Below are 922,746 nucleotides of genomic sequence, written 5' to 3' on the forward strand. Positions count from 1 at the left end.
ATCGGAAAAACACCACGCTCCTGTCCCGCCACGTACATCGGCATGTGGGACACGATCCGCCGTTTGTTCGCCGATACACTGGAAGCAAGGGCACGCGGCTATACGCCGTCACGCTTTTCGTTCAACACCGGTGACGGTCGTTGCCCCGCCTGCGAGGGGCAGGGCGTGCGAACGATCGCCATGAGTTTCTTGCCGGATGTGAAGGTACCGTGCGACGTGTGTCACGGTCAGCGTTTCAATGCGGAGACACTGACGGTGACCTGGCGTGGCAAGCATATTGGCGAGGTGCTGACGATGGAAATCGACGAAGCCGTCGATTTCTTCTCATCGATGCCGAGCATTGCGCATCCGCTGCAGTTGTTGGTGGATGTGGGGCTGGGCTACCTGACATTGGGACAACCTTCACCGACCTTGTCAGGTGGCGAGGCACAGCGCATCAAGCTCGTGACGGAGTTGAGCAAGGTGCGTGACGATATCGGCCGCCGTGGGCAGAAGGCGCCGCATACCTTATATGTGCTGGATGAGCCCACGGTCGGACTGCATATGGCGGACGTGGCGCGGTTGATACATGTACTGCACCGACTGGTCGACGGCGGCCACAGCGTGATCGTGATCGAGCATGATCTCGATGTGATAGCGGAAAGTGACTGGATTGTCGATCTCGGACCGGAGGGCGGCAGCCAGGGTGGCCAGATCGTCGCATCGACCGATCCGGTGTCACTGACCCGTGAGCGTCGCAGTCATACGGGCGCTGCATTGAAACCGGTCCTGGCACGCGGCGCCCGTTAAATCCGCTGTCGCTTCGACATGCGTCAATTGCCGAAGTCGACAGAGGCGTCGGCATCCATGCCGCAGTGCAACCGACGGCCGACACCAGATATGACGATAGCGTTGACACCGAACGTCACGCCATCGACACGGCTATTCATCCGGTACGTCGTCAAGGTGTCGAGGGGCTCGTACGGCCAGGCGTCGTTGGCCCGGCCCGTTGTTTGATCGAATGTCGGAATGGGGCAGCGGGCGCAGGGTTTCACCAGTTGAATCTCGATGGGCTCCTGTCCCGGTGCCTGCTCCAACGCCGACGCGAACGTCAGCGTACTCACATGGTCTTCTTCGTAGGCATCCATGTCGGTCAAGACCACGTTGGGACGGAAGCGGTCCATTGGTATGGCCGGCGCGCCTTTGCGCATCATTTTCTGATTCAAATCATCCAGGGACGCCTGGTTCGTCAATAGCAGCGGGAAACCATCGGCGAAATGCGTTGGCGCTTCCACACCTGCGGTCCAGCGCGCGCTGGCGAGGCGTGTCACCGTGGGATCGAATCGTACAAGACGAACGGGGCAAGCGAGTAACGCGGAGAACCATTGTGCCGCGTCATCCCCCGCATCCAGTGCCTGGAACGTATCGCGCCATACCTGTACCGCCACGGACGCCGCTGGTGGTCCTGCTACGAGATCAACCGTATTTGATGTGGTAACCGTAAAGGGCAACCGTAATGGCGTTGAGCATACCGAGAGGATGCGCGCCGCCTTATCGCCAGCGGCGCTTTCCGGGTAGCCGGATATTGGCGCCGTGAGGCTGGCGCGCAGCGCATCCGCATCGAGATGCACTTCACAGCACTTGTCGATCAGACGGGGTATGACGCAAGCCAGGGCAGGATGCGTGCGTTGCGAAATGAAGGTACCGATGAAGGGGCCGCCGGCATGGACGACCATCCAATCCCGATCGTGCGCTAGACCGTGAGCCAGCAGCTGCGCCGTGTCGAGGCGGATACCGCGACACGATTTGATCGGGTAAATATGCAGAGAAGCGACGCGGGGCATCTTTGAACAGGTGTCGGGGCGGCCGGGGGCGCCGCATTTCGACGTCAGTGTAACAAGATGCCGTCGGGAGGCGTGAAAAAGCGCTGTAACCCTGAGAGTCACAGCGCTGGTCATGCTGAACCGGGAACGGTTTACCTACCTGGTATGTAACTGTCCGGCGAGGAAACCACCGCCGGTGCGCCGCTCTCGCACCGGGCTTATTGACCTGCCGGTTGCGTTGGTTGGCCGGCGGCTTTACGCTCCGCGTTTTGGAGGCTTGCCGGGTACTTCGGATCGTTTTGCGACGGGTTATAGCCGTTCTTTTCCAACGATTTCAGTTCAGCATTCTTTTGTTCGCGATGTACCTTGCGCGAGGCCTTGCGGGCAGCCTTGCGTTCTGCGTGGGTGCCGCTGGCGTGTGTACCGGGTGCGGAGTTCACGGCACTCGGCGAGGTGTAGGGCGATGCGTTGGTCGGCCCGTTCGTGCCCTGGGCATCCGCGGCAGAGGCCACCGAAACGGTCCCGACCAGCGTGGCGGCGCATGCCAAGGCACCCAGTGTACGGACAGCCCTGGATGCGGAGATGTGGCGAATCGATTGCGACATGGTAACGCTCCTTGTTCTTTATTGGTGGAGGTCTGACGAACTGTCATTGAGCAAACGGTGTGCCAGACGTTGAGACCCTATGTGAAAGAAGCAGAAAGCCTGTTGCAATAACTGTCACGCGTTACTGACGTATCGCTTGATGACCGCTGCCGTGATCCAACCCAGACATGCCAAGACGTGGATTGGAGGCATTGCAATTCGCGCCGCGTCTTTTATAAGAGAACAGGTATTCCTTACCGGCCTGACCGAGGTCAGCGCGTTTCGGCCGCGCCAATCGGATGCAGCAAACGCGATAGCCACATCGGTATCACGGGCTGGACGCATCTTTCCTGGACATTCAATAGCGCAAGGCACGCTTATTGCTGATGATCAGTCAAACATCAAAGAGGAGAAGTGCAATGCTGCGTTATGCCGTCATATTCTTTATCATCGCGATCATCGCGGCAGTATTTGGTTTCGGTGGTATTGCCGCGGGCGCGGCTGAAATCGCGAAGATTCTGTTCTATATCTTCGTTGTGATCTTCCTGGTGACGCTGGTGATGGGGCTGTTCAACCGATAGCGCGCTCTCGGCAGTAAATCGATTTTTCCAGGCGAGAGGCACAGCGCCTCATTGAAAAAATGCTGGGTGACAGGTTTATCCTGTTCCCCAGCATTTTTTATTTTATGGCCGCTCCAGTCACCAGTCAGTGTAAGGAACTGGTGCTCGGTCCAATCGATCAGGCTTGCTGCGTCTCCGGTAAATCCACGTCCATGCCGTGATGACGTAGAAGGGCGTCGATCGATGGCTCACGGCCTCGGAAGGCCTTGAACGAATTCATCGCCGCGCGACTGCCACCAACCGACAGGATTTCTTCCAGGTAACGACGCCCCGTCACGGGATCAACCACGGAGCCGGTGGCGCCGGCCGCTTCCTCAAAAGCAGAGTAGGCGTCGGCGGACAACACCTCGGCCCACTTATAGCTGTAATAGCCCGCCGCATAGCCGCCTGCGAAAACGTGGCTGAAGCTGTTTGGCCAACGCGAGATCGGTGTCTGCTCGACCACGTGATAGGTCGCGTTGATTCGACGTGCGAGCGCATTCACTGTCTCACTACCACTCGGGTCGAAGTCGGTATGAATATGCATATCGAACATCGAAAATACGATCTGGCGCAACGTACCTAGTCCGCTCTGGAAATTCTTGGCGGCGATCATCTTGTCGAACAAGGTGCGCGGCAAGGTTTCACCGCTGTCGACGTGGGCGCTCAGCGTTTGCAGGACGTCCCATTCCCAACAAAAGTTTTCCATGAATTGGGACGGCAGCTCCACCGCATCCCACTCCACGCCGTTGATGCCGGATACAGCCGGTTCCTCGATTCGGGTCAGCATATGGTGCAAGCCATGACCACATTCGTGGAAAAGCGTCACCACGTCATCGTGTGTCAGAAGCGCCGGCTTGTCGCCTACCGGTGGCGAGAAATTGCAGACCAGGTAGGCAACGGGTGTTTGTGTGGTGCCGTCCTCGCGGCGCTTGCGCGAGCGTGCATCATCCATCCACGCCCCCCCCCGTTTGCCTTCGCGTGCATACAGGTCCAAATAAAACTGCGCGACCAATCGCGGCGCACCCGCATCCATCGACTCCACGCGGAAGAAGCGGACATCCGGATGCCATACCGGTGCCTGATCCGCGCGGATGCGCACGTTGAACAGCTTTTCAATCAGGTCGAACAAGCCGCTCAGGACTTTCTGCTCGGGGAAATATTGCTTTACTTCATTCTCGGAAAACGCATATTGCCGTTGTCGCAGTTTTTCCGAGACGTAGGCTACGTCCCATGGCGCCAGATCGTCGATACCGACGTGGTCGCGGGCAAAACGTTGTAACGCGTTCCAATCAGCTTGCGCATACGGCCTGGCACGTTTAGCGATATCATCCAGAAAAGCGATGACCTGTGCTGGCGTATCGGCCATTTTCGGTGTCAATGACACTTCGGCATAATTCGACAGACCGAGAATGTGCGCTTCTTCCGCGCGCAACGTCAACTGCTCGCGCATATTGTCGGTGTTATCCCACTCTGCCTGCCCCTGCCCATATTCCGGCCCCAGCTCCGATGCCCTGGTAACGTAAGCGCGATATAGAATCTCACGCAAGGCGCGATTGTCCGCATATTGAATGACGGGGAAGTAAGAAGGGAAGTGTAATGTGAATTTCCACGCATTGCCGCCGGCAGCGTGCTTCGCGGATTCGGGATCGCGATCGGCGGCCTCCCGCGCTGCGTCGATTGCATCCTGAGGCAGGCCCGCCAGTTCGCTTAGATCATGCACCCAATGGGCGAACGTGTTGGTGGCATCCAGCACGTGATCCGAGAATTGTTTCGAAAGGCTTGCCTGCCGCTCCTGCAGTGCCGCAAAACGCGGCTTGCTGGCTTCCGGCAATTCCGCACCGGACAGGCGAAAGTCGCGCAGCGAATCGTCGAGGACCTTGCGTCGGATGGGCGTCAGTGCTGCGCCTTCGGCGGTATCGATCGCTTTGTACTTTTCGAAAAGGGCCAGATTCTGACCCACGCTCGCGTAGAATTCGGTGATGCGAGGGAGGTTTTCCGCATGGGTGGCACGCAGTGCGGGTGTATCGGCGACCGCGCTCAGGTGACCGACGACGCTCCATGCACGACCAAGTGGTTCGGTCCCTGCCTGCAACGCATCGATGACCGTTGCCCAGGTGGCGGGCGTGTCGGGCGCGATCGCCGCGTCCACGGCGGCGCGGGCATGTTCCAGCAATACGTCCAGCGCCGGGCTGACATGCTCGGCGCGTATATCGGCGAAACGGGGCAGGCCGGCGGTGCGGCCGAGTTCGATCAGCGGGTTGGGCTGGGCCGTATCGGCGTGAGCCGCTGGCGTGGTCGAGAGTGTCGAAGCAGCCATTTCCTTCTCCTTTCAGCAGTACCGCTGTGTGCCCGCGCGCCCGCTAAAAAAGATGCCGCGGGCGTTGGGTGGTGATCGAATTCAACTAGGCGGATTGTCTCAGAACGTGCCTTGCTTGCGTTCCGCGGCTTCGATCGTATTCACCAGCAACATGGTAATCGTCATTGGCCCAACGCCGCCCGGTACCGGTGTGATATGGCCGGCCACGGGAACGATGCCGGCGAAATCGACATCCCCGCATAATTTCCCCGCGTTGTCGCGGTTCATGCCCACGTCGATCACAGTCGCACCTGGCTTGACCATATCCGCTGTCAATACATTTCGGCGCCCGGTGGCGGCCACGACGATATCGGCGCGCTTCGTGTGCGCGGCGAGATTTCGGGTTTTGCTATGACAGACGGTGACGGTTGCGCCCGCTTCCAGCAGCATCATCGCCATCGGCTTGCCGACGATGTTGGATCGACCTATGACGACGGCTTCGGCACCCGAGAGCGGGATGTCATAGGCCTCGAACATCTTCATGACGCCATAGGGCGTGCACGGACGGAACAACGGCATGCCGGTCATCAGCGCACCGGCGTTGGCGACGTGAAAGCCGTCGACGTCCTTCTCGGGGGCAATCGCCTCGATGACTTTGTGACTGTCGATATGTGGCGGCAGCGGCAATTGCACGAGAATGCCGTCGATCGCGGGATCCTGATTCAGTTCGTCGATCAGTGCAAGAAGCGCCGCCTCGCTGAGATCCGCTGGCTGGTCGATCTTGCGCGAATACACGCCATATTCCTCGCAGGCCTTGACCTTGTTGCGAACGTAGACCTGGCTCGCCGGATTGTCACCGACCAGGACCACCGCGAGACCAGGTTGATGTCCTGCTGCGGTCAGGATGGCGGCGCGTTTTGCGACGTCGCCGCGAAGTTTCTTGGACAGGGCGTTGCCGTCGATCAGGGTGGCGGTCATGGATGGTTACGGTCAGTCAGAATAAAGACGGTGCGCGGTAGGTCCTGCCACGTTGCCACGTGATGCAATTACGGTCGGACAGGGGCGGCCATGAGACGTGCTCGGCATCGTGCCGGCCCCCTGTGCGGTATCCAAAAACAAATGAAGCCACACTGTCGCCAGCGCGGCTTCATCGGATTCGAACGGTCCGCCTGCAACGGCATCACCACGGCGAGACAGCAGGCTGCGCGGCGCGATACGGCCTCATTATATATCGCCGCAGCGCCGATCCACTCAGGGCTTGGCCGATAAGGCCAGACGCAACAGGTCGGCGACCGTGTTGACGTTCAGTTTCTCCATGATATTGGCGCGATGCGCCTCGACCGTCTTGATGCTGATGCCGAGATCGTCAGCCATCTGCTTGTTCAGGCGACCCGCCGTAATGCGTTCCAGCACCTGTTGTTCACGTGCCGTCAACTTGGACAGGCGCTCAAGCGAATCCCGATGTTGCGCCGCCTCGACATTCATATTGCGGGAGCGTTCCAGCATTGCCTTTACCAGCGGCAGCAATTCGGTTTCATCGAACGGTTTTTCGATAAAATCGCTTGCACCTTTCTTCATCGTCGAAACGGCCATGCTCACATCACCGTGACCGGTTACGAAGATGATCGGCAACTGTGGATCGAGGTCCAGCAATTTCTCCTGGAGTTCCAGACCGCTCATGCCTTGCATCCGGACATCCAGGATCAAACAGGCAACGTGCCGCGGTGCGTACGCTTCCAGGAAGCGTTCGGTACTGGCGAAGCACTGCACGCCGTATCCGTTTGCTTCCAGCAACCATCGCAACGAGTCACGGACCGCTTCGTCATCATCGACGACAAATACCGTTTCGGCTTCATTCGGCTGGCTGCTCATGATTCTCCCGTAGCGTTGTAGGATTCAAAAAAGGATACGCGTCCGCCTGATGTAAATCGCGCGCCCGTGCCGAGGCGATCGGCAGCGTGCAGTGAAATGTACAACCGGTAATCTTGCCATCGGCATTCACGTTATTCTCCACCCAAAGTCGCCCGCGGTGCGACTCGATGATGGAGCGGCAAATATTCAAGCCCATGCCCATGCCATCCGACTTGGTACTGTAGAACGGCTCGAATAGTCGCTCGGCGCTGGCTTCGTCCACGCCCGGCCCATGGTCGATGACCGAGACACGAACCATGTCCGCATCATTGCTCGCCACGAGTTGGATGACGTTGTCGAGCGAGCCGGTCGTGGCGCGGGGTGCTTTGTCGCGCATTTCAGACATTGCCTCGGCGGCATTTTTCAGTAAATTCACCAGGACCTGTTCGATCAGCACCGGATCAACCGAGATGGCGGGCAGGTTGCCGCGCATTTCGGTCGATATCCGCACGCCGCGACGACGCGTCTCGATTTCCGCCAGACCAATGGCGTCCGCGACGATATCGCCGAGGCGAACTTCCTTGCGTTTGGGCTCGCTGCGTTTAACGAACTCACGAATGCGCTTGATGATCATCCCGGCCCGAATGGCCTGCTGCGAGGTCTTTTCCAACGCGCCAAGCAGCATTTCCGGCGTTGCGCGATTGTTTCGCACCATTGCCGATGCCCCGGAGCAGTAATTGCTGATCGCAGCCAGGGGCTGGTTCAATTCGTGGGCAAGCGACGAGGCCATTTCCCCCATCGTCGACAACCGGCTGGCAAACTGCAGTTTTTGATCTTGCTGCCGGGCATTCTCTTCGGCCAGCTTGCGCGCGGTGATGTCGGTGGCGATTTGCATCTGCGCCAGATGACCGTCCACCCACTGGATATATTGACGCCGAACATCGAACCAGCGATCCACGCTTTGGACGAACACCTCCTGGGACACAGTCGATTCCCTACCAGGATCGTCGGCCTCGCTACCGAACGCCGCGGGCATGCCGGCGTAGGTATCGATCATGTCGATCGAGTCGGAACGGCCGACGTCGCCACTCTCGTCGTTGGCATCGGCGACCCCTTCATCGCGTTTGAGGGTGTTCGCCAGTTCAAGATGCCCTTGCGGGCGCAAACCGAAAATGTGCCGATAGTAACGATTCGCATAGAGCAATTGGGTGGCGTCCGTCGCCAGCACCGACACCGCAGCATCCAGTCCTTCCAGCACCGTCGTGAAGCGTTGCTGCGCGGCGGTGAGTTCCTCGCGGACCCGGCGTGGTTCCGAAATATCGGTCATCGACGACATCCACCCCGTTTGCCGGCCGCTCCCGTCGATCAGCGGTGATACATACATCCGGGCATGGAACGTCGAACCGTCCTTGCGCCGCACGCGCATCTCGAAACCACTCGATGGTGCCTTGCCGCGCAGCGTCATGTCGATCTGGCGCCGCATTTCGGTGAAGGCTTCGGGTGGCCAATAGGCGTAGGGCGGCGTCGTGCCCACCAGATCGGACTCATCCCATCCGGTCATCCGGCAGAAAGCCGGATTGACGTACAGTATGCGGCCTTGCAGGTCGAGAACGCGCATGCCCACGAGTACCGAATTCTCCATTGCACGGCGAAACGACGCCTCGTCATAAAGCTGTTGCTGGGCAACGAAGCGCTGCCGCGTGTGCTTCCACACGCTCCACAAGCTCCACAACACGAAACACGACATGCCGGCCACGAGCCATAGCAGGCGATTATTCAACAGTGCCGCACCGCCATGCTGGCCGTAAGCGTAAACCCGAACCGAAAGACCGTTGCCGGGCGGATCAAGCGGCAAATCCTGATAAGGGTCGCGTGCCAGGCGCGGCCGCGACGACGAACTTGCCAGCTCCCGGTCATCAGCATCGAGAATCGAAATCTTGAAGCGGGACGACAATTCGCTCGGCAGTTCGCGGTGGAGGATGCCATCGATCGAGAAAACAACGACGATGGCGCCTACAAAGGTCCGATTGACGAAGATGGGTGTCTGCTGGGTCAAATAGGCATGACCGGTAGCATCGAAGAAGAGCGGGGAGTAACCGATACGGCGGCTTTCATGCGCTTCCGTCAATGCGTCGGCAAGCGGTTGTGACAACGGTGGCAGTACGCGCGGAGGTTGCCAGCCTTTGTTCGTTGCGTTTGTAGCTGTCCGGCCCCCGGCAATTGCGTTGACGCCGGATGCCGGCCCTGCGGGCATGGATGCCGCTGGAACGCTAGCAGGACGATCGGCGGCGTCTCGGCCACGCGCGTCGACGCTGCTCGCGGTGAACGCGCCGCTGCCGCCCATTTGGCCCAAGGGCAAGTTTGAGGTCGTCGGTTGCGAGGAAGCGTCTACCGTGGAAGGGGGCGCAACGGGGGGGCGTGGCATTGCGTCCCAGCGCACATCGCCGTTTGGACTCAGCCACCGCAAGGCGATGATCTCCGGATGGCTCGACAGGATGTCCTGGGCCGGCGCATCCAGTGCCGCCGACGTGACATGGCCGATTCCGATGTCGCGTGCCAATGCGGCTACCTGATCCTGCGTATTCGTCAGGGACAGACGAATTTGTTGCTGCGCCCAGGCCACGTTGCGATACAAGGTATCTTCCTTCTGCTGCTCCTCACGCCGCGTCAGGGTCCAGAAGATCAGTCCCATCACGAACAGGAATACGAAAATCGACAGAAGCGGCGTGTAAAGGTAGGCAGCGGCGCGCCAGGATGCGCGAACGCCGCGCGATTCCTGTGCTCCGCGCGGGAACGCGAATCCGTGCGAGCGGGAGAGAAGGCGAGCCAACAATCGTTTCGTCAACATGTACGGATTGTAGCCCAGCACGGCACGCTGGCAATGTCGCATTAGGATCAGAACGGAGGGTCTTTCACAAAAAAAACGCGAAAAATGGCCGGTTGGTCCCTTGCATGGGAAGAAGACAATCTGCTGCGTTGCAAAAGTTTTTCACATTGTGAAAAACGATCTCGCAATTTGAAAATTGTCGTTGCCTTGTCCGCGGGGGCTTCGTACAATCCGCACCGTTTGTCGGCATTTCGTGCGGGCGCGCGCGTCGTGCGCATAGGCATGGCCTATGCGGTTGCGAGCGTATGCCGCGTCGCCGGCAGCGTGCTTCGTCCAGTCGGGCGGGACGCGATCTTGAGGAGACAGCCATGTCCGCAGTGCCAGAGGAAGTGATCAAATACGTTGCGGCCGAGAACGACGATGATCGTCAAGAAACCGGTGAATGGCTGGAAGCGCTGGAAGGCGTGCTGAAGGCGGCCGGTCCGGAGCGCGCGCATTACCTGATCGAAAAGCAGATCGAATTTGCACGGGTGCATGGTGAGCATCTTCCGTTCTCCGCAAACACGCCGTATATCAACACGATTCCCGTCAGCCAGCAGACGCCGATTCCGGGCGACCAGGACCTGGAACACCGTATTCGCTCCTACACCCGCTGGAACGCGCTGGCCATGGTGCTGCGCGCCGGCAAGGACACGAATGTCGGGGGGCATATCGCTTCTTTTTCGTCGGCGGCCACGCTGTATGACGTCGGCTTTAATCATTTCTGGCACGCGCCGTCCCCGGAACATGGCGGTGACCTGATTTTCTTCCAAGGTCACTCGTCGCCGGGCATGTACTCGCGGGCGTTCCTGCTCGGCCGTCTGACCGAGGAGCAACTGAACAACTTCCGTCAGGAAGTGGGTGGCAACGGTATCTCGTCGTACCCGCATCCCTGGCTGATGCCGGATTTCTGGCAGTTTCCCACCGTGTCGATGGGTCTGGGTCCGATCATGGCGATCTACCAGGCGCGCTTCATGAAGTACATGGAAGCACGCGGCATCGTCAAGACGGCCGGCCGCAAGGTCTGGGCATTCCTTGGCGATGGTGAGACCGATGAGCCCGAATCGTTGGGCGCGATCGGCATGGCCGGCCGCGAGAAGCTCGACAATCTCGTCTTCGTGATCAACTGCAATTTGCAGCGCCTAGACGGTCCGGTCCGTGGCAATGGCAAGATCATCCAGGAGCTGGAGAGCGAGTTCCGTGGCGCCGGCTGGAACGTCATCAAGGTGGTGTGGGGCAGCCGGTGGGATGCACTGTTCGCACGCGACAAGACGGGCGCACTGATGCGCCGGATGATGGAAGTCGTCGACGGCGAATACCAGACATACAAGTCCGAGAGCGGTGCTTTCGTGCGTGAGCATTTCTTCAACACGCCCGAGTTGAAAGCGTTGGTGGCGGATTGGTCTGATGACGACATCTGGAATCTGAACCGTGGCGGCCACGATCCGCACAAAATCTACGCGGCGTATGACGCGGCGACGAAGGCGAACAAGCAGCCGACGGTCATCCTGGCCAAGACCATCAAGGGCTATGGCATGGGCGAGTCCGGCCAGGCGATGAACATCACCCACCAGCAGAAGAAGATGCCGGTGGAGGCCTTGAAGCGCTTCCGTGATCAGTTCCGCTTGCCGATCAGCGATGAGGACATCGGCAATGTGCCGTACTTGAAGTTCGAGGAAGGTTCACGCGAACTGGCCTATATGCAGCAACGTCGAACCGAGCTGGGCGGCTATCTGCCAGCGCGTCGTCGTAAGGCCGAGTCGTTGCCGACGCCTGAGATATCGGTTTTCGAGCCACTGCTCAAGGGTACGGGCGCGGGTCGCGAGATCTCGACGACGATGGCGTTCGTTCGCGTGCTGAATATCCTGCTGAAGGATAAGGCAATCGGCAAGCGCATCGTGCCGATCGTACCGGATGAATCCCGGACCTTCGGCATGGAGGGGCTGTTCCGTCAGATCGGTATCTGGAATCAGGATGGCCAGAAGTACGTGCCGGAAGACAGCGATCAGTTGATGTTCTACAAGGAATCGGAAACGGGTCAGATCCTGCAGGAAGGGATCAACGAAGCGGGCGGGATGAGCGACTGGATTGCGGCGGCCACGGCGTATTCGACGCATGGCGAGCAGATGATTCCGTTCTACATCTATTACTCGATGTTCGGTTTCCAACGTATCGGTGACCTGGCGTGGGCAGCAGGCGACATGCGTGCCCGTGGCTTCCTACTGGGCGGTACCGCTGGACGTACGACACTGAACGGCGAAGGGTTGCAGCACGAGGACGGTCATTCGCACATGTTCTCCGCGCACATCCCGAATTGCGTCAGCTACGATCCGACCTTCGGCTATGAAGTGGCCGTGGTGATCCAGGACGGGCTGCGCCGGATGGTGCAAAACCAGGAAGATGTGTATTACTACCTGACGTTGATGAACGAAAACTACGAGCATCCGGAGATTCCGGAGGGCGTGGTGGATGGCATCATCAAGGGCATGTACGCCTTCCGCAAGGGTGCCGAGTCGAAGGGGCCGCGTGTGCAGTTGCTGGGTTGCGGCACGATCTTCAACGAGGTAATCGCCGCGGCCGGCTTGTTGAAGGAAGACTGGGGCGTGGAGGCCGACCTCTGGAGCGCGCCGAGCTTCACCGAACTGGCCCGTGAAGGTCAGGCTGCCGAACGTCAAAACCTGTTGAACCCGACTGCGGAGCGCCGCGTCTCGTACGTTGAACAGTTGCTGGCGCCCACGCAAGGTCCGGTGATTGCCGCGACCGACTATGTGCGCGCCTTCGCCGAGCAGATTCGGGCCTTCGTGCCGCGCCGTTATGTGGTGCTGGGGACGGATGGTTACGGTCGTTCGGATACGCGAGAAGCATTGCGCCACTTCTTCGAGGTCGATCGTTACTGGGTGACGGTTGCCGCGCTGAAGGCGTTGGCTGACGAAGGCACAATCGAGCGCGGCAAGGTCGCCGAGGCTTTGAAGAAGTACAAGCTGGACCCGGCAAAGCCGAATCCGATGACGGTCTGACGCGCCGGCGCGCCCCCGCGCCGAAGGTTGAAATGATCGAAGCGGGGTGCTGGCCTGCTAGGCAGGCCATCGCCCCTTTTTACCGCATGCCGCAGACCGTTGCGCAACACGGGTACTGGGAGTAACGCCAGAAATGAGTCAAGCGATCGAAGTCAAGGTGCCGGATATCGGCGATTACAAAGACGTGCCGGTTATCGAGGTGCTGGTGAAGCCGGGTGATGTCGTCGAACCGGAGCAGTCCCTGCTGACGCTCGAATCCGATAAGGCTACGATGGACGTGCCGAGCCCTGCTGGTGGCACCGTGAAGGCGGTCCATGTCAAGCAAGGCGACTCGGTGTCTGAAGGCTTGTTGATCGTAACGCTGGAAAGCAGCGCGGCCGCCGCGCCGAAGGGCGCGGAAAAGGCGGCCGAACCGGCGGCGCAGAAGCCGGTGGAGAAGGCGAGTGCTCCATCCGCGGCAAAGCCCGCGGATGCAGGGCAACCGGCTGGCGGTGCGAAGGACATCGAAGTCAAGGTACCGGATATTGGCGACTACAAAGGTGTCCCGGTCATCGAGATCGGTGTCAAGGTAGGCGACCGCGTCGAGGCCGAGCAGTCCCTGGTGACGCTGGAGTCGGATAAAGCGACGATGGATGTGCCGAGCCCCGCTGCGGGAACGGTCAAGGCGATTCACGTCAAGGTGGGGGACGAAGTGGCCGAAGGCACGCTGATCGTCGTGCTGGCGGGTGACGCCCCCGCCGCGCCGGCGGCCAGGGCGGAATCGCCTGCGCCGGCCGCTACGGCGTCCGCGCCGGCACCGGCAGCCGCGTCGCCAGCACGAACATCGGACGACAAACCGTCCGCGTTGGCAGAGGCTCCGGCCATCCCGCCGGTGGGCTCCTCGCGCCTCAGTCATGCAAGTCCTTCGGTGCGGAAGTTTGCGCGTGAGTTGGGCGTTGACATCGGTCGCGTCAATGGCACGGGGCCGAAGGGCCGGATCACGCAGGACGATGTGCGCGGTTATGTAAAGGGTGTCATGTCCGGGGCGTCCGCCGCACCGGCCGCCGTCACTGCATCGGCCGGCGCCGGCAATTTCGACGTACTCGCCTGGCCGAAGGTCGACTTCTCGAAGTTCGGCCCGATCGATCCGAAGCCGTTGTCGCGAATCAAGAAGATTTCGGGTGCGAACCTGCACCGCAACTGGGTGCGCATTCCGCACGTGACGAACAACGAGGATGCGGACATCACCGACCTCGAAGCACTGCGTGTCGCGCTGAACAAGGAAAACGAGAAGTCGGGCGTCAAGGTCACGATGCTGGCTTTCCTGATCAAGGGGGTGGTTGCGGCCCTGAAGAAGTTCCCGACGTTCAACGCCAGCCTGGACGGCGACAACCTGGTCTACAAGCAGTACTTCCATATCGGGTTTGCAGCCGATACGCCCAATGGTCTCGTCGTGCCGGTGGTCCGGGATGCCGACAAGAAAGGGGTCCTCGAAATCGCCAAGGAAACGTCGGATCTGGCAAAGCTCGCCCGAGACGGCAAGTTGAAGGGCGACCAGATGCAAGGCGGCTGTTTCTCGATCTCGTCGCTCGGTGGAATTGGCGGGACATCGTTCACGCCGATCATCAATGCACCGGAAGTCGCGATTCTCGGTGTCAGCCGCGGCGCGATGAAGCCGGTGTGGGATGGTAAGCAATTCGTGCCACGCCTGACGTTGCCGATGTCGCTGTCCTATGACCATCGTGTGATCGATGGCGCGGAGGCCGCGCGCTTCAATGCCTATCTGGCGCAGGTGCTGGCCGATTTCCGTCGCGTGATTCTGTAAGGGGACGAATATGAGTCAGGTAGAAATCAAAGTCCCGGACATCGGCGATTTTAAGGACGTGCCCATCATCGAAGTCTCGGTGAAGGTTGGCGATTCGGTGACGTTGGAGCAGTCCTTGATCACGCTCGAATCCGACAAGGCGACGATCGACGTACCGGCTGACGCCGCAGGCGTCATCACGGCATTGCGCGTCAAGGTGGGTGATACCGTTTCACAAGGCACCGTGATCGCCGTGCTCGACGCTGCGGCCACGGGTGGTAAAGCCGGTGACGGCGGTGCGTTGGAATCGAAGACCGCAGCCTCACCACCAACGAAGGCGGCCTCTGCTCCAGCAAAGCCAGCGTCGCCGGCGTTGGTGCCGAGCGCGGGCAGTTTTAGCGGAGCGGCCGACGTGGAAGCGGATATGCTGGTGATCGGCGCGGGTCCCGGCGGCTATTCGGCCGCGTTCCGGGCTGCCGATCTCGGCATGTCGACGGTGATGATCGAGCGTTACGACACGCTTGGCGGCGTCTGCCTGAACGTGGGATGTATCCCGTCGAAGGCGCTGCTGCACGCGGCGCAATTGACAGAAGAGGTCAAGTCGCTGGCATCGCATGGCATCAGCTTCGGCGAGCCGACGATCGATCTGGATAAATTGCGTGGCTTCAAGTCGTCTGTGGTCGCCAAGTTGACAAGTGGTTTGGCGGGCATGGCGAAGGCGCGAAAGGTCAAGGTGTTGACGGGCGTGGGGCGCTTCCTCGATCCGAACCACGTGGAAGTGGCGGGCAAGGACGGCAAGCAGGTTGTCAAGTTCAAGCAGGCGATCATCGCAGCCGGTTCGCAAGCGGTGAAGTTGCCGTTCATGCCGGATGATCCACGCGTGGTGGATTCCACCGGGGCGTTGGAACTGCGCCAGATTCCGAAGCGGATGCTGGTCATCGGTGGTGGCATCATCGGCTTGGAAATGGCGACAGTCTATTCGACGCTGGGCGCGCAGATCGATATTGTCGAAATGCTCGACGGCCTGATGGCCGGCGCGGACCGCGACCTGGTCAAGGTCTGGCAGAAGCACAATGCGAAGCGTTTCGCGAACGTGATGCTGAAGACGAAGACGGTGTCGGCCGAAGCGCGCGATGACGGCATTTACGTCAAATTCGAAGGCGAAGGCGCACCGACCGAGGCGCAGGCCTATGATCTGGTGCTGGTGGCGGTGGGGCGTTCTCCAAACGGCAAGCGCATCGATGCCGACAAGGCCGGTGTGGCAGTCACTGATCGCGGCTTCATCGACGTGGACAAGCAATTGCGCACCAACGTCCCGCATATCTTCGCCATCGGCGATATTGTCGGCCAGCCGATGCTTGCGCACAAAGCCGTGCACGAAGGTCACGTGGCCGCCGAAGCGGCACATGGCGAAAAGGCCTACTTCGACGCGTTGCAGATTCCAGGCGTCGCTTACACGGACCCGGAAGTGGCATGGGCCGGCAAGACCGAGGACCAATTAAAAGCCGAGGGCGTGAAGTACGGCCGCGCGGTGTTCCCTTGGGCGGCTTCTGGACGTGCGATTGCGAACGGTCGCGATGAGGGCTTTACCAAGCTGCTGTTCGACGAGGAAACGCACCGGGTCATCGGGGGAGGCATCGTTGGCGTGAATGCAGGCGATCTCATCAGCGAAGTGTGCCTGGCCATCGAGATGGGCGCGGATGCCGCGGACATCGGCAAGACGATCCATCCACACCCGACGCTGGGTGAATCGGTCGGAATGGCCGCAGAACTGTTCGAGGGCGTCTGCACCGACTTGCCGCCAAGCAAGCCTAAGCGCTGAACTTCAGGTTGTCGTAAAAAAAGCGACCCGCCGTGAACGGCCGACATTCTCCCCCAAGGCTGGCGTGAAGTCGGAATGTGTTCTCGGCGGGTCGCTTATTTGTTTCTTGCGATGGCAGTGCCAGGGCGCCGCGTGAAAGCGGCGCGTCGCGCTATCAGGCTGCTTTCGATGCCTTGGCGGTGCGATGCGTCGCGGCCGCGGCCTGTTGGCTGGTGTGCACGGCCGCCGCGGTCACGGCGTCGATGTTCGACTGGGCCAGATCGACTACCTGCTTGGCCGCCTTGCGGGCGCTTTCGTAAGCAGCATTCTGTGCGTTCAGCGCGGACTTCACAGCGGCAACCGCCGTCTCGGAGCCTGCGGGCGCGTTGCGCGAGAAGCTATCGAGAATTTGCTCGGTGCGGGCTTGCTGCGCTTCCGCTTGCGTCTCGATGGCACGTGCAAACTCGGCGTTGGTCGCCGTCAGGATCTGGTACACCTGTTGTGCGTACGACGTCGCCTTCTCGGTCAACGGCTGCACCGCCGCACCCTGAATCGCCAACCATTCACGCGGGTCCTGGACGTCCAGCGATTGCTTCGCATGCGTATGCCCGTCTTCGAGCAAGGCCTTCGCGGCCGCCGTGTTCAACTGCAGCAGCTTATCGGCGCCAGCGTAGGCTTGTGCGGCCAGACCAAACCAGACATCGACTTGGTGCTTATGAGCATTCGCCAGCTGTTCCGGAAAAATCGTCATCGTCTTGTCTCCACTTCACACCACCCATTGAAACGGGCCTCATGCTGCGCCGGGTGGCCGCCCGTCATCTGCCTGTTGCACCCGCTACGCCTCATCCAGTAGGGCTTGCGGGTATCTGGCCGACATTCGATGCGTGGTGTGTAGCCCCATTTATCGATGCCGGCGGTAAAATGTCGCAGCGCAGCAATTGCAGTCTAGTAGAGTTACAGAAAAGTGCAAGAAAAAAATGAGTACTTAAAAAATAGGGTAAAACGATCGAACGGATGACTCAAACGAGCGCTGTTCAAAATGATGCGGCTTACTGGCAGGCCGTAATTGAGGGGTGTTGTGCGGCAACCAACGCGAATTCGCCGCAGGTGGTACTTTAACGAAGGGGCCTAAGTATCTAATTGCGTTAATTTACTATCGCTCGTACACTTATTGACAATCGTGAAAAGCCCTTTTCGCGGTGTCCAATCTTCTCCTTCTTTACTGCATGAAGATCCCGAATGTTTTCTTGGAAGCCCGTCACGGCATTGCGCGCCATCTCGCTGCAACCGTACGCGCTTCCTTTTCGGCGTCGTTGGCCGTTTCGTTGACGTACGCCGCGGTAGTGGGAACGGGGCTTTTTGCCACCCGCTACGCGCATGCGGCCGGTACCACGAACGCCGCCGCCTCTGTCCAGCATCCTGTCCACCATGTCGGCAATACCGGGCGTTCGCGCGGTGGTGCGAAGATCGTCAAGGCCTCCGTGCGGGCGACGTCGACGCGCGCCAAGACGGCCTCACGCGTCACGCGTTGCCGCGTGCACGGGGTGGCGTTCGCGCCTTCGCACGCCGCCACCGCGCATGCATTCCGCATGCACGACAGTCTTCAGGATGGCCCGTTCCTGCGCTCGTCGATTGCTTATGTAGTCGATGAGAGCACGTCGGCGCCGCTGTTGGACCGCAATTCCACATCGGTGGTTCCAATCGCGTCAATCAGCAAATTGATGACGGCGATGGTGGTGCTGGATGCCAAGCAGCCATTGACCGATACGCTGATGGTCACCGACGAGGACCGGGACTATGAAAAGGGGTCTGGCTCGCGTCTGTCGGTGGGTTCGCGGCTGTCCCGCGAGGACATGCTGCATATCGCATTGATGTCGTCCGAGAATCGTGCGGCGGCGGCGCTGAGTCGTTATTACCCTGGCGGCCGCCCGGCGTTTATCGAGGCGATGAACCGCAAGGCGCAATCGCTGGGAATGACGAATACGAAATTCGAAGACCCGACCGGGTTGAATTTCCACAACGTCTCCACCGCGCAGGATCTGGTCAAGATGGTGGAAGCGGCGACAAAGTATCCGATGATTCGCCAGTTCTCGACGTGGCCGTCATACGACGTGAACACCGGCCGCACCCGTTTGCATTACGCCAACACGAATGCCTTGGTGCATAACGCCACCTGGGATATCGGTTTGCAAAAAACGGGTTTCATCAATGAGGCAGGTGAATGCATCGTCATGCAGACGACGATCCACCAGCGTCCGGTCGTGATGGTATTGCTCGACTCCGTTGGCAAGTATTCGCGCGTGGCGGATGCGCAACGGGTGCGGGACTGGTTGATTCAAACCGGTGCGATCCAGCGCGTGACCAGCGCCGATACGAATCATCCGGGGACCTGAGGGAGGCGCGGCAGCGTGTTTCCCTGAAACGGCCTAAGAGCGATCGCCAACATAGCCCAGCGCATGGGAGATTCTGCCGGCGGTCTCTCCCAGTTGGGCAATCCATGATTCCTGCAGGCGATCTGCAGGTGCGGAAAGCGACAATCCGGCCACCAGTCGCGAGGTGTCGTCGAAGACACCTGCGGCGATGCAGCGCACCCCGACTTCCAGCTCTTCGTTGTCGCGTGCGCAGGCGTGCTCGCGTACCCACTGCAGCTCTCGTTCGAGTTTGCTCAGGTCGGTGATGCTGTTCGCCGTGTGCCCTGCCAGGCCGGTGCGGGTTGCATACGCTCGTACGCGCGTGATGTCGTCGTTTGCGAGAAAAAGCTTGCCCACCGAGGTCAAGTGCAACGGCGCTCGTCCGCCAATCGCCCGCACTACCTGCATGCCGGAACGCTCACTGAACGCACGTTCGACATAGACGATCTCGTCGCCTTGTCGTACGGAAAGATTGACTGTCTGACCGGTTGCTCGGTGCAGTTCGCGCATGGGACCAATTGCCGCCTCCCGCACCGAGAGACGGGCTTTCACCAAGTTGCCCAGCTCCAGCAGGCGCATGCCGAGTCGATATGCGCCTGGCTCCGCGCGATCCACCAGCCGTCCGACGAGCATGTCGTTGAGGATGCGATGTGTCGTGGACGGATGCAGGCCGGTCATCGCCGACAAATCCTTCAAACTGACCGAATCGCTTTCTGACGCCAACGCGTCAAGCAAGCGCAGCATTCGATCGATGACCTGGATCGACGTACGCGCGCCGCCATCCCCCGCCGATCCACCCTGCGCGCGTCCGACTAGTCCTGGCGCGTCGTGATGCTCGGGCAGTGCGCCGGTATTGACGGCACCACCGAGTGGACGGTCGGGATCGGAAGATGCGCCAGGAAGCGGCACATTGGGGGCGGGCGGAAAACCGTTCATCGAAACTCGCATCAGGACGATAGGCATATCATATCGTGGAATGCACTGTCCGAAACGCTTACCGCAAGCCGGAAAAATAGCGACTTATCTCAAATCGCCACGATGCGGTCATTAGCCGCGTGCCGCGATGGCCGCCGCGCATTCGCGCACCAGCGACGGGCCGCGATAGATCAAGCCGGAATACAACTGCACCAACGACGCCCCCGCGTTGCATTTTTCCAAGGCATCCTGTGCACTGAAAATACCGCCGACACCGATGATCGGCACGGCACCCTGCAACCGCGCGTGCAGCGCCGCGATAATGCGGGTGGACGCTTCGCGCACCGGACGCCCGGACAGTCCTCCCGCTTCCTCGGCATGTGGCAAACCTTGGACGGCGTCACGCGACAGCGTCGTATTGCCTGCGATCACGGCATCGATGCCGTGCTGGACGAGCTTGTCCGCGATTTGCTGAATGCCTTCCTCGTCGAGGTCGGGCGCGATTTTCAGGGCCAGCGGGACGTGTTTGCCGTGCATGTCGGACAGCGCGCGACGACGTTCCGTCAGGGCGCGGAGCAGTGCGTCGAGTGCTTCGGCATCTTGGAGTTGGCGGAGGTTCTTCGTGTTGGGTGATGAAATGTTGATCGTCACATAACTGGCGAACGGATAGACCTGGTCCAGGCAGAACAGATAATCGTCGACCGCTCGTTCGATTGGCGTGGCGGCGTTCTTGCCGATATTCAATCCCAGAACGCCTTTCCAGCGCGCTGCCTGTACGTTGGCGATAAAACGGTCGACCCCGGCATTGTTGAAACCCATCCGGTTGATCAGCGCTTCGGCTTCCGGGATGCGGAACATCCGCGGCTTGGGATTGCCCGGCTGTGCTCGGGGTGTGACCGTGCCCACTTCGATGAAACCAAAACCGAGGCCCGACAAGCCGTCGATAGCCGCGCCGTCCTTGTCCAATCCGGCCGCCAGACCTACCGCATTGCTGAATGTCAGCCCCATCACCTTGACCGGGGCACGAACCGGGGCCCCTCCCAGGCAGCCGGCAATGCCGGTGCGTCCTGCCGCGCCCAATGCGGCGAGGGTCAGGTGGTGGGCCGTCTCGGCGTCCATACGGAACAGAGCTTGACGGGCAAACGGATAGAGGGAACTGAGCACGATGCGAAGGAGAGGGACGGAAACGCGCTATTCTAGGCCCACTGAACACCGCTGCGTATAAAAAAGCAAGGCGGCTCGCCGTTGCCTGTCGCTTCGATACGCCGTCTATGCTCGCGGCTAACGCGCCGTTGCATCTTGATCTGTTTGGCCGTGGATCGACGGGTATGCGTCCGTCGTCGGATCGAAGGGGCGCCATGCTCCATCGATAAACGCTTCCAGCGGGTGGAACGCAGCCTTGTATGCCATTTTCTTGCTTTCGCCGATCCAATATCCCAGATAGACGTAGGGCAGGTTTAACCGCCGCGCCTGTTCGATTTGCCAGATCACGTTGTAGGTTCCGAAACTGGTGCCAGGCATGTCGCAATCGTAAAATGTGTACACCGCCGACAGTCCATCGCCAAGAATGTCGATGATGCTCACCATGCGGAGCGGCGCGCCTTCGATACCCGGATCATGAAAAGTAACGAGGCGTGAATTCACACGGCTTTGCAACAGGAATTGATCGTACTGTTCGCGGCTGTCGCGATCCATGCCGCCGCCGGCATGTCGCAGCGATTGATAGCGCGTGTAAAGCGCGTAATGATGTTCATCGAAATGCAGCGGATCGGCTTTCGCGTGGAGGTTGCCGTGCTGTTTCCATACACGCCGCTGGGTGCGGTTCGGTGTGAAGCCATCCACCACCACGCGCACCGGGACGCAGGCCCTGCATCCTTCGCAGTATGGTCTGTAGGTGAACACGCCCGAGCGCCGGAATCCCGCTCCCACCAGCTCCGTGTAGACATCTGAATTGATCAGATGTCCTGGCGTGGCAACTTGCGAGCGCGCGGTGCGTTCCGGCAGATAACTGCAGGGATAGGGCGCCGTCGCATAAAACTGCAATGCCGACAGCGGCGACAGCGGGAATGCTTTCGGGTGGGTCACGCGAAACTCCACGATGCGCGTAGGCCTTCAGTCTAGCATCATGATTCCGCTGCTTGAAGAGGGGCAGCGTTTGTCCAGTACGCTAAAACTTGTTTATCAAAGCGCCAGTCCGGTGGCGCGGCACGGCTTGCGCGCAGCAAATGGATCATAAAGGCATCGCGGCTGATTTCGCGGGCACCCATCCGGTGCAGATGCGGCGTGTTCTGCTGGCAGTCGATCATATCGAATCCGTGCGACGCGGTGTAGGCGCATAACGCAGCCAGGGCGATCTTCGATGCGTCGCTGCGCTCCGCAAACATCGACTCGCCAAAGCACATTCGGCCCAGCGCCACGCAGTACAGGCCCCCAACGCGCACGCCGTCGTACCACGTCTCAACGCTATGAGCGAGGCCCGTGCGATGCAAGCTGCCATAGGCGGCAACGATATCGTCGGTGATCCAGGTCCCGCCTTGACCATCGCGTGGCGCGGTGGCGCAGGCGCGCATCACGGCTGGAAAGTCCTCATCGACACGAATGTCCCAACGCGGATCGCGCAATACGGCACGCAGCGTCTTGCGCAGCGATCGCGCAATATTGAGATTCGACGGCGACAGTACCATTCGTGGATTGGGGCTCCACCATAGCACCGGTTGACCGTCCGAATACCAGGGAAAGATACCTTGTCGATAGGCACTCTCCAGGCGTTCTGGCGTGAGCTCCGCGCTGGCGGCGAGCAATCCCGGTGCGTCACTTTCCGCGTCGAGCGCACGTTGTAGTGGGGGAAACGGATCGATTGCCGAAAGCCATGTGATCATTGGCCGCGATCAGTTGGCGTCGTGACGCGCATCGGGCGGCGATGCGACGCGAGGGACGTCGGCATCGCCGGAGTCGTTCTTCCGTGGCGTCATGGGCATCGGTGTGAGGATGTCCGCCGTGTGCAATGTATAACTGGCGCGACGACGATCCTCGAAGAAATAGCGCAGGGTGTTTGCGACAGTTGAAAAAGCCAGGTCGTCCCACGGAATCTCCGCCTCGGTGAAGAATGCGACTTCGAGGCTTTCCTCGCCCGCGGCAATAGTCGCGTCACGCAGCGGGGCGAGGTAAAAAAAGTGCACCTGGTCGACGTGCGGAACGTTGAGCACCGAGAACAGCGTCATCGTTTCCGGGTCGACATGCGCGCCAGCTTCCTCGACCGATTCCCGTGCCGCGCACTGCCAGGTGGTTTCGCCGAGTTCCATGAATCCGGCTGGTAGCGTCCAAAATCCGTGGCGCGGTTCGATTGCGCGCCGGCATAAAAGGATCTTGTCCTCCCAAATGGGTACCGTGCCGCACACGTTGCGCGGATTTTCGTAATGAATGGTGCCGCAAGCTGAACAGACGTCGCGTTCTCGCGTATCGCCCGGGGGGATACAACGAGAAACGGGCGAGTGTCCGCAATTCGAGCAGTAGTTCATCAGCAAAGCGTAGGGACGAAGATGGAAGAAAGAGACCTTGTGCGCTGCGCAGGCTCGATCACACGACTAACTGGCCAGGGGCGGAATGCTTGCGCCCACGTCGACGAACTATACCACCGTCGCCATTCGAACCGACCGCCTGGGTGACGATGACAGGTGCCAGGCAGGAACGCTACATGCCGAACCCATTTGCATCGCAGGAAGCGGATACCCGCAGCGGGCGTAGTAATTTCTTCGGCGAAAACGTGTCCCACTGTTGGGCGAATCAAAACAAAAACGCCGCGATACAAAAGTATCGCGGCGTTTTTGGCGTATTTGGTTGCGGGGGCAGGATTTGAACCTGCGACCTTCGGGTTATGAGCCCGACGAGCTGCCAGACTGCTCCACCCCGCGTCTGAGAAAAAGACTATAGCGCGTTTTGCGGAGTCACGCAAGGTTTTTCGCGATTTCCTTACGTGACGCTATCATGTTCGCACTAGGGATGCCGAATCGATCAATGGCAACGTATCACCAGGGCGCGATTGCGGATGTTGGCCGAGAACAGGCCGTTGACGGATCCCCCGGTTGCCGTGTCATCGCCTTCCTTCGACACCACGTCATAGCCGCTCGCGCCACATGCCTTGCCTGCTGATTCATAGCACTGCGCCCAGCTCTGCCGGGCATCGCTTCCACTGCAATTGATGGTGAAGCCATCGGTGCCGTCGGGTAGGTGAATCAGCTGCGTGGTACGTGATGACTCGCAGGCCCCCAATAGGACGGGTAGCACAAGCGCGGCCACGCGCGCGATCCCAAAAACACGGGCAGTAAGTGATGCGGATGAAGTAGGTGCGTGTGCCATGCTTTATCAACTCTTTTCAAGTGCGTTCGATTGATTCTATCGCGCACGCGACGAGGACGTCCGATGGTGGCCTACATCGCGAAATCCTGAAAGGCGTGGCATGCACCCAAGGCTTGATACGATGAAGGATGACAATGAATCAATAGATAGAACGGAGGATGCAATGGCAGCAAGGATTACAGGCCCCTATCGCGGATTCTATATCAATGCCACGGCAACCTTGAGCGGGCATCCGCATCCGACCTATGTCGGCAGTATCAGTCTTACCGAGCATGGCGTCGATGAACCGCGCAAGCTGGAGCGTTTGCTGCCGTTAGGTGCCGCGTCGGCGTTCGCTGACGAAGAGGTCGCGTTGGGGCATCTGGAGGAGGTGGCGCGCGGCGTTATCGATGCCCTGTTTCAGGATACCGGCGCTGCACCGTCAACTAAAATGTAGCAATGCTTCCGTGCGCTGATGCGCGTGCGTGCATCTGCGCCTCGCGCGATAGATGCGCGAGACAGATCGCTCTGTAAAGATTGCTTACGATTGCAGAAAATCGTTCCCATTACGCTCAAGCAATCGAGAAAAATCAACAAATCTGGTGGAAAACCCGTGTTTGCAGGAAAGTGCGGGACTGGTATGGACTTTGCTTTGGAAGAGGCAACCATACATTTATACGGGGTGTTACATGTTCGACTTTGAGCCGGGGTACTGGCTGATCGTACTGGCGATTGCCATCTGTTTCCTGACCGCGGTCGTGGTACTCGCGTCGTCGATGATTCTGGAAGAAGATGAAAATAACCCAGGTCATTCCGGACGGATCGCGGCGTCGCCGCGTGGTGATTCCGGCGCTGCCGCAAGCTGAATACTTTACCTCTTTCCGCCGTCACCTCACCAGGGCAGAGGCGTTCTAGTCCGTTTTAGCGGTATTGCAGGTCCAGGAAGTCTAAGACACTCATGCGTTTCCATCGTCTCGATCAGTAAATCCCGCGCTGCTGATAAATGCGCGGATCATGATCAACGTTCCCCACCCCCAAAACCCATTGCACACGGCGCCAAACGCGACGCGAGGCAGGATGTTGCCACTAGGCCAGACACCTTGCACGGGCCCGAGGACGAAAATCGAGAGTGCGGTCGGAACGATCGCTCCGAAAACAAATGCGGGAATCCAGGGGGCTGGCCGGTATGGTTCGATCCGGAAGACCCAGGCCATAACGACGGCATAGACGCCGGCAGCGATGGCTGACACCAAAAAATTAGGGACGCCGAAAGCGGGAGCGGGTGTCAGGTCGAAAGGCATCTGGGCGCTTAGCCCTGCGGCATGCAGCATGCCGATCATTGCTTGTTGAAAAAACAGAACGGACAGAAAGCCGGAGAGGTACGGTAGGATCAGACGTTGCATAAGCAGGATTCGACGCAGTCCGATACGGGACGGTCAGGCATTATATCGACAGTCCTCACGTAGCAGGCGCCACATATTCCCGGGGTACGATTCGCACCACGGTAATACGTGGTCCTGTCATCTTGTCGATGAGCACATCGAAGTCATCGAATGGGATGCGCTGCCCCTGGGTTGGCAATTCCTTCAGCTTGTACATCACCAGACCGCCGACCGACTCGACTTCATCCACGCCCAATTCGATACCGAGGGCGCGTTCCAGTGTGAAGAGCGGCAGGCTGCCCTTGCCGAGCAGACTTCCGTCGGAGAGGTGGGTCCACTCATCGCCATGTGCGCCGAATTCATCGCGGATCTCGCCGACGATCGCCGCCAGCAGATTGTCCAGCGTGATGAAGCCGACCGGCTTGACGGGTTGCAGCGGATCGGCGTGTCCGACGATGGCAAAGTGTGGTGCCCCGGCGCGTAGACGTCGGAACAGTTCGATTGCGGGCAGGTTCGGCGGGACGCGCTGCACCGGCCGAACAAATCGTTCAAGACTGTCCAATGATCGAACCGGCGTATCGTCGAGGTCCGATAGAAACAGATCCTTTGCGTGGATGATGCCGAGGACCGTTTCACCGTCCGCGTCGAAATACGGGTATCGGGTGAAGCGTGACTGACGCGCGATGTCCAGATTTTCGGCGACCGTATTCGCCTTCGACATCGACACGACTTCACCGATCGGTCGCATCAGATCGGACACGTCCAACTCACCGAAGTCCATCGAATGCGCGAGGATGTTTTGTTCGCGCGCGGTCATGTTGCCGGCGGTACGACTAGAGCGCAGGATCAGTTTCAACTCTGACGGGGAATAGCTAGCGTCCAGGTGGCCGGTGTTGACCTGGCCTACCAGCTTCAATGTCGCGGACGCGCTTGCGTTGAGCATTTTGATTGCCGGAAGGGCCATCCAATAGAAACCGTATAACGGCCACGCCGTCCAGGCCCCTACCTTTTCCGGTAGTCTCAACGCCAACGATTTAGGTGCCAGTTCGCCGACGACAATATGGAGAAACGAGATGGCAACAAAAGCGATCGTGAAAGAGACGGCCTTGATCATTGCGGGTTTGTCCACACCGATCCAACCCAGAATCGGTTCGATCACGTGGGCGAAGGCGGGTTCGCCGATCCAGCCCAGGCCGAGCGACGCCAGCGTGATGCCCAACTGGCATGCCGACAGGTAGGTATCGAGCTCTCCATGTACCTGTTTCAGGATGCGGCCACGCCATCCCAGCGTCTCCGCCAACTCGGCGACGCGCGTGCTGCGTAATTTAACGAGACCGAACTCCGCGGCAACGAAGAAACCGTTCAACAATACCAGTGCAAACGCGGCGACGATCAGTAGGAAATTGTGCATAGAGTGGCGCCCATCACGACGAGCGCGATGGACCAAGCCTGGGGAGCGTCAGTATAAAGGAACGAAAACGTGCGAGCATGTCGAACGAGCCCGGCTCGGGCAGGGGGGGCAGGTCGTTTTTTACTCATCCGTCGTGTCGGCAGGCCGACGATGCTGATCCTGGTGCGCGCCCCCGTTGGTCTGCGGGGCACCCGACAGCATGTCGCGGGTACGTGGTGCGGGGTCATGCACCATTCGCGACTCGGTAGGCGACACCGGTGGTTCCCGTACCATGCCTCTACTCGATTTGTTCGGTGGAGGATGTGCGATGCCGTTTGGCCCGATGCGTCCGGTCTGCTTCGCGCTACTGGCCGGTGGTGCGGGGCGCGTCGTCGCATCGATCGGATGGCCGTTTGGCCGCGCGCCGGCCTCGGGCGATATCAAAACGTACGTCGAGCAAAGCGCGCACATCGCAACGGACCAGAATCGACGTAAATGGGACAGAAAGGGCATGTCACTTAGGCGCGGCGGTTCGAGAGGATGCAGAAAGCAATTGCCTTGCATTCAGATTACACGGGATTGGTTGCTCGCGGAAGCACGACGGGCAGATTCGTTCGGCTTCCGGCGATGGCTGGTCCGTCATCGACGGCGGGTAGGGCGCAAGCGCCACGTCGTTGTAGCCCCCGTGCCTCGTTACAGCTGAGCGGTTTGTACTTGCCCCGATTGGAGAGCGGCATCTATCAGTTTCTGTTCGCTCGCTTTGCGTATCGCATTGTCCAGCAGCGTTTCCGGTGATTCGAGGCGCGCCTTCAGCGCTGAAATCGCCCCGTCGGCCTCCAGGATGACAAGGGTTTCGGCCGACGCTGCGGCACTGATGATGACCCGTGTATTCTCCGTGCCTTCACCTAGTGTCGCGCAGCACTCCTGATTGCGACCCTCTACTGTATGGGTAAAGTTCTTGATCATCGTAATCCTCTCTCTTTAAGGGCTCTTTTCATGCTGCCGGGTATGCTGTCCATCTCGACGCGCGCGGGGCGATCGTCGGCCGATGACCTTAGCGGCACGCACGTTTGCCATTTACTCTAGCGGTTCATCAGTCGGATCCTCGCGTAGAGGGATGTCCGACGGTGCGTCTGTTGGTATTCCCGGCACGTCATCCGGCTGCGGAGCGGTAAAGGGCGTGCGTCCGGGCTGAGCTGGCGTGGGGTCAGGGCGATGCCAAGGACGGGAGATGAACATGATGTGCGATCGCATGGTATTCATTTCAAAAGGAAATCGAAAGAAAACCATGCAAAATTCACGCCTGCTTCAAATGCGAGCCGGGATAGTGCGTTACGCCGAAGTGTCGTGAGGCTCAATGGGGGCGGGGCAGAAATGAAATGGGGCGCTGTGTGATAACACAGCGCCCCATTTGGAATCTGGTTGCGGGGGCAGGATTTGAACCTGCGACCTTCGGGTTATGAGCCCGACGAGCTGCCAGACTGCTCCACCCCGCGTCAGAAGAATTACTATAGCAAGAATGATGGGGCAAGGCAAGAATTATTGTGCAATCGCACAAAAGACAAGGCCCCGGAACCGCTGAGCGGGTGTCGGGGCCGGTTTGGCGCGCGGCATCATGCGTGTGGTGCCGCGCGAAACGTCATGGATTGTTGTTCATGCGCGCTAGGCGCGAATTACCGCGTGCCGGTGGTCCCGGTTGTACCCGTGGTGCCGGTGGTGCCAGTCGTTCCTGCCGTACCGGTACCACCGCCGCCTAGCGCACCGGCCGCCGCCGCGCGACCTGGATTGGCCGAAGCGGTAGCGCCGGCGAACCCGCCTGCGCCTACGCCTGCATTGAAGCCACCTTGGCCGCCCGATGGACCGCGAGCGGCCACGATGGCACCAGCGCCACCGCTAAAGCCGCCGCTTTGCGGGGCGACCGTTTGCGCGGATACAGCGAGCGGGGCCAGCAGCAAGGCGGACACGCTGGCTACCTGTAACATACGAGAGCGCATATTGCCTCCTTGATCAGTGGTTTACCCACTTGCACCTTATGAGAGAATGATTACCTTGTCAAATGTAATAGTGTAAGGAAATTATTGCTGTTTGCATTTTATTCAGGTCAAAAATACAGCGCTGTACAATGCGCTCGCACCGGGAAGTCCGTGCAATGACGAAATGCCGATGATCAACCTATCGCCGTGTGGCGTTTAACCAAATCCTATCGGAATGGCGTTTGCTGGAACATAGCGACAATTAAAGTGACGAGCAGGGGGGGCTATAGCGGATTGACGTATCCGTCATTTCGTCACTATAGGCTCGCTGGCGGAGGACGGTGTTGTTGCATTGCGGCAACTTGCCGAAACCACCATGACTGTTTCGTCTGGACCGAGTTTGCGCATGGCTTCGGAGTAAAGGGTGTCAACGAGATCCTGCGCAGCCAGTTTCACAGGTGGCTCGCTGATCCGTTGATCAAGTTTCGCTTTTGCCATCCATGACGCACCGCCAGCATCGCGCCAGGCAGCGACTGCGCGTGCGATCTCCCCCATCTCGGTACATGAATCCAGTGCCTGTGTTGTAATCGATTCAAGTCGGGGGGGCGCGGGCGTTACTTCCGGCGAGATGGTCGGTCCAGCGAATGCATAAGGCGTATTCATCGTGCTAATGATCAGTGCCACGCTGGTGTACAAGGAGCCTCGCCTATCAATGCAATTGAAAATACGCGCCGCGTAATGCGTTGCTGCATCGCTCTTCAAAAAGAGAGCGAGCACATTGTAAGCACTTTGCATGGGAAACTCATCGTTATTAAATGGAATATGGAATATCCACGGCGATGTTATTGTACGGTTGGTTGCAAATATAAGAAAAATTTGCATTGTAGGTTGAAATGACAACGGATGACGTTGGTAATGCAGAGGGTTGCGCCGTACAAGCATCGCCCACTCTAACTTTCCTGGTAGTTGTTAAAGTGCTAGCGTAGCTGCCGTCGCCCCCGTCGCCCCCGTCGGCAACTAACGACGACTTCTGGGCCGCGCGGTCCGGGCAGTACCATTGGGGATATGACAATTAATGCAACGATTGTCGCGTGTGGAACACCCTGTGATCCGGCACACGAGGAATGGGGGCCGCGATAACCTATACTGCCGTCTCGGCGAAGAGACGTCGCGACAACGCGCTTCACCTTTCCGTGTTTTTAATGCAGCCTGTAGCCTCAGTTTTTTCGTCGTGCGCGACCGGCGCGCTTACTTTCTTGATCTGATGGACATTTCTTCAAACGCCAGCCCGCGCCGTTTCTGCGTGGCACCGATGATCGATTGGACCGATCGCCATTGTCGAGCGTTCCATCGGATGTTCACGCGCAAGGCGTGGTTGTATACGGAGATGATCACCACCGGAGCGTTGTTGCATGGAGACGTTCGTCGACATCTTGATTTCGGCGAGACGGAGCATCCAGTAGCGTTGCAATTGGGCGGTAGTGAGCCAGACGATTTGGCGCGCGCGGCGAAACTCGGAGCGCAGTGGGGCTATGACGAGATCAACCTGAATTGCGGATGTCCCTCAGAGCGTGTTCAGCGTGGTGCGTTTGGTGCATGTTTGATGCGCGAGCCGGTGACCGTGGTGGATTGCGTTAAAGCCATGCGTGATGCGGTAACGTTGCCGGTGACGGTCAAGCATCGTATCGGTATCGATTATGAGGCATCTTATGACTTTGTCCGGGACTTCGTCGGTACGATCGCAGACGCGGGGTGCGAAACGTTCATCGTCCATGCGCGCAATGCCGTACTCAAAGGCTTGAGTCCGAAGCAGAATCGCGAGATTCCTCCTCTGCGATATGACGTCGTTCGGCAACTGAAACGAGACTTTCCGCATCTCGAAATTATTTTGAATGGCGGTGTGCAGACACTGGACCAGGTGAAGGAACTCTTGAAAGATGTCGACGGGGTGATGGTCGGTCGAGAGGCATATCAAAATCCAGGCATGTTACGCGGTGTGGATCGCCGCATCTACGGCGTTGATACTATCGACGTGGACGATGCCACCGTTGAAGCAGCACTGCACCAGTATATTGAATCAGCGCATCGTACTGGTACGCCGTTGAACGCCATGGTTCGACATATTCTTGGTTGGCATCGCGGTGCGCCCGGCGCGCGAGCGTGGCGTCGCGTGTTGTCCGATAGTCCGCGCCTTGCCCAAGGAGACTTCACCATTTTCGATGAAGCAAACGCCCATTTGCGTAGCACGTCGTTCGCGGTTCGATAGCGCATTGCGCTTAAGCGGAAACGAAAACGATCGTTGAGAGACTTGAGAAAATACATGAAGTTTCTCTTGCCAAGCTGGCGAATGCTTCCTATAATTGCGGTCTTTCAGTGCTGCGCCAAGCGGCGCTGAAACGAACAAAGCGGCTATTTTGCGCTGTTGAGATCGTGGTGGCTGTAGCTCAGTTGGTAGAGTCCTGGATTGTGATTCCAGTTGCCGTGGGTTCGAGTCCCATCAGCCACCCCAAAGAATTCAAGGACTTAAACGATTCGTCGCTTAGGTCCTTTTCTTTTTTATTCCACACATCAAAAGGTGGGTGTAGATCGCCGATCGGAGGTCACGCCAGCGCCACGCATATCGTCACCTCGTTGACACCTGCTTTTCCTGCGATATCGGCAATTGAATGGTGCCGTCACGTGTTTCCGCAATGTCCCGAGGAAAAGCACCGCTGCCGATGGTAGTCAAGAATTGCGTGCTCGTGATCTCGCGGACCGAACGTGCCAGGCACGCCTATTCCGAATACCTGCCTGCTGCATCAAGGTATTGTTGCTTATTTTCAATGTGACACCTTTTGTCTGCCTGCGACCTCGTGGATCTTTTTGATGTGATGCTTCGTTGCAGCCTCGCTATCATGTAAACAACATCCAGTAAGACGGCGCGAGCATCCGTTACCGAGAAAAAAGCAGTCCGATCGTCTGGTTGAACGAGGTGACGTCATCCTCTTGGCCTACGGATTCGAGCATTTGCTTCCCTACGCCGCTGACTGCTTCGAAAAGCTGCTCGCGATATGTGTCTGGCTCCTCATGCATATTGATGTGGCCGTTAAGCAGAATTTGCAGTATGAGCGCCTGCGCAGTCTGATTCAGGCGTAATTCTTTAATGTCGTTGTCCATGCGTGTCTCTTTTGGATCGGTATTGAAGCCCGGATTTTCGCACGAAGCGTGATGAGTGAGCGACTTGGAGATATGCTGCGCGCTGTATCCAGATGTATATTTGGAGACAGCGTCAAACGACCGTTTGTATTTGTAGCGCCGTGGCCACGCAATCGCCAATATCGACCTATTGCAAGCGAGTTCATAAATTATATGTTTGGTACAAACATATAATAAATATTCATTCAGCGACGGGTGATCGCGTCGCCGCTAGCTCCGATGATCTCTCGTAATCTCACGTTGGATGATGCGGCAGGGATGTTGTATATCAAGGGCTTGGATTTTCCCATTTTGATTAAGTGATGTGCCTATTGAAAGAAAATTTCAAATCTCATCAGCATCTGAAATTTATTTCAATGAATTTTTATTGATTGATTTTAGTATAATTTATTGTTAAATTAAAATATAAAATTGGTTTACGGGTTTACGGGTTTACTGGTATTTTTATGGATTTAAATAAATTTCAGGTCGGATTTTTTTGAAGAGGTGAGAATTAATTTTTTGAATTTAATTTATTTAATAGATGTTCATGAAATTACAGAAATTAAGATAAACTATATTTTTGGAGATTCAAATGCGGAATCCTTTACCTATCGACTCGACCTATCTGACGAAAGCACGCATGAAACATGGGTGCTCTCGGTTTACCTAGGGTTTTCCCATCCTGATGCGTGTCCGCTGCGGTCGATGTGCCGCAGCATCGAGCCCGTTCGATCGATGCATGCATTTTCAATGCCGTCATTCACCATAGTGCGCTGTATCGATCGGTACTTTTTGCCATAGCGTACCCATACCTTCGGGTTTCTCGCGAATGCTAGCCAGGCAATAATCAGGTTCGACAATGAATGTCGTGGCAATTCAGCAACGTGAACGGCCGTCGTTATGCCGATTTATGCACTTCACGACGATTGTCGAAGTAATATTCTTCCAAGGGCGCAATGAGAATAGTGAAGTCTCAACTAATCATCATAAAGGGCGAGTCCTGATTGCAGCGCGAGAAGGGCGGGAGTAGCATTCCTGTGAATAAAGCGTTGAGACCAAAGGGCGGACACACCATATTCCAATATTGAAAGGATGTGTCCATCTACGATGTGCTACGGGAAGAACGACGGTGGGCAAATTGTTTGGTTGGGCCGCCATGAGTGCGGTAAGCGTCTTGGCCGGCGGCGTATGGCGCGTAGTGCTACTCGTCTTGCGGGAACACGCAATCGAGAGAGAAGATCCGTTAACGCAAGATAACAAAACCAGCATCGTCAAGCCGGCAACTATCACGCTGACGTCGGCAACATCGTCGGCACCTGTGAGTGATCGTCTGGTAAGCCATTAAGGCAGCTTGAAGAAGGGCCGTGCGCGGAAATGTGCACGGTCTTTTCATTTGCGTGTCAGCTTAACGCAATCCACTACGAATTATTTCAGACTCGGCTTGCGGATTGACGATGTTTTTGGCAAGTACCACCATCGCGTCATGGAGTGCATGCTGGCTTGCGCGCGACACGGCTAATGCCGCTGCGTGACAGGCCCCATCCTCGTGGTCGCTGCCGAATCCGGAGAGCGTTTCGTGAACGGTAGGTAGGCGCTGTCCTTGAGGCGTCACCGCGATATTGATTGTCACATGCGCTGTCCCCACGAATTGTGATCCGACGTGCAATTCTGGGGTAAACGCAATGTCGCTCAATACGTACCGATCCGCTGGCCCTGCCGAGTCGATATCACTGACGCCGTCGTCAACGACGACTTCCGGATAGGCTCCCATCAACGTGGCCCGTACCGAGTTAATGATTGCGTCGCCCGATTTGGACATAAACCAATAACCGGCGCAATTTCCGCCAGGGCGAAAGGCGGTCTTGGCACCTCGCAAATCCGTGGGAACGACGACAATGGCCTTTGGCGCCAGCCCAGGACCCGGTTGTGCAAGCATCGCTGCCTGTTGATAGCCTATCGGGACATCGATACATCCGCTTATCGCCAACGCCGCCGTTATCGCAACGGCGGCGTTCCTACCGCGTTTATGCAATGGCATACACCGTGGCATTGTTTCTTTTTTCAGCGGGGATGCGGCCCGCTGCGTTACATATTGCATTTCCGGAATAGGTGGAGTCGGCATAAGTCTCTAAATAATGCTGCCCATTGGCGACGCGTTGCATAAAGACCCACGCGTGCGGCATTCTCGTCTAGGCGATATTACCGTCGGTCTCAACGCACGCAGTTGACTTCGTGCAGTCCAGTGTTCGCTTCAGTGCTCGTATGACCCCTCAGCGTTGCGCCCGCGTTCATTAGCAAGGCGGCCAAGCGGATTCAATAAAAAAGCCATTCGATTATGGCATGTCGCGTCTTACGACGTCGGGAATACCCGATAAGAAGTGGTTACAAGCATAAGAGCACGGCTTCAACACCACGGTGTATCTTCGTACAGTACGCGTAACGAGACAGTTGAACGCATGACGATGACCTGAAAGGTGTCGCTTGTAGTGAAATAATCTACAAATAAACGCTCCAAATAACCTTCATTCTGCTTTCAACCGAGCAAATGCGTCTCACTTTTCGTGTGGCTGCGTGGCAATTGTGTAAAAACCCGTAGTATCGTAAGCAACATCGTAGCAATTACGCCTCTGAAGAAAGACGCGTAGGCTGAATGGAGTTCCCCTTGTCCTGAGACTACAGCGGGCTGTCATCGGGTTTGTAAAGACAGCAACTTCGGCGTAGTTGCTGCGTGGCGAAGTCAGGATGTCGCTATTTAAATTGGATACGCAAGCAGCTATGTCGGCCTGTTCAGGGTGACGATGGACATCCCGGAACCTCCTGGAGCAAAACGGATGAAGCAAGAAGCCCTCATTGATGCGTTCGACCAAGCCGGCGCGATTTCCGGCGACGCAGTCAAAGCGCTGACAGTCGAATGGGCCCTATGGCTGGCGGGGAATTGGGAGCGTATCCCGCCGGCGGACCGAGGCATGATGGTAACCGTCGGTGGTGTCTTGTTTGATAAGGGAGCGACTTATGAAAAAGGCTTCATACCTCCCGCAAAACCGGCTATAAATGTACTGCCGATACGAGATGGCCGGTCAAGCTAACAGGCGCGAATCGCTGGATGAGGTGGGGCGCCGCGCCAAGGATACGACTTGCCGACAAGCGCTATAAACGCAGACCGCGGGCTAATTCAAAGTGTTGTTTTAGCAAACAAATCGTGCATGCTGCGATGCGTCAGACTGGTACTGTCTCAGCCAACCGGTGGCTCATCTGTTTTCTTATCGCGCAGGTCGTTTGGCGCCATTTTTCGATTTCCATCATCTCGGTGAGGCAGTGCGCTATCCCGGTTGTCGCTGTGCGTCGTTGGGTTTGGCTTCTCAGGAGATTGCTTGTCTTCGCTCATACTATCCTCCACTTCAGGTACTTCAAAACGCAAAATTGCGTATTTTCGAACACACGCTGGGTGCCACTTTTCTGTCTCTCCAATAGAACGTCCGATAGGGCGAACAATCAGCAAACAGAAACAAATCCGAGTTAGCTTTGCAAGCGCATGACTAAGCTACCTTGTAGATAGGCAAAAACCGTACCTGAGCTCCCATTATTGTTCACGCCAGTAGGGGGATTCTTTGCACCTATGTTTAAAGTGCATTGTCTAATTTCTACATTAATGAGGAATGCGAACAGAATAGCGCTTGAGGGCCAGGGTATATTCGGCAATGTTTAGCCGGCTGCAAGCGTTGCGACAGCTACAAGACCACCCCTCGATGCTAAGGCCGCGCGCTCATCTGCGATGCACCGGTCAATCATCCGGCAAATTGCATCTATATTACCCACCATCGTCATCCCACTGGTACGGCGATAGACGCGTACGGTAGGGCGGGGAGTCGCCGCCGCGACGGCTTGCACAGTCGGACGTAGTGCCGCAGTACGGGCGACAACAGCCCCTGCATTCATCGACTGATGCGAGGGTGTGACATCCGAATCTCGATTGACAAGGACCGGTGCCGTGGCACGTGCCGCCAGATTCGCTTTGTCGCGACATGACAGGCGACCGCGGTCTGCACGCAGGCGGCCAAAGGCGTGAATGGTGCTATCGACAGAAAACAAGCGAACGAGCCTAGACATGATGTATCTCCTTCAAAGGGGCGTCGGTCGAATAAGTCCTACCGCAATCCCTTCGAGTGCAAAGTCGGACCGTTCACGGTCAACGACAATCGTCGGGTAATCAGGATTTTCAGCAAGCAATGCAATACCCTCCGGTATGCGTTTCAATCGTTTCACAGTCACTTCGTCACCGAGACGGGCTACGACAATTTGGCCGTCGCGGGCATCGTTTTGACGCTGTACTGCAAGTAAATCACCATCCAAGATGCCGATGTCTCGCATACTGAGGCCACGCACCTGTAACAAATAATCCGGACGATTGCTGAATAAAGTCGGATCACATTGGTACTGTTGCAAAACGTGTTCCTGAGCCAAGATCGGACTTCCCGCCGCAACGCGTCCAATTAGCGGCAAAGACAACGCGGTGGCCTGAGACAGCATGCCCGCGAGTGCAACGCCCCCTCGCGGCGAGGAACGGTCTATATCTCTTGGCAACACTCCCGCCGATTCCGGCCGGGGCCGAGTTGCTGCGCGTTCATCCGTGAACGCGGCGCTGTCGTCGGTGTTTTGAACGATGCGAATGCCCCGTGACGCTCCCGGCGACAACACGATTACCCCTTTGCGCGCCAGCGCACGTAGATGCTCCTCCGCCGCATTGGCCGAACTGAAGCCGAGCGCCGTGGCAATTTCGGCGCGCGTTGGTGGAAAACCGCTGCGTTCGATTGCCTGGACGACCAGATCGAATACTTGCTGTTGGCGCGCGGTAAGCTTGAGCATGTCTCGATTTCCTGTATGCGATACTGTGATTCTATACAGTATTTTTTTTGACGCAACTATTTTCGCGGAATCCGTTGGAAAGGGTTGCGCGTCGCGCGAAAGCGACGTACGTGACACGGTACGATAAATCCGCACGAGGCAAATGGAAGCGCCTACGCAAAGGTGGCCACGGCCACGTTACATCGTTCGCGTTGTCTGGCACACTGCCGCCCTGATATGCACCGCTCGCGCGCGCCGTCGCCGCGTTTCCGACTTGACCGCGATGTGATCCAAGGACTTTTCCTAATGACCGACGCTTCTTCACGCACCGATGGCGCTCTGCCAGCTCATTCCTCTATTACGAACGCCACGCCGACGCCTCGCACCGGATGGGCCGCGCTGCCGCGGATCGTGGTGCTAACGACCGGCGGCACCATCGCTGGCGCCGCCGCGTCGGATAGTGAGTCGCTACGTTACGCGGCCGGTGCGCTGGGTGGTGACGCACTCGTCGGTGCCGTGCCGGCATTGGCACGTATTGCCACAATCGAGACCATCGCGGTGGCATCGATCGACAGCAAGGATGCGGACCCGGCATTCTGGTGCACACTCACGGCGGTCGTGCGCGCCACGCGCGCGCGCGATGATGTCGATGGCATCGTAATCACCCACGGCACCGACACGTTGGAAGAGACAGCGTATTGGCTGGATCTGCTTCTGGACGATGGCAAGCCCATCGTGTTGACGGCAGCCATGCGGCCGGCCACGGCGCTATCCGCGGATGGCCCGGCGAATCTGTTCGACGCGGTCACGTTGGCGGGCACGTGCACGGCGAAGGGAAAGGGCGTTTTGGTCACGCTGCAGAATCGCGTCCACGCGGCGCGCGATGTGATCAAGATCAGCAGTCATGCGTTGGATGCCTTTGTATCGCTGTCTGGTGGTCCGTTGGGATGGGTGCAAGACGGACGCGTTGGCTGGCTGCGCGAAGCGGCAGAAGGACATCCGGCGGACGCTGCGACCAAGATCGAGCCGGGCGCGGCGCGCGCGGCGGCGCTGTCAGATAAGGTGCGCACGAGCACTTTCATACCCACCATGCTGGCGGCGGTCGAGGTGGTCGCGCAGTATGCGGGTGCATCCCCCCGGCTGGTGGAGGCACTCGTTGCCGCGGGGGTGCGCGGCATCGTCGTCGCTGGAACAGGCAATGGTACGATCAACGCCCCGATGATGGCGGCGTTGCGACGCGCGACGGCAGCGGGCGTGGTAGTGGTCAGATCGAGCCGTGCTGCCGACGTGCGTGTCACGTTGAATGCCGCAGTCGACGACGAAGCAGCAGGTTTTGTCGCGAGCGGTTCGCTGAACCCGTACAAAGCGCGCATCCGGTTGATGTTGGCGCTTTCAGTGGGTGTGGCCGATCTTTCAACGTTACGGTTGTTCTTCAGTCAAGCGTAAGGGGCCGGCGGTCGGCGAGCGCTGCACGGATGGACTGCAACTCAGCCTCCACCGCGGTGCAGGCTCGGACGTAAAGCGCCTGCATCTCTTCCCAGTCGGGTTCCGCTGCTTCGGCGCACTGTGCAATGATCGTGCTGCAGGCATCGACGAAGCGATGCAGCGCCAGCATTGCGGCCGGCCCTTTGTTATGGTGCGCGATGTCGCGTATGCGCTGCGCATCCTGCGCATGCACGGCGTCGGAAAAGGTCGGAAGGGATTTCATCACGCCCTGTTCGAAGATGTCGATCAATTTGCGCGCAAATTCCGGATCGCCAAGTGCGATCGTCATGACGGTCTCGTCTGCATTCGACGCGATCTTTCGCGGCGTGTCGGGCGGTGCCGCGATGATAAAATGCGCGCGCAGTGTTGCCAACGTGACCGGTTTGGTCAGTCTGCCGCGCATGCCGCTGCGCAGGCATTCTTCCAGGCAACTTTCCGTATCGTCGGCGCTATATCCGATGACAGGCAATTGAGGCCATTGATCTGCGCAAGCGCGTGCCAATGCATAGCCATCTTGAATTGGCATATTGCAGTCGGTTATCACCGCATCGAACGCCACCGCCCTTTCAAGGGATGGTGGGTCAAGATACGCTAGCGCTTGATCCACGGTCGAGGTAGTTATGGGCGTAAGGCCAAGCTGTAAAAGCTGTGTGCTTAGCAACAATAGATTGGCTTCGTGATCGTCGACGATCAAGACGTGTGCGCCAGATTGCAGGCTGACCTGAAAAGACGGGGGTGGCACTATCGGTCGCAAGGCGTGCGGATGCGATGCCTCGACGTGCGAGTGGATCATGGAACGCGGGTCCGCGTTAGGCGGAAGCATGAGCGATGCAGTGGAAAGTTTGTCCGGGCCCGATGCCCCCGTGTCAAAAGGCAGCGTGATTGAAAACGTGCTTCCCACACCGAGCTCGCTCTCCACATCGATTTTTCCCTGCATGGCTTCGATGATGCGTTTCGAGATGGCAAGCCCCATGCCGGTGCCGCCATGGCGACGGAACGTGTCGTGTGACAACTGCTGGAACGGCTGGAACAGGAGCGGACGAAGATCTTCCGGTATCCCTGGACCTGTGTCGCCAACGCTGATCGTCAACCACAGTAAGCGCGATGTCGTCAGGGGCGTGTCGCTCGTGGTTGGATCGGCAGCCTTTTCCGGTGAGGGCGCTGCCGAGGCCGGCGAGGTTACGCGACTTACACGCAAAGTGATATATCCCGTCGCGGTGAACTTGATCGCGTTGCTTAGCAGATTCGTCAGGACCTGTCTTAGCCGGGACGCGTCGAACACCAACGTATTCGGTATCGTGGTGTCGCATGCCACGATGACGTCGAGGCCTTTATTCCGTGCGCTTTGCCGGAAGAAGTCCACGGCATCGTTGATCTGTGCGATGAGTGAGGCCGGGTGGCAGTCAAGGCGCAGCGCATCGACTTCCGTGCGGGCGAACTCCAATAGATCATTGAGTAACGTCATCAGGGATGTCGCGCAACGCTGCGCGACATCCGCTTGCCGTTTCAGCGGCGCGGTCGTTCGATTGTCTGCTGAGAGCAATTCCAGGACGCCTACGATGACATTCATCGGCGTACGAATTTCGTGACTCATCGCCGCCATGAACATGACCTTCGCACGGTTCGCGGCTTCCGCGTCGTCTTTGGCCTGCCGTAACGCGCGTTCCATCCGTTTGCGCTCGGTCATGTCGATCCAGCCGCCCAGCATTGCCGACCCGGGTGCCGATGCGTTTGCAACGCCAAAATCAGCACCTAATTCGCCCAAGGCGACAAGCCAATGACAGCCTTCGTACTGCTGTCCATTGATACGTAACGACAGCGTTTCGGAATAGGACTCGGCACCGGCCGCAAGCGCTGCATAGCCACGCTGTACCTTCATGCGGCTCTCGGCATCGAGTTCGTCGGCTTCATGGATCAGCTTGTTGCGCATTTGATCGAGCGTCTTGTTCGTCAGTTGCAGCATCGCCAGGTTGCAGTCAACCATGACGCCTGAGGCATCCCGTACGTAGCTCGGGATCGGGTTCGCATCGATGAGGCGGCGCAGGAAAGCGATGTAACGATTGAGCTTGGCTTCGTGATGGTGTTTGCGCCGGATACGCAGGCGAAGGTTGTAGTTCCAGGCAACGATGCCGCAACCGATGGTGAGCGCCGAGCCGATCGTCCATGCTAATACATGCGAGTCGATACGGTGTCCGCTCGGCGTGGCCGAGCCGGCATACCAATGAGACCGGAAAGCATGCAATGTGTCGCTTGGAATCGTGCCAAGCGCTTCATCCACGATCCTTGCCAGCATTGTGTCGGCCTGACGCGTGCCGAACTGAATCGGGATTGTCGTGGGCCCGGTCGTGCCACTCAGACATAGGCCGTTCTTGGGGGTGATCGACAGCAGGTAATGGGCCGCATCGAGGTAGATGATAGCCGCGTCCGCGCGCCCGGCACGCACGTGTTCCAATGCTTGCCGCTCGTCGTTCGCATACACCAGGTGCTCGCCCTGCAATTGGCGCGCGGCCAGGTATTCCGAAATAGGACGTCCGCGCGTCAAGGCGATTCTTTTGCCATGCAAAGTGCTCGGATCGGACAAAGGTGCGATCCCGCATGGCGCAACGATAGCGCCCGTCGCATACAGAAATGGGCGGGTGATCCGCTCGTTCGCTTCGACGGGAGCCCGCGTGGGGTGGCCAGTTTCAGGGTAGCGACGGACATCGGTTGGACGATCGCTTCGAGTGGTCAGAAAGAGGTCGGCTTCCCCGCGTTGCACGACCAGCCGGGCCGTGTCGGGCGCATCGACATACACGGGTACGAAACGCAAACCGGTCCGGGCACCGACCATTTCCAGAATGGACGCGATCAAGCCACTGAAATGTCCGTGTTCGTTCGCATACGCCATCGGGACATTGTTGATCGGCACCGCAATCCGGATTTCCGGGTGCGCCACGATCCAGGCACGGGCTGCCACGTCGAGATTGATCCGCGCCGCACCATGCGTGGCCACGGGATGATTCCAGTAACGGGCGATGTCCGCGCGCAGTGCCGCCGATTGCGCGCGTAGCGCAGCGTCAATACTCTCCAATAAACCACTCCCGGATGCCGCGTCCTCTCTTGCCATGAAGCGGTAGCGCAGCGGCACTCGCGGCATCAACCGATGTGCTTGAAGTTCACTGAACAACGGTGATGGCATGTAGGCTTGCAAGGCATTGGCATCGCCCAGGAACGCGTCGATATGCCCCAGGGCAACGTCGCGCAGGCCGTTGTATTGGGTGTCGACATAGATCCACGTGTCGATGGACACTGATTTTGGTAGCGTCTTGCGCAATATGTCGTGGGGGATCAGGCCAGGGATGCTGGCGCGTCGCATGGCGCCGGGTTCCGGTAGTGGATGGAGGCCGGGGAGTTGCCGACGAGAAACCCATGCCGCACTTGATTCATGAAAGGGGTCGCTTTGCGCCATGCGCTGCCCTTGCGTCGTCGGAGATGGCGCGCAGCGGCCATTGCCAGTGGCAGCCGACAGAGCGCCAATACCTGCGCCCGCGGGTGTCGCTGGATCGCTACCTGGCATATGAAGTCCCGCGGCGAGGTCGATCCGCCCTTCGCTGAGGGCCGCTGTCAAGGCTTCACCCGTTTCGAACGAGTAGATGTCCCAGTCGATCCCCAACTGATGTTTGAGTATATGCAATTGGTCGGAAATCACGCCAGTCAGCGTGGGGTAATCCGGGTCGACGATGATTATTGGCTGGTTGCCGCGCAGGACACCTATGGTAAAACGACCGCTGGGATGAGGCTGTAGCACGGCCAACTTGCCGCGCGCAAGGATGACTGCATCGGAAGGCATGCCGAGTTTTAACGCACGTGCTTGGTGCAAGACGGATGCGCCGGGGATTCGATCGCTTCTACGATTGGCATTGGTAATGCTGCGTACCGAGTAGTCCGGCTGGTTCTTTCCCGGCGCGCTTGCTGATTTGGACGACGCGCGCTCCGACACAGGCCGTGCTCGAAGCATGTTATCGGCATGCGCGTCGCCTACAGGCAAAGCGTTGATGATCCACCCGACGAAACAGGCAATAGCGGTGGAGCGCATCAATCGCAAAAATATAAATAGTACATCGAATTATTGTCCCGAAAGAATGACAACGTGAAATCGTCTGTCGCATCGGTCCCGGGGCCTCGCCACCGTGCGAGGGCAAACAGTATTCCATGCGCGATCGAAAATGACAGTGGCGACATGGCTTATTTTTGCCCTAATAGGCCCCATGATGCCGGCGTCCATTCGGGCTATCGATCAATTCAGCGGGCATCAGTCGCATATATCTTTATTTGCAACTAACAGGCATTCATCTAGAAATGACACTTTAAAACGCAGAAATCAAAGCCCAAACAAGCATTCAGGTCACTAGTGGAACGACAAGATAGGGAATGGGCAGGAGACTCACCACACCGAACCGATGACAGTTGACGTGGCGTTCAAACCTTCAGACAATCGACATCCGTCGAAAGCAGACTGAAAGTGGCATGCCAGCCACGATCCGCCTTGGGAGGCTACTCGCTGCTCGTCCTGAGCACGCGATCTTCCCTGGTTCAACGCATCTCATGGAGATTTTGCATGCGCGACAGGAAGGTATCGATAGCGTGGGCTGTAAGGCGCATAACGGAGACTGGACAACGGCGATTCTATAGCGCCACTTTCTCAATCGCGCTTGCCTTGATCGGCGTAACCGGTACGGCTCGTGCGGAAACCAACTTGCTCAATGTGTCCTACGACGTGACACGCGAGCTGTATCAAGAGATCGATCCGGCGTTCACCGCTTACTGGCAAAAAACGACGGGAGAAACCGTGACTGTCAAGCAGTCGCATGGCGGGTCCAGCCCCCAGGCATTGTCGGTGCTGCAAGGCTTGCAAGCAGATGTCGTAACAATGAATCAGTCAAGCGATATTGACGTCTTGGTGCAGAAGGGCGGCCTTGTTGACAAGAACTGGCGCAAGGCGTTCCCGAACAACGCGAGTCCTTATACGACGACAATGATCTTCCTGGTCCGCAAGGGTAATCCAAAACAGATCAAGGACTGGGACGATCTCGCGAAACCAGGCGTGCAAGTCATCTTGCCGAATCCGAAGACGTCGGGTAATGGCCGTTATAGTTATCTGGCCGCCTGGGGATGGAGGGTCCAGCATGGTGGGTCCGATGCTCAAGCGCAGCAATTCGTACAGGCTATCCTGCATAACGTACCGGTGCTCGATACCGGTGGCCGCGGGGCGACAACGAGTTTTGCACAGCGAAACCTTGGGGACGTGTTAGTGACCTTTGAAAATGAGGTTGCACTGATTCAACAAGAGTTCGGGCCAGATAAATTTGAGACTGTCTATCCGAGTGAAAGCCTGTTGGCGGAACCGCCGGTGGCCGTTGTTGACAAGAACGTTGATCGGCACAAGACGCGGCGGGAAGCCACGGCGTTTCTACATTTCCTGTGGTCCCCGGAAGGGCAGACAATTATCGCCAAGCATCATCTGCGTCCCCGTGACCTGAAAGTGCTGAAGGAATATGCGTCCACCTTCCATCCGATCAAGACTTTTACGATTGATCAGGTATTTGGCAGTTGGGATAAAGCGCAAGACGTTCATTTCAAGGATGGTGGGACGTTCGACAAGGCGATCATGGCCGCTAAACATTGACACTGACAATCGATGTCTGCTATTCGGCATCGTTCTCCAAGGCATGTCGCAGAGCTTGACGAGTAGACGCTTTTTAATACCCTTGCTGTCGATTTACTACCGGCGGTATCGTGCCATTAGCACGAAACAAGGCAATGTTCTTGGCCACGATCGCCGATGCACTCACACGATCGGTAGGCGCGGAAATATGAGGGAGGACCGTTACCCTAGGGTGCTGCCAATGCCAACTTTCAGGCGGTAACGGCTCCTGTGCGAATACGTCCAGCACTGCATGTCCGATCCGACCAGTATCAAGCGCGGCATGCAAAGCAGCGTCGTCCACGATCGGTCCGCGCGCAAAGTTGATGAGTCCCGCGCCCGGCTTCATTGCCGCCAGCGCAGCGCTATTGACAACATGCCGGGTGTCTGGCGTCAACGGTAACAGGCAGACCACGATATCGGTCTGTGCCAGCATTGTCGGCAATTCGCTGTCACCGGCGAAACACCGCACGCCAGCGATCGACCTGCGCCGCCGACTCCATCCGCTAACCTGAAACCCCGACGCATGCAGCCGCCGCGCTGCCACTTCGCCCAACGCGCCAAGCCCGAGCAAACCGACCATTTTCGCCGCAGGGCGTATATAGTCGTGTTCCCGCCACTGTGATGCACGCTGTTGCAACGCATAACGGGGCATGTCACGGTGCAGATAAAGCGTCCAGGCGAGGACTGCTTCAGCCATCGTTTCGGCGAGTGCCGGATCGATCAGCCGTACGATCTGTATAGACGCACCTGTCCCGCCGGGTTCAGCGTCGAGTTCGGCGACCAAGCGTTCCACACCCGCCCAGACGCTATGCACCCATTGCAACCCGCTCAACGCGCGCACCTCGTCCGGATCTGGATTCGCTACGATCGCCACTGAGCATGTCGCTTTTTCGAAATCAGTCAATGCCGCGAACGGCACGATGCGCTCGTTCGGCATCACTGCCTGCAACGCTGCGATCCACGCCATTGCAAAAGGGTAATGCGGGCTGCACAAGAACGGCAGTGGCGGCGAAGTTACAGAAGCAGGTGCGGATGACGACATCAGGTAGATCCAGCCAAAAGGGACGTCCGATCCTAGCAATAAACGTGAGTTTTGCAAAACGCCACCAGAGCATGGCAACCGTGTTGCAGGAAATGCACGAAGATTCGTCGCGCACACTCCGAGATTTGGCGCATACCGCACCAACCCGACTGACTTGCTTACCGATGATTGTTGTAATAGAAATGTCATTATTTCGTCATAGTGTGCTTACCAAGATCGAGTTGATCGACCTTCCTTTTTTCTTGGATCACGCCATGCGTATTGCTGTGCTTCGTCAATTTTCTTTCTTTCTGCGCATCGTGATGTTGGCATCGGCATCCGTTGGCATTGCGGCTTGTGGTATCGATCATTCCGTAACGCCCTACGGCGTCAGGTCTGGCATATTGTCGAGCGGTTCGACGCCTGCGCACCCGCTGATCGTTGCCCATCGCGGCGGCACAGGCGAGATGCCGGAAAACACGGTAGAGGCCTTTCGCAGTGCCTTGGAGAATGGGGCCGACGCGCTCTGGATGACGGTTCAAGTGACTCGAGACGGCGTACCCGTCATGTATCGGCCGGCAGACCTTTCAGCACTGACAGAAGGGAGCGGCCCGATAGCCGACGTCCCGTACGGGCAAATCGCGCGGTTGAATGCCGGATATCGCTTCAAGGGACGGTCGGATGGTGTCGGTTATCCCTATCGGGCTCATCCGGTCCGCATTCCGACATTGCACGAGGCATTGGCCAAGGTGCCAGCGGATGTGCCGATCATGTTGGATATGAAACAGACACCCGTACAGCCATTAGTCGATGCCGTGGCAGCGGTACTCGAACAAGATCATGCATGGCAGCGGGTCCGACTGTATTCAACCGATGCTGACGCAACCCGCGCGATGCGGCGCTATCCGCAGGCACAGTTGTTCGAGGCACGGGATGATACCCGCGCACGTCTTGTACGGCTGGCCCTGAATGGCCAATGTGACGCACCGCCGGCTGGGACGTGGTCCGGCATTGAACTTCACCGCAACGTGGAGGTCATAGAACGATATACCCTTGGTGAGGGCGTGACAAAAGTGGACGCCCATTGGTGGACACCTGCCGCGGTGCAATGCTTCAGGTCACAGGGCCGAGTTCATCTGATGGTGTTCGGCGTAGAAAGCGCCGACAATTATGCGCAGGCGCGCGCGCTCGGTCTGGATGCCGTCATGACCGATTCCCCAGGGGCACTGCGAACCGCCTTGGCCGACCCTGATCCATCACGGAAATAAGCAACACGGCCCCCAACGGCTTTTTTTCCGGTACAGTAGCGCAGGCCGGGCGCCGGGCACGGTCTAGCATGGGATATAAGGGGAAGGGTGGGTATGACCAAGCGTTTGATCGCGCTGTTGCTAATGAGCGGCGCATTGTTGTCCTTGAGCGGTTGCAACACAATCGCCGGTGTGGGCCAAGACATCTCGGGCTCTGCCCGAACGGTGCAGCGCGCATTGTGATGTACGGATCGGCTCGAATCAGTTAACGCATCTGGCTGACGTGTGCGGTGACCACACGCCATCCTGCTTCAGTACGGACCCAGGTTTGCGTCTGGCGTCCGACGCCGACCACGCCTTGTCGAGCAAATTCCAGGCAGCTCGTTGCATAGTCTCTGCCGAAGGTCGTGATCTCGTGCCGTAAGACTGTTCGGTCGAGCCCGTTGCTCGGCCGAGCGGCACGAAACGCCTGTATGGCGTTATAGCCATATAAGTTCTCAGTGACGCCATACCGAATCGTCATCGAAGAATTCCAGAAAAGCCTGTCGAGCACCGACACGTCGTTCGCGACGAGCGCTGTTTCGTATTGCTCGCACATAGCACTGACTTCGGCGACCACATCCGGCAGATTGATGTCCATCATCGGCAAATTTCCTTTTTGTGAAAGTCACCCGGGTGTCGCATCCGTGACGACCATGGATCTTGCTAACCGACCGGGTTGGTTTTTAAAGGATATCCAGTGCGGTCTTATGCGATGGCGGGGGAAAGGCCACATCGATCGCTGCCACGTCTTCTTCATCGAGTTGCAATGTCAACGCAGCCGCATTCTCCCGGATATGCACCGCATTGCCGGATTCAGGGATCGCTATGATGTTGCGATTGCGAATCGACCAGGCGAGAGCAATTGTGGCAGGTGTGACACCGTACTTCCGTGAGATTTCAGCCAACATGGGATGATGCAATAAGTCACCGCCGCTCCCCAATGGCGCGTATGCCATGACAGGCATTGCCTGCCGCGTACACCATTTCAATAAGTCAAATTCAATACCGCGACTTCCGGCGTTGTAAAGAACCTGATCGGTCAGGCAGGCAGCACCGTCCCGCACCCCCTGTAGTTTTTTCATGGCGTCGGCGTCGAAATTCGAGACGCCCCATGCGCGAATCTTGCCTTGCCGCTGTAATCCATCGAACGCTACGACAACTTCTGCCAGTGGTGTACCGGTCTGCCAATGCAATAGGTAAAGATCGATCGACTCCGTATTCAACCGTTCCAGCGACGAGTCGCACGCCGCCGTCATTTTCTGTTTCGTGGCATTCCACGGATAGACCTTCGATACCAGGAACACGTCTTCGCGGCGCCCTTTGATGGCGCGACCTATCAAGATTTCGGAACGACCGTCACCATACATTTCAGCCGTGTCGATCACTTGCATTCCGAGGTCGATCCCAAGCTGTAAGGCAGATTCCTCCTCTTTTGCTGGTCGCCGATCTTGCCCGAGACGCCAACTGCCCATGCCGATTGGCGCGACTGACTGGCCATTAGGGAAAGTAACGTTATGCGAGGCATGGGTCATGGACACGGGTCCTCAGTGAAGTGAGTGGGAGGATCATAGCCTGAAATATCAAAAATGCCGTGCTTGATCGTCGCCTGGGTTACCGTGCTTCCGTGGGTGCTTTCTGTGTAATGCAACGCACTTTTCGGATTTTCACCACTTCGAGTGCATAACGCGGTTAATATCCTGGATGATGCGATAGAAATAAAATTCTGTGTGATGCAACAATCGGTACGTCATTTTAAGACACGCGGTTCGACGAGGCTTTTCGGTCCCTTCTCGGGACGGCGAAATGCGCGCCTGTCTTGGCTAGGCGGCATCGGCCTAGCCATGGCGTGTGTCGCAGGCAATGCCATTGCCCATCCACACGTCTGGGTCAGCTATGCAGCGGATATCCAGATGCAAGACCGGGCGGTTGCATCCATTGCAGAGACATGGCGGTTTACAAATGGCTTTCCGGTACAGATCATCGGGTTGGACGCCCAACCTAAGGACGGTCCGGCAACCGCTGCGCAAACAGCGGTTTTCAAGGAACAAGCGTTCGATTCTCTGGGGCGCGTAGGGTATTACACGCATCTCTATGTCAACGGAGTCCCTCAGCGCCTGGACGGTCCGATCGATTTTCGCGTTGCTATAGAGGGTGGCGATGTCGTTTATCGTTTCACACTCCGCTTGCCGAGTCCGGTCATGGTCACAGGTCATACCGTGACGCTGGGCATCTGGGACCCATCGTTCTTTGTCGATTATGAAGCCGAGGGCAACGCGCCTGACAAAGCCATACGATTGCGTGATGCAAGTGGTAAAGTCGTCGGCGGCAGCGAGAAAGCCGGATGCACGGTCAAGTCATTCGCAGATACCGCGCATCCGATTTTTACAGGCCTTGTTATTCCAAAAGCGGTGACTCTATCGTGTGCGTAGTGAACCCCAGCATACGCGCGAACTTGCTAAACGGCACCCCGTCTATCGGATGTGTAGTACGCCGACGAACGCTGACCTTCGTATTTTTGTTACTCACGACGGTTGCCTTGACTTGCACCGACGATGTTTTCGCGGCGCCAGCGATTGATGTGTTCGGTCTCCCGGTTGAAACGTCGAAAGACGCGACACATCCAAACGAGGATGCCTTGTCGGCTTCTGCCGCATCAGATGCGTCCGACCGGGATAAGCGAGGTTCCGTCGGTGCCATTACGCCAGCGCGTAAATTCGATAACAGCAAAGGAGATATGCGTTCGGCATTCGTCTCGGTAACGCCGAGTCCCCCGATGACATTGCCTGAACCTATCCGACGCGCCGTGGCATTCAGTATCGTCTGGCAAGGGCGCTTGAACGCGGAAATCGAATCGGCCGCGGCACGCTTACGAACCGGTGCATCGCCCGCGCTCTGGTGGACGTTGGTACTGATGTCGTTTGGCTATGGGATTTTGCATGCGCTCGGACCAGGGCACGGCAAGTTCATGGTTGGTGCATATATTGGCTCTCGCCAGGCCCGGTTGAAGCACGCGCTGCTATTAAGTACATGGACCGCTACCGTGCAGGCATTGTCCGCGATTGGTATCGTTTTCGGCACTGTTGCATTCTCCGCGCACGGTATGATGCAAGTGCTCTCGCGGGCAGCGGCGTTGGAAACGGTCGGCTACGGATTGCTAATGCTGTCGGGCGCATGGACCTTATGGACTACGCTGACACGGCGCGGCTGCTGCACGACGCGGTTGCCGGTGCACTTCCCCCGCGTCGCCGACGATCGCCCTACAAACAATGCCATCACGAGTGCGCGCTACCTTGGCATGGCAGTGCAAACCCGCTCGCGCAACTTGGCTTTGCCTGCCAATGTTTCGTGGCAGGTGTGGGCGAATACGTTTCCAAAGGTATCCCATATCGGTGCATTGGGGCTCGCGGCAGGTATCAGGCCTTGCGTCGGTGCCATCTTCGTGCTGATCGCAACGATTGCGACGGGTGTTCCGAAAGTAGGCGTTGCTGCAACCGTTGCCATGTCCGCTGGCGTCGCAGTCACCGTCTCGGCCGTTGCCGCTGGCAGCGTCAGTATCAACCGCATTCTCGTGACACGGCATCTGAGATACCGTTTGCAATGGAATCGCGCTCAACGCATCGTTGCCGTCAGCGGCGCGCTATTCATTACGCTTTACGGAGCCGTGCAGTTATTTTTACTCGTCTCCGGGTATGCAATTCCGTCCGTAACCTGATTTACGATGGGTTGCGTCACAAAAACCTTGCGCGACAGCACCGTCACGCACGATCCACTTGCGCCATGCCTGCATGGCTTGCCTCTGCTACCCCGGCCATCTCACGTAACAGCCTGAGGAAAGTTCGCAACTGCGGACTGGGCGTTTCATTTCTTCGTAAGACGACCCCGAAAGGCGGAAGCGTCGCCCCCGTTTCCACCGATAGTAGTCCTAATACGCCAGACTTCACATGATCCCGCACCACCGTTTCCGATAGCAACATAATCGCATCGGTCAATTGCACCATCTGTAACATCGCGAAAACCGAGCTGCATTCGACAATGTCTTTTGGAAACGCGATATGCGATTTGGCCAACGCGAGATCGAAGGCGATTCTTGTGGGTGTCGTTGCCGACTGCAGCAACCATGGCCACTTGCCACACAACCCTTTTAGCGATCTTTCATTCTGCCGGGTTTGTAATAGCGGGTGGCCACGGCGCACGGCAAGGCACAATTGCTCGTTCCCAATCGCCTCGAAACTAAAGCTGTCGTGTCGATCCGCCGTGACATCGCGCGCGATGGCCACATCGATCTGGCCTCGCTCTAGGAGATCGATTAACTGGTCCGTTGTATCCCCCATGATGCGAATACGCAACCGCGGGTGAAACGTCTTGATCTCGACCAACGCATTTACAACCAGATCAGGAGCAGCCCCCATCACAGCGCCCACGGCGAGGTGACCATATCCGCCTTCGCGAAACTCCGTGAAGTCACTGGCGAATCGTTCGACCGTTGCCAACGTGTTCCTTGCAAAACGCAAAACCTGTTCGCCCAATTCATTTGGTGCCATACCACGCGACCGACGTTCGAACAGCGCGCAGCCAAGCATCTCCTCCACTTCTTGCAGCATTCGGGTTATCCCTGGCTGAGACACATGCAAGGCTTCAGCGGTGCGATGCAGGTTGTTCGTTACCCCGAGGGCGACGAGCATCTGCAAGTGCTTGAATCTAAGTCGATTCAACAAAATCTGCGAGACCGAAGCGTTCATGTCGGGTCCTTTATCGATCAGCAAATCGTATCAGTTTTAGTACTTTTGTGATTAGCGTGTAATTGCAGCAACTAGGTAAAGTGCAGCTACTCGAGAAAACGACCTATTTGGCTTACCTAATCAACAATCGAGCGGAGACCACCATGAACCAGCGAGCAGTAGCAGGTGACCCCGATTTGCACAGCGCCATCAGACAAGCAACCCGACGGCTGCTGCCTTTCCTGCTGCTGATGTATGTCATGGCATTTCTTGACCGTGCGAATATTGGTTTTGCAAAAGCACAATTCCAGGCAGACGTTGGTATTGCGGACGCGGCATACGCATTCGGTGCAGGGGTCTTTTTTATCGGTTACGCACTGGTGGAAGTGCCCAGTAACCTGATCATGCAAAAGGTGGGGGCACGCATCTGGATGTGCCGGATCATGGTCACCTGGGGCCTGATCTCCGCCGCCATGGCATTTGTGAAAGGCGAAACCTCGTTTTACGTGTTGCGCTTCTTGCTGGGCATCGCCGAAGCGGGCTTCTTTCCCGGTGTGATCCTGTATCTAACCTATTGGTTCCCGCAGCAATCGCGTGGCAAAGCGCTCGGATTGTTTTATTTCGGAGCGCCCATTGCCTTTATATTCGGCAGCCCGCTATCCGGCATGTTGCTTGAGCTACACGGCCATGGCGGCTTGGTAGGGTGGCAATGGATGTTCCTTGTGGAGGGACTGCTTGCCACCGCCGTCGGCGTTGCCGCGCTTTTTTATCTGGTGGACCACCCGAGTGATGCTCGCTGGCTCAGTGCCGCCCAACGTTCAGCCTTGATCGCCGCGCTGGAAAACGAAGAACAAGCGAAGCGCGGGCATAGTCCAGGAACGGTCGTACAAGCATTATTGAACAGGCGCGTGCTGTACTTGTGCATCATCTATCTTCTGATACAAGCCAGTGTGTACGGCGTCGTGTTCTATTTGCCGAGCCAGGTCGCCGGACTGATGGGGCGAAAGATCGGATTCACCGTGGGTCTGGTCGCGGCCATTCCGTGGGTCTGCTCTGCATTGGCGGCCTATCTGGTACCGCCTTTCGCAGATCGGCATCAAAATCATCGTTCTGTAGCCGCCGTCACGTTATTCATCAGTGCGGCCGGCATCGCGGCATCCGTCGCCATTGGCCAGCCGGTGATCGCCCTTATTGCATTGTGTCTAGCGGCGGCCGGTTTTATTTCAGTGCAACCGGTTTTCTGGACCTTTCCCGCATCATTTGTTAGCGGCGCCGCTGCCGCGGCTAGTTTCGGCCTGATCAATTCGTTCGGTGCGATAGGGGGATTTATTGCACCGAACTTGAAGCACGCCGCTGAAGTGGCTTTTCGTTCACCGGCTGCAGGCCTTTACACGCTGGCAGTCACAACGGTATTGGCAGGGGTCATGATCGCGCTGATCAATATTCGCAAACCCCAGATCGCCGTACCAATTTCTCCGCCATTGCGTACACAACACTGATCGAAGAATCCGGACGACGAATTCGCGCGATACGCAATGACGTTCAAGAACGGCCCTCATGTCGAGTTACAAATTGTATTTACCAGACGTATTTGCTTTGTTCTTATCGTTTCACGGAGCTACCGATGATTGCCTCAATTCCGACCATCAAACATATCCGCGCTTTTACACTCCGTGGTGGCGGTGCCGACTATCACGACCAGGGTGATGATCATTGGATAGACGATCATATCGCCACACCGATGAGTCGTTATCCAGAATACCGGCAGAGTCGAAAAAGCTTCGGCATCAACGTATTGGGGACGTTGGTTGTTGAAATAGAGGCGAGTGATGGCACCGTTGGCTTTGCGGTAACCACTGGAGGCGAACCCGCAGCTTATATCGTCGAAAAGCATCTCTCGCGTTTCGTGGAAGGTGCAAAAGTCACCGATATTGAAAAGATCTGGGACCAGATGTTCTTCGGTTCCGTTTATTACGGCCGAAAGGGCCTGGTCGTCAACGCAATTTCTGGCGTGGACTTGGCACTATGGGATCTACTTGGCAAGATTCGCGGTGAACCCGTACATCAACTGCTAGGCGGGGCGGTACGTGACGAACTTCAGTTCTATGCGACTGGTGCTCGACCCGATCTGGCGAAAGAGATGGGATTTATCGGCGGTAAGATGCCACTGCACCACGCGCCTACAGAAGGTGACGAGGGGTTGAGAAAGAACCTCGCGGAACTGGCCGATATGCGCGAGCGGGTCGGCCCTGATTTCTGGTTGATGTGGGATTGCTGGATGTCACTCGATCTGGATTATGCAACGCGTCTTGCACAGCAAGCGCAACACCACGGTCTGAAATGGATTGAGGAAGCACTGCCACCTGACGACTATTGGGGATATGCCGCGTTGCGCAAGCAAGTGCCTCCCGGCATGCTAGTAAACACAGGTGAACACGAAGCCACGCGCTGGGGGTTTCGGATGCTGCTGGAGATGGGGTGCTGCGATGTAATTCAGCCCGATGTCGGTTGGTGCGGTGGCGTCACGGAATTAATCAAGATATCGGCTCTGGCCGATGCATATGGTGCGATGGTTGTACCGCACGGTTCGTCCGTGTATAGCTATCACTTTGTCATCACTCGGCATAACAGTCCATTCGCCGAGTTTCTGATGATGGCGCCGAAGGCCGATAAGGTCGTTCCCATGTTTCACCCGCAACTGCTAGACGAGCCCGTTCCGCAAAACGGCCGAATGCGCTTATCGATGCTCGACAAACCTGGATTTGGCGTTCGCTTGAATCCCGACTGCACATTGCATCGCCCGTACGATCATTGAGAATTTCAACCAAGCGCCTTATAGAGCACTCGCCCGTCAACTGGGGCGTGGAGGAGAAAATCGATGGATCTGTTGCTGAATAACTTTAAACAGGCACTCGCTGCACACGTGCCGCAATATGGCACATGGAACAGTTTTGCGAGCAATTACGCAACCGAGATCATAGCGCAATGCGGGTACGACTGGATGCTGATTGATGGTGAGCACGCGCCGAATTCGATACAAACCGTTCTATCTCAGTTGCAGGCAGTTGCACCCTATTCAACACACCCGATCGTGCGGACGGTGAATCATGACCCAGCACTGATCAAACAGCTACTTGATATCGGTGTGAAGACATTGATGGTGCCAATGGTAGAAACAGCGGAACAAGCGTATGCACTAGTCCGGGCTATGCGCTATCCACCTCATGGATTCCGGGGGATCGGTGGTGGACTGACACGCGCGACGCGTTGGGATGGCATTCCAGATTACCTGGCACGCGCTGACGACTCGTTATGCCTGATCGTGCAGATTGAATCACGTGGTGGACTAGAACACGTGGAAGCCATTGCACTCACGGAAGGCGTGCACGGTTTGTTCGTCGGGCCCGCGGATTTGTCCTCGGCGCTCGGCCATCCTGGCAATGCAAATCATGCCGATGTCCAGATCGCGATCAAACGCATCATTGACATGGCGCGTCGCGCCGGAAAGGGGGCGGGAATTCTCGCGCCGGTTTATGACGACGCCATCCGATATCAAGAATGGGGAGCCAGCTTCATCGCCGTTGCCATCGACATCCCGCAATTAAGGCAGGGGCTGACGCAAACGCTATCTCGGTACAAAAAACCAAGAAAAACCGGCAATGGCGCTGACACGCCCCCTGGCACGAATGCGGGAACCTATTGAAGACCGATGTTCATCAGGAGACAAGCATGTATAAATCAATTACAAGCTATCAGCACTTTATTGATGGAGAATTTGTCGAATCGCCAACGTGCTTCGATGTCATGAACCCCGCCACGGGTGCATTGCTCTCGTACGCACCGACGGCCAGCGCTGACCAGATCGACCGGGCCATCAGCGCAGCCCGTAAGGCGCAACGCGGATGGGCCAAGAAAACCGCGATCGAACGGGCGGGTTACTTGCGGCGTATAGCGGTAGCTTTGAGGAAAGATGTCTACCGGCTTGCTGATGTCATCGTCCATGAGCAAGGAAAAATTCGCAGTCTCGCAGAAGTGGAAGTGAACTTCACGGCAGACTACCTCGACTACATGGCGGAGTGGGCGCGACGAATCGAAGGAGAAATCATTCCCAGCGACCGCGCCAATGAAACAATGTTTCTGTTTCGTAAGCCGCTAGGAGTAGTGGCTGGCATCCTGCCATGGAATTTCCCGTTTTTTTTGATTGCCCGGAAAATGGCGCCGGCGCTGATTACCGGAAATACGATTGTCATCAAGCCTAGCGAGGAAACGCCGAATAACTGCTTCGAATTTGCAAAGATTGTCGCGCGCACAGATTTACCTGCCGGAGTATTCAATGTAGTGGGAGGCAAGGGCGATGTCGGCGGGCAGTTGAGCGCACACGTGGGGGTCGATATGATCAGCTTTACCGGGAGTGTGGGCACCGGTCAGCGAATCATGGCCGCCGCGTCCCAAAATTTGACCAAGCTCAATCTTGAATTGGGCGGTAAGGCACCGGCAATCGTACTCGCCGATGCGAATCTGGATCTTGCCGTCAATGCAATCCGTGGCTCAAGAATCATCAACACCGGGCAGGTTTGTAACTGTGCCGAACGTGTTTATGTGGAGCGAAATATCGCCGATGCCTTCATCGAAAAAATCACTGCGGCAATGAAGGCGACACGCTACGGCGATCCAGTCGCGGATCCGCATGTTGAAATGGGTCCGCTTATCAATCAGGCAGGCCTCGACAAGGTGCGGGATAAGGTCGTCATTGCCCAGGAGCAGGGCGGTACGATTTTACTCGGTGGCAAGGTGGCAGATCTCGGAAAAGGATTTCATTTTGAACCTACCGTCATCGTTGATTGCCGAGAAGACATGGCGATCATGCGCGAGGAAATCTTTGGCCCGGTGTTGCCGATTCAGATTGTAGATGATCTGGATCATGCCATCATGCTGGCAAATGATTCAGACTACGGTTTGACGTCATCGGTGTACACTGAAAATATCTCAAAAGCAATGCACGCCATCCAGGGACTCGATTTTGGCGAAACGTATATTAATCGCGAAAACTTCGAGGCCATGCAAGGCTTTCACGCCGGCGTTCGCAAAAGCGGCATTGGCGGGGCGGATGGCAAGCATGGCGTACTGGAATATACGCACACGCAAGTCGTTTATCTACAAACCTGAAAACGGTTGTTAAAATTCCAATGAAAGTGGCTTTATTCGTCCCTTGTTTCATTGATGCGTTCTATCCGGAAGTCGGCATCGCCACGCTCGAATTATTGGAGCGCCTAGGTATGCACGTCGACTATCCGCTTCGACAGACTTGCTGCGGTCAGCCGATGGCAAATAGCGGAGCACAGACTGACGCCGCTGGTACCGAACGGATTTTCGTGGATAACTTTCGCGACTACGACTACATCGTCGCACCCTCGGCGAGTTGTATCCACCACGTTCGGGCCCATTTGGATGCTATAGCGCAAGAGGATGACGTCATTCGCGTTCGGCGGAACGCTTATGAATTAACCGAGTTTCTGCATGACGTGCTAAAAGTTACGGAATTTCCTTGGGCACGTTTTCCTCACCGAGTTGGTTTGCACATCAGTTGTAGTGCCCAACGTCATCTAAACAGTGCCAGTGGCAGCGAGATCGGCGGCCCGGCGTTCTCCAAAGCGCGTACTTTACTAGAAGGTGTCGCCGATATCCGTTTTGCCCAGCCGCAACGCGTGGACGAATGCTGCGGCTTCGGCGGTACATTTTCCGTCGGTGAAGAAGCGGTATCGGTACGTATGGGGCAAGAAAAGGTCGCCCGGCATCTTGAGGCTGGCGCGGAGTATATCGTTTCCGGTGACATGTCCTGCTTGATGCATCAGCAAGGTTGTGCCGAGCGTCAACAAAAATCGATACGATTTCTGCATATTGCACAGATACTAAACGGCTATGCGGGGGATCATTTCTCTTCTGAAGTAGATGAAGCTGTGATCACGCCGGAGTTGGGCATTACGATGAATACGGACCATCGGGATATTGGTGCCACAGCCAGTGAAGAAAATCGTGTGGGCGTGCGGAGCAAGAAGCGATGAAAAAACGCAAGGGGCAACGCGTCGATCATGCATCGGCGGCAAAACGCTTTATTGAAAAAGAGGCACATCTGGTATTTCATGACAAGCGGCTCTGGGAACTGCGTAGCAAGCGTGATGCGCAAGCGCATGGTCTGCCAGAATGGGAAACGTTACGCGAACTTGCTTCTGATATTAAGGCGCATACGCTATCGCATCTCGCCGACTACTTGGCGCAATTTGCCGATCGCGCTGAAGCGAACGGCGTTACCGTTCACTGGGCAGCGGATGCTGACGAGCACAATGCCATCGTCAGCCGATTGATGCAAGAGCGGGGCCTGCGTGTGTTGGTCAAGAGTAAGTCGATGCTGACTGATGAATGCGCGATGCGAGATCACCTCACCAGTGTCGGTATCGATGTCATGGAAACCGATCTTGGCGAACGCATCCAACAACTGGATCGACAAGATCCAAGTCATATGGTCGTGCCGGCGGTGCATAAGCTGCGAGGTGATGTTGCGGCACTGTTTGCGCGCGAAATTGGTACGGATGCAAATAATGAGGATATTCATTATCTTGCGGAAAGCCAGCGTAACGACACCCGCCCCTGGTTTTTGCGTACTGATGCGGCGGGCATGACGGGCTGCAATTTTGCCATCGCGGAGACGGGTAGCGTGGTCGTCTGCACAAATGAAGGAAACGCGGATTTGTCCGCGAATGTGCCGGGGATGCATATCGCGTCAATCGGTATCGAAAAAATCATCCCGCGCATGTCGGATCTTGGCGTGTTCATTCGCATGTTGTCGCGTAGCGCGCTCGGCTCGCCGATCACGCAATACACGTCGCATTTCCAACGTCCACGGGACGGCAGCGAAATGCACTTCATCCTTGTTGATAATGGCCGCAGCGAACGCTTGGCAATGCCGGACTTTTGGCCGTCGTTGAAATGTATTCGGTGCGGTGCCTGCATGAATACCTGCCCGGTGTATCGGCGCAGCGGCGGATTGTCCTATGGCAGCACGTATTCCGGGCCGATTGGTGCAATCATCAATCCGGCGCATGATTTACGTAAATACAGTGCGCTGCCGTTTGCATCGACGTTGAACGGTAGTTGCACGGCGGTATGTCCGGTCAAGATCAATATTCACGAACAGATCTATCGTTGGCGGCAGGTGCTCTCACGTGAAGGGGAGGTGCCGTTCATCAAGACCGAGATGCAAAAGATGGCCGGAAGAATGCTGGCAAGTCCAACAGTTTATCGCGGCACGTTGCGGGCCATGCAGGGGTCAATGCGACGACTGCCGCATTTCATGCTGTATAACCCGCTCAATATTTGGGGCCGTCAACGTGAGCTTCCCGAGGTACCAAGGGAGACGTTCCATGACTGGTATCAACGTACAAGAGGCAAACGCAATGGCGACTGAAATAAACCATGAAAAGGATTTGCCATATGTTTCGTCGGGTGCGGTCGCGCGTGCCAATATGCTCGAGAGGGTGCGGCGTGCACAACCCGCAAGCCAGCCTTATCCTTCAATCCCGGTGTTTCCTATACAGCAGGATGGGCGTAACAAGCACGAACGCTTCGAGGATGCGCTTGCCAAAATGGGCGGGGGTACGCTGTCACTGGACGCGCTCGGCGGCTTACAAGGATTGACGCATTGGCTCTCGGAGCGCTTCGGGCAGGAAGCAAGTATCGCATCAGCGGTTCCAGAGATTGAAGGGAATATGGTACTCGGCAAGACAATCCCTCCAACGCAATTCGCAGACTTGGATGTTGGCATCGTACGTGCGCGTTTTGGCATATGCGAGACCGGCTCGGTCTGGCTGAGCGAGGCGGAATATGTCGTCAACGCTATTGGTTATCTGGCGCAGCATTTGGTCGTATTGCTTGATCCCGACTGCCTGGAAGATGGCGTCCAGCACGCTTATTTGCGCGAAGACTTCACAATGGCGAAATACTGCGTGCTAGTAACCGGACCGTCGGCAACAGCCGATATTGAAGGTGTGATGATTCGCGGCGCGCAGGGCGTACGATCATTGACCGTGATATGGGCGGCATCTCCCGAACGTTGAGTCGAAATGAGGCCTTCGCCGTCTTAGGCAACGTTCGATGCGCAATGGCTTTTGTTGTTAGACAGATGATCGTTTTCATAGACACGACGTGAAAACGAAACATCACATAAATTTAACATAACACAAATTATCAACCAAACTGGTTGCTAGCGTTTAGTAGTAGTGTCGTACTTGCGATCATTAGAAACGTCGCTCCACGTTGATCTTCGGCGCAAACTAAGCTCCCGCCAATCTGGCTAAAAGTGCCCAACGCCCATAAATGGAAAATCCATCCGTAACCCTTGTCAGATGAGGCTTTGGGGAGGGCGGGCGAGTCGTTACGCGGGCGAGCGTCGCGTGAAGACATGCTCGATCTGTTGCGTGCGCCGCACCTCGTCGTCGTCGAGATAGACCGAGGTCGTGGAAATCGATGCGTGCCGCAGGTTATCGCGCACGGTCGTGAGCGTTGCCCCACCGGCCAGTGCGTGTGTCGCGTGCGAGTGTCTCATCCAGTGCGGCGTGGCCTGTCGCAGTTTGTCTGCGAGAGGTGGATGGTCGGCTTCGATGGCATCGGCCGCGTCGCTAAAGAACCGGCGCAGCATCTGCCTCAGGCGCGGCGTGGTGATGCCGCACGGCTCGCCGAGGTGACCCAGTATCGGCGTATCAGGTGCCCATCGGGACGGCGTGACGGGCAAACCGCGTTGTGCCAGATACTGGTCCAGCGCGAAGCTTGCGAGTGACGGCAGGACCACCTTGCCGGGTTTCGCTCCCTTACCCGTGAGGTGAAGCCAGCGCTCACCGCGTGCGCCATGCTCGATGCCGCCGAGTGTCACACCAACCAGTTCGGCGGCCCGCAGGCCGGTCGCGTAACCGAAGTCGAGCAGAAATCGCAGGCGCTGTGCAGCCGGCACTGCCCAGCCATACGACCACTCGAGCCCGTCGGCGATCGTGCGTACCAGCTCCCATTCGCCAGTCGTAAAGGCCCGGGATCTGTCCAGTTTGCCCTTGCGGCGCGCACCACGCACCTTGAGACCCGCGAACGGATTGGCCAGCACATAACGTTGCTCGATCAGCCAGCGGAACATGGCGCCGAGCACCGACAGCGCATAGGCGATGGAATCCGACGACAGTGCCCCCGTAAACGGCCGCCATTCGGGCGACGATCGTGGCCGCGCGGGTGCAACCCAGCGAGCGCGGGGCGCGGGGTGGCGCAGGAAGGCACGCCAGGCCGCCGCATCCTCGCTGGTCAGTGACGATAACGCCTTGCCGCGTTCGACAATGCCCCACAACAGCAGCCGTTCTGCCTCGCGGCGGTAGGCGCGCTGCGTGTCACGGGCTTCGTGCCGTTCGAGCCACGCGTTGATGGCCTGCCAGTCGTTATCGGCCTCGAGCGCGCACATGGATTTCGGCGCACGAAAAAGGCCGCGCGAACCATCGACTTCGCGTGGTACGAGGATGTTTTCCCACGGCACCACACCCTCGGGGGATGTAACGGCAACCAGTGCGCGCGCCCGCTCGGTGAGCGCGGGATGAGCCGCAAAGAATGCTTCGATACAGCGTGCGCTGCGCTCGCCGAGTCCGGCCACCGGAAGCCACCAGCGCCGCCGGCGGGGGATGCGTACGGTCAGATCGGCGAGCGTATGGATACCGTGCCGATGCAGGACTGCTACAACCCGTGCCGGTAGCCAGACGTCGACCTGGTCAGAGACCTGAGGTTGTGGGATCTGCAGCGATGGCAGTATATCAAGCGCCCGGCTGGCCGCCTTGCGATAAGACTCACGTTCATCCGCGGGACACTGGAAGAGTCTGGCCACATCCTCGCGATGCCGACTGAGGGCAAATTCGACGATCTGCCGGCGAATGCGGCCGATTACGCCGCGTGCTGACGTACCGTCCCCGAGCGCTTCAGGTTGATAGCGCTCGACAGCCTCACGCGAACCCATGCCAGCGTACCACGCGCGCAGCACGGATAACGACGGGGTATCGGGAAATGTGAAGGATGGGTCTATGTTCGGCATCTTTCGATTATAGATACGACAGCGCGATGGTGTGCCAGCCAGGTGAGACGCGTTTTGCAAAACGGAAGTTTTAGTATAAAACAGAAGTCTATCGCTAATAAGCCTTAGCGATAGACATTCGAGAGCGCTCACCTCCATGTGACCGACGGACCGATTCAGACGCTGTGCCGTCGGGTAAAATGTGCGCAGCGATTGCCTTCCATTGTCTTCAGCGAAAATCTCCTCATGACCAGCACATCGCGGTCCATCAGCATTGCGCACGACCACACTCCGTCAGCACTGTCAAAAGCCCGGAAGACATTCAACTCACTGATCGGGCAGATAGGCAAACGACGCAAGCGCCTGCGCGACTGGGAAACGGTGACGCCAGTCTTCCAGAAGCAATATGTCGATGAAATTCTGCCCCTCGATAAAACGTCGGCACAGTTGCAGGCACCGGATGGCGCGCCGTCTCGACCAGGCCCATGACCAGTTGACCCAGGCTGAACGCCGCAAGGTGGCGCTCGTGATTGTCGATCTGGCGGGCGAGCTGATAGGCGGCGAAGACGACGAAGGGCAGATGAAGATCATCCACGACAGATACAGTCCAGAGAGCTACGACAGTCAGGTGGCCGCTGAGGTCGACGGGATGAAGAGCATGATCGAGACGATGTTCGGCGTTGACCTGGGAGACGATGAAGACCTGAATTCCCCGGAAGATCTGCTGCAGCGTGCGCAGGTCCATCTCCAGCAGGCCCAGGCGCAATGGGAAAGCGAGAATGTGCAACGCGATACCCGGCGTGCGAAACGGAAAAAATCATCCAGACAGCAGGCCGCCGAGGCGCGGGCACAGGAGCAGCAGGCGCAGGTCAACCTGTCCCTGCGCGAGGTTTACCGCAAACTGGCCAGCGCGTTGCATCCTGATCGTGAAACCGACCCTCAGGAGCGGGAGCGCAAGACCTGTCTGATGCAGCGTGTGAACGAGGTCTACCAGAAAAACAATCTGCTGCAGTTACTGGAACTGCAGCTTGAACTCGAGCACATTGACCAGCACGCGCTCAACGGCCTGAGTGAGGAGCGGCTGAAGCACTACAACACGATCCTGCGGGGTCAGGTGCGCGAACTCGATCAGGAAATCCTTCACGTCGAATCGGCCTTCCGGGATGCGTATGGGATGGATCCGTTCGGCCCGATATCACCCGATACGGTCCTGCGTGATCTTGCCAGCGAGATCGGGGAATTCCAGAACAACATCTGGACTCTCGAGCAGGACCTTGCAGCGTTCGAAGATGTCAGGAACCTGAAACGCTGCAAGCTCGTACGCGCCAGGCCAGAGTTCGAATTTGCACCGTTTTGATGTGGAAGGAGACGCCTGTGCTTGACTATCAGTTGCTGAAAAATCATGCCGGCATTTTGCTCGTCGGCGACTACCATTCGCTCATCGAGCTGCACGAGGTCGTCCATGACGTCAATGAACGCTCTCCCTTGATCCCGCAGGAAGAAGGGCCATTTCTAGGCCTCGCGTATGATGTGCGCAAGGTTTATGAGCAGCAGCGGGAAATCCTGCAACCGCCCGAAGGCTACGAGGAAATGGGCGTGCGCTACGGTGTGGAGATTCTCTGGCCCGTTCTCCTCGTGCAGCATCGGATGCTTCGGGTCTCACTCGGATACCTTGACCATTCCAGGCGGCATCAGGCCATCACCTACTCGCTGGAAGCGGTCATCGAGGCGGCATTGCGGGAAGACTTTGGTGCGCAGGGGCAAGCGATGGTCGATCACTGGCTACGAATCGATCCCACTGCGGACATCTTCGAAAAACTCGACAGCCGGGGCGCCATGTTCTGTTCCTGGTCGAAGGCCGAGCGGGCGGGTCGCCTGGCTTCGCTGCTGCTGAGCTTCGACTTTATGTACGACCGTTATTCCACGCCTGCGAACGGACGGCACACCCCGGAATCGATATCACCTCGCGAACTAAAGCGATGGGAAGGCGTTGAATGGCCTGACCCGAACTGGTAACCAGAAACCGCCCATGCATGCACCGGAGCGCTCGCACCGTCTGTCGATCCTCACCCGGCAGGAGATCGACGATCTCTATGGCGTGCCGCGCTTTACCGGCGAGGAGCGTCAGACGTATTTTGAACTCGACGAACCGGAGTCGCGTGCGGTCCACTCCCGCACGACACCTGTTGCCGTTCACCTGACGCTGCAGCTTGGGTACTTCCGGGCGAAGCGGCAGTTCTTCGATTACAGCCTGGAGGCGGTGCGGGAGGATCTGGACTATGTCGTGCGGCGGCACTTTCCCGAGGTAGATCCGGCTACTATCAGTCTGCCGTCCCGTCCCACACGGCGAGCCCTGAGGGACACCATTCTCGATCTGTCCGGATATCGCCTGTGCGACAGCGTAGCGCGCGAGGACCTTGAACGTCGCGCACAGCGTATCGCCATGCGCTCGACGCAACCTGTCTACCTCCTGCGCGAGATGTTGCAGTACCTGAGCCAGCAACACATCGTCGCCCCGGCCTACGCCATCCTGCAGGACATGACCGGTCGGGTCGTGACCAGCGAGCGCCAGCGCATCACTGCACTGCTGGATGAGGCGCTCACGCCAGACATCGCACACCAGATTGACGCGCTGCTGCAGGCCGACGAATCCGCCTACCGGATCACGCTTCTGAAGCGCGAACCGCGGGATTTCAGCTGGCGTGAACTGCGCGAGGAAGTGGCCCGCCGACAGTCCTTCGCCTGCCTGCACGAATTTGCCCGAAGCTTTCTCGAGCTCGCCGGCATCTCAACCGAGAGTGGCCGGTATTACGCGTCGCTCGTCCGGTACTACACCGTCTACAAGCTCGGACGCATGCCGGCGCGGGTCGCGAGACTTTATCTGCTGTGCTTTGCGTTTCACCGGTTCCGGCAGATCAACGACAACCTGATCGATGCATTCATCCATCTTGTTCGCCAGTACGAGAAGTGGGCTCGCGCTGCAGCCCAGGAGGCCATGCTCAAGGCGCAGTCTGATGCGGGTTCGCGCCTTCAGGCCGCGGGCAAGGTGCTGGGCCTGTTCGTCGACGAGACGATTGCGGATAGCACGCCGTTCTCGAAAGTTCGAAAGCAGGCCTTTGCGCTACTCGAGCGCGAGCAGTTCGAGCCGGTGTCGGGCTATCTGCGCAACGTCGCCTTTGATCGCGCCGGCTTCGAGTGGGCGCACTACGCAACGCTGTCAGCGAAAATCAAGCGCAACCTGCGGCACCTGTTCTGTGAACTTGAGTTCTCCGGTCGCATCGAGGATGCGCCGCTCCTAGAGGCCATCGCATTCCTGCATGATCTGCTGCGCAATGGCCGCTCGCTGCGGCAGGTGAAACCGGCCACGTTTCCCGTGGCGCTGATCCCGAAGAACCTGCAGCGTTATCTTTATACATCGGAGCCGGGCCGGAAGAAACAGCTCGATGTCGACCGTTATGAATTCCTCGTCTATCGGCTCCTGCGCAATGCGCTTGAAGCGGGTGACGTGTACGGCGAGGACAGCACGGAGTATCGCCGGTTCGAGGACGATCTGATCAGCGATGTCCGTTGGGAACAGAAGGACGCGCTGCTCAGGGACATCGGCGCGCCGGTTCTGCTCGCGCCCATCGAACAGACCCTGACGATGTTCCACGATGCAATCGACGCCAGCTTCAAACGCGTCAACGAGCGTATCGACAGCGGCGAGAACACGCACATCAACATCGGCCAGCGCAAGGGCGTGCGCCGGTGGACGCTGCTCTACCCTGAAATCGACGAAACGGTCAACGGATCGTTTTACGGCCAGTTGCCAGGCGTGAGCATCGCCAATCTGTTGTGGTTCGTCGCGGGCCGTACGGATTTCCTGAAGGCATTCACTCATGTGCTCGAACGTAACGCACGCCAGGATGCCGATCCACGTGAAATACTCGCCTGCGTGGTCGCCATGGGCACGAACATGGGGCTGCGCCGGATGGCCGAAGTCTCGGGCCTGAGCTACGCGAGCCTGCTCACCGCCGCCAGGAACTACCTGCGCCCGGAAACCCTGCATGGGGCCAACGATGCGATCAGCAACGCCACGGCCAGCCTGCCGGCGTTCCGGCTGTTCGACATCCGCGACGAGATTCATTCGAGCAGCGATGGACAGCGTTTCGAAACGCAGATCGACACGTTCAACGCCCGATACTCGCCAAAGTACTTCGGTCTGGACAAGGGCGTGAGCGCCAGCACGCTGGTCGCCAATCATGTACCGGCCAATGCGACCATCATCGGCACACACGAGCACGAATCCCATTACGTATTCGACCTGCTCTACAACAACACGTCCGACATCCAGCCCGATCGCCACTCGACCGACACGCATGGCACGAATCAGGTCAATTTCTTCACGCTGTTCACGTTCGGCTACCAGTTCGCGCCGCGCTATCGCAATCTGCACAAAAAGATCGATCGCCTGGTCGCCCGTCACCCGCCGGGTCATTACAATGAAGACTGGCTGATCCGGCCGTCGCGCAGGTCCGACGACGAACTGATTATCCGCGAGTGGCCCAACATCCAGCGCATCATGGCCTCGCTCGCGCAGAAGAATGTGACGCAGGCAACCATCGTACGCAAGCTCAGCAATTATGCCCGCCAGAACCAGACAAAGAAGGCGCTGTGGGAACTCGACAATCTGTGCCGCACGCTCTACATTCTGGAATTCATCGATGATGTCGGGTTGCGCCAGAGTGTGCAGAAAGCCCTGAACCGCGGCGAAGCCTATCACCGCCTGCGCCGTGCGATTGCCTTCGTCAACGCTGGCAGGTTTCGCGTGCAGACAGAGGCTGAACAGCAGATCTGGAATGAATGCTCGCGGTTGATTGCCAATGCGATCATTCACTACAACACGGCATTGCTTTCGCGGGTGTACGAGCAGAAGCGCGCCGCGAGCGACGATGCCGCAATGGCGCTGATCGCCAGCATGTCGCCCGTCGCCTGGCAGCACATCAACCTGTTCGGGGCATTCGAGTTCACGCCGGGCGGTGCCAACGTCGACATCGATGCGCTGGCCGCGTTCTATGCCGATCCAGCGTGGTGGAGCAGGATTGCCCGGCCGGGGCAGACACGGCCGGACGTATAGCTGCCATGCGCAGCATTCGCCCCACGGGAAGTCCGGCGGACCGATCACGGAGAATCGCATGGGTGAGGCAAAACGCCGGGCAAACGAGGCTGCTGCATCGATTACACCGCAACAGCGGGAGCTCGCTGAGCGCATCGACGCGCAGATGCAACGTTTCCAGGCCGCAGGGCTGGACGAAGCGGAGATCATGGCGGCAATGGTCGACCATATGCCTGACTTCCATCGCCTGATGACGGAGCTGGAAAACGCCGCCATCAATCTTCTGGCGCGTGAGTTTGCCGGCTTCTATCGCTATGCGAAAATCGTTGAAACGGTTGCCTCAGGTATTGCAACGGGGCAGATTCAGGTGCCCGGCAAGGAGCGAAGATTTGCCGACGAGCACCGGATCGCCGCCGCGATCGACCAGCGCGTGCGTCAACTTGAAGCAAACGGCATCCGCGGCGCAGCCTGCTTGCGCATATGGCTGCCTATACGCCCGAGCTGCAACGGCTCTGGAACACCACCTCCAACGAACTGCTCGTGTCGCTGTGCCAGACGTACCCAGGCCTGTACCGCTATGGCGAGCTCTTCGAGCAGGCATGGCTCAAGGATGCCGGCAGGACAAAGTCCGGACAGGAGCTGCCTGATTCCATCAAGCCCACCGTCCTGCGCCTTCTCTCGGACGGCGCGACGCTCGAGCGCGAGTTCCAGACGATTCTCGATGCCCGTCCGCAGCGCGATCTCTGGGTGAAGGCCGAACTGCTGGAGCACACCTGGCAGCAGTGGACCACCTTGCTTGCGCAATTGCCTGCCCTGTTGCTGCAGGCCGATGTCCCGGAAGTCTCCCGGGAAACGATGCGCGCCATCTTTGAGCCCATGGCGCTGCGGATCGAAAACCTTCGCACCCAGGTTCAGCGCCCGTAAACCCGATACGTCCTCCCGAAAGCCTTGTCTGGCAGGAGGTACAGGGGGATTTTCCATTTATGGGCGTTGGGCACTTTTAGCCAATCTGCATTGGGAGCGCGCCATGAGCCATTCTGGATCGATCACCATGAGCATGCGTGAACTGGGACGGATCAAGGTCATTCAGGCAGTTATCGATGGCGTGCTGATGCCATGGCGAGCTGCTGAGCAATTGGAACTCAGCGTGCGCCAGGTCGAGCGTTTGTGCGTGCGATATCGCCTCGAAGGTCCGGCGGGTTTAGTCTCGCGCAAACGTGCTCGTCCGAGCAACCATCAATTGGCTCCTGGCGTGGCGCAGCGCGCTCTTGCGTTGATCGCCAAACGCTATCCTGACTTCGGTCCAACCTTTGCCTGCGAGAAGCTGCGCGAGGCGCACGGCTTTGGCCTGTCGGTGGCGACCGTTCGTCGGATAATGACTGCGGCGGGCTTGTGGATACCGCGCAAACAGCGCCCACCGAAAGTGTATCAGCCGCGCAATCGCCGAGCGTGTTTGGGCGAGCTGATCCAGATCGACGGCTGCGACCATCTGTGGTTCGAGGATCGCGCGCCATCTTGCACATTGCTGGTGTTTATCGACGACGCGACGAGCAAGCTGATGACGCTGCATTTTACCGAGACCGAATCGACGTTCAGCTATTTTGAGGCGTTGCAGAAATATCTGACGGCCCACGGTAAGCCTCAAGCCCTGTATAGCGACAAGTACTCAGTGTTTCGCGTCAACGCCAATAACTATGCAGAAAAGACCTTTGGCAAAGGCATTACGCAGTTCAGTCGGGCCTGCTACGAGCTCAACATCGACACTTGGTGTGCCAATTCGAGCCAAGCCAAGGGCCGGGTTGAGCGCGCCAATCTGACCTTGCAGGACCGGCTAGTGTTTCGCCAAACCGGCCAGAAGCCCGCATGACGCTCATCGTCCCATGCGCGATGACGAGGTCTTGCGTTCAATCTTGACAGTGCGCGTGCTGCGTAAAGTCACCAATACGCTCACAGTGCAGTACGACCGCGTGATGTATCTGTTGAATGATACGTCGTTGAATCGTTCGCTGATTCACACTTACGTCGATGTGCTCGAGTTTCCCGATGGCGAGGTGGAGATCCGCGCGGCCGGATGCTCCCTGCCCTATACACGCTACGATCGGCTCGCGAACGTCGATCAGGGGGCGATCATCGACAACAAGCGGCTGGGGCACGCGTTACGCATTGCGCAAGTGATGCAGGCACAGCGCGACAATCGTCGCATCGGCACCGCCCCGTCGCGAACGCATCGAGGCGAAGCGGTCAATCCAAAACGTACACTACCGGGCCTGAAAAAGCAGCGTGCGATCACGCAAGAGGACCTCAACGAAGCCATTGAGAAGACTGCCAAAGTCTGGCAAAGCCCTGAACAGATTGTGATAAAGCAGACAGCAAAACCCAGAAAAAAAGCAGTCTATAGAAAGGTAAAACCGCACTAAGGCCCGACATTTCTATTAATTTCTAGGTACGACATTTGAATTCAGCCTAGACACTGATGTAGAAACTTTTTAGCAATGTCTGGTTTGAGCCGATTAGAGATGTCTGGTCCTGCTCCGCGGCGCATCATGTTTTTCTGCAAATGTGCGTCGGGAGCCGATGATGGACAGTTCCGCGAGGATCACAATCAGCATGAACGAACTCGAGCGCGTCAAGTTGATCCAATCGGTGATTGAGCACCGCTTGAGCGGTGTACAAGCGGCCGAACGATTGGGTTTGAGTGAGCGCCAGGTGACGCGGCTACGACGTCGCTATGAGCAGTATGGACCGGCAGGATTGATCTCCGGCAAACGTGAACGGCCGAGCAATCGTCAACTCTCACCGAATTTGCATACCCGTGCGATTGCCATCGTGCGAGAGCGGTATGCGGATTTCGGGCCGACGCTGGCATGCGAGAAGCCCAGAGAGTCGCATGGGATTATTCTGGCCAGAGACACCGTGCGCAGATGGATGTGTGATGCTGGCTTGTGGATACCACGCAAACAGCGTGCGCCGAAGGTGTATCAGCCGCGCAATCGCCGAGCGTGTTACGGCGAGCTGATCCAGATCGACGGCAGTGACCATTATTGGTTCGAGGACCGCGTGCCATCTTGCACGTTATTGGTGTTTATCGACGACGCGACGAGCAAGCTGATGACGCTGCATTTTACCGAGACCGAATCGACCTTCAGCTACTTTGAAGCGCTACAACAATATCTGGCCGCACACGGCAAACCTGTGGCGTTGTACAGCGACAAATTCAGTGTCTTTTACGTCAAGGATCGCCTCAGTACGGCGGGCAAAGGCGTGACGCAGTTCGGGCGCGCTGCTTATGAGCTCAATATCGAGACGTTTTGCGCCAATACGAGTCAGGCCAAAGGGCGTGTCGAGCGTGCCAACAAGACCTTGCAGGATCGTCTCGTGAAGGAAATGCGTTTGCGAGGCATCGACACGAAGGCGGCGGCGAACGCCTATGCGCCCTCCTTTATCGCTGACTTCAACCGGCGCTTTGCGAAGCAGCCTAGGAGCAATCACAATGCGCACAGGCCGGTTCGAGAAGACGAAGATATACGGCAAATCCTGGCGTATCGCGTGCCGCGCAAAGTCTCGAATGCACTGACGGTGCAATACGACCGCGTGATGTACTTGCTGGACGACACGGCAGATAATCGCCGTCTCATGGGGCAATATATTGAGGTGGTCGAATATCCCGATGGCGCAATCGAAGTGCAGGCCAACGGCGTGGCTTTACCGTATCGGGAATATGACCGGATCACGCGTATTGATCAAGGCGCCGAAGTCGAGAATAAGCGCTTATCGGGCGCATTAGCGGTGGCGCGCATCCTGCAAGCCCAGCGTGATGACCGACGTGCGTCGAATTCGCCTTCACGTACGCACATCGGCGAACAGGTCAACGCAAAAAAGGCGCTAGTCGGCTTAAAGAAACAACGTGCCCTGACAGTGAACGACTTCAACGCGGCGGTAGACAAAGTCACACAAAGAGCTAAAGCTGAACGGGAGGCGGCTTCGCCGCCCAACCCCCACATCATAAAAATGAACGGCAAAACCACAGCCAAACCAAAGCGAGCAACCTGACATTTCTAAAAAGCCAGGCAGGGGGTGCGGCGGATTTCTTGGACTACCGTTTCCCCCTTTTCAAGCCTATCAAGGATTCTGATCTGTGGACGGACTGAACGACACCTGCAATGTCCCGTTATATTGTCCAGGTTGTTGATCTTTTTGCTTGAAAGCTGGCGTATGTAAATGCAAGGTCCATGGCACGCATATGACCGTACCATTAATTCCAGGAAGAACGACGGGGCGAATTTGATCTCCTGGTGAAATTGTAAAATTTCGCGGTGCACCTGACGAAAACGGAATTTCTGTGCTTGATGGATCACCTGGATTTGCAGCAGAAACTTCATAATTAATCTTTGATGACTCGCTGGTTCGATTTAACATATTTTCAGCAGTGACAAAAAAACCTTTACTACTTGTGTCAGGATTTGTAACTGTCAAGGTAAACTTTTTGCTGTTACTATTATAACCGTCATAAAGACAAGATTCGATTGTCGCATCCCCGCTTTCAGTTGCCTCTGGTTTTGCAAACGGATTCGCAACCAATCGCAAATCAACGCTCGGTTTTGATCCGCTTAAATTAGGAAGATACATTTGCATATTTTTATTGTCCGTCATTTTTAAAACAAGATTCAAAGTATCCCATTGCATCCATTTGTTGCCGCTTGGGGTAACTTTGTATTGATGCAATAGTAATGACGCTCTCCAAATACCGCCGTATGGAAGTGCTGGTACTGTATCGGCCATCTCAAGATAGTATTTGGTATCACCAAGATCAGTGTTGCAATCACCCATTACATTAAACTTTGTCTTCATACCGTCCGAAGTGCATTGTTGAGATGATTGATCGGATTTATATTCACGATATGCGTTGAAATCGACTATAGCCGTCGCTCCAGAGCGTTGCTCCGTAAATTTCAGTTTTATCCGAGTCATCCCTGGTATTGGCGGTGAAACCCTCCCCCCCGGGTTTGTATCACATGCACCATTCATGGGATCAGTTTCGCTACCACATACCAGACCTGTATATCTGCTTTTGTCAATATCGCTTCCGCCATATATGACGAAATCGGTCGAAGGTGGAGACGATCGATCGAAATCAAAGGTAAAGGTGTGATGATAGGCAAAAACATTAATATTCCATAATGCCAATGTTGCCATAGAAATGTTTCTTAATATAGAAAAACATTTTTTCCTAAAATTATCAATCATTTTTTATCCTATATAGATATCATCTATGTCATTTCAATGATGGCGATAAATCTCTTTGGTTTATCGCCAATAAATTAAGCTGACATGAAAAATTGAAACGTTCGGCTTAGGTACCCGGCTGCGAGATTAGTGGTACCGCATCCTTCTTTGTCATAGCCACATCTCGCGTGATCGGAACATGATGTTCCGTGAGGAGCTTGACGACCTGTGCGTTGTGCTGAATGCTGGAAGGCAATGCCGACGGATCGACTGGCAGGCAATGCACGGTGTGTACATTGAACAATGATTGAGTCGATATCACTGATGGCATCGAACATTCGAACAAGGATTTACCAGACAGCACATCAAGCGCCGTCGGTTGCTGATGGAAGTCAGCTGCGAATGTTCCATCGCCATTCAGCTCAACAAAATCTCCACCCAAAATAATGCCATCTGAAAGGCTTCGCTTTTTATCAGTGGTTAGCCGGCCAACATAGGTGTACGTGAATTCCACCTTGGCAGGCTGGCGCCCTATGTGACCCGGCAGCATGAACCATGTCCGCTTCCCGAGACCATTCTTGACATAAGCGACGCCGCCCCCCTGCTCAGCATTAGGATCTTCGATATCAACGTCGACAGGTCGATATGCTGTTTGGGGAAGAAATACGCTCCGTCCGCTGCGTACCCCCTCTTCCGACAGTCCATCGCCGCGCACGTTGGCCACGGTTTGCGAGGAACTTGGGTCTCCTCCTTTCGCGGACACTACGACGGCCGCATCGGGTCGGTCATCCCCCGTATCGCTACCGACAAAAACACCGTCCGAAGATATACCAATCGTTCCGGCATAGGCACCAGTGAAAGCAGGAACGGAGGCGCCCATCCGAGCATCATAATGTTCGCTGACCCCAGCATCGACGGTACCATCCTGTCCTGCCAACCTGCCATGCGTACTGACGTCTATGTTGCCGTTTTGCGCAGCGTACAAACTTCCGCTTGCCGATTCGTGCATTGCTTCCTGTCGCGTAAGATCCGCAGACATGCCAACTCTGCTTTGCAATCCATCTTCCGTACTTTCAAGGTTGTACGTTAGCGCACTATCAATGCTCGTTCTATTGCCTGCACTTCCAACTTCAGCCGCATGATGCAATTGCAATGCTAGGTAAACGCCTCTGTCGGCGCGGCGATCGACTCGACGAACGTACACACTTGCATCAGCATCAATATCCATATTCCGCCAGACGAACGCATGCGATGCTGATAACTGTAGACTTGACGATTGGCTGCGTCTATGAATCCACACTTGATGCATCGAGCCTGCAGTGAAATATTGCGGACGAAGCCAATTTTCGTCCGGATCAACCATGTCATTTGAACCGGGGGCCAGATAACCATAGACCCACTCGGAACTCGAATGTGAGAGTCCGGCGCGCACCTGCCAACCAAAGAACGGGTGAGATAGCGATGCGGTCAAATAGGTATCACAGGACGATGCGCGCGACACACTACAGTCACTGGAACGCGAATCCTCCCATGACAACGATGCGGAATAAGGCCCACTCCAATTGATGCTCTCTGCATTCCCGCGCGCTCCATCACTGCCGCCGAAGATCGAAGTGCTAACGTCGAGCACACCAGCGGAAAACTGACGTTGCCAATCCAGACGGGCCTCGCCATAGATAATGTCGTTTTGGTCCTCAACTCCGAAGGTCACGCTAGTGTTACCGCTAAGAGAAAGCTTGATGCCACCCAGTACCGCTTTCCCCGCGCCGTCGTTCGCGTAATTCAAGGAACTGGATTTCCCGGCCTCGGCGAACCACTGAAAACCGCCAGGACTGTCTAGACCGCCGTCTATACGCGAAAACGGTCGGGATTCCGTGCGGACTTCGTGTCCATTTTCGACGATGCGCAGTGTCAGCAAGTATGTTCCCGGAGGAAATGCACTCGTATCAAGTTCGTGAATGCCCGATCGAAAGTAACTACTTGAAAGCAATTGCGCACCGCGATAAGCATCCACGCGCGCGTCTTGTGAAAGCAAGATAGTCACTGGTGTTCGCCGACTTTGTGCCTCGGAGCTAACATAAGCCTGCGTTGTGCCAAACCGGACGCCATCTACACGATCGAGGGGAAGCATTGAAAATGCGAACGTGCCGCCCATCGGCGTCGACAAGTCTCGTGCATCCATTCTGCCAACTTGTACATACAAGCGACGCCCAATATCATATCGATAGTAAAGATTACTAAAATCTAATTCTGTTTGTTGTCCCCAAGCATTACCGTTATATGAGAACATATAATCTGATGCAAGAAAGCTACTGGCGCTTACACCAAGTGCCGCATGTGCGTCTAAGGTAGCGCTCCGATACCCGGATGATCCGGCAATCGCTAGTGACGTTTGCTGAATAAATGCTCGCGACGTATTCACGCTGGGACTAAACCATTGTGAATGTTCTTGACCAACCGGAGCGAGTAGCGAATTCCGAATAAAAATGTCAGCCTCGGCATTTTGTTCATCATATATGACGTCAATACTTTTGCTATTAATATACCCGCAACGTTGGGTACCTGCTCCACGAATGTCACAAGCTAAATCACGATGGAGTGCCATAGGTTTTTTCAGTCGCTGAAACAGTATTGCACGCTCGTTTTCCCCTACATTTTTCTTCAAAGGCAATATCATCAAGATCTGCTCAGGGTTAGAAAATGTAATGTGATCCGTAGTAACGCGCGCGTTGAATAGCCCTAAAGACTTTCCTCCAATACGGACATCGATTTTTTCCGATTCACCGATCGTGGCGAGATTCTCAAACCCTGGTGGAACCAGGGTTGCCGGTGTCTGCGCCGCCATCACTGGCTGAATTAAACCGAAGTCAAACAATAATATTCCGGACAAGAAAATGCGAGACACCGAATTCATAAGTTAACTAGTCACAGTTGGAGTCTGCTGTTGCAGATCGATAATTACCGTACCCTTGTATGCACCTTGTGCTATGCCTTTTGACGCGGCTGGTGCAAAATTAAAATCGATTGCGGCAGTGTTTCCATTTGTAAATAGCGTATTTGCTTTAAATAAGGTTTCACTTGATTTCAGCGGAGTATTATTCATCTTTACCGTCAAAGGGATCTGGTTCGTACCGCTGAAAAGTACAGGCGTCATCGGAACCGATGCAACAATATTGTTCGTTGGTGCATTAGTGGCGAGAATCGCGTTGACATCAGCGGGTGACAGGGTGTTCGTTATAAGACTGTATTTCATCGATACATTGGGGTCGAGCGCACTTCCATCAGGCGCAGTTAATTGCAGCATAGAATCGACGTTTGCAGTAATGTTAAACTGCTGCGTTATCAATGATCCGGGAACGTCCCTACCCTTGTTCCCTGCAGCGAACGCAGGCAAACAAGTCACCATTGCCATAATTCCAATAAACGTTTTAACCTTCATGATTTTCCTTTTAACTGCTAGAGACCACAGCACGGGGATCTCGTGCCGGCTGGGGCAACATGCCCCGAGCTTCGTTATGCACCTCACCGTCAGGTGTCTTATATTCAATTCTGAATGTCTCACCTAGCTGCGCAGGCTTTGCATTGATAGGAAGTTTCTCTCCTGCATAGACGATATGTTTGACGTCCTTCCATTGGCAGCTATTTACGTCTGACGCCGATGTGCAATAGGCAACTCGTTCCACTCCCAAGTGAACATTGCCATCATTAATTAGGATTCCATTTTTCTCATCAAGAGACCATTCAGGAACCGCAACCCGAGGTTCGACTGTAATAAGTGGCGCCCAAACAATTGAAAGGCTGACTGAGGTAGAGACGCCACTCGCCGGATGACCGATAGCGGCCGTTGGCGGTGCAACCGGCTTGATGAAAACTCGGTAAAGTGTCTCTTTATCCGGCGGACCTTCCGCGATTAAGCGGATGACATGGATCTGGCGTGGCGCAAGAATAAGCCGCTGCGGCGATGCAACCAACGTCGGTTCATCAACAGGAGATACTGGTACATTTTTTTCCAGACTCGTGCCAGGATGTGACACGCGCATCACTGAAACCTCAATGTATTGAACTGCATCGGAGCGGGATAAAATCTTCAACTGCCCCAAACCGTTATCATGCGCAGAAATGGTGGACATCATTGGATATATCTCGACTGCCGCATGGACAGGTGCGAAAAAAGCGCATAGCAACACACCCGCAAGAGTGCGACAGAATTTAGTCATCGGATTTCTCTGGTAGAAAGAAAAGCATGCAATGCTCCACAAAAAGAAAGCGGATCACGCATCGGTAGAGCCCAAATAATAATTGGATTGGCCAGTCGCGCCGATGGGCCTTGGCGAAGATGAGCGTAGGCGGATGCCTAAATGCCGCCGCGGATATAGCCCATGTCTTGCATGCGAGAATTTTCGGAAATACGAGAATATTGGCCAATCCCGTTTCTTTCACATGGGCCTGGCCACAGTCCCTCACTCCTATCTGACATCAACTCTCGCATCTCACATCGCTATCACGGATAGCGTATATAAGAGAAGATTAGAAATACCTCCCTCGCGTCATTAGATGATCTACTATACCTAATATATATCACTGCAAATCTCATAGATAAAATATTAGGCTTAGATGTTTGCAATATAAAAGTTATAATAAATCAATATTTTGATAGTGTTTACTACTTATATTCCTATGATCGCTTCTTTATATACAGAGCAGCGGCTTATGAATTATTTTTCAAGCATGATATCTGAAGCGTATAAACGAAACGTAATGAGAATTGCAATGACACCGCATCTAAAATTGGGAGACTTCCCACTGCTTCGCGCCGCTGCTATCGAATCACCGAGTCACGATAAATTCTGCTACCTATTACCGGAGCAACATATTTGGCTCTGACACTATCTTAGCAAAATTAATTTTTAACGCATGCATTATATGTAATACTTTAAATCCTGATTTCTTCTAATAATTTAATATAGTAAATATAAAACCTCCTATTCTCGTATTAAATTGATATTTAAAATTTCCCGTGAATTTTCTCGATATTTTTAAATCACGCAATAAATCTCTTTTACTTAAACCAAGAAATAATACGTTAATTGAAATTAAAATCTCCTTGCAATGCATGTCCATATTATGTAACGCCTATCGATTAAGAAAGCGATAATGTTTAGCATAATTAATGTCAGGCGGACTATCGAAAAAAGCAATGTTATGTAGGATAGCACTGCGATTTTTCTATTTTCTGATCGCAGAGATATATCAGTAATGCATTTCTTGTTTGGAGATATATAGTATGAAAAATTTAACCGAATTCGAAACGATTCCTGCGTTTGACCGTTCCGCTTTTCTTGATATGCTTCTCTCGAACAATAATACGACTGGTAGTGAGGCCGATTCGACAACGCCAGTCGGTCCGTTACTGCGTCACCAAAGGGATGGCATTCCACACTGGATAGAGAGAACGCTAAATAATTCAGTTGCGTTACATAAAACATCTGAGGGATCAGACGAGAGCAAAGTCTCAGGCCCTAGTGCTAGCTGGAAGTCACAGCTTTTAATGAGGGGACTTCTTTTTTCGTCTGGAAACGTCCCACAGGCAACTCATTCCACCGCGATAGCTGAAAACAGTATTTCGTCTAACGCGTCGATTGCTTATCCCTTGTTAGCTGCATCAGCTGATAACGCATTTGCGTTCAGCGAACGTACCAATAACACCTTGCTTTTGGCTGACATCGGTACCGTGGCGCGACGGGAAAAGTCAATACGCGCAGAAGATGAAGAAAACGAGGAACAAGCAACAGGACGTCATCACCACTCGCACGCATTGTCTGAACGGCAGATGGCGAGCATGCGCACGTTGATGCATCGCAATCACATCAGCAGCGGCGATCGCCCCAACGGCGATCATGCTTCGCTAATCAACGACATGGTCTCCTATATACTGCAGCATCCAGAGAACCTTGGCATCGTAGCCCATCATCTTTGCCGAGTATCTCATGATTACGGCGGCCGCCGTACAGAGCCGCTCACGATGCAGCAACAGCATGCGATCGTCGACACATGGCTGGCGCAACGCTGCTTCGGCACCACGCCGGAAGCGTTTGTTGCAAACCTGTTATCCAGCAGAACCTCGGAACGCCCTTCTCTACCTTATGTTGAAAACATACGTCATCGTCTGATCGATAAGATGCGTCAGATGACACCGTTTTTGTCGGCGCTGGATGCAACGTCACAGCGGTATCTTCACGCGCATGTCCTTGATCAAATGCTGCCGGGACTGATGTGGATACCCGCGGACCGGGATGAATTCGATCGGATGGAAGTTGGAACGGTCGAGTGGGGTTTCATTCAAGCAGGGTTGCGCTTTGCTGCGGACAATGGACTGCAGACGTCGAGCTGGGAAACGGCACAGGCACGCGCGGTGGGAGAAGCGTTAAATGCTCTCATTCAGGAAGGCGGTGCCCCGGCCGGATGGGTCGGCTACTTTGCATTCCCCGCGCAGCTATATGCAATCCGCAACAGAGAAAATTCGTCTACCGAAGCCAACTCAAATGGAAAAGAGGAGGTATTGGCGCAAGCACTCGCTGATTTCCAGGCTGCCATATTAGCCGAATTCGAACGCAGCAACCCATTTGCCCGCTTTACCAAGGAAATGGACGGTTATCTTACTCGACCGCAACTTGCACAAGCCATCCTAGAGCAGAAATGCCCAGGGCTGGCACATCCTGAAGAATATGTATCGTTATACCTTCACGCCGACGAACATGATTGCCTGATCGTTCCCAAAGGTGCCCCGTTCACGCACCCTGATCGCAAAGAGATTCCGCTTCCCCCCATCGCTGACGCTTTCGCGGAGCAAAACAGGCGAATCGCAGCGGCTGCCGGGGAAATTGATAACCTGATGCTACCGCTGGCATTTGAAGCCCTCGGCGAAAACGAACAACGCTTTTTATCGAGCGCAGAAGTACGACAAGTTCACGCTTCTTTTAGCGCGGCGCATACGATACGGGGCACTTTGGCAGGAAGTAACCGGCTTGCTGTGGAAGCGCTGATCCGACGCTTTCCAACCGATATCGCGCTGTTTGTCGCAAACAAAAATGGAGAAGAGCGCATTTACGCCATGTCACGGAAGAACGGAAAAGCTGATGCAGCAGATGGAGATCAGGCGGGGAGCTTCGGTTATACCGTGGAACGGATAGACCGCAACGAACATTTCTATTACTGGACATACCTAGATCGTTTCGGCGAGGATATGGGTCGCGACAAGGATTATCGTCTCGAAATAAATCCTTTTGGGGAGCCGCTCAAGCACACGAACGAAGCAAACTCGGTTTTATACGATGTTATTCGTAAGAGAAACGAAGACGCTTTTCGCAATGCATTACACATTCAGGGGTTTGAGGAAACGCCAATCGAGAAGGCGAAAAAGATGCTTTGGAGCATGCTGCCATTCTATGACTGCGGCATGGGCGTGGCGCAAGGAGATCGGACTGCAGTCCTATCTTGCGTGACGGATACACTCTCACTCATACCGCTTGTGGGACAAGCGGCATCGATGACGGAGCGTTTCGGCAGTGCGATCAGCCGAGCGACCTTATCCGCCCTACGCCAAGCCTCCGCGCGTGGCGCGGTGCGCGGCGTACTTGCCAAGACTGCCGGGATGATATTCAAGCAAGCAGGACTTGCCGGTGCAAAAACGTTGACATCCAATTCCTTCGCAACCTTGGGCGTGACCGCCTTACGCACGCTGGACCCCGGCGCAGCTTTATTACACAGTGCGGGCTCAGCCTCCATGCGTCAAGCAGCCCGACTCTTCGACAAAATGGGGGATGTCTATCCAGTCGTACGCCCGATCGCGAATGCTTTGATGCATCGGTCGGACTTGCTCGACAAACCGTTACTCTCAAGTCGAAAAGCACGCCTTCATGTGCCAAAAGGCGATATCGACGTCGATGTAGAGAAAATCGATCAGCGAATGTTGGACGGAGTAATGCAGGATATATTTGTCCGCGTGAATCCAAGTACAGGCGAGCGCTTTGGCCGCAAATATTATCTTGACGCGGGTGGAACGTTAGCTCTGGTTCCTCGAACGGTACGTCAGCGCCTGCACGATCTCACCCTGCATGGTTTGAGCGGACGTGGCGGGCCGGACGCGGCCCGTAAAATGGCGCGGGAGGATCGTCTTCTGGGCCAGCAAGCCGACGCTGCCAACCATGGTGCAGGCCATGCAGCGGATGCGCAGCAGGTGCCTGACGAAGCCCGGGACGCGCCTGACAGACCTGGCGCTCGCGAATTGCCGCCAATCGTCGACGCTGATGCCCCGCATGCTTTGAATGTTGCTCGGCCATTGCGGCCTAAGCCCGAACTCATAGACCTGCCCCAGGAAATGCTGGACATGATCGTAGCCGGCGGTGAGCTTCAAGATTTGAAAAATCTATACAATACGCATCCGCTTCTACGAGACACGGTCTCTGGCGTCTTTCGCCGAGAATGGGGATCACGTCAGGAATCCGTTGCATCACAAGCCGCATTGGCAAATCGGGTCGACGACCTTCGATTTCTTGCCACGATGGGAGTGAAAATCGACGGATCGTCCATCCTGGCAACAGCGATTAACCACCGCCTGGATGAGTCGACTTACACACAGCTCTTCGATTTGATCGGAACGCTCAACGGGGACATCCTTCCGGTTGCTGGCGCACAAAATCGGGATAACAGGCAAACAGCCCTTGAAGCTGCGATCCGTGCCGGTAATGCAAACGCTGTAAGTGCCCTTCTCAGTTATCGAAGTTATGTCTTGCCGGAGCAAGGCGAAAACGGACCAGGCTTTCTGGTAATTGCAGCAGAGGCCAACCATCTCGATATCGTACGACGCTTACTGGACTCCGGAAGGGTTGACGTCAACGACGTACGAAACGGTCGCACGGCGCTGTCCGAACAGTTGTTCAACCACGACAGCAACGATCTCCCTGTCATGGAATATCTGCTTTCTCGACCGGATATCAATCTCGAAGCGCAATACATTTTTAAAGCTGAATTCCCCAAGAATCCGCGTAGGTTCTCGCTATACATCGAAGATCCACGGGTTGATGTCAATGCGCCGATGGACGCCGACCCTGCACTCTACGCAGCACATACCCCGCTCACAAAAGCGCTAGTGACCGCTCTTCGCAGTGGAGAAACATCCGACTTTTACGTACTGGTCACATCACCACGTGTCGATGTTACGAAGGCAATTCAGTGCGATGACAACGTCTGGCGTACACCGCAGGAGTTCATGGCTTACTTCGCCGAACGCAGCGGTTGGGAGGACCCAGATAACATTGGTCTTTTCGTAGATTTTCAATTATCCGATCAGATTGCTAGGCGCCGGATAGCACAAGGAAATCCGGCATGATGCCTGTCGACAACGCGCTTCCCTCTCGCTCCGCGTCCTGGCGGCAGACCAATATACATATCGCCTGCGCGCGCGGTGGTGATTCAGGTATTACGACTCAAGAGGAAATTCTTAATGTGTCGAATACGTCAGGAGAAACCAAATCTGGTGTCTGTGCAAATATCAATGCGCAATATAGTGTCAGAGATGGGCCTTCAGCCTGGACGAAAAGCACGCCTCTTACCAGTGCAATCTATTTAGCATTGCGAACAGCTTTTGTTGAAAATTTCAATGTTATCACGAGCGAAAGAGTAAGATTTGATCAGAAGGTTTGCGTTGGCAACACGACCGTCACATCGGAAGAATTTGCTGTTTTGATGGCATCTGCCCTGGGCCGAACACTCTCCGACACGGTACTTCAATATATGCTGGATGAGATGGAGGCGCACACCAGCCGTAGGATGTGGGATATGTGCAAAATTTGCTGAGCACAACCAGTAAAGAGGCCAGTTTAAACCCATCGACGCTGGCGTAACGAACGAATTTTGAGCGCTAGTGTCAATGCGTATCGTCTATAAAAGTGGTTCCTTAACACAACACGATACGCATATACAATGAAACTTGACAGCGACCTTCTTCTATTCCGCAATCCAGCAACTCGGGAGGCGGCGGCTTCTAGACCGACCTATACGAACACATCTCCATCATACGAAACTGCATCACATAACGGGGTTGCATTCGATTCAACAGCACTTCCAGGAAAAATGGTATCCCGTATCGTCAAAGGCATGCAACGCAGCGGCTTGTACGGCATGCCGCCCGCGCTTATCACAGACACTGGAAACGAACAATTGTCCGTCGCGCGCGGTCGCATGAACCGTGTGCTATCGGCAGTTGGAGGTGGTGAAACCGCCAATGTTTCGCTTGCCTTACAAGCGCATCATACGCTTCAGACGCAAGCTGTAACGCGGCTCAACGCGCTCCTCAAGCAAGCTGGATTATCGTCGACAGACAACACAGCACACCCTTTGTGCAGGTCCACTTCAGCAGTGCTAGCCGTGACGGATACATCTTCGGCACAGTCCACGAAATCTACAGAGACTTCATCAAAAGTCAGTTCATCAGATGATCCGGATACAAGCACCCCAGCCGCTGTGGATGCCATTACGATTAATTCTCTCGATGAACTCAAAGCTTATTACGCTACCTACGCTACCGAATACAAATCGCTGACAGACTATATAAAGCAGAATTACGCGACCGACCCTTCGGATTGTGAGACGAAGGCCAAAACATTTATGGATGAATACGGCTCGCAAACTTTTGTCCTCAACTCGGGAATCGATCCGTCTTACGCCATGCTGGCGCTGGGAAATGCAATGTCTGTCAGCAATATAGATTTGCCTAACAAGGGGCAATATCAAGTCTATCGCTTCAATGCCGGTGTCATTCAAGATTTTATGGATGATCAAGCATTTTGCGATCGTCAGAAACAAGATTATGACGCAGCGACAACGCTTTGGTCGGCTACCGCGACGAAATCGCAGCGGGGAGGAAAAGACGGACCTACTTACGATGTCGCCTATGCCGCGTTTAAAGAGATGGAAGCATCCTATGCTAATATGCCAGCGCATGTCAGCGTCATTCCACCTAATGAGGCTAATTTTTATATTATAAAAGCAGATCCAGCAGGCGGTTATTTTGTAACGCCGGCAGATGGATTCACGTCAATGATAGAGCACTGCAAGACATTCTTTACTACTTGGCATAACAATGGTGAATCTGAATCGTGTGACTCTGACAATCTGACTAAAGTTAAAATAGCGCCTCATGGGGACGCGGGAGCTTGGATTTGGAGCAACTACAACACCGATTGGATGAAGAACGTCACACAATACACAATCCAATCGCTCGTTTCTGGAGAGAGCGCTGTAGATCAAGCGATGGCACGTATGGACGAGCTTCAAAAATCGGATGTCGCTCAATATGGCGGGTTGAAGACATCGATCAGTGAAGCAAAAGAAGCAATTATCGACCCATATGGACAGCTCGTCAGCGAATACATGAACTACACTCAGGCAGTCACCGATGTGATGTCTGATCTTTCGAGCTATGTTACCGCCTCAGATGATGGATCGAAGGTAACATTCAAAGCAAACGAGTTGCGCGACGACATTCAGGCAAAATTGAACACACTATCCGGCTGGTCGATCACGCTGCCCGGGACGGCAGTCTTGTCATCCTCTGATTGGTCGAGCGAGCTGAAAGGGAACTTCAAGGCTACTTCGAACCCGGATGGCACCACTACGTTGACACTTGACCTTACGAACCTTCAAGGTATGCACGACTCACTTGCGAATTACTCTGATGGCGATATCAGCGTCACGCAATACAACGCTTGGTATTCCGGTTTCTCCAGCCAAAAAGACAATGTACAAAATCTATCTCAGAGTATCGCTGAAAAATTTTCAAAAATGAACACGACGTTTGATGATCTTGTCCGGGTGATGAGTTCCACCATCACGGCGCTTCTTGAAGCGGAGCAAAAGTCACTACAGTTTTAACATTATCAATTCGTCTAGAGCGTGTACTGATGTTCTAGACGAATTGATCATCGTCAGAATATCGACGAGTAATTATTTTTTTTTGTGATTACCATGGTGTGCATCGAGGCTCTTCTACAATTACACGATCATTTTCTGCATTTCAGTCGAATAGGCAGACAGGCTGATTTGCTTGAGCATTGCTTCGGCGGAAAGATAACTGTCGCCAAATCTTACACAACGCCCTCTCACGCCAAACCGTGCATCACTGACGATAATATCAAATATCCTATACTCGTTGTAAAGGAAAGCAAATTTGATTTCGGTGCTGAGTGCGGTTCGCTCCGAAGGATGACCAGATACCGCACATACGCGATTGATGTCAACCCTTAGATCAGTCAAATAGAATCGGTATTTCTCCGGGTCAACACCATAAGGTACCTCCGGCAGATCGCCCGTATGGACATTGATATCCTGAAACGAGAGAAGGTATTGCAGCACTTTCAGGTTTGGTCCGGGCCGACACAAGGCGCAGCGTAATACAGATTACCCACGATATATTCTGTCAACATCAAAACGGCCAGATTCGATGAGCGCCTTCAGACATGCCACGTTCCCGGAGGAACCGTAAGTGACGCTAAGAGACAATGCATTTCCGTCTTGATTGGTATGAAGGATGCGCTTGAATGGCCAGGACGATATCGTTTTTGAACCCTGGATGTGCACGAGCGTATCCAGCGTGATCGCGGCGTGCTACATCGCAAGCGGTTTCATAAGCGCCCCGATCGGAACGTACTTTGACGTTTACATTAATTCTCGAATCAGCGATCAAAAGATTGAATACTCGACGATCCCCGCTATGCATGGCCCATTCTATAGCGCTAGTCAAAGCGGTGTATTGTGTCGCGATGCCATGGACTTCATTGAGCCGCGCTCGTGGATCCCGCATTACCTCTCGATATTTTTCAGCGCTAACCGGCCCGAATCCACTCAGCACGCCTTCTGCATTCAAGTCGATATGCGGTAGAGAAAGCATATAGCGCACCATCGTCAGACTATTTCCAGGCCGAACCATTTCATGCCGCAAGGGTACTGAACCAAATACTGATTTATTGATATCCACCCTGCCTGAGCGTACCAAAGCACGTAATACAGGCATTTTTTCACAGCGTATAGCTGCGACAACGTAAGATACGCCACCACCATCTTCCGCTGGCAACTGATATCGCGGCTCTCGTAGGATTGCAGCGACTGCTGCAGGATTTCCCAGTTGGATGGCCGCTTCCAACACATCCAGTTTACGCGACATTCCGTCGGACAATCTGATTATTTGACCATTGACCTGCTGTGTCATTTGCAACAGCGCTTCGTACGTCTTCTGGTGTAATTTATGGTGCATTGCTTCCGACAACAAGCTTCGATCGTGGATGAATATATTGTCCATCGTCAGTCCTGCTTCGCCGGCGAATCGAATGGCGCCTGGCTCATCCGCACTGACGGCCTCGATCAGCTTCCGAATTTGTAATTCATGTGGCCAGGCTCGCTGAAACGTGCTGAACGCAACCTCTCGGCCCAGCGCGGTGACCTGTGCCATCGATGCGAGTCCGACCAGGTCGCAATGAAAAAATATAGGTTCAAGCTCATCCGTAAGCGTCGACCGAAGGCATCTTGTCAGCCGCGTATTTCATGTGGCCGGGTATCGATTGGCGGCATGCCGGTAGTGCCCATTTAAAAAATAAATGGGCACTTCAATAAGCTTTTTAAGCCTCGTGGAGTTTGCTGGAAGCGATGTTCCACGGCAGCAGATCGTCGATCTGATTCACCGGGTGATCAGCGATACGCGTTAGCACTTCGCGCAGATACGTCTCTGGCTCGATCCCGTTGAGTTTGGCCGTACCGATTAGGCTGTACATGGCGGCCGCACGTTCGCCCCCTGACTCCGAGCCAGCAAATAGATAATTCTTGCGGCCCAGCGCAATTTCCCGTTCATTCTGCCCATATCGGGCAGGAAGTCGAGATTCATTATCGTTGGCATCCGCTGTATGGGCGTCGCGTCAAGGTTAAAGACATCGAGCGTCGCGGCGGAGGTCAGGTCGTCCATGTGGAGGCGGACCCCGGTGTAATCAGGATGATCGCGGGATGGATGCTCGATGCCGCGATTTGTTCAGCGATGGTTCTCGGCGAACCGAGAGTTACCGTAGCGACACTGCATAATCTGCATCAATTGCTGGTCGATCTGCATTTGCGGGGAAACTCTCCGGACGGTTCCACCAACGTCCGGGAGAAACGCAATGGGCAATCTGCCAAACGTCGTTCCAGCAGGTCAACAGTTATCGCGGTCGATGCCGCCCCAGATGAACCTGATGTTCGACGCGGTCGAGCTTCAGGGGATGAACGCGGTGCAACGGGCAAACACGCTCAGGCATCTCGCATGCCTGTTGATGCAGGCGGCGGGCATCCCGACTGCGAAGGGGCGTAACGATGACGAATGATGATCGTTTGCCCGCAGATCTTCTTAAACGCAAGGCGGTAGTTTATGTCCGACAGTCCAGCCGAACGCAGGTCCAACTGAACCTCGAGAGCCGGCGCCGGCAGTATGACCTCGTGCAGGAAGCAAAGCGACATGGATTTCGCGACGTCGAAGTCATCGACGACGACCAGGGACGCTCGGCGAGCGGCACAGTTGCGAGACCGGGCTTTGATCGTCTGGTCGCGTTATTGTGTGCAGGCGATGTCGGCGCAGTGCTTTGCCTGGACGCCTCACGCCTTGCCCGCAATGGACGCGACTGGCATCATCTGCTCGAGCTCTGTGGTCTCGTTCAAGCGCGGGTAATCGACCTTGACGGTGTGTACGATCCTTGCCGGGCAAATGACCGGCTATTACTTGGCATGAAGGGCAGCATCAGCGAATTCGAACTCAACGTGCTTCGAACGCGCATGCACGACGCCAAACGAGAGAAGGCACACCGTGGTGAATTACGTATCAGCGTGCCGGTCGGCTATATCTGGCATCGTGATGTTGGTCTGGGTTTCGATCCAGACGCACGGTTGCAGGAAGTCATACGCCTGATTTTTACTCGTTTCCGGCAACTGGGCAGCGCGCGGCAGGTTCTGCTGTCGATGAACGCTGAACAGGTCCACTTCCCGCGCCCCTCTGACGGCCGGACGCTGACGCGGGTCGACTGGACTCCAATACGCTACCGTAACGTGATTTCGGTGCTCAAGAATCCGTTCTATGCTGGTGTCTACGCGTATGGCAAGAGCGGCAAGCAGATGACGATCGTCGAAGGCCGGGCACGCAAGAGCTACAAGCACCGCAAGCCGTTTGAGAACTGGGACGTCATGCTCCGGGAACACCACGAAGGCTACATCGACTGGGCGGAGTTTGAACGCAACCAGAAGAAGCTCGCGACAAATGCTTACGGCAAGGCGGGCGACGTAAAATCCGGTCGTGGTGGCCGCGCGCTGCTCGCTGGCCTGCTTGCCTGCGCACGCTGTGGACGTCGCCTGTCGGTGGCCTACGCTGGACGTATCCCGCAGGCCGTGTACCGGTGTGACCGCTTCGACACGTCAGCGCGATGTATGAGGTTCGGTGGTTCCCGTATCGATGCGACTGTCAGCAAGGAGCTTCTGCGCGTCGTGGAGCCATTGGCGATCGAAGCGGCACAACAGGCTGAGCAAATGCACATGGATACCCTGAACGAGCAGCAACAGATCGTGGAACTCGAACTGCAGCAGGCCCAGTACGAGGCCACGCTGGCTGAGCGGCGCTACGCCGCCTGTGATCCCGAGAACCGCCTGATTGCCGCGCAGCTGGAGAAGAACTGGGAAGCGGCATTACGTCGTGTACAGGCCTGCCAGACGCGCGTGGAGACGGTGACTGCACCAAAGGCGCAGGCTCCCCTGCCTGACTTTACGAAGCTCGCCGAAGATCTTCATGCTGCGTGGAATGCACCGAGCGTCGCCATGCGCACACGTCAACAGCTTGTTCGCGCGCTCATCGTCGATATCGTTGCCGACGTCGACGAGGCTACACGCGAAATCATTCTGACGATCCACTGGCAAGGCGGTCAACATTCCCGGCTACGGATTCGCAGGCCGCGAACTGGCGAGCATGGCTGCAGTACGTCAGACGAAGCGCTCGCGGTTATTCGCAGCATGGTAACCCGATGGTCCGACGAGGACATTGCTGCATCACTGAACCGCATGGGAATACGCACAGGACAGGGCAAGACCTGGACCGCACATCGTGTCAGCTCTGTACGGCATGTCCGCGATATCCACGCCTACAAGTCGGCAGATAAGGATGGCGACTGGCTGACGATGTCTGAGGCAGCGAAGGAGCTTGGTGTCACTCACTACATGATCCGGCGTTTGATCAACGATCGGATTCTGCCTGCCGAGCAGGTCGTGCCTGATGCCCCATGGCAGATTCGGACGATCGATCTGCACAGCGAAGCGGTTACCGCAGCACTGGCGCGCAAGTATCGCCCGTGTCGCAACGATGTCGAAGGCCAGATCCCAATGTTTATCCAGGTTTCAGAAGGAGGTGCACAATGAACGCCCCGTTGCCACGGCGCGCAACGCGCGTTCGACGGCGTTATTGTCGATCTCGCCCCGGCCATCCTGCACGAACCTGTTCAACGCCTTCCATCGGTTTAGCGCGTATTGGATCGCACCGGCGAGCGCCGATTTGGTCGATAGCGTTGGGATCAGCGAGTCCAACCACGCTCGCATACTATCGAGCAGCGGCTTGCTGTGTTCGGTTCGCACTTGCAAACGCTTGTCCGGCGGCTCCCCCCTGATCTGCTCTTCAATTGCATACAGTGCCGCGATGCGGCGCACCGCTTCGCCTGCCGCCGGTGACGGATGCGACTTCGTGAGTTCGTAGAATTTGCGTCTGGCATGCGCCCAGCAGGCCGCCTGCGTTCGCGCGTCGCCGTACAGCGCGTCATATCCCACAAATCCGTCGGCGTGGATGATGCCGTTGAACTCGCCGAGATGTCGTTGCGGATGTTCGCCGCGACGATCGGGCGTGAACGCCATCCATAATGCGGCGGCATTTGCCGAGCCCGCTGGGCGTTCGTCACGCACATACGCCCACAGCCGACCCGTGACAGTCTTGCCTTTGCCCGGTGCCAGCATCGGCACGGGCGTGTCATCAGCGTGCACGCTCGGCCCCGCCATTACATATCGGCGCAGCGCCTCTACCAATGGGCGCAGCAGTCGTGTGACACCGCCGACCCATTCACTCAGCGTCGAGCGATCTAAGTCCAGTCCGTCACGTGCATAGATGTGCGACTGTCGGTACAGCGGCAGGTGAGTGGCGCAGGGGAATCTCACCCCTGCGCTCTCCCAGAACCGGACGTGAATCTCTCGACTCATCCGGCTCCTATCGTCCAGTCGCTTGTATTGCCGCGCCCCAATGCGGACATAGCGTCGGAGCGCGATGTTGAAGATCAGACAGCCAATCCCAGGCCCTCGAGATATGGCCGCGAAGCTTCTTGTACTTGCGTCGCGCCCATCGCACTAGATGGAAGTCCAGTGCCTTCAGGGAACGTTGCAAGGTCGACGGATGGAAGAGCCCGTAATACCGTACCCAACCAACAATCTTCGGTCGAAGCCGCGCTAGCAGCTCCCCCAAATCATATCGGCTCAGGCGAGATAGGCCCCAATCACGCATCTCCTGCCGCATAGCTTTCGCCGCTTTGTCGCTCACGGCCGGCGAGAAGCTTGTGAACAACTCCCCTCGCCGATTCATCGCCTGTCTTGGCTTAAACGTATAACCAAGGAAGTCGAACCGCTTCACAGCAAAGTCACCACGCCGATTCGCATCGACGCAATATACGACCTGAGTTTTCTCTGGATGCAATTCCAACTGACACTGTGCCATACGAGCTTTAAGATCAGTCAATAACGACTGCGCCTCCGCTTCGCTTTCACAATGGCAGATGACGTCATCCGCATAGCGTTCAAACGACACCGTAGGATGATGTCGCTCCATCCATTTGTCGAACGCGTAATGCAGGAAGAGGTTTGCCAACAAGGGACTAATAACACCCCCTTGCGGCGTGCCCCTATCGCGCATTTGCCGTGTTCCGTCCGGCATCACCACATCCGCGCTCAGCCAGCGCCTAACATACAGCGCAGTCCACCGGCAGTCGGTATGCCGCTGCACAGCTTTCATCAATAGGGCGTGATCGATGTTATCGAAGAACCCCTTGATATCAAGGTCAAGCACCCAGGGACGTTGCCAGCAACGACTTCTGGCAACGCGCAAGGCATCGTGTGCCGAGCGCCCCGGTCGATAGCCATAAGAATCCTTATGGAATACCGGCTCCAGCAACGGCTCAAGCCGTCGCCGAACGACCATCTGTGCAATCCGATCAGCAACCGTGGGAATACCCAGCGGTCGCGTTTTGCCATCCCCCTTCGGAATGTCAACTCGCTTGACCGGTGACGGGAAGTAGCTGCCCGAGGCCATTCGATTCCAGATCCGGTAAAGATTCCTGCTTAGATCTCGATCGAACTCGATAATACCGACCCCGTCAACTCCGGCCGCGCCACGATTCGCTTTGACGCGCTTGTACGCGTCCCAAACTTCACGCTTGGTAATATCAAACGACTTTGCCTCAGACATGAACGTCATCCCCTTGCAGGTTGTGTCCATGCTGAGACCGAACGACGACGCCCCTTCGGTCCAGCTCCATTACAGAGCCTTCTACCCTACTACGAGCATCTCCGTCCCTGTGCCCCGCATCGGTACTCTCGTTCTCGCAGAGGCTTTCCACTTGAACTTCTCCCTTAACATCGGGACGACAGGTTCTTACGTTCCTTACTGAAGCCTGATACAGAGTCACGCCGCCTTCATGCCGGGCGCCGGTCGAGCAGTCGGCAGGCTTCCCTCGACCTTCATCCCGGGCTAACCACCAAGGCCCGGTTTCGACGCCATCTATATACGTTTCGACACCACATCGACGGTTCATTTTCATTCGTCTCTCTGTACCGCACCTGACGCAGTCATTGCTGCGCCTTTTCCTCAACGCTCACCACCAGAGCTCTTTACCCCAGCAGCTTGAGGTGGTTTGGAGCCTGCTCCTGCAAACCGACTCCGAGGGGCCCACCCTCATCTTCAATAAAGCACCACAGTTCTCCTTCCTGCTATGGAGGCTGTGTTCGTAACACACGGTGATCGGCATATTTGCCGATCATGACGTGTGCGAGCAAACCGGGACCGGCTAACCCTCGGGCAATGGGTCGTGACGGCGCGCTCGCTTGAACGAGTGTCTGACAGCATGCGCAACTGAATTTGGGACGCACGTGTCGAATGACACGCCAGCTCCCGGGCACGTACTCGAGCTGCTCGGCGACATCCTCACCGATTGGCTTGAGCGCACCGCCACAGTCCGGGCAGTCATCGCCTGAGGGCAGATGCTCGAGCGTGTCGCGTGGCAGGTCCTCCGGCAGCGGCTTGCGAGAGCGGTTTTTACGTTCTTGTTCGACAGGTGTGGCGGGCGGCGGATCTTCCCCGTTGTCGAGCAGCAATTCCTCGAGCTTGAGCTCGAGCTGACCGATCTCGGTCTCCAGCTTCTCGGACTTGCGGCCGTACATCTGGCGGCGAAGCGCCGCGATCTGAATCTGTAAATGCTCGATGAGCAGTTCGCGTGCGCTCAGATTCGATTGGAGTTTGCGCACCTGGCCGGCCAGATCCGCGACCATGCGCTGAAGCGCAACGACCTCGGTGGGGAGCGCACTGTTAGGGGATTCGGCCATGGCGACAGTTTACGCATTTCAGGCCCCGTATACAACTGCTACGACTACGCCGCACGGGGTGTGGCGGTGCGCTGTGGTCGGCGCCAGTCGATGCCTTCAAGCAACATGGACAACTGCGCAGCGCTCAAATGCACGCTACCGGAATCGGCCTGCGGCCAGACGAAGTAACCGTGTTCGAGGCGCTTGCAGAGCAAACACAGACCCTGTCCATCCCACCAGAGTACCTTGATTCGGTCGCCGCGCCGACCTCGGAAGACGAACACCTGGCCGCCGTACGGGTTGTTGGCAAGTTTGGTTTGCACGACAGCGGCCAAACCGTCGAAGCCACGCCGCATATCGGTCACGCCGGCAACCAGCCACACTTGCGTGCCGGGAGGTAGGCCGATCATACTGTGCGGGTTGATGCCAAGGTTTGCGAGATGAAGGTGCGCAGAATCTCGACCTCGACGTTCCCCCGAATGACGATCCTGGTCTGGCCATGCAGCCACTCGAGCTCAGTCGGGGGAACTGTGGCTAGCGGAGCACGAGCGTATTCTGAAGCAGTGGATGCGGCGCTGACGACGGGCACGAAGGTGACGTGATCGGCACGCTGATGCTCGCGACACCAGCGTGCCAGTTGATTGGCGTTGACGCCGTTGGCCAAGGCCAGAGCTGCACGAGAAACCTCCGGCAGCATGGACTGGCGCACAAGCTCTCGCTTGAATTCCTTGGTGAAACTGCGTCGCGCAGTGCGCGGCGTCACGGGTACCACTTGCTTACCTTCCATCGTCTGCATCCGTCGAAAAATCCGACAGCATGAGCACGTTCATGTCGCGACGAAAGATGCCTTGGGTGGACGCTTACGCTCATCCCGTGATAAATGCATGAATGTCGCTTGGGATGACGTAACGTCATCGCAGGGTTTCGTCCGCCTAGCCATTTGGCGGCCAGCATCGATCGCCCCTTTCCCTGCGAGGCCTTGCGTACGTACGATTTTCATACGCACCGCGAGTGACACCCCTACCGGGGTTAAGTTGCCGTCGCTATCTAGGTAATATCTTTTCCCATAGCGTTCTCCTGTAGATTTGGCGACGCATACATAAACACCTTGACCGAATCTCTCCTCGACTTTCACAAGGTCTACCAAGGTATCGCTTCCGGGAAGTCGCCCTTTGACAAGCGCACCTGGCGCGACTGGAACGTTCAACGCCAACGAACTTTCAGCGGCATGCGTCGCTGAGGCGATACGAGACCGCCAGTGCGGCATTTTCTCGATGATATGGCGACTTGCAGGATAGAGATCACTCAACCAGGCGATCATGCGGCGCAAACGCCCGATACCTGTCATGCCAAGTGTTCCAAGAACTTCCACACCTGGATCAAATGCGCGTACCGCGTCGGCAGCAATGCGCGCGAAGTCAGCGTTCTTAAGTACTGTCGCATGGGCAACGTGAGCGGAATAAGGCAACGTACGGGCGGCCTCCATCAATGCGGTGCGCAACGTAGCCTTTGCCAAGACGCTGCGCCAGGACGAGAGTGCGGAAAACGTCATCATTTCAGCGATTCTCGTGCTTAGCGCCAGTGCGCGACCTGCAGGTGGTAGCAGCGTCAGCGCGTCAGTTAAGCAAGCGATTGCAACGCGCTCGTCAAAATTGGGAATTCCCGTGGCACATCGATAGAAAGGAAGCAGATCTTTAATCCATTCCCAGATCCGTTCAGACCGTGTCGCTTGATAGCCATATTGATATAACGCTTTCTCAAGCTTTTCGCTATGCGCCTGGGCAGCGCGCGAATAAAGCATAGATATATCTTCATCGCGGGATTTGAGAAGCTTCCGTACAGGGTTGATGTACAGTTTATAGTCTGGATCAAAGGACAATACCATGCCCGTTAATTCGGTCAATTTTTCATGATAGAACGTACTGTTTCTATCCACCCGGGCCACCTGGGCCACTTCAGCATCGGTGTTCTTAAACAACGCATAAATTCGTTCGTCCCCATCATAGCGTGCCATAAACAAGGAAACGGCCTCGGGTAGGTGCGTTGTTAAGCCGCGTATCGCTGCCGGGTTACCAGCGACTGCCGTATGACGGATGGCGTCGCGGGCAGAGAAATAAGCTGATGCAGGGTATACATCGGCGCTGACGAGGAACGTATGTTCTTGTAACGAAAGTTGCGCAAATAAAAAGGGAAATACCATCCTAAGCGCGTCGGCCGCCAGGCGGCCAATACGCTTGTTTTGCTCCAAAAATGCGTCATTTACGATCGGCAACGAAAATCCACCGACGCGTGGGTCACGGAAGCGTCCGACTGCCGGATCGTGCCAACGCCAGTCTTTCGGGAGATCGACACAATAGGCACGCTCCGCGGTGAGATATCCTCGTGCCTGTTTCTCAAAGTCGCTCAGACCCGGACAACGCTTTCGCAGTAATGATTCGGCCAACTGTGGTCGCGTCTGGTAACCATCTATCGCCACGTGATATTGCTCAAGCATGTCATCACGCTCATATGCTGACTCGAACGCGACTTGGTAGCGAAAAAAGTCTTCGGCAAGCTTGCCACCCTCATGTGTCACCACGCCCAGGTCGTCGCGTTGAACCGTTAGTGTTGCCGACGTCTGGTTACCGTGCTTTTTCAGTCCTACCAGAGTCGCAGGTAAGGCAAAGTATTGGAACCAAGAAGCGGGTGCGGCCGACTCCCGAACCAATACGTATAAAAGTTGCCCGAACTCGCGTGCCGTATTGACCTGCCACTCGGAAGTATCGATACCAAGGTCCATGGCCCAGCCTACACCAGCCTGAATTTCTCCCCACGGCAAACTTCCAACCAGCATACTTGCAAACAAGTCATCGTCGCTCGGTTGCCAAAAGATTCCGGGAAGTGCATGGAGAAGCACGCGTTCACGTAAGTAAGCACGCGCTTGAGTAGACAAACCAAATTTCTGAGATGATGTGCAATCTAATGCGAGATCAAAATGACGGCGTATTGCCGCTACCGTGTTATGTTGTGCGGCGTTCGACGCAGCACCTATCGATGCGCCTTCTTTCTGAAGCAGCATCCCCACGTAACTTGCAGGGGTCATGCCTAAAAAACGCGTCGCGAACCATTTCCCTAAATAGGTTGTGTATTGCTTCTCGGATACTTTGTCTTCTTTTTCTCCTCCATAGTCGCCAGATAGTCGTGCCAGGCGTCGAAATAACCCTTTAGCTCGTTTTGGTTTTTCCGAAAAATAGCCTACAGCATAATTTAGTAGCAGAACACGGTCATACTCATTGTGGTCGTACTGCAGGTTTCGCGTCGCGGGCTCTCGGCTAATTAGGAAGTTCCATATATCTTGTATTTGCGCCTGAACCAAAGGATCTCCAATTTGTTCGTCGGGTAGCGAACAAATACCGGAAAGAGAATGCTTCTCGGCGCGTTTCGTGCGTCCCGTTTGGTTGCTTTTTTCGCTTAGATCGATGGCTCGCAACGAATCAGATATCGCTTCAGACACCGAAATAGCGACATTGTGGGATGGCGTGGCATCTAATTCTGATTTATATGATACCGCCTCCGGCCCAAATGGCACGGTCATCATCGTCGCTACGTCAGGTCGGATACCTCCCGCATTCTTCATCTGCCAGCGACAAGACATATCATTATCCAAGCCGGTCCCGAAGCCGGACGCGGTGTCGCTATTCATGTCGGTGCGATGCTGCGCTCCTCTGCTGGAACATAACATCAACCCTCGCAATAAACCTTCGGTTTTCCAGTTACCACGCGTCACCGCACCATGCGACGCGATATCGTGTCGACCGACATTGCGAGCGGCCGTGATCTCTTGGAGAAATCGGTTATCCGAGTTGGAAGGTATCGTGCCCGATGTGATCGTTCCAGGTTGCACCGATTCGTTTCCACGCAGCATGCCGACAAACTCGGTCGAAGAAAGTTTCGGCATTTTCGGATAACCTGTCGTATTATTCATTGACTGTGTCCGCTTTTCGGAAAAGTTCAGAATTTGAGGCTGCAGGCCATTGCGTTTTACAATCTCGCGTTGCAGCAGTCAACATCCGCAGCTTGCTGAAAGACGTCTACTGTGCTTTTCACAACGTGAGCGGCCATTGGTACGCGATCGGATTATCGGCACATTGATGAACGCCACATTCCAGTAGCGTGGACATAAGATTGGCCACAACCACAACAGCAAATAATCCGACCACAAATTTACGTATAGACCTCGCCTTACGTGTTTTCGCGACCGTCCGACATTTTGGTTGCATCAGCATTAAGGCAATGCACAAAGTAGCGCAGACCGCTGCGATTAATGTCCATGTGTAGAGATGCAAACCAAATAAGCGATCACCATATCCAGTCGCATTCGGTAGGATATGCAAAAATACCTGACGTATCGCGACCAGCCCGGTTACCACGCATCCTATAAGCGCCATTCCGATATGCCGTCGAGAAGATCCGAAGCGGATATTGAAGAGAAATCCGGCACCAACGAGCAAAAAACCAGCACGCTGTAACAAACAAAGCGGACATGGGAGTTCGTCACGTACCAGTTGAAAATAAAACGCCGCTGCCAACGTCAAGCTAACAGCAGAAAGCGCTATTTCGTCTACGTAAGGACCCAATCCTGATTGGAGAAATTGCTTCATGACGTTTATTTTCAGAAAGAAAGTGCCAGCGCGTTCGTGACATGATGGTCGAAGAAAACAAGAAACATCACAAGAAAGCAGAACCATGTTGCGTAGGCCATTTTTTTGTTTCCGAATACAGTGCAGGCCACCATGATGGCTCCGGTCAAAAATAGGAAAAACATCGGTATAAGGTAGATGAAGAAAATATCAAATCAGGTGAATAAAACAGACCAGTCGCTTCGAAGCATGTCAGTCGTCAAAATGGCGACATGAAATAATAAATATCGCGATAGAACCTACCCCGACAATTACTAGAAGCGATGTTAAAAGCCACATCATGCGACACCTCTAAAAATGCGTTTCAGACAGTCTCCTTAGATCAATGCAGTATTCTTTGCTGCTAGATACCCTTTTGCATCTAACGTCTGTGGCGCGCTGCCCGCGCATGATTGCCAATTGCGTTTCCAGATGTCGCTACGCTATCCGTGATATACAAGGTGACACTCCCAAATCGGTAACAGGTCGTTTCGGCACGCTCATGCCCCTGGGTGTCTGCTACGGAAGGCATCCCTCTCTGTCGCGCCCTTGGGGCGTTGCCTGTACACGGTGATGAAGACTGCGTATCGTTAGGAACGGTCGATGCTTTTCCCGGCAATACGCGTAATGGATACGTCTGCGCGGGTCGACTTTGCGTTGCCAAGCCTTCGCAATTCGAGAGATGAACACGAGCGACGGGTTCGATATGCGTGCCAGCTTGCCGGAAAGCATGCGTACCAGCTTGTCTGGAGGGACCGCGGCTCAGCAGTCTGCGCGTTGCACAAGGCTCATCATCAGCGACCAAATCGGCATTCGGCATTCGCATTTCCTGATGCATTGACCTCCTTAACGGAACAGACCCAGTTACGGCAGCAGGTTTGTCGGGCGTGCGGACGGGCGACGCCATGGCGGCTTCACAGGAACTGGCACGCTGACGTGCCCCTCCTCCGCGGACCCGGTGCGCTTCTCGACGCTGATCCCGCTCGTCGTGCCATGGGTTCGCGCGGGCACCGTAACCGTCGTATGTATCGTACGGTCGTGGCCCACTGTTATCAACGCTGGCCAATTCGCCAGCGAGCGTACGAGTGAAGCCGTCAACGCCGGTTACGTGATATCGACGTTCCGGAAATCGGGTAGCGTTATAAACGTCGTTGGCACGACTGCCGTGAAAACCGTACAGCTTCGTCATGATCGCATCGTCCATCCTTTCCCTCGCCTTCTTGTATCGCTATATCCTTGACTCAGGAATTCGTGTAATACAAACCCGTCATTACCGTCTTAACGGCGGCAAACTTCTCATCAATCATTCGCGCTTCACGCGAACCGATGGCCGTGGGATAGACACTGTTATCCGCATCAAAACCCCTGTCATTAGAGTGGGCGGACAGCTGTAGAGAGATGGTATCGGACCCTGTAGTGCCGCCCGGCAACGGCACGGTGGCAAGATCCCGCCCTGCGATCGTGCGGAACACGAGCCTGATGAAATCCGAACTCCCATCTGGAATTGGAGAAAAACGGATGAGCGCGTCCCGTTCGCATGCCATCAAGCCCTCTTCGTGCCGGGTTACGCCGATGCACTGGTAATCATCAGGTTCGACGCGACGTTGCGGCCCATTGACTTCGCATAAATGACCGAACGCCTCGGCAGGAAAACTGGTGATCGATTCAAGCTGCAACCATTTCGCCACCGTGCCAATTTTTACATCCACACGACAGTTTCCGAGTGGAAATACAGCTGTGAAGTAACCATCGTAAGTCGCATGAGCGATTGCGTCCCTGTGCACAGTTGTTTTTGCGAATCGAAATGTGATAGGTAATACCTGACGGCGAAATGAGAATGCAGGTTCCGTGATACGCAGCCCATTCCGAAGGCAAATCATATAAAGCGCCAACTGATCCATGCCGGCGTAGCGCAACTCGAAGGCACGATTGCTACGAAACTCTCCACCACCACTGAAATAAAGAAGCCCTCTCCGTCGCAAGCCAGCCAAGCCCTTGGCGTGGTCGCACATCTCGTATGCTGCACTCCCTCCCAGATTGACCTCGCACTGCATATTGGCCGCTTCGGAAAGCTCTTTTTCGCTAGGAAAAAAGAGCATTGCCCCCAGATTTGTCAAGGCACATTCGCGCAAGCGGGACGGAGAAAGCTTCGGAAGTTGAGTAGGGCGCGCCACGCTGGCTTGATCAACAAACAGCAACGCAGCACGTTGGCACTCGGCCATCCAACGTGGCAACGGTGCCGATGAAGCCTTAAAAAATGCCTCTCCACCATCCCCGTAGTCGACGACGGACGCCCCCTCGCCAGCACAAAGATTTTCGAGATAAGAAATGCTCGGTTGCGTTAACGCACGGATCAACCCCTGATCAACCCAACTAGCATCGATTAGCCCCGACGCCTCGCCCATCAGGCGTATATTGTCGCGATAAATGAGGTACCGACCAATCACCTTGACATCAAGTTCTTTAAAAAGAATATCTCTCAAAAGCCATTGAATCGTACCGTGATATCCGATATCGACAAGGCACAGCGTATCTCCTGGGCGCACGCCGGTTTGCTTCACGATATGCCGGATCAGCCGGCCGCGATAGGCAGCACTGCGAGCCTTGATTGCCTCACGCAACGCCGGCGTAAAAAACGTCTTTATGGCTTGTGTAATGGACAGCGATGTTTCAAATGCGCAGATAAGCGCCGCCTGCTCTTCTTCGTTCAAGAGCAAACAGGCGGCGCATTGCGGCAGGCTCATGCGGAATTCGCGCGACGTTAGCATCATGAAATGCACTATTGCTTCGTCACTATCAAACGATGCCGAAAAGGCTGACTGTCGGCTAACATGCAGCGTTGGATGTAAAACAGACGGGGCGACAATATCTGCGGCTTCTCGCAGCAAATGCGCGTCACGCATCAAAAATCCAAAACAGATACGGTGATGGTATGTTTGATTTGATGCGTAGCTTCTCGAAAATTCAGGCAGTATTTCCTTTTCGCACAATGTTTTCGCAAATGCATAGAGCACTGGACCGAGCAACGATCGTCCCAGCGATTCATACCAGCCATGCTTGCCACAAGGTTCACGAAAAGACAAACTATCAAACAACGTCCATACAGCGCGTGTTTCTCCGACGCCGGTAAACATCAAACGCGTTGCGGCGTCGCGGCGATCAGCCAGTACTGTCTCCTCATCCGGATATCGCCGTAGATGAATGCATTCCACGCCCAATTTCTCCGGAATCTTTACATCGGCAACCGCGTTGTCACCAACATGTAAGATTGCATTCGGCGCCACGCCTAGTCGCTTTATCACACGATCCCATAGTCCATGTGATTTCGCGATCCTGTAATCGGATGAACAAAATATAAAGTCGATCATCGAAGCAAGGTCGGCATCAACCAACGCAAGCAACCGCCTGAGCTGCGTCTCGCTCATATACGTGTCACTTACGACCGCGACGGGCATGCCGCGCCTACGTGCTTCGTGCATGCAGGCAGCGGTGTGTGGCGAAACGAAGCAAATCGACGATTCGATGGCGCATTCGAGCTCCACGCACTGCGAAGCTTGGTCAGACCAACGCGCCGACGGAAAGAGTTCCTCGTATATTTCCGCTAGCGTGACTTCAGGCACCAGACCATGTTCGAAGCGCCGCCGCCGCGCCTGCGCTTCCGCAGCGATGCGATGTTGCGCCGACATTCTCCTTTCGAGGAAAGGTGAGCGCGTGACAAGCTCACAAAATACATCCGTCGGCCTGCTAACACCCCGCCACAACACTGTATCGAAACAGTCAAAAGAGGCTAGTGCCCTACCCTGTGCCGCCTCGCACCATGTTTCGAATAACTGCGAGGGCAAAACGCCATTACGACTGTCATTCATAAATCAAGCATTCAAAATAAACATGGAGAAAATCAGCTTTCCGTGTCGCAACGCCAATCCGCGCCGCCCATCGGTACTTAACGCTCATTCAATGGACATTTTCCAATTGGGGAGGATGTCGATCTGGCAAGCTGCCTGGGTTCGTCTAATCCATAGAAATCCAATTTCAAGCTCAATCGCCGACTGGCCTCAGGCGTGGATTTCTGTTCTGCTGCCGAATAGCCACCCAGCTTGAATAAAGTGCGAATCATCTGCGTTCGTTTTTCATCAGACAAATTAATTCGCTGTGCATAAACATCCCGTTCACGCGTACTTGGATCAAGCAATGCGCACATCAGACGTTCACTTCTGCGAGCGCTGAGGTCCAGATTGAATAAGTAAGATCCAGCCGGATCGGTGTAACCTACAACGGTGATCGACTTCAACAAAACCAAGGCAGGATCGTTCTGCGCGAGATCAACTAGCGAGTCGACATAGCTACTCAGCAGTGACTCCTGCTCCGTGCTGAGCCGATCGCTTGCAAGCGGAAATCTCGCAGCGCTACCCAAGTCGATTGTGCGTGCTACTGGATTCACCTGGAAGCCGTATTGGCGAGAGAGCAAGGAAATAGCGCGTAATGCCGCTGAAACGCTGCTGCCATATGCAACCAACCGACTAGAAGTCCCTTTATCGTTTTCGCCTGAGGGGGGCAGCGCCTCGTTTGTGACATTCGTTTTGAATGAATCGGCTTGCTCGGGATCCAGCGAACCAACGGCAACGCTACGATCAGAAGAAGTCCCACTCGAACCCGCAATCCACATCAACATGACCGAGCATCCAATCACGATAAACAGGCAAGCCAAGCCAGTCATCATGTCAGCAAGCGATATCCAAAACGGGTTCTCTTCACCATCATGGTGCATATCACGTCGAGGGCGCTGCCGAGATGACTCAATCATTTCTTCTTCCCACCGTATATGCTTGAGAATACCTTATTAGCTAAATGTCGCTAAATGCGATCGCGGGACATAAAGGCATCTTGCACGACCAACGTAATCTGACGCGTTTGCGTGGCCGTTATCTCCATTGCCCTAATCAAGCGCGCCATACCCTCGTCATGCGGGCTAAATGCCATTAACATATCAATCGATAACGAGACCTCGTGCAGACGACGATAGCAATGCGCAACGAGCAATTTCTCTATCAGAGTGGTAAATAGCGCAACCAGGATCGCAAGGGCCGATACAATGAAAGCATCCGAGACGCTATGCAGAAGTCGTGCTAATGCAGTTATCACGGTATGTGCATCCATAACGGACGGTAATGTCGTCATCCCGTGCGCGATAGTGCTTCCCGATACATGATGCGCCGCTAATCCGCTGCCAGTGGTATCGTCCAGCACTTTCAGAGTAGGCTGTACCGCAGCGGACGTTGAAGCACCAGAATCAAAAGCAACAAACGCGTTATCGCGCACTTGCGATGCAACTGCTGGGTTTCCCGCCACTGAATGAACCTCTGCCAATGCGTTTTGCTTCCCGGCAACCGTATCCGCAAACCGATGCAGACCCAGCAGCAAACCCGAAAACGTTCCAAAAATCCCGATTCCCGTCATGATGCCCGGGCAGTGGCGGAAAAAATCAAGCGCCAATGGCACGTTGACGTTATCGTGGCGATCAAAATACAAAGAAGCCGGAACAGTTGCCGTATTTGATAAGTCCCTCTTTTCTACCGTGGCGCCGCTCAAGGTCTTCTTGTAACGATCCCAGGAAAGTGCAAGGTAGCGATCCTTTGAAAAAAGTGCATCCAAATGGGCATTGCCATCTGCGGACCTGCATATCTTATTCAAGCCCCGCACCGCGGCGTTCAATCGAATAAGCAACGCAACCGCAGGCACAACAAACCGCGCCAAGAAATACAACTCCAGCGCCGCCAACACTATAAGCAAGACGATGACCGAGAGCGGCGTATCCAGTACCTTTTCAAACATCACAACAACACGGCTCCAAAACAGTCGACGAAGCGTCGAAGAAAAACAAGATAAAGAGCCAATGTCGCTCGTTACAAAATGTCGTGGCAGCGAGGCGTTACCTCATCGCGTAGCCGGCTGCATTGCTGGCAGCCGTGTTTGATGAGCGCCGCGCATAGGTATCCACTATGCATCGTAATCGCCGAGCTGCACCATCATCCGAGGCCAGTTTGAACGTAGGCGAATGCCCAATGCTGCAACGACAATCAAGTAAAACGCGAAAGATGCAAACGACCGTTACCCATCGCGACCAAAACGTGCCACCATTTCTCGCCATGCTTTTTGAGTTTCCGCGGGAGAACGATGCCCAACGCCCCCCGAAAGAATTGGCGGCGTGGATATTGAAATATCAAATCTTGATGAACGCTGCCTCTGAATGCCATCATCGTGCGCTGTCACTGGCGACGATACAGTTGTTGTAAGAGGTGCTTGGAAGCCGCTGCTTCCGCTGGAGGACATCGACGAAGAGGATCGCGATGCGACAGGCGAGTTAGGCGTACCGGCGCCGATTTGCGATTCGTTCAGTGGTCGCGTTTGAAACGGCCCATCAATATCCCTATTTTCTATTGAATCAGACCTTTCCAAACCTAAAAACGTTGGCCCCGGCACCCTGCCCAATGCTCCTGGAGTCTCCTGGATACCATTCGTTGAACACGCTATACCCTCTGGCATAGATGCCGTTTGCGTATCACCATTGCGATCCGACTCCATCACGCTGTCTCGCCGATTCGGTCGATCATCCGCCGGCTCACTGCCATCCTCCGATGGTGGAGTGGATTGCGTACGATGACCGTGTAGTGTATTTCGGGGCGATTGCGTGTTCTCCATGTTTGGCAGGTAGCCTGTACCACGCGTCAAACCTTCGTCATCGTCAAATGTAGAGAAATGGCCGTCATACGTGTCGGTCGGAGGCGTATTTTGGGTATGACGGGCGCGCAGTGTATTTCTATTCGACTGCATGTCCTCCACGTCTTGCCTGTCCTGACGATTTGCTGCGCTAGGTGCTACATTGTCGCCAGCGTCGGATCTTTCAGGGAAAGATCTACCGTATGTTTGGCCCGGCGTCACATTTTGGTTCCAATGGATTGTCGGCCCAGTCATGTGCAGATTTACATGCCATTGTTCGGGGTGAACGCGGCTCCCGGCACCCACGCCATTAAGGTTTCCATCGCTACTCGACGCCTGCGGACTTGCATCACCCGCATTATCCCTGCTATTCGTAGCGTCTCCCGGCAACGACCTATCTTTGTTTTCAGTGGACGAATCAGGTTTGTTTTCCGGGCGACGAAGGTATTCTGGCATCGAATGCAAAAGGTTGCATGCGTGTCCGAGACTAAGCCCTTTTTCTTCGGGATTGGAAATATTAAGGCAAACCAGCCAGCGCGCGGCATTCCACACAGTCTGTTTCGATCCAGTATGGAGCCTTGCCTCGGGATTGTCGGTGGTTTCGCCATACACGAATTGAGCGCGAAGTTGCGTGCGTGGCACGACATGTCGATCATAGTAAGCTTGCATATGCTCCATATCGGTCGCGTCATTCGAACGATATTTAAGTGCATCCCCCAATGCACGCCACATCTTCGTGACACACTTGTAACTACGCGCCCCCGTCGACGTGTTCAAGTCGAGCCTTGCCCCCCACACTTCGTCGGCGCCACCCGGCTTTGTTTTATGTAGCTTTGCTGCTTCTTCTACAGCATCAATAAAGGCATTCGCTAAAGCATGTCGCTTCTCCATGTGCGTCGGATCAGACTTATCGTACATACCGGGCACGTTCAGAAGATGCAACGCCGACATGAACTGTCTCAGATACCGTTGCGTCCCACTATTCGGCTCCGTTGTAGAAAGCAACGTATTCAGTTGTTCCGCACCCTGCGATGCACGCTGACCGCCGAGTTCAAGGATCAATTCGCGCGCAAATGCGCGCATCGTCAACTCGACCTCTTCGGTCGACGCATTTGGCGCGGTGACTGATTTTGCAGCGCCCAGTTGATTTTTTCCGACTACGTCCAGCCCTGGAGTTGTAGCATTCGAAGAACGGGCCGCATTAGATTCTCTTTGAAAGGAAGACCCGCTTAAGGAATCGTTCGTAACCGTACTGATGTCTTCTGAGATAGACGAATTTCGGCACGGCCCTTGTACCGATCGAAGATTACCAACAGACAGATCTCTCCTTATCGGAAGATTTGGCCTGTAATTTCCTACTTGAGAACTAGATAGTGGCATACGACACCCTTTCAAATATAGTTTCGCAAAGCGGTATGAACGATGTAATTTTCATTCACACGTTGATTGCGTACCAGTACACATGGCAAGTACGTCTTGGTGCTCCAAGACGCCTCATCATGCCGGTCAGGCGACATGATGAAGACGGTACCGATCAGACCCGTATATTTCCAGCAACCTGGGCCGCAACCGATCCAATGTTGCTGATCAATTGGTTGGTGATGTTGTGCATCTCCTGAGCAATAGCCCGATTTTGACGAGCACTTTCTTCGTGTAGCGAGGCGTCGCTACGCGATACTTCCTGTTGATTCTGCTCGATCGTCTGGTGTCCGTGCTCGTTGCTCTGCTCCATTTGCCCAACGCCATCTACCATTTTTGCGCTCACATCACCGCCCATGCGCCACAAATCCGCCTTCGCGTACTCGCGGCCCCAGGTACGTTGATTCAAGGCGTGCCGTGTCGACAAATCCGTGGAACGACTTGCCGATAGCATCGCTCCCTCACTCATCGTGGCCGCATGCGCGGCAGGCGTGCGCAACATGTCTTCCTCAAGTCGCAGCGTTCGCGTCTGCGCGCCGCTTCCCACTGTGACCGTGTTGATCTCGGATGCCCGCACTGCTTCGGTCGAACGCACGGCCCTATTGATCATATTTTCACGAGCATGAGAATCTTGAGCATTTTGTGTGTTGATCTTTAGCGAATCATGCTCTTTGTTCAAGGCACGCACTCGTGTCACCGCACCCGTTACCTGCATGGCTACGTTCAATGCAGAGGCTCCCACCGCCGACGCAAATGCATCTTCACCCGCCGCAATCTGCGATTGCGCTTGGTTAGTCGCGGCGTCAGTCGCCAATGTTGTCATTTCGCTCTCGAGTTTACGGTCGGCGATCTGCGCTTTTTGCCACGCCGCGCTCATCAACAATAAAACATCGATTTGCGCATCGTCCATCATGAAGCCGGCGGCTTTATCATGGTCGTGACCGCTCGCGCTGGCAAGGGAATTGGCGAAAGCGTTGCCGACCACGTCTCGGCCAGATGCAATGGGAAGCGCAATGGCGGCGAGGTCCGTTAGCCTGATGTTCTGATTTGACGCCAGTGTCGGCATGGTGAGTTGCGGCGCTTGTTGCGTCGACGTCGCACGCGACGGAACGATCAAGGTAGACGCATTTGATGCAAACGCCGTTGAGGTTTGACCACCCACTTTCGCCGCTGGCGTAGATTCCATTTTCACCGTATCAGACATGATGACTTCAAGGTTCTTGAGAAGCTCCAAGTCGTTCGATCGAGAAAATCCGCTGATGTTCATAAAATAGTAATCCTTATCAATAGGTTGTTTCTATTTATTTGTGAAATGCCGATATCAGATTGAGCGTGCGTTGTTCAGCAGGAACGTTTCAGACGACACTTCGTTTTTCAATGTATTAGACATCGCTGAATTTAATTCACGCATTGCAGATGCACTGCTGGACAACGCATTCACTAATTCCTGAAGCATCTCGGAAATCACTTTTTTATCGGCAAGAATACGCGTCATCGATGCCTTCACCATGGATGCATCGCGCGTATCGGCAGCGGCGACGGTGTCGATCACTGCTTGGGCACCAGACAACCCGGTTTCTCCAACTGTCAGACCCACCCTGGTACGGGTTGCAATCGCATTGATCTGACCCTCTTCGAGGTTATCAAGGCCGACCTGCTCTTTTAGCGCGGCAAACGCCTCTTTTGCGCGCGATGCCATCGATGTGACGCCGGTATCGTCGGCCAGCTTCACCATCACGTCCTTAACGCTGCGCATTACCGCGGATTCCATCACCTCGCCAAGTTCCTTTGCCGTCGATTCCGCGACAACTGATGCAATCTTACCGCCTACGCTGCCTACTGCAACCACCCCGGTAACCATGACAGCCGCAACCGCGATGCCTGCCACTACAGCGCCAGCGATTTCCGCTTTCTCTTTGGGTACGCCGCATGATTCGAGCGCCTCTGAGACTTGTTTGCTTAACCAAGTCATCATGGGTTTCACCGCATGATCCATGACGGGCTTCATCGCCTCGTCGATAAATGAGGTCCCGGTGACCGCCTTGAAGATCGCATCGGCAGCCATTAGTGCGAGGCCGGCCGCCGCGATCAGTAAACTAGCACCACCCGTGAATATCGCCAAACCCACACCAATCGCAGTCAATGCCCATCCACCGATCTTCGCAATTTCGCCAACCGTGTCTTGCAATCGCTGCGCTTCCGCCAATTTCGCTGCGTAGTCGTCAGATTTTTGTTGCAGTGTTGCTTGACGTTTTTCCGCCAACCCGTTCAGCATTGTGCGTTGCTCGTCGAGTGTGTCGATATTGCATTTCGACATCATTTCCTCAAGTCGCGCCAAAGCAATCGTAAGCACCGCGGTACTGCTCAACAAGCGCGTGTCATCTACACCTAACGATTGCGTGCTAGTCGGCAACGCTTGCATCGTGGTAGTACATTCCGCTTCTAATTGCACGGCGTTTCTTGTTGCGGAAACGGCCGCTTTCAGTAATTCTGGCGAAGCTGTGTTTGCCAAGCAGGCCGATACGGCATGTTCCGCTTCTTTCACCGAATCGCTAAACGCATTCACGGTGCTCGCATGCACATCGAGTTTATGATTCAGTGATGCCTCCCACCGCGCAACGTTCTCGCCTATCTGTTTCAGTGCTTCACCTGATGGCCCGGCATCCGATACGACACCGCCTATCAACGCCAGTTGCTGTGTGACGCAAACCGCTGAGGCTTGATCCCGGCTTCGCACACTCTTCGGCATTGCGAGAGATGGCGTACGCCAAAATCCGATTGCCGCGCTGTCTTTCTGTCCCGAAGCATCTTCGACTTTGATAAACGTCGAAGATGCGCGCTCTTTACGTGCCTGATTTACGCTGGAGAATTTGTTTGCTGCGGGCTGCTCTTCCAGGTTCAATAGCCTGGCACTCGTAGTTGTGACGTTTATCAATTTCCCTCCTCAACAACGTAATTTAAGGCGACGACATATCGCCCGTGGGCTCTGCCTCTGTCAACGACGAGTCTTTCGCCATCACTTCGAGGCAAGACTTTGCGGTTTCCCGCAAAATAGGCAGCTCGGCCTGCGCCAAAACCTGTTCGAAATTGCGCCGAGCGGCGGCGCGATTACCTAAGCAAAGGTGACATTGCGCAGCATGAAAGATAGGCCTTAGATCATCCTTTGCTAAAGACCCGGCGATGGCATAATATTCGATCGCCTTCACGTACTCTCCCCGCAACTGATATACCGCCGCGAGCCCCATCGGGTACTCCGCACAGCGAAAGTCGTACATGAATAAAAATCGGAAAAACGATTCTGCCTCTTTTAATTTTCCCTGCTGGTAAAACCGATAGGCATAAGCATAAAGTCCCTCCATCGCGGCATCGGTCACGCCATGCAAATCCTTCATGGTCGCGCCTTTCTGAATGGCCGTGAACACAGCGCGATTCAGTCGCTCCAACTCGGCGACATCATCAGAGTGCGTTTCATGCTGAATGTTGCTCATATCAACTCTCCAATACCCTGTGCCATGACGTGCACTCAGGCATGTCTTCATTAGAAATATTAAAAAACATATGAATTAATCACTATCACAAATCGCTCACAATGCATTTATGTTAGTGATTAATCGCTGGGCACCGAATAGTCCTGCTCGGGCGGTTTGTCCAATTCGGGTTCGGCGTTGGAAGCGGCTGGCTCTGGCATACCCGCCTTTTCGATCTCCCGTAACCAAAACAGTACGCGGAGAATTGGTTCAAGATCGTCCACTGCAATGAATTCATATCGCCGACTGCGTGCATATATCCTGCGGGCGAGCGGGACGTCGCGTAACACCGGAACGTTGCATTGCATCGCGTATTCGATTACCGATCTAGCGCGCTCACCTTGTTCGCGCACCGAGACCATGGGAAAGGGTGCGACCTTGAAATCAACATAAACGCCGATTGCTATGTGCGTCGGATTCGCAAGGACAAAGGTCGATCCTTTTACGTTTTCTTTTAATTTCTCACTCATGCCCTCTCGCGAAAGTTTCCGTTGTTGTGATTTCACTTCCGGATTTCCCTGGCTTTCCTTAAATTCTTCTTTTATTTCATGCTTATCCATTTTCAGGCTACGAATATAGAGAAAATACTCCACCATATAATCAAGCAAAAGCACAGGTAATGCTGTCGCAAGCAACAATGCACCGAGAGATTTTCCGAGACGATTCAATTCGACACGCAACAACACCTCAGGCATGGCAGCAAGTCCCAAGAGATCCCGATAATGTAGAGTAAGAAAAATGGCGATGCTGGCAGATGCCGCAGTAAGGTACAACAGCGCCTTGACTGCGTCCTTCAAAACACGTAGGTTGAACAGCTTCTTAAAGCCATTCACCGGGTTCAGTGCGTCAAAATTAATCTTTAAGGCATTGAATGCAAAAGTGAACCGACTCTGTAGCAACATCGGTATGGCCGTTGCCAACGTACAGATACCGACAAATGCAACGATACGTTCGGCAGCAATCGATATCAGCGCGTCGACATACGACCACGGATCAGGGTACGCTCTGGCGTCGGCAATCCAGGAGAACAACTTGCCAAAATTGTTCCAATGAAAAAGGTACGGCGCTGACAACCCGCCGGCGGCAAGCAGCAGAATCGTATTCAGATCAGCGGCCTTGAACGATTGCCCTTTTTTTTCTGATTCGCTGCGCTTTTTCTCAGTGGGTTTTTCGGTCTTTTCGCTCACCAAATTCCCCTGTGACGGTACCCATCGTTCGCGTTACATGATGTTTCAGTGAAGCACGCCATGTAACGACCAGAGGCTCACCCATCGAAAAATGCGTAAGGGCACTGTGGAAGCAAAGTAGAAGTACATAATCCCGTAAGCAGCAAAGCTTTTGATCGTCAACGACAGCGAAAACGCATTTAATTGCTTGCACAGACGCGACATAAATGCGAGCACGCCATCAAGCAGCATCAGTCCAACAACTACTGGCGCCGACAAGCTGACGGAAAACTGCATGACATGATTCAGCATGATAACGAGCGATGTATAGCGGAATTCAGGAATCGTCCCGAGTGGAACGTCGCGAAGACTTTCAGAAAAAAAAGTCATCAAGGTGATCAAACCGCCGTGTTGCAAGAAAACATTTGCAAACATCAGATTGAAAAAAGGCGCAAGAATCGCTGCCTCCACGCCGCTTGCAGGGTCGATTGAATCCGCGATGGTGGCACCACGTTGGTTGTCGATCAATTCGCCGACCAACGAAGCGACCCAGAACGGCGCAGCAACGATGGTTCCCATGATAATGCCGGTAATGGCTTCTGCCACACACGCCTTCGCTAGTGCAATACCATCCGGCCCCTGCACATGAAAGACAGCAACCGGGGATAGACCAATGACAATGAATAGGATGACAATCTGTCTTACGACAGGATGCGCCACGATGCGAGCACTGACAATCGGCACCAGGAGGAACGTTGGTGCAACACGCGCGTAAAGCATCGCCCACAATGCCAAATGATGGAATATATAACTTGACCACCAACGAAGCAGCCACATCACGGCACGCTTCGTGAAAATGCGAGTCTCACGGCCTCACGTGCAAACCCCATTACGATCGTGGCCATCCAGTGCTCAAGCAGTAGCAGACAGGCAAGCACGGCGATCAGCTTTACTCCGAAAGACAGGGTTTGCTCCTGTAACTGCGTCACGGTTTGGAAAAGACCGATGCCTAAACCGACAATTGTTGCGACGAGAATTGCCGGGGACGACACCAGGAGTACTAGAATCAGCGCCTTGTTGGATAGATAAATGATATTACCCATGTCTATCCCGGCAGGTGCAACGGCAGATACGGCTGCACGAGGTCTTTGGCCACGAGTGTCCAGCCGTCGAGTGCTACAAACAGAATCAGTTTGATCGGCACGGAGATCGTCACCGGGCTCATCATCATCATTCCGAGCGCCAGTAAGACGTTAGAGACAATCAGATCTACCACAATGAAAGGGATATATAGATAAAATCCAATTCTAAAAGCGTCTCGTAATTCCGTTAAAGAATATGCCGGCAACAACACGAATAGTGATGGCACAGCGGCTCTACGAATAGTGTTCGGCTCGCTTGGTTCATTGATGGCGTTGTTCGAAGAGGCGTCAACCGCCGTCGATCTTTGTTTTGCGGCCGCCGACACTTGCTGAAAAAATGTGACCAGTTCCTTGTCAGCATGTTGTGTCAGATATTGACGATAGGGCGTGAACACCGTTGTCAGGTACGGCCCGGCATCTTCGATTGATGCCACCTGATTTGTTTCCTCAAACGCTTCAAACGTTTTTGTCATCACAGGTTGCATGACAAAAGCAGCCAACATGAGCGCAATACTGTTCACAACGAGGTTGCTTGGCACCTGCTGCACACCAATCGCATTTCGCAACAACACGAGAACAATCGAAAATTTTAGAAAACAGGTACCTGACGCGAAAACGAATGGGACCAGTGAGACGATCGCAACCAGCGTGATCAGTGAAAGCTCGGGGTTATGCATCTTCGCGTGTCGACTCCAATTGCAAAGTCAGCACTTCCGCCGCCAACTCCCCTGCCACTTCCACCAACTCGCCAGTACCAATCTGACGTCCGTTGACGTGTATCAACAGGCGCGCCCCGGACGCAACCGGCACGACATCCCCAGGTTGCAGCGCTGAAAGTTCAGCAACGGTGAGAGTAAGTGGTGCGAAAGAGAATGTCAGGCCAACAGGAAGCGTGGCTAGCCCGAACTGGCCTGATGGTTGCCGACCCTGTTCTCCGTTCATGGCAAATTCGGGTTCGGGGGACGAGTCCAGGATGCTTTTAGCAGCCGGTAGCGCTTGTTCATGATGGACATCAAGAAAAGGTTCTTCGGACACGATCAATACTCCATGTGCGATAGACAGTGGAATGGCGGCGTACTCCGACATCCGTAAAACGGGTGCTGGAAACGCGATTTTGATAACATCACCACGGCACAGGGTGTCGACGAGACCGATCGACATCCTGGTTCGGCCAATCTCAATCGATATCGCCACTGGACAGGTCCGGGCCAAGGCCACGTAGTGATCTGACTGCGCCGCCGAACCTATCGCAAGCGGACAAGGTGTGCGCTCGTAGAAATAACGTATCCCTTGATGAGTTATTTCTATCATCATGCCTGCTGAAGCGAGGCCGACACCCTCGATTTGCACACGCTCCCATGGTTCCTGAGGGCCGGGTATAAAGTCTCGCCATTGCTCCCGCTGCAAGATAGAAAAAAGCAACTGGTCAGACAGTGCTTCCCATGCGTAGTGCGTTGCCTGCGGATATCGCCACGCGATGCAGTGTCCGATTTCAGCGAGCACCATTGTTGCGTAGCCTCTCTGAAACGCCGAAAATGTGACATATCGAATCACCGAGGATGGACGGCGTATTACGGCATGCACACCCTCAAAACGCGTTGCCAAAACGGCGCGCAGTATCGACACGTTCCGCACACCATCAGTGCAACGGAGGCTCAACCACTTTTGTGTATGCGCGCTACCTCCGCCTGCCTTGTCTTTCATTGCTGCCGCAACACCCGGCGCCTCGCTGGCGACAGCATGCGCCAGAGGTGGCATGGGGGACAGACCTGAGCTCATGACGTGAACACGATCTTCGCGGCCGATGTGGTAGATACACATTGCGCCGAGCTACGCATTACCTGTCTGATGATTTCTCTAGCAGTACGATCGACTGCTGTCATTTTTACCGCGAGATAACCAGAGGAAGCCAACGGCAGGCTAGCTGCGCCGTCGACAGTCAGTTCGACAATCGGCGCACCTCGCCAACTCTGAAAGGTATACACGAGGCGCCAGGCAGAAGAAGAGGCACCGCTACCGGCTCCATCCCTTCCCCCGCCTGTTTTCTTTATACGGTCGCCATCGAACGTATCACCCCGCGCTGAGTCAGCGATCATTTCGCCAGTTTTGGCATTGACAACGTCTGGTTGTCTCGCAAACCGCTGGGCGGGTGGTTCCAGTAACTCGGGCGAGGCTGAGACCTCGATTGCGTGCTGACGACGTTCCTTCCATACCGATAGCTTAGGCACAGACCGGATGACATCCCTCTCGCTGCAGACGCCTTCGTTCGATAGCTGTGCGGATGTAAATGTCCCATTGTGATCACTTGGCGAATCCGACAGATCGTACCAGCGCAGTGTCCACAACCGTGATGCAAGCGCCGCCGCCGCTGAAAACTGCTCCAATGGTGATGACCATGCCTTCGCAGTGTCACGACTGCCTAAAAAGAAGTTACATTGCCGCGCCGGCCTGGCCCGCCACGTATCCACATAAGGTATGTGATATGAAGCGTTGCCCGGCGAAACCGTATTACGAGGGTCACTGGCTCGAAGCAGGGTTACCATGTCGCCCTGACTATGTACGTCGCTACCATCGTACTTTTTACGCGTAATAAGATTGCCATCACCGCTCTTTCCAGTCTGCTGAAGGTCTACATCAGAGTAAGCCACGGCCGGAGTGACTTGCCAATCTGCCGATCCGAAATGCGGGGCCTGTGAATTCGATGCCCCATCCGGTACGATAGCCACGTGGCTATCGATGATGTTCTTGTGCATGTGTGAATTCAAAAGCAGCGTATGATCTCGTTCCCGATTCATGCAAACGAAGGTTTCCTCATCATCTTCTTCCTCCTCATTCGCTACCGACATATCGGCGGCGAGCCGCCGCAAAAGGTCCTGCAAATCACCTTCGGATGCCTGCGCGCTGCTGCTGATTCCGTCGTCGGCAACATTAGGGTTGAACACATGCAACCTGCCTTTAAACTCACTAATCTTGGAGGACATGGCACTTCACCTCGACAATGTCTTCAATCTCGATTCGCTCCACGGCATTACGTTGCGATTGCGTCGCAGCGCGCCGCTCCCGATCGATACGCTCATCCTTGGCCATCGCGTTTCGCATGGCCCACTCTGCCTCGCAAAACCTTTCCTCCGCATATGCACGCTCGTCCAACAAATTCTCCAGTGCAAGCCGCAATGCGGCCAATGCATGCAACGCCTGCGCCTGTCGTCCAAGTCCATCCGCATAATCCTCCTTCGAGTAATAACCGGTCGGCAGACAAGTCTCCATATATGACACTTCACGTCGAATCGAGGCCTCGATCTTTTCAATTGATTTTTGCAGCGTTTGACGCTTTTGCGCAGCATCACGATACTGACTCTCGGCCCGTAATCGTCCCATGTTCGCAGCACGCGACACCTTATCAAGCAGTTGCTGTCGCTTCATGCATTAGCCTTTGAGTTTCTTCGGCACTCGACCATACCCCACCGCTCTGTACGAGAAACTGACGCATTCGTTCGTACCTGTCCAGAACCTGATCGTTTTCCGCGTTCTGTCCACGACGGTACTCCCCCATGTCGATATAGACCTGTAGCTCTTGATATTTAGACAATCGCTGACGGAATACCGCTGCCATCCGTTGCTGCTCCGCGGTGGTGACCCCGTTAAATAAGCGGCTTGCGCTTTTAAGAATATCGATCGCCGGATAATGGTGAATTTCGGTAAGTTTCCGGGACAGATATATGTGTCCGTCCAGCAATGAGCGAAACTCGTCCGCAACCAGATCCGCTTCTTCCTCTGATTCAAGCAAAACGGTATAAAATGTTGTAATGCTTCCGGAATACGTACACCCGGCACGCTCAATCAGCTTAGGCAAACGGTCGAACACCGACAGCGGATAGCCCCGTTTGACTGGTAGTTCACCCGAGGCAAGCGCAATATCGCGTTCCGCTCGAGCGTATCGGGTCAGAGAGTCGATATACACCACGACGCGTGCGCCTTTGTCCCGAAAGAACTCAGCTGCTGCCATTGCTACCTTGGCAGCGTTCGCACGTTCCACGGCAGATTGATCCGATGTTGCATATACCACGATGGTCCGTCCTGCCCGGCCACTGGAACGCACACCGGCAACGAACTCGCTGACTTCCCGTCCGCGTTCCCCTATCAGGGCTACGATCGTGACATCGGCATCCACTCCCCCTACCAACATTGACAGCAATGAACTCTTACCTGAACCGGCTGCCGCGAAGATACCAATCCGTTGACCTATAGCACAGGTCAATAACCCGTCGATTGCACGTATGCCAGTCCACAACGGTCTCGTCAGCGGGTCACGTTCCGCGTAAAGCGGGCCCATGGAATCCAGTGGCATGCTATGAGTATGCTGATCGTCATGAGAAACCATCGCATCACTCAATCGCTCGACAACCAACCCGCCGGCGTCCAGAACCGTGCCTAGCTTCGACACCGACATCTCCACCTGAACACGATCACCGGTCGCGCGCACCACGCATTCGCGCCGAAATCCGTCCACCGGATGCAGGACCGTCATGATCGCCGTGTCCCCGGACAAGGCGACAACCTGCGCTTTTCCAATCACGTCATCTGAGAAAAGACTCGCATGTATTGCGCATATCTCCCCTACCGCCACTCGAGGTATACGCGCACGAAGAATCTGTCCAGTGATGGAATCCACTGATGCATACCACTGAGAATAGTCTAGCAGTGCCATTTGTTAGCGACCTATGATTTGCATAAGTGCGCGTGTTTCTTCAAAAAACTGTTCCAGCGCGTACCGAAAAGCGGGCATGGCCCTGGCATTCGTGGCCAACGTCGCTTCCAGCGAGAGGTGCGATTCGTACCAAAGTAACACGGGGCGATTCGGCGTAAAAAGTGCGCTCGGCTCCCGCATGACGAACGTCAATAACTGTGTCGCCACATTTTGCAAAATTGGCTCGCTTACCGGTGGCATCGGTGCTATCAGCGTAACGATGTCGTCGGATGCATCGATCCGAATTTCTGATCCATCGCGAAAATTGATGTGTATGGGGGAATGTGGGTTCAGACCATCATCCACTTTGTCAGCACACCCGAGTTCAAAGAGTGCGTCCCGTACCAAGCTCACGATATCCAAATTCACGCCCATGCTCCTTATCTAGATATTTCCGAGTACATCGATTGCAACGTTATCCGACACCTCTCCAAAAGAAATTACTTGTAATCCCGGAAAGCGATTTTCTATCAACGCTCGTGCGTAACGACGCACATCCATGGAAGCTAGCAAAACGAAATCCCTGCGAATGGCAGTCAGTGCTGACATCGCTCCCGCGATTCTGTCGATCAGGTCATTGGCGATATCAGGGCTTAGATTCAAGAAGGTACCTGCCGCGTTGTTCTTGATACCACCACGAATCTTGTCTTCGAATTCCGGTGTCAGCACGAGTACCTTCACCCTCCCGTCGGACGCGAGGCGATGGGATATGTACCTGCTCAATGCAATCCTCACATGCTCCACAAGAACGAGACTATCCTTTTCACGCATCCCCCAATTCGCAAGCGTTTCCAAAATCAGTTTCATGTTCTTGATCGCAACGCGTTCCACTAGCAGGCGACGCAATATTTCGCACAGCTTCTGGATCGGGAGTTGGCGATAGACCTCTTTCAACAACTCTGGATAACGCGGGTCAAGTGTATCGAGCAAATTCTTTGTTTCTTGAATACCGAAAAATTCATTACTGTTCCGTAGTGCAACCGTGATGAATTGATCATGTAGCTCGTCAATTGCTTCACGGAATGTCACGCCCAGTTGCCTTAATCTGCCGACATCGATCTGTGCCCACTCGGCCAAATCGCCATCGCAATCAGCCATACGTGACACGCCGACGCCAAGACCGCGGACCATATCGGCACCGCCTATCAAACGTACACCGTCAAATGCGATGTGCAGGACCGCGGCGTCCACGTCATTTATACGAATAACGACACGATGTTTTTCCTCCGGGTCAACATGCGAAGACGTACGGCGTTCGCCTCGCATTTCTGTCCCGCCTTCATCCGCGACAGCGCTGAAACCGACAAAGATCTCCGGCAATAATAGCCCCGCATCACCTAACATTCTGCCGCGTAAGGATGCAGACAATGCGGCAACAGATATGTATTGACGACTGTACTGGGGTAGAAGAACGACAACTGGATGACCAACTGGCACGCTATCGGTTCCGGATAATGCAGAATGTGATCCAATGTCTCCGGCCGATTGGTTTATAAGTGTGGGTATGCCGTTCGCCGCCTCCTCATCAGATATTTTTTCCATCCCGGGTCCACGCCGCCGACGACGCTTCCAGCATAGAAGTCCTAGACCAGTTGATACGACCAGAAATACCGGAAGAGGAAATCCTGGTAACAACCCAATCACGGCCGATAACGCCGCCGAGATGCCTAACACCGGATCGCTCGACAGAATCTCTGAAACGATGTCATGACCCAGATTGCGATCGCTACCGGCCACTCGAGTCACAAGGAAGCCAGCGCCCATTGAAATTAACAGCGCCGGAATTTGCCCCACCAATGCATCCCCTACACTTAGGATCGTATAGGTCGACATTGATTCGGAGATTGTCAAATGTTGCTTTAAAGTACCGACCGTCACGCCGCCGATAAGGTTGACAAATATAATCAGAATTCCTGCAATGGCATCACCCTTGATAAACTTCATTGCACCATCGAACGATCCGTACAATTGACTTTCACGCTCAAGTGCGCTGCGGCGCACGCGGACCCCATTACCATCGATAATGCCCGCCCTGAAGTCGGCATCGATGCTCATTTGCTTGCCAGGCATGGCATCCAGTGAAAAACGGGCGGCTACCTCTGCTACCCGTTCAGACCCCTTGGTAATGACGATGAACTGCACCACGGTCACGATTGCAAAGATCACCAGGCCCACCACGATGTTTTGGCCGATGACGAACTCCCCAAATGTCTGAATGATTTGTCCGGCGTGCCCGGTCATCAGAATCAATCGACTGCTGCTGATTGAAAGCGCGAGCCTGAACAAAGTCGTCAGCAATACAATTGCGGGGAATGTGGACAGACTCAGCATGTTGACAACGTGCAGCGCGCTCATCAGCACAAGCACCGCGGTGATCATATTGACTGCGATCAGAAAGTCGAGCAAATCAGGGGGCAACGGCACTACCAGCATGCCAATGATCATGATGATCAAGCACAGCACCGCGAGCTCGGGCTTGCGTTGAAGTGCTAAGAGAAAGTTACGTGCATTCGCAATAAAATTCATGAGAAAAACAGACAAAAAGTGTCGTTGACTTCAATCGCCAAACACAGGCCCGGTGCTTGCGCTAACGACACTAAAAACCAGGTGTGGCAAGATTTAACACGGCTTGCAGAACGGTTTGACGGGAAATCGCGTCAGGAAAAAGTGCGAGCGGTAAAGCAGCAAGCGCGCAATAGGCGCGCTGAATGAACCGCTCCCGCGCTTCGAGCGTTTCCACCTGTGTACATAGTGCAGTCAATGCCAACGGGACCTGTTTGGCATCACGCATCAGCGTGGTCACCAACCCGGATAACATGTCCGAGCCCGCCTGGTAGCGCCGATCAACCTCATCCATCCCTTCCAAGTTGAGGACCGGGGTCGTTACCACGTTCATCGGAAGTTGCATCACGAACGTCCTATCCGCCGCCACCATCATTCGCAACACATTGCACTGCGCAAACAGCCACGAAAATGCTTCCTGAGAGCAACTTGGGTCCATCGCTCTGCGGTCCGCCTTCAGCGTATCACCGACAAAACAAGTTAGCCCGGTACGCCTCGTGTAGTCGAATCGTTCAATCCAGTCATCGTAAAGATCAGGTAGTGCATCGGCAAAGTCCAGAAAATCACGGTACAACTTCCGCAAGGCACGTGCATCCAGCGCCATCCGTTCCGCGAAGCGACGAGCCGCGGACGCCGCATTGATACCGGCTTTTATGTGTTGCGCGTTTCCCTCCCGAAACACCATGTCGATCGCCGCATTGAGTAAAACCGAATCGTTGACGTCGCTCGTGACGGCCGCGCCCGACTCTCGATCAATGTTGCTAGAAGCCGAAGCTACGCGCTTCCGCGCACGCAGGGCGAGTACGAGATCGCTATCATCGGGGAAAAGAAGGCGTGCCTGGCGCAGGAGATCTCGCAGATTTCGCTCCCCGGATTTAAGTACACGCGTGAGTGTCGCCAGGCGGAACTCACGATCTTCCTCTAGGATCGATTCGGCTTCATCGGACACGCGATTGCGGCTACGCTCAACGTCCTTTCGACGAGCATTCTGCGCCAACATCATTCCGAGGTCTTCCTGCAAAGCGAAGACGCGTTCTTCCGGCGTATCGATATGCACAGCCGCATTCGCGGCACCTGCCACCGCAACCGCCGGGCTCGTTGAGATGTTGTTGCCACCGAATCCGGCTAGGCTCGGCCGCGTGTCCTGAGATGGATTACTGATGCGTTGCACTTTCTGTCCCCGACGCCTGACCGCCCCGCTTGCTGACGTTTTTGCCCGACTGCGGAGTTACATCATGCACGTTAGTGCCCGGATGCTTATTGGTGTCGTCGCTAGTCTCGTCCAAAGGTTCGCCTTGCCCGTCATCCAGATCAGTGAGGTATTGCGTCAACATACGACTTGTCTCGGCCATTTGCGAACGCGTGCCGACCAGGTCGCCCGCTTCCAGCGTCTGCTCGCCAAGCCAACTATCATCCCGATTCAAGATGCGTGGCTGAATCAGAAAAAGGCGCACCATATGTTCCGTGCGGGTGCGATCCATCCGGAAAAGCCTTCCAAGATAAGGAATCTTCCATAGACCGGGAATGTAGTACGTGGTGGTCTCGTGCTGATCGATTGTGCTGCCGCCCAACAGCAGACTCTTGAACCGAGGAACGCGGGCGACCGTACTGATCTGCGTGTCGCTTACCACAGGAATCACCGGCGTATTTTTAGATCGGCTGCCGCTATTCTGCGAACTGCCGTCTTGCACCGTCACGATCATCTCGACCTCTCTTCCATCACGCGTGAGCCGCGGCAACACACGAACGATCGTGCCATACGAGAAATGTTCCAGTGCGGCTGTACGCTCACCTACCAACGGGTAATACTCGGTATGACTATTGTCAAAAACAGCCGGCACGTTTTCTTCGGTCAAAACGATTGGCCTGGATACGATGGTTGCCTGGCCTTTTTCCGTCAATGCATTGATGGTTGCCAAGAAAGTAATGCCGTTCAACGCAGCCATCTGGCTACCGTTCGCCGTTGCGGTAATAGGCCCGGCAGCCACGGATGACTGCCAGTTTATGCCTAGTTCATCCAGTTTCTGGCGATCAACGTCGATAATCCAGAGGGACAATTCGATCTGACGCTTCGGGACGTCTACCGCGCGGATAGCGCGCTCAACCATGTCGACGTGCTCTCTCGGTCCATATAAAAGAATACTGTTCCCATCTGGGTTCGATACCATCCGAACGTCCCAAACGGTGTTGGACTGCATAGGAATCGAGCTGACGACGCCCGGCTCTGCATCGGTATTCTTAACACCACTGCCATCAACGTCTCGCGTTGTCGGCAGTGGTAATTTCAGAATATCTTGACCGGAAACGTCCGGCGCGTGCATGCCGGCCGCGACAGACGCGTCCGATGTGGTCTGACCATTGGCGTGGGACGAAAATAATCTCCGAATGACATCGGCCACACCGGGCATGTCGACTATCTCATCGCGAACCTTATAACGGCGATCAACCACGAATGAGTTGTGCAATGGCACAATGCGAAAAACCATTGCGGTATTGTTTTGAAATCCCGGAAGCTGGTCCAGATACTTCGCTGCCGCCACCACCAGGCGAACGTATATAGGCGGCCCGGAAACATAGAAGACACCAGCGCTGTCGGCCCCGATGATGGGGTACTGCTCATCGTAAAGGTTTGAGGATCTTAAAAAGGTGCGCACATCTCCTAAACGTTGATGGCCCATTTGTATCACCGAGCCGCCGATTTCGCTGTCACGATAGACATACAGAGATCGACCGTCGTCGTACGTCATCAAACCCATGGTTTTAACAAGTTGCCTCAACGTTGCCATTGGGGTGTTGAGGTCGAAAGTTCCGGTAACGAAAAGGGCTTGCGTTTTGGGACTTACGACAATCGGCCGTCCAATCTTTCCTTGAATGGCGTCGAAGACATCGGACAAACTTGTATTCTGTGCTATAAAACGCGGTGCATCTGATACAACGCCTGATGACAGGATATGTGAATTAGCATCCGCATCAATCAACTGCGCATGGGCGAAACCCGGTGAAAGACAAGCGATGAAAATCGCCACCAGGTTTCTGCCATTTTTCATGCAGCCATTCGTGTGCCGCTGCACGATCCCGCATAGGCCGACCGTGCACTCAGTCAAACTTCCAAAGACTCTCACCGTTACCTCAAGCATCCAGGCCTTGCCCCAAAATGAAATTTAATTTCTTGCGAAAAATGCGACGACGATGAGAAACCATGCTGATAGGCCAACTCAGTCAACGTTTCATGTCGGGACAAAATATCGTGCAATGCATTCAACGCTCGCCACTGGCGCAAACGTTGCTTTAAACCGCAACCAAAGATGCTGCGGCAGATACGCCTGAACTGAACCGCGGACAACCCATAACGCTGCGCCAGTCTCGCTACCGATGTATGGCCGTCATATGCGCGGAGCAAGAAGAGAACAAGCTGATACGCTTCCTGGACACGTAGAAAATTTCGCAGTGGTTCAATGCGCGGATCATCGTTTATCACGCATTCACATAACCACCGGTTAAACCCGGAAACACTAGGTAAATCGGCGATCCTGAACGATAGCGTCGCAGGAATCTCACTTCCTGCCGCGCGATTCACATGACTGACGTCAAAACATTGCGCACTTTCGACAAAGGCAAGCAAGCTTGCAACGCGAGTGGTAGGCAGACTCCCACGCTCCGATTTCTCGCTCGCACCATACTCCTCTATCAGCAGGTGATTTCGATCCACCGTTATGCAGTATGTTTTCTCTTTCGTAACCATCATTCACATACCTTGTACCGTTCGAAATAGATAACCGTTTTATGTCTGCTTTATCTTTTCATTGCCTTATTGAATAAATCACATTGTACGGATGCCGTAGATATCAAGACATGGCGCGATGCCCGTTTGCTAATGGGCTTGCGCCTACTTTTCGTTCATCCTTGCCTCGAATATCGAATATCCGTGGTTAGATATTGACGATACTCAGGCAATCCTGTTTTCATTCACCCCTGGTTGAACGAAAACACGCTCTCGTTCTGATGAATTGATTTGCATGCTTCACCTATATGCATGCGTGGTGAAAGGCACGAAATGAGCTCAGTGCTGACGGATGCCGATTCGATCTACGAGTTACGCGTCCTCTTTGGACCGATGTTTGGCGTGGACTTGCTGCTTCCGAACCAGCGCTCACTATTCGTTTTTGTCGGCTCCGGTCAATATGAAGGAAGGGACAAAGATAACGCGACGGATGCGGCACAGTTAGCAATCAACGCATTGCATATTCCGCACCACAAGTCCGGGGTAAATTTTCGCATTCACTTTCCGACGTCGCACGCTCGGAATACGGAAGATCATGTACGGAACGCAGCACTATCTGGCACGAACGACGATGATGCGACCACGTCCGAAGCAGAAGCGGGAAAACTTCGGATCGAATGGATCAATGGTAGTGACCTCTTGGTGGAGAACTGCGCGTTCAATTCAGTCTGTCGATATGGCGATATTGCATTTTCTGTCCGACCGGCAGATATGCCTTGGTCCGATAGCATATGCGCGTTTTTGCCGGTGGCTGAGAAAAGCGATACGGATAACGGGGTGCTTGCGGTCGCCGACTCATCGGTGACTGTCGACGCCACTTTTAAACATAGGTTTCTTGGACGACGAAGGGGCGCTGTATGCATGGCAACCGCTTTTCTGGCATTTTCTCTATGGGGGATTGCACGATATCTTTCATCTGGCGCAGATACCGCACGAGTCGCCAATGCGTTCGATAACGGTTGGGGCACGAATGATATCGTGACCAAGAACGGTACCCACTACATCATTGCGCGAACGGCTAGCGTTAAAGATTGGGATGATCAAATAGCACTCAGGTATCCGCTGGCATCAAGACCTGTCGTCTTATACGCTTCGGATCTTATTTCCAAGGCCGAAGAGGTACTGAACGAGCACAATATAGACTACTACACAATACGACTCGATAAGGTAAGCGAGCCGGAATTGGTGCTTGTGAAGCATGATGGCGAGGACAATTCCACGCTACGTAAACAAATCGACGAGGCATCGGAATTGCTTGCACCGGTATTCCCGTTTGCAAAAGGCGTGCATATCCAAGAGCAAGCACCTGCTGATGTCATAGCGATGGCAAAGTCATCACTGACGCGTATTCCCGTTACGTTTTCGGAGATTCAATCTCACGGGTATGTCACGTTCTTCATCACGGGCTATGTCACTGATTACGCGTTATCCGCCGTCGCGGATCTCGCTCGACATTTTTCGCATGACTGGGGTCATCGGAAAATCCGCTTTAGCCTGGCCTTAAAAACCATCTGGCTAAACGGTAAATCGCGCCAGACAGGCGTGGACGGCTATATCTTGGTCGATCCCGAACACTGGTATTTCAACAACTCAAGCAAGGAAAACTAAAATGCCATCATCTATTCAAGCTACTGATATGCCAGCGTCCGGCGGTGGCCTCGACCCCAACCTCGATATGTATATTGTCGATATCGCAAAAGGTTTCAATGCCGGCGTGGGAAGTCTAAGCTCTGATTTGGATGCCGCCTTGGCCACGCTGCAAAGCGATCCGTCGAGCCCAGCGGCGCTTGCCAATTATCAAGCCATCCTGTCCGAATACACCATGTTCCGTAATGCACAAAGCAGTGCTGTCAAGGCCATGAAGGATATCGACTCCGATATCGCAAGCAAGCTGCGTTAAACACGTTTCTTTACCTTTTCACGCAATGTTACGTTCGCTCTTCAGGATATCCATCAATGCAAGCCCTCTCAGCGGTTCAACCGATTTTCTCGGCCAGCGCCATTCAGGAGCATCGAAGTCTGGACGTGGCGTTGCGCTCGGCCGCTCAAAATCTCACGGATGAGATGTTGTCTGCGCGGCATCGCATCGACCAATTCATGCAATCACCCGGTGCCTACGCGAACCCCGCCGCCCTCGCGGCATTCCAGGTAGAACTGGCGAACTACTCCGTAAATAACGCGGTTATCAGTGGCGTCGTCAAACGCCTGGCGACGGGCGTGGAAACCCTGGTGAAAGGATAAGCCGTGGGAGGTCGCACCGTCTTCTTGTTCCCCTACGTTTCGGCGCGTGTTTGTTTCGGTGCCTGCGGTCGCCATACCTTACGATTTTTTTCGTTTGCAGGCGTACTCGTGCTATCCGCCTGTCATAGCGAATCGCTGTTGTCGGGGCTCTCGGAAACACAAGTCAATAATGTGGTCGCGGTCTTGCAACGTCACGGTGTTACGGCCATAAAGCGAGACCTAGGGAAAGGCGTTTATGAAGTGGATGTCGCTCGCCAGGACTTCCCCGCCGCAGTCGATCTGGCGCGAAAATTCGACTTGCCACAACCGGCCGATATTCAGATAAGTCAGGCATTTCCAGCCGACAGCCTGATTTCTACGCCCTTGGCGGAACACTCTCGTTTGATTTCTTATATAGAACAACGTCTTTCCAGTAATTTAAACGCGCTGGATCATGTGGTTCGGGCACGTGTTAACGTCAGTTATCCACTAACGGGAGATATCGATGGTCCGCAGAAAATGCATGTCGCCGTACTGATCATTTATTCGGGCGAGGTCGATGAGGATACGTTGATCAGCGAGGTCAAGCGCTACGTCAAGAATAGCTTTGAAAAGATCGACTATGACGATATCTCGGTACTTGCCGAACGCAGTGCGCCAGTATTTCACGCGCTACCTGCCAAGAACGTAGAGACTGTTTCATCGACAGGCGCGGCATGGATAGGGCTTTCGGCAACGCTCACCATGATCATCGGGATATTGGCGTTGGTAGCCGCCGTCGGGTTCGGTATTCAGTCTCGTCTGGCCACGCCACGTTGGCGTGCAAGACATGGCGATGACGACATCGTGGATGACATCGCGCCGACTGAACGTAAGCCCGGCGGCCGATTTCAAAGGCTATTCAACCGTCTGACTATCGGTCGTAATCTTTTTGATACGAAACGAAAATGACCAGTTTCGACTACCTGTTACAAATCCTGCTTGATCCCGACAGCTATTTACATCCCTCCCGTCTACCTATGGCACCTGAGGCATGGCTTTCACTGACCCGTGCGACGCGCAACGCGCTGATCGTCGCGCAATACGGACTTGGAGACGCTCCCCTTGAAACGATACCCATCGACGCGTGCACGGCGATTCTGCTACGTAGTTGGGCATGGATTCCCGAGCTGTGTTTGCTGCTCGGGCTTTTTAGTCAACGTGCGGAGTGGCGCTTGTCCACTCGCTACCGGCAGTTAAGTCAATACGCCAGACGCTTCCTCGAATTGCCTTTGCCGCAGCTTGCCGTGCCGGCTGTCGCGCGTACAAGCGCAGTAGACCCCATTGCCTGCGGCCTGGTTGCTTTACGGATTACATACCCCACGATTCCTACGGTCTTAAGCGAGCGCCTTGCATTATGTTTCCCAGCCAGTACGGATAACGATGCGACCCTGCTGCAAAGACAACTGGTTGCAAAGGGGACGCAAAGCTGGGTTTCGTTTACAACGTTTTCAACGGCAATGTGCTATGCAAAAAATCTTGCACAAGATATACGCGAAGGCACCGGAAGCAGAGGCTGACGTTTTGTATCGGCGAAAAGCGCTCTATAAGGTCAATCGTCGGGATGCCTTAGACGTAGCCGCACGAAAGGCCGCGCGACGGATTGTCGACTGTGCAACTCGTGAGGCCGCAAACCAGTACGTTGTGGCAAGAAGCGAAGGCTATCGCGACGGCCTGACGGTATTAGTGGAAGAAGTGGCTAATCAGATTGAGCATTTATCGATGTCGTACGAAACACAACTCAGTGACTTTTATGCTGCCATCACGGCCGACGTCGAACGCCTGTTCCGTGACACCGAGACAGCCCGTGCTTTGATCGAGGAATATATTGAAGTAAAGAACGTTGGTGGAGATGAGTCCATTACCGTTTACGTGCCTAGATGGTGCAGGCTATCTTGCGCAGGTGTAGATCAACTGCGAACAAGTAGTGGTCGTCGCATCAAATTAGCATCGTCGCCAAGCAACCGATTCGTGATCAGCAACGGTCGCTTCTCGATATCTTTTTATCCGCCGGAAGCATCGTCCGAAATCAGTAACAAGCTTGTGCATAACAGCAAGCCAACCAATCTTTCCAACGCCAAGCATATGCTTTCTGCATTGATGGCACGTCTTCAACCAACCGATGATAGGCAAGCGCCATGACAACCACCCTTCCACCATTCCTCGGTATGAGTCCGGATTCCGCCGTCCGGGGCGACGCGATGCAGGTCACTGAAACCGGCAACACCTCCTTCAGCGGTCGGGCTGCTGCGGCGGCCCAGACACTTTCTGACACCATCACCCCGGCGGATCTACAGCACTTCGCGGCTGCGTTGACAGCCGCTTATTCGTACCTCAAAGATGACGATGCGCCCGACGCAAGCCCTACCTTGCAATATGAATCCGACATGTTCTGACACCGAGCGTGGAGTACCGCCGCCTTTGCCTTGTCGTGGTACGCCGCGTTGTTGGATATTTCTCCGTGCTTCTGTTGCTGCGTACGCCATGTGGAAAATCATGCAATCGGCGTATGCGAGCGACTGCCTGGTCGAGGCAGCACATATCTATGACATCGATCCTGTCCTTTTGCATGTCATTGCAGCACAGGAGTCGGGCTTCCGCGCGGACGCCACGCATCGCAACCGCGACGGATCGATCGACATCGGTGTCATGCAGATAAACAGTGCATGGTTACCCGCTTTGAAAAAGTATGGCGTCGGTGAGAAGCAGCTATTTGACGGTTGTACCAATGAGCGGGTTGGTGCATGGATATTATCGCAAAACATCGCACGATACGGCGCCACATGGCGTGCCGTCGGCAGCTACAATGCACTCACCCGCTCTCGACAGACGGACTATGCGCAACGTATATTCAATCAATATTATGCAGTGAAATCTCCGCGCCGCGCGTTGGATTCGACCACGAAACATGAGACAATCACGCCAGGACAATGGACGTCATTGGCGGTCCGGTCGTCAGATTTTCAATCTGCAATGCTGCAACACTAAGTCGGGTTATGTCATCGCGAATAACGCTATGCCAGGAAAGTCGGTATTCGCGTCAAAACCGACCTGACTGATTCAAAAGTGCTATAAATGCATCGGTGCTCAATGGTTTTGAAAAAAGATATCCTTGTCCTGTATCGCAGCCGATTGCACGAGCGAGTTCTTGATCTTCCGAAGTTTCGATTCCCTCGGCGACTGTTTGCATCCTCATCGCTTGCGCAAGCAACACGACCTTCCTCAGGTTGGCACATCTCTTTGCGTTACCAGCCATACCGGCACGCGCACCCCAAAGTGACGCACGGTCAATTTTCAGAACATTGAATGGTGCCAGTCGCCAGCGACGAAACGATGATGCTCCCGCTCCGAAATCATCGATCGCGCAGTCGAATCCGCATAGACGCCAGTGACCTACGGCGCCCGCCAGGGCGTTAGCACAGCGCTCGCCACCGTCTTCGGTAACCTCAATGACAATATGTTTATCGAGACCACGAACATGCACACTATGCGCCAGTGCCTGCGCGGCGCTTGCGGATCTCACTGCGGTAGCGGACACATTGATCGAGAACTTCAATGGTTGCACCCGAAATCGCCCATGCGACCGCATCTTCTCATGCAGTAATGCGGCCGAGTTCAACATGGTTTCGAACAACGTGAGATCCATGCGGAGCTTCGAGATAAGTGGTACGAAATAGTCCGGCGATAGCATCTCGCCGGAGGCAAGTTGCCATCGTGCCAATAGTTCGACACCCACGATTTCGCCAGACATCAGACAGTACTGCGGCTGCGCCATGGCCGCAATGGCACCTTGCCTTAGCGCCTCTTGCAATTCCCTTTTTTCAATATCCGAAGGAACACCGGCGTCGTGATCAAACAGCCGCGCTAGGCGCAACGGACGTGGCATCGGCAGTGAAGGCGCGATTGAGATTGTCTGATCGGGCAGCACCGATGGACGATCAGCGAATATCGGGGCGGGTAGCCGCAAATACCGCGCATACACATTGGCAGCACGTTCCAAGTCGCGGGTCGGCATACCAATAACAACCAGCAGCGGTACGCGTACGGCTTGGCCCAGGCTGTCGAGTACCTCGAATATGGTACCTTGATCCAGACGCCATGCCGATACGACCAGTTCAGGCTGATGTTCGTCGAGCGCCTTGCGTACATCCGACAGCCGGCTGACTTCGCTTACGTCAATGCGCATTCTGCCTTGAAAGTGCTGCCGCAACGTCGCAATGATCCGTTCACGCACAAGGGTGTCGGGGTAAGCAACTACCACATGACAGTGTGCCGGACACGGAACCGCACGGACAGAGACCACCGTCTACCTCCCTAGTCGCGCTTAAGCTCACGCATGATACTGGCCAATTCAACGTCATTTCTCGCCCCTAGCTTTCGCATGGCGGCACCTTTTTGATTACTGACCGTCTTCGGGCTCCGGTGAATCCGAGCTGCTATCTCAGAAATGGAAAATCCGTCGCAAGTCATACGCGCCACGATTGATTCCTTTTCAGACAACGCACTCAAGCCTGTAGCTTTGTCGACACCTTGAAAAATATTTGACAGTACCGCGCTTGCAATAGACCCTGGCAAGTAAATGCTTCCGCTTTGAACTTCACGGATGGCATGAGGTAGATTTGCGCAATCGCTTCGGGCTTTTCCAATAAAACCAGACGCGCCAGCGGCCAGCGATGTTGAAACGATGTGTGATCCGGTATGAGAACTCAGGATCACTACTTTTGTATTCGGCGCAACGCGCTTGATTCGCTTCAAAAGGTCAACACCGTCCGCCTGTGCATCGTCTGCAAACTCAAAGTCACACAACAATACATCTACTGGGGTGTCGGAGAGGTGTTGAAACAGATCCCCTATTGACGAGCAGCTAAACTGCACATCGATATCACTGTGTTGTGTCAACACTTGCGTGACGCCCAGCAAGATAATGGGATGATCGTCCGCCAGTCCTACCGAGATCTTCTTCATGTCATTCTCCTACCGTCACTTCGCGCTTGTCACGAACCCTTTTACCCGACAGCCACCATCCTGGGTAAATCGTCAATCGAACGTTAGAAATCATCCTTTGCGCCGCGGAGCAAGCATATGACAATTCCCACAAACGCAAACCAGACCATCGTAACTTTGAGATATAACATGACTGCGTCCCGTTGAAAAGTATTTTATTAGCCACTAGTCGCTTAATATTAGAATTATTTTTTATTAAAATAATATTTATTAAAAAATAAACCTAACATAAAGTCAATCACTAGCAGGTGACCGTTAGTGCATGTATTGTGTCGAAGGTGAATCGCTTCGCACAGAGGCGTAGATGCAATATCGAATAGGCCATATCCCAAGCCGTGTTGGGATATGGCCACAAACAATAAGGAGTAGTGAGCGCAATGCCGCAACGCATTCTGGCGCGTAGTTACCGATACCATCGACGATTGCTGTATGGCGCGGCCGTAACGCTGTCGATCGCGATCTTGGGTGTTGCTGTACTCGCTTCCATCACCGTTGTCGATCAGTATCGAGATAAACAGGTCGCACTCTTCGTCACAAAACGGGAACAAGTAAAATCAGAGGTCGACAACCTCTCGGTGCGGCTCATGCAATTTGTCGATCTGTATGAAGCTGCCTGGTCACTACATCAAAAAGATGACGTACCATTGCAAACCTATCAGCTTCGGCTGCGCGAAGGCAACGACGTCACCGGAACGAACCCCGATCTCACTGTCACTCCCTTCACGCTCGTAAGCAGTCTCTCGAATTCAAGCGACGCTGAACGATTGGCCGGCCTACTTCGTATCTTGCGGGACGTCTCGGCCGCGCCATCCATTGACGCGCGCAAGATCGGCGTTACCTTGCACGGGGGCATCTATTCGCCGGACGGCAAATTCATGGCGTTTTCTCCACCTTTGGACGAAGCGGCCCAACGCGTGGCACGCCAAGAAGGTGCCGTGCGCTTTAACGTATCCAAGACCGCATTCGCGGAAAATCTGCTATCGGGCCAATCACCCCGCGAGTTGCGCGCAAACCGGCCGTTTTGGGTAACGGACCGGCGCCTGCCAGAGGCTGGTGTCGATATCCTCAATCGAGGAGAGGCAAAGAAAACAGCGATATCCGAGATTGTCCTACCTATTTTTCATGGAGAGCAACGCGTTCTGACAATTGATGTAAGCGTCGGATTCGATGATTTTCTTCAATTCTTCCTGCATAGCGAACGGACGCCGGGGTTTTTTGTACTCGACAGCGCAAGCCAACAGAATTTGGGGTTCTCACCAAGCTCCGCAGCCGATAAGCGACGGTATCGCGCAATTCAACGGCAATCCTCGGTGATTGGACACTCAGACGGCACGCTGCGTAGCTATCGCGATGGTGGTGTGTTTTATATCAGCCAAAAAATCAATGGCCCGGGCTGGGTCGCCGTTTATGTATTCGATTGGCGTGATGTCGTAGCGAGCCTTCATCGAGAAGCCATTCTGGGGCTGTGCATTGTGCTAGCCTCATTGCTATTCCTATGGGGTTCTGTCATCTTTTTCGACAAACGGATTGCGGGTCCACTCAGCGTCAGCATTCAAAAACGAATCGAAGCGGAGCATTTCAGCAAATCAGTCATCGACACCATTCCCGTTGGCGTGGCCGTCTACGTTCCTGAAACAAACGAAGTAGTCCTGGAAAATGCGGTAGCCACACAGATGCTTGCGGATGACAACGGAAAACGCAGTATCGATTTCTATACACGCATCGCCCGCGACTGGCCCTCCTCCCACGAAGCGGGCGATCATGTGTTTAGAGAGGTTGCGTGGCCAGTGGGCGCCAATCGCACCAATCACATTGGCGTGGCCGCATCGCGTACGCCATATGGCGGTCGGGTAGCCGTGCTCTTCGGTCTGGTCGACCTGAATTTCAAGAAAGAAAACGAACGCCTGCTGATTCAAGTCAAGGAAAAAGCGGATGAGGCAAATAAGGCAAAATCGATGTTTCTCGCTTTGATGACGCATGAGATAAGAACGCCACTGCACGGCGCTTCCGGTCATCTCGAATTACTAGAGCGAGAAGTTATCGAAACCGAACATCGGGAGCGTGTCGCTCTGATCCGCCGCGCTTTTGGCTCGCTGCTACAGATTGTGGACGATCTACTTGATTTGACGAAAGTCGAATCCAATGCGTTGACGATCAACTCGGTACGCATGTGCGTCAACGATGTAGTGGAGCAAGCGGTCCAGCAATTCGCGCCCGCGATCACGCGGCGTGGCGTACGCTGTTTATGCTTCACCGACCCCAGGTTGGATGACAACGTTCATGGTGATCCGCAACGAACCGGGCAAATTTTATTAAACCTGCTCAGCAATGCAACCAAGTTTACGGAAAGCGGCGTGATCGTCGTCCGAAGCCATCTCATTATCAGCGACGCGCGGAGCCTGGTTAGACTCGAGGTCACTGATACCGGTATCGGCATCCCGTCCACGGTGCAATCCACCTTATTCAGCCCCATGTCACAAGCTGACAACACGATCAGCAGGCGATTCGGCGGAACAGGCCTTGGGTTATTTTTATGTCGAAAGTTGGCGAAACTGATGGGCGGTGACATTACGTTGACCAGCGCGCCGGGAACAGGCAGTACGTTTCGTGTAGACCTACCCTTCGGCGCAATCCGTGATCCGCGCATGAACGATGCGGACGACTACGATGGCACGGCGCCAAGACTACGCGATTTGCACATCGGCACCGATATACGCGATCCGGAGTGGCAAGCAGCCTTTGCACGACGCGTTTCGCGCTGGGGCGGCCGCTTCGTGACGCTGCCGGACGCCGATGCGCAGGAAGATGCTTCACTGGACATCCTGGTAACATCCAGCGACATCGACAGGACCGACGGTCGCAACGGGCCGGAATTACTGGCGGCACATACCCTGTCCGGCAGGGTGGCTCCGAAGCTAGGAACGATCTGCCTGGCGAGCGACCATCCCCTGGTGCCACGTCACGCGGATGGAATATGGTATTTGACGTCTTTATCAAGACAGGCCTTACGCAGTGCACTGCGACAATTATCAGGCCGCACGCCGGTGCCGGAAAGCCAGCCTATGTACCCGCCTCAACGTACCGCGGCAGATTTGGATATCTTGATCGCGGAAGACGAAGACGTGAGCCGTAGATTGCTTACCGATCAATTGCGACGACTCGGATGTCATCGTATCCGCAGCGCCGCGAATGGGCTTGCCGCGCTGGCGCTATGGCACGAACAACCAGCGGACCTAGTGATTACCGATCTATCGATGCCAGAACTCGACGGCCCCGACTTGTTGCGCGAAATTCGCCGAGTCGATCCACAAGCAACGATTATCTGTACCACGGCATCGGTGAGGGACGCCCCGTCCTTTTCCGAAACAGCATTCGACGGACAATTAGACAAGCCTGTGTCGCTCGATGATCTGGCGCGGATACTTGATCGCTTTGCGGGGAAAAGCGTTAATCCCATTAATAGCGACATCGATTCAACAACCACATCGTACACTCCGTTAGACGACATTTTGTGGCGTGCTTTTCAAAACGAGTGGACGAAAGACCGTGCCAGTTTAGATGCCGCGATCACAGCGTACGATAAGCCTTTGACGAAGCGTCTCGTGCACCGCCTGCGGGGCGCTCTGCTTGCATTGGGTGACGAGACGTTGATTGCATCACTCGAATCGGTGGCGGACGCGGTCCAAGCCCCACAGGACGGTCCATTGCAACAAGCATGGTGTTATCTTATCGTGCAGATTGAAAGTAAGCTGAAATCAGTCGCTCAGCGCACACTTTAAAATAATCTTATGGCTTTTGCAGGTTGCTCCATGAACGGATCCGGGATGGCAATCATGAAATGGACTACTGTCGTTGTTGCCGCCGCGCTCATGGGAGGTTGCGGTCCTGGGACGCCGAGTAACCCCGGTGGCACGGAGACCACGGGCAACGCCGTTGGCACGGGGGCAAATACCGCACCGACCGGCATTACATACGAACAAACGTATGCGCTTTACGGAACTGGCACGGCAATAGCGGATAACATCGCCACCACGACAGGCGGCACCGCAAGCTCTTATGGTATTTCACCCGCGCTACCGGCTGGGCTGACACTGGATAGCGCTAACGGGCGCATTGGCGGCACGCCTAACGCCACGAGTCCCACCACGACATATACCGTGGTGGCTGGCAATGCCCTTGGGAGTACGCAAACAAAGATTACGATTACCGTTGTGAATCCAGGAACCTGGACAACGGTGGCGGCGCCGGCCAGCCCTCATTTTGGTGGCACGGCTACCTTGTTGGACGACGGGACAGTACTCGTCGCGGGAGGACTGACCAGTGCTAACAGCAATACTGCACCAGTCGCTATCGCAGAGACGTATAACCCGAAAACCAATACCTGGACCACCGTGGGCGCCATGAATAGTCCTCGGTTGGCACACACTGCCACGTTATTGACCGACGGCACCGGGCTGGTGATAGGTGGGTACGCCACGCCGAGTTCGAACACCACCGCGCTTGGAAGTGCTGAAATTTATAATCCGTCCACGCGACAATGGCATGTAATTGCGACACTGAATCAAGCCCGCGCCTTCCATACTGCGACCCGATTGCCTGACGGCTCCGTACTTGCGGCCGGCGGCACGTCCGGCGCACCCATCTTCGGCATGACCAGCACGGAACGTTATGTGCCGTCCAGCGGGACATGGACTACCGCCGGTTCGATGTTGGCAGCGGAACTCGGTCATACCGCGACGCTGCTATCGAATGGGCAAGTATTAGTCGCAGGTTTAATGGGCGAGCGATACACGCCGGCCACCGACTCGTGGACGAGCACCGGGGCGATGAACGTACCGCGCTCGTTGCACAAGGCTGCATTGCAACAAAACGGCAATGTGTTGATTGCGGGTGGCCTAGACGGTAACGGTAACAACATCTCGTCAACGGAAATTTATGACGTGACCAGCGATACCTGGACAGCGACCGGTGCGTTGTCTGCCACACGCATTTATCATGGCATGGCAACTTTACTCGACGGAAGCGTCTTGGTCGCCGGCGGCGAAGTGGGCAGCACGTCTACGGCAAGCACGTCGGCGGAACGCTACACGCCAGGCACCGGAACGTGGGCCAACACCGGTTCTCTCGCGTTATCGCAAGAAAATGCGGAGATGCTGCGTTTACCCTCAGGGCAAGTTTTGTCAATCGGCAGCGACGCCGAGGTTTACGTACCATGATAACGTCCAGAATGCGCGCGGCAAGTCATCGGGCTTTGTTTACCTGTCAGCCAGCGTCAGAGGTTTGTTGGTTCCATTTGTAGTACTGGCACGACCGTTTTTTGATATTTTCCCTCGTATATACTCGGTTATAAATGTCCGAGGCGGCTAAATGCGGGAGTTGCAACGGATGACTTTTTTAAAGACAGGACCTGAAAAATCAGAGTCAAATAAGTGATGCCCGTTGGAAAACGGTCATCCGTGGCGGATATCCATCGCGCGCGCCTGGGCGCTTTCGAGATATCGCGGAAGCGGGAGAATAACCCTACGCCACTTGAGCAGGCCGAGGTGCTACGCCAGATCGCTCAGCGCCAGGGAACACACTTGCGGCACGTCAATAGGACGCAATTTCTGACATTGCTTGCCTTGCTCAGCAACGTCAGCAATGTCGCCGCGGCAAGTAGGACTCCCTGCCCCCAATACCACGCACCGGGTTCAACGGAGGCCGCTGACGCGATCGCACCTCAATGCAACTATGCCTTGTTCGCCGCCGACGGCGCGCGGAAAACACAAACACGAACCACCGAATTTAACGTGACCGGTTACGTTCGGAATGATTTCCGAGCATTCTGCATAGAGACCAATCAGTCCCCATCAGGAAAACGCCGTCATGCATGCTCGATTCGACACATCGAACGTATCAAGCGATCGACCGATGGAAGCACGATCTACGCAATAGGCCAACATCGACGCGAACCGATCAACGTGTTGGCGATGCATTCGATGCGAAGCACGGCAAGTGAGGCGCAATACTTTTCCATTTACACAAAGGATCGATTGCGCTCCGACACGATCTCCACCTACACGATGACACTCGGTGTAGATGGCAGCCGGAATGGAACGATCGATTTCATGACCCTGCATGAACGGCCACTTGATGCTGACTGGCGGCGTGTACTGTCAGTCGGCCGAAACAGTCACAACAGCCTGGTGATCACGCGTCCCGGCCTTGACGGACACGATGTTCGCCTTATCGTTGCAAACCTAGAAAAATTTCATATCAATACCGCCGATTATTTTACGATTCGAGCGACCGTCTCTTGGAAGGGTAGGTGTTCCTCGTTAGCGTTGAATATCGTCAAGGACACGCAAACCTTCTATCTTGGCTGTGTCCAATTTGGTCAAACAGACGTTGCGCACTATAGAGCATCGTTCGGATTGGAGGACGTTCAAGGACAACTGGGTCGAGTGAGTTTGCATTCATTTTCGGAAAGCCATCAAAGATTCCAGCCAGGCTAATCGAGGAACCATAAGATGATTAATTTTTTGGGATCACGCGCGAGATACGCGTTTGATACAGTCATCCACGGCGGCAAATACTTACACCGGCACGTTGCGAAATCCGGCGCAGAAGCACCAGGAAATTTTAAATCGCTATTCTCGCAATGTTCTCAAGGTATTGCCACGGTCAAGATGACGCAAACACCGCGCGCCGTCTATAGAAGACCGGTAATCCCGTCACAATCAGAGTGCTTCTCGCTGCTCTGGCCGCGACTTAGCGCATATGTTGCTTCAGTGGCGTCGAATAAGGATAGACAGGATTCGGATATGTCAGCAGTATCGCCTTGCCGGGTTGCCGCTCGACCACACGATCAAGCAGCGTCTTCAGTGGATAAATCGGGAACAATGACCTCGACCTCAGGCCTTCCCTTGTCTGCAATACAATGTCATCTATCGTCGAAAGCGATTGACTTGTCCTTGCGCCCATGGGTAGTTGAAGAAATATATCGCGTTGATCGCACCGCAGAGATCGCCGCGCTGATGCAAACAGTGTGTTCACTCTGCAATGCCGCGCACGAGACAGCCACTACTTTCACAGACACGGCGCTCGCGCAAGATCTTTCAAAAGTCTTTGGCGATATGATATTTACGCCGGACGATGCGCGGAATTGGCGACGTGACGTTGCAAACGCCGCTAAAAATTCGACAAGATTTGCGGAAAGTCATCAAGATCTGATCGGGTTCACCGCGTGCACAGAGCGTCAGATTGTCGGCTCAGCGCAGATACCTGCGCCGATCGTTTCTTTTATGGAAGAACACCAATCGCCCACGTTGCTGGTAACCGATGAATTCGCAAAGAAAGGTGAAACTGACGCAGTTATCCAATTGCTTCGCGCAGTGTCGCGCGCTGCGGGCCGGCGAGATGCCCTGCTCTTTCCCCTTGCGAATAACCAGGATGCACTCACGTTAGCGCTGCTCCCTCCAGGCATGTTTCGGGAATTACAGTCATACCGTCGTGCGGCAACGGAGGTTAGTGCAAAATTGGTGCGAGGGCAAGCAGATGCGGAAATTAATCGCGCTGCGGTGGAGGCAGGCAGCGAGTTCCCGTCGAGTCTGATCGCAAGCAGTTCAGCGCCTAAGGCCGCCGCCGTTCGCGCGTCTCATCGCGATCCGAGATGGACCAAAAAAGTGACGAACGCAAATTGCGACAGCTTGATGCAATACATCCTTAGATTAGCTATCGGGGATGTAAACATTTTCCGAGCAAACCGTTAGTAGTAGCGGGTCACCCTCATTCCCGGTTACGCCACCACCACAATCTTGGTCTTTCCACAGGCGTGACCAGCCTGACTGGTAACCACCCCATCTTTTTTATCCGCGGATTTGTGTCACGACGTGCGACATAACGAAAGGCATGCCCATCGTAAGCGGCAAGCATTTCCCTTGATATTGCATCGTCTGCTACACGAATTGGCTCTTTACGATCCTCACATAATAATGATTGCATTGCCAAGCCGTGCTCTTTCAATCGAGGCGATTGCCGCCGCATCAACCCTCGGCGTGATTGTTGGACCATTCAAGTTACCAGAGGCTGTATGGGCTGTGTTCGGAGCACTCAGTCTATGTGTCTTAGGATTGCTGCCTTGGTCCGAAGCGCTCACTGCCATTGGCAAGGGACATGATGTCTACCTGTTTCTGATCGGTATGATGGTGGCATCGGAACTTGCCCGTAAAGAGGGGCTTTTCGACTATATGGCGGCACTTGCCGCAAAGCTTGCTCGCGGTTCGCAAAAGAATCTCTTCTTCTTGATTTATTGCGTTGGGACGATTGTTACCGTTTTTCTCTCCAATGACGCAACCGCTGTCGTATTGACCCCGGCTGTTATTACCGTAGCCCGAGTCGTAAAGGCAAAACAGCCTCTGCCATATCTTTATATCTGTGCATTTGTGGCAAATGCTGCAAGCTTCGCCCTACCGATCTCCAACCCTGCGAATCTCGTTATCTTCCAGGATCGAATGCCTTCACTGTTGAGTTGGCTTGATCGATTCGCTTTGCCGACCCTGTTAAGTGTCTCGCTCACCTACCTGTCATTGCGCCTGATGCATCGTGAAGAATTGACAGAAGCCATTATGGCGGACGTCGCGCTCCCGCAACTCTCTACGGCGGGCAAAGCAACAGGCTTCGGCATTGCCGCAATGGCGATCACCATATTAAGTGCATCGGAATGTGACATGCCGCTAGGGCTTACAACATTTTGCGCGGGCTTGACGCTATTCCTGACCATCTGCATGCTTAAGAAAAAATTTCTCGCTTCTCACCTTTCCGAGATTTCGTGGAGCGTCCTGCCGCTGGTTGCCGGTTTGTTTATCTTGGTAGAAGGTCTACAGCGCACAGGCGTAGTAGATAGTCTGGCCGGCATTCTCATGTCAATGTCGAAAAACATCCCTGCTCACGCAGGCTGGCTCTCCGGTGTCGTCACGGCCCTTGCCTGTAATCTCATCAACAATCTTCCTGCCGGGTTGATCGCAGGCTCAGCGCTCGCCACAGCCCACGCAACACCTTCTGCAGCAAGCGCAATCCTCGTAGGCCTTGATCTGGGTCCCAATTTCTCGCTCACGGGTTCTCTCGCCACGCTTCTTTGGCTCACGACACTGCGCCGGAGCGGAATCGAAGTGACGGCTTGGTCCTTCCTCAAGCTTGGCATGGTAGTAACGTTGCCCGCATTGGTAGCGGCATTGCTTTCCGTTGCATTGTAAGCCCTCCGAATGTACCTTGCAGACGGTCATTCAGGGAACAATCCGTTGCCGCTTAGGGCCGAACCTAATTGATCATGCTGGTATTCCATCGGCGCGTGCATCGTGGCTAAACGTGTTTAGCCCGGTTCATCGGTCGCATGCGTATATGGATGTAGCTTCCGGCTCTCGAAACATTAATGATGCGGTGCGAAAAGCAATATCGCAATCGATAACGTGACGATACCGGAGAGCGATGACACCACCAACGTCGATCCGGCCACCGGTGGGCGAAGGTCACAGCCCGCACCGAATACCAATCCAAAAAAGCCGGATGGAATAGCGGTCAGTAACACGGCCTGTGCCCCCACGGTCATCGGAATATCGAATAGCCGCACCAGCGCATAGATTAGCAAGGGTTGGACAACGTTCTTCATGCACGTTCCAAAGACAACATCGCTTGTAATGCGTATTGGCTGCGCCGAAAGCATTAACCCCGTAAGAAAGAGCCCCAGGCCTGCGGTCGCGTTAGTGAGTGGTCCAACACCGACAATCACCAGATCGGGTAGCTGAAAACCTGAAAGTGCACAAACGAGACCCAGCATGGGTCCGTAGAAGATCGGTTTTCTTACCGAGTGCCGCAATGCAATCACGAACTGGCGTGTCGCCGAGACGTTAGCAGTACTCCCACCCGCCCTTGCCTTGTGAAGCTCGAGCAACGCGAGCGTCAATGGTGAGATTGTGACTGAGCCCACCGCGATCGCGATTGCCACCGGTAATGCCGCCTGCGCACCAAACACGGGCAAGAGCAATGGCAACCCGATGGACGCAAAGTTAGGAAATGCGATCGTCAATGTTTCGACGGCGGCATCGCCGAGCGGCAGCTTGTAATACTGTCGCTGCATTGCGTACGTCACTGCATACACCAACAGCAAGCCAATCGCGAGTACCAAGGCCAGCATGCCATTTTGCAAAATAACCGATTGCGGCGTGTGCGCGATTGATACAAACAGCGCTAGCGGCAAAGCGAATTGCATCAACATGCCGTTCAGACTGCTTACGTTTTGATTATCGACAAGTTTTCGTTTTCCGGCGATATAGCCCAGGACTAATACCAAAAACACGGGAAGCAGCGCAGTCACGATAAGTGCATACATGTACTTTTAATCTCACTTCACGATACGAGTACGGCAAGCCACTACCGCGACACTTCGTTTTATCAAAAAATTAAACGTCCGTTTGACTTACTACAGTTAAGTCTTAGTAGGTTACGCGAATCTAATGCCTTGGCATTGATATAAGTCAACTGGGCAATACCCGTACTACGGCCACACAACCGGCCGAGGGCCTTGTCGCATATTTGGCCTTATCCGTACTGTGAATAAATCCGTCAAGGTTCATCAGCGATGCCACGTACTGGAAGGCTTCATGCGCGAAACACATACCACGCGCATCGCAGATGGGAGCGTCATAAAAAGACCTTTCTATGCTCGTAATACATGTCATTTCGAGCCGCTGTTCAACGCAAGAAAAGGGATTTTATGTGAGAATCCCAAAAAAAATAGGAAAAAAATACCTATTTTTGGTATAACGCCTGCCTTAGCAGGTAACTAATGCTATTTTTTTCTAAAGATCACCGAATCGATGTCGTAAATATGGCAGTACAAACGTTCGAGAGCGAACGTCATCACACGGAGACTCATCGTGAATAATCTAACAGTCGGAAAGAAGCTTGCTTCGGCATTCTTTGCCATTGTGCTCGTATCAATGATTGGCAGTGCCATTTCATTGTGGAATTTCTTGGGACTACGGCACGCCGTTGATTGGAATACGCACACCTATGACGTCCTTGGCACATCCAATACTGTTTTGGAAGGCATGCTCAATATGGAAACCGGTGCCCGCGGGTATCTGTTATCGGGAGAGTCAAACTTCCTGGATCCGTACCAAAAAGGCGGCAAGGCTTTCGCGGATGCGAGCGCGGAACTCAAGCGCTTGACCTCGGATAACCCGACGCAGCAGGGACGCATTGCAACGCTGACCGACTTGAGAAATCGGATCGGAGAGATTGACGACAATCTCATCGGCTTGCGTAAAGCGGTTACCGCTGGGGAAAAGCCACAGTCAGCATTGAACGATAGCTTTAAACTCGGCCGCGATAAGGAATTTATGGATAAGTTCCGCGTCGTGATCAAGGAATTGCAGGATGAAGAGCGTTCGCTGCTCGCCGTTCGCACCGCCGAAGTTGAAAAGCTGACGACATCGACACAATGGACGTTAGCAATTTCCGGCCTTATGACGATCCTTTTGTCGATTGGTTTTGGCTACTTCATTACGCGCAACTTGCTTGGAACACTTGGCGGCGAACCTAGCGCTGCATCGACGGTTGCCGGACTAATAGCCCAGGGTCGACTGGACACTGCCATTACATTGCGCGGTGAAGATAACACCAGCCTCATGTTTTCTCTCGAAAGCATGAGACGTCAACTCAATAGCATCGTAGGTAGTATCACGGCGTCGAGTGAATCGATTTCCGTTGCATCCGGACAAATAGCGCAAGGCAACACCGATCTCGCGCAACGTACCGAAGAGCAAGCGGCCTCACTCGAGGAAACCGCTTCTAGCATGGAACAATTGACTGCGACTGTCCGCATGAACGAAGGGAACGCGCAAGAGGGCAATCGATTGGCCACGATGGCTTCCGAGGTCGCGATCCGCGCAGGGCAAGAAGTTCGTCAAGTCGTGGACACAATGAGTGATATCGCGAACAGTTCGAGCAAGGTCTCCGAAATCATTTCGGTTATCGAAGGCATTGCTTTCCAGACGAATATTCTGGCGTTGAACGCGGCTGTCGAGGCTGCCCGTGCTGGTGAACAAGGACGTGGCTTCGCCGTTGTCGCTGGAGAAGTTCGCGCACTTGCACAACGTAGCGCAAGCGCGGCCAAGGAAATCAAAGATCTGATCGAGCAATCGACCAATCGAGTAAATGTCGGCAATAAGCTTGTGAATGCAGCAGGTTCGACGATGGATGAGGTTGTACAGTCCGTTAAGAGAATGACAAGCTTGATGAGCGAGATCGCGTCTGCGTCGGCGGAGCAGACAACGGGAATCGAGCAAGTCAATCTCGCGGTCGGTCAGATGGACGAAGTCACGCAACAGAACGCGGCATTGGTCGAGGAAGCATCGGCAGCCGCGCAGGCGATGGCTGAACAAGCAACAAGCCTGTCGAAAGTCGTGGGAATATTCCGTTTGGACCCGTACGCGTCTCAGCTTCAGAAACACTGATCAGCAGGCGTTCGCGTCAACTTAACCGAGGGCTTCGAGACTATCAAGCCCTTTAAGTACCTCGGCATTGACGCACGTACTGTCACCGATCGTGGCGATTGTTCGCACATCACCGACCCTCCCCCTCGCGACCTCACTCATAACTGCGACTCAATCGGCCAAGCCAATAGCTCGCCAATCTTGTAGCGCATCGACCGCGCTTTCCATTGCGCCAGCGAGTACCGTTTCGCGTCGCGGATATCGCTTTCCATGACGCTGGTCATCGCGCTCCCGAATACAGGAGAATAGACGTTCAGACTGGCTTCGTCGTTAAGGTTGAACGATCGCATATCGAAATTAGTCGATCCAACGGACACCATCAGCCCATCCAGGATCAGCATCTTGTTATGCATCATCGTCTTTTCGTACAAGTAAATCTCGACGCCCGCAGCCAACAACGTCCCCCATTGCCGCTTCGATGCAAGGCGAATCATCGCTGAGTCCGTATAGCGATCGGGTACAAGCAATCGAATCTTCACGCCTCGCTTTGTCGCATTCACCAAGGCTTCGTTCATCAGCCGATCCGGAATGAAATAAGCCGCCTGGAGATCGATTGTTTTTGTTGCCGCGGCGACAGCCAGCAAGTACATCAATTGCATACTCGTATTGCCACCGGAAGGTGAACTGACAAACATATGCATCTTATGATTACCGGCTGGCCACAATGCCGGATAATATTGGGTGCCGTGGAGCACCCGCCCGGTCGTCTTGATCCAGTTGTCCATGAACCCGGCTTGCAACTGCGCGACTACGGGACCCTCGATCCTGAAATGCATATCGCGCCAGTGATCGGGGTCTTGCGCATGGCCCCGCCACTGATCTGCTATCCCCACCCCGCCGGTAAACCCGATCGCGCCGTCCACTATCAGCAGCTTACGATGCGTACGATTATTGAGGCGGGATACGGTGTACCACTTCAGCGGATGATATTTTTCAACTTCTACGCCCGCATTGACTATCTCGTCGAGTAGTGACTTGTCCATCCTGAAACTACCTGCCCAATCGAGCATGACATGCACAGCTACCCCTGCTTTCTGCCGTGCCTTCAAGGCGTCGGCAAATTCTTGACCTATTTCCCCTGTCCAGTAGATATAAGTTTCAAAAGTAATGCTGTGCTTCGCGGCACGAATCGCAGCGAGCATTGCCGGGAATATTTCGTCACCATTCTGCAGCGCCGTTATGGCATTCCCCTGCAACATGTCGGGCCCAAGCATTGTGTCCATTTCCAGCTCGAACTGCGGGTCGTCGATGGCATGACAGTGGTCGATGGTATGACGCACCGCTTTCTCAGGCACTTTGAAATTCACGGCCAACAGCACAGCCAATGCCGTCGCGATCACGGCAATGGCTATCAGTATCCAGAACATTCTTGTGCTCGTCGAGACAACGAAGTATTGCAAACAGGTCGATCCAATATAGCAAACGGAATGAGGTCACGTGAATGATGCCATGCCATTGCACATAATAGACCTGTCATTTACATGATGTGGCGCCAATGCATTTCATGCATGCGAGACGCCGAGATTGCCGATGTTCAGAGTATTCGCCGCCGACGTCGATGCTGGCGCGAGACACTCCGCTACGACAGAGCAAGGAGGACGTAGCAATAACCTGGCGTCTGATCGTCACTACGGATTGGAAAATATCGTCGACCGGCTGCCACTACATGGAACGATACGTGCTTATAAGCAGACAACCAGACTATATCCACTGGCAAAAAAGAGGAGTCTTATATGTACGAAGATCAAGCAGCAGGCACCGTGAAGAACATTGCTGGAAAGGTCCAGGAAGGCATCGGTAATGTGTTCGGTGACCCCCAGACTCAGGCAGAAGGCAAGCTGCGGCAAGTCGGTGGCGCAATCCAGCAGTCATATGGCCAAGCCGTTGATAAAGTCAGCGAAACCACCCGCATCAATCCAATCGGCTCTCTGCTGATTGCCGCGGGAGTAGGTTTTATTTTGGGAAAAGTGCTGTAAGTGAGCGCTGAATAGCGTCAGGCGGATTGAAACCGTTGGCTGGCAATCTCGACGGGATTGCCAGCCAACGGCCTATGGGACTGCCATGCGCTGCTTTTAGCGGCACGGGTGCCCGCACAGACAGGCGCTATCGTTCAGGGCAATTTGAAAATATCAACGGCCTCGCGCAGTGCCCTCGCCTGCGACTCCATCGATTGGGTGGCGGCTGAAGCTTCTTCCACCAACGCCGCATTTTGTTGCGTGACTTCGTCCATTTGCGTGACCGCCTCGGCGACCTGATCGATCCCCTTGCTTTGCTCCCGTGAGGCTGTGGCGATCTCTTCCATAATGCTGGTAACACGCGTGATGCTCTCTGCGATTTCTTGCATCTTGCCACTCGTCTCACCAACCAGGCGACTTCCACTCTGCGTTTGTTCGACGGATGCATCGATCAACGTCTTGATTTCCTTGGCCGCACTGGACGAGCGCTGAGCAAGGGTTCGCACTTCACCTGCCACCACGGCGAAGCCTCGTCCCTCCTCGCCCGCTCGTGCCGCTTCCACGGCGGCGTTCAATGCCAGAATGTTTGTCTGAAAGGCAATGCCTTCGATGATGGCAATGATGTCCGCCATCTTGTTTGAGCTGCCATCAATCGCGCGCATCGTCTGTGTCACTTGGTCGACAATGCCACTGCCTTGCGCCGAGTTACCGCGCGCGGCAATGGCAAGCGCATTTGCAGCGGAGGCATTTTCCGCATTTTGTTTCACCGTCTCCGTCAGCTCCGCCATGCTTGCGGCGGTTTGCTCCAAGGCGGCAGCCTGCTCCTCCGTACGGGATGAGAGATCGACATTACCCGCGGCAATTTGCGTGGCGGCACTGGCAATTCCCTCGGCCGAGCGACGTACCGTCGCCACGGTGCCGCCCAGCGTACGCTTCATCTCTGCCAAGGCAGTCAGGAGCGTGCCCATTTCGTCGCGCGACGTTACGACAACCGGTCGACGCAGATCGCCCTGGGCCATTTCGGCAAAGTGTTGCAGGGCGGTGCCCAATGGCGTGGTAATCGCCGCGAGTAGATTACGCACCGTCAGTACGCCAGCAATTACGGCTATCAGGATGCCGGCATAAATGATTGCCCGGAACATCTGATATCGGCTGGACGCGTCACTGTATAGCTTGGCTGACTCCGTAGCCTGGTATGTCTTCAGCTTCTCGTTGCTTTGCCGATAAGGACTGTAGGCATCCCCTACGGCAGTGGCCGCGACAAGGACGTCACCCGGATTGGCACCGGACGCCATTATGTTTTGCCAGACCTCGATCTTTGAAAAAAGCGCGTCGCGGTTGCGTGACACATCGGCAGCAAGTTGCGCCTCTTCCGCCGTGTTGGGCAGCGCCGTATATGTCGTCCAGGCGGCGGCGGTATTGGTCCGGAACTCCTGGGACTTGTTGAAAAGGGCTTCCACCGCTTTTTTGTCGCCAGGATTCGCGGCCAGAGTCATTGCCGCACGATCAAGCGTGGTCCGAATTTGCAGGACGTTCGTTTCAGCTACACCGATCGCCTGGGTAGCAGCCAATCTTGTCGAGTAGATCTCATTCAGGCTACCAACCGCCCGGCCCATGCCGAACTGACCAAGGAAGCCCAGAGCGGCGATCAGGAAAATCAAGAAAGTAGTCGCGGCAATAAGGCGAGCGCGAATGGTAAGCGTAGGCATGGCGAATCCAGTATCGGACGTGCACGTCACACGTCTCGCCAGGGTTAACGACAATCTCGCTCCTCACTTGAGGTATTCCATGGAATATCACCGATTCGTTGCCGCAATTAAACGTAATATTATTAGACGTCATGCGAATCTGGTAATTCGTGCGCTGTCACGGTGGATATTGCCGCCCGTTCGGCGCATCGCGCGATGGCGAAAGCCTGTTAGTTCGGGCAGTCGTGCGTTACGCGCATCCAAAATTAACGTTTTTCACGGAAAGAGGTAGAATAAGAACGTTTTTTTATACGTTTTAACAAATTTTCTGGGATTCCGATGGAAAACGCGATCGGTTATCGCTGGCTTGCAAACCGCTATGGTATCGCGGCCACGCAGCCCTATCCCGTTGAAAGTAACATTGGCCCCACGCGACGCACTACTCGCCACGACAAGACCGTACACGAAACCTATACGCCAGTCATGCGGCCGAGCGACACGTTATCGGCGCACCTGACCTTTGCGTTAAAGCATGAGGGGATATTCCTTGAATTGCTGGCGCGTTTGTTTCAAGCAATACCTGTTCCGGAATTCGTTGACTGGATCATGGGTGAGCGGACAGGTCAATATGCCAGGCGAGCCGGATTCCTATACGAATGGCTGACCGGCAGGCAACTCGACGGCGTCCCCGCGGTCCCGGGCGGGGGCTATGTCGATGCGATCGATCCCGAAAAATATATCGTCGGCACGCGCCCCGAAAACAACAAGCGGTGGCACGTGCGAGACAACCTTCCAGGGACTCGCACATTCTGCCCACTGGTAAGACGCACCAACCACGTGAATGCCGCGCAGGCCTATGATATCGCGGCGCAGCTTGATGCCTTGCAGGTGGAATACGGCGTGGATACGCTGCGGCGTAGCGCGGTCTGGCTCACATTGAAGGAGAGCCGCGCCAGCTTTCAGATCGAACATGAGCAAGATCGGAAGGATCGGATCAAACGATTTGCCGAAGTCATGGAATCGCGCATCGGTGTCTACGATCGGCCACTGGCGCGCGAAACACTCGCGGACCTGCAACGCGAGATCATCGGCGAGCGCACGACCATTACACGTTTTGGCTTACGTGAGTCGCCTGTGTTCGTTGGCGCCATCGAACATTTCCGCGACGTCATCCACTACATCGCGCCGCACTGGAACGATGTCGATCGAATGCTCGACGGGCTGGAGACATTCCTCACCCGCACGGAGGGCGCATCACCTATTGCCCGCGCGGCGGTTCTTGCGTTTGGCTTTGTCTATATCCATCCGTTTGCCGATGGGAATGGTCGTATCCATCGTTTCCTGATCAACGATCTTCTACGACGCGACGGCGCGGTGCCGGCCCCATTCGTGCTGCCGGTGTCGGCCGCCATCACCAGCCGTGCCCAGAACATGGCCGCCTACGATGCAGTGCTGGAGGTTTTTTCAAAACCTTTCATGCGGCATTACGGAGCCTTCAGCGCGTTTGACACGCCACGTCGTTTTCCGGACGGCGTGACATCGAGCTTCGCATTCGATGCTTATGCGGATGCACAGCATGCATGGCGTTATCCGGATCTGACCGCGCACGTCGAATACCTGGCGGAATTGATCGATCGAACCATTCGCATGGAGATGCGGAGGGAAGCGCAGCTGATGCAAGGTTGGAGCAATGCGCGAAGCGGCGTCAAGGATATCCTTGATGGCCCCAATAGCGACATCGATCGCATCATAAGATCAGTAAAAGATAATAACTGGACGCTGTCAAACAAGCTTCGAATGGAGTTCCCCATCATGGACAGGGAAAACCTGGCGGAGCCGATCATCGCCGCTGTCCGTGCGGCATTCGAGGCAATGGACCATTCGGCGGAAGATGATCGCGAGAGCTAGGATCCGTACCGCGCTCAAGGCGTCACTTGGTGCGAGAGTGTCCCAATACCCACGGAGGGCATGCCGGATAATGGGATTGCGTGTTGTTGCGGCGCAGGGGTCAGCTCTTCGGAATCAGCGAGGTCTCACGCAATGCTTCCGGCGTGGCGGTACCAAAGCCAAAGAATTCGAGATAGGCCGGGATCATTTCGTACAACATATCCGTACCCACCTGAACCAGGCAACCTTTATCACGCGCCGCACGTAACAAAGGGGTGTACTCCGTCTTCATCACCACTTCCCCGACGAACGTTTCCGGCGCGATACGGTCGACGTCGAAGGGGATGGGATCATCGTCTTTCATACCCAGCGGTGTGGCATTAACGATCAGATCATAGCCGTGCGGATCGCGTGACCCGGTCTCCACACGCAAGGCCGGATAATGCTGCATGAGCCGCTCGGCAAGCGCCGTGACGCTGCGTGGATTCGTATCGAACAGCATCATTTCCGCCACACCCGCGCCAGCAAGCGAAGCTGCAATGGCACATCCCACGCCACCGCTGCCCAACACCAGCACACGCGCCCCCTTCAGTACCTTGCCTTTGCGCAAGACACCGCGCACGAACCCGGCACCGTCAAATTGATCGCCCAGCAGCGTTCCGTCCTCACGCTTGAGGATGGCGTTGCACGCGCCTGCAATGGCTGCGGTCGGCGTTACTTCGTCCATCAACTCGCTAGTCACGATCTTGTGTGGCATCGTCACCAAAGCGCCCTTCAGGTTCGTGAGCTTGAACAGCGTCGGCAGAAACGTCCGATAGTCGTCGGATAGCACGCCCATCGGCACCACGACCGCATCGATCCCTTGTTTTTCGAACCACGGATTGTAGATCAGTGGTGCTTTGAAACCCTCGGTGGGATAGCCGAGATGCGCGATCAATGTCGTTTTTCCAGAAATCATGTCATGCTCCAGCGACGTACCAATATTTCAGTCTGCGGCTACTTCGACACGGCGTACATCACCGATGAGGAAGATGTAGGAGAGCGCGCCAACCAGGGCAGCGGCCCCCACATAGGTCAAGGCATAGAAGAATGAACCTGTCTTAGATACGATGAGGCCGATAACCAGGGGTGTGATGATGCCGGCGAGGTTAGCGCAGAAATTGAAGATACCCCCCGTCAACCCCATCAGCTTCTTCGGCGCGATGTCCGAGATCAACGTCCAGCCCAGCCCCACCATGCCCTGACCAAAGAATGCGAACGACAGAATCGCGATCACGACGGTATCGTTATTGACGAAATTGGCCGAAATAATCGTTGATGCCGCGAGGAGACCGAAAATGATGGGAGCCTTTCGGGCAATACTGGCCGAACCGGTCCGCTTCAGCAGTGCGTCCGAGACCCAACCGCCCAGCATGACGCCAACCGCCGCGGCCAGGAACGGCATCACGGCAAAGAAACCCACCTTCAACCACCCCATGTGACGCTCGGTCGCGAGGTAAGTCGGGAACCAGGTCAGGAAGAACACCAGCGTCGTATTGCCAGCGAACTGGCCGAGGCATGCCCCGGCAATTTGCCGTTGACGCAATAGCATACCCACGCGGCCCCATGAGAAACCCATTGACTGGGTGCTCTTCGATTCCAGCCCTCCGCCTTCGGCAATGAAATCCAGTTCGGCGCTATTGACCGTCTTGGAATCCGTAGGTTCACGATAGATCGCCCACCACACAAATGCGAACACGATACCCACCACGCCGACGACGATGAACAAAGCGCGCCAGCCCCACGTACCCATCAACCAAAACAGCGCGGGAGCGAAACACGCCAGCCCCAGATACTCGCCAACCGTGTAAATTCCGGTCGCCCGTGCCCGTTCCTGTTGCGGAAACCACGTAGCCACAACACGGCTATTGGTTGGAAAACAGGGCGCTTCGCTCGCACCCAACAGGAAGCGGAATAGCAACAAAGACTTCAAGCCCACAGCGAAGCCCTGCACGAGCGTGAAAAATGACCAGAACGCCAGCGACAGAAAATAGGTAATGCGGCTACCAAATCGATCCAGGAACAAACCGCCCGGAATCTGGAAAAATGCGTAGGTCCAGGAAAATGCCGAGAAGACGATGCCCATCACGACGGCATCGATACCCAAATCCTTGGTCATCGTCGGCGCGGCAATCCCCAGCACCGTGCGGTCCATATAGTTGATCATCGTGGCGATAGCCAGCAAGGCCAGGACGACGAAACGGCTTCGAGTCCGGCGTACGGATCGCGCTCCCGCCGGCCCATCGATCGATGGGTCTCCATTTCGCGGCTTCGCGTTTTCACCGGCAACGTGTCGCATGCTTCTCTCCAAATGCCGTTACCGGCGATCAATCTGCCAACTTGCCGAGACGCGTCGCCCATACACGACGGCCGGCATCAGCTTTGTTACTGAACACGGCGGGACCTGGTTTCGTTTGTCCAAGTCGCCTCACGTGAGGAGTGGCAGGTGCGGCATCACGCCACACTATCTGCATAAAGCAAAATGTACGAACTAGTACGTTAACGTGTCAACTGTCGGCGCTTCGGATACATTGCGCGGAACATTGCGTCACGTATGACGCCAGAAACCGAAAAATGTTGCTAAATCATATGTTTCCAGATCTTCTATCTTAATTTTGTCATCCTTCCATGTCACCCTCGATCACCCGGACTGCGGGTAAACCTGACTCCCAGCGCCTATGGGAAAAGCCGAATCGTTGCAAAAACGAACGGTTGATCCTGGTCAGATTTCGCCGCGAGTGTGCACGTTATCTTCCGGCGTCGTACCGCTATACCGTGGGCCGCACGGGCATACAAATCGGCGTGTTACCGGGCTTACAACGCTAATCGGCGTTGCTTGCCCATTTGAAACGTTTGCCACCGCCCTTTTCCACTGCCGCAGCCATTGCCGGCGTTGTTTGGGTGGGCGCTCACGCTTGAGAGGGCTTCGCGTCGTCGATTAGGGCCATTGTTCCGGCGGCGATGGCGCAGGCGTGTTGGGACAGCAACCGGCATGAACCCATTGATTCGCGGCATGCTTTATGCTGAAGACTGTCTACCATTCACACCATGCTGCCGGCCGGTCGTCCCGATCGGCTGCGGCCGTTTGTTGAAAAGGAGCGTTCTTCATGTCTCAATCCCCGCTGCTTACCTTGAACGATGGCGTTCACATTCCCCAAGTCGGCTTGGGTGTCTGGCAGCTCGATGACAAACAAACCGAAGCCTCATCGCTTGCTGCACTGGACGCCGGCTACCGCCACATCGATACTGCCAAGATATACGGCAACGAAGAGGCTGTCGGCCGCGCACTGAAAAATACGTCCGTGCCCAGGGACGAGATATTCATTACGACCAAGCTATGGAATGCCGACCAGGGTTACGAATCGACACTGAAGGCCTTTGATGCAAGCATGAAGCGCCTGGGCCTTGAAACACTGGATCTTTATCTGATTCATTGGGCCGCGCCGCAGTTGCAAAAATACAAGGATACTTGGCGTGCTTTCGTGCGCCTGAAGGAGGAAGGCCGCGTGCGCTCAATTGGCGTCTGTAACTTCAACCAGTCCCATTTGGATGACATCATCGAAGACAGTGGCGTCGTGCCATCGGTTAATCAAATCGAAATTCACCCGGATTTCAATCAACAGGCACTAGTGGATTTCTGCATTTCTCGGAAAATTACGACAGAGGCATGGAGCCCGCTGGGGCAAGGCGGTGAACTGCTGAAAGCGCCGCTGTTCAAGCAACTTGCGGACAAACACGGTAAGGAACCCGTGCAGGTGATTCTCCGGTGGCACATTCAGGCGGGGCACGTGGTGATTCCACGTTCGAAAAATCCGGATCGCGTAAAGTCGAATTTCGAGATCTTTGACTTCAAGCTTGACGATGCTGATATGAAGGCCATTGCCTCGATGCCACAAACGGGACGTCTAGGCCCGGACCCCGAAACATTCAACAACGCGTAACGTAGAAGAAAGCCCGGCTGCAACGGATGGGCATTGGACCGATACCATACCCAGCAAACCTGCAGTCTTATTCTCTTGACACCCTGGCGGATGGCACCAGGGTATTTTCCATTGCAACGCTCTAGCGCGATGTCTTGCGCACTTCAGCCGCACTGGCAACGTCGGATGCATTGCTGGCCGTCGCCGGGTCCGGATGCGGGGTCGCCTGTTTTTTGCCCAACATGCGACGCACAAAGGCGATTGCCGGTTTCTCGACCAGAAACCACGACCCGGCCGCCACGACAGTGGTAATGGCAAGGGAAATGAGCACGCCTAGCAAATTATCCTGTTGCGGGAAATACGATGCCACTACCTGCTGTACAAAAAAGCCATAAATGTACAGTCCATAGGAAATGTCCCAATCAGGACGCAACCGTTTAAATTGCGGCAATCCTGAAAACACCATCAAACCATAGATGAACGTGACATAGAGCAAAGCATTGGCCCACGGCTGGTCCCGCGACAGCACATAGCCAACACACAAAGCGATCGCGAAGTCACCTCGCAAAACAATCTTTTTCCGATAGTGATACGCGACAAAACCTGCAATGAAAAAAGGAACCGGATGCGCCGAGAAATCGCCCGGCTTTTCGGTGAGGTCCTTGACGATGGTACCGATCACCGGCAGATGGGTATGGACGTGAAACAATGCAAGCCAGACCAGTACGGCTAGACCTGCGCCGATCAAGACGCGCACTTTTCCGCGTGCCAGCGTCGATATGCCTAGCACCGCCACCATCACGTAGCACATGACTTCAACAGGCAAGGTCCATAGGGACGAATTCACGCCATGGAAGACATTATCCTCAAACAAGCCAGGCAGCCGCGTGCGCAGTCCTGAAAATAACGTGATGTTGCGTATCAGGAAGCCGAAAGTCATCTTGTCTTGCATATACGCTGAAACCGATTGCGTGGAGAGCAATGGGCCGGCCACCAGCGTAATCAATACAACACAGACGATCAAAGCCGGCCAGATACGCCCGATGCGCAATGCCACATAGGCACCGAGCGTGTTTTGCCGATCCCAACTCTGACTGATCAGAATGCCGCTCAAGAAGAAAAACGCATAGACGGCGAGACTGCCACTGTAGTCGTTTCCCGTCAAAGTGTGCAAAGGATCGGTGCGCCCCATCGCGGGTTGCAGAATAAACGAATGACCGAACATAACCAGCACGGCCGCAACCAATCGCACTATTCCGAAATTATTGTCCTGACCACGTAAGGTGTCCGCTAGTGTGCGTCCCTTCGCCAAAAACCGCTGCGCACCACGGGTGCTGTCCTGAATAGGACGAGTTGTCGACATCGAACGTCTCCGTCTGGATCCGAGCCTAGAGAACGGGAGCCGGCAATGCAGCCTCCCTGAAGGATGCGCGGTGAGCAAGCTGCAAGGATCTATGCAATGCAGACAAACACACTACGCCTTTGTCATGATAACCAGCCTTGGCGAACTATACAGGAGCGTCGCATGGCGCGCATGCGGAACACATGGCATTCACCTGGAGCGCATCTGTCTCATTCCGCTTGGGTCGAGACGCGACATAACGCCTGAGGAAAATGAAATAGACGTTATATGCAGCATCAAAATAAAAAAATAAATTCGTATGCCTAACGATATATCAAAAAATGCAAACGCTTTTAAAGACGTGGAAAGTGAGGATGTAAAAGTCGTAACTAAATTTATATCTACCCTGAATGAGTAGTACCACGTCCACTCGCCAACGTTATTGTACGGACAAACCAGCCATCTTCGGTTCACCGACGGCGCAAAGCCAATCCATTGGCACGTCCAGCAGTGCGGACAGGCGACGCACTTGACGGATGGTTGGTACCGTTACCCCTGCTCGCCATAACTGCAGATGTTGCACGGCCACGCCCAGTTGTCGCGCAATGCGACTGGAAGATAATTTTTTACGCTTCAACGTCATGTCCAGCCGGGTCGAAAACGTTCGCCGGACCGCGTCCTCTTCGAGGCGCTCCTGAATAACGGTATCGATCGATTTGTGCAGCAGCATGAATCTGTTTCCTGAACCAGACGCGACAAGTCTAGTACGTGGTAGTGATGCTGGTATGACGCTTATAAGTCAGAAAAGTTTCGATGGAAATGCTGACACTGCGTCACGAAATATGAATACATATTTCATGCCACGACGCGAACATCATGCAAGCTTCATACTCCATACTGCGCTAGCTTACAGGATGCACTACTCCCCTACCGGTCGTTTCTGCCGCGGAATGCCCACATTCCGCCTACCGCGGTGAAAGTGACCACCAGCAGCACCAATAACCAGAAACCATGTTTGTTTTCCGATAACGGCACGCCGCCGACATTCATCCCAAAAAAACCCGCAACGATATTGATCGGCAAGGCCAGGACCGTCACCATGGTCAATGTGAACAGGGTCCGATTGCTTTGCTCGTCCCGGCGCACCGAAATGTCTTCCTGGATCAGGCGTATCCGCTCGATCAAACCCGCCGGGTCGCCCAGGACGAGGGAGAACTCTTCCGTCGATTCGCGCAGGTCCTGAACGTCCTGATGCTGGAGCCAGCCTGGCGGTCGGGCAAGCAGCCGGAATAGCGAACCGGGTTCGGGTGCCAGCGTTCGCTGGAGCCGCACCAAAATTCGGCGCAGCCCTCCCAGGTCTTGACGAAATGCAACAGGGCGCTGCGCCAGCAACTGATCTTCTATGCCGTCAACGTCGGCGCTCGTGTCCCGGACGATCTTGGCCATCAGATCAGCCTGGTCTCGAAGCAGGTGCACCAGCAATTCGGCCGGGGTCCGGAATCGCTCGCCCATCATGACGCTGGCGCGTAAGCGGTCCACCGAACGTAGCGGCTTCACGCGCAAGGTCACCATCATCCGGCGATGCGTATACACCCAGAGCGTCGCGATCTCGGTGGGTCTCTGCTCAAAACTGAACGTTACATCGTTGACTACCGCCAGTAGCGACCCATCTTGCTGTTCAATCCGCGTGGAACGGGAACCCTCCTGCAAGGCCTCGAAGAATGCCTCCGGGAGGTCAAGGTGTTCCTCGATCCAACGCCGGCTGCCCGTATGCGCCAAATGGAAATGCAGCCACAGAAAATCCTTTGGCCGCACGCCGGTCCGCGGCGGCACATGCGATTGCGGCTCTTCGCTGGCGTAGAAGTCCGCAAGCCAGGCAAGCGCCTGCGTGGCATCCACCGGATGCGCGACAAGGCCATCTTCCTCGGCGTCGTGATGATGCAGGAACGCCGGCCCTTGCAATGCGCTACCTGGCTGTCCAGCGGGCTGCAACGTCGCGCGCATTGTTGCATGCCGATGATCGGCATCCCCTCGCGCGGCGCGAATCGACGCTGTTTCCGGTTCTGAATGCTCGCTAAAGAGAAAACCGCAAACGAGTCCGTTATCATCGGCGCCGTAACGCATCGTTGACGGATCAAATGTCATCAGGCATCAAACTGTCAGGGGGTGGGAATCCGAATGGCTCGATATCGTCGACTGCGGCGGCATGACGTAAAAACCGGACGCATCGCGTTTCGCCTCTTGCTTCGCGACCGCGGCCAGCGCTGTCAACGACCCGATATCATACAGCCCCGCGCGTGCTTCTATTACGCCTGCCGCTAATTTCACGAATCCGTGGAAGCGCTGCTGCCCAAAACGGTCTACCGCCTCGATACCACCCGCCTGCCGTTCCTCATCCGTGTAGAGCTGCAACACTTGTCGATTAAACGTGGCGATCGCCTCCAGCACCCGTCGCCGCCAATCCAGGCTTTGGAAAAATATCAGAAAATCATCGCCGCCCACATGTCCCAGGAAATCGCGCCGAAGATCGCAGGCATTCGATAGAATGGCCGCCGTCAGTCGCAGTACCTCGTCACCCTGCCAGTAGCCGTGCTGGTCATTGTAGGATTTGAAATCATTTAAATCGCAATAACAGGCGTAAAACGGAGCGCGCCCCTCGATCAGACGCCGCATATGCGCCTCGATCGGGATGTTTCCCGGCAATTGCGTCAGCGGGTTCGCATAACGTGCCGCCTCGATACGGATATCGGTGACGGCGCGCATCAGATCCTCAGCGGTCCCGAGCCCCCGATAGGCGCCCCTTTCAACGATGACGAAACCATCGGACAGGTAGCCCACATCTTGGGCACTCAACCGTAGCGCCAGCGAATCGATATCGGCATCCTCCTCCACGACCAGCGGCGACGTGTTCGCATGCGTCAGGCAAGGCTTGCGACCAAATAGTTCACGATGAAATGGCAATGCATAGGAGTCGACGAAATGCCGGCGATTGATCAAAGCGTGTGGCGTGTCCCCCTCGACCACGGCTACCGCATGCAGGTCCGGATGCGCGCTGAACAGGGCGAAGACTTCATCGTTACGCGTGCGCGGATCGATGGCCGGCGCGGAGCGTAGTAATTGACCGACGGTCGCACGCGCAATCCCACGGGCGGCAATATCGGGGAAAACGGTGATCGCGCGGTTGCGCAGTACCTGCATCGCCAGCGGTGCGATGTCACGAGGGGGTTCCGACGCCGGTCGTGATAATGCAAAACCTTGTCCCATTTCGATACCGAGATCCCGGCAAACGATCAGGTCGTCCGGTGTCTCGATGCCTTCGGCAATGACCGTAGTCCCCGCTTTTTGCGCCAACCGGCGCACGGCGCGCAAGGCCTCGAACCGTAACGGGTGTGTACCACTGCCACGCACCAGCGACGCATCGATCTTCAGGAAATCGGGCTCCAATGCCACCCATAGGCTCAGTGTGGCATGTCCCGTTCCGTAGTCATCCAGCGCGATACGCGCCCCCATTTCCCTGAGGTTGCTGCTGGCCTGGAGCAACGTATCCACGGCGCCGAGCGCATTGCGCTCCGTCAACTCGAAGACGAGCCGGTCCGCACGAATGCCCCAGCGCGCGAGAATGGCAAACACCGCTCGGCGATGGCGCGAGAGTTGCCGTAATCCATCGGCACTCAGGTTGACGAATAGCAAGGTATTGGGCGCGTCGGTGACATCGGCCGCATTCCACCCTGCCCGCCAATAGCTGTCCATGGCGCAGCGCGCGGCCGCGCGCTCCAGCGGCAAGCGACAACCTTCCTGTTCCGCCCGCTCGAACAACTGTCCCGCATCGTCCACTGGCAAGTCGAGCGCCGCTTCGTGTGCACCCACCGTCACACGCACGAATCCTTCGTGCGCAACGACTTCTCCGGTCTTCAACGACACGATCGGTTGAAAAACCGAGCGTAGCGCACCCCGGCGAATCACGCCGGCTATCGTGGCGATCATGATGCTTCTCGTCTCTACTGACAACCTTGGCGAAGGATACGACCGTAACTTCCGATCGTAGCAGTGTCACATGTCAGTCATTTGACAGTCGCGGTATCGTCATCCCAGTGTCATCCACCCGTTGGCTGCATACGGCCATGGATTCGTCGCGGTTTTGCGATGGCATCAGGATGGGTGGGATGAACATCCAGCGCGATACGTCACGAAACCGTCATCGACGAAAGGCAGAATACGTCGTGTAAACGTTTCCACGACGCAATGTCCACATGCAAACCAGATAACGCGCTTTTTCGAGGCGAACCATTTTTCGACATATCCACCTCCCGCGCGTGATGCGACAGTGGTTACCGAAAACGGCCGTCCCGCACCTGGAAAAGAAGATCACGTGACGCACACTCGCACCAACACACCGCCGCATCAATCGTCGAAGAAAACGGGACGCACGGCTACCACGATCAAAGACGTGGCGTTGCTCGCCCGCTGTTCCATCGCCACCGTGTCGCGCGCATTGAACACACCGGCCAAAGTCGATCCAGCCACATTGGCGGCAGTGCAGGCCGCCATTGATGCCACCGATTATCGCCCAAGCGCGCTGGGCCGGATGCTGCGCGCGGCGCATAGCCAGGTGATTGGCGTTATCGTGCCGACCATCGCCAACCCGGTGTTCGGTGAAACGGTGCAAGGCATAGACGAACTGGCTTCGGCCGCGGGTTATCGGGTGATGCTGATGACCACCGAATATCGCACCGATCGCGAACATACCGCCATCGATACACTGCGCGCGCATCATGTCGACGGCTTGATCGTTACCGTCGCCGACGCACGGGCGAATGATGCACTCGACGCTTTGGACCTGGCGGACATGCCGTATGTGCTCGCCCACAACGACGCGCCCGCAAACAGCCAACGCCGTAGCGTCGCCGTGGACAACTTCACCGCGGCCCGCGAAGCAGTCGAACAAATGATCGCACGTGGTCACACGCGAATCCGGATGCTTGCCGGCACCCTGAGCGCATCGGATCGCGCCTTGCAACGGGTTGCAGGCTATGAGGCGGCCATGCGGACGGCAGGCCTCACGGTCGCGCCCGTCATCGAAATCGACTTTTTGTCGGATCATTTGTCCATGGATGTGATGCGAGCGCTTGCGCGGTCCGAGACGACGGCGTTGTTTTGCAGTAACGATCGCCTGGCAATAGTTGCGATTACCTCTCTGGAAACCCAGGGACTGTCCGTGCCGGGAGATATATCGGTAGTCGGCTTTGACGGCCTGACACTTGGCGCACTATCGATGCCTCGCCTGACCAGCGTCTGCGTGCCGAATCGCGAAATCGGCCGCCGCGCATGGGCATCGCTGCGAGAGGCCATTCGCGGTGGGCACAAGGCGAAACAGGAGACCATGCCACCGTCTATACCTGGAACAGTGCCTTTCGAGCAAAGCGCGCAGGCCCTTTCCCATCCATCGATGGCCCTCCCGGCGTCAAACGGGACGTCCGGGTCGAACGACGTTCATCAGCGGCTACCGCATGCACTCCGCTTGGGCGGGACCCTCGGTACGGTCACGGAAAGACGGACACGGTGGAACTGCCTTGAGGATACGCCAGCACGACCATCGCTATAGGCATGGCGCCTGGTCGGACATACCGCCCGGAACGTCACGGTTCAACGAAACATGTATTGTCGCCCTCCGCTTTTACCGCTACGTACCTTCAACCAAAAGAGAAACAAACGTGATGATGCTTCACACTTCGTCCAACGCACGCAATGCCGCCAGATGCAGCACCCTTGTGCTCAGCGACCAACCATCTCGCCGTCAGCCGTCGATATCCCTTCTTGCAATGCGCCTGGCGGTCCGCGCCCTTGCCTGCGCGGTGGCCACCATGTCGTTGTTCGGCGTTGCCAGTGGCACGGCGCTCGCGCAAGGTGATAAGACGGCCATCTGCTACAACTGTCCGCCAGACTGGGCGGATTGGGCAGGTCAGATCGCGGCCATCAAGGCTGCCACCGGCATCCGCGTGCCCTTCGACGACAAGAATTCCGGGCAAGCCATTGCGCAAATGATGGCCGAGCACAGGAGTCCCGTGAACGATGTCGTGTATCTCGGCATCTCGTCGGCGTTCCAGGCCAAGGATAAAGGATTGCTTGCGGCGTACAAACCGCCTCACTGGGATGAGATTCCCGCGGACGAAAAAGATCCGCAAGGCATGTGGTTCGCGATTCACTCCGGCACGATCGGATTGATGATCAACAAGGACGCATTGGATGGCAAGCCGGTGCCGCAATCGTGGGCCGATCTGTTGAAACCCGAATATAAAGGCATGGTCGGCTATCTCGATCCGTCCAGTGCCTTTGTCGGTTATGCCGGGGCCGTCGCCGTCAACCAGGCGCTGGGCGGTTCGCTGAGCAATTTCCAGCCGGGTCTGGACTGGTTCAAGCGCTTGCAGGCCAATGCACCGATCGTACCGAAGCAGACCGCCTATGCGCGCGTGCTGTCCGGTGAAATCCCGATCCTGATCGATTACGACTTCGACGCCTACCGTGCCCGATACAAGGACCAGGCCAATGTCGCGTTTGTGATCCCGAAGGAAGGTACGATCTCGGTGCCGTATGTCATGGGCCTGACCGCGGGTGCGCCGCATGCCGACAATGGGAAGAAGGTTCTGGACTTTGTCCTGTCCGACGCAGGGCAGGCAAAGTGGGCCGCCGCCTATCTGCGCCCGGTGCGGCATGTGCCCATGCCCAAGGACATCGCATCACGTTTTTTGCCCGCCAGCGATTATGCGCGGGCGAAGACCGTTGATTATCGTGAACTCGCCGCGCAGCAGCAGGCATTTGGCCAGGCCTACCTGAAAATCGTCCATTGACCCGCGTGCCATGCTTCGCTTTTGCCTGAACGATCCAGGCGGCGGCGCATGGTCCTCTCTGTTTTTCTTGTACCGCACCGCGCCGGACGTATCGGAACGGTGTTGGAAAGCATCATGTCCGAGTCTACTTTCCCCCTGCCGCTGCGCGTTGCCCTGTTCGCGCCGGCCATGGCCTTCTTTGCGGCGTTCTGGTTGCTGCCGGTTGTCTTGCTGGTCCGTATCAGCGCGGACGGCCATCCGGTGACTGCTTACTGGGCCATTGTGACCAATGCGAACTACCTGCACAGCCTCTTGAATACGGTCGCCCTGTCGCTGGCGGTCACTTCGGTCAGCCTGCTGCTGGCGACGGTATCCGGATTGTTTCTCGCGCGCCGGACATTTCCGCTGAAGTCTTTTTTGATGGCGCTGTTGGGCTTTCCGCTCATTTTCCCCGGCGTCGTGGTCGGTTTTCTTGTCATCATGCTCGCCGGTCGCCAAGGCTTGATCGGCGCGCTATCGTTGCGCCTGACGGGCGACAAGTGGATCTTTGCGTATTCGATGGGCGGCCTGTTTCTCGGGTATCTGTATTTTTCGATACCGCGCGTGCTGGTATCGGTCATTGCGGCCACAAGCAAATTGGATCCCTCGCTGATCGAAGCCGCACGAGCATTGGGCGCTTCGTCGTGGCAGGTCGCACGCGATGTGTTGCTGCCTGCCCTGCAGCCGGTATTGGTCGCAAGCGGCGCATTATGCTTCGCCACATCCATGGGTGCATTCGGCACCGCCTTTACGCTCGGCACCAATATCGACGTATTGCCGATGACGATATACACCGCCTTCACGTTGAACGCCGACATGGCCGGCGCGGCAGCGCTGTCGATCGTCCTCGGCGTGATCACCTGGTTGACGCTGGCATTATCAAGGCAATTCGGCGCGGCAAATGTGGCGGTGTCGGCATGAGATACGCTCGAATCAATACGGCGCGCGTGGGCGTGTTCCTGCAAGCACTGGTCACCGTGGCGATAGTCTTGTTTCTTGTCTTGCCCATCATCATGTCGATGCTGGCGGGCGTGACCGTTAACTACTTTCGTGGCTTGTCGAGTGGATTGACATTGCGCTGGGTAGGCCAAGTATGGGACTTGTACGCCGGTTCGATTTTCGCTTCCTTGTATGTCGCGCTTGCCACGTTGGCGATCACCATCATCATCGGTGTTCCTGCAGCCTATGCGCTATCGCGCAGTCATGCGCGCCTTGCACGTTGGATCGATGAGCTGTTGATCCTCCCGGTTGCGCTGCCGGGACTTGCATCCGCGCTGGCCTTACTGTCACTGTATGGTGGTTTCGGCGCGTTTCGCCAGAGCTACGCGTTCATTATCGTGGGCCATGTGATATTCACCCTGCCATTCATGACCCGTTCCGTTTCGGCGATTTGCGCCAGCGCGGACATTCGCACGCTGGAAGAAGGCGCGGCCAGTCTGGGCGCCGGTTTTGCACGGCGTTTTTTTACCGTGGTCCTCCCCAACATTCAACCCGGTATCGTCGCCGGCGCGGTGGCTGTTGTCACGTTATCGCTCGGTGAATTCAATCTGACCTGGATGTTGCATACGCCTGACACGAAAACCTTGCCTGTCGGCCTTGCCGATACGTATGCGTCGATGCGCATCGAAATCGGCAGTGCCTACACGCTGGTCTTCCTGGTTATCGCGTTGCCGCTGTTGCTTGCAATTCAATGGTTCGCGCCGGATGCCGTGGTAAAGCGCGCGAAACGCCGCGCGGCAAAGGTCGCAAAAGACGCTCTCTGATGAAGGCTCCCATGTATCCCGTTCCCCCTGACCCAACCGGGCTCACTTCGCCGTCGAAGGTAATGACGGACGATGCATCGGCCATCCAACTGGCGCGCGTGGCCATTACGCTGTCGCACTGCGCGAAAACGTTCCACGGACAACAAGTGCTTGCACCGCTGGACCTCGAGATCGCCGCCGGCGAGACGCTTGTGTTGCTAGGACCTTCGGGATGCGGCAAGACGACGACGCTGCGGATGATCGCCGGACTCGAGCGTCCCGACACCGGCGGCCGCGTCTTTTTCGACGGCGAAGACGTAACGTCTTTGCCCATTGAAAAACGACGCGTGGGCATGGTGTTTCAAAGTTATGCGCTTTTTCCCAATATGTCCGTGCGGGACAATGTCGGATATGGACTGCGTGTACAACAGTCTCGCGGCGCGAAGGACCTTGATGGGCAGTTGCTGACGAAGGAGCGCATACGTGCGCGCGTGGACCGTTTGTTGGCGTTGATGGAACTGGAAGCGCATGCTGAAAAACGCATCGACGCGCTATCCGGCGGCCAACGTCAGCGTGTGGCGTTGGCGCGCGCGCTGGCACCACAGCCACGGGTGCTGTTGCTCGATGAACCGTTGACGGCGTTGGATGCGCGCCTGCGAGACATGCTTCGCGCGGAAATGAACCAGTTGCTCCGGACGCTCGGCGTGACCACGGTGTACGTGACGCACGACCAGGGTGAAGCGATGGCGCTCGGCGACCGCATCGTGGTGATGAGCGCCGGCCGCGTGGAACAAGCGGGCACGCCTCGTGAAATCTACTATCGACCGGTCAACCGACATGTCGCTGAATTCGTCGGCACGATGAACCGGCTCAGTGGTATCGTGCGGGACGGATACCTCTATGTAGGAGACGCACCGTTACCGCTGGCGTCCACGTCGTCCGTCGTCCATGCGCCAAACGTCGCGCGCCCGAATAACCGGTCGACATCGATGCAAACCGAACATGTCAGACCGCACAGCACGATGGGCAACGGCCCCACGTCCGACGCCCGGATGGTACAAACCGCATTTTTCCGTCCGGAAGATGCGGAACTCTGTTTTGTCGATGACGCACACCTGCACGGCACCGTGCGAAGCCTGACGTTTCTGGGCGATCGAACGCGCGTTGTCATCGATGACGTAACAGGACAATTCGAGACAACCCATCACGACGGTCATCATGCAAAGGACGGCAGCGCGTTGATCACGCTCGACGTCACAGGCCGCGCCACATTGACTCATGGGGATCGCGTATCGCTGCGCTTGCGGGAAAACGCGTTGATGTTATTGGAACAGGAGACTTAGTGATGACGATGCAACAGACTGCTTCCCTTGGCGCCCCCTCGGAGACGAGTGCGGCATTGCCTGCTTCGGCCAATCATGACGTTGGCGGAGCAGTGAAACAATATCGTGAGCATGACCCTCGCTTGCCCGCGCATTCGCCTTTCTACTTCCTGCAAATGACGGACCTGCATATCCGTGCGCCTGGCGTGTTGGCATATCGGAAGGTGGATACGGCCGGCTATTTGCGCCAAGCCGTTGCACACGTATTGACACTGCAGCCCTCACCCGCGGCGATTGTCGTTACCGGTGATCTCGTCGATAAAGGCAGTGTGGACGAATACGAACATCTAAAGACGCTGCTGGCCCCGCTACCAATGCCAATTTACATGCTGGTTGGCAACCATGACGGGCGTGAAGGACTGCGTGCCGTTTTTGATGCGCCCTATCTGCACGAGGGCGGAGCCTTTGTCCAGTATACGGTGGATATCGGTGGCGCCAAGGAACACGGCGATGCGGTCGCGAGCAAGCCCATTCGGCTGATCGCACTCGATACGCTGGAACCCGGTCGCAGCGGCGGATTCTTGTGCGAGAAACGACTCGCGTGGTTGGAAGCCGCATTGGAAAGCGCGCGGGGCCTACCGGTTGTGGTTGCCATGCATCATCCGCCGTTTGCGACGGGCATCGGTCACATGGACGAGGCATTACTCGATGCACATAGCAGCGCAAGACTCGCGGAAATCATCGCGCGACATCCAAACGTCGAGCGGATCATCGCAGGGCATTTGCATCGAGAGATTCACGCGCGTTTCAGCGGCACGATTGTATCTACCGCAGGGTCTACCGCACACCAGGTCTGCCTTGATCTACAGGACAACGCACCATCCGCTTTTACGATGGAGCCCCCCACGGCCGTGATTCATCGTTGGCAGCCATCGCCCGGTCTTCCCCTCGACCCACGTACGGGGCTTAACGGAGGGCTGGTGTCTCACCTTTCCTATCTTGCGAAATATGACGGCCCTTACCCATTCCACGAGCCGGATGGTGGATTGATCGATCAGTAAATGCGAGAAACGGCGTCATGTGCGCCGTTATTAAATAGTCTGTTAGTTGCATTAAAGGAATAAAACCTGGAAAATGATCGCATCGTTTCGACATTTCCCCGAACGGCGATATTTGCAGCAAAACGCGCGCTAAACAACCTCTTGCTGCTTATTTGCCGTGATCGCCGAGATCGTGACCAAGCCGTTTCAAGGTCTTGCCGAGCGTATATCCATAGCCATAGACACCGACGTCCTGGCTGAAACCAGGACGCTTGGAAGCGGCCTTGCTTGCCTTTTTTCTTGTCGCGCGATCCGCCTTGGTGTTCAACGACCGATGATGCGTACGTGCCGATGCCCGTGATGCAGTCGACGATACCGGGCCAGCCCGCTTCGCCGTGTGTCGATCCTGCTGTGCTGCCTTACTACTCGGTTGTGGAGACGCCATGGTCGTCCGCGCCGGACCACCGTCGGATGGAAAGACCAAACCGAGCGCCGCGAGCGTCACCGGTCCGGTCTTCATCCGCTGACCGCTCGGGCGTGGCGGCGGTAATGCGATGGCTTGCGCCTTTACCGCGTTGGAAAGCCCAGGAAATGGATCGATCCCGGTGATTCTCTGTAACAAGGCAATCGATATGACCGTGTAGCCATTCCCCTCCCGGTTGGCAGTCAAATAAGCCGCAGCGCCGCGCTTCGGATCATAAATCGCTTTCCAAAGATAGTCCGGCACGGCAACGCGGGAATGCAACCAGGTGGGGGGACCGATAAAAGCGGGACCGCTCACGACATACAGCTCGCCGCTGTTCTTTGTCATCGCGCGGGTCGTGATCTCGATACCCTGCCATAGATGCCGATTGTTGTCGGACACTTGCGGCACCATGTTTGCCAGCGAGAAGCTTTGCTCCTGCGCCACGGCGTCCGGCATATCGGCGCTGGGCGACATATGCCCTCGATCGAAACCGGATGTACGGTAATCCTCGAGTTCCGCGCGATCGTCGGCGAGCAGGGACATTTCCGCGTGAAACGCATCGTGACGTTTCACTGTTCGTGCTGCCGCCACGCTGTCAACGGTCAAATGCTCGGCTGACCACAACGGCGTGCGCGTGATGCCGGAAGCCATCACAGAATAAAAACGATAGCAAAGAACATGCGTCCGCGGCACCTGTTCCATGCGCAATACGTCGGGCGCCTGTGCCGCCATGAAAAACGAGGGGCATGCGCTGGGCGCGGCGCCCACCATGCGTTCCGTGCCAGGAAGACCGACAAGCAGCGCGAGCAACAACGCAACATGAATGGCAATACGGGATGAAATGTGCCGCGACGGGTGTGACCGGGCAAAGGGTGATGCAGTGATCAACGGGGATTCTTCCGAGGCAAAAACAGCGGCATTATGCCAGCATCGTCGCCCCTTCATGAATAAACACGCGTGCACGACGAATATTGACGCCTACCATGCCGAATGCCGCCTCAGATCAATTCGGTAAAGCCTGCCGCTTCCATGGGCTTACCCAGCAGGAAGCCCTGCAGGAGATCACAACCCAAACGGGTCAGCAAGGCCTGCTGCTCATCCGTTTCCACGCCCTCGGCAACGATATTTAATTTCAGCGTGCCGCCCAATGCCACAATCGCCGAGACGATGGCCGCATCTTCACTGCTGTTTTCCAGATTCATCACAAAACCGCGATCGATCTTCAATTCACTCGCAGGCATTCGTTTCAAATACAGCAAACTCGAATACCCGGTGCCGAAATCGTCGATCGAAATCCTGACGCCAATCTCGTTCAGTTTTTCCAGGATCGCCAGGTTAGCGTCCACGTCCTGCATGGCTGTCGACTCGGTAATTTCCAGCGTCAGCTTGGCCGGGGCGATCTCGTGCTTCGCGATGGTCTCGACGATCATTTCGGTAAAGCGCGGATGATTGAATTGCGCCGTCGAGATATTGACCGCCATCGTCAGTGCCCGGCCTGCATCGGTACGGGCGCTCCGGTGCCACTCCGCAAGTTGTCGGCACGCCTCATCCAGAACCCATTCACCAATGCCGATGATCAAGCCGCTACGCTCCGCCAGCGGGATGAATTCATCGGGCCCGATCCGGCCGCGCGTTGGATGGTTCCATCGTAGCAGGGCCTCGGCACCGATCATCGGACCATTTGGCGCACGAAATTTCGGCTGGTAATACAAGACGAACTCATCGCGTTTGCGCGCGAGTCGCATGTCATGCAACAGCATCAGATGATTGGTATTGTCCGTATGCATCGACCCTTCGAAGAAACACGCCTGATTACGCCCCGCCGATTTGGCGTGATACATGGCGATGTCGGCACTCTTCACCAAGTCCCCCGGCGAATCACCATCACCTGGATAGAGCGCGATGCCAATGCTGGCGGATACGGACAAGTGATGGCCGGCAACGACGAACGGCTCATCCAGTACATTCACCAATCGTTCCGCGATCGTCGCCGCGTCAGCGGCGCCCGGTATGGGCGAAAGCACGACGAACTCGTCACCGCCCAGACGCGCACATGTATCCTGCGCATGCACGTTCTGGCGAATGCGCTCAGACACCTGCACCAGCAATTGATCACCCAGATGATGGCCGAACGTATCATTGACGCTCTTGAACCCGTCCAGATCGACGAACATCACCGTGAACATGGTGCGAGTCGCGCTGGCGGTTTCAATGGCCTTTTCCAACCGATCCATCAGCAACATGCGATTCGGCAGGCGTGTCAGCGTATCGTGCAATGCAATGCGCGACAGTTCCTGGTTAGCCTCCGCCAGCGACGATGACAAGATGGCCGTGTTGATCTCGAGCCGCATGTCGAGAATCGATGTGATCAGTGCCACCGCCAAGACCGCAACGGTGATCACGAGAATTGGCAGCGCCAGCGCATTGGCATCTAAACCGGTACTTGCCGCGCCGCAGATAGAGCCGAGCGGAAATTCAGCCGCCGACATCCCGACGTAGTGCATGCACGCAATCGCCAATCCCATCACGACGGACGCGCCAAGGCGATAATAGCGAACATGAAGCGCCAAGTGCCGCAGACGGAATGCGATGTGCATGCCAAGCCCGGAAGCCAGCACCCCGACGACGATGGACAACACGATCCGGGAAGGCCGCCAGACGATCGCCGGGTCCATCTTCATTGCGGCCATGCCGGTGTAGTGCATGGCGGCGATACCGCCCCCCATCAGCAAGGCGCCGACGAGCAGGCGATGCCAGGGAAGCGCGGGGCGGCTGGCAAGCCGCAAGGCAAGCAGGGACGCCAGGATGACGATGATCAGCGACAGCACCGTCAATGGGACATCGAACCCTATATCGATGTTCGGCAATGAAAAGGCCAGCATGCCGATAAAATGCATCGACCAGACGCCGAACCCCATCGCGATGGCCCCCCCCACTAGCCACCACACGGCAGCCTTGCCACCGGCCGTGGTAATGCGCCCGACGAGATCGAGCGCGGTGTACGACGCCAGCATGGCGACGAGCACCGAAAACAACACCAGCAGCGTGTCGTAACTACCAACGAGCATGACAAACCTCAAAAACCCGAGGACGGCCACAGCCCTCGCTCATATGAACCAAGCGATTGCGGCGACCAACAACTTCTCGGGCGCGCGCCGTGCTCGTCCGCGTAATGCGCCCAAAAACCGCCCCATCCGGATGACCTGACCTTTCGGCCCCGCCAACCTCTTCGCGCATGCGAGGAAGACACCTCTCACAATACGAATGACGCGTGCAGATCCAGACCCACGTGGTGCATCGGCAAGAAACGCCGCCTGTCGCCAGCCGAATTTTACGGGATTGCGTAAATAGTTGATGCCCTGGTAAAGCATCATCAGTCAGGATAACGGCCAGGCTTTCACTAACTTTAGTCAAGCAAACCAGATATCCCGATAACGTTTTGACTTACTTCAAAAAAATCACGTATGCATGCGCGCCATCAAAGGGTGTGCCGCTTTGTGAATCAATGATTCGAGCACCTCCACATCAAACGGTTTCGCAAGCACGGGAATCTCTGCTTGCTTCGCTCGCTCGATCTCCGATGCGTAGCCCGTGACGAGTACCACCGGCATTCTCGGCAACACGTCACGTAGCCGGATCGCGAGATCGATCCCATTCATCGTACCTGGCATGTGAATATCGGACAGCACCATGTCGAAACCATCCGCGGCGCTGTCGCGAACCGCGAGCAGCAAGGTCAGGGCGGTATCCGCGTTATCCACCCATTGAATACGATGCCCCATCACATCGAGCAGCGCCTCCGTGCCGGCCGCCACCTCCGGGTTATCCTCAACGAGCAGGATCGCGATACCGTACTCTCGCCTCGCGGAAAGGCCATGCACCGGGATGGCATACGGCGGTGGGGGTGCTCGCCCACCGTCCGGCTCGGTAGATGAACGCTCCGTTCCAGCGAGCGGTACCTCTGCCGCCGCGAGTGCCGTTGCATCCACGTCGTCCTCCCCGGGCACGCGCGCCTGCGAACGCGGCAGATAGAAACGCACGACCGTGCCGCGCCCAACCTCGCTTTCGATCGTGGCCGTGCCGCCCGCCTGTTCGCAAAAACTGGCCACTTGCGGCAAGCCCAGGCCGGTCCCCTTCCCTTGCGGTTTCGTCGTGTATAACGGTTCGAATGCCCGACGCAATACCGCCTCCGACATGCCGGCACCGGTATCGAAAATCGAGATACGAACGTAGTCACCCGCATGACCATAGGCATCACTGGTACTGAAACGCATATTCTCTACCGCGATTGTCAAAGTGCTTCCGTGCCGCGGCAATCCCGTTTCGGGCTCCAACATTGCGTCACGCGCATTGGCCGTCACATTCAGCAGCGCCAATTCGAGTTCCCCCGCATCGACATCGACCGGCCAGATGTCAGGTGCGGCCCGTAGCACCAGGCGCGATTCCGATTGTAGCGCCCCGCTCAGCAGAGGCGACGCCCGCGGCAGCCAACTTTGCAGCACCACGGTCTCGATTCGTTGCGGCTGCTTGCGCGCCACGCCAAGAAGCTGTCGTGTCAATTGCTTGCCATTGCGAATGGCTCTCTCGATGGCGGCGAGTTCCGGGCTGCTGTCGTGCAATGGTCCCTCATTGCCAGGCATCGGCGGCGCGATACCACGTCGGCGCAGGACCTGCGCATTCGACGACATCGTCATCAGGAGATTATTGAAATCATGCGCGACGCTGCCTACCAGGTTACCCAATGCTTCGGTGCGCCGTGCTTGTCGGAACGCGGCTTCGACGGAACGTCTTGTCACGGCTTCGGCACGCCATGACAGCCAGGCCTTTTCCTCTGTTCGGAGCCGGGCCAAGGCGACCAGGATGACGGCCCATAGCACCAGGCACGGCACGAACACACCCGCGGCAAGCAAGGCAATATGCGCCAGCCAGGCTGACACGAGCGCCGACATCGGACAACTGGCGAACACATACACCGGATAACCGGCAACGCGCCGATAGGCAATCACGCTTTTTTCGCCATCGACGCTCAGGGTCCCATCGCCGCTATTCATGCTGTCGCTGACGGTGTTACCACCGCCTGGATGGCTGTCGAGATCAGTCAGCCCCCGTATCAACGCCGATAACGCATGAAAGGGAATTGCCGAATGTCCCACGCCGGACCGGCTCTGCGCCGAAGTCGCACCGGACGGGTTGTTGCCATCGGAACCCGCCGGGTAGCGCACCAGCAACGTCCCGTCCTCACGGACCAGTCCGAGCGTCATCGACTGGTCGTTGCCGATCAATTCCTTGTAGAAGTCGCTGAAATACGCGGTCTTCAACGACACGGCGACCACCCCGATCAATTTGCCATCCGCGTCACGCCGGGCGGTGCTGGTCGAGAAGATCGATCGACCGGTCATCGCCCCCTTCACTGTCGTCGACACCCATAACGTGGCGGCTTTTTCAATTGCCGGGTAATTCAAACGATCACGGAAATCGCCGCGCGCCGCAGGATAGCCAGCGCTGTTGAGCAACATCCGACCTTCGGCGTTCAACACCGCGATAGACGAGACTTGTGGATAGCCGCCACCGAGCTTGGCGATGCGTGCTTGAAAGCCGCGGCCCTCGCGAAGTAACGTGGACTCAGGCACATTACCCAACAAATCCACAATCCGGTCATCCAGCGCTTGATTCAGGTCGAACACCTTGATGGCGTGTTCTTCGGCGATACGGGCCATGCGGCTGGTGGCCGCGCGCGCTTCTTGTCGGCGATCATTGAAGTTGATGACCGCGGCTACGCCGAGATAGACGATTGGCAACACTATCGCGGCAATCAACAAGATCAGGAAAGCCACGCGAATGCCCCGAAAATTACGCTCGGGCTCGCTTGCCGGCTCGGTTTCCGCAGCCAGCGCCGCGCGCGTGGTATCAGCTTGGTCGCGCGAGCTGATCGCGGAATCGGTGTGGGCGTTCAAATGACGTCAATCGGGACGTAAGGGTGACAGTGGTCGGCCGCGCGTGATCGCGCTGTTGTCATTTATTCTGCCAGAGCCGCGTTTCGCAAACCACACGACGCTAGCCTGGCGTACAACGCAAAGGCGCGTGGCACATTCTACGGCATCAGACCGGGTCTCCACGCAACAAAGCCAGCAGCGTGTCCAGGTCCACCGGTTTTTGGAAATAGAAATCAAAACCGGCGCAACGGGCGTCTTCGATGTGCTGGGTATCGAAGAAACCCGTGATGGCGATGATAGGCGTGGACGTGAATGCCTGCATCCGGCGAAAAGCACGCGCAGTGGAGTAACCATCCAATGCCGGCATGCCGATATCGAGCAATATGGCGTCCGGCACCGTCAACTTGGCCAGCGCCAAAGCGCTCATGCCATCACTGGACACCGCGACATCATAGCCCTCCGCACTCAGACATTCATGCATCGCGTAACGGACATCGAGATTATCGTCGACGACCATCAAGCGCGTAAATTTTTCGCTATTACCGTGTAATCGCGGGTGATCGTGTAGCGCGAGCCAGCGTTGTCTCATGGACTGATGCGCGCGCTCGGGCGTCGACTGCGGCAATTGCGCAGGGCCGTCCGGCCCCTTCGATGGTGGCAACGAAGGGTGCGGCTCCGGCACGGGTGGCGTGGCAACACGACGCATGATGCCGTCGGCGCCGGAGGCAGAGGAGCAATGCAAACGTGTGTTCGAATGCGGCATTGTCATGAACGCGGTACGTCGTATCACCGCTTCGTGGCCGCGTGGGCCACACAGGTAGAGAAGGTTTTGTCGACAGCCTTTCCGATATGACAAGAAGGCAATCAACAAAATATCTCAACAGCAAGCACGAAATATGCCTGATGATTGCGCAATCGGCCCACGCAACTTATGCGGCAGCAGGTGTTATCGGGCGCCCTGCTTTCAGCACTGCCGACAAAACAAAGGTGACGACGATATTGGCCAGTAGCGCCAACAAACCGATGTAGACGGGCATCGACGTACCACCGATCACCACTGTATAGAGCGGTTTGATGCCTTGCTCCAAGGCCAATGTCGTACCGAGGGTCATGCCCACCGCCCAGCCGAGGAACAGCGCGGGCAGTTTCAGACGGGACGTGAACAGCGTGAAAACCACCGCCGGGAATATCTGCAGAATCCACACGCCGCCAAGCAGTTGCAGGTCGATCGCGAATTTCGCGGGAACAAAGAGAATGAACACCAGGGCACCGAATTTGACGAAGAGCGAGAACAGCTTCGCGCTTTGCGATTCGGCCTGTGGTGACATGTTCGGGTTGACAAGCGGTCGCCACAGATTTCGCGTAAAGAGGTTGGCCGCACCGATCGACATGATTGCGGCAGGCACCAAGGCGCTGATTGCAATCGCGGCCGCCGCGAAACCGACAAACCAGGCAGGGAACAGTTTGCCAAATAATGCCGGCACGACCTGGCTTGCCGATGTCACCTTGACGCCGGCGGCAATTGCCATATAGCCGAGCAGTGCGATCAAACCAAGTAATAACGTGTAGGCCGGCAGAAAGATCGCGTTTTTCTTGATGGTGTTCTGCGAACTGGAACTCAAGATGCCGGTCATGGTATGCGGATACATGAAGGCAGCCAATGCCGAGCCGAACGCAACACTGGCGTAAGCAGTGAATTGCGATGGCTTCAGCGTCAAGCCGGTTGCCCCGCCCTTCGCGGAAAACGCGTCACCCGCCGCGGAGAACACGGCACCATAACCACCCAATTTGCTTGGAATCACCCAGACCGCCGCAATCACGACGATATAAATCATGATGTCCTTGACGAAAGCAATCATAGCCGGTGCCCGCAACCCACTGGCGTACGTGTAGACGGCCAGGATAACGAATGCCACGATCAACGGCAATTCGCCATGCACGCCAAGCCCTTCGATGACGACTTGCATGCCAACCAGTTGTAACGCGATGTACGGCATCGTGGCAAGGATGCCGGTAATGGCGACTGCCGCGGCGAACCATTTGCCACCGTAATGGCCCTGAATGAAGTCTGCGGCCGTGATGTGGTTATACCGATGGCACACCTTCCACAGTTTTGGCATCACCAGAAAAACGAATGGATAGACGATGATGGTGTACGGCAATGCGAAGAAACCGTAGGCGCCAACCGAATACACCAGCGCGGGCACCGCGATCACCGTGTAAGCCGTGTAGAAATCCCCTCCCACCAGAAACCATGTGATGATGGCACCGAATTGACGCCCCCCCAGCCCCCACTCATGCAGTTGCGTAAGATCACCCGCCTTCCAGCGCGAGGCAAGAAAGCCGATCACGGTGACTAGCACAAAAAACGCGACGAAAACGCCGACCGAAACGGGATTAAGCTCGACGTTCATCAGCGCACCACCTTGTAGACGACGTAGATCAACAAAGAGGTCAATGGGACCCAAAGGAATTGATACCAGTAGAAAAACGGGAACCCGGCGAATGAGGGCATGGTGCCGTTATAAAAAGGGACCCATAGCAGCGCGATATACGGGATTAACAACAACCATTTAAAACCACTGTTTTTTTCAGGCGTCGTATCGACATAGCCTTCAGGGCCGGCACTTGATTGCACACCCCCGCCCTTATCGACCGAATTACCAGATTCACCGGTGGAATTCATTTTTCTCTTTGTCCCGTTTAATTATTCGAATTGCGCTCAGCGTCGGGCGTTCCGTCGCGCACGCATCGAGTGTCTTAAAAAAACCCCTGCCTGCTCGCCCCTGAGCAGTCTCAACACCAGACAATACGGTCCCATGTGAAACGATCATTGATCGTGAAAGGTAAATACATACATGAGAAAGATTTTAGGCACCCGACAATAACGCCGCGAAACGAATGACGTCAAGTGGTGCCATTGCACTCCACCTGGCAGCATCGCGGAAAAACAGCGGAATGGCAGGCAAATTTTCCAGCGGTTTGATCGCGAGACATCCGTCAATCCCGGGACACAAAAAATAAATGCCACGCCATAAAATCGGTAAGGGTAATCCCCAGCTTTTCTCAGTCATGGATAAATCGATAAACAACACCGATTCGTTCACATCACCGCCTTGCCAGCCGACAGGCCACCATCTCCGCCGCCCAGGTACTGAGCCATCCCGCAAGGTGCCCGAAGGTAATTGGCTATAATCTCAAAATAGCCCGTCGTCAAAAGGCGTGTAACGCACTGTTTCCCGGGGCTTCTCCAGCCGCGCGATACCGCGTTGCCGACTTACCGGCGGATTTGCCGCGGATTTACCAGGAACCGTCCCGATGTCGCAGATGTTGCCGTACCGACCACGCACGTCGTCAATCATGTTGTGGATCGTGGCTGTCGGCTTCTTCATGCAGACACTTGATACCACCATCGTCAACACGGCGTTGCCGTCGATGGCGCGCTCACTGGGTGAAAGCCCCCTTCGCATGCAATCGGTGGTCATCGCATATTCGTTGACCATGGCCATGCTGATCCCCGCCACCGGCTGGATCGCGGACAAGCTCGGTACGACGCGTGTATTCATGAGCGCCATCGGGCTCTTCATGCTGGGCTCCATCGGTTGCGCCGCATCCAGCTCATTGGACATGCTTGTAATGGCACGTGTCGTCCAGGGCCTCGGCGGGGCGATGCTGATGCCGGTCGGACGACTGGCGTTATTGCGCACGGTACCGGCCGACCAATTCCTTCGTGCAATGAGTTTCGTGGCCGTCCCGGGCTTGATTGGTCCGCTGATCGGCCCGACGCTGGGGGGCTGGTTGGTATCGGTCGCGTCCTGGCACTGGATCTTCCTGATCAACGTGCCGGTCGGCATTGCCGGCATTGCCGCCACCTACTATTTCATGATCGATTCACGCGCGGCGGTCAAACGCTTCGACTTGAAAGGTTATCTGTTGCTGGCGGTCGGCATGGTCACCTTGTCGTTGTCCCTCGATGGACTGACGGACCTCGGCCTGCAGCATGCAACGGTGCTTGTCTTGTTGGTCATCAGTTTCGCAACCTGGACTGCCTACGGCCTGCATGCCACGCGCGCGCCCTTTCCTCTGTTTCCGTTGTACCTGTTCAAGATCCACTCATATAGCGTCGGACTGCTGGGCAATCTGTTCTGCCGAATCGGCACGGGTGCCATGCCGTATCTGATTCCGTTACTGCTTCAGGTCAGTCTCGGCTATGAACCCTTTCACGCCGGCTTGATGATGTTGCCAGTGGCGGCGGCCGGCATGGGCGCGAAACGGCTCGCCTCGCCTCTCATCGTGCGTTTCGGCTACCGAGGCGTGCTGATTGGCAATACCGTCGCCGTGGGATTGATGATGGCGAGCTTCGGCTTTGTTACCCCCACCTGGCCTATTGCTATCCTCCTCTGCCAACTCGCCGTGTTCGGCGCAGTCAATTCATTGCAATTCACCGCGATGAATACGCTGACGCTGAAGGACCTGGCCCGCGGCGGGGCAAGTAGCGGTAATGGCTTGTTCTCGATGGTGCAGATGCTGGCAATGAGCCTTGGCGTCACTGTCGGCGGCGCCTTGCTCGATACCTTTCAGTCATGGGTGCATGGCGTCCCGGATGCGCGTGGCTCGCTGCCCGCGTTTCACTGGACATTTGCGTGCGTCGGCATCATTACGGCCGCATCGTCATGGATTTTCGCGCAGTTGGCCCCGCAAGTCAGGCATGCCCCGACCGACCACGCCGCGCATGATGAGGGTTGAGCCGTGCCGCCGCGCACAGACAGGAAGTCGTGACGCCGCTTCACCCCGCGGCTGACCACTGCCATCGTCGCCCGCGTACGCGCAAGCGCAGACAGAACGCGGGCGGTAACGTCGAACCATGGCCGACCAACCGTCGTTGCTAGCCTGCAGCCGATGTCGGGTAAAAAAAAGCCCGGGCCATCGGCCTGGGCTTGAATCCACCAAGGAGGAGGTGGAGGAGACGGGTTCAGTATAAACCGCCATAGACAAACGTCAATATTGATTAGTCATTCGGAAGGAACCTCATGTCGAAGAAGACCGCGCAAGATCAGACAACTATCGGTAAACAAAACAAAAAATCGACCCTACCCGAAGACCACACAGGCCTGCGTAAAAACGTCGCACCCCATGCAGGAGGACCCATTGCACCTGGTCACGCCGCGACGACGGGCCCGGAGACCGTGCACAAGCAACATGCCAGTAAAACGGCGCGCATTCTTGCAATCGACATCGGTGGCACGGGATTGAAGGCCGCGATGCTCGACTTTCAAGGCAAGATGACGAGCGAACGGGTTCGCGTGGATACGCCCTATCCTTGCTCACCGGAACGGATGATCGACACACTTGTCGCGCTATGCGAGCCGCTCGGCGACTTCGACTTCCTCTCGATCGGTTTCCCTGGCGTGGTCCGCGATGGACGGGTGATCACCGCCCCGCACTTCGACGATATCGATCCGGACGACCCTTTCGCGGCAGGCATCATGCAGGATACAGACAAGGACGAAAACAAGGGGAAAGACGACCGTGCACTGAAAACAGCGGGCAAGAAAGACGGCAATGCCACGGCATGGCGCGGCTTTTCCATCGGCCCCGCCGTCGCAGAGGCGCTGGCCCGCCAGCGCGGGGCGCCGACGCGTCCGGTGCAGCTCATCAACGATGCGGAGATGCAAGGTTTGGCCGCGATACGGGGACGGGGCCTGGAGCTGGTCCTGACGCTCGGCACCGGTGCCGGCTCGGCGCTATTTCGCGACGGTCAGTTAATGCCGCATCTCGAATTGGCGCATCATCCCATCCGCGGACGCAAATCGTACAACGCGTACGTTGGCGACCGCGCGCGTCGAAAACTGGGGAAGAAGAAATGGAACCAGCACGTGCGGCGTACCATCGCGATCCTCGATTCCTTGCTGCATTTCGATCATCTCTATATTGGTGGCGGCAATGCACAACACATCGATTTCCCTTTGCCCGGGACGATTACGCTGGTGTCCAACGATGCAGGCATCGAGGGGGGCGCGATGCTATGGCGTAATGTCGAAATCTAACGCTGCGTGCATGCTCGAACGAACGTATAGGCATGGAAGCATCGTGTAATGCTTGCCAGTGTTTACCCTGACACAATGAAATGCCTATGCCGCTTGACGGTCGCCAATAACAACCAAGGAACCCCTCGATGACACGTCCTTCGCGCCCTACTCGCCCCATCCGCGCCGTCCTGTCCGATATTGACGGGACGCTGGTGCGTTCGGATAAGTCATTGAGTCCGGCCGTGATCGAGGCCGTCGCGGCCCTGCGGCGCGCCGGTATTGCGTTTTCGCTCGCCAGTGCCCGCCCGCCCCGCGGTCTCGCCGGATTTGTCGACGTCTTGCACCTTGGACAGCCGGCGCCGTTGCCAGGCACCGACAGCGCCCGGACATCGCACTTGCCCACACCCCAGGACACGGATCACACGTCACGATCCGGGCCGGGGGACACCGCACCACGCCATGCGCCACTGGCCGCTTTCAATGGCGGCAATATCATCACCCCGGATCTGCGCGTTCTGGACGCGCTGCCGTTGCCGCCAGACGTTGTCCGGGACGTGGTTGCAGACCTGCAGTCCCGTGGGCTGTCACCGTGGCTGTTCACCGAAGGAGAATGGCGCATCGTCGACCCGACGGGCGACCATGTCGACACCGAAACCCGCACACTTGGTTACGGCCCGACTCTCGTCGATACGTTCACCGAGCGCGATTTCGCATCGGTCGACAAAATCCTCGCGGCATCGCGCGATCACGCTGGACTGGCGCGCATCGAGCAAGAGATTGGCATGGCGTTCCAGGGCCAGATCAGTACCGTGCGCTCGCAGCAGTACTATCTCGACATCACCCACCCGGATGCGCACAAGGGCACCGCCGCGCGCGTGATTGCCCGGCACCTGGGAATCGCACTCGACGAAATGGCGGTGCTCGGCGACATGTCGAACGACTTGCCTATGTTCGACGTCGCCGGGTTTGCCATTGCGATGGGACAGGCAGAGCCTGACATCCAACAACGCGCCAATGTCGTGACAGCCAGCAATGATGACGATGGCGTTGCCAAAGCGATTTACGAATGGATTTTACCGTCCCATCATCCTTCTGAATGACCACTCAACCAGGCAAAAATTACCCTTGCCATCTGTGCGGGATGGCCTACACTCAAGTTCCTGACACTTCGTAATAGTGTCGTGACCCACGCCGCGGTGCGTGGACGCCACGATCGGGAAAATACAGTCGAGCAGGTCCGAATTGTGCTTGTGCCCTGATTTATTGCTTTCCGTGAGTCGTCGTTGGCCAGCGTGGTACTCGGTACTGGCGGCAGGGTGACGACTCCTTTAGAGAATCGTTATCCGCCTGGAGCCACCATGTCAGCCTCACATCGTTTCGCCCTGACTTTCCTGCTACCGCAGCAGGACGACGACTTTATTCCTGGTGAAAGCCCCACTTTCGATGCACAGCTGGAATGCCATATCTCCCGGATGGACGGTCTGTCGCTGCGTGAATTGCGCGCGGATCCAATCGATTGGGATGATGCGGATATCATCGACCCATTGCTCGATTTCCCGGAATACCGCGAAGCATCGGATATCATCGACATGACGGACACCGACGGCTCACCGGCCCGCAGCCGCCGTTATTCGTAAGCGACTGTTCCACGCAAAAACCCGGCGCGCCGCGTGAGAGGCAGGTTGATAGCGCCCTTTGTTGCCGCGAATCCTTGCTCGCACGTTTCGCCACGCCAGCATCGTATCCGCCCCAGGCTTGCGCCACCCATCCTGCACTTCCCGTAAAAATAACGCACCAACGGACAATCCTGCCATTCGTCACGCGGCGGCATGCGCGTACGCGCCCGGCCTGGGTATAATCGCAGCCGTGCCGGCGGCCGACGCCGATGTATTGATGACTTTGGAGTAGCCGGTTGGCTAGCGCGGAACCTCATCCCCCAATCGCCCCCCTCAACGACGATGCCGTGGCCAAAGCGCGCCGCAGCTCGTTCTATATGGCGATGCGCGTGCTCCCACGCGCACAACGCGACGCCATGTACGAGATCTACCGTTTCTGCCGAGCGGTAGACGACCTTGCGGATGACGAGGGGCCCTGGGACGCCCGTCGCGCAGGGCTGGATCTCTGGCGTGCGCGCATCGACGCATTGTTTCCAGGCACCTCGCCCAATGCCCCTGCCGGCACGCCCGACGCCTCGGCGCTCGTGCCAGCAGGCCTGCGCACGGCGACCCAGCAATTCTCGCTGCAAAAAGACGACTTCATCGCCGTCATCGACGGCATGCAGATGGATCTGGACGCCGACATCCAGGCGCCATCCTTTGCCGTTCTGGATTTGTATTGCGACCGCGTGGCAAGCGCTGTCGGACGCCTCTCCACACAGGTTTTCGGGCTCGATCGCGAACTGGGCGTGGCACTGGCCCACCATCTCGGTCGGGCACTGCAATTTACGAATATCCTGCGTGACCTGGACGAGGACATCGCGATTCATCGTCTGTACCTGCCACGCGAAGCGTTGGTGGAAGCCGGGATCGATACGCGCGTGTTCGACCAGGCGAATGCCGTCGCACCGAACTGGCTCGGGACGGCAAGCGCGTTATCCGGGTCCTCGGCGGCGAACGATGACGCGCGGCCAACCACGCCCGTCACCGCGCCGCTTCGCACGACGGTCACGCGTGACGCGGCCATGGCCGCCGTATTGCAAGCGCGGGACCTCCCTAAGGCCTGTACCTGGCTTGCACGACGCGCCCAGACACATTACCAGTCAGCCAATGCATTGATGCGCACCGCACCGCGCCGCACCGTCAAGGCCCCCCGGCTGATGTACGCGGTGTATCACGCCATTTTCATGCGCACCGTACAGCAGGGATGGGCGGCGCCGCGCACCCGCGTACGCCTGCCGTCGTGGCGACTCGTATGGTTGCTGTTGCGTCACGGTCTTCTGTAATCGTTTGAAAGACAGCTGCACGCATGGCGACGCCGTTGTCTTTCAACCGCACGGCACGATGCGAATTGACGTCATGACCCGACGCGTAACCATATTTTGCCCCCTCGATGCGCCTTTGGGACCACGCGATAAAGCAGCCTGGCGTGATATATGGCACGATGTGCCCCGCACGGTTCACCGCTCGCATTGAAACACGGCGAGCGCGATGCGCCGAGTTCCGTCGTCGGTCGCGCAATCACGCTCGACATCGTCATTGCATGAAACCGCACCATCAAATGGATAGATCGTGATGGGACAACACGGCGGTAAGCCCCCGGCAGGATGCCCTGCATCCGGGGGACGCTTTTTTTTGGAATAATGTGTTTCCTGCTTGTGACTGGACGAACGATAGGTTGCTCGCGAAATCGCGGTCGCCACGCGTCGTCGCCGAAGCAGGAAGCCGCCCGGACAGCAGGCCCCGAGCCTCATCAGGATGGCGGGCGAGACGGAAAGAGATCGGAGAAGGATGGATACAACGCCCTTGGAAAACCAAGCCCTCGCACAAGCGCTAAAGCGCGTCGACGGCTCACCACAACCCGGCCGTGATACGGCACCGCCCACCTCCTGGACGACGACATCGGTCACGGCCGAGAAGTCGGGCCAGGAATGGGGGGGCCACGAGACAATCGATCCACAAGCGCTACATCACGCGGTGGATACCGCCACCGAACGGCTCATATCAGACCAGCGCGCGGATGGGCATTGGCTCTATGAGCTGGAAGCCGACGCGACGATTCCCTCGGAATACGTGCTAATGGTCCACTATCTCGGCGAGACGCCGGACCTGACGCTCGAGGCCAAGATCGGGCGCTACCTCCGGCGCATCCAGGGTTACCATGGCGGCTGGCCGTTGTATCACGAAGGACCGCTCGACATCAGTGCCAGCGTCAAGGCATATTTCGCGCTGAAAATGATCGGCGACCCGGTGGACGCGCCGCATATGCAACGCGCCCGCGAAGCGATCCTGGCGGCCGGCGGCATTGCCAAGGTGAATGTCTTCACGCGCATCTTGCTGGCGTTATATGGCGTGGTCTCGTGGCGTGCGGTGCCGATGATGCCCATCGAGATCATGTTGCTGCCCAGTTGGTTCCCTTTCCACTTGTCAAAAGTGTCATATTGGGCACGGACCGTCATCGTGCCCCTGCTCGTCCTGCAGCAGGAGCGGCCCCGCGCGCGCAATCCGCGGGGTATTCGCCTGGATGAATTGTTCACCGGTCCGGCCGTCAACGTTGGGCTCAACGACCGCGCGCCGCAGCAAAGCGCCGGCTGGTTCCGGACGTTTCGTGGCATTGATGCCGTGCTCCGCGTCACCGAGTGGATTATCCCGCGCCGCCTCCATGCACGCGCGACACAGGCGGCCATTTCGTTTGTCTCATCGCATCTGAATGGCGAAGACGGCCTTGGCGCCATTTTCCCGGCGATGGTCAACACGGTCATGATGTATGACGTGCTGGGTTTTCCGCCGACGCATCCGGAACGCGCCATTGCACGGCGCTCCGTGGACAAATTGCTGGTGGTCGATCCGTCAGAGGACGGGGAAGCCTACTGCCAGCCCTGCCTGTCACCGGTCTGGGATACCGCACTGGCATCGCATGCCTTGCTCGAATCCGGCACGCCGCAGGCCACCGCCGCGGCATTACGTGGCGCCGAGTGGCTGCGACCACTTCAGATCATCGATGTCATCGGTGACTGGTCGTCGCGACGACCGACGGTGCGTCCCGGCGGTTGGGCATTCCAATATCGCAACGACTACTACCCGGACGTGGATGACACCGCCGTGGTCGCCCTGATGATGGACCGTCTGTCCGGCCAGGCCGATTTTACGAAGTCGATCGCCCGCGCACGTGAATGGGTCGTCGGCATGCAAAGCGGCGATGGCGGCTGGGGCGCGTTCGAGCCGGAGAACACGCACGAGTACCTCAATAACATTCCGTTTGCCGATCACGGCGCCTTGTTGGACCCACCGACCGTGGACGTCTCGGCGCGTTGCCTGTCGATGTTGACGCAGCTTGGCGCGAGCCGTGATGATCCGAGCGTCGCGCATGCAACTGACTACATTCTGATGCACCAGGAGTCCGACGGCAGTTGGTACGGTCGCTGGGGTATGAACTACATCTATGGCACCTGGGCCGCACTGTGCGCCTTGAACGGTGTCGGAATCGATGCGCATCAATCCCCGTTGATTCAGAAAGCCGTCGATTGGCTCTTCTCGATCCAGAACGCGGATGGTGGCTGGGGCGAAGACGGTGACAGCTATCGCCTGCATTACGATGGGTACCGCCGTGCCACGTCCACTGCCTCGCAAACCGCCTGGGCGCTGCTGGGGCTGATGTCCGCGGGCGTTGTCGATGATCCGCGTGTCGCGCGAGGCATCACCTACTTGATGACGCACCAGGCGGGCGATGGTTTCTGGGATGAGCCGTTGTTCACCGCCACCGGCTTTCCGCGCGTTTTCTACCTGCGCTACCACGGCTATTCAAAGTATTTCCCGCTGTGGGCACTGGCGCGCTACCGGAACCTGGCGCGCGACGGAAAGCGCCACGTCACATTGGGTCTATGAACCCGGCGTCCTCGGCCGCAGTCCCCCACGCGATGCCGGGCCGTATCACGCGCCCGGTGCTCGTTGTCGCCGGAATGGTGCTGGAGGCCGACGCGGTCCGTGGTGCCACCGGCCTCGACGTGCGTGTGGCAATGGGGCCCGCGGCCCGCGACCCGGATGGCCGCCTGGCACACCTGTTACCGACGGTGTCGGGCATTGTCAGTTTTGGTACGGCAGGCGCGTTGGACCCGACCTTGCGTCCGGGCGATTGCCTGCTGCCCAGCGCCGTCGTGGATGCGAGCGGACGGCAATGGGCCACCGATGCGCACTGGCGTGCCGCGTTGGCCACGCAGTGGCAACGTCAAGGTCAATCGCCCGTGACATGCCATCAGGGTTTGATCGCCGGCTCCGACACCGCCGTTTGCTCCACCGCCGACAAAGCAGCATGGTTCTCGCAAACGCGCGCCAGCGCGGTCGATATGGAGTCTCATGCATTGGCCGCGCTGGCCGCCTCCTACGGTTTGCCTTTTCTCGTATGCCGTGTCGTACTGGATCGCGCCGACCATGACGTCCCGGCGGCGGCGATGGCCGGATTGACGGCCGATGGACGTACCACCGTCTTGCCGGTCATCGGTGCCCTGCTTCGCGAGCCCGGACAACTCGGCGCTTTACTTCGGCTGGGTCGTGATGCCAGTACCGCACAAAAAACCTTGAAGGCGATCGCGGCACATCTGCCGCCTCATTTCGGATTACCCGATACCGCCCTCAGACGCTAAGCCCTTCTGTCTCGCCATCCAGCGACACGGCTTGGAGCGTCGGCGCGCATTCCAGCGCGTGAACATGCATGTCCCGGATCATTCGACGAACATGCTCATCGGCCGCACAGTAAAAAATTTGCTTACCGCGCCGTTCACCGCGCACGACACCCGCACCACGAAGCAAGCGCAGATGATGGCTGACCAACGACGGCGATAAACCGGTCGCTAGCGCGATATCGGATACGCATACGGGTACATCGAGACAGGCCGCGACAATACGCAGACGGCTCGCATCGCCCAGCAGGCGGAACAATTGGGCTACCGCGTCCCACATATCTGAATACCTGTTCATATGTTAATGTGTTAAGGTATATGGTATCACTCTCCCGCGCCAATGCTCATGCCCCACGATCACCAACATCACCGCCCATCGCACGATCATGGCTCGCCGCATGGCGCTGACCCGGTGCCTGATCAGCATGCGCACCTCCATCATGACCATGCCCACACCGAGGATCCGCATCAGGCCGCTACGCACGCAGGCGGGCACGTACATGCACATGGGTCGACTAACGAAACGCGTCTGGCGTGGGCCCTGGTCGTCATCGCGGTATTCATGACCGTCGAAGTGGTCGGCGGCCTGATTTCCGGCTCGCTGGCACTGATCGCCGATGCCGCCCACATGGCATCGGATGTGGTCGCGCTGGCCATGAGTTGGGCTGCGTTGCGCATTGGTCGCCGCCCGCCAAGCGCGCGGCTATCGTACGGTTATCGCCGCCTGGAAGTCCTTGTCGCCTTCGTGAACGGCCTGACGTTGTTGGTGATTTCACTGGGCGTGATCATCGAGGCCATACGCCGTTTTGCCGAGCCGCAGCCGGTGCTGGGCACCACGATGTTCTTCGTTGCCGTCAGCGGCTTACTATCAAATATCGTCGCATTCGCCATCCTGCACGGCGGCAGCCGTGAGAACCTGAATATGCGCTCGGCATGGCTTCATGTTCTTGGCGATCTGGTCTCGTCCGTGGTCGCCATCATCGCCGCGCTGGTGATTATGTGGACAGGCTACTCTCCGATCGATCCGATCTTGTCGATCCTGGTCTCGTTGCTGATCGCGAAAAGCGCCTGGTCCATCACGCGTAGCGCCGCGGCGATTCTGCTGGAAGCGTCACCGCCTGGCGTCGACCCGCATGCGGTGAGACAGGATCTGATGAGGAGCATACCGGGCGTCGCCGATGTGCATCACGTTCACGCCTGGTGCCTGACCGCGGAAAGCACGATGGTAACGCTGCATGCCCGCGCCGCCGCCGGCATCGATCCTCTGCATTTGCCTCCCGCCATCAGCGCTCGTTTACGCGAGAAATTCCGGATCGCGCACACGACGGTGCAAATGGAACCGGAAACCTGTGTCGATGATGTCCTGGCGGGGCTACCACCGCTGGATGAGGAGGTTTCCGGCCCGGGCCACCACCATGACCACGCGCACGGGCACCACCACGGCCCGGCATCTGTGGCAGGCAGCGCGCTGCCTTGCAGTGGCGGCGAACGCAGCGCCCTGACCCCGTCACACTAGCCAGCCAGCGACGGGCCCCACGTCCTAACGACCCGAGAAAATACTGAGAATACAAAAGGGCGGCTTTCGTGGCTAGGGCGCCTTGGCCTCTACCCGCGTAGGTGCCTCGATATTCGGCAGCAGGACTGTCAGTAAGCCAAGCAACGGCAGAAAGGCACAAAGACGATAGACGTGCTCGATTCCGGTCACGTCGGCAAGGTGACCCAGCACCGCCGCCCCTACACCACCAAGGCCGAAGGCCAGGCCGAAGAAAAGACCGGCCACCATGCCGACACGGCCCGGCAGCAATTCCTGCCCGTAGACGACGATCGCGGAAAACGCCGACGATAGCACCAAGCCGATAATGACGGTCAGGATGCCGCTCCAGAACAGATTGGCATAAGGCAGCAACAAGGTAAACGGCGCAGCGCCGAGAATGGATACCCAGATCACGTATTTACGGCCAATACGGTCACCGATCGGCCCGCCGACCAACGTACCGATCGCCACCGAGAACAAGAATGCGAACAGGTACATCTGGGACTGCTGCACGCTCAGATGGAATTTAGTGATCAGGTAGAACGTGTAATAGCTGTTCAAGCTGCTCAAATACAGGTATTTCGAGGTGACGAGCGCCACGAGGACAGCCACCGCTCCCGCAACGCGTCGCTTGCTCAGCGCGGCGGCAACGCTACTGAAGGTGCGCTTACGTTTTGGCGCCAACCCCGCCTGCGTGCGATACCACTGTCCAATGCGCCATAACACGTAGATCGCAAGCAACGCGACCAGCGCGAACCATGCCACGCTGCCGCGTCCATACGGAAGCACCACGGTTGCCGCCAACAGCGGGCCCATCGCGGTACCAAGATTGCCGCCCACCTGAAATACCGACTGTGCGAGCCCGTGCTGCCCGTTCGACGCCAGACGCGCGATCCGCGACGACTCGGGATGAAAAATCGACGAGCCAGTTCCCACGAGCGCCGCCGCCACAAGCAGCACGGGGTAATTGGGCGCCACCGACAACAACAGGAGTCCACACAGCGTGAACATCATCCCGATGGCGGTCGAATGCGGTTGGGGTTTTTTATCGGTATAGGCACCGATCAGCGGCTGCAGCAACGACGCCGCGAGCTGGTATGTCAACGTGATGATGCCGATCTGCGAAAAGCTCAGATGAAAACCGGATTTGAGAAGCGGATAAATCGCGAGAATCAACGACTGAATCATGTCGTTGAGCATGTGGCTGAAGCTGATGGCGGTCAGCGGGCCGACGAAGGGTTTGCCGCGAGACGTGGCATCGGACACGTCGCCGGACAAACCTGTTGCATCCGCCAGCGCGGCGCCGGCGGACGTTGCGTGAACTGCGTCTTCCACATCCGAACCGGAGAACGTCCGGGACGTGGCGGAAACCGCTGTCAGTTCTCTCGATGCGCTCATTGCCTCTCCTGGCATTTACGTGCGGACCTTTCCGGCGGAGCACGCCACGATCCTGCGCCATCCTCTCAATGCTGCGTGAACATGTCCATCACACGCTGACGTTCGGTCGAGTCCACGGTCGGCGCGACCTGCGTGGCACCAGGCAAGCTACCCGGAACCGAGCCGTCACCACTGTCGTCCAGCCCGATACTTTGTACAAACCCGTTTCCTGGGGTAAAAGCATCCGAGTAGATCTCGCCATTGATCGACGTGATCCCGGGCGGCATCGGCATCGATGCTTGCGGCACCCCCTTGAGCACCTCGCTCATATAGCTCATCCACACCGGCAATGCGAGCTGTGCACCAAATTCGCGGCTTCCCAAGGTGCGCGGCTGGTCATAACCGAGCCACGCCACCGCGACCTGCGTCTGCTGATAGCCAGCGAACCAGCCATCATGCGCATCGTTGGTCGTGCCGGTCTTGCCCTGCAGATCGTTGCGACCCATCTTATTGGTTGCAGCGCCCGTGCCCCGCGTCGCCACGTCGTGGAGCAAGCTGTTCATCAGATAAGCATTGCGCGCATCGATCACCCGGGGGGCATTCTCACCCACCACCAGCGGCTGCGCACGCGACAGGATATTACCGTTGGCATCGCTGATCTCGCTGACCAGGTAAGGGTTGACACGGTAGCCGCCGTTGGCGAATACCGCATACCCATTCACCAATTGCAATGGCGTGACGAGCCCCGCACCAAGCGCCATCGGCAGATACGGTGGGTTCTTGGCCGGATCAAAACCAAAGCGCGTGATGTAATCCTGCGCGTAGTGCGTGCCGATGTAATTCAGGATGCGGATGGACACCAGGTTCTTCGACTTGTCGAGCGCCGTACGCATGGTCATCGGTCCTTCGGGCTGATCGTCGTCGTGCGGTTCCCAAGGTTGACCGCCGGTTTGTTGCGCACTGAAGTACAACGGCGCGTCGTTGATGATGGTCGCCGGCCCCAGGCCCTTGTCAAGCGAAGCCGAATAGATGAACGGCTTGAACGTCGACCCCGGCTGACGCCATGCCTGCGTTACATGATTGAACTTGTTCTTGTTAAAGTCGAAGCCCCCCACCAGCGCCGTCACGGCACCGTCCTTCGGCCGCAGGGCGACCAATGCGCCTTCCACTTGCGGCAGTTGTGTGATGTCCCAACCACCGTCGGCATCGTTCGGATCCTTCGTCGGAATATCCTGGATCAAACGAATCACGGCGCCCGGACGCAGTAACTTTGCAGGCTGCGCGCGCGGGTTCAACGACGCCGCCGCAAAACGAAGCCCTGCACCGGAGATCGTGATGGTCTGGCCATTCAAGCGTTGCGCGACGACCTCTTTCGGCGACACCTTGATCACAACCGCCGAAACGATGTCGCCATCGTCCGGGTGATCGAGCAATGCATCCTCCACTGCCTGGTCGCGATCATCACCACTGCCCGGCAGATCGATAAACGCTTCCGGACCACGATAGCCATGACGCTTTTCGTAATCCATGATGCCTTTGCGCAGCGACCGATAGGCTGTTTCCTGGTCACCCGAGTTGATCGTGGTCACCACGTTCAAGCCTCTTGTATATGCGTCATCCTTGTACTGCGCATACATCATCTGCCGGACCATTTCGGCGACGTATTCGGCATGCATGCTGAACTGATTCATCGATCCTGCGCGCGTGTGGATATTCTCCTGGATCGCGGCGTCATATTCTTCTTTCTTGATGTAGCCGAGGTCGAGCATCCGCTTCAGGATGTATTCCTGACGAATCTTCGCCCGCTTCGGATTGACCACGGGATTATAGGCGGATGGCGCCTTCGGTAGCCCGGCCAGCATGGCCGCCTGTGCTAGCGTGATGTCCTTCAAGTCTTTCCCGAAATAGACTTGCGCCGCGCTGGCGAAACCGTAGGCTCGCTGCCCCAGATAGATCTGGTTCATATACAGCTCGAGGATCTGATCCTTCGACAGCGCCGACTCGATCTTATACGCCAGCAGCATCTCGTAGATCTTGCGGGTATAGGTCTTTTCACTGGACAAGAAGAAATTTCGCGCGACCTGCATCGTGATCGTGCTGGCACCCTGCGACGCCCCACCGTGCATGATGTCGTTCACGCCCGCACGCAGTATCCCGATAAAATCAACACCACCGTGCTCATAGAACCGATAGTCCTCGATCGCAAGCACGGCGTCCTTCATGACAGGCGGGATATCGGCAAACCGCACCAGCCGCCGGCGTTCTTCGCCGAATTCGCCGATCAACACGTGGTCCGCCGTGTAGATCCGCAATGGCACTTTCGGCCGGTAATCCGTCAAGGCGGTCAACGGTGGCAGGTTTGGCGTCATGACGATCAACGCGTAACCGACGATCAATGCTCCGATCACGATCAGTCCGCCAATCAAGCCGAGGAGTGCCAGAATCAACCGGGAAGCCAGGGAGCGAGAGGGTTTCGGGTCTTTGCCAGGGGTAGTGGGTTGTCGCGTGGAAGCCATGTAGAAGCGGTAAGTCGATTGCCTGCGCCGCGGCGGTCGCCGCCGGATCACCGACGGTCGGGACACGCCAAGGCGCGCGTATTCGGCTGTGCGTGCCGCGCCGACAGGCAGACGGCTGCACCGATCGGTCGCGCGGAGATGAAAGCGATTTGCAAGCCTGGCAGCGGCGGCGCAGCAAAATCGCGCTGCTGACAACCGATGCCATGCCGCATTGTAAAGAAACCGGGCGGCTTCGGGCTTGAAATGTCGCAATACTGCCCCGATTTTTTGTAATAGTTTTCCGGGACACGCGTTCACGCAACGCCTCGTCCACGGTGGATGGGTGTTCCTTGAAATGTCCTGTAACTGAATTTACCCGGATGACGGGATGCTGAAGCCGGGCCATGCGCCGCCCCAGCCCAGCTGTGATATGTTGGCGGCGATGACTTTTGAGATGGAGAGGCACGATGTCGCTATTCGATAGTATTTCCCGTACCATGAAAGGTCTGTTGAACGATGCGGCGGATTCCGTGCAGGACCCGTCGCGCGATGCCCGGCAGATCGTCCGGGAACTGGATGCCAGCATCCAGCGCGCGGAAAACTCGCTGATTGAAATACAGGCGCAGTACAGCAACCAGGAAAGCAAGCGCGACCTGGCCAACGATAAGGCCACGAAATACGCGGCGGGTGCCCTGCGCGCGCTGAAGGGTGGCGACGAGGGACTGGCAAAGGAAGCACTGACCGCCCAAGCAAGCGCCGAAGCCGAACGCGACGCTTTGGCCGCGGAATTGGACAAGCTGAAGCCGTCGCTCGATCACTTGAAATTACAGATCGACGACATGCGCAAGCGCCGCAATGAATTGAACGCCCGCACCAATATCCTCGGCGCGAAGCAGGAAATCGCCAAGGCGAAGGACACGGCAGCCACGGCGCTCGGTGGGATCGGCGGCAAGGACTTGTCCGCTGAATTCGAGCGCCTGGAGGAAAAAGTCAATCTCTCCAACGCGCGCTCAGACGCCCGCCTGGGCTCAGCGGACGAGCGCAGCGGCAAGACGCTGGACGATAAGCTGGCGGCGATGAGCAGCGGCCCGTCAGTGGATGATCGCCTTGCCGCACTGAAAAAACAGTTGGATGGTGGCGACGGCGACAAGCCCACCGCCTGATCGAAGCGTTCCACCCTGCGATTGATGCCGGGTTCGCTTCCGCAAGATTATCGCGGGGCGCCGGCTACCGCGACAACACCGTGCCGTATCGACATGTCGACTTTGAATCAACGTAATTTGCGTAAGCGCCTTGGCGGCGTGGCGATGAGCATCGCGCTCGGGATCCTGTTTCTGGCTGCCCCACCACTGGTGGCTACGATCTTGCCGGGAACCGGCCTGGTCGGTGGTATCGCCATGGCCGCCACTGCCCCCTCGGTAGACCAGGTGGAAGCGGCCATCGCCCGCGGCGACATGGACGGTGCACATCGGATGCTGCAACAAGTCATTGCAGCCAATCCGAACAGCGCGCGCGCACATTACCTCGATGCGCAGGTCCTCGAACACAGCCACCGATATGCCGACGCACTGTCCGCGTTACAGGCGGCCCGACGGGTCGACCCATCGCTCGGCTTTACCGACAAAGCGAAATTCGAAGCAGTAGAGCGCCGTATCACGGCCGAAGCCGGCGGCAGGAACGGCAGCGCGCGCATGAACGGCAGCAACGGCGCCGCCACGGACAGCGGTGCCCTCCAACAGACAGCGTTGTCCGCTGCCCCCACCCATCATAGACCAGGTATCGGCATGTGGATCGGAATTCTGGTGATTGGCTTGTTGGTCGTGTTGTCGATTCGATGGGCGATGCGCAAACGGCAGACAGAAGAAGAAGCCGGCGCGACGGATATCCATCGCGACGCCTTGAAGCAGGCGACAGCACTGCAGCAATCGCTGCGAGCGATCAAACTCGATCTGAAATTATCGACGGCGCCCGAAAAAGATGCCTGGTTGCGTGATGCCGACACGGTGGAAGGAGAAATTCGCGCGCTGATCGACGAGTTGACCAGCGCGAGCGACGGGGCCGAGCGCTACAGCAGTCCGGAAACATCGCCGCCGTACCGGCTTGCGGACCTGACGCGCCGCGTCGACCGGCTCAAAGCCGTTTCCGAAGGCCGCCCGGACCCAATGCTGCAAAATGCGTCCACTGCGAGTCTTTCTTCACAGGGTTCACGGTCCGCCTATGCCGACGAGGCCGATCGTTTGTCGGGCAATCAGACATTCGGAAACCAGCCATACACCAACCAGCCGCCCCAACAGCAGCCAACCGTGATCGTGCAGCAGCCGCAGCAAGGCGGTTTTGGCGCCGGCATGGGTGGGCTGATGACAGGCGTTCTGCTGGGCGAGATGATGGGCGGCCATCGAGACCGCGAGGTGATCGTGGAGCGTGACGGACCGCGTCAGGACCGGCCGGAGGACGGCGGCGGCAATGCAGGTAACCAGGGTCAGAATGCCGGCTTCGACTTCGGTAATGGCGGCGATAAATGGGACGACGGCTCAGGCGGGAATGACGGCGGTTTCGACCTGGCCGACAACACCGATAACGATTGGGATAATTCGTAAAGCCACCCTACTTCGCCGGCCGGTTCATTGCGCCAGCCAGCGGAGGAACATCACCAGGAAACGAAACACCGCGACAAGCCAGCGCCATAGCAACACCAACTGGTCCCAAAGGCCGCCTTCCGTACCCATCGTCACCTGCCATCACGAATGCGCCGTATTGGCGATACGGCGCATCCTACACCAACGTCGCGTCTCTCGTCTGTCGGCGGCGCACTTATTAGTTGCCCGGCAACGGAACGTCCGGCGCTTCGTTGGTCAGCGTCTCCCCGAGCTTGTCGAAGATGCGTTGTGTCGCACCACGCGATTGCAACGCGAACAACAACAAGGAGCGCCCGGTCACCTGATAGACATCCCCGGAACCGAATTCCGGCAAGGTGTCGCGCACAGGCATGTTCGTGTCGACCATGCACGTCCACTGGTCGCTGCCGGGAATCTCCGGCAACGTGAAGTCCACCACGTCGTGATGTGCATTGAAAACGATCAGCAACGTTGCATCACCCGCCGGTTTGCGAATGCCGCTCGCCTGGGCCCGGCCATCGATGACCATGCCAAAACAGCGCATCGTGCCATCATCCCATTGCTCGTCGGATAGCGGTTGGCCATCGGTACCCAGCCACTTCACATCGCTGACTTCCAATGCCTCGTTCCATTCTCCGGTCAGAAACCGGTTACGTCGCAAGACCGGAAGACGTTGGCGCAGTTGCAACAGGTTGCGGGTAAACTCAACCAGCGCGCGGCCATCGTCGTCGATATTTTCCCAATCGACCCAACTGATCTCGTTATCCTGGCAATAGGCATTGTTGTTGCCCTGCTGCGTTCGACCAAATTCATCGCCCGCCAGGATCATCGGTGTGCCTTGGGAGAACAGCAACGTTGCGAGCATATTGCGTTTCTGACGCTCGCGCAGCACGCGCACTTCCCATTGCGCGGCCAGCGATGGCACATCGTGTTGTGCGTCATTTGCCGTATCGCCCGCTTTCTCGATCTGCTCCGACAAGGCCGCCGTGGACGGAACCGGTCCCTCATGGCCACAATTCCAGGACCGATTGTCAGACGATCCGTCACGATTATCCTCGCCATTCACATCGTTATGCTTGTCGTTGTACGTCACCAGATCGTTCAACGTGAAGCCATCATGCGCGGTGATGAAGTTGACACTCGCCCAGGGACGTCGCCCGCGGTGATTGAATTTGTCCGCGGATGCCGTGATCCGCGTGGCAAGTTCCGATGCAATTGCATCATCGCCCTTCCAGAACGCACGGACGGTATCGCGGTAACGGTCGTTCCACTCCGCCCAACCCGGTGGGAATCGACCAACTTGATAACCGCCCGGACCACAATCCCATGGTTCCGCGATCAACTTGACACTCGACAAGATGGGATCCTGCCGGCAGCTATCGAGGAAACCGCCACCTTCATCGAAACCGTGTGGCTCGCGTCCCAGGATCGTCGCCAAGTCGAACCGGAATCCATCCACATTCATCTCGGTGACCCAGTAGCGCAAGCTGTCCGTCACCATCTGCAATACACGAGGATGCGATAGATTCAGGGTATTACCAGTGCCGGTGTCGTTGATATAGTAGCGCTGCTCGTCAGGCATCAGGCGATAGTACGACGCATTGTCGATACCTTTGTAGGACAACGTCGGGCCTAATTCATTGCCTTCCGCAGTGTGGTTGTACACCACGTCGAGAATAATTTCGAGACCGGCGTCATGGTAGCGATCGACGGTCTCCTTGACTTCGTCCAGCCTACCGGTGCTGAGGTAACGCGGATCGGCCGCGAAAAAGCCGATCGTGTTGTACCCCCAATAGTTCGTCAGGCCTTTCTCGAGAAGGTAATCGTCATTAACGAACGTGTGTATCGGCAACAATTCCACGCTGGTGACGCCCAATGCTTTTACGTAATCGATGACCACTTGCTCGCCTAGCCCGGCAAAGGTCCCGCGCACGTTTTCCGGCACCTGCGGATGACGCATCGTGAAACCCTTCACGTGCGTTTCGTAGATCACCGTCCGATCGAAGGGGACCCGAACGCGGGTGGGATGATGCCAGACGAAACTTTGATCGACCACACGACACTTCGGCACGAACGGCGCACTATCGCGTTCGTCAAAGGAAAGATCCTGGTCCGGATGCCCCAGCGTATAGCCGAACACTTCCGGTGCCCATTTCAACTCACCGACATGCGCTTTTGCATAGGGATCGAGCAATAGCTTGTTCGGATTGAAACGATGACCATTTTCCGGTTCATACGGGCCGTGGACGCGATAACCGTACACGGCGCCCGGCGCGAGGTCATGCACGTAGACGTGCCAAACCTCATCCGTATATTCCGGCAGCACGATCCGCTCGATTTCCTGCTCGCCCTTGTCGTCGAAGATGCACAGTTCGACCTTTGTCGCATGCGCCGAAAACAGCGCAAAGTTCACGCCCTTGCCATCCCACGTTGCACCCCGTGGAAATGGTGTTCCTTCGGAAATGCGGCTTGCCGTCGTTGTCATTCTGTTCTGCGCTCCCTGGTGGTGCGCGCCCACTGCGATGTCGCCGCGTCGACCAATACCAAGACGGCCGGCGGCGATGCCGGCGGCCGTCATTTGATGGTTACTCGACGCGGCGAAAGGACGCGACCGGAATCACGTAGCAGGATTCGCGCCAGACATGGAACAGCGAGTCAACACGCGCAACGCCTGTCACGGCAATTGACGCGCCGAATGGTTTGCGTCAAGCGTCGACAGCCATTTGCGACCATAAAGGAAAAGTGCAAAGCCGCTGACAAAACCCAACAGCGCAATTTTTCTGATCATCGTATGCTCCTTCAATCGGCTGTTATCACGCTTTACTTCCATGCTTCAAGTGTCGCACAACGGCCAGTTCACCGTATTCAAGTGGCTGCATGGGTCGCAACATCAATGAGCGGGTTTTCAGGCAAAATCATCCGAATTGACGTATGCTGACCCGAACACGTGCATCGGTATCGCATTGCACGTAGCAAACGGTTTCACTGCACGACTTGCCAGACAGGGTAATACAGGTACTTGCTTCGCGGCTTCTTGCTGGCCGGATTCCTGTATTTTGTTCCTTTTTCCATCGCGCGCCGACGCTCGGCGGTCGTACGATATGGCTTCTCGGAAAACAACCGCCCGCCGGCAGTCCTCTGCCGGGGTGGCGACATACTTGGATGTGATACGTGGCTGGTCTCCCGCCTGGACCGCCATGCCTGCACGCCTTGACAGCAAGCTTGCCAGGGCACGTGCGCAGGATGAACCGGTACTTTATGCGCACTTTTTACCAGGCCTCGACCTGCTATTGTGCGCGGTGCCCGGCGCGCGCGCCCCTTACCCTCCCTTATCCGAACTACGCCAACGCTGCGTGGAAAGTGTGATGCATGCGCTGGAACAACCGTGTTTGCGATTGGAAACCGGTGGTTGCTGGTACGAGCACAATGGCGTGGCCGTGCTGGTTTTTGCCAGCGGCGCACGATCACGTGCGTTGAACGACTTCGGCGCACTTCCCGCGGGTAGCAACGTGCGAGGTGATCGCTGAAACGTCTTAGCTACTGCACGGTTTGGGTATCCCGGCTAACATGAATCAGAGAGCTGACACGACTGCAGGTGCGTGAAGTGCAGCGTGTTGTATCACTGACGATTGAAATAGGAGGATGCCATGACGGACCATGTGTACAAGAAGATCGAATTGATCGGCTCATCGGAAACGTCGATCGAAGATGCCGTCAAGACGGCCATTGCAAAGGCGTCGAAGACCCTGCGAAACCTCGATTGGTTCGAGGTCGTCGAAACACGTGGACATTTGCGGGATGGTGCGATCGCGCATTGGCAGGTCACTGTCAAAGTAGGCGTTCGCGTGGAAGACTGATCGGCCCCTCCTGGAGGCGGGGAACGCCCCGGCTTCCTGGGTACAAACCGCGCATGCCAATTCGGCAAGCGCACCCGAGTTAAAACAGACGCGCCCTTGGTATATCCAGGGCGCGTTTCTTACTTGGCTTTCTCTAACTGCATCGCACGCGCCGCTGCTGCCCCTGCTTTAGGCGATACCTTCTTACCTGGTGGTGGCGCCATCGGCTTTTCCTGGAGCGCCTTGAACAACTGCGCGCACGGTGCTTCCTCATGGTGGCTGGGCGCCAACAGCGGTATCAGCGCGGCAAACGGGTTCAGCAGGCCCAGTCCGACCGCTGCAGCCCCACGCGCGGCGAGTGGCAATGCATCCACACCAATATGCGGGTCCTTGAATGTTCCCTTCACATACAAGGGCGAGCGTAACGAGAATATGCGGAAGCCCTTGGTATGGGGGTGAATGCCCAAATCCATCCCCTCGGTACGAAGATCGATCGTCCCATCGACATCGATAACCGCATCCTGCGTATCCACCACGAAGACCTTCGAATTCAACACGCCGTTGTCAACGACGAAGTCCGATGCCGCGCAATTGATCTGCACATCCCGATTGCCGAACAGGCGTTCGATGACCGCATTGGCGACATTCAAGCCGGCCGCCTCCATCAGGAACGCGCTCACCGCACCGTGCTGGACCAGCAACTTGATTTCACCGTTCGAGGTAGCGGCCAGGCGGGCCGGTGAGTTGCCGGTTGCGGAAAGCGCCGCATCGCCGTTGATCTCCCCGAGCGCGCTTTGCATGGTCTTCGATGTCGGGAACAACTGTTTCAGCTTCACATGCCGTGCCCCCATCGACACGCGCGCCTGCAGCGGCTCCTTGCCCCCGTCCAGATCGATATCGGCAGTGAGGTCCCCCCCCGCCACGCCGAAGCGCAGCGGGACCAACTGCAATCGACCATTGCTCAACATCACGTGCGTGTAAAGATCCGTGATCGGCAAGGATGCGTCACGGATAATGCGTTTGCCGGCAAACGTCACATCGGCATCAATCGATTTCCAGCGATCGGTACGGAATGCCTCGACAGGCAATGCTTTGTTGCTGGGCTGCCTGTCGACATCACCACGTTTTGCTTTTTCCGCGTTTGAATCCGCGCCGATCAACGGGGCGAGGTCCGAAAACTGCAATAGATGCGAGACAAGGTTCCCACTGAGCTTGGGGCGTGGCGTTATGCCTTCGTACACCAGCGTTCCGTTCAAATCGCTGCCACCTACGCGTCCCGTAAAATCCTGATAGCGGAATACGTTACCTGCGGGCTTGAATGCCCCAATCAAACGCCCTTCCGTGGCGAATGGCGGCGAGTCGGGCAATGCGATTCCGGTTAGCGAATACAGATGAGACAAGCTCTGACCTTGAAACCACAAGCGCAAATCAAGTGCCGCGAGATGCATGGGGTCCGTCAGCGTACCCACCAAAGCGATGCGTGTATCGCCTATCTTGACGTCCGCCTGCAATGGGAAAGGCCGTGTCGCGTCTTGAAGCGACAGCACTTCGCCCAGCTTTCCGGTGCCGGAAACTGGGCTATTGTTGTATTTGCCCTTCATCGTCCACCCCAAGCGATAGGGGCTGACTGGTGTCACCGCCGGCACTGCACCGGCGGTTGGCGAAACACCCTTTGCAGCGGTCACATTGGACGCGGACAAGGAGGTACCCTCGCGCCCGGAGGACGCCTTCGACGCCGTCGACCTGGCGGATGCCCCAGACGAAGCAGCGTCGGCGCCCGCCTCAGAGGCAGCCATGGCCACATCCTTCGCCGCATCCGCCGCGCCATCACCAGGCGCGGTGGCACTGGCCGCGACCACCCCGCGGTTCGTCGTCCTGGACGCCTCGCGTGCATCCGACGCGGCGGATGAGGCAGACGCGGCAGATGCGGCCGACGCCTGCGATGCTTCATTGGCCGCGGCCGCTTTCGAGAATTTCGCGGCGCCGTTGCGTCCCAGCGTTTCACTCGACTCTCGTCGTGAGGTTTCCTCTTGCTGCTTCAACATCTCGCCGAACGGGATCGGATTGCCTAACGTATCGAGCGTCAGCGTCAGGTCGGCCTTGCGATCCTCATCCAGCACAGTGATCGTACCCGTGCTGAAGGTGATGTCACGCAACGCCACCTTCCAGGCGCTCGACTGCGCGCCGCCACTAGACGAGGTCTTAAATGTGTAGTTGTTACGACCGTCGTGCATGCGTTCGATGTCCACTTGCGGTTGCCGCAATGCGACCGACGGAATCGAAACCTCACGGATCAGCAATGGCGGTACGGCGACGTCGAAGTCGACGGCGGCCACGGAAACCATCTCTTTCGTGCGTGCCCAATCCGCATTGGCCAAGGTAATGTCATGCGCGCTGACATGCGGCCATGGAAGCCATCCACGCCAGCCCGGTGCGTCGGGCGGTCGCCGCCACTTCACCGACAGATCGCCATTGATTGCGAACGGACGACCCAATTCTTTGGAGACCTTGTTATTAATGAATGGCTTTGCGCGATTCCAATCAAATGTCGCGACGAAAATAACCACGGCCAGCATCAGCACCAGCAGGATGACGACAAGCCACATCAGTCCGCGAAAAATACGCCCGCCTGTCGTACGTGGCGGTTTGTGCCCGTGATTACCGGACCCATTACCATCGCCGCCATTGTCGCCACGAGGGCCGTTATTTCCAGTCTCACTGTCGAACATGCGCGTCGCGCTGTCTGTTGACGATTCACGGGAAACATCTGCCGGAGATACTATTGCGGCGTGTTGATGATCCAACCCACCCGAGGGTTCATCCGTTCCGGGCCGCTCCGCCATGCCTTTATCTCCTTGCTCTACCGGTTTTTGCCGCCTATCCGCCAACATCGTGTGGCGTGGAACGGCCATGCGGATTGCATTATCGTTCTGGTTGCCAGGCCTGTGCCGGGGTTGCAGCGCAAAAAGCAACGCATGCGCGCGTAAAAATGTCATCTAAAGCCGCAAAAAACATGCCCAGGCATGGTGCACGATCACGGAAAACTGTTTCCGTCGCATAACAGGCCGCGAGAACAGCACGCGTTGACTCGCCTCATCGTTGGGCGATGTCGTCGAGCATCTTCTCGAGGCGATCGAAGTCGACCGGTTTCGTGACATGATTGCCGAAGCCAGCATCGAGACAGCGGCGCATATCCTCTTCCATGCCATAACCGGTTATCGCGATCGACGGCGCCGCGTGCTGCATCACGTTCCAATGGCGCACAACATCCAGGCCCGTGCCGTCCGGTAGTCCGATGTCGCTGATCAGCAAGTCATATCGGCCCGCATTGATATATTCGCGTGCCGCGCCGACGGACTCGGCCACATCGACACGGTGTCCGAAGACTTCGATCAGTTGCGCCATCGCAGCCGATGTGTAGGCGTTATCCTCGACCAGCAATACGGACAGCACCCGGCGAGCGGCCGCCGTCGACGCGACCACGACATCGCCCCCCGCCTCCACCGGTGTATGCCGCGCCAATGGGATCGAGAAAGTGAAGCGCGCGCCCTGATCACGCCCGGCGCTTTCCGCGCGAATGCTACCACCGTGCTTTACCGCCAGCGTGTTGGCAATCGCCAAGCCGAGACCGAGCCCGCCAAAAGCAGGGCCGATTGTTTCGTCGGCCTGCTCGAACGCGGAAAAGATTTTCGGCAACGCGTCCGCACTGATGCCAATGCCCGAATCATCAACCTGTACCGCCACATGTTCCGAGTCGGGATTGAACAGCATGACATCGATGGTGCCATTCGCTGGCGTGAACTTCACCGCGTTCCTGACAAGGTTCCAGATGATCTGCTGCAATCGCGCAGCGTCACCCCGGACTCCGCTCTGCGTCTCCCTACGGATGATATGCAAGGTCTGTCCTTTCGCGGCAATGTCGGCGGTCGACATATTGATCGCGTTCTCGAGCAAATCTCCCAGAGATACCGATGCAAAGTTCAAACTGAGTTTTCCGCGCGAAATGCTCGTCAGATCGAGCAGGTCGTCGATGAGCCGCGCTTCGAGCTCGACGTTGTGCTGTACGACATTCAGCAGGTGCGTGTGCTCCTCATCGAGCAAACCTTTCATGCGCATCAACCGCGCCGCGGCAAGAATCGGCGTCAACGGCGTGCGCAATTCATGCGACAACACCGCCAGGAAATGGTCCTTCGCGCGATTTGCCCGCTCCGCCTCTTCCTTTGCCTGCTGCAATGCATCCGCCGTGCGCCGCGCTTGGGTGGTATCGCGTAAGATCAATGAAAACCCCGCCAGCGCACCACGCGCATCATGCATGGCCGTGGTCACCAGCGAGGCAAATACACGCTGGCCGTCCTCGCGGGATACCCAGCGATCATCGGAATGGCTGCCAGATGCCTTGGCGCTGCGCATTGCATCGCCAAGGACATCGGCTTCGGTAAAGAGACGATCGGCGCATTGGCCCACCATCTGCGCTTCCGTGTAACCCAGAATCTGGCGGGCGGCGTGATTCCATGTCTGAATGTGGCCTTTCGGGTCCAGCGTAATCACCGCATAATCTTTCAATGCGTCGACTAACTGCCTGAAATGCGTCTCCGTTTCTTGCAGACGCTCCTCCGCCTGCAGCCGCTGGCGCTTCTCGTCGCGCTCGGCCAATGCACGCTGAATCACTGCGGGAAGGCGTTGCAGGCGCTGCTTTAAAACATAATCAGTCGCGCCACGTTTCAGCATGTCCACCGCATGCTCTTCGCCGAGTACGCCCGAGACGAAAATGAAGGGCAGATCCTGCGAATACGCACGTGCCATCCCCAATGCCTCGCCGCCGGAGAACGACGGCAAGACAAAGTCCGCGAGGACGACGTCATAACGCCCCGTGCGGACCGCCGCATCGAAGTCGAACGCGTTATCGACGATATGGACGTCATAGGTAAAGCCGGCGACATCCAGCCGTGACAACGTCAACTCCGCATCAAGCGAGCTGTCTTCGACCAACAGCAGATGCAGCGGCTCAGTCACCTTCGGGTCCCGTCGACCGCGCTGCGGTTTGCGCGTGTTTCGGCATCGTGAAAAAGAACCGCGCACCGCGATCCAGTTCACCTTCCGCCCAGGTGCGGCCATCGTGACGCTCGATGATGCGACGCACGTTCGCCAATCCAATACCGGTGCCCTCGAAGTCCTCGGTGCGATGCAACCGCTGGAACACGCCAAACAGCTTGCCCACGTAGCGCATGTTAAACCCCACGCCGTTGTCGGCCACCGAAATCACATACTCCGTCGCGCCCTCGCTTGCGTCCACGGTGATTTCCGCTTGCTCGCGTGTGCGCGTGTATTTCACCGCGTTGGCAAGCAGATTACGGATGGCAAGCAGAAGAAAGGCGGGATCGCCGATGACAGTCGGTAACGGCGCGATATGCCAGACAATGCGTCTATGCGGATTCTCATGCTGCATTTCGCGGATAACGGTATCCACCAATGTATTGAGTCGTACAGGCGTCGGACGCAATGCCGCGCGTCCCATTTGCGAGAACGTCAGCAGGTCGTCGACCAATGTGCCGGCGAAACGCGCCGAATCGACGATATTCTTCAGGAAGCGTGCACCCCGCTCCGTCAACCGATCACCTTCATATTCAGTCAGCAGGTCGGCATAGCCCACGATATGCCGCAAAGGGGCACGCAAGTCATGCGAAACAGAATAGGAAAACGATTCGAGTTCCTTGTTGACACGCCCAAGCTCGGCGGCAATGGCGGCCATCTCCTCGGCGCGTCTCAGCACGATGCTGAGCACCGAGGCGCGAAATTCATGCGCCGCCGCCAGTTCGCCCGCGCGCCATCGAACGGATCGATTGCGCACCACTTCTTTCCAGGTCTCGAAACTTGTACGCGGTGATAAACGTCCACTCGCGTCGGCATCCAGCTTGCGCGGATTGCCCGCCCACTCGATGGTCCGAACGACCTCCGGCCGGAACCATATGACGAAGTGTCTATGCAAGCGCGAAATCTGCACCGCGAGCATGCCGCTGGCAATTCCGGCGAACGGTAGCGCTGCCGGCAACTGCTCGCCAATCGCATCGGTGGCGAACACGTCACGCGTCGACTGCGTGCCGATATGGGAAATGAGCGCCTCGATCGTCGCTTCATCCGGCGTCGCACCCACCGTGACCGTGCGCCCCTCGAACACGACGGCCGCGCCATCGGCAGCCATGAATCGCAGCAGGCCGCGCGGATCCGACATCAGGCTATCGACGAAATCATCCCGATCGGACATTGTCGCAATCAGATCGACAAGCATCCGTCTCAGTTCCAGGCGGTAATCCGATTCAGCGCGGTCCTCTTTCGCCTCCATTTGCAACGATAAGACGGCACCCAAGTGTTCACACGCCGCGCGAGTCTCAAAATTAAGGTGACGGGGCGTTGCGTGATGACAAGAGATCAAACCCCACAAACGACCGCGCACGATAATCGAGATCGACATCGAACTGGCCGTGCCCATATTGCGCATGTATTGCAAATGCACCGGCGAGACGCTACGCAACGTTGCGTACGACAGATCCGTGGGCCGACCGGTATGCGGATGGATCGCCGGCAGCAGCACCGACGGTGCATAGCCCGCGTCGACGATTAAACGGATACGATGCTTTAAATACAACGCCCGCGCCTGTAGCGGAATATCAGATGCAGGAAAATGCTGACCCATATACGAGACATAGTCGTCCTCGCGATCTTCCGCTAGCACCTGGCCGTTGCCATCTTCATCGAAACGATACACCAGTACACGACCGAAACCCGTGATCCGACGTACTTCGCGTGCCGCAACGACGCTGAGGGCCTCGACCGTGCCCGCATCCTGCAAGCGGCCGATAAACGTGCGTACCAACGCATAGATCGGACTGAAAACGTTCCCGACGTGATCGGTCGGTTCGATTTCCAAGAGTGTCACACCATCATGCGCGTGCACGATCAAGTCAAGCGCGCGCTCACCCCGCGCATGCCGCGCCGCCGAATCCGCGGCATCCGACGCATCGGACACGCGATGAGCCATGCTATCAGGCGACCACGAAACCCGACAGACATACAAGGGCTGGTCATTGATCTCCGCAGATGAAAGCGCCTCGACGATTGCACGCGCGCCGCCCTCTCCTATCACCTCGGCCACCGGAAGACCGAGCATTGCCTGCGGCGGGCGGCGCGTCAACTCGGTGATGTTGGCCGAGCACTGGATGACATGGTGTGACGCGTCCAGTGCAAGGACATAGCCATGCGGCTGAATGCCCCCAGGAATATGGATGGGCTCGGCATCGCATGCCGCGACAGCGGCGCGGAACGCGATGTCGTCAAAAGGGTCATCACAGTTTTTCACACTACTGGCGGTCGGCGTATCATCCGCTGTCGCCGATACCGCCACGACTTCGGTGGACGCGAGCCGGGCGACATTCGCGCCCGGCATCGACGGCTTGTCATCCGATCCCGGCAAAATGGTCGTCATGCTGCGGGCTGAGCCAGGATCGTGGTTTGTCCCGGCGTATCCGGCGAGGGCAGCCAGGATTGCAAGGCACGGAATGTCGCGCGGGCGGACGCCACGGCTTCCATGAATTCGCCTTCGGGTACACGCGCCGTTGCCTCCACCTTGAACGCGTTCCACATGCTGCCGGTCTTGTCGCCGTACGGATCAAAGTAGGCATAGCCTTGTCGACCGCTGAGCTGAAAGCGCTGTGCCATCGCAGGACCGATGAATCGCCCACCAAGCGTCGAGCCTTCCATCACATAGAGGGTTCCGAAACAGGCGCCGATCCCGTGCATTGGCACGGTTGCCGCCCACGCCGAACCGCCGGCCGCCAATGCTGCCGATATCGGCATTTGCCCCAGAAAGGCAAGGTCGGCATCGAGCAAAGCCGTTTTTTCGCGTGTCGAAACAAACGCCTCAAGGTCGTCGGGTACGGCCGCGCGTAGACGCGTCTCCCAGGGCGCCACGAAAGCACGAAACCGCGTCAGAAGCGCTACATATTCGTCCCGCCGCATTGTCGGGCGCATGATGTCCATATCGCGCTCCAGCGCATGATGGCAATCAGCGGTCTCTGTTTTTAAACGGCTTAGCAGGTCAGTCATGAAAGCGTACGACGGCAAAGAGTCATCAAGGCGGCAAGTGATCTGGTGTTTCGGCACTTCGTGGACGCCCGTTCAACGGCGTCCTCGTCGACATGCGTTACCTTGGCTCCACCCGCATCGCCGCGTCGTGGCCAAAGATTACGGCAGTAGACCTCGAAATCCTGTTTTACATCATAACAACGATTATTCTGCAACGCTGCACGCCTGTGAACCCCTGCCGGCAGGCCTATCCAACCCGGTGTTGCTGCGGCGCGATTGCGTGAAAACCTGTATGCCTATACAGTTTCAACATGACCTTTCCAGATCAGACATCTCCTTCTCCCGATACGCGGTCCGAGGCGTCCGCGGATGCCTCGCGTGCGGTGATGGCGGCGTTGCTCGATAAATTGAATCCGGCGCAGCGGGAAGCGGCCTGCCATGGCATTGGCGGGGCCCGTGGTGAGGCCGGCGATCCGCCAGGGTTGCCGATTTCGGAGCCGCTATTGGTCATCGCCGGTGCCGGCACAGGCAAAACGGCGACGTTGGCGCATCGCGTGGCGAATCTGCTGGATCATGGCGTCCCCTCCGAACGCGTGCTGCTGCTGACCTTCTCCCGTCGCGCCGCCGTCGAAATGACACGTCGCGTGGACCAATTGCTGGTACGTGCCGCCATCGAGCGCGCCAAGCTGACGGGCGCATCGCCGCGACAAGCGGCGCGGACGGCGGCACGCGATACATTGCCCTGGGCCGGCACTTTTCATAGTGTCGGCGCGCGCCTGCTGCGTGAATATGCGCCCTATATCGGTGTGTCTCCGGCGTTCACGATCCTGGATCGCCCCGACGCGGCGGACCTGATGAACCTGATCCGGCACGAACGCGGCCTTTCGGTGAAACAGAAGCGCTTTCCGACAAAGCAAACGTGTATCTCGATCTATTCCAGGGTGGTGAATACGGGGCTAACGCTGGAGGCGACGTTGGCGAGGCATTTTCCCTGGTGCGCCGAATGGGCGGACGCGTTACGCGATTTGTTCGCCGCTTACGTCGAGGCAAAGCAAGCACAGGATGTGCTCGACTATGACGACCTGTTGCTGTATTGGGCGCAAATGGCAGCGGAGCCGGCACTGGCGGGGGCGCTCGGTGAGCGTTTCTCCCATATTCTTGTGGACGAATACCAAGACACGAACACCTTGCAGGCCGACATCGTCCGACGCATGAAGCCGGATGGCCGCGGCGTGACCGTTGTGGGCGACGATGCACAATCGATCTATGCGTTCCGCGGTGCAACGGTCCGCAATATCCTCGATTTTCCTCGAACATTCGCCACGCCGGCGCGCGTTGTGACGTTGGACCGCAACTATCGTTCAACGCAGGCGATCCTGGACGCCGCGAACGCCGTGATCGGCCAGGCATCCGAAGGTTATGCGAAACGTCTGTGGAACGACGGCCGCGCCGGCACGCGCCCGATCCTGGTGACGGTAACCGACGAGGCCGCGCAAGCGCAGTATCTCGTCTCACGCATCCTGGAAAACCGCGAAGCCGGCACGACGCTGAAGTCACAGGCAGTACTGTTCCGCGCCGCGCATCACAGTGCGCCGCTGGAAATCGAGCTGACGCGACGCAATGTGCCATTTATCAAGTTCGGCGGATTGAAATTCCTTGATGCCAGCCATGTAAAGGACCTGCTCGCCGTGCTGCGATGGTTCGAAAACCCACGCGACCGCGTGGCGGGCTTTCGCGTACTGCAAATGCTACCCGGCATCGGCCCGGTCAAGGCCGGCGCGGTCCTCGACGTTGTCGGTGACGATTTGACGCGGTTGCCGGTCAATGCTACGGCGCCACACGCACCGCCCGGTGTGGAAGGGTGGGATGCGTTCGCCAAACTGGTCTCTCAAAGCGCATGCAACAAAACAGACTGGCCGACGGAACTCGATCGTATCCGTACATGGTATGCGCCGCACCTGGCGTGCGCGCATGACGATGCCGATGTACGCGAGGCCGACCTCGATCAGTTGCAGCAGATCGCGGCGACATTCCCGTCTCGGCAACGCTTCTTGACTGAATTGACGCTGGACCCACCCGATGCCGTCAGCGACGAATCGGGCGTACCACTGAAAGACGAGGACTACCTTATCCTGTCGACGATACATTCGTCCAAGGGACAGGAATGGGCCTCGGTATTCCTGATGAATGCGGTGGACGGCTGCTTGCCGTCCGATCTAGCCACGGGACAAATCGATGAGATCGAAGAAGAACGGCGGCTCCTGTATGTGGCCATGACGCGCGCAAAATCGTCACTGGATATCGTCGTGCCACAACGGTTCTATGTGCATCAGCAAGCGGCGCAGGGAGATCGGCACGTCCATGCGTCGCGAACACGCTTCCTGCCACAACGACTGGTGCCGCTGTTCGACGTGCGATCCTGGCCACCGCCGTCGGCACCAACCGCGCACGGTTCACAGGCATTGGCCGCAGTCAAGATCGATATCGCGGCGCGGATGCGTGGCATGTGGAAGAACTGACATGGCTTACCGGTACAATACGCGCCTGCCCGTACCCTCTTTCTTTTCTTTGCGCTGATGAATCTCGTTCTGCAAGTCCCGTCGGCCGTCGCCCTGCGCGACTTTGCCGTTCCACGTCCCGCGCACCCGATGGACGCGCACCATATCGCGGCCGTCCAGTCCCTGTGTCTAAGCCGCACCGTCGAGACGATCGACGATTATGCAGTGCGTTTCACGGACGTTGGCGATACTGCCGATCAGGCACAGGCTCGCGCCGCCATTGAGCAGTACTGCGCAACCAATGGGCTCGATGCCGGCTGGGTCCCCTCACGGCCGCTGTCGTATTTTCGACTGTTGACGATGGATATGGACTCGACGTTGATCACGATCGAATGTATCGACGAGATCGCCGATTTTTGTGGCCTCAAAATGGAAGTCTCGGCCATCACGGAAGCGGCGATGCGCGGTGAAATCCCGGATTTCGGCGAAAGCCTGCGGCGCCGTGTAGCGCTGCTGCAAGGGCTTGACGCTTCCGTGCTGGAGAAGGTATATGCCGAGCGGCTGCGGCTGTCCCCAGGCGCGGAAGCGCTGCTGGCCGGCGCCCGGGCCGCGGGTTTGAAAACCTTGCTGGTGTCGGGCGGCTTCACGTTCTTCACGGAGAAACTGCGCGCGCGCCTGGGCCTGGATGCGGCGTATGCCAATACGCTCGAAATCATCGATGGCAAACTGACCGGACGCGTGTTGGGCGAAATCGTCGATGGCGCGTTCAAGGCGCGCCGTCTGGTGGAAACCTGCGCCGCCATGGGCGTCTCGCCGGACATGGCGATTGCGATAGGCGATGGATCGAACGACCTGCCGATGATGGCCGAGGCCGGTCTGTCGATCGCCTTTCACGCCAAACCGAAAGTGTGGGCGGGCGCAAGCGTGGCACTGGAGCACGCCGGCCTCGACGGTGTGCTACGGCTGTTTTCCTGAATAAGACCGCCCCGTCCGCTTAAGCACATCGCCCGTCCCCCACGCATGCGGGGCGGCCAGCCGCTTTAACCGGCGACCGGCGTCAGATGGGCTGTCAGGCTTTGTTCGAGATCGGCCCGCAGATCCTCTTCGTTTTCCAAGCCGACATAGAAGCGCACCAACGTGCCTTTGTGTGGCCATGCCGCCGCCGTGCGCAACGAGGGCAGGTCATATGGCAACGCGAGGCTATTCGCACCGCCCCAGCTGAAACCGATCTTGAACAGCTTCAGCCCTTCGATGAACGAGTCGATCTGCTTCGGCGAATACGCAGCGTCGAAAACCACCGAGAACAAGCCTCCGGCACTGGTGAAATAGCGTCGCCAGTTCGCATGGCCCGGACAATCCGGCAAGCCCGGATGGAGCACCGTTGCCACTTCCTGGCGCAGCTTGAGCCACGTCGCCAGGGCCAAGGCACCGCGGTCGTGCGCCGCGTAGCGTAAAGCCAGCGTCGGCAGGCTGCGTAGGATCAACGAGCAGTCATCTTGCGATACCCCCAGGCCCAGGCGCGCCCGCGCCCGCTTCAACTTGAAATGCAGATTTTTATCACGGGTAACCAGCGCGCCCATCAGCACGTCGCTGCCACCCGATTGATATTTCGTCAGCGCCTGCATAGAGATATCGCAACCATAATCGAATGGCTTCAACCCAATACCCGCTGAATACGTGTTGTCGATTGCCGTCGGCACCCCTGCCGCTTGCGCCGCGCTGGTGATAGCGGCCACGTCAGGCACTTCCATCGATACCGAACCAGGGGCTTCGATCCAGATCAATCGGGTGTTTGGCTGAATCATTGCCCGCACTGCGTCGCCGTCCGTCGGATCGTAATATCGCACCGTTACGCCGAAGTCCGCAGCGAGCCATTCCGCGTGCTCCCGGTTAGGCGTGTAGGCGTTATCCGGGACCAGCACGTCATCACCCTGGCGTACCAGCGCGAAATAGACATTCGAGATGGCGGCAAGTCCGGACGGTTGCAGCAGACAGTACTCGCCGCCTTCGATCATCGCCAGACGCTTGGCCAATGTGGCGGAGGTTGGCGTTTGATGCAGGCCGTAGCGCCATTGTCTATCGCTGTGCGGATCGAAGTTCCGCATTGTCTTCAGGTCCGGGAACACCACGGTGGACGCCCGATGCACGGCTACGGGAAAAGCATCGAACCCTGGTGCAAGTTCCGGGGATTCATGCAGCAAACGCGTCTGGTAAGAAGGAATATCGGAAGGCGTGACACTCATGGTGATCCTTGTAGCGTACTGTAACCGGCCTTGGGGGCGCCAACCGCTACAATGCACGCAGCGTACCCCATCCCCGATGGGACCGGTTTGCGCGAGACGCCAACGGCCGAAAACCCGTCTGCGCCCCTGCTGCCTGTCCACGGGACATGCGGGATGCTGCGGCCGCGGTGGTTGGTACCCGCCTGACGGCTTGTATCAATGAATTGCATTGGACGTAGTATAGCGGTCCGCGCGCTTTGGCATCGGGAATGCCCGCATCGCCCGTCGCCACGTTCGGCGTGCACGGACCAAGAAAAACCGGCATCGCGCGCGATGTCTCGTTCGGCATGACAATTCGCCCCATTTTCGCTTCACCAGGAAAGTTCGATGACGTTTGCGTTTTCCCTGCGGCCCGCCGCAGAAGCCTTATCGCCCCCCATCGCTCCCGTGACCGCGCGTGCTGCTGCGTTTTCACGTACGCGCCCGCCACGAAGCGTCGCATGCCTGGCCCTGGCGCTCGCCGTTGTCGGCATCACCGGACTGTCGGGGTGCGGCACACTGGAGAAAATACCCAGGCCATCGTTTCTGCACAAAGCGTCGCCTGACCTGAGCAACGGACGAGCATCGGCGGAGAACATGGTGCGATTGGATGCCGCCATCCGATCGGGCTGTGACGTCGTGGACAATATCGAACGCCCTCCCCCGAAGCAGGACCCACGTGACCCCTCGCCGCAACGCTGGGTCGCCCGCACCTGCCACGGCGATATCTCGTACGACGTAACCACCGTGCCGGGTGCAAACGGCCCATCAATCAAGGTGACCCCGGTACCCGGCCCGATCGATCGACCGATGAACAAGCATTTCATCCCGGCGGGAATGGATGGGGCCTTATCACCGACCGGTTCGTCCAGCGGCGATAGGCCAGATAGTGCCCCCGATAACCAGCCGCTGCCGTCGCAGTAAAGCGCGTCACCACACAGCCTAGTGCCCCAGTCGCGAAAAGGACAACGGCGGCACGGTCCAAGGAAGGTCCAGTGCCGCCGTTATCGAAATGCCGCCCCTCAGCCGGACGCAGTCGTCACGCCGTCAGGAAACATCGCCCCATAAATCGTGGCCATCGGCACCCGTCACGCGTACGGTAACGAAGTCTCCTGCCTTGTAGCGTTTCGAGGCTTTCTGCGCCGGTGAAATATAGACAACGCCATCGATTTCCGGCGCATCCGCGGCCGAACGACCGATACCGCCATCGGCATTGACTTCGTCAACCAGCACGCGAATCAGCTTGCCGACTTTTCGCTTCAACCGCTCGGCCGAAACACGCTCGGCCACCGCCATGAACCGGGCCCGACGTGCTTCACGAACGTCATCCGGCAACGCACCTTCCAGCGCATTGGCCGTTGCGCCTTCCACCGGCGAGTATGCGAAGCACCCGACGCGATCGATCTGCGCTTCCTCGATGAAATCGAGCAACGTCTGAAACTCTTCCTCGGTCTCGCCCGGAAAACCCGCTATAAAAGTGCTGCGAATCGTCAATTCCGGACATATCTCACGCCACGCCTTGATCCGCTCCATCGTCTTTTCGACATTGCCAGGGCGCTTCATCCGACGCAGCACATCCGGGTGCGCGTGCTGAAGCGGCACGTCCAGATAAGGTAATACCCGCCCCTCGGCCATCAACGGAATAATCTCGTCGACATGCGGATAGGGGTAGACATAGTGCAGACGGACCCAGCCACCGTGCTGTTGCGCCAATTCGCCGAGCGCGGCGACCAATTCGGTCATGCGCGTCTTGATTGGACGCCCCTGCCAGAAACCAGTGCGGTACTTGATATCAACGCCGTAAGCGCTGGTGTCCTGCGAGATAACCAGTAGCTCCTTGACGCCCGACTGGAACAGCTTTTCGGCTTCGAGCATCACCTCGCCGATTGGCCGAGATACCAGGTCGCCACGCATGGAGGGAATGATGCAGAACGTACAGCGGTGATTACAACCTTCGGAAATCTTCAAGTAGGCGTAATGGCGGGGCGTCAGTTTGATTCCAGCCGGTGGAACGAGGTCCGTGAATGGGTCGTGTGGCTTAGGCAGATGGTTGTGGACTGCTTGCATCACCTCGCCCACCGCATGCGGCCCGGTCACCGCCAGCACGCGTGGGTGAACGTCCTGAACCAAGCCGCTGCCGCTCGCGCCTTTCTTCGCGCCGAGGCACCCCGTGACGATGACCTTGCCGTTTTCCGCAAGGGCTTCACCGATGGCATCGAGACTTTCCTGTACGGCCTCATCGATAAAACCGCAGGTATTGACAACAACCAGGTCAGCGCCGGCATAGTTGCCGGCAATTTGATAGCCCTCGGCCCGCAATTGCGTGATGATCTGCTCGGAATCAACGAGTGCTTTCGGGCAGCCAAGGGAGACGAAACCGACCTTCGGTGTGTCGGCAAGTGTATTCTGGGACATAACTGAGGCGGTAAGGCGCGGTCGGCGCGAGCCTGAAGGGAATCGACCACCGGCCAAAAAATGGAACCGGCGCGATGCAACCGATTATTATACGCCCAGCCCAGCCTCGAATCGCAAAACCGACTGAGGATTATAGGGAAGCGACGCTTTTCCCCTACTCCGACGAATCTTGCGGCTTCGCATTCGGGGGCGATCCGAACGGAAACCCCGAAAACAACCCTTGGGATTGCCGACGCCATTGTTCCTGCATCTGCGAGAACACATCCCGCGACTGATCGAGGTAGTGCTGCATCGCATCCTGCATCGCAGGGGTAGTTGGATTCATCATCTGCATCCATTTTTCCGGACTGACCGGAAAACCCTGCGACGTGGCCTCGGCGCCAGCCGCCTCCACCTGCTTTGTAAAAGCCTGCTGCATATCGGTGAAGGCCTTGATGTTCTGCTCCAGATAGGAGCCCATCACGCCTTGCATCGCATTGCCGTAAAACCGGATCATCTGGGCGAGCATGGGGGAGGAGAACATCGGCACGCCCCCGTTTTCCTCCTCCAGAATGATCTGCAGCAAGATGCTACGCGTCAGGTCCTCGTTCGTCCGCGCGTCCACCACGGTGAACGTCTGTTGGTCCAGCACCAGTTGCCTGACATCCAGCAATGTGATGTACGTGCTGGTCTGGGTGTCATACAGACGGCGGTTCGGGTATTTCTTGATCAGCCGCTCTTCTGCGGATTTCCGATTCATGATGTCTCCATGTCTCCCTGCCATGCCTTCCGATCCGATCGGCGGCTCAGCCCATATGCAGGCCGCCATTCAACGAGAAGTCGGCGCCGGTCGCAAAGCCCGCTTCCTCGGAAGCGAGCCAGTTCACGATGCTGGCGATCTCGTCCGGCGTGCCCAGACGCTTCACCGGAATCGTCGCGACGATCTTCTCCAGCACGTCAGGGCGAATCGAGCGAACCATATCGGTGCCGATATAGCCCGGTGACACCGTATTCACCGTCACGCCGCTGGTAGCCAGTTCCTGCGCCAGCGACATCGTGAAACCGTGAATACCAGCCTTTGCCGTCGAATAATTCGTCTGCCCGAATTGCCCTTTTTGACCATTTACCGATGAAATATTAATAATACGCCCGAAGCCGGCCCGCACCATCGGTTCAACTACCTGTTTGGTCACGTTGAACAAGCTGGTCAGATTCGTATCGATGACGGTGTTCCAATCCTCCCGCGTCATCTTGCGAAACACCGCGTCGCGCGTCACACCGGCATTATTCACCAGGACCGCGACGTCCCCTACGCTGTCACGCACTGATTCGAATGCGGCACGCGTCGATTCCCAATCGGCTACATTGCCTTCCGACGGAATGAAGTCGAAACCCAGCTCGGCCTGGGCCTTCAGCCAGGATTCCCGGCGCGGCGAATTGGGCCCGCAGCCGGCCACCACCGTGTAGCCGGTTTTGTGCAGACGCTGGCAAATCGCGGTCCCGATGCCTCCCATGCCGCCGGTTACATACGCCACTTTCTTCGACATCATGCCTCCTTGTAGTAACGCGTGGACCGCCGCGCCGCGTGATGCGACATCCACGGCGGACACGTCATTGATTTATCACTGCTCACCTGCCAGGCACGACCGGCCCTTATCGGCGCTCTACCGCCAATGCCACACCCATGCCGCCGCCGATGCACAGCGAAGCCAAGCCACGCCGCGCATTGCGGCGCTGCATCTCGTGCAACAACGTCACCAGCACCCGACAGCCCGATGCACCGATCGGATGCCCGATCGCGATCGCGCCGCCGTTGACATTGACCTTCTCCATATCCCAACCCATCTGCCGATTCACGGCCAACGCCTGTGCGGCGAACGCCTCGTTGATCTCCATCAGATCGAGATCGTCGACACGCCATCCGGCGCGCTCCAGACACCGTTTCGAGGCCGGCACCGGGCCCATTCCCATCGTCTTCGGATCAACCCCCGCGGTCGCATGGGCGTGCACGGTTGCCAAAGGCGTCAGCCCCAGCGCCTTGGCACGGCTTGCGGACATCACGAGTACCGCCGCAGCGCCATCGTTCAAACCCGACGCATTGCCGGCGGTTACGGTGCCGTTCTTGTCAAAGGCCGGCCTGAGCCCGGCTAGCGACTCGGGCGTGGCCCCATGGCGAATAAATTCATCGATCTCGAACAGCACCGGATCGCCTTTACGCTGCGGTACCGGCACCGGCACGATCTCGTCCTTGAATCGCCCGTCGCGCTGCGCGGCCTCGGCCTTGTTTTGCGACGCCGCGGCAAAACGATCCTGGTCGGCTCGGGAAACGTCAAACGCCTTGGCGACGTTTTCCGCGGTCACCCCCATGTGATACTGGTTGAATGCATCCCAAAGCCCGTCAACGATCATCGTGTCGATCAGCTTTGCGTCACCCATCCGGAACCCGTCGCGCGAGCCGGGCAAGACGTGCGGGGAAGCGCTCATGTTTTCCTGGCCGCCCGCGATCAGGATCTCCGCATCACCCGCGCGAATCGCATTGGCCGCCAGCATGACGGCCTGCAAGCCGGAGCCGCAGACCTTGTTCAATGTCATCGCCGGCACGCTGTCCGGTAATCCGGCCTTGATCGACGCCTGCCGTGCCGGGTTCTGCCCGACACCGGCGGTCAGAACCTGTCCCATGATCACTTCATTGACCAGGTCCGGCGCGACGCCCGCGCGCTTGAGCACCGCGTCGATCACCACAGCGCCAAGATCCGCCGCCGGAACCTGCGCGAGCGAGCCGCCAAACTTGCCCACGGCCGTTCGAGCAGCCGATACGATCACGACCTCTTCCATGTGTCCCCTCCGTTCAAATGAATACTGCATTGCTATGGATTGCGCACGCTGGGGACCCTGACGTAGCGTCCCGGCGCGGCTTCGATGACCGGATACGCGGCGCTGCCATAGCGCCAATCCGGGTCCGTATCCTCTCTGACCGGCAATGATCGCCCGGTCCCGATGCTGGCTGCATCGATGGCACGCGAGGCGTCGGCCGATCTAGGCGCCGCCGCGCTCCGAGTACGCGCCGCACTGTCGGCGCGCGCAGCGGTCGCATCCGGTTGGCGCGCCGCAAGCCAGGCACACCATGTCGGCCACCAACTGCCTGACTCATACTGCGATTGCTCGAACCATCTATCCGCATCCGTCACCTGATCGGTGGCATGTCCATCGTCATTGACCGCGGTGCGCGCCGTCGCCGCCTCGTCGTCCGCCGCACGCCAAAAGCCGCGTTTGTTCGCCGCTGGCGGATTGATGACGCCCGCGATATGTCCCGACGCGCCCAAGACAAACGACACCGGCCCACCCAGCAGCGGCAGCGATGCATAGGCACTGCGCCAAGGCACGATATGATCGTCCCGCGACCCGTAGACGAAAGTCGGTACCGTTATCGCACGCAAGTCCACCGGCATGTTACAGACACGGAGGCCGTCCCGCTCTCGCAAACGATTGTTCAGATATAGCTGGCGCAGATACCAGCAGAACATCGGTCCAGGCAAATGGGTACCATCACCGTTCCAAAAAAGCATATCGAACGCTGGCGGCATTGCCCCGAGCATGTAGTTCTGCTGGACATAATGCCAATGCAACTCTTTCGGTCGCAGCAGCGAGAAGGTATTGCTGAATTCATTGGCCGTCATCAAACCCGGCGCTCGCGGGTCACCAATGCTTTGCTCACGTTCACGTACCTGCTTCTCATCAACGAAGAGCCGCAACACGCCACTGTCCGTGTAGTCGAGCAAGGTGGTGAGAAGACTGAGTGACGCGACGCGCGCCGCGGCGGGCAATTGCTCGTCGGGATACGCTGGGCGCAGCGTTGCCGCCAATGGCTGTGCCTCCGGCAACGACCACCGCAACGCCGAGCGCGCCGCGTCCTCTGCTTGCGCACCATCGAGGGCCGCGGCACAGGCCAGCAACGCACCACCGATGCAGAAACCCATGGCATCGACGTCGGGCGTGCCGGCAATCGCCGCCGCCGCATCGATCGCATACAGCACCGCACGTACGTAATCGTCCCAGGTTGCTCCGGCGAGGCGGTCATCCGGATTGCACCACGACACCAAAAATACCGGATGTCCGGCATCGCAAAGATGCCGGACCAGGGAGTTTTTCTGTTGCAGGTCGAGAATGTAGAACTTGTTGATGCACGGCGGCACGATCAGCAATGGCCGCGCGTAATGCGCACGGGCCGGGGCATATTGCAGAAGCTGGAACAACGGGGTTTCCATGATCACCGCGCCAGGGGTCGACGCCAACGTTTCGCCGATCTTGAAGGCGGCGGGATCCGATTGCGTGACTTTCCCGTCGCGCAGGTCACCGAGCAATTGATCGATGCCCATGCGCAGGCTCGCCCCGCCACTATCATGCATTGCCGCACGGGCCGGCGCATTCAGTCCAAATACATTGGCGGGCGCCGTGGCGGCGATCCATTGCTCGACAAGAAAGGCAAGCCGTGCGGCGGTATCCGCATCGCCTTGAACCGCCGACGCCATTGCACGCATCGCATCAGCATTGATGCGATGCACATGGTCGGCGAAGCGTTCCGCCAGCGATAGCTGTGGCTTGTCGGTCCGGTCAGGCATGCCACCACTCGCGGATGGCGTTCCTCCTGACACCGCATCACCAGCCGTGCGCGAACCGAGGGCCGGCGTCACGTTGGAGGCGGCCCGAAACCCTTCCGCCCAGTTACTGAAATAATCATGACGCAACGCGGCAAGGGACGTGGACGGCACCATAGGCGCATTGGCCTTCGCCATGGCGGCGAGCATATCGCGCCAAAGCAGTACCTGCGCCTGCATCGCCTGCAACGAAGGTAGGGGCCGGCGCCGCGCGTGCTGGCCGCGCGGCGCGTGGGCGTCATTCGCCGCGCGCGGACCGCCGTCGTCATTGGCGGCACGCTGCATATCGCCTACGGGAGTGGTATCGGATGTATCGCGCCTTGCGGCAGACGACGGGGACGACGCACGCCTGGAAGACGACCGTGACGGTGACGCCGATGTCGTCGATGCGCGCGCGCCGGGTTTGACTGAAGGCCGGGGCAATTTTGACGAGCGGGCTTTGCGGTCTGGCGGCTGGTGGTGAGGCGTCTTGCGATCCGGCTCGGACATCGTGTTCGTTTCCCTTTCTGAAAATCCCCGCTAAGCGGACGGTGATCCAGCCCGCGACATGCCCGCCTACGTTGCTAAACGATGCGCACTCAGGAAGACAGCCCGACTCGCTGAAACGACACTCGCCGCAACGTGCGGCCTACCGCTATCTTCCCAGAAGCGATTGCCGCGCAGCAACAAAACGAGACTATCGTTTTCCCCAGATCATTTCCAGACATCGTCACTAATATTCGAGACAAATCTTTCAAATTCACCGGTTCCATGATCAGGATCAAACACGACTAATGTTTCCTCGTCACGCGTGTCCGGTCATCGCCAAATCAGCGCGGCAAATCGGCCGGTCCGACCCTCTCGACGATACGAGAAAAACCGATCGGCGTCCAAAACCGTGCATATTGTCCCGCCCGATACGTCATGCACACCGACACGCGCTAATCGAAGGCGCGCCAGCATAGGCAAATCGCCAAGGAATTTTCCTGCAACGGGACCCGGGATAAACGCCGCGTCAGTGGCGTCACGTTCGTCCACGGTCGCCGCCGCCAGAAAAGCATTCCGGACCTCGCGTCCTACTTCGAACGCGGTTGGCCCGATGGCAGGGCCAATCCATGCTTGCCAGACATCGGGCCCCATGCCGTTGGCGCGCTGCCGCATGGCTTCCACCGTACGCTCCAGCACACCATGACAGAGCCCACGCCAACCCGCGTGCGCCGCCCCCACCACCTGCCCGGCCATGCCGCGGAACAAGACCGGTAGACAGTCGGCCACCATCACCGCACACGCCAAGCCAGGCGCGTTCGTGATCACCGCATCGGCCTGCAATGGCACGCCGGCGTCGCTGGCATCCGCCGCAAGCAAGGCATCGACGACACGATCACCGTGGCATTGCGCCAGCCACGCCACACGCCGGCCACCGATCCAGTGCCGCACGGTCGCGCGATTCGCCGTTACCGCCACGGGATCATCGCCAACGTGATGCCCTAGATTCAACGTGGCAAACGGCGCAACGCCTACACCGCCATGACGTGTCGTGACAATGGCGCCGCCGCCGAAAGCGTCTGTCCATGGCGCATGCACGACCGGTGCGTCACTCAGGGCATTGCCGCCATTGCCATCGCGATCGCTCATCAACGTCTCTTACCGACGGACGCAACCGGCCCGTCGCCCTCATCGTCGGCGTCCCATTCCGGATCGTCATCGAGATCGTCCGCCTCCCATTCGGCATCGTCCCAGGTATCGTCTGCATCCTGATCGAGCCTTGCTTCCTCCGGCAGCAAGTCGATCTCAGCATGCGCGGCGAGGCCGGCCATGTCTTCCGGCGGTAGTGCTTCCCAGCGCAGGGTCTCGCCACTGTCGGGATGGCGCAAACCCAGAGACCAGGCGTGCAAGGCTTGTCGACCAGGTCGCATTGCCGCCGCGACCGTCGACACATCAGAGGAATCGGAAGCCGCACTTACGCCCGCGCGTCCCGTCGACTGCGCCCGCACCGCAATCCGTGGCACTTTCCCGTACAAGGTATCGCCCACCAGGGGATGCCCGATATGCTTGCAGTGGACGCGAATCTGATGCGTACGGCCAGTTTCCAGATCACACCATAGCGCCGCTACCCGGCGGCCATCCAGTTCGCCCTCGCCCACCACACGGTAGTGGGTTCGCGCCGCCTTCCCAGCGTTGCCGTGCACGACCGCCATGCGCAGGCGATCACGCGGATCACGCCCGATCGGCGCGTCGATGGTTCCCCCTTCTTTTGGTACGCCCCAGACGAGGCAGACGTAGCGACGCTTGACGGTACGTGCCTGCAACTGACGAATCAGGTCGGTCTGCGCCACCAGCGTCCGGGCCACCACCATCAGCCCGGACGTTTCCTTATCCAATCGATGAACGATGCCCGCACGTGGTAGCGCGGCCGCTTGGGCGCCATAGCGATGCAGCAGGCCATTCAGCACGGTGCCCTGCCAGTTGCCGGCGCCGGGATGAACGACCAGGCCGGCGGGTTTGTTGATCACGAGCATATGCGCGTCCTCGTACACCACCTCCAGCGGCACGGCCTCGGGGGAAAAGGCCAGCGTTTCGGGCGTGTGCTGAGGCGTGACAACCACCTTCGCGAATGCCAGGGCCGACTCGCGCGGCTTGGCCCGACGGCCGTCCACATGGACAAGGCCGGCTTCCAGCCAGGCTTGCAAGCGGCTGCGAGAATAATCCGGAAACAGGCGTGCCAGCACTTTGTCGATGCGGTCACCGGCCAGCGACTCCGGAATACGGGCCTCCAGCGGATCGAGCGGCGCTAACGCGCCGATAGCCTCGATGCCCGTGTCGGTATTGGAGGCGAGCGCGGCAGCCGGATCGGGCGCCCGCGTGGTACGTGAGGAAGCGGTTCGTTTTACCCGTGGCACATCAATACTCTGTAATAAAAAAACATCATAAAAATCAATCCCATTGGCACACTACTGACGAATGAGGGTCCGTCCGCGTGCGTCGTGACATCAATCGCGTTGGGCTGGCGGAGGGCTTCGGCTATAATCCTCGGCTGATCGGGTCATTACTACGTAGGCATAGGACATGCAAGCCTTGAAATTGGTACGGATTGTGGCATTGACCACGATGGCGTCGGCCATCTTGGCCGCCTGCAGCGGCTTGCCGGAAAAAACCGACGAGACCGCCACGTGGCGTACGGACAAATTATACGCGTCGGCGAAGGATGCCCTGGACGGCGGTGATTGGTCGAAATGTGCGCAATACTACGAAAAGCTCGAGGCGCGTGATCCGTTCGGGCGTTTCGCGCAACAGGCGCAGATGAATACCGCGTATTGCTATTACCGGGATAACGATCAGGATCAGGCAAATGCGGCGATTGATCGCTTCCTGCGGCTGCATCCGGACCACCCGAATGTCGACTACGCGTATTACTTGAAGGGGTTGATCAACTTCAACGACGACCTCGGCTTGTTCGGCCGCTTCAGCGGCCAGGATCTGTCCGACCGTGATCCGAAGTCGCTGCACGCGTCCTACGACGCCTTCAAGAAGATTGTCGACAGCTACCCGAAAAGCAAGTACGCACCGGATTCAGCGCAACGCATGCGTTATATCGTGAATGCGTTGGCAACGCACGAAGTGCATTCCGCCCAGTACTACTACAAGCGCGGTGCCTATGTCGCGGCGGTTAACCGTGCACAGACGGCATTGAAGAACTACCAGGGCGCGCCGGCGACGAAGGATGCGCTGCAAGTGATGGTGGATTCTTACAAGGCGCTGGGTGAAACCAAGCTGGCGGAAGATACGCAGAGCGTGATTGCGGCGACTTTCCCGCCAGGAAGCGTCCCGGCCGATAAGCCGAAGAAAGCCTGGTATCAGATCTGGTGATAAGTGAACCAGTGCCTGGCGTTTGAAACACCAGGCACTGATCTCGACGCCGCAAGCGCATTCGTTCGTTGTCACAGGGTGGCGTGCGCCATATTGGACGCATCATCGCGATCGAGGCTGACAGCGGCACCGCCGCGAACGAACGGTAGATACCGTGTCCGTGCGGGTGCATGGTTGCGACTGATCCGCCAACACATACAATTCGGCATCTTCGTAGCTCGCTCAACAAGCTGTCGAGCGCGTGGTCCAAGGTTGCGAATTGTTATTCTTCGGCGGGTTGAGCGGAGCCTGCTCCAGGCGCCTCATTTCCCGATATCGACGCGCACCGCGACTCTCCTGCCAGAGCAAGAGAATACGTTGAATCAACTCGACATTCCGGGCAAGGCATCATTGTCAGCGATAGGCTTCCAGCGTTTCACATATTGGCAGCCTACTGGAGGGGAATGCACTTGTTCGCCCATATCCGTTAGCGCAATGATCGCGTACACGTCAACGCGATACTTACCTGGCAAATCTTATTCCGCCGTTTTTTTAAATTCACCAAAGACGCCCTCAGACAGCCAAGTGCCTCGCTTATCCGCCATCAGCGTTCCAGTGATCGGGCTATCCATCATCACGATCCCTGTCACATCCTTCTGCGGTTTCAAACCACACCCGTTGCCATCCGGGACCGTCAAGACCAGACGTGCAACACTTGCATTTGTCGATGGTTTTACGATCGCAGAAATGTTGCACTCATCAAATGTCACTGCGCCATTTGCAATGGTGAACGTTACTGGCCTCGGTCTCGTCTGCGTGTGCAAACGCACGCTATACTTTCCGTTAAATGCGCTGGATGGCAGGGTTTTCCATGGGTATGTCGCTGGATTCTCCGGCTTTATTTGCTGCATTTCAACTTTCAATTGCTCGTGACCAGCCGGACTCCGACCTTCAAATGTTACGTTGTCTCCATCGAATTTCAGCGATCCATCGGATGTCGACGAATTCGTGTGTCCCTCTGAGAATACGTAGCCTGTAAAGCGGGCTACATTATCTTTTCGTTTGGAAATAATGTCGTAGCGGTAAAAGCCTTGAGACATAGAATCGGAGAATCGCAAATAAGTGCTGCCATCTTTCAATGTCACCAACGTGTACATTTTTCCATATTTCGTGCCACTATGGATCGTTTCCACGGTTAAGGGGTCAGGCACGGTGGGATCGACACGGAGCCCGCCGTTCTTACCTTTGTTGCATCCAGCCAATAGACCTGCAGCCATTAATGAAATAATGATTACGCGCATCATGTTTCTCCGTGTGTTAATAGCTGGAGAAGATCGCTTTTATTCAATCACTAGACAATAAGACAGGACTACAAACTGTTATGCACTACAATAAACGTCGTAATACCTGACGTAAGTTCGCCGAAATGAAAGCGAGACAGATAAAGCGGATTCGCTCCCCGGCGTTACCTGCAAAGGCAATGGTCGAACGACAGGTTTTGCGCGCGGAGCGCATGTGCTATTGTTCGGACGGCGTGAGAAACGCAATGACCTCCGCAATATCACGTGTTCGCGTAAAGGGCGGCAGGCTTTGCCAGATACGCCGGCCATACGGTTTCTCGACCAGACGGGTATCGGCGATCATCAATACGCCGCGATCACTTTCCGCTCGAATCAGACGACCGGCGCCTTGCTTCAGTGTAATCACCGCTTGCGGCAATTGATGCATGGCAAACGGGCTTAGTCCTTTCTTCGTCAACGCGTCGAGGCGTGCAGCCAGCACCGGATCATCCGGCGGCGCAAACGGCAGTTTATCGATGACGACCAGCGAAAGCGCATCGCCTCGCACGTCGACACCCTCCCAGAAACTCTGACTTCCGATGAGGATTGCATTGCCATAATGGCGAAAGCGATCAAGCAATTCGGTACGACTAGCCTCTCCCTGCACGAGCAACGGATAGGTCCATCCACGCGACTCGATTACTGCACGCAACCGGCTTGCCATCCGTTCGACAGCGCGCAATGTCGTGCATAAAAGGAAGCACCGACCACCCGATGCCTCGATCGCTGGCAGCGCTGCATCGAGCACCGCGTCGGTGAAGTTCGGTGCTGATGGCTGCGGCATGTCTTTCGGCACGTACAGCAACCCTTGGCTCGGATAGTCGAAAGGGCTTGGCAGCGTCATCGACCGCTCCGATGATAAGCCCATCTGCGCCGCGTAATGCGTGAAGTCGTTTTTCACGGACAGCGTCGCCGAGGTAAACACCCAGGCGCGCGGTACGCCAGCACGTTGTTTTGCGAAGATTGGCGCGACGGAGAGCGGGGTCTGATGCAACTGCACCGCATGCGTGAATACCTCAATCCAGCGGACCGTCTCGATTTCCTTGCGTGTTACCCGGGCCGGACGATTACCATCGAGCGAAGGCAGGTCGACGTCCGCGCTAGAAGCCGTTGTCTGCCCGACTTCCACGGAACCCACGGAAGTGCCTGCCCGGCGCTTCCGCGCCGCCGCACGCGGAGAATCATCCGCCTCGCCGATTCCGGCGCTTTCGGGCAGGCATTCCGCGGCCTCCAACGCTTCAGGATCGGCGGGTGCCGCATAAGCGCCTTCGCGCCAGCGCGCAATGCTGTCCTGTAACTCGCGCGCGCGCCGCAGCGCCGCGGCAAGAGATTCTGCACGCTCGGACTGCTGGCCCAGCGCCGCGATCAAGGTACTCAGCGTCGCCTCCACATCATCGAGCGCGGCATGGAAAGGATGATCGGATTCCATCTGCATCAGCGACAGGCGCTGGATCTGCGGACCAAATGCCAGCCGCACGTCGCGCGTGGCGCGCTCCAGCTGATTCGCCAGCTCGCGCCAGTCGGCGCCATCCCGGGCGTGCGACAGCCCTTCGGCAACGCTGTCTCGCGCCAGTTCCAACAATTGACCAGTCGACACCGTTTCACCGAAAAACAGCGTAGCGGTTTCCGGTAACTGGTGCGCCTCGTCGAAAATCACTGTGTTTGCCGTCGGCAGCAACTCCGCCATGCCCGTGTCGCGCAGCAGAATATCCGCGAAAAACAGGTGATGGTTGACGACGACGACGTCTGCTTGCTGCGCTTCGCGGCGCGCCTGCATGACGAAGCAGTCCTTGTAGTGCGGGCATTCCTGACCCAGGCAGTTTTCTCGGGTCGACGTGACAAGCGGCCAGATCGGGGCGTTTTCCGGAACCCGCGACAACTCGGATTTATCGCCAGTACGCGTGATCTTTGCAAATCGGGTCACTTCGGACAGATGGCTCAGGTCCTGCCGCGACATCGTCCTGGCGCCGTCGTGCGCTCGTTCAAGATAGTAATGGCAAAGATAATTTGCCCGGCCCTTTAACATCGCCACTGTGACCGGTACCGCCAATGCATCGCGTACGGTGGGCACATCCCGCAGAAACAATTGATCTTGCAGATGCTTGGTGCCGGTTGACACAATGACCTTGCCGCCCCACAACATCGACGGCACCAGGTAGGCATACGTTTTGCCCGTCCCGGTTCCGGCTTCGACGATCAGCGTGTTGCCACCGTCCGCGCCAACCGGCGTCGATGTCAATGGGTCACCGGCAAGATCACTGCCATCCAGCACCGCCGCTGCCTGATCGCTGTCTTCTACATCCACCTCTGCGCGGCTTCCAGGCGCTGCGAATGCAAGACCACCACGTTCGGCGGCTTCCAGACGCAATTGCGCGCGCGACGGTCGCGCCGCGGCCTGCGGCGCGCTGCCCTCGATGGCTGCGGCGACAGCCAGCGCCATCCTCAACTGCGATGCACGCGGGCGATAACCAGGAATATGCCGCGCCAGTGGGCCTGCGTCGTCAAACAACGTCTCGAGTTCCGCAACGCGCCGGCGGTTAGGCAACATTGGCGGGCAATCGGCGGCCACACCCGGTTTTTTGGGGTCAGGCGACGCGGCCTGACCCGCCGTCGCGGCGGCCGAGGCGTCCGGGCCGCGCGTCGCGTGTCGTCGGGCTTCGTCAGGCACCGAATCGATCGAATCGGTCACTGGCTGGTCGCCGACGCGGCACTAGCGGCTGCCGCGCGCTGTGCGGCATTTGCGCGGCGTTCATCCAACGTCTTTTGCCGTTCCGCCGCATCGTCCTGCTTGGCCTGGAAGCGCTGTACGTTTTCCTGGCGCCTCTGCGCATCAGCGGCGGCATTCTGCCGCGCCGCATCGAGCTTCTGTTGATAAGCGCTTTGCTTGCGATTGTACGCATCGACATTCGCCTGGCGCTGCGGTGCGCTGTCGCCCCGTTTCGCCTGGTCGACTGCATGCTGTTGTTGCTTGGCATCATAGGCCGCGCGATGCTGACGCTCATTGGCCGCACGTTGCGGCGCATTCGCGCGCTGCTGCGCCAGCCGCTGCGCATCATCCGCCTCGCGCTTTTCCTCACGCGCCGCACGGCGATCCGCCGACAGCTTCAACTGCACCTCGCGAATACTTGCCTTCTCGTCACGCATTTTGTCGCGTGCCACGTCGAGACAATGGTTGACGAAGAACGTGGCGTAGCAGTCGTGCTTGGCAACCGCATACGTGTACTCGTTCTTCGCGGTGCGGGCGTTCAACTGCTGTTGTTGCGCATCGAATTCCGCTGTCCGCTGCGCATACGCGGCATCGGATAACGCCGGTGCGGGTGCGCCTGGTGTTGCCGGTGTCGCCGAAGGACGCGAAGCCTGCGCCCACGCCCCCTGGTACGCCACGGTGACAAATGCGACGGCCGCGAGCCAGGCAAGCACCGGTCCCGGGCGACGCCGCACGCGGCGTCGTGCAACAGTGCGATTGCATGCGTCGACGGACAAGCCTACAACGCCGCCCGGGGTTACTGTTCTAGGAATCGCGCAAGCATCCGCAAACAGTGCAAACGCGTGCACATCGTGTGTATCGGACGCTGCGGTCGCGACCGGGGCCTGGGTAGGCAGGAGGTTGGGAACGGAAGTCAAAGCGGCAGGGGCGAAATGAAGGATCGGAACGGCTGTGATACGCACCGAATTCTACCATTGGCGGCCGCGCGCCGCGGCATGGCGAGACCTGGCCGAATGGCCGGCGGTTTGTGGCACAATGCCCGGCTTCAGCAACCTGACTTACCGCCTCGCTCATGACGGATACCGTAGCCCAGAAAATCGTACAACGCATCGCCACGGAATTGGCCGTGCAGCCCCGCCAGGTGGCCGCGGCAGTCGGCCTGCTCGACGAGGGCGCCACCGTCCCGTTCATCGCGCGCTACCGGAAGGAAGTGACGGGAAACCTGGACGACACCCAGTTGCGCATGCTGGAGGAAAGGCTGACCTATCTGCGCGACATGGAAGATCGTCGCGCCGCCATCCTGCAAAGCATCGATGAGCAAGGCAAGCTCGACGCCACGTTGCGCGCCGCAATCGACGCGGCCGACAGCAAACAGACGTTGGAAGACCTTTACCTGCCCTACAAGCCGAAGCGTCGCACGCGGGCACAGATTGCCCGTGAAGCCGGACTGGAGCCCTTGGCGGACATGCTCCTCGCCGATCCGACCCGTGATCCGCAAACCGAAGCACAAGCCTATGTCGATGCGGACAAGGGCGTGGCCGACACGAAGGCCGCACTCGACGGCGCGCGCGACATCCTGTCCGAACGCTTTGGCGAAACGGCGGAATTGCTGGCGACGCTGCGTGCCGATTTGTGGCAGCGCGGCATCGTCACCTCCACTGTGGTGCCAGGCAAGGAACTGGAAGAAGGCGAAAAATTCCGCGACTATTACGCCTACACCGAGTCCATTGCAACAGTGCCGTCGCACCGCGCCCTGGCGCTTTTCCGTGCCCGTAACCTCGGCATCCTTGGTGTAAAACTAGGTCTGGGCGAGGCGTTGGACACGCAAGTGCCGCATCCCTGCGAACTGACGATCGCCTCGCACGTCGGTATCCGCAATAATGGCCGCCCCGCGGACAAATGGCTGTCCGATGTCTGCCGCTGGAGCTGGCGCGTCAAGGTGCAACCCTACCTGGAAAACGAATTGCTCGGCCGCCTGCGCGATACGGCGGAAACCGAGGCGATCACGGTCTTCGCGCGCAACCTGAAGGACCTTTTGCTGGCCGCGCCGGCCGGCCCGAAGGCCGTCATCGGCCTTGACCCCGGTATCCGGACCGGTGTCAAGGTGGCAAGTGTCGATCGTACCGGCAAGTTGCTGGCGACCGATACCATCTATCCACATGAACCGCGACGCGATTGGGACGGGGCGATTGCCCGCCTTGCAAAAATGGCGCAGGCAACCGGCGCGGAGCTGATCAGCATCGGCAACGGCACCGCGTCTCGCGAAACCGACAAGCTGGCAGCCGATTTGATGGCACGCCATCCGGAATTGAAGCTGACGAAGATCGTCGTGTCGGAATCAGGCGCATCGATCTATTCAGCCTCGGAACTCGCCGCAAAGGAATTCCCGGATCTGGACGTCTCGCTGCGCGGCGCGGTATCGATCGCGCGCCGCCTGCAGGACCCGCTTGCGGAATTGGTCAAAATCGATCCCAAAGCCATAGGCGTCGGGCAGTACCAGCACGACGTCAATCAACGTGAACTCGCACGCGCACTGGATGCTGTCGTGGAAGATTGCGTGAATGCCGTGGGCGTCGATGTCAATACCGCCTCCGTTGCCTTGCTGGCGCGTGTTTCCGGATTGAATGCGCTACTGGCCCGCAATATCGTCGACTATCGTGATGCCAATGGCGCATTCACATCGCGCGAGGCGTTGCGCAACGTGCCGCGTCTTGGCGACAAGACATTCGAACAAGCCGCGGGGTTCCTTCGCGTCAACGCCGGCGAGAATCCGCTCGACCGCTCCGCGGTCCACCCGGAAGCGTACCCGCTGGTGGAACGGATGCTGACAAAAATCGGGCGCACCGCCGCGGAACTGCTCGGCAATCGCGACATCCTGCAGCGCATCACGCCCACCGAATTTGTCGACGCGCGTTTTGGCCTGCCTACCATTCGTGACATCCTGAACGAACTGGAAAAACCCGGTCGCGATCCGCGCCCCGAGTTCAAGACGGCCTCCTTCAAGGAGGGCATCGAAAAAGTATCGGATCTGTTGCCAGGCATGATCCTGGAAGGCGTGGTGACAAATGTGGCGGCCTTCGGCGCCTTTGTCGACATTGGCGTGCATCAAGATGGCCTGGTACACGTCTCGGCCCTTTCCACGCGATTCGTCCGAGACCCGCACGAGGTGGTCAAGGCCGGTCAGGTCGTGCAAGTGAAAGTCATCGAAGTGGATGTCAAGCGGCAACGGATTGCGCTGACGATGCGACTCGACGACGATGTTGACGCAATGGCCACCGGCCAGGGTCGCGATGCCCCCACGACGAACAGGACGGCTCGGGGTACTCGCGGCGGCAACAGTGCAAGGGCAGGAGGAGGGCATGACCGTTCGCGCGGCGGCAGCGCTCCTGCGGGCAATAATGCCATGGCAGCCGCCTTTGCCAGCCTGAAGCAACGCGGCAAATAGCAATAAATGAAAAAAAGCCTACGCGACACCAGAATGTCGCGTAGGCTTTTTTTGCGCTATCGCGCCGTAACAATCACGTCGACGAACGACACACTTCCAGGTTTTCGGTATGTGCGCCATCGGCGGCGCAGATCCCGAGCCCCGCGCTGCCGTACACTCCGGTCTTAGATTTCGATCTTCGTACCCAGTTCGACGACGCGATTCGCCGGAATGCTGAAAAAGTCGGTGGGTTTGGCCGCATTCTGATGCATCCACGCGAATACGCGCTCACGCCATAACGACATGCCTGGCAGTTGCGTGGGAACCACCGTCTCGCGTGCCAGGAAAAACGACGTATCCATCAATTCGAACGTCATTTCATGTTCGCGCTCAAGATACTTGAGCACCCGGTCGACATCCGGCGTTTCATTGAAGCCGTAAACTGCCTTGACCAGGAACAGCCCACCGTCGAAAGGCCTGAGGAAATAGCGCTTGTCTTCTTCGATATACGGAACGTCCCGGGTCAGGAACGTCATGAAGATCGTCCGCTCGTGCAGGATCTTGTTGTGCTTGAGATTGTGCAGCAGGCTCACCGGCACCAGTGTCTCACTACCGGTGAGGTAAATCGCGGTGCCCGAGACGCGATGCGGTGGGTGGGCAAGTAGCCCTTTCAGGAAGGGTTGCAGCGGTATACCATCCGCGGCGGTTCGGTCCTTTACAATCTGGCGCCCCTTTGACCAGGTCGTCAACAGGAAGAACAGCAGCACGCCAACGCCCAGGGGCAACCAACCACCCTCCTCGATCTTGATGACATTTGCACCAAAAAAGGCGAGATCAACGATCATGAACAGCGCGACAATGGGAATCACCAGCCGCTTGCGCCACTTCCAGACGCGCAACATCACCACCCCCACCAGCATCGTCGTGATCACCATCGTTGTCACCACGGCAATGCCGTAGGCAGCGGCCAAGTTGTCCGAACTACGGAAGCCAAGCACGATGCAAACAACGATGAAGTATAGCGACCAGTTCACGACCGGAATATAGATCTGACCGATTTCCCTGTCGGACGTATGCTGGATCTTCATCCGCGGCACATAGCCAAGCTGGATTGCCTGCGATGTCAGCGAGAAAGCACCCGAGATAACGGCCTGGGAGGCAATGACCGCTGCCGCCGTCGCAAGGATCACGAGTGGCAATGTCGCCCAATCAGGCGCCATCAGAAAGAAAGGGTTGCTACGCGCTTCCGGTGACGCCATCAACAGCGCGCCCTGACCAAAATAGTTCAGCATCAGTGACGGCATCACGATACCGTACCAGCCGATACGGATAGGACGCGCGCCGAAATGGCCCATGTCTGCATATAGTGCTTCCGCCCCGGTCAGTACCAGGAAGACCGAGCCCAGCACCACATACGCCTGCAAGGCATGCAATGAAATAAACCGGACCGCATGAACCGGATTGATCGCTTCCAGAATAATAGGCTTCTGGACAATGTGATAAAGCCCCAGGGCCGCGAGCGCCAGGAACCATAGCAGCATGACCGGGCCGAACAGCTTGCCCACCACCTCGGTGCCGCGCTTTTGCAAGAAAAACAGAATGGTGACGATCACGAGCACGATCGGCACCACGTAATGCCCAAGTTTCGGCGCGGCCACCTCCAACCCCTCCACCGCCGACAGTACGGACATCGCGGGGGTGATCACCGCATCACCATAGAACATGCAGGCGCCGAAGAGGCCCAACATGATCAGGACCGTGGCAAACCGAGTGCCCTTGCGCACGTTGCGCAGAGACAGCACCATCAGCGCCAACGCACCGCCTTCGCCGTTATTGTCGGCACGCATCACGAAGAGCACGTATTTGACCGCCACGACAAGCGCGATCGCCCAGAACAGCAGGGACACCACGCCGAGAATGGCGCCATCCGTGAATTGAATGCCGTGTTCCTCGCTGAACGCTTCTTTCATCGCGTACAGCGGGCTGGTGCCGATATCGCCGAAAACAATACCGATGGCCGCGGTCACGAGTGCCGACATGCCCTGCTTGCGCGCGTGCGATGTGTAGTTGGTAGCCAAGTTCAGTTGTCGTTATGCGACTCATCCGATACGTCGGACTGGCGCGGAAGGCCACGTTGGATCCATGCGGCGAGATTTTGCGGCCGCAACGTGTCCCATTCCTCGAACGGCTGGTGAATCCACGGATTCGTCGGCAGATGACTTACATGATAATCAGGCCGCGTCACCGAGCATGCCTTGTACCATAGCACCGCCGAGCGCACTTCGGTGATGTCGGGAAACCGTTCGGCCAAATGGCCTTGTACGCGCGCCAGCGTGATACCGGAGTCGACAAGGTCGTCGACCAGCAGCACGTTGCCCCGTAGTGGCCCCCGCGTCATGGTGATGTATTGGGCAATATCGAGCTGGCCCTGAATCGTGCCCGCGGCTTCGCGATAGGAACTGGTCGACAGGATCGCCAACGGCAAGTCGTAAATCCGCGACAATTGGTCACCCACGCGCAAACCGCCGCGGGCGAGACATAAAATGAAATCGAACCGCCAGGCGGACTCGTGGATCTGGAGCGCCAAGCGCTCAACAAGACGATGGTATTCGTCCCAACTGATCCAAAGATGTTGATCGTCGCTTTTGGGAAGACTCACTGCATTACGCTCAAGAAGACACGTTTCTCGGGAGCGGGTGCCGCGCACGGCAAGACGGTTCAAAAGGTGCGATGCGCCGCGTCACCCGCTACGTGCACCGCCGTCCCGGGCGCACGGGGCGCCCGTCCGCCAGTCACATTTACACTTTGAACGGGTGTTCCAGCAAGATCGTTTCATCACGATCCGGACCCGTGGATACCATGTGGATGGGCGTTCCGGCCAATGCCTGCACCCGTGACAAGTAATCTTGTGCTTGCTTGGGCAACTTGTCCCACTGCGTGATACCGATCGTGCTCGACTTCCATCCGGGGAAGGTTTCGTACACAGGCTCACAGGCCTTGACCGCCGCCGCGCCCGTAGGCAGCAAATCGACCGTCTGGCCATCCACCGTATAGCCGGTACACAGCTTGACCTCGTCCAAACTGTCCAGCACGTCCAGTTTCGTGATGCAGAGGCCCGAGATACCGTTGATCTGAATCGACCGCTTCAATGCAGCCACATCCATCCAACCTGTACGGCGCGGACGGCCCGTGACCGAACCGAATTCCTTGCCGATTTTCGCCAGATCGATCCCGACCGGGTCCTGTGCCTCGGGATTATCCGCGTCGTACAGTTCACTTGGGAACGGCCCGCTGCCTACACGCGTGCAGTATGCCTTGGTGATGCCCAGCACATAATGCAGGCGGTGCGGACCGACACCCGCGCCTGCGGCAGCCGCGCCAGCAACACAATTGCTGCTCGTGACAAAGGGATAGGTCCCATGATCGACGTCGAGCAGCGTGCCCTGCGCCCCTTCGAACAGCAGACTGCCGCCGTCGGCATTGACCGCCGCCAGCTTCGCCGACACATCCGCGCACATCGGCCCCAGATCCTTCGCGAAACCAAGCATCCTGGCCAGGGTTTCGTCAAAGTCGATCGCTTCCGCACCCAGATACTGTGTCAGCTGGAAGTTATGGTAATCCAGGATTTCCTTCAGACGCTCCGCGAAGCGGGCCGGATCGAACAGGTCCTGCACGCGCAGACCGCGTCGTGCGACCTTGTCTTCGTACGCCGGGCCGATGCCGCGACCGGTAGTGCCGATCTTGTCGTTCCCACGCTTCTTCTCGCGCGCCTGGTCTATCGCGACATGCGAAGGCAGCAGCAAGGTACATGCGTGGGAAATAAACAGGCGATCACGCACATGCAGGCCGGCCGCTTCCAACTCCCCGATTTCCTTGAACAGCGCCTCAGGAGACAGCACGACGCCATTACCGATATAGCAAGCCGTTCCATCGCGCATGATGCCCGAAGGGATCAATCGCAAAATGGTCTTCTTGCCGCCGATAATCAGCGTGTGACCTGCGTTATGACCGCCTTGGAAGCGGACAACACCTTGCGCGTGATCGGTCAGCCAATCGACGATCTTGCCTTTGCCTTCGTCACCCCACTGCGTGCCGACGACAACGACATTTCGTCCCTGGTTCGATGCAATACCGGACATGTTGAGTTCGAGCCTGATTAAAAACGTATTCTACCCGCGTTGCGCGGTGATATTCGGAAATTAGCGTGTTTGGCGTGACACCAACACCCATTGGTCGTTTTGCGAAACGAGCTCACGCTCGCATGCGAATTCGTCCAGATCGTGTGCATGTCCCGGCAGTGACTGAATCACCACCTCGCCTGCGTCCCGCAACGCGGCGATCGCCGCACGCAAGGTAGCGTCCTGCGTCCACGGCGCGTAGATCGCCGAGGAACGGGCTTCCACCGGAGAAATCCGGGCCAACTCGCGCAGATCCATCGAAAATCCAATCGCGGGCCGGTCACGGCCGAATAAACGACCAATCCGGTCATATCGCCCGCCCCGCGCGATCGCATTCGGCACGCCATCGACGTAGGCCGAGAAAATCACACCAGTATGGTACTGGTAAGTCCCACCCAAATCACCGAGATCGAACTGCACAGGACTGACACCCACCCCGGCCGAAGACAAGGCAGCATCGGCGGCATCTGCCAGTTGCGTCAGATCGCCTAGCGCACGCTGGATTTCCGGAAGGGCCGGCAGACGCGCGCGCGCGCGATCGAGCACATCGCGACCGCCATACAACGTTGGCAACGCACGCAGCGCATCGCGTAGCGGCGTGTCCAACGATTGCGTCAATGCCTGCAATGCAGGTACGTCCTTCGCCGCAAGCGCTCCGGAAATCGCGTAGGCATGCGCGGCCGCCTGCGGCGACGACGCCAGCAATGCGGTGGCAATGGCCGCATGGCCGAGATCCAGTCGTACACCCTGCAATCCCACGCGCGCCGTACAATCGATCAGCAATTGCTGGATTTCGATATCCGCTTCGATGCCGGCATGACCATACAATTCAGCGCCAATCTGATAAGGCTCGCGTGTCGCGTGCAAGCCACGCGGACGCGTTTCCAGCACCGGGCCCGCATAGCAGAGTCGCGTCACACCGGCACGATTGAGCAAGTGCGCATCGATGCGCGATACCTGGGGCGTGATGTCGGCGCGCACACCCATCGTGCGCCCGGACAATTGATCGACCAATTTGAAGGTACGCAGCGCCAGATCGTCGCCGGCCCCTGCCAGCAGGGACTCCAGATACTCCAGCAGCGGCGGCATCACCATCTCGTAGCCGTATGCGCGGAACCGATCCAGCAGCAGTCGCCGCAGATTTTCACTTTTACGCGCTTCCGACGGCAGGACGTCGGCAATGCTTTCGGGCAGGAGCCAAATCGACACGGTCGATATCCTCTCAATCCAATGCCAGATGTGGCGTGTAAACAATAAGACGACAAAAGTCGACACAGCGGCCTTGATGGCCGCTCTGTCGACAAACAGGTCGCAATTCTACGCAAAAGTACGCCGGAGGGTAAGGCTTAGCGCGCGCCGGCGCGTTTGGCCGGTGCCGATGCACCCGGCGGCGTGCCGCCGTCGGGCGAGCGCAGGTACTGGAAGAACGCGCTGTTCGGATCGGCGACGATCACATCACCCTTGTTGCGGAACGCTGCCCGATACGCGTCCAGGCTCTTGTAGAAAGCATAGAACGCCGGGTCCTTGCCGAACGCCTGTGCATAGATCGCCGAAGCCTGCGCGTCGGCGTCCCCCATGATCGCCTGCGTCTTCTCATAGGCTTCGGACAGCACGACCTCGCGTTGACGGTCCGCATCGGCACGGATTTGCTCCGCTTCGGCTGCACCAGTTGAACGCAGGTTATTCGCGACCTGCTTGCGCTCCGCCTCCATCCGACGGTAAACCGAGTCGCTGATCGCCGCAAGCAGGTCGACGCGCTTCAGGCGCACATCCAATACTTGGATACCAATGCTGGCCGCTTCTCGCTCAACCTTGGTACGTACCGCCTGCATGACGACCTCGCGCTCGTTCGAGACGACTTCAGTCACTGTCCGCTTGGCGAACTCCTCGTTCAACGCTGCACGGATAATCGCCTTCAGACGATCCTCCGCGGCACCGCTGTCGCTCTTGAACGAAATGTAATACTTCAACGGATCCGCAACGCGATACTTGACGAACAAGTCGACCAACAGGTTTTTCTTCTCCGACGTGATGTAACGGTCTGGCTCGGCGTTGTCGATCGTCTGAATTCGCTTGTCAATCGTAACCACGTGCTGGAACGGCGGAGGAAGCTTGAAATACAGCCCCGGTTCGGAAATCTGGCGCTTGACGGCACCCAGCGCGAAGACGATTGCAAAGCGACGCTGATCAACGACAAACATCATCGACGATGCCAGCGACAACACAACGGCCAACGCGACGATCGCGGTAATGATTCGATTCATGGTTGGCGTTCCTTATTGGCCTGACGCACTGGGCAGGTCCTGCAGCGATTCGCTGCGGTCCCGGCTGCGGAAGATCGTGCGGGAGCGCAGCGGATCACTGCCGTCATCTTGGACGTTATCCCGCTGCCGCGTTGCCATCGACGACATCGTCGCGCCACCCGACAGCCCGCTCCCGAGGCTGATCGGCGCGCCGTCCAGCGACGAAGCGTCGCCGGGTGTCGCATCGTGTCCCGCGCCGTTGTCGGTACCATTCGAAGCGCCGCTTCGCGCAGCACGGCCGCTCCCGGTGTCGCTGTTATTGTTCAACAACTTATCCAATGGCAGATAAAGCAGGTTGTTATTGTTCCGGCCGTCGATCAGCACCTTCGAGGCACGACTATAGATCTGCTGCATCGTATCCAGATACATCCGCTCGCGCGTCACCGCCGGCGCCTTTGCATACTGCGCCTGAATGGCATCAAAACGCTGCGCGTCACCGGTGGCCTGCGCCACGACCTTTGCCTTATAACCCTCGGCCTCCTCGACCATTCGCGCCGCGGTACCCCGAGCACGAGGAATCACGTTATTGGCATAGGCCTGCGCTTCATTCTTCTGCCGCTCCCGGTCCTGGCCCGCCTTTACCGCGTCATCGAACGCCGCCTGCACTTGCTGCGGCGGTTGCACGTTCTGCATTGTCACGCTCGTCACCAGAATGCCGTCGCGGTAGGAGTCCAGAATTTTTTGTATCGTCTGCGTTAGTTCCAGGGCCACCTGCTCACGCCCCTCGTACAGGACGAAATCCATCTTGCTCTTGCCGACGATCTCCCGAACCGCTGTTTCGGCGGCCTGGGCGACATTCGCCTCGGCGTCGGCATTGTTGAAGAGGAAATCGGCTGCGTCCTTGATCCGGTACTGGACAGCGAACCGCACATCAATGATGTTTTCATCAGCGGTCAGCATCGACGAATCCTTGGAATTCGTCTGCGCGATCGTGCCGCTACGACCGATGTCGATCGAGCGCACCTGCCACATGTTGACCGTTTCGTTCGACTCGAACGGCCAGGGCATCCGCCATTGCACACCAGCCGGCACGGTACGCACGTACTTGCCGAAGCGCAGCACGACACCCGCCTGCCCTTCCTGCACCACATACAAGCCACTGCCGAGCCAGATCACCACGACGGCACACAACACGGCGATTACACCAATCGACCCCCCTCGGCCCGCGCCGGGAAAACGCGGACCGCCGCGTCGTGGACCGCGATTGTCCTTCCCGCCACCATTGTTATTGTCACCGCCGCCACCGAACCAGCGTTGCAATCGCGAATTGAATTCGCGCCACAGATCGTCGAGGTCCGGGGGGCCTTGCTTGTCGCCGGCACCCATTGGCCGATCGCGTTGACTGCGCTCGCCACGCTGCGGCACGCCAGGCGGCGTTGTGGGGGGACCTTCGCGACGACCATCGTCTGGACGACCGTCATTGCCGGCGTCGTCCTTGTTGCCCGAATCCCCGGAAGCGCGCCGGTCATCACTGCCTGGTGCATTCCCCGGGACGCCGCGCGTCTCGCTATCGGGGCCGTTGGAACCGTTCGAAGTCGGCTCACCGTCACCGGTGCCTTCACGGGATTCACCCCGCCCCCAGCGCTGATCGTTCAACGAAAAAATCGCAGTCATCCGCTGCCTAGTACTGCTGTAGTTTTGATCATTCACCATGAAGCAGCCGGTTAGTACGCTGTGAGGCGACGCTATGAAGCGACGCGGTAACGCCACGCGATCAGGCAATGCGCTAAGGTGGCACGAATGAGACCTCGTCGGGCCTCGTGGCGTTGTCGTGGAATGCGCCGGCATTAAGCAGGACGGGCGGGCGGCAGCCATTGCCCCCGCCAGCGTTACCTCTACCGCACACCGGCACATGACGTATCGCTACGCCGCATGGCCATCGGACGCATCGTCGACCTCGGTCGGCGATGCTGCGTCGCCGCCAGAGATCGCTGTACCGGCAGGCCCGGCATTCGAAGCGTCCGCTACCGCCCCGTCGCTCGCCTTCCGCTTTCGATCCCATTCCGTGCCCTGACGCGACGCGGGCTCTGACCAATCGGGAGGACGTGCACCAGGCCCAGAGTGTCGGAAACGCACGTCCTCCTCGGACGGTGCTTCAGGCGCATCCAGATCGCGGGCAACCACGGCCTCCGTAATGGCAGTCCGGAGGGCATCCAGACCACGGCCTGAACGCGCACTCACGAAAACGCGGGAAATATTACCATATTCGTTTCTTTCAAATAGCTTAACATCATCGAGCTCCGGCACGGCATCGATCTTGTTCCAAACCAGCAATTGCGGCACATCCGCGGCGCCGATTTCCTTCAGCACCTTGTTGACTTCGTCAATCTGATCCAGGCGCGCCGGATTGGCCGCATCGACGACGTGCACCAGCAGATCGGCCTGGGCCGTCTCCTCCAGCGTTGCCCGGAAGGCGGCGACCAGCGTATGCGGTAAATCCCGAATAAATCCGACGGTGTCGCTCAAGACGATCGTGCCGGCGTCACCGAGAAATACCCGGCGCGAGGTGGTATCCAGCGTCGCAAACAACTGGTCCGCGGCATAGGTCTTGGCCTTCGTGATGGCGTTGAACAGCGTCGACTTCCCGGCATTGGTATAGCCGACCAGCGAAACGGAAAAGGCCTGACTACGTTCCCGGGCGCGGCGTTGCGTTCCATGCTGTCTCGCGAGCTTGGCCTGGCGCCCGCGGAGATACTTGATACGCTCGCCCAGCAGACGGCGATCCGTCTCCAACTGCGTTTCACCAGGACCGCGAAGGCCGATACCGCCCTTTTGCCGTTCCAAGTGCGTCCACGCTCGCACCAGACGCGTCGATAGATACTGCAATTGCGCAAGTTCTACCTGAACCTTGCCCTCGGCACTTTTAGCGCGTTGCGCAAAAATATCCAGGATCAGGCTGATACGATCAACGACCCGCGTCTCAAGCGCTTGCTCCAGATTACGCTGCTGAGCCGGTGACAATGCATGATTGAAGATGACCAGATCAACATGATGGTGTGCGACAAGAAGACGCAACTCTTCCGCCTTGCCGCTACCGATGAAGAATTTGGGATCGGGGCTAGCCCTTTTTCCTGTCACTGTGACGACAGGGTCGGCGCCGGCGCTAGTGGCCAGCATTGCCAGCTCTTCCAGGCTGGCCTGGAAATCGGCTTTGCCGAAATCCAGATTGACGAGTGCAGCGCGTGTCAAATTATCCGTTCTCTCGCGCGGCAGCCGTACGGCATATTGGTTGTTCGAACGTTCAACTTGTCTCGAAACCAACGTCGTACGACAGGCCGCTGTTCAGGGATTACTCGGCCTGCGTGCCGGCTGCCGGCGCTGGCAGGTTGACCGGACGGGCAGGCACGACGGTCGAAATAGCGTGTTTGTAGACCATTTGCGTGACGGTGTTTTTCAGCAGCAAGACATACTGGTCGAAAGACTCGACCTGGCCTTGCAACTTGATGCCGTTCACCAGGTAGATCGACACGGGAACGTGCTCCTTGCGCAGGACATTCAAAAATGGGTCCTGAAGCAGTTGCCCTTTGTTGTTTTGACTCATAGCAGACTCCCTGTTGTTTTCGGGGTTTAAATTCAATGGTGGAGCGGGCGTTAGAAGTTTCGACCAGAGGAAGCAGGACGACCCGTCCCCACCACTATATCCGATTTTACCTGGGCTCCAGGCACCATACGGCCGGCTAGGACGGCAATCCATGCGCGCCGAAAGCCGCGGTTTTCGATGCCAGCAGCGGCAGGAATCGGGTATTTCATTACCGGCGCACGATACGGCCACGCTACCGGTCCACGCCGGACCGACCGCGTAAATCAGACGGTGCCGCACCACCCGCACCGCGTCCGACGCATCGTTCGTCCGACCCGGTCCAGGCGATCCAGCGCGTCGACTGCCGCGGGCGCGTTTTTAATCCTTATTCAAAAACGGATTGTCGCTCGAACGGAATTCGATACGCAGCGGTGTCCCTACCAACTTGAAGGTCTCGCGGAAGCGGCCTTCGAGGTAACGACGATACGAATCGGTGATCGCATCCAGCGCATTACCGTGCACCACGATAATCGGTGGATTCTGACCACCTTGGTGCGCATACCGGAGTTTCGGACGAATCGCTCCCTTGCGGCGCGGTTGCTGATGCTCCACAGCCTCGATCAACGCCCGCGTCAACTTCGGCGTCGGCAATTTCGCCATCGCCGCCGCAAACGCATCATCGACCGCATGCATCATTGCGCCAATGCCGGTTTTCTCCGTTGCGGAGATGAAAAAATGTTTCGCAAAGCCGAGGAATCGCAACTTACGCTCAAGATCTCCTTTCGCTTTTTCACGAATGTATTCGTCGAGCCCATCCCACTTGTTGACGCCTACGACCAGGGCGCGCCCCTGCTCGACGATAAAGCCGGCAATATGCGCATCCTGCTCGCTGATTTCCTGACGCGCGTCGAGCAGCAGGATAACGACATTCGCATCGGACACGGCTTGCAACGTCTTGATCACCGAAAATTTCTCGATGGCCTCGAAGACCTTGCCTCGCTTACGGATTCCCGCGGTGTCGATCAGCGTATAGGGCTTACCCTTGCGTTCGAAGTCAATGTAGATCGAATCACGCGTCGTGCCAGGCATGTCGAAGGCAATTACGCGTTCCTCACCTAGCAGCGTATTCACCAACGTCGACTTACCCACGTTCGGGCGGCCGACGATCGCGATCTTCATGCCGCGCGACGCCGCTTCTTCTTCCGTTGACACTCGACCGGCATAGGCGACATCGAGGGCTTCCTCGATCAACTCATTCACGCCATCTCCATGCGCGGACGAAATCGCACGTGGGTCGCCAAGCCCCAGTTCGTAGAAATCCGTCGCAACAGCCGAATAACGCATGCCTTCGGCCTTGTTGACGACCAGTAATACCGGCCGCCCGCTCTTGCGTAGATAAGTCGCAATAGCGGCGTCCTGCGGAGCGAGACCCAGGCGTCCATCGACGATGAATACGATGACGTCCGATTCCTCCACCGCCTGCCGTGTCTGACGGGCCATCTCATACAGGATGCCCTCTTTCGCCACCGGCTCGAAGCCGCCCGTGTCGACGACCAGATAAGGCCGCGTGCCTTCGCGCGTGCCGGCGCGCCCTTCGCCATAGTGGCGGTCTCGGGTCAAGCCCGGCAGATCCGCCACCAACGCGTCGCGCGAGCGGGTCAATCGATTGAACAGCGTTGACTTACCCACATTGGGGCGGCCAACGAGCGTGATTACGGGTTTCATTATCCACTCTCAAAACGCCAACGGCCGTCGCGCCGCCCTGGGGCGGCCAGCGGCCGTCGACACGACGCACCCGGCACCGCACCGCGCCCTATGCGCCGGCGATACAACCATCACGGATGCGTTGCTGCATGTTCGTACTGCGTATTCGTATTGCGTATCGCAGCGTATTACTCGCGTTACTGCGGCTGAAAAGCGTACAGATCGCCGCTGGACGTCTGCACGATCAATGTGTCACCGGAGACAACGGCAGGCGCCGTGATCGGATCACCATCAGTCTTCATCCGCGCGATAAATTGGCCATTTTCCGTAGACAAAAAATGCACGAAGCCCTTGTAGTCACCCACCACCACTGCGTGCCCCAACAACACGGGCCGGCTCAGATCGCGACTGCGCAGCGCCTTGTTTTCCCATAATGGTCGTCCGCTATTGGCATCGAATGCGCTGACCACGGAGAAGTCGTCGCCCGCCACCACCATCTGCGCATCCTCTGCAACGCCGTTATACGTAGAGAACGGATGTTCCCACACCGGCTGGCCATTTTCGACATCAAAACAGCCCAGACGCCCCTGGAAGCTACCGGCGCATGCCAGACGGCCGACCAATTCCGGCGAACCCGATACGTCATTGATTCGCTCCACCTCGGTCACGCCTTGCGGGAACGATACCGGCGATTGCCAGAACGGTTCGCCACTGTCGATATTGATCGCCGCGATCGAGCCGCCCGGGAAGCCCGCCAATACGCCATTCGCACCAGCGAACCGCATGCCCAGCGTCGTCCGCAGATTCAGCGGCACGGCGCGATTGCGATAGACCCACTTCTGCTCGCCGGTGCGCGCGTCAAACGCGGTAATCTGGCCGTCGGCGGTTCGGACAATGACCAGATTGTGCCCGATCAATGGCGCCGTCAATATCTCGCCACCCACGCTGCCACTCCAGACACGATTGCCGTCGGCATCGAGCACGATGACATAGCCGTCCTGCGCACCGACCGCGACCAGCGAGGCGTCATCCGCGACACCCACACCGGCCGTCAAGGATTCCTTGAGCTTCGTACGCCAGATGGTGCGACCGCTCGCCGCGTCAAACTTGGCTACCGAGCCGTTATTGCCGGCGGCAAACACAAAACCGTTCACCACTGTCGGCTGGAACAGGAAGCCCTTCGACTTACCGACGCTCGCCTTCCATGCCTGCTTGACCTCCATGACCGGCTTGAAGTCGGTCAATGGCGTCGGCACGCGACGCGGGTCCTTGGTCGACGAACAAGCGGCCAGGATGGCGATCGACATCGCCACCAACGTCGTGCGAACGATCGCGGATCCGGTGCGCCGGGTCGTAACAGTCTTCAGGTGCAGCATTATCGAGAGGGCTCCGCGAGAAAAAGCGTATTGTGCCGTGAAGTGCCGGTCGTACAGGCCACGAACGGCAAAGAATCGGGTAAACAAGCGATGTAAGACAGTCACCGCGCATTACAACGCCGGCGCGGGTCAGCCACCCAACGCATCCAGCTTCAACTGCACGATCTGGCGCGACGACGCATCGTCCGATGCCAATTGCTTCAAGGCATCACGGTACGCGACACGCGCATCGTCGCGCTTGCCAGCGGCTGCGAGCAGGTCGCCACGGCGATCGGCGCGCAATGCACCGAACCCGTCATCATCCTTGCCGGACAGCAGCGCCAGCCCGGCGTCATACGCCTTCTGGTCCAGCAACACACCCGCCAGGCGGATACGCGCGATCTGCTGATAGCTGCTGTCGCCACCGTGGTCGATTACCCATTGCAGTTCGGCTTTGGCGCCGTCCATGTCCTTCGCGCGATACAACACGGCCGCCGCGCCCAACGCCGTCATCCGCGCATAAGGGGTACGGCCGAAAGACGATGTCATGTCCGAAGTGATACGGCGTACACGCGGCACATCCCCCGCGCCCTGATTCGCCGACGCAGCCTGCTGAAATTGCTCATACAGTGCAGCTGCCTCGGTGGTCTGACGCCGCTGCCAATAGTGCCAACCGCTCCAAGCCGCCAAGACGACCAAGACAGCCAGCACCACCCAGGTCAGGGCATTGCCCCAGCGCGCCCACCACGCCTTCAGATTATCGAGCGTCTCTTGTTCGTCGTGATAGCTCATCGCCCGCCAATTACTTGCTTATTAAAATGAAACCGGCCGTCAAGCCCGGCTTATCGCGTATTCAAACCGCCCCGTTAGTCCGTGGCGCGCGTGATTCGTTCAATCAAATGTTCCGCCAACGCATCGAAAGCCACCGTCTGCTGCGCCTGGACATCACCAGCGGGTGCTCGCAGCGCCTTCACGCTGACGGTGCCGTTGGCCACTTCATCCTCGCCAAAAATCACGGCAAACGCGGCACCACTGGCGTCGGCACGTTTCATTTGCGACTTGAAGCTGCTGCTGGCACCGTCGGCACTGCAATGCAGGATCACGTCGAATCCCGCATCCCGCAACCGCTCCGCTGCGATAAAAGCCTTGATGCGCGCTTCATCACCCTGGTGCAGCACATACGCGTCACAACCCTGCGGCTCCGGCCCCAGATCGGCAGCCTTTAGCAGCTCTAGAATGCGCTCAACGCCCATGGCCCAGCCACAACTTGGCGCGGGCTTGCCACCCAGTTGTTCGACCAGGGGATCATAGCGCCCGCCACCCGCCACCGTTCCTTGCGATCCCAGTTGATCGGTGATCCACTCGAACACGGTCAGATTGTAATAATCAAGTCCTCGTACCAGACGAGGATTGATCTTGAACGGGATATTGTTCTCCAGCAGCAAGCGCTGAACGCCCTCGAAATGCTTCAGCGATGCCTCGCCGAGATAGTCGATGAGCTTGGGCGCCGCGTCGACCATCGCCTGCATCGCCGGATTTTTCGTATCGAGCACGCGCAAGGGGTTCGAATACAGTCGACGCTTACCATCCTCGTCAAGTTGATCCTGATGCTTTTCCAGGTAGGCGATCAAATCCGCGCGATGACGTGCGCGTTCCTCCGCCTGGCCCAGTGAATTCAACTCGAGGCGGATACCGGTCAACCCGAGGTCGTCCCAGAGCCGCTGGCACATCATGATGATTTCGGCATCGGCGTCGGGGCCGGCAAATCCCAACGCTTCCACGCCCACTTGATGAAATTGTCGATAACGGCCGCGCTGCGGGCGCTCGTGACGGAACATCGGCCCAACGTACCACAGCCGCTTCGGGCCATCGTACAGCAGGTTGTGTTCGATCGACGCACGCACAACCGCAGCGGTGTTCTCCGGACGCAGCGTCAATTTCTCACCGTTCAAGGCGTCCGTGAAGCTGTACATCTCTTTTTCGACAATATCGGTCACCTCACCGATACCACGGGTGAACAACTGCGTATGCTCGACGATGGGTGTCCGTATATTCTGATAACCATACGACTTTAGCATCGACTGCACCGTCGATTCAAAAAACGCCCACAACGGCGCGTCTGCCGGCAGAAGATCATTCATCCCCTTTACGCCGGTCAGTTTTTCCAACTTATTCTTCTGCTCTGCCATATCTTGTGTTGTTCAGACGGTTGCATCCGCTGCCGTGGCGGCGTTCGCACCGTCAGCGTGGGCGCCATACTTGCGCGCCACGTATTCATCGACGATCACCTGAAATTCCTCAGCTATCCGGTCCCCCCGCAGCGTCTTGACCTTTTCGCCGTCGATAAAGACCGGCGCCGCCGGGGATTCCCCGGATCCAGGCAAACTGATACCGATATTCGCGTGTTTCGACTCACCTGGTCCGTTGACGATGCAGCCCATCACAGCGACCTGCATCTTTTCCACGCCCGGATACGTTTCGCGCCACGTCAGCATCTGCGTGCGCAGATACGTCTGAATTTTCGATGCCAGTTCCTGGAACACGGTGCTGGTCGTACGACCGCAACCCGGGCATGCGATGACCATCGGCGTAAACGATCGCAGACCCATCGTCTGAAGAATTTCCTGCGCCACCACGACCTCACCGGTGCGAGCGCCACCCGGCTCCGGCGTCAACGACACGCGAATCGTGTCGCCGATGCCTTGCTGCAAAAGCACCGATAACGCAGCAGTGGATGCGACGATGCCCTTCGATCCCATGCCGGCCTCGGTCAAGCCAAGGTGCAACGCATAGTCGCAGCGGCGGCCCAGTTCACTGTAGACGGCGATCAGATCCTGCACGTCACTGACCTTGCAGGACAGGATGATGCGATTGCGCCCTAGCCCGACATCCTCCGCTGCTTGCGCCGAGCCGAGTGCGGAGGCGATCAAGGCTTCATACATTACCTTTTTCGCATCCCATGGCTCCGCGCGCAGCGCGTTTTCGTCCATCATCCGCGCAAGTAGATCCTGATCCAGGCTGCCCCAGTTGACGCCTATCCGTACCGGCTTGTCGTATTTGCACGCAACCTCGATCATTTGGGCAAACTGCGTATCACGCTTCGCCCCGTGCCCGACATTGCCAGGGTTGATCCGGTATTTGGACAGCGCGTCCGCGCAGTCCGGATATTTGGTTAACAGTAAATGACCGTTGTAATGGAAATCACCGACGAGCGGCACGTCCACGCCCATCTTGTCGAGCTGATCACGGATATACGGCACCGCCTGCGCGGCTTCTGGCGTATTGACGGTGATACGAACCAGCTCGGAGCCGGCCTGCGCCAATTCCTTGATCTGGATCGCCGTGCCAATCGCATCGACCGTATCCGTATTTGTCATGGACTGCACACGCACCGGCGCGGCACCGCCGATCGTGACCAGACGACCGGCCCAGCGCACGTCCACGGCCACCGATTGACGGCGTGGTGCCGGTCCCGCGAACTCTCTAACTTGATCGATCTGCATGTCTATAGGACCTTCGTCCAAAAATGTCGTTCCGCACGCCGCCCGCCGGTCCATTTCACCTTGGCGCACGTCACCCAATCCACCTACGGAACAGCATTATCGCAGCGTAAACCGCGCGACGTTACGTCCCGATTTTGCATAAGGGGTCAAATCCACCGGCTGACCATCCTGCGTCACAGCGCTCATGCCGCTGATATTACCGATCGTAACGCGCATTGGCCGAACCCCCTCCATCCGCTGCGTCTGTCCCGCATGCACGATCCCTGAAAACACCATATGCCCGTCAGCCTGTACGACACTGACCCAGCTATCCTGCGTCGCCGTCATAGTCACCGGGATTGCCCCTGCCGGCACGACAACCTCGGAGGCTGCCGCTTGGGGGGCCGCCCCGGCGCTGGGAGACGACACCGCCGCCAGCGTCGCAGCCGCGGCCGACCCCGTATCCGCTGCCGCCGCAGCCAAGGCATTCGAGGGCGCCGCCATGGCCGCAGTGACGTTCGCCATCGCCCCCGACGCCGCACCGGCATCGCTACCACCAGTCGTGACTTCACCCGAACCGGACGACGAACCAACGATCGACGGCAACGACGACATCACCGCGCCTGACGCTGGCGTGGAAGTGCCGCCAACATCGACCTGGCCTCCGGAATTCGGATTGGCCATGGCGATATCGGCCTTCGCGTCACCGCGTACTTTCTGTAACCAGCCATTCGGCTCATTGCCGGCGCGCCAGACCACAAGCAGCACCAGCACGACGAATGCCGCCGTGCCACCCCAAAGCCACGAGCGCCGATCCGATCTGCGCGTGCTCCAGCTCAATGGTACGTTCGCCCGGCGCATGCTTGCGGGCTTGCCCGAAGACTGCGGCAACGACGACAAATCAGTCGTGGGGGTCTGTACACCACGCAATGCGTCCGCCAGGGGGCCCGGATCGATGCCAAGCACTTTTGCGTAGCTGCGCGTCAAACCGACAGAGAACGCGGCATCGTGGAGCGCCCCCAGATTCCCACGCTCCAAGGCTTCGATCTTGGACGTCCCAACTTTCAAACGCGATGCCATTTCATCGATGGATCGACCCTTCGCGAGGCGGGCCGCGGCCAGCCGCTCGCCGACGGCTGCCGCCGCATTCGCGGCCGCGGTACCGCCCGTCGAAGCTCCCACCGGGGGTGCTGCCTCGCGCACGCCCCCGGCGCCGGTGCTCGGCACGATGCCATCGTCTCTGTTCATATCCATCCGCAAATCCTGCATCCAAGAGTTCCGAATCCCTACCGCGTTACACTCAAGGCAGGCAGCCCTTTCAACAAGCGCCGCCGCCGCGCCGCAGCATGTCAATCGTTACGGCGATACTCTATCCCACGCGGGCGCACAGCCGCGAACCGCATCATACCGGATGTGCCGGCATCGCCGGTAGCGTCCTCCCCGCGCTCGCCGCTTGTATGGGCACGATACGCCCCATCCGCTGCGCCAATCTCGTACGATCCTGCACCTCTCCCGCCAACTGGCCGCAAGCGGCATCGATATCATCGCCGCGCGTCTTGCGGATGGTAGTGATGACGCCTGCTTCGATCAAAATGTCGGAGAAGCGCTTGATGCGGTCGGCACGCGAACGCTTCAATCCTGAATCAGGAAACGGATTGAACGGAATCAGGTTGAACTTGCACGGCACATCCCGGGTCAACGCGACCAGCTCGCGCGCATGTGTCGGCGAGTCGTTGACGTTGTCCAGCATGCAATATTCGAACGTAATGAATTCCCGGGGCGCGACCTTCAGGTAGCGCTGACAAGCAGCCATCAGTTCGCGCAACGGGTGCTTACGATTCAATGGAATCAGGTCATCGCGCAGGGCATCGTTCGGCGCATGCAGCGAAACCGCCAGCGCAACCGGCAACTCGGACGCGAGCCGATCGATCATCGGCACCACACCGGATGTCGAGAGGGTTACGCGACGGCGAGACAAACCATAAGCGTTATCGTCGAGCATCAAGCGCATGGCGCTGACCACAGGCTCGAAATTCAGCAACGGCTCGCCCATTCCCATCATGACAACGTTCGTCACGGCGCGGGCGTCCGCGGCCTCCTCGGGCACCGACATGCCTTGCGCAACAGCTTCGGCCCGCGCGAGCGCACGGGCTTCGCGAACCGCGAACTCAGCCATCCACAGCTGACCGATGATTTCACCGGTCGTTAAGTTGCGATTGAAACCCTGCTTACCTGTCGAACAAAAACGGCAATTCACCGCGCAGCCGGCCTGCGACGAAATGCAAAGCGTGCCCCGGGATGTTTCAGGAATATAGACGGTCTCGACCGCATTACCCGCGCCCACGTCCAACAGCCACTTGCGCGTCCCATCCAGGGAAATATGGTCCTGCACCACCTGCGGTTTCGCGATTGTCGCGCGCGAAGCCAGTTTGGCGCGCAACGACTTCGCAAGGTCGGTCATTTTTTCGAAATCGGACTCACCACCCTGGTGAATCCAGCGCTGCAATTGCTTTGCGCGAAACGCTTTTTCGCCAAGCGAGTCGCAGTAAGCGACCAGATCAGCGGCGTCAAAATCGAGGAGATTCACAGGCGCTTGCGCGCCGCGTTGTTCAGTCATTGGGAACACCTGCACGGAGAACGACGCATCCCGCATCGATACGCGCGCGGAACGCCTACATGTTGCCTGCGGTCGGTCGTAAAAACCACCGCGAAAAATAGGAACCACCATACGCCGCAACAGCGCCTTGAAAGCGTCGCCGCGGCGGGCAGCGGCAAAGCCAGGTCTTGCTATACGGCCAAAGATGTGAAACACGCGACACCGCGTTACTTTCACACCATGCCCGCCAATGAGCGGACGCTGCGCGCGCGTCTGACGCAGCCGCTCATCAAAAGTGGACCGGGGCGCATGCGGCATTGCACAGCGCCGCTCGCCCCGATCCATTTGCCATAATCAACGCGAGTAGACGTTGATTTCCGGGAAAAAGAAGGCGACCTCGACCGCTGCGGTTTCCGCCGCATCCGAACCGTGAACGGCATTTGCGTCGATGCTGTCCGCGAAATCCGCCCGGATCGTGCCGGCCTCCGCCTTCTTCGGATCCGTCGCACCCATCAGGTCACGGTGCTTCAAGATTGCGCCTTCGCCTTCCAGCACCGAGATGACCACCGGGCCCGAAATCATGAACTTGACCAAATCGCCGAAAAACGGACGCGCCGCATGTACAGCATAGAACTTCTCAGCGTCGGCTTGCGATAACTGCGCCATACGCGATGCAACGATCTTCAGACCGGCATTTTCGAAGCGGCTGTAGATCTGTCCGATCACATTCTTCGCCACCGCGTCCGGCTTGATAATGGACAGAGTACGCTCGATAGCCATGAAAACTCCACGAAATGAATAAGTTAGGTAAGAAAATGAATCTCGTATTATAGCATGGGACAGAACACGAGATCGACTTTTGCACAAAACCTTTCAGTACTGTAATATTTGGTAGAAATATTGACGTTCGAGCAGTGCACGCGCAAAGATACACGGTGTTAGGATAGCGTTGAATAAGCCCCGAGCCGCGCGTTGACCGCGCTGGCGCGGGTCCGCAAGTTTCGCTGGAATGCTTTGGGCATCCGGCCATAGGAGAAGGAAATGAGCGATTTCCGGAATTACGATTTCGGTCGCGGCGGTTCGGTCAGCACCGTCACGGTCCGTAACCGCGTACTGCGCAATACGTACTGGCTGCTGGCGTTGTCCATGGTTCCGACGGTGTTCGGCGCCTGGTTGGGTCTCGTCACGGGCTTCACCGCGTTCGCCGCGGCTAGTCCGATGATGACGGTGATCCTGTTCTTCGCGGTGGCCTTTGGCCTGATGTTCGCGATCGAGCGAAACAAGAACAGTGGCATAGGGGTCGCATTGCTGCTCGCCTTTACGTTCTTCATGGGCGTAATGTTGTCACGGATGATCGGCATGGTACTGGGGCTCGCGAACGGCGCGTCCCTGATCATGCTCGCGTTTGGCGGCACCGGTGTGGTCTTCGGAGCAATGGCGACGATCGCCACGGTGTCGAAGCGTGATTTCAGCAAGCTGGCGGGTTGGTTGATGATGGGGGTGGTCGTCCTCATCGTCGCGTCGATTGCAAATATTTGGCTGCAACTGCCGGCGTTGGTTCTGACGGTGTCGGTGCTGGCATTGGTCATTTTCTCGGCTTTCCTGCTCGTCGATGTACAGCGTGTGATCAACGGTGGTGAAACGAATTACGTCACCGCCACGCTGGCCATCTATCTCGACCTCTACAACATCTTCACCAGCCTGCTGAGCATCCTCAGTATCTTCGGCGGCGGCAACCGCAACTAACTAAAGGCACGCTTCCCCAGCGCCCCCCGTAACACGGGGGCGGGACACGGCAGAAGAGCTCACCCTGTAGTGCAACGAGGGTGGGCTCTTTGTTTTACGCCGGGACGGGATGGACGCGTCGGCAATGTATGCAGGCCGGCCGTTGCGTAAGCAGGGCCGCGGGGGCTTGGAGGAATAACACGCAGTCGCTGCATGCGTTTGACGTTCGAAGCGTTACTTGTCGCGCTCGAAAACGGCGATTGACTCGACATGCGAGGTGTGCGGGAACATATTGACCACCCCTGCTCCCCTCAGCCGATAACCGGCCTCGTGCACCAGCAGGCCCGCGTCGCGCGCCAACGTGGCCGGGTTGCACGACACGTAGACAATACGCGAAGGCAATAAATGCGTTTCGCCAGCGACCGCCAGTTCCGCCAGCGTCTTCGCCACGGCCAGGGCGCCTTCCCGCGGTGGATCGATCAGTGCTTTATCAAAAGCACCAAGCGCGCGCCAATCGTTGACTGTCATCTCAAACAGATTGCTGCACGAAAATGTCGTGCGTGTATCCACGCCGTTTAACCGTGCATTATCGAGCGCGCGCGCGGTCAGGACCTCGCTACCCTCGATACCGTGAACTTCCCTGGCCAGACGCGCCAACGGCAACGTAAAGTTGCCTAGGCCGCAAAACAAATCGATAACGCGATCAGTCGACGTCGGCGCCAGCAGGCGCAAAGCGCGCGAGACCAGTACGCGATTGATCGCGTGGTTGACCTGCGTGAAATCGGTTGGACGGAATGGCATCCGGATATTGAATTCGGGCAGGACGTAATCGAGCCCTGTCGCGTCGATATCCGTAGCAGGATAGAACGGCACAACCGTGTCGGGTCCTTTTGGCTGCAACCAGAATTGCACGCCATGGACGTCAGCAAACGCACGTATTGCCGCCTCGTCATCCAGCGTTAACGGCTCGAGCACGCGCAGCACCAGTGCGATAACGGTGGCGCCCATCGCCAGTTCGATCTGCGGCATTCGGTCGCAGATCGAAAGTTGAGCGACCAAATGCCGCAGCGGCACCAGCATGTCTGAAATCACGGACGGCAGCACTTCGCAGTGCGTCATGTCGGCAACATAACTGCTCTTGCGCTCGTGAAATCCAACCAGCACACCGCCCTTCTTGGCAACGTTGCGAACGGTCAGACGTGCACGGTAGCGATAGCCCCAACCTGGACCATGAATCGGGCGCATTACGGTCTCGGGCTTCAGTTTCGAGAGACGCTGAAGGTTATCCTCCAGCACGCGCTGTTTGACGGCCACCTGCGCTCGCAAATCCAGATGCTGCATCGAACATCCGCCACAGATCCCGAAGTAAGTGCATTTCGGCATTGTCCGCAGCACACTTGGCCGCAGCACCTTCGTCAACGTCGCCTGTTCAAACGACGGTTTCTTGCGATAGCTCGAATAAATGACCCTTTCACCGGGCAACGCGCCTTCGACGAAGACCACTTTTCCCGGCACGCCATCTTCGCCGACCAACCGCCCCACGCCACGGGCCTCCATATCGAGCGAGTCGATCTCGATGATCGTATCAAGCGCCCCCGGGACGCGCGAGGCGTCGGTCTGTCCGCCACGTTCACGCCGATTACGCCGCATCTTTACTGGCTTCACTGAAGCATCGTGCGCGGCGCCAACCGGCGACACGGGCGCGGGGGCGATAGGGGTCGGCAAATCGGAACGGGATTCAGGCACGGTCATTCTCGGTCGCCCAGGCATCAAGCCCCTGCGCTGGACGCTTGCTGATTCGCGAAGGCGCGCGGGAACGGTCATGCACGGCAGTGTGGGGAAGAGGCGAGATTGTAAGCGAATGCGGCGCCGGACGGTATGCGTAACTGAGACGCCCTCTAAAGGGTATTGTCATTATCCTTGGATTTGGCATGATGCTGGCCACATGGTCGGCCTCGCGCGGTCGCCAGATACATGCCCCGGTTCGCGCGGCGCGCCTCGGCGTTTTCAAGCGAAACCAGCCAGATATTCCGCCCAATGCGCCTCGGGTCGCGCAGCGAGCGCTTCCTTGACCAATTGCACTTCGTCCTGATATTCAAGCGTCGACAGCTCGCCACGCATCAATTGAAAACGGCAATACATCAAGTAGGTGTTGACCACATCGGTTTCGCAGTAATGCCGAATGTCATCGATCTTGCCCGCCTGATAGGCCGACCAGACCTGGGAGCCATCCATGCCCATCTTGCCGGGAAAACCGCAGAGCTTGGCCAATGCATCCAGGGGCGCACTGGCGCGCGGCTGATATGCGGCCAACACGTCCATCAGATCGGTGTGCCGGAAGTGATAACGACTGATGTAATTGTTCCATTTGGCATCCCGGTCGATGCTGCCCATGTCCCAATATCGCTGGGCGCTGATGCCATGGATCAGCGCGCGATAATGCAGCACGGGCAGGTCGAAGCCGCCGCCGTTCCACGACACCAGCACAGGACCATACCGCTCGATCATGTCGAAAAACGCCGCGATCAACACCGGCTCGGGATCGCCAGGTTGACCGAGTGATCGCACGACGAACCCTTTACTTCCCCGTAATACGCAAGAAATCGCGACAATGCGTTGCAGATGGTGCGGCAAAAAATCGGAACCGGTCTTGATACGCCGCGCATCGAATGCGCGCTGCGCGACCGTTTCGTCATCCATTGCCGACAACGGCGTGCTTCCGTCAACGACCGACGAGCCCTGGCTTGTCGCCTCGACCGCTCCGGCATCAGGGTCGGAATCGCCCTCGCCGACGATATCGTCACCTGACCGCGAAGGACGCGTCGGCATGCCTTTCCTCATGGCGCCCACACCGCCTGCCCCTTCAACCGCCATCGCCGACGCGCCAGCCGGACCACTATCACCCAGTGCACGCAAGCCGGCCACGTCAGGCACCGTCTCAATATCAAACACCAGTATGGCATTCACAACACGGAATCCTTGCCCACGCCATTGGACGCGAGGTGACGTTTCAGACGGAGGAGCGCCTCTTGCTGTATCTGCCGCACACGCTCCCGCGTCAAGTGCAGCTCTTCCGCCAATTGCTCCAGCGTCGCCGGTTCAAGATTGTTGAGACCAAAACGCCGCTCGATGACGAGACGGTGCTTGTCGGACAATCGCGACAACCAATTACGCGTCAACACTTCCACTTCCCGGTTCTGCACTTCGGTGTCAGGCGCATGCGCCTGGTCATCGGACAGCAGATCCAACAGACTGCTGCCAGGGTCGAGATCCAGGGGTGCGTCCAGCGATGCCGTGTGTTCGTTCAGCGCAAGAATATCGGCAATTTCGTCGGCACTTTTCCCCGTCAAGTGTGCGATATCATCGACGCTGGCTTCACGACGCTCACCCGGAAATTCCGCCCACGCACTTTTTTCGAGATGACGTTTGGCACGCAAGACCTGATTCAATTCACGGATCACATGGACCGGCAGACGGACCGTGCGTGCCTGGTTCATGATCGCGCGTTCGATGCTTTGTCGAATCCACCAGGTTGCATAAGTCGAGAAGCGGAATCCGCGATCGGGATCGAACTTCTCGATGGCGTGCATCAGACCGAGATTGCCTTCCGCGATGACATCGAGCAGGGGCAGGCCGCGATTGGAATACGCTTTGGCGATGCTGACCACCAATCGCAAATTGTGTTCGATCATCACCTGACGCGCTTCGAACAAGCCCTCCTTCGCCAAGCGCGAATAGCGTTGCTCCTCCTCGGCGGTCAGCAACGGTTTCATGCTGATCCGATTCAGGTAGTGCTGGATCGTGTCGGCGGTGAGCTCCGCCTGCAGAAGATTACGAAACTCGGTGGGGTCATTGTCCGTGGTGCCGCCGCCACGGCCTTCACGGCCACGGTCCTCACCGCTTGTCGCGGCGGAACCATCGTCGACCCGTGCGTCGTCGCTGCTTTCGGGATCCTCGAAGTTTTCCACCGGGTGAGCCAGATCGAGATGATCCGCGACATCCACATCGCCCGGATCGGTCGACACCTCGGCGGCAGTGACCTCTGCGTCAGATAGAAGCGTATCTCTCGCCTTGCCGTCACGGCGGGGCAACCGCCCAGGGCGTTTGCCCTCGGACGCCTTGACCTCCTTGACCACCCGCCGCTTCGACTTCGGCATAACGCTCCCTTTACTGAGGAGGCAGATACTTCATCGGATCCACCGGACTGGAATCTTTACGAACTTCGAAGTGCAACTCGACACGACTCGCCTGCGTATCGCCCATTTCAGCAATCTTCTGGCCCCTCGTGACGACATCGTTATTCTTGACGAGCAGCACCCGGTTGTGACCATAGGCAGTCAAATAATGATCGTCATGCTTGATGATAATCAGATTGCCGTATCCCCGCAGTTCGCTTCCCGCATATAACACCCGTCCGCCCGCCGCCGCCAGAATAGGCGTGCCTGCCGCCCCGGCGATATCGATTCCCTTGCTTTTGACGCCATCGAATCGCTGAACGATCTGCCCCGCGCCCGCGCCACCCTGCACCGGCCAGATAAACTGCACTGGACCGTTACCCACCGGGGGAGTCGTGTCCGCACTTGTCGAGGGCGCGGGCGCCGGTGGCAACGCCGTCACGCCGGAAGTGGCGCCCGGCGTCACGGCATTCGGCGAATTGCCAGACGGATTGGCGCCGTTCGCATAGGGTGACGGATACCCCCCGGCGTTTGCCGGTGGTGCCCCGCCGTTCGCATAAGGCGACGCGTACGCCGACGTTGCCCCCCCTAACGGCGTGGCCTGTACGGCGCCGCCACCGAGCGGCGTGCTGGTGACACCCGAGGCATCAGGCGTCGATCCCGGCGGCGCGACCCGGAGTACCTGACCCACCTCGATCTGGTTCGGATTGGTCAGGTTGTTCCACGCCGCGATGTCGCGATAGTTTTGACCATTCTTCAACGCCACCCGATACAACGTATCACCAGGCTGCACTTGATAGTAACCCGGAGGCGGGGGCCCCGGCGGCACATTGGACACCGCGGCACCCTGCAATCCCGGCGCCGTACCGGTCCTATCGACCACCGGCGCGCTGTCCATCCGCGAGGCACAGGCGGCCAATGCGGACACGGCCACCACGCAAGCACCACGCTGGATGTGTGTCCACAAGGATCGACCGCTGCCATTCATCAACATACTCATCGGTTTCAGATCACTCCGGATTTCAATGGAACAAAAAACACCTTGTCGAGTACCGTCTCGCGCCATTGATGGGCGCTCAACCGCTCGACGAGTGTCAATACTTGCGAGTCCCCTCCTACCGGGGCGATCAGGCGACCACCGATACGAAGTTGCTCCGTCAGCGCGGCCGGCACGTCCAGTCCAGCGGCCGCCACGATAATGGCATCAAAAGGGGCACAGTCAGGTAACCCCAGTCGTCCGTCGCCATAATGCAGCCGAATGTTTGGCACACGCAATGGTCGCAGGTTCCTTTTTGCACGCTCATGTAGTGGCCGGATCCGTTCAATCGAGAACACATCCTGCGCCAGGTGGCTTAATACGGCCGCTTGATAGCCACACCCGGTGCCCACTTCGAGTACGCGCGCCAGATGCGGACGACCATGCATCGCCACCTCGATCATTCGCGCGACGACCCCCGGCTTGGAGATCGTCTGGTGATGCCCGATCGGCAATGCCGCCTCCTCGTACGCCTGCGGCGCCAATGCCGCATCGACAAATGCGTGACGTGGCACCGCCTGCAACGCCGCCAACACCCCAGGGTGTGTCACACCACCGTCGCGCACCCGCTCCACCATTCGCGCGCGCACCCGCTCCGACGTCAATGCAAGTGACGACGTCGCGTGTTTTGCGACATCTCGACCGCTCGACCCTGGCCAGGCCGTGCCGGCCACCCCGCGTTGCGGTGCACCACCGGACAGAGACGGTTTTGCACACGCGACCGCGCCGAGATGACCGCTGCGTGGCGATGTCGGTTTCGCGCTCGTCGCCACTGGAACACGCGGCGCGGCGGTGCCGGTAACCGACGCCGCGGCACGAGCCATAGGCCGCTGGCGCGACGGGAAGTCAGGTCGCGCCGATGCCTTTGTCAAATCAGACAACGTCAACGGAAACCGTTTGGGCTGGCCGTCGCGGTTGTCGCTCATGGCCCGTGCCCGATCCATTCCTGCAACGCAGGCAGGCGGCGCGTGTCCGTCAGGTCCAACTGCAGCGGCGTCATTGAGACATAACCATCGCGCACCGCGGCGAAATCGGTACCATCGCCTGCGTCACGCTCCGCGCCCGACGGTCCAATCCAATATATCGGATCACCGCGTGGATTCGTTTGCCGGATCACCGGCTGCGACGGGTGCCGCTTGCCCAGCCGAGTTACCCGCCATCCGCGCAATGCCGACGAAGGTACATTCGGAATATTGACATTCAACAACGACGCCGCTGGCAGCGGCACATCGCGATGATGTGCGACGATGCGCGCCGCTTCCGCCGCCGCCGCGTCGAGATGGCCCCAACCGTAATCGACAAGCGAGAACGCGATCGACGGAATACCGAACAGGAAGCCCTCGGTAGCGGCGGCGACGGTACCGGAATACAGCGTGTCCTCGCCCATGTTCTGTCCGTTATTCATGCCGGACACGACAAGGTCGGGACGTCCCTCCAACAGCCCCGTCAGCGCCACATGCACACAATCAGTGGGCGTCCCGTTCACGAATCGGAAACCGTTCGTCGCCGTACACACGCTCAGTGGACGGGACAGCGTCAATGAATTCGAGGCGCCACTGCAATTCTGCTCTGGCGCCACGACGTCGACCCGATCCGCCAGCGGCAGCAATGCGTGATAGAGCGCCGATAGACCGGGCGCCAGATAACCATCGTCGTTGCTGAGCAGAATATGCATGGAAAGATTGTAACCGAGGCGACGCGCGACGTTGTAGGAACCGCGCGAAGGGACAAAGGGACTACTTACACCGCGCGCCGGTCCAACATCGCCCGGGCAATCGTGCCAGCGTCGACATATTCCAGTTCACCGCCGACCGGTACCCCGCGCGCAAGTCTCGATACCGACAAGCCACGCGCCTTCAATGCCTGACCGAGATAGTGCGCGGTAGCTTCCCCTTCATTGGTGAAATTCGTGGCCAGAACGACCTCGCGCACCACCCCGTCTCCTGCCCGTTGCAGCAGCTTGTCGAAGTGGATGTCCTTCGGACCCACACCGTCAAGCGGGCTCAACCGCCCCATCAAGACAAAATACAGCCCTTTGTAAGACAAGGTCTGCTCCAGCATGATCTGGTCCGCCGGCGTCTCGACGACGCACAGCAGTGCAGGATCCCGCTCATCATCCAGGCACGTCGAGCACACCGGCGATTCAGTGAACGTATTGCAGCGATCACAATGCCGAAGCGCATGCGCCGCGCCTGCCAGCGCCTGACTCAATCGCGCCGCGCCGTCCCGATCATGCTGCATCAGATGATAGGCCATCCGTTGGGCGCTCTTCGGTCCGACACCTGGAAGTATCCGCAACGCATCGATCAATGCGGACAGCGTCGATGGCGGCTTGATCATGGCCACGGTCCGTGATCAGAACGGCAGCTTGAAGCCCGGCGGCAGACCCATGCCCCCCGTTGCACCACCCATCATCTGCTGCGCCAGTTCATCAGCCTTGCGCTTCGCATCGGCATGCGCCGCGGTGATCAGATCTTCTTCCATCTCGATATCGTCTTCACGCAGGCTTTTCTCCAGTATCACGCGCTTGACCGTATGGTCGCCCGTCATGATGATCTTCACCAAGCCAGCGCCGGACTCACCGGTCACCTCGGTGGCGGCCAGCTTTTCCTGCATTTTCTTCATATTGTCCTGCATGGCCTGCGCCTGCTTCATCAAACCGGCCAGTTGTCCCTTCATCATGGTGTGGTGCTCCCTTATCCAACAGAAAATAATGCGCACGCGGGCGCATGCCGATGCGATATGACGGTAGCCGCCGATATCAACGCCGCGATTGGCCGTGCCAGTATCGCTCAGCGTGCCGACAAGGGGCGCGTGGCGCCCGGCAGGATCGACGCGCCGAAATCATCAATCAACGCCCGCACGAAGGCATCGTCGCGAATCGATGCTTCCGCGCGCCGCTGCAGTGCCGCTCGCTCGGCGGCATATACCGCCGCCGCCGTGCACTGCGCAGGTCCTACTTCCACCTGCAACTGCACGTCACGGCCGAGCCGCTCCTGTACCGCCGCGCGGACCTTTTCCAGGTGTCCGCCGGAGGCAAGCGTCGTCACCGGCACGCGCAATTGCAGGCGATCCGCTTCGACCTGGATCAATTCGCTTTGATGCGCCAGTTGCTGCGCCAGGCCTTTTACCTCCAACGTCATCGCAAACGCCGGCCAATCAGAATCGATGCCGATTGCCGTCATCGCAATACCCGGAGGCGGCCGAGGCACATCGATGGCGCCGTCGCCCATCGATGACAGGCCACCGTTCGCGCCCGCCCGCTCTCCATGCCGCGTCGTCACACTGTCCGACACCGATTCAGCTCGATCCCTGCGCGCATCCGATGCGGCGACACCGTTGGAACCCATTGATGCAAGGAATGCATCCGCCGCCGCACCGTCCGCATCCTGCACGTCGTCCCACGGCGCTGGCATGCCGGTATCGTCGCGTGCATCCCGCGCCGTTGCATCCGACGCACGCGTGGCCGGCAAGCGATCCATGTTGCGGGACGTTGGCACGGACAGGCCGGGGCCTGCCGGCGCCGTTGGTACCTTTGCCGCGGTCCCGCGGCGTGCCGTAGGAGAGGAAGTCGAGGACGACGTTCGTTTCAACACACCAAGCGCCGCAAGCTTCGCACGCGCACCGGACGCGGCAGACTGCGCTGCCTCTTCGCCGCCAGCACTGTGGACATCGGCAGAGGCCGGTGTCGACGCACCACGCGCCCCCGCCAGCGCCGCCGGTTCCTTCGCTGCTGGCGTCGGCGTGGCCACCTCGTCAAACGCATTTACGGCTTCTTCCGAGGCAACCGTATTCATGTCAATGCCCGTGTCCGGAGACTGCGCCATCCGACCAAACGACAACGGTCGCGTCGACAGGTCTGCTTGGTTCGCGGCAGCGGGCGCGACCGCCACTGACGGTACCGCGGCGACATCGCCCGCGGGCTCGTCCACACGTTTCATGGCATCCGGGAAAGGCACGACTGCCTCGCCGACGGCATCACGCGGTGCCGAATTCGCACCCCCTGTGGTGACCAGTGCCTTCGACGGCGCAGGCGGCATCGAAGGCCGGATCGGCGCCTTCACCGAAGCGGTCGTCGGCGGCACCGCGGCGGCACGGGTAGCATGGACGTCACCACCACCCGTTCCAGCCGCTCCCGGGGACGCCGTTACACCGCCGAACGGCGTTCCCGACACCGGGCGAAACGCAAGCATCCGCAATAGCGTCATCGTGAACCCGGCATACTCATCCGGCGCCAGACCCATCTCGCTTCGGCCGATCGTTGCAATCTGGTAATACAGCTGAATCTGCTCGGCACCAAGCGTGCGCGCAAACCGCCGGATGTCCTCGGCCTCGGGCCATTCGTCCATGACCGAACCCGGTACACTCTGCGCCCAGCCAATGCGATTAAGCCATTGCGCGAGATCCTGCAGGGCCGTGGAAAACGACAGGCTGCGCCCTGCCATTTCATCCGCTACCGCGAGCACGGCCGCGCCGTCATGGGCGATCAAACCGTCGAGCAGGCGCACCAGGTAATGTTGATCCAGCGCGCCTAGCATGCCCCGCACGGCCTCGTCGCTCACCGTCCCCGCGGCATAGGCAATAGCCTGATCCGTCAGCGAGAGCGCATCACGCATGCTGCCGCTTGCCGCGCGCGCGAGTAATCGCAGCGCCTGCGGTTCGAAAGCGATCTGTTCGTCGCCCAGCACCTTGGCAAGATGATCGACAATGTCGTGCGCGGGCATCTGCTTCAAATTGAACTGCAGACATCGCGATAACACCGTGACGGGAATCTTTTGCGGATCCGTGGTGGCGAGGATGAATTTGACGTGCGCTGGCGGCTCTTCCAGCGTTTTCAACATCGCATTGAAAGCGTGGTTGGTCAGCATGTGCACTTCGTCGATCATATAGACCTTGAAACGCGCATCGACCGGGGCATATATCGCGCGCTCGAGCAACGCCGCCATCTCATCCACGCCTCGGTTCGACGCGGCATCCATCTCGACATAATCAACGAAACGGCCGGCATCGATTTCCACGCAGGCACGGCACACGCCGCAAGGTTGCGCGGTAATGCCGGTCTCACAATTCAATGCCTTCGCAAGGATTCGCGAAAGCGTGGTCTTGCCCACACCACGGGTGCCGGTAAAAAGATAGGCGTGATGCAGCCGCTGTTGTTCAAGGGCGTGCGTCAACGCCCGGACAACGTGATCTTGTCCGACAAGCGACGGAAAATCGCGGGGACGCCATTTGCGAGCGAGAACTTGGTAGGTCATCGGCGAATTCTATCAGGAACGCCGAGGTTCTCCGCGGTCCACGCATGGCAAACACACACTGATCGAAGGAAGATGAAATAGGCGCTGACTGGACACTGCACAAAGCGGAAAACCGTGTGAATGCGTGGTGCTAAGCGACATATGACACCGCGCATCACAAACGCGATGCGCAGTATGCACAAAGACCCTACGCTAAACAACAATGCGCAGTGACATATCGAAAAATAGGGAGAAGGTGACGAGCCGGACCCTCGGCACTGGTGGAAAGCGATCGTGGCTGCTTCGTTCCCGACCTGACCAGGTTAACCGCACCACCATGCGAGGAGGCCCGTCACAAAAAATTATAGCACGGTAACGGTGCACTAAGCCACGATTTCGCCTTCGACGTCGACTTCCGTCTCGGCCTCGATGTCCGTCTCCATGGGGTCACGCGGCAAGCCAAAACTATCCGTATCGCGTAGGCAATCCGCTAACTCGATCAGGTTCGAAATGGCCAGCTTGCGAAATATATTGCGTTTGTGCGCACTGACGGTCTTTGGACTCAGACACAACGCACGGGCGATTGCCTTGTTTGTATGGCCGTGCATCAGATTTTCCGCAATGCATCGCTCCCGCAACGTCAACACGCAGGGCCGCGACGCGTGCGTGGTCGTTAACTGGTCCGAGCCGAGGCGCAACCCCCAGGCACGACCATGCAGCGCGCATGCCACGCCCTCTATCAACCGTTCCGGCGGGTCCGTTTTGTAAAGGAAGCCATCCGCTTGTGCCGTGTGCGCACGCCGTACCGGCAACACGCCTCGATGCATCGAAAACATCACTACCTTGGGGGGCGCGGGCAAGCGCTTGATCCGGCGTAAGACCTCATATCCGTCCAGTCCGGGCAAATCGATATCGAGTAGCACCAGATCGGGCTGGCATCGCTGCACCGCTTGCCAGCCCTGCTGCCCATCCACCGCCTCCATCACCACGTCGAACCCGAAGCTGCCGTGGCGATGATTTTCCAGGAGCACACGTACTCCCAAGCGGATCATGTCGTGGTCATCCACGATCACGACGCGTTTCCTATCCATGCACTCTCCCGAAACACGTCCCGCCCAGTATTCGTCGATCCTGGGGGCGGGTGACCGGGCGACCGCGCAAAGCACGGCGCCACATAGGTCATTCGCTAGTGTGCCATTCGGCCGTTCGGGCAAACAAGATGGACAGACGAGAACAGGTATGTGCCTATCAATCGATGGGCCAAGTCCCAATCGACAATGCGTGAGCCCACGGCAACTAAAGGAGCGGACCACCTAACGCATCGAGTAAGTGTCCCATCCGGGCACGCTTGGTTTCGAGATAAGCCTGGTTTTCCGGATTAGGCTCGATCGCCAGCACGACACGTTCGACCACATCGATACCCGCCTTGCGTATCGCCGTCAATTTCGCCGGATTGTTACTCATCAGACGCACTTTTCCGACCCCCAGGTCACGCAGGACTTCGATGCCCGCCTGATAGTCCCGCGCGTCCACCGGCAGACCGAGGTCGGTGTTGGCGTCGACGGTATCACGCCCCTGGTCTTGCAATGCATACGCGCGAATCTTGTTAACCAGCCCGATGCCGCGCCCTTCCTGCCCTCTTAGATAGACAACGACCCCGCGCCCTTCCGCCTGAACGCGCGCCAGGGCGCTGGCCAATTGCGGTCCGCAGTCACAGCGCAAGGAACCGAACGCATCGCCGGTAAGGCATTCGGAATGCAAGCGTACCAATACGGCGTCGGGGCCGTGAAGATCGCCGCGCGCCAACGCGACATGCTCGGCGCCCGTCACCAGGTCGCGATAGACGTACGCGGTAAATTGACCGTGCGCTGTTGGCATCCGCGCGGTTGCAATACGTTCCACTCGGATGGCGGGCGTGTCCGCATCGTTCTGGGGTGACGGCAAAGGCCGTCTTTCGTTGTTTGCTGCCATATCTGCTGCCCTTGTCTGCTACGCCTTTTCGCCAATCCGCGTGTCTTAAGGCGACCCGCTCATCCGTTGGCGTCGGTCCCACGTGCGAAAGCGAATGTTCTCGCGCATCAACGCGTCAGGTAAGATTATCCTCCGACATGACGCTTGCGTGTCGCACTAACCATTACGCCGCCTGTCAGCCCGCGCCAAGATAGCCGTAGCGCAACAAAAAGATTGCCGCGATGACCCACACCGCCGGCGCCACGGACCGCGCCCGCCCCGTGAGTAATTTAAGCGCCGCGTACGAAATAAACCCAAAGGCAATGCCGTTGGCGATGGAATACGTGAACGGCATCGCCAAGACAGTCAATATGCCAGGCACCGTTTCCGTTGCATCATGCCACGGCAATTCACCGATATCGCGCAACATCAGACAGGCGACGTACAACAATGCCGGCGCCGTCGCATAAGACGGTACCGCACTAGCCAACGGCGCGAAGAACAACGCTACGAGAAACAAAACCGCCACCACCAACGCGGTCAAACCGGTGCGCCCCCCCGCCTGTACACCTGCGGCGCTTTCCACATACGCCGTCGTGGACGACGTGCCCAGCACCGCGCCGGCGATGATCGCCGCGCTGTCCGCGAATAGTGCCCGACGCATGCGACGATCGGTGGGGACATCCCGTCCTGGGCCGGTCGGCGTCCGTGGCACCAGGCCGGCGCGCTGCGCCACACCCATCAGCGTGCCCGTCGCATCAAACAGCTCGACGAGGAAAAACACCAACACGACATGCCAAATCCCGCTCGACAGCGCACCGGCGATGTCGAGCTTGAAAAACGTCGGCGCGATTGATGGCGGCAGGGACACCACACCATGAAACGCATTGCCGCCGACAAAGAAGCTCAGCACCGTGACAAGCAAGATCCCGATCAGGATCGCACCGCGCACCTTCATCACATCCAGAGCGACAATTACCAGGAAACCGAGCACGGCCAGCAGTACTTGCGGCTGGTGCAGATCGCCGAGCCCTACAAGCGTCGCCGGATTCGCCACCACGATGCCGGACGATTTCAATGCAATGATGCCCAGGAACAGCCCGATTCCCGCGGTGATACCCGTTCGAATGGACGCGGGAATGGCGGCAATCAATGCGCCACGCAACCCGACGAGTGTCAGCAATAGAAAAAGGCAGCCAGAAATGAACACCGCCCCCAATGCCGCTTGCCAGTGATACCCCATCCCCTGAACCACCGCGAATGCGAAATAGGCGTTCAATCCCATGCCCGGCGCACACGCTACCGGATAATTGGCGAACACTCCCATGATCAGCGTTGCAAGCGACGCCACCAAGCACGTGGCGACAAACACGGATGTGGCGGGCATGCCTGCCGCACTCAGAATCGAAGGATTAACGAACAGGATGTAAGCCATCGTCAGGAACGTGGTCATTCCCGCGATCACCTCGGTACGCACGGTCGTTCCCGCCGCTTGAAGTCCAAAATATCGTAGAAGCATTGTCGCTTATCCCCTCACGGCGCCATTGCGCCCGCCAATCCGCCTCGCATTGTGCCTGAAGCCGCCACGGACCGCGCACCCGTCCACCGTCCACATCCGTCTTTACCGACCCGCGTATGTGCAACCAAACGCCGCTTTGCGGTCACACCGGCAGGAGCAGCACCCGTCTCGGTCGAATTGTCTCCTTACGTTCTGCATTTCTTGCGATGTCTGGCAATTTTTTCCACGCGTTGTGCATTTTGACCGATTTGTACAGCGCACACTAAGGACATGCTGCCGACGAGCTGTGGACCGATCGCCATCCGGTCGTCGTCCCGGCCGTCTCAGGCCGTCACGGCTTTTTGATCGCCCGGTAATGCCGGATGTCCGCAAAACGATATAGGCATGTATTTTGCTTAAGAGGAGCAGGCTGTAAAGCTGAATGAACCAAACCAAGGGGAATGCATGGCGACGGGATTTCACGCAGATGGACAAGGCAAGCCGGATTCGATGAGCGCGAACCTGCAAGCAGCCTTGGCAACAGTGTCGTTTCCAGCCAACAAGGATCGCGTGATGGATGCAGCCCGCGAAAGCGGTGTCAGCAACGATGTCCTGATTGCCTTGGATGGTTTGCCGGAAACGGATTATGCCGATGCGGATGCGCTGTTGCACGCATTGGGATAAGCGAAAAAATTCGATGAGAAAGAAACACGAATGTCGTATCGATCCGATAAGACTCATGCTCGTCACGCGGAACGCCACGCCGAAGGCGAACGACAGGACGGACAGGACGAATGGCGGACCGTTGCGACACTTTGATACGCCACGGCGTTTTCCACGACGGCTAACCACCGACGAATATCGACAAGAGGGAGTAGCAACCATGAAAAAAATGAACGTCGCATTGAAGATGGGCACCGCCATTGCCGCCGCCACGTTTGCGCTGGCCGGCTGCACGACGACGGCCACCGCGCCGAACGGCGGCCAAAGCAGCTCGGCGATGGAAAAGCGCCATAGCATCAATGCGAATGTGGACCAGACCCTGTCGCGCCTCTATTCGACGGTTCCTGGTTCCCGTGAACTGGTGGGCAAGGCCCGCGGCGTTCTGGTATTCCCGAATGTGCTGGCAGCAGGCTTCGTAGTTGGCGGTCAGTACGGCGAAGGCGCACTGCGCGTGGGCTCGGAAACAGCTGGCTACTACAGCACGACCTCCGCTTCAGTTGGCCTCCAGATCGGCGCACAATCGAAGGCGATCATCATTGTATTCATGACGCAAGATGCGCTGGACAAGTTCCGCAACGTGAAGGGCTGGTCGATTGGTGGCGATGCGTCGGTAGCCGTGATCAAGGTGGGCGCAAATGGCGCGATCGACAGCAACAGCGTCCGTGCGCCGATCGACGCATTCGTGCTGACGAACGCTGGCCTGATGGCGAACTTGACGCTGGAAGGCACGAAGGTTAACCGTATGAAACTGTAAATTCAGGTCCACTGCAGATGGCGCGTATCCACTCGCGCCATGTAGTAAAAAAGCCGCATCCATGACAGATGCGGCTTTTTTTGTACGTACCGATCACGCCGGACGCACCTGGCGCGCCAGCAGACGAAGCACGGTCAATCAGTGATCAATCGTAATTGCGCCTTGCGCTGCGCGCGCGCGGCTGCGTGGTACACGTCCAAGTAGCGCTGCGCCATATGGTGCGCCGTGTAATGCTGCTCGAAATGCCGCCGGATATGCGAGCGCGACAGACCCGGCAGCTTGTCGACCGCGGCAATCGCGCCAATCTCGTCTTCGACGATGAATCCGGTCTCCCCGTCACGCAACACTTCCCCCACTGCTCCGCGCTTGAAAGAGATCACCGGCGTACCGCAGGCCATGGCCTCCACCATCGCCAGACTGAACGGCTCGGGCCAATCTATCGGCGACAGCAAGGCATGCGCACCAGACAAGAATGCGGCTTTGTCACTATCGCGAATCTCGCCGATATATTCGACGTGCGGCAACTTCAGTAATGGCGCTATCTCCGTTTCAAAATAGAGTCGATCCGCCACGTCGATCTTGGCCGCGATCTTAATGGGAAGGCCGCATCGCCCCGCGATCTTGATGGCGCGATCAAGCCGCTTTTCCGGCGAAATGCGGCCAAGGTAGGCAAGATAGGAAGGCGCGATGGGCTGTGGGCGATACAGCCACTCCGGCAAGCCATATGGCACGTTGCCAATCCAGTTGCCTCCGGGAAGGTAGCGTCGCTGCCCCATCGAAAGCGATATCAAGGGCACATCATCAAATGCCTCGTACAAACTCTGGTGCTCCGGCAAATCCAGGCGCCCATGCAGCGTCGTGACAAATGGGGTGTCCTGACGCTTGAAAATAGAAAAGGGATAAAAGTGCAGATGCGAATGCACGATATCGAATTCCGGCGCAAGCTGGCGGACCCTTTCGAGCATCAGCATATGCGGCGCAATCGGGTCGCGAATGCTCGGATCGCGCCGCAACGCGCGCGGCCAGATAGCTTCAAGCTTGGCATCAGTGACGGAGTCGCCGCTGGCGAACAACGTCACCTCGTGCCCCATCTGCACAAGCGATTCCGTCAGATAAGAGACGACACGTTCCGTGCCGCCATACAAGGTCGGGGGCACCGACTCCGTCAACGGAGCGATTTGCGCGATTTTCATGATGACCTCCCGTTGTTGCCAATATGGCAACGCCTCATTGCTTCAGTGCTTCTGTACCCTGACCGCCCGCAAATCGGCGAGGAAGCTGTCGCGCCACACGCCCAGGTCGTTTTTGCGTAACACCTCGACCATCCGCGCATGGCGGCGTTGACGCTCCTTCAACGGCATGGTCAGCGCCTGCTGCAAGGCCTCCGTCATATCGATGATATCGTGCGGATTCACAATCAGCGCGTCTTGCAATTCCGCCGCCGCGCCCGCGAAACGAGACAACACCAATACACCGGGATCCGCCGGATCCTGCGCGGCGACATATTCCTTGGCGACGAGATTCATGCCATCTCGCAACGGTGTCACGAACCCCACCTGCGACGCTCGGAACAAGGACATGAGTACCCAGCGGTCGTACCGTCTGTTAAGGTACCGAATCGGCGTCCAATCGAGCCCGGAGAAGCGCCCGTTGATCCGCCCTGCCTCGTATTCGAGATTCTGTCGGATATGCTGATAGGTCTGCACATCCGAACGCGTCGGTGGTGCGACCTGCACCAGGCTGACAGCGCTTTGCAATTCAGGCACGTTCTCCAGCAAGCGCTCGAATGCACGGAAACGCTCGACGATCCCCTTCGAATAATCGAGCCGGTCCACACTCATGATCAGCTTGCGATTCTGCAAACTCTGCTTCAGCTCACGTACATCCTTACGGCTTTCGAAACGCTTCGCCTGTGCCGCGATGTCATCGGGGAAAACACCGATGCGGTAGACGCCGGCTTTCAACTTGCGCCCGTACGCCTCGACGTCCGTGCCATCCGCGGACATCGTGCCACCGGCGTAGCGCGTGACGTAATCACCAAACGCCACGCGATCCGATTCGGTCTGGAACCCAACCACGTCATAGCAACAAAGCGAACGCACCAACTCCTCATGCGGCGGAATATTCAGGAGCACTTGCGGCGTGGGAAACGGAATGTGCAAAAAAAAGCCGATACGATTCTTGACACCCGCGAGCCGCAATGCCTCGGCAAAAGGAATCAGGTGATAGTCATGGACCCAGATCACATCGTCGGGTTCCAACAACGGCAGTAGCTGCTGCGCCAGCCAGGCATTGACACGTCGGTATCCGGCATACTCCTGCCGGTCGTAGCGCGCCAGGTCGTTCCGATAATGAAAGACTGGCCACAGCATTGCATTCGAGAAACCGCGGTAGTACTGGTCATAATCACGTCGCGCGAGATCGACGGTCGCGAAAGTGACCGCGCCATCCTGCTCGACATGCGGTGCGGCGTTCAGTGACGCTTCGGTGACAATGTCTCCGCTCCATCCGAACCACACCCCGCCGGCATCCTTCAAGGCGCCAAATACCCCCACGGCCAGCCCGCCGGACGAGCCCTTGCTTTCCGTCGGGGTGGCAACACGATTGGATACAACGACGAGTCGACTCATTGGATGGCTCAAATCCTGTTATTCGATATTTCGATCATGGGGCACTCCGCGAACACGGCGTTCGGTCGGCGGGCAGTGCGATGGTGTCGGACGGTCGGGGGCCGGAACGTCGTCACACGTCGCACACGACAGTTTGAGGCGCGACGGTGCGGACGACGTCAACCAGGAGGCGCTCTAAAACGAAGGTGCCTAGCCGGTTCGTTCGGCACGCTGCCGGCGCGATACGCCACGCGCGGCCACATACCCTTGCATACAAGGGAAATGCGTAATAAATCGGCCGCTTGAAGATGGATTAACAAGGTTTTTCTCTTTTAATAATACACCACGTCACGCGGGGCTGCTGCCGATGAACATGGATGCTGGCGAGGTTCACGGGCCGTGAGAGCGCGGGTACGCGCGGTAACTATCGACCCGTGCGGCCAGCCGGCATCGACGTCGACGCACGCCAACCCGGCGCCGACTGTGTGATACCGGGTGAAGAGGATGCCACGCGCGGCATGCCTTCGGCCAACGGTGCGAACGGCGTTTGCACCGGGTCATGCGGTGCTCCCGGTGGCGCTAGGTCGTCCGGGCTGCCATGCAGCGACTCCGGGCCAGGAAAATCACGGCGCGCACCGGCCTCGGGTGACGTCGGCTGCCATTCATTGCGGGTCCGAGGAAGATACTCGGGATAATGCCGCTGCATGTAGGCGATCAAACCCTCACGCACTTTACATCGAAGATCCCAGTTCAGCGGCGAGTCACTGGAACTGACAAGCGCACGCAGTTGCACGGCCCGGTCGCTGGCGTCGGTTACCTGCAGGACCTGGACGCGTCGATCCCATTCACTGGCTGCCTCGCACAGCCGGACGAGTTCTTCCCGGAGTGGCGCGATCGGCATCCGGAAATCCACCCAGAGGAAAACGCTGCCGATGATCTGCGAGGTGGTTCGTGTCCAGTTCTGGAAGGAATTTTCAATAAACCATTGCAATGGCACGATCAGTCGTCGTTCATCCCAGATCCGCACGGCGATATAGGTGCCGGTAATGGCTTCCACCCGCCCCCACTCGCCCTGTATCACCACGACATCGTCGATACGCACCGGCTGAGACAGCGCGATCTGCAGCCCGGCGATCAGGTTGCCGAGAACGGGTCGCGCAGCGATACCGGCAACCAGTCCGGCAACGCCCGCGGAGGCGAGCAGACTCGCGCCGATCTGCCGTACATTCGGTACGGTCATCAGCATGGCGCCAACGCCAATCACGACAATCGCGGCCATCACGCATCGGGCGAGCACGTGTACCTTGGTATGCAGGGAGCGTGTACGAAGATTGTCGGATTGTTCGAGGGGGTTCAGCGTAATAACGCCCTGTACGATGGCGTCTACGGTACGCAAGGCAAGCCATGTCAGCGACCCGATCAACACCAATACCGAGACACGCCGAAGCGGGTTTACCAAAAAGAGATCGTCGTTCGTATTCCACCAGACCAGTTGCAGCAACAGGACGGTAACCGCCCATTGCGCGGGTCGGTCGACGTACCGAACCAGCATGCCGATCATGGGATAAGGCCGCGCCAGCCGTCGCAGGATTCCCAGACCAATGCGATGCGCGGCCCAGGCGAACAGCAACGTAAGCAGGGTCAGGGTGAGTACACCGGGCCAGGAATTCAACGGCGCGTCCACGATCCGCGTGCCGAAGTCTAGAAGCTTCATGCGGTAGGGGTGTGCAAGGAGGGCATACGATCCGGCGCGTGGCCGGACCGTGTCCCGTTGTTGATGTTCATGGGGTGATACGACCGAAATGCGTTCCCGTGTCGGGTGCGTCGATCCTTACTGCGCGGCCTGGGGATGTTGCGCGCGATATTGTTGCTCGATCGAGGTCAAAAGCTTGACCGAATCCGGCTCCGAATACCGCTTGCCGAAATCGAGTGCTGTCATACCCAGTTGGTTCTTGACCAACGGGTTGGCGCCGCGCTTGATCAGCAACTGGATCGTAGACGCGTAACCGCCGCGGGCCGCCATCATCAGTGGCGTGGTGTCGTTTGGTGAACGCGCATCGACGTTCGCGTGCGCATCCAGCAAGATGGTCACGATGGTGTCATCCCCGGTGCTCGCCGCGTAGTGCAGCGGCGTCCAGCCTGGCTTGTCGACTTTCGCGCCCTTCGCGATCAGCATCCGGACGATCGACGCATCCTTGACGATGGCTGCCAGCATCATCGCGTTCTCCCCTGCGCTATCCGTCTTTTCAACATCGGTACGACTATCGGCCAGCAGCGCCTCGGTCACCTTGTCGGATTTCTCCCGCGCGGCCAACACAAGCAGCGGCATACCTTGCGCGTCGGTTGTGTTTGGATTGAAACCGGATTGCAGCGCCCGTTGCACCGCGGACGCATCGTCAAACTTGACCGCCTTGATCACCGCGTCCGGGGAGGCCGCACTGGCCATCTGCGCATTGACGCCGCAGCCCGCCAAGATCGACATCGCCGCCACGCCAGCAACCGCCTGGCGCATTGAACCATACCTTGCCGACCTACCCAACACCGCTGCCCGCATGCGGGACATCATCGTCATCTGAGTCAAATTACCGCTCCATTGAAAATCTGCCGAATCACTCGGCGATATATGCCGCCGCTTCAGGGCGCCGCACTTGCAAACAGGCGGAAAAAGTTTGCCGTGGTCGCGGCACCCAGCGCTTCCGGCGTCAGCCCACGCAATGCCGCGACGAAGTGGCCCACGTCGGCGACATAGGATGGTTCGTTTGTCTTGCCGCGATACGGGACCGGCGCCAGGTAGGGCGAATCCGTCTCGATCAACAAGCGATCCTCCGGTACCCGACGCGCAACATCCTGCAACGCGATCGCGTTCTTGAATGTCACGATACCGGATAGCGAAATATAAAAATTCATCTCCAACGCCGCTTGCGCCACCTCCCACGTTTCAGTGAAACAGTGCAGCACGCCCCCAATCTCGTCCGCGCGTTCCTCCCGCATCAGCCGCAACGTATCTTCCGCCGAAGCCCGTGTGTGAACGATCAAGGGCTTGCCCGCGGCACGTGCCGCGCGAATGTGGGTGCGGAAGCGTTGCCGCTGCCACTCCATGTCCGCCACGCTCCGGTTCTCCAGACGGAAATAATCCAACCCCGTCTCGCCGATGGCGATGATCTTCGGATGCGCACTCAAGGCCAGCAGGTGATCCACATCGGGCTCTTCCACGTTTTCGTGGTCGGGATGCACGCCGACCGAAGCGAAAACATTCGCATGGGATACCGCAAGCGCCAGTACCTGGGGAAACGTCTCCAGATCGACGCTCACACACAATGCATGCGTGACCGCGCGCTGCCGCATCCGGTCCATCAAGGCCGGCATCTGGGCGGCAAACGTTTCAAAGTTGATATGACAGTGTGAATCGACGAACACGGTGGAATCCTATTGACTATAGCGTATCACTTGGCGCGGCGTCAGCGCGGCGACAGCGAAAACACGGCGCGGTACCGAACGAACAGCGATTCGAACACCAATCGCGCGTTCAATGGGTGCTGCTCGGTCATCCGTTCACGCAGCAAGGCCTGCTGGAACTGCATCAGCACCATCGCATCGGCTTGCATGGCACAACGGCGCAGCGCGGTGGCATGCGCGGGAAAATACCGGATTTGCCCTGTCAACGTGACGCTGGCCAGGTCGTACACCCATCGTTGCAACCAACCGAGTACGATCGGTACCGCCGTCTTCTGCACCGCATCGGCACAGGCAAATGCGTCGCATTGCGCGCCAGCGGACCATTGCTGGATCAATCCATCGCGCAATGGCAACAGCGCGGCATGGTGCGGATCGCCAAATAATGCATGGGCCGCTAGTGGCGCCCCGCCGGTTTGCGCCAAAGCGTCGCGCGCCGCCATAGGGGACGGCACGCCCGGTTGTGCCGCCAGCCATTCGCTGGCCAAGGCACGGTCGGGCCCGGCCAATGGCCATTGTCGGCAGCGGCTGATGATTGTGGGCAGCAATCGGTCCAGATTGGCACTGACCATCAAGAACATGACGCCGACGGGCGGCTCCTCCAGCGTCTTTAACAAGGCGTTGGCCGCAGCGCCATTCAACGCTTCCGCGGGATACACCAACACCACGCGTCGGCCGCCGCGATGCGCGCCAATCCCACAGAACGTCAACAAGGCGCGGATCTGCTCGATCTTGATTTCCTTGCTGAGCGCCTTGCCTTTCGTATCGCCTTCGCCCACATCGCCGTCGGTCGCCTTCCCTTTAGCCGCTTTCCCCCCTTTTTCGGAAACGTCGCCATCGGTCGACGTGGGTAGCGGTGGCGCCAGATTTTCCGGATAGACCGCATGAAAATCCGGATGGTTCCCTTGCTCGAACCAATGACATGCGGGGCATCGCCCACAAGGCCGGCCACGCATGGCGTGCGGACCGTGCCCTTCCTCACACAATAACGCCTGCGCCAGATGCCGCGCGAACGCTTCCTTGCCGATCCCGGCCTGGCCGTGAATCACCAGCGCGTGCGCAAACCGGCCGTTTGGCTGCAACTGCGCCGTCAACGCATTCCACGATGCCGATTGCCACGGGTACAACATCCTTGCTCTCCTATCGTCCCGCGCGGATCATCGCCGCGCAAGCGCCCCGCCGGGCATGCCTTTCATGCGCCCGTCACGCACACATCGCGTACCGGACATCGCGGCGCGTACTCGCCCATGTCACAGGGCGGACACGATGACCTTCAGGTCGCTCTGAATCTCGGCAATGCCTCGGCTCGCATCGATAATGCGAAACCGTTCCGGCGATGACGCGGCGCGGCGGAGGTATTCACTACGCGTGCGTTCGAAAAAATTCACTGATTCCCGTTCGAAACGGTCCGCCACGCGCGCGCCATCGCGGCGGGCCTGAGCGGTATCGATCGGCACGTCGAACAACAACGTCACGTCGGGCTGAAAGCCCTCCTGGACCCAGGCTTCGAGTGTTTCCAGTTTCGAGAGCGGCAAGCCGCGACCGCCGCCCTGATAGGCGAACGTCGCGTCGGTGAAGCGGTCACAAAGCACCCAGTCACCACGCTCGAGCGCAGGCCGGATCACGCGAACCAGATGCTCCCGGCGCGCGGCGAACATCAACAACGCCTCGGTCTCAAGATCCATCGGCTGATGCAACAGCGTTTCGCGCAGCGTTTCCCCGAGTGGCGTGCCCCCCGGCTCGCGGGTCTGAACCACGCGCCGCCCCTCCCCCCTCAAGCGCGCTTCGAGCTGCGTGCGGAACCAGGACAGATGCGTGGTCTTACCTGCCCCATCGATTCCCTCGAACGTAATGAATTTTCCTGGCGCCCGCATTTACTGCCTCCCCGGTACATTGATGCGCTGTGGACTGATTTTCGACCCGGCGCTTACCACCGGGCTCGCCGCAACCGCGTTCTTCACCGCGCTGGCCGGTGGGCTTACCGCCGCACGGCCGATCGGTGCCCGATGTTCCGCGTCACTTGCCGCTGCACCTGCCGCGTCGCTTGCGACACCGTCTGCCGCTTCCCCCGCCGGGTTCGTCGCCGAGGCCGATGCCGGAACGGCCAGTCCATTCATCGCCGGCGCTCCGACGTCCGTGCGTCCGGCCATCCCGAGGTTGCGCTGATACAAGTTGACCGCGCGATTGTGATCGACGAGCGAATCCGAAAAGACGCTGGTGCCGTCGCCCTTTGCCACGAAGTACAACGCCTTAGAGCTGGCCGGATGCGTCGCCGCCTTTAAAGCCGCCATCCCCGGCAGCGCGATCGGCGTGGGCGGCAAGCCGCGTCGCGTGTACGTATTGTACGGGGTGTCAGTCTGCAAGTCCTTTTTGGTCAAGCGCCCGCCATACCCCGCTCCAAGGCCATAGATAACGCTCGGGTCGGTCTGCAAGGGCATGCCGATCTTCAGCCGGTTTATGAAGACGCCCGCGACTTCCGCGCGCTCCACCGCCTTGCCGGTTTCCTTCTCTACCAGCGATGCCAGCGTCAGCGCCTGATAGGGCGATGTCAGCGACAAATCGGGGGCGCGCTCGGCCCACACCTGTGCCAGGCGCTGCTCCGCGACATCATGGGCGCGACGATAGACGCTGATATCGCTCACACCTTTCGAGAACAAATACGTATCAGGAAAGAACATGCCTTCCGCGGCGATACCGGGCGCGCCGATCGCAGCCATCAACTGCGCGTCGCTCATACCGGCCGTATCATGGCGCAAAGCCGGATTGGCATCGATCTCGGCGCGCATATGCGCCACGGTCCAGCCCTCGATCACCGTAACCGACGACTGGTTGACGTCACCGCGCGCCAGCTTCAATAGCACTTGGTAAGGCGTGATGCCGGTCTCGAACGCGTAATTGCCCGACTTCAATGACGTCGACAGATTGAGGAAGCGCGCGATCAGCTCGAAGCCACGCGGGTTCATCGGCAATCCGTTCTGCCGCAACTGCGCGGCGACGGCGCGCAGAGACCCTCGCGCCACCGAGATATCGATTTCAGGCTGGGCAAGCCGCATGGGCGTATTTGCCCACCAATAGGCCGCGGCGGCGGCTCCGGCCATGACGATGACAGCGGTTGCGATCGATCTCCGGACCCATCGACCAAAGTTTCCAAGGGACATACGTTTCCAACAGTTGTCTGGAACCCAATATAATACTGTGATTCGGTGTGACTCTCGCTACCTTCCGGACGATGGATCGTCCGGTGGCGATCAAGGCCGCACGCCCCTCATACACGGTCGTTCCCCTACCCTGCACGGCGAGGCACCCAGCCAGATCATGTCCGATACGTCCGAACCCCTTTCCCCCACGTCGTCGACCGATGCCGCGACGGTGAATTTTCACGCATCCGCCACCACGATGCAAACCAAGGCGGCGCAGGCATCCCGCCTGGTTCCCCCCGGTGGCGGGTTCGCTCCGCTTGCGACCGATAGTCACTGGGCGGTCATCGACGCGCGCGGTGCCGATGCGCGCAGCTTCCTCCACAACCAGTTGACGAACGACGTCACGCACTTGTCACCGGCCCACGCAGCTCGGGGTGCCTTCTGCTCGCCAAAAGGACGGATGCTCGCCTCGCTACTGTATTGGCCTTTACCGCCGATAAATGCTGCCGGCGCAAACAATGCCGTGCCGACGACAGCACCGCATGCGGTCCCGAGTCCGACCCATCACGACGACCTTGCCCACTGGCCCGATATCCGGCTGCTGATCAGCGCCGACATCGCCGACGCGATTCGAAAGCGGTTGCATATGTTCGTGTTACGGGCCAAGGTAAAGCTTGTCGATCATAGCAACGACGTTGCCCTGTTCGGCCTGAGCGGTGGTCATGACGACGCGGCATTCGATGCCGCATTGTCCGCGTTACTGCTTCATAAGGGGGTCTGCGTGCCCTCGGAGCCGAATCCTCCTGACTACGCGGTCGCGTTTCCCGGGGTACGTAACGGCTCCACGCCGCTAGCCAATGTGCTGGGCACGACGGCAGGCGAGGCAACCAGCATGACCGGGGGCTCGTTGCCACTGATCCGGCAGGATAGCGACAACGGCGATACCGTCACACTGTTACGTCTGGCCGATGCGGCCGGACAACGTCGCTTTCTGCTTTGCGTGCCTGCCCCTACACGTGATGCGTGGCTGGCCGCGCTGGCCGACAGGTTCAGTACCATTGACCCGGCGCACTGGGATTGGCTGGCGATACAAGCGGCCCAGCCTGAGATCACCGCGCCGACACAGGATGCGTTCGTGCCGCAGATGGTGAATTACGAAGCGATAGGCGGCGTCAATTTTCGCAAAGGATGCTATCCAGGCCAGGAAGTGGTAGCGCGCAGCCAATATCGCGGCACCGTGAAGCGGCGCGCGACCTTGGCCCACGCCGAACAAGCGCGGGCCGGTGACGAAATCATCGACCTCCATGATCCGGTCAACCTTGGATCGGCGGAGCAATGGCAGCCATGTGGCCGCGTGGTCAATGCCGCCCCCGCGCCGGAGGGAGGCGTCGATTGCCTGATCGAACTGAAGACGGCGACGCCCGCGGACGCCGCATTGCGTGTGGTGCTTCGTGCAACGGCGGTCGACGCCTCGGCATCCGCGCCGCAACATGACGTGTCGGCAACACCGTCGACGGCAACGGCAGCCTTGACGGTCTACGGCCTACCATACGCCTTGCCGACAGCGTAAATCAAGGCGTGCGTCACGCGCGCGCATGACAACCGGTCGTTGGATCCCCTCAACTGTCAGCGGCCGACGGCGGTACATGCGTGACCTCGGCCCTGACTTTCCGGCCCAGCGGCAGCTTACGCAGATATTTAAACGTACCCAACGCCTTCGCGACCAGGCCGCCATCAGCGTCCCGTACTTCGCCTTCACAGAACGCCATGGTCGTCGAGCGGTGCAGCACACGCCCGTACGCAGTCAAGATCCCCTGTCCCGGCTGGATGAACGTCACGCTCATATCAACGGTGACCACGCCACGCGAGCGATCCACCGCCATGTCGCCTGGCGGCCGTTCGACTTCACGGGCGGCATGTCCGAGTGCGGCGTCGAGCAGCGTCATCGTGACACCACCATGCGCAATCGCCCATCGATTCATATGCCGACCTGACAGCGCCAGCACGACTTCGCTACCCGACGCGTCGGCGCGCACCGTGCGCACCCCCAATTCCCGTAGGAAAGGGTTGGCGGCGTCCGGATGAATAGCGTCGGATTCCATTGGCTGATCTGCCGTTACCATGCCCGGTCTCCCTTTCAGGGTTGCCGCGGGGTCGCTTTTCTCGCTGAAAGCGACCCTGCCATGCATCTCGTTATCGTTATGGTATTGATGGGAAGGACGACCACACGCGTTTTAGTGCGCGTAGTCGACGCATTGGCGTCCTTCCGTGACTTTGCGGACAAAGGCCACCAGCGCCTGATGCTGCGGGTGCACTTGATAAGCCTGCAGCGCGTCCGCATCGGCAAAGACCGAATATAAAACGATATCGAACGTCGAAGCCACGCCCGGCCCAGCCGGAGCGGCAATACCCACTTCGAGCTTATGGATACCTGGCACGATTGTCGCGCATGCCAGCATCAACTCGCGCATCTTCTCCAGGTTGTGCACCTTCGACGCGCCCTCGGCCTCGTCTTTCACTTTCCACATCACAATGTGTGTCAACATCAGGGCTTCCTCCTTTGTACGGCCTTCCTCGAGACCATGCGATGCGCAAGCTGGCGCACCACGTTCTAAAATAGAAATTTCCATCCGCGCGAGCCGCCATTGTTCATGAAGCCCACTTCCCCGCTGTCCGCGCTCGGCAGCACGCAACGGCCTGGCGGCGGGTTCGCATCGCTTGGCGAGCGATTCTACACCCGCTTGCCCCCGCACCCCCTCCCCATGCCTTATCTGGTTGCCGCTTCCACCGATGCGTTGCACGACCTGGCTTTGCCCGCGGACTGCGTCGATGATCATGGCCTGGTCTTGCAATTGTCCGGGCACCCACCCGGCGCTGCCCCCGGTAATACCGACGCGCGTCCATGGCCCGCAGAGATCCCGCACGCGCAGTTGCCGCTGGCGAGCGTGTACTCGGGTCATCAATTCGGGCAATGGGCCGGGCAGCTGGGCGATGGGCGTGCCTTGCTGCTGGGCGAGCTTGCCGATCGTGACGGCGTCTGGCAAGAAGTGCAACTGAAAGGCGGCGGCCTGACGCCCTACTCGCGCATGGGGGACGGTCGTGCCGTATTGCGGTCCTCGATCCGGGAGTTCCTGTGCTCGGAGGCCATGCATGCGTTGGGAATTCCCACCACACGCGCCCTGGCGGTCACGGGCTCCGCGCTGCCGGTGCGACGTGAAACGCTGGAGAGCGCCGCCGTCGTGACCCGGTTCGCACCAAGTTTTATCCGCTTTGGTCACTTCGAGCATTTCTGGTCAATAAATGACTTCGATGCACTGCGCCAGCTCGCAGACCATGTGATTGCAGCCCACTATCCGGCGCTGCGGGAGACCGAGAACCCCTATCTTGGCTTATTGGAGCAGGTGGCATCGCGCACCGCGGATTTGATGGCGCAATGGCAAAGTGTCGGGTTCTGTCACGGGGTCATGAATACGGACAACATGTCCATTATTGGACTGACGATCGATTACGGTCCCTTCGGGTTTCTCGATGGCTTCGATGCACGGCACATTTGCAATCACACGGACACCCACGGGCGCTATGCGTATCATCGCCAACCGGAAATCGGACGCTGGAACCTGTTCGCCCTGGCCCAGGCGCTGCTCCCCTTGATTGCCACGCCGGATGCCGCCAGCGCGATGCCTGAAGCCGGTACGACCGAGGCCGATGCGGCGATCGCGCTGACGAAATCCGCATTGACGCCCTACGGCGAGCAATTCAACCGACATTATCAGGCGCGTATGACCGCCAAGCTTGGCCTGTTGCAGCCCACGCCGGAAGACGGTGCGCTACTCGACAGGCTGCTGCAATTGATGGACGCCAATCACGCCGACTTCACGTTGACGTTTCGCGCACTGGCCCAGGTTTCGCAGCACGAGGAAACGCACACGGCGAATGGCGCGCCGAAGCTTGCCGATTATTTTCTCGATCGTCCCGCCATTGATGCCTGGTTGGTCGACTATCGAGCGCGTCTGCGCCAGCAAGGGCAGGACGATGCCAGCCGCCGGGTGCAGATGTCCCGCGTCAATCCACGATACGTGCTGCGCAACCATTTAGCCGAGTTGGCCATTCGCGCGGCACAAGACGGCGATTTTTCCGAAACCCGACAACTGGCCGCCGTACTGCGTCGCCCATTTGACGAACAACCGGAGCACGCGGCCTATGCCGCGCAGCCGCCCGACTGGGCCGCTGGGCTGGAAGTCAGCTGCTCCTCCTGACCTCTCTCGGCGGCGCCGACGACTGCCGCCCGTCGCTCTTAATGGAGACAGACCATGAATGACCCGCAAAACCCGAACGTCCCTCAGAAGCCGCTTGACAGCGACGTCAGCCCTACCGCTGGAGCGCCTGGCCACGCCGGCAAACCACCCAAGACCGACGCCGAATATCGTGCGGAATTGACGCCGGTGCAATATAGCGTGGCGCGTCAGTCGGCAACGGAACGCCCTTTTACCGGCGATTACTGGGATCACTGGGAAAAAGGCACGTATTATTGCGTCTGCTGCGGCACGCCATTATTCGAGTCCTCGACCAAATTCGATGCCGGATGTGGTTGGCCTAGCTACTTCAAACCCATCAACGGCGAAGTGATTGCCGAACACACGGACCGCTCGCATGGCATGCTTCGCATCGAAGTCAAATGCAAGACATGCGATGCGCACCTGGGCCACGTGTTCGAAGACGGTCCGGCGCCGACGGGCCTGCGCTACTGCATCAACTCCGCGTCAATGACATTCGGACAATGAAATTTCTTTTCGACCTATTCCCCGTCATCCTGTTCTTCGTCGCGTTCAAGATATGGGGAATTTATACGGCGACAGCCGTGACCATCGCGGCCACCGTCTGCCAGATCGTCTGGGTGGCGGTCCGACACCGTCGTGTGGAACCGATGCTGTGGGTCAGTTTCGCGATCGTCGTCGTTTTCGGGGGCGCCACGCTGGTACTGCATGACGAGAATTTCATCAAATGGAAACCGACGGTCCTGTACTGGGCCTTTGCGGTCGCGCTGGGTATTGCACATCTGCTGAAGAAAAATCCAATTGAAGCGATGATGGGCAAACAGATGACGCTGCCCGCCGCGGTCTGGCGCCAGTTGAATCTGGCGTGGGCCATGTTTTTTGTCTTCTTGGGCATCCTGAACCTGATCATCGCGTTTCACTTCTCGACCGATACCTGGGTCAATTACAAATTGTTCGGCGGGACTGCGCTGATGATCCTCTTCGTGATCGCTCAGAGCATTTGGCTCGCCCGTTACTTGAAGAGCGAGTGAGCACATCATGATCGACACGACATCCGCTTCACCGTCTGACAGTTTGTCACACGTGGTTCCTGCGGGCGCTGCACGCCGTGACTGGATCGAGAGCCGTTTACGCGCTACGTTTACCCCCGACTGGCTCGACGTCGAGGACGACAGTGACCGCCATGCCGGGCACGCGGGAGCACGCAACCAGGACGGCAGCATTGGCGGCTCGCATTTCAACGTGACGATCGTCAGCACCGCGTTCGCCGGCAAGTCCCGGGTGACGCGCCATCGGCTGGTGTATGATGCCCTCGCTGAGGCGATCCGGGCCGGACTGCACGCGCTCGCGATCGTGGCATTCACCCCCGAAGAATACGCAAACAGGACTGATCGATGATTTTCAGCAAGACCCGCGTTGCCACGGCGGCAGCCTTTACCCTTGTTGCCGTGAGCATGCCCGCGTTCGCGCAGAACGCCGCCATCGTCAACGGCACGGCAATACCGTCTGCTCGCGTGGACGCCATGATCCAGACCTTGCCCGAAGGCAGCCAGAGCGCCTCTCCGCAATTGCGCGAACTCATTCGCGACGAGCTGATCAATCGGGAAGTGCTGATGCAGGCGGCAACGAAAGACGGCCTGACGAAGGATCCGGTGGTCCAGCAGCAAATGGCGATCGCCGCGCAAACCGTCGTGATCCGTGCCTATCTGGAGAAGTACGTCGCGACGCACCCGGCTTCGGACGCGGAATTGCACGCGCTGTACGACAGTATCGCTGCCAAGATGAAGGCGCAGAGCGCTGGCAAGGAATACCATCTGCACCATATCCTCGTGGATAACGAGCAGCAGGCAAAGGACTTGATCGCAAAGATCAAGGGCGGCGCAAATTTCGAAGACTTGGCCAAGCAATTCTCGAAAGATACGGGGTCGGCGAAGAACGGCGGCGACCTGCCGTGGTCGCCGGCAAACGCGTATGTCCCGGAATTCGCGAAGGCCGCGGAAGCCCTGAAGGACGGCCAAGTCACCGATACGCCGGTGCATACGCAATTCGGATGGCATATCATCCGCCTCGATGGAGAGCGTGATGCGCAAGCTCCCGCCCTGCCGCCGTTCGATAGCGTGAAGAGCCAGTTGGCCCAGCAAGCGCAGAAGCAGCAGATCGAGGACCTGGAATCGAAGCTACGCGGCCAGGCGAAGATCCAGTAACGGCGAGCCACATCACCCGTAACCGAACCGATCCGACGAAAATAGGCGACGGGTGAGTGGCGCAATGGCCTTCGCATGACGCGCATATTCGGCAGTCGGCCCGGCGTCTCATACCCGCCGCGGATGACCGAAATGTCATGCCGCATTTATTTCGAGCGCGTTCAGTGCCGTCTGTAGCTTCTCTGTATTGCCCAACACCCACGTCTCCCCGATCGCGACCAGATTGGACAGCAATTGCGACACTGTGGAGTCGGACCATTGCGCCGAAAGCAGCAAAGCGATGCACTGTGCCCCCACCGCGACATCGCTTTCTTCCAACGCTGCCATGATCAAGCGGAAATGCGTCAAGAACCACTGGGCACGGTGCTCCGAGATCGTGTTATCCAGCAATAGCCTGTCGAAAAGCGGTGATATCGACAAGTAGTGATGTGTTTCAACCTGCATCGGTGCAATGCCAGATACCTTCGCAAGACGCGCGGCCTGTTGCAGCAGGTCTGCCACGAACTGCGGCGTGCGTCGTCCGGTACGCACCCATTCGAACGGGACATTCTCAAGACTATAAGCCTCCGGCAAGACCCGTTCGGCAATTGCTATCAAACTGGATGCATACGGCGCGATCACGGGATCGAACAGTACGGTTTCAAACCACTCCGTACGTAACGCCCGGCCGAAATGACTGGGTAATGCCGTATTGTCCAGATCATTCAAACGCTCGAGGGTCAATGCGTCGTCATGCTCACGCTCGACGATATTGCGCCAGATTTGGTACTCAAGGCGCGAGCTTTGCCTACCTCTCCTGTCTTCAGGAGCACAAAGCCAATCAAACCATCTGTTCGCATCGTGCATGGAAATGTTTCTATCTTCCAGTACACGGCGATAGCCTTCAGGCCAATTGCTATGGCCTACCAGTGCAAAATAGTCTTGTTCTTCGTCTTCCTCGTCGTTTTCAGGTTCGGAATCCGTGTCGCATTCAATCGCGGCCAAACGAAGAGCGGCATCCATCTCCTCGCGTGGAATACGATTGAAAAATAAAAAATCGCTCAGCCCCGCCACCGCGTGGGAACTCAGCAAACCATCCGCAATCCATGCGTCGATCACCTTCTGAAAAAATGCCTTTGCGGTCGCTTTATCTCCGTCTATCACTGTCGTGATGTCAACAAACGCGGCTATCGCCGCGTCCCGCTCGGCTGGAACCACCCGCCCCTGATCGTCTCGCATCTTGGCCACAGCTGCACGCAACTGTTTCATGGCATTTGACCGCTGTTCTTTCAACACCGCGATCGAGGTGCCGATCCCATTGCCCCCCAACGATGCCAACGCGGCCGCCTGGCGTTGCGGTAGCGGTGCCGCCAGCAAATAATTCGCAATCCGTTCGGTCACATGCGGTATGACATCCAATCGCTCAAGCAAGCTATCGTGCGCGCCCGCGGGCGATATGCCTGCCTCGATATTCTCTCGATACGGATTTTCTCTGTGTTGGATCGGATTTGGCAATGCGCGCAATGTCGGTTCGACGTCGTCGCGGCTATCGCTGTCGTAATCGACGAGTGCGTTGGCAAGCGCGCGGTGATCTACCGGAGCACGTCCCGTATCGTGGGAAGGTCCCGCCACAGCGGCAGCCTCCGTCCGCTGCCGCGTACGTAGCGGTGCAGTGACCGAATCGGAAAGCGAATCGCAAGAGGCCGGTGACGGGGATCTAGGACGTTTCGCTTGGGGCATTGCAGGGTCTCGCTAGTCAGGTGATGTACAAACAATCACGATCATGATATTTATTTCGTACTACCAATTTATTTACGAAATATCGAATAGAAAATCATACGGGACACGAAAATATCATTCAATACTCCCGTTTGGGTAGACCGTTTTGCCTCACTCCGCCTCAAGCGTTTCACCACGATAAAAAGACCTGTACGGCACCAAGCCCTACAGGTCTTTTTTATGCTTAATCGCCGCGACCGTTGCGCAGGAGTGCCGACATCGCGGCTACTTCGCACCTCAACGGCGGTGTTAGCCCACTCGCTTACGTGCGTTCTGGAAAATACGCATCCACGGGCTGTCGCCCTCACCAGCAGCCCATCCCTCCGGATGCCAACTCATCGTCACCGAACGGGCGACCCGTTCCGGATGCGGCATCAACACCGTGAAACGGCCATCTGCGGTAGTCACCGAAGTCAGGCCGCCCGGTGAACCGTTCGGGTTCAATGGGTACTGCTCCGTCTTCTGGCCACGGTTATCGACATAGCGCAGCGCACCCAATACCTTTGCAGCATCGCCTTGCTTCGAAAAATCCGCAAACCCTTCGCCATGTGACACTGCAACAGGAATCCGCGAACCCGCCATGCCCTCAAAGAAGATCGACGGCGATGGCGTCACTTCCACCGTCGCAAACCGCGCTTCGAACTGTTCGGATTTGTTGCGTGTGAAGTTCGGCCAGTGCTCCGCACCCGGGATCATCGACGCCAGGCTAGACATCATCTGGCAGCCGTTACACACACCCAGGGCGAACGTATCCTGACGGCCGAAGAAAGCCGCGAACATGTCGGCCAGTACTGGATTGAAACAGATCGTCTTGGCCCAGCCTTCGCCAGCGCCCAGCACGTCGCCGTAGGCAAAGCCGCCGCAGGCCACCGCGCCGGCAAAATCTGCCAGGGTCGCACGCCCTTCGATCAGGTCGCTCATGTGGACGTCCCGCGCCTCGAATCCGGCCCGGTCGAACGCATGCGCCATCTCAAGATGCGAGTTCACGCCCTGCTCGCGCAGAATCGCGACGCGCGGACGGGCGGCGCCAGCCCGAATGAACGGGGCGGCAACGTTTTCTGCGATGTCGAACGTCAAGACCGGCGAGATACCGGGATCCGCCACATCGGCAATCGCCTCGAGTTCCGCATCGGCACATGCCGGGTTGTCACGCAGGCGCGCGATGCGCCAGCTGACATCGGTCCAGAGGCGTTGCAAGTCCGTACGCGCGGCATGATAGACGCGCTTCGCATCGCGGTAGATCTCAATATCGCCGCGGTCGTTCAGTTTGCCGATCTGGTGACTGCACGCGGCAAGCCCCTGCTCGCGCAGGACCGCGAACACGGCATCGCGCTCGCTTGCGCGGATCTGCACCACGGCTCCCAGTTCTTCGTTGAACAAGGCGCGCAGCGTGCGGTCGTGACGCCGACCCGACGTCTGCTTCGCCCAATCCTTGGCATCGCCGAAATCGGATTCGTGATCCGGGTCCAGTGTCAACATGTCGACATTCAACGACACGCCAACGTGGCCGGCAAAGGCCATTTCCGCGACGGTCGTGAACAGGCCACCATCCGAGCGGTCGTGATACGCGAGCAACTTGCCGTCGGCGTTTAATTGTTGCACGGCGGTGAAGAAGCGCTTCAGGTCTTCACTGTCGTCCAGATCCGGTGCCTTGTCGCCCATCTGCTGCGCGACCTGGGCCAGGATGCTACCGGCCATCCGGTTCTGCGCGCGACCGATGTCGATCAAGACCAGCAACGTCTCACCCACGGTCTCGCCACGGAACGTGTCGTCCGCGCGACGCAGTTGCGGGGTCAGGTGCTGACGCACATCAGCCACCGGCGCAAAGGCCGAAACGATCAACGTCACCGGCGCCACCACTTCCTTGGCCGTCTCGCCGTCTCGCCACTGCGTGCGCATCGACAGCGAATCCTTGCCGACCGGAATCGACAGGCCGAGCGCCGGGCATAGCTCCATGCCAACGGTACGCACGGTATCGTACAACGCCGCGTCTTCGCCCGGCGTGCCGCACGCCGCCATCCAGTTCGCCGACAGCTTGATCGATGTCAAGGCATCGATCGGTGCCGCCGCAATATTCGTAATCGCCTCGCCAATCGCCATCCGGCCCGACGCCGGGGCATCGATCACCGCCAGCGGCGCGCGCTCGGCCATGGTCATGGCCTCACCCGCGAAACCACGATAGTCCATCGTGGTAATGGCGCAGTCCGCAACCGGCACCTGCCACGGGCCTACCATCTGGTCACGCGCACTCATGGCGCCCACGGTCCGGTCGCCAATGGTGATCAGGAAAGATTTGCTGGCAACCGTCGGATGCGCCAACACACCTTCCACCGCCTGCTCCAGCGTCATGTCGTCCAATACCAGCGGCGGACAGCGTCGGGCCTCCCGGCGCACGTCGCGGTGCATCCTCGGGGCCTTGCCGAACAACACATCCATCGGCATGTCCACGGCCACATCGCCATCGACCCTGGCATCAGCGCCCTGGGCGAGCTGCGTTGCCCTGGCCAGTTTCAGTACCTGCTCATCGGTTGCAATACCGACGATTGCCATCGGACAGCGCTCACGCCGGCAAATGCCTTCGAACCGTTCCGCGCTTTGCGGCGCGATGGCCAATACATACCGTTCCTGTGCCTCGTTGCTCCAGATCTCGCGCGGCGCGAGGCCGGACTCCTCAAGCTGGATCGCATCGATCGCGAAGCGGGCGCCGCGGTTGGCACCTTCCACCAATTCAGGAAACGCGTTCGACAGCCCCCCCGCACCCACATCATGAATACTCAGGATCGGATTGTCCGCGCCCAGTTGCCAGCAACTGTTGATCACTTCCTGCGCCCGACGCTGGATTTCGGGGTTGCCGCGCTGCACCGAGTCGAAGTCCAGTTCAGCCGTGTTGGCACCGGTCGCCATGGAACTCGCCGCTCCGCCGCCCATGCCAATCCGCATGCCGGGCCCCCCAATCTGAATCAGCAACGTGCCGGCGGGAAGGTCGTTCTTATGCGTATGGCTATCGTCGATATTGCCGATACCGCCGGCGATCATCACCGGCTTGTGATAGCCCCGCACGGTGCCGCCAACGTTCTGCTCATAGACGCGGAAATAACCGGCGAGATTGGGTCGGCCGAATTCATTGTTGAAGGCGGCGCCACCCAACGGACCATCGGTCATGATCTGCAACGGCGAGGCGATTCGGTCCGGGCGACCATAGCCATCATCCACCAATGCGGCATTGCCCGCGCCATCGGCGAGCGCTTGCGTGCGTTGGGCGAATGGCGTCGCGGCATCGGCTGCCGTCTCCCACGGTCGCGCGGCATCCGGCAAGCGCAAGTTCGAAACGGAAAAACCGGCCATCCCGGCCTTCGGCCGCGCACCACGGCCTGTCGCGCCTTCGTCGCGGATTTCGCCGCCCGCGCCGGTGGACGCGCCCGGGAACGGCGAGATCGCCGTTGGGTGATTGTGTGTTTCCACCTTCATCAGCGTGTGCGTCAGCGCTTCGCTGGCCGCATAGACCTGGCCCTCACCGCGCGGGAACCAGCGCTGTACCGTCGTGCCCCGCATCACGGCCGCATTGTCCGAATAGGCGACGATGGTGCCTTCCGGATGCAACTTGTGCGTATTGCGGATCATGGCGAAGAGCGACAACTCCTGCGCTTCGCCATCCACCGTCCAATTCGCATTAAAGATCTTGTGGCGACAGTGTTCACTGTTGGCCTGGGCGAACATCATCAATTCGACGTCGCTAGGATTGCGGCCCAATTGCGTGAATGCGTCGACCAGATAGTCGATTTCGTCATCCGCGAGCGCCAGGCCCAGCGTCGCGTTGGCCTCTGCCAGCGCCGCGCGACCGACACCGATGACATCAACTCGCGTCAGCGGTGCGGACGGCAGTTCGTCGAACAGGCGATATGCCTGCTCGCGATCCGCCGCGATAGACTCGGTCATGCGGTCGTGCAACGCCGCGTGAACGGCGTCGAGCGAGGCGGCGTCCAGCGCCTTGCGGCCGCCGAGCAAACCGGTCTTCAGGAAAATCGTGAATTCGACGCCACGTTCGATCCGGCGCACATGTTGCAAACCACAGTTGTGCGCGATATCGGTCGCCTTGCTCGCCCATGGCGAGATCGTGCCGAAGCGCGGCAATACCAGCACCGGCAACGCAGTGCCTTTGGGCGCATCGGTGGCAACGGCCGGTTGGCCGTACTCCAGCAACGCATCCACGACGCGGACCTGTTCCGGCGTGAGCACGGCGTCACTGTGCACGAAATGCAGATAGACCGCGCTGACATCGACGATATTCGCGTCGATCGCCTTCAGCGTCGCGAGCAAACGGGTCTTGCGGAAATCGGAGAGGGCCGAAGCGCCGGGAAAGCACGAGAAATGGGCCATTGAGCGGAAATGGATGCACCGCGCGGGCGCGGCGGGAAACGAAAGGAAGACAAGGATTATACCGCGCCTGACGCCCCGGACGGCCGGGTTCTTGCTACGCTGCAACACTGGCCGGACAACGAATGTCGGACGTGCACAACTTATCTGATGGTTCGTCAGGGGCGGAGACGTTATCATGGCGCCCCGGTGCCCAAGGGAAAAATCTTGAAATGAAGCAATTCGACCTGATCGTGATTGGGGCCGGCATCAGCGGCATGGCCGTCGCGATGCGGGCCATCGAGGCCGGCATGCGCGTCGCCGTCATCGACGAACATGCGACCGTCGGCGAAGGTGCGTCCTTTTTCCACAGCGGGGTCGCGTTGCCCTCTCCGCTGGACCCATGGTATGGGCCGGATGCGCCGATGCCGACGCCCGGCGGCGTGCCGTGGCGCCGCGCCGCGCGCGAACGGGCCAGCAATGCACTGCGCCACGCGAGACTGGCACCGTGGGAAGCGCTGATCGCGCAATCCGCGGCACGGCTCGATACGCTGGCGCAGGTCCACGGTATCGAACACGAGCGACGTGACGGCGCGCTGTACGTCTGGCGTAACGCGGTGGAATTCGAGCGGGCCCAGGCGTTGCTCGTGGATTGGCCGAAGAACGACGCGCCTCCCGAGGCACGGAACACGACCTCACACGCCACGCCAAGCGATATCGGCGGCGATGACGCGGTCGATCATGTCGCCACCGATGCTCAACACGCGCGCACCGGGAAGTCAGCCCAGGCGCTTGCCGATGTTGACCTAGAAGGCAATGGCGCGCCCGGCAACACACCACCAGGAACCGCGCCGCGTTTCGACCTCCACGGCCATGCCCCACGCGTGCTGGACGCGCAAGCCTGCCGGGCCGCCGAGCCGGCACTGGAGCATGCCGAAGCGCTGGCAGGCGGCATCGCGTTCGACACACTGTCCAGCGGCAACGCCGCGGTGATGGCGAAGCGAGTCAAGCAATTGCTGGACGCCGCCGAGGTAACGTTTTTCCTTGCGCGGCAGGCCCTTCGCGTCGAGGTTCACAACGATGGCGTCGATGTGTCCATCCGCCCCGCCCAACAAGCCGGGGGGGCGTTCTCAGGCGTACAGGCCCGCGGCTTCACCGCGCCGTCCACCACTTCTATCTTAGGAGTGGATGCCCGACAATCGGATGCGGCGCGACATGTCGAACAGGTCCATGCATCGCACGTGGTCATCGCCGCCGGCGCGGGCAGTGCGAAATTGCTCGGCACCGCCGGCGTCCCATTGCCGCTGCAGCGCGTCACGCGCACGGTGTTGACCGGTACGGTCCTGCGCGAGGACTACGCGCCGCGGCGCTTGCTGATAGATGCCGAAAACAGCGTGGCCATCGTGCGCTTCGATCGCCGCGTGCGCGTCAGCGCCTGCCTCCGAGGACCGGCCACCACCACGATCGGGAAGGTCAAGAACAAAGCGGCCGCTCTCCCTCCCGGCCCGGCTAAAAAAGCCCTGCAAGCGATGCCGGCCCAGCTCCATGCCTGGCGCGACACGCTCGTGCCGGGCGCCGCACGGTTCGATGCCGGCGTCGGCGAGTCCGTGGCACTCGTCGGCGCGGACGGCCTGCCGGTGATCGGCACGCTAAAGACCCGCCGTGGCGAAAACCGCCTGCATGTGGTCCTGAGCGGTGCGCATCGAGGCTGGGGGTTGGCATTTGGCGCGGCCGATCTGCTTTTCGCGCAATGGCCATCCGGCCCGCATGCCGCGATGGGTAGCATGCGCGACGACAACCGCACACAAGCCATCGAAGCGAATGCCCACCCTGTGACGGAAGAGGGCATGGCGGGCGATGGCGGAGCCGCATGGGTCGCCGCCACCGCGGCGGATCGCTTCGACCCGAGTACGCGCATGGCGCTATCCCCCGCGCGCTTCGGTCACGGTTGACGCAGCAGGGGCATCCGCATAAGGCGTGACCGGACACACCTCCGTCGTGGACACCGCCCATCCGGTGTAAGGTGAGAAGATCGTTCACCATTGATTGCCACCATGTCCGCCGGTCCCGTTCCTCCCACGCCGCTCACGCACAACGATCGTCGCGCGGCGACGCCTCCTGACGACGCTGGCGGTCCGGCGAACACGCAAGGCTGGTTTCCAATCGACACGCACCGCCTGGCGTGGCCGCTCGCGACGGTCGCGGACCTCCGCACCGTGGAAGCACGCGTCATGCAAAGCGCGGGATCGCATGTCTTGATGGAACGGGCCGGTGCCGCGACGGCAGACTTCCTGCTGCGTCAACGCCGCACCAGGCGCCGCCCCGGCAGCGACGACGACCATATCGCCGCAACCGGGACACCCGGTGCTGGCTCTCCCGGCACCGACGATCACGACTTGGCATCGACACCGATCTGGTTTTTCGCAGGGCCGGGAAACAACGGCGGCGATGCGCTGGTGGCGGCCACGCGGCTGCATCGTCTGGGCGTACCTGTGCGCGTCACACTTCCGGCGCCCCCCACCCATGGCGATGCACTCTGGGCGTACACCGAGGCGCGCCGCGACGCGGTGCCAATCCAGCAGGACGCTCCCGACGATACGCAATGCACCGCGCTTCGCGAAGGCGGATGGTGCGTCGATGGTTTGTTCGGCATCGGCCTCAACCGTCCGGTAAGCGCGCCGTACGACCAATATATAAAGCTGATCAATGCACTAGGCGAACACGGCACGCACGTGTTGGCGCTGGACATCCCGAGCGGCCTGGACGCGATGACCGGCCAGTGCGTATCGCCCGCGTCGGACAATGATTGCGCGGTGTATGCCACCCATACGCTGAGTTTCATTGGCGCCACGCCCGGCCTCTTCACCGGGAAGGGACGTGACCACACCGGCGCCTTGTTTCTATCACCGCTGTCCTTGCCGGATTTCATCGTGCGGGCGCCATCGACGCTTGCCACGCCATCCGCCTACCCTTTCATCGATGCAACCTCCGCGCAAGACGCACGCGTCAGAAGCGATAGCCAGCCAGTTGCGCCGCTGCAATTGAACGCGCCATCGCTATTCATGCATTGCTTCAGGAAGCGTCGACCGTCCTCGCACAAAGGCACATTCGGCAGCGTCGCGATTATCGGCGGCGATACGGGCACCTGCGGTGCGGCCATCCTTTGCGCCCGCGCTGCGCTTTATGCGGGCGCGGGACGCGTACACACGGCATTGATCGGCGAAGGTGCGCCGCCGTACGATCCTCCACATCCTGAAATCATGCTGCGTCGCATCGACGCCATCGCGCTCGACACGATGGATGCGCTGAGCATCGGTCCCGGCCTTGGTACGTCGGCGCGTGCGGGCGACATCGTCAAACGCGTTTTGCATGACGTCGTGGGGGAAGATTGCCGGGCGTTGCTGGATGCCGATGCGTTGAACGTGATCGCCCGCGATGCGGCGCTCTGCGCCGCGGTGGCAGCCGCCGGCAAGTGGCTTGTCATGACACCTCATCCAGGAGAAGCAGCGCGGCTGCTCGATATCGGTACGCGGGACGTCGAGCAAGATCGACTCGCCGCGGCCCGTGCGCTGGTTGAACGGTTCCGCTGCACGATCGTCTTGAAAGGTTCCGGCACATTGATTGCCGCGCCGTCCTTGGCGGCAGCCACCGCTTCCGGCACGGCCACGGCCACGTCATGCGGCGATATACCGGAGAGCGTCGTTTCCGTGGACATCGTGCTGAATACCACTGGCAATACCGGCCTGGCCACCGGCGGTAGCGGCGATGTGTTGAGCGGCGTAATCGGCGCGCTGCTCGCGCAGGGCCTGCCATCGAAAGAGGCGGCATTAACTGGCGTGTACCTGCATGGCCTTGCCGCCGAGACACTGGCGGCCCACGGTGACGGTCCCGCAGGGCTGACAGCGGGAGAGCTGGCACCGATGATCCGTCGACTGCTGAATACCCATCTGCGTGAACACGGCTTGATCGTTGGTTGAACCCGCTGCCCGGCGTACTTTGGCATCGCGATTTATACTTGACCGATAGTGTTGAAACGGCACCCCTGGCAACCGCGCACCCTATAGCGCCTTCGCGCCTGAACCTGACAGACGGCACCCGGGCGCACGTGTTTGCTCACCACAACAATGAGACAAACTTATGACATCACATTCGCCAAAGACCGCTTCCGTGCCGGTACTTCCCAGTTGGGCCGCGCTCCGTGCGCATTACGATCAGATTCGTGACGCCCGGTTGCGCGAATGGTTCGATCCGGCGCAGGACCATGCGCCCACGCGTGCCGAGCGCTACACATTCGACGGCGGCGGTCTATCGATCGATTTCTCCAAAAACCGCATTACCGACGAGACATTGAAACTGCTGACGCAGTTGGCACGCGACGCAGGGGTCGAAGCACGTCGCGATGCCGTATTCAAGGGCGACATTGCAAACCCGACCGAAGGACGTCAGGTATTGCATACCGCATTGCGGGCGACAGACCCGGCATCGCCGTATTTCGCGCAAGTGCAAGCCGAACGCAAGAAAATGGCGGCGTTCGCCGAGAAAGTACGGGGCGGCGAATGGCGCGGGTATAGCGGCAAGCCGATCCGGCACATCGTGAATATCGGGATCGGCGGTTCGGATCTCGGGCCGAAGATGGTTTGCCATGCGCTACACCATCTCGCGGATCCAGAGATCACGACGCACTTCGTATCGAACGTAGATGGCGCGGATCTGCAACGCGTGGTTGATCAAATCGATCCTGAAACGACGTTGGCCATTATCGTCTCGAAAACATTCACGACGCTGGAGACGATGACCAACGCACGCTCGCTGCGCCAATGGTTCGTACAAAACGGCTGCCCCGAGGACAAGTTGCATCATCACTTCGTTGGCGTCTCGGCAAATTCGAACGAAGTGGTCAAGTTCGGTATCGCTCGCGACAACGTCTTCGAAATGTGGGACTGGGTCGGTGGACGCTACTCCCTGTGGAGCGCGGTTGGCCTGTCGATCATGCTATCGGTTGGTCCGACACATTTCGATGCCTTGTTGGCTGGCGCGGCCGAAATGGACCAGCACTTCCGCGATACGCCACTGGAACGCAACCTCCCGGTGTTGATGGCCTTGATCGGCATCTGGTATCGCGATATCTTCGAATCGCAAAGCGTCTTGGTCGCCCCCTATTCCGAAGCGTTACACTACCTGCCTTCCTACTTGCAGCAGTTGGAGATGGAAAGCAATGGCAAGTCGGCGCGACTGGATGGCGATCCGGTGCGTGAACCCACTGCCGCGGTGATCTGGGGTGAGCCGGGAACGAATGGACAGCACGCGTTCTTCCAGATGCTGCACCAAGGCCCCACGCTGATACCGATTGATTTTATCGCTGTGCTGACGCCGGAACATCGCTTCGTCGACCATCATGCAAAATTGCTGGCCAACTGCTTTGCACAAAGCGAGGCATTGATGCTCGGCCGCACGCTGGAAGAAGCGCGCAAGATCGCCGGCCCGGACAACCCGGATCTGGCGCCGCACCTCGCCTTCCCCGGCAACCGTCCAAGCACGACGATCATTCTGGATGCATTGACGCCGCATGCTCTCGGTGCCCTGATTGCGCTCTACGAACAAAAGGTGCTCGTACAAGGCACCATCTGGAATATCAATTCGTTCGATCAATACGGCGTCGAGCTTGGCAAGGTGTTAGGCAAGGTCGTCGAGGCTGACCTCGAAGGCAAGAGCAACGGTCAACACGACTCGTCGACCAGCGCATTGATCGCGCGTGCGCGTGCGGCCCTTCAAGCAAACTAAAATACGCCATCGTCGCTACCGATATCACGCGCGATGTGGCCGGTAAAGCGGTCCCCGCTAGGCCGCGAGCAACTTGCCGGCGCGCATCGTGAGGATACGATCGCAGCGCCGTGCCAGTTGCAAGTCATGCGTGACGAGAACCAGCGTCGCGCCCTGGTTCCGGTTCATGTCGAACATCAGCGCGCTGACAGCCTCGCCCGTTGCCGCATCAAGACTCCCCGTGGGTTCGTCCGCGAAAAGCACTGATGGTGTGGTCACGAACGCGCGCGCCAGTGCTACCCGCTGTTGTTCGCCGCCCGACAAAACACGAGGATAGTGCGCGATACGCCCTCCCAGCCCCACCTGGTCAAGTAATGCCCTTGCTTGTTCACGTGCTTGCCGACGGGACACGTCACCCCGCAATTCAAGCGGTAGCATGACATTTTCAAGTGCGGTCAAATGCGGCATCAGTTGGAATGCCTGAAATACGAAACCCACACCTCGTGCGCGAACCGCCGCACGTGCATCCTCGTCGAGAGCGCCCAGTTCTTGACCAAGTAGACGGATGGTGCCGGCGCTGGCCGTATCCAACCCGGCAAGCAAGCCCAGCAACGTCGATTTTCCTGAACCTGACTCGCCGACGATCGCCACTGTTTCGCCTGCATCGACGTACATATCGATATCATCCAATATGGACAATTCACCGGATGCATCCACCACGCGCTTGCTGACGCCCTCCACTGCTATGACCCGACCTGATTCTTTCCGCATGGATTCCTGCATAAGTGCCCGCTTGTTTTCCCGCATGAAAACCCGCTTGAAGGTGGTCAGTAGACACTCGTCGACGGCGATCATGCGCCGACGGTCTGTCATGCCCGCCCCCGCTACCGTGATGGGCCTGGCACTCGCGCTTGCCTGTGGCATCACCACGCCATCGCTTTATGCGGGAGGCGCGCCACAATCCCGGATGGAACGCAAGCCCGGCGCAGAGGCAACCGTCCCACCGGAGGCCGCCTCCCAGACCATTCTAGTCTTGGGCGACAGTCTCTCCGCAGGCTACGGCCTGGCACCGAACACAGGCTGGGTGGCACTATTGCAGCAACGCCTTGCCGATAAGCCGGTGGGTAAAAATCATTATACCGTTGTCAATAGCAGCATCAGCGGGGACACAACGAGCGGCGGGCGAACCAGGCTGCCGAGCGCATTGTCGCGCACGCATCCTGCTGTTGTCATCGTCGAACTGGGCGCGAACGACGCGTTGCGAGGACTGCCAATGTCAGTGACGCGCGCAAACCTAGAGGCGATCATTGAAGCAAGCCAGGCGGCCGGTGCACGCGTCGTACTGGTCGGCATGCAAATTCCACCGAATTACGGACCGGTGTACACGCAAGCATTTTCTTCCCTCTTCCCAATGCTGGCAAAGCAGTATCACACCTCGCTGGTCCCATTCTTGCTTGAAGGTATCGCCGACAAACCGGAGATGTTCCAGGCGGATCAAATACATCCCCTGGCAAAAGCGCAACCGGTATTACTTGAAAACGTGTGGGCACCGCTGTCTCCGCTGTTGAAATGACCCGCTTTGGTGGGCGGAAGGCGCGGCGCCCGGTCACGATTGGCACGCTTTGGCACAACTACAAGGAGATGAAGACGTGAAATTTATACCGACCCTCATGGCAGCAGGTGCACTGGTCGCACTGGGCGCATGCGCAACCCATCAACCTACCATCAGCTCAGTAGGCAAGAGCGCGAAACCGCCGCAAGCCGTGGCACAGTGCATTGCACAAGGCTGGGCCGATAAGACCCAAACACCCATCGTCTCGCAAACGGCGATTGCCAATGATTTCGGCGTCGACGTACTGGTTCCCGGCCAACCACCGGGGGGGGACGCCGCCGTGGTTCGCCAGGCACCTGGTGGCCAGGGTACATGGGTTGGCTATCGCTCGACAACCAACGCGGCACCTGACCCATCCGTTACCGCAGCAATTAGTAGCTGCCTCTGATTTTCGGATTGCAACACAACGCATAGCCGACACCCCGTCGGCGGCAATCAAAAAAACCATTGCTGCATCACCGATTCGCGGCCCTGCACATGCCGCGAATGGTAATAAGCAATGGTTTTTTTACGTCCTCGTGGCCGCTCAGTTTCCTGAGCCGCCATCCTGCTGCTGCGATATGTCACCGGACAGATCGTAGATCTTGACAGATGCACGCTTGCGTAACGCTGTGAGATAGGCGTCGTTTTCGGCTTGTCCTTCCATCTGGGAAAGCTGCGCTTCGATCTGCGTCACCTGCGCGGGGTCGGCGGCGGCACCGCCGCTTACCTTCGTGATTTCATAGATGGCATAGCCGCCATCTGGCACATCCACACCCACGAACACCGGCAGTTTGCTGGCGTCCGCCTTGAACACCTCGCCCAACACTGGCTGCGATAAACCCTGCGGGTTCGAACGTGTCACGGACGTCACTGGCGAAAAACCCGCGGTGCTCACGCTGTTTGGCGACTTGCGCAATGCCTCAAGCTTCGCGGCACCGTCCTTGCGCGCGAGCAACGATGCCTGCTCGTCGACCACCTTGTTGCGTGCCGCTTCCCGCACTTGATCGAACGGTTGCAACGCCGCTGCCTGATACGACGTTACCCGCGCCGATACCATCGTATTATTGCCAAGGTCGATCGCCGCCGTATTGTGCTTGCTCTTCAACGCGTCGTCGCTGAATACGGCTGCCAGCAGCTTGGGATTATTCGCCGGATCCGCTGCATTCGCATTCGGTGCCGGACGACGTGTCACCGTGGCTGTCTTGATTGCAAGGCCATACTTGTCCGCGGCAGGCTTCAGACTATCCGCTTGCTCATAGACAGCATTCGAGAAGCCCTCTGTGTCGGCCGCGTACTTGTCCGTGCCAGCCTGTGCTTGCAGCGTCCGGACAATCGCGTCGCGTACGTCCGCCAGCGGTCGCGTGACCGTCGGCTTCGTATCGGTGACTTCGATGATGTGATACCCGAAATCCGATTGCACCAGATCGCTGATCTGTCCCTTTTGCAGGGCGAAAGCGGCGTCGGCAAAGGGCTTCACCATCATCGAATGATCGAAGAAGCCGAGGTCCCCGCCCTTGTCGGCCGAGCCGGGATCCTCGGACTCTTTCTTGGCAATGGCCGCGAACCGGTCAGGATGCGCCTTCACTTCCTTCAGCACCTCCAGCGCATGCGCCTTCGCTTTCGCCCGCACGTCGGCACTGGCGTCCTTCGGCACGGCAATCAGGATATGACTCGCACGAACCTGGCCTTCGGATTGGTACTGTTTCAGATTGGCCTGGTAATACTTTTGAATGTCCGCATCACTCGGTACCGATGCCGCGGACAACGCCTGGGCGCTCAGCACGACGTATTCGATCCGCGCTTGTTCGGGCGTCGTGAAGTCCGCATGGTGGGCATCGTAGTAGGCTTTGATGTCCGCCTCGCTTGGCTGGGCCTGCGCTCGGTAATCCGCCGCTCGCAGGACGAGGCCTCGCACATCACGCTGCTGCGTGATCATGGCGTTCAGTGATTGCGCCAACGCCGCGGGAATGAATGCGGTATTGACGATGTTCTGTGCGATCTGCTGGCTTGCAAGCTGGAAACGCTGCATCTCATCGAGCTGCGGACCGCTGAGGCCTTGTGCCGCCAACAGTTGCGCATAAGCCTGCTGGTCGAAACTGCCGTCGGGGCGTTTCAAGGAGGCGATCGCCGGAATGCTCATGATCGACTGACGCACGGCGTTGTCACTGGCCGTGAGGTTCAAGTCGCGCGTGTTCTGTGCGACCAGTTGCTGCCGGATCATGTTATCAAGGATCGAGCGGCGCATTGCCGGGGTATCGAACGTCGATGCATCGTAGCTTGCACCCAGCATCTGCTGCGCCCGCTGGTTCTGGTCGCGCACCGCGGCATCGAATTGTTGTCGCGTGATGATGTCGCCATTGACCTTGGCCGCGTTGGCGCTGTCGTCCCACATGCCACGGAAACCCTGGATACCTACCAGGCCCAGACCAGGTACGACGAACAGCGCCAAGATGATCATCATCAGGCGGCGATGGCTACGGATGAAATCTAACATGCTTACCGAACCAGGAGGAAAGACCGAATATTACCTCAGGCGGCCTGCGCAGTCGTCGCGCGGGCCAACAAAACGAGGAATCCGCCGGCATATATCTTGCTGCCAGGCGCTAAAAACAAAAAACCCGCAGAGCAAATGCCGTGCGGGTAGTCTTTTCTGCAGGCAGTGCGCCCACACAGAATGCACCGGGGAAAAATCTCATCTTTTCACGCGGCTGCGACGCTGGTTGCAATCGCGGCATCGCCGGCTCGAACGTGGTGGGTGCTGAGGGGCTCGAACCCCCGACCTACGCCTTGTAAGGGCGCCGCTCTACCAACTGAGCTAAGCACCCGTTCGAATGATTCGCAGCGAAGACCAAAATTATCGTCGTAATGAACTGTCACTGTCAAGCAAAATACGCACGAATCAACACCGGACATCCAAGGCAACCGCCGCACAGGCAACGGACCGTCGGCGACTCAATCATCCAGCAGCGATACGTCACGTACGGCGCCCTTGTCCGCTGACATCACCAGTTTGGCGTAGGCCTTCAATGCCGAGGAAACCTTGCGCGGGCGCGGATTGGCAGGCTTCCAGCCCTTGGCGTTTTGTTCGACCCGACGCTCAGCGAGTACCTCGTCGGACAGCAATACATCGATTGTGCGATTCGGAATGTCGATGCGGATACGATCACCATCGCGAACGAGACCGATTGCACCACCTGCTGCCGCTTCCGGCGAGCAATGCCCGATCGACAGACCGGACGTTCCACCGGAAAACCGGCCATCCGTCAGTAGCGCACATGCCTTGCCCAGACCCTTTGACTTGATATAGCTCGTGGGATAAAGCATTTCCTGCATCCCCGGACCGCCCTTCGGACCTTCATATCGGACGATCACGACATCCCCCGCCTGCACCTTGCCCGCAAGGATGTTCTCCACTGCTTCGTCCTGCGATTCCGTGACGTGCGCGGTCCCTTCGAACACCAGGATGCTTTCGTCCACGCCAGCCGTCTTCACGACACAGCCGTCACGGGCGATGTTGCCGGTCAGGACGGCGAGCCCGCCCTCCTTGGAGAACGCGTGTTCATATGAACGGATGCAACCCTCGGCGCGATCCAGGTCCAGGCTCGGCCAACGCGTGTTCTGGCTGAACGCCACCTGCGATGGGACACCTGCCGGACCCGCCATGTAAAACGTGCGAACCGCTTCATCCTTGGTCCGGACGATGTCCCACTGGTCGAGTGCATCTTTCAACGTGGGCGTATGCACCGTTGGCACATCGGTGTGCAGTTTGCCTGCACGATCGAGTTCGCCCAGAATCGCCATGATGCCGCCGGCACGATGTACATCCTCGATATGATACTTGTTGGTATTTGGCGCGACCTTGCACAATTGCGGCACGATGCGTGACATCCGGTCGATATCGGCCATCGTGAAGTCGATCTCCGCTTCGCGGGCAATGGCCAGCAAATGCAGGATCGTGTTCGTCGAGCCGCCCATCGCGATATCCAACGTCATCGCATTTTCGAATGCCTTGAAACCCACCGAGCGTGGCAGCACGCGCGTATCTTCCTGCTCATAATACCGACGCGCCAGACCGACGATGCCCTGGCCTGCCCGCTTGAACAGTTGCTCACGGTCCGCATGCGTCGCGACAACAGTGCCGTTCCCCGGCAGCGACAAGCCCAACGCCTCGGTCAGGCAATTCATCGAGTTCGCGGTGAACATGCCCGAACACGAACCGCACGTCGGGCACGCGGAGCGCTCGACTTCCGCGACGTCCGCGTCCGAATACGATGTGTCCGCGGCAATCACCATTGCATCGACCAAGTCGAGCTTCTTGAACTCCATCGTCTTGGTAACCGGATTCGCCAGGCGCGTCTTTCCCGCTTCCATCGGCCCCCCCGAAACGAAGATGACCGGAATGTTTAGCCGCATGGCGGCCATCAACATGCCTGGGGTGATCTTGTCGCAATTGGAAATGCATACCATCGCATCCGCGCAATGGGCATTGACCATGTATTCAACAGAGTCGGCGATGATGTCGCGGCTCGGCAGTGAATACAGCATGCCATCGTGTCCCATCGCGATGCCATCATCAACGGCGATCGTGTTGAATTCCTTGGCGACACCGCCAGCGGATTCGATCTCGCGTGCAACGAGTTGGCCCAAGTCCTTCAGATGGACGTGACCCGGGACGAATTGCGTAAACGAGTTGACTACCGCAATGATCGGCTTGGAGAAATCCTCGTCTTTCATGCCGGTGGCACGCCACAGCGAGCGTGCCCCGGCCATGTTGCGGCCGGCGGTAGAAGTTTTAGAACGGTATGCGGGCATGATAGGGACAGATAAAAATCGCGAAAAGGAACCGGGCCTTGGGATGCGGCCCCTTGTGCGCCCTTGCGAACAACCTCTTGAGCCGCACCATGGGCAAACCTCCTGATTATACTCCCCCGCTCTCAGGGACGCGCCTGGCCGCCATCAACTGCTGAACAGCCATGCATCCATACTTGTGCGGGTAACGACCACCGCGTGGGCAAAAAAAAACCGCGATCTCTCTTCGAAATCGCGGTTTTCATGCGGCAAGCGCCCTACTCGATACAACACGCTTTGATGCAGGAGGCGGCACGCCCTAAGGCCCGCCGGCCAGCATCAATGCTTCACAACACCGCTGGTGGGGCGCGGCTCCGCCGCGGCTTCCGCTACGGGTACTTCTTTCGGCTCTTCATCCGGCAGCGCGTCAGGCACCCGTTCCAACGCCATTTCCAGCACCTTGTCGATCCAGCGGACTGGTACGATCTCGATGTTGTTCTTCACGTTGTCCGGAATGTCCGCCAGGTCCTTGACGTTGTCTTCCGGAATCAGCACCAGCTTGATACCGCCACGATGCGCCGCCAGCAGCTTTTCCTTCAAGCCGCCGATCGGCAATACTTCGCCACGCAACGTGATTTCACCGGTCATCGCCACATCCGCGCGAACCGGAATGCCAGTCAGTACAGACACCATGGCCGTCGTCATCGCCGCGCCGGCGGACGGACCATCCTTAGGCGTCGCCCCTTCCGGCACGTGGATATGCATGTCACGCTTCTCGAACGCGTCGTCTCGTACCCCCAGCTTGCGAGCACGGCTACGCACGACCGACCGCGCGGCTTCCACGGATTCCTTCATCACGTCGCCAAGCGAACCCGTCCGAATAACCGCGCCCTTGCCAGGCATCGTCGCCGCTTCGATGGTCAGCAAGTCGCCGCCCACTTCCGTCCACGCAAGACCCGTCACCTGACCGACTTGGTTTTCCTTTGCTGCCAGGCCAAAATCCACCTTGCGCACGCCCAGGAACGTGTCGAGATTCGTGCTATTGACGGTGACCGATTTCTCGTCCTTCTTTAGCAGCAGCAACTTCACGACCTTACGGCAAATCTTCGAGACTTCACGTTCGAGCGACCGTACGCCCGCTTCACGCGTGTAGTAACGAATGATGTCGCGAACCGCACTCTCCTCGACAACGATCTCGCCTTCCCTGAGACCATTGTTCTTTTTCTGCTTCGGCAGCAAGTAACGCTGCGCGATGCTGACCTTCTCGTCCTCTGTATAACCGGACAAGCGGATCACTTCCATCCGATCCAGCAACGGCGGCGGAATGTTCAGAGAGTTCGAGGTCGCAACGAACATCACATCGGACAGATCGAAATCCACCTCAACATAGTGATCCGCGAACGTATGATTCTGTTCCGGGTCAAGCACTTCCAACAACGCTGACGACGGATCACCGCGGAAATCCATGCCCATCTTGTCGACTTCGTCGAGCAGGAACAGCGGATTACGCACAGCCACCTTCGACAGGCTTTGCAGGATCTTGCCCGGCATCGAGCCAATATATGTCCGGCGATGCCCACGGATCTCGGCCTCATCGCGCACGCCGCCCAATGCCATGCGGACAAACTTGCGGTTTGTTGCTCGCGCAATGGACTGGCCGAGCGATGTCTTACCAACACCCGGCGGCCCGACCAGACAAAGAATCGGGGCTTTTACCTTATCTACCCGTTGCTGGACCGCCAGATATTCCAGAATGCGTTCCTTGACCTTCTCAAGACCGTAATGATCTTCGTCCAATACCTTTTCGGCATTCGCCAGGTCGTTGTTGACCTTGCTCTTCTTGCGCCATGGCAAGCCTACCAGAATGTCGATGTAATTGCGCACCACCGTCGCTTCCGCCGACATCGGTGACATCAGCTTCAGCTTCTTCAACTCCGCATCGGCTTTCTTCTTGGCTTCCTTCGGCATCTTGGCATTGACGATGCGCTTCTCGAGTTCTTCGAGATCCGCCCCTTCCTCGCCTTCTCCGAGTTCCTTCTGAATCGCCTTGACCTGCTCGTTCAGGTAGTACTCGCGCTGGCTCTTCTCCATCTGACGCTTCACACGTCCACGGATACGCTTTTCCACCTGCAGAATGTCGATTTCCGACTCGAGCTGCCCAAGCAGGTGCTCAAGTCGCTCGATGACGGGCATCATCTCCAGCACATTCTGCTTTTGGTCCAGCTTGAGCGGTAGATGCGCGGCGATTGTATCCGCCAAGCGACCCGCGTCGTCAATGCCTGACAGCGAGGTCAGAATCTCCGGCGGGATTTTCTTGTTCAGTTTGACGTATTGATCGAATTGGGAAACGATCGCGCGGCGCAGCGCTTCCGTTTCGGCGCTATCGGCACGATCCGGGTCGAGCGGCAGCGCTTCGCAAGTGAATTGCGTTTCTTCTTCTTCGATCGATATCGTCTTCGCGCGCTGAATACCTTCCACCAGCACCTTGACGGTGCCATCGGGCAGTTTCAGCATTTGCAGGATGTTGGCAACACACCCTACCTCATGCAGATCTTTTGCAGTCGGTTCGTCCTTGGCCGCGGCTTTCTGAGCAACAAGCATGATGTGCTTGCCGCCTTCCATCGCGGACTCAAGGGCCTTGATCGATTTCGGACGCCCAACGAACAGCGGAATTACCATGTGCGGAAACACCACCACGTCCCGCAGCGGGAGCAGCGGCAGGCGGGTGGGTTCCGACGGGAGGAGTTGGGTTCCTGACATTTTCATTTCCCCATGAATGGAATCGGGTTTGAACCTAGTTGGGGTCGTTTGCGACCGCTTTCAAGAGCATCCTGCCCGGAAACCGGGAAGGCGTACCATTGTCAAGCGATCGCGGGAACGCAACGGGACAAAGAACGAAGATGCCGGTTAGGACGACGGGGCACATTTTTACGACAATCCGCACCATCGAGAGGTTGACGATAAGAACACGTAAAACAATTCGCCGGAGACCGGCCATGACGACAAGTCATACATCATATTGCCGGAGGCGCGCTGGTCGGCCGCTGGTGCACACCATCCAACACCATGAGTGACCATCCGCCGACCGGGCCGCGATCCAGGATCAGTTTGATCCCGAGACGCGTGGCGTTTCTTCATAAATCAACAGCGGCTTTCCGTCACCTTCGATGACATTCGCATCGATGATGACTTTTGAGACACCCTCGTACGTCGGCAACTCGTACATCGTGTCCAGTAACGCCTGCTCCAGGATGGACCGCAAACCGCGTGCCCCGGACTTGCGCCGAATCGATTTGCGCGCAATGGCATGCAGCGCATCGGGACGCAATTCGAGCTCGACGCGCTCCATCGCGAACAGCTTCTGATACTGTTTGACCACCGCATTCTTCGGCTCGATCAAAATCCGGATGAGTGCTTCCTCGTTCAGCGATCCAAGCGTCGCTACCACAGGCAAACGGCCGATCAGCTCTGGAATCAATCCAAACTTGATCAGGTCCTCGGGTTCGACTTCCTGGAGCACCTCGCCAGAGTCCCGCTCGAGCGCGGTCTTTACCGCCGCACCAAAACCAATGCCGGTCTTTTCGGTGCGGTCGACAATCACTTTTTCCAAGCCATCGAACGCACCGCCGCACACGAAAAGAATATTCGTCGTGTCTACCTGGATGAAATCCTGGTTAGGATGCTTGCGCCCCCCTTGGGGTGGCACCGAGGCCATGGTGCCCTCGACCAATTTCAACAATGCCTGCTGCACGCCTTCCCCCGATACATCACGGGTGATGGACGGATTAGCCGACTTGCGACTGATCTTGTCGATTTCGTCGATGTAGACAATGCCGCGCTGTGCCTTCTCGACTTCATAATTGCAGTTCTGCAGCAACTTCTGAATGATGTTTTCGACATCCTCGCCAACATATCCAGCTTCTGTCAGCGTAGTCGCATCGGCGATCACAAACGGCACGTCAAGCAGTCGCGCCAATGTTTGTGCGAGCAATGTCTTTCCCGAACCGGTTGGTCCGATCAGCAGGATGTTACTCTTGGAGAGTTCGACGTCGTTACCGCCCGGCGCGAGATGCTTCAGGCGTTTGTAGTGGTTGTGCACCGCCACCGCCAGGATCTTCTTGGCACGCTCCTGACCGATCACATACTGATCGAGGATCGTCCTGATCTCCTGCGGCGCCGGCAGTCCGGACTTCGCACTGTTGGATTCGTCTCCCGCACCGCTCGCCTCATCGCGAATGATCTCGTTGCAGAGATCGATACATTCGTCGCAAATGAACACCGAGGGGCCCGCGATCAGCTTCTTGACCTCGTGCTGGCTTTTGCCGCAAAACGAACAGTACAGCAGCTTTTCGCCGCTCGTTACCTTCTTGTCCGCCATAAGTATTCATGCCTCCGGACATGTTGACTTCATCATACGCCGATTCATCGGAAGCGGTAGGAAATGCGCATTCCGCGCCCCTCTACACGAACCATCCGGTCGAATAGGGATGCACCACCCGCCGGCCCTCGGCGACAATCCGACGTGGGCACAAGCCCTTCTCGCTATCGACAAATCGTTGATTCATCGCTTATTTCTCGCGCCGCAATGGTCAGGCGCCGAGCAACGAAGACCGCCACGCCTGTCATGATCGCGTGCTACGCCATGAGAACGCGACATCCGCGGCCGAGCGAAATGCATCTGGAAAACAACGCAAACAGATGCATTTTTGCGACTGACACGGCGAAAAACCCCATTCCTGGCAGTTTCAATCGCGAATGCGATGGTACCTGTACACCGCGCCGCCACGACGTTGGCTGGATCGAAACGTACTGACAGGGATAGGATTAAAACGCGAAACCAGGCGCGCGGCTTCCGCCGCCCCCTGGCGCGTCCCATCCTTTACCGTGTCGAGATCGATCGCAATAAGGGCAGCCCAATCCGGTAAATGCTACCGACTTAGCGCCCGTCATCCCGACCCCTCGCGGATGACGTACCCGTGAGCAACATCAGGGCCGCTTCGCCAACACCTCATCGATAAGGCCATAATCTTTCGCGGACTCACTGGACATGAAGTTATCGCGATCGGTATCGCTGGCGATCCGCTCGATTGGCTGGCCCGTGTGATGCGAAAGCAGCGCGTTCAGGCGCTCCTTCAAGTACAGGATTTCGCGCGCCTGAATCTCGATGTCGGACGCCTGCCCGCGCGCACCACCCAGCGGCTGGTGAATCATCACGCGTGCATTGGGCAGCGCACGACGCATGCCCTTCTCACCGGCAGCCAACAGGAAGGCGCCCATGCTCGCTGCAAGGCCCATGCATAGCGTGGATACCTTCGGCTTGATGAATTGCATCGTGTCGTATATTGCCATCCCGGCAGACACCGAACCGCCTGGACTATTGATATATAGCGAGATTTCCTTGTCGGGATTCTCGCTTTCCAGAAACAGCATCTGCGCCACGACAACATTGGCCGTCTGATCGTTCACTTCGCCCACCAGGAAGATGACGCGTTCCTTTAGCAGACGGGAATAAATGTCATACGCGCGTTCACCGCGACCGCTGGTCTCCACCACCATCGGCACCAGGCCGAGTGCCTTCGGTTCCAGGTCGGAAGCCGCGCGGGCGCCGTCAATTGCGGCGGAACCCCACTGCGCGGGATACTGCCAATTTTCGCGAAACGTCATGCGATCGATCCTTTGCGAGTATGTCTAGCAGGAATGAAACGTCTGAACCGGTGTCTCCGCATCGAAGCACACCGACGCGCATTGTCATCGTCACCCGCCCACGACAACAACCCGCGCACGTTCACCGGAGCGTACGGCCTTGCCGCCATGATACGCGGCTCGGACCATTCTTTCCTATATGGGGCCGTGCCCCGCACTTCACAATAGCCACGCGGCGCGATACATTGCCGCCACGCGGCATAGCGCACCGTACAAACGACAAAGGCGCGCCGCGGAAATCCGTGGTGCGCCCCCGCCGTGCGCTCATGCAACGTCGCTAGGGTCAGTGAGATCCCCGATCAGGCCGTTGCGCCCAGCTTTTCAAAAGGCACTTCCTCGTCCGTCACCTTTGCTCGCGACGTCACGAATTCAACGACGTTATTCTCGACAACATACGCTTCCATTTCGGACAACCGTTGTTGATTCGAGTAATACCAACGCACGACTTCCTTCGGATCTTCGTAGCTCTTCGCGAACTCTTCCACTTCCTTTCGGATCTGGTCCGGCTTTGCCTTCAAGTCGTTGGCTGCTACCAGCTCGGCCAGGATCAGACCCAGTTTGACGCGGCGCTCCGCCTGCTCGCGGAACATTTCCGCCGGAATCGGTGCATCCTTCGCGTTCGGCACGCCCCGTTGCTCCAGGTCCTGCCGCGCCAGTTCCACCAAGCGTTGCTGATCTTGTTCCACCAGCGCCTTCGGCACTTCCAGGTCCGTCGCCAGCTTCAACAACGCATCCATCACGCTGTTCTTCAACTCCGCCTGGGCACGACGCTTCGCTTCGCGCTCAAGATTATCCTTTACTTCCGTGCGCATCTTGTCGATGTCGCCGTCGGCCACACCCAGCGTCTTGGCGAACTCTCCGTCAAGCTCCGGCAACTGCGGCAGTTCGATCTGCTTGATCGTGACGGTGAACTGCGCGGTCTTACCGGCAACATCCTTACCGTGGTAGTCCTCTGGAAAGGCCAGGTCGAACTCGCGCGACTCACCGACACCCAAACCAATCGATGCCTTCTCGAATTCCGGCAGCATCCGGCCTTCACCCAGCGTGAAGACGAAATCTTCCGCCGAACCTCCGGCGAATGCCTCACCGTCGATCTTGCCGACGAAATCGACCGTCACCCGGTCTCCGTCCGCCGCCTTCTCGCCTTCGCCGCGCGGCGCGAACGTCACGCGCTGCTTGCGCAGGATATCCAGCGTGCGCGTCACTTCGTCATCACCGATATTGGTGACGGTGCGCTTCACTTCCGCCGTGGCAACGTCACCAAGCGTGATCTCGGGGTAGACCTCGAATGTCGCGTCAAACGCGATAGCGGCTTCGTCTGCGCCCTCGGCGGACACCTTCGGCTCGAAACGCGGTTGACCCGCAACCTTGAGTTTTTCGGCCTGCTGCACCTCGAAGAAAGCGCTGCCGACCTTGTCGCTCAGCACTTCCGCCTGGACTTGACCACCATATTGCGATGCAACCACCTTCATTGGCGCCTTGCCGGGGCGAAAGCCCGGCATGCGGAAGGTTTTCGCGATTTGACGCAGACGACCGTCAACCTCTTGCTGCACCGCATCGCGCGGCACCGAGATCGTGACGCGCCGTTCGAGCTTGCCGAGCGTTTCTACAACGTTTGCCATGGATTCCGATCCGTTCTCTTAAATTCTCGCCCGGGCGGTAGCGCCGCCTAACTCGCGCGGCCTTTCCGATGCCAAGATCCGCTAGGACCTGGATATCGCTGGAAAAACCGTTTGCATCACACCACGCAAAACGGCGTGGCGCGCGCCCAGGGCTTGTGCATTGAGCGTTAAAGCGCTCTATTCTAGCAAACTATTCCGCCGCTTCCGACGATTTCGCGGGCCGCCCGGGCATCCGCGGTCCCACATCGCCTTGCCGGCCATGCGCGCCACTGTCGCCAGAAGCATCGGCCCAGTAATTGATGCGCGGGTTGGCGATCTCAATGCCGAGTTCGCGGAAACGCTCGTAGATGCGTTTGTTAAACGCACGCTGCACGCCCCAGCGACCTCTGTCGAGACAGCGGAATTGGCCTGCCACGGTAACCGATGCGCCGTCGACCGCGTCGACACCCCAGATCTCCAGATCGTTGATGATCAGGTCCTTGAAATCCGGGTCCTCGCGCATGGCCGCACCCATTTTCTTCAGTTCGGCAATGACGCGGTCAACATCGGTATCGTAGGCACAACTCACGCGAACAGCCGCGTTGCCCAACCCTCGATTTACATTGTTCACCGTGGAGACCGAACTGAACGGCACGATGTATAAAGACCCGTCGCTACCCCGCAGGCGCACGGTCCGAATCGACAAGTTCTCGACGTTGCCGGAGACACCGGCCACCGTCACATAGTCGCCTACCTGCATGGCATTTTCCATCAGCAGGAAAATCCCGGTGATGAAATCCTGCACCAGCTTCTGCGAGCCAAATCCGAGCGCCACGCCGATGATGCTGGCCCCCGCGAGCAATGGCGTGGTGTTGATGCCAATCTCATTCAACGCGGTGAGCCCAACGATCAGGAGAATACAGATGAACAGGCTCGTGCGGAGCATTGGCAGCAACGTACGCAGGCGCGCCGCGCGAACCGTGTCGCCACGATCATGCCAACGTTTCAGGCGCCGCTCCACCCCGATATTCGCGGACTCCCACACAAAGACGGCGATAAGCGCCGCGATGCCGATCGTCAGCATCGCCGATGTCAGGTTGCGTCCAACGGTACCCCGCGTAAACCACGCAATCGCGTCATACCCCCACGCCTGGAGCAACGTGACACCCGCGCACACGATCAGTAACGCCGTCACGACCGCCCGGATGATGGGGTAATAGCGATTCGTGAGTTTGGCGCTGGCGCTGACCTCCTCCTCCTCATCCCGCGCCTCGCGGCGGAATAGACGCCCCAACCCACCCAACAACACGATTGCCAGCAAGCGGGCACCCACGATGATGCCCACCGTCGTGCCGATAAAATGCACGAGTTTCTGAAAACCGTCCTCCACGCCCAGCGCAAAGACCACCCAGACCGTGATGACGACAAAACACCCGAAAATAGGCCACACGTCCGCCAGCCAACGCCGGACGCCGGCAACCGATCCCTTGGCATCCCTGGCTCCCGCGATCGCACGGCCGGCGGCGTCACGCGTTCGCAAGATCAGCACCACGATGCACGTGTGAACGATCAGCGAAACCAGCTTCATGAATGCGATCTGGCCCTGATGACTTGCACCAAACGCCGCCCCCGCTTTCACCAGCGCGACACCGAACGCCGCGACGACGATGACGGCCCGCACCCAGCGTTCAACAACTTCGGCGGTATCTCGCGTCACATCGAGCAACCGCATGCCCCTGGCGTCCGCAGCGAACAAGAGCCGGATCACGATCATGGTGACGCGCGTCGTTAGATACGCATCGATGAAAGCGTCGGTCATATCGTCGATGCGTGCGCTGTCGACGTCGACCCAGCGCAGCATCAGTCCCGCGGCGAAGAAGAACAGCAACGGCGGCAGCAACTCGACGAGCAGCATCGCTATCGCGAACGGGGCATGTCGCAGCGTGCTCCAGTGCCGCGCGGATTCGGCGGCCGCCTTGCGCGCCGCCTCGATCATCTGGGGATCATCCTTGTCATCACCACCATCACGCTGCGCTTTCCCCGACTTGCCGGCATGATCCTCGTCGTCATCCGTGCGCACGGGTACGCCATCGCCGGCATCCACCGGCACCGCTTCGATGCGCTCCTCTCCGTCAACAACGGTCAGCACGAGGGCGACGTCAGTGGGCACGCCTTTCGTTGCGCCCTCTGCCGCGGGAACAGCGCCCGCCTGCGTGGCCTTCGTCGCGACGGCCCCGACCTTGTCGCGATCGATGGGCAACGTCGTATGCGCATCATCAGTGGACGGCGTGCCGCCGCTTTTGGCGGCATCGTCCCCGCGTTCCCGGCTGGCTGCCTCCGCGGCGGCCTGCGCCAGCCTTTCGTCACGGGCCTCCTGGATCTCACGCTTGCGCGCCGCCATTTCACGCGCGCGCTCCCGTGAGATTGCACGAAGCTCTACCGCATCGGCCTGACGCACGAGCGCCGCCCGCGGCCGCTTCAACGCAAAGCGCAACCCCCACTCCAACGCCAGGCCCACGACGAAAACGGCGCCGAGCGCCTCCAGACTTTGCCAGCCAAGGGATTGTCCGCGCGAGGTGCTGAACGTTGCGGCCAGCCATGCCAGGAATGCCGGAAAAGTCACGACCGACTGTGCGACTTTTTGGATCTGATCGCTCATCCCGTCCGCCCAATGCGCCACTAGGCGCAGCAACTGCGCAATCAGGCCATTTGCCTCGAGTGGTGCGCTGGCGGATGCCGCCGATGCCGCCGACGCCGAGGAGGTTGCCACCGCGCTCGTCGCCGCTGCGGCCGGTGCTGATGACGTGGATGCAACCGGTTGCGGGGCGACGGGTGCAACAACCGAGGCCGCATGCGGGGCAGAGGTGGCTGCGCCACTTGCCGCATTGGCGCCCAGGGCGGGTGCGGCCGGCGACACCGCCGCGATGGCCTGTAGCGTATGCACCGCTTCTTCCCGCTCACGACTGTCTTGCAGCACCCGCAGCGCACGCTGCGCCGTCGCGGGGGATACATCACTCGCGGTGAGAATCGGGCGCGCCGAGGCGGCACTCGACGCCTGCGTATCCGACGCCGCTGGTGGCACGCCGCTGGCCGCCAGCGCACTGCCGTGCGCATCGACCGTATCCGTTGGCATTGCCGTGCCGGACGCCGGTGCCGACGGCGTGGCGGTTGACATGAATGGATCATGACGCGCGCTCGCGGCAGACGCAGCGGCGCTGGACATGCCCTGCGCGTTGACTGGCGATGTCGACAGACCCAACGCGAAGAGCGCGGTGATCGACAGCATCGCCATGCGGGAGCACACGCTCCCAAAGGCATGGCGACCCAGGCCCGGAGAATCATGAGGCAAGGCGATATCGGCATCTGCGGCGCGCATGCAAGGCGTCACGATGGATGCGGAAGACAAAAAACGTATAGACATCGGATGTCGCGTAAGACGCGGTGCGCAAGCACCGCGATGGTCCGTGGACAGAGCAATGAGAACCGAACCCGCCTTCTTAAATCGATGGCGACAACCCCACAGCATCGATCGAGACAGGCACATCACTCATTGATCCTCTAATCTTATTGTTACAGCTTTTCCCACCCTCGCGGCGATTGCCGTTTTGCAAGACATATTCCGAAACGTCTGAACCGCTTGATCGCCACTTTTTTACAAAAGAAGACAGAAATACACCGTTGCACCGGAAACGCCTAATAAAACGCACATCAATTTTATGCGATTGCATGGAAAAGCAGTGTTGGCAACCATCCCGGAAGATTGGCAACCTCGGATTTCGTCAGCGTAATTTGTACTGCTCGGACGAACCCTGCGCGCATTTTGTTTCGGTTCATGGCAAGATTGGCGTACAAATTGCTTGATGAGACCGGTAGTTCTGGCAAACTCCCGGTCGCGAGCCAATCGCGATCCAGGCATTTGCTGGAACGCATAAAAACACGCGGCGTGCGGGTTGCCGCAGGATCAACACAGCGCGGCATGCCGGCTTAAGGCCGGATGCCGCAGGAGACAGCATTTGAATACATTATCGGCAACGGCGCCTAACGCTTCGCGCGCCAAAGTCATTTTTACGTGTGTGATGGCCGCTCTCGCCGGCCTTCTTTTCGGCCTGGACATTGGCGTAATCTCAGGTGCCTTGCCGTTTATCGCGAAGACCTATGAGATTTCCGACAAGATGCAGGAGTGGATTGTCAGCTCCATGATGTTCGGCGCCGCCGTTGGGGCCGTGCTGGCGAGCTACCTCTCCTGGCAACTGGGCCGAAAGTACTCGCTGGTACTGGGCGCCATCCTTTTTGTCGGGGGCTCGCTGATTTGTGGCTTTGCTTGGTCGCCTACGGCGCTGATCTTCGGGCGGATCATACTAGGCCTGGCAGTGGGTATCGCGTCATTCACCGCACCGCTATACCTGTCCGAGATCGCACCCCACTCGGTGCGCGGCGCGATGATTTCGCTGTATCAGTTGATGATCACGGTGGGTATTCTTGCCGCGTTCATTTCGAACACGGCGCTATCGGCTACCGGTAACTGGCGCTGGATGCTAGGCGTGATCGCGTTCCCTGCGGCATTGCTCCTGTTGGGCGTGCTCGTGTTGCCACGCAGCCCCCGTTGGTTGATGATGCGCGGGCGCGAACAGGAAGCGTTCGACGTGCTGCTGCAATTGCGCCCCGACCGTGAAACGGCGCAGCAGGAAGTGAATGAAATCAAGGAGCAATTGCGTGTCAAACAGGAAGGATTTTCCTTGCTGAAGGCCAATCCGAACTTCCGTCGCTCGATCGGGCTGGGCATCTTGCTGCAAGTCATGCAACAGTTGACCGGCATCAACGTGGTCATGTACTACGCACCGCGTATTTTCGGCTTGGCGGGCTACGATAGCGCCCACGATCAATTGATGGGCACGGTGCTGGTCGGCGCGGTCAACGTCGCTGCCACCTTTATCGCAATCGGCCTGGTCGATCGCTGGGGCCGCAAGCCGATCCTCTACACGGGCTTTGTCGTCATGGCGGCGGGCATGGGCACGCTGAGTCTGTTGCTGCACCTCGGCGTGCATACGCCGGCACAACAAATGACGGCGGCCGCAACCCTGCTGATCTTCATCATCGGCTTCGCCATGTCGGCGGGTCCGCTGATCTGGATCCTCTGTTCGGAAATCCAACCGACCAAGGGCCGTGATTTCGGGATTGGCATCTCCACGTTCACCAACTGGATCGCCAACATGGCAGCCGGCGCAACGTTCCTGACGTTTATCAACGACTATGGTGCACCAGCGACATTTGCCGGTTACGCCGTCATGAATGCGATCTTCATCCTTCTCACGATTTTCCTGGTGCCGGAAACGAAAGGGGTATCGCTCGAACATATCGAACGCAACTTGTTCGCGGGCAAGGCTCTGCGCAACCTCGGCCGCTAATCCGCGCGCAATCGAGACGATGCGAATGCGCCACTCCCGTATCGATGGGGACGGCCGCCTTCCCTGCGGGACGGAGGGCTCTGGCGGCCGGACAAAATGATTAGCTGCCCAGCCGCCGCTCTGGTATACTCGCCGGCTGTTCATGGAGCGTCTGGCGATGCGACATGAACAAGCGAGCGAGGATGGCGAAATTGGTAGACGCACCAGGTTTAGGTCCTGACGCCAGCAATGGTGTGCGGGTTCGAGTCCCGCTCCTCGCACCATAAATTTGCATCAGCGCAATTACTTGCGCTGACGATGGGTTGAAGGCGTACTACAGCGATAGTATGTCTTCGACCCATTTTTGCTTTTATTCGCCATCAAGCTGGGCCCTCTCCATGCCTGTTGCCTCTCGATAGCCGGAAAAATTCAGTCTCTTCCCGCGTGAATCCAATCGATTATTGTCAGCAGCAAGCGGCCCCTCCAGGCTCTCCCGCGTACTATGCGCTACGCTACGCGTCCCTGTCGCAACGGCCACTATTCATGCCGTTGTTCACGCTACGCCAGGAATGGGAGGACACGGTAACGCAGGCGAGTGATCCATCGATCGCTCAAGCCAAGCTCGCCTGGTGGGCACAGGAAATAGCGACAGCCGCCAGCGCCGATCCAGGCCGGCCGCCTACCCATCCTGCCACGCAGGCCCTGGCAACCGCGCCCGGTGGCTGGCTGCCACGACTGGCGCCGCTGCTGATCGCCGTTATCGACGCCCATCGCGAGGATGTGGAAAAGGCGCGCTATCTGGATTTTGCGGCCTTGCAACGCCACTTCCGGGAAAGCAGTGGACGCATCGCCGGCATACTGGCGTATTGCAGCGATGCCGCCAACGGCGAGCCCGATCCTCAGCATACGCCCACGCTATCGAATACCGGCCGTGCACCGCGACTCGATACGTCGATAATGCAAGGCCCGGACACGTCCAGTAGCAGCGCACCGGCCTTGACCGATGCCGACCTGCCGGAATGGGCGATCGCATTGGGCGCTGCCACCCGGCTTGCGAACGTGATCACGTTGATTGGCGATCATGCACGGCATGGGCGTATTTATTTGCCAGTTGATGACATGCAAACGCATCAGGTCCCGGCCTCGGACGTCCTCAACCGACGCTATACACCGGCCATGTTGGCGCTGCTCCTGGAACAAGCAAATCGCGCCCGGGACGGGTTGCTTGCTGCTCGTGCAGCCGCGCCTGCCATTCCACGGCAACGCAGGCGACACCACAGGGTTCTACTTGCCGAAGCAGCGATGGCGCAGCGTTTGCTTGACGAGGTTCTGCGCGATGGCGTACAAGTTTTACATCAGCGCATTGCGCTGACACCCGTGCGCAATCTCCTCGCGTCCTGGTGGGGCTCCAGGTAAGGCCGGTCGCACGCATCCACGCGACCGCTCACTGGGGAGACTCGCATCGCTGTTTGCCGCAAGCGCGCCAGGCAAGAGTCGTGACACAATGTCGGAGGGATGTTCGCTAACGTTCGGGCCGGCGTAAGGGGTTACGCAACACGCCTTTCGGGGCGCGGTCCGGGTGATGGTCATCCAACGCATGGCGCGGGAAAGGCTGACGGCCTCCGGCGCCATTGGTAAATCACGTAACGCTTTGTAAATCCGTTCATTTTGCAAATCGTACACGCGGCAAAACCGCGATAAGATGACGACATGGAAAATAAAAGCCCATCAAAAATACTTGTCGTCGATGACGATCCCCGTCTTCGCGACCTGCTGCGCCGCTACCTCGGGGAACAAGGCTTCAACGTCTACGTGGCGGAAAATGCCCCGTCGATGAACAAGCTTTGGGTTCGCGAGCGATTCGATCTACTCGTTCTGGATCTGATGCTTCCCGGCGAAGACGGCCTGTCCATCTGCCGCCGTCTGCGTGGCGGAAACGACCGTACGCCCATCATCATGTTGACCGCGAAAGGCGAAGACGTCGATCGTATCGTCGGCTTGGAAATGGGTGCGGACGATTATCTGCCAAAGCCGTTCAATCCGCGCGAGCTGGTGGCCCGTATCCACGCGGTGCTGCGCCGCCGCGCGCCGGCCGAACTACCGGGCGCACCGTCGGAAACCACCGAGGTATTCGAATTCGGCGAATTCTCGCTGAATCTGGCTACCCGCACGCTTACGAAGGCCGGACAGGAAATCCCGCTGACGACGGGTGAATTTTCAGTGCTGAAGGTATTTGCCCGCCATCCACGCCAACCTTTGTCACGCGAAAAACTGATGGAACTGGCGCGCGGCCGCGAATACGAGGTCTTTGATCGTAGCCTGGACGTGCAAATCTCCCGTTTGCGCAAGTTGGTCGAACCCGATCCTAGCAGTCCGCGTTTTATCCAAACGGTCTGGGGCCTGGGGTACGTCTTCATCCCCGACGGAGCAGCGTAAGTCTTGGTCAGAATCGATCGGCGTCTGCTGTCGCTGGCTTTCGGCGGTCTGTTCTGGCGCACGTTCCTGCTGATCGCGCTCCTGATTACCGTTAGCCTGACCGCCTGGTTCCAGAGCTTCCGCGTGATCGAACGCGAGCCACGTGCGCAGCGCGTGGCGCTCCAACTCGTCTCCATCGTCAAACTGACTCGTACCGCGTTGCTGTATTCGGATCCGGACTTGCGTCGCGCGTTGCTGCAAGACCTGGAAAGCAATGAAGGGGTGCGGGTCTATCCGCGCGAAACGGCTGACCGATTCACGCGGCAGCCCGACGATCCCGTCAATCGGCTGATCGAACTCGAACTGCGCAAACGCCTCGGCGACGACACCGCCATTGCGTCGTCGGTCAACGGGATCCCCGGGGTATGGATCAGTTTCAAGATCGACGATGACGATTATTGGGTGTCCCTGAATCGAGACCAACTCGACAACGCCTCGGGACTCCAATGGCTAGGATGGGGGGTGTTCGCCTTGGCGCTGTCGCTCTTCGGCGCCGCGTTCATTACAAGTCTTGTCAATCGTCCTTTTGCCCGCCTCGCACGCGCCGCACGGAAAGTCGGTTCGGGACAGATGCCGGAACCGCTACCGGAACGGGGCCTCGGCGTGGCCGCCGATACCAATCGCAGCTTCAACCAGATGGTGCGGGACCTCGAACAATTGGAGACGGATCGCGCGCTGATGCTCGCAGGCATTTCGCACGATCTGCGTACTCCGCTCGCGCGACTGCGTCTTGAGACCGAGATGAGCCCCGCCGACGAGGCGACCAAGGACGCCATGGTCGATGACATCGAGCAGATGGACCGCATCATTGGTCGCTTCCTCGATTATGCTCGCCCCGGCCAGCGTGGCATGGAGCGTTTCGACCTTACCGGCATGTGCCGCGACATCGCCGCGCGGCTCGGTAGCGATGACCAGGTGATACTCGAAGCTCTTGAACTGGTGGAGGACGTGGTCGTCGAGGCCGAGCCGACCGATATGCGAAGAATCGTCGACAACCTCGTCGAGAATGCAAAGAAATATGGTCGAAGTGAGGACGGTAAAACCCATGTATCGCTACGGCTGGCCGCGACCGCCGACGACCGGGCGATACTGACCGTGGCCGATGCTGGCGCCGGCATTCCGGAAGCACAACTGCCGCTGATCACCCGCCCGTTCTATCGCGTGGATGAAGCACGGACCAAGGCGGACGGCACCGGACTCGGCATGGCCATCGTGCAACGCCTGGTGACGCGGCACCGCGGGATGATGCGCCTTGCCAATCGCGACCCCGGGCCAGGGCTGGAAATCACGCTGGTCTTCCCCATCGTGCATCAGGCTGGCAGCCCTGCAGGAGGGCTTGCGACCAGCGGCGATGCGTTAGCCTGATCCAGGCGCGTCAGTCCTGCAGCAGCAACACGGCCGCTTGCGCAGCAATGCCTTCGGTGCGACCCAATGCACCGAGTTTTTCGTTGGTTTTCGCCTTGACGTTGATAGCGTCCACCGCAATGCCCAGATCCTCCGCGATCGTCTTCCGGATTTCCGGCATGTAGGTCGCCAACTTTGGTTGCTGGGCAATGACGGTGCTGTCCACGTTCTCGATGCGCCATCCGCGCGCTGTCACGCGTGTCACGGCCTCGCGCAGCAGCACGCGGCTGTCAGCGCCCTTGAATGCCACCGCCGTGTCTGGGAAATGGGTGCCGATATCGCCAAGGCCGGCGGCGCCGAACAGGGCGTCCGTGATGGCGTGCAGCAAAACGTCCGCATCTGAATGGCCCAGCAAGCCGCGATCATAGGCAATCCGGACGCCACCAATGATCAATGGACGATCCGGCACCAACGCGTGGATGTCATACCCCTGTCCTACTCGAATCTTCATCTGCTCTTCCTGACTAGGAGGACTGCCTGGCCTGCAAAAACGCTTCGGCCAAGGCGAAATCCTCCGGATAGGTAACTTTGAAATTGCGCATATGACCCCGAACGAGCTGCGGAGCATAGCCGGCCGCTTCAATTGCACTGGCCTCGTCCGTCACCACGCGGCCGGTCGTGTTCGCCGCGTCAAGCGCGTCACGCAATAAACCGAGACGGAACATCTGCGGCGTTTGCGCGAGCCAGAGTCCGTCGCGCGGCTCGGTATGGGCGATACGCACCTGGCCCGGCACGTCGTTCGCGCCACCCGTGCCAGCCGCGTCCACGATGAGACGTTCACGTTTCAGGGTATCCGCAAGGGGCAATGCGACGATGCCCCCGACCGCATCACCGCTGACGGCGGCAATCAACGTCCGGATCAGTGCCGGGGTCACGCCGGGACGCGCGGCATCGTGCACCAATACCCAGTCATGCGGCTGGGCACCGAAATCAGACTGTAGCACCGTCAAGCCATTGCGTACGGTGGCATGCCTGCTGTCTCCGCCGCATCGCCTGATCGCGTAGCGCAACCCTTCGAAACGACGCGGATCGAAGGCGGTATCATCCGGCGACAGCGCAATCAACGTCTGCGCAAACTCGGCGCACGCGTCGAATGCCGCCAACGCGTGATACAGCATGTTGCGTCCCGCCACGCTGCGATATTGTTTGGGCAGGCCGCCGCCCGCCCGCGTGCCGGTACCGGCGCACGGAATCAACGCAAAGAGCCGGGCATGCGCAGCACGCCCCTGGGTGCCGCGGCCGCCCGTTGCCGCCACGATCGTGGGCGATGCGTCGGAATCGGCGTTGCCGCCATCAAATACCGGAGGTTCAACCATCTTGTCCGTTGTCTAGGAATACAGAACCTGCTGCCTCTCATCGCTGTATTCGTCCATCCCGATCTTCCAACCGGGCGGATAGAAAAACTCGAGAAACGCCAGCAACGCCGACGGATTCTATAATAATGTTCTTCGCACCGGTGCAACGTGTCGCGCGGCCCCTGCCGCACGACACGCCACACCCTCCGGCGCGCCGAACGGAACACTATGCAAGATACGTCTAAATCCTCCCAGCGAGGCGCACGCGCACGCGCAGGCACCCCCACGTCGAACGCCAATCCATCGGCCGACCCAGCCGCAATCGCGGATCCCCAGGCGCAGGCCGCCGCCGCAAGTGCCTTTGCGGCGATGACCGCGGCCGGATCGCCGGTCCCATTGGTCAAGGCAGGCAACCGCTATGCCGTCAGCACGCCGCCCGGCTCTTCCGATGCGCTGTTGATCGCACGCTACTTCGCCGCCTACGCGCCGCACCGGTTGTCGGGTGAGACGGCAAATGGGCGCGCTACTGTACAAACCGGCGCTGACGCAAACGCACCGGGCACGCTCGCCGTTGTTTGCGCGAATGCGCTCGATGCGCAGCGACTGGCGACGGAATTGCCGTATTTTGCACCGGGCTTGCGCATCCGCATGCTGCCGGACTGGGAAACACTGCCCTACGACTCGTTCTCGCCACACCAGGATCTGATCTCGGAACGACTGGCGACGCTGCACGAGTTGAGCGCAATCGGCGAGCGCCGTTGCGACATCGTCATCATCCCGGCCACCACCGCGACCTACAGGATGCCACCGGCCTCGTTCCTGGCCGCCTACACGTTCGCCTTCAAGCAGGGGGCCCAGCTCGACGAGGCCCGCCTGAAGGCACAATTGACGCTGGCCAGCTATGAGCACGTCAGCCAGGTGATGCGGCCCGGCGAATACTGCGTACGAGGCAGCCTCATCGACCTCTTTCCGATGGGCTCGCCGCTGCCCTACCGGATCGACCTGTTTGACGATGAAGTCGAATCGATCCGCGCCTTCGATCCGGACTCGCAGCGGAGCCTGTACCCGGTTCCCGATGTGCGGTTACTGCCCGGCCGGGAATTTCCCTTCGACGAAACGGCACGGACGGCCTTCAGGCGCCGTTGGCGGGAGGTGTTCGAAGGGGACCCGAGTCGTTCGACGATTTATCGTGATATCGGCAATGGCGTACCGCCCGGCGGCATCGAGTACTACCTGCCGCTGTTTTTCGATGAAACCGCCACGTTCCTGGATTACCTGCCGGCGAACGCGCACTTGATCATGCTCGGCGATATCGAAGCAGCCATCACCCGCTTCAGCAACGACACGCGCCAGCGCTTCGGCTTCCTGGGGCACGATCGCGACCGGCCGCTGCTGCCGCCGGAACGCCTGTTTCTCTCTGCCGAGGATTTCTTCACGCGGGCCAGGCCCTTTGCACGGCTGGCGCTGACACGTCCCCGTGGCGACACCGACGCCGCGACGACGACTGCCCCGGCGCACACCACGGCATCCGACGCGCCGGATGCCGCACATGCCGATACGGACGCCGCCGCCGGTACACCCGGACACGCTTTCGCGACCGCGCTGCCACTGCTTGCCGTCGACCGCCATGCGGACGATCCCGTCAGCGCGTTGCGTGCCTTCGTGTCGAAGCCGGGACGACACGTGTTCCTCGCGGCGGAATCCGCGGGCCGGCGCGAGACGATCGTGCAAATGCTCAACGACGCCGGCCTTAAGCCGGTCCTGCTCGATGACTTTGCCGCTTTCCTCGGGGGACTTCCGGCAACGAAGAACGCCGCGGCGAAACAGGCGACGACATTCGCGCTGGGCATTGCTCCGCTCGCGTCCGGTTTCACATTGCCGGACGAACGGATCGCCCTGATCACCGAAACGGAACTATACGGACAGATCGCGCGCCGTGCCGGCCGTCGACGCCAGGAGCAGGCCAGTTCGGTCGACTCGATGGTGCGGGATCTGTCGGAACTCAAGATCGGCGATCCGGTTGTCCACAGCCAGCACGGCATTGGCCGTTATCACGGCTTGGTCACAATGGACATGGGAGAAGGCGAGACCGAATTCCTGCATCTTGAATACAACGGCGCCAGCAAACTCTACGTGCCGGTTTCGCAACTTCACGTGATCTCGCGCTATAGCGGTGCGGACCCTGAGACCGCGCCGCTTCATGCGCTGGGTTCAGGCCAATGGGAAAAGGCCAAGCGCCGTGCGGCGCAGCAAATCCGCGATACCGCAGCCGAGTTGCTCAACCTGTATGCACGGCGCGCGATGCGTCAAGGCCATGCGTTCGATCTATCGCCGCGCGACTACGAGGCGTTCGCGGAAACCTTCGGCTTCGAAGAAACCCCGGACCAGGCCGCCGCGATTGCCGCGGTGATCGCCGATATGACAAGCGGCCGGCCGATGGACCGGCTGGTCTGCGGCGACGTCGGGTTCGGCAAGACCGAAGTTGCGTTACGTGCCGCCTTTATCGCGGTCATGGGCGGCAAACAGGTCGCCCTGCTCTGCCCGACGACACTACTCGCCGAGCAGCACGCGCAGACCTTCTCGGACCGATTCTCGCAATGGCCGATCCGTATCGCCGAATTGTCACGCTTTCGCACCGGCAAGGAAACAACGGCGGCACTGCAGGCAATGGCCGACGGTACCGTCGACATCGTCATCGGTACCCACAAGCTACTCTCTGGCGACGCGAAATTCAAACGCCTCGGTCTGGTGCTGATCGACGAAGAACATCGTTTCGGCGTGCGGCAGAAGGAGCAATTGAAGGCGCTGCGCGCGGAAGTCGACATGCTGGCATTGACCGCCACGCCGATTCCGAGAACGCTGGGCATGGCGCTGGAGGGGCTGCGGGACTTCTCGGTCATTGCAACGGCGCCGCAAAAGCGGCTGGCGATCAAGACCTTCGTGCGTCGCGAGGAAGACAGCGTGATTCGCGAAGCCATGCTGCGTGAACTGAAGCGCGGCGGCCAGGTCTACTTCCTGCATAACGAGGTCGAAACGATCGACGCACGGCGCGAAATGCTCGAGGCGCTGGTCCCGGAAGCGCGCATCGTCGTCGCCCACGGCCAGATGCATGAACGCGAACTCGAACGCGTCATGCGAGACTTCACGGGCCGGCGCTATAACGTGTTGCTCTGCACAACGATCATCGAAACCGGGATCGACGTGCCGAGTGCCAACACGATCCTGATCCATCGCGCGGACCGCTTCGGATTGGCACAGTTGCACCAGTTGCGCGGCCGCGTCGGGCGTTCCCACCATCAAGCGTATGCGTACCTGCTGGTACGGGATGTCGACGGCTTGACCACGCAGGCAACGCGTCGACTGGAAGCGATTCAGCAGATGGAGGAGTTGGGATCGGGTTTCTATCTGGCCATGCACGATCTGGAAATCCGGGGCGCAGGCGAGGTATTGGGCGACAAGCAGTCCGGCGACATCACCGAGATCGGTTTCCAGCTCTATACGGAAATGCTGGCCGATGCGGTCAACGCATTGAAGGCCGGCCGCGAACCCGACTTGATATCGCCGTTGGCGGCCACGACCGAAATAAACTTGCATGTACCGGCGATTCTGCCTTCCGACTATTGCACCGATGTGCAAGAACGTTTGTCACTGTACAAACGTCTGGCAAACTGCGAGACTGCAACGGCCGTGGATACGGTCCATGAAGAGTTGATCGATCGCTTCGGTAAGCTGCCGCCGCAGGCGCAGGCGCTGGTCGAAATTCATCGATTGCGACTGGAGGCGCGACCGTTGGGCATCGCGAAAATCGATGCCTCGGAGGTCGCCATCGCACTGCAGTTCATTCCGAATCCACCGATCGATGGAATGCGGATCATCACGATGGTCCAGAAGAACCGCCATATCAAATTGGCGGGTCAAGACAAGCTGAGAATCGAAGCCAGCAGTCCGGACCTCGCAGTCCGTGTGGGGACGATCAAGGAAACGCTGCGCGCGCTGGGCGCACCAGTGCCACCCTCGCACATTGCGGGCGGCACGACGGCCGGCGGCACCGCCGACTGGCCTCGCGCCGGTGGGTCGGTTGCTGCGCAGGGAAAGGGAAACGCGCCACGGGACCCCGCGCGCAAGCGCCAGGTCGAACGGGGCTAACCGGATGAACGACAAGACGATGGCCTATCCGTCGAATACATCAGGACTTCAGGGACTTCCGACCTTCTCTGCGAGCAGTGCCGCCACGGCCGATATCGTGGCTGGCATTCCGGTTCCCACCCTCGACGATATTGCCGCCGAGCACATGGCGCTTGCGCCCTGGGTTACCCGCACGCCCCATTTCGAGAAAAACGACTTCATCTCGCTGGAAGACACGCAACTCCATTTCAAACTCGAGTTGTTGCAATATGCAGGGACCTTCAAGACCCGCGCCGCCTATTCGAACATGCTGGCGTTGAGTCATACGCAGCGCAGCATGGGCGTCACATGCGCCAGCGCCGGCAATCATGCCGTGGCGGTCGCCTACGCGGCAATGCGGTTGGGAATCAGCGCGAAGATCGTCGTCACCAACGGTGCGATCCGTTCGCGGACCGCGCTGGCGGAACACTACGGCGCCGACGTCGTCGTTGTCCGCAGCGCCAACGCGGCACTCGATGAAGTCGAGCGCATCGTCGCGGAGGAAGGCCGAACTTTCCTGTCGCCCTTTCACGGCTATCGCACCGTACTCGGCACCGCGACGCTCGGCTATGAATGGGCCACGCAAGCATCGAAGCTGGATGCCGTGATCGTTCCCATCGGTGGCGGATTGGCGGCCGGGATGTCCATCGCGTTCCGACTCACTAATCCCGACTGCCGTGTCTTTGGCGTGGAGCCGCGCGATGCCGATGCCCTAGCCCGCAGCATCATGACCGGCGAACCGGTGCGTACGGGTACGCGCGCGTCGTTCGACGAGCGCCTCGCGCCAAACGACGTCGGGCAATATAGCTATGAATTGTGTCGACGCTATCTGGATCGCGTCGTCACCGTCACCGATGCCGAACTGGGCGATGCGATGTTGCGCTTGTTCGACCAGTTGAAAATGGCGGTGGAACCGAGTAGCGCGGCACCGCTCGCGGCCCTGCTCGGACCGTTGCGGCGCGAGTTGGCCGGCAAGCGTGTGGGTATCGTGCTCAGCGGCAGCAATACCGATCCTGACGTCTATTCGCAGCAATTGCTGCGTGCCTATGCTGAGCGCAGCCTTTGATCAAGTCAAGCAACTGGCGTGCGCCCCTCACGGGCGCGTTGACGGCGCAGGGTCAGATGGTTGGCCATCACCACGCCAATTGTCACCACGCTGATAAATAGCGTCGCCAACGCATTCATTTCCGGATTCAGACCCAGACGCACGCGCGAAAACACGATCAACGGCAACGTTGTCGATCCCGGCCCGGAAAGAAACGCGGACAACACAACGTCATCGAATGACAACGTGAATGCCAGGAGCCAGCCCGCCACCAACGCCTGTGACAGCATCGGCAGCGTGATCGTGAAAAACACCCGCAACGGCGTGGCGCCAAGGTCGAGCGCCGCTTCCTCGATCGACGGGTTCAACTCTCGCACACGCGATTGGACGATGACGGCCACGTAGGACATGCACATCATCACATGGCCGATCCATATGGTGAAAAAGCCTCTTTCCGCGGGCCAGCCGATGTACTTGGCGACTTCGACGAACAGCAACAGCAGCGAAATGCCCTGAATCACTTCGGGAATTACCAACGGCGCGTTCAACATACCGCTATAAAGCGTCAATCCACGAAAGCGGCCCATCCGCGCCAACACGAAACCGGCCCAGGTGCCGATGGCGACCGACATGAAGGCGGTTGCCACCGCGATCTTCAGCGATAGCCAAAACGCCGAGATCAGTTCGTCATCGTGGAACAACGCGCCGTACCAGCGTAGCGAGAAATGCGTCCAGACGGTGCCCAGCTCCGATGCGGTGAACGAATAGACGATCAGCGAGATGATCGGTACATACAGGAACACAAAACCGACACCCAGCGACAGACCTCGGACCATCGACCATTTCGGCCTGGCCGACGCGCTGGCGGACAAAGATGCGCGACTCATCGGCTCTGCGCCTCCTTGTTTTGTGAATATTGGAACAACGCCATCGGTACCAGCAGCAGGATTACCATGGCGCAAGTGACCGCAGAGGCCATCGGCCAGTCGGCGTTGCTGAAAAACTCGTCCCACATGACACGCCCGATCATGAGCGTATCGGCGCCGCCCAACAAGCCAGGGATCACATACTCGCCGACCGACGGGATGAAGACCAACATGCAGCCGGCGATGATGCCGTTACGCGACAGTGGTACCGTGATCTGCCAGAACGCCTGCCAGGGTTTCGCCCCGAGATCATAGGCCGCTTCCAACACAGATCGATCCATCTTCACGAGGTGCGCGTACAGGGGCATGACGAGAAATGGCAGATACGAATACACCATGCCGATATAGACGCCCCAGGTCGTGTGATACAACGCGATGGGCGAATGCACTAGACCCGTGGACATCAGGAATTGGTTCAGCAGGCCATTGTTTTTCAAAATACCGATCCACGCGTAGACGCGAATCAGGAAAGACGTCCAGAACGGCAGCATCACCGCCATCAAGTACAAATTGCGCCGACCCGGGTCTGAACGGGCGATTTGATACGCCATCGGATAGCCGATCAACAGGCAGAAGAACGTCGAGATGGCGGCGATTTTCAGCGAACTGACATAGGTCGCGAAATATAACGAGTCCGTCAGCAAGAAAGCATAGTGCCCCAGCTGCAAGCTCACCCGCAGCATGCCGTCGGCAAAGTCAACTAACTGCGTGTAGGGCGGGATGCCCATTTCCTGGTCCGCGAAACTGATCTTGATGACCAGCAGGAACGGAATGAAGAAGAAGAGCATCAGCCACAGGAACGGCACCGCAATGACGGCGGAGCGACCGACATGCGCGCGACGCGCAAGCCGCGCCAGAAGGCCATTACCCTGGCCGGCATTCCCGCCGCTGCCCGGCTGCCCCTGGGCACCACCTTCGACACCACCGCGCGCATGCCGGTCGCCGGTCGATCCGGGTTGCAATGTACTCATGATGTCAGCACGACGCCGGCATCGGCGCCCCAGCTCAGATAGACCGTCTCGCCAATCTCCGGCACGCCGAGACGCGCCAGCGTCAGACTGGAGACATTCGCCACCACGACCATGTCCGACGGCAACCGGACATGGCACATCGTATAAGCACCCATATAAGCAGTCTGCTCCACCGTGCCGATAGTCCAGTTATGTGGTGCCGCTGGCGCCTCGCGACCGACTTCCACGCGTTCGGGGCGCACCGATACCGCAACCGCCATGCCTTCCGGTCCCGTGATGCCGTGCGAAATCAGGATCGGCCTCGACACCGCGGGTGCGTGCACGAGCACGTGATCCGACGCGTCCTCGATAACCTGGCCTTCGAACAAGTTCGTCGAGCCAATGAACTGCGCGGAAAACCGTGAGTTCGGGAATTCGTACACTTCACTCGGCGGCCCGACCTGGACGATTTCGCCCTCGCTCATGACCGCGACACGATCGGCCATGGTCATCGCCTCTTCCTGGTCATGCGTCACCATGATGCACGTCACCCCCACCGCTTCGAGAATCTCGATCAGTTCCAACTGCGTGCGTTGACGAATCTGCTTGTCCAGCGCCGACATCGGCTCGTCCAGCAACAACAATTTCGGCTGCTTCACCAGGCTACGCGCCAATGCAACACGCTGCTGCTGGCCACCCGACAACTGATGCGGTTTGCGGTTCGCGTACTTCCCCATCTGCACCAGTTCGAGCACGCGTGAAACCCGCTCACGCAATTCGCCGCCCCGCACGCCCTCCTGCTTCAATCCATAAGCAACGTTGCCGCTGACCGTCATATGGGGAAACAAGGCGTAGGACTGGAACATCATGTTGACCGGCCGCTTGTACGGCGGCAACGTGGTGATGTCCTGACCGTCTATCAGAATGCGGCCCGCGGTGGGAGCCTCGAAGCCCGCCAGCATGCGTAACAGCGTCGACTTGCCGCAACCGGAGCTGCCGAGCAGCGCGAAGATTTCCTTGCGTGCGATCGACAGCGCGACATGCTTGACGGCCGTCGTATCGCCGAATTGCTTCACGACATCGACGATCTGAATAAACCCTTCGTCCGACGCCGTACGCGCGGCGGCGCGCGACGATGCGTCACGTGCTCTACTCATTACTGGATACTCACTTCACACTCTTGAATAAGGAAAAGGGTGAGGCCACCAACGGCGCCTCACCCCGTACCGGGCCCTCACCCTGCCACTCGGGCCGATCAATGACCCGTTTTCAGTTCGGTCCACAGCCGCGTCTGCAGGCGCAGGATCGCCGGCGGCAACGGCTTCATCAGGAACAACGTCTTCACGACATCAGGCGGAGGATAAATCGCCGGATCTTCGGCAACCGCCTTGCTGACATACTTCCGCGCTTCCATGTTGGCGCTCGGATAGTAGACGGTATCGGTGATGGCCGCGTGCACTTGCGGCGTCTCGATATAGTTGATCCATTTCAGCGCTGCCTCCTTGTTCTTCGCATCCTTCGGAATGGCCATGACGTCGAAGAACACCGGGGCACCGCCCTTCGGAATGAAGTACTGGATCTTGAACGGTTTCTTCGCCTCTTCCGCGCGGTGACGGGCGATGGTGATATCGCCGGACCAGCCCAGCGTGAAGCACACGTCGCCGCCAACCATATCGTTAATGTAGCCCGACGAACTGAATTGGGTGATGTACGGTCGAACCGTCTTCAGCAACGCCAGGGCCTTCTGATAATCCTCCGGCTTCGTGCTGTCGGTCGGCAGGTTCAGGTAGTGCAAGGCCGCGGCAAACACCTGGTCTGGGGCATCCAGCACCGATACGCCGCACTGCTTCAGCTTCGACAGATTTTCCGGTTTGAAAAAAACATCCCAGCTATCGAGGTCTACCTTGTCACCCAGCAATTGCCTGGCCTTCGTAACGTTGTAGCCGAGGCCCGTCGTGCCGTACGCCCACGGCACGACGTACTTGTTGCCGGGGTCCGCACCCGCGACAAGCTTCATCAGGGCCGGATCGAGATATTTCAAATTCGGGAGCTGCGACTTGTCCAGCGGCGTGAACATCCCCGCCGCGATCTGGCGGCCGGCGTAATTGCTCGTGGGCGTGACAATGTCATAGCCGGAATTGCCGGTCAGCAGCTTCGCCTGCAACGTGTCATTGCTGTCGTAATTGTCATAACGAACCTTGATACCCGTCTGCTTCTCGAAGTTCGAAACCGTGTCCTTGGCAATATAGTCAGACCAGTTGTAGACATTCAATGTCGTCTGCGCATGCGCCTCCAGGGCCATCCCCAGTCCCGCGATGGCCACCACGGAACCGAGCACGCCGGCGATCATGCCGCGCACGGCAGAACGCCGTTGCGATTGGACATGGACAGGTGCCACCGACCGCTGTTTTCTCATCTTGCTTCCTCCGCGAATACCCCGCATGTTGACGCGGAGTAAAGTACCTGAAACGGTGACAAAATCAAGCTTTGTGCGCAAACCGAACACCGGCGGGTTTCGACGGTATCGCGCAACACACCATCATCCTTCCAACCGAAAAAGCGAAAGCTATCATTATTTCGGACATGAACAAAAAGAAATCGCTTTTAGCTGACGAAGCACTTTCAGTCCGATGTCCGTACCGCCGCTGTTGCGCAACGGCACGGTTGTTGCTGCTGCACCGCGGTGACGCTTCAATATTCTACAAATGCGAATAGGAATCGTTATCATAAAGAAAAATTTACTTGTAAATGATTTATGGCGTCGTCACACCTGCCGCAAATCGATGAATAACGTTCTGAACGTTTAACCTAGCCTGTCCTTGGAGCACCTGCCTATGAATCATGACGTCGTCAACGAGCCTGCCTCCGGCGCGCGTGCTATCTGTGTATTGGGCCACGCGGGCGCGGCCGGACGCGTTGACGATGCGAACGTCGAAGGACAACCCGCGATGGACGGCACCGACTCAACGGCGCATTCACACGCCGGATCGGGTGTTACGGCGGTTCCCACGCGTTGGATACGGTTCGTCGGCGCGGGTGCGATGATAGCGGTGGGCTACATGGACCCGGGTAATTGGGCGACTGACCTGGCTGCCGGCGCGCAGTTCGGCTACACATTGCTCAGTGTCGTGCTGCTGGCCAGCGTGGCGGCCATGTTGCTGCAATGGACCGCCTCGCGCGTTGGCCTGGTTACTGGCCGTGATCTTGCGCAGCTTTGCCGCGAGCGCTTCGGGCCACGCACCGCGCGATGCCTGTGGATCACCAGCGAAGTCGCGATCATTGCCTGCGATGTCGCGGAAGTGGTCGGGAGCGCCGTGGCGTTGCAACTCCTGTTGGGCGTATCGCTGACGGTAGGCGTCGTCTTGTGCGCCGTCGGCACCATTGCCTTGCTGGGCCTCAAGCGATTTGGTTCTCGCGCGATCGAGATCGTAGTGACGGCGCTGATCCTTTTTGTCGGCGCGTCGTTCGCGGCACAACTGGCGGTGGCGCATCCGGACTGGCACGCCGTTGCGCAAGGCCTGGTGCCCACGGCAGACCTGGTTCGCCATGCAGGCATGCTCTGGCTTGCCGCCGGTATTCTCGGCGCCACCGTCATGCCGCACAACTTGTATCTCCATTCAGCGCTGGTCAAGCACTACGCGCATGCTGACCATGGCGTCGGGCACGTGGCCACTGCCTGCGCCAGGGAGCAAGACACCGCGCGGCGTAACCGTGTGACCGGGATTTTCATCCGCGGCTATCGTGCGGCCATGACAGGCGAGGCGCTGCCACGCGAGCCTATATCCCCAGGGGCACCGGCGTTGATCGATCGTGCGCTGCGGACCGTCGGTTTTGATACCTTCGCGTCCTTGACGTTCGCTTTTCTGATCAATGCCGCGCTGCTGATACTAGCGGCATCGGTATTCCATGCAGCCGGTTGGACCCAGGTCGATGACCTCGGTGACGCCCACCGACTGCTATCTCCCCTGGTTGGCAACGGGTGGTCGGCAACGTTGTTCGCCTCCGCCTTGCTCGCCTGCGGCTTGAACTCGACTGTCACGGGCACCCTCGCCGGCCAGGTCGTCATGGAAGGATTCATGCGATGGCGGCTGCGTGACTGGCAGCGCACCTTGCTGACCCGCGCGTTGGCACTAGGTCCGGCATTATGGGCGGTGGCATGGTTCGGCCCTCAAGGATCAAATAGATTGCTGGTAGCCAGTCAGGTCGTCCTGTCGATGCAATTGCCGCTGGCCGTGATCCCCCTCATGATCTTCGCGCAGAACCGTCAATTGATGGGCCAATGGGCCGTGCGTGGTATCCGTGGCTGGGTAAACTGGGCCATCACGGCGGCAATCCTGATGTTGAACGGCATGCTAATCCTCCAGTTTCTGCAGTAAATTCGCGCGAAATCGGATTGCAAGCAAGCAGGGATTCCGCACGGTATAGTCGATGAGAACTTTCTGAATACGCATCCTTCGCCCTGCCAGCCATGCCACTACCTGCTTCGTCGCACGCTACCGTGCCTTCCGGCATCGTCGTCCGCTTTCTGGACGATCTCGTATCCAACGTTTCGGACGTGCAAACGCACCCGAAAGCGGCGCGGCGTCTTGTGAAGCCGACGTCACCGGCCATGCCGATCTTGGCGCCGATCCGTATCTCGCCACTGCTGACGAAGATGCTCGGAGGCACCGTGCTACTGGCCGCGGCCGCTGGAACCGCGCGTGCGGATGTGACCGTTGTCTCCCCCCCGACCGTCGTCCCAGCGTCGCTGCCGATGCGCGTGACGCTGTTATTCGCCGAAGATACGGAAAATCGTGCAAATCCAACCAATGGCGCGAGGCGCAACAGCGTGCGGTACACCGTACCGTCCACGCTGAAAGTGGCGCTCACCAGCGGAGACTTGCCCCCACAAACGTTGACACTGACCCGCGATCCGAAAGCGCCGGAATTCCTGTCGTTGCGGCCGGGGCAGTTCCGACGCATTTCCTACAGCGCCCCCTGGCCGACCGATGCTCGCGGCACAGTCCGCGTACAGGTGGCGGACTTCAATGCATCGCCCGCCCTGGTCACACTTGATCGAGGCAAACAGCAAAATCTGACGATTGCCGCCAACCAGGCAGCAAGCGCGATCGGACCGGGTGCCGCCGAAGGCAGCGAGCGCGCACATGGTGCGGAGCATGGTCCCGCCGCGACACTGCCGAACGCCACTCCGGGTACGGCAGCATCGCCAACAACCACGACGGCAACCGGCGCGGTACCGGCAAGTGATGCGTCGATCGGTCAGCAACAGGCCGCCATTGCGGCAACGAACCCGGAGAGCCGTCTGTCTTTTTATGAACCGATGTATATCGGCGTAGGCCGGAATGGCCATACCACCGCACGCTTCCAGTTGAGCTTCAAATACCGGATCGTCAAGCCGGCCGATCCCCGTTCGCGCAGCCTCGTCGACAACCTGTACTTCGGCTATACACAGGTCTCAATATGGGATTTGAGTGCGAATTCGAAGCCGTTCCGCGACACCAGCTACAAGCCATCGATTTTCTACTATCTACCGGATACGGGCCTGCGTGGCCGCTGGTTCGATTCGCTCGGCTTCCAGGCGGGGCTCGAACACGAATCGAACGGCCAGGCCGGCAACGACTCGCGCAGCATCAACATTGCCTACGTGCAGCCGATCGTTCATTTCTCGATGCCGTGGTCGACCCAGTTGACGTTGGCGCCGAAGATTTACTATTACCTGCAGAAGAGCGAAAACTCGGACATCGCGAAGTACCGCGGCTACACCGACTTCCAGATCCGGTACGGCCGTCCGGACGGGCTGGAATTGTTCACGACGCTGCGCAAGGGCAATCATGCGCTGTACGGCAGTATCGACGCGCAACTGACCTATCCGGCACAGCGCCTGTTCGGCGGTGCCTTCGGCGGCTATGTATGGGTGGGGTATTTCAACGGGTATGGACAGAGCTTGCTGGATTACAATAACCGCCAGCACTGGAACGTTCGCGTGGGCTACAGCATTTATCGGTGACACGGTAAAGGCGCACGGGGCGTGACCATCGTATTTTCACCTCGATGTATGTCTGATTCGCCGTAATGACCCTGAAAACCGACGCAACGACCGTCTCTGCCTCCGACCTTCATGACACACCGGACAGTCCGTGCATCGGCGTTTGCTCAACGTTGTTCGACGACGTCTGCAAGGGCTGCGGCCGGACCGCGGTCGAGGTCAGCAACTGGGTGTTCCTCAGCGATGAAGAGAAACGTGCGGTCTGGCACCGCATCAACGCCGAGGGTACCGCGCTGCGCTTTACGCGTCATACGCCCCCAAAATCCGGGACATGAGCACAGGTTCCTGAATAAACGCGCGCGCATCGCATGGTGATGAAAAAAACCTCCCGGTAGCGTGACATATGCGTCCCGGACGTGGGTCCGGGCGTCGATACGGCACCGTCAGGAGGCATTTCTCCCCACGTCGCCCGGTCAGCGGGCAACGCGCAGGACGACTTCAATGGATACCCTGCGACTGCAGGTATTCCTCATAGGTACCGTGGTAATCGACAACTTCGCCGTTCGGGCGGATTTCGATGATCCGCTGCGCCAGGCCGCTGACGAATTCCCGGTCGTGCGAGACGAATACGAGCGTGCCAGGAAAACGATCCAGCGCCGCTTGCAGCGATTCGATCGATTCCATGTCCATATGGTTCGTCGGCTCGTCCATCAGCAGCACATTGTGCTTGCCGAGCATCAGTTTGCCCCAGATCATCCGCCCCTTTTCACCGCCGGACAGCACCTTGACCGACTTGCCCACATCGTCGCCGCCAAACAGCAAACGTCCCAGCGTTCCCCGTAGCACCTGGTCGTCGTCGCCTTCCTGCGCATATTGCGAGATCCACTCTGTCAGCGTCATCGGCTGTGGGAACATCTCGTTGGTATCCTGCGGCATGTAGCCGACATTGGCGTTCTCGGCCCACTTCACCACGCCTTCGTCCGGGGGCAACTGACCGAGCAGCGTGCGCAACAGTGTCGTCTTGCCGGCACCATTCTCACCGATGATGGCCACCTTCTCGCCCGCCTGGACCGTGACGTTCGTCTTCTGGAATAACGTCCGGTCGTACGACTTCTTAAGGTTTTCAGCCGTCACGGCCAGATTGTGCAGCTTTTTTTCGAACTCGAAACGGATGAACGGATTCTGCCGCGATGATGGCTTGATGTCCTCCACCTTGATTTTATCGATCATCTTGCGACGGCTGGTTGCCTGGCTTGCCTTCGACTTGTTCGCCGAGAATCGACGGACGAAATCCTGCAGTTCGGCAATCTTTTCCTTCGCCCGCGCGTTGTTTGCCACCGCCCGTTCGCGCGCTTCCGTCGATGCACGCATGTAGTCGTCATAGTTGCCCGGATAAACCTTCAACGTCCCGTAGTCCATATCCGCCATGTGCGTGCAGACCTGATTCAGGAAGTGTCGATCATGGGAAATGATGACCATCGTCGAATCGCGCTGATCCAGTACGTCACCCAACCAACGGATCGCGTTGATGTCCAGGTTGTTGGTCGGTTCATCGAGCAACAACACATCAGGATTCGAAAACAGGGCCTGCGCCAGCAATACACGCAGTTTCCAGCCCGGCGCGACTTCGCTCATCAGGCCGTTATGCTGTTCCATCGGCACGCTCAGACCAAGCAGCAGTTCCCCGGCGCGGGCTTCCGCAGTATAGCCGTCATATTCGGCAAATTTGGCTTCCAGGTCCGCCGCGCGCATGTAGTCATCCTCGGTGGCATCCGGATTGGCGTAGATCGCGTCGCGCTCGGCCATCGCCGCCCACATCTCTGTGTGCCCCATCATCACGACGTCGAGGACACGCATGTCCTCATAGCCAAACTGGTTCTGCGACAACTTACCCAGTCGCATGTGCGCATCCAGCGACACATTGCCAGCCGACGGCTCAAGGTCACCGCCCAGGATTTTCATGAACGTGGATTTGCCGCAACCGTTCGCGCCGATCAGGCCGTAACGATTGCCTTCGCCGAACTTGACCGAGATGTTCTCGAACAAGGGCTTCGGCCCGAACTGCATGGTGATATTCGCGGTGGACAGCACTGGTGATCTCGATAAATACGAATGAATGCCAAAAACGGCGCGGGGCGCGTTGCGGACCACGCTCGCCATCCCGCCACAACCGTGATGCGGGGCCGGGAAAGCGGAGCCGGAATGTCGGGAAACAGGGATGACACGCCCGCGCATCGCGGACGGCCCAGACAGCGCCACACGGGTGAACGCCAAAACACGCCTACGTCAATCCGGTATTTTACCATTCGCGGCGCCCGTGCAGGCGTTCGCGCGATATGACGTGCCGGTCAAGAAGTCGACAACGTGGGATAGTCCGACACGGTTAACGTAAAACCATGGGAGCCGGACTGCAAACGGGCCGTTGCACCGAATGGCAAGGTAACGATGTCGTCAACATGCCCGAACGGCAAGCCCCACACAATCGGCACGCCGGACACGGCACCGATCTGCGCCATCGTCGTGGCCAGCGTGTAGCCGTTGTTATAGTCTTGCGCGCCGTCGGCACCGGTGAAATGACCGAGTACGATGGCACGTTGCCGTTTAAGAATACCGCACAGATGCAGTTGGTACAGCACTCGTTCGATCCGATAGGGTTGCTCGTGGACGTCTTCCAGAAACAGGATGCCTCCCTCGATAGGTGGCATATAGGGTGTGCCAGCGAATGCGCCGAGCGTCGCCAGATTGCCGCCCCACAGGATGCCCTCCACATCGACGTGCGGCTGATCGGGCAGCGTCCCGTCGATCGTGTAGCGGGACGACTGGATCAATGACCAGAAATGCGTTTCGGTAAACCGGCTGACAATGTCAGCACCAAAATTCGATGCCAGCATCGGCCCGGCAAAGGTCACCATGCCCGCTTTTTGATATAGAGCGAGATGCAGTGCGGTAATGTCACTGTAGCCGGTGATGATGGGGCAGCGAGCGCCCGGTGCAGTGAAACGTTCGCGCAGCGCGCCGTAGTCGATGCCGTCGAGAACACGAACCACCCCGTAGCCCCCTCGCACCGCCATGACGATGTCGGGCACCGCGACGGCGGGATTCGCCAGGTCCAGCCAGTCCGAAAGGCGCTCGGTGTCGGTCCCGGCAAAGCGCTCGAACTTGCGACTCGCCGCCCCGGCGGCGGCGAGGTGATGCCCCCGCGCTCGCAAATAAGCGACCGCACGGGCGACCCGCGCCAAATCGGCATAACCCGACGGCGCAACCAAGCGAATATCGCAAGGTCGCTGCGGGACGTCGCGAAGGGAATCGCCGCCATCGCACGACAACGCGTCATCAAACGCATCACCATCGGTCTGGCCCGCCGTCGACATCATCTGGCTAGTCATCTGGTCAAGCAAAGTGCGCATGAAGCCTCCAAGTCATTACTGTCTCGCTGGGTCGATCGACTATTGGCCGTCACCGTCGCGCGCGTCCGACACGCGCACCTCCGCTACCGGCGCCTTGGCTTTCGCGATCCGAGCCGCCTTGACGGCCGCCCGCCGCGCCGCGAAGAACGCCCGCAAGTCCGCTGCGCATTCGGCTTCCAGCAGGCCGCCCTGGACTTGGGTGTGATGATTGAGTTGCGGCGCGCCAAACAGGTTCACCACGCTTCCGGCCGCTCCGGTCTTGGGGTCCGGCGCGCCGTAGACCACACGCGCGATTCGGGAGTGCATGATGGCACCCGCGCACATGGCGCAAGGCTCCAGCGTCACAAATAATTCGCAGCCTGGCAAACGGTAATTTTGCAATGCGATGGCCGCCGCACGCAATGCGATCATCTCGGCATGGGCCGAGGGGTCATGTCGCCCGATCGGTTGGTTGAATCCGGTGGCGATGATCTCATCCCCCCGGACAATGACCGCGCCCACGGGCACTTCGCCGCGTGCCCGTGCCTGCCGCGCGGCGTCGAGCGCACACCGCATCAGGCGCGCGTCCCGCTCCGACCACAGGTCCGGAACCTTGGCAGGCGACGAGAATCCGTCATCGGTGGAATCGGACTTCAAGGAAAGGCTCTTTTATCTAACAGCGGTCAGACGACATGTAAGGCAGTATATGAACCGCCGTGCCGTTTCGAATCAGCGCGCTTCGGCCGCGAAACGGTGTCGCGGCGCCACCCACTGTTCGCGGCCGGCCACCAACGGGAGATCACGCTCGCCGGGTGCAGTGGCAGCCACCAAGGCGTACAACGCGCTGACGGTCTCTGACAATGCAGCGGGAAACTGCATCCCGCGCAGCAGATGCCCCAGCAGCAATGCCGAAAACACATCACCCATGCCATTCGGCAAGGGATCAAGCGGCACACGCGGGGTGGCGACTTCCCAGGCGCCGTCGGCATCGATACCCAGCGTCAGCAGTTCGACATCGGCTGGCGCGGCAACATCGGCAGCGCCGGACGCGGAGGCGGGTGTGTCGACCTCTCGCCGCGCGGTGTGATCACCGGTGAAACTGGTGATCACGATGATACGCGGTCCCGGCCGTCCTGGCGCGCCCAGCATGGCGCGCGCCGCGACAATTGCCTCGTCGACACTGCGGACCGGCGCGCCATGCAGCCATTCGAATTCGAAGTGATTGGGCGTGATCACCGTCGCCATTGGCACTGCGCGATCACGTAAGAACGCCGGGATACCGGGACGCACGAAGACACCGCGGCCGATATCACCGATAACCGGATCACACAGGTACAGCATATCGGGATGACCACGACGAATCTCGCTTACCGCGGCGAGGATCTGCTCGCCCGTGGCGGCGTCACCGAGGTAACCGGACAGCACCGCGACGCAACGCTGCAGGATGCCGCGCGCACGAAGGCCCTCCAGCACCTCACCAATATGGGACGCCGGAAAAACCTGGCCTTTGAACTCGCCGTAACCGGTATGGTTCGAGAACTGAACCGTATTGACCACCACGGGCTGGATGCCGAGCAGTTGCAGCGGCAACACGGCAGCGGCGTTGCCCACATGGCCGAACGCGACATGGGACTGTACGGACAGCACCAATGGCGCCGGTGACAGGGGTAACGCGTCAGCGACGGCGGTAACCGTCCCTGACACAACCGGCGGCGTGCATGCCGTCATCGACTGCGCTTGCCGCTGGTACGCGTCGGCGTCCCAGCGGTCGGCAAGCCCGCGTTCTGCTGACGTTGCAGGTCAGCCAATTGCTTTTGCAGGTCGGCCAATTGCGCCTGGGCGGCACGATTTTCCTCCGCCAGTTGCGCCATCTGCGCTTCCGACTGGCGCTGGCGTTCGTTGACCGCTTCCTGCTGCGTCTGTTGAATCGCAAGGTCGGCCTGGATACGCGCGGCCCGTTCCTTATTGACGTCGATCAGCATCTCGGTCTGACTACGCTGCGCCGCCAATTGCACAGCACGAATCTCGGACTGCGCCAGATCCGATGTCTGGGCGGCGAAATCGCGGAAAATCGCATCGGCACGCGCCATATCGGACGTCTTGACAACACGCCAGAAATTCTTGCGCTCGAACAACGCGACATAGTACGTCGTGTCGTTGGTTGCCATCAACAGACTGGCACCGTAGCTGCCGTTATACACGGTACGAAGTTCGGCCAATTCCTTATTCGCGATCCGACGCTGCAACTCCGCGACGTTCCCCCCATTGGTCGCCACATCCTGCGCCGTCGGCGTGCCCGCAGGCGCCCCCGATTGCGGACGCATCGCCTGTGCCTGACGCGATGCGTCCGCATTCAGCGCCGGCAGGTTTTCCTTGCCGCCGTTCACTTGCTGAACAGCGGCCTGCCCGGCCTGCTGAGTGGCAAGCGACTGCGCATGGACGACAGGTACTACGCAGAACCACACCGCACCAGCCAGCATGCCGCCTACTGCCAAGCGGATGCCCGCCGCACTCGCATCAACTGCGATCATTCACCCTCTCCCTTCTCGCGTTGCCGGTTCTTCGTCGAATAATTGATATTTGCGCATCTTTTCCCACAACACCTTACGGCTGATGCCCAACGCTGTCGCGCTGGCCTGTCGGCGCCAGCCGTTTTCCTCAAGAACCGCCATCACGCGGGATCGTTCGCCCGTATCCCACCGACCACGATCCACACTAGGCGTGGCCAAGGACGACACCGCGACTGCTTCGCGCTCGGTTCGTGCTGCCAGCAACATTCGTTGTATACGGACAACATCCCAATGCCCTAGCTGTCGGACCACGACAGCGATTCTTTCGGCCAAATTTCGCAACTCCCGCACATTACCCGAAAAACGCATATTAGACACCGCATCTGTGAGCCAGTACGGTATTTCCGGCAATGATTTCGCGCGCTCCGCCCCAATAACATGGGTAAAAAAAGACTTAAATATGGCGATTTTATCGGCCGCTCCCCGACTTTCCAGATTTGGCACGAATAATTCGATCACCGCTATTCGATAATACAGATCGGCACGAAACCGATCACTGGCGACCAATTCCAGCATGTCGCGGTTGGTCGCGGCGATTAACCGGAAGTCCACCTTGATTGCCGCGGTGGAACCGAGCCGCATCAATGTGCCGTCCTCCAGCACCCGCAACAACTTGACCTGTTGGAACACGGGCAGATCGCCGATCTCATCCAGGAACAGGGTGCCGCCCGATGCCTGTTCGAAAAAACCACGATGCTGTGCCGCCGCTCCTGTGAAAGCGCCCTTCGCATGACCGAAGAATAGTGACTCAAACAGTCCTTCCGGGATCGCTCCGCAGTTTACCGCAACAAAAGGGCCTTTCCCATATTGGGTATGCCCTTGATGCAGTCGATTAGCAATGCGCTCCTTGCCCACCCCGGTCTCGCCGTGAATCAGCACGCTTGCATCGCAATCGGCAAACAGATCAACTTCGGTCAACAGTTGTTGCATCGGCTCGGAGTCGGCGATGAACACATCCGTGTCGCGAATCGGAGACAGCGACGCGTTGACCTGTTCCACGACCTTCATCACGAGCGAGCGCAGCTCGGCGGCGGTGAAGTCCAACGGCAGGACATAGCGATAGTCCGCGGGATAATCACCCACGCCGCGACCGTCATGACCACGCGGCGCCGCTCCCACCCAGATCACCACCATGCCTTGGGTGGCTTCCCAGTCACGCGACCAGTTTGCCCCGTCGATGGCGCTCACGCTCACGATGGCGAGGCTGCGCGGCGAGCGCTTGCCGGCCGGCATGTCATGGTCGACTCGGCGTACCGTGCTGTCCGGCCCGCTCAGGCAACGTTCCACGCGGTCGAAGATATCGACATAGCCCTCGACTACATAGACTTCCAGTCCGTCGAGAAAGGTCAGGTCTTTAATCATGTTCAAATCGCGTGAAACGCGTATTCCCTCTTGTGCCGCATGCGGCGTAGTGCGACGTTACTTGACCAGTCGCACGTCGGTTCCCAGACAGTTCAAGCTCAGCAGCTTCAACGTGGCCTGACCCAGATTCGCGCCCAACAAGCTTTGCAGCGCGTTTGATAAAAGAAGCCCAAGCGAATTCAGAACCGGCTGCAGCAAATTCGCGACAAGTCCCGCCGTTGCCAACAAGCTGTTGTAGACCGTTGTGCCGTTCGCCGTTGCCGTACCCGACAACTTCGACGCCAGACATGCCTGGGCGTTGCCCAGCAAGCCACACGGGTACAGCAGCCCGGACACCAGGCCGCCGACGATCTGCTGCACCGACGTCAACAATGACGACACCGCGCTCACCGTCCCGGTCAGCAAACTCGCCACCGTCACTTGCTGCCCGCTCAGGACCTGCGTTCCCGTGGAAGTCAGCGCGGAGGACAACGTGGCGAGCGCGCTCAGACCGGTCTGCGCCGCAGTCGCGGCGGTGGACAGCGTGCTACCCGTCGCGCCCAGCAACGCCGATGCCAACGTCGTACTGCCGGTCGCGCTATTGCTGCCTGAGGAAGAGCCTGTCACGCCAGTCGCCGTGGACGCCCCCGGCAGCAAGGACGCGACCAGTTGCGTATTGAGCGCAGTCAGCACTTGCGACAACGTCGTACCCAAGGACAGCGGATTGCTGCCCGTGGTCACGCTCTGACCGGCGGACAGCGTGTAATCGCCGTCGTTCGCGAAACCCTGCAACGTCAGTCCGGCGTTGATCTTCGCCAACCCACCGACCAGCGACAGAATCGTCTGGGAGCCGACCCCGGCGCTGCAACTGGTGGCCGGATTCATGACCGATGCCGCCGTGATATTGCCCACGCACGACTGCAGCAACGGATTCGTCACATGAAAGCTGGCCAGGTCGTTATAGCTGCTGTCACGTGCGGTACAAAGCGATGTCAACGTGGCCTGCGCACCGGTGACGTCAATCTCGATCGGCAGATCGAAACTCGCAACAAGGCCAAGCAACGGTACCGATCCGGTCAAGCCCGCGGAGGTGATATGCGCATAGACGCGCACCTGCGCAGCGTAGGCAGTCGCGCCAACACCACCGATGCCGATCGAAGGCGGTGCGACCAGGTAAGTCTGCGCGGTAATGCCGCCGGCACCGATCGCCGCCCCGATCGCGCTGTTCTTGTTCGCGATGCCCAGTGCCGTGGTGATTACATCGAGCGCATTCAACTGCGCATTCAACACACTGGTGGCAACGGAGGTGGAAGTGGAGGACGGGCTGTCCATCGTCATCAGTCCCCGCGACGTCGCACCGGTCGACAACAACGGAATCGATGCATTGCCCGCCACGCCGCTCAGTCCGAGCGTCGTGGACAGGCTGGACACGCCGGTAACCGAGGCGACCGCACTGACCAGTTGGTTCATCGTTACCGAATTCGTCGATAGCAGCGCGTTCAGCCCGGCCAGCGTGATATTGGTCGGCACCGTATAACCCAGTGCTCGCAGTAACGAGATCATGCTCACATTCACATTGGCCACCGCGCTGCCGCACAAAGCGGAGGCATACAGCGAACAGATCAAACCGGAACCGATCGAGAAAACCGCCACCGGCGTGCCGTTGCGGATCGCGATGGCTTGCGCATAGACCTGGGAAGAAGGCATCCAATCCGGCGCGAATGGCATCTGCCCCGTGACCGATACCCGGATGGCATTCGGATCGGTCGCCGGTATGCCGCTCAGAATCGTGTAGTGATCGGTGGCCGCGGAACTCGGACTCCAGTTGCCGCAGTCGACGACCAGCGAGGTTGTCGTGGCGTTCAATGCGGCATTGCTCGTCGCAGCGGCGATCGCGGAACTGCAATTGACACCACTCAATGTCTGCGCACCGGCCAACGCCGCCATGTCCGCGACATTCTGCATCTGCCGTCGAAGATAGTATTGATAGCCCAGCACCAACGACTCGAGCAGCACGATGCCGACCAGCATGAATAGCCCGATGGTCACGGCCATCGAGCCGCGTTGCGCGCCACGCCGGCCATGCTGGAATGACAAGGTGTGCGAATCGTGCAAGCGCGACACGCCGGCGACACGCCTCGGGTTCATTTGATCAGCACGTCCGGTTCGAGTTGCACGGTCGTGCTGGCGGTGAGCGTCGTCGGCAGAACGAGATTCAGGAACGGCAATGTTGGCACCAGGGGTTTCGAGGCGTAGTTATAGCTGGCCGTGACCTTCAGGCACGATTGGGTCGACAGATACGGACAAGCCGTGGCGCTTGGCGTGGAGGTGACGCAAGCGGTACTGCCCAGCCAGGTGGTGGCGTTGTTGACCGCCGCGCACGCTGCCGTGATCGGGCTCGTGCTATAGCGCAGCGCGGCACGCGCGCCTTCGCCGACCGCCAGCGTCAATGTCTGCTGTGCCAGCAGGATCAGCGCCCAGGTGATCAAGCCATAGACCAGCAGGAATACCACCGGAAACACCAAGGCAAACTCGACCGCGGCCACGCCGCGCTGCTGGCCACGCGTGTCCTGCGCACGCGGGCGCCGTCGCCCGCGCGACGGCGTTCGATCGACAGCCGTTACATGCGGACCGGCGCTTTGTCCATGCGCACCCAGCGCAGTGGTCGGGACACACCGTGCGCCGGCACGCGCAACCGCGGCACCGGCCAGGACGCGCACCACGCGTACCACCATCGCGGGCCCCGCCCGACGCGTTTGCGCGCGCATTGTCGCGCGCATCCCCCTGCTAGCTTCCATCATTCCTCTCCGCACCCTGCTTTCGGGCCCCTGCCCGCGCTGCCATTCGCTACCGCGCAACGGCGGCCATCACCGCCTCACATCCATTCACGCTCGCGCCTACCCGGTCGACGCTGTCATCACATCCGTCAAAGGCGGCTTACGACCCGCCACTGTTATCACTGCGCACCCGTTGCTGAAAGAACTCCGGCACCGGATGCGTGAAGGTGTCGCTGTACCGCTTGTACGCGGCCGATGTGGCGTCACCCGTCATTGGTTGCGCTGGCCCGGCGGCCGCGCCACTGACCTGCAACGACAGCAGATGACGGGTCGCACGCCCCAATCCATCGCGTTCGTCGGGATCATCCGCCGTCGCCAATCGATTGGGGTCGGCGGCATGACTTCCTGGTGTGGACCCGCTCGATTGCGGCCAGGCCCGCGCGCCAGGCAACAGCATTGCCAGCGCCATAACCCAACTCGCGCCGATCGCCGTCCGCCTCCATCCGCGGTGCACGTTGGGACAACGACCCAGCCCATCCGCGTGCATTGTTCTCTGATCCTTCATCTCGCCACTCCCTCCAAACGCGGCTTCATCACGGCGCTGATACGCTGAATGAGATATTGCGTGGATACCCCGACTTCGCTGGCACCGCATCACCTCGCCCGGTCAGCGCGTTTGTGCAAACCGCTGCAAAACGGAACCACCCTGCCACGCCACGGCATCATTGCGTACCTGGCGTGTGGTGGGATCGTCAGGCATCGTCGGACGCACGGCACCGTCGTCGCGGCCGTACACAGCCGGACCCGCATCGCCAGTGGCCCGCTCGCCGCCATCATGCGTGCTTGCGCCACCGTGGCCGACGCGCATGGATGCCGCCATCGATCGGGTGGTACGTTGCGCTTCAGGCGACATCTTGGCGCGAACCATCACGGCATCGGCTTGCGCGGCCTGCCCGGAAAGCATCAAGTAAAGCGCCAGGTTCGCGATCACCTTCGGATTTTCCGCGGCGAGTTCCGCCGCCTGCGCGACCGGAATCCGCGCACCCGCAACATCGCCGTTCAGCAAGCGCGCATAAGCAAGGTCGTTCAGGTAGGACACGTTCGTTGGATCAAGCGCCACGGCCGTTTGCAACGCCACCATGGCACCGGCGTTATCATGCTCGTCGGCCAGCGCCCGCCCCAAACCATGCTGCGCGGCGGCGGCCGTGTCGCCGTTCGTCCACTGTCGATAAACCGCGATCGCGGCGGCTGGCTGCCCGGTCTCGCGCAATGCATCACCGCGCAGCAGCGCGATGTCGCCGGCCTGTCCATAACGCTTCTCGAACGCATCGATGTGTGCAAGCGAGGCGAAGTACAAGCCCTTTGCCTGCATCTGTACGATCAGCGACAGATATAACCCGCGGTCATTCGGCGCCTGCGGCTTTTGGTCGATTTGTTGACGCGCGATCTGCTGGTCGCGCCACAGCGTATCAGCCGTGGTGGTGCGCGACGCACAGGCGGCCAGGGACAGCACCACGCCGACAAGCGCGATGAGCGCGAGCGGCGCCGCGCCCTGCCGCGTCGCGCGACGTAGATTCGGATGCCCGATGAAGACAGGCTTCATTCCATCCCTCCAAATTGCGACACGCCACGAATGATCGCGATAAAACCGGCGCCACCTGTCACGATGATCAGCGCAGGCAACAGCGTGGTCACCATGACGCCGGTCATCTTCACCGTCAATTGACCGATGCGCGCTTTCAAGTCCAATCGGCGACGTTCCCGCATGCGGTCGCCAAACTGGCGCAACGGCTCCTGAACGCCACCGCCATAACGATCGACCTGGACGATCAGTTCCGCAATGGATGCCATGTCGTCGTTCTTGTAGACGGTGGCAAAACGTTGCAGCGCGGACTCACGGGTTTGTCCGCTGCGGTACTGCGCGCTCGCATGTTGCAATTCCGTCACCAACACCGGCATCGATGGCGCAAAATCCTGCTCGATCAATTGCATTGCCTGATCGACACTCAGGCCCACGCCCTGGAGTAACCGCAACAGGTCGACGAGCAACGGCAATTCCGCGTCCGCGCGCTTGCGGCGTGCCGCGGCGCGCTTGCTCATCACGTATTTCGGCGCCATGTAGCCAACGCCAAACCCGAAGAACACGGTCAGGCAAGCAGCCAGCACCGAACCCTTGCCTAACAAAAGATAGCTACCCAGTGGCAATGCGATACACAACGCGGCACGCGCGAGGAAGAACCACGCGCGCCCGACCACCGTGTCCACACCGCACTGATCCAGCAACACGCGATCCTCATCCGCCACGAGGGACTGACCTATCGATGTCGCCAACCCGCGTACGCCGATGTCTTCAATGCGGTCGCGCCACCCCTGCCGCTTCGATGGCTTTGCGGCCACCGTCTTGCCCGCCCTTGCGGCAACGGCTTCGTCGAGACGCATCGAACGCTTATGCAGCGAACGTGCCCGCGACATCAGTGCCGCGCCAACGACGCCCGCTGCAAGCGCGGCCAAGATCAGCGCCAGTGCGATCAGTCCTTCCGTGGTGGCATTCATCATTTCGCGTTCATTGCGTCCTGGTGGTCACACCGATTTCGCCATCCGATAAAGCATGACGCTACCCAGCGTCTGCAATGCGGCAGCCCCCAACAACATTCGCGCACCGATCGGGTCTTCCCACATCCCCAGGAAGAACTGACGGTTGAAGCACATTAGAAACAGCGCGACGGCCAACGGCAGTGCGCCGAGAATCCACGCGGAAAGGCGGGTCTCCGCGGACAACGCCACCAGTTCGTCCCGTGCCTGTTCCGTGTCGCGCATGAAGCCCGCGATCCGTTCGAGTACCTGATCACTTCTACCGCCAAACTTCGTCGACACGCCCAGCACCGCGCCGATCATCAGCAATTGGTCGATGCCATAAAGCCGCGCCACTTGCTTTACCGCCGTATCCAATTCGACGCCCGCGCGATTCATCTGCGCCGCGCGTTCGAGAATCGCGCCCAAAGGCTGCGCCGTCTTCGGCGCCAATTGCTGAAAGGCGGAATTCAAACTCGTGCCCACCGTGACCTGGCGCACCATGAGATCCAGAAACACCGGCAGTTGTCGCACGATCCGATTGCGTCGGCGCCCGATGCGCAGGTGCAAAAGCAACGCACAGACGGCACTGCCGAACACCAGCACGAACGCGCTCATCTCCCACCCCACCAGCAGCCAAGCCAGCAACGCCGCGCCCACAAGGGCGCCGATGCGGGTCGCCAGCCAACGACCGGGTGCCGGGATATCCGCACGCAGGACCATGCTTTCGACCCAGGGCGCGGCCATCACGCCCGCATACCATTGCCGCACCGGCGAACCGGTACCGTCCTTCCTGGCCTTCGCGCCCGCGGACGTCCACGCGCCAGCCGAGATGGCGGCGGCGTTGCCGCCCTGCACGCCGCCACGCTCGCCGTTGCCATCGAACCCTGGGCGCACCACCGGCGGTGGCGCACGTGCGGCTTCAATGCGTCGATCGGCGAAAGCGCCAGCGTTTTGCGCACGACGACGCTCGATACGGTGGGACTGCCAGATCACGATGCCGGCCACCCCGAGCAAGACAGCGGCGAGCAATAACATCGTGCTGCTCATTATTTCCTCCCGAACCAGCCACCCCACGACTGGCCCTCATTGCCCGGCCCACCGGCATGACCACCCCCCGCGCTCTTTCCCCCTTGCTGCGCGCCGGGATCATGGGGATCCTCGCCCTGACCGTTTCCGTCGTGTTGCAGATTGCCAGGCAGCAACTGGTCACGGAAACGCGCCAGCTTCGGCGTGTGCGGTGCCACGCCGAGCGCATGCCAGAAATCGCTCTCATTGCCGTCGCCGTCGACGCGCGTTTCATGACGGAACAGCTCTTGCGTGGTCACGATATTGTCGCCATAGCCGGTGACTTCGGTGACCGAGAGAATGCGCCGCTGCCCTCCGGGCAAGCGCCCGATCTGGATAATGAAATCGAGCGCGCTGGCAATCTGCCGTCGCAGACTGCTTTCACTACCGACATACCCGGCGAAACCAGCCAGCATCTCGATTCGATACAAGCACTCACGCGGGTTGTTCGCATGGATCGTCGCCATCGATCCATCATGCCCCGTGTTCATCGCTTGCAACATTTCCAACACCTCAGCGCCGCGGACTTCGCCCACAACGACCCGATCCGGACGCATCCGCAAGCTATTACGGATCAGATCCCGAATGGTGACCTCGCCGCTGCCCTCGAACGTGCCGTGCCGGCTTTCCAGGCGCACCACATGTGGATGATTCAATGACAATTCCGCCGTATCCTCCACCGTCAAGATGCGCTCCGACTCATTGATAAAGCTCGCAAGCGCATTCAGCAACGACGTTTTCCCGGAACTGGTTCCACCGGATACGAGAATATTGCATCGCCCCTTCACCGCCAGCCGCAGCAGTTGATAAATGCCACGGTCCATCGTACCCATCGCCAGCAGTTCCTCCGGCGTCAACGGTTGCTTGCGAAACTTCCGGATGGACACCATCGGACCGTCTACCGCCAATGGCTCGATCACGACGTTCAAGCGCCCGCCGTCAGGCAGGCGAGCATCCACCATCGGGTTTGATTCGTCGATGCGCCTTCCCAGTGGCGCCAGCACGCGGCGCACAATACGCAGGACGTGCTGGTTGTCGGTGAAGCGCACGGCCTCACGACGCAGCACGCCCTTGCGCGAAACGAAGACGTCCTCGAAGCCATTGATCAGAATGTCTTCCACGCCGACATCCTGCAGGAGATCTTCCAACGGCCCCAACCCCACCAACTCCTTCGTCAGTGAATCGACGACGATCTTCAATTCGTTCTCGTTAATGCCAACGCGCCGCAAGCGAACGTAGCCGTCCACTTCCAATTCAACAAATTGCTCGATTGCGCGGCGCGACCATCGGCCAAACTCCGTACCTAGCTCCTCGATCCGGCTCAACAAATGAGCATGTACCGCGGATTTGATTTCCGCGAAACGCTGCGAATGGACAAAGCCCGACGCACTGTCGTCAGCGAACTCGATCTCGTTCAACATCTGGCCCTCCTAAGCCACGCCTGCCAATCACCCAGCCGTCCAGCACGAACGCACCGCGTGCCATCGATACAGCGGACCGCCCACCCTGTGCTTCGTACTTCCACCACGTTGCCTGACGCTCGCATCGCCGACCCCTGGTACCACTCGACCAATCGATCGCGCTAACCCCGCCGCCATAGCTTGGAGACATTCGACCACGAGTTACCGCCGCGCGCGGTGGGCAGCGCAGCCGCGCCAATCGACAAGCCGCCTACCTCCACGGCCAACGCCTGAACCATCTCGATAAATTGCTGTACGCCGCGGATGTATGGGTCCTGTTTGCTGCCGCTCAACAACTGGCCTAGCGACGCGGCTCGGCCCAGCGCGAGCCGGCGATCCGGCAACGTCCCCCCCAACGCGATGGCGAAGCGCTCGGTCAGTTGCTGGGCAGCCATCCCATAACTCTCGTCGTATTTGTTGACCACCAGCCTGAGCGACTTGCGGTCGACCGAACGCTCATCAAGTTGACTGAGCAGGTCCGACAGCGACACCACCGATGCAATACCCTGATCCGTCAGCACCAGCTTCAGGTCAGCCATATTCAATACGCTGGCAGTCAAATCGGCACTACCAGCGCCGCCGAGATCGACGATGATGGCGTCGAAATACCGGCGAATCTGGTCGACGAGCGACACGGCATCGGCCTGGGGCAGCGCACGCATCCGGCTTAAATCGGCCGGCAAGGCAAGAACACTGACACCCTTCGGAGACACCGGCAACGCAGTGCGCACCAACGTTTCATCAAGACGACTCAGCGCCGTAACCGCATCGGCAAAGTCGAAACCGGTCGGAGTGTTGGTATAAAGCAGGCCGTCACCGACAGGCAGACCGAGGTCAAGCAACGCCACGCGCCGCGGCGCGTTTTCGTCCGCGGCGAGCATCGTGGCGAGATGGGTCGCGAACGTGCTCGTCCCCACGCCGATTCGCGCGCCGGCAATGGCGATGGTTACGGCGCGACGGGTGGAAGCGCTCAACTTGTCCGTCAGTTTCGTGACGGAGGCACGCATCACATCGGCGGGGCCCTCGAGATCAAGAAAGTCCGCCACGCCGCTGCGCAAGGCTGTCAGCGTCATCTGCGCGTCGCTGGCATTACCGACGCCGATCAGCAACGCCTCCGGCAAGCAGCGCCGCAATGTCTCCACCACAGCTTGCGGCGCCAGCGCGCCATCGGCGCCTTCCTGTCCGGCACCCGCGCCGGGGGACATCGCCGTGAAGTCCACAAAGGCCAGGGCCGGTTTCAAGATGACCACGGAGCGGGTGATATAGGCCGCATCCCCGGCCAGGCGATCCACACGTCCGATCCCATCGAGCGCGCGCGACAACACGTCGGCGCGCTGCGCCGAGGGTGTGAAGAACACAAAATTCTGCGCGCGCGACAGCACGCGCGGCTGTTCGAAGTTTTTATCCATGACCTGCTTGCCCCACCCTTCAGCGACTGAATCCCGGCACATCGTTGCCGGATGCCGCACCGCCCAGAAAACTTCTCCAGACAGGCTGTGTGCTCGAATCACGGCCGGCGCCAGGCAGTGGCAATGCCACCCCTTTGGCAATAGGTTTCACCAGATGCGGCGTCACCAAAATAACCAGTTCCCGGTCGTCCTGCGTATAACTCAAATTTTTGAAAAACGTCCCGATGATCGGTAGATCGCCCAACAGCGGCACCTTGTTCACACTGGCCACCGTGCTGCGCGACACCAGTCCGCCAATCACAAAACTTTCACCATCGCCCAACTGGACTGTCGTATCCGCTCGGCGCGTGGAAATCGCCGGAATCGAGATCCCCGACTCCGTGATCGCGTGTGTGTAATCGAGGTCACTGGCTTCCGGTGCCACCTTCAACGCAATCTGGCCGGGACCAAGCACCGTCGGTGTCACGGTCAAACCAACACCGAACTGTTTGTAGACGATCGTCGTTGTGCCAAGCCCTCCCGATTGCGGAACGGGCAATTCTCCGCCGGCGAGAAAACTGGCGGACTGCCCTGACAACGCCACCAATGTGGGCTCCGCCAATACGCGCGCCAGGCCGTTTGTCTCCATGATGCTGATGTTGGCGAACAAGCCATTCGCGAACGGCCCAGCCACAAGATTGAATGCACTCGCCATGTTCGTGCCGACCGAATTGCCGAATGACACACCCGTCGTCGATGCCGTATACGAGCTGAGCTGGGACGGACCAAAAACGCCAAAACCAAAACCGTTCGATCGGCTGGAGAACAGGTTAAACCCGGCTTCCTTCAATACAGATTTGCTGAATTCGACCACCTTGACATCCACCTGCACTACACCGCCGGTGCCAACCGTCGACCGATCCACCACCTTCGCACCGGACTGCTGTGCTACCGCCAACGCAGCCTGGTGATCCGCCGTGGTTGCGATCTGTCCGCTTAACACCGCCGTGTCCCCATAGACTTGCACCGATCCCCCCGTCTTCGCCAACATGGCGTCCGACGACAACGCGCGCACCGAGACCGCCAGTTCGCGGGGGGTAGTGCGGCTGCCTTCCCATAACGACAGCGTCGTCGTACCGGGCTTTTTGGCAACGATCAATACACCACCGGTGATAGGCCGTGCGTCGGCCACGGTCGGGTCGCCCACCGCCAGGCGTGACAACCGCGATGCCGGAAGAATGCGTTGTTCGCTGACGACCATCGCAAACGGCGCGGGCGCGAGACGACGCGCCGTGTCGGCCGTCGTGTCAGACTGCGCACTCGCCCACATCGGCAGTACCAACATTGCCATCACTATCCCAGCCTCGACGGCACGCCATCGCGCATTGCGTCCTGTCTCCGATGCGCCCAGGCGTCTTTTTTCGTGGATTTTCAGATGCCACGCCCCCCGGGCATACCTCGCCATCGCGGCGAGCAAGTGCCCCGTAAGAAGACGCTTCATTGTCGGGAGACTCATCGTCCGCCTCCCGAGGAATTGATCACGCTGCTCGGCGAGGGCAGCGGTATCGTCGCCTGATCCATTCCCGCCGAGAGGCCCGGCAACGGCGGCGTGCCTACCGCTGATCGCGGGGTCGAGCCGTTCGCGGCTTCGCGACTGATGTCCATGCCGCGAATGACTTCGACATAGCCCCGCGCGTGCGCCATACCGCCAAGCGCACCCAAGCGCGAGGATCGAATGGTCGTCGAGGCGTCAGGCAAAGCAGGCACGGTTGCCATGGCCGCCGGCAAAGACACGCCCCCCGCTAAACCGACACTGTCCATACCCGCGAACGCCTTGTTATCTGGCGCAGCGAGCCGGTCGCGCTCGGCGGCGGGCAGATCGCTTCGTGCCCGCACCACCGGCCCCGGCGCCTGAAACAAGGCGCTGTCGACCGCACCGCCATCCTCGGGAAAGCGCAACGCCAATGTCAAACGTCCCATCTGCGTCGCCAGCACCAGACCATCCACCTGATCTACCGGTACCGCGAGCACGGCGCTACGAGCCATCTGCCGCTGCTGATCCACCATTGCCTGCGCGTTCGCACCAGGCGCCGGCGCCGTGCCCTGCGCCGGCGCGCCGTTCGTCAATGAACTCGCGCCATACGCCAGCACACGCGCCCGGGAGATCAGTAAGCGCGCGATGTTGCGGTCGTTCTGCCCGCCTGTCGCGCCGGTTTCAGGCGCCTTCATCGTAACGAACACATCCACGTAATCACCGGCTTGAACCGCGTTCCCGGCACCGCTGACCTCATCCACCGGTACCGCAACGCCGCGTTCACCAGGCTTCAACGTCAACGTCAAACCCTGCGCCAAGCCGCTGAGCGTCAACGGCAATCCGCTGTCGATCGGTACGCGCGGCGTGTGGCCCACTACTTCCTCGACTTTCGTATAAGCGCCAGTGGGTTGTACGGGTAGCTGAATCACACGGACGGCGTCGGGGGCAATGGGCTGCCCCGCAGGCAACAGCCTGGATGCGATGACGACAGGGAACGTCGCGACCGGTGCCGGTACGGCACTCGTGGCAACTGGGGCTGGTCGTCTTCCGACAAAAATTGACAGTACGCCGAGCAACAGCGCCAACACAACCAGCACGGCTGCGATGATCCTGGTGGAAGCGCTCATCGCAGCCACTCCACCGGCAGCGAGGACCTATCACCGTGTGCGCTGCGAAATCTTCCGTTCATCGGCAAAACGGCACCCGGTTTGCGACACGGCGCCGCCCGGTGGCGAACGGCGAACAACGACTGGCCTGGTGCCGCGCGCGCATTGCCGTGCGCGACATCATCACACTCAGGCCATTCAAGCCCGGGACACCGATGCTGCGCAAACGGTCTTACCATGCTATCTATCCTTGCGCCGCGCCGCCCCAGCGCCACGCGCCCATTGGACCTGTCAGCGTGTCATTGCTCACCAATCACGCCCCCATGTGATCCTGTAGCACGCCCTCTCTTTTTCGTTTTCCCGCCACACTTCAGTCGGCTGTTTGATGTGGCATGCGGACTTCAGTACTCGCATCATTGGCCTACCCGTTCGCCATGCATCATGCACCCACCAACAACCCACGCCATCCACGTCAAAGCCACTGCGACAACGCCCACCATCCCGCCATGCCGCCCATCCCGAGATACGCCGCATAGGGAATGCCTTTGCGCCCCTCACGCTTGCGCGTGACGTAATCCGACACCCACTTTCGTCGCGGGGAAGGCACCGCCAGCGCGGTCCATCGTGATCCACTTTTCACCGTGGCAAGCATTCCAGACAAATTGGGGCTGGCTCTCCAACGAAGCACGATCACGCCATGCAATCCAGCGAGCAGGCTGCCAATCACCCATGCCGCGATAAAAGCCCGCGGGCCGGTCATCAACCCCAACAGTGCCGCGAATTTCACATCCCCCGCCCCCATCAAGCGCATTGCATAAAAAGGCAACGTACATGCGGCGGCAAGAAGAAATCCGCCCCCCGCCTGCATCCAACTGGTTGCATACGGACTTGATGCGGTGAGCGCGCATTGCATCGCAACGCAGACAATCAAAAAAGGATTTGGTACGCGACGCGCAACCAAGTCCCATATGATCACTACCAGACAGACGAAGAACAGCAACGGAATCTGCATCACCCGGCAACCTTCGCATCAACGCAAATCGCAATTGCACGCTTCCGGCCCTCTCGTCTACCGCCACGGTCATTAGGTCATCATCGGCACCGTGATAACCGGGACGGAAGGCGTCCTTCCGCCAGCGGTCAACTGCCGGAGGGAATCTTCCCACTGAGATTCGTGAAAAGCGTGCTCAGTTTCGTGCCCAGCAGGGTCACCGCCACGATGATCGCCACGGCGATCAGTCCGGCTATCAAACCATATTCGATCGCGGTGGCGCCGGTTTCGTCCTGCGCAAATTCCTTCACTCGCGCTACCGACTTGTCCGTGGCTCGCTTCAAAATTTCAAAAGACATGATTCACCTCGAGTCGACTTGGCGCCATACCAGCACTTGATCGCCAGCAACAGTCACCAAAACAGAAAAAATAACCACCCATCAACTTCTCACTGCACACACCTCGTCCAGCGACGTCTTCCCGCTCTGCTCACCGCGCCCAAACGATCGCCTTCTCTCCGACCGTATTCACGAGCAGCAGCACACACCAATCTGAAATCAGCTACCTGCTTTTGTGGCCTGCGCATCGACAGTGGAAGCGATGCTAGAAAACATCGTGCTTAGCTTCCCACCCAACGTCGTCAGCGCGACGATGATCGCGACGGCAATCAATCCCGCAATCAATCCATATTCAACCGCGGTGGCACCATCTTCATCGCGACCAAACGTTTGAATACGGGCTTTCACTAATTGAACCTGCGCTGCATTCATCGTCGCCACCCTTTAAGAGAGATTTATTCTTATCAACCGCGCAAGGAGGCGGCTTATTCGCCTTTATTCAACCAGCATGCCGACACGCTTCCCATCCAAGCATGCGAATAGTAGTAAATTTTTACCACTTTCACACAGCGATTCGATTCCACTCACGGTGAAAATCAAAAATGTGAACACAACCTTAATTTGCCATACCCGATTGAACATGGCAACGTTTCTCGCAATGCGATCTTCAAACGAAGGGTCGATATATGCGGAATACAACAAAACACTGTAATCATCAAGAAAGGAATGTAAATTTTGTGAAGCAACGTTTTATCTCTTTGTTTTTTAATGATATTATTTTTATAAATCGTTCTTTTAATTCAATTTTCTTATTGCATAAAATGACTATACATATATAGTCATTAAATAAAACAACCGTTTGAATGAAACGAACAAACGACCACAATTAAATACGACGGAATTTGCGATTTTGTTACGTCGTCACGTTACGACTCGACTTAGAATGCAGGTAACAAGACGTTACCGTTACACCACAAATTCCAATTCAATATTTAAAAAAATCTTTCAAGGCCTTTGTTTTTCTCGTCTCCTCGGCTAATCTAAAAATGAAACAACGCCTCGCGAAATTGCTGGTATCGGAATTGCATTACCGGGATGCGGAAACAACTTCGACGGAGAAAAACCGTGCTATACCAACATCGCATCTTCCAAAAAACACTATTCGCGACTGCCGTGACGGCGCTGTTGACGTTAGGTGCCTGCGCCGGCAGTGGGACCGTCGGCAAGGCCTCCACCGGCAGCGGCACGCAGACCACGGGGAGTTCCGGTACTGGCGGTGCAGCAGGTACTGGCGCGAATACGCCAGGCAGTGATGAGACCACTACCGCAACCAACGGTTTGGCGACGGTTGCCCGCACATCCGGCAATGTCGTGACAGGCGTGGGCAGCACGGTGTCGTCTCTGGGGAGTACTGTCGACAATGCCGCTGTACTGGACGGGACGCTCGCTACCAACGGCGTCGACAACGCGGCTGGCACTGTCGTCGGTGATGTCGGAACGACGGTAACAACGATCGGTTTACGGCTGTCCAATGGACTGGGGCAAATCGGTTCGTCCACTGATCCTGTCGGCGCCACCGTTGCGATCGTTCCCGCGACCGTGAACAACGCCGCAAGCACGGTAGGCGATACGGGTGCACTGGTCGGCAGTCTTGGAACGGGAAGTCTGGCGGGTCTTGCGCCGATTACCGCAACCGTCAACAGTACCGCCGGTACAACCGAGGGCCTGATTGCCAATGCCGCGACGTCCCTGGACAACATTGTCAGTACTGGCGGGATCGAGAATGTGACCGCGGGCGTATCCAGCGCGATTACGCCAATCACAATGTCGTTGTCCAGCACGGTCCAACAGACCGGCGATGCACTCGGCGTGGGCGGCCCATTGACAAACGTCTTGACGACAGCAGGTAACGCGGTGTCGGCTGCGGGAACGGCTATCGCGGGCGGCACGACTGGGACATTGTCCAGCAGCCTCGGTGGTACCGTGGGTCAAACCGGCAATCTGGTTACTGGCATTGGCACGCTGTTTAGTACAGCGAATGGAACAACCGATAGCAACGGTACGCTGACGACGTTGCTTGGCCCGGTCACATCCGTGGTTTCCGGATTGGCGGGTGGCACAGCCTCGCCGTTGTCCCTCGGCGGTGTCGACCTGACGCCAGTCACGACGACCATTGCCGGTGTAGGCAACACCCTGGGCAGCGCGGCGACGGGTGTTTCGGGGGCGACAGGTACCGGCTCCCTGGCAAGCACCATCGGCTCGGTGACGGCACCGGTATCGGTGCTGTTGTCCGATCTGCCTGCTGCCCTGTCCGGCAACGCCGGTAGCGGCACGACATTATTAGCGCCTGTCACGACGATCGTGGCCGGTACGGCGAACAGTGCAAACAACGACGATGCAGACGAACTGCTGGCGCCGGTTACCTCCCTTGCGTCCAACCTCACCTCCGGAACGACGGCGGGAACGCTGAGCCCGGTTACCACGCTTGCGTCAAATCTGACCTCGAGCGCCGGCGGATTGAGCAGCATCGTCTCCGGGGCGACCTCGGGCGGCACGGCCGGCTCTCTTACGGGTGTCTTGACGCCCGTCACGTCGCTCGTCGCAGGCGTGACGTCCAGTACGGGATCGACTGTTGGCACCACGTTGAACAGCGTGGGATCGACGCTGAACAACACGCTGGGCACGGTGACCACGTTGGTGCCGGTGACGACGGTGGTCGCCAGCGCAGGCGCATCGATCTCGACCAGTTCGGGAGCAAGTGTCGTATCCAATGCGGTATCCGGTATCAACGGTGTTGTTGGGGGCTTGACAAGCGGATCGACAGCCACAGCCACTGGAACGGGAAGCACCACGACGGGCAGCACCGGCATTGGTGGACTATTGAACAGCACCGGCGCGTTGTTGCGCCATTGAAAAGTGGTTCCGCAGCGATTGCGCCGCGGTCACATAGAAGCAGAAGAAAGCAGAAGACTATCGCAGGTCTGCGTGGTCCGTTGGTTCGATCGACGGCCTGTCGCGCCGAAGCGTCCTCCAGGGCGCGTCGGTCATCACGTACCGCGAATGCATGCACGCCGTGCGCTTAATGTAGTAATTTTGCCCACAGATGCGCCGGGAACCTTACAATAGGATAACGTCGATTGCATTCGCGGAAACGTCGTTGGGTCAACACCGACACATGACATATCGCTTTTTGCCTTGCCATGCCGCGTACGCGTCCGTGCTGTTGACGGGCATCGCATACTTTTGCGCAGTTGCGCTGCCTGGCACCGCACAGGGACAAGCCCGTGGCAATGGATTGCAGAGCCTGCCGCGGGTCGCGCCACCGTCGACACCGAAAGTTAATGTCACGGTTGACACAACGGAACCCGATACGATGGAAGGTTTGCTCTCGAAGACAATTGTGCCAAAGTCGATTCGAATCGAAGGGGTGAAAAGCATTCCGTTCGAAGAAGCGTCGGCCATGTTTTCCGGCTTTGTCGGAAAATCGACGACCGTTCAGCAATTGATCGAGGCAGCGAACGCGATCACGAAGCGCTATCAGGATCGTGGTTTCGCATTGTCATTTGCCTTCGTGCCAGCACAGGATTTCGCAAACGGCGTGGTTCGCGTGGTGGCGGTCGAAGGCTATGTGTCCAAAGTGACGATAGAAGGTGCGATAGGGAATGCCGAAAGTCACCTGCGCGCCATCGCGAACCATCTCGTAAATCAACGACCTTTACGGCGTGACGCGTTCGAACGGTATACGGCGCTTCTTGGCCAGATTCCCGGTTTGAAAGTAGCCGCGAATATCGCACCACCGCAAAATACCGACGGCGCGACCGAGCTGAAGCTCAGCGTCGTGCGACAGAAGATTGGATTCACCACCGGCGTCTCGTTCAACCAGCCAGGCATTCAAGGGCTATTTACGGTCTCGGAGAATGGTTTGCTGTCCCTCGGTGAACAATTAAGCATTTCCGCGTTGGCGCCACGTGGAAGAGATGGCCAGACATATTACGGCATCAACTACACACAGCCTCTTGGCAGCGACGGCCTGACAGCGAAGATCGATGCATCACGCTTCGCGGGCGAGCCGAGGACAACGCCCGGACTACCGTCCAGCGTACATCGTCGTACCGAGCAGGATCGCATTGGCGTCTCTCTCGGCTATCCCATCATCCTGAACAATACACGCGCATTGACGGTCAACGGGTCCGCCTATGCGGTACGCAACGACGACCGCTATTCCGCGGATACCGGCGCCTATGTCGGGTTGCGTTCACAATCTCGCGTGCTGCAAACGGAAATCGTCTATACCGAGAACCGGCCCAAGATGTCAAGACGGGTCAGCATGACGCTTGCGAAGGGACTCGATACACTGGGGGCATCCAAGGAAGGTTATACCAACGTCATCGGCGCGGTGGTACCGAACCCGGTGGACCTCGATTTCTTCCGTGTGGGTGCATCAGCCATGCAGAACAATCAATGGCCGCTAGGATTCGCGACCGTTGTTTCCGCGACAGGTCAATATAGCGGCCAGGCGCTCCCCGCAAGCGAACAGATCACCTTTGGCGGCCAACGTTACTCCCTGGCATATCAACCAGGTGAAGCCGCCGGCGACAAAGGCTGGGGGGTGTCGATTGAACTGAATCGATCATTTAGCTATACCGCCCGGTACCTGAAGACCTGGATCCCGTATGCCTCCTACGCCATCGCGCGCACCTATTTAAATGCGCCAAACTCGCTGCCGCTGGACCTGCAGTCGCTGGCGCTGGGCTTTCGGGTTTCCGATAGCCGTTTCTATTCCCTCGACCTGTCGGTGGCGCAACCCGTGGGCGACAAGCCTTCGGGCAGCAGCCACCGCAGCCCGCGCGTCAACGCAACGTTCTCCTATCAACTGGACTAATTATGAGAAAGTGGTACTGTCTCGATATGCTGCCATCATATGACCTGCTGATTCGTTGCTGCAAATGTTTGCGCAGGTGACATTTCACCGTCGTTCACAGATGTTGGCGGTACGCATAGGGCCATGTATGTCACCATGGCTGATGGATGAATGTGCGCCGCAGCAGCTCGTATTGCTTTAATTCCTGTAGTCCGGCAAAAAATCGATAACGCGAGAAACGTGACATCGCGACATCGCAGCCGGGCCAAAACAGATCCACATGTTGCATTCATTCGAGAGGTAAGCCATGGATCGCGTATCGAGTGACGATTCGTCCAGAAACACGAAGGCCCGCTTGCTGGATGCCGCCGAGCAGTTGTACACCCGCTCCGGCCCGGATAGCTTGTCCTTACGTGACCTGACCGAGCATGCCGGCGTCAATCTAGCCGCGGTGAACTATCACTTCGGCTCAAAAAACGCATTGGTATGCGCAATGGTTGCGCGGCGCCTCGATGTCATCAACGAGTTGCGCCTTGCCGAACTGACCCGGCTTGAGTCAGCGCTCGGCGACCAATTAAGCAGCGAGCATGTCATGACCGTGCTTGCCAAGAGCCTGATGCAAGATACCTTTGACATCATCGACTCCCCTGATCAGCGCGATTTCATGATTCGCGTGGGCACGGACCTGTCACAACCGCTGCGCCAGTTCCTGACACAGCGTTATGCGCACGTCGAGTCACGATTCGTCGCCGCATTTTGCCGCAGCACCCCCTGGCTAGACGCCGACACGGTCCGATGGCATCTGAATACGTTAGCATTTGCCCTACCCGGTGTAGGACTGAATGCCAATACCATGATGATGATCAGTCAGGCCGTCAGCGAGCAAGGGATGTCCAAGGTCAATACCTTGTGGCTCCTGGCTTCGACAATGCGCACGCTGCTCGGCACCCGGGAAAACCTTCAGGATACGGCACCACAGGCCTCGGTCCTGGATGCCGTCTATCCGGTAGCGGTGCCAGGCCAGGCATTGGTTGCGGCATAAGGCTCATCTGATCTTATGTGACGGATGCACCGCTTGCCAAGTCAGCCGACCCTGGTAAAGGCGTACACGCCAATGGCGAATTGAAAGGCGTGTCGGAGCGACGCTGGGTGCCAGCCCCGCTCCGTGCCGACGCTTTCAAACTAGCCCAGGCGTTCGATCAGCCACGCACCAATGTCCGCGATCTCGCGTGGATGCACCGAATGCCCCATTGGATAGGTTTCCCATCTGAGAGGGTGCCCGGCATCCCGGACGATTCCGCATGCTCGCTCCCCCAACGGCATCGGCACGACGGCGTCATCGCTGCCGTGTGCGGCAAAAACCGGTGTGCTTTCGCTTCCTGAGCGACCTTCCTCAGCAATGATCGAGGGTATTGGGACATAGGTCGACAACGCCAGAATGCCACCGAGCGGCTCCGGATGCGTCATGCCCGTGGTGTATGCGATGGCACCGCCTTGCGAGAATCCCGCCACGATGATCCGCGTCGCCGGAATGCCACGCGCCTCCTCCCGCTTGATCCACGCCCTTACTGCATCGCGCGAAGCACGGACGCCGGCTTCGTCCGCGTGCCGCTTATCGTCGTCCACCGAGACAATGTCATACCACGCTCGCATCACATGCCCGTTGTTCCAGGTCACCGGCATCCGGCGTGCATGCGGAAAAATAAAGCGTACGGCCAGATGTTCGGGTAGCCGCAGTTCCGGCACGATCGGCACGAAATCGCTGCCGTCCGCGCCAAGACCGTGTAACCAAATCACGCTGGCGCCCGGATTCGCACCGGTTTCAATCTCGATGGGGGGCTCATGGTCCAGCGACGGCGATGCTGCGGAGTCGGAATGGGCGGAAGAGGACATCGGATAATGCTCCTGGTCAATAGTGGGCCGCGCACCGGATCGGTAGCCCTGTTACGCGCATTATTGCATCAGCTCGCTTGCCTCATCGCATTGGCAAAACTGTACCCAAATGCTGCTTTCAATTCTTACAAAATAACAAAAATAGAGTACAGCCATGCCTATTGGCGTCCATTACAGCGTTGGAATCTGGCAACCACGCCGCATTTGCGCACGCCATCGCCTCAAGAATGAGACTGCGAGCATTATGATGTGCGCCAGATTGACGCACCCCCAACGGCGCGACATAAGCGCCGCAGTCCCTGGAAGAACCCCATCATGTACGCAGAGACCATTGATAAATTTGCCAAGACGGGCGCGGACAAAGTCGCGCTGATTGCCCGCAACCCGCTCGCCTATCTGATCGGCGCCGCCATGGCCGGCGTCTATATCGGCTTCGGGGACATCTTGATGTTCAGCGTCGGTGTTCATGTGGACCCGGCATATGTCCATCTCGTCATGGGCGGCGTGTTCGCCTGCGCCCTGACATTCTGCGTGTTCGCAGGCTCGGAGCTTTTCACCGGCACCGCGATGTATATGCCGATCGCAATGCTGCGTCGTCAAGCATCGCTGGGCGGTGTACTCGCTGTCTGGATGGTTTGCTGGATCGGCAACTTGGTTGGCGCAGTGCTCCTGGCAGCTATCCTGCATACCGCTGGCGGCGGCGTGCTGTTGACCGACGGTGCTACCGGTTTTTACAAGGCCGTCACGCTGAAAATGTCCGCGCCGGGCAGCGTATTGTTTGCAAAAGGCGTTCTATGCAACTGGCTGGTATGCCTGGCCGTCTGGATGGCCGCGAGGACAAGCAGCGATGCGGCAAAGCTGGGCGTCATCTTCTGGGCGATCTTTGCCTTCGTCGCCAGCGGCTTTGAACACAGCGTTGCCAATATGTTCATCTTCGCGCTGGCGTTGATGGGAGACCACCCGATCGACGTAACGCTGGGTGGTGCCATCCACAACGAACTGTTCGTTACGCTGGGCAATTTGGTCGGTGGCGCGATATTCATGGGTGCTGGCTACTGGCTACAAGACATCCGGCAAGTCGCCTCGGCCAGCCAAAGCGACAATGCAAAGACGGTTGCACAATCCGGCGGCAACGTACGCTAAACCGATTGCCCCGATGGTCCGTCACGCGCGTGTCACACGTTGGCCGCCGACGACTGTACCATCGCCTGCACTATCCGGCCGAGCGCGATCACGGCGTGCTCGATCTGCGGATTCCAGGCATAGCTGTAATTCAAACGAATAAAATTACGATAGGCCCGCGTGGTCGAGAACATATAGCCGGGCCCCAACGTAATCCCCGCGCGCAGCGCACGTTCGTACAGGACCATAGAATCAACGGCCGGGGGCAACTCGATCCAGAGCACATAGCCGCCCTGCGGCGTGGAAATCCGGGTCCCCTCCGGAAAGAAACGCCGCACGATTGCCGTCATCAAGTGCGATTGTTGTCGATACTGCGACCGCACGCGCCGCAGATGATGCTCATAGCCGTCCTTGCGCAGATACTCGGCAAGTGCCTGCTGCTGCACCGATGACGTCGTCAGCGTATTGAGAAACTTCAGCTTTTCAACCTGATCGCGAAATCGGCCCGGTATCGCCCATCCCACTCGCGCGGTAGGTGCCAGACTTTTCGAGAACGACGAGCAGTGCAGTACCAGGCCGTTTTGATCGTAATGCTTCAACGCACTTGGATGAAGTGTGCCGAAATATAACTCCTGATACACGTCGTTTTCGATCAGCGGCACGTCGAATTGCGCGCAAAGCGCGACCAGCGCCCGCTTGCGCTCATCGCTCATCTGGAATCCCAACGGGTTCTGGAAATTCGGCATCACCATGCACGCCGCGATACGCTGCTGCGCCATTGCAAGCGACAACGCCTGAAGGTCAATGCCATCGTTGGGATGCGTGGCCACCTCCAGCGCCTTCATGCCCATCCGTTCGATCGCATGCAGCATGGCGTAAAAAGTAGGCGATTCCACGGCAATCACATCGCCGGGTTTGGCAACCGCCTGCAGGCAGAGGTTGATTGCCTCCGTCCCCCCTAACGTGATGACGATCTCGTTCGGGTCGACGACCATGCCGTTCTCGAGATAGCGCCGGGTGATCTGCCGAATCAGTTCCGGGTTGCCTGGCGGCAGATCATCGATGATTCCGGCACCCGGATTACGACGCGCAAATGCATGAACATAACTATGAATGCGCGACGACGGGTAGAGGGTCGGATCGGGATAGGGTGACCCCAATGGCACGGCACTACCGCTACCGATCGAGCGCAGCGTCGACAGCACCAGACGGCTTACATCAACCGTGGCAGAAACGGCGATCGGCGCGCTGGAGCGGAGTTGCGCGACAGGCGGCGCATCGCCTTGCCGGCGGACGAAGTAGCCGGACTGGGGCCGGCTATCGATCAACCCGCGGCTTTCGAGCAGCAAGTACGCGCGGAGCACCGTAGTAATACTGAGGCGATGATGTTGGCTCGCTTGCCGCACCGAGGGCACGCGCTCACCAGCCGCAAACACACCCCGACGGATCTGCCCTTCGATATCGGCAGCCAATTTCTCGTAGAGTTTCAAGCGCTATCCTTGCTGCCGACGATCTCCGACCCTCCGCATCATACCGCGCGCCAAGATTCACGACACACCGCCATCGGCATGGGCGCGAATACGCGAATCGATCGCCGTGGGAAAGCCGCCGGGACATGCAAGAAAACGGCGCACCCAAGGTGCGTGCGCGGTACTCAGGTCTTCGACAGGGTCACCGCCCGGTCCACTGCGGGTGCAAGGCCCTGCAACGGCACCGTGAACAGCATTCGGCGTCCGTCCGTCGCCGCGATCGCGACAAGCCTGATTGCCGTGCCGGAGCGCAACATGCTCAAGGTCTTTGCATCCAGACGCAACTGCACCACGCATCCTACCGGCAAACAGGTCTGGAATCGTGCCGGTGCGCCGCTGGGTGCGTTGTCGATCTGCACCGCGACGCCGCGATCGAGTACGAGGCCGAAAGGCATCAACAACGTGGCGGCCGTGTCTCCTCCGCTGGTGGTGGAAGGCGCCAGTTCAAGCGTTACCACCCGTTGCTGTGTCTTAGGATCGACTTGCGTCTGCGACACCACACAAGCTTTGGCGCGCTGCTGGCCCTGGGTTCGGTCCGCACACGTGACGGCCCAGTCACCATGCATTTCCTTCGATGCCCCAGCGCTTACCGTTGCACTGGCCTGGGCATTCGCCGGCGGTGCCGACAGAAAGCCCAACGACAATGCCGCGACGCCGATTCCCGCCCATTGCCTCACACCAACCAGATGATGCTGGATTGCCATGTTCCACTCCCTAGAGCGCACCCTCCCATTTGCGAAGCGTGCGGAATCGTTTTCTATATACGCGTGGACAAAGCGGACATGTTGCCTGCGGATTTCCCATCATCACGTTGCTTTCAGGAACTCGCGCAACTGCGCAGTGCTCAGCGTGTTCGGTGATCATGATAAACCGGGAAACACCCAGACAGTGCACCCCGCGCGACAATCACACGTTAATTACTGGAAAAATCCGGCAAATACCATCTAAACACGTTATTTTGAGACAAACGTTCGAACGCCATTGCGGCGCTATGCGTCAATCAAGCAAACCATCCACGAAAGCGCGAATCAGCGTCGCTGCAATTGCGTGGGGCTGCGGTGTCTTCAACTGCCGCGGATGCGTGCCGGCCAGCATGTCTCGCACCTCCTCGCGGTTGAACCACCCTGCATCCTCGAGCTCGTTATGGTCGATGCGTAACGTCGTACTGGTTGCCACCGCCGCGCAACCCAGCATCAACGAGCCCGGGAAAGGCCAGGGTTGCGACTTCAGATAGCGCACTGTCCCACATTGCACGCCGGCTTCTTCGCGCACCTCCCGTCGAACCGCGTCTTCAATTGTTTCACCCGGCTCGAGGAAGCCCGCCAACGCAGAGTACATGCCAGGCGCGAACTGGGGTTGTCGACCCAGAAGACACCGCGGAGCCTCCGGAGAAGAGCGGTCGATCACGATCATGATCACAACAGGGTCGACACGTGGAAAATGCAGGGCGGCGCAAGTCGGGCATTCACGGCGCCAGCCCGCCGCCGCCACGCGCGACGCGCTCCCACAACGCGCGCAAAAGCGATGCCGTACATGCCACTCCAGGACCGCCTTCGCCTGGGCGATCATGGCCAGTTCCACGGACGGGAGCGCACCTTGCGTCGCGAGCGCCCGAAGCCCGACGGCACGCACGGTCAGCGTATCATTCGCCGCGGCAACATCGCTCGCCGACTGCGGCGTTATCGGTAAGCCAGGTGAGGTAACCAATACCTCACGCACCGGCCACGTCAACACGGTCTCGGGAAATGTCACCGGGCGGGGACGGATTTCTTGCGACTCGATATCGGTCGTCGCCACGTCCGCACGTTGCGCAAACCACGGCACCCCGTTCGAATCGATGCCGAGCAGGACGCTCTCTTCATCCGCATTGGCATGATCGCGCGCCGCGGTACCAAAACCTGCATTGGACAGTATCCGCACCACGGTCTCGTGCAGTGCATAAGGCGTACCGGCCGTCATGTCTCCGGATGCAATGACATCGGCCGATGTTATTCCGACACCATTTTCGAGATGTATGGTCTGCACCGAAACGGTTTCCGGCGCCGTTGCACTGCACGGCGGGCTTGCTTCATCCACCGGTACGTGTGTGCCGGTCCATACGAGCGGCGCATCGGCGGCGAACAGGACGATACGCGCGCGGGGATCACGTCTCAAGGCGCTGATGAAAACGAGATCGTCCCGACGCTCAGAGCATCGATCGAGAGTGTTGCCCGTGAAACCAGTTTCGAGTGCTACCACGGGGTCATGCCAGATATCATGCGTCGCGACCCTTGGCGCAAGGTCTGGCGCCGGCGTCTTTGCGCTGGTGTCCGACATCGTCCCTTCTCCCTTATGAAACGTCATGGTACGGCGTCGCGAACAGGCAAACCGTGTTGAGCTGGCCGCCGCGGCCATGACGTCGACTTGTGGTGGTTTGCATCGGTTCCGCGTACACCGGGCATTATGACGACTGTGCCGTAGGCTGGCGATGCGCCGATGCCGCGGCCACAAGACCCAGCAAGGCGCAGATGCCGCCGATCAGGAACACGACCGCATAGCCGGCATGGTCGGCGAGCACCCCTGCGACCGGACCGGTGGCACCGTACGCAATGTCCTGGAATGCGGCAAAGCCGCCCACGGCGGTGCCTCGCAACTGCGGCGGTATCTGCTTGACCACGTCCGAGCCCATGCCAGGAAAGACCATGGAACAGCCAAGGCCGGTCAATAAGGCACCGACCAGCGCCACTGCGGGGCCCGGCGCACTCCATATCAGAAACTGGCCGCACGCCTCGACCACCAGGGAAACCATTGCCACCCGCGTGCCGCCGATACGGTCCGGCAGATTGCCACACAGCATTCGGACAGCCACGAACCCAACGCCGAATGCAGTCAGGCCCATGCCTGCATAGGACCAACCTTTTTGCTGGAAGTACAACGAAATGAATGCACCCAACGCGGCAAAACCAACACCCTGCAGCCCAACTGCTGCGCCGGCCCGCCAGATGCGCCCGATGATCCGCCAAAACGGTTCTCGCGTGCCGGACTGCGGTGCAACGCCTGGCACCCCCTGCACGAGCAGCAGTCCCAACAATGGAAACAGAATCGCAGCCACCATCACGCCGCCAAAACCGCACACATGATATAAGCCCAGTCCCAGCGGTCCGCCCACGGCGAAAGCCCCATACATGCCGGCCCCCATCCAAGCCATTACCTTGCCCGACCGGGGCGTCCCCATCAAGCCGATGCTCCACCCCAGCATGCCAACGAGGGCGAAGCTTTCACCCACGCCAAGCAACAAGCGACCTGCGAGCAGCACGATAAAGCCAAGGGTATGCGGAAAAACCGGCGCGACAGATAGCAGACAGATACACGAAGCAGCGCTGTAAATCCACAAGCCGCGTTGCATCGTATAGCGACCGCCATGCTGATCCGCCAACCGGCCAGCGATGTTTCGGGTAAGAATGGTCGAGAAAAACGCGATGCCGACGGCAAGCCCACCCAATGCATTCGACAGGTGCAAGCTGTGTACAGCATAGGCAGAAACGATCGGCAATGCCGAAGCCACCGCCAGATATGACAAGAACAAGACGACGGTCAGTCGAAGGACCTGGGCCGGCGCGCGGTCGCCGCCGGCTGGCGCTGATGGAGAGGAAGTGGCACGGGTGGACAATTGGACAATCCCTTATGAAGTGCGTCCAGAGGACAAGCGGATCGCGGGAGTCCGGTGCGACATCGCACGCTTCAATGCGAATGCGTGACAAGCCGTCCGCAAAACAAAAAAGCGCTCACGCATCCACACGCCCCCGGCCGCCTGACAAGACGACAAGTTGCGCGTTGGTTGACGTAAACGCTTACGATGGACTGCGTCGATGCATCCCACGGCAGAAGTGTATCAAAATTCACGCAGCAAGGCACCGCCTCGAAAACGCGGATGCAACACCAATGCCGGCGCCTTGCCGTGCTCGACCCAGACCGCTGCATTCTGATCCCATTCGGTCATCAATCGATCCGCCAGCAGCACCGTCGCGTCCAAGATGAAAACGCTCTCCTCTGCCGGCCACTCCCCTGTCTCGTCGGCACCCATCGCTGGCAACCATCGTAGGTTTCGCTGTTTCATGCCGTGAATCAAGCCCGCGTGGCGCGCCGCGTTATAAAGGACCGACAGCGGGCGGCTGCGGGGATTCCAGGCACTGATGAAAAGACCGTACTTCGCGTCCTGCGTGGTCAGCAAGCCGTCCAGCGCCGCGCTGCGCTGACCGATGCGCATGATGACCGGTTCAGATAGCAGGATCCGGTAGTCTGTTCGACAATAAGCATCGAGCAACGCCGGGGCCAGACTGACGTCGGCGCCAAGGTTTTTGTCTGTCAACAAATCCGTCGCCGCCCATTGGTGCGCCGGGCTGCTTCCGCTAGTACTCATATGGATGACAACGTAATGCACATGGCACGATGTCCCTGGCAGTAAATGAAATCATTTCATTATACAAAATATAACGACATCGTCGGCATGCCGACCCATCGACGCCTCTTGCTGACCAAGCGGGCTGGTTGCATTGCACACGGCGAGAATGGCATCTGTCCCTCAACGACTCGTGCCGCATAGGATGAAGACATCAGCGCGGCCGGCTTATGCCATATTTTTTGAACCCTGTAGCAGACCTAGCCGAATAAGGCTCTCCGCCGCCGCGACAATGGCCTCTTCCGGTGAACGCGGGCGCCATCCGAGCAAACGCTTGGCCTTTTCACTCGTGGCGTTCATATTCACGCCAAGCAGCGGCACCATCCCTTTCAGCATTGCATTGTTGAGCGCAGCAGCGCGTACGAACCTATTTGATAGCAGCCGTGTTGATACTTTCGCGGCTGCATCGCCCATCCGGTTGCGCAACACCTTTGCGACATCGACCATCCACATGCTCTCACCAGAAATAGCGAGAAAGCGTTCGCCGTTAGCGGCAGGATCAGTCATGGCGCGCAAATGCAAGTCGGCGACGTCCCGCACATCGACAAAGCCGGAATTGATTTTAGGGCATCCAGCCTGACCTTCCATCAAACTCGTTATCAATCTGATGGAGTGCGAGTAATCAGGGCCAAGCGCCGGACCCAGAACCGCGACAGGGTTGACGACGGATAGCTCAAGCCCACGCCCTTCCTCAGCGATGAATGCCCAGGCAGCCCTTTCCGAAAGCGTTTTGGATTTCTGATACGGGGCAATGTCGCCGCGAAGATCGCTCCAATCCGTTTCATCGAAAGGTCGACGGTAGCTTGGTTTATGTCCTACGCCAATCGCGCCGAAGGCAGAGGTGAGCACCACTCGCTTGACGCCGGCATCCCGCGCCGCTCGTAACACACGAAGGTTGCCATTCACCGCGGGCATGATCCAATCGTCCTCATGCACCTGACCGCCAGAGGGTGTCGGTGACGCGCCATGCAACACATAGGCGCACCCGGCGGCAGCGGTTTCCCAACCGTCATCGGCACACAGATCGGCGATGACAAAAGAGAGGTAATCACCCGACTTCACGCCGCCGGCCCGCAGATTCTGCCGCACTTCTTTTTCCCGCGCCGGCGCACGAATCGTGGTCCGCACGGGATAGCCGCTATTCAAGAGCGCGAGAATGCAATGCTGCGCGATGAATCCACTTCCACCTGTAACCAATACTGTTTTTTCATTCATAAGATTTTCTCGAATTTTCCTAGCCACTAGCCATCCGACCACGGGCCTCGGCGATGCGGTGCCTTGACAAGCAAGAGAGAGCGTAAAACCCAACATTCGGATTGTGAATGCTTGAAAGTGCGAATTACTTGTGTAAAAGTACGAGCATGCGCATCGATCCTTTTTCCGACATTCTCAAATTCACAAGAGTCGAATCACTCATAACCGGTGGTTTTACGGCCGGAGGCGCATGGGCCATCCGCTTTCCGGCGCCCGACAAAATCAAGTTTTTTGCCGTGGTGAAGGGAAATTGCTGGGTGCGCATCGAAGGTGAAGCGGCACCGATGCATTTCAAGGCGGGAGATGTTGGTCTTCTGACCGCGAAACGCGCTTCTGTCCTGGCTAGCGACCTGGATCTTGCTCCCATTGATGCAATGAGCGTGTTCTCCGGCGCCGGCAAAACGACCGCAACATTGGGGGATGGCAACGATTTCGGCCACATCGGAGGCCACGTCTTGCTCGACCCGACAAGCGGCAGACTGCTTGCTGATGTTCTGCCGCCATGGATTCATGTGTCGGCGGCATCGTCGCAGGCAACAACCTTCCAATGGCTTCTTAGTCAGCTCGTCGAGGAGCGCACGGCGGATCTGCCCGGTGCGCAGCTTGCGTCGGCGCAACTGGCGCAACTGCTATTCATCCAGGTTCTGCGAGCGCACTTGAAAACAGCTTCCCCCATGCCAACAGGGTGGCTAGGCGCAATAAGTGATCCGCGTATCGCGCCAGCACTCAGATTGATGCATGGCGATCCGGCGCATTCATGGCATCTGGGTGAACTCGCCAAGGCATGCGCAATGTCCCGAACGACGTTCGCTTTTCACTTTAGGACAATTGCAGGCGTCGCACCACTGACTTATCTGACCGAATGGCGCATGCGTCTTGCCGAACGTGCCTTGAGAGACGAGAACACGCCGATAGCGATTGTCGCGCAATCGCTTGGCTATACATCAGAAAGTGCTTTCAGCCATGCCTTCAAACGCGTAACAGGCCGTTCTCCCAAAGCATGCAGGGGTGCCACGCGGAATGCCGAATCTACCGCGCCGGCGTCAGACTGATTGCGCTCTGATGATTATTCGGTTGAGCACGGCATATAGCCACATGCCAACCAACATCGAAACAACAAAAAATGCGGGCTTCGGGCCGCCCTGTACAAGCGATGCCAGTGCCGGTCCCGGACAGTAACCCGCCAAACCCCAACCAATACCAAATACGAGCGCACCGAACACAAGGCGCCGATCGATCCGCGTGGCTGTAGGCAAGTGCAGTGCGTCCCCCAGGATGGCCCTCGGCCGTTTGAGTACAAAGGGAAACACCAGCGAGCCAACGGCTACCGCGCCGCCCATGACAAAAGCAAGCGATGGATCCCAGTTTCCAGCCAAGTCGAGAAAGCCAAGCACCTTCGCAGGGTTGCTCATTCCCGACAATATAAGTCCCAAACCAAACAACAGGCCGGCAAACAACGCCATGAACACTTTCATTTTCGCCCCTAGCGTACAAAATGACGAACGATGTAGACCGTGACGAAGCCAGCAAGCATGAACGCGGCAGTCGCCACCATGGAACGCGGTGAACGGCGCGACAGCCCACACACACCATGTCCGCTGGTGCACCCTGATCCATAGCGCGAACCCACCCCTACCAGCAGTCCCGCCAAGATGATGACCGTATTGCTGGCCGACACGCGTACTTGCGGCAGAGGGCCGATGCAAGAAAACACGAGTGGTGATATCACCAGGCCCGCGACGAATGCGATGCGCCAGAGGTTATCGCCACGTGACGGCTTCAACAAACCGCCGACGATTCCACTGATGCCGGCGATTTTTCCGTTAAACGTCAAAAGCAGCGTCGTTGCGAATCCAATCATCAGGCCGCCCGCAAGCGCCGACCAGGGCGTGAAATCGTTCCAGTTGATCGTCATTGCCCAGGACTCCTATTCTTTTGGACAGTAAAGCTTATCCAGCAACTGCAACACGGCCAGCGCTTCATTACTGGTGATACTGTAGAAAATCTGCTTACCGCTGCGATGCGTATGGACGAGCTGCTCCTCGCGTAGCACGGTCAGTTGTTGCGACAGCGTGGGCTGCCGGATGCCTGTGACTGCCTCCAATTCGCTCACCGAGAACGCGCCTTGTGTCATCTGGCACAGTAAGAGCAAGCGATCGGTGTTCGACAATACCTTCAACAGCCTGCATGCTTCCCCTGCTGCTGCTTGCAGTTTCAGTAAATCAATTTGCTTTGGCACGGCACCGAGTAGTCCATTAAATCGCACGATTTCTGAAAACAATATACATCAAAACAATATATGTTTCAATATTTTGTTAGCGCCCTGCTGATGACTATTGATCACGCCACGCTGAAATCCAAACGATTTTTCGGTCTTTTACGGAGCCCAGCAAAGGAATGACATCACTTCGCTATAGGGCTGACGATGGATACACGCTGGCCGGACATTTTCATGCGATTGGAGCAGGCTCAACGGCTATGAAAGAATCCAATGCCTGTTGGTGCCTTCGAAAGCCAGGATAGCGAGGCATAGGATGTCTCACGCGCCTTCCTCGACAGGAAAATCAATATTGCTTGTAAGGCAGGAATTTGCCGCTGAGGGCGATACTGACACGGTCGCCATTCGGGTCAGGCTGGCGCTGCAGATCCATCTTGAAATCAATGGCGCTCATGATGCCGTCGCCAAACTCTTCATGAATGAGCTCCTTGAACGTCGTGCCATACACATTGACCAACTCATAAAACCGATAGATGAGCGGGTCAGTGGGTACAGACGTCAGCAGCGAGCCTTTGTAGGGCGTCACGGTGAGCCATTTCGCTTCCTCCTCACTCAGCCCGAAGATATCGGCAATAATGAACGCCTGGTTTTTGTCCAAAGTCATCTGACCAAGGCAGGCCGCCGTGACCCACTCCTTGCTAAGTCCCACTTTCTTGGCCACGTCGGCCCATTTGATGTCCTGCGCCACCTTGGTGGCAATGATTTTTTCGGTAACCGCGAGACGCGTCATTCGGCTTTCTCCCATGTCATGTCCGATCCGAGACCTGTGGCCGCAACCGGTTCTTGGTGGTTGACGATACGTGTGATGCACGATCGTATAACGCGAAATCAATACAATCAAATTATTGGATGGATTCCTGCGATCGAACACACGATCCGGTTCACCGTTTGTACGGGCGATGGCGGGATGACGCTGAATCGCAGACACCAACCTGCTGCCTATCAGCAGCGGCGCGGGCCGTGAGAGGTCAATTCAGCAATGCCTGTGAAGGGTTGCTTGCTGTTTCGGTGATCTGTCGATCTCTGGCAGGCAAGCAACGGAGAACGGAGGCCGAAGAAATGATGCCTCATAAAATAAATGCAACAAAATGGACCGTGAGATTTTCTCCTTATCAACAAAGTTAGGAACAACGGGGCAAGCGCTTGTCGTTATCAAAAACGATAGGTGGCACCTATCTGGAACGTCCGTCCGATGTCGGTGTAGAGAGACTGGTCATAGCCAGTGTAATAGGGATAGCCTTGCCACTCGACGTCAAAAGGCGGCTTCTTGTCAGCTAGATTCGTGATGCCGCCATAAATGGTCCAGTGCTTGAAACCGCGATACGTCGTGACCAGATTGAACTGGCTATACGATGCCACTTGTTTCGTACCGGGGTCACCGTACTCCTCGGCAATGGCATTGGTGTAAGGCCCCGTATATTGCCACGTCAGCGTGGTGACGAATCGTTTGAATGCCCATGTCAGCGTGGTCGTGCCCTTCCAGCGCGGGTTACTGGCACCGAAAGGTTGATTCAATGCGTAGTTGTTCCCGGCGAAGTCCTGGACAGTGCCATCGGTGTTGTGCAACTTATAGTGCCAGACGTAGGCCCAATCGGCAGCAAGGGTGAACACACCGGCCGGGGAACCCATGGTTTCGCGAAAGTTCATATCAAAGCCATCGGTGTCCAGCGATCCCAAGTTGACGAATGGCTGATTGATATAAGCAATGGCGCCGGTCGATGTGCGTACCACTGAATCCGGGTTGTTCGCAACGATCACGGCTTCCGGGTCGGCCGTGCCGATAACGTTATCGATAACCACCTTATAGAACGCGGCCCCGATATCGGTACTCCGGTTCGGCGACAGTTCGAATCCGAGGTTGTAGTTCTTCGTGCGCTCCGGTTTCAGGTTCGGATTGCCGTTGGTCTGCTCGGTCGTGAACGAGGTGGCACCACCACCTGGCGCATAGGGGTCGTACAGGTTCTGGTGACCGATGTATGTGGCTTGGGAGTTCTCGACAAGTGTGGGGGCACGGAAGCCGCGCGAATAAGAAGCGTACGCCGTGATCGCCTGCACGGGCTGGAAACGCAGCGCGAAACTCGGTGAGAAGGCGCCGCCGAAGTCACTGTAGTGATCGTATCGGCCCGCTTGGGTAAACACAAGGTTCCGCAATAGCGGAATCTGCGCCTGATAGAACAGTGCCGCAACGTTTCGCGAACCATCCACCGTTTGAATTTCCGCAGGGGCGACGATGCCCAATGACGAGTACGTCTGGGCATTGATCGTATCGCTTTCGTGGCGAAATTCGGTTCCCAGACCCAAGCCGACGTCACCCATGGGCAAGTGAAACAAATTCGTTGTCGACGTGGTTGCCTGGATCGAATCGACCTTCGAAATAGCCTGTTGATAGTCATTCTGGAACAGGCCGTTTTCGCCATTGGGCGTCAGGCTTGGATTCTGAAAGTCAAGTGTCCCATTGTTGATGATGCCGTTCAGGGCCGCGACATTGAACTGATTGTAATATGTCGTGTCGACAACGCTTTGCGAGTGCCCCGCATCGACGTTCCAATCCCAGTCGCCCGCCTTCGGCAGCGAATAGGATCCTTTCAAGCCTGCCGACGTCTTCCAGAACGTTGAAACCGTGTCGTTGCCAGTGATGGCGTTTGGAAAGGTGTAGTTCAGCGTCGACGGCACCCCATACGGGTTGTACGGATTGCTGGCCGGCACGACACGCGAGATCGGTGACACCGAGTTCGTGGCGGGATCGTAGGCATTGGTCGAACTCGTCAATGACTGATAGCCGCCCCATTGAAGCGTTTCGTTACGGCTCGCCCACACATCGACGTAGGCTTGCGTGGTGTCATCAATGCGGAACGTGCCTCGCGCCTTCGCATTCAAACGTGTTGTAGACGGCATCAACGACACCGCTTGGCTATTTTTGTAGGAGCAAGATGCACCGGACGTCAGTGCTGACGAACTGCCCGGCGGGCAGGGTGACAAGGCGGCAGTCGAACCGTCCGGCAAAGTGAAATAGGATGCACGCTGGTTCGGAGGAGCATTCGAGCCGCCAGGGTATTCGCTGAAATCACCGTTCGCCGTCATGTCCCGGTCCGCCAGCGAAGAGCCCGAGTCGCGATACCAGCTTGCCGCACCAGTGAAGTTCCATCCGTCGGTGTTGACATTGCCCTTACCCGCCAGCACGCTGAAGTTGCCTACACCATCACCGGGATGTTGCGCTTTACCGAGGTTGCCGTCGATTTGCAAGCCTTGGAAGTTCTTTTTCGTAATGATATTGACAACACCGGCAATTGCGTCAGATCCGTATTGGGAGACGGCGCCAGTCTTCACCACTTCTATGCGATCGACCATATTCAAAGGAATCGAATTGATATCAAAGAAGGTATCGGTGAAGTTGACGGCCTTCGCATAGTTCGCCACGCGTTGTCCATCAACCAGCACAAGGGTGTACTTCTCGCTCAGGCCCCGGAGTGCAATGCCGGCGCCTCCAGGCGCCGTCGTACTGCTCGTTGCTTGCGACCAACTGCTCGCGGAATTGGCCGACATGCTGCGCAGATAGTCTGCCACTGTCGTATAACCCGAAGCTTGAATCTCTCGTGCCGTCACCGTTTGTACTTCGGTACTCCCGACCTTGTCAGATGTCCGAATCAATGACCCTGTCACTTGTACGGTCTGGAGCTTGCTGACAGGCGTGGATGTTGGGGTGCTAGCACTCTTCTTCGAAGCCGGTGTGCCACTTGTCGCATCGGTGGTACTGGTGTCGGTGCTTGCCCCAGTCGCGGGAATAGCGGTTTGCGCATACGCAACCGACGTCATTGCAGCACCAAACAGCAATTCTGCGTAGAGAATGCGTTTGATCGCCGAAACCATTTTCTTCTGTCTCACGCACCACCCCTTCTGATGATCTGGCAATTTTTGATCGTCCCCCAGCCTGACCACTTCATAGCGCATGAACGCGACCTGACGGCGTTCGCGTCCGTTTTAACCCTACTAGTGCAGGGTAATTCGTGAACGCGAATCGTGATTTGCTGGATGAACGCACACTTGGCATCCCTGCTTTCTCGACCGCATCGAGAGGATGCCGATCCCGGAATTGGTCGCATCCAGAGCATGAGCTGTGCCATACAGCCCTCCAGCGATCTGCAATCCTGATCACTTGGCGTAAATTTTTTTGAGCTAAGTAAATGAAATATTTAGTTATATAAGGTTAGAAATATTTTTTTAGGAAATTCTTCACAAGACAAATAGGAACGATCTTTACCACGAACCAATAATAATAAAAGATGGTTTAGTAATTTCATATTGATATACTCACTGATATCTCAGCACTATTTTGTGGCGTAATAATTTTGTAAAAAAACCAACCATAACTATAAAAGAAGTAAATTTACGCCTGCAACGCTTTCATTGAAAAACATATGAAAGTTTTAGGCATGACAATAAAATAATAGGAAAAACTTATATATATACTTGATAAGTATATATATTTTTACTTTACGCACTAGTAAAAAGTTGTACTTTTCACTACCTCAGTGCATTTATTGATGTAAGCATTGGGATGCACCAAAACAGAATCAACGAATTCGCATTTATCGTTATACAATTGATTACAATTTGGTCAAAATCATCGCTTTTTCGCGGCAAAAGAATTTGCTTGATCAATATATCGAATTCGTATTCGCCACCACACCAAGGACTTGCATTATTTGAAAGGATAGAAAGAGATATGAAAGTAAGAAATCTGGCACAGACGATGCTTTAGACGGGCACCAGACGATGCTGTCTATTCCCGTCGTTCGTTGACGTGCGATCGATTTTGGTTCGCATTCAATCTGACTTTGTCCTAACCGGAGTCCGCAGTGCTGCAAACCTTGATCCAGTATTCCGCCCAGTCGCTGGGCTTGATTCCCGTGCTGGCGCTGATCTTTTTGTTAGGAGTCGCCGTCATCATTGAACGACTTGCGTTCTTCTCGCATGCTGTTTTCAGCGGCAAAACGATCGAACACGATCTGAAGTTACTCAGCGAACACAATACGGAAGATGCAGAGAAGCTGGTCGCGCACTATGCGCGTTCGGTGCAGACGGAACTCTTGCGCTCGGCGATCAAGATGAATGGGCGCACGGAAGAAGCTGTGGAACGCGAAATCGAAGAAACCATCATGTTTCAAATGCCCCGTCTTGATCGCAATCTGTGGATCCTCGATACCGCCGTCACGCTAGGGCCATTACTCGGCTTGCTCGGAACGATTTTCGGGATGGTGCAATCTTTCAATGTACTGGGTGCGAGCGGCACGGCGAACCCGAATGGCGTGACGGGCGGCATCGGACACGCATTGACCGCAACAGCCTGCGGTCTCTTGATCGCGATCGTCTGCGTGATCTTCTTGAACTATTTCAACAAACGTATCCGCATGACGGTCAATCAGTTTGACTTGATCAAGTCGATGCTTGTCTCTCGCTTTTCTGTGTGAATGCACGACGTTGCAAAGGCACCCCTGCGATGCAAAAGCCGAACCATTGAGATAGAGAGGCCGTAGATGCGAAATCACCGCAGTCATTACCTGGGCGCGGAAGAGAAGGCAAGAATCGAGATCATTCCGATGATTGACATCATGATGTTTCTGCTCGTGTTCTTCATGTTGGCAACACTGAAGATGATTCAGGGTGCCGGTATCAAATTGGATCTTCCCCAGTCAAGTACCGCTCAGCAATTACAAGAAACCGTCAAAGTGTCAATTGGCGTTACCAAGACAGGCGGCCTCTTTATGGATGGCAAACCAGTTGATGCAGTTACGCTTAATACGCAACTAAAGTCTCTCGAAGCAACAAACAAGGAAGTCGACGTCGCCATCGCTGGCGACGAAGGCGTCGATTACAAGAAGATCATCGGCGTGATGGACATCGTACGCACCGCCGGAATCAGCTCGGTCGCCTTGGTTACTAATCCGGCTCCATGAGCCAATTGCATACCATGACCGACTTGTCCAAGATAAACGGCAATCGACTGGGCGGCGCACTTTGGGCGTTGCACGCCGAGGCGACAAGGCCCAATCACCGCACGATGGTCCTGGCGGTCATCGGCGCGATGATTGTTGAGGGCCTGATCGTCCTCGGCGTGTCACATGTCCACGTCGTGCCACCGCCGGCACCGCGGACGATGCGCGTGACCATGCCACCACCACCTCCACCCGTAGTCAAAAAGCTGGAGCCGGCGCCGACGCCCGTGACGCCGAAACCGCCGTCAAAGACGCCCCCGGCCAGACCCGCGCCGGCCCTGAAGCCCGCCGTAATACCGGCCGCCCGTCATCCCGCGGTGCACGCCCCCCCCCTGGCCACCGCTCCGGCCTATGCCGCGCCGACGCCGCCAACCGCTGCGGCGGCACCGCCCGCGCCACCGACCCCTACCCCTGTGGCGGTACCGACGCCGACGCCGGCACCGCCCGCCTTGCATGGCGTGGTCGACGGGCGCGGTCACTGTCAGTCCGTTGAACCGACGATTCCCAAGGCTGCGTTGCAGCGCGGCATCTCGTCGGACGTTACCGCACATCTGACCATCAATCCGGATGGCAGTATCGGCAATGTCACAATAGTGCGCGCCTCGCCTCCGACAACGTACTAAATGCAATAGGCTCAGACAAAAAAGTTACAGCATCCCCTGGCGGCGAGATTTCGCTCGTCGCACATTTAAAAGAGCGCGTCCTGCAACATTCCTAGCGGTCTTCCGCTCTGTAACGGGCTCGCCCAGCTCACCATAGTAGAAACAAGATTCGAGATGCCCGCACCTCGATCTTCACGTTACTTAAAACAGCATAAGGGCCCAGCGGAAGGTCCAATCATTATCTACGAGGTCACTTGCTGCTGTGCCTCAACGGCCCTGCAGAGAGGGATCGATCCGCTGGGTAAGCTTTGTTCAAAGAACCGCTGATACGGACGGTTCGTTTTAATCATTCCGTGTGCGACTCGCGCCATCTTCGCGCAAACAGCAGTGAGGGCTTTGCGCTTTAAGTCGGCGTTGCCAGGATCGGACTTGATATATCGATCGTATTTATCTTTAAATGAATTCTCACGTAGGCGAACTGCGACAGTGCCTGCCATCCAAAATGCCAAGCGCAGTCTCGCGTTTCCACGTTTGGACAACTGCTCACGACCTCGTGCCGTTCCAGACTGATGCTTGGCCAGATCAAGGCCACAATATTTCAGGAATTGCCGATAATGGCGGAATCGGCGCAAATCACCCGCTTCCGCGAGAATGGTAAGTGCGATGATCGGACCAATACCTGGCAACGTTCGCAAACGTTCGTAGTCGGCATTGTTCAATAATGCCGCTTCGGCACGCTCCTCCAAACTCGTACGCGCTTCGTTGAAGTGCTGAAGTTGCCGAAGTGACAGTCGAAATGTTTCTACGGCTAGGCTGTCTGGGTGATGCGGCAGCGCAGCTGACTGTTGTGACATGTCCCAGATTTCACCTAGTTTTTGGGTCTTCTCGACCTTGCGACCGACAAGGTCCCACGCCGCTTTTACAAACTCTTCTCGCGTCAGCCGTTGCACATGAGCCGGCGTCGGAAATTCCAGCATGAATCGTATCCACCACTCACTGCGGCTGCTGCTCCAGTACTTGTACATCTCCGGAAAGTACAGAGGGACGTGGTGATTGATGATTGAATGCTGAACGCGTGTTCGCAACCTCGATATCTGGAAGTAAGTCTTGGACAGCTCTTGCAGATCATGGTTGCCAGCGATCATCGGGTCAACGTATTGCTGCACGATGCCGTGTTTCAGCATATCCAGAATCACTGAGGCGTCTTTGGGATCATTTTTATCCCATGAGTTGAATTTGGCCTCGCGGTAGCGAGCCTGTGCGACCGAAGACACACTGACAAGATCGACACCGGCCATCAAAAGTCGATGAGCTATTGGGCGGTGGTAATCGCCGGTCGGCTCCAGTGCACCTTTACACCGACCTCCAAGGCTTTGAATGAATTGGATAAGCCGGTCAAAATCCTGAGCGGAGTTTGCCATCTTGAAGCGATGCTTCATACCGGTCGCGGTTTCGATCAACACAGCGTTCCATTGCTTTGCAACATCGATTGCAAGGAAATGCACGTCAGTCGTAGTATTGGAAGTGTCAGCCATCACGGTGTCCTCCTGTGGTCCTCGAGAAACCTAAGGATGCCAGTCACTGGGATTGGCTGACCACCATTCTGCATTTACTACGGTATTCAATGAAGCAGTGATCACGGCAGCGAAAGCCTATAAGTGCCAGAAAAATGCGACATCGTACGTGGGTGAGGTTGTATTTTCTTTCAAGACAACTTCCGGAAGCGATGACGACGACCAATAAGTAGGCGGCGCGTCAATTCACGCGTGAAGACCACCCCGGCATCGCCGGTTTTGGCATGCCGGTGCAAATGCAGAAGCCGTACCTCACCTCCCCCCCGTGAGACGGTTGCAAAATAGAGGAAAGTCGTATGAATAATGTGTTGTATCGACGAAGGTGCGGCATCGGCACCGGTACCGTGTGTGCGCTGACGACGTTATTGATGGGGCTGAGCCACTTGGCATCGGGAGCAACGATTCCACCCGGAACCCAGCTTGCCGCACAACAGACACTCGTGCGCAATATAGGCAGCGAGGTTGAGACGCTCGATCCGAATATTGCGGAATCCGTGCCCGCGCATACCGTCACGGAAGACTTGTTCGAAGGCTTGACAGCTAACGACAATCACGGCGCGATCGTACCTGGCATCGCTGAAACATGGGAACAGAAAGATGCCGACACCTGGATCTTTCATCTTCGCAAGAATGCGAAATGGTCGAATGGCGATTCGCTTGTAGCGGGGGATTTTGTCTACGGGATGCAACGTCTAGTCGATCCGAAAACCGCCTCGCCCTACGCAACGGCATACGGTGTGTTCTTGCTGAACGGCCTTGATGTCGCCGCAGGCAAGAAACCTCCGTCAGCCTTGGGCGTGCGGGCAATCGACACGCACACGCTGGAGATCAAAACACCGAATCCAGTGCCATTTCTACCGGCGTTGATGGCAAATACCAATTTAGGCCCGATCAATGCCGCAATAGTGAAGAAGTTTGGCGAAAACTGGACAAAGCCAGGCAATATAGTCAGTGACGGCGCCTACATGCTGAAGTCGTGGACCGTCAACGATCGGATCGTCGTAGTCAAGAATCCCTATTATTGGGATGCGGCGAACGTGCAGTTATCACAAGTGACCTATTTGCCGGTCGAGAACGAAGACACCGACGTGAAAATGTATCAGTCGGGTGCGAACGATTGGGTGTATGAATTGCCGCCGGGTTCGTATGAACGGATGAAGCAGCAATACCCAAAGGAAATACATAATAACGCGATGTTGGGTTTGCGTTATTTTTCCCTGAATGCCGCGGACCCTCTTCTCAAAGACGTGCGTGTCCGGGAAGCCTTGTCAATGGTGATCGACCGCGATCTGCTGGTAAAACGGGTATTAGCGGATGGTCAGATTCCAATGTATGGCCTGATTGTCCCAGGCACGATCGGGGCGGATGTAACGCGCTATCCCTGGGCTGACTGGCCGATGTCAAAACGCGTCGCGGAAGCCAAAAAGCTTCTGAGCGAAGCCGGCGTAGCGGCGGGCACGACCTTGCATATCGCATATAACACCAGCGAAGGAAACAAGCGTCTAACGATCTTCATGGCGTCAGAGTGGAAAAGCAAACTCGGATTGAATGCACAGGTCGATGCGATGGAATTTCGCGTACTGTTGAAACAACGTCATACCGGTCAATATCAGGTTGCGCGCAACGGTTGGATTGGCGATTACAACGACGCCAGTACATTCCTGACGTTGGTTGCCTGCCATTCCGATCAGAACGACTCGAACTACTGCGACCCGAAAGCCCAGAAACTGCTGGATCAGGCCTCTGCATCGAACGATCTCGTCTTGCGGAGTAAGCTGCAGACTCAGGCAGCCGACGCGATCATGGACGGTTATCCGATCATTGCGCTCTCTCAATATACGATACCTCGTCTGGTCAAGCCATATGTCGGCGGCTATACCGATGACAATATGCTGGACCGTTTCCGCGGCAAAGATTTGTACATCCTGAAGCACTAGCGATTATTGGGATATACCCCGACGGGCATGAGAGCGCTAGCGGGTCGGCGCCGACATGTTTCCGTCGCTGGAGGTGTTATGTGGGCTTATACATTACGGCGCGTGCTTTTCACGGTCCCGACATTATTGATCGTCATCACGATCTGTTATCTCTTGCTGCATGCCACACCGGGCGGACCCTTCGACGGCGACCGCAAAGTGTCGGCCGCCGTGCTGGCAAATCTGCAAGCTAAATATCATCTCGATCAACCGTTATGGAAGCAGTACCTGCTCTATCTGTGGAGCTTGTTGCATGGTGATCTGGGAGCATCTTTTCGGTATGCCGACTGGAGCGTGAATGCATTGGTGCGTCAGGCCTTACCCGTGTCGTTGACGATCGGTAGCGTGTCGATGTTGCTTTCGATCCTGCTCGGCATCGCGTTAGGCATCTATGCCGCCTTGTATCGTAATGGCCCGATCGATTATCTGTTGATGGTGGTTAGCAACGCCGGCAGTGCCTTTCCCTCCTTCGTCATCGGCCCCGTCTTGATCCTGGTCTTTGCGATTATGCTGAAATGGTTTCCCGCGGGCGGTTGGGACAACTTCGACGTGCGGTATATGGTGTTGCCGGTCGCATTGCTGACAATCATCAATATCGCGACGATCGGCCGCGTGGCCCGTGCGAGTCTGATCGAGGTGATGCATGCGAACTACATTCGAACGGCATTTTCCAAAGGATTGCCGCGGCGGACCGTCGTGCTGCGACATGCCTTGCGGCCAATGCTGATTCCCGTGGTGTCCGTGTTGGGCCCCTTGGCAATCTCGTCAATCACCGCGGCGGTAGTGACCGAATCGGTGTTTTCGCTGCCGGGTTTGGGCAAACTGATCGTCAACGGCGCCGCGAACCGAGACTACACCCTGGTGTTGGGTCTTGTCGTGTTGGTGACCGTCGTCGCGGTGCTTTTGAATCTTGTGGTCGATCTCGCCTATGCGTGGCTTGATCCGAAGATCCGCTATTGAGGCCTCAAGCAAGATGAAAACTCATGCGAAGCAGCGTGCCGTGGTACGGGCATTGACCGCTGCAGCGAATGCCCTGCCCGCCCCGGAACGAAGTCCCTGGCAAGATGCACGTCGTCGCTTTGGCCGCAACCGTGCGGCCGTCGTCAGCGTCGTCGTCTTGATCGTCATAACGGTCGCCTGTATCGTCGGCCCGATGTTGTTGCCGAATGATTTCGAGACGTCTGACTGGAACGCGATCAACGCCACGCCCGAGTGGACGGCGTGGCATCTTTTTGGTACCGATGAAAACGGCCGCGATTTGCTGGTACGATGCTTGATCGGCGGACGCGTTTCCTTGCTGGTGGGTGCCCTGGGCACTATCACATCGGTCGCCCTGGGCATACTATGGGGTGCGGTCGCTGGCTTCGTAGGCGGGCGCGTCGACAATCTGATGATGCGCTTCATTGACATGATGTATGCGATTCCCTACCTGCTGATCGCAATCTTGATGGTGACGTTGCTGGGTCGGAACTTCTATCTTGTCGTGCTGACCATCACCGTGTTCTCGTGGATGGATATGGCCCGAGTGGTAAGGGGGCAAACGCTGGCGATCCGCTCGAAGGAATACGTAGAGGCGGCGCGTGCAATCGGTGTGTCGACGTCAGGAATAATCTGGCGCCATGTGATTCCCAATCTGCTCGGCATCGTAGCGATCTACACGACGGTGACCGTGCCAGGCGTGATCTTGACTGAATCAGTGCTGTCTTTTCTCGGCCTGGGCGTTCAGGAGCCGATGACCAGTTGGGGTGTCCTGATTCAAGATGGCGTTGCATCGATGAGTGCGGCACCATGGACGTTATTGTTCCCAGCGTCGTTATTGTCGGCCACCTTGTATTGCATCAATTTCGTCGGCGATGGAATGCGTGATGCTCTTGATCCGAAGGAACGGTAAGCGCCATGACTTTGTTGAAAGTGCGAGATCTTGCCGTGCAATTTACATCGCACGACAAAAGCACCGTACAGGCGGTCAATGGCGTCAGTTTCGATCTGGAGCCTGGTAGCACCTTGGGCATCGTCGGCGAGTCAGGCTCCGGCAAAAGTCAGAGTGTATTGGCGATCCTGGGCTTGTTGGCGGAGAATGGTAAGGCGAGCGGTAGCGCGTTGTATCAAGGTCAGGACTTGTTGACGATGTCGACCCGGACCTTGAATGGGATTCGCGGCAACCAGCTATCAATGATTTTTCAAGATTCGATGACCTCGCTCAACCCCTATCTGACGATCGAACGACAGATGACGGAGGTACTCGAATTGCATAAGAAGATGACCCGACGCGAGGCCAAACGCCGATGCATCACGATGTTGGAAGCAGTCCGCATTCCCGAGGCGGCCCATCGGATCGGGCAGTATCCGCACGAGCTATCAGGCGGCATGCGTCAACGGGTGATGATCGCGATGGCCTTGCTATGCGAGCCGCAAGTGTTGTTCGCCGACGAGCCGACGACCGCCCTGGACGTCACCGTCCAGGCACAGGTGCTCGAATTGCTTCGCGAATTGCAGCACGACTTTGGCACGGCAATCGTCTTGATCACGCACGACTTGGGGGTGGTAGCAGGATTGTGTGAAAAGGTGATGGTGATGTATGGCGGCAGTGTAATGGAGCACTGCAGCGCCAGCGCCCTCTTCGCCCGGCCATCACATCCCTATACCGTCGGACTGCTGGAAGCATTACCACGCTTGGACCAAACCGACGCCGCGCTGGTCGCTATTCCCGGCAATCCACCGAATATGGCCCATCCGCCGACGGGATGCCCTTTCCACCCACGTTGCGCGATGGCGATGCCCGATTGCGGCGAAGCGCAGCCGCCCCTCACGGCTTTCGGAGACGACGCGTCGTGGCAGCGTGCATGCTATCGACCCGTCGTTGATGTACGGGAGTTCCATCATGCATGATGCACCGATTTTGCAAGTCCGCGATCTGCGTGTGCATTTCAAGGTCAAGCCGGCGCGTTCGCTACCATGGAGCCGCGCGCGGCAGTTAAAGGCGGTTGACGGCGTGAGTTTCGATTTATATGCCGGCGAGACCTTGTGCGTCGTGGGCGAGTCAGGCTGCGGCAAATCCACGCTGGCACGGGCGATCCTGAATCTGATACCACGCACCGACGGCTCGGTGGCCTGGATGGGAAAGACGCTTGATACCGGTACGGACAAGGCCTGGCATGCGACACGAAGCGACATGCAGATTATTTTTCAAGATCCGCTGGCCTCGCTCGATCCTAGAATGACGGTCGGACAGATCATTGCCGAGCCACTGCAAGTGCATCGTCCGAATATGTCACAGGCTGAAAGAGTGACGCAGGTCAGGAAGATGATGGTCAAGGTAGGCTTACGGGAAGACATGTTGAACCGTTACGCCCACGAATTTTCGGGCGGGCAATGTCAGCGTATCGGCATCGCACGGGCCTTGATCATTGCACCAAAGCTGGTCGTATGTGATGAACCCGTGTCGGCCCTGGATGTTTCGATTCAGGCCCAGATCGTCAATTTGCTGAAAGCAATGCAAAAGGAGATGGGGCTGGCATTGATCTTCATTTCTCACGACCTCGCGATCGTAAAGCACATTGCGGACAGGGTGCTTGTGATGTATCTGGGGCATGTAATGGAAATGGCGGATAAAAACAGTCTGTATGGCATGCCTAGGCATCCCTATACGCAAGCACTTCTATCGGCTATTCCGATCGCCGACCCACTCGCCGCACGCAACAAAAGCGTGCACATTCTTGCGAACGATATTCCAAGTCCGATCAATCCGCCGGAAGGCTGCGTGTTTCATACGCGTTGCCCGATAAGCGAAAAACGCTGTGCCATCGAGACGCCCGTGCTGCGTGCTGTTCAGGCCGGCGGAATCGATAGTCGTGTTGCATGCCTGCGCGCCGATACCGCGTGAGTTGGTGCTTCGATGTCTCCTGAAGGGCGGTCGCACATGGACGCTATTTTTGAGGCACCTATCTGTGGGCCGGGCCGCGAGTACGGTCTCGCTGTTGACGAGAATGATGGCATGGCATGCCATGTCAAGGCATGACGGGGGGATGATACGTCAACGTGCTCGCAAGTGCCCATAACATGAAGATCACCAACGGCAGGTGCACGACCAACTGAATAAAGGTAAAACCAACGACATCCCTTGCACGAAGTCCGAGCACGCCCAGCAAAGGCAGCATCCAGAAGGGGTTGATCAGGTTGGGCAATGCCTCCGCTGCATTGTAGACCGTCACCGCCCAGCCAAGATGTACATGCAGGAGCTTGGCGGCCTCGATCACATAAGGGGCTTCAATGATCCACTTCCCACCGCCCGAGGGAACAAAGAATCCCAGCACCGCCGAGTAGATCCCCATAACCGCAGGAAATGACGACTGCGAGGAAACGGCTACGAAGAAGTGCGACAAATGGTCTGCGAGCGGCAGACCCGTCGCCCCATTCGCTTTAGTCAGCATGTAGGCAATGCCGCCATACAGCGGAAACTGAATCAATACTCCCGCAACTGACGGCACGGATTTCGCGACCGCGTTGAGGAAACGGCGCGGACGCCAGTTCAGCAGCATGCCGAGCAGAAGGAACAGGAAGTTGTAGGTGTTGAGGTTCGAGATGGCAATCAGGGGATTTTTCGTACTGAATTCATGCCACGCCCAGATGCCGCCGAGTATCACAATGAAAATGGAAACCAAAGGGCTGTATTCGAGCCAATCGCCAGGACGCAATGGCTTCTTGACTTGCAGTTCGTCGTCGTCGAGCGAAATACCGAGATCAGCCGCGGTCTTGACTCGTTGCTCGCCCGGCGCAGATAAATAGGCGATCAACAGGGATATGACCGTCAGGGCCGCGGCCATCAGCATGGACTGCGGAAGGAAGATCGTTTCAGAAAACGGAATGACACCGGTGATGGCAAGAAGGGCCTTGGGCAGACTATCTGGATTGGCCTGAAGCTGCGCTGCCGAAGAACTCAGTCCTAAAGCCCAGGTTGCTCCCATGCCGAGGTATGCTGCCGCTCCCGCCGCGCGATAGTCCATCCGCAGATCACTTCTTCTGGCCAACGCACGTACCAGCAAACCGCTAAAGATCAGACTGACGGCCCAGTTGAACAGCGAAGCAACGATACTGATCAATGCGACGAAGGCAACCGCTGCCTTTGCCGAGGACGGAATGCGCGCCAACCAGCCAATGAACTTTGATGCCGGGGGCGAAACAGCAACCACGTAACCTGAAATGGCGACCACGGCCATCTGCATGGTGAACGGGATAAGGCTCCAGAATCCGTCTCCGAAGGCAATGCCCACACGTTGAACTGGCGAACCAATTGCGATCGCACCCAGTGCAACCACGATCACTGCGATGGCCGAAAAGATGTAGGCATCGGGAAACCACTTTTCAGACCATTTGGTTACACTGGCGGCCATCCGTTCGAGTTTCCCGCCCTCTTTCCCTAGCGGGGCTTGTACCATTTTTGCGTTGAACATCTTCTTCATCTATCGTCTCCTTCCATGAAGGTGCATCCGCTGTCTTTTCGCTTATAACCTTGCACAGCAGCGGCCCGGTCCACCAGCGCGGTGCCAATCGCCTTGAAGACGGTCAATGCCCGTCATTCGCGCGGCCTTCGGCTTGCTACCGACACAGGTCCGCGAGCGTACCTTTGAAATCACTATCAGGATATTCCGGGGTAAATCGCTGGCTGCTCATGCACTTCCTCCTATGCGCAAATCATAGGCCAGAAGTGTCTACCGTACCGCAGGAAGTCCATTTGACAATGTTCCGAGATCCATATATATTGGAAGCGATCATTTCCAATATATATGGATCATGCCCACCCTTTCCGATGACAGTTCAACACGGCGGCCCCGAGGCAGGCCCCGTGAATTCGACGAAGTGCCTTTTCTCGATGCGGCGATCATGCTATTTCGCCGTCGCAGCTTCAGTGGCGTAAGCATCAGTGACATCACCCACGCGACAGGGCTGACGGCAGGAAGTCTGTACAAGGCCTACAAAGACAAAGAAGGTCTCTTCGCTAAAGCGTTGGCCCGCTATATCGAACAACGAGAAGTGAGCCTTCGCGAAAGACTCGATCAAGCGAAAGACGGGAAGAGCAAGATTGCCGAACTGCTACGCGCTTATGTCGCGTTGAGCCAGGGCAAGGACGGCAAGCTCGGCTGCATGGTTGTCGCCGGCGTCATCGATCTGGAGCAACTTGGCGCTGCGTCGGAGGTGCTGAGTCGCCAACTGGACCGGCGCAGGGCGATGCTCGAAGCGTTGATTATGGAGGGATGCCATGATGAATCGATCCCCGCGCACATCGACTGCCGCGCAGCGGCTGGGGTACTCCTCGCGCTGCTGCAAGGTATGCGTGTCGTGGCCAAGGCATCAACGCTCACTGACGATGGAGAGGCTTTCGTGCGTCGGGCGTTGAAGCTGCTGGAATAGTCATGTACGTCATCATCGCTCTGCTTGCCGGTGCAATGCTGCCGTTGCAAGCGATTTTTAATGCACGCATGGGCAATGCACTCGGCTCGCCAATTTGGGGAGCCATGGTGTCAGCAATCATTTCGTCGATCGCTTTAAGCGCCGTCGGATTTAGCCTCACGGGCTCAATACCGCGAGGGACACACTTACAAACGCTACCCGTCTGGGCATGGCTCGGCGGTTTCTGCGGCGTCATTACGTTGGCAGGCGTCGCCGCCTGCACCCCTCGCCTTGGCGCAGCCGCAATGGTGGCTTTCGTGGTTGCTGGCCAAGTCGCCTTTTCGATTGCGCTCGATTGCTTTGGCTTGTTTGGTGTATCAGCGCAACCGATTACCCTGCAACGTGCCATTGCCGCGGTTCTGGTGTTGGCAGGTGCGGCTCTCATTCGTTAGGATTTTCAAGATGCCGTCTCTGATGCTTCCGGATGCTCCCTTAGGTTTTACCCATCAGTTTGGTCGGGTGAATGATTTGCGGTTTCACTATGTAACAGGGGGACTGGCAAATGGACCTGCCCTGGTTCTCCTGGCTGGATTTCCCGAAAGCTGGTTTGCTTGGCGTCACGTCATGGCACACCTCGTTAATCGGTACCGGATTGTCGCCATCGACTTACCTGGGCAAGGTGACAGCGACAAACCGCTATCGGGCTACGACACGCAAACGGTCGCCCAGCGCTTGCACGACTTTGTTGCCTCCCTCGGCTTAGACCGTTATTACCTTGCGGCACACGATGTGGGGGCCTGGGTCGCCTTTCCCTATGCGATGATGTTCGGGGATGAAATCCGCGCGCTAAGCCTCATGGATTCCGGTATTCCAGGTGTATCGCTTCCGGAAATGCTGCCTTCGTCTTCCAGTAAGTCATGGAAGACCTGGCACTTCTCATTCCATGCCGTTGCGGACCTGCCCGAATCCCTGCTCCAGGGTCGTGAACGAATCTACCTCGAGTGGTTCTTCAGAGAGAAGACCGCCAATCCTGCCTGCTATGGTGACGTTGAAATCACCGAGTATGAGCGCCTGCTTAAAGCACCTGGTGGCTTACGCGCGGGACTGGCTTTTTATCGGTCCTTGTCGGAATCGGCGACACAGAACAAGGCTCTGGCGCAAACGGCGCGATTGATCATGCCTGTTTTGGGACTGTCCGCGGATCAAGGCTCCATTCCAGACATGGCAGCAACCCTTCGACCGTATGGGGACAACGTGCACAGCGAGACAATCGCGGCCTGCGGACACTTCCAGCCTGAAGAGCAACCAGAAGCCGTCGCTAATGCGTTGGCGCACTTCTTTCAATAACGTGGGCGGACTACCGTTGAGCAAAAAAGTCGTTGATCATTCGAGTTGAACGATCAACGACCAAATTAAATAACATTAAAAATCAGTTATTTAAAATTCCCTCACTCCCACTCGATCGTCGCCGGTGGCTTCCCTGAAATGTCGTACACCACGCGATTAATCCCCCGCACTTCATTGATAATGCGGTTCGACACATGCCCAAGCAGGTCATGCGGCAGGTGGGCCCAGTGGGCGGTCATGAAGTCCTGCGTTTGCACGGCGCGCAATGCCACAACGTAGTCATACGTCCGCCCGTCGCCCATCACGCCGACACTCTTCACCGGCAGGAACACGGCGAATGCCTGGCTGGTCAACTCGTACCATGTCTTGCCGGTCTTCTCACAAGCAAAACGCGGATCACGCAGCGTCTCGATAAAGATCGCATCCGCATGGCGCAGCAGGTCCGCGAACTCGCGCTTCACCTCGCCCAGGATACGCACGCACAGACCGGGCCCTGGGAACGGATGGCGATACACCATGTCGTGCGGCAATCCCAGCTCGATGCCCAGCGCCCGCACTTCGTCCTTGAACAGCTCGCGCAACGGCTCGACCAGCTTCAAATGCATGTCTTCCGGCAGACCACCGACGTTGTGGTGACTCTTGATCTTTGCCGCGCCTTTCTTGCCGTGCCCCGCGGATTCAATAACATCCGGATAGATCGTGCCTTGCGCCAACCACTTTGCCGACGTCAGCTTAGCGGACTCTGCCTTGAATACCTCGACGAACTCGCGACCAATGATCTTCCGCTTCGCTTCCGGGTCACTGACGCCCGCGAGCTTGCCAAGAAAATCCGCGCTTGCGTCCACATGAATGACCTTCACGCCAAGATTGTCCGCGAACGTCTTCATCACCTGCTCTGCCTCATTCAAGCGCAGCAAGCCATGATCGACGAACACGCAGGTCAGTTGATCGCCGATTGCCTGGTGCAGCAACGCAGCAGCGACCGATGAATCCACCCCACCGGACAAGCCCAGGATCACCTGCTCGTCACCTACCTGCGCGCGGATCTTCTCGACCGCTTCCGAGACGTAATTACCCATCTCCCAATCGGCCTTCGCCCCGCAGATATCCAGTACGAAACGGCGCAAGATCGACGTACCCTGCTTCGTATGCGTGACTTCAGGGTGGAACTGCACCGCGTAGTAACCCTTGTCCTCGTTCGCCATCGCGGCGATCGGACAGGACGGCGTGGAGGCCATCAACTTGAACCCGTCCGGCAACGCTTCTACCTTGTCACCATGGCTCATCCATACATCCAGCATGCCGTGACCTTCCGCGGTCGCGTAATCCTGGATGCCCTCCAGCAATTTCGTATGCCCGTGTGCGCGCACCGCCGCGTAACCAAACTCGCGCGTATTGCTGCTCTGGACCTTGCCGCCCAACTGCTCGGCCATTGCCTGCATGCCGTAACAGATCCCGAACACCGGCACGCCCACCGTAAAAACCGCATCCGGTACACGCGGCGTATCGCCTTCGGTAACCGAGCTCGGGCCTCCGGACAGAATGATGCCCTTCGGCGCAAATTCGCGAATGAAAGCCTCGCTCACGTCATACGGATGGATTTCCGAATAGACCTGCGCTTCACGCACACGGCGGGCAATCAGTTGCGTAACCTGGGAACCGAAATCGAGAATAAGGATCTTGTCGTGCATCGTGGCTCGCATGTGACCATGCGCTGAATTGGAATGTTATAGGAGCGCTACTCGCGTCGCGTTTTCACGCCACGCGTTGAATCTTGTCCAACGCGCACTTGCGCGCCGGCATGCCATTGGCGTCATCGGTTCGCGCCTGGCCGCCGATGGCTGGCATGCTGCGATCGCGCAACCATTGGCTAGAACGACGGCGGCACCGGCCGTGTGACTGGCGCTTCGGACGCCGGGGTTCCTGGTGTCGATGGCGGCAACGTCCCCCCCTCGACCAGTGCATGCCGATCCTCTTGTGTCGGAATATCGACAGTACGCGTCGCGCGAACCGTTCCTACTTCTTCGGCAAAAGGATTGGCCGTTGTATCCCGTGAAGCTGCCGCAGGCGGTGTACCGATATACGGATCCCGATCGACCGCCCCGTAGACCGCACGCGGAGAACCGTAAAACATCGGTGTCCCTCCCTGCTCGGTCATGCCGCCGAAACGGCTTCCCGAGGGATGGCCATCGCTCGACTCCGCCGCGCGTTGACGCCTAAGTGCCTCACGCGACGCAGACCGTGCCTCGGACAGGTCACGGCGTTCGCGACGACCGACCATCGAAGCCAGACGCGCCTGAATCAAACCAAGCAAGATAACCAATACGGCGTAGGCGGGTACGACAAACGCCGGCCCCGGCTCCAGCACCGGCTGATGATAGGTAAGCTGCCAGATCAATACCGTGGCGCCGGCAAGCCAAAGGATGTGCCCCGAGACCCAACCGATCGTCGCAGTGGCAGACCCGCGGATCATGCCGGCCAACAACATCCAGGTAAAACCCAGAAGCAACACGCCCAGCAATTGCCCGATCAGCGCCGGAGAACTGGCAAGCGGCGCGAGCGGCGCGGACACCGCCAACCAAGGTGTCATCAGAAAAAATAGCCCGAGCAACGCGACAGTTACCGCGTTGATCGCGAGGAACGTCCGTAGCAAGGGCTTCATCGCCGATTACTCCATCTGATAGTTAGGCGCTTCTTTCGTGATCTGCACATCATGCACATGCGATTCACGAATACCGGCCGACGTGATCTGGACGAATTCCGATTTTTCGTGCAACTCGTCGATCGTCCGGCAGCCGCAATACCCCATGCTTGAACGAATGCCGCCCGTCAGTTGGAACAGGATCGGGGTCAATGCACCCTTGTACGGGACGCGTCCTTCGATCCCTTCCGGCACCAACTTCTCGATGTTTGCCGAGCTGTCCTGGAAATAGCGATCGGCGGCGCCATCCTTCATCGCGCCGACGGAACCCATGCCACGATACGACTTGAACGAACGGCCTTGATACAGGAACACGTCGCCCGGTGCTTCTTCGGTGCCTGCGAACATCCCACCCATCATCACCGCATTCGCGCCAGCGGCCAGCGCCTTCGAGACGTCACCCGAATAGCGCACACCACCATCACCGATCAGTGGCACCCCGGTGCCCTTCAACGCTTCGGCAACATTAGCAATGGCCGTGATCTGCGGCACGCCTACACCTGCCACGATCCGCGTCGTGCAGATTGATCCCGGACCGATCCCGACCTTGACGCCGTCCGCGCCATACTCGACCAGCGCCCGCGCCGCAGCCGCCGTGGCGATATTACCGCCGATGACTTCCACGCCGTCGTAATTGCGCTTGATCCATTTGACCCGGTCCAGCACGCCCTGGCTATGGCCATGCGCCGTATCGACCACAATCACGTCGACACCCGCCTTCACCAGCGCCTCGACACGCTCCTCGGCGTCCTTGCCCACGCCAACAGCCGCGCCCACGCGTAGCTTGCCCTGGTCATCCTTGCTCGCGGCAGGATGTTCCGTGGCCTTCAGAATGTCTTTGACCGTCATCAGGCCGCGCAATTCGAACGCGTCATTGATCACCAGCACGCGCTCCAGGCGGTTCGAGTGCATCAATTCCTTCGCTTCCGCCAGCGACGCGCCTTCCTTGACGGTAATCAGACGCTCACGCGGTGTCATCACCGTCCGGACCTCCACGTCCAGGCGTGGCTCGAAACGCAGGTCGCGATTCGTCACGATGCCGATGACCGTCGACCCTTCTACCACCGGAAAACCAGAAATGCCATGCAGGCGGGACAGTTCCAGCACATCGCGCACGCGCATGTCGCCAGTGACGGTGATGGGGTCACGCACGACGCCGGATTCATACCGCTTCACACGCGATACTTCACGTGCTTGCTCCGCGGCAGTGAGATTCTTGTGAACGATACCGATGCCGCCCGATTGCGCCATGGCAATCGCCAGGCGGCCTTCCGTGACCGTGTCCATCGCCGCGGATACCAACGGGATGTTCAGGGCGATGTTGCGGGTCAGTCGGGTTTTGAGGACCGTGTCGGTCGGCAGGACGTTCGAGAACGCCGGAACAAGAAGCACATCATCGAACGTGAGTGCGGTTTGGATCAGACGCATGGCAAATCCTATAGGCGCAAAAGCAGAGTATACGCGCTTCCGAGGCGTCGGGAAATGGGGGCGGGATCGGGAAGCCCGGGCGGCCATGCTATTCTCGCGGTATTTTGTAGCCGTTTGTTGACACGTTGGAGCAGTATCGGATGGAGAAGTCGATGCGAGGCGGTCTGGCCTGTGGCGTGGGTTCCGGGGCACTATGGGGCCTGGTTTTCCTCGCGCCTGCCATTGTCCCGGACTTCACGACCATCGAACTGAGCGCCGGACGGTACCTTTGCTATGGTGTCGTGTCGCTCCTGGCGATGCTGCTGTCCGGTCGTACATCGGCGCTGGCCCTGCTTCGCAAGACACGTCCCGAGCATTGGTGGCTGGCCACCCGTCTAGCCCTGATCGGCAACCTCGTCTACTACGTGCTCCTCAGTGCCGCCGTCCAGAACGTCGGCGTGGCAGCCGCGTCATTGATCATCGGCACCCTGCCGGTGACCATTACGCTGCTCGGCGCGCGCGGACGCGACATCGCCGCGCCCGGCGACAGCCATGGACTACAGGATGCGGGGCCGGGGCTCCACGGGCCGCGATTATGCGATCTAGCGCCGGCATTGTTGCTGATCCTGGTGGGCATCGCCTGCATCAACGCGGACGTTTTCTCGGGCCACGCCGCCGCGACATCCGAGGGCAGCAGTGGCGACTGGCACGAAGCGGTACTCGGCATCAGCGCGGCGGTCGGCGCGCTGGCCGCATGGACCTGGTATGCGGTGGGTAACGCGCGTGGCCTGGACGCCCATCCCACGTTCACGAACGCCGAATGGGCCGGCTTGCAAGGCCTGGTAAGCGGCGTGATGGCACTCATGATCTGGGCCGTCCTGGCAGTCTTGCTTTACCTACCATTGCCTTACGGCAATGTGTTGGGCATCCACCACGCGCCATTCGACCGGCAGATCGTCTTCTGGTCCGTCAATATCGCATTGGCCGTGGGCGCTTCATGGATGGGCAATACGCTATGGAATGCCGCGGCGCGCCGCCTACCGCTGACGCTGTCGGGACAGATGATCGTATTCGAGACGCTGTTCGCGCTGCTCTATGGCTTCATCCACGCGCAGCGATTGCCACGACTCCTGGAGATCGCGGCCATCGTATTACTGATCATTGGCGTGATGTGGTCAGTACGGTTGCACGCGCCCGGCCAACGACAATCGCCCACGCCAACCCAGGCGGATTGACCCCGGGCACGCTTACCGCGAACCCGCGCGCCGGCGACCACCGGCGCGCAGTTTCAGCGATGTTCCTTCGTCACCCACTTACGGCCCTCGCGGCTACCGGCGCGACGTGTCTTGGCGACACGCCGCGCCCGCGCCACTTTCGGATCGACGGTCAACGGCCGATAAATCTCGATACGATCCCCCGCCTGGACGACCTCGTCCAATGCACGCACCTTGCCGTAAATGCCGACCTTCTGCGTACTGATGTCGATTTCCGGATGGGCATCCAGCACCCCACTTTGCGTCACCGCATCGCGTACAGTCGCGCATGCGGGCACCACGACCGGCAGTAAAACCTGCACGCCCGGCGCCAGATAGCAAATCTGCACGCGAAGATGTCCGTCCGCGACAACGTCGGTCGGCTCAGCGCTTGCCATAACGGGTCTCGGCGCGTTTGACGAAGGAGTCGACAAACGTGTTTGCGATCATATTGAAGACTGGCCCGATAATCTTCTCTACGATGAAATTCGAAAATTCGTAGTGCAGTGCGAATTCGATCTTGCAGGCATCCTCTCGAAGCGGCGTGAAGCGCCAACTCCCAGTAAAATTCTTGAAAGGGCCCTCGCGAAACACCATATCGATCCGGGTGGGCCGCTGATGCTCGTTGTGCGTGGCAAACTGCTGCTTGACCCCTTTGAAGTTGATCAGGATGCGCGCATCCATCGACGTATCGTCGGAATGCAGCACTTCCGAGCCGCCACACCATGGGAGGAAGTTGGGATAGTCGGCGACGTCCGTGACGAGATCGAACATCTGGGCGGCGGAGTACCGGATAAGAAGCGTTTTCTGTACGTCGGCCATAGGAGGTGATACGAAAGATGCCGCGGCAATCGGGCGATGGCGCGCAAGCGTTTTGCTAGAATGTCATTTTATCCGACTTGGCCGGATCACACGGTGACGCGCCCATAATGAGCATTGCAGAAAACAAACGCGCGCATTTCGATTACTTTATCGAAGAGCGCTATGAGGCCGGGATCGTACTGGAGGGCTGGGAAGTCAAAGCCATTCGCGCGGGCCGGGCGCAAATCAAGGAAGGCTACGTGGTGATTCGCGACGAGGAGCTGTGGCTACTCGGCGCGCACATCAGCCCGCTGGGCTCCGCGTCCACCCACGTCAATCCTGACCAGACGCGCTTACGCAAGCTATTGCTACACGGTACGGAGATCAGGAAGCTGATCGGCAAGGTCCAGCAGCGCGGCTACACGCTGGTGCCTCTGAACTTGCACTTCGCGCGCGGCCTGATCAAGTGCGATATCGGCCTGGCAAAAGGCAAAAAGCAGCATGACAAGCGGGAAACCGAGAAGAAGCGTGACTGGGAACGTGAAAAGGCCCGCATCGTGCGGACCTCTTCCTGATTCTGTCGCGGCGTCGCTTCGTAGGCAGCTTACCGCGGCGCGCTCCCACCGAAGCCGGTGGGCGTGAGGTTAGCGGCGCCCTTTCCCGGGCCGCTTTGCACGATCTGCAGCGCCGAAGCGATCATCGTGCCCATATCGGCCATATTGCCGGGCACGATCAAGGTGTTGCCGGTCTTGGCGAGATTCCCAAACGCCGCAACGTACTGTTCCGCCACTTTCATATTGACGGCCTCCAGTCCTCCCTCGGTCTGCATCGCTACCGCCACGGTCTGAATCGCCTCAGCATTCGCACGAGCAACGGCGAGAATCGCCTGCGCTTCGCCTTCGGCCCGGTTCATCGCCGCCTGACGTTCTCCCTCGGACTGCTGGATGGCGGCCTGACGTGAACCATCGGCAAGATTGATCTGCTCCTGACGCCGCCCTTCGGATGCGGCGATCAATGCACGCTTCTCCCGCTCCGCGGTGATCTGCGACTGCATCGCGCGCAGGATCTCTTGCGGCGGCGTCAAATCCTTGATCTCGTAGCGCAAGACCTTGACCCCCCAATTCGCCGCTGCTTCATCCAGCGAATCGACAACACCGCGATTAATCGACTCGCGTTCCTCGAACGTCTTGTCCAGCTCCAGCTTCCCGATCACGGAACGCAGCGTGGTCTGCGACAACTGGGTAATGGCCATGACGAAGTTGGCTGATCCGTACGACGCTTTCATCGCGTCCGTCACCTGGAAATACAGCACGCCATCTACCTGCAATTGCGTGTTGTCCCGGGTAATGCAGACCTGGGGCGGCACATCGAGTGCGATTTCCTTCAACACATGCTTATAGGCAACGCGGTCGATGAACGGGATCACGACCGTCAAACCCGGCGACAACGTGGCGTGATACTTGCCAAGCCGTTCGATGACCCATGCATGCTGCTGCGGCACGATCTTGACGGCGCGCGCCACAATGACAACGACCACGAACAATAAAATCAGTGCGACGAGATTTCCGGCCATGCTTCCCCCTGTTATTCGGCTGCCCTCGCATTATCGGGTCGGGTTCGACGCTTGCCGATTTTGCCTTCCCACGAGAACAGCCTGTTAGTTGCACATATAAGCTGAACGGTGCGCCATTACGGCGTATCCGTTTGCGTCGATGGTGTGGTTTGTGGCGATGACGCCGATGCAGCGGTTGCCGGCGATTGCCCGACAAACGACCCGGATGCGTTATTGGGAGCGAGCGCCGCGGCGGAAACGGCAGCGGGGACAGATTCCACCACAGCCCGTAATACAAGACGAATGCCGTCCATTCCCACGATCCGGTATCGACCGGGCATCAATGACAACGACGCTACTTCCGCCACGGCGTGCCATTCGGTACCGCGATACCGCACACGCGTCCTGTTGCCGGACTCCCACTGCAAGACATCGACTTCCGCGCCGATATCAAGCAATTGCGAGGCAGCACCAGATGAAACGCCATCAACTCCCGGCGATGCACACCCGTCCGCGTTCATCGACGTATCGCGGGACGCGGCGCTCCACATGGCACCAACAGCATCAGGTTCTTCAGCACTCGCACGCACCAACGCAGCGCGTGCATGCGACATCCGGCGACGATGCAAGACTACCAGCAACACCAAGGCCAGAAGCGCCGCAGTGCATATCTGGACGGCCGGCGACGTACCCAGGAGATGCGCGATGCCTGCCGCCGCGAGGCCGACGGCGATCATCAGCAAGTAAAACGTCCCGGTCAACATCTCGGCGACGACCAATACTGCTGCGGCAGCCCACCATACCCACGGTAATACGCTTTCCGTCATGCCCATACTCCATTACGTCAATCACGCACCTTATCGCCATTAGACGCGCGATAGGACAATAACATCATTGCGTCTGCAATCTTTCATTCTCTTGCGCGAATGCTTGAACGACCGATAGGTGATGGCTCGCCCTACACCTCGGAGCCTTGAAGATCAATCGACTTCCGCGATATCGACGTCCGTCCTTGCCATGATCAGGACATAAAAAAACACCCCGGCACGCCGCAGACCAGCCGCGCAGTACCGGGGTGTGTTCGGGAGACCCGCCACGTGCAGACGTCGCGCTTACCGCGACGCAACCACGGACGTTACTTCGTCGCCAGTGCCTTCCAGGTGTCGATTACGGTATCCGGGTTGAGCGAGATGGAGGCAATACCTTCATCGGCGAGCCACTGCGCGAAATCCGGATGGTCGGACGGACCCTGACCGCAGATACCCACATACTTGCCCTGCTTCTTGCACGCATCAATCGCACGCTTCAACAAGAACTGCAGGGCCGGGTCACGTTCGTCGAAGTCCTTTGCCAACAACTCCAGACCCGAGTCGCGGTCCAGCCCCAACGTCAGCTGCGTCAGATCGTTCGAACCGATCGAGAACCCATCGAAATGCTCGAGGAACTGTTCCGCCAGAATCGCGTTCGACGGGACTTCGCACATCATGATCAGACGCAGACCGTTCTCGCCGCGCTTCAAACCGTACTTCGCCAACAGGTCCACCACCGCCTTGGCCTGACCCAGCGTCCGCACAAACGGCACCATGATCTCGACGTTGGTCAGGCCCATGTCCTCGCGGACCCGCTTCAACGCACGGCACTCCATCTCGAACGCTTCCGCGAAAGATTCCGAGACGTAACGCGACGCGCCACGGAAACCCAACATCGGGTTTTCCTCGTCCGGCTCATAGCGCGTTCCACCGATCAGCTTCTTGTACTCGTTCGACTTGAAGTCGGACAGTCGCACGATAACGGGCTTCGGGTAAAACGCCGCGCCAATCGTCGCGATGCCTTCCGTCAGCTTGTCGATGTAGAAAGCGCGCGGCGATGCATGACCGCGCGCCACGCTTTCCACCGCCTTCTTCAGGTCCGCATCGATGTTCGGATAATCGAGAATCGCCTTCGGATGAACGCCGATATTGTTGTTTATGATGAATTCGAGCCGCGCGAGACCTACGCCCTTGTTCGGCAATTGGCTGAAATCAAACGCCAGTTGCGGATTCCCGACGTTCATCATGACCTTGACCGGAATCTCGGGCAGCTCGCCACGCTCGACTTCCGTCACTTCGGCTTCAAGCATGCCGTCATAGATCTTGCCTTCGTCACCTTCAGCACAGGACACCGTCACCAGCGCGCCATCCTTCAGCACGTCGGTCGCATTGCCGCATCCCACCACGGCCGGCACGCCCAGTTCACGCGCGATGATCGCCGCGTGGCAGGTCCGGCCGCCCCGGTTCGTGACAATTGCAGCCGCGCGCTTCATCACCGGTTCCCAATTCGGGTCGGTCATATCCGCGACGAGCACATCGCCGGGCTGCACACGATCCATTTCCGCCGCATCACGAACAACACGCACGGTGCCCGCGCCAATCCGCTGACCAATCGCGCGCCCTGTCGCCAGCACGGGTGCCTGGCCCTTAAGCTTGAAGCGATGCTCGACCTTGCCCGCCGACTGGCTCTTTACCGTTTCCGGACGGGCCTGAAGGATGAAGATCTTGCCGTCGCGACCATCCTTGCCCCACTCGATGTCCATCGGACGGCCATAGTGCTTCTCGATGATCACCGCATACTTCGCAAGCTGAATCACGTCCTCGTCGGAGATCGAGAAGCGGTTACGTTGATCGCTCGACACGTCGACCGTCTTCACGCGACCTTCCTCACCGGCTTGCGTGAATTCCATCTTGATCAGCTTGGAACCGATCGAACGACGAATGATCGGATACTTGCCGTCCGCCAACGTCTTCTTGAACACATAGAATTCATCGGGATTCACCGCACCCTGCACGACGGTTTCGCCCAAGCCGTAGCTCGACGTAATGAACACGGCGTCGCGGAAACCGGACTCCGTATCCAGCGTGAACATCACGCCGGAAGCGCCGACGTCCGAACGCACCATCCGCTGCACGCCGGCCGACAAGGCCACCTCGGCATGTTCGAATCCTTTATGGACGCGGTAGGAAATCGCGCGGTCGTTATAGAGCGATGCAAACACCTGCTTGATCGCGACCAGAACATTGTCGATCCCCTCGACATTCAGATAGCTTTCCTGCTGACCGGCAAACGACGCATCCGGCAAGTCCTCGGCGGTAGCCGACGACCGCACCGCGAAAGACAGTTCGTTCGGCGAGCTACGCGTCAAGACGTCGTATTGCTCGCGGATCTCCTTTTCAAGTTCCGGCTGCAGCGGTGCATCGATGATCCATTGACGGATCTGCTTGCCGGACTCGGCCAGCGTCTTGACGTTGTCGACGTCGAGGCCAATCAGCTTGTCCGCAATACGCGCCGTCAGATTATTGAAGTGCAGGAAGTCACGGAAAGCCTGCGCCGTCGTCGCAAAACCCGTCGGCACGCTGACGCCCGCATCCGCGAGCTGGCTGATCATCTCGCCAAGGGACGAGTTCTTGCCGCCGACGGTGTCGACATCTTCTTTTCGTAGTTGTTCAAACGGGACAACCAGTGCGTCTAACGCTCCTTGTTGAGTGGTTTGCGTCATGTTACAGCCCCTAAAGTAAAAAAAATCTTCACTTGCCGATTCGGGACTGGCGAGACCGCGCCACGGACAAGACACCGGCGGCATCAACCGCACAATACTTGCCCAGGCTGCGAAAACTCGCGCATCGTCAAGCAGTTGGATAAACGGTCGCACACGGCCTTCTCCAGCACCATGCCCTTTGCAATCGCTTATCGAACGCACTCGACGCCGCCCGGTTTCGGGGGCGGAGAGACCATTGTACCGTGCTATTCTACCGTGGCCACTACCCAACTGCGTGCCGCCTGTATCGGGAAGATGCCCAGACCCGCAAGACGGCACTTTGGTGGGATTGTTCACCGGCGCGCGATGCGTTGCATCGCGACTTTTCCATTGTTCTTTCGGGTCAATCCGCCTTGACTACTCCGCCCACCGTCTATGTGGTGTCCGACGGCACCGGCATCACCGCCGAGACCTTCGCGCACTCGATCCTTTCGCAGTTCGACCTGAAATTCAGGCTCGTACGCATGCCCTTTGTCGACGACGCCGACAAAGCGACCGCGGCCGCACGGGCGATCAATAATGCAAGAGCGGCAGACGGCACCTCTCCCATTGTCTTTACGACACTGGTCGACAGTGTCTCAAATGCCATTCTCAAAGGGGCCAATGCGTTGGTGCTGGACATGTTCCAGACTTTCGTCGAACCGCTTGAAAATGAACTGGGCGTCAAGTCCAGTCATGAAATCGGGCGCGGCCATAAAAAGGCCGATTCCGATGAATACAAGAATCGCATCGAGGCAATCAACTTCTCGCTCGAACATGACGATGGCCAGTCGAATCGCAATCTCGCGGAAGCCGATGTCATCCTGGTGGGTGTGTCGCGCTGCGGCAAGACGCCGACCACGCTATACCTGGCCATGCAATACGGGGTCAAGGCGGCGAACTATCCGCTGATCCCCGAGGATTTCGAACGTCGCAAACTGCCATCCGGGTTGGCCGAATTCAAGTCGAAGTTGTTCGGCTTGTCGATCGAACCCGCCCGACTCTCCGAGATCCGCAACCAGCGCCGTCCGGGGAGCAAGTACGCTGCGCTAGAGAACTGCCGATACGAAATCAATGAAGCCGAGGACCTGATGCGCCGCGAAGGCATCCGGTGGCTCTCGTCGACACACAAGTCGATCGAGGAGATCGCAACGACCGTGCTCCAGGAAATCAAGATCGATCGCGCAGTGTATTGACCAACGCTCCGCATTGCAAAAAAGCCTGGAATAGAAGCGATATCACTTCCATTCCAGGCTTTTTGATCATTTCCGTCCGCCAACGTCCGCGCCGCTGATTTATTGCGCGGCGCTCCGCTGTTGGCGTGTCTGTTCGAACAGGCATACCGCCGCGGCCGCGGCAACATTCAGTGATTCAATTCGACCATACTGCGGAATCGTCACGCGCAGGTCGGCACGCTCGCGCCAGAAAGGGGAAACGCCCGCTCCCTCATTCCCCATCACCCACGCCAGCGGCCGGCGTAGATTGGTGTCATAAAGTGATGCCGCACCGTGCAAATCCGTGACGACAATCGGTATGCCCAGCAACGGGGCCAACCCTTCCGGCGGGACCTGCTCGACGATACGCATCACGAAGTGCGCCCCCATCGCCGCGCGCAATACCTTCGTCGACCAGACCGTCGCGGTGCCCGGCAGGCAAAATGCCAGCGTCACCCCCGCCGCTGCCGCACTGCGCAATATCGATCCGACATTGCCAGCATCCTGCACGCCATCCAGGATGACGCAATTTTCCGTAATCGTTGCCCCATCCGCCCCCCCCGCCAGCAAGGCATGGGTACTTCCCTCAACCGACCTAGCCTGTGGGGATGCGTCCCCGTACGACGCGGACAGAGTCGTGTGCGGTGCGGCAATCAGTAACAGGATGCCTACCCCACCATCAGTGACCGGGGAGACTTGCTCGAACAGCGCGTCATCGAAGATCGTCACCCGGTCAGACCATACCGTCTGAATTCGCGCCAGAATGCCCTGAATATCGTCACGGAAGGCGGCCGACTGCGATACCACGACCTGTTCCAGCGCCATCGCCTCACGCGCCGTGGCATGTCGCGACGCTTCATTGGTGGTGGTAACCGCCGGGGTGCCCGAGCGCAGTGCTTGCAAATACGCATCCGCCAGATGCACGCCTTCAAGAATTGCCACGCCTTCACGGCGCTGCTTTTGCGCCGCGCCGGCCAGCATCCGCAAGCGCTTGAACAGCGGGTTCGAACGCGATTGCACGACCGGCAATGCGGAACGAGATTCGGAAGTCGTCACAGCGCGGATCCGGCCTCGATGCGCGCCCACGCCTCGCGCACCGGCGCGAAGGACCGGCGATGATGCACACACGGCCCGTGCTTGGCCAGCGCGGCCAGATGCTGGGCCGTGCCATAGCCCATATGCGCATCGAAACCATAGTGCGGGTGCGCCACGTGCAACATCGCCAACTGCCGGTCACGGGTCACCTTGGCCAGAATCGATGCGGCCGAAATCGCCGGCACCAATGCATCGCCACCCACCACGGCCTCGGCGCGCACGGCAATGGCAGGGCAGCGATTACCATCGATATAGGCCAGGTCCGGCGTGACCGACAGCCCTTCCACCGCTCGGCGCATTGCCAGCATCGTCGCCTGCAGGATGTTCAGCGAATCGATCTCGGCAACACTCGCCTCCGCGATCGAATACGCCAGTGCGTCACGGACAATCTCGCCATAGAGTCGCTCACGGGTCTTAGCGGATAACTTTTTCGAATCGTCGAGACCGGGGATCGGTCGTGCGGGATCGAGAATAACGGCGGCGGCCACCACCGATCCGGCCAATGGCCCACGGCCGGCTTCATCAACACCGCAAGCCAACTGCCCCGGCACGTCGAAACACAGCGTGGCTTGCGGCGCGAATCGCACCGGGGACGTCATGCGCTTGGCCTGCTTCATCGCACTGCTCCCGGCGTGCGCGTAGCCACGTGCATCACGGCCTCCGCCGCCAACGTACCGGTATCGCGCTGCAACGATGCATGAATATCCGTGAAAATCGCCTGTAATTCTCGCCGATTCGTATCGTCGTGCAATTGCTTCAAGGTGGCGTCGGCAAGCGCTTGTGGCGTGGCGAAATGCTGCAGGATTTCCGGCACGACGAATCGGCCGGCCAGCACGTTCGGCAGACCGACATAGGGCAGATAACCCTGGCGACGCATGATCTGCCCGGTCAGCCAGGGTACCTTGTACGAGATCACCATCGGCTTCTTGAACAACGCCGCTTCCAGCGTCGAGGTCCCGCTTTTGATCAGCAACGCGTCAGACGCTTCCATGACGTCGTGCGATGCGCCGTCCGTTACTGTCAATGGCAACTCCGGGTAGGTCGCCAGCAACGGCGCCAGCAAGGCGCGCACCGCCGGCGATGCCGACGGCAGGACAAAATGCAAGTCGGGCTCGCGTTGGTGCATCAACGCCATTGCGGCGAAGAACGTCGGGCCGATCAGCTGGATCTCGGAACGCCGGCTGCCCGGCATGACGCCGATCAACGGGCAGTCCGCCGGCAGACCCAGCCGTGCACGCGCCGCGGCGGGGTCCGGCGTCATCGGGATCATCGTCCCGAGCGGATGACCCACGTACGATGCCGGGATACCGGCTTTGTCGTAGATCGCTTTCTCAAACGGGAACACGCAGAGCATATGATCGACGGCTTTTGCAACCGTCTTGATACGCCCGGCACGCCAGGCCCAGATCGACGGACTGACGAAATGCACGACCGGCACGCCGGCCTGCCGCAAGGTGCGCTCAACAGAAAAATTGAAATCGGGCGCGTCGATGCCCACGAACACCGACGGTGGATCGGCAAGCAACCGCTGGGTTAGCGCCCGTCGAATGCGCAAAATGCCGGGAATGCTCGACAACGCCTCCACATAGCCACGGACGGCCAGGCGATCGGACGCCCACCATGCGTCAAAACCTTCGGCCTGCATCCTCGGACCACCGACCCCGGTGATCGGCACGGCATACGGAAACGCATCCGTCGCAGGCACATATTCGCGAAGACCCCGCAACAACGCCGCGCCCAGCAGGTCACCGGAGGCCTCACCGGCGACCATCGATATCTGGCGTGTGACTGGACCCGCCGTCTGTGCCAAAGCGTCCATCAACGGATAATGCCACGCTTCGCCGTATCGATGAATGCGAGGAACGCGCTCAACTGTTGCTTGCCCTCGTCCAACGCGTCGATATCGGCGCTGATCTGCACCTTCGCTTCATCGAGCGACAGACCGCTCTTGTATAACGTCCGGTAGCCCGAGCGCAATGCGCTGATTTCTCCAGGCGCGAAACCACGGCGACGCAGCCCCTCGACATTGATGCCATGCGGCGTGGCCTTTTCGCCCGCGGCGATGACGAATGGCGGCAAATCCTGCACCAAGGCGGACGCGCCCCCCAGGAACGCGTGCGCGCCGATGCGTACGAACTGGTGCACGCCGGACATCCCTCCCAGAATGGCCCAGTCGCCCACCGTCACATGTCCGGCGATCTGCGCATTGCTCGAAAACACGACGTTGTTTCCCACATCACAGTCGTGTGCGATATGCACATACGCCATGATCCAGTTGTCGTTGCCGATTTTCGTCACGCCCTGATCCTGGGACGTGCCCGTATGGATCGTCGTGAACTCGCGGATCACGTTTCGGTCACCAATTTCCAAGCGCGTGGGCTCACCCGCGTACTTCATGTCCTGCGGCGCCCCGCCGACCGAGGCGAAATGCCCGATACGGTTCGCCTCGCCGATTGTCGTCTGTCCCTCGATTACGGTATGCGATCCCACCGTGGTGTGCGCACCGATGCGGACGTGCGCGCCGATTACGGCGTAGGGTCCGATCGTTACCGATGAATCAATTTGCGCGCCCGCCTCGATAATCGCTGTCGGATGAATAGTCATGGCTCTCTGCCCCGCGAATCAGCTGGCTTTGCCGGCGGTCACGAGCGGCAAGGCATCGGCTACCGTCGGCCTCTCGATATGCTGCACCGCGCATGTCAGATCGGCTTCCGCGGCCAACGCGCCGTCAACGGACGCCCTGGCCTTGAACTTGTAGATGTGGCGTACATTCCGCTCGAAGGTCACGTCCAGCACCAACTGGTCGCCTGGCTCCACCACCCTCTTGAAGCGAGCATTGTCTATGCCGGCAAAGTAGTACAGCGTCGTCGTCGGATCATACGTTGAAGTATCTTCCGCGAACGTCAGTAACGCGGCAGCCTGCGCCAATGCCTCAAGAATCAGCACACCCGGCATCACCGGGCGTGACGGAAAATGGCCTTGAAAGAACGGCTCGTTCATCGTCACATTCTTTAGCGCACGAATGGACTTGTGTTGCACCAATTCCGTGACCCGGTCCACCAATAGAAACGGATAACGATGCGGCAACAACGTCAAGATCTTGTGGATATCCAACGTGATCCCGGCGCTTGTATTTTCTTGTTCCATAATTTTCACTGCTTGTCTTTCAGCGCTTCAACAGTCGCTTCGAGTTGCTTGAGGCGAACGCGCATTGTATCGAGGTTGCGCATCACCGCCGCGTTCTTGTTCCAGTCCCGGTGTTCGATCGCCGGGAAGGCGCTCGTGTACAGACCGGGACGCGTCAACGACTTCGACACGCCGGACTTCGCCGTCACGATCACTCGATCCGTCAGCGTGACATGTCCGGCAATGCCTACCGCGCCACCAATCATGCAGTGGCGGCCAATCACCGTGCTGCCCGCGATACCCGCACAAGCCGCAATGACGGTATACGCGCCGATGCGACAGTTATGGGCGATCTGCACCAGGTTATCGATTTTCACCGAATGCTCGATCACGGTGTCGGCCATCGCGCCCCGATCGATCGTCGTGTTCGCACCGATTTCAACATCTTCGCCAATCGTCACCGCGCCCACCTGCGGGATCTTGACCCATTCGCCTTCGATATCGGCCCCGTCCCCTTCCGGGAAATCCGGCGCGAAACCAAAGCCGTCGGCACCGATAACCGCGCCCGCATGCACGATCACGCGCGCACCCAACCGGCAACCATGGTAGATCGTGACGTTCGGATACAGACGCACGTCGTCGCCGAGCTTGACGCCACGACCCACGACGACATTCGCGCCGATACGCACGCGCTCGCCGACAACCACACCGGCTTCGATACTGACATTCGGACCGATCGACGCAGACGCCGCCACCTGTGCACTGGGGTCGACACGCGCGCTAGGATGCACGCCAGACTGCGAGGCCGGCTCTCCGGCAGCCACATACAACTGCGCCACGCGCGCGAAATACGCATAAGGGTTCGGTACGATGACCCAGGTCACCGGCACGGCCGCGCGCGCTTCCTTTGGAAATTTGTCGAGGTCACGCGCGGAAATCAGTATCGCGCCGGCTTGGCTTTCAGCCACCTGGGGAAAATACTTCGGGTTCGCGAGGAACGACAACTGGTCGCGATGCGCGCGATCAAGCGGCGCAAGTCCGCGAATGGTCAAGCCCGCATCCCCTTCGATGCTGCCACCGAAGCGCTCCACCAGTTGTTGAATCGAATAGCCCATCCACACTCCTACTTACTACTGCGCTTGCAGATATCCGGCAGCGGCGGCACCGGCTGGGACGCTAGCGCGGCGAGCACCTTGTCGGTGATATCGATCCGCGGATTGAAATACACCCCTTCTTCAACGATCAGGTCGTAATTTCCTTGCTTCGCCACTTGTTCGATTGCTTTGTTCGCGATGGCGAGCACCGCCTGATAGGCCTGATTCTGGCACTGCGTCAGATCATCGGCGAAATATTGTCGATCACGCTGCAACGCCATATTGACCGTTTGCAACCGTGCCTGGCGTGCGGCACGCTCGTCCGCACTCAACGACGCCGACGTCTTGTCGAAGTTGGACGCATCGCTTTGGAATTTGTTCACGCGAGATTGTAAATCCGCGCCACGCTTGCGGAACATCTCATCGATCTGAGAAGACAAGGCCTTGGCCGGCACCGATTCCTTCAGGATCTGATCCGATTTGACAACGGCGATATGCTCATCCGCACGCGCCGCGGGTGCACACCAGGCCAATAACACTGATCCGGCGACCAAGCCGGACAGGATCCGCGTGGCCGCGATGAACCACGGCGCGCGCCGCATTGTCGGCGCGGGTGGCGTTACAGGCATTCCGGCCGCGCCAGAACAGGTGTTTGTCGAGGTCACTCAGCCCATCCTCATCAAATGCAACGGTACCAGGGACGTTGCAACATACGTGCAATGTCCCCGGTACCGCCGACAACAAATACTACGCCGGAACCGGACGTTAGAACGCGGTACCTATCTGGAACTGGAATTTCTGGTACTGATCGCCCGCATGCTTGACCAGCGGGAAACCCAAGCTTAACTTCAGCGGTCCGATCGGCGAGATCCAGGCAAGACCCAGACCATATCCATACCGCAGATCGCTGAAATTGATGCTCTGAGAATCCCCCCAAACATTGCCCGCATCGAAGAAGGTGAATACCCGAAGCGTACGATCGTAACCGGTTCCCGGCAACGGGAACGTCAACTCGACGTTGGCCACCGCCATCTTGGCGCCACCGATCGGATCGTTGGTCGTCTTGTCACGCGGTCCCAGGGAACTCGGCTCATAACCCCGAACCGAGCCGATACCGCCGGCGTAGTAGTTCTTGAAGATCGGATAGGTGCCGCCAATGCCCTTGCCGTAACCCAGTTGCCCATTCAGACCAAGTACGAAGCCGCGCGCGAACGAATAATAATACTGCTGCTGCAAGTCCACCTTCCAATACTTCGTGCCACCCGCGGGCGTACCTACTTCGGCGTTCGCGCGGGTAAAGTAGCCGCGACTTGGCACCAAGGCGCTGTCGCGCGCATCGCGCGACCAGCCCATCGTCACCGGCACGACGTTCGACACTCGGCCATATTCGTTGACGTAGTCTTTATACGCCTGCGGAGTGGCCGAGTCGACGTCCATGCGGTACTGTTGGAAGCCCACCCCGAAGAAAACCGTGTCATATTCGGAAAACGGCACACCGAACTTCAAGTCAGCACCGGCCGTGATGATCCGGAAGCTGCTGTCCGTCGAATAGTACAACGGCGTGGACGTCTGGTAGTAAGCACTAGTGATCCGGCTGATGCCGTCCACCGTGAAGTAGGGGTCCGTCTGCGTGACCGTCAATGTCCGATAATAGCTCGACGTATTGACGTTCACGGCCAGGCTGGTTCCCGAGCCGAATACGTTGTCCTGCGATATGCCGGCTGACAGCACCACCTTGTCCGAGGACGAGAAGCCCGCGCCCAGCGTGATCGCACCGGTCGGCTTTTCCTTGACGGCGACATCCACGTCCACCTGATCCGGTGTTCCGGGGACCGGCTGCGTGGTGACATTCACATCAGTAAAATAGCCCAGGCGGTTGATCCGATCCTGCGACAACTTCAGTCGATTACTATCGAACCACGATGATTCGAACTGGCGCATCTCACGGCGCACCACTTCATCGCGCGTCCTCGTATTACCGGTGATGTTCACATGGCGTACGTAGACACGACGGCCGGTTTCCACCTTCAGATTCAGCGCAACCGTATGGCTCGTCTGATCGATCTGCGGTTCGGCATTAACGGTAGCAAAAGCGTAACCGTACTCACCCAGCTTGTTGACGATCGCCTTCGTGGAATCCTGCAACTTTGCCGCAGAGAAACGATCGCCGGCCTTCAGCTTCAACAGCTTTTCCAGCTCCGCCTTCTTGTCCAGCAGCTCGCCCGACAACTCGATCGACGATACTTTGTACGGCTCGCCTTCATGGAGACTGAGCGTCAGGTACATGCTCTTCTTGTCCGGCGTGATCGACACCTGCGTCGATTCAATGCTGAACTCGAGATACCCCCGATCCAGGTAATAACTGCGGACGTGCTCCAGGTCGGTGGTCAGCTTGTCCTTCGAATACAGGTCGTTCTTCGTGTACCACGAGAACCAGTTCGGCGTGGAAAGCTGCATTTCATCGCGCAGCGTGCTACTGGAGAACGCCTTATTGCCGATGAAATTCACCTGGCGGATCTTCGCGCTCGGCCCTTCGATCACCGAAAACAGGATGGCAACGCGGCTACGATCGACCGGCGTCACCGTCGTCGTCACTTCCGCAGCGTAAAAGCCGCGCGTCAGGTACTGCCGCTTCAACTCCTGCTCGGCCTTGTCGGCCAGCGATTTGTCGAAGTAGCGCCCCGGGGCCATGCCGCTGGAACGCAGCGCCTTCGACAGCGTGTCCTTGTCGAACTCCTTCGTGCCGGCGAAGTCGATGGTCGCAATGGACGGCCGCTCCGCAACCTGCACGATGACGGTGCCACCTTCCACATTGATCCGGACATCGTTGAAGAAACCGGTCGCGTAAAGCGCACGGATCGCCGACGAGGCCTTGTCATCTGTGAAGGTGTCGCCCTTTTTGATAGGCAGGTACGAGAAAACGGTGCCCGGCTCGACACGCTGCAGTCCCTCGATCCGAATGTCTTGAACCACGAACGGCGCTGCCGCATGTGCGATGAGGGTGTGCGCCGCAATGGCGGCAGCGGCAACCGACTTCGGCACGAGGTGATGAGATTTCAACAACTTGCTCCCGATTCAATGGAAGTTTTTGGCGAAGAATGGGTCCGGGCCCAGGGCCTGTGCAATTCGAGATGCCGCTCCCGCGATATCCCGCATCGACCACGGCACCGCATCGACTGGCGCGGCACTTGCTCAGGAATGGGCGAGCCGCGTCAGATCGTTGAACAGTGCGACAACCGACAGCGCTACGATACAGACCAACCCCGCCCGCTGTAGGATGGCCTGCCACCGGTCGGATACTGCCCGACCGGTCAGCGCTTCGACCGCATAATATAACAGATGCCCCCCATCCAAAACGGGAATCGGCAGTAGATTCAATACGCCCAGGCTGATACTGACCAATGCGAGAAAGGAGATGAAAGCCGATACGCCCATTCGCGCACTGCGTCCGGCGTAGTCGGCGATGGTCACAGGCCCGCTTAAATTCTTCAACGAAGCCTGTCCAGTCAGCATCCGACCGAACATCTCGACCGAGAACGATGCCACGTCCCAGGTCCGCCCAACGGCCATCCGCACGGATTCCACCGGTCCATAATGCACATCGACCAACGGCAGACGCATACCCAGCGCCGCGCCGATACGACCATATGGCAGTCCGCCTCCGGCTTCCTTTACCGCCTCCGGTACGACATGAACGGTAACATTCTGGTTTCCCCGCTGAATATCAAGCACGGTGTCACGACCAGGGCGTTCACGCATCATCTGCACGAGCGCGTTGGCGTCGTCGACTGTTTCGCCTTGCACGCGAAGTACCGTATCCCCTTCCTGCAAGCCCGCCTTGGCTGCCGGCGTGCCCGGTTGCACGCTGGCGATCAACGGCGCGGCGCCGCCAGGCACCAAACCCAGGCGCGTGGCGATATCGGCCTGCCCCCCACCCGCCCCGACCATGTCGGCGCGGCGCTTCCCGGGCGTGTCTCCCTGCAATGCGGCGAGGGATAGCGTGTGCGTTGCGACGCCATCCGGACGCTGGGTGCGCAATATGACCGTGCTGGCATCAGCGTCGACGTCGCGCGCCAGCCAGTGCCGCAATTCCGGCCAGGATCGGACGGACCGATATGCCACATCGCCATCGTCGCTGCCATCGCGCTGCGTGACCCGCACCGCCACGACGCGTTCGCCACTGGCGATGCCGGCGCGCTGCGCCATGCTGTCTTGCGTCGGTGTACCGAGGATGGCCTCCGGCTCCGGTTGGCCGTACCAAGAGAGACCGGCGAACAGCAGGATGGCAAGCAGGAAATTGGCGATCGGTCCAGCGGCGACAATGGCAAAGCGCTTGCCGACGGACTGTCGATTGAACGCGTGGGGCAGGTCGGCGGGGGCGATTCGATAGGTGACGGCATCCGCCGTGTCGGCCGCCGCTGTTCCTGAACCCGACACTGCGGTGACGCGGACCGTTCCATCAGCGTCCTCCACCGCATCCGATCGCACCTGGGTGGGATCACGCTCATCCAGCATGCGTACATAGCCACCCAGCGGTAGCCAGCCAATGGTCCACAGGGTACCGTCACGTCCTTGCCGTTGCAGCAATGGCTTACCGAAACCGATCGAGAAACGCAGCACCTTGACGCCACACCAGCGTGCGACGCTGTAATGACCCAACTCGTGGAATACCACCAGGATGCCAATGGCGACAAAAAATCCGATCACCGATGTCACGAAGTCGAACATAGGAGAGACCACCTCTTAATGATGCCAGCGGTGACCTTCGAGGCGCGCGCGCGCCTCCGATCGCGCGGCCTCGTCGGCCGCGAATACATCTTCCAGCCGCGTGGCGGCCCCATGCGTCATCGCGTTCATGACGGCTTCCACCACCGTCGCGATGTCGGTGAAGCGAAGCTGACCGGCCAGAAATGCGTCCACGGCGATCTCGTTTGCCGCATTCATCGCCGCGCTGGCGGTACCACCCTGGCGTAATGAGGCGAACGCCAGACGCAAACAGGGGAACCGGCCCAGATCAGGTTTCTCGAACTGCAATTGCCCGATGGCCGGGAGATCCAGCGGCGCAACGCCGGAGCCAATGCGATCCGGATAGGCCAACGCATGCGCGATCGGCGTGCGCATGTCGGGATTTCCTAACTCCGCCAACACCGACCCGTCAGCATAGGACACCATTGAATGGATCACACTCTGCGGATGGATCAGTACATCGATCCGTGACGGCGGCAGGCCAAACAGCCAGTGGGCCTCTATCACTTCCAGCCCCTTGTTCATCATCGTGGCCGAGTCGACCGAAATCTTGCGCCCCATGACCCAGTTCGGATGCGCGCACGCCTGATCCGGCGTCACATTGGCGAGGGTCAGCGGATCACGCGTGCGGAACGGGCCGCCCGACGCGGTAAGGATGATCTTCTCGATGCCTCCCCGCGGGTCCAGCATCGGCGCCGTACCGGCCTGCTGCGCGGATGGCAGGCATTGGAAAATCGCGTTGTGCTCGCTGTCCAGGGGCAGCAACGTGGCGCCGCTCTCTTTCACGGCGGCCATGAACAACGCGCCGGACATGACCAATGCTTCCTTATTGGCAAGCAGAATCCGCTTGCCGGTCCGTGCCGCCGCCAAGGCGCTCGGCAGCCCTGCCGCGCCGACAATGGCGGCCACGACCGTATCGCATTCCGCCGCGGAGGCGATATCGCATAATGCATCAGGGCCGTGCGCTACCTCGGTAGTGAGTCCGTGCCGCCGTAACGCGTCGCGCAACGGGCCGGCGGCATCGGCGCTGCCAATGACCGCGACCGCGGGACGGAAAACCGCGCATTGCGCCGCAAGCGCTTCCCAGTTGCGTTGCGCCGACAGCGCATGCACGCTATACCGGTCAGGGTGGCGAGCTACCACATCCAGCGTGCTTTTGCCGATAGACCCGGTCGACCCGAGCAGCGTAATCCGTTGTGTCATATCACACTCAAAAAACCTTCCGGCGCGCAGATCGCCGGCATTACACCACATTGCCCGAGCCCAGCAGGAGCATCGCCAACGGCAGCACCGGCAACAACGCATCAACGCGATCCAGCACACCACCGTGCCCCGGCAACAGCTGGCTTGAATCCTTGACGCCGGCCTGCCGCTTCATCAATGATTCGAAGAGGTCGCCAATCACACTGAATACCACGAGCAGCAGCACCGCGGCCAAAGCGCGGCCAATTCCGAACCGTGCCGCATATTCTGTGAAAATCGTTGGCGCAAAGACATGGGTTGCAATGGCAAGCCCGGCAACAATCAATACGACAACCGCGCCACCAATCGCCCCTTCCCAGCTTTTTCCGGGGCTGATGGTCAACGCCAGCTTACGCTTGCCAAACCGCCGCCCGACAAAATAAGCACCGATATCGGCCAGCCAGACCACGATCATCATCGACAACACCAACGCCACCCCCCAATCGCGGCGCGCCGACACCAGCGCGTGCCAGCAACCGAGGAAGACGATGATGCCCGCGAGCAACATGAAAGTGCGCCACGCTCCCGCGGCGAGTATCGGTCGACGGATGAACACGTACGGTACGAGTAACACCCAGAACACCGCACAGGCCTTGTACAAACCAAGCGGTGCGCCGGCATCGGTCGCCGCGCCACGCATGCTGGCCAGCAACGCCAGGGCCGCGACCGCGGCGTAGACGTAAGGCCTGATGCCCGTCAATTTCAGCAGGCGAGCCCACTCCCACGCGGCACAGACCAGCACGATGCCTATCATCGTGCCGAAGCCGGAGATCGGCGCCCATAAGGTAACAGGCACCAGAATCAACAGCAGGACGATGGCGGTAATCACACGGGTCTTCAACATGGCAACGAACCCATTCCCTGCTCGCTGCCCTGCTTCGCCGCATCAAGCGCCGCGCCACCAGGCGTTACCTGCGCGCTGGTACGCCCAAAACGTCGCTCCCGTTTCCGGAACGACGCGAGGGCTTCGCTGAAAATCTTCTCGTCGAAATCGGGCCAGAACGTAGGCGTGAAAAACAATTCGGTGTAAGCCAATTGCCACAGCAGAAAATTACTGACCCGCTGTTCCCCACCGGTTCGGATAAAAAGATCCGGCTCCGGCGCGTACGACATGGCCAGACAATGCTCGAGACGTTGCTCGTCGACGATGCCGACCTGCCCGTCCGCCACCGCCTGCTCGGCAATTTTGCGCGTCGCTTGCAGGATGTCCCAGCGACCACCGTAGTTTGCCGCGATGGTCAGCGTCATACGGGTATTGCGTGCTGTTTTGCTCTCCGCGCGCGCGGCCAGCTCGACAATGCGCTTGTCGAAGCGCGACAGGTCGCCAACGATGCGCAAGCGGATGCCATTAGCATGCATCTTGGCCACCTCGCGTTCAAGCACGGCAACGAACAAGCGCATCAGGAAAGACACCTCGTCTTCCGGTCGGCGCCAATTCTCGGAACTGAAGGCGAACAGGGTCAGATACTGAACCCCGCTATCGAGGCACAGCGAGACGGTTCGGTGAATGGCTTCCACGCCTTTTGTATGCCCCGCGACACGCGGTAGATGGCGTTTTTGCGCCCAACGGCCATTTCCGTCCAGAATGATCGCGATATGACGCGGAATCGAGGACGGATCAGGAACACTCAAGGTTGAGCTGGTATGAGTCATAGGCGCCGAGGCCGTTTCCGGTTCGGATCGTGAATGGTCAACACCAGGAGCCTGGCGACAGCGCCAACCAGCCCTTGGCCAGACAGGTTGCAAAGCGGCCCAACTTGCAGCCGGCCGGCGTAAACCGCGTGCCGCACCGCGTCATGCCACGTCGCATCGCGGTGGACGGCATCACATACCCTCTGCTCCCACGTCATGCCGTATGAGCAACGCTCGCCACGGTGCCGCGCACCACGGTGATTACGCAGGGTTGTTGCGGTCATTCCGTCAATCAGACGGTCATGATTTCCGCTTCCTTCGCCGTCACGAGCTTATCGACTTCCGCAACGAATTTATCGGTAGCCTTCTGAACATCGTCTTGCGCACGACGGTCGTCGTCTTCAGAGATTTCCTTGTCCTTGACCAGTTTCTTCGACTGCTCGTTCGCGTCGCGGCGCAGGTTGCGCAGCGCGATCTTCGCCGACTCAGCCTCGCTCTTCACCACCTTGACCAGCTCACGACGACGTTCCTCGGTCAACATCGGCATCGGCACGCGGATGAGTTCGCCCATCGTCGACGGATTCAGACCCAGGTCCGACTCGCGAATCGCCTTCTCGACCTTCCCGACCATGTTCTTTTCCCACGGCTGCACGCCAATGGTACGCGCATCGACCAGCGTCACGTTCGCCACCTGCCCGATGGGGACCGGCGACCCGTAGTACTCGACCTGAATATGATCCAACAACCCCGTATGCGCACGACCGGTACGGATTTTTGCCAGATCGGCCTTGAACGACTCGATCGTGCGCTGCATCTTTTGATCGAGCTGTTTCTTGAGTTCAGCGACTGTCATCTTGTTCTCCCAACCTATATTGCAGTGTGCGGCGACGATCCTATCGACCCCTCGGCGCCGCGCGGGATGCCACGCCCGGAAAGGCGCACCCAGCATGCGCGGAACGAACAAACGTCTGTCAGGTTCGAAACCGTCACCACACAGGCGACGCTCGCTGCCGAGCGCCTCCTTTATCAAACGTGAACGAGCGTGCCCTCTTCCTCACCGAGGATGACCCGGCGCAACGCACCCGGCTTAACAATCGAGAACACGCGAATCGGCAGTTTCTGGTCGCGGCACAGCGCGAACGCCGTGGCATCCATCACCTGCAAATTCTTGCTGATCGCTTCATCGAACGTAATGTTCGCATACCGTATCGCGGACGGGTCTTTTTTCGGGTCAGCAGAGTATACGCCATCCACCTTGGTCGCCTTCAAGACCACTTCCGCGCCAATTTCCGCACCACGCAACGCCGCGGCCGTATCCGTCGTAAAAAACGGATTCCCGGTTCCGGCGGCAAAAATGACTACTTTTCCTTCCTCGAGCTGACGAATGGCGCGAGGGCGGATATATGGCTCGACGACTTGATCCATGCGCAATGCCGATTGGACACGCGCCACGATACCAGCATGCCGCATGGCATCCTGCAGCGCCAAGGCATTCATCATCGTTGCCAGCATACCCATGTAGTCGGCGGTAGCGCGGTCCATTCCGGCAGCACCTCCCGCGACACCGCGGAAGATGTTGCCGCCACCTATCACGACCGCTACCTGGGTGCCCAGACGGACAATCTCAGCAACGTCTCCCACCATCCGTTCGATGGTCGCGCGATTGATGCCAAACGCATCATCGCCCATCAGTGCTTCGCCGGAAAGTTTCAACAAGACGCGCTTATAGGAAGTTGGCATAGGGGATTCCTGATAACGCCGGCGACGGCAACGGTAGAACTTTAGAGAGGAAACGGCATGCAGGCAACCGTGTTTCCCGCACGCCCGGTCGCCGATGGGGGCCGGTCAGAACGCCATCATGACCGGCCACCCACATTGGCGACCCCTGAATACCGATGACGGAGGCACTGCCTCCGTCATCATGACACAACTCGACCGCGAACAAATCCCATGGCCTGGCGGACGGCGCCGGTTCGTGGCGCCGTCCGGTGGTTACCATGGATGAGAGCGGCCCGATCGATCAGTTTTGCGCTTGCTTTGCCGCGGCAACCTGGGCCGCCACTTCCGCCGCGAAGTCGTCCTGGCGCTTTTCAATACCTTCGCCAACCACATACAGCTTGAACTGGCTGACCGTCGCGTTGGCGGCCTTCAGCATCTGTTCAATCGATTGCTTGTCGTTCTTCACAAACGGCTGGTTCAGCAGCGACACTTCCTTCAGGAACTTCTGCACCGAACCCTCGACCATCTTTTCCACGATCTCGGCCGGCTTGCCCGATTCCGCAGCCTTCTCGGCGGCAATCTTGCGCTCCTTCTCGACCAACTCGGCCGAGACATCGCTGGCTTGCAATGCCGCCGGCTTCATCGCCGCGATATGCATGGCCACATCCTTGCCAACTTGTTCGTCACCGCCGTCGAACTCGACCAACACACCAATACGGGTGCCATGCAGATAGGAAGCCAGCTTCTTCGCGCTTTCGATACGCTCGAAACGACGGATCGACAGGTTTTCACCGATCTTGCCAACCAGCGCCAGCCGCACGGCGTCGACCGTCGAGCTTTCCAGCGGCAATGCCGACAACGCCGCCACGTCAGCCGGATGTTGCGTCGCGACCAGCTCCGCCACCGCCTTGCCGAACGTCAGGAAGTCAACGTTTTGCGCCACGAAGTCCGTTTCGCAGTTCAACTCGACCAGCACGCCAACGCCATTGCCCACATGGGCGACGATGATGCCTTCCGCCGTCACGCGCGATGCGGCCTTGCTGGCCTTGTTACCGAGCTTGACGCGCAGGATCTCTTCCGCGCGCACGATATCGCCATCCGCCTCAGTCAGTGCCTTCTTGCATTCCATCATCGGCGCATCAGTCTTCGCGCGCAGTTCGCCCACCATGCTTGCAGTAATCGCTGCCATGTCTATTTGCTCCTGGATTCAGTCTTATCGATGTTCACTGCATGCCGATGCATTCGGGCCACCCAACGCACGCCCCGCAAGGGAAAACAAAAGGGTGGCACATCAGCATGTCAAAACATCGACATGGAAAAACGCCAATCTGTAGTTCAAAAAAAAGGGGCTTATGGAGAGCCCCTTTTTCGCCGTCAATCCCGCCGCCATCGCGACCCTGTCGTGTCACGAACCCGTGCCGGCCGTCATCCGCAGCCGGTAACCCGGTAAGAAACCGCGCCATGGGATGCCGACGCGAGACTCGGCGGGCCGGGCGGCATGACATGCACACAACGCCGACCCAGCCCGGCCTGAAGCCTTACGCCTCGTTAGCCACTTCGACGAATTCGTCGCCTTGCTCGCCACGAACCGCTTCAACCGTTTCCTTCACCGCCGTCGCACGACCTTCCAACACGGCGTCAGCCACCGCTTGCGCGTACAGCGCAACCGCCTTGCTCGAGTCGTCATTACCCGGAATCACATAATCCAGGCCTTCCGGCGAGTGGTTCGTGTCAACCACGGCGATGACCGGCACGCCCAGCGCCTTTGCTTCGGCGACGGCAATCTTGTGGTAACCAACGTCGACCACGAAGATCGCGTCCGGAATCCCCGGCATGTTCTTCACGCCACCAATGGAGCGCTCCAGCTTCGCCATTTCGCGCTCGAACAGCAGGCCTTCCTTCTTCGTCATCTTTTCCAGGTCACCCGCTTCGACCTGTGCTTCCATTTCCTTCAGCTTCTTGATCGACGCCTTCAACGTCTTGAAGTTCGTCATCATGCCGCCCAGCCAACGGCTGTTCACATATGGCATACCCGAACGCGTCGCCTCGGCGGCGATCGTTTCGCGCGATTGACGCTTCGTGCCCACGAACAGCACCGTGCCGCGATTTGCCGACAACGTGCGCACGTACTTCAGCGCGTCGTTGAACAGCGGCAAGGTCTTGTCCAGGTTGATGATGTGCACCTTGTTACGCGAACCGTAGATGTATTGGGACATCTTCGGGTTCCAGAAGCGCGTTTGGTGACCGAAGTGGACACCGGCTTCCAGCATTTCTCGCATCGAGACTGCCATGATTTTTCTACTCCATGAGGGTTCGGACTAAAACCGGCTGCGACATCACTGTCCGGCACGCACAAAATAATTGCCGGGACAGCGACACCCTGGGTGCACCGATTCGCGATTTGAACTTCCGCCCCGAAAACAGGGCCGTTACCTGCCACACAAGCCGGGCGCAAGAAATCCAGCCCGCGATTATAGCACCAGTACGGCCATGGACTCAACAGCGAGGTTTGGCCGTCCATCGTCCAGCGGATCAATCGTCTGTGAGATAATGCGGCCTTGATTGCGCTTACCGATTGGAATCATGGCCGTTACGCTGAAATCCGAACACGACATCGCCCAGATGCGCGTCGCTTGCCGACTGGCGAGCGAGGTGCTGGACTACATCACGCCCTTCGTCAAGGCAGGGGTGACCACTGGCGAACTGGACCGGCTCTGCCATGAATACATGGTAAAGGAACAAGGCACGGTGCCGGCCCCGCTGAATTACCAGCCTCCCGGCTACCCGCCTTATCCGGCCGCCACCTGCATTTCGGTGAATGATGTCATCTGCCATGGCATTCCAGGCACCAAGGTCTTGAAGAACGGCGATGCGCTGAATATCGACATCACCGTCATCAAGGCAGGCTACTTCGGCGACACGAGCCGGATGTTTATCGTGGGAGAAGGATCGATCCTGTGCAAGCGACTCGTGCAAACGACATTCGAATGCATGTGGCTGGGCATCGAGCAGGTGCGTCCTGGTGCGACGTTGGGCGATATCGGTCATGCGATCCAGCGGCATGCCGAGGGCGCGGGCTTCAGCGTGGTGCGCGAATATTGCGGTCATGGCATTGGCACGGTATTCCACGAGGAACCGCAGGTCGTTCATTACGGCCGTCCGGGCACCGGAATGACGCTGGAAGCCGGGATGATTTTCACGATCGAGCCGATGATCAACGCCGGCAAGCGCGATATCCGCACGATGCCTGACCATTGGACCGTCAAGACGCGTGACCGCAGCCTGTCCGCCCAATGGGAGCATACCGTGCTGGTGACGCCGGATGGCTTCGACGTCCTGACCGTCTCGGCATTGACACAGCCACGGCCAGTGCTGGCGGAAGTCTGACGCATGGGCTCGCCTGGACCATCGGCGTCTGGCGGGATGCTTGCCTGACAAACTGCATGCCGACAGCGTTGCACTCGGCTCGGGCGCGCGCGTGAAGCAAGGCGGCGCGTACGCGACGTCATATGCCGGGACGGTCTAAAAACCGGCACCTTTTGAATATTGTCTAATATTGTTTAAGCGATGATCGAGACTTGGCGTCATCGATCGACGGACGGAGCCTTTCCCGGCCGTCTGAAATTTTTGCGCTTCGGCCGTCCGGCCAACGGAACACCATGACAGCGTCCGCCTCCCCATCGCCTTCCCAATCGGGTCTTCCACATCCGAACGGCACTCCGATGAACAGTGCCGAACTGCGGCAATACTATCGTGGCGAGAAAACCGCCCAAATCGACAAATACCGTGGCAACGGCAAGATCGACTTGCTGATGCGCAATCTGGCGCGCAATGCCGACAGGGTGTTGACCGACATCTGGCATGACTGCAAGTTGCCCGGCATGCTGACGCTGGTTGCCGTCGGGGGATATGGACGAGGCGAACTCGCGCCGCATTCCGACATCGACATCGTTGTTTTGCTTCCGGCCGAACCCGATGAATTGCTTGCCGGACGGCTCGAACGTTTCATCGGCGCCGCATGGGATGCGGGGCTCGATGTCGGCAGTAGCGTACGAACGATCGAGGATTGCATCGAGGCCGCACACGGTGACATCACGATCCAGACCGCCTTGCTCGAAGCACGTCGCATCGTCGGCAATACGCAGTTGTTCGAACGTTTCACGAGGGCTTTTCAAGACAGTCTCGACCCGCGCGCTTTTTTCCAGGGCAAGCTGCTCGAAATGCGGCAGCGCCACGCGAAATATCAGGACACGCCGTATAGCCTTGAGCCGAATTGCAAGGAAAGCCCCGGCGGGCTACGTGATCTTCAAGTCATTATCTGGATGGCGCGTGCAGCGGGCTTTGGTTCAACGTGGCAGGAACTCGAACATTCCGGGCTGATCACGGCGCACGAGGCGCACGAGCTGCGGCGTAACGAGTTCTTTCTGAAAACGCTGCGGGCGCGCTTGCATATCCTGGCCAATCGCCGCCAGGACATGCTCGTCTTCGATCTGCAGACCGCGCTTGCCGAAGCATTCGGGTATCGCGCCAGCGCCAGCCGACGAGCCAGCGAGCCGTTGATGCGACGGTACTACTGGGCCGCGAAGGCAGTGACGCAGTTGAGCACGATCCTCGTGCAAAACATCGATGCGCGCCTGAATCCGGACCAAAGCGGCATCACGCGCGTGCTGTCGCAGAATTTCGTCGAAAAACAAGGCATGATCGAAATCGTTTCCGACGATCTTTTCGAGCGCGAGCCGACTGCCATCCTCGAAGCCTTCCTGTTGTACGAGAAGGTGCAAGGTGTTAAAGGCCTGTCGGCGCGCACGCTTCGGGCGCTCTATCACTCACGCCGCAGCATGACGCTGAGTTGGCGCCGTAATCCGGAGAATCGCCGCCTGTTCCTCGAGATCCTGAAGCAGCCGTCGGGGATCACCCATGCGCTGCGGCTGATGAACCAGACCAGCGTCCTGGGCAGTTATCTGACCAACTTCGGCCGCATCGTCGGGCAAATGCAGCACGACCTGTATCACGTCTACACGGTCGACCAGCATATTCTGACCGTGCTGCGGAACATTCGGCGTTTCGGTAGTGCCGAGCATGCGCATGAATATCCTTTTTGCAGCGAATTATTCGCGAACTTCGAACGACCCTGGGTGTTGTATATCGCCGCGCTGTTCCATGACATCGCGAAAGGCCGGGGCGGCGACCACTCGACGCTCGGCATGGTGGATGCACGCCGATTCTGCCGGGAACACGGCGTGGAGGAGAACGACACCGCGCTCGTAGTCTGGCTCGTCGAGCATCACCTGACAATGAGCCAGGTGGCGCAGAAGCAGGATACGAGCGACCCCGACGTGATAAAGAGCTTTGCCGACACCGTGGCGAGTGAACGTCGGCTGACGGCACTGTATCTGCTGACCGTCGCCGACATTCGCGGCACCAGCCCGAAGGTCTGGAATGCCTGGAAAGGGAAATTGCTGGAAAACCTGTACCGCCTGACCTACCAGGTTCTCGGCGGCGCCGCGCCGGATGCCGATACCGACTTGATCCGGCGCCGGGACGCGGCTCGCGCGGCGTTGCGGCATCGATTGGTCTCCCCGGACGCCGAAAAGCCACTATGGGAACAACTGGACGTCAGCTACTTCCTGCGGCACGACCCGGACGAGATCGCCTGGCAAACACAGAAGTTATTGCCGCACCTGACGACCGAACGCGTCATCGTCCGCGCACGCCCCTCCCCGATCGGTGAAGGGTTGCAGGTGTTGGTGTATTCGAAGGACAGGCCGGACCTGTTCGCGAGCATCTGCGGCTATTTCAGCCGCCAGGGGTTGTCCGTGCAACAGGCGGTCATCCATACGACGCACCACGGCTATGCACTGGATGATTTTCTGGTGCTGGACCCGGATCGGGAAGCCGGGAATCTTGATAATCACCGCCACATCGCCAACCTCGTCGAACAGCAATTGGCGCAGCAATTGGAGGCGCATGCCGGCCTGCCAGATCCGGTAAAAGGTCGCTTGTCCCGTCTATCGCGCGTGTTCCCGATTTCGCCGCGCATCGACCTGCGTCCCGATGAACGTGGTCAGTTTTTTATCCTGTCCGTCTCGGCGAACGACCGCGCGGGCCTGCTGTACACCATCGCGCGCATATTGGCAGAACATCGGATCGAAGTGCGGAGCGCGCGCATCCACACCCTGGGCGACCGCGTCGAAGACGTGTTCCTGATCCAAAGCGACCGGCTTGTGGATAGCCGACTGCAACTGAAACTCGAAACGGAACTGCTCGATACGCTGGCGATCTGACCCTGCTTTATCGATTCCCCCTGACCGGACGCTCGAAAAGGTCCGGGCCGCCGGCCGAGCCGGTACAACGCGTCGTCGCCGGGATCGATATCGCCGTCCGTTTCACCGTCGTGCCCTGACACGCCACGGTGCACCTCACGCGGCGCCGGCATACTTCCGGACGCAGATCTCACCTTTTGTCTTGACCGCGGCGACACCGCGGCCGAACATGCGGGTCAGCCAGCCAACGCCTCCACGGCGGCGCGGCCCCCAGGAAACATTATGCGAACCAAACTCTCCGTCTCTCGCCCCGCTTCCGGCGAGGATTCATCCACCTCCGCGCAGCCGGCGGCCAAGCGCAGTTCCGCGCGGGCTCCCGTTCGCGCCGCGTCACCGTTGGCGCGGCGGGTAAAACCTGTCCGCGACGACAGCACCGGCGACAAGCGCAAAGCGCCGCCAGGCCGAGGTACCACTGATCGCAAATCCGTCGATGGCGGGACACGCGGGAGTGGGCCGCGCACGGCGCCGCGACCCGCCGGTCCACGTGCGGCGGCAGGCACATCAAAGAACGGGCGTTTCCGCACTGGCGCCGCAACCGGCCCACGCGGCGACGCGACGGCAGCACCGCGATCACCGCGCACGCCCCGTTTCGATAGTGATGGCACCGGGCTACGGAATGAACGCGTCGCCGGCGCGCAGCGCGGGCAACGCAGCGCTGCCGCACCGCACGCGCGTCAGGGAGACGGCAAATATTCGGCGGCGCGACCGGCTGGCGCTTCAGGCGGCCGCCCCGGCACGCCAGGCGGTCCGCGGTCCGGCAGTGGGATCGCCGGACGGGGCGAAGGCCAAGGTCAGCGTGGCGGCAGGAGTGAAGGTTCACGTTCGAGCCCAGACAGACAGGAAAGCCAGGATCACCCACGTGGTCAAGGTCGCCGGGAGGATCGCGGCACGGCGGGGGATCGTCGTCCCGTCGGCACGGGCCGTACCGACGCGCGCCCTGCCGGTTTTGCACAGGGGCGCGGGGGGGATCGCCGTGGTAGCCCGGCGGGCGCCCGCGAGGAGGCGCGACCGGATCAGCGCAACGCCCCACGAGGCGAGCCCCGCGTCGACTCGCGCGGTGCCCCGCGCGGCGACACCCGTGATAATGCGCGTAAAGACAGCCGTGGTACCGCCACTGGCCGCCCTGGCGGCCGCCCCGGCAACCATGCTGCCGCGGAAGGTCGCGCTGGTGACGCCCGAAACCGCACGGATTCACGCTACACCGGGCCAGCGCGTACATCGGAGCCGAATCGGCACGGCCGCGCGCCGTTGCCGCCGGCCGTGCCCACCCGTGCCCGTCCCTCCCGCACGGACCGCCGCGATGATGGCGCACTGCCGCGCGCGAACGCGGCGCGCTCGTCGAGCGGCGACATCGGCGCACCGCGCACGAAGAGCGTCCGGGAGTACCTCGACGAAGCGGCCGCAACGGATGAAGGCGTGCGCTTGTCCAAACGCATGTCGGAACTCGGCATGTGCTCGCGACGCGAAGCGGATGAATGGATCGAAAAAGGCTGGGTGAAAGTGGATGGCCAGGTCGCGGATACGCTGGGCGTGCGCGTGAAACCAGACCAGAAAATCGATATCGCGCCGCAGGCGATGGCCGCGCAACAAAAGCTGGTGACCATCCTGCTGCATAAGCCGGTCGGGCACGTCTCCGGACAGCCGGAAGACGGCCATCCGCCGGCGGTGGCACTCGTGACGCCCTCAAATCATTGGGACATGGACGGCACGATGCTGCGCTTCACCGCGCTGCATCTACGCGCATTGGCGCCGGCGGGTCGTCTCGACATCGACTCCACCGGGCTCTTGGTCTTCACGCAGGACGGTCGCGTCGCCAAGCAACTCATCGGGGAACAATCGGAGGTCGACAAGGAATACCTGGTCCGCGTGCGCTATGGCCGCCATACCGAAAACCTGGCGTCGTATTTTCCTGAAGACCAACTGGCACTGCTGCGTCATGGTCTGTCGCTCGATGACGTCGAACTGCAACCAGCGCAGGTGGATTGGCAAAACGGCGAGCAGTTGCGCTTCGTGCTGCGCGAGGGGCGCAAACGCCAGATCCGACGCATGTGCGAAGCAGTTGGGCTGGAAGTGCTGGGTTTGAAGCGAGTACGGATCGGCGGCGTCATGCTCGGTGCCCTGCCACCAGGTCAATGGCGTTACCTCGCGGAAGGCGAAACGTTCTGACCGCCCGCGCATGCCGCCGAAGGTCCCGGCATCGCAATCGCATATGGGTCTTGCGGTCGCGCCGGTGAACATGGCAAAGGCTGCGACCAGACAACGTGCCGATTGACCGGCTCCGGCGCATTGTGTCAATCGTCGCCAGGTGCGGAACTGGCGTCCGGGAACAGCACATCGACAAAGCCGAGCTTTGACAAATCGTCCATCCGCATAGGATACAGTTTACCGATCAGATGATCGCACTCATGCTGGACGACGCGAGCGTGGAACCCGTCGGCAACCCGATCGATGGCATTGCCGAACTGATCGTAGCCCTCATAGCGGATCATCGAGAAACGCTTCACCAGCCCGCGCATGCCGGGCACCGACAAGCATCCTTCCCACCCCTCTTCCATATCATGCGACTTCGGCGCGATCACCGGGTTGATCAAAACCGTTTCGGGCACCGGTGGCGCGTCGGGATAGCGTTGTGCATCCGGTGAGAAACCAAAGATCACCACTTGCTTGTCCACGCCAATCTGCGGCGCGGCCAGTCCCGCGCCATTGGCCGCAAGCATCGTGTCGAACATATCCGCGATCAACGCCAGCAATTCCGGGGAGTTGAACTCGGATTCGTCGACCGTCTTGGCAATCCGCAGCAAGCGGGGATCGCCCATTCTCAGAATTTCACGAATCATCCGCCTCTCCTCAGCGCCGCCCCGCAGCGCGTCTTCCCATCGATCGAACCGGCGCTACACACCGTCTTGCGCAAGCCGCGTCAACATCGTTGCTTCATCGATCACCTCGACCCCCAATGCTTCCGCCTTCACGAGCTTGCTGCCCGCATCGGCGCCCGCCACGACGAACGACGTCTTCGAGGACACCGAGCCCGCCACCTTCGCACCAGCCGCCTCAAGCATCGCTTTTGCATCATCGCGGCTCAACGTTGGCAGCGTACCCGTCAACACCACGGTCTTGCCGGACAACGGCACTGCGGCCTGCGACCGGGCCAAGCCTTCGCCTTCCGCCCACTCTACACCGGACGCACGCAATTGCTCAATCACCTCGACATTGTGTGGTTGCGCAAAAAACGTAAGAATCGCCTCTGCCACGACGGGGCCGATATCACGAACCGCAAGCAACGCTTCCCGATCGGCTTCGATCAATGCGTCCATCGTGCCAAAATGCTGCGCCAACGCTTTCGCCGTGCTTTCCCCCACCTGCCGAATGCCCAACGCAAAGATGAAACGTGGCAACGTCGTATGCCGCGCCTTCTCAAGCGAATCCAGCAAGTTCTGGGCCGACTTGTCGCCAAATCGGTCGAGCGCGGCAAGCGTGGCGAAACCAAGCCGGAACAAGTCTGCCGGCGTACGCACCAGATTCTGCTCGACCAATTGATCGACGATCTTGTCACCTAGTCCATCAATGTCAAGCGCGCGACGCTGCGCGAAATGCCAGAGCGCCTGCTTGCGCTGCGCCGGGCAGAACAGACCGCCGGTACACCGCGCCACGGCCTCGTCCGCTAGCCGTTCGATGGCCGAGCCGCAAACCGGACACGCCGTAGGCATGACAAACGCACGAGCATCGGCGGGACGCCGCGCCTGCACCGCGCCGACCACCTCGGGAATCACATCACCCGCCCGCCGAACGATTACCGTATCGCCGATCAGAATGTCCTTACGAGTGATTTCGTCCTCGTTATGTAACGTGGCGTTCGTTACCGTCACACCGCTGACCGACACCGGCTCCAATCGCGCCACGGGCGTGATGGCGCCGGTACGCCCCACCTGCACATCGATATCCAGCAACCGGGTCATGGCCTCCAATGCAGGGAACTTGTGCGCCAGCGCGAATCGCGGCGCGCGAGAGACAAAACCCAGCGCCGCGCGTTGCTCAGTCTCGTTCACCTTATAGACGACACCATCGATGTCATACGGCAACGCCTCGCGGCGCGCACCGATCCCGCGGAAAAAGGCGAGCATGCCGGCTGCACCGTGCACCACCGCACGCTCCTTGCAGACCGGCAGTCCGAGCGCGTCATACCAGTTCATCAACGCATCATGTGTCGCAGGCATCGGCACCCCTTCGAGCGCGCCGATGCCATAAGCGAAGAACGACAACGGGCGCTTGGCGGTGATCTTTGAATCGAGCTGTCGCAGGCTGCCGGCGGCGGCATTGCGCGGATTGGCAAAGGTCTTTTCACCTGCCGCACGCTGACGTTCGTTCAAGCGCTCGAAATCGCGCTTGTACATCAGCACCTCGCCACGCACTTCGAGCACATCCGGCATCGGCACGCCCTTGACGGCCTTCAATTGCAACGGAATGGTTCGCACGGTGCGGATGTTGTCAGTGACGTCCTCCCCGGTGGCGCCATCGCCGCGCGTCGCGCCGCGCACAAAGCGGCCGTGCTCATAGCGCAAAGATATGGCGAGGCCATCGAATTTCAACTCACACGCGTAAGCGAGAGCATCACGCCCCTGGGCCGGTGCGATCGCCTCCAGATCCTTCGGGGTAACCGCTGCATCGACCGTGGCACCGGCGGCCAGCTTGGCCAGACCTTCCGCGCAACGTCGGTCGAACGCTTCCACTTCCTCATCGTCGAACGCGTTATTCAGCGACAACATCGGTACCGCGTGCGTGACACTGGCAAAAGCCGTCAATGCCTCGCCGCCTACCCGCTGCGTGGGAGAATCCGGCGTGATCAGATCCGGATTCGCGTGTTCCACCGCCTGCAATTCCGCAAACAACCGGTCGTATTCGGTATCCGGGACCTCGGGGTCATCCTCGACATAATAGGCATGATTCAGCCGCGCCAGTTCGGTCCGTAATGCGGCCGCGCGGACTACCGGATCAGCATTTTCGCGTTCAGCGGGCGTGGGATGGGCGGCACGGGGCGCCGCCTTGGAGGCAGGATGGCTCATCGGATTTCAAGATACACCATGACGCATGGCAAGCGGCTGAACGCGTCCGCGCACCCGGCATGCCATCGTGCGGATTACGCGGTCAGGAAGAAAATAAACGCCGGGCCGCGGTCGATCCGGCGGGCAGCCCCGCCTGTTCGAGCCGCGCGTACAACGTCATCAGGCGGTCGTCGATCGCCTGCATCGAGGCATCCGGCAACACGCGGCGCTGATCATCGACCACCCGGGCGCCGATGCGTTGCGCCAGTGAACGGGCGTAATCGCACATCAGGCGCCATGGCAGGATGTCTTCGTCCGCCACCGGCACATCAAGCAGCAGCGTGATCATCTGGCCACCCTTGTAAGTCAAGTCGTCGCGCAGGAAATTCATGTTCTCGAACGTCATCGTGAACACCGGGTTCTGCTGCGCATCGAGCTTGACGAAACGCGTGCCATCGCGAGAAAGCAGCATGCCATCCTGCGACGCCACCGCCTGCACATAGCTGCCCGACCAGGGGGCGCCATCGGTCAGGACGTTCACCGACAACTGTGCATCGCATTGCGCGGCAAAACCGTCCAGTTCACGCGCCATCTGCACAACGGCGCCCATGTCCGGGAAATCCGCCGACGCGTCGAGCGCATCCGCCAGCTGGTGGACGCTACCGACAAACTCGCTGAACTCCAGTTCATTCAACGCACCCGAACGGTTTGCAAGCTGCACGGCGACCCGCAGACTCTCGTAGCGGGCACCCGGACGCAGCGCTCCCCACTGGCCCTGGGTGTCACATCCCTCGACGAACACCGGCTTGCTGCCGGCGCGTCGCAATCGAACCGCGAACGGAATCACCCGGTCGCCGGTCACCGCTTCGCCGAGTGTCAACGGCACGATGCAGTCCAGTCGTGAATCGACCACGACGGGCGGAAGGTTCGATATGGTCGCTCTCGCCCCGAGGTCACGGCCCTGGACGAGCGGCTGGCCCGACTGCGCATCATCGGCATGCGCGGCGGAGTCACCACCGTGCACCGCCCCTGCAGACGCACCCTCTGCGCCATCGACACTGGCCAGCACGGCATCGCTTTCCACGCTCGCACCGTCACCCATCGCCGCCGCGGAAACCCCTTCGACCACCGGTATGAAGTCGTCGGCTTTTGACGCCTCGGATTGCGTTTGCGTCAATGTGCCGAAGGTTGGCTCGCGACGTTCGCGCGCCGCAACCTCGCGGGCTTCCTGCCTGGCTGCATCGCCATCAACCGCGGACCTGGTAACCGTGGTAACGGCGCCAGGCGCGGCGGCGGGTTTTGTGCCGCGTGCGTCCGACCACACAGGCGCGCCACCGGCGGCATCCGACGTGCCCGGTGCACCCGGCCGCGGCTCGCGACGACTCACCCGGTCCGGCGCGATGAATGGCGCCTCCTCGTTCTCCGGCATGCCCGCGGCGACGCCCTCGCCGGGCGCGTCGTCCATGGTACGCGGGAGACGCCGGCGGACCCGTTTTCCTTGTACGCCGTTATAAACGACAACCGCGACGACGATGATGACGCCCGCGACAATCAATCCGAGTTGCAACTCGTTCATGCATGCTCCATCCCATGCCCAATGGCCGGCCGCGCCGGCCACGTTTCTGGTGTTCTGGTCTTACTATCTATTCTCGACGAAACCTGCCGCCGATTCCATATCGACGGCCACGATCCGCGATACGCCCTGTTCCTGCATTGTCACGCCGATCAGTTGCTGCGCCATCTCCATCGCAATCTTATTGTGGGAGATAAAGAGGAACTGCGTCTTGTCCGACATGGCACGCACCAGGTTTGCATAGCGCTCGGTGTTCGCATCGTCGAGCGGCGCATCCACTTCGTCCAACAGGCAGAACGGTGCCGGATTCAGTTGGAACATGGCGAACACCAACGCAGTGGCCGTCAGCGCTTTTTCCCCCCCGGACAACAGGTGAATCGTCGAATTCTTCTTGCCCGGCGGCTGCGCCATGACCTGAACGCCGGAGTCGAGGATCTCGTCGCCTGTCATCTGCAGCTTCGCCTGGCCTCCGCCGAACAGGCGTGGGAACATCTCGCTGAAATGCCGATTGACCTCGTCGAACGTGGATTGCAGCAACTGACGCGTTTCCTGATCGATCTTGCGGATCGCATCCTCCAATGTCTCGATCGCCGAGGTCAGGTCGGCAGACTGGGAGTCAAGGAAGGTCTTGCGTTCGCGGGCGGCACGCAGCTCCTCCAACGCCGCCATGTTCACGGCCCCCAACGCCTGAATCGCATTGTTGATCCGTGTGACCTCGCCCTGTAGCCAAGAGGCTTTCAGATCAGGCGTCAACCGCGCCCGCAACGCATCGAGATCGATTTGCACAGCCTGCAATTGCTCGCCGAACTGCTCGGCGCTCAACCGCGCCGCCTGTTCCTTCAACTGGCATTCCGTGATGCGTTCACGTAGCGGTTGCAGCGAGCGCTCGGTGGTCAGGCGTTGTTCGTCGGCGCCTCGCAGACGTCCAGTCAGGTCATCCAGCTCGGTACGTGCCGAGGCCAGTGCCTGCTCCCGCGCCGTACGCACTTCCAGCGCTTCCTGCAAGCCCGTATCCTGCGTCTTGTCCTCTATCCCGGCCAGCTCGATGCGGGCCTCTTCCAGTTCGGCATCGATACGTTCCAATTGCTCGCCGCAGACATCGATGGAGCGGCGCAATTCCTCGATACGCGCGCGCAGATTGCGCTCCTCGAAACCGGCGTCCTGTGCAGCACGCTCCAACTCGCGTAACGCGCGCCGCGCATCGTCGAGTTCGCGTTGCAGTCGCTCGAAGGCGACCTGCTGGTCCTCGAACGCCGCCTGGCTCTCGGCCAACGCCTGGTCGTGCTGCTCGAACGCGGCCTCGGCCGTCTCGCAAATCGCGCGTTGCTCGTCTACCTGGGCGGCAATCTCGTCCAGCTCCTCGCTGATCTGCGTATGCCGCGACGTGAAACGCTCGTGCGCCTGGTTCAACTTCAATGCCGTCAGTTGCAGCGCATGCGCGTCGCGCGTCGCGGCATCGGCTTGCTGGCGCAGCGCAGCCTCGCGCGTCACTGCCTCGGTGTGCGCCGCCTCGGCGCGACCCGCGTGCAATTTCGCACCATCGGCCAGCAACGCCTGCGCGCGAACCTCGCGTGTCAGGTTTTCGATTTCCTGCGCCCGCGCCAACATGCCGGCATTTTCCGAATCGGCGGCATACAGTGCGATACCCACGCGGCTGACTTGATGGCCGGCGGGCACCACCAGACAGGCGCCGTCCGGCAGCGTATCGCGACTGGCAAGCGCGGCCGCGAGGTCATCGGCCGCATAAGCATGCGCCAGCCAGTCCGTCAGTACCGCGCGCAGGCCCGGCTCGTCGATGCGAATGAGCGACGCCAAGGGTCGCAACCCTTCGGCGACGGGGGCGGCGCGCCCTGCCGTCGGTGGCGAGTAGAACGCCAGCTTGGCGGGTGGCGCATCCGAGGCAAACGCCTTGACCCAGTCGAGATTCGAGATCTCGAGCGCCGCCAATCGTTCCCGAAGCACCGACTCGACGGCCGTTTCCCAGCCACGCTCGACGTTCAGCCGCTTCCATAGACGCGGCAGGTCCTGCAACTCGTGCTTTTGCAGCCAGGGTTGTACCTGCCCCTCGGTCTGCACGCTTTGCTGCAATGCCTTCAACGCACCCAGACGCGCATCAAGTTGCCCGATCTTCGTTGTCTCGTCGCGCAAGCGTTGGTCGGCCTCGCGCCGGGCCGCATCGAGCGCCGGCACCGTCTGACGCGCCTCCGCCAGCGCCGCCAATGCCTCGTCGCGGATGGCTTCCTGCTCGGCAAGCGCTACCCGCGCCGCCTCCAGGGCCGCGTCATCCGGGACATCGAGACCATTCGCCTCGTTACGCAACCGTTCCCGGCGCATGTCGAGCTGTTGCAATTGCTGTTCGGCATTGCGCCGCTGCGCTGCTTCCAGCTTCAGCGCTTGTTCGGATGCGGCGATCGTTGCACGCGCCTGGGTCAAATGGGTCTGTGCGTCGCGCCAGCGCTGCTCGAGGTCCGGCAAGGCATCGGCCGCGGTAACCGCGGCGGCCGATGCTTCCTCGTTGCGCGCGCCCGCGTCCGCCAGCGCGGCATCCGCCGCATCGGCATCGGCACGGGCGTTCTGTGCCTGCGTCTGCCACTGCTGGCGTTGTGACTCGAGCGTATTGACTTGCGCACTGACCCGATTCCGGGCGTCGATGATGAAGCGGATCTCGGCCTCGATCTTCGAGACGTCGGCATTCGCCTCATACAACCGCCCCTGCGCGGCTTGCACGGCGTCACTGGCCGAATAGTGCGCCACCCGCAGCGTTTCCAGATCGCGCTCGACTTCGCGCAGCTTCGCCGTCTGCGCTTCCACTTCGTTCTGCGCCGCTTCCATTTGCCGTTGATGCCGCAGACGCTCGGCCTCGGCCTCGGTCTGCCGCAGCAACCACAGCAATTGTTGCTTTTCTTCGCCTTCCTGCTGTAAGTCGCGGAAATTCGCGGCAACAGCCGCCTGGGCCTCCAGCTTTTCCAGGTTCGCATCCAGTTCGCGGACGATGTCCTCGACCCGCGTCAGGTTCTCTCTGGTGTCCTGCAGGCGGTTTTCGGTCTCGCGACGGCGTTCCTTGTATTTCGATACACCGGCTGCTTCTTCCAGGAACACGCGCAGCTCCTCGGGCTTGGCCTCGATGAGGCGCGCGATCATGCCCTGGCCGATGATCGCGTACGCACGCGGTCCAAGGCCGGTACCGAGAAAAATGTCCTGGATATCGCGCCGGCGCGCCGGCAGGTTGTTGATGTAGTAGCTCGATGTGCCGTCGCGCGTCAGTACACGCTTGACGGAGATCTCGGCATACTGTCCCCACTGCCCGCCGGCACGGTGACCACTGTTGTCGAAGACCAGTTCGACGCTGGCCCGACTCCCGGGTTTGCGGTTGGTCGAACCGTTGAAGATGACGTCCTGCATCGACTCGCCACGCAATTCGGAAGCGCGCGATTCGCCCAGCACCCACCGGACGGCGTCGATGATGTTCGATTTGCCGCAGCCGTTCGGCCCCACGACACCCACGAGTTGCCCGGGCACCTGAAAGTGCGTCGGATCGACGAAGGATTTGAAGCCGGCTAGTTTGATCGAGGTAAGACGCACGGGATCGTAACGGGTTTGCCAAAAAAGTCGTAAACGGATCGCCGGCGCCAAGGCCGACAAGAATGCAACGGATGATACCATCGCGACCGGCCCCGTTCCGCACCCGACACACCCCGAACGTGCATACGGCGCAGAACAACGCGACGATTTCATGACATTCGACGAAAATGGAGCCGGCGGCATGTCGCTCACGCGTGTACGGCGTGGACAAGCAGGCGGAACATTGCCACACATGGCGCGGCGCGCCGGACCGCGCGAGGTATAATCGATGCCCTCTGCCTGACAATGGCATCTATCTCCCTCGCCTGTCCGCTATCCGACCCGATTGCCGTGAATCCGCTCCTCCAGAAGCTTCAGCCCTATCCTTTTGAAAAGTTGCGCCTGCTGTTTCGCGACGTTGTGCCACCCGCGACGCTGAAACCGATCAGCTTCGGCATCGGCGAGCCGAAACATCCGACGCCCCCTTTCATCCTGGAGGGTTACCAGAACGCCCTGGGCGGCCTGGCAGTCTATCCGGCCACCGCCGGCAGCGACGCGTTGCGGCAGGCCGCGGCCGATTGGCTGAAGAAGCGCTATCCGGCGATCGCGGCCAAGCCGGTGGACGCGGCAACGCAGATCCTGCCAGTCGCGGGTACGCGCGAAGCGCTTTTCTCGATCGCGCAGACGGTGATCGATCCGTCCGCCGGCGACGCCATCGTGGTCTGCCCGAACCCCTTCTACCAGATCTACGAAGGCGCGGCCCTCCTCGCCGGCGCGACACCGTACTACGTGAACGCGGTGCCGGCACGCAATTTCGCGCCGGATTACGACAGCATTCCAGACACCGTCTGGGCCAAGACGCAGCTTGTCTATGTCTGCTCGCCGGGCAACCCCACCGGTGCGACGCTGGACCTGGAAGGCTGGAAAGCGCTCTTCGCGCTGTCGGACAAGCATGGCTTCGTCATCGCCTCCGACGAGTGCTATTCCGAGATCTATTTCGGCGATACCCCACCGCTCGGCGCGTTGGAGGCCGCCCGGCTGCTGGGTCGAGGCGACGATCGGCTCCTGGCGTTCACGAGTTTGTCCAAACGCTCGAACGTACCGGGGCTGCGGTCCGGTTTCGTCGCCGGCGACGCGACGTTGATGCGCGCCTACCTGCTGTATCGCACCTATCACGGCAGCGCCTTGTCACCGACGGTACAGCAGGTCAGCATTGCCGCCTGGAGCGACGAGTCGCACGTCGAGGAAAACCGCGCCGCATATCGTCGCAAATTCGACATCGTCACGCCGATGCTGGCCGAGGTCCTCGACGTGGCATTGCCGGACGCGTCGTTCTATCTGTGGGCAAACGTGGCCCGCACGGGTTTGAGCGACATCGAATTCGCACGCGAGCTGTATGCGCGCCAACATGTGACCGTGCTGCCCGGGAGCTTTCTCGCGCGGGAATCGCAGGGCGTCAATCCGGGCGCGGGCTATGTGCGCCTCGCGCTGGTTGCCGGCGTCGAAGAATGTATCGAGGGCGCACGCCGCATCGTGGCGTTCTGCGCATCATGCACCGCTCCCGCCGCACCGACCCGATGAATTCGCGGGCGGCGTGCCGACGACGGCCCGCCGCCCGCCATCCCTAACCTATTTCACAACAGACCACGCCATGAGCCAAGATCTGCAAAACATCATCAATGCCGCCTGGGAAGACCGCGCCTCGCTGTCGCCCAAGCACGCACCCGCGGACATTCGCGACGCCGTGGCTAGCGCGCTGGCCAGTCTGGACGACGGCAGCGCGCGCGTCGCGCAGCCGGATGCTTCGGCACCGGGCGGCTGGGTCGTCAATCAATGGCTGAAGAAGGCCGTGCTGTTGTCGTTCCGCCTCGCCGATAACGCGCCGATGCCCGCGGGAGGTTACACCCAGTTCTACGACAAGGTGCCAAGCAAGTTCGCGCACTACACACCAGCCGATTTCGAAGCGGGTGGTTTCCGCGTCGTGCCGCCCGCCATCGCGCGCCGCGGCGCCTACATCGCGAAGAACGTGGTCCTGATGCCGTCATACACGAATATCGGCGCTTACATCGATGAAGGCACGATGGTCGACACATGGGCGACGGTCGGCTCGTGCGCGCAGATCGGCAAGCATGTCCACCTGTCCGGTGGCGTCGGCATCGGTGGCGTGCTGGAACCGTTGCAAGCCAACCCGGTCATCATCGAGGACAATTGCTTCATCGGCGCACGCTCGGAGATTGTCGAAGGGGTGATCATCGAGAAGAACGCCGTGATCTCGATGGGCGTCTATATCGGCCAAAGCACGAAGATCTTCGATCGTGAAACCGGCGAAGTCCTGTATGGCCGCGTCCCGGCAGGGTCGGTCGTCGTGCCCGGCAGCCTGCCGTCGAAGGAAGGCAACTGCCAGTTGTACGCGGCGATCATCGTCAAGAAGGTCGACGAGAAGACCCGCGCCAAGACGGCGATCAACGAACTGCTGCGAGGCGACTGATGGCGCTGCGTGTCTACGGCATCCCGAATTGCTCGACCGTCAAGAAGGCGCGCGATTGGCTTACGTCGCACGGCCGGTCTTACGTTTTCCACGATTACAAGAAGGAAGGCATTGCACCGGAAACGCTGCAGGCGTGGTTGGGGGACGTGCCACTGGATACGCTGCTGAACCGGCGCGGCACTACATGGCGCGGGCTCGACGATGTACAGCGCGCGATTGCCGAGACACCGGCCGGCGCCGTGGCGCTGATGACGGAACATCCGTCGCTGATCAAACGCCCGGTGGTCGTGGGGGACGACGGCCATGTGAAGACGGTCGGGTTCTCGGATCCGATGTACACCGACGCCTTTTAAGGAATTCACGATGTCCGCTTCCCTGCCGTCCGCCACGCTGGTCCTGACGGAAGACCTGATTCGCCGCCAGTCGATCACCCCTGCCGACGAGGAATGCCAGGCAGTGCTCGCGGCGCGTCTGCGGGCCATCGGCTTCGAATGCGAGTCGCTCGTGTTCGGTGACGTGATCAACCTCTGGGCGGTGCGCCGGGGCACGGCCGGCACGCAGGGCAAGTTGCTCGTTTTCGCGGGCCACACCGATGTGGTGCCCACCGGTCCCCTCACGGCCTGGACCTCGCCGCCGTTCACGCCAACGCATCGTGACGGCAACCTGTACGGCCGCGGCGCCGCCGACATGAAAACGTCGATCGCGGGCTTTATCGTCGCAATCGAGGAATTCGTCGCGAGCCAGCCGGCGCATACGGGCAGCATCGCCTTGCTGATCACCAGCGACGAGGAAGGACCGTCGAAGGATGGCACCGTCAAGGTCGTCGAGGCATTGCGCGCGCGCGGGGAGCGGCTTGACTATTGCGTCGTTGGCGAACCGACATCGGTCGATTCACTGGGCGACACGATCAAGAATGGCCGACGCGGCAGCCTGGGTGGTCGTCTGACGGTCAAGGGCATACAGGGGCATATCGCCTATCCGCATCTGGCGCGCAACCCGGTGCATATGGTCGCCCCGGCGCTGGCCATGTTGGCGGCCACCACCTGGGACCACGGCAACGACTATTTTCCGCCCACCAGTTGGCAGGTATCGAACATTCACGCCGGGACCGGAGCATCCAATGTGATCCCCGGCGACGCCGTCATCGATTTCAATTTCCGCTTCTCGACCGAGAACACGCCGGAGACGCTGAAAGCGCGCGTCGCGGCTATCCTCGCCGAATCCGGCCTGGCCGATACGGACTACGTGCTCGACTGGAACCTGAGCGGCATGCCGTTCCTGACGCCGAAAGGCAGCTTGTCCGAAGCATTGCGCCGGGCCATCCTCGACGAGACCGGCATCACTACCGCGTTGTCGACCACCGGTGGTACGTCGGACGGGCGATTCATCGCGACGTTATGTAAGCAAGTAGTCGAATTTGGCCCGGTCAACGCCAGTATTCACAAAATAGACGAACATATAGCATTGTCGGCGATCGATCCGTTGAAAAACATCTACCGGCGCGTGCTGGAGACGTTGATCGCCTAGCCGCGCGACGGCACGGCCGCGCACCTGAACGGTGCGGCGCCGCTCTGGCGCCGTACCTCCGCTCTCAAAAGGGATCCATCATGGCCACGCCTTATCCTTTCTCGACGTTGCGCGACGTGCTGCGTTTCGCGGTTACCCGTTTTGGCCAGGCCCATGTCGCCTTCGGTCATGGCAACGCGAACGCATACGACGAAGCCGCCTATCTGCTGCTCCATTCGCTCAGCCTCCCGCTGGACACCCTCGAACCGTTCCTGGATGCACGCCTGACCGATGACGAGATCGCGCATCTGATAACGCTGATCGAACGCCGCGCGACCGATCGTGTGCCGGCCGCCTACCTGACCGGCGAGGCCTGGATGCATGGCTATCGCTTCACGATCGATGAACGTGTGATCGTACCGCGCTCGCTCATCGGCGAATTGCTGGTCGAGCACCTGGCGCCATGGGTCAGCCGGCCGGACAACGTCCATCACGTCCTCGAGTTGTGTACCGGCTCGGGCTGCCTCTCGATCATCGCCGCCGACGCGTTTCCGGACGCCGAGATCGACGCGGTGGACCTGAGTGCCGATGCCTTGCAGGTGGCCGCGCAAAACGTCGCCGACTACGGGCTGGACGCACGCATCACGCTCCATGAAGGGGACCTGTACGCCGCGCTGCCACCGGGGCGCAAGTACGACCTCATCGTGACGAATCCGCCCTATGTCAATGCCGAATCGATGGCCGCATTGCCGCCGGAATACCGGCATGAACCCCAAATGGCCCTGCACGGCGGCGAGGACGGCATGGACCTTGTGCGCCGTATCATCGAAGAGGCGCGCGAGCATCTGAACGACGACGGCCTGTTGGTCGTCGAGATCGGCAACGAACGGCACCATGCCGAAGCGGCATTCGGTGGTCTGGATCTGGTATGGCTACCTACCAGTGCCGGGGACGACGCGGTATTCCTGATTCACGCCGCCGACCTGCCCGACTGACGCGAACGGCAGAAACCATGCGCATGCTGGGAATGCTGGCGCCGTTCGATTCGGTCGCCCTTGATATCGGTACGCTGGTCCTGCTGGTGCATATCGCCGGCGCGATGGCAGCTGTGCACGCCGTGGTCAACACGCGGACATCGCAGGGGGCGATCGCCTGGGCCGTCGCACTCGTGACGATGCCTTATCTGACGTTGCTGCCGTATTTATTCCTTGGCCAAAGCTATTTTCGCGGTTATGTCGATGCGCGACGAAGCGGCAACCGGCAACTGCGCAGCCTTGCGGCCCATCCACATACGCCCGCGGACCCCGACGCCTCGGCACGCGCCAAAGCCGCGCTCGGGCCCGGGGCGAAACGGGCATTCGACCGACTCAGCGGCATGCCCCTGCTGCCTGGAAACAAAGTGTCGTTGCTGGTCAACGGCACGCAGACCTTCAATACCATTCTCGCCGCGATCGATGGCGCGGAACGCTATGTCCTGGTGCAGTTCTTCGTCATCCGGGATGACACGCTCGGACGGCGCCTGCATCGGGCGCTGACATTGGCCGCAAAGCGTGGCGTCGCGGTTTTCCTGCTGTATGACGGCATCGGCTCGCACAAGCTGTCGCGCGAATACGTCACGTCGTTGCGCACCGCCGGCGTACAGACGCACAAGTTCGCGACCCGACGCTTCGTCAATCGCTTCCAGCTCAATTTTCGCAATCATCGGAAGATCGTCGTCATCGACGGCCGGCGTGCGTTCGTCGGGGGCCACAACGTCGGTGACGAATACCTGGGGGAGACCTTCCCGCTCTCGCCGTGGCGCGACACCCATATCGACCTCGTCGGCCCGGTGGTATCGAGTATCCAGTTCAGCTTTGTCGAGGATTGGTTCTGGGCCACCCGCCGCGTGCCGGATCTGGTCCGGTGCGAACAGAACGACAGCGCGAATATGTGCTGCCAGTCCATCGCCAGTGGACCCGCCGACGAATTCGAGACATGTTCGTTGTTCTTCGTGACGGCGATCAATGCCGCGCAGTCGCGGATCTGGCTGACCAGTCCCTATTTCGTGCCGGACGAAGCGGTGTTCTCGGCGTTGAAGCTGGCAGTGATGCGCGGGGTGGATGTCCGTATCCTGATCCCGTCGCGACGCGACCATCTGGTGGTCTTTTCCGCATCCAACGTCTATGTCTCGGAAGCCGTGCGCGCCGGTGTGCGGATGTTTCGCTACCAGCCCGGCTTCCTGCATCAGAAGGTGGTGCTGATCGACGACGTGGCCGCCGCCATCGGCAGCCCGAATCTCGACAACCGGTCATTTCGGCTGAACTTCGAATGTACCGTTCTGACGGTCGATCGCGGGTTCGCAGCCGATGTGGAAGCCATGCTCGTCGAGGATTTCTCCCATGCCAACGAAGTCAGCGACAATGAGTTTGCCAATTTTCCCGCGTGGCAGCGCGCGGCAATGCGCGTCGCCTGCCTGTTTTCACCGATCTTGTAAGCGCAGATTCAGCCAACGACATCTGGCATCGAGTTATCCGGCGCGGTGCCGAGCAATTTCTCGATGTCATGCGCGATGGCGTCCGGTTTGGTGATCGGCGCATAGCGCTCGACCACGTGCCCCCTGCGGTCGACGAGGAATTTTGTAAAATTCCACTTGATGCCTTCCGTTCCCAGCACACCGGGACGGCTTCCCGTCAGCCAGCGAAACAACGGATGGGCACCGGTGCCATTGACCTCGATTTTCTCCAACACCGGGAACGTGAGACCAAAGTTTTGCGTGCAGAAATCGCCGATCTGCTGGCTGTCCCCCGGTTCCTGCCGCCCGAACTGGTTGCAAGGAAACGCCAGGACCTCGAAACCGCGATCCGCGTACCGCGTATGTAATTGCTGCAGCCCCGCGTACTGCGGTGTAAACCCGCAGTGGCTGGCCGTGTTGACGATCAGCAACACCTTGCCGGCGTAGCGCGACAGGTCCACGGCGGTGCCGTCCAGCGAGTTTGCGGTGAAGTCGTAGATATCGTGTGTCACGGTGTCATCGTCATTACAGTCATACGGCGGCGCCGCGTTTTTCCCCGGCGCTCGCCCCCTGCCCGCCAGTGTATTGCACTCCGGTCACTTCTGCTGCCCTTGCACTCGCGCCGCGCGGAGTAGAATAGCGGTCTTTGCCTCGGGCGCCGTGCGCCTGAATTACCCACACCGCCCGTGATTCGCTTCCAACAGTTCACTCTTGCCCGCGGCACCAAGCCGCTTTTCGACAACGCGACGTTCACGCTGAACCCTGGGGAAAAGGCCGGGTTGATCGGCGCCAACGGCGCGGGCAAGTCCACGCTGTTCTCCGTACTGCTCGGACGCCTGCATCCCGATGGCGGCGATGCGTCGTTCCCGCCCACCTGGCAGGTCGCCCACGTCTCCCAGGAAACCCCTGCCGTTGCGCGGACGGCCGTGGAATATACGCTCGATGGCGATGCGGAATTGCGTGAGATCGAAGCACGCATTGCCGCAGCGTCCGCCTCGGGAGACGGCGAGGCGGACGCGCTGGCCCACGGCGCATACGCGGACGCCGACGGCTATACGGCCGCCTCGCGCGCCGAAACGCTGCTGGCGGGTCTGGGCTTCTCGCAAGCCGAAATGCATCGTCCCGTGACCAGTTTCTCGGGCGGCTGGCGGATGCGTCTGAATTTGGCACAGGCACTGATGTGCCGCTCCGACCTGTTGCTGCTGGATGAGCCCACCAATCACTTGGACCTGGACGCGATCGTCTGGCTGGAAGACTGGCTGCGGCGCTATTCTGGGACGATCGTCGTGATCTCGCACGATCGCGAATTCCTGGACGCGGTCACGAATGTGACGCTGCATCTGGAAAATCGGCAGATCAAGCGCTACGGTGGTAACTACACGCAGTTTGAAACACAACGCGCGCAGCATATCCTGCTGCAACAAAGCGCTTATGCGAAACAGCAGAAAACCGTTGCCCATCTGCAGCACTTCATCGATCGATTCAAGGCAAAGGCAACCAAGGCGCGTCAAGCGCAAAGCCGCGTCAAGGCCTTGGAGCGCATCGAGATGATCGCGCCGGTCTATGCGTCGTCCCCGTTCACTTTCTCGTTCCGCGAGCCGGACCGCGCGCCAAACCCGATGCTCGTGGTCGAGGACGTCGATTGTGGTTATGGCCCCCGCGTCGCGGAGGACGATCACGGCGACGTCCACGCCACGCCGGTCACCCCAACCGATGGCGAAGTCATCCGCATCCTGGGCGATGTCAATCTCTCGATCCAGAACGAACAACGGATCGGCCTGCTGGGGGCCAACGGTCAGGGTAAGTCGACGCTGATCAAGACCTTGTTCGGCGAACTCGCTCCGCTGCAGGGCGAAGTACGTCGTGGCAAGGGTCTCGTCATCGGCTACTTCGCACAGCACCAGTTGGAAACGCTGCGAGAAGACGACAGTCCGCTGATGCACCTCACGCGTATCGCCGGCGGCGCACGGGAGCAGGAACTGCGCAACTTCCTGGGCAGCTTCAATTTCCATGGCGACATGGCGACATCGCCCGTGCGGCCGTTCTCAGGTGGGGAAAAAGCCCGTCTCGCGCTGGCGCTGATCATCTGGACCAAGCCGAACCTGTTATTGCTGGATGAACCGACAAACCACCTCGACCTGGAAACGCGCCACGCACTGACCACCGCGCTGGCCCAATTCGACGGCACGCTGATCCTGGTGTCCCACGATCGCCATCTGTTGCGTGCGACCACCGACGCGTTCCTGCTCGTGGGCGACGGTAAGGTCGCGCCGTTCGACGGCGACCTCGATGATTACAAACGCTGGTTGCTGGATGCGACCAAAGCGCGCGCGCAAGGCGGGGCCGCGCCGAAGCCGGCCAAGACGAGCGCCGAAGGCAACCGCCAGGAGTCGCGCGCCGATGAGAAGATGCGCGGCGTCACCAGACCGGCGGCACCAACGTCTGCTCCTCCGGCACCCGGTGAGCCGGCGGCATCCTCGGCGATCGTTACCCGTGCGGCAGCCACGCCCGGTCCGGTGGTCGACCCGGCGGCGCGTAAGGAGCAGCGCAAGCTCGACGCACAGGCACGCCAGCATGTCGCCGCCCAGCGCAAGCCGCTGCAGAAGCGGATCGAGACGCTGGAACGCGAACTCGAGAAACTGAATACGGAAAAAGCCGGGTGTGACGCGTTTATAGCCGATCCCGGCAGCTATGAGGCGCAGCACAAGGCGGCCCTGACGGAAACGCTGCGCCGCCAGGGCGAATTGGCCGCACGAATCGGCGCGGTGGAAACCGACTGGATGGCGGCCCTCGAAGCATTGGAAATGCTGGATGCCACCATCACGGCCGCATCCTGACTCTGTTTGCAGGTCATTTCAGCCCGCATACCGCCCTTTATTTGACGCAGTATTTGACTCAGCCCACCCCGTCATCATGTCCGACGTATCGAACGAAGTGAATCGCCGCCGCACGTTCGCGGTGATTTCCCACCCTGACGCAGGGAAGACCACACTGACCGAGAAACTGTTGCTGTTCTCGGGCGCCATCCATATCGCAGGTGCCGTGAAAGGCCGCAAGAGCGCGCGTTACGCGACCTCGGACTGGATGGAAATCGAAAAACAACGCGGCATCTCGGTCGCCAGCTCGGTGATGCAGTTCGAGTACGGCGACGCCGTCATCAACCTGCTCGACACACCGGGCCACCAGGACTTCTCCGAAGATACCTACCGTGTATTGACCGCGGTGGATGCGGCGGTGATGGTGATCGACGGCGCGAACGGCGTGGAAGCACAGACGTTGAAGCTGCTGGAGGTCTGTCGCCGCCAGAACACGCCGATCATCACATTCGTCAACAAGCTCGACCGCGACGTCCGTGCGCCACTCGACCTGCTGAGCGAAGTCGAACATCACCTGGGCGTGGCCGCCATCCCGTTTTCCTGGCCCGTGGGTACGGGGAAGGATTTCCGCGGCGTCTACGACCTTCGCCGGGAACAGATTCGCCTCTTCCGTGCAGGGCAGGACACCCGCAACGACGACACGGTCACGCTTCAAGGACTCGAGGATCCGCGCGCCGTCGAGCAGTTCGGCGACACCTGGACGCGTGCGAAGGACGAGATCGAGTTGATCACCGGCGCCTCGCCGGCACTCTCGCGCGAAGCCTTCCTCGCCGGCAGGCAATCGCCGGTGCTGTTCGGCTCCGCGATCAACAACTTTGGTATTCGCGAGATCCTCGATGCGCTGGTCGAACTGGCCCCCCCGCCCAAGGTCCGCGCCGCCGTGCAACGGCCGGTGGAGCCGGTGGAGCCGCGTTTCACCGGCATGGTATTCAAGGTGCAGGCGAACATGGACCCGCAGCACCGGGACCGCGTGGCGTTCGTCCGCGTCTGCTCGGGGCGTTTCGAGCGCGGCATGGCGTTGACGATTACGCGCTCGGGCAAGAAGATCAAGACCAGCAACGTGGTCAGCTTTCTGTCGCAGCGTCGCGAACTAACTGAGGAAGCCTATCCGGGCGACATTATCGGCATCCCCAATCACGGCGTGCTGTGCCTGGGCGATACGTTGACCGAAGGCGAAGCGCTGACGTTCTCGGGCTTGCCGTTTTTCTCGCCAGAAATCTTCCAGACCGTGGAAGCGAAAGACCCGATGCGTGCCAAGCAACTGGGCGAGGCATTGCGGCATCTCAGCGAGGAAGGCGCGATCCAGGTGTTCCGCCCCATGGCAGGCGGCCCGATTCTGCTAGGTGCCGTCGGTGCGCTGCAGTTCGAAGTGGTCTCACACCGGCTCGCCGGCGAATATCGCGTGGACGTCCGCTTCTCGCCGTCACGCTATCGTCTGTCACGCTGGGTGTCGTCCACGGATGCGGCGGCGATGCAGAAATTCATCAAGTTCAATAATGGTCGCATGGCCTACGACGCCGCCGAACAGATGACGCTGCTCGCCGCGCATCAATCCGAAATCCAGGCGCTGAAAGAGACGTATCCCGCGGTCTCATTCGGCGAGATGCGCGAAATGTCGGGGGCCGTGGTCAGCAAGATCGGTTGATCCCCGCGTAAGCGGGAATGCGGCGTTATTCCAACTCACGCGCACGGTCGATCGCCTGTTCGATGCGCTCGACGGCAATGACCGTCAAGCCCTCGATTGGCTGCTTTGGCACATTGGCCTTTGGCACGATCGCCTGCGTGAACCCCAGCTTCGCCGCTTCTTTCAGTCGATCCTGCCCGCGCGGCGACGGCCGGATCTCACCGGCCAGGCCAACTTCCCCAAATGTCACGAGCCCCTTCGGCAGCGGCTTGTTCCGCATGGACGAATGGATCGCAAGCAGGACCGCCAGGTCGACTGCCGGCTCGCTGATCTTCACCCCCCCTACCGCGTTCAGGAACACGTCCTGATCGAAGCAGGCAATGCCCGCATGCCGATTCAACACCGCCAGCAACATCGCCAGCCGGTTCTGCTCCAGCCCTACCGTCAGGCGCCGCGGATTAGGCACATGCGAACTGTCGACCAGCGCCTGAATCTCGACTAGCAACGGTCGCGTGCCTTCCTGCGTCACAAGGACGCAGGAGCCGGGCACCGTATGCTCGTGCTGAGACAGAAACAACGCCGACGGATTCGAGACACCCCGCAGCCCCCGCTCCGTCATGGCAAAGACGCCCAGCTCGTTGACGGCGCCAAAGCGGTTCTTGATCGCCCGGATCAGCCGGAACGACGAGTGTGTATCGCCCTCGAAATATAGTACGGTATCAACGATATGTTCGAGTACACGCGGCCCCGCCAGCGCGCCCTCTTTGGTCACATGGCCGACCATGATGATGGTCACGCCGGTCTGTTTTGCCAGCCGCGTCAACTGCGCGGCACACTCGCGCACCTGCGCGACCGAGCCGGGCGCCGAGGTCAATGCCTCCGAATAGACGGTCTGAATCGAGTCGATCACCGCGACGGCCGGTCGTTCCGCATCGATCGCCAGCTGGATTTTTTCGAGCTGGATTTCCGCGAACAACCGCAACGCGCCCGCGCCTTTCTCCGTGCGGCCGTCTTCCAGCAGCCCGAGCCGCTCCGCCCGAAGGGCGATCTGCGCATCGGATTCCTCGCCGCTGACATAGAGCACCTTGCGCGCCTCGCCAAGCGACGCGAGCGCCTGCAGCAAGAGGGTGGACTTGCCGATACCCGGATCACCGCCGATCAGCACCACGCCGCCGCTGACCAGCCCGCCACCCAGCACGCGGTCGAATTCACCGATTCCCGTGGCATAGCGTGGCACATCGGCTGATTCGATTTCATGCAGCGACCGTACCGGCGACGACTTGGTCAGCGCCTGGAAACGGTGCGCGGATGGCGTTTCAGCCACGCCTTCGACCAGCGTGTTCCACGCGCCGCAACCCGGGCACTGGCCGCTCCACTTCGGTGATTGGTTGCCGCACGCGGTACAGCTATAGGTAGTCTTGATCTTGGCCAATGCAGCATCCGGAAAAAGCGTCCTCAACCCACCGCCGCGAGCCGTGTCAAAATAGGCCGAAAGCATGGGCAAGGAATGTAAGGGGCCAGCGCGACGGGCACGATCCCGACGTGCGGTTTGATTGCCGTATTTTCGTGTTATAAAGCCGGGCGCACAATCGTTTCGCGCTCGGAATTGCTTACGGAACCGCCATCCGGCAGGGGGGCCTACCATTCGGCTTACCGTATCGGGCCCGACCCGCGCGCCGTCGCAGCGGGTGCCCATGGATTTCAGTACGCGGCCCTACCCCTCCGCGAAGACATGACAGGACAGCAAGCTATCCGATGAAAAAAGGGTTTTACACGATCATGGCGGCGCAGTTTTTCTCGTCGCTTGCGGACAGTGCGCTGTTGATTGCCGCCATTGCCGTATTGAATAGCGACCATGCGCCCGCCTGGATGACGCCGCTACTGAAACTATTCTTTGTGCTGTCTTACGTGGTCCTGGCGGCCTTTGTTGGCGCATACGCCGACTCCCGGCCAAAAGGTCGCGTAATGTTCACCACCAACCTCATCAAGGTCTTCGGCTGCCTGATCATGCTGACTGGGGGCCACCCGCTCTTCGCCTACGGGGTTGTCGGCTTTGGCGCAGCCGCCTATTCGCCGGCAAAGTACGGCATTCTGACCGAATTGCTGCCGCCCGAAAAACTGGTGGCCGCCAATGGCTGGATAGAGGGAACGACCGTTTCATCGATCATCCTGGGTACTGTCCTCGGGGGCGCCCTAATCAGCCCGGCGTTGTCGCACCATATCACGCAGCTTGATATTCCCGGGATTCGCACACACGCCGACGCGGCGATTCTGGTGATCACATTCGTCTATGCGCTCGCGGCCGCGTTCAACCTCGGCATCCCGGATACCGGCGCGCGTTATCCCGAGCAGGCGCACGAACCGATCAAGCTCATCCGTGATTTCGCCGACTGCTTTGTCATGTTGTGGCGTGACAAACTGGGACAGATTTCACTGGCGGTGACCACGTTGTTCTGGGGCGCCGGCGCGACCCTGCAATTCATCGTATTGAAATGGGCCGAAGTCGCCCTGGGCATGACGCTCTCGCAAGGCGCGGTGCTACAGGCGATCTTTGCCGTGGGCGTGGCCGTCGGCGCAATGGCCGCGGCGGCCCGCATCCCCCTGCACCGCTCGCTCGCGGTGCTTCCGGTCGGCGTGGCGATGGGGTTAGGCGTCACGCTGATGGCGTTCTTCACGCGGGATATTTTTCCGCACCATTGGATCGTCCCCATCGGGCGTCATGGCGTGCAGGCTTATCTCTTCGCGGCCTACGTTTTCCTGTTGATCGTCGGTGCGATGGCGGGCTTTTTTGTCGTGCCCATGAACGCGCTGCTACAACACCGCGGCTATGTGCTGCTGTCTGCCGGCCACTCCATTGCCGTGCAAAACTTCAACGAGAATCTGTCCGTTCTCGTCATGTTGTGTTTGTATGCGGTCTTGATCTGGCTGAATACCCCGGTGCGATTGGTCATCATCTTGTTTGGCTTGTTCGTTAGTATCGCCATGGCATTGGTCATGCTATTGCACCGCCGCAACCAGCGTCGACACGATCTCCAGTCCCTGATTGGCGAGGCACGGCACGACGACCCCGCGCATTGAATCCACGCGCCGGGTTACCCTACCGGAGCATACGATGGCACATCGCATTGCGAACATCCTGACGATCGCCGGTTCCGATTCGAGCGGCGGCGCCGGCATCCAGGCCGACTTGAAAACCTTCTCCGCGCTGGGTGCTTACGGTGCCAGCGTGATCACCGCTCTGACCGCGCAGAACACGCGGGGTGTGCACGCGGTCTTCGTTCCTCCCGTCGACATCGTCGCGGCCCAGCTCGATGCCGTGTTCCGCGACCTGCGTCTGGATGCCGTCAAGATCGGCATGCTGGCAAGCCGCGATAACGTCCTAGCTGTCGCGGAGGCATTGCAACGCTGGCGTCCCCGGTTCGTCGTGCTGGACCCGGTGATGGTGTCGTCCAGCGGGCGTCGCCTGCTCGCATCGGACGCCATCATCGCCTTGCGCGAGGTGCTGATTCCCCACGTGACGTTGTTGACGCCCAATCTGGCTGAAGCGGCAGTGCTTCTTGACCAGGGGCATGCCGTTGATGACGAGCAGATGGTTGCACAGGGCCAGGCGTTACGCGCGCTAGGCGTTCAGGCGGTGCTGATGAAGGGGGGGCATCTGCCAGGGGAACAAAGCCCGGACTGGCTCGTCGAAGCGGGTGGTAAAGCGAAATTCGGCGCCGCGCGCGTGCCAACTCGCTCGACGCACGGAACGGGTTGCACACTATCAGCGGCGATTGCCGCGCTTCGACCACAACGACTGGACCTGCCCACGGCGGTCAGTGACGCGAAGTCCTATCTTACCAACGCGCTCATCCACGCCGATCGTCTCTCGGTTGGTGGCATGGCCTTGCGCGATACCGGAGAATCCGCCGCGGCCGCGCCAGCAAGGCCCGCACCGGAACCGCTACGACCCGATGCACCGGATAGCCACGCCGAGGCGATTGCGTTCGGACACGGTCCGGTGCATCACTTCCACCCTTTCTGGTAACGTCGCACCGACCGACCGCGGCACTGTCCCATCGGGGCGACGCGTACAGACCGCGTTGGTGTTGGCTACCCGATTGCCCCCTCAGCCCGGTGTGGGCAAACGGCTGAATACGCGCGCACGCGCCGGCCAACTGTCTGGCACGATAAAGCCCCGCGACATCTCGCGAGCGGGTTGACCGGGTATGGGCGGCGTCAACGCGGCCACCTGACGCGGCATTGACGCGGAAAGCAGGCCGCTATCGAAATGCGCGTGCAGCATTCGGGCAAAGGCGATTGCATCGTAGATTCGTCCTGGTGACGCCTCGACATCACCATGGTCCGCGCCATCGGCCGACGGGTTTCCGGAAGCAGCCTTGGCGCGCATGCCGACGCGCGGGTCGGTGCCGTGCCCTACTTCGGGATCGTCGAGTCGCAACGGTGCCAGCCAATCCATTCGCTCAAGACTGGTCCAGCGGCAATCGGCCTGGCAGCTCCAGGTCAACCACTCGCTGAGCGTCGCCCACCAGCCACGCGGATGATCGGTTGCCAGTGCCGGCACATCCGCGCCGCAATCAACGCGCTGCCACCGCGTCAATGGATAGAACAATCGCCCCTTGACGAACATTCGCGGCGCCCACGGCCCTGGCGCCAACGCCTGCAATGCGGGATGCGCGCTCAGTGGCAATTGATGGTTCAACAGGCGCTGCAGCTTCCAATCGAAACGATCCGCCAATCCGGCGCCGACGTAACGATCGCACCCCCGCAAATCCGGCTGTCCGCTGACCGGGGCGCCAACCACGTGTTGTCCATCGATTTCAAGATAGAACTTGACGGCGAGTTCCCAGTGTTCGAAGGCACCGGTGGGCGTCTCGAACAACGCATCACATTCGCCCAGGGTTCTCCCCCCTGGCTGCGGCTCCCTCACGGCCAGGCCTATCGCTTTGCGCTTCAGGGCAGGCACCTCGGCCAACCATGCGGCAAAGAGACGTTCGGCGTAACGGCCGAGCCGCCGCTCGCGACCGCTCGCCTGCGTTGCCGCAAGCGGCGCCGGAGCCTGTTCAAGGCGTTGCAATAGCCGAACCATCGCCGTCGCCGGATCCGGACCGAACAAGCGCGGCGACATCGGATCGGCCAACAAATCCCCGAAGGCGCTTCGCGCGAGCAGCGTGGGCGAGCGCAACAGCCAGGACAGGTCCCGCACGGCCTGTTCGGTGAAATCGGTGGTCCGCGGCAAGGCACCTTGCGCGGCGTCACGCCGCGCACTTCGGTGCGAGGGTCCTTCACGCCACTGCCGCGCCCGACGGGACAAGGGCGGCGCTTGGCTGGCGGCCGCCCATCGACGCGCCCGGCGTACCGCTTCATAGGCTTCGAAGATGCCGAGATCCATCGCCCCGGTGTCGGGCGATCCGGCTACTGAATCGCCAATGCCGGCATCCGGCCTAGCGCGGGAAGACATCACGTGCCCGGCACAGGTCTTCCCATACCTTGGCCTTGTCCGATGGCGTACGTAGCAGATAGGCCGGGTGGTAGGTCACGACAACCGGAACACCTTCGTAGTGGTGAACGCGTTGCGGGGCGATGGCATTACCGCTTTCCGCTGGTCCACCCCGATGTTCCGCGGCATTGATCCGGCGCAACGCGCCAATCGTCGCGTCACTGCGCAGCAGCGCCTGTGCCGCGAAACGTCCGAGCGCCACGATCACCTTCGGCTGGATGAGGGCGATCTGGCGCTGCAGGTAGCCTTCACAGGCGGCAATCTCATCTGGCAGCGGGTCACGGTTGCCGGGCGGGCGACACTTGACGACATTTGCAATGAAGACGTTGTTGTCACGCTGCAGTCCCAGCGCGCGCAGCATGTTGTCGAGCAACTTGCCCGCTTGCCCGACGAACGGTTCACCTTGCTCATCCTCATTGGCCCCCGGCCCCTCGCCTACGAACAGCCAGTCGGCCCGTGGATCGCCAACACCGAAGACCACTTTTTTTCGCGTCTCGCAAAGGCGACAGGCCTGGCAAACCTGCGCGCGCGCGCGCAAGTCCTCGAAACCCAGCGTCGCGAGAGTCGATCCGTCCGAAGCCATCGGATGCGACACGGCGTCAATGACATCCGGCACGCGAACGTGATCCGCAAGCACTTCGTCACGACCCGGCACCGGCAAGGCAACCACGTCCCCGGCGGCATGGTCATCCACGGCAATCCCGGCATCCGGTGCGTCGGTAGCGGCATGATTCGCAAGACCCACCGGCGCGTCCGGTACGGACGCCGTCGTCTCCCTGGCCGTGCGCAAACGCCAGGTTACGGACAGGCCGAACACTTCCAGGACCGGATCGAGCATATCCGAGCCGCCGGCATGCGACGCATGACCACGCGCCCTCGCCACGATCGATGGATCCGGCCGATCCCGGTCAGACGGCGGCGTCATGGCCTGGCTCCCGTTTGACTTTGACACGCATCACGATTGCGTCCTCGCGTGTATTGTTGCGCGCTGGATAGTAGTTGCGTCGCCGCCCGATTTCATGAAAACCAAACCGTTCATACAGACGGATCGCATGGGTATTCGACGGACGGACCTCAAGCAGTACCGCATGAATATCGCGCGATAGCGCCACCCGGCGCGCATCGGCCAGCAACTGCTGGCCGATGCCCCGCCCCTGGTGCATCGGCGCGACACACAGGTTCAACACATGCAGATCGTCGACCGCCGGCATCAGCACCGCGTAACCGGCCAGTTCGCCACCGGCACGTTCAGCAATACGACCGACATAACCGGACTTCAACGAATCCAGAAAATTGACATCGGTCCACGGAAATTCATAAGCCCGATGCTCGATCGCCATGATTGCAGGGATATCTCCCGACATCATGTCCCGGATAAGGATTGGCATGCCGGCTGGAGCCGGTGCCGGTTGCGCGCTCATGCCCCTGCCTCCTTCGATGCGAGCCTGGCCTCCTTGACGGCCAGCCGCTCCTGCGTGGTCAAGGCGACCTTGTCCCGCACATAGCGTGGCTGCGCCATCGCGGCCGCCACGGCCCCTCCCGCATGCCAGCGGCGCCACCCCAACGCCGCCAGTGCCATCGGTTCCGGCCAGGCTCCCTCGTCGCACCATGCAGCTGATCCACGCAATCGCAACCCCTCGCCGAAAATCGCCGCGGCATTGCCCGCCAGCAGGAAACCGGGCGGATGCGCTTGCAGTGCCTCCGGCGCCGCGACGTGTGCCGGCACCTCGACCCGCCATTCGCCGTCATCGTGACCACCGCCATCAATCGGCTGCCATGAAAACGCAGCGGCGTAACACTCCCCCATCCTTGCATCGACAGCCGTATAAACGTGCGTTCCATGCCGCACGGGTGATGGATGGGCATCCGCGGCCGACCGCAGGCGCGCCGATTCCGCACAGACCATCAGCGTGTCCAGCGGGACGACGGGCATGTCGTTCGCAAATGCGAGGCCTTGCGCCACGCCGGTTGCGGTACGAACACCGGTGAAGGAGCCGGGGCCTTCGCCCACCGCGATGGCGCCAACCGATTGAAGCGTGATGCCCGCAGTGTCGAGTATGGCTTGCACCATTGGCAGCAAAGCCTCGCTCGACACCGCGCCGGTGCGCCGCCAGCAGGCGGCGATCCGCGCCCCGGGGACGATATCGTCCCGTATCGCAAGGTTCGGCACATCCGTGTTGTCATTCGCCGGCCGGGCGACGGATACCGGTGCCACTGGCTCGGACAGGTCTGTCGATGGCAACGGCAGGCATACCGCGACGGCGCAGGCGTCGGTCGACGTATCGATGGCGAGCAATGCCGCGCGCGTGGATGCGCGAACGACAACCGGAAAGGCTGGACGAAGCGCCATGGCATCGACTGGAACGTCGGTCGATCCCATGACAGCGGGGCGATGTGAAGCGGTACGATTCATTCGCGCATTGTACCTTCCCGGTCGCTGGCGTAGGAGCAGAGGTACTACTCGGGGCGATTCGGACCCGGGCCATCGCCGGCACGCGTAGGATAGGTCCGGTACGTCGCTCTCTTTCCTCGCAGCCTTCTTCCGGATGCCAAAAAAATGGAACAACCGCCGCCGCCCGCCACGCCCGATGCCGACATCGCAGCCGAGTTCGCCCTTTCGCAGCAACGCGTGCATACGCTGTCGTCGAAGCCAGGGCCGGTGCATCTGCTTCGTCTGTATGCCCTGTACAAGCAGGCGAGCGTCGGTGATGCCCAAGGAGAAAAGCCGGGGATGACCGATTTTGCCGCGCGGGCGAAATTCGACGCCTGGACTGCGCTGCGCGGCACGCCCGCGGCCACCGCGATGCGGGCCTACATCACGCTGGTGGACGAATTACTGGCCGCCGATGCGTCAGGGCGGGCGACGAAGCATCACCGCCAATCCTGTCGAAAATGCTGATGGCACACGCTGCAAAAAACCGTTATACTCCACTATCGCTGGCAGTATTGCTTTCGTGCTTCGTAGTTAACCCGTCGGTTAGCGAGTCGTAAGACCGACCTTTTTCCGGACCGTCACATTGCACGGCACCGGACACGAAGTGAAGCACGCCGCCAGCGGCAAGCGTTTTGCCCCAATCCAGTTTAGAAACTGTCCCCCTGCTCCCTGCCGCCGGCACGCAACGTAAAGCGCGCCGGGACACGGTTCACGATGAAGCAGGCGGCGCACGGCCGAGCCCGAAAGGGTGCGGTGGCTGTGCCAGCCCTGTTTGCTGTCCGATAGGTTCTAACGACGGTGGGCGCTCCCGGTCTCCGGAGGCGTCCCACTGGCCACGTCCCGTTTCTCGTATTGCTTCGTGCATTCGATGACTTGGCGACGCCGATTGGCGCCGACGCCTCATTCACACTCGAGGACTTCGAATACATGACTTTTAGCTCAACGACCCAGAACGGCGACGCATCGATCGCTCCCCAGGCTGCCATGCTGTCGGCGACCGACTTGCCCGAAATGGCGGTCGCACCTGACACCGCGCCGAGCGGCGAAGCGTTTGCCGCGCTCGGTCTCGCACCGGAGATCGTCTCGGCATTGGTAGCGGCCGGCTTCACGAAGCCGACGCCCGTGCAGGAACAAGCGGTTCCCGCTGCCATCTCCGGCCGCGATCTGCTGGTCTCCAGCCCGACCGGCTCGGGCAAGACCGCAGCGTTCATGCTGCCCGCCATTCAACGTTTCTCTGTGGCCCGCGCGGCGCAGGCCGCCGCTGCCCGTCCGGCAGCCGGTACCGCACGTCCGGAAGCGGAGCGTCGTCGCCCGCAATACCAACCGGCACGCCCCGGCCTGCTGGTGCTGACGCCTACCCGGGAACTGGCCATGCAGGTGTCCACGGCCGCCGAGCAATTCGGCAAGGGTCTGCGCAAGCTGCGTTGCGTCAGCGTCCTGGGCGGCGTGCCGTATCGCCAACAGCTCGCGCTGCTGGCCAAGCAACCGGAAATCCTGGTGGCCACGCCGGGCCGTCTGCTCGACCATATCGAACGCGGCCGCATCGACCTGTCGCAATTGCAAATGCTGGTGCTGGACGAAGCGGACCGCATGCTGGACATGGGCTTCATCGACGACATCGAAACCATCGTCGCCGCCACGCCGCCGACGCGTCAAACGCTGCTGTTCTCGGCAACGATCGATGCCAAGATCAGCTCGCTGACCAAGCGTCTGCTGAATGACCCGGTGGCGATCCAGATCGCGCAGGGTGCACAGCAAAAGGCGAACATCGCACAATCGATCCTGTGGGTTGATGACCGTGCGCATAAGGATCGCCTGCTGTCGCATCTGCTGAACGATGAATCGCTCGACCAGGCAATCATCTTCACGGCGACGAAGAGCGATGCGGACATGCTGGCGGGTCGCCTGTCCGACGAGGGTTTCTCGTCGGCGGCATTGCATGGCGACCTGCCGCAAGGCGCGCGTAACCGCACGCTGAACGCCCTGCGCGAGCGGCGCGTGCGCGTGCTGGTAGCCACCGATGTGGCGGCACGCGGTATCGACGTCCCCGGCATCACCCACGTATTCAACTACGACCTGCCGAAGTTCGCGGAAGACTACGTGCACCGTATCGGCCGTACGGGCCGCGCCGGCCGCACCGGCACCGCGATCAGCCTCGCGCATCATGCCGAAGCCCAGGCAGTGAAGCGCATCGAACGCTTCACGCACCAGCCGCTGCCGGTTTCGGTGATCGTCGGCTTTGAGCCGCGCCGTACACCGTCGACATCGGGCGCGCCACGTGGCGGTGCGCGTGGTCGCTCGTTCGGTAGTGGTGGCGGCGCCGGACGTGGTGGCTATGCCGGCAATCGCGGCACGGGCACCGGCGGCGGTGGCGGCTACGCCGGCCGTAGCAGCGGTAATGGCGGCGGCGGTGGCTATGCAGGCCGTAGCAGCAACGGCGGTGGTTACGCAGGCCGCAGCGCGAGTGAGGGCTATGCCCGTCGCCGTGACGGTGGGTCGGACCGCGGTTAATTCCGATCACCCCTCCTATCGGGCGCAGGCCGATTACCAGACGTTTGGCCAACGCGCCTCGATGGGTGAAAAAAAAGCTTCCAGGCTATTATCGCTACAGCGAACATGACGGTCTTCTCTTGATAAGGAGATCGTGCCGTTCCTCGAAACCCCTCGACACGCTCCGTGCATGCCGAGGGGTTTTTGCATTGCCTTGTCGGTACGCGCGGCGTACCGGTAACGCACGCCTTCCATTCCGATTCATCGACCTCCAAAATTCCACAATGTGGAATTCTTGTGCGCTGCATGAAACTGTGTGCCGCAACGCACCATCATGATTTTTCACGATCCGATGCTCATTTCACAATACGATATTTACGTTGCATGTCATTGATTAATAAATATAAAATTTTCATGATTTGATTACTTGAGTATTGCCTCCCGCGCTGTCATCACGCCTAAACTTGTTTCCACGGACGACGCATGACGAGCGTGGCCCGCTCGACACTGCGTCCCAAGCGTTTCCGTTTTATTGACCTTGCCTGGAGAGACAGCATGACCGACAACCATCGCCATCAAGACTCATACGATCAGGAGTCCTCATCGAATAACCGGCACGCCAAGCTGTATGACCGTGATGCATGCGCGGCGCTGCGGCACGATTGGGCGGTATTGCCCCGTTGGGCCGGCATCAAGCGCGGCTACGATGCCGAGGAGGTGATTCGTCTGCGTGGGTCCGTGCAGCCCGAATACACGTTGGCCAAGCGCGGCGCGGGGCGCTTATGGTCGCTGCTGCAGCGTGGGCCATTACCACCAGGTTCGGGCCATCATGGTGTCGACCGGCCGTTCGTGAACGCATTGGGCGCATTGACCGGCAACCAGGCAATGCAGCAGGTCAAAGCCGGACTTCAGGCCATCTATCTTTCGGGCTGGCAGGTTGCCGGCGACGCGAACCAGGCCGGCGCGATGTATCCCGATCAATCCTTGTATCCGGTCAATTCGGTGCCGCAAGTCGTGCGCGCGATCAACAATACCCTCACCCGCGCGGACCAGATCCAGTGGGCGGACGGTACCCGTCCCGGGGACCCCAACTACATCGATTATTTCGCACCAATCATCGCCGACGCTGAAGCGGGCTTCGGAGGCGTCCTGAACGCGTTCGAACTGATGAAGGCCATGATCGAGGCCGGCGCCGCCGCAGTGCATTTCGAGGATCAATTGGCATCGGCCAAAAAATGCGGCCATCTTGGCGGAAAGGTATTGGTACCGACGCGCGAAGCCGTCGGCAAGCTGCTGGCCGCGCGACTGGCAGCCGATGTCAGCGGCGTCCCCACGCTACTGATGGCACGCACAGACGCACAGGCGGCGGACCTGCTGACGTCCGACATCGATCCCGCCGACCACCCGTTCCTGACCGGCAAGCGGACCGTGGAAGGCTTCTATCGCACGCATGCGGGGCTTGAGCAGGCTATTTCGCGCGGCCTTGCCTATGCCCCCTATGCCGACCTGATCTGGTGTGAAACCGGCAAGCCGGATCTCGCCGAGGCGCGCCGGTTCGCCGAAGCGATCCATGCGCAATTTCCCGGCAAGGCATTGGCCTATAACTGTTCGCCATCGTTCAACTGGAAACGCAATCTCGACGACAAAACGATCGATCGTTTCCAGCATGCGCTGGCCGAAATGGGCTATACGTTCCAGTTCATCACGCTGGCTGGCTTCCACAGCCTGAACTACAGCATGTTCGAGCTGGCGCACGGATATGCCCGCGAGCAAATGCGCGCCTTCGTCACATTGCAGGAAAAGGAGTTCGGGGCGGCGGAACGCGGGTTCACCGCGGTCAAGCACCAGCACGAAGTGGGCACCGGCTATTTCGATGCCGTCACGCAGACCATCGAACGCCAGTCGTCTACGACCGCGCTGGCAGGATCGACGGAAGCCGAGCAGTTCAACTAGGCGGCAAGCCTTATCCGGCGCGTTGCGGGCGCTATGGCTGGCGGACGCCTACAGGCACCCGTCGGCCAGCGCGGCGGGTGCCGAAAATGGGATCGAAAAACGGGTTTCGGGCGCAAAGCGATGTCCGGCGCGACGGGATCCCTCACCGGTATATCAAGACGGGAATCCGCGTGTGGGACAGCACACGTTGCGTTTCGCTGCCCACCAGCATGCGCGCCAGGCCATGGCGTCCGTGAGACGCCATCAGGATCACATCGCAACCCTCGCCTTCCGCCGCCTCGATAATGCCGAGATAGGGGGACGCATGCGTGCTTATGCGGGTATTGCACCGCACGCCACGCGAAGCGGCCAGCGACGACACTTTATCCAGATGCCGCCAGGCATCCCGTTCACAGCGCAAATGAAAATCCATTGGCGGCTCGACAATGACCTCGGTGAAAGGGGACACGGGGTATTCCGGCAGACACGCATAGCCGGTCAGCGTACCTCCCGTCGTGGCAGCCAGTTGGACGGCGGCATCCACCGCCTTTTGCGACAGTTCGGAACCGTCGGTGGGTACAAGGATGTGCTTGAACATGGCTGAAGCTCCCGGTCGGAGGAACGCCGTTGATAGTGCGCGATTGCACCATGTGCCAGCGCGGATGGACATGACGCACGGTCAGATGCCGAACCAGGCCGCAGGTCCATTCTAGTACGTCGCGCGCCGCGCCAAAATGCCATGGCAAACGTCGCCGCCTCCTCCGTCGAGCCTCGCCGACAACCTCGCGTCCGGCGCACCGGCATGGCGATTTTTCAGGTCACGTACGCATGCCGGTTCAATATCGCCTCATGCGTTGGCGCCGCCCGAGCGTGCAAGGCGATATGCGATCCAGTCGCCGCCTGGAATGACGGGCAAGCCACGACCGGCCTGAATGTCGACCGGATAGAAGAAGCATCTCAAACAGGCCGCCCCCTCCCGCTTGACCATCACGCCGGTACGTGGCGCGTGCACGCCGCCTGGAAGCACCTGCATGGACCCTGCAAACGCCGTGCTCCGTGTTGCCGTGGCCGGCGTGTCACCCAACCACGCGATATCCGCCACGTCGACCTCATCCCGATAGAACGCTTCGCGACCATCCGGACGAATCCCCTCGATCTCGTCCAGAATGGGAAGCAAGGCGCGATCGATGCGGAAGATATCGCCCACGACCTGTGTCCCGGCTGGTGGCGCGACCCCGGCATACGAAGGGGATGCACCGTCTGGCAAGAGTCCGGGCCAACTGCCAAAGTCGACCAGTTTCCCCTTGACACGTCCTCGTGCGACAAGCACCGGTGCGGGGAGTTCCGGACGACCATGGCGCGCGGCGGCCAATCCGATATCGTTGATCTCGCCATACCGCAACGTGCCATAGACGAATACGTGGCAAGCCGACTGCGCGGCAGCATCTGCATCGGTCGCAGACGAAAGAGATGCGTCGTTACGGCTCACGGTAGAGGCATGGCGGAGCGGACAATGCGCATAGACTAGCAAAATGGTCGCGCGCGTGCTGGCGCGCGTTTGCAACGGACAACACGACTTCAGGAGAACACAACCACCATGACGACTATTGCATGCGAAGCCCGCCCCTGGGGCACGATCAATGGTGGCACGACGGTGCATCAATTCACATTACGTGCCCGAAACGGTGCCCGCGCGGTGGTCAGCAACCTGGGGGCGACGCTATTGCAGTGGTATGCGCCCGATCGCAATGGTGACTTCGACAATATCATCCTGGGCTTCGCCACGCCGCAAGCCTATCTCGACAGCAGCACGCACATGGGCGGCACGATCGGCCGCTACGCCAACCGCATCGCCGATGCGCGTTTCACATTGGACGGCCGGGAATACACGCTGGATACCAATGATGGTACCAATACGCTGCACGGCGGCTATCACGGCTTCGATCGGATGGTCTGGGAGCATGCGGTCTCCCCGGCAGGCGACGGCGTCACTTTCACGTTGCACTCTCCTGACGGCGACAGTGGCTTTCCGGGAGCGTTGACGCTGACAGTCCGTTATACGTTCGACGGCGCGTCGGTACGCATCGACTACGACGCGCAAACGTCCGCCCCCACGCCGTTCAATGTGACGAATCACAGTTATTTCAATCTCAATACCACCGGCCACCCCGAGGATGCCGGCACGATCCTGGATTACGTCGTGCGCATCGACGCCGACGCGGTCCTGCTACCTGACGTGCACGGTATCCCGCAGCGGCAGGTGCCGGTAGCGGGATCGGTCTTCGATCTGCGCGATGGCGCCGCGGTGGGCGCGCGCCTGGCCACACGCGATCCGGCCCTGGTGGCAATGCACGGATATGATCATTGCTACCTGCTCGCGGCGCCGGACCGGATCGAAACACCGATACGGAACGTTGCAGAAGCCATCGACCCGCACTCCGGACGCCGGCTGCAGGTATCGACGACGGAACGCACGGTGCAGTTCTATACCGCGGCCAACCTCGGTGGCGTCATCGATGGACGCGGCCGCACGCTGCAGCCACATGCCGCCCTGTGTTTCGAGACGCAGGCGCAGCCAAACCAGATCAATACGGGCGATGCGGCTGGCGTGATACTCCGTCCTGGCCACACGTATCGACAAACGACGGTGTACCGCTGCGATGTTGTCACCGCGAATGCCAGGAAAGCGATTCACAACTGACGACGGCCCGCGCTCAGGCATTGTCACTTGATGCGTCACCATTGACGTCGGGCACGAACGGGCCACGCTCAGGCACGACAAAATGCCCCCATGCACGGCACGCTCGTGGCGCATGGGGGCATCGGTACAACGATAAGACGACACGCTTTAGTGGACGATCCGCTCGAAGGAAAACGCCCCTTCATTGAAATCGACCGGGATGACGTCCTTCGCGCCAAACTTGCCGCTCAGGATCAGCTTTGCCACCGGATTCTCGATCTCCTGCTGGATCGCGCGCTTCAACGGCCGCGCGCCGAACAAGGGGTCGTACCCGACCTTCGCGATTTCCGCCAGGGCGGCGTCGCTGACATCCAGTTGCATATCCATCTTTGCCAGGCGCTCGGTGAGCACGCGTAACTGGATCTTCGCGATGGCCTCGATGTTCGAACGATCCAAAGCGTGGAACACGACCACTTCATCTATCCGGTTCAGAAACTCCGGCCGGAAATGCAGTTTCACTTCGTCCCATACCGCCGAGCGAACCTCTTCCTGGGGTGCATCCACCATCGACTGGATCAACTGCGACCCGAGATTCGACGTCATCACGATCACCGTATTCTTGAAGTCCACGGTGCGGCCCTGTCCATCGGTCATCCGGCCATCGTCCAGCACCTGCAGCAGAACGTTGAAGACGTCCGGATGCGCCTTCTCGATTTCGTCGAGCAGGATAACGCTGTACGGCTTGCGTCGTACGGCCTCAGTCAGGTATCCGCCCTCCTCGTAGCCGACATAACCAGGCGGCGCGCCAATCAGCCGGGCCACGCTGTGCTTTTCCATGAACTCGCTCATGTCGATCCGGATCAATTGTTCTTCCGAATCGAACAGGAAGCCCGCCAGGGCCTTGCACAGTTCCGTCTTCCCCACGCCCGTCGGCCCGAGGAACAGGAAGGAACCATATGGCCGATTCGGATCCGATAAGCCGGCGCGCGAACGACGGATCGCGTCCGCCACGGCGGTGATCGCCTCATCCTGGCCAACCACGCGCTCGTGCAGCTTGTCTTCGATATGCAGCAGCTTGTCACGCTCGCCCTGCATCATCCGCGACACCGGAATACCGGTGGACCGCGACACCACTTCGGCGATCTCCTCGGCGCCTACTTGCGTGCGCAACAGGCGCGGACGTGCCGCCTCGCCGGTACCCTGATTCGCTTCGGCCTGCGTCGCGTCCTTCAGCCGCGCTTCCAATTGCGGCAACTTGCCGTATTGCAACTCCGCGACCTTATCCAGGCGGCCTTCCCGCTGCAGCTTGACGATATCGGCACGTACGCGCTCGATTTCTTCCTTCAGTTGCGCGCTACCCAGCACCGCCGCTTTTTCCGCGGTCCAGATCTCTTCGAGATCAGCATACTCCCGCTGCAAACGTTCGATTTCATCCTCGATCAGGCCGAGCCGTTTCTGTGATGCCTCGTCCTTCTCCTTGCGCACTGCTTCACGTTCGATCTTCAACTGGATCAGACGCCGATCGAGCCGATCCATCTCTTCCGGCTTCGAGTCGATTTCCATCTTGATTCGCGATGCCGCCTCGTCAATCAAGTCGATCGCCTTATCCGGCAGGAAGCGATCGGTGATGTAGCGATGACTGAGTTCCGCCGCCGCGACAATCGCCGGATCGGTGATTTCCACGCCATGATGCAGCTCGTACTTCTCCTGCAAACCACGCAGGATCGCGATGGTAGCCTCCACCGAGGGCTCATCCACCTGGACACGTTGGAAACGCCGCTCCAGCGCCGCGTCCTTTTCGATGTACTTCCGATATTCGTCAAGCGTGGTCGCGCCGATGCAATGCAGTTCGCCACGGGCAAGCGCGGGTTTGAGCATATTGCCCGCATCCATCGCGCCCTCGGCCTTGCCGGCGCCCACCATCGTGTGGATTTCGTCGATAAAAACGATTGTCTGGCCCTCGTCCTTGGCCACGTCGCTGAGGACGGCCTTCAGCCGTTCCTCGAACTCGCCGCGATATTTCGCGCCCGCGAGCAATAACGCCATGTCGAGCACCAACACACGCTTGTTCTTCAACGACTCCGGTACTTCCCCATTGACGATCCGTTGCGCCAACCCTTCCACGATCGCGGTCTTACCCACGCCCGGCTCACCGATCAGGACGGGATTGTTCTTGGTCCGGCGTTGCAGGATCTGGATGGCACGACGGATTTCGTCATCGCGCCCGATCACCGGATCGAGCTTGCCCGACCGTGCCCGTTCGGTCAGGTCCAACGTGTATTTTTTCAACGCTTCGCGCTGGCTCTCGGCGTCGGCGCTATTGACCGGTTCACCGCCCCGCACCGCTTGCACGGCGGCATCCAGCGTCTTGCGGCTCAGGCCATGCTCACGCAACAGCCGGCCCGCATCGCTCTTGTCGTCCACCAGCGCAAGCAGAAACATTTCAGTCGAAATGTACGCGTCGCCCTGCTTCTGCGCTTCCCGGTCGGCCTGATTGAACAAGCCGGTCAGTTCGCGGCTCACCTGGACGTTGCCGTCCGTGCCCTGCACCTTCGGCAAGCGATCCATCGCCTGCGTGACAGCCGCTTGCAATGGTTGCAACTGAACGCCGGCACGCGAAAGCAACGACCGCGTCGAACCGTCGGTTTGCGCCAGCAAGGCAGCAAGCAGATGCAGCGGATCGATATATTGATTGTCGCGACCCACCGCGAGACTTTGTGCGTCGGCAACGGCTTCTTGGAACTTGGTTGTCAGCTTGTCGATTCTCACGGAGACCCTCCAGGCATTTCAGCATTCGTCTTGAAATTCATGCTTCCTAGATGCGGCGGCTGGTAATTATTTCAAGAGCGCGCGACGAATTCTTTCGTCGTCGTGGCGCTGATCAAGCCTATCGACCAAATGGACACCTTGCGTCTGGCTCCAAGCGTGCTGGCAGGCTTGCGAAAGGGCTTACAAGAACATCAGGCATCCTCATGAGATTTTTCACATGCCAAGCGTGCCAATATGCACTTCGTGGTGCCCACAAGACGGAAAACACATTGCCGGACGCGCTCATCAGCCTACCCTCCGCCCCCCCACCGACTGCGCGCATGATCATCCGTTTCCCGCGCGTCGACCCACCGCCGCGCCCCGCCTGTCCCCTCCTTCTTCCAGAACGGCGCCTCGGTCTTCAGATAGTCCATGATGAACTCACAGGCCGAGAACGCTTCACCGCGATGCGCGCTGGCGACGGCCACTAGCACAATCTGGTCGGTCGGCCGCAACGGGCCGCCGTAGCGATGGATCACCGTCACCCCCTGAAAAGGCCAACGCCTTGCCGCTTGCGCCACGATGTCCGCCAGTGCCCGTTCCGTCATCCCGGGATAGTGCTCGAGTTCCAGCATGTCGACTGCCGCGCCGCCACTGATGTCGCGGACCGCGCCGACGAAGGCCACCACGGCGCCGGCTCCGGGGTGCGCAACGCGAAGTGCAGTCAATTCCTGTCCCGTGTCGAAATCGGCTTCCTGAACCACGATGCGGATGGCGTCGCTCATCGTTCGTCCTCCCTGACCGTCAGCCGCCCGTGACCGGTGGAAAGAAGGCCACTTCGCATCCGGGCGACAGGCGCGTCCCCGCGCCCGTCATTTCGTGATTGCATGCCATGCGTAACGGCCGTGTCGCCGCGAGCGCATCCGCCCAGACGCCGCCACGCTGGCACAACCACGTGCGCACGTCCCCCACCGTGGTCACGGCATCAGGGACGGCAACCTGCTCTTCGGCGGTGCCGACAGCCTCCCGCAGGCTGGCGAAATAACGTAAGGCGATTTTCATGGCGTGCGTCTCGCAAGCATTAGAACAACAGGTCGGAAAACGGGAGGTAGCGCACCGGATCGCCTGGTGCGATGTCGCGTCCCGGTGGATTGTCCACCAGGCCATCGCCCCAGACCGTCGAGGTCAGGACCGCCGAACTTTGCGTCGGGTACAGGTCCAGGCCACCGCCGGCATTCAGGCGCACGCGCAGGAATTCGTTGCGCCGATCGCCCTTCACGGCGAAGTCCGCACGTGCCTGCAGGGCCTTCGGCGTGACATCCGATACGCCTTGCAAGCGCAGGATGAACGGTCGAACGAAAAGCAGAAAGGTGACAAAGGTCGATACCGGATTGCCTGGCAGTCCGATAAAAAACGTGCTGCCGGCGCCGGGTGTCCGCAGACTGCCAAAGGCCAGTGGCTTGCCCGGTTTCATGGCGATCTTCCAGAGCGACAAGGCACCTTCCGCTTCCACCGCCGCCTTGACATGATCTTCTTCCCCCACCGATACCCCGCCACTTGCCAGCACGAGATCGTGCGAGGACGCGGCATCACGCAGCACCGCACGGGTGGCGTCGAGCCGATCCGCGACGATGCCGAAGTCTGTGACGTCGCAGCCGAGCGCCTGCAGCAGGCCCCCCAACGTGTAGCGATTCGAGTTATAGATGGCGCCGGGTTCCAGCGCGTCGCCCGGACGGCGCAATTCATCGCCGGTGAACAGGATGGCCACCTTCAAGCGCGGCACGACCGGCAAGGCTCCCACACCAACCGACGCGGCAAGCCCAAGGGCCTGCGGCGTCAAACGCGTTCCGCGAGGCAGGATGACCGCGCCGGCCCGTATGTCTGCGCCGCGCCGATTGATCCACTGCCCGGCGCGGGGGGGACCATCCAACACGAAACGAACCCCGTTGGCGTCGACCTTCGCCTCTTCCTGGATCACAACGAGATCGGCATGCTCCGGCACCGGCGCGCCGGTGAATATTCGCGCGACCGACGCCGGTGCCAGCGGCCCCGGCGCGGCGCCCGCCGGAATGCGCTGGGACACCGGGAAAGGCTGCCCCAACGGGGTGACATCAGCATGATCACCAGCGGCAGCCCCGATATGCACCGCGAGCTCTGCAAGCCGCACCGCATAGCCGTCCATCGCACTGACGTCCATGGGCGGAACATCGATGGGCGAGATGATATCCGCCGCGAGCACCCGCCCCAGCGCGGCTTCGGTCGACACCGTTTCCGCTTCCGAATACCCGGCGTAAGACGCCTTGCCGTAGGCGCCATTCCCACCATCGCCCGGCGACGTGCCAGCGGCCGCCAGCAAGATCCGCAACGCTTCGGCGGTGGATAGCATCGGTGCGTGGCCGGCAGGCGGTGTTGCCCGCACCGAGCGTGTAGACCCCGACTGCGCACCTGCGGGCGTGCCAATTTCATTCGGGCGAGGCGTGACGTCTTCTGACATGGCTTGGAAAAACAGGAGCAAAAATAGGAAAGTCGCGAGCGGCGGCCCCGGTGTCAGACAACGTCCAACACCTTGCATGCGTGGCCCGCCACCGGCCGCTCAGTCCCCACCAGTATGCGCCGTAATGAATGCCTTGACCGCGTCGACATCCGCCGGGATCACCGTGCTGCGCTGCGGCAGCGCCTCGATACCCGCGAACGCATGCGGCCGCTCGGGCTCACGCCCCAACGCTTCCTTGATGGTCTCGCCAAACTTCACCGGCTGCGCGGTCTCCAGCACGATCATCGGCACACCGGCTTCCAGGTATTGCCGCGCAGTATGCACACCATCGGCCGTATGGGTATCGATCGTTGTCTTGTAACGCGTGTCGATGTCACGGATGACGGCAAGACGCTGCGCGTGATCACTGCGGCCGGAAACGAAACCGAAATCGGCAATACGGTCGTATGCCGCGGTGCCGGCCAGACTAAAACCGCCCTCACGGTCGACCTTGCCAAACAACGTGTTCAGGGCCGCACCGTCGCGATCGAGCAGATCGAACACGAAACGCTCGAAATTCGACGCTTTCGAGATATCCATGCTCGGGCTGCTGGTCTGCAAGGTCTGCGCCGCCGTCCGCACGCGGTACTGGCCAGTGCGAAAGAACTCGTCAAGCACGTCGTTTTCATTCGTCGCGACCACCAGCTTGCGGATCGGCAGCCCCATCATCCGCGCGATATGACCAGCGCAGACGTTGCCGAAGTTACCCGAGGGCACCGTGAACGACACCGGGGGCATCGCGCCCTCGATGTAGGACAGGCCTTCGGTAGCCGCGAGATAGCCCTTGAAGTAATACACCACCTGCGCCACGACGCGAGCCCAGTTGATCGAGTTCACCGTGCCGATGCGATGCGCCGCCTTGAAGGCGTGGTCGTTGGAGACGGCCTTGACGATATCCTGGCAATCGTCGAACACCCCTTCCACCGCGAGATTGAAGATATTCGAATCTTGCAGGCTATACATCTGCGCGCTTTGGAACGGGCTCATCTTGCCGTGCGGAGACAGCATGAACACCCGCACGCCGCGCTTGCCGCGCATCGCGTATTCCGCGGCGCTGCCGGTATCGCCCGACGTCGCGCCCAGGATATTCAGTGTCTCGCCCTGCCTGGCCAGAACATACTCGAACAGGCTGCCCAGCAACTGCATCGCCATGTCCTTGAAGGCCAGCGTCGGTCCGTTCGACAATTCGAGCAACGCCAGCGTCGTCTTCCCGGCGCCGCCCGCCACGGGCTCCTCACCGAGCACCTTCAGCGGCGTGATGTCGGCGGCCCGCTGGCCATCGCGCAGATTGCAATAGACCTCGGATGTGTAGGTCCGGCGCAGCAGCCCGCGCAGATCCTCGGACGGCAGATCGTCGCAATACAGCGACAGCACTTCGAACGCCAGATCGGCGTATGACAGCGTGCGCCACTTCTCCAGCAGCGCCGCATTGACCTGCGGATAGCGCGCCGGCATGAAAAGGCCGCCATCGGGCGCCAAGCCTGCCAGCAGGATATCGGAGAAACGTGCGACGGCCTCGGCCGGCTTGCCGTCGACCGACGTGGCAAGCGCGCCGGCTGCCTCGGGCGCGGCGCTGAAAGCATGTCCGGCGCGGGGGGCTCGGGTGGAAACGTAGTGCATGGAGGGCCTTTTACGGATTTCGCTTTTACAGGTTTTCGGTGCGCAGCAGCGACACAGGCGACTTGACGCTCGGCAACGCCTCGATCTGCGCCAGCGCCAGACGCAGATTGCCTTCGACCGTTGCATGGGTCAGCACGATCAGGTCGGTCTCGCCCTCGCCTTCCCGCGATTCCTTCTGGATCAGCGCATCCACCGAGATGCCGCGGTCCGACAGCAAGGTTGCAATGGCCGCCAGCACGCCCGGCTGATCCGCTACACGCAGGCGCAGGTAATACGCGCTGGTGATCTGGTCGATCGGCAATACCGGCAGGTCGGACAGCTGATCCGGTTGGAATGCCAGGTGTGGCGTACGGTGCTCCGGGTCAGCCGTATGCAGGCGCGTGACGTCGACCAGGTCGGCGACCACCGCCGACGCGGTCGGCTCGGCGCCCGCGCCCTTGCCGTAGTAAAGCGTCGTACCCACCGCATCGCCCTGCACCGCCACCGCATTCATCGCGCCTTCGACGTTTGCGATCAGCATCGATGACGGTACCAGGGTCGGATGCACGCGCAACTCGATGCCCTTGGCAGCGCGACGGGTGATGCCAAGCAGCTTGATGCGATAACCGAGCTGCTCCGCGTATTTGATGTCGATCGCATCCAGTTTGCTGATACCTTCGATATGCGCACGGTCGAACTGGATCGGCACCCCGAAGGCGATCGCGCTCATCAACGTCAGTTTATGCGCCGCATCCACGCCTTCCACGTCGAAGGTCGGATCCGCCTCAGCGTAGCCGAGGCGCTGGGCATCCGCCAGGGCGGTCGCGAAATCGAGCCCCTTCTCACGCATCTCGGACAAGATGAAATTGGTGGTGCCGTTGATGATGCCGGCAATCCACGTAATGCGATTCGCGGTCAGGCCTTCGCGCAGCGCCTTGATGATCGGAATACCACCGGCCACCGCGGCCTCGAACGCCACCATCACCCCCTTGCGGTGCGCGGCCTGAAAGATCTCCATGCCATGAACGGCGAGCAATGCCTTGTTCGCCGTGACCACGTGCTTGCCGTTTTCGATCGCCGTCAGCACCAACTCCCGCGCGCGGTCGGTACCGCCGATCGTCTCGATGACGATATCGATGCCGGGGTCGCGCACCAGGGCGTCGAAATCACTGTCGATCAACGGCAGGTCACCCGCGCCCGATCCGGTTTCAGCACCGGCTTCCCGCGTCACGATCGCGGCCAGCGCGGCCTGCGCCTTGGCTGGCGTTCGCACCGCGATGCGCGATACTGCAATGCCCCGTCCGGCGCGCCGCTTGATTTCTTCCTGATTCCGGCGAAGCACCGAATACGTGCCGCCGCCAACGGTTCCAAAGCCCAGTAGGCCTGCTTTGATCGATTCCATACAGCAGTGTCAGTCCAAGTGATGAATGATGCGGCGTTCAGGCGCCGTGACGTTTTCGATAACTTTCGAGGAAGCGGGCAATCCGTTCGATCGACACCTTCAGATCCGCGACGTTTGGCAGGAACACCACCCGGAAGTGATCCGGCGTGGCCCAGTTGAAACCGGTGCCCTGTACCAGCAGCACACGCTCCTCGCGCAGCAATTCGAGGATGAACTGCTGATCGTCGGCAATCGGATACATCGCCGGATCGAGGCGTGGAAACAGATATAACGCCGCCTTCGGCTTGACGCAGGTCACGCCCGGAATCGCGGTCAGCATGTCATATGCCAGGTTACGCTGTTCATAGAGACGACCGCCCGGCAACAACAGGTCATTGATGCTTTGATAACCGCCCAGCGCCGTCTGAATCGCATATTGTCCTGGCACATTCGCGCACAGACGCATCGACGCCAGGATATTCAATCCCTCGATATAGTCGCGGGCACGCCGCTTGTCACCCGACACCACCATCCAGCCGGCGCGAAAACCGCATGAACGATAGCTCTTCGATAAGCCGTTGAACGTCACCGTAAGCACATCCTCGGATAATGCGGCCATCGACGTATGGGTCGCACCGTCATACAGGATCTTGTCGTAGATCTCGTCCGCGTAGAGGATAAGGTCATGCTCCCGCGCCACCGCGATGATCTCGCGCAGCAGGTCGTCGGGATACAGCGCGCCGGTCGGATTGTTAGGGTTGATGACCACGATCGCACGGGTATTCGGCGTGATTTTCGCGCGGATATCGTCCATGTCCGGCAACCAGTCATTCCTTTCGTCGCAGATGTAATGCACCGGCGTGCCGCCCGACAGGCTCACCGCCGCGGTCCATAGCGGATAGTCCGGTGCCGGCAACAGCACTTCATCGCCCTCGTTAAGCAAGCCCTGCATCGCCATCACGATCAGTTCCGATGCCCCGTTTCCGATATAAATATCGTCCAGGCCGACGTTCGCGACATGCTTCTGTTGCGTGTAATGCATGACCGCCTTGCGCGCGGCGAACACGCCCTTCGAGTCCGAATAACCGGACGACGCGGGCAGGTTACGGATCATGTCCTGTACGATCTCGTCCGGCGCGTCGAAACCGAACGGTGCCAGATTGCCGATGTTCAGCTTGATGATCTTCTGGCCTTCGTCTTCGAGACGGCGGGCCTCGTCAAGTACCGGACCTCGGATGTCATAACAGACATTGGCCAGCTTGTTCGATTTATGAATGGATTTCACGGCGGCAAATGGAACAAAAAGCGGATGAAAGACCTGGGCTTCGACACCAGAGATGGCACCGAGCAACGATGCGGCGCGTTGAGCGGCAGGTATAAAAGACGTGCGGTACGTGCCCGGGTAAGGATGTCCACGGACGCCCCGCGCGACCGATGAAGACGCGATGGCCGCGCGGACACCGGCCGGCGTTCCCTGTGGGGAGAGGCGGCGCGACGCTATAATTGGGTGAATTATGACAGAGTTTGGTCCAATCGCGGACAGGGAGCAACGCGTGAAACTGGAGCAGGAATCCGCTGAAGGCGCTGGCGTACGGAATGTCGTCACGGGGTATGGCGATGACTATGTCGAGATCAACAAGACCCGTTTCACGCACAGCGTGCTGCTGATGCCGGACGGCCCGGTGCTGCCGTGGGAACCCGCGCGCTTCGAGGCATTCGACGCCGCGCATTTCGCGCCGCTCGCCGCCGCGGCCCCGGAGCTGGTCCTCCTGGGAACAGGCCGCGCACTCCGCTTCGGTCATCCCCGCCTGTATGCGGCGTTGACGGCCAAGCGCATCGGCGTGGAGACCATGGATCTCACTGCGGCATGCCGGACGTTCAACATCCTCGCCGGTGAAGGCCGTCGCGTGGCAGCGGCGTTGTTGATCGAAACGCGCGATTGATCTCCCCCGTGAGACCCTTGCGCGGGCCCGTCCCCGGCGCGCCGATGAATCTGACCCGTGGCGCGGTGTTGCTGCTGGTGATCCTGTGCGCGGCGGCCTGGTTCGCCCCGCTCGGCATCCGCTCGCTACTGCCGAGCGAGGAAGGCCACTATGCCGAAATTGCCCGGGAAATGCTGGCAAGCGGCGACTGGACCACGCCGCGCTACAACGGCGCCCCCTACGGGGAAACCGCGCCGTTGCAAATCTGGGCCACCGCCGCCAGCTTCGCACTATTCGGGCTTGGCGAATGGCAAGCCCGACTATGGACCGCGCTATGCGGCTTCGGCGCGATCTTGCTGGTTGGGTACACCGGCGTGCGTCTGTTCGGCCGCCCCGCGGGCATCCTTGCCGCTGCCGCGATGGTCGCCACGCCGTATTGGCATCTGTTCGGACACTATGCCTCCCGGGACATGGGTCTGTCCGCAATGCTGACAGTGGTGCTCTGCACGTTTCTCCTGGCCCAACGCGCGCCTCATCCGGCCATCGGGCAGCGCGACATGAGCAGCACGGGTGGCAAGGGCGTGACCGTCGCCGTCAGCGCGCTCCGGGGACAGCGCGGCTGGATGTGGCTTTGCTGGGCAGCCATGGCGCTGGCCTTGCTCAGCAAGGGGTTGACAGGCATCGCGATACCCGCGCTGGCCCTCGTCATCTATTCGCTCGCCGCGCGCGACGCCCGCGTCTGGCGCCGCCTCCACCTGTTCAGCGGCCTACTCGTCTTTCTCGCGCTGTGCGCACCGTGGTTCATCGCGTCGCAATGGCACCATCCGGACGCCTCGTACATCCGTTTCGGCGAAGCGGCAGACCGGCGTTTCCGATGGCGCGACAACACGCTGCCGGACGCGATCAGCTTCGTCGTACCCGTATTGCTGATTGGCATATTGCCATGGCTGTCCTTGCTCTGGCAGGGTATGCGGCGCGCGATAAGATTGCCGCGCCAGACGAATCGTTTCTCTCCCGCGGTACTGTTGCTGACCTGGTCGATATCGATCTTTGTCTTTTTCAGTCTGTCCGATGCCAAGCGCGTGGCGGATCTCTTGCCGTTGACCCCCGCGGTAGCCTTGGTGGTGGGCGCTTATTTGCCGAGTCGCGATCCGCGCCGCATTCGGCGACATCTGGCCGGCTATGCGGTGCTGTTGATCACCTTGGCGCTGAGCGTTGTGTATTTGTCGAACTTCGGCAGCGTGACGACGCCCAATGCGCTCTACCGGCGCTACCAGATGTGGCTGTGGCTCGCGCTCGGCGTCGGCTTGCTGGGTTTCGCCGTCGCCGGCGCGCTGGCGCGGCGCCTGGGCGCCCGCGCATGGCTGGTGTACGTGGCGGCCTGGTATGCGACGCTGGCTATTGCAGTGAATGCGCACGAACTGCTAGGACGACCGATCGCGGGCACGCCGTTGGCGGCACGGGTGCGTTCGACACTGGCCCAGACGCCAGACGGCGCCGCCGATTGGCCCTTCTATGCACTCGGCGGCCGCGACGAGACCATCGCGTTCGCCTTGCGGCGCACGATGATCGGCATTGACATGCCAGACAACACCGTGCGTGGAGCCTCACCCGAATCGGACGCGGCACGAACCGCGCTGGCGCAGTGGGCGCAACACTGGCGGGATGGCGGCCCCGCGCTCGCGATAATGACACCGGCGCAATATGACGCGCTGCGCGCCGACAATGTGCCGATGACGGTGATCGCCAACGACCCGCGACGAGTCGTTGTATCCCGCGACAGACCATGAAAAGTCGGATTTTTCGGAAGCCGGCTCCAGGCATGGCACAATCGGGGCGAGGCACTTTCCCGCACGGGCGACGCCCACGGTACGGGGCCTTGCCCACGATGCGCTTTGGCGAACCGCCATCGCGTGCTTTAATGGATACCCAAGGCGATTGATGGCATGATCGCATCCGCGCATCGCTGCCACCGCGGCGCGCAGCACGAGGACAACTGTTTCTATGACGCAAACGCCTGCGGCCAAAGCCGATTTTCTGCCCTTCACGCGCCCCGAGATCGACGAGGAGACCATTGCCGGTGTCGCCGATGTCCTGCGGTCCGGCTGGATTACCACGGGCCCGCAGAATCAACGTTTCGAGGCAGCACTATCAGAACGGTTTGGCGGTCGCCCGGTACGCACGTTCAACAGTGGCACGGGCACGCTCGAGATAGGGTTGCGGATTGCAGGCATTGGGCCGGGTGACGAGGTGATCACGACCGCGTTGACCTGGGTAGCCACCAGCAATGTCATCATCGCCGTGGGCGCGACGCCGGTATTCGTGGATGTCGACCCGGCCACGCGCAATATCGACCTGGACAAGCTCGAAGCCGCCATCACCCCGCGTACGCGCGCGTTGATGCCGGTGCATCTGGCGGGCTTGCCGGTGGATATGACGCGGCTCCATGCCATCGCGCAACGGCATGGCCTACGAGTCATAGAGGACTCCGCCCAGGCGCTAGGCGCATCGTGGAATGGCAAGGAGATCGGCAGCTTCGGCGATCTGGTCTCGTTCAGTTTCCACCCGAACAAGAACCTGACGTCGATCGAGGGCGGCGCGTTGGTGTTGAACAACGCGGAGGAAGCCCGTTTGGCCGAAAAGTACCGGCTCCAGGGGGTGACTCGCACCGGCATGGACGGCATGGATGTCGACGTCCTAGGCGGCAAGTTCAACCTGACCGATGTCGCGGCGCGGGTCGGTTTGGGACAACTGCCGCATCTGGCGCGGTTCACGGAGCGCCGCCGGGCGCTGGCACGTCGTTACTTCGACCGTTTCACCGAAGGTGCCGCGTGTCGCGCCGGCGTCGAATTGCCGCCGGCCGATTTCGTCAACAGCAACTGGCATATGTTCCAAATCGTACTACCCGTCGGACAGCCGGGGCGCCCCGCGCGAGCGGATTTCATGACCGCGCTGAAAGAGCGTGGCATTGGTAGCGGCGTGCATTACCCGGCGGTCCATTTGTTCACCTTGTATCGGCAACGGGGTTTCCGTGAAGGCATGTTGCCTCATACCGAGCGGATTGGTGCCGGCACTGTGTCCCTGCCGTTGTTCACGACAATGACGGACGCCGACGTCGACCGCGTCGTGGCCGCCGTGGATGCGCAATTCTGACAGCGCGCGCATCCCTGCTATCGCACGGCATCGCTGGCGGGAGGCATGATCCGCCTGACCTCGTATTGGACGGAATCGTCCGCGACCAGTCCGCCGTGCTCGCGCTTGGCGCAACCATGCGCACCATGACGCGCCGCCTGCGGTTGTCAATACCCCTGCCGCGCGTTTTCAATTCACGAACCATCGATTTGCAATGACGTCACCCGAGCTCTCCGTCATCATTCCCGTGTACAACGAGGAAGCTGGCCTCAACGCCTTGTTCGAGCGCCTTTATCCCGCGTTGGACGCGTTGGACGCGACCTACGAAATCATCTTCATCAACGATGGCAGCCGGGACCGCTCCGCCGCCATGCTGGCCGACCAGTTTGCAGTGCGGGACGATGTCACGCGGGTCATCCTGCTGAACGGCAACTACGGCCAGCACATGGCGATCCTGTCCGGATTCGAATACGCCCGCGGCGAAATCGTCATCACGCTCGACGCCGACCTGCAAAACCCCCCCGAGGAAATCGGCAAGCTTGTCAGCAAGATGCGTGAGGGCTACGACTATGTGGGTACGATCCGCTCCGATCGTCAGGACAGCTGGTTCCGCCGCGAGGCATCGCATTGGATGAACCGGCTGCGTGAGCGAATCACGCGCATCAAGATGACCGACCAGGGATGCATGCTGCGCGCATACAGCAAGCGCATCATTTCGACAATCAATCGGTGTGGTGAGATCAATACCTTCATTCCAGCCCTCGCCTACACGTTCGCGCAAAATCCGATCGAAATCGATGTGGCGCACGAAGAGCGTTTCGCGGGCGAATCGAAGTATTCCCTGTATTCGTTGATCCGGTTGAATTTCGATCTCGTTACCGGCTTCTCGGTCGTTCCGCTGCAGATGCTTTCCTTTGTCGGCGTGCTGATGTCGGCCGGGTCCGCCGCGTTGTTCTTTTTGCTGATGTTCCGACGCTTCATGCTGGGCGCGGAAGTGCAAGGCGTTTTCACGCTGTTCGCGATCAATTTCTTCATGATCGGAATCATCCTGTTCGCTCTGGGGCTGCTTGGCGAATATATCGGACGGATCTACCAGCAGGTCCGCGGTCGCCCGCGTTATCTGGTACAAACGTTCTTGACCGGTGACCCGGCGGCGCCCTCCGCCGCCCCAGCGGCACCTGCGAACCTGCCAGCCGGTGCCGCGGTGGACCCGTCCGCCACCATCGGCAAGGCGCCCCGCTTCGCGGACGAGGCCACGGTGCCGGTACCGCTGGCGGCGGACGTGCCCGCTCCGTATGGCGGCGGCACGCCCACCACCGAGGCGACGGTGGAGACCCCGTCCGGAGAAACGCGGTGACCCACTTCTCGTCCGGATTGCCAGAATCAAGCCACGGCGCGACCCGCGCCGTGGCCGGAACACGCGCGGTCGTATTCGCTTATCACAACGTGGGGGCACGCTGTCTGCGTGTGCTATTGGCGCGCGGCGTGGACGTAGCGCTGGTCGTCACGCATGAGGACAATCCGGAAGAACATATCTGGTTCGAAAGCGTCGCCGCCGTCGCCGCAGACCACGGCATCCCGACGATCCAGCCAACCGCGGCGCAAGTCGCCGATGGCCAGACCCTGCGGCAAGCGTTGCGCAACCTGCCTGGCGGCGCGCCGGATTTCCTGTTTTCCTTCTACTTCCGGCATATGCTTCCGGTCGACGTGCTTGCGCTGGCGCCGCGTGGGGCCTATAACCTGCACGGCTCGCTGTTGCCCCGATACCGTGGCCGCGTTCCAGTAAACTGGGCCGTGCTGTATGGCGAGACCGAAACCGGTGCCACGCTGCATGAAATGACCGCGAAGCCCGACGCGGGCGCCATTCTTGCGCAGACCGCGGTCCCCATCTTGCCCGATGACACCGCGCATCAGGTGTTCGAAAAAGTGACCGTGGCTGCGGAACAGACACTATGGGGCGTGCTGCCCGCCTTGCTGGACGGCACCGCTGTACGTTTGCCGAACGACCTCGCTGCCGGGTCGTATTTTGGCGGTCGCAAGCCGGAAGATGGCCGCATCGACTGGTCGCAACCCGCGCAGCAGGTGTATAACCTGATACGAGCAGTGGCGCCACCCTATCCCGGCGCGTTCTGGGACGATGCGGCAGGTCGGCGCTTTATCCTTGCCGCCGCACGAATGCTCCCCGGCGACGCCGCCTTGCATGCGGATTTGCCCCCCGGCTTTCATGTGGTGGATAATGCAATCGTTGGCGTATGCGGCGATGGGCGCGCCCTCGCGATCCGCGAACTGCGACTGGACGATGTGCCGATCACGGCCAGCGACTGGTTGCGACTTTCACTCCCTTCTCGCGACTCATGAAGAAAAAGGTTCTGATTTTTGGCGTCAATGGCTTTATCGGCCACCACCTGTCGAAGCGCATTCTGGAAACGACGGACTGGGACGTGTACGGCATGGATATGCAAAGCGATCGCCTGGGCGATCTCGCGAAACATGAGCGTATGCATTTCTTCGAGGGCGATATTACGATCAACAAGGAGTGGGTCGAGTATCACGTGCGCAAGTGCGACGTGATACTGCCGTTGGTGGCCATCGCGACACCGGCCACTTACGTGCAGCAACCGCTGAGGGTGTTCGAGCTCGACTTCGAAGCGAACATGCCGATCATTCGATCGGCGGTCAAGTATCGCAAGCACCTGGTCTTCCCATCGACATCCGAAGTCTACGGCATGTGCGAGGATGGGGAATTCGATCCTGAAAGCTCGCCGCTCGTGTATGGTCCGATCAACAAGCCGCGCTGGATCTATGCGTGCTCGAAGCAATTGCTTGACCGCGTGATCTGGGGCTACGGAATGCAGGACGGCCTGAATTTCACCTTGTTCCGCCCGTTCAACTGGATGGGACCCGGCCTGGATTCGATCCACACGCCGAAGGAAGGCAGTTCGCGGGTGGTAACGCAATTCCTCGGTCATATCGTCCGGGGCGAAAACATCAATCTGGTTGACGGCGGCGCACAAAAGCGTGCCTTTACCTGGATCGGCGACGGCATTGCGGCGTTGATGAAAATCATCGATAACCCGAACGGCATTGCCAGCGGCAAGATCTATAACATCGGCAATCCGACCAACAACGTCTCCGTACGCGAACTGGCGACAAAGATGCTGGCCCTCGCGGCCGAATTCCCGGAATACCGGGATGGCGCGAAATCGGTCCAGGTCGTGGAAACCTCGTCCGGTGCGTACTATGGCACGGGCTATCAGGACGTCCAGCACCGTGTGCCGAAGATCGATAACACGATGCATGAGCTGGGCTGGAAGCCTGAAGTCGCGATGGACGATGCGCTGCGCCAGTTATTCGAGGCCTATCGCTCGCAAGTCGTGGAAGCCCGCGCCTTGATGGACTGATACATTTGGCACGCATCGTTCTCAAGATCGACGTCGACACGCTGCGGGGTACCCGCGAGGGCGTGCCGGCGCTCGTCGACATGCTGGAGGCCGCGCAAGCCGGCGCCACCTTCCTCTTCAGCCTCGGTCCGGACCACACCGGCTGGGCGCTACGCCGGGTCTTCCGCCCAGGTTTTCTCAAAAAAGTATCCCGCACCTCGGTGGTCGAACACTACGGCGTCAAGACGCTGATGTATGGCACGCTATTACCCGGCCCTGATATTGGCGTACGTGCGGCGACCGAGATGCGCGCCGTCCGGGACGCGGGCTTCGAGGTGGGAATCCATTGCTGGGATCACGTCTACTGGCAGGACAATGTGCGCGACCGCGGCAACGACGCGCGCTGGACCTGCGCGCAGATGCAACGTGCCCATGATCGCTTTGTGTCGATCTTCGGACGTGCGCCGACGACACATGGCGCGGCCGGCTGGCAAATGAACGAGCACGGGCTGGCCTTGATCGATAAATGGGGCATGACCTACGCATCCGATGGCCGCGGCGATGGACCCTATCGGCCGGCGGTTGGTACGCGCGTGCTGTCCCACATCCAAATGCCCACCACGTTGCCAACGCTGGATGAGTTGATAGGTATCGACGACATTACCGTCGACAATGTCGCAGAACGATTGCTGACGTACACGGCCCGCGACACGGACAGCAATGGCCGCGTCCTCGCCGAACGTGATCACGTTTTCACGCTGCACGCGGAACTGGAGGGGCAGAAGCTTGCACCGGTGTTCAATGCATTATTGCGCGGTTGGCAAGCGCAAGGCCATCAGCTTGTCTCGATGGCCGATTACCATGCGACGCTCGATCCGGCAACGTTGCCGGTGCGACCGTTCGCGTGGGGAAGTATCCCGGGAAGATCCGGTGAGTTGATGATTCAACCCGACGCCGCCTGATGGGCGTGCGACGTATGCGGTCCACCGACGGGCGCTTTGCTTTGTTGTGCGCGAGAGCAGCCGCTTGCCAGTTTCACCCGCCGGACGAGTTGTGCCGGCATCGATAAAAAAAGGAATAGCGCAATGTCGATCGCTTCCCTCGCCAACGCTCCCGCATCGGACACAGCCGCGACTGGCGCGCCGGTTGCAGTGGGACAGACGGCGCCGGACTTCTCCGCGCCGGTGACGCAAGGCGATGAAACAGATGCAGTAAAGCACGTGTTGACGCTCAGCGCGCTACGCGGCAAGCATGTCGTGTTGTATTTTTACCCGAAGGACGGCACCCCTGGCTGCACGAAGGAGAGCATGGCGTTTCGCGATCATGCCCCGGCGTTCGCCGCCGCGAATACCGTCATTGTCGGCGTCTCGCGCGACAGCCTGCCGTCCCATGAGCGCTTCAAAAGCAAGCTGGAACTGCCTTTCGGCCTTGTTTCCGATAAGGACGAGTCCGTATGCAACCTGTACGGCGTCATGAAAGAGAAGAAAATGTACGGCAAGACCGTGCGTGGCATCGAACGATCGACCTTTCTGATCGACGCCAAGGGCACGATCCGAAATGCCTGGCGTGGACTCAAGGTGGACGCGCATGCGGACGACGTGCTGCTTGCCGCGCAAACACTTGAATCATCGCGCTAAGCCGGGATATAGTGAGGTCAATGACGCACGCATTCGCACGGACTGGTTCCGCATGCCTCCTTGACGAGGCCCTCACTGCCTGCTTTGCTTACCGCGCCGCCCGCGCTGCCGCACCTCGGGCCCGGCGCGAAGAAAGCCGCCGTCGCCACTTTCAGGCGAGGCGGCTTTTTCGCTTCTGTTTTCTCTCAACCTCAACCCTTTGGCAAGCCAGCGGCACCCCTAGTTTCGCTCTACATGATGCGGCAACCTTGCCGCATCGTTCGCTTGTGTCCGATAGGAGCTCTTGATGCCTTTGCCCTCCTTGCCTTCAAAGCTTGGCGACCTGCTACCGGCGGACCAATACAAGGCGCGTTTGCGCCCGTCCCCGGCGTCGAAAAAGAAATCCGCGCACGTGGAAGATGCCGACGTGGCGGTGGTCGATGAAGTCGAATACCTGCCCACCGCGGCAGCTGAGTTAAGTGGTACCGCGATCCCGGCCGCAATGCCTGCGGCATTGCGAGATCCGGAACCTGTCAGCGAGGCGAAACACCCTGCCAAAGGTGTCGCCCGCACCCATGACGCGCCAGCAACACAGACGGCAGGTGCGCGCCCCGCGGCAGGCACCCCCACCGGCACGCCGCGTGCCGAGCGTATCGAAGCCGGCGACGATGTGCCCTTGCAAGCCCGCGACCACCAGAAAATCCCGGAAAACCTGCGCCATCACACGGCGGGCGGTGCTCATGCCGGCGCGCAATCGCGTCAGGCCAAAGGCGGCGCACGCGCTGCGGCAGCCGCCGTCCGGACGAAGTTGTTCGTCCTGGACACGAACGTGCTGCTGCACGATCCGAGTTCCCTGTTCCGTTTCGAGGAGCATGACGTCTATCTGCCGATGATGACGTTGGAGGAACTGGACAACAACAAGAAAGGCATGTCGGAAGTCGCGCGTAACGCGCGTCAGGTCAGTCGCATCCTCGACGGACTGGTGGCCGGTGACGTCGACATCCAGACGGGCCTGCAGTTGTCCCGCCTGGGAAATCGCGAAGCCCGCGGCCGTCTGTTCTTCCAGACCTCGTTGCAGGAAGTGCCTCCGGTGGCGGGCCTGCCAGCAGGCAAGGCCGACAATCAGATTCTTGGCGTGGTACGCGCACTGGAACGCGCACAGCCGGAACGGGACGTGGTCCTGGTGTCGAAAGACATCAATATGCGGATCAAGGCCCACGCGCTGCAATTGGCCGCCGAGGATTACTACAACGATCAGGTCCTCGAAGACAAGGATCTGCTGTACACCGGCGTGCATGCGCTGCAGAAGGATTTCTGGACCCGGCATGGCAAGGGGATGGAAAGCTGGCAGGACGTGAAAACGGGTACGACGTTCTATCGCCTGACCGGTCCGTCGGTGCCCGCGATGCTGGTGAACCAGTTTGTGTATCTGGAACCGAACAACGGCGAACCGGCATTCCATGCGGTCGTGCGCGAGATAAACGGTCGCACCGCCCTGCTGCAGACATTGCGCGATTACGGGCACCACAAGAACAACGTGTGGGGCGTCACCGCACGCAACCGTGAGCAGAATTTTGCGCTGAACCTGCTGATGAATCCGGACGTCGACTTTGTCAGCCTGTTGGGTCAGGCCGGTACCGGCAAAACCTTGCTCGCCCTGGCCGCCGGCTTGGCGCAAGTACTTGACGAGAAGCGTTATAACGAAATCATCGTCACCCGCGCGACGGTCCCGGTGGGCGAGGATATCGGCTTCCTGCCGGGCACCGAGGAAGAGAAAATGCAGCCGTGGATGGGGGCATTCGACGACAACCTCGAAGTGCTGCAGAAGAGTGACGATTCCGCTGGGGAATGGGGACGCGCCGCCACGCAAGACCTGATTCGTTCGCGCCTGAAGGTCAAGAGCATGAACTTCATGCGTGGCCGAACCTTTGTCGACAAATATGTGATCATCGACGAGGCACAAAATCTGACACCCAAGCAAATGAAGACGTTGGTGACACGTGCAGGTCCTGGCACGAAAATCATCTGTCTCGGGAATATTGCGCAGATCGACACACCATACCTGACCGAAGGCAGTTCGGGCCTGACGTATGTGGTCGACCGCCTGAAGGGCTGGCCGCACGGCGGGCACGTGACGCTGGCGCGCGGTGAGCGCTCGCGACTGGCGGATTATGCCTCCGATATGTTGTAAGTTCGCGTGGGATCTCGTCTGTTAAACACCGGCGCATCGCGCGTTCGGTGCATCGCACAACGATCCTGCTTCTGATAGCGAAGCGGCATGCCGCTTCCGTCCCCTCCGGCCCGGCGCTGCGCAAGCACGCCGGGCCGTTGTTTTGCGATGATGACAACGTAAGACAGGCGTGGAAACGCGTCGAATTTCAATTATTTACCGTCTTTTCCTGATGTATCGAGTCAACAGCGGTTGCCGACCAGCGTAGCCGCGGTTAAGATAAAAGCACCTCGTCTATTTGCGTGCTGGCGCCGATAGCCCACCTGCCGTCCGTTCCCGAACGCATTTTTCCCGGTTCAGGGTGGTATTTTGGCAGCGCTCAGCGCGCGATTTTCTCCGTATGCGCTCCGTTTCGCATTCGCCTCGTCCCACCGTATCACCGCCTGCGTCGCTGAACGCGGTACCGGCGCGCATGTCGTTCGGCGAGACGGTCTCAGATGCGATGGCAACGGCGGTCACGACGGGGGGCGCGGCATTTCGGCTTGCCGCATCGAGTACGGCGCTGGCGTGCCTGCTGATCTTGGGTGCCTGCGGCACGACGCCGCGTGACCAAGGTAACACGTCCGCCGATGCGAGCGGCGTGCGCACCAAACTGAATGGCTGGGGACCGAAAACGCCGCCGCCAGGATTGCCGAAGTTCGTCGACCACAGCGTTGGGCAAGAAGAGATTTCGATGCAGGCGATGGGGCTTGTGGGCATTCCGTATCGCTGGGGCGGCAATACGCCGGCGTCTGGTTTCGATTGCAGCGGATTAGTCCGCTACGTGGTCGATAACGCGGCTGATGTACAACTGCCTCGCACTACGTCACAGATGCGCTACGCCGGCACGAGCGTCGAGCCCGATGAGATCGCACCGGGAGACTTGGTGTTTTTCAACACCGATGGACGGCCGTACTCTCATGTGGGCGTCTATGTCGGAAACTACCGGTTCGTGAACGCCCCGTCGACCGGCGGCACCGTACGTATCGACTACATTTCCAATCCGTATTGGGCGCGCCACTTCGACGGCATCCGTCGTATCGCGGGTCGCCGCGCGACGGCGCCCGTGCCGCTGGACCCGCGTGCACCATTGACGCCGCAGGATGGGCAGCCGATGGTTGCACCGGAAAACGCCTACGCACAGGCGGGTATGCCAGCAGGCAATACGACAAACCTGTCCACCGCGCCAGCCGCGCCGATCAATACGCCACCACGATCATCACAAGGTGTGGGCGATGATCCTATCGGTGCCGTGATTGCACATGCGGATCGGCAAGGCACGGCGAGCGACGATCCGATCGCCCGCATCGCCGCACAAGCGCGCTGATATGGCTTAGAACAACCAGCGACCGCACCACCAACCTGCAGCCGCGAGCACTGCCGACGCCGGAATCGTCAGTATCCAGGCCCAGACAATGCGTCCCGCCACGCCCCATCGCACTGCCGATAGCTTTTGCGTCGCGCCCACCCCGACGATGGCACCCGTGATCGTATGCGTGGTCGACACCGGAATGCCCAGCCAGGATGCGGTGAACAACGTAACCGCCCCCCCCGACTCGGCACAGAAGCCGCCAACAGGTTTCAACTTCGTGATTTTCTGGCCCATGGTGCGAACCACGCGCCATCCACCGAACAAGGTCCCAAGTCCAATCGCGAAATAACACGCGGCGATCACCCACGCCGGCGGTGCCTCTGCCTGCGCGGTCACGTAACCACTTGCGATGAGCAACATCCAGATCACGCCAATGGTCTTCTGCGCATCATTGCCGCCATGGCCAAGCGAATACAACCCGGCGGACAGCAACTGCAACCGCCGGAAATGGCGATCAACACGGGACGGCGGCGTACGAAAAAACAGCCACGAGACCGCCACCATGAACGCCGACCCCAATACGAAGCCGAGCAACGGCGAGATAAAAATAAAGGCGACGGTTTTCATCAGGCCATCGTAATTCAAGGCCGCAAAGCCCCCCGTCTTCGCCACCGCCGCGCCGACCAGTCCGCCGATCAAGGCATGGGATGAACTCGATGGAATACCGAACACCCACGTAATGATGTTCCACCCGATCGCCCCCAGTAGCGCGCCGAAAATCACATACTGGTCGATGATCTCCGGATCGATCGTGCCTCGCCCCACCGTTGCCGCGACTTTCAGGTGGAAGATGAAATACGCGAGGACATTGGCGAATGCCGCGAACGCCACCGCTTGCTGCGGCTTGAGCACGCCCGTGGACACCACGGTGGCAATCGAGTTTGCCGCATCGTGGAAGCCGTTCAAGAAGTCGAACACCAATGCGACCGCGACCAACACGACGATCGCCCATAAAGCCATATGTATCGAAGCCATCAGCTATCCGTTAAGCATTCTCGAGCACGATGCCTTCGATGATGTTCGCCACATCCTCGCATTTGTCGGTGACCTCTTCGAGCAACTCGTAGATGGCCTTTAGCTTGATCAGATTCTTGACGTCCGACTCCTCGCGGAACAGACGCGAAATGGCGGCGCGCAAGATCTTGTCGGCATCGGATTCGAGCCGGTCAATGACTTCGCAGCCTTTTAGAATGGCAGCCGGATCGCGCAGATCATGGAGCCGTTGAACGACGTTTTCCACTTCCTTGCAGCACTTCACGCAAATCTCGGCCAGTTCGCCGGCATCGGACGGGACGCTTGTCACGTCGTACAACGATACGGCCGTTGCCACGTCCTCGATCAAATCGATGATGTCGTCCATCGTCGTGATCAGTTTGTGGATCTCGTCACGGTCCAGCGGCGTGATGAAGGTCTTGTGCAGGAGGTCCGTGGTATCACGCGTCAGTTTGTCCGCCTGCTTTTCGAACCCCTGCACCTGGCGCTTATAGACTTCCACGTCGTCGATGTGATCAATCAACAACTTCAATTGAAGACTGGCTTCCACAATGCAGCGCGCATGTGCGTTGAAGATTTCGAAAAACTTGCCTTCGGTAGGCATGAACCGACCAAACATAGGGGTACCCCGAGACGACCCGGCAGACGCCGGGCTTCACTGTCACAAAAATGTCGTATTGTAACCGCGTCGGCACATTGTTGCGCCTGGGATTCGGGCGCGGCTTCGGGGTGTAGTGCGGCATCGCGCCGCATGGCGACGCCTGAAGATGCCACCGTGTCTTATTCCGCGGCGTAAAAGCCGCTTCCACCGGCGAAATTATCGAACTTCGTATATTGACCAAGGAACGTCAATCGCACCGTCCCGATCGGGCCGTTACGCTGTTTGCCGATGATCAGCTCGGCCGTTCCCTTGTCCGGCGTATCCGGGTTATAGACCTCATCGCGATAGATAAACAAGATCACATCGGCATCCTGCTCGATGGCGCCCGATTCCCGCAGGTCGGACATTACCGGACGCTTGTTTGGCCGTTGTTCCAAGCTTCGGTTCAACTGCGACAGCGCGATCACCGGCACATTCAGTTCCTTCGCGAGGCTCTTGAGGGATCGCGATATTTCAGAAATTTCAGTCGCCCGGTTCTCCCCGGTACTCGAACCGGACATCAGTTGGAGGTAATCGATGACGATCAGACCGAGTTGGCCGCACTGGCGCGACAAGCGCCGCGCGCGGGCACGTAACTCCATCGGATTCAAGCCGCCCTGTTCGTCGATGAAAATCTGGGCCTCACCCATCTTCTGCACGGCGTGCGTCAGCTTCGGCCAGTCATCATCGGTCAGCTTGCCCGTCCGCAGTCGGTGCGCATCAAGACGTCCGGTCGAGCCCAACATCCGCATTGCCAGTTGGGTACCCGGCATTTCCATCGAAAACACCGCGATCGGCAGACCGTATTCGATTGCAACGTATTCGCCGATATTCATTGCCAACGACGTCTTGCCCATTGACGGACGACCGGCGATGATGATCAATTCGCCGCCATGCATCCCGGAGGTCATGCGATCAAGATCGACGAATCCCGTTGGCGTCCCGGTCACATCGCTGCTGTTGTCCTGGTGATACAGCGTGTCGATACGCTCCACGACCTGCGACAACAGCGGCTTGATCTCCAGGAAACCCTGCTGCGAACGTGCCCCCTCCTCCGCAATTGCGAAGATCTTGGATTCGGCTTCATCCAGCAGTTGCCGCACTTCACGGCCCTGTGGATTGAAGGCGCCACCGGAGATATCGTCAGCAATGGTAACAAGTTTGCGTAACACGCCGCGATCGCGGACGATCTCGGCATAGCGGCGGATATTTGCCGCGCTCGGCGTGTTTTGCGCGAGCGAATTCAAATACGTCAAGCCGCCGACGTCATCGGCCTTGCCCGCCAGGGTCAGCGACTCGAACACCGTGATCACGTCAGCCGGTCTGGCCGTCGAGATCAGCCGACCGATATGCTGGAAGATCATTCGGTGGTCGTAGCGGTAGAAGTCCCCTTCCGCGACGAAATCCGCGATACGGTCCCATGCGGCGTTGTCGAGCAATAGGCCACCCAGCACCGATTGTTCCGCCTCGATGGAATGAGGCGGAACTTTCAGCGACTCAAGCTGCGGATCTTTATTCGAAGCGTTCATGGGAACCAATTATAAAGGGGCACTCCGCCCCAGGGCGACATCCCCCGCAAACAAAAAAGGCAAAGGCCGGAGATCCGGCCTTTGCCTTCGTAGACTGCGCCACGACGCCGCGTCACGCACCCAGCGATTTTTGCAACTGCATTGCAACTCGACAGGTCAGCACGCGGGCGGTCGGTCAGACCGTTTCGCCAACCACGGTCACGGTGATATCGACAACAACATCCGTGTGCAGGAGCACCTGCGCCGGGTGTTCGCCGATCGTCTTCATGATGCCTTCCGGCAGACGCACTTGTTGCTTGGATACGTCGATGCCCAGCTTGTTCAGCTCAGCCGACACGTCGTGATTCGTCACCGAACCAAACAGACGACCGTCAACACCCGCCTTTTGCGACAGGGTCACCTTTAGCGACGTCAGCTTTTCAGCAGCGGCTTGTGCGGCAGCCAACTTCTCGGCCGCCAGCTTTTCCAGCTCGGCGCGACGTGCTTCGAATTCCTTCACGGCCGATGCCGTGGCCCGACGCGCGATCTTGCGCGGCAGCAGGAAGTTACGGGCATAGCCGTCCTTCACACGCACGATGTCACCCAGGTTGCCCAGGTTCTGGGTCTTTTCCAGCAAAATAACTTCCATTTCCAATGCTCCTTATGCGCGAAGGCTTAACCGTGGTGCTGGTCGGAGTACGGCAGCAGCGACAAATACCGTGCGCGCTTGATTGCCGTACCCAGCTGACGCTGGTAGCGGGCCTTCGTACCCGTCAAACGGGCCGGCGTGATCTTGCCGTTTTCGCTGATGAAATCCTTCAGCGTGTCGATGTCCTTGTAATCGATGGACTCGACGCCCGCCGCGGTGAAACGGCAGAACTTCTTGCGCTTGAACAGCGGGTTTTGTTGCGGGCGACGCTTTTCGAACTTCTTTCCGGTGGGACGCGGCATGATGGTGTCCTTATCCTAATATCTTGCTAAACGATGTCTTGCAAATCGGTGATATGAAAAATCAGCGTCCGGGACTGTTGTTTCAGCGGGGCGAGAAACCCGGCGAACCGCATGCTCCGATCGAGTGCCAGCCGCTGTAGCGCATCGGTCAGACCGCCGGCAACCCGTGCCGGCACGACCACTTCGACGCGTCGGCTAAAACCGGCTTCCTCAACCTCCGACACACAGTGCAGCTTCAGGTCCAGGACGGGCACCCCGGCCGGGGTATAGCGCAACGTGCCGCGCTCAAGCACCGTCCCATCCAGCTGCAGCCTGTTCATTGCCAGGTCCGCCCTACATTCGACTTCCCGGACAGCCGCACTCAGGCCGGAGCCTGAGCCGCGTCAGCAGGGCGTGCTGCCGCAGCCGACTTCCGCGCTTCTTCACGCTGCACTTCCTTCATCATCGGCGACGGGGCGGTCTCCGCCTTCTTCGTCTTGACGATCAGGTGACGCAGCACCGCATCGTTGAACTTGAATGCGTGTTCCAGCTCTTCCAGCGTTTCCTGGCTGCATTCGATGTTCATGCAGACATAGTGGGCCTTCGCCAGCTTCTCGATCAGGTATGCCAGTTGACGGCGACCCCAATCTTCCACGCGGTGAATGCTGCCGCCTTGGGCGGTAATCGTGGACTTGTACCGTTCGATCATCGCGGGCACCTGCTCACTCTGATCCGGGTGTACGATAAATACGATTTCGTAGTGACGCGACATACGCGCTCCTTCTGGGTTAACAGCCACCCGACAGAAGCGATGCATGGCGCGGACAGAGCACGGCCACAGGAAGTACACCCTCCCGCACCCTAGCCCTACGAAAACATGCTCGCCTCGACGGTGTGGCAAGGGAGAACTCGCGATTATAGCGCGAATCCATCCGTGCCGGCAAGCCTGCGGCGCGCCGGATGGGCCGACCAACCCTTATTGATGAGGCCCGAGCCCTCTTGTAATGTGCAAAGACGTCGTCATATCCTTGCCAAGCAAGGCAATCCTCGGCACGCCGACGCCGGACACACTCGCCGAATTAGTGTATCTTGACATCCTAGTTCGCTCGTACCAAGGCAGGCCTGCGGGGCGGGGACGTGGCTCTTCGAAGCCCTTCCGTGATCTGAACGGCCGCAACCGGGCAAGCCTTCGCCCCTGGGACGAGCGCGAACGCAACAAGGTTATTTCATCCATGAGCGAACACATCAAACATATCAGCGACGCCTCGTTCGAAGGCGACGTGATCAAAGCGGACAAGCCGGTTTTGCTGGATTTCTGGGCGGAATGGTGCGGACCGTGCAAGATGATTGCGCCGATCCTTGACGAGGTCGCGCAACAATATGGCGAAAAGGTCCAGGTTGCCAAGCTGAACGTGGACGAGAACCAATCGACCCCGGCGAAGTTCGGCGTACGCGGCATCCCAACGCTGATCCTGTTCAAGAACGGCTCGGTTGCGGCGCAAAAAGTAGGGGCGCTGTCGAAGTCCCAATTGACAGCTTTCCTAGACAGCCATCTATAAATAGCGCGCTCCCGCCGCGCTGGTCACTTCCGTTTGGCGGCGGCGCGCTCGTGTTGCATTTTCAACATCCGCTATTGCGCCTGCGCTGACATCTGTTACACTAGCGTGATGAATGCAAGCGCCCGTTGTACTCATGCGACGTTCATACCCGCATGACGTACGACAAAGCCCGCACAGGGAATGTGCCTGGATCAGCCAGCAACTGCCAGGCATCGCCCCGCGAATACGGCTTTAGCGCATGTTCTTTTCGCATTCTTGATCCTTCCGCAGCCCTCCATATCAGCGCATCGTAATGTGTGTCGGGCAGCGGTGGCACGACGGTGTTGTACGCCAGCGCCGGCAAAATTAAAACATCACGCTGTTTATTCTCCCGAGCGTCCGCTCACCTCTCACTTTATTCGTCGTCTTCCCTCCGTAGGCGGTCACCCTGTATGCATCTATCCGAGCTCAAATCCAAGCACGTCTCTGAATTGATCGAGATGGCCGGCGGCCTTGATATCGAAAACGCGAATCGCCTGCGCAAGCAGGAACTGATGTTCGCGATCCTTAAAAAGAAAGCGAAAACCGGGGAGACCATTTACGGCGACGGCACGCTGGAAGTGCTGCCGGACGGTTTCGGCTTTCTCCGTTCGCCTGAAACGTCTTATCTGGCCAGTACCGACGACATCTATATCAGTCCGTCGCAGATCCGCCGCTTCAACCTGCACACCGGCGACACGATCGAAGGCGAAGTGCGCGTGCCGAAGGATGGCGAACGCTACTTTGCATTGGTCAAGGTGGATAAGGTCAACATGATGCCGCCTGAGGCCTCGAAACATAAAATCATGTTCGAGAACCTCACGCCGCTACATCCGAACCGGCCGCTGAAACTCGAGTCCGAAATCACTGACCAAAACGCGCGCGGCGCGCTGTCGAGCCGCACCGAAAATGCGACATGTCGCGTCATTGACATGATCGCGCCGATCGGTCGGGGTCAGCGGGGTCTCCTCGTTGCATCGCCAAAGTCGGGCAAGACGGTCATGCTCCAGCACATCGCGCACTCGATCGCGACGAACTATCCGGACGTGCAACTGTTCGTCTTGCTGATCGACGAACGGCCGGAAGAAGTCACTGAAATGCAGCGCTCGGTCAAGGGCGAAGTGATCGCCTCGACGTTCGATGAACCGGCATCGCGGCACGTTCAAGTGGCTGAAATGGTCATCGAGAAAGCGAAACGTCTGGTGGAGATGAAGCGCGACGTGGTCATCCTGCTGGACTCGATCACCCGCCTCGCCCGCGCCTACAATACCGTCGTGCCGGCTTCCGGTAAGGTGTTGACCGGCGGTGTCGATGCAAACGCGCTGCAACGTCCGAAGCGCTTCTTCGGCGCGGCACGGAATATCGAGGAAGGCGGTTCACTGACCATCATCGGCACCGCGCTGATCGAAACCGGCAGCCGGATGGACGACGTGATCTTCGAAGAATTCAAGGGCACCGGCAATATGGAAGTGCACCTGGAACGTCGTCTGGCCGAAAAGCGCATCTATCCGGCGATCAATCTGAACCGCTCGGGTACGCGTCGCGAGGACTTGCTGATCGATTCGGACGTGCTGCACAAGAAGTTGTGGCCGCTGCGCAAGGTGATGTCGGAAATGGACGATGTGGCGGCGATGGAGATGATCCTCGGCAAGATCAAGGAAACGCGATCGAATGCCGAGTTCTTCGACATGATGCGTCGCTGACGCGTAGCGCCAGAAACAACGCTACGCGGCGTCGGCAATTTCTGGCATAATCTGCAGCTTCGCTTTTATACCCAGGCAAGTGGCTCGCGGCAAGGTCCGAGCTGGTCTCACGGCAGCAGTTCGCCCAGCGCGGCGTCCGCTTGCCGGTACGAACACCGGCACCCGCACGATATCGTGGCGGTTTGCGACCCCGGCGAGCTGGCTACCGCCAGACCTAGGAAGTCATCATGAAAAAAGACATTCACCCGAATTACCGTGAAGTGGCGGTGCAAGATCTGTCCTCGGACGGCTTTATCTTCATTACCCGCTCGACGGTATCGACGCGCGAAAAGATCACGATCGAAGGCAAGGAATACCCGTTGCTGAAGGTCGAAACGTCATCGGAAACGCACCCCTTCTACACGGGTACGCAAAAGATTCTGGATACGGGCGGCCGTATCGAGAAGTTCAAGGCGAAGTTCGCCAAGTTCAACCGCCCAGGCGCCGCGAAGGCCGAGTAAGCGGAATCCGTCAATGCCAATGTCCTACACATCGGCATTGTTCGCGACGAAAAAGGGGCAGCCGTGGCTGCCCTTTTTTGTCTGTCCCTCCTCGCCTCCACGTCTGCTGCCGTCTCCTGCCTTGCCATGACCACCGGTTTCAAATCCGTCGTTCGCCTGACAGCCTCCGCTACCCGGCCTTTGCCGCGGGCAGTGTTGCTTGCGATCTGCGTCGTCTATGCGGCATTCGGCCTGTTTGGCCGCGACCCGTGGAAAAACGAGGATGCCGCAGGCTTTGGGGTGATGTGGACGCTCGGCAAAGGCAACCTCCACGACTGGCTGTTTCCGAACCTCTTCGGCAAGCCGATGCCGGCGGACGGCCCCCTTGCCTACTGGCTTGGCGCCTCGGCCATCCGACTGCTGCCGATGATCGATCCCGGCAGCGCGGCGCGCGTGGTGACGGCGCTGCTCTTTTCGCTATGTTGCGGCATGGTCTGGTACGGCACCTATTTGATGGGGCGACGACCTGAAGTCCAGCCTTTCAAATATGTGTTCGGCGGTGAGCCCTTGCCCGCCGATTACGGTCGCACCATCGCCGATGGCGCGGTACTGATCCTGCTGGCCTGTTTCGGGCTTGCCGAACGGGGTCATGAAACCACGCCTCAATTGATGCAGTTCCTGTCGATCGCGATGATCCTGTACGGCCTGGTCCGCGCATCCGACAAACCGTTTCAGGGCGGCGCCTATTGGGGGGTCGGCTTGGGGCTCTTGACGCTGGCAGCCAATCCCTTGCTACCCGTCGTCCTTGGTATCTGCAGCGGTCTCGCTGCTTACCTGAGCCAGCATTTCCGCAGCCGGACGATGCTGCTGATCGGCGTGCCATTGGCAGGGTTGCTCGCTGTTTCATGGCCTGCACTGGCCTGGTATGTCGATGCGGCGGCGGCACGGGACTACCTGCGCGCCTGGGTGCATGGCAATTTCGATTTCTACAGCGGACCGCTGAACAGCGTCTTGTTCTATGCGGCGAAGAACCTGCCGCTGTTCACATGGCCAGCGTGGCCGTTGGCGGCCTGGGCTTGGTATAGCTGGCGCGGCTGGCGCCGTGCGCCGCATATCATCGCGCCGTTGTCGCTGATCTTGCCGCTGCTGGTGCTGGTCATCCTGCAAAGCCATCAGACGAATCGGATGTTCATTCTGTTGCTGCCCTGCCTTTCAATGATGGCGGCATTTTCGTTGCCGACGTTGAAGCGTGGCGCGATCAATGCCATCGACTGGTTTGCGGTGCTCAGTTTCACGATCCTGAGCGGTGCTGTCTGGCTGGTATGGATTGCAAGCCTGACGGGATTCCCGGCGCCTATGGCGCGTAATCTGGGCCGCCTGGTACCGGGCTTCCATCCATCGTTCAAATGGATCGCGCTACTGGGTGCGATCGTGATCACCGGCTGCTGGTTCGCGCTGGTGCGCTGGCGACTGGCAAGGCGGCCGGAAGTGTTGTGGCGCAGCGTCGTATTATCCAGCTTCGGCACGACGTTGATGTGGGTGCTATTGATGACGCTGTGGTTGCCTATCATCAATTACAGCCGGACCTATCGCGGCGTTGCGGCCCAGATTGCCGCGCACTTGCCGGTGGACTATCACTGTATTGCGCCGGTTCGACTCGGCGACGCGCAAATCGCATCGTTCGGGTATTTTCAGGATATGCGTTTTGGTTTTGGTCGCGATGACTGCGATGTACTGCTGCGGCAGGACACCGATGACTTTTCTGATCCGACCGACCTGAAACCATATCGTTGGCAAAAAGTCTGGGAAGGCCGCCGTGCCGCCGACCGTGACGAACGGTTCCGGCTGTATGTGCGTGTCGTCGACGCGGAGCACGCACGGCGCCACGCCGCGGCGCCTGCCTTCCGGAACACGCCCTAGCAGGCCCGCACGCTGGATCGCGGCCCCGCCGGGGCGGGCCCGACACCCTTTTGTTGTTTCGCGAGCGAGTCCGTGCCAGCCTTACCGCCATCTTCTGAATCACTGCTTCTCACGCCTTCATTCGCCCGCCGCCGCGCCGATATCCGCGGGATTGTACAGCTGGCATGGCCGGTGCTCGTCGGGCAACTGGCCGTCATCGCGTTTGGCGTCATCGATACTGCCATGGTCGGCCGATATTCGGCAGAAAGCCTTGCGTCGCTGGGGTTGGGCGCTTCGATCTATATCAGTATCTATGTTGCCTTGACCGGCATTCTTGTCGCCCTCTCGCCGATCGCTGGAAACCTGTACGGAGCCGGACGCGTTGCGGAGATCGGGGAGCAAACACGCCAAGCGCTGTGGTTGGCGTTGGCGCTCAGCATCATCGGCGCCGTATTGCTGGCCTTTCCAGCTCCCCTGCTCGACGTGGCGCACGCCAATGCCGAGCTGCGGGGCAACGCCACCCGCTATCTTCGCATTCTCGCTGTCGGATTACCTGGCGCGCTATTGTTTCGCATTTTCAACTCGCTCTCGACCGCAATCGGCAGGCCGCGCATTGTCATGACCTTGCAGGTTATCTCGCTGGCGGTCAAGATCCCGGCGAACTATGCCTTGATCTTCGGCTTAGTGGGCATTGCGCCTATGGGCGGCATCGGCTGCGCACTGGCCAGTACGGCCATCAACCTGATCGATGCGTGTGCCGCGCTATGGATCATGTCACGCGGCAATGCTTTCAAGCCACTCGGCATCATTGCACGCTTTTCCTGGCCCCAATGGCGGCACCAACGGGCGTTGCTGAAACTCGGCGTGCCGATGGGCGTGTCCTATCTGATCGAAGTCACGTCCTATACCTTCATGGCGTTGTTTATCGCACGCTTCGGTACCGCCACATTGGCGGCGCATCAGATCGCCGGCAACCTGGGCGCCGTCCTGTATATGACACCGATGTCGATCGGTATCGGCACCGCCACGTTGGTGGCGCAGCGGATTGGCGCAAATGCGCTCTCGGACGCCCGACGGATATCGAGCAGCGGCATTCTGTTCGCCAGCGTCGTCGGACTCGGATACGCCGGTATCGTACTACTGCTGCGCAGTCCGATTGCTTCCGCTTATACGTCGGATACGCGCGTTGCAGCCACCGCCGCCAGCCTGCTGGTGATCGTTGCGGCGTATCACGTCTTCGACGCGCTTCAGGTGAGCACCGCTTTCGTGCTGCGTAGCTATCAGGTGACGGTGATTCCGACGGCCATCTACGCGATAGCGTTATGGGGCGTGGGGCTGGGTGGCGGCTATTGGATGGGCTTTGATATTGCTGGCTACCTGCCCGAGGCGTGGACCGGGGCGAAGGGTTTCTGGATTGCAAACACGCTGAGTCTGGGCGTGGCGGCGATCGGCTTGGGAATCTATCGTCGCTATGTGGTCCGACGGTTCAACGGCAATGCCACATCGGGCACTCCACCCTCGGACTGACGCGGCGGTCTGGACAAGCCTTATGTGATGCGCAGGACGGGCGTCCATAAACGACGCATGTCGACCGTTCAAAACGAAAACCCCTGCGTGTCTTTTGACAGGCAGGGGTTTCGATACAACACATGCTGGCGGAGTGGACGGGACTCGAACCCGCGACCCCCGGCGTGACAGGCCGGTATTCTAACCAACTGAACTACCACTCCAAACTTCACATCATCGTAGTGCAAGCGCACACTATCGCGCTCTGGCTACTGGAATATACACGGCGCTCCCGCGATCTTCCCGACGTTCTGGCGTCCCCTAGGGGATTCGAACCCCTGTACTCACCGTGAAAGGGTGATGTCCTAGGCCTCTAGACGAAGGGGACGAAACCTTCGCTTATTACACATTCGCATTGCACGCGATCATCACGGCAACCGCTTACCGCCGCTCTGACGTCCGTGATATTTTTCAACTTCACTTACCGCGAAAGACCCATATTATAGGTAAGGTCTTTTACTTCGTCAAGCTATTTCTCAGCATCTATGCATCAAATAGCTTGGATATGCGGGATTTCTGCATATCCTTTCCCTTTTGCGCATCATACTTAAGGGAAAGAAAAAGCCCGTACAAGTTTTGCTTGAACGGGCTTTCTGATTGGCGGAGTGGACGGGACTCGAACCCGCGACCCCCGGCGTGACAGGCCGGTATTCTAACCAACTGAACTACCACTCCAAACTTCACATCATCGTAGTGCAAGCGCACACTACCGCGCTCTGGCACTACTGGAATATACACGGTGCTCCCGCGCTCTTCCCGACGTTCTGGCGTCCCCTAGGGGATTCGAACCCCTGTACTCACCGTGAAAGGGTGATGTCCTAGGCCTCTAGACGAAGGGGACGAAACCTTCGTTCTGGTGGAGGTAAGCGGGATCGAACCGCTGACCTCTTGCATGCCATGCAAGCGCTCTCCCAGCTGAGCTATACCCCCGACAGAGAAACAAGATTATATGTAGGTTTAGCCACTTCGTCAATCAATCTCGCGAACAATTTCTGCTCTCGACATCGACCGATACATCGCGCACCGCGGCATCGTTTGGGATATCCGATGCCGCCCTACGTACAGGCTTGCCGCCCTTAGTACTGCGATTTACCGCTTCGCTCCAGTGCCACTTCACGCAACGCCGTGAGCGAGGCGTGATAATACACGGTCCTTTCCGAAAAGTTCAAGCACGGCGTCGATCGATGGCGTGTGTGTCGTTCCTGCAACCAGCAACCGGACAGGCATTGCCAAGGCCGGCATCTTCAGGCTATGCGCGGACAACACCTGCTTCAACGCGGCGCCGATCGCAGCGCGCTCCCATTCGACTGTCGCCAGCGCATCACGCAATGCGGCCACCGCTGGTTTCACGGCATCGGTGAGATGCTGCGCCAACGCGTCCGGTGCCGGCTCCGGTTCGCGATAGAACATCAATGCACTGTCCGCGAGGTCCTTCAACGTAACGGCGCGGTCCTTCATCAACGCCACCACACCGACCCAGTCTGGCGCACCGGCAGCGTTCACGTCCACGCCCAGTGCCGTCATGAAAGGCGTCGTCAGCGAAGCCAGCCGCGCCGCGTCGCCGGTCTTGATGTAATGGCCGTTCAACCATTTCAGCTTTTCCGGATCGTACTGGGCCGGCGATTTGCCCAAGTGATCGAGGTCGAACCACGAAACGAATTGCTCGCGGGAAAAGATCTCGGCGTCGCCATGCGCCCAACCCAGTCGCGCGAGGTAGTTGACGATGGCTTCGGGCAGATAGCCTTCGTCGCGATACTGCGTGACGGCCATCGCGCCGGCACGCTTCGACATCTTCTCGCCCTCCTCGTTCAGCACCGTTGGCAAGTGCGCATAGACCGGTGGCGTGTAGCCCAGCGCCTGCAGGATATTGATCTGGCGAGGCGTATTGTTGACGTGATCATCACCGCGGATCACGTGCGTGATTCCCATGTCGGCGTCGTCGACGACGACACAGAAATTATAGGTCGGCGTGCCATCCGGCCGTGCAATCACGAGGTCATCCAACTCCTCGTTGGCAATCTCGATGCGCCCCTTCACGGCGTCATCCCACGCCACCACGCCATCCAGCGGATTACGGAAGCGCACGACCGGCTTGACCCCTTCCGGTGGCGGAGGTAGCACCTTCCCCGGTTCCGGGCGCCAGCGGCCGTCATACCGCGGCTTCAACCCGGCGGCGCGCTGCTGCTCGCGGAGCGCATCCAGTTCATCACTGGACATATAGCAGGGGTAGGCCAAGCCCTGCTCAAGCATCGACGCGACCACTTCACGATAGCGGTTCATTCGCTGCATCTGATAGAACGGACCCTCATCGATATCGAGATCAAGCCAGGCCATGCCTTCCAGGATCACCTCGACCGACGCGTCGCTGGAGCGTTCGACGTCGGTGTCCTCGATGCGCAGGATGAAGACGCCGCCCTTACTGCGGGCAAAGGCCCAGGGATACAACGCAGAGCGGATATTGCCCAGGTGAATGAAACCGGTCGGGCTCGGTGCGAAACGGGTCCGGACCACTGCCGGGCTGGCCGCAACCGAGGGGAAGGAGGCCGACGGAGTCGACGCGGAAGATTCAGTCATGAACGGTCTGGAACGGCTTGAGGAAAACAAAATTATACCGCGCAAGGACAGCCGGCCCGGCCAGTTGTTACTGATCGTTAGACCGGGATCGTCGGCATGGGAGGGGCGCTACAATAGGCGGCGTACATTTCTCGTGCGCGCCCTCGCAATGCGGCATCTGATCTCGCAAGACATGCACGACAAAGACAAACTTCCCGCGACAAACCTCGAGAATGCCCATCACCCATGCGCCCATCCCGGCAGGCGCAAGGCACTGCGGACCGGCGCCGCCGTGCTCTCCGTCGGATTGTCCGGCGCCCTCGCCGCTTGCGGCACAATGGGCATCGGCGGTGGTCGTGGCAATCAGACCAGCACCACGCCTCCACCGCCCCCCGCCACTCCCAGCAATCGTCCGTTGCGAATCGGACTGGCGTTGGGCGGCGGTGCAGCACGGGGCTTTGCCCACATCGGGGTGATCAAGGCCCTCGAGGCACAGGGGATCAAGGCCGACCTGATCGCGGGCACCAGCGCCGGGTCCGTTGTCGGCAGCCTTTATGCGACTGGCATGACCGGACTGCAACTGAACCGTCTGGCCCTGGACCTCGACGCCGCATCCCTCAGCGATTGGGCCTTGCCATTCTTTGGCCGCGGCTTCCTGAAGGGCGTCGCGTTGCAGCAGTTCGTCGAGAAAGCCGTCGGTGGCCGACCGATCGAGAAGATGAATCGTCCATTGGGCATCGTCGCGACCGATCTCGGCAGCGGCGAACCCATTCTGTTCCAACGCGGCAATACCGGCATTGCGGTGCGGGCGTCATGCAGCGTGCCGTCCGTGTTCGAGCCGGTACGCATCGGCGGTCGAGACTATGTCGACGGTGGGCTCGTCAGCCCGGTTCCCGCGGCCTTCGCCCATAAAATGGGGGCGGATTTCGTGATTGCCGTGGACATCTCCGCGCGCCCATCCGATCAAGCGACGTCCAGTTCATTCGATGTGTTGATGCAGACCTTCACGATCATGGGGCAATCCATCAAGGCCTATGAGTTGGACAAATACGCCGATGTCGTGATTCACCCCGTTCTGCCAGCCATGGGCGGCAGCGACTTCCAGCAGCGCAATCTGGCGATCCTGTCCGGAGAGGAGGCCGTCGCACGCATGTTGCCCCAGTTGAAGGCGAAGTTGGCGGCGGCGCGGAACGTGTGAGTCACGACAGGCATGTCGATCATGCAACCGGGCCGTGACCAGCGAAATGGCCCGCGCTGATCGGCCACGGCAGGACCGGATGCTGGCCAACATGCAAAACGCCGCCGTCCCTTTCGGGAACGGCGGCGTTTCTCGCACGGCACGGCAGCGTAATTCTACTGGCAAATGCCCACCCGGATCCGATCGAGCAAAGCAGCACACCAGGACTTCAGTCGCCCGTCTGCAGGTAATGGATCAATACGCGACGCGGCTCGCCTGCTGCAAGCGGGTAGCGATATCGGTATTGCCCTCGCCATCACCCGGCAGGTCGACCCGACGTGCACCACGATACCGCGTGAACCAATACTTATCTTCCATATTGTCGACGCGAATAGAACTACCCGTCGACGGCGAATGCACGAACTGATTGTTACCGATATAGATGCCCACGTGCGAGATCGTCCGGCGCATCGTGTTGAAGAACACAAGGTCGCCCGGCTTCAAATCGCTCACTGCCACTTTCTCGCCCACGCGGCTCATTTCCTCGGCGCGGCGCGGCAACGTAAAGCCCATCGCATCCTGGAACACATAGCGCACGAAACCACTGCAGTCCAGGCCCGAATCGGGTGAATCCCCACCCCAGCGATAATGCACGCCAATCAGGTTCAACGCTCCGTCCACCACATCGCCCGCCTTGCTCGCCACGCCCGCGAGGAAGGAAGTCTTTGGTGCATCCTTTGCAGCCGAGGCCAGATCAGCGCTCGAAGGACCGCGAATCGCGCCCTGTGTGACACCTGCCGCGGCTTTCGGGGCCACCGTGCTCAGGTCCGACGGCGGCAACGATGCCTGCTGCAGCGCCGGCGCGGCCACCGTGTTCTGCGTTACCGGTGACTGCACCGTCATCCGGACACCCGAACGATCCACGCTCGTGTAACCGGTCGTGGCAGGCACCGATACGTTCGACTGGGTCAGCGTCGATTGCGTCAAATTCGGGAACGTCGTGGCGTCATCCGCCAAAGCAACGTGGGAAGCGGCGACCGACACGCCAGCCGCGAGGCCTACGGTCAATCTTAGAAGTGGGTGATTCGCGGTGCGTAGCTGCATCGGACGGTAATTTTTGCCTGGGCGGTGGGCTGACAGAAGCGCTTTGACCGATACTAACAGATCAAATCCCGACGTCAAACCGTTTGGCAGAAATTGCAAGGAAAAATCACCACCGGGTAAATTTTCACAAGTAAAAACGCCGCAAAAATAATATGTTACGAACGTGTGTCAGATTCGAAAAGTGCCTCTTTTCGTGTCACTTCGGGGCTTCGCACCCCCAGTAAAAGTTGCCGGGCATAGGGATGGGAGGGCGTGCGAAGCAGCGCTTCCGCGTCTCCGACCTCAACGATTTCACCCTGCCGCATGACCGCGATACGATGTGACATCGCGGCAATCACGTCCAGGTCGTGACTGATGAACAGGTAAGCAATACGGTGTCGTCGCTGCAACGCTGCAAGGAGATCGAGGACCTGACGTTGCACGGATACATCAAGTGCACTGGTCGGTTCGTCCAACACCAGCAACCGTGGCGCCAATACCAGCGCCCGCGCAATCGCGATGCGTTGACGCTGGCCACCCGAGAAGGCATGCGGATAGCGATGGAGCGCCGAGGCATCCATACCCACCTCTCGCAACGCCTCCATGGCACGTGCCCGGCGCTTCGCCGCATCCCACTGCGGCAGGTGCAGCGCCAATCCCTCTTCAATGATCTGCGCCACCGTTTGACGCGGGGACAACGCGCTGTACGGATCCTGGAACACGACTTGAAACTGCGCTCGCACGGCCCGCGCCGCCGCGCCCCGCGGCGATTGCGGTCCGGAGAACGGCGCGCCATCGAACCAGACCCGACCGCTCGACAGCCGTTGCAGACCGAGCAAGGCCATCGCCAGGGTCGATTTCCCCGATCCCGATTCCCCGACGATCCCTAGCGTTTCCCCTTCACGCACCGTCAATGACACATCACGTACCACCCGATGCGCCAACGCGCGCCGGCCGCCAAGCCAGACCGGCAAGCGCCGGGATTCCAGGAAGGCGACAGACAGTGCATCACCGCGCAGAATCGTGGCCGCCTCCTCCGGTATGGACTGCACCAGACGGCGTGGCGCGCTGTCGAGCAAGCGACGGGTATAGGCATGCGAGGGCGCGTTGAAGACCCGGTCGACGGGGCCCTGCTCGACAATATGACCTTGCGACATCACGGCCACGCGCTGTGCAAAGCGGCGTACCAGCGGCAGGTCGTGCGTGATCAGCAACACCGCCATGGGCCGTCGTGATGCCGGCAAGCCCGAGGGCGGCAAGCCGTCTTCCACGGCTGCTCCGGCGGCCTCGCGTTGCAGATCCAACAGCAGGTCGATGATCTGCGTGCGCAGTGTCATGTCGAGCGCAGTGGTCGGTTCGTCCGCGATGAGCAGCCGTGGGCGGCACGCGAGCGCCATCGCGATCACGGCGCGCTGCCGCTCACCACCGGATAATTGATGCGGATAATGCCCTGCTTTTCGCGTTGGATCGGCGATGCCGCAACGCGCCAGCAAAGCCACCGTCCGACGCATGGCTTCCGGACCATCGCAGTGCTCGTGAAGACGTAGCGTCTCGCCGATCTGATCGCCTACCGTAAAGAGCGCATTAAGGGCCGTCATGGGCTCCTGGAACACCATGGCGACGTCGGCGCCCCGCACACCGCGCATCGCCCGCTCGCTCAGTCCAGCTAAATCACGACCGGCAAAATCGATTTCGCCGTCGATGCGGGCATCCCGCAACAAACGCAGAATCGCCAGGGCCGTGACGCTTTTGCCCGAGCCTGACTCACCGACCAACGCAAACCGCTCGCCCTCCATGATATCGAACGAGATGCCATCGACGGCGGCGGTCGCACCGTCACCGAAGGCCACCCGGAGATCGCGGACCGACAACAACGGGTCCGGCCGTGGGGCCAAGCTCGACATATTGGCGCGGGCATCCGGCGGCATGCTCATACCTGGCCTCCCGCACGCATGACGTCGGCGCGGCGCGTATCCAACGCGCGACGCAAACCATCCCCAATAAAGGTCAACAGTAGCAATGTCAGCGCCAGGACGCCGAATGTCGACGCCGAAATCCACCATGCATCGAGATTCGCTTTACTCTGGGCCAGCAACTCGCCCAGGCTCGGTACCGTCGACGGCACGCCAAGACCAAGGAAATCGAGACTGGTCAATGACAGGATTGCGCCGCTGATCTGAAAGGGCAGCAACGTGATGACGGGCGTCAAGCTGTTCGGCAGCAGATGGCGCCAGACGATCTGGAAATGCGACAAGCCCATGGCGCGCGCCGCGCGGACATAGTCCTGCGCGCGATTACGTAAAAATTCGGCACGGACATAGTCCGACATTCCCATCCAGCCGAATGCGGATAACAACACGATCAGCAGCCCTAGCGACGGCGCGAAGATCGAGGCAAAAATAATCAGCAGGTACAGCTCAGGCATCGATCCCCATATCTCGATCAAGCGCTGACCGATTAAATCGGTGCGACCGCCGAAATAGCCCTGAATGGCACCAGCGGCAATACCCAGTATCGCGCCGATCACCGTTAACACGAGGCCAAAAATGACAGACACACGGAAGCCGAACAACAGCCGGGCGAACACATCGCGCCCCCGATCATCGGTCCCCAGCCAGTTGTCGCGCGACGGTGGCGCGGGATCGGGCTGCTTCGAGAAGTAGTTCAGCGTATTGGCCGTGTAATGATTCGGCGCGAAGACGACCAGGTTGCCTTGGGCTTGAAGCTTGTCGCGAATATAGGGGTCGAGGTAATCGGCAGGCGTTGGAAAATCACCGCCGAACGTGGTCTCGGCATAGGTTTGGAACATCGGGAAATACCAGTGTCCCTGGTAACGCACCACCAAGGGACGATCGTTCGACAACAGGTTGCCGCACAGGCTGATCGCGAACAACGTCACGAAGAGCATCAGGCTCCAATAGCCAAGCCGTTGCCGCTTGAAACGTTGCCATAGTCCGTGCCGCCCTGGCGCGGCCACGTCATTGACGCCCGGCCCCGCCGGTTTGCCGCCATCGCCGGTAGGGCCGTCGGTCGTGGGGTCACCTGGCTTGGTGACATCCTTCTCCGGGCCTCGTCCCGTCACGTTGTTCTCTGCCGTTACGGTCATCAGCGCCCCACCGTGTCAAAACGGATTCGCGGGTCTACCCACATATAACAAAGGTCGGAAATCAGTTTTGTCGCCAGGCCAATCAAGGTAAACAGATACAGCGTGCCGAGCACCACTGGATAATCGCGTTGTATCACCGCGTTGTATGACAGCAATCCAAGACCATCGAGGGAGAACAAGGTCTCGATCAACAAACTGCCGGTGAAGAAGGCACCGATGAAGGCGGCGGGAAAGCCTGTGACCAATGGCAGCATCGCGTTGCGGAAAACGTGCTTGAACAACACGCGACGCCGCGGCAATCCTTTCGCCCGCGCGGTCAGCACGTATTGCTTGCCCAGCTCCTCGACAAACGCATTCTTGGTCAGAATGGTCAACACCGCGAAACTGCCTGCCACCGATGCAATGATCGGCATCGCGATATGCCAAGCGTAATCGACGATCTTGCCGCCCAGGCTAAGCTGGGCCCAATCGTCGGAGTACAAGCCGCGCAAGGGGAACCATTGCAAGAACGTCCCGCCCCCGAACAGCACGAGTAACAGCACGCCCAGGACGAAACCCGGGATCGCATAACCGATCAGGACGATCAAGCTGGTGACCGTGTCGAAACGCGATCCGTCCCGTACCGCTTTTGCTATGCCGAGTGGAATCGAGATCAAATAACTGATCAGAAAAGTCCAGAAGCCAATGCTGATCGACACCGGCAAGCGCGACACGATCAATGATGCGACGCTTTGATGATAGTAGTAGCTCTGACCGAGATCGAAACGCGCGAAACGTCCGAGCATGGTGACGTAACGTGCCACCGGCGGCTTGTCGAAGCCATACAAGGCCTTTAACTCCGCGACCTGCTGCGGATTGATGCCGCGATTGGCGTTGTACCCGCTCACACCACCCGCCGTCGCCGCCGCGCCACCGGAGGCTTCACCATGCCCGATGCCGTGCAGCCGGAACATCATTTGCTCGACCGGACCACCCGGGACGAACTGGATCACGACGAACGTGATCGTAACGACACCCAGCAGCGTGGGAATCATCAGCAACAGCCGTCTAAAAATATAGTTCCAGACCATCAACATCCACCTCTAAAGCGCGTGACCGACCAGCCCGGCTTCATCGATGCCACCAGGTGGCGACAATCCAGTCCTCCGCAGCATAATACAGCGGCAACGTGGAGGGAAACGCGAGCGTGGTCCGATAGGCGACACGATGTCCATCGGCATACCACTGCGGGATCACGTAATAGCCATGCATCAATACGCGATCTAGCGCACGCGTCGCATCGATTAGATCGGGTCGTGAACGCGCGGCCAATACATCTTGAATCAACGCATCCACCACAGGCGAGTGGATGCCGGCCATATTACTCGAACCGTCGACCGATGCGGCGGCACTGCCGAACTCGTCACGCAATTCGCTTCCAGGGCTCTGTCCGGCCGGCATGGCGAGCGTGGTCACATCGAAATCGAAACGCTGCAACCGTTCCTGATACAGCGCAAAATCCGTTGAACGGAAATGCGCGGTGATGCCGAGTTTTTCAAGATTACGCGTATAAGATGCCACCACCGCCCCAAAGGCGCTTCCGGAGTCATCGAGGATTTCAAACTCGAACGGCTGCCCCGACTTGTTGCGCAGGGCCCCGTCGCTGTAGGTCCACCCTGCCTCCGCCAGCAATTGGCGCGCTTCCAGCAGGTTCTGTCGCAATGAATGTGGCGGTGACGTATCCGGCTGCAGCACCATGGGGCCGAGAACGGCCGGGTCGAAATCATTTGGATAGCGCCGCGCCAAAGGCTCCAACAACGCGCGTTCCGCCGCGTCGGGCATGCCATGCGCGGCCAATTCACTGTTTGTGAAGAAACTGTCGCTGCGCTTGTACTGGTTGTAGAACAGCTGCCGGTTCAGGTATTGAAAATCCAAGGCCAGATCCAGCGCCTTGCGCACTCGCTGATCTTTAAAGAGCGTGCGTCGCGTATTCAAAAAAAAGCCTTGCAGACCCGCGTTATTACCATGGGTGAAGATCGTCTTCTTGATCTCGCCATCGCGGAAGCGTTGACCGACATAGTCCCGCACCCAGTTTCGCGCCCGGTATTCGACACTGACATCGTACTCACCGGCCTTGAATGCCTCCAGCCTCGCCGTGCTATCGCCATACAGCTTGTAGACAATGCGATCGAAGTTATACATGCCGCGCCGTTCCGGCAGGTTGGCGGCCCAGTAGCGCGGATTGCGCTTCAATACGATCAGCGTACCGCCGCTGTAGCGGTCGATCACGTAGGGGCCGCTGCCAATCGGTTGCTGAAAAGCCAATTGATCGAAGGGAATCCGCCCGCCCCCCGGACGCTCACCCCACTTGGGCGAAAATACCGGAAGGGAGCCAATCAGCAGCGGCAATTCCGGATTGGTTTCCGAAAACGTGAATTCGATCGTTTGCGGATCAATGACCGTGGCATGGGTAACGGCCTGCCAGATGGTCCGGTAATTCGGCGCCGCCGCCTTGCTCATCAAGGTATCGAACGAATACTTGACGTCGGTGGCGCGCACCGGATCACCGTTTGAGAATCGCGCGGCCGGGTTCAGATGGAAACGCACCGAACGACGATCCGGCGCAATCTCGATGTCATCCGCCAGCAGACCGTACGCACTGGATGCCTCATCGCTCGCGCCCACGGTCAAGGTATCGAACAACAAGCCGATGCCCGGCGCGATATTACCTCGCAGCGTGAACGGATTAAAGGTATCGAAATGCGTGATCCGGGAGGAATTCGACAACGTCAGCGTGCCGCCTTTGGGCGCATCCGCGTTCACATAGGCGAAATGCGTGAAGCCGGGCGCGTACCGCGGCTCACCGTATTGCGCGATGGCCGGGGCTGCATGGCTCGTGGCCGCTATTGCCCATGTCGCGAATGCGACGACGACTGGAAAGCCCCGCGTCCATCGGCGCAATCCCCACGAAAACCGCCGACATCCTTGGGACACAATTGACAGCCAGGTCTCCAGGAAGGTTCCACTGCTCCACGCCATATTGCCGTATCCCACCTTAAAAAATATTTGCGCCGGCATTCCCTCTCACCGCGTCAACACATCCGCCGCAAACGCCATCGTCGCGATTGCCTGCATCGGCCAATCGATGCGCAAGCACCGTTAGGGACGTGCGGCCACAGTATGAGAGAATTGCGCCAGCCGTGCCAGACGCTGCCGCACGCGGGCAGATGAACATCGGTACTTTTTTTGACATGCAACAGTTACGCAATACGGAGATCTCATGGGCTTTCTCGCCGGCAAACGCATCCTGCTGACCGGGCTCCTGTCGAACCGGTCGATCGCCTACGGCATCGCGCAAGCCGCGCACCGCGAAGGCGCCGAACTTGCCTTCACCTATGTAGGCGACCGCTTCAAGGATCGCATCACGGAGTTCGCGAAGGAGTTCGACAGCGAACTGGTCTTCCCCTGCGATGTCGCCGAAGACGAACAGATCGATGCGCTGTTTACCTCGTTGAAGCCACACTGGCCAGAATTCGACGGCATCGTGCATTCGATCGGCTTCGCGCCCCGTGAGGCGATCGCAGGCGATTTTCTGGACGGCTTCACGCGCGAGAACTTCCGCATCGCGCACGACATCTCCGCTTATAGCTTCGGTGCGTTGGCGCGCGCGGCTAGCCCGATGCTGCGCGAGAATGGCGCACTGTTGACGCTTACCTACCTGGGGGCCGAGCGAGTCGTACCGAACTACAATACGATGGGGCTCGCCAAGGCATCGCTGGAAGCCAGTGTGCGCTATCTGGCATCGTCGTTGGGTCCGCGCGGCATTCGTGTAAACGGCATTTCGGCCGGCCCGATCAAGACGCTGGCTGCCAGCGGCATCAAGGGATTCGGCGGCATTCTCGAATTTGTCGAGAAAAATGCACCGTTGCGCCGCAATGTGACAACCGAACAAGTCGGCAACGTTGCCGCCTTCCTGCTGTCTGATCTGGCAGCAGGTGTGACTGGCGAAATTACCCACGTCGATAGCGGTTTCAGCACGGTCTCTGGCGGTATCCCCACCGCGGCCGCTTAAGCCGGATCGTCCGCGCCGCAGGGAAAATTTCCGCGGTAGCCCGGCGCGGCACCGCGTACGGCACCGCGCAAACAACACGCAAGGCAACACGACGACAAGCTTGCAAGTCGCCGGCAACAATACGGCGCCTGACATGGAAGCGCACGAAACGGCGAAGGTACGCGAGTCGTTTCGTCGTGTTTCGGACACGCTAACATCCCGCTCTCGATCACGTTGTACGACATCATTCCTCATGCCAGGCCAAGCCCACGCATGACGGCTGCCTCGCTGGCTGTATCCGGCGTTACCGGGCCACGTTCCACTCGACGCGTCTTTCGTTTCATATACCTCGCACGCCCAGGGTTTCCCCTATACGGCCGGATAACTATCGCTGGCAGCGGCGTCAATTCCCATGGTATCGCTACCATGGCATGTCATTTACCACCATAATCTGGGCCAGCAGCCTTGGTTTCTCGGCCATTTCATGCGAGCATGTGCGGGATATAGGGGACGTTAACAAATTGGTTCGATAAATGGCGGGCGGCATGAAAGGCAACGTTGCGACCTGACGTGACGGGCATTGGCCTTCCGCGATCGTGTCCGGTACGGCGAACCACATTGTCCGATGCTAGTCCATGCATCCCTCGGACGATACGGGTATGTAGCCGTGGCCCTTGCTGGTAGCCGGTGGCAATCTTTTATCATCCGATTAACGAAGACGTAATTGTCTGACATCACATCTTGACGTCCGCTTTTTCATCAACGGAATGCCATTCGAACACTAACAGGAGATGACATGACGATCAAAGGCGAAGCACTGATTGGCGCAAATGCCCAGCGTGGCACCGGCGCATCTTTCAAGGCGTTCAACCCGACGACCGGCGAAACGATGGAACCGGCATTCGCTTCCAACACGGCGGCCGATGTCGATCGTGCCGCGGCATTGGCAAGTGCGGCGCTTGATATCTACCGCGAGACGTCACCCGAAGTGCGGGCGGCATTTCTAGAGCGCATCGGCGACGAGATCGTAAAGCTCGGCGACGCACTGATCGAACGGGCTACCGCGGAGAGCGGCCTACCCACCGTGCGGTTGCAAGGCGAGCGTGCCCGGACCGTGGGCCAGTTGAAAATGTTCGCCCAATTGCTGCGCCGGGGTGATTGGATCGATGCTCGTATCGACGTCGCCCTGCCGGATCGTCAGCCGTTGCCGCGCCCGGATCTGCGACTGCGCCGTATTCCGATCGGGCCGGTTGCCGTCTTCGGCGCCAGCAATTTCCCTCTTGCTTTCTCTGTCGCCGGTGGTGACACGGCCTCCGCGCTCGCTGCGGGTGCCCCGGTGATCGTCAAGGCACATCCGGCGCACCCAGGCACCTCCGAACTGGTGGGCCAGGCGATTCAGGCAGCCGTCAAAGGTGCGGGCTTGCCCGAGGGCGTCTTCTCGATGTTGTTCGACAGCGGCTTTGAAGTCGGGTCCGCGCTGGTGGCGCATCCGGCAGTGGCAGCCGTGGGCTTCACCGGCTCACGCCGCGGAGGTCTCGCACTGATGAAAATCGCGCAGGAACGCCCGGTCCCCATTCCCGTGTACGCCGAAATGAGCAGCATCAATCCGGTTTACCTGTTGCCCGCCGCGCTGGCTGCGCGTGGCCAGAAACTGGCCCGGGGGTTCGTTGATTCGCTCGTCCTTGGCACCGGCCAGTTCTGCACGAATCCGGGCGTTGTGCTGGCTTTGGCAGGTCAGGATTTCGAGGCATTTGTCAGCGCTGCCGCAGAAGCGCTGGCGGCGAAACCGGCCGGCGTGATGCTGACGCAAGGTATTCAGTCCGCGTATCAAAATAGCGTCTCGCGATTGCAGTCGCGCAAGGACGCACGCGCCGTGGCGCAAGGCCAGGCAGGAAGCGGCTGCCGTGCCCAGCCGCAATTGTTCCGCACGACAGCCGCCGAATTGCTGGGTGACGAAGCATTGGCGGAAGAAGTATTCGGCCCGGCATCCCTGCTGGTCGAGTGCAAGGATCTCGCGGAACTGCATGCGTTGACGGAACGCCTGGAAGGTCAACTCACCGCAACGCTGCAAATGGACGAAGGCGACCACGACATCGCGCGCAGCCTGCTGCCCGCATTGGAACGCAAGGTTGGACGTATTCTCGCCAACGGCTGGCCGACCGGCGTCGAGGTATCAGATGCCATGGTCCACGGCGGCCCCTTCCCGTCTACATCCGACGGCCGTTCGACATCGGTCGGCACCGCGGCCATCGAACGCTTCCTGCGTCCCGTGTCGTATCAGTCGTTGCCGGATGCGCTGTTACCGGCTGCGCTGCAAGCCGCCAATCCGTGGAAACTGCCCCGTCTCGCCGACGGCAAGCACCGCGTCGACTGATACGGCCACGCGGCCGCCAGTCCCGCGCTGAACGCCTCCTCGAAGCAAAAATCGCTCCGATGTTGCACGATACAGCGATGTCGCGGAAGGAGGCGCCACGGAATCGGAGAGGACCATACGCGGAAGGTTACCGTTACAGCACGTAACAATTGCAACCGCGAACGATTCCCGGGGTGCATTTCGGTATTGCGAGCGCAACGTCCAAACGTTTGTGCGGCGTCGCCTTCCGGAGCATCCACCCGTGGCATCGCACCACTGGCGGAAGTCTTGCTGAATGTGCGCGGAAAACCCGGTATTAGGCACGTGTCTTGCACGTGACGCTTGAGGCGCCGTGCCAGCGGCGCAGCCTTGCGGAGCGCATCATGACGCCATCATCGACCGGATCGGCCTCTCCCTCGTCCACACCGCGGACAAACATCAAACAGACCGCCAAACGAGCGGGTATCGCGAGCGGCGACATGCATGCCGGGCCACGTGTCACGCGGCCCGGCAAAAACGGTGGCGCTATCACGCCTACCGCCGGAAGTATTCGCACCGAAACCGTCCTTGAAGGGAACACGCGCTCGGTGCGCATCCACGCCTTCGGTGGCCCTGAAACGTTGCGCATCGATACCATTGCGTTGCCGTCGCTGCGCGCGGGTGAATCACTGGTTCGCGTCGAGGCGGCAGGCGTCAACCCCCTGGATTTCAAAATCCGCGAAGGACGCTCGGTCCTCGTTGATGCCGGCCAACTGCCTTATGCATTGGGGCGTGACTTCGCAGGGGTCGTTGAATGCGTCAGCGGCGAGGGCACCGGGCTGCATGTTGGTGACCGTGTCTTTGGGATGTTGGGCATCGACCGCGGCGCCTATGCCGAGCATGTTGTCGTCAAGCCTGGCGAAGCGTGCATCCGGCCCGCGCAACTCGGGGCGACGGAAGCCGCTGCCGTCCCGGTCGCGGCGTTGACCGCATGGCAGGGTTTATTTGATCAGGGCCGGCTGCAGGCGGGTCAGAGCGTCCTGATCCTGGGCGCGGCAGGCGGCGTGGGTCACTTTGCAGTGCAGTTCGCGCGTGCCCATGGCGCCTATGTGATTGCGCTCGAACAAACGGAGGAAGGCGCCGATTTTGCCCGGTCAATGGGAGCGGATGTCTCCATCGACATGTCACACGAAACCTTCGAACCCGCCGTCCTCGCCGCACTTGCGCATCGTACGGCGGGTACCTCCTTCGCCCTACCGCAACAAACCTCGCCGGCCGGCGTCGATGTGGTGTTCGATCTGATAGGCTCCGAGATACAGCATCGCGCATGGGACGTGCTACGCGATGGCGGTGCATTGATATCGACAGTCATGGAGCCGTGCGAATACGAGGCCGCGCTGCGCCGTGTCCGCGCGCGTCACTTCGTGGCACACCCCAGCGCCGCGCAATTGCGCGATATCGCACAGTTGATCGAGCGCGGTCAGGTCCGCGTTATCGTCGAGGACACTTATGGTTTCATGCAGGCTGGCGATGCGCATCAACGGTTGCAGGCAGGAACCGTGCACGGCAAGCTCGTGCTGACCACGCGGCCGGACGCGCCGCCGCGCGCGAAACGAACCGCGGCCAAGCGCGTCAACTGAACGACCTGCCCGAATCCACGTCACCGATCGATCTGCGCGACCAGCGGCAAATGATCGGACGCCTGGCGGGCAAGCGCCGTGCGATGCACGGCAACACGCACCAAGCGCTCTCGCGGACGCACCCAGACCCGGTCGAGCGCAAAGACAGGGAATCGTGATGGGAACGTTCGTGGCGCGTGCGTACGCTGAAAATGCGTCGTCAACCAGCGTAATGTCCTTCCCCACAGGAACCATTCGTTCAAGTCACCCGTGAGGATCACGGGCATGTCCCGCGTATCGAACGTCTTGAGCAAGGCCCGGACTTGCGCGCGTCGCTCCGCCGCGCGAAGCCCCAGGTGCGTGGCAATGAAGCGAATGCGATGACCATGGCAATCGATGTCGGCATCCAGCGCGCCACGCGGCTCCCGCGCGCCGAACGATAGGTCGATTGTCCGGCTGGTGATGATTGGATAGCGGCTCAACACCGCATTGCCGTAACGGCGTTCCGGAGTATCGATCGTCACGCCTTCCGCATGGTGGAAACCCGTCATCCGCACGAGATGGCTCAGCACATCCGGCATCAGGTCCCCACCGAGCGGTACCTCCTGCAATGCGATGACGTCCGCGTCGATCTCCGCGAGCACGCCGGCGATGCGATCGGGGCGGCGTTCACCGTCCCTGCCTACCGCGCCGTGAATGTTGTACGACGCGATGCGCAATGGCCAGGGCACGGCATGTTCCACGCGCGCGTGCGCACGTTCCTGCGCGTCGCCCTGCAACAGGACGTTGGCGTCGAGCGTGACATCCAGATCGGCCAACAGCTTTTCTCCACGATCGATGATGTATTTCCCAAAAAAAACGATGCCGATGACGGCGATCAGGAGGTGGATGAAGCCGAAGGTTTTGCCGTGCGCGTGGACAGTGGACCGCGCCGCGGAGCAGCGACAGCATCCGTAACGTCCTTGCCCTGTTGCCTCCGCTGCTGGTTTCGATTCGCTTCCCGCTTACGGAAAAATCGCTGCAACGCAATCGACAATCCGACAAGGGTAACGCCAATGGCCAATAGCGCCGCGAACGAACCGGCGGTCGGGTGACGTAATGTCTGCACCAATTGATGGGCAAATGAGACTGTTACGATGATGCCGGGCCCCATGCCGATCAAGGTTCCCAACAAGTAGTCTCGCAGGCTGATCTGTGACGCGCCGGCGATCACATTCACCACGGTGAATGGCGCAACAGGTAGGATGCGCAAGATCACCATCGCCACAAGCCCCCGTTCCGCCAATCGCTCGGAAAGTCCATTGATGCGTGGACCCGCCAGACGCCGGACCGTTTCCCGGCCTAACCGGCGCCCCAGCATATAGGTGACGGTCGCACTCGCCGCGGTCCCGACGAATGCATATGCGCCCCCCTCGACGGCACCGAACACCAGACCCGTGGCGGCGATCATCAAGGTGATGGGCACGGACACAAGCCCCCCGATGACATAGGCCGCCAGGATCACCAGCGGACTGAATGGCATGCGCGCCAGCATCTGCGTCACCTGCGTCAACATCCCGATATTCATGTAGTGCCGCAATGGTGTCCATTGCCATAGCACCGCCAGGATCGCCAGCAGCAATGCGAGCAAACCAAGACGCGCATAGCGCCCGGACAGCCGTCGACGCTTCTCCTCGGGGACAAACTGCGCTACCAGTGCCTCGGGCGCAATGGGCGTTTCAGGATCGATGATCGCCTCCCCCGGCACCAAATTGTCGAGGTCCGGCGTGACCACGGGATCGTGACGCACCAATGAGCGCTCCCCTCCTCCGAGACGATCAATGGCCTGGAGAATGGAGCCGGTTCGCGCTATCTCCTCGCCTACGCGCATCGGCTCCTGTCCCAGATGCTCGGCAAGCAAGCGGTTACGCATTGCCGCAATCGCATCGCGCACGCGATGGTCCGAGCCTTCCATCAGCGTATGAGACGGTGAACTGCCTTGGACACCGGCGGTGCGCACTGCCTCACCGCCCGCCGTGGTGGTGGCATGCGTTGGAACGGGATGCCTTGTCGCGCCATCGAGCGCGATATTGCATTCGGTATCCAGCACCATCGATCGGTTGTTCAGATTCGCGGAACCGGCGAACAGGAAGTCGTCATCGACGAACATCACCTTGCTATGCACATTCACGCACCCTTCCCCGAGGCCCGGCACGTGAGGACAGAACATCCGGTAGCGGTGCTCGTCGGCAGTTGCCCGCAGGTCTCGGTGCAGACGGGCACGCAGCACGCCCATCGTTGCTTCCTGCAGCCAGCCACCCTCCACCCGACGGGAAACGATGACCACTTCCGGACCGTCCTTCTCCTGCAAGCGATCACGCAACGCTTCACCGATGATGCCCGATGTGAAATATTGGTTTTCGCATAGCACGTATCGCTTCGCGCGATGGATGGCATCAAGATACATCTGACGGATTTCCTGCACGGGCTGGCGCCCGGCGTACTCCGGCTCGGTCCGGCAGATCGCCAGTGACACGTCCTCCACGTCAGGCGTCACCGATACCGGCCAGGGATCGTGCGCGGCGTTACGCATCTGGGCGCTCAGTACCGCGACGCGCCGGCCGTTTGCGCGAAGCCAGCGCTCGCGCACCAGATCGCCAATGGCTGCCGCCGCGGCGCCGTCGAACATGACCTGCACATCGTGAAACGGGCCGTACGGGTCCCCGTTCGGATCGCGGCGTCGCGGTTCGTTCGCCGCATGTGCCTGTGTGTCCCAACGCGATCGTGTCAGGTCCAGGCCACCTACGAACGCGACGCGGTCATCGATCAGCGCGATTTTCTGATGGTGCGAGCCGCCCAGCGGATGTCGCCCATCTTGCAAGAAGGCGAAGCGGCGATGCGCCCGCCACCCCATCTTGAACACAGGCAACCATTCACGCTCGAACGCGTACAGCATCGCGAAATCCCAGCTCAGCACGTAGACTCGCAGGTGCGGCCGCGCGGCCACGATGGCGTGCAAGAAATCGGCGAGCTGATCCGGAAAACCATCGTGTGCGCCACCCGGCACCAGCTTCATCCGGCTGTCGAGGTCCCACCCCAAAATGAAAACGGTCTGCCGGGCATTGCAGATAGCTTCGCGCAACGCCGTAAAATATTCCTCGCCGTCAATCAGCATGCGGAAGCGACGCGCGTGCTCCACTCGCCAGCAATTTTGACCAGGACGAAAGAAACTTTCGCCTTGATCATTCTGCGGTAATGCGGCGTCTGAAGAAGGAGCGTCTGCTGTGACCAAAATCGAATTCCCCGAATAGCATGCGGGTTGCAGGCGATGTGCCCGAAGGACAGCGAACAGGTGACAACGCAATCAAAAACCACGTCTACGGGCGATGTAACCTTTCAACTATTAAGCAAAACCTGTTCCATAGCGTTTTCAAGGAGGGGCCAGGGCAAGCCCATGTGCCGTAGTGCCTGGCCGTCGATTTACCGCACGACGTTTTATTGCCGTCTCGCGTGTTTGCCGTGATCGGTCATGCATCACAAACGGTACGACAGGGCAATAGCGCGTAAAATGCCGGAAATCTGTCACGAACGACCTGTGACATGGGCCTTTCCGGCTGCCTGGTCGCGGCAAGGGTTTTCGCGACGCCTTGAGGCTCGGCGTAAGGTGTCCGCAACGATATTATTTAGATAGAAACATCGGTGAAAATAGCTACCTGGAACGTCAACTCGCTCAAAGTCCGTCTGACGCATGTTTTAGATTGGCTGGCAGCCAATCCGGTTGATGCCTTGTGCCTGCAGGAACTGAAGCTGACCGACGATAAATTCCCCGTCGCCGAGATTGCCGCGGCTGGCTATCGCAGCTTTTTCATTGGTCAAAAGACGTACAACGGCGTGGCGATCCTTGTGCGCGAGGGACTGGAAATCGATGAAGTCGATCTGATCCGGAATATTCCTGGTTTCGATGATCATCAACAACGGCTGATCGCCGTGACAGTGTCAGGCGTACGCGTGATTTCAGCGTATTTTCCGAATGGCCAGGCCCTCGGCACCGAAAAGTTTGCCTACAAGCTGCAATGGCTCGCGGCGCTCGAGACATGGCTCGAACAGGAACTGGCGCGCCACCCACGGCTGGCATTGACCGGCGATTTCAATATCGCACCGGAGGACCGTGATGTGCACGATCCGGCGAAATGGCAAGGGCAGAATCTCGTGTCACCCGAAGAACGGGCCGCATTCGCGCGATTGCTGGGGATGGGCCTGGTCGACAGCTTCCGCCTGTTCCAACAGGAAGGAAAATTATTTAGCTGGTGGGATTATCGAATGTTTGCATTCCGACGCAACGCCGGCTTGCGAATTGATCATGTGCTGTTGAGCGAGCCGCTGGCCAAGGCATGCACCGGATGTGAAATCGATAAGACTCCCCGTGCCTTGGAACAGCCTTCCGACCACACGCCCGTTATAGCAACAATCGCCATCTGATACCCATCAGACCCTCTGGCAAGTGCAAGGCCTTATGCCTCCAGATCCAGTTCCTGGATTTTACGGGTAATCGTATTACGACCGATGCCCAGCCGCTCGGCCGCTTCGACCTTTCGGCCACGAGTGAAATCCAATGCCTCCTTGATCACGGCGGCTTCGAAACGGCGTGTCATCTGATCCATCACATCGGGTGCGCTGCTGCGCAACAGCCGTGCAACCTCGCTGCGCAGGCTGCTCTCCCAACTCTCCGCGCGATCACCCACCCCACCACCGGTCATCACTCCGCCGTCGCTTGCCGTGCTCGCGCTAGCCGGTGCCAGGCCGCTGCCGACGTTAGGCGACAGACTGTCGAACGCGCCCGCATCACTACCGGGCTCAGCCGGCAAGACGGGCGCGCCCGAGCCGCTGCTCAGGGCATTCCCGCCCTCGCCCAGGCTCGCGCTTACCGTACCCTGCGTACCGCTGGAACGCATTTCGGCAGGCAGGTCCTTGACCTCGATCGTCTGCGCCGGCGCCATCACCGTCAACCAATTGCACAGGTTTTCCAATTGCCGGACATTGCCCGGGAAAGGCAACGTCGACAGATACCCCAGCGCATCGTCGGTGACGCGCTTTGGTTCGACCCCGAGGTCACGGGCGCTTTTCAGCAGGAAATGTTTTGTCAGCAACGGGATGTCATCGCTCCGCTCCCGCAAGGGCGGCAGCCGCAGGCGAATCACGTTGAGTCGATGGTACAAGTCCTCCCGGAACATGCCCTGGCGTACACGCGTCTCCAGGTTCTGGTGCGTTGCCGCGATCACCCGTACATTCGCCCGAAGCGGGTTGTGTCCGCCAACCCGGTAGAACTGTCCGTCGGATAACACCCGCAGCAAGCGGGTCTGCAAATCGAACGGCATATCGCCGATTTCGTCGAGAAACAGCGTGCCGTTTTCCGCTTGCTCGAAGCGCCCCTGCCGCATTGCCTGCGCGCCGGTGAAAGCGCCACGCTCATGGCCGAAGAGTTCGGATTCCAGCAGGTCCTTGGGAATGGCCGCGGTGTTCAAGGCGATGAAAGGACCATTTGCGCGCGGACTATGGCGATGCAAGGCGCGGGCGACCAGTTCCTTGCCGGTCCCGGATTCGCCCGTGATCAAAACCGTCGCACTTGAATTGGACAGACGCCCGATTGCCCGGAACATGTCCTGCATCGCGCTGGCCTGGCCCAGCATTTCTGGCGCTTCTGTCGGCCGTTCGTCGTCGTGATGTTCACCACGCTGACTTTCCTCCACGGCGCGCCGGATCAATTCCACGGCGCGGTCGATATCGAACGGTTTCGCCAGGTACTCGAACGCACCGCCTTGAAACGCCGCCACGGCGCTATCGAGGTCGGAGAAAGCGGTCATGATGATGACCGGCAAACCCGGTACCCGCTCGCGCACCCGTTGCAACAGGTCCAATCCCGAGCCACCCGGCATCCGGATATCGGACACGAGGACCTGGGGACGATCGGTCTCCAGCGCGATCATCGCATCGCGCACATTGCTGAAGCTACGCGTGGCGAAGTTCTCCCGCGCGAGGGCTTTCTCGAGAACCCATCGGATCGATTGATCGTCGTCTACTATCCAGATCGGTTTCATAATCTTCAGTAGTTCAATGGCAACAGGATCTGGAATTCGGTCTTGCCGGGCCGGCTTTCGCACTCGATCAACCCGTCGTGCTGCTGAACAAATGTTTGTGCTAGCGTCAATCCAAGACCACTACCATCTTCGCGACCTGATACGAGTGGGTAGAAAATGCGATCCCGGATCTCGTCAGGAATGCCCGGCCCGTTATCGGTGATACGCAAATCCAATGCCAGTTTGCACTGGCGCTTCGCGATGACCACCCGCCGCGCGATTCGCGTCCGGAATTCAATCACCGCCGTGCCCTCCGTAATCTGCACACGCAACGCTTCGGCCGCGTTCCGTACGATATTCAATACGGCCTGGATCAATTGTTCCATGTCACCGCGCAGATCCGGCACCGACACGTCGAAGTCCCGTTCGATCGTCAAGCCGCGGGGGAATTCGGCGAGAATGACCGCCCGCACGCGCTCGAAGACTTCGTGAATATTTACGTCGCGAACGATATGCGGATGTCGATGCGGCTCCAGCAAACGATCCACCAAGGTCTGCAGCCGATCCGACTCCTTGATGATGACCTGCGTGTATTCCTTCAGTTCACGCGCATTGCCATTCAGTTCGAATTCGAGCAACTGCGCGGCGCCCCGTATGCCGCCCAACGGATTCTTGATCTCGTGCGCCAGGTTGCGGATCAACTGCTTGTTGGCGGCTGAGAGGTCCGCGATGCGTTCCTCTCGGTCATTGCGCAACTTCTGTTCGTTCTCGAAAACTTCCACCAGCAAGTAATCGGGGACCGATTCCAATACGCCCAGCACGGCCAACACGCGCAATGGCTCGTGACCATGCCGCTCGATCACGGCGTCCAGATGCGTTGCCTGGAAATAATCCTGACTCAATGCGGTGATCGATTCAAGCGGACCGAGGTCGCTTGTGAACAGATCCCCCCAGGCCATCTGCGTCAATTGCCGGCGAGACAATTCAAGCAATGCTTCCGCAGCGAGATTGGCGAAAACGATGCGCCAGCTACTGCGCTCAAGGACCAGCACGACCGACGGCAACGCCTCCAGGCCTGGCAACAATCCAGCATCGCACAAGGCCTGCGGCGCAGCAACGCCACTGGCATTGGCAGGGGCGACGGACGTCGCCGCCGTTTCAGTCTGGGACTTGCGTCCTCGCATAAGAGTCTTCAGTACCATCGGAGAATCGAAGCCTTGGTTTCCGGGTGGTATCAGTGGCACGCACGCGCCATCACGCAACGAAAAAGGGGACGGCACACCACCGTCCCCTTTTTCGTTGCGTGGCGCCCGTGGGTCGGATGCCGATTCAACTGACATCGGACCCCGGCGCCTCGCGGTACCGGATCTCGGACGGAAGGGCGGTGGCAGGCCTAGAAAACCGCGCCCCCGTGCCCGACCTTCGATCAGAGCGAGTAGTACATGTCGAATTCGACCGGATGGGTAGTCATGCGGAAACGCGTGACTTCATCCATCTTCAAGCCGATATACGCGTCAATCATGCCGTCCGTAAAGACACCGCCACGGGTCAGGAACTCGCGGTCCTTGTCGAGAGCCTCGAGTGCCTGGTCCAGGCTCGCGCACACGGTCGGGATCTTCGCATCTTCTTCCGGCGGCAGATCGTACAGGTTCTTGTCGGCAGCCTCGCCCGGATGGATCTTGTTCTGCACGCCGTCCAGACCGGCCATCATCAGCGCGGAGAATGCCAGGTACGGATTCGCCATCGGGTCCGGGAAGCGCGTTTCGATACGGCGACCCTTCGGATTCGAGACGTGCGGAATACGGATCGATGCCGAGCGGTTACGTGCCGAGTACGCCAGCTTCACCGGCGCTTCGAAGCCCGGAACCAGACGCTTGTACGAATTCGTCGTCGGGTTCGTGATGGCATTCAGCGCACGGGCATGCTTGATGATGCCGCCGATGTAGAACAGCGCGAATTCGGACAGGCCTGCATAACCGTCGCCTGCGAACAGGTTCTTGCCATCCTTCCAGATCGATTGGTGCACGTGCATGCCCGAGCCGTTGTCGCCGACGACCGGCTTCGGCATGAACGTTGCCGTCTTGCCGTATGTGTGTGCGACGTTGTGTACGATGTACTTCGTCAGCATCGTCCAGTCCGCGCGTTGCACCAGCGTCGAGAACTTCGTGCCCAATTCGTTTTGACCTTGACCCGCCACTTCATGGTGATGCACTTCGACCGGCACGCCAGCGGCTTCCAGTAGCAAGCACATTTCCGAGCGCATGTCCTGGAACGTGTCGACCGGCGCCACCGGGAAGTACCCGCCCTTGACGCCTGGACGATGGCCGGTGTTGCCGCCTTCGATCTTGGCCTTCGACGACCACGGCGCTTCTTCCGAACCGATGGACACGAACGAGCCCTGCATATCGACATTCCAGCGGACCGAGTCGAAAATGAAGAATTCCGGCTCCGGACCGAAGTACGCCGTATCGCCCAGGCCCGAGCTCTTCAGGTAGGCTTCCGCGCGCTTTGCCAGCGAGCGCGGATCGCGCTCATAGCCCTTGCCATCCGACGGCTCGATTACGTCGCACGACAACACCAGTGTCGACTCTTCATAGAACGGGTCGATGAAGGCAGTCGATGCGTCGGGGATCAACAACATGTCCGACGCCTCGATACCTTTCCAGCCGGCGATCGAGGAACCGTCGAAAGCGTGGCCGCTCTCGAACTTGTCTTCGTCGAATGCCGACACCGGCACCGACACGTGCTGTTCCTTGCCTTTCGTGTCGGTGAAGCGGAAATCGACAAACTTGACGTCCTCGTCCTTGACGAGCTTGATGACGTCGGCCACGGTTTTGCTCATTACATATCTCCAGATAGACCATTGCAGCGGCGATACGTCGCCGCCACGTGTGTGCACGTGAGGTACTGCAGGTTGTTGTTGCCAGTTCTGCGTTGTGTTGCCCGACGGATGCCGCGCGCCTGCCGCATTCGTGCCACGCCCGAGTGCGGCGCACACGTGCCGTCCGGCAACACGCCGGGCGGATAGAACCCATAATGCATGAAGCGTGCCCGATGCACCGCAACGAGGCGTGGGCGCGCTATCCCGGCGCGGCCACTACGTTTTTTTTTGTCCATCGCCGCGTGCATCGACATTCCGCACATCGCACGCCCCATGATAAACCCGTTACGCACCTATATAGAGCATATTCGCGCACCAAAATGGATATTGCACCAATTTTGGGCGCGCATTAGCCACTTAGCCTGCTTTCGGCGCCACGGAGCCGTTGCTAGAATACGCTCAACCATACTGACCGCGCGGCATGACGGATCGATGACGACTCGATGCAACGCGGCTTGCCCCAGGACATGACACGATGACCGCTTCCAGCTCGTCCCCTGCCGCCCCCGCGTCCGCTTCATCTCCCCAGGCCGATACCGCCGCAGCAATCCTGGCGCGGGGTACAAATCGCGGCAAGGAGGCCGGCTTGTCGTACGCCGGCGCATTGACACCCGACGAGGCATTTGGCCTCCTTCAGCTCACGCCCGAAGCCTTGCTGGTGGACGTCCGGACGCTGGCGGAATTAACCTGGGTCGGCCAACCGGACATTCCGCGGGACCAGTATGCGCATATCGAGTGGAACGGCTGGCCGGGCGGCGCGCGCAACGACGCGTTTATCGAGATGCTTCGCGGGGCATGCGGTGCGCTTGGTGCTGATCGGCCGGTGTTAATGCTTTGCCGTAGCGCCGTACGCTCCAAGGCAGCAGGGCAATTAGCCGCCGCACACGGATTCTCCCACGTGTTCGACGTATTGGAAGGGTTCGAGGGGGACAAGGACACCGCCGGTCACCGCAAATCAGTGGGCGGCTGGTGCTGGCGTGGCCTGCCCTGGCGCGGAGCGTGATCGCGACGACGGCTTTTACCGCCGAGTCCGCCCCCAAGAAGGCGCGCGCAACGGGCACGGCTGAACGACAGACGCTACGCCGGGGCGTGCCGTGTGCCGTGCCGAAAATCGGCGACCGCAAGTCGCCGCGCGAATCTGGGCGCGTGTCAGCCGCCTTTGCCGGCCGAGGGGGCCTCGACCATTTCCCCCCCTAGCGTAGTGATGCCATCGCGGAGAACGGCAAAGGCCGCTTCTACCGATACCGCATCGCCCTTTACGCCGAGGTCGATATGGTGTCGCGCATACAGCGCACCACGCTGGGCATCTCCGACGCTGGGCAAGCTGAACGCCTTTACGGTCGGAAACGTCGTCTCGATCTGGCGCATCAACGGCGCGATGGTCGATTCGGCCAATCCAAACACCAGGATCGATCGTTCTACACGCGTGTCCACATGATGCAAATGCGCGTAATGCGTGTCCAGCACCCATTCGATCATTGGCCAGGCCATGACTGGAAAGCCCGGCACGAAGTGGTGATCAGCAACGCTGAAACCAGGAATCTTGTTGTACGGATTCGGGATGATCGCGGCACCCACGGGAAATTCACCCATTTTCAGCCGCTGCTGGTTCTCCGGCAGCGCCAGATCGGGCTGCGCGTGGCCCGTCATGTCTCGCATCCGCTCCACGATCAACGCCTTCGCGGCGTCATGCAGCGCGAGCGGCACGCCAAGCGCCTCGGCGGCGCATTGCCGCGTGTGGTCATCCGGCGTCGCGCCAATGCCGCCAGTGCTGAACACCACATCGCCGCCCGAGAGCGTCCGCCTCAACGTTGCTGTGATCCGCGCGGGATCGTCGCCAACGTATTCAGCCCAATCCAATGACAGGCCGCGGGCGGCCAACAAACCGATCACCTGCGACAGGTGTTTGTCCGTGCGACGGCCGGAAAGAATCTCGTCGCCGATGATGATGATGCCGAATGCCATGCCGGAAACCCAAGGATAAGGACAGCGCGTTCTGCCAGACTTTCCAGCATACCTCACGCATCCCGGACTTGCCTGACCGGGGGCGGTGTTTCCTCACGCAGCGCTTCCAGCGCGCGCAAGCAGTAATGCCCGAACCACAGCGCGGAGAATACGAAGATCACGACGTAGAGCCATACGGAAATCAAGGCGATGACCGGGAACAATACGATTGTGATCGCCGACGTCGCGAACAGCAGTGCCGGCACCGCGCCCAGCAAACCACAAACAATACCGATCGCGAGCAACGGCGTACGATGACGCCGCAACAGACTGCGACGCTCGTCGGCGCTAGCGTGCAACGCCAGTGCGTCGTAACTCATCATCCGGTAGGTGAGCCAGCCCCACAGCGCCGGGGGCACGATCGCCATGAATGGGGGGACGAACCACAACGGCAACGTCACGATCATCAGGACGCCAAAGATCAGGGTCGACCACGTTCCGTAGCCGATACTGCCCAGCAGGCTGCCGCCGTGCAGTGCATCCAGATGGGCGAAGCGGCGCCGGCTTAGATGCGCGATCACCGCGGGCATCGATGTCACGCCGATCAAGAGCAGAATCGTGACGACAATCAATGGAATGGCGACGGCAACAACCAGGAACGGCGCGAACACCAAATGCAACCCACCTAATCCGATAAACGCGATCGCCCGTTCGACCCCGTCCAGTACCGGCCACTGCGCGAGAAAAGCGCGCACCCAGCCGGTGGCGCGTTCCCAACCGGCGTATAACAACAGCCCCCAGATAGCCGCGGACATGACGAATGGGGCCACCGTCAACCACCAGACACGTGGATTAAAAAAGCCGGAAATCGCACGCGCCAGCGACGCGATGACTTCCGTATTTTGTCGAAACTCACCGTTGGAGCGCATCCCACACCTTATGCAGACGTTTAACGGACACCGGCATGGGTGTCTTCAATTCCTGCGCAAATAAGGAGATGCGCAGTTCTTCCAGCAACCAGCGGAACTGCTCCAGCCGCGGATCGGAACCCGCCCGCCATTGCGACGCCATGCGTTGATATTGCGTGCGCAATGGCGCCATATCAAGACTCGCCCGCGCGTCGCGCTGAGGATCGGCCTTCAGTTTTGTCAAGCGCACGCCAATGCCTTGCAAATAGCGTGGGAAATGCGACAACTGCGCGTAGGGCGTCTCGGCGATGAAGCGCTTGCCAACCAAGGCGCGCAATTGCTGCAACATGTCGTCGTGCGGCGCACCGAAACTTTTCGCCTGCGCTAGTTTTTTGCTGACATCGGTGTACTCCGTCAGGATCGTTGCGACTAACCGCGACACCTCCTGCGCCAGCAAGGACAACCGCGCCCGCCCTTCGTCGCGACGGACCGCAAACGCGGCATCGTCGTCCGGAAGCGGCTCGACCAAACAGGCGCGTTCAATCGCGCAATCCAGCAATTGCGATCGAAGTTCGTCCTGTGTGCCGAGCGACATGTACTGCATCGCCATCTGCTGCAGTCCCGGCAAATTCTTTTCGAGGTACTTCAACGGCTCTCGCAGTTGCAGCGCAAACAAACGCCGCAGGCCGATGCGGTGGGTCGTACCCGCCTCTTCCGGCGAGTCAAATACCTGCACTTCGACATGCGTCCCGCGATCCACTAGCGCCGGATAGCCATACAGGGTATTGCCACCTCGACGAATTTCCAGCAGTTCGGGCAACTTGCCGAATGTCCAGTTCGTCAGGTTATCGTACAGCGCGGTGCCGGAAGCCGCTGAGGCACCGGCGTCAGCGGAAACACGCGCGCCATTTCCCACAATGGCGGTTGCAGCCGACGTGCCGGTGCCCAACCGCGGCGTGACGTTCCCTGAGTTACCCCGTAGTAAGCCACGCTTGCCCGCGCCATCGCGGGCATCGCGCATGTTGTCGCCATCGTCGTCGGCCGACTCGGCCACCGTGCTGGCCAATGCGATCTGCGCAAATTGCTGTTGCGCCTGACCGCCGTATTCCACGCGCAGCGTGGACAGGCTACGCACCATGGCCAACTGACGGCCGTGCTCGTCCACGAGCTTGAAATTCATGAACAAGTGCGCCGCGAGCGTCTCCAGCTTGAAATCCGATGGTCGTATCGATTGTTGTGTCAGCGCGCGGATATCGGCGCACAACGCGTCCACGAGACCCTCCGCCACCATCGTGCTGCCACTGCCATACACGCGCGGCGCATGCCGGTCCAGGAACCCGGCCGCATAGTCGGGCAACGGCACGCAATGGCGTCGCAGCTTTTGCGGCAATGACTTGAGCAAGGCCTGCACCTTCTCCTTCAGCATCCCCGCCACCAGCCATTCGCAACGTCGCTCGCCCACCTGATTCAACGCAAAGAGGGGGATTGTCAGCGTGACACCGTCACGCGGCGAACCCGGCTCGAAGTGATACGACAACCCCATGTCCTGACCGGCAATGGCCACCCGTTTCGGGAACAGGTCGGTGGTGATCCCGGCCGCCTCGTGCCGCATCAGGTCGTCACGCGACAGATACAACCGTTTTGTCGCCGGCTGGCCCGGCTCTGCGGAAGTACCCGCATGACCCTCGGTGTCGGTCTTCCCGCCCGACCCGTTTTTGCCCACGGCACTCCCCGCGTGGCGATACCATTTCTCGAAATCCACCGCGGTGCAGACATCGGCCGGAATCTGCTGATCGTAGAATGCAAAAATCAGCTCGTCGTCGACCAGCACATCCTGTCGTCGTGACTTGTGTTCGAGTTGCGCAATGTCCGCCAGCAGCCGGCGGTTATGCGCGAAAAACGGCAGCCGCGTGTCGAACTCCCCTTCGACCAGCGCGCCGCGGATGAACAGCTCGCGCGCCCGGGCCGGGTCGCGCTTGCCGAAATCAACCCGTCGGCGCTGATAGATCGGCAAGCCGTATAGCGTCGCGCGCTCGAACGCCACGACCTGGGCCGCCTTCTTTTCCCAATGCGGCTCGGAGAGCGACGTGCGCAGTAAATGGGACCCGACCTTCTCGATCCATTCCGGTTCCACCCGGGCGACACACCGCGCATACAAGCGCGTGGTCTCGATCATTTCAGCGGCAATGATCCATTTTCCCGCTTTCTTGCCGAGCGTCGAACCGGGCCACAGATGAAACTTGATACTGCGCGCGCCGAGATAGTGGGGCTCGTCCTCGGCGCGCATGCCGATATTGCCGAGCAGTCCGGCCAACAGCGCCAGATGCACCTGCTCGTAGGTCGCCGCGGCTTCGCCCAGACGCCAGCCCTGCTCACGCGCCACCGTCAATAACTGCGTGTGCACATCGCGCCATTCGCGTAAGCGAAGATGCGACAGGAATCGCGCACGGCATTGATCGATCAGTTGCCGGTTCGTTTTCTTGTGTTCAACCGCTTCGGTGAACCATTTCCAGATGTTCAGCCAGACCAGGAATTCCGAGCGCTCGTCGGCAAACTGCCTATGCGCCTGGTCCGCCGCTTCTTGCGCTTCGAGCGGCCGGTCGCGCGGATCTTGCACCGAAAGTGCCGATGCGATGATCAGCATCTCACGCAACGCACCGCTGTCCCGTCCCGCCAGGATCATCCGGCCGACCCGCGGGTCCAATGGCAGCCGTGCCAACTCTCGCCCCAGCTTCGTCAGGCGGTTGTCATCGTCGACCGCACCCAGTTCCGCCAACAGCTGATAGCCGTCGGCGATCGCGCGGCCGGTAGGCGCCTCCAGAAACGGAAAGGTCTCGATATCGGTCAGGTGCAGCGACTTCATCCGCAAGATGACCGACGCCAGCGATGAGCGCAGGATTTCAGGATCGGTGAAACGGGGCCGTGACTGAAAATCGGCTTCGTCGTAGAGACGGATGCAAACACCATCGGCTACCCGTCCGCAACGGCCGGCGCGCTGGTTCGCCGCAGCCTGCGATGCCGGCTCGACCTGCAGTTGCTCGACCTTGTTGCGATACGAATAGCGTTTGACGCGCGCCAGACCGGTATCGACGACATAGCGAATGCCCGGCACGGTAAGGGAGGTCTCGGCAACGTTTGTCGCCAGTACGATGCGTCGCGCGTTCGACGGTTTGAAGACGCGCTCCTGCTCCGCCGCGGACAGCCGCGCGAACAGCGGCAGGATCTCCGTATGCGGCGGATGATGCTTGCGCAGCGCCTCCGCGGCCTCGCGAATTTCGCGTTCACCGGGCAGGAATACGAGCACGTCACCGGAGCCCACGCGCGCGAGTTCGTCCACCGCGTCGACGATGGCATCGATCAAATCACGCTCGGCGCGGCGGGTGCCACGCGCGCTATCCCCCGCCGCCTCGCGCTGCGCGTTCGTCGGCGTGCGGCGCCCCTCACCGGGTTGCGCCTTTGTATCGCCTTTCGCCGCGACACCGGCCGGCCCCATACCGTCTGGCTGAACCGGACGATAACGGATTTCGACGGGATACAGACGCCCGCTGACCTCGATCGCAGGCGCCGGAATAATATCGTCCTCGGGCGCGACGGGCCGGCCGTCGCGATCCTGGGCCGACTTGACGGATCGCGTTGGCGCACCCTCCGCGGATACGTTCGTCATCGGCTGTGGCGAGGACTCGCCGGGACGCCGCGGACGACCAAAGTGCCGCGCGAAACGCGCCGCGTCGATTGTCGCGGAGGTGACAATCACTTTCAGGTCGGGCCGCTTGGGCAGCAACTGCTTCAGGTAGCCCAGCAAGAAATCGATATTGAGGCTACGCTCGTGCGCCTCATCAATGATCAATGTGTCGTACGCACGCAACATGGGGTCCGACTGCGTTTCCGCGAGCAGGATACCGTCCGTCATCAATTTGACCGATGCGCCGGGCGACAATGTGTCGTTGAACCGCACCTTGTAGCCGACGATCTCGCCAGGCGGCGACTGCAATTCGTCCGCGATGCGTCGCGCGGTTGCCGATGCGGCAATACGACGCGGCTGCGTATGCCCGATAAGACCCGTGCCCCCGGCGCCGCGACCTCGGCCGAGCGCCAGGCAGATCTTTGGCAACTGGGTGGTTTTGCCGGAGCCGGTTTCGCCACTGACGATGACCACCTGATGCGCGGCAATGGCACGTGCGATCTCTTCCCGGCGCGAAGAGACCGGCAGCGCCTCGGGAAAAGTGACGACGCCTACCGGGTTGGCGGGCGGGGCGCTCCGGGCCGGGGACGCTGCAGGATCGGTCCGCGCGCCACGACGGTCTGGATCACGCCGTGCGCCTTGGCCAGGCGCGCCAGCGGGTAAGTCGGCAGCGCCACGTGCCCGGCGCGCGATACCCCCGGCGTCGGCAGGGCGATCGGCGGGCGCGTCAGGCATGGGCGGCCGCACGGCATGCGCCGATGCGGTTTCGGGGGCGGTGGGCGCAGTGGCGCGCGGCGGGCGATCAGGTTTGGCAGCATTCGACATAGCAGCGCATTATAATCGCGCCATGCGGCCCACACCGCCGCTGCCCGTGCGCCGCAAACGCCCATCGGCTCATTCACCGGCGTCCGCGCGAGCGATGCCACGCCATTTACCGTAATTCCATCGCCACTGATACCGCCGCTGTGACCGATCCGCTTCGCCCTCTCCCCAGCACGCCCCGCGCAGCGCAAGCGCCAACGTCGCCGCAATCAGTGCCCACACCGGAACACGACACCGTGTCCACCATGCCCGCACGCCCTGTTGCCGTAACACCCGCGTCGATCGCGGCGACATCTCCCGCCGCGTCCGGCGGTGCATATCGCCCCTCCGCGGAAGCCGAGGCGGCGACGCAGGCGCAATTCGTCGATTGGCTGCGCGCGGTCGCACCGTATATCCATGCGTTTCGCAATAAGACCTTCGTCGTCGCATTCGGCGGCGAGCTGGTCCGCGATGGCGCGTTGAACGCGCTGATCCAGGACGTGGCGCTGCTGCATGCGATGGGTATGCAGATCGTGCTCGTTCATGGCTGCCGGCCGCAAGTCGAGGACTCGATGCGCTTGCGCAACCTCGAGTCGCAATTTGCTGGCGGCATGCGGATCACCGATCCGCCGGCGTTGGAATCCGCGAAGGAAGCAGCGGGTGAAGTCCGCCTGGACATCGAGGCCGCCATCAGCCAGGGCTTGCCGAACACACCGATGGCGCACGCACGCCTAGGGATCGTCTCCGGCAATTTCGTGACGGCGCGTCCGGTCGGCATCGTCGATGGCGTGGATTTTCAGCACACCGGCATTGTCCGCAAGGTGGATGCCGACTCGATTCGCCAGGCATTGGCGAACCGCAAGCTTGTACTGCTGTCGCCACTGGGCTTCTCACCCACGGGCGAAGCGTTCAATCTGGCGATGGAAGATGTTGCCACCACGACGGCCATCGCACTGCGTGCGGACAAGCTGATTTTCATCACCGAGCAACCGGGCGTCCTGAGCCCGGACGGCACGCTGGTGCATGAACTGTCACTGGACGATGCCCAGCGGCTGCGGGACGCGCATCACGACGGCAGCGCCACACTGGACGATGACGTCGGCTTTTGCCTGAAGCATGTCGTGAAAGCCTGCCGCAGCGGCGTGCCGCGCGCGCATTTGATTCCGTACACGCTGGATGGCTCGATTCTGCTTGAACTGTTCTCACACGACGGCGTGGGCACGATGGTCGCTTATGACAATCTGGAAAGCCTGCGGGAAGCGACGCCGGACGATGTCGCCAACATCATCCAGTTGATCGAACCCCTGGAGAACGATGGCACGTTGGTACGTCGCGATCGGCACCAGCTCGAACGCGACATCGATCACTTCTCCGTGATAGAACACGATGGCGTCTTGTTTGGCTGCGTCGCGTTGTATGCCTATCCGCAGGAGAAGATTGGCGAGATGGCTTGCCTAACCGTGTCACCGGAAGCGCAAGGCTCCGGTGACGGCGAGCGACTGATGAAACGTATCGAGCAACGGGCACGGGCACGCGGCCTGAACCGTATTTTTGTATTGACCACCCGTACCGAGCACTGGTTCCTGAAACGTGGGTTTGTCAAGGCTTCGGTCGACGATCTGCCGGAAGACCGGCGGCGCCTGTACAACTGGCAGCGCCGCTCGCTGGTGCTCATCAAGCAGCTGTGAGAATAGCTGGAACCATCAAAGAAGGAGCAACATCATGGCGCGAATCGTCCACTGCGTGAAACTGAACAAGGACGCGGAAGGTTTCGACTTCCCTCCAGTGCCGGGGCCACTGGGTCAGCGAGTCTATGAAAGCGTCTCGAAAGAGGCCTGGCAGGAATGGCTGAAACAGCAGACGATGCTGATTAACGAGAACCGCCTGAACATGGCCGATGCCCGCGCGCGTCAGTATCTGATGAAGCAGACCGAAAAATACTTCTTCGGAGAAGGCGCGGATACCGCTACCGGTTTCGTTCCGCCGCCCAGCGCCGAATAACCGGTGGCAGTGCCGGCAACGCTGCCGGTGCTTACCGTCACCCGTCCGTATCAGGCATAGTCGACCGTTTCCACGCCCTGCGCCGTGGCAAACATGCCGATACGTGCGCGATGCAGCGCGAACACCCCCACCGTCACCACCCCGGGCCATTCCACTACCTGCCGCTCGAACGCCAATGGCGCGTCAATGCGCAATCCCGTGATATCGAGAATCTGCTGACCATTGTCGGTCGTGAACGGGCTACCGTCGGCTTGCGTACGCAACACGGGCGTGCCGCCCATCGCGATGAAACGGCGCGCGATGGCCTCACGCGCGATCGGCACGACTTCCACCGGCAACGGAAAACCACCCAGTACCGGTACGCGCTTGGATTCATCGGCGATGCAGAGAAAAGTCGGCGACATGGCCGCCACGATTTTTTCCCGCGTCAGCGCCCCACCGCCGCCCTTGATCATGTTGCCAGCAGCATCGATCTCATCGGCGCCGTCGACGTAGATAGGCAGCGAATCGACGTCGTTGGCATCGATCACCAGGAAACCATGGTCCTTCAGCCGTTGTGTGGTCACAACCGAGCTTGATACGGCTCCGCGATAACGCGCACGGTGTGGCGCCAGGGCGTCAATGAAGCAATTCACGGTCGAACCGGTACCCACCCCCACCACGGCGCCTTCGGGTACCGATTTCAGTACATAGTCCGCGGCAGCCTGACCCACCCAGCGCTTCAACTCATCCTGCTTGGCTTTATCCATTATTGTCGCCCCTGCTGATTGTTCGTTTGCGTCGCATCGTGCCGCGTCGCGCATTCGCTGCCCTTGTGTCCAGCGTGTTTCCACACCGCATGCCACGCGCGCTCAGGCCTTTGGCGTTGCCACCATCCGTTGCCGCACCGACTCGAACAAGCAGATGCCGCTTGCCACCGAGACATTCAGGCTCTCGACGCTTCCCCGCATCGGAATGTGCATCAACTCGTCACACGTCTCCCGGGTCAGGCGTCGCATGCCCTCGCCTTCGGCACCCATGACGATAGCGACCGGACCTTCGAGCTTGGTCTGGAACACGCTCGGCACGGCGTCGTCGGACGTGCCAATGATCCACACACCGGCATCTTTCAACTCGCGCAGTGCACGGGCGAGATTCGTGACCATGATATACGGAGTGGTTTCCGCGGCGCCGCTGGCAACTTTCGCCACCGTCGCGTTGATGCCGACCGCCTTGTCGCGCGGCGCGACCACCGCGTGCGCGCCGGCCGCATTCGCCACGCGCAGGCAAGCGCCCAAGTTGTGCGGATCGGTCACGCCATCGAGTACCAACAGCAGCGGCGGCCCTTCGACGACATCGAGCAGTTCCGTCAACGACTGCGCCAGCGGCGCCTCGGCGGCCAATGCCACCACGCCCTGGTGATCACGACCGCCCGTCATCTTCGTCAGACGTACGCCGTCCGCGGCGATGAGGCGCACACCCGTTTCCTTCGCGCTCTTCAGGAAGTCGAGCATGCGCCTGTCACGCCGCGACGATTCGTAATAAATCTCTTCGACACTGGCCGCATCATGCCGCAACCGGGCCGTGACCGCGTGAAAACCATAAAGGACCCTGGACTTCGCCATGCTCGATACCTGCTGCTGTCAAAAAGAAATGAACCCACGTCCGACGGGATGCCGGCGTGGGTCAGTGATACCGCGTGCCCTCGGGCAACGCGCTTTATACGGTCCGCTTGGCGCGTGAACGCTTGGCTGGCGCCGACTTCGGATGCACCGCCAAACCATCCCCGGCACCCAGCGCGGCGCCGCCACGCGCCGACGTCGAGCCGGAGGCTGGCGCGTCGAGGTCGGCGAACAGATCCCCGTCCGCACTGCCCTGCCTGGCACGACCACGCGTTGCCTTCTTCGCGGCGGCCGGTGCTTTCGCACCCTTTGCCGTTGGCACGGGCGCTTCAACAGCACCCTTAGCGGCACGCTTTTCTCCGGTCTTCGCGGCTTTCTTGGCCGGCACCTTATCGGCGGCGACGACCTTCTTCGCCGCCTTCTTTGCGGACACCTGGTCCACTGCCTTGGCCGCCACCTTCTTTGCCGACGCCTTCTCCACGACAGCCGCTTTCTTTGCGGCAACCTTTTCCGCCGGCGCCTTCTTCGCCACGGCTTTCTCCACCACTGCCGCTTTCTTCGCGGCCGTTTTTTTCACCGCGGCCTTCTTGGCGGGTGCGACGTCGGGCGCCGATGCGACAACCGGCCGCGCCACTGCCACGACAGGTGCAGGCGCCGCCGCCGTTATCGGTGCGACTTGTTCAACCTGTTCGACGCGCTGGGAACGCATGGCAGGTGTGGGCAGTGTAGCCGTCGCGACGGGTGACGACGCGATCGGCGAGGTGACCGGACTGGTCAAAACCTGAACGTTGCCGGTGGCCACGACAGCGCTGTCGATCCGTGCACCGCCGTTACCGGCATGACCGTTGCCGCCCCCCTTGCCGCCCTTCCCGGCCTTGCCCGTCTTGTTACGCCCGCCCATCTTGCCGGCGGGGCCACCCGCGTCCGGCGTATCGCGAATCAGACGGAAATCCATCTTGCGTGCATCGAGGTCGACCCGGCCGACCTGCACCCGGACCCGGTCCGTCAGACCGTAACGGATACCGGTGCGCTCACCGCGCAGTTCGTTGCGAACCTCGTCGTATTCGAAATAGTCACTCCCTAGTTCGGACACGTGCACGAGGCCTTCAACAAACAAGGAATCCAGTGTGACGAATACCCCGAACGGTGCCACGCCGCTGATCGACCCGCCAAATTCCTCACCCAGCTTATCGCGCATGAAATAGCACTTGAGCCAAGCCTCCACGTCGCGTGAGGCTTCGTCGGCGCGCCGCTCGTTCGACGAACAGTGCAGTCCCAAGGATTCCCAAATCGCGACATTCGCCCCCTTGGGCTTTTTCGCGGCATCGTTCGCTTCGCTCGCCTTCGCACCCGGCTTCTGCTTGCGTACCTTCATCGACATCGCCGTATTCAAGGCGACATCGCCGGCGTCCGGCACATACTTCCTGCCCTCCAGGATCGCCTTGATCGCGCGGTGCGTCAGCAAATCAGGGTACCGGCGAATCGGGCTGGTGAAGTGCGCGTACGCCTCGTAGGCCAGGCCGAAATGGCCGACGTTTTCCGGGCTGTAGACCGCTTGCTGCATCGAGCGCAGCAGCATCGTCTGCAGCATCGGCGCGTCCGGCCGCTGCTTGATCTGCAGGATCAACGAAGCGAAATCGCTGGCGTGCGGCGTATCGCCACCGTTCAACGTCAGACCGACACCGCGCAGGAACGTGCGCAGGTTCTCGAGCTTCTCGGCGTTCGGGCCACCGTGGACACGGTACAGGCCCGGGTGCTTGTTGCGCTTCAGGAAGTCCGCCGCGCAGACGTTCGCCGACAGCATGCACTCCTCGATCAACTTGTGCGCATCGTTACGCGTGCGCGGGATGATCTGCTCGATCTTGCCCTGCGGATTGCATACGATGTACGTTTCGGTCGTCTCGAAATCGATCGCGCCACGCTGCTGCCGCGCTTCCAGCAAGGCACGGTAGACCGCATAGAGATTCTGCAGTTGCGGCAGCACGGCGGCCCGCTTCGCCGCTTCCGGACCCTTTGTATTGGACAGCGCCGCCGCCACTTCGTTATACGTGAGACGCGCCGCGGAGTGAATGACCGCCGGATAGAACTGGTACGCCTTGACCTCACCCTTCGCCGTGATGATCATGTCGCAGGTCAACACGCAGCGGTCGACGTCCGGATTCAACGAGCACAGCCCGTTCGACAACTTCTCCGGCAGCATCGGAATCACGCGTCGCGGGAAGTACACCGACGTGCTGCGTTCGATCGCATCCGCATCCAGCGCGGCGCCCGGTCTCACGTAATGCGAGACATCGGCGATCGCGACCAGCAGACGGAAACCGTTGACGCGACCAATCTTGATCGGTTCACAGTAGACCGCATCATCGAAGTCGCGCGCGTCCTCGCCGTCGATCGTCACCAGGGGCACGTCACGCAAGTCCACACGGTCGTGCAGATCATGCCCCTGCACGTCGTCCGGCAGCCTGGACGACTGTGCCAGGGCCGCATCGGAGAACAGATGGGGTACGCCATACTTGCGCACCGCGATCTCGATTTCCATGCCCGGATCATCCACTTCGCCAAGCACTTCGACAATCTTCCCGCTGGCTTGCGAATGGCGGCTCGGATAGTCGGTGATCTCCAGACTGACAATCTGCCCCGCCTTGGCGCCATTCAGGCCGCCCGGGGCGATCATCACATCCCGACCGATGCGCTTGTCCTCGGGCGCCACGACATAGGTACCGTTCTCGTTGATCACGCGACCGATCACGCGCTTGATCGCACGCTCGGTGATTTCGACGACATGCCCTTCCGGGCGACCGCGACGGTCCTGCCCCGTCACCCGCGCCAACACGCGGTCGCCATGCATGATTTTCGACATCTCTTGATGCGACAGGAACAAATCGTCGCTGCCGTCGTCGGGCACGAGGAAGCCGAACCCATCCCGGTGCGCTTGCACACGCCCCGCGGTGAAGCTGGATGCGGCTGCGGGATGGACGAGACCCTTGGCGTCGATGTGAACCTGCGCGTCACGCTCCATCGCGTTAAGGCGCTTGAAGAAACCATCACGCTCCTCGAGCTTGATGGACATCGCGTCGGCCGCGCCTTCGGCCGTCAATATCGTGCTGGATGCGCGCAGCACCGCGAGGATTTCCTCGCGGCTCGGCACCGTATAGGCGAATTTCACGGGGGGACGCGGGGCGAACTTGTCCCCGAAGGAACGGCCCGGCTTGGGACCTGATTTCATGCTCGGTTTGCTCGCTGAATGATGCGTCGGCTGATGCGACTGCGTCGAGGCTTGCTTGGGGGCTGGTCTGGCGCCATGTCTTGGGGCCTGCTCCCGAGCCGTCTGGTCGGCGGGCTTATCGGTGATCTTTTCCCGGGCTTGTCGGCTTTTCACGCGGATGTGTCGTACCTAATCTGAATCGGCTGTCGGCGTGCCGGTTATGGCTCACGGTGGCGGCACGCGCTGCGCGTACCCCGTGCCCCGGCACGAACTATATCGGCACATTCTACCATCAGGGTCCGAATTGCCCCGTGCTTTCGGGTATCCGCCTGATTGCACCGCGCGGACGGACGGCAGATACGACGACTGGCAAGAGCCTATTGCCGAAATACCGCGTCATCGCAAAGAAAATGTTGACACCAAAAGTTCGATCTATATAATACGCTTCTCTCAGCGAACGCGGCACCAAATCAACGGGTTGCAGTGCGCGAGGCTCGGTAAATCACCTCCTTCCGCAAGACGGGGCACGAGGCACCGAAAAGCGGTAAAGCTGGAAGCGCGGCAGGTTTAGTTGGCCCAGATGGCGGAATTGGTAGACGCGCATGGTTCAGGTCCATGTGCCGCAAGGTGTGGAGGTTCGAGTCCTCTTCTGGGCACCAACACTTTCCTGGTTCGCGGTTTTTGGCCCAGGTGGCGGAATTGGTAGACGCGCATGGTTCAGGTCCATGTGCCGCAAGGTGTGGAGGTTCGAGTCCTCTCCTGGGCACCAAAATTTTGAAAAAGGTCTGCAAATGCAGGCCTTTTTTTCATGCGGCCTCTCCCATGAGCAGTTCGCCCGAATCCCCCGAGACGTTCGTTACCCCGCAGGACCGGCGTTTCTGGCCCGTCACCCGGCGTGCCTTCGTAGTGGATGCTACCTATACTTGGCACGCCGCGGCCCTTCTCGGTCTGGCCATCGCTCCCGGCACCTGGCCTTGGTGGCTGGCCGGAACATTGCTGAATCACGCAACCGTCACGACCGCCGGCCTGTTACCCCGTACCACGTTGCTCGGCCCCAATCTGCGCCAACTCCCTGATACTCCGGCGAATCGCGATGCGATCGCGTTGACGTTCGACGATGGTCCAGACCCGGACGACACACCGCGGATTCTCGACCTCCTCGATGCTGCCGGCGCCAAGGCGACGTTTTTCTGCATCGGCGAACACGCATTGCGCCATCCCGGTATCGTCCGCGATATCGTTGCGCGAGGGCATGGCGTGGAAAATCATTCCCAGCGCCACCGCCATACCTTCTCGGTCAGTCCACCATCGCTGATTCGCCGCGAAGTGTGGGAAGGCCAGCGCACACTACAGGCGTTGACCGGCCAGGCACCGGTGTTTTTTCGCGCCCCCGCCGGCTTGCGCAACCTTTTCCTGGACCCGATCCTGCAAGGTGCCGATCTGCGACTGGCGAGCTGGACGCGCCGCGGATTTGATACCCGCGAAACCTCGGCCGATGTCGTGACGCGCCGCCTGCTCGAGGGCGTGGCGCCCCGAGACATCCTGTTGCTGCACGACCGCGGCGCGGCGCGATTGCCGACTGATGGGACCTCGGTCGCGCTCGCCGTACTGCCGCGCGTGTTGCAGGCGATTGCCGCGCGGCAATGGCGCTGTGTGACATTGCGTGAGGCGTTTGCCCCCCTCGCCTGACCTACTCCGACATCGTGCAGATCTGATGCAATGCGTTCAACCGACGCACCGGATCACGCACGTACGGATTGCTTTCATCCCATGCGTAACCGGCCAGCACGGCACTGATCATTCGCCGGATCGCCGGCGTCTGCGCCTTGTAGAAAATCATGTCCTGCAATTCGCCGGTGTACCACCGTTCCACGAAGGCCCTGAAAGTATCGATGCCTTTTCGCAAGGGCACATCGTAGTCTGCGTGCCAGTCCACCGTATCCCCACGCAGTTGTCGATCCAATACCACGGAGGCCTGATACGCGGAGCGCAGCGCTATCGTCACGCCCGAAGAAAATACCGGGTCCAGGAACTCCCCCGCATTGCCGAGCAGCGCATAGCCATCACCATGCAGCCGCGCCACGTTCGCGGAATAGCCCACCAAGGTGCGCACAGGCATCCGTAACGTCGCACCATCGAACAGTCGTGCCAGCATCGGTTCCTCGCCGATCAGTGCACGCAAGCGGCTTTCGCGCCACGCGTCCTGTTCCGCTTCGGAGCGATCCGCCAACGGCACCCCGTCGGCGGGCACCAAAAACGCGCGGGCCGCGACGCAGCCAATCGACGATCGGCCGTCGGACAGCGGAATGCGCCAGAACCAGACATCGCGATGCACAGGGTGAACATGGACCCCGATCTTCGTCCGATCGCTTTCCCGTGCCGCCCGCCCTTCGACAAAATGGCCGAACAGCGCCGCACGCTCCGGCATACCGGTGGGCGTTTCAAGATCGAGCAGGCGCGGTAGCACGCGACCAAAACCGCTTGCATCAAGAACGAAACGCGCGCGTACCGTATCGGCACGGCCGTTGGCATCGACTAGTTCTAGCATCGGGGTCGGGCCACCATGGAATGCGGTGACCGTCTCGCCATAGCGCACATCGGCCCCTTGCCGTGCCGCGCATTGCGCCAGGATATGGTCGAAATCGGCGCGCACTACCTGATAGGTCGTGCCCCATCCTTCGGAATGCTTATCCCGGAAATCGTAGGCAGCATACTGGTCGCCCCGGAAAAACGCCGCGCCGTTCTTGTATTGGAAGCCCGCCTCGACCACGGCGCGCAACATGCCGGCAGCCTCGAGATACGCCATGCTCTGCGGCAACAGGCTTTCCCCAATGGAGAATCGCGGGAAATGCTGGCGCTCGATGACGCGCACGCCATGCCCGGCGCGCCGCAGCAACGCGGCCGCCACGGCACCCGCGGGGCCGGCGCCGATGATCGCTACATCGACATCGACCCCGGCACGGGGTGCCTGCCCGACGCCGCCGCTACTGTCCACCACGGTTTGTATCGCGCTACTCATTCGTCAGTCTCTTCTCGCGTAAAACACAGGGCGGCACAACTGCCGCCAAAACCGAACGATACCGACATGGCCCGCGCGATGCGTGCGGCACGGGTCTGCGTGACTAGTGGCAGATCGGCGAACACCGGATCGCACGGCGGGACCACGCCGGACGTCCGTGGCCCCATGCTGCCGGCGATAAAACCGTCGCGCATCATCAGCAACGTATAGATCGCCTCGTGTACACCGCAGGCTCCCAGCGTATGACCGCTGAACGCCTTCGTCGATGAAAAAGCCGGTATCCCGCCAGCGCTACCGAAGACCCGGCGTAACGCCTCGGCTTCCGCCAAATCGCCCTGCGGCGTCGACGGCGCGTGGGTATTGATGTAATCGAGCAGCGCGTGATCCGTGGCCGCCCACGCCGTCCCGATGGCGCGGGCGATACCCGCCGCGCCGGGCGACACGAAACCGCCGGGGTCCGTGCTGTGACCATAACCATCGAGCAACGCGAGCACCCTGGCGCCCCGCGCTTGCGCATGGGTCAGTGACTCGAGCACCAAGACGCCCGCCCCCTCGCCAATCACGAACCCGTCCCGCGCGCTGTCGTAGGGGCGTGATGCCGTGTGGGGCGCGGCATTGAATCCTAGTGACAACACGCCCATCGCGTCGAACATCAGGGCCGTGTTGTCATGCAAGGCCTCGCTGCCGCCTGCCAGCATGACGTCCTGCGCACCGCATGCGATCAATTCCGCGGCCTGGCCGAGCGCGATCGCCGAGGTCGTGCAGGCGGCCGAGACCGCATAGGTGATGCCTTCGATGCCGAAAACCTGCGCCACGCTGGCGCACGCCGTATTGCCCATGACCTGCGGCACGATGAACGGCGACGCGCGCTCGACGCCGCGCGTGCCCACCAGCGCCATCGCATCGTCATAGGCCTGCAGCGCGCCACTGCCGGACCCGATGACGGCACCGGCACGCGGCGAACACAGCGCTTGCGCATCGAGGCCCGCATCGATCAATGCGAGGCGGGCGGCGTGGCAGGCGAAGCGCGCCGTATTACCCATGAACCGTTCGTAGCGGCGCGCGAACGGCATCATGCCGTCCAGCCGCACGCGGGCCGCGATCTGCGAACCCATGCCACGCGCATGCCATTGCGGCATCGCCTCGATGCCGCAATAACCGGTTCGGAGTGCCGATGATACCGTCTCGCATGTATTCCCAAGACAGGACAGAATGCCGATGCCGGTAACGGCGACACGCCGTGCGTTCGACGTCACCGCACACCCTCCGGGCCTGGACCTGCGGCATCGTGGTCACGACCGGAAGTCGTCGCGGCGCCCGGTCCCACGACGGCACGCCCATCCTGGGCGCCGCCGTCGACCCGCGCGAAAATCAGCGACGTGTTGATCCCCCCGAATGCAAAGTTATTGCTCATCGCGTAGTCGATCCGCATCGTTCGCGGCGCGCCAATGATGTGATCCAACGGCGCGCAAGCGGGATCGACGTGATCGAGATTCAAAGTCGGCACGAACCAGTCCCGATTCATCATCTCGATCGTCCACCAGGCTTCCAGCGCACCACACGCACCCAAGGTATGGCCGACATAGCTCTTGAGCGAACTCACTGGAATCCTTTCGCCGAATACGGCATGCGACGCCTCGCTTTCCGCCTGGTCACCCCGATCGGTCGACGTACCGTGCGCATTCAAATAACCGATCGCCGACGGTGGCAGGCCCGCATCGCGCAACGCGATACGCATGGCGACCGCCATGGTCGGGCTGGCCGGCTGCGTCATATGGCCACCATCCGAATTCGAACCGAACCCCACGATCTCCGCATGAATGCGCGCACCCCGCGCCACCGCGTGTTCATACGCTTCCAGCACCAGCGACACGGCACCCTCGCCGACGACCAGGCCATCGCGGTCGCGATCGAACGGGCGTGGCGTCAGGGCCGGCGCATCGTTACGCGTGCTGGTGGCGTACAGCGTATCGAATACCGCCACCGCGGGTCCGGACAATTCCTCGGCCCCACCCGCGATCATCATGTCCTGCAGCCCATGCGCAATGGCTTCGTACGCGTAGCCGATGGCTTGGGAGCCCGATGCACACGCACACGACGTGGGGATGATGCGCCCCTTCAGCGCCCAGAACAGGCCGACATTGACCGCCGCGGTGTGCGGCATCATCTGCACATAGGTATTCGATGTGACGTCGCGCATCGACCCGCTCTGCAGCATCGTGCCAAAGGCGCGGATTGGCTCGACCGACCCCGACGACGAACCGTACGCCACGCCCATCCGCCCATCGGCGATCGGCACGTCATGCGGGCCGCCATCGCCGAGCCCGGCGTCGGCGAGCGCCAACTCACTGGCGCGCACCGCGTACAACGACACCGGTCCCATCGCACGTGTTTTCTTGCGCGGGTAATGGGCCGGCACGGTGAAATCCGGCAGCGGGCAGGCCAGCCGTGTATGCAACGCGTCGAACGCGTCCCAGGCATCGTAGCGGCATACGGCATTGCGTCCCTCGGCCAGCCTTTGTGCAATGACCTCCCAATTGTCTCCAAAAGGCGTGACGCCGCCGAAACCGGTGATGACCACCCGTCGGCGCCCGTTGCTGGCCGTGGGCGACAGGGTCGCGGTACGCAAACCGTTCATCAGATCATTCCACCGTTGACGCCAATCACCTGGCGCGTCACGTACGAGGCCGAATCGGACATCAGGAAACCAACTACCGCCGCCACCTCGGCCGGATCACCGATACGATTCATCGGCACCTGTTTCAGCGCATGCTCGACCGCGATGCCATCCAGCATCCCCGTATCGACAAGACCAGGGGCGACACAATTGACGGTGATGTTGCGCGAGGCAAGCTCGACGGCCAAGGCCTTCGTCGCCCCGATCAACCCCGCCTTTGCGGCACTGTAATTCACCTGGCCGCGATTGCCCATCACACCCGATACGGACGCGATGGTCACGATGCGCCCGCCACCACGCGCCCGCACCATCGGCATCGTCAAGGGATGCACGACGTTGTAAAAACCATCGAGGCTGGTCTCGATGACGGTGTCCCAGTCATCGCCGCTCAGCGCGGGAAATGCCGCATCACGCGTGATGCCGGCACAGCAGACGATGCCGTAATACGGACCATGCGCCGCGACATCCGCTTCCAGTGCGGTACGGCTGGCGGCGCGATCGCGTACATCAAACTGCACCACGCGCGCGCTGCCGCCCTGAGCAATGATGCCTTGCGCGACGGCTTCACCGCCCGCGGTGCCAACACGACTATGTACACCCAGGGAGAAACCGTCTTCCGCTAATCGATACGCTATCGCGCGGCCGATACCGCGACTCGCGCCAGTCACCAAAACGCGTCGGCTCATTGCCTTTCACTCCTGTTGCTGAATGCCGCAAAATCGGTGGGCTGAAATACCTTGACCACCCCTTCCGCCAACGCGACCGGTCGCGCCGGACCCTCAGAAAAGGGACGAATCGTACAGGCATAGGCACCCTGCCCGTCCTCGGTCCAGAGCACCCGTTCGGCCTCGATGACAAGCCGGCTAGCGGCGGCGAAGCAAGGCACGGCCATGCTATAACGTCGGGTACCCAGCAAGACACCGGGCCGCGCCGCGGACTTGCCTGACAGCGCACGCAGCCCGATGTGCGCGCCGATCGACTGCGCCATCAGCTCGACGCCGATCCACGCCGGCATCGCGCCGTCCGCGTTGGCATACCAGGCCATTGCGTCAACCTGCGCTACCACCTGGATCGTGTCGTCATCGCTGGCGAGTATCCGCTCGACAAGCAGCATCGGTCCCCGATGCGGCAAGCAATCGATGATCGGTGGAAACGACGTCATCGGTCCCCCACGATCAAGCTGACGTTATTACCACCGAAGGCAAACGAGTTGCTCATCAGGAAGCGCCGCCCGCCATGCGGTGCCGACGGATCGGGACGGGCAAGAAATTGACCGGGCCGCACGACGTTCAGTAATGGCAGCGCCGGATCGGCCTGACCATCCCAGCAGTGGGGCGGCATCGGCATGTCGTCGCGCGACAGCATCAGGTAAAGCAAACCCAGTTCGGTCGCCGATGCGGCACCCAGCATATGGCCGGTAAAGGGCTTCGTGCCGCTGGTGAGTACACCCCCAGGAAAGACCCGCGCCATCATCGCCGCTTCCATCTCGTCGTTTTTCGGCGTGGCGGTGGCGTGCAGGTTCACATAGCCAATCGCGCCGGGGGGGATGCCCGCATCGTCGAGCGCCGCGCGCAATGCCAGTTCGCCGCCCACACCGGCCGGGTCCGGCGACGAGATATGGTGCGCGTCACTCGACTCGCCGACGCCGGCCAGCCACACCCCGCCCGCATCACGCGACATCAGGAACAGTGCCGCCCCTTCACCGATATTGATGCCGTTGCGGTTGACGCTCAACGGATTGGACCGCGTCAGGCTGGTGGAGGCCAACGAGCCAAAACCCTGCAACGTCAATTCACATAGCGAGTCGACACCGCCGGTGATCACTGCATCGCAGAGTCCCAGTTGCAACAAGCGACGCGACGCGGCAATGGCCTTGCCACTGGACGTGCAGGCTGTCGACAGCGTATAGGACGGCCCCCGCACCCCCAGCACGCTTGCGGTCAATGGACCCGCCGAGCCGATTTCCATCTGCCGGTAATCGAAGCTTGCCGGCAGCGTGCCCGCCGGCGATTGCGCCTGGAACGCGCGCTCGGCCGCCTCGATGCCGGAGGTGCTGGTGCCGAGGACCACACCCACGCGCGACGCGCCGAAGCGTTCGATCGCGGCGGCCGTATCGGGGAGAATCTGCAGCAACGCGGCTAGCAGCATCCGATTATGCCGGCAGTCGTAACGGGACAACGCCGCCTGCCATTGCGCGAAAGACGGCCTCGCGGTGCAGTCAGGCAAGCCGGCATCGAGCGCGTGCAATGCCGCCTCCCAGGACGGCAACCTCAGCACCCTGCCGACATAGGCGGGGCCGGTCAGCGTATCCGCCAACCCCATGCCGGGCGCCACGTTGCCCCGCACCGAGGCCACCACAGCGTCCGCCCCGCAGCCCAGCGCATTGGTCAGGCCCAGCGCGCGCAAATATACCGGTGGCGAAAAAATAGCGCTCATAGCTTAGACATTCCGTGCACCGTCGCGCGCACCGGCAACCCCGCGCGCTGCTTTACTCAACAACGAACGCCGGGCAGGGTCGAATGGCATCCCCAGGGGCGACAACACCACCGCCACCCCGATGCCTATCGACAGCGTCAGGCCAAAGCTGCGTAAAGCCGGCATCGCGCTGCATGCCAGCAGACCGAACGACAGAAACGTCGTGGCCGCGGACAACAACACGCCCACCCACACCGCGCCCAACGCACTGTCGGCCGCGACATCGGCTTCCGCTGACGTTCGCGACATGCAGCGCGCCGTCGCGCCGATGGCGTCGCGCGCCAGCCGCATGCATCCCTCGCGCAGGAAGACAGCGTAATTGACGCCAACGCCGAAGACCAGCATCAACGCCAGCACATTGAACAACGTCAGCAGTTGATGGAGATAGCCGAACGCCGCCAGGACGACACCAACGGACAGCGCGGTGGGCAGCAACACCCGTCCCGCGCCGCCCACGCCATACCGCCATGATAACAAGCCCAGAATCAACACCGATACGCCGAGCAGCCAAAATGCGCCGCGCACCCGATAGGCGCCGAACAGCGCGGACACGCTGCGCGCCTTGTCCACGAAGACGACGCGGATGTCCGCGGTACCAGCTTGCGCGGCGATCTCCCGTAGTGCCGCGACATTGTCCTCGCTCACCCCTTGCAACGGCATCACGGCGGCCGGCGTGGCAGGCTCGCCCGGTTTGCCGCCCAAGGCGCCCAACCATAGACGGGCATACGGTTGCGACCACGGTGCGGCAAGCCAATCCCGCACCTGCAGAACCGGGCGCGCGCCATGCGCCATCTCGGACGCACGTACCAATGCACCGTCCGATGCGGGTGCCTCGGACGCGGCATGCGCCGCCAGCCAGCGATCGATCACATCGTCTCGTAATCCGGCGTCGATCAGGATATGCCGCAACACGGCGGGATCGTCGAAAACCACGCGATCGAGTAGTGCCGCGTCGCCACGCTGCGTGCCTGCTGGCGGCACGAACGCGGTGAGGCTTTGCCATGAAGGGAGTGTTTTTTTCTCGTGCAACAGCGCATCGAGACGCGCCATGCCTTGCAACACGGCCTCGTCATCGCGACCCCGCACGAGGAAGAACTGCGTGCTGTCGTCGCTCCCCAATGCGTTGCGAATCCGGGTTTCCTGTGCAAGCAGACGCGGATCGCGCTGCACCAGCAGATGGATATCGTCGTCACTGTGAAGCAAGCACCAACCGGGGGCGGCAAGCACCATCAGGATAACGACCACCGGCCAGACGCGCCCCGCTTGCAGCATGCGATACGCCCACGTCAGCCCGCGTCCCGCGCGTGCAAAGAGCGCGGTTCGCGATGCGGCGCGCGGCGCCTGCAATCGCGGCATCAGCGTGGGAAGCAGCGTCAGCACGCACAGGAATGCCGTGGCAATGCCGGCAAACGCGAAACACGCGATCTGGCGCAGCACCGGAAACGGGACCGCCGCCAACACCGCATAGCCAAGCAGGCTTGTCGCCAGCGCCACCGTCAACGCCGGCCGCACCACCCGCGCCGCGCGACGTGCCGGGGTGTTCTCGCGGGCCGAACCGCCCGCACTGTCATCGTGTATCCCGCTTGCCGCCGCGCCTTGCTCGAAGTACGCGACAAAGTACTGAATCGAATAATCCACCGCTTCACCGATCAGGCTGGCGCCAAAGACCAGCGTCAACAGATGGAGTTGGCCAAAGATGGCAAGCGTGATGTCGATGGCGAACAGCACGCCTAATGCCGTGGATAGAAACCCCAGGAGCAACAAGCGCGGCGACCGGAACACCCACACCATCAACAACGCGATACCGGCCAGCGATGCAAGGCCGATCAGATGTACTTCCCGCTGCGCCGACGCGCGCGCCGCCTCGGCGTAAAACACGGCGCCGAATCGTGCCAGCGAGAGGCCCGGCACGTGCTGCCGCCGCAGCGCCGCTTCACCGGAAGCGACGGCTTCGATCAGCGCCTGCTGCGTTTGCGTAGCATAAGGGGATCCCGCCAGCGTCGCAAACAACAGGACACCAATGCGTGTGTCCGCGACATCGGCTCCCGCCGCGGCGGTGCCCGGATGCGTCACGAGGAAACCGTGATCGAGCTGCAGGCGCGTTTGTGCGAGCGGCAGCGCGGATAACCAGTGGGTCAACCATCCGAACGGATCGTCGGCCAGCGATGCCTGCAATGCCCCGCCCCCCGCCGACGCTTCCGGCGCATACAGGCGCGCGTCAAGCCATTGCCGTATTGCCGCCTGTCGGACCGGCGCCACCGCGCCATCCAGGCGTTGCAACGTGGCGCGATCCGCAGCAGTCAACAAACCAAACCGGAACGGCAGATACGTGGCCCCGACCCGCGACAGATCGAACGCGGGCAATTTTGCGATGACGCTGGTGAAAAGCGGCGACGTTGTCGCGGAGTGACGCCCCGGCGCCGCCCCACCTGCTTGCGTCAAGACATCGGCGAACGTTTGCGCCGCCGCGCGGGCCTGTGCGGGATCATCGGCTTCGACCAGAAATACGACACGCTGGCCGACGGCATCGGTCAAACGATCTATCGCGTGATCGACAGCGGGATCGGTCGCGCTTCCAGGCAGCAAGGCGAGCAGATCGGTCTGCAATGGCGCGGGATCGGTCACGACCCAGAACCGCCAACCCGCGAAACCGATGGCGCAGGCCGCAAGCGCGATCCAGACCACCCTGATGCGCCAGGCCGCCCGACGCCTCCGATCCCGCATCATCTTGCGGACAGCCAGGCACGTTCACGTCCCGGGATGGCGGGAAGCGCGTGCTGATCCGCGAACGACCACTGCAACGTATCGCCATTCGCCTGGACGATGTCCAATGACGTCACGAAGTCCCCCCCTTCCAGATCGACCTGACGCAGGACCTGGGCAATCTGCGGCTGGTTCGGCACCAGTCGCATGCGCCAACGCGTGGCAGTGCCCTGCGCGCTGACATCGAATTGACTATATAGCGCGGACAGGTCGCCGCCAAGCACCGCGCGCAACATGCGCGATACCTGCGCCGCGGCGGCGGGCGGCGTTTGTGCGGGCGACGCATCGGCGCCGGCATCGTCGACCTGGCGCACGCCACGGTCCGTGATCGTATATACAGCATGCATCGGACGATCGATCGTCCACACCACGCCACTGTCTCGGGCGAACAGCAGGACACCGCCGCTCGTCAGCGGACGGCGCAGCGCCGCGCGCGTCTGCGTTTGGGTGTAGCGCGCCTGGACCACGGGATACTGCCCCAGTTGCGCCGTGATGTGACCAACCAGCATGGCATCGGGCTGATGGGACGCCGATTGCCCGGCAGGTTGCGTGGACGATGGCAGACCAGGCGCGCGCGACGTGTCCGGCACGCGCTGCGCATGAACCGACGCACCCCACGAAAACAGCACGATCGACACCGCGGCCGATACCGCTATCGGCCGCGAGGCGGCGGTGACGTGTTGAAAAAACGTCTTCATGCCGCGCCTCTTGCCCGTGCCAGCTTGTCACCAACGATCGGCGGCGAGACGAATTGCAGCGCTTGCGTTGCCGCTTCCACGGCAACCTGAATCGTCTGCCCTTTCGTCAGCCGCTTACCGCTTTCGACATCCCGGATTTCATAGGCAATACGTAGCCGGTTTTCATATTCCAGCAGATCCGCGCGAACAACGATACGCTGGCCATAGACCGCCGGCTTTACATAGCGCAGATGCAAGTCGATGACGGGCCAGAGATAGCCTGACGCCTGCATCTGCGGATAGTCATAGTCGAAGCGACGCAACAGTAGCGCGCGCGCCAGTTCCAGGTACTTCACATAGTGTCCATGCCAGCAGACGCACATTGCGTCGACATCGTGGAACGGCACTTCGAGCGTCGTGCTGGCACTCAGCAGAACACTCCGACTGGCGGTGTCATGAACGGCCATCAGACGAGTTGTCTCCAGGTGAGCGGGCACCAGCCCAGAAATCGTAGAAATTGAACCACTGATACGGCGCCGCGCGGCAGTGGTTTGCCAGACGGTCCGCGAAACGCCCGGCCCAGGTCGCGATATGGGTTTGCCGAGCGGTACGCGGCAACACGATGCGTTCGGCAAACGATTCGAAGTGCAGATGGTATCGCCCACGCGACTTGACACTGAAAAACAGATAGACCGGACAGGCCAGCGCATGCGCCAGGACCCATGGGCCTTGTGCGAACGGCGCCCCGCCGTCGAGGAACGGCACCGTCACGGTTCTGCCGCCTTCGCGGGCCGGCACCCGGTCGCCAACGATGACCAACCATTCTCCGGCATCGATGCGCTGCTGCATCATGATCGCCGTCTGCGGCCCGAAATCGTCTACCTGTACCAGTTGCGCGGTAAAGCGTGGATCGGCCTTTTCCAGCATCGCGTTGAAGCGCTTGGCATGTTCGGTGTAGACGATCGCGGTGACGCGTACCGGTTGACCCGTGCTGCGCGCGCGCCCACCATGGGTGCTCAAGGCCCGGGCCATCTCCAGGTTACCCAGATGGGCACCGATGATCAACGCGCCGCGGCCGCTGCGCACCAGCGTGTCGAATGCGGTGGTGTCCTCGAAAATGACGCGCGACATCGGCAGACGTCCAGACCAGGCCAGCATCTTGTCCAGTCCCGACTCGGCGAAGGCGAACATCTGCCGGTATGTACTGGCCCATCCCGGTACCGGCGACGTGCCGCCCGTATGACGCGCAAGCCGCGCGAAATAATCGAACGACGCCGCACGCGCGACCCGGCCGGTCAGCAGGAAATAGGCCACCACCGGGTGCAGCCACCAGCGTGTCACGCGCGCGCCCAACCACCGCTGACTCATCGCCAGCAACGCCAGGCCGAGCCCGCTGCCCCGCTCGCGCATCCGCCACCATCCGGCACGGTGTGCCGGGTCCGACGTCGGCACGATGTCCCGATGCCGCGACATCACCTTGTGCGCCAGCAATACCGGCAGGCGCAATAGCATGCCGCACACCAGGCGCGTATGACTGCGACTGATGCGAACGTTGTCCCATAGCATGTCGAAGTGGGACAGGCCACCCGCGGCATACACGACCCGGGTGGGCACCGTCACAAACGCCAGGCGACGCCAGTACAGGCGCACGAGGACCTCAATGTCGAAATCCATCCGGGTCGGCAGGCGCACCGTGTCGATCAACGCGCACGTCGCAGCCAAGGGATACATGCGATAGCCGCACATTGCGTCGCGGATCGTCAGGGACAAGGTCTCGATCCAGACCCAGACATTGGTCAGCAGCCGTCCATACAGGCGTGCCGCCGGCACCGAATCATCATAGACCGGGCGTCCCACGATAACGGCCCCCGGCGCCGCCCGGGCGGCCGCGACGAAATGCGGGACGTCCGCCGCATCATGCTGGCCATCGGCATCGATCTGCAACGCATGCGAAAATCCCGCCATACGCGCCGCCAGCAATCCGGCCATCACCGCCGCGCCCTTTCCGCCATTGCGCGGGAGATGCAACAACGTCACCGGCGGCGACGCATTGGTGTTCGGCGGCGTGGCAAGCGCGTCTAGCACCGCATGCGTCGCGGCGTCACTGCCGTCATTGACGATGATGATCGGCAAACGATGCACCGCCAGGCGCGCGACGGTCTGCCCGATCTGATCCTTGTGGTTATAGATCGGAATGACGATGCAAGGACGGCACGCACTCATTGACGCGTTGCCTCCAAAGCCAAGGCAGCCGCATCGTCGTCGCCATAGTAAAGCAGGCCGCTGGCGCAAGAACGCCCCTCGGATTCGAAAACGAATGCAACGCGGCTGCGGGACGCGTGATGCGTCAGCGTCAAGGTCAACGTGGTCCCAGGCATGATCGGTGCCGTGAATTTCAACTGCTCGACCGACCGGACACGGGCAAGTGCGTCGACATGGCGGCAGGCGAATCGTGCGGCCCAATCCAATTGCGCGACACCGGGCAGAATCGGCTGGATCGGGAAATGCCCGTCGAACTGCACCAGCGAGGCGACCACCCGCAGCGTGTAACGCCACCGCACCACCCCGTCCGATGTCGGCATCGACGCATAAGACAACACGTCCGGTAGCGTACCCGACGGCGCGAACACCGCACGCAATTGCATGGCCGGCAACTTGCCGCGTGCGTCGTACGGTAACGCGGATAGGAAGCGCCAGTAATGCGGCACCGCCACCGGGTCCAGATGCGAGGACAGATGGCGTCGCAATGGTTTCACCACGGCGGCCCGCCCCTGTTCGAAGAGCACGGCGCTACCTGCGTCGCGCAGCACGATCACCGCGCCGACACGCTCCCGCTCCCGGACATCGGCCTGCGTCAGCGTAACGGCCGCAACCTCCCGTACAAATGGATGCACCTCCAGCGCCCTCTCGATTTCGGGCAAGGACACGCGTTTGCCCGACACTTTCGCCACGCGGTCGATACGCCCTTCCAGACGAAAATACCGGGCAGGCACGCGTCCGCCGTCACGCGCTCCATCGCCGTTATCGACATGCTCGACAAAGCTGACCGCATCCGCGGTGTGGAAACCTTCATCCGCCATGAGCGGATCGTTTCCCGCCAGCAGATGCGGGGACCGTACCGCCAAGGTACCGGCGTCGGTACGCCAGACGGCCTGTCCTGGCAACGGCGTCCAGTAAGGGTCGGGGTCGCCCAGGCGTTGCTGCCGCGTCGCAATGGCCCCGGTTTCGGTGCTGCCATAGATTTCAAACGGGGCCGCGCCGAAGGTGCGTAGATACGCGCATGCCGTTTCGTGCGGCAACGGTGCGCCCGCCGACAGGAAAGCGCATCGCACCGCTGTGTCTGCCGACGTATCGAAGCCCGACAACGCAGGCCAACGTGACAGCTGGGGTGGCGTGGAGACGATCAGGCGTCCGAAATGCGACGCCACGTGATCGGTGCCCCGTGACGGGGGCCAATGTGGCGGCAGGGCCTGCCAATCCCCCGGACCAGTGCACCGCGCGCGGTCGAATGGGCGTCCTGCCGCCAGCGGCCATAGCAGGAAAAACGTCAGTCCGTAAATATGGTGGTGCGGCACGCTGGACTGGCAGATCACCTCATCGAATATATCGCCCCATTGTGCGGCAAACCCCTGGATTTCCGCATCGAGTTGCGCCAATGTCTTGTGAAGGGGTTTGGGCGCACCGGTACTGCCAGACGTGAACAAGGTCAGCACCGCATGGGGATCGATCGGTCCATCCGTCGACACCGTCGGCCTGTCCGACGGTCGCCGCACCGCGCGCGCCGAGCGCCGCGGCACGTCGGTGCCACGCTCGCCGGCGCGGTCGGAATCGCTCGCCGCGCGTCGCTCATCATCGGCCGCGGCGCCCAGAATCCGTGCATACACATCGGCGTTCAATACGACATCGTATGCATCGGCCGCTGCAAGCGTGTCCCAATAGGCAGGCGCGTCGTGCGCAGGTAACACCGGACGACATCCGGCGGCCATCGTACCGAACAAGGCACAAAGAAAATCGAAAGGGTCGTCCAGGAAGATCAGCACACGTGGCACGGGGCGCTGCGCCGTGGTGCGCGCCCACGCACTCACCTTGCGACCGGCAGCGACGAAATCGCCGTGGGACAACCAGGCGCCTTTATCAAAACACAGCAGGGTATCGGCGCGAAAGCGGGGTGCATCAGACGCGCGCCGATCTTGCGCCTCCTCGATTGGCGTCGTGCAGAATACCCGGTGCAGCGGCAGGAGGCGATTCATGCCCGTGCCCCGCCCTTGTTGTCGCCGACGGTGCCATCACGGTGACCGGGTTCCCGCGCGGCCCGCGACTCCTCGCCAGGGGGACGCACGACAAAACGACGATATAGCCATTCGCCCAACAGCAAGGTCCCCGTCAGCAAATAGGCAATGGCGCCGTTATACAGCGCCCACGCCTCAACGGTCCAGGAACACGCGGTATAGACGGAAAAGCCACCGTTGGCGACGAAAAAAACACACCAAAGCGCGGTGACCCGGCGTGTATAGACCTGGCCGGCCAGATCGAGATCTGGCGTCTGCAGCCGGGCAAAGCGCTCGATCATCGATGGTCCGCGCCGCAACGTCGCGGCAAACGCGACGAGCAATCCCATATTCACGAACGCCGGATATAAACGCAGCAACCGTTCATCGCCGGTCAACGCGATCACGCAGGAGGCGGCACTCAACGCGACGGCAACGCTCCAGTCCAATGGCGACATCCGCCGCAACGCACTCCCGATCAGGCCGCCGCCGAGCACGCGCTGCAACCACAACAGCGCGAGCAGCAACAGCCCCATCAGACGCGGCGCTTCCCAATGCCAACTCCCGAGGATCAGTGCCGGATAGGCCAGCCGCACCGCGACACGCGCGACCGCCAGCATCATTGCTGCGTGGCGAGCAATGATTCCACGGCGCGGACCACGTCACCTACCGTCCGTACAGCTTTGAACTCCTCCGGCTGCAGCCGCCGTCCCGTCATTTCCTGCAGCTTGATTGCAAGGTCGACCGCATCGATGCTGTCGAGATCGAGATCGGAAAACAAATGCGCATCCGGCGTGACGCGGGATGGCGATATCTCAAAATTCTCTTCAAAAATGTCGCGAAGGCGATCGAGGATATCTTGTTCCGTCACACCGTTTCTCCATTACCGTTATCCCGTGCCGCCGCCGTCTCCGGCGGGGTCGCGCCGCCATCGGCCCGCGCGGCCACAATCATCGCGGCTAACGTCGAGATGGACCGGAAATGTTGATGCGTGCTTGCGTCATTGGCCGCGATCGTCAGGCCGTAGTGCTTGCGCAAGACGATGCCGATCTCCAACGCATCGATGGAATCCAGGCCGATCCCATCGGACTCGAACAACGGCACGTCATCATCGATGTCCGCGGGGGTCATGTCCTCGAGGTCCAACGCATCGATCAACAACTGCTTCAACTCACGTTTCAATGAATCCATGGTCCTTCAAGCGCTGATACATCAAGGTTTCAACCGTCGCGGTAAGACGCCGCGCCGCCAATGCCAGTGACGGCGTGCCGACTTTCCGGTCGACTGCTTCCGGTGTTGGCCGCACCGGTTCGGCCCGCGCCATGCCAAGCGGTTCCAGTACACGCACATGGACGGTAAAAGCCCGTGGCGGCACGTCATACCACCGCATACGCTTTGTAAACGCCGGAGGCGAACAGTGCATCAGCACCGGCAACACGTCAGCATGCGATTGCAATGCCATATGCGCGAAACCGCGCGAAAAGGCATGCAAGCGATCCGGTCCTGGACTGCGCGTGCCTTCCGGGAAGACGATCACCGTATAGCCTTCCGCCAGTCGCCGGGCACCGTCGCGTACCAGGGCTTCGGGATCGGCGTTGCTGACATACGCCGCGGCCCGCACGATCCCCCAGAAACAAGGGTTGCCCCAATGCGCCTTCTTCACCACGCAGCATGCGCGCGGCGTCATCGACAACAGGACCATTACATCCAGGTAGGTCGGATGATTCGCGACGACGATGCACGGGCCCCGCTGCCGCAATCGCGCCACGCCGCGCGCATCCACATGCATGACCCGCAACCATCGCAACGCCGCGACCAGACTGCGAAAAAAACAGTGAATCCCAAAAACAACCGCACGTTGCCGCGACGCCCGATGCGGCCATAACAGCATCAATGGCAAGAAACACGCGGAGAAGGCCGCACCGCTCACACCGAAGACGACAAACGCCATCCCGGTGGCCAGCAGACGCCATCCCTGATTGACAGGCCCTGACCGGACCACCATGGCGTCACGCATCCGCCCAGCTCCACGTCCAGTAGCCAGCGGCACCACGCCACGTGGCCGCACCGCCATGTGTCAGCACCTGGCGCAATGCCGCGCTCTGCGTCGCGCAGGTCGCGCTCTGCGGCACTGCACCGTCGCAAACCATGCCGCACGTCAAATAGCCCTGTCCATTACGGGAAATCAAAACCGCTACCGCGCCGCCCTCGACCTCATCCTGGATCGCCCCAAAAATGGGGTCCGCCGTTTCATCTGCATACACCACCAGCACCGGAGACGTCGGATCGCTCACGTATTGCGCATAGCCCTCGAGCAAGGCATAGCCCAATGTCTCAGGCCCAGCCGACATCGCACTCGAGGCGCTGCGGTCATGCCGGGCGATACTGAACACCCCGGTCATCGCATTCATCACCGAAAGGCTGAATGCGGTGGGAGACACCGGTTGGCCGGCGCTGATCGCGCGCAGGATATCGGTACTGCGGCGCAACTCACCGTGACGTGACGCAAAGACCATGCGTACGCCCGTAGGAGCGCCCGCCGTCGACGACACAGCCGGATGCAACGTTTGTTGCCGTGGCAATTCGGGCGCGCCCTCGCCGGACATCGTGCTTGCTTCGTCTCCCGGCGCTGGATCGCGAAGACACGCCACGGCGGCGACCAGCGCCATGCGTGACAGGTTCGACAGACGACGACGAAGCATCGGATCGATATAGTCGAGGCCGGTCGACGGTGATAAGGTCGCCGGTGCCGTCGCCCAGCGCACAACGGGCACGGTCCAGTGCAAATCGGTCATCTCTATACCGCCAGGGAGCCAATAAACCCGAAGTCCATCCGCGTGTCTTCAATAACGGGTACGGGCGTGCAAACCTGCACGATAGTGCAGGTAAACCGGCGGGATTATACCGAATGTTACAAAACTATACAGCCGTGGCACGACGTATTTTTACACCATCCAGAAATGGCGCGGCATCGTGAGCGGCCCCGATCTCGGAAATCGCGTCAACTGACCGTTGCGAGTCGCCAGAAAAACACGAATTCTAAGATACCGTTTGATACAACACCGTGCATTACGTCGGCGTGCATCACGCCGGACCGTGGCGCGGCGCCACGTAAGAGGGCGAAAATAAAAGGAGCCTGTTGGGCGCTCTGTCCGCGGCAGGGGCGGCGGCGACAATCAACCAAGGGTTTTTGTCGCATCGGTCGCACCCGGACGGGACCACCTGGCTCAGATCCATGGGCCGCGAGATGCGAGGGATCTGTCTACTTACAATCGGAAGTCCATCCGTTTCAGATTTTTCATGCGTCCTTGCTGGTCACGGACGAGGTCCATTTCCGCGTGGACGGTCCACCAGGCTATTGCGGGTGCTTGGGAGGTGCGATCTTGTTTATGCCGCTCCAGTGTTCAGCGAGCTTTCCATCGCGCACACGATACGCGTCGAACACGAAAAAGGGATAGGTGCGCGTCGGGTCGTCCGGTTCGGGCTGAGGGAACTCGCCCGCGATAACGACGATATCGCCTTCGGCAACGAGAAGTGTCGGCGGAATCATAAGGTCCGGCCGAACCGGCAAGGGCGGCAGGCCGCGAAATGTCTCGGCTACGAGCGCCTCCAGGCCAGCGCGGCCGCTGGGCAGATGTGCACTATGCTGCTGGTAGTCTTCCGTCACGAAATCCTTCACCGCCGCGGGATTCCGGGCATCAAACACATGCCGGTAGAAATCGATCACGAGCTGCCGGTTGCGCGCCGCTTGGTCCGTCGATTGGAGTTGATTCGTCATGTTTTTCATTTTCCGTATGACTACATCGTATAAGCACGGGCCCCATCGTTTTTGCGGAAGACCGCAAAAACGATGACGTGGGTGGCATTGCCACGCATGTCGATGAGGCCTGCGCGGTCGTCACATCCATGGGTGCGACGCCAGGCTACCCCGCATGGCCGACGACCCATGCCACCTGCTACGTCGGTGCGTCAGGATGCTTGTTGGGGAGTATGACCGACGGGAAACAGCGGGCGGAAGTCACAGAAGGTCGCGTGATCGTTTCCGCGATAAGGTCTAGGACGCTTTAAGAGAACCCGCGAGGGAATTGAAATGGGGGTGGGAGCGCAGGATATCGTAAGCAGGCGAAGTGAGTAGCAGCAACTCCTGGATATGCGTGCGCGACATCAGTGTGCGATCCAGCCAGTGAAAGGCCTGCTCTACCTCGTGCAATCCGGCATGAATCAAGGTCATCGCCGCCGAGTTGGGGCCATCGGGATTTACGCTATCGTTCTGTAGAACGTTCAGTATCCCCCTTGCCTTGGCTTCCTGTCCGGTTTGGGCATAGGCGTAGCCGAGATGCGCCAATGCTATGGGATGTTCGTCCATGAGACGAGAGGTTTCCTCCAATTGCGCGACGGCGGTTTTGGGGAGTCCTGCGTAAAGAAAGCAGTCGCCCAGCAACAGTTTTACCGCATCGAACTCCGGCGCCAGCGCCACGGATCTCTGGGCAAACATGATCGCGTCGTCGAAGTCGCGCATATGCATGCAAATCGCGGCAAGCGAGGAAAGCGCGAAGGCAGAGCGCGGCGCCAGCTCCACACCACGCTTCGCGGCAACGAATGCCTCCCGCAGCCGTCCGGACTGAAGATGCCCCAACCCCATCGCGGTATGGGGCAGACCATCCGCCGGACTCGCCATGATCGCCTGGTTGAACATCGTCGACGCTTCATCCACATACCCGGACGTGAGACGCCCCAATCCAAGGGCGACCTGCTCACTTGCCGTCCGGTCCCGGATCGCGCCACGCAAATACTCTCGCAACAGCACGTTATCCCGCAATACATAACGCGGCGCCATCTCGTCCTCACCCGTCATGGTGGCGGATTTGGAATCGAGCCAGGCATGAACGGAAGCGGCAACATCGGTTGCCACCTTCCGTTGGAAACCCATCATGTCATCGACTTGCTGTTCATGGCGTCCCGACCAGACGGTCACATCGCGTATCGGGTCGACGATTCCCAGATTCAATCGATAGGTACTGCCCTGCCGGAAAAGGCTGCCCTCCATGACGTAGGACACCTGTGAGGCACGAACGATAAGTGGGAGATCCATCGTCGCCTGGCCGAATTTCTGGCTGGAGCCGCGTGATAGCACGGCCAGACTCGGCAGGTTGGCGAGATACAGGCTGATCTCGTCGTGGAAAGACGCGACCAGATAGGGGTCTTCGATATTCAAGCCAGAGAACGGCAAAACCAGCAACCGGGGCCGAGGCTGTTCGCGCACCGGCGAGCGCACCGCCGCCATCGCTGTCGTTGTGGTTGTCGTTGACGCCGTCGTCGCGATGCTTCCGGTCTTGAACTGGAACGTCGGTGCGAATCCACCTTTGGGCAAGGAAATTCGCACCAGGTCCATCGCGCCCTCGGTCCGGTAGTAGCGCTCCAACCGCGTCCTCAGTCGCCAGGCTTCGGTACGCACACTCGTTTCAATCCGCGGGTCGAAGCCACCATCACGACCAAACGCATCCACCGCGATCGTGAATTGTTTCAAACGATCACCGCGGCCCGCCAGCGTCTCGGATACCAAATAGCGCAGCAACTCCCGCAGACGCTTCGCGCGACGGAAGGTTTCGCTTTGCAGCACAGCATGAAGCGCCGTGGTCACGCGCTCCTCTTGCAGTTCAACGGTCGTGACGACACTTGGAACCATGCTGTGCTCGCATATCGCGCATTCGGATTGGCCCATTCTATCCATTTTTTTTGCTCACATCACATCGCGCCATGCAGGCGTAGGTCACATCACGTCACAGATTGACGTCGATGCGACGGCAATGTGTGACCCGAGGGACGGCGACCGTCGTCGATTGCGCGTAACCCTCTGAGACTTTGTTCCTCACCAGGTGCGCGCCACTATCGGGCCGTGTCCAACCCCCAATGAAAATGAAATGAACACACTCAGCAAGCCGGTGGATTTCCGCGCCGGACCTGGCGCACCGCCCGTCGATGCCCCCGCCCCCGGCCCCAGTCCCGAAGCGGTGAAGATGCGCGACGCGATCATGGCGTTGACGCCGCTCTTGCGCGACACCGCATGGCAGAGCGAGAAAGAGACGGCGCTCGTACCGGAAGCATTGCAGGCCCTGGACAAGACCGGCTTCTTTCGCATTACGCTGCCGGCGGCATGGGGGGGCTCGGCCTTCGGCGCGCGCGATCTGGTCGAGGTGATTGCCGCTGCGTCTTATGCGGACGGCTCGGCGGGATGGAGCGGCTTTGCGGCATCCGGTATCCGCATGGTCCTAGCCTTCAGTCCGCAAGCGGTGGACGAGGTGTCGAAGCAAATACCGGACTGGGTCGGGCCCGCGGCGGTGGGAGCCTCTATCTTTTCCAACATCGTCGGACAGGCCAGACGTACCAGTGACGGATTCATGGTCACCGGCAAGTGGATGTACGGCAGCGGTTGTCGTTATGCCGCATGGGCCGTTGTTGGTATCGAATGGGAAGAGGAGAACAAGCCGGTCCGCGGCCTGGCGCTGATCTCCAAGGATCAGTACGAGATCCTCGACGACTGGCATGTCATGGGCATGGCCGCGAGTTCGAGCAACAGTATCGTCGCCCGCGAGGAGATCTTCGTTCCGGCCTATCGCGTCGTCCGCCATGCCGATCTCCCGGTCGCCCTGGGCGCGCTGCCGCAGAAATACGAAGGCCTTACGTATCGGATGGGACCGCTGGCAACGATGCTGTCGACGGCGCTCGCCAATATAGCGATTACCCTGGGTATGGCCCGAGGCTGTCTCGATTGCTTTATCGAACAGGCAAACAAGCGGGTACCGTTCAACCTCCCTTATGAAACGGTCGCGGCGATGGCGTCAACGCAGGTTGTCGCCGGACGCGTGCACGCCCGGATCAAGGCCGCGGAAGCATTGATCCTGCAGACCGCCGACGAAGTGGATGCCCGCACCCGTCGCGGCGAAGACTTCATGCCGCGTGAAGAATCCCTTGCCACGATGAGCCTGGTCTACGCCGCGAATCTTTGTGGCGAGGCAATAGACGAGATGCAGCTTTGCATCGGCTCCTCGACGGTCAGTCTGCGCAACCCCATTCAACGCTTTGCCCGCGACGCTCGGGTAATGCTGACGCACGGTGCCATCCGTCGGGACCCGGCCGCCGAAATCGCGGGCAGGCACGTGCTGGGTCTTCCGCCGTTCAACATGTTCGCAGGCGGTCTGGCACAGCGCTAATCCCTTTCACACAGAGAAAATCCACTATGTCTTTGTCATCCAACAATCGCTCATCGACTTACGCCATCGACCCGATCTTTCTCGAGCGCTGGTCGCCCCGTGCACTCGATGCGGAAGCCGTTATTTCCGATCAAGAGTTGATGACCCTCTTCGAAGCGGCGCATTGGGCTCCGTCCTCTTTTAACTCGCAACCGTGGCGCTTCATCTATGCCCGCCGGGATACGCCGGAATGGTCGACGCTGTTCGATCTTCTCGTGCCGATGAACCAGGGCTGGGCCGCGCGGGCCTCCGCGCTGGTCTTCCTGGTATCGGCCACCACCGCGCAACCACCGGGTGCTCCTGGGCCGCTACCCTCTTACAGTCATTCGCTCGACGCCGGCGCGGCCTGGGGTTATCTCGCCTTGCAGGCAACGCGGCTCGGATGGTGCACGCACGCAATGGCCGGGTTCGACGTCGAACGCGCTTATACGGCGCTCGATGTGCCCGCCGACACCTATCGGGTTGAAACGGTGATCGCTATCGGCAAGCTGGGAGACAAGCGCGTGCTGCCCCCGCCCTTGCAGGAGCGCGAGCAGCCCAACGCTCGGCGACCGGTGGAGGAATTGGTGTTCAAGGGAGGCTTCCGGTCATGAAGACGTCTTCGGACAGGCCTTTTATCGTCGGGATCGGCGGAACGGCCGCCAAAGGCTCGTCCACGGAACAAGCACTGGCCATTGCCTTGTCGGCCGCACAGGCAGCGGGAGGCCGGACGCAGCGCTTCGGCTGCGAGGCACTGCTGGCCCTGCCGCATTACGTGCCGGGCGGCAGCGCGCGCGACGGTGAAGGAAAAGCGTTGATCGAGGCGGTTCGCGCGGCGGATGGCCTCATTATCGCAAGCCCAGGGTATCACGGCACCATCTCGGGTCTGGTCAAGAACGCCATTGATTACCTCGAGGAAATGGCCAAGGACAAGCGCGTCTATCTGGACGGGTTACCCGTCGGATTGATCGCCACCGCCTATGGCTGGCAAGCAACTGGCGGCACTCTCGGCGCGCTGCGATCGATCGTTCATGCACTACGTGGCTGGCCGACGCCCATGGGGGCCGCCATCAACACGAGCGGAAAAATCTTTTCCGACGGTATCTGCCATGACCAGACCGTCGTCAATCAGCTCGAATTGGTTGGTCGTCAGGTCGTCGAATTCGCGGGATGGTCCGCACAGTACGCGTCACAGTCAACACCACTTGAAAACGTCAGCAAGGAAACTCGCTATGTCACAGATCCAGATTGACCGGCCGCCGCTCGGGACTGGCCTGCCGCCCCTCCCGCCCATGGTGCCGACCGGTTCCGTGGATTCCCCTTGGATCACCGATACCGGCCGCGACATCGCCGCCAAGGTACGCGCGCTGATACCGCTCATCCGTGAACAAGCGCAAGAAGGCGAACGGCTCGGTTCGCTGACACCCGATGTGCTTCGCGCCATCACGGACGCCGGCATTTTCAAGATGGGAATGCCCATCGAATGGGGGGGGCATGCGCTTGGCGCGCGCGATCTCGTCGAGATCATCAGTATTCTTGGCGAGGCGGACGGCTCCGCCGCCTGGGCCGCTTTCGTCGGCGTGGGCATGAAGAACCTCCTCGCGCTGAAGCCCCAGGTCATCGAGGAAGTCCGCGTCGACACCCAGGGTTGGGCCGGCCCGGTCATCGTTGGCGCTTCCGTGTATGCGACGAAGGTCGGCGATGCGCGCAAGGTCGACGGAGGGTGGATGGTCAAGGGTCGCTGGGCCTTTGGCAGCGGCTGCAAACATGCCAAATGGGCATTGCTCGGCATCGAGTACGACCCGGCGTCCGGCGGCGGTTCCGGCCGCGGCGTCGTCGTAGTCCAGCGCGAACAATACACGATACTCGACGACTGGCATGTCATGGGCTTGTCCGGCACGGCAAGCAACAGTCTGGAGATCATCGAGGAACAGTTCGTACCGGACCATCGATTCCTCGATCTGGCGGAATTTCCGCTACAAATGCAGCTCATTCGCGACCGGTTCCAAGGTGCCGGTTTCCAGCAGCGCGGTCTCGCCCAGTTGCTTACGGTAACCCTCACCAATATCGCCATCGCCTTGGGCATGGCCCGTGGCGCGCTGGCGTGCTTCGCGGAGCAGGCGCAGACACGCAAGCCGTTCAGCCTGCCCTATCCCACCATCGCAGACATGGCGTCCGTCCAGGTGGCCGCGGGTAAATCCCTGGCCATGATCAAGGTCGCGGCCGCGACGATCGAGGGCTGCGCGGACCAGTTGGACGCGAGAACAGCGGCCGGCCTGGATTTCGGCATCGAAGAGGAATCCGAATTCAGCCTGAGCCTTGCGTATGCGGGAAATCTTTGCGAAGACGCGATCACCCTGCTGCAAAAGACGATCGGATCTTCGTCGATGTCGCTGAAAAATCCGATTCAACGCTTTGCGCGCGATGTCCGGGTTCTGACGTCACACGGCGCGATCCGCGTTGATCCGCAATCGGAACAAAACGGCCGCCGCATCCTGGGGCGCGAGCCGTTCCCGATGTTCGGCGGCGCCGTGCCGACCCGCGACAATCAAATCAAAAAGGAGTTTGTGAACCGATGAGCGATTTCACCATTGTCGATGGCGTGGCCCAGATTCACAATCCGGAGCTGTACCTGACCTGGCTTGACCGGCCAGACTATATCGAGGCATTGGCGGCCTCTCCCTCGCCGGAGATCACGGCAACCAAGCGGCTGCTCATCGAGTTCGAGGCAGAGCTCGCCCGCATGGTGCGGGATAACACCGTGCAGCGGGACGTCGAGGCGGTGATGACGCGTTTCGTGGCAGAGGACTATATCCAGCACGATCCAAACGCGCCGGGCAACGGCCGCGAGCTGCTCATCGAGCATTTTCGTCGCGTTCCCCTGAGCGGTGTCACCCCCCCTCCCGTGGTGAGCGTGATCGTCGAGGGGGAACTCGGCTGCATCATGATGAAGGAGCCGACGCCTGATCCAACCGCTCCTGGCCAGACCTATGACTGGTACATGATCACGGTGTTCCGGGTGCGCGGCGGCAAACTCACCGAGCACTGGAGCACCTTCAGAAAAATGGCCGACCCGTTTCCACCGCAAAAGAATTGAGGCGTGCCATGAACAAAGATTTCCGTTTTCCCGGGACAACCCCGAAGTTTCCGGAATCGGCCTATAGCAGCGAAACCGGACGACGCATCCGCGATAACGTGATACGCAACCTGGAACTGTTGCGCGCGCACGCCGCGGAGGGAGAAAAACTCGGGATGCTCGCCCCGGCGACGCTCGAGGCGCTGCACGAAGCCGGCGTATTCAAGATCACGCTTCCGATCGAGCTTGGTGGCTATGCACTCGGAGCGCGTGACAGCGCCGAGATCATCAACGCACTCGGTCTCGCCGATGCCTCCGCAGGCTGGACGGTGATCGTCTCGAGCGCCGCACGGAACACCCTCGCTTTTCCCGAGCGCGCACGGAACGAAGTGTTCAGCGACGCGGACAAATGGGTGGGGCCGTTGATGTTCGGTGCAACGATCCTGGCGCCCCATGTAGGTGATGGTCGCAAAGTCGAAGGCGGCTACATGGTCAAAGGCAAATGGCCATTCGGCAGCGGGTGCCGCGTTGCAGCCTGGGGATCGGTCGGCATTGCGTATACCGACCCGAAAACCGGCGCCGAGCGCCGCGCGATGGCGATATTGTCGAAAGACCAGTACCAGATCGTCGATGACTGGAAGGTCATGGGACTGGCGGCGACATCAAGCAACAGCGTGCGGGCCGAGGAAGAAGTATTCGTACCGGACTATCGCGTCGTTCATATGGACGAGTTGATCGGGCTCATCGACGGACTCCGGGGCAAATACCAGGGCCTGGGCTTTCAGCATAGCCCCATCGGCTCGATGGTGGCGATGACGGTCTCCTTCGCGGCACTTGCCTGCGGCATGGCCAAAGGCGCGTTGACGGCATTCATCGAACAAGCAAAAAAGCGCCCGCCTTTCAATCTTCCCTATGCCACCATGTCCGAGATGGTCAGTATCCAGGTGGTGGCGGGAAAGGCACGCGCGGTCATCAATGCCGCCGAGGCGGTGATCTACCGTCATGCCGACGAGGTCGACCGTCGTGCCATCGCAGGAGAGGATTTCTTTCCGCCGGACGAACCGGAAATCACGATGGATCTCGTGCATCAGATCCATCAATGCCTCCAGACCGTCGATGGCCTTCAGCTTGCGCTGGGATCCTCGACAGTCAGCCTTAGCAACCCGATACAGCGTTTCGTTCGCGATATTCACGTTCTGGCGACGCATGGCGCTTTCCGGGTGGATCCGATGGCCGAAATCAATGGCCGCGACCTATTCGGTTTGAAGCCGTTTCCCATGCTGGCCGCGTTGGCCCCGTCCTCCGGGCCGCCGTCCGGCGCCCCATCGGGCCCGCCTTCCGGTTTCCCGCCGGGACCACGCCCGGGCTTTCCACCGGGACCACCGCCGGGTCTTGCGAAAATATGATGGATACCTAACATCACCCGCCGTCACACTAAAAAAACATATCGTGACGTGCGGTCAAGCGGCTAGGAAAAAACGCCTATCCTCACCCAAAGGAGACAAACTTGGAACAGATTGCCGACCGATCCTCATTTCATGGTCACCCGCCGCCCAAAGCATCGTGGCAGACCTATCTTATCGATTTGCTACAAGCCCCTGCCAAGGCAAAAGCCGCGCTTCTCGGATGCTTCATCCTGATGACCCTCAGTCCGGCGGGACTGTCGGCGATGATGCCCTTCATCACCGCATCATTCGCGGCCCACACCGGCAAGCCGATGCCGGAGGCAATCCTGCTCTTCGTGGCGATTCCGCTGTTGATCGCACCGCTGATCCTGCCGATCGCTGGTGCCTGGGTGGACCGATGGGGCGCGAAACGGGTCGCCATTCCGGCGTCTGTCCTGTACGCCGTAATGACAGCGCTGATACCTTTGAGCAGCGCCTTGCCCTGGCTTTTTGGCCTTGTCATCGTGCTCGCGTCGGTGTTTGGGTTCATGGCCAGCCTTGCCGTGGTCTTCAAGGTGGTCACAGGATGGTTCCCGCGCCACCGCGGCATCGGTTTCGCGCTCATCGGCATGGTATCGAGTTTGGCCAGCGCCGTATTCTCCCCGGTGTTCCAATGGGCAATCGACGGCAATAAGTCAGGGTTTGCCGGCCTTGGATGGGACGGCACCTACTATGCCGTTGCAGCCTCGATAGCGATCATCGCGATTCCGGCCACGCTGTTCCTTCTATCCGAACCCGCCTACGCGCCCGCCGAGCCAGCCTTTCCGAAAAACCCGGCCGAGCTGGACCTGCGCGATGTCCCCGGTGTCCCGCTGCGCAAGGCGTTGCGGACCCACACCTGGATATTCATCACCGTGTCCCTGGCGCTGGCTGCAGCGGGCCCCATGGCCGTACGGCAGAATGCGGTCAGTTTTTTTGCGGAACGGGGCTTCGATCCGGCGATCGTCGCGATATCGCAATCGGTGCTTTTCATTGCCTCGATCGTCGGCTTGCTCTTGGGTGGCCTGACGCTCGACCGCTCTCGCCGCCCGTGGATCGTCGTCCCCATCTTCGCGGTCGTGCCGATCGGCCTTCTCCTTTCCTACTTCAATCACGGCAACGTTCCCTTGCTATTCCTGGCTACCGCCTGCCTCGGCTTTGCCACAGGCGCGGAATCATCATTGGGGCCATTCCTCATCGCCCGCTATTTCGGCCTGAAATGCTTCGCCCAGCTCCAAGGCCTCACGCTCGCCATCTCGACACTGTCGCTCGGACTTTCGCCTTTCCTGGTAAGCATCATGCAGATGGCCACGGGCAGCTATTCCGTCCCGTTTGGCGTACTGACCGCGCTCACCGGCCTGGCCGTACTACTTGCATTTTTCCTGCCGAAATACCCTGCCGAATGGATTCACCCTGCCGAACACGAGGGATTCACGGCCCGGGAAACCGCCACACCACCAGGAGACACGTTCTAGGCAATCCGCTGTTGGGAACAAGGCTGTGATGGCAGGACCGCATTGCCGGCGCTCGATCGGGCGCGGACATACACAAAAAAGAAGGAGACGTCATGAACATGACTGGTGTCAGGGCGGAAGTCCGACGCGAGTTCAGCGATCGCATTGTCGGTCCCGACAACAGGCCCAGTAAGCTCGCGCATTACACGGTGGCCGCCATGGAAGAGGATCTCTCCGTGCGCGGCTGGCCGGAAGGCCATCTGATCGGGTCCGTTTCAGAACTGCGGCAGCGCTTTGGGATGGGCCGCAAGGCCTGCCAGGAGGCCATCGCGATCATGGAAACACGGCGGCTCATCAATGTCCGGCGCGGTGTTGGCGGCGGCCTCTATGTCTCTCGTCCCGGATTGAACGACACCGCGGAAGCCCTGATTCTGCATCTCGTCCTCAGCCGCGCCTCCCCCCGCGCCCTTCGCGATGCACGCATCGTCGTTTGCCAGTTGGCCATCCGCTCGATCATCAACAGTCACGCACCTTTCGTGTATCGCGATGCCCCCACGATCGCAGGCACGGCACCCGGATCGAACTTTCATCGCCAACTCGCGCATGCCTCTGGCAATCCGGCCATCGCGTTCCTCATGGATATTCTGGAGGCGCTGCCTCTACGCTACGTGCGCACCACGCCGCTGAACCTGGTCGAACCGTCCGCGATCCACATTGCCCCCTTGGACAATGCGATCATCGACGCCACCCAGCACGGTGACGCGGAAACGGCATGCTGCCTGATCCGGGACCGTATACAGTTACTAGACATGGTGGGGGTGAATCGCCCCATGGACCACGTCCGCTTCGACCAGAGGACGACCTTCCTCGATATGAAAAAAGCGGCCGGCCGGCTGGCGGGATTGCTCGTCGAGGAAATTCTGGCGCATACGGCGTCTGCTTCATTCAAGCTCGGGTCCGAATGGGAAATAGGCGCACGCTACGGATACACCACCGAGGTTGTACGTCCGGCCCTGCGCATGCTTGAGGATCTCGGCATCGTTACCTGTTGCCGCGGGCGCAGCGGTGGGGTGATGAGCACTCCCCCCAAAATCGGGCCCGTCGTAAGGTTGATCAGTTCGGGCATTGCCAGCGGCGGCATCTCCGATGAACAGAACTTTGGATTGGCAAGCCAGCTCGTGATAGAAGGTGTACGCTTGGCCGCCGATCGTAACAAGCATGCGAATGAGCTGCCGGGCGAGGATCTGCCCTCTCAGAAAATTGACAAACTGACGGATCTTATCGACATCGAAAACAGGTTACTCGACATGATGGACAACACGATCCTGGCCATCTTCGTGCGAAGCCTGGCGCTGCAATGCCTGCTCGGCAAGACGCTGGCGGACCTTGCGCGATTTTCGGAAAGGCGCGCCTCGGCCACATATGCCTGCAACCTGGCCATCTCGCGCGCCATCCAAACGGGGGATGCGACGGCCGCGGTCAGGGCAGCCGAGCGCAAAAGCACATTGATGAAGGACGAAATAATGGGGGTTTCGTGAGTCTCGTCGATCGCGTGGTGCGCCGTGCCAATCCCCCTTCCGACTTACCCGATAAACTCGACCCTCCGCTATTGCGCATCGCGGGCGTCGTGGTCCTCGGCGCCTTCATGTCGATACTCGACACGACCATCGTCAACGTCGCGATCCGCGGATTGACCAAGGCCTTCCATGCGCCGCTGGAAACCACGCAGTGGATCTCGACGGGATATATGCTGGCCCTCACCACAATCATCCCCCTCGCCGGCTGGGCTGCAGACCGCTTTGGCACCAAACGCCTCTATCTCACATCCATCCTGCTGTTTCTGATCGGGTCCATATTGTCTGGTGCGGCCTGGTCGATGACGACACTGATCGTCTTCCGTGTCCTGCAAGGCTTGGGGGGTGGCATGATCCTGCCTGCCGGCATGACGCTTCTGAGCCAAGCCGCGGGGCCACAGCGTATGGGACGCTTGATGGGCATCGTGGGACTTCCCATCGTGCTCGGCCCCATCCTGGGTCCGACCCTCGGCGGATGGCTTGTGGACGACGTTTCATGGCGCTGGATATTCTTCATCAATGTACCGGTCGGCGCGATTGCGTTCCTTGCGGCCTATCATGTGCTGAAGCCCGACGAATCCAAACCGCACCACGCGTTGGACTGGCCAGGCTTGCTTCTGCTTTCACCGGGCCTGGCAATTTTTGTCTATGGCCTTGCGCGAACGACGGCAGCGGGCAACTTCGATTCGTTGATCGCGGAAGGCTGTACGCTTGGCGGGCTGGCGATGATCGTTGGATTCATCCTGCATGCCCTGCATCGCGACGATGCGTTGATCGATGTGCGACTGTTTGGTGGGCGGACCGTTGGCGCGGTGGCCTTCATTACCTTCCTGTTGAGCGCCGTTGGTTTCGGCATATCGTTGCTGCTGCCTTTATATTTTCAAATGGCACGGGGTTATTCGGCTTTCACCACGGGCATGCTGGTTGCGGCCGAGGGGCTGGGTGCCGTCGGAGCAATGCCAGTGGCGGGCTATCTCGCCGACAAGATTGGCGCGGGGAAAGTGGTGTTGGCGGGGATAGCATGCATGGCGTTATCAGTTTTGCTATTGAGCATGATCGACGGTGCAATGCCGCTCTGGCAGATTGAAGGAATACTGATCCTCGAAGGACTCGGGAAAGGCGCGACGATGATGCCTGCCACGAGTGCGGCCCTCAGTACATTACGAAAACACGAGATCGCCCGCGCAACGAGCGGGCTGAATGTCATCCAGCGTGCTGGCGGCGCCCTCGGCACAGCGTTGCTTGCGGTGATCCTGACGCACGGGATATCTCGTTTCGTCCCTGGCGCGGGTACCGGTATCTTGCACGCTGACGCAGGGCCGAGTGTGCCACGGGAGATTGCGTCAGCACTGGAACACGTCTTTCGTCACGCGTTTTTATGGTCGCTTGGGATGGTTGTATTGGCCGGTTGTCCCGCCCTGCTCCTGTTGCGTGGCCGCGCCGATGGTAAAAGCGATAAGCCCGCGGCTTCGATGCATTGACACGGCGTCGCACACCGCCGTGCAGCCTTTTTATTTGTGGGGTCGCGCAAATTTGAACTGCCCCCCAGAAGTTAGACAGTATGAGAGAGAAGGGCCAACGTGTCGATTAGACACGTCGGCCCTTTTGCATTTGGGTCAGCAAGACCTGGATAAAGCGCTGACCAACTCGCAGTGCGCCGCAGTCTGGCCTTGGCATCCGACGACCTGTTTAAGCGCACGTTGCATCCGCTGCAGATCACGTATTTTTCCCTGTATATCCTTCAGATGTTCGCGCGTCATGCGATCGGCATCGGCGCAAGGCCGATCCGGATGATGAACGAGCGCAAGCAGTTCGCGAATCTCGTCGATAGTGAAGCCGAGCTCTCGGCCGCGACGAATGAACGATAGTTGGTCCGCAGACGCCTTGTCATATTGGCGATATCCGTTGCCCGCCCGACTGGCGGCAGGCAAGAGTCCGACCTTCTCGTAGTAGCGAATAGTTTCGATGTTGACGCCAGACACCTCGCTCAGCGTTCCGATGGAATATATTTCAGCCATGGCTTGACCCTGTAGTGGCTACAGGGTTCAGGATACGCCTTTCAGAACCTCAGCGAGGGCGCTATGCCAGGAGATTGCTGCCATCATTGTGATGAGCCACCACGTGAATCGAGCGCCCAATATCGCAAATTGCTGTGGATCGCACTGGTGATCAATGGCGCTATGTTTGCCGTAGAGCTCGCATCTAGTTTTCGGGGCGAATCCGTTTCTCTTCTCGCTGACTCGCTCGATTTTCTGGGCGACGCGGCGAACTACGGTATCAGCCTCGCTGTTCTCGGAATGACTCTCGACGTTCGTGTGAAGGCATCGCGCCTCAAAGCTGCGTCCATGCTCGCTTTCGGCGTTTGGGTGTTGGCGTTGGCAGTATGGCATTTCACGACTGACCGGATACCAAATGTTCCGATCATGGGCGCCGTAGGATCGTGTGCGCTTTTAGCCAATGGCACCGTCGCGGCGCTTCTCTACCGATTCAGGGAAGGGGACAGCAACATGCGCAGCGTATGGCTGTGCACCCGTAACGACGCCCTCGGCAACCTGGCCGTACTACTCGCTGCGCTCGGCGTATTTGGGACAGGTTCGGCGTGGCCAGACCTCATTGTCGCTGCAACTATGTCGTTTCTAGCGGTGACCTCAGCGCTACGTATCATTAGGCCGTCCAACGAGGAGTTGCGAGGCTATCAACAGAGTCGATCAACCGCGCAGAATTAGGCCCGTTGCCGGTGCGTCCTTGGGAACGTACGAGGTGACGTAATCCGCATCTTCAAATCATCCACGTACTTTTAACGGTACTGAACAGGACTTAAGCCCTTAAGCTTCATTTTGATGCGATCGTGGTTGTAGTAGCGAATGTATTGCTCCTCGGCCCGTGAACTGTTGAATCCATTGCCCTGGACGACCCATGAGACACCTCCGAGAATAAGGTGTTGCGACGACCGGTTGAATCTACCTTTTTTCTGATCTGTCAGATAACGACGCCATACGACCGCGACTAATTATTACGTGTGGCTATCGATCAAACAGAACCAAATTCCGTCTTGAAACGATGTTGTCGATAGCATTCCACAGGCAGCAATAACCGAGACATATCGTTGGAATATTATTCTTCCAGTCATCCTGCCCGCCTGCGATTGCTATACAGCAACCGTGATCGGACGCTCCTCGACAACTGACAAGCCGTATCCCGAGATCGCGGACAAGCTGTGACGATGATTCGTCAACAGGATCATTTGCTGAACGCCGAGTTCAGCAAGCACCATCGCGCCGGCGCCGTAGTCGCGTAGCTCCCTGAGTTCCGCGTCCCGATCACCTTGGTTACGAAACCGAACCGTCGCGGCGAAGGCATCCGTTTGTGGCTTGTTGATAATCACCACGACACCGGCCCCTTCCTCCCCGATCATTTCCATCGACCGGGCGAGGTGACCCGATTCCGCACCTGCCTCACCAAAGGCATCAGAAAAAATAGACAGTGCGTGCATTCGTACGAGCACAGGCCGACTCGGGTCGATGATCCCCTTTACCAAAGCCACTTGTTCGGTCTTGTTGGCCTTGTTCCAGTATGCATAGGCCAGCCACTCGCCACCCCATTTACTCGTGAACGTCGTGGTTGCCTTGCGCTCGAGCAGATGATCGTGACGCAACCGATAGGCGATCAGATCCCGGATCGTGCCGATCTTCATATCGTGCCGCTGTGCAAACGCGATAAGATCGTTCATCCGCGCCATCGTGCCGTCATCCTTCATGATTTCGCAGATCACACCGGACGGGTTCAACCCGGCGAGACGTGCTACATCCACGGATGCTTCCGTATGACCGGCCCGGATCAAAACGCCGCCATCACGGGCTCGTAGAGGGAAGACATGCCCAGGGCTGGTGATATCCAACGGCCCCTTTGTGGGATCTATCGCGACAGAGATCGTACGCGCGCGATCCGCTGCCGAGATGCCCGTGCTGACGTCTTCTCGCGCTTCTATCGATATGGTAAAAGCCGTTTCATGGCGTGTGCCGTTGGAACGACTCATTAGTTCAAGCTTCAGTTGTTCGACCCTCGACTCGGTCATTGCGAGGCAAATCAGCCCTCGACCATGCGTTGCCATGAAATTGATCGCGTCCGGCGTGGCCATCTGGGCCGGAATGACGAGATCACCCTCGTTTTCACGATCTTCATCGTCGACCAGGATGAACATGCGGCCATTGCGCGCTTCATTGATGATCGCCTGAGGCGAGGAAATACAGGATCGCGTTTCAGCAGACAGATTCATTTTTTCTTGCATCATAGATGCCCAATCGGTAATCCTCATTGCGTCGGTGCCTGCCTCACGTTCGATGACATCATCAATATTGGCGCTACTCCCCGGGGGATATCGGCGAGTAGCCCAGGTTCATGGATCTAGAACGACATCATCAACTTCTCATTGAGGATCAGTGCCCTTGGCAGCTTCTCGCCCGCCACCGTTCCCGGATTCGTGATCAACGATGCCGTCGAGATCAAATAGATCCCCGGCCGTACGCGATACGAATATGAAATGGCGCCTTGCGTGGATACGGTGGAAGTATTGACAAGGCCGCGTGCCGCTTCGATCGCCTGCAAATTACTACTTTCATAGCTCTTGCTGAAACCAACCGATATCATGTCGTATGGGCGGCTCGCAAAAGGGCCGACATAGAACAGATTGACCGCATAATCCTTGGTAAACAAATTGCGATCGGAGGGCGCCGCGTCCACTTTGATATCGAGGCTCAATCCTCCTGGGTTGTTCGCATTCTTGAGGAGCTGCATGGTAAACCCGGCATACGCCGCATAGTTATTGCTCGCTGTCTGTCCATTGAATCTCGTATAGTCGGTTGTATTGTAAATAAAGCCGGCTCTCGCCCAGATTGTCTTGCTGTCTTTCGACACACCGGTTTTATAGCCAACTTCATTGATAAACAACGGCCCGGTATCCGGGGTCCGCCATCTGAAGCCCGTCGGATTTTCCGACAACTCTACAATTGCACCGGATGAACTGATACTCCGCGCCACCCCAAAATGGTAGTAAAAGTTCTTTGTCCACGGATCCCTGACAGTAACCTCCGCGGTAGGCGTGGGCGTGTAGACGCTCATGCCTACCAGCGCCGGAATGGAGCTTTGCAACCCCTGTGCGGCAGACCCTGCGTTCCCGGTGAGGTTCATCCCCACGAAGTCCTGCACGGTCAGCAGGTAACCAGCCTTCAACTCAAGTGCATTCCCAAACAATGGCACGCTGATAGCCAACGTGGTCATCGCCGGGTCCATCACGGGCGCCTCGCCCGTTCTACCGTTAGAAAAAATCTGAGAAGCGCTGCCGGTAAATTGCGAACCGAGGGGAAACCCGATACGACTCAAATCATAGGTAACGTAGATGTTCGTAATGGAATAGGCGCTAGCACGTTGCCCGGCGTAGTTTTGCGACCCAGACCGATAGCGGTTTAAAACGTCATACTCCGCCACAGGTGAAATCGATGCCTGTATACCCCAACCGGATTCGGCCAGCCAGGGCCGAAGGCCGAATAATTTTGGAAAGACGGTATCGCATGTAGATGGCAAGTAGATCGTGCTCATGATACGGGTATTGTATTGATCGTACTTTTGACAATCAAAGCTGCCCGTGGAAAGCGATCTTGACAGGTCGGGAACCGCCGACGATGGCGGTGCTTGCGCAACTGACATCTGCGATGCTTGCGTACTCTCAGATGTTTGTGCCTCCGCCACGCAATCGAATGTCCCGAGGAAAGCAACCAACGACGCCAGCGAGATGATCTTACGACTCGACGGCGACAGTGATGCTGAGAGCCAATTCTGGTCCAAAGTCTCCTCCTTATTATTTATTTGGAAAGCACTTCTTGGTACCAGCGCTCATCATCAGCGCAGTGCCCCCAAAAAAATAGGTGCATCTATCGCGACGAGCAACCGGACCGCAGATTGCTCGTGGGCGACAAGGAGGAAAGCTTTTGTTACTTGAATTTTGTCAGATCGGCCAGCTCCAGCCTCGTATTCTCCAGATGTGATGTCTCGTATCAAGCGCCAGCTGTACCTCTGCGGTATCGAACGTTAGCGCATGTGGCATGAGATTTTTATTAAGATGCCGCGGATTGGAAAGCAACATGTGCGTTGTTCGCTCGTCCTCTTTGCTCGATGATTCAGACCAGAACGAATGCCGCGCTCACCATACCTTCTCAACGGCCGCGCTTAACAAGGGTTTACGCTCCTGTTGTAATGTAAGCGGCTGGTGATCCCATCTTGACGATGGTGGATGACGGGTTAGGTTGCCGTGGGCTGCCAGTTGTGCGGCAAGAGATCATCGATCTGCCGTGCCGGATGGGTTGGCAATCGATTTAGTACGTCTTTGAGATAGGCGTACGGATCGTGACCATTGAGCTTGGCCGACTGCACGAGACTCATGATTGCCGCCGCGCGTTTGCCTGCCCGCAATGAACCCGCGAACAGCCAATTCTTCCTGCCCAGCGCAACGGGGCGTTCATTGTGCACCTCCTTCTGAAACCTGGATAAACATTGGGATCTGGCCTTCGACATCGTTGCGACACGGGCGATACTTGCGCGCCAGTGCTGCGGTAACCGCTTCGCTGTGCAGATCGATCGTCCGAATCTGCCATGGGGCATCAGGCACGACCTGCTCGGCAGGCAGAATCCGATCGTTGATCAAACGCCGGATCATGTAGTGAGTGACACCAAGCTCCTTCGCTGCCTCAGACATCGTCAGCCAGTCGCCATCCTTATCTGCCGACTTGTAGGCGTGGATATCGCGGACATGCCGTACAGAGCTGACACGATGTGCGGTCCAGGTCTTGCCCTGTCCTGTGCGTATTCCCATGCGGTTCAGTGATGCAGCAATGTCCTCGTCGGACCATCGGGTTACCATGCTGCGAATAACCGCGAGCGCTTCGTCTGACGTACTGCAGCCATGCTCGCCAGTTCGCGGCCTGCGAATCCGTAGCCGGGAATGTTGACCGCCTTGCCAGTGGATCGTCAGAATGATTTCGCGTGTAGCCTCGTCGACGTCGGCAACGATATCGACGATGAGCGCGCGAACAAGCTGTTGACGTGTGCGCATGGCGACGCTCGGTGCATTCCACGCAGCATGAAGATCTTCGGCGAGCTTCGTAAAGTCAGGCAGGGGAGCCTGCGCCTTTGGTGCAGTCACCGTCTCCACGCGCGTCTGGCAGGCCTGTACACGACGTAATGCCGCTTCCCAGTTCTTCTCCAGCTGCGCGGCAATCAGGCGGTTCTCGGGATCACAGGCGGCGTAGCGCCGCTCAGCCAGCGTGGCCTCGTACTGGGCCTGCTGCAGTTCGAGTTCCACGATCTGTTGCTGCTCGTTCAGGGTATCCATGTGCATTTGCTCAGCCTGTTGTGCCGCTTCGATCGCCAATGGCTCCACGACGCGCAGAAGCTCCTTGCTGACAGTCGCATCGATACGGGAACCACCGAACCTCATACATCGCGCTGACGTGTCGAAGCGGTCACACCGGTACACGGCCTGCGGGATACGTCCAGCGTAGGCCACCGACAGGCGACGTCCACAGCGTGCGCAGGCAAGCAGGCCAGCGAGCAGCGCGCGGCCACCACGACCGGATTTTACGTCGCCCGCCTTGCCGTAAGCATTTGTCGCGAGCTTCTTCTGGTTGCGTTCAAACTCCGCCCAGTCGATGTAGCCTTCGTGGTGTTCCCGGAGCATGACGTCCCAGTTCTCAAACGGCTTGCGGTGCTTGTAGCTCTTGCGTGCCCGGCCTTCGACGATCGTCATCTGCTTGCCGCTCTTGCCATACGCGTAGACACCAGCATAGAACGGATTCTTGAGCACCGAAATCACGTTACGGTAGCGTATTGGAGTCCAGTCGACCCGCGTCAGCGTCCGGCCGTCAGAGGGGCGCGGGAAGTGGACCTGTTCAGCGTTCATCGACAGCAGAACCTGCCGCGCGCTGCCCAGTTGCCGGAAACGAGTAAAAATCAGGCGTATGACTTCCTGCAACCGTGCGTCTGGATCGAAACCCAGACCAACATCACGATGCCAGATATAGCCGACCGGCACGCTGATACGTAATTCACCACGGTGTGCCTTCTCTCGTTTGGCGTCGTGCATGCGCGTTCGAAGCACGTTGAGTTCGAATTCGCTGATGCTGCCCTTCATGCCAAGTAATAGCCGGTCATTTGCCCGGCAAGGATCGTACACACCGTCAAGGTCGATTACCCGCGCTTGAACGAGACCACAGAGCTCGAGCAGATGATGCCAGTCGCGTCCATTGCGGGCAAGGCGTGAGGCGTCCAGGCAAAGCACTGCGCCGACATCGCCTGCACACAATAACGCGACCAGACGATCAAAGCCCGGTCTCGCAACTGTGCCGCTCGCCGAGCGTCCCTGGTCGTCGTCGATGACTTCGACGTCGCGAAATCCATGTCGCTTTGCTTCCTGCACGAGGTCATACTGCCGGCGCCGGCTCTCGAGGTTCAGTTGGACCTGCGTTCGGCTGGACTGTCGGACATAAACTACCGCCTTGCGTTTAAGAAGATCTGCGGGCAAACGATCATCATTCGTCATCGTTACGCCCCTTCGCAGTCGGGATGCCCGCCGCCTGCATCAACAGGCATGCGAGATGCCTGAGCGTGTTTGCCCGTTGCACCGCGTTCATCCCCTGAAGCTCGACCGCGTCGAACATCAGGTTCATCTGGGGCGGCATCGACCGCGATAACTGTTGACCTGCTGGAACGACGTTTGGCAGATTGCCCATTGCGTTTCTCCCGGACGTTGGTGGAACCGTCCGGAGAGTTTCCCCGCAAATGCAGATCGACCAGCAATTGATGCAGATTATGCAGTGTCGCTACGGTAACTCTCGGTTCGCCGAGAACCATCGCTGAACAAATCGCGGCATCGAGCATCCATCCCGCGATCATCCTGATTACACCGGGGTCCGCCTCCACATGGACGACCTGACCTCCGCCGCGACGCTCGATGTCTTTAACCTTGACGCGACGCCCATACAGCGGATGCCAACGATAATGAATCTCGACTTCCTGCCCGATATGGGCAGAATGAACGGGAAATTGCGATCGGGCGAATTTGATTTTCTGCCCAGTTGTTATCAATGGGCAATTGGCTATCGTCCAAGAATCGCGTGAGCGCTTCCCAGCGACGTAGGCTGTAGTCGAGCGCCTTGGCAATCGCCGAGCCTTCGCTCACTTGCTGACGGTGCAGCAGCATCCAAGTATGAAGCGCATCGGCAATGGGCCGACTTCGTTTCTGTCGTCGTTCGTGACGCTCATCGGGTTCTAGATTTTGTACTTCGCGCTCGATGTCGTAGAGCTGCCCAATGTGGGTCAACGCCTCTTCGGCAATCTGGCTTTTATTGCTCGCGTGCAACTCGTAGAACTTGCGCCGTGCATGCGCCATGCAGCCGATTTCCGTCACGCCCTGGGCGAATGAGGCTTTGTATCCGCTGAAGTCGTCGCAAACGAGCTTGCCCTGCCAGTTGCCGAGGAAGGCACGAGCATGTTCTCCCGCACGGCTCTCAGCGAAGTCGTAGACCACGCCCTTCATTGACTCGAACGCGCCAGGACAGTAAGTCCAGAGATAGGATCGGTGCGTCTTCTGTTTGCCGGGCACCAGCATCGAGACCGGTGTCTCGTCCGCTTGCAGCACGCGGTGCTGAACAATTTGCGCACGCAGGGCGTCAACTAACGGCTGCAACTGCACCCCGCATGCGCCAATCCACGCGCCCATGGTGGAGCGAGGGATGGCGAAGCCCGCGCGCTCGAAGATGCGCTCTTGGCGGTAAAGCGGGAGATGATCGCTGTATTTCGCGACCAATACGTGGGCCAACAGCCCCGCCGTAGGAATGCCTTTATCGATGACGTGCGCGTCGACGGGGGCTTGGATCAGCGTCTCGCACTTCGCACACGCCCACTTGCCCCGGATGTGTCGCTCGACCGTGAACACGCCCGGCGTATAGTCCAGCTTCTCGCTGACATCCTCGCCAATGCGTTTGAGTTGGCAGCCGCACTGGCACAGCGTTGACTCGGGTTCGTGGTGTAAAACGACGCGCGGCAATGCTGCTGGGAGCGCCGCGCGGCGCGGCTTGTTCGCCTCGGTCTCGCGCGGCGGCTGCCCGGACATGTGCGCGAGTTCGTGTTCGACGGCAATCAGGTCGGCATCGATTGCCTCGTCCAGCAAGCTACGCTGCTCGGGCGGCAACTTCTCGCTCTTGGCGGCGAACTGCAAACGCCGCAGTACCGCGATCTCGTGGGTGAGCTTCGCGTTGACGGCCTCTTTGTGACGCACATCCGATATCAACTGCACGGCCAGTGCACGCAGTTCTTCTGCGCTCATGGACTGGAGTTGTGTCGGATCGATCATAGGCGCTATTGTGCCAGGGCAAGAGGACCTCGCCTATTGGCGCACGTGCCGATTGTCCTTCAGGTGACACGCACGACCGCGTCTTCTCCCAGGCGTTGCCAAGGTAGGCCGAGCACCAGTGCTGCGAGTTGTTCCGAGGACAGTGGCAATGGTTGCCCGACGCCACGTTGCGGCCAGACGAAGCGGCGCGTGTTCAAACGCCTGGCTGCCAGCCACACGCCAAATCCATCATGCACAAGCACCTTGATCCGATTGGCTCGGCCATTGGCAAACACATAGGCATGGTGCGGGTGTGCGGCGCCGAAGACCTTGACCACACGTGCCAGTGCGGTCTCGGTGCCGGCACGCATGTCCATGGGCTCGATGGCGAGCCAGATGGCGTCGATACGGATCACCGTAAAATCTCCCGCACCCAGGCGGCACTGTCGTTCAGGCGCTCAGCAGGCCAATCAATGGCAATCGTGATGCCGTTGCGCTGCACTTCGATGCGCATCGGCACCGCAGGGCTCTCGGGCGCAGGTGGCGTGAGCGCGATTGGCAACGGGATGAAGGCCGGCACCGTATCAATGTGCTGCGTTGCCTTCTTCGGTGCGGGTGTCTGCCCAGATTCTTTGATCCAACGACGCAGCACATTGGGATTCATGCCATGCGAGATCGCGAGTGCGGAGCACGACATGCCGAGTTGCTGACTTTGTGCGACCAGATCGGAGCGAAATTCACGCGAATAGGTACGACGGGTTCTGCCTTTATGGGACTGCTCTTCTATAGGGTACACGTGCCCGCTTCCATGATCGTGGAAACGTATGCTCTTACACGCTAATGTCGGACGCTAGATGGGATGACCGGCCGCTTACGTTGTAATTCGTCCTGTTCATGCAAATCGATCATCGCCGTGGCAGCATCTCATTGCAATGCAGCATGGCTCCTCACACGGGTTTGGTATCGGCATGCATGACGCGAACGTTGTCCGCGATCACTAGATCCATATCGGTCAACTGCTGGACTTCAGCTGGCGAGAAGCCAGGAGCCACTTCTTCCAGTACGAACCGGTTTCCGCGACGCACAAGCAAAGCAAGATCCGTGACGATCATATCGACGCATTGCGGCGCGGTAAGGGGATATTGGCACTCCCGTACCAGCTTTGCGCGCCCCTTGCTGTCGCTATGTTCCATCACGATGATGAGCTTGCTTCCGCCAGCGATCAGATCCATCGCGCCACCAATACCCCCTCCTACCTGACCGGGTACGCTCCAATTGGCAAGGTCGCCGTTTTGTGCAACCTGATACGCACCCAGCAGCACAGCTGATAGCTTGCCCGAACGCGCTACTTCGAACGACACGACACTGTCGAACAATGCGCCGCCGGGCCGCATCTCTATAAAACCGCCGGCGGCATCAAAGAGATCGGAATCCGGCACCCCCGAATCATCGAGTAGCTCGTAACCCAAGGCACCGTTCTCGGCATGGAGCGTAATGCTTCGCCCGCCGACATGCGAGGCCACCAAGGTCGGCAACCCGGAGCCCAGATTAACGTAACCATGCTCCGGCAATAGCGCCGCGGCGCGTTGCGCAAATTCCATTCGAGACAAGGCCGGCTTGCCAAAATACTCTCGCCGGCTATCCGGCGCTCGACGCCTGAGGGCACCCTTGGGTATGGCGATTTTCCTGGTCGTAAGCACGATACGGGACACGAAGATACCCGGCAAGCCGACGCGCTCGGGTGCGATGGTACCGGCCTCCACGATTTCCTCGACCTCGACGATGGCAACCCGCGCACCCTTTGCGAAGCTAGGATGGAAATGCGTGCTACTGCCGCGAAACTCGACGTTGCCATTCGTGTCTGCGCGAAAGCCTCGCACCAGTGCATAGTCAACCGGTAGAGCGTGTTCGAGCACATATTGTTTGTCGCCGAACTCGCGCACTTCCTTGCCTTTGGCCAGCGGGGTTCCGACAGTCACCGGACTGTAGAACGCCGGCAACCCGGCAGCAGCGGCACGCAGGCGCTCCACCAGAATGCCTTGCGGCACCATTTCAAGCTGTACCTCGCCGGCAGCGGCGCGTTGCTCAACAAGAGACGGAAATCCGGGCCTTGCTGAAAAGGATAGAACGACCTTGGCAATCTGCCCGTTCTCTAACAGTAGCTCCGGCCGAAATTCTCCGGCACCAAGCGAATTGGCAACCACGCATAGATCGCTCGCGCCCTGCTCCTTCAGCGCGATCACCAAACTGTTCGGATAGCTGTGTCCCACGCCAAAGCCGGCAATGGCGATAGTCGATCCGTTCGGGATGTCCGCTACTGCAGCCTCTGGCGAGGAAAAGATCTTTGTCATTATGTTATATCGGTAAGAAGTGGCCGGAAACGAAGCAAGGCAGCGTCATCCCCCGCATCGCAAAACACCGCTTTTAATGGCAGGCCGATTTTCAGTTGCGCAGGATCGTAGTCGACGATATTGGTCAGCACGCGCGGCCCTTCATCAAGGTCGACCAAGGCGAGCACATAGGACGGTGTCTCGCGATACGCCCCTTCGCCGCGGTGAACGATCGTGAAGCTGTAAACCGTCCCGCGTCCGCTTGCCTCGAACCACTCGACCGAATCATGTCCGCACTCTGGGCAGAATTGCCGCGGATACCAGATGACAAAGCTACACCGCGGGCAACGCGGCAACATCAACCGACCGGCCTTCGTGCCATCCCAAAACGGCTTTGTCTCCGGGACCACGGGCGGCGCCGGCACCGGTAATTGGGGCGCATTCATGCATCACCTCGACCAAGAATCAACGTCGCGCTGCACAGCCGGGAGATACCCCCGCCCGTGCCATGCGCCAGTGCGACTTCACAATTTTTGACTTGTACTTCCGGATTGGCTTCACCACGAAGCTGACGAACCGCCTCAATGATCTTGACCATACCGCCCTGATAGCCTGGGTGGTTGTTGCACAATCCACCGCCATCGGTATTGACAGGGAGTTGACCGCCAATGCGCAACGCGCCGTCCGCAACGAACGCACCAGCCTGCCCCTTCTTGCAAAACCCAAGATCTTCCAGCGTCATCAATACGGTAATCGTGAAGGAATCGTAGATAGAGGCGTAATCGATATCATCCGTCGTTACCCCAGCCTCCTTGAAGGCCGCGGGACCCGACCAAACGGCAGCGGTATAAGTCGCGTCCAGACGACCCGACATGGTGTGCTTGATCGCTTCACCGTGGCCAAGCACCTTCACCGACTGGCGCGTTAAGTCGGCCGCCACCTCCGGAGTGGTCACGATCACCGCACCGCCGCCGTCGGTAACGACACAGCAATCCAATCGTCGCAGTGGATCGGCAACGAAAGGCGATGCGAGCACCTCCTCGACCGTGACCGGTTTGCGCAGCAACGCGTTCGGATTGAACTGCGCATGAAACGCGGCCGCCGCCTTCACTTCGGCAAGTTGCCGGGCGGTGGTTCCATATTCGTACATATGGCGCTGTGCCGCCAGCGCATAGATACCGATATTGGTTTCGCCGTAAGGGGTCTCGAAAGCATACTCCGGCGTTTCAGGAGGTAGTTTCGCACCTCGAACGATTCCCCGGACACGCGCGCCTTGTGTCACCAGCGCGATACGGCACTTTCCGCTTGCCACCGCGAGCGCCGCATGACCGACGTGACAAAGATAGGACGATCCACCTGTAAAAGTCGAATCCGTATAGCGCAGATTCTTCAGGCCGATATATTCGGCTAGCGAGATGGCGCCGAAACCAAGCTGGCCATTGCAAAAAAAACCATCCACATCCTTCAGCGCGAGTCCAGCGTCAGCAAGGGCGCCCAGCGCCACTTCCGCATGAATTTGCGCCGCCGACCGATCTGGCAAGTCTCGGGCTGGGTGCTCATACGCACCGACGATAAACGCTTTTCCGTTCAAGCTCACGCACTACTCCACGGCACATTGCGATATCGCTAGAGTAGCGTCACAGGGCTATCGCTTCCAAGCACGCCGCGCAAGTGTCCGCCGTGTGAATCGACAGGCGAGAGTGGGTTGGAACAGCCTTCCGATTATCGCTTCGTGCAAGGATGCGCGGTTCCTTATCTCGTCTTCTGACGAAGCCCCGTACTCGCGGAAAACAAGCTGTCAATGACATCAAGATTGCGTGGATATCAGACAGTGTGTGAAACCGACTCGATCATCTCTCGCGCAATGCGATTGGCGGGACAATGCTTCAACCAGACCCGTTAACGTCAAAGAGGCTGCCCGAATCAACGGCACAGCCTCTCCTTTCAATCAATACCGCCCTTCCCTGATCGTCGTTTAACAGGAGGATTCAACGATTTGAAGGAATGCACCTTATTGAGCGGCCTTCTCCGACTCGAAGCGTCTAATCAGGTCGCGCCGCCAAGCTTCGATCCCTTGAAATCCTGGAAGCGTACGGCACAACGCCTCGGTGTCTCGACGCAATACTTCCTCGGGCTGGTCTAGGTCGATTGGTGCGCGAAATGGTTGATCAACATACCAAGGCGTATCAACGAACGCCTCGGCGCGATTTCCTTCGGGGTCACGGAAATAAATCGACCACGCGGTGCCGTGCGTGATGATGTCGACTTCCTCAACAGACTCATGTTTCAATGCGTTGCCAATGCGTTTCAGCTCAGCAAGATCGGATACGCGAAATGAGATCTGGTTGATGACGCGCGAGTGATCATCAGCGCCCCGCCCGCTAGCGATGACGAATTGATGATGGATATCCGGCTCTGACGTCAGAAAGGCAATCGATCGTTCAGGCCCGCGTTTGCTGTCACTGATGACAAAGCCGAACACGCGTTGATAGAAGCCGAGCATGGCATCGAAATCACGCACGTGAATACCAACATGTCCCAAGTCCATAATTGTCACACCTTCTAAAGAAACGTCGTACGTCAAACGTTACGGACGGGAAGTGGAAACCGCTCCAGATAGGGCAAGAATTCCGGCTCCAGATCAATCTGAAGCGCTGCCATGATCCGTACCATGCCGTTATATTCGCCAATGGCAATAAGCAGATCAATCAATGCGTCTGGCGGCAGCGCCTCGCTCAACGCCGCAAACGTCTGATCGCTGAGCGTCAATCGCTCGGTCAGCTCACGCGTTGCTTGCAGGACAACACGAGCGATGGGTTCGAGTGACGACGCCTTGCCGGCGCTGTCCGCGGCAATGGCGAGAATGTCGGCCTCACTGACGCCAAACGACAATGCGACATCGACATGATGGGCATATTCGTATTCGCTGCCGGTAGCGTATCCCACCTGCAAAATCGCGAGCTCACGCAACCGGGGATTCAGCGCGCTTTCGTGCCGGAGATACATTCCGACACCTGCAACGTGTCGGGCCCCCCGGGGACTATGGGCAAGCGCACGCGTGATATTGGATTTCATGCGCGGGATATCCTGGTACTCCGGAGCCAGGTCCTCTCGATCGAGGTAGCGTACTCGTCCCATGATCACCCCGCCCCACCAACGATCAAAGCGAGAGGATCGAGGCCGGAGCGCGCAAACTCGACGATCTGCTCTTCATAGCCGACCTGCGAACTGATCAGAAACGTCTCGTGGCGAATGCCGTCGATCAACACGGAAGCCGCAAATTCCGCCGTGGCGGGCTTGCCGCGCCTGGGGTCCACGCCATGGAGAAACTCGTCGATACTGGGGATCGCCGTACCCGACGTGGTCATGCTCTGGCCTCCAGGCCGATCGGATGTCGCGGTGATGCTCGGGCAGAAAACCGACACGCGTACGCCGTATTGGCGCAACGCATGCGCCATGCCGTAGCTCATTGCGAGCTGCGCACCTTTGGTTGTCGTATAGGGAATCTGAAAACGCGTGGGCGGATCGGGCAGAATGGCAAGCGATGACGCCGTGTTGACCAGATAACCACTGCCTCGCTGCATCATCGCGGGAAGTACCGCGCGTATCATGCGCACATAGCCAAGCACATTCACTTGCAGTGCCGTTTCCCATACATCAAACGGAATATCTTCAATTCGCCCGGCAATCGGCGGCATCGACGCATTGTTGATCAGCAGATCGACCGCACCGTATCGTGCCGTTGTCGCCTCCATCAGGGCGGTGACGTCAGCGTCCTGCGTAACGTCGCAGCGCACGCCCATCGCGTCGCCACCCGCCTCCTGAATCGAAGAAACAGCTTCCTCGACCTTGGCCCCATTAAGATCGGCGATGACCACGCGACTCCCCAAGCGCGCTAATTCCACGGCGGTCATCCGACCAATACCGGTCGCCGCCCCGGTAATGAGGACTGTCTTGTTCACGAATTCCATCAGCGTGCTTCCATGTCGAAGATTTCAGTAAGAAATAAACTTAGCGCCGCCCACGAACGTCGATCGGCCGTTTCCGAGTAGCCGAAGCCGGGACGCGGATTGCTGCCTGCCTCGGGACTGGTAAAACCGTGGCACGTGCCGCCATAGAGGTGGACTTGCCAATCGATCCCTGCCACGGACATCTCCTCGGAAAACGCTTTAATTTGTTCCTGCGGCACCAGCGGATCGGATGCGCCCGAACATACCAGCACCTTTCCTTTTATATGGCCAGCGGTATCGGCTTGCGTTGGCGTCAAGGCGCCATGAAAAACGCCCACGCCCCGAAGCGGCGCACCCGTACGAGCCAGCTCCAAGCCCCACCAGCCGCCAAGGCAATAACCAATTACCGCGATGCGCGTCGAATCCACTTGCGGGACCCGAGCAAGTGCTTGAAGGCTCGCGCGCAGACGCTCGTGCAGCCGATCGGGATGGCTTTTCAGCGCATCGACCGTGGCGCGCATTGTCGTCGGATCGTCGAACAAGACGCCATCCCCGTACAGATCCGCGGCAAGCGCGACATAATTCAGTTGCGCGAGCGCCGCGGCACGGCGCATTACATGAGGGCCCACGCCGGGCGCCTCGGCGAAAATCAACACACCGGGCACCTTGCCTGGTACTTCGGGACAAGCTAGCTGACCGCGAAATGTCAAACCGTCGGCGTCATAGTGAAGCGGCGTTGTATTCAAGGTGACTTTCCCCACTCGTCAATTAAAACGGGAACAGGCAATACCACCGCATGCACGCCCATACTGGTAATCAGCTTGCATACATCCATGATTTCGTTCGGCGTAGCGCCGTTCGCGAGCGCGGCGCGCATATGTTGCCGTACTCCCGGCCCTGACAACTGGGTACATTGCGCATACGCGGCCAAGGCGACAAGATGGCAGTCCTTTGCCGAAAGCGGACCGTTCTCACCCATCGCCGCTGAAGCAAAGTTCAACCACGCATCATAGAACGCGGGATCGACGTCGATCGCGGCATGGACTTCCGGCAGAGCCGCGCCGAGAAGTTGAAGATGCTTCTTGTGTACCGTCTCGACATATGACTTATGATCGATCGAGGACAGTACGCCAGGCACAAGCTCCTCAAGCGCGAGCGCCCCGAGCAGGTATGTCTGTACCCCAACCATGCTGACAACCATGGCCACCGCGATCAACTCTTCGAGTGATGCACCGTGCTCTCGCGCAAAACGAGCATGTTGCCGCACACCGCGTTCGAAAAAATGCGTTGGTGAACAGTTGGTCGCAACGTAAATCAATTCACGCGTCTTTGGCGAAAGACAGCCGCGCTCCGCGGTGTACGCCGATAACTCCAGATACGCGGCGACGTACGCAGGGTTCGCCAGTAGCAACCGCTCCCAGTCGTCATTCCAATAACCGCGCCGCGACCTGAAATGCTCGCGAATGCGGGATGCTATCTCGTCAGAAGGCATGATCGCATCCATTAGAACGGTGAAAGGGGCGGAAACCCAAAGTGTATTCGCGCGAAGTTCACGGCAGTCCGATCCATCTGCTGCGTGAAATGGGTGCGCTGAATCGCAATGTCGCGGTAGTATCGCCCGAGCATCGACTTGCTTTGCCCGATCTGCGTGCCGGCCGTGGTGAAAATGCGATCCGCTGCCTCGAACGCGAGGCGAGTGGCCTGCTGGACCATCAGGAATATTCTTCGGTCTTCCTCCTCCGAGAATTCGATACCCTGCTCCGACTGCGCCGCGCACGCATCCATGTAGTCCTGGGCCGCCTTGAGAACCGCCGCGTCAGCATTGTCCATCAATGCCTGAGCCAGGCCGTAGTAATGCTGAAACTCATGGGATTCCATCAGTTTCGTCTTCGGCGAGAAGCGCATCGGCTTATTTCGCAAGAGCGCATCGTACAGATCGAGCATGCCACGCGCGGTGCCCATCAGCACGGCGCCACCCTCGATCATGAAGAACCCCGCCTTACGTCCGTTGTACATAGGATTTGGATGCACCTTTTCACCCGTGATACCCACCCACATCGCCAGCGGCGAGACACGATGCTCCGGGATGAACAGGTTTTCCACGACGACACGGCGTGACCCGGTCCCCTGCATCCCCATCATTTTCCAGTTATCGATGATCGAATAGTCCTTGCGATCGATCAACATGAGGACCGGCTTGGGAGCGGCGCCTTCCTGGGGAATCAAACCACTCGCCATGATGTGCGTCGCGATGTCGCAACCGGAAGCGAAATCCCAGAAACCGGACGCGATATAGCCTCCCTCCACAGGCTGCACCGGGATCGGCGAGCCGAGAGACGGACAACGGTATTCTCCGTCTACCCCATAGGCCTCGATCTGAGCTTGCTCGGAATGGTCGGCGAGAATGAGGGGATGACCGGCCGTCAACGCGAGTACCCATCCACTCGACGGGCAACCGCGCGCCACTTCGCTCATTACCTTGACATAGGTCGGCAGATCGAACTCGTAACCCCCAAACCGGCGCGGCTGCACGATCCGGTAAAAACCGGCTTCCACGAATTCGTCGTTGGTCTCCTGAAGGATGCGCCCCGCCGCTTCCGTGGCCGGTTGCCGCTCACGTAACGTATCGCGCATCGCAATAGCACGCCGAATCATTTCATCCGGCGTCAATTCGGGTTCCGGAATCGGGATGGCACCGCGGACCGTCGCCGCGGCATGCGATCTCTGCCGACCGCGAGCTTGCTCTGCATCGATCACGGCTGCTTGCTCCCTTGCAGTTGGTCTCGTTCCGCGAACAGTTGACGCGCCAGATCCGCGGCTTTTAATTCGAACTGCAATCCAGGGTTGGTGCGCGCCATGGAGATATCGCGGAAGTAACGCTGCATTCGCGTGCCATTTCGTGCGGCCGCACTGGTCGAAGCGGCGCGATACAACATGTCCACCGCGTCGAACGACAGCTGCGCGGCATGTTGCAATCCTGCTTGCAGACGCTGGTCGTCCGAGCGCAGGTAGGTGCGCTTCTTTTCCATCCCCAGCCGTGCGAGATCCATATATTCCTGCGCCGCACCCACCACGGCATGACGCGCCGCCTCAAGCTTTCCGAGCGCAATGCCATAAGGGCGCTGGTAATCCGGGGTTTCGGATTGAAGGGCCGCATTGGGGCCGAACGCTTTCCGACTACGAATGATGCGTTCGTATTCATCCAGCGCCGCATATCCGACCCCTACCATGATCGAACTGATCTCGGTCTGGAAAAACCCGAGCGTTCCTCCTGCGTACATCGGATTCCCATGCAGGCGCGCGCCTTCCGTTCCCTGGGAGATGTTCGGCGCGAAGAAATCCTCCCGCACCAGATAGTGATCCGGTATCCAGGCATTTTGCATCTGCACCGTGTTGGAGCCACTGGCACGCATACCAATAAAATCGCCCCAGTTATCCAGCATCGTCCACTCGGTTCGCGGCACCAGGGCAACCGCTGCCTGCGGCGCGCCCCCCTCCTCGATGAGCCTCACACCTACCATCACGTGTGTCGAATACGGCACCCCTGAGCAGTAATCCCATGTACCTTCCAAACGCCAGCCACCCTCCGCCCGGGTCGCGGTTCCGGAGGGAATGGCCCGCGCCGCGGCGGCGAAGTGCCCATCCGGACCGAACGCTTCCTCTTGCGCACGTTCGCCAAACAATTGCGCCACGTTCAGGGAATGCCCTGCTGACAGGGCAAGACACCATCCGCTTCCTGGACAACCCCGCGCAACTTCCATGATCATTCGCGCGAAAGTCGGCACGCCAAACTCGTAACCACCATAACGGCGCGGCTGCAAGGTACGATAGAACCCCGCCTTCTTGAAGGCCTCGTGCATTTCCGGCGAATACGTTCCACGCTCTTCTGCCGCGGCCTGCCCTTCGAGTAAAGCATCGCGCAATCCCGCCGCGCGTGCTATCAGCTCATCGGACGTCAAACCCGGTTCCGGCGGCGCCATCTCACTGGCCGTTTTTCTCTGAAGTGTACTGACCATCGGTATCTCCTGTGCAGTCTCTGGATGGCTATGCTTAGAGCGCACAGTAGCGCCCTTGTCCGAGTGCGACAAGACGCGGTTCGTCGCTGTCCGACCTGTGTATCTCACGCCAAGATGCATCCCCGGAGGCAAGGCCTTTTTACTGACCGCACCTTGCAAAAATTCTTACAGCGCTGCTTTATGGCGCACCCTAAGTCGGCCGTCGGTTCGTCGCCACGGACGCGATCGGCGACTCGTTCGGGACGGCCCCGATTCCCCAATTCGCCTTTCCGCTATAGGCTTTACGATGAAGATAGACCTGAACGAACCGGTTACCACGCCCGCCTCTGAAAAAGCACGACCAGACCGTATGGTGCCTTGAGGCGCTTTACGCGCCTCGGCACCACGTCGGATATTCCTCCGGGAAAACGCTAATGACTTATAAAAAAATCTGCTCGCTCGATCGCGGCCTTAAAGTGCTTGAGTATCTCAATACGGTTCGTGCATCCACCGCCCACGAGATTGCTACGGAGCTCACCCTCCCTCGCCCTACCGTCTATCGGATCCTCGAGACATTAGAGGACCGCGGGTTGCTCTATCGCAGTGTCTCGGACAGCGTATTTCGCCTGACCAACGAGGTGCGCCACTTGAGCGAAGGCTTCACCGATGAAGAATGGATTCGAACTCTCGGCGCACCGCTTCTGAAAAGCCTGGGCGAGAAAGTGTTGTGGCCGACGGATCTCGCGACATTTGAAAACGATGCGATGATCATTCGAGAAAGCACCCATAGCTTCAGCCCATTCTCGGTCGATGTAGGCATGATTGGCCGTAAACGCCATCTGCTGAAGAGCCCTCTCGGGAGGGCCTATCTCGCGTTCTGCCCCGATGATGAACGACAGGATATTCTGAACTCGCTGCGCCGCTCACAGGACCCGGATAATGCGTTGAGTCGTGATGAGGCATTTCTGGAAAAAATGATCAGCACCTCGCGCGCCAACGGATATAGCAATTGCCAGGAGCTGGAGCATCCCAGATGCGCCAGTATTGCGGTGCCCGTCATGCAAGATCAATACGTGATCGCTTGCATCAATATTGTCTGGGTTGCGGCGACCATTGAATACGATGAAGTAATTACCCGTTATCTGCCAGATCTCTTGCAGACCAAGCTGGATATGGAAGCAGGACTGATGACCATGAACCTCCAGCGGTCCCGGATTTAACCTCGAAGCCTCGCTGGGTGTGCTGCCGGCAATCCCGATGCGGTACACACAGTGGACAAGCACGAACAGCGAATGGCCACCTTCGGAATCGAACTTACAATAGCCCCGGACCATCCCGAAATATGGACGGGACGACAACGAGGGCTGGCTGTTCCGATTTCGATGAGCAGGTCGCCGACATGCCGGGGCCTTTTTCCAGTGAGGCGCAAAAAGCTGTATGACGCAAGAGGTCACGCGGTTCTCGCCGCTCAAGGGGGCGTTCTTATCAGTATGGGCACTACGGTGCTGTGCGACACTCGGTAACCAGATGCTCGCCTTCTCCCTGGGACTGCGACTGTATGAGGTCAGCGGGTCAGCGCTTGATCTCGGCCTCCTGGGACTTATCCAATTTGTTCCCAGTCTGGCCTTTGCATTGCCTGCCGGCCAGTTGGTGGATCGATTTTCACCTGGACGCGTGGCGAGTTTTGCGCAATGGCTCAATGCCCTGGCCGCGGGGGCCTTACTCTTACCGATACAATCTGACTCCGGTGCGACCGTGCTGCTTTTTGGCGCAGCGTTAGCGACGGGGGCAACCCGCGCATTCGAGCACCCCATCAACACCACCTTGCTACCTAGCGTGGTTGCGAATCGCGATGTACCACGCGCCATCGCCTGGATTACCTCCATCGCAAAAATTGCCTCGATGGTAGGACCGGTAATCGGTGGAGGGCTTTATGCATTTGCACCGACTGCTGCCTATTCGGCGGCGTTCGCCTTATTCGTTATCGCGGCCATTCTTGCCGCAACGTTGCTGAATCGCTCGGATACGCCAACCCATCTGTCCGGGCTCCGTCCGTCCTTCGCGGGCCTCCATCTGATATGGCGCGATCGGGTATTGGGCGGGGCGATGCTTCTCGACCTGTTCGCCGTGCTGCTCGGCGGCGCAACCGCGCTATTGCCGATATACGCGCTCGATGTGTTGCGTGTCGGACCGATGGAACTCGGGCTGCTGCGCGCCGCACCAGGGATCGGCGCTGTCGTGACTGGCCTGTGGCTCACCCGTTCGCCGGTGACGCGACATGTCGGCGTCGTGCTGCTAGGCGCAACTGCGCTGTTTGGGGTTCTGACCGTTGCCTTTGGCTTGGCGCGTAGCCTGCCGATCAGTCTGCTGTTGCTCGCGGCAATCGGTGCGACGGACATGGTAAGCATTCACATCCGCAGCGCGTTGGTGCAATTGCGTACACCCGCCACATTGCGAGGACGGGTGGGTGCGGTCAACGGAATCTTCATCAGCAGCTCAAACCAGATTGGTGCATTCGAATCTGGCCTGACTGCGTATTGGTTCGGCACGGTGCCGGCGATCGTGCTTGGTGGCGCCGCCACGGTCGCGGTAGTAGGCCTCATTGCAACGCTGGTCGCCCCGCTGCGCCGAGCAAAGCATATCCAGGACGCACCACCAACCAATGCCATTGTATAAACATCGACCCACCCGTGGATTTTGCCGACACCCACGAAAGCGGATCGTCAGTCCGCATCACCGCACGCCGCTTTACTGGGCTCCGAAATGGGCGACCAGACCTCCCAATGCACCATCGACATCCCCGCCGATGCCTTTCGGGGCCATTTCCGCAAGTTCCGGAGGGACATCCGCCTCGATGGTGTACGTCACTTCCGACCCCGGGCCGTCAGCCGCCACAGCGAACGTCGCGTCGAGGCTTTTGATCGGGGGCGCGCCAGGCGGTGTTTCCTGACCAGGCACCAGCTCGTACGTGAAGCGCATCGCCCCGTCATCAAGGCTTTTGATTCGATCGAGCATGGTGTTGCCGCGCTTGAAGTGCACTTTCCGATCACCATTGGGGAGCATCTCGACTGAATTGATGTGCGGTTGCCAGGAGGCGAAGCCGGCAAAATCCTTGACGAATTTCCAGACCTCCGGCGCGCCGGCTTTCAGTTTGACGCTCTTGCTCACTTTGACAATCGTCATCGCTATTCCCTCTTTCTGTGGATGGACTGCAACAGGCAGCCGCATACGATATGCCGGTAATGGTATCTACCGGCGAGTTTCTAGAATGTCTTGGATCAAGACGTAGCTTAGTCTATCGTGCGCCCGGAAAGCGCGATGCGGTTGCCCGGCGAATGTCCGCAGGGTGTATCCAGCGCAATATCGATGGAACGGATCATCAGCGACGCCATCCAGGTTAGTAAAACACCCCGGCCTGATGATCCTGCATTCGATGCATGGAACCGTCGTGCCCGGCTGCCCGACAAAAATTCGCGAAAAATGTCCGCGAACACGACGTACCGCCGTCTGCCTAATCTCAACCACTTGCCCTACCAGAAACCAATACACCCTGCGGACATAAACGTCGCGATACGATCATCCGTTTGTCGTGCACGATAGACTGACAAGTGACGCGATCGAGATGTTCCAGACACTTCCCTGCGCCTGCAACGCGTCAATGAATACAGTCACGAACCGGGCTGCAGGGGCAATAGCAGGCAGTGGGTGTTTTATCTTGAAAAGACAAGTGCCGACGATTTTTGGTCAGCCTTGAAATAGCAATCCGGTAGAAAAATAATATTGCCATGGCGGAAACCGCCGGCAGGAGACGACGCATGAACCTCACCGAACATATCGGTGCCTCGCCCATTCTGACGACCTGGCGGCCCATCACGCGCATTACCGTCAGTAGAAACGATGACGGATAGCCGTCGAAAGAATGTATCGGGAGGATACATTCAATTAAATTAGTATACCTACGTATCAATCAACGCAACATACTTCTTATAACCCGAAAATCCCGCGCGCAAGGTGCTGGCCAACGAGGCTATCGACAGTCGCGAGAATGGGAAGCGGAACCGACGGACAACAGATCCCGGTCCGGCCAAAGCTGAATAAAAAAGAGGAGACATGAAACACATCACCGATATCACGCATCATGTCAAGGCAGTCGTCGTGGGCATTGGACTCTCGTCATTCGCTGTCATGGCGACCGCCGCAGATCCGCAGTCGTCCACTGTACAAGCCGATGCCGCCGACAGCGCACCCGTTGCAAGTGCCCCCGTCGCGGCCAAAAGCCCGCAGGATTCCACAAAAGGAAAAAGGGCCGTCAAAGGCGTTTTCCGGCAGACCCAGAGTGACGCAGGGGATAACCCCCCGGGTCTCGCAAGCGTAAGCCCTCGCCCTCCGACAGGCGCGGTTCCTCCGCCGAGAAAGGGGCCACTGAGCGGGATCGGCGATGCACTGGATGAACGTGGGATCAATCTCGGCCTGTTCTTTACGAACGGCTACTTCACCAACCTTACTACCGGTGTCAAGCAGGGTAAGTCCGTCGACTACGCCACGTTGTATATGTCCGTCAACCTCGATCTACAGAAGCTGATAGGCATACCGAACACGCAATTCCATATCACGGAGGCGTGGGAGCCTCCTTCACACAATACGGGCAACTTCTCATCGGAGGTGTCAGCGGGCTTTGCCCCTTTCCCCGCAACCGTCACAACATCGAATCTCGTCAAGCTGACGCTGTCCCACGACCTGTTCAATAAACGGTTGCATGTGGAATATGGTCGCATGAACCTGATTGACGATTTCATGGTTGCAACGATGTGCGCCGGACGCTATGCGGCAACGCCGCTCATAACGGTAGGGGTCCCGCCACTGGATAAGTCGGTGTGGGGCGCAAGGATGGCATACTCGCTGTCCCCCCATACCCGCCTGGGCCTCGGCGTGATCGAAGACAATTACGCACTTTTCAGCCAGTCGACAGGGTGGGATTGGAGCACCCGCACGCGGAAGGGTTGGGTCTGGGTGGGAAACGTTATGCACACGACCGACTTTTCCAGCAGCCGGTATCCCCTAAATCTTGAAGCCGGTATCTACCACGACACAAGCCCTTACACCGATGATCTGCGAAATGTGGATGGATCGAGCCAGGCGGTCAATCCCTTCGGCACCGCGGTCACGCATGGTAGCGGTACATGGGGCGTGTATGGGCAGGCCAGAAAAGTCGTCTGGAGAGCGGCGGACTCGGAGAGCCCGGTTCCTCGGAACGTCGCCCTGTACGGCGGCGCATACATCACCCCCGGTCCGGGGCATGCTTATCCCATCGAAGCATTCGGGGGCGCCGAATACGGGGGATTTATCAAAGGCAATCCGGCGGCGGTCGTGGGCACGACGGTACGCTACATCCGGTTGAGCGACGGACGCGCTGCATTTGAACAACAGCTCAGTGCGGCAAGCGGCTTTAGCAATGCACCGGTGCAGCAAAACACGTTTGCTTTCGACGTGCATGCGCAATATGGCATTGCCCCCGGCGTGCTGGTAAATGCCTCTGCGCAATACTTGCTGCATCCGAACAGAGTAGGCCCCTTCGCGGCGTCTACCGGAAATACGCGCAGCGGCTGGTTGCTGGGCTTGTTTCTGGTTGTCGATATCGGCCGCATAGTAGGTCTGAGTCGCTAAAAATCGAGGGCCGCTCATGCCGTGTTCCGCCGTTGAGGGGCACGCGGCATGATGACCGCCCCAAGGCGCGAATCGATTTTCCGGCCCATCGTACCGGGTCAATGCGAACACCGGCATCCGCCGATCAGAAACGGGGCTTTTCCGGAACACGCGACAGACGCGAGGAAAACATGGCACCCGTCACGCAATAGTGACCGCCATGCCATCATATGCCACGACGTGCTTTACAGTACGAGGGAAAGGGAAAACGACTTAATGGCTGCGCACGCTTTGGGTTCGGGCGATGGCATCGGCCAGCGCTGCATTTCGACGCGTCAGATTGCTTGAGACAGCGACCGCCGCCGCGGAAATCAGCGCGGTCATCGCAATATAGATTCCAATGCAATAAGATTGATGCGTCCGGGCCATGATCGTCTGGGCGATCGCCGGCGCAAAGGCGCCTCCGAGAATCGATCCGAGCGCGTAACTTATCGAGACGCCCGAGTATCTGACGCTTGCGGGAAATAACGCCGACAGAACCGCGGCTTGAGGGCCATAGGAAAGTCCAAGCGGAATGGCAAGAACAAGCAGTGCCAGCATGAATAAGGTGATGTTTCCGGTGTCGATCAGCAGCCACATCGGCACTGCCCATAGCGCCAACATCACGTAGCCAAGCAGCAGTGTACGAGCGGCGCCGATGCGATCGCCCAACCAGCCTGAAAAAAACGTGCTGATCAGCCAGGCGACACATGCCAGGATCGAACAGCGCAACAATCCGTTTGATGGTAAATGCTGAACCAGCTGACCATAGCTGATCGTGTAGGCAAGAAAAAGGTATCCGGCCGCGCTGTTCCCAACGCACAGGAGCGCCGCGACGACGATCGTGCGGCCGTGCGAGCGGAGCAGCTCCCGTAGCGGGGTCTTCGAGGCAACTCGACGGCTTTGCAGTTCTTGAAATACGGGAGACTCTTCCACGCGACGTCTGATCAGCCAGCCGGACAGCGTGAGCACGATCGAAAAAAGGAACGGCAGCCGCCAACCGTATTCGAGCATTTGCTTCGCGTCAAACCATGACGACACACATAACATTGCCCCAGTAGCCAAGAGCAATCCAATCGGCACACCGGACTGCGGATAGGTGCCAAACGACGCTCTTCTCGTTGGCGGCGCATGCTCAACCGCAAGTAATGCCGCCCCGCCCCATTCACCGCCCGCCGAGAATCCCTGCAAAGTCCTCAGCAGGATCAATGCAAGGGGCGCCCAGATTCCAATTTCGGCATAGGTCGGCAATAACCCGATCAGGCCGGTCGCGCTTCCGATCAGTACAAGGGTGACCACCAGCATCGCTCGGCGACCAAACCGGTCTCCGAGATAGCCGCAGATTATCGCGCCTAATGGACGAAACAGGAAGGCAATGCCAATCGTGCCAAGGGACAGGAGTTGCCCGATACCAGGATCCGCGCGCAAAGCCGGCGAGAAAAACAACGGCCCAAAAATCAAAGCGGCTGACTGCGCATAAATTAGATAGTCATACCATTCGATCGATGTACCAACGATGGTCGCCGCCAGGATGCTGCGATCTTCGGAACGGGTTCTGGACGGCGCGCGTGGGGAGGGGGTCGCTTTCATCGTTGTTATTTGTGGAATGGGCGCGCCGCCCCCGTGGTCACTATGCAAGCCACCGTGCTTGGCAAGGGCAACGAGCAAATCAACGCGGCGGTGGTGTCGATTCAGGCAGACGCCAGACTGTCATGCCATCTCGAATAGTTTTCCCAGTCCATGGATAGGTTCGTTACGACCGAGACGACGCAGACAATGCCATAACATGGCCTGATTGCTCGTGACCACCGGTCGTCCCAATTCGGACTCCAACGTCTCGATCACCGATGCAACGTTGATTGCCGTACAGCTCAGAAAGTAAATGTCCGTCGAATCGTCTCGATGGCTTCGTGCGAGATCGACCCACTTTTCGGGAGGTACCGCGGCCATGCCCGTCCCCTCGAGCAAGCCCAATCCGACTTGACTCAACACTTTATAGCCATGGTGCTCAAGAAAGGCGACCTCGCGCAGATTCACCTCGTCGATATACGGCGTGATCAGTACGATGCGTCTGGTGCCGAGTGCCTCGAAAGCAGCCAATAGCGCTTCCGATGTCGTCGTTGCCGGAATGCCGCACGCATCGGCAATTCGACCGGAAATCTTTTCCCCCATGCTCGGATCAAATGTCGAGACAGCCGTGCAGTTGAAAACAACCAGATCAACCGCCGCATCGGCAAGTAGATTGGAAGCCTCCTCGATTTTCTCCGTCATACCCATCAGCGCCTCCGCTGTCGAGCCGGCGAGTTTCAACCTGGTCGTCAATACATTTACACCGGGCGGCAGCATGCGTTGAATTTCCGGCTCAGCCATCGGGTTGCTGGACGGTAGCAGCATGCCGATTTTTTGCGGCCGGCCAGCGCCGGAGTTTTGCTGTGTTTTATGAGATAAGGTGTTGGCACTCATGTGTCGTCTCCTCGTGGATTGAGCTCCCGCTATTGCGGTGTGATGGGTTCAACCCGGCTATTGGGTTTTCGGTCTCGATGCAGGCAGATAGGTCGACACATGATCCAGTTCGTCGGCGCTGTTGGCAACGGCGAGAATATATCTATCCGGGCGGACGATCACCACCCGCGCGTGCAATTCATCGCATTCCTTTTTCGCCTCGTCCGGCAGGCACACCACCTGATTGATATCCCACAGCGCTTTCGTGGCCGCCGAGACGGAAGCGATCACCTCGCGATCTCCGAGGACCGCGAAGTTTGCGCCGACCGCGTCGTCCAGAGGCACGCCCGATGCCAGTATCGGTTGCGGAAAAATCAGTCCGGCAGGACGATCCTCTCCGCGATGAAGACCCGACCCAAGTCTGGGCGCGAGTGACGTCATTTGCCGCGGGCCTTGGCTCAGCTTGAAATCCCTTTGCCGTGCCTGCTCCGGATCAATCGCCTGGATGATTTCCCCCACTTCGATTGCGTGCTCGATCGTGGCGCGAACATGCGGCGACCGCTCCGCTTCATAGCTGTCCAGCAGGTCGGCGGAAGCCCGCCCCGCGATGACCCATTTCAGCTTCCAGGCGAGATTGGCGGCATCGCGCACACCCGCGCACAATCCCTGTCCAAGAAACGGCGGCATCTGGTGGGCGGCATCGCCGGCCAACAAGACTCTCGATTTACGCCAAGGATGTGCGATGACCCCGTGAAAAACGTACGTCACGGCACGTTCGATGTCGGCATCGGCGGGGGTAAGCCAGGGGGATAACAATCGCCAAACGCTTTCCGGCGACGCAAGCGCCGACACATCGTCGCCAGGCAGGACCATGAACTCCCAGCGGCGGCGTTGGCCGACGCAGCGCATGTAGGTCGTGGGACGACCAGGATCGCAAAACTGAACGGTCCCGTCGGTAAGCCCTTCGACGTCTCGCTTCATGATCAGGTCGACGACGAGCCACTGTTCGTGGCTTCCCAGATCCTCAAGCGGTACGTCGACCATGCCTCTCACGGTCGAACGGCCGCCATCGCAACCAATCAGGTATTGTCCCTCGACGATTTCCGTAAGCCCGGTGTCTCGCGAAACAAATCGCGCCTGCACGCTGTCATCCGACTGCTGCACGGCGACAAGTTCACAGCCCGTCCTGACCTTGGTGTCCGGGAAGCGATCGAGTCCCTTTCGCAATACCGCTTCCAACGCAGGTTGGTGAAAGCGATAGCTCGGATGCCAGTTATTCGGACCGACGGTGCCGGGCCTGGGCCAACGCAACATGACTTCATGATCCAGATTGATGAAGGTCATACCGGGATTCACATGCGTGAAAGGGAGGATCCGTTCAGCCAATCCGATCGACTGAAAGACCCGCATCACTTCTCCGTCGAAATGGGTTGCCCGCGGCAACGGAAATATCTCGCGGGCCGATTCGATCACGGTAACGGAAAGGCCGAAACGCGACAGCAGATTGGCCAGCGTGGCCCCGGTAGGTCCGAATCCGGCTATGACGACATCTGAATAATGGCTCATGATGATGTTGAGATTGACCTTTATATCTTTGCGCCGATGAAAAGCATGTTTTGCTAGCGTTGAAGGTGACGCACTTCCGACCCGCCCTGCGTCGATTGGCGCCGGTCGATGCCCGCCAGATGCTTCAGCAAGGTGGCGCGAGCGGACGGATGACGTGGAACATCGAGACATAGGCGCTCGATCTCCAAAGCCTCGCTTGGCGCAAGCACGTCTCGCGTCAACCGATGAAACTTTCGTTTCACGTCGTTGATCCGGAACGGCACTTCCGGATCACCCCATGCGTGGAAAATGGTCTCGGACGCAATCGTCTCGTCGCCGACAAAGAGATCGATGGCCGCCGGATAAGCGTGCGACGTCGCGGCCAACCGGGCATCCGCGACGACTTCGATTTTGCCTGCAAGTCGCGCCATCGCCCCACTTCCAAACGGCTCCGCACGCTCTATGTCTAGCAGGTCATCCGGGCTCACCCCCATCAGTGCAAGGTTGTATCCGCAGCTCGTGATACGGGAAAGTCTGCTCGTCTCTACGTTGTAATGCGCCACCATGTTCGCGTGCGAAGGAGGCAGTCGCACCCGGATTTTAGTCAGTGACTCGTGTGCGATACCGCGATCAAGCAGTTGCCTGAACCCATGGATCGCGGCCATATTGTGCTTCGCCGCACAGTAAGGCTTGATGCTCGTCTCGGTGACGGCGGGATGTCGCCCCCACATCGCCTCGATACGCTCGTGGGAAATCGGCAGGCCTCGCATGGGAGACGCCCGATCATTTTCAAGTAAGGCCCGATCGCCTGTGAAACCCGCTGCGGCACTCATTGCCGCGAGACAACCCATTCGCGCGGCCATCCCGAAAAGCAACCACCTTGCAGAGGTTCCCTGCGTCGAGGTCACACCGGCACTTGCATTGCCACCTGGCCGTCCATTCGACGATGTCAGCGCAATCGACAGCGCGTTAGCCGTGCGCTCGGCATCAAGATTCAGGTGCTTCGACATGATCGCCGCCGTCGTGATCGGCGCAAGCAGCAGACTCGGCCATACTCCCTGGTGCAATATTTCCGATCCGGAGACCGCTTCACCGAGGCAGGTCATCACCTCATAACCGACGTGAAGAACCTCTGTGAAGCAATCCGGATAAAGCGATCCCGACGCCGCGTCGGCCGCCAAGGCCGTCATGACGACAAGGGCGCCTGGCGTCGTGCAAGACCCCATATGGATGTCGTCTACCTCGGTCAGCCTCGTCGTGGCGGTAAGCAAGCTCACGTTGTCGAGGAACGATGAATCGAACAGCTTACGGATGGCAACGCTCCCCTCGCGCAGCCCGTAGAGATGCCGCCCCTCACGCGTTGCACGTCCGGCGATCCAGGCGCCGACTGTATCCAGGACATGGATCGAAAGGGTTGGCGCGGCGGATGCCATTGCGTCACTGGAGGGGCCGCTCGCAATCCGCTGCGCAATCGTGTCGATCAGGGTCATCAAAAACGTTCCTCGACTGGGGTGGGCATCCCGTCAGCGTGGACCAGCGGCGCAGCGCCCTCGCCCACTGCTTGCGCCGACGCAAAAGTGCCTGGCGCGTTCAACCGGAACTTAGCATGCGGTCGAGACAAATATCAACAAAATCTTATATTACGAGAATACGTGAAAATAATGATAGCAAAGAAAGTTGCTTCCGAAATGATCTTTTATCTAGATAAAATGTGATTTTTGTGGCCAAATTCGCCCATCAGGAACGATGACATGCATCTACTTCTTTTTGACGATCAAATCTCACAGTGGTAGATTTAGTAAAAATATTGAAGGAATCGTCTGTTCCCTTTGTGCGGTAACGGCACGGGAGGCATCGGTTCGTACGTGCGTCAGAAAAGCGAGATGCGGCTCAACGACCAACGCTCCCGCCGCGCTTTGCCGATGCCTTATGCCTCAAACACCTGGAGACTTTCATAATGAAACTCGCATTCTTCGATTCATACCGACTCGGCCTGATCGTCGACGATTCGATCGTGGATATTTCGTCACGAATCACCGGATTTCCGTTCGCCAACCCCAACGACGCCATGGTTCATCTCATAGAAGCGTTCGATGAGTACAAGGCTGCGTTAAAAAAAGCGGAAAGTCAGGGCGAGCGCATCAAGCTCTCGGACGTTCGACTGCGAGCGCCATTACCCAAACCGGGCAATATCGTCTGCATGGCGGTCAATTACATGGAGGACGGCACCCTGGCGGAGCCGCCCCTGATCAACGCGTTCCACAAGGCACCATCCTGCGTGATCGGACCCGGAGACACAATGGTCCTCCCGGATATGCCAGCGACGGTGTTCGAAGCTGAAGCCGAGATCGCGCTGATCATTGGTCGACGTGCGGATAAGGTCGCGGCATCGGACTGGCGCAACTATGTTTTTGGATACGTCAACTTTATCGATGGCTCCGCCCGCGGCGTCAAGCCGGACCGGAACACATTCTTCCAAATGAAGTCACGGAACACGTTCGCGCCACTGGGTCCCTGGATCGTCACCGCGGATGAGATTGCCGATCCGCAGAATCTGCATATCGCGATGGATCTGAATGGCAAGCCCAGACAGCGCTTCAATACCAATGACATGGCTCATGGAATTGCAAAAAGCATCGAATGGTTAAGCCATATTCATCCACTCGAACCCGGAGACATTATCGCGACCGGAACGAACCATCGCGGCCTGGGCCCCATTCAGGACGGAGATGTTCTGGACCTTTCCGTCGAGGGCTTGGGCACGCTGTCCGTCCGCGTAAAGGATGACCTGCACCGTACCTGGGCAGACGAAACACGCCTGGAAAGGCAGACGCGCGGCCTGAATCCGCTTTCTCCACAATTGACCGGGAAATATGCGCCAAGCGAAGCCGGGACGCGGTGACATCGCCTATCCTCGGCTGATTGCATCCCCGGATTCGCAGGCAGCCACGACAGGGCCAGCGAGCGCAGCGCTTTGCTTGCGTGCCGAAGATCCGCTCAGTAACATGTTGCCGTCCTAACCTCCGTCTGACGCCCGCAATGTCCAGCCTTAAGAAGATGCTGTCGATTCTCGATTTTTTCTCGATCGACAAATCCATCTGGTCGCCCGACGAACTGATCGCTGAAACCGGCTTGTCGAGGCCCACTGGATATCGCTATCTCAAGGAGCTGTGCGACTCAGGTCTTCTCAGACGCTCGGAAAGCGGCTACTCGCTCGGACCGCGAATTATAGAGATGGACTATTACATCCGTCAAAGCGACAGACTTTTGATTGCCTGCCAACCTGTGATGAGCCGGTTAGCGAAAGACACCGGCTGCGACATATTGCTAGCCAGTATCTACGGGGTACGAATTCTCGCCGTTCATCAGGAACCTGGAGCGCAATCGGGTCAGGTTGCATTCGGACGTGGACGCCCGATGCCCCTTTTTCGGGGCGGTGGCTCGAAAGTGATCCTTGCCGCGCTCTCGGCCGCCAGGCACAAGCGGCTGTATGAAAGCCACGCATCGGAAATCGCGCAAGCCGGTCTCGGGGCGACGTGGAAAGCGTTCCGCTCGCATATGCTGCAGATTCAACGTGACGGGCATGTTATCTCGGTCGGAGAACTCGATCCCGAAGCCGCCGGTGCCGCCGTCCCGCTTCAGTCAGGGACATCAATCGAGCCGGCGGCCCTGATCCTCGTGACGACCCGCTCGCGCTTCGCGATTACCGACAAGACTTTTTTGATAGAAACGATGAAAAACAGCGTCCGGCAGATTGAAATTGCCTCATCCCGGGAACACGCATCGTGTTTCCCGGAAGGTACGAATGAAGCATAAGAAGCACGCGATCTATCCAGACATCTACGGGAAGGGCCGGCGCGCCGCCGCCCCAATCGACAAATCCAACCACAGGTGCAACATGACGCAGATTCGCGTGCCCATTGTCACACCGGGCACAAACCCGGAAATAGCCGATCTGGAAGAGACGATCAAAAAGGAACGCGGCGGCAAAATCTCCTTGCTCTACCAGGTGCTGCTCAATAGCCCTGCGATTGCCGGCGGCTGGGAACACATGCTTTCCGCCGTCCGGAACCGGAGCACCATCCCGGCCGATTTGCGGGAACTTGCCATCTTGAGAGTTGCCGTGCTGAATCGCGCGAACTACGAGTTCGAGGCACATATACCGCACGCGCTCAACGCCGGCATTTCCGCGAACGCCATCGAAGCAGTTCGAAACCTGCAGGAAATCGACCCGGAACCATTCTCCGAAATTCAACGCCTCGTCGTCGAACTGACAGACAGGATGACACGAGACGTGGACGTGTCGGACGCAGTAATGGCGCGCGTCAGCGCGCGATTCAATGCACAAGAAGTGGTCGAGCTGGTGGCGACCATTGCCGCCTACAATATGGTGTCACGCTTTCTGGTCGCGCTTGCGATTGCCCATTGATTGCCACGCGGCAATAGCGATTGTCCCGCGCCCCAGCGTATAAGCCCGGCGTTTCGGAGCGTGCCCGTTTCGCCATGAGGTAAATGTCGATCGAACCTGCTCCGCCATCACGCCCTGCAACAGGCTGCCCGCATTTCGTCGTCGGTATTGCGCCGCACGGAAGAAAATGGGCGCAACGCTATCTCATGGCGCGAATCCGTCAGAAGTGTACGGCATTGCCCGTTGCCTGATAGCGCACACCATCATCGATTATTCGTCTTTCGCGAATGATGCATTCGCTCGTTCCGCGATACCCGAATCGTACTCGTTGCACCTATCTTAGCGACATCGCTTCGCATGGATATCGCAGATCCGAGCGACTGTAGACCACCCATGGAGGCACGGTCTTCATCTAAAAAAACGGCATCTGACCTATGCGAACGCTCCTCCACGCATAGGCGGTGTCAATATGAACGGAGACAGAAATGAATACAACACAGTGGGATACCGCCTACGAATGGAAAGCGGTCACGCTGCTGGCACTCGGTTTCGGCCTCGTGGGGCTGGATCGCTGGCTGATTGCACCGCTTTTTCCAGCCATCATGAAAGACCTCCACCTGAATGCCCAGGACGTCGGCAACTGCATCGGCGTGCTCGGGCTTTCCTGGGGCGTCTTCGCGGCGTTGATGGGCGGCCTTTCGGACAAGATCGGGCGCCGCAAGGTCCTCATCCCTGCAATCCTTGCGTTCTCGCTGCTCTCCGGCCTTTCCGGGCTCGCCAGCGGCTTGTTCAGCATGATAGCCATTCGCAGCCTGATGGGCGTCGCGGAAGGCTCTTTCTGCCCCACGAGCTTCGCAGCCACCGCGGATGCATCACATCCCCGCCGAAGAGGCTTGAATCTCGGTCTCCAGCAAAGTGGGTTCGCGCTATTTGGCCTGGCCCTCGCGCCCATCATCGCCACGCAGCTACTCAATTTCGTCACATGGCGATGGGTATTCGCACTCGTCGCGCTACCTGGGCTGGTGCTCGGTCTGATCATGTTCCGTGTCATTCGGGAGCCGTTCGAAAAGAAGACGGTCGCCATCGAACAGCCCGCTACATCCGTCGTCGACGTGCTGAAAAGCAGGAACATTCTTGTTGCAATGTGCGCCCTCTGCTGCGCGATGACCGGTGTCTTTGTCCTTAGCGCCCTGCTGCCCCTGTATCTCACGGGCTATCTGTTGCTCGACACGCAACGGATGGGACTGGTCGTCTCCGCGATCGGCTTCGGCGGGTTCCTGGGGCAATTCGGTTTGCCTGGGTTATCCGACATCGTCGGACGTCGCCTGGCAAGCATTGCCGGCTTCGCCGGTACGGCGGTGATGCTTTACGTCTTCCGTGGACTGGGACCGGAACCGCTGCCGCTATTTGGTGTCTTGTTCGTCGCGTCGTTTTTCACACTGGGCCTGGTGTCCTTGCTTTCGGGGCCGGTCGCCACGGAGGCGGCGCCCCTGGGGCGCATATCAACGGCCATCGGCGCCGTGGTCGGCGTGGGCGAAGTCTTCGGCGGCGGCATTGCACCTTCCCTGGGCGGCTATGTTGCGGCACATTTCGGCATTCAAAATATTCTCTGGCTACCGATGATCGCCGTACTCCTCGGTATCTTCACCAGCATGCTGCTAAGGGAAACCGCCCCTGTGGTGCTGCAACGCCGTCAACCGGCACGCGCCGAACTAGCTGCAGGGGAACCGCGAAAATAAGCCACGGCGGCAATCTTCACCAGCTTCCGAAAACCGTTCGCCGGTGTGTGTCTTTGGAGCGCCGGCGAACGAGGACACAACGCCAGTTGCGATGACGTCAAAATGTCGTCCCGCGACATACAGTTGATCCTTGGTCCATATACACTGACACTTTTGCGAACGACGAAAGGACCGGTATGGACCGCTTTCTGAGCATCGAGGCATTTGTGCGCGTGACCGAAGCGACAAGCTTCGCTGAGGCAGCCAGACAGTTGGGCGTGACCAGTTCCGTGGTGACAAAACGGATTCAGCAACTGGAGAAGTTCGTCAACGCACCCCTGTTTCATCGAAGCACGCGCCATGTCCGTTTGTCCGAGGTAGGTGAAGCGTTTTACCGCGAGTGCGCCGAGGTAGTGAGTCGCGTAAACGAGCTGACCGATCAAATGCGCGAGCTTCGTGCAACGCCTACCGGCCGACTTCGCATTCAAATGCTGCCCGGGCTCGCACTGGGCCATTTCGGCATTCCGATGGCGGAGTTCAATCGGCGTTATCCCGGAATTCAGCTCGACGTCATCGTCAACGATCGCGTTGTCGATCCGGTGGAAGAAGGATTCGATATCGCCTTTCAGATATTCCCCGCGATTTCGGATTCGCTCATCGAGCGGCGCTTGTTCACCGTCCGTCGCCTGTTTTGCGCCGCGCCGGCCTATATCGCAGCACATGGTGCGCCACAACATCCACGCGACCTGCTACAGCACACCACGGCGCTCTATTCGGGATATCCCTCACGCAACCGATGGACGCTCACGCGCGGTGAAGAGGTCGTGGAAATGGAACTGCCCGGCATGATTCGATCCAATTCGGTCCATCTGCTGAGCGACTATGCCCGTACCGGCAGTGGCGTCGTGTGCCTGCCGACGCTGGTGGCGAGCGCTTCGCTGCTCGATGGCTCGCTCGTCCCGGTATTGACCGAGTATCGCCTTTCATCCTTGAGCTGCGCCGCCGTCTACCCCTCTACACAGCGGCAATCCTTGAAGGTCAAGGCATTGGTCGAGTTCCTCGCGGAATACCTCGGTCCTGAACCTTCCTGGGATGTACCGTTGATTGCGCGCGGCTGGGTCTGCTGAGCACGGCACGACGATTATTCGCGAAACACAAATGCCGTAGTCGCCATCACGCAGGTTGTTACCGTGCCCGCCTGCTCCTACAGTTGACGCTAACGATGCTTCGATAAAAATAGGAGACAACAGTGAACGATTCGGCATTCCGCACCGTCTTTGGCTCGTTGGACAATTACCGCAAGGGAAGTGTCGAAATCACGAGTGGCAGCGCTCGCGATTACGCCTTCTCCAACATCTTCGAGGTGGCGTCGCAGTCGTCCCCCTACGAAAAAGTCGTGGTTGGCAAGAACCTTGAATATGTCATCGAAGTGCTCCGCACAGAGGGGCGTTCGGCGTGGTTTGCCTGCGCGCACGACGAATTCACGATCGTGATGGACGGGGAGGTGCGAATCGAGTTCATCAAGCTCGACACGCCGCCCATAACCGGACAGGGAACCGTTCACGCGGGGGAGGAGCCCGCAGGTCGCCGCATGGGACATGTCATTTTGGGCAAGGGACATCAAGCCATGCTGCCCGCCGGTTGCGCCTATCGTTTCACGGCGCAGAAGCCCGGTGTCGCACTTGTGCAGACCGTTCTGGGCGAACTATCGGTCGAGAAATGGGCGGACGTCTGCCTGCATTGACATTACTCCCTCGCACACTTTCAGGAGACCACGCTATGGCTACCCTCGAGACAAACGACTCATTCATCGGTTTCGCCGCGGACACCGTGCGCGCAACCGATCCTGACGCGATCACCGGTTATCGACAGTTTACGTTAGGTGCGTTCGAATTCCAGCGCGATGAATATTTTGTGAAAATCAACTGGCCGGCAAAAGGTCAGATCCGTACCCATTCCGTTCCGGCGGATGCCTTTCTACGCGCGATGATGCGGGATGTCGCGTGGGGGTTCTTCTATGGATGGGTCAATTTCGACCATGTCTTCGGCACGCGAAACCACTACGGCAAGGTCGATGTGTATGCCGGCACGTTCAACGGCATCATGAAGGACGCCGGCGTCGATTACATCGAGACGTTCGAAACACCCACCATCATGGCGACGTTCAAAGCCATCCTGCATGACTGGACCAACGAGGGCTTCGACCCGTTTGCCGCGCCACAAGAAACGGGCACCGCTTTTGGTCGAAAGCATGGCGACAACACCGCGGCAATCGAACGCACTCGCATCGCCACGCGCAGAATGCCCGGCCTCGAGGGCGATTCTCCTTTGCGGGATGACCTCCCTGTCAACCGGGCATTCCGCGATGTGACGCAGGACGAGCCGGAAGTCCATGTCGAGCCCGGCTTCGAGGGGGAATTGCATGCGTTCAATCTATTCAAATATCTGTCACGCTCCGATGTGACCTGGAATCCGTCCGTCACGTCGGTCTGTGGCCGCAGCCTTTTCTGCCCCACGACCGAAGAATTCATTCTTCCGGTATTCCACGGCAACGACCGGGTCGAATGGTTCCTGCAGTTATCCGACGAAATCGTCTGGGATATTGGAGACAAGAACACCGGGGCGCCGCGCGCGCGTATCACGATGCGCGCCGGCGATATCTGCGCAATGCCGGCCGACATCCGACATCAGGGATATTCAACGAAGCGATCGATGTTGCTCGTATGGGAAAACGCCACCCCGGACCTACCGCAGCGATATGAGAGCGGAGAGTTCAGCCCGTACCCGATTTCGTTCTAACGCGCGCGCTCGCAATAACCCCAGGATGATTCATGCAAACCCAGCTCTTCATCGACGGTCGCTTTGTCGACGCCGTCGACGGCGACACCATCGACGTGCTCAATCCTCATGACGGCTCGCTCATCACGAGAATTGCAGCAGCCAATGCCAACGACGTTGACTTGGCTGTCGAAGCCGCGGCGCGCGCGTTCCCGAAATGGTCAGCCATGGCGGCAGCGGAGCGCGGGCGATTATTGTTACGCCTTGCCGATGCCATTGAGCAGAACGCGGAAGAACTCGCCCAGCTCGAGTCGCTGGACACGGGGCACCCCATTCGTGACTCGCGACGTCTCGACGTGCCGCGCACAGCCGCTTGCTTTCGGTATTTCGGCGGTATGGCCGACAAGCTGCAAGGCTCCCTGATACCGGTCGAGCCCGGGTTTCTGAACTATGTGCAGCGTGCGCCTATCGGTGTCGTCGGTCAGATCGTGCCCTGGAATTTTCCACTTATGTTCACGAGCTGGAAAATGGGGCCTGCACTCGCTGCGGGCAACACCGTGGTACTAAAGCCATCTGAAATCACGCCGCTGTCAACGCTACGCATCGTCGAGCTCATGGCTGAGGTCGGCTTTCCGGCAGGCGTTGTCAACATCGTTCCCGGGTATGGGCACACCGCCGGTCAAAGACTTGCCGAGCATCCCGGCGTGGGCAAGATTGCATTTACCGGTTCGACAGTCACCGGGCGGCGCATTGTCGAAGCCTCTCGCGGTAATCTGAAGCGTGTGCAACTGGAGCTTGGCGGCAAGGGCGCGAACATCGTCTACGAAGACGCCGACCTCGATGCCGCGATCAACGGCGCCGCGTGGGCCATCTTTCATAACCAGGGGCAAGCGTGTATTGCCGGCTCTCGCTTGGTGCTACATGAACGCATCGCGGATGCATTTCTGGAACGCTTCGTCGCGCTGGCTGCATCCATTCGCGTGGGTAACCCGCTCGACCCAGATACGGAAATGGGTCCGCTTACCTCCCGGCCCCATCTCGAGCGCGTACTCGCATTCGTGGACATCGCACGCGAGCAAGGCGGCCAGGTCCTTACAGGCGCAAGCACACCGGACAATGCGGCACTCAAGAACGGGTATTACATCCGTCCAACGGTTATCGAGGCAAAGCGTGCCTCGGATCGGGTGGCGCAAGAAGAGGTATTCGGACCCTTCGTGACCGTGCTGCGGTTCCGCAACGACGACGAGGCACTTGCCATCGCGAATGCGACGGAGTACGGACTCGGGAGCGGTTTATGGACGCGCGACCTGACGCGCGCGCATAAGACGGCATCGCAGATCCAGGCAGGAATGTGCTGGATCAACTGCTACAAGCGCGTCAACCCCGGTAGTCCGTTTGGTGGCGTGGGACAATCCGGATATGGTCGTGAGATGGGCTTCGAGGCCATGCACGACTACACGGAAGCACGTTCTGTCTGGGTCAATGTCGACGGTTACGTGCCGCCACATTTCTCGCGCTGAGGTCGGCATGGAGGCCTTTGTCTATCAGGGGACGCCGTCCCGTGTAGTTTTCGAATACGGTGCGCTGGCAAAGCTTCCCGAGGAAGTGACCAGGCTGGCGGCACGGCGCGCCCTTATCCTGTCGACACCCGAACAGTTACCGCTTGCAAACCGGGTGAAAGACATATTGGGTGCGCGCGCCGCCGGTGTATGCGCGCAAGCCGTCATGCACGTACCGGCGGAAGTTGCCCATGCGGCGTGCGAAATGGCCAGAGACCTCGAAGCGGATTGCTGCGTGGCGATTGGTGGCGGCTCGACGATCGGACTCGGCAAGGCGATAGCACTCACGTCCCCCCTTCCGATCATCGCGATACCGACGACATATGCAGGCTCGGAGATGACGCCGATTTTCGGCATCACGGAAGGACGTCTGAAACGGACGGGCCGCGACGCTCGCGTCTTGCCTCGTACCGTATTGTATGACCCTTCATTGACGCTTTCCTTGCCCGCGGGAATTTCCGCGGCATCGGGCATCAACGCCATGGCGCACGCCGTTGAAGCGTTGTACGCGGAGGATGCCAATCCCATCATCGGCCTGTTGGCGGAAGAGTCGATTCGCGCTTTGGGAGCATCATTACCCAAAGTCGTCGAGTCTCCCGGTGACGTCGAAATGCGAAGCCGCGCTTTATATGGTGCATGGCTTGCGGGAACCTGCCTGGGCTCGGTCGGCATGGCATTGCATCATAAGATCTGCCATACGCTCGGCGGCACATTCAACTTGCCTCACGCCCAGACACACGCCGCCATGCTGCCGCATACCGCTCACTACAATCACCACGCGGCACCCGCGGCGCTGCGCAAGGTGGCCAGCGCCCTGGGCGGCACGCGACCCGAGCAGGCAGGTCAGCGTATATTCTCACTGAATCAGCAACTGGGTATTCCCGTTGCACTGGCCGATATCGGCTTGCCGGAGAGCGCACTCGACGAGGCTGCCGAACTAGCATGCAAGAACCCCTATGCCAACCCTCGCCCCATCGAGCGCGTGGCGATTCGTCAGCTATTACAGGATGCCTGGGAGGGGCGATTGCCGCAATAAACCAGAACGGGGTGGATAGATGGAGCGTGACGTGGCATCTGAAAAACGACAAAGTGAAAGCGCACTGACCGAACAGGTCATTGCCAGCTTCAAAAGCACGCCGGACGCGCGTTTGCGAAGCGTGATGCAACATCTGGTCCGACATCTCCATGCATTCGTGCGAGAGGTCGAACTCACCGAAGCGGAATGGATGGCGGCTATCCGCTTTCTTACCGAGACAGGCAAGATGTGTGATGACGTGGTTCGACAAGAATTCATTCTCTTGTCGGATACCCTGGGCGTCTCGATGCTCGTGGACGCGATTAACCATCGCCATGGGGATAACGCGACAGAAACGACCGTATTCGGTCCTTTCTACATCGAAGGCATGCCAGAACGCGCATATGGCGAAAATATGGCCTTGACGCCCGGAACACCAACCATCGTGCGGGGTCGCGTATTGGACGCGGATGGCAATCCCTTGGCAGGCGCGGTTCTAGACGTATGGCAAACAGCGGAGAACGGCATGTATTCGGGACAGGACACCCGTCAGCCGCATGCGAATCTCCGGGGGCGCTACCGGACAGACGCCGACGGGCGCTACGCCATCACCACGATCTTGCCCGTCAGCTATCCCATTCCGACCGACGGGCCGGTAGGCCGGATGTTACAGGCAACCGGCCGGCATCCATGGCGCCCCGCTCATCTGCATTTCATGATCGATTTACCCGGGTATCGCAAGCTGGTGACGCATCTATTTGATAAAAACGACGCTTATCTGACATCCGATGCGGTCTTCGGTGTCAAAGCGTCGCTGGTGGTCGCGTATCGCGAATGCCCCGGGAATGATGAACTGGCCCGGCAGTTCCAACTCGTCGGGCCTTACCGTGAAGCCTATTACGATTTCGTTCTTGATCGGAGCTGAATAACATGTCCCGCTTTTATGCTGTCTTCGCCACAGACAAGCCGGACATGCGAGAAGTCCGTGAACGGGTGCGCCCGAGCCATCGAACCTATTTGCGCAGTGCGGCACAGGACGGTGTCTTTGTACGGCTCGGCGGCCCGACTTTGGCACCACATTGCAATGTCATGAATGGCACGTTGCTGGTGGTCGAGGCGGACGATATCGATGCCGTAATGCAATTCGTCGGAAATGACCCGTACATGAAGGAAGGTCTGTTCGCGCGCGTGGAAGTACGTCCCTGGGACTGGAGCCTCGGCAATCCCGAGCGCCGGGTGTAAGCGATCATGCATCGAGACCCATTATGTCTCATCGGCGAGGTCCCGGATGGCGGTGCCCGCATCATCAACGAAGACAGTGACGGCCGCGCGTTGGTGGTGCTCCGTCGCGGTCAGCAAGTCTGGGCTTATGTGAACCGTTGCCCGCACTTTTCGATTCCGCTCGATTTCGAACCCGGAAAGGTGCTGTGCTACCGGTCCCAGGTGGTGATGTGTGCGCACCATAGCGCGCTATTCAGATTCGAGGATGGGCGGTGCATCGAAGGTCCGTGCGAGGGCGCCACGCTGGAGGCGATACCGGTCGAAGTCGACACGTCGGGGTGGGTGGTGTTCGCCCGATAGCCGCTTCGCCATCGAAACGAGACGGCCTCGTGTCACCCGCTGATGCCCGTGCGCAATGCCATGATACGGCGTTGCCAACTCATTTCTGCAACGCAAGTGCGTGATATTTCCGCCCGTAATACGCCAGGCCCGAATGTTCGTCCGGGGCAATCCTCACCGCGGCGATAGCGCAGAAGAAAATACTGTGCGTCCCTGCCTCGACGGTCTGGACGATACGAGCATCAAAATTCACCAACGCATTGTCCAGCGTTGGCGCACCTGTCTCCAGCACGCTCCACTGATCGATCTGAAAGCGTTCCTGAACCGTTGCCGCACTTGCAAACGTCCTGGATACCTGTTCCTGATCTGCTGTAAGCACATTGACACATAGCACGCCATTGCCATTGAACACTGCGTGCTGGCGGCTATTTCGATTCATGCACACCAGCAGCATGGGAGGGTCGTCTGTCACGCTACAGACTGCCGATGCCGTGAAACCGCCACGGCCGGCAGGGCCGTCCGTGGTAATGACGGTTACCGCCCCGATGAGCCGAGACATGGCTTCGCGAAAGTTGAGTTGGTCAATCATCTTGGTGTCCGCGACGTATGGTGGAGATACTGCGCGGGCGTATGGATTTGAACGTACAGCGCGGCGATAGCAAGTACTGTCATGACACCCTCGGCAGATCTATCGCCGAGAGACATCGCGTCAGAACGGCCCACCCAGCTAAGGGAAGACTAGCGCGTGGAGAGACCATGGAACAAGTCCATCCCCCATGCTGTCCGGCGTGTGTATCGCCGATTCGGGTATACGCAGATGACGGCCCCGTTTCGGGCGTTTCCTGCCAGAAAAACTGATATCCCCAAAAAAAATCATGCGTCGTCCGCCACGCGATCGGACCACCGACGACACGCGGCTGGAACACACGGGACCGGGTGCCGGCATCTCCCGACGGTCCAAGATACACAGACCGGACAGCACCGTGCGCATGCTTGTTCATTGGCAGTCTCGCGCGCTAGTCTTCTTTCACCCAGTGCATACGCCCTATCCGTTGCTAAAAACATGTGAGAGAGACAATGAAGCTGCTGAGTTTTGAAGTGGACGGTTCGCAGAGGTTCGGTGTATGGGTCGGAGATGGTGTGGTCGACCTGACGCAACGCTTCGGGAGTCAATATCCCGATTTGCTGAGCGTGTTGCAAGCCGGGGTGCTGCCCGAGATCGCCGCGACAGTCAAGGACGTAAAACCCGACTTCACCGCGGAGCGCATTACGTTTCTGCCCGTCATCCCAAAGCCACCAAAGATTATCTGCATCGGCATCAACTACGAAGAGCATCGTACAGAGATCCAGAGGGAACCTACGCTCAAGCCACCGGTATTCGGTCGTTTCACTAATTCCCAAATAGGTCATCTTGGCGTGATTCCCGCTCCTCCGGAGTCCGAGAAACTGGACTACGAGGGAGAAATCGCCGTCATCATCGGTAAAGCGGGCCGACGCATTCCTCTGGATCAGGTCTGGACGCATGTCGCCGGTTATGCGCCGTACAACGATGCATCGGTCCGCGACTGGCAGGGTCATACGCATCAATGGACGCCAGGCAAGAACTTTTGGCGTACCGGCGGATTCGGACCTTGGATGAGCACGGCCGACGAGTTCGGCGATGATCCCGAGCTGCATCTCAGCACGCGATTAAACGGCGTGGAGGTTCAGCGCGCGACGAGCCGGCAGATGATCTTTTCGATTGCCGAACTGATCACGTATTGCTCGACGTTCACGGAGCTCGAGCCGGGCGATGTCATCGTGACCGGCACACCAGGCGGTGTGGGCGTACGCCGCAAGCCACCGCTTTTCATGAAGGATGGCGACGTGGTCGAAGTGGAAATCTCGGAAATCGGCGTGCTTCGCAACGTCGTTGAACGCGAAGCGTAAGCAAAGCGCTTCCTCAGCTAATCGTAAAGGATAAGAATATTATGAATATCGGCATTCTGGGCGCTGGGAAAATGGCGCAAATGTTAGTACCCAAACTGGTGTCCGGCGGTCATCGCGTCATCATTAGCAACTCCCGGGGACCGGCATCGTTGCAGACCCTGGTCGAGCAACTGGGCCCGGGTGTACGCGCGGCGGACGCGAAACAGATGCTCGCCGATGCCGATGTGGTCATTCTCGCCACGCCATGGGAGAAAACATCCGCCGCGGTGGCCGCTGCCGGCGCATGGACCGGGAAAATCGTGATCGACACCACCAACAACCGCCGTGGTCCTCGCCCGGAGGATCTTATCGATATCGGTGGCCGCGGTTCCAGCGAGGTGGTCGCGGAGAAGCTTCCAGGCGCGCATGTGGTGAAAACCTTCAACTACGAACCGATTCCGGTTTTTGCCGCGGGTCTTCCGCCCGAGGGTGACAGCGGTGCGATCTTCTTTTCGGGGGACGATGCGCAAGCCAAGGCAACGGTGGCACAACTGATCCGAGACATCGGTGGTGAGCCGATCGATGCGGGTTCGCTGGCCGACGGAGGCAAACTGCATGGCATGGGAGGGCCACTTTCGCTCAAGATGAGATTGCTTGCCCCCAAGGAAGCGCAAGCGCTACTGAACACGGCGCGTCATGGCGATAAGTGACTAAACGGCGCATCGAGGCGCGTCGCAACGGTAGGTGCGGTTGTCAGGGTGGTGCACACCCGTTTGTGCCAGCCTGGGCCGCCGTTGCCGTACACCGTCGACTTGGCGTGAGCAACGCGACGAGGTTGACGCATTGTCAGATGGCGGACGATCCATCATTCCGATAAGCCTCCGAAGAGGCGTGTGTCTGCGAATGATGGCATTGCGTTGCGTTATTGGCGGTGCGGCGCATGCCGTTGCGTTGTACCCTCCCCCCATTCGCTCCGCCACGGCCTAGTGATGGGATAGACCTTCGTTTTGACTGGCAGACCCCTTATGACAACAAGTTTGCAATCTCGTTGGATTGTCCTGGGCGCGCTGTCGTTCATGATGTGCGTGAGCATGGCGCTACCCATCTACGGCGGCAGCGTCCTCGGCACCTATATGACGGCCAATCTGCACTGGGAACGCAGCACACTCGGACTGCTTATCGCAGCGAACATGGCCGCGAACGGTCTCTGCGCGCCGTTCGTCGCCGCACTGACGACAAGGATTGGCGTGCGCTGGTGCCTGATCATCGGCTGTATTCTGATGGCGGCGGCGGCAATCGCGCTAGGCACCTTGGTAACGGCTCCGTGGCAAGCGGCGCTGGCATTTGGGGCCATTGGCATAGCCGCGACATTCGCCAGCGTGATTCCCTGTCAGACAGCGGTAGCCGCATGGTTCGGCTACCGACGGGCTTTCGCATTATCCGTGCTCTATGCCGCCATGGGGATCGGCGGCTTCGTCTTCGTGTGGCTGGTGACCTGGGCGATTCAGGGTTCAGGGGTCGGTTACCGCATGGGGTGCTGGGTATTCGTCGGGTTTGCCGTTCTAGGACTCTTCGTCGCTCTGATCTTTGTACGCGACAAGCCGCGTGAAGAGCAATTCGAAGCGTGGGAGAATGCCGATCGCGAATACCACTCCACCCTGAAATTTCCGCCTCCGAAAGAAGCCACCGGAGAGGCGCCGCGGTTCCGGGAGGTACTATGGTCCCCGGCGTTATGGGCAATCTATTACAGCATGTTTGCCACCACCTGCGGGTCAGCGTTCGTCATTGCGCATGCGCAAGCCCATTTACGCGATATCGGACATTCGCCGGTAACAGCCGCCGCGACCATCTCGATCATCTCGGCAGCCATGGTGGCAGGCAATTTTGGCATTGGATCGATCGCACAGCGCATCGGCCCCAGGCGAGCCTATTTCGGCGCCTTGGCATTGTTCGCACTTGGCCTTTTCACATTGATCTACGCGAAAGGCTCACTGGGTCTGTATGGGTACGCCGTCTTCTACGGTCTAGGGTTCGGTGCGGCACAAGTAGGCCCGATGGTATTACTGAGCACCTATTGGGGTGTCCAGGTGTTCCCGATGCTGACGGCGCTCGGACTACTGATTCAAACGGCAGGCGCGGCGGTCAGCCCGATCGCGGCGGGTATCTATTTCGACAGGGCCGGTCGCTATCAACCGGTCATTATCGTCATCGTCATGATGGCAGTGGTCGCAATGGTCCTGCTACGCCTCATCGGTCCACCAAAGTCCATAAAAGCCGCTGAAGGGCCCGCTGAAGAATACTACCCCCCCTCGAGGAATGCATGAGGCAACGATGTCGATGGCGCGCGTGACGAGGCAGATCGAATCGGCAAATGGCTAAACCTCACGGTACCCGCGCCTGACGCTTTCAGCACGCGCCGGATGGCACCACTCGCTCCGGCAAGCGGCGCCTATCACGTAGCCTGCCTTTCCAACCCCAGGCTTTCGAGCCAGACCCACGGCACGTGCTTGCTGCAATGCAAAACGTCGTCGGCATGCCTGCTGCGTTATCCCGGTCACGGATTGCCCCCCCTCTTCTCTCCTCCCTTAAACACCTCGTTTCGCGCGCCGACGCGCGCGTCTTCGCGCCTGCCTTACAACGACCTCGCGGCGCCATTCCAAGAAGGCATGATGCACGATCTGCAATCATTCCAAGACGCATCCCCGTGATCGGGGCTGATGCCAATAGCTGGAAAAAGGCAGCCGTGATAAAACGTTTCTATTATTTATCGTGAGATACGACGCAATCACCTTGCCTAGGTCATGGCGCCAGGGAAAAAGCACATCGGCATGTCCATGGCTTGCGAGGCAAGGTGCGTGAAGGTCGGTTGAATTCATTGGACTGGTGGGGGGGAAATGGCAACGCGACTGCGGACCCTTGATCGTGGCCTTAACGTTCTGGGCTATCTCAATAAAGTAAGAACCGCTTCGGCACAAGAAGTCGCCAAAGCACTCACGTTACCCTTGCCAACGGTTTACCGCATTATCGAAACGCTTGCCCATGGCGGTTTTATCGAGCGCGTGCATCCGGATGAAAATATCTATCGACTGACGATAGCGGTGCGTCGTCTGAGTGGGGGAGTCACGTGTGAATCCGTATTCGTCTCGGTGGCAACACCGATACTATTTCGGCGCAGGCAACAACTGAAATGGCCAAGCGCCGTATCCACTTTCGAGGATGACAGCATCGTCGTGCGCGAAAGTACCGACCGCTTCAGTCCCCAGTCGATTGGATTAGGGGCCGTCGGCCGGCGAATCCCGATGTTGTCGACACCACTGGGATGGGCTTATCTGGCGTTTGCTCGCGACGAGCAGCGACATGAGATTTTGGCGCACCTACGCAAGTCACAGGCACCGGAAGATCGCGTGGCGCGGGACCCGCACCACATCATTCACATGATTCGCTCGGTTCAAGTGAACGGGTATTGTGCCTCCGACGAAGTACCGTATAAACGTTGCAGCAGTATCGCATTGGCGGTGTTATCCCAAGGCAGGGTGTTCGGCTGCATCAGCACCGTATGGCCCTTCTCTTTAATTGCGCAAGAGGCAGCCATCTCGCGCTGCCTGCCGGTATTGCGAGAAGCGAAGGCGGAAATAGAACATGGCCTTGAAACAGCGGGAATCGACTGGCAGGCCACACCACGGCATGTCCCGATGCAAATCAGCCTTTGATTACAGCAAATCGGCGACGGTCAGCCGGTAATCGCGTGGATCACATCATCCTGCAGTCCACGGATGTGTTGCAGCATCGCGTGGCGTGCCATCGCGCCGTCCCGGGCACGCAGCGCCGCCACGATGGCGAGGTGCTCGATATGATTTTCCTGTTGGCGATGCAAGGTGCTGCTGACGCGGAACAAGCGCGCGTTGAGCCGCATATCCAGGATCAATTGCACCAGGACCGCGTTTCCCGACGCCTCGGCAATGGTGCGATGCAGTAGATCGTCCACCTCACGATGCGCCGCGGCAGCATGCGGCAGATGCTCGACGGCATGCACCCGTGCCTCGAGCATATCCAGCGTGGCAACGCTCAGGCGCTGCACGCCCCACTCGATCGCCTGCGCTTCCAATGTCTCGCGCACGCGCATGCTTTCGAAGAATTCGCGCGACGACACGGTGCGTACGGAAAAGCTACGCGCACCGGCTCGAATCAGCAGTCCTTCACCCGTCAGGCGCAACAGCGCCTCGCGAATGGGCGTGCGCGACATGGCGAGGCGATCTGCCGCCCGTTGCTCGTTAAGCAGGTCCCCAGCGCTCAATTGACTGTCGAGAATCATGTCCCGAAGCTGCCGATAGGCACGCTCACTGAGGCTGATGCGCCCAACCGCGCCCAACGGACCCGAGAAAGCATCAGGCACGTCCGACTCGGCACCCGCGCGCATCATCCGCTGCACACGCCGGGAATCGGTCCCGGGCACCGGTACGTCATCCGGTGTGGCCGCGCCCACCTGCTGTCGTGCTTTTATCAGCCCTTCCCGTCCAGCCATCGTTTTCCGCTCTCGTGTCGGCACACCGTCGTATCGCGTCATTGTGCCGTATCCTCGAGCGGAATGCGCACGAAAAAGACCGTGCATCCATCGAAAGCCTGCCTTGAGGACTCAAGGCTGGGCGATGGCGATCGGCGTGGTGAATGGTTGCATGCCGTACCGGGAAAACAATTTCGCATAGCTGCCGTCCTGCTGCATCTCGTCGAGCACCTTGGTGATAGCCTGCGCCAATACCGCTTGTTTTGCCGCCAGTGCAACCGGTGTCGGCGCGATACCACTCAACGCTCGCGTGAAGCCGTCTTTCTGCTGGTAACCGCCCGCCACCGCATCGATCGACACGACGGCGTCCACCTGTTTCGCCGACAACGCCTGGTACGCCACCGCATAGGAGTCAAATGTCCGCAATGTGAAGGGGGACAGGCCGCGATCCTGCATGTCCTTGATCATCTTGCGCGCCTGCGCTTCTTCAAAACCGCCGATCTCCACGCCCACCGTCTTGCCCGACAGGTCATCCGTCTTCACAATCTTCAACGGATTACCCTTTGCCACGGATAGGCTGATCGCCTGGTTCTCGTAAGGAATCATCTGCATGATTTTCTTGCGCGCATCGGTGACGAAGATCCCGGTGTTGATCACGTCCCATCGGCCGGCCTGCAACCCGGGGACCATCGCGTCGAAATCGATCTTCACATACTCCGGCTTCAGGCACAGGCGCTTGGCAATCTCTTCGCCCAATTCGATTCGCATGCCCTTCAATGCACCGTTACCGTCGATATACTGAAGCGGTGGCAGCGTGGGGTTCGTCGACATGACCAACGTACCCGCCTTGATCAGCGCGTCGGCCGGCACCGGCGACACACAGGCCGCCTGCGCGGTCGCACCGATGAACCCCACCACAACCGCCATGCTCCCCTTCACCGCCACCCGCCACATCCGGCCCGCGCTTTCACTCCATGTCCGCTGCTGCATCATCCACTCCTTATTAAGAGGAATCCTTACGATAAGATCCATCACCCACGCATGCAAGATGCATTCCGGGCCACCCATCATCCGCCGCGATCCTGCCTGGCGGCATCAGCCCTGTACCGACCCACGACGACCACATCCTTTGCGGCGCTGCTGTGGTCCGAGATCAGCGCCCGTCATCGATCGCGTAGCGAGCCAATCACGCCCAATACGTCGAGGTCGTCACGCAGCGCGAGCCTGTCGGCCTCCGTCAATGGCAGCCTCGGCGCGCGCGGATTGCCGCACGGCAACCCCATCATCTCCAGCCCGGCCTTCGACGCGCTAACATACCGATGGCCACCCACCCACCGAACAATCGGCAGGATCTTGCGGTAAATCGCCAGGCCGGCATCGATGTCCTTGTCCAGCGCTGTCCGTTCAAACAACTCGGCGGACAGCTTCGGCAGCAAGTTCGAACATACCGCCACCCAGCCGCGCGCGCCCACGCACATGGACTCGTAACCGAGAATGCCGGCGAACACGGTCATCCGATCTCCGCAAGCCTCCACGATGTCGCGCACCCGCGTGACTTCCAACGTCGACTCCTTGATGTAGCAGACGTTATCGATCCGGGAGAGCCGCGATACCAGATCAGGCTTCATGTCGACATTCGCGGTGGCGGGGTTGTTGTAGATCATGATCGGCAGGTCGATCGCCTCGCCGATCGCGCGATAGTGTGCAAACAATTCGTCTTCAGTGGGCGTGCTGTAGAACGGCGGGATCACCATCACGCCATCGGCACCGAGTTCCTGTGCTTCCTTGGCGCGCGCGACCGCATCGTCGGTCCACTCCATGCCGGTACCTAACAGAACGGGTACCCGTCCTGCCGCGGCATCGATCACGGTTTGCGCCACCAGGATGCGCTCATCGTCCTTCAGCGACAGGAATTCGCCCGTACTGCCCAACGGAATCACACCGTGAATGCCCTCTTCGATCTGCCAATTCACCAGCTTGCGCAGTGCCGGAACGTCAACCTGTCGACCGTCCTCGGTAAAAGGGGTGATCAGGACGGTGTACGTGCCTTGAAACGCGGTATGAGCCATGACGGCATACTCTCTACAAATGCATATGATATGCATATCATTTGTATACAAATATCACGCGTCAAGTGGAATATGAGGTATCGGCCGTTGACCTGACGGGTCAGACGGTAAGCGTCACCAGCTCGGCACCGAGTTTTTCCGCATAGTTGCGGACCGATTCCCGCGCGATTTCGACAAGACGTTCGGTCCAATCGGTACCGGAACGCCAAGCAATGACGAACGGCAACGGTGGAGGCGCCGTCAATCCGGTCAGCATCCGCAATTCACCGCTCTGCAAGCGACTCTGCACCAGGACAGGTGGCATGGCGGCCACGCCGAAACCGGCTTGCGTCAATTGGATCATCGCCGCTACCGAATTGACGCAACTGACACGCGATTCGCTGATGCCATATGACTGCATCAGTCGTAGCAGGTCCTGATGTGGCCGCGAGTGCCGGGAATAGGTGATGAGTCGCTCACGGCCAAGAATACGCAGACCAGCGGTCGGATCTGGTGGCGCGCCCGCCGCGGTCCGTTTCCGCCGCCCTTCCAACGCAGGCGCCCCCGCAGCGTCCATCGCGCCGACACCGCGCAGCCACGTATCGACATCGGTCACGACATTGCTGTGGGACGCAGCGATCCAACTGACCGGTAATTGCAACAATTCCATGCTGCGAATGGTTTCATCGCGCAACATATCGGTCTGGATGACGATATCAAGCATGCCGCGCCGCAGTTGCTCGTTGAGTGTCAGCGCGGTATCCGATGTCACCTCGATATCGAGATTTGGATAATGCGCCATGACATCCGCGACAAAATCGACAAACCAGGAATGCACCGCGCTGTCCATCGCGCCTACGCGGATCGTGCCGAATGCCTGCTTTTCGTCATGCAGGGACGCACGCAGGCGCGTCATCGATTCGGCAACCTGCTCGGCATGCAATAACACCCGTTCACCGGCACGGGTCAGTTTGACGCCTTTCGGATCGCGGGTGAATAATTTGCTGCCCAACTCCTGTTCCAGCACGGAAATACGACTGGAAATGGCGGCCTGCGTCGAATGCAATTTATCGGCGGCCAGACTGAAGCTGCGCAGCTTCGCGACCCAGATAAAAGTTTCCAGGAATTTGAGATTCACGTTGGTCCGAGGTCGATACGGGCGCACGCCACCCAGACGCGGCATGTCTGCCCTGGCGTTGGCCCGGCCCAAGCACCATGACAGCCCCCGAGCCTCCAAGCAGACGGTGCCTGCAAGCGCGCCGACGAGCCCACATTATAGGCGCGCCTTCATCGTTGACGCGCACGCGTCGCGCGCTCAGTCCGCGGCGATCATCACCTGGCACTCGCGCGGGTGCCGCATGGCGAACGTGTCGACGCGTGCGGCACGCACATCCAGGATCAGCCGATCCAAAACCGCCAACTCCCCGTTCGCCATCGCTTGGCGGCCGGCCGGGGATTCATCGAACGTTTTACGGCGAATCTCGATCAGCCACGCGATCACCGCCTTGCGCGACATGAAAAGTTTTTCCATCTGATTACGTACCAAGCCGCCATCGCAATGTCAGAAAAGGTCTGGCATCGGGCCAAGACAGAATGGTATCGCAGATGCTTCTATCGTGCGCGCCATGGACAAAATAATTGCCACGGCGGTAACTTCGTCGCGGTCAGCTACGAACGATGCACGCCGCTTGCGTGCCGGCGACGGCGTCGAATCAGATAGGCCGACGTCAACGCCGCGAGCCACAGCGGGATCAACCAGACCGATAAACGCGTCTGCGCATCACGCCACAACACAACCAGTACCAGGGCCATGAATGCCAGGGTGACGAGATTTGTCAGCGGATAACCGATGCTGCGAAATGTGGTGCGCTTCCCCTGGACGGCCTTGCATCGACGGAAACGCCAATGCGTGACGCTGATCATCGCCCAGTTGATCATCAACGCCGATACAACGAGCGCCATCAGCAGCGCCAGCGCCTTGCCGGGCATCACGTAGTTCAACACGACACAGATCGCGGTGGCCGCCGCGGACACGCCCAGTGCCGCGAACGGAATGCCACGGCGATCGACGCTGCCGAACCAGCGTGGTGCCCGCCCTTGCCCCGCCATGCCGTGCAGCATCCGGCTGTTGGCATACACGCAACTGTTATACACAGACAAGGCGGCGCTCAACACGACGAGGTTCAGTACATCGGCCAGGTAGCGATTACCCAGCGCGCCGAAGATCATCACGAAGGGACTGTCGCCGATGGCAACCCGACGCCACGGATAAAGTGCCAGCAGAATAGCCAGCGCACCGACGTAAAACACGAGAATGCGATAGATCACCTGATTCGTCGCTTTCGGGATACTGCGACCCGGATCCTCGGCTTCCGCGGCAGTAATACCGACGAGTTCCAGACCACCAAACGAAAAGATGATGATCGCCAGCGCACCGACAAGGCCGCCCACGCCGTGCGGAAAAAAGCCACCGTCGCGCCAGAGATTGGCGACACTGGCCTGCGGCCCCCCCTGCCCGCTGAACAGCAGCCAGCCGCCAAAGGCAATCATCGCGAGGATGACGCTGACCTTGATCAATGCGAACCATAACTCCACCTCGCCGAACGCCTTCACGTGCAACAGGTTCAGTCCGTTGATCAGGACGAAGCAGATCGCGGCGGCCACCCAGGTGGGTAGGTGCGGCCACCAGTAGTGCAGGTAGACACCCACGGCGCTCAGTTCGGCCATACTGACGAGAACATACAGCGTCCAGTAATTCCACCCGGCGATATAGCCGGCCACATCGCCGCAATACTTACCGGCGAAATGACTGAACGACCCCGACACCGGCTCGTCGACCACCATCTCGGCCAACTGCCGCATGATGAAAAATGAGACGAGCCCGGCAATCGCGTAACCCAGCAGAACAGCGGGACCGGCCAGTGCAATCGACTGCGCAATGCCCAGGAAAAGCCCGGTTCCCACCGCACCGCCCAAGGCAATCAGCTGAATATGGCGGTTTTTTAAACCGCGGTGAAGTGACGGCGCCGTCTTATCGGTGCGTGTCTGCCCATTCGTCATCGTGTGCCGCCTTGCTGGCGCATCGGTGACGTCGGTTCCCAACGCGAGGACGATGCGCAAAAAGCAGCTATTGTCTCGCAGCCCACCGCGCCTGAGAACGATTAAATGCTCAGATTAAACCTAGAAGGCGACGGTGGCGCCGCCTGCTCCGTCAGTAACCCCGGGAACGGTCGAAGCGATGCCCCATCGGCGCACCTGTCATATGCGCCTGAATCGTCTTCGCGGCCTGCCGGACCTTGGCCTTGCGCGAAGCATCGGATGCCACATGCGGGGTGATGATCACGTTCGGGTGGCACCACAGCGGATCGTCCGACGGCAGCGGCTCCACCTTGAATACGTCGAGTATCGCCGCGCCCACCTGACCGCTATCGAGTGCCGCCAGTAACGCACCGGTGTCGAGTTGTGCGCCGCGTCCGGCATTGATCAACCCCGCGCCGCGCGGCAGCTTGGCCAACAACGCCGCATTAAGAATGTCCTTGGTTTGCGCGGTGTCAGGCAATAGGTTGACGACAATCCGGGCCTGAGCCAAAACGCGGTCCAATCCGTCCTCGCCGTCATAGCACGCCACGCCAGGCAAGGTTTTTTTCGTACGCGACCAGCCCAGCACCGGAAAACCGTTGGCGACCAGGCGTGCCGCGGCGACGCTACCTAATTCGCCCAGCCCCAGCATCGCCACCGGCGTCTCGCTCGCGAGTGTCCCCAATCGCGCTTCGTCCCAACGCCCCGCGCGCTGCGACGAAACCAGTTGCGGCAGTTCCCGCAGCAGCGCATAACTGGCCATGGTGACGAAGTCCGCCATGCGCGCCGACGTTTCCCCGGTCACCATGCGGATAATGTCGAGATGCGCCGGCAGGGCCGTATCGGCGAGGATATGGTCGACGCCGGCAGCGGTGCTCAAAACCAGTTGCAGGTTCGGATACTGCGCCAGACGACCAGGCGTCGGCTCCCAGACCAGCACGTAACGCACCGCCAGGGGATCGATATCGGGATCGTCCCAACCCTTCACCGTGAGTTCAGGAAGGCATTCGGCAAACAACGCCTGCCATTCGGGAAGCGCGGCCTGCCCGCCAGATTTTACCAACAACACCATCGTCGTCTTTCTCCCTATCGATTGAAGGAACTGCATCGGATCGAACCACGTATCGGATGCCGTCTCGCTGGCATGCGCGTTGCGCGATGACGCTGAATAGGCAGTGTAACGTCGACAATTTCGCGGGACAAACCCTTAGCCTGGATCGACCGGAAAGGTTTCTAGACCAATCGCGGGACGCCGCGCCGACCCGCGGGCACCGTTCTGTCGTATGCTTTCTCTCGTTTGCCTGCCTTTAGGAGCACAGCGGTATGTCCTTGATCCACGTCTCGCCCTCGTCGGCCATGGCCGCCCCTTCCCTTCCCGCCACCACGCACCCATCGCAGCGCCGGACCGCCGGCATCGCGCTATCCGCGCTCATCGTGTTCGGATTGTCCGGTGCAATGCCATCGGCACAAGCGCAAACGGCGGCGCCTACCATGGCCGCCGCCCCTTCGGCGACTGCGACGCCGATCGGAATCTGGAAGACGATTGATGACGCAACGCGTGAACCGCGGGCGCTGATTCGCATCTATACGGAACCGGACGGGTCATTGTCCGGGAAGATCATCAAGGTGCTCGACAAGGATGCCAATCCCGAAAAACGCTGCGACGAATGCACCGATGATCGAAAGAACCAATTGATCCAAGGCCTGCGCATCATCGACAAGATGCGCGCCAACGGTGCGATATGGGATCAGGGGCGCATTCTCGACCCGGAAAATGGCAAACTCTACCGCTGCAAGATGTCACTGGAAGACGGCGGACGCAAGCTCATCGTGCGAGGGTATATCGGTGTGTCGCTGCTAGGGCGCTCACAGACCTGGTTCCGCGAGGAATAAAGCGGGGCAAAACCGGCATTGCACGGCACAGAACCGATCCACGGTATGCGGTGCCGCGCCGCCAAGCAAGGCGCCCGGCTACGGCGCGCCTACGCCGCGATAGGCTTGGCGCCGCGTCTTTCGCTCACCGCCTTTTCCACGGCCTTCCGGCGGCGCGGTGCGGCGCTGGCATGCCCCTGACGCGTGCCAGTCGCATGCGTTGCGCCGGCAAGCGGTCGCACGACATCTGCATGGGCGACCCGCTCCCGGGTCGCGCCGTTGCGACCGGGCCCGCGATTTTCCACACGCTTTGCCACCAGTGGCTTGGCGCTGCCCTTTGACTTGGCCGCCTTTACCCCTGCCCCTCGGGCCGCAGACTTCACAGCCGTCTTTCGCGCCGCCGGTGCTGCCGGCGTCGCGTGTTTTGCGACACGGCCCGGAGCACCCTTTGCCATCGCCTTCACGCCGGATTTCGAGGCCGGCTTGGGCGCCGACTTCGGAGTCGCATTGACCGAGGCCTTTTGCGGCGTTGCGCGCTTCGCTTGCCTGGTTCGCGACGAAGACGGTTTACTCGACGGCGCCAACGCCTTTTGCGCCTTTACCGGTTTCATCACCTTTGGCGATTTGCGCGCGGGTGTCGATAAAGGCTGCGGCAATGCCCGCGCGCGCGCCTTTACGACGATCGGCTTTGCCGCCGGCCGGGCCGGTGCCCTCGGCGCCTTGTCGCCAGATCCACCTCTCACGCCATCGGGTGCCGCCTTGCCCTTGATAGCGCGATCAACGCCACCACGCGTTTCCCGCAACGCGATGCGTACACGTGCCGCTACCAGTGCAAGGAATTCCGGCGCGTCCTGGCTGAACAGCATGTTTGCCACTTTGTGCATCACACCGGCGTCATACCAGGCCTTGAAGCAGCGATGGCAGGTCTGATACGACGGATACTTGCGCGGCAGCATTTGCCACGATACGCCGGTTAACATGACGAACAGCGTCGCGTTCATGCACGCGCGCCGGTTCTTCATCGGCCGGCCCCGCGGATCGCGGTTCGATTGCGGCCTGCATTCTGGCAGCAAAGGCTCGACACTATTCCATTCCTGGTCGGTTATTTCCCGAAACGCTTTCATCCCTGTCTCCTAAATACGCGCACGGTTGGCGCACGCTGGTACCGATGCGCGACAGCACTGATTCCGTAACCTGTCGCGGCAATCTGTCCGAGAAACATTATCGGGATGCCGAAATTTTATAAATAGGATGCGTCGGAAACTACCGATGGTACGACAATGCTTCGCCTATATTGGATGAAAACGAGATTTTTGCACCTGCCGCCTCGAAGCAGGCGCGTTAAACGGGATAGGCTGAGAAGAAAAATGAGGAATATAAAGACTAGGCCAGGGAACAAATCCGCTCAGGTAAGCGACGTATCTACAATACGCCGTTCGGACTGCAAATATTCCTCCGATTGCATCTCAGTGATACGCGACACCGTGCGTGCGAATTCGTTTGCCATTGGTCCTTCGAGATAAAGCGACTCAGCTGGAACAGCCGCGGACATGATTAATTTGACGCGATGATCATAGAGCACGTCGATCAACCACGTAAAGCGTCGTGCCTCGGATGCCATGCGCGGGGGCATTTGCGGGACGTCGGACAAAAAGATCGTATGAAAACGCGCGGCCAATTCGAGATAGTCGTTTTGAGACCGCGGACCGCCGCATAGCGTGGCGAAGTTGAACCACACCACCGCGCCAGCGTGCCGCTGCGCCTTCAGCTCGCGCTTTTCAATATGCAGCACCGGACTTTCATCGGGCACCCCGGCCAGCTTTTGGAATGCATCGCGCATCGCCTTGTCCGCAGCCGCGTCCGCCGGCACGTGATAAGCCTTTACCTGCGATAACGTGCGCCGCCGATAATCGATGCCAGCATCCACATTGATGACGTCGAGCTTTTCCTTGATCAGGGCAATGGCAGGCAATAGCCGATCGCGGTGCAAACCATCGGGGTAGAGCGCATCCGGCGGGTAATTCGATGTCATCACGAATTGCACGCCACGTGCGAACAGCGGATCGAGCAACCGATGCAGCATCATGGCGTCGGCAACGTCGGATACGTGAAATTCGTCGAAGCAAATAAGCCGGAATCGCTTCGCGATCCGCGTCGCAAGCTCGTCCAGCGGATCGGCGCGGCCTTTCAGCGTTTCCAGTTCGCGGTGCACTTCACGCATGAACTCGTGGAAATGCAGCCGCGTTTTGCGCGCCAATGGCACGACCGTAAAAAAGCTGTCCATGAGAAAGCTTTTACCACGACCTACTCCGCCCCACATATACACGCCCTTCGGAAGCGCCGGCCGGTTGACCAGCCGCTTCAGGGCATTGGTACGCCGACTTTTGTATGCTGCCCAGTCGTCATAGCAGCGTTGCAAACGGGCGACCGCCGCACGCTGTGCTTCGTCTGACGTATAGCCGCGCTCCTGTAGCGCCTGTTCATAGTATTCGGTAACGTTCATCGGCCCCAGACTCGTTTCGTCTTGCTGTATCACATGCGTCATTGCATGCCAGGTCGCCACTTTCCACTGCGCTCAACGGCAGCTCGGATTGTAGTGCAAACGGAAAAAGGCGACCGGGGAGCTGCCCCCGACCGCCTTTTTCCGCACCGCCCCCATCGAGTAGCGCCATCGTCATATCGTATCCGAACCGCGACGACGGCACGCACTGCCGGCATGTGCCACTGCCGTCAGCCGCCACGCTGCAAACAGCATGTCGGCAGGACGCATTACATATTCAATGCACGCTTGTCGACTGCCAGTGCTGCTTCGCGCATCACTTCGGACAGCGAGGGGTGCGGGTGGCAGATGCGGCCGATATCTTCCGCGGCCGCCTTGAATTCCATTGCGACCACCGCCTCGGCGATCAAGTCCGATGCATTCGGCCCGACAATGTGCACGCCCAGGATCTCATCGGTCTTTGCATCGGCGATGACCTTGACGAAACCATCCGACTGACCGATCCCCAGCGCACGTCCATTCGCCATGAACGGGAATTGCCCCGCCTTGACCTCGCGGCCTTCCGTCTTCAACTGCTTCTCGGTCTTGCCGACCCATGCGATTTCGGGTGATGTGTAGATCACCCACGGAATGCAGTTGTAATCGATGTGCGGCTTCTGGCCATCGATGATCTCCGCCACGGCCACACCTTCATCTTCCGCCTTGTGGGCCAGCATCGGGCCACGCACCACGTCACCGATCGCATAGACGTTCGGCAGTGACGTTGCACAATGGTCATCCACCGGAATGAAGCCGCGCTCGTCTGCTTTCAGGCCGATTGCTTCCAGCCCCAGGTTATCGGTGTTCGGCACCCGCCCGACGGACACGATCAGGCGATCAGCTTCCAGCGTCTGCGCCTTACCGTCGCTATCTGTATAAGCAATCGACACGGCCTTGTCGCTGGCCTTGACCTCGCCGAGCTTCACGCCGAGATGGATCTTCAGACCCTGCTTTGTCAGCTGCTTGCTGGCTTCCTTGGCCAACGCGTCGTCGGCGGCACCCAGGAATGCGGGCAATGCTTCGAGGATCGTAACGTCGGCGCCCAGGCGGCGCCATACCGAACCCAGTTCCAGCCCGATCACACCGGCACCGATGACGGCCAGTTTCTTCGGTACGCTGTCGAACGCCAGTGCACCTTCATTGTCCGACACGATCTTGTTGTCCACCGGGATATTCGGCAGGTGACGCGCTTTCGAGCCGGTCGCGATGATGACGTACTTCGCCGTGACCGCTTCCTCGCTGTCACCGCTGACCTTGATCTGATAGCCGGCGTCGGATTTCCCGATAAAAGTGCCATGGCCCTTCAGCCAGGTGATCTTGTTCTTGCGGAACAGGAACTCGATCCCCTTCGTCATCTTCTCGACGATGCCGTCCTTTCGCCCATGCAGCTTCGCCAGGTCCAGCGAGACACCAGAGACATTGATACCGTGGTCACCGAGATGATGCGACGCCTTCTCGAACTCTTCCGACGATGCCAACAGCGCCTTCGACGGAATGCAGCCAACGTTCAGGCAGGTGCCGCCCAACTTCAGATCGCCCTTCGGGTTCTTCCACTTTTCGATACAGGCAACCTTCTTGCCAAGCTGCGCGGCACGGATCGCGGCGATGTAACCGCCGGGGCCGCCGCCGATGACGACAACGTCAAATTCCTGGGACATAACGCTCCTCTATGGTTTCTTCCTTGAGGCCGACCCGGCACGATGACACGCGCGCGAAGCGCGGGCACACCCACCACCGGGTCCGGGCCGATGCCGATCGATTCCCGAAGGGAATCGGGCCTGGATCAGATATCGAGCAACAGGCGCGCCGGATCTTCCAGTGCGTCCTTCATCGCGACCAGCGACAGCACGGCTTCGCGGCCATCGATAATCCGGTGGTCATAGGACATCGCCAGGTAATTCATCGGGCGGATGACGATCTGGCCGTTTTCGACGACCGCACGTTCCTTCGTCGCATGCACGCCGAGGATGGCTGACTGCGGCGGGTTGATGATCGGCGTCGACAGCATCGAACCGAACACGCCGCCGTTCGAGATCGAGAACGTACCGCCCGTCATGTCGTCGAGCGACAGCTTGCCTTCCTTCGCCTTCTGACCGAACTCGGCAATCTTCTTCTCGATCTCGGCAACGCTCATTTGATCGGCATTGCGCAGGATCGGCACCACCAGGCCGCGGGGTGAACCAACCGCGATACCAATGTCGAAGTAGCCGTGATAGACGATGTCGTTACCGTCGATCGACGCATTCACCAACGGGAATTTCTTCAGCGCGTGGATGGCGGCTTTCACGAAGAAGGACATGAAGCCGAGCTTTACGCCGTGCTCCTTCTCGAATTGGTCCTTGTACTTTGCCCGCAGATCCATCACGGGCTTCATGTTCACTTCGTTGAACGTGGTCAGGATCGCGTTCGTCTGCTGCGATTGCAGCAGACGTTCGGCGATACGTGCACGCAGCCGCGACATCGGCACGCGCTGTTCGGTACGGCCGTCGAGCGCTTCGCTCACGCCCGCCGGTGCCTTCGGCTGTGCCAGCGGTGCGGCCGCCTTTGGCGCCGCGCCGGCCTGCGCCGACAAGGCATCGCCCTTCGTCACACGACCGTCGCGGCCGGTGCCGGCGACCGACGATTCCGGTACGCCCTTCTCGGCCAGGATCTTTGCGGCGGACGGAGAAGCCGGGCCCGACGACGATGCCGGTGCGGCTTCCGGTTGTGCCGCCGGCGACGGCGCCAGCGTGGCAGCCTTCGCTTCCGGTGCGGCAGCAGCCGGTGCGGCGGCACCCGCCTTTCCTTCCGTGTCGATCTTCGCCAGAATTTGTTCCGACTTCACCGTTGCGCCATCCTGGAGCAGGATCTCGCTCAACACGCCCGACGCCGGTGCCGGCACTTCCAGCACGACCTTGTCCGTCTCGATCTCGATCAACGTTTCATCAACGGTGACGGCATCGCCGACTTTCTTCTTCCAACTGATCAGGGTGCCTTCGTCGACCGACTCCGAAAACTGGGGAACTGTGACTTCTTTGATAGCCATAACGCTTCCTGGACAATACGGTAAATGGATAGACGGGAGCCGCGCGAACGCACAACGGACACATCGAGCGCACGCGGCACGGCGCGCGAACCACCCCGCCCTCCGGTGTCACCGTGCCCGCATCGATGCTGGCAGATCTTCGTGACACGTTTGTGCAAGGCGCGTCCCGCGCCGCTGCTGCCTTACTTGGTCATTGCGCCCTTGAGACGGCCGAACGCACCTTCGATCAGCGCCTTCTGCTGCTCGTAATGCTTGGCGTAGTAGCCGACCGCCGGCGATGCGGATGCCGGACGGCCGCTGTATGCCAGCTTCTGCCCGTCCTTCAACGCCTCGAAGAGGTGATGTTCGACATAGAACCACGGCCCCTGGTTTTGCGGCTCGTCCTGCACCCAGACGACCTCGGCCAGATTGTCGTACTTCTTGACTTCGGCATCGAACGCCTTGTGCGCGAACGGATACAACTGCTCGATCCGCACGATGGCGACCTGCGCATTTGTCTCACGGCGATGCGCGACCAGATCGTAGTACACACGGCCCGAGCAAACAATCATCCGCTTGACCTTGCCGGCATCCAGCGCCTTGTTGTCCGTCACATCGCTGCGGTCGCCGATGACCGGCTGGAACGTACCGCTTGCCAGCTCGTCCAGTGAGCTGATGGCTTCCTTGTGACGCAACAGCGACTTCGGCGTGAAGACGATCAGCGGCTTGCGGAACTGCCGGATCATCTGGCGGCGCAGCACATGGAAAATCTGTGCCGGCGTGGTGGGCTGCACCACTTGCATGTTGGACTCGCCACACAATTGCAGGAAGCGTTCGATCCGCGCGGACGAGTGCTCCGGACCCTGGCCTTCATAGCCATGCGGCAGCAACATCGTCAGGCCCGACACACGGCCCCACTTCACTTCACCACTGGAGATGAACTGGTCGATGACGACCTGCGCGCCGTTGACGAAGTCGCCGAACTGCGCCTCCCATGCCACCAACGTGTTCGGTTCCGCGGTCGAGTAACCGTATTCGAAGCCCAGCACCGCTTCCTCGGACAGCACCGAGTCGATGACGGTGAAGTTCGCCTGATTCGGCGACACGTTTTGCAACGGAATATACGTACCGTCGTTCCAACGCTCACGATTCTGATCATGCAAGACCGAATGGCGATGCGAGAATGTTCCGCGACCGCTGTCCTGACCCGTCAGCCGCACCGCGAAGCCCGATGCCACCAGCGACGCGTAGGCGAGGTGCTCACCCATGCCCCAATCCAGCGGCTTGTTGCCTTCCGCCATTTCGCGGCGATCGCTGATGACACGATTGACCAGCGGGTGGACCTTGAAATTTTCCGGGTACTTCGTGATCGCGTCGCCCAGGCGCTTCAACTCGGCCAGCGGCACCTGCGTGTCGGCCGCGTCCGTCCACTTCTTGTTCAGGAACGGCGCCCAGTCCTGCGCATACTTGCTCTTGTAGTTCGACAGCACCGGATCGACGGTGTGATGACCCTGGTCCATCGCGGTCCGGAATGCCTTGACCAATTCGTCCGGGCCATCGGATTCCAACACTTTCTGCGCCACTAGCTTGTCCGCGTACAGCGCGCGGGTACCGGGGTGTTGCGCGATCTTCTTGTACATCAGCGGCTGCGTCACCGCGGGCGTGTCCTGCTCGTTGTGACCAAGCTTGCGGAAACACACGATGTCGATGACGATGTCCTGATGGAACGTCGCACGATAGTCCACCGCCAACTCGACCGCGTAGACGACCGCTTCCGGATCGTCACCGTTGACGTGCAGCACCGGCGCCTCGATCATCTTGACGACATCGGTACAGTACAATGTCGAGCGCGAGTCACGCGGATCGGACGTGGTGAAACCGATCTGGTTATTGATCACGATGTGCACGGTGCCGTGCGTGCCGTAGCCGCGCGTCTGCGCGAGATTCAGCGTTTCCATCACGACGCCCTGACCGGCAAAGGCCGCATCGCCATGCACCTGCACCGGCAGCACCTCGCGCCCTTCCAGGTCGCCACGGCGGTCCAGACGCGCCTTCGCCGAACCTTCGACCACCGGGTTGACGATTTCCAGGTGCGACGGGTTGAACGCCAGTGACAAGTGGATCGGGCCGGACTCGGTCGCGATATCGCTCGAGAAACCCTTGTGGTACTTGACGTCACCCGCGGGCAGATCGTCGACGTGCTTGCCTTCGAATTCGGCAAACAGGTCCGACGGCATCTTGCCGAGGGAGTTCACCAGGACATTGAGGCGGCCGCGGTGGGCCATGCCGATCACGACCTCCTGCACGCCGACCGATGCGGCGCGCTGCACCAACGCATCCATCGCGACGATGAAGCTCTCCCCGCCTTCCAGCGAGAAGCGCTTCTGACCGACGTACTTCGTATGAAGATAACGCTCCAGGCCTTCGGCGGCTGTCAGGCGCTCCAAGATACGCGTCTTTTTCTTCGTATCGAATTTCGGCGTCGAACGGGAGCCTTCCAGATTCTTCTGGAACCACCGTTTTTGCTCAGGGTCGCTGATATACATGTACTCGACACCGATCGTGCCGCAGTACGTGTCGCGCAGATCCTGCAGGATCTGCCGCAACGTGGCGGTGTCATAACCGAAGTACAGGCTGTTCGCGCTGAACTTCTGGTCCATGTCCGCTTCAGTGAAGTCGTAGAAACCGGGTTCGAGTTCCTTGATCGGCAGACGCTCCTGACGCTTCAACGGGTCCAGATTGGCCCAACGGGCACCCAGAAACCGGTATGCACCGATCAACGATTGGACAAATACCTGCTTGCCGGCCGTCGCCAAGCCGCTTTCGCCAGTCCGCGGCGTAAAGCCGTTGCCGCGCGCACGCTGCTCGAAAGATTCGACGATGGGACGGTGGGCTACGTCGTTCGCGGCACTGCCATCCACCGCGGGGACATGTTGTAGCGCATCGAAATAATCGCGCCACGTATCCGGAACAGACGCCGGGTTGTCAAGATACAGCTCGTACATTTCTTCAACGTACGCTGCGTTGCCGCCGAACAGGTAGGAGTTCGACTGGAATTGCTTCATCATTTTTTCACGCTCACTTTTCTTCGAGTTTCTCGAGAAATAGCGGGTTGCAAAAACCTTCCGCGACACGGCCTGACCGTTTGGCGGATTGCGAATCAAGTTGTGCTTGGAAGGACCGAGCTTCTTATTTCGAGAGCATAGCACGGATGGCCAATGCCCTGCGTCATGCAGTCGCACGATACGCGCGGCGTCTGTTCGGTTTCTGCACCTATTGACATGCCAATAAATATGACTGAACCCTTGATCCGACGGGCAAAGCGCGATGCGCATCTTTAAACGCGCCGCTCCCACGGCGCTGTCGCACGAAACGCGAGGTTACAACTATTCACCCGATCGCACTTTCCGACACGTGCCCATAAAAAACCGGCTGCCTCATTCTCACGAGGCAGCCGGTTTTTCAGACCAGTACGACAGTCAGTAACGGGCACGATGCCCGCGGCAATCAGCCTTCGCGCGATGAGCGCTTGCGCTCGTGTTCCTTCAGATAACGCTTGCGAATGCGGATCGACTCAGGCGTCACTTCCACCAGTTCGTCGTCATCGATGAATTCGACTGCGTATTCCAGCGTCGTCTTGATCGACGGCACCAGACGCACGGCTTCGTCGGTGCCCGACGAACGCACGTTGGTCAACTGCTTGCCCTTGATCGGATTGACGACCAGATCGTTATCGCGGCTGTGAATGCCGATGATCATGCCTTCGTACAGCGGATCGCCCGGTTCGACCAGCATGCGACCGCGGTCTTGCAGCTTCCACAAGGCGTACGCGACGGCATCGCCGTCGTCCTGGGAGATCAAAACGCCGTTGCGGCGCTCACCGATCTTGCCTTCCTTTGCCGGCTGGAAGCCATTGAAGGTATGGCTGATCAGGCCCGTGCCACGCGTCAGCGTCAGGAACTCGCCTTGGAAACCGATCAGGCCGCGCGCCGGAATAACGTATTCCAGGCGCGTCCGGCCACGGCCGTCGGACACCATGTTCGACAGTTCGCCTTTGCGGCGACCCAGTTCTTCCATCACGCCGCCCTGGTGTTCGTCTTCGACGTCCACGGTCAGGTTTTCGTACGGCTCGTGCTTCACGCCGTCGATTTCCTTCATAACCACGCGCGGACGCGACACGCCCAGTTCATAGCCTTCCCGGCGCATGTTCTCGATCAAGATCGTCAGATGCAATTCACCCCGACCCGACACCTCGAACGATCCTTCCTCTTCCGTATCCTTGACGCGCAACGCCACGTTATGACGCAGTTCGCTGTGCAGGCGGTCACGAATCTGACGGCTCGTCACGTACTTGGTCTTCTTGTCCCGGCCCGCCAGCGGCGAGGAATTGACCATGAAGTTCATCGTCAACGTCGGTTCGTCGACGCTGATCAGCGGCAGTGGTTCAGGCGTTCCCACGTCGCAGATCGTTGCGCCGATGCTGATGCCCTCGATACCGTTGATCAGGACGATGTCGCCCGCCTCGGCCGAGGGCAACTGCACCCGGTCCACGCCCGAGAAGCCTTGCACCTGATTGATCTTGCCACTCTTCGGCTCGTCATCGACGCCGAATTGATACGTCACGTTCTGGCCCGGCTTGATCCGGCCGCGGTTGATACGGCCAATGCCGATCTTGCCGAGGAAGGTCGAGAAGTCCAGCGACACGATCTGCAACTGCAGCGGCGCATCCGGGTCGGCCGGACGTACCGGCACGTGCTTGAGGATGGCGTCGAACAGCGGACGCATATCACCCTCGCGCGTTTCCGGGTCGAGGCTGGCATAGCCGTTCAGCGCCGACGCATAGACCACCGGGAAGTCCAATTGCTCTTCGGTTGCACCCAGCTTGTCGAACAGGTCCATGGTTTCGCCATGGACCCAGTCCGGACGCGCGCCTGGACGATCGATCTTGTTGATCACGACGATCGGGCGCAGGCCCATCGCCAATGCCTTCATCGTCACGAAACGCGTTTGCGGCATCGGGCCGTCAACGGCATCCACCAGCAGCAGCACGGAGTCGACCATCGACATCACGCGCTCGACCTCGCCGCCGAAGTCGGCGTGGCCCGGGGTGTCGACGATATTGATATGCGTGCCTTCGTACTCGACCGCGCAATTCTTCGCGAGAATCGTAATGCCGCGTTCTTTTTCAATATCGTTCGAATCCATCACCCGCTCGGCGGTCTGTTGGTTCTCACGGAAAGTGCCCGATTGACGGAGCAGTTTGTCAACCAGCGTGGTCTTGCCGTGGTCGACGTGGGCGATGATGGCGATATTGCGTAGCGCGCGGGTCATTGGTTAACTCGGAGGGAACTCGGATGCACGAAAATGGGGTCCGCGTCGACGGCGATGATGAGTTGACGACATCACCGGACGCTTCGGCCTGAACCGAACCTAAAAAAGGGGCCAGACCGGGCCTGTGTGCGATACCTGCCACATCTCGGTATCGCACCAGCCTGCTCTGCGCATTTTCTAGAACACGCGAGTATATCACCAGGACATGGCATAAACCCTCATTCCCATTTGCAACCAGGTCTTTTTGCGCCGCGATGCGTACCGATGCGGCTTTTTTGCCATTGCCGGCCCGACTTTCGTACCTCTTACCGTGACCTAATTCCCACACATTGCTTACCGGGAAAGAGGCTTCACCGAGCTCGTTGCCAAGGCTATGGAACACGCCTATAATCGATGCTTACTCAATGATTGCATTTGCACGCTTTTTGGTAAAAACCGAGTACTGAAAAGACGCTAACCGCATCCGAAAGGGAGAATCCGCTTTCGTGCCGTGGCATGGCGTGGCGTGCAAGATGCCTTTTGCCGATATCGACCCGTGGTTTCCGCTCCTGCCCGTCCGCCTTCTAAAGAAGCCTACCGTTCCCGTGACGATCAGGACGATTCGCATGCCATGCCACCGTCGAACGATCGGCCGGACGGCGCGGGGCCGACGTCCGTATCCACTGCGACATTGTCGGATCGCCTCACCTCCGACGATTTCGAATGGTGTGCCGACGAGTCCGTCGGCTACCTGATGGCGCGCGTCCGATCGAAAATGGCCAATGAGACTAATCAAATTACGGTCGCGGAACTCGATCTCACCAGCACCCAGTCCAGTATGCTGCTCCTGCTCCGGCACGGCGCCTTGAGCGGTGCCGAACTGGCACGCGAATATGGCCTGGATGCCAGCGCGGTGACCCGCCTGCTTGATAAGTTGGAAAAACGCGGCCTAGTAAGCCGGGTGCGCAGCCAGGCCGACCGCCGCGTCGTCAACCTCGAATTGACCGACGATGGCTGGACGATGGTGGCGCGCCTGGGGCCACTCTATACGAAGGTACTCGAGCGCATGCTTGCCGGCTTCACGCACGAGGAGGCCGGATTCCTGAAGAGCTTGCTGCGGCGCATCATCATCAATTGCGAACAGCCGCGCGAACCTTCTGCCGCGTCGCCCGGCATGCCCACTTCCCAGAAACCGGCACGGCCCTCCCAAGGTGATGCCGGCCGTGCCTCGGGGAGAGACAAATCATGACAAAACGCTTGCAACGTCCACTATTTTTCATCCAAAGAAGACCGGCAATGACAGCCATTCGTTTCACGCGCCCCGTGTTGCGCGTCGCGCTGCTGGCCAGCACGGTCGCCAGCCTGACGCTATCGGGTTGCGCGAACTATGCGGGCATTCACAGCGACAAGCAGCCTGCCGCCCTGTCGCACTTCGATACAGCCCAGAGCCTGCCGCTCCAGGGCGGCAACTGGCCGACGATGCAATGGGCCACCACGTTCGGCGATCCCCAGTTGCAAGCGTTGATTGACGAAGGCATCGCCAATAGTCCGACGATCGCGGAGGCACAGGCACGGCTGAATCAGGCCGCGGCCTACACAGGGAACGCGGCCGCGGCGTTGCTACCGCATGTCAATGCCAACTATTCACTGAAGCGTGAGCTGTACTCGGGCAAGGCATTGTATCCGCCCCCGTATGGCGGCAATTGGTACACCGAGAACAATCTGGCCGCTACCGCATCGTACGAACTGGATCTATGGGGCAAGAATCGCAACGGACTGAAGCAGGCCATTTCGCAGGAACGCGCGGCGCTCGCCGAAACCCAGGAAGCCAAATTGACGCTGGCCGTCTCGATCGCGCAGGCCTATAGCGCGCTGGCGCGTCAATATGCGTTACTCGACGTGGCCAAGCGGGAATTACAGCAGCGCCAGGACATCGGCTCGATCAGTCGAACGCGGTTCGACGCGGGGCTCGACACGCAGGTGGAAACGCGGACGTCGGAAGCCGATATGGCCACCGCGCGCACGCAGATCAGCCAGCTCGAAGGCGCGATCGTCGTGACCCGCTACCAGTTGGCGGCCCTGCTAGGCAAAGGGCCGGATCGCGGTCTGCAAATCGCCGTGCCGGCGCTGGCGACCATCGGCACGTCGGATGCCTATGCGCTACCGGCCGACCTGCCGGCAAACCTGATCTCGCGCCGTCCAGATATTGTCGCCGCGCGCTGGCGCGTGGAGGCGGCAATGTCCGGCATCAAGGTGGCGAAGGCGAACTTCTACCCGAATCTGAACCTGAGCGCGGCTTTTGGCTTCGACGCGTTCGGCTTCGGCAACTTCCTGAAATTTGGTAGCCGGCAAATCCAGGCCGGCCCCGCCATCGATCTACCAATCTTCGATGCCGGTGCGTTACGCGCGCAGTTGAAGGACCGGTATGCGTCGTTCGACAACGCGGTGGCAAGCTATGACAGCACGTTGGTGCAGTCATTGAACGACGTTGCCACGCAAGTAGCGCAGATCCGTTCGACCGAACATCAGCAGGCGGATGCGCAATCCGCGTACGATGCCGCGCAGAAGGCCTATGACCTGGCGGTGATCCGTTACAAAGGCGGCCTGTCGACACAACTGCAGGTGCTGAGCGCGGATCAGGCGCTGCTGCAACAACGCCAGACGGTCGTGACGCTGGATGCGCAACGTCGAGACCAGCAAATCGGCTTGATCAAGGCGCTTGGCGGTGGCTTCGATGCCAACGCCGACATGCCCGGCAGCAAGCCCGCTCTATAAAACATGGACGCGTACGTCAATCTCACAACGTGCGCCACACGACGTCTTGAGGGAGTCAAGCATGAGTTCGAATCAACCGGCGGCCGGGACGCCCGATCAGGCCCCCAACCAAACACCGCATCAGGGACCGGGACCGCAACCGCCACAACCGTCGTCGGGGCGTCGCGCGCTCTGGTTGACGATTGTCGCGCTGATCGTCATTGCCGCCGCCGTCGCGTACGGCTTCTATTACTTCCTGGTAGCGCAGTTCCACGAGGAAACAGATGACGCCTATGTCAACGGCAACGTTGTGCAAATCACCCCCCAGGTTACCGGCACGGTGGTTGCCGTCAACGCCGACGACACGCAGACGGTCAAGGTAGGCGATCCGCTGATACGCCTGGATGAAGCCGATGCCAAGGTCGCGCTGGAGCAAGCCGAGGCCAGCCTGGCGCAGGCCGTGCGGCAGGTACGGACGCTGTACGCGAACACCAACGCATATCAGGCAACCGTCGCCGAACGCGAGTCGGATCTCGCGAAGGCCCGCTCAGATCTGACCCGTCGTCTGGCCATCGCGCGGACCGGTGCGGTATCCGCGGAAGAAATATCGCATGCCCGCGATGCGGTCAGCAGCGCGCAGGCCGCATTGAACGCCGCGAAGCAGCAGTTCGCCTCGAACCGCGCACTGACGGACAACCTGACGGTATCGGATCATCCGAACGTCAAGCTGGCGGCGGCGAAGGTCCGCGATGCCTATCTGAACTATGCCCGGAATACATTACCGGCACCGGTAAGTGGTTTTGTTGCAAAACGCTCGGTGCAAGTGGGGCAGCGCGTGTCGCCGGGAACACCGCTGATGGCAATCGTGCCGCTCAATGAAGTCTGGGTGGATGCCAACTTCAAGGAAGTGCAACTGCGGAAGGTGCGCATTGGTCAACCGGTTGAATTGACCGCCGATGCCTATGGTTCGAGTGTTGTCTATCACGGCCACGTGCAAGGCTTCTCGGCCGGAACCGGCAGCGCCTTCGCGCTGCTGCCGGCGCAGAATGCCACTGGTAACTGGATCAAGGTGGTGCAACGCCTCCCGGTACGTATCGCCCTCGATCCGAACGAATTGAAGGACCATCCGCTGCGGATAGGATTGTCCATGGACGTCGACGTCGATACGCATGACCAGAATGGCGGCTTGCTTGCCAGCACGAAAAACACGGTCTACCAAACTGACGTGTTCGCACAATATGGCGCGCAAGCGGACGCGGAAATCGCGAAGATCATCGCCGATAACGTCGCGATGTCGGGCAATGCCAAGTCGAAGTAATCGAACGTAGCAACAAAGACCGGCGCGCCGGCGCGGTTCAAGGCACGGCGCACTGTCCTAGCTCGCTGTGGCGACCCATCGTAGTGGGTCGTCGTCACGGCACCGAGGTCACGCATGGCATCCTCCCCTTCTCCCGCCGCATCAAGCGGCACATCCCCCGCGCCCGGCACGCCTGGCGCGGCACACCCGCCGCTGACCGGCGGCACGCTGGCGCTGGGCACGATCGCCGTGTCACTGGCAGTGTTCATGAACGTGCTCGACACGTCGATCGCCAATGTATCGATCCCGGCGATTTCAGGGGATCTCGGCGTGGCATCGGACCAGGGGACCTGGGTCATCACGTCGTTTGCAGTGGCCAACGCCATCTCGGTGCCCTTGACGGGCTGGCTGACGCAACGAATCGGGCAAGTGCGGCTGTTCTTCTGGTCGATCATGCTGTTCGTGATCGCTTCCTGGCTCTGTGGCCTGGCGCCCACCCTCCCCTTCCTGCTGGGCGCCCGCGTATTACAAGGGGCAGTGGCAGGACCGATGATTCCGCTCTCGCAGACGTTGCTGCTGTCCAGCTATCCCCGCGCGAAAGCGCCGATGGCATTGGCGCTCTGGTCGATGACCACTTTGATCGCACCAGTCGCCGGCCCGATTCTCGGCGGCTATATTTCGGATAACTATAGTTGGCCCTGGATTTTCTACGTCAATGTGCCGGTGGGCATCATCGCCGCCGCCGTGACCTGGGCGATCTATCGCAAACGTGAGTCCGCGACGCGACGCCTGCCCATCGACACCGTCGGCCTCGGCTTGCTGATCATCTGGGTCGGGTCGATGCAGGTCATGCTGGACAAGGGCAAGGATCTGGACTGGTTTAGTTCGACGACGATCGTCGTGCTGGCGATCGTCGCGGTTCTCGGATTGGTCGTGTTCGTCATATGGGAACTGACGGCCACGCATCCGATCGTCGATCTTTCCTTGTTCGCGTCGCGCAACTTCACCGGCGGCACCGTCGCATTGGCCGTGGGTTACGGGCTGTACTTCGGTAACCTGGTATTGCTGCCGCTATGGCTCCAGACCACCATCGGCTATACCGCGACGGCGGCGGGGTTGGTGATGGCGCCCGTCGGCGTGTTTGCGGTGCTGTTGTCGCCGCTGACCGGCAAGTACCTGCCAAAAACGGACCCCCGCTATATCGCTACCGCCGCCTTTATCGTTTTCGCCATCGTGTTCTGGCTGCGTTCACGCTACACCGTGGATGTCGATACGTTTTCATTGATGCTGCCCACGCTGCTGCAAGGCGCGGCGCTGGCAGGGTTCTTTATTCCGCTGGTAACCATCACGTTGTCGGGCCTACCGGGCAGCCGAATGCCCGCGGCGTCGGGTCTCTCGAATTTCGTTCGCATCATGCTGGGGGGGGTCGGCTCGTCGGTATTCACCACAGCGTGGGAACGGCGTACGGATTTGCATCATGCACAACTGACCGAGCAGGCCAACGTCTACAATCCGTTGTTCAATCAAAGCGTCGACCAGATGCAATCGATGGGGATGTCGCACGCCCAGGCGCTGGGGACTTTCGACCGGCTTGTAAATCAGCAGGCCCAGACGATGGGTGTCAACGACCTGTTCTACCTGTCCGCCGCGATTTTCATCGTGCTGATCGGCCTTGTCTGGATCACGCAACGCCAGCGCGCGTCGGCAGGCGCCGACGCCGCGGCATCCGGCGCGCATTGACCCGCCATGCGGTCATGCAATCGTGTTAGCCCCCGGTGCCGATCAGGCGTGCCGGAGCGAGCAAGCCATCGGTCCACTGCGCCGTCCCCAGCAATCGGAGGGGCAGCGTCCCCAGTGCGCTTGCACGCCCCGGATCGGTCGGTGCATCCGCCTCGCTGCTGACCGATTCGGCCGCGCCTGGGGCACTTTCGCTTTTGCCTGTACCGTAGACCCGTACCAATCCTGCATAGCCGTCGGGAAGCGCCGCCACGGCGGTTGCGTCCACGCGCAAACGCTGCCCATGAAGAAAGCGCGCGCTGAAAACGGCATCCAACGTCACGCGCGGCAGGCGCTGCAATAAGGCGTCAACCGGTTGCAGCCATGCCGCCATTATTACCAATGCCGCGTCGTCTGGCACCCCCCCCGTGACACCGGCGGCGGCAGCGTCGCAGCCCGCACCACCCTCGTGCCGCGCTGGAGGTGGCGCTGATTGTCGATCGCCGCCACTCTCGGCATCGGCATGCTTTCCAGTGCCCCGAATCCCATCGACGCGTGCCTGCAATGCATCGAGCGTGATCGCGTCGTCGATCGATAACGTCGCCACGCCGGTGCGACGTAGTGCAATCAGATACGCCCCGCATCCGAGCGCCTCGCCGAGGTCCTCGGCAAGTGTACGAACGTAGGTGCCCTTGCTGCACGTTACGCGAAAGCGCACCTGGGCATAGTGTGTCAGTTGTGCCTCATCGGATAGCACGGTCAGTGCGTGGATATGCACCTCGCGCGCGGCCCGCTCGACTTCCTGGCCCGCACGCGCATATTCGTACAAGGGCTTGCCATCGCGCTTCAATGCCGAATACATCGGCGGCACCTGAGCGATGACGCCGGTGAAGCGGTCAAACAAAGGCGTCAACTGGGCAAAGGCAACAGCGACCGGGCGTCGATCGATGATCAGGCCCTCGGCGTCGCCGGTGTCCGTCCTCGCGCCCAGTTGCATCGTCGCTTCATACGTCTTGTCAGCATCGAGCAGATCCTGCGAAAACTTCGTGGCCTCACCAAAACACACCGGCAAGAGTCCCGATGCCAACGGATCGAGCGTGCCCGTGTGCCCGGCTTTCTTCGCCCGCAGCATGCCCTTTGCCTTGATCAGCACGTCGTTACTCGACATGCCCAGCGGCTTGTCGATCAGCAGCACGCCATCGAGTGCCAGGCGCGGCCGCATTGGCCCGCGCGCCGGACGCTTCACCATACCGTCATTCCTTTGCGCGTGTCGCATTCGCCTGATCGATCAGTTTGGACATCTCGAACGCGTTGGCGAGCGTTTTGTCGTGATGGAAATGCAGCGTCGGCACGGTATGGATGTGCAGGCGCTTGAACAGCAGGTTATGCAAAAAGCCCGACGCGTCGTTCAGCGCCTTCTGCGTCGCGGCCGTATCCTCGGAAAGCGTCGTGAAATAAATCTTCGCGTGCGCATAGTCCGGCGACAGCTCGATGCTCTGGATCGTGATCAGGCCCACGCGCGGATCCTTGATCTCGCGCATGATCAGTTCAGACAAGTCTCGCTGGATCTGATCGGCGATCTTCGTGGCGCGATCGCCACCACTACGTTTTTTGCTTGGCATCGTGTGCCTCCTGCGTATCGACGCGGCCAGACAACGCTGCCGATGCCCCGCCCTGGGAACATGCGCACAGCGATCCACCGCGCAGACAAAAGAAAAAGGGTGGAGTCAGGGAGAGATACCGCGCTTTTTCAAGCACCCTCCTGACTCCACCCTCGTAGACTGTTCGCCCCGCCGATGAGTCCGGGTGGGGACGGAACGCCGTTTACAGCGTCCGGGCGACCTCGGTGATCTCGAACACTTCCAACTGGTCGCCTTCGGCGATGTCGTTGAAGTTCTTGACCGACAAACCACATTCGAAACCGCCGCGAACTTCCTTCACGTCGTCCTTGAAACGCTTCAACGAATCCAGCTCGCCGGTATGGACGACCACGTTGTTGCGGAGCACGCGGACCAACGACGTCCGCTTGACGACACCGTCGAGCACCATGCAGCCGCCCACCGCGCCGATCTTCGGCACGCGGAAGACCTGACGCACTTCCACGGTGCCCGTGACTTCCTCGCGTTTCTCCGGCGCCAACATCCCGGACATCGCCGCCTTCACCTCATCCACCGCGTCATAGATGATGTTGTAGTAACGGATATCCACACCGTTGGATTCGGCCAGCTTCCTTGCCAGCGCATCGGCCCGCGTATTGAAGCCGATGATGACGGCCTTCGAGGCGGTTGCTAGGTTGACGTCCGACTCGCTGATGCCACCCACGGCCGCATGCACGATCTGCACACGCACTTCGGATGTCGACAGCTTGAGCAAGGACTGCACCAATGCTTCCTGCGAACCTTGCACGTCGGCCTTGACGATCAACGGCAGCGACTGCATCTCGCCTTCGCCCATGTTTTCGAACATGTTCTCCAGCTTGGCCGCTTGCTGCTTCGCCAATTTCACGTCGCGGAACTTGCCCTGACGGAAGTTCGCGATTTCGCGAGCCTTCCGCTCGTCCGGCATGACGATCACTTCCTCGCCCGCCGCGGGTACTTCCGACAGACCCTGGATCTCCACCGGAATCGACGGACCGGCGGACTTCACCGACTTGCCCGTCTCATCCAGCATTGCCCGGACACGACCATACGCCGAGCCGGCCAATACCATGTCGCCGCGATTCAACGTACCCGATGTCACCAGGATCGTCGCCACCGCGCCGCGACCCTTGTCGAGCTTGGCTTCGATGACCAGGCCCTTTGCCGGTGTTTCCACGGGCGCCTTCAATTCCAGTACTTCGGCTTGCAGCAAGACGTTTTCCAGCAGGTCGTCGATGCCCTGACCGGTCTTCGCCGAAACACCGATAAAGGGTGCGTCGCCACCGTACTCTTCCGGTACGACGCCTTCCGCGACCAGTTCCTGCTTGACGCGGTCGAGGTTCGCATCCGGCTTGTCGATCTTGTTCATCGCGACGACGATCGGTACACCGCCCGCCTTCGCATGGGCAATGGCTTCCTTCGTCTGCGGCATCACGCCGTCATCGGCCGCCACCACCAGGATGACGATGTCGGTCGCCTTCGCACCGCGCGCACGCATTGCCGTAAAGGCTTCGTGACCCGGGGTATCAAGGAAGGTCACCACACCGCGCGGCGTCTCGACATGGTATGCACCGATATGCTGTGTAATACCACCGGCCTCGCCCGCCGCCACTTTCGCGCGCCGGATGTAATCCAGCAACGAGGTCTTGCCGTGGTCGACGTGACCCATCACCGTCACCACCGGCGGCCGCGGCAACGCCTCGACATTGGCGTGTACATCGCCTTCGTCGGTCAACAATGCTTCCGGATCGTCCAGCTTTGCCGCAACCGCGGTGTGGCCCAGTTCCTCGACGACGATCATCGCCGTTTCCTGGTCCAGCGGTTGGTTGATCGTGACCATCTGGCCGAGCTTCATCATGATCTTGATGACTTCGGACGCCTTGACGGACATCTTGTGCGCAAGATCGGCAACCGTGATGGTTTCCGGTACATGCACTTCGCGGACGATCGGCTCGGTGGGCGCCTGGAACGACGTGTTGTCACCCTGGTGACGGTTGCGCCCCTTCGGGCCGCCGCGCCAGTTACGATCAGCACCACCGCTCGCATCGCCGCGGGTCTTCAAGCCACCACGGCGCTTTGACGCATCGTCCTGCCAGCCGCCGCTCTTGCCTTTCTTCTTGTCCGCGGCACCCGCTGCAGGCGCGGCCGTGGCCGGCGTCGCGGCCGGCCGCGTTTCGCGCTTGACCGCGGGCGCAGCCGCGCCTTCCGGACGTGCTGGACGATGCAAGGTCCCCTTACCGTCACCGGTCTTCGCACCGGCCGGCGCTGCGGCAGCAGGCGCCGCGGCAGCATCCGCCGCTGGCGCGACCACCTTGGCGACCGGCTGTTCGACTGGCTTCGGCTCGATGACCTTCGCCTTGCGCGGCGTGTTCATCATTTCGCGAATGGCCGCGGCTTCCGCCTCGGCGCGTGCGCGACGACGTGCAATTTCGTCCTGCTCAGCACGCGCGGCCTGACGTTTTTCATCCGCGGCCTGTTCAGCGGCGGCACGCGCTTCATCCGCAGCCTTCTTGTCGGCGGCGCGCTTTGCTGCCGCCTCTTCCTCACGGCTGACGTGGTCCACGCTGATCGTATCCTGCTCGGCGGCACGCGCCGCTGATTCGATACGCGCGGCAGCGCCCGCTTCCTTACGATGCGCCTCGAGACGTGCCGCTTCGGCGGCGGCCTCGGCGGCACGTTGCGCCGCTTCTTCTTCCGCGCGACGCCGCACATCCTCGGCCGCGCTTTCGCGCGCACGGCGAGCCGCTTCCTCACGCTCCAGCGCTTCCTGGCGTTCGCGCAGCTCAGCTTCCTGACGTTCCAGCGCCTCCGCTTCACGGCGCGCCTCTTCCTCGCGACGTGCGAGTTCCGCCGCCTGCGCCGCGTCGATCTCGTCTTCCTGGGCCACGGACGCCTGCGCGCCTTCGCCGGCTTCGTCGTCACGCTTGACGAACACGCGCTTTTTCCGCACTTCGACCTGAATGGTACGAGCCCGCCCTGTCGAGTCCGCCTGCTTGATTTCCGATGTTTGCCGACGCGTCAGCGTGATCTTGCGCTTGTCGCCTTCGGCATCGGAGCCGTGCGAGCGGCGCAGGTGCTCTAGCAAGCGGGCCTTGTCCGTCTCGGATACGGCATCGTCAGCGCTACGCTTCTGCACCCCTGCGGCTTGCAATTGCTCGAGGAGCACGCCGGCAGGCATCTTCAGTTCAGCGGCAAATTGGGCTACGTTGTTACTCGCCATTCATCCCTCTTGGAAGCAAGGAGCGGCGCTCCCTGCGGTTATACGTGCACGTTACCGTGCGTCATGCGTATTCGTCTGCGCATCATGCGGCCCGCATGGGTTGCGCCGGCGACGAGAATCCGTCCGATTCCCGTGCATCGATCGTCGCGTACATCGGTGTCATTCTTCGGACGTGAACCAATGTTCGCGGGCCTTCATTACCAACTCCGTGGCAGCTTCGTTCGACAATCCGGTCAATTCGACAATTTCGTCGACGGCCAGTTCGGCCAGGTCGTCGCGCGTCTGGATCTGATTTTCGCGTAGCTTTGCCAGTAGTTCCGGCGTCATGCCATCGAGGGTTTCCAGCTCGGGAACAATGTTCTCGGCCTTCTCCTCGTTCGCGATCGCCTGAGTCAGCAGCGCATCGCGTGCACGGTTGCGTAATTCATGAACGGTGTCCGCGTCGAACGCTTCGATCTCAAGCATTTCGTTCAGCGGTACATATGCGATTTCTTCGAGGCTCGTGAAGCCTTCGTCGATCAGGATGTCCGCAACTTCTTCATCGACATCCAACCGCGCCATGAACAGGTCGCGCAGCCCCGCGCGTTCCTTGTCCTGCTTTGCAGCAGACTCGTCCGGCGTCATGATATTGATTTGCCAACCGGTTAACTCGCTGGCAAGGCGGACGTTCTGGCCGCTGCGGCCAATCGCGATGGCAAGCTCGGTTTCGTCGACAACGACGTCCATCGAGTGCTTTTCTTCATCGACAACGATCGACTGCACCGCCGCCGGCGCAAGCGCCCCGATGACGAACTGTGCAGGATCCTCCGACCATAGCACGATGTCGACGTTTTCGCCACCCAACTCATTGCGCACGGCCTGCACACGCGACCCGCGTATGCCGACACAGGTACCGATCGGATCGATCCGTTTGTCGTACGCCACGACCGCGATCTTCGCGCGCATTCCCGGGTCCCGCGCTGCCGCCTTGATCTCCAGCAGGCCTTGTTCGATTTCAGGCACTTCCATCTCGAACAGCTTCATCAGGAATTCCGGCGCCGTCCGCGACAACTCGATCTGCGGCCCGCGTGCGGTGCGATCAACCTTCGTGATGAACGCCCGGGCGCGGTCGCCCACCCGCAGATTTTCCTTCGGAATCATCTGGTCACGGCGCAGCAACGCTTCGACCCGGCCCGTTTCGATGACCAGGTTGCCCTTGTCCATCCGTTTCACGGAACCCGTCATGATCTGGTCGCCACGCGCCAGGAAGTCGTTCAGGATTTGCTCGCGCTCGGCATCGCGGATACGCTGCAGAATCACCTGCTTCGCGGCCTGCGCGCCAATCCGGCCGAATTCGATGGACGCCACCGGTTCCTCGATGAAATCCTCGAGGGCGATATTCGGGCTCTGCTCTTTCGCCTCGAACAACAGGATCTGCTTGTCCGGCTCCTGCAGGCCCGCCTCGTCGGGTACGACCAGCCAACGACGATACGTCTGGTGCTCACCGGTAGTCCGGTCGATTTCCACTCGTACCTCGACGTCGCGGTCATAAAGCTTCTTGGTGGCGGAGGCCAACGCGGCTTCCAGCGCGCCGAAGACCACGTCCTTGTCCACGTTCTTCTCGCGAGCGAGCGCGTCCACCAGCGTCAATACTTCGCGACTCATTGTTTGCGGCTCCTAAAGTCCACGTGAGGCACCAGCCGGGCGCGATCGATTTCCGCCAATGTGAAATCGAGCACTGCGGGGCCGGTCTTCCCTTCAAATTCCAAACCGATCTTTTCGCCTTCCGGGGCCTGCAGAATCCCCCGGAACTGCTTGCGGCCGTCCAGCGGCCGCTTCAACGTCACCGTGACCTCGGCGCCAGCGAACCGGGTGAAGTCCGCCAATTTGCGCAGCGGCCGGTCCAGGCCTGGCGACGATACTTCCAGGCGTTCAAAGTCGATGTTCTCGACAGTGAAAACGTGTTGCAGTTGGCGTGTCACCTTTTCGCAATCCTCGATCGCGATATGCGCGTCGCCGGACGGGAAGTCGATATAGACGGTCAGCAGCCCACGGCCCGACCGTTCGAGGTCGACCAGCTCATAGCCCATGCCGGCCAGAGCCGTTTCAATCAATTCGGTCAGTTGCACATACACCCCAATCACGCTTTGCGGCGGCCCGCCAGACAGCGTGCAAAACGTCCGCGCAAAAAAAAATGGGCGCACGCCCATCTCTTCGCCGCTACCCTGCAATCCTGCGGCCACGCCGCCAACGCGCATGCCACCCACCGCGTACGCGCCGCCTACGGCCGCACCGTCGGCAGACGAAAATCGGCTTGAAAACAGCACGCATTTCCATCGGACGCCATCAAAAACACGGCATCCCGGCAGTCGCGATGACGCCGATACCCACATACGGATCGTACGAAAACGACGATGCTGGTGCGTCGACCCCATGCTCAACAAAACAAGCAAGGAACCCTACGACACCAGCGACGCTCGCAATTGTACGCGAAGCGTTTGACAAAGGCAAACCCGACACGGCGTAAAAACACAGGCACCGCGGGGGCTTCTCCACGGATTTCCGATCGCGCCTTTCCTGTATCGCCTTCTATTCAGCGACCGCGATTGCCAGGGCCGCGCGGTTTGCCGCCACCCGATGCGCCGCCGGGGCCACCCGCACCGCGGGGACCGCCACGACCCGGCCCACGAGGGCCACGCGGGCCCGGTGCGCGATTGCCCGGACCGCGCTCACCTTCCGTCGCCGCATTACCCGGCCCGGCACCGCGACGCGGCCCACTCCGGCCCTTACCCGCCGGCCCGCCGGCGTTGCCGAGTGGGTTCGGCTTATTGCCCCGCGCCACGTTGCCATTGACTTCACGTACCGGCCGGGCCGTATCCGGACGCGGCGTATCACGCATCAGGAAAGTGGCGCTCATATGGCCCTTTGGCCGCTGCACGCCCGGCGTCGGCGCACCGCGGCGGGGTGGGCGTTGCGCACCGTAGCTGTAACGCCCGGAATTCGTCATCGCACCATTCTCCGGCACGATGACACCGAGGAATGACTGCATCGGGTCCGGCTGGATGCGCTTCGGCTCGTCGCCACGAGGCCCCTTGCCCGGCTTTTCCACCTGGTTCTTCATGCCGACGGCGGCCATCAGCGCACGCACTTGTTGCTCGTCAAGCTCCTCATAGCGTCCACGGCGCACCGCGCGCGACAGCGTGATCGGGCCATGACGCGTGCGGATCAGTCGGCTCACCAGCAAGCCTGCCGCCTGGAACATCCGACGCACTTCGCGATTCCTGCCTTCCGAGAGCGTTACGTGATACCAGCGGTTCGACCCTTCACCATCATCGACTCCATCGACGATCTTGTGAAACTTCGCTTGACCGTCATCGAGTTCGATGCCCGTCAGCAATTGCTGACGCGCGCTTTCAGTCAGTTGCCCGACCACGCGTACCGCATACTCGCGCTCGACTTCATAGCGCGGATGCATGAAGCGGTTGGCCAGGTCGCCGGACGTGGTCAGCAGCAGCAAACCTTCCGTGTTGAAGTCCAGCCGGCCGACCGCCAGCCACTTCGCCGTCTTCATGGTCGGCAGCTTGTCGAACACGGACGCGCGACCTTCCGGGTCCGAGTGGCTGACAATCTCGCCCGCCGGCTTGTGATAGAGCAGCACGCGCGGGGGCTTGCTCTGAATCTTTCTGCGCACCGGCTTGCCGTTGATTCGCACTTGGTCGGCGGGCAGGATGCGCTGACCGATGTGCGCCGGCTCGCCGTTGACCGTGACCCGGCCAGCCACGATCAATTCTTCCATCTCCCGGCGCGAACCCATGCCCGCCTCGGCAAGCACCTTGTGCAGCTTCGGCGCGTCATCGTCCGGTGCCAGCACGCGTTTGGGCGCTTGCTGCTTGCGGCCACGACGCAACATGGGCGCACGCAACGAAGACCCGTGATTGTCCGCGTCGAATGCGGGCGACGTGACATAGGCAAAAACGTCCGCCGTATCGCCTGGCAGCGCGTCGTCGGCACCACGCTTCGGACCGCGCGACGCGGTTGCGTCGACACCGCCCGCTTGCGCGGCGGTGGACGGTCCGCGGCCGGGATTCGGCCCGCGACGCTCACCGTTCCGGCCACCACGTGGCGCCCGCACATTATTATCGGCACGGACCCCGTCCGAAGCGTCACGCGGTGCGCGCGATTGGCGTGGTGGACGCGCCGGCGTGGGTCGCGCGTCGATATCAGGCAACGTCTCGTCGAGACCCATGCCTTGATGCGTTTGCACGGGGTCATGTTCGTACGCGAGCGGAAGCGCATCGGCACCTGCGACATCGACAGGGCGCGGCGCACGTGGCGCACGTGGCGCACGTGGCGCACGCGGTGCACGCGGTGCCCGGGCGCGGCGGGCCACCGGTGCGTCATCATCACCGGACAACGGATCACCCAGCGCGCGATCGACGTCTCGGCTCGACACATCGCTTTGATCGAGCGGCAGGTCGAATTGTGCTGCACCGTCCGCCACAACCGCCTTGGCTACCCGCGGCTTGCGCGGTGCGCGCGCCCGTGGGGCCGGCGGGGCAGCGACATCGGCATCGAAGCCACCGACAACGGCATCCGGCGATACGCCCGGCACCTCGTCCGCGCCCTCGCCTGTCTTGGTCTTTCCGGACCGACGACGCGCAATCAGGCTACGAGGACCGCGACGCAGCCCGCGACGCGGTCGCTCGTCGCCTGCCGCCGCGACGTCGTTCGTGGGCAAAGCGGCGTCGGTCCCAACGTCCGCCACGGCTGTGCGGCGTGCGCCACCGGCATCGTCCACGCCTTCGGGCGCGGCGCTATCACGGGTCTGCTTCAAAAGCACCTCTGAATTCAAGTAAAGTGCCGGGCGTTCAACGCTGCCCCAAAGACACGACGCCAAAAACGCCCGGATGGCGCATCTTGACGACGCTCCCCGGTCCATATGCGGCGTTTCCGCCACCGCATGTCGGGCCGACTGCGTTTCGCCGGCATGGGCACACGGTTCCCGTGTGCCATGTCGAAAATCGGTTGGTACGCGGCTGCCTCAAAGGGCCGGCCGCGAGGGTTCGTGCACGATGTCCGCATCACATACGCCCGCGGACTCATCCCGCTGTCGCATGTCTCGCGCGCCATCTGTATCGGCCACATCAGATGCAGGTTGCACATCAGGCACCCCGTCCGCGGGCATCCTGGCTTCAGCTTCATCCGCCTCCGCCGCCGCTTGTGCAACCGCGGCCGCATCCAACGGGAAAGCCAGCGAGGTCTGCAAACCGCTTGCTGGATCGGCTGGGTCGGCCAATGGAGGCAATTCGCCCAGCGTCTGCAATCCGAGGTCGTCGAGAAAAGAGCGCGTGGTCGCATAGAGCGCCGGGCGACCCGGTGCCTCGCGATGTCCGATGACCTCGATCCAGTCTCGCTCCTCGAGTTGCCGTATGACCTGCGTATTCACGGTAACGCCTCGAATTTCCTCGATATCGCCGCGCGTCACCGGCTGCCGATACGCAATGATCGCGAGTGTCTCCAGTACCGCACGCGAATATTTCGGCGGCTTCTCCGGATTCAACCGGTCGAGGTATTTCTGCATCGACGGCACGCTTTGGAAGCGCCACCCCGATGCCAGCGCGACCAGTTCGACACCACGGCCCGTCCAGCGCTCACTGATTACGCCGAGCAAGGACTTGATCGTATCGGCCGAGATATCGTCGTCGAAAAGTTTACGCAAATCATTGAGCCGCAATGGCTCATGCGCACAGATCAACGCGGTTTCGAGGACGATTGTCGCCTCTTGGGTATTCATGAAACCAAGGTCTGACCCTTTGGGTCACATACGCACCGGTTTACACCACTGCACTGGCTGGGTGCCGAGTGAGCTGCGGACCGTATACGCAAATGATGTTCTGAAAAGCGGCAGCGTCGTGCGCGCGGGAAACCATCTCATGCAGCGAGTAAGCAGCGAAATACGCGGAGCCTCTTGGAGGCGAAGGCGCTACGCATCAGACCGGCTTGAACGGCGTGTACCCGTTGACGGGGTACATCAGACTAGAAGCTGCGCACCTCAGACTACCTTCGATGCACATCATCAAGCAAGCCAAGATACCCCGGCTTTCGTGTCAGCCGGTACGCAGACGTCCCAAAGACGCTGCGTCGATGTAAAACCGTCACCGATTTCACGCCACGCTGTTTTTTTGCATCATCACGCCGATAACGCCAGAGAGCGGGTCACAACAACCTTCGCCTGGAGTTCAAACCATTCTACAAATAAAATTCGGACGGGTAAAGGAGCATGATCGATATATTGTCATCGCAGATACGCCGACAAGCGACGCACCCCCTCATCGATCATCGCCACATCTCCTGCATAGCACCAGCGAATAAAGCCTTCCCCCTCATCGCCAAATGCGGCGCCCGGTGCAAGCCCAAGCCGCGCATCACGTACCAGCGCCTTGCACAAGGCGAGACTGTCATGTTGCCCGGCAATCCGGAAGAACAGATACATCGCGCCGTCCGACATCTTGACATCCACGCCCGGAATACCTGACAACCCGTCGAACAAACGCTGGCGTCGAACCAACAGATCCGCGCGCAACGCATGGGTGACCGCCTCGCCTTGCTCGACAGCCACGAGACCCGCACGCTGCACGAAGTCCGGCGCGCAGGAGGTGTTGTATTCCGCCAGCTTGCCCCAGTCGTCCATGACGGATTCCGGCGCGACAATCCACCCGAGCCGCCATCCCGTCATCAGCCAGGCTTTGGAGAAGGAATTGACCACTACCACGCGCTCGTCACGCGACGCCAGATCGAGAAACGAAGGCGCCGTCAACGGCGGCGGCGCCAACGCGACGCCCGGGGTCTGGGAGGGGCCATAGTAGAGGCGCTCATAAACCTCGTCGGCCAGAATCCAGATCCCGTGCTCGCGGCAATGTGCCAGCAGCGCCGCCTGTTGCACCCGCGGCATTGTCCACCCGGTGGGATTGTTTGGCGAATTGACCAGCACCATTCTCGTGCCGGGCGTTAGTGCGCCGAGCAGCTTGTCGATATCGAGCGCCCATCCGCCGTCGCCATAATCAAGCGATACCGTCTCGACCATTGCCCCCACGATCTTCGGCATTTCGACAAGATTCGGCCACAACGGTGTCACCGCAACCACGCGATCTCCCGGCCCGACCAGTAACTGCGTGGCGACCATCAAGGCGTTGACGCCTGCGCTGGTCACCGCGATCTGACTCATGCGCGTTTCACCGTGCAGCCGCGACACGTACGCCGACAAGGTTTCACGCAGCGGCGCGATGCCGAGATTATGCGTATAAAAAGTATGTCCATCGGCCAGCGCGGCGCTTGCCGCTTCACGGATAAAAGACGGCGTCACCTGATTCGACTCACCGAACCAAAATGGCAATACATCCGGCAAACCCAGCCCCGCATTGGCAACTTCCCGAATCTTCGAGGCGCGCAGATTGGCTACCGCAGCCCGGGCGACAACCGGCGAGCGCGCGAGGTCGAGGGACGAGACCGGGGAAATGGATGCATCGGTATGGGCAAAACCAGGAGTAAAAGCGCTGGACATGGGTAAGGATGGGAGCGAAATGGGAGAAACGGCGAGTATCGCGACGCGGTGCCTGCTGGACCGGGCACGACGGGAACGCATCCCCGACACGGGACGGGCGATCGACGCGACAGGTGCAGTGTAGCGCCCACCTATCCTGTTAGGAAAGGCCCGTGCTGCACGGGAGAGGTCCCCGCTACGACGTCTGGACGTCACCCACCAGCGCCCAGACAGCATCGGCCGCTGGAGATAGCGAGCGGCCGCGGCGGCGAACCCGCGCGACAGTGCGCTCACCACGCGGCGTCAGCGGACGGACGACCAGCGAGCCCTCGGCTGGCAGCGGCAACGACAAGGAAGGCAATACGCTGACGCCCACGCCTGCCTCGACCAGACCAAAAACGGTGGTCGAGTGCGCGAGTTCCTGCACCACTATCGGCGCAACGCCGTGGTAGTGCATCAGCCGCTCGATCACCGGCCGACTGCCCGACTGGTGATCGAGCAAGACGAGCCGCATCCGCTCCAGCGCGCGCCAGTGCACCTCCGGAAACGCCGCGAGCGGATGATCGGCCCGGCAGATAAGAACGAACGGATCACGCGACACCGTCTCGACAACCAGGTCATCCGCATCCAGCGGACCGATCACCACGCCGAAGTCGGCTTCACCCGATCGGACCTTCGTCAATACGTCACGCTGAACATCGTCGCGCAAGACCAGGGTCACATAGGGATAACGTGCCTCGCAGGCAGCCACGCAAGGTGGCATCATCCTGGCGGAAACAGTGGGACTTGCGCATACGACCACCCGCCCCCGACGCTGCTCCCCGATATCCTTGATCTCGCGCAGCGCGCCATCCAGGTCGGCGAGAAGCCGACCGACGCTCGCCTGCAAATTGGCGCCCGCGGCAGTCAACCGCACCTCGCGCGTGGTGCGGTCGATCAGGCGAAGGCCCAGCTCCGTCTCCAGTTCGCGCATCCCGCGACTGACGGCGGACTGCGTTAAGCCGATCTCGTCGCCCGCACGACTGAAACTGCCGTGCCGCGCGACGGCAATGAACACCCGAAGCTGACGCAGCGTGACATTCATGTTTTTTTCGGATTCAAAAACTTTATTGATGAGCGATAGTAATGCAAGTTTCCTGGCATTCGATCACCGCGTCATGCGGCCGCATGAAACATTACGTTGCCGGCGCCACCATGACCGCCAAGCGGCGTCGGCCTGTGTGACCAGACACCTTTTTTTCAAGCGACGTCAATCACGCCGCGGCGTGTGCTCGCCATGAGGGTCAGGACTATCCTTGGTGCAATATCAGCGGATTCCTACGCACGGCTTCGGTGCATGCACGAGATTGGGGATTAATCAACTAGTCACATCACCAATATCTTGAAATACCCTTTCACAATTAAAATTTTTTAAGATCAGTGATTTAGCAAGGTAAGCGAGCGCTCCCATGTCACATGGCACGACTGATGCTTTATAGCTCGCAGAAGCAGTCCGGTCCTGGTAACTCGGGGACGATGGTGGCAAAAGTTACCATCGAAAAAGCGACAAAGGCGTTAGGCCGGACGACACGGGGGCGCGCGTGACACACTTGAACGCGGCGCCAAACGACAACGGTTTACCCGAATGCGTTTTATTGAGGTGAAACATGCTGTTTGACGACCTGAAAGATCACGAGTGGGAACTTGTCGAAATGCTGTTCAACGATGAGCCAAAACGCAGCGAGCGGCGTGGTCGGCCGCGTGTTGAACCACGTGCTGTCGTGAACGCTGTTTTGTGGGTGTTGAGCACTGGCGAAGGCTGGTCGAAACTGCCAGGCCGCTACCCGTCGCCGCCGACCTGCCGCCGCCGTTTCGACGAATGGCAAGCAGACGGCACGCTGGCCGAAATGGTAAAGCTGCTGGCCTGTTCGGGTCGCAGTGTGTCGCTCCGTGGCAGCGCCGGTTCGATGGCGGCGAAGCCGCCCGCACCGCCGAGCCGTGATCGTCTGCGCGGCGCGTTCTGGACCAACCCCGAATCATGGCGCGCGCCCGTGAAGATGGTTTGAGCATCCCCTCATCGTCCATCGTTACCAGGCTGACAGACCACCCCCCCGGCAAATCCCTCGAGCGGCATCTGCCTGGCGTGGTTGCTTCCGGGCTCTGACCGTGAGGGTGATGGCATGCCGCCCGCTTGACACCATCGCCGTCCACCTCTGCCCGCACTCATAGCGCACCGATCGCGCTATCCAGGGCACATCGATACAATTCCTCACGAAGCTTTACAGCACTGCACAACTGGCGCTCATATAGTGTAACCATCGATACGCGTGAACGCGCTGGATCGAAGGCCCACACGGATTTACGCTGAACCTTCGGTTCATCTCCTTCACCTGCTCCGCGTCCTGACGGAATGCGGTCACCGCCAGGCGGCCATTTCTTGTCATCATGCGCGGCGGCGTCGTTCAATCGGCTGGTGCCGAACGATGCGTGTCGCCTCGCCTCGCCCCGGTGCCCAGCGTTGCTGACTCACCATATCCCAGGCATGGCGCGGAACATAACAAGGAGGGGATGATGTTTACACCTCGCCAGACGCATTCAGCGGCATCCGCCGGACCATCCACGTCGCATGCGACGCCCGTGATCCGCGACGGCCACCTGCGCGCGACCGTCCGTGCGACGTCGGCACTCCCGCTTGGCATGGCGGTACGCAATGCCCTGCCGAGTGCCGAGGCATGGTCCCGATTCGCGCATTCGGCATCCGTGACGGGTGTCATGGTCGGCATCGCCGTCGGTTTGTGGGCCGCGCCGACGCTCGCGCATTGGCAAGCCGATACAAACCTTCGCTCCGCGACGTTGACGACCTCGGCCCCGGCATCGGCGGCGCGCGCAACTGAATATCATACCAATCATGCCACGGCGCGTTGGATGCATGTCGCCGATCACGATGCATCGGCGGCGTCGCCGTCCCAGGCCGCGCATGACGCCCCCCCCACGGCTGGCCCTGACCGCACGTTTGCCATTCCGCGGGGCGATCTGCGAAAGGATATCTCGGACGCAAATCGTGCCGCCGGCCCTCGAACGACGTTTAGCGGCCATTAACACGGCATCGTTACAGTGGCCGCGTAGGGGTCGCACGAATGACGAATAGGGACCTCGCACCGTGGCCTTCCGCACGGCGCTTACAGTACAATCGCGGCCGATAACCCGTTCGGCCTTTCCATGATCGTTTTCCAACTGGCCGCGCTGCCGCTCGTCGCGGTGCTGCTCATTTTTGTATGCATACCGCGCTGGCGGCGCGGGCGCTTGGGCACCGCGGCGTGGCTGCGACCGGCGTTCGCCGCTGCCGTTCTCTGCGTGTGGGTGAATGCCTGCGGCTGGTTGCAGCCCCTCTATAATCGGATCCTCGATACGCACGGCTTCACGTGCATGCCAGGATCGACGGGCCACGCCCTCGCGCCCTTCGCACCCGGATCCCATCCGGTGTTCATCGTGCTCGGCGGCGGCACCGACTTCACCGGCCCCCATCGTACGCTGCGACCGAAAGGCGATTCGATCGAAAAGATCGCGATGGCGGGAGCATGCTATGCGCGCGCCAAAGCCGATGGCGCACACCCGCGTGTGATCGTCACGGGCGGCAATCCGCAACGCCATCCAATGGCGGAAGGCGATGTCTATGCGCCGGACCTGCTGTCGTTAGGGATTTCCGCCGCGGACCTGTCTGTCGAGAATCGCAGTTGGAATACCTACCAGAATGCGGAATTCGTCGCACCAATGGTGAGAAAAGCCGATCCGGATGCGTTGTACCTGATTACCACTGCCTTGCACATGCATCGGAGCCTTCTCAATTTCGCGCGCTTCGATATGTCGCCCACGCCAATCACGCCTCCATGGCACGCCACCCGGATGACCCTCTGGCCGTCGTTGGACAGCCTCGCATTATCCGCCACGGCGCTGCATGAAATCATCGGCACCGTGGTATTTCATCTTTACCGCGCCATTGGCAAGTACTGAAGGCGGCGGATATGCCATGCATGGCCCCGTGCGCGGCATCGCGGTTTCCCCCGCAAGCAACGCGCTGAGCGATAATGCGGCCATGCCGTCAACAGACAGACCGAGGAGAACATCCTGACTAATATCGAACTTGAAATCGAGTGGACCGAACTCGCGTTGAAAAAGATCCAGCGGTTAATGGGTGTGAAGAACGGCCCAAATGCCGATGCGCCACTGCTGGCGCTTCCGCCCATCGAATGCCTGCCAATGGAAGGAGATGTCCTGTTTTTGGGACCCAAGGGAAACCAGGAGCCGTTTATCGTCGTCGAGCGGCAATATCACCATGAAGATGGCGATGGTGGCGACTGGCGCATCGTGCTGATCCTGGATCTGCCGGAATAACCCTGGCCGCATGCGGCGTGCATTCGTCGAACGAACCGAGCGTTGCAAACACCATGGCCCCTGACACGAGATCCGTGTCAGGGGCCATTTCGTTCTATCACGGCGGGCTTACCCGACCTGACTTGGCATCGCCGACCTCACGTGATGAGGACACGATCGCCGTACGCGTTCACAACGACACGACGACATGAAAACACGCGCCTACATGTCGCCGACAACTAGATGCATGATCCGCTGCGCCAGTGGCGTTGAGACCACCTGACCGTTATTGTCGACGATGGCGACACGGGTCTGGGTTTCCGTCAACGCCTTCACATTGATGTGATACGTCGTGGCCACTTTCTCCTTCTTGCCGTGGAACACCTGGTTCCAGAAACCTTGCGCCGCCGTTCCCAGGTCATTCGGATCGGCATAACGGATCTCGTACAGACCACGCGACTTGTCACGCGTATCAACAGTGAAGTTACCGCGATCCAGTGCACGGCCAACACGGGCCCAGGCGTGATCGTAGTCCTCGCTCAGATCCAGCGCACCGTCCGGTGCCGGAGATGCCCCCGCGGGCAACATCGGCGTCGCATTCGGCTGCGGCCGATCCTCCATGATCGGCGAGGGCGGCGGCGCCGTTTTCTTTGCCGCGTTCGCCTTCGCCTGGGCTACGGCCTCCGGTCCGACAGCCGGTGTACTCGGACCTTGCGCCAATGCCCGTTGCAGCCGGCCCAGATATTCGGCTTCCAGGCCCGGATCATTCGGACGGCTTTGCCACTGCGTCGAATCATTGGCTGAGCCAGTCAGCACTTCGTGCAGGCCTTGCTGGCTGATGAAAACATAGGTCGTCCCGTTCGGGCCGGCCTGCAAGCGCGTCCGGTAGCGATTACGCTCGGCGCTGACATAGGAATTATCCACCGCCATCGACAGCGTATCGCGGATCAGCCCTTGATTCAGCGCCGCGCGGCTTTGTTGCCAGTCCGTCTGCATGATGCCGCGCGATTCGCTGTCCTCGGTCAGGAAGAAACCCTGCTCCTGCCAGAACACACGCAGACGCGACCACAGTTGATCGCGTGAAAAACGCGAACCCGATACGACCAGCCAACGTTGACTGCCGTCAACCTGCAATGCCAGGCCGGGCGTCGGCGGCAATACGGTTGTCGGGGTGGCTGGCGTGCCCGTGCTGGTCTGGTAACCGGTCACCGAAGCGTCACCGTCAACGGGCGCATCGGCGCGCGTGCGCGGCTCCATCATCAAGTCGGGTGGCGCGGCCAGCGACGGCGCCGTCGATTTCTTCGACGGTGCCAGCAGACTGCGACTGGTCTTATAGTCGATGGCCTGCGGGTCAGGCGAGCTGCACGCCCCCAGATAGCCGGCGGCGATGACAGCGGCGCCCGCCACGAGCACGCCCTTTCGGCGCGGCGACGACAGCGACGACGTACCTTCAATGGTGGCGGGAGACGGCGGGAACGGCTGGGAAGACACTGACTGACGTTTCATGGAATCCTTTTGCTGGCGCCACGGCCTGTTTCCGCGGGATCAGCGGGGCATTTTACCGCTGTCGCCCCCGTCAGTGCCAAAAACTTGGCGAAACGGACCACGATTCGGCCTTAAATCGCGTTACCAGAGGTTTCATCGGTGCGTCGATAGGCCGAATCCGGCGACGTTCCCGCTTTCGCCTCGCCCGACGGTGCCGCCACGGCGGCCGCGCGTGCAGGGTCGAGCGTCGCGTCGAAGATCGGGTCCAACGGCACGATCCGCGTCCGCGGCCCCTGTTGCGAGCCGCCGGCGAGATCGACGTCATAGCGAAGACAGTACGTGGCCAGCCAGCCGACCGACGCATTGAATCGGGCATAGCCGAGCAAGTCGTCACGGAAGAACGCGCCCAGGCCTTCGGAGGACAAGGCAAGGAAAGCATTCAGCGGCGCATCGAATCGGGCCGCGTGATTACGGGGCGCGGTCAACAGCAGCCCCGGAACATCGTTGATCATCCGGGGTCCGGCAAAGCGAAGCATCGGCCATCCCATCAGCAGCAGGCCGCCGAGATCGGGCGCCCACTCGTCCAGAAACCGTACGGCGTCGCGCCGCCCTTTGTATCGTTCCATGGTTCGCCTCCACGTCTGCTTCTGTCCACGCTGTCCCGCCGATGACTCCCAGTGTGCATTGCCGCGCGCCAATAGTGGACTGTCAAGCGATTGCATGCTCGACGCACCGTGCCGACGCACCGGGATACGACATCGATGCACCAGTTCGAGACGTCTTTCGACGATGCGTCCCCCGCGCGCGGGGACGGCGGCTCGACACCAGCGCGGCCATGCACCGGCGCCGCCGCGCGCCACCGGCACAAATGACGGATAAATAGCGAATGAATCGGAAGAAAGTACGTTTGATGCGGGGCGCCGGGCCAGTCAATCGGCAATATGCGCCGCACAAACGCCTGTAAGCCTCGCACGCGCACAAAGCTTGCTTTATCATCTGCAACCGGCGAATGCCTGATGATGTGGCGCCAAGCGCGACGACGGATGATGCCGTTGCGATCGACCCGATTCTCGCGCCACCGCGCCACGCCGAACACGTTCCCCTCCGTCCACCAGCGGGCCACCAGGGGATGACATGACCGAGTCGCGCAGTGCGCGCGATGCCCCGGCGGGCATTACCTCGGACCACCCGACGAACGACGCGCCGACACCCCAACCGGATGCCGGCGCGCAGGATCCGCACGACATGTACGAAGGACACGACAGCGCCCTGATCGATGATGCCCCGCTGCCCCCGCGCCCGCATATCGATGACGATGGCCGGCGACGGACCGTACGCTATGGCAACTTGACGTTGTTCAGCGCATTCGAGCCCATTTTCAGCGTGTCGCACATGCGCGCCGCGGGCTACGAAGCCAAGTTGCGGGCGCACGATGAGCTGAACCAGAGCGTGTCACCGCTCTCGGTTTTCAGCCAGGCCGCCCGGTTAGGCGACTTGCTTGAACTAGACCGCCTGAGCCAATCACTGCACCTGGCAAATTTCAAAGGGCTGCGGCAAGACCATGGCTGGCTATTTCTCAACATCCATCCCGCGGCCATCGCCGACTTCCGGCATGGTGCCGCCCTGATCGAGGAACTGCGTCGGCTCGAGATCTCACCGCAACGTATCGTGTTGCAGGTGTTGGAGCAGCCGAATACCGATCCGCGCCGCGTATTGGAAGCGGTCCAGCTTTTTCGCCGGCACGGTTTCCTGATCGCGCTCGACGATTTCGGCGCAGGCCACTCGAACATCGATCGCGTCTGGAAAGTACAGCCCGATATCGTCAAGCTGGATCGCAGCATGTTGTTCCAGGCGACGCAACAGGCGCATGTCGCGAGGATCTTGCCCGGCCTCGTCTCCTTGCTGCACGAGTCGGGGCGGCTGGTGCTGGTGGAAGGTATCGCCAGCGAACAGGAGGCCTTGATCGCGATTGAAGCCAATGTCGATTTCGTCCAGGGACATTATTTTGCCCGCCCGAGTGTCAGCCCGGCGGATGCCGCCGCCAGCTATCAATGCTTCGATACGCTGATCGATCACTATCGCGCTCGGGTGGAAGCGCGCGAACGCGATGACACAGCCGAACTGGCGCCCTATGTCAACGCGGTAGCGGCCGCGGCCAGGATTCTGGCCAATGGCGACCCGATCGAACGGGCCTGCGACGCCTTCCTTCAATTGCCGGACGCGGCCCGATGCTTCGTGCTGGACGAGCGCGGCCGCCAGTGCGGGGACAACCTGTTGCCGCCAAGGCCGCTGCGTCCCCGCGCGCGCCGCTTCATGCCGTTGATGAATTCCGAAGGAGCGCGGTGGGATCGCCGGCCGTATTTCCGCCGGGCAATCGCCGACTCAGGCGAAGTGCAGGCGACTCGCCCCTACCTGTCGATCAATGAAGCGCACCTTTGCGTCACGCTCTCGGTAGCTTATCGGGGCGCGGACGGCATGCGCGTGTTGTGCGCCGACGTCGACTGGACGCGGCATGACCGCTCCACCTATGCGCCGCGCGGGATCTAGGTCTACATCAAACCTCGAACCACGACATCCGTACCCGCGTCGTTCCCGGCGCGCCCACCGGTACGCTCGGCCATCAAGACAGGTGCCAACTGCCACGCCAGCGTCTCCTGGGATACCGCCACGACCCGGGTCCCTTTACCAAACAGCCATTGCGCATCGTTCCGTGTCTCTATCCGCGCCGCGATTTCCGGAGTAATCACGATGACGCCCCGACAGACGCGACGCCAGGCGGCCTGATGGCGCGCGACCCAGGCGGCATAAGGTCGCCACGCCGCCGCGGCCTCCGATCCGGCGGCAGACATGCCGCCGGATCGGAGGCCGCCATGGAGCAGCAGAACAAACGGATCGCCCTTCTTCACTAGCGTGGACATCGCTCCCGCCCACCGGAAAGCATCGCCATCACGCGCGGCGCCAGGGACCCAATGGACCAGGGGCGCCACAGCAACGGACAGGGATGGCAAGCCTTTTCGGCGCCCTCGGCGCCGTCCCCGCGTGCCGCGTGTAGGCACTGAGGTCGTCGTCACGGCCCCGCTCATGCCTTGCAGCAGTTGCAGGACAGGGCCGGCACGTAGGTCTTCCACCATGATCGATCTCGCAAAACATCAGGGAAAGCACGATCTTAATTGATAACGATTCTTATTATCAATTAAATTTGACTATCGTCTGGACGAGCTGACAGCACAATCCCGCCGCTGATCGGGCACGCGTATTGCTCAACTGGCAGGCTGGCGTCGATCATGTGCAGCGACAATGGATCAAGCGTCGTCGCATGAGGGTTGCGTTCAGCGGTGTGCAAAACGACCACAAAAGAATCACAACTACACGACAAGGAGCGCGCCATGTTGGGCACCATACTTCTGATTGTTCTTATCCTGCTGCTGCTCGGCGCCATTCCTACCTGGCCGCATAGCCGGTCCTGGGGCTATCGTCCTTCTGGCTTCGTTGGGATCATCGTCATCATTGTGGTCATACTGGTCCTGACAGGACACATCTAGGCAGAAACGGCGCAGCCCACGGGCTGCGCCAAAAGAAAACAGGCAAACGCGCGCTCGTCGCGTTTCAGCAGGCGGCGCTGTCCTGGCGTCAGAGCCCGCTCCGGGTCTTCCGATGCCGGCACCCGCGCTACGCAACCCAATACTCCGGACTCGAATGCTTCCACCACGGCCGGGTGGATATAGCATGTGCGGCACACCGCGGGCGTATTGCCGAGACGCGCCGCGATTTCCCGAATCACCGCCACCAACCGGCGGTGCCGTTCGGTCTTGCTGATGCCACCATCCGATGGGTCAGCCAGCGGCTCCGCAGCCTGCAGCGCCGCCAGCGCAAGCACGCTTGCGGCCCATGTCCGATAATCCTTTGCCGTGAAATCGCCACCGCTTGCCCTGCGCAGGTAATCGTTGATAGCCGTTGAGTTCACGCCATGTCGCATACCTTGCGCATCGCGATATTGAAACAGATCATGTCCCGGCAAGGCCATGCAGCGGCGGATAATGCGAGCGATCTTCGGGTCCTCGACCGGCACGTCGTGTTCGACGCCACTCTTTCCACGAAATTGAAAACGCAACGTGCCTGCCGCCGTCGCGACATGGCGATGGCGAAGCGTTGTCAAACCATAGGATTTATTCTCGCGCGCGTAATCGGCATTGCCTACTCTTATCAATGTACTGTCCAGCAACCAGATCACCGTCGCCAATACCTTTTCTCTCGGCAGTCCTGGCAGGGCCAGATCGCGCCGGATGCAGTGCCGGATACGCGGCAGCGCTTCCCCAAATGCCTTCGTCCGGTGATATTTCGTGGCGTCCCGCGTGACGCGCCACTGCGCATGATATCGATACTGCTTTCGCCCACGTGCGTCACGACCATGTGCCTGAAGGTGGCCATTTGCATCCGGACAAATCCATACTGATTGATACGCTGGTGGAATCGCCAGCGCACGGATTCGCGCAATCACCACAGGGTCGCGAATCGTCTGGCCAGTCAGATCGAGATACTGGAACGCCTTGCCGCGACGACGACGAGTGAATCCAGGGCGTTGGCCATCGGCATATACGAGGCCACCCGCCAGATCGTCCCCGGCAGCATAAACAGCAGTGCCGCTCTCGTTGTCGACTGACCGCGGGGTGAGCAATGCCTGGCGCGTCCCTGGTGACGCGCTTTCTCGCGATCGCACCGGAGTAGCGGTGCCCTGTGTGTTCAAATGTTTCAACGCGCGGGCATCGGTTGCTACCTCGCGCTGCCCCCTCTTGGCGGCAGGCTGCCGCGCCTTCCCCGTACGATGTACTTGCCTTTGCACAGTGCCTCTCCCATCAATCCCGGCCAACCCCGGCTTGCGGCCGCAGGACCACGCGCCGTCGTCTAGTCATTTGATTCTCTGCAGGTCATGGATCTATACGCCTTGCGCAAAACACCCCTCTTGCTCGGCCCCCCGCTTCCCCAAAAGCGCTATTGAAGGCCCGCTGTAACTGCATGTAAAAGCCGTGTGCCGGATGTCACTTTTACCGCGCGGTGCCACACCACATTTCGCGAACGACCATGCGGTTATGCCGACGATGTCGCGGCAAACGCGTCACCTCGATTGCTCCCTTCACACGGACATTCGTCACAAAACGCGGAGCAATTGTCGTTCCCCGTGCCGCCTGGGCGATCTGAACAAAACGTTACGAAACAGCGGAAACTGTCTCGCCGCAGACACACTTCGCGCCGCAACGGTGCGTGGCAAAAAAACGGGGAGACGCCGACAGCACGGGATTGGCACCGATTTCAGGCGTTCGCCGCAAAAGCGAGCCACATTCCGGTGCGTGTATCCGTCAAGAAAGCATTGGCCGGCATCGCGTCGCCGATTTCATCTATCGGCGTCAGTGCCAAGTCCCGCATGCCTTGCCGCGTTTCGGGCATCCATTTGACCGAACGGATGTGCCCGAAAAACAGATAAAAACGCGCGGGAAATCCGTGCGCCTAGCACTGGCACAGCCATTGCTTATATAGGCATGAACCCTGCATGAACTTAGGCGTTGTGGGTTAGTCACTTGGGCTGGATGCGATGGATCGACCGGACAGGATCGTCACATAAGGCGACCGGATGAGACGCAATTCGCGGTCCATCGCGCAGCGCCAAGCGAATGTCAAAACGATGCCTGCAGCGACAAGACCGGTCAACATCGTTGGCCTCATGAGGTGACTTCCATATGGAAGGTCACTGTAAAACGCAGTGGACACCGCATTTCCAGCAGCCTCACCGACATGAATTTGCATTGCCAATGATTCACGCCGCGATGTAACGGCGCCGACGCAGTGTGTAGTGATTTTTTTTAATGATGCCGATCGCACTGGTCGATCAGTCAAAGTTTGACCGGCATCGCGGACCTTTCGCCCCCGGAGTCTATCTTGTCCCTTCACGTCCTTTTGGTTGCCTCCGAAGCCCTGCCGCTTGCCAAGACCGGCGGGTTGGGCGATATGCTCAGTGCGTATGCTTCCGCGTTGCAGGAAGGCGGCGTGGCGACGACGATCATGCTGCCCGGCTATCCGGAAGCATTGGGAAAAACCCACGCGCTGCACGCGATTGCCACGCTCGATGACCTTCCTGGCGGAAGCGCGACCTTGATGAGCGGCACGATGCCGGACAGCGGCATTCCCGTCCTATTGGTCAAGTGCGACGCGCTCTATGCACGCGATGGCCTATACCAGGATGCAAGCGGTGCTGACTTCGATGACAACGCGATCCGCTTCGCGACCTTGAGCGCTGCGGCAGTACGGGTGGCGCAAGGCATAGCAGGCGTGCAAAAGGTCGATGTCGTTCATGCGCACGATTGGCATACGGGGCTGACGCCGATGCTGATGAAGCTTGCCGGTCTGAGCACACCTTCGGTGTTCACGATCCATAATCTGGCGTTCCAGGGCAACTATGCAATGGATCTCGCGCCGCGACTTGGCATCCCGGCCGAGCTGCTGGTGTGCAATCAGGATGCGCCCGGCATCGAGTTCTACGGGCAATTGAGTTTCATGAAGGCGGCCATCCGGTACGCCGATCGGATTACCACGGTCAGCGAGACGTATGCGCGTGAAATCACCACGCCACGCTTTGGCCATCTGATGGAAGGGGTTCTTCAAGCCGAGGCGCACAAGCTGGTCGGCATCATGAACGGCATCGATGTGGACGCCTGGGACCCTGCACAGGACCCGATGATTCCGCGTCATTTTTCGCTAGACGAGATGCGCGGCAAACACGCTTGCAAGCGCGAGCTGCAACACGCTTTCGGGCTGCCGTCCGATCCGTTCGTGCCGGTGATCGCCATGGGTAGTCGCCTGACCGGGCAAAAAATGGCCGATCTGGCATTGGAGACAATCCCCGCCCTGATGGACGCTTATCCACGTTTGCAGGTTATCGTCCTCGGCAAGGGGGAAGGCCGCATCGAACTGGGCATGGCCCGCTTGGCCCAACGCTTTCCCGATCGCGTCGCCGTGCATATCGGCTTCGATGAACGACGTGCGCACTTGCTGCATGCCGGCGCGGACATGTTGTTGCATGGCAGCCGCTTCGAGCCGTGTGGCCTCACGCCGATGTATTCGATGCGTTATGGCACATTGCCGATCGCCTCGCGTGTGGGCGGTCTGGCGGACAGCATCATCGATGCGAGCGACGACCCGTTGCACGGCACCGGGTTCCTGTTCGACGGAGAGACCGTGGAAGCGATGACAGCTGCCGCGTGCCGCGCGGTGGATGCCTATATGCGTCCACAAGCCTGGCGTGAACTGCAGCGGCACGCAATGCTGAGCGATTTCCGCTGGCAGGCGCCAGCGGCACGTTACACCGCACTGTATGCTGTATTGAGTGGCAAACGCGCGGTTCGTGCGAACGTTGCGAAAGTCCGCGCCGCCGTGCGTCGTCGCCAGGCGGCAAACGATCGTGCGCCGGAACGCAACGTGGCAACGGCCGCATCGCAAGCGGGCACCATCGTCGCCAACAGTGACATCGGGGCGGATATCGCAACGCAGGAACAATTATTGGCATGACACGTCAATTGCACTAGGCAGTACGGATGCTTGCGGCACGATCAGACGTGCCGGGCATCGTTTTAAAACCGGTCCACACGCGTGCCCGGTATCCTGCCCGAACACGGGCACGGCGCCAGCGGGACCATCAGGGACCAGGCGCCGGATGCGGCGCCATTCATGCGTGCTCCCTTGGGCCGGTCAGATCGTCCAGCGTGTCGGACGTGGCCTAATAAAAAAGGAGACACGCAGCAGATGGATTCTGATACCCGACTTCCCACCGATCACACTGTCTCACCCACTTCAGCAGGTGAGGCGCCTCCCCCGCTCCCGCACGGCAACCATGCCGCGGCTTCCCGCACCGTCTTGTTCGCGCCGCGCATCTACTATGTACAGCCGTCCTTACTTGGGCCGCTGCATGAAGTCAAGGACACGTTGAGCGAGGAGTGGGAGCGCACGCTCACGCGTGCCGCGGCGATGGGCTTCGATCACCTGCTGATCGCCCCGCCCTTCCTGCCCGGCCGCGCGAACGATTGCTTCATCACGGCCGATCACCATCGCTTGTGCAGATCCCTATTGCCAGGCGCCGCGGATCGTCACGCCGCCGATGGCGGGGATGCGCCGGACGGCAAGACGGTCGTGCCGAGCGATGTGAAGGAACCGGACGCGCTCGACTGGCTTGCCGCGCTCGCGAAGGCCAGCCAGGCGCACGGGCTGACGCTGTTGCTCGACGTCGTCATCGACCGCATTGGCAATGATGCGGGTCTATACCGCGACCACCCCGACTGGTTTCATCCGCCGGGCGCGCATCATGGCCGGATCGACCCGCGCCACGACCCTCGGGCGGACCTGATCGCCCATGCGAACTTCGGCCACCCGGATACACAGTCGCCTCTGATCGATTGGTGGATTCGGCAGTTGCGCCGCTATGCGAAGGCGGGCGTCGCCGGTTTCCGGTTCGACGGTATCAATGGTATCGCGCCCCACGTGTGGCGCCGGCTCGCCGCCGGCGTACGCGAGGTCTATCCGGCGCAACGGTTCCTGGCCTGGACGCCTGGCGCCACGCGCGATGCCCTCCGCGACCTGGAAAGCGCAGCGTTCGATGGCGTGTTCTCATCGGTACGTTGGTGGGATGCACGCGCCGACTGGCTTGCCGACGAAGTGCAGGCACTGGCGCGCATCGCACCGCCCATCGCTTTTCCTGAAACCCCATTCGGGCCACGCTTGGTATCGGACCTGCCGACGCTGGCGTCCCCGGCAGACCATGCGGCGATCACCCGGGCCTATCAACGCTCGCTGCAGATTGCCGCGCTAACCGGGACCGGATGGCTGATGCCGATGGGTTTCGAATTCGGTGTCGACCGTCCCCTGACGCGCACGCCGCTGACCGGTGCCCGCTCGGATTTCAAAGAGGCGACGCGCGATGGCGAGCAACGCACGGGGGGCGCGCATGTTGGACCGCGCATCGACGTACGCGAAGCCATCACCGCGTTGAATGCCTATTGCAAACCCCGGAAATCGGGTAGCGCGAAGCCACGTGGCGCGGCACCAACCGGATTGAACGCCATCGGCGCCGACATCGGGCCCATCCTGCGAAGCCGCTGTGCGCTGACGCCGCTGACAGGCCCGGATGCCAGCGCCACCGCGTTGCTGCGCACCGATTGCATCGATCCGCGTCGCGCGCGGGATGCGATCCTCATGTTGGTCAATCCGGACCTGTACCGGCCCGCGCTTGCCGACCTGCAACGTTGGCGCGATGGAATGCCCGGTGGCTTCACCCACTACGAGACGCTGCCACTCCTGCGCGCGTCGACATCTGCCGGCGGTGACGACGCCAACGCTGCTCCGGCGCTGCCCTCGCCGCCGGCGGACGTAGTCACGCTGGCGCCTGCCGAAGTGCGCTTGCTGCACGCAACGCGACCTGACGCCGTTGTCCTGAAACCGGATGAAGGTGCGCCAAAAACCGGCGGCACGAAGAAAGCGGCACGCCCCTCCGCCAGCGACCGCAAAGCGGCCCTCGACGCGATCCAGGTGCCGCGCATCGCCATCGAGAACGTCACGCCGAACGTCGACGACGGCCGCTTTGCTGCAAAGCGCGTGGTGGGCGAACCGGTCACGATCGAAGCCGACGCGTTCATCGACGGGCACGATCATCTTGCCGCTGTCGTGCTATGGCGCGAAGCGGACTGGGCGACCGCCGCCGTCGACGGCCCCCCCGCCACCAACGACGGCTGGCGCGAGATTCCGATGCATGCAAGCGGCAACGACCGCTGGCACGCCACGCTGCCGTTGCGGCGCCTGGGAACGTACGAATTTACGATCGAGGCGTGGCGCGATACGTTTGATACCCTCGTCGACCATATCCAGAAGAAGCGTGCCGCCGCGCAGGACGTGACCCTTGAACTGGAAGAAGCCGCCCAGTTTTTCACGCGCATCCTTCGGGAGAGCGGCGGCGACGCCCCCAAGGCGGCCAAGGACGCCAAGACCAGTGCCCTGCTGGCGAAGGAAGGCAAGACAGAGGTCGTGGCCGTGGACGACACGAAGCCCGCGAAGCGCGCCAAGGCCGACAAGTCCGGCGACACCCCCGCCAAGCCCAAGTCGAGCGCCGCCAGCAGTGTCGGCGCCAGTACGACGGCGGCCCTGCCGACGTCAGGCACGGCCGGCGGCAACGCGCGGCTTGCGCATCGCAGTGATGCGCTTCGCACGATTGCAGCGGCTTACCAGGATGCCAACGCGGCAAGGCGGCTGGATATCGTCCTCTCGACAAAAACCGCCGCGGCCGTGCGCGCTACCGGACACCGCGACTTCCGCGTACGTCACCCTCGGACGCTGACGATTCAAGCCGAACGGCGCGCGGCACGCTTTGCCTCATGGTATGAGTTGTTTCCGCGTTCGGCCTCCGGCGACATGCAACGCCATGGCACGTTCATCGATGTCATCGCCCGGCTGCCGGCCATTCGGGCAATGGGCTTCGACGTGCTGTATTTTCCGCCAATACATCCAATCGGCCGGGCCAATCGCAAGGGCCCCAACAATACGCTGAACGCCGGCCCCGACGATGTCGGCAGCCCGTATGCCATCGGTGCGGAATCCGGGGGGCATACGGCGATCCACCCGGAGCTGGGCACGCTCGACGACTTCCGCACGCTGCTGCATGCCGCACGCGAGCACGGTCTCGAACTCGCCCTCGATTTCGCGATCCAATGCTCGCCCGACCACCCCTGGCTCAAGCATCATCCCGATTGGTTCGCATGGCGTCCGGACGGCTCTTTGCGGTACGCGGAGAATCCGCCGAAAAAGTACCAGGACATCGTCAACCCTGATTTCTATGCCGACGCATCGATGCCGGACCTCTGGCTCGAACTGCGCGACGCGGTACTGTTCTGGGTACGCGAGGGCGTGGATATCTTCCGCGTGGACAATCCGCATACCAAACCCTTTCCTTTCTGGGAATGGATGATCGCCGAGGTGCGCCGACGTCACCCGCAAACACTGTTTCTCTCCGAGGCCTTCACGCGGCCCAAGGTAATGAACAGGCTTGCCAAGGTCGGCTTCTCGCAGTCGTACACGTATTTCACGTGGCGTGACACGAAGGACGACCTGACTGAGTATATGGAGACGCTGACGCAGACGGCGGTACGCGAATACTTCCGTCCGAACTTCTTCGTCAACACCCCGGACATCAATCCCCGATTTCTGCAACGCAGCGGCCGCGCCGGCTTCATGATCCGGGCAGCGTTGGCGGCGCTGTTGTCCGGCGTCTGGGGCGTCTATAGCGGCTTCGAATTGTGCGAAGCCGCGGCATTGCCAGACAGCGAGGAATATCTGGATTCCGAGAAGTACCAGATCCGCGCATGGGACTGGGAACGTCCCGGCAACATCATTAGTGAGATAGCGTTGCTGAACCGCATCCGTCGCGCGAACCCCGCGCTGCAGACACACCTCAACGTGACCTTCCTGCCGTCATCGAATCCGAACGTGCTGTTCTTCGAGAAAGCCACGCCGAACCGTGACAACGTACTGCTGATTGCCGTCAGCATGACGCCATGGGACATCCAGGAGTCGGCCGTCGAGATCCCGCTCTGGCGCTGGGGTCGGGGAGATGGTGACGTGCTCGACGCCCATGATCTGGTCAGCGGCGAACACTTCCAGATACAAGGCAAGCATCAAGTTGTCCGGCTCGATCCGCAAGTACTGCCCTTTGCGATTCGTCGCGTCAGCGCGCCGGGCTGGCAACCCCCGCTCTCGGCGCCGCCCGACACCGGCAGCAGCACTGACGCCGCACCCGGCGGCAGCACGCATCATGAAGGAGCGCACGGATGAAACATCAAAAAGTCGCGCTGTTGAAGGACGATCCGCTGTGGTACAAGGACGCGATCATTTACCAACTGCACGTGAAGTCATTCTTCGACGCCAACCACGACGGGATCGGTGACTTTCCGGGGTTGTTGTCCAAGCTCGATTACATTGCGGAATTAGGCGTGGACGCGATCTGGCTGCTGCCTTTCTATCCCTCTCCGCGCCGCGATGACGGCTATGACATCGCCGACTACCGCGGTGTCAATACCGATTACGGCACGCTTGCCGACTTCAAGCGCTTCATCGCCGAAGCACATGCACGCGGCCTGCGCGTGATCACCGAGTTGGTGATCAACCATACATCGGACCAACATCCCTGGTTCCAGCGCGCACGCCAGGCCAAGCCTGGGTCGAATCATCGCAACTACTACGTCTGGTCGGACGACGACAAGAAGTACGGTGAGACGCGCATCATCTTCAACGACACGGAAACGTCCAACTGGACTTACGATCCGGTTGCGCAGGCGTATTACTGGCATCGCTTCTATTCGCACCAGCCGGACCTGAACTTCGACAATCCGCGCGTGTTGCAGGAAGTGCTGTCCGTCATGAAGTTCTGGCTGGAGATGGGCGTTGACGGACTCCGCCTCGACGCGATTCCCTATTTGGTGGAACGCGAGGGAACCAACAACGAGAACCTCCCGGAAACGCATGTGATCCTGAAAAAGATCCGTGCATCGCTGGACGCCTCGTTCCCGAACAAGATGCTGCTGGCCGAAGCCAATCAATGGCCGGAAGATGTGCAGGAGTACTTTGGCGACAGCGACGAATGCCACATGGCATTCCATTTCCCGCTGATGCCACGCATCTACATGGCCATCGCCAGTGAAGACCGTTTTCCGATCACCGACATCATGCGGCAGACGCCGGATATCCCGGAAACCTGCCAATGGGCAATCTTCTTGCGCAATCACGACGAGCTGACGCTCGAGATGGTGACCGACAAGGAACGCGATTACCTGTGGAATACCTATGCAAGCGACCGGCGTGCGCGTATCAACATGGGCATCCGACGTCGGCTGGCGCCGCTGCTCGAACGTGACCGCCGACGTATCGAACTGATCAACTCGCTGCTGTTGTCGATGCCCGGTACACCCGTCATCTATTACGGCGACGAGATCGGCATGGGCGACAACATTCATCTGGGCGACCGCGACGGCGTGCGGACGCCCATGCAGTGGTCGTCCGACCGCAACGGTGGTTTCTCGCGCGCCGATCCGGAACAACTCGTCCTGCCACCGGTCATGGGGTCGCTCTATGGCTTTGACGCGGTGAATGTGGAATCGCAAAGCCGCGACCCGCATTCGCTGCTCAACTGGATGCGGCGCATGCTGGTCACCCGGCGCGCCCGTCAGGCTTTCGGCCGCGGCCGCATCCGTTTCCTGCGCCCGTCGAACCGGAAGGTCCTGGCGTATCTGCGCGAACTTGACGGTGAATCGCCGGTCTTGTGCGTGGCCAATCTCGGCCGCGCGCCGGAGGCCGTCGAACTCGACCTGTCCGAATTCGCTGGCAGCGTGCCGGTTGAAATGACCGCTGACTCTGCATTTCCACCTATCGGACAGTTGACCTATCTGTTGACGCTACCGCCCTACGGGTTCTATTGGTTCACGCTGTGCGCCGATGGCGTGCGGCCGTCCTGGAGCGTTGCGCCATCGGAGCAATTGCCGGAATTCGTCACCTTTGTCGTTCGCAAGGGCGTGCAATTGCCAAGCGCCACCGCGCAACAGCGGACGCTGGAAACGGAGGTACTGCCGACCTATCTCGGCATGCGACGCTGGTTTGCCGCGAAGGACGCCACACTGCGCGCGGTACGGCTGGCGTATTACTCACTGATGACGCCGGGCGTGGAGAACATCCTGCTGGCCGAAGTGGAAGCCGACCTGTCCGCCAGCGATGATGTCAGCGGCGCGGTAAGAACCGAACGCTACTTCCTGCCGCTCGCCGTCTCATGGGACAACTCGGCCACGGCGTCGCCGCTGCCGCAGCAACTCGCCCTTGCCCGCGTACGCAGCGGTCGCACCGTCGGTTACCTGACCGATGCATTCTCCTTGTCCGCGCTGCCGCACGCGATGATTCGCATGCTGCATGAGAAAGCGCGCGTGCAAACGCCGCAAGGCGAGGTGACCTTTCTGCCATCCGCCGCCTTGCAGCAGGTATTGCCTGCCGAGACCACGACGCAGACGGGAAATGACGCGCCCGAGATCCGCTGGCTTGCGGCGGAACAAAGCAACAGCTCGCTAGTGATCGGCGATGCCGCCGTATTGAAACTGGTGCGACGGGTCGTGCCGGGCATCCATCCCGAAGCGGAAATGACGCGATACCTGACCGAGCGTGCGTACGCGAATACCGCCGCGCTGCTTGGCGAAGTGGTGCGTACCGATGCCTCGGGCGAGCCTCATACCTTGGCGATCCTGCAAGGCTTTATCGAAAACCAGGGTGATGCCTGGCACTGGGTCCTGGACTATCTGCGTCGCGCCACCGACGATCTCGCGGTAGCCGTGACCGTCGGTCTGGACGACGCCACGGCCGGCAAGACCGCAAAACAGACAGGCAAGCAGCCCGACCCGGGCCAGTCGATTCGCGAGGAAGACTACGCGCAATCGATCGAAGGTTATGGCGCGATGGCCGCGACGATCGGCACGCGCCTGGGCGAATTGCATGTGATCCTGGCGGCCCCGAGCGACGATCCGGCGTTTTCGCCGGAAGTCGCGAGCGCAAGCGACGTCAAAGGCTGGATCAGCGAGACAGTGACGCAGCTCGATGATGCACTCGACACATTGTCGCGCCATGTCGATGCGCTCGATGACGATGCACGCGCGCTGGCGACTACCCTGCTTGCGCGCCGCAAGGACCTGGTCCGCGCGGTCAAGGACATCGTCGGCGACAAGCCGGTTGCATTGCGCACCCGGATTCACGGTGATTTCCACCTGGGCCAGATCCTGGTGGCGCAACTCGACGCCTATCTGATCGACTTCGAGGGCGAACCGGCGCGCAGCGTGGCTGATCGGCGCCGCAAGATGAGTCCCTATCGCGATGTGGCAGGCTTGCTGCGTTCACTGTCCTACGCCGGTGCTGCCGCCTTGACGGCAACGGCAAACGAGACGGCGCAACTGCCGTCGAACGACCGGCGCCGAATGTTGCTGGAAGCATTCAGTGCCCGCGCGCGCGATCGTTTTCTGGAAGCGTATCGCACGGCAATCGCAAGCGCCGCGCAACCTCTGGCGGACGCACGAACCGAAGCGGCATTGATCGATTTGTTCCTGGTGGAAAAGGCTGCCTACGAAATCCGCTATGAAGCAGCGAATCGTCCGACCTGGCTTGCCTTGCCGCTGCGTGGCCTCGCGGCGTTGGCCGCGCGACTGCTGGGCGACACCGACACCAATGCGGCATCCGATGTCGCAGGCGCGGAAAATCTCGATCGAGGCAGCGATGTTTAAAACCGATAACGATATCCGATACGGAGCCACTCATGACTGAACCGACCCTGCCCCTCGAAAGCCATGCCGCGCAAGCGGCGCGCGAGGGCAAAGGGCAGTTGCGCGCCGGACTCGGCGACCACGATGTCGATGCGTTGCTGCAAGGCCGCCATTGGGACCCGTTTGCCGTACTCGGCCCGCATGGCGTGCCCGAACGCACTGATACATTTGTCCGCACGCTGTTGCCAGGCGCCCGCGGCGTGACCCTGACGGATGCGTCCGGCAAGACGCTGGCACCCATGCAAGGTGTACCAGGCGCCGACGGCCTGTTCGTTGGCATGCTGCCAAAGAAACCAGGACCCGCGGAGTATCGATTACGGATCGACTGGGGCAGTGCCACGCAGGACTGTGCCGATGTCTACGCCTTCGGCCCCGTGCTACACGACAGCGATCTCGATCGACTGGCATGGGGTGATCCGTCGGCGGTAAACACCTGCCTTGGCTCACGCATCACGACCGTCGATGGCGTCATCGGCGTGTTGTTTGCCGTCTGGGCGCCGAATGCCCGACGTGTCTCGGTGGTGGGCGACTTCAATAGTTGGGACGGCCGACGTCATCCAATGCGCGTACGGCACCATGGTGGCGTATGGGAGCTGTTCATCCCGGGCCTGAGCGGTGGGACGCGATACAAATACGAGCTGATCGGCCCTGACGGACAAACGCTGCCCCTGAAGGCCGATCCAGTGGCACGACAAACAGAACGCCCGCCAGCCACCGCATCGATCGTTGCCGACGATAGCGCGATCCGTTGGACCGACGAGGCGTGGATGGCGCAGCGTGGCGCGCGGCAAACGGCGGCGTCGCCCATCGCGATCTACGAAGTACACGCCGAATCGTGGATGCGCGTGCCGGAGGAAGGCAACCGCGCGATGAACTGGGAGGAACTGGGTGACCGCCTGATTCCCTATGCAAAGTCCCTCGGCTTCACGCATCTCGAATTCCTGCCATTGGCCGAACATCCGTTCGGGGGCTCGTGGGGCTATCAGCCGTTGAGTCCGTTCGCCCCTTCGGCGCGCTTTGGTACGCCAACGCAATTCGCCGCTTTCGTCGATCGCGCGCACCGCGAAGGCCTGGGCGTGATCGTCGACTGGGTGCCCGCGCACTTTCCGAATGATGCACACGGCATGATTCATTTCGACGGCACACCGCTCTATGAACATGCCGACCCACGCGAGGGCTACCACCCTGACTGGAACACGTGGATCTTCAATCTGGGCCGCAACGAAGTATCCGGCTTCATGCTGGCCTCGGCGTTGGCGTGGTTGCAGCGCTTCCACATCGACGCGCTGCGCGTGGATGCGGTGGCGTCCATGCTGTATCGGGACTACAGCCGCCGCCAAGGCGAGTGGGTGCCGAATCAATGGGGCGGCCGGGAGAACGAGGAATCGATCGCCTTTCTGCGCCGTTTGAACAACGAGGTTCACCATCACGCGCCCGGCGCGATCACGATCGCCGAGGAATCCACGGCCTGGCCTGGTGTCACGGCGCCGGTAGACCAAGGGGGGCTGGGCTTCGACTTCAAATGGAACATGGGGTGGATGCACGACACGCTGGCCTATATGCAGCGTGACCCGATCTATCGTCCGCATCACCATCACGAGATGACGTTCGGCATGGTCTACGCCTACTCCGAGCGTTTCGTGCTGCCGCTGTCACACGATGAAGTCGTGCATGGCAAGGGCTCGCTGCTCGGCCGGATGCCGGGCGATACCTGGCAACGCTTTGCCAATCTGCGCGCCTACTTTGCGTTCATGTATCTGCACCCCGGTAAGAAACTGATGTTCATGGGGGGCGAACTTGGGCAGTACGCCGAGTGGAATCATGACGCCTCGCCCCATTGGCACCTGCTGGATGATGCATTGCATGCCGGCGTGCAAAGGGTCGTCGGTGACTTGAATCGCTTGTACACGCATGAACCCGCGCTTTATGCGAGTGACAGCGATCCGGCCGGGTTCCAATGGCTGGTCGGCGACGACGCGCTCAACAGCGTCTACGTGTTCGCGCGGCGCCATGGGGAACGCACGGTCCTGGCAGCCGTAAACCTGACACCTGTTCCGCGTGAACAGTATCGGATCGGTGTGCCACATGAAGGCTGGTGGCGCGAAATGCTCAATACGGACGCGGAGATCTACGGCGGCAGCAATGTCGGCAACAGTGGCGGCGTTCAGGCACAGGCGATTCCCTCACACGGCCATGGATGGTCGATTGCATTGACGTTGCCACCCTTGGCCACCATCGTGCTGGCCGCGTTCTGACAAGCGCCTGATGCCGCACATGCTTCGGCGCCCGGATCACGGCCGCGAGTGCATGACGTAGTGTGATGGATACGGTTCAATGTGTGGTACGCCGGGCGTCACGCCCGTCCCAGGCACGGCCGATTACCCCGGACGGCAGTGCCTGAATCAAATGTTGTAAGCACTCCCTTTGATCAGCCACCTTTTCCGACAGGACTGCGCATGATCGCCGACCGGCTTTTACCCGGCGTACCCTATCCCCTGGGTGCGACCTGGGATGGATTGGGCACCAACTTCGCGGTATTTTCCGCGAATGCCGTCGCCATCGACCTGTGTATTTTCGATCCCTCCGGACGCCGTGAAATCGCGCGCATGCGGCTCCCGGAATGCACCGACGAAGTGTGGCATGGCTATCTTCCGGATGCGCAACCAGGCATGCTGTACGGATTGCGCGCCCATGGCCCCTGGCAACCGCAGCACGGCCACCGATTCAATCCACACAAGCTGTTGCTCGACCCTTATGCGAAGCAACTCGCCGGACCATTGCGCTGGTCGGACGCGCTGTTCGGATACCGCTTGTCGTCGCGGCGCGCGGACCTGGCCTTCGATCGCCGCGACAGCGCGGCGGCCATGCCCAAATGCGTGGTGACCACCGAGTCATTCGACTGGGCCAATGACCGTCGCCCCCATCGTCCGTGGTCTGATACGGTGATCTACGAAGCCCATGTACGCGGCATCTCGATGACCCGAGAGGACGTGCTGCCGCCGCAACGTGGCACCTTCGCGGCACTCGCGTCGCCCGCCTTCATCGATCATCTGGTGAAACTCGGTGTCACCACCCTCGAATTGATGCCGGTGCATGCCTTCTCTCAGGATCGCTTCCTGGTGGAGCGCGGCCTGCGCAACTACTGGGGCTACAGCACGCTCTCGTTCTTCGCGCCGGAACCGGGCTATCTGTCGCGCGGGTCCGCCGCCGGTGCGCGCGCGGCGCTCTCGTCGATGTCCTCGCCGCTGCGCGAACTCGACGAGATCCGCGTTGCCGTACGCAAGTTGCACGACGCCGGGATTGAAGTCCTTCTCGACGTCGTGTTCAACCATACCTGCGAAGGCAATGCCTTGGGCCCCACGCTGTCCTGGCGCGGGCTGGACAACGCCAGCTACTATCGATTGATCCCCGGAGACGAGCGGCACTACATCGACGAAACCGGCTGCGGGAACACGGTCAACCTGTCGCATCCACGCGTGCTGCAGATGGTGATGGATTCGCTGCGATACTGGGCCGAGGCCTTTCGCATCGATGGCTATCGCTTCGATCTGGGTGTCACCCTCGGACGCGAAGGCCATGGCTTCGATCCCGGCTCCGGCTTCTTCGATGCCGTGCGCCAGGATCCGGTGCTCTCCCGACTGAAATTGATTTCCGAACCGTGGGATATCGGCCCGGACGGTTATCAACTTGGCGCCCACCCACCCGGTTTCGCGGAGTGGAACGATAAATTCCGCGACGGCGCGCGACGCTTATGGCGTGGCGACGATGGGCAGCGCCCGGAAATCGCCGCCCGCATCACCGGCTCGGCGGACCTTTTCAATCGACGCCACCGGCGACCGTGGGCCTCGATCAACTATGTGGCGTCGCACGACGGCTTCCCCGCCGCCGACGTCGTGCGATACGCGGAAAAACACAACGAGGCCAACGGCGAGGAAAATCGCGACGGACATAGCGACAATTGCAGCGCCAACTGGGGCGTGGAAGGACCCACCGACGACCCCGGCATCGTCGCGCAGCGGCTGCGGGTACTGCGCGCGTTACTGGCAATGCCGTTTATCTCGCTCGGCACACCAATGCTGGCGGCCGGCGATGAATTCGGTCGCACCCAGCACGGCAACAACAATGCGTATTGCCAGGACAATGCCCTCTCATGGCTCGACTGGCAGGACGCGGCGCTTCCGCACGCCCAGGCGCTATGCCGCTACGTTGCACAACTGACCGCGCTACGCCGGTCGCAGCCCTTGCTGCGCGATACGCGCTTCCTCGATGGCACGCATCCGATTCCCGGAACGGACTGGCATGACGTCGACTGGTTTGACGAAAACGGCACGCCGATGTCGATCGACGCCTGGAATGACCCTGCGGGCAAGCGACTTTTGTGTCGCCGCGCCGGTATCGATATGCAGGGTCATCTGATGGGGCTGCTGCTGATCATCAACAGCGCCGCCGACGCCTGCACGTTTGCCTTGCCGGGGCAGGAGGTGTGGCACGCGGTGCTGGAGACGGGCGTCGACCCGGCATGGCACACCCAAGGCGCCACGCCGCCGGATGCGGCCATGGCCGCCGGGGAACCACCGTCTTCGATGCCGTTCGACACACCGATATGTCAAAGCTACCGGTGTCCTGGCCAATCGTTATCGGTCCTCGCCTTGGCTGCGCGACAATCGGCGGATGGCCCGGTTCTTGCGTAAGCGTCCTGTCATCGATACAGGACGACCGCCATGACCGCACGCAGCATCGACGCCAGCGCTTCGCGAGACGCGACGACCACCCCCACCACCCGTCACGCCGCGAGTGCGTCGACGCAGTCGCCGGCGAGCGGCATCCACGGCGCCACGGCGTCGCCGGTGCCCGATGCAACCACGCGGTTCAGCGTGCAACCCGGCCTGCAGCCCGGTGCACGTTTTTCGCGCACGCTACCGTTCGGAGCCCAGGTCACCGGGTCCGACCATACGCGTTTCCGGCTATGGGCACCCACGGCGGAGCGGGTGGAACTCGTGATCGCGCCCTCTGCCTCCGAGGCCCAATCGACCGGCGCCACAATCATGCCGATGCGGACGGCGGAAGGCGGATGGTTCGAGCTCGAAGCCGAGTGCGGTGCCGGCACGCGCTACCTGTACCGCGTGCATCCGGAAGACCCTAATGGCAGCGTACTGGATGTGCCCGACCCCGCCTCCCGGTTTCAACCCGACGACGTACACGAACCCAGCGAGGTGATCGCGCCGACCGCCTATGCGTGGCAGCATCCGGAATGGCGCGGCCTGCCGTGGGAGGAAACCGTGCTGTACGAATTGCACGTGGGCAGCTTCGGCGGCTATCGTGGCGTTATCGAGAAGCTGCCGGAGATCAAGGCGCTGGGCGTCACGGCCATCGAATTGATGCCGCTGAACGATTTCCCGGGTGCGCGAAACTGGGGCTACGACGGCGTGTTGCCATTTGCCCCGGATGCCACCTATGGACGTCCGGAAGAGCTGAAGGCATTGATCGATGCAGCGCACGGGCTGGACTTGATGGTGTTCCTCGATGTCGTCTACAACCATTTCGGCCCCGACGGCAATTACCTGCACGCATACGCGGAATCGTTCTTCAAGGCCGGCACGCATACGCCATGGGGCCCGGCGATCGATTTCGATCGCGCGGAAGTGCGCGAGTTCTTCTTCGAAAACGCGTTGTACTGGTTGCTGGAATACCGCTTCGATGGCTTGCGTCTCGACGCGGTTCACGCGATTGATAACGACGGTTGGCTCCGCGAGTTGTCGGAGCGCGTGCACTCCACTGTCTCGCAAGGGCGTCACGTGCATCTGGTGCTGGAAAACGAACGCAATACGTCGAGCCTTCTGGTCCATCACTTTCAGGCGCAGTGGAGCGATGACGCGCACAATACGCTGCACGTCTTGCTGACTGGCGAAAAGGAAAGTTATTACGAGGCGTTTGCCACGGACCCGCTGCAGAAGCTTGCCCGGGTACTCGGCGAGGGATTCGTCTATCAAGGCGAGCCCTCGCCGATTCACGACGGCGCGCCTCGGGGTGAACCGAGCGGGTCGCTGCCGCCGTCGGCATTCGTCTTTTTCCTGCAAAACCACGACCAGACCGGCAATCGCGCCTTTGGCGAACGGCTACGCGCGCTGACCGACGATGACAGTCTGCGTGCCGCCACGGCGTTGATGCTGCTCTCGCCGCAAATCCCGATGCTGTTCATGGGCGAGGAAACAGGTTCACGGCAACCGTTCTGTTTCTTCACCGGCTACACCGGCGATCTTGCCGACGCGGTGCGTGAAGGCCGACGCAAGGAATTCGCCAAGTTCGATGCTTTTAACGATCCCGAAAAACGCAAGCGGATTCCCGATCCGAATGATGTCGGGACTTTCACGTTGTCCAAGCCGTTTGGACCGCATATCGATCAGGATGCCGATGACATCGCGGCATGGCGCGGCTTCTATCACGATGCGCTCGCCGCGCGACGTCAATACGTGATCCCCGGTCTGCAAGGAGGGGCGCACGCGTTGGGCGCGCAAGTGATCGACGGTGCGATCGTGGCGTGCTGGCGCCTGACCAACGGCAATCGCCTGACCTTGGCCCTCAATCTGAGCGCGCGGGACGCCAGCGTGCCAGCGTGCCCCGCGCGTGATGCCAGAGGGCAGCCGATAGCCGCGTCCTGCTTTGACGGCGCATCACGGAATGCCAGCGTCGATGCGCGGGACAGCGACGTCGCGGCCGTGATTGGCGGTACGCCACCGTGCTTCGATACGCCGATCTTCGAGACGTTACCGGGTGCCGCCGAAGCGTTCGGCGAGGGCCGATTACTGGCGCGCAGCTTTGTCGCCATGGTGTGCGAACCCGACGGCGCGCTGTTGCCTTCGGGACGCATTGGTACGATGGCGCCACCCGCCACGCCTGGAGCCACTACATGATGTCGGCCTCCAAGCAGGCCCGGTCCCCGTTGGACGATGCCCTCGCCGAACGCCGCGCCGCATTGGCGACACGCGCCGGTTTCCTCGTGGACTGGCAGGATGCGACCAATCAGCCACAGCGCGTGCCGGCGGATGTCCTCGCCGTACTGCTGGCGCGTCTCGGATTGCCGTCCGACACCGTGGCGCAATGCGAGGAAAGCCTTGCGCTACTCGATGCCGAGTCCCTCGGCCACCGGGCTCCGCCACTGCTGACTGGAACGGTTGGCGAAAAACTGGTGCTACCCGAGGGCTGGCTACGCCCTGGCATGACCTACAGCATTGCATTGGATGGCAGCATTCCGCCCGGTGCCTGGGATCGTGCGTACGGGCGGCAGCCCGACCCGTCGGCGCCGAACCCGGATACCCGCCTGTCGACGCATGCGCCGGCGCCATCCGGCGCCGCCGAGATCGTCGGCAGCACGGTGGGCGACGACGTGTCGATACCGGCGCAGACGCATCTACGCACGCTGCGCGGACGCATTGCACGTTGCGCGTCACCAGGCGACGCGATGCCCGCCGACGCGCCTGCGGATGCCTACGTCGCGATCGAGCCGATCGACTACCCGGGATATCACACGCTGCAATTATTCGACGACGCGCAGACCCAGGTCGCCTTGGCCATCGCGCCCACGCGCTGCTTCGGCGTGGCCGACGCGCTGGCCACGCAATGGCCGCTCGACGCGTCCGTCCTAACGGCGCGACCGGCCGATAAGACGGAGACCGCAGGCGATGCAATCGCGGAGGACGGGGGCGCAGGCGGTGTGCATGTCTGGGGCGTGTGCGCGCAGGTCTATGGCTTGCGACCTGCCTCGCGTTCCACCGTTTCCGGCACGTCGCACGACACTGGCGCACGGGATATGGGGCTCGGTGATTTTTCCACCTTGGCAGACCTTGCGCGGACCGCCGCAACATCGGGTGCCGGGGCGCTTGCCATCAGTCCGCTTCACGCGATGTGTAATGCCGACCCCGGAAAGTACAGCCCCTACTCGCCGTCCAGCCGCTTGTTCCTGAACGCCTGGCATATCGATCCCGCCGCCGTCGTCGGTGCCGCTGCATGTGAGGACGCGATAAGGGCACTGCAACTCGGCCCAACCCTCGACGCCCTGGGCCGTGCGCCGTTGATCGATTGGCCGACGGCGGTGCGCGCGCGCCTCGCGATTCTGCGTCACCTCTTCGATACGTACTTCGCCGAGGGCGCCAACGCGGCGCGGCCATCGTCCGACCCTGGTGTCGTGGGGGATACCGTGCGGCGTGCGCCCGCCGACGTGACAGCCGATACGCTGGCGGTGGCTGCGGAGCGCCGTGCCGCGCGGGCCGAATTCAATGCGTTCCGCCAAGCCGGCGGTATCGCGCTCGAACGTCACGCCCGCTTTGAAGCGTTGCATGCCGCATCGATCGCCAACGCGGATGCCGATGACGCGGCGCATGGCCATGACTGGCGCCGATGGCCCGACGCATTACGTGACCCGGACAGCGCCGAGATTGCCGCATTCGCGGAGACACATCGCCAAGACATCGACTTCCAACTGTTTCTCCAATGGCAAGCAGCAGCGGGGTTGGCACGCGCGCAAGCCGCGGCACGCGCCGCCGGCATGCCGATCGGCTTGATCGCGGATCTGGCCGTCGGCTGCGACAGCGCTGGAAGCCAGACGTGGTCGGACCCCGATGCCATGCTCAACGGCTTGAGCGTTGGGGCCCCACCCGACGTGTTCAACCGCGACGGGCAACGCTGGGGATTGACGACATTTTCGCCACGGGCGCTGACGGCGCGGGGGTTCGCCCCATTCATCGACATGGTGCGCGCGGCATTGCGCCATGCCGGTGGCCTGCGCGTCGACCATATCCTGGGACTGCGCCGGCTGTGGCTGGTCCCGGACGGCGAGTCCGCGGCACGCGGCGCCTATCTGCGTTACCCACTGGAGGACCTGCTGCGTCTTCTGGCACTCGAATCATGGCGGCACCGCGCCATTATCATTGGCGAAGACCTCGGCACGGTCCCGCCCGGACTGCGTGAAACGCTGGCGGAGGCCGGTTTGCTCGGCATGCGTGTGCTCTGGTTCGAGCGTGAAGAGAACACCGCATGCGCCGATGGCGTCGCACCGGAAGACATGGCCGCCCCCTTCACCCCGCCCTCCCGGTGGTCACGCGATGCGGTCGCCATGACATCAACGCACGACCTGCCGACGCTGGCCGGATGGTGGCGGGGTGATGATATTGGCTGGCGCGTGCTCATCGAAGCAGCGGAAGCCCGCGCCGCCCGCGCGACAAACGGAGATGACGCCAGTGCTCACCCCGGCGCTGATGGTGATCAGGAGACGGGGGCGTCCCTCGACGCGGCGCGTTCACTGACGGCCATCCTGGACGAAGCGAAAGCGCGCAAGCCTGAGGACATGGCTGCCCGCCATCGCGACCGGGCGGCGCTGTGGGCCGCGCTCCACGAGGCGGGTGTGCTTGACGCGGACGACCAAGCGCCTGCCGCGCCCGCCCGCGCGGACGAGCTCGTACCGGACACACCGCCGGTACGGGCCATGCTGCGATTCGTCGCCGCCGCAGGGGCGCCGCTCACCTTGTTTCCGCTCGAAGACGTGCTAGGACAGTCCGAGCAGCCCAACTTGCCTGGCCCATCCACCGTTCATCCCAACTGGCGCCGACGCATGTCCCGCGCGATTGACGAGACATCGTTCGCCATGGCCCCAGAGACGCGTGCGGACGCGGCGGCAGGCTCGACGCACATCTCGGCCCCCATGACGTCCCCGTCGTCATCCTGAGCGCAATCAACCAACAAGACATCCGCCTACATGACTCGCCCACTCGCCACGTTACGACTACAGTTTCACAAGGACTTCACGTTCGCCGACGCGCTGCGGCACGTCGACTATTTTGCAGCGCTCGGCATCAGCCACCTTTACGCTTCCCCCATCACGACGGCGCAACCCGGTTCGACACACGGCTATGACACGGTCGACTACACGCGGGTCAATCCCGAGCTGGGCGGCGAAGACGGCTTGCGTGCATTGGTGGCCGCATTGCGCGAACGCAATATGGGTTTGATCGCCGATATCGTGCCGAACCACATGGGCGTGGGCGGTAGCGCCAACGCCTGGTGGCGTGACATCCTGGAATGGGGTCGCCACGCGGCGCACGCACGCTTCTTCGACGTCGACTGGCACTCGCCGGACCCGGCGTTACGAGGCAAGGTCCTTGCGCCGTTCCTCGGCGAGTCGTATGGCGACGCGCTTAACAGCGGCAAGGTGTCGGTCGTTCTCCAAGCCGACGAAGGCCGCTTCTACATTGCATATTACGACCATCGGTTTCCCGTCTGCCCTGTCGACTACCCGATGGTGCTGTCGCAAACGACATCGACTTCGCTGCAGGCCGTGACGGCACGCTTCGCCGGCCTGACGTCACAGCCGGAGGACCACATCCGCGCGGCAGCGGCACAACAAGGGCTGGCTTCTTATGCCATGACATCGGAAGGACGGCAAAGCATCGACGCCGCGTTGCAGGCGTTCCATGTCCCCGCGGAAGCAGAATCGGATGATACGTCGTCCGCGGTGGACGGCGGGGCAGGTAGCGCAGCCGTCGCGAAACGCGTCGCGGCCCGGGATGCGCTGCATCGTTTGCTGGAGCGGCAGCACTACCGTCTCGCCAGTTGGCGCACCGCGTCCGACGAGGTCAACTGGCGGCGTTTCTTTGACATCAGCTCCCTCGCCGGCATGCGCATGGAACGCGGCGATGTGTTCGATGCCGCGCATGCGATGATCCTGCGCCTTTATGCGGAAGGGTTGATCGATGGGGTACGTATCGACCACGTCGACGGCATGGCGGAACCGCGCGAGTATTGTCATCGATTGCGAACCCGCCTCGAGGCGGCCCGTGCCGAACGGCCCGCTGCGTTGCGCGACGCCCCACCCTATCTGGTCGTGGAAAAGATTCTGGCGCGCGGCGAGCCCATGCGCGTCGATTGGCGCATCGACGGCACGACCGGTTATGACTTCATGAACGATGTCGGCGCGTTGCTGCATGATCCTGCTGGTGCGGCCCCACTGGCGACGCTGTGGGCATCTCTATCCGGCCGGCCGGCGAATTTTGCCGAGGAAGCACTGCCGGCACGGCGAAAGATTCTTGCGGAAAACCTGGCCGCCGAACTCGATCGCGCGGCCCGCGCGCTACACCGCATTGCCCGGGACACGCCGCAAACGCGCGATTGGCCGTTGACATCGATCCGTCGCGTTTTAACGGAATTGGTCGTGCATTACGGGGTGTATCGAATCTATCCGGTGGAAGGACAGCGTAGCGCAGTCGACGAGCCGTATTTCGCCGCCGCGCGAGAGGCCGCGCGTGCATCACTACGTCGTGGCGACCATCTGCTGCTCGACCAGATCGATCAATGGCTGGGAGGACCGGTGCCGTCCCGGTCGATCAGCGATGACACGGCAGTCGCGCCGCGCGCATCGGCGGCGGCGCGTGCAACGCGCGCGGACCGTAACGAGGAGGCGCGCGCGGCGCAACGACGACTCGCGTTGACGCTGTTCTCCCAACTAACGTCCCCGGTGGCGGCCAAATCCGTGGAAGATACCGGGTGTTATCGATACGGTCGCTTGCTGTCCCGTAACGAAGTGGGCGCCGACCCGGACGACTTCTCGATGTCGGTAGAGGCTTTCCATGCATCGAACAGCGAGCGCCAGCAGCGTTTCCCGAATGCCATGCTGACCACCGCCACGCACGATCATAAGCGAGGGGAAGATGTCAGGGCGCGATTGGCCGTGCTATCTGAAATGCCTGAATCATGGGCGCGTACGTGCCGTCGCTGGTCCATGCTGAACGCACCGCATGCGAGCGGCGCGGTGACCGGAAAGGGGTCGGACACGCGGACGACGCCTGCTCCTGGACCGGGACCGGAGGCCATGCTGTATCAGACATTGGTGGGCTGCTGGCCATCCAGCCTTGACGCCGATAACGCGGACGCGGTGGCGGAATTAGCCGAACGCGTTGCGCGATGGCAGGAAAAGGCGTTGCGCGAAGCCAAACTGGAAACGGACTGGTTTGCCCCGAACAGCGCCTACGAAGCGGCAAGCCGCGCGTTTCTGATGGAGATCCTCGCACCGCATAGACGTGAAGGATTCTTGGCGCAATTGCATGGCTTCGTCGAGCGTATCGCGCCAGCAGGGGTCATCAACAGCTTGCAACAGACCGTGTTACGGCTGACATCACCCGGCGTGCCAGATTTGTATCAAGGCACCGAATCGTGGGACTGGTCACTCGTCGATCCCGACAATCGCCGTCCGGTAGACTATCCGGAACACGCCGCGGCACTGGCTGGCATGCATGCGCAAGCGGGGGACGGCGTCGAGGAAGGAAGTCGTGCGACGCTGTGCGATACGTTATTGGCGCAATGGCGCGATGGCCGTGTCAAGCAGTGGATCATCCATCGCCTGCTCGCCTTGCGCCAGCAGTCTCCCGGACTATTCACGCGCGGCGACTACATGCCACTGCGGGTGGAAGGCCCGCATGCCCGCTCTATCATCGCCTTCGCTCGGCATATGCCAACGTCGAACCACACCAATGGTGCCGCGATACGCGCGCAATGGTCGATTACGGTGGCCACACGCCTGGCGACCGGTTTGCTCGGCATCGAAACCTCGGGCGACGACGATGTATTGACGGTATCCGACGCCGCACGACTACCACGCGTGGCGCCATCGGTTTGGGAAGACACACGAATCGTACTTCCTGCCGCGTTATCGAACGTGGTGCTGCAGGATATCTTTACTCAAGTGCGCGTGATCGTTCCATCCGCCGAGGAAGACATCAATGCGACGCGCGGCATCGCGGAAACTGAAACCGCGCTGATTGGTGCGGACAGCACATCGGCAGCGACTGAACATGCCGTCGAAACAACCGGCAATCTGGCAGCCGGATCGGCCGGAAATGAACGGGGGAGTTCAATCTCGCTGCCGGTGGCGGCACTGCTGGCGCACCTTCCGGTGGCCGTTTTGGCGGACATAGTATAGGAGAAGAACCCCACACGTTCGGCTCTTGGCTGACGTAGGGGGTGAGGTCATTGACACTGACCGGCGCCCGATCTCTGACGACACATTATCCAGATAAAACGGTCTTGCGCTCGCCTCAATACTGGGGCGGACGCGCTACTGCTGGTTGCCGAAGCGCAAGACGGCGACGGCTGTCGGCCAGCGTTTCGTCGATCAGCTCACCGCCATGCGCCACGGCAACCCGCTGTGCCAAAGCCAACGGCAACTTGCCATTATCAAGTTGCCTCGGCGCATTCAGGAATGCGGTGTAAGCGGCAAGTGACTTCGTGCCTCCGTCGCGGTCCGCGGATACCGACGATGGCGTGCCAGTCGCGACTGCGCCAGCATCATCCTCTGGCCGCGGCGTGAACACCACCGCTACCTCGATCCGATCGCCATCCACCGTCCCACTGGCTTCCACGACCGTTCCGATCACCCGTTGCGCCAACGCATACATGACGACGGTCCACCATGCCTGGGCAAAACGCGGCGCATCGAGCGTGGCGGTCACGCCTTCCAGCGCGAAGCCGCGGCGAATTCCGGCCGCGCTCTCGATCGGCAGCGTGCGCTCGATCGAATCCAGCTCTCCGGCGACGCACGGCAACAGCGGCACGGCCGTCAAGGACAACGTCAAATGGCGGGTTTCCTTGCGTGTCTGGTCGATCACCTCCTCGATCAGCTTGACTTGCTGTTCGACGCCGGTGCGGATCCCGGCGATCGCCCGTGCAATGCCCGGATCGTCCACCGCAAGCTTGCGCTCCAGCACATGCGCCCAGCTATGAATCGCATTCAATGGGCCGCGCAGGTCATGGGATACCAACGACAGCACGCGATCACGGCTGAACACCAATGCCTCCGCGCAGACCCGCGCGGCATGTTCACGGGCAAGGACCGCATCGGCGCCTCCGGTGGCGAGTGCATCCGCTCCGACACCGGAGACGGTGGTGGCACTGGAAAAAGGGGCATCATTGCCCCGAGGCGGTGTCGACAAGGTAACGCTCCACTACAAGGGACAACTTCGATTCGAACACGGGCGCAACGCGCAAGGAGGGACACCCCATGGAGGGGTTCGATTCATTATATGCGCGCGCGCCGGAATCGGTTGCCGGCCAAATCGGCGGCATCGGCATCGGGTAGAATGACGGACGATACGGTTAGCGACCAGGCACCGGCACCGGTGCCCTCCGCACGCCACCAACGCACTGTCGGATCAGCAAAGTCTTACAAGGAGAAACCCGCATGTCAAACAATAAGACCACGACCGAATCCGGTCTGCAATACGAAGACCTGATCGTCGGCGAAGGCGCCGAGGCCAAGGCTGGCCAGAACGTCAGCGTCCACTACACCGGCTGGCTGACCGATGGTCAGAAGTTCGATTCGAGCAAAGACCGCAATGCGCCGTTTCAATTCTCGCTGGGCGCCGGCATGGTCATCCCCGGCTGGGACGAAGGCGTGCGCGGCATGAAGGTAGGCGGTACGCGCAAGCTGACGATCCCCGCGGCACTGGGCTACGGCGCACGTGGCGCGGGCGGCGTGATTCCGCCGAATGCGACGCTGGTCTTTGAAGTGGAACTGCTCGCCGTCTGACACGACCGGCGACAACATCGCGCCACACGGCGCCCGACCCGATGTCCGTCACCATGCTGCAAGGCCGTATCCTCACCCCCGCCGGCTGGATCGACGGGGTGCTCCACTGGGCGCCTGCCGCCGCGTCGGCAGCGCCCGGCACACTCGTTGCCGTCGAGGGCATACCGGTCTCGGACGCCGAGGTCTCCGCAGCGCTCACGCGGGGCGATCCGCATCGGTGGATACTGCCCGGTTTTATCGATCTGCACGTACATGGCGGAGGGGGCGCCGATGCGATGCAAGGTGCCGACGCGGTGCGGACCATTGCACGAACCCACGCAACACATGGCACGACCAGTTTTCTGATCACGACGATGACGGCGCCGCGCGCGGTGCTTGAGCGCGTCTTGCCGGAGCTAGCCGAATGCTGCCTTCCAGGGGCGGTGGATGGCGCCACGCCCTTGGGACTGCATCTGGAGGGCCCCTATCTGAATCGCGGCAAGCTCGGTGCCCAGCCGGACGCGACGACGATGGCGCGACGCGATGAAGTACTGCACTACCTCGGTCTTGCGCCCATCCGCGTGTTGACACTGGCGCCGGAGATCCACGACCGCCTCGACATCATCGCCGAACTGGCGAGCCGGGGCGTGCGTGTGCAACTCGGTCACAGTCTCGCCACCTATGAGCAGGCCTGCGACGCATTGCATCACGGTGCGGCCGGTTTCACGCACCTGTTCAACGCGATGACGCCACTACAGCATCGCGCACCCGGCGTGGTGGGTGCCGCGCTGGCACATGCGGATTTCGCGGAACTGATCCCCGACTTGCTGCATGTGCATCCGGGCGCAATGCGGGCGGCGTTCCGCGCGATTCCCCGCCTCTACTGCGTCACCGACGGCACGGCGGCCTGCGGCATGCCCGATGGCGACTACCGGTTGGGCAGTCAGCCGGTCAACAAGTGCCTCGGCGCGGTGCGGCTGGCAGACGGTACGCTCGCCGGCAGCGCCCTGACGATGGACCAGGCGCTGCGCAACCTCGTCGAGATTGGTTTATCCCTTGCCGATGCCTCGCGTCGTCTGTCTCAATATCCCGCGGACTATCTGGCGGAGACGCAACGTGGCCGAATCGAAGTAGGCGCACTTGCCGACATCGTCGTGCTCGACCATACCCTTCACTTGTTGGAAGGCTATGTCGGAGGCAAGCGCATCGACGTCCTGCGCTGACCCGACAAGTCACGCACGCGCTTCGCCGCGCGCCTTACATCTGTTCAAACGCCACGACGCCAGTCGTTCCAGCAAGAAAAATAGCCGCGTGATTTCTCAGGAAAGCCGACCCACGGGTATCTCGAATAAGCTGATCCCGCGCTTCGTCGGGGTACTGCATGGCAACGCGCAGGGCGCGATGCCAGATTTTATGCTCCACTAGCCGCACCGCATCCACATCGTCCTGAAAGCCCGACTCGCGTAGTGCATCATCGAGTGGGCAATCGTTCGTCAAAACGCGCGTGCCAATCGCTTCGAGTATCGCCATGCGCAACTGGTCACGCTGCATGCCGTCTAGGTCAAACCGTTCGCAAAAAACATCGAGACGGGTCTTCGTATCTATTGCAGCGTCTGGCAATGTGAACCAGATCCGCGACGCATGCACAATGATATTGGACGCGAATTCAGCGCTGGGATAGCGCGCCGTGGCGACGGGCGAGCGGAGAAATTGCTCCATCCATTCCGCTTTCTGTGCACTACAGGTAGGGGGTAACACCCGGACGTATAAACTTTCCAGGATCTCGTACCAGTATCTTGGCGATAAATTAGCGAACCCGGCGTGCGCGGTATCCATCAACTCCGCGGGATAGGTCGCCCACCGTGATCGCTCTCTGAATCCCGTGCGTGCATTCTGCGCCTGACACAACACGTTGATGGGCGCAGCATAAGCACGTGCGGCCAAATCGAATTCACGCTCCGCCAGACAGCATGGCAAGACACGATCACGCCACGCGATAAAGTATTGAAACAACGCCTGGATGTTGAACCCCGTACACTTCAGTGGAGATGCCATCTGCGTAATCACAAAAAGCCGCTTGGAAAGCTGTTGCATCAACACTGGCGCCACACGCCAAGACATGAGCGCGGACTTATCCAGCACGCACCGCCACGCCTCCATGTCATGCGCCTGCGCCACCGCCCAATAAAGATCCGCAAAATCCGCGGCGAGCACCGCATCCCCTGCGAAGATATCGTCATTGTTCGTCTCGACATGCCACAGGCGGTCCCTGATGCGCCGCGCAAGATCCGCGCTGCATTGCGGCAGCGTGTCGAGCCTATCGTAGATATCGCGGCCTCTTACCATCTTGAGTGGAATTTGGCGCAGGCAATGCTGCTCCACCACATCCCGGAAATCATCATCTTCCGTGCGCCAGCGGTCGCATGCGTGACTTACCGACATATGCGTCGTTGCAGCGAGAACCGCGATTCTTTCGGCAATAACCGGATCCAGTTCACGCCGTTGGCAATCGAGCGCTATCCCGAATTTGTCGCGAAGAACGTCGCTGACGCTTACCGTCAGATCGTCTTTCATAAGCCACGACCATGCATACAGGCGCAGCAAGGGTAAAGACACCTTCGTTCCGTCCAGTGACGGTTGCGTTTCGCATGCTGCCACCCAAAGCGTGTTCGCCGCTGAATCCACCATCCGATACAATGCACAATACGATCTTATCGGATGGAAGTGATAAGGCGATATCGACTCCAGGATCCTCGTCATGCCCTTTGACGAAAGAACGTGCGCAGCTATGTAGCCCGAGGCGATAAACAACTCCGGCGCAAGGCCGTCACACTGGGTGTAACGAAGACCCGGTGGCTGCGCAAACCACTGCAGTGCATCGATTTCGCTGACGACGTCGGAGGCGAACCCGTCGGACGGAATGGCTTTTAACGTCTGTAGGCGCTGCATCCAAGCGGCGGTAAGGTGCCCATGATCATGCAATTCAACGTGCGCGACCTTGCTTGCAAAGGACAGAAGCAGCGTTGCTTCCCATTCCGGCGGCATGGCTGCATCCGCAGCATTGCGCTGCAAGACGGTCCATATGTCCCGGCCGGTCATGGCCCGACCCATTTCCATGATCCTCTCTCCCACCGGACCGTATGTCAGCGCGGTAGCATTCCAGGCCTTGCAGACCCTTAGCACACAAGCAAATGCCCGAAACGGCAAGGCTGTGAAAACGAGCCGCTGGATGTCCGATGGCAGCTTAGATAACGCTAGCCACGTCGTCTGGGCGCCTGGGCGCTCACTTTCCGCGCCGTGCGGACCATCTGCCGTCGATGCCACCGTCAACGGTGTGGCATCGGCACACGCCGCGGCGGGATCAGTCACAGTCCCATCGTATCGTCCAACACCATTATCGCGATCGATCATCGCTCTCCACTCGACTTTGCCACCCTCACGGTGATGTCATGCCAATACGGCCGACGATAACCCGGTTACTGGAACACGCTAGAAAACCGTGCCAAGGGCATGATGCCGAGAAGATGGGCACCAGGCATGCTGGTGTATCGCGTATCGATGCGCCGATTCGCGTTGCCGAATGAATTGAGACTTAAAACGAAAGGCGCAGGCGTGCCGAGACATCCATTATCATGCAGCAGCTGCCGCGATATCCGCCGGGCTCACGATCGCGCCGGCACTGCGGCCGCGCGAACGGCCGGAGCTCAGATATTCGGCGATGGAATCCTGCGTCACCTCGCCGTGATACACCCCTTCGGCATCGAGTACAGGTAGCCAGGAGGCATTGAATTCATACATCCGCGACAACAGGATCCGCAAGTGTTCATCCGGCGTTGCCGTCGCCGTGAACGGTTGCAGCATCGCCCCGATATCGCCTTGCGCGCGTGTCGTATCGGACACGGCAGCGCGCACGTCACGACGACGCACATACCCGAGCCCTTGTTGCTGCCCGTCCGTTACCATCAGGTAACGGGAGTCGGCGTCGTCCATCATCGCGAGTGCTTCCATCGCACTGGTCCCCGGATGGGCCGTCATAGGCCGCGTGGCGGCATCGCCGGCTTTCACCAGCAATAAGCGCTTCAATGTACTGTCTTGCCCGGTGAACTGGCTGACGAAATCATCGGCAGGATGGGCCAGCAAAGTATCCGGATGATCCAACTGCACGAGCTTGCCGGCACGGAACACCGCGACCTTGTCACCCAGCTTGATCGCTTCGTCGATGTCATGGCTCACCATGAGCACGGTTTTCTTCAATTGCCGTTGCATCTGGAAAAACTCGTTTTGGATGGTTTCCCGATTGATCGGGTCCACCGCGCCAAACGGTTCATCCATCAACAACACCGGCGGGTCCGCCGCCAGCGCCCGGATCACGCCGATACGCTGCTGCTGACCACCAGACAACTCACGCGGGTAACGGGTCAGGTAGCGATTCGGATCGAGTGCCACCATCGCCATCAATTCGCGCGCCCGCTCACGACACCGCTTGCGGTCCCAGCCCAATAGACGTGGCACGACTGTAATGTTTTCCTCGATCGTCATGTTCGGAAACAGACCGATCTGCTGGATAACGTAGCCGATATGGCGGCGCAGCGTCACTTCATCCACGCCGGAGGTATCTTCGCCATTGACCAGCACCCGACCGGAAGTCGGCGTGATGAGACGGTTGATCATCTTCAGCGTCGTCGTCTTGCCGCACCCCGATGGGCCGAGGAACACACAGATTTCCCCTTCCTCGATCTTCATGCTGACGGCATCCACTGCCTTGACGTCAGTGCCGTCTTTTTGTCGAAACGTTTTTGAAAGCTTGTCGAGTTCGATCATGATCGTTGCATCCCCTTGGGCGTCAGCGCCCGTTGCAGCCGCGCCAAAAGCAGATCCGCGATAATGGCGAGTATGCTCACCAACACCGCGCCCACGGCGACTTTCATCATATTGCTTTGGCTGATCGCGTTCAGGATCAGCACCCCCAACCCGCCCGCCCCGATCACCGCGGCAATGGTCATGATGCCGATATTCATCACGACGGCGGTCCGGACGCCGCTCAAGATGCCGGGTACCGCCAGCGGCAGGTCCACATACCGCAAACGCTGCCAGAAGGTCATGCCGATGCCGGTACCCGCTTCACGGATGCCGGCATCCACGGTGATCAATGCCAGATAGGTATTACGCATGATCGGCAGCAGCGAATACAGGAAAACCGCCACCACCGCCGGCAGCGTGCCAATACCCTGGCCGATCAACGAGAACACCGGGATCATCAGCCCGAAAAGCGCGATCGATGGCAACGTCAAGAAGACGGTACCTACCGCCAGCATCGACGACGCCAGCCAGCGATGCCGGCTCATGAGCACGCCCACCGGAACGCCCACGACAATGGCGGCGCCTACCGCCAGTCCCACCAGTTCGATATGCTGCAGTGACAAGCGCAGCAACTCGGGCCAATTTGCCTGTAAAAATTGAAATACCGTCATTGGAAGGTCCTCGCCACTTTTTATTGCGGCAGTAAGTGCTTGCTCACCAGAAAATCATGCGCGACCTTGGCAACCGGTATCTGATCGATATCCACCTGCTTGTTCAAAGCCGTCATCGTTGGCGTATCCAGCACCGCCGCCAATGCATCCAATTGCTTCTCAAGCTGCGGATGCGCCTTCAGGACAGCTTCCCTGACGACCGGCGTCGCGCCGTAGACAGGAAAGTAGTGTTTGTCGTCCTGCAGTACGCGCAGATCGAAGCCGGCCACCCGGCCGTCCGTCGTGTAGACCACGCCCGCTTCCACTTGCTCGTTCTTCAATGCCGTGTAGACCAGACCCGGGTCCATCTGCTTCAGACTGCGACGCTTGAAAGGGATACCATACGCCGCCAGCATCGGCTTCAAACCATCGGAGCGGCCGGCAAACTCGGCGTCTGACGCGAACAGGTGTGTCTGTTTCGGCCGCGCCGCCATCCATGCCGCATACTCGGAAATCGTCTTGATCGATGGATCGCCATTCGCCGGCAAGGCGATGGCATAGGTGTTGTTGATACCAGACTGTTTCAGCCAGACGAGTCCCTTCTTGGCATCCAACGTCTTCACCCGCTCGTACGTCTGCTCCGGTGACAGCTTGTCCGTCACGTGGTTATAGAGAATCAACGAGGTACCTGTATATTCCCAGACCACATCGAGCTCACCATTTACCTGCGCCGAACGCATCAGTGTGCTTCCCAAGCCGTTCTTGAGGACCGCCTCGTAGCCGAGCGCATCCAGGTACTGCGCGGTCATCGTGGACAAGACCAGCTGCTCGGTGAAGTTCTTGCCGCCGACGACAATACGACCCTGATTGCCCTGAGCGAGCGCGACCGTGCTCGCGCAGGCCAGCCATCCCGTCAACATCGCGACGCACGCGACGATTCCCAGCTTCTTGAACCGCAATGTCATTGATTTCATCCGTGTACTCATGCCCCCGCCTGCTGCGACAAGCCACGGCGCTGCAAGATCGATCGCGCCATTCCCGCGACGATCGCATCCAGCGTCAACGCCAATACCGCCGTTGCAGCCGCACCCAATAAAAGTTGCGGCTGATTGTTCAAATAGATGCCGGGGAAGATCAGCGTGCCAAGACTGTCCGCGCCGATCAGGAACGCAAGCGGCGCACTGCCGACATTGACGGCAAGCGCCGTGCGTACGCCACCGAAGATCATCGGCAACGCATTCGGTAACTCGACCTGGAGCAGCGACTGCTGCTTTGTCATGCCGATACCTTTCGCCGACTCACGTAGCGACGTCGGCACCTGACGCAGTCCCTCGTAGGTATTGCGCGTAATGGGGAGTACGGATGCGAGCCACAGGGCGACGATCGCAGGACCGTCGCCGATACCCAGTACGGCGAGTGAGAGCACGAGTACCGCCAGCGATGGAATCGTATTGCCGACATTGAAAATCTGCATCAGACGCTCCGCATGGCGTAGCACCGATGGACGACTCAGTGCGACGCCCGCCGGCACGCCGGTCGCAATCGCGGCAAGCATCGACCAGCCGACCAGTTGCAAGTGCGCACCCAAGTCGAACATCAACTCGCCACGGTACGTCACAAAGGTGGCGGGGCCGATCCACCAGACCAGCAGCACGGCGATGATCACGGCGGCACCCAGGCGGCGCAGCAATGGCGCGGAGGAAAAGCCGTCGCGACGATTGTCCGTCGTGCCAGCGGCATCGGCAGCCGACGTGTCCGCGGCCGGGCCATTCACGCGAGAACGGCCCAGGGACCGGGAATCGTTGGACCGGGTCGGACGACTGTCGCGCCTATCCGCAATGGACGATTGAGACTGGCTAGCGATGTGGTTTGTTGTCATCGTATTTTCCGTAGGCAACACCGGGCAGCGCACGTTTCAAAAACGCGTCGACAGCGGACCTGCCGCCGACAGCAAGCGAAGGCGCGTAACCGCCAACGCCCATAGCCCGAATGTGCGACATTGCAAGCACGGCGCCTGGCCGTGCGCGAAGACCCCGACATCACGTGACGTTATGCCACGCGATGTCGGCGCCGACCATACCGTATATCGCGATACGGCAGGCGAGGAACTGATGGATAGAATCGCAATGCGCGACTCAAGCATTATCTGTGCCGCCGAGCACCGAACTTCAAGACCCGGCCCGGCCACTGTGCTGCAATACCCGCATACACGTTAGCATGCGGCATCACGATGTCGCATGCCACCGATCAAGGCATGACATCAATAGCGAAGCCGCGGATACACAGCGTTGACGGTCCGTGGCACCCTCCATGAAGGGTCTGCAACAGACGTTATATAGGTTGATTACACATGCGCACGACGAATCATCTAATGCGTAAGACTAGATTCGACCGTGACGTTCTATTGACCACGTAAGACCAGAGCCCGTCGGCCAAGCCCTGTCGACAGCATTGCGGCAGACGAATACCTGGAACGGCCGCCCTCACGCAACCAGCATGACGGCACGGTATCGCGCGCAATTCACGTCTTCGAGCACCCCGGCGGCATTATCTATTAAGATGAAAACCCTATTGCGGCCGGTATTTTTAACGATTGTGAAGCAAAAGCATAGCAAATAACGACCCTTTTGTCCAGCCGCAGCGGTCTTGCCTCCCCTCTCGCACGAAAAGGGCTGAAATCCAGCATGATTATTTAATACGTATTACGAAATAAATAACACGTTATTCTCATGCTTCGCATTCCTTCATAATAATAAGAAAAATTTACCCCGATCCGCCACACACATAACGGACCGGGGTCGTCTGTTGCCACGCTTATTTCGGCAGAGAATCCAGACCGCGCGCCAGATCGGCACGTATGTCGTCCGGGTTCTCCAGCCCCACCGCGACCCGCATCAGACCTTCCGTGATACCCGCGCTGGTCCGCGCCTCGGCACTGACACGACCGTGCGTCGTGCTGGCAGGATGCGTGATCGTGGTCCGGGTATCGCCCAGGTTCGCGGTGATCGAGCACACTTGCGTCGCGTCGATCACATGCCACGCATGCTTGCGCTGTACGTCAGGCGTCTCGCCGTCCACTTCGAACGAGAGCACCGCACCGCCGGTCGTCTGCTGACGCATCGCGAGCGCATGCTGCGGATGCGATGGCAAACCGGCGTAATGCACACGCCGCACGCGAGGATGACCCTCCAGCCATTGCGCAATCGCCAGCGCGTTGGCTGACTGCTGGCGCATCCGCAGATTCAACGTTTCCAGCCCGCGCAGCAGCACCCAGGCGTTGAACGCGGACAACGTCGGACCGGCGCTGCGCACGATCGGGAACACCTTGTCGGTCACGAAGGCATGCGAACCGACAATCGCGCCGCCAAGCACCCGGCCCTGGCCATCGATGTATTTCGTCGCGGAATGCACCACGACATCGGCACCCAGGGCGAGTGGCTGCTGCAATGCCGGCGAGCAGAAACAGTTATCGACCACTAGCATGAGCCCGGCCGCATGCGCGACTTCGGCGATGGCGGCAATATCGGACACTTCGCCTAACGGGTTCGACGGGGTTTCGAGAAAGAACAACTTCGTCTCGCCCGGACGCACCGCCTCGCGCCAGGCAGCGAGATCAGTGGCATCGACAAACGTGGTCGTCACGCCGAACTTGCTGATGATGCCGCTGAACAACTGCATCGTCGAACCGAAGATACTGCGCGAGCTGACGATATGGTCTCCTGCCTGCAATGCGGCCATCAGGATCGACAGGATCGCACTCATGCCGGAAGCGGTGGCGATACATGCCTCGGCCCCTTCCAACGCCGCGAGCCGTGTCTGGAACATCGACACGGTGGGGTTGGTCACGCGGGAATAGGTAAAACCGTCGTCGGCGTTCGCGAAGCGATGCGCGGCCTCTGCGGCGCTGCCGAAACAGAAACTCGACGACAGAAACATCGCCTCGCCGTGCTCGTTGTATTCACTACGCAGGGAGCCCGCACGCACTGCACGCGTGTCGAAATCCCATTGCGCCACCATCTCGTCCGACGGCACGCGTGCGCGACCGGGGAAATAGGGCGCTTCTGAAGCGTGAGAAGCCTGCTGTCCGGCACCATTGCCGGATGCGGAAGGAAGCGTCTTGTCGTCTGCCATGTTTTCCGATGTCCGTCCGTGGAAATGCGGCCTTGCGCAGGGCCACCAACAGCCCGCGCGCCGCCAACGTCCGGCTCAGTCGCCGGCCAGTTGCAGATGCAATTGCGAACGGCCCTGGCCGTCGTCATTACGCACCGTCGCATTGTGATCGCGGGAATAGCGACCCTCGGGGTCGTCGTTGTTGCGGTCCTGTTGCGCCGAAGGCGCCAGGCGGGCGCGCTCCAGTTCATCGAGATACTCCGGCGTGATATCGCCGGTGATATAGCATCCATCGAAACACGAGGCGTCGAAATTACGCAGCGCTGGATTGATATCCGCCACCGCTTGCTTCATGTCCTCGACGTCCTGATAAATCAGGCCATCGGCGCCGATCAATTGGGCCACTTCCTCATGCGTGCGGTCATGCGCAACCAGTTCACCGCGCGTTGGCATGTCGATACCGTAGACGTTCGGGAACTTCACGGGCGGTGCCGCCGATGCAAAGATCACCTTGTTCGCGCCGGCGTCGCGCGCCATCTGTACGATCTCGTGACTGGTGGTGCCGCGGACGATGGAATCGTCGACGATCAGTACGTTCTTGCCCTTGAACTCAACGCCCATCGCGTTCAGCTTCTGGCGTACGGACTTTTTCCGAACCGCCTGCCCCGGCATGATGAAGGTCCGGCCCACGTAGCGGTTCTTGAAGAAGCCTTCGCGGTACTCGACGCCCAGCTTATTGGCGACCTGCATCGCGGCCGGACGGCTCGAATCCGGAATCGGCATCACGACATCGATCAAGCCTGGCGGCAAGGTGCGCTTGATCTTGTCGGCAAGATAATCCCCCATGCGCAGACGTGCGTCATACACCGGCACGCCATCCAGCACCGAGTCCGGCCGTGCCAAATACACGTATTCGAAGATGCAGGGATTCAGGCTCGGGTTTTCCGCGCATTGCTGCGCGTGCAGTTGCCCGTCAAGATCGATGAAGACAGCCTCGCCCGGCGCAACGTCGCGCACAAACGTGAAACCGATGCCTTCCAGCGCCACGGACTCCGATGCCACCATCCATTCCACGCCGTCCGGACCATCGTTGCGGCCGAGGCATAACGGGCGGATACCATTCGGATCGCGGAACGCGAGCAGGCCAAAGCCTGCCACGAGCGCCACGATCGCATACGAACCACGCACGCGGCGATGCGTGCCGCTGACCGCGGTAAACAGCGCTTCCGGCTCCAGGGTGTAGCCATCGCTCGCCGTCTGCAACTCATGCGCGAACACGTTGAGCAACACTTCCGTATCGGAACTGGTATTGATATGACGACGGTCGATGCGATACAGCTCGTCCTTTAACTGCGTCGTGTTCGTCACATTGCCGTTGTGCGCGAGGATGATGCCGTACGGTGCATTCACGTAGAACGGCTGGGCTTCCTCCTCGCTGCTTGCCGAACCGGCCGTCGGGTAGCGCACTTGTCCGATCCCGGTCGTGCCCGGCAGGCTGCGCATGTTCCGCGTGCGGAACACGTCGCGTACCATGCCGTTGGCCTTGTGCATGTGAAACGTACGACCGTTGAGGGTGGCGATACCCGCGGCATCCTGACCGCGGTGCTGGAGCAGCAGCAAGCTGTCATAGATCAGCTGGTTGACCGGAGAATTCGACACTACGCCGACGATGCCGCACATGGCAGGAACCATCCATAAAATAAAAACCGACATACCGCATCCGCCGTGCACGCCGCCATCGGCGTCTCGTGGACGCCGCAACCGACGACACACCAGCGACTGTCCGATAACGACACTGCACGCCGGAATGCGGGACACATCCACTCAACCGGCCAGGGATGACGGGCACCGTTCTTCCGTCCCCCGTCGGTCGACTGCAACCTATTCGCGCTACCACCCACGCGCCACACGCTGGTGCGGCAGAGGCCGTAGCCGCGGCTTTACCTTTTCGGCTCGAAAGCCCTGGCGCGCGCCACCATAGCATTGTCCGGCGGGGGACGCCGGTATCCGAACCATCGCGCGGCTCGCCCCAACCCGCGACGACGCCCGAAGGAACGCCTATCGCGACAACAAGGCCTGCATCTGCACCGGCAGATGCGGCGCCACCGAGGCCACCACCTGTGCGACATAAGGCCGCAGCATCGCATGTCGCCAAAACGCCGTCTTCGGCAATTCGGTGAACTTTGCCCCTGCAAATAACAGTACGACGATCACCACGCCGCGCGCCAAACCAAACATCAGACCCAGGCCGCGATCCACGGAACGCAATCCACCGATTTCCGTCAAGCGGCTCAATAGCGCGCTGCCCACGGTGCTGATCACCAGTACCGCGGCGGCAATCACAATGAACCCCACGACCCACTGCGTCAATGCCCCGCCCGGCCAATTCGCCGGCACATACACGGCCACTTGGTCGGCAAAACGTGCGGCAACGATGAACGCCACCACCCAGCCGACCAATGCGAACAGCTCGCCCACCAGACCGCGCCATGCACCACGCAGCGCCGATAACAGGATCACGGCGATGACAACGTAATCGAATGCCGTCAACACCGTGCCAGGCATGTCCGGCGCCGCCATGTCGGCACCATCGGCACGCACCACGGCCGACGACGCGTAGGCGGGCGCGGCCACCCCCGAGGCGCCGTCGGACGCCGCCTGCGCCGATGACGCCGGGCGCATCAGTCGGCCGGCCCACGCTTGCGCCGCGTTCAATGAGTGGGTTACCGCGCCGGACATGGCATGTGTCGCATCGTCACCGGCCGCTCGTGCCACCTTTCCGACGTCATGCGCCAGATCGTGTGCGTCGTCGACCGTGCGCGATGCCGCCGCCTGGGTGTCGGGCATTGTCGTCAGCGTCCGTTACCGGCATCAGCCGTCTGCGTCAGACCCGCAAGCCGTACTTTCTGTACGGCGGCCTGTGCCGTGGTCCGATCCGCAAAGGGACCGGCGCGCAATTGCACGCGCATCACGCCGTCGCTCCCTTTATCGGTGTTGACGAAGGCAGGCACGCCGATCCGTTTCAATTTCTTCACCCATTCCTGGGCACTCGCCGTGCTTTCGAAACTGCCCAATTGCACGACGTAGCGCGCACCTGGTGTCGCGGGCGTAGGCGGCAAGGCAGCCACACGGGTCGCAAGATCATTGTCCGCGGCCGTGGTGGCAGCGCCACCCGCCGCCGTCGCATGGCCACCTGCCCGGCCCTTCGCCGTGCTATTATCGGTGGCACCGGAGGCGCTGTTGAAGACTTCCGCGAAACGTTGCTGCCCGCTGCCGGCAGCCGACTGGCTCGTCGACGTGACCGCACCGGCCTTGTCCGTGCCGCTCGCCGTGGCGGCGGCATGACGCGTGCCGTCGGTCCCTGCGTCGGCTGCCGCTTTTGCGCCCGCCACCACATCCTGATGCACCGCATCGGCACCACTATCGATCGCCGCATGCGTGCGGACAGGCGGCGTGCCACCTTGACCTTGTTCCGGAATGTCGATGGCGATATCACCCGTCGCCGGTTTCGGCGTGGCGTCCAGCACCATCGGTAAAATGATCACGGCGGCGAGTACCAACGCGATGGCCCCAACCAGTCTGCGGCGCGCGCGCTGCTTCTCGGGCAAGGTCGGATCGAGCATCGCCTCCTGGCCCACCCCGCGCGCGCGGCGAGACCGGCTCGCGACCCGTTCGCTCTCGGCGCCGCCCACGTCGAGCCCTGGTTCCATCCGGCGTGATCGGCTGCCGGACGCACGACTGCGCCCTTCGGTTCGACCCGACGATCCTGCCCGCTTGCTGCCGAACGAAAAAATGCCCATAAAACCCGGTTGAATCCTCGATTCCGGCAATGCGCCGACGCCTTGCGCAGTGACCGATACGCCCGCGCGCTTCAGTGCTGTTGCAGACGCCGATGTGCCAGTACACCCGCGACGGTCAGGAAAGACCCGAAGACGATAATTCTATCATTCTCCGTGACCCGGCTAGCGGCATCCTGATAGGCCAACGCGGGGGAGTGAAACGTCCGCACGGAACGCGCCTCGTCCGGCGTTGCTTTGACGCTACGCCCGATACCGCCCAGTGCCAGGCCACTCGCTGGCTGTCCAGCAGTCGCAGGCGCATCCGCGACCGTGTCCGGCGCGGTCGAACGCTGTGTTGCGGGGTTTTCGCCATCCATGCCGATCTGCTCGCGCACGATCGACGCCAGCGATTCCGCGCGCGCGGCGCGCGAAGTCGGCAGGTCGGTCAGGCACCAGTGGTCGATGTCGTTCTTGAGTGTCGCGACGATTTGCACGATGTCCTTGTCCTCCATCGCACCAAACACGGCATAGGTGAACGGGAAATAGCCCATGCTACCGAGGTTCTGCGCCAGCACCGCCGCGGCGTGCGGATTATGCGCGACATCGAGGATCACACTCGGACGACCCGGCAGGACCTGGAATCGACCGGGTAACTCGACGGTCGCCAACCCCATGCGTACATCCTGCGCCGTGACCGGAACCCGATCACGCAACGCCTCCAATGCGCCCAACGCCGCACAGGCGTTCAACAGCTGGTTCGCGCCACGCAGCGCCGGATAGGCCAATGCGCGATGACTGACCGAACGCCCCCGATACGACCACTGCTGCCGATCGCCCTCGATCGTCTGCAAGCGGAAATCCCGTCCGACCAGCCAGAGATCGGCGCCAAGTTGATCGCCATAGCGCAGCATGCTTTCCGGCGGCAGCGGATCGCCGATGATCGCCGGACGGCCGGCGCGGAAAATACCGGCCTTCTCCAGGCCGATCGCCTCGCGCGTGGTGCCCAGGAACTGAGTGTGGTCGATGTCGACACTGGTGATGACCGCGACATCCGCATCGATGATGTTCGTGCCATCCAGCCGGCCACCGAGGCCAACCTCCAAAATGACCGCATCCAGTCCGCGCGAGGCGAACAGATGCAGGATCGCCAACAAGGTGAATTCGAAATACGTCAGCGAAACCGGCTCGCGCAGACCGGCCCGCGCCTGCTCGACCGCCTGAAAGTGCGGCAGCAGTTCGGCATCGCTCGCTTGCTCGCCATTGATCCGCGCGCGTTCGTTGAACGTCAGCAGATGCGGCGAGGTGTGACAACCCACGCGATATCCGGCCGCCAGCAGGATCGCTTCCAGCATCGCGCAGGTCGAGCCCTTCCCGTTCGTCCCGCCAACCGTGATGACCGGACAGGCGAACCGCAGCCCCATCGCCTCACGCACGCGGCCGATCCGCCCCAGCCCCATGTCGATGCCTACCGGGTGCGCAGTTTCCAGCCAGCCTAGCCAGGCATCGAGCGTCGAGAAATCGCCTTGCGCGCCAGCAGGCACCACAGAGGCGGCGGCAACCGGCAAGGGCGCCGTGGGAGGAACAGGTGCGGTGGGATCGGACGTCATCGATTCGGAAGTGGGGTTTATCGCTTGTCGCGAAGCGGCGTCAGACGGGCGACGTCATGACCGGGTCCTGCATCGAGCGCCCCAGCAACGCGATCAAACGCGCGATTTCGTCGCGCATCTTGCGGCGATCGACGATCATGTCGATGGCGCCCTTCTGCAACAGGAACTCGGCACGCTGGAAGCCTTCCGGCAGCTTCTCACGTACTGTCTGCTCGATCACGCGCGGGCCCGCAAAACCGATCAACGCCTTGGGTTCGGCGATGACGACATCGCCCAGGAAGGCGAAACTGGCGGACACGCCGCCCATCGTCGGATCCGTCAGTACCGAAATGAATGGCAGCTTCTTCTCCGACAACTGGGTCAGCATCGCCGTCGTCTTCGCCATTTGCATCAGCGACAGCAAGCTTTCCTGCATCCGGGCGCCGCCGGATGCGGTCACGCAGATGAACGGCACGTTCTGCTCGAGCGCATTCTGCGCGCCACGGGCAAAGCGCTCGCCCACGACGGAGCCCATCGAGCCCCCCATGAACGCAAATTCGAACGCGGCCACCACGACTGGCAGCGTATGAATCGCACCGCCCATCACGACCATCGCATCGGTTTCGCCGGTGTCGTCCATCGCATCCTTGATGCGATCCGGATACTTCTTGCTGTCCTTGAACTTCAACGCGTCGATCGGCACCACTTCATTGCCGATTTCGTAACGGCCTTCCGCGTCCAACAGCGAATCGAGCCGTGCCCGCGCGCCTATGCGCATGTGGTGCGTGCATTTCGGACAGACATAGAGGTTCGCATCAACGTCATTACGATACAGCACGGCCTCGCAAGAGGGGCACTTGATCCACAGCCCTTCCGGGATACCCCGGCGCGCGGCGCGATTCGATTGTTGAATCTTCGGGGGCAGCAGTTTGTCGAGCCAGCTCATCAGGCGCTCCTATCAATCTCTCAAGCGTCGATCGCACGACGGATGTCGGCGATGAAACGGGTCAGCTCAGCGACGGCGTCGGTCGGCGCGGCCTGTTCGAGCAGCTGGACGATCCGGCTGCCGATCACGACCGCGTCCGAAACCTGCGCAACGGCACGCGCCGTCTCGGCATCGCGGATACCAAAACCAACACCCACCGGCACCGATACCCGCTCGCGAATGGTCGGCATTCTACCTGCGATCGCGGCCACGTCCAGATTTCCAGCCCCCGTGACGCCTTTCAACGACACGTAATAGACATAGCCGCTGGCGATCTTGCCCACCGCCTCGATGCGCTCGGTGGTCGACGTGGGGGCCAGCAAGAAAATGGGATCGAGACCGACCTCACGCAGTGTCGATGTGAATTCGCCCGCTTCCTCGGGCGTGTAATCCACCACCAGCACCCCGTCCACGCCTGCCTCGGCAGCCGCGCGGGCGAACGTCGCCAGCCCCATGCGCTCGATTGGATTCGCATAGCCCATCAGGACAACCGGTGTCTCGTCGTCGCGCCCCCGGAACGTGCGGACATTATCCAGCACGTCACGCAGACGCACGCCCCGGGCCAGCGCCCGCTCGGAGGAACGCTGGATCACCGGGCCGTCGGCCATCGGGTCCGAGAACGGTACGCCGAGTTCGATGACATCGGCGCCACCCTCGGCCAGCGCGTGCATGAATTCGACGGTCCGCGCGGGATCGGGGTCGCCCGCCGTCATGAACGGGATCAACCCCTTGCGACCGGCCGCGGTCAGCACCGCAAAACGTTTTTCAATACGAGACATGTGTATGGTTCTCTTCGGAAGGCGTGTCCGGCCCGTTGTTCACGCGCGCGACATGCGTTATATCCCGCTCCGTGGCATCGGCGGTCGTCGCGACTGCCGGCGCCGCGCCCTCATCGGTTTCAGTCATCAAGCCGTTGGTCGACACAGGGTTGCCTTGCGCGGCCATGACGCTCTGGCGCATCGGTGTCAGCATCACGTCGCTGTCCGGTGCATGTTGCACCGCGCGCAAGGCATGCAACCGTGCGCGCGCCACGTCGCAATATGCTGTATTGATCTCGTACCCCAGAAAATGCCGGTCTTGACGTGCACATGCGACCGCCGTGGTGCCACTGCCCATGAACGGGTCCAATACGGTCCCACCCGGTGGACAACTTGCCAGCACCATCCGCTCGATGATTTCGAGCGGCTTTTGCGTCGGATGCGCCACCCGCTCGGCATGTTGCCGATGCAGTCGCGACACCGACCAGACATCTTTGGGGTTATAGCCCATCTCCAACCATCGGCTACCGGCAAACTGCTTGCGCGTACGGGCCTTTTTCGTCGCCGCGTCATAGGGAATACGGACCGGGTCGAGGTCGAAATAATACTGCTTGCCCCGGACAAACAGGCCGATGTTGTCGTGTACCGAACTGAAACGCCGCGTTGAACCGCCCATGCTGGGAACACGCCGGTCCCAGATGATCTCATTGGCCATCGTCATCCGCCGCTTCAGGAAACTGAAGATTTCCGGCGCGAATTGCCAACTGCAGAAGATGTAGAGGGAGCCGGTAGGCTTGAGCAATGGGATGGTCCGTTCGAGCCAGTGCTCGGTCCATTCCAGATGCGCATCCGCGTCCAGCTTGTCCGAATCGTTGCCGTAGTCCTTGCCGAGCCCGTACGGCGGATCGGCGATCACCAGGTCGATCGACCCCGGTGCGATATTGTCTAGCGCCGTGCAGTAATCGAGATTCTCGATGACGATCGACGAACTCGGGCGCACCGGGGCAGGCGACACGGCGTCCGCAGCCAGGGCCGTGCCACCGGACTCGCCGGCGGCGCCGGTCCCGGCCGGCTTCAGGAAAAGCGACGTGCCCACTATAGGACCAAGCCCCCGCGTTCGGCCACCGTGTGCATGTCCTTGTCGCCCCTGCCTGACAAGTTGACGAGCAGCAGCTTGTCCTTCGGCAGCGCCGGTGCGATCTTCACCGCGTGCGCAATGGCATGACTCGACTCAAGCGCCGGAATAATGCCCTCGATGCGGCAGCAATCATGAAAGGCGCGTAGCGCTTCGTCATCGGTGATCGTCACGTACTTCGCGCGGCCCAGATCGTGCAACCAGGCGTGCTCGGGCCCCACGCCCGGATAGTCGAGGCCGGCCGAAACGGAATGGGTCTCGATGATCTGGCCATCGCCGTCCTGCAATAGATAGGTGCGATTGCCGTGCAACACGCCCGGCGTGCCGCCCGTGATCGAGGCAGAGTGACGCCCCGTGTCCAGTCCGTCACCGGCCGCTTCCACACCGATCAATTCGACGTCAGGGTGATCGATATATGGATAGAAGATCCCCATGGCATTCGAACCACCGCCGACACAGGCAATGACACTATGCGGCTGACGCCCGGTCATCTCCGGCATTTGCACCTTGCATTCGTCGCCGATCACGCGCTGGAAGTCGCGCACCATCATCGGATAGGGGTGCGGGCCCGCCACTGTGCCGATGATATAGAACGTATCTTCGATGTTGGAGACCCAATCCCGCATGGCCTCGTTCAACGCGTCCTTTAACGTGCGCGAGCCCGACTCCACCGGCACGACCGTCGCGCCCAGCAGCTTCATCCGATACACGTTGGCCGCCTGGCGCCGCACGTCCTCGGCACCCATGTAGACAACGCACTCCATGCCGAACCGCGCGGCAATGGTCGCCGTGGCCACGCCATGCTGCCCCGCCCCGGTTTCGGCAATGACGCGCGGCTTGCCCATCCGGCGCGCCAGCAAGGCTTGGCCGATCACGTTGTTGACCTTGTGCGCGCCGGTGTGGTTAAGGTCCTCACGCTTGAAAAAGAGCTGCGCGCCTCCCAGCTCACGGCTCCACCGCTGTGCGTGGTAGATCGGTGACGGCCGGCCGACGTAGTGCTTCAGTTCGTAGGCATATTCCGCAAGAAAGGCGGGGTCTTGGCGATACTTGTCGTACTGCTGCTTCAGCGCTTCGAGCGCATGCACCAGTGTTTCAGCGACAAAGGTGCCGCCATAAGTGCCGAAATGGCCATTGATATCGGGAAAATCGTACATTTTCTATCCTGTGGCACCGGCAAGCGCCGGACACCTCGAAGCAATTCGCTCTGGGTCGGACCGTCATGCGCTAGCGCGACGACGGTCAAGGAGACAAAGGCACCCGCCCGCCGTCGCGGTCGTAGCGGACGGGCGCGGGTGGCCGACGGTCAGCGCCGCTTGGCGCGCCCGATCCACCATCCAAATCGTCCCGATGCCCGCAATCTCTGAGAATGCATAGCCCGTCCAAGGAAATGCGTCATTCGTGCCCGGCCGCGCGTGTCGAAACCATCGCGGAGCGATAAGCCAGCCGTCATCAGCCTGCGTCCGATCGCGCCTTCGCCACCTGTCGGCACCGCTCATGCGCGGTCTTACGCCACAAGCGCGTCATTTTAGCAAATTGCCAAAAGGTTACCGCATTCGCGTCAGGAACAGACCATCCGACCAAGTGATTCGTCTCATGGGCCGACCCTTCCGCAACGCTTTTGTCTCAGCCATCGGCCGCACGTACCGCAGCAACGAACGCACGCATCCGTGCCGCCTCCTTGACACCCTTTACGGCAGCGGAACCCACCCCCTCTGTGCCACTCGACACGTCGACGGCAAACGGGCGAACCCGGCGCACCGCCGCCGCGACGTTCTCCGGATGCAGTCCCCCGCCCAGGACGGCCCGATGCCCGAGGGCCGGCGCAATCACCGACCAATCGAAAACATGGCCGCCCCCGCCATACCCGTCGACCAGCGCGTCGAGCATCAGCCCCCGTGCACCCGCATAGGACGCCGCGAGCGCATCAAGTTCGGCCGGGGACAACGTCGGTGCCACGCGTATCGCGCGGAGCCAGGGAAGCCCGGCAGCAGCAGCCAGATGCCGACACTGCTCCGGCGTTTCATCACCATGGAACTGCAGCAGTTGAATGCCTGTTTCCCGCGCCACGCACACCACGTCCGCTTCGTCGGCGTTGACGAAGAGCCCGACCGCCGTAATGAAAGGCGGCAGGCGACGGGTCAAGGCGGCAGCCTGGGTGACGCTGACCGCGCGCGGGCTTTTCGGGTAAAACACCATGCCGATGGCATCGACGCCCAACGCCACCGCCAGGTCGACGTCCTGCTCGCGGGTCATGCCGCAGAACTTGATGCGCGTTCGGTGCGCCGACGCATCCCGTGGGTCACCCGCCGTATTGTTCAATCCGGCCATCGCCATGCTCCCGGCCGCGCCGCCACACTCGGCGCAGGCATTTCGAATTCCGCAGGATAACCGACACGCGTCAGATACAGGCCATCGGGCATGAAAGTCGGCGCCGCGCATTGGCGATTACGCACCACGAGCAGTTCGTCGACCCATTCGGGGGCGTAGCGGCCGCGACCGATGGCCACCAGGCTGCCGACCAGATTGCGCACCATATGATGCAAGAAGGCGGAGGCGGTAAAGCGAAAGTGGATGAAATCACCGTGCTGGACGACGTCGGCCTGTTTCATCGTCTTGATCGGCGACTTGGCCTGGCATTCCGACGAACGGAAAGACGAAAAATCGTGCTCGCCCAGAAGCCGTGTCGCGGCGGCGCGCATGGCCGCCACATCCAGTGGCGTATGCACCCAGCCCACACGCCCGGCGAGCAATGTCGGTTTCACCGCATGCTGGAAAATCACGTAGTCATAGCTGCGTTCAAATGCCGAAAATCGCGCATTGAACGTCTCGGGAACGGGCTTGGCCCATTGGATGGCCACGCCCGGTGGCAGATGCGCGTTGACCCCTCGGACCCAGGAAAAATCACTGCGCCGGGCGGCCGAATCGAAGTGGATCACCTGATTCAGCGCATGCACGCCGGTATCGGTACGACCGGCCGTGGTTACCTTGACCGGCGCCTGTGTAAAGGTCGACAACGCGGCTTCCACGGCCCCCTGGACCGTTTCCCGATTCGGCTGCGACTGCCAACCATGAAACCGCGAACCGTCGTATTCGACGCCAGCCGCGATACGAACCAGAGCCGTATTCATCGCCGACGGTCCGGGCGCAGCGGGTCATGCGCGGGCTCGGCATCGCCAAGGTCCAGCGCATCGTCCAAATTGAGGTCCAAGGCAAGAATATCGGCGGGCAAGCCACGCGGCAAGGCGCGTGCCACTGGCTTTGCCTCGTTCCCCGCGCCCTGACCGGCCGGCGTGCGACCTGTGTCATCGGCCTCGAGCCCGTCCGTCTCGGTTTCGTCGATGGCATGATGGCGCGCCGACGGCCCGTGTGATGACGGTATCGTAGGTGCGGGAATGAGCGGGACGACTGCGGTTGGTACGGCCACCACCCCTGCCGCAGCCTCTTCAACGGCAGGCGCCGCGCCCTGTCCGACAGGCCGGTCCCGCTTCTGGGCACCGGAATAGCCGTCCGGCGTGTGTCGATGAACGGCAGCAGCCGTCATCAACCGTTCGCTGACCAAACGCTTGCGCGCCAACGCAGCGGCCGATTCTGGCGAGTCGTCCGATTTCGTCCGGCCCGCGCGACCCTTCCACCAACCGAAGCGAACCAGGTCAGGCCTCCAGCAGGATGCGCAGCATCCGACGCAGTGGCTCGGCGGCACCCCACAACAATTGGTCGCCTACCGTGAACGCCGACAGGTAGTCGTCGCCCATCGCCATTTTCTTAAGGCGCCCCACCGGTACATCGAGCGTTCCGGTCACCACGGCGGGCGACAGGTCGCGCATCGACGCCTCGCGGGTATTCGGCACCACCCGCACCCAATCGTTGGCTTGCGCCATCAGGCCCTCGATGTCCGACAAGGGCACATTCTTCTTCAGCTTGATCGTCAGTGCCTGCGAATGGCAGCGCATGGCGCCGATGCGTACACACAATCCGTCGACCGGGATCGAACCCGCCTGTCCGGCAATCTTGCCGAGAATCTTGTTGGTTTCGGCCGGCCCCTTCCATTCTTCCTTCGACTGGCCGTTCCCCAGATCCTTGTCGATCCAGGGGATCAATGATCCGGCCAGCGGCACGCCAAATTGCGCGATGGGCATGTCCGGACCATTCATCGTCTCGGCAACCTTGCGATCGATATCGAGGATCGCGGATGCCGGATCGGCGAGCGCCGGCGCGACGGCCTGCTGCAACGTCCCCATCTGCGACAGCAGTTCGCGCATGTTCTGCGCGCCCGCGCCGGACGCCGCCTGGTACGTCATGGCACTGATCCACTCGACCAGGTCATGCTGGAACAGGCCGCCGAGCGCCATCATCATCAGGCTGACGGTGCAGTTGCCGCCGATGTAGTCGCGAATGCCGTCCCGCAGCCCCTGGTCGATCACCGAACGGTTGACCGGATCCAGGATGATGATGGCATCTTCCTTCATCCGCAGCGTGGAGGCGGCGTCGATCCAATAGCCCTTCCACCCGGCTGCACGCAGCTTTGGATAGACCTCGGTCGTGTAATCGCCACCCTGGGACGTGATGATGATGTCGCAACGTTTCAGGTCGTCGATCGACGTCGCGTCTTTCAGGCGTGTCTCGTTCTTGGCGAACGTCGGCGCGGCACCGCCCGCATTGCTGGTGCTGAAAAACACCGGTTCGATCAGCGCGAAGTCGCCTTCCGTCTGCATCCGCTGCATCAGGACCGACCCCACCATTCCCCGCCAACCTACGAGACCTACCGTCTTCATCGCGTCACCCACTCGTCACAGTACCGCCGCACGCCCTATGCGCGCAGCGCCTTCACCACCGCGTCACCCATCTGCGCGGTACTTACCTTCTCCGTGCCAGCCGCCCAGATGTCGGCCGTGCGCAAGCCATCACGCAGCACCTGCTTGACCGCATCCTCGATGCGATCGGCCTGCTCGGCAAGACCCAGCGTGAAGCGCAGCATCATCGCCGCCGAGAGGATCGTCGCCAATGGATTGGCCACGCCCTTGCCCGCGATATCCGGCGCCGAACCGTGCGACGGCTCATATAAGCCCTTGTTGGCCTTGTCCAGCGACGCCGACGGCAGCATCCCAATCGATCCGGTCAGCATCGACGCCTGATCCGACAGAATGTCGCCAAACATATTGCCCGTCACCACCACATCAAAGGCCTTCGGCGCGCGCACCAGCTGCATTGCCGCGTTGTCTACGTACATGTGCGACAGTGCAACATCGGCATACTGCTTCGATACGTCGGTCATCACGTCGCGCCACAATTGCGACGTTTCCAGCACGTTCGACTTGTCGACACTGCACAGCTTCTTGTCACGCTTAGACGCCGCCTGGAACGCCACATGCGCGATCCGTTCGATTTCCGGCACGCTATAGCGCATGGTATCGAAGCCTTCGAGCGCGCCCGGGAACAGACCATCGCTCGCCTGGCGACGCCCTCGCGGCTGACCGAAATAGATGTCGCCATTCAATTCGCGAATGATCAGGATATCAAGACCCGCAACCACTTCCGGTTTCAGCGTGGACGCACTCGCCAATTCCGGATACAAGATCGCTGGCCGGAAGTTCGCGAACAATTGCAGTTCCTTGCGCAAGCCGAGAATGGCTTGTTCGGGACGCAACGGACGGTCCAGCTTGTCGTATTTCCAATCTCCCACGGCGCCGAACAGAATCGCATCGGCAGCCTTCGCCAGGGACAGCGTGGCTTCCGGCAGCGGATGCCCGCTCGCCTCGTAGCCCGCACCGCCAACTGGTGCGCTTTCCAATTCGAAACGCTCATCGAGCGCGTTCAAAACCTTGGTCGCCTCGGCAATGATCTCCGGCCCGATGCCATCACCGGGCAATATCGCAATCTTCATCTCTATCTCTCTACGAAAAGCACGGCGCGGGCAAGACGGATCTCTGGCCGCCGCGGCACGCGGCGCGGCAGGTTCCTACAGTACGCGCTTGCCCAGCCAGGGTTGACGCAACAGGCGCTCCGCCTCGAACTTTCGGATCGCATCCGCGTGCTGCAACGTCAGACCGATATCGTCAAAGCCATTCAACATGCAATAACGGCGAAACGACGAGATCTCGAACGGATAGGCAACGCTGCCATCCTCTGTACGCACTTGCTGCGCGTCAAGATCGATCACCAGCTTGAATCCGACGAAAGCGGCCGTGTCCTGGAACAACCTATCCACCTGCTGTTCAGTCAGGACGACAGGCAACAGCCCGTTCTTGAACGAGTTGTTGAAGAAGATATCGGCGAAGCTCGGCGCGATCACCGCGCGAAAACCATATTGCGTCAAGGCCCACGGCGCGTGCTCACGCGAGCTACCGCAACCGAAGTTTTCGCGCGCCAGCAACACCGTTGCCCCTTTGTAACGCGATTGGTTCAGCGCGAAATCGGGATTCAACGGCCGCGTCGAGCAATCCTGCCCTGGCTCGCCATGATCGAGGTAACGCCACTCGTCAAACAAGTTCTGACCAAAACCGGTCCGCTTGATCGACTTCAGGAACTGCTTCGGGATGATCGCGTCGGTGTCCACGTTCGCACGATCGAGCGGCGCGACCAAGCCGCTATGGACGGTAAATTTTTCCATCTGTATTCGCTTCCCGCTGATCCAGTTAGGCCATCTTCCGCACGTCGACGAAGTGCCCTTCGATCGCCGCCGCGGCCGCCATGGCCGGGCTCAGCAAATGCGTCCGACCACCCGCGCCTTGCCGGCCTTCGAAATTCCGATTCGACGTGGACGCGCAACGCTCACCCTGTTCGAGCCGGTCCGCGTTCATTGCCAGACACATCGAACAACCGGGATCACGCCATTCGAAACCGGCATCGATGAACACGCGGTCCAACCCTTCACGCTCAGCCTGCGCCTTGACCAAGCCCGAGCCCGGGACGACCAAGGCCTGCCGCACCGTTGGCGCCACCTTGCGATTCAGCCGCTTCACGACATAAGCCGCGGCGCGCAGGTCTTCGATCCGCGCATTGGTGCAGGAACCGATAAAGACCTTGTCGATGTTGACCGACTCCATCGGCGTGTTAGGCGTCAAGCCCATGTACTTCAAAGCGCGCTCGACGGCATCGCGCTTGACCGGATCCTTGATCTGATCCGGATCCGGCACGCGACCGTCGATCGGCAACACCATCTCCGGCGACGTGCCCCACGTTACTTGCGGCACGATATCGGCCGAGGACAACTCGACAACCCGATCAAACGTCGCATCGGCGTCCGACACCAGCGTGCGCCAGTAGCGCTCAGCCGATGGGAATTCCGCGTCAGTGGGTGCGAACGGGCGGCCGCGCACGTAATCGATCGTCGTATCGTCGACGGCGACCATGCCGGCACGCGCGCCCGCCTCGATGGCCATGTTACAGACCGTCATCCGGCCTTCCATCGACAGTGCACGGATCGTCGAGCCGCCGAATTCGATCGCATAGCCGGTACCACCGGCAGTGCCGATCTTGCCAATAATCGCGAGCACGACGTCCTTCGCGCTACACCCGCGCGGCAATGGACCCTCCACCCGCACCAGCATGTTCTTGCTCTTCTTCTGCAACAACGTCTGCGTGGCGAGCACGTGCTCGACCTCGGACGTGCCGATGCCGAACGCCAGCGCACCGAACGCGCCATGCGTGGACGTGTGCGAATCTCCGCAGACCACCGTCATGCCCGGCAACGTCGCACCTTGTTCCGGCCCGATGATGTGAACGATTCCCTGGCGCAGGTCATTCATCTTGAACTGCGTGATACCGCTCGCGTCGCAATTCGCATCTAGGGTATCGATCTGCAGTTTCGAAATCGGATCGGTGATGCCGTCCTTGCGCCCCAGCGTCGGCACGTTGTGATCCGACGTGGCGAGATTGGCACTCAAGCGCCATACCGGACGATTTGCCAGCTTTAGCCCTTCGAACGCCTGCGGACTCGTCACTTCGTGTAAAAGTTGACGGTCGATATACAGCGTCGCCGTTCCGTCCTCTTCTGTGCGAACTACATGCGCGTCCCACAGCTTGTCGTACAGAGTTTGAGCCATCTTGTTTCTATCTCGAAACTGCCGGCCGTCGCCGGCGCGGACACCCCGGCGTCCAAACCGCACGGGTAAAATCCGCACGGATCGCCGCTGCCGGGCATTTTTACTGCATATTGGGGGTTGTATTGCGCATTATGCCATAGTACACAGTGCCCACGGCGCAATTCCCCCCCTGGAAAACGAGGGAAAACATCTTCTTTCGGATAGGGCTGGGTACGACTTTCAACAAGCTTTCCAAGATGTGAAACCTCGTCGATGACGCCTTTCCGGACTCGTACCCGAGCCCCGTCGTGCAATTCCCAAAAAAAAGCGGCCCATCAGGGCCGCTTCGCCAACGCGCCAAGTCGGTCCAAGCACCGCGAACCGCGCGGCGCTTGGCGCTACAATCAACGCTTTGTGATCTCCGGTGCCGGACGCACGGATTCCCCCACATACAACTGACGCGGACGACCGATCTTCTGGTCCTTGTCAGCGATCATCTCATTCCACTGCGCAATCCAGCCGACGGTACGCGCCATTGCGAAGATGCAGGTGAACATCGATGTCGGAATACCGAGCGCGCGCTGGACGATACCCGAGTAGAAGTCGACGTTCGGATAGAGCTTGCGCGATACGAAGTATTCGTCTTCGAGCGCGATCTTTTCCAGTTCCATCGCCAGTTTGAACAACGGGTCATCGTGAAGGCCAAGCTCTTCGAGCACTTCGTGGCAGGTCTCGCGCATCAGTTTCGCACGCGGGTCGTAGTTCTTGTACACCCGGTGACCGAAGCCCATCAGCTTCACGCCCGAATTCTTGTCCTTGACCTGCTTGATGAATTCCGGAATGTTCTCGACCGAGCCGATTTCTTCCAGCATGGTCAACGCCGCTTCGTTCGCACCACCGTGCGCCGGACCCCACAGACAGGCGATACCTGCAGCGATACACGCAAACGGATTCGCGCCCGACGAACCGGCCAGCCGCACCGTCGACGTCGACGCATTCTGCTCGTGGTCCGCATGCAGGATCAAAATACGGTCGAGCGCACGTACCAGCACGTCGTTGACTTGATACTCTTCACACGGATTGGCGAACATCATCCGCATGAAATTTGCCGAATACGACAGGTCATTCTGCGGATACACAAACGGTTGGCCGATCGAGTACTTGTACGCCATGGCGACCAACGTCGGCAGCTTGGCGATCAGGCGGATGGCCGAGACTTCACGGTGTTGCGGATTCGTGATGTCGAGCGAGTCATGGTAGAACGCGGACAACGCACCGACCGAACCGGTCAGCACGGCCATCGGGTGCGCATCACGACGGAAGCCACGGAAGAAGAATTGCATCTGTTCATGCACCAGCGTGTGCTTGGTCACCGTGTCGACGAACTCGTCCTTCTGCGCCACGTTCGGCAATTCCCCTTTCAACAGCAGGTAGCAGGTCTCGAGAAAATCCGCGTTTTGCGCCAGATCATCGATCTTGATGCCGCGATAAAGCAGTTCACCCTTATCGCCGTCGATATAGGTGATTTCCGAATTACAGGACGCGGTGGACATGAACCCCGGGTCGTACGTGAACTTGCCGGTCTGGCCGTACAACTTACGGATATCGATGACGTCTGGACCAAGCGTACCCTTATAGATCGGCAGCTCTACGCTTGGCGAGTCGTCGGAAAACGATAGCGTGGCTTTTACGTCTGACGTGGTCGGTGTCATATGTCTCTTCCTGTAATCGAATTGAATTAATCGAGCGCGGCCGCGCGATCCACTTCTGATCACGCCCGCGTTCACCGTCTTGTCAGGGCGGGGCCGCGGCGATCACGCTTCCCGCAGCCGCCCCAGCAGCCCTGTCACTTCGGGCAAAGCCAACTCGCCGTCCGGCTCACGCCGGCCCAGCAACAGATCCATCAGGTCGTTGTCGGTCAGGTCCAGCAAGCGCGTCAGCCCGGCCACGTCCTGATCACTCAACGTATGCTCATATCGGTCAAAGAAACGTTGCAGAAACAGATCGTTTTCCAGCAGGCCCCGTCGCGCGCGCCAACGCAGCCGTGCACGCCGTAACGGATCCGCCTGATGCGCGTGATCGTCCTGATACTCTGACACGGCTCCCGCCTCCGGCGCACGCTGCCATGCAGGCGAGCCCGCGGCCGGCACTGTCGCCAGCGTCGCCTCCGATGTGGACCCGGTGCCGGCGCCGGCTTCGAAAGTGGAAACCATGTCTGACTCCTTTCTCACTTATACCGCGCGGCGGAACATCAGTTCCTTGATCTTGCCGATTGCCTGCGTCGGGTTCAGACCCTTCGGGCAGACGTCCAGGCAGTTCATGATCGTATGGCAACGGAACAGGCGGTACGGATCTTCCAGGTTGTCCAGGCGCTCGCCGGTTGCCTGATCGCGGCTGTCGGCAATAAAGCGATAGGCCTGCAACAGCCCGGCCGGGCCGACGAACTTGTCCGGATTCCACCAGAAACTCGGGCATGCCGTGGAGCAGCACGAGCACAGGATGCATTCGTACAGGCCATCCAGTTCATCGCGTTCTTCCGGCGTCTGCAGGCGTTCCTTTTCCGGCGGCGGCGTATCGTTGATCAGATACGGCTTGATCGAGTGATACTGGTTGAAGAACAGGGTCATATCGACGATCAAGTCACGGATGACCGGCAAGCCCGGCAACGGGCGCAGCACGATCTTTTCCGGCAGATCGTTCATGTTCGTCAAGCAGGCCAGGCCGTTCTTGCCGTTGATGTTCATCGCATCGGAACCGCAGACGCCTTCACGGCACGAACGGCGGAAACCGATCGTCTCATCAACGGCCTTCAGCTTGACCAGCGCGTCGAGCAGCATGCGGTCGCCCGAACCGATTTCGATTTCGTAGCGTTGCATCCGCGGCGCCGCGTCCTGGTCCGGATCGTAGCGATACACCTCAAAGATTCGTTTGCTCATCTCGTTTTCCTCTGCTGCCTCCGGGTGGGGTCCGTGGCAAGAACAGGTTCCCTGCATTTCAGAACGGGGGCCGCGCCGGCGCACCCGCCTGTCTCGCGCGCGGGAAACCGTTGCTCCCGCCCTCCTGTTCCTCCGACCCCTTTATCCGACCAGGCATGCCTTTATCGTGGGGGTGTTTTCGATTTGCCGATCAGAACGTCCGCGCCTTCGGCGGCACGGATTCGACCGTCAACGGCTTCATCTTCACCGGCTTGTATTCGAGGCGTTGATCGTCACTGTAGAACAGCGTGTGCTTCATCCAGTTATCGTCGTCACGATGTTCGAAGTCGCTATGCGCATGCGCGCCGCGGCTTTCCTTGCGGGCTTCGGCCGAGATCATCGTCGCCTTCGCGACTTCGATCAGGTTATCCAGCTCGAGCGCTTCAACGCGCGCGGTGTTGAACACCTTCGACTTGTCCTTCAGATGCACATGCTTCGTGCGCTCGATCAGCTCGGCCATCTTGTCCACGCCCTCGGACATCAACGCGGAAGTCCGGAACACGCCGGCATGCGTCTGCATCGTCTTGCGGATATCGTTGGCGATATCTTGCGTGTATTCGCCGGATGTCGTGCCTTCAAGTTTCGCCAGACGCGCCAGCGTCGCATCGGCGGCGTTCTCGGGCAGCGGCTTGTGCTCGCGCCCCAGTTCCCCCACATGCTTGATGATGTGATTCCCTGCCGCACGACCGAAGACCACCAGATCCAGCAGCGAGTTCGTACCCAGGCGATTGGCACCGTGCACGGACACGCACGAACATTCACCCACGGCGTAGAAACCGTTGACCGGCGCATCGTAGTCGTTGCCCTTGCCCACGACCTGACCGTAGATATTGGTCGGAATACCGCCCATCTGGTAGTGGATCGTTGGCACGACCGGGATCGGCTCCTTGATGCAATCGACATTCGCGAACTTCATCGCGATTTCGCGAATCGACGGCAGACGCTTCATGATCGTATCAGCGCCGATGTGCGACAGGTCCAGCAGCACGTAATCCGCATTCGGACCGCAACCGCGACCTTCCTTGATTTCCTGGTCCATCGAACGGGACACGAAGTCGCGCGGCGCCAGATCCTTCAGCGTCGGCGCGTAGCGCTCCATGAAACGCTCGCCGTTAGAGTTGCGCAGAATGCCGCCTTCGCCGCGCACACCTTCGGTAATCAGCACACCCGCGCCCGCCACGCCAGTGGGATGGAACTGCCAGAATTCCATGTCCTGCAGCGGCACGCCCGCACGCGCGGCCATGCCCAGTCCGTCGCCGGTATTGATGAACGCGTTGGTCGATGCCGCGAAGATCCGGCCCGCACCGCCCGTGGCGAACAGCGTCGTCTTGCCTTCGAGGATATAGATGTCGCCCGTTTCCATTTCGAGCGCCGTCACGCCCAATACGTCGCCTTCGGCATCGCGGATCAGGTCGAGCGCCATCCACTCGGTGTAGAAGTGCGTCTTCGAGGCGACGTTCTGTTGATACAGCGTGTGCAGCAAGGCATGACCAGTACGGTCCGCGGCCGCACAGGCGCGTTGCACCGGTTTTTCACCATAGTTTGCCGTATGGCCGCCGAACGGACGTTGGTAAATCGTGCCATCGGCATTCCGGTCGAACGGCATGCCCATGTGTTCGAGTTCATACACCGCATTCGGTGCTTCGCGGCACATGAATTCGATCGCGTCCTGATCACCCAGCCAATCCGAGCCCTTGATGGTGTCGTAGAAGTGGTAGTGCCAGTTATCCTCGCTCATATTGCCCAGCGACGCGCCAATGCCACCCTGCGCCGCCACCGTGTGCGAGCGCGTGGGGAAAACCTTGGACAGGACGCAGACCGACAGGCCGGCACGGGAGAGTTGCAGCGCGGCACGCAAACCCGAGCCGCCGCCGCCGACGATGACAACGTCGTACTTGCGACGGGGAAGCGAATTCTTGATTGCAGCCATGCTCAAACTCTCCACAGGATCTGTACAGCGTAACCGGCACTGGCGACCAGCCAGAGGATCGTCAACACTTGCAGCAGCAGCCGGATAACCGCCGGTTTCACGTAATCCATCCAGATGTCGCGAATACCGACCCACGCGTGATAGAACAACGAGAGCAGCGTGACGAACGTCAGCAACTTCATCCACTGATGCGCGAAGATCGATGCCCAGCCTTCATACGAGAAATTCGATGCCGCGAAGAACCAGACGAGCAGGACGACGGTAAACACGGCCATGATCACGGCGGTCACGCGTTGCGCGAGCCAATCGAACATGCCGTAGTGGGCACCCACGACGAGGCGCTTTGCGCCGATATTGTTCTTACTTGTCATTTCAGAAAGCCCCGAACAGTTTCAGCGCGATCACGATCGTCAACAGCGACGACAGGACGAGAACGGCACCGGCGGTATTGCGTCCGCCTTCCTTGCTCACATATTTGTGGGTATCGGCGAGCAGGAAACGCAGGCCGGCGAAGAAGTGGAACGCAAATGCCCAGGACAGCGCCAGAATGACAAGCTTGACGATAATGTTCGCGAAGAAAGCTTTCAATTGGCCGAACGAGAGCTCCGATGTCAGGCTCTGTTCAAACAAGTAAAGCGCGAAAGGGATCAATAAGAACAACAGCCCACCGCTGATACGGTGCAGGATGGAAACCTTGCCCGCCAGCGGCAGCCGGTATCCCGCTAATTGCCCAATCCCGATATTCCGGAATTCCGGCCTCGGTTTCTTTACTGCTTCAGCCATTGCTAGACCCCTCGTTAGAACGCGAATTCGCAATTTTAGCGCTTTTTCGTCTCATTGCCGCGGCGAATCAGCGCACGCCCTTGCGCGATGTAAGCAACAATGATCGCGGGCATTGTAATCGTTTGCCACCGGTCGCGCGCAATCTTGGCGCGTCGTCCATCCTAGATTATCGCTATTCCTCAGCTTAGATCGTTCTGATAATGAAAGCGATCAGTCTGATACCAGCCCCGCCGCACTTCCACCGGCCTGTCGCCATAGGTGTAGGACAGGCGCTCGACGCTCAAAAGCGGCGTGCCTTCCGAGACCTCGAGAAGGGCGGCTATTTCCCTAACAGCCGCCACCGCACGCACCCGTTCGCTCGCGCGAATCATCCGCGTATTGAATTCGCTCTCGAACATCGCGTAGAACGGCCCCTTGTAGCCGGCCAGTCGCTCCATCGTCAAACCCTTGAATATCGCGCCCGGCAACCAGATTTCCTCAAAAACCGTGGGCTGGGTCTCGCCATCGAAACGCAGCACGCGCTTAATTTGCACGACACTCTCGGCCGGCTTCATGTCGAGCTGGCGTGCGATGTCCGCAGGTGCCCTGGTGCGACGGCACTGCTGCACGTCGCTGACGTGCGGACGAATGGTACCGTCATCTGGCAGTAACCGGAGGAAGCGAAACTGGACCCTGTCCTCATTGTGGGTAGCAACGAACGTACCCTTACCTTGACGTCGTACGACGAGGTTGTCGGCCGCCAGCTCGTCGATTGCCTTGCGAACCGTTCCCTGGCTAACGCCGTAGCGCGCAGCCAGTTCGATTTCGCTGGGGATGACGTCTCCGGGCCGCCATTCGCCGCTCTCCAGGCTCTGTGTGATCAGGCCCTTGATCTGACGATACAACGGGCTGAATGTAGGGGGCGTAAACGCCGGCGTGGGCGCCGCGGCGGCGGATGCTGGAACGACGGCGGCCGTCGCTAAACCGGCGATCCCCGGCGCCCCGTCACCCTCGCGCTTCATCGGCTCCGGCAATGCCGTCGGATGAGAGGGCGCCCCGTCGTCGGGGCGCTCGGGAGATGCGGGCGCTGCCGCCCCCGACGTGCTGCGGGACGCCTCCGCGGGACCGGACGGGCTGGACATCGTGGACGGCAAGGACGGGACAGTACGCATGGCCGACATTTCATCACAACCCGTCAAATTCCGTCCATCCTTTTGTCCAGAAAATATCATGTCTTATATAAGACATAAGATAGGGTTTGACTTTCGTCGCAACGACTCCTAAACTTGCTCGCGATTCAGTGGAGAACGGCCGCAATGGCGGAAAGCGCCTGCACGCGCCTACAATAGCGAGACTCGGTCACGACCGGTGAAACGGCAGCGGGGGAACCCCTGCCGTGCGTGGTACGGCACGGCGCGCGCAAATGCGGGCCGGTCATCCGGCGCACCCCGGAATGGCCCGAAAAGATGCAGATCGCGAGATCTGTCGACATCGAATAAATAGGAGAGTCGTCCATGGCTAAAGCCGCCAAGCGCGTCGCCGTTACCGGCGCCGCAGGTCAGATTGGTTATTCCCTGCTGTTCCGCATCGCCAGTGGCGCGATGCTGGGTCCGGACCAGCCCGTCATCCTGCAGCTGCTGGACTTGCCGCAAGCCCAGAACGCGCTGAAGGGCGTGGTGATGGAACTGGAAGACTGCGCGTTCCCGCTGCTGGAAGGCGTTGTCACCTCGGACGACCCGAAGGTTGCGTTCAAGGACGCCGACATCGCGTTGCTCGTGGGTGCCCGTCCGCGCAGCAAGGGCATGGAGCGCAAGGATTTGCTGAGCGCGAATGCGGAGATTTTCACGGTCCAAGGCAAGGCCCTGAACGATGTGGCTAGCCGGGACGTCAAGGTACTGGTCGTGGGCAACCCGGCAAACACCAACGCCTATATCGCAATGAAGTCGGCACCCGATCTGCCGAAGAAGAACTTCACGGCGATGCTGCGCCTTGATCATAATCGCGCCCTCTCCCAGTTGGCGGCAAAATCGAACGTGCCGGTAGGCAGCATCGAAAAGCTCGTCGTATGGGGAAACCACTCGCCGACGATGTACCCGGATACGCGTTTTGCGACCAGCGCCGGCAAGGCCCTGCACGCATCGCTCGACCAAGCCTGGATTGCCGACACATTCATCCCGACGGTTGGGAAGCGGGGCGCCGCGATCATCGAGGCACGCGGCCTCTCGTCGGCGGCATCGGCGGCCAATGCCGCCATCGACCACGTTCGTGATTGGGTGCTGGGCAGCAATGGCAAGTGGGTCACGATGGGCATCCCGTCGACGGGCGTCTATGGCGTGCCGGAGGACATCGTCTTCGGTCTGCCGGTCACCACGGAAAACGGTGAATACAAGCTGGTCGAAGGCTTGGAAATCGATGCCTTCTCGAAGGAGCTGATCGCCAAGACTTTGGCGGAGCTCGAGGAAGAGCGCGACGGCGTCAAGCACCTGCTGTAAATCACGTCGCTCCGGCGTAGCGCATCGATCGCCGCGCCGGAGCCCGTGGCCGTGCCGCTTGCGCGAACAACCAGCGCGCGAAGCAAAGCGGCAAAATAACGCACCGTAACAAAAAGCGGTAACGAGAGCCCCCCTTCTTCACGACGATGGACGACTTCGGTTCGATGCCCAATACGGCGTCATTCGCAGCACCCTGCCCGGCCATCATCCCCGGCCATAAGGGCCCGCAGGCGTTTGCCCGATGCGCGATGACAACGCCCGGTTGCCCCCGTCGTTTTCCCCAACGGATAAATTTGAGAGAGGCGCTGCGGAATGCGCCAGAATAGCGTCTGCGCGCGCAGGACCGGCGCAGGTCGGCTCGTGCCGGTGCCAGCCCCTTTTGCCTTCGGCGGGAATCCCGCAACACGGCAGACAGTGCTGGGTGGCTCACCAACCGACCGCGACGTTGTTGCCTCGTAAGCTGACTCTCTCACGTTGATCTGAAAGGTTTTTATGTCGAAGATGAAAAACTTGACCGCCGCGCTGCTTACCTGCGGTCTGTTGGTTACCGGTGCCGTGTCGGCGCCGGTATTTGCACAAGGCACGACGTCCACGACGCCGACGACCACGGCCCCGGCAAAGAAACCGGTGGCGAAAAAGGCTCCCGCGAAACGTAGCGAACGTGCATCCTCGCGGCGCCGGACGGCTCGCAAGGCCGTGCCGGTAGCCGCAGCGGCCGCCGCCATTCCTCCGGGTGCCGAGAAATGGGCATGTGCCGAGGGCGAGTCGCTGTTTCTCGCTGGCAACATGAAACGCGACCAGATCCTGACGATGTTCTGGAAGGGTCGCGATTACAAGTTGCCGCGTGAAGCCACGACAACGGGCGCGGACCGTTTCTACGATCCGGCATCGGGCATGGACCTCGTCGTGATCCCGACGAAAGCAATGTTGTTCATGGACAAAGGCGATCAAACGCGCCTGGCCGATGAATGCATGACCACCGAGATGCGTGAACACGGTACGCCCGCACCAACGCAATCGAACGAGTTGATCCGTAACTAATTGCGCAGACAGCGCATTGCTCACGTATCGATGGGTTTGTTTTGGTAGTGCATGTTGGTAGATTAAGCATCATCACGGACCGCCTTCACGAGACCGCGCAAAAGACGGTCACGGGAAGGCGGTCCTCTCCCCCGAGACACGCGGCAACGACGCGATAAAAACCAAGGACATACCATGGCCCACAATCTGCACCAAACGCTGAAGGAATTCAAAAGCGGCGCCGGTACTGGCAAGTACTACTCACTGCCCCAGCTCGGCAAGGCGCTGGGTGTCGATGTGTCACGGCTCCCGGTATCGATCCGTTTGGTACTCGAGTCGGTGCTGCGCAACTATGATGGCAAGAAGGTAGCCGAAGAGCACGTCACGCAACTGGCGAACTGGAAGCCGAACGCCAAGCGTACCGACGAAATCCCGTTTGTCGTGGCGCGTGTCGTGCTGCAGGATTTCACCGGCGTACCGCTGCTGGCCGATATCGCCGCCATGCGTGGCGTCGCCGAGCGTGCCGGCAAGAATCCGAAGTCGATCGAACCGCTGGTTCCGGTTGATCTGGTAGTCGATCACTCGGTGCAGATCGATTACTTCCGCCAGAAAGACGCGCTTGACCTGAACATGAAACTGGAATTCCAGCGCAATAACGAGCGCTACCAGTTCATGAAGTGGGGCATGCAGGCATTCGACACGTTCAAGGTCGTGCCGCCGGGCATTGGCATTGTCCACCAGGTGAACCTGGAATATCTTGCGCGCGGCGTCCACAAGCGTACCGAAGGCGCTGATACCGTGTACTACCCGGATACACTGGTCGGCACGGACAGCCACACGACGATGATCAATGGTATCGGCGTGGTGGGCTGGGGCGTGGGCGGTATCGAAGCCGAAGCGGGCATGCTCGGTCAACCGGTCTATTTCCTGACGCCGGACGTCGTCGGCGTCGAGCTGACGGGCCGTCTGCGCGAGGGCGTCACGGCGACCGACCTGGTCCTGACGATCACGGAAATGCTGCGCCGCGAAAAAGTGGTCGGCAAATTCGTTGAATTCTTCGGCGAAGGCACGGCATCCCTGCAAGTACCCGACCGTGCCACGATAGGCAACATGGCACCGGAATACGGCGCGACGATGGGTTTCTTCCCGGTCGACGAGAAGACGATCGACTATTTCAAGGGCACCGGACGGACCGATGCGGAAATCAGCGCGTTCGAAAACTACTTCAAGGCCCAAGAGCTGTGGGGCGTGCCCAAGACCGGCGAGATCGACTACACGAAGTCGCTGAAGCTGGACCTCGGCAGCGTGACGCCTTCCCTGGCGGGCCCGAAGCGGCCGCAGGACCGGATCGAAATCGGCAACGTCAAGGCGAACTTCAAGGACCTGTTCACGAAGCCGGTCGCGGAAAACGGCTTTGCCAAGACAGCCGCGCAACTGGAAGAGACCTACACGACGAAAGACGGCGTGGCGCTGCATAACGGCGACATCCTGATTGCCGCCATTACGTCATGTACGAACACGTCGAATCCGAGCGTGCTGCTGGCGGCTGGTCTGCTGGCCAAGAAAGCCGTGGAGCACGGCCTGACGGTGGCGCCGCATATCAAGACGTCGCTGGCCCCTGGATCGCGTATCGTCACGGATTACCTGACCGCCACCGGCTTGCTGCCCTACCTGTCGAAGCTCGGCTTCGAATTGGCCGCCTACGGCTGCACGACGTGTATCGGTAACGCAGGCGATCTGACACCGGCGCTGAATGAATCCATCACGTCGAACGATGTCGTCGCCGCGGCGGTATTGTCGGGTAACCGGAACTTCGAAGCGCGGATTCATCCGAACATCCGCGCCAACTTCCTGGCATCGCCGCCGCTGGTCGTGGCTTACGCCATTGCCGGCAACATCACGCGCGATCTGATGACCGAACCTGTCGGCCGCAATGCCGCCGGCAAGGACGTGTTCCTCGGCGACATCTGGCCGACCAGCGAAGAAGTGCAATCGCTGCTGAAGTTCGCGCTGAACTCGGACGTCTTCCGCAAGAACTACTCGCAGTTGACGAAGAAGGGCGACCTGTGGAGCAAGATCGAAGGCGCGGAAGGCCAGGTGTACGATTGGCCGAAGTCGACCTACATCGCCGAGCCCCCGTTCTTCGGCAAAGACTTCAGCATGACCCCTGCCGCCACGATCACCCCGGTCAAGGGCGCGCGCGCGCTGGGTATCTTTGGTGACTCGGTGACCACCGACCACATCAGCCCGGCGGGCTCGATCAAGGAAACGTCGCCTGCCGGCGTCTGGCTGAAGGCCAATGGCGTGCAGAAGGCCGACTTTAACAGCTACGGGTCACGCCGCGGCAACCACGAAGTCATGATGCGCGGCACGTTTGCGAACGTGCGGATCAAGAACCTGATGATCCCGCTGGACGCCAATGGCAACCGTGTCGAAGGCGGCCTCACGATCCACAAGCCGAGCGGCGAACAGATGTCGATCTATGACGCGGCAATGCGCTATGTGGATGCCGGCGTTCCGTCGATCGTATTCGGCGGCGAAGAATACGGCACGGGCAGCTCGCGTGACTGGGCGGCCAAGGGTACGCAATTGCTGGGCGTGCGGGCTGTTGTCGCACGTAGCTTCGAGCGAATCCACCGGTCGAACCTCGTGGGCATGGGCGTCTTGCCGTTGCAGTTCAAGGACGGCGACAGCGCTGCCTCATTGAACCTGACCGGCGACGAGACGTATGACATCGAAGACCTGGGCAACGACTTCAAGCCGCAACAACAGGTCACGCTGGTGATCCATCGCGCCGATGGCAAGACGGACCGTGTTGGTGTACTGCTGCGCATCGACACACCGATCGAGGTCGACTACTACAAACATGGTGGCATTCTGCCGTTCGTGTTGCGCCAGTTGCTGGCGGCGTAAGCATCCAGGCAAGATTGTCGCGGCGATCAGCGTCACGTCAATCGGGGTAGGCCCGGGCCTGCATGCACCGCACTCCCGGCGTTGCCCCTGATGGCCGCTACTGATCACGCTCCCTTTTCACCGACCCGGCTTGTCCGGGTCGTGCCATTTTGGATGATCGGGATGTGGCAATCGCATCTGACGACGCGATCCTGTTCGCCATCCACTGCGTATTACCCTCGCGACATTGTCTGGTTTACGTGCGATTCCCACGGCCCTATTGGCGTGCTCGCCGAGGCACTGTCGACATTGCCCGTGATTCTTGGCCCTCGTGCGCATCGTTAGGTTTAAAATACACGGTTAGCTTATCGGGACTACGCTCTACGTCATGCGATCGCGCCCTGTTGCCAAACGTCTCCCCGCCGACGCGGAAAAACTCATCGGCCTGTCGCTCGCCCTGTATGCCTCGGGCAGCCGGATCGAAGACCGTTTCTGGGAGCAGAAGATCGACACCCTGCTCGCACGAATGCTGCGCGCGGGTCATCAAGCCGCGCTCGATGCCGCACTCGACCATTTGCAGGCGCATTACGCGCCGGCATACGGCGCATTGGCCGATCTTGCGGAAACGCAAAGTGAATCCGTCGTTATCGAACACGACGGCCAATCGTGGGACGTTGTGCTGGTGGCGGCACCCATTCTGGTCTGGACGCGTTTCCTGATCCCCTCCGGTCCGTTGAAGGGCGAGCCGCTGGACGCGTTGCGTAACCAGTTCGAGGGGCATCTGGCGGCGTCCGGCAGCAAAGTGTCGCTGGTCCCCTATCTCTACAGCATCGATCAACTGCCCAGAGCGCATGCCGAGGCATTCAAACTGTCGCATCAGTTGGCCAAGGCGACCGTGGAAGGCGTGGCGCCGCGACTGAGCTGGGGTGATTTGCCCGAAAGCGCCCCGATCCTTGCCGATCCACGGTTCCTGCTCGCCGTGATTGCCGCCCCGTCTGGCGAAGCGCTGTTCCGCTGGCAGGACACCGACGACAGTGCGCCGCGCGGCCAGCGTATCGAACGCGCGCATTGCCTCGAACAGTGGCGTGCGCAAGCCAGTCCGGTGCTGGCGTCGATCCTCGCCGGCTGTGAATTCGAGTGTTTGTTGCCGGACGCGTACCACTCCGCGTGTCGCGATGCGGATGAACGGATTCGGCCGCACACGATCCGCACTGCCGTGCGCTACCTCGAAGACACGCTTCAAACCGAGGCCAAGGCACTACGTGCGGTCATCGGTGGTTTCGGCGAGCAATATATCGATGAATATCGCATTGGTTTTACCCTGCGTGGCGCCAACGACGTGTTGTACGGCGTGATCTGGCCCCTCTACGGACGGGAGAACGGCGACCTGGAGGACGGCGAGGAGGAAAGCGAGGTTGGCGAAGAAGCGATCAATGCGCCGCTCGAGACGATCGTGACGTTGCTGCGTGAATGCGGCATCACCGATATCCGTCGTTTGAACGAACGCTTCGATCCGGAGTATTGCGAGGATTGCGGCGTACCGCTCTACCCTGATCCACATGGGGATATCGTCCATGCGGAAATGCCGGAAGACGCCGCGGCCGGCCAGCAGCATTTTCATTAATCCCGCACGATAACAACACATAGGCTGGCACCCCCGACGCGGACATCGGTCCGCATCAGCAACAAGGCCGCACCCGGATCATCCAGGGTGCGGCCTTGTCGTTTCCAGGCTTGCGCGTTCACCATGACATCCGGTACACGCGCCGGCCACTGCTTACCAACCCGGAGGCGGCGGAGGCGGCCCGTACACCGGGGCCGGCCTGCACGCATAGGCACGGCCGTAGGCGTCATAGCAGTATCCTGGGGGCGCGGCATATACCGGCTGCGCATACACCGGCTGCTCGTAAACCACCGCCGGGCGCGGCGCGCTTACGGCCGAGCCAATGACCAAGCCCGTCACGGCACCTAATACGGCCGCACCTGCGATGGCGCCGCCACCTGGGCCATGATGGCCCCAGCCCTGTGCATTGGCCTGACCCGCCATTGCAATGCCACCCACCAACAACGCGGCCACTGCGATCTTTTTCATCATTTCCTCCTAATACGCAACCTGTTTGAGACAGGCCACGCAAACTGCGCTTCGGGATGTACCAGCCTTTCAGATCTGGCTGTGTCCAACGCCCTTCGCCATGACTGCATTGTCGAACGAGAAACGGCCTAGAGATGTATCGGCAACGTTACGATCCATTACGCGACAACGGTTTCTTTATCTGATTGTATCGTGAGACACGCCGCGCCATGGCTGACAGAGGCAGCAAGGGAAATAGACACCTTGCTCCACTAACAATTGTTACATTCACTAGCAATCAATGCAAGGAGACCCTGTTACCTTGAGTGCAAGGAAGTCGCGCAGCATGACTGCGACACGCCCCCTCGGGTCCCGTGATCCGAAGACACATTTGACGTTGCGATAAAAATAGGAGAAAGCACAATGCGCAAGCTCATTATGGCGGCAATGATTGCCATTACCGCAGCATCGCTCGGCGGTTGCTGGTGGGGCCCGCCTCCGGGGGGCCCTGGCCCGGGCGGCCCTGACCATGGTCCTGGCGGGCCAGGGCCGGGACCGCGCGGCGGCTAGTCTTCCAGGCAAGTTTGACAACGGCCCCCGCTGGCGATTTTTGAAATCGCCAGCGGGGGCCGTAAGCTATTGCGAAGCGCTATCCCTGAACATAATCACGCCACAAAACCATCAAGATGGTCATCAAGGCAGGTCCGATGAAGATGCCCAACAACCCGAGCGTCTCGGCGCCGCCAAGAATACCCAGTAGCACCAGCAGGAACGGTAGTCGTGCAGCCCCGCCAATCAGCGCCGGGCGGACAAAGTGCTCGGCTGCAAACACGATGATGCCTCCCCAGACCAGCACCGCGATTGCGGCCCCCGTCGCACCCTGCACCAATAGATAGGCCCCGACCCCGGCGATCAATACCGGCGCGCAGAATGGCAACATCGCCGTCACGGCGGTAAGCGCCCCCAGCAGAACCGCATGTGGCACTTTGGCGATGAAGTAGCTGATACACATCAACGCGCCTTCTCCCAGCCCCACTAGCACCAGACCGCTGACCGTCCCACGTACCGACACCGCCATCTGCGTGGCCAGGGCCCTCCCTTCCTGCCCGAAGAAGCGTCCAATGCCTCGCAATGCTTGTTCACGCAATGGGGTGCCGGCCGCGAAGATGAAAAACAATACCAGCAACATGAAAGCAAACGTAATCAGCGCATGCAGCAGCCGTTTGCCGAACACGCCGCCCACTGTCATCAACGATCCATGTGGAACATGAGACAGCAGTGCCTTGCCGGGGTGCGGATCGGCCAAATTGTCGTTCCACCAGGTTGTTGCCTGCACACTGGCGAATGGTAGGCGGCCCAGCCAGGCCGGTGCCGGCAAGCCATTTTCCTGGACGGTGCGCACCTGGTCCATGAGAGCGTGCGTATCGCCACCTATATTTGATAACGCAAGTATCAACGGTAGTACGAACACGACTGCCACGCACGAAACGACTAGCGCCGCAACCAGTCGTGGCCGCCCATTCAGACCGCGCCATCGTTCGACCTTTTCCAACGCCGGCCACAGCGCAATCGCCAGCACGCCGGCCCACAGCACGGCGGGGACATAGGAATGGACAACCCATACCGCCAACAGCGTCAAGACGCCATATAGACATAAAAGCGCGGTATGCTGCGATCGACCGGTGGCGGCGGCACCCTGTGCCGCCTCGGCGGCCGCATCGTGAACCCGCGTGCCGCGGTCCGCGATGTCATCGCACGTGACGCCCGGTTGTGCCTGGGTGTCGGGTGTATTACCTGCTTGCTGATATGTCATGCCTTGTCACCTTGTATCACGGCTTTGTCCGGTACCACAACGGTGCCGGGAACGATTGAAACACGATTGCAAATTTTCTAACATCGATAGTTAAAAACAATCATTCCCTTTTATTTAATTAACTTTTAAAATAGCATGCGATGGCACATACTCTGTTCCATCGACTCACGAGCAACCTCAACCACAAAGGAAAAGACATGCCGATCATCAATTCGCAAGTCAAGCCATTCAAGTCGCAAGCCTACCAAAACGGCAAGTTCTTCGAAGTCACTGAAGCAACCCTGAAGGGTAAGTGGTCGCTGTTCGTGTTCTACCCGGCCGATTTCACGTTCGTTTGCCCGACCGAGCTGGAAGACCTTGCGGATCACTACGCTGAATTCCAGAAGCTGGGTATCGAAGTGTACGGCGTCTCTACGGACACGCATTTCTCGCACAAGGCTTGGGCTGAAACGTCGCCGGCCATTGGCAAGGTGAAGTACCCGCTGCTGGGCGATCCGACGCACGTTCTGGCGCGCAACTTCGACGTGCTGATCGAAGAAGAAGGCCTGGCTTATCGTGGCACGTTCCTGATCGATCCAGAGGGGAAGATCAAGTTCGCCGAAATCAACGATAACGGCATCGGCCGTGAAGCGCTGGAAACGCTGCGTAAGGCGAAAGCGGCACAATACATTGCAGCACACCCGGGCGAAGTTTGCCCGGCGAAGTGGAAGGAAGGCGCCGCTACGTTGTCGCCCTCGCTGGATCTGGTTGGCAAGATCTGACACCGCCAGTATTCCGGCGCTCACGTGCCGTATCGGCGGTTCGCATCAGGCAGTCATGGCAGGATCGCACATGACTGTAACGCCGGTTTCACGCAGCCTCATAGCGTGAGACGGCATCGGCCGGGGTAGTGGAACCGGCCTGCCGGTCACCGTGTCTCCGCCGTTCCACGTGATACATCGGAATGGTCGAAAGGCGCGGTGCATCGGTCAGCCCCCTGACCTCGTGCCGAGACGCCCCTTTTGGTCGCGTCGTGTGCCTCGCTTACTCTTTTTCACGGAAACCGTCATGCTCGACGCTAATCTCAAAACGCAACTGAAAGGCTATCTCGAACGCGTCACACAGCCGATCGAGATCGTCGCATCGCTCGACGACAGCGAGAAGTCGTTCGAGTTGCAAGGTCTGCTGCGCGAAGTCGCGGAGTTGTCCACGCACATCACCGTGATCGAGCAGGCAGACGACGCGGAGCGCAAGCCTTCGTTTTCGATCAACCGCCCGGGCGAGCCAACCGGCATCCGTTTTGCGGCCATCCCGATGGGCCACGAATTCACCTCGCTGGTCCTGGCGCTGTTGCAAGTTGGCGGACACCCGCTGAAGCTCGAATCCGATGTGATCGAGCAGATCCGCAACCTGGACGGTGATTACACATTCGACAGCTATATCTCGCTGTCATGCCAGAACTGCCCGGACGTAGTGCAGGCGCTGAATGTGATGTCACTGATCAACCCACGTATCCGCAATACGACCATCGACGGCGCGCTGTTCCAGGACGAAGTCGAACAGAAGCAGATCATGGCGGTTCCCACCGTCTATCTGAACGGTCAGGTCTTCGGCCAGGGCCGTACGAGCATCGAGGAAATCCTGGCGAAGCTCGATACCGGCGCCACCGAACGCAAGGCCGCGGAATTAGCGAAAAAAGGCACGTTCGACGTGCTGATCGTTGGCGGCGGCCCGGCTGCCGCGGCGGCGGCCGTCTATGCAGCGCGCAAGGGCATCAAGACGGGGATCGTCTCCGAGCGTTTCGGCGGCCAGGTGCTCGACACGATGGCGATCGAAAACTTCATCTCTGTGACCGAGACGGAAGGGCCGAAGTTCGCCGCCGCGCTCGAACAACACGTCAAGGCGTACGACGTGGACATCATGGACATGCAGCGCGCGGCGCATCTGGACACCGATGGCAAGAAGGTTAATATCACGCTCGAAAGCGGCGCGGTATTGCGCAGCAAGACGGTCATTCTCGCAACTGGCGCCCGGTGGCGCGAGTTGAACGTGCCCGGTGAACGCGAGTATCGTAACCGCGGCGTGGCGTACTGCCCACACTGCGACGGGCCGCTGTTCAAGGGCAAGCGTGTGGCGGTGGTAGGCGGTGGCAACTCGGGCGTGGAAGCGGCCATCGATCTGGCCGGCATCGTTTCCGAAGTCACGTTGCTCGAGTTCGGTTTGGAATTACGTGCCGACGCCGTGCTGCAAAAGAAGCTGCGCAGTCTGCCGAATGTCACGATCATCACCGAGGCACAGACGACCGAAGTCACAGGCGATGGCACCAAGGTCAATGGGCTCGCGTTCAAGGATCGCGCAACGGACGAGATCAAGCACATCGCGCTGGAAGGCGTGTTCGTGCAGATTGGCTTGGTGCCGAACACCGAGTGGATAAAGGAAAACGTGGCGCTGTCCAAGCACGGTGAGATCCAGGTGGATGCAAAGGGACAGACATCGGTACCGGGCGTGTTCGCTGCTGGCGATGTAACGACCGTGCCGTACAAGCAAATCGTGATTGCGGTGGGTGAAGGTGCGAAGGCCGCCTTGTCGGCATTCGACTACCTGATCCGCCACTCGGATGTCGATGAATCGGAAATCGCCACCGTGGAAACGGCACAGGCCTGATCGTTACCGATTGCGGAACCGGGCAGCGTAATCAACAAAACCCCGGCATGTCATCAAGACATGCCGGGGTTTTGTCCATACGGCCAACGCGGTATCAAACGTCGCCTGATCGCCCGCGAATCACCGGGCACGGGACCACTTCAGGACGCCAGCTTCTTGAACGTCTCAAGCACCGCGTCGCCCCGGAACGGCTTCACGATCCATCCCTTCACACCAGCGGCCTTGCCCCGCTCTTTCATGGCCGGACTGCTCTCCGTCGTCAGCATGATCACATTGACGGTCTTGTTGCCAAGTGCCCCGCGGATATTCTCGACCATCGTCAAACCATCCATGTTCGGCATGTTGACATCACTGATCACCAGCTTCACGCCAGGCGTTGCTTTCAGCTTGGCCAGACCATCCTTGCCGTCCACCGCGGTTGCCACTTCCAGTCCGTTTTTCCGCAGGAAGCCCGCCACTTCGTCCCGCACGGTGCCGGAATCGTCCACCACCAGAATCTTCGACATGATTGTCCCTATCTCAGAAAGAAGCGCGCAAGTCACCCGACCCGTCACGCGTTAAAACAATTCGAGTTCACCACCACTTTCTTCCGCCATTTCTATTTCAGTGACGAAGTCCAGCACGGCGTCGGTGCATACGCAGAGCGTGGCGGCTATCGGCACCGGCGCTACCATGCCTTCCACATCTCCGCCCACCTTGACGGTAAAGCGGCACAGGTAGTCCGGCCGCATGCTGTCGAAATGCAACTCGCACTGGGGCCCCAACACATACGGGGTCGACATGCCAAGGTCCGGAAAGTCGCGCAGCAACTCCTGGTTGATCGCGCCCGCGCACAAGTTGGCGACTTCCAGGAAGGTATCGTCGAACGACACCATACTGCCATCGCGCAGGTAATACGCGCGGCTTCCTTCGTTGTCCTCCACGTGCAACACCAGCATCAGGCGAAAGACCATCGACGAGATGGTCAGGATCACAGCGCGTTGCGCGCCGTGGGCGTGCGGCGCGCTTCCGTGGGAAATCACATCACAACGGTCTCCATCGTGGACGACCAGGCGCGTGATGGCCGCTTTCTCGAAAATCCGCCGAAAACTTTCCGCTGCACGCTCGCTGATCACGATGCGTCCTGCAATAGCGTCGCCTGAAACGTCTGCGCCATGGCGCCGAGCGCACCCAACGATGCGGCGATCATCTTGCCGCCGGCCTGAATGTCCTGGAAGGTAGCCGTCGTCGTCAGATCGTTACGGTGCAGACTGTGGCTATAGTCCTTGGACAAGGCTTCCGAACGCGCCGCCAACGACCGCACCTCGCCCGCCACGACCGCAAAACCTCGCCCTGCCTCACCCGCACGCGCCGCTTCGATCGACGCGTTCAATGACACGATGACCACGTGCCGCACGATCGACGACAGCGACGCATTCTTCGCATGCATGTCCTGGTTCTGCGTCATCAGCGACGTCATCTGTTCATGCCAGCGCTCGAACGTCGTCTTCAATCCCGCCAGCCGCTCGGCCTCACCCTTGAGCCGCGCCGCCTGCAAGGCCCACGCTTCCCGCTCGTCGGTGGCACGCACGAGCGCATCACGCAATGTCTCGACCGATTGTTCATTGTCGGCAGCGGCCTTGCACAACGCCTCGTTGCGCAAGGCCAGCTCCCGATTCATTGCCTCGCTGCGTGCCAGTTGCGCCGCATCGGCTTCCTGCCGTGCCTGCTGCGCGGCGTCAAGCTGCTCGCGCGTCGTGGCGACATCACGCAAGATACGCGCGCGCAAAATCGCATGGAAGCACCATGCCGCTACCGTGGTAATGCCGACACCGATAAACGCCGCAATCAAGATATAGCCCATCACTTACCTACCAAGCTCTATTGTGCGCATCGTTGGTCAATGCACACGGTCAACATTGCTTGGTCCACGGGTCCGATGCCACATCTGCCCGGCACCCACCTTCTCCGATGGGATTACGCTAACGCTTCCTCGTTATCCGCGGCACGCGACTTCGGCGGCGACAAGGCACTGTCAGCACCGGCCGAAGCCGGTATTGCTTGCTTGCCCGCTACGGTCGGTTTCGGCAGACCGTCGACCACGAAACGACGCGGCAAGTGAATGAGCGTCTCGAATGCCCGAAACGGCGCACCCGGATCGACATCGGTGAAACGCAGCGCGATCGTGCCGCCATGCCGCGCAACGAAATCACGTACCGCGTCCATGCCCACACCCCGGCCAGACACGTCGGTGAGAACAGGGGCTGTGGAGAAACCCGGGCGGAAAATCACCGCGGCGAGGTCCTCGTCGTCAATTACCTCGTCGGCATCAAGCCAGCCTTTCTCGACCGCCTTGTCGCGAATATGTCCGAGTGCCAGGCCCCGGCCGTCATCGCTCAATCGCAATTGCACCGTCTCGCCATCCGTGCTCACTTCCAGCTCGATCACCCCGTGCACCGGCTTGCCCAGCATCGCACGCGTTTCTGACGTTTCGATACCGTGATCGATGCTGTTACGCAGCAGGTGCACGAACACATTGCGCAACACATCCAAGCCGTCGCCATGCAAGCGATAGCCGTTATCATCCACCAGCACGGCAGGCGGCGCCTTGCCCAATTCGCGCGCCAACGAAGGCAGCGAGGCAAACACGCCAGACAGTGCATCGTTGAACGAGCACGTCGAGAGCAGGCGCAAGCGATGGCGCACGGCGTCGCGCATCGCGATGGCCGCGTCCATATCCGCCACATCGGTCTGTTCCAGTAGTTGCAGACTCTGTGCGATCCACTCTGCATCCTCACCGCGGATACTCGTCGTGTCGCTCGCGCCAGACTTGCGGCCCAAACTGGTCGAACTGATCAACTCATACCGCTCCAACGCCGCACGCACCCGGCCCAGCTCCGACATCAATGCGTCTTGGTCCCATTGGGACAACGTGGCCGTCTCGGTACGGCGCAGCGCCTCGTATGTCTGCTCCGTCTCGTGCACGACGTTTGTCAGATGCTGCAGATTGTATGTCCGCGCATTCCCCTTGACCGTGTGCATGTTGCGAAACAACTCGGCAATCGCCGTGCTGTCGGCGTGGGATGTCTCGCGGATAATGCGTTCGTTTTCATTGACGAACGTATTCGCGCTCTCCAGGAAATGGTCGAACTTTTCCTGGCTGACCGCCAGGATTTCCCCGATGATTTCCAGCCGATGTTTCTGTTCGGAAGCCTCGGCGGCCAATTGACGCAATTCGGTCACGTCGCGGATGCAGAGCATCAGGCGCAAGATGACATCGTCTTCGTCGGTGATCGCGGACCAGCTCAGATCGAGGATCTTCACCCGGCCGTCCGGCATGCGCTTTTCCATTTCCCTGACCAGCAAGTCCTGGTTGAACGCGAAGTTCAGCATATCCTCGCCGAGGCAGGCGCCCATCGCCGCTTCCACTTGCGACAAGGCATCGGCACCCAATGCCGTGTTGGCGAACACCAGTTCCATCACATCACGGCCGGCAATATCCTCCGTCTCGAAAATCGATTCGAGGTGTGCCGAATATTCCGGATGCACAACCGGACGGCCGTGTGCTTCGCCGGTTATCGAGGCATGAGGAATAACGGTCAAGATGCCTTGCTGCATGTTCTGCAGCATCGCCTGGATATCCGCGTTCTTTTGCTTCAGTTGGGCGGCACCCTGCTGAATACGCTCGATCATGCCATTGAACGCGACGATCGAATGCCCGACCTCATCCATGCGCTCAACCGGCAGACGGCGTGTGAAATCCTGGCTACCCGCGATCTCACTCATCATCTGCTGCATCTTGCCCAACGGGCCTGCAATCTGTCGGTACAGCACGATGCCAATGGTCGTCAACAGCAATACGGCGAACAAGGTTACCGCCGAAATCGCTGTGACAGTGGTCGCCAGGCTGCCGTTCAACGTATCGATGGCCTGATCCTTGTCGCGGTTCTTCTCGACGCGCAGCGTGTTGACGATGCCTTCCAGCTCGTCGCGGTACTGCGCGACGTTTGCAAACAGATAGGCCTGTGCCAAGGCATCCTTGCCCGCCGCCTTCATCTTTACCGTGTCGCTGATCGCGGCATAGTAGTTCGCGAGGCTTTCATCGGCCTGGGCAATCAGTCCCTTCTGCGCCTGCGTATGGGCGTCGCGCCGCTGCAGCAGCAGTTGGGTCTGTACCGCCGCCTGCGCCGTCTTCAGTTGTGCCTGCGCCTGCTGGATCAGTTCGGCATCGGTCGCGTAGACCAATGTCATCGTCGCCAGTTGCACGTCCTTCAACTGTGCCACGAGATCAGCCGACGCGAGTGCGCTGGGCACAACGCCTTGGGTAACCTCGCGCACGGCGGCCGCGCTGCGATGTGAACGATAGGCCGCATAGCCCCCGATGGCCGACAGCGCGATAAACATCAACGTGACCAGCAGCGTGATACGGTGTCGAATCGTCATGACGGGATCGAATCCTTTTTTATGATCGCTGGTATGGACGCCCCGATTATCAAGTCGCAATGTGTCCAAGCCGTGACGTGTGTCACGGCGCACGGGACGGACTTCGCCGTCGTGCAACACCTACTCTTTCATGGAAGACGTCGGCCGGTGCTTTACAATTCGCCCTCGCGACCTGATGTCGATGCGCCCACCGGGTTCGGGCCACCGGCATCGGGTTGGTCGATCACTTTCTTTCGGAACAAAACATGAGCGATATCGTTCGCATCGAACAGACGCAGCGCAGCAGCCGCGTCGTCAAGGCCGCGGGCCTGGTCTTCGTGGGCGGCCAGACCGCCAATGACCGATCGCAGGACATCAAGGGCCAGACTGCGCAGGTATTGGCAAAGATCGATGGTTTTCTGGCGCAGGCCGGCATCGACAAGACGCGCCTGCTCAGTTCGCAAGTCTGGGTGCGCGATATCACGCGCGACTTTGCCGGCATGAACGAAATATGGGACGCGTGGGTGTCGCCTGGCAACGCACCAACGCGTGCGTGCGTGGAGTCGACGCTCGCGCTGCCAGATATTCTGGTGGAAATCTCGGTGACGGCCCTAACCGCCGACTGATCCCGGGGCAACGTCGGCAGCGATACATCCGGCCGGCAAGCGGCGGACATCGTCGCGGCAATGACCACCCCGGCGTCAGCGCCACACGCTGCGGTGGGCGACACGCTTCGCCGACACACGAATGCTCATGCGACAGGCGTCTGCAAAAAAGCCGGACGTTGCTCGACCTTGTGCGAGTAGGCCAGTAACACCGGGTAGTCATCCAGACGGAAGCCTGGCACGGTATCCCCGAGCATATGGCGCGTGAAGCCCAGCGTGACTGCCGCGGTGATGCCATCCTGCGTTATCGTATCCGTGCCGACCAGGGGATGCGCCATGACCTGCGCCTCGAGCGTCTGGTAAGCGGCCTGTAGCTGCTCGCTTACTCGCGTGAGCCATGGCGTATGCTGCTTCTCTTCCGGCCGCAGATGGCGTTCATAAACGATCTGCATCGTCTTTTCACAGGCGGCGAGACTCAAACCGATAACGCGCAGTGCCTGCGTGCGCGCGGCGAAATCGGCCGGCATCAGACTGCGCAAACCACGACTTGCCGCCAGCCCCTCAAGATGATCGAGGATCAGCGTGGAGTCGATGAGCCATTGCCCGTCATCGAGGACCAGCGTGGGTGCCTTGACGATCGGGTTGATCCTTTTGAAATCATCGTAATGACGGAACACCGACAACGCGTCGTGCTCGAACGGCATCCCCCACTCACGCATTGATAGGGCCACGCGGCGTACAAACGGCGAATCCAGCATGCCAATCAGCTTCATCTCGTTCCTTCTGTCGTTAAGGGTAAAGATGCAAGCGTAGCCCAGCCCGAAGACCTTGCCTATTGAGTTAATTTCAAGCGCATGTGAGGCCGGAGACGATCGGCACGGCGTCGAACAGGCCACGATTACCGGCAATGCCCCCTTCCAGCGCCAGCAAATGCTGCTTGAGGTCCAGCCCGCCCGCATAACCGGTCAGCGTGCCGCCACTCCCGATGACACGATGACAGGGCACGATCACCGAGACCGGATTGCGCCCCACGGCATTACCGATGGCCCGCGAACCACCCGGCGGCAGGCCGGCGGCGTTCGCCAGACTGCCATAGCTGACCTGCCGACCAAACGGGATATCGAGCAGCATAGCCCATATGTGTTGCTGGAACGGCGTTCCCGACAACGCCAACGGCACCGTAAAAGCCTGCAGGGCCCCGCTGAAATACGCCATCAATTCCTCATATCCTTGCCGTACGGCGTCCGGCAATCGCGGCGCTGACGTGTGCGCGGAAGACACGACCGCGAGGTGCGCCGGGAAATGCTTCTGCCCGGCGAACCACAGTCCACTCAGATGACGGTCGTCTCCGCGCAGCACGACGTCACCCAAGGGGCTGGGAAGGAGAAATCCCGGGCGACTGTCCGGCGCATGCGCGGCACGGCGCTTGACCGATGGTTGCGCGGTGCATGACGGCGCGACGGCGCTTTCGGTCGAATCATATCGTTGCATCTTCTTCTCCATCGATGGGCAGCGCCTGCGCCGCGCCGAACGGCGTCAACGATTGCGCTTCCCTTGACCGGCTTGTCCGCGTCGGTCGATGCGTTTTCATGGCGCCGGACGGCCCCGTGGACGGCGTATCGCCATCACCCGCCAGACGCCACAGGTGCATGGCCGCGTAAGCACGCCAGGGCGCCCATCGCGTGACGTGTTCACGCAAGGCCGCCGCGGATGAACAGCCGGTTTGTTTCAACAAAATGCCATCGCCTTCCGGCCAGGCGTTAGGCCAGCCAAGCGCCCGCATCGCGATGTATTGGGCCGTCCATGCGCCGATACCCGGCAATGCCTGCAACGCGGCCAGCGTATCGGGCAACGGGGCACCGCTCAGGGACAACGGGGTCACCGAGATCGCTTTATCGGTCAGCGCCCGCGCAAACGCCACGATCGCGCGGGCCCGCATGCGAGTCATCCCGATGGGACAGAGCCGATCCGCTTGCGCATCGGAGGACAACCCGTGCAACGCATGATGCACGGTGGCCGCGGTGGGAAAGCGCCGGGTCAGCGCCGCCGGTCGATGCGGGTCATCGGGCAATGCATGGCCAAACACATCGACGAACCGCCCCAGCTTCGCCACGCACTGGGCGACACTGACAAGTTGTCCCAGGATGGCGCGCACCCCCATTTCAAATCCGTCCACCGCGCCGGGCACCCGTATACCGGGCAAAGCGTGCGCCAACTCTCCGAGATGCGCATCGATGCGATCCGGCTGCGCATCCAGATCGAACACTCTGCGAATGCACGGCAATACCTGCGTCAACACCGGCGTCAGCGACGGCGACAGGAGAACGATGATCGCGTTGGCATGCGGTGCGTGCGTCACACTGAACCAGCCATCGATCATCGCCGCGCGTTTCGAGCCTGCCTGCGCATCGCCACCCGCATTCCTCTCGCCAACGGCGGAATCGGCCCGCCCCGGCGCGGGCCAGGATAGCGTGCGCGCGTAGCGTTCGCCATCCGCATATTCCACCCCGGGAATAGCACGGCGGCGCAGGAATCCCAGCAGATGGGTCCATGCATAGGGCGGCCGATACGCAAGGGGCAACACTAAAGGCGGCGCTGCCTGTATGGCCGTGGTACGAGCAACGGTTGGCGAGCGCTCATACGGCGCCTGCTTGCGCAAGCGTCCCGGACTCAAGCCATACCGTTGTTGAAACAGGTCATTGAATCGCCGCACGCTGCCAAAACCGGATGCATGCGCGATCGCGGTGACCGGCAGCGCAGTATCGGTCAGCAAGCGCTTTGCCATCAGCAAGCGCTGCGTTTGTGCGAACGCGACGATCGACACGCCATACGCCGCCTGAAACAGCCGGCGCAGATGCCGTTGCGTCACGCCCATCCGGGCCGCCAGTGCCTCGACATCGCGATGATTCAGGAAGCCCTCGACAATCAACGCCGCGGCCGCATCGGCCAAATGTGACGGTGCGGAGGCGACGCCAAGGACCGGGTCCGCTGTCGCGCGGATCAATGCTCCGCGCGCCGGGGCCAGCTCTGGACGGCAACGCAGACAGGGACGGTAGCCAGCATCTTCCGCCGCCGCGGCGGAGCCAAAGAAGTGGCAGTTCCGCCGTTGCGGCGCACGCACCGCGCACACCGGACGGCAATAAATCCCCGTCGATGACACGCCGACGAAGAACCAGCCGTCAAAACGGCGATCCTTGGCAAGCAAGCTGGTGTAGCAGATGTCGGGGTCGAGTTCCATACCGACACTCTAGCGTAAGGGCCGAGAACAAACTCGCTGTTTTCGGACATCACGAGGCGTCCGGCGGTTTCGCGAAACCCTGTTCCTCCAGGACGTCTGCCACACGGTCGGCAAATGCGCGCGCCAGCAATGACAGCGGCTCGACACTGGAATGAACCAGACTGACCGTCAGTTCGGCACCCTCGTCAATCGGCCGCACGACGAATTCACCGCCCGTACGGCTCTTTACCGAAAACTCATCGACCAGCGCGACCCCCGCCCCAGCCGCGACGATCGAGCAGGCATTCTGCGGCGACGGTACTTCCACGGCCACACGCAACGGCTCGTCAGCCTGTTGGTACATTGCTTCCACCAGCCGCCCGAAAGGCGTGCCCGGCGGATAGCCGATCAACGGAAACGGGCGCAAGTCCGTCATTTTCAGATGGGCATGATGCGTCAGCGGATGTCCCTCCGGCATGATGCAGACGATCCGCCCCTGGCGCAACGGCGTAACGGTTAAATTGGGATGCGCGACCGGCATGATGGTGATGCCAAGCTCCGCTTCATGCGAGATGAGGCTGTCGACCAAGGCGCCGAAGTTTTGCCCCCGCAATGTCACCTTGACGTCAGGATGCTGCGCACGAAAGCGGGTAATCGCGTGCGGCACGATCTGATGACTGATACTCGGACTGGCCACCACATGCACGATCCCGTGCCGCAACTCGGCCAGTTCCTGCGCGCACTCATTGACACGACGCACGCCTTGATAGACGTCGTCGACGCGGCGGAATAATTCACGCGCCTCGGGAGTGGGATAGAGTCGGCCCCTTGTCCGCTGGAACAGCGGGAAGCCCAGACGGGACTCCGTATAGGAAAGCAGGCGGCTGACCGCCGGTTGTGACACGCACAATACCCGCGCAGCAGCACTGATGGAACCGGAGGTCATCACCGCCCGGAACACTTCGATTTGCCTGAGATTCAATGCCATCTTGCTTATCGTTCGCATGAGTGGGTGCCCGACGATAGCAGAAAACAGCCGTGAACGATGCACGGTGGACGATGGACGAGGCTGCCCTGCGGCACGGCAAGGGCGGCAACCGTATGTTGTCGATTCGCACGACATGCGACAAATTTGCCGCGCACCAGGTTCATTCCCGCACACCTGCCGCAGATGACTGATCCTCTGGAACGTTGTCCGGTAAGACGAGTAACACCAGGAAGATGCGTGGTATCGCAACACGGGCTGACCGCCACATCGCGACACCGCACCAGGCGATGTGCATTTCCGCAGGCACGCGATCGCATCATGAACAGGAGGAGGAATGACATCCTTCGCCATCCCCCTCTCCCGCCAAGGTACGGCTTCATTCACGAAGCTTGTTCGAATCGCACGGTATGGTTATAATTGCGTTCTTTCGGGGCGTAGCGCAGCCTGGTAGCGTACCTGCATGGGGTGCAGGTGGTCGGAGGTTCAAATCCTCTCGCCCCGACCAAGACTGAGCCCGCATAATCATTCGGTTATGCGGGCTTTTCGTTTTGGCAGATGCAATATGGGGCCATCTGATATTGGAAGCGGTCCGATGCACGACGCCTTCAAGTCAACGTATCCAATCGATCAGATCGTCATCCATCGACAATGAAAATCACGCAGCACCACCGCCAGTAGGCGGTTCAGGACTCTTGTTCCGGGGAATGCTCCGGATTCGCTTCGTCGCCAAAGTCGAATTCCAACGCTTGTTCTTGCGCACGTTCGGCGGCTGATATCGCGGCAGACGCAGAACCGGTACTGCCCCTCCCTTGTAGCCTTGCCTCAGCCGACGGACGTGCAACCAAGGAAGTCCCCTTCGCGGTTGCCTGTGATACCGCCGCACGCAACGCATCCCGTACCTCGACGAGGTCGTCCCGCAGTCGACTCAAATCAACTGCCGCATTGTCGAAGGGGTTCGCCTGGCGCTCGCCAATCGAGAGGACGTCACTGCCATCGGGACCATTTGCCTCCCCTTCGGCCAATACCCCACCCGCAACATGCAGGTCCTCTTCCTCGTCATGGGCATGGGCCCCACCGGACAGCTTGTTGCGCGCACCGTTGATCGTGAATCCTTGCTCGTACAACAAGTCACGAATGCGGCGGATCAGCAATACTTCGTGGTGCTGATAATAGCGGCGATTGCCGCGGCGCTTGACCGGCTTGAGTTGCGTGAACTCCTGCTCCCAATACCGCAGCACGTGTGGCTTGACGCCACACAGCTCGCTCACCTCACCTATCGTGAAATAGCGCTTCGCCGGAATCGGCGGAAGAGGTAGGGCGGCAGTTGCAGCTTTATCCATGGTCAGGGTCAGCGCAATAGGTCAGCGGCAATGAGCCTGGGCATCCATGGCGCCACCGTTCAGCGAACGAGGGCTGTCTTGGACGTTCCGCCTTCCACGAGCCCCTTCAACTTCTGACTCGCATGGAACGTCACCACCCGCCGCGCGGCGATCGGAATCGCTTCGCCCGTTTTCGGGTTCCGGCCAGGGCGCTGCGGTTTGTCCCGCAATTGGAAGTTGCCGAAACCCGACAACTTCACGCATTCCCCGCTTTCCAGCGCGCTGCGCAACACGTCGAAAAACGCCTCGACCATGTCTTTTGCTTCACGCTTGTTCAATCCAACGTTGTCAAACAGCAATTCGGCCAATTCCGCCTTCGTCAACGTCGGCGTCTCGGATACATTGGTATTGGTCACGGTTACCGCTTCGCGCGTTAGCGTGCTGCGTTGGGCCGACACCAAGGCCTCGAATTCACTGGAGTCCATTTCATTCATATCAAATACCGGATGCCACCAGGCATCCTCGCCGTAGTCGTTTCCCTATCGGGATGCTCAGAATCCGGTCGGAAACATGTCGGGCAAGCCACGCACCGCGTGCCGATGCAAGCCTGTATGACCGCAGCACCGATACCAACTCGCCCATGTCCTAAATCCGTACGGATTCATTCAGGCAAGACGCATGGTCACATCGCACTGTGCCGTTCTCCCGTCATCAACCACGAAGCCGCGCGCCGAAATCACGCGCCAATCGGTCGACGAGGATCTGCACGGCCGCGTCGGCCGCACCCTCCTGAAGCGTCCCGCCAGTATCTTGCAAGCCAATTCTGAAAGCAAGGCTTTTCTCGGTGGTCGCCAGACCGCCCGATTGCCCATCCTTCGGTCGAAATTCATCAAACAAAGCAATATGTTGCACAATCTGGCAAGCTGGATCACGACGCGCATCCCGCAGTGCATCCAGGAGTGCCTGAACCCCCACTTCGCGGTCCACGACCACGGCAATATCGCGTCGTGCCGGCGGAAATTTCGACACCGGCACCGGGTCCGGCAACGCACGATCGGACAGCGCCGAAGCGTCCACCTCACACACCACCGGCGCCCGCGGCAGGTCGTATTTACGCTGCCAGCTCGGATGCAATTCTCCCAGCCAGCCGACCACCTTGCCGTCCACTTCCACACGGGCACTACGCCCAGGATGCAAGGCTGGGTGCGCGGCCCGCACAAAGCGGGGCACCACCGGCGCGAACAGCGCCTCCAGGTCCCCCTTGACGTCGAAGAAGTCCACCTGGCGCGCCGTCTCGCCCCATTGCTCGTCCGCAGCGCCGCCGTAGGCCAGCGCGCCCAGCCTGACCGGTTGCGCAATCCCTGCAATCGTCATCGGTCCCGCCGACACACCCGCATCGCGAACGAACACACGACCCAACTCGAAAACACGCACACGATCCGCGCGACGGCTCAAGTTATGCTTCAGCACATCGACCAGGCTGCCGATCAACGTGCTGCGCATCACCGACAACTGGCTCGCGATCGGATTCAACAGCTTGATAGGGGATGCATTCCCGGCAAAATCCGTTTCCCACTGCGCATCGACAAAGCCGAAGCTGACCGTTTCCGCGTAGTCCCTTGCCGCCGCGCGATGCCGGATGTCATGCACGGAACGATGGGTCTCATCCGTGCCGCGCATCCGGTTCAGCGCTATCGGCGCACGTAACGGAATCTTCTCGAAACCATGGATGCGCGCAACTTCCTCGATCAAATCCTCTTCGATTTCGATATCGAAACGATAGGACGGCGGCGTCACCGCAAATACCTCACCCTCCTGCGTGAACGGCAACCCCAGCCGCGTGAACACGTCGCTGACGATCGCGTCGCTGAGGGGAATGCCGATGATCCGCGCGGCCCGCGACACGCGCATCGCCACCGGCTTGCGTTGCGGCAGATTGACGATTTGATCATCGATCGGACCGACTTGGCCGCCACATACATCCACCAGTAAACGCGTGATCCATTCGAGATGATCGACCGTCGTCGCATAATCCACGCCACGCTCGAAACGGTGCGTCGCATCGGTCGAGAAGTTATAACGCCGCGCACGTCCGCGCACGCTGTCCGGCCACCAGAAAGCCGCTTCGACGTAGATGTTCGTAGTGTCAAGCGTGACTGCCGTACTGTCGCCGCCCATGATGCCCGCCAAGCTCTCGACGCATTGACCGTCCGCGATCACACCAACCTGTTCATCGAGCGTGACCGTATTGCCGTTCAACAGCTTCAACGTCTCACCGGTCTTCGCCCATCGCACATCCAGATCCCCGTGGATCGTGTCGAGGTCGAACACGTGCGTGGGTCGACCCAGTTCAAGCATCACGTAATTCGAGATGTCGACCAGTGCGGATACACTGCGCTGGCCGCAACGCGCCAAACGTCGCACCATCCATTCCGGTGTCTTGGCGCGCGCATTCACACCGCGAATGACCCGGCCGGAAAAGCGTCCGCATAAATCGGGCGCGCTGATCTTGACTTGGCGCAGTTCATCCAACGTCACGGCCACCGGCGTAAACGCTTCGCGCTGCAACGGCGCTCCGGTAATGGCGGCTACCTCACGTGCGATGCCGTGCACGGAGAGACAGTCGGCCTTGTTCGGCGTCAGCTTCACCTCAAAGACCTGATCATCTAGATCCAGATACGCCCGGATGGATTCACCAACCGGCGCGTCCTCGGCGAGGATCATCAGACCCACACTGTCATCGGACAACTTCAGTTCCTTGGCCGAGCACAACATGCCGGCACTTTCCACCCCCCGGAGCTTGCCCAACTTGATCTTGAACGGCGCCCCTCCGACCTCGGCCGGAGGCAGCTCCGCGCCGACCAACGCCGCAGGTACTTTGATACCCGGTGCCACATTGGGTGCGCCACAGACGATCTGCAGCGGCTCGCCGTGACCCACGTCCACGCGGCAGACGTTCAAGCGGTCCGCGTCGGGATGCTTCTGTACGTCGATCACCTGCGCGACCACGACCTTCGTGAACGGCGGCGCGGCCGGTGTCACGCCTTCCACCTCGATACCGGACATCGTCAACGCATGCGCAAGCGCATCCGTCGACAGCGGCGGATTGACGACTGTTCTAAGCCAGGATTCCGGGAATAACATCTTGTTCGTTTCCTTGTTGCCTTCTCTGCGCGATCCATTCGACGGCCTCGGTGTGCTACACCGTCGGCGCGGCGCCTTGTCGCGCAGATACCGTACCGGACGTCGCCGCGCGTCGCGCGATCCGATGCCCGATACCTATCCGAGAGCGGTACCGCCACCGCGCGAACCCATGCTCACGCATGCGCCCCACCCGGGATGCCCGCTCCGCTGACGTTACGCGAACTGCTTCAGGAAGCGCAGGTCGTTTTCGAAGAACGGCCGCAAGTCCTGCACGCCATAACGCAGCATCGTCAACCGTTCCAGTCCACTACCGAATGCAAAACCCACAAAGCGCTCCGGGTCCAACCCCATGTTGCGCACGACGGCAGGATGCACCTGGCCCGCACCCGAAATCTCCAGCCAACGCCCCGCATTCGCGCCGCGTTCGAACATCATGTCGATCTCCGCCGACGGCTCCGTGAACGGGAAATACGACGGACGAAAACGTACGACGATGTCGTCGCGTTCGAAGAACTGGCACAGGAAGTCCGTGTAGACGCCCTTCAGATCGGCAAAGCTGACGTTCTCGTCGATCCACAGCCCTTCGACCTGGTTGAACATCGGAGAATGCGTGGCGTCGCTGTCCACGCGGTAGGTCCGGCCCGGCACGATAACCTTGATCGGTGGCGTATGCGCACGCGCATAGCGGACCTGCATCGGGCTCGTATGCGTGCGCAGCAGCAACGGGCGTCCTTGCTCGTCCTTGTCCTCGATATAGAATGTGTCCTGCATCGAGCGTGCGGGATGGTTCTCCGGACTGTTCAACGCGGAGAAATTGAACCAGTCGTTTTCGATCTCGGGACCATCGGCCACATCGAAGCCGATCGACGCGAAGATGCGTTCGACGCGCTCGCGGGTCTGCATCACCGGATGCAGCGTGCCGGTCTGCGCCCGACGCCCCGGTAATGTCACGTCGATCGCTTCGGCTGCGAGGCGCTGGTTCAGCAATGCGTCCGCCAATGCCTGGCGGCGTGCGTTCAAGCCATCCTCGATGGCCTGTTTCGCAACATTGATTCGTGCGCCTTCCTGCTTGCGCACGTCCGGATCGAGCTTGCCCAGGCCCTTGAGCAGCTCGGTCAATTGCCCAGCCTTGCCGAGATACTTGGCCTTTTCATTTTCGAGCGCCACAACGTCATTGCATTGCGCAAAACCGTCGAGCGCGACCGTCACAATCTGGTCCAGGTCCATAAATCTCTTTTTAATGCGCCGCCGTCACCGCCATCCGGGTCGCTCGTACCGAGCGCAACCAAGGTGTCGACATTGCCTTGCTGCCAATGTCGCACGCACGCAGTCAGCGGACTATCACGTCAGCGAAATATTCGTCGCCTGATGGGTCACATCTCGCCATCATGCAATATCAACAAAAAAGGGGGCCACCAGCCCCCTTTCCCGCACTACAGCGCGATGTTGCCGCGCTTGCCCTCGCCTGGGCGACGGCGAAAAAAACGCGTGCACGCCATCCTGCGCGGCACGCGCGTTCTCCTTACGCTGCCTGCACTTCCTTCACGCGAGCAACGATTGCAGCAAATGCCGGCTTGTCGAAAATCGCCATGTCGGACAGCACCTTACGGTCCAGTTCGATAGCCAACTTCTTCAAGCCATTCATGAACACGCTGTACGTAACACCATGCTCACGCGATGCCGCGTTGATACGTGCAATCCAAAGCGCACGGAACACGCGCTTCTTATTACGACGATCGCGGTACGCGTACTGGCCGGCACGCATGACGGCCTGCTTAGCGATACGGTAGACGTTATTGCGACGGCCGCGGTAACCCTTGGCCTTGACAATGATCTTCTTGTGACGGGCCCGCGCTGTGACCCCGCGTTTTACTCTAGGCATGGAATGCTCCTATTTGCAGGGTTAAGCGTACGGCATCATCGCGCGCACGGACGCAACGTCCGATGCGTGGACACCTTCCGTACCACGAAGATGACGCTTGTTCTTCGTCGTCTTCTTGGTCAGGATGTGGCGCTTGAAGGCTTGACCGCGCTTGACGGTACCGCCCGGACGCACGACAAAGCGCTTGGAGGCGCTTTTCTTCGTCTTCATCTTCGGCATGAGAACCTACTCCAACTCTTTGGCATGACACCAGGTGTCCGGCTTCCGCCGTCCTTGCTTGACCCGACATCACTTGTTTTCGCGACATGGGACGGCAACACCGTGTCCATACCGCCCCCAATGACACACTGCATCATCGGAGCCCTGCACGCCGCTTGCACGCCAACGTTACGGCATCACCGCCATGGGTCCAAAACCCCCATCGCCTAGGTACCGCTCCGTCCGTTCAACCGCGTCCAACCAGCGCCTTACTGCTCTTAACCACGGTTACTTCTTCCGCCTCGGACCGATCACCATGACCATCTGACGCCCTTCCATCTTCGGCATCTGTTCGACCTGACCCACTTCATCCAGGTCCGTGCGCAAACGCTCGAGCATTCGCATGCCAATTTCCTGGTGGGCCATCTCGCGACCGCGGAACCGCAGCGTGATCTTCGCCTTATCGCCTTCGTCGAGGAACCGCGTCAGATTGCGCAACTTGACGTTGTAGTCGCCATCATCCGTACCCGGACGAAACTTGACTTCCTTGACTTCGACGATCTTTTGCTTGAGCTTGGCCTCGTGCGCCTTTTTCGACTCCTGGTATTTGAACTTACCGTAGTCCATCAGGCGGCACACGGGCGGCGCGGCGTTCGGTGCGATTTCCACCAAGTCGACATCGGCCTCGCTGGCCAGTCGGATGGCTTCAGCCAACTTCACAATGCCCAGCGGCTCGTTTTCGACGCCGTTCAAACGCACTTCAGGTGCGAAGATTTCACCGTTCAGACGATGAGACTTTTCCGTAGCGATGTTAGGTTTCCCCTATGATCGTTGATATTCGATGCGGCCGTACGCAGGCTTATTGGTAGGTCCGGATTTCTTCCAGAAGCCGAGCCGAGAACGTGTCCAGAGCCATGGTGCCCAGGTCCACATTGCCTCGCGCACGCACCGCGACGGTGTGCGATTCGCGCTCCTTTCCGCCCACAACGAGCAGATAAGGAATCTTTTGCATAGTATGCTCGCGTATTTTATAGCTTATCTTTTCATTTCGCAAATCAACCTCTGCCCTAACCCCTTGTTTTTGCAACGTTTGGGCAACAGATTGCGCGTAATCGGCCTGATCACCGGTAATATTCATCACTACCACTTGCACCGGCGAGAGCCAGGAAGGCATGGCGCCGGCATGGTTTTCGATCAACATGCCCAGGAATCGCTCGAACGAACCGATGATCGCACGGTGCAACATGACGGGTCGCTTGCGCGCATTGTCCTCGGCGACGTATTCCGCGCCGAGACGCTCCGGCAGCACGAAATCGAGCTGCAGCGTACCGCATTGCCATGACCGTCCGATCGCATCCTTGATGTGATACTCGATCTTCGGGCCATAGAAGGCACCTTCGCCCGGCAATTCCTCCCAGGAGAGATCACACTTGCGCAGTGCCTCGCGCAGCCCCTCCTCGGCACGGTCCCACTGGGCGTCGTCACCGGCACGTTTTTCCGGCCGCAGGGACAACTTCACCGCCACCTCGTGAAAGCCGAAGTCCTTGTAGATCCGCATCGTCAATTCATTGAAGGCGATCGCCTCCGAATTGATCTGGTCTTCGGTACAGAAGATATGCGCGTCGTCCTGGACGAAACCACGCACCCGCATCAGTCCATGCAATGACCCGGATGGCTCATTACGATGACAGGAGCCGAACTCGGCGAAACGCAACGGCAAGTCGCGATACGACCGCAATCCGTGATTGAAGACCTGGACGTGACCCGGGCAATTCATCGGCTTGACCGCGTACTCGCGTTTTTCCGATTCCGTGACGAACATGTTCTCACGGTAGTTGTCCCAGTGACCCGAGCGCTCCCATAGTGATTTATCCATCACCATCGGCGTCTTGATCTCGCTGTACCCGGACGCATTCAAGCGCTGCCGCATGTATTGCTCGACCGCCTGCCATAGGGCCCAGCCCTTCGGATGCCAGAACACCATGCCCGGCGCTTCTTCCTGCAGATGGAACAGGTCGAGCTGCTTGCCGAGCTTGCGGTGGTCACGCTTTTCCGCTTCCTCGAGCATCGTCAGATACGCGTCCTGGTCTTCCTTCCTGGTCCAGGCCGTGCCATAGATCCGCTGCAATTGCTCATTGTTCGCGTCGCCGCGCCAATACGCGCCGGCCACCTTCATCAGCTTGAATACCTTCAGCTTGCCGGTGCTAGGCACGTGCGGACCGCGACACAGATCGGTGAAGCCACCATGCGAGTACAGCTTGATGTCTTCGTCGCCCGGAATCGCGGCGATCAGTTCAGCCTTGTATTTCTCGCCGATGCCAGCGAAATAGGCAACAGCCTCATCGCGCGAGACGACACGACGCGACACCGGTTCGTCACGCTTGGCGATTTCCTGCATGCGCTTCTCGATGCGCTCCAAGTCTTCCGGCGTGAACGGCCGCGAATAGGCAAAGTCATAGTAGAAGCCATTGTCGATGACCGGGCCAATGGTGACCTGCGCCTCAGGATACAGCTCCTTGACAGCATAGGCGAGCAAATGCGCGGTCGAATGACGCACGATATCGAGGCCTTCCGGGTCCTTGTCGGTGATGATCGACAGCGCCACATCGCGATCGATCAGCGCCGAGGTATCTACCTCCTGACCATCGATCTTTCCGCCCAATGCCGCTTTTGCCAGCCCCGGACCGATCGACGCGGCGACTTCCGCCACGGTCACCGGGCGCTCGTATTGGCGCACGGAACCATCAGGCAAGCGTACCGAAATCATGCTGCTCTCCCACCCCGCCTTTTGGCGCGGATCAATTGAATCCCACTGTGCAACAACGCGCCTTCCCGCGAGGCACCCAGACGGTACCCGCCACGCCATCGACAAGCGGGCCACACAAAAACACGGATAAAAAAAATGCGGCCCACCAGGGGCCGCATTTCATTTTCGCGATATCGATAAACGAACTGAACCGGTCCCTATCAGGATTCCTGAGTCGTACCGGTCAGCGTTCGCAGGAACATCGTATTTCCTCGTCACGTTCGTCTATCGGGCACCGCTTCCGAATTGTACTTTCAACCCGGATATGCCTACTGACTGCAAATTCGTTGGTAGGCTCGATTGGATTCGAACCAACGACCCCCACCATGTCAAGGTGGTGCTCTAACCAACTGAGCTACGAGCCTAAAGAAGCAAGATTATAGAGCATCTACCGAAAGTTGCAAGCGCTATTTAACACATACCACCGCACTTCCCTCACCTGCCCCACCGCGCCTTCGCTTCACAACCGACGCGAGGCCCGAATCATACCCGAAATCTCGGATAAAACAAGTAGTGCCCGACGACATTGCTCGGCGCTGCGCACCTCCACTGTGAAATGCATATAGGCATGGTGGCGTTTCGATACCGTCTTGACACCCACGACGTTGATCTTCTCGCGTGCGAAGATATCAGAGATGTCGCGCAACAGGCCTTGCCGATCCGTCGCCTCGATCATCAAGTCAACGGGATACACGGTATCGCCGCGACCGCCGATCGCTTCGTCGGACCACGCCGTCTCAAGCACGCGCTCCGGCGCTTCTGCGGCCATCCGCGCAAACGTCGGACAGTCGGCACGATGAATCGACACCCCTTTGCCTCTCGTGACAAATCCGGCAATGGCATCCGGTGGCGCCGGGCGGCAGCAGCGCGCGAGCTGCGTCATCAGTGCACCCACGCCCACAACCAATACGCCGCTGGATGCCCCACTGGCAACACTGCGCCCGCTGCTCGACTTGGCGACGATCTCCGGCTGTTCTTCCACCACCGGCGGCCCGTCGTGCAATGCCTGTTCAACCTGCCGCAGGCTGAACTCCTCTTTCCCGACGACGACAAACAAGGCATCCGGGTTCTTGAAACCCAGCTTATTGGCCAGGTCATCCAGGTTGACAGACGTCTTCCCTTCCCGCTGAAGCGTCTTTTCGACCATCGCCCGACCCGTGGCGATGCTTTCCTGCAAATCGAGCGCGTTAAACCAGTTCCGCACCTTCTGCCGCGCACGCGGGCTATGCAGATACCCCAGGTTTGCATTCAGCCAGTCACGCGATGGGCCGCCTTGCTTGACCGCGATGATCTCAACCGTCTGGCCATTGCGCAACGGGGTATTCAATGGCACCATCGCACCGTCGACACGAGCGCCCCGGCAGCGGTGACCCAGGTCGGAATGCAGATGATAAGCAAAATCAACCGCCGTGGCGCCCTGCGGCAACGCAATCACGCGTGCCTGCGGCGTCAATACGTAAATGTGATCGTCGACCGGCGTCTGCTTGATCTGTTCCCACGCCTGCAACGCACTTTCCGGACGGTCCAACCGGGGGGCGTTGCCGTCGGTGCCGTCGTCGACGCCTTCGCCACGCTCGCCGGCGATATCGTCCTTCCATGCCAGCAATTGCCGCAGCCAGGCAATCTTCTCGTCGTAGCGTTCGTCGGCGGCGAACTGTCCCGCATAACCGCGTGGCCCGGCCTCCTTATAGCGCCAGTGCGCGGCAACCCCATATTCGGCGAACTCGTGCATTTCACGGGTACGGATCTGCACCTCGAACGCCCGACCATCGTCACCGATGACAACCGTGTGCAGCGACTTATAGCCATTCGGCTTGGGGCGGGAAATATAATCGTCGAACTCCTTCGGGATCGGTTGCCACATGTTGTGGACAATTCCCAGCACCGAGTAGCAATCCTTGACGTCGCGCACGATGACGCGAAACGCGCGAACATCGTACAGCTCGGAGAAATCGAGGTCCTTGCCGCGCATCTTGCGCCAGATACTGTAGATATGCTTTGGCCGGCCGCTGACCTCGGCAACGATATCCGCCTCGGAAAGCGCTTCGCGTAGTTGCGCGATTGCGGCGCTGACATAGGCTTCGCGCTCGACCCGCTTTTCATCGAGCAGACGCGCAATCCGCTTGTAGGTGTCCGGGTCTTCGAAGCGGAACGCCAGGTCCTCCAATTCCCACTTGACCTGCCAGATACCCAGGCGATTCGCCAACGGCGCGTAGATTTCCAGCGTCTCGCGTGCGAGGTCCGGCGCAGGCGCGCTTTTCGTCGCCGCGTGATGGCGCAGCGTCTGCAGACGCGATGCAAAGCGAATCAGCACGACCCGGATGTCCTGCGCGAATGCCAACAGCAGTTTGCGCAACGATTCCACATGCAGGCGGCGCGCCGCCTCGGCATCGCGGTCCAGACCCTTGCTGCCGCGCTCCGCGGCCCGCACGCCGACGACGCCGAGCTGGGACAGCTTGCGCACGTCGGCAATCAGATGCAGCACTTCCGCCGCCAACGCGTCGCCGAGCAACGCCGTGATATCGTCGGTCCGGTCGGCGATCGGATACAGGATGGCGGCCAGCAGCGAAGGCAAATCCGCATCGAGCGAAGCGAGAATCCTGGCGGTCCCGGCCCCGTGATCGACCAGGGACTCGCCGGATTTCATCGTCATCTCCGACGCGACTTCCCGCACGCGCGCGCGCGCCGCGTCCAATAAGGGCGAGGCGTCAGGAGACCCGGCGGGCTCCGGGAGGGATGCGTCGTTTGCTGTTTCCATGAAATTCGTCAAGACCGATGCGCCGCCGTACTGTCCGCGATCAATCCTTTTGCGCGGCAACCACGACCACTTCCACGAGGCAAGCCGGATTCGCCGGCTTGGCTTCCACCGTCGCACGCGGTGGGGTATGGCCGGCGGCCACCCAGGCGTCCCAGGCCCGGTTCATTTCAGCGAAGTCGCGCATGTCGGCAATATAGATCTGCACTGAAAGCAGATGTTCCTTGTCGCTGTTCGCCTCACCCAGCAAGCGATCGATATGACCCAGGACTTCGACAGTCTGTGCGTAGGCATCACCCGTCGTGTCCTCGGCAATCTGTCCAGCCAGATATACGGTACGGTTGAAAATCGCGGTCTCCGAGAGACGCGCGCCAACGTGGTGACGAACGATCGGCATGCAATATATCCATTAAAAAGTGAGGGCGGACACGATTATCCCGAAGTGCCGACGCGTTTGCCCGCGCCAATGCCAAGCAACACGCCTTGCACATTTCTGGTGCAAGCATGCATGATACCCGCTCAGTGGATATTTTAAGCGAGGTGACGCCCCTTCCGTTTACGACGCGTGCAAAAACTGCGTAACGAGCACGGTCTGGGCCGGATCGACGAAGGTGGGCGCGTGTCCGACGCCCGGGACGGTTGCGCTCGAAAACCGCGCGCCGCACGCCAGCATCCGCTCTAATGTCTGCGCCGAAAATAAGTCCGAATCGCCGCCACGCACGATCAGTGTGGGGCAGCGTATCGATTCGAAGGCATGCCACATGCCTGCCTCGGCGGCATCCAGAGCGGCCGCGTCGAGCGAGGCGGCCATCCGGAACGCCTCGGCGATACCGGGATCCGCACGCAAAGCGTAGCCGACGACGGCACCGCCGTCATCGTAGACGCGCTTGAGCATTGGTGCATTCAGGGCGCGCCATTGCTCGGGCGTATGGGCGCCAAAGCCCGCGCTGTGCGCAGTGATGTAGTCGACACCCTCCTGCGCACTTTTGAACATCGGCGCCACGGTCCCGCCCCGTGCAGCCACTTCATCCAGATAAGCACGCAGCCGAATCAGCGATGACGGCTCCAGATGTGGCCCGACATCGTTGATAACCATCCGTTGGATCGGCGTGATCGGCATTGCCGCCAGCAGCATGCCTATCAAACCACCCATCGACGTTCCCAGGTAATCGATCCGGGTCAAATGCAATTGTGCGAACAACGCCAACATATCGCCGACGTACTGCGGGAGAACATAGCCGGCGGGATCGCTTAACCAGTCCGATTTACCCCGCCCGACGACATCCGGACAGATGACACGATGTGTCTGCGCCAGGCGCGCGGCCAGCACGTCGAAATCCCGCCCCGTCCGACTCAGGCCGTGAACGCAAAGCAGCACACGCGGGTTGTGGGGATCGCCCCATTCCACATAGGCCATCCTGTGCGGCCCCCTCGTACCGGCGCAGAGAATCGTGCCCGTGCGTGGCGTCGCCGCGCTCATGCGTCCGCGTCGCGCGGTAACGCTTGCGTGGTGGCGGTCACCGTGTCGTCAAAATGCACCGGCGCGCCGGTTTTCTCCCGCACCGTCTCGGGCGTGACGTCGGGTGCGAGTTCGATGACGTGCAGACCGTCGTTGGTCACGTCGATGACGCAGAGGTCGGTAATGATCCGATTCACGACGCCAAGGCCGGTCAGCGGCAATTGGCAAGCGGGCAGGATCTTGTGTTCATCCCCTTTCGCCACATGCTCCATCAGCACCACCACTCGCCGTACGCCGGCAACCAGATCCATCGCACCGCCCATCCCCTTGATCATCTTGCCGGGGATCATCCAGTTGGCCAGGTCCCCCTTCTCGCTGACCTGCATGGCGCCCAGAATCGCCAGATCGACGTGACCGCCGCGAATCATCGCAAACGAATCCGCCGACGAAAAAAACGACGAGCCGGGCAGCGTCGTAACCGTCTGCTTACCGGCATTGATCAGGTCCGCGTCGATCTGGTCCTCGGTTGGCGACGGGCCGATACCAAGCAAACCATTCTCGGACTGCAACCATACCTCCACGCCCGGCGGCACATAATTCGCCACCAGCGTCGGCAGACCGATACCGAGATTCACATAGAAGCCGTCTTCGAGTTCCTGGGCGGCGCGGGCCGCCATTTGTTCACGTGTCCAAGGCATGCTCGATTTTCTCCAGGATTCAGGTGGCGCTGGCGGGCGCACGAACGACGCGCTTCTCGATGCGCTTTTCCGGATGCGCATTGACGACGATCCGTTGCACAAAGATACCGGGCGTATGAATCGCATCCGGGTCCAATTGCCCGACGTCGACCAGTTCCTCGACCTCCGCGATGGTCACGCGGCCCGACATTGCACAGAGCGGATTGAAGTTGCGCGCGGTGGCGCGGAAGAGAAGGTTGCCAGCGCGATCGCCTTTCCACGCCTTGACCAGCGCGACGTCCGCACGCAGGGACGACTCCAGCACATGATCGATACCGTCGAACGCGCGCACTTCCTTGCCCTCGGCAACCATCGTGCCGACGCCGGTCCGAGTGAAGAACGCCGGAATGCCGGCGCCACCGGCGCGCAGCTTCTCGGCCAGCGTACCCTGGGGCGTGAACTCCAATTCGAGTTCACCCGCGAGGAACTGCCGTTCGAATTCCTTGTTCTCGCCCACATAGGACGAGATCATCTTGCGGATCTGCCTGCTTTCCAGCAATAGCCCCAGGCCAAAACCATCGACACCGGCATTATTGCTGATACAGGTCAAGTCCTTGACGCCACTCTCGCGCAAGGCCGCGATCAGGGCCTCCGGAATACCGCACAAACCGAAACCGCCGACGGCCAGCAACTGTCCGTCCTGCACAACGCCGGACAGTGCCGCCGCTGCGCTCGGATACACCTTGTTCATCTGCCTCCCCCCACGACTGAAGCGTTCGAGATAGGCCACCACGCCATTCAGAATCTTCCCGTCCGCAAGACCGTCACGGCCGGTTCGCCTGTGATGCGGCAACCGAAATGCGCCTCTTCGCCACGCGTTGGCGCGACGAATAAAGCTCGCGTGCGCCTGTTTGAGTGCGCAAGTGCTATTGTTCGGTGCAGCATAGCAGACCACTGCGCTGCCGGATCATGCGAAAACATGACTTACGGAGCGTTTACAGGAAAACCCTAATAGGAGGCGGGGTAGCGTAGGGCGAGGCAGGCGTGCGGCACATGCTCTCCCCCGCCACGCCCTCAGGCTAATGGTGCCGGCAATCGCGCCCGCAAGGCATCCGGTAACGGAACGGATTGCCCTAATGCGTAGTCTGTCCACACTACGGTGGCTCCGCCGTCCGATACGACAACGTCCGGCTGGTCCTGGCGGCGCACGTCAAAGCGGGTATTCATGCTGCTGCGGCCAGGCGGCTTCGCGTACAGGGTGCAGATGATATCCGCCGGGTAGATCAACTGCCGGCGATAATTCATGAACGCATTGACCACGGCAGGGCCTTGGCCTACAGGCCGCTGCAGGCCGAGCGATTCGAGCCACAGGATGCGCAACTGGTCCATATACACAAAATACATGCTGTTGTTCACATGGCCATATGCGTCCATATCGCCCCACCGAATCGTCAGCACCGTCTGGAACACTTGCTGGAATTCGCTATCGAGCGCCGCACCGGAGTCACCGGCTGAAGGTGCCGCACCCACGGCGGCGAGATCTCGCCCGGTGCTTACCACCTTGGGCATTACCGGCTCGCGCCGCTCGCTTGCATCATCCATCGAATTCTCTCCTTTGCGCCATCACCGAAAACGCTAAAATAGCACGCCCGTGCGTCACAAGAGAGGCTTGTCCGTGACCACGGGACAATATCAGAATGATTCCATTACAAACCGGCCGCGGACATCGCGTTCGTGTGCCCAAAACGGGCTATCAGGGCTTCGCGGCCGGAACGCGCGGTGTATCGGTCCGCACATCGGCGTTCTGTGCGCGATGGCGTAATGCGTGATCGATCAAAACCAATGCCATGACCGACTCAGCAATCGGCGTTGCCCGGATACCGACGCACGGATCGTGACGTCCAAACGTCTCCACCGTCGCGCCGCTGCCATTCAGATCGATCGATTCACGCGGCACACGAATGCTCGACGTCGGTTTGATCGCGATGGAGGCGACGATGTCCTGCCCGGTGCTGATACCACCAAGCACACCACCAGCATGATTGGAAGCGAATCCGGCAGCGGTGATTTCGTCACCATGCTCGGAGCCGCGTTGGCGAACGCTGTCGAACCCATCGCCGATCTCAACGCCCTTGACCGCATTGATGCCCATCAGCGCGTGAGCGATATCCGCATCCAGCCGGTCGAACAGCGGCTCGCCCCAGCCTACAGGCACGCCATTGGCCACCACGCGGATGCGCGCGCCGATCGAATCGCCATCACGACGCAATTCATCCATATAGGCTTCAAGTTGCGGCACGATCCCCGCATTCGGCGCGAAGAACGGATTGGTCGGCACGTCTTCCCAGGATGCAAAGGGAATATCGATCGGTCCGAGTGCGCTCATATGCGCACGCACCACAATTCCATAGCGCTCCAGCAGCCATTTCTTCGCCACCGCTCCCGCCCCCACCAGTGGCGCCGTCAGCCGCGCAGACGAACGGCCGCCACCACGAAAATCGCGAATACCGTATTTCTGCCAGTACGGGTAATCCGCGTGGCCGGGCCGGAAGGTCTGCGCGATATTGCCGTAGTCCTTGCTACGCTGATCGGTATTGCGGATCAGCAGGCCGATGGGCGTGCCGGTGGTTTTGCCCTCGAACACCCCTGATAGGATTTCGACCTGATCGGCTTCCTGGCGCTGCGTCACGTGGCGTGACGTGCCGGGACGGCGTCGATCGAGTTCGATCTGGATGTCGGCTTCGGCAAGCGCCATGCCGGGAGGACAGCCATCGATCACACAACCGATAGCAGGGCCGTGTGATTCACCAAAGGTGGTGACGGTGAACAAGGTGCCGAGCGTATTTCCGGACATGATGCGGGAAGCCTGCAGAAGGACGTGGTGAAGCCGGCATTTTACCCCACCCGTCGCGGCAGCCCGCATACCATTGCCAACCGCCCGACCCCGTTACGCAACGCGGCTCGGGCGAGATCAGATCCGAAGGTCATCCGAGACCACGTCCTCGTGGGGCCAGTCCCGGATATAGGCCTTCAGCATCTGGTTTTCGAAACCTTGCGCTTCGACCACGGCACGGGCAACGTCGTACAGGGAAATCACCCCCATCAACATGCGATTATCGATCACCGGAATGTAACGGGCATGTCGCTCCAGAAAGGACTGCCGTAACTGATCGATGTGCATGTTCATCGTGCCCGAGATGAATGCGGTGTCCATCGCCGAGCGCACGGTCTTATCCCCCACCGTGCCACCGTTGGCCTTGAGCGCTTTCAGCACCTCACGGAAGGTCAGCATGCCGACCACTTCCCCGGCTTCCAGCACGACCAGGGACCCGATGTCATGCTCTGCCATCAAGTCGGTCGCGACGGACAGTTTCTGGTCCGCTGAAACCGTGTACAAAGCCGTTGCCTTCAATGCTTCGAGGTCATCCGCCGCCCCCTCTGGCAAGGGTTTGCGCAATACTCCCGCCGGGGCGTCGTTCAACCGCACGTCGGCCGCCGGCACGTTCTTCAATCGCAGTATGTCCTTGACTCGCATGATGACCACCCGAAGCTATCGATGAATGAATCGATCCTAGCGGAAAGAGCTGGAAAAGAAAAGCAATCCGGCATCCGCCTAATATGAAAAATCACGACTAATCACAGCATGTTCCTGCCGCGTTTAGCGATTTTGCATTGCAACATCTTGCTCGCCGATACGTTGATCTATCAACCGGGCGAGGTCTGCGTGTTTTTGTTCCACCCGCCCAGTCGTCCGTTCCCCGGTACGCTGCTCCCTGGCATGCATCAAATCCCGCAACGTCACCGTCAAACCCTCGTGATGCAAGGCGGACAGCAGCAGATCCGCGTCCACGCGTGAACTCTCCAGACTGGCCTGGTACGCCAGCTCGTCGCGATCGATCACAAACGCATCGATCAACGCCGCCAATGTGATGGTGGCGGGATTGGCGATCAAGAGCCAGCGCTCAGGCGTGCCGTCGCGATGCAGACGCGCAATCCATTGCCGCTGCTCCAGCGCGGCCAAAAGCCGCGTCGTCGTGTCCAGATCGCGGCGCAGCATTCGCGTCAATTCGCCCTCGTTATAACCGAAACGTCCCATGTCCCGTGCACGCACCAGGCGCGCCAGGATGGCGAGGGCGTCGAACAGGTCGCTACCGGTGAACCGTGGCCGGAAGAAATGACCGGCACGGATGGCCGGCAAGGCCGACGTCAACGTCGCACCGAATAAGGTGATGAACCAACTGAGGTAGACCCAGATCAGGAAGATCGGAATCGCGGCAAACGCGCCGTAGACCGCCGTGTAGGTAGGAAAATGACGGATATAGAGGCCGAAGCCGCGCTTCGTCACTTCGATAGCCAACGCCGCGCCGCATCCGCCGATCAAGGCATCTTTCCATGCGACCCGGCAATTCGGCACGAACACGTACAGCAGCGTGAAGCCCGCGGCGGTAATCGGCAGGGCGGCGAATGACAGTACCCACTGCTTCAATGTCGGCTCGACCTCCAGCGCACCACTGACACGTGACATGGATTGCGTAAGCAAATACGTCGACAACGAGACACTGATACCGAAGATCACGGGCGCCAGGGTCAGTACGGCCCAATAGATCAAAAGACGTTGCACGAGCGGGCGCGGCTTGCGCACCCGCCAGATCACGTTCAGCGCGGACTCGATCGTCATCATCGTGATCAGGGATGTCAGCACGAGAAAAACCATGCCCGCGGTGGTCAATGCTTTTGCTTTGGCCGCAAACTCGTTCAGGTACTCGAAGATCTGCTGATTGACGGAGGGCGGCATGAGCCGATCGGAAAGGAAGTTCTGCACCGCATCCTGGAACGACGCGAAGATCGGAAAAGCCGTGAAAATCGCGAACGCGACGGTAATCAACGGCACGATCGACAAGACCGTCGTGAAGGTCAGACTACCCGCGACCTGCGGAACCCGATCCCGGGCACAACGCTGCGCCGCGAAGCGCGCCAGGCGCCGCAAAGCGGGAAGATCATGTCGGGAGAACACGTGCGGATCTCCTTTGAGAAGAAAACGCGATAAGGGGGCCGATACCCGTCCTTGGCGCGACAAAGGAAACCGCGACGGCCCAGCGGGTAACGAGAGGGTTCATCCCATGATAAAGCGGGATGGCACTTGCGTGTGGAGAGGAGCGCAGGCGTGCATGGTGGTATCTCGCACGCCATGGCGCACGAACACAGCAACACCTTTTTCGCAGAAGACGAGAAAACAAAAAAGAAGTGGCCCGCCCTACACGACTCGAACGTGTGACCGCTCGCTTAGAAGGCGAGTGCTCTATCCGGCTGAGCTAAGGGCGGCCCGGTCCAGCAAAGACCGCAATTCTACCAAACTCCGTCCATACGGAGCATCAACTTTACCCGACCGCGCCAATACATCCGGACGGATTCCAACGAATCAGGCCGTCATTGGATGCATTTGCAGCCAGATGAGGGATGCCAGACCGGCCAGCACGCAATACACGCCAAACCACGCCAGGCGCCCTTTCCCTTCAAAATAGTGCATCAGGAAGCGGATACTGAGATACCCCGCGATGCCGGTCAATACCCCACCCAGCAACGCATCGGTCAATTGCTGGCCACCGGCATGGAACAGCTTGGGCACTTCCAAAACGCCCGCGGCGAAAATGATCGGCGTTCCCAGCAGAAAGGAAAACTCTGCGGCCTTTTCCGCGTTCATCCCGGCTTTCACGCCGGCGATCATGGTCAGGCCGCTGCGCGAGAAACCGGGAATCAATGCACCGATCTGGGCCAACCCAACAATGGCGGCCCGGCCGAAGGTCAGTTGTTCCATGGACGCTGCACGAGGCTGTGCGTCCCGCCTGCGCTGAATCCTGTCGCCGAACCACAGCAATATCCCATTGATCATCAACGCCACGGCGACGATGCGCAGGTCATGAAAGATCGTCTCGATATGCTTTTTCGCCAGTAAGCCGACGAGGCCGGTAGGGATCGTGCCAATGATCAACGCCCATGCCAAATGACCGTCATCGCTTCGATGGCCCGCCAGGCTACCGAACCAACCGCGTATGATCGCCGCCCACCGAGTCCGGAAGTACCACAGCAATGCCACGGCCGTTCCCAGATGCAACGCCACCAGGAAAGGAATCAGCTGCGGTGCATGCTCGTCGATCCGCATGCCGAGCACGCCGGGAACAAGCAGCGTATGACCAAGGCTGCTCACAGGAAAAAGTTCGGTCACACCCTGCAGCACGCTGAGGAAAACGAGAAAGGCTAGGCTCACGAGGTTCGCTCTATCTGGAATGATGGAAGAAAGAGAAAATTCTACATGTCATTTGCTGCGACGCGGCGCAACCGAATGAAATCACGCTCAGTCTTATCCGGCATTGAACAAACGAGACCGATCCGACCACCCCATCGGCTTATCCACCCGGATTTACCTGTAGATTATTACGATACTTTCATTTCGTAAGGATTGCTTTGATTTTCGAATGGAGATGAAAGGCGGACCGTAGAACGATTCAGAATGCTCCGGCGACGCACTTTCACGGCCCGACTTACGCTCGAAAACGGCAAGTTGTGAAGGCGCGACACTTTATCGTTTTTCGTGCAACTTTTTTCAACACAACGATGCAATTAACCCGATAATCCAATCCGTCGTCACCGCGGTATTAGAAGGCCCGGCGGGACACTCTCGAGGCGGTTCGGACGTGATTACACGTATCGCGCGCACTACGATTGAGCCACCCTAATGATGACAGCCTGAGCTCACCACAAGACGTGGGCCGGCAACAGAGGAAGCTACGGGGATTGTGAAGCCCGCTCTATCTGGAGCGGGCTTTTTTTTGCCATCACCCGCCGGACGGCTTACAACACTTCCTTTCAGAATCGGCATGATCCGCGGCATCGATTGACATCGCGCAAGGTCGTCCAGAATCCCGAACCGTCTTTTGCGTCATACTGAATGCCACCTCTTTTAAGCATGACACGCGACCCATGACCGATCGCCCGCTCGACCCCGCCGTCAATGCCGTCGACACCTCGACCACTGCATCAACGCCCCCATCCGCTTTGTCATCGTCTTCACCCTGGCTTGGCGCCAGTGGCGTCGTCACGATTCAAGACGCACATGGCGTAGCGGTCTTTGCGCCGGGTGCGGGGGGACGCTTGATGCGCTGGGCGGTGGACGGGCAGGAATTGCTCTACTGGCCAAGCGGTGTGTCCCCCGAGGAGTTGTCCGACCCGGCCAAGGTAGCAAAACTCCGCGGGGGCAACCCACTGCTGTTTCCCTTTATCGGAAGACATCGTGTGGGCGATCACGCAAACCAATGGCGTGATCCGAACGACGGCGTCGTTCGTGATTTGCCCCAGCATGGCTTTGCGCGACACACACCATTCACGCACCGCGTCGACGACGATGGCAAGGGCATCACAATGACCTTGACGCCGTCGATGCTCAGCGCCGCCGATCGACAGGGCTATCCTTATGATTTCGTATTCACCGCGCGATATCGACTCGACGGTGACACGCTGGATGTCACGCTGACCACCCATAACAGTGGCCTGGTACCCCTGCCCTATTACGCCGGTCACCACTTCTATTTCGCTTTACCCCATGAGATGCGTGGTGAAAGCACGTTGACGCTGCCCACGCACGATCGCGCGCGGCAAGCAGCGGATGGCGGCATCACACCGTTGCCCGATGACACCAACACCGTGGACCGGCAAGCCGCGATGATGTGCTATACGCCAGGGGACCCCGCAATACAGGACGTATTTCATCTGCTGGGCGATACAGCGCGCACGCGAACCGCCGCGCGGTTGGCCATGCCGACACTGCGCCGCGCGATCGTCCTGGATCTCGATACCGTACCCCGCATGGAAACGGCGCCGTGGTACGCCATCACGACGTGGACGGAATCAGATCAATCGGACTTTTACTGCGTGGAGCCCTGGCTCGGCCTGCCGAATGCCATCCATCACGGCGCCGGCCTGCGCCAGCTGGCCCCCGGTGCACACGAAGTGGCGCACTGCCGACTGCAAGTCACACCACTTTGAGCGGGTGGATCAGACCGTGCCGCCGGGCGGCACGGTAGAATGATGCGCCTCGTTTCCAGCGTCCGGCATGCCGGTGCGCCTTCTGGCGCAACAATCGTCTTTCGCGTTTTATTCAAGGGAGTACACAGGTTTGTCCCGGTCCTTGCGTTCGTCCATTCAAAAGGCTGTGTCAGCGGCACTCGTGCCGCCGGAGCCACGCCAACGCGGGCGTTTCCATCGTGTACGCTTCGCCCCAGGCGCATGCGGCGTCGCCTTGGCCGTAGTCTTGACATTGTCCGCGTGCTCATCCGCACCGGTGGGACCCGGCTTTTATCGGGTCTCGCGCGGCGACAGTCTGTCGGCGATCGCGCAACGCAACGGCCGTTCCGTCGCGGAACTTGCCCGATGGAACAATATCGACAACCCTAATCGGATTGAAGTTGGCCAGGTTTTGCGCGTCGCGCCGCCGTCCGGTAGTGCCAGCGCCAGCGGCGCGTTGCGCACCGCGCCGCAATCGACAACGACAACGACATCACCGCCACCACGCGGCACAGGCAATACGGCGCCGCGTGCAAGCGCCGCAGCGCCCCTCCCCGCTCCGGCGAAATGTGGCCCCGTGTCCTTGCGGCTGCCCGCGTCCGGTCCGATTATCGGCACGTTCGACGGACGACGTAACAAGGGCATCGATATCGGCGGCGCCGATGGCAACCCGGTAGTCGCGGCGGCTACCGGTCAAGTGGCATTCGTGGGACAGCTGCGCGGTTATGGCAATCTATTGATCATCAAGCACAGCAACGGTTACCTCACCTCGTATGCACATCTTCTGCGCGCCACGGTCCGCGAAGGGCAGACGGTGAATGCGGGCCAGGCCATCGCGCAAATGGGACATACGGAGTCGAGCCGACCGATGCTGCACTTCGAGCTACGCTGCAACGGCGTGCCCGTTGATCCGCAACAATCTTTTCCCGGAAAGCCATGAAAAAGCCCGCGTTTTCTCATATTGCCGCCGCCCTGCCAGGGCAATCCCTGTTCTCGCGGAGGACTTCCGCCCTTGCCGCCGCCGGCGTGCTCCTCGCCCTCGGCGGCTGCGCGAATTCCGCAAAGCTCACCTATTTACCTAACGGCAATACCGGTTTCGCGATCAACTGCAGCGGCAGCGACGCCAGTTCCGGATGGGGCGACTGCTACAAGCAGGCAAGCGATGCATGCGGTGCGTACGGTTACGACGTGGTATCGAAGGATGACGAAAAAGGCGCCGCTTCAGGCGGCTCGATCATCGGCGTGTTCGGTGCCAATATCAAAAACCGATCGATGGTCATCCAGTGCAAAAAGTAGTCTTGCATCGATCATCGGACGCCGGCAGACGAAATGACGGTAGTCGATCCGGCGGCGCCAACGCCGCATCGTCGGCATCACTGGCGCAACCGTCGTCGAGCCAATCTTCGCATCCGCCCAGCGACACGTATTCGAACAACTCGGCATCGCTCGTCAGGCAAAGCTTGCGCATGGCGTTGCTGCGTAACGCGCTGATCGTCTTCACGTTACGGGACAGGCGCGCGGCGACGTCGCGAATATCGCATCCGCCCGCATAGAGATGCAGCACATCGCGCTCTCGTGCGGTAAGACGCGCGGCGCGGGCCGACGGGGACAGGCGCGAGCGCGCCTGCTCGAACGGCAAGCGCAAGCCGTCGCTCAGATAGCGGTCGCGGCGCATGGCCGCGCGCAGCGCCGCCACGATACATCCGGCCGCGTCGCTTTTGCCAACAAATGCCGACGCGCCCAGGCCGAATGCACCACGGATCAGCGCCGGGCTCGTGTATTCACTCAGGACGATCAGGCGCGTCTGCGATTGGGTGGCACGCAGGCGGCGCAAGAAACGCAAACCGTCTTGCAGTTCGGCACCGCGGAACGACAGATCGGTAATCAACACATCCGGCTCACCGTGCCGTGAACAAATTGACTCCCATTGTGCCGGGCTGTTCGCCTGCGCCATCAACTCAAGATCCGGATGCAGCGTTAATTCCAGCGCCAGCGCATATTGGATCACCGGGTGGTCGTCCAGCGTCACGATTCTGGTCTTGGTCTTCATCGACTCCCCTTTGGTTTTCCTGACAAGGATAAGCAGCAGACGCGACGACGACGGATGAGATGAATCCTATTTTTCTTCGAGCGGTGCGCAATGGTTCGTTGCAATCGGCCCACACACGACTTACTGCACGCTGAAGCAACAACGGAGACATCGGGATGCAACGGACGGCACTATGTCAGATGCGGACGGAATGATTGACAGGGGACGTCATTTCGCGTAAAAAGGAGAATTATCGTTTCCAGGGTGGGTTGGCCTTGCCTCGTGCAAGCCGCTAAAGGCGTGGTCTCTGTGACGGTGCCGTGGCATTCATTGCATGTCGAATGTCGCGGTAACGCGTCCTGAAAACCCGCCTGGACAGCGGCACGCCGGAGGGCGTGCAATGTACGGTGAGCCGTGCATGCTGTTGCCGATCTGCCTTGGTTTTACGGTTGGGGAACCGTAAAACTGACTCACTATCCCTTAAAGGAAGCTCTGTGACCTGTATCGTTATCAAAGAAAACGAGCCGTTCGAAGTTGCGTTGCGGCGTTTTCGCCGGAGTATGCAAAGCCAAGGGCTGATCGCCGAACTCCGTGCTCGTCAAGCTTATGAAAAGCCGACGACCGAGCGCAAGCGCAAGAAGGCAGCGGCCAAGAGCCGTACGCGCAAGCGCCTGAGCCGCGACATGCTGGCCCCGAAGCTGTACTGATCCCGGTACGGTAACGCGACACAGCATCCAAAGGCCGAAAGGGAAACCTTTCGGCCTTTTTCTTTTGCCGCAGCACCGGCGCTCCCCCATTGCCAAGACCTTTACGCTTACATCCCGTCACCAACGGGCTGTTAGTTGCATATTTTGCGTCATTGACCATTTCCCACCTGTTTGCGATGAAAAGCAATGCGTTGCAATGCAACACGGATACATCCCGATACACAGCAAGCGCCGACTATTGATAGGATCAAGCTTTCCCTGCTTGCCTTGCGCAATACTTCGATACATGGTCCAAGATTCCGATAAGCACCCGATGACGCATACGGCCAGCGCTTCCCTATCGGGTAGTCAGTCAGCCCCGAGCGTTCCCACGCAGCCATCGGCGTCCATGTGGTCCAACGACGCGTCGCGCGCCTTGCCGCGCCTGCTCGTGTTTGGTGAGGCATTGACTGATTTCGTCCATCGTGGCGACGGCCAATGGCAAAGCGCGGCCGGCGGCGCCTGCTGGAATGTCGCCCGCGTGGCGGCCGTGCTGGGCATCCACACCGGCTGGGGTGGTGCCGTCAGCAACGACCCGTTTGGCCAGGAGATCATCAACCTGTCGGCGCGGGCGAATCTGGACGCCCGCTATCTGCAGGTGGTCGACAAAGCCCCGTTGATTGCGATGGTGCATCGGACGAACCCGCCCGAATATGGTTTTCTGGGAAACGACAGCGCAGACCTCGCATTCGACGAAAGCCTCTTGCCCGCAGGCTGGGAAGCGGCGTGCTCGCTGGCACATTTCGGCTGCATCAGCTTGGTGCGCCAGCCATTGGGCGCACGGCTGACGGCCATTGCCCGGCGCCTCAGGGATGGGGGCGCCCGTATTAGTTTTGACGCGAACTATCGCAATCTGATGGGACCGGACTACCCTGCGTACTTCGAGGATATGGTCGCGCATGCGGATATCGTCAAGGTTTCCGACGAAGACCTGTCGCGCATCTATCCGCACCGCGAGCCGCAAACGTCGCTGGATGCAGTGCTGGCGATGATGCAAGCGCCCCCGCCAGCGCGCGCCGCCGGCCATTCACCCTTCTCCACGGCCGACCGCATGGTGCTCTACACCCGCGGCGCGGAAGGGATGACGCTGTTTTCGGGCAAACAACGCATCGTGCAGAACGCGATCACCGTGGCGGTGTCCGATACCGTCGGCGCGGGGGATGCATGCATTGGAGGACTGCTCGCCAGCTTGCTGCTACACCCGGAAGAGCCGCTCCCTGTCCATGTGCGTTTTGCCGCCGCCACGGCCGCCTGCGCGTGCATGCATACCGGTGCCCATGCGCCAACGCGCGCGGAAGTGGACGCGTTGTTGCACGCAGATACCGCCATGCAAGGCGCGGCCTGACATCCGGATGCCTGCATGGTTGGTACGTGCCGCGCAACAGCCATGAGCTGGCACGACGGCACATCACGTTAGCGCGGGGTGTGGCCGGACGCCGTCCGCCCCCGGCAGCGCTTACGTCAACCAGTAGCCGCCCCGCGCCGCCACTGGTGACGGCAGGTCCCGTTCGCCCAGCATTTCCCGCAATGAGCGTTCGATGGTGCGGCTCATGGCATCGAGCGCCAGATCGTTCGGCGCCACACCAAAAGGCTCTTCCAATTCGCTCGCGATGGCGTTCAGCGCCATGAACGCATAGCCGACGAATACCGCGATCACCGGCGTGAAGATGCCAACGGTGCTGACCAACCCGAACGGCAGCAACAGACAATAAAAATACACGGTACGGTGCAGCAAGACATCGTAGGAAAACGGTATCAACGTGTTGCTCAGCCGCTCGCAGCCGCCGACAACGTCGGCCAGGCTGCTCAGCTTTTCATCGATCCGCGCCGCCATCCATTCGCTCACTACGCCATCATCGCGCCATTGCCGCAACGTCTCGCCAAGCAAGACCAGCACCATCGCGGGCCGATACTCCGCCGCTGATATGCGGTCCGCCAGTACCGGTGGCAGCAGGCGATTCAGATCCGATCGATCATCCGAACTGCGCAACTGATGCTTCAGGCTGTAGGTAAAGGAGACCAGCAACATCACAAAACCCCGCACGCGTTGATCGTCCGCCGCCAGCGTGGTCAGGCTACTCGCCTGGCGCGCCAGCGAACGCGTGTCGTTGAGCAATGCGCCCCATAGCTTGCGCCCCTCCCAGAATCGGTCATAGCTCGCCGTATTGCGAAAACCGACGAAGATCGCCAGCGCGATACCGATCAGACTAAACGGCCGCGAATCCAGATGCAGGTCCAGGCGCAGGGACGAGGCCGGATGCCACGTATGCCACGCGAGCGCCAGCAGCGAGGCTGCCAGCACGAGCCCCAATGGCGGCAATACGGTCCGCAACACGGACCCGCGCCAGATGAACAACATTTTGAACCAGCTCAGTTTCGGTCTGACGATCACGATGGGGGCAAGGAGGGAGGGGGAAGGAAGTCCACCAGGTGCGACCCCTTGCCACAACGGCTGTGGTGGCGAGCAGATGTCGACCATGGTGTGGTGACTAATGATACAGGGCCATGCTATAAACATGACTTTTGTGCTGTCGCAACAACATCCGCCGTGCAACGTGCGGCACATCGCCCTCCCCATCCCGCCTTTTCCGCCCTAAGCCATGGATCAATACTGGACCCCTCTCGCCCGCTCGCTCGATCCCTATGTGCCGGGCGAACAACCGAAGATCGCCAACCTCATCAAGCTGAACACGAACGAGAATCCGTATCCGCCGTCGCCGCACGTGCTGGAAGCGATTCGGCAAGCATCCGATGCGCGGCTTCGGCTCTACCCCGATCCGGATGCAAGCAAATTGAAAGCGGGTATCGCGGCGCGATTCAATGTGACGCCGGCCCACGTCTTCGTCGGCAATGGTTCGGACGAGGTCTTGGCACACGCCTTTCCCGCCTTTTTTCAATATGCGCCGGACCCGGCCAAACCTTTGCTATTCGCCGATATCAGCTACAGCTTCTATCCGGTCTACTGCGGCTTGTATAGCGTGGCCTTCGAACGTGTGCCGGTGGAAGAAGGCACGCTTGCCATCAATCTCGCGGCCTACCGTCGGCCGAACAACGGCATCGTGCTGGCCAATCCGAACGCCCCCACGGGTCGTGCGCTGCCACTCGCGGAAATTGAAGCATTGCTAGAAGTCAACACGACATCCGTGGTGCTGGTCGATGAAGCCTATGTCGATTTCGGCGCGCAGTCGGCCGTCGGCTTGGTGAACAAGTATCCGAACCTGCTCGTCGTGCAAACGCTGTCGAAATCCCGCTCCCTGGCCGGCATGCGAACCGGATTCGCCATCGCGCAACCGAACCTGATCACGGCGTTGGAAAGGGTGAAAAGCAGCTTCAATTCCTACCCGCTCGATCACCTGGCGCAGGCGGCCGCCCTTGCCGCGTTCGAGGACGAGGCGTATTTCCGGGACCGCACCAACGCCATCATCGCCACCCGGGAGCGCGTGATCGCGCAACTGACGGACGCGGGGTACGACGTGCTGCCGTCGGCCGCCAATTTTATTTTTACGCGCCACCCGTCATACAGCGGTGCCGCGCTGCAAGACGGTTTGCGTGCGAAAGGCATCATCGTCCGTCGTTTCGACAAGCCGCGAATCGCTGACTTTCTGCGTATCTCGATCGGCACCGATGCCGAATGCGATGCCCTGGTCAGGGAACTGACGCAGTTGGCCCGCCACTGAACAACGGGGCTCGGGCGGATGTGAAGGGAATTCCCACACAGCGAATCCGACCCTTTTACTTCCGATGGACGTGCTCGCATGAGCGATCCGATCACCATTATCGGCATCAGTTCTCTCTCCGCGATCCTCTCGCTGATCGTAATGGGCTCGCTCGCGCGAAATCAACTGCCCGGAACCGTGGAGTGGTGCTGGGCGAACGCGCTCGCCGCGCTCGGCATGATCCTGACAATCCAGCAAGGTGTGCTGCCCGCGGTGTTGACGGTGATACTCGCCAACGCCTGCACCGGCGGCGCCACCGCGCTGCAGTTGATCGGCATGCGGCGTTTTTTCCGTTGTTACACGCCGATATCGGTCGTGGTGACCGGCTGGCTCGTAATGGTCTTTTGCATCGGCTACTTTCGCTTCGGCCGCGATGATTTCGCCGCACGCGTCATTGTTTTCTCGCTGTATCACGGTGCACTTCACATCTTTACGACCATGACGATGCTGCGGCATCGCCCGCCGAATCGTCCGAAATACGCGTACTACTACATGCTGGGCATCTGCGCCACTGCGATGCTGTTGAACCTGATACGGGGCGGTGTCTACGCCGCCGGCTTCGTCCCCGACACGGCACCAATGGTACCCACGCCAATCCATGTCTTCTTCCTCGCCATCGGCACGCTAGGCGGGCCCGCCCTGACAATCGGCATGGTCATGATGGCCCATGACCGGATGTCGGCTGCGCTGGAAAGGCACGCCAACATCGACTTTCTGACCGATCTGCCGGGACGCCGTGCGTTCGTCGAAATGGCGGAAAAAGAATGCCAGCGGGCCGCACGCTTCGGCCGGCCGCTGGCCATCGCCATACTGGATCTCGATTTTTTCAAGCAAATCAACGATCGGCTCGGCCATGCGGTAGGGGACAACGTCCTGACGCACTATGCCCAGTTGTTGTCGTCCTCCACGCGCGCCAACGATATTTGCGGTCGAATCGGCGGGGAGGAATTCGCGTTATTGTTGCCGGAAACCGATGTCTTTGCGGCCACCGATGTCGTGGACCGTCTGCGCACGACCTTGCTCGGCGCCCCCTGCTGGATCGGCGCACGGTCGATACCGTTCACGTTCAGCGCCGGGATCGCGACATTCCGCCCCGGCGATAACCTAGAAATGCTGATGGCACGGGCGGACAATGCCCTCTACGCCGCGAAGGCCGAGGGACGCAACCGCACGGTGGCGCACCCGCACGATCGAGCGCAAGAGATACTTGCCGCCAACGACGGGATCGGCGAACTGGCGGTAGGCGGCTAGTTGCCGAACGCCACGCATCACCTGTCACGCCGCGGGCCATACGGTCAGCCGATGAAGCGCTTCGCGTAACGCATATCGAGGTCGTCGAGACGCAGCAGCGTCAGAAAGTCAGCGGTATGAAAATCGGCATCCCAGGCCGGTGCGCCGCAGATACGCGCTCCCAGGCGCAGATACGCGGCCAGCAAGGGCGGCGCGCTGGCATCGCCGCCGTCACACAAGGCCGCAACCGGCAACGGGGTATGCGGGAAAACGTGGTATTCGGGCGCTACCGTATGCGTCTGCGCCAGACGCATATGCAAGTTGGCCGCGTGATGCCCACCGTCGCTCATCGACACACTGGAGCAGCCCAGCATGCTTTCAAAGCCCCAGCGACGCATGTACGCCGCCAGGCCGGCCCATAACGTCATGATCACCGCACCGCTGCGGTAGTCGGGGTCCACGCAAGCGCGCCCCACTTCCACCATCTTGCTGTTCAGCACCGCCAGGCGGCGCAGATCGAATTCCTGGGCGGAGTATCGCTGCGCGATCTGCGGCGCGGCCTGGGGCGGCAGAATCCGGTAGGTTCCCACTACCCGCAGCGTTTCACGGTCGCGGACAAGCAGGTGTTCACACCGGGCATCGAACTCGTCCACATCGAGCCCCTCCGGACCTTTCAGGCGTGCGCCCATCTCGTCGGCGAATACGCGATAGCGCAACCGCTGCGCTTCACGCAGATCACTTTCGCTGTGAACCCAGTTCAAGAGCAGGCCTTTGTCGTTGCGACGCTGTGCCTGGGGCCGCTCCGTCCGGCCTTGACGCAGGGCCTGGCGGTCGCCGTCGAAGGCACTGTCGTGACGGTCTTGGTGAGCGTCGATGGGAGTGAGAGTCGAATCGAGCATGCGCGTTCCGTCCAAAGTGGTTGGCGGAACCGATGCTAGGGACGCGACGAGGCATGAGCATGACAGAAAAACGTCAGCAACATGACAGCGTGGCGCAAGCAATACTGTTGCCACGCCGGCCAGGTGTGACATGGCGCCGGCGCACGCCACGTGACGTCGATGCCGCTACAACAGCGCAGCGTCAAAGGCCGCGCGCAGTTTCGCTTGTCCCGGACCGTCACCGGCGGCGGGCTCCAACCACCAAGCGGCACTTTTACCAAAACCGAGCGACTGGTCCCGGCCCGTCAGCAACAGGCTGGCGACCCGTCCCAAAGTCGGCTGATGACTGACCACCACCACGACTCGATCCGTCGCGTCAGGCCAGCCGGCCGCATCCAGCATCGACTGCGGCGTCATGTCCGGTGCAATGGCGTCGCAGCGTACGCCTTCGGCCGTCAATTGCCGGGCAGTCTGCATCGCCCTTACGGCAGGACTGACCAATATCGTCGTCCCGGCAGGCAAGCGCGGCCTCAGCCATTCCGCGGTCTTACGCGCTTGTTTCTCGCCCTTCGTCGTCAATTCGCGCGCCAAATCGCGCTGGCGTGCATCGCCTGCGCCCGCGCTGGCATCGAATGCGTCCGCATGCCGCCAGAGGATCAACTGCATCGCATGTCCCCGTCAAAATGGTGGATTAAAATGCCATTATCGGCCGCATGTTTGAGATTTGCAGATTCCAATCCAATGTGTAGAGGGCAGATTCGCGTTGGTAGAACACCATATCCGCACCGCGATACTGGCAACAACGACAAAACAATGCATCATCGATTGACGCGGAACGTTTAGATGCGTACGATCACGGATTGCTCGGAGCGTAGCGCAGCCTGGTAGCGCATCTGGTTTGGGACCAGAGGGTCGAAGGTTCGAATCCTTTCGCTCCGACCATAGGATATTAAAGGGTGGGCATGCCGAGGCATGCCCACCCTTTTCTTTTGGTCACTGCAAAACCGGCGCAACACCGCATTGCAACGCCTCCCATCATTGCTTTCCGCCTCAACTTTTCTGCTCCCCGACCGTTTACAAGGGGAGAAGAAATGCCTCCCGAATATTTGCCGCCGCAGCGGTATCGGTTTGACTAAACATATGTCTCATGCAGTGCGTTACGCCATGCGCGCAATTCCCGCATTGGCACACTTGTTGACGTTGCTCCGACATAAAGACAAGGACCTCGTTCGCTCGCAGTACCTCGCGTTTTCACGTCAGGTACCGTTGCTCTATTTCGTCCTGACGGTCAACACCGCGACAGTCTCATACACCCACTTAGGCGCTGCGCCAGCGTGGTTGACACTTTACGCGCCCGGCTTGCTGATCATCGGTTGCATTGCGCGCATGGCAACCTGGTATGTGCGCCGCCATGAGACATTGAGCGACGCGGGCATCGAACGCCGAATCCGTAACGTGATCAAGCTGATCGCCGTCCTCGGCATCCTGTTCACCACGTGGGGCGTTACGTTATTCCAATATGGCGATGCTTACCAACGCAGCCACGTAGCCTTCTACATGGCCGTTACGGTCATTACCGTCATTTGCTGCCTGACCCATCTTCGCGCCGCGGCGATGCTGTTGACGGCCATCGTGCTGGTCCCGTACACCTGCTATTTCTTCTGGACAGGCAATCAAGTTCTGATTGCCATCGCAATAAATGTTGTGCTCGTGCTGTTGTCGATGACGCTGATTCTCTGGAATCACTATCGCGACTTCCGTAGTCTGATCGACTCGAAAAAGCAATTGCTGCGCAATAACAGCGACATGCAACGGCTGAGCGACGAAAATTTCCGCCTCGCGAACGTCGATCTCCTGACGCAGTTGCCCAACCGGCGGCATTTCTTCTCGATCATCGACGAATTATTGGCCAATCGCGCGCACGATGGTCAATTGTCCCGTCCGTTCGCCGTCGGGGTACTCGATCTGGACGGGTTCAAACAAGTCAACGATCTGTACGGACACCGCTTTGGCGACAGTGTGCTGGCCGAAGTCGGCAAGCGATTGCTCCACTTCGATCGCGAAGACGTGTTCTTTGCACGGCTGGGTGGCGATGAATTCGGACTGATTCTGATGCATTTAAAAGACCGGCAAGCCGCCATCGATCTGGGCAACACGGTCTGCGCGGCGCTGCATCACACGCATGCGGTCCGTGAGGCGGTGGCGCGCATGTCGGCATCGCTTGGATTGGCCATGTGCCCGGAGGCGGGCGACACGCCGGAGCAGCTGTTCGAACGAGCCGACTACGCGCTGTACTTCGCGAAGAAACAGCGTCGTGGCAGCGCGGCGGTCTTCTCCACTGAACACGAAACGGAAATCCGTCACGTCGCCGCCATCGAGCAAGCGTTGCGGACCGAATCACTCAAGGATGAATTGACGCTGGTGTTCCAGCCGATCTTCGACGCTAACGAGCGCCGGATTGTCGCGTTCGAATCACTGGCGCGATGGCATAGTCCGACGATGGGCCGCGTCGATCCGGGTGAATTCATCGGTATCGCCGAACGTACCGGCATGATCACCGTGATCTCCCAGTCGCTACTACGCCGCGCGCTCGCATTCATCTTGCAATGCCCGGAGTCGATTCGGATCTCTTTCAACCTGTCGTCCCTGGACCTGACCTCCGATGGCGCGCTGGACCGTATCGTCGATATCGTTGGCGAAAGTGGCGTGGCACCTGAGCGGATCGAATTCGAGATCACCGAAACAGCAATCATTCACGACTTCGAACGCGCGTCAGAGGCCCTGGCGACATTGAAAGCCATCGGTGCGCAGGTATCGCTGGACGATTTCGGCACCGGCTTCTCCAGCTTGAGCAGGGTACACAGGCTGCCGCTGGACAAGATCAAGGTCGATCGTGCTTTTATCGCCCAGTTGGAAACCGAGCCGCAGTGTCAGAAAATCGTCAAAAGTATTGCCGACCTGTGCGCCAACCTGCACCTGGAGTGCGTCATCGAAGGCGTGGAGAACGCCACGCAGGTCGACATGCTGCAGCAGGCCGGATGTCGACTGATGCAGGGCTATTATTTCGGTCGTCCCGTGGAAGCTGCGCTCGCACTGGCGCAGGTACGGCGCGACAACGGTAGCGGCGAGCGTCTTCCCGGCACGGAAGACAAGCTTTACGGCGGCACGCTGGTGCCGCCGGTTGCCGCGGGGCTGTGACACAACATGGATATGATCGCGATAAGGGACGGCGCGTCAAGCGTAGACGATCTTGAACGCACGGCCCACGCGGGTCCATTCGGCCGCTTCGCGCGCGAGGTTCAATTCGGTCATCGGATGTGCATCGACCCACTCGCGCGGCAACGCCAATTCATAGCCTTGACGCGTGCGGCGCGCCCGTAGCGTGGGCAAAGCATCGTCGGTACGACGCCGCGACAGCAGGACAGCCGTACGCAGGCAGAACAACCAGTCCCAATCGATGTCACTGGACGCCTGGAACTTGCCAAGCTTGCCGATATGCCCGAGCAGCAATGTCGCCAACCGCTGCTGGTCCGTGCGCGAGAAACCCGGCATGTCGGCATTGCTGGCGATATACGCGGAATGCTTGTGGTAGCCACCATGACCGATCGACAGGCCGATCTCATGCAGCGACGCCGCCCAACCTAAAAAAGTCCGGCCAACCTCACGCGGCGAGTCGCCATAGTCCACATTGCCATTGCCGCCATGTCCGTTGCCCGAAGCCACCGTGGCCGCAAGATTGTCGCGATCGTCGGCGGTGGCCTGTCGACGCGCCTTGGCTTCCTTGCCTTTCGATTCTTTCGGCGACGCTTGCACTTCGTCCTCGAAGAACTGATCAAGCAGCGCCGTGGACAGTGCGCCAATACGTGCCGCCTGACGCCGGTCCACCGCATAGCGCTGCATGAACGACTCTACAGTCACCGCGCGTACGTCCTGCTTCGCGCCGCGCCCCATCAGGTCGTACAGCACGCCTAAACGCAACGCGCCGTCGGTGACGTCAGCGTAGTCGATGCCCAGTTCCTCGAAAACACCAATCATGATGGACAAGCCACCGGGCAGCACCGGCACCCGATCCGGCTTCAAACCGATCAGCTTGGCATTGGTAGCGCTGCCGGCTTTCACCAGCGCGCGCCGCAACCGCTCCAGACCATTGCGGGTAATCCCATGACTGATACCACTGTCATTGAAGCCGTTATCCTCGATCAACTCCGCAAGCGCCCGCGCGGTGCCGGACGATCCGATCGACTGCTCCCAACCGGCATCGCGATAGATATGTCCGATCAACTCGATTTCACGTCGCGCGGCAAGGATGGCCTGATGCATCGCTGCTTCAGTCACCACGTCGTCGGCAAAATACAGCCGGCTGTGACTGACGCAACCGATATATAAGCTCTCCATCAGAAGAGGCTCGAACTCCCGACCAATGATGAATTCCGTCGATCCACCACCAATATCGACAACGAGACGCTTGTCGGGCGCCGGCGGCACCGTATGTGCGGCGCCGGCATAGATCAGCCGGGCCTCTTCGCGACCGGCAATGACCTCGATCGGAAATCCAAGCGCCTTATGCGCCCGGTCGATAAATTCATTTGCATTCTTTGCAACCCGCAACGTATTCGTTGCAACCGCGCGGACCCGCTTATGCGGAAAACCGCGCAGGCGTTCGCCGAAACGCTCCAATGCTTCCAGGCCACGCCGCTGCGCGGCTTCATCCAAGATCTTGTCGGTCGTCAGCCCCGCGCCCAACCGAACGGGTTCACGCATGGCATCAATCTGCTGAATCTGACTGCCCGCCGCAGTCGTCTCCACGCGACCGACAATCAGCCGAAAGCTGTTCGAGCCCATGTCGACCGCTGCCAACAAGGTGGGGTTATCCGCCATAAAATCGTCTTCGATCCGCAATGAGGGGGCTGACCTGGCGCGACGTGCGCCGCGCCAAGACCTGCCGAGGTGGCGAATTTTGCCATGTTAGCCAGACACGCGCTTGCTGCAAAGCCCTGTCCATCGCCACGCACCGTGGACAGCCGTCGTGGCAGGGGTCGGTGTACCCGTTCGTGCAGCCGCGCACCGAGCGCGGTACCACGGCAATCGACTGCCATCGAGTGCGCCGCACGCATGCAAACGCGCACCCAATATGACAGTCACATCACCGTCATATTATTGACATCAGAATATGTAAAAATATATGCATCGGCAATTCCCGACGGCGCGCGGACCCGCTCGATCACATACGACTTAGACAAAACCGTCTTGTCGGTCCCGTACGCTGCATGCCATTCTTAAACGCATCAACTTCGTGCGATGCCGCGTCTTTGCCATTTTCACGCAGAGGCACACCCGGTACGCCACGGGGATGATCCTACAGCACGACTTATGGCGCCCACCGATGCATCCGCTCCCCTCCCCCCGTCGAGCTTCGACGAAGAATTGACCACCGAAAGCGCCGCCGCGCCCCGCACCGCCGTACTGGCAACCGGTATTCGCGTACGCAGAGGCAGTTCGCACTATCCGTTGCTGAACCGTGAACTGGGCGTGCTGGCATTCAACGAGCGTGTCCTGGCGCAGGCGGCGGACCCAGCGGTACCGCTGCTCGAGCGCCTGCGCTTCCTCTGCATCACCAGCAGCAACCTCGATGAGTTCTTCGAAGTCCGGATGGCGGGACTGCAGGAGGAAATGCGCGACACACCGGGGCTGATGACCCCTGACGGCATGTCGATGCAGCAAGCATACACGGTGATTGCGGAGCGTGCGCACCGTCTGGTGAAACGCCAATACTCGATGCTGCACGATACCGTGCTTCCGGCGCTAGGCAAGGAAGGCATCGTTTTTCACGAGCCGGAATCGTGGAACGCCGAACAAACGGCATGGGCGCAGCACTATTTCCATACCGAACTGACGCCGGTGCTGACGCCCATCGGCCTCGACCCGGCGCACCCGTTCCCTCGCGTCTTGAATAAGAGCTTGAACTTCGCCGTGGAACTGGCCGGCAAGGATGCATTCGGACGTGACGCCGTGCTCGGCATCGTCCAGGCGCCGCGCGTGCTGCCGCGACTGGTGCGCATGCCGACGGAACTGTCCGGACATCCATATGGATTCGTGCTGCTGAGCAGTTTCATGGAGCGCTTCGTGGGAGACCTGTTCCCCGGTCTGGAACTGCGCAGTTGCAATCAGTTCCGCGTCACACGTAATAGTGAACTGTTCGTGGACGAGGACGAGATCACCGACCTGCGCGTCGCCTTGCAGGGTGAGCTGAGCGCACGGCATTTTGGCAGCCCGGTAAGGCTGGAAGTGTCCGCGGACACGCCCGCCGAACTGCTGCGCCGCCTGCGAGAGGAATCCGGTCTGTCGGACCGCGATTGCTACCGGGTGGATGGTCCGGTGAATCTGGTTCGTTTGATGCAACTTCCGGATCTGGTGGACCGCCCCGACCTGAAGTTCGTACCGCACGTGCCGGCTTCGCCGCAATTGAATCCGCCCACGGCCACGCTGTTCGATGCGATCGATCACGGCGATATCCTGCTGCATCACCCATATGAAAGCTTCCAACCGGTGCTGGAATTGCTGCTGCAGGCGGCAAAAGATCCGCACGTGGTTGCCATCAAGCAGACCATCTATCGCACTGGCAGCGACTCGGCGCTGATGGATGCGCTGATGCTCGCCGTGCGCAATGGCAAGGCTGTTACTGTGGTCGTGGAACTACTCGCGCGTTTCGACGAGGAAACCAATATCAATTGGGCAGAGCGCCTCGAACAGGCCGGTGCCCACGTCGTCTACGGCGTGGTGGGCCACAAATGCCATGCGAAGATGATCCTGATCGTGCGCCGCAGCACGATCAATGGGCAGGCGACGCTGCGCCGTTATGTCCATTTGGGCACCGGGAACTATCACCCGAAAACGGCGCGCCTCTACACCGATTTCGGTCTGATGACCAGCCATCCGGGCCTCTGTGAAGACGTTCACCATGTGTTCCAGCAGTTGACCGGGATCAATGGCCAGTTGTCGCTGAATTATCTTTGGCAATCGCCGTTCACACTGCACACGAAGCTGGTGGAAGCGATTAACCGCGAAGCGGACGCAGCGCGCGCGGGCCGCAAGGCGCGGATCGTCGCCAAGATGAATGCATTGCTGGAACCCACGACGATTACCGCGCTGTACGAAGCATCGATGGCAGGCGTGAAAATCGATCTGATCATCCGCGGTGTCTGCTCACTGCAGCCCGGCGTGCCGGGATTGTCCGAGAACATCACCGTGCGATCGATCATTGGCCGGTTCCTCGAACATCATCGCATCTATTATTTCTATGCCGATGGTGCCGAGGACGTGTTCCTGTCCAGCGCCGACTGGATGGATCGCAATTTCTTCCGCCGCGTCGAGGTCGCGTTCCCGATACTGGATCGCCGGTTGAAACGGCGCGTGATCGCCGAAGGGCTCTCTGCTTTTATTGGCGATAACCAGAACGCCTGGGTCATGCAAAGCGACGGCGAATATCACCGCCGCCGCCCCGGCAAAACCACGCGCAGTGCGCAGCTGAGTTTGCTGCAGAAGTTCTGCGTTTGACGGCTTGCGTCGGGCGGACCGCTCAGGCGAGCGGACGTGAATGGGGGACGTCGATCGCGGCATCCAGCTCCCCCATGTCGTCGTCGGTATCGTCCTCGATGAAGGCGTTCATCAGCACAGTCCGGTGCCGGGGAAAGTGCACGGCGAACTGACTCCCACGTCCCACCTGACTGCGGATGCTCAGGCGCGCTTCATGGCGCTGCAATACGTGCTTGACGATCGCAAGTCCCAGCCCTGTCCCCCCCGTCCCGCGTGAACGACTCCGGTCCACGCGATAGAAACGTTCGGTCAACCGCGGAATATGTTCAGCCGGAATGCCGATACCGTCATCGGTTACCGTAAACACCCCATAGCCATCCTCGGCACGCCAGGAGACGTCGATGACGCCCCCTTCCGGGGTGTACCGCACGGCATTGCTGACCAGGTTGCCAAACGCGCTCGCGATCTCGTTTTCGGCACCGGTGATGCCCACGGTCGGGTCGATGTCGAGATGGATCGTATGCTTGCCGCCGGACAAGCCGATGGCTTCATCCCGCAAATGCTGCGTCAAGGTGCGAACGTCCACTCGCTGGTCGCCCGGCGGCTTCGGATCGCCCTCGATATGCGCCAGGACCAGCAGGTCATTGACGATGTTCTGCATACGCAGCGACTGCTGCTCCATCAAGCTGAGGTATCGGGCACGGTCCGCTTCACTCAACGGCAACTCCCGCATCGTCTCGAGAAAGCCCGACAGCACGGTGAGCGGCGTTTTCAACTCGTGCGACACGTTGGCGACGAAGTCGCGGCGCATCGAATCCGTGCGTTCCAGCTTTGTCACGTCCTGCGAGATCACGACCTTGCGCTGGTCCCCATAAGGCAGCACCTGGACAGACAGGATTTTATGAAATTTGCGGCCCATCCCACTCATCCGCAGATCCATGCCCTCCCGTGGCGAGCCGATATATTGAATGAACTCCGGCTGCCGTATCAGATGGGTGATGTGCTGGCCGACATCCCGCTCGGCGTCCACGCCGAAATGGCGCTCGGCATTGGCATTGCACCACTCTATGCGCTGTTCCCGGTCGAGCAGGATGATGCCGTTCGGCGAGACCTGAATCGCCTCGATGAAACGCGTGTGCTGCGCCTCGATATCGCGAACCTGTTGATACCACCGCTTGGAGAAACGAAACAGCCGATAGTAAATTTCGCCCCAGACGCCCGGCGCGCTCGGCACCGTGCCGTAGGCGGGCTTATCCAGCAGGCGCCACAGGCGCTGTGCCTGGTACGTGGCGAAAGCCCAGTGCAGCAGCATGCCGACAACGCCCAGGGCCAGCCCCGCGGTGATGCCGAATACCACACTTATCACGCCGATCAGCAGCAGAAACAGCACCAGCGACGCCGTCGCCCGCGCCCAGATCACATTCATATTGTCGCTCCGAAAACAACAAACGCGCGGAAGCACGGCCGAAGCCGCCTCTTCCGCGCGCCTTGAGGAGCAGCGCCGCCTGCAACATCCGCCCGGTGCGCTGGATATCCTGCGCACCCGGCGGCGATCACCGGGGCTCCGACTGCCTCCAAACGCCTGGCCGTATTGTATTACGCGTGTTTGGACAGCCTGTAACCGCTGCCGCGCACCGTCTCGATCATCAAGTCGCAACCCGCCGGCTTCAGCGCCGCGCGTAGCCGCTTGATGTGGACATCCACGGTCCGTTCCTCGACAAACACATGGTCGCCCCAGACGCGGTCAAGCAGCTGGGTGCGGCTATGCACGCGCTCCGGATGCGTCATCAGGAAGTGTAGCAGGCGGAATTCCGTTGGCCCCAGCTCCAAGCGGATATCTTCGTTCAGCTCGACGCCGTCCGCGGCAACCTCGCCGGCAATGGCAAGCCGCTTGGCGCTGACGCGGTGCGTCGTCGGATCCAGACGCAGGCCGTTGATCGCCACCACATCCTCGGTCAATTGCGGCGCGCGACGGCGCAATACCGCCTTGATGCGCGCCATTAATTCCTTAGGCGAAAACGGCTTAGTCACATAGTCGTCGGCACCGGTCTCCAGTGCCGCTACCTTGTCGGCTTCTTCCCCGCGTGCCGTCAGCATGATCAGCGGAATGCTGCGGGTACGTTCATCCATGCGCAACTCACGCGCAAACGCAATGCCGGATTTTCCCGGCAGCATCCAATCGAGCAGGATCAGATCCGGTAGCACATCGCCGATCAGATGCTGCGCCTGCTCGGCGTTATAAGCACGTATCGCGTAATGGCCGGCATGCTCGAGGTTGACGGCGATCAGTTCCGAAATCGACGGCTCGTCTTCGACGACAAGGATACTGCTGGGCATGTTGAAAACTCTCCTGGGGAAACCCTGCTGGCGACACAGGTCAACTACACAGCGGCGGATATGAATTCACCGCCGTCAATCGCGCGCCGCTCGCAGGCCTGCTGGAAACACCACGTCGGCACACACGTGATCCGATCAGCTCAACGCTTCGCGCTCCATCGTCTCGCGCGGCATATGGCGCACATCGGTGCCCTTGACGATGTAGATGATCAGTTCGGCGATATTCTTTGCATGATCGCCAATCCGTTCAATCGCTTTTGCGACAAACAGGTAATCCAGTCCGACCGAGATCGTCCGTGGATCTTCCATCATATACGTGGCCAGCTTGCGTACAAAGGCATCGAATTCGCTGTCGATGGCCTTGTCATCACGGACAATCTGCAAGGCGGCGTTGATGTCCAGGCGCGCAAACGCGTCCAGCACATTGTGCAGAATCGACGCCGCCATTTCACCTGATAGGCGAATTTCGGCGGTATTGATCGCACGGCCCGCGCCGTCGTCGATGATCCGCTGCGTCCGCTTGGCGACTTTCTGCGCCTCGTCACCGGCACGCTCCAGATTGGTGATCGCCTTGGAAACCGCCATAAGCAGTCGTAAATCACGAGCAGCGGGTTGTCGACGCGCAATGATGTCGTTGCATTGCTGGTCGATTTCCACTTCCATCTCATTGACACGGCGTTCGGCCGTGGCAACGTGACGTATGGCGGTTTCATTGTAGTTATTCAATGCATCCATCGCGTTGACGATCTGCGACTCCACCAAGCCGCCCATTTCGAGAAGCTTGGAAGACAGCAAGTTCAGATCGGCATCGAACTGGCTGGAAAGATGTTGTTTTTCCTGTGGCATGGCCCGTCCTATTGGGTTGTGACGCTATCGGAACCGCACGACTGGCGGTATCAACCGAAACGGCCGGTGATGTAGTCTTCCGTCTCACGGCGCTGCGGCTTCACGAAAATCTTTTGCGTTTCGCCGAACTCGACCAGTTCCCCCAGATACATATAGGCCGTGTAGTCGGAACAACGCGCCGCTTGCTGCATATTGTGAGTAACGATCACGACCGTATAGTCGTGCTTCAATTCGTCGATCAGTTCCTCGATACGGCCGGTCGAGATTGGGTCCAACGCGGAGCATGGCTCGTCGAGCAACAAGACTTCGGGGCGCACCGCGATGCCACGTGCGATACACAAACGTTGCTGTTGGCCGCCGGACAGGCCGTAACCGCTTTGTTGCAATTTATCCTTTACTTCGGTCCAAAGCGCCGCTTTTGTCAGAGCCCATTCCACGCGATCGTCCATCTCGCTACGGCTGAGCTTTTCGAACATCCGTACGCCGAACGCGATGTTTTCATAAATCGACATCGGAAACGGCGTCGGTTTTTGAAACACCATGCCGACGCGCGCGCGCAGCAGGGAGATATCCATCGACGTGGTCAGCAGGTTCTCGCCGTCCATCATGATCTCTCCCTCGGCGCGTTGCTCCGGGTACAGCGCGTACATCCGATTAAACGTGCGCAACAGCGTGGACTTGCCGCAGCCGGACGGACCGATGAAGGCCGTTACCTTCTTTTCCGGGATATCCAGCGCTATATGCTTCAACGCATGGAAACCGCTGTAGTAGAAGTTCAGGTCGCGTACCTGAATCTTCGCGCGGCCGCGCATGGCGGCTGGATTCGGGCTTGGCGCGGACAACGTCGCCACATTGTCTGCGTGCTTCGTCGCTATATCGCTCGTTTGAACAATTGCCATGATGGTCAACACCTATCCTTGTTTACTTTTTCCGCGTAATCAGACGCGCGGCAACGTTCAGGGCGAGCACGCCGAGCGTGATCAGGAAGACACCGGCCCATGCCAGCGACTGCCAGTCAGCGAACGGACTCATCGCGAACTGGTATATCGTGACGGGCAAACTGGCCATCGGCTGCATCAGGCTGGTGCTGAAGAACTGATTCGACAGTGCCGTGAACAGCAGCGGCGCCGTTTCACCGGCGATCCGCGCCACCCCCAGCAGCACCCCGGTGATAATCCCGCCGATCGACGCGCGCAGCGTGATCGAACCGATCATCTTCCACTTCGGAATCCCCAGCGCGAACGACGCTTCCCGCAACGCCACCGGAACCAGGTTCAGCATGTTCTCGGTCGTGCGGATGACGATCGGAATCTGCAGCAGCGCCAGGGCGATGACACCGGCCAGGCCGCTGAAATGGCCCATCGACGCCACGACAATCGCGTAGACAAACAGACCGATCACGATCGACGGCGCGGACAGCAGCACATCGTTCAAGAAGCGCACCAGGCTAGCCAGCCAACTGGCGCGACCGTATTCGGCAAGGTAGATGCCGGCCATCACGCCCAGCGGCGTGCCGATCATCGTGGCCACGCCGACCATCTCGAAACTGCCAACGATCGCGTTCGCCAACCCGCCGTCACCGGAATTCGGCGCCGGTGTCGATTGGGTGAACAGGTTGATGCTCAACCCACGCAAACCGAGGTGAATCGTCGTATAGAGAATCCACAGCAGCCACAGCAGACCAAAGGCCATTGCCAACAGGGACAGGGTCAGCGCCATGCCATTGACACGACGGCGCTTGGCTTGCAGCCTTTCCTTGATGATCGCATCGCGTTGTTCGCGCGCTTGGGGACGTTGCAGACTCATCGATTGATCGCTCACTTGCGGCCCTCTTGTTTTTGCAGACGCAACAGCATCAGTTTCGACAACGCCAGCACGATGAACGTGATGACGAATAGAATCAGACCCAGCTCCATCAGCGCCGACGTATGCAAACCTGGCTGTGCTTCGGCGAATTCATTCGCCAGCGCTGACGTAATACTGTTCCCTGGCGCGAATAGCGAGACGCCGGAAAACATGTTCGTGTTGCCGATAACAAACGTCACCGCCATCGTCTCACCCAGCGCGCGGCCGAGACCCAGCATCACGCCACCGATCACGCCGGTCTTCGTGAAGGGCAACACCACTCGCCACATCACTTCCCACGTCGTGCAACCGATGCCATACGCCGATTCCTTCAGCAGCACCGGCGTCACTTCGAACACATCGCGCATCACGGCAGAGATGTAGGGAATGATCATGATCGCCAGGATCACGCCGGCGCACAGCAGGCCGATCCCGATCGGTGGCCCCTGGAACAATGCGCCGACAATCGGCAGACCGCCCAGCAGATGCTTCAATGGCAACTGGAACCATGTCGAGAAGATCGGGGCGAAGACCAGCAGCCCCCACATTCCATAAACAATCGAAGGAATCGCGGCGAGCAGTTCGATCGCGATACCCAGCGGGCGACGCAGCCACGCCGGCGACAGTTCCGTCAGGAATAACGCGATGCCAAAGCTCACCGGCACTGCAATGACCATCGCGATCACCGACGTGATGATCGTGCCGTAGATCGGCACCAATGCGCCGAACTGCTGGTTCGGCGGGTCCCATTCGCTATTGACGAGGAAACTGAAACCGAACTGGCGCAGCGACGGCCAGGATTCAATCACGAGCGAAACGATGATGCCGCCCAGCAGCACCAACGTGATCAAGGCGCTCGCCCGTGTCAGCAGGCCGAAGACCACGTCGCCAAACTGACCAGGTGCACGCGGCGCCGCCAACGATGCGCCCGGCGGCATCGCGCCGGAATCGGCGCCGCCTTGAGACGCTGCGGAAGAGATATCTGACATGATGTCGAGTCGCGATGGCACAAGTGCCCGAGGGCACGATGGCAAACGAAATCAAACCGATTCGCTTGCCGTCCGAAGAGCTAACACTTCACCACTCGCCTACAGCATGCGACGCCAGGGACGATGGCCATTACCATAGTCACCCTCATGTCACCAAACTGTCATCGAATGGCATTGGATACATTTAAGGGCACCCTTCAACGCCAGCACGCCGCGCGTGCTGCCGCCGATGGGTACCCCGTCCCGCCAACTGCTTGTCATTTACCACTGCCGTGTCGCGAGAAGTCGCGTGAGCGTCGGCGTGGTTTTTTTTAACTGTCTGATCACGGCCGGCTTGCCAGCCAACCGTGGATCGCTTCTTACTCGGCCGCGATAACCTTGCCCGAACCGTCCTTCACGTTCTTCCACGCATTGTGGATTTGCGTGACGACCGATGCCGGCAACGGTATGTAGTCAAGCGAAGCGGCACCGGCCGCGCCGTTCTTGAACGACCAGTCGAAGAACTTCAGCACGGCCGCGCCTTGTTCTGGCTTGTCTTGCGATGCATGGACCATCACATACGTTGCCGCGACGATCGGCCATGCATTGGCACCGCTCGTGTTCGTCAGGATCTGGTAGAACGTCTTGCTCCAGTCCGCGCTGGCCGACGCCGCCTTGAACGTGTCGACCGTCGGTGCGACCACCTTGCCCGCCGCGTTCTTCATGTCAGCGTAGGTCATGTGGTTTTGCGTCGCGTAAGCCGATTCCACGTAGCCAATCGCGCCCGGCAAGCGTTGCACGAATGCCGCCACGCCGTCGTTGCCTTTGCCACCCGTACCCGTCGGCCAGTTGACCGTCGCGCCTTCGCCGACCTTCGACTTCCAGTCCGCGCTGACCTTCGACAGGTAGTTCGTGAAGATGAAGGACGTGCCCGAGCCGTCAGCACGACGGACCACGGCAATATCCGTATCCGGCAACTTGGCCTTCGGATTCAGCGCGACGATTTCCGGCGCATTCCACTTCGTGATCTTACCCAGGTAGATGTCCGCCAGGACCTCGCCCGACAACACCAGTTGGCCCGGCTTCACGCCCGGGATATTCACCACGGGGACGATCCCGCCAACGACCGTCGGGAATTCGACCAAACCGTTCTTTGCAAGCTCTTCGTCCGTCATCGGTACGTCGGAGCCAGCGAAATCAACCGTCTTTGCCTGGATTTGCTTGATGCCCCCGGAAGAGCCGATGCCTTGGTAGTTGACCTTGTTGCCGGTCGCTTTTTGATATTCGGCTGCCCACTTGCCATAGACCGGCGCGGCGAACGTGCTGCCTGCACCCGTGATGTCTGCGGCATGGCCCGCGGTAGCGACGAGGGCGGTGACCAAGCCGGCGATCGCGGTTTTCATCAAGTTCATGACCTCTCCATTGAAGTGAAATGCGGACAGTCCCGCAGGACAAAACGGAGCTTAAGTCAATAACATGACAGTCATGTGACAGTCGCAATCGGCCGCTGTAATGACAATGACAGGTCAGAATGACCGAAAGACGACGCGAGTGACCGTACGGGAAGGGATGTTGCGTCAAGCACGTGGATCGACGGGAGGCGTGCGTTGTCATGCCGATCGCGCCTTCGAGGCGCGATCAGCTTCACGCCATGCCAGCGATCGGGCGGGCATCAGGCGAAAGCGAGACGGACCGCCCCTGCGATCGATTCAGCCTGTGCGGTGGCGGCCCCGGCGTCTTCCGCCTCCACCATGACGCGTAACACGGGCTCGGTGCCGGAGGCGCGAATCAACACGCGGCCGGTACCCGACAACGCCGTATTGGCCTTGTCGATGGCGGCGCCGATCGACGCATCGGCTTTCCAGTCAGCACCAGCGGCAATCCGCACATTGATCAGCTTTTGCGGGAACAAGGTCAGCCCTTCCAGCAGTTCTGCCAGCGTCTTGCCGCTGCGGCGCATCGCCGCAAGCACCAGCAACGCCGAGACAATGCCATCGCCAGTGGTATGCCGATCCAAGGACAGGATATGACCGGAACCTTCCGCGCCCAACTGCCAGTCGTGCTCGCGTAATTGTTCCAGCACATAGCGGTCACCCACCGCGGCCCGGACAAAACCGACATTCAAGCGACCGAGTGCCTGCTCGACCGCAAGATTCGTCATCAAGGTCCCCACTGCCCCCGGCACGTTGCCGTCCGTCGCAATCCGATCCTTGACCAGCACATAGAGCAGTTCATCGCCATTGTAGAGACGGCCGGTCGCATCGACGACCTGCAGCCGGTCCGCGTCACCGTCGAGCGCGATGCCCAGGTCCGCCTGGTTTTGCTTCACCGATTCGATCAGCGCTTCAGGCGCCGTGGCGCCGACGCCATCATTGATATTGAAGCCGTTCGGGCGAACGCCGATCGGAATCACCTCGGCGCCCAGCTCATGAAACACATGCGGCGCGATATCGTACGCGGCGCCGTTCGCGCAATCGATCACCAGGCGCATGCCACGCAGGTCATAGCTCGCAGGGAAGGTGCTCTTGCAGAATTCGATATACCGCCCCGCCGCATCGTCGAGTCGTCGCGCGCGGCCCAGTTTTTCCGACGGCGCGCACGATTGCGGCGCTTCCAGCCGCGCTTCGATCTGCCGTTCAATATCGTCAGGCAGTTTGTTGCCGTCGGCACTGAAGAACTTGATGCCGTTATCGTAATACGGGTTGTGTGATGCACTGATCACCACGCCCGCGGACAAGCGCAATGCCCGGGTAAGGTAGGCAATGGCCGGAGTGGGCATCGGCCCTGCCAGCATTACATCGACGCCGGCGGCCGCGAAGCCCGCTTCCAATGCCGCTTCGAGCATGTAGCCCGAGATCCGCGTGTCTTTGCCGATCAACACCGTTGGCCGGCCCGAGCGGAACAGGCCACGCCGCTCGCCGTCCTTGCCCAATGGACGCTGGCTGACACGCTGGTCACCGCCTTTCTGTGTGGCCTGAGCCGCCTGATGCGCCATTGCGGCAAGCGTGTCGGCCTCATCGTCGTACGATGCCGTCCGCGGCGCCGCCCCCGGCAACGGACGAGGTTCTGGCGCACGAGGCGCCAAATCCGTCGCATGCACGAGCACTTCACCCGCCGCATAGCCCAGTTTCAGGACGAAATCGGGCGTAATCGGTGACTCGCCCACCCGCCCGCGGATCCCATCGGTTCCAAAATATCGCCGGCCTGCCATGACATCTCCTCTACTCGTCGTCCCGGACCCGCGCAACGCGCGCGAGGTACCTCTCGCCGCACGGCGTCCGGCTGCTTCACAAAGCTATTCCTGCCCTGCACCTGCAGCCACGTCTTACGCGGGTGCGGGGCTCAGTCGCCGCGCCGTTCCGGCGTGGCATCATCACCGCCCGGCACAATAGCATCGGCCATGCCCTCAACGGCATCCGCCCTCTCCGATGCTGTCCCGTCAGCGTCAACAGCGCGTCCGTCGGCCATTTCGACGATGGCGCCACGCGGCTGCGGCGCTGCCGGGTCGTCTTGTCCGATCGCGCTCCATACCGACAACGCCTCCACGGTCTGGGCCACATCATGCACGCGAATGATGGCGGCGCCCCGTTCCGCCGCGCACACCGCGGCGGCCACGCTGGCAATCACCCGTGATGCCGGTGGCACCTCACCCTCTTGCGACGGTATCACCGCGGCAAGCATCGACTTGCGCGACATACCCGCGAGAATTGGCAAGCCACCAGGAGACGTCATCGGCAGGTCGCGCAGCAGCCGGAAGTTATGCGCGACAGACTTGCCAAAGCCAAAACCCGGATCGACGACAATCCGTTCGCGTGCCACGCCCGACGATTCCAACGCGATCACGCGACGCTCCAGGAAATGCCGCACTTCGTCGACCACATCCTCGTACGAGGGCGCATCCTGCATCGTTGTCGGCGCACCCTGCATATGCATCGCACAGACGCCGCACTGATTTCGCGCCACCACTTCCAATGCGCCATCTTCGGTAAACGCACGAATGTCGTTGATCATGTCGGCTCCGGCTTCCAACGCCGCGCGCATCACATCCGGTTTGTATGTATCGATGGACAACGCCACACCGAAGTCACGCAATGCCTCGACAACAGGCAAAACGCGGTCCAGCTCTTCTCCCAGCGAGACTTCAAGCGCACCCGGACGCGTCGACTCGCCGCCAATGTCGAGAATATGGGCACCCTCCCGGATCATGGCCTCGGCGCGACGCAAGGCCGCATCGCGCATTTGATATTTGCCGCCGTCGGAAAAAGAGTCAGGCGTGACGTTCAAAATACCCATCACCAAAGGCTGCGCCAATGAAAACCGAAACCGGCCGCAGCGGAAAATGCCGTGATCCCCCACAAGTCCGGACGGAAGGACATCGAACATCGATGTTGAACGCGGTGCATGCGGCACCACCGGCATCGCGGAGACCACGGATTCCGACGAAACAGCAACGTTATCCTGCGCCGAGACAGACGGCGACACGTCCGAAGCGGACGACAGGGGCAAGCCCGACAGGCCGGGTGTGGAAGGGGAAGAAGTCAAGGTATTGCTCTTGCATCAAGGGATACAGCGTAAAAACGACGTTGAAGCGTGGGCGACACACCATGCCTGCGCATCGCACCAACGTTGACGCACCACTAAACAAAAAGGCCGGTGCATATGCACCGGCCCGTTAGTGTATCCGCTTATTAAGCTGGCGCCGTTACGCTCGTAGGCGTCTTTGCGTCCGAACCGCCACCACCATTCGTCGGGCTACCCCCTGACGGCGGCGGCAGATTCTTCGGCGGACGAGGATTCTTGCCGGACATGATGTCATCGACTTGATCCGCATCGATGGTTTCCCATTCCAGCAGCGCCGTCACCATCACTTCCACCTTGGCACGATGTTCTTCGAGCAGACCTCGTGCACGCGCATACTGCTCGTCGAGTATCCGACGGATTTCCGCATCCACCTTCTGCTGCGTTGCTTCGGACACAGTCTTCGAGGACATCCGTCCGAACACACCATCCTGCTCGGTATCGACATAGACCATCGTGCCCAGCACATCGGACATACCGTAGCGGGTCACCATGTCACGCGCCATCTTTGTTGCGCGCTCGAAATCGTTCGACGCACCGGTCGACATCGAATTCAAGAACACTTCTTCCGCCGCACGACCGCCGAACAGAATCGCAATCTCTTCATACATACGTTCACGATACAGGTTCACGCGATCATGTTCCGGCAACTGCCACGTGATGCCCAGGGCCCAGCCACGCGGCATGATCGAGACCTTATGCACCGGGTCCGCAAGCGGCAGCAGCTTCGCCACCACGGCATGGCCGGACTCGTGGTAGGCGGTATTGCGCCGTTCTTCCTCCCGCATCACTGCCGAACGACGTTCCGGACCCATGAAAATCTTGTCCTTCGCATCCTCGAAGTCCTGCATCTCGACGATGCGCTTGCCACGGCGTGCCGCAAACAAGGCCGATTCGTTGACCAGATTCGCCAGGTCGGCGCCGGAGAAACCCGGGGTGCCACGCGCGATCACCGCCGCATCGACATCACCCGAGATGGGCACCTTGCGCAAGTGAACCTTCAGGATTTGCTCACGACCGCGGATATCCGGCAAGCCGACATACACTTGCCGGTCGAAACGGCCTGGACGCAGCAATGCCTTGTCCAGCACGTCCGAACGGTTCGTTGCCGCGATCACGATGACGCCTGAATTCGCCTCGAAGCCGTCCATCTCGACCAGCATCTGGTTCAACGTCTGTTCGCGTTCATCGTTACCGCCGCCCATGCCGGCACCGCGATGGCGACCCACGGCGTCGATTTCGTCGATGAATACGATACAAGGCGCATGCTTTTTGGCCTGCTCGAACATGTCGCGTACACGCGCCGCGCCCACGCCAACAAACATTTCGACAAAGTCCGAACCGGAGATGCTGAAAAATGGCACCTTGGCTTCGCCGGCAATCGCCCGCGCCAGCAATGTCTTACCCGTTCCCGGTGGGCCCACCAACAGGACACCACGCGGAATACGGCCGCCCAGCTTCTGGAACTTTTGCGGATCGCGCAGGAAGTCCACCAACTCGCTGACTTCTTCCTTCGCCTCATCGCAACCCGCGACATCGGTGAAGTTGATAGCGTTATTATTTTCGTCGATCAGACGCGCTCGCGACTTGCCGAAGGAAAAGGCGCCGCCCTTACCCCCACCCTGCATCTGTCGCATCATATAGAACCAGAACACCATCAACAGGATGGAAGGCCCTACATACGTCAGGATCGAAAGCAACAGATTCGGCTCGTCTTCCGGCTTCCCGCTGACCTGAACACCATACTTCATCAGGTCACCGACCATCCAGATGTCGCCCGGCTGGACGATCGTGTATTTCTGACCGTCCGTCGGCGTCACGTTCAGTGTGCGTCCCTGGACCGTCACGGCTTTAATCTTGCCGTTCTTCGCGTCGTCCATGAACTGCGAGTACGGCACGCCTTCCTGAACCCGAGGCTTGTCGAACTGCTTGAACACCGTAAACAGCACCAGTGCGATGACCAGCCACACTGCCGCTTTCGAGAACATATTGTTGTTCAAGGCACCACTCCTTCACTGATATCGCCGGCCTGCCGGGACACCAATGCCATGTCCAAGCTGTTCCAGCGCATTCTAATCCACTCCGACAACCCCCGCCATAGACGCGACCGCAACGCGCGGCCGGATCCACCAGGCAGGTCCGTAATCGTCGAAATGGCCTTCCGGGGGTTTTCCCGTCATTGTTTCGGCTCTTCCCGCTTCATCCCCCTGCGGCTTTGCAACCGCGCGGCACCTTTCATTACGATCCTAAGCCCATACACGCTGAAAATATGTTTCAGAATGTTGCGGCTTGGCGCGGAAATCAGGCAAAACACCCATTGCACGTCATCCCGGATGCTTCAACTTCTTTCCCAAAATGAACGTCTCCGACGATTTGTCGCGCGACGCCTTGGGCTTGCGCGGCGCCACGACCCGGAACTGGTGCTTGAACTTTTCGATAATCTGGCTATATCCGCTGCCGTGGAAGCATTTCACCAACAATGCGCCGTCCGGCGTCAAATGCCGTTGCGAAAATTCCAGTGCGAGATCGCACACATGTTCGATCCGCGCGGCATCGGCCAAGGCAACTCCACTCAAGTTGGGGGCCATATCCGAGATCACAAGGTCAACCTTACACCCACCCAACATTTTTTCCAGCTTTTCGAGCACATCGTCTTCCCGGAAGTCACCTTGCAGGAACGCGACATCCGCGATGGGCGCCATCGGCAGCATATCGAGCGCGATGATCCTGCCGTTCAATGCCGTGGACGGTTGGTCCGGAGATAGCGCTGGGGAAGCTGGCTGCGCACGCTCCGCGGTCTTGCGCATTGACGCCGCATCTGTTGCCACGGCGTGCCCATCCTGTTGCGTGCCCACATCACTTTTCTTGCGTGACAGCATGCCGAGCCGGTTCCGAGCGTACTGGCTCCAACTGCCGGGCGCGGCGCCCAGATCGACGATGACCATCCCCGGACGGATCAATTTGTCCTGCTCGTCGATCTCCTTCAACTTATACGCGGCGCGTGCGCGATAGCCGTCACGCTGAGCCATCTTCACGTACGGATCGTTGATGTGGTCGTGCAACCACGCGTGACTAAAACGGTTCTTTGCCATGAAACTAATCGAATACCCCTGTTTTGGGGGATAATACGCTGCTTTTCCGCCCTACCGGCGGCCCCTGTCTGTTTCTGATCTGTATCGCGATGCCCGCCCTGACCCTGACCCCCGCTGCCCGTGCCGAATTCCGTTCGCAGGCGCACGCCCTGAAGCCCGTCATCCTGATCGGGGGTGAAGGCCTGACCGATGCCGTATTGGCAGAAACAGACCGTGCCCTGACGTCCCATCAACTGATCAAAGTACGTGTATTCGGTGACGAACGCGAAACGCGGATCGAAACCGCCACCACGCTGTGCGATCAACTCAACGCGGGGCTGGTGCAACACATTGGCAAACTACTGGTGCTGTATCGCCCGGCACCATCGGCAAAACCGTCGCGCGACACGCCGCAACACGATGCCAAACGAGCGACGGGCCCCGTGTCCCGTGCCGCAGCCGCACGTGCGGTCGCCGAACTGCCCGCCTCGGGCAACGCACCTGGCAAGGCCAAGGGCGCCGCGCCGCGCATGGTCAAGGTGATCAAGCCCACTGGCAATGAACGCCGCCGGGCACGTCCCAAGGATGTCTTGGTACGCGGCAACGAACGCGTGACCGCCGGTGGTAACATAAAGCGCGCGAAAAAGCGGAAAGTCAGCGTCAAGCGCATGCATCAGAGCGACTGAGCGCAATGGCGCGGCAAACGCCACGCCCACGTCGCACACCGCCGTAACGCGCTACCTGAGAAAAACGAAACGGACCGTTGATAACGGTCCGTTTTTTTATCGACCCAGGACAATACATCACGGGCCTGACGACGTTACGTCACACGTAGCGCACGCCGATGATCTCATACTTGCGCGTACCGCCCGGAGCGACGACCGCCGCCGTGTCACCTTCGTACTTGCCGATCAAGGCACGGGCGATCGGGGAGCTGATCGACACCAGACCATGCTCCAGGTCCGCCTCATCGTCGCCAACGATCTGATAGGTAACCTTCTCACCACTTTCCGCATCCTGCAAATCGACGGTGGACGCGAACACGACCCGGCCCTCGGCGCTGTCTTCCAGCGTTTTCGGATCGATGATTTGCGCGACCGACATCTTGCCTTCCAGTTCGGCAATGCGTCCTTCGATGAACGATTGCTTTTCCTTGGCGGCGTCGTACTCGGCATTTTCAGACAGGTCGCCCTGCGCGCGTGCCTCGGAGATCGCGTTGATAACCGACGGACGCTCGACGGACTTGAGCCGATGCAACTCTTCCTTCAATAATTCCGCGCCACGTTTTGTCAGAGGAATGGTGCTCATAGCAAATTGCCCATACAAAGTTTGCGCATAAAAATCGCGCACAAAAAAATCGCCGCAGCCGGAAAGACCAGCGCCGCTCGTAACGACACAGCACCGATACCGCCCAGCCGCGGCTCATTGCATCCAGTGGCGCATGTCGGCGTCTGCCAGTTACCGGCAGCGCCAACGCACACACGAAGCGTTTAGTTTAGGCGAGCATGCAGTCCTTGTAAATCATAGACCTCAAGCTGCTGCAACGAATTCAAACCTTCGACCGCCGCACGCGCGCCGGAGATGGTCGTGTAGTAGGTCACATTGTTTGCGAGCGCGCTCATCCGGATAGAGCGTGAATCCGCAATGGCAGTACGGGTTTCATCCACCGTGGTCATGACAAGCGCGATTTCGCCGTTCTTTATCATGTCCACCACATGAGGCCGGCCGTCCTTGACCTTGTTGACCACGCGGACGGGAACACCGCCGGCAGAAATGGCTGCCGCAGTACCTTTCGTCGCGACGATCTGATAACCCAACTGGTCGAGACGACGTGCGATTTCGACGGCCGCCGGCTTGTCCGAGTCCATCACGGTCAGCAACACCGTGCCGGACGCAGGCAGGCGCGACCCTGCCGCCAGTTGCGACTTGAACAAGGCCTCACCGAACGTGCGGCCCACGCCCATCACCTCGCCGGTCGAACGCATTTCCGGTCCGAGCACCGGGTCGACCGTCGGGAATTTCGTAAATGGGAACACCGCTTCCTTGACGCTGAAGTACGGCGGGATCACTTCCTTCGTCACACCCTGCCGCGCCAATGTCTGACCCACCATCGCCCGCGCGGCGATCTTCGCAAGTTGCAGGCCGGTTGCCTTCGACACATACGGCACCGTTCGCGAGGCGCGCGGGTTCACTTCCAGCACGTAGATCACGTCGGAAGTCTTGCCCTCGGCATCCGTGACCTGCTGAATGGCGAACTGCACATTCATCAATCCCACGACGTTCAGGCCGCGCGCCATGGCCGCGGTCTGGCGCTTCAACTCCTCGACGGTTGCCGCGGACAGCGAATACGGCGGCAGCGAGCATGCCGAGTCGCCCGAATGGACGCCGGCCTGTTCGATATGCTGCATCACCCCACCGATGAAGACCGCTTCGCCGTCACAGATACAGTCGACGTCACATTCGATCGCATCGTTCAGGAAACGGTCCAGCAATACCGGCGAATCGTGCGAGACCTTGACCGCTTCACGCATATAGCGTTCAAGATCACGGGGCTCATGGACGATTTCCATGGCGCGCCCGCCTAGCACGTAAGACGGGCGTACGACCAGCGGATAACCGATTTCGTTCGCCAGCGTGAGCGCTTCAGACTCGGTTCGCGCCGTGCGATTCGGCGGTTGGCGCAGCGACAGATCTTGCAGCAGTTTCTGGAAACGCTCACGGTCTTCCGCGGCGTCAATCATGTCCGGCGACGTGCCGACAATCGGTACACCGTTCGCCTCCAAATCCAACGCCAGCTTCAGCGGGGTCTGGCCACCATACTGCACGATGACGCCAACCGGCTTTTCCTTGTCGACGATCTCGAGTACGTCCTCAAGCGTCAGCGGCTCGAAATACAGTCGGTCGGACGTGTCGTAGTCGGTCGAGACCGTTTCAGGGTTGCAGTTGACCATGATCGTCTCATAGCCATCCTCTCGCAACGCCAGGGCCGCATGCACGCAGCAGTAGTCGAATTCGATGCCTTGTCCGATCCGGTTCGGGCCGCCGCCCAGCACCATGATCTTCTTGTTGTTCGTCGGCTCGGCCTCGCACTCTTCCTCGTAGGTCGAATACAGGTAGGCGGTGTCGGTTGCGAACTCCGCCGCGCAGGTGTCGACGCGCTTGTACACCGGACGCACGTTCAAAGCGATCCGGCGTGCCCTGACGTCCGTTTGCGTGGTCCCGAGCAGCTTCGCCAAGCGACGATCCGAAAAACCGGCGCGCTTCAGGAAACGCAGCTCGTCCACGCTCAACCCGGACAACGCACGTCCAGCCAGGCCCTTTTCCAACTGCACGATGTTTTCGATCTGCGCGAGGAACCAGGGGTCCACCGCCGTTTCCTCGTACACTTCCTGCACGCTCAGGCCAATCCGGAAAGCATCGGCCAGATACCAGATCCGATCCGGACCGGCGTCACTGATTTCCTGGATGATTTCGTCGCGATCCGTCGACTTTTCATCGAGACCGTCCACGCCCACTTCCAACCCGCGCAGGGCCTTTTGGAACGACTCCTGAAAGGTGCGGCCGATCGCCATCACTTCGCCCACCGACTTCATCTGCGTGGTCAAGCGCGAATCTGCTTCGCGGAACTTCTCGAAGGCAAAGCGCGGCACCTTGACAACCACATAGTCGATCGACGGTTCGAACGAAGCCGGCGTTTGACCACCGGTGATTTCGTTGCGCAACTCATCCAGCGTATAGCCCACGGCCAGCTTCGCGGCGATCTTGGCGATCGGAAAACCGGTGGCCTTCGACGCCAGCGCCGATGAACGCGAAACGCGCGGGTTCATTTCGATGACGATCATCCGACCATCTTTCGGATTGATCGAGAACTGGACATTCGAACCGCCGGTATCCACGCCAATTTCGCGCAGCACCGCCAGCGACGCATTACGCAGCAACTGGTATTCCTTGTCCGTCAGTGTCTGCGCCGGGGCAACGGTGATCGAATCGCCGGTGTGGATACCCATTGGATCGAGGTTTTCGATCGAGCAGACAATGATGCAGTTGTCGGCCGTGTCACGCACGACCTCCATCTCGTATTCCTTCCAGCCGAGCAGCGATTCTTCGATCAACAACTCGTGCGTGGGCGACAGGTCGAGGCCACGCTTGCAGATTTCCTCGAATTCCTCGCGGTTGTAGGCGATACCACCACCGGAGCCACCCAGCGTGAATGACGGACGGATCACCGTGGGATAACCGCTACCGCCGGTCAACACCGCGATCTCGGCCTGTACCTTCAACGCTTCTTCCATCGAATGGGCAATGCCGGATTTCGCCGAGCCCAGGCCGATGCGGGTCATTGCTTCCTTGAACTTCAGGCGATCCTCCGCCATGTCGATGGCCTTCGGCTTCGCCCCGATCAGTTCGACGTTGTATTTGTCGAGTACGCCCTGGCGATGCAGCTCCAGCGCGCAGTTCAGCGCCGTCTGGCCACCCATCGTCGGCAGAATCGCATCGGGCTTTTCCTTCGCGATGATGCGTTCGACGACTTCCCACGTAATCGGCTCGATATAGGTCACGTCAGCCGTGTCCGGGTCCGTCATGATCGTGGCCGGATTGCTGTTGACCAGGATCACGCGATAGCCTTCCTCGCGTAGCGCCTTGCACGCTTGCGCGCCCGAATAGTCGAACTCGCAGGCCTGGCCGATGACGATCGGACCGGCGCCAATGATGAGGATGCTCTTTATGTCTGTGCGCTTTGGCATGTCTGGCGATATTTTTTACTGAATAAGGTGCGGAACGCGTGCATCGAATCGATGCAACAAGCGACGCTGCATCCCGGTTGAAGCAGGCCGGGCGATGGTGCGGGTTTCCCCACGCGACCCGTCCCGCGTCGACGGTGCCACGTCGAGCTTAGCGCGCGTGCTGCGCTGACTGCCCCTTCGAGGCCATCGAATCGATGAAGCGATCGAACAAGTACGCAAGGTCCGACGGGCCCGGCGACGCTTCCGGGTGTCCCTGGAAGCAGAATGCCGGCTTGTCCGTCAGTGCGAACCCCTGCAGCGTGCCGTCGAACAGCGAGACGTGCGTGACCCGGGCGTTGGCCGGCAGTGAATCCGTATCGACCGCGAAACCATGGTTCTGCGACGTGATGACCACGCGGCCGTCGTCGAGATCCTTCACCGGGTGGTTTGCGCCATGATGGCCAGTCTTCATCTTGACCGTCTTCGCGCCAACCGCCAAGGCCATGATCTGGTGCCCCAGGCAGATACCAAACGTCGGAATGCCGCGGGCGATCGCCTCGCGCGTCGCCCGGATCGCGTAGTCGCATGGCTCCGGATCTCCCGGGCCATTGGACAGAAAGAGGCCATCCGGGTTCAATGCCATCGCATCGTCGATCGTGCTTTGCGCCGGCAGGACGGTGACCTTGCAGCCCCGCTCCGCCAGCATTCGCAGGATGTTGTACTTGACACCATAGTCGAAGGCGACCACATGGAAACGCGGTGCCGCCTGCTCGGGCTGCCCGACGCCGAGTCGCCATTCCCGCTGCGTCCACACATACGACTGCTTGGTCGACACTTCCTTTGCCAGGTCCATGCCGCTTAATCCCGGAAAGGAGCGCGCGAGCTCGATTGCTCGGGCGGTATTGTCCTCCCCGGCCAGGATCGCGCCGTTTTGCGCACCCTTGTCCCGTAGCAGCCGGGTCAGACGGCGCGTGTCGATGCCCGCGATACCGAGGACATTGCCGCCGCGCAGGTAGTCGCTCAACGTCTGCTGCGAACGAAAATTCGACGCCACCAATGGCAGGTCACGGATTACGAGGCCGGCAGTCGCGATGGAAGCGGATTCGACATCCTCGTCGTTGGTGCCGACATTGCCGATATGCGGATAGGTCAGTGTGACAATCTGACGCGCGTAGCTAGGATCGGTCAGAATTTCCTGATAACCGGTCAAGGCGGTGTTGAACACCACTTCACCGATCGTATGGCCCTCGGCCCCGATCGACCAGCCACGGAAAATCGTGCCGTCGGCAAGCGCGAGCAAAGCAGGAGGAAAAGACGGCAGCACAGGGAGCTCCTGGTGGATTGCCCTGGCCGACCTGCCGTCTCCCGCATTTGCACCATCGCGCGCTCGGGTCGTGGCCAATTTTTGAACACAACGGCGCTGCGGCGGCACACGTATTGCCGGACCACTTGGAAGCTGAGTCGGCAACGACGGGGGGTGGCGATAGAGGGAGGAGGTAGGCGCTAGGGCTAGGTGTTGATTGGGCTAAACCTGCAAATTATAGCCTAAGACGCCTGCTCATGACACCCCAGCGACACCCCGATGGCTTTGGCACGACAGTCGCACGACGCATGAGACGCTACGAATCGCCCGCCGCGGGAACGACGAGCGCTTGCCGACGGCATTTTCCGGATGGAACCGTCATACCCGGACGTCACCAAACAGATGGCTTCGCGCGCAGCGGGCATAGCCTGGCCGGACAGGGCGCAACGCAACCCCGGAAAGACCGCGGAGATCCTCGTACCCGAAGACAGCCGTCGCGATCGAGACGCCGAAGCACCCTCTACTCCTCACAGGAACCTGTCCATGGATACGCGTATCTGCGATCTCTCGTATTGCCCTTCATCAACGTCGACGCAGGCTGCTGAAACCAATGCCTCCCGCGGCGTCGCTGCCACGTGCGCTGATGTAAAGCGACCGGAGCGCGACGCCCTCATCCTCTTCGCGACGTCGGAACAAAAGTCATCGACGCATTGACCCGCCTGCCGACCGACACCGCTCACCTGACCTTGCTACGCTGTGCGATGGACCGATCGTTAGTCAGCGCTCTGCATGGACTGACCGACCTTATTGCGCTCCATCTTGTGGATACGCCCGCATCCGGGCGGCATTATGTCGGATTCAATCGCAGCCTATCAGCCATCCGGGTGCGCGAGTTGACATTGGTCGGCGGCGACTTTACGCACTATACGGCGCTCGCACTTGCGGCGGACTGCTTTTTGCAGGACGTCACACTGGTCGATCTTGAATTGACGAGAGAGTGGACGCTCACGATCCTGAAATCGTATTCAATCCGTTCGTTGACCCTTGTCCGCCCTCGCGCCGCCTTGCATTCAAGATACCCGGAGTCGATGCGCGCGCCGCTCGTCGACAAGTCCTGGCTGGACTTCGTAAGTCGTGGAACCTGGATCGACATCCGCTACGAAGAGACCGACGAGCAGGCGACGCGGGAAAACCATGCAGGGCCGTCGTTCGCACAACAGACCAATGCCAAAACTCCCACGGCACCTAGTCCAGCACACCCGCCAACATCAACCGCGTCCACGGCGCACGAAAAAGACGTGATGGATAAGGCCACGAAACGGATCGACCTTGGGTGGACCATGGCACGCCTTTAGACTCCAGCGTCCACGCGCGATACGTAAGGCAATGCAAACGGCGCGCGGTTCGCCCGTGCAGCGCGACACGGCTACGGTGACAGGGCCGTCACCGCACCGTACGGTAAGATCAGCGCGAAGCGGACCCGACGTGCAGGCGCCGCCTTGGCTACCGACTTGTTTGGCTTTGTAACGCGCTTGGCGACCAGCGTCGGTGCGGTGCAGTCGGACTCAGCGGCGGGCTTGGCAACCTTCTTCGACTTTCGAAACGTATATATATTGCAATGGCATATTTAGTATTCGCAATAAAATAGACTAAGTCGTATTTCCCGCTGAATTTCTCCCGCCGCCGACTGATACCGGAGTCAAGGCACAGACGGCATGGACCCCATGCACGGCCTGTGACCAAAGTACAGACATCCATCCGAATCCCCCGTCGCCGCGACGATGATGGATGCCGTTCCACGCGCACCATGCGGAACGGTCACGCATGTGCGTCACCAAGAAAGACCCGCTGCGATATCGGCAGCGCTCTTGGAGACGCCTCATGCTTTCCCCGGTCGCCCCCGATTCGAGTAACCCATGCGCGTTGCTCCGACTCAGTCGCATTAACGCGGAGCCAGCTTTCGATCAACTGAACGGTCCGCCGGCATTCAACTACGCTGGCGATACGACACGGTGGCAGGGGCAACCTAATTGGAGCCCGGACGCTTTGTCGCGGCTTGATACACATACCTGTCACATGACGCTGCAAGGAGGAAAACTCGACGATTCAGCGATTCACAATTTGATGCGCTTTCCCAATCTGGCGTCGCTCGAATTGGTTCACGTGGACATTCCGCCGCGCGTGAATTTCGCATTCGTGCGCGCCTTGATGCTGCTGCCCGTCAAGCGGATCTATTACACCAACATGATCCTGCCTGATGCCATGGCCCTGGATGCGCAAAAGATCAAGACGATGATTTACGCAAAGGCGGGGTTGATGTCCGGGGCGATATCGATGCTCATGGGCTCGCCGCACTTGCAGCGGCTCGACGTGCGGGGTGCCCTGCTCCCCTCGCACCTCAATACGCTACCGTTGATGCAGCGCGAACAACCGCTCGATACCTTTCTTTGTCAATGTGACGTCGATGCGCCCCATAGTGACCGCCACAATGCCGCCGATGCGTTGTTGCACCTGCCCGTACGCAACCTTACGCTGGACGGAGGTGCGTTCGACGAAACGGCGGCAGTGGCGCTGGGACAGAACCCGCATCTTGAATCACTGACACTTCAGCATCTGCCACTGACACGAGCGTGGATCGAACAGATCATTACGCCGTCGGTCATACCACCCCAACGGCTCCCCACGCTACGCTTGCTGACAATCGTGGCCCCGAGGGAGGTGCGGGCATCGGGTCGCGCGAATCCCGATCTCGTATCAAGGGTTGACCGCACCTGGCTCAATACGATGCATTACCGTCATGGCCTGACTATCGAATTCCGGGAAGCAAGTACAGCGTCATTGAATTAACGCGCTGCTCGCGGGCGGCAGTCGCGATGCATGATCCCAGAACGCGGGACACCGACACGCTTCACCGGCAAACCCGTCAAGCATGCCGCGACGTTTGCACGATCAGCGCGACGCGACGCGATGGGCCGAGGACGATTTGCCCGAAGTCTTGGCAGGCTTCGCAACCGCCTTGGACGCCACTTTCGGCGTCGCTTTTTCGGCCTTGGCTTGCCTTTCGGGCACGGCGCGGCGACTGGAAGCCACCGCATTCTTCGCGGGCTTGCTCTCACGCACCGCTTCGCGCTTGCCTGCAGCCGGGCGCACCTTGCCCTGAGCGCGCGTGGTTACGATCTTGCGCGACGACTTCGGTTCCGGTTCCGATGCTTGCTCGACCTTGTCAGAGGCGCGGATCACGCGGCCCCGTGACGCGTCGTCGTCCCGCAGCGATACGGTCTGCAATTGCATCGGACGGGCACCGCCATCGACATCTTCACGAACATACACGACCAGCTGCGTGCCGGCACGGAACGACGTGGCGCGCGTGCGATTCCAGCGACGCAGTTCCGCTACCGACACGCCCAGGCGCGACGCCAATGCCGTGGCTGTTTCACGCTGCGGCACCCGCACTGACACGCGACGGTAGATCGGTTTGTCCGGTTCGATCGCCAGCACCGCATTCTCCGCGACAGTCGCGCTGATATCGCCCACCGCAGGGCCATCATCGGATTTCGGCACCAGGATCGTCGAGCCCGGCTTCAGGCGCATTCCGGACGGAATTTTATTGACTGCCATCAGCGTCTTCGGATCAACGCCGATTTTCTCGGCAAGGTCCTTCGGACGTTCGCGTGCGGTGACCTGATACGTGGTCCAGCTAGACAGCGGCAACGTATAGTGTTTCAGATTACGCGCGAAGACTTCGGCACTGTCGAATGGCAACAGAATCTGTGGTTGCGTCGAACCCAGGATGACCGGCTTCGTGAACGACGGGTTCAACGCCTTGAAGTCATCGAGTTTCATGTCGGCCAATTGCGCCGCCACCTTGACGTCGATATCCCGCGACGTGGTCACTGTCACGAAATAAGGGTGATTCGGAATTTCTGGCAGCGTCAGACCATACTTCGCCGGGTCATCAATCAAGTTCTTGACCGCCTGCAGTTTCGGGACGTAGTTACGCGTCTCGTTCGGCATGTTCAAGCTGGCGTAATCGGTCGGCAAACCCTTGGCGGCATTGCGAGCGATGGCCTTCTGTACATTGCCCTCCCCCCAGTTATACGCGGCCAGTGCCAATTGCCAGTCGCCGAACATATCGTGCAGCCGGGACAGGTAATCGAGCGCGGCATCGGTCGACGCCAGCACATCGCGGCGCTGGTCCTGGAACATGTTCTGCGCCAGATTGTAGTCTCGGCCCGTACCAGGAATGAATTGCCACATACCGGCCGCCTTGGCAACCGACAACGCCTGAGGGTTGTAGGCACTTTCGATAAACGGCAGCAATGCCAGCTCGGTGGGCATATGACGCGCTTCGAGCTGTTCGACGATGTGATAGAGATAGAGCCGCGAACGATCGGTCATACGCTGAACATAGTCCGGACGCGTCACGTACCAGTTCGTTTGGGCGTCGACCAGATCGCCAGTCAGGTCGGGCATTTGGAAGCCGCGGCGAATACGGGCCCAAAGATCCGTATCCTGCGTCGCCAGTGCATCGACCGACCCATGGTCCACATCAATCGTCTTGCCCGCCGTCGAACGACGCAGCGCCTTGCTTTGCGCCGTTTCCTTGTTTTGGTCCTGATTGGTGGCGTAGGCGTTGGTATAGCCATCGGAGCCATTCGCCATATTGCTCGCCGTGCCGGCACAAGCGGAAAGCATCAGCGCCAGCAGCGCACAAAGGATCAATCGCATGAAGGAGGCGTCTCGATAGCCAGTAACCAGGGCGGAAGTAGTGTCAGGATGGTAAGGAAACCCGTCCCTCCCGTCAACCTCCGTTACAAAAAAATCTCAATGAAATCGAGGGGCTGCAAGGTTTTTTTAAAGTAACAGCATGGATACCCCTTGTAACGGGTGTTAGAAACGGTCCTTCCACGCGCGTAATTGGGTGAAAGCGGCGAGCCGTGTCAGAGGCACTTCCGCTGCCTGTTCACCCTGCCGTGCCGCCATCACGGCCCGCAGTTGCGGTGCGATGGCCGGCGCATCGGCACGCAGAAACGGGTTGACGCGGCGCTCATGCGCCAAGGTTGTAGGGACGGTCGGCGTACCCGCCGCGCGCAGCGCGTCGGCCTGCACCGACCAGGCTTGCAGGTCCGCATTTTCCGGATCGGCCGCCAATGCAAAGCGGATATTCGATAGCGTGTACTCATGTGCGCAATGCACCAAGGTCGCCGCCGGCAATGCCGTCAACCGGTCCAGCGACGCCAACATCTGCGCTGGCGTGCCCTCGAACAAACGGCCACATCCGGTGGCGAAGAGCGTATCACCACAAAAAACCCGCGGCGGCCGATTCCGATCGATAGTGGCAACCGCAGTCGCTGGGGCGGCAGTGGGTTCGCTCCCCCCTGTTCCCGATGCACGACCTTCACGGGACGACGTGCTATCCGACGCGCGCGACGGGGTGCCCTCCTCATCGCCTGCCCCCGCCTCGAAGTACGCGATATGCGCACGTGTATGGCCGGGGACGTCGATTACCGTAAAATGCGCTCGCGGCGAGGCGGTCGCCACGATATCGCCGCCTCGAATAGGCTGCGTGACCGTCGCGATGTCCTCGCCAGCGGGCCCGTAGACGGGCGGCAAGGCGGATGCCCTGCCTGTGGCGATCTGCCGTTCGGTGTAAGCAAGCAACTCGGCCACACCGCCGACGTGGTCCGCATGGTGATGCGTGAGTAGAATAGCGCTCAGATAATGGTTGCCGGCCTCGAGATAAGCGATGACTGGCGCCGCCTGCCCCGGATCAACGACCGTCACGCCGATCGCGTCCGGGAGGGCGGCTTCGCATTGCGGCACCAGCATCCAAATATAGTTGTCATTGAATGCAGGTAATGGGAAAACGTCGTATGTCTCGCTGGGAGCGGACGCGACGGAAGACGAGGCTGGCGGCATCATGGGCATGAATTGGGGGCAGCGCGACAGGCTGCCGATGTATTTGATTGGGGGCGCATGGCTGAGCGACCGATTATAGACTGGTCCGACTGGACGCAATCCCCGCCGGGGCAATACGTCCTGGCGTGGGAGCAAGCCCAGGCGGATCGTGTCGTCAGTGACATGTTCGGCTATCGCGCCGTGCAACTGGGACTGCCGCAACTTGATGCGTTGCGGGAGAACCGGATGCCTAGCCGCGTGTTGACACTCGACCCGCAAAGCCCGCTCAGCTCGCCTTACCTGCTCCCGCCTACCCGTCCCGGCGCCGATCGCTTGATGCACGCCGGCCAGCCACCTCTGCATGGCCAGCACGGACATCACGTAGGTGGCCGCGAACCGCGTCGACGTTCCGGAAATGCGATATTGGATGCGCAGACGGACGTGCCGCTGCTGCATGCGCCGCCTAACCGGACAACGGTCTGGGCCGACTTCGGCGAATTGCCGTACGAGAGTCAAAGTCTGGATTTGCTGGTGATGCCGCATACCCTGGAATTCACGGTGGAACCGCATGCGCTGCTGCGCGAAGCGGAACGCGTGCTGGTGCCGGAAGGCAAGCTGGTCATTACCGCGTTCAATTCCTTGAGTTTGTGGGGGGTCCGGCAATCGGTCGGCCGCCGGACGCAGCGGCCGTTCGTGCCGGCGGATACCGACCTGATCGCCTTTACGCGGCTGAAGGACTGGATCAAGCTGCTCGGATTCGAATTGAGCCGAGGAAGGTTTGGCTGCTACCGCCCGCCGTTGACAAACGCGAAGTGGCTCGAACGCTGCCGCTTCATGGAGGCGGCGGGCGACCGCTGGTGGCCGATTTTCGGCGCGGTGTACTTGATCACCGCGGTCAAGCGCGAACGACGCATGCGACTGGTGGGTCCGAGTTGGAAGAAGAAAACAGCGGCGGTGCCCTCGGCACTGACACCTGCGGCGGCGCCGACACCCACCTCGGCATCGCGATTGTAGGAACGGCCCGATGCAAGGTCGCCGACAACAGGGAGGGTGGTCACGCAGCCCTTTCGCCCGATTGGCGTACCCTCAAAAAATCGCACGCTCCTGAGACAGCGTCGAGGACCGATCCTTGGCACCGGCGGCCCGGCTTTGTGCATTCGTGCTTCAGGATCCGGCCGCCAGGCGCTTCCGCGACAATTCCGAGCCCTTGTTCGCCAACACGTCGGCGCGTTCGTTCATGTCATGTCCGGCATGTCCCTTGACATGATGAAATCGCACGGATGCATGGCGGCGAACGGCTTCATCGAGAAACACCCAATGCTCGATGTTTGCTTTCTTCTTGAAGGCGCCTTTCATGGTTTGCACCACGTACAGCGAATCGGTGTGAACGTCAATGGACGAGTTGGCCGGAAGATTATTCAACCCGTGCGCTGCCGCCAGTATCTCGGCAACCTGATTTGTGGCGTGCCCGATCGACTCGAATCCTTCGTAGACAACTTTTCCGCTACTCAGGACCACCCATCCACACCCCGCCGGCCCGGGATTCCGCAATGCCGAACCGTCCGAATAGATGACAAAGCTACCGGGCTCCACCGGAGGGGTCAGCGGGGCGTCAGTCTGTCCCGGCGCATTGTCCGCTGGAACCTTACCTTTCGACGCGGCGCCTCCCACATCCGGTTGACGCAATGCCTCGATCGCCACGCGCAACGCACGTTCAGTAATGCCGTTCGGCATCTCATACCATGTTCGCGCGGCGGCGATAAGATCTGCGACAAGAGGTTCGGTATGTGTGCTGCGGCCCATGGTCGACATAAAAATGACTAGTGTAATCGCACTTCGCCTTGGTGACGACCCTTCTGACTGACAACGCCCGCCGGCCCGACGCACTGCCGGACGTACTCCTGACGCACTTTTGTCAGACGAACCGGGACCCGGAAAGCGTGGCCGTCGTGATCGATGTCGCATTGCCCGGCTGGTGCACTTACCTGACGAAAAATGCCGGCTCGTCGATCGACACGATCGCGTAAGATATGCGGAAATCCTGGTCACGGCGCGTTACCGCGCTTACGCGACGCAGCGCAAAATATGCAAGGGCGTGAATTCCGCGCGGATTAGCCTTCGTCTCGCGGCGCCCTCCCACTATTTATTGACAGACGATGCTTCGACAACTTGTATTCGATACCGAAACCACCGGACTGAACCCCAAGACCGGTGACCGGATTATCGAAATTGGTGCGGTCGAGCTGGTCAACCGTCGGTTGACCGGCAATAACCTGCACTTCTATGTCAACCCGGAACGCGACAGCGATCCGGGTGCGTTGGCCGTACACGGCCTGACCACCGACTTCCTGTCGGACAAGCCAAAGTTCGCAGAGATCGCCGAAGCCCTGCGCGACTACGTGAAAGGCGCCGACCTGATTATCCATAACGCGCCGTTCGACGTCGCTTTCATGGAAGCCGAATTTGCCCGGCTGGGATGGCCACCGTTCGTCGAGCACGTGGGCGAGATCATCGATTCGCTGGCCATGGCGAAGGCCACGTTTCCCGGCAAACGGAATTCACTGGATGCGCTGTGTGACCGTTTCGGCATCAGCAACGCGCACCGTACGCTGCACGGCGCCCTGCTCGACTCGGAATTGCTGGCGGAAGTGTATCTGTCGCTGACGCGCGGCCAGGAGAGCCTGGTCATCGACGGTGGCGACGATCACACCGATCATGCGAGCAGCGGCCACGCCCAGGCAGCAAAAACGGCCGCCGCGACCTTCGCATCGCTCTCGCTGCCCGTCCTGCGGGCAACCGACGACGAAGCGGCGTCGCATGGCGCACTGCTCGCCGAACTGGACAAGGCATCAAAAGGGAAATGCGTCTGGTTGGCCGAGCCCGCCGCAGAAGCAGCCGCGCCAACAGCGGCGTGAGCTGTCGCGAGATGCATCGCTCGTGCATGCATTGGCCCGGCGTCGGTGAAAAACGCTTGCAAAGCGAAAGATCGCTGCTATAATCTCGTTCCTCGACAGCGCAAGCAAGCATCAATCGCTCTGCGGTGCTGTCGAATACGACCCAGGGTGGTTAGCTCAGCGGTAGAGCACTGCCTTCACACGGCAGGGGTCACAGGTTCGAACCCTGTACTACCCACCAAAGAATTCCGGAAGAAGCAGGGGCTTATCGATGCTCGTACAACTCGATATGCATGCCGAGTTAGAGTAAATCCTACCTCTGGTTGTCCCAAGAATGTCCCGTCAGTTGACGGGACATTTTCTTTTGTACTATCTTCTCCCACGTCGGCATTCATGACTGCCAGAATCATGGCCAGGAATGCTGGATTTGCGGCGACGTTCTGCGCTGCCGCGATGACGCTGGAGCGTCGAGCGAAGTCAGTGTATGGGATAGCTCGACACGAAACGCTGCGCCTTTGAACAACGAAGGCGTCGGGGGCAAAGACAGTAATGCACGAAGCGCAAACGTTCATTACAGTCCTGCCCGATGTCCGCCAGACACCCGCACGCGGGGCCCACACACGTGAGGACTGTTGACACCTACCCCTCACCGCGCTTTCGAGCCCGTGTGAGGTGTCATGTCCGCCCCGTTCCCCGTCCAGGGAGACGCGCCAGTACGCGTCTTATTCATCGAAGAACTCTCCCGGCTGATCGGTAAAGCACCGACGACCATTCGTACTTGCGCGACGAACACCAAGTACCTCCACCTGATCCCACGCCCTTTCAAGATGCCCAACAGCCGGCGGCTGTGCTGGTGGGAAAGTGACGTTCTTGCTTGGATCAACGCAAGTCGGGAACCACCACCCCCTGCAGCCCGACGCCCGCGCGGCCGGCCAACAAAAGCGCAGCAAGCAGCCTGGCAGTGCCAAACGGTCGAATCTCGGTCGCCAGCCCAGGGGGCGCGATGAACATCGGCCCGCCGATTCATTCCGATGCTTGGCGGGCTGGCTTTGAGGCCGGCGAAACCGGCCGAGCCATGACGCCATGCCCCGCCAGTTACGACTACAGCACGGGGGTCGAGCGATGAATGCTTCGCAAGGCAAAGATGCGCTCCGCTCGCAGAGGGCGCTCGAATCGCCGCAGCCTCCAAGCGTCCTAAGCACTGAGATGTGGTCGCGAATTCAAGAGCGTGCGGCACGCGAGCTCGCACGGCCTCGCCAAATGTTCCTGCCCGGCCTCGAGCCGACCATGCGGGCAATGCCAAATCACATTGCCCGAAGCAGCCTGTTCGCCCCTCTGTCGAAAACCCATCGGCGACGCTTTCTCAACGACCACATCCTAATCAGCCGCCGCGACGTGGTGATCCGGTTCACGGGCATCCAACTCGACGAAAGCCAGGCCGACGTCTGGATGCAGCTCATGCATATCGCGGCGGCCTCCCCACTAGGCGAGCCGTTCGATGTGCGCAGTGCGTCGATACTCGAAGCGATGGGCCGACAAATCGGCGGAGCCGAGTATCGATGGCTTCGACGGGCCGTGGAAGCGCTCTACAAGGCCACATTGATCATCGACGTCGTCAACAAGTACCGCATTGGCGACGGCGATTCCGACGGCGACGGGATACGAATGATCGATCGATTCATATACGACGCAACGCGCAAGCAATACACGCTCGTAATCGACCCTCGATGGGTCGCCATGTATAGCAACCAGGAATTCGCGCGCATCGATTGGGAAAAGCGCCTAGCAATCAAGCGAGGCCAGGACATGGCCAAAACGTTGCAGCGCCTCGTCGCTACCTCTGCCGACAAGGTGCAGCGATACGGCCTCGATTGGCTCAAAGACAAGCTGCAATACACCAGTCCCCTTCGCAAGTTCCGAAGTGCCTTGTGCGCCGCACTCGCGGAGCTGGAGCGCGTTGAAGTCATTGCCGCCGCGCACATCGGAACCAGCACACGCGGCTCGGAGCAAGCAGTCTGGACCAAGTTGTAGCCATGCGAGCCCCCTGTTCTGCGCGGTTCGTCGAATCGTCGCAATTGAATACATACGTATGTACGTACAAATACAAGGAACAAAAATGCCAAATCCCGATGAACAAGAAGTCGCCACACAACTGGCGCTGAAGCGGTGGTTCCTCTTTCTCGCCCTCGGGTCGCTCTTCGGCGTCGTCACCGGGCGACTTTTTCAACCACTTGTGTGGTCGATCCTATTGGTCATCACAACAGTCCTCGCCTGGTCCGCGGACGAACGGCTGTGGCGCGCACGCCACCCCGACCGGCCGTGTATCGACTACTACCGACGGCGGTTCTGGTGGGCCCGCATCGTTGATCACGAGATTCGGTTCTGGTGGACCAAGAGCGACCAACGGGAGGAACAGCAATGAACCGCATCAAGATTACGCGCGCCTTTTTGCTGCTAATCGTCGGCTGCTGGATGTCCATGCCGGCGTTCGCCGAAGGTACGACATTCGGTGAGATCACGCAGGCAGCGCAGCGCTCCGGCGACAAGTCGCGCCAGGCGCTCGTCACCATCTACGGAAACGTCGTCAACAATCCCTTTGCGACCGGCGGTGCCGGCGGCAGTGACACGATCCTCGCCAGCATCTTCCAAGTCGCGAACGGTGCGCTGCTGGTCATTGGCGCGTTCTTCGCGTGCTATGTGATGTTCCGGAAAGTGTCGCAGACAGCGCACGACGGTGCCGTATTTGACCGCGAAAAGCACACTATGTGGGGGCCGCTTCGGATCGTATGGGGTCTCGCGTCGCTCGTGCCGACCGCAAACGGCTGGTCCCTCTCACAGTTGCTGATGCTTTGGGCCGCGTCGGTGATGGGTGTCGGCGTGGCAAACATGGGCGTCGACGCTGCCGTCAAGGCGTTTAGCGATGGAAAGGGAATGGTGCTGCAGCCGGTCATGCCGAGCACCACCGAGTTGGCCCACAAGATTTTCGAAATGGAGCTTTGCCGCCACGGCATTAACGCGGGCTTGGCCACGGCGTCTAGCGAAGGAGCGTTGGTTGACGATAGCGGCTACGTGCAGACGCAATCGACGGATACCGGCTTCATGCTCGCTAACAAAAGCTTCGCATGCGGAGGTGCCAACGTCGATCCAAATCTCGAATCCCAGCCGAGCTCGACGAACTGGTTCTCGAGCACGATCGATGTCACAGAGATCCGCAGAGCTCACCTCCAAGCGCTCTCTGGCATGGAAAAATCGCTGAGCACCGCAGCGCGCGAGTTCGTCAATGCCGTGACGATGCGTAGCACCGACGGCAGCAGCACGGTCACCGACGTCGAAGTGGCGATCCAGGCAGCGGCGCAGCAGTACGAAAACACCGTCAATTCAATCGCAGCGACGAAACAGGGCAACATTGAGGAGCTCGCCAGCCAGCTCGGGGCATCCATCAAGGACGGTGGGTGGTGGACACTCGGCGCGTGGTATCAGACCTTTGCTGCGGCCAACACGAAGCTTTCCGATGCCGTAGCCGGCAAAGCAACGACATTCGGTCCGTCGATAGCCGGCGACCCCGCCGTGATGAGTGTCTACACGACTGCTTTGACTGCGTATCAGGCGCAACAGGGCCGGGCAACGACGACGCACGCCACTCCACTCGGTACGCAGCGACAAGACGACGGCGGCAACATCCTCGCGAAGCTGTTCAGCTCACCGGGTCAAGCACTGACGGAGGCAATCACCTACATCAACGACGGTGGCGAATCGCGCGGTCAAATCAACCCGCTGATCAAGATGAAAAACCTTGGCGACCACCTCACTGGCGTCGCCGAAATCGGTCTTGCCGGATACCTGACGGCCAAGGGTCTCGAAGCGACCAGCGAAAGTTTCAGCATCGCAGGTTTGGCATCACGGGTAGCCGACGCCAGTGGCGCGATCAGCTTCGTCAAAGGTGCATTGGATGGAGCCGGACCGATTATCATGATGATCATCATCGCCGCACTGCTGCTGGGTCTCGGTTTGTCAACCTACCTGCCGATGGTGCCATTCGTTGTGTGGTTCGGTGCGGCAGTGAACTGGCTCGTCGTTGTCGGGGAAGGAGTGATCGCGGCTCCGCTATGGGCGATCACGCATTTGGGCGGGGAGGGCGACGGCGTGGGCCACAAGACCGCCCACGGCTACATTTTCCTTCTTGAGATGATGGTGCGTCCCATCCTCATGGTGATCGGTTTCTTCCTCGGAGGTGCGGGGATCATCGCCGGCGGAACATTGCTAAACGAGTTGTTCGGCATTGCCCTTGCAAACGCGCAGTTCGACTCGTTGACTGGTATCGGTTCGATCTTGGCGTATTGTGCTATTTACTTCTCGATGTGCCTCAACCTTGTGCATAGCTGCTTCAACTTGATCTTCCTCGTCCCGGACAAGGTGATCAACTGGGTGGGCGGCGGCGCGCCAGCGATGATCGGTGGCGACCACAGCGAGAGAACCAAGGCCGCGCTCAATACCGTGCTGGCAAAATTCGATATTCGTCCGTCTGGCAGAGGTGGCAAACGCCCGCTGGGTGGGACAAATCCTTCATCCAAGACTGATGGCATGAGAGAATAGGAGAACGCAATGCGATTGCTGAGACTTGCATCAGAGCTGTTCTATATCGCGACATCCGTGCTGGCCGCGCTCCCGGCATTCGTATATTCGGTATGGGGCGGCAGATTCCTGCACTCAGGCGCGGCCCTTGTGACAATGGTTGCATATGTCGCTTGGGTCGCGGGCGGTCTCCTGCTTCTATCGAAATGGCGCCGATCGCGCGACAGCGACATGCGAAAGCTTATCGCGTCGATTGCACCGAGCTTCCGGCCGCAAGTCGAGCTTGTCGACTACCTCAACACGCGGTATGTCGGCCTTGATACCGTGACAGGCAAAGCGGTTGTCATTGATCGTCAGAAGAACGTCGCAAAATGCGAGCCGCTCGCCTACATTCAAAGCGCCGAAGTTAGCGACGCCGGCGACGCAATCCATTCCGCATTCACGTTCAGCTTCCGGGACTTTGCCAATCCCTCGATGCAGATCCGCGTCAACAGGCTTCGAGCCGAAGATACCGGCGCTCGTATTCGCTATGCCTTGGAGCACGCCGCATAGCGGCTGGATAAAATCAACCCACCGGGCCTGTCGGCCCGGTTTTTCCATATAAGGTTCGGGCCGACCTCGTGCAACGCAAAGATTTCACGCTCAGCCAATCCATGCCGGCATTGCTCAAACCCCGCCATCTACCACATCGCCTGTTGCGTAGTGCAGTCAACGCTCTAAGCCATGACGGTACGACACGCGGTCCACTACGGCTCATCCCGCACCAACGTCGCGATGGCCGCGACATGGTCCGAATCCGACACGACAGGGCAGTGGGTATAGCCAAGGTCGATCAACGCATACAACCGATGGCGGCCATCCGTGATCTCAGTCCGGCCACGATCAAAGGAGAGGTACGGCATGTAAACGGCCTCACCCAAAGTAAATTCTTGATGGACCCGTGCGTACCGATCCGGCCGAAAAGTCTCCCTGTTTCGTTCAGAAGGATTAGCCGCCCAGATGGAGTCGCCCTTCATCGCGGTGCTGAGAAGCGCCAGGTTAACTTCGATTACGCATGAGATAGGATCGCTGGTCGCCGTGACTTCGAAGTTCCCGTAGATGCGTCGCGCCTTCTTCTCACGCGACCAAAAATAGTCTTCTAGTGCCAGTTCCGGCCCTGGCCCAGAATTCCATATCGAACCAAATCCAGCGTTGGCACATAGCACCGCCCATGCCGAATATGGAATAGGTGATACATTGCCCAACCAGTTCTCCACGTGACTGCTGTCCGCTAAGCCGAGAAGTGCCGTCGCACCTTCCGCAGACAGTTGACTCACTTCGATCACCTGTCGGATTTCCTCGCCTGTTGGGATCGACCACGAATCCGCCCGCCAGAAGCAATCCATCGGGATCCGGGGGATCGACATATGCATTCCTCCATCTATGGCCTGCAATCTATATCGTGTTGACACCGGCCACGGCGGCCGGCGTCAACACGGCGGCCGTGATCGACAGCAGCCGGGCAATTTCAGCGTACATGCGGCTTTCCAATCGATCTGAGATGGGTGATCATCCGCGTGTTGTTGCCGATCGACGTCGACGGAAAACCGCCGTTCTTCCGCAGCTCGTCGACGTGTTCGGGCGAAAAACCCATGTCGACCAGAGCAGCGTCATCGCCCTTCGCCAGCGCTTTGTTGGCCGCACGCATGAGGGCTTTCGCCGACTGCATGCGTGCGATTTCGGTCCGGATTGCATCCGGGCTGATAGGATACTTAGTGGCCATGCCATCACCTCTTGTACAGGTGGTGTTGTGGAAGTCCCGTCCGGGTGCGTCAACACCTGGGCGGGTCGCCTGACCCGGATCAGGTAGGGGGAGCCTCCTGGTCCGGCTTCTTCTGCTCGCCGAGTTCGACGAGAATTTCAGGTTGCAGCTCGAGCCGGCCGGCGTAGACCAGTGGCGTGGCGCAGCGGGTGTAATCACCGCCTTCGATGCGACGCTGCAACACCGCTCGTTGGGTCGCCATATCGGCTTTCACCTGGTTGTGCGATACCCACTCCGTTTTCGGGTCGTCAGCCTCCTGCAGGCCCTGGTGGACCTGTCTCTGGAACCAAGCGTCGTAATCGTCGCTCATCGCTCATGGACCTCCCTGCGGTTATCTTCACTCATTGCCGTTCTTGATCCGTGCTTGTAGCTCGGCTCACTTCTTGGCAAAGAAAGCTCGTGCTTCTTCGTCAGATACCGATTCACGGGGGTAATCAAGGCTCTCTTTGACCTTATCTCGAAACCACTGGTCGTAGGCTGCCGCGTCGGCAAGCAGCTGCAACGTAGGCTCGTGTCGAACCGTGACCCATTCCAGAATCAGGCAGTAAGCCTGCAGGGGCGACAGCCCTTGCTCGGCCAGAATGGCGGCCGCCTCGTCATGGAGGACAGCAATTCGGGCGCTGGCTTCGTCGTCAGTCACCTCAATACCCCGCTTCTTTCTGATGCCGAAAGGCCAGCACGTAGACGGCGTCATCTGCCGGTTCGTACCGATACAGGGCCACATAGCCCGAGTCGCCGAACGGGATGGCCAGCTCCCGCCACACCGGATTTTCGGGAAAAGGGCGGCCAACGGCCGGCGTCGTCTCCAGCAACAGAAATCGCCGCTCGATCGCCTGAGCTGCGCGTCGAACGGCCGTCTCGCTCTTGTCGGCCAGAAAGCGCCGGCAGCGTTCCAATCCCTGACCGGCGCGGGGCGTGATAATTACGTGTGGCACTCAGGCAGCCCCGTTTCATCGTCCGTGCCCCACGTTTTCAGCCAGGTGCGAACCTCTTCACCGGTCAGGTGCAGGCCAGTTTCCTGGTAGTGCGCCCACGAAGCCGCTGCTTCCTGCTTGAAGCTTTCGCGCGCTTCCTCGCGCTCGACGTACTGCTTGATCGCCTCGCACATGATCCAATGCGGCGACCGATCGCGCATGCTGGCAAGGTGCTGTACGCGGCTCTTCAATTCGTCCTCGATCTTGAGTGACGTTGCCATATGTCGGCCCTCCACTATCAATGGGTGATACCTAGCGATACTATAGTCCTGCGCCCCCTCGTTGTCCACGCGGGTGCAATTACGACATCCGGCGGGGCGAGCGCTTCGGCGCGCCGTCGACCGGTCGTCCGATCTGGCCAGCAGCTTGACCGCGCTGCGCAGCCAGACGGTCGCTCTCCTGCCGTATGACGGCCTGCAGCTCCGGGTTGGTGATCACGAAGCCATACCGGGCCGCCAGACGGGCGCAGCGGGCCTTGTAGGCCTGGCTACCAGTCACCTGGAAGGTTCCCCACTTCTCAGCGCTGAGCTGCAGCGCGGCCAGAATGGCGGCTTCGTCGGCTGCGTCATGCACATCGATCCGGTCGCCCCGATCAACGAACGCTGGCGAAACCCGGCCGGCCAGATGGTAGGCCACGCGATCGCCGCGGATCTCGGCCACGAAGTCGCGCAGGTCCTTGCGGCGTTGAGTCTCAACTGGATTGACTCGTATATCGCCGACAATCCGCGCCGGGATCTCGTCGGGCTCGTGGTCGCGGTAGCGCCACTGGTCGGCCGCCTCAGGCGACAGCTCGCTCCTGATCCAGTCCTCGTAGCTCGGAAACGGCCGGAAACGCTCCTGGAAGCGTCGGCGCTCCTCGCGCTGCCGGTCCTGCATCCGAAGACGCATGGCGGCCTGATCGGCCGCCAAAACGCTGCGCCGTGCGTTCAATAGATCGCCCTTGCCGCGCCACGTGCCGGCCGTCACGCTGCCCCGCTCGGCGCGCTGTTGTTTGTCCACCCCCTGCCGCTCGAGCTCGTGTTTCTCGCTCAAACGGGTCTTCGTGGCTTCCTTGGCCTGGTAATGCGCGCGACGCGCGGTGATATATTCGGCCCAGCGCGGCGCACTGGCCTTGATTGGTTTGGCCTGAAGGGTAGTTGAAGCCTCCGCCGGCGCGGTCGGCTGGAACTCGCCCAGACGCTTCTGCAGGGCGGCCAGCGTCGCGCCACGATCCGCGCTCGAGGCCTTCACCGCCACGTCGCCGATCCAGATGATCGCGCCGCTGCCCTTGCGCTCGTAGCGAAAGCCCTGCGCCTGCAGGCCGGCGTGCAGCTCGGCCCAGCTCGCGGCCGCGCGAATGATTGGCGCAGCGGTCTCGATGGCGATGCGTTCGGCGGACTGCTCGCCCGTCCGCACCTCCATATCGCGCCGTTTCTGCGATGGTGCTCTAGGGTTGCTGGAAGCCTCCCGGATAGCCTCGCCGTTGGCGTCGACTTTGTAGCGGGCATTTTGCTCGCTCGACCAACCCTGGGCGGCTTCGATTTTGGCGATCGCGCGGTGGCCAGCTTCTTTGTCGAAACCCTTGTTCGGCTTGATGACTTTGAGCGTATCCGGATGCACTCGGTTCACCGCAACGTGCAGGTGCATGTTGTCGGTGTCCTGGTGCAACGCATACAGCGCCTGGTGCTCGTCAAGGCCCAACTCGGCGAGCAGGATCTTGACCGCTTGTTCCACCTGCGCTGCCGTCGGATATTCGCCCTCACGCCAGCTCAGGATGTAGTGATTGATCGGGTTCGCGCTACGCGGGGCATCCATCGCCAACGCGATCATCTCGCTTTGCTGGCCGACGTGATCGTCGCAGAGGAACCCACGTGCGCCGGTGTACCCGACTTTTTCGTGCGGCTTGGTTTTGGCTGGATCGCGAATGTAGTCAGTCAGATCGCGAACATGCTTCGCCTTCGACTTCACGCGGTCCGCCGGCACCTTCTTGAAGATCATGGTTGGCTCAGCTTCTTGATCTGCCCCGTGATCTCCACGAGGGCCTGCGCAGTCTCGCGGCTGTAAACGCCGTCCGTCGTGTTGTGGATGTGTTTCAGCAGGCCGCCAATGCGGCGCAGCTCCCGCACCATCACCATGTCGGCGTTGGCAACAATGGGCCGCCCGAAGTAGCGACGGCGCACGAGCTCAGAAACACTCACGCCGGCGAGTTCAGCGTCGTCACGCAAACGCGTCTTCTCGTCCGGCGTTAGCCGCACGGCGATTTTCTCGGTCAGCGCCTCCGCGCCTTTCACTGCGAACGGCATAGCCGGTCCTCCAATAGGCGCTGCGCGCCGGTCAACGGGTCCAGGGCGGCGCCCTGGCAGGATGAGCCGGCCTGTGAGAAGCGAAGCGCCGAACGGGCTGGCGTCCCTTGGCGGCACAGGAACGAAGTTCCATGTGTCAGACAAGGGCCATCCTGTTACACTCAACCGTGGTGCAGATGGTATAGCACGTCGCCGTTTTAAGCGATACCATTCAGGAAGCTTGAAACGTAAGACGAAATCGTATTTCGCCGACATTTCGCCGGCATCCGAAAAGCCAACAGCAATGACAAACGAAAAAAGGTTCACGGTCGGCCAGGTGAAAGGGATGCTTGCCGAGCTCGATGCCGAGTTTCCACCCCTCACAAGCGAGCAAATCGAGGCCAACAAGGTCAGTGAAAAACGCAGGGCAGCGGACAGAAAAAAGCAGGAAGACGTGGCGATTCTCCGCGCCGAGCTGGAAACTTTGAAGGCACGCGGAATGTCGATGGAAAGAATCAACGAAGTGCTGCGAGGTGAACGCCTCGATGAAGCTACGCCGACGCTTCGAAAGTACCTTCAGGAAACCCGACGATGAACATGATGGATCGAGCCGGCAGCGTCCTGGCCGGCGCTTTGACGGACGATCAGCTAAGCGATCTGCAGCTTGCTGAAGACCTGATCGACACGATGTTCAGCATCGTATGGAAACGCATCCTGAAAGGGCGCGCGGAGCGCGAGCCAAATGCAGCATCCATCGAAGAGCTGCAGAAGATCCTGAGACGGTGCAACGACGATCGCCGGCTGCTCAGATGGCATCGACAAGATACGGGCGCAATGCAGGCGATCATCGATCAATATACGGTCGGAGTGCGACATTAATTGGCGATGCACTAAGCATTAAAAACTGATGGTATTCAAACCGATTGACAGACGACAGCAAGTTGCCTGTGCAGGCAACTATGCGGTACATTTTCGGCGGGCCCATTCCGCTGATGAAATGAAAAACGATTTCATGAAAAAATCTACTCTCTCCTCGCTAGCACTCGCCGTTCTTCTCACCGCCTGCGGTTCTTCTAAAGACGCGAACAACAGCAACTTCGAAAAGGCGATCAACACACATCTGGCGAAAACCTGCGTTTCGATCAAACCAGGCGGTTTCATGGTCGGCAACGCATATCCGATTGCGATCGCGCTCGAGTCACCGAATAACTACCGCAGTCAGCAGCAAGCCGACAAGCTAAACACCGACAACACCCGCCCTCTTGACGTGCTCGTGAAGGCCGGTCTATTGAACGTCAAGGATGGCACCACGAAGCCTTCGCGGACGTTTGTTGCTACCCCCAAAGAAGTGCCAGCGAAGATCTACGACCTGACGGATGACGGCAAAAAGGCCTTGGCTAACCCCAATGGCAAGGGCACGGATTTGTGCGCCGGCCACTACAAGGTGGATGAAGTGGTGAGGTTCACACAGCCTTCGAATGCGCTTGGCTCCACCATGTCGGAGGTGTCATATACGTTCAGCACCGTGGACGTGCCGGCGTGGGCGAAGTCTGACGAAGTGCGCCAGGTCTATACGGGACTCGCCTCCCAGCTCGCCGACCACCAGAAGGGCCGCACGATGCTCGTGCTGGCAAGCGACGGCTGGATCGAAGCGAGCGACTTCGCGAAATAACGTGACGACCTGATAGATCCAACAGGCGATTTGCATATGGGTTTTGCATTTATCCGCGAGGGCGACACGACCTCGCACGGCGGGCGCGTGCTCGCCTGTGATCCGAGCAATACCGTCGACGGCAAAGCGCTAGCGCTGCTTGGCACTATGGTTGCATGTCCTAGGTGCGGCGGGATATTCCCCATCGTCAAGGTAAAGCGCGAACTCAATATGACGTTCGGTGGCGTCCCAGTCGCATCCGACGGCGACATGACTGCGTGCGGCGCGACCCTGATCGCATCGCAAAACACGGCAACGGCCTCCCCAACGTCGGGAGCGGGCGCCCCGGTCGGCGGCGGAAAGAGCGTAATCGCGCAGCGCGACGGGGCCTATCGCGGACGCTTCCAACTCGTCGACGACAAGACACGCGAGCCGCTGGCGAATCACCCCTACACCGCCACCTCTTCCGACGGCCAAACGATCCAGGGCACGACAGACGCCAGCGGCCACACGGATTGGCTGAACAGCAGCCAATCCGCCTCACTCACATTCAGTCACGACAGCTCCAGCACGGGGCCGGCATGACCGGGTACTCGGGCGGATCGGCATCGGGCGGCTCAAAGCCCGGCGGCCAAACTACCGTGGTGGGGGCCAGGAGAGGCTTAACGCCGGCCGACAAGGCCATGCTTTGCCCCATCATGTGTAAATGCAACTCGATGGGTGTATGGACGCGTGGCGGCGGTCGCCTTCAGCGCCAGCGGTGCGTCAAGGAACGGCTTGACGCGGAGAATGCTAGATCGGCCGAGGCGACCGGGGAAAAGACACCGTACGTCCCCGAAGTCAGCTACGACATGACCAAGGAGCCGCCGTCGCCAATCATGTCCGACGCCGATCCTCTGGTGCCGCACGACAACCTGTTGGACTATATTCGCAACAGTTGGCCGGGCAGTATGGCCGGCTACCTAGAGGGGAAGCGGGCCGGAAAGATACAAACTCGCCGACCTGACGTAGTGGTCGTAAACGACCCCTCACAGCCGCCAGTACAATCGAACATTCGAGCAGTCGTCGAAATGAAGTTCGACGACGATTTCGGCCCCGGTCAGGAAGACGCCTATCGACGGATTGCCGGCGACGACGGCAAATATGCCCCGCTCGGCCGCGCCGATTGTGGATGTGGGGATGAGAAGCGTGAGAAACAGCCCGCTCGATCGGCAAAGACGCATTCCGAAACCGAAGAGCTTTTCGGCGACACCCCGAGCGGGTTGAACCGCACGCCCCTCGGTTTGCCGCCAGCCCCATTGCCCATTCCGATCCTCTGAAGGCCATGACGAAAGACGAACTGATTGCGTGGGCCAAAGATCCGCAGCGGCAAGATACCCTGCCATTCGGCCTGTACGAAGAGCCCTACCAGAAGGGGATCGTGGGCGCTGCGCTCGTCGTGCGCGGTGTACTGTACTTCAAGGGCGGATACACCCCCAAGGTGCGGCGAGCGCTCGTCCAGTGCTACGACCATTACCTCACGGCGATCACCGAGTACGAGAAAGCTTCCGCAAAGGAAGCCGGAATCGAAGTACCGAAAGTCGGCCCGATGCGCTGGTTCTACGAAGAGGGCGCAAAGCCTGTCGCCTTCGACAAGACGCCGGGATTCCCGCATTTGGCGAAAGATCTGCCAAGCGAATCGATCCTCGTTTCCTCGACGACGAGCGCCGACCACAAGCTCGCGGCAGGTTTCTACGAATTCTCTGTCTTCTGCCTCGAGGACTGGCAAGCAGCGATGGGTACCCGCGGCCTCGACGTGATGGTGTTCACGGTACCTCGTCGGTTCCTGCAGATCAGCCCAGGCACGTTCGAGAAGCTGTTCGCCGAGTTTGCTGCAGCCGTGCCGACCGTCCACGGGCATGCTGGCTACGGAGTGAACGTCCCGCCGATGGGTCGTCGGCCGAACGAAGCGAGCGAATATTTCTGGGGACGCCTGTACGGCCCCGGCATCGACCTCGGCGATCCGATGCGGACTGGACTCCGCGACCTGGTGGAGAAGATCAAAACCGTCGACTGGCTGGTCGCGCTGAATGCCGACCTCGTTCAACGAGCGGGCGGCGCTGATAGTCTGATGCTCCCGCCAGACTGGTACCGAAAGACACCGTTCGGCGATGGCGGCCTGATCATTCAGGCCGGCGTAGATCCGGTCGCCGGCGTCGCCTTGGGAAAGGGAATCCCGCCGGCGCCTCCCGCCGCGTATGTGCTGCTGAACCATGCGTTGCGCGCGATCGTCGCCGACAAGATCAACAGCCTGCAGAGCGGCACCGCGAGCAGTACCGCGCCGCTGCTCAATACCAGCGTGGCAAGTGAGACATGGTTGCAGCGCTTCAACATACCCGACGACGAGATTAACGAGTACTGGGTTGAGCTGCACAAAACGCCGAAACTCCCTTAGCCAGGAGCCCACCCCGCCGGCGGCTCATCGAGATGACACTGCCGCCTGCGGCTTATATGCAGTAGTAGTAATAGTAATAACGCTACTATTACTACGACCCGAAAAATTCTCAACCTAATCAGGACGCGATTTATCGGCCTTGGCGACCACCCTCGCCAGCTCGTTTCTGAGCCTTGTATCCATCCCATGCGATTTGCAAGCCAACTGCGATAACCGTGACCACGAAAGCACCACGCGCCAAAGCCTCGAACTGCATTCCGTCGCTCACGTAGCCCAGCATCACGGCGCAAAGACCGATGCAGGTGTAGGAGAAGGTGCGCATCCGCCGCCAGTAATATCGCGCGAGGAAAAGCCAGAACAAAGCCAGACATCCCATAAACGCAACGACAACAGAGGTAGAAATATCAAGCTGCATACCAATTCCCTTTTGGATCATGTCCAAGATTCGAGGCATTTTGATACTCGAACCATATTACGCCGAGCACCTTCAACTATTCGAAGTTGATTCAGCCGTTACGCGCATTGTCGTCCAACATATAGATGGCCCCCTCGACCAGCAACCCGGTCTTCCGCAGAAAATCAGAACCGACCAGCATAGGCTTGTAAGCAATGCCATTGAAGCTGTTGGCAGGTCCAGCCAACACGCCACCGTGCCCATTCGGCATCTTGTTGAGCACGGCAATGGTGGTAGCAAGTGCCACGTCGATCACTTCCATGCTGGGCAACGTCAGCCACGCGTGGAGATTCACGGTGCCAACGGCGTGACCGTCCTTGAGCTTGCTGGCAATGAAGCCGTCGTCGAATTTGAACATACCCCTCTGGGTGCCGTCGTCAATCCAACCAAGGGTAAATAGGACCGGACATTTGAGCCATTCCTGTATGACCGGGACCAGTCGGAAATGAATGGCCATGCACTGCGCCACCACGTCGTGAAAATCGAGATCGCCGAGGCCTCGCTGCACCACGTAGGGAAACTCGGCCAATTGGGCATCCCCCAAGTAACGGCGCGTGAGCAGCACCTCATGGCTGGGGACTTCAAGGCCGAAGCGTTTGGTCCGTTCGACCGCAACGGCCCATTCTGCAGCGTAGTCGCTTGAGGTCATCGATACTCCTGGTGGGATTGTCGCGTTGGGATTCGACAGTTTAATGTGAATTTTCAGTCTTCTGAAAGCTTCTCGCGGATCAAGCGACTCGTCGGTGTCGGCGATATACGAGTGGATCGCCTCCTTTTCCACAGCCAGACGATGGTAGAAAAAGGTAGAAGAAAGGTAGAGGCTCCGTCGCGGTCGCGAGAGCCTTTCCCAGCAAGGCTCGCCGCACAAGGCGCGGAACGCTATCCCGAGAAACCGGAATGCTATCCCGACACCCCGGAATGCTATCCCGATGGAGGCGGAACGCTATCCCGATTCCTGATCGCGGTTGTCCACAACCTAATCCAGCTTCTTCGCTAGATCCTCAGCACGAGGGTGGTAGTAGCGCTTCAGCATTCGTAAATCACGATGGCCGGTCACGGCCGACAGCTCCAGCACGTTGGAGAGTTTGTCAGCCAGCCGCGACGCCGCCTCATGACGGGTATCGTGGAAATGCAAGTCACTGAGAAACCCGGGAAGAGGTTTCTTTCGGGCTTCCTCGCAATCCGCGGCATATTGCTGCTGGGCTCTCTCGATCGCTCGCGTGAACCCCTTCCGAAGCGCCATTGCGGTCGTTGCAAAGACGGGGCCGATAGCGCGCTCATCAGTTCCGTCGGCGACATACGACGGTAGCGCCTTCAAGATGTTGGCTGCCCGTGTCGAAAGCGGCACCGTACGCGCGTCTCCATTTTTTGTATACGGCAAGTGCGCGGTACGCCGCTCGATGTCGACGTTCTCCCATTGCAGAGACAGTAGCTCGCCGCGTCGCATTGCCGTTTCGAGGGCAAGCTCAACGAGTGGTAGTAACCACTGATTTCGCGCGCCTTTGCCGAAAGTTCCATCCTCACGCCGCTCACCACCTGTGAGCGCGGCAAGCAGATAGCGCTCCTCTTCGGCCGACAACCGGCGCTCCCGTGCGCGCGCCTGCTCCGGTCGCTTCACATACGGTATCGGATTCTCGACGTGAATCCCCCATTCGCGCCGCGCATGGTTCAGCGCCGCCGAAAGCACGTTCATTTCCCGGTTGACGGTTGCGCCCGCCACTTCTTTAAGTCGGCGATCACGCCACTTCGCCAACGCGTTGCTGTTGACGGCGGACATCTTCAAATCGACCAGCGCCTTGTCGCGGAGCAGCACATTGATCTTGATGGACTCGATCTCCGCCGATTTCTTGAGAGGCGTAACATCTTTCTGGTACCGCCGGAGCACGTCTCCAAGCGTGTTTTTCTCGGCCTCCCGCCGATCAACAAACCCAGAAGTCTCGAGTTCGCGCTCGATGGCCCGCACCCACTTCTCGGCGTCCTCTTTGTACATGAAGGTGCGTGATTGTTGCGGGAACCCCTTCCGCCGCACCTTAGCCTGCCACTGCAGCTCCCCACGCTTGGTAATCGTGCCCATCCATCGCTGTCCCAAATTTGTCCCAAAAAATACTACGACGACCGCACACACACCGTCAAATCTATATTTTATTGTACCTTCACACGACAGGGGTCACAGGTTCGAACCCTGTACTACCCACCAGAATTAGCGATGACAACCGATTCGTCGCAGAAACAAGGCCCCACGATACATATCGTGGGGCCTTTTTCATTGTGCCGACGCACACCGCGACATGCCTCCTCCCGGCGATGACTTGTCTTCAGCGACATCGAATTTTGATACGCGGCCGGCAACGACTATGATGCGTACCATGGTTGCATAGCAAATCGTGGCAGGAACCCCTGTCACGCCGACGATTGCCGGAAGCCCATGCCGATGATGCCTCATTCGACGTCCCGATCTTCCTGGCCGACGGAAACGGTCACCCCTGACCCCACCGTGCCACTCGGCACACCCGGTGCGCGCCTTGAGCATGCCCCTGACGTGAATACGCCGCCGCCCCGCGCAGTGCTGTCTGCCGAAGCGCTTGAGGCATATATGGAAGCTGCCGCTGTCACGCTCGGCCTGCCGATTGATCCCGCCTTTCGTCCCGGCGTGCTCCGCTATCTCGATATTGCCGCGACGATGGCACGGCAACTCGACGCCATCCCGCTTTCCGAGCGCGACGAACCGGCTAGCCGGTTCGAGCCCGTCGCCGCGGTACCTCGTCCCGCGAGACGCGACCCGACAGGTGCGGCATGACAGGATCATCGCTTTCTCCCGCGACCCAACTGTTCCTGGGTGACGCCACTGGCATGGCCGCGGCGGTACGACAAGGTGAAATCCGCGCAAGCGATCTTGTCGAGACGGCGCTGACACGCATTGCGCAGACCGATGGCGCCTTACGCGCTTTCACGACGGTCGTCGATGCACGCGCCAGACAGCGCGCGAGCGAACTCGACACCCTGCGCGCACGCGATCCCGATGCGTTAGCACGCTTCCCCCTCGCCGGCGTACCCTTTGCCGTCAAGAACCTGTTCGATATCGCCGGTGTAACGACGCTCTCCGGTTCGCGCATCGAAGCCTCTCGCCCCCCCGCCGCCAACGATGCGCCGCTGGTCGCCGCATTGGAAGCGGCCGGTGCGATACTTGTTGGCGCCTGCAACATGGATGAGTACGCGTATGGCTTCACGACGGAAAACTCGCACTACGGCGTCACACGCAATCCTCATGATATCGATCGGATTGCCGGCGGCTCGTCCGGCGGTTCCGCTGCCGCCGTCGCGGCAGGCCAAGTCCCGTTATCGCTGGGGTCCGATACCAACGGGTCGATCCGTGTGCCTGCGTCGCTTTGCGGCACATTTGCGCTAAAACCGACTTTCGGCCGTCTCCCTCGCACCGGCACCTATCCGTTCGTCGACAGCCTCGACCATCTCGGACCATTTGCACGCAGCGTGCGCGATCTGGCGTTGAGTTACGACGTGATGCAGCGCGCGCCCGCGACGGGCGACGGTGGCTGCGCCGGACGCGCGGTCGAAACGACCGCGGAGCAAGTACTGTCGACACTTGCCGGCCATGCCGGAAACGACATCGGACGCGGCGATCTGCGTATCGCCATGTTGAACGGCTGGTTCCGAGAGTACGCCGAGCCGGAAAGCCTCGCCGCCGTGGACCGCATCGCCGAGGCATTGGATGTCCATCACGCCGTGTCATTGCCCCTGGTCGAGGCAGGGCGCGCGGCGGCGTTCCTGATCACGAATGCCGAGGGCGCCGCGCTGCACCTGCCCGATCTGCGCACGCAACCGGATGCGTTCGAACCCCTGTCGCGCGATCGCTTCCTTGCCGGCGCGCTATTGCCCGCGGCCTGGATACATCGCGCCTATCGGGTACGCCGCGTGTATGCCCAGGCCGTCGCAAGACTGCTTGGTGATTACGACATCCTGCTGGCGCCGGCCACGCCGCGGGTCGCCACGCTTGTGGGCCAGGAAATGATGGAGGTCGGGTATCACACGCTGCCGGTTCGTGCAAACATGGGTATCCTGACGCAACCTATTTCGTGCATCGGTCTGCCAGTCTGCACGGTGCCGGTGTGGCACGCGCATCCTACGCTGCCGATAGGCGTGCAAATCATCGGCGCGCCGTGGCGCGAGGATCATGTGCTGCGGGTAGCCGCGACGCTGGAAAGCTTGGGATTGGTACACGCGCCCGTTGCGACACCGCCGCGCCAACGCGACGCCTAGCGCATGACGCCACGCTGGATGCAGCGGCCACCAGCACGCCCGCCAGGTCAGCATCCGACGCGCTTCCCGACGCCCAGCCCGGGCTCGGCTACGCGGTAAACCCACGCTTGCCGGATGTCGCGTCACCGTGGCCCGGAACGCGCACGGCGTTCAGCCAACGCAGCACATCCGCTGGCGGCATCGGACGGCAGACAAGAAACCCTTGCAGCTCGGTGCAGTGCTCTGCCAGCAAGGTCTCCCGCTGCGCCTGTGTCTCAACGCCTTCCGCGATCGTCGCCATTCCGAGGCTACGGCACAGACTCATGACCGATCGCACGATGGCCATCGATTTCGGATTGCGGCCCAGTTCCTTGATGAAACTGCGGTCGACCTTGATCCGCGTGAATGGGAAACTCTGCAGCAAGCTGAGGGACGAATAACCGGTGCCAAAGTCGTCCATCGCCACCCCGATTCCCATCGCCCGCACTTCCTTCAAAATCTGGCGCGGTATCTCCGCATTTTCCAGCAGTGCGGTCTCGGTGATCTCCAGTTCCAGCCGACACGCGGGAAAGCGCGACTCCTCCAATGCAATCGACAAGGCGCCGATAAATTCGTGATACAGCAGTTGCGACGGCGACACGTTTAGACTCAACCGCACGTCCTCAGGCCAGGCCATGGCATCCATGCAGGCGCGCTTCATGACCCACGCCCCCAGCTCATGCATCATTCCACGCTCTTCGGCCACCGGAATGAATTGCGCGGGCGCCATCACGCCCCGCCGTCGGTGACGCCAACGCAGTAACGCCTCACATGCGGTCACGCGCCCCGTGACCGCATCGATGATCGGCTGGTAATGCAACGTCAGCTCATCGCCGCGCAGCGCACGCCGCAGGTCGTCCTCGATCTCGTTACGGGTGCGCAGCGGATCGCTCATGCCTGGTTCGTACAGGCAGAAACGATTGCGCCCTTCGCGTTTCGCCTTGTACAACGCCAAATCCGCCTGTTGCAGCAGATGATCGGCATCCGTCGCGTTGTCCGCGTGCAGCACCACACCGACACTTACTCCGATGCTGATCTCGTTGCTGGCAATCTCAAAAGGATGGTCCAGTTGATCGATGCAACGTTGCGCCAACGCCCGCGCCTGCGCCACCGTCCGGCACGACGTGGTGACGATGGTGAATTCGTCGCCCCCGAGCCGCGCCAGTTGCTCACCCGTGCCGAGGATGTTGAGCAAGCGCTGGCTGACCGCTTTCAGTAACAAATCGCCGATATGGTGTCCAAGCGAGTCATTGACGGGCTTGAAACGATCCAGGTCCAGATACAAGAGCGCGAAACCGGCGCGCTCGACACCAGTGGCGTTCAGCAAATGATGGATACGATTCTGAAAACTGGTGCGGTTGGGCAGGTTCGTCAGCGTGTCGTGATGCGCCAGATGCTGGATGCGTTGTTCCGTCATCCGCTGTTCGGTCACGTCCTCGACCGTGGAGACCCAGCCGCCGTGCGCCAGCATCCGCGTACTGACCGCGATATGGCGCAGCCGGAACAACAACTCCAGCTCCATCGTCTCGCGAATCCAGCTGTCCCGATCCGACAACGACACGGTCAGTTGTCGCAGATGCTCGGCGGCCTCGGGCTGCTCCCACAGTGGCACGATCTGCGAAATCCGTTCCACGACCGTTTCAAGCGACATGCCCGCCGTCAATGCGTCGGGAGGCAATTCGAAAATATCGGAGAAACGGCGGTTCGACAGCACCAATTCGCCACGCTGGTTGAACAAGCATAAGCCCTGACGCATATTCGTCAGCGCCAGATTCAGGTTCTGGGAAGTGGCCGCCAGTGCGTTGGCATTCTTGCGTTGTTCGGAGCAATCGCGCGTGATCTTGGCGAAGCCGAATAGCGCGTCGTCATCGTCATAGACCGGCTGGATGACCACGTGCGCCCAGAAATGGCTGCCGTCCTTGCGCACGCGCCACCCTTCGGCATCGAATTTGCCAACGTGCCGCGCCGTGTCTATGCCCAACGCGGGGATGCCTTTCGCCTGATCCTCCGGCGTATAAAACATTGAAAAATGCTTGCCGACGATCTCGGCCGCCTCGTAGCCGTTGGCCCGTTCGGCGCCCGCATTCCAGCTCGTAACGATACCACTCGGATCGAGCATGTAAATCGCGTAGTCGGTGATCCCTTCGGCCAGCAAGCGGAACCGTTGCTCCTGCTCCTGCGCGCGGATGAGCAGATGGTGCAACTCCGTGCAATCACGCGTCACATTGGCGAAACCGAACAACGCGCCATTCGCGTCGTAAATAGGATCAATGACCGCGTGCGCCCAAAATTTCGAGCCGTCCTTACGCGCGCGCCAACCCTCGGCCTGGAATTTGCCTTCGTCCCGTGCGATCCGAAGATTCGATGCGGGAAGGCCGTTCACCTGGTCTTCGGGCGTGTAGAGGCAACCGTAGTAGCAGCCTATGATTTCTTCGGCGGTATAGCCCTTCGCACGTTGCGCACCGGCATTCCATGTACGGATTCGCCCCTCGGTGTCCAACATGTAGATCGCGTATTCGGCGATACCCTGGATCAACCGCTGATAGATTCCGCCGTCCGACACGGTATCGACAACCACACCGGCACTAGCGTCGTGCGGCTTGGTCGCCGCCCCTCCGTCCACTGGCTCACCACGCACACCCTCCACCCCGGACGACGCGGTCTGAGGCGAAAGCGATACGGCGGCAGATGCGGATGGGTATGGGCGAGTGTCGGCAACACCGGGCGCCGCGGCGTTTTCAACGACCTCGTCCTGACCTTCCATGTCGACTACGCGTGGGACACTCTGCGCTGGGGACCGCTGCAGACGACGCACCGGCGGAGCGTGGGCGAATCGTCATACGTTTGTTTACGGCCCAGACTGTGTCGAAACGGGCGGCCACAAGAAATAACGAAACCGGTCTCATCGGACGTTGCAGCTTTTCGATTGCGACAAGCCGAACGAAACCCGGCGAACAGATTGCAAAGGTTCAACAACCCCATGCGGGCATCACGCCCGCATTGCTGTCATAAGCGTTTCTGAACCGAGTAACCGGATCACTCGCTTCATGTTGTACGCCAGCACGTGCAAGCTCATTTCAGTGCTCACTCGTTCGATGGTCCGCGTGAGGAAATGAGTGGCCCCCATCCATGCCTTAATCGTGCCGAAGGGATGCTCGACTGTCTCTCGCCGGGTACGCATTATCTCAGGAGCATGATCAAGTCGCGCCTGCATTTCCTCAACAAGGGTCTCGTGCTCCCAGCGGGTCATACGCCGCTCAGTGCCCGGCGTACATTTCTCTTTTAACGAGCACTGCTGGCAATTCGAACTCCAATACTTGCCGAGCTTCAGAGCACGCTCTATGGTCCAGCATCGCCAGATGAGCCGCTCACCGGCCGGACACCGATATTCGTTCGTTTCCGGGTTGTAAATAAAATCATCCCTGCTGAAACGGCCATGCGCCGTGGCGGTTGATGTCACCGTCTTTGCCACGAATACGGTGATGCCAGCTTCGTGGCATGCAAGTATCTCTTCGCTCTTGTAGTAGCCTCGATCCGCGATCGCAGTGAGTTTGCCTACACCCATTTCCGTTCGGGCAAGCTTCGCCATCGACGTCAGTTGATCACGATCAATGCCGTTGTTAGTTACCTCGTGCGCGACGATCAAATGGTGTTTCGTATCCACTGCCGTCTGGACGTTGTAGCCAACAACTCCGGTCCCACGCGTCTTCATTGAACGCGCGTCCGGGTCGGTAAGCGAAACCTGCTTGTCAGGTGTCGCGTTCAGTCGCACCTCGATCTCCTTGAGGCTTCGCATCTGCTCCTTCAAGGCCGCAATCTTGTCTTGCAGTCGCTCTGTCCTGACCTTCGCGACTGCCGGCTCCTGACGATCCGCTGTGTCCATTGCCTCGAGATAGCGAGCGATACTTGACTCGATGTCGCGCATGCGTCGTTCAAGCTTCGCGCTCGTGAAGTTACGGTCGCGGTGGTTCACCGCCTTGAACTTGCTGCCGTCAATCGCAACGATCGCTTCGGCGAAGAGGTCCAGACGCTGGCACAGCACGACGAACTGACGGCAGACGCTACGGATCGCTTTGCCGTTGTCTTTACGGAACCGCGCAATGGTCTTGAAGTCTGGTGCCAGGCGGCCCGTAAGCCACATGAGTTCGACGTTGCGCTGAGCCTCGCGTTCAAGGCGGCGGCTCGACTGAATACGATTCAGGTACCCGTAGATATAGATCTTGAGCATCACCTCGGGGTGATACGACGGCCGACCAGTCAACGCTGGTTCGACGCCTTCAAACCCAAGCTTACGAAGATCAAGCTCATCGACAAAGACATCAACTACGCGCACGGGATTGGTGTCCGTCACGTAGTCATCGAGCGCTTCAGGAAGGAGAGAGCTTTGTGTACGATTGTCGCCTTGAACGAACCGTTTCATGTTGCTCATCCTCGCTTTCGGATGGCAAATTTTAACGCATCCAAAATGCGTTTTGACACAATCTGGGCCACATCCCACACTTCTTTAACGCTTTTTGATGCACAAAAGAAGAACACTGGCACATCACTGAAACGGCACGCAAGGTCTCGGAAAGCTCCGTCAACACTCGCATACGGTTCCGTACCATCTCAAAAATAGACCGACCGATCAGTCTGGCGCATCAACCATTACGCATCGATGCCATGCGCGGCTGGGCCACCATCACGTCCGAACGATCACCCGCATGTCCGCGTTCGCCAGCGATCGGCTCGTTCATCGCGTCATCCAGTTGCTGTTCGCGCAACCACCGGTCGTAGGTTGCGGCGTTGGCATATGTTTGACGTAAAGCCATCGCGCGATCCGGACGACTACGTCGCTCCGTCTCGGCCTGCTCCGGCTTCCAGCCGCCCAGCGAAAACTGCCCTACCTCCAAACCCAGACGCATGATGACTTCCAGCGCCTTCATCGGGTTACGAAACGCGCGCGGCCGCCGGCGATTCGATGTCACCAGTACAGCCGCTCCCGCATTACGCGTCTCCAGTTCTACAAAGAACGCCGCACCGTCCGCGCGCAACATCGCTGACTCGATGCCACCGGAGAGGACGGCTACCTTTGCCTGGGACAGATCCAACATCTTCATCGCATGGCTCATCGCATACCCCTTCAGAATAAAAAGTAAAACATTCCGGATCAACGAGAAGTCGTTGCCGTAAAACGTGCTGAAAAAACAGGTACTGCTCGATGCTGCATGGCCTGTGACTGTGCGTCATGCCACATCGGTTCAACCCACATGCAAGCCGGAGCCCGCTACCGCGGCATTACGGACCGCATGCGGTGGACCACAGAAGTGCATCAACTCCTCGCCACACAGCGCTTCGGTGATTTCATCCAGTCGTTCGACCGTGCGCAGATGCGGCGCCGCGAGACGTGTCAACTCGGAAGGACGGACCAGGAAACCGTGAGTGGCCAGAGACAGCATGGCAAGATCGTTGAACGCATCGCCAACGGCGAGCACGGTCGCACCCTCATTCAAATATTTCCGGACGACATCTTCCTTGCCGCGACGCGGCGCAAAAGCACAGCGGGTGACGAAGCCCGCCGCGTCGACCTCCAACCGGTGACACTGCGCCGGCGGACTTCCCAATTGGTCAAGAATCGGTGTCGCCAATTCGACAAAGCAATCCGAGACGATTTGTATCTCGTAATCCCGCGCCCGGAGCGTATCCAGAAAAGCCTCAGCCCCTTCAAGCGGCGAGAGCGAAGAGAAAATCGCCTGCACATCACTCAAGCGCAGCCCCTGCTTGCGCAATGCGTCGATTCGTTTGCGCATCAGCCATTCATAGTCCGGAGTCTCCCGGGTCGTTTCCAAGAAGGCGTCGTTGCCGGTCTGCTGCGCCAGAAAAGGCCACAACTCGGGCATCAGCACGCCCTCCAGATCGATACAGGCAATCTTGTCCATCCATGATCTCCGTCAATGCGCGACGCCAGACAGCGCCAGTGACACCCCCAAGCCCATCAGCGCCGTGCCAATCACCCGGTCCACCGCACGTTGCTTGTCGAGCATCGTGCGACGCAATACTTCGGACGAAAAGAACACCGCGACGAGACTGAACCACGCCCAGTGAGCGAACGACATGAACAGTCCATAGCCGAAGTCGACGAACAACGGGCTGCCTGGCTTCACCACCTGGGTGTACGAGCTGACGACGAACAGCATCGTCTTCGGATTCAACGCATTGGTCAGAAAGCCGGTACGGAAAGCGGCGAACATCGAGATGCCCCCTCCCTGCTCCAAGTCCAACGAAAGTTTCTTTGTATTCGTCAGTGATTTATAGCCGATGTAGATCAAATACCCGGCACCGACAAATTTCATCGCAGTAAACATCATTGGCGAGTGGGCGATGATGACGGCCACACCGAAGACGGTGTACATCACGTGCACCTGAACGCCAATGGCGATGCCCAATGCGGAGACCAAGCCCGCGCGGCGGCCAAACGCATAGCTATTGCGCGTCACCATCGCGAAATCTGGTCCCGGACTGATCACCGCCAACACAGTGATCAACGCTACTGCGAACAATTCATTCATGCCTGTCTCCGCATTGGTTCGACCCTTTACCGGGTCGTTCTGGACGCTTTAAATCGTCGGAGCGACGGATTTGCCGCCGGGTCGTTTGGGCTTACTGCGCCTTATGCGGCCGTGCCATCGATGCGTTATTTCTTGCAAAACGTGACTACGAGCATGTCGCGGTACGCGGGCACATCCGCCTTGATACGTTCGATCGGCGTGACACCATGCACCACCCTCTCGTCATTGAGGATCGCCGCGTCGAATGGCGACACCATCGTGTATGCGGCAAGCCGCTCGCCATGGCGATCGGCGATTTTCGATTCACCGTTTGAAACGTTCTGCCGATCCATCAACATCATGAAAACGAAGTTCACGCCATCGCGATGCATGCCCTCGGGCGTGGGCAAACCTTCCCCTGACGTCGCGTTGATGCGGAACTGGTGGACTTCGATGTGCCATGCATAGTACGGCGCCAGGCGGCCAAAAATCTCGCAGCAGAACGCGAGCACCGCGTTCATCGCATCGCTACCGCTGATCTCCGGCTCCAGCGGCGCGAAATAGCGTGGAATACCACCGTTCAAATGGTTGTAGTTCAGGCTTTGGTAATGAGGCTGCTGGGCTTCCAGATAGGCCCGGCGCCCGCCTGGCAACGCACTGTAGACCGCATGGCGACGATAGCGATAACGGCCACCGTCGCCCATGAACGTATCGAGCTCGAGACGATTCCAACTCTCGGCGAATTGCTGCCACTCGCCAGCTCCCACGTCGGCAACCGTGCCGAGCAGACGGCGCGTCTTGCCGGCAGGCAGGAAGCAAAAATCTTTCTGTGCAATAAATTCGCACAAACTGGCCGCCTCGCGATTTAGCGAGACTTGCGCATGAGGCTCTGGTATCGAACGCGGCCGGTGTTCAAACAGTTGCTCCATCATTACGCCCCCTGGATTATGTAGGTATCGTTTTGCCGGAACGTTTAATGGAACGTTGCAGCGCCAGGAGATTATTAGGGCCTTTGACGATTCAAAAAAGCGATTTATAGTGTGAGTCATCTGATAGTATTTCTCATACTTATTTCAAACGAACGGTTGATTAAGGACCACACCATGCGGCTTCCACCGTTAGGCACATTCAAAGTATTCGACGTAGCCGCACAGACGGAAAGTTTCGTAAAAGCCGCGGAAACGTTGCATGTCACGCATGGCGCCGTGAGCCGGCAAGTCAGGCAGTTGGAAGAAGCACTAGGGGTGGCGCTGTTCGAGCGACGTAATCGCGCGGTGTTCTTGACGGCGGCGGGACGCGCGTTGCAAGCCACCACCACGTCTATTTTTGACCAGTTGGAAGGCACCGTGCATCGGCTGCGGCAGCAGGCGCACGAGAACACACTGGTGCTATCGTGCGAGCCGACCATCGCGATGAAATGGCTGATTCCGCGACTGCCGTCGTTTCAGCACGCGCACCCGGACATTCAGCTGCATCTATCGGCCGCCGGCGGTCCGATCGATTTTCAGAAAACGGGCGTCGATCTCGCACTGCGACGAAACGACTTCACCTGGGACACCAGCGTGCACGCGCTGACGATTTGCGATGAATGGGTCGGACCGGTGGCAAGCCGCGAGACCTTTGCCGCGCCGGAGGCACGCTTGCTGTTGCTGCATACGAAATCGCGACCGAACGCCTGGAAGCATTGGTCGATCGCCAGCGGTATGACCCTGGGGAGCAATGCACGCATTGATTACGAGCATTTCTACCTGTGTATCCAGGCGGCGGTGGCAGGCCTGGGCGTTGCGATGTCGTCGTTTTTCATGGTGCAGGACGAACTGGCGAGCAAGCATCTCATCGCCCCGCACGGGTTTGTACGGGACGGTTCCGCGTATTGCCTTCTATCGACTTATGCACTCGACGACGACCCGAAATGCCGGCGTTTCGCCGACTGGGTCACCCGGGAAATGGCGCGCTGCGCCGCGATGATTCCCGCCGCGTAACGCGAACACGGCTGCCTTTACCCGTACTGCGGTCACGCCTTTTGCCACGGTCGCCTACGCAGTTTCCCTAATGGGCATATCATGCGCCTGCAACGCGCAACGCCTGCATCCCGATTAATGGCGTTCTTTTAAATACAACCGAAACGACCGCCACCTTGCCGCAAAAGTGGCCTTCTCGCTGTACGACTTCCCTCATGCAAAACGATACCCCGCGGCTTGGCCGCTCCGGCCTGTATATCCTCCTGGCCGGTCAATTGCTGCCGCTGATCGATTTCTCGATCGTCAACGTAGCGCTCGATCCTATCGCCCGCGCACTGGGCGCGAATCAAGCGCAACTCGAGCTGGTGGTCGCCGTCTACGGCGTGGCGTTTGCCGTCTGTCTTGCCATGGGTAGCCGGCTGGGAGATCGGCTCGGGCGGCGTCGCATATTCGGCTGGGAGGTGGCGCTTTTCGGAATAGCCTCGCTGCTGTGCGGCTTGTCCAGCTCCGTAACGCTGATGCTGGCGGCACGGGTGTTGCAAGGCGTAGGCGCCGCGCTGATCGTGCCGCAGATTCTCGCGATCATTCACGTCACGCTGAAAGGCCGGGAACATTCTCGAGCATTGGCACTGTATGGCAGCGTCGGCGGTCTGGCATTCGTGATCGGCCAGGTCCTGGGCGGCCTGCTGGTGACAATGGACATTGCCGGGCTCGGCTGGCGCAACGTGTTTCTGATCAACCTGCCGATCTGCGTGGCCGTACTGTGGAATATGCGCCGGGCACTGCCGGAAACCCTCGCGCCGCAAGCCTCACGGATCGACTGGCCGGGCACGAGCTTGTTGTCCTTGGTCATCCTGTGCCTGCTCGTACCGCTTTCGATCGGCCCGGTGCATCATTGGCCGTGGGAAAGCATCGTGCCATTGCTGCTGGTCCCCGTCCTGGGCTGGGCATTATGGCGCGTCGAAATGCGCCAGGAACGACGTGCGCAGCATGTCGCCGATCTTGCCAAAACGCATCCCGCCGCTGTGCTGCACACCCATGCACGGGGCAACGTGTCACCGTTTCCGGCTCCCCTGTTACCACCATCACTGATGCGCTTGAGCAGCGTTCGCTTTGCCTTGCTGCTAGGTATCCTGTTCTTCTCGTGCTGGGCCGGGTTCATGTTTGCGATGGCCTTATTCCTGCAAGTAGGGGTGGGCATGACCGCCTTGCAGTCGGGGAATGCGTTTATCGCTTTGGGAACAGCCTATTTCATCTCCGCGTTATGGACCTCGAGGATGGTGGAACGCTTCGGAAAGTTGCCAACCCTGTTGGGCGGATCGATCATCCAGATCCTGGGATTGCTCGTTCTGATTTACACCCTCGCCCATACTTGGCCACATCCGACGCTATTACAGTTGATACCGGCCAGCATCCTGATCGGCTTCGGCCAGGCATTTATCGTCAGCAACTTTTTCCGAATCGGCCTTTCCGATGTCCCGACGCATCTTGCCGGCGGCGGCAGCGCCATGCTCAGCACGCTGCAACAGGCAGCCTTCGCATTAGGCGCAACGCTGCTGGGAGGTGTTTTCGCGCAAGCGCTGCACGCGAGCAACGGGCAATACCTGCATGCCATTATCGCGACACTGACTGCTGAAGCGATCTTGATGGCAATCCTGATTATCTGTACGACGACATACATGCTCCGAAGGCGAGACGTGTCCGGAACGCCATCGACGGCCACGTAAGCATATCGCGCATGGCATCCGGCGCTTGCGTGGAATCAATCGGCCATACCGATTCCACTGCGAGGCGCATGCGAAATACGTCGTCCATACAGCGTAGAATATCCGAATGCATACCCGTGACCTCTTCACCGACGACGGCACCGCCATTCCGCTCCTCGAACGGGTGCGAGTGGGTGAGCAAACGATCTTGTTGCGTGGCTTTGCGTTACCCGTCGTCGACCAACTGCTGCATGCCGTCACGTCGATCATCGAAAGCGCGCCCCTGCGCCGCATGGCGACACCCGGGGGTTATACGATGTCGGTCGCGCTCACCAATTGCGGCACATTGGGATGGGTCACGGACCGGCGCGGCTATCGTTACACGTCAGTAGATCCACAAACGGGGCAACCGTGGCCGTCCATGCCCGACGTGATCCGTACGCTCGGACACGATGCCGCGCATGCGGCGGGTTTCGCGGATTTTCTTGCCGATGCCTGCCTCATCAACCAGTACCGTCCGGGCACCAAGATGTCCTTGCATCAAGACAAGGACGAACGCAACATGCGCCGGCCAATTGTCTCGGTGTCGCTCGGCATTCCGGCCGTGTTCCAGTTCGGTGGAATGAAACGGGGGGACCCGACGCAGCGCATACCATTGATGCACGGCGACGTGGTGGTCTGGGGTGGCGTGGATCGACTCCGCTTTCATGGCATCCTTCCCGTCAAGGACGCTCATCACCGGGAATGGGGCCGTCAACGCATAAATATCACCTTACGAATGGCCGGCTGAAGCGGCATCGCCCCGACCAAACAAGTCTGTCTATCTGAAATTTACTCGCTGATTCCCATCCCGACCCGAAGCACTGGTAAGCTAGTATCCCCTGCGATGTTTGGCAGGATGAAACGTGGTCCGAGGGCGCTACCTTACCGCATCGAAAGTAATCAGTAATTCTACATTTATTGTTATGCCAAAGTTCCCTCGCTGGCTGGGTGGCCGCAGCCGCGGCGATGTGGAAGATATCCCGTCGGCACAGAAATTGGCGATACGCGCCGGCACGGCGTTGTGGTGGCCGGGTAATGCCGGCCTCCATTCCCTCGACGCGCGGTACGCGTGGTTTATGGCGGCGTGCGCGACATGGCTGGTTGCTTACTTGCTGCCGGGCATCGTGGGGCATGAACCGTGGAAGCAAGACGAGACCTATACGTTTGGCATCATCACCCACTTTCTGAACACGCATGAATGGCTGATTCCGACGAACGCCGGCCAGCCATTCATGGAGAAGCCGCCCCTGTTCATGTGGACCGCGGCGTTCTTTGCGTGGCTCATGCACCCGCCGTTAGCGCTCTACAACGCCGCACGTTTTGCAACGCTCTTCTACGCCGCGCTGACGCTGGTGTTCACGGTGCGCGCCGCGGCCTGCGTGTCGTTTCCCGCGAAAGCATCCCCCGCATTGCCTGGCCCATACGCGCTCGCCACACGGCGCTTCACCGTTCCCGCGACGATCGCCCTGCTTGCAGGCACGTTCTTGGTGGTCAAACATCTGCACGATCTGTTTTCCGATGTGGCGCTCATCGCCGGCACCGCGATCGGCTTCGCCGCGCTTTGCCGTATCGTCGCGGCGTGCGCGGGCAGTACCGCACACAGCGCACGGCACCGCGAAGCCGTGCTGTTCGGTATCGGCGTGGGAATCGCCTTTCTATCGAAAGGTGTATTCGTTCCAGGCATTTTCCTCCTAACGACACTCACGCTGCCGCTGTGCTATCGCGGTTGCAGGACACGGCGCTACTGGACGGCAATCGGCATCGCACTACTGTCCAGCGCGCCATTCATCCTGATCTGGCCCACGTTGCTGTATCGTGCCTCGCCCGCATTGTTCATGGTCTGGTTCTGGGATAACAACATTGGCCGCTTCCTCGGCTTCTCCGTCGCGCAACTGGGCTCCCACAATGAGCCCGGCCTGGTTTGGAAAGCAATGTTCGGCGTTTGCTTTCCGGTGGGTCCATTAGCCTTCGCCGGCCTCCTGCTCGGCGGCTGGAAGCGACTGCGCGAACCGGCATTGGGCGTGGCAACGCTGTTTTGTGGCGTCGGTCTCGTGATGCTAGGGCAGTCGGCCACGGTACGGCAGTTGTATTTGCTGCCGTTCACGGTGCCGGCGGCGCTGCTGGCGGCCGATGCGCTGTATCGCCTAGCCAATTGGCACCCCCGATCCAATCGCACCGTCGCCGCCGCGCGCGTGGCCACGCAATTCGCGACGGTCGGATGGGACTGGATGAGCCGCGTGCTCTTCGGCGCTTTTGCCATCCTGATATGGTTTGTCTGGGCAGCGCGGAGCGTTGGCAGCGCGATGGGGTTGATCGGGCCCGCGCAGACCGCGGCCCCCACCCACATCGGCAGCCACGCGTCGCTCGCCTACCTGGCCCGCCGAAGTGTCGATGCCACCGAATGGCTTGGCCGATGGCTACCGCTGGATTTTCCATTGGCGATTCCGCCGGGCATCATCGCCGCAGCGATAATGTTGACCGTGTGCTGGCTGCTGTTGCTGCGCCATGTCCGCTGCACTGGTGCCTGGCGCGGCGTCATGTCCTGGTGTGCCGGCCTGACCCTGGTGTGGGGTCTTGTCAATACGTTGCTACTGCCCTGGCTCGATCGCGCAAAGGGTTATGGGCCGGTCTATCAGACGTTAGCCGTGCGATGGCAGCATGATTGGCATGCCGGCGACTGCGTCTCCTCAATCAAGCTAGGAGAATCGGAAGCGCCGATGCTGCAATATTTCACGGGACGCACTCCCCACCCTGCCGGCAGCGTGCAGGCACTCGCCGATAACGCCTGCCGCTGGGTCATCGTCCAACATGGGACGCACACGCCACCGACCGACATGAACATCGATACGCGGCACAAAAAATGGATTCTCTATTGGGATGGCGCACGACAAGGCGACACCGGTGAACGCCTGCTGGTGTACCGGGACGCGTCGCGCGATTAAAGTCGCTTGAGAGCGGTGTCCAGCGCCAACGCCGATGCACGGTCGCGGGCGCTGCACGTGCGAATCCTGAACACGCGCTTGCGATTGTGTCCAGCCGCCGCCAGCGATGACCAGATCAGCTCGATCCGAGTGAACAAACCAGCACGCTTCTGATGCAGGCCGAGTTCACTTGCCAGATATTGCCCAATCTGCCGATTCTGGTCCCAGACGATCACCGTCCGTGCATCGGGATCCAGCGCGATACCGATCGAGCCTATCGCGAATCGGTTCGCCGTCGCCCGCGTGCGCCATAACGCGCGACGTCGGCATAACCAGCTGGCAAGGATATACAGCACCGGCGCCATCACCAGCCAGCCATTCGATGTCTTCACCGCCTCCACCAACGCGGCCAAGCCGGTCTTCAAGGTGAAAACGATAATCGACGCCAATGCCAGCGCCAGACATGACAACGACAGCGCCCGGAGGATTTGCCGCAACCAGGCCGGTAAAGGTTGATATGGATGGGCGGGACCCGGACGCGCCCCTGGCAAGGCAATCAACAGGAAGATATACAACAGATGCAACAACGCGACCGGCGACGAACCGATATCGTGCAACACGTCCGCGAAACCGGTCTCCGACATGGCCTGCAGCCAGCGTGCGGCAAACAACAATCCGATCGCGCGTAACGCAACCATTGCACCGCTTCCGGGCGCGGCGTCTTCTATTTCTTGCTGCGAGCTCAGCACTGCTCCTTCTCCGATCGATCGCGGGAACCTTGTGGTGCATTATAGGGATCAGCCAACACTGCGCCGCGCAATCTTGACGGAATCGCCACCTTCTCCGGAAAGCCCCGCCCGACGGAGACCGATCGCGCCACGGAGATCACTGCAGACGTATCGATCCCGAGGACGACCGGAATGCAAACAGGGCCGTTGTATTTTCACACAACGGCCCTGCTTCATCCAGGGGTATCACGCCCCACGAAGGGCTTACTTGGCGCCGCCGACTTCACGCAACGAGGGGCGCTGCTGCCGTTGCAACTCGATCAATTGCTCGTAGGCCGCCACGTATTCCATGGCCATCCGCCTAGACGTGAAGCGCTGCTCGAAACAGCGCCGCACGCCGTCACGCGGCAGCAAGTGCAAGCGATTGATCGCTGCCACGGCGCCAATCTCATCCTCGACGATAAAGCCTGACTTACCGTTCTCGATCACTTCCGGCACCGAACCGCGGTTGTACGCGATCACCGGGGTACCGCAGGACATGGCTTCGATCATCACGAGGCCAAACGGTTCCGGCCAATCGATCGGGAACACCAGTGCATGCGCGCCACTGAGGAACTCGGCTTTCTGCGATTCACCGATTTCACCAATGAATTCGACATGTGCCTGCGACAACAACGGCTTGATGTCGCGCTCGTAGTAGGCACGATCGGCGTTATCGAGCTTTGCCGCAATTTTCAACGGCATGCCGGCACGCGCGGCGATCCGGATCGCCCGGTCCAGGCCCTTTTCCGGTGAGATCCGTCCCAAAAACGCCAGGTAGCTTGGCTTGATGTCCTTGCGCGGCATCAGTAATTTCTCCGGCAGACCATGCAACACGGTCGTCAGCCAGTTGGCCTGCGGCAGCGGCTGGCGCTGGTGATCGGAGATTGAATTGACAAACTCGCCCGGGAACGCCCGAAAGATCGGTTGCAGTTCCGGCAAATCCAGCCGGCCGTGCATTGTCGTCATATGGGGCACCGACTGACGGCTCATCAACGCGAATGGGTAGTAATCGATATGGAAATGCAGCACATCGAATTCTTCCGCCCGTTGGCGGACGTGCTCTACCAGCAGCATGTGCGGTGCTACCGTATCCCGAATTGTCGGATCGAGGCGCAACGCCTGCGGCCAGACTGCATCAAGCTTCGCCGTGGTCACGGAGTCGCCACTGGCGAACAGCGTCACATCATGGCCAAGCTCCACCAATGCCTCAGTGAGATAAGATACGACCCGTTCCGTGCCGCCGTAGAGCTTCGGCGGGACGGCCTCGTGCAACGGGGCGATCTGGGCGATACGCATTGCAATTCCCCTTTCGGAATATATCGGGATACGCTAAAAACCAACAATACAACCACGCTCGACATGGGTCCTGGTCCAATAAAACAGGCGCCGTGGGAAATGCGAGACTGGTATGCGGTTCCTGCTTCACCGAAGTGTGCCATAGGCAGCGACGCACGGCACATTAAACGGTATTGACAGGTGTGCACGGCGGATTATCCCTGTCCACCTCGGTAGTGTCTTTGGCAAATTTCAAACTATTTACGTTGTTACATTAATGAAACACTAAGACAATCACGCGTACACGACGCTCGCGTACAGTGACTTGTCCGCCTGCCGGGGGGCATGCGCCGTTCGCCCTTTTCGGGAAAACGAAGCGCACCCTCGGCAGCCGACAACGATCGATGGCAGACTGTTTTAGAGCGGTAGACGATTTTTGCAGCGGGTTTCATATCTTTGCTCCCCTGCCCGCTCCGCGGTCCGTTGGCGCAAGCGCCGGACGTAACTTTCCGTTCGAACTGCACTTTTGATCCGCCTCGATCCGTACCTGGTCCAGAAATATGTCGAATTCTTATAACGGTCCGACCGATACCGCTTTCGAGCAACTTTCGCCGGCCGAACGCAATGCGTACTTTGCGGCCATGGCGAGCTATGCCAAGCGCCCATTGGCGTTCTTGTTCAGCTATATCAAACGCCGCCCGGTGTCTCACCTGGTGGTCCTCGTCAGCGTGTTCGTCGCCGTCGGCTGCGCGCTGGCATCGCAGTATGCGATCAAACACCTGATCGACGTGCTCGGGCAAGGCCGTGCCCACAATACGGCCGTCTGGGGTGCCTTTGGCATTCTGGTCGCCCTGATTGCCGCGGATAACCTGTCCTGGCGTGTGGGAGGCTGGATTGCCGGCCACACTTTTGTCCAGGTTACCGGCGACCTGCGGCGCGACCTGTTCCGTTACCTGAGCGGTCATTCGCCCAGCTTCTTCGCCGAGAAGCAGCCCGGCATGCTTGCGAGCCGCATCACTGCCACGTCCAACGCCAGCTATATTGCCGAGAACACGTTCTCCTGGAATGTGTTGCCGCCATGCATCGCGGTGGTGGGCGCGATCGTCATGATCATCGCCGTGAACCCGCTGATGGCCGCCGGCCTGCTCGGTTCGTCAGCCGTTCTGTCGATCGTGCTCTACAAGCTTGCCGGGCGTGGTACCAAGCGTCACCATGCGTTTGCCAGCCGCGCCGCCTCCGTCGATGGCGAACTGGTCGATGTCATTGGCAATATGGGTCTGGTCCGCGCCTTTGGCGCGACATTCCGCGAACAGAACCGATTCGCCACGACGGTCGGTGACGAAATGACGGCCCGTACGGCCAGCTTGATCTACCTCGAAAAGCTGCGGCTGCTGCACGCGGTCGTGACCGCCCTGCTGTCGGCCGGTCTCCTGGGCTGGGCCTTGATCCTGTGGCAGAAAGGCCAGGCCACGTCGGGCGACATCGTGCTGGTCAGTTCGCTCGGGTTCACGATCTTGCACGGCACACGCGATCTGGCGGTGGCGCTGGTCGACGTCACACAACACGTTGCACGCTTGGCGGAAGCCGTGGAGACGCTGCTGCAGCCGCACGGGATGCCGGATACCGACGATGCCAAGCAATTGGTGGAAAAAGGCGGCCGCATCGACTTCGTCAATACGTCGTTTGCCTATCCTCGTCGCGATCCTATCCTGGAACATTTCAATCTGACGATCGAGCCGGGCCAACGGGTCGGCCTGATCGGCCGGTCCGGCGCGGGCAAATCAACGGTGCTGGCCTTGCTGCAACGTTTCTATGATCCGCAAAGCGGTGAAGTCCGGGTGGACGGTCAGAGTATCGCAGGAGTGACCCAGGAGAGCCTGCGCCATGCCATCGCGCTGGTGCCGCAGGACATCTCGTTGTTCCACCGCACCGTGTACGAGAACATCCAGTACGGTCGGCCGGAGGCCACCCCGGAGGAAGTGCACGCGGCCGCGCGCGAAGCCCGCTGCACCGAATTCATCGAAGCCATGCCCGAAGGCTTCGACACGATCGTTGGAGATCGCGGTGTCAAGTTGTCCGGCGGTCAGCGGCAACGCATCGCCATTGCACGCGCCATCTTGAAAAACGCGCCGATCCTGCTGTTGGACGAGGCAACGTCGGCGCTGGACAGCGAGTCGGAAGTCGCGATTCAGCAGGCGCTCGATCGCCTGATGCGTGGCCGTACAGTGGTGGCCATCGCACACCGCTTGTCGACCTTGCAGGGCTTTGACCGGATCGTCGTCATGAATCAGGGCAAGGTCATCGATGATGGTTCGCCTGGCGAGCTGCGCGCCCGTCCTGGCCTCTATCGGGAATTGCTGAGCCGCCAAAGCAACCCGGGCGCGCTAGATGGCGAAGTCCCGGAAAACGAACTGGCCGCCATCAGCCGCTGATTGCGCCAGGCGCACCACGCGGGCGGGCCGGTCACGACGGATTCAGCGCGGCGTGACGCGGGCACGGCGGCAGGCGGTTCCTTCCCGCTATACCCGTCCCAGATCGCGCAGGAAAGTATCCCGCCAGATCGACACGCTTTCACGGCGCATCATGTCCATCATGTCCTGGTAACGGTCACGACGTTCGTCCAGTGGCATATGCAGCGCCTGGGCCAGTGCATCTGCCATCCCTTCGATATCCAGCGGATTGACAATCAACGCGCCGGTCATCTGCCGAGCCGCGCCGGCAAACCGTGACAAGACCAGCACGCCCGGATTTTCCGGATCCTGCGCCGCCACGTACTCCTTCGCCACCAGATTCATCCCATCGCGCAGAGGCGTGACAAAGCCGACGTGCGCGAGCCGGAATACGGATGCCAATACCGGTCGATCATACTGCCGATGGATATAGCGGATCGGCGTCCAATGCATCTCGCCGTAGCGACCGTTGATCCGCCCGGCCTCCGATTCCAATTGATCGCGGATGTTCTGGTAGGCATGGACATCGCTACGCGTGGGCGGTGCAATCTGCATGAATGACACGCGCTGACGCTCTTCCGGATGCGTCGCCAGTAGCGACTCGAATGCGCGGAAACGCGCAGTCAACCCTTTCGAATAATCGAGTCGATCGACACTGACGATCAAGTTGGTATCCAGCAGCGTCTTGCGTAGATTGCCGAGCACCTCGCTCTGGCTACCGGCCTCGGCGAGCGCGGCCAATTCGTCCGGATAAATGCCAATAGGATAGGCATGGGCGGCCAAGGTCCGCCCATGCGCCCGCACGGTCCCGTCGGCATCGACGGTACCATCTGCTTCGTGCTCGATATAGTCGATGAAGGCACGCAAGTCCGGATCCGTCTGCAAGCCGACCAGATCGTAGGCGCACAGACCGCGCGCCAGGTCCGCATGAGGCGGCACCGTCGCGAAAACCTGCGCGGCTGGAAAGGGTGTGTGTAGGAAGAAGCCGATACGGTTACGGACCCCCGCCGCCCGCAGAGTTTCGGCAAACGGCATCAAATGGTAGTCGTGGACCCAGATCACGTCGTCGTCACGCAGCAGCGGCAGCAGTTGGCGCGCGAGCCAGCCATTGACTCGCTTATAGCCTTCATACTCAGCGCGATCGTATTCGGTGAGGTCGGTCCGGTAATGCAGCGTGGGCCACAAGGTTGCGTTCGAGAAGCCACGGTAATACTGGTCATAGTCGCGCCGCGTCAGGCCGATCGTCGCGAAAGTGACCGGCCCGTGTTGCTCGACACCGACGTGTAAACGCGCCGGATCGTCCTCCTCGATGACCTCTCCGCTCCATCCGAACCACATGCCACCGGTCTCACGCAGCGCGTCGTAGACACCCACCGCGAGACCACCCGCGGCCGGGCCGCCCTCCGAAATCGGGGCAACCCGATTCGATACGATAATCAAACGTCCCATCACCTCATCCCGCTTTCGTTTGCGTGTGTCCGGCTGTCGAGATAGCCGTTGCCTGCCTGCATTCTACTGGTTGGCAACCCGAACCAGCCACTCGACAAACGCCTCGACCGATGGTGCACGACGTGCCGCGATCGTATCACCTTCACCAATCTTGACGGCCACCCCATTCTGCGCGTTGACGACCTTGAAGCCTTTCTCATCGGTCAGGTCATCTCCCGCAAAAAACGGCTTGCGGCCCGCGAATGGCGAGTGCTCCAGAAACCGTTCGATGGCCTTGCCCTTGTCCACGCCGTGCGGCTTGATCTCCACGACCATCTTGCCGGGTTGCAGTACAAACGCCTCCTGCGTCGCATTGGCCGCTCGCACGACGTCGGTCGTCACCTGCTCGACCAACGATTGCAAGTGCGGCGCCGCTCGATAGTGCACGGCCAGGCCGGCACCCTTGACCTCGAGCAACAGTCCCGATTGGGCCGTGACGATCGGTGCGAGTTGCGCCCGCATGGCTTCGAGGCGCGGATCGCCAAAACCGATACGAATGACCTCGCTATCGACGCTCGCACCGTAGCGCAATTCCGCGCCGTGTGACCCGGCGACCGGAAGCGCCAGCGGCGCCAGGAATCGATCGATCTCATGAATCGGCCGGCCACTGACGATCGCTACCGCCCCTCCAGTGGCACGTTGAAGCGTCGCGAGTGCATCGATCACACCATCAGCAACTCGTACGGCGTCAGGCGTGGGAGCCAGCGGCGCCAACGTGCCATCGAAGTCGAAGAAAAAAGCGGTATCGCCAAGACGCGGCAGCGTAGAGGAATCAAGCATCGCGCAATTGCTCCGTGAGAATAGGTCCGGGGATCGGGCGCCCGGGATACAGGTGAATCACACCGCATAGGCAAGGGGCGTGCCGATAGGGCATCGCATGTCCGTCGGGTCCGTGCGGGATGGGGATGGGCCCCATACACGCGCCGCGTGCCACCGTGCGTACGGCGCGTGCGGCTGCATGCACATCGTTCGCATCTTACAATGGGGTGTAAGGGGTGCCATGGCATCGGCACCGCGAATGGGTAACGCGATCGTAACAAGCGGGCTCCACGGTTACACTTGGCGACAACACGGGCATACGATGCATCCCTGTCAGCACGGCGGCGCCTCCGCGCATCGCGTCGCTACCTTGTCATCTGCCCCATCACGCCACGTCCACACCCTACGCTCTCGCTCATGCGCCCAACCTGCCTTCTCTTCCGCAATCGCCGCGCACGGTGGCCAAGCATGTTCATGGCCTTGGGCGTCTTATTGACGCCGTGGCCGCTTTGCACGTTGCCAGCCCTGGCGGGGGTCATGCCGGCCAACGCCGCGTCTGGGGCGACTACGCAGGCTTACACGGAAGCCCCCATCCCTTCCGCGACCCACTCGGCCGCATCCGAATCGGCATATCGATCCGGCGAGGGGGTCGACGTCAACCATGCTTGGGTAAGGTGGCTACCGGGGGCGCTCCCGGCTGCCGGGTACATGACGGTGACGAACAGACGCAGTGGCCCCATCACCCTCATTGGCGCGAGCAGTCCTGATTACGGCGAGGTGATGTTGCATCAGACTGTCCACACGCACGATCACGACACGATGACGGCGGTAATAGCGCTGACGATTCCTGCTGGCGCGACAGTCCGGATGGCGCCAGGCGCGGCGGATGGCTATCACTGGATGCTGATGCGGCCCAGCCATCCGATCGCGGTGGGACAGCAAGTGTCACTGCGACTGCGTCTGGCCGACGGTCAGACGATCGTCGTATCGATGACGGTCGGCCCGCCCACTCGCTTGCAGTAAGGCAATGGGGCGGCGCACGTCCGCCGGAGACACCGTATCGATCAAACCGGCAGCGATGCATGCATCGCGAAGCGCGTCTCGATCGGACGGCTGGTGCACCATGAAAGGTGGGGGAAAAGACGTTCGACCGCGTCAGGCGCGGCGCATATCCAGATGCGGGATGCCGTCTTCCAGATACGGACCGCTGACTTTCGAAAACCCGAACGACTCGTAGAAGGCGCGCAAGTATTGCTGCGCATTCAAGCGCACCGGCACGCCAGGCCACACATCCTGCACATGCTGCAACGCTTTCTGCATCAACGTCTTGCCGAGCCCTCTATCCCGGAATTCGGACACGGTCAGCACGCGGCCGATGCGGGCGTCGGTGCTTTCGTCGTCGGGGCCAAACAGGCGAGCGTATGCCACCAGCGGCGCATCCGGCAGGCTGGTGTCAAGCGCGAATAAATGCCAGGCCTTCCGGTCTCGGCCGTCGATATCCATGTACACGCAGCGCTGCTCCACGACAAACACCGTCGAACGGGCTTCCAACACGCCGTACAATTCCTCGACGGTCATTTCGTCAAAGCGCTTGCAATACCACTCGATCATGCTTGCTCCCCGCCAACACCGTCATGGACTGTCATGCTATCGCAAACCCTGATTCGTTGCATTGCAATGGCACACATTACCGAAAAACCGATTTGGCGTCCCAAAAGAAAAAATCCAGCGTCGCAGGGTGCGAGGCCGGATTCCTACATGTACTACGAGATATGGAGGCGCGGGCCGGAGTCGAACCGGCCTGGAGGGATTTGCAGTCCCCTGCATAACCGCTTTGCTACCGCGCCATAAGACAACAAGCCATCGGTGAACTTTTCAGCAGCGTGATGCGTCCGATTGGATCCATCATCTAGCTGCTTTTGCACCGATGGTGATGGAAGTAAAAAGGGAAGCCCTGCTTCCCTTTTTGTTTGGAGCGGGAGACGAGGCTCGAACTCGCGACCTCAACCTTGGCAAGGTTGCGCTCTACCAACTGAGCTACTCCCGCAAAACAGGTACTGCACCTACTTGCGCCGGCATCACTCCTGCGCTTTCTGCATACGTTCCCGATGACACACACCATCGGATAACGACTTCAAATCTGGAGCGGGAGACGAGGCTCGAACTCGCGACCTCAACCTTGGCAAGGTTGCGCTCTACCAACTGAGCTACTCCCGCATTATTCACCACACTTATTTCCCGCTACCGTCGCTGCCAGGCAGTTGTTGCGGGAGAACGAGATTATGTCCAAACGCCTATGGCGTGTCAACCGCTTTTGCAAAAATTTCTAACGCGCCGGGATACCCGTCATAACCATTGCGGCTGCCATCACAACGGTATCGACGGCACACGGTCACAAGCGTTTCTGCGCCGCTTCCGCTTCCGTCTTCTCACGAATCTGCGGCCATGCCAGCTTCATGTAGTAGAGCATCGACCAGATCGTCAGCACCGCGGCCACGTAAAGCAGCCATGTACCCCACTTCTGGATATCGATCGACACCGGCCCCACTACCAGCACCTGATGGAACAGCAGCATCGGAATCGCCACCATCTGGCAAGCCGTTTTGATCTTGCCCAGCGAGTTGACGGCCACGCTCTTCGATGCACCGATCTGCGCCATCCATTCACGCAGCGCCGAGATCGTGATCTCCCGACCCACGATAACCAACGCGATGGCAGAGTCGACGCGCGTCAGATGCACCAGCACGAGCAATGACGCGGTCACCATCAATTTATCGGCGACCGGATCGAGAAACGCGCCGAATGCCGAGGTCTGATTCAGCTTGCGCGCCAGATAGCCATCAAACCAATCTGTCAATGCCGCCACGACGAACAGCACGCATGCCACCACATCCCGCGTCACCGGCGGCATGACGTTGTCTGGCAAATAAAAGACCCCCACCACCAGCGGGATGGCGACAATGCGCAACCAGGTCAGGAAAATCGGAAGATTGAACGGCATCAGTATGACGAAAGGTAATACACGCGGGAACCCGAAACGAGCACGAACAAGCGAATCATAACGTTGATTGAACAAGAGGGCGGCACCCATCGGTGCAAGCGGCTGTCGCCTTTCCGCAGCGGATGCATCCCGCCTCCACCTTAGCGCTTCAAATTGTGCTGCGGCGCGTGGTTCAGTGCAATTGCTGATAGATCTGTTCCGCCAGCGCATGCGATATCCCCTCTACGCTGGCGATCTCATCAATGCTGGCGGCCATGACGCCGCGCAGCCCGCCGAAGCGCGCGAGCAGACGCTGCCGCCGTTTCGCGCCGACGCCATCCAGCTCTTCCAGTCGGCTCTGCTGCCGCGTTTTCGCCCGCTTTGCACGCATACCCGTGATCGCGAAACGGTGGGCTTCGTCGCGGATCTGCGCAATCAGCATCAACGCGGCACTGTCCTTGCCCAATTCCAGCGCGGGCCTGCCATCGGCAAAAACCAACGTTTCAAGGCCGACCTTCCGGCCCTCGCCTTTCGCGACACCGACGATCAAGCCGATGTCGAGTCCCAGTTCGCTGAAGACCTGTCGCGCCATTTCAACCTGTCCCTTGCCGCCATCGATCAACACGATATTCGGGAACCGTGACGCCGGGCGCGCGGGCGCACTGCCCGGCACGTCTTCCCGCGCGACATCGACGTCCTCGCCGGCACGCCAATCATCGCCGGCATCGGATGCTTCAGATACGGCGTCATGCATATCACCGTCGGCGGCTTCCGCGGCATCGATCGCATCGAGCCGCGGCGTCTCGTCATCGACGACTGTAACGTCTTCATCCCCGCGGTCCTGCATGACCATCTTCTCGTAGCGGCGCGTCAACACCTGCCGCATCGCCGCGTAATCGTCGCCCGGCGTAATCCCGGTGATGTTGTATCTTCGGTACTCACCGTTCTGCATCTTGTGATGGTGATAGACGACGCACGATGCCTGCGTGGCCTCGCCCATCGTATGGCTGATGTCGAAACATTCGACGCGCAGCGTATCTAGGTCGTCAAAACCCATCTTCAAGGTATCCACCAGCGCCTGTGTGCGGGTACGCTGCGCACCCTGCTCCGACAACACTCGCGCCAGCGCCAGGCGCGCATTATGCTCGGCCATGGTCAGCCAGACCTTGCGCTGTCCCTGGGGCTGGCGCAACACCGTGACGCGACGCTGGGCCTGCTCACCCAGCATCGTGATCAACTCGCGATTCGCCAGTGCATGGCTGACAATCAGAATCGGTGGCACCGGCTGCCCGGTGTAATGCTGGCCGATAAACGCCTCCAATACCTCCACTTCCAACGTCACGTCGTCCACGTCGGCCCCCTCCGCGTGTGCCGATACGTCCAGCACGTCGCCCTCCGCCACGGCCATCGCCACACCACTGTCGACTTGCGTCGGGAAATAAGCCTTGTCGCCCAGATGACGGCCGCCGCGAACCATCGCCAGGTTCACACAGACACGGCCGCCTTGCGCCACCACGGCGATGATGTCGACATCGCTGCCACCCTCGGTCTCGACGGTCTGTTGATGCAACACCTTTGACAAGGCGCTCATCTGATTGCGTACGATCGCCGCCTGCTCAAATTTCAGCTCCGATGCAAATCCCTGCATCTTTGCTTCGAGGTCGCGCATGACCTCGCCCTGTTGCCCTAGCAAAAAGCGCGATGCGTTCCGTACGTCGCGCGCGTAATCCTCCTGGTTGATTTCGCCCACGCAAGGCGCCGTGCAACGGCCGATAGGATGCAGCAGGCACGGACGCGTGCGGTTATTGAAGACCGAGTCCTCGCACGTACGCAATTGGAAAACACGCTGCAGGATCTGGATGCTTTCCCGGACCGCCCATGCGCTGGGAAAGGGGCCGAAGTATTGGTTCTTGCGATCCACCGCGCCGCGGTAGTACGCCATCCGCGGAAAGGCGTGCCCGGTGAGCTTCAGATAGGGGTACGACTTATCATCACGGAACAGAATGTTGTACCGCGGCGTCAGCGCCTTGATCAGGTTGTTTTCCAGCAGTAAGGCTTCGGCCTCGGAGCGGGTGACCGTCGTCTCGAGTCGGGCGATGCGCGACACCATCATCGCGATACGCGGCGAGGCAAGCGTCTTCACGAAATAGCTGGATACCCGCTTCTTCAGATCTCGCGCCTTGCCAACATACAACACGTTTCCCCCGGCGTCGAAATATCGGTAGACACCAGGTAAATTCGGCAACTGCGCCAGCGCTGCCTTGGCATCGAAGGGCGCAGCGTCGCATGGTGCCCCATCCGGCGACGATGCACCGGGTGGCGATGCGGTGGTGGACGCGGGCATGTTGGCGTCCTCGGCGCGGTCGCGCGGCGGATGGCCGGCGGTACCAGCGGCGGCGGCGGAAGCGGGGGGATCGGAAACAGGCATGCGGAGCGGGCGGGACGATTGCACTAAAATCCCGATTCTAGAGCAATCGCCACCCACTCACTCGATGTGCAACGTTCCCGATCCCGCCAGCGCTTCCGCCATCCGACAAATCACGCCGGCAACGGAGACATCCTGTGCATTGTTCTGCCGTGTCGTCGACAATTTCGGCGATGCGGGTGTTTGCTGGCGTCTTGCCCGGCAACTGCGACGCGAGTACGGCTGGCGCGTCCGGCTCTATATCGACCTACCCGAGGTTTTGCGCGCATTCCTGCCAGATGCGCCGGCGTTCGCGGAAGGGCACGGTAGAGAAGCGCTTGCGCAGCGAGAAAGCGAGGCATCCGATACCGGCATGCACGGGCCGGCTGCGGCGCTACCGCGCAATCCCTGTGAGGCAAGCGCGTTGCCGACCCTGGCGACAATCGACGGTGTCGCCATCCTGTGCTGGCCCGGCCTGGGCATCGATGGTGCTCCCCGCCCCGATGGCGTCGTCTGGCCCGACGGTGCCGACCCGGGCGACATCGTCATCGAGGCCTTTGCCTGCGAGCTGCCCGACGCCGTGCTGACCGCAATGGCCGCGCGCGCGACACCGCCGGTCTGGTTGAATCTCGAATACCTGAGCGCCGAGGACTGGGTGACGGATTGTCACCTGATGCCGTCTCGGCATCCACGGCACGGCCTGGAGAAAACGTTTTTCTTTCCAGGCCTTCAGCCGGGAACCGGCGGCGTGCTGCGCGAGCGCGACCTTGATGCGGATCGGCGCAACTTCCTGGATGACCCGGAGGCACAAACAACGTTCTGGCGGACGCTGGGACTGGATCGCCCGGCTACCGATCAGTTCGTCATCACGTTGTTCGCTTATGAGAATCCAACCTTGGATGGCCTGCTGCATGCGTGGTCGAATCCGTGGTGGCATGCGAAAGACACACCTGGTTCGGCGTGGCACGGCATCACGGTCCTCGTGCCGCACGGCCGGATCACCTCGCAAGCGGCGGCGTTTTTCCAACGCGACACGCTGCGTATCGGCGAAACGTTACAACGCGGCGCATTGACGGTACGCGCGATTCCGTTCCTCTCCCAGCCCGACTATGACCGGCTTCTATGGCTGGCCGATCTCAATTTCGTACGAGGCGAGGACTCGTTCGTGCGGGCGCAATGGGCCCGGCGGCCGTTTGTCTGGCATATCTATCCTCAGGAAGGCGCGGCGCATGTGCCGAAACTCGATGCGGCGTTGACAGCGTATTGCACCGGCGCCGCACTGTCAGCTGGCGCGGCCGCGGCGATGCGTGCGATCTGGTATCGATGGAACAGGCTGGGTGGCCTCGCGGATGCGCCTTCCCTTACCCAAGCGATGGATCTGGACTGGCTTCAAACGTGGCGCGACTACGTCGGACAATGGTCGATGCTGCGGCACGGTGGCGTGCGATGGGCCGAGCACCTGCAAGCGCCGGGCGATCTGGCCGGCAATCTGGTGCGCTTCTACGCCGGAAAACGTGGCATGCATTAGGGCGGCCACCCCTGCAAACGGTACCGCAGCGCCGGAAATCTCGGGTAAAATGAACGGTTTGCCTTACCCTTGCTCTCACGGTGCCACGGCGGATACGGGATGTCGTCGGTTTCGGACCGAAACGCCGTCATCGTCTGGTCGTGTGGTGCACGTATGATGCTGTCGCCCCGACGCCCGTTTGCCGAACCCCGCTGCGCCCACTTTAAACAGTGGCAATGCAGCGCCCGGCGACGGTGCAGGTCAGCAGGCCGGCGTCTGCGTGCCGACGCGCCCGACGCGTAGGCGGGTTGGCAACCGGACCGGCCTTACTTACAGGCCGACGCTTTTTGCACAGGACTATTTTTTTTATGAAGACAGCTCAAGAACTCCGTGTCGGTAACGTCGTAATGGTCGGCAGCGATGCGATGGTTATTTTGAAGGCCGAATACAACAAGTCGGGCCGCAACTCCGCCGTCGTCAAGATGAAGATGAAGAATCTGCTGACGAACGCGGGGCAGGAAACCGTCTACAAGGCCGACGACAAGTTCGACGTCGTGGTACTGGAACGCAAGGAAGTCACGTACTCGTACTTCGCGGACCCGATGTATGTATTCATGGACGCAGACTACAACCAGTACGAAATCGACGAAGAAAGCATGGGCGACGCGCTCGACTACCTCGAAGATGCGATGGCCGTGGAAATCGTGTTCTACAACGAACGCGCTATCGCCGTCGACATGCCGACCGTCATCGTCCGTGAAATCCTGTACACGGAACCGGCAGTCAAGGGCGACACCTCGGGTAAGGTCATGAAGCCGGCCAAGATCAATGATCGCAAAAATATCCCCGTGCCGTTGTTTTGCAACATTGGCGACAAGATCGAAATCGATACCCGTACCGGCGAATACCGTAGCCGGGCGTAAGCTCGGCGTACTGCCGCCCCCATCGGTTACAGGCGAACGGGGAGGCATGGCCGGCATAGGCTGACGTCCCTGTCGAACCGGCCACGCAACATGATGCTAAAAGCCCGTCCTCTCGGCTGAGACGACGGGCTTGTTCTTTTTTGTTACCGCAAAATTTACCTTGGTCCTACCATTTTACCGATTTCGATTCGTACCCCGGATTGGTTAATCGCGGCGCGTCGTGAAGATTGTCCGGTAAAAGCCGCGTTTTTTGGTATCGATTCTTCCGCCTGATTCGTCAGTTTTGCCATTCAAACGCATGGCATGGCTTATGCTTACCGTAAGATTGTCACGCCAACGAAGCGATTGATGTCGATTGGCCGACGTGTATCAGCGGCCGTCACGGCGAGCGCCTCTTGCAGGCACCGCATCGGTGTGACGTATGTCATTTTGATCGGGGAAACCACATGTCGTTTTTGTCGCGTGTGCGTGCGCCTGGTGGCGTGCTCCTGGGTGCCACGCTGCTTTGCATGACCGCCACGTTGACAAGCTGTACCGGTGCGGCGCGCGACGGTGCGCAGGCCTATGACAGTGATATGGCCATTGCCGATCGGGTGCATCAGGCGATGTCCGTCGATCCCGCCACTGCCGAGGCACTGCAGAATGGCAGGATTCGCATTCGGGTGCTGCATGGCAGCGTGACACTGCTGGGCAATGTCGATAGCGCCAGGCAAATGTCGGATGCGCTGGCGGCGGTACGTGCCGTCGGTGGTGTTCAGGCGGTACAAAGTGACTTGCACCTGCGTCCGATCTCGGCATCGCGTTCGAACGCGCTTTCCATTAGCGAATCGGCCAAGACCGATTCCCCCAAACCTTCTCGCTCCGAGTAACCCAATGCCGCACGCGTTGATCGTCGAAGACGACCCGAATAGTTTGTCCGGCCTGGCCGCAATCCTTGATGCCGACGGCTTTTCCGTCGACACGGCGATGACGCTCGCAGAAGCGCGGCAAGCCCTGACGCGCTTTATTCCGGACGTCGTGCTGATTGATTTGAACCTGCCGGACGGCAAAGGTCTCGACCTGCTGCCCAGCCTTCCAGTGCAGCCGCCCGACGGCAATGTGCCGGTCATCGTGATGACCGGCAATGCAACCGTGGAGAGTGCGATAGCGGGATTGCGTCATGGTATCTGGGACTATCTCCTGAAGCCGGTCAGCATCCCGCGCCTTCGCAGCCTGCTCGCACGCATTCCCCGTCCGTACGAGTTGACGGAGGAAGTTCAGACGCTGAAGCTGACGCTACGGCAACTTGGCCGCTACGGACCGTTGGTCGGCCGCTCGCCCGCGATGCAGCGTCTGTACGATGACGTCGAACGAATCGCGGCAACGGAAGGCCCGGTCTTGCTTGTCGGCGAAACGGGGACAGGCAAGGAAACGGTCGCACGCGCGATTCATCATGGCAGCCGCCGACGCAAGGCACCGTTCGTCACGTTCGATTGCGGTACTGTCGGCGATCCGGACGCGCGACCGGCATCCGTGCTGTTGTTCGGCCAGGAGCGCAACGGCGCGCCGCTGCAAGCCGTCATGGGCGAAGGCCGTACGTTGGGTGCCTGCGAGCGTGCAACCGGCGGCACGCTGTATATCGATGACATCACGCACCTGTCGGTCGAACAGCAGCGCCAGTTGGTTGCCGTGCTGAGCCAGCACACATTCCGGCGCGTCGGCGGCACACACGATATTCCGGCGGACTTCCGATTGGTCGCGGCATCGCACGAGGACCCGATGCAGGCCCTCGGCGAAGGGCGTTTGCGCGATGACCTGTACCGCCTGCTCGTACCGCAAGCCATCGCCGTGCCGGCATTGCGTGAACGCCTGGGAGACGTCGAGATGCTCGCGCAGCATTTCGTCGACCAGCTCAACGAGTCCGAGCTCTCCACCAATGCCCAGAACACCGACGGCACGACGCCACCGAGCGTGCCAAAGTACTTGGCCTCATTGGCGTTGCGCGGGCTTGAACAGTACCAATGGCCCGGCAACGTACGCGAACTGCAGGACGCTGTGGAAGCTGCCTACAAACAGACCGGCCCGCTAGAGACGACGATCGAATCGCTAGCGCCCGCCAGCAGTGGCCAGAAAATACGGCCCGGTAGCATCGAGATCACCGTCGGCATGCCGTTGGATGATGTGGAAGAGTTGCTGATCCGCGCCACGCTGGAAGCGGTGGGCGGGACGCGCCATCGCGCGGCATCGATGCTCGGCATCAGTCCCAAGACGTTGTACAACAAGCTGCAACGGATGAAGATGGAAGACTAAGCACGAGAGACGCCGCGGCAAGGGTTGAACCTCCCCCACCGTGGCACCCTCCGAAAATCGTGGCGGTCTCGTCTCGTAAGCGTATCGCATCGCATCGCATCGCCATCAGTTTGCGCTATTGCGATACCTCCGTTGCGCCAGCCTGCTACTGCCCGGTATGCAAGGCCGTCAGACATGCGACCTTTGCCTTCGCGGCAAGATACTCCGGCTGCCGTAACAGCTTGCTCCAGATCACCGGCTTGCCGCGCGCCTGCAAACGCTTGATACGACGCATCGACGCGCGGGTCGCACTGCGATGCAGGTTGTTGAGCACCAGGTCCGCCCGTTCAGGGTCATTGCAGACGAGCACCATATCGCATCCCGCATCGAGCGCCATCTGTGCGCCGCGCACGACATCACCCGCCACACGCGCGCCTTCCATTGACAAGTCGTCGCTGAAGACCGCGCCATGGAAACCCATTTCCCGACGTAATATCCGCTGCAACCAGATCCGCGAAAAACAGGCCGGCAACGACGGGTCGACCTGCGGATACAACACATGCGCGGCCATCACGGCATAGAGCGTTGCACCGGAACGCAGATAGGGGAGCAGGTCCGCGGTCATGATTTCCGCCAGCGGGCGATCGTCGATTGCGGCGTGCAGATGCGTATCCGCCGCGACGAAGCCATGACCGGGGAAATGTTTGCCGCAGTTCGCCATGCCTGCCAGGGACAGCCCGTGAGTCAGTGCACGCGACAGCAGCGTGACGACACGCGGATCATGATGGAACGCGCGATCACCGATAACCTTCGACGCGCCATAATGCAGGTCCAGCACCGGCGTGAAACTGAGATCGATGCCGCTTGCGCGTAACTCGCTGCCGAGAACGAAGCCCACGGATGTAGCGTCCTCGATGGCGCCCAGCACATCCTCGTCCCACCGGGCTCCCAGTCGAGCCATCGATGGCAGCGGCGTGAAGCCTTCGGTCTTGAAGCGCTGTACGCGCCCCCCCTCCTGATCGACGGCAATCAGGATGTCCGGACGGAGTGACCGGATCTGGTGCGTCAACAAGCTCAGTTGCGCGCGATTCTGGTAGTTGCGTGCGAACAGAATCACGCCACCCGTCAACGGATGTGCAATGCGCCGCGCGTCGTGTTCGTCCAGAACCAGGCCGGGGACATCGATCATCACCGGGCCGGGACCGCGGCGTGTCAGGTCCAGGGGGCTACGTTCAATCCAACTGCCAGTACGTTGTTCGGTCATCGGTGTGTCGTCTGCTCCTTGTCTCGTTGTTCTGCAATCACATACGCGATCGCGTAATCGCGTTCGTCGCTAAGCGTCACGTGGAACGTCAGTCCGCGAGCGTCGACCCATTCGCTCAACGCGCCGCTCGTCTGTACGATCGGCGCGCCACCCGGACGGTTGAGGGTCTGCATCGCGCGCCAGGTCATCGGCATATGGATCCCCAGGCCGATGGCCTTCGAAAAAGCCTCTTTCGCCGCGAAACGCGTGGAAAGAAACGCCAGGCCCCGCGCGGCGGATCGTGCCCGGCGTGCTTCGTAGATCGCGATCTCCTGCGGACCCAGCACTTTCTCGACGAAGCGCCCGCCCGTGCGTTCCATCGTGGCGGCCACGCGGCGAATATCGATAATGTCGCTGCCGATCCCAAAAATCATTGGCCCTCCTTCGTGCGTTGTCGCCGATGCCGGACACACGTAGGTATCGAGGATACTATCATCGTCGCGCGGCGCGCCCTGGCGCCACCCGCATATCCGGCCAGCACGGCGCTGGCGCGCCGGATTACCTTCCGATGCCTTGCGCGCCGAAACGCGCCGACACCATGATCGCCTTCATTTCGCGCACCGCGTTTTCCCAACCCGCGAAGACCGCATGCGCGACGATCGCATGGCCGATGTTCAGCTCCGTGATGCCCTGCAGCGCGGCAACCGGCTGCACATTCTGATAATGCAAGCCATGGCCGGCATTGACGATCAGACCTAATGAGACGCCCAGGTCCACCCCTTCGGCAACGCGTGCCAATTCAACCTGTTGTGCGGCGCCTTCCGTTTCGGCATAGCGGCCGGTATGCAATTCGATCAGCGGTGCCCCCACCTGCCGGGCAGCGCGGATCTGCGCAGGGTCCGCATCGATGAATAAGGACACGCGAATGCCGGCACGCGCCAGCGTGGCGCAGGCCTTCTGTACCGCGTCGAAGTGCGCGACGACATCCAGCCCCCCTTCCGTGGTCACTTCCTCGCGCTTTTCGGGCACGAGGCAGACGTCCTGCGGGGCGATCTCGCAGGCGATATCGATCATCTCGGAAGTCACCGCGCATTCCAGATTCATCCGCGTGCGCAACGCTGGCCGGATCGCGCGGACGTCCGCGTCACGAATGTGGCGCCGGTCTTCACGCAGATGCAATGTGATGGCATCGGCCCCCGCTTCCTCGGCACGCAGCGCAGCGGCGATCGGATCGGGATAGGTCGTGCCGCGCGCGTTGCGCAGCGTGGCGACGTGGTCGATATTCACGCCCAGTCCGATAAAGGCCGGCGCCGCGCCGAATGCCGCGAGGGGATTCATAAAACAAGCCTCCAGCCCGTTAGAGCTTTTGCAGGTCGATCAGGATCTGGCGCGTGTTCAAAGGCACGCCTCCCAGATGGTAGTGCAACAGAAAACGCATCAAGGTCTTGCTCTGCGCAATCGTTCGCGGCGCCGAATAGTCGTCGGCATCCATATCCAGCAGCGTGCGGCCATCCACGCGCGGCCACTCCGGCGGATCGCTGTCGCGTGCAATGCGGGCACCCCTCTCCGGATCGAACACATAGGCACCGGCCGCGTCCGGCGGTGCGGCGCGCTCGCCCATGCTGCCGGGATTGAAGGTGACCGCGTAACCGGTCTCGCGCAACAGCATCCGTTCGAAGGACCGCAATACGAGCGCGGCCGGCTCGTCATGCGCCAGCCGCGCCAGCGTCACCGCGTAGTGGTGAAACAAAGCCGGATGCGGGTCCTCGCGCGCGCAGAAGCGCACAATCAACTCGTTGACGTAGAAGCCGCAGACCAACGCGTCGCCGGCCAATGGCAGCATGCCGCCCACCCATTCGGCGCCGGTCAACGTACGGACTTCGCCGCGCCCGCTCCATCGCAGCGACAACGGCTGAAACGTCTGCAGAACGCCGCGCAAGGCCGAATGCGGCCGCTTCGCACCCTTCGCGACCAGGGCCACACGACCGTGGTCACGTGTCAGCACGTCGATGATCAGACTGGTTTCCCGATAAGGGTAGCTATGCAGGACAAAGCCCGGTTGGTCGGCAACCTTACGTTGCGGCTCCGCGGACACAGGCGGCATCAGTCATATCCGTATGCGCGCAAACCGGCTTCGTTGTCGGCCCAGTTTGACTTGACCTTGACCCAGACCTCCAGGTACACCGGGCCATCGAACAGCTTTTCCATGTCCAGACGGGCGTCGGTGCTGATCTGCTTAAGCTTCGCGCCCTTCTGCCCGATGATCATCGGCTTGTGCGTGTCGCGCGCGATCAGAATCGTCACGAAGATCCGGCGCAGACGCCCTTCGGTCTCGAACTTGTCGATGACGACCGTGCTCGTATAAGGGATTTCATCACCGGTCCAACGGAACACTTTCTCGCGAACAATCTCGGCCGCCATGAAGCGCTCGCTGCGGTCAGTGAAGGCTTCCTCGTCATAGATCGGCTCGCCTTCCGGCAGGTGCGCGCGGAGCACGCCCAGCAGCCGCTTGATATCGTCCCGGTCTTTTGCCGACATCGGCACCACTTCGGTGAAGTCGCGCAGCGGCTGGATCTCGGCCAGGAACGGCAACAATTGTTGCTTGTCCTTTACCCGGTCGATCTTGTTCGTGACCAGCACGACCTTGACGCCGGGCGGAATCAAGTCCAGCACTTGCTTGTCCTCGGGCTGGAAGCGCCCGGCCTCCACCACCAGCAAAATCACGTCCACGGTGGCGAGCGTCGATGTCACCGTCCGGTTCAATGTGCGGTTCAGCGCATTGCTGTGACGCGTCTGGAAACCCGGCGTATCGATAAAGATGTACTGCGCGTCATTCAACGTCTGGATACCGGTGATCCGATGGCGCGTCGTTTGCGCCTTGCGCGACGTGATGCTGACCTTCTGGCCCACCATCGCGTTCATCAGCGTGGACTTGCCGACGTTCGGGCGACCGATGATCGCCACGGTGCCGCAACGGAAACCGGCCACGGCCTCTTTCGGTGCTTGCGACCAATCGAATGCCGGCAGACCGTCGGCATCGTCGTCTTCATCACCCTCGTCGGCGTCTTCGTGCACGTCCTTGCCATCATCGGCGTGCCGGCTGGCCGCGACATGGCCGGCCTCACCGTCCCCGGCCTGATGGTCGTGACCGGTGGTTTCGCCTCGTGCAACCCGGCGAGCGGACGCGTCCTCGGTGCCGGATTGCGGGGCGTTGCCTTGCTTGACACCGTCGGCGTCGGGAAGATCGGAAGGGCTGGCGGTCATGGCGACGTTCCTCGCGGATACGGTCATTGTGGTCACATTTCGAAAATTACTGCGGTTCAGCCTATTTTGCGGCAGGACCGGCACGGCGCACAGGCCGCTTGCCCCCGGTCGGTCGGTCGGCACGTCCGGCAGTCTCACCGGTACGCTCGACCGTCAGGGCCTCGTCGGCAGCAGCGCCTGGACGGTCCGCGTTACCCGATGAAGACCCGCTTGCGGGCGCTCGAAGGACACGTAATGTCTTGTGCGACGGTTTGATCTGCTTGCCGTCGGCAGCCGGTGCACCCGCTTTCGCCGGACGGCCTTGACCGCGCGCGGAGTCCTTGCGTACCGCCGCCGCTTTCGCTCCTCTTGCTCCCTCGGCCGGCATCAGCGCAAGTGCCGCTTTCGCGGCAGCCATTTCGGCCGCGCGACGGCTTGTACCATGCCCATGCGCCGCGATCCCCAGCGGTTCGACCGTGCAAGCCACCTCGAACTCCTGATTATGCGCCGCCCCGATGGTGGCCACCACCGTATACACCGGTAACGCCATCTGCCGCCCCTGCAGGCGTTCCTGCAATAGCGTCTTCGCGTCCTTGTTGGCGTCCTTGCCCAGCATGTCCGGATCGAGCGCCGCAAACACGGGGTCGTAGGCGCGCGCGATCGCGTTGAACGCCGCCACGAAGCCTCCGTCGAGGTAGATGGCGCCAAACAACGCTTCCACCGCATCCGCCAGGATCGATGGTCGTTGCTTGCCGCCGCTTTTCAACTCGCCTTCGCCGAGCGCCAGCGCACCCGATACGTCCAGCCGTTGCGCGATGCCATGCAGCGTTTCCTGCCGCACCAGATTGGCGCGCACCCGTGACAGTTCGCCTTCGTCCAACTCCGGGAATCGCTGGTACAGCAAGGTGGCAACCACGCAATTCAGCACCGAATCCCCGAGAAATTCGAGCCGCTCGTTATGGGTCGCACTATAGCTGCGATGCGTCAACGCCTGGCGCAGCAACGCCGGCTGTTCGAACACATGCGCAAGCCGCTGCGCCATCGCGTCCAGCGGCGACGATGCCCGAATCATCGCGCGTCTCCCGCAGCCGGGCAACCGCCCCACCGCATCTCATCCACCTGATCCATCAATGAAACGGACCAATCCGCTTCAAGTCCGAAAAATTCATCCAGACAAAGAACGCCTTGCCCACGATGTTGCGTTCCGGCACGAAGCCCCAGTAACGACTGTCCGCGCTGTCGTCGCGGTTATCGCCCATCATGAAGTAATGCCCGGCCGGCACCTTGCAGGTCACGCCGGCGCTGTCGTACTGGCAGTTCTGCTTGAACGGGAAGTCATCGGCGCCCAGGATATAAGGCGGGATCTGCGGCGAATTGAGGATCGCGTTCTTCTGGCCATCGATCGTTTCCTCGAATTGCTTCGAGTAAGAGACGCGGTCGGAATCGAAGTAATCCGGCAAGGCGGTCTGCAAGATGGGCTGGCCGTTGATCTTCAGACGCTTGTTCTCGTACGACACGATATCGCCCGGCACGCCGATCACGCGCTTGATGTAGTCGATCGAGGGATCTTTCGGATAGCGGAAGACCACGACATCACCGCGCTTCGGTTCCCCTAACGGTACGATCTTCTTGTCGAATACCGGGAGCCGCAGACCATAGTCGAACTTGTTGACGAGGATGAAATCGCCCACCAGCAGCGTCGGGATCATGGAGCCCGACGGAATCTTGAAAGGCTCGACGATAAAAGAGCGAACCACGAAGACAGCCAGAATCACCGGGAAAAAGCTTGCCGAATATTCGAGCCACCAGGGCTGTCGCAACTTTTCGTCATGGCGACGCGCGCGCTCCGCCGGTGCGTCCGACAAGGACAAGGCACCCGCCGGACCCGCAGCGGCCTGCTGGCGGTCGAACTCGACCACCGCCGCATCGGCCCGTCGACGACGTGACGGCTGAAACACGACCTTGTCCGCGATCCATGCCAAACCGGTAAGCACGACCAACAACAGCAAAATCAACTCGAAATTCATGCGGCGTTTCCGTTATTTGTCTTCCACCTGCAGGATGGCAAGGAACGCCTCCTGCGGAATTTCAACGCTACCCACCTGCTTCATCCGCCTCTTGCCGGCTTTCTGCTTCTCCAGCAACTTCTTCTTTCGCGAGATGTCGCCACCATAGCACTTGGCCAGGACGTTCTTGCGCAGGGCCTTGATATTTTCCCGGGCCACGATGTTCGGTCCGATCGCCGCCTGTAACGCCACGTCGTACATCTGGCGCGGAATGATCTCACGCATCTTGGCGGCCACTTCGCGACCGCGATACTGCGATTGCGAGCGATGCACAATGACTGACAACGCATCAACACGTTCGCCGTTGACCAGCATGTCGACTTTCACGACGTCCGAGGCACGATACTCCTTGAATTCGTAGTCCATCGACGCATAGCCGCGCGACACGGACTTCAACCGATCGAAGAAATTCGACACCACCTCGGCCATCGGCATTTCGTAGGTCAGCTGGACCTGCTTGCCGCGATAATCCATATTGATCTGCATGCCGCGCTTGCCGGTACATAGCGTGATTACCGCGCCGACGTACTCCTGCGGCAGATACAGATTCAACGTGACGATCGGTTCACGAATTTCCTCGATAAACGTCGGATCCGGCATTTTCGAAGGATTCTCGACGATGATCGTTTCACCATCGCGCTTCGAGACTTCGTAGACCACCGTGGGTGCCGTGGTGATCAAGTCCATGTCGAACTCGCGCTCGAGCCGCTCCTGAACGATTTCCATATGCAGCAGCCCCAGGAAGCCGCAACGGAAACCAAATCCTAGCGCCTGCGAGACTTCCGGTTCGAACTGCAGCGCCGCATCGTTCAGTTTCAGCTTGGTCAGCGACTCGCGCAATGCATCGTACTGGTTCGATTCCACTGGATACAGGCCGGCGAACACCTGCGGCTTGACTTCCTTGAAACCCGGCAGCGGGGCCGCCGCGCGGCGGTTGGCCAGCGTGATCGTATCGCCGACCTTGGCAACCGCCAGTTCCTTGATACCGGCGATGATGAAACCCACTTGCCCGGCCGACAGCGATTCGAGCGGCCGCGACTTCGGTGCGAAGACACCGACCGATTCCACCGGGTACTGCGCCCCGTTGGCCATCAACTCGATACGGTCCTTCGCCCGCAAGGTGCCATTCTTGATGCGGACCAGCATCACGACGCCAACATAGTTGTCGAACCACGAGTCCACCAGCAACGCTTGCAATGGCGCATCCGGGTCACCCTGCGGCGGCGGCACCTTCGCGATCAGCGATTCCAGCACATCCTCCACCCCGAGGCCGGTCTTCGCGCTGCAATGGACGGCGTCCGTGGCCTCGATGCCGATGACATCCTCGATCTCACCGATCGCGCTCTCCGGATCGGCGGCGGGCAAGTCGATCTTGTTTAGGACGGGCACGACCTCGACGCCAAGCTCGATTGCCGTGTAGCAATTCGCCACGGTCTGCGCTTCCACGCCCTGACTGGCGTCCACCACCAACAACGCGCCCTCGCAGGCGGACAGCGAACGGCTGACTTCATAGGAGAAGTCAACGTGTCCCGGCGTATCGATCAGGTTCAGGTTGTACACCTTGCCATCGCGTGCGCGATAGCTCAGCGCGGCGGTCTGGGCCTTGATCGTGATGCCTCGTTCGCGTTCGAGGTCCATCGAGTCGAGGACCTGCGCCTCCATTTCACGGTCGGACAAGCCACCGCACAGCTGGATGATACGGTCCGCGAGCGTCGACTTACCGTGGTCGATGTGCGCGATGATCGAAAAATTGCGGATATGATCCATTCGGACGGGTCAAAAAGAAAGGCGTTCCGGCACGCGGCGGCCCGATTGCAAGCGCGTGGTAAGCACATCGCAATCCGTCCGCAAGCGCGCTGAAATCGGGTCGGCCGGGCGAACATGGCTGATACGCGTCAAACTGGGCGTCACAAACAGGGCATCGCACGCCGCGCTTACAAACACATCGCGGGGAGCGAGCGGGCGACCGAGCGCGGTGGGCCGCCGAGCGGTCCCGGACACGCTACCGCATACCACAGCCGGGCGCGCGTGCGCTGGAAGGAATCCCGGCATTCTAGCCCAATTCCCCCCCACCGGCGAGGGCGGCGAGCGCCGCCATGCGACAAACGCCCTGGCATCAGCGACGGGGCGCGCGCGGCACAACCGGGACGAAGGTGGCCAAGTCCGCGCGTTGCACCAGCAGCGCCACCGGGCGATCCCCCGATTGCCGCAGCGCCAGCGCATCGAACTGCTGCTGGTCCGTGATATCGGTGTCGCCCACGCGCAGCACGATGTCGCCCTTCATGATGCCAGCCGCAAGCGATGGCCCTTCACTCGACAACACCTGCACGCCGTTGTGCGAACCGATCGTACGTGCCTGGGCATCGGTGAGATCGGCAACGCGCAGGCCAAGCGGATTTGACGTCAGGGAGCGGGACTGCGAGGCGTCCGGCCGGGTTGCAGCGCCCTCGGCCACGGTCGCGTTTTCCTGTTGCGCCACCGTCACAGTCAGGGTTCGCGTACGGCCCTTGCGCCAGACGGTCAGCGGTGCATCGGTGCCCGGCGTGGCCGCGCCTACCATGCGCGGCAGCTCACCGTACTGGTCGATGGCCCGTCCGTCGTAATTGAGAATGATGTCGCCCGGCAGCAGGCCGCCCTTACGCGCCGGACTATCTGGCACCGTGCCGGTTACCAGCGCCCCTTCGGCACGCGGCAGACCCAGCGCCTCGGCGACATCGGACGTCACCGGACCGATCATCACACCAATGCGCCCGCGGGTCACCACGCCACTTTTCTCGAGCTGGTTCGCCACGCGCATCGCTTCATCGATCGGAATCGAGAACGAGATGCCCATGAACCCACCGCTATTGCTGTAAATCTGCGAGTTGATACCAATGACATTGCCTTGCAAATCGATCAACGGGCCACCGGAGTTGCCGGGATTCACGGCCACGTCGGTCTGGATGAATGGCAGGTATTCCCCCGTGTAACGGCTTTTCGCGCTGACAATACCGGCGGTGACGGTGTTCTCCAGTCCGAAAGGTGAACCGATCGCCAGCACCCATTCCCCGACGCGCACCTGCGATGAATCGCCGATCGCCACGGTCGGCAAGTTCTTTGCATCGATCTTGACCACTGCAACGTCCGTCAATTTGTCCACGCCGATCAGTCGCGCCTTGTACTGGCGTCGATCGGTCAACGCCACATAAATCGCGTCGGCGCCCTGGACAACGTGCGCATTGGTCATCACATAGCCGTCGGCGGACAGGATAAAGCCCGAGCCCACCCCATTATCGCGCTCGACTTCGGACGGCGCGTTGTCGCCCGGCGCAGCGCCCTGCCCGCCATTGTTGCCGAACATGCCCGGCGGCAGAGGAATACCGAAGAAGCGTTTGAAGAATTCCGACATGTCATCCGACGGACTCGTGCGGGCGGCGCTATCGCCGCCGTCGCCACTTGATCCGTCATCGGCACTCCCGCGACGAGAGCGGCGAGCGGTCGTATTGACCGGAACGCGTTGGGTCGTGCGGATATTGACGACTGCCGGACCAACGCGGTCGACGAGCGATGCGAAATCCGGCAGCAACAGCATCGGAGGCGCACCAGGAATCACGTTCGGCACCAGTCGTGCGCCCGCAATGCCCGGCACGGCAACGGCTCCGGGGATCGTTGGGGATACGGCACCGCTGGGCGCGACCTGGACCGACGGCACAGGCTGCTGCCCGGCCTGCGATGCCGCCAGCGGGGGCACCACGGTACTGAATGGCGACAAGGCCGGCGGCGGCGCCACGAAAGGCCGCACCAGCACCGTCCCCTGGGGCACGCCGGTGCCACCAGCGGCGGGCACACCGGGACGCACGGCAATTGCGCCGGAAGCCGACGCGCTTGGCGCGGCCGCACGCACCGCCCCTCGCCCGGTACGTGACGCTGCCGCGTCGGGCACGACTGCCGTACCACTGTCCGATGCCTGTCGTTTTCGGGGCGTCGCTCCCGATGCATCAGGGGACCGGGACGTGCCTGGCGCCGGGCTCATTCCCGATTGCGTCTCCGGCGCGGCAAACACCCCCTGTGACAGCAACGAGGACAGCCCCAGCAGACACGCGCACAGACAGGACGCGAGCCTCCGGGACAGCAACGCATGCGGTGGTCTCGGGCGGTGCCCAAAAGCGATAGAAGACGTACAGCTCATCGGCGAGTCGTGAACGGCGAGGGAACGGGCGGCTGACGGGATGCAACAAGCAATGCCGGAACCGGGGGCCTGCAGGGCGACGTGAATCGGGCGCGCGCAGTCCTGATGACCGCGCAAACGTCGCAGCATATCATCCTGGCGCAACGGTGCCGCGTTTTGCGCCGCCCACGGCGACAGGCGTGAATTGAATCGCATCGGCAAAACGACGCAGTGTCTCCGCCGGCACTTCTCCGATCAATGTGACCCAGAAGTCACCATGGCGCTCCGCCAGCAGGTGCGTGGCCCCGGATTGCCCTTGCCCCGGATTGCGGTCGCTGGTGCCCACCGGTTCGATGAACAGCGATACCGCGGTAACGCCGTCACTGAAGACGGCCTGATCGACCGGGACGGGCGGTGCGCCGGCCTGGCGCGCCGCCATTGGCCGACGCAGCTCCAGCATCTTGCGAAAGCCGGCGACACCGGGATCGAGCGACCATCCGGCTTTTGCCAGGTCGACGTCCGCCGAGGGTGCACGCACGACTTTCCATCCGGTACCGGCGTCCCCTTGCGCCATGGCGGCGACGGCGGCGTGCAAAGACTGTATCGTCGCCTTGTCAGGTGTGGTTTGCTGGATTTGCGAGAAGGCCACCTGCTCCAGCACCTGGCCTTGCGCATCGAGGGTCTGTGCCTTGATCAGCAAACCGGTGACAGGATCGACGGATAGCCGGTAAGCGAAGCGGTACGCATCGCGCGGCGTCAGCGTCAGGACAACACACGCAACGCCAGCAACGCGGTCGGTGCCATCCTGGGACAGCGCGTAGTGTTGAAGCACCTGGGCGCTGTCGGTGGACAGCATCGCCGGAAAATTGTCCTGCCCCTTGCGCCGACGGTCGACGACCACCGTCTTGCTCCCGGGCAGATAGGTATAGAGGTCGTCATCGTGCTCGATGACCCAGCGTGCCTCGCCGTCGAGGCTGTCGACACGTTGAAATTGGCCTTGGCTGTCGGCCACGTGAACGATGCGCGAGGATCGAACCGCCGCGCCACGCTGGAAGACGAATGTGCCCTCATAAGGACGCTGCTTCGCCGCGCCGTTCAAGCCGGCCAGCAACGCAAGCGTTTTCGCCGAAGCGGGCGCGATTGCCGACGTCGCATTGCGTGGATTGGTCGTGCCGGTCGGTGTCGCCGGCACCGCCTCCGCCAACCCGGTCGCGCCGGACAAAACCAATGCCAATGCACAAGGCAGCGCCGGGAAGGCCAGGCGGGCCCGACGGACCATGTGGTGAATCAGCCCGTCGCGCGAGCCCCGACCGCTACCGATCATCCGATCAATGCCCCGCGCCAGCGTACGCTACATAGCCCAGGCTGCCGCGATCCGACGCGAACTCCTGATGCGCGGCAAGGTACGGGTCCAGATCCCGATCACCGCTGATATTGACCCGTTGCCAATTACCCGCGGACGCCAGCGTCGTCGGCGCGGCGTTGGTGTTCTCGGTGCCGGCGTGCCAACCCGGCGTCAGTGCCCAGGCAAGCGTGACGACGGCAGCCGCCGCGGCCGCCGCGGCAGGCATGCGACGACGCCCGCCAAGCCACCCGGCCAGTTGCCCCAGGCCACCACGCTGTCCGGCCCCCCGTTCCAGATGCCGGAACGCATCGCCGGGAACAGGTGCCGCGCGACTCCCGTTCGCGTCGCTCCAGGCACCGTCGTCGCGCCTTCGTGGCGCAACCACTACTGGCTCGTCGGCCAGGCGTGCGGCAAAGCGCGCGGCAAAATCCCAGCCGCCATGATGCGAACGTGCCAGATCATCCGAACGTAACGCGTCTCCCACCAGGTGGTACAAAGACCAATCCTGCTTTTGCCGCGTTGTCCAGGCCGCGAAGGTCGATGCGCCGACACCGCTGCCGCCTGCGCACAACGGCGCTTCGCCGTCGATCGCGGCGGAGAGCCGCTCGGCGAACCGGCGTGCGGCAGGATCGCCATCCGCATCGGCTTCTTGCATCGCGGCAAAAGCGCCGGCCGCAACGCCCGGCCGCGCGCCCTCGGCACTTACACCGCCTTGGCGCGCATCCGTCGTACCGAATTCAGTGCGTCCGACCTGTCCGTCGTTGCTCATTCCTGTTGCTCTCATCGCATCCTGCTTCATCGACACTCCTCGTGTCCTGTCCCGGCGCCACGCCGCGAACGTCACGCCAGCACGTCGCGGTCGCGGCACCGGGCCGCACTCTCCGGATTGCGCCGGGCGGGCAGCTATCGCGCATTGTGCACGAACCCGCAGCCCACGGCTCCATTATTCTACCAACGCTTTCCGCTTTGCCGCTCCAGCATCGGCCGGAGCTTCGAGGCGATGGCTTCCCGTGCGCGGAAGATGCGCGATCGGACCGTGCCGATCGGGCACTGCATCAGTTCGGCAATCTCTTCGTAGCTCAAACCGTCAATCTCGCGAAGCGCAATCGCGTTGCGTAACTCCTCGGGCAGACTCGCCATCACGGCGTTGACCGTCTCGGCAATCTGCTTGCTCATCAACACCGACTCGGGCGTGTTGATATCCCTTAGAAGGCTCGCGTCGTCAAAAGTTTCCGCGTCTTCGCTATCTGTTTCGGTCGACGTCGGTGTACGGCGCCCCTGGCTCGCCAAATAATTCTTCGCGGTATTTACCGCGATCCGATACAACCAGGTATAAAACGCCGATTCCCCGCGAAATTGCGGAATCGCGCGGTAGGCCTTGATGAACGCTTCCTGGGCGACATCCTCCACTTCGGCCGGATCGCGAACAAGACGCGAAATCAGACGCACGATCTTGCGCTGGTACTTGCCGACCAGCAGCTCGAAAGCCACCTTGTCGCCGCGTTGCACGCGTTCCACAAGTTCCTGATCGATATCTTTTTCACTCACCGTGCGTCCACGTCCTGTACGGCCGCCGGTTCGCCCCGGCGGCTCTCGCAAATTGTAGCCGTTAATGATTGCCCGCCGCCGCGGACGCCCGATTCACCAGGGCGACAGGAAACCGGCACCGCGCCGCATCGCTTGGCAACGCGCGCACAGCGCATGGAAACGGTCGGACGCCACCGCATCGGCGGGAATGCAAAGTCGCCTCGTCCGCGGACGTTTCACACGTACGGCGCCGCGCGGAAGGCCGCCAGGCAACAGGTCAGGATAACGCGGACAGACTGTCAGCCAAAGACAAACACCCCCCCACTGGACTACCTCGACAATGCACACCTCGTCGATATCATCCGGGCCACATGCGTCGGCGGCGGGCGGTGCAACGGCGGCGCGCCCGCCGCCGCGGCGCGCACTGTGCCATCGCCAGAACGGTTCGGTACACCAGTACAGCCGCGCGTCGGCATGCCCCAGCAAGACCAGGCGGGCGACACGGCGCCTGCCTCGACGCCGGACGACACGGCCCCACCGGTCACGCGACGCCCGCACCGCCCCATCGGCAAGCAACCGCGTCATGATCCCGGCTAGCACGATAAACCCCAGCCCGGCAGCGCACCCCCATAGCAGGCTCTCACCCCGCAACATTCCGATCTGCACCCACCCTGCGGCACCCAGCATCCAACCCGCAACCGTCCCCGCTTGCATCATGCGTGACGATCCGATATCCACCCGCATTCGCTTTGCTCCGTGCCGTTCGCCAAAATGCGAACACCGGCGTCCGCTTGGGCGGAACGCCGGTGTCAGACAGCACGGACGATATCGCGTTCCATGCCGGAACGCGATCTGACCATTCGTCAGATCTTCGCGAAGACGAGTGTGCCGTTCGTTCCGCCAAAGCCGAACGAATTCGACATTGCATAGGTGATCTGCAGTTGCCGCGCGGTGTTCGCGCAGTAATCGAGATCACAGCCACCTTCGATATCCTGGTTGAGGATATTGATGGTCGGCGGCGATACCTGATGGTGTACCGCCAGGGCCGAAAACACGGCCTCGATACCGCCGGCGGCACCCAGCAAGTGACCTGTCATCGACTTCGTCGAATTGACGACGACCTTCTTTGCATGGTCACCCAACGCGCGCTTGATCGCGATTGTCTCGGCAACATCGCCCAGTCCGGTGGAGGTACCGTGGGCATTGATATAGTCAATCTTGCTCGGATCGAGTTTTGCATCGCGCAGCGCCGCAACCATCGCTCGCCGCGCGCCATCGCCATCTTCCGGCGGTGCCGTCATATGATGCGCATCACCACTGCGGCCATAACCAACGACCTCGCAATAGATCTTCGCGCCCCGCGCCTTCGCGTGCTCATACTCTTCGAGCATCAGCACACCGACACCCTCACCCAGCACAAAACCGTCGCGGTCCTTATCCCAGGGACGGCTCGCCGTCGCCGGATCGTCATTGCGTTGCGACAGCGCGCGCGCCGCCGCAAAACCGCCGATTCCGAGAGGTGACACGGTGGCTTCCGTACCGCCGGCCAGCATCGCGTCCACTTCACCGTAGACGATCGCGCGGAACGCGTCGCCAATGGCATGCGTACCGGTCGTGCAGGCGGTGACCACGGCCATGTTGGGCCCCTTCAGGCCAAACTTGATCGACAGGTGACCCGAAGCCATATTGATGATCGAGCCCGGCACGAAGAAAGGCGAAATCCGGCCGGGCCCCTTCTCGGCCAGCACCATCTGGGTTTCCTCAATCCGCGGCAAACCGCCGATACCGGAACCCACGATGACACCGATGCGCTCAGCGTTGGCTTCCGTAACCACCAGACCGCTGTCTTGCATCGCCTGCATCCCGGCGGCAATGCCGTAATGGATGAAGGTGTCCATCATCTTCAATTCCTTCGACGGGATGTAATCCTCGGCGTTGAAATTTTTCACTTCACCTGCAAAGCGGGTTTTGTACTTCTTGTTCCCATTTGCATCGACGGCTTCCGCGTCGAATTTGGTGATATTGGCGATGCCGGTCTTGCCGGCGACCAGATTGGCCCATCCGTCGGCAACCGTATTGCCTACTGGGGAAATGTGCCCAAGGCCCGTAACAACGACACGGCGACTCACATTGACCTCTTGCGTTTCATGACACGTGATAAAAACAAAAGCCACGACGGTAACAGGACACGCCCTGTCACTATCGTGGCCCTGTTCGATCCGGCCCGGGACGTGTTTTCCGCTGACACTGCGGTCCTCAAATCAAGACTCGTGTCGAAACGGCGTTCCGTTGCCGTAACATCCCTCTGGCGGCTCGCTCAGGGGTGCCACACGCCGATCATCGATCGAAACGTGTGGCATTCCCGATAGATCCGGAATGCCAACTTGCCGGAAATCAGGCCTTCACGTGCGCGCGAGCGTAATCGATCGCTTGTTGCACGGTCGTGATCTTCTCGGCATCTTCGTCCGGAATTTCCATTCCGAATTCGTCTTCCAGTGCCATCACCAGTTCCACCGTGTCCAGCGAGTCCGCGCCCAGGTCGTTGACGAACGAAGCCTCGTTCTTGACTTCTGGCTCCGCAACGCCGAGTTGCTCGACGCAGATCTTTTTGACGCGCTGTTCGATGTTGTCCATTCAGGCCTCCAAGAGGAAATATAAGTTCAAATTGCGAGTGCGCGCATTTTAGCAGGTTTGTCCCCACTGAAAGCATCGCGTGCGCGTGACGGGCGATCGAACTACGTCTTCAAGGCGAGCCCCCGGCCAGAAGACGTATGCCAATCGGACTCCCTACCCCATAAACATACCGCCGTTGACGTGTAACGTGGTACCAGTGATATATGCCGCCTGCGGCGATGCCAGGAACGCCACCGCATGCGCGATGTCGTCGGTACTGCCCAGTCGCCCCAACGGAATCTGCGCCTTCAGCGCGGTCTGCTGCGCCTCGCCGAGTTCCGCGGTCATATCTGTTTCAATAAAGCCCGGCGCCACGCAATTGACCGTGATGCCACGGCTACCCACCTCGCGCGCCAACGAGCGGGTCAGGCCGGCAACGCCCGCCTTGGCGGCTGAATAATTGACCTGACCGGCATTGCCCGCGGCACCCACGACGGAAGTGATATTGATGATACGACCGGTCCGGGCCTTCATCATCGGTCGGATCACCGCACGCGACAAACGAAACACCGCCTTCATGTTGGTATCGATGACGTCGTCCCAGTCCTCGTCCTTCATCCGCATGATCAATTGATCGCGGGTAATGCCGGCGTTATTCACCAACACGTCGAGACGCCCATCCTGCTTGACGATCGTATCGATCAACGCGTCGGCAGCCGGCGCATCATTGACATTCAGAACGACGCCACGGCCTTTGAGGCCCGCTTTGGCAAGCGCCGCCGAGATACCGTCCGCGCCTGCCTGCGAGGTCGCGGTGCCAATCACGGTGGCACCGGCCTTGGCCAACCCCAGCGCGACGGCCCGACCGATGCCGCGTGATGCGCCGGTGACCAATGCGATCTGATTATCGAGCATCTTTTCCATGAAAATTCGCCTGAACCCTTCCGTGACTCGTTTTTAGCCCCAACAGCGTGCCGTCGGACCGCAATCAGGCTTGCGCGCCGAACGCCGCCAACACCTCGCTCAACGAGGCCGGATCGCTGATCCCCGCACCTGCACGCTCCGCGTCGATGCGTTTGGTCAGCCCGCTCAATACCTTGCCCGGACCACACTCGATGATCGTACTTACATCCATCCGCGCAATCGCCTGCACGCATCGAACCCATTGCACGGGCCCGGATGCCTGGCGGACCAGCGCATCACGGATGGCATCCGGGTCGCTGGCCACCGCGACGTCGATATTATTGACGACAGGAATGGCCGGCGTGCGGATCGTAACGTCAGAAAGCCGCTCGCGCAAGCGATCCGACGCAGGTTTCAGCAATGACGAGTGGAATGGCGCTGAAACGGGCAGTGGCAACGCACGCTTGGCGCCCCGTGCCTTGGCGATTTCACAGGCCTTTTCCACGCCCGCTTTCGACCCGGCGATCACCACTTGCGCAGGCGCATTGAAATTGACCGCCTCGACCACCTCACCGGCACCGGCCGCCTGCGCGGCTTCGTCACATACGGTACGAACGGTCTCATCGTCGAGACCCAGGATCGCCGCCATGCCGCCTACGCCCACTGGTACCGCCGATTGCATTGCATCGGCCCGGAAGCGCACAAGCTGAACCGCATCGGCGAAGTTCAAGGCACCGGCAACGACCAGCGCCGTATATTCGCCGAGGCTGTGTCCGGCCACGACGCTCGGCGCCGGACCGCCCGCCGTTTGCCATACGCGATAGATCGCATAGGCCGCGCTCAACATGACGGGCTGTGTGTTCGTCGTCAAGTTCAATGCATCGGCGGGGCCGGTGGCGATCATCGTCGCCATGTCGAAACCCAACGCGTCGGAAGCTTCCTGCAGCGTCTCACGTACCACGGCGTGATCGGCGAACGCGTCGAGCATGCCAACGGATTGCGATCCCTGGCCAGGAAAAACAAAGGCGAAAGTCATATGCGTCTGTAAGTGGGTGGATCCGCGCAAACGTCGGCACGCCGCTCGCTTCTTTCAGGCTACTGGCACCATACAACAACCGCGAGAGGTGCGACATGGTCGAACAAAAACGGCGACATCAAGCGCGACCGAACGTCGTCGACGCCATTGTAGACAGTTACATGCGTAACAGGGAGGCACCCCAGGTAAATCCGCCGCCCACGCCCTCGACCATCACCAGTTGACCCGGCTTTACCCGGCCGTCGCGCACCGCCACATCGAGTGCAAGCGGAATTGATGCGGCGGAGGTATTGCCATGCTCATCGACCGTGACGACCATCTTGTCGAGCGGTAGGCGCAGCTTGCGGCATGTGCCTTCCATGATGCGTATATTGGCTTGGTGTGGAATCAACCAGTCAATATCGGCGGCGGTCGCGTTGGCCTTCTCGAGCACCTCCACCGCGACCTTGCCCAGCACGTTGACCGCCAATTTGAATACGGCCTGACCATCCATGTGCAGGAAGGCATTACCGGCAACAGCGCCCCCGCTGACGTGCCCCGGTACGCACAAAATGTCTGACTGGCTCCCATCCGCATGCAGTGCATTGGCAAGAATGCCCGGCTCGGTCGACGCGGATAGCACCACGGCACCGGCGCCGTCGCCAAAAAGCACGCACGTGGTGCGGTCGTTGAAGTCCAGAAGGCGCGAGAACGTTTCCGCGCCAATCACGAGCACGTTCTTATGCATACCGCTGCGAATATAACTATCCGCCGTGGACAAGGCATAGACAAAGCCGGAACAGACTGCCTGCACATCGAAAGCGGCACATCCGTTCGTGAGGCCGAGTTTGTGTTGCACCAGACAGGCGGTGCTCGGAAACACGAAATCGGGCGTGGACGTTGCCACGATGATTAAATCAATCTGGTTGGCATCCATACCCGACGCGGCAATGGCGCGCCTCGCGGCCTCGACGGCCAGATCGCTGGTGCGCTGCTCCGACGCCGCGAAGTAACGCGCGCGAATGCCGGTGCGAGCGACAATCCACTCGTCGCTGGTCTCAATGTCGCGCGCCGCCAGTTGTTCCGTCAACGCCTGATTCGAGACGCGGTTCGCAGGTAGATAACTGCCCGTACCGACCACGCGGGCATAACGAGGGGACGAATGAAGAAAATCGCTGGTTGAGGCCATCATGCCTTTGCGGAAAGCGTTTCGCCGGGTATGGCAAGCGGGTCAGTCACGGCGGCGGGTATGGCGTTGGCGGGCGCCTGGGAAGCCGACGCCTGGCCTTGCAGACCGAGCGGATCGACATTTTCCTCTAGCGCTTTCTCAAGCCGTGCCTGCACGCCGTTCTTTACCGCATCATACCCGCGTTTTAGCGCCCAGCCGAAAGCGTAAGCGTCGGCCGAGCCGTGGCTCTTGATCACGATGCCCCGCAGTCCGAGCAACGCGGCGCCGCTGTAGCGGCGGTGATCCACGCGCTTGCGCACCTGGGACAATACCGGCCATGCCAGCATCGCCAGTAGTTTCGTAAAAATTGTACGACTGAACTCTTCCTTTATTATACGGGAGAGCATTTGCGCCAGGCCTTCCGATGTCTTCAACGCGACATTGCCGACAAAGCCATCGCAGACCACGATGTCGGTCGTGCCCTTGAAGATATCGTTGCCTTCGACATTGCCGTAGAAGTTCAAGGTGCTGGCGCGCAACAGATCGCCGGCACGCTTGATCACATCATTGCCCTTGATCACTTCCTCGCCGATATTCAACAAGCCGACCGTGGGTCGATCCTTGTTCTCGGTAGCCGACACGAGCGCATGGCCCATTTCGGCAAACTGCAACAAATGCTGCGGTTCGCAGTCGACGTTGGCACCCAAATCCAGCACCGTCGTAAAACCCCTCTCGTTCGGCATCAAGGTGGCAAGCGCCGGCCGCTCGATACCGGCCAGCGTCTTTAACACGTACCGCGAGACGGCCATCAGCGCACCGGTATTGCCCGCCGAAATACAGGCCTGCGCCTGCCCTTCCTTGACGAGATTCAACGCCACGCGCATAGACGAATCTTTCTTGCGCCGTAGCGCAACCTCGACCGGATCGTCGGAGCCCACTACCTCGGTCGCATTCACCACGCGCAAACGCGGTGCGTCAACCGCCTTGCATTTCGCCAGCTGTGTCTGAACCGCCGACTCCAGGCCAACCAGGATCAGCTCGACATCTTCGTGGCTACGGGCAAATTCAACCGCAGCCGGAACGGTAACGGACGGACCAAAGTCGCCGCCCATGCAATCGATGGTGATTTTTACGGTCATGCGTGCACCGCGCCGGAGGAAAAGCGCGAGGAATTACCGGACCACGTCAAGCGCGATACCGCACACAACGGTACGGACATCGTGCCCGAAAGCAGGGTGCAGCCGGTCAGGGACCTGACGGGCCGCCCGCACAACCAACGGGAGACGTTACGAAAAGTCGGGGAAGCCTGCCAATTACGATACGCGACTCGACGACAGCACGCAGCATCGCCTACACGCTCCTTCGATCGAAATGAAGGCATCAAGAGCATCATCGCACTGGACAATGCCGACGGAATAAAAAAATTATTCCAACGTCGCGTAATGCATGCCGTGTCCGCAGGCACCCGCCACGCCGCGGGCATGAAACAACAGGCATCAGCCATTGACAGGCCGCACGCAAAGCCCTGCGGCACATCCGCCCGGACCTGTGTGGTACTGCACCACGGCGCGGGCCGACGCGGACGAACGCGGGTTCGCGCCTTCAAGACAATCAGTCGTTCTTGGTCTTGACGACTTTCTTGCCACGGTAGAAACCGTTCGGGCTGATGTGGTGACGGCGATGCGTTTCACCCGACGTTGCCTCGACAGCCAGCGGTGCGGCGTCGATGAAATCGTGCGAACGATGCATGCCGCGCTTCGACGGCGACTTCTTGTTTTGCTGGACTGCCATGAAATGCTCCTAAATAGGGTGCGAATTTTAACACAACTCGGCGCGCCGCTGGCGACCTGCCAGTCGACCACGCCGCATCGGGATAACCAATGCTGCATCGATGCAACATGGCGACAACGCGGTCGCACGTGCGGCCGCCTCGTATTCCGTGTGGATCACCGGCGATCTCCAGGCCGACTCGGCGTGATCAACCCTGCCGATTGCCCGAAATCGCGCGACCATCCACCCTCTTACATCACTTTCTTGTCTTACTCAGCAGCGTCGGACTTGTCTGATTCGCGTGCTTTGCCGGTACGATCAGCCTTGTCGACGTCGTGGGCCGCCGATGCATCGGCGTTTGCGGATGCATTATGCTTGCTGGCCGGCTGCCAGCCGGCCAGCGCCGCCGCAAACGGCTTGCGCGTGGGCGACGCCGCCCCGGCGACAGGCACCCCCGTCATGGCAGGCGCCTCATCCGCATCCGCCTCGACATCGGCCGCGCGCTCACCCGGCAACGGAGCGGGATCGCTGCCCGCCTCATCCGCCAGACGCGCCTCGATATCCTCGACACGATCGACGCCCAATGCCCCATCGGCCCCGCTGACAACGCTCACATGCACGGCAGGACATACACGATGCTTAGGCACCATCGGCAGCGACAGGACGATTTCCTCGTCGATCAGATCCAGCAGATCGAAGGCGGGTGACCCCACGATCACATCCTCGTCCGCATCGTCCCCTGCCAACGCATCCGCCTGGTATTCATCGCGCGCAACGCGGTAACCCGCCTCCACGGATACAGGCCAGGAAAACGGCTGCATGCAACGCTGGCACTCCAGCCACACCGCGCCGTCGATCGACAGCGTCAAATGCGGTTGCATCGATTGAAACGCGCCGCGCGAATGGTTGGCCTCCTCATGCCCCGCTGGCCGCGCCGCGGCGCTCGACGCCGGCAGCAGCGCATCGCGCCGGCGCATGACTTTGCGCATCTCTCCTCGTGCCTGCCAGCGCAACGGCGAATCGGCGGCCGTTGCCGGCGCATCGGCGGGAACCAGATCGCGCATGCGCGGCAACTCACCCAAGTGGATCACGCCGCGCGTTTCCCGGGCAGTACGGATGAAACCGTCGAGGTCGAAGGCGTGCAAGGCGTCCGCGCGAGACCGGCCAACCGCTGTTTCATCGACGTGGCTGACCGCTTGGCCGGAGCCCTGCTCAGCGCCGGCTTCCCCCGATCCGCCACCGACACCTGCTGCCCCGTTTCCCGTGCCGTTCGCATTCATCACAGCCTCCCGCGCCTGCCCTGCCCGGCGAAAAACAGAAAATAGTAAGATGCGAGTTGTTTCCCGTCAAGTACTTATCATGTCCAATCCGTTGTACGCCGCCCCGCCGACGCTCGTCCTGGCGAGCAGTTCCCGCTACCGGGCCGAGCTGTTATCCCGCTTGCGCCTGCCGTTTATCTGCGACGTTCCCGATGTAGACGAAACGCCGCGCGCGGGCGAAGCACCGGCTGAGACGGCGATGCGTCTTGCCATCGCCAAGGCCCACGCGGTAGCGGTGCGGCATCCTGACGCACTGGTCATTGGCTCCGATCAGGTCGCGGTCTGCAACGGCGTGCAACTGGGCAAACCAGGCAATCACGCCCGGGCGCTCGCGCAATTGCAGAGAATGCGGGGTCAACGCATCGTCTTTCATACTGCCGTCTGCTTGCTGGATGGCCGGGTCACGGCGCGGCCATCCACCGATGCACGAACGGATGGCTCCCAGACTTCAACGGCTTGCCTTACCTCCGACGTCCTGACCTCGGTCACGATGCGCGATGTCGACGATGCGACGCTCGACGCCTATTTGCGCGCGGAGCAACCGTATGACGTGGCTGGCAGCGCCAAAGTCGAAGGCCTGGGCATCGCCCTGCTGGAAAATGTTCGCAGCGACGACCCGACCGCCTTGATCGGCCTGCCGCTGATCACCGTCAGTCATTGGCTACGCCAGGCCGGCGCGCCATTGTTCGCATCGGCCGCTTGCGGCTAATATTCGGGCCGCATCCGTATTTACGCACGAGAACTGTCATGACCCAACCGGGCACCTTGTACCTCATCCCGAATACCCTTGGCGAGGGCGGCGACGATGCATTGCGCCAGGTCCTGCCTGATCCGGTACGGGCCGTCGCACGACGCCTGCGGTATGTCGTCGGCGAGAATGCAAAGGCGACGCGCGCCTTCCTGAAACGGGTGGGGACCGATGTTCCCATCCAGGAGATTCAGATCAGCGAACTGAATATCCGAACGCAAGCGACCCCCTCGGATGCCGTTCTCGACGCAATGCTCGCGCCCCTGCTCGATGGCCACGACGGCGGCCTCGTGTCGGACGCGGGCTGTCCAGCGGTCGCCGATCCGGGCGCCGTGCTGGTCAGGCGCGCGCACGCCCGTGGTATCCGGGTAGTGCCACTGGTGGGGCCGAGCGCGATCCTGCTCGCGCTGATGGCATCCGGTCTGGATGGCCAGCGTTTCGCGTTTCACGGTTACCTGCCAACCGACGCCGGCGAACGGACGCAACGCCTGCGAGAACTGGAGAAACAGTCGCGGGCGCAGAAACAGACGCAGCTTTTTATCGAAACGCCGTACCGCAACGCTGCGATGATGGATGCCTTGCTGGCGGCCTGCGCGCCACAGACGCATCTGTGTTTTGCCGCCGACCTGAGCCTGCCGGGCGAGCAGATCGTCACGCTGACGCTCGCACAGTGGCGCGCGTTGCCGGCCGCGCAACGACCAGACATGGGCAAGCGCCCCGCCATCTTTTTGATGTTGGCCCGCTAGCGGGCACCGCCGCGACACGTGCCGCGGATCAAACGCCGAGAGGGCAACGTCTGCACGTGCGCCCCGCGGTTCCATGCGCCTTGGCGTTCAACGCACGCTATTGGAACTGTCGATCAATTCACCGACGGCGGCGGCACCCATCGATGCCCCCAAGGATGTTCCGAGTCGACGCGCCACGCGATCGGCAAGGCTGTCCTTGACAGTGAAGTCACGGATGCGCGGCGCCTTGAATACGTTACGCGCCACATCGCCGGTGTCGCCGGTCGCATCGGCCAAACCCATCTGCACTGCTTGCTCGCCATTCCAGAACGCGCCGGAGAACATATCCGGCGTTTCATGCAAGCGATTCCCGCGTCCGTTCTTGACGGCCGCGATAAATTGCTGGTGGATCGAATCGAGGAGCACCTGCAGACGTTGCTTCTGATCGTCCGTTTGCGGCGAGAACGGGTCGCCGATCGCCTTGTTGACGCCGGCGGTCTGGACCCGTCGCTCCACGCCCAGCTTTTCGAGCAGGCCCGGGAAACCGAACCCCTCCATGATCACGCCGATGGAACCGACGATGCTGGCCGGATCCACGTAAATCTTATCCGCCGCCGCCGCCACATAGTACGCACCCGATGCACCCACATCACCGATCACGGCATAGACGGGAATGGTCGGATGGTCCTTGCGCATGCGCTGAAGATTGCGATAGATGATCCCCGCCTCCACCGGACTGCCACCCGGGCTATTGATCTTCAGCACGATCCCCGCCGTGCTCGGATTCTTGAACGCGGCGTTGAGCGACGCGTTGATATTGTCAGAGCTGGCTTGCGTATTCGCGGCGATGACGCCGCTCAACGTGACCACCGCCGTGAATTTCGCATCGGCATCGACAACCGGCTTGCCTGGCCCACGTAACCTTACAACACCGACGATCACGCCAAGCACGATTGCCAACCACAGAAAACGGAAGAAAATGCGCCAGCGCCGCGCGGCGCGCTGCTCACGAATTGCCGCCATCGCCGCCTTGGCCAACGCCTCGCAGGCCCAGCCTTCGCCGCGGGGCCCGGACGGCCCCTGTGGTCCCGTCGGACCGCTGTCTCGCGGCCCTGACCCCCCGCTACCGCCATGCCCGGCACCACCGTTTCCGCCCGCTGTCGACCCGCCTGCCGATGTTGAGGTCACTACCTCGCCGCCTGCACGCCAGACGGGTTCCTGCTCGGCCGTGGTCCGGCCGTTGTCATCCACATTCATCTTCTTTGGCGCCCCTAGTCTGATCCAATCCGGATCGATTCCTGCTCGATTACATCGTGTATGCGTGACAAGCGTGGCAAGCCCTCATCCGTTCGACGCCAGCCATTCGTGCAGTTGCGTGACCGAATCGGCGCAGAAAACCGGCGCAAGCGCCCGCAACGGCTCCGGCCGATGCGCCCCATAGGTCACACCGATACCGGCCACGCCGGCATTGATCGCCATTTGCAGGTCATGCGTGGTATCGCCGATCATGACGGTACGATCCACATCCTGTCCCAACTCGCGCATCAATTCCTGCAGCATCGCCGGATGCGGCTTAGAAAACGTCTCGTCGGCACAGCGCGTGGCGTCAAATAACGTCGCCAGCCGCGTCTGCGCCAAAGCGCGCGTCAAGCCGACACGACTTTTTCCTGTTGCCACAGCAATGAAATAGCCTGCTTCGCGTAAACCTTCGAGCATGTCACGCGCACCGGGGAACAAGGCCAGATGCGGCTCACCAGTGACGAAGTGATATTTGTATCGTTCGACAAGACGAGGATAGTCGGACGGGTCGAGCGTCGGTGCGACCGTTTCCAGCGCATCGCGCAGCCCGAGGCCGATCACATAACGCGCGGCATCGCCGCCCGGCACCGGCAGACGCAGGTCACGGCAGGCGGATTGCAGACAATGCGCGATATGGGCGGTCGAATCGCTGAGCGTTCCATCCCAGTCGAACACAAGTAGATCGTATCGGTCTCTGGCCATCGGCGTATAAATAAAAATCAGTCTGCAGCCCGTAATTGGACCAGAAATCGTTGGCATTCGGCGGGCAACGCCGCCTCCAACTGGAGCATTTCGCCGCTGGCCGGATGAGTAATGCGCAATTTTGCCGCATGCAAAAACATACGCTTGAGGCCCGGGGTGGCATTCGCCCGTGCCAATGCCTTGTTCAACGCAAAATCCCCGTATTTGTCGTCGCCGGCGATGGGCGCGTCCAGATGCGCCAGATGCACGCGAATCTGGTGCGTCCGTCCGGTTTTCAACTGCGCCTCCACCAGCACGAAACCGTCTGGGGCGCCCGCTATCGCCGGCAGGCGTACATCAGCGTCGCCCGTCCGGGTGTCAGGACCCCGGAAGCGCTCCATCAGCGTGAAAACGGTATGCGCGGCCTGCCCCTCTGGATCCACGCTGACACGGCGTTCGCCCTCGGCATTCACGTATTTGTGCAGGGGGGCCTTCACCACGCGCTTCATATCGCGCCAGCCGCCTTCGGGAGCGCGGACGCATGCCAGATAACGCTTGTCGGTCTGATTCTCGCGCAATTGCGCGTGCAGATGCGTCAACGCGGCCCGCTTCTTGGCCAGCATCAGAATGCCCGACGTTTCCCGGTCCAGCCGGTGTACCAGCTCGAGGAAGCGGGCATCGGGCCGCGCCGCGCGCAGTTGCTCGATCACACCGTGACTGACGCCACTGCCGCCGTGCACTGCCACGCCGGCCGGTTTATCAATGACGAGCAGGTGCGGGTCCTCGAACAGGATAGGAAACTGCGCAGGGGGGACGTACGCATTACGCAGTGTCGCGTCGACTCCGTCCTGCCCGCCGTTCGTGGCCGTGCGCACGGGAGGCACGCGCACGATATCGCCACAGACCAGACGATATGTTGCGTCAATGCGTCCCTTGTTTACCCTGACCTCGCCGGAACGCAAAATGCGATAAACGTGGCTCTTCGGCACGCCTTTACAGACGCGCAGCAAGAAATTATCGATGCGCTGGCCCGCATCCTCGTCGTCGATTTCAATCATCGCGACACGATCCGCGAAAGCCTGTTGCCGGGACATTTTGCCTAACTCTTTCATTCTGCCTATAATTTGCCCAGCAAGTCGCGTCTGCGGAGACCTGACGGTGCAGACGCTGCGTGGAATAGAGGTACTATCTCACGGCCCGAGGTCTTTCCCGACCCAGACGGCGTCTGTCCGGCATACATCCCTGACCGGACTTGCCCTGGTGCGACCAATCGGCATTTTACCGCACCACGGGGGGTTACCCACCCGTCAATACCGGGTAACACGTAGCACGCACGTCGCAAGAGACCGGCAAGGACTTTGCCCACAGGCAGGTTCGGTCATCGTCTCGCGCCGATGGGCGTTGGGTTGTGGCATGAAAGAATTTTCCCGGCCAGCGTGACGTCTCGCCCCGACTTCGGCGATCAATGACGGCACGCTGGCCGGTTGTGAAGTGATTGGGACCGGTGGCCGACGCGCCTCTTCGAGCGCATCGCCGCCGGCGAACAAGTTGCAATGGAAGGTGTTGCCGTTGTACACGAAGTACGCAACGGTACACGAATGCGCTAGCGGAGAGCGGCCCACCAGGTCGATCGAGCGAAAGCACCGGCCCCGAATCTTCGGGTCGGACGCCATGCGGTAAAGGGGGAAGCGCTCCCGGACAGGTCGCCATGCGGCCGCGAACGTCACGACGGCGCCCCTGCTTCCGCTCGCTCCTCTTCGCCCTTGCGGCGCCGGAACGCCCGCCCTGTACGCGGTGGCCGCCGGCGACGCCTGCCCGGATCAGGGCAGCCGCATCTGTGTACCGCATGACGCGAGGTGGTCAGCCACCCAGTGTCCGCGTGACAATGTGCGGCAGTCCGTTCCGCCGCGAAATGACGTGGTGGCACGCGACGGCTTCCCCTTCCGCGCCGCCGCGCCGGTTTCATCGCGCGCGGCCCGTGCATCTTGACCGTGTACAGCCGCACCCGGCATCGCGTCGCCCATCGGCGGCCGTTGTCGGCGCATGCCGCGCGTTCGCAAGACACCGCGGCGCAGCGGCCCACGACACCGGTACGGTTCCCACTTCACGTGCGCTTCGGCCGTGGCAGGCCCCGCGTGCACCGCCTCCTCCGGCGGACTGCACCGGGCCTGTCCGGGGCACCGTCCCCGGCGCCGGCGCCATTCTCCGCCATCGCTTCGACTCCCGCGTGTATTGCAGTTTAAAAAGCGCGGCACGCGGCTGTCCGTTATTCGGACACCAGCCCGCAGTGCCGCACTGGAGTCGTTTATGAAACGCATGTTGTTTAATGCGACGCAGCAGGAAGAACTGCGCGTCGCGATCGTCGATGGCCAGAAACTGATCGACATCGACATCGAGACCGCTGGTCGCGAACAACGCAAGGGGAATATCTACAAGGGTGTCATTACCCGCGTCGAGCCGTCTCTAGAAGCCTGCTTCGTGAACTACGGCGAGGACCGCCATGGTTTCCTGCCCTTCAAGGAAGTGGCCCGTCAGTACTTCCGGGAAGGCGTGGATATGCGCACCGCGCGTATCCAGGACGCATTGCGTGAGGGACAGGAGCTGATCGTCCAGGTCGAGAAAGAAGAACGCGGCAACAAGGGCGCGGCGCTGACGACATTCATCTCGCTGGCCGGGCGCTACCTGGTGCTCATGCCGAACAACCCGCGCGGCGGCGGCGTGTCGCGTCGCATCGAGGGCGACGACCGGCAGGAATTGCGGGAGACTATGGCGCAACTGGTCTGCCCGGAAGGCATGAGCATGATCGCGCGCACGGCAGGCATCGGTCGCAGCGCCGAGGAATTGCAGTGGGACCTGAACTACCTGCTGCAACTGTGGCGCGCCGTGGAAGGTGCCGCCGAAAGCATGAAGGCACCGTTGCTGATCTATCTCGAGTCCAGCCTGGTGATTCGTGCGATACGCGACTACTTCCAGCCGGATATCGGCGAAATCCTGATCGATACGCAGGAAATCGAGGAACAGGCCCGTGCCTTCATGAGCGTGGTCATGCCCGGCAGCATGGGCAAGGTCAAGCGCTATCACGACGATGTGCCGTTGTTTTCCCGGTTCCAGATCGAACATCAGATCGAAACCGCGTACTCGCGCACGGTAACGCTGCCGTCCGGCGGCGCGATCGTCATCGACCATACCGAGGCCCTTGTCTCGATCGATGTCAACTCGGCCCGCGCCACCAAGGGAGCGGACATCGAGGAAACCGCGACCCGCACGAACCTGGAAGCCGCCGACGAAGTTGCCCGGCAACTGCGCCTGCGCGACCTTGGCGGGCTGATCGTGATCGACTTCATCGACATGGAGTCGTCGAAGAGCCAGCGTGAAGTCGAGCAACGCCTGAAGGATGCACTGCGCCACGATCGCGCGCGGGTGCAGATGGGCAAGATTTCGCGTTTCGGCCTGATGGAACTGTCGCGTCAGCGGCTGCGTCCAGCCTTGTCCGAAGGCAGCCATGTGACCTGCCCGCGTTGCAACGGCACCGGCCACATCCGTGATACGGAGTCATCGGCACTGCAAGTCCTGCGCATCATCCAGGAAGAGGCGATGAAGGAAAACACCGCCGCGATCCACACCGAAGTACCAGTGGACGTGGCGGCTTTTCTGCTGAACGAGAAGCGCTCGGAAATCCACAAGATCGAGTCGCGGTTCAAGGTTGCCGTGCTGATGATCCCGAACAAGCATCTGGATACGCCGCACTATAAGCTGGAGCGCCTTCGTCATGACGACGCGCGACTCGACGAACCCCGCAGCAGCTACAAGATGGCGATGGAAGCCGCACAGGCGCTGGAAGCAGAAAGCACGGTCAGCCGCCGCACGGCGGAAACCAAGCCACGCCAGGAAGCCGCCGTCAAGGGCATCACGCCGGACCAGCCGGCACCGATTTCGACGCGTCGCGAAAGCCTCGAACAATCGACTCAGGCAAGTGCGCCGACATCGGCCACGTCCAAGCAAGCCCCGGCCGAAGCCGGTTTCTTCGGCTGGATCAAGCGCGTGCTCGGCTTGGGCACCTCGGCCGGTGCCGACGGCACCGCACCCGGTTCGACCGCGGCGACCGATGCCTCGCGCTCGTCCACATCGGCGAGCAAGCCGGTATCGGCGGCGGGTGCCAATGCAAGGGGCGACCGTAGCGCGCGCGGCGAGCGCGGTGCGCGCGGCAACAATCGCGCCGACGGCGCCGAGCGCGTCACGGCCCGTAACGGCGAGCGCACCGAGCGCGGCGACCGTGCGTCGGCAAACGGGGCCAATGGCGTCGCTCGCGACGGCCAGAAGCCGCGGAACGGCCGCCGCGATGAGCGCACGGCGGGCGCCGCGCCGAACGGCAACGTGGTCGCGGCCGACACCAAGGAAAACCGGGAACCGCGTGAAGGGCGTGAAGGGCGTGAAGCCCGCGAAGGTCGTGACAATCGGGACGGCCGGGAAAGTCGCGAACAACGCATGGCTACCCAAGGTGCGCCAGCGGAACGGCCGCGCCGTGAACGCCAGGAGCGTGGCGAACAAGGCGAGCGCGCCGAGAAGACCGAACGTCCGGAACGCGGCGAACGTTCGGCATCGGGGCGTGGCGAACGCGGGGAACGTCGCGAACGCCGGTCGTCCGATGCGGTGGCGGCGGAACGCGCCGAATCAGGCGCCGAAGCAACCGTCGAGGCACTCACGCAACCAGGCGTGGCGGCGCATACCGCGCACGACCCGGCTATTGCGTCCCGTACGCCAAATGTCGTGGCCGAACCGGTGGAAGCATTGGGTGCGGTGGCCATCGCGGCTGACGGCTTGCTTGATCCGACATCCGTCTCGGGCGATCCCCAAGCAGTGCAAGGCGAACGTACCGACGGCGCACGCGATGGTGAAGAGCGTCGCCGTCGTCGCCGTGGCAGACGTGGCGGGCGCCGTGAGCGGGAAGAAGATCAGGCCGAGCGGGATGGCCAGAGCGGTCAAGCCGGCTCCGAAGACGGTGTACCCGTGAACGTCAATCACGCGGCCGATGTCGCGGAGGGCGACGGCCATCTGGTGCCGACGTCACCGGTTCAGACGCATGCAGCATCGACCCGTGCGACGCCGGTGGAGACAGCGGCACCGGTCACGGCGTCAGCGCACGCTGCCGAAACCGAGAACCCGGCCTCCGCGGCGGTTGGTGAGGCGCTTGCGACACCCCAGACGCCCGTGGCACAGCTTATCCCTGACACGTCGGCGTACACCGTGGCAACGCCTGCCACGCAACACGCCGACGCGCCGACGCCGACGCCACCGGTCGTCGATATCGTTGCGCCGTCGCACGCTGTCCCGATCGTCTCGGCACCGTCGCGGGACGTGCAATCGTCCGATGCCGCATCGGAGCCCGCAGCGGCACCATTGCCGGTAACACCGGCCGAGGCCATCATCCGCGCCGAGACCGCAGCGGTGGTGGCAGACCCCGCCCCGACGTCCCCGGTGCCAGTCGAGGCCCTTGCGCCGCAACCGGCTGGCGCGGCCACCGCGCTGCCGGACACGGTTGCGCACGGCGCGCGCACGGCAACGCCGGTCAGCATCGATCCGCAGCACTTCGCGCCGATGTTGGCCGAGGCCGGTCTGACCTGGGTCAATACTGATGCGGACAAGTGGCGTGCAGCCGCGGACGCGGCGGCGAGTGTGGCGCCAGTCGTACACCCTCCACGTCTGCGCAAGCCGCAGGCGCCGGTTTCCACCGAACCGCTGGTGCAAGTTGAAACCCGCGGGACCGTGAGCGAGTGAGATCCATTCAGTTGATAAATGACAACCCCTGACGGCGCGTACGCGCGCCACCACGTCGGCGGATCCGCCTAGGATCGCGACGTAGGCAGCGGTCTAAAAAGCCCGATACAGCGCCCTGCTGTATCGGGCTTTTCGTCATATACAGTTTCCCGTGCAAACCGTCGAAACCCGCTGCGGAAATGCTTACCGTAGAATGAATGATTGCAGTACGTATGCTAGCCGGGCGTCAGACAGCCGAGACAGACAGTGCAGAAGGTTATTCCGATCCAACCGATTTCCTCTGGCGAATCGCCTTCGCGACACGCCGGCGATACAACGAAGGCATCGTCTACGGCGCTGCTGGACCGCGCCGTGCCGTTGTCGGTCGCCATCGCACAACAGGGTGCACGGGACCGCCGGGATCGGCCCATGCGCGATTTACGAATCTCGGTCACCGATCGCTGCAACTTCCGCTGTGTCTACTGCATGCCGAAAGCCACGTTTGACAAGAATTTTGCTTTCCTGCCGCAGCATTCGTTATTGCGTTTCGAGGAAATCGAGCGAATCGCACGCGCCGGGGCAGCGTTGGGCGTGCGCAAGATCCGGCTGACTGGCGGTGAACCGCTGCTGCGCAAGCACATCGAGCGTCTGATCGAAAAGCTTGCAGCCATTCGCACGCCCGATGGTCGCGCCCTTGAATTGGCGATGACGACCAATGGCGCGTTACTGCGCCGCAAGGCGCGCAGTCTGGCCGATGCGGGCTTGAACCGGATCACCGTGAGCCTGGACGCGCTGGACGATGCAACGTTCCGCGGGATGAACGACGTCGATTTCCCAGTGGCGGACGTGCTGGACGGTATCGAGGCCGCACGCAAGGCGGGTCTCGCGCCGTTAAAAGTGAACATGGTGGTCAAGCGCGGCGTCAATGAGGCACAGATTATCCCGATGGCACGCTATTTCCACGGCAGTGGCACCATACTGCGTTTCATCGAATACATGGACGTGGGCGAAACCAATGGCTGGCAGCGTGCGCATACGGTTGCCTCACGCGACATCATCGACATGGTCGGCGCCGTCCTGCCCCTGATGCCGATTGGGCGGCATCATGCGTCCGAGCCGGCAGAGCGCTGGCGCTACGTGGATGGTGGTGGTGAGATTGGCGTGATCTCCAGCGTCACGCATGCCTTCTGCGGCGACTGCACCCGCGCGAGACTCTCCACCGAGGGCAAGCTCTACCACTGCCTGTTTGCCACCCACGGACACGACCTGCGGGCACTGTTGCGCGACACCATGGTGGATGATGCGCAGTTGACCGCCGTGATGGCGGGCCTCTGGCAAGATCGTGACGATCGCTACTCGGAATTGCGTGGCGGTCAACATGCGCCGTCCGCTGGCGGACCCACCGATGCTCGCCGCGTCGAAATGTCCTACATCGGCGGATAAGCGATGGCGGGTCCGACGCTGTCCATTCCACGCGACGACATCACCGGCGTGATTCTCTGTGGCGGACGCGCCAGCCGGATGGGCGGCATCGACAAGGGCTGGGTGATGCTCAATGGACAGCCGCTGGTCGAGCACGCCCGCGCCCGACTCGCCCCGCAAGTCGGATCACTGATCATCAGCGCAAACCGACATATCACGCGCTATGCGGCGCTGGCCCCGGTCGTGACCGATGCACTACCTGACTATCCCGGCCCTCTGGCGGGCGTGGTCGCGGCGCTGCGGGCAACAAAGACGCGTTACCTTGCCTGCGTTCCATGCGATGTTCCCGCACTGCCGGAGGACTTGGTCGAGCGCCTATCCCACGGGCTGATGCGCCCGGATGTCGACACCGCGGGTACGGCTTTTGACGCGGACGCGACCTCGATACCGATGCGAGAACGCATGGACGACCGGTCCACGGCGAGACACGCGCCTGGCGCACACGCGGTCTTGTCCGTCGCGGCCACGGTCGAAGAGGGCATGCGGCGGGTACATCCGGTATGCGCATTAATGGACCGGTGCATCCTCGACAGCAGCGAGGCATGGCTGCATCAAGGCGAACGTCGTATGATGTCGTGGCTCGCACGCCACAATGCGCGAACCGTCGACTTTGCCGATTTCGCGGCGTTTTACAATATCAATACGCGCGATGCCTTGGACGCCGCCGGCCGCGGTACCGGATAAACATGCGGCACGATGCATGCTGCGTAACTGCTACCTCCCTCGCCTCCTTCTTGCGATCCGACGTGCCTTCTGCTCTCCCCGTCCCTGACCCCATCGCCGCGCTGAAGGCCAGCGCGTCCGGTACGTTGGCGACGTATGTCGCCAGTTGCCTGAGCGCGGAAGACGCCGATGCATTGCACGTCGATGCCGCGCGCGTGCTGCTGCGCGACCTGATGCGGCCGGTGGCACGGATCGACACGGTACCGCTGTTGCAGGCCCTCGGCCGCACGCTTTTCGCGCCCATCCTCGCGCCCATGGACGTACCGCGGTTCGATAACGCCGCGATGGACGGCTATGCGTTCGACGGGACGCTGCTCGAAGCAACGCCGACACCCGGGACGCTGACATTGACGGTCATAGGAAACGTCCATGCGGGCCATCCGCTCTCACGGACGGTGTCGCCTGGCGAATGTGCCCGTGTCATGACCGGTGCACCGATGCCGCCGGGCACCGACACGCTGATCCCGCACGAATACGCCACCCCGGCGACGTCGGAGTCAATGTCGTCGTTGGCGGTCTCCGGCCACGCAATCAAGTCCCCGGCCGCGGCATCGGGCTTGCCCCAGGTCATGTTGTCGACGGCGGACTTCCGCAAAGGCGCGAACCGTCGATTGATCGGCGAGGATGTGCGATGTGGCCAGGTCGTATTCGAAGCAGGCCGTATATTGCGCGCCCCCGATCTCGGCATCCTCGCATCGCTGGGCATTGCCACGGTGCAGGTCCGTGCCAAGCTGCGCGTCGCTTTTTTTTCCACGGGTGACGAACTCCATCCGGTTGGAGACGCGTTACCGCCGGGCGGCTTGTATGACAGTAATCGATACACGTTATATGGCATGTTGACACGGCTCGGCGCCGAGCCTATCGACCTGGGTGTCGTGCGCGACGATCCCGCCGCGCTCGCGCAAGCCTTGGCGCGCGCCGCCGAATGTGCGGACGCCGTCATCAGTTCCGGCGGCGTCTCCGCCGGTGATGCGGATTTTGTACGCGATGTATTCAAGTCGGTCGGCGATATCGTATTCTGGAAGCTTGCAATGCGACCGGGGCGTCCCTTCGCGTTCGGCCTGCTGATCGGCCCGTCGAACGCCGACACCGATACCGCGATCCCGTTTTTTGGTCTTCCGGGTAATCCGGTAGCGGTCGTGGCCAGCTTCCATCACATCGTCCGCGATGCGTTGCTTGCCGCGATGGGTGCCGCGCCTAGCCGTCCACCACACGTGCGCGCCCGCGTCACGATGCCAATACGAAAGCGGCCCGGCCGAACGGAGTTCGCCCGCGGGATCGCGCACCGCCACGAAACGTCCATGGTCCGGGGCAACACGCTCGCGCCCTTCGTCGATGCGTCGAGCGACGACACCCCGGCAGCCATGCCGGGGGATGACGAATGGCAGGTTACCCTGACCGGGGCGCAAGGATCGGGCGTACTGAGCTCGATGAGCAAGGGCAATTGTTTTATCATCCTGCCGCACGAGCGCGCTGACCTGCAGACGGGCGACTGGGTGGATATTGTTTTCTTTGAGGGAGAGATATGACAACGACTCCGCACTCCGACGATGCGTCGAAGGAGTCCGCGCGGGCATCGGCGCCACTCGTCGAAGAGACGGGGACGCCATCGGGGAACACCGGGGCCACGGGGACAACAACGGACGGCGGCACCGCCGTGCCGGCGGCGACGCCCGGACCCATGGGGCCGGTGGCAGGCGCCCAGGGCCATCATCGACACGATTTATCGCATATGCTGTTCGCCCATTCGGTACCGGGCACCGAGGTCAAGAAGCAGATATCCTATATCGCGCCGGGCCAGACCGTGAAGGCGTTGATGTTCGCCTATCTGACGTTCAGTGTTCCGCTGGTGTTGTTGGCGTTGATACTCGGCCTGGTTCGCAACGGCGGCGAAATGGATGTCCGTGGCGCATTCGGCGCGTTGTTCGGTGCCTTGATCCTGAATGGCATCGTTGGCTTCGTGTTGCTGTGGATCGCCTGCCGCGCCTATAACTGGGTGGCCTCGCGCTTCGGCGGTATCGAGATCACGTTGTCCGATCCGCCAAAGGACGTGTAGTCGTTTATTTCTCGGCGCCTCCCGCCTCGTCTACAGCACGATCACCGCTGACGGACGGTGCGGCTGCATCGGCGGTATCGGCATTCGCGTGGTTTGGCGTGCCGGACTCTGCTGGAGCGTACTGCATGTCCAGACTTGGCAACGGGCCCAGCGCCGCCGCCGCCGCGTCACCGGGTAGTGCCTCCACCTGACGCAATTTCTGATGCATGACCCGTGTACGCTGTTCCGCGAGATCGATCGAACGCGTCACGGTCTCCAACTGCGCCCGCGTCTTCGCCAGTACGCCACCGAACTTCGTAAACTCAGTCTTCACGGCGCCAAGCACTTGCCAGACCTCGCTGGAGCGCTGCTCGATAGCCAGCGTTCGAAACCCCATCTGCAAGCTGTTCAACAACGCGGTCAGTGTGGTGGGCCCGGTGATCGTGATACGGAAATCACGTTGTAGTGCATCGCTGAGCCCTGGTCGCCGCAATACTTCCGCATACAGCCCCTCGGTAGGCAGGAACAGCAACGCGAAGTCGGTCGTATGCGGTGGTGCGACGTATTTCTCGGCAATGCGCCGTGCTTCGGTCCGAACGCGCGCGTCCAGGGCTTTCCCCGCCTCCTCGACGGCAACGGGATCGGCACGGTCCTGTGCCTCAACCAGCCGTTCGTAATCCTCACGCGGAAATTTTGCGTCGATCGGCAGCCAGACGACTGAGCCGTCGCTCTCCGATCGATCGGTAGGGCTGCGTTCGGACGCGACCAGGGTATGGCGTTCAGCCGAGGCCAGCGCGGCGCGACCCGGCAAGCGTATCGCGAACTCAACCCGGTCGTTGCTGCCGGGGACCGTAGCCACATTGCGGGCAAACTGCTCCACGGTCAACATCTGCTCCAGCAGGCCGCCCAGTTGCACTTCGCCCCAGGTCCCGCGGGTCTTGACGTTCGTCAGCACCCGCTTCAAATCGCCGACACCCGCCGCCAGCGACTGCATCTCACCCAAGCCACGATGCACCTGCTCCAACCGATCCGACACCAGCTTGAATGATTCGCCCAACCGATGTTCCAGCGTGGCATGCAGCTTCTCGTCGACGGTCTGACGCATCTCCTCGAGCTTTGCGGCATTGCCCTTCTCCAGATCTTGCAACTTGCGCTCCAACGTCGTACGCATTTCCGCAAGCCGGAGATCGTTGCCAATCGCCAGGTCGTGCAAACGGCGCTCCAGCGTCTCGCTGACATGACGTAATCCCACCGTCTGTTCTTCGCGGGCGATTCTCGCCTGATCGGCGAATGTCGCGCGCACGGCTTCCAACTGCGTCGCATTGCTTTGCGTCAGTTGCGCGAGGTCGTGCGCGAAACCATCGACTTTCTGGTTCTGCAAAGTGGCCACGCTGCTTAATTGTGCGGCCACCGCTTGTTGAAACTGTGTCAGTACCCCGTGCGATTCCGTGCGCGCGATGCGCGCGGTCTCCGCCGCATCACCTCGCAATGTGCGCTCGACCCGTTCAAGCTCGCGCTTCAACAGTTCGCTCGATCCGTGCAACGCGTCTCCGACCGCATCGAAGCGCTCGTCGAAGGCGGCTCGCGTGTATCCATCGGCTGCGTCGCCGCCCGTGCGCCCGCGTACGATCACCACGCCTGCCACGACCAACGCTGTCATTGTCACCAACGCCATCGCAACCAATACGACGGCGACTTCCATCATCGTCATCCTGCCTTTCCTCTCTCTGGCGGCTCCGGTGACACGTTCGCCAAGCCCGCGCCGGTGCCCGGCTGTCGTGTGCCCGATCCGTCCCGCTCCGCGCTGCCGTCGACAAGCTGGCCCTGACGCCTGTGACGCACAAATGCGGACGTCACAGGGGCATCAGAAGAAGAGCCAGGTCATCACCACGAACAGCGGCAGCAAGATCGGCACCGACCATAGCATGTATCCGAAGAAACTGGGCATCGCCACACCCCGCTCCTCGGCGATCGCCTTGACCATGAAGTTCGGTGCATTGCCGATATAGCTTAGCGCACCCATGAAAACGGAACCCGCCGAGATCGCCAGCAAGGTGGAGGCGTAGTCGGTCATCAGCAGACGCGCGTCGCCGCCCGCCGTATTGAAAAACACCAGATAAGTCGGTGCGTTATCCAGGAACCCGGATAACAGGCCGGTGGCCCAGAAATACACCGCGTCGCGCGGGGTGCCGTTGGCATGGGTGACGAGCGCCAGCATTTTCGCAAACGGCCCATCGTCGCCCATCGACAGCATCGCGATCACCGGGGCGATCGTGACGAAAATGGCAGCGAATAATTTGCCAACCTCGACGATGGGCCCCCAGTCAAATTGATTGCCCCGCCGCGCCGACGCCGGTGTGATCCATAGCGACAGCCCCACAACCACCACGAGCAGCACATCACGTACGGCGTCCTGCAACGTCAGGGGGGTGCCGGCGATATCAAACGTAATACCGGGTCGCCAGAAGCCACTCATCAGCACCAGACCGATAATGGCAAACAGCAAGAAGAAATTGCGCTTGCCATCGATTCGCAGCGGTCCGGCGGCAGCGTCCACCGCGCCCGCGACGCGCGCGCCAGCTGGGGGCACCTCGATGGCGGTATCCAGTGGCGGCATTATTGCAATGCCGTCCACGCCCGATGCCCTGTCAAGCACCGCCGCCTGGCGCGCCGCGCCCGGCACGGTCAATCGATTGGCCTCCGCGGCCTCACGACGTAGCAGATGACGGTCGACCATGAAAAAGACGACGCACAGTACCCCGCATAGGAACAGCATCGGCAGCAGCAGATGCTGCGTCGTCCACGAGAAACTGACACCTTTGAGGAAGCCAAGGAACAGCGGCGGATCACCTAACGGCGTCAGCGAGCCGCCCGCGTTCGCCACCAGGAAGATGAAAAACACAACAAGATGCACACGATGCCGCCGCCCTTCATTGGCGCGCAATAGCGGTCGGATCAACAGCATCGCGGCTCCGGTCGTGCCCATCACGCTCGCCAATGCGGAACCGAGCAGCAAAAACCCGGTATTGCTGAGTGCCGTCGCCGGCAGACGCCCATGCAGGCAGATGCCGCCCGAGACGGTATATAACGCCGCTAGCAAGGCGATGAACGGCAGGTATTCGGCCACCATGGCGTGGATGACCAGGCCAATCGCGCTGCTTGCGCCATACTGCCAGGCATACGGCAACAGGAAGACCACGGCCCAAGCAGCGGCAACCTTGCCGAAGTGGTGATGCCAAAACGCGCCCGCGACCAAAGGGAACACGGCGATCGACAGCAGCAGGCCCGCAAACGGCAGCCCCCATATCAAGGCCAACGACGGCACCGCCGATGCGGCGTGCGCCATGCCGGGTACCATCAAGAAGAAGAGTAGGAAACTCAGGCGTCCCATGCCACGCGGCAAAATATCGCCTGCCGGGCACCATTGCATACCCTGCGGACCGACCGGCAGCCGCCGCATAACTGTTTGACTTTGCATAGGATTCCAAGGGGACAGTAGCCTTGGAATTATAGCGGCGCATCACCCTTCCCGGACGCGCGTTGGCCGTTTGGCATAACGCGGATGCGCCGCGCCCGGAGAAATCGGACAACGACGCATCCGCCACGCTCAACTGGGCAAATGTTTGATACCAAACACCTGCCGCAAATAGGTGAGATACGCTTCGTCGTCGCACATATTCTTGCCTGGCGAATCCGACAGCTTCGCTACCGGCTGTCCGTTGCAACGGACCATCTTGATCACGACCTGCAAAGGCGTATAGCCGAGGTCATTGGTCAGGTTCGTGCCCACGCCAAACGCGAGGCGACAACGCCCCTGGAAGCGTTCATACAGTTGCAACACCTTCGGGATATCCAGCGCATCGCTGAACACCATGATCTTCGTACGCGGGTCCACGCGATTGTCTTCATAGTGCTTCAACAAGCGCTCGCCCCACTCGAACGGATCGCCGGAATCGTGGCGCGCGCCGTCGAATAGCTTGCAAAAGTACATGTCGAAGTCCTTGAGGAAGGACGTCATGCCGTACACATCGGACAGCGCAATCCCGAGATCGCCACGGTATTCCTTTGCCCACATCTCGAAGCCATAGATTTGGGAGTCGCGCAGACGTGGCCCAAGCCCCTGGCACGCTTGCAGATACTCGTGCGCCATCGTGCCGAGCGGGAGGACATCATGCTGCATCGCGAACAGGACGTTGCTGGTGCCGGCAAATTGCGGCCCGAGGTTATCCTTCAGCGACAGCAACACTTCTTCATGCCAGCGCTTGGAAAAACGCCGCCGCGTGCCGTAATCCGCAATCTTGCATTCGGCGTATTCGGGGCTTGCACCCAGCATCGCGATCTTGCTCTTGAGACGGTCGCGCCCTTCGCGATAGTCCGGCACGCGCTGCGTATTGCGAAAATAGACTTCGTTGACGATCGCCAGCACGGGGATCTCGAACAGGATCGTGTGCAGCCACGGCCCCTTGATGGTGATCTCGATTTCACCGTGATGCTCGCCCGACGGCATCACCGAAATGTACTTCTGGTTCAAATGGAACAAGTCCAGGAAATCCACGAAGTCGCTTTTGAGAAAGCGCAGCTTGCGCAACCACTGTTGCTCTGCCTGCGTAAAACGCAATGCGCAGAGGTGATCGATCTCCTGCCGGATCTCCTCGACATACGGCGCCAGCATGACGCCAGGGGTACGGCAACGAAAACGGTATTCGACCTCCGCGGCGGGAAAGTGGTGCAGCACCACTTGCATCATCGTGAATTTATAGAGGTCGGTGTCGAGTAGCGAGGTGATGATCATCGAAGGCACTATATGGACCACATGTCGCGTGGACGTTTCGTCTCAGCCGCCATCTTCCCAAGGATATGAACGCATGGGACGTCGCGTTACGCCAGGAATGGGCTCCGGCTATCCGCACGATGCAAAGCGGGCCACCAGCGCGCCCCGGCGATGCAACCGCGCCACCGCGTCAATTTGCCCTACCTCGCGGCGTGGCGTCGATGGTACCCGAAATTCGCCAATGGAGCCCAAAGTACGGTACTCAAGGCGGATATCCGACCATACGGACAACGTCGCGTCATATCGACATTACACATCTATCTGATCGACCCGCTCAGTGATCATCGCGGCGGCGGTGGCCTTCGGTTACAATAACGCCTTTCGTATACAGCCGTTTGGCGCAAAGACGTAGGAGTGAGTACATGACGCACGTCGTGACCGAAAATTGCATCAAGTGCCGCTACACCGATTGCGTCGACGTCTGTCCAGTCGATTGCTTCCGTGAAGGCCCGAATTTCCTCGCTATCGATCCGGACGAGTGCATCGACTGCGCCGTCTGCGTGGCGGAGTGCCCTGCCAACGCCATTTATGCGGAAGAAGACGTGCCGGGCGACCAGCAAGCTTTTGTCCAACTGAATGCCGAACTGGCCGCCATCTGGCCAAGCATCACCAAGACCAAGGCAGCGCTGCCCGACGCCGACGACTGGAAAGACAAGGAAGGCAAACTCGATTTGCTCGAGCGCTAAAAATTGCTTGCGCCTTGTCTGGAACGCCGATAATATTGTTGCCCTGGTCAGCCAAGATCCTTTTTTTTTACTCGCCGCGGGCGTAGGAGAAAGTGATCTCGCACGTCCAGATTTCGTTATCGGCGCGGCTGACACTTGTCGCGGAAACGGATAAGTATCTGGCCGATGATGAAGCATTACACGTGAGAAGCCGTTCATTTCACGTAGTTATCGTAAGAACGCCGATAACGCTGCAGAAATAGTTTGACAGAAGAAGATGTCGTCTCTATAATCTTTCTTCTCTGCTGTTCCTCGATAGCTCAGTCGGTAGAGCGCCGGACTGTTAATCCGTAGGTCCCTGGTTCGAGCCCAGGTCGAGGAGCCAAAGAATAAGTAGCAAGAAAGGCCCTTTCAGGAAACTGAAAGGGCCTTTTTCTATGGTTGGCGCAGGGTCACCAGAGGCGTAGACGCTTCAGGACCGCTATCGTCAATCCGGCAAGGATCACCATGGCCGAGGTCACGATCCAGAATGCATACTTTTCATGAATGCCCGGCAGGCCGGCCACGTTCATCCCAAAGATGCCCGAGATCAGTGAGGCGGGTAACAGCAGTGCCGACATGATGGCCAGTGCCAACAGCTTGCGATTGATGTCCTCCGCCAGCAGTGACGCCAGTTCGTCCTGAAGGAGCTTGGCGCGCTCGTACAACGCCTCCAGTGATGCGCCGATGCTGTTCATCGTCTGCACGGCCTGCACCAAGGCTTCCGCGGAACGCGGATCGGCCCAATCCAATCGCGGCGCGATCAACTGCGCCAACGCCGTTCGCTCTGGATCGACGTAACGTTTCAACTCCACAAGATCCCGGCGAATGGCGCCCAACCCGGCGCGCTGATCGGAATGACGCCCATCGAGCACCCCCTCCTCCACATCATCCAGCCGGTCGCCAAGGTCATTGACCTTTTCCGCAAAAGTCTCATTCAGGCCTCGGATCAACGTTGCGAACAGCTCGGTGGTATCGCGAAACGTATCACCGTCCAACACCGCATGACGCAGCTTGTCGGTCGATTGCATCCGGACCGTACGCACAGTGATCAATCGCGATCCATCGATATAGAACCGAAGCGCACTGGTGCCCTTATCAATATCGGCGCCGCCGCCCAATTCAAAGTCAGATATGACACCAAAAAAGTAAGCGCTCCCTACATGCACTCGCGGTCGGCGATCGCGCCCGCAGAGAAACTCGCGGACCGACATCGGCAAGGCCTCTCGGCATTGCAACCACCCGTTGACGGCATCGTCGGCCGCGGATAAATGCATCCATACCGGCTTATCCGGGGTACCCGGCAAAATGTGCGTTTCCGGCCATTGCATTGCCGTGGCCCGGCCCTGTTCGAAAATATAGCCGCAGACATACCCCTCCGGAGCGGAATGCACCTGCACCTCAGGTTGCGACGACATGCCGGTGGCACGGTGGCGCTGTTCTTCCCGTTGTTCCATGAATACTTGCTTTCCTTTACCTTTCGACGCGCCTGTTGGCGCCTGCATTATTTTCATCACCAGAATAGCGGGACTTTTGTTTGCAAGCGCATTGTCAGCCACGTGGTCGCAGTCGGCTGGTTGTGGGGCCCAGCCGCTCCCGGATCGTGCCGCGCACGGCTGCATAGATGAACGTGAACAGGGGAACCCAAAAGGATGTTCCGTTACAGACGTGACATGTACCCGCTCATTCCTGGAACAAAAGACAGCCCAGGCAGGTAAAAAGTGCGCAGCCCATGCAAAATTTAGTCACTTTCCCTTGATAACCGCAGCCAGAATCGCCAACGCGCCGCCATAAACAATAAGCCACGCGCCCCATTTCTTTCCAATCGTTGCAAGGCATTACGTTGGCACACAGATTGCTTTTATAACGGTAGGCACAGGCGCTTTTCTCCCTGGAAAGCGCCTGTGCCTTACACCACATGATGCGCAACCCCCATTGCGATCCGTGTGGTGGCTTTTCAGGTTTACCGCCGTCAAGCCCCCGTGAGACGGCGGCCGTTGGCCCGCATCGAAACCGATGCGGGCCGTTTTTTTTGCCCAAAGCATTCCTTACAGCCGTTGCGGAAACGCACACGCAACCGACACTGCATTGCAGCAAAAGCGTATTCTGAGAGGAATGCGTCATAGCGGCGTCATCACGTTCCACGATTGTAGGAGCATGGTGCTGCCCGTACGACAAAGGCATCCACCTTTCTGACATTGGGATATTGAATGCCATCCAATATTGAAGATTACGCGCTGATCGGCGACGGCCAGACCGCCGCGCTGGTGGATCGCACCGGGTCGATCGACTGGCTGTGCTGGCCGCGTTTTGACTCCGCTGCCTGCTTTGCCGCCCTGCTGGGCGAGCCACGGCACGGCCGGTGGCAGATCGCGCCACTTGCCGCGATATCGGGCCACGCCATCACACAAGACAATGCCGTAGCCGGGCAGAAGGAAACGCTGCGTGCACAATCCCGCCGTTACCGTGACGACACCTTGATCTTGGAGACCGAATATCACACCCCTTCGGGCAGCGTGATCGTCATCGACTACATGCCGATGCACAACGGCTGGTCAGAGATCGTGCGTCTGGTGGTCGGACAATCCGGCTCGGTCGACATGCAGATGGATCTGACCCTGCGTTTCGACTACGGCTATGCGGTTCCATGGATGAGTCGTTTGGAAGACGGTAGCGGCGTGCGCGCCATATCCGGACCGGACATGGTCGTCCTGCGCACCCCGGTCGAGATGAATGGTGAAGGTCTGCGGACCCGTGCGACGTTTACGGTCACCGAGGGCGACACCGTGCCGTTCGTGATGGCGTACGCGCCATCGCACCATCCGCTCCCCCCGGCAAGCGATCCACGCTCGACGCTGGCCCGGACGCAGACGTATTGGCGCGACTGGGCCGCGCAATGCAATGTGACGGGGCCCTGGGCCGCACACGTCAGACGCTCGCTGATCACATTGAAGGCGCTTGCGTACGAGCCCACCGGCGGGATCGTCGCCGCCGCCACCACGTCGCTGCCGGAAGAACTCGGCGGCGTACGTAATTGGGACTATCGGTATTGCTGGCTGCGCGACGCGACGATTACCCTGTTGGCGTTGATGCGTGCCGGCTACTATGACGAAGCATCGGCCTGGCGCGCCTGGCTGACGCGTGCGATTGCCGGCTCTCCGAAACAATTACAGATCATGTATGGCATTGCCGGTGAACGCCGCCTGCCGGAATGGGAAGTGGATTGGCTGCCAGGCTATCAAGGCGCCAAACCGGTGAGAGTGGGCAATGGGGCCGTGGACCAATTGCAACTCGACGTATTCGGTGAAGTGATCAGCGCCTTGCACGTTGCCCGCGTGGGCGGCCTGCCTGCCGACGATACCGCCTGGGCTGTCGAACGGGCCTTGGTCGACCACCTGGTACTGGTATGGCGCGAACCGGATGAAGGAATTTGGGAAGTGCGCGGTGGTCGCCAGCACTTCACCTTCTCCAAGGTGATGGCGTGGGTCGCGTTCGATCGCGCGATTCGTTCCGCGGAGGAATTCCAACTGGAAGGTCCGCTCGATACATGGCGCGCGGCGCGCGCCCAGGCACATGCCGATGTATGCGAGAAAGGGTATAACCCGAAGGTGGGAAGTTTTACGCAGGTCTATGGTGGCGAAGCATTGGACGCGAGCCTGCTGTTGATGGCTACCCTTGGCTTCCTCCCTTCGGACGATCCGCGGATCGTCTCGACCGTAGACGCCATCGCGCGTGACCTGACGGTGGACGGCTTGGTACAGCGCTATCGCACACATGAAACCGCCGATGGCTTGCCACCGGGCGAAGGCACCTTTCTGGCTTGCAGCTTCTGGCTTGCGGACAACTATCATTTGCAGGGCCGCGATAAAGAAGCCGTCGCGCTCTATGAACGCTTATTATCGCTATGCAATGACGTCGGCCTGCTGGCCGAGGAGTTCGACCCGAAAACCCAACGCCAGGTCGGCAATTTCCCACAAGCGTTTTCGCACGTGGCGCTCGTGCATACCGGCATGAATTTAATGCAGCATAACGAAGCATTCGTGCAAGCCGTCACGGGCCAGCACGCCGCGACAGAAGGAACAACCGCCGAGCGCGCGGAAACGAGAGCGTCCACGGACGCGCCGGCGCATCGCGATTCATCGGATAAGGAAACGTCGGCGGCCTAGCCATGCTGCATGGCTGCCGGAATCTCGCCGGATTATCCGGCACACGCCGCCCGTTGCGGTGTGAAATCAACACTGCGCGCAAGCCTCGGCCGGCCCGCGCTGGATCAGGGAGGGCCGAACGATGCTGTATCAACTCGTTGAATGGCAGCGCGCGCTGCTGACACCGCTCAGTTCATGGGCAGACATGGCGTCAAAGGCTTTCGCCGATCCGGCCAATCCGTTGGCTTTCGTACCAGGTGCCAGTCGATCATCAGCCGGTTTCGAGCTGCTGCACCGCCTCGGCAAGGAGTATGAAAAACCGGCTTTCGGTATCGATCATATTATGCGCGATGGCCGGGCGATCCCCGTCGTGCAGCAGACGGTCCTTGAATTGCCGTTCTGCCGACTGTTGCGGTTCAAGCGTTACACGGACGATCACGACACCATCGTCGAGCTGAAGGATGATCCTTCGGTGCTGGTCTGTGCGCCGTTATCAGGCCATCATGCGACCCTGCTGCGCGATACGGTGCTGACACTGCTCGCCGACCACAAGGTCTACATCACTGATTGGACCGATGCACGGATGGTGCCATTGTCCGAAGGCCGTTTTGATCTCAGTGATTATGTCCACTACATCGAGCATTTCATCCGTTTCATCGGCGCACGCAAGCTGCATGTGATTTCGGTGTGCCAGCCCACCGTGCCCGTTCTGGGCGCTATTTCGCTGATGGCGGCACGCGGCGAGGACACGCCGCTGACAATGACGATGATGGGCGGTCCGATCGATGCACGCAAATCCCCCACCGCCGTCAATTCGCTGGCCGTCCAGCACAGCCTCGAATGGTTTGAAACGAATGTGATCTGGACCGTGCCGGCACATTACCCCGGCATCGGGCGGCAAGTGTATCCGGGATTCCTCCAGCACACCGGATTCGTCGCAATGAATCCGCAACGACACCTGGCATCACACTGGGACTTTTATCTGGACCTCGTGCGGGGAGACGAGCAGGACGCCGAGTCCCACCGCCGCTTTTACGACGAATACAACGCCGTGCTCGACATGGCCGCCGAATACTATCTGGAGACCATCCGGGTGGTGTTCCAGGAATACGGGCTTGCCGAGGGAACATGGGATGTCGACGGAGAGCACGTAAGGCCTGCAGCAATCCGGCACACGTCCTTGCTGACCATCGAGGGGGCGCTCGATGATATATCCGGCGACGGCCAGACGCGCGCGGCGCATGAACTCTGCAGCGGCATCCCCGCTTCGCGGAAGCATCATTACACCGCCGAAGGGGCCGGACATTACGGCATCTTTTCCGGACGACGCTGGCGTAGCCAAGTCTATCCCCGTATTCGAGACTTCATCGCGGAAGCGGAAATCCAGCGCCGCAAAGACGAGGCGCACGATGAGGGCACGCCGCCCCAGTCAGGCGGCCATCGGTCTTCCAGCATCGACGATGAAGGCGACGTGGCGGTGGCGCCCGCTCGTACGGCACGCAAGACGACACGTCCCTCGAATGGGTCGACCGCCGTTGCGTCAGGCAATGGCAAGCCCCCCCGTGCTACAACGAAGGGAAGCGACTCTTAGGCCAGAACACCCCGGTTCGGCCCCCCGCCGCGGCGTCTGCAACGGACGCCGGCTCTGCCGGCGGCTGAGAGGGTGACGGTGCCTGGCAAGTCGCATCACCCGCTGGAATAGATGACGCCGTGGCGGTCGGCCCGGTCATGCCCCCGGCCTCCTTCATCATCGTCGAATCCGCTGGCGCCGCCCTATCGGCATGCGCGGAAGGGGATAAGGCGCCAGACGCCCGCCCGATCATGGCAACGCGCGATACATCGCCATTTCCCACGCCCATCATTTCTCCACGTTGTGCAATACCCGGGAAAAAAGACGCACTCGACGACCTGGACGCAGCCGCCGTGGTGATCCCCATTCCTTGCTCCGCCACCATCGCTGGCGCATCGCCTGCCGGCATGGCGGTATGGGCGATGGACGACCTCTCGTCATCGGCATTTGCGAGCGGCGTCGCACGTGGCGGCACATGATATGTTGGATCCAGCGCTTGACCTGTCGCGCGCTCGAAAGACACCTCGACACCGCAGCGAAGATAGGCCAGCAGCATGTCGAGATGCAGTGTCAACAAATGCTCGCGCTCCACCGGATCGGCGGGGTCTCGATCAAAGGCCGCGTGCAGCGTAAAACGGTTTGAAACGAGGTAATAACCGAGTCCCGAGATCGCAAGATAGCAATGCAGTGCATCGACCCCAGGACGAAATACGCCTGCCGCGGCGCCCCGATCCAGCAAGGCCCGCAACGCCGTGATGACCGGCCGCATCGCATTGCGTGCGCCGGACGCGCGCAAATGGACGCCCTCCTGCAGGTTCTCGTTGTTGATGACCCGCACCACCTCTGGATGAGAATAACAGTACTCCCAAACAAATCGCGCGAAACGCCGCATCGCGCGTTCTGGCGCCTCATGGCCGAGATCCATGCCGGCCTGCGCTTCGGCGAATTTCCGGTACACATCTTCCACGACGGCAACGAACAGTTGCTCTTTATTGCCGAAGTAGTAATACAGCATTCTTTCATTGGTCTGCGCCCGCCGCGCAATGCTATCCACCCTTGCACCCGCCAGGCCACCACAGCGAAACTCTTCGATCGCGGCTGTCAGAATGCGATGTCGCGTTCCGGCCGGGTCGCGCCGGCTATTATTGTGTAACGCAAGCCCATGCGTCATGGTCTCCTCCTTTTTAGCAAGTTGATGCCTAAAAGCACGCAAAGCCCATTCTCGCAGCCGCAGCATCGATCATTGCTTCGCCCGCTTTCCCGAAAACCATTCGTTCGTATCACTTATCTTCATCATGAAGAGCCGATTATGGCATGCACGGTTAGGACTAGCCTTATGCATGATCCGGTTTCGGCCGTTTCGACCCATGCACCAGGCGTCCTGGGATCGCGCAACAGAGATGATTTGCTGCGCCGATGCGGCATGAAGCGACAATGCTGCACTCCCAAGCCGCGCACCCGGAGGAACGTATGGCTTTTTGCATGGGGTCCCACAAATAGCGGATAATATGCCCATAAACAGGCGGCGCAGGAAGGCCGCGATAAAAGCGCCCCCCGTCGCGCGACCGTACGACGCGCACGCCGATAATTTCCAGGACAGACCCCGTGATACCCGAGTTGGCGCAGCGCATCGACGACCTGCTGCCGCAAACCCAATGCACGAAATGCGGCTTTGACGGCTGCATGCCATATGCACGCGCGATCGCCGAAGGCCGCGCGGACTTCAACCAATGCCCCCCGGGTGGTCAGGAAGGCGTCGCACGGCTAGCGCGATTGCTCGGCCGCCCTGAAAAGCCGCTCGATACCTCGCACGGCGTTGAGCGGCCCCGGCCCCGCGCCATCATCGACGAATCGTTGTGCATCGGCTGCACGCTCTGCGCGAAGGCCTGCCCCGTGGACGCCATTGTCGGTGCGGCAAAGCTCATGCACACGGTCCTCGATGCGGCCTGCACCGGTTGCGACCTCTGCGTCGCGCCCTGTCCCGTCGACTGTATCGCGATGATTCCGGTAACCGGCGAGGCAACTGGCTGGGATGCATGGTCCGCACCGCAAGCGCGCGCGGCACGCGATCAGCATGCGCGGCGCAATGCGCGCCTGGTGACCGAGCAGCAAGCCGCCGATGACCGCGCGGCAAGGCGGCTACAGCAGGCGCGGCTCGCGGCAGGGTCCCCACCCGCCGTGAGTGGCAACCTGTCGGCGTCCGCCGACCCGGACCGATCCGGAAACGCTGCGGCCGATGAGAACGCCGCGGCAGAAGCACACGAACGGGCCCGCAAGCAGGCAATCATTCAGGCGGCATTGGAGCGCGCCCGTGCCCGGCGTACGTCGGGACAACCCGACGACGCCGCAACGACGCCCAAACCTCCCGGCGCCTAGCTTTCGCGCCGGACCGCCGTTCTTACCTGCCGACTCCCGCTGCTTACCCCTGTCTGCCTCGCCCTTCAGGAACCATCAGAATGAACGCCGACAAGCGCCGTGCAATCTACGAAACCCTGCGCGAACTGAATCCCCATCCGACGACCGAGCTGGAATTCAACACGCCGTTCGAGTTGCTGACGGCGGTGATGCTCTCCGCGCAAGCAACGGACGTCTCCGTCAACAAGGCCATGCGCCAGATGTTCCCCGTGGCAAACACGCCGGCCACGATACTCGCCCTGGGTGAAGCCGGCGTGACGCAATACATCAAGACAATTGGTCTGTATAAGACGAAAGCGCGCAATCTGATCGCGCTGTGCAATTTGCTTCTGGAAAAGCACGGTGGGCAGGTGCCGCAAGACCGTGAAGCGCTGGAAGCGCTGCCCGGCGTAGGACGCAAGACGGCGAATGTGATCCTGAACACGGCGTTCGGGCATCCGCTCATTGCCGTCGATACCCATATTTTCCGTGTCGCCAACCGTACCGGCATGGCACCCGGCAAGGACGTCACTGTCGTGGAGACCAAGCTGGTCAAATTCACGCCGGACGAATTCCTGCACGACGCGCATCATTGGCTGCTGCTTCACGGCCGTTACGTCTGCAAGGCGCGCAGGCCGGAATGCTGGCACTGTGCAATCGAGCCTCTCTGCGAATATCGCGACAAGACCCCTGCCCCATCTGACGAAGCAAACATGCGTCAGGTAATGAAAGTGGCCAATCAGGCCAAGACATTGCCGCGCCTGACCCTCCCGGAACAAATGGCGGCCGCCCTGGAGGGCGACAAGCTTTTAAAGAAAACCGCGAAGACCGCCACGACCGGTGCCGGGAAAACGACAACCGCCGCAACAGCGGGAACCCCAACCGCGAAAACGGTAAAACCCAAGCAAGCGGCGCCCAAAAAATCAGCGGTGCCACGCCAAGCAATCAGCATTTCCGGAGAAGCCGGCGCAAAGGCGCGGCAAATCGCCGCGAAGCGTAAAATATCGGTTTGATCCTGGGTACCACCATGTTCGACCCCAGCCGAGACGATGTTCGCCGTTTTTTCTGCGAAACCTGGCGTAAGCGCCGCGCAGGCGAAATCCTCACGCCCATGGAGGCGATCGCCGCCGATTGGATTCTCGACCACCCGGAGACACACCCCGCGCTTGAAGATCCAGAGGCCGTGTCGCGCGACTATACGCCGGAAAACGGGGCAGCCAACCCTTTCCTGCATTTGTCGCTGCATCTGGCCGTATCCGAGCAGTTATCGATTGACCAGCCGCCGGGAATCCGCGCCGCCTACAACGCCTTGACCTCGCGTCTGGACGATCCCCACGCGGCGCAGCACGAGATCATCGACTGCCTCGGCGAGACGATTTGGGAAGCACAGCGCAACCGCACGGAAATGGACGCCGCCGCCTACCTCCAGCGCATCCATAGACGCGCCAGCCGGCACTGAGCGCGCGGCGCGGCGCTTGGATGACCTTACGCGCTGCGCCGGAGCGGGTTCCTGAAAATCCCTTCGGGCGGCCCGTCATGCGCCAGCCTCCGTTGCGGCATACAATAGTGGGAGTAGATCGTGGTCATCCAGCCATGTCGGTGGCGTAGACCACCGGCCGGACCGCGCAGCAGATCACCGCGCGTCGTTGAATACCGACGACGCGCCTACGCCAGTAGAACATCATCCGGTGTGCCGTTGTCCGGCGCACTCGCCAGCACTGAACAAGGAGGCCTGATCATGACATCGTTAGACCAGCTCAAGCAGTACACCACGGTGGTCGCCGACACAGGGGACTTCCGGTTGCTCGAAAAGTACCAACCCCAGGACGCCACGACCAACCCGTCGCTGATCCTGAAGTCCGTGCAGAAGGAAGAATACCGGCCGCTACTCGAAAAAACCGTGCGCGACCATCGGAACAAGCCGCTGCCGGAAATCATCGACGAGCTCATCCTTGCATTCGGGCAGGAAATCCTGAAGATCATTCCGGGCCGTGTGTCGACCGAAGTAGATGCGCGCCTGTCGTTCGATACCGAAGGGACCATTAAAAAGGCGCATTCGCTGATCGAATCGTACAAGGGTTATGGGGTTGATCCCAAGCGCGTGTTGATCAAGATCGCCTCGACCTGGGAAGGCATCCGCGCGGCGGAAAAGCTGCAGGCCGAAGGCATCGACTGCAATATGACCCTGCTATTCTCGCTCCCGCAAGCGGTTGCCTGCGCCGAGGCAAAGGCCAAGCTGATTTCGCCGTTCGTCGGCCGGATCTATGACTGGTACAAGAAGAGCGCCGGTTCGAACTGGGATGAAGCACGCGACGGCGGTGAGAACGATCCGGGCGTGCGCTCGGTAAAGAGCATCTATGGCTATTACAAGAAGTTCGGCCATCCGACCGAGGTGATGGGCGCCAGCTTCCGTACCGTCTCGCAAATCACCGAACTCGCAGGCTGTGACTTGCTGACGATTAGCCCGGACTTGTTGCAGAAACTGCAGGATTCGAACGAGCCCGTGGCGCGTAAGCTGGACCCGGCGGCGTCGAAATCGGCCGATATCGCTCGCGTCAAAGTCGACGAAGCATCGTTTCGCTTTGCACTGAATGACGACGCGATGGCAACGGAAAAACTGGCTGAAGGCATCCGTCAGTTCGCCGCCGACGCGGTCAAACTGGAAAAGCTGATTGTCGAACTCCAGAAGTGATGCCTGCAATCGCTAGCGTGGCGCCGGCGATTGCACGACACCCCGAGCGTTGGACCGCAATCCACGCATCGGGGGTTTTTTTGGCTTAATGCTCCGCCATTTCGAGATAGTCTTCCGGGCGGGTCCGATCCTCTGGACCCTTCAGCTTCAATGCGCGAATCACGATGCTGGCGACAATCGAGACGACCAGATTGACAATCAGCGCCCATACCGCGGCATAGCCCGGGACATCCATGCCGCCGATATGCAATATAAACGTCGTACTCTTGAAATGCAGCGACGCGGCCATTGACGTACCGGTCACGATGCCGGCGAGCCAGCCGAGAATCAAACCACGATAGTCGAGCAGACGCGTGAACAAGCCCAGCGCGATCGACGGCAAGGTCTGGATGATCCAGATACCGCCGAGCAACTGCAATTGAATCGCGAATTGCAGTGGCAGGAAAACGATGAAGGCGACCGCACCGATCTTGACGACCAGTGACACCAGCTTCGCCACGTCGGTCTCCTGCTTGCCCGTCATGTTCCGATTGATGAACACACGATGGATGTTACGCGTGTACAGGTTTGCCGCCGCGATCGACATGATGGCGGCCGGCACCAGCGCGCCGATACCGATTGCCGCGAATGCCACGCCTACGAACCACGAGGGGAAATAATGCAGGAACAGCGCCGGCACGGCGAAGTTCGGCCCGTAGACCTTGAAGTACGGCGCGAATTCCGGCATATCCTTGACACCGGATGCCAGAGCCATGAAACCCAGCAAGCCCAGTAGACCGAGTACGATCGAGTACGCCGGCAACATCGCCATGTTACGGCGAATCGCACCACCGGACGAGGCGCTCAACAGTGCCGTGACAGAGTGAGGATACAGGAATACCGCCACGGCCGAGCCGATCATCAACGTTGAATACGCGCTATAGCCATTCAAGCTCGTCGTGTCCGGCGCCTTCATGATCAGCTTTTCAACCGGAACCGCGGCAAAGATATGCCCGAAACCGCCCAATTGCGCCGGAATCACGATAATCGCCGCGGCAATCACGATATAGATCAACACATCCTTCACCACGGCGATCATCGCCGGCGCGCGCAGGCCACTGGTATAGGTGTACGCCGCCAGGATCAGGAAGGCGATCAACAACGGCAATTCACCCACCCAGCCATGCGTGGGCAAGCCGAGGCCGCCGATGACGACTTCGATCCCGACCAGTTGCAACGCAATGTACGGCATTGTCGCCACAATCCCGGTGACGGCAACCAGCATTGCCAGCGTGCGGCTACCGAAGCGCGCATGGACAAAGTCCGCTGCGGTGATGTAGCCATGCTTCTTGGCGACAGCCCACAACTTCGGAAAAACGACGAAGGCAAACGGATAGATCAGGACCGAATACGGGATCGCGAAGAAACCCATCGCGCCGGCACCGAATACCAAGGCGGGCACCGCGACAAAGGTATAGGCGGTGTAGAGATCCCCGCCCAGCAAAAACCAGGTGACGATGGTCCCGAAACGGCGACCGCCCAGACCCCATTCATCGAGCAGCGCCAGATCCCCGCGACGCCACCGCGCGGCCATGAAACCGACGATGGTGACGCCGACGAAGAACAGCACGAATACCGCGGTTGCAATGACATTCATGCGCCTTCTCCCTTTTGACGCCGGCTCAGGAAATAGCGCTTCGTCTTGAAATACACAATGGCGGTGATGGTCGCGCTCAGCACCACCCACAGCAGTTGATACCAGTAGAAATAAGGAAAGCCCCACAGCGTGGGTTCGATCTTGTTGTAGAACGGCACCCACATCAATGCGATATAGGGCACCAGCAGAAGCCACAGCCAATGCTTGGCTCGTGCAGCGGACGGGTCCGGGCGCGACATGGAATTCTCCAACGGCAACGACGCAGGGCAGCCGCGTGGCGCGGCAGCGTCGAGACCGCAAAACAGTATGAAAATGAGCCGATCGACGATCGAGATCGTCATCTGGGCACGGGCGCGTGGCAATCGACTAGCGCGCCGCTTCACCGGTCCTCATCGCAACGCGACAATCAGCGGGGATCGGTTTGCCCACGATCATGGCGCACTTTTGCCGGGGCTCGTGGCCTGGGTGTCGAGGGCGCAAAACCAGCCAGCCGACAACGAGGCCGACACCGGTTCGGTGCCGATCCGGTGCCAGTTGGGCGCGAAACGCCTACCGGTAAGGTGGCGCCCCGCGCGGCGGGGAAACGACGGGGCGGGACAGTTTTGTGAAGCATCCCTATCGGGGATGCATTCTAAATCAAATCGAGAAACTTTCGATACCCTGACTGTCGCCAGACGCTTCCCGTAATGCTCGGACCCACGAGATAGCGGGCAAACGATAGGTTTTTTGCAACAGTTTCGCCCTTTCCTCGAGAAAAGCCCACGGAAACGACAACGGCGGCCCGGAAAACGCCAGCGCGATGCGATTGCCATCATGGATGATCGGCAAGGCGATGACGCGTCCGTCGAACGCGGCCGACAAGTTGCGCATGTTGCGCGCGAAACTCGGATGGTCGCCGAAGAGGTTCACCGTCAACATACCCGGCGATGACAGCGAGAGACGGCACGCACGGTAGAACGCGGCGGTATCCAGCACCGGGCCGCGCGCCGTGGCGTCGTAAAGATCGACCTGCATCACCCCGATACGGCCGCCGTTACGGGCGTCATGAACGTAATCCCAGGCATCGGCATGCACGACGTGCAGCCGGTCGTCCTCGTCAGGCAGGCCGAACATGCTGCGCGTGGCCACCACGACCGAGGCGTTCAACTCGACGGCTTCCACCCGCGACGCCGGTAGAAACCGATGACACCATTTGGTCAGGGACGCCGCGCCGAGTCCGAGCTGGGTAATGTGCGCCGGTGCGTCGAGGAACAACAGCCAGGCCATCATCTGCTGCGCGTATTCCAGCTCGAGATCGTACGGTTTGCGCAGCCGCATCGCGCCCTGCACCCATTCGGTACCGAAATGGAGAAAGCGCACGCCGGCCATTTCCGAGAACGTCACCGGGGCGAAACGCGGCTCGGTGCGCGGCGTGGCGTGGCGCATCGACAGGTCGGCGCGCGCGAGATCGTCAGGCATCGCTTTGCGGGGCTTGCGCCCGGCGCGGGAGAAGGCGCGTGCTTCGGCGGACGCGCGTTTGATCAGGGGATTCATGCGGTACAAGACCTCTCGGGCGGAACAGGGCAATGCGCGGTCACAGCGATGCGCGACCGAGAGGATAGCATTCCGACACACTCCGATCCGTGTCACTTTCAGCAAGGCCTCGTTGTTTTTCGCCAGAGGGGTCGCATCAACGCCGCGCGGGCGACGTCGCATCGTTACTCGGTGGCGTGAACGTGCGGCGCGCCGCTTTCATGCGCACGCATCGACCAGCCCAACCAGGCGCGGCGCAGCGCGACCACGGCAAGGAAAGCCAGGCCCGCCAACACCGCGAAAGTCGCAAAGCCCATTTGATAGCTGCCCGTGCTTTCCTTCGCGATCCCCATCACGACCGGCAGGTAGAAGCCGCCGATCCCGCCCGCGGCACCGACGATGCCCGACAACAAACCGGTACGGCCCGCCCAGCGATGCGGCACGAGCTGAAACGTGGCGCCGTTGCCCAAACCGAAGGCCACATACAACACGATCAACACGGCAATGCCGGCGGTCACGCCCGGCATGGTCAAGGCGAACACCATGTCGGCGCAACAAATCACCGCGAGCAATACCGTCAACGCCCGCACCCCAGACACGCGATCGGCGATCAGGCCACCGATCGGGCGGACCAGCGCGCCTATTGCCGCCAGCAGGGCCATGAACAGACCGGCGTCGACCTTCGACATCTGATACAGGTTCGTCAACAGCAACGCCACATACGACGACATGCCGACAAAACCGCCGAACGTGATGCTATAGACCAGCATAACCACCCAGGTATCACGCTCGGCCAATACGGCACGATAACGTTGCGGCAACACGGCGATGGCCAGCGCGGCCCCCATGACTGGCAATAGCAGCACGCCTGCCTTGCCCGAGCCAAACGCCCCCTCTTCCACGAGCAGCACCAGCGCGATCAACCCCACGACAGTGACCGCAAAGCCCATCAGCGCGCGCCTCGGGCTGCCGGACTTCGCGCTTCCGTCATTTGCCCAGGCGTAGAGGGCAAGCGCGGCGATGGCGAGCAATGGCAACGCACCGCCCACGGCCAATTGCCAACCATAGGCGTTGGCCAATCGCGGAAACAGGAAACCGTCCAGCACCGCACCGATATTCCCGGCGGCAGCCAGTCCCAGGACGAGACCCTGTACACGCGGCGGATAGTTGCTGCCTGCCATCGGCAGCGCGACGGCAAAGCTCGCACCACCTACGCCAAGAAAGACGCCGAGCACCATCAAGACCGGTACCGTCGCGGTGATCCCCATCGCGCCCATCATCGGCAATATCACCACCGGAATCGCCGACAACGCCACCCCCAGCAACGCCACCTGCTTGCCCGGCGCGCTCTGGTACAAATTGCCCAAGGTTACCCGCAGAATGGCTGCAGCCAACACCGGCACAGCCACCAGAAAGCCCTGCTGCGAGGGAGTCATCGTAATACTCTTGCCGATGTAAGGTGCCAGCGGCCCATACAAGACCCACACCGTGAAGCCGGTATCGAAGTACAGAAAACAGGCCAGCAACGCTCGCCAGTCACCCGAGCGCAAGGACGCCAGGACATTTTTCATCGCCGTATCTCACATTAATGTCTTAAAAACAATCGCGGAAGGTGTTGAAACACGCATCCCCACATCCCCACCCGTTCACGTCTGCCTACCTCGTTCCGCTCGACTCGCATTACCGCCCTTCCCGCCACCGTGCCCTTGCAAGCAACACGTCAACGCTCACCGCGTCCGTTCCCGGATGCCCTAGGGAAATCGCTTCCCGAGCGGGTCATCCGCCAACGGATATCAATACACGTCACGCAAATACCGCTTATCGCGCATCAGGTCACGGAGAAAGGCACCTGCTTGCGTTTCATCCATACCGCCATGCCGCATCGCCACATCGCGCAGTGCCGCCTCCACGTCCTTCGCCATTCGGCTCGCATCGCCGCAGACGTAGAACACGGCGCCGTCACAGAGCCATGACCACAGCATCGCGCCGTGCTCGCGCAAGCGATCCTGGACGTAGCACTTCTCGGCCTGGTCCCTGGAGAACGCCGTATCCAATCGCGTCAACAACCCTTCGTCCCGCCACGCCTGGAGTTCATCCCGGTAGTAGAAATCGGTCTCGGCATTCCGTTCCCCGAAGAAAAGCCAATTGCGTCCGGTATGCCCCCTTGCACGACGCTCCTGCAGGAAGCCTCGGAATGGGGCGATGCCGGTGCCCGGACCTACCATGATCATCGGCACCGACGCATCGCGCGGCGGACGGAAATGCGGCGACGACTGGACGAATACAGGCACGCCGCTGTCCGCCGCGCGGTCGGCCAGGAACGTTGACGACACCCCTTTACGCCAACGCACGCCGGAAGAGACGTTATCAATACCGCCGCCGCTCACGCGCTCGTCGGTGCCGTTGTGTCCCGCCGCTCCACTCGCATCGCGCCCTCCCTCGACGAGCGGGGCCGTGGAAATTGCGGCAGTAAAAGCGGTCGCGTGCGCGTGCCCGCCACCATCGAATATCAACTGTTCGTCGCGCACTGGCCGCATGCCGTGCGGCTGACTCAAATACCGCACCGTGCCCACTGTCAGGTGGATTTCATCGGGATGTGCGAGCGGGCTCGACGCAATCGAATACAGACGCGGCTGCAATCGTTTCAACACCGCGGCAAGCGCGGATGCCTCCAGGCGAACCGGAAACGCATCCAATACATCCGCCAGTTGCCGGCCCCACAACCAGGCCTGCAATTCAGTCTTGCAGCCCGGCTCGAGCATCTTGCGCAACACCGTACGGCCCGGCTCCGATGTGTGTTCGGCGATCACCTCCAGCAGCGCCGCATGCGGCCGCCCGATCTCGAAATAGCGCAGCAGTGCATCCGCGAAGCGCACCGACGTGGGCGCGCCATACGCGAGCATCGGCATCGGCCCCGTCACCGCGACGATTGCATCGGGATCGGCGCCGGTGAGCGCCAGGATCTCATCGACCAGGGCCGGACAATTCGTCGGCCAGATACCGAGCGCATCGCCCGCTTCGTATTGGAGGCCGGTACCGGCGATGGACAACGCGATGCGGCGTGTGTCCTTTGTCGCGCCTTCTCCGTTCAAGCGGATGTTGGCGCTCACGGGCACCGTGACCGGGCGCAGCTTGGTGGGCACGACCGATATCGGCGCTGGCGCCCGCCCCGTGGCAGGCGCCGTTTTTACGACGCCAGGTGCACCCGCTGGCACGGCGTTGATCGCCGGAGCCCCCCCGGCCGCCGCCACACCCTCCACACCCTCCGCGGCATCGGTGGCCGCGCTCGCCGGGGACGCATGATCCCGCTTGATTGCGATGATCACCTGATCCAGCCACTGGTCGGCCAGTGCAAGGTCGTCGGACTCGCATTCGATGCGGGCGTGCAGCCGTCGTGCGCCCAACGCATCGAGCCGTGCATCCAGGCGTACGCCATGACCACAAAACTGGTCATAATGCCGATCGCCAAATGCCAGCACCGAAAAACCGACATGCGCGAAACTGCCGTCGGCCATTCCGTTCAGCCCTTCCCAGAATGCCTGGCCGTTATCGGGTGCCTCGCCATCGCCAAACGTGCTGCTCATCACCAGCAGGTAACGCCCCGATTCGACCGATGTCAATCCGCCGGATCCCGCGACGTTGCCGGCAAACGAGGCGGGCATGACATCGCTCATGCAAGCGGTACGGATTTCGCAGCCCGCGCCCATCAATCGCATGGCGAAAGGCTCGACCAGGCCTTCGACGGTGCCGGTCTGCGATGCCCACAACAACGTCACTTTCGGACGTGGCCGCGCGGTGATGCCCGTGGCCTGCACCACGCCTGAGGACATCGGCGCCGACGTATCCGACGGCGTATCAGCGTCACGCGACCATGCACCGAAGCCACCGGCCAACATGCCATCCACCCACGCGCGGTGCAGTGGATCAAGCGGTGCGTTTGGCGGCAACATCGGCGGCAATCGCCGCGCGTTCTGATCAGCGGGAGCCCCCCACGCGGCATGCGCAGGTGCAGTGCCACCCCCATGCTGCAAAGCCAGTCGAGCATCCAAGCCGGCCAGAAAACCGCCCAGGTAGCGCTGCTCCATATCGCTCAATATCGGCGGGCCACTCGCCGCCAGCATCGACGTCAGGCCACAGGCCGCGGCCAGCGCCGCCACGCCTGGGCTGGGCGCATCTGTTCCGGCCAACGCACCGCCCTCCGCGATGATTTTTTCCCACGCGGACGCGCCGTCACCCGTCGCCTGCCGAGCCGCTTCCCCGCTTGCCGACGACGTCGCATTGTTTCCGGGTCCGGCTTGTGGCGTGACCACGCGCTTGATTGCCACCGCGCTGTATTTCATTTCCGGCTGCAGTGAGACAGGATCAACCGCATCGTGCGTGAGTGCGTTGATACACAATCCATCGCCGAAGACATCGTTCCAATGAATGGGGGCGAAACATTCCCCAGGAGCCACGCGATCCGTCACCACCGCGGGCAGGGTCGCGCGTCCACGCCGTGACCGGATTTCGACCAGGTCGTCGTCGACGATACCCGCCGCGATGGCGTCCTTGGGATGCACTTCGATGAACGGTGCGGCGTTCAGCTTGTTCAGCGTCGCGATCTTTCCCGTCTTCGTCATCGTGTGCCATTGATGCTGTACGCGGCCGGTATTCAAAACAAATCCGAATTCCGCATCCAGATGCTCCGCCGGCGCGCGATACGAACGCGTATGAAAACGTGCTTTTCCGGTCGGCGTCGGGAAAACCAGGGCCGGGGACGTGCCATCAGGGTCGCGCTTCAAAGGCTGGCTGACGCCATCGTTGAGATAACGGATGGGATGACGATCCGTCGATGCCGACGGTGGACAGGGCCATTGCACCGGCCCTGATTGCAGTCGCGCATGATCGGCACCGCGCAGGTCATAACCGGTGGTGGGGTTCGTGCTGCGACGGATTTCGTCGAACACATCGGCAGCGCTGGCGTACGCGAAAGCCGCGCCATATCCCATCGCTTGCGCCACGCTGGCGATAATGTGCCAATCGGGTTGCGCATCGCCGGGCGCCGGCACCGTCTTCGGTGTCAGCGTCAAGGTGCGCTCGGAGTTGATCATCACGCCATCGCCTTCCGCCCAGAGCGCCCCCGGCAGCAGGATATCGGCATAGTGGTTTGTCTCCGTATCCATGAAAGCATCTTGCGTGATCACGCATTCGGCGCGGCGCAATCCATCGATCACCGTCTGACGATTCGGTACCGACGCCACCGGATTCGTGCAGATGATCCAGACGGCCTTGATCTCGCCGGTTCCCATCCGTTCGAACAGATCGATGGTGCCGCCGGACGGTGGCATTGACGTCTCGGGCAGGGCCTGCAGCGTGCCCGGCGCAAGACCCCACAACGTTTCGACGAAGGCCCGGTCGCGACCGTCCTGCAGCGCACGTTGTCCCGGCAGGCCAGGCCCCATATAGCCCATCTCACGCCCCCCCATGGCATTGGGCTGGCCGGTCAGCGAGAACGGCCCGCTGCCACGACGACAGATCTTCCCGGTGGCGAGATGCAGGTTACACAACGCCGTGGTGTGATCGGCGCCATGCGTGCTCTGGTTCAATCCCATTGTCCAGAAACTGCTCCACTCGCCGGCCTCGCCAATCCAAAGTGCCGCCTGACGCAAATCCGCTTCGGTGATACCCGTGACGCTGGCCACATGGCGCGGCGTGTAATCCGCGAGGAAGGCCGGCATGGCGTCCCAGCCCTCCGTGTGCGCAGCAATGAACGCGCTGTCCGTATGGCCGTTGCGATGGAGCAGATGGAGCAGCCCGTTGAACAAGGCCAGATCCGTGCCGGGACGAAGCCGAAGATAAAGGTTCGCCTTCTCGGCGGTGGCCGTACGCCGTGGATCGACAACGATCAGCTTGGCACCGGCCTTTACCCGATCCATCATCCGCAGAAACAGGATCGGATGGCAATCAGCCATATTCGCACCGGTTACCAGGAACACATCGGCATGATCGATGTCGTCATACGATCCCGGCGGCCCATCGGCGCCCAGCGACTGCTTGTAACCGGTCGCCGCGCTCGCCATGCAGAGTCGGGAATTCGCCTCGACATGCGGGGTCTGGATAAAACCCTTCGCCAGCTTGGTTGCCAGATATTGCGCTTCGATCGACATCTGCCCGGAAAGGTAGAACGCCACCGCGCCCGGTCCGTCACGATCAATGATCGCGCGCAGGCGCCGCGCCGTTTCGGCCACGGCGCGCGACATTGGCAACGGCGTCGGATCCGCGCTGCGCTCGTGCCGTACATAGGCATGCGCAAGACGCCCACCGTCACCCATCACCATGTGCGCGGTCTGCCCCTTTGTGCAGAGACGTCCGCGATTGGTTGGGTGTTCGGCATCGCCTGTGATACGGACGATCTTCTCGCCCTTTACTTGCATGACGATGCCGCAGCCCACGCCGCAATACGGACAGGCACCCCGCACATGGCGCACGCTCTGCGCGTTATCTGCGGCGCCGTTCACGGACGCCATCGGCGCGTTCAATGAATCGTTCATCGGACCTGTCGGAAAAGGTGTACCTATTCGTTATCCAATAAGGACTCCGAAATCGATGCCACCGTGGCATGGTTAGCGTGCCTCGTAGTGAGGCGACAACGCGTCGGCGAAACTTACGCGGCAATCCAGATTTGACCGTCTTTCAGTGCAACGCGATATGCCGCCACCCGATGCTCGGGCGACTCGATGCATTCACCGGTGCGCAGATCGAAATGCTGTTTGTATAGCGGCGACGCCACGACGATACGCTCGCCGAGGCTTCCCACTACCCCACGTGACAACACCGACGCACCGGAGTGGGGATCCACGTTGCCGATGGCGAACAACGCCTCACCGCCGGTCTGCGCCACGGCCGACGCATCAACGGCATCGATGACGGGACACCCTGCATCGGCTGCCGCGCCACGCAACTGCACACGGAACACGGCGACTTGCTCCCGGCCGATAAGTGCGCAGACACCGGTATCCGGTACGATGGCATCGAGCGAACAAACCGGTTGCCATGCAGCGGCGGCGACTTCGGTGCCGACGGTCCCGGGCACCGCGAAGGCATTTGCGTGTTGGGCGGTTTCGTTCATCTGCATGGGCGACTCCTGTATCGACTTGCGCGTATGGCGTATCTTTCGGTAAGTGACATGCAAGGCGGCTCAAACCACGCTGCTTGCCAGATCGTCAGCGTTTTCGTCCTGTCCCTGCAAGGCGGTCGAGCGGCCGGCGCGTTCCTGCGCCGTGGCCGGACGAATCTGGCCACGCTCCTCCACGAACAGCACGCGGTCGTCGGCGACATCACTGTTGACGAAATGCCGGAAGCGTTTGCGCGTCTGCGGGTCCGTGACCGCCTTGCGCCACTCGCATTCGTATGTGTCCACGACATGGGCCATCTGCGCTTCCAGTTCCGCGCCAACACCCAACGCATCGTTGACGACGACATCCACCAGATACGGCAAGCCACCTTCCAGGTTATCGCGCCATACGCTCGTACGTTGCAGGCGATCCGCCGTTTTCACATAGAACATCAGCACACGGTCGATGTAGCGAATCAGGGTTTCCTTGTCGAGATCCGAGGCCAGCAGCTCTGCATGACGCGGTTTCATGCCGCCATTGCCGCACACGTACAGATTCCACCCGCGTTCCGTTGCGATAACGCCGATATCCTTACCTTGTGCCTCCGCGCATTCCCGGGTGCAGCCGGAAACGCCGAACTTGATCTTATGGGGCGCACGCAACCCCTTGTAGCGATTTTCCAATTCGATCGCGAGGCCCACCGAGTCGCCCACGCCATAGCGACACCATGTCGCGCCCACACATGATTTGACGGTACGCAACGATTTGCCGTAGGCATGGCCGGACTCGAATCCCGCCGCGATCAGTTCTTCCCAAATCACCGGCAATTGTTCGACACGTGCGCCGAACAGGTCGACGCGCTGCCCCCCGGTGATCTTCGTATAAAGGCCATATCGCTTGGCAACCTGCCCCACCGCGATCAGGCCGTCCGGCGTCACTTCGCCGCCCGGCATACGCGGCACGACCGAATACGTACCGTCACGCTGAATGTTCGCCAGGTAGTAGTCGTTCGAATCCTGTAGCGGCGCATGGTCAGGCTGCAGCACAAAATCGTTCCAGCACGACGCAAAGATGCTTGCCGCGGTCGGCTTGCAGATATCACAGCCCAAGCCCTTGCCATGCCGTGCCAACAAGGCGCTGAACGTCCGAATGCCCTCCACACGCACGATGTGATACAACTGCTGTCGCGAAAATGCGAAATGTTCGCAGAGGTGATTATTCACTTCCAGGCCGAGACGTTTCATCTCGGCCTTCATGACTTGCGTCGTCAGCGCCACGCAACCACCGCACGTCGTGCCCGCCTTGCACGCCGACTTCACCGCACCGATCGTCGTCGCGCCATCGCGCACCACCGCGCAGATCGCTCCCTTCGATACGTCGTTGCAAGAGCACACCTGCGCCGTGTCGGGCAGCGCGTCCACGCCAATGCCTCCTACGGGGGACGCACCATCGGCCGCCGGCAGGATCAACCATTCCGGCGCCTCCGGCAATGCAATGCGGTTCAACATCATTTGCAGCAAAGCGCCGTATTCGGCAGTGTCCCCCACCAGGATCGCGCCTTCCAGATAACGCCCGCATTCGGAGACGACGATCTTCTTGTAGATTTCGCTGCGTTCGTTACTGTATTGATAGCTGCGCACGCCCGGCATGGCGCCGTGGGCATCGCCTATGCTCGCCACATCAACGCCGAGCAGCTTGAGCTTCGTGCTCATGTCGGCACCCGCGAATGCCATCGCTGGCGACACTTCAAGGCGGGACGTGTCATCGAGATCGGCGGCCAGCGCATGCAAATGCGCGGCAGCCACACGTGCCATCTGATACCCCGGCGCGACAAGACCATACACACGATCCTGCCACGCGGCGCATTCGCCAACGGCATAGATGTCGGCATCACTGGTACGGCACTGGTCGTCGATCGCGACACCCCCGCGCGCGCCCATTGTCAAGCCTGCGTCGCGCGCCAGCTCGTCGCGTGGCCGGATCCCGGCGGAGAACACGATCATGTCGGTGTCCAGGGACGTGCCGTCCGCGAACCTCATCCGTCGACGGGGCGTTGCCACCGACGATCCGGTTGCGTCCGCGATCTGCTCGACGTCCAATGCGTCGATCGACATCGTCTGCTTGCCGGTATGCACGGTTACGCCCAGCGCTTCGATCTTGCCGCGCAGCATCCGGGCGCCGGCATCGTCAAGTTGCGCCGCCATGAGCCGCGGTGCAAATTCAACCACATGGGTCTGCAGACCCATGTCGCGCAACGCCTTCGCACACTCCAGACCCAACAAGCCGCCACCAATGACCACACCGGTGCGGGAACGAGCACCGCACGCTTGCATCGCCTCCAAGTCATCGATCGTACGATAGACGAAGCAATCGCCTGCGTCCTTTCCGGGAATAGGCGGCACGAAAGGATAGGAGCCGGTTGCCAATACCAGCTTGTCATACTGCAACGCCGTACCATCCTCCAGAAATACCTGGCGTGATGCGGTATCGATGCGTGCAACCCGGGCATTCAAATGCAACGTCGCCGTACCGGCAGCGTGCGTCGCATCGTAATAGCCCGGCGTCACCAGCGACAATTCGTCGGCGGTCGTGCCACTGAAGAAAGACGAGAGTTGCACGCGATCGTAAGCGGCGCGCGACTCCTCGCCGAGCACTGTGACCCGCAACGGACCCTTTGCACGCGGTCCCTGGTGTTCGGCGGCCATCAATGACTCGACGAACTTGTGGCCCACCATGCCGTTCCCGATAACGATGATCCTCATGCCGGATCGCTCCTATGCCCTGTTCTCGCAACACCAAAACAAAAAGGCGTCCCCGGAACCGCGCAAGCAAGCTTGCTGTTCCGTGGGACGCCTTTGTCCGTAGACGCGTAACGCGTCTGACTGTCTTCAGTCTTTATCGATGTCAGCACGCGTCGCTGCCACCGATGAAGAAACTTTTCCGCGAGATCGCCGTTGATCCGCGATTACCCCTATGCACAGTGTGTGCCAGCGAGAACACTTTTCTCCTGTAAAGACATACAAAGTCCGGCGGGACGGGGGTTTGCCGCTGCCGTTGCAAATGATTACCGTGCTTTGTCGCGGCGACTTCAGATGGTTTGCACTACGGCGACAGCCCCTTTTCGATGCACGCGCGCACTGCGATAGTGCGAGCGCCTGTGCGATGCACCTTTATGTGTCGGAAGATAAGACCTGTCTTCCCGATATGACCCCGACTGGCCGTACTGATTCACATGGCCTGCCTTTTGCATAACACCGCGGGTGATACCGGCGCGCCTTATCGACATAAGGATCGATCGCGTGCGTCGGCGAAAATCATCAGGACAAGCAGGACAGGACAACGGCGTCCCCTCGCATCACCGCGAGCGGACGCCGTTTGCCTTTCTGTTTGGCATTGCCTGAGAGGCCATGCCACGCATTTCACATTCCTTATGCAACCAAAAGAGTGAGCGGCACGACCTCCGCGCTGCTTGCATGGACAATCGAACGAATACGCGGTACGGAATTTTGCCATGACCATCGATCGTACTTCACTCACAGACGCTGGCCGTCGCGGGCGTGTCACCTTGCTCGGCACCGGACCGGGCGAGATCGACTTGCTAACGCTGCGCGCGGCACGCGTGCTGGCATCGGCCGATGTGCTGCTACTTGACGACCTTGCGAATCCGGATATCGTCACGCTGGCACCGCAGGCCCGTGTGCTTCGCGTGGGCAAACGCGGTGGCTGCCGTTCAACACCGCAAGCGTTCATCGAACGCTTGATGCGCCGCTACGCGGCGCGTGGCCAGCATGTCGTGCGCGCAAAAGGCGGCGATGCCCTCCTGTTCGGCCGGGCCGGCGAGGAGATAAGCAGTCTGCGCGCCGCGGGCATCATGGTCGATATTGTCAACGGCATCTCGTCGGGTTTTGCCGCCGCGGCGGGTCTGGGCATTTCGTTGACCCATCGCGCGCATTGTGATGGCGTGACCTTTGTCACCGCGCACAAACAAGACCACGATGAGCCTGACTGGCGCGCCTTGGCAGCGAGTAACACGACCCTCGCCATCTATATGGGCATGCACCGGATCGCGCGCATTTGCGCGACGCTTGCGGAACACCTGCCAACGGACACCCCCGCAGCGGTTGTCGAATGGGCCGGTACTGCCCGTGAACGGCATTGCGTCGGCACGCTGAGCAGGATTGCAGACCTCGCGCATGCTGCAGGACTGCAAAGTCCCGCCGTCATTCTGGTAGGTCGGGCAATCGGTATGGCCGAGGCGTTTTGTTCCGGCGATATTGCCGCATGCGCGTCAGGCGGCAACGTTGACACAGTCACGGCCGGACACGGCGACATGCTTGGGCTGACAACACACGCCGACGCAGCGTAAGCCTGCGGCCACGCCGCTCACCAAAATAAAGCGCCATTTATAAACCGCCCGGTATCACTCGGCTCAAAAGCCGATCGCATGCCATCAAGGCGCGCATGTGAGCAGCAGTCCACGGTAGAAATGCCAGCTACCGCCCGCTATGCAGGGCAGCACCCACCTAAGTATTTGGTGCATGGCAGCCGAAATTAACGCTTTTGGCTTCGCATCAGACGCCGCGCCTACCGCCAAACTTTCCGTCGTCCCATAGACCCCGGCTATCTTTGACCGCAGAATGTTTACGCGCTTTGTAGTCAATATACATAACAGCCTAAACGGCCGGGGACACCTGCATGCTGACGCTATTTGGAATGCTGATCATTTTTGTCGTGATCGGAACGTTGCTTTCTGGAAGAAGTGCACCACTGATTGGATTGGTACTGGCACCCTTTATCGGCGCTTTGCTAGCGGGATTTCCGGTTGACGAGATCGCGGGCTTTTATGCAAAAGGCGTTCTGAAGGTCGCGCCGGTGGCGACAATGTTTGTATTTGCTATTTTGTTTTTTGGCATCCTGCAACAAGCCGGACTGTTCACACCGTTGGTCGATGGTCTATTGCGATTGACGCGTGGCAATGTCATTGCCGTGTGCGTCGGGACCGCGGCGCTGGGGCTCGCAGCCCATCTCGACGGAGCGGGTGCGACGACCTTTCTGTTGACGGTTCCTGCACTGATCCCGGTCTATAAAAAACTTCGCGTCAGTCCCTACCTGATGCTGATGCTGATCGCCATCGGCGCCGGACTGATGAATATGACCCCCTGGGCAGGTCCGCTTGGACGAGCCTCCGCCGTGACCGGAATGGACGCCACGGCGCTCTGGCATCCGCTCATCCCGGTGCAAGCCATCGGAGCCTTGTTGCTTCTCAGCCTGGCCGGCTTGCTTGGATGGCGCGAGCAACGTCGCCTTGCGCGCGCGTGTGCAATGGATACCGCGCGTGTTCCCACCATATCCGCGCTAGATGACGCCGCGATATTGCCGGGCTTGCCGGGCGCCGCGTCCGAGACCGCGGGCCGAACCGCCGGTACGGTGACGGCGAACCACGGCGCCGCATCCGAGATCGCGGGGGAAGAGATCCCCCGCTGGCGCTTCATCGGCAATGCCGTTCTCGGTCTGGCGGTCTTCACGGCATTGGTTGCGGGGATATTGCCATCCGCGTTTGTCTTCATGATCGGCGTCGCGCTAGCGTTGCTATTGAATCACCGTACCCAGGCCGCGCAATTGGAATGTATCAAACAGCACGCGCCTAATGCGATGGTGATGGCAACCATCATTCTGTCGGCCGGTGCGTTCCTCGGCATCCTCGACGGCAGCGGCATGTTGCGCGCGCTGGCGCAGACAATCGTCGGCTGGCTGCCTCACGCCTTGGTCCCGCATCTGCATCTGGTGTTGGGCGTGCTGGGTCTGCCGATGGAATTACTGCTGTCGACCGACGCCTATTATTTCGCGATGCTGCCGATCGTCAGCGAAATCGTTGGCGCGCACGGCGTATCGCCCGCGTCGACTGTTTACGCGCTCGGTATTGGCAATATCGCCGGCACGTTCATCAGTCCATTCTCACCAGCGTTGTGGCTCGGACTGGGTCTTGCCGGATTGGATATGGGACGCTACATCCGTTTTGCGTTGCCAACGATGTGGGCATTTTCGTTGGCGCTGCTCGGGGTTGCCATTGCTTTGGGCGTGATTCCGCTATCGTGATACGCCACGCCGTGCATGTCTATCAAAAGCCGCACCCGATCGATTTTTTTTGGGTACTACATACGTAACACCACAACGAACAACCGGTGCTTCGGGGATACCCGGTAGCAAGTCTGACGCACCGGGGTTCCGGCCGGGTCAAACGGAAGTGGCGGGACCGCTCAGCAACGGCGGCCCCGCGCGCAGCCGGAAAAATGCGACGACATCTATCAACTGCTGCCCTTGCTCCCGAACCGATGCCGACGCGGCGGCCGCCTCCTCCACGAGCGCGGCGTTCTGCTGGGTCCCCTGGTCCATCTGCGCCACGGCCTGGTTCACCTGCTCGATTCCGCTGCTTTGCTCTAGTGAAGCGGCTGCGATCTCGTTGATGATGCCGCTGACTCGCGATACCTCGTGCGTGACCTGGCGCATCGTCTCGCCCGCTTCCGACGCCAACTGCGCACCAACCTCGACGTTTGCAACCGATGCGACAATCAGATCCTTGATTTCCTTTGCGGCGCTCGCCGAACGCTGAGCGAGGTTCCGCACTTCCGACGCGACGACCGCGAAACCACGCCCATGATCACCAGCGCGTGCGGCCTCCACGGCAGCGTTCAACGCCAGGATATTTGTTTGAAAAGCAATTCCCTCGATAATGCCTGTGATATCGGCAATCTTCTTGGACGAGTCCGTGATCTCGTCCATCGTGCTGACCACCTTCCCAACCGCGGCACTTGCTTCTTGTGCAATGTTGACCGCACCCGATGCCAATGCCGCGCTTTGCTGCGCGTTCTCGGTGTTCTGACGCACCGCGGCCGTGAGCGCGTTCATGCTGGAAGCCGTTTCCTGAAGGAAGCTTGCTTGATCTTCTGTACGCGAAGAAAGATCCTGATTTCCGGCTGCGATCTGACTCGTTGCCGAAGCCAGATTATCCGCGCCACTGCGAACTTTTCCCACCACACGCAGCAGGCTTTCTTTCATATCCGTCAATGCGCGCAAAAGGCGGCCCGTTTCATCTTGGCGGTCGGAGGCAATCTGCTGAGTAAGATCGCCTCGCGCCACCGCCTCGGCGGCGGACACCGCCGCACTGATCGGCAAGGTGATGCTGCGAGTAATGAAAAACGCCAGGAACGCCGCAGAAATCATCGCCCCAAGGGTCACCACGATAATGGTGCGCTCCGCAAGCGCGGCAAGATGCGTGATAGCCGCACCTTGTTGATGCGTACGCTGCATGCCGATCGCGATCAGTGCATCGAGTGCTTTGCCGATCGGCTTGTCCGCACCAGCAATATTCCGATCGCGCGTGTCCACGGACGCACCAGATGCGAACAGTGCGTCGAGCTTGGCGAGTGACGCACGATAGTCGGCAACCGCGGCAGTCAATTTATTGACTGCTTCCGGCTCATCTGCCGAGAATACGCCTAGTTGCAAAGAAGTCTGTGCCGCCTTGTCAATCTCGTCGAGATAGGACAAGAATTTTGCTCGGTAATCACCACCTCGAATCACATAGTCTTTATAGCTATGCACGGCGTCGCCGAAGGCATCCCTGCCATGTTGCAACGCCTGCATCTTCGCAACGGTTATCGATTCGTAGCGCTCCCAATCCGTGCTGATCGCCGATAATCGTGCATAGGCAATGAATCCAAGTACCGCCGTCAACAATGCGGCAAGCAAGAACGCGGCAGACAAACGCACGCCAATACGGAGATCGCGAAATTTAGGGAACATGGTGTTATCCGTTGTTATTCTAATTTTTCCAGGAAGCTTTCACTTGCCACTGCGAACTACCAGGCGGCTACCGCTTAACGGCACTGTCGCGAAATTCTTTATCTTTTTTCAAACACACGTTTACTTGTAGATCGCCAGGGATCCTTGCGCCTTTACAGCACGCATGGATTCAGCGCCATCGCCACGCCGGACGGTCACACGCCCCCGGGCAACACCCATAATGCGCTCCACGCAGCTAATTTGTCCGCATACCGCATGCCGGCGTACGCTGGACTGCTTGAAGGCAGGCGAAGGATCCGATAACGTCGCGCCCATTCACCCAAGGCCTTTTCGCCGATTTTTGCGGCCGTGCCGCCGTTGAAACCGATGGTATGAAGAAGCGGTAGACTTGCCAGCAAGGCGTGCAAGTCATTGCTCATATGATTCCGGATCGCACTATCGAGACTGCCGTCGCGTTGCGCTTCGGCGATGACATCCCAGAGACCCACGCCATGGGCCAATACAGTGGCCAGGCGTTCGTCATACGGCAATGGCCGCAATGGTGAGCCAATCACATCGCCCAGCAAATCCCAAAACTGATTTCGCGGATGCGCGTAATACTGTGCCGCCGACAACGACATGACGCCGGGGAGACTGCCAAAAATCATGATGCGCGTCTGCGCATTGCAGACGGCGGGGAAACTTTGGAGGGGTGATGATGAGGAAGGATTCATTGAAAAGCAGGTACTTGCGAATGCTTGGGAGAGGTGCGACCTCCTTCGCCGCGGCCGCGCGCCTGCCGTCATCTACCGTCAGTGCGATCCAACAACGTCCAAAACGCTGGCAAAAAACACTCAGTGATGATCAATGGCGCGCCGTGCCGTTCGAAAACGGAACGACGTGCGACCAACGGCATACGGACATCCGCCGGCATCTCCAGCAGGCTGTCAGCGCCGGAACGATGCGCTTCCCGCGCTTCGCCGACGTTGCCCACCCTGGCGGCTATCCGCATGCGTTGACCCGCATACAACCGTAGCACGGGGTCGGAACCACGCGCCCGCATGCCGCCTGCCAGCGGCACTACCCGCGACGTCAACATCGATCGCCGCACCATCGGATCGCGATAAAGCAAAATGGCGAGCGGACGCGTCCGCAATGTTCGCATCGCTCGCCATATACCTCGGCTGTGTGCCAGTCCCGTCACGCTATGGGCGACGACGCACGGAATATCGTCAATCGCCAGCACGACCTCCCGCACCCACGCCATGCCGCGCGCCGGTGTGCCCAGCAGCGGTGCCTCATCGGCCCACGGGTTTTCACGCCGCTCTTTCAGCACCTGGACAGTGACCTGACAGGCTGGTGTCCCTGCGCGTTCAACCGTATCCATCCTCGCGATCGAACGCGCGAGATGCGAGGTCAGCGCCCCACCCGCCGTCAACCAGAGCCGCTGATCACGCGGCACGGACGCCGCAGGTGATACGCGCCACCGGCGGCGCTTGCCGCGCGCGACCGGATCATCGGTGCCGGACATCCGCCCCGCCCGTGCGCCCGCGCGCGTTGGCGCCCGGCGCGTGGATACCCGCGTTCGACGTCGTGCCTCCCGCAGCCCGGCTTCAGGCACGCCCGGCTGCGCCCAACAGCAGGGTGTTGGTCCGCCGGACATACGCCGCCGGGTCCTCGAGGCTACCGCCTTCCGCCAGCAACGCCTGGTCGAACAGCAGATGTACCCAGTCATCGATCTGCGGCGAATCAGACTGCAATTGCTTGACCAGCGGATGATCCGGGTTCAGTTCCAGGATCGGCTGCGCATCCGGCGCTTGCTGCCCGGCTTGCTTCAGCATACGTTGCAGATAGCCGCTCATTGCGCCATCGTCAGCCACCAGACAAGACGGTGAATCAGTCAGGCGGAACGTCAGACGCACGTCTTTCGCTTTGTCCTTCAGCAGCTCCTTGGCCTTTTCAACCAGAGGCTGCATGCTGTCGCCCACTTTCTCCTGCGCGGCCTTTTCTTCATCGTCCGGCGTCAGGTCCAGATCACCACGGGCCACGCTGCTCAACGGCTTGCCATCGAATTCGGTCAGGAAGGACAGCATCCATTCGTCAACCCGATCCGACAGCAGCAGCACTTCGATGCCCTTCTTGCGGAAAACTTCCAAATGCGGGCTGTTACGCGCGGCGCGCCAGCTGTCAGCGCTGACGTAGTAGATCTTCGTCTGCGTCTCCTTCATCCGCGATACGTAGTCGGCCAACGACACGTTTTGCTCGTCCGTATCGCCGTTCGTGCTGGCAAAGCGCAATAGCTTGGCAATCCGATCCTTGTTGCCGAAGTCCTCGCCCGCGCCTTCCTTCAACACCTGGCCGAATTCACTCCAGAATGTCTTGTACTTCTCGGCCTGGTTTTCCGCAAGATCCTCCAGCATCTGCAACGCACGCTTGCTGACCCCTTCGCGGATCGCTTTCACATCGCGGCTTTCCTGCAGGATCTCACGCGACACGTTCAGCGGCAGATCGCTCGAATCCACCACGCCGCGAATAAAGCGCAGGTAGGACGGCAGCAATTGCTCGGCATCGTCCATGATGAATACGCGCTTGACGTACAGCTTCAGGCCGCCACGCTGGTTGCGATCCCACAGGTCGAACGGCGCCTTGGCCGGGACATACAGCAACTGCGTGTACTCGCTGCGACCTTCGACACGGTTATGCGTCCACGCCAGCGGATCTTCCTGCGTATGCGCCAGATGCTTGTAGAAGCTTTTGTACTGCTCCTCGTCGATGTCGTTCTTCGAACGGGTCCACAGCGCGCTGGCCTGGTTCACCGTCTCGAACTCGTCCTTGACGACCATCTTGCCCGCCTCGGCATCCCACTCTTCCTTTTGCATCAGGATGGGAAGCGCGATGTGATCCGAGTACTTCTGGATGATCGACTTCAGCTTCCACGACGACAGCAGCTCATCTTCATCTTCACGCAAATGGAGCGTGATCTTCGTGCCGCGCGTCGGCTTGTCGATGTTGTCCACCGTGAACTCGCCGTCACCGGCGCTTTCCCACCGCACGCCCTCGGATGCCGGCAGGCCGGCACGGCGCGATTCCACGGTCATCTTGTCGGCGACGATAAAGCCCGAATAGAAGCCCACGCCGAATTGACCGATCAACGCTGCATCTTTCTGTTGATCACCGGACAGCTTGGAAAAGAATTCCTTCGTACCCGACTTGGCGATTGTACCGAGGTGCGCGATAGCGTCGTCGCGGCTCATGCCAATGCCGTTATCCTCGATCGAAATCGTGCGGGCTTCCGCATCATGCGTGACGCGAATTTTCAGATCGGGGTCATTCTCATAGAGCGACGCATCGGCAATCCCCTCGAAGCGCAGTTTGTCCGCCGCATCCGATGCGTTGGAGACCAGCTCGCGCAGAAAGATTTCCTTGTTGCTGTACAGCGAATGGATCATCAATTGCAGAAGTTGCTTCGTTTCTGCCTGAAAACTCATTGTTTGTTGCGTCATGCCAATTCCCGATGCAAAAGTGTCGTTCACGATCCCCAAAGCCTGCCGGCATGCCGGAAGGGCGGCGATGTCATCGCCGCCCTTCCAACCCAGGCGCCATGGGCCCCGATTGCTTTCCCGCCACGCTGCCGTGGCCGGAAACCGTAGTCCCTTCTATATCGGGGCGCGATCGACAAATTCAAGAGGGCGAATCGGGTGGCGCTGGCGCGCGCCCCGCCTGCGCGCCGCACCGTCGGCCCATTGGCCCGACCACCAGCCGTAGCCGACCTCCCACGGCAAGCAGCGGCGCCCAGGCGCCTACGGCGACCGCCACGATTCGATCACTGCCCGTGGCGCTGGATGTAATCGGTCAGAAAGAGGAGGAAATCCGGATGGGTGCTGCTGCAGATATTCAACCGCAAATAGGTCGACGGCGTTTGCGACGGCGAAAACAGCGCGCCCGGCGCCAACAGGAAACCGGCCTCGTGGGCGGCGGCAGCCATCGCGCTGCTGTCCGAATGCACATTTGCCCAGACGAACATTCCCGCCTCGGGTTCGCAGAGCAACGTCGCGCCAGCCTGCTTCAAGGCGGCAATCGCGGGCGCGCGGACGCCGTCCAGCTTGTGCCGCAGCCGCTCAACATGGCGTCGATAATGCCCCTCTGTCAACACACCGTAGATAATGCGCTCGCCCAGCTCTGGCGTGGTCAACGCGGCCAGCAGTTTCTGGTCGGAAATCCGCTTTGCCAGCACCGCGTCACACGCGACATAGCCGACCCGAAGGTTCGGTGCCAGTGTCTTGCTGAAACTCCCCGCGTAGATGACCCGCCGCAACTGGTCCAGGCTGGCCAGACGCACGGCCGGGTGGTTCGGTGGGCAAAGATCGCCATAGATATCGTCTTCTACGATGATGAAGTCATAACGCTCGGCAATCTGCAAGATCCGGTAGGCCTGCGCGGCACTCAAGGACGTGCCCGTGGGATTGTGCAGCACCGAATTGATCACCATCAGCTTAGGCCGCCACGTCTGCGCCAGCATTTCCAGCGCATCCAGATCGGGGCCGTTCGCGGTATAAGGCACGCCCAGCAAACGCGCGCCCTGCCCGACAATACGGCCAAACATCTGGAACCATGCCGGATCGCCAACCAGCACCGCATCGCCCGGTTGCAGATACAGACGCGATATCAGGTCGACCGCATTGGTAATTCCCGACAGCGTGACGATCTGCTCCGGTGTCGCCCCAATCTCGAGTCCCGCCAGGTGAATTTGCAATTGCTGCCGCAGCGGCAACGACCCCTGCGGCAATCCATATCGCAACAACGCACCGCCGTTCTGGCGGCCTATCCGCTTGACCGCCTGCGCCAGCATCTCGGCGTCGAGCCAGTCGGTTGGCAGAAAGCCTAGACCCGGCGCCTTTTCCGGCGCGGAGTTATGCATGATGTTGTTCAAAAGCCAGGGAACGTCGATTGCCGCCGCCGACGGCACCGTCGCCCCAGCCGATCGCGCGCGACTGCCAGAGGGCGTATTGGCGCTCCGTACTGTCGCACCCGGGGCGGCGCCCGAACCGTTCCTGACAGCCGCATTCATTGTCGCAGCCGACGGTCCCGTGCCCATGTGATATGCACTTCCAGGCTGTTCATTAAGGCGCTCCAGAACGTAGAAGCCTGAACCACGGCGCGCCTCCAGATACCCCTGACTGACCAGACGCTCGTACGCATCCACGACGGTCGCCGGGGACACCCCTTTTTCCGATGCAAGCCGGCGAATCGAGGGCATCCGCAACCCGGGCCGAAAGACACGCTCGTCGATACGACGTCGCGCCCACAGCACCAATTGTTCGACCAGCGTCAGTTGATCCGAGCCCATCGGCGACGGAATCTGTTCCAGAATTGTCGACACAGCGTGCTCTCCACGACAATCGCTTCAGTTGTTTATGCAACTGTATCATAAATTATCTATTCAACTGTATCGAGACTGTATTGGTACATTTGCTTAATATAATCCTCCAGACGCATCTGACCTTGCAACGGGGAGCCGACCATGTTTAAGATCCATCACTTCCGTTTTTCCGACGACACTGCCATCGCGCACACGACGACCGCGCGCACGACGCTCTCCGTCACGCGCGGCGTGTTGTGGGTCACAATGGAAGGTGATGCGACCGATTACTGGCTCGAGGCCGGCGCATCGCTCACAGTCCCGGCGGAACGACGGCTATGGCTGAGTGCGGACCATTTCCCCACCGTGCTGGAACTGGCGCAAACCCTGCCGCACCAGAAACGCGTCGGGCCGCGAGGCGATATCACGCTGATCGCCCGCCAATCCTGATCGACATCGACCTTCCCGCATGAAATCCAACGCTGCTACCACCATGTCATTGGAAAACACCGCCTCCGGCACACCGTCTTCCTTGGCAAGCGCCGCCACTGCCGCGCAACACTGGCCGCTGTCGCAACGCGCGCGCAACCTGACCAGTTCGGCGATCCGCGAGATCCTGAAAGTCACCGAGCGCCCTGAAATCATTTCGTTCGCCGGCGGCCTGCCCGCCCCGGCGACGTTTCCGGTGGAAGCCATGCGCGCCGCGGCGGAACGCGTCCTGACGAACGACGCGGTTGGTGCACTGCAGTACTCGCCGACCGAAGGCTATCGGCCATTGCGTGAATGGGTGGCGGCGCATCACTCGGGCAATGGCGTGACGATCCGGACGGAGCAGGTGCTGATCACCACCGGGTCGCAACAGGCACTCGACCTGATGGGCAAGATCATGCTCGATCCAGGCAGCCGCGCGCTCGTGGAGACACCGTCCTACCTGGGAGCGCTGCAGTCATTTTCGATGTTCGAGCCCACGTTCGTGTCCGTCCCATCCGATGACGACGGTCTGCAACCGGAGACACTGACCCCCGCGCTGACGCGGGAGGCACGGCTGCTCTATACACAGCCAAACTTCCAAAATCCCACGGCCCGCCGCATGCCTTTGGCGCGTCGTCTGGCATTGGCCGAATTCGCACGCCGCTGCGGTTTTCCGGTAATCGAGGATGACCCGTATGGCGAGCTGTATTACCGCGACGCGCCATTACCCACGTTGTTATCGATGGCACCCGACCACATCGTGCATTTCGGGACATTCTCGAAGGTGTTGGCGCCCGGCTTGCGCGTGGGGTATGTGATCGCGCCTGAACCGCTGCTGTTGAAACTGGTCCAGGCGAAGCAGGCGGCCAACTTGCACACGCCGATCCTGACACAGCGCATCGTCCATGAAGCGATAAAGGGCGACCTGCTGTCGCGCCACCTGCCCGATGTGCGGACGCTGTATCGCGGCCAGTGCGATGCGATGCTCTCCGCGCTTGAACGCGAGATGCCCGATGGTGTGCGCTGGAACGCACCGTCCGGCGGCATGTTCGTCTGGCTGACGCTTCCGGGCCATATCGATGCAACCGCCCTGCTGCAGTGCGCCATCGCGGAGCGTGTGGCCTTCGTGCCGGGCGAGCCGTTTTATGCGGACGGCCGCACCGATCCACTAGCGTCCCGCTCGATGCGCCTGTGTTTTTCGACGGTGCCGCCGGCGCGCATCGACGAAGGCATCGCTATACTAGGCCGCCTGATCGCCGGCTGGCCCAAACCCTAGTCGGCGCGGACCGCTTTATCAACTGGAGATCACGATGTCGCAATCCGCTGTCTATCAACGCCTTGACGCTGCCGGTATCACGCTACCAGCCGCAAATGCGCCGGCAGCCGCCTATGTGATGGCGGCGCAGTCCGGTAACCTGGTGCATGTCTCCGGGCACATCGCGCGCAAGGAGGGTCAACCGTGGGTTGGACGCCTTGGCGATTCATTGGACACGGCAACGGGCAAGGCCGCGGCACGCAGCGTTGCAATCGATCTGCTGGCAACGCTGCACGCACACACCGGTGACCTTGGCCGTGTTTCCCGGATCGTCAAACTGGTGAGCCTGGTGCATTCGGCGCCGACGTTTACAGAACAGCATCTCGTCACCAACGGAGCATCGGAATTGATGGTCGAAATATTCGGCGACCAGGGCAAGCATGCGCGTTCCGCATTCGGCGTCGCGCAGTTGCCATTCGGCGTATGCGTGGAAATCGAGATGATCGCCGAACTGACGGCCCCTTAGCAGTGCCTGCATACCCGACCGCTGATCGGGTATTTCGTCGCGCAATCACGACACCCTCGTCATCGCGCCACCCAATGCGCCGGCTTCGTCGGAGATCCAACCGGCGCAACGGCAATAGGCGCACCATGCGTACGCCGCGGCGGATGCCTAACAATCGAACGATTGTTTCGGTTCCATCGCCCCCTCTGCCGATGGAACCGATGCCTTTTCAACGCGGCGCGACGAGATGAATTCGCCGAGATCGGGCCAGACAATGATTACGCGTGCTTCATGCGTCGGTGCGCCGACTCCACGCGCATCCCGTTCGATTCCAAGACATTCTTCCGGGCGCGACGCGCAAAGCATCCGGCACGTCGCTATTGCCCCTATGAGGACTGTTCTGCCGGCCTTGTCTGGTCGGTCGAACACCTACGTGACGAACTCCTAAAATTTATAGGCTTGGGTTACTATCTCTCAGCCGTAGCCGCTGGCATTGGTCAATGGGACGCCATCACTCGATATGAGCGGACGTGCCTCGCATGTGTGGCGGCCATTGCTTTCGTTGTCTGTCATGGGCGCTACTGCGGCATCCTTCCTGGATGCGCTGGCGTTGCGGCACGGCACACGCCTTTGAACGATATATGACTCAGCTACTGCCGTCGGGGGATGGAGCAACACGGCCGTTCGATCCGCAAGATGATTATCGCGACTCCCGCAAATGGGCCTTGTTCGCCATTCCGGCGCTTGGACTCATTTTGCTGGCTATTCTGTGGACCGTGATCGGTA

At 59.8% G+C, this 922,746-nt stretch carries 724 protein-coding genes, 21 tRNA genes, 1 other RNA gene and 25 pseudogenes (2 of these 771 cut by a window edge); 282 read left to right on the top strand and 489 right to left on the bottom strand.

Features of this window, described 5'->3' with window-relative positions:
• Positions 1–789, top strand: the final stretch of a protein-coding gene (uvrA, locus tag SJQ66_RS21925; RefSeq protein WP_320535360.1) for an excinuclease ABC subunit UvrA. It extends 5,259 nt beyond the left edge of the window; the window shows 789 of its 6,048 coding nt (coding positions 5,260–6,048); its start codon lies off the left edge, out of view; it ends in the stop codon at positions 787–789.
• Positions 790–812: 23 nt separating this feature from the next.
• Here the strand turns inward: uvrA and SJQ66_RS21930 are convergent, their stop codons facing one another.
• Together SJQ66_RS21930 and SJQ66_RS21935 are read right to left on the bottom strand one after the other, a co-directional pair.
• Positions 813–1,823: an MOSC domain-containing protein gene (locus SJQ66_RS21930; RefSeq protein ID WP_253465313.1), complete on the bottom strand. Its 1,011-nt coding sequence runs from the start codon at positions 1,821–1,823 to the stop codon at positions 813–815.
• 197 nt (positions 1,824–2,020) lie between these two features.
• On the bottom strand, positions 2,021–2,407 hold the full coding sequence (locus SJQ66_RS21935) for a hypothetical protein (RefSeq protein WP_024902421.1): 387 nt from the start codon (positions 2,405–2,407) through the stop codon (positions 2,021–2,023).
• 398 nt (positions 2,408–2,805) lie between these two features.
• On the opposite strand from SJQ66_RS21935, the gene SJQ66_RS21940 reads away from it, so the two are divergent.
• A complete protein-coding gene (locus tag SJQ66_RS21940) occupies positions 2,806–2,967 on the top strand; it encodes a DUF1328 family protein (protein ID WP_024902422.1) in 162 nt (53 codons plus the stop codon).
• 157 nt (positions 2,968–3,124) lie between these two features.
• Here SJQ66_RS21940 and SJQ66_RS21945 read toward each other — a convergent pair whose 3' ends face one another.
• The 4 genes from SJQ66_RS21945 to SJQ66_RS21960 all read right to left on the bottom strand — a co-directional run bounded on the left by SJQ66_RS21945 (position 3,125) and on the right by SJQ66_RS21960 (position 9,965).
• Positions 3,125–5,305 (bottom strand): M3 family metallopeptidase, encoded by a 2,181-nt coding sequence (locus SJQ66_RS21945; RefSeq protein ID WP_320534543.1) that lies wholly within the window; start codon positions 5,303–5,305, stop codon positions 3,125–3,127.
• Positions 5,306–5,404: 99 nt separating this feature from the next.
• A complete protein-coding gene (folD, locus tag SJQ66_RS21950) occupies positions 5,405–6,262 on the bottom strand; it encodes a bifunctional methylenetetrahydrofolate dehydrogenase/methenyltetrahydrofolate cyclohydrolase FolD (protein ID WP_320534544.1) in 858 nt (285 codons plus the stop codon).
• Between the two features lie 273 nt (positions 6,263–6,535).
• On the bottom strand, positions 6,536–7,156 hold the full coding sequence (locus SJQ66_RS21955; protein ID WP_320534545.1) for a response regulator transcription factor: 621 nt from the start codon (positions 7,154–7,156) through the stop codon (positions 6,536–6,538).
• Positions 7,137–9,965 carry a PAS domain S-box protein gene (locus SJQ66_RS21960; protein ID WP_320534546.1) on the bottom strand — a complete coding sequence of 943 codons (2,829 nt, stop codon included), beginning with the start codon at positions 9,963–9,965 and terminating at the stop codon, positions 7,137–7,139. Before SJQ66_RS21960 ends, SJQ66_RS21955 begins: the two co-directional genes overlap by 20 nt.
• A 365-nt stretch (positions 9,966–10,330) precedes the next feature.
• Here SJQ66_RS21960 and aceE point away from each other — a divergent pair, with 365 nt between their 5' ends.
• The 3 genes from aceE (at position 10,331) to lpdA (SJQ66_RS21975) (ending at position 16,623) form a co-directional block, all read left to right on the top strand.
• Positions 10,331–13,018 carry a pyruvate dehydrogenase (acetyl-transferring), homodimeric type gene (gene aceE, locus SJQ66_RS21965; protein ID WP_024902427.1) on the top strand — a complete coding sequence of 896 codons (2,688 nt, stop codon included), beginning with the start codon at positions 10,331–10,333 and terminating at the stop codon, positions 13,016–13,018.
• Positions 13,019–13,151: 133 nt separating this feature from the next.
• Positions 13,152–14,822 (top strand): dihydrolipoyllysine-residue acetyltransferase, encoded by a 1,671-nt coding sequence (gene aceF / locus SJQ66_RS21970; protein WP_024902428.1) that lies wholly within the window; start codon positions 13,152–13,154, stop codon positions 14,820–14,822.
• 10 nt (positions 14,823–14,832) lie between these two features.
• On the top strand, positions 14,833–16,623 hold the full coding sequence (lpdA, locus tag SJQ66_RS21975; protein ID WP_024902429.1) for a dihydrolipoyl dehydrogenase: 1,791 nt from the start codon (positions 14,833–14,835) through the stop codon (positions 16,621–16,623).
• 154 nt (positions 16,624–16,777) lie between these two features.
• Here the strand turns inward: lpdA (SJQ66_RS21975) and phaP are convergent, their stop codons facing one another.
• On the bottom strand, positions 16,778–17,353 hold the full coding sequence (phaP, locus tag SJQ66_RS21980) for a TIGR01841 family phasin (protein ID WP_024902430.1): 576 nt from the start codon (positions 17,351–17,353) through the stop codon (positions 16,778–16,780).
• 475 nt (positions 17,354–17,828) lie between these two features.
• Between phaP and pbpG the strand changes: the two genes are divergently transcribed.
• Positions 17,829–18,995, top strand: coding sequence for a D-alanyl-D-alanine endopeptidase (gene pbpG / locus SJQ66_RS21985; RefSeq protein ID WP_320534547.1), 1,167 nt, complete (start codon positions 17,829–17,831; stop codon positions 18,993–18,995).
• A gap of 33 nt (positions 18,996–19,028) precedes the next feature.
• Here the strand turns inward: pbpG and SJQ66_RS21990 are convergent, their stop codons facing one another.
• From SJQ66_RS21990 to SJQ66_RS22020, 7 genes are all read right to left on the bottom strand, one after another.
• The gene (locus SJQ66_RS21990) at positions 19,029–19,757 is read right to left on the bottom strand and encodes an IclR family transcriptional regulator (protein ID WP_046154252.1); all 729 of its coding nucleotides are present in this window, start codon (positions 19,755–19,757) and stop codon (positions 19,029–19,031) included.
• 303 nt (positions 19,758–20,060) lie between these two features.
• Complete coding sequence (locus SJQ66_RS21995; RefSeq protein WP_024902433.1) at positions 20,061–21,092, bottom strand: quinone-dependent dihydroorotate dehydrogenase; 1,032 nt, start codon at positions 21,090–21,092, stop codon at positions 20,061–20,063.
• Positions 21,093–21,209: 117 nt separating this feature from the next.
• A complete protein-coding gene (locus tag SJQ66_RS22000; protein ID WP_024902434.1) occupies positions 21,210–22,013 on the bottom strand; it encodes an arginyltransferase in 804 nt (267 codons plus the stop codon).
• A gap of 38 nt (positions 22,014–22,051) precedes the next feature.
• Positions 22,052–22,807 (bottom strand): leucyl/phenylalanyl-tRNA--protein transferase, encoded by a 756-nt coding sequence (gene aat / locus SJQ66_RS22005; RefSeq protein WP_024902435.1) that lies wholly within the window; start codon positions 22,805–22,807, stop codon positions 22,052–22,054.
• A 9-nt stretch (positions 22,808–22,816) separates the two neighbouring features.
• On the bottom strand, positions 22,817–23,446 hold the full coding sequence (locus SJQ66_RS22010; RefSeq protein ID WP_024902436.1) for an NUDIX hydrolase: 630 nt from the start codon (positions 23,444–23,446) through the stop codon (positions 22,817–22,819).
• A 316-nt stretch (positions 23,447–23,762) separates the two neighbouring features.
• Positions 23,763–23,839, bottom strand: a tRNA-Met gene (locus tag SJQ66_RS22015).
• Between the two features lie 100 nt (positions 23,840–23,939).
• Positions 23,940–24,284 (bottom strand): hypothetical protein, encoded by a 345-nt coding sequence (locus SJQ66_RS22020; protein WP_024902438.1) that lies wholly within the window; start codon positions 24,282–24,284, stop codon positions 23,940–23,942.
• A 163-nt stretch (positions 24,285–24,447) separates the two neighbouring features.
• On the opposite strand from SJQ66_RS22020, the gene SJQ66_RS22025 reads away from it, so the two are divergent.
• Positions 24,448–24,720: a hypothetical protein gene (locus SJQ66_RS22025; RefSeq protein WP_024902439.1), complete on the top strand. Its 273-nt coding sequence runs from the start codon at positions 24,448–24,450 to the stop codon at positions 24,718–24,720.
• A 232-nt stretch (positions 24,721–24,952) separates the two neighbouring features.
• Positions 24,953–25,129, top strand: a complete 177-nt coding sequence (locus SJQ66_RS22030; protein ID WP_320534548.1) for a hypothetical protein — start codon at positions 24,953–24,955, stop codon at positions 25,127–25,129.
• A 90-nt stretch (positions 25,130–25,219) separates the two neighbouring features.
• On the opposite strand, the gene SJQ66_RS22035 is transcribed toward SJQ66_RS22030, so the two are convergent.
• The 7 genes from SJQ66_RS22035 to SJQ66_RS22065 form a co-directional block, all read right to left on the bottom strand.
• Complete coding sequence (locus tag SJQ66_RS22035; protein ID WP_046154359.1) at positions 25,220–25,666, bottom strand: hypothetical protein; 447 nt, start codon at positions 25,664–25,666, stop codon at positions 25,220–25,222.
• Positions 25,667–25,721: 55 nt separating this feature from the next.
• The gene (locus SJQ66_RS22040) at positions 25,722–27,056 is read right to left on the bottom strand and encodes a hemolysin family protein (RefSeq protein WP_024902441.1); all 1,335 of its coding nucleotides are present in this window, start codon (positions 27,054–27,056) and stop codon (positions 25,722–25,724) included.
• Between the two features lie 120 nt (positions 27,057–27,176).
• Positions 27,177–27,548, bottom strand: coding sequence for a hypothetical protein (locus tag SJQ66_RS22045; RefSeq protein WP_320534549.1), 372 nt, complete (start codon positions 27,546–27,548; stop codon positions 27,177–27,179).
• A 180-nt stretch (positions 27,549–27,728) separates the two neighbouring features.
• A complete protein-coding gene (locus SJQ66_RS22050) occupies positions 27,729–28,001 on the bottom strand; it encodes a hypothetical protein (protein ID WP_024902443.1) in 273 nt (90 codons plus the stop codon).
• Between the two features lie 453 nt (positions 28,002–28,454).
• Positions 28,455–28,531, bottom strand: a tRNA-Met gene (locus SJQ66_RS22055).
• Between the two features lie 177 nt (positions 28,532–28,708).
• Positions 28,709–29,029, bottom strand: coding sequence for a hypothetical protein (locus SJQ66_RS22060; RefSeq protein ID WP_157684935.1), 321 nt, complete (start codon positions 29,027–29,029; stop codon positions 28,709–28,711).
• Positions 29,030–29,314: 285 nt separating this feature from the next.
• On the bottom strand, positions 29,315–29,950 hold the full coding sequence (locus tag SJQ66_RS22065) for a hypothetical protein (RefSeq protein ID WP_320534550.1): 636 nt from the start codon (positions 29,948–29,950) through the stop codon (positions 29,315–29,317).
• Positions 29,951–30,272: 322 nt separating this feature from the next.
• Here SJQ66_RS22065 and dusA point away from each other — a divergent pair, with 322 nt between their 5' ends.
• Positions 30,273–31,274 (top strand): tRNA dihydrouridine(20/20a) synthase DusA, encoded by a 1,002-nt coding sequence (dusA, locus tag SJQ66_RS22070; RefSeq protein WP_046154362.1) that lies wholly within the window; start codon positions 30,273–30,275, stop codon positions 31,272–31,274.
• 167 nt (positions 31,275–31,441) lie between these two features.
• Positions 31,442–31,517, top strand: a tRNA-His gene (locus SJQ66_RS22075).
• 422 nt (positions 31,518–31,939) lie between these two features.
• Here the strand turns inward: SJQ66_RS22075 and SJQ66_RS22080 are convergent.
• Positions 31,940–32,164 (bottom strand): hypothetical protein, encoded by a 225-nt coding sequence (locus SJQ66_RS22080; RefSeq protein ID WP_157685193.1) that lies wholly within the window; start codon positions 32,162–32,164, stop codon positions 31,940–31,942.
• Between the two features lie 1,150 nt (positions 32,165–33,314).
• Between SJQ66_RS22080 and SJQ66_RS22085 the strand changes: the two genes are divergently transcribed.
• Positions 33,315–33,530, top strand: a complete 216-nt coding sequence (locus SJQ66_RS22085; protein WP_024905494.1) for a hypothetical protein — start codon at positions 33,315–33,317, stop codon at positions 33,528–33,530.
• Between the two features lie 60 nt (positions 33,531–33,590).
• Here the strand turns inward: SJQ66_RS22085 and SJQ66_RS22090 are convergent, their stop codons facing one another.
• On the bottom strand, positions 33,591–34,223 hold the full coding sequence (locus tag SJQ66_RS22090) for a hypothetical protein (RefSeq protein WP_024905495.1): 633 nt from the start codon (positions 34,221–34,223) through the stop codon (positions 33,591–33,593).
• A 793-nt stretch (positions 34,224–35,016) separates the two neighbouring features.
• Between SJQ66_RS22090 and SJQ66_RS22095 the strand changes: the two genes are divergently transcribed.
• Positions 35,017–35,271: a hypothetical protein gene (locus SJQ66_RS22095; RefSeq protein ID WP_320534551.1), complete on the top strand. Its 255-nt coding sequence runs from the start codon at positions 35,017–35,019 to the stop codon at positions 35,269–35,271.
• Positions 35,272–35,417: 146 nt separating this feature from the next.
• Here SJQ66_RS22095 and SJQ66_RS22100 read toward each other — a convergent pair whose 3' ends face one another.
• The 3 genes from SJQ66_RS22100 to lexA form a co-directional block, all read right to left on the bottom strand.
• Positions 35,418–35,570 carry a hypothetical protein gene (locus tag SJQ66_RS22100; protein ID WP_164468532.1) on the bottom strand — a complete coding sequence of 51 codons (153 nt, stop codon included), beginning with the start codon at positions 35,568–35,570 and terminating at the stop codon, positions 35,418–35,420.
• Positions 35,571–35,887: 317 nt separating this feature from the next.
• Positions 35,888–36,292, bottom strand: a complete 405-nt coding sequence (locus SJQ66_RS22105; protein ID WP_320534552.1) for a hypothetical protein — start codon at positions 36,290–36,292, stop codon at positions 35,888–35,890.
• Positions 36,293–36,304: 12 nt separating this feature from the next.
• Positions 36,305–37,048, bottom strand: coding sequence for a transcriptional repressor LexA (gene lexA / locus SJQ66_RS22110; RefSeq protein WP_320534553.1), 744 nt, complete (start codon positions 37,046–37,048; stop codon positions 36,305–36,307).
• A 285-nt stretch (positions 37,049–37,333) separates the two neighbouring features.
• On the opposite strand from lexA, the gene SJQ66_RS22115 reads away from it, so the two are divergent.
• Positions 37,334–38,473, top strand: coding sequence for an asparaginase (locus SJQ66_RS22115; RefSeq protein WP_253466132.1), 1,140 nt, complete (start codon positions 37,334–37,336; stop codon positions 38,471–38,473).
• On the opposite strand, the gene SJQ66_RS22120 is transcribed toward SJQ66_RS22115, so the two are convergent.
• Positions 38,460–42,587 carry an ATP-binding protein gene (locus SJQ66_RS22120; RefSeq protein ID WP_320534554.1) on the bottom strand — a complete coding sequence of 1,376 codons (4,128 nt, stop codon included), beginning with the start codon at positions 42,585–42,587 and terminating at the stop codon, positions 38,460–38,462. The genes SJQ66_RS22115 and SJQ66_RS22120 overlap by 14 nt on opposite strands.
• Positions 42,588–43,109: 522 nt before the next feature.
• On the opposite strand from SJQ66_RS22120, the gene SJQ66_RS22125 reads away from it, so the two are divergent.
• Positions 43,110–44,177 (top strand): sulfate ABC transporter substrate-binding protein, encoded by a 1,068-nt coding sequence (locus tag SJQ66_RS22125; protein ID WP_320534555.1) that lies wholly within the window; start codon positions 43,110–43,112, stop codon positions 44,175–44,177.
• A 73-nt stretch (positions 44,178–44,250) separates the two neighbouring features.
• Here SJQ66_RS22125 and SJQ66_RS22130 read toward each other — a convergent pair whose 3' ends face one another.
• Positions 44,251–45,240 carry a 2-hydroxyacid dehydrogenase gene (locus tag SJQ66_RS22130; protein WP_046154234.1) on the bottom strand — a complete coding sequence of 330 codons (990 nt, stop codon included), beginning with the start codon at positions 45,238–45,240 and terminating at the stop codon, positions 44,251–44,253.
• Positions 45,241–45,494: 254 nt separating this feature from the next.
• Between SJQ66_RS22130 and SJQ66_RS22135 the strand changes: the two genes are divergently transcribed.
• Together SJQ66_RS22135 and SJQ66_RS22140 are read left to right on the top strand one after the other, a co-directional pair.
• Positions 45,495–46,487, top strand: coding sequence for a glycerophosphodiester phosphodiesterase family protein (locus SJQ66_RS22135; RefSeq protein WP_236693675.1), 993 nt, complete (start codon positions 45,495–45,497; stop codon positions 46,485–46,487).
• Positions 46,488–46,580: 93 nt separating this feature from the next.
• The gene (locus tag SJQ66_RS22140; RefSeq protein WP_320534556.1) at positions 46,581–46,709 is read left to right on the top strand and encodes a hypothetical protein; all 129 of its coding nucleotides are present in this window, start codon (positions 46,581–46,583) and stop codon (positions 46,707–46,709) included.
• Between the two features lie 22 nt (positions 46,710–46,731).
• Here the strand turns inward: SJQ66_RS22140 and hpxZ are convergent, their stop codons facing one another.
• The gene (gene hpxZ / locus SJQ66_RS22145; RefSeq protein WP_320535361.1) at positions 46,732–47,106 is read right to left on the bottom strand and encodes an oxalurate catabolism protein HpxZ; all 375 of its coding nucleotides are present in this window, start codon (positions 47,104–47,106) and stop codon (positions 46,732–46,734) included.
• Positions 47,107–47,191: 85 nt separating this feature from the next.
• Positions 47,192–48,040, bottom strand: coding sequence for an aldo/keto reductase (locus SJQ66_RS22150; protein WP_024905504.1), 849 nt, complete (start codon positions 48,038–48,040; stop codon positions 47,192–47,194).
• A 309-nt stretch (positions 48,041–48,349) separates the two neighbouring features.
• On the opposite strand from SJQ66_RS22150, the gene SJQ66_RS22155 reads away from it, so the two are divergent.
• Together SJQ66_RS22155 and SJQ66_RS22160 are read left to right on the top strand one after the other, a co-directional pair.
• Positions 48,350–48,937 carry a DUF1007 family protein gene (locus tag SJQ66_RS22155; protein ID WP_046154233.1) on the top strand — a complete coding sequence of 196 codons (588 nt, stop codon included), beginning with the start codon at positions 48,350–48,352 and terminating at the stop codon, positions 48,935–48,937.
• Positions 48,938–49,044: 107 nt separating this feature from the next.
• Complete coding sequence (locus SJQ66_RS22160; protein ID WP_162199123.1) at positions 49,045–50,220, top strand: nickel/cobalt transporter; 1,176 nt, start codon at positions 49,045–49,047, stop codon at positions 50,218–50,220.
• 43 nt (positions 50,221–50,263) lie between these two features.
• Here SJQ66_RS22160 and SJQ66_RS22165 read toward each other — a convergent pair whose 3' ends face one another.
• On the bottom strand, positions 50,264–51,247 hold the full coding sequence (locus SJQ66_RS22165) for a LysR substrate-binding domain-containing protein (protein ID WP_253466126.1): 984 nt from the start codon (positions 51,245–51,247) through the stop codon (positions 50,264–50,266).
• 143 nt (positions 51,248–51,390) lie between these two features.
• On the opposite strand from SJQ66_RS22165, the gene SJQ66_RS22170 reads away from it, so the two are divergent.
• The 7 genes and pseudogenes from SJQ66_RS22170 (at position 51,391) to SJQ66_RS22200 (ending at position 59,337) form a co-directional block, all read left to right on the top strand.
• Positions 51,391–52,725 carry an MFS transporter gene (locus SJQ66_RS22170; protein WP_320534557.1) on the top strand — a complete coding sequence of 445 codons (1,335 nt, stop codon included), beginning with the start codon at positions 51,391–51,393 and terminating at the stop codon, positions 52,723–52,725.
• A gap of 125 nt (positions 52,726–52,850) precedes the next feature.
• Entirely contained in the window at positions 52,851–54,041 is a 1,191-nt protein-coding gene (gene rhmD, locus SJQ66_RS22175; protein ID WP_253466119.1) for an L-rhamnonate dehydratase, read from the top strand.
• A 63-nt stretch (positions 54,042–54,104) separates the two neighbouring features.
• Positions 54,105–54,929 carry an HpcH/HpaI aldolase family protein gene (locus SJQ66_RS22180; protein ID WP_253466116.1) on the top strand — a complete coding sequence of 275 codons (825 nt, stop codon included), beginning with the start codon at positions 54,105–54,107 and terminating at the stop codon, positions 54,927–54,929.
• A gap of 26 nt (positions 54,930–54,955) precedes the next feature.
• Positions 54,956–56,392 (top strand): aldehyde dehydrogenase, encoded by a 1,437-nt coding sequence (gene aldA / locus SJQ66_RS22185; RefSeq protein WP_320535362.1) that lies wholly within the window; start codon positions 54,956–54,958, stop codon positions 56,390–56,392.
• A gap of 20 nt (positions 56,393–56,412) precedes the next feature.
• Positions 56,413–57,144: pseudogene (locus SJQ66_RS22190) on the top strand ((Fe-S)-binding protein); the annotation flags it as partial.
• Positions 57,145–57,284: 140 nt separating this feature from the next.
• The gene (locus SJQ66_RS22195; RefSeq protein ID WP_024905513.1) at positions 57,285–58,688 is read left to right on the top strand and encodes a lactate utilization protein B; all 1,404 of its coding nucleotides are present in this window, start codon (positions 57,285–57,287) and stop codon (positions 58,686–58,688) included.
• A complete protein-coding gene (locus SJQ66_RS22200) occupies positions 58,678–59,337 on the top strand; it encodes a LutC/YkgG family protein (RefSeq protein ID WP_024905514.1) in 660 nt (219 codons plus the stop codon). The genes SJQ66_RS22195 and SJQ66_RS22200 overlap by 11 nt, the downstream gene beginning before the upstream one ends.
• 317 nt (positions 59,338–59,654) lie before the next feature.
• Here SJQ66_RS22200 and SJQ66_RS22205 read toward each other — a convergent pair whose 3' ends face one another.
• Complete coding sequence (locus tag SJQ66_RS22205; protein WP_320533703.1) at positions 59,655–61,334, bottom strand: site-specific integrase; 1,680 nt, start codon at positions 61,332–61,334, stop codon at positions 59,655–59,657.
• Between the two features lie 225 nt (positions 61,335–61,559).
• Between SJQ66_RS22205 and SJQ66_RS22210 the strand changes: the two genes are divergently transcribed.
• From SJQ66_RS22210 to SJQ66_RS22240, 7 genes and pseudogenes are all read left to right on the top strand, one after another.
• Positions 61,560–61,802: a hypothetical protein gene (locus tag SJQ66_RS22210; RefSeq protein WP_320533704.1), complete on the top strand. Its 243-nt coding sequence runs from the start codon at positions 61,560–61,562 to the stop codon at positions 61,800–61,802.
• A complete protein-coding gene (locus SJQ66_RS22215) occupies positions 61,774–62,670 on the top strand; it encodes a J domain-containing protein (protein WP_320533705.1) in 897 nt (298 codons plus the stop codon). Before SJQ66_RS22210 ends, SJQ66_RS22215 begins: the two co-directional genes overlap by 29 nt.
• 17 nt (positions 62,671–62,687) lie before the next feature.
• Positions 62,688–63,329, top strand: a complete 642-nt coding sequence (locus tag SJQ66_RS22220; protein WP_320533706.1) for a DUF6904 family protein — start codon at positions 62,688–62,690, stop codon at positions 63,327–63,329.
• Positions 63,330–63,342: 13 nt separating this feature from the next.
• Positions 63,343–66,429 (top strand): Tn3 family transposase, encoded by a 3,087-nt coding sequence (locus SJQ66_RS22225; RefSeq protein WP_320533707.1) that lies wholly within the window; start codon positions 63,343–63,345, stop codon positions 66,427–66,429.
• Between the two features lie 459 nt (positions 66,430–66,888).
• On the top strand, positions 66,889–67,332 hold the full coding sequence (locus SJQ66_RS22230; RefSeq protein ID WP_320533708.1) for a hypothetical protein: 444 nt from the start codon (positions 66,889–66,891) through the stop codon (positions 67,330–67,332).
• 103 nt (positions 67,333–67,435) lie between these two features.
• Positions 67,436–68,825 (top strand): annotated as a pseudogene (locus SJQ66_RS22235) (ISNCY family transposase).
• A gap of 160 nt (positions 68,826–68,985) precedes the next feature.
• A complete protein-coding gene (locus tag SJQ66_RS22240; protein ID WP_046154275.1) occupies positions 68,986–70,458 on the top strand; it encodes an ISNCY family transposase in 1,473 nt (490 codons plus the stop codon).
• A gap of 69 nt (positions 70,459–70,527) precedes the next feature.
• Here SJQ66_RS22240 and SJQ66_RS22245 read toward each other — a convergent pair whose 3' ends face one another.
• The 4 genes from SJQ66_RS22245 to SJQ66_RS22260 all read right to left on the bottom strand — a co-directional run bounded on the left by SJQ66_RS22245 (position 70,528) and on the right by SJQ66_RS22260 (position 75,764).
• Positions 70,528–71,652: a CblD like pilus biogenesis initiator family protein gene (locus tag SJQ66_RS22245; protein ID WP_082103196.1), complete on the bottom strand. Its 1,125-nt coding sequence runs from the start codon at positions 71,650–71,652 to the stop codon at positions 70,528–70,530.
• A 106-nt stretch (positions 71,653–71,758) separates the two neighbouring features.
• Positions 71,759–74,506, bottom strand: a complete 2,748-nt coding sequence (locus SJQ66_RS22250; RefSeq protein WP_320534558.1) for a TcfC E-set like domain-containing protein — start codon at positions 74,504–74,506, stop codon at positions 71,759–71,761.
• A 42-nt stretch (positions 74,507–74,548) separates the two neighbouring features.
• The gene (locus SJQ66_RS22255; RefSeq protein WP_082103200.1) at positions 74,549–75,070 is read right to left on the bottom strand and encodes a CS1 type fimbrial major subunit; all 522 of its coding nucleotides are present in this window, start codon (positions 75,068–75,070) and stop codon (positions 74,549–74,551) included.
• A 10-nt stretch (positions 75,071–75,080) separates the two neighbouring features.
• Complete coding sequence (locus tag SJQ66_RS22260) at positions 75,081–75,764, bottom strand: hypothetical protein (protein WP_157684964.1); 684 nt, start codon at positions 75,762–75,764, stop codon at positions 75,081–75,083.
• Between the two features lie 1,151 nt (positions 75,765–76,915).
• On the opposite strand from SJQ66_RS22260, the gene SJQ66_RS22265 reads away from it, so the two are divergent.
• The 3 genes from SJQ66_RS22265 to SJQ66_RS22275 all read left to right on the top strand — a co-directional run bounded on the left by SJQ66_RS22265 (position 76,916) and on the right by SJQ66_RS22275 (position 83,562).
• On the top strand, positions 76,916–81,019 hold the full coding sequence (locus tag SJQ66_RS22265; protein WP_320534559.1) for an ankyrin repeat domain-containing protein: 4,104 nt from the start codon (positions 76,916–76,918) through the stop codon (positions 81,017–81,019).
• Positions 81,016–81,486 carry a hypothetical protein gene (locus SJQ66_RS22270; RefSeq protein WP_157684966.1) on the top strand — a complete coding sequence of 157 codons (471 nt, stop codon included), beginning with the start codon at positions 81,016–81,018 and terminating at the stop codon, positions 81,484–81,486. The genes SJQ66_RS22265 and SJQ66_RS22270 overlap by 4 nt, the downstream gene beginning before the upstream one ends.
• Before the next feature lie 126 nt (positions 81,487–81,612).
• On the top strand, positions 81,613–83,562 hold the full coding sequence (locus SJQ66_RS22275) for an IpaD/SipD/SspD family type III secretion system needle tip protein (protein WP_320534560.1): 1,950 nt from the start codon (positions 81,613–81,615) through the stop codon (positions 83,560–83,562).
• Between the two features lie 120 nt (positions 83,563–83,682).
• Here the strand turns inward: SJQ66_RS22275 and SJQ66_RS22280 are convergent, their stop codons facing one another.
• The 3 genes and pseudogenes from SJQ66_RS22280 to SJQ66_RS22290 form a co-directional block, all read right to left on the bottom strand.
• The gene (locus SJQ66_RS22280) at positions 83,683–84,042 is read right to left on the bottom strand and encodes a hypothetical protein (protein ID WP_024902837.1); all 360 of its coding nucleotides are present in this window, start codon (positions 84,040–84,042) and stop codon (positions 83,683–83,685) included.
• A 136-nt stretch (positions 84,043–84,178) separates the two neighbouring features.
• On the bottom strand, positions 84,179–85,135 hold the full coding sequence (locus SJQ66_RS22285; RefSeq protein WP_320534561.1) for a hypothetical protein: 957 nt from the start codon (positions 85,133–85,135) through the stop codon (positions 84,179–84,181).
• A 166-nt stretch (positions 85,136–85,301) separates the two neighbouring features.
• A pseudogene (locus SJQ66_RS22290) lies at positions 85,302–85,526 on the bottom strand (transposase domain-containing protein); the annotation flags it as partial.
• Between the two features lie 306 nt (positions 85,527–85,832).
• Here SJQ66_RS22290 and SJQ66_RS22295 point away from each other — a divergent pair.
• The gene (locus SJQ66_RS22295) at positions 85,833–86,033 is read left to right on the top strand and encodes a hypothetical protein (protein ID WP_320533730.1); all 201 of its coding nucleotides are present in this window, start codon (positions 85,833–85,835) and stop codon (positions 86,031–86,033) included.
• A complete protein-coding gene (locus SJQ66_RS22300; protein WP_320533729.1) occupies positions 86,023–88,101 on the top strand; it encodes a recombinase family protein in 2,079 nt (692 codons plus the stop codon). Before SJQ66_RS22295 ends, SJQ66_RS22300 begins: the two co-directional genes overlap by 11 nt.
• Here the strand turns inward: SJQ66_RS22300 and tnpC (SJQ66_RS22305) are convergent.
• The 28 genes and pseudogenes from tnpC (SJQ66_RS22305) to SJQ66_RS29785 all read right to left on the bottom strand — a co-directional run.
• Positions 88,102–88,863, bottom strand: a pseudogene (tnpC, locus tag SJQ66_RS22305) (IS66 family transposase); the annotation flags it as partial.
• A gap of 70 nt (positions 88,864–88,933) precedes the next feature.
• On the bottom strand, positions 88,934–90,181 hold the full coding sequence (ltrA, locus tag SJQ66_RS22310; RefSeq protein WP_320534562.1) for a group II intron reverse transcriptase/maturase: 1,248 nt from the start codon (positions 90,179–90,181) through the stop codon (positions 88,934–88,936).
• A 521-nt stretch (positions 90,182–90,702) separates the two neighbouring features.
• Entirely contained in the window at positions 90,703–91,314 is a 612-nt protein-coding gene (locus tag SJQ66_RS22315) for an IS66 family transposase zinc-finger binding domain-containing protein (RefSeq protein WP_320534563.1), read from the bottom strand.
• Between the two features lie 44 nt (positions 91,315–91,358).
• On the bottom strand, positions 91,359–91,703 hold the full coding sequence (gene tnpB / locus SJQ66_RS22320; protein WP_046154715.1) for an IS66 family insertion sequence element accessory protein TnpB: 345 nt from the start codon (positions 91,701–91,703) through the stop codon (positions 91,359–91,361).
• Positions 91,700–92,080 (bottom strand): transposase, encoded by a 381-nt coding sequence (locus tag SJQ66_RS22325; protein ID WP_320534119.1) that lies wholly within the window; start codon positions 92,078–92,080, stop codon positions 91,700–91,702. Before SJQ66_RS22325 ends, tnpB (SJQ66_RS22320) begins: the two co-directional genes overlap by 4 nt.
• A 39-nt stretch (positions 92,081–92,119) precedes the next feature.
• Positions 92,120–95,257: a hypothetical protein gene (locus tag SJQ66_RS22330; protein ID WP_320534564.1), complete on the bottom strand. Its 3,138-nt coding sequence runs from the start codon at positions 95,255–95,257 to the stop codon at positions 92,120–92,122.
• A gap of 118 nt (positions 95,258–95,375) precedes the next feature.
• Complete coding sequence (locus SJQ66_RS22335) at positions 95,376–95,933, bottom strand: disulfide bond formation protein B (protein WP_051504331.1); 558 nt, start codon at positions 95,931–95,933, stop codon at positions 95,376–95,378.
• An 11-nt stretch (positions 95,934–95,944) separates the two neighbouring features.
• Positions 95,945–96,097 carry a DUF5993 family protein gene (locus SJQ66_RS29780; protein ID WP_096335541.1) on the bottom strand — a complete coding sequence of 51 codons (153 nt, stop codon included), beginning with the start codon at positions 96,095–96,097 and terminating at the stop codon, positions 95,945–95,947.
• A gap of 1,095 nt (positions 96,098–97,192) precedes the next feature.
• On the bottom strand, positions 97,193–99,817 hold the full coding sequence (locus tag SJQ66_RS22340; protein WP_320534565.1) for an HAD family hydrolase: 2,625 nt from the start codon (positions 99,815–99,817) through the stop codon (positions 97,193–97,195).
• A 77-nt stretch (positions 99,818–99,894) separates the two neighbouring features.
• Positions 99,895–100,755, bottom strand: a complete 861-nt coding sequence (locus SJQ66_RS22345) for a hypothetical protein (RefSeq protein WP_320534566.1) — start codon at positions 100,753–100,755, stop codon at positions 99,895–99,897.
• Between the two features lie 50 nt (positions 100,756–100,805).
• Positions 100,806–101,783: an anti-phage protein ZorA-like protein gene (locus SJQ66_RS22350; protein ID WP_024902842.1), complete on the bottom strand. Its 978-nt coding sequence runs from the start codon at positions 101,781–101,783 to the stop codon at positions 100,806–100,808.
• A gap of 276 nt (positions 101,784–102,059) precedes the next feature.
• Positions 102,060–103,751 (bottom strand): hypothetical protein, encoded by a 1,692-nt coding sequence (locus SJQ66_RS22355; RefSeq protein ID WP_320534567.1) that lies wholly within the window; start codon positions 103,749–103,751, stop codon positions 102,060–102,062.
• A 451-nt stretch (positions 103,752–104,202) separates the two neighbouring features.
• Positions 104,203–105,354, bottom strand: a complete 1,152-nt coding sequence (locus tag SJQ66_RS22360; RefSeq protein WP_320534568.1) for an IpaC/SipC family type III secretion system effector — start codon at positions 105,352–105,354, stop codon at positions 104,203–104,205.
• A gap of 54 nt (positions 105,355–105,408) precedes the next feature.
• The gene (gene sctE / locus SJQ66_RS22365; protein WP_186303515.1) at positions 105,409–107,022 is read right to left on the bottom strand and encodes a type III secretion system translocon subunit SseC family protein; all 1,614 of its coding nucleotides are present in this window, start codon (positions 107,020–107,022) and stop codon (positions 105,409–105,411) included.
• A 22-nt stretch (positions 107,023–107,044) separates the two neighbouring features.
• The gene (locus tag SJQ66_RS22370) at positions 107,045–107,575 is read right to left on the bottom strand and encodes a SycD/LcrH family type III secretion system chaperone (protein ID WP_046153695.1); all 531 of its coding nucleotides are present in this window, start codon (positions 107,573–107,575) and stop codon (positions 107,045–107,047) included.
• 119 nt (positions 107,576–107,694) lie between these two features.
• A complete protein-coding gene (locus SJQ66_RS22375) occupies positions 107,695–108,801 on the bottom strand; it encodes an EscU/YscU/HrcU family type III secretion system export apparatus switch protein (RefSeq protein ID WP_253463366.1) in 1,107 nt (368 codons plus the stop codon).
• A 45-nt stretch (positions 108,802–108,846) separates the two neighbouring features.
• Positions 108,847–109,617 (bottom strand): type III secretion system export apparatus subunit SctT, encoded by a 771-nt coding sequence (sctT, locus tag SJQ66_RS22380; RefSeq protein WP_253463491.1) that lies wholly within the window; start codon positions 109,615–109,617, stop codon positions 108,847–108,849.
• Positions 109,617–109,883, bottom strand: a complete 267-nt coding sequence (gene sctS / locus SJQ66_RS22385) for a type III secretion system export apparatus subunit SctS (protein ID WP_024902849.1) — start codon at positions 109,881–109,883, stop codon at positions 109,617–109,619. The genes sctT and sctS overlap by 1 nt, the downstream gene beginning before the upstream one ends.
• 2 nt (positions 109,884–109,885) lie before the next feature.
• Positions 109,886–110,599 (bottom strand): EscR/YscR/HrcR family type III secretion system export apparatus protein, encoded by a 714-nt coding sequence (locus SJQ66_RS22390; protein ID WP_253463368.1) that lies wholly within the window; start codon positions 110,597–110,599, stop codon positions 109,886–109,888.
• On the bottom strand, positions 110,592–111,701 hold the full coding sequence (locus tag SJQ66_RS22395; RefSeq protein WP_253463370.1) for a FliM/FliN family flagellar motor switch protein: 1,110 nt from the start codon (positions 111,699–111,701) through the stop codon (positions 110,592–110,594). Before SJQ66_RS22395 ends, SJQ66_RS22390 begins: the two co-directional genes overlap by 8 nt.
• A complete protein-coding gene (locus SJQ66_RS22400) occupies positions 111,698–112,903 on the bottom strand; it encodes a hypothetical protein (protein WP_320534569.1) in 1,206 nt (401 codons plus the stop codon). Before SJQ66_RS22400 ends, SJQ66_RS22395 begins: the two co-directional genes overlap by 4 nt.
• On the bottom strand, positions 112,887–113,345 hold the full coding sequence (locus SJQ66_RS22405; RefSeq protein WP_024902852.1) for a hypothetical protein: 459 nt from the start codon (positions 113,343–113,345) through the stop codon (positions 112,887–112,889). Before SJQ66_RS22405 ends, SJQ66_RS22400 begins: the two co-directional genes overlap by 17 nt.
• A complete protein-coding gene (locus tag SJQ66_RS22410; RefSeq protein WP_046153700.1) occupies positions 113,323–114,630 on the bottom strand; it encodes a FliI/YscN family ATPase in 1,308 nt (435 codons plus the stop codon). Before SJQ66_RS22410 ends, SJQ66_RS22405 begins: the two co-directional genes overlap by 23 nt.
• A gap of 3 nt (positions 114,631–114,633) precedes the next feature.
• Entirely contained in the window at positions 114,634–115,038 is a 405-nt protein-coding gene (locus tag SJQ66_RS22415) for an InvB/SpaK family type III secretion system chaperone (protein ID WP_157685854.1), read from the bottom strand.
• A 15-nt stretch (positions 115,039–115,053) separates the two neighbouring features.
• A complete protein-coding gene (locus SJQ66_RS22420; RefSeq protein ID WP_244141669.1) occupies positions 115,054–117,210 on the bottom strand; it encodes an EscV/YscV/HrcV family type III secretion system export apparatus protein in 2,157 nt (718 codons plus the stop codon).
• Positions 117,211–117,265: 55 nt separating this feature from the next.
• On the bottom strand, positions 117,266–118,402 hold the full coding sequence (locus SJQ66_RS22425; protein ID WP_024902856.1) for an HrpJ domain-containing protein: 1,137 nt from the start codon (positions 118,400–118,402) through the stop codon (positions 117,266–117,268).
• Entirely contained in the window at positions 118,386–120,278 is a 1,893-nt protein-coding gene (gene sctC / locus SJQ66_RS22430) for a type III secretion system outer membrane ring subunit SctC (protein WP_320534570.1), read from the bottom strand. Before sctC ends, SJQ66_RS22425 begins: the two co-directional genes overlap by 17 nt.
• A 77-nt stretch (positions 120,279–120,355) precedes the next feature.
• On the bottom strand, positions 120,356–120,976 hold the full coding sequence (locus SJQ66_RS29785; RefSeq protein ID WP_024902858.1) for a helix-turn-helix domain-containing protein: 621 nt from the start codon (positions 120,974–120,976) through the stop codon (positions 120,356–120,358).
• 369 nt (positions 120,977–121,345) lie between these two features.
• Between SJQ66_RS29785 and SJQ66_RS22435 the strand changes: the two genes are divergently transcribed.
• From SJQ66_RS22435 to SJQ66_RS22470, 8 genes are all read left to right on the top strand, one after another.
• Positions 121,346–122,620, top strand: coding sequence for a PrgH/EprH family type III secretion apparatus protein (locus tag SJQ66_RS22435; RefSeq protein ID WP_320534571.1), 1,275 nt, complete (start codon positions 121,346–121,348; stop codon positions 122,618–122,620).
• A 1-nt stretch (position 122,621) separates the two neighbouring features.
• Positions 122,622–122,912 (top strand): type III secretion system needle filament subunit SctF, encoded by a 291-nt coding sequence (sctF, locus tag SJQ66_RS22440; protein ID WP_024902860.1) that lies wholly within the window; start codon positions 122,622–122,624, stop codon positions 122,910–122,912.
• 56 nt (positions 122,913–122,968) lie between these two features.
• Complete coding sequence (locus SJQ66_RS22445; protein ID WP_046153704.1) at positions 122,969–123,253, top strand: EscF/YscF/HrpA family type III secretion system needle major subunit; 285 nt, start codon at positions 122,969–122,971, stop codon at positions 123,251–123,253.
• 138 nt (positions 123,254–123,391) lie between these two features.
• Positions 123,392–124,183 carry an EscJ/YscJ/HrcJ family type III secretion inner membrane ring protein gene (locus SJQ66_RS22450; RefSeq protein WP_236693602.1) on the top strand — a complete coding sequence of 264 codons (792 nt, stop codon included), beginning with the start codon at positions 123,392–123,394 and terminating at the stop codon, positions 124,181–124,183.
• Positions 124,180–124,791, top strand: coding sequence for an OrgA/MxiK family T3SS sorting platform protein (locus tag SJQ66_RS22455; RefSeq protein ID WP_081764858.1), 612 nt, complete (start codon positions 124,180–124,182; stop codon positions 124,789–124,791). The genes SJQ66_RS22450 and SJQ66_RS22455 overlap by 4 nt, the downstream gene beginning before the upstream one ends.
• Positions 124,739–125,413: a hypothetical protein gene (locus SJQ66_RS22460; protein ID WP_024902863.1), complete on the top strand. Its 675-nt coding sequence runs from the start codon at positions 124,739–124,741 to the stop codon at positions 125,411–125,413. Before SJQ66_RS22455 ends, SJQ66_RS22460 begins: the two co-directional genes overlap by 53 nt.
• On the top strand, positions 125,410–125,667 hold the full coding sequence (locus SJQ66_RS22465; protein ID WP_320534572.1) for a hypothetical protein: 258 nt from the start codon (positions 125,410–125,412) through the stop codon (positions 125,665–125,667). The genes SJQ66_RS22460 and SJQ66_RS22465 overlap by 4 nt, the downstream gene beginning before the upstream one ends.
• 100 nt (positions 125,668–125,767) lie before the next feature.
• Positions 125,768–126,259 (top strand): lytic transglycosylase domain-containing protein, encoded by a 492-nt coding sequence (locus SJQ66_RS22470; RefSeq protein WP_320534573.1) that lies wholly within the window; start codon positions 125,768–125,770, stop codon positions 126,257–126,259.
• 52 nt (positions 126,260–126,311) lie between these two features.
• Here SJQ66_RS22470 and SJQ66_RS22475 read toward each other — a convergent pair whose 3' ends face one another.
• Both SJQ66_RS22475 and SJQ66_RS22480 read right to left on the bottom strand, forming a co-directional pair.
• Entirely contained in the window at positions 126,312–127,505 is a 1,194-nt protein-coding gene (locus tag SJQ66_RS22475; RefSeq protein ID WP_320534574.1) for an EAL domain-containing protein, read from the bottom strand.
• 80 nt (positions 127,506–127,585) lie between these two features.
• Positions 127,586–128,236, bottom strand: a complete 651-nt coding sequence (locus tag SJQ66_RS22480; protein ID WP_024902867.1) for a response regulator — start codon at positions 128,234–128,236, stop codon at positions 127,586–127,588.
• Positions 128,237–128,652: 416 nt separating this feature from the next.
• On the opposite strand from SJQ66_RS22480, the gene SJQ66_RS22485 reads away from it, so the two are divergent.
• The 5 genes from SJQ66_RS22485 to SJQ66_RS22505 all read left to right on the top strand — a co-directional run bounded on the left by SJQ66_RS22485 (position 128,653) and on the right by SJQ66_RS22505 (position 137,508).
• Positions 128,653–132,054: an ATP-binding protein gene (locus tag SJQ66_RS22485; RefSeq protein ID WP_320534575.1), complete on the top strand. Its 3,402-nt coding sequence runs from the start codon at positions 128,653–128,655 to the stop codon at positions 132,052–132,054.
• A 54-nt stretch (positions 132,055–132,108) separates the two neighbouring features.
• Positions 132,109–133,491 carry a putative Ig domain-containing protein gene (locus SJQ66_RS22490; protein ID WP_320534576.1) on the top strand — a complete coding sequence of 461 codons (1,383 nt, stop codon included), beginning with the start codon at positions 132,109–132,111 and terminating at the stop codon, positions 133,489–133,491.
• A 519-nt stretch (positions 133,492–134,010) separates the two neighbouring features.
• Positions 134,011–134,769: a hypothetical protein gene (locus SJQ66_RS22495; RefSeq protein WP_157684978.1), complete on the top strand. Its 759-nt coding sequence runs from the start codon at positions 134,011–134,013 to the stop codon at positions 134,767–134,769.
• Between the two features lie 15 nt (positions 134,770–134,784).
• Positions 134,785–136,026: a hypothetical protein gene (locus SJQ66_RS22500; protein WP_157684979.1), complete on the top strand. Its 1,242-nt coding sequence runs from the start codon at positions 134,785–134,787 to the stop codon at positions 136,024–136,026.
• 222 nt (positions 136,027–136,248) lie between these two features.
• Complete coding sequence (locus SJQ66_RS22505) at positions 136,249–137,508, top strand: arsenic transporter (RefSeq protein WP_024902872.1); 1,260 nt, start codon at positions 136,249–136,251, stop codon at positions 137,506–137,508.
• 173 nt (positions 137,509–137,681) lie between these two features.
• Here SJQ66_RS22505 and SJQ66_RS22510 read toward each other — a convergent pair whose 3' ends face one another.
• The gene (locus tag SJQ66_RS22510) at positions 137,682–138,641 is read right to left on the bottom strand and encodes an AEC family transporter (protein WP_024902873.1); all 960 of its coding nucleotides are present in this window, start codon (positions 138,639–138,641) and stop codon (positions 137,682–137,684) included.
• A gap of 547 nt (positions 138,642–139,188) precedes the next feature.
• On the opposite strand from SJQ66_RS22510, the gene SJQ66_RS22515 reads away from it, so the two are divergent.
• On the top strand, positions 139,189–140,769 hold the full coding sequence (locus SJQ66_RS22515) for a methyl-accepting chemotaxis protein (protein ID WP_024902874.1): 1,581 nt from the start codon (positions 139,189–139,191) through the stop codon (positions 140,767–140,769).
• Between the two features lie 137 nt (positions 140,770–140,906).
• On the opposite strand, the gene SJQ66_RS22520 is transcribed toward SJQ66_RS22515, so the two are convergent.
• On the bottom strand, positions 140,907–142,175 hold the full coding sequence (locus SJQ66_RS22520) for a phospholipase D-like domain-containing protein (RefSeq protein WP_320534577.1): 1,269 nt from the start codon (positions 142,173–142,175) through the stop codon (positions 140,907–140,909).
• Between the two features lie 366 nt (positions 142,176–142,541).
• Between SJQ66_RS22520 and SJQ66_RS22525 the strand changes: the two genes are divergently transcribed.
• On the top strand, positions 142,542–142,784 hold the full coding sequence (locus tag SJQ66_RS22525) for a CsbD family protein (protein WP_024902876.1): 243 nt from the start codon (positions 142,542–142,544) through the stop codon (positions 142,782–142,784).
• 134 nt (positions 142,785–142,918) lie between these two features.
• Here SJQ66_RS22525 and SJQ66_RS22530 read toward each other — a convergent pair whose 3' ends face one another.
• Positions 142,919–144,472, bottom strand: coding sequence for a methyl-accepting chemotaxis protein (locus SJQ66_RS22530; protein ID WP_157684980.1), 1,554 nt, complete (start codon positions 144,470–144,472; stop codon positions 142,919–142,921).
• Between the two features lie 318 nt (positions 144,473–144,790).
• On the opposite strand from SJQ66_RS22530, the gene SJQ66_RS22535 reads away from it, so the two are divergent.
• Complete coding sequence (locus SJQ66_RS22535) at positions 144,791–146,359, top strand: Fic family protein (protein ID WP_024902878.1); 1,569 nt, start codon at positions 144,791–144,793, stop codon at positions 146,357–146,359.
• Positions 146,360–146,459: 100 nt separating this feature from the next.
• On the opposite strand, the gene SJQ66_RS22540 is transcribed toward SJQ66_RS22535, so the two are convergent.
• Together SJQ66_RS22540 and SJQ66_RS22545 are read right to left on the bottom strand one after the other, a co-directional pair.
• A complete protein-coding gene (locus SJQ66_RS22540) occupies positions 146,460–147,296 on the bottom strand; it encodes a shikimate dehydrogenase family protein (protein ID WP_024902879.1) in 837 nt (278 codons plus the stop codon).
• Between the two features lie 27 nt (positions 147,297–147,323).
• Positions 147,324–148,676: an MFS transporter gene (locus SJQ66_RS22545; RefSeq protein WP_024902880.1), complete on the bottom strand. Its 1,353-nt coding sequence runs from the start codon at positions 148,674–148,676 to the stop codon at positions 147,324–147,326.
• An 808-nt stretch (positions 148,677–149,484) separates the two neighbouring features.
• On the opposite strand from SJQ66_RS22545, the gene SJQ66_RS22550 reads away from it, so the two are divergent.
• Complete coding sequence (locus tag SJQ66_RS22550) at positions 149,485–150,318, top strand: aldo/keto reductase (RefSeq protein WP_046153710.1); 834 nt, start codon at positions 149,485–149,487, stop codon at positions 150,316–150,318.
• 121 nt (positions 150,319–150,439) lie between these two features.
• Here the strand turns inward: SJQ66_RS22550 and SJQ66_RS22555 are convergent, their stop codons facing one another.
• The 4 genes from SJQ66_RS22555 to SJQ66_RS22570 form a co-directional block, all read right to left on the bottom strand.
• Complete coding sequence (locus SJQ66_RS22555; RefSeq protein WP_024902882.1) at positions 150,440–151,660, bottom strand: acyltransferase family protein; 1,221 nt, start codon at positions 151,658–151,660, stop codon at positions 150,440–150,442.
• Between the two features lie 418 nt (positions 151,661–152,078).
• Positions 152,079–152,369 carry a helix-turn-helix domain-containing protein gene (locus SJQ66_RS22560; protein WP_024902883.1) on the bottom strand — a complete coding sequence of 97 codons (291 nt, stop codon included), beginning with the start codon at positions 152,367–152,369 and terminating at the stop codon, positions 152,079–152,081.
• A 197-nt stretch (positions 152,370–152,566) separates the two neighbouring features.
• A complete protein-coding gene (locus tag SJQ66_RS22565; RefSeq protein ID WP_320534578.1) occupies positions 152,567–153,784 on the bottom strand; it encodes a transporter in 1,218 nt (405 codons plus the stop codon).
• Positions 153,785–153,790: 6 nt separating this feature from the next.
• Positions 153,791–155,623, bottom strand: coding sequence for a GGDEF domain-containing protein (locus SJQ66_RS22570; protein ID WP_320534579.1), 1,833 nt, complete (start codon positions 155,621–155,623; stop codon positions 153,791–153,793).
• 385 nt (positions 155,624–156,008) lie between these two features.
• On the opposite strand from SJQ66_RS22570, the gene SJQ66_RS22575 reads away from it, so the two are divergent.
• From SJQ66_RS22575 to SJQ66_RS22605, 6 genes are all read left to right on the top strand, one after another.
• Positions 156,009–157,241: a LacI family DNA-binding transcriptional regulator gene (locus SJQ66_RS22575; RefSeq protein ID WP_320534580.1), complete on the top strand. Its 1,233-nt coding sequence runs from the start codon at positions 156,009–156,011 to the stop codon at positions 157,239–157,241.
• 217 nt (positions 157,242–157,458) lie between these two features.
• Complete coding sequence (locus SJQ66_RS22580) at positions 157,459–158,484, top strand: ABC transporter substrate-binding protein (RefSeq protein ID WP_024902887.1); 1,026 nt, start codon at positions 157,459–157,461, stop codon at positions 158,482–158,484.
• A gap of 114 nt (positions 158,485–158,598) precedes the next feature.
• The gene (locus tag SJQ66_RS22585) at positions 158,599–159,423 is read left to right on the top strand and encodes an ABC transporter permease (protein WP_320534581.1); all 825 of its coding nucleotides are present in this window, start codon (positions 158,599–158,601) and stop codon (positions 159,421–159,423) included.
• A complete protein-coding gene (locus tag SJQ66_RS22590) occupies positions 159,420–160,265 on the top strand; it encodes an ABC transporter permease (protein WP_320534582.1) in 846 nt (281 codons plus the stop codon). The genes SJQ66_RS22585 and SJQ66_RS22590 overlap by 4 nt, the downstream gene beginning before the upstream one ends.
• Positions 160,266–160,348: 83 nt before the next feature.
• Positions 160,349–161,587, top strand: coding sequence for an ABC transporter ATP-binding protein (locus tag SJQ66_RS29790; protein ID WP_024902890.1), 1,239 nt, complete (start codon positions 160,349–160,351; stop codon positions 161,585–161,587).
• 155 nt (positions 161,588–161,742) lie between these two features.
• Complete coding sequence (locus SJQ66_RS22605; protein WP_036009039.1) at positions 161,743–162,627, top strand: phosphodiesterase; 885 nt, start codon at positions 161,743–161,745, stop codon at positions 162,625–162,627.
• A gap of 148 nt (positions 162,628–162,775) precedes the next feature.
• Here SJQ66_RS22605 and SJQ66_RS22610 read toward each other — a convergent pair whose 3' ends face one another.
• From SJQ66_RS22610 to SJQ66_RS22645, 8 genes are all read right to left on the bottom strand, one after another.
• Entirely contained in the window at positions 162,776–164,017 is a 1,242-nt protein-coding gene (locus tag SJQ66_RS22610) for a DNA/RNA non-specific endonuclease (RefSeq protein WP_320534583.1), read from the bottom strand.
• Between the two features lie 53 nt (positions 164,018–164,070).
• Positions 164,071–166,140 (bottom strand): putative bifunctional diguanylate cyclase/phosphodiesterase, encoded by a 2,070-nt coding sequence (locus SJQ66_RS22615; protein ID WP_176025963.1) that lies wholly within the window; start codon positions 166,138–166,140, stop codon positions 164,071–164,073.
• 390 nt (positions 166,141–166,530) lie between these two features.
• Complete coding sequence (locus SJQ66_RS22620) at positions 166,531–169,026, bottom strand: ATP-binding protein (RefSeq protein WP_320534584.1); 2,496 nt, start codon at positions 169,024–169,026, stop codon at positions 166,531–166,533.
• A gap of 145 nt (positions 169,027–169,171) precedes the next feature.
• Entirely contained in the window at positions 169,172–169,774 is a 603-nt protein-coding gene (locus SJQ66_RS22625) for a response regulator (protein ID WP_157685861.1), read from the bottom strand.
• Between the two features lie 160 nt (positions 169,775–169,934).
• The gene (mctP, locus tag SJQ66_RS22630) at positions 169,935–171,419 is read right to left on the bottom strand and encodes a monocarboxylate uptake permease MctP (protein ID WP_176025964.1); all 1,485 of its coding nucleotides are present in this window, start codon (positions 171,417–171,419) and stop codon (positions 169,935–169,937) included.
• Positions 171,419–171,574, bottom strand: a complete 156-nt coding sequence (locus tag SJQ66_RS22635; RefSeq protein WP_236693607.1) for a DUF3311 domain-containing protein — start codon at positions 171,572–171,574, stop codon at positions 171,419–171,421. Before SJQ66_RS22635 ends, mctP (SJQ66_RS22630) begins: the two co-directional genes overlap by 1 nt.
• Before the next feature lie 301 nt (positions 171,575–171,875).
• Positions 171,876–172,112 carry a hypothetical protein gene (locus SJQ66_RS22640; RefSeq protein ID WP_024902899.1) on the bottom strand — a complete coding sequence of 79 codons (237 nt, stop codon included), beginning with the start codon at positions 172,110–172,112 and terminating at the stop codon, positions 171,876–171,878.
• Positions 172,113–172,202: 90 nt separating this feature from the next.
• Positions 172,203–172,397 carry a hypothetical protein gene (locus SJQ66_RS22645; RefSeq protein ID WP_320535406.1) on the bottom strand — a complete coding sequence of 65 codons (195 nt, stop codon included), beginning with the start codon at positions 172,395–172,397 and terminating at the stop codon, positions 172,203–172,205.
• On the opposite strand from SJQ66_RS22645, the gene mdtD reads away from it, so the two are divergent.
• The 7 genes from mdtD to SJQ66_RS22680 all read left to right on the top strand — a co-directional run bounded on the left by mdtD (position 172,324) and on the right by SJQ66_RS22680 (position 181,329).
• On the top strand, positions 172,324–173,751 hold the full coding sequence (mdtD, locus tag SJQ66_RS22650; RefSeq protein WP_024902900.1) for a multidrug transporter subunit MdtD: 1,428 nt from the start codon (positions 172,324–172,326) through the stop codon (positions 173,749–173,751). The genes SJQ66_RS22645 and mdtD overlap by 74 nt on opposite strands.
• Before the next feature lie 284 nt (positions 173,752–174,035).
• Complete coding sequence (locus tag SJQ66_RS22655) at positions 174,036–175,052, top strand: ROK family protein (RefSeq protein WP_024902901.1); 1,017 nt, start codon at positions 174,036–174,038, stop codon at positions 175,050–175,052.
• A gap of 128 nt (positions 175,053–175,180) precedes the next feature.
• A complete protein-coding gene (locus tag SJQ66_RS22660) occupies positions 175,181–176,134 on the top strand; it encodes a Cof-type HAD-IIB family hydrolase (RefSeq protein WP_024902902.1) in 954 nt (317 codons plus the stop codon).
• A gap of 258 nt (positions 176,135–176,392) precedes the next feature.
• Positions 176,393–176,671, top strand: a complete 279-nt coding sequence (locus tag SJQ66_RS22665) for a hypothetical protein (protein WP_024902903.1) — start codon at positions 176,393–176,395, stop codon at positions 176,669–176,671.
• Positions 176,672–176,946: 275 nt separating this feature from the next.
• The gene (locus SJQ66_RS22670) at positions 176,947–177,975 is read left to right on the top strand and encodes a squalene/phytoene synthase family protein (protein WP_036009061.1); all 1,029 of its coding nucleotides are present in this window, start codon (positions 176,947–176,949) and stop codon (positions 177,973–177,975) included.
• 505 nt (positions 177,976–178,480) lie between these two features.
• Positions 178,481–180,574: a squalene--hopene cyclase gene (shc, locus tag SJQ66_RS22675; RefSeq protein WP_082103237.1), complete on the top strand. Its 2,094-nt coding sequence runs from the start codon at positions 178,481–178,483 to the stop codon at positions 180,572–180,574.
• A 32-nt stretch (positions 180,575–180,606) separates the two neighbouring features.
• Positions 180,607–181,329 (top strand): phosphorylase family protein, encoded by a 723-nt coding sequence (locus SJQ66_RS22680; RefSeq protein WP_157686000.1) that lies wholly within the window; start codon positions 180,607–180,609, stop codon positions 181,327–181,329.
• Here SJQ66_RS22680 and SJQ66_RS22685 read toward each other — a convergent pair.
• On the bottom strand, positions 181,319–181,645 hold the full coding sequence (locus SJQ66_RS22685) for an ArsR/SmtB family transcription factor (protein WP_253463396.1): 327 nt from the start codon (positions 181,643–181,645) through the stop codon (positions 181,319–181,321). The genes SJQ66_RS22680 and SJQ66_RS22685 overlap by 11 nt on opposite strands.
• Positions 181,646–181,711: 66 nt before the next feature.
• On the opposite strand from SJQ66_RS22685, the gene SJQ66_RS22690 reads away from it, so the two are divergent.
• Positions 181,712–182,881, top strand: a complete 1,170-nt coding sequence (locus SJQ66_RS22690) for a cation diffusion facilitator family transporter (protein ID WP_253463398.1) — start codon at positions 181,712–181,714, stop codon at positions 182,879–182,881.
• 72 nt (positions 182,882–182,953) lie between these two features.
• Here SJQ66_RS22690 and SJQ66_RS22695 read toward each other — a convergent pair whose 3' ends face one another.
• Entirely contained in the window at positions 182,954–184,234 is a 1,281-nt protein-coding gene (locus SJQ66_RS22695; protein ID WP_244141678.1) for an MFS transporter, read from the bottom strand.
• Between the two features lie 128 nt (positions 184,235–184,362).
• The gene (locus SJQ66_RS22700) at positions 184,363–186,792 is read right to left on the bottom strand and encodes a penicillin-binding protein 1A (protein WP_407691515.1); all 2,430 of its coding nucleotides are present in this window, start codon (positions 186,790–186,792) and stop codon (positions 184,363–184,365) included.
• A gap of 446 nt (positions 186,793–187,238) precedes the next feature.
• Between SJQ66_RS22700 and SJQ66_RS22705 the strand changes: the two genes are divergently transcribed.
• Positions 187,239–187,934, top strand: a complete 696-nt coding sequence (locus SJQ66_RS22705) for a PspA/IM30 family protein (protein ID WP_024902913.1) — start codon at positions 187,239–187,241, stop codon at positions 187,932–187,934.
• A gap of 93 nt (positions 187,935–188,027) precedes the next feature.
• Complete coding sequence (locus SJQ66_RS22710) at positions 188,028–189,368, top strand: tetratricopeptide repeat protein (RefSeq protein ID WP_253463400.1); 1,341 nt, start codon at positions 188,028–188,030, stop codon at positions 189,366–189,368.
• Positions 189,369–189,585: 217 nt separating this feature from the next.
• On the opposite strand, the gene glgX (SJQ66_RS22715) is transcribed toward SJQ66_RS22710, so the two are convergent.
• Positions 189,586–191,871, bottom strand: a complete 2,286-nt coding sequence (glgX, locus tag SJQ66_RS22715) for a glycogen debranching protein GlgX (protein ID WP_024902916.1) — start codon at positions 191,869–191,871, stop codon at positions 189,586–189,588.
• Between the two features lie 616 nt (positions 191,872–192,487).
• On the opposite strand from glgX (SJQ66_RS22715), the gene SJQ66_RS22720 reads away from it, so the two are divergent.
• Both SJQ66_RS22720 and SJQ66_RS22725 read left to right on the top strand, forming a co-directional pair.
• Positions 192,488–192,913 carry a hypothetical protein gene (locus SJQ66_RS22720; RefSeq protein WP_046154035.1) on the top strand — a complete coding sequence of 142 codons (426 nt, stop codon included), beginning with the start codon at positions 192,488–192,490 and terminating at the stop codon, positions 192,911–192,913.
• A gap of 120 nt (positions 192,914–193,033) precedes the next feature.
• Positions 193,034–193,243 carry a dodecin gene (locus SJQ66_RS22725; RefSeq protein ID WP_024902918.1) on the top strand — a complete coding sequence of 70 codons (210 nt, stop codon included), beginning with the start codon at positions 193,034–193,036 and terminating at the stop codon, positions 193,241–193,243.
• A gap of 119 nt (positions 193,244–193,362) precedes the next feature.
• On the opposite strand, the gene SJQ66_RS22730 is transcribed toward SJQ66_RS22725, so the two are convergent.
• From SJQ66_RS22730 to SJQ66_RS22745, 4 genes are all read right to left on the bottom strand, one after another.
• Complete coding sequence (locus SJQ66_RS22730; protein WP_082103121.1) at positions 193,363–195,951, bottom strand: AsmA family protein; 2,589 nt, start codon at positions 195,949–195,951, stop codon at positions 193,363–193,365.
• A gap of 364 nt (positions 195,952–196,315) precedes the next feature.
• On the bottom strand, positions 196,316–198,235 hold the full coding sequence (locus tag SJQ66_RS22735; protein ID WP_320534585.1) for a response regulator: 1,920 nt from the start codon (positions 198,233–198,235) through the stop codon (positions 196,316–196,318).
• Positions 198,228–200,702: an ATP-binding protein gene (locus tag SJQ66_RS22740; RefSeq protein ID WP_024902921.1), complete on the bottom strand. Its 2,475-nt coding sequence runs from the start codon at positions 200,700–200,702 to the stop codon at positions 198,228–198,230. Before SJQ66_RS22740 ends, SJQ66_RS22735 begins: the two co-directional genes overlap by 8 nt.
• On the bottom strand, positions 200,699–201,322 hold the full coding sequence (locus SJQ66_RS22745; RefSeq protein ID WP_046154027.1) for a biliverdin-producing heme oxygenase: 624 nt from the start codon (positions 201,320–201,322) through the stop codon (positions 200,699–200,701). Before SJQ66_RS22745 ends, SJQ66_RS22740 begins: the two co-directional genes overlap by 4 nt.
• A 290-nt stretch (positions 201,323–201,612) precedes the next feature.
• On the opposite strand from SJQ66_RS22745, the gene SJQ66_RS22750 reads away from it, so the two are divergent.
• Both SJQ66_RS22750 and serB read left to right on the top strand, forming a co-directional pair.
• Positions 201,613–203,820, top strand: a complete 2,208-nt coding sequence (locus SJQ66_RS22750; RefSeq protein WP_320534586.1) for an ATP-dependent helicase — start codon at positions 201,613–201,615, stop codon at positions 203,818–203,820.
• Between the two features lie 129 nt (positions 203,821–203,949).
• Complete coding sequence (gene serB, locus SJQ66_RS22755; RefSeq protein ID WP_320535364.1) at positions 203,950–204,774, top strand: phosphoserine phosphatase SerB; 825 nt, start codon at positions 203,950–203,952, stop codon at positions 204,772–204,774.
• Positions 204,775–204,839: 65 nt separating this feature from the next.
• Here the strand turns inward: serB and SJQ66_RS22760 are convergent, their stop codons facing one another.
• The gene (locus tag SJQ66_RS22760) at positions 204,840–206,042 is read right to left on the bottom strand and encodes a cystathionine beta-lyase (RefSeq protein WP_036009122.1); all 1,203 of its coding nucleotides are present in this window, start codon (positions 206,040–206,042) and stop codon (positions 204,840–204,842) included.
• A 366-nt stretch (positions 206,043–206,408) separates the two neighbouring features.
• On the opposite strand from SJQ66_RS22760, the gene SJQ66_RS22765 reads away from it, so the two are divergent.
• Complete coding sequence (locus SJQ66_RS22765) at positions 206,409–206,984, top strand: hypothetical protein (protein WP_320534587.1); 576 nt, start codon at positions 206,409–206,411, stop codon at positions 206,982–206,984.
• Between the two features lie 123 nt (positions 206,985–207,107).
• Here the strand turns inward: SJQ66_RS22765 and rimO are convergent, their stop codons facing one another.
• From rimO to SJQ66_RS22800, 7 genes are all read right to left on the bottom strand, one after another.
• Positions 207,108–208,475, bottom strand: a complete 1,368-nt coding sequence (gene rimO, locus SJQ66_RS22770; RefSeq protein ID WP_024902928.1) for a 30S ribosomal protein S12 methylthiotransferase RimO — start codon at positions 208,473–208,475, stop codon at positions 207,108–207,110.
• 154 nt (positions 208,476–208,629) lie between these two features.
• Positions 208,630–209,217, bottom strand: coding sequence for a polyhydroxyalkanoate synthesis repressor PhaR (gene phaR, locus SJQ66_RS22775; protein WP_390173999.1), 588 nt, complete (start codon positions 209,215–209,217; stop codon positions 208,630–208,632).
• A 43-nt stretch (positions 209,218–209,260) separates the two neighbouring features.
• Positions 209,261–210,001 (bottom strand): 3-ketoacyl-ACP reductase, encoded by a 741-nt coding sequence (locus SJQ66_RS22780; RefSeq protein ID WP_024902930.1) that lies wholly within the window; start codon positions 209,999–210,001, stop codon positions 209,261–209,263.
• A gap of 106 nt (positions 210,002–210,107) precedes the next feature.
• A complete protein-coding gene (locus SJQ66_RS22785; protein ID WP_253463408.1) occupies positions 210,108–211,289 on the bottom strand; it encodes an acetyl-CoA C-acetyltransferase in 1,182 nt (393 codons plus the stop codon).
• Positions 211,290–211,321: 32 nt separating this feature from the next.
• Positions 211,322–213,598 carry a PHA/PHB synthase family protein gene (locus SJQ66_RS22790; protein ID WP_320534588.1) on the bottom strand — a complete coding sequence of 759 codons (2,277 nt, stop codon included), beginning with the start codon at positions 213,596–213,598 and terminating at the stop codon, positions 211,322–211,324.
• A gap of 309 nt (positions 213,599–213,907) precedes the next feature.
• The gene (pgeF, locus tag SJQ66_RS22795) at positions 213,908–214,723 is read right to left on the bottom strand and encodes a peptidoglycan editing factor PgeF (protein WP_024902935.1); all 816 of its coding nucleotides are present in this window, start codon (positions 214,721–214,723) and stop codon (positions 213,908–213,910) included.
• Positions 214,723–215,988: an RluA family pseudouridine synthase gene (locus SJQ66_RS22800; RefSeq protein ID WP_407691516.1), complete on the bottom strand. Its 1,266-nt coding sequence runs from the start codon at positions 215,986–215,988 to the stop codon at positions 214,723–214,725. Before SJQ66_RS22800 ends, pgeF begins: the two co-directional genes overlap by 1 nt.
• 166 nt (positions 215,989–216,154) lie before the next feature.
• Between SJQ66_RS22800 and SJQ66_RS22805 the strand changes: the two genes are divergently transcribed.
• On the top strand, positions 216,155–216,955 hold the full coding sequence (locus tag SJQ66_RS22805; RefSeq protein WP_046154024.1) for an outer membrane protein assembly factor BamD: 801 nt from the start codon (positions 216,155–216,157) through the stop codon (positions 216,953–216,955).
• 515 nt (positions 216,956–217,470) lie between these two features.
• Here the strand turns inward: SJQ66_RS22805 and SJQ66_RS22810 are convergent.
• From SJQ66_RS22810 to SJQ66_RS22820, 3 genes are all read right to left on the bottom strand, one after another.
• Positions 217,471–218,238 (bottom strand): hypothetical protein, encoded by a 768-nt coding sequence (locus SJQ66_RS22810; RefSeq protein WP_024902937.1) that lies wholly within the window; start codon positions 218,236–218,238, stop codon positions 217,471–217,473.
• Positions 218,239–218,452: 214 nt separating this feature from the next.
• Entirely contained in the window at positions 218,453–220,822 is a 2,370-nt protein-coding gene (locus SJQ66_RS22815) for an ATP-dependent DNA helicase (protein WP_407691569.1), read from the bottom strand.
• Positions 220,823–220,959: 137 nt separating this feature from the next.
• A complete protein-coding gene (locus SJQ66_RS22820) occupies positions 220,960–221,943 on the bottom strand; it encodes a colicin transporter (protein ID WP_320534589.1) in 984 nt (327 codons plus the stop codon).
• Between the two features lie 110 nt (positions 221,944–222,053).
• Here SJQ66_RS22820 and SJQ66_RS22825 point away from each other — a divergent pair, with 110 nt between their 5' ends.
• The gene (locus tag SJQ66_RS22825) at positions 222,054–224,426 is read left to right on the top strand and encodes a Tex family protein (RefSeq protein ID WP_046154021.1); all 2,373 of its coding nucleotides are present in this window, start codon (positions 222,054–222,056) and stop codon (positions 224,424–224,426) included.
• 164 nt (positions 224,427–224,590) lie between these two features.
• On the opposite strand, the gene SJQ66_RS22830 is transcribed toward SJQ66_RS22825, so the two are convergent.
• From SJQ66_RS22830 to ndk, 16 genes are all read right to left on the bottom strand, one after another.
• A complete protein-coding gene (locus SJQ66_RS22830; RefSeq protein ID WP_036009159.1) occupies positions 224,591–226,444 on the bottom strand; it encodes a potassium transporter Kup in 1,854 nt (617 codons plus the stop codon).
• 41 nt (positions 226,445–226,485) lie between these two features.
• Positions 226,486–227,064, bottom strand: coding sequence for a phosphoribosyltransferase (locus SJQ66_RS22835; RefSeq protein ID WP_024902942.1), 579 nt, complete (start codon positions 227,062–227,064; stop codon positions 226,486–226,488).
• Between the two features lie 139 nt (positions 227,065–227,203).
• Complete coding sequence (locus SJQ66_RS22840) at positions 227,204–228,544, bottom strand: adenylosuccinate synthase (protein WP_046154339.1); 1,341 nt, start codon at positions 228,542–228,544, stop codon at positions 227,204–227,206.
• A gap of 60 nt (positions 228,545–228,604) precedes the next feature.
• Positions 228,605–229,792, bottom strand: coding sequence for an ATP phosphoribosyltransferase regulatory subunit (locus tag SJQ66_RS22845; RefSeq protein WP_024902945.1), 1,188 nt, complete (start codon positions 229,790–229,792; stop codon positions 228,605–228,607).
• A 137-nt stretch (positions 229,793–229,929) separates the two neighbouring features.
• The gene (gene hflC, locus SJQ66_RS22850; protein ID WP_024902946.1) at positions 229,930–230,847 is read right to left on the bottom strand and encodes a protease modulator HflC; all 918 of its coding nucleotides are present in this window, start codon (positions 230,845–230,847) and stop codon (positions 229,930–229,932) included.
• Between the two features lie 12 nt (positions 230,848–230,859).
• Entirely contained in the window at positions 230,860–232,500 is a 1,641-nt protein-coding gene (gene hflK, locus SJQ66_RS22855; protein ID WP_024902947.1) for an FtsH protease activity modulator HflK, read from the bottom strand.
• A gap of 249 nt (positions 232,501–232,749) precedes the next feature.
• Complete coding sequence (gene hflX / locus SJQ66_RS22860; RefSeq protein ID WP_096335544.1) at positions 232,750–234,075, bottom strand: GTPase HflX; 1,326 nt, start codon at positions 234,073–234,075, stop codon at positions 232,750–232,752.
• Between the two features lie 100 nt (positions 234,076–234,175).
• Complete coding sequence (gene hfq / locus SJQ66_RS22865; protein ID WP_024902949.1) at positions 234,176–234,427, bottom strand: RNA chaperone Hfq; 252 nt, start codon at positions 234,425–234,427, stop codon at positions 234,176–234,178.
• 357 nt (positions 234,428–234,784) lie between these two features.
• Positions 234,785–236,131: a ribosome biogenesis GTPase Der gene (der, locus tag SJQ66_RS22870; protein ID WP_024902950.1), complete on the bottom strand. Its 1,347-nt coding sequence runs from the start codon at positions 236,129–236,131 to the stop codon at positions 234,785–234,787.
• Between the two features lie 176 nt (positions 236,132–236,307).
• Positions 236,308–237,417, bottom strand: coding sequence for an outer membrane protein assembly factor BamB (bamB, locus tag SJQ66_RS22875; RefSeq protein ID WP_051504338.1), 1,110 nt, complete (start codon positions 237,415–237,417; stop codon positions 236,308–236,310).
• A gap of 198 nt (positions 237,418–237,615) precedes the next feature.
• Complete coding sequence (locus SJQ66_RS22880) at positions 237,616–238,257, bottom strand: YfgM family protein (RefSeq protein WP_024902952.1); 642 nt, start codon at positions 238,255–238,257, stop codon at positions 237,616–237,618.
• Between the two features lie 74 nt (positions 238,258–238,331).
• On the bottom strand, positions 238,332–239,654 hold the full coding sequence (hisS, locus tag SJQ66_RS22885) for a histidine--tRNA ligase (RefSeq protein ID WP_024902953.1): 1,323 nt from the start codon (positions 239,652–239,654) through the stop codon (positions 238,332–238,334).
• A 12-nt stretch (positions 239,655–239,666) separates the two neighbouring features.
• Positions 239,667–240,968 carry a flavodoxin-dependent (E)-4-hydroxy-3-methylbut-2-enyl-diphosphate synthase gene (ispG, locus tag SJQ66_RS22890; RefSeq protein ID WP_024902954.1) on the bottom strand — a complete coding sequence of 434 codons (1,302 nt, stop codon included), beginning with the start codon at positions 240,966–240,968 and terminating at the stop codon, positions 239,667–239,669.
• A gap of 96 nt (positions 240,969–241,064) precedes the next feature.
• A complete protein-coding gene (locus SJQ66_RS22895) occupies positions 241,065–242,201 on the bottom strand; it encodes a helix-turn-helix domain-containing protein (RefSeq protein ID WP_186303520.1) in 1,137 nt (378 codons plus the stop codon).
• A gap of 148 nt (positions 242,202–242,349) precedes the next feature.
• Positions 242,350–243,564, bottom strand: a complete 1,215-nt coding sequence (gene rlmN, locus SJQ66_RS22900) for a dual-specificity RNA methyltransferase RlmN (RefSeq protein WP_024902956.1) — start codon at positions 243,562–243,564, stop codon at positions 242,350–242,352.
• Between the two features lie 333 nt (positions 243,565–243,897).
• Positions 243,898–244,323, bottom strand: a complete 426-nt coding sequence (gene ndk / locus SJQ66_RS22905; protein WP_024902957.1) for a nucleoside-diphosphate kinase — start codon at positions 244,321–244,323, stop codon at positions 243,898–243,900.
• 261 nt (positions 244,324–244,584) lie between these two features.
• Between ndk and SJQ66_RS22910 the strand changes: the two genes are divergently transcribed.
• The gene (locus SJQ66_RS22910) at positions 244,585–245,289 is read left to right on the top strand and encodes a Bax inhibitor-1/YccA family protein (RefSeq protein WP_024902958.1); all 705 of its coding nucleotides are present in this window, start codon (positions 244,585–244,587) and stop codon (positions 245,287–245,289) included.
• A 213-nt stretch (positions 245,290–245,502) separates the two neighbouring features.
• Here SJQ66_RS22910 and rlmD read toward each other — a convergent pair whose 3' ends face one another.
• The 13 genes and pseudogenes from rlmD to SJQ66_RS22975 form a co-directional block, all read right to left on the bottom strand.
• Positions 245,503–246,825 (bottom strand): 23S rRNA (uracil(1939)-C(5))-methyltransferase RlmD, encoded by a 1,323-nt coding sequence (rlmD, locus tag SJQ66_RS22915; protein WP_320535366.1) that lies wholly within the window; start codon positions 246,823–246,825, stop codon positions 245,503–245,505.
• A 450-nt stretch (positions 246,826–247,275) separates the two neighbouring features.
• Positions 247,276–247,962 (bottom strand): annotated as a pseudogene (locus SJQ66_RS22920) (3'-5' exonuclease); the annotation flags it as partial.
• A gap of 269 nt (positions 247,963–248,231) precedes the next feature.
• Positions 248,232–249,359, bottom strand: a complete 1,128-nt coding sequence (rpoS, locus tag SJQ66_RS22925; protein WP_390174001.1) for an RNA polymerase sigma factor RpoS — start codon at positions 249,357–249,359, stop codon at positions 248,232–248,234.
• A gap of 76 nt (positions 249,360–249,435) precedes the next feature.
• Positions 249,436–250,443 (bottom strand): peptidoglycan DD-metalloendopeptidase family protein, encoded by a 1,008-nt coding sequence (locus SJQ66_RS22930; protein WP_024902962.1) that lies wholly within the window; start codon positions 250,441–250,443, stop codon positions 249,436–249,438.
• Positions 250,444–250,448: 5 nt separating this feature from the next.
• Complete coding sequence (locus SJQ66_RS22935; RefSeq protein WP_024902963.1) at positions 250,449–251,405, bottom strand: protein-L-isoaspartate(D-aspartate) O-methyltransferase; 957 nt, start codon at positions 251,403–251,405, stop codon at positions 250,449–250,451.
• Positions 251,402–252,154, bottom strand: a complete 753-nt coding sequence (gene surE, locus SJQ66_RS22940; RefSeq protein WP_320534590.1) for a 5'/3'-nucleotidase SurE — start codon at positions 252,152–252,154, stop codon at positions 251,402–251,404. Before surE ends, SJQ66_RS22935 begins: the two co-directional genes overlap by 4 nt.
• A 65-nt stretch (positions 252,155–252,219) precedes the next feature.
• Complete coding sequence (gene recR, locus SJQ66_RS22945) at positions 252,220–252,816, bottom strand: recombination mediator RecR (RefSeq protein WP_024902965.1); 597 nt, start codon at positions 252,814–252,816, stop codon at positions 252,220–252,222.
• An 18-nt stretch (positions 252,817–252,834) separates the two neighbouring features.
• Complete coding sequence (locus tag SJQ66_RS22950) at positions 252,835–253,161, bottom strand: YbaB/EbfC family nucleoid-associated protein (RefSeq protein ID WP_024902966.1); 327 nt, start codon at positions 253,159–253,161, stop codon at positions 252,835–252,837.
• Between the two features lie 110 nt (positions 253,162–253,271).
• Positions 253,272–255,734 (bottom strand): DNA polymerase III subunit gamma/tau, encoded by a 2,463-nt coding sequence (gene dnaX, locus SJQ66_RS22955; RefSeq protein ID WP_024902967.1) that lies wholly within the window; start codon positions 255,732–255,734, stop codon positions 253,272–253,274.
• 234 nt (positions 255,735–255,968) lie between these two features.
• Positions 255,969–256,067: signal recognition particle sRNA small type (gene ffs / locus SJQ66_RS22960), an RNA gene on the bottom strand.
• A 29-nt stretch (positions 256,068–256,096) separates the two neighbouring features.
• The gene (locus SJQ66_RS22965; protein ID WP_024902968.1) at positions 256,097–256,804 is read right to left on the bottom strand and encodes a response regulator transcription factor; all 708 of its coding nucleotides are present in this window, start codon (positions 256,802–256,804) and stop codon (positions 256,097–256,099) included.
• Between the two features lie 205 nt (positions 256,805–257,009).
• A complete protein-coding gene (gene ribA, locus SJQ66_RS22970; RefSeq protein ID WP_036009169.1) occupies positions 257,010–257,684 on the bottom strand; it encodes a GTP cyclohydrolase II in 675 nt (224 codons plus the stop codon).
• Between the two features lie 175 nt (positions 257,685–257,859).
• Complete coding sequence (locus SJQ66_RS22975; RefSeq protein ID WP_024902969.1) at positions 257,860–259,182, bottom strand: NCS2 family permease; 1,323 nt, start codon at positions 259,180–259,182, stop codon at positions 257,860–257,862.
• Between the two features lie 489 nt (positions 259,183–259,671).
• Here SJQ66_RS22975 and SJQ66_RS22980 point away from each other — a divergent pair, with 489 nt between their 5' ends.
• Entirely contained in the window at positions 259,672–259,845 is a 174-nt protein-coding gene (locus tag SJQ66_RS22980; RefSeq protein WP_236693652.1) for a DUF2795 domain-containing protein, read from the top strand.
• A gap of 199 nt (positions 259,846–260,044) precedes the next feature.
• Positions 260,045–260,638, top strand: coding sequence for a BPSL1445 family SYLF domain-containing lipoprotein (locus SJQ66_RS22985; protein ID WP_320534591.1), 594 nt, complete (start codon positions 260,045–260,047; stop codon positions 260,636–260,638).
• 134 nt (positions 260,639–260,772) lie between these two features.
• On the opposite strand, the gene SJQ66_RS22990 is transcribed toward SJQ66_RS22985, so the two are convergent.
• The 8 genes and pseudogenes from SJQ66_RS22990 to mltG form a co-directional block, all read right to left on the bottom strand.
• Positions 260,773–261,831 (bottom strand): glycosyltransferase family 4 protein, encoded by a 1,059-nt coding sequence (locus SJQ66_RS22990; RefSeq protein WP_046154104.1) that lies wholly within the window; start codon positions 261,829–261,831, stop codon positions 260,773–260,775.
• Between the two features lie 42 nt (positions 261,832–261,873).
• On the bottom strand, positions 261,874–263,268 hold the full coding sequence (otsA, locus tag SJQ66_RS22995) for an alpha,alpha-trehalose-phosphate synthase (UDP-forming) (protein ID WP_024902973.1): 1,395 nt from the start codon (positions 263,266–263,268) through the stop codon (positions 261,874–261,876).
• A gap of 403 nt (positions 263,269–263,671) precedes the next feature.
• Entirely contained in the window at positions 263,672–264,961 is a 1,290-nt protein-coding gene (locus tag SJQ66_RS23000; protein ID WP_052738480.1) for a mechanosensitive ion channel family protein, read from the bottom strand.
• A 117-nt stretch (positions 264,962–265,078) separates the two neighbouring features.
• Entirely contained in the window at positions 265,079–265,759 is a 681-nt protein-coding gene (locus SJQ66_RS23005) for an ankyrin repeat domain-containing protein (protein WP_320534592.1), read from the bottom strand.
• Positions 265,760–265,881: 122 nt separating this feature from the next.
• Positions 265,882–266,664: a TatD family hydrolase gene (locus SJQ66_RS23010; RefSeq protein WP_024902976.1), complete on the bottom strand. Its 783-nt coding sequence runs from the start codon at positions 266,662–266,664 to the stop codon at positions 265,882–265,884.
• Positions 266,665–266,705: 41 nt separating this feature from the next.
• Positions 266,706–267,830, bottom strand: a complete 1,125-nt coding sequence (holB, locus tag SJQ66_RS23015) for a DNA polymerase III subunit delta' (RefSeq protein ID WP_320534593.1) — start codon at positions 267,828–267,830, stop codon at positions 266,706–266,708.
• Between the two features lie 120 nt (positions 267,831–267,950).
• Positions 267,951–268,574 (bottom strand): dTMP kinase, encoded by a 624-nt coding sequence (gene tmk / locus SJQ66_RS23020; RefSeq protein WP_024902978.1) that lies wholly within the window; start codon positions 268,572–268,574, stop codon positions 267,951–267,953.
• 285 nt (positions 268,575–268,859) lie between these two features.
• A pseudogene (gene mltG / locus SJQ66_RS23025) lies at positions 268,860–269,858 on the bottom strand (endolytic transglycosylase MltG); the annotation flags it as partial.
• 157 nt (positions 269,859–270,015) lie between these two features.
• On the opposite strand from mltG, the gene ygfZ reads away from it, so the two are divergent.
• A complete protein-coding gene (gene ygfZ / locus SJQ66_RS23030) occupies positions 270,016–271,410 on the top strand; it encodes a CAF17-like 4Fe-4S cluster assembly/insertion protein YgfZ (protein WP_024902980.1) in 1,395 nt (464 codons plus the stop codon).
• Positions 271,411–271,459: 49 nt separating this feature from the next.
• On the opposite strand, the gene SJQ66_RS23035 is transcribed toward ygfZ, so the two are convergent.
• On the bottom strand, positions 271,460–271,963 hold the full coding sequence (locus SJQ66_RS23035; protein ID WP_024902981.1) for a PaaI family thioesterase: 504 nt from the start codon (positions 271,961–271,963) through the stop codon (positions 271,460–271,462).
• A gap of 111 nt (positions 271,964–272,074) precedes the next feature.
• Positions 272,075–272,386 carry a Dabb family protein gene (locus SJQ66_RS23040; RefSeq protein ID WP_046153064.1) on the bottom strand — a complete coding sequence of 104 codons (312 nt, stop codon included), beginning with the start codon at positions 272,384–272,386 and terminating at the stop codon, positions 272,075–272,077.
• 105 nt (positions 272,387–272,491) lie between these two features.
• On the opposite strand from SJQ66_RS23040, the gene SJQ66_RS23045 reads away from it, so the two are divergent.
• The 5 genes from SJQ66_RS23045 to SJQ66_RS23065 are packed head-to-tail and all read left to right on the top strand — an operon-like array spanning position 272,492 to position 276,318.
• Positions 272,492–274,096: a protein adenylyltransferase SelO gene (locus SJQ66_RS23045; protein ID WP_320534594.1), complete on the top strand. Its 1,605-nt coding sequence runs from the start codon at positions 272,492–272,494 to the stop codon at positions 274,094–274,096.
• A gap of 54 nt (positions 274,097–274,150) precedes the next feature.
• Positions 274,151–274,621, top strand: coding sequence for a peptide-methionine (R)-S-oxide reductase MsrB (gene msrB / locus SJQ66_RS23050; RefSeq protein ID WP_024902984.1), 471 nt, complete (start codon positions 274,151–274,153; stop codon positions 274,619–274,621).
• A complete protein-coding gene (locus SJQ66_RS23055) occupies positions 274,618–275,145 on the top strand; it encodes a septation protein A (protein WP_024902985.1) in 528 nt (175 codons plus the stop codon). The genes msrB and SJQ66_RS23055 overlap by 4 nt, the downstream gene beginning before the upstream one ends.
• A 7-nt stretch (positions 275,146–275,152) precedes the next feature.
• Positions 275,153–275,512, top strand: coding sequence for a BolA family protein (locus tag SJQ66_RS23060; protein ID WP_024902986.1), 360 nt, complete (start codon positions 275,153–275,155; stop codon positions 275,510–275,512).
• Complete coding sequence (locus tag SJQ66_RS23065) at positions 275,509–276,318, top strand: peptidylprolyl isomerase (RefSeq protein WP_046153037.1); 810 nt, start codon at positions 275,509–275,511, stop codon at positions 276,316–276,318. Before SJQ66_RS23060 ends, SJQ66_RS23065 begins: the two co-directional genes overlap by 4 nt.
• 135 nt (positions 276,319–276,453) lie before the next feature.
• Here the strand turns inward: SJQ66_RS23065 and SJQ66_RS23070 are convergent, their stop codons facing one another.
• Together SJQ66_RS23070 and purL are read right to left on the bottom strand one after the other, a co-directional pair.
• Positions 276,454–277,929, bottom strand: coding sequence for a hypothetical protein (locus SJQ66_RS23070; RefSeq protein WP_320534595.1), 1,476 nt, complete (start codon positions 277,927–277,929; stop codon positions 276,454–276,456).
• Between the two features lie 396 nt (positions 277,930–278,325).
• A complete protein-coding gene (gene purL / locus SJQ66_RS23075) occupies positions 278,326–282,453 on the bottom strand; it encodes a phosphoribosylformylglycinamidine synthase (protein ID WP_320534596.1) in 4,128 nt (1,375 codons plus the stop codon).
• Between the two features lie 209 nt (positions 282,454–282,662).
• Here purL and SJQ66_RS23080 point away from each other — a divergent pair, with 209 nt between their 5' ends.
• The 3 genes from SJQ66_RS23080 to pgi all read left to right on the top strand — a co-directional run bounded on the left by SJQ66_RS23080 (position 282,663) and on the right by pgi (position 288,210).
• Entirely contained in the window at positions 282,663–284,381 is a 1,719-nt protein-coding gene (locus SJQ66_RS23080; RefSeq protein ID WP_320534597.1) for an NAD(P)/FAD-dependent oxidoreductase, read from the top strand.
• A 102-nt stretch (positions 284,382–284,483) separates the two neighbouring features.
• On the top strand, positions 284,484–286,406 hold the full coding sequence (locus tag SJQ66_RS23085; protein ID WP_320534598.1) for an NAD(P)H-hydrate dehydratase: 1,923 nt from the start codon (positions 284,484–284,486) through the stop codon (positions 286,404–286,406).
• A 160-nt stretch (positions 286,407–286,566) separates the two neighbouring features.
• Positions 286,567–288,210, top strand: a complete 1,644-nt coding sequence (pgi, locus tag SJQ66_RS23090) for a glucose-6-phosphate isomerase (protein ID WP_024902993.1) — start codon at positions 286,567–286,569, stop codon at positions 288,208–288,210.
• Positions 288,211–288,267: 57 nt separating this feature from the next.
• Here the strand turns inward: pgi and SJQ66_RS23095 are convergent, their stop codons facing one another.
• Positions 288,268–288,960, bottom strand: coding sequence for an ABC transporter ATP-binding protein (locus SJQ66_RS23095; protein ID WP_024902994.1), 693 nt, complete (start codon positions 288,958–288,960; stop codon positions 288,268–288,270).
• A gap of 100 nt (positions 288,961–289,060) precedes the next feature.
• Here SJQ66_RS23095 and SJQ66_RS23100 point away from each other — a divergent pair, with 100 nt between their 5' ends.
• Together SJQ66_RS23100 and SJQ66_RS23105 are read left to right on the top strand one after the other, a co-directional pair.
• Positions 289,061–289,762 (top strand): arylesterase, encoded by a 702-nt coding sequence (locus SJQ66_RS23100; protein ID WP_407691517.1) that lies wholly within the window; start codon positions 289,061–289,063, stop codon positions 289,760–289,762.
• Between the two features lie 76 nt (positions 289,763–289,838).
• Positions 289,839–290,189 carry a hypothetical protein gene (locus SJQ66_RS23105; RefSeq protein WP_024902995.1) on the top strand — a complete coding sequence of 117 codons (351 nt, stop codon included), beginning with the start codon at positions 289,839–289,841 and terminating at the stop codon, positions 290,187–290,189.
• A gap of 138 nt (positions 290,190–290,327) precedes the next feature.
• On the opposite strand, the gene SJQ66_RS23110 is transcribed toward SJQ66_RS23105, so the two are convergent.
• The 8 genes from SJQ66_RS23110 to SJQ66_RS23145 all read right to left on the bottom strand — a co-directional run bounded on the left by SJQ66_RS23110 (position 290,328) and on the right by SJQ66_RS23145 (position 305,296).
• Positions 290,328–292,277 carry a SurA N-terminal domain-containing protein gene (locus SJQ66_RS23110; protein ID WP_320534599.1) on the bottom strand — a complete coding sequence of 650 codons (1,950 nt, stop codon included), beginning with the start codon at positions 292,275–292,277 and terminating at the stop codon, positions 290,328–290,330.
• A 255-nt stretch (positions 292,278–292,532) separates the two neighbouring features.
• A tRNA-Val gene (locus SJQ66_RS23115) sits at positions 292,533–292,608 on the bottom strand.
• 127 nt (positions 292,609–292,735) lie between these two features.
• A complete protein-coding gene (gene ilvD, locus SJQ66_RS23120; RefSeq protein ID WP_024902997.1) occupies positions 292,736–294,595 on the bottom strand; it encodes a dihydroxy-acid dehydratase in 1,860 nt (619 codons plus the stop codon).
• A 315-nt stretch (positions 294,596–294,910) separates the two neighbouring features.
• On the bottom strand, positions 294,911–297,331 hold the full coding sequence (gene lon, locus SJQ66_RS23125) for an endopeptidase La (RefSeq protein WP_024902998.1): 2,421 nt from the start codon (positions 297,329–297,331) through the stop codon (positions 294,911–294,913).
• Positions 297,332–297,674: 343 nt separating this feature from the next.
• Positions 297,675–298,949 carry an ATP-dependent Clp protease ATP-binding subunit ClpX gene (gene clpX / locus SJQ66_RS23130; protein WP_046153041.1) on the bottom strand — a complete coding sequence of 425 codons (1,275 nt, stop codon included), beginning with the start codon at positions 298,947–298,949 and terminating at the stop codon, positions 297,675–297,677.
• A 608-nt stretch (positions 298,950–299,557) separates the two neighbouring features.
• Entirely contained in the window at positions 299,558–300,127 is a 570-nt protein-coding gene (clpP, locus tag SJQ66_RS23135) for an ATP-dependent Clp endopeptidase proteolytic subunit ClpP (RefSeq protein ID WP_236693505.1), read from the bottom strand.
• A gap of 446 nt (positions 300,128–300,573) precedes the next feature.
• On the bottom strand, positions 300,574–301,896 hold the full coding sequence (gene tig, locus SJQ66_RS23140) for a trigger factor (RefSeq protein ID WP_036009241.1): 1,323 nt from the start codon (positions 301,894–301,896) through the stop codon (positions 300,574–300,576).
• 190 nt (positions 301,897–302,086) lie between these two features.
• Positions 302,087–305,296 carry a mechanosensitive ion channel domain-containing protein gene (locus SJQ66_RS23145; RefSeq protein ID WP_157685790.1) on the bottom strand — a complete coding sequence of 1,070 codons (3,210 nt, stop codon included), beginning with the start codon at positions 305,294–305,296 and terminating at the stop codon, positions 302,087–302,089.
• 592 nt (positions 305,297–305,888) lie between these two features.
• On the opposite strand from SJQ66_RS23145, the gene SJQ66_RS23150 reads away from it, so the two are divergent.
• From SJQ66_RS23150 to SJQ66_RS23170, 5 genes are all read left to right on the top strand, one after another.
• The gene (locus SJQ66_RS23150; RefSeq protein WP_024903004.1) at positions 305,889–307,280 is read left to right on the top strand and encodes a sugar porter family MFS transporter; all 1,392 of its coding nucleotides are present in this window, start codon (positions 305,889–305,891) and stop codon (positions 307,278–307,280) included.
• Positions 307,281–307,456: 176 nt separating this feature from the next.
• A tRNA-Leu gene (locus tag SJQ66_RS23155) sits at positions 307,457–307,543 on the top strand.
• Between the two features lie 160 nt (positions 307,544–307,703).
• Entirely contained in the window at positions 307,704–308,675 is a 972-nt protein-coding gene (locus tag SJQ66_RS23160) for a squalene/phytoene synthase family protein (RefSeq protein WP_320534600.1), read from the top strand.
• 294 nt (positions 308,676–308,969) lie between these two features.
• Positions 308,970–309,695, top strand: coding sequence for an osmolarity response regulator transcription factor OmpR (gene ompR, locus SJQ66_RS23165; protein WP_024903006.1), 726 nt, complete (start codon positions 308,970–308,972; stop codon positions 309,693–309,695).
• Positions 309,696–309,698: 3 nt separating this feature from the next.
• A complete protein-coding gene (locus SJQ66_RS23170) occupies positions 309,699–311,099 on the top strand; it encodes an ATP-binding protein (protein ID WP_046153045.1) in 1,401 nt (466 codons plus the stop codon).
• A gap of 10 nt (positions 311,100–311,109) precedes the next feature.
• Here SJQ66_RS23170 and ispF read toward each other — a convergent pair whose 3' ends face one another.
• Positions 311,110–311,589, bottom strand: coding sequence for a 2-C-methyl-D-erythritol 2,4-cyclodiphosphate synthase (gene ispF / locus SJQ66_RS23175; protein ID WP_024903008.1), 480 nt, complete (start codon positions 311,587–311,589; stop codon positions 311,110–311,112).
• A 13-nt stretch (positions 311,590–311,602) separates the two neighbouring features.
• Positions 311,603–312,454: a 2-C-methyl-D-erythritol 4-phosphate cytidylyltransferase gene (gene ispD / locus SJQ66_RS23180; RefSeq protein ID WP_024903009.1), complete on the bottom strand. Its 852-nt coding sequence runs from the start codon at positions 312,452–312,454 to the stop codon at positions 311,603–311,605.
• A gap of 348 nt (positions 312,455–312,802) precedes the next feature.
• On the opposite strand from ispD, the pseudogene mfd reads away from it, so the two are divergent.
• Positions 312,803–316,438, top strand: a pseudogene (gene mfd / locus SJQ66_RS23185) (transcription-repair coupling factor); the annotation flags it as partial.
• A 145-nt stretch (positions 316,439–316,583) separates the two neighbouring features.
• The gene (locus SJQ66_RS23190; RefSeq protein ID WP_024903011.1) at positions 316,584–317,663 is read left to right on the top strand and encodes a threonine/serine dehydratase family protein; all 1,080 of its coding nucleotides are present in this window, start codon (positions 316,584–316,586) and stop codon (positions 317,661–317,663) included.
• A 5-nt stretch (positions 317,664–317,668) separates the two neighbouring features.
• On the opposite strand, the gene SJQ66_RS23195 is transcribed toward SJQ66_RS23190, so the two are convergent.
• The 4 genes from SJQ66_RS23195 to SJQ66_RS23210 all read right to left on the bottom strand — a co-directional run bounded on the left by SJQ66_RS23195 (position 317,669) and on the right by SJQ66_RS23210 (position 321,868).
• A complete protein-coding gene (locus tag SJQ66_RS23195; RefSeq protein ID WP_036009297.1) occupies positions 317,669–318,478 on the bottom strand; it encodes an ABC transporter permease subunit in 810 nt (269 codons plus the stop codon).
• A 47-nt stretch (positions 318,479–318,525) separates the two neighbouring features.
• Positions 318,526–319,539, bottom strand: coding sequence for an ABC transporter permease subunit (locus SJQ66_RS23200; protein WP_082102667.1), 1,014 nt, complete (start codon positions 319,537–319,539; stop codon positions 318,526–318,528).
• Positions 319,536–320,675: an ABC transporter ATP-binding protein gene (locus tag SJQ66_RS23205; RefSeq protein WP_024903014.1), complete on the bottom strand. Its 1,140-nt coding sequence runs from the start codon at positions 320,673–320,675 to the stop codon at positions 319,536–319,538. The genes SJQ66_RS23200 and SJQ66_RS23205 overlap by 4 nt, the downstream gene beginning before the upstream one ends.
• 98 nt (positions 320,676–320,773) lie before the next feature.
• Complete coding sequence (locus SJQ66_RS23210; RefSeq protein WP_096335551.1) at positions 320,774–321,868, bottom strand: polyamine ABC transporter substrate-binding protein; 1,095 nt, start codon at positions 321,866–321,868, stop codon at positions 320,774–320,776.
• A 598-nt stretch (positions 321,869–322,466) separates the two neighbouring features.
• Here SJQ66_RS23210 and SJQ66_RS23215 point away from each other — a divergent pair.
• From SJQ66_RS23215 to SJQ66_RS23225, 3 genes are all read left to right on the top strand, one after another.
• Positions 322,467–323,894: an Nramp family divalent metal transporter gene (locus SJQ66_RS23215; RefSeq protein WP_051504346.1), complete on the top strand. Its 1,428-nt coding sequence runs from the start codon at positions 322,467–322,469 to the stop codon at positions 323,892–323,894.
• Between the two features lie 92 nt (positions 323,895–323,986).
• The gene (locus SJQ66_RS23220; RefSeq protein ID WP_024903017.1) at positions 323,987–325,525 is read left to right on the top strand and encodes a phospholipase A; all 1,539 of its coding nucleotides are present in this window, start codon (positions 323,987–323,989) and stop codon (positions 325,523–325,525) included.
• 65 nt (positions 325,526–325,590) lie between these two features.
• Positions 325,591–325,839: a DUF1289 domain-containing protein gene (locus SJQ66_RS23225; protein ID WP_024903018.1), complete on the top strand. Its 249-nt coding sequence runs from the start codon at positions 325,591–325,593 to the stop codon at positions 325,837–325,839.
• A gap of 163 nt (positions 325,840–326,002) precedes the next feature.
• Here SJQ66_RS23225 and SJQ66_RS23230 read toward each other — a convergent pair whose 3' ends face one another.
• The 19 genes from SJQ66_RS23230 to SJQ66_RS23320 all read right to left on the bottom strand — a co-directional run bounded on the left by SJQ66_RS23230 (position 326,003) and on the right by SJQ66_RS23320 (position 346,466).
• Positions 326,003–327,595, bottom strand: a complete 1,593-nt coding sequence (locus SJQ66_RS23230) for an ABC-F family ATPase (protein WP_046153074.1) — start codon at positions 327,593–327,595, stop codon at positions 326,003–326,005.
• Positions 327,596–327,852: 257 nt separating this feature from the next.
• Positions 327,853–328,911, bottom strand: coding sequence for an LD-carboxypeptidase (locus tag SJQ66_RS23235; protein WP_024903020.1), 1,059 nt, complete (start codon positions 328,909–328,911; stop codon positions 327,853–327,855).
• 39 nt (positions 328,912–328,950) lie between these two features.
• Positions 328,951–329,547, bottom strand: coding sequence for a tRNA adenosine(34) deaminase TadA (tadA, locus tag SJQ66_RS23240; RefSeq protein ID WP_024903021.1), 597 nt, complete (start codon positions 329,545–329,547; stop codon positions 328,951–328,953).
• A 72-nt stretch (positions 329,548–329,619) separates the two neighbouring features.
• Complete coding sequence (pdxY, locus tag SJQ66_RS23245) at positions 329,620–330,618, bottom strand: pyridoxal kinase PdxY (RefSeq protein WP_320534601.1); 999 nt, start codon at positions 330,616–330,618, stop codon at positions 329,620–329,622.
• Positions 330,615–331,421, bottom strand: coding sequence for a DUF2968 domain-containing protein (locus tag SJQ66_RS23250; protein WP_320534602.1), 807 nt, complete (start codon positions 331,419–331,421; stop codon positions 330,615–330,617). Before SJQ66_RS23250 ends, pdxY begins: the two co-directional genes overlap by 4 nt.
• Complete coding sequence (locus SJQ66_RS23255) at positions 331,422–332,819, bottom strand: sigma 54-interacting transcriptional regulator (RefSeq protein ID WP_320535368.1); 1,398 nt, start codon at positions 332,817–332,819, stop codon at positions 331,422–331,424.
• Between the two features lie 60 nt (positions 332,820–332,879).
• A complete protein-coding gene (locus SJQ66_RS23260; RefSeq protein ID WP_024903025.1) occupies positions 332,880–334,949 on the bottom strand; it encodes a pilus assembly protein TadG-related protein in 2,070 nt (689 codons plus the stop codon).
• Positions 334,946–335,347: a TadE family protein gene (locus SJQ66_RS23265; RefSeq protein WP_313905198.1), complete on the bottom strand. Its 402-nt coding sequence runs from the start codon at positions 335,345–335,347 to the stop codon at positions 334,946–334,948. Before SJQ66_RS23265 ends, SJQ66_RS23260 begins: the two co-directional genes overlap by 4 nt.
• Positions 335,348–335,738: 391 nt before the next feature.
• Entirely contained in the window at positions 335,739–336,143 is a 405-nt protein-coding gene (locus SJQ66_RS23270) for a DUF3613 domain-containing protein (protein WP_157684987.1), read from the bottom strand.
• A gap of 102 nt (positions 336,144–336,245) precedes the next feature.
• Positions 336,246–337,181, bottom strand: coding sequence for a tetratricopeptide repeat protein (locus tag SJQ66_RS23275; protein WP_024903028.1), 936 nt, complete (start codon positions 337,179–337,181; stop codon positions 336,246–336,248).
• Entirely contained in the window at positions 337,178–338,134 is a 957-nt protein-coding gene (locus SJQ66_RS23280; RefSeq protein WP_051504340.1) for a type II secretion system F family protein, read from the bottom strand. The genes SJQ66_RS23275 and SJQ66_RS23280 overlap by 4 nt, the downstream gene beginning before the upstream one ends.
• 24 nt (positions 338,135–338,158) lie before the next feature.
• Positions 338,159–339,199, bottom strand: a complete 1,041-nt coding sequence (locus SJQ66_RS23285; protein WP_036009260.1) for a type II secretion system F family protein — start codon at positions 339,197–339,199, stop codon at positions 338,159–338,161.
• Positions 339,199–340,638, bottom strand: coding sequence for a TadA family conjugal transfer-associated ATPase (locus tag SJQ66_RS23290; RefSeq protein WP_024903031.1), 1,440 nt, complete (start codon positions 340,636–340,638; stop codon positions 339,199–339,201). The genes SJQ66_RS23285 and SJQ66_RS23290 overlap by 1 nt, the downstream gene beginning before the upstream one ends.
• A gap of 161 nt (positions 340,639–340,799) precedes the next feature.
• Positions 340,800–342,188, bottom strand: a complete 1,389-nt coding sequence (locus tag SJQ66_RS23295; protein WP_320535407.1) for a CpaE/TadZ family protein — start codon at positions 342,186–342,188, stop codon at positions 340,800–340,802.
• Positions 342,106–343,410 carry a type II and III secretion system protein family protein gene (locus SJQ66_RS23300; RefSeq protein ID WP_390174002.1) on the bottom strand — a complete coding sequence of 435 codons (1,305 nt, stop codon included), beginning with the start codon at positions 343,408–343,410 and terminating at the stop codon, positions 342,106–342,108. The genes SJQ66_RS23295 and SJQ66_RS23300 overlap by 83 nt, the downstream gene beginning before the upstream one ends.
• A gap of 167 nt (positions 343,411–343,577) precedes the next feature.
• Positions 343,578–344,726, bottom strand: a complete 1,149-nt coding sequence (gene cpaB / locus SJQ66_RS23305) for a Flp pilus assembly protein CpaB (protein ID WP_024903034.1) — start codon at positions 344,724–344,726, stop codon at positions 343,578–343,580.
• A gap of 451 nt (positions 344,727–345,177) precedes the next feature.
• Positions 345,178–345,717, bottom strand: a complete 540-nt coding sequence (locus SJQ66_RS23310; RefSeq protein WP_024903035.1) for an A24 family peptidase — start codon at positions 345,715–345,717, stop codon at positions 345,178–345,180.
• Positions 345,718–345,845: 128 nt separating this feature from the next.
• A complete protein-coding gene (locus tag SJQ66_RS23315; RefSeq protein WP_024903036.1) occupies positions 345,846–346,055 on the bottom strand; it encodes a Flp family type IVb pilin in 210 nt (69 codons plus the stop codon).
• Positions 346,056–346,253: 198 nt separating this feature from the next.
• Positions 346,254–346,466, bottom strand: a complete 213-nt coding sequence (locus tag SJQ66_RS23320) for a Flp family type IVb pilin (protein WP_236693500.1) — start codon at positions 346,464–346,466, stop codon at positions 346,254–346,256.
• 693 nt (positions 346,467–347,159) lie between these two features.
• Between SJQ66_RS23320 and SJQ66_RS23325 the strand changes: the two genes are divergently transcribed.
• The 3 genes from SJQ66_RS23325 (at position 347,160) to SJQ66_RS23335 (ending at position 351,937) form a co-directional block, all read left to right on the top strand.
• Positions 347,160–348,947 carry a collagen-like triple helix repeat-containing protein gene (locus SJQ66_RS23325; protein WP_320534603.1) on the top strand — a complete coding sequence of 596 codons (1,788 nt, stop codon included), beginning with the start codon at positions 347,160–347,162 and terminating at the stop codon, positions 348,945–348,947.
• A 262-nt stretch (positions 348,948–349,209) separates the two neighbouring features.
• Positions 349,210–350,916, top strand: a complete 1,707-nt coding sequence (locus tag SJQ66_RS23330; protein WP_082102675.1) for a ShlB/FhaC/HecB family hemolysin secretion/activation protein — start codon at positions 349,210–349,212, stop codon at positions 350,914–350,916.
• 286 nt (positions 350,917–351,202) lie between these two features.
• Positions 351,203–351,937 (top strand): TetR/AcrR family transcriptional regulator, encoded by a 735-nt coding sequence (locus SJQ66_RS23335; RefSeq protein WP_024903041.1) that lies wholly within the window; start codon positions 351,203–351,205, stop codon positions 351,935–351,937.
• A gap of 140 nt (positions 351,938–352,077) precedes the next feature.
• On the opposite strand, the gene SJQ66_RS23340 is transcribed toward SJQ66_RS23335, so the two are convergent.
• On the bottom strand, positions 352,078–352,788 hold the full coding sequence (locus SJQ66_RS23340; protein WP_024903042.1) for an alpha/beta hydrolase: 711 nt from the start codon (positions 352,786–352,788) through the stop codon (positions 352,078–352,080).
• A gap of 315 nt (positions 352,789–353,103) precedes the next feature.
• On the opposite strand from SJQ66_RS23340, the gene SJQ66_RS23345 reads away from it, so the two are divergent.
• Positions 353,104–353,931 (top strand): formate/nitrite transporter family protein, encoded by an 828-nt coding sequence (locus tag SJQ66_RS23345; RefSeq protein WP_024903043.1) that lies wholly within the window; start codon positions 353,104–353,106, stop codon positions 353,929–353,931.
• A 32-nt stretch (positions 353,932–353,963) separates the two neighbouring features.
• Here SJQ66_RS23345 and SJQ66_RS23350 read toward each other — a convergent pair whose 3' ends face one another.
• From SJQ66_RS23350 to SJQ66_RS23375, 6 genes are all read right to left on the bottom strand, one after another.
• The gene (locus SJQ66_RS23350; RefSeq protein WP_024903044.1) at positions 353,964–355,400 is read right to left on the bottom strand and encodes an aminotransferase-like domain-containing protein; all 1,437 of its coding nucleotides are present in this window, start codon (positions 355,398–355,400) and stop codon (positions 353,964–353,966) included.
• Positions 355,401–355,564: 164 nt separating this feature from the next.
• Entirely contained in the window at positions 355,565–356,143 is a 579-nt protein-coding gene (locus SJQ66_RS23355) for an invasion associated locus B family protein (protein ID WP_024903045.1), read from the bottom strand.
• Between the two features lie 292 nt (positions 356,144–356,435).
• Positions 356,436–357,755, bottom strand: coding sequence for an NAD(+) diphosphatase (gene nudC, locus SJQ66_RS23360; protein WP_320534604.1), 1,320 nt, complete (start codon positions 357,753–357,755; stop codon positions 356,436–356,438).
• Positions 357,756–357,879: 124 nt separating this feature from the next.
• Positions 357,880–359,088 (bottom strand): MFS transporter, encoded by a 1,209-nt coding sequence (locus SJQ66_RS23365; protein ID WP_082102678.1) that lies wholly within the window; start codon positions 359,086–359,088, stop codon positions 357,880–357,882.
• A gap of 222 nt (positions 359,089–359,310) precedes the next feature.
• Positions 359,311–359,787: a DUF3293 domain-containing protein gene (locus SJQ66_RS23370; RefSeq protein ID WP_157684989.1), complete on the bottom strand. Its 477-nt coding sequence runs from the start codon at positions 359,785–359,787 to the stop codon at positions 359,311–359,313.
• A 258-nt stretch (positions 359,788–360,045) separates the two neighbouring features.
• Positions 360,046–361,092 (bottom strand): SDR family oxidoreductase, encoded by a 1,047-nt coding sequence (locus tag SJQ66_RS23375; RefSeq protein WP_024903049.1) that lies wholly within the window; start codon positions 361,090–361,092, stop codon positions 360,046–360,048.
• Positions 361,093–361,199: 107 nt separating this feature from the next.
• Between SJQ66_RS23375 and SJQ66_RS23380 the strand changes: the two genes are divergently transcribed.
• The gene (locus SJQ66_RS23380; protein ID WP_024903050.1) at positions 361,200–362,183 is read left to right on the top strand and encodes an AraC family transcriptional regulator; all 984 of its coding nucleotides are present in this window, start codon (positions 361,200–361,202) and stop codon (positions 362,181–362,183) included.
• On the opposite strand, the gene SJQ66_RS23385 is transcribed toward SJQ66_RS23380, so the two are convergent.
• The 5 genes from SJQ66_RS23385 to SJQ66_RS23405 form a co-directional block, all read right to left on the bottom strand.
• Complete coding sequence (locus SJQ66_RS23385; protein ID WP_024903051.1) at positions 362,175–362,606, bottom strand: YeeE/YedE family protein; 432 nt, start codon at positions 362,604–362,606, stop codon at positions 362,175–362,177. The genes SJQ66_RS23380 and SJQ66_RS23385 overlap by 9 nt on opposite strands.
• 8 nt (positions 362,607–362,614) lie before the next feature.
• Positions 362,615–363,046 carry a YeeE/YedE family protein gene (locus tag SJQ66_RS23390; RefSeq protein ID WP_024903052.1) on the bottom strand — a complete coding sequence of 144 codons (432 nt, stop codon included), beginning with the start codon at positions 363,044–363,046 and terminating at the stop codon, positions 362,615–362,617.
• A gap of 12 nt (positions 363,047–363,058) precedes the next feature.
• Entirely contained in the window at positions 363,059–363,370 is a 312-nt protein-coding gene (locus tag SJQ66_RS23395; RefSeq protein WP_036009349.1) for an ArsR/SmtB family transcription factor, read from the bottom strand.
• Positions 363,371–363,695: 325 nt separating this feature from the next.
• Positions 363,696–364,139: a cyanase gene (cynS, locus tag SJQ66_RS23400; protein WP_024903054.1), complete on the bottom strand. Its 444-nt coding sequence runs from the start codon at positions 364,137–364,139 to the stop codon at positions 363,696–363,698.
• A 422-nt stretch (positions 364,140–364,561) separates the two neighbouring features.
• Positions 364,562–367,291 (bottom strand): TonB-dependent receptor plug domain-containing protein, encoded by a 2,730-nt coding sequence (locus SJQ66_RS23405; RefSeq protein WP_024903056.1) that lies wholly within the window; start codon positions 367,289–367,291, stop codon positions 364,562–364,564.
• Between the two features lie 1,025 nt (positions 367,292–368,316).
• On the opposite strand from SJQ66_RS23405, the gene SJQ66_RS23410 reads away from it, so the two are divergent.
• From SJQ66_RS23410 to SJQ66_RS23420, 3 genes are all read left to right on the top strand, one after another.
• Positions 368,317–368,877: a MotA/TolQ/ExbB proton channel family protein gene (locus SJQ66_RS23410; protein ID WP_320534605.1), complete on the top strand. Its 561-nt coding sequence runs from the start codon at positions 368,317–368,319 to the stop codon at positions 368,875–368,877.
• Positions 368,878–368,943: 66 nt separating this feature from the next.
• The gene (locus SJQ66_RS23415) at positions 368,944–369,363 is read left to right on the top strand and encodes an ExbD/TolR family protein (RefSeq protein WP_024903058.1); all 420 of its coding nucleotides are present in this window, start codon (positions 368,944–368,946) and stop codon (positions 369,361–369,363) included.
• Positions 369,364–369,377: 14 nt separating this feature from the next.
• Positions 369,378–370,025 carry an energy transducer TonB gene (locus tag SJQ66_RS23420; protein ID WP_320534606.1) on the top strand — a complete coding sequence of 216 codons (648 nt, stop codon included), beginning with the start codon at positions 369,378–369,380 and terminating at the stop codon, positions 370,023–370,025.
• A gap of 221 nt (positions 370,026–370,246) precedes the next feature.
• Here the strand turns inward: SJQ66_RS23420 and SJQ66_RS23425 are convergent, their stop codons facing one another.
• Positions 370,247–371,539, bottom strand: coding sequence for an IS110 family RNA-guided transposase (locus tag SJQ66_RS23425; RefSeq protein WP_046154612.1), 1,293 nt, complete (start codon positions 371,537–371,539; stop codon positions 370,247–370,249).
• Between the two features lie 335 nt (positions 371,540–371,874).
• On the opposite strand from SJQ66_RS23425, the gene SJQ66_RS23430 reads away from it, so the two are divergent.
• The 5 genes from SJQ66_RS23430 (at position 371,875) to SJQ66_RS23450 (ending at position 377,437) form a co-directional block, all read left to right on the top strand.
• Positions 371,875–373,515 (top strand): peptide ABC transporter substrate-binding protein, encoded by a 1,641-nt coding sequence (locus SJQ66_RS23430; protein WP_024903060.1) that lies wholly within the window; start codon positions 371,875–371,877, stop codon positions 373,513–373,515.
• 78 nt (positions 373,516–373,593) lie between these two features.
• Positions 373,594–374,514 (top strand): ABC transporter permease subunit, encoded by a 921-nt coding sequence (locus tag SJQ66_RS23435; protein ID WP_024903061.1) that lies wholly within the window; start codon positions 373,594–373,596, stop codon positions 374,512–374,514.
• Between the two features lie 13 nt (positions 374,515–374,527).
• The gene (locus SJQ66_RS23440; protein ID WP_320534607.1) at positions 374,528–375,445 is read left to right on the top strand and encodes an ABC transporter permease; all 918 of its coding nucleotides are present in this window, start codon (positions 374,528–374,530) and stop codon (positions 375,443–375,445) included.
• 5 nt (positions 375,446–375,450) lie between these two features.
• Positions 375,451–376,443 carry an ABC transporter ATP-binding protein gene (locus SJQ66_RS23445; RefSeq protein ID WP_046153053.1) on the top strand — a complete coding sequence of 331 codons (993 nt, stop codon included), beginning with the start codon at positions 375,451–375,453 and terminating at the stop codon, positions 376,441–376,443.
• Positions 376,436–377,437: an oligopeptide/dipeptide ABC transporter ATP-binding protein gene (locus SJQ66_RS23450; protein WP_046153054.1), complete on the top strand. Its 1,002-nt coding sequence runs from the start codon at positions 376,436–376,438 to the stop codon at positions 377,435–377,437. Before SJQ66_RS23445 ends, SJQ66_RS23450 begins: the two co-directional genes overlap by 8 nt.
• 124 nt (positions 377,438–377,561) lie before the next feature.
• On the opposite strand, the gene SJQ66_RS23455 is transcribed toward SJQ66_RS23450, so the two are convergent.
• Positions 377,562–379,013: a short-chain fatty acid transporter gene (locus SJQ66_RS23455; RefSeq protein ID WP_024903065.1), complete on the bottom strand. Its 1,452-nt coding sequence runs from the start codon at positions 379,011–379,013 to the stop codon at positions 377,562–377,564.
• 421 nt (positions 379,014–379,434) lie between these two features.
• Between SJQ66_RS23455 and SJQ66_RS23460 the strand changes: the two genes are divergently transcribed.
• From SJQ66_RS23460 to SJQ66_RS23470, 3 genes are all read left to right on the top strand, one after another.
• Positions 379,435–379,962 (top strand): TetR/AcrR family transcriptional regulator, encoded by a 528-nt coding sequence (locus tag SJQ66_RS23460; protein ID WP_320534608.1) that lies wholly within the window; start codon positions 379,435–379,437, stop codon positions 379,960–379,962.
• Positions 379,963–379,964: 2 nt separating this feature from the next.
• Positions 379,965–380,393, top strand: coding sequence for a DMT family transporter (locus tag SJQ66_RS23465; protein WP_036009271.1), 429 nt, complete (start codon positions 379,965–379,967; stop codon positions 380,391–380,393).
• 172 nt (positions 380,394–380,565) lie between these two features.
• Positions 380,566–381,288: an alpha/beta fold hydrolase gene (locus SJQ66_RS23470; protein ID WP_253463462.1), complete on the top strand. Its 723-nt coding sequence runs from the start codon at positions 380,566–380,568 to the stop codon at positions 381,286–381,288.
• A 101-nt stretch (positions 381,289–381,389) separates the two neighbouring features.
• On the opposite strand, the gene guaA is transcribed toward SJQ66_RS23470, so the two are convergent.
• The 3 genes from guaA to guaB form a co-directional block, all read right to left on the bottom strand.
• Positions 381,390–382,979 (bottom strand): glutamine-hydrolyzing GMP synthase, encoded by a 1,590-nt coding sequence (guaA, locus tag SJQ66_RS23475; protein ID WP_320534609.1) that lies wholly within the window; start codon positions 382,977–382,979, stop codon positions 381,390–381,392.
• Between the two features lie 179 nt (positions 382,980–383,158).
• Complete coding sequence (locus tag SJQ66_RS23480; protein WP_024903069.1) at positions 383,159–383,950, bottom strand: hypothetical protein; 792 nt, start codon at positions 383,948–383,950, stop codon at positions 383,159–383,161.
• 6 nt (positions 383,951–383,956) lie between these two features.
• Entirely contained in the window at positions 383,957–385,417 is a 1,461-nt protein-coding gene (guaB, locus tag SJQ66_RS23485; RefSeq protein WP_024903070.1) for an IMP dehydrogenase, read from the bottom strand.
• A 152-nt stretch (positions 385,418–385,569) separates the two neighbouring features.
• Here guaB and SJQ66_RS23490 point away from each other — a divergent pair, with 152 nt between their 5' ends.
• The gene (locus SJQ66_RS23490) at positions 385,570–386,631 is read left to right on the top strand and encodes a DMT family transporter (RefSeq protein ID WP_320535369.1); all 1,062 of its coding nucleotides are present in this window, start codon (positions 385,570–385,572) and stop codon (positions 386,629–386,631) included.
• A 53-nt stretch (positions 386,632–386,684) separates the two neighbouring features.
• On the opposite strand, the gene SJQ66_RS23495 is transcribed toward SJQ66_RS23490, so the two are convergent.
• Positions 386,685–387,047 (bottom strand): RnfH family protein, encoded by a 363-nt coding sequence (locus SJQ66_RS23495; protein WP_024903072.1) that lies wholly within the window; start codon positions 387,045–387,047, stop codon positions 386,685–386,687.
• On the bottom strand, positions 387,034–387,471 hold the full coding sequence (locus SJQ66_RS23500; protein WP_024903073.1) for a type II toxin-antitoxin system RatA family toxin: 438 nt from the start codon (positions 387,469–387,471) through the stop codon (positions 387,034–387,036). Before SJQ66_RS23500 ends, SJQ66_RS23495 begins: the two co-directional genes overlap by 14 nt.
• Before the next feature lie 107 nt (positions 387,472–387,578).
• Between SJQ66_RS23500 and smpB the strand changes: the two genes are divergently transcribed.
• Positions 387,579–388,025 carry an SsrA-binding protein SmpB gene (gene smpB, locus SJQ66_RS23505; protein ID WP_024903074.1) on the top strand — a complete coding sequence of 149 codons (447 nt, stop codon included), beginning with the start codon at positions 387,579–387,581 and terminating at the stop codon, positions 388,023–388,025.
• A gap of 29 nt (positions 388,026–388,054) precedes the next feature.
• On the opposite strand, the gene SJQ66_RS23510 is transcribed toward smpB, so the two are convergent.
• The 3 genes from SJQ66_RS23510 to ppsA form a co-directional block, all read right to left on the bottom strand.
• Complete coding sequence (locus tag SJQ66_RS23510) at positions 388,055–389,023, bottom strand: SPFH domain-containing protein (RefSeq protein ID WP_024903075.1); 969 nt, start codon at positions 389,021–389,023, stop codon at positions 388,055–388,057.
• A 116-nt stretch (positions 389,024–389,139) separates the two neighbouring features.
• Positions 389,140–389,829, bottom strand: coding sequence for an NfeD family protein (locus tag SJQ66_RS23515; protein ID WP_176025969.1), 690 nt, complete (start codon positions 389,827–389,829; stop codon positions 389,140–389,142).
• Between the two features lie 308 nt (positions 389,830–390,137).
• Positions 390,138–392,534: a phosphoenolpyruvate synthase gene (gene ppsA / locus SJQ66_RS23520; protein WP_024903077.1), complete on the bottom strand. Its 2,397-nt coding sequence runs from the start codon at positions 392,532–392,534 to the stop codon at positions 390,138–390,140.
• A gap of 368 nt (positions 392,535–392,902) precedes the next feature.
• Between ppsA and ppsR the strand changes: the two genes are divergently transcribed.
• Positions 392,903–393,748: a posphoenolpyruvate synthetase regulatory kinase/phosphorylase PpsR gene (gene ppsR / locus SJQ66_RS23525; protein WP_390174003.1), complete on the top strand. Its 846-nt coding sequence runs from the start codon at positions 392,903–392,905 to the stop codon at positions 393,746–393,748.
• A 99-nt stretch (positions 393,749–393,847) separates the two neighbouring features.
• On the opposite strand, the gene SJQ66_RS23530 is transcribed toward ppsR, so the two are convergent.
• From SJQ66_RS23530 to rpsB, 16 genes are all read right to left on the bottom strand, one after another.
• Positions 393,848–394,747: a TrmH family RNA methyltransferase gene (locus SJQ66_RS23530; RefSeq protein ID WP_407691570.1), complete on the bottom strand. Its 900-nt coding sequence runs from the start codon at positions 394,745–394,747 to the stop codon at positions 393,848–393,850.
• 71 nt (positions 394,748–394,818) lie between these two features.
• Positions 394,819–395,478, bottom strand: coding sequence for a ribonuclease HII (gene rnhB, locus SJQ66_RS23535; protein ID WP_024903080.1), 660 nt, complete (start codon positions 395,476–395,478; stop codon positions 394,819–394,821).
• Positions 395,475–396,680 carry a lipid-A-disaccharide synthase gene (gene lpxB, locus SJQ66_RS23540; RefSeq protein ID WP_036009275.1) on the bottom strand — a complete coding sequence of 402 codons (1,206 nt, stop codon included), beginning with the start codon at positions 396,678–396,680 and terminating at the stop codon, positions 395,475–395,477. Before lpxB ends, rnhB begins: the two co-directional genes overlap by 4 nt.
• A complete protein-coding gene (gene lpxA, locus SJQ66_RS23545) occupies positions 396,680–397,465 on the bottom strand; it encodes an acyl-ACP--UDP-N-acetylglucosamine O-acyltransferase (RefSeq protein WP_024903082.1) in 786 nt (261 codons plus the stop codon). Before lpxA ends, lpxB begins: the two co-directional genes overlap by 1 nt.
• Positions 397,466–397,483: 18 nt before the next feature.
• The gene (gene fabZ / locus SJQ66_RS23550) at positions 397,484–398,008 is read right to left on the bottom strand and encodes a 3-hydroxyacyl-ACP dehydratase FabZ (RefSeq protein ID WP_024903083.1); all 525 of its coding nucleotides are present in this window, start codon (positions 398,006–398,008) and stop codon (positions 397,484–397,486) included.
• Between the two features lie 5 nt (positions 398,009–398,013).
• Positions 398,014–399,102, bottom strand: a complete 1,089-nt coding sequence (gene lpxD, locus SJQ66_RS23555; protein WP_046153058.1) for a UDP-3-O-(3-hydroxymyristoyl)glucosamine N-acyltransferase — start codon at positions 399,100–399,102, stop codon at positions 398,014–398,016.
• Positions 399,103–399,110: 8 nt separating this feature from the next.
• A complete protein-coding gene (locus tag SJQ66_RS23560) occupies positions 399,111–399,746 on the bottom strand; it encodes an OmpH/Skp family outer membrane protein (RefSeq protein WP_082102681.1) in 636 nt (211 codons plus the stop codon).
• Positions 399,747–399,846: 100 nt separating this feature from the next.
• Entirely contained in the window at positions 399,847–402,144 is a 2,298-nt protein-coding gene (gene bamA / locus SJQ66_RS23565) for an outer membrane protein assembly factor BamA (RefSeq protein WP_046153059.1), read from the bottom strand.
• Positions 402,145–402,273: 129 nt separating this feature from the next.
• The gene (gene rseP / locus SJQ66_RS23570; RefSeq protein WP_024903087.1) at positions 402,274–403,809 is read right to left on the bottom strand and encodes an RIP metalloprotease RseP; all 1,536 of its coding nucleotides are present in this window, start codon (positions 403,807–403,809) and stop codon (positions 402,274–402,276) included.
• A 15-nt stretch (positions 403,810–403,824) separates the two neighbouring features.
• Positions 403,825–405,030: a 1-deoxy-D-xylulose-5-phosphate reductoisomerase gene (gene ispC, locus SJQ66_RS23575; RefSeq protein ID WP_320534611.1), complete on the bottom strand. Its 1,206-nt coding sequence runs from the start codon at positions 405,028–405,030 to the stop codon at positions 403,825–403,827.
• Between the two features lie 40 nt (positions 405,031–405,070).
• A complete protein-coding gene (locus tag SJQ66_RS23580; protein ID WP_320534612.1) occupies positions 405,071–405,913 on the bottom strand; it encodes a phosphatidate cytidylyltransferase in 843 nt (280 codons plus the stop codon).
• Positions 405,907–406,722 carry a polyprenyl diphosphate synthase gene (gene uppS / locus SJQ66_RS23585; protein ID WP_320534613.1) on the bottom strand — a complete coding sequence of 272 codons (816 nt, stop codon included), beginning with the start codon at positions 406,720–406,722 and terminating at the stop codon, positions 405,907–405,909. The genes SJQ66_RS23580 and uppS overlap by 7 nt, the downstream gene beginning before the upstream one ends.
• A 271-nt stretch (positions 406,723–406,993) precedes the next feature.
• The gene (gene frr, locus SJQ66_RS23590; protein ID WP_024903092.1) at positions 406,994–407,554 is read right to left on the bottom strand and encodes a ribosome recycling factor; all 561 of its coding nucleotides are present in this window, start codon (positions 407,552–407,554) and stop codon (positions 406,994–406,996) included.
• A 173-nt stretch (positions 407,555–407,727) separates the two neighbouring features.
• Entirely contained in the window at positions 407,728–408,441 is a 714-nt protein-coding gene (pyrH, locus tag SJQ66_RS23595; RefSeq protein WP_024903093.1) for a UMP kinase, read from the bottom strand.
• Between the two features lie 280 nt (positions 408,442–408,721).
• The gene (gene tsf, locus SJQ66_RS23600; RefSeq protein ID WP_024903094.1) at positions 408,722–409,609 is read right to left on the bottom strand and encodes a translation elongation factor Ts; all 888 of its coding nucleotides are present in this window, start codon (positions 409,607–409,609) and stop codon (positions 408,722–408,724) included.
• Positions 409,610–409,958: 349 nt separating this feature from the next.
• Positions 409,959–410,711 (bottom strand): 30S ribosomal protein S2, encoded by a 753-nt coding sequence (gene rpsB / locus SJQ66_RS23605; protein ID WP_036009279.1) that lies wholly within the window; start codon positions 410,709–410,711, stop codon positions 409,959–409,961.
• Between the two features lie 292 nt (positions 410,712–411,003).
• Between rpsB and map the strand changes: the two genes are divergently transcribed.
• From map to SJQ66_RS23620, 3 genes are all read left to right on the top strand, one after another.
• On the top strand, positions 411,004–411,807 hold the full coding sequence (map, locus tag SJQ66_RS23610; RefSeq protein ID WP_024903096.1) for a type I methionyl aminopeptidase: 804 nt from the start codon (positions 411,004–411,006) through the stop codon (positions 411,805–411,807).
• A gap of 335 nt (positions 411,808–412,142) precedes the next feature.
• Positions 412,143–414,704, top strand: a complete 2,562-nt coding sequence (locus tag SJQ66_RS23615; RefSeq protein WP_390174004.1) for a [protein-PII] uridylyltransferase — start codon at positions 412,143–412,145, stop codon at positions 414,702–414,704.
• A 261-nt stretch (positions 414,705–414,965) separates the two neighbouring features.
• The gene (locus tag SJQ66_RS23620) at positions 414,966–416,909 is read left to right on the top strand and encodes a pseudouridine synthase (protein WP_024903098.1); all 1,944 of its coding nucleotides are present in this window, start codon (positions 414,966–414,968) and stop codon (positions 416,907–416,909) included.
• A 125-nt stretch (positions 416,910–417,034) separates the two neighbouring features.
• On the opposite strand, the gene def is transcribed toward SJQ66_RS23620, so the two are convergent.
• From def to smc, 4 genes are all read right to left on the bottom strand, one after another.
• Positions 417,035–417,580, bottom strand: coding sequence for a peptide deformylase (def, locus tag SJQ66_RS23625; protein ID WP_024903099.1), 546 nt, complete (start codon positions 417,578–417,580; stop codon positions 417,035–417,037).
• Positions 417,581–417,634: 54 nt separating this feature from the next.
• On the bottom strand, positions 417,635–419,803 hold the full coding sequence (ligA, locus tag SJQ66_RS23630; protein WP_024903100.1) for an NAD-dependent DNA ligase LigA: 2,169 nt from the start codon (positions 419,801–419,803) through the stop codon (positions 417,635–417,637).
• Positions 419,804–419,885: 82 nt separating this feature from the next.
• Complete coding sequence (locus SJQ66_RS23635; RefSeq protein ID WP_024903101.1) at positions 419,886–421,358, bottom strand: cell division protein ZipA C-terminal FtsZ-binding domain-containing protein; 1,473 nt, start codon at positions 421,356–421,358, stop codon at positions 419,886–419,888.
• 63 nt (positions 421,359–421,421) lie between these two features.
• The gene (gene smc / locus SJQ66_RS23640) at positions 421,422–424,937 is read right to left on the bottom strand and encodes a chromosome segregation protein SMC (RefSeq protein ID WP_320535371.1); all 3,516 of its coding nucleotides are present in this window, start codon (positions 424,935–424,937) and stop codon (positions 421,422–421,424) included.
• 285 nt (positions 424,938–425,222) lie between these two features.
• Here smc and dapC point away from each other — a divergent pair, with 285 nt between their 5' ends.
• From dapC to cls, 6 genes are all read left to right on the top strand, one after another.
• Entirely contained in the window at positions 425,223–426,497 is a 1,275-nt protein-coding gene (gene dapC / locus SJQ66_RS23645) for a succinyldiaminopimelate transaminase (protein ID WP_176025970.1), read from the top strand.
• A 70-nt stretch (positions 426,498–426,567) separates the two neighbouring features.
• Positions 426,568–427,404 carry a 2,3,4,5-tetrahydropyridine-2,6-dicarboxylate N-succinyltransferase gene (dapD, locus tag SJQ66_RS23650; protein WP_024903104.1) on the top strand — a complete coding sequence of 279 codons (837 nt, stop codon included), beginning with the start codon at positions 426,568–426,570 and terminating at the stop codon, positions 427,402–427,404.
• The gene (locus SJQ66_RS23655) at positions 427,404–427,757 is read left to right on the top strand and encodes an arsenate reductase (RefSeq protein WP_036009283.1); all 354 of its coding nucleotides are present in this window, start codon (positions 427,404–427,406) and stop codon (positions 427,755–427,757) included. The genes dapD and SJQ66_RS23655 overlap by 1 nt, the downstream gene beginning before the upstream one ends.
• A gap of 10 nt (positions 427,758–427,767) precedes the next feature.
• Positions 427,768–428,931: a succinyl-diaminopimelate desuccinylase gene (gene dapE / locus SJQ66_RS23660; RefSeq protein ID WP_320534614.1), complete on the top strand. Its 1,164-nt coding sequence runs from the start codon at positions 427,768–427,770 to the stop codon at positions 428,929–428,931.
• An 80-nt stretch (positions 428,932–429,011) separates the two neighbouring features.
• Positions 429,012–429,905 carry a 50S ribosomal protein L3 N(5)-glutamine methyltransferase gene (prmB, locus tag SJQ66_RS23665; protein ID WP_024903107.1) on the top strand — a complete coding sequence of 298 codons (894 nt, stop codon included), beginning with the start codon at positions 429,012–429,014 and terminating at the stop codon, positions 429,903–429,905.
• 32 nt (positions 429,906–429,937) lie between these two features.
• On the top strand, positions 429,938–431,383 hold the full coding sequence (gene cls / locus SJQ66_RS23670; RefSeq protein WP_024903108.1) for a cardiolipin synthase: 1,446 nt from the start codon (positions 429,938–429,940) through the stop codon (positions 431,381–431,383).
• A gap of 8 nt (positions 431,384–431,391) precedes the next feature.
• Here the strand turns inward: cls and SJQ66_RS23675 are convergent, their stop codons facing one another.
• Positions 431,392–431,913, bottom strand: coding sequence for a glutathione peroxidase (locus SJQ66_RS23675; protein ID WP_320534615.1), 522 nt, complete (start codon positions 431,911–431,913; stop codon positions 431,392–431,394).
• 174 nt (positions 431,914–432,087) lie between these two features.
• On the opposite strand from SJQ66_RS23675, the gene SJQ66_RS23680 reads away from it, so the two are divergent.
• Both SJQ66_RS23680 and SJQ66_RS23685 read left to right on the top strand, forming a co-directional pair.
• Positions 432,088–434,238 carry an ATP-binding cassette domain-containing protein gene (locus SJQ66_RS23680; protein WP_320534616.1) on the top strand — a complete coding sequence of 717 codons (2,151 nt, stop codon included), beginning with the start codon at positions 432,088–432,090 and terminating at the stop codon, positions 434,236–434,238.
• A 76-nt stretch (positions 434,239–434,314) separates the two neighbouring features.
• Entirely contained in the window at positions 434,315–435,922 is a 1,608-nt protein-coding gene (locus tag SJQ66_RS23685) for a peptide chain release factor 3 (protein WP_024903111.1), read from the top strand.
• Between the two features lie 25 nt (positions 435,923–435,947).
• Here the strand turns inward: SJQ66_RS23685 and radA are convergent, their stop codons facing one another.
• The gene (radA, locus tag SJQ66_RS23690; protein WP_046153387.1) at positions 435,948–437,333 is read right to left on the bottom strand and encodes a DNA repair protein RadA; all 1,386 of its coding nucleotides are present in this window, start codon (positions 437,331–437,333) and stop codon (positions 435,948–435,950) included.
• Positions 437,334–437,656: 323 nt separating this feature from the next.
• Here radA and lplT point away from each other — a divergent pair, with 323 nt between their 5' ends.
• Together lplT and thiD are read left to right on the top strand one after the other, a co-directional pair.
• The gene (gene lplT, locus SJQ66_RS23695) at positions 437,657–438,979 is read left to right on the top strand and encodes a lysophospholipid transporter LplT (RefSeq protein WP_024903113.1); all 1,323 of its coding nucleotides are present in this window, start codon (positions 437,657–437,659) and stop codon (positions 438,977–438,979) included.
• 34 nt (positions 438,980–439,013) lie between these two features.
• Positions 439,014–439,781: pseudogene (gene thiD, locus SJQ66_RS23700) on the top strand (bifunctional hydroxymethylpyrimidine kinase/phosphomethylpyrimidine kinase); the annotation flags it as partial.
• A 228-nt stretch (positions 439,782–440,009) separates the two neighbouring features.
• Here thiD and SJQ66_RS23705 read toward each other — a convergent pair.
• The 4 genes and pseudogenes from SJQ66_RS23705 to tsaB form a co-directional block, all read right to left on the bottom strand.
• The gene (locus tag SJQ66_RS23705; protein ID WP_081764881.1) at positions 440,010–441,362 is read right to left on the bottom strand and encodes a DUF1853 family protein; all 1,353 of its coding nucleotides are present in this window, start codon (positions 441,360–441,362) and stop codon (positions 440,010–440,012) included.
• A pseudogene (locus SJQ66_RS29795) lies at positions 441,346–441,963 on the bottom strand (uracil-DNA glycosylase); the annotation flags it as partial. The pseudogene SJQ66_RS29795 and the gene SJQ66_RS23705, both read right to left, overlap by 17 nt.
• 346 nt (positions 441,964–442,309) lie before the next feature.
• Positions 442,310–442,822, bottom strand: a complete 513-nt coding sequence (gene rimI, locus SJQ66_RS23715) for a ribosomal protein S18-alanine N-acetyltransferase (RefSeq protein WP_024903117.1) — start codon at positions 442,820–442,822, stop codon at positions 442,310–442,312.
• Positions 442,819–443,814 (bottom strand): tRNA (adenosine(37)-N6)-threonylcarbamoyltransferase complex dimerization subunit type 1 TsaB, encoded by a 996-nt coding sequence (gene tsaB / locus SJQ66_RS23720; protein WP_024903118.1) that lies wholly within the window; start codon positions 443,812–443,814, stop codon positions 442,819–442,821. The genes rimI and tsaB overlap by 4 nt, the downstream gene beginning before the upstream one ends.
• A gap of 144 nt (positions 443,815–443,958) precedes the next feature.
• On the opposite strand from tsaB, the gene SJQ66_RS23725 reads away from it, so the two are divergent.
• The 3 genes from SJQ66_RS23725 to aceA all read left to right on the top strand — a co-directional run bounded on the left by SJQ66_RS23725 (position 443,959) and on the right by aceA (position 448,278).
• Entirely contained in the window at positions 443,959–444,300 is a 342-nt protein-coding gene (locus SJQ66_RS23725; RefSeq protein ID WP_320534617.1) for an acyl-CoA-binding protein, read from the top strand.
• Between the two features lie 462 nt (positions 444,301–444,762).
• On the top strand, positions 444,763–446,346 hold the full coding sequence (locus SJQ66_RS23730) for a DEAD/DEAH box helicase (RefSeq protein WP_046153390.1): 1,584 nt from the start codon (positions 444,763–444,765) through the stop codon (positions 446,344–446,346).
• A gap of 534 nt (positions 446,347–446,880) precedes the next feature.
• Complete coding sequence (gene aceA, locus SJQ66_RS23735; RefSeq protein ID WP_082102846.1) at positions 446,881–448,278, top strand: isocitrate lyase; 1,398 nt, start codon at positions 446,881–446,883, stop codon at positions 448,276–448,278.
• A gap of 142 nt (positions 448,279–448,420) precedes the next feature.
• Here aceA and SJQ66_RS23740 read toward each other — a convergent pair whose 3' ends face one another.
• Positions 448,421–448,855 (bottom strand): universal stress protein, encoded by a 435-nt coding sequence (locus SJQ66_RS23740; protein WP_024901228.1) that lies wholly within the window; start codon positions 448,853–448,855, stop codon positions 448,421–448,423.
• Between the two features lie 249 nt (positions 448,856–449,104).
• On the bottom strand, positions 449,105–449,746 hold the full coding sequence (locus SJQ66_RS23745) for a gamma-glutamylcyclotransferase family protein (RefSeq protein WP_320534618.1): 642 nt from the start codon (positions 449,744–449,746) through the stop codon (positions 449,105–449,107).
• 108 nt (positions 449,747–449,854) lie between these two features.
• Here SJQ66_RS23745 and SJQ66_RS23750 point away from each other — a divergent pair, with 108 nt between their 5' ends.
• Positions 449,855–450,958, top strand: coding sequence for an aldose epimerase family protein (locus SJQ66_RS23750; RefSeq protein WP_320534619.1), 1,104 nt, complete (start codon positions 449,855–449,857; stop codon positions 450,956–450,958).
• Between the two features lie 147 nt (positions 450,959–451,105).
• Here SJQ66_RS23750 and clpB read toward each other — a convergent pair whose 3' ends face one another.
• The 7 genes from clpB to SJQ66_RS23785 form a co-directional block, all read right to left on the bottom strand.
• The gene (gene clpB, locus SJQ66_RS23755; protein WP_046153367.1) at positions 451,106–453,706 is read right to left on the bottom strand and encodes an ATP-dependent chaperone ClpB; all 2,601 of its coding nucleotides are present in this window, start codon (positions 453,704–453,706) and stop codon (positions 451,106–451,108) included.
• Positions 453,707–453,996: 290 nt separating this feature from the next.
• Positions 453,997–454,470, bottom strand: coding sequence for a molybdopterin synthase catalytic subunit MoaE (gene moaE / locus SJQ66_RS23760; protein ID WP_301290898.1), 474 nt, complete (start codon positions 454,468–454,470; stop codon positions 453,997–453,999).
• 19 nt (positions 454,471–454,489) lie between these two features.
• Entirely contained in the window at positions 454,490–454,747 is a 258-nt protein-coding gene (gene moaD / locus SJQ66_RS23765) for a molybdopterin converting factor subunit 1 (RefSeq protein ID WP_024901233.1), read from the bottom strand.
• Between the two features lie 19 nt (positions 454,748–454,766).
• On the bottom strand, positions 454,767–456,071 hold the full coding sequence (locus SJQ66_RS23770) for a molybdopterin molybdotransferase MoeA (protein ID WP_024901234.1): 1,305 nt from the start codon (positions 456,069–456,071) through the stop codon (positions 454,767–454,769).
• A 207-nt stretch (positions 456,072–456,278) separates the two neighbouring features.
• Complete coding sequence (gene thrC, locus SJQ66_RS23775; RefSeq protein WP_320534620.1) at positions 456,279–457,838, bottom strand: threonine synthase; 1,560 nt, start codon at positions 457,836–457,838, stop codon at positions 456,279–456,281.
• Between the two features lie 25 nt (positions 457,839–457,863).
• Positions 457,864–459,219, bottom strand: a complete 1,356-nt coding sequence (locus tag SJQ66_RS23780; protein ID WP_046153368.1) for a homoserine dehydrogenase — start codon at positions 459,217–459,219, stop codon at positions 457,864–457,866.
• A 37-nt stretch (positions 459,220–459,256) separates the two neighbouring features.
• The gene (locus SJQ66_RS23785) at positions 459,257–460,483 is read right to left on the bottom strand and encodes a pyridoxal phosphate-dependent aminotransferase (protein WP_024901237.1); all 1,227 of its coding nucleotides are present in this window, start codon (positions 460,481–460,483) and stop codon (positions 459,257–459,259) included.
• A 268-nt stretch (positions 460,484–460,751) separates the two neighbouring features.
• On the opposite strand from SJQ66_RS23785, the gene SJQ66_RS23790 reads away from it, so the two are divergent.
• The 10 genes and pseudogenes from SJQ66_RS23790 to SJQ66_RS23835 form a co-directional block, all read left to right on the top strand.
• Positions 460,752–461,141, top strand: coding sequence for an Mth938-like domain-containing protein (locus SJQ66_RS23790; protein WP_024901238.1), 390 nt, complete (start codon positions 460,752–460,754; stop codon positions 461,139–461,141).
• Between the two features lie 44 nt (positions 461,142–461,185).
• Positions 461,186–462,910 (top strand): glycosyltransferase family 39 protein, encoded by a 1,725-nt coding sequence (locus SJQ66_RS23795; protein ID WP_024901239.1) that lies wholly within the window; start codon positions 461,186–461,188, stop codon positions 462,908–462,910.
• Positions 462,911–463,124: 214 nt separating this feature from the next.
• The gene (locus SJQ66_RS23800) at positions 463,125–464,273 is read left to right on the top strand and encodes a DegT/DnrJ/EryC1/StrS family aminotransferase (RefSeq protein WP_320534621.1); all 1,149 of its coding nucleotides are present in this window, start codon (positions 463,125–463,127) and stop codon (positions 464,271–464,273) included.
• Between the two features lie 193 nt (positions 464,274–464,466).
• Positions 464,467–465,609, top strand: a complete 1,143-nt coding sequence (locus SJQ66_RS23805; protein WP_024901240.1) for a glycosyltransferase — start codon at positions 464,467–464,469, stop codon at positions 465,607–465,609.
• Positions 465,610–465,659: 50 nt separating this feature from the next.
• Positions 465,660–466,610 carry a formyltransferase gene (locus SJQ66_RS23810; RefSeq protein ID WP_036006449.1) on the top strand — a complete coding sequence of 317 codons (951 nt, stop codon included), beginning with the start codon at positions 465,660–465,662 and terminating at the stop codon, positions 466,608–466,610.
• Positions 466,607–467,653, top strand: a complete 1,047-nt coding sequence (locus SJQ66_RS23815; protein WP_024901242.1) for a bifunctional UDP-4-keto-pentose/UDP-xylose synthase — start codon at positions 466,607–466,609, stop codon at positions 467,651–467,653. Before SJQ66_RS23810 ends, SJQ66_RS23815 begins: the two co-directional genes overlap by 4 nt.
• 5 nt (positions 467,654–467,658) lie before the next feature.
• A complete protein-coding gene (locus SJQ66_RS23820) occupies positions 467,659–468,594 on the top strand; it encodes a polysaccharide deacetylase family protein (protein ID WP_024901243.1) in 936 nt (311 codons plus the stop codon).
• 123 nt (positions 468,595–468,717) lie between these two features.
• Positions 468,718–469,269 carry a peroxiredoxin gene (locus SJQ66_RS23825; protein ID WP_024901244.1) on the top strand — a complete coding sequence of 184 codons (552 nt, stop codon included), beginning with the start codon at positions 468,718–468,720 and terminating at the stop codon, positions 469,267–469,269.
• Between the two features lie 286 nt (positions 469,270–469,555).
• Positions 469,556–471,439: a PhoH family protein gene (locus SJQ66_RS23830; protein ID WP_320534622.1), complete on the top strand. Its 1,884-nt coding sequence runs from the start codon at positions 469,556–469,558 to the stop codon at positions 471,437–471,439.
• 556 nt (positions 471,440–471,995) lie between these two features.
• Positions 471,996–472,506 (top strand): annotated as a pseudogene (locus SJQ66_RS23835) (C40 family peptidase); the annotation flags it as partial.
• 284 nt (positions 472,507–472,790) lie between these two features.
• Here the strand turns inward: SJQ66_RS23835 and SJQ66_RS23840 are convergent.
• The 7 genes from SJQ66_RS23840 to rpsF all read right to left on the bottom strand — a co-directional run bounded on the left by SJQ66_RS23840 (position 472,791) and on the right by rpsF (position 477,672).
• Entirely contained in the window at positions 472,791–473,804 is a 1,014-nt protein-coding gene (locus SJQ66_RS23840) for an inorganic phosphate transporter (protein WP_024901247.1), read from the bottom strand.
• A 10-nt stretch (positions 473,805–473,814) separates the two neighbouring features.
• Entirely contained in the window at positions 473,815–474,441 is a 627-nt protein-coding gene (locus SJQ66_RS23845; RefSeq protein ID WP_024901248.1) for a DUF47 domain-containing protein, read from the bottom strand.
• Positions 474,442–474,602: 161 nt separating this feature from the next.
• Positions 474,603–475,991, bottom strand: coding sequence for a replicative DNA helicase (locus SJQ66_RS23850; protein ID WP_024901249.1), 1,389 nt, complete (start codon positions 475,989–475,991; stop codon positions 474,603–474,605).
• 175 nt (positions 475,992–476,166) lie between these two features.
• Positions 476,167–476,619, bottom strand: a complete 453-nt coding sequence (gene rplI / locus SJQ66_RS23855; protein WP_024901250.1) for a 50S ribosomal protein L9 — start codon at positions 476,617–476,619, stop codon at positions 476,167–476,169.
• Positions 476,620–476,645: 26 nt separating this feature from the next.
• Positions 476,646–476,921, bottom strand: coding sequence for a 30S ribosomal protein S18 (gene rpsR, locus SJQ66_RS23860; protein ID WP_024901251.1), 276 nt, complete (start codon positions 476,919–476,921; stop codon positions 476,646–476,648).
• 26 nt (positions 476,922–476,947) lie between these two features.
• Complete coding sequence (gene priB / locus SJQ66_RS23865; RefSeq protein ID WP_024901252.1) at positions 476,948–477,241, bottom strand: primosomal replication protein N; 294 nt, start codon at positions 477,239–477,241, stop codon at positions 476,948–476,950.
• A 41-nt stretch (positions 477,242–477,282) separates the two neighbouring features.
• On the bottom strand, positions 477,283–477,672 hold the full coding sequence (gene rpsF / locus SJQ66_RS23870) for a 30S ribosomal protein S6 (protein ID WP_024901253.1): 390 nt from the start codon (positions 477,670–477,672) through the stop codon (positions 477,283–477,285).
• Between the two features lie 460 nt (positions 477,673–478,132).
• Here rpsF and trxA point away from each other — a divergent pair, with 460 nt between their 5' ends.
• From trxA to SJQ66_RS23895, 5 genes are all read left to right on the top strand, one after another.
• The gene (trxA, locus tag SJQ66_RS23875; protein WP_024901254.1) at positions 478,133–478,459 is read left to right on the top strand and encodes a thioredoxin TrxA; all 327 of its coding nucleotides are present in this window, start codon (positions 478,133–478,135) and stop codon (positions 478,457–478,459) included.
• Between the two features lie 431 nt (positions 478,460–478,890).
• The gene (rho, locus tag SJQ66_RS23880; protein ID WP_024901255.1) at positions 478,891–480,180 is read left to right on the top strand and encodes a transcription termination factor Rho; all 1,290 of its coding nucleotides are present in this window, start codon (positions 478,891–478,893) and stop codon (positions 480,178–480,180) included.
• A gap of 227 nt (positions 480,181–480,407) precedes the next feature.
• Positions 480,408–480,680, top strand: a complete 273-nt coding sequence (locus tag SJQ66_RS23885) for a type B 50S ribosomal protein L31 (protein ID WP_024901256.1) — start codon at positions 480,408–480,410, stop codon at positions 480,678–480,680.
• A gap of 126 nt (positions 480,681–480,806) precedes the next feature.
• Positions 480,807–482,579 (top strand): ArnT family glycosyltransferase, encoded by a 1,773-nt coding sequence (locus SJQ66_RS23890; RefSeq protein WP_320535372.1) that lies wholly within the window; start codon positions 480,807–480,809, stop codon positions 482,577–482,579.
• Positions 482,580–482,681: 102 nt separating this feature from the next.
• Positions 482,682–484,085, top strand: coding sequence for an MATE family efflux transporter (locus SJQ66_RS23895; protein WP_051504075.1), 1,404 nt, complete (start codon positions 482,682–482,684; stop codon positions 484,083–484,085).
• Positions 484,086–484,211: 126 nt separating this feature from the next.
• On the opposite strand, the gene SJQ66_RS23900 is transcribed toward SJQ66_RS23895, so the two are convergent.
• The 6 genes from SJQ66_RS23900 to gltX form a co-directional block, all read right to left on the bottom strand.
• Positions 484,212–484,288, bottom strand: a tRNA-Asp gene (locus SJQ66_RS23900).
• A gap of 88 nt (positions 484,289–484,376) precedes the next feature.
• Positions 484,377–484,452, bottom strand: a tRNA-Glu gene (locus tag SJQ66_RS23905).
• A gap of 270 nt (positions 484,453–484,722) precedes the next feature.
• Positions 484,723–484,799, bottom strand: a tRNA-Asp gene (locus SJQ66_RS23910).
• 90 nt (positions 484,800–484,889) lie between these two features.
• A tRNA-Glu gene (locus SJQ66_RS23915) sits at positions 484,890–484,965 on the bottom strand.
• A 13-nt stretch (positions 484,966–484,978) separates the two neighbouring features.
• Positions 484,979–485,054 (bottom strand) — tRNA-Ala (locus SJQ66_RS23920).
• Between the two features lie 183 nt (positions 485,055–485,237).
• Positions 485,238–486,698, bottom strand: coding sequence for a glutamate--tRNA ligase (gltX, locus tag SJQ66_RS23925; protein WP_024901259.1), 1,461 nt, complete (start codon positions 486,696–486,698; stop codon positions 485,238–485,240).
• Here gltX and SJQ66_RS23930 point away from each other — a divergent pair.
• Positions 486,697–487,875 (top strand): patatin-like phospholipase family protein, encoded by a 1,179-nt coding sequence (locus tag SJQ66_RS23930; protein WP_024901260.1) that lies wholly within the window; start codon positions 486,697–486,699, stop codon positions 487,873–487,875. The genes gltX and SJQ66_RS23930 overlap by 2 nt on opposite strands.
• A gap of 234 nt (positions 487,876–488,109) precedes the next feature.
• Here SJQ66_RS23930 and SJQ66_RS23935 read toward each other — a convergent pair whose 3' ends face one another.
• From SJQ66_RS23935 to SJQ66_RS23955, 5 genes are all read right to left on the bottom strand, one after another.
• Complete coding sequence (locus tag SJQ66_RS23935; protein WP_390173976.1) at positions 488,110–488,958, bottom strand: C40 family peptidase; 849 nt, start codon at positions 488,956–488,958, stop codon at positions 488,110–488,112.
• Between the two features lie 155 nt (positions 488,959–489,113).
• Positions 489,114–490,871 (bottom strand): ABC transporter ATP-binding protein, encoded by a 1,758-nt coding sequence (locus SJQ66_RS23940; RefSeq protein WP_320534623.1) that lies wholly within the window; start codon positions 490,869–490,871, stop codon positions 489,114–489,116.
• A complete protein-coding gene (locus tag SJQ66_RS23945) occupies positions 490,868–492,043 on the bottom strand; it encodes an ABC transporter permease (protein WP_320534624.1) in 1,176 nt (391 codons plus the stop codon). Before SJQ66_RS23945 ends, SJQ66_RS23940 begins: the two co-directional genes overlap by 4 nt.
• Positions 492,043–493,113 carry a microcin C ABC transporter permease YejB gene (locus SJQ66_RS23950; RefSeq protein ID WP_024901264.1) on the bottom strand — a complete coding sequence of 357 codons (1,071 nt, stop codon included), beginning with the start codon at positions 493,111–493,113 and terminating at the stop codon, positions 492,043–492,045. The genes SJQ66_RS23945 and SJQ66_RS23950 overlap by 1 nt, the downstream gene beginning before the upstream one ends.
• 40 nt (positions 493,114–493,153) lie before the next feature.
• Positions 493,154–495,100, bottom strand: a complete 1,947-nt coding sequence (locus SJQ66_RS23955) for an extracellular solute-binding protein (protein ID WP_253465583.1) — start codon at positions 495,098–495,100, stop codon at positions 493,154–493,156.
• Between the two features lie 202 nt (positions 495,101–495,302).
• Here SJQ66_RS23955 and fabI point away from each other — a divergent pair, with 202 nt between their 5' ends.
• The 3 genes from fabI (at position 495,303) to SJQ66_RS23970 (ending at position 500,045) form a co-directional block, all read left to right on the top strand.
• Positions 495,303–496,094 carry an enoyl-ACP reductase FabI gene (gene fabI / locus SJQ66_RS23960; RefSeq protein ID WP_046153374.1) on the top strand — a complete coding sequence of 264 codons (792 nt, stop codon included), beginning with the start codon at positions 495,303–495,305 and terminating at the stop codon, positions 496,092–496,094.
• Positions 496,095–496,869: 775 nt separating this feature from the next.
• Complete coding sequence (locus SJQ66_RS23965) at positions 496,870–498,447, top strand: aldehyde dehydrogenase (NADP(+)) (protein ID WP_046153376.1); 1,578 nt, start codon at positions 496,870–496,872, stop codon at positions 498,445–498,447.
• Between the two features lie 362 nt (positions 498,448–498,809).
• Positions 498,810–500,045 carry an NADP-dependent oxidoreductase gene (locus SJQ66_RS23970; protein WP_236693554.1) on the top strand — a complete coding sequence of 412 codons (1,236 nt, stop codon included), beginning with the start codon at positions 498,810–498,812 and terminating at the stop codon, positions 500,043–500,045.
• Between the two features lie 20 nt (positions 500,046–500,065).
• Here the strand turns inward: SJQ66_RS23970 and SJQ66_RS23975 are convergent, their stop codons facing one another.
• Positions 500,066–500,806: an endonuclease/exonuclease/phosphatase family protein gene (locus SJQ66_RS23975; protein ID WP_081764694.1), complete on the bottom strand. Its 741-nt coding sequence runs from the start codon at positions 500,804–500,806 to the stop codon at positions 500,066–500,068.
• Between the two features lie 95 nt (positions 500,807–500,901).
• Complete coding sequence (locus SJQ66_RS23980; RefSeq protein ID WP_320534625.1) at positions 500,902–503,178, bottom strand: VTT domain-containing protein; 2,277 nt, start codon at positions 503,176–503,178, stop codon at positions 500,902–500,904.
• 524 nt (positions 503,179–503,702) lie between these two features.
• Here SJQ66_RS23980 and xth point away from each other — a divergent pair.
• On the top strand, positions 503,703–504,482 hold the full coding sequence (xth, locus tag SJQ66_RS23985) for an exodeoxyribonuclease III (RefSeq protein WP_024901271.1): 780 nt from the start codon (positions 503,703–503,705) through the stop codon (positions 504,480–504,482).
• Between the two features lie 32 nt (positions 504,483–504,514).
• Here the strand turns inward: xth and ntrC are convergent, their stop codons facing one another.
• From ntrC to glnA, 3 genes are all read right to left on the bottom strand, one after another.
• The gene (gene ntrC / locus SJQ66_RS23990) at positions 504,515–506,098 is read right to left on the bottom strand and encodes a nitrogen regulation protein NR(I) (RefSeq protein ID WP_046153378.1); all 1,584 of its coding nucleotides are present in this window, start codon (positions 506,096–506,098) and stop codon (positions 504,515–504,517) included.
• A gap of 5 nt (positions 506,099–506,103) precedes the next feature.
• On the bottom strand, positions 506,104–507,279 hold the full coding sequence (glnL, locus tag SJQ66_RS23995) for a nitrogen regulation protein NR(II) (RefSeq protein WP_024901273.1): 1,176 nt from the start codon (positions 507,277–507,279) through the stop codon (positions 506,104–506,106).
• Between the two features lie 224 nt (positions 507,280–507,503).
• Positions 507,504–508,919 (bottom strand): type I glutamate--ammonia ligase, encoded by a 1,416-nt coding sequence (glnA, locus tag SJQ66_RS24000; RefSeq protein WP_024901274.1) that lies wholly within the window; start codon positions 508,917–508,919, stop codon positions 507,504–507,506.
• A gap of 514 nt (positions 508,920–509,433) precedes the next feature.
• Between glnA and SJQ66_RS24005 the strand changes: the two genes are divergently transcribed.
• Positions 509,434–509,961, top strand: a complete 528-nt coding sequence (locus tag SJQ66_RS24005; protein ID WP_024901276.1) for a rhodanese-like domain-containing protein — start codon at positions 509,434–509,436, stop codon at positions 509,959–509,961.
• Between the two features lie 146 nt (positions 509,962–510,107).
• On the opposite strand, the gene SJQ66_RS24010 is transcribed toward SJQ66_RS24005, so the two are convergent.
• From SJQ66_RS24010 to SJQ66_RS24025, 4 genes are all read right to left on the bottom strand, one after another.
• A complete protein-coding gene (locus tag SJQ66_RS24010; RefSeq protein ID WP_024901277.1) occupies positions 510,108–510,923 on the bottom strand; it encodes a competence/damage-inducible protein A in 816 nt (271 codons plus the stop codon).
• Positions 510,924–510,976: 53 nt separating this feature from the next.
• Positions 510,977–511,831, bottom strand: a complete 855-nt coding sequence (locus SJQ66_RS24015; RefSeq protein ID WP_320534626.1) for an EI24 domain-containing protein — start codon at positions 511,829–511,831, stop codon at positions 510,977–510,979.
• Positions 511,815–516,317 carry an ATP-dependent RNA helicase HrpA gene (gene hrpA, locus SJQ66_RS24020; protein ID WP_320534627.1) on the bottom strand — a complete coding sequence of 1,501 codons (4,503 nt, stop codon included), beginning with the start codon at positions 516,315–516,317 and terminating at the stop codon, positions 511,815–511,817. Before hrpA ends, SJQ66_RS24015 begins: the two co-directional genes overlap by 17 nt.
• 69 nt (positions 516,318–516,386) lie before the next feature.
• Entirely contained in the window at positions 516,387–516,536 is a 150-nt protein-coding gene (locus SJQ66_RS24025) for a hypothetical protein (protein ID WP_176025971.1), read from the bottom strand.
• Positions 516,537–516,559: 23 nt separating this feature from the next.
• Here SJQ66_RS24025 and argA point away from each other — a divergent pair, with 23 nt between their 5' ends.
• Together argA and SJQ66_RS24035 are read left to right on the top strand one after the other, a co-directional pair.
• A complete protein-coding gene (gene argA / locus SJQ66_RS24030; protein ID WP_046153381.1) occupies positions 516,560–517,981 on the top strand; it encodes an amino-acid N-acetyltransferase in 1,422 nt (473 codons plus the stop codon).
• Between the two features lie 34 nt (positions 517,982–518,015).
• On the top strand, positions 518,016–518,294 hold the full coding sequence (locus tag SJQ66_RS24035) for an oxidative damage protection protein (RefSeq protein WP_024901281.1): 279 nt from the start codon (positions 518,016–518,018) through the stop codon (positions 518,292–518,294).
• A 50-nt stretch (positions 518,295–518,344) separates the two neighbouring features.
• On the opposite strand, the gene rpiA is transcribed toward SJQ66_RS24035, so the two are convergent.
• The 3 genes from rpiA to rnr form a co-directional block, all read right to left on the bottom strand.
• The gene (gene rpiA, locus SJQ66_RS24040) at positions 518,345–519,043 is read right to left on the bottom strand and encodes a ribose-5-phosphate isomerase RpiA (RefSeq protein WP_024901282.1); all 699 of its coding nucleotides are present in this window, start codon (positions 519,041–519,043) and stop codon (positions 518,345–518,347) included.
• Between the two features lie 102 nt (positions 519,044–519,145).
• A complete protein-coding gene (rlmB, locus tag SJQ66_RS24045) occupies positions 519,146–519,898 on the bottom strand; it encodes a 23S rRNA (guanosine(2251)-2'-O)-methyltransferase RlmB (protein ID WP_024901283.1) in 753 nt (250 codons plus the stop codon).
• A 94-nt stretch (positions 519,899–519,992) separates the two neighbouring features.
• A complete protein-coding gene (gene rnr, locus SJQ66_RS24050; protein ID WP_407691519.1) occupies positions 519,993–523,121 on the bottom strand; it encodes a ribonuclease R in 3,129 nt (1,042 codons plus the stop codon).
• A gap of 553 nt (positions 523,122–523,674) precedes the next feature.
• Here rnr and SJQ66_RS24055 point away from each other — a divergent pair.
• The 3 genes from SJQ66_RS24055 (at position 523,675) to SJQ66_RS24065 (ending at position 524,789) form a co-directional block, all read left to right on the top strand.
• A tRNA-Leu gene (locus SJQ66_RS24055) sits at positions 523,675–523,759 on the top strand.
• Positions 523,760–523,784: 25 nt separating this feature from the next.
• Positions 523,785–523,869 (top strand) — tRNA-Leu (locus tag SJQ66_RS24060).
• Between the two features lie 53 nt (positions 523,870–523,922).
• Positions 523,923–524,789: a polysaccharide deacetylase family protein gene (locus tag SJQ66_RS24065; RefSeq protein WP_320534628.1), complete on the top strand. Its 867-nt coding sequence runs from the start codon at positions 523,923–523,925 to the stop codon at positions 524,787–524,789.
• Between the two features lies 1 nt (position 524,790).
• On the opposite strand, the gene SJQ66_RS24070 is transcribed toward SJQ66_RS24065, so the two are convergent.
• From SJQ66_RS24070 to SJQ66_RS24155, 18 genes and pseudogenes are all read right to left on the bottom strand, one after another.
• Positions 524,791–526,119 carry an NAD(P)/FAD-dependent oxidoreductase gene (locus SJQ66_RS24070; protein WP_024901286.1) on the bottom strand — a complete coding sequence of 443 codons (1,329 nt, stop codon included), beginning with the start codon at positions 526,117–526,119 and terminating at the stop codon, positions 524,791–524,793.
• Complete coding sequence (locus tag SJQ66_RS24075) at positions 526,116–527,375, bottom strand: beta-ketoacyl-[acyl-carrier-protein] synthase family protein (RefSeq protein WP_320534629.1); 1,260 nt, start codon at positions 527,373–527,375, stop codon at positions 526,116–526,118. Before SJQ66_RS24075 ends, SJQ66_RS24070 begins: the two co-directional genes overlap by 4 nt.
• Before the next feature lie 101 nt (positions 527,376–527,476).
• Positions 527,477–528,757, bottom strand: a pseudogene (locus SJQ66_RS24080) (beta-ketoacyl-ACP synthase); the annotation flags it as partial.
• A complete protein-coding gene (locus SJQ66_RS24085) occupies positions 528,757–529,482 on the bottom strand; it encodes a 3-ketoacyl-ACP reductase FabG2 (protein ID WP_024901289.1) in 726 nt (241 codons plus the stop codon). The gene SJQ66_RS24085 and the pseudogene SJQ66_RS24080, both read right to left, overlap by 1 nt.
• The gene (locus SJQ66_RS24090; RefSeq protein WP_253465610.1) at positions 529,479–529,958 is read right to left on the bottom strand and encodes a hotdog family protein; all 480 of its coding nucleotides are present in this window, start codon (positions 529,956–529,958) and stop codon (positions 529,479–529,481) included. The genes SJQ66_RS24085 and SJQ66_RS24090 overlap by 4 nt, the downstream gene beginning before the upstream one ends.
• Positions 529,955–531,232: a beta-ketoacyl-[acyl-carrier-protein] synthase family protein gene (locus SJQ66_RS24095; RefSeq protein ID WP_036006461.1), complete on the bottom strand. Its 1,278-nt coding sequence runs from the start codon at positions 531,230–531,232 to the stop codon at positions 529,955–529,957. The genes SJQ66_RS24090 and SJQ66_RS24095 overlap by 4 nt, the downstream gene beginning before the upstream one ends.
• A 3-nt stretch (positions 531,233–531,235) precedes the next feature.
• Positions 531,236–533,998, bottom strand: coding sequence for an MMPL family transporter (locus SJQ66_RS24100; RefSeq protein WP_320534630.1), 2,763 nt, complete (start codon positions 533,996–533,998; stop codon positions 531,236–531,238).
• Positions 533,995–534,732 carry an outer membrane lipoprotein carrier protein LolA gene (locus SJQ66_RS24105; RefSeq protein ID WP_320534631.1) on the bottom strand — a complete coding sequence of 246 codons (738 nt, stop codon included), beginning with the start codon at positions 534,730–534,732 and terminating at the stop codon, positions 533,995–533,997. The genes SJQ66_RS24100 and SJQ66_RS24105 overlap by 4 nt, the downstream gene beginning before the upstream one ends.
• Positions 534,729–535,178 (bottom strand): acyl-CoA thioesterase, encoded by a 450-nt coding sequence (locus SJQ66_RS24110; RefSeq protein WP_046153385.1) that lies wholly within the window; start codon positions 535,176–535,178, stop codon positions 534,729–534,731. Before SJQ66_RS24110 ends, SJQ66_RS24105 begins: the two co-directional genes overlap by 4 nt.
• Complete coding sequence (locus SJQ66_RS24115; protein WP_253465620.1) at positions 535,165–536,934, bottom strand: glycosyltransferase family 2 protein; 1,770 nt, start codon at positions 536,932–536,934, stop codon at positions 535,165–535,167. The genes SJQ66_RS24110 and SJQ66_RS24115 overlap by 14 nt, the downstream gene beginning before the upstream one ends.
• On the bottom strand, positions 536,931–538,961 hold the full coding sequence (locus tag SJQ66_RS24120) for an ApeI family dehydratase (RefSeq protein WP_320534632.1): 2,031 nt from the start codon (positions 538,959–538,961) through the stop codon (positions 536,931–536,933). Before SJQ66_RS24120 ends, SJQ66_RS24115 begins: the two co-directional genes overlap by 4 nt.
• Positions 538,958–539,602, bottom strand: a complete 645-nt coding sequence (locus SJQ66_RS24125; protein ID WP_320534633.1) for a COG4648 family protein — start codon at positions 539,600–539,602, stop codon at positions 538,958–538,960. Before SJQ66_RS24125 ends, SJQ66_RS24120 begins: the two co-directional genes overlap by 4 nt.
• Positions 539,599–539,850 (bottom strand): acyl carrier protein, encoded by a 252-nt coding sequence (locus SJQ66_RS24130; RefSeq protein ID WP_046153914.1) that lies wholly within the window; start codon positions 539,848–539,850, stop codon positions 539,599–539,601. Before SJQ66_RS24130 ends, SJQ66_RS24125 begins: the two co-directional genes overlap by 4 nt.
• Positions 539,847–540,170 carry a phosphopantetheine-binding protein gene (locus SJQ66_RS24135; protein ID WP_046153915.1) on the bottom strand — a complete coding sequence of 108 codons (324 nt, stop codon included), beginning with the start codon at positions 540,168–540,170 and terminating at the stop codon, positions 539,847–539,849. The genes SJQ66_RS24130 and SJQ66_RS24135 overlap by 4 nt, the downstream gene beginning before the upstream one ends.
• Positions 540,151–540,996 carry a lysophospholipid acyltransferase family protein gene (locus SJQ66_RS24140; protein WP_236693628.1) on the bottom strand — a complete coding sequence of 282 codons (846 nt, stop codon included), beginning with the start codon at positions 540,994–540,996 and terminating at the stop codon, positions 540,151–540,153. The genes SJQ66_RS24135 and SJQ66_RS24140 overlap by 20 nt, the downstream gene beginning before the upstream one ends.
• Positions 540,989–541,774: a beta-ketoacyl synthase chain length factor gene (locus SJQ66_RS24145; RefSeq protein WP_253465632.1), complete on the bottom strand. Its 786-nt coding sequence runs from the start codon at positions 541,772–541,774 to the stop codon at positions 540,989–540,991. Before SJQ66_RS24145 ends, SJQ66_RS24140 begins: the two co-directional genes overlap by 8 nt.
• 560 nt (positions 541,775–542,334) lie before the next feature.
• A complete protein-coding gene (locus SJQ66_RS24150) occupies positions 542,335–542,757 on the bottom strand; it encodes a nuclear transport factor 2 family protein (protein WP_253465635.1) in 423 nt (140 codons plus the stop codon).
• A 276-nt stretch (positions 542,758–543,033) separates the two neighbouring features.
• The gene (locus SJQ66_RS24155) at positions 543,034–544,665 is read right to left on the bottom strand and encodes a hypothetical protein (RefSeq protein WP_253465638.1); all 1,632 of its coding nucleotides are present in this window, start codon (positions 544,663–544,665) and stop codon (positions 543,034–543,036) included.
• A gap of 235 nt (positions 544,666–544,900) precedes the next feature.
• Here SJQ66_RS24155 and SJQ66_RS24160 point away from each other — a divergent pair, with 235 nt between their 5' ends.
• The 9 genes from SJQ66_RS24160 (at position 544,901) to SJQ66_RS24200 (ending at position 555,217) form a co-directional block, all read left to right on the top strand.
• The gene (locus SJQ66_RS24160; RefSeq protein WP_046153918.1) at positions 544,901–546,190 is read left to right on the top strand and encodes an acyl-CoA dehydrogenase family protein; all 1,290 of its coding nucleotides are present in this window, start codon (positions 544,901–544,903) and stop codon (positions 546,188–546,190) included.
• A gap of 26 nt (positions 546,191–546,216) precedes the next feature.
• Positions 546,217–546,822 (top strand): nitroreductase family protein, encoded by a 606-nt coding sequence (locus tag SJQ66_RS24165; RefSeq protein WP_082103086.1) that lies wholly within the window; start codon positions 546,217–546,219, stop codon positions 546,820–546,822.
• Positions 546,819–547,460 carry an NADPH-dependent FMN reductase gene (locus tag SJQ66_RS24170; protein WP_046153919.1) on the top strand — a complete coding sequence of 214 codons (642 nt, stop codon included), beginning with the start codon at positions 546,819–546,821 and terminating at the stop codon, positions 547,458–547,460. Before SJQ66_RS24165 ends, SJQ66_RS24170 begins: the two co-directional genes overlap by 4 nt.
• Entirely contained in the window at positions 547,441–548,787 is a 1,347-nt protein-coding gene (locus SJQ66_RS24175; protein WP_320534634.1) for an acyl-CoA dehydrogenase family protein, read from the top strand. The genes SJQ66_RS24170 and SJQ66_RS24175 overlap by 20 nt, the downstream gene beginning before the upstream one ends.
• Positions 548,784–549,305 (top strand): nuclear transport factor 2 family protein, encoded by a 522-nt coding sequence (locus SJQ66_RS24180; RefSeq protein WP_320534635.1) that lies wholly within the window; start codon positions 548,784–548,786, stop codon positions 549,303–549,305. The genes SJQ66_RS24175 and SJQ66_RS24180 overlap by 4 nt, the downstream gene beginning before the upstream one ends.
• 8 nt (positions 549,306–549,313) lie before the next feature.
• The gene (locus tag SJQ66_RS24185; protein ID WP_082103088.1) at positions 549,314–550,690 is read left to right on the top strand and encodes an acyl-CoA dehydrogenase family protein; all 1,377 of its coding nucleotides are present in this window, start codon (positions 549,314–549,316) and stop codon (positions 550,688–550,690) included.
• 101 nt (positions 550,691–550,791) lie between these two features.
• Complete coding sequence (locus tag SJQ66_RS24190; RefSeq protein ID WP_253465648.1) at positions 550,792–552,183, top strand: MFS transporter; 1,392 nt, start codon at positions 550,792–550,794, stop codon at positions 552,181–552,183.
• A 197-nt stretch (positions 552,184–552,380) separates the two neighbouring features.
• A complete protein-coding gene (locus tag SJQ66_RS24195; RefSeq protein ID WP_407691571.1) occupies positions 552,381–553,700 on the top strand; it encodes an FCD domain-containing protein in 1,320 nt (439 codons plus the stop codon).
• Positions 553,697–555,217, top strand: coding sequence for an MDR family MFS transporter (locus SJQ66_RS24200; protein WP_320534637.1), 1,521 nt, complete (start codon positions 553,697–553,699; stop codon positions 555,215–555,217). The genes SJQ66_RS24195 and SJQ66_RS24200 overlap by 4 nt, the downstream gene beginning before the upstream one ends.
• 135 nt (positions 555,218–555,352) lie before the next feature.
• Here SJQ66_RS24200 and SJQ66_RS24205 read toward each other — a convergent pair whose 3' ends face one another.
• A complete protein-coding gene (locus SJQ66_RS24205) occupies positions 555,353–555,754 on the bottom strand; it encodes a MerR family transcriptional regulator (protein WP_046153923.1) in 402 nt (133 codons plus the stop codon).
• A gap of 147 nt (positions 555,755–555,901) precedes the next feature.
• On the opposite strand from SJQ66_RS24205, the gene SJQ66_RS24210 reads away from it, so the two are divergent.
• Positions 555,902–556,462, top strand: coding sequence for a cation efflux transmembrane domain-containing protein (locus SJQ66_RS24210; protein WP_320534638.1), 561 nt, complete (start codon positions 555,902–555,904; stop codon positions 556,460–556,462).
• A 71-nt stretch (positions 556,463–556,533) separates the two neighbouring features.
• Here the strand turns inward: SJQ66_RS24210 and SJQ66_RS24215 are convergent.
• From SJQ66_RS24215 to SJQ66_RS24305, 19 genes and pseudogenes are all read right to left on the bottom strand, one after another.
• Positions 556,534–556,611: pseudogene (locus tag SJQ66_RS24215) on the bottom strand (IS3 family transposase); the annotation flags it as partial.
• Positions 556,612–556,884: 273 nt separating this feature from the next.
• Positions 556,885–558,012, bottom strand: a complete 1,128-nt coding sequence (gene ribB / locus SJQ66_RS24220; protein ID WP_253465657.1) for a 3,4-dihydroxy-2-butanone-4-phosphate synthase — start codon at positions 558,010–558,012, stop codon at positions 556,885–556,887.
• A gap of 128 nt (positions 558,013–558,140) precedes the next feature.
• On the bottom strand, positions 558,141–559,331 hold the full coding sequence (locus SJQ66_RS24225; protein ID WP_253465661.1) for a carbohydrate porin: 1,191 nt from the start codon (positions 559,329–559,331) through the stop codon (positions 558,141–558,143).
• 699 nt (positions 559,332–560,030) lie between these two features.
• Positions 560,031–560,252 (bottom strand): annotated as a pseudogene (locus SJQ66_RS24230) (transposase domain-containing protein); the annotation flags it as partial.
• Complete coding sequence (locus SJQ66_RS24235) at positions 560,248–562,326, bottom strand: recombinase family protein (RefSeq protein WP_320533729.1); 2,079 nt, start codon at positions 562,324–562,326, stop codon at positions 560,248–560,250. The pseudogene SJQ66_RS24230 and the gene SJQ66_RS24235, both read right to left, overlap by 5 nt.
• Complete coding sequence (locus SJQ66_RS24240) at positions 562,316–562,516, bottom strand: hypothetical protein (protein ID WP_320533730.1); 201 nt, start codon at positions 562,514–562,516, stop codon at positions 562,316–562,318. The genes SJQ66_RS24235 and SJQ66_RS24240 overlap by 11 nt, the downstream gene beginning before the upstream one ends.
• Before the next feature lie 248 nt (positions 562,517–562,764).
• Positions 562,765–564,138 (bottom strand): annotated as a pseudogene (gene tnpC, locus SJQ66_RS24245) (IS66 family transposase); the annotation flags it as partial.
• A 59-nt stretch (positions 564,139–564,197) separates the two neighbouring features.
• Positions 564,198–564,533 (bottom strand): IS66 family insertion sequence element accessory protein TnpB, encoded by a 336-nt coding sequence (gene tnpB / locus SJQ66_RS24250; RefSeq protein ID WP_320534639.1) that lies wholly within the window; start codon positions 564,531–564,533, stop codon positions 564,198–564,200.
• A complete protein-coding gene (locus tag SJQ66_RS24255; protein WP_320533725.1) occupies positions 564,530–564,913 on the bottom strand; it encodes a transposase in 384 nt (127 codons plus the stop codon). The genes tnpB (SJQ66_RS24250) and SJQ66_RS24255 overlap by 4 nt, the downstream gene beginning before the upstream one ends.
• Before the next feature lie 151 nt (positions 564,914–565,064).
• Complete coding sequence (locus tag SJQ66_RS24260) at positions 565,065–566,468, bottom strand: 3-oxoacid CoA-transferase (RefSeq protein WP_046153926.1); 1,404 nt, start codon at positions 566,466–566,468, stop codon at positions 565,065–565,067.
• Positions 566,468–566,893, bottom strand: a complete 426-nt coding sequence (locus SJQ66_RS24265; protein WP_253465665.1) for a Zn-ribbon domain-containing OB-fold protein — start codon at positions 566,891–566,893, stop codon at positions 566,468–566,470. Before SJQ66_RS24265 ends, SJQ66_RS24260 begins: the two co-directional genes overlap by 1 nt.
• Complete coding sequence (locus SJQ66_RS24270; RefSeq protein WP_253465668.1) at positions 566,890–568,044, bottom strand: thiolase family protein; 1,155 nt, start codon at positions 568,042–568,044, stop codon at positions 566,890–566,892. The genes SJQ66_RS24265 and SJQ66_RS24270 overlap by 4 nt, the downstream gene beginning before the upstream one ends.
• 414 nt (positions 568,045–568,458) lie before the next feature.
• The gene (locus SJQ66_RS24275) at positions 568,459–568,995 is read right to left on the bottom strand and encodes a VOC family protein (RefSeq protein ID WP_253465671.1); all 537 of its coding nucleotides are present in this window, start codon (positions 568,993–568,995) and stop codon (positions 568,459–568,461) included.
• A 32-nt stretch (positions 568,996–569,027) separates the two neighbouring features.
• The gene (locus SJQ66_RS24280; RefSeq protein WP_253465674.1) at positions 569,028–569,522 is read right to left on the bottom strand and encodes a carboxymuconolactone decarboxylase family protein; all 495 of its coding nucleotides are present in this window, start codon (positions 569,520–569,522) and stop codon (positions 569,028–569,030) included.
• Positions 569,523–569,587: 65 nt separating this feature from the next.
• Complete coding sequence (locus tag SJQ66_RS24285; protein WP_253465677.1) at positions 569,588–570,418, bottom strand: SDR family NAD(P)-dependent oxidoreductase; 831 nt, start codon at positions 570,416–570,418, stop codon at positions 569,588–569,590.
• Positions 570,418–571,143 carry a dienelactone hydrolase family protein gene (locus SJQ66_RS24290; RefSeq protein ID WP_320534640.1) on the bottom strand — a complete coding sequence of 242 codons (726 nt, stop codon included), beginning with the start codon at positions 571,141–571,143 and terminating at the stop codon, positions 570,418–570,420. Before SJQ66_RS24290 ends, SJQ66_RS24285 begins: the two co-directional genes overlap by 1 nt.
• Complete coding sequence (locus SJQ66_RS24295; protein WP_253465683.1) at positions 571,140–571,889, bottom strand: carboxymuconolactone decarboxylase family protein; 750 nt, start codon at positions 571,887–571,889, stop codon at positions 571,140–571,142. Before SJQ66_RS24295 ends, SJQ66_RS24290 begins: the two co-directional genes overlap by 4 nt.
• Before the next feature lie 11 nt (positions 571,890–571,900).
• On the bottom strand, positions 571,901–573,154 hold the full coding sequence (locus tag SJQ66_RS24300) for an acyl-CoA dehydrogenase family protein (RefSeq protein WP_253465686.1): 1,254 nt from the start codon (positions 573,152–573,154) through the stop codon (positions 571,901–571,903).
• The gene (locus SJQ66_RS24305; RefSeq protein ID WP_320534641.1) at positions 573,151–574,413 is read right to left on the bottom strand and encodes an acyl-CoA dehydrogenase family protein; all 1,263 of its coding nucleotides are present in this window, start codon (positions 574,411–574,413) and stop codon (positions 573,151–573,153) included. Before SJQ66_RS24305 ends, SJQ66_RS24300 begins: the two co-directional genes overlap by 4 nt.
• A gap of 413 nt (positions 574,414–574,826) precedes the next feature.
• Between SJQ66_RS24305 and SJQ66_RS24310 the strand changes: the two genes are divergently transcribed.
• Together SJQ66_RS24310 and SJQ66_RS24315 are read left to right on the top strand one after the other, a co-directional pair.
• Complete coding sequence (locus SJQ66_RS24310; RefSeq protein WP_320534642.1) at positions 574,827–575,612, top strand: helix-turn-helix domain-containing protein; 786 nt, start codon at positions 574,827–574,829, stop codon at positions 575,610–575,612.
• Positions 575,613–575,829: 217 nt separating this feature from the next.
• Complete coding sequence (locus SJQ66_RS24315; RefSeq protein ID WP_320534643.1) at positions 575,830–577,068, top strand: MFS transporter; 1,239 nt, start codon at positions 575,830–575,832, stop codon at positions 577,066–577,068.
• A gap of 72 nt (positions 577,069–577,140) precedes the next feature.
• Here the strand turns inward: SJQ66_RS24315 and SJQ66_RS24320 are convergent, their stop codons facing one another.
• A complete protein-coding gene (locus tag SJQ66_RS24320; RefSeq protein WP_253465332.1) occupies positions 577,141–577,575 on the bottom strand; it encodes an SRPBCC family protein in 435 nt (144 codons plus the stop codon).
• A gap of 927 nt (positions 577,576–578,502) precedes the next feature.
• On the opposite strand from SJQ66_RS24320, the gene SJQ66_RS24325 reads away from it, so the two are divergent.
• A complete protein-coding gene (locus SJQ66_RS24325; protein ID WP_320534644.1) occupies positions 578,503–580,056 on the top strand; it encodes a carbohydrate porin in 1,554 nt (517 codons plus the stop codon).
• A 252-nt stretch (positions 580,057–580,308) separates the two neighbouring features.
• Here the strand turns inward: SJQ66_RS24325 and SJQ66_RS24330 are convergent, their stop codons facing one another.
• From SJQ66_RS24330 to SJQ66_RS24345, 4 genes are all read right to left on the bottom strand, one after another.
• The gene (locus SJQ66_RS24330; RefSeq protein ID WP_253465338.1) at positions 580,309–581,664 is read right to left on the bottom strand and encodes an MFS transporter; all 1,356 of its coding nucleotides are present in this window, start codon (positions 581,662–581,664) and stop codon (positions 580,309–580,311) included.
• Between the two features lie 120 nt (positions 581,665–581,784).
• The gene (locus SJQ66_RS24335) at positions 581,785–582,537 is read right to left on the bottom strand and encodes a maleate cis-trans isomerase family protein (RefSeq protein ID WP_253465341.1); all 753 of its coding nucleotides are present in this window, start codon (positions 582,535–582,537) and stop codon (positions 581,785–581,787) included.
• A 57-nt stretch (positions 582,538–582,594) separates the two neighbouring features.
• Complete coding sequence (mhpA, locus tag SJQ66_RS24340) at positions 582,595–584,082, bottom strand: bifunctional 3-(3-hydroxy-phenyl)propionate/3-hydroxycinnamic acid hydroxylase MhpA (protein WP_253465344.1); 1,488 nt, start codon at positions 584,080–584,082, stop codon at positions 582,595–582,597.
• Positions 584,083–584,135: 53 nt separating this feature from the next.
• The gene (locus SJQ66_RS24345; protein ID WP_320534645.1) at positions 584,136–585,551 is read right to left on the bottom strand and encodes an MmgE/PrpD family protein; all 1,416 of its coding nucleotides are present in this window, start codon (positions 585,549–585,551) and stop codon (positions 584,136–584,138) included.
• Between the two features lie 467 nt (positions 585,552–586,018).
• Between SJQ66_RS24345 and SJQ66_RS24350 the strand changes: the two genes are divergently transcribed.
• From SJQ66_RS24350 to SJQ66_RS24405, 12 genes are all read left to right on the top strand, one after another.
• Positions 586,019–586,963: a fumarylacetoacetate hydrolase family protein gene (locus SJQ66_RS24350; RefSeq protein ID WP_024901296.1), complete on the top strand. Its 945-nt coding sequence runs from the start codon at positions 586,019–586,021 to the stop codon at positions 586,961–586,963.
• 155 nt (positions 586,964–587,118) lie between these two features.
• Complete coding sequence (locus SJQ66_RS24355) at positions 587,119–587,877, top strand: IclR family transcriptional regulator (RefSeq protein ID WP_051504080.1); 759 nt, start codon at positions 587,119–587,121, stop codon at positions 587,875–587,877.
• A gap of 82 nt (positions 587,878–587,959) precedes the next feature.
• A complete protein-coding gene (locus SJQ66_RS24360; RefSeq protein WP_186303489.1) occupies positions 587,960–588,490 on the top strand; it encodes a carboxymuconolactone decarboxylase family protein in 531 nt (176 codons plus the stop codon).
• A gap of 464 nt (positions 588,491–588,954) precedes the next feature.
• Positions 588,955–590,208, top strand: coding sequence for an MFS transporter (locus SJQ66_RS24365; protein WP_024901299.1), 1,254 nt, complete (start codon positions 588,955–588,957; stop codon positions 590,206–590,208).
• Between the two features lie 176 nt (positions 590,209–590,384).
• Entirely contained in the window at positions 590,385–591,314 is a 930-nt protein-coding gene (locus SJQ66_RS24370; protein WP_024901300.1) for a LysR family transcriptional regulator, read from the top strand.
• A 122-nt stretch (positions 591,315–591,436) separates the two neighbouring features.
• Positions 591,437–591,931, top strand: a complete 495-nt coding sequence (locus SJQ66_RS24375; protein ID WP_320534646.1) for a cupin domain-containing protein — start codon at positions 591,437–591,439, stop codon at positions 591,929–591,931.
• Positions 591,932–591,966: 35 nt separating this feature from the next.
• The gene (locus SJQ66_RS24380) at positions 591,967–592,986 is read left to right on the top strand and encodes a hydroxyquinol 1,2-dioxygenase (protein WP_320534647.1); all 1,020 of its coding nucleotides are present in this window, start codon (positions 591,967–591,969) and stop codon (positions 592,984–592,986) included.
• Between the two features lie 32 nt (positions 592,987–593,018).
• A complete protein-coding gene (locus tag SJQ66_RS24385) occupies positions 593,019–594,485 on the top strand; it encodes an aldehyde dehydrogenase family protein (RefSeq protein ID WP_024901303.1) in 1,467 nt (488 codons plus the stop codon).
• 7 nt (positions 594,486–594,492) lie between these two features.
• A complete protein-coding gene (locus tag SJQ66_RS24390; RefSeq protein WP_024901304.1) occupies positions 594,493–595,560 on the top strand; it encodes a maleylacetate reductase in 1,068 nt (355 codons plus the stop codon).
• A 31-nt stretch (positions 595,561–595,591) separates the two neighbouring features.
• The gene (locus tag SJQ66_RS24395) at positions 595,592–596,464 is read left to right on the top strand and encodes an intradiol ring-cleavage dioxygenase (RefSeq protein WP_407691520.1); all 873 of its coding nucleotides are present in this window, start codon (positions 595,592–595,594) and stop codon (positions 596,462–596,464) included.
• Between the two features lie 5 nt (positions 596,465–596,469).
• Complete coding sequence (locus SJQ66_RS24400; protein ID WP_024901306.1) at positions 596,470–596,781, top strand: YciI family protein; 312 nt, start codon at positions 596,470–596,472, stop codon at positions 596,779–596,781.
• A gap of 6 nt (positions 596,782–596,787) precedes the next feature.
• Positions 596,788–597,120: a Rieske (2Fe-2S) protein gene (locus SJQ66_RS24405; protein WP_253465362.1), complete on the top strand. Its 333-nt coding sequence runs from the start codon at positions 596,788–596,790 to the stop codon at positions 597,118–597,120.
• Positions 597,121–597,199: 79 nt separating this feature from the next.
• Here SJQ66_RS24405 and SJQ66_RS24410 read toward each other — a convergent pair whose 3' ends face one another.
• Positions 597,200–597,688: a flavin reductase gene (locus tag SJQ66_RS24410; protein ID WP_320534649.1), complete on the bottom strand. Its 489-nt coding sequence runs from the start codon at positions 597,686–597,688 to the stop codon at positions 597,200–597,202.
• Positions 597,689–598,176: 488 nt separating this feature from the next.
• Here SJQ66_RS24410 and SJQ66_RS24415 point away from each other — a divergent pair, with 488 nt between their 5' ends.
• The 4 genes from SJQ66_RS24415 (at position 598,177) to SJQ66_RS24430 (ending at position 602,717) form a co-directional block, all read left to right on the top strand.
• Complete coding sequence (locus tag SJQ66_RS24415; protein WP_024901309.1) at positions 598,177–599,028, top strand: fumarylacetoacetate hydrolase family protein; 852 nt, start codon at positions 598,177–598,179, stop codon at positions 599,026–599,028.
• Positions 599,029–599,069: 41 nt separating this feature from the next.
• On the top strand, positions 599,070–599,717 hold the full coding sequence (locus SJQ66_RS24420; protein WP_024901310.1) for an NADPH-dependent F420 reductase: 648 nt from the start codon (positions 599,070–599,072) through the stop codon (positions 599,715–599,717).
• 315 nt (positions 599,718–600,032) lie between these two features.
• Positions 600,033–601,331, top strand: coding sequence for an MFS transporter (locus SJQ66_RS24425; protein ID WP_253465365.1), 1,299 nt, complete (start codon positions 600,033–600,035; stop codon positions 601,329–601,331).
• A gap of 570 nt (positions 601,332–601,901) precedes the next feature.
• Positions 601,902–602,717 (top strand): helix-turn-helix domain-containing protein, encoded by an 816-nt coding sequence (locus SJQ66_RS24430; protein WP_320534650.1) that lies wholly within the window; start codon positions 601,902–601,904, stop codon positions 602,715–602,717.
• A gap of 20 nt (positions 602,718–602,737) precedes the next feature.
• On the opposite strand, the gene SJQ66_RS24435 is transcribed toward SJQ66_RS24430, so the two are convergent.
• The 7 genes from SJQ66_RS24435 to SJQ66_RS24465 all read right to left on the bottom strand — a co-directional run bounded on the left by SJQ66_RS24435 (position 602,738) and on the right by SJQ66_RS24465 (position 609,706).
• Complete coding sequence (locus SJQ66_RS24435; protein ID WP_024901313.1) at positions 602,738–603,571, bottom strand: GntR family transcriptional regulator; 834 nt, start codon at positions 603,569–603,571, stop codon at positions 602,738–602,740.
• Between the two features lie 69 nt (positions 603,572–603,640).
• Entirely contained in the window at positions 603,641–604,540 is a 900-nt protein-coding gene (locus SJQ66_RS24440; protein ID WP_320534651.1) for an ABC transporter substrate-binding protein, read from the bottom strand.
• 131 nt (positions 604,541–604,671) lie between these two features.
• Positions 604,672–605,577 (bottom strand): dihydrodipicolinate synthase family protein, encoded by a 906-nt coding sequence (locus SJQ66_RS24445; protein ID WP_320534652.1) that lies wholly within the window; start codon positions 605,575–605,577, stop codon positions 604,672–604,674.
• 100 nt (positions 605,578–605,677) lie between these two features.
• Entirely contained in the window at positions 605,678–606,694 is a 1,017-nt protein-coding gene (locus tag SJQ66_RS24450) for a LysR family transcriptional regulator (protein ID WP_024901316.1), read from the bottom strand.
• A 177-nt stretch (positions 606,695–606,871) separates the two neighbouring features.
• A complete protein-coding gene (locus SJQ66_RS24455) occupies positions 606,872–607,072 on the bottom strand; it encodes a hypothetical protein (RefSeq protein WP_253465373.1) in 201 nt (66 codons plus the stop codon).
• A gap of 152 nt (positions 607,073–607,224) precedes the next feature.
• Positions 607,225–608,616 (bottom strand): amino acid permease, encoded by a 1,392-nt coding sequence (locus tag SJQ66_RS24460; protein WP_320534653.1) that lies wholly within the window; start codon positions 608,614–608,616, stop codon positions 607,225–607,227.
• Between the two features lie 151 nt (positions 608,617–608,767).
• A complete protein-coding gene (locus SJQ66_RS24465; RefSeq protein ID WP_024901318.1) occupies positions 608,768–609,706 on the bottom strand; it encodes a 2-hydroxyacid dehydrogenase in 939 nt (312 codons plus the stop codon).
• A gap of 383 nt (positions 609,707–610,089) precedes the next feature.
• On the opposite strand from SJQ66_RS24465, the gene SJQ66_RS24470 reads away from it, so the two are divergent.
• On the top strand, positions 610,090–610,527 hold the full coding sequence (locus tag SJQ66_RS24470; protein WP_253465406.1) for a DUF2147 domain-containing protein: 438 nt from the start codon (positions 610,090–610,092) through the stop codon (positions 610,525–610,527).
• Between the two features lie 89 nt (positions 610,528–610,616).
• Here the strand turns inward: SJQ66_RS24470 and SJQ66_RS24475 are convergent, their stop codons facing one another.
• The 6 genes from SJQ66_RS24475 to typA form a co-directional block, all read right to left on the bottom strand.
• On the bottom strand, positions 610,617–611,630 hold the full coding sequence (locus SJQ66_RS24475; protein WP_320534654.1) for a transposase: 1,014 nt from the start codon (positions 611,628–611,630) through the stop codon (positions 610,617–610,619).
• Positions 611,631–611,911: 281 nt separating this feature from the next.
• Positions 611,912–613,009 carry a cell division protein ZapE gene (gene zapE, locus SJQ66_RS24480; RefSeq protein ID WP_046153950.1) on the bottom strand — a complete coding sequence of 366 codons (1,098 nt, stop codon included), beginning with the start codon at positions 613,007–613,009 and terminating at the stop codon, positions 611,912–611,914.
• Positions 613,010–613,275: 266 nt separating this feature from the next.
• A complete protein-coding gene (lpdA, locus tag SJQ66_RS24485; RefSeq protein ID WP_024901322.1) occupies positions 613,276–614,703 on the bottom strand; it encodes a dihydrolipoyl dehydrogenase in 1,428 nt (475 codons plus the stop codon).
• Between the two features lie 125 nt (positions 614,704–614,828).
• Complete coding sequence (gene odhB / locus SJQ66_RS24490) at positions 614,829–616,070, bottom strand: 2-oxoglutarate dehydrogenase complex dihydrolipoyllysine-residue succinyltransferase (RefSeq protein WP_253465383.1); 1,242 nt, start codon at positions 616,068–616,070, stop codon at positions 614,829–614,831.
• A 182-nt stretch (positions 616,071–616,252) separates the two neighbouring features.
• Positions 616,253–619,117, bottom strand: a complete 2,865-nt coding sequence (locus SJQ66_RS24495) for a 2-oxoglutarate dehydrogenase E1 component (protein WP_024901324.1) — start codon at positions 619,115–619,117, stop codon at positions 616,253–616,255.
• Positions 619,118–619,556: 439 nt separating this feature from the next.
• Positions 619,557–621,380, bottom strand: a complete 1,824-nt coding sequence (gene typA / locus SJQ66_RS24500; RefSeq protein WP_024901325.1) for a translational GTPase TypA — start codon at positions 621,378–621,380, stop codon at positions 619,557–619,559.
• Positions 621,381–621,990: 610 nt separating this feature from the next.
• On the opposite strand from typA, the gene SJQ66_RS24505 reads away from it, so the two are divergent.
• The 4 genes from SJQ66_RS24505 to SJQ66_RS24520 all read left to right on the top strand — a co-directional run bounded on the left by SJQ66_RS24505 (position 621,991) and on the right by SJQ66_RS24520 (position 627,150).
• Positions 621,991–622,608, top strand: coding sequence for a MarR family winged helix-turn-helix transcriptional regulator (locus SJQ66_RS24505; protein WP_320534655.1), 618 nt, complete (start codon positions 621,991–621,993; stop codon positions 622,606–622,608).
• A 47-nt stretch (positions 622,609–622,655) separates the two neighbouring features.
• The gene (locus SJQ66_RS24510; protein ID WP_046152602.1) at positions 622,656–624,134 is read left to right on the top strand and encodes an efflux transporter outer membrane subunit; all 1,479 of its coding nucleotides are present in this window, start codon (positions 622,656–622,658) and stop codon (positions 624,132–624,134) included.
• Positions 624,135–624,195: 61 nt separating this feature from the next.
• The gene (locus SJQ66_RS24515; protein ID WP_036006564.1) at positions 624,196–625,431 is read left to right on the top strand and encodes an EmrA/EmrK family multidrug efflux transporter periplasmic adaptor subunit; all 1,236 of its coding nucleotides are present in this window, start codon (positions 624,196–624,198) and stop codon (positions 625,429–625,431) included.
• 114 nt (positions 625,432–625,545) lie between these two features.
• On the top strand, positions 625,546–627,150 hold the full coding sequence (locus SJQ66_RS24520) for a DHA2 family efflux MFS transporter permease subunit (RefSeq protein ID WP_407691521.1): 1,605 nt from the start codon (positions 625,546–625,548) through the stop codon (positions 627,148–627,150).
• 25 nt (positions 627,151–627,175) lie between these two features.
• On the opposite strand, the gene truB is transcribed toward SJQ66_RS24520, so the two are convergent.
• The 9 genes and pseudogenes from truB to SJQ66_RS24570 form a co-directional block, all read right to left on the bottom strand.
• Complete coding sequence (gene truB / locus SJQ66_RS29800; protein WP_407691522.1) at positions 627,176–628,375, bottom strand: tRNA pseudouridine(55) synthase TruB; 1,200 nt, start codon at positions 628,373–628,375, stop codon at positions 627,176–627,178.
• A 4-nt stretch (positions 628,376–628,379) separates the two neighbouring features.
• On the bottom strand, positions 628,380–628,748 hold the full coding sequence (gene rbfA, locus SJQ66_RS24535; protein WP_024901329.1) for a 30S ribosome-binding factor RbfA: 369 nt from the start codon (positions 628,746–628,748) through the stop codon (positions 628,380–628,382).
• 202 nt (positions 628,749–628,950) lie between these two features.
• Positions 628,951–631,983: a translation initiation factor IF-2 gene (infB, locus tag SJQ66_RS24540; RefSeq protein ID WP_320534656.1), complete on the bottom strand. Its 3,033-nt coding sequence runs from the start codon at positions 631,981–631,983 to the stop codon at positions 628,951–628,953.
• A gap of 159 nt (positions 631,984–632,142) precedes the next feature.
• A complete protein-coding gene (nusA, locus tag SJQ66_RS24545) occupies positions 632,143–633,627 on the bottom strand; it encodes a transcription termination factor NusA (RefSeq protein ID WP_024901331.1) in 1,485 nt (494 codons plus the stop codon).
• On the bottom strand, positions 633,624–634,091 hold the full coding sequence (rimP, locus tag SJQ66_RS24550) for a ribosome maturation factor RimP (RefSeq protein ID WP_024901332.1): 468 nt from the start codon (positions 634,089–634,091) through the stop codon (positions 633,624–633,626). Before rimP ends, nusA begins: the two co-directional genes overlap by 4 nt.
• A gap of 464 nt (positions 634,092–634,555) precedes the next feature.
• On the bottom strand, positions 634,556–636,436 hold the full coding sequence (locus SJQ66_RS24555; RefSeq protein ID WP_456153921.1) for a pseudouridine synthase: 1,881 nt from the start codon (positions 636,434–636,436) through the stop codon (positions 634,556–634,558).
• A gap of 627 nt (positions 636,437–637,063) precedes the next feature.
• Positions 637,064–637,756: pseudogene (gene scpB, locus SJQ66_RS24560) on the bottom strand (SMC-Scp complex subunit ScpB); the annotation flags it as partial.
• A 501-nt stretch (positions 637,757–638,257) separates the two neighbouring features.
• Complete coding sequence (locus SJQ66_RS24565) at positions 638,258–639,523, bottom strand: pyridoxal phosphate-dependent aminotransferase (RefSeq protein ID WP_024901335.1); 1,266 nt, start codon at positions 639,521–639,523, stop codon at positions 638,258–638,260.
• 175 nt (positions 639,524–639,698) lie between these two features.
• Positions 639,699–640,586, bottom strand: coding sequence for a LysR family transcriptional regulator (locus SJQ66_RS24570; RefSeq protein WP_024901336.1), 888 nt, complete (start codon positions 640,584–640,586; stop codon positions 639,699–639,701).
• A gap of 562 nt (positions 640,587–641,148) precedes the next feature.
• On the opposite strand from SJQ66_RS24570, the pseudogene SJQ66_RS24575 reads away from it, so the two are divergent.
• The 4 genes and pseudogenes from SJQ66_RS24575 to SJQ66_RS24590 all read left to right on the top strand — a co-directional run.
• Positions 641,149–641,535: pseudogene (locus SJQ66_RS24575) on the top strand (transposase); the annotation flags it as partial.
• Positions 641,536–642,049: 514 nt separating this feature from the next.
• Positions 642,050–642,580, top strand: coding sequence for a hypothetical protein (locus SJQ66_RS24580; protein WP_157684885.1), 531 nt, complete (start codon positions 642,050–642,052; stop codon positions 642,578–642,580).
• Between the two features lie 120 nt (positions 642,581–642,700).
• Positions 642,701–643,492, top strand: a complete 792-nt coding sequence (locus SJQ66_RS24585; RefSeq protein WP_024901340.1) for a YdcF family protein — start codon at positions 642,701–642,703, stop codon at positions 643,490–643,492.
• Positions 643,493–643,606: 114 nt separating this feature from the next.
• Positions 643,607–643,873 (top strand): hypothetical protein, encoded by a 267-nt coding sequence (locus SJQ66_RS24590; protein WP_024901341.1) that lies wholly within the window; start codon positions 643,607–643,609, stop codon positions 643,871–643,873.
• A 201-nt stretch (positions 643,874–644,074) separates the two neighbouring features.
• On the opposite strand, the gene bamC is transcribed toward SJQ66_RS24590, so the two are convergent.
• Positions 644,075–645,358, bottom strand: coding sequence for an NlpB/DapX family lipoprotein (gene bamC / locus SJQ66_RS24595; protein WP_024901342.1), 1,284 nt, complete (start codon positions 645,356–645,358; stop codon positions 644,075–644,077).
• A gap of 110 nt (positions 645,359–645,468) precedes the next feature.
• On the bottom strand, positions 645,469–646,059 hold the full coding sequence (locus tag SJQ66_RS24600) for a hypothetical protein (protein WP_024901343.1): 591 nt from the start codon (positions 646,057–646,059) through the stop codon (positions 645,469–645,471).
• Between the two features lie 523 nt (positions 646,060–646,582).
• Between SJQ66_RS24600 and SJQ66_RS24605 the strand changes: the two genes are divergently transcribed.
• A complete protein-coding gene (locus SJQ66_RS24605) occupies positions 646,583–647,884 on the top strand; it encodes an EAL domain-containing protein (RefSeq protein WP_046152649.1) in 1,302 nt (433 codons plus the stop codon).
• 2 nt (positions 647,885–647,886) lie between these two features.
• Here the strand turns inward: SJQ66_RS24605 and SJQ66_RS24610 are convergent, their stop codons facing one another.
• A complete protein-coding gene (locus tag SJQ66_RS24610; RefSeq protein WP_024901346.1) occupies positions 647,887–648,468 on the bottom strand; it encodes a hypothetical protein in 582 nt (193 codons plus the stop codon).
• Between the two features lie 255 nt (positions 648,469–648,723).
• Here SJQ66_RS24610 and SJQ66_RS24615 point away from each other — a divergent pair, with 255 nt between their 5' ends.
• A complete protein-coding gene (locus tag SJQ66_RS24615) occupies positions 648,724–648,879 on the top strand; it encodes a DUF3309 family protein (RefSeq protein ID WP_036006573.1) in 156 nt (51 codons plus the stop codon).
• Here the strand turns inward: SJQ66_RS24615 and SJQ66_RS24620 are convergent.
• Together SJQ66_RS24620 and SJQ66_RS24625 are read right to left on the bottom strand one after the other, a co-directional pair.
• On the bottom strand, positions 648,876–650,177 hold the full coding sequence (locus SJQ66_RS24620; RefSeq protein WP_407691523.1) for a DNA topoisomerase IB: 1,302 nt from the start codon (positions 650,175–650,177) through the stop codon (positions 648,876–648,878). The two genes, SJQ66_RS24615 and SJQ66_RS24620, sit on opposite strands and share 4 nt — an antisense overlap.
• A gap of 467 nt (positions 650,178–650,644) precedes the next feature.
• The gene (locus SJQ66_RS24625; protein WP_260843684.1) at positions 650,645–650,779 is read right to left on the bottom strand and encodes a hypothetical protein; all 135 of its coding nucleotides are present in this window, start codon (positions 650,777–650,779) and stop codon (positions 650,645–650,647) included.
• A 489-nt stretch (positions 650,780–651,268) separates the two neighbouring features.
• Here SJQ66_RS24625 and glgA point away from each other — a divergent pair, with 489 nt between their 5' ends.
• The 8 genes from glgA (at position 651,269) to treY (ending at position 673,672) form a co-directional block, all read left to right on the top strand.
• Positions 651,269–652,894, top strand: a complete 1,626-nt coding sequence (gene glgA, locus SJQ66_RS24630; RefSeq protein ID WP_082102523.1) for a glycogen synthase GlgA — start codon at positions 651,269–651,271, stop codon at positions 652,892–652,894.
• A 234-nt stretch (positions 652,895–653,128) separates the two neighbouring features.
• Positions 653,129–657,196, top strand: coding sequence for a maltotransferase domain-containing protein (locus tag SJQ66_RS24635; RefSeq protein WP_169786165.1), 4,068 nt, complete (start codon positions 653,129–653,131; stop codon positions 657,194–657,196).
• Positions 657,193–660,669: a maltose alpha-D-glucosyltransferase gene (gene treS / locus SJQ66_RS24640; protein ID WP_051504095.1), complete on the top strand. Its 3,477-nt coding sequence runs from the start codon at positions 657,193–657,195 to the stop codon at positions 660,667–660,669. The genes SJQ66_RS24635 and treS overlap by 4 nt, the downstream gene beginning before the upstream one ends.
• A 32-nt stretch (positions 660,670–660,701) precedes the next feature.
• Positions 660,702–662,963, top strand: a complete 2,262-nt coding sequence (glgB, locus tag SJQ66_RS24645) for a 1,4-alpha-glucan branching protein GlgB (RefSeq protein ID WP_320534658.1) — start codon at positions 660,702–660,704, stop codon at positions 662,961–662,963.
• Positions 662,964–663,164: 201 nt separating this feature from the next.
• Positions 663,165–665,399 carry a glycogen debranching protein GlgX gene (glgX, locus tag SJQ66_RS24650; RefSeq protein ID WP_320534659.1) on the top strand — a complete coding sequence of 745 codons (2,235 nt, stop codon included), beginning with the start codon at positions 663,165–663,167 and terminating at the stop codon, positions 665,397–665,399.
• Positions 665,400–665,429: 30 nt separating this feature from the next.
• A complete protein-coding gene (treZ, locus tag SJQ66_RS24655) occupies positions 665,430–667,619 on the top strand; it encodes a malto-oligosyltrehalose trehalohydrolase (protein WP_320534660.1) in 2,190 nt (729 codons plus the stop codon).
• Entirely contained in the window at positions 667,616–670,426 is a 2,811-nt protein-coding gene (gene malQ, locus SJQ66_RS24660) for a 4-alpha-glucanotransferase (RefSeq protein WP_320534661.1), read from the top strand. Before treZ ends, malQ begins: the two co-directional genes overlap by 4 nt.
• Positions 670,427–670,456: 30 nt before the next feature.
• On the top strand, positions 670,457–673,672 hold the full coding sequence (gene treY, locus SJQ66_RS24665) for a malto-oligosyltrehalose synthase (protein WP_320534662.1): 3,216 nt from the start codon (positions 670,457–670,459) through the stop codon (positions 673,670–673,672).
• A gap of 115 nt (positions 673,673–673,787) precedes the next feature.
• On the opposite strand, the gene SJQ66_RS24670 is transcribed toward treY, so the two are convergent.
• Positions 673,788–674,681 (bottom strand): sensor histidine kinase, encoded by an 894-nt coding sequence (locus tag SJQ66_RS24670; RefSeq protein ID WP_253465401.1) that lies wholly within the window; start codon positions 674,679–674,681, stop codon positions 673,788–673,790.
• A 248-nt stretch (positions 674,682–674,929) separates the two neighbouring features.
• On the opposite strand from SJQ66_RS24670, the gene SJQ66_RS24675 reads away from it, so the two are divergent.
• Both SJQ66_RS24675 and nagA read left to right on the top strand, forming a co-directional pair.
• Positions 674,930–675,277: an FKBP-type peptidyl-prolyl cis-trans isomerase gene (locus tag SJQ66_RS24675; RefSeq protein ID WP_024901356.1), complete on the top strand. Its 348-nt coding sequence runs from the start codon at positions 674,930–674,932 to the stop codon at positions 675,275–675,277.
• A gap of 41 nt (positions 675,278–675,318) precedes the next feature.
• Positions 675,319–676,479: an N-acetylglucosamine-6-phosphate deacetylase gene (nagA, locus tag SJQ66_RS24680; protein ID WP_390173978.1), complete on the top strand. Its 1,161-nt coding sequence runs from the start codon at positions 675,319–675,321 to the stop codon at positions 676,477–676,479.
• A gap of 34 nt (positions 676,480–676,513) precedes the next feature.
• Here the strand turns inward: nagA and SJQ66_RS24685 are convergent, their stop codons facing one another.
• The 28 genes and pseudogenes from SJQ66_RS24685 to SJQ66_RS24820 form a co-directional block, all read right to left on the bottom strand.
• Positions 676,514–678,667 (bottom strand): F-box protein, encoded by a 2,154-nt coding sequence (locus SJQ66_RS24685; RefSeq protein ID WP_320534663.1) that lies wholly within the window; start codon positions 678,665–678,667, stop codon positions 676,514–676,516.
• Positions 678,668–678,886: 219 nt separating this feature from the next.
• On the bottom strand, positions 678,887–680,077 hold the full coding sequence (locus SJQ66_RS24690) for an ABC transporter ATP-binding protein (protein ID WP_320534664.1): 1,191 nt from the start codon (positions 680,075–680,077) through the stop codon (positions 678,887–678,889).
• Entirely contained in the window at positions 680,074–680,727 is a 654-nt protein-coding gene (locus tag SJQ66_RS24695; protein ID WP_024901360.1) for an ABC transporter permease, read from the bottom strand. Before SJQ66_RS24695 ends, SJQ66_RS24690 begins: the two co-directional genes overlap by 4 nt.
• 20 nt (positions 680,728–680,747) lie before the next feature.
• Entirely contained in the window at positions 680,748–681,680 is a 933-nt protein-coding gene (locus SJQ66_RS24700; protein WP_236693426.1) for a glycine betaine ABC transporter substrate-binding protein, read from the bottom strand.
• Positions 681,681–681,688: 8 nt separating this feature from the next.
• Positions 681,689–682,585, bottom strand: coding sequence for an ABC transporter permease (locus tag SJQ66_RS24705; RefSeq protein ID WP_082102525.1), 897 nt, complete (start codon positions 682,583–682,585; stop codon positions 681,689–681,691).
• Positions 682,586–683,520: 935 nt separating this feature from the next.
• The gene (locus tag SJQ66_RS24710) at positions 683,521–684,723 is read right to left on the bottom strand and encodes an O-succinylhomoserine sulfhydrylase (protein ID WP_024901364.1); all 1,203 of its coding nucleotides are present in this window, start codon (positions 684,721–684,723) and stop codon (positions 683,521–683,523) included.
• A gap of 189 nt (positions 684,724–684,912) precedes the next feature.
• Positions 684,913–686,496, bottom strand: a complete 1,584-nt coding sequence (gene purF / locus SJQ66_RS24715) for an amidophosphoribosyltransferase (protein ID WP_024901365.1) — start codon at positions 686,494–686,496, stop codon at positions 684,913–684,915.
• 378 nt (positions 686,497–686,874) lie between these two features.
• Positions 686,875–687,369 carry a CvpA family protein gene (locus SJQ66_RS24720; RefSeq protein WP_036006654.1) on the bottom strand — a complete coding sequence of 165 codons (495 nt, stop codon included), beginning with the start codon at positions 687,367–687,369 and terminating at the stop codon, positions 686,875–686,877.
• A gap of 299 nt (positions 687,370–687,668) precedes the next feature.
• Entirely contained in the window at positions 687,669–688,616 is a 948-nt protein-coding gene (locus SJQ66_RS24725; RefSeq protein ID WP_320534665.1) for an SPOR domain-containing protein, read from the bottom strand.
• Between the two features lie 71 nt (positions 688,617–688,687).
• Positions 688,688–690,202: a bifunctional tetrahydrofolate synthase/dihydrofolate synthase gene (gene folC, locus SJQ66_RS24730; protein WP_253464979.1), complete on the bottom strand. Its 1,515-nt coding sequence runs from the start codon at positions 690,200–690,202 to the stop codon at positions 688,688–688,690.
• Positions 690,203–690,242: 40 nt separating this feature from the next.
• Positions 690,243–691,127, bottom strand: coding sequence for an acetyl-CoA carboxylase, carboxyltransferase subunit beta (gene accD, locus SJQ66_RS24735; protein ID WP_024901368.1), 885 nt, complete (start codon positions 691,125–691,127; stop codon positions 690,243–690,245).
• Positions 691,128–691,147: 20 nt separating this feature from the next.
• Positions 691,148–691,945, bottom strand: coding sequence for a tryptophan synthase subunit alpha (gene trpA / locus SJQ66_RS24740; protein ID WP_036006662.1), 798 nt, complete (start codon positions 691,943–691,945; stop codon positions 691,148–691,150).
• A 220-nt stretch (positions 691,946–692,165) separates the two neighbouring features.
• A pseudogene (locus SJQ66_RS24745) lies at positions 692,166–692,906 on the bottom strand (DNA-methyltransferase); the annotation flags it as partial.
• 113 nt (positions 692,907–693,019) lie between these two features.
• On the bottom strand, positions 693,020–694,213 hold the full coding sequence (gene trpB, locus SJQ66_RS24750) for a tryptophan synthase subunit beta (protein WP_024901370.1): 1,194 nt from the start codon (positions 694,211–694,213) through the stop codon (positions 693,020–693,022).
• A gap of 469 nt (positions 694,214–694,682) precedes the next feature.
• The gene (locus tag SJQ66_RS24755) at positions 694,683–695,393 is read right to left on the bottom strand and encodes a phosphoribosylanthranilate isomerase (protein ID WP_024901372.1); all 711 of its coding nucleotides are present in this window, start codon (positions 695,391–695,393) and stop codon (positions 694,683–694,685) included.
• Positions 695,375–696,187, bottom strand: coding sequence for a tRNA pseudouridine(38-40) synthase TruA (gene truA, locus SJQ66_RS24760; RefSeq protein WP_162199052.1), 813 nt, complete (start codon positions 696,185–696,187; stop codon positions 695,375–695,377). The genes SJQ66_RS24755 and truA overlap by 19 nt, the downstream gene beginning before the upstream one ends.
• On the bottom strand, positions 696,184–696,600 hold the full coding sequence (locus SJQ66_RS24765) for a hypothetical protein (RefSeq protein ID WP_157684890.1): 417 nt from the start codon (positions 696,598–696,600) through the stop codon (positions 696,184–696,186). Before SJQ66_RS24765 ends, truA begins: the two co-directional genes overlap by 4 nt.
• A gap of 109 nt (positions 696,601–696,709) precedes the next feature.
• The gene (gene asd / locus SJQ66_RS24770; protein WP_024901375.1) at positions 696,710–697,831 is read right to left on the bottom strand and encodes an aspartate-semialdehyde dehydrogenase; all 1,122 of its coding nucleotides are present in this window, start codon (positions 697,829–697,831) and stop codon (positions 696,710–696,712) included.
• A 35-nt stretch (positions 697,832–697,866) separates the two neighbouring features.
• Positions 697,867–698,940: a 3-isopropylmalate dehydrogenase gene (gene leuB, locus SJQ66_RS24775; RefSeq protein WP_024901376.1), complete on the bottom strand. Its 1,074-nt coding sequence runs from the start codon at positions 698,938–698,940 to the stop codon at positions 697,867–697,869.
• A gap of 75 nt (positions 698,941–699,015) precedes the next feature.
• A complete protein-coding gene (leuD, locus tag SJQ66_RS24780; protein WP_024901377.1) occupies positions 699,016–699,666 on the bottom strand; it encodes a 3-isopropylmalate dehydratase small subunit in 651 nt (216 codons plus the stop codon).
• A gap of 25 nt (positions 699,667–699,691) precedes the next feature.
• A complete protein-coding gene (gene leuC, locus SJQ66_RS24785) occupies positions 699,692–701,101 on the bottom strand; it encodes a 3-isopropylmalate dehydratase large subunit (RefSeq protein ID WP_024901378.1) in 1,410 nt (469 codons plus the stop codon).
• Between the two features lie 383 nt (positions 701,102–701,484).
• A complete protein-coding gene (gltA, locus tag SJQ66_RS24790; protein ID WP_024901379.1) occupies positions 701,485–702,792 on the bottom strand; it encodes a citrate synthase in 1,308 nt (435 codons plus the stop codon).
• Positions 702,793–702,894: 102 nt separating this feature from the next.
• Entirely contained in the window at positions 702,895–703,179 is a 285-nt protein-coding gene (locus SJQ66_RS24795) for an FAD assembly factor SdhE (RefSeq protein ID WP_036006692.1), read from the bottom strand.
• Between the two features lie 132 nt (positions 703,180–703,311).
• Positions 703,312–704,016 (bottom strand): succinate dehydrogenase iron-sulfur subunit, encoded by a 705-nt coding sequence (locus SJQ66_RS24800; protein WP_024901381.1) that lies wholly within the window; start codon positions 704,014–704,016, stop codon positions 703,312–703,314.
• Positions 704,017–704,206: 190 nt separating this feature from the next.
• Complete coding sequence (sdhA, locus tag SJQ66_RS24805) at positions 704,207–705,985, bottom strand: succinate dehydrogenase flavoprotein subunit (protein ID WP_046152615.1); 1,779 nt, start codon at positions 705,983–705,985, stop codon at positions 704,207–704,209.
• A 2-nt stretch (positions 705,986–705,987) separates the two neighbouring features.
• On the bottom strand, positions 705,988–706,356 hold the full coding sequence (gene sdhD, locus SJQ66_RS24810) for a succinate dehydrogenase, hydrophobic membrane anchor protein (protein ID WP_024901383.1): 369 nt from the start codon (positions 706,354–706,356) through the stop codon (positions 705,988–705,990).
• Between the two features lies 1 nt (position 706,357).
• The gene (gene sdhC / locus SJQ66_RS24815; RefSeq protein ID WP_024901384.1) at positions 706,358–706,768 is read right to left on the bottom strand and encodes a succinate dehydrogenase, cytochrome b556 subunit; all 411 of its coding nucleotides are present in this window, start codon (positions 706,766–706,768) and stop codon (positions 706,358–706,360) included.
• Between the two features lie 179 nt (positions 706,769–706,947).
• Positions 706,948–707,769 carry a GntR family transcriptional regulator gene (locus SJQ66_RS24820; protein WP_081764705.1) on the bottom strand — a complete coding sequence of 274 codons (822 nt, stop codon included), beginning with the start codon at positions 707,767–707,769 and terminating at the stop codon, positions 706,948–706,950.
• Positions 707,770–708,261: 492 nt separating this feature from the next.
• On the opposite strand from SJQ66_RS24820, the gene SJQ66_RS24825 reads away from it, so the two are divergent.
• From SJQ66_RS24825 to SJQ66_RS24840, 4 genes are all read left to right on the top strand, one after another.
• A complete protein-coding gene (locus tag SJQ66_RS24825; RefSeq protein WP_024901386.1) occupies positions 708,262–709,239 on the top strand; it encodes a malate dehydrogenase in 978 nt (325 codons plus the stop codon).
• Positions 709,240–709,740: 501 nt separating this feature from the next.
• Positions 709,741–710,280: a hypothetical protein gene (locus tag SJQ66_RS24830; protein WP_024901388.1), complete on the top strand. Its 540-nt coding sequence runs from the start codon at positions 709,741–709,743 to the stop codon at positions 710,278–710,280.
• A 174-nt stretch (positions 710,281–710,454) separates the two neighbouring features.
• The gene (gene acnA / locus SJQ66_RS24835; protein ID WP_024901389.1) at positions 710,455–713,172 is read left to right on the top strand and encodes an aconitate hydratase AcnA; all 2,718 of its coding nucleotides are present in this window, start codon (positions 710,455–710,457) and stop codon (positions 713,170–713,172) included.
• 367 nt (positions 713,173–713,539) lie between these two features.
• Entirely contained in the window at positions 713,540–714,775 is a 1,236-nt protein-coding gene (locus SJQ66_RS24840; RefSeq protein ID WP_024901390.1) for a DUF2863 family protein, read from the top strand.
• Positions 714,776–714,928: 153 nt separating this feature from the next.
• On the opposite strand, the gene SJQ66_RS24845 is transcribed toward SJQ66_RS24840, so the two are convergent.
• On the bottom strand, positions 714,929–715,246 hold the full coding sequence (locus SJQ66_RS24845) for an ecotin precursor (RefSeq protein WP_407691524.1): 318 nt from the start codon (positions 715,244–715,246) through the stop codon (positions 714,929–714,931).
• A 625-nt stretch (positions 715,247–715,871) separates the two neighbouring features.
• Positions 715,872–717,035, bottom strand: a complete 1,164-nt coding sequence (locus SJQ66_RS24850; protein ID WP_320534666.1) for an AI-2E family transporter — start codon at positions 717,033–717,035, stop codon at positions 715,872–715,874.
• A gap of 197 nt (positions 717,036–717,232) precedes the next feature.
• Between SJQ66_RS24850 and ahpC the strand changes: the two genes are divergently transcribed.
• Positions 717,233–717,796 (top strand): alkyl hydroperoxide reductase subunit C, encoded by a 564-nt coding sequence (gene ahpC, locus SJQ66_RS24855; protein WP_024901393.1) that lies wholly within the window; start codon positions 717,233–717,235, stop codon positions 717,794–717,796.
• A 286-nt stretch (positions 717,797–718,082) separates the two neighbouring features.
• Positions 718,083–719,678: an alkyl hydroperoxide reductase subunit F gene (ahpF, locus tag SJQ66_RS24860; RefSeq protein WP_320534667.1), complete on the top strand. Its 1,596-nt coding sequence runs from the start codon at positions 718,083–718,085 to the stop codon at positions 719,676–719,678.
• Between the two features lie 140 nt (positions 719,679–719,818).
• Here ahpF and SJQ66_RS24865 read toward each other — a convergent pair whose 3' ends face one another.
• The 4 genes from SJQ66_RS24865 to SJQ66_RS24880 form a co-directional block, all read right to left on the bottom strand.
• Complete coding sequence (locus tag SJQ66_RS24865; protein WP_024901395.1) at positions 719,819–720,184, bottom strand: response regulator; 366 nt, start codon at positions 720,182–720,184, stop codon at positions 719,819–719,821.
• Between the two features lie 51 nt (positions 720,185–720,235).
• On the bottom strand, positions 720,236–720,793 hold the full coding sequence (locus SJQ66_RS24870; protein WP_024901396.1) for a hypothetical protein: 558 nt from the start codon (positions 720,791–720,793) through the stop codon (positions 720,236–720,238).
• Entirely contained in the window at positions 720,790–721,521 is a 732-nt protein-coding gene (locus tag SJQ66_RS24875) for a methyl-accepting chemotaxis protein (RefSeq protein WP_036006673.1), read from the bottom strand. Before SJQ66_RS24875 ends, SJQ66_RS24870 begins: the two co-directional genes overlap by 4 nt.
• Positions 721,522–721,634: 113 nt before the next feature.
• Positions 721,635–724,100: an MCP four helix bundle domain-containing protein gene (locus tag SJQ66_RS24880; RefSeq protein WP_024901398.1), complete on the bottom strand. Its 2,466-nt coding sequence runs from the start codon at positions 724,098–724,100 to the stop codon at positions 721,635–721,637.
• 245 nt (positions 724,101–724,345) lie between these two features.
• On the opposite strand from SJQ66_RS24880, the gene SJQ66_RS24885 reads away from it, so the two are divergent.
• The gene (locus tag SJQ66_RS24885) at positions 724,346–724,705 is read left to right on the top strand and encodes a RidA family protein (protein ID WP_320534668.1); all 360 of its coding nucleotides are present in this window, start codon (positions 724,346–724,348) and stop codon (positions 724,703–724,705) included.
• A gap of 125 nt (positions 724,706–724,830) precedes the next feature.
• On the opposite strand, the gene SJQ66_RS24890 is transcribed toward SJQ66_RS24885, so the two are convergent.
• The 4 genes from SJQ66_RS24890 to SJQ66_RS24905 all read right to left on the bottom strand — a co-directional run bounded on the left by SJQ66_RS24890 (position 724,831) and on the right by SJQ66_RS24905 (position 728,889).
• Positions 724,831–725,457 (bottom strand): glutathione S-transferase family protein, encoded by a 627-nt coding sequence (locus SJQ66_RS24890; protein WP_024901400.1) that lies wholly within the window; start codon positions 725,455–725,457, stop codon positions 724,831–724,833.
• A gap of 73 nt (positions 725,458–725,530) precedes the next feature.
• The gene (locus SJQ66_RS24895; protein ID WP_320534669.1) at positions 725,531–726,175 is read right to left on the bottom strand and encodes a methylated-DNA--[protein]-cysteine S-methyltransferase; all 645 of its coding nucleotides are present in this window, start codon (positions 726,173–726,175) and stop codon (positions 725,531–725,533) included.
• Positions 726,162–727,922: a DNA-3-methyladenine glycosylase 2 family protein gene (locus SJQ66_RS24900; RefSeq protein ID WP_024901402.1), complete on the bottom strand. Its 1,761-nt coding sequence runs from the start codon at positions 727,920–727,922 to the stop codon at positions 726,162–726,164. Before SJQ66_RS24900 ends, SJQ66_RS24895 begins: the two co-directional genes overlap by 14 nt.
• A 49-nt stretch (positions 727,923–727,971) precedes the next feature.
• Positions 727,972–728,889, bottom strand: a complete 918-nt coding sequence (locus tag SJQ66_RS24905; RefSeq protein WP_024901403.1) for a LysR substrate-binding domain-containing protein — start codon at positions 728,887–728,889, stop codon at positions 727,972–727,974.
• A 50-nt stretch (positions 728,890–728,939) separates the two neighbouring features.
• Here SJQ66_RS24905 and SJQ66_RS24910 point away from each other — a divergent pair, with 50 nt between their 5' ends.
• Positions 728,940–729,080: a hypothetical protein gene (locus SJQ66_RS24910; RefSeq protein WP_320534670.1), complete on the top strand. Its 141-nt coding sequence runs from the start codon at positions 728,940–728,942 to the stop codon at positions 729,078–729,080.
• A 237-nt stretch (positions 729,081–729,317) separates the two neighbouring features.
• Positions 729,318–729,394 (top strand) — tRNA-Pro (locus SJQ66_RS24915).
• 379 nt (positions 729,395–729,773) lie between these two features.
• On the opposite strand, the pseudogene SJQ66_RS24920 reads toward SJQ66_RS24915, so the two are convergent.
• The 20 genes and pseudogenes from SJQ66_RS24920 to SJQ66_RS25015 all read right to left on the bottom strand — a co-directional run.
• Positions 729,774–730,229, bottom strand: a pseudogene (locus SJQ66_RS24920) (MerR family transcriptional regulator); the annotation flags it as partial.
• Positions 730,230–730,288: 59 nt separating this feature from the next.
• On the bottom strand, positions 730,289–730,702 hold the full coding sequence (locus tag SJQ66_RS24925) for an integration host factor subunit alpha (RefSeq protein ID WP_024901405.1): 414 nt from the start codon (positions 730,700–730,702) through the stop codon (positions 730,289–730,291).
• Positions 730,703–730,919: 217 nt separating this feature from the next.
• The gene (gene pheT, locus SJQ66_RS24930; RefSeq protein ID WP_320534671.1) at positions 730,920–733,352 is read right to left on the bottom strand and encodes a phenylalanine--tRNA ligase subunit beta; all 2,433 of its coding nucleotides are present in this window, start codon (positions 733,350–733,352) and stop codon (positions 730,920–730,922) included.
• Between the two features lie 213 nt (positions 733,353–733,565).
• Positions 733,566–734,579 carry a phenylalanine--tRNA ligase subunit alpha gene (gene pheS, locus SJQ66_RS24935; protein WP_024901407.1) on the bottom strand — a complete coding sequence of 338 codons (1,014 nt, stop codon included), beginning with the start codon at positions 734,577–734,579 and terminating at the stop codon, positions 733,566–733,568.
• Positions 734,580–734,874: 295 nt separating this feature from the next.
• The gene (gene rplT, locus SJQ66_RS24940) at positions 734,875–735,234 is read right to left on the bottom strand and encodes a 50S ribosomal protein L20 (protein ID WP_024901408.1); all 360 of its coding nucleotides are present in this window, start codon (positions 735,232–735,234) and stop codon (positions 734,875–734,877) included.
• A gap of 21 nt (positions 735,235–735,255) precedes the next feature.
• On the bottom strand, positions 735,256–735,453 hold the full coding sequence (gene rpmI / locus SJQ66_RS24945) for a 50S ribosomal protein L35 (RefSeq protein WP_024901409.1): 198 nt from the start codon (positions 735,451–735,453) through the stop codon (positions 735,256–735,258).
• Positions 735,454–735,720: 267 nt separating this feature from the next.
• Positions 735,721–736,242, bottom strand: a complete 522-nt coding sequence (gene infC / locus SJQ66_RS24950) for a translation initiation factor IF-3 (protein ID WP_081764707.1) — start codon at positions 736,240–736,242, stop codon at positions 735,721–735,723.
• A gap of 49 nt (positions 736,243–736,291) precedes the next feature.
• Complete coding sequence (gene thrS / locus SJQ66_RS24955) at positions 736,292–738,199, bottom strand: threonine--tRNA ligase (RefSeq protein WP_024901411.1); 1,908 nt, start codon at positions 738,197–738,199, stop codon at positions 736,292–736,294.
• A gap of 327 nt (positions 738,200–738,526) precedes the next feature.
• A tRNA-Val gene (locus SJQ66_RS24960) sits at positions 738,527–738,603 on the bottom strand.
• A gap of 95 nt (positions 738,604–738,698) precedes the next feature.
• Positions 738,699–740,996, bottom strand: a complete 2,298-nt coding sequence (locus SJQ66_RS24965) for a RelA/SpoT family protein (RefSeq protein WP_024901412.1) — start codon at positions 740,994–740,996, stop codon at positions 738,699–738,701.
• Positions 740,997–741,036: 40 nt separating this feature from the next.
• On the bottom strand, positions 741,037–741,390 hold the full coding sequence (locus tag SJQ66_RS24970) for a RidA family protein (protein WP_320534672.1): 354 nt from the start codon (positions 741,388–741,390) through the stop codon (positions 741,037–741,039).
• 159 nt (positions 741,391–741,549) lie between these two features.
• Positions 741,550–742,473, bottom strand: a complete 924-nt coding sequence (locus tag SJQ66_RS24975) for an alpha/beta fold hydrolase (protein WP_046152621.1) — start codon at positions 742,471–742,473, stop codon at positions 741,550–741,552.
• Positions 742,470–743,150 carry a 3-oxoacid CoA-transferase subunit B gene (locus tag SJQ66_RS24980; RefSeq protein WP_024901415.1) on the bottom strand — a complete coding sequence of 227 codons (681 nt, stop codon included), beginning with the start codon at positions 743,148–743,150 and terminating at the stop codon, positions 742,470–742,472. The genes SJQ66_RS24975 and SJQ66_RS24980 overlap by 4 nt, the downstream gene beginning before the upstream one ends.
• Before the next feature lie 19 nt (positions 743,151–743,169).
• On the bottom strand, positions 743,170–743,880 hold the full coding sequence (locus SJQ66_RS24985) for a CoA transferase subunit A (RefSeq protein ID WP_024901416.1): 711 nt from the start codon (positions 743,878–743,880) through the stop codon (positions 743,170–743,172).
• A 323-nt stretch (positions 743,881–744,203) separates the two neighbouring features.
• Complete coding sequence (locus tag SJQ66_RS24990; RefSeq protein ID WP_046152665.1) at positions 744,204–744,563, bottom strand: acyl-CoA thioesterase; 360 nt, start codon at positions 744,561–744,563, stop codon at positions 744,204–744,206.
• Between the two features lie 319 nt (positions 744,564–744,882).
• Positions 744,883–745,983, bottom strand: coding sequence for a chorismate synthase (gene aroC, locus SJQ66_RS24995; protein ID WP_320534673.1), 1,101 nt, complete (start codon positions 745,981–745,983; stop codon positions 744,883–744,885).
• Between the two features lie 117 nt (positions 745,984–746,100).
• Positions 746,101–746,664 carry a CBS domain-containing protein gene (locus SJQ66_RS25000; RefSeq protein WP_024901419.1) on the bottom strand — a complete coding sequence of 188 codons (564 nt, stop codon included), beginning with the start codon at positions 746,662–746,664 and terminating at the stop codon, positions 746,101–746,103.
• A 123-nt stretch (positions 746,665–746,787) separates the two neighbouring features.
• Complete coding sequence (locus tag SJQ66_RS25005; RefSeq protein ID WP_024901420.1) at positions 746,788–748,143, bottom strand: YihY family inner membrane protein; 1,356 nt, start codon at positions 748,141–748,143, stop codon at positions 746,788–746,790.
• A gap of 231 nt (positions 748,144–748,374) precedes the next feature.
• A tRNA-Arg gene (locus SJQ66_RS25010) sits at positions 748,375–748,451 on the bottom strand.
• Positions 748,452–748,548: 97 nt separating this feature from the next.
• Positions 748,549–749,394, bottom strand: coding sequence for an undecaprenyl-diphosphate phosphatase (locus tag SJQ66_RS25015; RefSeq protein WP_024901421.1), 846 nt, complete (start codon positions 749,392–749,394; stop codon positions 748,549–748,551).
• A 713-nt stretch (positions 749,395–750,107) separates the two neighbouring features.
• On the opposite strand from SJQ66_RS25015, the gene SJQ66_RS25020 reads away from it, so the two are divergent.
• The 3 genes from SJQ66_RS25020 to SJQ66_RS25030 all read left to right on the top strand — a co-directional run bounded on the left by SJQ66_RS25020 (position 750,108) and on the right by SJQ66_RS25030 (position 752,483).
• Complete coding sequence (locus tag SJQ66_RS25020) at positions 750,108–751,169, top strand: aldose epimerase family protein (protein WP_024901422.1); 1,062 nt, start codon at positions 750,108–750,110, stop codon at positions 751,167–751,169.
• Positions 751,170–751,422: 253 nt separating this feature from the next.
• Complete coding sequence (locus tag SJQ66_RS25025; RefSeq protein WP_036006739.1) at positions 751,423–752,127, top strand: peptidoglycan DD-metalloendopeptidase family protein; 705 nt, start codon at positions 751,423–751,425, stop codon at positions 752,125–752,127.
• Entirely contained in the window at positions 752,124–752,483 is a 360-nt protein-coding gene (locus SJQ66_RS25030) for a hypothetical protein (protein WP_024901424.1), read from the top strand. The genes SJQ66_RS25025 and SJQ66_RS25030 overlap by 4 nt, the downstream gene beginning before the upstream one ends.
• Here SJQ66_RS25030 and SJQ66_RS25035 read toward each other — a convergent pair.
• A complete protein-coding gene (locus SJQ66_RS25035) occupies positions 752,464–753,237 on the bottom strand; it encodes a response regulator transcription factor (protein ID WP_024901425.1) in 774 nt (257 codons plus the stop codon). The two genes, SJQ66_RS25030 and SJQ66_RS25035, sit on opposite strands and share 20 nt — an antisense overlap.
• A 473-nt stretch (positions 753,238–753,710) precedes the next feature.
• Between SJQ66_RS25035 and rpsU the strand changes: the two genes are divergently transcribed.
• Together rpsU and SJQ66_RS25045 are read left to right on the top strand one after the other, a co-directional pair.
• Positions 753,711–753,923 carry a 30S ribosomal protein S21 gene (rpsU, locus tag SJQ66_RS25040; RefSeq protein ID WP_024901426.1) on the top strand — a complete coding sequence of 71 codons (213 nt, stop codon included), beginning with the start codon at positions 753,711–753,713 and terminating at the stop codon, positions 753,921–753,923.
• A 313-nt stretch (positions 753,924–754,236) separates the two neighbouring features.
• Positions 754,237–755,307, top strand: coding sequence for a carbohydrate kinase family protein (locus tag SJQ66_RS25045; protein WP_236693427.1), 1,071 nt, complete (start codon positions 754,237–754,239; stop codon positions 755,305–755,307).
• A 111-nt stretch (positions 755,308–755,418) separates the two neighbouring features.
• Here SJQ66_RS25045 and SJQ66_RS25050 read toward each other — a convergent pair whose 3' ends face one another.
• The gene (locus SJQ66_RS25050) at positions 755,419–756,354 is read right to left on the bottom strand and encodes a bestrophin family protein (protein ID WP_024901428.1); all 936 of its coding nucleotides are present in this window, start codon (positions 756,352–756,354) and stop codon (positions 755,419–755,421) included.
• 208 nt (positions 756,355–756,562) lie between these two features.
• Between SJQ66_RS25050 and hisC the strand changes: the two genes are divergently transcribed.
• Positions 756,563–757,639 carry a histidinol-phosphate transaminase gene (hisC, locus tag SJQ66_RS25055; RefSeq protein WP_024901429.1) on the top strand — a complete coding sequence of 359 codons (1,077 nt, stop codon included), beginning with the start codon at positions 756,563–756,565 and terminating at the stop codon, positions 757,637–757,639.
• Positions 757,640–757,717: 78 nt separating this feature from the next.
• The gene (locus SJQ66_RS25060) at positions 757,718–758,929 is read left to right on the top strand and encodes a GGDEF domain-containing protein (protein WP_024901430.1); all 1,212 of its coding nucleotides are present in this window, start codon (positions 757,718–757,720) and stop codon (positions 758,927–758,929) included.
• A gap of 44 nt (positions 758,930–758,973) precedes the next feature.
• Here the strand turns inward: SJQ66_RS25060 and SJQ66_RS25065 are convergent, their stop codons facing one another.
• Both SJQ66_RS25065 and SJQ66_RS25070 read right to left on the bottom strand, forming a co-directional pair.
• On the bottom strand, positions 758,974–759,807 hold the full coding sequence (locus SJQ66_RS25065; RefSeq protein WP_024901431.1) for a GNAT family N-acetyltransferase: 834 nt from the start codon (positions 759,805–759,807) through the stop codon (positions 758,974–758,976).
• A 165-nt stretch (positions 759,808–759,972) separates the two neighbouring features.
• The gene (locus tag SJQ66_RS25070) at positions 759,973–760,452 is read right to left on the bottom strand and encodes a SixA phosphatase family protein (protein ID WP_024901432.1); all 480 of its coding nucleotides are present in this window, start codon (positions 760,450–760,452) and stop codon (positions 759,973–759,975) included.
• Between the two features lie 199 nt (positions 760,453–760,651).
• Here SJQ66_RS25070 and SJQ66_RS25075 point away from each other — a divergent pair.
• Both SJQ66_RS25075 and SJQ66_RS25080 read left to right on the top strand, forming a co-directional pair.
• A tRNA-Pro gene (locus SJQ66_RS25075) sits at positions 760,652–760,728 on the top strand.
• 222 nt (positions 760,729–760,950) lie between these two features.
• On the top strand, positions 760,951–762,984 hold the full coding sequence (locus tag SJQ66_RS25080; protein ID WP_096349160.1) for a putative bifunctional diguanylate cyclase/phosphodiesterase: 2,034 nt from the start codon (positions 760,951–760,953) through the stop codon (positions 762,982–762,984).
• A 36-nt stretch (positions 762,985–763,020) separates the two neighbouring features.
• On the opposite strand, the gene ppx is transcribed toward SJQ66_RS25080, so the two are convergent.
• A complete protein-coding gene (gene ppx / locus SJQ66_RS25085) occupies positions 763,021–764,664 on the bottom strand; it encodes an exopolyphosphatase (protein ID WP_024901434.1) in 1,644 nt (547 codons plus the stop codon).
• A gap of 633 nt (positions 764,665–765,297) precedes the next feature.
• Between ppx and ppk1 the strand changes: the two genes are divergently transcribed.
• A complete protein-coding gene (gene ppk1 / locus SJQ66_RS25090; RefSeq protein ID WP_024901435.1) occupies positions 765,298–767,340 on the top strand; it encodes a polyphosphate kinase 1 in 2,043 nt (680 codons plus the stop codon).
• Positions 767,341–767,455: 115 nt separating this feature from the next.
• Here ppk1 and phoR read toward each other — a convergent pair.
• The 12 genes and pseudogenes from phoR to SJQ66_RS25145 form a co-directional block, all read right to left on the bottom strand.
• Positions 767,456–768,745: pseudogene (phoR, locus tag SJQ66_RS25095) on the bottom strand (phosphate regulon sensor histidine kinase PhoR); the annotation flags it as partial.
• Positions 768,746–768,915: 170 nt separating this feature from the next.
• A complete protein-coding gene (gene phoB / locus SJQ66_RS25100; RefSeq protein WP_024901437.1) occupies positions 768,916–769,656 on the bottom strand; it encodes a phosphate regulon transcriptional regulator PhoB in 741 nt (246 codons plus the stop codon).
• A 135-nt stretch (positions 769,657–769,791) separates the two neighbouring features.
• Positions 769,792–770,502 (bottom strand): phosphate signaling complex protein PhoU, encoded by a 711-nt coding sequence (gene phoU / locus SJQ66_RS25105; RefSeq protein ID WP_024901438.1) that lies wholly within the window; start codon positions 770,500–770,502, stop codon positions 769,792–769,794.
• A 50-nt stretch (positions 770,503–770,552) separates the two neighbouring features.
• On the bottom strand, positions 770,553–771,314 hold the full coding sequence (pstB, locus tag SJQ66_RS25110) for a phosphate ABC transporter ATP-binding protein PstB (RefSeq protein ID WP_176025987.1): 762 nt from the start codon (positions 771,312–771,314) through the stop codon (positions 770,553–770,555).
• A 109-nt stretch (positions 771,315–771,423) separates the two neighbouring features.
• Positions 771,424–772,308 (bottom strand): phosphate ABC transporter permease PstA, encoded by an 885-nt coding sequence (gene pstA / locus SJQ66_RS25115; protein ID WP_046152673.1) that lies wholly within the window; start codon positions 772,306–772,308, stop codon positions 771,424–771,426.
• A gap of 11 nt (positions 772,309–772,319) precedes the next feature.
• Entirely contained in the window at positions 772,320–773,336 is a 1,017-nt protein-coding gene (gene pstC, locus SJQ66_RS25120) for a phosphate ABC transporter permease PstC (protein ID WP_024901441.1), read from the bottom strand.
• Between the two features lie 359 nt (positions 773,337–773,695).
• Positions 773,696–774,727, bottom strand: a complete 1,032-nt coding sequence (gene pstS / locus SJQ66_RS25125; protein WP_024901442.1) for a phosphate ABC transporter substrate-binding protein PstS — start codon at positions 774,725–774,727, stop codon at positions 773,696–773,698.
• Between the two features lie 260 nt (positions 774,728–774,987).
• Positions 774,988–776,310, bottom strand: a complete 1,323-nt coding sequence (glmM, locus tag SJQ66_RS25130) for a phosphoglucosamine mutase (RefSeq protein WP_081764714.1) — start codon at positions 776,308–776,310, stop codon at positions 774,988–774,990.
• 33 nt (positions 776,311–776,343) lie between these two features.
• Positions 776,344–776,526 (bottom strand): annotated as a pseudogene (gene glmM, locus SJQ66_RS29805) (phosphoglucosamine mutase); the annotation flags it as partial.
• A gap of 305 nt (positions 776,527–776,831) precedes the next feature.
• Positions 776,832–777,698, bottom strand: a pseudogene (gene folP, locus SJQ66_RS25135) (dihydropteroate synthase); the annotation flags it as partial.
• A gap of 305 nt (positions 777,699–778,003) precedes the next feature.
• Positions 778,004–779,893, bottom strand: a complete 1,890-nt coding sequence (gene ftsH / locus SJQ66_RS25140; protein ID WP_024901445.1) for an ATP-dependent zinc metalloprotease FtsH — start codon at positions 779,891–779,893, stop codon at positions 778,004–778,006.
• Positions 779,894–780,217: 324 nt separating this feature from the next.
• Positions 780,218–780,985: an RlmE family RNA methyltransferase gene (locus SJQ66_RS25145; protein WP_046152624.1), complete on the bottom strand. Its 768-nt coding sequence runs from the start codon at positions 780,983–780,985 to the stop codon at positions 780,218–780,220.
• An 89-nt stretch (positions 780,986–781,074) separates the two neighbouring features.
• On the opposite strand from SJQ66_RS25145, the gene SJQ66_RS25150 reads away from it, so the two are divergent.
• A complete protein-coding gene (locus SJQ66_RS25150) occupies positions 781,075–781,650 on the top strand; it encodes a YhbY family RNA-binding protein (protein WP_036006783.1) in 576 nt (191 codons plus the stop codon).
• A 139-nt stretch (positions 781,651–781,789) separates the two neighbouring features.
• Here the strand turns inward: SJQ66_RS25150 and greA are convergent, their stop codons facing one another.
• The 3 genes from greA to carA all read right to left on the bottom strand — a co-directional run bounded on the left by greA (position 781,790) and on the right by carA (position 787,012).
• Positions 781,790–782,272: a transcription elongation factor GreA gene (gene greA, locus SJQ66_RS25155; protein ID WP_046152675.1), complete on the bottom strand. Its 483-nt coding sequence runs from the start codon at positions 782,270–782,272 to the stop codon at positions 781,790–781,792.
• A 182-nt stretch (positions 782,273–782,454) separates the two neighbouring features.
• On the bottom strand, positions 782,455–785,709 hold the full coding sequence (gene carB / locus SJQ66_RS25160; protein ID WP_024901449.1) for a carbamoyl-phosphate synthase large subunit: 3,255 nt from the start codon (positions 785,707–785,709) through the stop codon (positions 782,455–782,457).
• Between the two features lie 148 nt (positions 785,710–785,857).
• On the bottom strand, positions 785,858–787,012 hold the full coding sequence (gene carA / locus SJQ66_RS25165) for a glutamine-hydrolyzing carbamoyl-phosphate synthase small subunit (protein ID WP_046152626.1): 1,155 nt from the start codon (positions 787,010–787,012) through the stop codon (positions 785,858–785,860).
• A 740-nt stretch (positions 787,013–787,752) separates the two neighbouring features.
• On the opposite strand from carA, the gene SJQ66_RS25170 reads away from it, so the two are divergent.
• Positions 787,753–788,346: a hypothetical protein gene (locus tag SJQ66_RS25170; protein ID WP_320534674.1), complete on the top strand. Its 594-nt coding sequence runs from the start codon at positions 787,753–787,755 to the stop codon at positions 788,344–788,346.
• A 526-nt stretch (positions 788,347–788,872) separates the two neighbouring features.
• The gene (locus SJQ66_RS25175) at positions 788,873–789,838 is read left to right on the top strand and encodes a hypothetical protein (protein WP_320534675.1); all 966 of its coding nucleotides are present in this window, start codon (positions 788,873–788,875) and stop codon (positions 789,836–789,838) included.
• A 102-nt stretch (positions 789,839–789,940) separates the two neighbouring features.
• On the opposite strand, the gene SJQ66_RS25180 is transcribed toward SJQ66_RS25175, so the two are convergent.
• Both SJQ66_RS25180 and SJQ66_RS25185 read right to left on the bottom strand, forming a co-directional pair.
• Entirely contained in the window at positions 789,941–791,719 is a 1,779-nt protein-coding gene (locus SJQ66_RS25180) for a transglycosylase SLT domain-containing protein (protein WP_024901454.1), read from the bottom strand.
• A gap of 162 nt (positions 791,720–791,881) precedes the next feature.
• The gene (locus tag SJQ66_RS25185; protein WP_024901455.1) at positions 791,882–792,913 is read right to left on the bottom strand and encodes a hydroxyacylglutathione hydrolase; all 1,032 of its coding nucleotides are present in this window, start codon (positions 792,911–792,913) and stop codon (positions 791,882–791,884) included.
• Between the two features lie 54 nt (positions 792,914–792,967).
• On the opposite strand from SJQ66_RS25185, the gene SJQ66_RS25190 reads away from it, so the two are divergent.
• Positions 792,968–793,903, top strand: coding sequence for a class I SAM-dependent methyltransferase (locus tag SJQ66_RS25190; protein WP_024901456.1), 936 nt, complete (start codon positions 792,968–792,970; stop codon positions 793,901–793,903).
• A gap of 150 nt (positions 793,904–794,053) precedes the next feature.
• Here SJQ66_RS25190 and SJQ66_RS25195 read toward each other — a convergent pair whose 3' ends face one another.
• Positions 794,054–794,623: a ribonuclease HI gene (locus SJQ66_RS25195; protein ID WP_157685754.1), complete on the bottom strand. Its 570-nt coding sequence runs from the start codon at positions 794,621–794,623 to the stop codon at positions 794,054–794,056.
• Between the two features lie 110 nt (positions 794,624–794,733).
• On the opposite strand from SJQ66_RS25195, the gene SJQ66_RS25200 reads away from it, so the two are divergent.
• The 7 genes from SJQ66_RS25200 to SJQ66_RS25230 all read left to right on the top strand — a co-directional run bounded on the left by SJQ66_RS25200 (position 794,734) and on the right by SJQ66_RS25230 (position 800,907).
• Positions 794,734–794,916, top strand: coding sequence for a hypothetical protein (locus tag SJQ66_RS25200; protein WP_253464927.1), 183 nt, complete (start codon positions 794,734–794,736; stop codon positions 794,914–794,916).
• Positions 794,917–795,045: 129 nt separating this feature from the next.
• Entirely contained in the window at positions 795,046–795,804 is a 759-nt protein-coding gene (gene dnaQ, locus SJQ66_RS25205) for a DNA polymerase III subunit epsilon (protein WP_024901459.1), read from the top strand.
• 145 nt (positions 795,805–795,949) lie between these two features.
• A tRNA-Val gene (locus SJQ66_RS25210) sits at positions 795,950–796,024 on the top strand.
• Between the two features lie 1,046 nt (positions 796,025–797,070).
• A complete protein-coding gene (gene trfA / locus SJQ66_RS25215; RefSeq protein ID WP_320534676.1) occupies positions 797,071–797,814 on the top strand; it encodes a plasmid replication initiator TrfA in 744 nt (247 codons plus the stop codon).
• Between the two features lie 85 nt (positions 797,815–797,899).
• A complete protein-coding gene (locus tag SJQ66_RS25220; protein ID WP_320534677.1) occupies positions 797,900–798,205 on the top strand; it encodes a hypothetical protein in 306 nt (101 codons plus the stop codon).
• Entirely contained in the window at positions 798,202–800,376 is a 2,175-nt protein-coding gene (locus SJQ66_RS25225) for a DotA/TraY family protein (protein ID WP_320534678.1), read from the top strand. Before SJQ66_RS25220 ends, SJQ66_RS25225 begins: the two co-directional genes overlap by 4 nt.
• Positions 800,377–800,385: 9 nt before the next feature.
• Complete coding sequence (locus SJQ66_RS25230; protein ID WP_320534679.1) at positions 800,386–800,907, top strand: hypothetical protein; 522 nt, start codon at positions 800,386–800,388, stop codon at positions 800,905–800,907.
• 194 nt (positions 800,908–801,101) lie between these two features.
• Here the strand turns inward: SJQ66_RS25230 and SJQ66_RS25235 are convergent, their stop codons facing one another.
• The 8 genes from SJQ66_RS25235 to SJQ66_RS25270 all read right to left on the bottom strand — a co-directional run bounded on the left by SJQ66_RS25235 (position 801,102) and on the right by SJQ66_RS25270 (position 805,412).
• Positions 801,102–801,761 carry a hypothetical protein gene (locus SJQ66_RS25235; RefSeq protein ID WP_320534680.1) on the bottom strand — a complete coding sequence of 220 codons (660 nt, stop codon included), beginning with the start codon at positions 801,759–801,761 and terminating at the stop codon, positions 801,102–801,104.
• 101 nt (positions 801,762–801,862) lie between these two features.
• Complete coding sequence (locus SJQ66_RS25240) at positions 801,863–802,117, bottom strand: hypothetical protein (RefSeq protein WP_320534681.1); 255 nt, start codon at positions 802,115–802,117, stop codon at positions 801,863–801,865.
• A 79-nt stretch (positions 802,118–802,196) separates the two neighbouring features.
• On the bottom strand, positions 802,197–802,466 hold the full coding sequence (locus SJQ66_RS25245; RefSeq protein ID WP_320534682.1) for a hypothetical protein: 270 nt from the start codon (positions 802,464–802,466) through the stop codon (positions 802,197–802,199).
• A 66-nt stretch (positions 802,467–802,532) separates the two neighbouring features.
• Positions 802,533–802,796: a hypothetical protein gene (locus tag SJQ66_RS25250; protein WP_320534683.1), complete on the bottom strand. Its 264-nt coding sequence runs from the start codon at positions 802,794–802,796 to the stop codon at positions 802,533–802,535.
• Between the two features lies 1 nt (position 802,797).
• The gene (locus tag SJQ66_RS25255; protein ID WP_456153917.1) at positions 802,798–803,091 is read right to left on the bottom strand and encodes a type II toxin-antitoxin system RelE/ParE family toxin; all 294 of its coding nucleotides are present in this window, start codon (positions 803,089–803,091) and stop codon (positions 802,798–802,800) included.
• Complete coding sequence (locus SJQ66_RS25260; RefSeq protein ID WP_320534684.1) at positions 803,079–803,351, bottom strand: CopG family ribbon-helix-helix protein; 273 nt, start codon at positions 803,349–803,351, stop codon at positions 803,079–803,081. Before SJQ66_RS25260 ends, SJQ66_RS25255 begins: the two co-directional genes overlap by 13 nt.
• A 79-nt stretch (positions 803,352–803,430) precedes the next feature.
• Complete coding sequence (gene traI / locus SJQ66_RS25265; RefSeq protein ID WP_320534685.1) at positions 803,431–805,107, bottom strand: TraI/MobA(P) family conjugative relaxase; 1,677 nt, start codon at positions 805,105–805,107, stop codon at positions 803,431–803,433.
• Positions 805,104–805,412, bottom strand: coding sequence for a plasmid mobilization protein (locus tag SJQ66_RS25270; RefSeq protein ID WP_320534686.1), 309 nt, complete (start codon positions 805,410–805,412; stop codon positions 805,104–805,106). The genes traI and SJQ66_RS25270 overlap by 4 nt, the downstream gene beginning before the upstream one ends.
• A 73-nt stretch (positions 805,413–805,485) precedes the next feature.
• On the opposite strand from SJQ66_RS25270, the gene SJQ66_RS25275 reads away from it, so the two are divergent.
• The 6 genes from SJQ66_RS25275 (at position 805,486) to SJQ66_RS25300 (ending at position 809,476) form a co-directional block, all read left to right on the top strand.
• Positions 805,486–805,986, top strand: a complete 501-nt coding sequence (locus SJQ66_RS25275; RefSeq protein ID WP_320534687.1) for a hypothetical protein — start codon at positions 805,486–805,488, stop codon at positions 805,984–805,986.
• A complete protein-coding gene (locus SJQ66_RS25280; protein ID WP_320534688.1) occupies positions 805,983–806,270 on the top strand; it encodes a hypothetical protein in 288 nt (95 codons plus the stop codon). The genes SJQ66_RS25275 and SJQ66_RS25280 overlap by 4 nt, the downstream gene beginning before the upstream one ends.
• Positions 806,271–806,298: 28 nt before the next feature.
• A complete protein-coding gene (locus tag SJQ66_RS25285; RefSeq protein ID WP_320534689.1) occupies positions 806,299–807,063 on the top strand; it encodes an SEN1982 family lipoprotein in 765 nt (254 codons plus the stop codon).
• A 36-nt stretch (positions 807,064–807,099) separates the two neighbouring features.
• Positions 807,100–807,627 (top strand): PAAR domain-containing protein, encoded by a 528-nt coding sequence (locus SJQ66_RS25290; RefSeq protein WP_320534690.1) that lies wholly within the window; start codon positions 807,100–807,102, stop codon positions 807,625–807,627.
• 293 nt (positions 807,628–807,920) lie between these two features.
• Entirely contained in the window at positions 807,921–808,361 is a 441-nt protein-coding gene (locus SJQ66_RS25295) for a nuclease (protein WP_320534691.1), read from the top strand.
• 5 nt (positions 808,362–808,366) lie between these two features.
• The gene (locus SJQ66_RS25300; RefSeq protein WP_320534692.1) at positions 808,367–809,476 is read left to right on the top strand and encodes a type VI immunity family protein; all 1,110 of its coding nucleotides are present in this window, start codon (positions 808,367–808,369) and stop codon (positions 809,474–809,476) included.
• Positions 809,477–809,606: 130 nt separating this feature from the next.
• On the opposite strand, the gene SJQ66_RS25305 is transcribed toward SJQ66_RS25300, so the two are convergent.
• The 3 genes from SJQ66_RS25305 to SJQ66_RS25315 all read right to left on the bottom strand — a co-directional run bounded on the left by SJQ66_RS25305 (position 809,607) and on the right by SJQ66_RS25315 (position 812,004).
• On the bottom strand, positions 809,607–809,930 hold the full coding sequence (locus SJQ66_RS25305; protein ID WP_320534693.1) for a hypothetical protein: 324 nt from the start codon (positions 809,928–809,930) through the stop codon (positions 809,607–809,609).
• A 52-nt stretch (positions 809,931–809,982) separates the two neighbouring features.
• On the bottom strand, positions 809,983–810,579 hold the full coding sequence (locus SJQ66_RS25310; RefSeq protein WP_320534694.1) for a hypothetical protein: 597 nt from the start codon (positions 810,577–810,579) through the stop codon (positions 809,983–809,985).
• Positions 810,580–810,906: 327 nt separating this feature from the next.
• Positions 810,907–812,004: a site-specific integrase gene (locus SJQ66_RS25315; RefSeq protein WP_320534695.1), complete on the bottom strand. Its 1,098-nt coding sequence runs from the start codon at positions 812,002–812,004 to the stop codon at positions 810,907–810,909.
• A gap of 351 nt (positions 812,005–812,355) precedes the next feature.
• On the opposite strand from SJQ66_RS25315, the gene SJQ66_RS25320 reads away from it, so the two are divergent.
• The gene (locus tag SJQ66_RS25320; protein WP_036006764.1) at positions 812,356–812,727 is read left to right on the top strand and encodes a DUF4089 domain-containing protein; all 372 of its coding nucleotides are present in this window, start codon (positions 812,356–812,358) and stop codon (positions 812,725–812,727) included.
• The gene (locus SJQ66_RS25325; RefSeq protein WP_024901461.1) at positions 812,724–814,205 is read left to right on the top strand and encodes an AtzE family amidohydrolase; all 1,482 of its coding nucleotides are present in this window, start codon (positions 812,724–812,726) and stop codon (positions 814,203–814,205) included. The genes SJQ66_RS25320 and SJQ66_RS25325 overlap by 4 nt, the downstream gene beginning before the upstream one ends.
• Before the next feature lie 88 nt (positions 814,206–814,293).
• Here the strand turns inward: SJQ66_RS25325 and SJQ66_RS25330 are convergent, their stop codons facing one another.
• The 6 genes from SJQ66_RS25330 to SJQ66_RS25355 all read right to left on the bottom strand — a co-directional run bounded on the left by SJQ66_RS25330 (position 814,294) and on the right by SJQ66_RS25355 (position 821,682).
• Positions 814,294–816,987: a sensor domain-containing protein gene (locus SJQ66_RS25330; protein WP_253464925.1), complete on the bottom strand. Its 2,694-nt coding sequence runs from the start codon at positions 816,985–816,987 to the stop codon at positions 814,294–814,296.
• Positions 816,988–817,212: 225 nt separating this feature from the next.
• Positions 817,213–818,643 (bottom strand): IS1182 family transposase, encoded by a 1,431-nt coding sequence (locus SJQ66_RS25335; RefSeq protein ID WP_224028112.1) that lies wholly within the window; start codon positions 818,641–818,643, stop codon positions 817,213–817,215.
• Positions 818,644–818,863: 220 nt separating this feature from the next.
• Positions 818,864–819,322: a hypothetical protein gene (locus SJQ66_RS25340; protein ID WP_024901463.1), complete on the bottom strand. Its 459-nt coding sequence runs from the start codon at positions 819,320–819,322 to the stop codon at positions 818,864–818,866.
• A gap of 141 nt (positions 819,323–819,463) precedes the next feature.
• Complete coding sequence (gene thrH, locus SJQ66_RS25345) at positions 819,464–820,141, bottom strand: bifunctional phosphoserine phosphatase/homoserine phosphotransferase ThrH (protein ID WP_024901464.1); 678 nt, start codon at positions 820,139–820,141, stop codon at positions 819,464–819,466.
• A gap of 12 nt (positions 820,142–820,153) precedes the next feature.
• Positions 820,154–820,771 carry a LysE family translocator gene (locus SJQ66_RS25350; protein ID WP_024901465.1) on the bottom strand — a complete coding sequence of 206 codons (618 nt, stop codon included), beginning with the start codon at positions 820,769–820,771 and terminating at the stop codon, positions 820,154–820,156.
• Positions 820,772–820,896: 125 nt separating this feature from the next.
• The gene (locus SJQ66_RS25355; protein ID WP_201779128.1) at positions 820,897–821,682 is read right to left on the bottom strand and encodes a 2OG-Fe dioxygenase family protein; all 786 of its coding nucleotides are present in this window, start codon (positions 821,680–821,682) and stop codon (positions 820,897–820,899) included.
• A gap of 171 nt (positions 821,683–821,853) precedes the next feature.
• Here SJQ66_RS25355 and SJQ66_RS25360 point away from each other — a divergent pair, with 171 nt between their 5' ends.
• The 4 genes from SJQ66_RS25360 to SJQ66_RS25375 all read left to right on the top strand — a co-directional run bounded on the left by SJQ66_RS25360 (position 821,854) and on the right by SJQ66_RS25375 (position 827,401).
• Positions 821,854–822,732 carry a LysR substrate-binding domain-containing protein gene (locus SJQ66_RS25360; RefSeq protein ID WP_024901467.1) on the top strand — a complete coding sequence of 293 codons (879 nt, stop codon included), beginning with the start codon at positions 821,854–821,856 and terminating at the stop codon, positions 822,730–822,732.
• 194 nt (positions 822,733–822,926) lie between these two features.
• On the top strand, positions 822,927–824,438 hold the full coding sequence (locus tag SJQ66_RS25365) for an MFS transporter (RefSeq protein ID WP_320534696.1): 1,512 nt from the start codon (positions 822,927–822,929) through the stop codon (positions 824,436–824,438).
• 106 nt (positions 824,439–824,544) lie between these two features.
• Positions 824,545–825,207 carry a DNA oxidative demethylase AlkB gene (alkB, locus tag SJQ66_RS25370; protein ID WP_320534697.1) on the top strand — a complete coding sequence of 221 codons (663 nt, stop codon included), beginning with the start codon at positions 824,545–824,547 and terminating at the stop codon, positions 825,205–825,207.
• A 175-nt stretch (positions 825,208–825,382) separates the two neighbouring features.
• Complete coding sequence (locus SJQ66_RS25375) at positions 825,383–827,401, top strand: ArnT family glycosyltransferase (protein ID WP_051504101.1); 2,019 nt, start codon at positions 825,383–825,385, stop codon at positions 827,399–827,401.
• Here SJQ66_RS25375 and SJQ66_RS25380 read toward each other — a convergent pair.
• Both SJQ66_RS25380 and SJQ66_RS25385 read right to left on the bottom strand, forming a co-directional pair.
• Entirely contained in the window at positions 827,398–828,129 is a 732-nt protein-coding gene (locus SJQ66_RS25380; protein ID WP_024901471.1) for a hypothetical protein, read from the bottom strand. The two genes, SJQ66_RS25375 and SJQ66_RS25380, sit on opposite strands and share 4 nt — an antisense overlap.
• A 243-nt stretch (positions 828,130–828,372) precedes the next feature.
• Positions 828,373–829,446 (bottom strand): glycosyltransferase family 4 protein, encoded by a 1,074-nt coding sequence (locus SJQ66_RS25385; protein ID WP_024901472.1) that lies wholly within the window; start codon positions 829,444–829,446, stop codon positions 828,373–828,375.
• Positions 829,447–829,985: 539 nt separating this feature from the next.
• Here SJQ66_RS25385 and SJQ66_RS25390 point away from each other — a divergent pair.
• Positions 829,986–831,857: an ABC transporter ATP-binding protein gene (locus tag SJQ66_RS25390; protein WP_024901473.1), complete on the top strand. Its 1,872-nt coding sequence runs from the start codon at positions 829,986–829,988 to the stop codon at positions 831,855–831,857.
• 87 nt (positions 831,858–831,944) lie between these two features.
• On the opposite strand, the gene otsA (SJQ66_RS25395) is transcribed toward SJQ66_RS25390, so the two are convergent.
• On the bottom strand, positions 831,945–833,324 hold the full coding sequence (otsA, locus tag SJQ66_RS25395) for an alpha,alpha-trehalose-phosphate synthase (UDP-forming) (RefSeq protein ID WP_024901489.1): 1,380 nt from the start codon (positions 833,322–833,324) through the stop codon (positions 831,945–831,947).
• A 63-nt stretch (positions 833,325–833,387) separates the two neighbouring features.
• A complete protein-coding gene (otsB, locus tag SJQ66_RS25400) occupies positions 833,388–834,143 on the bottom strand; it encodes a trehalose-phosphatase (RefSeq protein WP_036006774.1) in 756 nt (251 codons plus the stop codon).
• A gap of 447 nt (positions 834,144–834,590) precedes the next feature.
• On the opposite strand from otsB, the gene SJQ66_RS25405 reads away from it, so the two are divergent.
• Positions 834,591–835,145, top strand: coding sequence for a copper chaperone PCu(A)C (locus SJQ66_RS25405; protein ID WP_024901474.1), 555 nt, complete (start codon positions 834,591–834,593; stop codon positions 835,143–835,145).
• Positions 835,146–835,277: 132 nt separating this feature from the next.
• Here SJQ66_RS25405 and SJQ66_RS25410 read toward each other — a convergent pair whose 3' ends face one another.
• The 6 genes from SJQ66_RS25410 to uvrC form a co-directional block, all read right to left on the bottom strand.
• The gene (locus SJQ66_RS25410; RefSeq protein WP_024901475.1) at positions 835,278–835,733 is read right to left on the bottom strand and encodes a GNAT family N-acetyltransferase; all 456 of its coding nucleotides are present in this window, start codon (positions 835,731–835,733) and stop codon (positions 835,278–835,280) included.
• A 162-nt stretch (positions 835,734–835,895) separates the two neighbouring features.
• A tRNA-Cys gene (locus tag SJQ66_RS25415) sits at positions 835,896–835,969 on the bottom strand.
• A gap of 124 nt (positions 835,970–836,093) precedes the next feature.
• Positions 836,094–836,169, bottom strand: a tRNA-Gly gene (locus SJQ66_RS25420).
• A 94-nt stretch (positions 836,170–836,263) separates the two neighbouring features.
• Positions 836,264–836,339 (bottom strand) — tRNA-Gly (locus tag SJQ66_RS25425).
• A 175-nt stretch (positions 836,340–836,514) separates the two neighbouring features.
• Positions 836,515–837,123, bottom strand: a complete 609-nt coding sequence (gene pgsA / locus SJQ66_RS25430; protein ID WP_024901476.1) for a CDP-diacylglycerol--glycerol-3-phosphate 3-phosphatidyltransferase — start codon at positions 837,121–837,123, stop codon at positions 836,515–836,517.
• A gap of 172 nt (positions 837,124–837,295) precedes the next feature.
• Positions 837,296–839,446, bottom strand: a complete 2,151-nt coding sequence (gene uvrC, locus SJQ66_RS25435) for an excinuclease ABC subunit UvrC (RefSeq protein WP_024901477.1) — start codon at positions 839,444–839,446, stop codon at positions 837,296–837,298.
• On the opposite strand from uvrC, the gene earP reads away from it, so the two are divergent.
• From earP to SJQ66_RS25455, 4 genes are all read left to right on the top strand, one after another.
• A complete protein-coding gene (gene earP, locus SJQ66_RS25440; RefSeq protein ID WP_390173979.1) occupies positions 839,445–841,034 on the top strand; it encodes an elongation factor P maturation arginine rhamnosyltransferase EarP in 1,590 nt (529 codons plus the stop codon). The two genes, uvrC and earP, sit on opposite strands and share 2 nt — an antisense overlap.
• A gap of 347 nt (positions 841,035–841,381) precedes the next feature.
• Positions 841,382–841,936, top strand: coding sequence for an elongation factor P (efp, locus tag SJQ66_RS25445; RefSeq protein ID WP_024901479.1), 555 nt, complete (start codon positions 841,382–841,384; stop codon positions 841,934–841,936).
• A gap of 446 nt (positions 841,937–842,382) precedes the next feature.
• Complete coding sequence (locus tag SJQ66_RS25450) at positions 842,383–842,805, top strand: BON domain-containing protein (protein WP_024901480.1); 423 nt, start codon at positions 842,383–842,385, stop codon at positions 842,803–842,805.
• 4 nt (positions 842,806–842,809) lie between these two features.
• Positions 842,810–844,225 (top strand): sigma-54-dependent transcriptional regulator, encoded by a 1,416-nt coding sequence (locus tag SJQ66_RS25455; protein ID WP_024901481.1) that lies wholly within the window; start codon positions 842,810–842,812, stop codon positions 844,223–844,225.
• A 145-nt stretch (positions 844,226–844,370) separates the two neighbouring features.
• Here SJQ66_RS25455 and nagZ read toward each other — a convergent pair whose 3' ends face one another.
• The 22 genes from nagZ to SJQ66_RS25565 all read right to left on the bottom strand — a co-directional run bounded on the left by nagZ (position 844,371) and on the right by SJQ66_RS25565 (position 866,524).
• A complete protein-coding gene (gene nagZ / locus SJQ66_RS25460) occupies positions 844,371–845,393 on the bottom strand; it encodes a beta-N-acetylhexosaminidase (RefSeq protein WP_036006808.1) in 1,023 nt (340 codons plus the stop codon).
• 71 nt (positions 845,394–845,464) lie between these two features.
• Positions 845,465–845,881 (bottom strand): holo-ACP synthase, encoded by a 417-nt coding sequence (gene acpS, locus SJQ66_RS25465; protein ID WP_024901483.1) that lies wholly within the window; start codon positions 845,879–845,881, stop codon positions 845,465–845,467.
• Between the two features lie 124 nt (positions 845,882–846,005).
• Complete coding sequence (gene pdxJ / locus SJQ66_RS25470) at positions 846,006–846,785, bottom strand: pyridoxine 5'-phosphate synthase (protein WP_024901484.1); 780 nt, start codon at positions 846,783–846,785, stop codon at positions 846,006–846,008.
• Between the two features lie 19 nt (positions 846,786–846,804).
• Positions 846,805–847,551, bottom strand: coding sequence for a DNA repair protein RecO (gene recO, locus SJQ66_RS25475; protein WP_024901485.1), 747 nt, complete (start codon positions 847,549–847,551; stop codon positions 846,805–846,807).
• Positions 847,551–848,711: a GTPase Era gene (era, locus tag SJQ66_RS25480; RefSeq protein ID WP_081764718.1), complete on the bottom strand. Its 1,161-nt coding sequence runs from the start codon at positions 848,709–848,711 to the stop codon at positions 847,551–847,553. Before era ends, recO begins: the two co-directional genes overlap by 1 nt.
• A 61-nt stretch (positions 848,712–848,772) precedes the next feature.
• On the bottom strand, positions 848,773–849,762 hold the full coding sequence (gene rnc / locus SJQ66_RS25485) for a ribonuclease III (RefSeq protein WP_320534698.1): 990 nt from the start codon (positions 849,760–849,762) through the stop codon (positions 848,773–848,775).
• A 55-nt stretch (positions 849,763–849,817) separates the two neighbouring features.
• Positions 849,818–850,717: a signal peptidase I gene (gene lepB / locus SJQ66_RS25490; protein ID WP_253465854.1), complete on the bottom strand. Its 900-nt coding sequence runs from the start codon at positions 850,715–850,717 to the stop codon at positions 849,818–849,820.
• 12 nt (positions 850,718–850,729) lie between these two features.
• Positions 850,730–852,523, bottom strand: a complete 1,794-nt coding sequence (gene lepA / locus SJQ66_RS25495; protein WP_024901490.1) for a translation elongation factor 4 — start codon at positions 852,521–852,523, stop codon at positions 850,730–850,732.
• A 349-nt stretch (positions 852,524–852,872) separates the two neighbouring features.
• Positions 852,873–854,402, bottom strand: a complete 1,530-nt coding sequence (locus tag SJQ66_RS25500; RefSeq protein WP_051504108.1) for a Do family serine endopeptidase — start codon at positions 854,400–854,402, stop codon at positions 852,873–852,875.
• A 652-nt stretch (positions 854,403–855,054) separates the two neighbouring features.
• Positions 855,055–856,227 carry a MucB/RseB C-terminal domain-containing protein gene (locus SJQ66_RS25505; protein WP_320534699.1) on the bottom strand — a complete coding sequence of 391 codons (1,173 nt, stop codon included), beginning with the start codon at positions 856,225–856,227 and terminating at the stop codon, positions 855,055–855,057.
• A gap of 4 nt (positions 856,228–856,231) precedes the next feature.
• Positions 856,232–857,047, bottom strand: coding sequence for an RseA family anti-sigma factor (locus tag SJQ66_RS25510; protein ID WP_157684892.1), 816 nt, complete (start codon positions 857,045–857,047; stop codon positions 856,232–856,234).
• Between the two features lie 149 nt (positions 857,048–857,196).
• Positions 857,197–857,796: an RNA polymerase sigma factor RpoE gene (gene rpoE, locus SJQ66_RS25515; RefSeq protein ID WP_024901495.1), complete on the bottom strand. Its 600-nt coding sequence runs from the start codon at positions 857,794–857,796 to the stop codon at positions 857,197–857,199.
• A 93-nt stretch (positions 857,797–857,889) separates the two neighbouring features.
• Positions 857,890–858,519 (bottom strand): hypothetical protein, encoded by a 630-nt coding sequence (locus tag SJQ66_RS25520; RefSeq protein ID WP_046152637.1) that lies wholly within the window; start codon positions 858,517–858,519, stop codon positions 857,890–857,892.
• Positions 858,520–858,638: 119 nt separating this feature from the next.
• A complete protein-coding gene (fabF, locus tag SJQ66_RS25525) occupies positions 858,639–859,904 on the bottom strand; it encodes a beta-ketoacyl-ACP synthase II (RefSeq protein WP_320534700.1) in 1,266 nt (421 codons plus the stop codon).
• Positions 859,905–860,169: 265 nt separating this feature from the next.
• Positions 860,170–860,409, bottom strand: coding sequence for an acyl carrier protein (acpP, locus tag SJQ66_RS25530; RefSeq protein ID WP_024901498.1), 240 nt, complete (start codon positions 860,407–860,409; stop codon positions 860,170–860,172).
• A 153-nt stretch (positions 860,410–860,562) separates the two neighbouring features.
• Positions 860,563–861,312 carry a 3-oxoacyl-ACP reductase FabG gene (gene fabG, locus SJQ66_RS25535; protein WP_024901499.1) on the bottom strand — a complete coding sequence of 250 codons (750 nt, stop codon included), beginning with the start codon at positions 861,310–861,312 and terminating at the stop codon, positions 860,563–860,565.
• Positions 861,313–861,376: 64 nt separating this feature from the next.
• Positions 861,377–862,327 (bottom strand): ACP S-malonyltransferase, encoded by a 951-nt coding sequence (fabD, locus tag SJQ66_RS25540; RefSeq protein WP_024901500.1) that lies wholly within the window; start codon positions 862,325–862,327, stop codon positions 861,377–861,379.
• 157 nt (positions 862,328–862,484) lie between these two features.
• On the bottom strand, positions 862,485–863,495 hold the full coding sequence (locus SJQ66_RS25545) for a beta-ketoacyl-ACP synthase III (protein WP_320535376.1): 1,011 nt from the start codon (positions 863,493–863,495) through the stop codon (positions 862,485–862,487).
• Positions 863,495–864,613 carry a phosphate acyltransferase PlsX gene (plsX, locus tag SJQ66_RS25550; RefSeq protein WP_407691525.1) on the bottom strand — a complete coding sequence of 373 codons (1,119 nt, stop codon included), beginning with the start codon at positions 864,611–864,613 and terminating at the stop codon, positions 863,495–863,497. Before plsX ends, SJQ66_RS25545 begins: the two co-directional genes overlap by 1 nt.
• A gap of 472 nt (positions 864,614–865,085) precedes the next feature.
• On the bottom strand, positions 865,086–865,265 hold the full coding sequence (gene rpmF, locus SJQ66_RS25555) for a 50S ribosomal protein L32 (protein ID WP_024901503.1): 180 nt from the start codon (positions 865,263–865,265) through the stop codon (positions 865,086–865,088).
• Positions 865,266–865,292: 27 nt separating this feature from the next.
• Positions 865,293–865,424, bottom strand: a complete 132-nt coding sequence (locus SJQ66_RS25560) for a hypothetical protein (protein ID WP_301292868.1) — start codon at positions 865,422–865,424, stop codon at positions 865,293–865,295.
• An 89-nt stretch (positions 865,425–865,513) separates the two neighbouring features.
• Complete coding sequence (locus tag SJQ66_RS25565; RefSeq protein ID WP_052738239.1) at positions 865,514–866,524, bottom strand: DUF177 domain-containing protein; 1,011 nt, start codon at positions 866,522–866,524, stop codon at positions 865,514–865,516.
• Between the two features lie 79 nt (positions 866,525–866,603).
• Between SJQ66_RS25565 and SJQ66_RS25570 the strand changes: the two genes are divergently transcribed.
• Together SJQ66_RS25570 and SJQ66_RS25575 are read left to right on the top strand one after the other, a co-directional pair.
• On the top strand, positions 866,604–867,272 hold the full coding sequence (locus SJQ66_RS25570) for a Maf family nucleotide pyrophosphatase (RefSeq protein WP_024901505.1): 669 nt from the start codon (positions 866,604–866,606) through the stop codon (positions 867,270–867,272).
• A 38-nt stretch (positions 867,273–867,310) separates the two neighbouring features.
• Entirely contained in the window at positions 867,311–868,057 is a 747-nt protein-coding gene (locus tag SJQ66_RS25575; RefSeq protein ID WP_320534701.1) for an SAM-dependent methyltransferase, read from the top strand.
• Between the two features lie 87 nt (positions 868,058–868,144).
• On the opposite strand, the gene SJQ66_RS25580 is transcribed toward SJQ66_RS25575, so the two are convergent.
• The 3 genes from SJQ66_RS25580 to SJQ66_RS25590 all read right to left on the bottom strand — a co-directional run bounded on the left by SJQ66_RS25580 (position 868,145) and on the right by SJQ66_RS25590 (position 871,128).
• Positions 868,145–869,293 (bottom strand): S49 family peptidase, encoded by a 1,149-nt coding sequence (locus tag SJQ66_RS25580; protein ID WP_320534702.1) that lies wholly within the window; start codon positions 869,291–869,293, stop codon positions 868,145–868,147.
• A gap of 84 nt (positions 869,294–869,377) precedes the next feature.
• Positions 869,378–870,037: an HAD-IA family hydrolase gene (locus tag SJQ66_RS25585; RefSeq protein ID WP_046152640.1), complete on the bottom strand. Its 660-nt coding sequence runs from the start codon at positions 870,035–870,037 to the stop codon at positions 869,378–869,380.
• Positions 870,038–870,054: 17 nt separating this feature from the next.
• Entirely contained in the window at positions 870,055–871,128 is a 1,074-nt protein-coding gene (locus SJQ66_RS25590) for a pseudouridine synthase (protein WP_046152641.1), read from the bottom strand.
• Between the two features lie 1,195 nt (positions 871,129–872,323).
• Between SJQ66_RS25590 and SJQ66_RS25595 the strand changes: the two genes are divergently transcribed.
• The 5 genes from SJQ66_RS25595 to SJQ66_RS25615 all read left to right on the top strand — a co-directional run bounded on the left by SJQ66_RS25595 (position 872,324) and on the right by SJQ66_RS25615 (position 880,031).
• The gene (locus tag SJQ66_RS25595) at positions 872,324–875,791 is read left to right on the top strand and encodes an Rne/Rng family ribonuclease (protein ID WP_320534703.1); all 3,468 of its coding nucleotides are present in this window, start codon (positions 872,324–872,326) and stop codon (positions 875,789–875,791) included.
• Positions 875,792–876,127: 336 nt separating this feature from the next.
• Entirely contained in the window at positions 876,128–877,213 is a 1,086-nt protein-coding gene (gene moaA, locus SJQ66_RS25600; RefSeq protein ID WP_036006861.1) for a GTP 3',8-cyclase MoaA, read from the top strand.
• A gap of 3 nt (positions 877,214–877,216) precedes the next feature.
• Positions 877,217–877,936 carry a molybdenum cofactor guanylyltransferase gene (gene mobA, locus SJQ66_RS25605; RefSeq protein WP_051504115.1) on the top strand — a complete coding sequence of 240 codons (720 nt, stop codon included), beginning with the start codon at positions 877,217–877,219 and terminating at the stop codon, positions 877,934–877,936.
• Positions 877,937–877,998: 62 nt separating this feature from the next.
• Positions 877,999–879,504: a molybdopterin molybdotransferase MoeA gene (locus tag SJQ66_RS25610; protein WP_320534704.1), complete on the top strand. Its 1,506-nt coding sequence runs from the start codon at positions 877,999–878,001 to the stop codon at positions 879,502–879,504.
• A gap of 203 nt (positions 879,505–879,707) precedes the next feature.
• The gene (locus SJQ66_RS25615) at positions 879,708–880,031 is read left to right on the top strand and encodes a hypothetical protein (protein ID WP_036006867.1); all 324 of its coding nucleotides are present in this window, start codon (positions 879,708–879,710) and stop codon (positions 880,029–880,031) included.
• Between the two features lie 145 nt (positions 880,032–880,176).
• On the opposite strand, the pseudogene rmuC reads toward SJQ66_RS25615, so the two are convergent.
• The 3 genes and pseudogenes from rmuC to pncB all read right to left on the bottom strand — a co-directional run.
• Positions 880,177–881,721 (bottom strand): annotated as a pseudogene (gene rmuC / locus SJQ66_RS25620) (DNA recombination protein RmuC); the annotation flags it as partial.
• Positions 881,722–881,874: 153 nt separating this feature from the next.
• Positions 881,875–883,401, bottom strand: a complete 1,527-nt coding sequence (locus tag SJQ66_RS25625) for a sodium:proton antiporter (protein WP_024901517.1) — start codon at positions 883,399–883,401, stop codon at positions 881,875–881,877.
• 216 nt (positions 883,402–883,617) lie between these two features.
• Entirely contained in the window at positions 883,618–884,802 is a 1,185-nt protein-coding gene (gene pncB, locus SJQ66_RS25630) for a nicotinate phosphoribosyltransferase (RefSeq protein ID WP_024901518.1), read from the bottom strand.
• Positions 884,803–885,203: 401 nt separating this feature from the next.
• Between pncB and fdxA the strand changes: the two genes are divergently transcribed.
• Together fdxA and SJQ66_RS25640 are read left to right on the top strand one after the other, a co-directional pair.
• Positions 885,204–885,527 (top strand): ferredoxin FdxA, encoded by a 324-nt coding sequence (fdxA, locus tag SJQ66_RS25635; RefSeq protein WP_024901520.1) that lies wholly within the window; start codon positions 885,204–885,206, stop codon positions 885,525–885,527.
• A gap of 288 nt (positions 885,528–885,815) precedes the next feature.
• Positions 885,816–885,891, top strand: a tRNA-Asn gene (locus SJQ66_RS25640).
• 67 nt (positions 885,892–885,958) lie between these two features.
• On the opposite strand, the gene SJQ66_RS25645 is transcribed toward SJQ66_RS25640, so the two are convergent.
• On the bottom strand, positions 885,959–887,002 hold the full coding sequence (locus tag SJQ66_RS25645; protein WP_051504123.1) for a CorA family divalent cation transporter: 1,044 nt from the start codon (positions 887,000–887,002) through the stop codon (positions 885,959–885,961).
• 753 nt (positions 887,003–887,755) lie between these two features.
• On the opposite strand from SJQ66_RS25645, the gene SJQ66_RS25650 reads away from it, so the two are divergent.
• Positions 887,756–889,711, top strand: coding sequence for a glycoside hydrolase family 15 protein (locus tag SJQ66_RS25650; RefSeq protein ID WP_320534705.1), 1,956 nt, complete (start codon positions 887,756–887,758; stop codon positions 889,709–889,711).
• 121 nt (positions 889,712–889,832) lie between these two features.
• Positions 889,833–891,281, top strand: a complete 1,449-nt coding sequence (locus tag SJQ66_RS25655; protein ID WP_024901523.1) for a polyhydroxyalkanoate depolymerase — start codon at positions 889,833–889,835, stop codon at positions 891,279–891,281.
• A gap of 517 nt (positions 891,282–891,798) precedes the next feature.
• Here SJQ66_RS25655 and SJQ66_RS25660 read toward each other — a convergent pair.
• Positions 891,799–892,431 (bottom strand): annotated as a pseudogene (locus SJQ66_RS25660) (TetR/AcrR family transcriptional regulator); the annotation flags it as partial.
• 434 nt (positions 892,432–892,865) lie between these two features.
• Between SJQ66_RS25660 and rsxB the strand changes: the two are divergent.
• From rsxB to tal, 4 genes and pseudogenes are all read left to right on the top strand, one after another.
• Positions 892,866–893,582, top strand: a pseudogene (gene rsxB / locus SJQ66_RS25665) (electron transport complex subunit RsxB); the annotation flags it as partial.
• A gap of 134 nt (positions 893,583–893,716) precedes the next feature.
• Positions 893,717–894,352, top strand: a pseudogene (gene nth / locus SJQ66_RS25670) (endonuclease III); the annotation flags it as partial.
• A 329-nt stretch (positions 894,353–894,681) separates the two neighbouring features.
• Positions 894,682–895,113, top strand: coding sequence for a DUF1841 family protein (locus SJQ66_RS25675; RefSeq protein ID WP_024901527.1), 432 nt, complete (start codon positions 894,682–894,684; stop codon positions 895,111–895,113).
• 276 nt (positions 895,114–895,389) lie between these two features.
• The gene (gene tal, locus SJQ66_RS25680) at positions 895,390–896,346 is read left to right on the top strand and encodes a transaldolase (protein ID WP_024901528.1); all 957 of its coding nucleotides are present in this window, start codon (positions 895,390–895,392) and stop codon (positions 896,344–896,346) included.
• An 85-nt stretch (positions 896,347–896,431) separates the two neighbouring features.
• On the opposite strand, the gene mctP (SJQ66_RS25685) is transcribed toward tal, so the two are convergent.
• The 7 genes from mctP (SJQ66_RS25685) to nirB all read right to left on the bottom strand — a co-directional run bounded on the left by mctP (SJQ66_RS25685) (position 896,432) and on the right by nirB (position 909,350).
• Complete coding sequence (gene mctP, locus SJQ66_RS25685; RefSeq protein WP_024901529.1) at positions 896,432–897,982, bottom strand: monocarboxylate uptake permease MctP; 1,551 nt, start codon at positions 897,980–897,982, stop codon at positions 896,432–896,434.
• Complete coding sequence (locus SJQ66_RS25690; RefSeq protein WP_024901530.1) at positions 897,979–898,221, bottom strand: DUF3311 domain-containing protein; 243 nt, start codon at positions 898,219–898,221, stop codon at positions 897,979–897,981. The genes mctP (SJQ66_RS25685) and SJQ66_RS25690 overlap by 4 nt, the downstream gene beginning before the upstream one ends.
• A gap of 397 nt (positions 898,222–898,618) precedes the next feature.
• Positions 898,619–899,515, bottom strand: a complete 897-nt coding sequence (locus SJQ66_RS25695; protein ID WP_024901531.1) for a class I SAM-dependent methyltransferase — start codon at positions 899,513–899,515, stop codon at positions 898,619–898,621.
• Positions 899,516–899,679: 164 nt separating this feature from the next.
• On the bottom strand, positions 899,680–901,065 hold the full coding sequence (locus tag SJQ66_RS25700) for an MFS transporter (RefSeq protein ID WP_024901532.1): 1,386 nt from the start codon (positions 901,063–901,065) through the stop codon (positions 899,680–899,682).
• A 222-nt stretch (positions 901,066–901,287) separates the two neighbouring features.
• Positions 901,288–906,000, bottom strand: coding sequence for a bifunctional nitrate reductase/sulfite reductase flavoprotein subunit alpha (locus SJQ66_RS25705; RefSeq protein ID WP_320535377.1), 4,713 nt, complete (start codon positions 905,998–906,000; stop codon positions 901,288–901,290).
• Positions 906,001–906,137: 137 nt separating this feature from the next.
• A complete protein-coding gene (gene nirD / locus SJQ66_RS25710) occupies positions 906,138–906,608 on the bottom strand; it encodes a nitrite reductase small subunit NirD (RefSeq protein ID WP_024901534.1) in 471 nt (156 codons plus the stop codon).
• Positions 906,609–906,671: 63 nt separating this feature from the next.
• Complete coding sequence (gene nirB / locus SJQ66_RS25715) at positions 906,672–909,350, bottom strand: nitrite reductase large subunit NirB (RefSeq protein WP_046154280.1); 2,679 nt, start codon at positions 909,348–909,350, stop codon at positions 906,672–906,674.
• A 749-nt stretch (positions 909,351–910,099) separates the two neighbouring features.
• Here nirB and cobA point away from each other — a divergent pair.
• Together cobA and SJQ66_RS25725 are read left to right on the top strand one after the other, a co-directional pair.
• Complete coding sequence (gene cobA, locus SJQ66_RS25720; protein WP_024901536.1) at positions 910,100–910,954, top strand: uroporphyrinogen-III C-methyltransferase; 855 nt, start codon at positions 910,100–910,102, stop codon at positions 910,952–910,954.
• Between the two features lie 329 nt (positions 910,955–911,283).
• Complete coding sequence (locus tag SJQ66_RS25725) at positions 911,284–912,684, top strand: CitMHS family transporter (protein ID WP_024901537.1); 1,401 nt, start codon at positions 911,284–911,286, stop codon at positions 912,682–912,684.
• 138 nt (positions 912,685–912,822) lie between these two features.
• Here the strand turns inward: SJQ66_RS25725 and SJQ66_RS25730 are convergent, their stop codons facing one another.
• The 5 genes from SJQ66_RS25730 to SJQ66_RS25750 all read right to left on the bottom strand — a co-directional run bounded on the left by SJQ66_RS25730 (position 912,823) and on the right by SJQ66_RS25750 (position 919,750).
• The gene (locus tag SJQ66_RS25730) at positions 912,823–914,391 is read right to left on the bottom strand and encodes a methyl-accepting chemotaxis protein (protein WP_024901538.1); all 1,569 of its coding nucleotides are present in this window, start codon (positions 914,389–914,391) and stop codon (positions 912,823–912,825) included.
• 194 nt (positions 914,392–914,585) lie between these two features.
• Positions 914,586–915,104, bottom strand: coding sequence for a DNA-deoxyinosine glycosylase (locus tag SJQ66_RS25735; RefSeq protein WP_024901539.1), 519 nt, complete (start codon positions 915,102–915,104; stop codon positions 914,586–914,588).
• Positions 915,105–915,172: 68 nt separating this feature from the next.
• On the bottom strand, positions 915,173–915,991 hold the full coding sequence (locus SJQ66_RS25740; RefSeq protein WP_024901540.1) for a chorismate--pyruvate lyase family protein: 819 nt from the start codon (positions 915,989–915,991) through the stop codon (positions 915,173–915,175).
• The gene (gene htpG / locus SJQ66_RS25745; protein WP_046153481.1) at positions 915,984–917,873 is read right to left on the bottom strand and encodes a molecular chaperone HtpG; all 1,890 of its coding nucleotides are present in this window, start codon (positions 917,871–917,873) and stop codon (positions 915,984–915,986) included. Before htpG ends, SJQ66_RS25740 begins: the two co-directional genes overlap by 8 nt.
• A 320-nt stretch (positions 917,874–918,193) precedes the next feature.
• On the bottom strand, positions 918,194–919,750 hold the full coding sequence (locus tag SJQ66_RS25750; protein WP_036006851.1) for an aminotransferase-like domain-containing protein: 1,557 nt from the start codon (positions 919,748–919,750) through the stop codon (positions 918,194–918,196).
• A 141-nt stretch (positions 919,751–919,891) separates the two neighbouring features.
• On the opposite strand from SJQ66_RS25750, the gene SJQ66_RS25755 reads away from it, so the two are divergent.
• The 4 genes from SJQ66_RS25755 to SJQ66_RS25770 form a co-directional block, all read left to right on the top strand.
• Complete coding sequence (locus tag SJQ66_RS25755) at positions 919,892–920,179, top strand: DUF2917 domain-containing protein (RefSeq protein WP_024901542.1); 288 nt, start codon at positions 919,892–919,894, stop codon at positions 920,177–920,179.
• A gap of 43 nt (positions 920,180–920,222) precedes the next feature.
• Positions 920,223–921,476, top strand: coding sequence for an aminotransferase-like domain-containing protein (locus tag SJQ66_RS25760; protein WP_407691574.1), 1,254 nt, complete (start codon positions 920,223–920,225; stop codon positions 921,474–921,476).
• 34 nt (positions 921,477–921,510) lie between these two features.
• Positions 921,511–921,981 carry a RidA family protein gene (locus SJQ66_RS25765; RefSeq protein ID WP_024901544.1) on the top strand — a complete coding sequence of 157 codons (471 nt, stop codon included), beginning with the start codon at positions 921,511–921,513 and terminating at the stop codon, positions 921,979–921,981.
• Positions 921,982–922,601: 620 nt separating this feature from the next.
• Positions 922,602–922,746, top strand: partial view of a bifunctional diguanylate cyclase/phosphodiesterase gene (locus SJQ66_RS25770; protein ID WP_320534707.1) — the 5' end (the start) only. It continues 2,237 nt past the right edge of the window; the window shows 145 of its 2,382 coding nt (coding positions 1–145); it begins with the start codon at positions 922,602–922,604; the stop codon falls past the right edge of the window.

This window comes from Robbsia andropogonis, from assembly GCF_034047095.1.
Taxonomy (GTDB): Bacteria; Pseudomonadota; Gammaproteobacteria; order Burkholderiales; family Burkholderiaceae; genus Robbsia; species Robbsia andropogonis.

Bases quoted from the DNA above. Each gene is read 5' to 3' on its own strand.
- SJQ66_RS25260 (WP_320534684.1), bottom strand. From the start codon at position 803,351: ATGGCAACGTCACTCAAGATCGAGGACGAATTGAAGAGCCGCGTACAG.
- SJQ66_RS25455 (WP_024901481.1), top strand. From the start codon at position 842,810: ATGCCGCACGCGTTGATCGTCGAAGACGACCCGAATAGTTTGTCCGGC.
- nagA (WP_390173978.1), top strand. From the start codon at position 675,319: ATGTCCGTCACCATGCTGCAAGGCCGTATCCTCACCCCCGCCGGCTGG.
- SJQ66_RS22480 (WP_024902867.1), bottom strand. From the start codon at position 128,236: ATGAAGAAGATCTCGGTAGGACTGGCGGACGATCATCCCATTATCTTG.
- aroC (WP_320534673.1), bottom strand. From the start codon at position 745,983: ATGTCCGGAAATACGCTCGGCACCTTGTTCACCGTCACCACCTTTGGT.
- SJQ66_RS23375 (WP_024903049.1), bottom strand. From the start codon at position 361,092: ATGAATGAAAAAACAGTATTGGTTACAGGTGGAAGTGGATTCATCGCG.
- thrC (WP_320534620.1), bottom strand. From the start codon at position 457,838: ATGCACTACGTTTCCACCCGAGCCCCCCGCGCCGGACATGCTTTCAGC.
- moaD (WP_024901233.1), bottom strand. From the start codon at position 454,747: ATGAAAATCGCCTTACGTTATTTCGCCAGCCTGCGGGAGGCTGTCGGC.
- SJQ66_RS24400 (WP_024901306.1), top strand. From the start codon at position 596,470: ATGTCCCGCTTTTATGCTGTCTTCGCCACAGACAAGCCGGACATGCGA.
- SJQ66_RS24820 (WP_081764705.1), bottom strand. From the start codon at position 707,769: ATGAAGCGCGAGGGTGACGGGGCGCCGGGGATCGCCGGTTTAGCGACG.
- SJQ66_RS24685 (WP_320534663.1), bottom strand. From the start codon at position 678,667: ATGATCGATCGCGATAATGGTGTTGGACGATACGATGGGACTGTGACT.
- SJQ66_RS25625 (WP_024901517.1), bottom strand. From the start codon at position 883,401: ATGGGACGCCTGAGTTTCCTACTCTTCTTCTTGATGGTACCCGGCATG.
- pstA (WP_046152673.1), bottom strand. From the start codon at position 772,308: ATGAGTCTGCAACGTCCCCAAGCGCGCGAACAACGCGATGCGATCATC.
- SJQ66_RS24085 (WP_024901289.1), bottom strand. From the start codon at position 529,482: ATGAGCCGACGCGTTTTGGTGACTGGCGCGAGTCGCGGTATCGGCCGC.
- guaB (WP_024903070.1), bottom strand. From the start codon at position 385,417: ATGCGTCTGATCCAAACCGCACTCACGTTCGATGATGTGCTTCTTGTT.
- SJQ66_RS25270 (WP_320534686.1), bottom strand. From the start codon at position 805,412: ATGCCGTTCGCAGTGAAAGGCGCGGAGGCGCTGACCGAGAAAATCGCC.
- sctC (WP_320534570.1), bottom strand. From the start codon at position 120,278: ATGAAAAATGGCAGAAACCTGGTGGCGATTTTCATCGCTTGTCTTTCA.
- SJQ66_RS23815 (WP_024901242.1), top strand. From the start codon at position 466,607: ATGAAGAAAAAGGTTCTGATTTTTGGCGTCAATGGCTTTATCGGCCAC.
- SJQ66_RS25240 (WP_320534681.1), bottom strand. From the start codon at position 802,117: ATGGCCACTAAGTATCCTATCAGCCCGGATGCAATCCGGACCGAAATC.
- SJQ66_RS23980 (WP_320534625.1), bottom strand. From the start codon at position 503,178: ATGCTGATTGACGGCGAGGAATATTTTACGGCGTTGCGCGAAGCTATC.
- SJQ66_RS23235 (WP_024903020.1), bottom strand. From the start codon at position 328,911: ATGCGCACTTTGCTTGACCAGATGACTAGCCAGATGATGTCGACGGCG.
- SJQ66_RS22830 (WP_036009159.1), bottom strand. From the start codon at position 226,444: ATGTCGGCACTCGTGACCGCGGCCATCGGTATTGTTTTCGGCGATATC.
- SJQ66_RS23280 (WP_051504340.1), bottom strand. From the start codon at position 338,134: ATGATGAATGCCACCACGGAAGGACTGATCGCACTGGCGCTGATCTTG.
- SJQ66_RS22195 (WP_024905513.1), top strand. From the start codon at position 57,285: ATGAAAAAACGCAAGGGGCAACGCGTCGATCATGCATCGGCGGCAAAA.
- SJQ66_RS23515 (WP_176025969.1), bottom strand. From the start codon at position 389,829: ATGACGGAAAGCGTATTACCGTGGGTATGGTGGGCTGCCGCAGCAGTA.
- SJQ66_RS22230 (WP_320533708.1), top strand. From the start codon at position 66,889: ATGGCTGCCTATACGCCCGAGCTGCAACGGCTCTGGAACACCACCTCC.
- argA (WP_046153381.1), top strand. From the start codon at position 516,560: ATGCCCGCACGCCCTGTTGCCGTAACACCCGCGTCGATCGCGGCGACA.
- SJQ66_RS22555 (WP_024902882.1), bottom strand. From the start codon at position 151,660: ATGTCGACAACTCGTCCTATTCAGGACAGCACCCGTGGTGCGCAGCGG.
- SJQ66_RS24985 (WP_024901416.1), bottom strand. From the start codon at position 743,880: ATGAACAAGGTGTATCCGAGCGCAGCGGCGGCACTGTCCGGCGTTGTG.
- SJQ66_RS25295 (WP_320534691.1), top strand. From the start codon at position 807,921: ATGTCCGACGCCGATCCTCTGGTGCCGCACGACAACCTGTTGGACTAT.
- guaA (WP_320534609.1), bottom strand. From the start codon at position 382,979: ATGCACGACAAGATCCTTATTCTCGATTTCGGTTCCCAGGTTACGCAA.
- SJQ66_RS24150 (WP_253465635.1), bottom strand. From the start codon at position 542,757: ATGACGAATCAACTCCAATCGACGGACCAAGCGGCGCGCAACCGGCAG.
- SJQ66_RS22545 (WP_024902880.1), bottom strand. From the start codon at position 148,676: ATGCGACACGTTGCCGGTGAAAACGCGAAGCCGCGAAATGGAGACCCA.
- SJQ66_RS22335 (WP_051504331.1), bottom strand. From the start codon at position 95,933: ATGAAGCAATTTCTCCAATCAGGATTGGGTCCTTACGTAGACGAAATA.
- SJQ66_RS22400 (WP_320534569.1), bottom strand. From the start codon at position 112,903: ATGTCCTCCAAGATTAGTGAGTTTAAAGGCAGGTTGCATGTGTTCAAC.
- zapE (WP_046153950.1), bottom strand. From the start codon at position 613,009: ATGAACGTTACCGAATACTATGAACAGGCGCTACAGGAGCGCGGCTAT.
- rlmN (WP_024902956.1), bottom strand. From the start codon at position 243,564: ATGACTGAACAACGCGGCGCGCAAGCGCCTGTGAATCTCCTCGATTTT.
- SJQ66_RS22980 (WP_236693652.1), top strand. From the start codon at position 259,672: ATGAGCGCGAACCTGCAAGCAGCCTTGGCAACAGTGTCGTTTCCAGCC.
- otsB (WP_036006774.1), bottom strand. From the start codon at position 834,143: ATGCTTGATTCCTCTACGCTGCCGCGTCTTGGCGATACCGCTTTTTTC.
- SJQ66_RS23315 (WP_024903036.1), bottom strand. From the start codon at position 346,055: ATGTCTTTTGAAATTTTGAAGCGAGCCACGGACAAGTCGGTAGCGCGA.
- SJQ66_RS24520 (WP_407691521.1), top strand. From the start codon at position 625,546: ATGGCATCCTCCCCTTCTCCCGCCGCATCAAGCGGCACATCCCCCGCG.
- SJQ66_RS23885 (WP_024901256.1), top strand. From the start codon at position 480,408: ATGAAAAAAGACATTCACCCGAATTACCGTGAAGTGGCGGTGCAAGAT.
- ispC (WP_320534611.1), bottom strand. From the start codon at position 405,030: ATGACACAACGGATTACGCTGCTCGGGTCGACCGGGTCTATCGGCAAA.
- SJQ66_RS24350 (WP_024901296.1), top strand. From the start codon at position 586,019: ATGAAACTCGCATTCTTCGATTCATACCGACTCGGCCTGATCGTCGAC.
- SJQ66_RS24105 (WP_320534631.1), bottom strand. From the start codon at position 534,732: ATGAAGACGTTTTTTCAACACGTCACCGCCGCCTCGCGGCCGATAGCG.
- SJQ66_RS25570 (WP_024901505.1), top strand. From the start codon at position 866,604: ATGTCCAATCCGTTGTACGCCGCCCCGCCGACGCTCGTCCTGGCGAGC.
- SJQ66_RS24070 (WP_024901286.1), bottom strand. From the start codon at position 526,119: ATGAGTAGCGCGATACAAACCGTGGTGGACAGTAGCGGCGGCGTCGGG.
- htpG (WP_046153481.1), bottom strand. From the start codon at position 917,873: ATGACGCAACAAACAATGAGTTTTCAGGCAGAAACGAAGCAACTTCTG.
- SJQ66_RS22745 (WP_046154027.1), bottom strand. From the start codon at position 201,322: ATGACTGACCTGCTAAGCCGTTTAAAAACAGAGACCGCTGATTGCCAT.
- SJQ66_RS23190 (WP_024903011.1), top strand. From the start codon at position 316,584: ATGAACGACAAGACGATGGCCTATCCGTCGAATACATCAGGACTTCAG.
- SJQ66_RS22655 (WP_024902901.1), top strand. From the start codon at position 174,036: ATGTCGAAGAAGACCGCGCAAGATCAGACAACTATCGGTAAACAAAAC.
- SJQ66_RS22035 (WP_046154359.1), bottom strand. From the start codon at position 25,666: ATGCAACGTCTGATCCTACCGTACCTCTCCGGCTTTCTGTCCGTTCTG.
- pyrH (WP_024903093.1), bottom strand. From the start codon at position 408,441: ATGCCAACTTCCTATAAGCGCGTCTTGTTGAAACTTTCCGGCGAAGCA.
- SJQ66_RS22395 (WP_253463370.1), bottom strand. From the start codon at position 111,701: ATGAGCTCAGGTCTGTCCCCCATGCCACCTCTGGCGCATGCTGTCGCC.
- SJQ66_RS24845 (WP_407691524.1), bottom strand. From the start codon at position 715,246: ATGATGAAAAAGATCGCAGTGGCCGCGTTGTTGGTGGGTGGCATTGCA.
- SJQ66_RS24285 (WP_253465677.1), bottom strand. From the start codon at position 570,418: ATGGAATTCGTGAACAAGACAGTCCTCATTACCGGGGCGGCGACCGGT.
- SJQ66_RS22120 (WP_320534554.1), bottom strand. From the start codon at position 42,587: ATGCGCTCCACCGCTATTGCCTGTTTCGTCGGGTGGATCATCAACGCT.
- ribA (WP_036009169.1), bottom strand. From the start codon at position 257,684: ATGGCAGCAAACAACGAAAGACGGCCTTTGCCGTCACCCCAGAACGAT.
- SJQ66_RS22570 (WP_320534579.1), bottom strand. From the start codon at position 155,623: ATGATCGCCACGATAGCCGGCGTGATTCGCCGGGGTGCGCTACGCTCG.
- SJQ66_RS24280 (WP_253465674.1), bottom strand. From the start codon at position 569,522: ATGAAATCCAATATCACGCGTGCGCTTGCCCATAGTCCCCGGGGGGCC.
- SJQ66_RS25520 (WP_046152637.1), bottom strand. From the start codon at position 858,519: ATGCGGGTGGATATCGGATCGTCACGCATGATGCAAGCGGGGACGGTT.
- SJQ66_RS22810 (WP_024902937.1), bottom strand. From the start codon at position 218,238: ATGATGCGCGTAATCATTATTTCATTAATGGCTGCAGGTCTATTGGCT.
- SJQ66_RS22270 (WP_157684966.1), top strand. From the start codon at position 81,016: ATGATGCCTGTCGACAACGCGCTTCCCTCTCGCTCCGCGTCCTGGCGG.
- SJQ66_RS24455 (WP_253465373.1), bottom strand. From the start codon at position 607,072: ATGTCGCGCAAGGCGGTGATCGCGTGGCTGATCGAGATTCGCCGTAAA.
- traI (WP_320534685.1), bottom strand. From the start codon at position 805,107: ATGATCTTCAAGAAGGTGCCGGCGGACCGCGTGAAGTCGAAGGCGAAG.
- SJQ66_RS24905 (WP_024901403.1), bottom strand. From the start codon at position 728,889: ATGGCATTGAATCTCAGGCAAATCGAAGTGTTCCGGGCGGTGATGACC.
- SJQ66_RS23935 (WP_390173976.1), bottom strand. From the start codon at position 488,958: ATGCAGCTACGCACCGCGAATCACCCACTTCTAAGATTGACCGTAGGC.
- SJQ66_RS24140 (WP_236693628.1), bottom strand. From the start codon at position 540,996: ATGCGTGACGCCATGGTGGTCCGGTCAGGGCCTGTCAATCAGGGATGG.
- SJQ66_RS22405 (WP_024902852.1), bottom strand. From the start codon at position 113,345: ATGAAGCGACAGCAACTGCTTGATAAGGTGTCGCGTGCTGCGAACATG.
- SJQ66_RS29785 (WP_024902858.1), bottom strand. From the start codon at position 120,976: ATGATGGTTACGAAAGAGAAAACATACTGCATAACGGTGGATCGAAAT.
- SJQ66_RS23950 (WP_024901264.1), bottom strand. From the start codon at position 493,113: ATGGTCTGGAACTATATTTTTAGACGGCTGTTGCTGATGATTCCCACG.
- SJQ66_RS22625 (WP_157685861.1), bottom strand. From the start codon at position 169,774: ATGACAATGCCGCATTCGAACACACGTTTGCATTGCTCCTCTGCCTCC.
- ahpC (WP_024901393.1), top strand. From the start codon at position 717,233: ATGCCGATCATCAATTCGCAAGTCAAGCCATTCAAGTCGCAAGCCTAC.
- SJQ66_RS25225 (WP_320534678.1), top strand. From the start codon at position 798,202: ATGAACCGCATCAAGATTACGCGCGCCTTTTTGCTGCTAATCGTCGGC.
- tnpB (WP_046154715.1), bottom strand. From the start codon at position 91,703: ATGATCGGCCTACCTCCCGGCACGCAAGTGTGGCTGGTTGCCGGCGTG.
- treY (WP_320534662.1), top strand. From the start codon at position 670,457: ATGACTCGCCCACTCGCCACGTTACGACTACAGTTTCACAAGGACTTC.
- SJQ66_RS23500 (WP_024903073.1), bottom strand. From the start codon at position 387,471: ATGGCCGACGTACAGAAAACGCTTCTTATCCGGTACTCCGCCGCCCAG.
- SJQ66_RS25230 (WP_320534679.1), top strand. From the start codon at position 800,386: ATGCGATTGCTGAGACTTGCATCAGAGCTGTTCTATATCGCGACATCC.
- SJQ66_RS25755 (WP_024901542.1), top strand. From the start codon at position 919,892: ATGTTTAAGATCCATCACTTCCGTTTTTCCGACGACACTGCCATCGCG.
- fdxA (WP_024901520.1), top strand. From the start codon at position 885,204: ATGACGCACGTCGTGACCGAAAATTGCATCAAGTGCCGCTACACCGAT.
- lepA (WP_024901490.1), bottom strand. From the start codon at position 852,523: ATGGATCATATCCGCAATTTTTCGATCATCGCGCACATCGACCACGGT.
- SJQ66_RS24405 (WP_253465362.1), top strand. From the start codon at position 596,788: ATGCATCGAGACCCATTATGTCTCATCGGCGAGGTCCCGGATGGCGGT.
- SJQ66_RS25185 (WP_024901455.1), bottom strand. From the start codon at position 792,913: ATGATGCCGCCAGCCTCGTCTTCCGTCGCGTCCGCTCCCAGCGAGACA.
- ilvD (WP_024902997.1), bottom strand. From the start codon at position 294,595: ATGCCCGCATACCGTTCTAAAACTTCTACCGCCGGCCGCAACATGGCC.
- clpX (WP_046153041.1), bottom strand. From the start codon at position 298,949: ATGGCGGACAAGAAGGTAACGAGCGGCGAAAAGCTGCTGTACTGTTCG.
- SJQ66_RS23285 (WP_036009260.1), bottom strand. From the start codon at position 339,199: ATGAGCAGCACGATGTTATTGCTCGCCGCTGTCTTGCTCGGGGTGGCC.
- sctT (WP_253463491.1), bottom strand. From the start codon at position 109,617: ATGTGGCTGCTTCGTTGGTGGTCAAGTTATATATTCCATCATTTGGCA.
- SJQ66_RS22455 (WP_081764858.1), top strand. From the start codon at position 124,180: ATGACCAGTTTCGACTACCTGTTACAAATCCTGCTTGATCCCGACAGC.
- SJQ66_RS23270 (WP_157684987.1), bottom strand. From the start codon at position 336,143: ATGAAGGATCAGAGAACAATGCACGCGGATGGGCTGGGTCGTTGTCCC.
- msrB (WP_024902984.1), top strand. From the start codon at position 274,151: ATGAATGACCCGCAAAACCCGAACGTCCCTCAGAAGCCGCTTGACAGC.
- SJQ66_RS22825 (WP_046154021.1), top strand. From the start codon at position 222,054: ATGACGGATACCGTAGCCCAGAAAATCGTACAACGCATCGCCACGGAA.
- SJQ66_RS22665 (WP_024902903.1), top strand. From the start codon at position 176,393: ATGTCAGCCTCACATCGTTTCGCCCTGACTTTCCTGCTACCGCAGCAG.
- SJQ66_RS24165 (WP_082103086.1), top strand. From the start codon at position 546,217: ATGTCTTTGTCATCCAACAATCGCTCATCGACTTACGCCATCGACCCG.
- rlmD (WP_320535366.1), bottom strand. From the start codon at position 246,825: ATGGAGGCCCGTGGCGTGGGGCGGTTGGTCGGCGAAGATGGCGTGCCG.
- SJQ66_RS24690 (WP_320534664.1), bottom strand. From the start codon at position 680,077: ATGATCGAACTCGACAAGCTTTCAAAAACGTTTCGACAAAAAGACGGC.
- SJQ66_RS22880 (WP_024902952.1), bottom strand. From the start codon at position 238,257: ATGAGCTATCACGACGAACAAGAGACGCTCGATAATCTGAAGGCGTGG.
- pbpG (WP_320534547.1), top strand. From the start codon at position 17,829: ATGAAGATCCCGAATGTTTTCTTGGAAGCCCGTCACGGCATTGCGCGC.
- SJQ66_RS23045 (WP_320534594.1), top strand. From the start codon at position 272,492: ATGAAGCCCACTTCCCCGCTGTCCGCGCTCGGCAGCACGCAACGGCCT.
- recO (WP_024901485.1), bottom strand. From the start codon at position 847,551: ATGCCGCCTGTGTCCGCGGAGCCGCAACGTAAGGTTGCCGACCAACCG.
- otsA (WP_024902973.1), bottom strand. From the start codon at position 263,268: ATGAGTCGACTCGTCGTTGTATCCAATCGTGTTGCCACCCCGACGGAA.
- SJQ66_RS22090 (WP_024905495.1), bottom strand. From the start codon at position 34,223: ATGCCATTGCATAAACGCGGTAGGAACGCCGCCGTTGCGATAACGGCG.
- SJQ66_RS22065 (WP_320534550.1), bottom strand. From the start codon at position 29,950: ATGCTTGTACGGCGCAACCCTCTGCATTACCAACGTCATCCGTTGTCA.
- alkB (WP_320534697.1), top strand. From the start codon at position 824,545: ATGCATACCCGTGACCTCTTCACCGACGACGGCACCGCCATTCCGCTC.
- SJQ66_RS24495 (WP_024901324.1), bottom strand. From the start codon at position 619,117: ATGATGAAGCAATTCCAGTCGAACTCCTACCTGTTCGGCGGCAACGCA.
- leuC (WP_024901378.1), bottom strand. From the start codon at position 701,101: ATGGCTCAAACTCTGTACGACAAGCTGTGGGACGCGCATGTAGTTCGC.
- glnA (WP_024901274.1), bottom strand. From the start codon at position 508,919: ATGAGCAAAACCGTGGCCGACGTCATCAAGCTCGTCAAGGACGAGGAC.
- uvrC (WP_024901477.1), bottom strand. From the start codon at position 839,446: ATGCCCGCGTCCACCACCGCATCGCCACCCGGTGCATCGTCGCCGGAT.
- SJQ66_RS22295 (WP_320533730.1), top strand. From the start codon at position 85,833: ATGGGCAATCTGCCAAACGTCGTTCCAGCAGGTCAACAGTTATCGCGG.
- SJQ66_RS22435 (WP_320534571.1), top strand. From the start codon at position 121,346: ATGTTTGGCGTGGACTTGCTGCTTCCGAACCAGCGCTCACTATTCGTT.
- SJQ66_RS22975 (WP_024902969.1), bottom strand. From the start codon at position 259,182: ATGCTTCTACGATATTTTGGACTTCAAGCGGCGGGAACGACCGTGCGT.
- SJQ66_RS23620 (WP_024903098.1), top strand. From the start codon at position 414,966: ATGCGAACCAAACTCTCCGTCTCTCGCCCCGCTTCCGGCGAGGATTCA.
- SJQ66_RS23275 (WP_024903028.1), bottom strand. From the start codon at position 337,181: ATGAAGCCTGTCTTCATCGGGCATCCGAATCTACGTCGCGCGACGCGG.
- SJQ66_RS24840 (WP_024901390.1), top strand. From the start codon at position 713,540: ATGCGATCGCGCCCTGTTGCCAAACGTCTCCCCGCCGACGCGGAAAAA.
- SJQ66_RS24695 (WP_024901360.1), bottom strand. From the start codon at position 680,727: ATGACGGTATTTCAATTTTTACAGGCAAATTGGCCCGAGTTGCTGCGC.
- SJQ66_RS25575 (WP_320534701.1), top strand. From the start codon at position 867,311: ATGACCCAACCGGGCACCTTGTACCTCATCCCGAATACCCTTGGCGAG.
- purF (WP_024901365.1), bottom strand. From the start codon at position 686,496: ATGTGCGGCATCGTCGGCGTAGTGTCGAATTCTCCGGTCAACCAGCTG.
- SJQ66_RS23095 (WP_024902994.1), bottom strand. From the start codon at position 288,960: ATGCGGAAAGAATCAGGTCGGGTCATAGCAGTGGAGGGCGTCAGCAAG.
- SJQ66_RS24170 (WP_046153919.1), top strand. From the start codon at position 546,819: ATGAAGACGTCTTCGGACAGGCCTTTTATCGTCGGGATCGGCGGAACG.
- pgsA (WP_024901476.1), bottom strand. From the start codon at position 837,123: ATGCCGTTCAATCTTCCGATTTTCCTGACCTGGTTGCGCATTGTCGCC.
- glnL (WP_024901273.1), bottom strand. From the start codon at position 507,279: ATGGTACTGAAGACTCTTATGCGAGGACGCAAGTCCCAGACTGAAACG.
- SJQ66_RS25760 (WP_407691574.1), top strand. From the start codon at position 920,223: ATGTCATTGGAAAACACCGCCTCCGGCACACCGTCTTCCTTGGCAAGC.
- SJQ66_RS22895 (WP_186303520.1), bottom strand. From the start codon at position 242,201: ATGGATATGAACAGAGACGATGGCATCGTGCCGAGCACCGGCGCCGGG.
- SJQ66_RS23840 (WP_024901247.1), bottom strand. From the start codon at position 473,804: ATGGCTTCGATACATATGGCTTTATGGGCGATCGTCGTGTTGGTCGCG.
- accD (WP_024901368.1), bottom strand. From the start codon at position 691,127: ATGAGCTGGCTCGACAAACTGCTGCCCCCGAAGATTCAACAATCGAAT.
- SJQ66_RS25615 (WP_036006867.1), top strand. From the start codon at position 879,708: ATGCTGTTCGCCCATTCGGTACCGGGCACCGAGGTCAAGAAGCAGATA.
- pheT (WP_320534671.1), bottom strand. From the start codon at position 733,352: ATGTTATTCCCGGAATCCTGGCTTAGAACAGTCGTCAATCCGCCGCTG.
- SJQ66_RS24725 (WP_320534665.1), bottom strand. From the start codon at position 688,616: ATGGGCATTTTTTCGTTCGGCAGCAAGCGGGCAGGATCGTCGGGTCGA.
- rpsR (WP_024901251.1), bottom strand. From the start codon at position 476,921: ATGCCGCGTCCCACCGGAAAGAAGTTCGAAAAGCGTCGCCCGCAACAA.
- SJQ66_RS24970 (WP_320534672.1), bottom strand. From the start codon at position 741,390: ATGCCGATCGTTCGTCACCACGTTGGCGCGCGTCTCTCGGAGACCGCG.
- tig (WP_036009241.1), bottom strand. From the start codon at position 301,896: ATGGCAAACGTTGTAGAAACGCTCGGCAAGCTCGAACGGCGCGTCACG.
- mctP (WP_024901529.1), bottom strand. From the start codon at position 897,982: ATGAATGTCATTGCAACCGCGGTATTCGTGCTGTTCTTCGTCGGCGTC.
- ligA (WP_024903100.1), bottom strand. From the start codon at position 419,803: ATGAGCCATCCTGCCTCCAAGGCGGCGCCCCGTGCCGCCCATCCCACG.
- SJQ66_RS25595 (WP_320534703.1), top strand. From the start codon at position 872,324: ATGAAACGCATGTTGTTTAATGCGACGCAGCAGGAAGAACTGCGCGTC.
- SJQ66_RS23890 (WP_320535372.1), top strand. From the start codon at position 480,807: ATGACCACCGGTTTCAAATCCGTCGTTCGCCTGACAGCCTCCGCTACC.
- sdhD (WP_024901383.1), bottom strand. From the start codon at position 706,356: ATGACAAGTAAGAACAATATCGGCGCAAAGCGCCTCGTCGTGGGTGCC.
- SJQ66_RS24510 (WP_046152602.1), top strand. From the start codon at position 622,656: ATGACAGCCATTCGTTTCACGCGCCCCGTGTTGCGCGTCGCGCTGCTG.
- SJQ66_RS25190 (WP_024901456.1), top strand. From the start codon at position 792,968: ATGGCTGAGCGACCGATTATAGACTGGTCCGACTGGACGCAATCCCCG.
- SJQ66_RS24120 (WP_320534632.1), bottom strand. From the start codon at position 538,961: ATGAATCGCCTCCTGCCGCTGCACCGGGTATTCTGCACGACGCCAATC.
- nusA (WP_024901331.1), bottom strand. From the start codon at position 633,627: ATGAGTCGCGAAGTATTGACGCTGGTGGACGCGCTCGCTCGCGAGAAG.
- dapD (WP_024903104.1), top strand. From the start codon at position 426,568: ATGAGCCAAGATCTGCAAAACATCATCAATGCCGCCTGGGAAGACCGC.
- SJQ66_RS24885 (WP_320534668.1), top strand. From the start codon at position 724,346: ATGAGCGATATCGTTCGCATCGAACAGACGCAGCGCAGCAGCCGCGTC.
- SJQ66_RS22750 (WP_320534586.1), top strand. From the start codon at position 201,613: ATGACCTTTCCAGATCAGACATCTCCTTCTCCCGATACGCGGTCCGAG.
- SJQ66_RS25300 (WP_320534692.1), top strand. From the start codon at position 808,367: ATGACGAAAGACGAACTGATTGCGTGGGCCAAAGATCCGCAGCGGCAA.
- SJQ66_RS25375 (WP_051504101.1), top strand. From the start codon at position 825,383: ATGCCAAAGTTCCCTCGCTGGCTGGGTGGCCGCAGCCGCGGCGATGTG.
- mobA (WP_051504115.1), top strand. From the start codon at position 877,217: ATGGCGGGTCCGACGCTGTCCATTCCACGCGACGACATCACCGGCGTG.
- pstB (WP_176025987.1), bottom strand. From the start codon at position 771,314: ATGCGCGGCCGCGCGAAGATTCAGGTACGCGACCTGAACTTCTACTAC.
- SJQ66_RS25310 (WP_320534694.1), bottom strand. From the start codon at position 810,579: ATGACCTCAAGCGACTACGCTGCAGAATGGGCCGTTGCGGTCGAACGG.
- def (WP_024903099.1), bottom strand. From the start codon at position 417,580: ATGATTCGTGAAATTCTGAGAATGGGCGATCCCCGCTTGCTGCGGATT.
- lexA (WP_320534553.1), bottom strand. From the start codon at position 37,048: ATGCTCAAGCTTACCGCGCGCCAACAGCAAGTATTCGATCTGGTCGTC.
- SJQ66_RS24615 (WP_036006573.1), top strand. From the start codon at position 648,724: ATGTTGGGCACCATACTTCTGATTGTTCTTATCCTGCTGCTGCTCGGC.
- SJQ66_RS24135 (WP_046153915.1), bottom strand. From the start codon at position 540,170: ATGGATTCATTGAAACGTGAGTTGAAGCAGTTGTTGATCGATGCGTTG.
- SJQ66_RS22225 (WP_320533707.1), top strand. From the start codon at position 63,343: ATGCATGCACCGGAGCGCTCGCACCGTCTGTCGATCCTCACCCGGCAG.
- SJQ66_RS25170 (WP_320534674.1), top strand. From the start codon at position 787,753: ATGGACCGATCGTTAGTCAGCGCTCTGCATGGACTGACCGACCTTATT.
- SJQ66_RS23940 (WP_320534623.1), bottom strand. From the start codon at position 490,871: ATGAGCATGCCGCCGGATGCCCGCGCCAATATGTCGAGCTTGGCCCCA.
- lpxB (WP_036009275.1), bottom strand. From the start codon at position 396,680: ATGGACGCTTTGGCACAGACGGCGGGTCCAGTCACACGCCAGATATCG.
- SJQ66_RS22125 (WP_320534555.1), top strand. From the start codon at position 43,110: ATGCGCGACAGGAAGGTATCGATAGCGTGGGCTGTAAGGCGCATAACG.
- SJQ66_RS22540 (WP_024902879.1), bottom strand. From the start codon at position 147,296: ATGATTTCTGGAAAAACGACATTGATCGCGCATCTCGGCTATCCCACC.
- pheS (WP_024901407.1), bottom strand. From the start codon at position 734,579: ATGGACCTGGACCAGATTGTGACGGTCGCGCTCGACGGTTTTGCGCAA.
- SJQ66_RS22535 (WP_024902878.1), top strand. From the start codon at position 144,791: ATGGAAAACGCGATCGGTTATCGCTGGCTTGCAAACCGCTATGGTATC.
- glmM (WP_081764714.1), bottom strand. From the start codon at position 776,310: ATGGCGCATCAGGCGGCTCAGGCCACACAGAAAGGCGGTGACCAGCGT.
- SJQ66_RS25585 (WP_046152640.1), bottom strand. From the start codon at position 870,037: ATGGCCAGAGACCGATACGATCTACTTGTGTTCGACTGGGATGGAACG.
- SJQ66_RS22685 (WP_253463396.1), bottom strand. From the start codon at position 181,645: ATGTGGGACGCGGTAGCCCAATTGTTCCGCCTGCTGGGCGATGCGAGC.
- fabZ (WP_024903083.1), bottom strand. From the start codon at position 398,008: ATGGAACAAGAAAATACAAGCGCCGGGATCACGTTGGATATCCACAAG.
- SJQ66_RS25080 (WP_096349160.1), top strand. From the start codon at position 760,951: ATGCGCGCAATTCCCGCATTGGCACACTTGTTGACGTTGCTCCGACAT.
- SJQ66_RS24755 (WP_024901372.1), bottom strand. From the start codon at position 695,393: ATGGCGATGGCCGGATTGAACAATACGGCGGGTGACCCACGGGATGCG.
- SJQ66_RS23730 (WP_046153390.1), top strand. From the start codon at position 444,763: ATGACTTTTAGCTCAACGACCCAGAACGGCGACGCATCGATCGCTCCC.
- tmk (WP_024902978.1), bottom strand. From the start codon at position 268,574: ATGCGGGCGCCAGGAAAATTCATTACGTTCGAGGGAATCGATGGGGCA.
- SJQ66_RS24125 (WP_320534633.1), bottom strand. From the start codon at position 539,602: ATGATGCTGGCGGTCGCGCGTGTCGCGGTGCGGCTGGCCTATCCGGCA.
- SJQ66_RS24185 (WP_082103088.1), top strand. From the start codon at position 549,314: ATGAACAAAGATTTCCGTTTTCCCGGGACAACCCCGAAGTTTCCGGAA.
- sctF (WP_024902860.1), top strand. From the start codon at position 122,622: ATGCCATCATCTATTCAAGCTACTGATATGCCAGCGTCCGGCGGTGGC.
- SJQ66_RS23260 (WP_024903025.1), bottom strand. From the start codon at position 334,949: ATGAACCCGAGGCGTGTCGCCGGCGTGTCGCGCTTGCACGATTCGCAC.
- SJQ66_RS22155 (WP_046154233.1), top strand. From the start codon at position 48,350: ATGGCGTGTGTCGCAGGCAATGCCATTGCCCATCCACACGTCTGGGTC.
- SJQ66_RS23685 (WP_024903111.1), top strand. From the start codon at position 434,315: ATGTCCGACGTATCGAACGAAGTGAATCGCCGCCGCACGTTCGCGGTG.
- hpxZ (WP_320535361.1), bottom strand. From the start codon at position 47,106: ATGGACATCAATCTGCCGGATGTGGTCGCCGAAGTCAGTGCTATGTGC.
- aat (WP_024902435.1), bottom strand. From the start codon at position 22,807: ATGATCACATGGCTTTCGGCAATCGATCCGTTTCCCCCACTACAACGT.
- SJQ66_RS23005 (WP_320534592.1), bottom strand. From the start codon at position 265,759: ATGCGCCAGGCGGTTGCTGGCGTGGCGGCGATGTCGATCTTGGCGGGC.
- SJQ66_RS24975 (WP_046152621.1), bottom strand. From the start codon at position 742,473: ATGAGCGCGGCGACGCCACGCACGGGCACGATTCTCTGCGCCGGTACG.
- SJQ66_RS23430 (WP_024903060.1), top strand. From the start codon at position 371,875: ATGAATAATGTGTTGTATCGACGAAGGTGCGGCATCGGCACCGGTACC.
- SJQ66_RS25305 (WP_320534693.1), bottom strand. From the start codon at position 809,930: ATGCCTCGAATCTTGGACATGATCCAAAAGGGAATTGGTATGCAGCTT.
- SJQ66_RS24365 (WP_024901299.1), top strand. From the start codon at position 588,955: ATGAATACAACACAGTGGGATACCGCCTACGAATGGAAAGCGGTCACG.
- SJQ66_RS23780 (WP_046153368.1), bottom strand. From the start codon at position 459,219: ATGGAATCGATCAAAGCAGGCCTACTGGGCTTTGGAACCGTTGGCGGC.
- SJQ66_RS24700 (WP_236693426.1), bottom strand. From the start codon at position 681,680: ATGAAATCAATGACATTGCGGTTCAAGAAGCTGGGAATCGTCGCGTGC.
- phoU (WP_024901438.1), bottom strand. From the start codon at position 770,502: ATGCCACAGGAAAAACAACATCTTTCCAGCCAGTTCGATGCCGATCTG.
- SJQ66_RS23250 (WP_320534602.1), bottom strand. From the start codon at position 331,421: ATGATCGCAGTTGATGCGAGTGCGGCGGGCATCCGCTTGGCAGTAGGC.
- SJQ66_RS23225 (WP_024903018.1), top strand. From the start codon at position 325,591: ATGACCCTGAAAACCGACGCAACGACCGTCTCTGCCTCCGACCTTCAT.
- shc (WP_082103237.1), top strand. From the start codon at position 178,481: ATGGATACAACGCCCTTGGAAAACCAAGCCCTCGCACAAGCGCTAAAG.
- SJQ66_RS24565 (WP_024901335.1), bottom strand. From the start codon at position 639,523: ATGTCCAGCGCTTTTACTCCTGGTTTTGCCCATACCGATGCATCCATT.
- SJQ66_RS22265 (WP_320534559.1), top strand. From the start codon at position 76,916: ATGAAAAATTTAACCGAATTCGAAACGATTCCTGCGTTTGACCGTTCC.
- SJQ66_RS23795 (WP_024901239.1), top strand. From the start codon at position 461,186: ATGAATCTGACCCGTGGCGCGGTGTTGCTGCTGGTGATCCTGTGCGCG.
- SJQ66_RS22720 (WP_046154035.1), top strand. From the start codon at position 192,488: ATGGCTTCTCGGAAAACAACCGCCCGCCGGCAGTCCTCTGCCGGGGTG.
- thrS (WP_024901411.1), bottom strand. From the start codon at position 738,199: ATGATTTCGGTACGCTTGCCTGATGGTTCCGTGCGCCAATACGAGCGC.
- SJQ66_RS22585 (WP_320534581.1), top strand. From the start codon at position 158,599: ATGTCCGAGTCTACTTTCCCCCTGCCGCTGCGCGTTGCCCTGTTCGCG.
- SJQ66_RS23825 (WP_024901244.1), top strand. From the start codon at position 468,718: ATGTCGATCGCTTCCCTCGCCAACGCTCCCGCATCGGACACAGCCGCG.
- SJQ66_RS23530 (WP_407691570.1), bottom strand. From the start codon at position 394,747: ATGCTGGCCGGCGCGGCGCAAAAGCAGCGCCGTGAAGGCGTGGCAATT.
- SJQ66_RS22050 (WP_024902443.1), bottom strand. From the start codon at position 28,001: ATGATCAAGAACTTTACCCATACAGTAGAGGGTCGCAATCAGGAGTGC.
- carB (WP_024901449.1), bottom strand. From the start codon at position 785,709: ATGCCAAAGCGCACAGACATAAAGAGCATCCTCATCATTGGCGCCGGT.
- typA (WP_024901325.1), bottom strand. From the start codon at position 621,380: ATGACCCGCGCGCTACGCAATATCGCCATCATCGCCCACGTCGACCAC.
- rnc (WP_320534698.1), bottom strand. From the start codon at position 849,762: ATGATTCGGGCATCGTCGCCGCTGGACGCGATGGCGCAGCGGCTTGCG.
- uppS (WP_320534613.1), bottom strand. From the start codon at position 406,722: ATGACTCATACCAGCTCAACCTTGAGTGTTCCTGATCCGTCCTCGATT.
- SJQ66_RS23355 (WP_024903045.1), bottom strand. From the start codon at position 356,143: ATGGCAATCCAGCATCATCTGGTTGGTGTGAGGCAATGGGCGGGAATC.
- SJQ66_RS22510 (WP_024902873.1), bottom strand. From the start codon at position 138,641: ATGTATGCACTTATCGTGACTGCGCTGCTTCCCGTGTTTTTGGTATTA.
- SJQ66_RS25405 (WP_024901474.1), top strand. From the start codon at position 834,591: ATGTTCATGGCCTTGGGCGTCTTATTGACGCCGTGGCCGCTTTGCACG.
- cobA (WP_024901536.1), top strand. From the start codon at position 910,100: ATGACCATCGATCGTACTTCACTCACAGACGCTGGCCGTCGCGGGCGT.
- leuD (WP_024901377.1), bottom strand. From the start codon at position 699,666: ATGGAAAAATTTACCGTCCATAGCGGCTTGGTCGCGCCGCTCGATCGT.
- SJQ66_RS22355 (WP_320534567.1), bottom strand. From the start codon at position 103,751: ATGCGCGCATTTGCGCGCGAATTGATCCTTGAACTCGGCGGTCAGCGT.
- SJQ66_RS24705 (WP_082102525.1), bottom strand. From the start codon at position 682,585: ATGACAACAAACCACATCGCTAGCCAGTCTCAATCGTCCATTGCGGAT.
- SJQ66_RS22200 (WP_024905514.1), top strand. From the start codon at position 58,678: ATGGCGACTGAAATAAACCATGAAAAGGATTTGCCATATGTTTCGTCG.
- SJQ66_RS23655 (WP_036009283.1), top strand. From the start codon at position 427,404: ATGGCGCTGCGTGTCTACGGCATCCCGAATTGCTCGACCGTCAAGAAG.
- SJQ66_RS23510 (WP_024903075.1), bottom strand. From the start codon at position 389,023: ATGGCCGGAAATCTCGTCGCACTGATTTTATTGTTCGTGGTCGTTGTC.
- SJQ66_RS24890 (WP_024901400.1), bottom strand. From the start codon at position 725,457: ATGAAGCTGATTGGCATGCTGGATTCGCCGTTTGTACGCCGCGTGGCC.
- SJQ66_RS22765 (WP_320534587.1), top strand. From the start codon at position 206,409: ATGACGTTTGCGTTTTCCCTGCGGCCCGCCGCAGAAGCCTTATCGCCC.
- acnA (WP_024901389.1), top strand. From the start codon at position 710,455: ATGGCCCACAATCTGCACCAAACGCTGAAGGAATTCAAAAGCGGCGCC.
- SJQ66_RS24090 (WP_253465610.1), bottom strand. From the start codon at position 529,958: ATGACGTCGTTTCCACCGATCATCGATTGCTTGCCGCATCGGGGACCG.
- SJQ66_RS24505 (WP_320534655.1), top strand. From the start codon at position 621,991: ATGCCACCGTCGAACGATCGGCCGGACGGCGCGGGGCCGACGTCCGTA.
- SJQ66_RS25725 (WP_024901537.1), top strand. From the start codon at position 911,284: ATGCTGACGCTATTTGGAATGCTGATCATTTTTGTCGTGATCGGAACG.
- SJQ66_RS22505 (WP_024902872.1), top strand. From the start codon at position 136,249: ATGATTGCATTGCCAAGCCGTGCTCTTTCAATCGAGGCGATTGCCGCC.
- SJQ66_RS22550 (WP_046153710.1), top strand. From the start codon at position 149,485: ATGTCTCAATCCCCGCTGCTTACCTTGAACGATGGCGTTCACATTCCC.
- priB (WP_024901252.1), bottom strand. From the start codon at position 477,241: ATGAACAGGCTGCAGCTGGATGGGACGGTGCTTGAGCGCGGCACGTTG.
- SJQ66_RS25340 (WP_024901463.1), bottom strand. From the start codon at position 819,322: ATGAAGATGTTGGATCTGTCCCAGGCAAAGGTAGCCGTCCTCTCCGGT.
- holB (WP_320534593.1), bottom strand. From the start codon at position 267,830: ATGTTGTACCCGTGGCAATCGGCATCGTGGAATGCGTTGACGGCGCAG.
- SJQ66_RS22730 (WP_082103121.1), bottom strand. From the start codon at position 195,951: ATGTTCGACAGTGAGACTGGAAATAACGGCCCTCGTGGCGACAATGGC.
- dusA (WP_046154362.1), top strand. From the start codon at position 30,273: ATGGACATTTCTTCAAACGCCAGCCCGCGCCGTTTCTGCGTGGCACCG.
- SJQ66_RS24315 (WP_320534643.1), top strand. From the start codon at position 575,830: ATGACGCAAGAGGTCACGCGGTTCTCGCCGCTCAAGGGGGCGTTCTTA.
- SJQ66_RS24265 (WP_253465665.1), bottom strand. From the start codon at position 566,893: ATGAATGCGCCCCAATTACCGGTGCCGGCGCCGCCCGTGGTCCCGGAG.
- SJQ66_RS25390 (WP_024901473.1), top strand. From the start codon at position 829,986: ATGTCGAATTCTTATAACGGTCCGACCGATACCGCTTTCGAGCAACTT.
- SJQ66_RS25290 (WP_320534690.1), top strand. From the start codon at position 807,100: ATGGGTTTTGCATTTATCCGCGAGGGCGACACGACCTCGCACGGCGGG.
- SJQ66_RS24345 (WP_320534645.1), bottom strand. From the start codon at position 585,551: ATGACCCTGATCGACACGATTGCGCAGCGGATTGCGAGCGGCCCCTCC.
- tsf (WP_024903094.1), bottom strand. From the start codon at position 409,609: ATGGCAGCGATTACTGCAAGCATGGTGGGCGAACTGCGCGCGAAGACT.
- SJQ66_RS24335 (WP_253465341.1), bottom strand. From the start codon at position 582,537: ATGAGTGCCAACACCTTATCTCATAAAACACAGCAAAACTCCGGCGCT.
- SJQ66_RS25150 (WP_036006783.1), top strand. From the start codon at position 781,075: ATGCCCGCCCTGACCCTGACCCCCGCTGCCCGTGCCGAATTCCGTTCG.
- pncB (WP_024901518.1), bottom strand. From the start codon at position 884,802: ATGATCATCACCTCGCTACTCGACACCGACCTCTATAAATTCACGATG.
- asd (WP_024901375.1), bottom strand. From the start codon at position 697,831: ATGAAGACGGTAGGTCTCGTAGGTTGGCGGGGAATGGTGGGGTCGGTC.
- SJQ66_RS22590 (WP_320534582.1), top strand. From the start codon at position 159,420: ATGAGATACGCTCGAATCAATACGGCGCGCGTGGGCGTGTTCCTGCAA.
- SJQ66_RS25580 (WP_320534702.1), bottom strand. From the start codon at position 869,293: ATGAATGTGGATGACAACGGCCGGACCACGGCCGAGCAGGAACCCGTC.
- SJQ66_RS25285 (WP_320534689.1), top strand. From the start codon at position 806,299: ATGGTATTCAAACCGATTGACAGACGACAGCAAGTTGCCTGTGCAGGC.
- SJQ66_RS24600 (WP_024901343.1), bottom strand. From the start codon at position 646,059: ATGCAATCGCTTGACAGTCCACTATTGGCGCGCGGCAATGCACACTGG.
- SJQ66_RS22315 (WP_320534563.1), bottom strand. From the start codon at position 91,314: ATGGCCGAATCCCCTAACAGTGCGCTCCCCACCGAGGTCGTTGCGCTT.
- SJQ66_RS22095 (WP_320534551.1), top strand. From the start codon at position 35,017: ATGAAGCAAGAAGCCCTCATTGATGCGTTCGACCAAGCCGGCGCGATT.
- SJQ66_RS23830 (WP_320534622.1), top strand. From the start codon at position 469,556: ATGCCTTTGCCCTCCTTGCCTTCAAAGCTTGGCGACCTGCTACCGGCG.
- SJQ66_RS24005 (WP_024901276.1), top strand. From the start codon at position 509,434: ATGACCGCTTCCAGCTCGTCCCCTGCCGCCCCCGCGTCCGCTTCATCT.
- dapC (WP_176025970.1), top strand. From the start codon at position 425,223: ATGGCATCTATCTCCCTCGCCTGTCCGCTATCCGACCCGATTGCCGTG.
- SJQ66_RS23465 (WP_036009271.1), top strand. From the start codon at position 379,965: ATGTACGTCATCATCGCTCTGCTTGCCGGTGCAATGCTGCCGTTGCAA.
- SJQ66_RS23480 (WP_024903069.1), bottom strand. From the start codon at position 383,950: ATGAAGCCCTTGCTACGGACGTTCCTCGCGATCAACGCGGTAACTGTC.
- SJQ66_RS22785 (WP_253463408.1), bottom strand. From the start codon at position 211,289: ATGGAAGAGGTCGTGATCGTATCGGCTGCTCGAACGGCCGTGGGCAAG.
- hflK (WP_024902947.1), bottom strand. From the start codon at position 232,500: ATGACTGCGATTTTTTCGTTGAACGATCAGCGCTGGGGGCGGGGTGAA.
- dnaX (WP_024902967.1), bottom strand. From the start codon at position 255,734: ATGACCTACCAAGTTCTCGCTCGCAAATGGCGTCCCCGCGATTTTCCG.
- SJQ66_RS23470 (WP_253463462.1), top strand. From the start codon at position 380,566: ATGGCACACCTCGTTAATCGGTACCGGATTGTCGCCATCGACTTACCT.
- SJQ66_RS22215 (WP_320533705.1), top strand. From the start codon at position 61,774: ATGGCGCGCCGTCTCGACCAGGCCCATGACCAGTTGACCCAGGCTGAA.
- SJQ66_RS25180 (WP_024901454.1), bottom strand. From the start codon at position 791,719: ATGCGATTGATCCTTTGTGCGCTGCTGGCGCTGATGCTTTCCGCTTGT.
- SJQ66_RS22985 (WP_320534591.1), top strand. From the start codon at position 260,045: ATGAAAAAAATGAACGTCGCATTGAAGATGGGCACCGCCATTGCCGCC.
- odhB (WP_253465383.1), bottom strand. From the start codon at position 616,070: ATGGCTATCAAAGAAGTCACAGTTCCCCAGTTTTCGGAGTCGGTCGAC.
- SJQ66_RS22345 (WP_320534566.1), bottom strand. From the start codon at position 100,755: ATGATTGAGTCATCTCGGCAGCGCCCTCGACGTGATATGCACCATGAT.
- ppx (WP_024901434.1), bottom strand. From the start codon at position 764,664: ATGGCGGATAACCCCACCTTGTTGGCAGCGGTCGACATGGGCTCGAAC.
- SJQ66_RS24155 (WP_253465638.1), bottom strand. From the start codon at position 544,665: ATGGTTCCAAGTGTCGTCACGACCGTTGAACTGCAAGAGGAGCGCGTG.
- SJQ66_RS25545 (WP_320535376.1), bottom strand. From the start codon at position 863,495: ATGGCCTCAACCAGCGATTTTCTTCATTCGTCCCCTCGTTATGCCCGC.
- SJQ66_RS25695 (WP_024901531.1), bottom strand. From the start codon at position 899,515: ATGAATCCCCTGATCAAACGCGCGTCCGCCGAAGCACGCGCCTTCTCC.
- SJQ66_RS22115 (WP_253466132.1), top strand. From the start codon at position 37,334: ATGACCGACGCTTCTTCACGCACCGATGGCGCTCTGCCAGCTCATTCC.
- SJQ66_RS24145 (WP_253465632.1), bottom strand. From the start codon at position 541,774: ATGACCGATTTGCACTGGACCGTGCCCGTTGTGCGCTGGGCGACGGCA.
- SJQ66_RS22300 (WP_320533729.1), top strand. From the start codon at position 86,023: ATGACGAATGATGATCGTTTGCCCGCAGATCTTCTTAAACGCAAGGCG.
- SJQ66_RS23740 (WP_024901228.1), bottom strand. From the start codon at position 448,855: ATGTTCAAGCACATCCTTGTACCCACCGACGGTTCCGAACTGTCGCAA.
- SJQ66_RS24895 (WP_320534669.1), bottom strand. From the start codon at position 726,175: ATGCAACGATATGATTCGACCGAAAGCGCCGTCGCGCCGTCATGCACC.
- treS (WP_051504095.1), top strand. From the start codon at position 657,193: ATGAAACATCAAAAAGTCGCGCTGTTGAAGGACGATCCGCTGTGGTAC.
- SJQ66_RS23320 (WP_236693500.1), bottom strand. From the start codon at position 346,466: ATGAATGCAGCGCAGGTTCAATTAGTGAAAGCCCGTATTCAAACGTTT.
- SJQ66_RS25410 (WP_024901475.1), bottom strand. From the start codon at position 835,733: ATGATCGAGTGGTATTGCAAGCGCTTTGACGAAATGACCGTCGAGGAA.
- phoB (WP_024901437.1), bottom strand. From the start codon at position 769,656: ATGCCCAGCAGTATCCTTGTCGTCGAAGACGAGCCGTCGATTTCGGAA.
- plsX (WP_407691525.1), bottom strand. From the start codon at position 864,613: ATGACCGTAAAAATCACCATCGATTGCATGGGCGGCGACTTTGGTCCG.
- SJQ66_RS25730 (WP_024901538.1), bottom strand. From the start codon at position 914,391: ATGTTCCCTAAATTTCGCGATCTCCGTATTGGCGTGCGTTTGTCTGCC.
- SJQ66_RS24605 (WP_046152649.1), top strand. From the start codon at position 646,583: ATGTACGAAGGACACGACAGCGCCCTGATCGATGATGCCCCGCTGCCC.
- SJQ66_RS22390 (WP_253463368.1), bottom strand. From the start codon at position 110,599: ATGCATAACCCCGAGCTTTCACTGATCACGCTGGTTGCGATCGTCTCA.
- SJQ66_RS24225 (WP_253465661.1), bottom strand. From the start codon at position 559,331: ATGAGCACGATCTACTTGCCATCTACATGCGATACCGTCTTTCCAAAA.
- SJQ66_RS24460 (WP_320534653.1), bottom strand. From the start codon at position 608,616: ATGACGAATGGGCAGACACGCACCGATAAGACGGCGCCGTCACTTCAC.
- SJQ66_RS22470 (WP_320534573.1), top strand. From the start codon at position 125,768: ATGCAATCGGCGTATGCGAGCGACTGCCTGGTCGAGGCAGCACATATC.
- SJQ66_RS24370 (WP_024901300.1), top strand. From the start codon at position 590,385: ATGGACCGCTTTCTGAGCATCGAGGCATTTGTGCGCGTGACCGAAGCG.
- earP (WP_390173979.1), top strand. From the start codon at position 839,445: ATGTTGGCGTCCTCGGCGCGGTCGCGCGGCGGATGGCCGGCGGTACCA.
- smpB (WP_024903074.1), top strand. From the start codon at position 387,579: ATGAGCATTGCAGAAAACAAACGCGCGCATTTCGATTACTTTATCGAA.
- SJQ66_RS24260 (WP_046153926.1), bottom strand. From the start codon at position 566,468: ATGACAAAGATCTTTTCCTCGCCAGAGGCTGCAGTAGCGGACATCCCG.
- rbfA (WP_024901329.1), bottom strand. From the start codon at position 628,748: ATGCCAAGCAAAAAACGTAGTGGTGGCGATCGCGCCACGAAGATCGCC.
- SJQ66_RS24900 (WP_024901402.1), bottom strand. From the start codon at position 727,922: ATGGAACTCGACCCCGACATCTGCTACACCAGCTTGCTTGCCAAGGAT.
- cls (WP_024903108.1), top strand. From the start codon at position 429,938: ATGCTGGCGCCGTTCGATTCGGTCGCCCTTGATATCGGTACGCTGGTC.
- thrH (WP_024901464.1), bottom strand. From the start codon at position 820,141: ATGGACAAGATTGCCTGTATCGATCTGGAGGGCGTGCTGATGCCCGAG.
- aceE (WP_024902427.1), top strand. From the start codon at position 10,331: ATGTCCGCAGTGCCAGAGGAAGTGATCAAATACGTTGCGGCCGAGAAC.
- gltA (WP_024901379.1), bottom strand. From the start codon at position 702,792: ATGACACCGACCACGTCAGACGTAAAAGCCACGCTATCGTTTTCCGAC.
- prmB (WP_024903107.1), top strand. From the start codon at position 429,012: ATGGCCACGCCTTATCCTTTCTCGACGTTGCGCGACGTGCTGCGTTTC.
- SJQ66_RS22485 (WP_320534575.1), top strand. From the start codon at position 128,653: ATGCCGCAACGCATTCTGGCGCGTAGTTACCGATACCATCGACGATTG.
- SJQ66_RS25235 (WP_320534680.1), bottom strand. From the start codon at position 801,761: ATGTCGATCCCCCGGATCCCGATGGATTGCTTCTGGCGGGCGGATTCG.
- SJQ66_RS25735 (WP_024901539.1), bottom strand. From the start codon at position 915,104: ATGAATCCTTCCTCATCATCACCCCTCCAAAGTTTCCCCGCCGTCTGC.
- SJQ66_RS24110 (WP_046153385.1), bottom strand. From the start codon at position 535,178: ATGGCCGTTCATGACACCGCCAGTCGGAGTGTTCTGCTGAGTGCCAGC.
- SJQ66_RS22130 (WP_046154234.1), bottom strand. From the start codon at position 45,240: ATGTCGTCATCCGCACCTGCTTCTGTAACTTCGCCGCCACTGCCGTTC.
- SJQ66_RS24875 (WP_036006673.1), bottom strand. From the start codon at position 721,521: ATGGGCTATATCTTGATTGCGGCGTTTATCGGTGTCGGCATTACCACG.
- rhmD (WP_253466119.1), top strand. From the start codon at position 52,851: ATGATTGCCTCAATTCCGACCATCAAACATATCCGCGCTTTTACACTC.
- SJQ66_RS25220 (WP_320534677.1), top strand. From the start codon at position 797,900: ATGCCAAATCCCGATGAACAAGAAGTCGCCACACAACTGGCGCTGAAG.
- sctS (WP_024902849.1), bottom strand. From the start codon at position 109,883: ATGGGTAATATCATTTATCTATCCAACAAGGCGCTGATTCTAGTACTC.
- cynS (WP_024903054.1), bottom strand. From the start codon at position 364,139: ATGACGCGTCTCGCGGTTACCGAAAAAATCATTGCCACCAAGGTGGCG.
- SJQ66_RS24410 (WP_320534649.1), bottom strand. From the start codon at position 597,688: ATGATTGACCAACTCAACTTTCGCGAAGCCATGTCTCGGCTCATCGGG.
- SJQ66_RS22330 (WP_320534564.1), bottom strand. From the start codon at position 95,257: ATGAATAATACGACAGGTTATCCGAAAATGCCGAAACTTTCTTCGACC.
- SJQ66_RS22610 (WP_320534583.1), bottom strand. From the start codon at position 164,017: ATGAAGGGGCGACGATGCTGGCATAATGCCGCTGTTTTTGCCTCGGAA.
- der (WP_024902950.1), bottom strand. From the start codon at position 236,131: ATGAAACCCGTAATCACGCTCGTTGGCCGCCCCAATGTGGGTAAGTCA.
- malQ (WP_320534661.1), top strand. From the start codon at position 667,616: ATGATGTCGGCCTCCAAGCAGGCCCGGTCCCCGTTGGACGATGCCCTC.
- leuB (WP_024901376.1), bottom strand. From the start codon at position 698,940: ATGAAGATTGCGATATTGCCCGGTGATGGCATCGGGCCGGAGATCATT.
- SJQ66_RS25645 (WP_051504123.1), bottom strand. From the start codon at position 887,002: ATGGAACAACGGGAAGAACAGCGCCACCGTGCCACCGGCATGTCGTCG.
- hfq (WP_024902949.1), bottom strand. From the start codon at position 234,427: ATGAGTCAAAACAACAAAGGGCAACTGCTTCAGGACCCATTTTTGAAT.
- SJQ66_RS23330 (WP_082102675.1), top strand. From the start codon at position 349,210: ATGACATATCGCTTTTTGCCTTGCCATGCCGCGTACGCGTCCGTGCTG.
- SJQ66_RS23460 (WP_320534608.1), top strand. From the start codon at position 379,435: ATGCTATTTCGCCGTCGCAGCTTCAGTGGCGTAAGCATCAGTGACATC.
- SJQ66_RS23635 (WP_024903101.1), bottom strand. From the start codon at position 421,358: ATGAACGAGTTGCAACTCGGATTGATTGTCGCGGGCGTCATCATCGTC.
- rpmF (WP_024901503.1), bottom strand. From the start codon at position 865,265: ATGGCAGTCCAGCAAAACAAGAAGTCGCCGTCGAAGCGCGGCATGCAT.
- SJQ66_RS24100 (WP_320534630.1), bottom strand. From the start codon at position 533,998: ATGATGCGGGATCGGAGGCGTCGGGCGGCCTGGCGCATCAGGGTGGTC.
- gltX (WP_024901259.1), bottom strand. From the start codon at position 486,698: ATGACTGAATCTTCCGCGTCGACTCCGTCGGCCTCCTTCCCCTCGGTT.
- dnaQ (WP_024901459.1), top strand. From the start codon at position 795,046: ATGCTTCGACAACTTGTATTCGATACCGAAACCACCGGACTGAACCCC.
- SJQ66_RS22460 (WP_024902863.1), top strand. From the start codon at position 124,739: ATGCAAAAAATCTTGCACAAGATATACGCGAAGGCACCGGAAGCAGAG.
- bamC (WP_024901342.1), bottom strand. From the start codon at position 645,358: ATGAAACGTCAGTCAGTGTCTTCCCAGCCGTTCCCGCCGTCTCCCGCC.
- lpxA (WP_024903082.1), bottom strand. From the start codon at position 397,465: ATGACTATTCATCCGACAGCGATTATCGAGGCGGGCGCGCAAATTGAT.
- SJQ66_RS23040 (WP_046153064.1), bottom strand. From the start codon at position 272,386: ATGTTGACACACATTGTGATGTGGAAAGTGAAAGACGAGGCCGAGGGC.
- SJQ66_RS25690 (WP_024901530.1), bottom strand. From the start codon at position 898,221: ATGTCGCGCCCGGACCCGTCCGCTGCACGAGCCAAGCATTGGCTGTGG.
- SJQ66_RS22560 (WP_024902883.1), bottom strand. From the start codon at position 152,369: ATGCTGCTGCACAAATCGATCGATACCGTTATTCAGGAGCGCCTCGAA.
- SJQ66_RS21940 (WP_024902422.1), top strand. From the start codon at position 2,806: ATGCTGCGTTATGCCGTCATATTCTTTATCATCGCGATCATCGCGGCA.
- SJQ66_RS22760 (WP_036009122.1), bottom strand. From the start codon at position 206,042: ATGAGTGTCACGCCTTCCGATATTCCTTCTTACCAGACGCGTTTGCTG.
- fabG (WP_024901499.1), bottom strand. From the start codon at position 861,312: ATGGAAAAGATGCTCGATAATCAGATCGCATTGGTCACCGGCGCATCA.
- SJQ66_RS22040 (WP_024902441.1), bottom strand. From the start codon at position 27,056: ATGCACAATTTCCTACTGATCGTCGCCGCGTTTGCACTGGTATTGTTG.
- SJQ66_RS22325 (WP_320534119.1), bottom strand. From the start codon at position 92,080: ATGGAAGGTAAGCAAGTGGTACCCGTGACGCCGCGCACTGCGCGACGC.
- SJQ66_RS25705 (WP_320535377.1), bottom strand. From the start codon at position 906,000: ATGGCGTCCGTGAACGGCGCCGCAGATAACGCGCAGAGCGTGCGCCAT.
- mhpA (WP_253465344.1), bottom strand. From the start codon at position 584,082: ATGAGCCATTATTCAGATGTCGTCATAGCCGGATTCGGACCTACCGGG.
- SJQ66_RS24195 (WP_407691571.1), top strand. From the start codon at position 552,381: ATGGAAGAGGATCTCTCCGTGCGCGGCTGGCCGGAAGGCCATCTGATC.
- SJQ66_RS23850 (WP_024901249.1), bottom strand. From the start codon at position 475,991: ATGAACGCTTCGAATAAAGATCCGCAGCTTGAGTCGCTGAAAGTTCCG.
- SJQ66_RS21955 (WP_320534545.1), bottom strand. From the start codon at position 7,156: ATGAGCAGCCAGCCGAATGAAGCCGAAACGGTATTTGTCGTCGATGAT.
- SJQ66_RS23385 (WP_024903051.1), bottom strand. From the start codon at position 362,606: ATGAAAGTGTTCATGGCGTTGTTTGCCGGCCTGTTGTTTGGTTTGGGA.
- trxA (WP_024901254.1), top strand. From the start codon at position 478,133: ATGAGCGAACACATCAAACATATCAGCGACGCCTCGTTCGAAGGCGAC.
- tsaB (WP_024903118.1), bottom strand. From the start codon at position 443,814: ATGAATCGTACCGCTTCACATCGCCCCGCTGTCATGGGATCGACCGAC.
- SJQ66_RS22520 (WP_320534577.1), bottom strand. From the start codon at position 142,175: ATGTTCTGGATACTGATAGCCATTGCCGTGATCGCGACGGCATTGGCT.
- SJQ66_RS25350 (WP_024901465.1), bottom strand. From the start codon at position 820,771: ATGAATGAATTGTTCGCAGTAGCGTTGATCACTGTGTTGGCGGTGATC.
- SJQ66_RS23340 (WP_024903042.1), bottom strand. From the start codon at position 352,788: ATGTCCTCTTCCGCCCATTCCGACTCCGCAGCATCGCCGTCGCTGGAC.
- SJQ66_RS24205 (WP_046153923.1), bottom strand. From the start codon at position 555,754: ATGGCTGAAATATATTCCATCGGAACGCTGAGCGAGGTGTCTGGCGTC.
- SJQ66_RS23220 (WP_024903017.1), top strand. From the start codon at position 323,987: ATGCCACTACCTGCTTCGTCGCACGCTACCGTGCCTTCCGGCATCGTC.
- SJQ66_RS22500 (WP_157684979.1), top strand. From the start codon at position 134,785: ATGATTAATTTTTTGGGATCACGCGCGAGATACGCGTTTGATACAGTC.
- SJQ66_RS22465 (WP_320534572.1), top strand. From the start codon at position 125,410: ATGACAACCACCCTTCCACCATTCCTCGGTATGAGTCCGGATTCCGCC.
- SJQ66_RS23945 (WP_320534624.1), bottom strand. From the start codon at position 492,043: ATGACCGTAACGGCAGAGAACAACGTGACGGGACGAGGCCCGGAGAAG.
- SJQ66_RS22210 (WP_320533704.1), top strand. From the start codon at position 61,560: ATGACCAGCACATCGCGGTCCATCAGCATTGCGCACGACCACACTCCG.
- SJQ66_RS23290 (WP_024903031.1), bottom strand. From the start codon at position 340,638: ATGTTGAACGAGATCGAGTTCGCTGACGACAGTGCGTCGGGCTTTGTC.
- SJQ66_RS22805 (WP_046154024.1), top strand. From the start codon at position 216,155: ATGCAAGCCTTGAAATTGGTACGGATTGTGGCATTGACCACGATGGCG.
- SJQ66_RS24015 (WP_320534626.1), bottom strand. From the start codon at position 511,831: ATGCGCTCCAACGGTGAGTTTCGACAAAATACGGAAGTCATCGCGTCG.
- SJQ66_RS23705 (WP_081764881.1), bottom strand. From the start codon at position 441,362: ATGTCTTCCCGCGCTAGGCCGGATGCCGGCATTGGCGATTCAGTAGCC.
- SJQ66_RS25360 (WP_024901467.1), top strand. From the start codon at position 821,854: ATGCGGCTTCCACCGTTAGGCACATTCAAAGTATTCGACGTAGCCGCA.
- aceA (WP_082102846.1), top strand. From the start codon at position 446,881: ATGACCGACAACCATCGCCATCAAGACTCATACGATCAGGAGTCCTCA.
- SJQ66_RS23345 (WP_024903043.1), top strand. From the start codon at position 353,104: ATGTACGCAGAGACCATTGATAAATTTGCCAAGACGGGCGCGGACAAA.
- SJQ66_RS24295 (WP_253465683.1), bottom strand. From the start codon at position 571,889: ATGCCTTCTGACGAGATAGCATCCCGCATTCGCGAGCATTTCAGGTCG.
- SJQ66_RS24355 (WP_051504080.1), top strand. From the start codon at position 587,119: ATGCTGTCGATTCTCGATTTTTTCTCGATCGACAAATCCATCTGGTCG.
- SJQ66_RS24475 (WP_320534654.1), bottom strand. From the start codon at position 611,630: ATGAAAGCGTTTCGGGAAATAACCGACCAGGAATGGAATAGTGTCGAG.
- dapE (WP_320534614.1), top strand. From the start codon at position 427,768: ATGTCCGCTTCCCTGCCGTCCGCCACGCTGGTCCTGACGGAAGACCTG.
- SJQ66_RS22370 (WP_046153695.1), bottom strand. From the start codon at position 107,575: ATGAGCAACATTCAGCATGAAACGCACTCTGATGATGTCGCCGAGTTG.
- SJQ66_RS23210 (WP_096335551.1), bottom strand. From the start codon at position 321,868: ATGATCGCCGGCGTGCTCGGTTCCGTGGTGGCCATCGCGGGACTGGGG.
- SJQ66_RS24585 (WP_024901340.1), top strand. From the start codon at position 642,701: ATGATCGTTTTCCAACTGGCCGCGCTGCCGCTCGTCGCGGTGCTGCTC.
- ndk (WP_024902957.1), bottom strand. From the start codon at position 244,323: ATGGCTATCGAGCGTACTCTGTCCATTATCAAGCCGGACGCGGTGGCG.
- SJQ66_RS23970 (WP_236693554.1), top strand. From the start codon at position 498,810: ATGACGCCATCATCGACCGGATCGGCCTCTCCCTCGTCCACACCGCGG.
- SJQ66_RS24065 (WP_320534628.1), top strand. From the start codon at position 523,923: ATGAGCAGTTCGCCCGAATCCCCCGAGACGTTCGTTACCCCGCAGGAC.
- bamB (WP_051504338.1), bottom strand. From the start codon at position 237,417: ATGTCGATCGCCATCCTGGCCGCTTGTTCGTCGACCAAGGACCCGCGT.
- folC (WP_253464979.1), bottom strand. From the start codon at position 690,202: ATGACGTCCGATCCCACCGCACCTGTTCCTCCCACGGCGCCCTTGCCG.
- efp (WP_024901479.1), top strand. From the start codon at position 841,382: ATGAAGACAGCTCAAGAACTCCGTGTCGGTAACGTCGTAATGGTCGGC.
- rpmI (WP_024901409.1), bottom strand. From the start codon at position 735,453: ATGCCGAAGATGAAGACGAAGAAAAGCGCCTCCAAGCGCTTTGTCGTG.
- SJQ66_RS23965 (WP_046153376.1), top strand. From the start codon at position 496,870: ATGACGATCAAAGGCGAAGCACTGATTGGCGCAAATGCCCAGCGTGGC.
- SJQ66_RS22240 (WP_046154275.1), top strand. From the start codon at position 68,986: ATGGACAGTTCCGCGAGGATCACAATCAGCATGAACGAACTCGAGCGC.
- SJQ66_RS25765 (WP_024901544.1), top strand. From the start codon at position 921,511: ATGTCGCAATCCGCTGTCTATCAACGCCTTGACGCTGCCGGTATCACG.
- SJQ66_RS22690 (WP_253463398.1), top strand. From the start codon at position 181,712: ATGCCCCACGATCACCAACATCACCGCCCATCGCACGATCATGGCTCG.
- lplT (WP_024903113.1), top strand. From the start codon at position 437,657: ATGAAAAAAGGGTTTTACACGATCATGGCGGCGCAGTTTTTCTCGTCG.
- SJQ66_RS23055 (WP_024902985.1), top strand. From the start codon at position 274,618: ATGAAATTTCTTTTCGACCTATTCCCCGTCATCCTGTTCTTCGTCGCG.
- SJQ66_RS24420 (WP_024901310.1), top strand. From the start codon at position 599,070: ATGAATATCGGCATTCTGGGCGCTGGGAAAATGGCGCAAATGTTAGTA.
- trpA (WP_036006662.1), bottom strand. From the start codon at position 691,945: ATGTCTCGTATTGAAAAACGTTTTGCGGTGCTGACCGCGGCCGGTCGC.
- SJQ66_RS24330 (WP_253465338.1), bottom strand. From the start codon at position 581,664: ATGAAAGCGACCCCCTCCCCACGCGCGCCGTCCAGAACCCGTTCCGAA.
- aceF (WP_024902428.1), top strand. From the start codon at position 13,152: ATGAGTCAAGCGATCGAAGTCAAGGTGCCGGATATCGGCGATTACAAA.
- SJQ66_RS24980 (WP_024901415.1), bottom strand. From the start codon at position 743,150: ATGCCTTGGACACGTGAACAAATGGCGGCCCGCGCCGCCCAGGAACTC.
- SJQ66_RS24880 (WP_024901398.1), bottom strand. From the start codon at position 724,100: ATGACGATTCGACACCGTATCACGCTGCTGGTCACGTTGATGTTTATC.
- SJQ66_RS24240 (WP_320533730.1), bottom strand. From the start codon at position 562,516: ATGGGCAATCTGCCAAACGTCGTTCCAGCAGGTCAACAGTTATCGCGG.
- nirB (WP_046154280.1), bottom strand. From the start codon at position 909,350: ATGAGGATCATCGTTATCGGGAACGGCATGGTGGGCCACAAGTTCGTC.
- ispD (WP_024903009.1), bottom strand. From the start codon at position 312,454: ATGGTTGAACCTCCGGTATTTGATGGCGGCAACGCCGATTCCGACGCA.
- SJQ66_RS22645 (WP_320535406.1), bottom strand. From the start codon at position 172,397: ATGAAGAAGCCGACAGCCACGATCCACAACATGATTGACGACGTGCGT.
- hrpA (WP_320534627.1), bottom strand. From the start codon at position 516,317: ATGTCGAATGCTGCCAAACCTGATCGCCCGCCGCGCGCCACTGCGCCC.
- SJQ66_RS22530 (WP_157684980.1), bottom strand. From the start codon at position 144,472: ATGCCTACGCTTACCATTCGCGCTCGCCTTATTGCCGCGACTACTTTC.
- SJQ66_RS24625 (WP_260843684.1), bottom strand. From the start codon at position 650,779: ATGCCCGAAACGCGGCAAGGCATGCGGGACTTGGCACTGACGCCGATA.
- SJQ66_RS22045 (WP_320534549.1), bottom strand. From the start codon at position 27,548: ATGCCCTTTCTGTCCCATTTACGTCGATTCTGGTCCGTTGCGATGTGC.
- SJQ66_RS25590 (WP_046152641.1), bottom strand. From the start codon at position 871,128: ATGAAAGAGTTAGGCAAAATGTCCCGGCAACAGGCTTTCGCGGATCGT.
- fabI (WP_046153374.1), top strand. From the start codon at position 495,303: ATGGGCTTTCTCGCCGGCAAACGCATCCTGCTGACCGGGCTCCTGTCG.
- SJQ66_RS22725 (WP_024902918.1), top strand. From the start codon at position 193,034: ATGACGGACCATGTGTACAAGAAGATCGAATTGATCGGCTCATCGGAA.
- hisS (WP_024902953.1), bottom strand. From the start codon at position 239,654: ATGGCAGAGCAGAAGAATAAGTTGGAAAAACTGACCGGCGTAAAGGGG.
- SJQ66_RS25675 (WP_024901527.1), top strand. From the start codon at position 894,682: ATGTTCGACCCCAGCCGAGACGATGTTCGCCGTTTTTTCTGCGAAACC.
- SJQ66_RS23380 (WP_024903050.1), top strand. From the start codon at position 361,200: ATGCTTGAAAGTGCGAATTACTTGTGTAAAAGTACGAGCATGCGCATC.
- SJQ66_RS24865 (WP_024901395.1), bottom strand. From the start codon at position 720,184: ATGTCGAAGATTCTGGTGGTGGACGATTCCGGCACCGTGCGGGACGAA.
- SJQ66_RS24305 (WP_320534641.1), bottom strand. From the start codon at position 574,413: ATGGTCAGTACACTTCAGAGAAAAACGGCCAGTGAGATGGCGCCGCCG.
- SJQ66_RS24320 (WP_253465332.1), bottom strand. From the start codon at position 577,575: ATGACGATTGTCAAAGTGAGCAAGAGCGTCAAACTGAAAGCCGGCGCG.
- SJQ66_RS22010 (WP_024902436.1), bottom strand. From the start codon at position 23,446: ATGAACTACTGCTCGAATTGCGGACACTCGCCCGTTTCTCGTTGTATC.
- SJQ66_RS22350 (WP_024902842.1), bottom strand. From the start codon at position 101,783: ATGTTTGAAAAGGTACTGGATACGCCGCTCTCGGTCATCGTCTTGCTT.
- SJQ66_RS24470 (WP_253465406.1), top strand. From the start codon at position 610,090: ATGCCATCGGCACAAGCGCAAACGGCGGCGCCTACCATGGCCGCCGCC.
- SJQ66_RS23750 (WP_320534619.1), top strand. From the start codon at position 449,855: ATGACGACTATTGCATGCGAAGCCCGCCCCTGGGGCACGATCAATGGT.
- SJQ66_RS24425 (WP_253465365.1), top strand. From the start codon at position 600,033: ATGACAACAAGTTTGCAATCTCGTTGGATTGTCCTGGGCGCGCTGTCG.
- SJQ66_RS23310 (WP_024903035.1), bottom strand. From the start codon at position 345,717: ATGCAGATTCCGTTGCTGTTCTTCGTCTGTCTGGTAGTGATCATATGG.
- SJQ66_RS22150 (WP_024905504.1), bottom strand. From the start codon at position 48,040: ATGACCCATGCCTCGCATAACGTTACTTTCCCTAATGGCCAGTCAGTC.
- SJQ66_RS25145 (WP_046152624.1), bottom strand. From the start codon at position 780,985: ATGGCAAAGAACCGTTTTAGTCACGCGTGGTTGCACGACCACATCAAC.
- SJQ66_RS23955 (WP_253465583.1), bottom strand. From the start codon at position 495,100: ATGCCGGCGCAAATATTTTTTAAGGTGGGATACGGCAATATGGCGTGG.
- SJQ66_RS25070 (WP_024901432.1), bottom strand. From the start codon at position 760,452: ATGCAGTTGATCCTCTGGCGGCATGCGGACGCATTCGATGCCAGCGCG.
- SJQ66_RS24925 (WP_024901405.1), bottom strand. From the start codon at position 730,702: ATGAATGAAATGGACTCCAGTGAATTCGAGGCCTTGGTGTCGGCCCAA.
- ygfZ (WP_024902980.1), top strand. From the start codon at position 270,016: ATGTCCGATACGTCCGAACCCCTTTCCCCCACGTCGTCGACCGATGCC.
- SJQ66_RS22060 (WP_157684935.1), bottom strand. From the start codon at position 29,029: ATGCGCTCTCGTATGTTACAGGTAGCCAGCGTGTCCGCCTTGCTGCTG.
- ispG (WP_024902954.1), bottom strand. From the start codon at position 240,968: ATGCAGATCGATCAAGTTAGAGAGTTCGCGGGACCGGCACCACGCCGT.
- SJQ66_RS24385 (WP_024901303.1), top strand. From the start codon at position 593,019: ATGCAAACCCAGCTCTTCATCGACGGTCGCTTTGTCGACGCCGTCGAC.
- acpP (WP_024901498.1), bottom strand. From the start codon at position 860,409: ATGGACAACATCGAACAGCGCGTCAAAAAGATCTGCGTCGAGCAACTC.
- SJQ66_RS23390 (WP_024903052.1), bottom strand. From the start codon at position 363,046: ATGACGATCAACTGGAACGATTTCACGCCCTGGTCGGCGCTTGCGGGC.
- SJQ66_RS23435 (WP_024903061.1), top strand. From the start codon at position 373,594: ATGTGGGCTTATACATTACGGCGCGTGCTTTTCACGGTCCCGACATTA.
- SJQ66_RS23930 (WP_024901260.1), top strand. From the start codon at position 486,697: ATGAACGGTCTGGAACGGCTTGAGGAAAACAAAATTATACCGCGCAAG.
- SJQ66_RS25330 (WP_253464925.1), bottom strand. From the start codon at position 816,987: ATGGAAGGTCAGGACGAGGTCGTTGAAAACGCCGCGGCGCCCGGTGTT.
- SJQ66_RS23060 (WP_024902986.1), top strand. From the start codon at position 275,153: ATGATCGACACGACATCCGCTTCACCGTCTGACAGTTTGTCACACGTG.
- nirD (WP_024901534.1), bottom strand. From the start codon at position 906,608: ATGCAGATGAACGAAACCGCCCAACACGCAAATGCCTTCGCGGTGCCC.
- rplT (WP_024901408.1), bottom strand. From the start codon at position 735,234: ATGCCTAGAGTAAAACGCGGGGTCACAGCGCGGGCCCGTCACAAGAAG.
- rpiA (WP_024901282.1), bottom strand. From the start codon at position 519,043: ATGGATAAAGCCAAGCAGGATGAGTTGAAGCGCTGGGTGGGTCAGGCT.
- SJQ66_RS22080 (WP_157685193.1), bottom strand. From the start codon at position 32,164: ATGGACAACGACATTAAAGAATTACGCCTGAATCAGACTGCGCAGGCG.
- SJQ66_RS22170 (WP_320534557.1), top strand. From the start codon at position 51,391: ATGAACCAGCGAGCAGTAGCAGGTGACCCCGATTTGCACAGCGCCATC.
- surE (WP_320534590.1), bottom strand. From the start codon at position 252,154: ATGCATATTCTGCTCAGCAACGACGATGGTTATCTGGCGCCCGGTCTA.
- nagZ (WP_036006808.1), bottom strand. From the start codon at position 845,393: ATGATCGATGTCCCCGGCCTGGTTCTGGACGAACACGACGCGCGGCGC.
- SJQ66_RS22410 (WP_046153700.1), bottom strand. From the start codon at position 114,630: ATGGCACTGCTAGACTATTCTCAGTGGTATGCATCAGTGGATTCCATC.
- SJQ66_RS25060 (WP_024901430.1), top strand. From the start codon at position 757,718: ATGAGCGATCCGATCACCATTATCGGCATCAGTTCTCTCTCCGCGATC.
- ltrA (WP_320534562.1), bottom strand. From the start codon at position 90,181: ATGTCTGAGGCAAAGTCGTTTGATATTACCAAGCGTGAAGTTTGGGAC.
- SJQ66_RS24115 (WP_253465620.1), bottom strand. From the start codon at position 536,934: ATGAGTGCGTGCCGTCCTTGCATCGTCATTCCGATCTATAACCACAAG.
- hflC (WP_024902946.1), bottom strand. From the start codon at position 230,847: ATGAATCGAATCATTACCGCGATCGTCGCGTTGGCCGTTGTGTTGTCG.
- pstC (WP_024901441.1), bottom strand. From the start codon at position 773,336: ATGTCAGATATCTCTTCCGCAGCGTCTCAAGGCGGCGCCGATTCCGGC.
- lepB (WP_253465854.1), bottom strand. From the start codon at position 850,717: ATGAATTTCGAGTTGATTTTGCTGTTGTTGGTCGTGCTTACCGGTTTG.
- SJQ66_RS22205 (WP_320533703.1), bottom strand. From the start codon at position 61,334: ATGCCGAACATAGACCCATCCTTCACATTTCCCGATACCCCGTCGTTA.
- SJQ66_RS23420 (WP_320534606.1), top strand. From the start codon at position 369,378: ATGACCGACTTGTCCAAGATAAACGGCAATCGACTGGGCGGCGCACTT.
- SJQ66_RS25030 (WP_024901424.1), top strand. From the start codon at position 752,124: ATGAAAAAGCCCGCGTTTTCTCATATTGCCGCCGCCCTGCCAGGGCAA.
- SJQ66_RS24010 (WP_024901277.1), bottom strand. From the start codon at position 510,923: ATGGCATTCGGCATCATCATCATCGGCGACGAGATTCTTTCCGGCCGT.
- SJQ66_RS29780 (WP_096335541.1), bottom strand. From the start codon at position 96,097: ATGTTTTTCCTATTTTTGACCGGAGCCATCATGGTGGCCTGCACTGTA.
- SJQ66_RS22525 (WP_024902876.1), top strand. From the start codon at position 142,542: ATGTACGAAGATCAAGCAGCAGGCACCGTGAAGAACATTGCTGGAAAG.
- SJQ66_RS25450 (WP_024901480.1), top strand. From the start codon at position 842,383: ATGTCGTTTTTGTCGCGTGTGCGTGCGCCTGGTGGCGTGCTCCTGGGT.
- pgeF (WP_024902935.1), bottom strand. From the start codon at position 214,723: ATGAGCGATCGCGATGGCAATGGCGGCAATGCCCTGAGTGACGCACCG.
- SJQ66_RS22680 (WP_157686000.1), top strand. From the start codon at position 180,607: ATGCCGGGCCGTATCACGCGCCCGGTGCTCGTTGTCGCCGGAATGGTG.
- SJQ66_RS22360 (WP_320534568.1), bottom strand. From the start codon at position 105,354: ATGAACATCAGCGGATTTTCTCGATCGAACGACTTGGAGCTTCTCAAG.
- SJQ66_RS25565 (WP_052738239.1), bottom strand. From the start codon at position 866,524: ATGAATGCGAACGGCACGGGAAACGGGGCAGCAGGTGTCGGTGGCGGA.
- SJQ66_RS22580 (WP_024902887.1), top strand. From the start codon at position 157,459: ATGCGCCTGGCGGTCCGCGCCCTTGCCTGCGCGGTGGCCACCATGTCG.
- SJQ66_RS24175 (WP_320534634.1), top strand. From the start codon at position 547,441: ATGTCACAGATCCAGATTGACCGGCCGCCGCTCGGGACTGGCCTGCCG.
- SJQ66_RS23205 (WP_024903014.1), bottom strand. From the start codon at position 320,675: ATGAGTAGAGCACGTGACGCATCGTCGCGCGCCGCCGCGCGTACGGCG.
- SJQ66_RS25175 (WP_320534675.1), top strand. From the start codon at position 788,873: ATGCTTTCCCCGGTCGCCCCCGATTCGAGTAACCCATGCGCGTTGCTC.
- SJQ66_RS24515 (WP_036006564.1), top strand. From the start codon at position 624,196: ATGAGTTCGAATCAACCGGCGGCCGGGACGCCCGATCAGGCCCCCAAC.
- glgB (WP_320534658.1), top strand. From the start codon at position 660,702: ATGACTGAACCGACCCTGCCCCTCGAAAGCCATGCCGCGCAAGCGGCG.
- rlmB (WP_024901283.1), bottom strand. From the start codon at position 519,898: ATGGCGAAGTCCAGGGTCCTTTATGGTTTTCACGCGGTCACGGCCCGG.
- SJQ66_RS22935 (WP_024902963.1), bottom strand. From the start codon at position 251,405: ATGAGCGACAACCGCGACGGCCAGCCCAAACGGTTTCCGTTGACGTTG.
- SJQ66_RS22100 (WP_164468532.1), bottom strand. From the start codon at position 35,570: ATGAGCGAAGACAAGCAATCTCCTGAGAAGCCAAACCCAACGACGCAC.
- map (WP_024903096.1), top strand. From the start codon at position 411,004: ATGGCCGTTACGCTGAAATCCGAACACGACATCGCCCAGATGCGCGTC.
- SJQ66_RS22135 (WP_236693675.1), top strand. From the start codon at position 45,495: ATGCGTATTGCTGTGCTTCGTCAATTTTCTTTCTTTCTGCGCATCGTG.
- era (WP_081764718.1), bottom strand. From the start codon at position 848,711: ATGACCGCCAGCCCTTCCGATCTTCCCGACGCCGACGGTGTCAAGCAA.
- SJQ66_RS22025 (WP_024902439.1), top strand. From the start codon at position 24,448: ATGGCAGCAAGGATTACAGGCCCCTATCGCGGATTCTATATCAATGCC.
- purL (WP_320534596.1), bottom strand. From the start codon at position 282,453: ATGGCCCATTTCTCGTGCTTTCCCGGCGCTTCGGCCCTCTCCGATTTC.
- SJQ66_RS24180 (WP_320534635.1), top strand. From the start codon at position 548,784: ATGAGCGATTTCACCATTGTCGATGGCGTGGCCCAGATTCACAATCCG.
- SJQ66_RS22780 (WP_024902930.1), bottom strand. From the start codon at position 210,001: ATGTCGAAGAAAGTGGCGTATGTAACCGGCGGCATGGGAGGCATCGGG.
- clpP (WP_236693505.1), bottom strand. From the start codon at position 300,127: ATGGTGGTGGAGACCAGCGGTCGCGGTGAACGCGCGTATGACATTTAT.
- SJQ66_RS22700 (WP_407691515.1), bottom strand. From the start codon at position 186,792: ATGGCTTCCACGCGACAACCCACTACCCCTGGCAAAGACCCGAAACCC.
- moaE (WP_301290898.1), bottom strand. From the start codon at position 454,470: ATGAGCGACGCCATCCGCATCGTGGTTCAGGAAGCCGATTTCGACACG.
- SJQ66_RS22030 (WP_320534548.1), top strand. From the start codon at position 24,953: ATGTTCGACTTTGAGCCGGGGTACTGGCTGATCGTACTGGCGATTGCC.
- SJQ66_RS25385 (WP_024901472.1), bottom strand. From the start codon at position 829,446: ATGCGTATCGCCCAGATCGCCCCGTTGCACGAGGCCGTCCCGCCGAAG.
- SJQ66_RS23335 (WP_024903041.1), top strand. From the start codon at position 351,203: ATGGATCGCGTATCGAGTGACGATTCGTCCAGAAACACGAAGGCCCGC.
- SJQ66_RS22605 (WP_036009039.1), top strand. From the start codon at position 161,743: ATGACGGACCTGCATATCCGTGCGCCTGGCGTGTTGGCATATCGGAAG.
- ppsA (WP_024903077.1), bottom strand. From the start codon at position 392,534: ATGACGCAAACCACTCAACAAGGAGCGTTAGACGCACTGGTTGTCCCG.
- SJQ66_RS23770 (WP_024901234.1), bottom strand. From the start codon at position 456,071: ATGCTATCCACCGCCGAAGCGTTGCGGATCTTGCTGGCGGCCGCTGGC.
- SJQ66_RS22840 (WP_046154339.1), bottom strand. From the start codon at position 228,544: ATGTCCGGTATTGCATCGAACCAGGGACGAAATGTCGTTGTCGTCGGC.
- glgX (WP_024902916.1), bottom strand. From the start codon at position 191,871: ATGACAACGACGGCAAGCCGCATTTCCGAAGGAACACCATTTCCACGG.
- trpB (WP_024901370.1), bottom strand. From the start codon at position 694,213: ATGTACGATTTTCCCGATATCAATGGCCATTTCGGCACTTATGGCGGC.
- ntrC (WP_046153378.1), bottom strand. From the start codon at position 506,098: ATGAAACCGATCTGGATAGTAGACGACGATCAATCGATCCGATGGGTT.
- trfA (WP_320534676.1), top strand. From the start codon at position 797,071: ATGCGGGCAATGCCAAATCACATTGCCCGAAGCAGCCTGTTCGCCCCT.
- SJQ66_RS25020 (WP_024901422.1), top strand. From the start codon at position 750,108: ATGACCGATCGCCCGCTCGACCCCGCCGTCAATGCCGTCGACACCTCG.
- SJQ66_RS23000 (WP_052738480.1), bottom strand. From the start codon at position 264,961: ATGAAGCTTCTAGACTTCGGCACGCGGATCGTGGACGCGCCGTTGAAT.
- sdhA (WP_046152615.1), bottom strand. From the start codon at position 705,985: ATGGCTGCAATCAAGAATTCGCTTCCCCGTCGCAAGTACGACGTTGTC.
- SJQ66_RS23200 (WP_082102667.1), bottom strand. From the start codon at position 319,539: ATGAGTACATTGCAACCCGGATCGACCGGCGACCGGCATGCGCGCGGT.
- SJQ66_RS22020 (WP_024902438.1), bottom strand. From the start codon at position 24,284: ATGGCACACGCACCTACTTCATCCGCATCACTTACTGCCCGTGTTTTT.
- SJQ66_RS23440 (WP_320534607.1), top strand. From the start codon at position 374,528: ATGAAAACTCATGCGAAGCAGCGTGCCGTGGTACGGGCATTGACCGCT.
- lpdA (WP_024901322.1), bottom strand. From the start codon at position 614,703: ATGTCCCAGGAATTTGACGTTGTCGTCATCGGCGGCGGCCCCGGCGGT.
- SJQ66_RS22275 (WP_320534560.1), top strand. From the start codon at position 81,613: ATGAAACTTGACAGCGACCTTCTTCTATTCCGCAATCCAGCAACTCGG.
- treZ (WP_320534660.1), top strand. From the start codon at position 665,430: ATGACCGCACGCAGCATCGACGCCAGCGCTTCGCGAGACGCGACGACC.
- SJQ66_RS25245 (WP_320534682.1), bottom strand. From the start codon at position 802,466: ATGAGCGACGATTACGACGCTTGGTTCCAGAGACAGGTCCACCAGGGC.
- SJQ66_RS23415 (WP_024903058.1), top strand. From the start codon at position 368,944: ATGCGAAATCACCGCAGTCATTACCTGGGCGCGGAAGAGAAGGCAAGA.
- SJQ66_RS24440 (WP_320534651.1), bottom strand. From the start codon at position 604,540: ATGGATCTTATCGTAAGGATTCCTCTTAATAAGGAGTGGATGATGCAG.
- SJQ66_RS21990 (WP_046154252.1), bottom strand. From the start codon at position 19,757: ATGCTGCGCTTGCTTGACGCGTTGGCGTCAGAAAGCGATTCGGTCAGT.
- SJQ66_RS24275 (WP_253465671.1), bottom strand. From the start codon at position 568,995: ATGGACTTGGGACATGTTGGTATTCACGTGCGTGATTTCGATGCCATG.
- SJQ66_RS22740 (WP_024902921.1), bottom strand. From the start codon at position 200,702: ATGACGACCATTTTGCCGGGATCGGATGACAAGCCGTCGATGCCGGGC.
- SJQ66_RS24850 (WP_320534666.1), bottom strand. From the start codon at position 717,035: ATGACATATCAGCAAGCAGGTAATACACCCGACACCCAGGCACAACCG.
- SJQ66_RS24035 (WP_024901281.1), top strand. From the start codon at position 518,016: ATGGCGCGAATCGTCCACTGCGTGAAACTGAACAAGGACGCGGAAGGT.
- SJQ66_RS25000 (WP_024901419.1), bottom strand. From the start codon at position 746,664: ATGCGAGTCAAGGACATACTGCGATTGAAGAACGTGCCGGCGGCCGAC.
- folD (WP_320534544.1), bottom strand. From the start codon at position 6,262: ATGACCGCCACCCTGATCGACGGCAACGCCCTGTCCAAGAAACTTCGC.
- SJQ66_RS25280 (WP_320534688.1), top strand. From the start codon at position 805,983: ATGAACATGATGGATCGAGCCGGCAGCGTCCTGGCCGGCGCTTTGACG.
- SJQ66_RS24580 (WP_157684885.1), top strand. From the start codon at position 642,050: ATGATGTTTACACCTCGCCAGACGCATTCAGCGGCATCCGCCGGACCA.
- SJQ66_RS24610 (WP_024901346.1), bottom strand. From the start codon at position 648,468: ATGGTGGAAGACCTACGTGCCGGCCCTGTCCTGCAACTGCTGCAAGGC.
- SJQ66_RS25320 (WP_036006764.1), top strand. From the start codon at position 812,356: ATGCCGATGATGCCTCATTCGACGTCCCGATCTTCCTGGCCGACGGAA.
- rho (WP_024901255.1), top strand. From the start codon at position 478,891: ATGCATCTATCCGAGCTCAAATCCAAGCACGTCTCTGAATTGATCGAG.
- SJQ66_RS24990 (WP_046152665.1), bottom strand. From the start codon at position 744,563: ATGGACGCATATGGCCATGTGAACAACAGCATGTATTTTGTGTATATG.
- SJQ66_RS23805 (WP_024901240.1), top strand. From the start codon at position 464,467: ATGACGTCACCCGAGCTCTCCGTCATCATTCCCGTGTACAACGAGGAA.
- truA (WP_162199052.1), bottom strand. From the start codon at position 696,187: ATGAATACGGCTCTGGTTCGTATCGCGGCTGGCGTCGAATACGACGGT.
- SJQ66_RS23580 (WP_320534612.1), bottom strand. From the start codon at position 405,913: ATGTTGAAGACCCGTGTGATTACCGCCATCGTCCTGCTGTTGATTCTG.
- SJQ66_RS23455 (WP_024903065.1), bottom strand. From the start codon at position 379,013: ATGAAGAAGATGTTCAACGCAAAAATGGTACAAGCCCCGCTAGGGAAA.
- SJQ66_RS21945 (WP_320534543.1), bottom strand. From the start codon at position 5,305: ATGGCTGCTTCGACACTCTCGACCACGCCAGCGGCTCACGCCGATACG.
- rpsF (WP_024901253.1), bottom strand. From the start codon at position 477,672: ATGTCGCGTCACTACGAAATCGTATTTATCGTACACCCGGATCAGAGT.
- SJQ66_RS21935 (WP_024902421.1), bottom strand. From the start codon at position 2,407: ATGTCGCAATCGATTCGCCACATCTCCGCATCCAGGGCTGTCCGTACA.
- sdhC (WP_024901384.1), bottom strand. From the start codon at position 706,768: ATGGCTGAAGCAGTAAAGAAACCGAGGCCGGAATTCCGGAATATCGGG.
- SJQ66_RS24415 (WP_024901309.1), top strand. From the start codon at position 598,177: ATGAAGCTGCTGAGTTTTGAAGTGGACGGTTCGCAGAGGTTCGGTGTA.
- SJQ66_RS23800 (WP_320534621.1), top strand. From the start codon at position 463,125: ATGACGCAAACGCCTGCGGCCAAAGCCGATTTTCTGCCCTTCACGCGC.
- SJQ66_RS23065 (WP_046153037.1), top strand. From the start codon at position 275,509: ATGATTTTCAGCAAGACCCGCGTTGCCACGGCGGCAGCCTTTACCCTT.
- SJQ66_RS24570 (WP_024901336.1), bottom strand. From the start codon at position 640,586: ATGAATGTCACGCTGCGTCAGCTTCGGGTGTTCATTGCCGTCGCGCGG.
- SJQ66_RS24310 (WP_320534642.1), top strand. From the start codon at position 574,827: ATGACTTATAAAAAAATCTGCTCGCTCGATCGCGGCCTTAAAGTGCTT.
- frr (WP_024903092.1), bottom strand. From the start codon at position 407,554: ATGACAGTCGCTGAACTCAAGAAACAGCTCGATCAAAAGATGCAGCGC.
- SJQ66_RS23725 (WP_320534617.1), top strand. From the start codon at position 443,959: ATGGAACAACCGCCGCCGCCCGCCACGCCCGATGCCGACATCGCAGCC.
- mctP (WP_176025964.1), bottom strand. From the start codon at position 171,419: ATGAACGTCGAGCTTAATCCCGTTTCGGTCGGCGTTTTCGTCGCGTTT.
- SJQ66_RS24465 (WP_024901318.1), bottom strand. From the start codon at position 609,706: ATGGTGTTGTTGGTAAAATCTGGCGGGCAGGCCGCGCTTCCCGAATGG.
- SJQ66_RS22340 (WP_320534565.1), bottom strand. From the start codon at position 99,817: ATGAATGACAGTCGTAATGGCGTTTTGCCCTCGCAGTTATTCGAAACA.
- SJQ66_RS22255 (WP_082103200.1), bottom strand. From the start codon at position 75,070: ATGAAGGTTAAAACGTTTATTGGAATTATGGCAATGGTGACTTGTTTG.
- phaP (WP_024902430.1), bottom strand. From the start codon at position 17,353: ATGACGATTTTTCCGGAACAGCTGGCGAATGCTCATAAGCACCAAGTC.
- SJQ66_RS23080 (WP_320534597.1), top strand. From the start codon at position 282,663: ATGAAGCAATTCGACCTGATCGTGATTGGGGCCGGCATCAGCGGCATG.
- pstS (WP_024901442.1), bottom strand. From the start codon at position 774,727: ATGAACTTGATGAAAACCGCGATCGCCGGCTTGGTCACCGCCCTCGTC.
- SJQ66_RS24325 (WP_320534644.1), top strand. From the start codon at position 578,503: ATGAAACACATCACCGATATCACGCATCATGTCAAGGCAGTCGTCGTG.
- SJQ66_RS25315 (WP_320534695.1), bottom strand. From the start codon at position 812,004: ATGGGCACGATTACCAAGCGTGGGGAGCTGCAGTGGCAGGCTAAGGTG.
- truB (WP_407691522.1), bottom strand. From the start codon at position 628,375: ATGGTGAAGCGTCCGGCGCGCGGGCCAATGCGGCCGCGCCTGGCACTC.
- otsA (WP_024901489.1), bottom strand. From the start codon at position 833,324: ATGGGACGTTTGATTATCGTATCGAATCGGGTTGCCCCGATTTCGGAG.
- SJQ66_RS24380 (WP_320534647.1), top strand. From the start codon at position 591,967: ATGGCTACCCTCGAGACAAACGACTCATTCATCGGTTTCGCCGCGGAC.
- SJQ66_RS23425 (WP_046154612.1), bottom strand. From the start codon at position 371,539: ATGGCTGACACTTCCAATACTACGACTGACGTGCATTTCCTTGCAATC.
- SJQ66_RS25195 (WP_157685754.1), bottom strand. From the start codon at position 794,623: ATGCCGAACGGCATTACTGAACGTGCGTTGCGCGTGGCGATCGAGGCA.
- SJQ66_RS23490 (WP_320535369.1), top strand. From the start codon at position 385,570: ATGCGAGGCGGTCTGGCCTGTGGCGTGGGTTCCGGGGCACTATGGGGC.
- pdxJ (WP_024901484.1), bottom strand. From the start codon at position 846,785: ATGAATCCCCTCGCGGCATTCGGCGCGGCGCCGGCCTTTATCGGACTG.
- SJQ66_RS24435 (WP_024901313.1), bottom strand. From the start codon at position 603,571: ATGACGCGATACGACGGTGTGCCGACACGAGAGCGGAAAACGATGGCT.
- SJQ66_RS25365 (WP_320534696.1), top strand. From the start codon at position 822,927: ATGCAAAACGATACCCCGCGGCTTGGCCGCTCCGGCCTGTATATCCTC.
- SJQ66_RS24675 (WP_024901356.1), top strand. From the start codon at position 674,930: ATGTCAAACAATAAGACCACGACCGAATCCGGTCTGCAATACGAAGAC.
- SJQ66_RS22165 (WP_253466126.1), bottom strand. From the start codon at position 51,247: ATGAACGCTTCGGTCTCGCAGATTTTGTTGAATCGACTTAGATTCAAG.
- SJQ66_RS23495 (WP_024903072.1), bottom strand. From the start codon at position 387,047: ATGGCAAGCGCTGAGCCGACCGACGTTGTCGCGGACGGACATCTTCGC.
- SJQ66_RS24965 (WP_024901412.1), bottom strand. From the start codon at position 740,996: ATGGAAACAGCAAACGACGCATCCCTCCCGGAGCCCGCCGGGTCTCCT.
- SJQ66_RS23445 (WP_046153053.1), top strand. From the start codon at position 375,451: ATGACTTTGTTGAAAGTGCGAGATCTTGCCGTGCAATTTACATCGCAC.
- hisC (WP_024901429.1), top strand. From the start codon at position 756,563: ATGGATCAATACTGGACCCCTCTCGCCCGCTCGCTCGATCCCTATGTG.
- SJQ66_RS25510 (WP_157684892.1), bottom strand. From the start codon at position 857,047: ATGAAGCAGGATGCGATGAGAGCAACAGGAATGAGCAACGACGGACAG.
- infB (WP_320534656.1), bottom strand. From the start codon at position 631,983: ATGGCGAGTAACAACGTAGCCCAATTTGCCGCTGAACTGAAGATGCCT.
- lpxD (WP_046153058.1), bottom strand. From the start codon at position 399,102: ATGGGCTATTCGATTCAACAACTGGTGGAGCGCTTCGGTGGCAGCATC.
- SJQ66_RS22565 (WP_320534578.1), bottom strand. From the start codon at position 153,784: ATGACATTTGATCCGTCAACGATGCGTTACGGCGCCGATGATAACGGA.
- SJQ66_RS23110 (WP_320534599.1), bottom strand. From the start codon at position 292,277: ATGTTAGATTTCATCCGTAGCCATCGCCGCCTGATGATGATCATCTTG.
- glgX (WP_320534659.1), top strand. From the start codon at position 663,165: ATGATCGCCGACCGGCTTTTACCCGGCGTACCCTATCCCCTGGGTGCG.
- SJQ66_RS22990 (WP_046154104.1), bottom strand. From the start codon at position 261,831: ATGAAAATCGCGCAAATCGCTCCGTTGACGGAGTCGGTGCCCCCGACC.
- SJQ66_RS25655 (WP_024901523.1), top strand. From the start codon at position 889,833: ATGCTGTATCAACTCGTTGAATGGCAGCGCGCGCTGCTGACACCGCTC.
- SJQ66_RS22615 (WP_176025963.1), bottom strand. From the start codon at position 166,140: ATGCTCGTTGGTAGTTACGACACGCTGCTGGTGTTGTTTTCGGTGCTC.
- SJQ66_RS22705 (WP_024902913.1), top strand. From the start codon at position 187,239: ATGTCGCTATTCGATAGTATTTCCCGTACCATGAAAGGTCTGTTGAAC.
- SJQ66_RS22180 (WP_253466116.1), top strand. From the start codon at position 54,105: ATGGATCTGTTGCTGAATAACTTTAAACAGGCACTCGCTGCACACGTG.
- rimO (WP_024902928.1), bottom strand. From the start codon at position 208,475: ATGTCCCAGAATACACTTGCCGACACACCGAAGGTCGGTTTCGTCTCC.
- SJQ66_RS25065 (WP_024901431.1), bottom strand. From the start codon at position 759,807: ATGCTCGATTCGACTCTCACTCCCATCGACGCTCACCAAGACCGTCAC.
- rpsB (WP_036009279.1), bottom strand. From the start codon at position 410,711: ATGGCAGTCTCGATGCGAGAAATGCTGGAAGCCGGTGTCCACTTCGGT.
- ribB (WP_253465657.1), bottom strand. From the start codon at position 558,012: ATGAATCTGTCTGCTGAAACGCGATCCTGTATTTCCTCGCCTCAGGCG.
- SJQ66_RS25700 (WP_024901532.1), bottom strand. From the start codon at position 901,065: ATGAAAAATGTCCTGGCGTCCTTGCGCTCGGGTGACTGGCGAGCGTTG.
- SJQ66_RS24430 (WP_320534650.1), top strand. From the start codon at position 601,902: ATGGCAACGCGACTGCGGACCCTTGATCGTGGCCTTAACGTTCTGGGC.
- pgi (WP_024902993.1), top strand. From the start codon at position 286,567: ATGACATCACATTCGCCAAAGACCGCTTCCGTGCCGGTACTTCCCAGT.
- rnhB (WP_024903080.1), bottom strand. From the start codon at position 395,478: ATGAAGCAGGCCAAGCGCATGACGTCCCCGGTGCGATTCGCGCCGCAA.
- serB (WP_320535364.1), top strand. From the start codon at position 203,950: ATGGACGCGCACCATATCGCGGCCGTCCAGTCCCTGTGTCTAAGCCGC.
- SJQ66_RS22790 (WP_320534588.1), bottom strand. From the start codon at position 213,598: ATGTCCGAGCCGGATCGCAAGACGCCTCACCACCAGCCGCCAGACCGC.
- SJQ66_RS24635 (WP_169786165.1), top strand. From the start codon at position 653,129: ATGGATTCTGATACCCGACTTCCCACCGATCACACTGTCTCACCCACT.
- SJQ66_RS25650 (WP_320534705.1), top strand. From the start codon at position 887,756: ATGCCATCCAATATTGAAGATTACGCGCTGATCGGCGACGGCCAGACC.
- cpaB (WP_024903034.1), bottom strand. From the start codon at position 344,726: ATGAGCGCTTCCACCAGGATCATCGCAGCCGTGCTGGTTGTGTTGGCG.
- SJQ66_RS23845 (WP_024901248.1), bottom strand. From the start codon at position 474,441: ATGTTTGGTCGGTTCATGCCTACCGAAGGCAAGTTTTTCGAAATCTTC.
- SJQ66_RS25045 (WP_236693427.1), top strand. From the start codon at position 754,237: ATGACGCATACGGCCAGCGCTTCCCTATCGGGTAGTCAGTCAGCCCCG.
- SJQ66_RS24360 (WP_186303489.1), top strand. From the start codon at position 587,960: ATGACGCAGATTCGCGTGCCCATTGTCACACCGGGCACAAACCCGGAA.
- SJQ66_RS22260 (WP_157684964.1), bottom strand. From the start codon at position 75,764: ATGATGTCCACCATTTCTGCGCATGATAACGGTTTGGGGCAGTTGAAG.
- SJQ66_RS24390 (WP_024901304.1), top strand. From the start codon at position 594,493: ATGGAGGCCTTTGTCTATCAGGGGACGCCGTCCCGTGTAGTTTTCGAA.
- SJQ66_RS25355 (WP_201779128.1), bottom strand. From the start codon at position 821,682: ATGATGGAGCAACTGTTTGAACACCGGCCGCGTTCGATACCAGAGCCT.
- SJQ66_RS22245 (WP_082103196.1), bottom strand. From the start codon at position 71,652: ATGATTGATAATTTTAGGAAAAAATGTTTTTCTATATTAAGAAACATT.
- SJQ66_RS24445 (WP_320534652.1), bottom strand. From the start codon at position 605,577: ATGGCTCATACCGCGTTTCAAGGCACGTACACCGTCCTGATCACCCCT.
- rplI (WP_024901250.1), bottom strand. From the start codon at position 476,619: ATGGAAGTTATTTTGCTGGAAAAGACCCAGAACCTGGGCAACCTGGGT.
- rnr (WP_407691519.1), bottom strand. From the start codon at position 523,121: ATGAAATCAGGTCCCAAGCCGGGCCGTTCCTTCGGGGACAAGTTCGCC.
- SJQ66_RS23145 (WP_157685790.1), bottom strand. From the start codon at position 305,296: ATGTCTATACGTTTTTTGTCTTCCGCATCCATCGTGACGCCTTGCATG.
- SJQ66_RS22710 (WP_253463400.1), top strand. From the start codon at position 188,028: ATGTCGACTTTGAATCAACGTAATTTGCGTAAGCGCCTTGGCGGCGTG.
- lpdA (WP_024902429.1), top strand. From the start codon at position 14,833: ATGAGTCAGGTAGAAATCAAAGTCCCGGACATCGGCGATTTTAAGGAC.
- ispF (WP_024903008.1), bottom strand. From the start codon at position 311,589: ATGAAGATTCGAGTAGGACAGGGGTATGACATCCACGCGTTGGTGCCG.
- SJQ66_RS23450 (WP_046153054.1), top strand. From the start codon at position 376,436: ATGCATGATGCACCGATTTTGCAAGTCCGCGATCTGCGTGTGCATTTC.
- SJQ66_RS22815 (WP_407691569.1), bottom strand. From the start codon at position 220,822: ATGTTGCCTAACCGCCGGCGCGTTGCGGAACTCGAGACGTTGTTTGAC.
- acpS (WP_024901483.1), bottom strand. From the start codon at position 845,881: ATGATTTTTGGGATCGGCAGCGACATTATCGATATTCGCCGCGTGGCC.
- SJQ66_RS24830 (WP_024901388.1), top strand. From the start codon at position 709,741: ATGAAAAACTTGACCGCCGCGCTGCTTACCTGCGGTCTGTTGGTTACC.
- SJQ66_RS24765 (WP_157684890.1), bottom strand. From the start codon at position 696,600: ATGACGGCTGCTGCCGTTCATCGACACACGCCGGACGGCTATTCCGGT.
- aldA (WP_320535362.1), top strand. From the start codon at position 54,956: ATGTATAAATCAATTACAAGCTATCAGCACTTTATTGATGGAGAATTT.
- lon (WP_024902998.1), bottom strand. From the start codon at position 297,331: ATGTCAGGAACCCAACTCCTCCCGTCGGAACCCACCCGCCTGCCGCTG.
- SJQ66_RS22910 (WP_024902958.1), top strand. From the start codon at position 244,585: ATGAGCGATTTCCGGAATTACGATTTCGGTCGCGGCGGTTCGGTCAGC.
- SJQ66_RS25325 (WP_024901461.1), top strand. From the start codon at position 812,724: ATGACAGGATCATCGCTTTCTCCCGCGACCCAACTGTTCCTGGGTGAC.
- SJQ66_RS23100 (WP_407691517.1), top strand. From the start codon at position 289,061: ATGCCCGCCCCCGCTACCGTGATGGGCCTGGCACTCGCGCTTGCCTGT.
- SJQ66_RS22140 (WP_320534556.1), top strand. From the start codon at position 46,581: ATGACCAAGCGTTTGATCGCGCTGTTGCTAATGAGCGGCGCATTGTTG.
- mdtD (WP_024902900.1), top strand. From the start codon at position 172,324: ATGTCGCAGATGTTGCCGTACCGACCACGCACGTCGTCAATCATGTTG.
- SJQ66_RS24825 (WP_024901386.1), top strand. From the start codon at position 708,262: ATGGCTAAAGCCGCCAAGCGCGTCGCCGTTACCGGCGCCGCAGGTCAG.
- ahpF (WP_320534667.1), top strand. From the start codon at position 718,083: ATGCTCGACGCTAATCTCAAAACGCAACTGAAAGGCTATCTCGAACGC.
- rseP (WP_024903087.1), bottom strand. From the start codon at position 403,809: ATGTTCGACTTCGTGACATCGGTGATCGGATTTTTTGTCGCCATTGGC.
- SJQ66_RS23215 (WP_051504346.1), top strand. From the start codon at position 322,467: ATGGACGGCACCGACTCAACGGCGCATTCACACGCCGGATCGGGTGTT.
- SJQ66_RS24095 (WP_036006461.1), bottom strand. From the start codon at position 531,232: ATGAGCGCTATTTTTTCGCCACCGGTATATTTGCGCGCGCTGGGCCTG.
- SJQ66_RS21930 (WP_253465313.1), bottom strand. From the start codon at position 1,823: ATGCCCCGCGTCGCTTCTCTGCATATTTACCCGATCAAATCGTGTCGC.
- SJQ66_RS23615 (WP_390174004.1), top strand. From the start codon at position 412,143: ATGAACAGTGCCGAACTGCGGCAATACTATCGTGGCGAGAAAACCGCC.
- SJQ66_RS23085 (WP_320534598.1), top strand. From the start codon at position 284,484: ATGTCCGCCGGTCCCGTTCCTCCCACGCCGCTCACGCACAACGATCGT.
- nudC (WP_320534604.1), bottom strand. From the start codon at position 357,755: ATGTCGGACACCAGCGCAAAGACGCCGGCGCCAGACCTTGCGCCAAGG.
- SJQ66_RS22660 (WP_024902902.1), top strand. From the start codon at position 175,181: ATGACACGTCCTTCGCGCCCTACTCGCCCCATCCGCGCCGTCCTGTCC.
- ompR (WP_024903006.1), top strand. From the start codon at position 308,970: ATGGAAAATAAAAGCCCATCAAAAATACTTGTCGTCGATGACGATCCC.
- SJQ66_RS24710 (WP_024901364.1), bottom strand. From the start codon at position 684,723: ATGGTGGCGCAATGGGATTTCGACACGCGTGCAGTGCGTGCGGGCTCC.
- SJQ66_RS25035 (WP_024901425.1), bottom strand. From the start codon at position 753,237: ATGAAGACCAAGACCAGAATCGTGACGCTGGACGACCACCCGGTGATC.
- SJQ66_RS22950 (WP_024902966.1), bottom strand. From the start codon at position 253,161: ATGATGAAGGGACAACTGGCCGGTTTGATGAAGCAGGCGCAGGCCATG.
- SJQ66_RS22965 (WP_024902968.1), bottom strand. From the start codon at position 256,804: ATGGATAGGAAACGCGTCGTGATCGTGGATGACCACGACATGATCCGC.
- greA (WP_046152675.1), bottom strand. From the start codon at position 782,272: ATGAGCACCATTCCTCTGACAAAACGTGGCGCGGAATTATTGAAGGAA.
- SJQ66_RS25505 (WP_320534699.1), bottom strand. From the start codon at position 856,227: ATGATCGGTAGCGGTCGGGGCTCGCGCGACGGGCTGATTCACCACATG.
- SJQ66_RS23300 (WP_390174002.1), bottom strand. From the start codon at position 343,410: ATGTTGGTACTGCCGATGTGGGCGAGTGCGCAGTCTGACACGACGGCC.
- SJQ66_RS24235 (WP_320533729.1), bottom strand. From the start codon at position 562,326: ATGACGAATGATGATCGTTTGCCCGCAGATCTTCTTAAACGCAAGGCG.
- SJQ66_RS24160 (WP_046153918.1), top strand. From the start codon at position 544,901: ATGAACACACTCAGCAAGCCGGTGGATTTCCGCGCCGGACCTGGCGCA.
- fabD (WP_024901500.1), bottom strand. From the start codon at position 862,327: ATGACTTTCGCCTTTGTTTTTCCTGGCCAGGGATCGCAATCCGTTGGC.
- SJQ66_RS22490 (WP_320534576.1), top strand. From the start codon at position 132,109: ATGAAATGGACTACTGTCGTTGTTGCCGCCGCGCTCATGGGAGGTTGC.
- SJQ66_RS24800 (WP_024901381.1), bottom strand. From the start codon at position 704,016: ATGAGCAAACGAATCTTTGAGGTGTATCGCTACGATCCGGACCAGGAC.
- SJQ66_RS22105 (WP_320534552.1), bottom strand. From the start codon at position 36,292: ATGTCTAGGCTCGTTCGCTTGTTTTCTGTCGATAGCACCATTCACGCC.
- SJQ66_RS22445 (WP_046153704.1), top strand. From the start codon at position 122,969: ATGCAAGCCCTCTCAGCGGTTCAACCGATTTTCTCGGCCAGCGCCATT.
- SJQ66_RS22285 (WP_320534561.1), bottom strand. From the start codon at position 85,135: ATGGCACAGGTCACCGCGCTGGGCCGAGAGGTTGCGTTCAGCACGTTT.
- SJQ66_RS23195 (WP_036009297.1), bottom strand. From the start codon at position 318,478: ATGGTCCGAGGTCTGTCGCTGGGTGTCGGTTTTGTGTTCCTGTATGTA.
- SJQ66_RS25335 (WP_224028112.1), bottom strand. From the start codon at position 818,643: ATGAAACGGTTCGTTCAAGGCGACAATCGTACACAAAGCTCTCTCCTT.
- SJQ66_RS22930 (WP_024902962.1), bottom strand. From the start codon at position 250,443: ATGAGTATGTTGATGAATGGCAGCGGTCGATCCTTGTGGACACACATC.
- rimI (WP_024903117.1), bottom strand. From the start codon at position 442,822: ATGAGCGCGCAACCGGCACCGGCTCCAGCCGGCATGCCAATCCTTATC.
- SJQ66_RS23035 (WP_024902981.1), bottom strand. From the start codon at position 271,963: ATGGTAACGGCAGATCAGCCAATGGAATCCGACGCTATTCATCCGGAC.
- pdxY (WP_320534601.1), bottom strand. From the start codon at position 330,618: ATGACGGCATGCACGCCGCCGGTTGTGTCAGGGACGGTTACCGCCGTC.